This is a genomic window from Hymenobacter radiodurans (genome assembly GCF_004355185.1).
Lineage (GTDB): Bacteria > Bacteroidota > Bacteroidia > Cytophagales > Hymenobacteraceae > Hymenobacter > Hymenobacter radiodurans.
On record NZ_CP037922.1, the window covers coordinates 2,795,553 to 3,718,298 of the forward strand.

Sequence of the window (922,746 nt, forward strand, 5' to 3'; positions counted from 1 at the left end):
GCCCTAATTCATTTTTAAATCAGTGCGCCTCAACTCAGCTTCAACCGTGCGGAATAAGTAGTAGGTGCCCGTTACAGCTTCGTAGTGTAGTCCTACTTCAGGGGCGGTGCTTACAAAAGGCTGACCACCTACCAAACGTCCTTGGGCATCATATATATAAGTGCGCTGAGGAGCCGGCTCCGTGATTACAATTACCCGCCGACCGCTCCCAAAGTCAAAGTACTGTACAGGCTTGCGGCCTGAGGTCAAGAAGTTTTGAGTTAGCAGTTGCCGGCCCGATGAATCAAAGATACTTACCCGTCCTCCCTCCTCCCTTACTACCACATAGCTATGGCGGGCAGGGTCAGCTACAAGGCGAAAAACTGAGCTACGGCTCCAGGTGGCTACCCTGCCGCGACTCACCACATCGCCGCTTAGATTAAAGGTAATTCTCTCCCCGTGCTGGTTTACCACCGTCAGGCGGGTGCGGCCCAAGGTAGTACCGGCCTCCACGAAAGCGCCCGTATTAAGCCGAGCGCCTACGCTCAGTGGGAATCCTGAATACAGATTGCCTTGCTGATTATAGGCATATACGTAGCCATTCTCCAGCAGCGCTACAATCACTGTACGTCCGCCAACGACTAGATAGTGCGGAGGAGCAGCCAAGTTGAAGTCTAGCCGTTTGGGTTGCCAACTAGGGAAAACCCGACCGTTTGTGTCAAATAAAAACAGATTGCCCCCTCCTCCACCGACCAGCAAGCCGGGGGGCGTTTTCCCGATGGCTGGTCCGGCTGTAAGAGAGGTGGCGCGTACTGTATCGGGCAGGTTCAAGGGAAAGTTTGGCGCCCAGCGACCCTGCAGATCGAGCAAGTGCAGCTGGGTTGGAGTAGCCAGCAAATAGCCCAAATTGCCCCCCACCGGTAATCGGCTGATAGGCCCAACTAGTGGCCCTGGTAGTGTGTCAGACCAAGCTACCACATTATCGGGAGTTACATAGTGGAGCACCTGGGCTTTGTCCTGCACGAGCACAGCGGGTAGCCTCGCCCCCTGTACGGTTACTAAAGTAGGCGAGCTAGATAAAGGCGTTTTAAAGGTAAGTAAGCCGCCCGTGGCAGTGGTGCCTTGCAGACCTGCAACAGCCGGGCCTACTGCCGGATGACGCAGCAGCAGCTGGGTATAGTATTGGGCATCAGCATCGGCTTCATTGGCTGGAGGCACAAACTGCAATGCTAGCTGAGGAAAGCGCTTAAACAGGGCCTCATTGCGCAGCAAGCCCGCCCGGCGCTCCTCTACTAATGCACGCAGCAACACATTCCAGCTGTTCCGGGTATCCATTATTAAGCTTACTCGGGCCTGCGGCTGCGTTTCTTGCAAAAAAGCCACCTGAGCGGGCGAGCTGCTCCAGGTAGCCTTGTCAATAACATCGTCGAGCCAGGTACGTAGCGTAGCAGCATCCTTTGCAAACACCAGATAATCCCCGACCTGCGCCAGCATAGGGGCATCATCGAAGCCTGTAAAAAAGCCCCCCAACAGGCGGCTGGGCAATTCGGGCACGCCGCCCTGATATATCCGGAAAGGCCCCACACGTTCAAAGGAAGGACTAGTACCAGTAAGACGGCGCAACTGGCCCAATAAGGTAGCCGTGCGGAGCGGATCGGGGCAATAAACCAGCGCGAGCTTAGCCGGAATCTGCCGCGGTGACGACGAGCCCAGATAACACAAAGCCGCCTCCCGGCTGAACGATGCGGTCAGACTGTCAAGCAGCGCGCCGGTGCGGTCCGCGAGCGTATCGACTGGGGCTGACAGCCGCGCCACCGGGAGCTTACTCATGTCCTGCAGGCCGAGGTGCAATAGCAAAGCGGTGCGCAGCGGGAGCACATCGGCCATACGAAGGCGCTGGGCGTGCTGGCCACGCAGGCGCTGGTGCAGGGCATCGCGGGTAGTTTCGGGGTTGGTGAAGCCGTTGAATAAAATCTTGTTGCCCACGAGTTTCATCCCCAGTAGGCCATTGCGGCTCAAACCGGTGATGCTTTCCAAGCTGGGTCGAAGCTCCGGACGAAAGAATACGCCTAGAAACCGCGGAAACTGCCGGTAATTGAGTAGCAACATCGCATCTACATCCTTATGCTGGAGGTAGTCAGTATTCTTAAAATCGGCAGCAATTGAAGGCAGTTCTGGTTGTTCCAAGCGCCTGACCACCGTCTCTACGAGGCCCGCATTGGTACTCATTACGAGTTGGTTGCGGTAATTCAAAAATGTAATTCCATGCCCTGTACCCCGAAGTCGCAAATCCGTAATCTGCTGGCCCCGGTATTCCCGTGTCGTCACGCGGTAGCGCGCATCCTGCCCTAAACCATCTACGAGTCCGCGTAGCTGCCGGTATTCGCGCACGCTGCCAATGGGCACTTGAAACAGGAGGTCGAAAGTAGTAGGGCCGGTTACATGCACGGAGGTGAGCACCAGCTTCGTGCCCAAAAACTTCATCACTACACTTGGGCTACCGGCCACGCTATCAATCAGAGCCGAGTTTTCCTCAATCTGCTGAAAGTAACGCACTCCAGTCAGGTTATCCCAGATTTGCGTTTCCTTCAGGTGGCGCACTAGCGTAGGATGGTCGCGGGTGGCAACAACCAGCACGGCATCGTCGGGCACCAGCGCCCAAGGATCCACAGGAGTACTGGCCACCGAGCGGCGGTAATACAGGTAAGAGCCGAGGGCCGAAACCAGCAGCAGTCCTACCAAAAACACCAGAAGCTTCTGCGACATTAGGTGGCCGGGGTGCGTGACAAGGGGGGCAAAGGTAACTATTCGATTAAGCGCCCCGGAAGGTTGTACGCAGATGGGCTATACATGACGAAGAACTGCATTACTCAATGAAATCCACCTGCTTGGGTGGGAACAGCTTGTGCACAAGGTTTTCGAGGCGGCGCTGCGTATTACGCACCTTCTTTTTGATTGGCAGCTTCTGATAGTCAAAGGCGCTCAACGCCGCCAATTCAGACGCTACCGTGCGTTTTTTAAGGTGAGATTCCAGAAAAAAAGCGCTGATACTCGCGTTCCAATCGTCTTTGGTGCTCCAGTAGTGCCCAATGTATGTTCGCGCTGCCTGGAGGGAATACGTTTCGGCTAAAGCCACTGACAGAGCAAACTGCTCAATCAGGCGGGGCGTGACTTGTTGCTCGCATAGGTCGTCACAAATGCGAAGCGCTAACTCAATAGCTTCCAGATTCCTGGAAGCCGGAATACCAACTACGCCAGCATTCCACATAAGGCGTTGTTCGTGCATAGTCACGCCACCAAAGCTTCGGTCTTTCACCTGCTGCCACATGCGGCGCTCAGTTTTACTGCGCAAGGTGGCTAAGGCGCCCTCTGCTTCGTGCATAAAGGCTATGCCAGCCGCTAATTCCTGGCTCATTTGAGCTAGCGAACCGTGTAAGAAGGTGTCGGTATCGAGGTAGAGCAGCGGTGCTTCGGGGTACTGACGAACGGCGTACTCCAGGGCCTTAATTTTGGCTCGCCAGAAGAACTCATGCTTCCCTTGCCATTCCTGTAAAGTATTCGCGCTGAGTGTATGTACAGTTATTTCCTGGGCCAGATGCTGATAGAAATCAGGGGCATCAGTAACGACGGTAATGCCAGCTAAGCCGCTGTTCTTTTGCCGCAAAAAGGATAAGATAGAGAAGTGAGCCTGAAAGTGATTTTGCAGGTTATTACCAAACACCAAATAAAGAAGTCGCATGGCGTAATGTAGGATTTCTGGCACAATTCAACTCAGAATCGGCTTTTCTTTGATTTAAGATGTTTTTGCGCTACAAAGCTGAAGGTTTAGCATCCTCATTTATACCTTTTCGGCTATAATTTACCCCCCAGCTCTATCCTATCGAACTGGACAGGACTTTTCTTTTCTATCTTCCGCCCCTGAATCTACTTCTACCCTCTCTCATGCCTGAAAAACAAGGTCAGTTTCAACGCGCCATTACGCTCTTCGATGCCATCATGATTGTGACTGGCAGCATGATTGGTTCTGGTATTTTCATTGTTTCCGCGGATATCTCGCGGAAAGTGGGTTCACCAGGCTGGCTGTTGGTCGTATGGCTGGTTACGGGCTTTATTACGCTGGCCGGGGCAGTAAGCTATGGCGAACTGGCCTCGATGTTTCCGAAGGTGGGCGGGCAATATGTATATCTGCGCGAGGCATATAACAAGCTCGTGGCCTTTCTATATGGCTGGTCGCTGTTTCTGGTTATCCAGACTGGAGTAATTGCGGCGGTGGCAGTAGCCTTTGCGCGATTTGTGGGCGTGCTTATGCCGTGGTTTAGCGAGGATCATATTTTGTTCTCCGTTTTGGGCTTCCGGTTTAACACTGTTATGCTGCTGGCCGTGATTATGCTGGTGGGCCTGACGTGGGTAAATGCCCAGGGAGTGCGCGGTGGTAAGCTCATCTCGAACATATTTGGTACTACCAAACTGGTAGCGCTGGCCCTACTGATCATGTTTGGCTTGGCGCTGGGTATCAATCAGGAAGCCCTCGATGTCAACTTTAGCGATATGTGGCAGGCGGCTAGCTTCTCCCCTACGGGCGAGGCAGTGCCTTTGAGCATCTGGGGACTAGTTGGAGCCATTGGTTTAGCCATGACTGGCTCTCTATTCAGCTCCGACGCTTGGAATAATATCGGCTTTTCCGGCGACGAAATTGTGCGGCCCGAGCGCACGATTGTGCTCAGCATGGCTATTGGCACGGCCATCGTTACGGGCTTGTATCTGCTTATTAATCTGGTGTATCTGCTAGTGCTCCCCTTGCAAGGCAGCCCCGACGCTACCGATATTCTGGGGCGCGGCATCATGTACACGAAAGGCGATTTGGTAGCTACTGCTGTTGCCGAAAGCATTCTGGGCCGGGCCGGAGCCTACGTCATGGCCGTGCTGATCATGATTAGCACGTTTGGAGCCAACAACAGCATCATCTTGAGTGGGGCGCGCGCTTATTATGCCATGGCCAAAGACGGCTTGTTTTTCCCCCGAATGGCGCGGCTCAACAAGGCCGGCGTGCCCGGTGTAGCGCTGTGGGCTCAATGCCTATGGGCTTGCGGGTTGTGCCTGACGGGCTCTTACGGGCAACTGCTTAACTACGTGATGTTTTCGGTGATTCTGTTTTATGTTATCACCATCATTGGCATCTTCATCCTGCGCCGCACGCGCCCCGATGCGCCCCGGCCCTACAAGGCACTGGGCTATCCAGTTATTCCGTTGCTCTACATTATTCTGGCCTCAGCCTTTTGCGTTATCCTCCTCGTATCGCCCGCCACGGCCCGCGACTCCGGCTTGGGGCTGCTGCTAGTAGCCGTGGGAGTACCAGTGTACTTCTTCTTTGGCAAGCGCTTCGCTGCTCGTCCTGAGTCCAAAGTGAAAGTTTAAGGGGTACTGCCCACAAAAAAGCCCCCCAGCTATGTGGCTGGGGGCTTTTTTGTGGGCAATACAGATAGCTTATTTGTCTTTGCGCTGCTCAATAGTCTCGGTGCTGGGATGCAGACTCATGGTTAGGGGGCACTGCTGCTCACAACTACGTCGCGGTCTTGGTAACCGCCATAGCCATAACGCAACGTCTTCTTACCGGCGGCTGGCACTTCCAAAGAGAAAATGCCTTGTTCATCGGTGGTAACGGCTACTGCGCTTCCCTGCAAATAAACCGTGGCACCAGCTAAAGGCTGGCCTTCTTCGTTGCGAATTCGGCCCGTAAGTACCACTGTAGCGGCAGTACCGCTAACCGAAGCGACTTCATTGACTGCGGGAGCAATTACTTTCCCTTTTTTATCCTTAGCTGTAGGATCATTTGCGTGAGCGAAATTGGAAATAAGGCAACTGCCGACGATTAGCAGAGCCAGCATTGGCCGATTAAGGGCCTTGAGAGTAATAAGTAACATCATAGCGGCAATAGGTAGTGAGGAGGGGCGACTGAAAACTTAGACCGATTTACTTGTCTTCCTAAGTTTCATAGTGTAAATATATACGAATCGTCACATATCAAACAATGTTTTTATAAATATTTAGCCATAAGAAATAACACAATCATGATTAAGGGGCTTTTAACGTCGTTAAAGCACTTTTTCAAGAAATATTTTTTTATGTGGCAGCATCAAATATCTATCATTCACTATGCACATGTCTTTCTACTACACTAATTATTATAAAACGAATTAGGCTGAATAGCTCGACACAGCTAGAGTATCACTGGCACAACGTAGCTGATAAAATAGGCCGGTCAGTATCAGCACGGAAAAGAATACGGATGTGTTCCACACAAAAAAACCCACGCTGAGAGCATGGGTTTTCGGGATACTATAGCGGCTAGTTATTGAGAGACAGTGCCATCCTGAGACGGCTCACCAGAAGTGCTGGCCTTCTTTTCACCAAAGGCTTGGTCTCCGGAACGTACTTTGTGATCAAGCTCATAGGTTCCTTCGGCCTCAAAACCAGGACCTTGGGCCTGCTCGCCGGCATTCTTATGGTCGTTGCCGCCTTGTGGGTTGGTTTCGTCGCCGCCGATGTGCAGATTGTCGAGTTGGTCTTTCTGGTCGCTGCGTTGGGTATAGCCGTTTGCGCCCGTGTTGCGCTGGGCCGACGGGTCGTTGGATTCCTTGCCGTTGCTTTCCGTTTGCTGCACCTTCTTGTGGGCCTCAAACTCCTCGTTTTTTGAAACGCCTTTGCCTTCGGTAATGTCGCCGTTCTCGTTGTTATCGTCGTCGCCGAAAAGTTTATCTAAGATCATTGTCGTAAGTTTTCTGGGTGGAATAGCTGATTTCCTTATGCTTACGGCTGATAGCAAGCCACAGTTATGGCTACGGCAGAGGCTGCGGCACTTCCTGCGGCGTCACAAGGCATTCAGGGACCAATCGTAGGAATAGTAGTCTACAGTATAGGAGGTCGGAATGGGCTGACCGGGGCGGTACTGATTCAGGTAAGCAATGAGGGCCTGACCGGGCGCTTTAAAATCGTCGGCGTACCATTTGAATATTTCCGAAACCAGCACTTTCTTACCCCCGTAGTAACCCGAATAAAGCTTGGGTCAGTGAGCACCCGCTTCGTCTGGGCGGTGAGTTGTGCATCGAGCGTGGCGGCGGAGTAGGCTTCGCGGCTAAGTCGAGGGCACCCTTTAGCTGCGCACACTAAGGCAAAATGAATACGCGCGTCGCTGTAGGGTTTCCGCAGCTTATTTGTTTCTAACTCGTTCAGCGTCATTTTTTCACCCGCTATGGTAAAAGCCAGCTTGTCAAAAAAGCCCGGCACCTTCATCACCGACGTTAGGGGCAAGCGCTCCACTACCGCCCCGATCACGACAAGGTTGTACGCATTGAGATAGAATGCTTTACGCTCGGCGGCCGACATATTTTTGGTATCGAGACTCCGCACAGTTTGCAGCAGAGTGTTCAGCTCAGCAGGTTGTTTCTTGATGACGGCGTAGTTTACATTGCCATCAGCATTTACATTCTTCTGCAAGAAGGCCGACGTGGCGGCGGAGAAAGAAGGCGCTAGTGGAGCGGCCAAAATGCCCCCCAGTGGTAGCCAGAGGATAAGTAGTAAAGTTAAAAGCCGCAATGGTCGAGCAGGCAAAAATCCGGAGGGAGACATAAATGAGTACGTTTAGGGGAAATACGGCCAACTGATCCGCTGTGGAGTGGCAAACCTGACACCACCAACCAATGTTGTGCTCTGCATGTTGCGCACAATGCTTGTCGGGAGGCTTTTTTAGATGTGTTAATCGCCAAAAGGTGGTTATACAGGGCTAAGAATTTAGGTCGTAATTGCTAGTACAGTGGCTGTCATGCCGGAATCTAGTGGCCACTTATCGAAGCAAGACGTTTCAGTAATTAACTAGTTATCCATTCCAAAAACTCATCCATGCACCTGGTTATTATCGGCAATGGCATTACGGGCGTGACGGCGGCCCAGACCGTGCGACGCCTTCAGCCAGCGGCGCGCATCACGCTCGTGTCGGATGAGAGTGAGCATCACTACTCCCGCACGGCGCTGATGTACGTGTATATGGGCCACTTGCGGTATCAAGATATTAAGCCGTATGAAGACTGGTTTTGGAAGGAAAACCGGCTGGAGTTGTCGCACGCCACCGCCACCGCCCTTGATGCTGACCAACGCCAAGTTCAGCTAAGCAACGGCCAGAGCCTTACATATGATAAGCTGTTGCTGGCTACGGGCTCGGTGTCGCGGCGCGCTGGCTGGCCCGGCCAGAACCTGCTGGGGGTGCAAGGGCTCTACGGCCTCCCCGATTTGGCCCAGATGGAACGCGATACGCACGGTATCAGCCGGGGTGTGGTGGTGGGTGGTGGCCTGATTGGCGTGGAGCTGGCCGAGATGCTACACACCCGCCGTATAGCCGCCACCGTACTCGTGCGCGACCAGCACTACTGGGGATCGGTTTTGCCCCCGAAGAAGCCGAGCTGGTTGATCAGCAGTTTCGTCAGCACGACGTGGACGTGCGCTACCGCACAGAACTGCGCGAAATCCTAGGCGATGCGAGTGGCCGCGTGCGCGCCATTGTGACCAGTCAGGGCGAGGAAATAACGTGTCAATGGGTGGGCTTAGGCATCGGGGTTGCGCCAAATCTGAGCTTAGCCCAACGCTCAGCCGTGGAAACCGACCGCGGCATTTTAGTAGATGAGCTGCTACAAACTAATCTGCCCGACGTGTATGCGGCCGGCGACTGTGCCCAGCACCGCCAGCGCGGCACGGGCGAGGTGCCCATTGAACAGCTTTGGTACACCGGCCGCATGCAGGGCGAAACGGTAGCCCACACTATTTGTGGCCGGCCTACCCCCTACCGGCGTGGCGTATGGTTCAACTCCGCCAAATTCTTTAACCTCGAATATCAGACCTATGGCCAAGTACCAGCCCGCCTTCCCGACGGTATAGAGAGCTTCTACTGGCAACACCCCACCGCCAACTGCGCGCTACGGATCAATTTTGCCCCCCAGGCGAATGATGCCGTACTTGGGTTTAACGCGATGGGCCTGCGTCTGCGGCAAGCCGTATGCGAAAACTGGATTAAGACCAAAACACCGATCCAGACGGTTATTGGGCAGCTAAAAACCGCCAACTTTGACCCCGAGTTTTACCGTCGCCATGAGCCAGCTATTCAGCGACAGTTTGCTGAAATGATGCCCGTAAAACGATGATAACTGAATTAAAAGAGCGCCTATACTAGTTACCGTTCTTACCAACTTCGCCTGAGTATCAGGTATCTAACATTTAACTGTTCGCCGTGGATCTTTCCAAACTTTACCGCCCCAGCTCGCTCAACAGCTACCAGTTCATCGCCATCACCGGCCTGATTATGAGCATTGGTGCGCACCTGATTCTGCACTTTTTTGCCCCCCAGCACCGACCAGACGGCTTCAATTGGCTATACGTGTGCTGGACAGGACTTTATATCGTCGGCTCGCTGATAAACCTTTTCGGCAAGCCCGATGAGGGCCACCATCACCACCACCATTGAGGTAGCAGATTCCGCCAGTGGGCGAGGTCAGGCTGCGTTTCGCGCAGAGCGCTATTTCATCAGTAACAATAAAAATTACGTTCCTCTGCCCCTATGGAAGTCACTTCCAATCAGTCCTTTGCGCTTGCGCAAGCGCCCGTACCCGTCACTGATGCAACGGAAAAAGCTACACTGGTGGCTGTGGCACTGGGGCTACTAGCGCTGCTTGGGGCTGCCTTCGATGCAGATGCGGCGCGGGCACGGCTAAGCATGTACGCGGCGCTGGCCCTCGTTAGCGGCGGTACGCTTGCTTGGGCTTGGCACAAGTTTGGGCGAGGTGAGGCGGGCGTAAAGCAAAATAATCTATGGCTGCGGGCTAGTACCAGTCGTGGGGCCATTGCCTGGGTTACGGGCCTGGTGCTCACGGGCTTCTATATGCTGATCTATTGGTTTCCGCAGTACCTCGAAAACCTGATCCGCACCCTCGACCCGTTTAGCCAAGCGTTGCGCAACCGCCCCGCCGACCAATGGTTTTTGTACGGCACCTTCTACACGCTGGCCGTGCTGGTGATGGGTGGCCGGGCGTTGTGGAAGTACCGCCATTCCCGCTACCAGCTTATTCGTACGGCATCGGTGATGTTTTTCCAGCTGGGTTTCGCCTTTTTGTTGCCGGGTGTGCTGTTATTTTTTCAACAGCCGGAGTTTTACTTCTCTTACTTCTGGCCATTGAAATACGATTACCTTTTTCCGGGCGGAGTAGCCGACTTAGTAAAGAATGGCGGTTTGGGCGTGTTTATGGTGTTCTGGGGGGCAATTATGTCGCTGGTTGCTACGCCCGTTCTCACCTACTTTTATGGCAAGCGCTGGTACTGTTCCTGGGTATGCGGCTGCGGTGGCCTGGCCGAAACTGCCGGCGACCCCTACCGCCACCTCTCCGACAAAAGCCGCGCTGCTTGGCGCTGGGAAGTACGCCTTGTTTATCCCATCCTTGCCCTCATCGTATTGATTACCATATTACTGTGGGTAAATCAGCTGTATGGCAGCTTTCTGGGTGAAATAGGCAATAGCCTAAATAAGTTCTATGGTTTCGCCATCGGGGCAGTGTTCTCCGGTGTGGTGGGCGTAGGCTTTTACCCTATCATGGGCAGCAGGGTGTGGTGCCGGTTTGGCTGTCCGATGGCGGCATATTTGGGCCTCCTGCAAAAGCACTTTTCCCGCTTCCGCATCACTACCAACGGCGGACAGTGCATTAGCTGCGGCAATTGCTCCAACGTCTGCGAAATGGGCATCGATGTAAAGCAGTACGCCCAGCGCGGCGAGCCCATCATCCGGGCCTCCTGCGTGGGCTGCGGCATGTGCTCCACGGCCTGCCCGCGCGGCGTACTCAACCTAGAAAATGCCCCCGCGAAGGTCGCTACCAAGCCTCTCAACTCATTCATGCTGATACGCTGCGGATATTAAGCTAGACTCTTTAACCCGATAACACGACAAAAGGCCTCCAGACTTTCAAGTCTGGAGGTCTTTTGCTCTGTAATTCATTTCGGCATTTAGGTGGTCATGCAGAGCGGCGCGCAGCAGACCGCTTAAAGAGCCGACTAACTATGGTTTGTTACTTCAAGAACGCCAGTAATGCCGCCTGAAACTCCTTCGGCGCTTCCAAGTGCGGAATGTGCCCAACCTTCTCCAGCGCCACCAATTTTGCCCCCCGAATCTGCTCGGTGGTGCGCTTGCCTAGCGCCGGATACTGCCCCATCGTAGCCAATACTTTCGGATCTTTCACCAAGCCCTTACCTACAACGGTGCGGTCTTGCTGGCCGATGATCAGCAGCGTGGGCACAGCTATACGGGTGAATTCATACGCCACCGGCTGCTGATAAATCATTTGATAAGTGAGGGCACTAGCTAGGGCGACCTTCGGGAAATCGGGGTGAGTGGTTTGTGCGGCCAGTGGGCGCACCCACTCGTCGTGGGCGGCGGGGTAACCGCCGGGGTAATAGGTTGCGTGGTACTTGCGGATGCTCGCCTCCGTCGTCTTCAGTTCCGTGGCCAATGACTCATCTACGGACTGAAACGGCACCCCGACGCGGTAATCCTCTAAGCCAATAGGGTTTTCAAGCACGAGCCGCTCCGTAGTTTCGGGGTAGAGCAGGGCAAAGCGCGTAGCCAGCATGCCGCCCATACTATGACCCACAATTATGGCTTTCCGAACACCCAGCGTATCGAGCAGGTGCTTGGTGTTGCGGGCTAATTGATGAAACGAGTACTGCAGCGCCGGCTTATCCGACTTGCCAAAGCCCACCTGATCAGGCGCGACTACCCGGAATCCTGCCTGAGTTAATGCTTTAATCGTTTCGCGCCAGTAAGCGGCAAAGAAGTTTTTGCCGTGAAGCAACACCACAGTGCGGCCATTGGCGCGGGCCGTAGGCGCTACGTCCATGTAAGCCATGCGCACCGCCTGCCCTTCCAGCTTCAGCGGTAGCGTCTTGACGGGATACGGATACTCGTAGCCGTCGAGGGTAGCGTTGAGGCTGGGGGGTGTTTGGGCCAATAGCTGAAGTGGCAGCAGAAGCAGCAAGAACGGAAGAAGCGTTTTCATGAAGTAGCAGCCAATGGTTTTGCAGGCCTCAAGAAGCCTGTTGCCTTTCCCGAAAACGTAATTCAATCGCTCTAGTGTCTTCGTCAGACCAGATAATTGATTTTACGTCATCAATTCTAAACACGGAAATTCCATCATTCTCGCCGTACTCGTTGAAGCACTCCACCAGCATTTCGTCCTCTGCCACATGCTTGACGACCACATAATAACCCGGTCCGTGATAGGAAATGAAGTACACTAAATGCTGTAGCTGCTGGGACTTATGCAACAACTCAGGAATGCTGATATATCCTTCATCATAGAGCGAAGGGGTCTTCAAGCGCCCGTAAATTTTATCAAGATTGTTCTCCTTTAACTCGACATTCCTGATGTAGCGGTCGTCGTAATCCACCTGAAAAACATCAGCGGTCCGAACGGTTCGTATGCCTTGCACGAGGCCATTCGTGTTGATGGTTCGTAAGGTTATGGTTTCGTCGTTGTGCACGATAATGTAGCCTAGCACAAAGCCGCTGGGCTCACTTGCATTAGTCCGGAGCGCAATAAGGCGCTTTTCTGCCTGAGCCTTTTCTATTAATTCAGAAATTAAAGTACCCATAAGTATACTTCTGACAATTATGAGTTTATATAAAATATTATTTCGTCGCTAGGCCCGCCAGTACTTCCTTGGCCTTAGCTACGTGGTCGGTGGCGCGTTGCATAGAATTGAAGATGTACTGAATCACGCCTTCTTTGTCGATCACAAACGTGACGCGACCGGGCAGAATGCCGAGCATTGCGCGAGGCACTTCATACAGCTTGCGCACTTTGCCACTTTCATCGGCCAGCAGCGGGAAAGGCAGGCGGTGCTTCTGCGTGAATTTCTGGTGGGAAGCCTCACTGTCGGAGCTGATGCCGATTACTTCGGCGCCGAGGTCCTGGAAGTCCTCATATTGGTCGCGAAAGGAGCAGGCTTGGGCCGTGCAGCCGGGGGTATCGTCTTTGGGATAGAAGTAAAGCACGATAGCGCGCTGCCCACGCTGCTCGGCGAGGCGAAAGGTGGCGCCGGTGGTAGTGGGCAAAGTAAAGTCGGGGGCTTGGTCGCCAATCTGGAGCATAGGGTTCGGATGTAAATGGGCTGGAAAGATAGCCCCAAAAAGATTCGGCATCTTTGTGCAACTCCCCGCTCGTGTATGCCAGATTTGCCCCCCACTCCCATCATCGACGTTATTATTCCCGCCTACAACGAGGTGCATTCCATTTCGCACGTCATCATGGAAATTCCGAAGGATCTGGTGCGGGAGATAATAGTGGTCGATAATAACTCCACCGATGATACCGGGCTGATAGCTCGTGCCTCGGGCGCTACGGTACTGCAGGAACGCCGTCCTGGCTATGGCTACGCGTGCCTGCGAGGCATGGCCCACTGCTATGGCCGCCCCCTGAGGAGCAGCCCGATATCATCGTGTTCCTTGATGGCGATTACTCCGATTATCCCAAGGATATGCCCTTAGTGCTGGCTCCAATTCTGCGCGGCGAGGCCGATATGGTGATTGGCTCGCGGGCCTTGGGCAAGCGCGAGAAAGGCTCGATGCTGCCCCAGCAGATATTCGGCAATTGGCTGGCTACTACGTTGCTGCACTCCTTTTACGGCGCCCGCTTCACCGACCTGGGGCCCTTTCGGGCTATCCGCGCTTCGGCATTGAAGCGCCTCAACATGCAGGATAAAACCTACGGCTGGACTGTAGAGATGCAGCTTAAAGCCGCCAAACTCAAGCTGCGTACCACCGAAGTACCGGTGCGCTACCGCCGCCGCATCGGCAAATCGAAGGTATCTGGGACGGTGGCCGGCACGCTGGGCGCGGGCTACAAGATTCTGTGGACCATTTTTAAGTATTTGTAAGCAAACGATACCCAACAAGGCTTTCCGGAACGGGTTACTGGGGAAGGCATACTTTCCACGGCCATTTTTGCAATGCTCTCTTTAAGGCCATTTTTACTGCATACATGAAAGAGCTGGAAATATTTCTTCTGGTTCTTTATGGTTTATGTCTCACGTTCATTCTGGGCTTTAGCCTAAGTCAGCTGCAGCTCACGCGGCTGGCCCGACGCGCCTACCGCCGCCCGGCATTGCCCGCACCTTCTCTGCCTGCTGACTGGCCTTCGGTAACCGTGCAGCTGCCTGTGTTCAACGAGGTAAATGTGATAGAGCGGGTGATAGATGCGGCGGCGGCGCTGGCTTACCCGCACGATAAGCTCCACATTCAGGTACTCGACGATTCCACCGACGAAACAGTTGCGCTGGCCGCCGCCCGCATAGCGTGGCATCGGGCACAAGGCATCCATATTGATCATGTTCTGAGATCTGATCGTGAGGGCTTTAAAGCTGGTGCATTAAAGCATGCCTTAATCTGCACCAACGCGGAGCTAGTCGCTATTTTTGATGCCGATTTCGTACCCGAACCCGACTTTCTGATGCGCACCGTCCCTTACTTTTCTGATGCAGCAGTTGGGGTAGTGCAAACGCGTTGGGCTCATCTCAATGAGGACTATTCGTTGCTAACGGAGCTGCAGGCGTTTGCCTTGAATGCGCACTTTTACGTGGAGCAAGTGGGGCGGCTAGCTGGGGGGCATTTTATCAACTTCAACGGTACGGGCGGCGTGTGGCGGCGGCGTTGCATCGAGGAATCGGGTGGGTGGCAGAGCGATACGCTCACGGAAGATCTGGACCTGAGCTACCGGGCGCAACTGCGCAATTGGCAATTCGTGTACTTGCCTCAGGTTGTGGCACCCGCTGAGCTACCGGCCGCAATGGATGCGCTGAAGTCGCAGCAGTTTCGCTGGACCAAAGGCGGCGCCGAAACTGCCCGCAAGCACTTGGGCAGCGTGTTAAGGTCGGGGCTTCCCTTTTCCACCAAGCTACAGGCCACTTTTCATTTGCTCAACAGCACTGTTTTTCTGGCCATTCTGATCCTCTCCGTGCTCAGCGTACCCTTAGTGTTTGTGCGGCAACACTCCCCCGAGTTAGAGCTAATATTTGAGTTGGCCAGCGTGTTTTTGCTTACTCTACTGCCGTTGGTGTTCTACTATTACTCAGCTTGGCGCTACGCTAACCCTGAAGCTCGGTGGGGGCCTTTTTGCCTAAGTTTTTGTTGTTCCTGGCTGTATCCATGGGGTTGGCGCTGCACAACTCAAGGGCAGTGCTGCTGGGGCTGATGGGCCGACGCTCGGCCTTTATCCGCACTCCCAAAATGGGCTTGGTCCGGCGTCAAGGAACCTGGCAGGGTCGCCGCTACCGCACCGGTCGCTTCGATGGCCTTACTGTGCTAGAAGGACTGCTCACCATTTACTTTTTGTTTGGCATTGGGGCCGGCTTGTCCATTGGTGACTACGGCCTGCTGCCATTTCATCTGCTGTTGGCGGTCGGCTACGGCCTTGTTTTCTATTACTCAGTCCGCCACTCCACATAGGCAGCTTTTGCAATGTTTCGCCTCTCTCTTCGTCAGCTCATCGCCCTTGTGCTTAGTGCGGCGGCATATGTCGGGGTAGCTTATGCTACGCCACGAGCAAATTTCGGGCAGCTACTGGGGCTGATGGCCGTGGCGTTTTTCGCTTATATCTGGCTGGTACGCAACCAGTTGTCGCTGCGGTTAGCCTTGGTTGCCGGTCTGCTCTTTCGCCTACTGTGGCTGCCCGCTACTCCCGCCCTCTCCGACGACTATCACCGTTTCCGTTGGGATGGCCTGCTGGTGGCTGGGGGGCAAAATCCGTACTTGCACCGCCCCGCTGAGTTGCTGGCATCCCCCACCCAGCCTAGCAACATACAGCTAGCGCAGCAACTCACCGACCTCTATCCCAAACTCAACTCTCCTCATTATTACTCTGTCTATCCACCCGTTTGTCAAGCCATTTTTGGGGTGGCCGCGTGGCTGTTCCCCGATAGCGAACAGGGCTTTATAGTTCTCTTGCGGGTAGTGCTGATAGGCGCAGAACTGGCAACGTTTCTCTTGCTAGTGAGCCTGCTGCGCCATTTTGGTCAGCTAAAGCACCAAGCGCTATGGTACGTGCTAAATCCGCTGGTTATCGTAGAGCTGACGGGCAACCTCCACTTTGAAGCCTTACTCATCTTCGGACTGCTGGCGGCATGGTGGGCGCTGGTGCGAGGGCGCTGGGCGTGGTCGGCGGGAGCACTGGGGCTGGCTGTGGCCACCAAACTGCTGCCGCTGCTGGTGCTCCCTTTTCTAATTCGACGCTTGGGCTGGGGGGCTTTTTTGCGCTATGCCGCCGTCCTGAGCGTGGTCGTAGGGGCCCTTTTTGTGCCATTTCTATCCCTAGATCTATTCAGCAACTTTGGCCGGAGCCTCGATCTATATTTTCACACCTTTGAGTTCAATGCCAGCTTCTACTATCTACTACGAGCGGCCGGCTACTGGCTGAAAGGCTATAACCTGATAGCCACCATCGGTACCGGCCTTGCTCTGACCACTGGCCTGTTGTTGTTGCTGTATGCTTGGCGTGAGCACCACTCTACGTTGGCCTCGCTGGGCCAAACGCTGTTGCTGGCTCTTACACTCTACTACTTGCTGGCTACCACTGTACATCCTTGGTATCTGACGCCGCTTGTTGCCTTGGCCTGCTTCACGCCTTACCGCTATAGTGTGGTTTGGTCGGGCGTAGTTTTACTTTCCTACGCCGCCTATCAAACGCCCATTTATGCCGAGAATCTTCTGTTGGTGGGCTTAGAGTATATAGTAGTCGTTGGAAGCCTGGTGTGGGAAGTATTACTGTCGAAGCCTGTAAGTTTGTTTACAGTGAACCCACCGACTCAAATCAGGTAGTGTTCACGCATTATTCTACAAATCAAATACTTGCTTCATAAGTGTTTAAATATTGTTATATAATAATTAATGTGTTAATAATGTTAATTTTAGATTAATCTGGGTCAATTGGTTTTTATTAATACACTAAACACCTAGGTTTAACCCATCAAACCCAGCAAATAGCTGGTTTTGATGCGCATTCTATATCGCTTATCAGGAAAAGCCTTCCCGGAATAATCTGTTAATGCCTGGTTTAGAAGTACTACTGAATACGCCCTCGATTTGCATTGCCTACGACCATTGTAATCAATGGCTCTATGTGGATTGGAAAGGGGAGCAGTGTGAGTTGTCTATTCGCGCAGGGTGCCAAGCGTTGTTGGAGTGTCTGCAGCGCACCAAGTGCCAGAAGATGTTAAACGACAACTCTAACTTGGAGGGTCCTTGGCAGGAAGCTTCGCGGTGGCTGGATGAAGCATTTTTCCACAAACTCGCTGACGCTGGTCTGCATTATCTGGCTTGGGTGTACTCCCCCAACTATCTCAGCCGAGGTATTATTGATGACGCACTTTCCTGCGTAAGCAAGCCGATGGTAGTGAGCTTTGAAGACCTAGCCTCAGCGTATACCTGGCTCAGCGAAAGCGTCAGACCACATTATCTTAATCGTTTGGCGTAAAGCGTATTAACTTATTAGGCCTTAAGCTTTCCAATAAGCATAGCGCCGCACCGATTTGAGGCGCATATTGCGGCCATCCCAGGTAGTTTGACGCAGCAAAACGTTGGGATATTTCTTGGCAAACCAATACACATTCTGCTTATTCTCGGCCAAGGCGACCGTCACCCGCCACGCGGGCTCGGGAGTGTCGGCGGCCAAACTACTCTCCACCTTTACTTGGGCATTGTAATAGATGGGCCGGGTAGCTTTGCTAGTTTGCTGCAACTCCGTAATGACTACTCGAAAGGTAGGTTTGCGGGTAAAGCGGAGGCTGCGCAACGTGTAAGGCAACGCATCTTCAATGAGGGCGTCGCGTCGAAGTTGCCGCTCTCCGCTTCCTTGCCCGTCCCAATACGAATTATACGTTTGCAGATAGTGCAGCCCTTCGTCGGTGATGGCCTTAAACGTATTGCCGCACCACTCCTGAGATGATGTCGTCAACTTATGCAGGGCGATGGGCTCATCGCGCCGAAAAAACAGGGATGTGAGGTAGTGGTAAGGATACTGGTCAGTTTCGATGCGGCAAAACTGATTGACCTTCATCACCGGAAATAAATCGGGCCGCTGTAGGGTGTCAGCTTTCACATTATACTGGGGCGTAAACTCTTCCTTCACGGTAATAAGCGTGTACTCGAAGCGTCGCACTTTGTCGTATACCACGCGTTCGGCGTTGTAGGTAGCCACTTCGGCTAGCCCATCTTCCCACCATTTGGCCATCGCCCACTGCTGATTGAAGTGAGGTGCCAGCTTAAGCAACGCCGCGTTATCATCCATCACGGGCTTGCTTTTGCCCCCGATGCTACTTCCTCATCAGAGGAGCAGGCGGCAAGACCATTGCCCAAGGCCACGAAACTCAACCCAATTACAAAACGACGGAAATAGTGCATACGAACTAGCTTAATCAAGTAGAATGATGCTAGTACGACGAAACGGAACGGTAGTGGCTATTTGGCTTGTTTTTCTGCCGTGCGCCATACGGCCAGATCGTCGGCCGTATCGACATCGTGCAAAGTAGGCAGGTGGGCAACTTGCAGGCCCAGACGAGCAGCATCGGCTAGGGTATCGGGTAGGACGGAAGCGGTGCTCCAGGTTTTATTCTGAAATAAATCCTGGTGTAACGCATTCATACCTAGCAGATAATAGCCACCATCAGCGGCTGGCCCCACTACTACATCGTGCGTGGCTAACAACTCAAAAGCTTGGCTTAAAAGTGCAGTGCTAAGGTCAGGGCAATCGGTGCCAATGATTACAACGGAGGCGGCGCCAGCGGTAAATGAATGCTTAAATGCGAACTGCATTTTGCCCCCCAAGTCGCCGGACGGCTGCCGTTGCCAGGTGTAGTCAGGCCATTCAGCAGCTACGGTCTCAGGGGTTAAGGCCACACTGGCCGGCGGCGTCAGCCACACTATTTTTTGCCCCCCAAAGCCATCAGCGGCGGTACGGGTACGGACCAGCAGTTCACGGTACACGGCCAAAGCCGCTTCGTCGCCGATGCTTTGCGCGAGTCGAGTTTTTACCTGCCCTAATTCCGGCAGGCGAGCAAAAATGAGCAAATGCTGTTGCTGATTACTGGTGGCCACGCCCTACTCTGTTTGTCGTTACTTATATACCTGTTCGCCCTGGCGCAGCCACACGCTCCACAGCGCCGAATACGGATGAATCTGGCGCGTAGGTCCGGCAGCATTGTATATGGGCCGGCCTTCATTTACCCACTGAAAAACACCCCCGTACAAGTTGCGTACGTCGCGGAAGCCCAATGCCTTAAGACGCTCTCCTACTCGCTCACTTCGGGCCCCCACAGAGCAGTACACGACTACCGTTTGGTCACGTGATAAGCCGGTGAATTCGTTCTTTTCAAAAGAGTCAAAATTCACAAATTTGGCTCCCGTCAAGTGGCTGACCTTGTACTCAGCGGGAGTGCGGGTATCCAGCAATACTACTTTTTGGGACTTGGCCCGCAGCAGGTCGGCCAGGGCGGCCGGCTGAATGGTAGGCACCGTCTCACGGTACAGCGTCTTGAGCATCTGACGGTAGGCCGGGCTTACCGTTTCTGGCACGGATGTATCTTGTCCGCAGGCGGGCAGAGCCAGCAGCCCAAGCACCACCACTAATGCGCGCCAGCCGTTCGTCATTTCTATAGTCAAAAGTATAAGTCGCTATGCCGTAGCGCCGCCACAGCTGGAGCCAGCGCCGGCGGTGCAGCCGTAGCAGTGTTGATTAATAACAATGGCTCGCTCCTGCAAAGCAGCTGCATCGAAGGATCGGATGTGCTGGGGGGCATTTTGCGCTACGTTCAGGTCGAGCTGCTGATTGAAGTCGCAGTCGTACAGCTGCCCGTCCCAGCCAATGGAAAGCGTACTGCGGCACATTACATTAGCCGCCGCCACGGGGTTGTAAGCGGCTACCAGCTTTTGCATGTAGCTTTCGTAATTGCCGCTTTCCAGCAGATATTCCATAAACCGGCTTATCGGCAAATTGGTAATGGCCAGTAGATTATTGAACACTACCTCGTGCTCACGTAGTAAGCGTTGCTTGAATTCCCGCTCCAACCCGGCCTGACTGCCCGGCAAAAAGGCCCCCGCCGGATTAAATACCAAGTCGAGTAATAATCCCGAGCCCTCCACACCATAGCCCACCGCATTCAGCATACGCAGGGCCCGGATAGAGCGCGCAAATACACCTTCACCCCGTTGGGCATCAGTACGGCCGGCTGAGAAGTGCGGCAGCGACGACACTACCCGCACACCGTGGCGGGCAAAGAACTCGGGCAGGTTGTAGTACTTCGGGTTGGCTACAATAATCGTCAGGTTGCAGCGCACGATAATCTGGCGACCCAAGGCCGAAATCTGCTCCACAAACCAGCGAAAATCCGGATTCATTTCCGGCGCGCCACCCGTTAAGTCAACCACTGGAATCGTAGTTTGGGCCAGCGCATCGAGGCAGAGCTGCATGGTAGCGCGCGTCATAATCTCGGTGCGGTCGGGGCCGGCGTCTACGTGGCAATGGCGGCAAGTCTGATTGCACATTTTCCCCACGTTCACCTGCATTACGGCCAGTTCGGTAGGACGCAGCGGTAGCAGGCCCGATTCGCGCAGCTTGTGGGCAAAGGCAGGCAGCCGGGCACCCGCCGCTTCCGCCTCACTCAGCACCGTAAGCTGGTAGCTGCTATCGGCAAGGGCATGGTGTTGGGCGTGCAGTGATTTCATGGTACTCGGTTATTCAGAGAGTAAGTTGGATGGCTGAAGAATGGCTTACGTTGGAGCTTGCGCAAGCGAACAACTATTCACCCTCCAGCCAATCAACCATTTATCTACATCGACAGTTCTTTGGCTTTGTTCATCATCTGCACGCTGTGTACCAAGGCCGCCCCTCCTTTGATAGCCACGGCTACGTGTACGGCTTCCATCATTTGGGCTTCATCGGCGCCTTTTTGAAGCGAATCTGAGGTGTAGGCGTCGATGCAGTATGGGCACTGCACAGCATGGGCCACGGCTAAAGCGATGAGAGCCTTCTCCCGCTCTGATAAAGCGCCTTCCTTAAATACTTCACCATAATAGTCGAAAAACTTGCGGCCCATTTCGGGCTGCCAGTCCGCAACATTCCCAAATTTGGCTAGGTCGGCGGGGTTGTAATACGTTGATTTTTCCATGGTTGCGAGGGGGTTATAAGTATAAGTGCGCTAATAACAGCTTCGGCGCGGGTTGGTGTTTGATTAATTGGTCATCAGTAATCTTGTCATTTCAATTACTCCAACAAAAAAGCCCCCCAGACAGCTACTATAACAAGCAGGACCTACTTATCGAGGCAGTACGTGCTGCGTTCGGTAAATAGGTCCTGCCAACTGCACACTGGCAGTAAGATGAGGAAAGATTAAATATTCCCAACTACCGTCAGCGTCGACAACGTAGGATTGATGCTGCCGCCTGCAGGCTCCACCGTCATGGCAAATGCTTGGGCGCTGGCAATATCTTTCATCTGCTGAAGGCTGTCGCCGGAAGTGGTAGCGGCGGCCAATACACCTGCATCTACGGGCTTACCGTTGTCCAAGGCCCACAGCTGATACTGTTTGCCCGAAGGAGGTGCAGGCAGTTTGCGTACGTCGAGATACACCGCCTTTGTTTTAGGGTTGTACAGTACCCGGGCGCTGGCCGAAGGAGCCGCCGCCGTCCCGGCCAATGCCACTGTCCGGAAATCGTCGCTGCGTAGCACTTCCAGCTCCTGCTGACGCACCGCCAACGTTCGCTCCGACGCCTGCATTACGCTTGCTACCCGGCTCTGCTCGGTGCGGGCAATAGCCAAGTCAGCAGTTGCATCGCGCCAGCGGGTGTACAGCACGAAGTTAGCCAAGCCGCTGGCCAGCAATAGGGCCACTGAGGCAGCCAGCATCCAGCGGAAAGCGGGACCAGAGGCAGTATTAGCCGTTTCAGGCTCCAATGGTGTCAGTTGGCGAACAACTGGCTCCGTAGCAGCAGCGGGTGCAGCTGCATTGCCGGTCTGGGGGGCTTTTTGGGCTTCCGACCGGATAGCAGCTTGCCACCCTGCTAGCACCCGCTCCCGCATGGCAGCGGGGGGCGTTTCGGCATGAGCCTGGGCATACACGCCAAGGGCTTGCTGCACCTGATCCAGTTCGTGTGCAATTTCGGGATGCGCTGCGGCCTGTGCTTCGACAGCCGCGCGCTCCGCCTCGTTCAGCTCGCCAAGGGCGTACTGTTCGAGGATGCCTGATTCGATATATTCCTGAATATCCACGATTACCGAACCAATTTTGCGAGTACTTTGATAGCCGCCCGGGCACGGGTTTTTACCGTACCAAGGGGCAGGTTTAATTCGTCTGCCACTTCACTTTGTGTAAATCCGCCAAAGTACAGCAGGTCAATAACTTGCTTCTGCTCAGGATTGAGCTTCTGGGTTATTTCCTGCAGGCCGATATGGTCGGGCTGAAACCCGGTAGGGGCTGCCTGACGCACCGCGGCGCTGTCCTCCAGCGGTTGTGTACGACTACCTACGCGGTACTGTCGAGACCGGATTTTATCAATAGCTAAATTCCGGCATACGTTCACTACCCACGTAAACAAACGCCCCTTAGAAGCGTCGTAGGAAGCAAAAGAGTGCCATATCTTAACTAAACTTTCCTGCAGGACATCTTCCGCTATTTCTTCTTTTTTGACAATTCGGAGAATAACCCCGTACAGGGCGGCCGAATATTTATCGTAAAAGACAGTCATAGCCGCCTCATCGCGGTCGCGCAGTCGCTGCACCAGCAATTCCTCGGGGGCAGGTATTAACGATTCTGGGTGGTTGACAGACACTAGGAACGGACCGTAATTATATGAGGCTTGCTTGAAACTGCGTTAGCCGCCGAGCGAATGTAAAGCATAATGCTCGTATTTCGTTGGCTCGGTGGGTAGCTAAGAAACCAGTGGTGCTTGTGTGCACGGCTAAGTTTCCGTGCATATACCGGCAAAGCACATTTTTGTTATCGTTTTCGCCAACTCTCTACCGGCTGCGTACCCTTGTAAACCTATTCGTCCCTCACTCCCTACTTCTGCTATGGCTATCGAATCCTTCAATCCTTACACTGGCCGTGTCGTGCGGCGTTTTCGGGCATTTTCGTGGGCTAAAACAGAACGCATTCTGGCGCAGGCGGCCCGCGAGGCGCTTACTTGGCGCACTACCAGCTTCGCGCACCGTACTGAGCGTATGCACCGAGCCGCTACTTTGCTCCGCGAACGTCAGGATGAGCTGGCCCGACTGATGGCTATAGAAATGGGTAAGCCCATAGCCGACGGACGCGCGGAAGTAGAAAAGTGCGCTCTTACCTGCGACTACTACGCCGACCACGCCGAGGAATTCCTGCGTGATGAGCTGATAAAGACACAAGCCCAACGCAGCTTCATTTCCCACGAGCCCTTGGGCGTTGTACTGGCCGTAATGCCCTGGAATTTTCCCTTTTGGCAAGTAGTACGCTTTGCTGCGCCGGCCCTGATGGCGGGCAATGTGGGCTTGCTAAAGCATGCCTCTAATGTACCCCAATGCGCGCTGGCGCTAGAAGCCATTTTCCATGATGCAGGCTTCCCTCCTGCTACCTTTCGGACTTTGCTGATTGGCAGCGACTTAGTGGAAAAGCTTATTGCTGATGATCGGTTGAAGGCGGTTACGCTGACGGGCAGCGAACTGGCCGGCTCCAAGGTGGCCGCAACCGCAGGGGCGCATATCAAAAAGACTGTGCTGGAGCTGGGCGGCTCCGACGCTTTTATTGTGCTGGCGGATGCTGATCTGGAGTTGGCCGCTAAAACCGCCGCTCAGGCCCGAATGATTAATGCGGGCCAGAGTTGTATTGCGGCCAAGCGGTTTATTGTAGAAAAGCCAGTCGTCAAGGAGTTTATCAACCAACTAAAAACCCATCTGCTCGCTTTTCGCACTGGCGACCCGCTGGATGAAGCCACGCAGTACGGCCCGCTGGCCCGCCCCGATCTGGCCGATGAGCTAACAACGCAAGTGGATGACTCGGTACGCCAGGGGGCAAAAGTAGAACTGTACGGGGGGCAATCGGAAAAGGGCAATGCCTTATTTCGGCCAATGATACTGTCCCGCGTGAAGCCTGGTCAGCGAGCTTACCATGAGGAGTTATTTGGACCCGTAGCGCTCATCTTGGAAGCTCGTGACGCCGACGACGCTATTCGCCTTGCCAACGATTCTCCCTTCGGCCTGGGTGGCGCCATCTGGACCCGCGATGTGAAGCGAGGTGAAGCGCTGGCCCGCCGTGTGGAGGCAGGAGCCGTTTTTGTGAACTCCATGGTAAAGTCTTCCCCCGAAATGCCCTTTGGCGGCGTCAAGAAATCGGGCTACGGGCGCGAACTGTCGCACCTGGGTATCCGGGAGTTCGTCAACCAGAAAAGCATCTGGATTAGCGGGGCTACCCCGCTGAAAGACAGCAAGAAAACAGAGTAGTTTGCCCAACCAAACTAATTTTCATTTCCAAGTGAAGCCACATAATAAGTAGCCAGGAAGGGAAAAGTACGGGCAGAAGTAGGCCCCAACTGCTAAAGTTCAGGTCGCTTTTAGAGGCATAAAATTTCGCAATCGGGTGAGCATCGCGCGCACTTCCTCTTCGAGGTATAGCGTGTCGCACTCCAGCAAATGCCCTTGGCAATAGGAAACGAAGAAGGGAGCAACCTTTTCCTTCATGATCTTTTGGGCCACCGGATTTTCGTCGGAGTTCAGGCGCAGGAAACGGATGGGCGCAAACAACTCCTGTTCAGCGAATTGGGCAAAGTGTGGCGCAAGCCTCTCGCAGATTTCGCAGCTGGGTGAGGTAAACTTGACGAATACTTTCAGCTGTTCATGCGTAATGCGGCGCAGGCCTTCATCGTTGGTATCCAGAATGCCTTTAGGGGTAGAGTCTTTCATAACAGCAGCTAATACAAACGAAACCAACTCCAAGCTCAACTGCACGGCGCGCTTACAAGAAAGCCGCCCAAAAGATTCCCAATTGGCGCGGCTTTCTTGCTACATAGCTTTACTTCAGTTACTTAAACTGCTTTCAGCATCATGGCCCGAATGTATTTGACGGGCGCACTGCCGTAGCTCAGGAACTGCTCATTGAAGGATTTGAGGTCAAATTTGTCCCCCTGCTCTTTTTTGAGTTCTTCGCGCAGGTCGTAAATGGCGGTGTAGCCGCTGAAGTAGCTGCTAAGCTGCACCTGCGAAAGCGTGGCTCGCCGCCATTTGTTAGTCGTTTCATTTTCTTCCTGGAAGCCGTCGCGCTGAAGTAGCTTCAGGGCCGCTTCGCGGGAGATGTTGCCTACGTGCACCTCGTGGTCGAGAATGGTATTGAGGGTTACACGCATGTTCCACTTGTCCCACATCAGCCAAATTTCGTCGCTGTTTTGGCCGTAGCCACTCTCCAGCATCATCCGCTCGGCATATACGGCCCAGCCTTCCATCATAGCACCGTTACCGAAAATGGCTTTTACCAGCGAAGGCGAGCGGTTAGCATACACGAGTTGGGTGTAATGGCCCGGAATTGCCTCGTGGATGTTCAGAATCTGGAGCGTATAGTCGTTGTACTCACGCAGGTAGCTTTCGGCCTGAGCGGGCGTAAGGTTGGCCGGCGGCTCTACATTGTAATACGTGTTGGCGGCTTTATCGTAGGGGCCAGGGGCTGAAATACTGGCCCCCGCGCCACTACCACGCATATAGAGCGGCGTTTCGCGCACAACTAGGGGCTTGCTTGGATCTTGGGTTAGCAGCTTTTTGTCGTTCACGAACTGTACGAGCTGCGGAATCTGAGCCTTGACAGCATCCACAAACCCGGCCTGCGTGGCGTGCTTTTCCGACAAGCGGCTGATAACGCGCTGAATCATGGCTACCGAATCGGTGGGCATGGGCTGAGCGGCAAAGTACTTAGGCCAGAGACGGGCGGCACGGCGGCCCATATCACGCAACAGATAAGCCCGGTTGTCCTGCGCTTTCTGAAATACCTGATCGGCGGAGTAGGCCGACTGAATATCGAGGGCAAATTTGCGGTCAAACAACTCTTTGCCTAAGCGGAAGCTGCGAAATTTGCCCCCCGCCAGCACTTCACCTTTCAAAAACTTTAGGTAATTCTCAATAACCAAGCGCGTGGTGGCAATGCGGTCTTGCAGCTCTTTCTTCTCCCGCGCGTCTAGGCCAGAGCGTTTGATGGAATCTTGCAGCGCTGCACCAAATACCTGCAAGCCACCCTCATTCTGCAAAATGGCCAGCTCGGTATGCTCGCGGGTGGGCTGTTTGATGTTCGACTCGGCCGCGTCGTAGTAGTCGGAGGCGTGGTCTATTTTGATAGAAATTGCCCGCAAACGACGGTCGAGTGGAAAGTAGCGGCCATTCAGAATTTCGGCGACCGACGCGCCCAGATTATAACTGGAGGGGTCCCAGGACCAACTCTTCAGCGTATCGGTATAAAAACGCGACTTATCCAAGTAGTTGAGCAGCAGCTGATAATCAGTTTGATTATTTACCGATAAGTCATTGACCGCAAACCCCGTCAGGCGCTTGCGCATGCGAGCTTGGGCGGCAGCTTCTACCTCCCGCCGCGCGGCCGTTGGGATTACGAGCAGAGAATCGTAGCGGTGGTTGCCTTTGGAGGAAGCTAGCCGTGGATTGTAATACCAAAGCGAGTCGATAAACTGACTTTTGAAGCGCTCAAAGCTTTCGTCAGCTTCAGCCGAGGTATTCGTTGCGGCGGTTTTGTCGGAGTTGCCGCAGCTGCCGAGAAGTGAAGCAGCCGCTAACGCACTGACGGCCAACAGTGCTTTTAGAGTAGTAGTTGAGAGCATAGGACGGGTGGTTAGGCAAGCAAGGTAAGGGACGGAGGCAGGGTTTAGTGCGGCTTATTTTGTTATTGGACCCGGTTTGTAGACACAGCATAGCTTATTCGCCCACCCATATCACGTGCAATAGCTTCTAGCTCCAGCCATTCCACATTGTCGCCCCCGCGGCGGCGGATACGCTCGGTAAGAAATTTTCCTGGCTCACTACCACGGCTCTGATACATGCGTAGCATTATGGCCTTATCTGTAAGTAAACCCACCACGCGGATAGGGAAGCCAAATCCTTCCAATGGATACGTTGCAAGCGTAAGCAGGTCTTTGTCGCTGTGCTCTATTCCGTAGCCCCGCTGCATAAGCACCTGCGCCAGTCGTCGCCAGGTGGCTTCGGGTGAGTCCGTCAGTTCAATTAGAATGATTTCGTGGTTTCGGTCGGCGGGAGCCCGTGGCGTTGTCGCGGTTTGCGCCTGCGCAAAGTGAATTGACAGGAATAACAGACTGAGGAGAAGCAGTTTTTTCATAGGCTCAAAGTATCGATTAATCCGCACAGCATAGCATTGTTAGGGAGCACAAGAATGTAATTCTAACTTGCAGCCTTATAGCCGTTGCTCAGGCAAACTCATCTGCTAAATGTGATGCTTAATAGTCATAGCATTTACCCTGAAATACTGTCGATTATCTAGCCCCAACACAACAACCCAGGCCAGTATTGACCGGGGTTGTTGTGTTGACAGCACTGGGGGGCTTTTTGGCGCGGAGCTGGCAGGGGCTCTAGTCTAATACAGAAGTCATGTAGCTTATGGGTCCGCCAAATGCCTGCCCAATGGATACTAACTCCGCCCATCTATCCTCCTGCTTGCGGCGGGCAGGCAGGGGCGAACCACCGCCGGTTTCCGAAGAACCGCCCCAATACAAACGCACTTGTATCGTCTCATTTACCACGGTACCCGCTACGGTTACTGTACCAGTACGACGCTTATACAGCCCATTCGTGGTAAGCGTAAACAGAGAATTATCGCTGTGCGCGATGCTGTAGCCGCGCTGCACGAGTACCTGCGCCAGCCGCTGCCAACTCTCCGCAGGCGTACCGCTAAGAGCCAGCACCATCGTGTCGTCCTCTCTATTAGCGCCGGCCTGCGCTCCCGCTGGAGCCGGTGTGGTTTGCGCCTGCGCTACTTGAATTGATAAAAATAATAAGCCGAGGTAGAGTAGTTTTTTCATGCTCTCAAAGTATCGCTTTATCCGAATAAGTAAACCTGTTTGCTCGTTATACTTTGTCGAGACGCGAGCAGCAACCTACCCGGCTTCTTTGTATTGTTGTAACTTCAAAAAAGCCCCCCGCCATGCGTCATTCCGCTTCCCTCCTATTTTCTGGTTTGCTGCTGGCCTTGGCGCCGCTGGCCTGCTCCCAGCAAACTCCCGAAACATCTACTTCTGCGCGAACAAGCGGTCCGCCCGCCATCCCCGTGCAGTCGGCCACGCCCGCCCTGCTCGAAACCTTCGAAACGGGCAGCAAAGGAGCTTACGCGGAGGCCGACGAGGTATTGCCTTCTGGTTCCTGGCACTTCACCGATGCCATGATCGGCTCCGCGCCCACCGACCACAAAAACGGCACCCGTGCCGCCCGCCTGCGGGGCCGGGGCCGTCTGCGTATGAACTTCGACGCGCCCGCGGGCACCCAGTCGGTGCGCATCAGCAGCGCGACCTACGGCGACGACGCACCCAGCACTTGGGAGCTGTGGGCAAGTCAGGATGGTGGCCGCCAATACCAGCGCATTGGCACAGCCGTACGCGCCAGCGGCCCGCGCCTCACGATGATCACCTTTGGGGTAAGTCCGGGGGGCAAATTGCGGCTGGAAATCCGCAAAACCGACGGCGGCAATACGCGTCTCAACCTTGATGACATCGCCCTGCTCACGGCGTCCGGTGGTATCGCGCCAGCGGTGGCTCCAACCCCTGCGTCCGCACCTAGCGCTATGCCTTCGCCCAGTGCGCCAGCTCCCACCGCAGTCGTGGTCAGCCGCGACGATAACATGGCCTTGGGCAACCCCAGCGGCGCTACCAGCAGCCTGAGCACACCCAACAATTACCTGCTCAGCAAGCCCCAATACACCATGAGCTACAACGCCAACCGGGGCATCCCGAATTGGGTAAGCTGGCATCTGAATCGGGCCTGGATGGGCAGCGCGCCCCGCCAGGACGATTTCCGACCCGACCCTGCCCTACCCCGCGGCTTCTATCAGGTTTCAACCGGCAGCTACCTCGGCTCGGGCTTCGACCGCGGCCACAACTGCCCCTCCGCCGACCGCACTACCGACCTCGACGATAATTCGGCCACTTTCCTGATGACCAACATGATACCGCAGGCCGCCAACAACAACCAGCGCACTTGGTCGGGGCTGGAAGAGTACGGTCGACGGCTGGTTGATGCTGGCAATGAAGTCTATATCATCATGGGCAACTATGGCAAGGGCGGCACCGGGCTCAACGGCCGCGCCATTACCATCGATCAAGGCCGCATCACGGTGCCTGCCCACGTCTGGAAAGTGCTGGTTATTCTGCCCGAAGGCACCAACGACCTTCAGCGTATTGCCGCCGGCCAAGCCCGCGTGCTGGCGGTAGATACCCCCAATGACCAAAGCGTCAGCCCCGACTGGAGCCGCTACCGCGTATCGGTGGATGCTATTGAAGAAATTACTGGCCTCGATTTGTTGAGCAACCTCCCCCTGGAAGTGCAAGATCGGCTGGAAACGCGAGTAGACACGGGCCCCACGCGGTAGCTGGGCTATAAACCACCTAGAATGTTTCCTAACTAACGGGTCAGGCAGAGCGGCGCACAGCATCTCGCGCGCTGATGTTGGATTGATAATGTAATGGCGTGAGCGAGATGCTGCGCGCCGCTCTGCCTGACTGGCAATTGTCTACTTGCTTCACCACCTTATGCGAGTAAAATTGCCCCCTACGACTGTTCTGCTTGGCAACTTGTAAAGAACTTCGCCGTAATTTTGCCCCGAGTTACCTTCTGAGGTAGTTCCCTCCGCTCCTCTTTCTACCCACATACTATCCTGCCCATCATGCGTCCGTCGGCGCGTCATGGGCTTTTTTTGTCTCGACGCTCGCTTCTCCGAGCTATTGATATGCTGCTTATGCTTACTCAAACTTCTCTTCCGGCTACTTCACCGCGCGTGCATCGGGTGGCCGTCAGTGCGATATTCTTTTTGCAGGGTTTGTGCTTTGCCAGTTGGGCATCGCGCATCCCTACTATCCAGCAACAGATGGGCTTTTCCGACACCCAGCTTGGACTCGTACTACTGGCACTGCCTGTGGGCCTGATGCTGTCCTTGCCACTATCGGGGTGGTTGGTGGCCCGGCATGGCAGCCGTTGGGTGGCGCTGGCGGGGGCCTTTTTGTACGCCTTTACCTTGCTCACGCTCGGATTCACAACCAATCCCTTGCAACTGGTGAGTTGCTTGGTATTTTTCGGCCTCGCGGCCAACATGCTGAATATTGCCATCAATACACAGGCGGTAGGTGTTGAGGCGCTGTATAGCCGCTCCATTATGGCATCGTTTCACGGTGTGTGGAGCTTAGCGGGCTTTGTGGGAGCAGCTATTGGTACCATCATGATTGGGTATGGTATCAGCCCATTGATCCACTTTGGCTTGGTCATGGGCTTCATCATGGTAGGCGTATTGGTGGCGGGCCGCCACATATTGCCTACCGACGCGAGCAGTTCCTCCACCGACCAACCAATTTTTGTGTTACCCGATAAATCTTTGCTACTTCTGGGCCTCATTGCCTTTTGCTGTATGATCTGCGAAGGCGCTATGTTCGACTGGAGTGGCGTGTATTTCCGGAAAGTTGTGCAAGCCGAGAAGGCCTGGGTTGGCGCTGGCTATACCGCCTTTATGAGCACTATGGCCGCGGGTCGCTTCGTTGCCGACCGCTTCACGAGTTACTTTGGCCGCGCCCGAACCCTACAGTTTAGCGGCTTACTCACCGCTTCAGGCCTATTGCTGGCGGTACTCCTGCCTCAGCTCTGGCCGTCCATCATCGGCTTTCTGCTGGTCGGTTTTGGGGTTTCGTCGGTAGTACCGCTGGTGTACGGAGCAGCCGGCCGCTCCACCGTCATGTCGCCGGGCGTGGCGCTAGCAGCGGTGTCTACCGTGGGCTTTCTGGGGTTTCTGATAGGTCCGCCACTTATCGGGCTGGTTGCGGGCGCTACCAGTCTGCGCATCTCCTTTTCAATTATCGCGGTGATGGGGCTGTGCATTGCCCTTCTGTCAGCGAAAGCAAAACTGTAGTACGAAGTGCTGACTGAGAACTATTTCGCCTGGCCGAAAAAGTTACCGGGGTTCCAAGTGGGGCGCTGCACCTCGTTCGCAATCTGGTAGCCGAGCAGGAAATTTAGCTGCGCGTACTTCTTGCCCGCTTCAAAATCGAACACCCCATTTATATCGTCCTGGGGCTTATGATAGTACTTGGCCCGCCACACCTGCACTTGCTCACTTAGGTTATTTTTGCCGTCGGCAGTCTTATTGCCATACTTGATGTGAAGCGCCGGAATTCCCTGAGCCACAAAGCTATATTGATCAGACCGACTAAAGCGATTTTCAGTTGGCTCGGGGTCCTCTTCCACCGTCAGGTTCATCATCTGGCTTGCAGTAGCTACGGGTCCGGCCAAGGAGGAATTCTCCGCGCCCAGCGCTACTACCGATAGTAAAGGCGCAATGATGGTTGGCATATCGGTATTAATATTGGCCACCAGCTTCTCTTTGGGCACCGTGGGGTTTTGGGCAAAATAGGCGGAACCTAATAACCCCATTTCTTCTCCCGTTACGGCCACAATGAGGATGGAACGCCGCGGTTTTTGCTTGAGGTTTTTGTAGGCACTGGCAATTTCCAACAGACTAGCCACGCCCGTAGCATTGTCGTGGGCACCGTTGTAGAGCGAGTCGCCCTGCACGGGAGCACCAATACCCATGTGGTCGAGGTGGGCGCTATGCACCACATATTCAGCCTGGAGCTGCGGATCGGAGCCGGGTATTTTGCCTACTACATTATAGCTGGTTATATCCTGGTAGCGCGAGGACTGGGCGGCACTTAGGCGCGGCAACAAGGCGGTTGAGGCCGCCCGACCAGCACGCAACTTGGCGAAAGCACTAGCCGTATCGGTAGCCGCGCCGGCAAATAGTTGGTGTAGAGTGGCCGCATTCACGGCCCCCAACACCTGAATTTGCCCCCCAGCGTAGCTGCGCGACACCCGCACTTTGCCATCGGGCCCGAGCACGCTTACAACACCTCTACTGAAGTTCGGCAGCTTGGTGGAGGGCTTGGGAAAAGCCAATAGAACCCCTACTGCTCCATGCCGCGCGGCCGTTTGCAGGATAGTCAGTACATCGATGTTGTAGAGGCGTACGGCGGCCGGAAACTGCTTCGGCGCCTCCCTCGTCACGACGACCACTTTGCCCTTTACATCGAGGCCGGCGTAGTCGTCGTAGCCTAGACTTGGGGCGCTGATGCCATACCCAGCAAAGACTAATGGCGCCGCTGTTACGCTCGTGCGGGGCACTTCCGGATTCGGATACAAAACAAACTCTTCGCCTGCCTTTAATACAGTAGTCTGGCCTGCTGCGCTTTGCAATTGCATGGTGGCAGCAGATTCCGTGAAAGCCCGTCGCAGCCGAACCTCTTGCATAAACGTGCCCTTGTCGCCGGCCGGCTCTACTCCCGACTTTTTTAGCTGTCCCGCCACGTAGTCAACGGCCATTTGATAGCCCGGCGTACCTGGCAATCGGCCTTGCAGCTTGTCATCGGCAAGGTACTGTACGTGAGCCTTGTAGTTGTCAGCACGTACTTTGCTCAGCGCTTTCTGAATTGGTTTTGGAGGCGCAGCAACCGATTGAGCCAGGGCACTTTCACTGAGTAGTAGGCAAGCGCTAAGCAGAGAAACACAGTATTTCATTCGTCTGGAAGTAAGCTATGGCAAGAGTTGATTTTCTAGGTTTCCGTCAGCACAGTTTTGAACCCAACTAGCTTGCCCTCCTCCGTTTTCCCCAGTGCAAACGCCTGAATCTGGGGCCTTTGCCGATGCGGTAAACTTTAGCTTCTTGTAGCTCCTGCTTCATAAACATCTGCAAGGCCTTATAACGGTTGGCTAGTTCTACATTGCCAAGCACACCATTATCAGCCGTATGGTTGCGCAAAAACACGGTTAACTCCTTGGTTTCTACCGGTGAGCCATCGGGCTGTCCGAGCAGTTTCAGCAGCGCAGAGTCGGTTAGCTCGCCATCGGGGGCGGCGTAGCTTACTGCTTCCAGCGGCGCGTCCGACTCGCTCATGTAGAACAGCCCTTTGGTCATAGTTTGCAGTTGGTCCATGACGGTATCAGAGGTTGGAGCTGTCGTATCGGCGCCGGGGGGCATTTTTGCCTTGCTGGTTTCGCGAACTGCCTTTGAATCAGGCGCTGGCTCCGTGGCTTGGCCTGTTGGGCCTGCTTCTCCTTCGGGGGCAATTTGGCGCTAATAGCGTCGGCCAATTCCTTCATGCGCGCTTCGGCTACTTTGATTTTCGGATTCGCAAAATTCATATCCGACACTCGGTTCATCGGAATCAGATGGATATGCGCGTGCGGCACCTCCAGCCCGATTACGGCCACGCCAATGCGCTTGCAAGGCACGGCATCGCGTACGGCCTGGGCCACGCGCTGAGCAAACTGATGCAGGGCCGCCAGCTCGGCGGGGGGCAAATCGAATATATAGTCGACCTCCCGCTTCGGAATGACCAGCGTGTGACCTTCTACCAACGGGGTAATATCCAGAAAGGCCAGATGATCAGCGTCTTCAGCGACTTTAAAGGCTGGTAGCTCGCCCGAAACGATACGGGAAAAGATAGAAGGCATGGCGAATGGTTTATGGTGGTCAGAATATCCTACGTGCTCTGGAATATACACCGCGGACTTCGAAGGTATGTGTCTGTGCCTCCTATACGGACAAGCGCAAGATGACGGTGATTATTGTGGGTAGCGCAAATCAAAGCGGCCATCCGTGAGGCGCACGGTTTCGGGGCCTTCTCCACTTGTTTTCTGAGCCGTAAACTCAAACGTGCCGGAGATAATGTGTGCGACAGAGTCAAACCGCGTAATCAGGACATGACCCGTCGCGACCGGGCTGGTCAGATAGTCGCGACTGGGCTCCGGGTTAGAAGATTGAAAGTTTCCGTAAGCGGGAGCAATCAACGTAAAGCTTGGATCCGCTACTTGATCTAGGACGTAGCGGCCCGGGCTGCGCAAGTAAGGAATAGACAGAAGAATGGTGCGGTTGAGCTTTCCCGACTGCTGCCGAAAGTAAAAGAGCATGCGACTGCGTCGTTGAAAGCGAGTCACACCCAAGGGGGTCGTATTAAACCCAGCACTGATTAATTCAAAGGCTTGCCCATCCACAAGGCAGCCCATGGTGTTGGCTCCCATTTGGGTGGCCTCAGGCAAAGAGTTAAGCGGGTCTTTTTTGCAACTAAATAACCCTAATAGAATCATGCTACTCACTTTAATTAAAGTTTTCATAAAGCACTGTGAGCAGTAGATATATCAGGGCAAATAGAAAAATATCCTGGCAAGGTAGAAATAAGTTGGAACGCAAAGAGGCGAGACTGTTCCAGTCTCGCCTCTTTGCTCCTATTCTCAGTACGCTACAGTGCTTAGCGCGAAATCTCCAGAATCTGAAACTGTAATTTACCAGCAGGCACCGTGATTTCGGCCACGTCGCCCACAGATAATCCCAGCAATCCTTTGCCAATCGGTGACTTTACGGAAATCTTACCGGCGGCGAGGTTGGCTTCTTCTTCGGCTACCAGAATGTAGTCGAGCACCATGTTGTTCTTCATGTTTTTAAGCTTGACTTTACTCATTATCAAAGCCTTGCTCGCATCGATGTTCGATTCATCAATAACGCGGGCGTTGCCAATAACTTCTTCAAGCTTGGAGATCTTCAGTTCAAGGTGACCTTGCGCGTCCTTGGCGGCGTCGTACTCCGCATTCTCGCTCAGGTCGCCTTTGTCGCGGGCGTCGCGCAGTTGCTCGGCAGCCTCGGCCCGGCCGCGGATTTTAAGGTCCTGGAGCTCGTCCTTGAGCTTTTGTAGGCCTTCAGGTGTGTAGTAATTAACAGTGGCCATGACGGTGGGGTGGTAAGCTAAAAAACAAGAAGAACGGTCGGCAAAGCCAACCGTTCTCCCCAACAGGTTTAGGACAAATATACGCAACCTGCCCAACTTACGCTAGCTGAGCCGCGCCGATGCCCGCAGAAATGCACCAATTTTTTGGGCCAGCACCTCATTAATGCGCTGGTAAGACTGATGCGTCCAGCCGCCGATATGCGGCGAAAGAATAACCTGGGGGGCTTTTTTCAGAAAATCGAACGTCGTCTGCTGGGCTGGCGTGAGCGTATTCAGCTTCTCATTTTCGAGAACATCAAGGGCGGCGCCTCGCACCTGCCCACTTTGCAAGCCCCGCACCACAGCGGCCTGATCCAGCACTTCGCCCCGAGCGGTATTGAGCAGCCAAATAGGATTGCGAAAACCCAGCAACATGGCTTCGTTCACAAAATGGTGATTTGGTACCGAATACGGAATGTGCAGACTCAGCACCTCCGCTCGTTGTTGCAATTCACTTAAGGTCACGAGCGTGGCCTGGTGGTCGGGCGCGCAGGTGGGGTCGTTGTCGTAAGCCAGCACGGTGCAGCCAAAACTGGTGAGCCGCTGAGCGAAGGCCCGCCCCATATTTCCGTAGCCAATTATCCCGACAACTTTGCCCCCCAACTCCTCCCCTCGGTTGGCCTCACGCTGCCAGATATTCTGGCGCACTTCCTGATCGGCCCGGGGAATATTGCGCAAGAGAGACAGTAGCAGGCCCAAAGCGAATTCACCCACCGCGTCCCGGTTACCTTCGGGCGCGTTCAGGAGCGTCACGCCCGCCGCCTGCATGGCTGCTTCATCTATATTATCTACCCCGGCTCCGGCCCGGGCCACGTAGCGCAGCCCTGGGCAATGAGCTAATAACTCGGCCGTCACGCGCACCTTGCTTCGCACCACCAACCCCTCATACGCATGTGCTGCCAACGCCGCAGGCACTTCAGCCGCCGTCAGATCGGGCCGGTAGTGGGTGGTGAGATTGATTTCCTGAAAAAGGCTTTGCCAGGATGGATGCAAGTCGTCGACGACGAGACAAAGGGACATGATTGGATAGTTTTTACTGTTTTCAGGATGCCCTACTGTCTGGCGACTACTGACACACCTTATTAATAGGTGATAAGCAAATATTGAAGCCCGCTACGCTTCCTCCGCAGCCTGAGCTTCATTCTGCTGATGCTGCTCCACTAGTTTGGTTAGGCCCACAAACTCGGCCACACCTAATTGCTCAGCGCGCTTATCGAAGATAGGATCGGCAGTGACTTCGGGGGGCAAACCAAACGGTTTCAATGCATTGCGCAAGGTTTTGCGACGAGTCTGAAAGGCCTGTTTCACCACGCGAAAGAATAGCTTCTCATCGCACTCCAGATGCTCCGTACTGTTGCGAGTAAGCCGGATAACGGCCGATTGCACTTTGGGCGGTGGCACAAACACGTGGGGCGGCACCGCAAACAGCATCTCCACGGTGTAGTACGCCTGCACCAACACACTGAGAATACCATATGCTTTGGAGCCTGGGGGCTCAGCGATACGTTCGGCTACCTCCTTTTGCAACATGCCCACTACCTCACGCACCTGCTGGCGGTGGGCTAGCACCTGAAAATAAATTTGGGTGGAGATGTTGTAGGGGAAATTGCCAATGATGCTCAGGGGCTTACCCGGAAACAACTGGCTGAGATCCTGCCTTAGAAAGTCAGCGGAGATAATTCGCCCCCCAGCGAGGGAAAGTTACGCTCTAGGTAAGCCACCGACTCACGGTCAATTTCTACCACACTGGTTTCATAAGCAGGGTTTTGCAACAGATTACCCGTGAGTACACCCATGCCGGGCCCAATTTCAAGCACGTGGGCCACCCCATCAGGCAGCCGCAGCGCATCCACGATATTGCGGGCAATATTGGGGTCGGCCAGAAAGTGTTGACCGAGGTGTTTTTTGGGGCTAACGTGGTCCAAATGACAAAGTCTAAGAGTGAAAAGCCACAGGCTGAGAGCCGGGAATAAGCCAGAAAAAGCTGCTGCTGCCTCAAACTTCCAGATGCGAACCTCTGAGTCTCAGCTTTTGATTTTTCTGCTCCCTGCGAAAACGCCTACCTTGCGGCGCCCAAAGATACGCCTGTCGGTGGGCTTCTGCCTCTCACTTCCGCCCTTCTGCTGTTTATGGCCCTTCAACTCACATACGCTTCCACGGTGCCCGCGGGCGCCGATACTGTTTTTGTGCTGCCCGCTAGTACCCGTGAATTGCCCCCCGCGGCTCTCACCGACCTTCCCGAGGCAGCCCGAAACTACGTACACAAGCAGCTCGCCGCCGATAGCAAGTTTATTACTATCAATCACTTTTCTCATCGGCACTACTTTATTGTTGCGGCCGCAAAAGCCACTCCTGAACTGGTAGCGGAGGATTTGCGCAAGGCTGGCCATAAACTGCACGCCTCGCTTAAAGCGGACAAAGTAACCGAGCTCTTTATTCAAGATCTGACAACTGATGGTACGGGTGCCTTACCCTTGGCCGAAGGTATATACCTGACAGCCTATCAGTTTGCGGGCTACAAAACGGACGAGAAATCGCGTGAAAAAGCCCCCTGACCAAAGTAACGTTAGTGGGGGCCAACCTTCAGGCCGAAACCATTCAGGAACTAGAAGGCATACTGCAAGGAGTAACCCTAGCTCGCGACCTTGTTAATGAACCGCTCAATCGTCTCAACGCCATTCAATTTGCGGAGAGAATGGCAGCGGCTGGGGAAGAAGCGGGTTTTCATACCGATATTTTGGACCTTGCCCGCATCGAAGCGTTGCGCATGGGGGGCCTAATTGCCGTGAACTTGGGCAGTCCCGAGCCGCCAACCTTTACTATAATGGAGTATAAGCCGGAGGGAGCCAAAAATGAGAGGCCCTACGTGCTTGTGGGGAAGGGTGTGGTGTTCGATACAGGTGGCCTGAGCCTCAAGCCTACACCTAACTCCATGGACATGATGAAGTGCGACATGGCTGGCGGTGCGGCTGTAACGGGCGTACTATATGCATTGGCTAAAAACAAAATACCACTGCACGTAATCGGCCTGGTGCCCGCCACCGACAACCGGCCTGGTGGCTTGGCCTTCGTGCCCGGCGACGTGCTCGAGATGCACAGTGGCCTGACAGTGGAAGTGTTGAACACCGACGCGGAAGGCCGCCTGCTTTTGGCTGATGCTCTCAGCTTCGCCCGCAAATACGACCCGGAGCTAGTCTTCGACATTGCCACCCTTACCGGCTCCGCTGCTCGCGCCGTTGGTAAAGAAGGCCTAGTAGCAATGGGTACCGCTGGGGATGAGCGCATGCTTCAGCTTAAACAAGCGGGCAACCGCACCCACGAGCGCATTGTGGAGTTGCCGCTTTGGGATGAATACGCCGAGCACATCAAGTCTGATATTGCTGACATCAACAATCTAGGCAAAGCCGAAGCCGGCGCTATCTCGGCCGGCAAATTCCTCGAGCGTTTTATCGAAGGCACCCCCTGGATTCACCTGGATATCGCCGGTCCTGCTTTCCTCACCGCTCCCGACAGCTACCGTGGCAAAGGGGGTACCGGTACCAGTGTGCGGCTGTTGTACGATTTTCTGAAGAGCACCTACTAACGCGCCTCACACTGCCCTTATCTCATATGAGATGGGACTTCAATTTTCTCAATCCGCTAGCTCCACCCCATGTCCCAATTGCCACGCCTCGGCATTTCTGTCGGCGACCTCGCCGGTATCGGACCCGAAATCATTTATAAAACTCTGCGTGACGTACGCTTACTTAAGTATTGCACACCAGTTGTTTATGGCACGGCCACAGTTCTCTTCGACGATTTTCCTACAGAAGAGCGAGCGGAGCCGCTAACGTTTCGCCAAGTGCGGGCCGCCGCCGATATTGCTCCTGGTAAGCCGAATGCAGTTACGTGCTGGGACGAAGACTTTGTCCTCACGCCTGGTCAGCCTAGTGCGGCTAGTGGCGCAGCCGCCCGCCAATCGTTGTTGGCTGCCTGCCGCGACCTAAAGGAAGGCTTACTGGATGGCATTGTTACGGCGCCTATAAGTAAGGAGAACACCCAAGCAGACGACTTCCGCTACCCCGGGCATACGGAGTTCCTGACCAGCTTTTTCGGAGCATCGGAAAGCCTGATGTTCTTGGTCAGCGAAGATCTGCGCGTGGCTACTGTAACGGGTCATATTCCCTTAAAAGACGTTCCAAGTAGAGTCACCAAAGAGCTATTAACCAAGAAACTACGGATTCTTCTTGCCTCCTTACGTCAGGATTTTGGTATCCAGAAGCCACGGGTGGCAGTATTGGGCTTGAACCCACATGCTGGGGAAAAAGGGCTATTAGGTACTGAGGAAGCCGATATTGTAACTCCCGTCATCGAGCAATTTTTGGCAGAAGGGCATTTGGTTTATGGCCCCTTCCCTGCCGACGGTTACTTCGGTACTCGTCAGTATCATCAATTTGATGCGACTCTAGCCTTGTATCACGATCAGGGACTAATTCCATTCAAAACGCTGGCCTTCGAACGAGGAGTTAATTTCACAGCTGGCCTGCCTATCGTGCGCACTTCCCCTGACCATGGCACCGCCTATGGTCTGGCAGGCACATTCAAAGCTGATGAGACTTCCTTCCGTGAAGCGCTCTATCTAGCTTGTGACTTGGTCCGCCAACGACAAGGGCAGGTAGTAGAGAAACGGCGTTAAGTATAAAGTAAAAAGCCCCCAAATCAGATTGGGGGCTTTTTACTTATCAACGTCATAGCTCAAGAAGCATAATGCGTTTATAACAAAGTGAAATTTTCTTTCTATAAATGAAATATAGTTTGTTCTTTTAAAATTCAGTCGTAAGTTTGCAGCAGTAATAAGCGGGACCGAGTCGGTTCCGCTTTGCTTTTATCTCGTTTTCATGGTGCTCCAAACTCCTACTGACTATCGTATTGCTTTGCGCCGCCTCGACGCGCTAGCAACCGCCGGAGTGGAGGGAAATGCCGCACTAGAGATCGAGTTTCGGGAGTTGATTATGAGTATCGACACCTACGAAAGCAAATTAGGACTGCTTCCCATTCCCAATCTGCCCACTTCACTGGCTGAGATGATCGAGCTCAAACGTCAGCAGATGCGCCTCAAGCAGAAGGACCTGGCGCAATTACTAGAAGTACCCGCTGGGCGTCTTTCGCAAATTCTGAGTGGCAAGCGCCGTGTTACACTCGATCTAGCTAAACGCCTCTATGAGCGACTCGGGATTCCCTCCGATTTTATTCTGAAGAACGCTTAGTACCCCGATCCTGCCCTCAGCTTTAAAAAGCGGCCAAATCTTACTACTTTTGCCCCCTGCAATAAATCTCAACCGTGAAGAAAGACTCGCAATACGACATAGCTATTGCTAAACTGGCCCCCAAAACGCATCATTTTGCGTTTGAGTTAGGCAAGGCGTTTTTCGAGCAATTTGATCAGGAGCTGATTCAGGACGGGCAACTTCACGCAGATGTGGAGCTAACCAAAACGGATTTACTCTTAACGCTCGACTTTCACATCAAGGGCACGGTGCGCCTCATTTGCGACCGGAGCCTAGAAGATTTTGACCAACCCATTGATATACGCCATCAGTTGCGCGTACGCTTCGGTGACCAATACATAGAGTTGGATGACGATGTGCTGCAAATCACGCCTGATACCCAAACTCTCCCTATTGCTCAGCACTTGTTCGATTATATCGGGTTAGCCATTCCGATGAAGAAGCTGCATCCACGGTTTCAGAATGAGCCCGATGAGAATCCTGATGCTGACGCAAAGCTCATTTTTACAACCCGACAGGCCAATGATGACGATGACGATAATCCCGACCCACGTTGGGATGCGTTACGGAATCTGAACTAATAGTATCCTGTCTGTTTGATATTTTCCTTTTTAAATTCACATTCAACTTTTATAATTTCCCATGGCACATCCTAAGCGCCGCCAGTCCTCGACCCGCCGCGACAAGCGTCGCACCCACGACAAGCTCACTCCTAAGGCTATTTCTATTTGCCAGACGACTGGTGAGACTCACTTGCGTCACAAAGCGTACGTAGTAGAAGGCGACTTGTATCTAAATGGTAAAGTGGCAGTAAAGAACTTCGCTCCTATTGCCGCTGCCGCTGCTCCGACCGAGGACGAAGAATAAGCCTCGCTTCGCTGGTAGTGTACTTCTGCCAGTCCGCCTTTTCGACTCCGTACTCCCCTTGATCTCCCGTACATGAAGATAGCCCTGGACGCAATGGGGGGCGATTTTGCCCCCCAGGCTGCCGTCGATGGTGCCGTAATGGCTGCCCAGCAGCTAAACGGTGCGGCTCAGATTGTGCTCATCGGCCAGGAAGAGGCCGTGCGCCCTTTGCTCCAACAGCACGGTGCCGCCGCTGCCGACCTTCTCTTTATCCCAGCCACGCAAGTAATTGCAATGGGCGAGCATCCAGCCAAAGCTTACCAGCAGAAGCAGGACTCCAGTATTGCCGTGGGTTATCGAATGTTGCACGCTGGTGAGCTAGATGCATTCTGCTCAGCTGGCAGCACAGGTGCTATGCTCGTAGGTGCTATGTTCAGCGTAAAAGCTGTGCCAGGTGTACTACGTCCCGCTATTGCTAATTTCGTTCCGAAGCTAGCAGGTGGGCAAGGTGTTTTGCTTGATGTAGGAGCCAATGCAGAGTGCAAACCAGAAATGCTGGAGCAATTCGGTGAGTTGGGTTCACTCTATGCGCATTACGTGTTAGGGATTGAAACCCCTAAAGTGGGTTTGATGAACCTGGGTGAGGAAGAAGGAAAAGGTACTACCTTAACGCAGGCTGCTCATCAACTGTTGAAGGTAAATCCGCACGTGCATTTTATCGGCAATATTGAAGGGCGCGACCTTTTCAACTCTAAAGCTGATGTAATTATCTGTGATGGTTACACAGGCAACGTACTATTGAAGATGGCGGAATCCATTTATGAGATTCTGAATGAGAAGAAGATGCACGACCCCTTCTTCGACAACTTCAACTATGAGGCTTTTGGTGGTAGCCCTATTCTGGGCATAAATGACAATGCCATCATTGGGCACGGAGTGAGTACACCGCTGGCTATTTGTAATATGCTCTTACAGGGGTATAAAATGGCTGAGTCGGGTATTTCAGACCAAATAAAGAGCACCTTTAAGTCCTAGTGACTAAGTCCGGCCAGAGCCGGACTTTTTTTGCCGTCTTCGTTCGTCTTACTCGATGAAAATAACTGCCGCCATTACCGGAGTGGGTGCTTATGTGCCCGACTATGTGCTCACCAACAAGGAACTTGAAACCTTGGTGGATACTACCGACGAGTGGATTCTGAGTCGCACAGGCATACAGGAGCGGCATATTCTAAAAGGAGAAGGGCAGGGTACCTCCGTTATGGGGATTAAAGCAGTTGAGCAACTGCTAGCTAAGACTGGCACTCGAGCCGAGGACATTGACCTAATTATTTGCGCTACCACTACCCCCGATCTTGTTTTTCCTGCCACTGCCAATATCATCTCGGCGGCAGTGGGGGCTAAAAAGGCATTTAGCTACGACATGCAAGCCGCTTGCTCCGGCTTTATGTTCGCTTTGGCTACTGGTGCTCAGTTTATTCAGACCGGCACTTATAAAAAAGTGGTAGTAGTGGGCGCTGACAAAATGTCGAGCATCATCGATTACACTGACCGCTCTACGTGCATCATTTTTGGCGATGGTGCTGGTGCCGTCCTTTTGGAGCCTAATAACGATGGCCTTGGGTTGATCGATCAGCAGCTTTGCTCCGATGGAAATGGCGAGCCTTTCTTGCATCAAAAAGCTGGTGGCAGCCGCCGCCCTCCTTCAGCAGAAACCGTTGCGGGCCGGGAACATTTCGTGTACCAGGAAGGCGCGACGGTTTTCAAATTTGCGGTGAAGAATATGGCTGATGTAGCTGCTCAGGTTATGGAGCGAAATCAGCTTACGGCTACTGATGTAGCTTGGCTAGTACCGCACCAGGCCAATAAGCGTATAATTGACGCGACAGCCCATCGCATGGGTGTTGGCCCTGAAAAAGTAATGCTCAATATTCATCGCTACGGAAATACCACGAACGGTACCATTCCGCTTTGCCTAGCTGACTATGAAAGTCAGTTACATAAAGGGGATAACCTTATTATTGCCGCTTTTGGTGGAGGCTTCACTTGGGGATCATTATACCTCAAATGGGCATATGACGCTAAGCCTAACCAGTAAATAAGCTGATTAGCCAACTGCACGCAGAAAACCTCTATACTTGCACTTTCAGAAATGCTGAGCTTCGCACGATAACGATTGAGTAGATTCTGTCCACAGAATCATCTTTTCAATTGATTGACTCGCATTCAGCTTTTAACATTCCATAACCAGTATTTAAACAATGGCCACCACCGCAGACTTCCGTAACGGCCTCGTCCTGAATTACAACAACGAGTTACACGTTATTACTGAGTTCCAACACGTGAAGCCTGGTAAAGGCCCAGCCTTTGTGCGCACCAAGTTGCGTAATATCAAAACCGGCCGTGTGATTGATAACACCTTTAACGCAGGCGTAAAGGTGGAAACAGCCCGGGTGGAGCAGCGGCCTCATCAGTTCCTCTACAAGGATGAATATGGCTTCAACTTCATGAACAAGGAGGATTTCGAGCAGGTTACGCTGCCTGAAGCAATGGTGCCTTTCGCCGATTTGCTCAAGGATGGACAGGAAGTAACGATTCTGTTTCACGCAGAAACAGAGCAGCCACTTACTGCTGAGTTGCCGACTACAGTTGAATTGGTAGTAACGTACACCGAGCCTGGTTTGCGTGGCGATACTGCAACCAACACACTTAAGCCCGCAACAGTGGAAACGGGTGCCCGTATCCAGGTACCGTTGTTTATCAACCAGGACGAAAAAATTCGCGTGGATACCCGCGACTACTCCTATGTCGAAAGAGTTAAATAAGTCGCCGCAGAAGCAGCCCGCTATGAAAGCCAAAGAACTACAGGAATTGCTCGATTTTATTGCCAAATCGGGTTTGAATAAAGTCAACATCGAAACTGAGGAATTTAAAATCTCAGTGCAGCGCGACCCCAGCTATAAGCCGGTTATTAGCTCCTCGATGTCTGCGCCAGCCCCAGTTGCTGCCCCTCAGGCTCCATCTTCAGTTACTGCGCCTGTCTCCGCACCAGCTGCTGCTGCAACTCCTACGCCTGCTGCTACTGCTAGCGAGTCCTCCGAAGCTAACTATCAAGCTCTGAAGGCGCCCATGATTGGCACTTTCTATCGTTCAAATAGCCCCGATTCACCTGCTTTTGTGAACGTAGGTGATGTGGTCGAAAAGGGACAGGTGATTTGTATCATTGAAGCTATGAAGCTGTTCAATGAGATCGAAGCCGAAGCTTCAGGCCGTATCGTAAAAGCGTTGGTAGAAAATTCTTCTCCAGTAGAGTACGATCAGCCCCTATTCCTGATTGAGCCAATGTAATTTTTGGGCCTCGAGGTCTTGGTAGCTTAGGTTATGGGCAAGTTGAAAGACCTGCACACGGATCTAAGTCACCAAGACCTTTCTATTTCGATCAGGTACTCCAATTATTTGCTTCCAGAGCTTATTCATCATGTTTAAAAAAATACTGATTGCTAACCGGGGTGAAATTGCATTGCGCATTATCCGCACATGCAAGGAAATGGGTATCAAGACGGTAGCCGTATACTCCACTGCCGACAAGGAAAGCCTCCACGTACGATTTGCCGACGAGGCTGTATGCATTGGCCCTCCTTCCAGCGCCCAGTCTTACCTGAACATTCCTACCCTAATTGCAGCGGCAGAAATCACCAACGCCGATGCCATTCACCCTGGCTATGGATTCTTGTCCGAAAACGCCGAGTTTTCGCGGATCTGCCAAGAAAACGGTATTAAATTCATTGGCGCTTCGCCTGAGATGATCAATAGCATGGGCGACAAAGCTTCGGCCAAAGCGACCATGAAAAAAGCCGGTGTACCCACTATTCCTGGCTCAGAAGGCTTACTCGATTCCTTACAAGATGCGCTGAAAATCGCCCATAAAATTAAGTATCCAGTTATTCTGAAAGCTACGGCTGGGGGCGGCGGACGTGGTATGCGTGTAGCTCGCACCGACGAAGAATTGGAGAAGGGCTGGCACGACGCCCGCACAGAGGCCAAAGCAGCTTTTGGCAATGATGGCATCTACCTCGAAAAATTTGTAGAAGAGCCGCGGCACATTGAGATCCAAATTGTTGGGGACCAATTTGGCCGTGCAGCTCACCTTTCTGAGCGCGATTGCAGCATTCAGCGCCGCCACCAGAAGCTCGTAGAAGAAGCGCCATCTCCTTTTATGACGAAGGATCTTCGGAAGAAAATGGGTAACGCTGCCGTAGCAGGAGCCAAGTCTATCCGCTACGAAGGAGTCGGCACGATTGAGTTTTTAGTAGATAAAAACCGGGATTTCTACTTCATGGAGATGAACACTCGCATACAGGTAGAGCACCCTGTAACAGAAGAAATCATCAACTATGACCTAATCAAAGAGCAGATTAAGGTAGCAGCCGGCGTGCCTATTTCGGGTAATAACTACGAGCCCAAGATGCACGCGATGGAATGCCGTATTAATGCTGAAGACCCGCGTAATGGCTTCCGCCCTGCTCCTGGTAAGATTACGACGCTCCATATTCCGGGCGGCCACGGCGTTCGGGTAGACACGCACGTGTATGCAGGCTACACAATTCCGCCGAATTATGACTCGATGATTGCTAAGCTGATCACGACTGCTCAGACTCGGGAAGAATGCATTGTAAAAATGAAGCGGGCGCTAAGTGAATTTGTGGTAGAAGGTGTTAAAACTACAATTCCATTTCACTTAGCTCTGATGGATAACCAGAGCTTTAAAGACGGAAACTTCACGACTGCCTTCCTCGATACGTTTGACTTTTCGACGATCTAGTCAGACTTCTTAATCCAGCGACTACTAAAAAGCCCCCGAATATCCGGGGGTTTTTTAGTGATTATGCGCTTGGATGTTCTATCTCTTGCACTAGTTCATCGTACCATTCTTCGCCGTACTTGCGAATCAAAGGTTCTTTAAGGAACTGATAGACGCGCACACCCAAATCGGCGCCGAACGCGCACGCCGGATTGCAAATGCCCCAACGATCATAATTCAGGGCTTCAAAATCTTCGTATTTGCTGATGCGAATGGGATACAAATGGCAGCTGATAGGCTTCTTGAAACTAGTAGCTCCAGCCAAATAGGCCTGCTCGATACCACACTTTAGAATGCCACGCTCATCATACAGAGCATATGCGCATTCTCGGTCGTTGATGGTAGTCGTGCTAAAATCACCTTCCCAATCCTTGATATAAAGACCTTGTTGTTCAATAGCCTGCTGACCGGCTTCGGTAATAAAAGGCTTTATATTGGCGTACTCGGCTTCAAGAATGGCTAATTCGGCTTCTTCTAAAGGTGCACCTAGGTCTCCCTCCACGCAGCATGCACCTTTGCAAGCCTCGAGATTACAAACAAAGAAATTGTCGCGAACGTCATCGGAGATGACGGTGTTCTGGATAATAATCATGGGAATGAGGGGCAGAACCTTACGGGGGGCTTTTTAACTCCGTCTAATTGGCGCAGGCGTGAAGCCAGCGACGAGCAAAGTCCCGAGAGAAATGAATTGACAAAGATAACCCCGAACGAGTGCTTCCTGGTTTCCTGGGGGGCAAAACCTTACCTTTGTTCCTTCGCCAACGAGCCGGTTTACTTGAAAGAATGGCATTAGATTATCATACCTTATTGAATCCCTCGCAGGCTGCTGCCGTGCTGCAAACGGAAGGCCCCTGCATGATTATAGCTGGTGCAGGTTCTGGCAAAACGCGCGTACTGACGTATCGTATCGCGCATTTGCTGGAGAAAGGCGTCGACCCATTTAATATCCTGGCCCTAACATTTACGAACAAGGCGGCCAAGGAAATGCGCGCGCGCATTGAGAAAGTTGTGGGACCTGAGGCGAAGAATGTCTGGATGGGCACCTTCCACAGCATTTTTGCCCGTATCCTGCGTTCAGAAGCGGAAAAGATTGGTTTCCCGCGTCACTTCACTATTTACGATACTCAGGATTCCAAAACGTTGGTATCGCAGATTGTGAAGGAACTGGACCTCGACGATAAGCTGTACAAGCCTAGTATGGTGCTGGGGCGCATTTCGTCAGCAAAGAATAAGCTGATTTCGGTGCAGCAATATTTGAGCGACCCGGTTATTAAACAGGACGATGAAGCGGCTCTACGACCCAAAATCGGCGTGATATATCAGCAGTATCAGTCTCGATGCTTCAAGGCTGGTGCCATGGACTTCGACGATTTGCTGTTTAATACCAACGTGCTGTTTAAAGACCATCCCGAAGCGCTGAACAAGTACCAGAATATTTTCCGGTATGTGATGGTGGACGAGTATCAAGACACCAACTATTCGCAGTACCTGATTACCCGCAAGCTGGCGGCCAAGGAACGGAACATTTGCGTAGTTGGCGACGACGCGCAGAGTATTTATGCCTTCCGGGGAGCAGATATTACCAATATTCTCAATTTTGAGAAGGACTATCCGGAGCTTGAAGTATTCAAGCTGGAGCAGAATTATCGCTCTACCAAGAACATCGTAAAAGCGGCCAACTCGGTTATTAAGAATAACAAAGCCCAGCTTCGTAAAGACGTTTTCTCGGAGAACGAAGAAGGGACACTCATCGAAGTACTGAAGGCGGCCTCGGATAATGAGGAAGGCAAGTTGATTGCCAACTCCATCTTTGAGGACAAGATGAACCTGCACTTGTCTTATGACCACTTTGCGATTCTCTACCGCACCAACGCCCAAAGCCGGGCAATGGAAGAGGCCTTACGCAAGCTCAATATCAAATATAAGATTGTGGGGGGCCTTTCTTTCTACCAACGGAAAGAAATCAAGGATTTGGTGGCCTACCTGCGCCTTACGGTAAACCCAAATGATGAGCAGGCGCTACGTCGCGTTATCAACTATCCAAAGCGCGGCATTGGTGACACGACGGTAAGCAAGCTCATCAACACAGCGGAAGAAACCAACCATACGCTATGGGAGGTAGTCGCTAATGCTGCCTCATTCCTTGGTCCACGGCTTTCAGGCGCCATCACGCAGTTTGCGGAACAGATCAAAAGTTACGCGGTAATAGCGGGCAAAGAAGATGCGTTTGAGGCGGCAAAGTTTATCGCCAAAAACTCGGGTATGATTGAGGAACTGTATGCTGACAAAAGCATAGAAGGCCTCTCTCGCTACGAGAACATACAGGAACTGCTGAACGGTATTAAGGCATATACTGAAGATCCTGAGCGGGATGATAAGTCGTTGGCATCTTTTCTACAGGATATTGCCCTCGTAACTGACGCTGATACAAAAGACGCGCAGCAGGATGGTGAAGCCGTAACGCTGATGACTATTCACTCAGCTAAGGGCTTAGAGTTCCGCAACGTATACATCGTGGGCCTGGAGGAAAACTTGTTCCCTTCCCAGATGATGATTACGTCGCGGGCCGATTTGGAGGAAGAACGGCGCCTTTTCTACGTTGCTATTACGCGGGCGGAGAAGAAGTTAACTCTTAGCTATGCCACGTCGCGCTACCAGTGGGGCAACCTGCGAAGCTGCGAGAAAAGCCGCTTCCTAGACGAAATCGATCCGCAGTTCGTAGATTTCAAGTTCTCTGCTGGTCCGGGCAGTGGCGAGTCGCCGTTTGGGCACGTTTTGGAGCGGCGCAGTAACCTAATTCCGCCTGCTCCGCGTAAGACGGTAGCCTCCAGCTACAAGCCTTCGCCAGATTTTCAACCTTCCGATACGTCTAATCTTGCTACCGGGCAGCGGGTAGAACACCCCAAATTTGGCTTCGGTACAGTGAGCAAGCTTGAAACGCAGGCTGGCTCAACTAAGGCAATTATTCAATTTGAAGAAGTCGGCGAGAAGACGTTATTGCTGAGTTTTGCCAAATTGCGAGTGCTGAGCTAATTGGCTGCATTCAGTGCCCATCACAGAGTCTGTTAGGCTTCTGCATCTTCTTGTTTTTATTTTTACCCATGTCTCTTCCCTCTCCTCATAAACACGAGTTGCTCCAGCGCGAATACGGCCAGAGCACCTTTCAACTCGTGCAGACCCTGCGTACTATCGAAGATAAAGCCGAACGTACGCGCCGGGCTCATCAGATAGTGCAGCTGATTTTCCGCCTGAATGCCGCGTTGCGCGACCAGCCCGACGCGCAGCAAAAAGTATGGAACCATCTTTACGAAATGGCCGATGAGGACCTAGACGTAGATAGCCCATTCCCGCTCACCAGTCTTGCCCAGCTGCATCAGCAGCCGAAGCGAGTGCCCTACCCCAGCAAGTCGCCCAAGCTGAAGCCGTATGGCCGCAGCGTGGAGGCGATGATTGAGAAAGCGCTGACGCTAGAGGACCCAGCGGAGCGTGAGCAGGCCACTATCGCCATCGGGCGGACAATGAAATTTCTGTATCGTTCCTACAGCAAAGAGAATGCGAAGGATATCACCATCCTCAAGCATTTGAAAGAGCTGTCGGGGGGCAAATTGGAACTTGACCCGGCTCAGGTTGACGCGCAGAACCTATTTGAGTTTGCTACAAATGGCCGTCCTGCGCCATTCATCGTACCTCAGCCCCGCAACGACCGCTCCGACCGTGACCCACGGCGCAGTGGCGGCGGTGGCAATCGGCGCGATAAGCAGCGCCGCGGTGGCAAAAAGCGTCAGGAACCCCAGCAACCTCCTCAGTAATTTTCGTGGGAGCAGAGCGTTCGGCGGTGCAGTTAAAACTCCCTATTTGAGGGTTTTAACTGCGCCCCCAAACGCTTTGCTCCTCTATTTTAACTCCTTTTTTGATGGCCTCTTTTGAAGTAATTGGCGGACACCCGCTTAAAGGCGAGATTATACCCCAGGGGGCAAAAAACGAAGCGCTCCAGATTTTGTGCGCTGTATTGCTTACCAGTGAGCCAGTTACGATAAGTAACATTCCCGATATCCGCGATGTAAATAAGCTCATTGAGCTATTGCGTGATATGGGCGTAAAAGTGGGCAAGCTCTCCACAGACACGTACGTTTTTCAGGCCGACAGCGTAAACTTAGACTACCTCGACTCGGAGCAATTCGTGGCCCAAGGCCGCGCCCTACGCGGTTCCGTCATGATTCTGGGGCCCATGTTGGGCCGCTTTGGTCAATGTCAACTCCCAAGACCAGGTGGCGACAAAATCGGGCGGCGTCCGCTGGACACGCACTTTTTGGGCTTGCAGAAACTGGGGGGCAAATTGACCCTCGAAGGCAAGGATTTTTACCGTATCCATACGGAAGGCAAGTTGCAGGGCACCTATATGCTCCTCGACGAAGCTTCCGTGACGGGTACAGCCAATATTGTGATGGCAGCTGTGCTGGCCGATGGTATCACCACTATTTATAATGCCGCCTGCGAGCCTTACCTACAGCAGCTTTGCAAAATGCTGGTGCGTATGGGGGCCAAAATATACGGTATCGGCTCTAACCTGCTTACCATCGAAGGTGTGGAAAGCCTGGGCGGCACGGAGCACCGTATGCTACCCGATATGATTGAGATTGGCTCTTTCATTGGTCTGGCAGCCATGACGGGGTCCGAAATCACCATCAAAGATGCGCAGATTCAGGAGCTTGGCCTTATCCCGGACACCTTCCGTAAGATGGGTATTCAGCTGGAATTTCGGGGCGATGATATCTTTATTCCTGCCCAAGACCACTATCAAATTGCTACCTACCTAGATGGGAGCATCCTGACAGTATCGGATCATACGTGGCCGGGCCTGACGCCTGATTTGCTCAGTATTATTCTGGTAGTGGCAACCCAGGCAAAAGGCACGGTTCTGATTCACCAGAAGATGTTTGAGTCACGCTTATTCTTTGTCGATAAGCTCATTGACATGGGCGCGCAAATCATTCTCTGCGACCCACACCGCGCTACCGTTATTGGCCTTGATCAGCGCACACGCCTGCATGGCATCAGCATGACTTCACCCGATATCCGGGCTGGCGTGGCGCTACTTATTGCGGCCCTCTCCGCCGATGGGCGCAGCGTGATTGACAACGTAGAGCAGATTGACCGCGGATACCAATTCATCGATAAACGCCTGAATGCACTGGGTGCACAGATCAAACGGCTGTAACGAAGAAAGCAATAAGTCATAAAAAAGGCCCCCAGACGATGTCTGGGGGCCTTTTTTATGACTTATTGCTTTAGTCAATAACCATGTCGATAACGCTTGTTACCAACGACAAAACGATGCTGAATAGCAAGGCGGCCAAGAAGCCGTCGAGTTTAAAGCCGGGCAATACATAGTCGGCCAGCAGGACAATTACCGCATTAATAACCAGCAGAAACAGGCCCAGCGTCAGAACTGTGATGGGGAAGCCCAGAATTTTAAGAATTGGCTTCAGTACGGCATTCAGCACCGCCAGCACCAACACTAACAACAGCGCATCGCCAAAGCCATCGAGGTGAGCACCGGGCAGAAAGTAAGCCAGAGCATAGGTAACGATGGCCGTGAGAATGAATTTGAGTAAAAATCCCATAGGGTCAGAATGATGGATGAGCAAAAAATCCGACTCCCAACCGGGAGTCGGATTACGGTACGCAAAAAAGCAAATATCGTTGAGAACCTATTCTTCGTCTTCTACTTTCTTCATATCGCGGGCCGCGATGCGCCCCTGCGATACGGCCATCCAGTTGCATAGTTGATACAACAGACGGGCGCCTACGATACCATTCCAGTCGGTGTCGCCGGGAGCTACTTCATTCAAATCGCAACCAATGATTTCCCGACCTGAGCGCACCACCATGCGAATTAGATAAAGTGCTTCCTCGAATTCCAAACCACCGGGAACGGGTGTACCGGTGCCAGGGCAGAGCTTCGGATCGAGGCCGTCGATGTCGAAGCTTATGTATACCTTCTGAGGAAGTTGAGCGATTATTTTCTTACACTCTTTCCGCCACGATTTGCCGGCATACAGTTCTTCCCGCAGAAAACGCTCCGCAAACATGATGATGCGACCATTGCTGCGTTCAGCCAGTTCCGCTTCTTGTTGGCAAAAGTCACGAATACCCACCTGCACGAGCTTTTTTACCTGCGGTAACTGCAATGCGTTGTACATAATAGATGCGTGCGAGTACTCGAAGCCCTCGTAAGCCGGGCGCAAGTCGCAATGCGCATCAATCTGCAGAATACCGAACTCTTCGTGGCGTTCCGCCAACGCGTGGATGTAGCCTAAAGGCGTGCTGTGGTCACCGCCTAATACGACTACTGCCTTCCCAGCATCGAGGTGAGCGCCAGCTTTTTCCTTAAGCCAGGTCAGCAGTGCTTTCCCCCGAGCTGTAGCCTGACTGGTAGCAGTAGCATGCTGGGGGGCTTTCTCGGCTGGCTGACCTTCCTCCAGCCAACTAATGTAACTAGAGGCCTGCTCGCGCAGCGCACGGCTCTCAGCAGCCCATGTTTCGTCTTCCTCCTCCATAGCCAGGCCTAAACGCCACGCATCCGCGATGTCTGGATCATAGAGGTCAACTTGTAAGGAGGCTTCGCGGATGGCAGCAGGCCCCAGCGCTGTGCCCGCCCGATATGAAACGGTTACTTCCCAGGGCACCGGCACGACAACTACCTGCGCCTCTTCAACGGTGAAAGGCAAACCAAAAATGCCCCCCGCAGTGTCACCCAATGCATTAGGATCGAAAGAGGCGAGCTTTTTTTCAAGATTTGATGAGCGTGAATTAGACATGACAAACGAATTAGAAAAGGAAATAAGCACCAAGCTGGCGCTTTTAAAAAAGCAGTGTTATATAATCAGACGCGTGCCTGGACAATAAAAAAGCTGTCATTTCGGGTGTTTCAACGAGCCGCGATTCAAAATCTGCGACAGTTGATATCTACCAAAAATGACAGCTTTTTTCCCCTAAAGGGATGATTAACGCGCCGCTTGCTGGCCGTTCAGAAAGTCGTAAGTCCGAATGATATCCAAGATCTTGACGAAAGTCTCGCGGTCGAAGAACAGCATTAAGGGTAATTCAACCGAATTATTTTTGTCAGAGAACTGCGTGATGACAGAGAAAACCATAGGCTGAAATAACGGATTCTGCGTTACCAACCGAGTTAAGGAAGAATCGAGGTGGCCTTTAGGAGCAATAGGTGGAGCTCCATAAATACTGGCTTTCAGAATGTTGGCTAACTGAGTTACCAGAGCGCCCGTGATGATATTGCTAATTTCCAGCAATAGCGACTCCTGCAACTCATCTATTTCAACGGATTCAGGTTTCGCCAGACGTAAGCACACCCGCGACAGGCGTTGTACATGTTGCCCTGAGAAGAACATTAGCGTCGAGCCATTGAATTCGCCCTTAATATCGGACTGAATAACAACGTGGTCTTTCTCGTACACTTTTACGCGCTCCAGAATGCTGGTTCCGGGTACCAGGTCAAGGCTAGGAACCTCCAATAACACGGTTTCCTGGGCAATAGAAGCAAAAGAATCGGCGGCGCGAGCCAAGCCAATATTCAGGATTTCCCGAATAATGTCTCGCTCCAATTCCGTCATGTGCAAATCCATACAATTCAGTCGGTTGGTACGAAAAAGCCACTATAGGCAGTTTCGAAATCTGCAATACGTGATTTAAGGTCGTTTGGCCAAGAATAGTCGAGTTAATGCTGGCACATCGAGCACAAGGCACACGTGCCCACTGCCCAGCAGCGTCACGCCCCCGAATAAGTCAATGGTATCCAACGGTTTACTCACAGGCTTGATAACAATGTCTTGCTGTCGCAAAAAACGATCGACAATCAAACCCAACTTACGATTATTGTAATCCACAATGATGATACGCTGACGTCCCACCAGTTCCTCATGAGTAGCGGCCGGCAAAGGACCATCGCCGCTGTGCAGCAGGGTCTTCAGGTTCACTATTGGCACATTTTCCTCCTGAATACCCGCCATAAGCGTCCCGCCTACTACATGTAGCTCTTCAGGCTCTAAGGCCACTACCGAGTCGGTGTGCATGAGTGGGATGGCATAGCTGCGCTCCTCCAACTCAAATAAAAGTGCTCCTTTTACAGCAATAGACGTCGGCAGCACTAAGGTAAAGGTAGTGCCCTGCCCTAGCTCCGAATCTACTCGTAATTGTCCCCCAAGCGAGTCGATAGCCAGCTTCACTACATCTAAGCCGACGCCCCGACCGGATATTTCCGTTACCTCCTTGGCCATCGAAAATCCTGGCTCAAATAAGAACGCCCGCACTGCATTCGCGTCGAGGCCAGCAGCTGCATCGGCTCTCACTAGGCCCCGCTCTACTGCCTTACGCCGCACACTTTCTATATCAATACCTCGGCCATCATCGGTTACCCGAATCAAGACATCATCGCGCTCCGTTTGGGCTGAGAGCGTCAGACGTCCGGCGGTGGGTTTGTTCGCCCGTTCGCGTTCCTGTGGCGTTTCAATGCCATGAGCAATGGCGTTGCGTACCAAATGGAGCAGGGCATCGGTGATAATTTGAAGGATATTTCGGTCAATTTGAATATCCTGCCCTTCCAGCCGCAGTGCCACTTCCTTTTGCTCCGAAGCTGCTACGTCGCGTACCACGCGGGGAAATTTATTGAATAGCGAGCCTACATTTACCAGGCGCGCATCCATTACACTATACTGCAGCTCGTCGGTAATGCGAAACAAATGTGAGGCGGCCGCTTGTAGAGCCGGATGTCCGATTTCCCGGCCCAGGGTCATGATCCGGTCGCGGTCAATTATTAACTCACCTACCAAGTTGAGCAGGTGGTCCAGCTTTTTGATCTGTATATAAACCAGGTCAGACAGCTCAAGCTTACGGCCCGCTTCCTCCTCAGTATCTGATTCGGTAGTAATAAGAATAGGCTCCTCTCCCTGCACCAAACGGTCGAGATTAGCCAGCAAATCCTCAGTGGGGGGCATTTCTGCCTCTTCCCCTACGGCCCGAATCATGGCGCCAAGCATATCGACGCCGGTAAACAAGACCGGAACGACTGTGCCAGCAAAGGCTTTCTCTTTATCTCTAATCAAACCAAATATGGTTTCCATCTCATGGGAGACTTCGCCAATTTGGTTATAGCCCATCGCGCGCGCGTTAGACTTAAGGTTGTGCATGAGCCGAAAAAGCTCATTCAGGGCGGCTGTATCTTCCGGGTTCTTCTCTAGTTCGCTGATATGACGACTCATAGCGTCATAATATTCCAGCGCCTCGGCCATAAAGATCTCGCGGTACTCCTGATCCCGTGACTTCATTAGTTAACGGTCGCTAGAGGTGGAGAAAGACGAGTAGTAGAAGCGGGCAGCGCAGTTCGCTGATTTATGATTTCTACAATCTGATCAAGCGGCAATACGGCGTTCGCGTGACCTGCCCGAATCACCGACCCAGGCATGCTAAACACTGCCGCAGACTCTTGGCTTTGTGCGATAATCCGACCTCCGCGCCCCCGGATAGCCTGAGCACCCAAGGTTCCATCGCTCCCCAAGCCGGTCAAAACTATGCCCAGCACCCGCGAGCCAGCGGCCCTAGCAGCCGACCGCATCAGCATATCGATGGACGGGGCATCGGCAGACAGGTTTGGCTTCGAGCTGAATCCAATCTGCCATACTCGCCAAGGCCCACGCTGCACTGACTTTAACACCATATTTTGCCCCCCAGGAGCAATAATGATCTGCCCTGCTTCGAGAGGCATCCCTGCAACGCCAATTTTAACTGGCAATGGAGTCAAACGTTGTAAACGTTTCGCGAATGAAGCAGTAAAATACGCGGGCAAATGCACTGCAATCAGTAAAGTGGTCGTCAGGCATGGATCTAATGCCTGTACAAGTTTCTCTACAGCGGCAGTGCCGCCTGTGGAGGAACCTATCACCGTCAGGCTCTGAGGCTGAGCACTAACTATATGGCGCAACGGGCTAATAAACGTGGCTATTTGCGGCGCGACTGGTACAGCCTGCAACTGCTGAAGCACGGCCCGCCGAAATATTTGTTCAGCACCCAACTGTAAAGGCGCAATATGATCATATATTCCCCAGCGAGCGGTTTCACACATCACACCCGACGACGGGGTAGCAGTAGCATAAAGCAGCACTGCGCACGCGTGCTGCCGATGCAGCCGATCTAGATCCGGTAAGCTATGCTCATCCAGAATTACCAGCGAAGGCCGAAACCTTCGAGCCAGAATAACTAGCTCATCGGCACTGCTAGCCGAACCTACCACTTGGTAGCCTGGCTGGACTTGCAGCAAGCGAGTCAACTCCAACTGCACTAAAGCGGGGAGTTTATCAAGCAGGATAGTAAAAGGGACGGGTAAAAAGGACACGGAATAGGTGGAAGCGCAGAGTAAGAAAACAGAGCGAAACGTATGTGTGCACCCTGGGGGGCAAATCTGTACTTAGGCGTCGGTTTCTTCCGAATTTTGTAAAGCACTACCTACAATCTCGAGTACCTTCTCCTCTGAGAAGGGCTTTACTATGTAAGCTGATGCACCACTTTCAAGGGCTTCATTTACAATAATCTCCTGCCCTACTGCACTACACATTACCACTTTCACGGTAGGATTCACCTGCCGGATTCCCTTCAGCACATCTAAACCCGTATTATCAGGCAGGATAACGTCGAGCGTAATCAGATCAGGATTAGTAGCACTGGTCATTTCTAGAGCTTGCTGACCATTGGCGGCCTCTCCTACCACCTCGTAGCCAGCATCGGTAAGCATATTCTTTAGCATCGTGCGCATATAAAAGGAGTCGTCCACGATGAGAATGCGGTTTTTCATAAAAGTAGAATCAGTAGAAGAAAAAGACGGGGAATAAGCTGAACGGCATTGTTAGCCCTTGTACGGGCTGCCACCCACTAAGATTAGGCTTTGGGGTTAAGCTGCATTATTTCCGTCGGGGTTAGGAGCTTCAGCATATCGAGCACGATAATAATGCGACCGTCCAGCTTGGCAATTCCCTCAATGTATTTGTCTTGGATATTGGCGTCTTGAATAAATTCGGGCGCTTTTTCAATAATCGAGACCGGAATTGACAACGGCTGCGGCACCTCACGTACCACCAATCCAATTGTATAATCTTTGGCTTCAATCGCTAAAGTATACGTGGTGGCAGGCAGTGCTTCCGTGGTTGAGCGCAGCTGGAATCGTTCTTCCAAGTCAATGATGGCAATAATATCACCACGTAGGTTGGCAATTCCCTTCACGAAGGGGGGCGTTTTGGGCATACGGGCAATTTCCGGGGTAATAGTTACCTCTTTTACTTGCTCGATGCGGATCCCATATTCTTCGCGCCCCAATCGGAACACAATCAATTGAATAAGCGCTTGCTGCTTAACAACTTTCTTTTCGCTATTCGACTCTGTTTCAGGCATGCACAAGGTTGGTATAGGCTTGCTCCCACCTGTTACTGATAGGAGCAAGCCTGAAAATAGACCTGAGAGGAATTATTTGGCTTTCGCTTTAGTCCGGGCTTTGGGAGCTTTTTTGTCGGCTCCATTTGAGGACTGCGTCTCCGCTGGCTTTCCATTTACCGGAGCCGGACGCCGCGCCACCGCTTTTTCAGTAGCAGGAGCTTCTGATGATTTGCCCCCCCGCGCGGGTCTAGCTGGCGGAGTAGTCGTTGTCGATGCTTGGGTAACATCATTACGCCGAACAGGCCGCTCTCTTTGAGGGGTTGGCTTGGGCGCAACAGCGTGTCCATTGCGAGGCTGTGTCATCTGAGTTAAGCGCTGGCTCCTCCGACGTGGCTCTGGCTCTGGCTCCGGTTCCATATACTCCATCAACTGGAATGCTGACAGACCCACTTGTAGGTCGTCCGCGATATCAGTCAGCTTCTGGCTGGAGGCCGTCAATTCTTGCATAGAAGTAGACAGCTGCTTGGCAGTGCCTGCCACTTGCTGTGTACCCGATGCAGTCTGCTCAGCAATGGCTACAACTTCCTCTACATACTTTACCACGTCACCGATACTGATTTTCTGCACTTCAGTAGCCGTGAGAATGTCGCGGGAAGTACGGAGCGTTTCGCCGCTGCTCGTTGCAATGTTTTTGAAGGCAGAGCTGGCTTCAAAGGTCGCGTTTTTACCCTTTAACACTCGGCCTTCCATGGTTGAGATAGCCGTTGCAGCTGAGCTAGTATCCTTGCGTACGTCGTCAACTAGTGTAGCAATCTCACTTGCTGATTTGCGCGAGCCTTCCGCTAGCTTACGAATTTCTTCGGCTACCACCGCAAAGCCTCGACCAGCCTCGCCAGCACGGGCTGCCTCAATAGCAGCATTCAAAGCCAGCAGGTTGGTTTGGGAGGCAATATCTGTAATTACCCCCAGCGACTTACTGATTTCCTGGCTTCGCGTACTTAGTACTTCAATGGTTTTGGATGTCTGGGCTGCAGCATTGGAAATCTCTTCCATGTTCTTTACCACCTCAGCTACCGTCTTCAGACCAAGCTGCGAGGTTTGCTCACCTAGTATAGCGGCTTTGTTCACTACATCAGCTTTACCAGCTGTTTCCTTCGTGGCCTGCATGATTTCCTCAATCAGCTTAAAGGCCTGATCGGTTTTCAAAGCTTGGTTCTGAGCGCCTTCAGCCATTTGCTGCATAGCCAGAGCCACATCAACCGTTACGCGGCTCATCTCCTGGCCCTTACCGGCTATTTCCTCCGATGAAGTTCCCACTACCTGCGACGAATCATTGATTTCGCCCAACAGCTCGTTAAGGTTTTCCACGGCAAGGTTCAACGCATTTGACATAGCCATGATGTCGCCAGCCGTGGGTACTTCTACACGCTGGGTGAGGTCACCTTCCGAAATGGCTCGCACTACCCGGCTCACTTCCAAAACCGGCGATGCAATTGATTCGAGCAGTTCGTTGAGTGTGTCAACCAATTCTTTCCAAGAGCCGCTTACACCGCCGACTGTAGCGCGCTCGGTTAGTTTACCTTCTACACCCGCCACCTTGGCCACACGGCTAACTTCCACCGCCAAGCGGTTCAAGTCGTCCACCATGCGGTTAATGGTATCAGCTAGTTCGGCAACTTCACCTTTCGCATCCAAAGTCAGCTTTTGGGTCAAGTCACCCTGCGAAACAGCTGTTACTACTTTTACCAGTCCTCGTACCTGTGTGGTCAGGTTTGAGGCCATTGTATTCACATTGTCAGTCAAATCCTTCCATACTCCACTCACGCTCGGCACATTGGCTTGACCACCAAGTTTACCTTCGGTACCTACTTCCTGCGCCACGCGGGTTACTTCGCCCGCGAAGATGTTCAGCGAATCCACCATGCGATTAATGTTGTCCTTCAAGTCCAACAGCTCGCCCTTCACGTCTACTGATACTTTCTGGCTCAAGTCACCTTTGGCCACCGCAATAGCTACGTTGGCAATGTCCCGCACCTGACTGGTCAAGTTCGAAGCCATGGTATTCACGTTGTCCGTCAACGCTTTCCAGGTTCCACTCACACTCGGCACATTAGCTTGGCCGCCGAGCTTGCCTTCTGTACCTACATCAAGAGCCACGCGGGTCACTTCCCCAGCAAATAGGTTAAGCGAGTCCACCATCTGGTTTAGGTTCTGCTTAAGTTGCAGCAGCTCCCCTTTTACATCCACCGTGATCTTCTGGCTCAAGTCGCCGCGGGCTACGGCCGTGGCCACGTTGGCAATGTCGCGCACCTGACTGGTCAGGTTCGAAGCCATGGTATTTACATTGTCGGTCAGGTCCTTCCAAGTACCACTCACACTCGGCACATTAGCTTGACCACCCAGAATACCCTCGGTGCCTACCTCACGAGCCACACGCGTTACCTCGCCCGCGAAGATGTTCAGCGAGTCCACCATGCGGTTGATGTTGTCCTTCAAGTCCAACAGCTCGCCTTTTACATCAACTACAATTTTCTGAGTCAAGTCACCTTTCGCTACCGCGGTGGCTACGTTGGCAATATCACGCACCTGGAGGGTCAGGTTGGCGGCCATCGTATTCACGTTGTCCGTCAGTTCTTTCCAAGTACCGCCTACACGTGGCACATTGGCCTGACCACCGAGTTTACCCTCCGTACCTACCTCACGAGCCACGCGGGTTACTTCATCACCGAAGATGTTTAGGGAGTCCACCATCTGGTTCAGAATATTCTTCAACTCCAGAATTTCGCCCTTCACATTTACCGTCATCTTCTGGCTCAAGTCGCCGCGGGCCACCGCGGTAGCGACGTTAGCAATGTCCCGCACTTGACTGGTCAAGTTCGAGGCCATGTAGTTTACGTTGTCCGTTAGCTCCTTCCAAACTCCAGCCACGTTAGGCACTGAGGCCTGGCCGCCAAGTTTGCCTTCCGTGCCCACTTCCAATGCTACACGCGTCACCTCCCCAGCAAACAGGTTAAGTGAGTCCACCATCTGGTTCAAATTCTGCTTGAGTTGCAGCAGCTCGCCCTTCACATCCACCGTGATTTTCTGACTCAAGTCGCCGCGTGCTACGGCGGTAGCGACGTTAGCAATGTCCCGCACTTGACTGGTCAAGTTCGAGGCCATGTAGTTTACGTTGTCCGTTAGCTCCTTCCAAACTCCAGCCACGTTAGGCACTGAGGCCTGGCCGCCGAGTTTGCCTTCCGTGCCTACTTCCTGTGCTACACGCGTCACCTCCCCAGCAAACAGGTTAAGTGAGTCCACCATCTGGTTCAAATTCTGCTTGAGTTGCAGCAGCTCGCCCTTCACATCCACCGTGATTTTCTGGCTCAAATCACCTTTGGCTACGGCCGTAGCGACGTTGGCAATATCGCGCACCTGACTAGTCAGGTTTGAGGCCATATTGTTTACGTTGTCGGTGAGGTCTTTCCACACACCGCTAACATTAGGCACGGCTGCTTGGCCGCCGAGTTTACCCTCCGTGCCTACGTCAAGAGCCACGCGGGTTACTTCGCCGGCGAACAAGTTAAGCGAGTCCACCATCTGATTCAAGTTCTGCTTGAGTTGCAGCAGCTCGCCCTTCACATCCACCGTGATTTTTTGAGTTAGGTCTCCTTTGGCTACCGCGGTAGCGACGTTGGCGATGTCTCGAACTTGACTAGTCAAGTTCGAGGCCATGTAGTTCACGTTGTCCGTTAGCTCCTTCCAAATGCCCCCACGTTGGGCACGGAGGCTTGGCCGCCGAGTTTACCCTCCGTACCTACTTCCTGCGCCACGCGCGTTACTTCACCGGCGAACAGGTTCAGGTTGTCGATGGTCTTGTTAATAGTTTCGGCCATCACTTTGAAGTCGCCCGAAACAGGAATCTGGAAGGTCTCGTCCAGGTTGCCCTTGGAGATATTCTTCAGTACTTTACCTACTTCTAATACCGGAACGGCGATGCTATCCATCAAGCCGTTGATATTATTAATCATGTCGCGCCAGAAACCGGAGGCATTCTCACCCGAGGCACGGGCTTTCAGATTGCCCTCCACCCCAGCAACTTTCGAGATGCGCGATACTTCCCCCCCCACACCACCAATCATCTCTACCATCGAGTTGTAGGCCTCAGCGATGTCAGCAAAGATGTCGTCGTTCTGTTTGGTCAGGCGCACCGATACGTCACCTTTTTTAAAGGCATCAAGCGCATATAGAACACGCGTAAGCTGTTCGTTTACGTAGCCATCATCCTGCGTATTATCGATGCTGCGAGTGCTAACCCGTCTGCGCGTCAGGGTGTCACCAGTTGGTGCTTCTTTCCGCTGTGACTGGGTATTATCGGCTGCAGCAACGGCTGCATTTGTGGATTCCGAAGCCAATGCCGATGAACTAGTAACCGGACGGGTGGTGGTTTTGGTAGTCTTACCTGAAGCCATACAAAATGTAGATTGCGAAGCGTGCTAAAAAGGCACTGCTGAAACAAACCGGGGGGTGAACCGGTAGCCAGACTTACAAAGGTAATAAACTACCGGCTTCCGCAGCAATGGAAATAAGCCATCATATAGGATTCGTTCAACCGGCGTCGAGTGAACTACTTACCAATAATATTTGCTCTTATACAGCTTAACTAGGCTAGCATTTAGGCTGGAGGCTGCAAGGATAATTAAGATGGTATAGGTGAGTGGCCGGATTATTCCATCATCTTTGCGGCAAAATTCAACTTTTGCTCCTCTTAGGTCGTTTCTTAGTTGATACCCACCTGTATTTCGTTGCCAATCCCCTTTATATGATCAAAAATTTAGTCATAGTTGAGTCACCGGCCAAAGCCAAGACTATCGAAGGATACTTGGGCAAGGACTTTATTGTCAAGTCCAGCTTTGGTCATGTACGCGATTTACCAAAGGATAACAACGCTATTGATATTGCTAATGGCTTTAAGCCAACCTATGTAGTTTCGGCCGATAAGCGCGAGATAATTGCTCAGCTGAAAAAGCTGGCGAAAGAGGCAGAAGTTGTTTGGTTAGCGAGTGACGATGACCGTGAGGGCGAAGCCATCAGCTGGCACCTTGCCGAAACACTGAATCTGAACGACGCCAAAACGCGCCGTATTGTATTCCGTGAAATCACAAAAAACGCTATTCTCAATGCTATTGCCTCGCCCCGGGAGATTGACCTGAATTTAGTAAACGCCCAGCAGGCCCGCCGTGTCCTCGACCGTTTGGTTGGTTTTGAGTTGTCGCCGGTGCTGTGGAAGAAAGTTAAAACGGGTTTATCTGCCGGCCGCGTACAGTCTGTGGCTGTTCGCTTGGTTGTAGAGCGGGAGCGGGAAATCAATCAATTTAAAACGTCTTCTGCTTACCGCGTTACGGCGCGCTTTGATGCGGGCCGAGGGGCAATTTTAGAGGCTGAATTACCAACGCGCTTTAAAACTGAAGCTGAAGCACAGGATTTCCTGGCTCGCTGTGTGGGGGCCATTTACCAGATTGAAAACTTAGAAAAGAAACCGGGCAAACGCTCTCCAGCGCCGCCTTTTACTACTTCCACGCTTCAACAGGAAGCCTCGCGCAAGCTGGGCTTCTCCGTGGCTCAAACCATGAGTGTAGCCCAGAAGCTGTACGAAGCTGGTAAGATCAGCTACATGCGTACTGACTCGGTAAACCTGTCGCAGGATGCGCTGGCAGCCGCGCACACAGAAATCAGCCGGGCTTATGGTGAGGAATATGCTCATAAGCGCCAGTTCAAAACGAAGTCTGCCTCGGCGCAGGAGGCTCACGAAGCTATCCGTCCTACTGATTTTGCCTTAGTAAAAACAGGTTCAGACTCTCAAGAGCAGCGTCTTTACGATTTGATTCGTAAGCGGGCACTGGCTTCGCAGATGGCCGATGCAACAGTGGAGCGCACCGTAGCTACTATTGGCATCAGCACGCAGCCAGGCACCACACTTACGGCTACTGGTGAAGTAATAACCTTCGAGGGCTTTCTGAAAGTATACAGTGAGTCGAAGGACGACGAGGAAGAAGATGGTGATTCTACCTTCTCTCGTGGTTTGCCGCCTCTGACGGTTGGACAGCAGTTACCCTTGCAATTGTTGCGTGCCACGGAGCGCTATGCTCAACCGCCTGCTCGCTACACAGAAGCATCGCTGGTAAAGAAGTTGGAGGAAATGGGCATTGGTCGACCTTCTACTTATGCGCCTACTATCAGCACCATTCAGAAGCGGGGCTACGTTGAAAAAGATACCCGCGAAGGCAAAGAGCGCAAGTTTCGAGTGCTTACGCTGGAAGGCGAGCAGGTGAAGACGGAGGTTAAAACGGAAACGTACGGGGCTGAAAAAGCAAAGATGTTTCCGACTGACACCGCCATGGTGGTTAATGACTTCTTAGTTGAGCACTTCCCTATTATTATCGACTACCAGTTTACGGCGAAAGTTGAGGGCGAATTTGACCTTATTGCTAATGGTCAGGAGAAATGGGGCGACATGCTCTCCAACTTCTATGGGGCTTTCCACGAGACTATTGAGCGTGGTCAGGATATTGAGCGCAGCACGCTGGGCTCAAACCGCGAGATTGGCACTCACCCCGACACTGGGCAGAAGTTAACAGCCCGTTTGGGTCGTTATGGCCCCTATGTGCAAATTGAGCCAAAGGAGGGTTCCGAGGAGAAGGCCGTGTACGCAAGTCTTCGCAAAGGCCAGTTTATCGAGAATATTACGCTGGAAGAGGCGCTCGATCTATTCAAGCTACCGCGCATAGTGGGGCAGTTTGAGGAGAAAGATATGACGGCTTCTCTCGGTCGTTTCGGTCCTTATATTCGTCACGACGGCAAGTTTTACTCGCTCACCAAGGAGCAAGATCCGCATACCATTACGGCTTCGGAAGCTATTGAACTTATTGAAGCCAAGCGCAAATCAGACGCGGAGCGTTTGATTAAAAATTTTCCAGAGCGCGAGGATGTGCAGGTGCTGAATGGCCGCTTCGGTCCGTATATCGTGGTGGGCAAGAAAAACGTGAAAATCCCTAAGGGTGAAGAGCCCTTGGACCTGACGCTGGAGCGATGCCTGGAATTGGCCGAGCTAACACCTGATAAGCCCGCTAAAGGCGGCCGTTTTGCCAAAAAGACGCCTGAGAAAACCGTGGATGAGCCGGCTATTGCAAAGAAAAAGCCAGCTACGAAGAAGCCTGCAGCGAAAAAGGCGGCAACCACTAAGAAGGCTGCTCCCGCAAAGGAGGCAACAGCCAAAGCAAAATAGTAAATCATTTTAATGCATAAAAAAGCCCCCAGGAAGAATCTGGGGGCTTTTTTGTATCAACTGTGCTGGCAGTTATTCGCCTAAACGCTGACGTAGGCTTTGTACTTCACGCTCCAGTTCTAAGTTGCGAAAGGTGACCTTCATTTCCAGATCGGCATAAGAGCGCTCTAACTGCTGCTGAAGCTGCTTTTGCTCATGAATATCGGTGCAGGTACCAAACCATTGCTCAATCTTACCTTGCTCATCGAAACGCGGCAAGGCCTGGCCCAAAAACCAGCGATATGAGCCATCCTTGGAGATAAAACGGTACTCAATTTCGTAAAACTCGCCGCTGGCTAATGATTGGCTCCACCGGTCGCGCGCACGTTGGCGGTCATCGGGATGCAACAGGTTGTTCCACATTTCGCTGCCCTGGCTTTGCTCCACAGTATAGCCCGTGTAGTCGATCCAGCGCTGATTAAAGTATGTGTGGTAGCCGTCAGGGTCCGTAATCCAGACAAGCTGGGGAATGAGCTCGGCCAGAAAGCGAAATTGCTGCGCGTTAAATTCAGTATCAACAGATGACATAATGGAGGAAATAACGAAAAGCGAAATCAGGGCCGGGCAAGCTGCATTTCCATGCCCGACTGAAAATAAAGACTAAGCTGACTCTGGGCGCCATCGGTAGAGCGGCGCAGACGAGTAACTAACGCACGGGTTTCTTCCCGCGCCAACTGCAGTTGCAAGTAAGGGCGACTCAGCAAACTATCACGCTCCACGGTCCACCGACCATTATCCTGCTGCGTCGGAGCTTCTACATGCAGCAAGCCAGGCTGCAGTTGCAGGTGCGTTGCTTGAGCCAAGGTAGAGCTAGGGTCATTTTGATTCAGCACCCGATCGGCTACCCGCCAGTTGCCGGTGAGGTAGTCGTCGGGCAAGTGCTGGAGGTTAATATCAAACAAAAGGTCGATCATAAAGAGGCAATGCAGATCGGAGAAGCAGCAAATTTACCTAATGCTGTTGTAACCCCAACAGAGATTGATTAGATAATGAGTGTCCTCTGAACAGCAAGATGGAATATACTGTAAAGTGCAAACTCACTACGGTCCAGTTTAATTTCAATTGTATGCTTATTTCTACTAATGGCATCAGCATACTATAGCTTCAAAAAACCTCTAACCCATGTTTCGCACGAACTTTTACTTCTGATACATAGCGACATACAGACTAGCAGGTGTTAAATAAGGCATAAAAATTATATAAATATTTATAAAAACATAGTTACATTCATTCTTCAAAGAGACAATTGCCAAAGCTTTCATACGTAGACGCGGACAGCTGGCCGTTTTTAATGGTTATCCGTATGCAGGGATGCGTTTCTAACACGACAAACCGGCTTCAAACGTGTCGAAAAAAATAGTAGTATTAACTGGCGCTGGTATCAGTGCCGAGAGTGGCTTGGCTACCTTCCGCGGCGCTGATGGCCTTTGGGAAGGTCATCGAATTGAAGATGTTGCTTCCCCTGAAGGTTGGGCACGCAACCCCGAGCTGGTACTTGACTTCTATAATCAGCGGCGTAGTGCCGCCCGAAACGCCCAGCCTAATCCCGGCCATTTTGCCTTGGTAGCGCTGGAAAAAGGTTATGAAGTAGTCATCGTAACCCAAAACGTAGATGACTTGCACGAGCGCGCAGGCAGCAGCCGGGTTATTCACTTGCACGGACAGCTGTTTGAGTCACGCAGCACGCGCCATGAAGAGCTTGTGTACCCCATGACCAGTGACCGTATTGAGCTAGGTGAATTGTGTGAAAAAGGCTACCAGCTACGGCCTAATATCGTGTGGTTTGGGGAGGCCGTGCCGTTGATGGAGCGTGCGATTGAGGAAGCTGCTACCGCCGATATATTTATGGTGGTCGGCACCTCGTTGCAGGTATATCCGGCGGCCGGGCTCCTGCAATTTGCCCCCCAGCATTGCCCCATCATCGTAATTGATCCGCATCAGCCGCCATTGATGGGCCGACGCAACGTACGCTTTGTTACGGAGCCCGCAAGCACAGGGGTTCCTCGAGTGGCCACAGAACTACTATCGGAGTACTAAGTACTAACGTGGGTGATGCGTATACTAGCTTCACCTCAGGAAAGCTGCATCGGCTTGCTTCTAAGTAGACTTTTAGACTACTACGCAAGGCTCAAAGGCAATTTTCCCTCCTTTTAAGCCTACTTTCGGCAAAGGTTTATCTTTGGATTCCATTTCCTCTTTCACCACACAGACTTTTCTGATGGAGTATCCCCTACTGAAGCTAGCTGCCATTGATATCGGATCGAATGCTGTACGGTGCCAAATTTCGGCTGTGCTGGTTTATGGGGGGCGTTTTCGGTTGAAGCGGGTGGAGTACGTTCGTTACCCTATGCGCTTGGGTGAAGATGTTTTTGCCACCGGCGACATCTCACCTGCCAAGGCCGATAAGTTCGTTAAGTTTCTGCACTCCCTGAAGCTGTTGATGGAAGTGCACGAAGTAGCACACCACTTAGTTTGCGCCACTTCCGCCATGCGCACCGCCAAAAATGCGCCGGCGTTGGTTGAGCGGGTACGCAAAGAGCTAGGTTTGACCATCGAAGTAATTGATGGTCAGGACGAAGCCATGTACATCAATAGCGTGATTGAACATGTGCTAGAGGATAATAAACACTATTTGCACATTGACGTAGGCGGAGGAAGTACGGAATTCAACATCTATCACAACCGCCATAAAGTGGCTACGCAGTCGTTTGAAGTTGGCTCTATTCGGCGCATGCAACAGGAAGAATCGGGCCTCAACACGGATGCCCTCAACGGCACTTGGAAACGGATGGAGAAATGGGTGACAGAAAACGCCCGTCGTTACCATGTGACGCGGGCAATTGGTACCGGTGGCAACATCAACAAGCTTTATAGCTTAGCCAAAACCCAAACCACGCTCGATAAGCCGATAACCCGCAAGCGCATCGCTTCACTACTGGATAACCTAACGAAGATGACGATGGATGAGCGGGTGAATGTGGCCATGCTCAACCCCGACCGCGCCGACGTTATTGTGCCGGCGGGTCAAATCTATCTTTCCGCCATGGAGTGGGCAAATATTAACAATATGCACGTGCCCGATATCGGCTTGAAGGACGGAATGCTGCAGACGCTATTTGAACGTCATTTTGAAGACTTCCGCCCGCCGAATGACCATTCCAGCATTCCACCTCATCCCGATGTTCAGAACTCACACAGCGGCGCTGAGTAGGTTAATAAAAAAAGCCCCCAGATCGGATCTGGGGGGCTTTTTTTGGGCAAGCAGCGGTAGTTATACATCTTGAGGAGCTTCCCCGCTAGGTAATTCCTCTTCAATCTCTGAGTTTAAAGTCGCCAATTCAGCTTCCATTTCGGCGTCCTCTATATCAGCGTCTGATGGAAAATCAGGGGCAGTTAACGGTGGCCCTTCATTTGAAGCCGCATTATCTGTTTGCACATCCGCGCGCGTGAGCCATTCCTCATACAAGGAGTTTTCGGACACAGCCGCGTAATGGCGGTGATAAAACTCCTTGTGCACGTTGAAAATAGGCTCCTCCGGGCTTGGGTTACGACGTACGTACGCCCCATCCTCGCGCATCAGGTACGTATTCTGATTGTCTTTAAGATTGAAATACAGGATGTTGATGGCCTCGCGCTTCAGAGCTGGATTTACAATTAGGAATAAAGCTTCAATCCGACGATCAAAGGAGCGCACCATCAAATCTGCGGAGCCAGCATACACTTTTGGCTGGCCGCCGTGGTGAAAGTAAAACAAGCGCGAATGCTCGAGGTAGTCGCCTACGATGCTGCGCACCTCAATATTTTCGCTTAGGCCCGGCCGGCCCGGCCGTAGGCAGCAAATGCCCCGTACAATAAAGCGAATGGGTACACCCGCCTTGCTGGCCCGATAAAACTCATCAATCATTTCCTTGTCCTCCAAGGAGTTCATCTTCATCACAATACCACTGGGCAGTCCTTTTTTCGCGTTTCGGACCTCCTCGCGAATTAGATGTATGAGTTGCTGACGCATATCTTTCGGCGCCGTAATCAGGTACTCGTAGTCGTCGGGCTGGGAATGGCCCGTAATTACGTTGAAGAATTCTGACACGTCGTGGCCATACACATCGTTGGTCGTCAGCAAGCTAACGTCGGTGTAAATGCGTGAGGTCTGCTCGTTGTAATTGCCAGAGCCTAAGTGCACGTAACGCGTCACCTTCTCCCCTTCTTTACGGATAATCATGAGCATCTTAGTGTGCGTCTTGTACTTGCTCACCCCATAGATGACAAAGCAGCCTGCTTTCTCCAGTTTGGCCCCCTCCCGAATATTGCGCTCCTCATCAAAGCGCGCTTTCACTTCAAATAACACAGATACGTGCTTGCCGTTTTCGGCCGCTTTCAGCAGCGCCGCTGTCACCCGTGAATCGTCGGCTAATCGGTAAATGGTTTGCTTGATGCCTAGCACATGCGGATCCTCGGCAGCCCGCTCCAAGAGACGCACAACCGGATCGATGCTGTTGTAGGGGTGATGCAGAAGTACATCATGATGCTTGAGGTACTCAAACATGTTGTCTTCAGCACCCTCAGGTAAGCTTAGCGGCGGTACAGGGGATGGTTGACGGGCTGCTTTTCCCCGAAAGTTGGGGTGCTTAATAACTTGCAGCAGCCCTTTCATATCAATCATGGAGTTGATAACGAACACATTGCCATTATCAATTTTCCAGCGCTCCTTCAGAACAGTCATTAAAACTGGTGACGCATCCTTCTCCACTTCCAGACGCACCACGCGACCTTTCTTCCGAGTTTTTAAACCAACCTGAATTTCTTTGATAAAATCTACGTCGATGTCGTCTGATTCTTCTAGCGTAAAATCGCCGTTACGGGTGATACGAAACAGGTTGGCCGACTCTATCTCGACGTTGCGAAACAGCTTAGGCAAGTTAGCCCGCACGATTTCTTCGATAGGCACAAAAATCACCTTGTCTTTGCGCGTCAGCTCAAAAAAGCGAGACAGATTCTGCGGAATCTGTACAAAGGTGAGGCGTTCCTGCCCCTTCTCTCCTTCTGCTTCCGTGCGTGTTACCACCCCCAGAATTAGCATCTGATTCATCATTAGGGGGAAGCCATGGTAGGAATCATACACCATCGGCGTCAGCAGCGGGAACAGCGTGTTTTTGAAGTAGCCATCCGCCTTCTTCAACTCCAGCTCCGTCAGCTCATCCATCCGCAGAATGTTGAAGCCGTTTTTCTCAAACTGTGGCTTCAGCTCATTCAGGTACGTGAGGGATTGGTCGTTTACAAAACGGTGCGCAAAATCCAATAGCTTACGCCGAAACGGCATTTCCCGCAGCCCCGAATAGTCGATACGCTCCTTACCGTAGTCGATATAGTTATAGAGCGAACCAAGCCGAATCATGAAAAACTCGTCGAGATTGGAGCAGGTAATACTCATGAATCGCAGCCGATCAAACAAGGTGCGCGACGGATCTTTGGCTTGGTCGAGGACGCGATAATTAAAGCGCAGCCAGCTTAAGTCGCGGCTGATATACTTGCTTTTGCGGATAAGGTCAGCTGATTTGAAGAGTTTCATAGCGAAGAATAAGGCGCAAGTGGCAAGTTACAGCGCCACACTTGTCATTCCGAACAGAGAAAGGAATCTATCCTAGTTGTTACTAAAAGATAACTCCAAAATCTGGATCATGGTATGCCTTGGTTGATGTAGTTATAAACAAAAAAGCCCCCAGCGTGCTGGGGGGCTTTTTTTCTACTATTGCCTCTATACGTCCAGCTTGGCGTACTTGGCGTTTTTCTCGATGAACTCACGGCGCGGCGCTACTTCGTCGCCCATGAGCATAGAGAACAAATGGTCAGCTTCAGCAGCCGATTCTACGTCTACACGCTTCAACGAACGGGTATCGGGCTGCATCGTGGTGGTCCAGAGCTGCTCGGCGTTCATTTCTCCCAGACCTTTGTAGCGCTGCACGTTCACCGTTTCGGGCTTACCGCGGCCTAGCTCATCCTGAGCGGTTTGGCGCTCCTGTTCGGTCCAGCAATACCGCTCTTCCTTACCACGCTTCACCAGATACAGCGGTGGCAGCGCAATATAGATGTAGCCATTGTCAACCAGTGGCTTCATGTAGCGGAAGAAGAACGTCAGAATCAGGGTCCGAATGTGCGAACCGTCAATATCAGCATCGGTCATGATGATGATTTTGTGGTAACGCAGCTTCGTGATGTTCAGACCTTTAGGATCCGCTTCAATGCCAGCCTCTACATCGGCAGGCGTGCCAAACGACACACCCAACGCGGTAATCATGTTCTTGATTTCCTCGTTTTCGTAGATGCGGTGCTCCTGCGCTTTCTCCACGTTCAGGATCTTACCCCGTAGTGGCAGAATAGCTTGGAAAGCCCGGTTGCGTCCCTGCTTAGCGGTACCGCCAGCCGAGTCGCCTTCGACCAGATATAACTCGCAGATTTCAGGGTTCGACTCGGAACAGTCGGCCAGCTTACCCGGCAAAGAGTTGGAGCCCAGTACCGTCTTGCGTTGCACCATCTCACGGGCCTTACGAGCCGCAATACGGGCGCGAGCCGCTAGAATCACCTTCTCAACGATGATGCGAGCCTCTTTGGGATTCTCCTCCAAGTATTGGTTCAGGATTTCGCCTACGGCCTGGTTTACAGCGCCACTTACGTCGGAGTTACCTAGCTTAGTCTTGGTCTGGCCTTCAAACTGGGGCTCCTGCACCTTTACCGAAATAACGGCGGTCAGGCCTTCGCGGAAGTCGTCGCCTTGAATCTCCACCTTCGCTTTTTCCAGCATACCCGACTTATCGGCGTAAGCTTTCAGTGTACGCGTCAGGGCTGAGCGGAAGCCAGCAACGTGCGTACCACCTTCGATGGTGTTAATGTTGTTGACGTAGCTAAAAATGTGCTCCTGATAGGAGTCATTGTATTGCAAAGCTACTTCTACCGGCGTGCCACCTTTTTCACTAATTACGTGAATAGGCTTCGGCATCAGCACCGTACGACCCGCATCAAGGTAGCCAACAAACTCACTCAGACCACCCTCTGAGTAAAACTCCTCGTAAAGGAATTTGCCGTCTACGTCGTTGTCGCGGCGGTCAGTGAGAGTGATACGAATGCCTTTATTTAGGTAAGCCAGTTCGCGCAGACGAGTAGCAATGGTTTCGTACTTGTATACCGACTCCGAGAAGATGGTATCATCAGGCAGAAATTCTACCTGCGTACCGTGTTCTTCGGTATCGCCAATTTGCTTTACCGGATACTGCGGGACCCCGATTTTATACTCCTGTTCGTAGAGGTGACCGTTGCGACGCACGGTTACTTTCAGGTCTTTGCTCAGTGCATTTACGCAACTCACGCCTACACCGTGCAAACCGCCAGAAACCTTATAGGAATCCTTGTCAAATTTGCCCCCCGCGTGAAGCACGGTCATCACGACCTCCAAAGCCGACCGACCTTCTTTTTGGTGGAAGTCGACAGGGATGCCACGACCATTATCGCGGACGGTAACTGAGTTATTTTCGTTGATGGTAACTTCTATTCGGTCGCAGTGGCCTGCCAGGGCTTCATCGATAGAGTTATCGACTACTTCCCACACCAAATGGTGTAAGCCTTTAACCCCAGTATCACCAATGTACATCGATGGCCGCTTGCGTACGGCTTCCAGTCCTTCCAGTACTTGAATACTATCCGCAGAGTACTCAGCGGGGACTCTTTTCTCTTTCGTTTCGCTCATGGAATGCGGGTAAATTCAGCGTCAGTGTTAATAGGCAAAGATACCATTTTTAATCGGTTTTTGCCAGCCACGACCGGATTTTGCCCCCCATACTCGTGCTACTAAAAGACGCATTTTTCTACCATCAGATTGTCCACCGCACCTCCCTTTTTATGTGCACAAACTTACCAGCGCTATTTCGTCTGCCAAGCTGTTTGAGTTCATTTCAGTTAGCCCGATATAGCTAGTACGCACAGGCTAAAATGTCTCTATAGCTACTCCGTACTACCGCAGTAGAATCAACTCAATGATATGTTGAAGAAACGATACTGAGGCAAAAACTCAAGGTGCGGAACTACTAGCTTCTCGGACTAGTTCTGAAACCTTCTACCTTTGCTTGTATGTCACACGAAGTTGCCAATATCACCTTAGCTGAAGCTACTCGTCACGCGCCCTATATTGAGTACGCTCGCTGTCTGAATGCCGAGGATCGTCCTTTTAATCATATTGGCGACTGGCCAGAGCAAGGACAATTCTATCCCGTGCGCGTCGTCGATTCTCATTTGGAAGGCATTCCATTAGTGCACGTGTTAGGCTTCCAAGCCGAAGCGCCATACTTTAACGCCTTTGCTCCACATCGCTTCGAGTTATTATATACTGTTTGGTTGAACTAGGCAATCCGTTTTCAACGCAAAATCATAGAAAAGCTCCCCAGTAATATACTGGGGAGCTTTTCTATGATTGATGACACTCTAAGAATATATACTGCCCTCGGGTTTGGGATATTAGCGCTCTACTTATTAGTTAGCAACGATTATAGATTGAGACGAGCTAAGCGTTCCGCTTTCTACGCGTAGTAGATAGCGTCCGGCGGTCAAGCCAATCAATGAGAAGGCAGCATCTTTTGTATCCTGACGCCCAAAATTTTGAGTACGACACAGTCTTCCCTGCATATCGTACAGCTTTGCATCAACGGCCTTATTTTGAATAATGTCGGCAGCGAATGAGATATATACCTTCTCGGTTGCTTGTGTAGGATAAGCTGTGAACCATGATTTCAAAGCCTTCGTCGAGCCTGATTGAGAAGACAAAACCAGATTTTTATTTTCAGATGCGCCAATATTACCTGTAGTTCCTAATGGAGCAGTAGGGTTGCCAAAATAGTCGCGTGAGCCTGTAGCTAAGCCAAACTCGCTACGAAGGTTCAGCCCCGCGCCGAGCAGGCTCGACGAAGGAAGTAAGGTGTATTCAACCTCAGCGTATTTAGCCGTAGTGAAGGTGCGTTGCGCGACCACTGGATTTACGCCTGACTGTATAAGCTCTGGGTTAGCGATAATGCCGCAGGCTTTTGCGCCTATTTGCTCCTGCCCTGCCGCGGCCCTCCAAGCAGCAAGTGTGGTAAAGCGCGTGCCACCCCACCACATAGTCACTTCTGCATCATCTGTCCAGTAGCAGTTCCCTTGAAATCTTACATCATTTGTTGCGGCTCCATCAATACTCATAATAGATAAACCACCTGTAGTATGCAAAACGTTGTTTTGCAAAGTGATATCGCTGACGCCCCCACTCATTACATACACAGCTTTGGGCCTAGAGCCATTAGCAGGCGGCGATAGAAAAATGGTATTGTTGTATATGGAAGCGCGTTGGATACCACCATTGTCTCCTGAAGACCACAGCTGAATAGAGCCCTGATTATTGTGCTGAGCATCATTAACGCTGATGTTGTAGCGAATTGTTACGTCCGTAAGAGGTGAAGCACCAGGAAATTGGGCAATCAAGTAACCCGGACCGTCATTGTCGTGCGAATAATTGTATTGCAGCACTGAATTAGTGCAGCCTCCATCCAAATCAAACCCACCACCATCGTGTGCCATGCCAGTGCGATTATGGTGCGACTCGCATTCTTGAATTATCAGGTTGTTACAGCTCCAACCCCAGATACCCACTGGCCCCCATTCGCATATGAGTTGAGCCACCCATTATTATAAGCTTCACAGTGCTCAATTAAAGCGCCATCGATACCTCCCAGAACGATACCGTTGCCAGTGTGATGCGAAGTAATATCTTGCCGACCAGAGTTATCATATGCTTTACAGTTAGCTATATACCAATCCGCATGGGCAGCCAAATCTTCAGCATAGGAAGAAATACCGGCGCTCCCATTAGCGTGGGCTTTAGAATTGGTTATTCTTACATTCTTATAACCGCTGCCTCCATTCCAACTACCAATCGAGATACCCGTTGACTGATAACCGCTGACATCGAGACTATCAATCCTAATGTGGTTTAGCTTAGTGTTGGTTGAGTCAAGGTAAAATATGACTCCTGAATCCTTATTTATCAAACGCCCCGCACCTACAAAATTCAAGCGGCGCAACTCAATTCCTGCCATATTATAGCCGTAAAAGCCGTACGAGTTTCCACTTTCTACGGTGGCAGTACCACGACCATAAGAGCTGATAATTATTGGCTTGTGGTCTGTACCTTGACTATTTCCCCTCAACCAGATGCTTCCTTTAAATATCTCACCACCAGCGAATAAAATACGATCACCTGGTTTGTACGTTTCTAAGTTTACCCTCTCAATAGATTTCCACGCATCTTTTGCAGACAAACCGGAATTATTATCGCTTCCCGTTGCATTTACATAATAGGTGCTCGCTATTACAGGAGAACACATCAAGAGAAGTATGAACTGAAGAAGGGTAGCGGTTAGTCTCATCTTGCTTTTTTTAAAGCTAATAAGCAAACCATATACCGGTTAGTCTATATCAATATGAATATTTGATAAGCTTTTTTGATATTTTGGAGCATTTTCACTTGTTTAAATGATATTTCATACCCAAAAATGTTAAAGTATAATTGTCGAATTAAGACAGTTATAGTTCAATTAGCCGTAGTATGACTTCATATTGACTTTACGAGATATATTATGCTATAAATGCATTATTCACTTTGACCAATAGACATAAGAGGAGTTAAAACTTAAGATAGTTATTTTATAATTTATTAAAGATGCATTCTGACCCCGAAGGGTTGTTAAGCTGTTGTTGTAAGTATCTTTTAGCGCTAACTATATTCAGTAAGTTTGTAACAGCACAACTATGAAAAAGGCAGATAATATTTTAGCATGGCTGAGCAATCACAAGAGCGCATAATTACAGCAAATTCCTATTTTCCTGCTCTAACAGGGGTCCGTGCAGTTGGCGCCTATATGGTATTCGTTTATCACATAGTGAATAGCGATCCAGTAAGCTTTCTCTCAGGGAAATCGTTAGGAATAGAATGGCTTACCCGGCTTAGTTTAGAAGCCCACATAGGAGTTACTATTTTTTTTGTTCTCAGTGGTTTTCTGATTACAGCCCGGTACGCAAATGGGCTTAGTTTTACTAAATCCTGGTTTAGGCGCTATATACAAAACCGCTTCGCTCGCATTTACCCTATTTACTTTATATTAACGGTATTTACTTTTTTTATAATGACTCATAAGTATAGCAATAATTGGTATGAGTGGGGAGCTTCGTTTACACCTTTAGATAAAGTAGTAACTATTATCCTCAATGCCACCATTACTCGCGCTTACTTCTCTAATTTTGTATTTATAGGTATACCAACTGCATGGACTTTAACCGTAGAGGAAACATTTTATCTGAGCGCGCCATTTTTACTTTTGGGTGTACGGCAGAATGCTAAAGCACTTTACTTATATCCATTAATTCTACTAACCACTGGATTGTTTTTAGTATCTTTTTGTTCTCGCTATTTACCGTACTACGGTCTAATGGCGGGCATTGACTTTATGCTGGGAGCAACCTTTTTTGGGCGTTGTATTGAATTTTTGATGGGTATGGGCCTTGCGCTGTGGATGAATAAACGAGTAGAGGATAAAGACAAACATTCCTTCACACATGCAACTGTGTATGGTGTAACTGGTATTATCACTGGAGCATTGCTGTTAGCGCTAATTCAGTACTTTATCGAAAAGGACACTCCAGCTAATTCATATATGGTATTTATTGTTAATACTGTTCTATTACCAATTCCGATCGTTTTATTATTCTGGGGACTCATCCGGGAGCGCACTTGGTTACAATCGATTTTACAATCACGGCTGCTTATCCTATTAGGGAAAAGCTCCTATATATTTTATTTAATCCATTTGGGAGCAATAGACTTTGTATTCACTCATTATGTGAGCGATCATTGGTTGGCACGTTTGGTAGCGTATACTTTACTTTCAATTACACTATACCACTTAATCGAGAAGCCAATGCAAAAACTTTTGCGAGCCAAGCCTCTGGAAATTAAGAAGCAAACTTCCACTGCAGTAGTTTGAAGTGCATTCTTCAAAACAAAGTCGAGGTAGTGCTGACATCAGCTGAGCAATCGTATTTCAGCTTAAGATTTAAAACCAAAAGCCCCCTGGTATATATACCAGGGGGCTTTTGGTTAGTGTACCCCGTAAGAGATTCGAACTCCTGACCTACTGCTTAGAAGGCAGCCGCTCTATCCAACTGAGCTAACGAGGCAAAATAAACTCATAAAAAAGGCCTTTTGCGAAATGCAAAAGGCCTTTTTTGGGAAAATCGTCGGGGTGGCAGGATTCGAACCTGCGGCCTCCTGCTCCCAAAGCAGGCGCGATACCGGGCTACGCTACACCCCGAAAAGAGAATGAGGAATAAGAACTGAGAGTGAAGAATCTGTTTGCAATTCCTCATTGCTCATTCTGTATTCCCCATGGAAAAGGAACGCGGAGAGAGGGGGATTCGAACCCCCGGTAGCCTTTAGAGCTACGGCAGTTTAGCAAACTACTGGTTTCAGCCACTCACCCATCTCTCCAAAACAGGTCTCTTCCGGTCGAAGAGTGCGCAAATATACAACTAGAAGCGAAAAATCAGCCTTCTCCAAAAAAAATATCTTCCTTTACGCATCCTACTATATCAGTTTTTACCTGGCAATCGGCGGTTATATTTGTCGCAGTAGCCTGAGTCAGTGCATAGTTGGGCAGCCAGAACACTCCATTCCAATACCTGCTGCATTCCTCGAAGTTTTTTATGAATTGGGCATATCCCCTATCGTGGCTTGAGTTGACTTGCCTTGGTATCTTCTTGATCCTCTATATAGGCTATGCGTTACGCACGAGGCGCTTGGCGGCCCCCTTGGGTCAGCGGGGCTGGCACTTGGGCTGGAAACTACTTTTGCGAACAGCTTACTTTGGGCTGTTTATAATGGCTTTGCTTGGCCCGGCTTACGGCGTTACACAACAGCCCGTACGTACAGCAGGCAAAGATGTATGGCTGCTCGTGGATCTGTCGCGCTCCATGGATGCAACTGATGTAATACCGTCTCGCCTGCAAAAAGCAAAATTGGAGCTTTCGCAACTGATTAACCGCTTTCAGGCTGATCGAATTGGGTTGCTGGTTTTTGCGGCTGATGCCTTTGTGCAATGTCCGCTGACCTATGACCAAAGTGCGCTCCGCTTATTTATTTCAACGCTGCAAACCAACTTAGTACCCGTGGGCAGTACTGACTTTGTGCCACCGCTAGAATTAATTCTTGCCCGTATGGAAGCAACCAGCCGGCCGGCTGGTTCGGTGGCGCGCGCAACTGCGGTAGTTGTTATAAGTGATGGCGAAGACTTTGGGGAGAACATCGAGCCTACTCTCCGCCTGTTGGCTCGCTCGGGGGTACGCCTGTTTACGGTGGGCGTTGGCACCTTGGAAGGTGCCCGCATTCCACGCCTCAGTGGTGGTGGCTTCATCCGCGATAACAAAGGCCGTGAAGCCGTTACGCGGCTAATGCCTACTACACTACGGCGCCTCTCCCAGCAAACTGGGGGGCAATATTTTGAACTGACTGATCAGCGCAATGAATTTCCCCAGTTAGTTAATGCTCTGAATAGGCTTGAGGGCCAAGCTGAGCAGGTGCGTACCGTGGCCGTGGCCGACAACCGCTACCGGCTGCCGCTACTATTAGCATTAGTACTGCTGACGCTGGATATCATCTTTACTGTTCGCGTAATACGGCCATGAAAAATGTGCTGCTCCTTGTTTTACTGCTGATCGGAGGGTGGGGAGGATTCACCCGCATCCGTGACCGGAATGTAGCCGTGCAGGAAGGAGCTACCGCGTATGCACGCCAGAATTTTGCCGGTGCTGCGCGGGCTTACCAACGGGCCGTGGAAGAATTGGGAACCAAGGATGAAGCAGTAATCCTGAATCTGGCTCATGCTTCTACCCGAATTGGTCGCGAGGCCGCAGCCAGATCATACTACAGCCGTTTGGTTACCAGCAAAACACCTGCTTTACGCAGCGTGGCGCAACAACAGCTGGCTGTGCTGGCTGTGCAAAGAGGTGAATTTGCCCAAGCCGTAACGTTATTGCGACAGTCGTTATTGGCTGATGCTACCAATGCCGAGGCACGCTATAACTACGAAGTGCTGCGCGATTATCTGGCGCGGCGGCCTGATACCCCGCGCATTCCCGAACCATCTCCCAACAACGCTTCCAACCCGAAACCCAAGGAAACAGCGCCAAAGCAGGCAGCCAATCAACCCCGTACGAAGGCCGGCAACGACCGCAAAGGACAGCTTGATGAGCCAAATTTGCCCCCCGATCCGCGAAATTCACCTCAGGACCAAACAGACAAGTCGGGGCAATCCAATAACAATCGGCCGGGAGCTAACCCTGGTAGCCCGGCCCGTGGCGGCTTTCAGCCTGGTGCGGGGGCCGAGCGAAACATAGCCAGCGGCTCAGAACCAGGCAGTGTGCGCGGCCTCAGTGACGAGCCCGGAGGTGCCGAAGCTGCCAGCGGCCGCAGCAAGCGAGCAGGGACCGAAGCAGCGAACCTCGACGAAACCCAACTCCAGACGCAACGGGCACGCTTGCAGCAGATGCAGCTTAGCACGGGCCGCGCCCGCCAAATTCTAGAGTCGTTGGGTGCCGCAGAACAGCAGTACCTGCAACAGCTGCCACGACGGGCGGTTCGTAAGCCGGCCAGCGACAAGCCAGCTTGGTAAGGGCAGCAAAAACGCTGGCAATACACCTCCAGAAAGCGGACGCTACTCGGGTTCTTCGTACTTTTGCGGACCGAAGTCTCGGCTTCGTTTTTCTGATCCACTCCCACTTCCACCCATTTTTATGCAAGTCAAAGAAGTAGTTATTGTTGCCGCCGTGCGTACGCCAATTGGCAGTTTTGGCGGTAGCCTCGCCTCGCTTTCAGCCACCGATTTGGGCGGTATTGCCCTGAAAGGTGCTTTAGAGAAAGCTGGTGTTGATCCGAAGGAAGTACAGCAAGTAATTATGGGCAACGTGATTTCGGCAAACCTAGGCCAAGCACCTGCTCGCCAGGCCGCCAAAAAAGCTGGCTTGCCTGATACTGTAGAATGTACCACCGTTAATAAAGTATGTGCCTCGGGCACCAAGGCCATCATGTTTGCGGCGCAGGCCATTATGCTGGGACAAGCCGACGTAATTTTGGCCGGCGGTATGGAAAGCATGTCTAATGTGCCGTATTATCTCGACAAAGCTCGTTTTGGCGCTAAGTATGGTCATTCGCAGATGATCGACGGCCTGATGAAGGACGGGTTGTGGGACCCCTACAACGACTACGCCATGGGCAACGCGGCGGAGCATACAGCGAAAGAAATGGGCTTTACCCGCGAGCAGCAGGATGCGTTTGCCATTGAAAGCTACACCCGTAGCGCAAACGCAGCCAAAGCCGGTAAAAAGAAGGACGAAATCATTCCTATTACCATCGAGAATCGTGGCAAAACTACCGTTATCGAAGATGATGAGGAATATCTGAAGGTCGATTTCGCCAAAGTAGCCGGTTTGAAGCCTGCATTTACAAAAGACGGCACCGTAACGGCTGCCAACGCTTCTACCCTGAACGATGGCGCCGCTGCGGTCCTCCTTATGAGCCGCGAAAAGGCCGATGAATTGGGCATCAAGCCGTTGGCTCTCATCCGGGGCTTCGCTGATGCTGAGCAGGCACCAGAGTGGTTCACGACTTCTCCTTCCTTGGCTATTCCGAAGGCCTTGAAGCACGCGGGGGTAAATGCCAGCGAGGTGGATTTCTACGAAATTAACGAGGCATTCTCTGTCGTATCGTTGGCTAATAACAAGCTGCTCAACCTGGAAGGCACGAAGGTGAACGTGTACGGCGGCGCCGTATCGCTGGGCCACCCGCTGGGTGCTTCTGGTGCGCGCATTGTGACGACGCTGCTGAACGTGATGCAAAACGAAGGCGGAAAAATCGGCGTGACCGGCATCTGCAACGGTGGCGGTGGCGCTAGCAGCATTGTGCTGGAAAAACTGTAGAGCTAGCTTATTTAAAGCAAAAAAGCCCCCAACGGTCGTTGGGGGGCTTTTTTTCTTCATTGAGTCTTCGTGTATTGACGTAATCAGGTTAAAAAACCGGCTAATGCCACGGCAATGCACTTTGACACATTTTCCTGCGTTCTTGCGTCTATGAAACGAGTTATTTTTCTATTACTGCTACTCTCCTCCACGGCTCAGGCCCAGAAACTGCGTCGTTTGGTGAGCTACCGCGACTCGACCAATAAGGTAGTACGCGAGGTGTATTCTGCCTTAGTGAGCCCAGCCGACACTATCATGGAAGGGCCCTACAAGCGTTTTTACCGCTCTGGCAAGGTAGAAGCACAGACCAGCTATGCCGGCGGCAAGCGCGATAGTGCCTACGTCGAGTTCTTTGAGAACGGACAGCGGCGGTTGGAGGTCACCTTCAAGCAGGGTTTGCGCCAAGGGCCTTTCAAAACCTACTACGCCTCTGGCAAACTAGCCCAGGAAGGCACATACGCCAACGACCAGCCCGATGGCACGCTCAAAACGTATCATCCCAGCGGTGCCATTAAGCTGGAAACTTCTTTGGTAAATGGCCAACCCGTGGGTGCCGTGCGGGAGCTATATCCATCGGGCAAGCCCAAAGTGGAAACCACGTATAAGAACGGCCAGGCCAATGGCCCGATGAAAACCTATCACCCAAACGGTCAGGTTCAAAGCGAGTCGACATATAACAATGGCTTGCTGGCTGGCCCTTACAAAACTTACTACGATAATGGCCAGCTAGAAAGCGAAGTAGTGATTGATAAGGCTGGTAAAGGCACGCAGAAAAGCTACTACCGCTCGGGTAAGCTGCGCACCGAAGGCAACTATGTAGCGGCAACTCTGCAAACCCGCCGCGTGACTAACCCTCTCGGCGACGATTTGACCAAAGGAGCTGCTCCCGGGGCCGGCACGGCTAACCTTGATGGCCCGGCAAAAGCTTATTATGAAAGCGGCGCCGTAAAGAGCAAGCTGAACTACCGCGCCGGTATCCTGACTGGCCAGAACCAGGACTTCTATGAGTCTGGGAAGCTGGAAAAGCAGACTGACTATAGCAACCAGGCCCGCGACCGTAAGGTGACTGCCTATTATGAGTCGGGCGGGGTGAAACAGGAGCAGCAGTTTAAGAATAACGTACCTGCCGGTACGTGGCGCACTTTTTATCCCGATGGTAAGCAGGTACAAACCCAGGAAACGTATGTGAATGGCAGGCTGGCCGGAGACAAGCTGACCTACTACCCCACCGGGGCGGTACAAACCAAGCTCGTGTATGAGAATGGCCGCCCTACCGGCTTGGGTCAGGAATTTTATGCCTCAGGCAAATTAAAATCCGAAACGACCTACGTAAAGGGGCTAAAATCCGGTGCTTACCGCCAACTACGCGAAGATGGTACCCCTGAGGTTGCAGGCGCCTTCCGCAACAACAAGGAAACCGGCGTCTGGACGTACTTCGGGCCTGATGGCAAGGCTGTTAAGCAGAATAAGACCTTCCGAAACGGCGAAGAGGTAACGGCTGGCAAGTAACTTCAGCCTACATTTTACTCCTGCAAAAAGCCCCCGAGATATACTTGGGGGCTTTTTTGCTGTCTACCAATACCTCCCATAGCGAACTAGTAAACTCAATCTTAGCTACTATCAAAAATATTTATCAAGGTACCTTGCTTCACATAGTACCTTCTGATATATTTGTTACATCAATTAGAGCTACTACCTGCCGCACCATTAAGCTCAATCGGGGCTTCCTGAACGACAGAGCCAGGGACACATCAGCGGGAACTCCCCGTGTATGCGGTCACTGCTGAAGGGCACTTACTATTGCTAGCGACGTGAGGTAACTCCTCACCTCAGGGCACACTACCAGTACCTGCCCCCTTTTTTCTTGAGTGAATGCCTGCACTAGGGCAACCAGCGGAACCGCGGCCGTCTGGAACAGTCTCCTATTGCCCAAATTTTTCCACTCCTCTCCTTCTCTTATGAACTCCTCTTCTACTCTTCGCTGGGCGCTGCGGTGCCTGGGGCTCCTTCTTATGCTCTTCCCATTTGGCCTGCAGGCCCAGCAAAAAGCCCCCCAGGGAGCTGTCGCAGGCGTTTTACTTGACGCAAGTAACGGGCAAGCACTGCCCTTTGCGAATGTCGTGCTGCTCCGTGCCCAGGATTCCAGCTTCGTAGCTGGAGCCCAAACGGGTGAGGATGGCGCATTCGTCGTTGCACCCGTAGCGCAGGGCAAATACATGCTCCGCGCTACTGTAATAGGTTATCAGGCGGGCCGACGGCTGGTTTCTATTACGGAGGCGGCGCCCGAAGTAAAGCTTGGCTCCCTAAAATTGCCCCCCACCGCCACCCAACTGGCCGGGGTGACGGTACAAGGTGAGCGAGCGGCCGTGGTTGACAATCTGGACAAGAAAGTAATCAACGTAGATAAGGACTTGAGCAGCGTAGGCGGTACGGCCGTTAATGTGCTGCAAAACGTGCCTTCCGTGTCTGTAGACCAGAATGGAACCGTGAGCATGCGCGGCACCAGCAATATTACGGTGCTCATTGATGGCAAAAATTCTGGCGCAGCCTCCGGGGGCACGGGCACTCGCTTGGAACAGATTCCGGCCAGTAGCATCGACCGGGTGGAAGTAGTGACCAACCCCTCGGCCCGCTACGACGCGGCTGGAGCTGGTGGGGTCATCAACATCATTCTCAAAAAGCAGAAAAAAGACGGCTGGAACGGCTCGGCGGTGGCTAACGTGGGCACCCGCGATAAGTACAATACCTCCTTGAGCTTCAACCGCCGGACCGGCAAACTCAACGTATTTGGCTCTTACGATGGCCGCGACGACCACTACCGCAGTCGCACTACGATGAACCAGTTGGCTACTGTGGAGGGCGTACTGCGCACCACTGATCAGCAGGCGACGGGCTTGCGCCACAGCCGCAACCACGGTGGGCGCTTAGGTCTCGATTACACGATTTCGCCCGAGCAAAGCATCTCTCTGACGGTACAGCCCAACTTCAACCGGGCCGACCCGAATGTGATGAACCAAACAGCTTTTCTCCGCACGGGCGACCAAGACCCCATTCTCCAGCAAACGCGCTCAGTGGTGACGGAGGACGTAAAGACAGCCGATGTATCGGCGGACTACAAGCGCACCTGGGCCGAGCAGAAAGGCCGGGAACTGACGGCTAGTATGGGCTACACCCGCCTGTGGGCCGATGTAGTTGTAGGCCAGCAGTTTACGAATGATGAAGTGGCCCAGCTAGGTTGGAAGCAGGATTTTCGGGTCCGTATTCACGCACTCAATGGCCAGGTTAATTATACCCATCCATTGGGCGAGAAAAGCCGGCTGGATGCAGGCTTGAAAACGGAGTGGGAAACGAACGAAGGCACGGACGACTTTCTGTTGCAGACGGCCTCCGACCAGCCTACTTACTCCCGAGACGCCGACCGCTCTTTCGCTTATGACGTCAAGGATTATGTGCAGGCAGCCTACATCACCGGGCAGCACGCGGTCGGCAACTGGAGCTACCAAGGCGGTTTGCGGGCTGAATACACCAATACGCAAGGCCAAGTGCGCGGCGGACGGGGCAGCTTTGAGCTCGATTATTTGAATGTATTTCCCTCCGCTACCGTAGCTCGCACAATAAGTTCGCACGATCAGCGCCTGCAAGCCAGCTACTCCCGCCGCCTCAACCGTCCGGGCTTCATGCAGCAGCTGCCATTGCCGATCTATATGGACCAGCGCAACTACCGCATCGGCGACCCCAGCTTGCGCCCCGAATACATAAACTCCTTCGAATTGGGACACCAGATAACGATGGGCGATGCTACTGTTACGTCCACCCTCTTCTACCGCCAAACCAATAACGCCATTCAGCGCTTCCGCCGCATAGATACCACGGCCACGCGCCTGCTCAACACACCGGGCGTTATCACGGCTGAATACTTCCAGAACTTTGGGCAAAGCACCAGCCTAGGCGCTGAAATGTCTATCAATCAGCCCTTAGCCAAATGGTGGAAGCTGACTGCCAATGGGTCATTATTTCGCAATAGCATCACGGCCGCTACGGGCACCGAGGCCAGCCGACGCAACGTTACGGGCACGCTACGTTTGCTCAACACCTTTATGCCCACGCCCAAGCTCGATGTACAGCTCACCGGCAACTATCGGGCGGCAGTGCTGACGCCCCAGGGACGCCTTGCTCCGGTTGGCTCCGTGGATATCGCCTTGCGCCACCGCCTGTTCCAAGATCGGGCGGCCCTCACGCTGCGCCTCAGCGATGTATTCAATACTCAGCGCCAGCGCATTACGGCCTACTCAGATAATTTCGAGGCCTCTTACTATAACAAGTGGGAAACGCAGGTTGGCTATGTAGGCTTCTCCTGGTACTTCGGCTCCAATAAGCTCCCCAAGAAAATTGAAGCCGCACCACAGAGTGGTGGTGGTTTCGGAGGCTAAGCTTCTGCATCTCTTTCGGATCATCGGGTGTCACTTGTATAGAGTCTTGTTGCTTGAAATCATGAGCAAACTGTTGCGCTGATTTAACAAGTGTACGCCCGATGATCTGGAATAGAAGATGTAGTTCGTCAAAAATTTCATCCCAAAAAACAGCGTTTCAACCCGTCAAACGCAGTATTTAACACATTTTAAAAAATATTTCAGGTGCCAGGCAGCCCTCATAATAGCTTCTGCATCTATTCCCCTGAAAGCAATTCGAAGATGATCTCGAACTCCTACGCACCCTCCTTCAGCCTCACCTTTTTCTCCCAGCCCGCTCTTTCTCAACCCTAAAAAAAATTTTAACAAGTACCTTGCTTTACATAGTACTGTTAGTTACCTTTACAGTGTTCTCTTCCGGTTCGTGGTAGTGCTTCTTTCAACCAGCACCCCGAGTAAGCCACCCACCGGAGCCGCTTCCAGCCTGACGGGTTGGAGCCTCCCGCCCCACTAGGTTTCACGCCCCCGCGTCCGACCATCTGGGCTCGCCAATCGTCTTTTTTCTAGTTACCTGCCTCACTCCCGAACAGAACCGCGGCTGTTCCCCTGTGCCCAGGTGGCTCCTTTTTCTCTCCTTTCTAAACTCTCAAATCGCCATGAAATCCTCTGTCATCAACCGCTTCCTTGCTGCACTTATCTTCGTTTTAGGTAGCCTTCAATTAGTTGCCTCTGGTCCAGAGAACGGCCGTCTTACCGGTCAGCTTCTCGATGGTGAAACCCAGGAGCCTATTCCTTTCGCCAACGTAGTGCTACTGCGCGCCGATGATCATTCCTTCGTTCGCAGCGTTGCAACCGATGCTGAGGGTACTTTCAAGTTCAATAATGTACCACTGGGTGACTACACGGTGCGCACTACAGTACTGGGTTACAAGTCGTTGAAGCCCGTGGTATCGCTCAGCATGTTGCAGGGCAGAGTTGCACTTGGCTCGGTGGAGATGCAGCCCCTGATGCGTGGGCTGGCTGTGCGGCCGGCTAAAAAAGACGCCATCATTCGTCAGGCTCGTGTAGCTTCGGTTAGCCGTACGCTGACTGCCAGCACCTTAACCGTGCGCTAGCCGACCACTGTCTTTCAGTGTTCTTCAATCCGCCCGACTTGTTGCTCTCCGGCCAGAGCAATAAGCCGGGCGGCGGCATAAAAAGCCCCCCAGCAGCCATTTTCAGCAGAAGTTTCGATTGAAGAATTGGCGCTAGGCAAAAAAGCCGCTACTTAGGCCAATATGTTCCTACGCTGGCTCATGGCTGCTTTCGTCACCTTTATGTTACTGCTTATGACGGGTACGCTGGTGCCAGTAAACAGCGACTTTCGGCAGACACCCGATGGCATCCAGATTTTTGTGGTCTCGAATGGGGTGCACTCCGACCTCGTGCTGCCCGTACGTGAGCCGCGCACGGCCACCAACTGGCTACACATGCTGCACGATTCGGTGGTCGTCAGCAAGTTTGGCCTGCATGAGTACGTAGGCTTTGGCTGGGGCAACGAGGGTTTTTATCTGGGTTCGTATGGGGGGCAATTTCCGGGGCTCGGCACTACGCTACGCGCCGCATTCCCCTCCCCTACGCTTTTACACGTCGATTTTTACAAAAAAGCCCCCCAGCCCGGCGAGCGGGTGGTTAGGCTGCTTATTTCCGAAGCCCAGTACCGCCAGCTATCGGCCTTCGTGCAGCAGTCGTGGCAACCCGATTCGGCGGGCCGGCCGATGCTGCTGAATGCGGCTGGCTATACTCTCGACGATTTTTTTGTCAGGGCCAAGGGTAAGTATCACCTTCTTCGCACCTGCAATGATTGGACGAACCGAGGCCTACGCACCAGCGGCCTGCGTGCCGCTTTGAAGGCTCCTTTTGCCGCCTCCGTATTGTATCAGGCTCGGCGCGCTGCTAAAAAGCCTCCCAGACAACTCCCAGCAGATTAACTGTTGAGGCTGCAACCTATTAGACCTAAAGCGGTTCTTTGCTCGATTCCCGCTGCTCCGCTTCGGCCGGCGCAGCGGGTTTTACGTTAGGTAGCTTAGGGCTTCTGGCTAATTGATTTTGTTTGGTTGTTATTGATTCTCATGTATTTGAATTTTCCCAAAAGGAGCGCTCAAGCTCGATTACTCTTCTTTTTCGCACTATTTCTTGCTCTCACCACTGCTTGGCAAGCGCAGGCGCAGACGGGTACCGTAACCGGTTCCTTGGTGGAGCAAAGCAACGGGCAGCCGGTTCCCTTCGCTAACGTGGTGCTGCTACGGGCCCAGGATTCCACCTTTATTTCGGGTGCTCAAACCACTGAAACTGGCACTTTCGCCATCGAGAATGTGGCCTTCGGGGCCTATACCTTGCGGGCCACTATTCTCGGCTACCGCCCCGTACGGCGCCCTGTTACGCTAAGCGCGGGCAGCCCAACAGTGGCGCTTGGACCAGTCCGGTTGGGCTCAACCACTACTCGCCTTAAAGAGGTAGTAGTGCAGGGAGAACGGGCTATTCTGACCGACAACCTCGATAAAAAGGTAATTGACGTATCGAAAGACCTCACAACCACGGGTGGTTCGGCGGTGGACGTGCTCCAAAATGTACCGTCGGTAACAGTTGACCAATCTGGCTCGGTAAGCTTACGCGGCTCGGGCAACGTGACCATTTTCGTGGATGGCAAACCCACTGGGGCCGCTGGCGGAGGCCGCTCGGCCGTACTCGACCAGATTCCGGCCAGCAGTATTCAGAGCATTGAAGTAGTGACTAATCCTTCCTCGCGCTACGACGCGGAGGGTACGGCCGGCGTCATTAATATCATCCTCAAAAAAGAGCGCAAAGACGGTGTGAATGGCCTAGCAACGGTGAATGCGGGCACCAAAGACAAGTATAACACGTCCTTGAGCCTCAATGCGCGCAAGGGAAAGTTTAACATGTTTGGCAGCTACGATTTTCGCCGCGACCGTCGCACGGGCTTCGGCTCCTCGTTCCAAACTTCCACTTTTCTGGATAACAACAATCAGCAGCGCACCCGCTTACTCGATCAGAATGAGATAAGCTTAGACTACCGCACCTCCCACGCGGGCCGTTTCGGCGTTGATTATGCTATCACCGATTATCAAACCCTGACGCTAAGTGTGCAGCCACGCTTTAACAGAGGGCAAGAGGCTGAAAACCAAGCCACGCGCCAGTCGGCGCCGGGCAATGAGCAATTGCCGGTCGGCAGCAGCTTCAATTTGAACGCGAACGAGAATGGTTCTAACCGTTCTACCGACTATGCTATCGATTACCGGCGCACCTGGGACAAACAAGCCCGCCGCGAACTGACTGCCAACGTTGTGTATACGCCGATTCGGAGCGAAAACGAGATTATTTCCAACCGGATTTCCTACGACGATGCGCCGTTTGTACAGCAACGTCAGCGCTTCGATAACGCCATCGATCAGGCATCGGCTCAAATCGACTACGTGCATCCGTTCGGGGAGAAAGGTCGGCTTGAAGGCGGCTTTAAAAGCGTGCTGCGTCAGTTCGATGCCGACTATCAGTTTTTTGACGCGCTCGCGCTCAACGACCTGCTTTCCAACCGCTTTCGCTACGAGGAATACATTCAGGCCGGCTATGCGACTTATGCCAACGCAACCGGCAAGTGGAGCTACCAGGCTGGCCTGCGCCTGGAGCAGACAAATACCGAGGGGCGACAGTTTGCTACCACCCAAGACACGACCTTCACCCGCAATTACCTGAACCTGTTTCCGAGCGCCGTGCTGGCCTACGATCTGACCAAGGATCAGCGCGTGCAAGTGAGCTATTCACGGCGTTTGAACCGGCCGGGAGTCAACCAGCTCAATCCGTTCATCGACCGCTCGGAGCCGTTGGATACCCGCAGTGGCAATCCGGGTTTGCGGCCGGAGTACATCAATTCTCTTGAGCTTGGTTTTCAGAAGTTTTTTGGGCAGTCCAGTTCCTTCACCACCACCGCTTTCTATCGCCAGACCAACAATTCGGTGCAGCGCTTTCGGCAGTTAGGCTTTAACGAGCAGTTGCAGGCTCCTAGCACCAACACAACGCTGCTCAACCTGGCGCGAGGCACGGCTTATGGCCTGGAACTGGTGGGCTCAGGTAGCATCACCTCGTTCTGGAAAGTCAACGCCAACCTCTCCGGCTTTCGAAACATCATCGAAGGCTCAGCTCCCGGCACTGACATTGACAACCGCAACTTCACGTACACGGGCCGTTTAAATAACAATTTCACGGTTACTAAGAAGCTGGATATTCAATTCTCGGCTAACTATCGTTCAGCAGCCGTTACGGCTCAAGGCCGTCGTGGCGAGTTTTTCTTCACCGAATTTGCTGCCAAGCAAAACGTGTTGAAGGACAAAGGCAGCATCACGCTCCGTGTGTCAGATGTGTTTAATACGCTCCGCTTCAACTTCGACTCATTTGGGCCTGGCTTTGAATCGGTGAGCCGCAATAAGCGGGAAACGCGCGTGGCATTTCTAGGATTCACCTACCGCTTCGGTGGTGCCCAACAGCCAGAGCGCCGTCGTCGCGGTGACCAACCCCAGCAGGGCCCCGAAGACCCTACGGAAGGTGGCATAGACTAGAGCTGTAGCAGAAAGAAAGCCGTGCCGGATCATCCGGCACGGCTTTCTTGTTGAAATTAAAATCCTGTTTATCAATTCATTCAATAACCGATTACGCAGCATACAGCTAGCAAGCACAAGGATTTGAATTTATTTTAATTAAAAAAGTGCAAAACGACAGCTTTTGTACAACTAATACGTATTAGCCGCAGACTACTCTATTATCTACTGCAACTGAACCTACGCTGGCCTAACCCGCAAGCACCCAAATTCATCTTACTTTCTACTGGCTAGGCTCTCGCTGACAGCTGCCCTGTCTGCCATTCATATGCTTGATGTACATCGCGAAATATTACCGGAAAGCTACCTGCTGATCTTAGCTCCTGATTCGCACACTCCCGATGAGGAGAAGCTGAGTCGGGCCCTATTTCGGGCCAGCCGAAGCAGCAAACGGGCAGTGTGGGTAGATTGTAGCTTGCTGCAACACATGCCAGCCGAGGCTATAGAGTTGCTACTAGCTTACGCTTACCACTTGCGCTGCCAGGAGCGCCGACTCGTGCTTTGCCATGTACCGGAAGAGGTGCAGCACCACTTTCTGCACTTAGACGCCGCTTCCCAGCCACTGATGGTATCCTCCTTGCTCGATGCTGATCTTGGCGCAAACGAATAGATTTCTACACTACAAAAAAGCCCCCGTACATGTATGGGGGGCTTTTTTTATGAATAATTAGTCGCGCTTCATCTACTATTCAGCTTCCTGCTTTAGCTGTATTTGCAGTTCAGGCTACGTCGTTGATGAGGCGTGCGGCCAATCGTTGTTACCTTCGCGGCCCTATTGATCTGCATTCGATGAGCATCCAAAAACCCAGCATTCCGAAAGGCACCCGCGACTTTGGCCCCGCCGTGGTGGCGCGCCGCAACTACATTTTTGGCGTCATCCGCCGCACGTTTGAGCTGTTTGGGTATGCCCCGCTCGAAACGCCCACGCTCGAAAATCTCTCCGTGCTCACCGGCAAATACGGCGACGAAGGCGACCAGCTGCTGTTTAAAGTCCTGAACTCCGGCGACTTCCTCAAAGATGTCGCGCCGGATGATATTGCTGAGGGCACGCGCAAAGTACTGCCCAAAATTGCCGAAAAAGGGTTGCGCTACGACCTTACGGTGCCGTTTGCTCGCTACGTAGTAATGAACCGCGGCACGCTTACCTTTCCCTTTAAACGCTACCAGATTCAGCCAGTATGGCGCGCCGACCGCCCGCAGCGTGGCCGCTACCGCGAGTTCTACCAATGCGATGCCGACGTAGTGGGCACTGATTCGCTGCTCTGTGAGGCGGAGATTGTGCTCATGATGTGTGAGGTGCTAAACGGTATTAGTCTCACCGACTTCACAATCAAAATCAACCACCGGGGCGTGCTGCGCAATATTTATCAGGCGCTGGGCAGCGAAGGCAAGGAGTCGGATCTATTTGTAGCTATCGATAAGCTGGACAAAATAGGCCGCGAAGGCGTGGAAAAAGAACTGGCAGAGCGCGGCTTTTCGGCCCAGGCCTCGGAACAGCTATTTGAGCTTTTGGCTACCTCTGGTAATTATGGAGAGAAGCTGGAGAAGTTGAATAGTGCTTTTCAAAAAGCTGGCTTACCGTCGGAAAGTGAAGGCTCAAACAGCCCTACATACAAGGGCCTGAAGGACTTGCGCGAGGTACAGGAGTATCTCACCAGCTTCGGCTTCACGCAATTCGACAAAGTAGAGTTTGACCCCACGCTGGCTCGTGGCCTCTCCTACTACACGGGCTGCATCTTTGAAATCAAGATTAACAACGTCAAAATTGGTAGCGTATCCGGCGGCGGGCGCTACGACAACCTCACGGGCGCGTTCGGGCTGCCGGGCGTGTCGGGCGTTGGCTTCAGCTTCGGGGTAGATCGGCTTTATGATTGTCTGGAAGAGTTGAACTTGTTTCCGCCGAATGCGGCCACGACTACGCGTTGCTTGGTCGTGAATTTTGACGAAGAAGCTGGCCGCGCGGCTCTGCCCGTGCTTCGGCAGTTGCGGGAGGCTGGCATTCCCAGTGAGCTATATCACACCCCAGATAAACTGGTAAAGCAGTTCAAGTACGCCGACCAAAAAGGCATCGCTTACGTGCTGCTGCAAGGCTCTGAAGAGCGCGTGAAAAGTCTTTTCAAGCTCAAAAACATGAGTACCGGTCAGGAGCAGCTCCTTGCTTTGCATGACGTATTGAGCGCTCTGGCTCAATAAATAAAGAATAATCACCAGCTTTCAGCAGCGGCCTGAATTACTGCAGACGCTCACTTCACAATCGGTATTCTCCCACCCCGATGTACTCCCTCGACCCGACCACCCACCTCACGCTTTCTACCTTAAGCCATCTGCTTCGCGAGCGACCCATGGTCGTGTTGAGCGACGAAGCCCGGCAGCGCGTTGCCACTTGCTATGAGTATCTACGCAACCGGCTGGAGCAGTCGGATGCGCCCATATATGGCATCAACACCGGCTTCGGGGCGCTCTGCAACACCGGAATTGCCCCCCAGCAACGCCGCCAGCTCCAACTAAATCTGCTGATGTCGCACGCCTGCGGTACGGGCGAGGAAGTGCCCGAAGAGGTAGTTCGGCTCATGCTTTTACTTAAAGCGCAGAGCCTGAGCTATGGCCACAGTGGCGTGCAGGTAGCGACTGTGCAGCGCTTGCTCGACTTTTATAATCGGGAGATGTATCCGGTGGTGTACCAACAGGGCTCACTAGGTGCCAGCGGCGATTTGGCACCCCTGGCGCACTTGTGTTTGCCACTGCTGGGCCTAGGGGAAGTAAATTATCAGGGCTACCGCCTCGCCTCCACCGACGCCCTAAGCTTATTTAGTTGGCCTGCCATTGAGCTGGAAGCCAAAGAAGGGCTGGCGCTGCTCAATGGTACCCAGTTTATGCTGGCATACGGCGTGCATTGTACGTTACGCGCCCAGCGCTTAGCCAACGCCGCCGATGCGATCGGAGCACTGTCGCTGGAAGCCTTTGGGGGGCAAATTCAGCCGTTTGACGCCCGCTTGCACCAGATTCGCCCCCATGCCGGACAAGTAGCCGCCGCCGCACGCATACGCAATTTTCTGTCTGACAGCGAACTACAAGACCAACCCAAAGCCGCCGTTCAGGATCCGTATTCCTTCCGCTGTCAGCCGCAGGTACACGGTGCCTCCCGCGACGCCTTTGCTTATGTAGCGCAGGTGATGGAAACAGAATGCAACGCAGTGACTGACAACCCGAATGTGTTTGCTGATGATGACACAATCCTTTCGGGGGGCAATTTTCATGGTCAGCCGTTGGCCTTGGCTCTGGATTTTCTGGCTATTGCCGTAGCAGAACTGGGGGGCATTTCGGAGCGCCGTACGTACCAGTTGCTCAGTGGACAGCGCGGCTTACCGCCTTTTCTGGTTGCTGAACCCGGCCTGAACTCGGGGCTGATGATTCCGCAATACACTGCCGCCGGCATTGTGAGCCAGAACAAGCAGCTGTGTACGCCCGCCTCCGTCGATAGCATTGTAAGCAGCAATGGTCAGGAAGACCACGTCAGCATGGGTGCCAACGCCGCGACCAAAGCCCGCCGTGTAGTCGAAAATGTAGAGCAGCTATTAGGTATCGAACTTCTTACTGCGGCTCAGGCACTCGCCTTTCGACGCCCGGCCCGAACTTCGGCCGCGCTGGAACAGATAGTTGAGGATTTTAGGCAAAAAGTGGCTTTTGTGAGTCGCGACCGTGTGCTGTACTCCGATTTACAGGCCGCCGCTGCCTTCGTTCGCACTTACGAGTGGCCATAAGTAAGGAACTATATCATTCTACACTGATCTATAGAACCTGGATTGGAAAAATATTCTTTACTTAAGGGGAGTCTATCCAGTCCTCAACAATACAGTAATAAAGTAACTTGACTTACTGGTGCAGGATTGTGCAAGGGCTTTAATCCAGGCAAATCTCCCTACTTTCAGTCATCCGAAAACGCAAACACCCCCTGGCTACGTTATAAGCTTCGTGAAAAACTTCTATCGTCTTTTTGTTCTACTTCCAGCGCTGTTGTTGGCTACGCTGGCTCCTGCCCAAACCTGTGAGAACACGCCCAATTCAGGGGCCGATTTTAAGGTTGTGGATGCTTCCACGGGCACAGAAATATCAACTTTATGCGCAGGCCGTGAAATAAGACTCGTGGATAACAGCGGTCGGCAACTCGACCCAAGTGTGGTGCGCTACGCCACCGGGGCTGCTATCACCTGCACCGGCTCCGACTTCTCCACCAATGCCTCATACACTCCTAATGCCGCCGACGCAACGCGCGGCTTTGTAGTTATCACCCAAAATACCCCCCAGATAGTTGGAGCGTCGGGTATCATTTTCTCTAAACGCGTTGAGGTAAAGGCTTCACCAGCACCCACCTTCACGCTTACCTCGTGCTCCCCTGACGTTGTCCAGGTTACGATTACGGACCAGGTATACGCTGCTAACCTTTACACCGTAAAAATTGGGAACAACGTTTTCAGTAATGTGGATAGAAGCCAGCCACGCACGTTTTCCGTTCCTGCTGGTGTCACGGCCGTAACTGTGACAGGCAATTATGTCGGCAACAGCCTGTGCAACAACAGCAACACCCAAAATTTTACGCCGGCTACTGCGCCACGCCGCCCTGTTCTTCAACAACTTGAGGTTCGCGACAAAGACATCGTATTTAAATTCAGTGATATTCAGGCAGGCTTTCAATATGAGATTCAGATAGCTGAGATGGGAGCCCCTGGTGGCTACCGTACTATTGCCCGCCTAATTACCGGCAACGGGGACCTGGAGTATACGCTGCTAAATGCCCCCCTGCCCGCCTGCTACCGTATTCGTCCTTCTTCCGCTTGCGACGCTACTTCAAGTGCCGGCTTGCCTGCTTCTAATCAAGTCTGCACTGTTGATTTAGGAACAATCAGCTTGGTTTCTACATCTGCTAACGGTATAAACAAACTTACCTGGACAACTTTTGATCCGGTCATTAGCACTTTCCAGATACGTCGAGATCAGCAGATTATAGCTACTATACCCGGTAATCGCCCCTTTGAATACTTCGATAATACGGCGAGCTGCGGCACTACCTATTCGTATCAGGTGACGGCTTTGGTCGACCGCGCTGCCTCGGCGTCCAACAAGTCGTCAGTAACAACGGCGGCCGGTACTGCGCCGGAACCACCGCGTCTGGTAGCAGGCTTTACGCTCAGTAATAAGGTAGAATTGTATGCTACGAACGCAGTTGGTCAACCCTTGCCTAATGAGCTTACATTTCTGCGCACCTCTCCCAACCCCGTTGAATTGGGCGTGGTAAATGCTCCCACCATTAGCGATACGCCCGAAAACCTAAGCATCACAAGTCCACCAACTTATGTAGCCCGCCGCCGCGATGCCTGCGGCAGTATATCGGGCGATAGCAACCCTGCCTCTCCAGTGGTACTTTCTGTCGATCCTCAGCCTGAAGGAGCGCGCTTCACTTGGTCGCCGCTGGGAGCCCCCAATGCTACTATCCCTGTACAGTACCAGCTGGTACGCCTTGCCCTTAATGGCTCTACTATTGATATTATTCCGGTGAGCGGCCTGAGCTACGTAGACACTCAACCACCTACAAATCAGAGCACTGTGCGCTACCGCATTGAAGCTACAGGTGGCGGTCTGGCCACGGCCAGCTATTCGAATCTGGTAAATGTTACGCGTCAGCCCCGCTTGGCAATGCCAACGGCTTTCTCACCCAACGGCGACGGCTTGAATGATGTATTAGAAGTAAAAGGGCGCTTCTTGAGCACGTTTGTTTTCACCGTCATCGACCGCAACGGCCAGGAGGTATTTCGCGGCACTAACCGCACCCAAACCTGGGATGGTCGCATTAATGGGCGCGCACCAGTGCCAGGGGCTTACGCATGGCGTTTCGAGGCTCTCACCGATGAAGGCAAGCCTTTTATACAGCACGGCGCCATTACCATTGTACGCTAACCCGCGCGTCTGACTCACAGTACCGTAGCTAAGGCCTGACTCTACTAATTACTCAGGCAGGCGTTGAAGTGGACAAACGAAGTACCTTTGTATTTCAGTTGTCGTACGCACACAGCCACGGTTGCTGCTTCTATCCTGGCAGCATCTCAACTATGTGCGGCATCTGCTGTATTACAGAAGCAGATACTATTAAGTATTCCGAAACCTCATTTAAACGCTCTCAGAGCACTATTTTGGCTTATGTTTGATATGATGGGCATGATGGGCAAAGTGAAGGAGCTTCAGGATAAGATGAAGCAGGCCCAAGACGAAGTACAGTTCCTGACGGCCACCGCCGAGTCGGGCGGGGGTTTGGTAAAGGCCACGGCCAACGGGAAGCGTAATGTGGTGAAGCTGGAAATAGATGAGTCGCTGCTCACTCCCCAAGACCGAGAGATGCTTGCTGACCTAGTAGTGGCGGCAGTTAATAAGGCCCTTGATGAAGTAAGTGAGAAAGCCAAAGAAGAACTTAAGAACAAAACGGCCGGTTTGATGCCCAATCTTCCGGGCCTCGACCTTGGCAATTTTGGCCTCTGATCCTTACTCGTCACCTACTTCCTTGCTCCCGCACGTAGCCGTCGTTATTCTTAACTGGAACGGCTGCGAGTTGCTGCGAACGTTTCTGCCCTCCGTGTTGGCCCACTCTGATGGCGCCCGCGTGGTGGTAGTCGATAATGCCTCCACCGATGGCTCGATGGAGCTGCTGGGGGGCTTTTTTCCGGAAGTTGAGGTTATTCAGCATCCCGAAAATCTGGGATTCTGCGCGGGTTATAATCAGGCATTAGCTCAGGTAGATGCGACTTACTACGTTTTGCTCAACTCTGATGTAGCCGTAACTCCGGGCTGGCTCCAACCCTTAGTGGCGCTGCTGGATCGGAAGCCAATGGTGGCCGCCTGTCAGCCTAAGCTGCTGGCCTACGCCGAGCCCACCCAGTTTGAATACGCAGGGGCCGGCGGGGGTTACCTCGACCGTTTAGGCTACCCTTTCTGCCGGGGTCGTTTGTTCGAAACCCTCGAAACCGACCATGGCCAATACAACGATTCGCGCCCAGTAGCTTGGGCTAGCGGCGCTTGTATGGCAGTGCGGGCCAGCGCTTGGCATGAGCTGGGAGGACTGGAAACGGCATTCTTTGCCCACATGGAGGAAATTGACCTATGCTGGCGTTTCTGGAATGCGGGCTACGAAGTGTGGTATGAGGGCAGCAGCACGGTGTACCATGTGGGCGGCGGCACGCTACACAAATCCAACCCCCGCAAAACCTACCTCAACTTCCGCAATGGATTGGCTTTGCTATACAAGAATGCCCCCAGAACGAGTTGGGGGGCATTTTTATCCAACGCATTGCATTAGATTGGATTGCGGCCTTGCGTATGCTAGTCCAAGGTGCATTTGCTGATGCCCGCGCCGTACTGCGGGCGCATCGTGATTTTTTCAGCAACCGTACGTATTGGCGGCGGCAACGAATGGCAGCTCGGCCTCACTTACAGGTGTCGGAACGTCCGGGCGTATATGCCCGAAGCCTGGTATGGGCTTATTTTGGGCTGGGAAAAAGGCTATTTTCCGATCTACAAATCCCAGACGGTACTCCGCTGCCGTCGCAGCGCACGACGCACATTCATCCAGAAAGCCAGCGCAAAGTATAATACTACCGGCGATCCGAAAGTAAAAAACGAAGCATAGATAAATGATAGCCGCACGCTGCTGGTGGAGAAGCCCAGCCGGTTCCCCAAGGCATTGCAGACCCCGAAGCTCTGCTTTTCGATGAAGTCGGTTAATTTTCTCATTACACCTCAGTATGAAGCCCTTACACAGGCTATGATTGGTCAAAATAACGATAAAAGCACCGAATATCAAGATCAGTGCTGTAACTAGAAGCAATTTTAGCCGGCAAAACCGAGTTTTGCCTTAGTTGCTTCGATTCGATAACCTGGCTTTTCGCCCTTAAATAGCTCTATGAAAGATGCTTTGCGCTCACTTCTACCAGTTCTGGTCTGCCTGACGACCGTAGCACTACCGGCTTGTACGCTACCGCGGATGTTAAAGGTTGCGCAGGAAGGTCAGGAAGTGCGAGTGCAGCCGGCAGTGCTGGAAAGCAATGGTGAAAACGTGCTGTTTGAAGTAACCGCCCGCGTACCCGCCAAGCACTTACGCAAAGGCAAAGCCTATAATCTGGACCTCAGCTACAGCTACGATAATGGGTTACAGCAGGACACGCTGGGTCGCATCACCTTTATATCTGGGGAGTATGTGTATGATGAGCAGGATAAAAATAAGCTGGTCATCACGAAGCAGTTTGCGTTTCCCTACACACCGCGCAAGAACCCTGGCACGCTGATCGCCCGGCCCGATGCCCGGCGCCTCAAGCCGGGGGGCAAAATGGTGAAAGGCAATGAGCTTCCGCTAGCTCGGGGCATCGTGACTACTGCCCGCCTCGTCGTACGTCAGGATTCGACCCTGCATGTGCTACCCGAAACGGCCAGCAACGACCGTAGCGGCACGCGCGTGCTGCCTTTTTTCTTTGATGTCGGTAAGTCGGCTATCCGCAATTATCTGGGCACTAACGTGGTCGCGCTGGAAGACTTTATCGACTCCAACCAGCGCACCGAGCGGGTCATGATTGTGGCCGGCCACTCGCCCGACTCCCTCGATGCTCACGATCCGCGCCTAGCGGATAAGCGGGTGCAGGCGCTGGCAAAGTACTACAAGCAGCGCGTCGATGGCTTTTCGTATCTGAACTCGGTGCGCAACATTGTATTTGAAACGCAGGCGTATCGCCAACGCTGGGATTTATTTCTGAGTAAAGTGCAGGAGTCAGCACTCAAGCCTGAGCAGATAGATTCCGTCGTACAGATTGTGAATGATACGCGGGGTTCATTTGCACAGAAAGAGAAGCGGCTGCACACCTTATCCTTCTATGATTACCTCGAAGACTACGTTTACCCGGTTCTGCGCTTTGGCACAGTAGCCGTGCAGTACACGGCCCCGCCCCGCTACGACTCCGAGGTTTATCTGCTTTCTAAGAAGATCGTTGAAAAGGCAGCCGAGGCTGACGCGCTCACCCCAGAAGAACTGCGTTACTCTGCTACGCTCACGCCCCTGCTAGCCGAGAAACAGCGTATTTATGAAACAGCGGTAGCCACCACAGGACGTTGGGAGGCTTATTACAACTTGGCTGCGGTGCTTTTACAGCGCTCCAAAAAAGAAATAACCGACAAATCGCGGCGGGCCTACCAGCGCCGCGCCGCTACCTATTTTACGTTGGCTGCCCATCGCAACCCCACGGCTGAGCTGTTCTTTCGGGTGGCCACGGCTTATCACCGCGCCGGAGATAAATTAGAGGCGCTCCAGAGCTACGATTACGCCATCAAGCTTGGAGGGCCGCGCCCCGTACTGGAGAAGGTTTTTGCAGATAAAGCGGCGCTGGAAATTGAAATTGGTCAGCTCGATGACGCCTTGCGCAGCCTCAGCTTCAGCGGCAAATCCTACCAAAACACTATGAATCTGGCGCTGATCTATCTGATCAAGCAGAACTACGACGGAGCTACAACCTTATACCAGGAAGCTTTATCGATCAAACCTGATGATGCGATGGCGTATTACTGCCTAGCCGTAGTGGCGGCCCGCGCCCGCAACGAGAGCCTTCTAGGGGAACGGCTACGACAGGCCGTAGCGCTGGATCGAGCCTATGCCCAGCGGGCCGTGGAAGATTTGGAATTTAGTAGCTATACGAATTCCAAGACGTTTTTAGAGGCGCTGCGGTAAAGCTTTGATGAGATAGAATGCATTGCTTCTAATTAGGAGCCTCGTTCTTATATCCTTCATTTGCCCCGGCGCCCTATGCGTTGTAGCTTTACGGGCCGGTGTAGCGCCGGCTTTTCTGTTTTTGACCTCTCGATTTCGTTAACCAGAATAACTATGCGGACCATCCAATTCCGGGAAGCCCTGCGCGAAGCCATGTCTGAAGAAATGCGTCGCGACCCGCGCGTGTTCCTGATGGGCGAAGAAGTAGCCGAATACAACGGCGCCTATAAAGTAAGCCAGGGCATGCTCGACGAGTTCGGTGCCGAGCGCGTCATTGATACGCCCATCGCTGAGTTGGGCTTTGCCGGCATCGGCGTAGGCGCGGCCATGAACGGCTTGTTGCCTATCATCGAGTTCATGACCTTCAACTTCTCGCTGGTTGCCATCGACCAGGTCATCAACTCAGCAGCTAAGATGTACTCGATGTCTGGGGGGCAATATTCTATTCCGATCGTGTTCCGCGGGCCAACGGGCAGCGCCGGTATGCTATCCAGCCAACACTCGCAGAATTTTGAGAACTGGTTTGCCAATACTCCCGGCCTGAAAGTGGTAGTGCCCAGCAACCCCTACGATGCGAAAGGCTTGCTGAAAAGCGCCATTCGCGACGCTGACCCCGTGATTTTTATGGAGTCGGAGCAGATGTACGGCGACAAAGGCGAAGTGCCTGAGGAAGAATACCTACTGGAAATCGGTAAGGCGAATATCGTTCGGCCCGGCACCAGCGTTACCATCGTGAGCTTCGGCAAAATGATGAAAATCGCTTTGGCCGCTGCCGATGAGCTGGCTAAAGAAGGCATCGAAGCTGAAGTTATCGACCTGCGCTCCGTGCGCCCCATCGATTACGATACGCTGATAGAGTCAGTTAAGAAGACTAATCGCATCGTTATTGTGGAGGAAGCTTGGCCGCTGGCCAGCATCAGCTCCGAGCTAACCTACACCATTCAGCGCCGCGCCTTCGATTACCTCGATGCACCCGTTATCCGCATCACCTGCATGGACGTGCCCCTGCCCTACGCGCCTACCCTCATTGAGGCGTCGTTGCCTAATGTAGAGCGCACAGTAAAAGCCGTGAAGGAAGTTATGTATCAGAAAGCTTAGTCCGTCTTTACTGTTTTTTAGAAAAAAGCCCCCCAACATCTGTTGGGGGGCTTTTTTGTGTATTTTCCTTAATAAAGCAGCTTTTCAACACAGCCAGGACAGATTGTTTGCCCTACCGTCTCCGATAACCACCAACAGCCCGCTACCCATAGCACTAGCCCAAGCGCAGTTAGTACACCAACTGCCGGCCGCGCACGCAACCGCAGCCACCACTCGACGGGCGAGAACAGGAAGGCGACTATGCAGAGCAAAAGCAGGTGTAGCGGCAGCAAAAAACGGTTCTCCATTGCAACAGGAATAGCCGCAACGCAAGGCAACAAAAGCGCTAGCAATACCAAATAGTGTTGTGAGCGTAACTGCTTGGGGCGGATAGTTGTGAGGGCCAGCGCTATCAGCACATAGTTTAGCAGCTTTAGATGAAGTGATTCAGGGCTGTCTGCCGTCAGCCGGTAAGGAGTTGGAAACCGGATATCCAGCCCATTGAACAGGTGGCGGCCGTAGCGCAGAAGAAAATCGACGGGCTGCTGAGCTACCGATTGTATATACTGCGCATACGATGTGTATTCGCGTTGCTTCAACCGCTCAAACAGCCTCACGCCCGATTCATCGGCGTAAGGCAAGGCGCTGGGATAAGCTAGAGCGCCGTTAAATAGCTGCACGCGTGTTCCCCAGGCAAGCTGATTCAAGTAAAATGATTCTGTCTGGCCTGGTATGCGAGCAAGAGTCAGGGGCGTATTCTCTTGAAAATGAATGCGGTTGATGGCCCACTGCGGACCGAGAGTGAGGGCCATGCCGACAATGAGGGCGCTCCAGCGCCAGCCGTTGGCGCGGGGTGAGTGCCGCCGGCTCCACCACACTGCCAGACCCAGAAACGGCAGCAAGCTCACCAGATACACCGGTCGCATATTAAAGGTGGCCGCCATACTTAGACCAGCCACCAACCACGCCAGCAGCCCCGGTCGGCTTAGCAACCACAGGCTCAGCAGCAATGTACCCAGCGCCGGCATATCGGTGAGCGTAAAACTGAAAAAGTCTCGCCAGAAAAGAAAGCCCAGCAACACCAACAGAAGCCAGCGACAAGCCGCAATCTGACGACCAGTGATGCTTGTCCATACACCCGGAATGAGGAAGCCGAACAATACAGAGGCCCACACGGAGCCTAGCATCTTGGCGGCAGTCAGCATGGAGCAATCGGTAAAAAAGCGAAACGCCAGCGCCGGAAACATCATCAGCGGCCCTACATAGCCCGAAGTGGATCGTCGTAATACAGCAGTGAAAATGACTGATGCTGGCGCTGAAACTTCACCGCCATTACCCAATATTGGACAGCGTCGTGCTGCAGATTGCCACCCTGAAAGTCGTTGAAAGGCAGGTATATTAGGTATAGAATCCAAACAAAAGCCATTCGCCACCCAACCGCCAGCGGCGTACTCAGGAAATCTCGCACGTTATTCCAACTCATGGTTTAATCGTAGGCTGTGCACACGGTGCTACTGTATCGCTCGACTCTAGCCTCTAACGAATAGTGGAGGACTTACTTGGGGGGCAGATTTTGCGTACCTTTTGCCAAAGCTACGCCGCTGAGCGACACATTCCCTTCCCGCGCACTTGCAACCATGAATCACCGTTTGAACATCCGTTTTGAGCAGCTTGAACGCGCTACCAATCAACTCTTAGCGCAGGTAGAATTGCTGGGCGAGCGAGCGAGTACCTCGCCGGGACCCGGGCAATGGTCAGCAGTGCAAGTGGTGCACCATCTGTTGGTCGCCGAAACAGGTATCAATCAATATATCGACAAGAAGCTGGCCCAAACAGAGGACCTGGAGGAAGCTGGGGTAGGCGCATTTTTCCGGGCAAGCTTGCTGCGCCTGTTATTACGCCTACCTTTTTTACGCTTTAAGTCTCCCTCCAGGCTTAAAGCCCTAACTCCAGACGAAGTGCCGACCCTGTCCGTGCTCCAAGCCGAGTGGGAAACCGTGCGCCGCCATTTAGAGCGAACCCTGAATGAATTTCCCTCCAAGCTGCTGAACCGCGCTATTTTCAAACACCCTCGGTCCGGCATGCTCACCATTTATCAAACGCTGGATTTTATGGTAGATCATGTGTTGCACCACCAGCGCCAGATTAGCCGGATTGCGCATGCCGTGGCGCTCCTCCCGCCGCCCTCGCGGTGGGCCATAATGCGAATCAGCCTACCTAGCGTTACTCTTTCTTCTCGCGCACGATGTCGGCGTAGGTCTCGTGGCGGCTGATGTGCTCGAAGGCTGCTACTATTTCAGCGGGCGGCACCGTGAGCTTGCGCTGCTGCAAATCGAGCCAAGCACCATCGACAGTTACGGTGGCGGCTAACCGGCCATCGGCTTTGTAAATACTATGAAGTATGCGCCAGCGGCTACCGTTGGCGTTCAAGCCAGCCAGTTCGGCCGTCACCCGAATGGTTTCGCTCATGCCGATTTCTTTCAGAAAACGGGTGTCTTCGCGAAACAGAATAGGCCCAATGCGTAATTCAGCGAAGCGGCGCATAGTAAACCCCTGATCGGCGAGAAAGTCGAGGCGAACCTGAGCGGCGTAATCGGTATAAGCAGAGTGACGCATGTGCACATTGGGGTCCATATCGGCCCAGCGTACGGTGAAGGTTTTTTCGTAAATAGACATTCAGGTGTAGTTGTAACGGGGTTTTGGTTGACTCGTTTGGGCAAATTAGGTGCTTTTTGGTTGGCCTCGGTAATGACCTGCCCCAAGGGCATCGCACCGATAACCTGCTCACTAGTGCTGGGTTCAAGAAATCAAGAAAAAAGCCCCCAACATAGCTTTGGGGGGCTTTTTTAAAAACGATATCCGGCAAGCTAGATGGCCGGGTCGGCGGGCACGTTGGGATTGGTCAAACGCTCCTGTTGCGGATACGGGTAAAAATTTCGGTTGCGCTCGGCCGAAGCAGGCGGTGTGCCGGTGGTGGGCGGCGCCGGACGACCAAACCGACGGCTATCGGGCAGACGCAAACCCGTCAGATATAGCTCCGCGCTGCGCTGCCGATAGATTTCCAGCAGCAGTGCATCGGCGGTTACGGGGCCACTATAAGCCGGCAAATCGGCGCCCACGCCGTATAGATCGGCGCCGGGAGCCTGGGTGCGCACGGCGTTGATGTCCTGCACGGCCGCCGTCAGACTACCACCACTGCGCACCAGTGCCTCGGCCCTGCTCAGGCGAATCTCATCGGGCAGATAGGCTGGGATACTGGTATTAATGGTAGCAAAAAAGCCAGTTACTACCGGCTGGGGGCATTATTGATGGTTTCCTGACCAATATAAAAAGCCACCCGCGCATCGTTGGGATAAGCCAGCGCGGCCGGCAGCCCGAAGCCCGTCAGCTCGCGGGGCCGAAAGTTGCGCGCTACCACCGCCGACTGATAGATCGGGTTGGGGTTTTGATTATTGAACTGGAAAACGGAGCGCTTAGTCAGATCGATAGAGTTGGCAGCGGCCAGCGTAGCGGAGTAAGTACCGGCTTGCAGCGTGTAGCGCACCTGGTAGGCCTTGATGGTATTGGCCAAATCGAAGGTCGAGCCCAGTACTTTCGCATTAAAATCGGCGGAGGGCGGCGTGGCGGTGATGAGTTGCTGAGCCTCGTCGAGCAGGCGAATGGCTTCGGCTAGGAGCTGTTCGCGGGGCACAAACGTGGCCGCTGGCCCACCCTGCCTGCTGGTGGTAAGCGGCGCCTGCTCAAAGTATTGCGACAGTGTGCCCAAGGCAATTGCCCGAAACAGATTGGCGTGAGCCAACACGGCGTCGCGGGTAGCAGGGTCGGCGCTAAGGACGGTGGGGGCGCTAGCTGTCAAATCTTCCGCCATACCGGCCACCCGCAGCAGCCGCGACCAGAGGTTAGTTACGTTGGCGTTGTTGTTGGGCAAGTCGGCGCCGCCGGCTTCCACTTCCAGCACGTTGGTAAAGGTTGAAATGCCCCGTAGCTCACGGGCCGTAGCACCGGGCGTCAGAATAACGGCTTCCAGCGCGCTGTTGGCATAAAACTGACGCATCCCGACGCTCAGGGCGAGCAGCCCGTCGCGGGTAGTCAGCACCTCGGCTTCGGTGGGGTTGTTTGGGTTTGGCAAATCCAGGTCGCAGCCGGGAGCAAGCAGCAAAAGCCCCCACAAAAGGCGAGCGTAGCCAAACGGCTTTTATATGATTTCATAGTAGTGAAGGCTAGATGAAAAATGAGGCGCGCCGACTAGGTTAAAAAGTAGCGCTCAGACCTAGGGTGAGGGTGCGCGGAATCGGCACCTCCACGAAGTCGAAGTTGCGTACCACGGTGCTTTGGCCAGCGGCATTTACCTCGGGGTCGTAGCCGCTATAGTCGGTGAAGACGAGCAGGTTACGACCTGTCAGGCTGGCCCGGATATTCTGCAAACCCAAAAACTTAGGAGTGAGCGTGTACGATACCGATGCTTCGCGCAGCTTCACATAGGAGCCGTCCTCAATGTATTCCTCAAAAATGCCAAACAGCACGGCGCTCGTGCCTTTGGGCACCTCGCCGCGCAACTCGGGCTCGTAGCCTGCCAGGCCGCCATACAGGTCGCGCTCACCTACGCGCCGCGTGAAGTTGAACACATCGAAGCCCTGCACCGCGTCGAATTGCAGCCGGAAGCTCAGTTTGCCAGCCACCGTTACTTCATTGATAAGCGAGGCGAGATAATCTGGGTTGGGGTCGCCGATAACCTTACTCAGCACGGAGCCCCGGGGCTGACCTTCGGGCGTACGCTGGGGCACGCCATTTACGCCTAGCTCTCGCTGGGGAAAGCCGGTGGGCGTCAGCAGCAACGAGCCATCGGGGTTGCGGGCGTAATAGGTGCTATAAAACACGCCCACGGGCTCGCCATTCACAGCAGCTACTTGTCCGAAACCACCCGCAAATGGGAGAATGCCATTGCCTTCAATGCCGTTTACCTCGTTGCGGTTGCGGGTATAGGTAGCAGTTACGTTCCAAACTACTTTCTCCTTTTGCAATGGCACTGCCCGCAACAGCACTTCCACGCCTTTATTAGTCATGGTGCCTACGTTTTGTAGGCCGGTGAGAAAGCCAGTACTAGGCTCAAACGTACGGTTGAGCAGAAGATCATTAATCTTCTTATTATAATAGGTGGCTTCCAGACCTAGGCGGCCACCTAAAAATCCGGCGTCGAAGCCTAGCTCAATTTCCTCTTGCCGCTCTGGGCCCAACCGGGGGTCACCGAGCTGTCCCGGCCGAAACACGCCCAAAAGACCACCAACGCTTGAGGGTACATAGTTAGTTTGCTTGTCGTAGGCCCCGATAGCAGTCAGATTGCCTGATTGGCCATAGGAAGCGCGCAGCTTGAGCGTGGGCACATAATTAGTGAGGGCGCCATTTTTCCAGAACCCTTCCTCCGATAACAGATAGGAAGCACTGCCTTTATAATAGGTTTGCCAATTAGCATCGTCGTTGAGCCTGTCATAAAACGGCGAGGCGGCATCGACGCGCACCGCGCCCGTCAGATACAGACGCTGCCCTAGCCCGAAGGTTTGTTGAGCAAAGTAGCCTTCAATTCGGCGCTCCGTCCGGTTTTCCGATGCCACAGACACACCATTGTTGATAGTTTGCCCCCCAATGCCCAGTTGCTGAGCAGTGAGACTGGTACTCTGCACCTGATCGTATTGCCAGGTAGCGCCTACACTCGTCGTCGACTCCAGCCACTCCGTAAAGTTGCGACGGTAGCCCAGCGTCACATCATTATTATACTGGAACACGGTACGGTCGGCGCGGCGCGCGAAACCAGTAGCATAGTCGGGAGTAGTGTTGCCAGGCGGAATAAAGGCCGTACCGAGTTGGGTATAAGAATCGACCCCAAATACATAATCAGCCGTGAAGCCTTCGAAGGGAGTCAGGTTCAGCTGCACATCACCGATAATGCGGGAAGTGCGCTGGCGAAAATCGAAGCGGTTGATGGCCTCTAGCGGATTGGTGCGGGTGAGGTTGCTGGGGCTAGTGCTGGGATAAACGCCCGTAACGGGGTTGGGGCAGGATTTACGAAGTTATTGCTGAAGATGAATCCCGTAAGAGCGCCGTAGGCAGTCACAAGACCGCCATTCGGAATTTCGCGGCTGTCGCTGAGCGTATAATTGCCCCCCACCGACAAGCTAGCCCAGTTAGTCAGCGTTTGCTGGAGGCGCAAACGTCCCGTTTTGCGGTCGAAGTCAGTGGCATCTACAATGCCTTGGTTCTTGAAATACGAACCCGAAAAGAAGTAGCGCGTGGCCTGGCTACCCCCAGATACGGAGACGTAATTATCGGTACCAACGGCGGTGCGGAAAATTTGATCCTGATAGTCATAGCGCTCCGCTGGCACCTGTGTTAGGTCAGTAGCGACGGTGTTGGTGAAGCGAAATGGATAGGTGTTTACGTCCAGCGTCTTGCGAATTTTGGATACAATAAAATTGCTTGACACCGTGACAGAGGGCTTGCCTTCTTTGCCGCGCTTGGTAAAAATCTGGACGACGCCATTGGAAGCCCGCGAGCCGTAGATGGCCGCTGCCGCCGCACCTTTAATAATCTCGATGCGGTCGATGTCGGCCGGATTCAGGTCGACGAGGCGGTTTTGGGCGTAACCGCCTAAGTCCAGTAGTTCCGGCGAGTCGTTGTTAACGATAACACCATCAATGATATATAGTGGATCGGAGCTACCAACCACGGTGCTGGTGCCGCGCAACCGCACCGAAATGCCCCCCGCCGGATTGCCGGAGTTCTGCGACACCTGAGCGCCGGCCACCTTGCCCTGTAAGGCCTGATCGATCTGGACGGCGGCACCCTGCGTTAGCTCCCGCGCATTTACCGTGCTGATGGCATTGCCAAGCTGTTGTTTGCTGGTGGCTACGGAGTTACCGGTTACTACTACTTCCTTCAGCCCTACCAAGTCCTCGCGCAGCGTAGCATCCGCAGTTATCTGAGTTTCGGTGCCTAGGGTCAGCGGCTGCGCAATGTTGGCGTAGCCTACTGAGCTGATGGCCATTTGGTAAGTGCCAGGCCGAACAGATGCACGTAGCTCATAGGTGCCATCGGCACCGGTAGCCGTGGCCAGTACTGTATTGGCGATGCGCACGGTGGCACCGGGCACGCCGGCACTTCCATTAGCATCAGTTACGCGGCCTCGAATTGTATAGGCAACATTCTGAGCCCATGCTGCCGAGCTACTAAGTATCAGCAGCAGAAACCCTAGCCAGGCAACAGTTGTGCTGCCAAACTGCCGAAACCGATTGGCTCCGGGTGAGTACAGGTGTACCATAAAAGGGGGTTTGGTGAAAAGGAAAAATTGAGAAAGCCTCGAAGTAGGTATAGGTAAGATAGCGTCTACTGCCGACACTTAGCATTTTACACCGAAGATTTTAGGCTTATTCCAGTTGAAGCAGACCATTGAACCTTGTTCCTGCCAATCTTAATTTGGACTCCCTAAATGTTTGCCGCACTTTTACCCACCTATGAACTCCAATCTGCACCACCTCTTTACGATTGCCCAAAAGCCCCAGCGGCGGATCATCGGCCTGATGTCGGGTACCTCGCTTGATGGACTTGATATAGCCCTGTGCCGGTTTGAAGGCAGCGGACCGGCAACCCAGGTGCAGGTTGAACAGTTTGCCACGGTGCCCTACGCTGAGTCGGTGAAAGCCGAAATAAGGCGGGTATTTGCCAAGAGTACTATCGACTTTGAGCATTTGTGCCTTCTCAACCCCTGGATAGCGCTGCTGCACGCTGATATGGTGCTAGACTGCCTCCGTACCTGGAAAATTGCCCCCCAGGAAGTGGATTGTATCGCCAGTCACGGTCAAACGGTATTTCACGCCCCCAAAAGCCAGCACGGCAAACCAGATTTTCCAAACGCCACGCTTCAAATTGGTGATGGCGACCATGTGGCCGTACGCACTGGCATTCTGACAATTAGCGACTTTCGTCAAAAGCACGTGGCCGCTGGGGGCGAAGGCGCGCCGCTGGCCGTGTACGGCGACTATCTATTGTTCTCCAAAGCTGGGGAAGACCGCATCCTACTCAATATGGGCGGCATCGCCAACTTCACTTTTCTGCCCGGCTCCCTTGATGTAGGCGCGATGTTCTCGACCGACGTTGGTCCCGGAAATACGCTGCTCGACGCCTTCACCCAGCTTTATTTCCCCGACAAAAGCTATGACGTTGACGGCGCCATCGCAGCCCAAGGTCAGGTACACGAACCGCTCCTACGCGCATTGCTCGACCATCCATTTTTCGCCGCAGACTTCCCAAAAACAACTGGCCCTGAGTTATTTAGTCGCGATTACGTAGTGCAGGCCCAGCAACGCAGTGGCTCCGCTGGCCTCTCCCCTGCCGATCTGCTGGCCACACTCGTCGAATTTAGCGCAGCGGGCATTGTAAGGGCTATTCGACGCTGCTTTCCAACCTCCGATGCACCGCTGACAGTTTATGCCAGCGGTGGTGGTATGCACAATCCCGTGCTTATGAATACGTTGCGTCTCCAACTTCCGAACTGCCGTTTTCTTACTACTCACGACTTAGGTATTCATCCCGACGCGAAAGAAGCTGTGCTGTTTGCCGTGCTTGCAAATGAAAGCCTAGCCGGAAGCAACGCTCCGCTCGGTAACAGCCGACCAGGTATTCCGGCGGTATCGATGGGCAAAATTTCGTTTGCGAAGTAGCTGCTGTTTGCTGTATTAATTACTGGTTTACTTCGTGCGCACCGGCGTTTAGCGTCAGGCAGGCCAGATACTGCTGCTGATCATCCTCTGCAATGATTTCTAACTCGAAGCCGGCTTCTTCGGCATAATCCTGCAGAATGCTGGCTTCCACAAAAAGCCACGGAAAAGGCGCGCCCCTTTCGCCCTCATACGTCATGGCGTAATCTATCTCGCCGTAATAAGGACCGTTCAAATCAATGAGCAGTGCGCCCTCTTCGTCTTCATATAGATAGGCGACGTCCGATGATGTGGCTAAAATTTGCCCCCCAGGTGCCAGAAAACTGCGCGCGTGCTTTAGAAAACGCGCCAAGCCTTCGAGTGTGCCCACCAAGCCTAAGCCATTCATCAGCATCAGTATGGTATCGAACTGCTCGCCGGTAGCCGGAATGTCAAAGAGGTTGTGATGGGCTACCTCGCGCACGCCTCGTTCCACCATCACCTGCACCGCGCCAGCCGATACGTCGAGGGCGCGCACCGAAAATCCTCGGTTTTGTAATTCTAATGCGTGTGCTCCCGCACCGGCTCCTAAGTCCAACACTCTGCCTCGACATTCCTCCAGAGCACGGCGCTCTAATTCAGGCATTTCCCAAAGCGACCGAAAAAAATAACTAGCGGGCAAAGGCTCATCTTCGCTCACATTGGTGTGCACCGTAAGCGTAGCAGATTTATCGCCGCGCAAATACGCAGTTAATGCGCGACCTAGCGGATCAGAGTTAGCGGAAGACGTCATAAGTTGATGATACGCGCAGTTGCTCTAAGGAGATATAAATTATTTACAAGCTGCAACACACTTTAGCGGGCCGAAATCGGGATAAATCAGCAGCTAGCTATGTTTGCTTTTTTATTAACACGAGTGGAAATTCAGCTTTATTTTTACTGATATTTCAGAAATCTGAATAGTGTAAGGGCATAACTATCAGTGAAATTTCATCGTTTTCAGAGCCTTGCTTATTATTTTATTGCAACGAAAAACTCTTGTATAACGATGAAAATTTATGAAAGAAGCCCCGGTCTAGCTGAAAGACCGGGGCTTCTTAATTCTATACGATTAACGGCGTAATTACTCAGCCGTAGCCTCTTTACGTGGGCGTCCACGACGGCCGCCGGTTCCAGTGCCAGCAGCGCGGGGCTTGCGCTCTTTGCGCTCTGGGGTATAAGAAGGATCCAGCAACGCATTGGTTTCGCTGATAAGGCTGGTTAGCTTTTCCATATTCTTACGAACCTGGGCTAATACCATCTCATTGTCTTCTGCATTTTGGAGAAGTTGCTGTAGTTTGTTTAAATCTGCTGCGGCCATTTTAGGAGAATTTGAAAGAGGAATAAATTAATTTCTTAGGCAAAAGAAAACATTAAATACGACACCAACAAAAAATAAAATTAATGCCACTGCTTTCCTACGAGTAGCTATTGATAAAGGATACATTATTCTTCAATAGGTGAGATATGACGCTATAAGTTAGTTATCAACTATACTTAATGTCGAAAATAAATAATCAGTCATCTAAGATTTCAAGTTAATTTTCTGGTGCCTAAGATTCGTTGCAAATACGATATTCATGTATCAATATCGCATCCTTGCCTTCCCGGTTTGCGTTGAAATGACTACACCACTTTCATTTTTCCTATTATGGCCAGCAACCTTGATTACCTGAATCCGGCGCTTATTCCACTCGAAGAAAAAGTCAAAGCCTATTTGGAAGCCGAGGAAGAACTGGAAAAGGCTCAGATAGAGGCTCGTTCGCTGGCAACCACCAATTTGCCCCCCACTGCCGACGGCTTCGAGCAACGCCCACCCACCGGTAGCTTCGATCAGCAATCGGATGAACTGCAGCAGCGCCTCAACAACATGATCACTGACTTAGATCTGCTTCGTCAAGAGATTATTGAGCTTTTACCCGTCCGCGACGAATTTGTAAAAGTTAATCTGGGCTATGGCCCCAGCCGCGTGGGTGCCTTCACCGTTCCGAGCGCCCCTGGTACCGAAACTAAGTATCATCTTCGGGTAATTCATTAGTCACGAAGTAGCGAGCGCAAAAAAGCCCCCAGGTATATCTGGGGGGCTTTTTTGCGCTCGCTACTTCGTGGGACACAAGAAAATGAGGAACAAAAAAAGGCCCCGCTTAGCGAGGCCCCTTTCCACAACCAAAACACCTAAAAAAACTATTCTTTCGGATATGTTTTAAGCAAGCATCGGGCCAGAAACAGCCGTCTTTTCATTTTCTCTAATTACTTATTTTAAAATATCATGTAATAAATTATGAATTGAATTATTAAATCATTCATAATTTCTGGGAGTAAAATTAAGGATATAAGTTTCTTTAGAATATTTTATACTGACCTGGAAGGCAAGCGATTACCAGAACAAATATCCAGCATTTTTCCAGCAAAATGCAATTTAAGGCCATTTTTCGGAACCTTCTTTGCTCTAATTAAAAATCAATTCAACTATTCTTTTATCGTTCATGAAAACAACTCTTACCCCCTTCAACAGTCGGTCGGATACTGTTCGAAAGCTATTACGAATAGCTAGTGCGTCACTATTCCTATTATCGTTTGGGCAGCGAGCACAAGCACAGTTTCCACGAGTAGAGTCATTTAAGAATGGCACTGCTAACGGTTTTGACTTGTTTGGTACTGCTATCCTTACAGGTACTGGCACCACTGGCGGTACTGGCTATCTGCGCCTCACTGATGCGGTCGGTAATCAAGCTGGAACAGCTATTGACCAAGGCGCATTCCCTGCTCCCCAAGGATTCAGTATTTCTTTTGAGTTCTTTTCCTACGGCAAAACCTCTACTACTGGTGCTGATGGGTTTAGCGTCTACTTGATTGATGGTAACACTAGCACGTTCCGTATTGGTGCCGATGGCGGCTCCCTCGGTTACGCACAGCGTGTTAGAGATGCTAACGCACCCACCGTTATAACCCCGGGCGTATCAAATGGCTACGTGGGCATCGGCATCGATGAGTTTGGCAACTTTTCTAATGCCAGCGAAGGCCGTTCAGGTGGTTTAGTTGCTAGTGGCCTTACCGCCAATGCCATTACCATTCGTGGTAAGGGTAATGGAACGGCTGCAACAGAATACCCATACCTTGCTAGCAGTGGTCAGTTAGGTTTCGACTTGGACGTAGCGACAGCGCGAGCACAGGAGACAAGCGGAGATTACCGCCGTGCTTTCATTGATTTTATTCCTTTCACCAATACGAATGGCACAACGGCTTATCGCATTACGGTTCGCATTCAGCACGGCACATCGGTAACCACTGCTTTAAGCAATATTGAGTTACCGCCTCCGCCACCCACTCTCCGTATCGGTTTTTCGGGTTCTACTGGTGGCTCAAACAACGTGCATGAGATTCGCAACCTAGCTATTGTGCGCCCAACCATCGCCAATAATGATCGGTTTGGCACACGCTACGGAACTGCGGCTTCGTTCGACCTAACTACCAACGATGAAGCACCCGGTAGCAGCCTAGATCGGGCTACTGTAGATTTGAACCCTGCTACTTCTGCTGTTGAGCAAACCTTAACTGTTGCAGGTAAAGGCACTTTCACCGTAAACGCACAAGGAGTCGTCACCTTTAGCGCCCTCAATACCTTTGCAGGCGTCGTCACTATTCCTTATACCATCCGTGACATTCTAGGCACTCTCTCTAATCAAGCCACCATTACGGTAGACGTTAGCGGAGCCGACTTAGCAAGTAGCGTCAGCGGTCCAACTACTGCTAACCCAAATTCTCAAGTAACATATTCAGTTAGCACTACCAATCTTGGTCTGGAAACAGCTAATAATGTTGTTCCTACGCTGCGGCTGCCTTCAACTGCAACTGGTGTTAGCCTACCTGCAGGTGCTACGATTGCAACTGTGGGCAGCGAACGGGTTATTACTTTTGCCTCAGTAGCTAGCTTGGCCCCCAACGCTCCGGCAATCGTTAATGCTGTAACCTTTACGATGCCCGGAACTGGTAGTATTGTCGGTACAGCAGGCGCCACTTCTAGCGTACCAGACCCAACTTTGGCTAATAATACGGCTACTGTTACCACGGTTGTCAGCGGCATAGCCAACGTTGCTACTGGCTGTGCTACGCCTGGCAAGGACGGCCCTGCTACGCTTTCGAGCACTACGATACCTAATACCTACTTCCCTGGCTCAGCTTCTGTAGCAGCAGGTGCCACTTCTATTACAGTAGGGTCATCCACTGGTAGTACAACACCTATTACAAAAGGTGACCTGCTGCTTATCATGCAAATGCAGGGTGCGCAGATTCAATTAGATAATGATAATGATTACGGGAGTAACGGTAACGGTGGAACTGGAAACCTCTCTACAAACTATACAGCTGGCACTTATGAATATGCAATAGCTGCTAATGACGTAGCTGTTGGAGGAGGTAATCTCCAATTAGCTACTGGCCTAGCTAATGCTTACCAAGATGCCAACTTTACCGAACCAGCCGGAAACATCACTACTGGAAGTGGGCAACGTCGGTTCCAAGTAATACGTGTTCCTCAATACTCGGCTGTAACTATTAATGGCACAGTCAATGGTTCTGAATGGAATGGCACGACTGGTGGAGTATTAGTTTTAGATGTGGCAGGACGGACAACTTTTGGTACAAATGGAAGGCTAGACATGAATGGCCGTGGGTACCGAGGAGGTGGAGGTGTGCGATACACTGGCACTACCACTGGCTACACAAATACTGACTACAGAAACGTAGCTTCAACTTCTACTACTGGTGCACATGGTGCAAAAGGAGAAGGCATAGTAGGTACTCCACTATATGTTAACAATAACGGTTCAGTATCAAGTACCGGTGTCGATGGCTATCCACGAGGCAGCGTTGGACGAGGAGCGCCTGGTAACGCTGGCGGAGGATCAACCGCTGGTTTAACTACTTCAAACAGTTATGAAACTGGCGGCGGCGGCGGCGGCAACGGCGGCGCCGGTGGAGGCGGTGGTGATTTTCTTGACCGTGCTCCTAACCCCGACGACGACTACCCAACAGGAGGTAGCGCTGGCTCAAGCGCTGGTTCAGCTGCGTCTGGCCGACTATTTATGGGCGGCGGTGGTGGTGCCGGTAGCACTAATTCAACTACTGCTTCATTAAGCAGTGGTGCTGATGGGGGAGGAATTATTATCCTTCGTACCGGATCTGTATCAGGAACAGGCTCAATTACAGCAGATGGAGATAATGGCAATGCACTAACCAATGATGGCGCTGGAGGCGGTGGTGCAGGAGGTGCATTATTAGTAGTATCACAATCAACTGCTAATTTCGCTACTCTAACTGTTCGTGCTGATGGTGGCAACGGTGGCAGTCCAACCTCTACCAATTCAAATCTTCGCTATGGCGGCGGCGGTGGCGGCGGTGGCGGTCTGATTTATACGAATGGCGATTTTGGAACTGCTACTGCGGCACGCGGCGACTATGGTGTTTCAGTAAGCAACGGCACTAACTATCAGAATGGCGCTGAAAATGGTGTTGCAGGTTCCGTTAATGAGAATCAGACTAATATTCCCGCTGGTATCTCCAGTACTACTGGCTGCTTGCCTGCTCTTACGGTAGCTTTAAGCACTTCAACTCCTAATGTTACACGTAGTGGTGCTACCGTAAATCCTGCTACTTACGCACTTGTTGTATCAAACACGGGTGGAGCAGCAACAGGTGTAAGCGTAGAAACGAATCTAACCGCTAACCTCTTCAATTATGACAACACAGTAGCTCCCACTGTGACGCTAACTCTGGCTGATGGCAGTTCTTCGCCCTATACAGGCTACACTGCTCCAATTGGCAGCTCAAGCGCGCCAACATTCAGCAATCTGGCTATTCCGGCCGGCGCTACGCTCAGAATTTCCTTCCGGGCTACTATTGCCAGTACTGCTGTTAATAACACGGCTTATCAGGCTTCTGCAACTGTTCGGTTCCTTGATCCTACCCGCACTGTAGCTACGAGCCAAGTATCACCAGCTGGTACCTTCGCAGGTGGTGGTACGGCTGGAGGTCAGAACTACTTGACAACAACTAGCACAGCTGAAGATGTTACGATTGTCCGTCCGTTGCCTGTGGAGCTAAAGCAGTTTACTGCTACGGCCGTGCGCCAGGATGCTCAACTTAACTGGGCTACGGCTTCGGAGCTGAACAATGACCGCTTCGTGGTAGAGCGCTCACTCGATGGCTTGACCTTCAGCACTATTGGCACGGTACGCGGCAAAGGCACTAGCACGCAGCAGTCGAAATACAGCTTCACGGATGCTGGCGCGGCTCGCTTTGGTACGCTTATCTACTATCGTCTGAAGCAGTTGGACTTCGATGGAACAGCAACGTTCAGCCCAGTGCGGACTGTAAAATTTGTTGATGCGATCAAAGTAGATGTATCGGTGTACCCCAACCCAACACAGGGCGGTGCTACGCTTGACTTGACTGGCTTACCTGCTGGTACCTACCAAGTGCAGTTACTCGATCTGACAGGTCGCAGCCTACAAATCCTTACCCTCGCTGGTCAGCAAGAACACCCGCTGCAAGTGCAGGCGCTACCTCATGGCTCCTACATTGTGCGAGTGCGCGGAGAAGCTGTGAATGTGGCCCTGCCTTTGGTTCGCAACTAAATCGAGGTTCAAGTTCATTAGGCAATAAAAAGCCCCCGAATGCTCGGGGGCTTTTTATTGCCTTTATTTTTCGATTATCTAACGTAATTGCCATTAGTAACCAACCGCTTATCTAAAAGCAGGTAGTTGATTTAAGCTGTATTTCCTCAATACACTGTAACTTCATCACTGGGGGGCTTTTTTGGCCTTCTCACATCGGTTTCTCTCCTCCCCCTCTTCATATTATGGAAGCTCCCCGCGAAGAATTTATGCGCGAAGCCATTCGCCTATCGGTTGAAAAAATGCAGGCTGGTTACGGCGGTCCTTTTGGGGCAGTGGTCGTGAAGGATGGCCAGATCATCGCGCGCGGCTTCAATCAGGTTACCAGTACCAACGACCCCACCTGCCACGCCGAGGTAGATGCCATTCGGAAAGCTTGTGTGGCCCTAGGCAGCTTTCAGCTGCAGGATTGCGACCTATACACGAGCTGCGAACCCTGCCCTATGTGTCTAGGGGCCATTTATTGGGCGCGTCCGCGCCGTGTATTCTATGGTAACACCAAGCAGGATGCCGCCGCTATCGGTTTCGACGACCAATTTATTTACGACGAAATAGAGAAGCCGCTGAGCGAGCGACAAATACCGATGCAGGAATTCCTAGGGGCTGAAGCTAAAGAAGGTTTTACAGCTTGGACAGAGCATGAAGCACGAACGGAATACTAAAGCATAAAAAAGCCCCCAGAAATTATCTGGGGGGCTTTTTTACAAAATTCAGGTAGCTTATTTCATGCCGCCGCGCATGCCCATCATTTTGGCCATTTGCTGCATGCCACCTTTTGTGCTACCCATTTTATTCATGGTACGCATCACTTTACGCATGTCTTCGAATTGCTTCATCAGGTTGTTCACCTGCTGAATATCAGTGCCGCTACCTTTGGCTAAGCGGCGGCGGCGCGAGCCGTTCAATAGCTCAGGCTGGGCGCGCTCCTTGGGCGTCATGCTTTTGATAATGGACTCGATAGGCTTAAACGCATCGTCGTCAATATCAACATCTTTGATGGCCTTGCTCATGCCTGGAATCATCCCCACCAAGTCCTTCAGGTTGCCCATCTTCTTGATCTGCTCTAGCTGCGAGAGGAAGTCGTCGAAGTTGAACTGATTCTTGCGGATTTTCTGGTTGATGCGCTTGGCTTCGTCCTCATCGAACTGCTGCTGTGCGCGTTCTACCAGCGAAATCACGTCGCCCATGCCCAAAATGCGCTGGGCCATCCGGTCGGGGTAGAACATATCCAGCGCCTCCATCTTCTCACCCGTCGAGATGAATTTGATGGGTTTCTCAACTACGGCCCGGATAGAAAGCGCGGCACCACCGCGCGAGTCACCATCAAGCTTGGTGAGCACCACGCCATCGAAGTTGAGGCGGTCGTTGAAGGTTTTGGCCGTGTTTACTGCGTCCTGACCCGTCATGGAGTCAACCACAAACAGCGTTTCAGAAGGGTTGATGGCCTTTTTAACCTGCTCAATTTCACGCATCATCTGCTCATCCACGGCCAAGCGGCCAGCGGTGTCGATGATGACTACTTTCTTGTTATTTTTCTTGGCGTAAGCAATGCCGTTCTGCGAAATCTCAACCGGATTCTTATTGTCCGGCTCCGAGTACACCTCCACTCCTACTTGCTCGCCCAGCACTTTCAGCTGGTCGATAGCGGCCGGACGATACACGTCGCAGGCTACGAGCAGGACGGTGCGGTTTTGCTTTTTGATGAACATGGCAAGCTTACCGGCGAAGGTAGTTTTACCCGAACCCTGCAAGCCCGACAGCAAAATCACGGCCGGGTCGCCTTTGAGCACTACATCCTCTTTTTCGCCGCCCATGAGCAGCGTTAGCTCATCGTACACGATTTTGGTCATGAGCTGGCCCGGCGAAACGGCCGTAAGCACGTCGCGGCCCATGGCCTCGTCCTTTATTTTGTCGGTGACTTCCTTGGCCACCTTGTAGTTCACGTCGGCATCAACTAGTGCTCGGCGAATTTCCTTGATAGTCGCGGCAACGTTGATTTCGGTGATGCTACCCTGACCTTTCAGGGTTTTGAAGGCCCGATCGAGCTTGGTAGAGAGATTATCGAACATCTTGTGATGTAGTGATGTGTAAGGTGCTAGTATGCCGAACTGCCTGATTAAGAGGCCTGAGGCAATACAATGGGTCGCAGCGGCAAGTTCGCTTCCCCAAAATTAACCCAAAAAACCCTGAAAGCCCACGGCTACGTACCTTCGCGTGCTCAAACCTGCTGTAAAAATGCCCCCCAAGCCCCTGCGTCTGCTTGTTATTACGTATTACTGGCCCCCATCCGGCGGGGCGGGCGTGCAGCGAAGCTTGAAATTTGTGAAGCACCTGCCAAGCTTTGGCGTGGAGCCAACGGTGATTACCGTGGATGCGTCGCAGGGAGCTTATCCGGTAATTGATGAGTCGCTGGCGGCGGAAGTGCCGGATAGCGTGCGTGTGTTTCGCACGAATACAAGCGAGCCATTTGACTCCTATAAAAAGCTCACGGGCCGCAAACAGATTCCGCACGGCGGCTTTGCCAACGAAAGCAAAAGCAGCTTGCAACAGCAGGTTTTCAAGTTTCTACGGGGCAACCTATTTATTCCTGATCCGCGCCGAGGCTGGAATCAACACGTTCTGCGGCAGTGCGCTGAGCTAATTGCCCCAGGCCACACTTTCGACGCGGTGCTGACTAGTAGTCCACCGCACTCTACGCAGCTTATTGGTCTGGAGCTAAAAAAGCGCTATGGTCTGCGTTGGATAGCCGATATGCGCGACCCTTGGACAGATATTTATTACTATAAAGAGCTCAACCACACCCCGCCCGCGCGTTGGCTCGACGCTTGGTACGAACGCCGAGTGCTGGAGCAAGCCGATGAAGTGCTAGTCACGAGTCCCGATACCAAGCGCCTGTTTTTAGGGAAGTCGCCGCGCCTCACGGCCAGCAAATTTCACGTGCTGCCCAACGGCTACGATGAAAGTGATTTTCGGGAGCCTAGCTCTCCACCCACTGATTGTCTGCTTATTACCCACACGGGCACTATCTCCGAGACGTATCATATTGAACTGTTTCTGGCGGCCTGCGCCACCTGTACCACGCGCCATCCGGATGTACCGCTTAAGCTGCGCTTTGTGGGCACCGTATCGGCGGGCGTGCAGGAGCAGATCCGAGAGGTAGGCTTAGGCAAACACACGGAATTTGTCCCCTTCGTGCCACACGACGAGTCGGTGAGCTACTTGCTGCGGTCCACGGCGCTGCTCATGGCTATTCCGGATGTAGCGCACAACTTCGGCATTCTACCAGGCAAAGTATTTGAGTATCTGGCTTCTAACAAACCTATTATCTGCATTGGCCCCGTAGGTTCCGATGCCGATAATTTGCTGGAGGAATGCGGGGCCGGCCGCGCACTGCCCTACGATACTTATAGCGGTATGCTCGACCATTTGGACGGTCTGTTTGCGGCCTGGCGAATCAATTCTAACCTTGATTTGCCTGCTATCAATCACGCGCAGTATTCGCGGCGGGCGCTTACGCAAAAGCTGGCTAAGCTGATTAAATAGGCTTTTTACTTCTGCAGCTTCTCCCAAGCATTGCGCAGCTTACTAGGCAAGTGGCTAGCTACTTGTGCCCGCAAATCGGTCCAGGCAGAGCGGGGCAGCTGGCGGCCGTGCCAGGCACCGAGAGCTTCGGCCAAACGCTGGGCGAGCGTGCGGTAATGTGCGCGCTGGTAATGGCGCAGATTATTGGTGACATCTGCCGGCGTGCGAATGAAATCGCGCACATCAATGATAAAGCAATTATCAGCGCTGGCGACGAACTCAGCCAACGCTTGGTTCATTTGCGCGTGACGCTGCGCGGCGCCCGTTTCGGCGGAGCCGGGAACTTCTATTTCAGCCCCGTTGAGGAAGAAAATAGGAATAGCCGCCGGCAGCTGGCTCCGTAGCCAGCGCAGATTTGCTTGAAAGTCAGCGGGCGAAATTTGCCCCCCAAACTCGAATTCCGATTTGAACAGACGCAGAAAATCCTCGTTCATCCCCCGGAAGCGGCGTTGCACATACTTGGCCGCCAACGTAGCTGCATCAGTAGCCAAGAGATTCTGGTAGCCGCCGAAAGGAATAACAATGTCCGTTGCCTTTTCGCGGTACAGTTCCTGGGTGTAGTCCATAAGCGGGCTATACACTAAGGCGTCAACTTCGGCCGTCCACAAGTTAGTAGAGAAGGCTTCTTCTCCCAGAAAAGGCAGCTTACTTGCTAGGCGCTGCTGCTCGCTGGGGGGCAATTCACGCGTCAGGCGGAGCAGAGACGTATGCTCCACATGCACCGGGATTTGGTGCTCATTTACGTAATTAAACTCCTCTTGTACGTCGATGGCAAAGGCCTGCAAGAAGGGCGTCAGCTGCCCTAAATCACAGCCGCCTTTGAGCAATACCCGCAGTTTGGGGCGGTTTTTATCTGGAATTTGCTCCCCAGCAGCCTTGCCTTCGCTGCCGACGCCCGCAGAAGTTGGGGTTGACCCCGTATCCTTCTCAGCACCCGGTAAATCCAGCGTAATCCAGTCGGGCTTATCCGTCCCGTTCAACTCCGTGGCCACTTCGCCCTGCACTCCCAACGCCGGAAAACCGAGCCAGGCATAGGTGAACTGCTCAACGCCCAGATGCAGGATACGGCAGGAAAACACCAGTTGCTCCAATCGGTTTTCCGACAAATTCAGGCAGTACACGCCCACCAGACCATAGTCGCCGAACCGGTCGCGCACCCGTACGGTGCCCCAACGTAGCGCAGCGTCCGTGAAGCTGGCTCCTAGCTCATCTTTAGCGACTCGCTTCTTCGTGAAATTGAGTTGGTTGGAGCGGTTAATCAATTCTTCCACCCGGGTCAGATCAGCCTGCACGGCAGCTCCTTCCCGAAACTCAATGCGCACCTGCGAATCGCGTAGAAACTCCAGATTGTCCTGGTAAGCGGCGCGAGCCTGCTGCTGGCGCTCCAGCAGTTTGTACTGCTCCAGGCGCGTCAGGCCAGGGTCGGGTTTGCCGCTGAGCAGCAGTTGGGGGGCAAATATTGGCAAGTCGACTGGGTCGGCCACCTGAAGCTGAGGATTATAATACTGCGCCTCCGCCCGATTAATAGGATTATCGTCCAGAAACAGCGCGTTCGGGGCCCGCAGCTGCATTTGAGCCAGTAGCTCCTTAATAATAGGCCCTTTCGGCTGCCAGCTTATTTGGGGGAAAACGAATAAGTCACGAATACCCAACTCCACCAGTTTGGCTTCGGCGGCGGCAAAATCGTTTTTGGAAACGATGGTGTGCACAATGCCACGGGCCGCGGTAGCGCGCACTAGTTCCAAGTTATCGGCAATGGCTTCTACGGCTCCTTCCGAAAGCGTACCGCGCCAAAAAGTATCATCCAGATCCCAGATAATGAGCTTGATAGGTTCGGACATGAAGAGACGCAGTAAAATAAAAGATGGGCATGCGCCGAATACTCGGCATGACCAATAACCAACAACAGTGCAAAAGTACGTAACCCCGGCGCGGATTGCCTACTTTTGCCCCCCAGCGTCTTTTTCCGGATGGCTGACCTCTCTTTGTCTTTCTATGGCACTTGATTTAAATAACAAATCCATCCTGGTTACTGGTGGTACGGGCTCTTTCGGTAAGCAGTTCGTGCATACTGTGTTCGAGAAATTTCCGCACGTAAAACGCCTGGTTATTTACTCGCGCGACGAGTTGAAGCAGTACGAAATGTCGCAGATATTTCCGCACTCCAAGTACCCCGCTATTCGCTATTTCATTGGTGATGTGCGTGATGCCGAGCGCCTGAAGCGGGCCTGCGAAGGCATTGATGTATTGGTGCACGCTGCCGCACTCAAGCAGGTACCCGCTGCTGAGTACAACCCGATGGAGTGCATCAAAACCAACATCTTCGGGGCCGAAAACGTCATTAATGCCGCCCTTGACTGCGGCGTGAAAGAAGTGGTGGCCCTCAGCACCGACAAAGCCGCGGCTCCTATTAATCTTTATGGCGCCACCAAGCTCTGCTCCGATAAACTGTTCGTAGCCGCCAACAACATGAAAGGCAAGCGCGATTTGCGCTTTTCCGTCGTGCGCTACGGCAACGTAATTGGCTCCCGAGGCTCAGTAGTGCCGTTTTTTCTGCAACAGCGCGAAACCGGCGTCCTGCCCATCACCCACCCCGATATGACGCGCTTCAACATCTCGTTGGAAGAAGGCGTCGATCTGGTGCTGTACGCCTTGGAGCACGCCTGGGGAGGTGAAATTTTTGTCCCCAAAATCCCAAGCTACAAAATCACGGAAGTAGCTGAAGCCATCGGCCCCAATTGTAAGCACGAGGTAGTCGGCATCCGTCCCGGCGAGAAGCTGCACGAAGCGATGATCACTGAAACCGACGCGCTGAGCACGGTGGAATTGGAACGTTACTACGTTATTCTGCCCTACACGCCGCAGTGGGACGTGGAAGAATTCATACGGCACTTCAAAGGGAGCCGCGTTCCCGACGGCTTCTATTACGACTCAGCCAATAACGACCATTGGTTGAATGCGGAGCAAATCCGGGAGGAAATTCGCCTGCACGTCGATCCAACGTTCACGGCGTAGCAAACCCAACCGATACTTCACAAGAATGTCGCTCTGCACTAAGAGCGGCATTTTTTGTTTTACGCTATAAGCTTTCTTAACCCTAATCCTTGTACAGATCCGGTTACTACGCCAAGCGCCCCGGCTGTGTATATTTACCAGACTATGATCAACGCCACTGTCACCTTTCAGCCTACGCGTCCTATTCCCTATGGTCGCCAGCACATTACGCAAGAAGATATACAAGCTGTTACGGATACACTCCAGTCCGATTTCCTGACACAAGGCCCGAAGGTGGCGGAGTTTGAGGAGAAATTTGCGGCTTACATCGGGGCTAGGTATGCCGTGGCCGTGAGTAATGGTACGGCGGCTTTGCACCTGTGCACCCTGGCTCTAGGCGTACAGCCTGGTCAGCGCGTCATTACCACGCCCATCACGTTTGCCGCTTCCGCCAACTGCGTGCTTTATTGCGGCGGCGAAGTTCATTTTGCTGATATCGACCCCGCCACCGCGCTCATCGACTTGCAGCAGGTACGGCGGTTGCTGGAAAGTCATCCGAAAGGGCATTTTCATGGTCTGATTCCTGTCGACTTTGCGGGTTTGCCTGTGAATATGGAGGAAGCGCGGGCGCTGGCTGATGAGTTTGGGCTATGGCTGATTGAAGATGCCTGTCACGCGCCGGGGGGCTTTTTTGTCGACTCAACGGGCCAGGAGCAGCGGTGCGGCAACGGGGCATTTGCTGATCTGGCCATTTTCAGCTTCCATCCCGTCAAGCACATTGCCACCGGCGAGGGCGGCATGATAACAACCAATAATCCAGCGCTCTACGAAAAGCTGCTGATGCTCCGCACGCACGGCATCACCAAGAACCCGGCGCATCTTCTCCAAAACCCTGGCGGCTGGTACTACGAGATGCAAACCTTGGGCTACAACTACCGCATGCCCGATATGCTTACGGCCTTGGGCATCAGCCAACTCCAACGGGCTGATGCCGGACTTGCCCGACGACGCGCGCTTGCTGCTCGCTATGATGCAGCCTTTGCCGAAATGCTTCCCTTACGCACACTATCTGCCACGGATGGCCACGCCTTTCATCTCTACATTATTCAGATTGAGGATCGTAAGGGCTTATATGATTTTCTGCGTGAGCGCCAGATTTTTGCCCAGGTGCATTACATTCCGGTACATACAATGCCTTACTATCAGGAAATGGGCTGGAGGCCGGGTGATTTTCCCCAGGCAGAAGCCTATTATGCACACTGTCTGAGCCTGCCAATGTTCCCGGATCTGACTGACGAGGAGCAACAGTATGTAATTGACTGTGTGCGGGAGTTTATAAATGGATAATGATAGACGTTCCATTTGTACAACGACTAGCACTTGGCACAGCACAGTTTGGCCTTGCCTACGGCATTAATAATAACGTTGGAAAGCCTGCTTCAGCCATCGTAGCTGAGATTTTACTTGAAGCAGCTAATGCTGGGATTACGACGCTTGATACAGCGGCTGCTTACGGCGACAGCGAAACTGTGATAGGTACCGAATTAGCTGCTCATGCATTGACATTCGAACTCATTACCAAAGTAGGTGCCGCTCCTCGACCTAATGTGACTCGACAAATTGACGACTCACTAGCTCGTTTGCGTCAATCTACTATCCATGGGGTGCTATTCCATAGCTTTACGGCCTTGCAGCAGCATCCTGATGCCTATGATGCCCTATTGGATGCAAGAGCCTCTGGACGTATTAAATGTGTGGGAGTTTCGCTTTATCATCCTTGGGAGGCCGAGTGGTTGCTGGAGAAGGGTTGGCCACTAGACATAGTGCAGGTACCATTTAATGCGTTAGATCAACGATTTGCTCCTCTGATGCCTGAACTAGCCCGTCAAGGAATTCAAGTGCATGCACGTTCTGCTTTTTTACAGGGCCTACTTCTGCGGCAGCCTGCCACAGTGCCCCCATTTTTTGAACCCTTAAGGCCTAAGCTTGAATTATTACATCGTATCGCAAACGAGATTCAAGTTCCATTAGCGGCAGCGCTCTTATTATTTGCAGCCTATACACCAGGAGTAGCACGGGTGGTTATTGGTGTGGATTCCAGAGTTAATTTGCGCGAAAATCTTGCAGCCGCTCAGTATGTATATGCAGTAAAAACGCTGTATGCTGCCTTCCAGCCTTTAGCTGAGAACTCAGATTCTTTCATTTTACCTTATACATGGCCACCCCGCTAACAACCAAAAAATCGCTGTTTTCCCTTGAGGATAAAGTCGTTCTTATAACAGGTGGCTATGGGCACTTGGGACGCGCGATTGTGGCAGGACTGCTAGATCAGGGTGCGACAGTAGTTGTTTTAGGCCGTGAAGAGGCTTCCTTTAATGCAGCATTCGCAGAGCTTGAGGATAACTCAAAAGCCCACTTTATTCCATGTGATGTAGCTTCAACACATTCTGTAAAGGCGGCTTTCAGGCATAGCAGTGCTACTGTCGGACTACCGTCAGTACTCATCAATAACGCATTTTACAGCCGTGGCAATCAGCCTGAAAGTTTGACTGATGAAGAATTTGCTTTTGGATTAGATGGCTCGCTAGGTAGCACCTACCGCTGCATTCAAGCTATTATTCCTTTTTTTCGTGAGAGTGGGGCTGGCAAAATCATCAATGTGGCCTCCATGTACGGCATAGTTGCTCCAGATTTTGGTGCCTATACAAGTACCCCGCAATTCACAAATCCTCCTCACTATGGCGCTGCCAAAGCAGGGGTAATCCAACTCACGCGGTATTTTGCCTCGTATTTGGGTAAAGAAAATATTCAAGTTAACTGTGTAACGCCGGGTGCCTTTCCAAGCCAGCCGGTACAAGCACATGAAGCGTTTGTAGCGGAGTTGACACAGCGTATTCCTTTAGGCCGAATTGGTCAACCGGAGGACCTTCAAGGGGCTTTTGTATTTCTAAGTTCTCAGGCTTCTAATTTCGTTACCGGACACAATCTGGTAGTAGACGGCGGATGGACGATACGCTAGTTTTGCCCCCCAAGCCCCGCGTCGGAGCTATTATTCAAGCTCGTATGAGCTCAACCCGGCTGCCGGGTAAAGCGTTGCTCGCATTGCCTCTCCATATTCCTGAAACAACGGTTTTGCACCATGTTATTCATCGTGCGCGGCAAGCATCCGCAGTTCATCAGGTCATTGTAGCTACTTCTACCCAACCTTCTGACGATTTGCTAGCAAAGCTGGCGACGGAGGCAGGTACTACCGTTTTTCGTGGTGATGAGCAGGATGTGCTTAGCCGTTTTTACCAAGCTGCGGAGCTACACAAAGTAGACGTAGTGATACGCCTTACCGGTGATAATCCAGCAATTGATCCTGCCTACATAGATGTAGCAATAGCCCACCATTTTGCAGAACAGGCTGATTACACGTTGACTACGGGCTTGCCGCTAGGAACAAACTTGGAAGTTATTAGCACACCAGCTTTAGGGCGCGCGCATGAGCAAGCTACACGGCCAGAAGAGCGCGAACATGTGACACCTTATTTGCGTCGCAACCCTGGGGGGCTTTTTCGTATCCAAACGGTGCCATTCGTTTTACCCGGCTTAGTTCAAAACCTGCGTCTGACCTTGGATTACCCCAGCGATTATGCATTGCTGCATCTACTCTTTTCGCATCTGCCTACCAACTTCGGTTTAAGTGAAGTGGAGGAATTAGTAGTAAAATATCCATGGCTTACGCAGATAAATCACGAAAACGAGCAGCTAAAACCATGACCACCAGTCCCACCTTTCCCCGCCTCGTGCTTCGTGCCGATGGAAATCCGCGTATAGGGCTGGGCCATGTGATGCGCCTGTTGGCTTTGGCCGATATCTTGCGCGACCAGTTCGGGTGCGTATTCGTTATTCAGGAGCCTGACCATGTGCTTCTCAGCCAGCTTCAAGAGTCCTGTTCGGAAGTCGTAGAAATGCCGCCGCAGCCAGCGGGCGGTGAGCCGGCGTGGCTGGCACACCACATATTGCGCCCCACCGACATCCTTGTACTCGATGGCTACGGATTTGAATTCAGCTACCAGGAGGCCGTGCGCCCTTACGTAGCTAAGCTGGTTTGCCTGGATGATTTGCACGCCTTCCCCTTTGCCGCCGACGTGGTGCTGAACCCTGCGGGGGGCATTTCTGAAGCCAATTACGACTTGCGGCGCCCACGGGCCCGACTGCTGAGCGGCCCAAAATATGCGCCGTTGCGGGCTGCATTCCGCTCCAATTCCGCTTCCCGTCCAGTTGCTTCGCCCTCATCGGTGCTGGTTTGTCTGGGCGGGGCCGACCCTACCCACCAGACGCAGCGCGTGGCGGCCACCCTGCTCACGCTACCTGTCGTTGAGCAGGTGCAGATCGTAGTAGGCAGTGCTTATACCGGTTGGGAATCGTTGAGTCAGTGGGCGGAACACGAAGCCAAAGTTACGCTGCACCGAAATTTGCCCCCCGACGCTTTAGCTGAGCTTATGCAAAGTTGTGGGGCAGCGGTGTGTTCACCCAGCACTATCAGCTACGAGTATTGCGCGGCTGGTGGCGGCTTGCTTTTCCTGTTGCCTACCGCCGCTAATCAGCATGATCTACACGAATTTTTGCGGTCGGCAGGCATGGCCCTACTGTACCCCAGCGCCGCCAATGTACTGACTTCCCCAGAGGTGCTGCGCATTGCAGAGCAGCTACGAGCAGCTCAGAATCAGTATTTCGACGGCCACGCCCCAGCGCGTTTACGGCAGGCATTCAATGCCTTATGCCTACCCGATGCACCTTTTAATCTACGCCTAGTCACCGCTGCCGACTCTGATCTACTGCTGGCTTGGACAAACGAGCCAACCGTTCGGCAGGCCTCTTTCAACCCACAGCCTGTTCCCGCTGAGTTTCACGAGCGGTGGCTAAATGCCCGTCTTACTGATCCCTATGCCCTGCTGCTTTTGGCCGAAGAGGAGTCCACGGGCGCGCCCATTGGGCTCATTCGCTTTAGTATTGCGCACGATGAAGCCACTTTGAGTTACCTGCTCGACCCTAGGTATCGGGGGCGTGGCTGGGCGGCCCCGCTGCTGGCGCTGGGCACAGCGCATCTGGCTCAAAGTTATCCGCAGGTACGACGAATAGTGGGGCATGTGCAGCGCCGAAACCAAGCTTCATTGCGCGCATTTGAGCGCGCTGGCTACACGCTGCTACCCACCCCATTATCCGGCGAGCCCGATTCGGTTACCTTTGTGTGGCTTCTTTAGGGGGCAAATTTTTAGTCTTAAAAGTCGCTCATCCTTGGCTGGCTTCAGCAGCGCACCGGCTGACAGAAGAATTGAGTAGCAGCGCCTAACCTCTTTATCTATGCATATCGGCTCCCGCCCTATCGGCCCCGACCAACCGCCTTTTGTTATTGCTGAGCTTAGTGGCAACCATAACCAGTCGTTGGAGCGTGCCTTTGCCATTATTGATGCAGTAGCAGCGGCCGGCGCACATGCCATCAAGCTCCAAACCTATACTGCCGATACCATGACGCTGCCCGGCGCCTACCGCATCGACGACCCGAACTCGTTGTGGTTTGGCCGGGAGTTGCACGAGTTGTATCAGGAAGCTTACACACCCTGGGAATGGCACCAGCCATTATTTGAGCGCGCGAAATCGCTGGGGATGCTAGCCTTTAGCTCGCCCTTCGACGAAACAGCCGTCGATTTTCTGGAATCGCTCGACGTGCCCGCCTACAAGATTGCATCCTTCGAAAATACGGATTGGCCCCTGCTGCGGCGCGTAGCCGCCACCGGCAAGCCCGTCATTATGAGCACTGGTGCCAGCACTTTAGCCGAAGTAGCGGAGGCGGTGGATGTACTCCGCCAAGCCGGTTGTCAGGAGTTGGTCTTACTAAAATGCACCAGCACTTACCCCGCCACGCCCCAAAACACCAATCTGCGCACCATCCCGCATCTGACCCAGCTTTTCCCAGAATGCCCCATAGGCCTCTCCGATCATACCATGGGCGTGGGTGCTGCAGTAGCGGCCGTGGCGCTGGGTGCCTGCGTTATTGAGAAGCACGTAACCCTCCGCCGCGCCGACGGTGGTGTCGATTCGGCTTTTTCTCTGGAACCCGAGGAGGTAGCTGCTTTGGTCACCGAAACGGAGCGGGCTTGGCAGGCATTGGGCCAGATTCAGTATGGAGTGCAGCGGGCCGAGGAGAAAAGTCGTCTGTACAAACGCTCCTTATATGTGGCTCAGGATATACGAGCGGGAGACCTATTTACGAAAGAAAACCTGCGGGTAGTACGCCCCGGCGACGGCCTGGCGCCGCGCTACTATGAGCCCTTGCTGGGTAAGCCGGCCCGCCAGAACTTGCGAGCAGGCACACCGCTCACCTGGGAAGCACTGTAACCCAACATCATGTCGTATCTGGCTCAGCTCGTTGCCCGCACCCGCGACATTTTGCAACTGCGCTTCACCGATTTGTTTGCCCAATTGCCTCCCACAATGTTGGGGGGCATTTCGCCACCCAATCCGGTAAAGCGACTCATAAAAGTGTTGGGTTACGCGGGTGTTCGGCTGGTGGGAAACGCTCTGAAGCCCGTGCACAATGCCGAGAATCTGCGGGGGGCAATTTGGCTGTATGTCGTAAGTCAGAACAACTACGAAGCCCTAGAATTTATTCGCACAGGCTTACCAAACAGCGTATTTGTTGCTGGTCAGAGCAAACAAATCGGGCGGTATAATAGCCACGTAAACCGGCTTTCTCTCCGCCGCAAACTGCTATATTACTGGCAATTCCCATTGGTACTAACCGGGCTTTGGCGCACAGAAGGAAGCCGGGCGCTACGCTTTTTCGATTTGATTTTTAACGCCATCGGCTACTATGAAGTGTATGTGCGGGCGTTGCGTCATTACAAACCCAAAGCCATCATCTTCGCCAATGACCACAACGACGACGCCCGCGCACTACTACTCGCCGCTCGCACCTGCCGGATACCCACTGCTTATGTACAACACGCCAGCGTAAGCACCTACTTTCCACCGCTGAGCTTCGATCTAAGCCTTCTGGAAGGTCAGGATGCCTTGGATAAATACCGGCAATGCGGCCCAGTTCAGGGCCGCGTAGAGCTAGTAGGTATGCCCAAAGCTGATGCTTTTCTACGTCAGCGCAATACGGCTCCGGTAGTGCAACGCGTGGGTATTGCCGTCAATTTGCTGGATGACACGGAAGCAATACGAGCAACCGTAGCTGCTTTACTCCAAGCGTTTCCTAGAATCACATTCACCTTCCGCCCTCATCCCGGCGACACCCGTGATTTCGGTTTTTTACGGGAGTACCCGCAGCTGCTTTTTTCAAATGCGCGCCAGCAAAACGTGTTTGAATTTTTGCAGCAGCAAGACGCTCTTATCGCCGCCGACACTTCAACGCATTTAGAGGCTACACTCCTCAATTTGGCGAGTATATACTATCGCTTAGGCACCCACACTGTTGCCGATGACTACTATGGATATGTGGCGAATGGTCTGGTAGAAAGAGCGGCTACTCTACCGGAATTGGGTGAATTGTTGCGGCGCTATGAACAGCACAAGCCTGCTAACCTTTACCAACGGGCTGCTTACTATAATTCAACTTTGGGCACTCCCCATGAAGGCCACAGTAAAAATATTGCTTTAGATAAATTATTAGACTGGATAGCTAAACCGTACTTTTAGCCGTCTTTTCCTTAAAATATCTCTATGAGAAATTGTTTACTCAGAGTATCACTTCTTTCTGCTATCATACTTTTCGCATCCGGTCTATTTAGCATTAGCTTACAAGCTCAGACCTTAGCTGGATCAGGTAACAAGCTGAATTTTAATGGATTTAGCACATACATAAACTGTGGTACCAGTAACCGCGGCATTACTCAGCAAGTGAGTGTGGAGGCTTGGGTTCGCACCACCAGCAGTGGCTACCAGTGGGTAGCGGGGAAATACTCAAACTCACTAGTAGAGGAAAAAGGCTTTCACTTGTACACCAACAATGGTGCGGCCTATTTCAATGGGCGCACCAGTGTTGGTTTGTATATGTCCTCGGGAGCCTCACGCACGCGCGTTGACGATGGGCGTTGGCATCATTTAGCAGGAGTATGTAACATCAATTCCTGGCAAATCTATGTAGATGGAGTACTGGAAAACAGTGCCACCTATCCTTTCTCCCGAGCAGACCTGACTACAAGTTCAGCCCTAGCTATTGGCGAGTATATTGTACAGGCAGAAAACCTGTTTTTAGGCGACATTGACGAAATCCGGGTGTGGCGCACGGCCTTGACTGAAGACCAGATCCGGACCAATATGTGCCGCAAGATTTCGCCTGTACCTGCTGAGCTAGTGGCCTATTATAACTTCGATCAGACCTCCGGCACCATAGCGGTTGACAAAGGGAGTGTGCCTGTCAACGGTACGCTAAGCAACTTTACTGGCGCTGCACTCTGGCAACCATCCGGAGCCGCCATTGGAGATGCCAGCACCTTTGCTTACGGAACCGACTTGCGGACGACACGTCTCCGCATAAAAGCGACCAACGGCGACTCGGCCATCGTCAACAATATTAGAACCCAAACGGATGGCGTACAGCTGTATGTTGTAAATCAGGAGCCTTCCATTAAGCCTGCTGCAGGAACTAGTGCGGCTGTGTACTTTGGGGTGTTCAGTCGAGGACTTACTGGTGCCTATGATTTTCGGCTTCGTCCTGTGGGCGGTTTGGGTTGTTCAGGTCTCTCTGTGCGGCCTGCTAATGATGGTATTTGGTCAACTCTAACTACAACGACCTCAACTTCGACTTCAGTGCTTGCCACGCAGCAGACCTACCGAGCTGAGTATATGCAGACGGGAATTGTGCTTAACGTACCCGTAGTTGCTATTAGCGGCGACTCTGTAATATGCCTTAACAGCAATACGCAACTCACTGCCGCTGCCGCCGGAGCTCAATCCTACCGCTGGAGCAACGGTGCTACTACCCCCACTATTAGCGTATCACAACCGGGTATTTATACCGTAACAGCAACCTTTGCCGCCGGCTGCACCACTACGCGCAGTCGGCAGGTGGCATTGCGCGCATCCAGTCCAGTGCCTGCTTTTGCTTTGGGCCCTGATACTACCGTATGCGAGGGTACTCCTTTGCTATTGCGAGCGCCAGTAGGTAATGCGTATTCCTACTTATGGTCGGATGGCTCGACGGGCAGCACGCTTCTAGCCCGCCAGGGCGGCACGTATAGCGTAACAGTGCGTAGTGGTTGCAACACCCAAACAGCCAGCAGAACGCTGACCGCTCAACTCTGCGTGCCCAACATTATCACGCCTAACAAAGACGGTCGCAACGATGCCTTCGTAGTTGCTTCTTATACCGTAGGCGAATGGTCGTTGGCAATTTATAACCGTTGGGGCAAGGAAGTGTATCAAACAGAGCGTTACCTCAACGACTGGGGCACCAGTGCTGCGCCAGGCGTTTATTACTATATGCTGCGCCGCAGCAGCACCAACAGCGCCATTAAAGGGTGGCTGGAAGTGGTTCGCTAAAAAATGCCTAATGCAGTAGCCATCAGCTCCAACTCGTATTTTCGTGCTGATGCCTGCTTCTCCTTCTGCCCTTTTACCCCCATAGTCAGTCGAGCGCTTTCACAAGAAGTCAGGCTGGCTTATGTTCTGCATCACTTCAGGCAGGCCTATTTGGTAGTCCCGGAACTGACAATTGGCTACTCAGATATGCAGCCGCAGCTCGAAATAGCAGACCAAGCAGATGGCTTTTTTCAGCGGCAGCAACCATTTCCACCAGCACCAACCTGGCGCGAGTGGCAGGGTAAGCGTATTGCCTTCTTTTTCGATACTAAGCCAGAGCACCCACTGTTGGAGCTTCTGCCCGGCGGTCGGGCTATCATCCATGCCGATATAATTTCGGCCGCCTTTTATCTGCTCAGCGGCTGGCAGGAGTATTTTTCTGAGGAGCGCGACCAGCACGGACGGTTTCCCTACGCAATCAGCGTCCAGCAGCAGTACGGATTTGTGGCGGTACCGGTAGTCAACTACTACTTCGATGTATTGCGCACAGCGGTAGAGTATATTACTGGCCAAAGGTTGCAGCTGCGCGGCTGGGGGTCAAATCAGGCACCATTCGCGACGTTTATAACCCACGACATCGATAACTGCCTCAGCGCCTGGAAGAGCGAGGGCAAAGCGGCCCTACATAAAGGGCAGTTGGCCTTATTCGGGCGCTTATTGTGGCGGCGGCTACGAGGGCAGGACGACTGGAATAACCTGGAAGAAGTGCAGGCCGAAACCGAGCGCTGGGGGGCAAAATCCACGTTCTTTTTTCTTGGTAATCCAGACCGCGCCGCCAACGGCATCCGCAATGCAGACTACGATCTGACCACGCCACACTTCCAAAAACGCATTCAACGCCTAGCTCAGAACGGTGCTGAAATAGCCGTGCATGGCAGCCTCGGGACGTCTCAAAATGCCCCCCAGCTCCGACAAGAGAAGGAAAAGCTCCCGGTAGCAGCACTGGGCAACCGTTTTCACTACCTCAGTTGGGAGCCGCGCCAGTCGCCGCACACTGTAGCAGCGGCCGGGTTTGCCTACGATTCTACGCTAGGATTTGCGGAGCATTATGGCTTTCGACATTCTTACTGCTTACCGTTTTATCCCTTCAATTTCGAGGTGGGCAAAGCGTTTGAATTTCTGGAAATCCCGCTCCATGTGATGGATGCCACCTTACATCATCCTAACTATCTGCAACTGGCCCCGCACGAAATTCTGCCGGCTCTGGTGCCCATGTTTCAGGAAATTGAGCGCTTTGGCGGGGTATGCACCGTGCTTTGGCACAACGAGAATTTTGCCCCCCAGAATCAAAAAAACGGGCCTCGGCAGTTCCAAGAACTAGTACACTACCTTCGCAGCCGCAACACAGCATTCGTAAATGGCGCGGATATTCTAGCCCATCTGAATTCTCCTACGGCGTCAGCATCAGCCTGACAATTAACTAAAAATCAACTAATTAGTAAACAGCACACTTGGGCATCGTTCAGCGGCAGGGACTGCGCAACACCATTATTGCCTACATCGGGTTAGGCCTCGGCTTTGTAAATACTGTGCTGGTGCTGCCCAACCTGCTGGCCGCCGACCAGATTGGGTTGACTCGGGTGCTGGTGTCAGTAGCGACCATTTACGCGCAGCTGGCGGCCTTTGGGTTTGCCAGCACCGGCATTCGCTTTTTCCCTTATTTCCGCGATAAAGCCACTGGCCACCAAGGGTTTCTGCCGATGCTGCTGGGCGTTCCGCTGCTGGGCTTTGCCGTCATGACCATCATCTACGTACTGGGCAAACCCTTTCTGTTGGCTCAATATGAGCGTGACGCGGCGCTGCTCAATCCGTATTACTTCTGGGGGCAATTCTGGCCCTGTTTACGCTGTTTTATTCCTTGCAGGATGCGTACCTGAAGGCGCTCTATCAAACGGCTTTTTCATCCTTTGTGCAGGATATTCTGCTGCGCGTGCTCACGGTGGTAGCGGCGCTTTTATTCTCGTTGGGATATCTAACCTTTCATCAATTTGTGCTGGCTTTTATTGGCAGCTATGGATTCGCTACGCTGCTGCTGGCGCTCTATGTGATGTACTTGGGTGAGTGGCACTTGCGGCCTTCCAAGGCAGCATTGGGGGTAGTGCCCGTGCGGGAAGTGCTCAGCTTCAGCGGGTTCGTGATTCTGTCCAGCTTGTCGGGCACCATCATCGGCTCCATCGATTCGCTGATGGTAGGTTCTAGTATAAGTTTGGCGGCTACGGGCGTGTATACCACTGCGTTTTTTATTAGCACTGCGCTTACTATTCCGGCTCGCTCGCTGAATAAGATTGCTTTTCCGCTGCTGGCGGAGTACTGGAAAGCGCAGGATATGCCGCGCATGGCCGACTTTTACCGCCGCACTACGCGGCTCAACACGGTGGTGGGGTGTTGGCTGGCGCTGGGCATTGGCTTGAATCTGGACTTCATTTACTCGCTAATGCGGCCCGAATTTGCGGCTGGCGCCACGTCCGTGTTGCTGCTGCTGGCCGGACGCCTTTTCGATAGCATAACGGGTGTCAACGGCTTGATACTGGTCACCTCCCCCCGCTACCGCTTCGATTTGGTGTTCAATGTGTCGCTGGCGGTAGCTACGGTGCTGCTCAATCTGCTCCTGATTCCGTTGTACGGCCTCACCGGCGCAGCTCTTGCTACCCTCCTGGCCATGACTGGCATCAACGTGGCGCGCACCTGGTTTGTGTGGCGCGCCTACGGCTTGCAGCCCTTCGATTTTCGGATTCCGCTGGTTTTAGCAGTTGCTGCCGCTGCTGGTTTAGCAGCATGGCTGGTGCCAATTACTCACTCGGTTTTCGTCACGATGCTCGTTCGCTCTACAATGCTTACAAGCGTATATGGGGGGCTTTTGTTGCTGACGCGGGCTGTACCAGAGGTTAGTAACCTGTGGCAGCAGGTGCGCCGACGGGCCCATTTTTAAAGCTCTAGGCTGTCTATCGACGCATCTCTCATAGCAACGCTCTGCTGCGTGGCCCGCCAGATAAGCCAGGTTCCGCCAGCGAAAATGACGGCCGCTATGACTATCATTAGAAGTAGTGTCGAGCCACCGGGTAATAGGGCGATTGGGTCTTCTACATTCTGCCACTTCGGATTTTGCAAAGCCTTCCAAGCCACGGCATTGTTCAGAAAATGCACCACGATGCACGCCGCCAATGAGTGCGTGCGGTAGTACAGCCAACCCAAAAAGAGCCCTAACAGAAACGCCGATACAACCTGAGCCGGATTCAAGTGGATAATCCCGAATAATAAACTGGACTGTACTATGGCTTTGCGGGGACTGTAGTTTTTGAGTAGCCCCGGCAGAAGCAAGCCCCGAAAGAGTAGCTCTTCTAGAATGGGAGCCGAGATGCAAATAACAAAAAACGATAGCCCAGGAAATGCATTTAGCTTCTGCATAGAATCGCTCATCCAGTTGGGCAGATGCAGGAACACAACCAACGTGCGCAAGGCCATCTGCGCGAACACCAGTAGCGGCAGCAATAGGTACACCAACGGAATTTCGCGCGACGCCAGCAGCCGAATCGGCTGACGGCGCACCGCCGGAATTTTCCAGAGCAGAAATACGATGATCAGAGCCTTAGCCAAATCACTGGCTACCACAGTCACAATGATGGATTGCGCGTGGGTTGTAAAGCGAAGGAAGGGAATGGACAGAAATCCTAGGACGAGTGCCAGTAGCATAAACCAGCCGAGCGCGCCCCAACTTTCCTTCACGGTTGGGTACGCAGCAGGTTGATTTATAGAAGCTTGGATTTCAGATTCGGGTAACGTTTCGATCATCGGATAGCTATAGAAAAGATAGATGCTTAAAGCTACCTAAAACTGCTTCATTGCTGTGTTACTTCGCTCGAATCAGGTTTTAAAAATTCGGTATTGCTGTCGGAAGGCATCCGTTTATCAGGCATAAAAAAGCCCCCGCTATGATGATGCAGGGGGTTTTTTTGGGGAGTGTAATTCGTTAAGCCTTCACTTGGGCTTGTTCCTGTGCTAGTCGCAGTTTGCTGTGCTTTTTACCATAGAGGTAATAAATCACTAGTCCGGCTGCCAGCCACACAATGAGGCGCAACCAGGTATCCCAGGGGAGCGAAAACATCATCAGTAAGCAGGTCAGGATGCCCATAATGGGCACCAGCGGCACCCACGGCGTGCGAAAAGCGCGGGGCGCATCGGGCTGCTGCTTGCGCATAATGAGTACGCCGAGGCACACCATCACGAAGGCCAGCAGCGTACCAATACTGGTCATTTCGCCTACTACCTGAATGGGCACCAAGCCTGCGAAAGCGCTGATTAGGGCGGCCAACAAGATGTTTGATTTGTAAGGCGTCTGGAAGCGAGGGTGAATTTCGGAGAAGATCTTGGGCAACAGTCCGTCGCGCGACATGGAGAAAAACACCCGCGACTGCCCCAGCAAATCCACCAGAATGACGGAGGTGTAGCCAATCAGGATGGCGATAATAATGGCTTGACTCAGCCAGGCATACGGCGTTTTCTCGATGGCGATGGCTACCGGCGCGGCGCTATTTTTGAACTCTGTGTAGTTGGCCAGGCCCGTCATTACGTGCCCAAACAACACGAACAGAATAGTACACACGACCAGCGAGCCGATGATGCCGATAGGCATATCACGCTGGGGTTTTTTTGCTTCCTGCGCCATCGTGGCCACAATATCAAAGCCGATGAAGACGAAGAAGATAACACCGGCTCCGCGCAGAATGCCGCTCAAGCCAAACTCACCAAACGTGCCCGTATTGGCCGGGATATAGGGCTGATAATTAGCCGGATCGATGTATTGCCAACCCAACGCAATAAACACCAGCACTACCGATACCTTCAGGGCCACAATGGTTGCGTTAACCCAGGCCGAGCCCTGCGTACCCCGAATCACGATGGCTGTGATGGCCAGCACGATCAGAATAGCGGGCAGATTGACGAACCCGTGCACCACCGAGCCATCGGCCAAAGTAGACGTCTCGAAGGGCGACATAACCAGCTGAGCGGGAATATGCAGGTCGTATTTGGCCAAAAACCGCGTCAGGTACTGCGACCAGCTGATGGCTACGGCCGCGGCGCCCACGGAATATTCGAGCACCAAATCCCAGCCAATAATCCAGGCAAACAGCTCACCTAGCGTAGCGTAGGAATAGGTATAGGCGGAGCCAGCGACGGGTACCATAGACGCAAACTCCGCGTAGCACAGGGCCGAAAAGGCACAGCCAACGGCTGCTACCAAAAATGAAAGCGTAACGGCTGGTCCGGTATGATTGGCGGCCGCTATACCAGTAAGGGAAAAGAGTCCCGCCCCAATGATAACCCCTACCCCAATGGCGACAAGGTTGAAGGCACTCAGACTGCGCTTGAGGGTGTGAGTGCCGGTTTCGGCCGCCTCTTGTCGCAGCAATTCCAGTGACTTTTTGAGCATAAAATGTAGCACGAAGCCGCGCCTCGTGGTGGATAAAAAGAATGGAGATAAGAGAAAGAATATCCGCCTGTAAAGCAGACAGATCACAAAGCTGACGCCGTTGCTACGGCTTCGGCAAAATGGGCAACTACCTGATCTACAGCCAATGCAAAGGCTGAATCAGAGCAGAAATGCCCCCAGCGGCTACTTACAGCTGCAGATTGGCAAAGCCAGGAAGATGAGAGAATGTTCGAACGCTCAACAACAGCAACAACCCATACCCAAACAAGCAGCCCAACTCAGCGTGTGGAGCGGCAGGGTGGCGAAGGAAAATAGAGCAGGTTGCAGCTGAATGTTCACGGCAATTTGTTTTTATATAGCCAGTCGATACTTGCGCTGACCTCGGTTGGCACCGTTCCAGTTGTGCTGGGGGTTGCCGGCGTTTCATTGAGCCTTTCTCTCCACGCCTCGGTATAAAAACAATCCTTTGATCAGAAAGAATTGGGGTCGCAAAGGTAGACTACCGGCATGCGTACTTGCAAATGCGGCTATTCTTTCTCTTTTACCGTGTGGCTTAGCCGGCGCTGGGGGGCAACATAGTACCCTTCGGCTCAAGATGGCGCATGCGGTAACAGTTCATGGCCGTTTCGCCGAGTTGCTCGATGAGGCGGTAGTTGGCCACCGCTCCCACCGCTGCTCCAATTACGGGCACCAGCTGGGCCAGCTTCGCCAAGTCGATGTAGTCGCGGTACTCTTGCTGAAAGGTGCGCCAATCAAACTCATTTACATCGGTGGGCAGCGTGTGGCGGTAGCTGTCCCAGTCGGCAATGCGACGATACACCTCATTGCGGGTGTGCTGACTGGAAAAGGCCAGCTGAAAAATGTACAGTAGATAGAGCCGCTCAGTATAATCGCGCACGTCGTGGCCGTAGAGGGCGGCTACGTCGAAGAGCAGCTTAAGCTTGAGGCCCAGCAGCAGCGGAAAATCGGCCAGGCCCAGCAAAAAGCCCCCCGCCCCCGTCACGGCGCCTTCGGCCGACGCGGTGTTGCGGTAGTAACGGATGCGGGTGCGCACCGCCGTTTCCCGTTCCGCCCACGGCGCCTCCAGCAGCGGCTGGCGCGTAGTGTGCATCGACCCAAACAACACCCCGCGCACCATCTGCCGAATAGCCGTGGTAATGGCCTCATGCACCCGCTCGGGCAGAAACGCATTCAACCGAATCTGTACCCGGCGCGTGAAGCGGTTCAGCAGCGTCGGTGACTTCTGCATGCGCTGTTGCCAGGCGCGGAGTTCAGTGAGGGCTTGTTCGTCGGGGCAGTTCATGTAAGTAGTTACGTAAAACTGATAAGTAGTTTTTACCTACGCTTCTCCACGTTACTTTAAGCCATAAATCCGCTCAATAATCTCCACCACTTTCACTCCTTCCCGAGCATTCGTTTCACATAAATCGCCGCTTTTAACTGCCTCAACCACCTCTTCTATCGCCTGCACATGATTGGCGGCGCTGCCTTGGTAGAAACCGTAGTGATTGGCGGGATTGGTCGGCAGAAGCGGCGGGCATTCGTAGTCGCGGATGTGGCAGTGCTCCACTTTATCCATGTATTGCCCACCGATGCGCAGACTGCCGTGCTCGCCGATGACGGTGAGGCTGCTTTCGAGGTTGCGGTCCCAGACGGCGGTGCTGTAATGCAGAGTGCCAGTACCGCCGCGTACGAGGTCAAAAGTCACGAGGCCGCTATCCTCAAACTCGGTAAGGTGCTGGTGGTTGAAGTCATGGAAACGGGCTTGCACATTAGTTACGTCGCCGAAAACCCAGTAGAGCAGATCGATGAAGTGGCTGAACTGAGTGAAGAGCGTACCGCCGTCCTGAGCGTGGGTGCCGTGCCAGCTGCCGGGGCGGTAGTAGCGGGCATCGCGGTTCCAGAAACAGTTTATCTGGACCATAAAAATGCTCCCCAGTCGGTTTTCCTCAATTACTTGCTTCAGCCAAACGGCCGGCGGTGAGTAGCGATTCTGCATTACTCCAAATACCAACCGGCCCGCCTGCGAGGCCGTAGCCACAACTTGTTCCGCATCGGCGGTGCGCAGGGCTAGCGGCTTTTCTACCAACACATGTAGCCCGTGGCGTAAGCCGGCAATTGCCTGGGGCGCGTGCAGATGATTGGGCGTGGCTACCGTAAGGACATCAGCGGCGGGACCATGGGCGAGATATTCTTCAAGAGACGTGAAGAAAGGAATCCCCACAAATTCGGCGGACAGCTCCAATTCTAGCTCAGCCCTGATATCGATTAAGGCTACAAGCTTGGCACCCGGCTGACGCTGCACCAGCGCCGCGTGGCGACGACCAATGTGGCCCACACCACAAATAGCAAAGCTTACCTCGGGCTGCTCGGCTCCGGAGTGTAACGGTATACTCATGCAGCAGAGCGGGTTAAAGCAAAAAACGCCCGGATAGTCGTAATGATATAGTCTTGTTGCGCCTCAGTGAGCATCGGATGAATGGGTAGCGACAGCACCGTACGGCACAGCTGCTCAGCTACCGGGAATTGCCCAGCAGAGTAGCCAAGGTAGGCATAGGCAGGCTGCAAGTGCACAGGCACCGGATAATACACCATGCTCGGCACGCCACGCTGCGCCAGGTATTCCTGAAGTTGGTCGCGCTGGGGGCTTTTTCCAGAGTTAAGGTGTACTGATGAAACACATGACTGCTGTTAGCGTCGCGGTGTGGAACACGGAGACCCGAAATGTCCCCCAGCGCGGCATCGTAATAATCGGCGATGCGCTGGCGGGTAGCGGTCCAGGTGGGCAGGTGTGGCAGCTTCACGCGCAGCAACGCAGCTTGCACGGTGTCGAGGCGAGAGTTAAGGCCGATGTGCTGGTGATGGTACTTGCGGGTTTGGCCGTGGTTGGCAAGCTGACGCAAGTAAGTCGCGCGGTCAGCATCTCGGGTAAAAAGAGCACCACCATCGCCAAAGGCACCGAGGTTTTTCGCTGGAAAGAAGGATGTCGTTCCCACCTCGCCTACCGTACCAGCGTAAGCTTGCTGGCCATCGGCAAACAGATGGGTAGCGCCAATAGCTTGGGCATTATCTTCAATCAGCGGAATGGCATGTCTGGTTGCAATCTGTTTCAACGCCTCTAAATCAGCGCATTGCCCAAACAGATGCACTGCCAGTATTGCCCCCGTGCGCGGTGTAACGGCGGCCTCCACCGCTGCTGGATCGAGGCAGAAAGTAGTAGGCATTACATCGACAAAAACCGGACGCAAGCCTAGCACAGCAGCAGCTTCAGCGGTAGCTACGTAGGTAAAAGCGGGCAGAATAATTTCAGCCCCGGGGGGCAAATTCAGACTCATCAGCGCCAGTTGGAGCGCGTCGGTACCATTGGCGCAAGGTATTACGTGGGGGCCACCAAGGGTAGCGCTTAATTCTTCGGCAAACGCAGCCACGGCCGGACCATTGATGAACTCTGCTTCCCGAAGCACTGTACTCAGCGCCTCGTCGAGGGTGGGCTGAAGGAGGGCGTGCTGAGCCGCCAGATCCAACATGCGAATAGGGGCGGACGGTACAAGGTCAGTGGGCAATGGGGAGGCGAATGAAGAGTGGGTGCTAGGCATCAAATATAGCGGCAACGCCCAAACCAGCAGCCCATGGCGGCACGCAACCCCTACCCTGATGCTTGCGTTTAGCCAAGCAAGGTCAGACTTCCACACTGATCATTCCACTCAGCACTAACTCCCTACTGCCATGTTTAAGAAACGAATAACCATGCATACCCTGGCCCTCTTGCTGATGGCCGGTGGTATCACCTTCACGCAAGCAAGCTGTTCGCGTCAGGACCGTGCGGAGGTTTCGCAGGAAAGCGACCAAGCCTATAACGACTTCAAGAACTTTGTCTCCGAATCGGAAGCGAAAGCTCAGGCAGCCAGCAATCAGGCGGAAGCCGATTATGAGCGTGAAACCACGCAGATGAAAGCCGACTACGATGCTAAAGTTGCAGCCGTAGATCAATACGCCGACCAGTACGACGAGACCCGGCGTCAGGAAATTGAGCAGCTCCGGACCCGCTACACTACCGCCTACGATCAGCGCGACCAGGCGTGGCGCAACAAAGCCAATACGGCCGGCACTACTACTGGCGGCACCGATGCAACGACAGGTGTGGCCAGTGGCGCCGGCACCATGAAAATGGGCAAATACTACAAGCCTACCAGTCCGGCTGCTCAGCTCACTGCTGCCAACGCGCGTCAGACGTATGAGAACTTCACGCAGATGATCAAGCAGAACGAGGACCGCTACGACATTGACGATTGGCGCAACATCAACGCCGAGTGGCGTGCTCTGGATGAAGCCTATGATGCGGTAAAAGGTGACATCAGCGCCAATGACTTAGCAGCTATTCAGAAGGAAAAGCTGAAGTATGCGGCCTTCAAGTCGTACGACAAAACCGAAGCCCGCGTATCCCAAGGCGCTGATGCCGTTAGTGGCGAGGCCAAAGAAGTGAAGGAAGAAACCGCCGATGAACGCAGCAAAGTAGGTCAAGCCGTCAGCAACACCGCGTCCGATGTCAAAGAGACCGGCAAAGATGTTGGTAAAGGCGCAGCCAAAGTCGGCAAGAAAGTAGGGAGTGCCGTAAAAGGCGCTTACAAAGAAGTGAAGTCGGAGGTCAAAAATACCGACAACGACTAAGTTCACTTTATAAGTCTTCAGCACAAAAAAGCCCCTCAGAACATATCTGGGGGCTTTTTTGTGCTGGTTTAAAATGCCTACTGTTTCATTGCCCGCAGCGCCCAAAGTAGCTTCAAGCTATCTAGGTTACGTAGCCGCGGAGCAGGGCCCAGCACCTGCCGCCATAACAGTGGCTCCACTATACTTAACAGGATACGCGCAGCTGCACCTACGCCAAAGCGCTGTAGCTGCAGAGTCGTACGCAGCAGCTTGGTATCCGCGCCTAATGCTTCCGTTTGGTGCAAGTGGACTAGGTTCTGCACAGCTTGACGCGAATTTCGCAGGAAAACTTCATTCGTTTCCAACCCATCATGCAACACAGGATTATCTAGATGCTGCACCGCAATGCCCGCCGCTTGTAAGCGCCACCCGAATTTGGTATCCTCATGCCCATAGCGCGTGATGGCTTCATCCAGTTTTATCTGGTTGAACACCTCCGCTCTCAGCAATACATTCTTTAGTTTGAATTGATGATGAGGCTTTTGCTGGCGCGAGGCTGCCGCAAAAGCCTCTCTCCTGCGCCCGTAGTGCCAGCGCAGAAAAGTAGTGGCATCGGCCGGCGGGGTTAGGCCATACCTGGTTCCGCCCACTAGCACGGGTGCCGTAGGCTGGAGAATAGCTGCACTATAGCGGGCCAAAAAACGCGTATCTGGAAGGCTTACATTATTATCAAGGAGCAACAACCATGGTTGGCTGGCGCTAGCCGCCAAATGATTCCGCGCTGCTGAGCGCCCAATGTTGTGAGGTAATTCTTGATAAACTACTCGGGGCCAATCAGCTATTACTCGGTTAAGAAGTTTGTAGCGTTCCTCAGAACCATCATCCAGACAGAGAATTTCCACGGGTCCGGCCCAATCTGTTGCCTGCTCCGATAATGCCCGTACCAGTGTGGTGACATCACGGTTATAAACAGGAATCAGAATGGACAGACCGGTCATACACGTGAACGGAGCATGTTGTGGACTGCCTCTCGGCTGAGCAATTATTCAGTCAGCTTGAAGGAAACTTGCGTTGAGTCAAGCAGTTGCCCGTTTTCGCACTTCAGCACCCGCTTCGGGTACTGCCGAATAATCTGGTAGTTGTGCGTAGCCATCAGCACGGCCGTACCGGCATTGTTGATTTCCACGAACAAGCGCATGATATCAGCAGCCACCTCGGGGTCGAGGTTGCCGGTAGGCTCATCAGCCAGCAGCAATAAGGGTTCGTTAAGTAAGGCGCGGGCAATAACCACACGCTGCTGCTCTCCTCCCGAAAGTTGGTGGGGCATTTTGCTGGCCGAGTTGGCTAACCCCACGCGCATCAGCACTTCCGACAAGCGATTCTGAATGCGGGCCTTGCCGCTCCAACCAGTTGCTTTAAGAACAAAAATCAGGTTTTCGGCTACGGTACGGTCGAAAAGCAGCTGAAAATCTTGGAAGATAATCCCCAGCTTACGCCGCAGATACGGCACCTTGCTGGAGCTAAGTTTTTGCAATGGGAAACCGGCTACTGTACCCACTCCCCCACCCAGCGGCAGATCGGCGTACAGGGTTTTCAGCAATGAGCTTTTGCCAGAGCCCGTGCGACCAACCAGATACGCGAATTCGCCTTTTTCAAGGGTAAAGGTGATCTTTTGCAGTACCGTATTCACGTCCTGCATAATGTAGGCGTCGTGGAGTTCAACAACGGGTACGGCGGAATCTGACATAGTTACGGTAACGCGAAATGAATCTGAGTTGAATGCGGCGGGCAACTCAGTGAATACGAGAGCTGGGGGGCTTTTTTCGAATTAAGAACTCAAACTTCCAGCTTTTGTAGCTTTCCAAACTCCAGCCCGGCAATAACTCCAGCCAAGGCGGTTTCCTTCCCTTCCAACCCGTAGCGGTGCAGATCTTTCAAAGGGCGGTCGGCGCGGAAATAAGCAATCAGCACAAATTCCTCGTCGCGGAGCTGTATATAGTCCGGGATTTTTGCCTTGCCTTTTACTTTGATGATGTACATGGAGAGAAGAGCCAGGATGTATAAATGGAGAGTTGGAAGTAGAAATTTCTCCTCTTCGCTTCCAACCTCCCCAGTGCCTAACAGAATTATCCGTTCACCTTTTTATGGTCGGCCAGAAACTGCGCCAGCCCTTTGTCGGTAAGTGGGTGATTGAGCAAGCCGGTAATAACGTTGAGCGGGCAAGTGACCACGTCAGCCCCTATTTCAGCGCACTGAATCAGGTGCGGCACATGGCGCACCGACGCGGCCAATACCTGCGTTGGATAACCATAGTTGCTGAAAATATCTACAATCTGCTGAACCAGCACTAGGCCATCATGCCCGATATCGTCTAAGCGGCCCACGAAGGGGGAAATGTAGGTAGCTCCGGCTTTGGCGGCCAACAGCGCTTGACCAGCTGAGAAAATCAGGGTGCAGTTCGTTTTGATGCCCTTTTCAGAGAAGTGCTTAATGGCCTTTACCCCGTCGCGGGTCATGGGCACTTTCACCACAATGTTCGGGTGCAGTTCGGCAAACATCTCGCCCTCGCGTACCATATCATCGAAGGTGATACCAATAACTTCGGCCGACACATCGCCATCTACCATCTCGCAGATCTGCCGATAATGGGCCATGATGTTGTCCATGCCCTTGATGCCCTCTTTGGCCATCAGGGAGGGATTAGTAGTCACTCCGTCCAGTACACCGAGTTCAACGGCTTCCTGAATTTCACGGAGGTTAGCGGTATCAATGAAGAATTTCATGCGGCAGGTTATTACAAAAGAATGCCCCAAAGCTACCCATTTGCCAGCAAACGCGGCACTGAGTTTCGTTGGGGCATGGGCAAAAAAAAGCGAGCCAAAATCGCACCGCTCAACCGCCTACCCTTGCTACCTTCCGGTCCTGGGGGAGTTCAGCAGGAGCTGGTCGTTCTGACTCGCCGTTGCAAAGATAGCCTACAGATTCTGCAGATGAAGCCATTTGCCCCGATTATTTTAAGCTAAAGCAGCTAATCGCAGAGTATCAATTACTTCCTGTTGCGATTAGCTGCTTTTAGTAGTCAACTGCTGCTTAACGTGCAAACGAATTACGGTTTGCGGTACGCCTTCTCGGCCGCTTTCAGGTTTTTCTTTACTTGGCGCTCATAATGATCAATGGGTGTCATTTGCACCAGTAACGGACTTGTATCATTCACTTCCACGAGCGCATCTTGGTAGCCAGCGTAGGTTACACGCAAGGAAAGGCTAGTAGAGGTAGATTTGATCATGTAGCCACCAGACGAATTGGTAATGCCTCCCTCCTTAGGATCCGAAATAACCGTAATGATAGCGCCGGCCAATGGGTCGTTCCAGGCACCTAGTACAGTACCGGTAAATACCCGTGTAATAATCTCGGGTTCAACAATGATAGCGGCGACTGGCTGAGCAACTGATTTGTTTGCCTTTGCTTTGGGCGTTGCCACAGCTAGAGCTTTGCTCGACAGTTGGGAATTACGAGCCGTTTTTGATTGTGCGTTGCTCAAGGCAGGTAGCAGGAGACATAGCGCGCTGGTGAGGAGGTAGGTAGAGATTTTCACAAAGGTGGTTGTTAAGAAGGGGCAGTAAAGAATGTAACTAAGCTGAATTGATCATCTTCTATACATAGTGCATAAAAAACTTATACAAATATAATGATCATAAACTATAATACAATTTACTTAACAAAAAATATGACTAAAAAGATTAGTGGTCTAGTTTTATTCCCTTTAGATCATGTTTTGAATCAGAAGCCACTACTTATCACTGATCTGGTATTTTTTGAAACATGCTTTCGGCACTTTTTGCAAGCTCGACCTGCCCTCCTTACCTTTGCCCATGCCCCAACAGATTCTGATTCTTGATTTCGGCTCCCAATACACGCAGCTCATTGCCCGACGCATTCGCGAGCTGAACGTTTACTGCGAGATTCACCCTTTCACGCACGCCCCGGCCCTCACTGAGGATATCCGGGGCGTGGTGCTTTCAGGCTCCCCCTGCTCCGTGCGCGATCCTGAAGCTCCTAACCCTGATTTGAGCCTATATCTTGGCCGCGTGCCGGTGCTGGGTGTATGCTACGGCGCGCAGCTGCTGGCTCAGCAAGGTGGCGGCGAAGTATTGCCTGCTACCATCCGGGAGTATGGCCGCGCCCGCCTCAATCATATCGAAAAGAGCAGCCCGCTGATGCGTGAACTCAGCCTCGATTCGCAAGTATGGATGTCGCACGGCGACACTATTAAGGTGTTACCGACCGGCTACGAAGTAATTGCCAGCACCCATGAAGTGGAAGTAGCTGCTTACCATATTAGCGGCCAAGAAACCTACGGCATCCAGTTTCACCCTGAGGTAACGCACTCTACAGAAGGCAAAACGCTGATGCGCAACTTCGTAGTCGATATTTGCGGCTGCGACCAAAGCTGGACGCCCGAGCACTTTGTAAGCAGTATGGTAGCGGCCTTGCAAAATACCATCGGCGAAACCGACCAAGTAATTCTGGGCTTATCCGGCGGCGTCGATTCCAGCGTGGCGGCTTTACTGCTGCACGAAGCCATTGGGTCGCGTCTGCACGGTATTTTCGTGGATAATGGCCTGTTGCGGAAAGATGAGTACGAAGGCGTACTGGAGGCTTATGAAGTGCTGGGCCTGAACGTGCGCGGCGTGGATGCTTCACAAGAATTCTATTCGGCGCTGGCAGGCCTCTCCGACCCCGAACTGAAGCGCAAAGCTATTGGCCGCACATTTATTGAAGTATTCGAGCGCGAAGCCAAAAAGGTAGAAGGTGCTACGTGGCTAGCCCAGGGCACCATCTATCCCGATGTGATTGAATCGGTGTCGGTGAAAGGACCAGCGGTAACTATCAAGAGCCACCACAACGTGGGCGGCCTGCCGGAGTTGATGAACCTGAAAGTGGTGGAGCCGCTCCGGATGCTGTTTAAGGATGAGGTGCGGGAAGTAGGTGCGGCCCTCAATTTGCCCCCCAACATCCTAAATCGTCATCCCTTTCCCGGTCCTGGCCTCGCCATACGCATCCTCGGTGACATCACGCCTGAAAAGGTACAGTTACTTCAGAAAGCCGATGCCATCTTCATTGATTCGCTCCGTGAGTATGGGCTTTACGACAAAATTTGGCAGGCCGGCGTAATGCTGCTGCCCATTCAAAGCGTGGGCGTAATGGGCGATGAGCGCACTTATGAGCAAGTTGTAGCTCTGCGTGCCGTGACCAGCGTAGACGGCATGACGGCCGACTGGGCCCACCTCCCCTACGACTTTCTGGCTCACGTATCCAACAAGATCATCAACCAAGTGCGCGGCATCAACCGCGTAGTGTACGACATCAGCTCCAAGCCGCCCGCTACCATTGAGTGGGAATAGACTGTGCTTGCAAAGGATAAAAAAAGCCCCCCGGATTATTTCCGGGGGGCTTTTTTAGCTTTTATCGTGCCTACTTAAAGGTCAAGATAGCGTCGCCCTCAAAATAATAAGTGGGTTTTTGCTTGGGCCGCTGGTTCCGGCGAATGTGCGTGAACAACACGCGTAATTGCATGGTGGAGTTGGAAGCTGTAAGGCTGAGGTTGGGAAGCTCCACGCTTACGTAATTTGTGGGTTGTTTAACCCGAATCAGCGAATCGGCCAGGTCGGCGGGCGAAACGGACAGCACCGGTTGCCACGTGTCGGGCTTGGTAAGTTGCTCTAGATGAATTTGACCATTATCTTCTTCATTCCGGAGCCGAAATGTGCCTTCTGCTACGGTGAAGGTTTCTATTTCCGCGCCACGACTAGCGTACATATCAAGGTTGCGCACCAAGTAGTTGCCAGGACTTAGCTGAGCTACGCCAGTTTGGTTAGGTCTGAAATTGAATGTCTGGCTTTGCTCTTCATCAGAATTTGTTCCGGTTATTCTATTTCGGTAGTTAACTCTCTCCAACCCACTCACGGCAAACAACCGCTCATCCTGCCAACGCCGACGCTCCCATTCTTTTTTGCCTTGCAATGAATCAGGTGCTGTCAGTGAAGCGGTGAAGAAGGGTTGAATGGCCTCCAGATTATTGCGCTCCGTGAAAAAATCAAAAATGGATGTGATGCGCCGGCCTGCTTCCTTGGGCAGTTCGGGCACCCGCTTACCAGCCCCGTCGAGCTTGCCGTTTTGCAGGAGCTTGTACTCTTCGCTGACCGCGCGCAGTTGGGCCAACTGGCTCCGCTCGGCCACTGAAAAAGCCCCCAGGGCCCACCCGAGGCCAAAAATGCTGCCACCGCCAACGACGCCGGAATCCAGATAATGCCCCGCCCCTGCCGCAGCAGGAAGTAAATAGTAATCAGCATCAGCCAAGCGGCCAGCACCAGCACGAGATAACGCTCTTCCGTAATGCCGTACGCCCGAATGCGGGTGCCAATGGCTACGGCCAACAGCCCCAGCAGTGGAAACAGAGACCAATAAAACCATCGTGCGAAGGTGCGAATCCAGGTGTTTTCGGCGGCGTCGCGGATGGGGTGAATGAGCAGCAAAGCAAAAATACCTGCCACGGCCAAGGCTAGCACCAGCGTCGATACCCAACCTTTGGGCAGTTCCCACAGCCCCAGAATTCGGGCGAGGTAAGCGTACAGGATGGCTAGGTACAGCACCACCAGCGGCAGCAGTACAAACTGTGTAAACAGCTTCAGCCCCTTCGGGTAACCGGTTTCTAGTTCCAGGGCGGCGAAGTCGCGGGGCACGCCGGCCAGAAAAAACCACGTATTGAATACCGTAGCCAACACGACGAATAAGTACGCATAAAGCTTATCATCTAGCTTAACATCAAACAGGTTGTCGATTGCCAACAAAGCCAGCGAACAACCCACGAACAGCACGCCCGAGTACAGACCCGCGGTGAGAATGCGCAAAAACAGCGTCTCGTTGTAGCGCCAGAAGCCAGGCGTATCGGCGCGGCGGCGCAGCTCCAGTAAATACGGCACCGCGGCCACCAGCAAATGTTGCCCGACAAGCAAAAGAAATAGCCGCATTCCCCAACGCAGAGTAGGCTCAGGTGGGCAGCTAACGTACCATAGTGCTAGCAGTGCCACGGTCCCGGCTTGTGTCAATAGGCGTAGCCACATGGGCCAGCGGTAACGCTCAGCAGCTAGGGATGCGCTCAGCGTGAGGGTGAGGCCCAGCACCGCCGCCGAGGCCAGCGGAAAAAGCCACTCGTGCCACCTTGTATCGGTATCGCTAAACCGGATTGCGTAAATAATGGAGGCGCATAGCATCAGCGCGCAGAGGAGCGTAAGCGGAAAGCGGCGCACCACGCGGGCCGCTTCGCGGCCGAGGTTATTGAGAGAAGGGAGTTGCATGGAAGCGCGGAAACAGCGCGGCCAAATAACGTGAATATCCTTTGCTTTATATATTAAGAAAACCTCTTCGCAAGCCCGAAAGGTGGCTATACAAGGTGCTTACCGCTCCTGCTCTTCTTTATGCAGGCCTGCCAGTTGGCGAACAGTAATATAGCCCAGCAGCAAAAACGCAGTAAATAGAATAGTGACGCCGTAGGTGCGCGGGTGAGCCATGGGGTGCAGCACCCGATTGAGGATATCGTAGAAGAGTGTAAGCGGATTAGTGAATACATCCCAGCTATTCCAGCGCAGATAGCGGCCCAAATAAATTCCGAAGCTGCTCAGAACAATGGCCGCCGTAGCAAATCCCCAGCCGACGACCGCGCCCATACGGCGGCGCACCAGGGCTTGCATTTCGATTAAAGAAGCATAGGCCAGCATTAGCCCATTCCAGGCGCACGTCAGGATGAGGGCCAGATCGTACCAATAAGGCACGCCGGGACGAGGCGCCAAGTGAAACAAGTCGGTGAGAATGTAGGGCGCGTTTGGGAAAAACAACAGCCAGATAGCCCCTGTAGGTAGCAGCAGACGTCGCCGAACCGGGCCGGCAGCTAAGCCGAGCATGGTGCTGAGGCCGAAGGGTATCAAAGCCAGAAACAGATTCCAGAGCAGGAACACAAACGTCAGCTCCTGCGTCATAAATACCCGGAACGTAATCAGTACGACGCTCAGCGTAATAGATGCGCCCAGCACTAACAGCAGCCCCAGACGTTGACGCAAATAAGATACTGAGGGCAGCTGAGGCAGAGAAACAGGCATAAGCAGGCAGAGCAATGTGGCAATTACCATAACGACCAAGCACGCGGTTTGGGTATAGACGAGCCCCGCGCCCTTGCTAAAGATAAGACACGGCCCTGAAACTCCCAGCTGTATTGCAGCAACCACAGTGCGCGCAGCTTGCAGAGATTTGCCCCCAACGGCCACAGTAGTAACTCAGGGAGTATAGGCAGATATCATCCCCGCCGATCCTGCGTACCTTTGTAGGGCATACATGGTGGCCTCGTCCGCCCCCGCGTTTTTTCTCCCCCTATATTCCATTGCCCCTCCTTTATGAGGCACTTGTACTCTCTTCGCTTAGCTAGCTGGCTTTGCTGTTTTTGGTGGCTGACCGCCCTGCCCTCGATGGCCCAAACAGCGCCGGCGCGGCCGGCCAGCAAGCCAGCCGTTACGAAGCCGGCTACCACAAAAGCCCCCCAGCCAGCCAGCACTGCTTCCAACAAAGCTGTAACCCCCAGTAAGCCAACGACTACAACGACGGGCAGCAAATTGCCCCCCACGGCACCAAAGTCGACGGCTAAGCCTCGCCCCGCCCTACCTACCAATCTTAACTCCTCCGATCAGAACACGCGCTACCAAAATGGCAAGGTGCTGCTCGATCAGGGCCGCTACGACCTGGCAATGCAGGAGTTGGCACCCCTTACCCCGCCTGCCGCCCGCTTCGAGCGTGGTGCTGAGGCCGCTTACTTATATGCGGTAGCAGCCACTCGCGCCAAGAAATGGGCGGAAGCGGAGCAAATGCTCAATTTAATTCGCTCTGAATATGCCAAGTGGGAGAATCTACCCGAGGCGTTGTACCTGCAGGCGCAAGTGTCGTTTGAGCAGGGTGAGCCCGACAACGCTTTGCAAGTGCTCGAACTGATTCCGAACAAAACACTTGCCACCGAGCAGAACGCTATAAAAGCTACCTATTTGGCTCGCATTCAGGACAAAGCACTGTTTCAGACCCTATTGCAGCGCTATCCTAAAGATGAAGCCTTAGGTCGGGCCTACGCTGACAAGCTGATAGCCGGCGGGTGGTATACCGAGGCTGACAAACCAGTGCTGGAGCAATTAATTAAGGATTTTTCCCTCGATCGGGCCCGCTACTCGGCTATTCCTCAAGCTCAAAAGAAGGCTATTTATCGAGTAGGGGTACTTCTCCCTTTCGAGTTTAATGACCCAAGCTGGGAGAAAGTACGTCGAAACCAATTTGTGACGGACCTCTATGCGGGTTTGCTGCTCGCACAGGATTCGCTGCAGCGCGAAGGTCGCCCCGTTCAGCTCTTTGCTTACGATACGGGTGCCGATACCATCCAGCTCAAGCAAGTGCTGGCCTTGCCCGAGCTAGCCAGTATGGATATGATTATTGGGCCCATTTATAAGTCGGGCAGCAAGTTGCTGGCGCGCTATGCCCAACAGCGCCAGATTATTACCATCAATCCCCTTTCTCAGGATGGCAACCTGACCATCAGTAACAACTGGCATTATCTGTTCGAGCCCAGCATGGCTACGCAGGCTCAAGTGGCCGCTCAGTATGCGTTTCGCACCTTCAGTGGACGCACGGCGGCTGTTCTTCACGAGGACACCAGCGACGATCTGGCCTTCGCGCAGGCCTACAAGACCGCATATGAAGCGCTGGGGGGCAAAGTACAGGTATTGCGGCGCCTCAACTCCAACATGGAAGAATCATTGGCAGCGGGCTTTGCGGGCATCGACTTCGCCACCTTGGGACACCTAGTCGTTGCTTCCGACAACCGGAAGGCTGGAGCATTTACGCTCAAGCAACTGCAAACCCAGGCTGCTCAACTTCCCCTTATTACCTACGGCTCATGGCTGGAAAATCCATCGGTGAGCCCCAGCCGCCTCGATGCGCGCGACGTATATCTGATTCATCGCAAATACATTGACCCGACCAGTTTTGGCGTGCGCCGCTTTCGTCAATTGTACGTGCAACGCCATAATTTGCCCCCAGCGTTTTTGCCCATTCAGGTTTCGAACTATTGTATTACTTCGGCCACCAACTTCACCAGCACGGCCCCGCGTTTCAACAGGGCTTGGCCACGTCGGGTCCAATTTCGGGGTCACTATTCCAAGGTATCGGCTACCCTAATGGCGCCCACGATAATCAGTACGTACCGCTTATCAAGCTTGAACGATTGGAGGTAGAAGTGCAGAATCCGGTGGGTAGCCGCTAAGCTCCACCGCTGTTTTACCACTACTTTCCCTAGACTTTTACGCCCGTTGCCTGTTTTACATGTATGAATTCGACGTCTCTTTCTCCTGCTCCTGAGCTGACGCTTGCCAAAAGTGAAGCTCTTTTTTCCCGCGCCAAAAACCATATTCCCGGTGGTGTTAATTCGCCGGTACGTGCCTTTCGAGCCGTAGGCGGCCATCCGGTATTTATGCAGTCGGCTCAGGGCGCTTGGCTGACAGACGTTGATGGCAACAAATACATTGACTTTATAAACTCTTGGGGGCCAATGATTTTGGGTCACGCTCCCCAAGTGGTAGTGGAAGCCGTTCAAAAAGCAATTCCCAGTTCTTTATCATTTGGCGCGCCCACCCAACGTGAAGTGGAGATGGCCGAATTGATTAAAGCCATGGTGCCCAGCATTGAAAAAGTGCGACTGGTAAACTCGGGTACGGAAGCCACCATGTCGGCTATCCGCGTGGCGCGGGGCTATACGGGGCGCGACAAGATCATCAAGTTTGAGGGCTGTTATCACGGCCACGGCGATTCCTTCCTCATTGCGGCGGGTAGTGGTGCCCTCACCCTGGGTACACCCGATTCGCCGGGCGTAACCGCTGGCGTAGCCCGCGATACCATCACCGTTCCCTACAACGACACCGAGGCTGCGCGCCAGGCTATTGAGGCCAACGCGGGCCAAGTGGCGGCTCTTATCCTGGAGCCGGTAGTTGGCAATATGGGACTGGTAGAGCCCGCCGCCGGCTATCTGCAAGCCCTGCGCGACCTGTGCACCGAGCATGGCATCGTCTTGATTTTTGACGAGGTGATGACTGGTTTCCGCCTTGCTCGTGGTGGCGCGCAGGAACTGTTCGGGATCAAGCCCGACATGACGACCTTGGGCAAAATCATCGGCGGCGGTATGCCCGTTGGTGCCTATGGCGGCCGTCAGGACATTATGGATAATGTAGCGCCCGCTGGCAAAGTTTACCAAGCGGGTACGCTCTCCGGCAACCCCATCGCAACGGCCGCTGGTATTGCTCAGCTAACTTATTTGCAGCAAAACCCTGACCTATATACTGAACTCGACCGCATTAGTGCCCGCTTGGCCGATGGCACCCGCCAGATTGCTGCCGATCTCGGCCTAAACTATACAGTCAACCGGGTTGGCTCCATGTTCAGCGTATTTTTCACGGATAAGCCAGTTCATAATCTGGAAGATGCTAAAATCTCTGACACAGAGGCTTTTGGCCGCTATTTCCAGGCGATGCTGCGCCGGGGCATCTATCTAGCTCCGGCCCAGTACGAAGCACTATTTGTAAGCACCGCTATTACCGACGAGTTAGTAGATCTATATCTTACAGCCTGCCGCGAATCTATGCGGGAAGCGCACGGGTTATAAATGGCCCCATTTGTAAGCTTATAAAAGCCCCCCATAAAGTCTCTGGGGGGCTTTTTTTACATATAAAGCATAGAAGACTGCGCAAGTAGGAAGCCTGAAAGAGCACAAACAGAGGTGATGGCAATGGCAAGGCTCAGTCTTATCACTTCCCATATACATCGGTTATTCGGTATGGCTGAGCGCATTTTACTCAAATCTTGTCTTTCTCTATCGTAGCCATGTGCTAGCGGTTACCTTTGCGGCCAAACTGTAGCTCCTCTTATGGCCCAACTTCGTCTCTTTTCTTCATTATTCGTGTTGTGGTGCCTGCTCGCGCCTGCCCTTCAGAGGGCACAAGCCCAGACGCCAGCGGAGGCCAACAAGCGCTTGTTTGACCGTAGCATTGATGAGTTGAACTTTCGTACCATGGAAACCGTGTACGACAAGTCGTTTACCCGGCGCAAGTTTCCGGTTACGCTTCGTACCTATCAGGCCCGCCGCGAGTTTGACGACTTCAACAATAACGCCGACCTGAAGCGGCTGTTTCAGAACTACAACGACGTATCGGAACGCTTTAAGAACCGTTTTGGTAAGGGTCGTCGTGATTTGGCGGAGTTTCAGAAACAGCTTAACTCCGTTCTGATCGACAAGAACTTTGAGTTCTTTATCCGCGTGCTGCCCCGCGACGAGCGAGTGGCGCTCATCCGGTCGTTGCAACGGACTGTCAAACAAGCTACCGCCCAATTCAACGCCTCCGAAGATCCGGCCCCGGAAGACTTAGCAGCTGATGGCGCGGCCGTGCCCCCCGCTGATGTTGATGCCGACCCGGAGGCGGCTTCAGCCGCTGAGCCGCTCGTAGATCCTACGCCGCAGCCAGAAGCTGGTATCCAGGAGTCAGCTTCCCCTGCACCCACCCGCGCTGCTGACGCTCCAGCCCGCCACGATTGGGTTGACTACTTTACCCTGCTGCTGGCTGGTACTTCTACCCTGCTATTGATATATCTTATCGTGAGTGTGCTGCCTGATCTACGGGCTCGCCTCGACGGATTAGCTGACCAGATAGATCCGCAAGCCCAGCGTCGCACACCGCGTCGAGATGCGATGGATCTGCCCGAAGACCGCTACGAAGAGGAAGACAATTAACAGCTAGGAAAATATCAGGCAATGAGCACTCAAAACTCATCCTATTTACTCTTAGCTGTTTACCCATTTTATTTTTTGAAATATGATTCTTACTGATCAGCAGATCCTGGCCGAAATAGAGCGGGGCAACATCGTGATTGAACCCTACGACCGGGCTTGCTTGGGCACCAACTCATACGACGTCCACTTAGGCCGCTACCTGGCTACTTACCGTGATGCGGTACTTGACGCCCGTGCCCACAATAAGATTGATGTGTTTGAGATGACGGAGGAAGGCTTCGTACTTCAGCCCGGCACCCTTTATTTGGGCGTAACGGAGGAATACACAGAAAGTCATGCGCAGGTACCCTTTCTAGAGGGAAAATCCAGCGTAGGTCGCTTAGGAATAGATATCCACGCCACGGCAGGTAAGGGTGACGTCGGCTTTTGCAACACTTGGACGCTTGAGATATCCGTAACTCAACAGGTGCGCGTTTACCCAGGCATGCCCATTGGTCAGCTTATCTATTTTGCCGTGCAAGGCGACGTACAGACCTTCTACAATCGCAAAGCCAACGCCAAGTACAATGAGCGCACCGACAAGCCCGTTGAGTCGATGATGTGGAAGAACGTATGGTGAGAATGACTCGCAGAGCCTAAGCCAAATAAATACGTCTGCGTGTGCGTTTACTGCATAATAAAAATAAAAATTAGGCTCTAACTTATGCGTTCATCAAGTCAAGCCTGAACCCACTGGCACAGTTTTTCGTTAATAACCTATACAACTGCTATTGTAAACCTTTACTGGTCCGATTGGTAGTTTGATAAATTGAGTTGCTAAACGACTGACACTGATGAGAAAGAAACTTGCCACCGCTACCCTGGCCCTCACCGTCGCTCTCGGTGCGCAGGCTCAACAGAAGCCTGTCGCTACCGTTATGCCCCAGGACCAGACCCGCCCTACACCACGGCTAAATGCGGTGCAGGAGCGTGCCCAACGCCTCTCCGACCAGATGGCTAAGGAATTGCGTCTCAATGGCTATCAAGCCACTAAGCTACGAGCCATCAATGAGGATAAAGTGGCTAAAATGGCTGCCATTGAACAGCAACATGCTGGCAACCCAACCCTTATTGACGAGAAGTGCAAGGGCGTGTGCAAAGAGCGCGATAAAGAGTTGACCGCTGTGTTGACGACCAACCAATACAGTGACTACTATAACTCCCGCAGCTCCTACTATAAGTACGATAAAGACTATGCGGCCACTGCTTCCGATTTCCTTTTCGTAAATTCGGTGAAGAACCCGCTACCAGCTAACAGCAAGGGTGCCACTATTGGTCCAGGAAAGACTACCACACCTACTCGTTCTACTTCGAGTTCTGGCAACAGATAAGCCTAGTTTTTGATACTAAAAAAGCCCCCCAGAAGATCTCTGGGGGCTTTTTTATGGCACAGGTTAAAGTAATCTATTTACTCTTGCTTTCCTCGTCTTCCAGGTGCTGCATGAGCGCGCGGCACAGTTCCTGCATTTTGGCAGCCATTACTTTATCGTTGGTAGCCGTGGTGATGCTTTCGGCCATTGCACCGATGGTATCAACGTAGAAGCGCTTCATTTCATCAACAGGCATTTCCTTCGTCCAGAGGTCAATTTTCATAGTACCTCGCTCATCACGATCCCAAAGGGCTATGTTGATGGCTTTGGCGAAGTGAATATCGGGACCAGCATCGGTAGCCTGCCAGCTAATGGCTTCCGGCACTTTCTGGTCGTCGAGGGCGATACTAAAGCGAATTTCAGATTTCTTCATTGCTTGAATTGCTAAACGATTGTGGGTTAAATAGCTGATTGTTTGTAGCTGCGTCGATATCAGCACAACAATCAACTATTTAACCCACAGCTATTTAACATTGAAATTTAAACGTAGTTATTAAGCATGACCGGCATCACGAGCATTAGAATGCTTTCGTTGTCGTCGGCAGTGGTTGGCATGAGCAAGCCAGCTCGGTTGGGCGTACTCAACTCCAGGGTAATTTCTTCTGAATCAATGTTGGAGAGCATTTCTGCCAGGAAACGAGCATTGAAGCCAATCTCCATATCCTCGCCCTCATACTGGCAGGCCAGGCGCTCGCTGGCTTCGTTGCTGAAGTCCAAGTCTTCGGCTGAAACCGTTAGCTCAGAACCAGCTAAGCGTAGGCGAACCTGGTGAGTAGTCTTGTTGGAATAGATGGAGATGCGCTTTACCGAGTTCAGGAAATCGGCCCGGCTGATGATCAAACGATTCGGATTGCTGACCGGAATTACGTTTTCGTAATCAGGATAGCGCTCATCGATTAGGCGGCACACAAGGCGCATCTGATTGAAGCTAAAGAAGGCATTGGAGCTGTTAAATTCTACTTTCACCGTAGTGGCCTCGGATGGCAACGCACTTTTAAGCAGATTGAAAGCTTTCCGCGGAATAATCAGGTTAGCTGATTGACCGGCACCTACATCGAGGCGGCGATAGCGCAGCAGGCGATGGCCATCGGTAGCTACAAACGTAGCTTGGTTATCCGCAAGTTGCACCAGAATCCCGGTCATGGCTGGCCGGAGCTCGTCGGTACTTACGGCGAAGATAGTCTTGTTGATAGCCCGCGCCAGCGACGAGGACGGTATTTCAATTGGAGCCGAGCCCTTAACTACTGGCACACGTGGAAAATCAGTAGCATTCTCGCCGGCTAGCTTGTAGCGGCCATTGGCGGAGCTTATTTCGATGGTGTACGTTTCCTCATCCAGCGTAAAGGTTACGGGCTGGTCGGGCAGGTTTTTGAGCGTATCGAGCAGAATGCGGGCGGGGGCAGCAATGCGACCTGTTTCGCGGGCCTCCACTGGCAACTCGGTTATCATGCTGGTTTCCAGATCGGAGGCCGTAATAGTCAACTTGCCGTCCTCAATCTCGAAAAGGAAATTCTCCAGAATGGGCACTACGGGGTTGTTCGTGACTACGCCGTTAATGCTCTGGAGCTGCTTGAGCAAGGCAGAAGACGAGACAATGAATTTCATATAGTGGGGGTTCGGCCAGGGTTGGGGGAAGGCGACAAAGATAGGAAACGCACCCGGCTTTGCCAGCGCCAGCAGCAGGGAATAACATAACCTGCTAGTCAGGATTTGCTGACGAAGTTTAGCGTGATGAAAACTCCAAAACTTCGCCTCCGGTAGAAGCGCGATAAAGCCTGTGCAAATTATAACACAATACTGAAAGTGGCCTAATCCATGCTGTATAGCATGAAATTCGCTAATGTTGATTCACATAAAACCTGATCACTTTCTGCTTTATGGCTCCCGAGGCTCTACACCGTTTAGTTTATCAAAGTACCGCTACCCTGCCCATGAATGATAAGGAGTTGGAATCCTTACTTAAGCAGGCGCGCGACTGGAATGCGCAGCATCAGCTTACCGGTGTTCTGCTCTACAGCGAGCATAGTATCATGCAAGTATTAGAGGGCCCTAAAGACGAGGTGTTCTATATCTTCAATAAAATTAAGCAGGATATCCGCCACCGCAACGTGATTAAATTAGCCGACGGTGAGATCCAGCAGCGTGATTTCTCCCAGTGGTCTATGGGCTTCAAGGTTGTAGCTATAAGTGACTTCGAGCATCTGGCTGGGTACTTGAATATTAACCGAACTGATTTTTTGCCCCCTAGTACTGAGCAAAACGATACATCTCTACATTCGCTCCTTGCCTCATTTGTAACTGAGGATATTATTAAATTTTAAATGACGCATACCGCCGCTTGCGCTGCCACGCCCTTAAGCCTCCAAATACGCCTAGCAACACTAATGGAGCGCAAATATTAATGAGTTGCCAGCGGCGGCGCTGTTCTGTTACTTTCACTTTATCGAGCGGCCGCAGTGTAATTTGCTTACTGCGAACGGCGATGAGGCCGGTTTCGTCGAGCATGTAATCCACGGCGTTTAAGGCAAGCTCGCGATTGGCAAACTCGGTGTTGGCGAGCCGGTCGAAGCCGAGGCGGAAGGGCTGACCAGTTTTAGGATCCAGTTCGCTACGCACAAAGTCGCCATCGCCGATGATCAGTACTTTGCCGGGGCGGGCATTGGATGCCGTGGCGGGTTGAAACTGCGTGGTACCTGGCTGAGCACGATTAGCAAACAGTGAGCGAAATTGTCCTTCTAGCAGGTATCCTACTGGCTTAAAGCTCTCGCGGTACAGCTTGGCATTGGGCTCCATGCGGGCGTCGTTCAAATTTACGGGCACTGGAGACGGCAGCACACGAGTATAGCGAGAGGTGAAAAGCAGTGGCGTTTTGCGAATGCCGACTGCCTTTACCGTATCGATGGTACTCACAAACTTGGTATAGACAGCGTCGAGATTGCGGGTGATGGGGTGCGGGCTAAACTGATTGATGAGCGGATAAAACTGCCACGGCATTGGCTCTACGGTGGGCTGGTCGCCGGTGGTACCGGTCACAAGCGGGATTACGCCGGAGTTCAGGTCGAGCACCAAGTTGGGATTGATGCGGGCACCGTACTTAAATAAGAGGTCCTCTAAGTTCAGCTGATATGGAAACGACAACATGCCGCCACGGGCCGCACTATCGAGGTTCACGCGCATGGCATCCACAAAAAAGAGCGCTTTGCCCCCCTGAATAACGAATTGGTCGAGCTTGAACTTCTCGATTTCGGAGTAGGCTTGCTCAGGCTTGGCCACAATCACCGCGTCGAGGGTGCGCAGATTAGGCACAGCAGCCAAATTGACGCGGTATACGTCGTAATACTCCTGCAAAGAGCCTATCAGGTCGCCAGCTTGAGCATTGGTCAACTCCCCGTGTCCTTCAACTACGCCAATGATTTTGCGGCGACCGGGCGACAGTTTGCGAATGTTGCTAGCCAACTCGTATTCGAGACCTTCAATGCTCTGATTAAGACGCACATCGGAAGAAGCAGTCTGATTGCCGCGTAATAGCAACACTTGCTTTTCGCGGGGCCCAACGGCCACGGTAGCCCAGGGAAAGATGATTTTCTCGACGCGCTTCCCGTTTTCCGTAGCAGCCAAGTTGGTTGGGCGAAGCCCCTTTTTGATCAGGGTTTCGTAGTATTCGCTGCGTGCTTTCTCAGAGCTAGCCGCCGAAGGATCGACAAATACGTAGCGCAGATTTGCCCCCCCGTACACTTGCATCTCATTCAGCGTTTCGCGTACAGCCTGTTGGAGGCGGCGGAAAGCGGGCGGAAAGTCGCCATCTAGATATACCGTGACCGTAACCGGCTCGGGCAAATTTTGCAGAAGCTGCTTCGTAGCCGGCGACATGGTGTAGCGCTTTTCCTCCGTTAGATCGAGGCGAAAAAAGAGCCGCTGTCCAACAAAATTGAAGAGCAAAAGCACTCCTATGATTAACAGAAACCGGATGAGGTCGCGGCGCTTGCGGGAAGGTTGAATGGGTGATTCGGGCATGTTGTGCGGGGCTTCCATCTTAGCTTTTTGGTAGGGTCAAGATGCAAGCAGTGTTACCAATTGCGGCTTTGCAGCACTAGCCGGGTGGCTAAAAGCAGTACGGCCATTAGGCTAAAAAAATACGTCAGGTCGCGGGAGTCGATCAGGCCTTTGCTGATATCGCGGTAATGGGCCGCGATGCCGAGCTGGCTGATATAATAAGCAGCGCTGCCTTCAAAAACGGATGCTAGGGAATCAAAGCCCGAATACACTAAAAAGCAGCCTACCACAGCCACCAAAAAGGCGATAATCTGGTCGCGGGTAATGGCGGAAGCAAATACGCCCATCGCCACAAACACCCCAGCCAATAGCGCCAGCCCCAGATAAGAGCCCACCGTAGCCGCCGAATCAATATTGCCTTCCGGGTTTCCGAGCTGATACACCGAATAATAATACAGGAGCGTAGGTAGCAGTGCCAGCAAGGTCAGCAGCAGGCAAGCCAGAAATTTGCCCCCAGAATCTGGCCATCGGTGAGTGGCCTAGTGAGCAGCAGTTCGATGGTGCCCGCCTTTTTTTCCTCGGCAAAGGTGCGCATGGTAATGGCCGGAATCAGGAAAAGAAAGATCCAGGGAGCAATATTAAACAGGGTTTGCAGGTCAGCGTAGCCGTAGTCCAGCACGCTACTATCGGGAAATACCCACACGAACAGCCCGGTAGCCACCAAGAAAACGCCCATCACCACGTAGGCAACCGGCGAGCTTAGAAAGGCATTAAATTCTTTGCGAAGAATGGCAAACATTGAACTCTGTCTTCAATTTTGAAAATTGATAGCTATTTTATTTAGTAATTTTAATTTAATAATCTCATATAAATAAAAATACCATAAAAAAGATGCAGCAATCAGATAATTTAAATTAAAATCGTTTCTAAGTATAAAGAATTTATCAACTATGTGATAAGACATAAACGCTAATACAAGAAGCAGGACACATTTGCTTCTGGCATCCTCAACATTAGACAGCAGGACAGATACACCAGCAAAGTTGATTAACACAAAAGCAATTGACAAGCAAAACAACAGCGTACTAATCTGGTTGATATCAGTTTTATTTGATAAAGGAAGCAAGCTAAATAACACTAATACTAAACCTGAGAGGCCAAATATATATGCAGCGATTTTCATCTTTTTTAATTCTACTGCTATGAGTATCCATAAGAGCATCATTAAGATCCCAACCAAAAAATAACTAAATATGGCCGGAATAAATTGAAAATCCATTCCAATAATATTGAATTGGAATGGGGTAATTAATCCTAATTCAGCATATGCTTTTTTGTTTAGAATAAAAAATACTGTTAAGGACAAGAAAAATAAATTAGGAACAGCAAATGACAAAACCCGAATAGCACGTAGCCTATTTATTGAGCTTATTGAAACCGCATTCATTTTCTACTTCGTCAAATTCTGAAATACTTGCTCCAGCGACTGCTCTTCCTGGCGCAGCCCCAACAGCACCCAACCTTCCTGGGCCGCGAGGCGCGAAATTGCCCCCCGAACGTCAGTTCCGGCGCTGGCCCGGATGTGGTACATATTCTGGGGGGCAATTTCGACGCTCGTAATGCCTGGCAAAGCCCGCAAAGGTGCGGGATCGATGGCTTGCTCAAACTCCGCACGGATAAGCGTATCGCCGGCGGCGCGGGCACCTAACTCGCTCACGGAGCTGTCGGCCACAAGTTGGCCCCTATTAATAATTACTACTCTAGTGCACAGAGCCGTTACTTCGGGAAGAATGTGAGTTGAGAAAATCACAGTTTTATCTTCACCCAGCTCCCGGATAAGCGTGCGGATTTCGCCGATCTGGTTGGGGTCGAGGCCGGTAGTGGGCTCATCAAGAATGAGTACGCCGGGGTCGTGAATAAGCGCCTGCGCCAAGCCGACCCGCTGCCGATAGCCTTTCGATAAAGCTCCGATCTGCTTGTTCTGCTCCCGGCCGAGCCCTACTCTATCTACCATGGCAGCCACGCGCCGGCGCCGGTCAGTACCCTTCAGTCCGTGCACAGAGCCAATAAATTCGAGGTACTCGTGCACGTACATATCCAGGTAAAGCGGGTTGTGCTCAGGCAGATACCCTACCTGGCGGCGCACTTCCAAGGGTTCGGTCAGCACGTCGTGGCCGGCTACACGCACGGTACCGGCGCTGGGGGGCAAATAGCCGGTGGCAATCTTCATGGTGGTGGACTTGCCGGCCCCGTTCGGCCCCAGGAAACCCAGAATCTCGCCCTTGCCCACTGAGAATGAAATGTCATTCACAGCGGCTTGAGTACCGAAGTTTTTGGTCAGATGCTGTATTTCAACCATAGAATGTAGCGCGAAGCTCCAGCTTCGGGCATCTTTGCGAAGCCCAAAATGGGATGCAACGATAGGTTTGGACGAGGAAGCACGGAGCTGGAGCTCCGCGCCACAAGTTTACTTTTTAGGCTGTAATGGCCGCATTTCCAAGTCCACAATGTGGAAATTAAATGGCGTTTGCAGCGCATAAATGATTGTATCGGCAATATCCTGGGGCTGCATCATGTGCTCGTTGGCGTCGGTGCCGGGGATATCATCGAAGAAATTCGTTTGCACCGAGCCCGGATACAAGCAGGTTACTTTGATACCATCATTGCGCACTTCCTTAAACAACGACTGCGAAAAGCCTCGCACAGCAAACTTGGACGCACAGTAACCCGCCATTTTTTCGATGCCCGTAGTTCCGGCAATGGATGAGATGTTCACGATATGGCCGATTTGCTGACGCTTCATGGTAGGCAGCACGGCTTGGCAGCAATAAAATGTACCGTGCACATTTGTATCGAACATCGTGTGCCAGTCTTCGGCCGAGAAGCCATCAACGGGACCAGCAATGCCCAGCCCGGCATTATTTACGAGCACATGCACTTCGGAGCCAAGTTGATTAATAGTATTGGCAAAGGCAACCTGCACACTGGCTTGCTTGCGCACATCGCACTCGAAAAAATGAAACCGCTCGTGCTTCAAATTCGTCGGGCGGGTGCGGCCCCAGCCGGCCACTACTGCCCCCTGGGCCAGCAGTGCCTGAGCAGTAGCCAGTCCAATCCCTTTGCTGACGCCCGTTAGAATAGCTACCTTGCCGGTCAGGTCCATAGTTTGGGTATGTTGCGAGTGAATAGTTGGTTGCAAGTTAGCTGCCTGCCGCGGCTTTTGCGCAGTTGGGTAAGTCTGTTCATCGTGATGTCAGGGCTGGCGGGCTGCGCGAAGGATCATGAGGGCGATTGTTTTAAGAGTACCGGCAGCATTGTAACGGAGCGGCGGGCGCTCCCACCCTTTCAGGACTTAGTTACCTACACCAATGTAGATGTGATACTGGTTCAGGATAGCACAGCGAATGAACCCTACGCCGAGGTACGCACCGGCAAAAACCTGCAGGAAGACATTGAGCTTCAAGTTGAAGATGGGCGCCTCACCATACGAAATACGAGCCGCTGCAACTGGGTGCGCCGCTACGACACGCCCCGCGAAGTAACTTTGCACGTAGCCAGCATCCGCGATGTCGCCTTACTGGGCGCCGGTAATATCCGCACGGCAGGCAACTTCCGCGTCAGCACCGTTTTCTTTCACCTCGTGGGGGCCGGCGACTACGACCTCGACCTGACCAGCGACATTATCTTTTTGGATATGTATGAATTAGGTGATGTACGTCTGCGCGGGGCCGCCGACGAACTGAGCCTAACCGTGGGCGGACTAGGCTCCCTGCGCGCTACCGAACTCCAAACCAAACGCTGCTTTTTTGAGCTCACCCGCAACAGCGACGGGTCAGCCTACGTTTCGGCTTCCGACATTGTGGGTGGCAGCCACGCCGGCACCGGCATTCTTTACTACAGCGGTAATCCTGCTGCCACCGACATTCGGATAACTGGCAAAGGCAAGACAGTAAAGCTCGATTAACTATCGACTCTTGCCGCCCGTTAAATATCGCCTAGCTGAGGCCGGATCAGGAGTTCTTCCACCACCGCCTGCGGCGACAAGGAGTAAGCCCCAAAGATAGCTTCGGCTACATCTTCTGCCTTAATAAACCGCTCGGGGGCAAATCAGCACCCTCCCAGCTAGCCGTGAGCGTAGCCCCCGGCAACACAGCCGTCACCCGGATATTCTGCTCTTTCAACTCTTCGCGCAGCGCTTTTGTCAGGCCAAGCAAGGCAAACTTTGCTACGCTGTAGGCGCCGCCACTGGGATATGCCCGCAAGCTGGCCACTGAGCACATCGTGAAAATATGCCCCCACCGTGCGCCAATAAGCTGGGCAGCAAGGCGCGGGTTACATCGTAGGTGCTATATAGATTCACGTCAATCATATGCCGTAGCACTGAGCCTTCTTGGTCATCATCTTGAAGGCGACCAGGAGTAAATGCTCCCGTGTTATTAATTAGGACTTCGATTTTGCCCCCCAGCGCCAGCACGAAATCGGTGAAGCGGCGGGTGTCAGCAGGTTGGCTCAGGTCGGCGGCTAAGGTGTACAGCTCACTACCCGGAAGTTCCTCCTCCACGTCAGCGGCTAGCGTTAGTAAATCGGCGGCTGAGCGGGCGCAGGTAACCACCGCGAAACCAGCCCGCGCAAAACGCATGACCACAGCGCGCCCAATTCCCTTCGTTCCGCCGGTAACAATGATATATTTTTGCATTCCTTTACTTGTTGAGTTCGTTTTTACGTAGGGTTATCAAACACGGGCCGAGCATTTCCTAAGCGTAGCTGTTTGCTCTGCAAGTTCCTGTATTTCTCCCTTCCTCCTTCCGCTTTATGGTCAAAAACTTCGGCGAGTTTCTGCTTTTTCTACAAAGTATGGTCACGCGGACCGAGCGCCTTAAAACGCTCTGGAATCGCACCCTTGAAGAGGCCGTAATTATCGGCTTCAATTCTGTTTTTATCGTCGCTATCGTCAGCGCTTTTATCGGAGCTGTAACGTGCGTTCAGATCTCGTATAACCTTGTTAGTCCGCTTATTCCGAAGTCGACCATCGGCTTTATGGTGCGCGAAATGACTATTTTGGAGCTTGCGCCCACTATCACCAGCATCGTGCTTGCGGGTAAAGTGGGGTCGAGCATCGCGGGCGGCTTAGGCACTATGCGTATCACGGAGCAGGTAGCAGCGCTAGAAGTAATGGGCATCAACTCTGCCTCTTACTTAGTGCTCCCGCGAATCGTAGCAGCCATTCTCATGTTCCCGTTGCTGGTAATTCTGGCAATGCTTCTTTCCATCTTAGGAGGCTACTTGGCCGGCACTCTCACCGGTGCCATTTCAGCTCAGGAATACATCGAAGGACTACGGAGTGATTTCATTCCCTACAATATCACCTTTGCCCTAATCAAGTCGGTAGTATTCGCTTTTCTGGTGTCTGCTATTTCCTCTTACAAAGGCTACTTCACCACGGGTGGGGCGCTGGAAGTAGGAGCAGCCAGCACCGGCGCCGTTAATAACTCTATCATCGCTATTCTGCTGGCTGACTTCGTGTTAGCTGCGCTTCTTCTGTAAATGCTTGAATGGCTGAGTGGTTAACTGGCTGATAGTTCCAACTTCTGAACGCAACCATTTGGCCATTCACCCTTCACCCATTTCATCATTCAACCATTTAGTACCATGATTGAAATTCATAACGTCCAGAAATCCTTTAATGGCAACCAAGTGCTGAAGGGTATTACCTGCACGTTTGAGACGGGCAAGTGTAATTTGTTGCTGGGTGGTTCAGGCACTGGTAAAAGCGTGCTGTTACAGTGCATTGTGGGGCTGATGCAGCCCGACATCGGGAGCATCACTTATGACGGCAGCGTGTTCACCAATAACAAGGTGCAGATCAGGCAGGAAATCCGGCGCAAAATTGGGATGCTGTTTCAGGGCTCAGCGCTGTTCGACTCTATGACGGTGTTCGAAAACATTGAGTTTCCCCTGAAAATGCTTACCCCCGAAATGACCAAAGAAGAACGTCGCGACCGGGTAGAGTTTTGCCTGAAGCGCGTAGGTCTTGAAAATGCGGGCAACAAAATGCCGGCGGAAATTAGCGGCGGCATGAAGAAACGCGTGGGTATTGCCCGCGCCATTGCGCCCAACTGTACCTATCTATTCTGCGACGAACCCAATTCCGGCCTCGACCCACTCACCAGCCTCAAGATTGACGAGCTGATTCACGAAATCACGCACGAGTACAACATCACCACCGCTATCATCACCCACGACATGAATTCCGTGGTGGAAATCGGCGACCATATTATCTTTTTGCATAAAGGGCAAAAGCTGTGGGATGGTACCAAAGACGAAATTCTGAATGCACAGGTACCGGAGCTGAAAGAGTTTATCTTCAGCAGCAGTTTGGTGCGAGCTGCCAAAAAAGTGGACGACGAATCGGAAGGAGGCCTCGCGGCCATCACAGAAGGCGAGTCTACCAGTGCATGATACATTTGTTTATTCTACATAAAAAAGCCCCCAGAATTACTTTGGGGGGCTTTTTTCGTTTAATCAAGATTGGCTTTGTGGTCGCGAAGGCCAGTTAAGTGAGCCAAGTGGTGCTGTCCGTGCCAGGCATAGAGCACCAGCGCCTGATCGAGCGTATAATCCCGATCGTTGCCGGGATGATAAAAGGTGCGTTGCCATTGGGCCTCCGTTAGATGATGCAGCAATACAGACCAGCGGGTATGCAAGGCCTCTAACAGCGTTAACGACACGGTGATAGGCGTTGCTTCCACGTCGGGCAATTCGGCCCAGGCGTGCTCTTCATAGGGCTTCACGGTGGGCCTTTCCTCCGTGAGAGCCAAGCGGAAACGCGTATAGCTATTAATGTGTGAATCGGCCAGATGGTGAATGACCTGCCGGCCCGTCCAGCCACCGGGGCGGTATGGCTCCTGCAAACGCACTCCACCAATTTCGCGGGCTACAGCCGTAAGCTGGGCTGGCAGTTGCTCAATCTGTCGAATTAGAGCAGCTCGCTCCGTAACGGAAAGCTTACCGGCCGGCAGCGTGGGCTGCCCAATTGGATAACGAAGATCGGGGCTGGGGGCATTTTCAGTTGGTTGGGTGAAAGATGTTTGGCACAAAAAAAGCCTTCCATACAAGGAAGGCTTTCTTTCTAAAACGACCAAAATTTTAGCCGTTGCGCTTATTTAGCTCATCGCGAATTTTGGCGGCCTTTTCGTAGTCTTCTTTTTCCAGAGCCTGGGCCAGCATCTTCGTCAACTCGTCCAACGACACCTGACCACTGGGGTCGCGAGGGGTTGGCGTTGAGGCCGGCGTACCGCCGTTATCGTCATCATCGTCGTCCTCGTCATCATCGTCCGAAGCATCTTCGGCATTTTCATCGAGGTCGCTTAGAATGATACCGGCTTCGCTCAGTACGCTTTCCACAGTGAAGATCGGCACGCCGAAACGCAGGCCGATAGCAATGGCATCGCTGGGGCGTGCGTCGATTTCGAAGGTTGTGGCCCCATCGGAGCACACAATCTTGGAATAGAATACGCCTTCCTTTAAATCCGATATCATCACTTCAATGATGGCCACATGCACGTGCTCCGCAAACGACTTGAACAAGTCATGCGTCAGGGGACGGTTGGGGCTAATTTTTTCTATTTGAATCGCAATACTCTGCGCCTCAAACATGCCAATGATGATGGGCAACCGGCGGTTACCTGTTTTTTCGCCCAGGATAAGAGCGAAAGAACCCGATTGGGATTGGCTGGATGACAGGCCGAGAATTTCGAGCTGAATTTTCTTCACAAGCGATTAAGCTGATTTTAGGTGTGTCGATTTGCGTTTACTAAACTAGTAATCAATAAGTTAGTGCGTTAAATAAAACAATAGCAGCAACCCATCAAAACTTAATGTAGCGACGCACTAATTCAACTCTTTAACGGCCTGAGTTAATTTCGGTAATACGTCGAAAACGTCGCCAACGATACCATAATCAGCCGCTTTAAAGAATGGCGCTTCTGGATCCTTGTTGATGACGACAATAACCTTCGAAGAGTTTACGCCAGCTAAATGCTGAATAGCTCCCGAAATACCGCAGGCAATATACAAGTTAGGCGACACCGTGATACCCGTTTGGCCCACGTGCTCATGGTGAGGGCGCCAATCTACATCAGATACCGGCTTGGAGCAGGCAGTAGCTGCGCCCAAAGCTTTAGCTAAGTCTTCAATCAGATTCCAGTTCTCAGGGCCTTTCATGCCCCGGCCACCAGACACCACTTTGTCGGCTTCCGGGAGCAGAATACCACCAGCCTGCTCCTGCATGATCACCTGCTTTGGTGCATCGGAGAAGTCGGCGTCGGTGAGCTGAGCGGAGAAGTTCTCTACCGTTGCGGTTTGGCCAGCATTGTGCAGAGGCTCCATCGAGTTCTTCTTCACGGCAATAATTTTGCGCTCGCCACTCAAAATAACGTCCGAGAAGGCTTTGCCGGAGAAAGCACCACGCTTCACCACAAATTGCCCCCCATCGGTTTTGGGCAGCTCTACTACGTTAGTAGCCAAGCTCGCTTGCAGACGCACCGACAGGCGCGAACCGACAGCCGCTCCGATGTTGGAGTTAGCTAATACAATTATCTGCGCACTTTCCTGCTGGGCCGCGGCGGCAATCAGTTTGGTATAGGCGCCGTTTACGAAATCCTTCAGACGGGAATCGTTGTCGTATAAAACTTTGCTGATGCCCTGCTCGCCGAGAGCGGCAAGGTTAGCTTCAGTAGCCTCACCCACGGCGACAGCCGTAGCCGTGGTGCCAAGCATCTGAGCCACCTGGCTGCCATAGGAAGCTACTTCCAATGAGGATTTTTTGACCTCGCCGTTATCACACTCAACTACAACTAGAACAGACATTTATTTAGACATAAGAAGTGAACTACAAGAAATGAGTTGTTTACCAGAGAAGCTTATTAGCAGACGTTTATCTCATGTCTGCTTCGTGGTTCTCTAATCTCAATTCTGTATTAGATTACTTTGGCTTCGTTGCGCAGCAGCTTAATCAGGTCGCCGGCCGATTCGGCAGGGATAAGCTTAACACCCTGCTTCTTGGGGGGCAAAGCATACTCGGTAACCTGGGTGCGGGGAGCTTCGCCGGTTGGCTCTACTACTTTCAAGGGCTTGGTCCGGGCCGTCATGATACCGCGCATGTTGGGGATACGGGGTTCACACATGGGCTCCTGACACGAAACAACGAAAGGCGTAGCCACCTCTACTATTTCTTTGCCACCTTCAATCTCACGCTCCAGCGTAGCCGTACTGCCTTCTACATCAAGCTTTATGGCCGGTGCTACCGTTGGAATGCCGAGCAGTTCGCCAACCATGCCGTGTACTTGAAAACCATTGTAATCTATGCTTTCCTTACCCATCAGAATGATGTCGTAGCCACCTTCTTTAGCGGCCGCCGCAATTTGCTGAGCTACGAAATAGGCGTCGGTGGGCTTGGCATTGACCCGGATAGCGTCATCGGCACCAATGGCTAAAGCCTTGCGAATATTGGGTTCAGTATCGGCTTCGCCTACGTTGAGCACCGTCACATTGCCCCCCAGTTTTTCCTTCAACTCAATGGCGCGAGTGAGGGCATATTCATCCCAAGGATTAATTACAAACTGCACCCCAGCCTTGTTGAGCTCCTTATTATCAGGAGTAAAGGTGATTTTAGTGGTCGTGTCGGGCACGTTGCTGATACAAACGAGAAACTTCATCGAAGGTGCTTATATGGACAAATAACTACGGGAAAGCCCCTAATTTCGGGCGAAGATACATAAAACTCCTGCCCCATGGAAACCTCACCCAGCCGTTTACAGCAACTCCTAGCCTTCTACGCCGATGACCCCAACGACGCATTTACGATCTACGCACTGGCCACTGAATATAGGTCTACGGAGCCGCTAGTGGCTATGAAATATTATCAAACGCTACTGGATGAACACCCCGACTATGTGGGCACATACTACCATGCAGGCAAGTTGCTGGAGCAATTAGAAAAGCCGGAAGAGGCTGAAAAAGTTTACCGTCAAGGCTTGCAGGTGAGTCGCAAAGCCGGGCAGATGCATGCGGCCAGCGAATTGCAACAGGCTCTCAACCAGTTGCTCGGCTTAGACTACGAAGACGAGTAAAATGACTGGTTTATTTTTTTTGCATGAGCGCGCGAGCTGCTTCCACGGCTATCCGGGCATTGGGGGCGAAGGCATCGGCCCCGATGGAGCGCCACAGCGTCGGGTCGGCGTTGAATGGCTCCCCTCCTACTAACACAAATACGTTGCTGGCACCTATCGTATTCTTTTTGGCGTCAATAAGTTGGCGTAGTATGCCCACGTGGTGAGCCATAGAAGCACCAATAACTAGCAAATCGGCTTTAAACCCAACAACTGCTTTCCAAATGCCATCAGTCGGCGTGTTCGCACCTAAAAAGTAGGGCGTCCAGCCATCAAGTTCCAGAAAATCGGATACCATTCGCACCGGCATGCTATGCAAATCGCCGGACACCGTGGTAGCCACAAAACGGAAGCCATTGGGGGAACCAGCTTGCAGATATGGGTGTAGCATAGCCATAGCCAACTCCGTAGCGGCGGTGCAATAATGCTCTTGCGCTACAGTAATTTGCCCTTTGTGCCAGCGCGAGCCCACCTCCCACTGCACAGGCATAAATACATGCTCATAGAGCAGCCGGACATCAATCCCGTCCTTCGCTTCTTTTCTGAGTAAGCTAATAGCTTCCGTACGCTGCCCAGCTAATAAATGCGCTAGATAGGCATCAGCTAAGTCTTTAAGCGGAGTTTCCTGAAGCGAGACGGCGGGCGTCGAAGTGGCCTTTTCAACCAGCGGGTGCTCTAATTCTTTAAAAGCGGCACTCAGATAGCCTGCTGCGGCAATATACTCTGTGATGGGCAGCCTTTGGGCAAGCACCTGCTTCAGGGCTGCTAACTGCTGTGTCAGACTTTGATCGTGGGCGGGGTCGGGTGGATGGTGCCGGGCATGAAACAGATGCGTTTCAAATAAGCCCGCACTGTTCATTAGGATGGCATTGGCGAGCGCCGTCAGATGGCTTTGCATCTCCTGCTCCAGCGCTCTCCGACCTTCCTCATCGCCTTCGCAGTAATTTATACCGGGTGCTAGCTGACAGTAGAGCGTCGCGGCCTCCCCAGTTATATTCTCGGCCTGTTGATAAATGCTTTCGGCCGTACGTTGCTGTTTTACATTCATTACTGTATACCCATTGCTGCCCCCATAACACTGCTACACAGCTTATTGTATCAACAGCTATCTATTTTACATAGAATACATTCTGTGAGAAAAAGGCATAGCTTACCCTATCCGGTCTTTGTACTCTGAACCGCGCCGACTGGTTTCGCAGAATGCGTTTTTACCTGCCATATAACGACAAAAAGCTTCTTGTATAAGATTCGGTGGCTGGGCAGTGCCTCCACTACAAAATTAATAGTTACCCGCTTTTGGCAAAACCCCTATTAAAGCCGTTAGGGGGCTTCTATTCAGTTATATCGCCTAAGGCAAGCAAGTCAGCAGTACTTTTTTGAGAGTACAGACCGTGTTGTTATCTGGTTGGTACTGAACTTTCTCTGGCCAATCTGTGTCAGAGGGACCATGCCCAAAACCTCTTTATGGCTTATTGGGGGGCTTTTTTTAGCTACTCCAGCCAATCTGCTGGCCCAGACTACCGATCCTACTCTCAACGCTGATGCGCCGTTCGTGCGCAACATCCGTCCTGATAGGCCCGGCCGCACCATCACGACCAACATGGTACCCTTGGGCCAAGTGCAGATAGATGCGGGTACCAACCGCTTTGAGCCGGCCACCACTACAGGTTTTGGCCCGAATCGTACGCTGTCAGGGGCTACGCTGCGTATTGGCTTGCCTAGTCATATTGAGTTGCGCCTGACGCAGGGCTACCTCCACCCCACCGACAAACTCGCCGCCGCATCAACAATGATTACGGGCAACGATTTTGAAGTCCCAGTGCCTTCTGCATCGCTTCCTGGTGGATTTATGCCGTTGACCGTAGGGGCCAAATTTCTGGCTTCTACAGTCCCCAATGCTCGCTCCCAAGTGGTGCTTTTGGGTGAATTGACGCTACGCAACGGCAATACGTCTTTTCCAAATAAGGTACTGGAGCCCGGAGCCCGTTTACTAGTATCGCAACAGTTGGGGCAGCGCTATGGGCTGGAAGCTAACCTTGGCTTCCGCCAGCGTGGCTTCCGCGCCGCCGACACAAAATTGGGCACCTACCTTGGCACGCTGGCCTTGAATGGACCCTTGGGGGGCAATTTTGGCTTCTTTGCTGAAACTTATACCACTTGGCAGCGCGAATCAAAGCTGGCGCCTGGGGCTACGGCCGGTGTTTACTGGCGGCCGCTGCCCAACCTCCGCTTCGACCTGAATGCTGGCCAAGGCTTCACCCGCGAAGCCGAGGGCTTATCCGTAGGGGCTGGCTTTAGCGTACGCCTTCCCAAATAGTAACCTAGTATTCGTTTAACATGAAACGGCCGCCCCAATACTTATTTAGTATCGGGGCGGCCGTTTTTTCAGACAGACCCAAGCGCTACGGACGCTGACCTACACTGGCGGGCTCAATGCGAGTGGGTGTTTGCTCGCCGCCGATTATTCCGGTGGCACTGCGCGCAATGGCCGAAATAATGGCGGTCATGTTGGTCAAGTTCAAGCTTTCCACTTCGTCATCTACCGAATGATACAGCTTATCCGTCGGAATCTGGTCGCTGCTGATGGTGTGGGCCGGCACCCCCAATCGGGCTAGCGTCGCATTATCGGAGCGGTAAAAAAGGTTTTGCTCGGGGTACGGATCTGGCTCGAAGCGAAAGGGTGTGCCTTCCAGCTTTTGCTGAAGCAACTTGCCAAAGTCGGAGCGCTCATAGCCAGTAATGAAAGCCGTTTGGGGGCCAAATTTGGCTTCCTTACCAATCATTTCAATATTAAACATGGCCACAACCTTCTGCGGATCAATTTGCTGGGAAAAATACTTAGAGCCGAAGCCTCCAATTTCCTCCGCCGTGAAAGCCACGAATACCAACGTCCGCTGGTTCTTCTTTTTCTTCCCGGACGTCTCCAGCTTGTTGTTTTTGAAGTACTCCGCTAAGGCTACCACGGCTGTTGTGCCGCTAGCATCATCATCGGCCCCATTGGCGATGGAGTCGCCAGCTACGGCTGGCAACGTGCCAATGTGGTCGTAATGAGCTGAGAATACCACCATTTCGGCCGCACGGGCCTTATCCTTGGCCTGTCCGGGCAACACCCCTACTACATTGCGTAGCTCCACGGTTTTGATAGTAGTCGTGGCCGTAGCAGCAAATTTGACGGGGCGGCCGGGGCGGCAGCTAACACAAATACGCTGGCAAAAGGCTTCGGCTGCTCACCCTGCATACCTCCATGACTCAGATAGCCAGATAATTGTTTGAAACGTTGCGCATGTGCCGGATCGACCAGCACCAGTGTGTTGGCAGTAGGCTGCAGCAATGCGCCCATCTGTTGGCGCACGTTATCCTGGGGGCCAATAACGACCACGCGCGGCGGCATAGCATCCTCACTGGTCCAGCTAAGTGTAGGCAGCCCCGATACAGGTAGCACATTTTCGGGCGCTACCGCCACGCCATTCAGTGTTGCGCTGCTAGCAACTACCCGTACTTCGTACGCCGGAAACACCTGCTCGTAGGTAGTAAGACCTGACATCTTCTCCAGCCCAATCCGTTCAAACTCAGCAGCCAAGAATTTAGCTGCCTGTAACCCGCCCGGCTTACCAGCGGCTCGCCCCTGCATGTCATCGGCCGCCAACGTGCGGATGACGCGCTCAACGTTTGCTTGCTTAATTGTTTTCTTTTGTGCTTCAGCTAATTGCCCTATACAGGCCAATCCAAGGATCAGGACGAGTTTTTTCATGGCTCAAGGTAGGAATTTTGCCTCATCACAAAACCACTAATTCCCTTTGGCTTACCTTTTCCCCGGCTTTTCACTTACCGTTATTTCTATGTCGCTGCGCTTGCTTCTGTTTTTTCTACCGCTTTTTCTATTCAGCGCCTGCAAAACGGCAAAAGACACTACCCCCAATGCCAGCCTGCGTAATACGCGCTGGGTACTCCGAACCCTGGGTGCTACCCCCATCACCACGCCCGAGAATAGTCAAGAAATCGATCTGCAATTCAACGCCACTACCGATCAGATAGCTGGCTACGCGGGCTGCAACCGTTATTTCGGCCGCTTCGAACAGCCTACAAATGCTGCGCTACGCCTCTTGAATATTGGCTCCACCCGAATGCTATGCGAAGCCCGACAACAAGTAGAAACCGACTATTTAAAAGCGCTTCAAGAAGTCTCACGCTTTCAGATAAAAGGCGATACTCTACGGCTTTACGCAGGCACAAGTGAGGAGCCACTGGCAATTTTTGAGGCCGTTTATCTAAGATAGGCGCACAAAAAAGCCCCCCAATTACGTTGGGGGCTTTTTGTGCGCCTATAGCACGACCTATTTGGCGGGCAGTGCGGGCAACGTATTCAGCCAGGGCATGAAAGCCACAAAGTCGGCTTCGGTGCGCAGAGCCGGGCGCTTTTTAAGCTCCGCCTGAATTTGGGCCGAGTGTTCGGGTAAAGCAGCCGTCAACGCTTTTGCGTTTAGCTTGAGAGGTTGCAACCGACCATCAGCCGTACGGACGAAGTAGTCGGTTTGATCAACCAGCTCATCATAGCGCCGGTCGGCGCTGTACGCGCCGGCGAAGCTGGCTTTTTGCAGCGTTTTGCGCTGAAGCTTGAGAAGGCTGTAGTTGCCCGGCACCAGTACTTCAAAATACTCCCGGCGCATTGCCGGATCGGGCGCGTCATAGAAGCGCTTGAAAGCTCGCGGCTGCGTTTTGGTCGGGTCGTTCAGAACGAAAGACTCTATCCTGTTCATATCCAAGTATATGGAGTCCTTAGCATTCCGAAGCAATAACAGCAAACGCTGATTGGCATCATACTTCAGTTTTAGCTCCGGTAATGGCACCTTGGAAGCAAGTTGGACGCTGCCCGGAAGCCAGCTAGGAATCAGATAAGGCGTTCCCCGTACTCCCTCGTAGCGATTATCGAAGCGAACAAAGGCTGAGCCCTCAACCAAGTTCTTAATATTTTCCTGGGCTGCATTGCCCGAGTTGATCACTGTACTTTGGGCCGTAGCTTGCAGACTCACCAAGGCGCTGGCGATAACAATAAATAGTTGAAAGCGTCTCATTTAGAGATTGAAGTTGAATAATCAGCAGTATTGCTCCGAAAATATATTCATTTTCAGATTAAAAGTCAGACTACGCGCTGTAAACACAAGATTAGCTCAGCGTAAGTATAAGGTCATCAGCGTTTACTAAGGTTCCTTCGCCCAGGTGCAGGCTTTGCACGGTAGTGTCTTCGGGGGCGGTGATGGTGGTTTCCATCTTCATGGCTTCGATAATGAAGAGCGGCGTGTTGCGCTTCACCGTTTCGCCATCTTTCACCAGCACTTTGGAAAGCATTCCCTGCAAGGGCGCACCAATCTGCCGCGGGTTCGACTTATCCGTTTTTTGGTTACGCACCGTTTTCACTTCCACCGAGCGGTCGCGCACTTCCAGATTGCGGGTCTGGCCGTTGAAGGAGAAGAACACGGTGCGGTTGCCGTCGTCATTCACGTTGCCCACCGAGCGCAGTTTCACAATCACTGACTTGCCGCGAGCAATATCGATGATGGTTTCTTCGCCGGGTTTGAGGCCGTAGAAAAACACCCTCGTCGGGATTAGCGACACATCGCCAAACTGCTGCACGTGTGCCCAATACTGCTCAAATACTTTGGGGTACAGCAAATAAGAGAGCAGATCGGTGAACTTGGTCTGGGGGCCAAATTTCGTTTGAAACGAGGCCCATTCTTTATCAAAATCAATAGGTGCGAGGTGCTCATTAGGCCGGTCGGTGAAGGGCTTCTCATCCTTGAGAATAAGCTTTTGCAACTCTGCTGGCCAGCCCCCTTCCGGCTGCCCGATGTCGCCCCGAAACAGGCTCTGCACCGACTCGGGGAATGACAGGCTTTCCCCTTTTTCTAGCACGTCCTGTGTGGTTAGGTTATTGGTCACCATGAATAGCGCCATATCGCCAACTACTTTCGACGAAGGGGTTACTTTCACGATGTCGCCAAACAGCTGATTTACGTCGGCGAACGTTTGCTTCACTTGTTCGAACTTATCGCCTAGGCCCAACGCCGCCGCCTGGGGCCGCAAGTTCGAATATTGCCCCCAGGAATCTCGTGCTGAAATACTTCTGACGTGCCCGCCTTCAAGCCCGACTCAAACGGATAGTAGTACTCACGCACCGTTTCCCAGTAGTTCGAAAACTCGTTCAGACTCCGCTGATCGAACTCCCGATGACGAGGCGTACCACGCAGCATCTCCACAATAGAGTTGAAGTTGGGCTGGGAAGTAAGACCGGATAATGAGCCTAGGGCCACATCAATTACATCAACATCGGCCTCAATTGCTTTAAGGTAAGTAGCCGCTTGTAAGGAAGATGTATCGTGGGTGTGCAGATGAATGGGCAAATTGATGGTAGACCGAAGACCCTGAATAAGCTCAGTGGCGGCATAAGGCTTTAGTAGGCCAGCCATGTCCTTAATGCAGAGAATATGAGCGCCGGCGTCTTCGATTTGCTTAGCCAAGCGCAAGTAGTAATCAAGGTTGTACTTGGCGCGCTTGGGGTCTAGAATGTCGCCGGTGTAGCAAATGCTAGCCTCTGCCAATCCCTGGGTTTTGTTGCGCACAAAGCCAATACACGACTCCATGCCCGGCATCCAGTTCAGGGAATCAAAGATCCGGAAGATGTCCACGCCCGTTTCCCAGGCCTGCTGCACGAATCGCTCGGTGAGATTATCGGGATAGGCTTTGTAGCCCACCCCATTTGCCCCCCGAATGAGCATCTGGAGCAAAATATTCGGTACTGCGGCCCTGATTTTAGCCAACCGCTCCCACGGGTCTTCGTGCAGAAAACGTAGAGCCACATCGAACGTCGCGCCGCCCCACACTTCCATTGAGAAGGTCTGAGGGTGCATTTTGGCGTAGCGCTCCGCTACCTTCAGCAAATCGAAGGTGCGCATACGGGTCGCCAGTAGGCTTTGGTGAGCATCACGAAACGTCGTGTCGCAATAATGAATGGGCTTATCGGCCCGCAGCCACTGGGCAAATGCTTCGGGGCCCAGCTCGGTCAGTTTGTTCTTAGTGCCGGGCTGGTGGGGTTCGGTGGTATTGGCGGCCGGAATTTTGGGTTTGCGCAGATCCCGCGCGGGGTCCATCAGATTTTTAACGTCGGGGTTGCCATTTACCACCACATCGCCGATGTAGGCCAGCACTTTAGTGCCCCGGTCTTGGCGAGGCTTGTACTGAAATAGCTCGGGGTGGTCTTTGATGAAGTCCACATTGGCCTTGCCGCTTACAAACTCGGGGTTGGCAATGATATTTTGCAGAAACTGAATGTTGGTTCGTACCCCTCGAATACGGAATTCATCTAGCGTGCGCGCCATTTTCTGGGCCGCTCCTTCCAGCGTAGGCGCATGGGCCGACACTTTCACCAGCAGCGAATCGAAGAAGGGCGACACTTTCACACCTTGGTACACCGAACCCTGATCGAGACGAATACCAAAGCCGCCGGCCGAGCGGTAGGCCACAATTGTACCGTAATCGGGTTTAAAGTCGTTTTCGGGATCTTCGGTGGTGATGCGGCACTGAATAGCGAAGCCCGTGCGCATTGGTTTGCCCCCCGGCTCCAGCCCTATCTCAGGCGAGGAGAGGTTGTAGCCGGAGGCAATGTAGATCTGCGTTTTGATCAGGTCGATACCGGTAATCATCTCCGTTACGGTGTGCTCCACCTGAATACGCGGATTTACCTCAATAAAGTAGATGCGGTCCTGCTCGGGGTTTACCAAAAATTCTACCGTGCCTACGTTGTTATAATTCACGGCCCGGCCCAGACGCAGCGCGTACTCGTACAGCAAATGCCGCTGGTGATCAGCCAGATCCAAAGCGGGAGCAATTTCCACTACCTTCTGAAAACGGCGCTGCACCGAGCAGTCGCGCTCGTAGAGATGCACAATGTTGCCGTGGTTATCGGCTACCAGCTGTACCTCTATGTGCTTAGGCCGCTCCACGAACTTCTCCAAGAACACAGTGTCATCGCCAAAGGCTTTCAGGGCCTCGTTACGGGCCTCAAAAAACCCTCTTTCCAATTCTTCATCCGTCCGAATGACGCGCATCCCTCGTCCGCCGCCGCCCGAAGCTGCCTTGAGCATGACTGGGTAGCCAATACGATGCGCTTCATTCAAAGCAACTTCCAGATCAACCAAATCGGCTTCGCTGCTCTCAATAATGGGCACCTGGCACTGCAGCGCCACACGCTTAGCGGCTACTTTGTCGCCCAAGGCTTCCATTACTTCCGGCCGCGGCCCCACGAAAATGACGCCTTCCTCTTGGCAGCGCCGGGCTAGCGTGGCATTTTCAGCCAGAAACCCGTAACCCGGATGAATTGCATCGGCTCCATTCTCCTTAGCAGTACGCAGAATGGCCTCGATGTCCAGATAAGGCTTTAGTGGCTCATCGTCGCGACCAATTTGATAGGCCTCATCCGCCTTATAGCGGTGCAGCGAATACCGATCCTCGTACGTGTACACGGCCACCGTTGGGATTCCCAGTTCAGTGGCGGCACGCAGCACGCGGATAGCAATTTCGCCACGGTTGGCAACGAGTAGCTTTTTAATATTCATAGTTCAGGAGATGAGGGAGAAGCGGAGAACGAATCGGGACGAAGCTAGGCAAATGCGCAACAAGCACCATACGTAGTCAGCGAATTTTTGCTAACTGAGCCTTATTCGCAATATCGACTCCTTTGGTTATTCCGATATAAAGGCTGCTACTCAAGGTAGGAAGCATTCCTAAAAAAGCCCCCCGGTAGTGTCCTGCTTCATGCAAAAATCCCCTGGTTAGCCAATTAAGGCTAACCAGGGGATTTGATTGGAAGTAACTTCAGTCGGTCTAGCGAGCGGCTCGCACGGAGCTGGCACCGCTGGCGCGGCTGCTTACTACGCGCGCATTGCCTTTATAGCGAATGTCGCTGGCACCGGAAGCGGTGGAGGAGAGTTCTCCATCGATATTCACCTGAGCCTCACTAGCACCCGATGCCGTTATCTGCGCACCTCTGGATTGCAACGCATATGCTTGATACTCACTACCGCCGCTGACGTTCACTTTCTGCCGCTCGGCCTGACCGGAAAGCCTCACATCGCTGGCACCAGAGCAGTTTACATCCAGGCTTTTCGCTGTGAGGCTGAGGATTATATCGCTGGCTCCGCTGGCTTGTATCTTAAAGTCGTTCGTAGTAAAAGCTGACTGGCCCTTCACTGCCGATGCCCCGCTCACAGAAATTGCTTTAAGTGTGGGGCAGGTGATATAAATATTCACGCTATTCTCTTTGCTGCTGCCCACCAGGTCACGCCAGTTGAAATCACGGTCGCGGTATATTTTCAGGGTCCCGTTCTGCACCTCCGTTTTAAGGTATTTCTGGATTTCCTCTGATGCCTCCACTACCACGCTCGTAGCGCTGCCCTGGCGCAGAAACACATTCACCGCGCCACTGGCGCTCACGGCTTCAAAGTTGCCTGTGCGGCGGGTTTGCTTCGTTTGGGCTTGCACACAAAACTGGAGCGTACACGCAACTAACAGTAGAAAAAGTGCCTTGAAATGAGTCGAGGTTTTCATAGAGTAGAATAAGTATTTGAGAGTTGTTGAGGTAGATGGCTGTATCACACGAAGGGTTGCCTAAAGTGTAGATAATATACTCATTTAGCTGCTGAAATCAGACACAAAAAATCGGTAATAGTATTTACAATCAGCATGTTGCTTGCTGGGGGACAAATATTTTTCACTTTCGCTCCCAACGGCTTGCAACCATTTGCCTTCGAGGTGCCTCCCCTCTACAGACTACTCACAACTTTCGCTATATGGTACAAGCCTTGACCCGCTCTTTTTTGTGGTTAACAGCCGCGCTCATGCTCGGCAGCTGCGTTGAAGATTCAGACGTCAACGCCGAATTACTGAATAGGCGCTGGCGACTAACAGACGTAGGCGAAACGCCCATTGAGGTTTCCAGCTTTTTCCAGGATAGAGAATCCTATATTCAGTTTGTCGCTTCTGGCAACCGCATAGAAGGCTTGTCAGCCTGCGACGAGATTGGGGGGCAATTTTCGCTTAATGCGGCCACCAATACGCTCAATATCACGCAGCTAACGGTGAAGGCCGGCAGTTGCTCAAGCCCAGTAATTGGGGGGCGTTATCTGGCAGCACTACCCCAAATTACCACATACAAGCAAGAAGGCAATACACTTCGTCTTTATGATGCGACGAACTCGCTAATCCCACGCTTGACTTTTCGCACAGACAACTGAGCTTACTTAGATCCCTTATTTTACCTACTGATTGTTAGTGGATTAATTGTTAGGCGCTATGTTATTCAGGCCGGCAGAAGGTGCGCTTCTGCCGGCCTGATTTAGTGATAGACGGCGGCCTTTACTCCAATTACTGGCTTCTTGGGCAGCCGTAGTTTCGCCTTGCGCAAACCTTGGCCGCTTGGTTCAGTTGTGAAGTAACCCTTCTCACCTGAACTACCTTCATGGATTTCGCTCAAAAAAACATTCTCATCGTCGGTGCCTCATCGGGCATCGGGCTGGCTACGGCTAAGCTGCTGCACGGTCTTGGCGCCCAATTATTTACCGCCTCGCGCCATCTTTCTCCCGAGTTGGCCGAACTGCAAACCACCCACCTAGAGCTCGATGCCACCCACCCCATCGCGCCCACCGCCTTCGATGGCCTGCCCGATACCTTGCACGGCTTTGTGTATTGCCCCGGCAGCATCAAGCTGCGGCCTTTCGAGCGGATTCCACTGGATGATTTTCGGGCTGATTTTGAGTTGAATGTAATGGGCGCCGTGCAGTTGTTGCAACCCCTGATGAAGCGACTGAAGAAGGCCGAAGGCGCTTCGGTCATTCTGTTTAGTACGGTGGCCGCCACTACGGGCATGAGTTTTCACGCCAGTATTGCCACCGCTAAAGCTGCATTAGAAGGCTTAACCCGCGCGCTGGCCGCCGAATTTGCCCCCCAGAACATCCGCGTCAACGCTGTCGCACCGTCGCTGACAAATACACCGCTCGCCGCTCCTTTATTAAACACTCCCGAAAAAGCGGAAGGCGGAGCCAAGCGTCACCCATTGCAGCGCATCGGGCAGCCGGAAGACCTGGCTTACATGGCGTCTTTCCTGCTCTCCGACCATAGTAGCTTTATTACCGGTCAGGTGATGCCCGTTGATGGCGGCATGGGTCGGTTGAAGTAAAATAGCCAGATTCACGTTAGGAAACATTTATATTATGGCTAAAATCACGCTTTTCTGGCACCGGCGCGACATTCGCTTGCATGATAATGTGGGCTTGGCCGCCGCATTGCAAAGTGGCTATCCAGTGGTACCGCTGTTTATTTATGACCGCGAGATTCTGGATTTGCTTCCCAGTCGCCGCGACGCGCGGGTCACGTTTATTTATCAGCAAGTGGAGCGTCTTGCGGCGCAGACAGAGGCGGCGGGGGGCAATTTTCTGGCTATTTATGGTCGGCCGCTGGAAGTATTTGAGCAACTGCTGAGTCAGCACGAAGTAGCGGCCGTATATACGAATGAAGACTACGAACCCTACGCCAAAGAGCGCGATTCGGCTGTAGCGGCAATCTGCCAGCGGCACGGGGCTGATTTTCACACATTTAAGGATCAAGTAATTTTTGCCAAAAGCGAGATTCTGACGAAGTCGGGCACAGTACCTAAAGTATTCGGCTCTTATCAAAAAGCTTGGTTGGCCGCCTTGCGCGATGAGCACTTGCAGGCGTATCCGTCCGCCGATTTATTTCGTGCTGAGAACTTATACCGGCTGCCTGATGCGCCAGCCCGGCCAACGCTGCAAGAAATGGGATTCGAGCATTTTGAACAGTTTGTGCCCGCCGCCGAATTGCCGGATGAGGCTCTGGTTCGCAACTACCACCTGACCCGCAACCAGCCCGGCTTAGTGAACAGCAGCACTAGGCGGTCGGTGCACCTGCGCTTCGGCACCCTGAGCGTGCGCGAGGTGATGCGCCAAGCCAAAGAGCTGAACCCCAAGCTGCTCTCCGAATTAATTTGGCGCGACTTCTTTATGATGCTGCTCTGGCATTATCCCTTTACCGCCACCGAGAGCTACGACCCGAAGCTGCGCCGCGTGCCGTATCGCAACAACGAGCAGGAGTTTGCCGCCTGGTGCGAAGGCCGCACCGGCTATCCGCTTGTTGATGCGGGTATGCGGGAGTTGAACGTTACTGGCTACATGCCCAACCGCGCCCGTATTGCCGCCGCCGGTTTTCTGGTGAAGCATCTGCTCATCGATTGGCGCTGGGGCGACCGGTATTTTGCTGATAAGCTGCTCGACTATGATATGTCGCAGAACGTGGGCAACTGGCAGTGGATGGCCGGCACCGGGGCCACTGCCGCCCCGTGGTTTCGGGTATACAGCCCCCAAAGTCAGCAGGAACAATACGACCCTACGTTTGCTTACGTGTGGCAGTGGATACCCGAGTATGGCACCTGTGATTATCCCAAACCAATTGTAGATCACAAGTTTGCGCGCGAGCGGGCCATCGAAACGCTGCGCGCGGCTTACCGACAGGCAGAATAAGCGAGCGAAACGCGGCCACGACTTTTTACGTGGCCGCACTGCTGCTCACGGCTCAACTTTACCGGGCTTCTTGCTGTTGTATCAGTACTATGGAAAATACGGAAAAGGACCGCATCAAGCAGGCTTACCTGACTTACGTGCTGGATAAAAATAAGCCCCCAACGTCGGTGTTCAAGCTTACCAGCAAGCTGAATATCCCGGAGGAAGACTTCTACCGCCACTACCCGAACTTTGAGGCCATCGACCGGGAACTGTGGGCTGACTTTGGCCGGCAGGCGCGCGAAAAAGCGGCTTTGGAGCCCGTCTGGCAAGAGTACGGTGTTCGCGAAAAGCTGCTATCCTTCTACTATACTTTGCTCGAAATCCTGAAGCAAAACCGCAGCTACGCGCTCATGGCGCTGCGCCGCTCGATGCCGCGCGTACCGGGCGTCACGCCCCGCGTGCTCGACGATTTTCGGACCGAGTTCGAGATGTTCATTGCTGATTTGCTGCGCGAAGGCCGCCGGACCGAAGAAATTGCCCCCCGGCGCTTGGTTCAGGACAGCTACCCACGCCTGTTCTGGACGCAGGCGCTATTTGTGCTTACCTTCTTTGCCAAGGACGAAAGTCTGAACTTCGAGCGTACCGACGCGGCCGTGGAGAAAGCGGTTACGCTCAGCTTCGACCTAGTGGGCCGCAACTCCTTCGACTCCGCTCTCGATTTGACTCGTTTTCTGCTGCATCGGCGTCGCTAATGGCTGAATCTGTGGACAATTTGCCCCCCAGCTCCTCGCTGGCGGAAGAGAGCGTGCCCGGCCGTCAGCTTGATTCGCTGCCCACTACCAAAGTGGCGCGGGCGGCTCGTTTTGCCAAGTCGGGACTGAAAGTAGGCGCCAATTATGTAAAGCACTACGCGCGCCGCTCGGTGGGCGCTACCAGCAGCGAGGCCGACTTGCACGCGGCCAACGCCGCGGAGCTGTATGGCACGCTGAGCGAGATGAAAGGCTCAGTGCTGAAAGTGGCCCAGATGCTGGCGCTGGAAAAGAAATTTTTGCCCCCTGCCTACGCCGATCAGTTTGCCCAAGCCCAGTATCAGACGCCCCCGATCTCGGCTCCGCTGATTATCAAAACTTTCCGGGATGCGTTTGGCAAGTCACCCTTTGAGCTTTTTGCGAAATTCGATGTAAACGCCCGGCAGGCCGCCAGCATTGGTCAAGTGCATTACGCCCTATCGCGCGACGAAAAAAGCCCCCTGGCGGTGAAAGTGCAGTACCCCGGCGTGGCCGACAGCATCCGCTCGGATATCCGTCTGGTGAAGCCCATTGCCCTGCGCGTGATGGGCCTCGATGAGGCGCAGGTCCGGCCTTACTTAGAGGAAGTAGAAACGCGCCTGCTCGAAGAAACCGATTATAAGCTGGAGCTACGGCGCGGTACTGAAATAGCCGCCAGCTGCGCACAATTGCCTCATCTGGAGTTTGCTCGCTACTATCCTGAGCTATCCTCGGCCCGCATCCTGACGATGGATTGGCTGCCTGGCCAGCATTTGAAGGAGTTTATGGTAACAAATCCCAGTCAGGAAATCCGCAACCAACTAGGGCAGGCGTTGTGGGACTTTTATATGTTTCAACTCAATACGCTGCTGAAAGTCCACGCTGATCCGCACCCCGGCAACTTTCTGCTACGCGCCGATAACGGCGGCACCGTGGGCGTGCTGGACTTCGGCTGCGTAAAAGAAATTCCAGCCGATGTGCATCGGCTCTTCAATGCGCTGCTGGCTCCCGAAACCCTGGCCGATGAAGCGCGTCTTGCAACCCTGCTCGACGAAACCGGCATTCTGCGCGCCACCGATACCGCCGAGCGCCGCGCCCTGTATGTGCGCACGTTGCGCGCGTCGCTGGAGCTAGTTGGGCGGCCTTTCCGGGAGGTTACCTTCGACTTTGGCGACCCTGCTTATATGGCGTCATTGTATGCGTTGGGTGATGATTTGATGCAGGAACCGGAGCTGCGCCAACAGCGCGAGCCTCGCGGCTCCGAGCATTTTATTTATCTCAACAGGACCTATGTGGGCCTGTACGCCTTGCTCACCGAATTGGGAGCGCACATTCGCACGCAATAAACCCGCGGTGGTGCCTCCACCAAAACTATAGTTGGGGCTTCCGGTTAATGCGTCCTGAACTAACAATGATTCGTGTAGCAACATGAGTTGGCGCTGGCTCAGGACGCACTTTCTTTTCCCTCTCTATTTCCATGAAAAAACTCTGGACTCTTTGCGCCGCGCTGCTCAGCGTAGCTACCGCGGCTTCGGCCCAAACCACGGCGCTGAGTTGCTGCGCCAAGCCGGCCGTAGCCACCGAGACATTCGCCATGCTCGCCTCCAATACCGACTTCTCGGGTGGTCACGATGCGCCGCTGCCCTACTCCTATGAGGGCGAAGGCACGATGGTCAAATTCAAAACTGCCGATGGCCAAACTGGTCAGGGTTTCGAAATCAAGAGCGCTACGCCGTCCAAAAAGTATCTGTTCGTGATTCATGAGTGGTGGGGCCTGAACGACTACATCAAGAAGGAAGCCGCTGCTTTCGCCCGTGAGTTGCCCGGTGTCAACATCATCGCGCTCGACCTATACGATGGCCAGGTGGCCACCACGCCCGATGAAGCCGGCAAGTACATGCAAGCCGTAAAAACGGACCGCGCCCAGAATATCATTCGGGGCGCCATGCAGTACGCCGGTCAGGATGCGCAGTTTGCTTCTGTGGGCTGGTGCTTCGGTGGGGGCTGGTCGTTACAAACAGCGTTGCTCGCGGGGCCCAAAGCCGTGGGTTGCGTGATGTATTATGGCATGCCCGAAAAGGACGTGGCCAAGCTCAAAACCCTGAACACTGACGTGTTAGGCATTTTCGCCAGCGAAGACAAGTGGATCAATCCTGAGGTTGTGGCGCAATTTCAAAAGGATATGGCCACCGCTAAGAAGAAGGTGACCATCAAGAGCTACGCCGCCGACCACGCATTTGCCAACCCATCTAATCCTAAATACAACCAAAAGTTTGCCGCTGATGCCCACACCGCCGCCGTGGCTTATCTGCGCAAGAACTTCAAACTGAAGTCTTAATTTAATATGCAAAAAAGCCCCCCAGATTCATCTCTGGGGGGCTTTTTTGTGTAAGCTGCGGTGGGAAGAGGCGTAAGCGTGTCAACCAGCTTTCTGGCGAAAGCTGAGAGTCGGGTTACGCCGGCTTCAGTTGCCAACTATCCGCGAGCAAGGCGGCCATTTCCGCAACGCTAGCCGTGAGTTGCTCCCAAGAGTTGAGCACAAAGTATTGCTCTTGAAAGCGCTCCTCGGAATAGGGCGTGTCGAGCACCGTCGAAAGCTCAAACGCATGACGGACGGTTTCATCGTGCACGCAGTGGTGAATCTCGCCGGCTGAGGATAGCAAACCGGCTCCATAAATGCGCGGCTGCCCGCCTTCCTGCACCAGCCCAAACTGGACCGTAAAGCCATACAACCGCCGTAGTCGCACCAAAGCAGCCACATCGTGGCGGTGCTGCCGACCTACGATGCCTAGGAAGTGCAGAAAATCGGCGAAGGCAGAGTCGGTAAGCAAGGGCGCGTGCCCAAATACGTCGTGAAATAAATCGGGTGTCTTCACAAAGTCGAACTGCTCCATTGCCCGCAACCGCGTGACGGCCGGAAACTTACGCTCTGCCAACAACGCAAAAAACGTAGCATCATCCACTGCTTCGGGCACAGGTACCAGCTCCCAGTTGGTGTAGCGCTGCAGCTGCTCACTTACCGCATCAAAGTGCGGGATGATAGTGCGCTGGAAGTCGAGGCGCGCGAGGCCAGCTCCAAATGCTTGCGCCGCCCGCTTATGCAGCAGAGCCGTCTGGCGGTCGAATAACACTTTCCAAACGAGTTGATCCTGCGTGGTGTACTGGTCGTGGGCTTGTTCGAACATAGCGCTAGGTAGAATTATTATGTCATAAAAAAAGCCCGGCTCTTGACGGAGTCGGGCTTGTGGTTTTCGGGGTTGGAGGTGGTTACTTACCTTCCTTTCCGGCCATGCAGCTCGACTCCGCCTCCATTGGGGCGATTGACGGTTAGCATAATGCATTTGGCGGATTGCAGTAACATGGAACAAATATAGAAAATCAGAATAATAAGTTGTACGCCACTAGCCAACTTATTTTCAGATAGATACCAAATTTCTGAAAATAGTTATCGGGGGGCATTTTTGTCCAAACAGCCAGAGGTAGCCGATGTATTTTACGTAAACCTTTGCGTTCGGCAGGACTTCTAAACACCCTAATACCGAAGCAAGCTGGTTAGCACATAGCTTCATTGTGACGCGTACTATTAGCTGCGTCACCTTAAACTTGCTTAGAGCTTACCGCTGACTTCGTAGCCCATGCTCAGGTTGGTATCGCCGGTAACGTGCAGGTCGATGCGGGCTTTCTTGTCGGACGGATTGAGGAGGAGCGCGGTGGAGCCCGGCAAAAACCGTAGTATGGCGCGCTGCCCAGGGGCCAACGTAGCCTTACCAAAAATACCACCCCCGCGAGGCCGCTCCTTTATTTCCACGGATACGGTTCCGGTGTTACGAGCCACTACCCGAAAGGCGCCCGGCTGCCCGCCTCCCAGCGCGAACTGCTTGCCGGGCTCAATCAAGAGGTCGGACTTTAAGCTGCCGCCGCCAGCCAAGCAAGCTGTCGTGAGGAATAGCACCAGTGCAGCAGTTGCCGTAGCTACCCGCCGCGTTGGCACCAATTCGCGGAGCAGGCTCCTATTCTTAGTGAGCGCATAATCAAGCGAATAGCGCCCGCCACCTACTACGGTTACAAGCACAAAGCACCAGAAAAGGAGCTGCTGATAATACATGCCCAGCACGGGTTCGGGCGTTTCATACCACAAAAAAGCGATGACGAAAAACTGAAAGGCCAGCTGGACCGCGCTCCAGCGCGTAAGCAGCCCAAAGGCAATCAGCAGGCCGCCTGCAAACTCTCCCCAGGTAGCCAGCCACGCCCACATATACGGTGAGGGAAACGTAAAACCCAGAGTAGCTACTTGCTGCACAAACCAATCAGGTGGCCCCAGCGCGGCCTGCCCACCTACCAACTTAGCCGCCTCAGTAGCAGTGGTCATGCTGACGAGCTTTGCCCAGCCGGCTCCAATGGCGATAGACAAACCAATGTGCAAACGAAGGAGTAGCCAGGCAACGTCGGCGAGGCGGGAGCCCAGCGGGCTGGCGGAAAAGAGAAGCTTTTTCATGGTCGTTGGGTAAGTAATTGAACGACCCAAAATTGCCCCCTGCTCAGCTCCCTTACGCCCCGCATCATAGCTTGGGACGTCCCAACTTATGGATTGAGCCTAGCCGCCACCTCACTCGGCGTCGCCGATTTCAGCTTTTTGAACACCCGGTTGAATGTTGACTTGGAGTTGAACCCCGATTCTAGCGCCACCGCCAGTAAAGTATAGTGCTGGAAGCGCGGGTCTTGCAGCTTGCGCTCGGCCTCGGCAATGCGATACCCGTTGATGTAATCATTGAAGTTTTGCCCGAAACACGTATTGATGACGCGCGAAAGCAACGAGGTATTGGTACGAAGCTGAGCGGCCAATTCGCTCAAGGTCAGTTCCGGCGCCAGATAAGGTCGCTCGGTTTCCATGTGGCGGGAGAGCTTATTAGCCCAGCGAGTCAGGTCCGGGTCGGGCACCACCTCCGCAGTGGCCGATGTGGCGAGTGACGTTACCTGCTGGGGGGCTTTTTCTCTGAGTTTGGGTTCGAGTTCTGCTGGTTCAAATACTTCCGTGACTACTGCATTCGTCACAGTCAGAGAACTACTCTGGACAAGCTCGGTGCTGGTCGGCTGAAAGTGCAGAGCCGGCGCTGGCTGGTAAGGCGCCATAAAACCGGCAATGCTCAGGTAATAAATCAGGAGGCCGGTTGCTAGGAATGAATACCACACCTGGATATAAGACAACGGCGCCGCAATGTTTACCAAGCCAAACAATAGCGAAACCAGCAGCCCCACTAGAACTGCCACCATCAGGTTGCGCAGCCACTGGAAGCTAATTGGGCCCGTGTTGGAGTAATTGTCGTTGAGGTAGCGGCGGTAGCGGCGATAATCGCGCAAAGTGAGCCAGCCGTAGGCAAATATGGAAAGATAGCCTAGCACCTCTAAGTAGTTGTCTACTTCCTCGCTTAGCCCCGCCAACGCCCCCTTTGTACCAAAATGCCCAGTAAATGGCTCGCCTAGCATCCAGTGCTGCCACAGCACATCATAGCAAAACACGATAAAGCGCCAGCCCAAATACCCTGCTGCGGGCAGAAAATGGCGCTTTTCCGCCCAGCCAAAGCGAAAATCCTGGTTGGTAAGGCTTCGGAAGTAGAAGTAGAAAGTAGGCCCTAGCGCCAGCCAATGGCGGAAGGGAAAATAAAACATGAAGGTAGAATAGATATTGTGCGCGTCGTACCAACCAGCAAACCCTAGCATCCACTGCGTAAGTGGTAGGGTGTTGAGTAACAGCAGCAGCGCCAACCAGCCATCGGAGGCAAGCCCCCGCCGCCACCCACGTACCAACAATATCCCCATAAACACGATGCCCTGCACAAAGAATGGCAGCAACAGCGAGCTATACGGGCTGAATTGGAAGAACATGCGCTAAAGCTACACAACCAGCACGTTACGACACTATACCAGTTCTTTACGGAGTGCGTACACGCGCCGCAGATTCTGAATCAGCCGGCTTGATTCCTCGAAATTCAGCGTCTGCTGACCGTCAGAAGCTGCTTCTTCTGGCTTCTCGTGGGTTTCGTATAAAATGCCATCGGCCCCGGCCATAACGGCGGCCAGCGCCATTGGGGCTACATAATCGCGGATGCCGATGCCGTGCGACGGATCTACTACCACGGGCAGGTGCGTTTTCTCCTTGAGAATCGGCACTGCGTTCAGGTCCAAGGTATTGCGCGAAGCCGTTTCGAAGGTTCGGATGCCCCGCTCGCAGAGAATCAGCTTCTCGTTGCCACCCGAAAACACGTATTCAGCGGAGGACAATAGCTCTTCAATTGTCCCCGAAATACCACGCTTGATGAGTACCGGCTTATCGACTCCCCCTAGCGCATCGAGCAAGTTGAAATTCTGGGTGTTACGAGCGCCAACTTGGAACACATCCACGTAGTCGTGCATCTCCTCCACCTGCGACACCTGCATTACCTCTGTTACTACTTTGATGCCGCGGGCACGGGCCATTTGGTGAAACTGTTTTAGGCCTTCCATCCCTAATCCACGGAAGGAATATGGGGAGGAGCGCGGCTTAAAAACGCCCCCCCGCATCAGCCACACGTTGTTATCGAGCAGGTGTTGCATGACTTTCTCCATCTGCTCTTCGCTCTCAATACTGCACGGCCCAGCTACCAGACTCAGCGAACCTTCACCGATAAATACACCGTCGCCTAAGTCGAGTACGGTGGGCCGCACGCGCCACTTGCGCGACACCAGCTGGTAATCGTCTGATACCTGATGAATATCCCGAATTCCGGGCAGCTGGCCAATAGCGCGCAAGTCGACCTCTGCCTTGCCGATGCCTACCAAGTAATGGGCGCGCTGGGTCGTCACCTCCGTAACCTTATACTTCAGGGCTTTTATCTGATTGATAATATCCGCCTTGGTGGTCGCGGTAATATCTTTTTCGAGTTGGATGAGCATGGATTGCTGGTGCTGAGAAAGGTGTTGGAGTGCTTAATTCAGCACCGAGGAAACGAAAGCTTTGGCGGCAGCCGGCGCATCGTCGGCGCCTTCGAGGGCCCGAATGAAGGCGGAGCCGATGATAGCGCCATCGGCGTAAGAGCACGCGCGGTCGAAGCTGGTTTTGTCGCCGATACCGAACCCGATGAGACGCGGATTGCGCAGATTCATGGCCGCGATACGCTCGAAATACGCTTCCTGTACACCTTCACTTTGGGTATTTTGCCCCCCAGTAGTGCCGGGACCTGATACTAGGTACAGGAAAGAATCGGTCAGCTCGTCGATGCGGCGGATACGGCTCTCACTGGTTTGCGGCGTGATAAGGAACACGGGGCGCAGGTTATAGCGCCGGAATATTTCCTGATACTCAGCTACGTAGTCATCCAGCGGCAAATCGGGCAGAATGATGCCATCAACGCCAGCTTCGGCGGCTTGGCGGCAGAAGTTCTCTACTCCAAACTGCATCACCGGATTCAGGTAACCCATGAGCAGCAGCGGCGTGTTGGGCACCGTTTGGCGGATATCCTGCAATTGCTTGAACAGCACGCGCATGTTCATGCCGTTGGCCAACGCGGCGGTGCTGCTTTGCTGAATTACGGGACCATCGGCTAGCGGATCAGAAAAGGGCATCCCGATTTCGATCAGGTCGGCGCCGGCGCCGGAAAGAGTTTGAATGAGCGGCACCGTAGCGTCGAGTGTGGGGTAGCCGGCGGTGAAGTAGATATTGAGCAGTTTACCTTTCTTAGTGGCAAACGCTTGTTGGATACGGTTATTCATCGATCAGTTAGTGAGTTCGTGCAGTAAGTCATGGGCCACCACCTTAGTGCATTTGCTCGGCGTATTTCAGGTAAGTATCCAAGTCTTTGTCGCCGCGGCCCGAGAGGTTCAGCACCACAATATCATCAGGGCCCGCCCCTATTTCGGGTAAAGCTGCTAGCGCGTGCGCCGTTTCCAAGGCTGGAATAATGCCCTCCAAACGACTCAGCTCGGCCACCGCCCGTAAAGCCGGCTCGTCTTCAATCGAGATAAATCGTGCCCGACCCGATGCGCCCAGAAAGGCATGTAACGGACCAATACCGGGATAATCGAGGCCCGCCGATAAAGAGTACGGCTCCGTAATCTGGCCGTCTTCGTCCTGCATAAGCAAGGTGCGCGAACCGTGAATAATACCCGGCTTTCCCAGCACTGAGGTTGCCGCGGAATGACCCGAGCTAATGCCTTTACCAGCCGCTTCTACTGCAATCAGCTTCACGGAAGGCTCATCCAAGAAATGATAAAAAGCCCCCGCCGCATTGGAGCCGCCGCCCACGCAAGCTACCACATAGTCGGGCAGTTCGCGGCCAACTTTCTCTAGCAGTTGCTTTCTAATCTCTTCGCTGATAATGGCTTGCAGACGCGCCACCAAATCGGGATACGGGTGTGGGCCTACTACCGAACCAATAATGTAGTGTGTATCCACGGGGTTACTGATCCAGTCGCGGATGGCTTCGTTGGTGGCGTCTTTGAGGGTTTGGCTGCCGCTGGTAACGGGGCGCACTTCGGCGCCGAGCAGGCGCATCCGCTCCACGTTGGGGCGCTGACGCTCGGTGTCGGTTTTACCCATGTAAACGATGCATTCCATCCCCATCAGAGCGCAGACGGTTGCCGTAGCCACGCCGTGCTGACCAGCGCCAGTTTCGGCAATAATGCGCGTCTTACCTAAGCGCTGCGCCAGCAGAATTTGACCGACAGTGTTATTGACTTTGTGGGCGCCGGTGTGGCACAAGTCTTCGCGCTTCAAGAAGATGCGGGTACCATAGCGAGCCGACAGGCGCTTGGCTTCAAACAACGGCGTGGGCCGGCCCACGAAGTCGCGCAGGAGCTGCTGGTAGTCGCGCTGAAAGTCGGGGTCGGCGAGGATGGTGAGGTATTGCTCACGCAATTCTTCCACGTTTGGGTAGAGCATTTCGGGAATAAATGCCCCCCGAACTCACCGTAGTAGCCACGGGCATTGGGTTGGAAAGCGGAAGTAGTAGCCATATCGAAGGTGAAGGGTTGTGATGCTGGTTTTGAAATCAGTTAGTTAAAACGGTGTCATGTTGAGCTTGCCGAAGCATCTCTACTGATAAGTAGAATCAACGAAGCGGGAGAGATGCTTCGATTCCTCAGCATGACACGTTCTTGTGCTTAATGTCTATTAGTTCGGCAACGGCCGCGCCCCGAAGCTGCTGAAACATCTGCCCCAGCCGAATCGGGTCTTTCTTACCTGGAGAAATTTCAAACCGACTGTTTAAGTCTACGGCAAACAAGCCGGGCAGCTGGAGGTTCCGCAGCGTTTCGGCGTGCGTTAGGTCGAGGCCTCCGGCGAGAAAGTAGGGAACGGGTAAGGCGTAGTCGCGCAGGAGTTGCCAATCGAAGACGAGTCCGTTGCCGCCGGGCTGCTCGCCTTTGGTGTCGAACAGGAAATAATCGCAGTGCGGGACGTAGGGCAATAGCGTATCGAAGTCAAAATTGCCCCCCAGCGCAAACGCTTTGAGTACCAGCAAATCCGACGCACGCAGTTCCTGACATTGGGCGGGCGTTTCATCGCCGTGGAGTTGCACAGCGTTTAGTTTGAACTCCTGCACTCGCTGCCTGATAACTTCAGTCGCTTCATTCACAAAGACGCCCACTTTTTTGATGTTGGGGGGTAAATTTTCTAAGCTGGCCGTGCTTAGCTCTTGCCCTACATAGCGACTGGATTTGGGATAAAATATGAAGCCCAGAAAATCCGGTTGCAGCGCTGCCACGGCCGCCAAGCTATGCGCCTCGCGCATTCCGCACACCTTTATATATAAAGTAGGCTTCATGTTACTGAATTGACGCTGTGTTTTACGCCGTAATCGGCTCGGTAGCTTGTAATTCCTGCACTAGCGCGGCGCATGCTTTTTCGGGGCGACTGTGACGCATGAAAGCCTCGCCCAGCAGGAAGCCGCGGTAACCATAACTACGCACTTGCCGGATAGCGGCTGCGGTGCTCAGCCCGCTTTCCGATACTTTCACGAATTCATCAGGGATGCGCTCAGCCAGCTCAGCGGAAGTTTCCAAACTCATGCTGAAGTCGTGCAGATTGCGGTTGTTGACGCCTACCAAGTTGACTGCTTCAGCGTCGAGGCTGCGGTCCAGTTCTTCGGCGTTGTGCACTTCCAACAACACTTCCATACCTAGGCTGCGGGCGAAGCGACCAAGCTTTGCTATTTCGGCGGGCGTAAGCACGGCTGCTATGAGCAGCACGGCATCGGCACCGATGCTTTTGGCTTCTAGAATCTGGTACTCATCTATCACAAAATCTTTGCGCAGAATGGGGCAGAAATTGAAGCGGCGCGCTGTTATCAAGTCCTCATTTTGCCCCCCAAAGAATTCCTTATCCGTGAGCACCGACAGCGCCGAAGCACCGGCCTGCATGTAGCCAATAGTCGTGCGCTCTACGGGCGCATGCGGATTTATCCAACCCTTTGAAGGCGATTTGCGCTTAAACTCGGCGATAATACCGCTTAAGTCTTCGCGTAATAGGTAGTGACGAAGCGATAATGGCTGCGTTTTGAAGTACAGGCTGCGCTCTAGCAGCTTCACCGGCACCAAGCTTTGGCGCTCAGCTACTTCGCCGCGCTTATGTTGAATAATCTGATCAAGGATAGTAGCCATGAGTTAAGAACAAGAAGCCGCGGAGTTTGGTCGGCTGTGAGGATGAAAATGAATAGGTAGAGCAGGATGTAGAAATGCAGATTCGTGCATTTACACGTTCAACAACTGCCGAAAAGCCCCCGAGCGCGCCCACTCGCTAACGACTCACGAGCTGCTTCCAACGCCGCGGGCAGCGACAGTGCGGGGTCAGCGCATTGAATAGCCAGAGCGGCATTTGCCGTTACGACATCGCGCTGGGCAGTGGTTCCTTTGTTATCAAGCACTTGCAGAAACAATGCGGCAGATTCGGCTACAGTTTGTCCCCCAGCTAGGTCATTAGCGGTATAAGTAGGCATACCGAGCGTGGCGGCGGTTACCACCTGCTCGCCCCGCGCCGACACTACTTTGGCGGTGCCCGTCAGCGACAGTTCATCGTAGCCGTCGAGCGCGTGAACGACGGCGTAGCGGGTGCTGGTTTGCTGAAACAAGTAGTTATATAAACGCAGCAATTCTAGGCTGAACACCCCCGCCAATTGGGCTGCTGGCCGCGCTGGATTAACCAACGGACCCAAAATATTGAAGAAAGTGCGTACGCCCAATTCGCGGCGTACGGGCCCGGCGTGGCGCATGGCCGGGTGAAAGGCTGCCGCGTGCAGAAAGCAGATATTCGCCTCATCTAGCTGCCGCCTTAGGTTGTCGGATGGCGCCTCAAAATCGTAGCCGAAGTGAGCCAATATATTGGAAGAACCACACACCGACGACACCCCGAAGTTGCCGTGCTTGGCCACCTTATAGCCTGCACCAGCCGCTACAAAACAGGCCAGCGTGGAGATATTGAGCGTGTCTTTACCATCTCCGCCAGTGCCCACAATATCAAGCACTTCGTGGGTGCCTAGTTCCGGGTCGCGGCAGAGGTCGAGCAGGGCATCGCGGAAGCCGCTCAATTCCGGCACCGTGATGGGCCGCATCCGGTACACGGTCATAAAAGCGGCCGTTTCGGATGCATTGACGCCTCCCTGACCCAGGCGAAACATAGCCTCGCGGGCTTCCTCACGGGTGAGGGTTTGCTGGTCAAAAAGGGTGGTGAGGATCTGTTTCAAAATCGGTGATTTATAGAGATTGTACTGACCTGTTTCTTATTCGTATGTCATGCCGAGCGGAGCGAAGCATCTCGCGTGTTTAGTGGGATTACTAACCTCTCATCAGCACGCGAGATGCTTCGGCTCCGCCTCTGCATGACGTTCTGAGCATGGTGCTTCATTTTAGTCAACAAGCCAGTTTTTCAGCATTTCGTGGCCGTGTTCGGTCAGGATGGATTCGGGATGAAACTGCACGCCGCGCACGTCATACTGGCGGTGACGCAGGGCTAGCACCTGACCATTAGCGTCGCTGGCCGTTATTTCCAGTTCTGCCGGCATCGACTCAGGAGTTACAACCCAGGAATGGTAGCGGCCTACCTTAAATTTGGTAGGCAGGTTTTTGAATAACCTGTCCTCGCCAGTAATGATATCAGCGTCGGTGGCAATGCCGTGCAGCACGGCGGGCAGGTTATACAATTGCCCCCAAAAGCCTCGGCAATTCCTTGATGGCCAAGGCATACGCCCAGCATCCGTTTCGTGGGCGCATAGCGCTCGATGATGGCGGGCATGAGGCCAGCATCGGCAGGAACGCCGGGGCCGGGTGAAAGCAGAATGGAATCGTATTGCTCCACTTCTTCCAACGATATTTTATCGTTGCGCACGACGGTGGTTTGGGCACCGTAGCCTAACTCGCGCAGGAGCTGCACGAGGTTGTACGTGAAGGAATCGTAATTATCGAGAACGAGGATACTCATGAGGGCGAGAGAGTTTAAGCGAATTAATGAACGTCATGCTGAGCTTGTCGAAGCATCTCTACTGGTTGGTAACTTCAATGCTATAGCAACGAAGCGGGAGAGATGCTTCGATAAGCTCAGCATGACAAACACTTAGTAGTTTTACTTGCTAGCCGTGGCGGTAAGCTTCTCCCCTATTGCTTCGGCCATTTTCAAGGCTTTGCGCAGGGCGGCTAGCTTGTGATGCACTTCGTTTAGTTCGGAATTGATGTCGGAAGCGGCTACTACGCCGGCGCCGGCTTGGTAATGGAGTTGGTTGCCGGTGCTAAGGAAAGAGCGAATCATAATGGCGTGGTTGAAGTCGCCGTTGAAGCCTAAGTAGCCGAGGGCGCCGCCATAGTAGCCGCGACCCGTTGGTTCGAGCTTATCTATGAGCTGCATGGCGCTGTGCTTAGGGGCACCGGAGAGCGTGCCGGCCGGGAACGTATCGGCTACTACTTGCAGCGGCGAGGCGTCGGGAGCCAGCGTGGCAGTTACTTCGCTTACTAGGTGGATGACGTGGGAGTAGTACTGGATTTCGCGGAAGACCTTCACTTTCACCTCGTCGCCGTGGCGAGCCAAGTCGTTGCGGGCTAGGTCAACTAGCATCACGTGCTCAGCATTTTCCTTGGGGTCGTCGGCTAATTTCTGGGCGAGGGCGGCATCTTCGGCATCGTGGCCGGTGCGGCGGAAAGTGCCGGCAATGGGAAACAGGCTGGCGGCGCGCCCTTTAATTAGCAACTGAGTTTCGGGCGAGGAGCCAAAGATTTTGAAGTTGCCGTAGTCGAAATAAAACAGATAAGGCGACGGATTCACGGAGCGCAACGCGCGGTACACATTGAACTCATCGCCCACAAAACCCTGCGAAAAGCGGCGCGACAACACAATCTGGAACACGTCGCCTTTGCGGCAGTGGTTCTGGCCAGCGGCCAGCTTCTCTAAAAACTCCTCATCGGTCAGGTTGGTGGTCTCATCACCTATCGGCGCAAAACCGAACTCCGGCAAACTCGGATTGCGCACTAGGTTCACCAGTCGCGTCAGGCCGTCGTGGTCAGTGGGCTCATCGGCGGGCGAGTGTTCAAACACGTACAGCTCATTGCGGAAGTGGTTGATGGCAATGACGTAGCGGTAGGTGCCGTAAATGATGTCCGGAATCTGGCCGGCCGATTCTTTGGCGGGGTTCAGGGTAAGGTCTTCGAAATACTGCACCGCCTCATAGCCCATGTAGCCAAAAAGCCCCCAGTAATGAAATCGAACTCGCTTTTCTCCGTTTGGAAGCGGCTCGCGAATTCGCGCAGGCGATCGAGAGCGAGGCGGGGTTGTACCAGCGTTTCGGTGGTAGTGGTGCCGTCCGGGAAGGTTTGGGTCAGCTCACTGCGGCTTAGCTCAAAGCGCGCCAGCGGGTCGCAGGCTAAGTAGCTGAATGCGTTCTGCTGCCCGTGATAGTCGGAGCTTTCCAGCAGTAGGCAGTTGGGATACTGATCGCGCAGACGCAGGTAAAGCCCCACCGGCGTCACGGTATCGGCCAGCAGGCGTACGTGGCGGGTTTTGAGCAAGTAAGTAAGTTGCGGTGAGTTATTCATGGGACGCGGGGGGCTTTTGGGCGGTGAGCGATGCCTTCTGTTTTAAACCACCGGAAAACAAAAAAGCCCGGCGGGTGGCCGGGCTTTCCTTTATGTTTGATGCGAGGTTCTATTTACAAATGACCTTACCGCACGCACAGGTTTTCCCGTCCGGAGTTTCGGAGAGGCCACCACCATGCTTGCGAAGTCATTGAGAAATTCATTGCCACTGAGTAAAGGCGTTTGTGTCGCAAATATACGGGCGAACTCACACTGCGCAAGTAATTTTTAAATCGCCAACGCCATAGCTTGCTCAACGTCATTGCCTGACACGCGCTTTTTTGCCCCCCGGCGCATTCGATTGGTATAGCCACTGATAAGCGGCCGGAAACTCACGCCGCCAAAACCACTCGGCGTGCTTGCCATCCGGCACAGCGTGGTAGCTGATGGCCGCGGGCTTCACTCCTGCTTTTCGCAAAGAATCTCGCATGGCAGCCATCAGCGGCACCATTGTCTCGCTTTCCTGTTCGCCAGCGACTAAGTAAAACTGCATGGGCTGCCGCACTTTAGTGCGGCGCACGTAGGCAAAAACAGAGTCCTGCGCGAACCACAAAGCCGGCGAAAACACTCCGATTTTGCTGAACACTCGGGGATATTTTAAGCCCGCGTACAACGAAATCAGGCCACCCATGGAAGAGCCAGCTATGCCCGTATGTTGACGATTCTTTAAGGTACGATACTTTGCATCAATGTGCGGCTTAAGGGTTTGCACCATAAAATTGAGATAGGCATCGCCCTGCCCGCCACCATACTTCGCATTACGCCACGGCGAGAGCTCATCGAGGCGCGTGTCGCCGCCGTGGTCCACGGCTACCACAATGCAGCCCGCATCATGCCCAGCTAGTTGCAGCTGACGCAGTGTTTCGTCCACGCCCCACTCACCGCTGAAGCCCGTAAACTCATCGAAGACATTCTGGCCATCGTGCAGATACAGCACGGGGTAGCGCCGATTACTGGTGGCGTAGTCGTTGGGCAGATACACCCACACGCGCCGCTTTCGGTTGAGTTGAGGAATAGCAAACGAGTCGGTCAGCACAGTCACATTAGGAGTCAGTGTGTGCTGCTTGATGGGTGCGCCACCCGCCAGATCCTGCCAATTACTGATTACGTGGGTGACCGTTTTGCCCGCGGCAGCCGAATATCGCCGATTCTCGACGGCTTTGTTGGCAGCATCAGTTTCTACCGTTTCCCAGGTGCCACGCGTGAATTTGTACTCGAAATTGCCGGTGCTGGGGGCAAAATCACCTGGTAGCTGCCATCCGCATTTTTGGTAAGCGCGTGGGGGGCATTTTTGGGGTTCCAATTATTGAAAGAGCCCGCCACATACAGTACGGCATCGGTGGGTGTATTGGCTGGTACGTGGTCAACGCGCAGCGTAACCTGGGCCTGTAGGGAGCCTGCGCACAAGAGCAAGCTGAGTGATAAGGAAGGAAGACGCATGCAAAAAGAGTGTTGTCGGCGCCCGGAGATGTTCGTGGTGTCGAGCTTAAGTAATTGGTAAAGATAAGGCTGCCGTATCATCCCGTTTTTATACCACGCCGAAATAGAATAATGCCCTACCTTTGCAACGCAATCGTTTGCGCAAAACAGCTACCGTAGCCGTATCTGCGGTTTTATTAAAAGCTGATAATGTTCACTTTATGCTTACTCATTTACGCTGCTTTCTACTCTTTCTTCTGCTCTGGAGTGATGCCTTCCTCACCCCAGCACTAGCGCAAGAAGCTACCCGCCGGCCGGAGGGCGACGTATTTGTAGACAAGCAGGGCGTGCTGCGGTGGCAGAAAACGAAGAAAGAGGTAGCCTTATTTGGCGTAAACTATACTACCCCGTTTGCCCACGCTTACCGGGCTCACCAGCGCGTGGGCGCTGCGCACGAGCAAGCCATCAGGCAGGATGTGTACCACCTGTCGCGGTTGGGTCTGGATGCGTTTCGCGTCCATGTGTGGGATGTGGAAATCACGGATACACTCGGCAATTTGCAGGAAAATGAGCACCTCAAGCTGCTCGATTTTCTGGTGGCTGAACTCAAGCAGCGCGGCATTAAGATTATTCTGACGCCGATTGCTTACTGGAATAATGGTTACCCGGAGCCCGACACTGGTACGGGCTTTTCCAGCATTTACTCCAAAGCTCAAGCCTACACCAACCCACGGGCGATACTGGCGCAGGAACGGTATCTGACACAGTTTCTGAACCACCGCAATCCCTACACCAAGTTGCTCAACCGCGAAGACCCGGATATCATCGCCTACGAGGTTTGCAATGAGCCGAAATACAGCAAGCCTGAGGCGCCTGTAACGGCCTTCGTCAACCGCATGGCCCAAGCCATTCGCGCCACCGGCTGCCGCAAACCGGTATTTTACAACATTGCTGAAAGTCCGGATGTGTACGATGCCATTCTGGACGCCAAGGTGGATGGCGTCACCTTCCAGTGGTACCCACAAGGCTTGGTGAGCGGACACGCATTACGCGGCAACTTCCTGCCGTACGTGGACCACTATCCGATTCCATTCCGCACCGATAGGCGCTTTACTAGCAAGGCCAAGATGGTGTACGAGTTTGAGTCGGCCGACATACTTCAACCGGTGATGTACCCGTTTATGGCGCGCAGCTTCCGGGAGGCTGGTTTTCAGTGGGCCACGCAGTTTGCCTACGACCCGATGGCTATTGCCTTCGCCAACACAGAATACCAGACGCATTACTTGAACTTGGCCTACACGCCGGCCAAGGCCCTGAGCCTGCTGATTGCGTCTAAAGTGTTTCACCGCGTGGGCCGGAGCCAGTCGTTTCCCAACTATCCGGCCGACTCGGTGTTTGATGCGTTTCGGGTGAGCTACCGGCAGCAGCTCAGCGAGATGAACACGCCGGAAGAGTTCTACTATACTGCTTCCACCACCACTCAGCCCAGAAAGGCCGCCAGTTTGCGCCGTGTAGCGGGCGTTGGCTCCTCGCCCATTGTGAGCTACGGCGGCACCGGCGCCTACTTCCTCGACCGGCTGGCTGCTGGCGTATGGCGACTGGAAGTAATGCCCGATGCCGTGCCCATCCGCGACCCGTTCGAAAAAGCCTCGTTGAGCAAGCCCGTCACGCAGATTTTGTGGAACAACCAGCCACTGCAAATCACGCTAGCCGAGCTGGGGGGCAATTTTTCCCTACGCGGCCTGAATGAAGGCAACACTACGCAAACACAGGCAAGTGATGGGCGCGCCACCGTGCGGCCCGGCGTGTATCTGCTGGCGGCGGGGGGCAAATCGACCAGTCGCTATACGGCTCAATCCGCTTTCAACCACATCAAGCTGGGCGAGTTTGCCGCTCCAGATCCTACCAAAATTGCCCCCAGGTACTGCATAAGCCGATGGCGCAGGTTTCAGCGGGGCAGCCAGTTCGCATCACGGCTCGCCTTACCGGAGCCGAGCCGCAGGACAGTGTCTTTCTGGTGGCCCAGCACTACTATGGCCGCACCCAAGTGTTGCCCATGACTACTACCAGCTACGCGACGGTGGAGGCTACGGTGCCCGCCGAGCTAGCGTATCCGGGCTTGTTGCGCTACTGGATTGTGCTGCGCAAGGGGCAGCAGGCGCTGACGTTTCCCGGCGGTTTCACGGGCCAGCCCCGCGACTGGGATTATTATCACGCCGAGAATTATGCAGTGCCCATTGTGGCAGCCAGCACGCCTTTACCTCTCTTTACCGCGGCCCTAGATAAGGACCAAGTAGAAGCGCGTGGCCTCACCTCCACCAGCTGGACGGATTATGTTACCACTCCGACTGGCGAGTTGGCATTGCGCCTAGTAGTCGCTCAGCCCGATAAGTCGAAACCAGCGGCACCGGCTGGTCCGCAGGCGGCTTTGCGGACTTACTTTGGTCATAAGTTAGCAGGGCGAGCTACGGAGTTAGCCAGCTTCAAAGAAGTAGTGGTGAAAGGCCGCGCCAACCAGCCCGCAACCACCGTGAAAGTGGTGCTCCAAACCAAAGACGCGGCGGCATACGCTGCTACCGTACAGCTTGGCGCCGAAACGCAAGAAGTGCGCATTCCGCTTTCTGCCTTCCGCCCCGATGCGCTCCTGCTGCTGCCTCGCCCCTACCCCGGTTTTCTGCCGCTTACGCATGAATTTGCCCCCCAATCGGCGTTCAGGCTCCCCGACGCTGAGGTGTTGCAAGTAGTGGTCCAAGGCGCTGCGCCGGCCAATGGTCAGCTGCACGTTGATCTCGAATCAGTCTCTTTACGATAAGCTGCATGTTTTCTATCCCGACGCTCTCACCGGTTCTTTCACGCCTCGGCGCAGGCTTTTTGTTGGTTGCCGCGCTAAGTCAGTGCAACCGCCCCGATAAGCCCCAAAGCCTGGCTCCAGCCGTTGATTTCAACCAGGACTGGCAGTTTGTTAAAGACATTGATACAGTTGTCACCACCTCTCTTTTTGCCAAAACGGCCGATAGCACGGCGCAGTGGATCGCCGTATCGTTGCCGCATACGGCTCAAATCGAGCCTGTTGTCACCGATAAAAAGCAGTGGCAGGCCATCTGCTTTTACCGCAAGTTTTTCCAGGTAGCCGCCACCGATTCCACTAAGCGAGTAGCCCTACATTTCGGGGCGGCCATGCACACGGCCGATGTGTACCTGAATGGCAAGCGGCTCCAGCGGCACCTGGGGGGCTATTTGCCCTTCATGGTAGACATTTCCCGTCAGCTCAAGTTCGGTGAGGAGAACTGTTTGGTGGTAAGGCTTAATAATCAGGACAACCCCGATGTGCCGCCCGGCAAACCCCTCAAGGACCTAGATTTCAACTTCTACAGTGGCCTCTACCGCTCGGTTCAACTGTTAGTTCAGGATAAAGTATACATCACCGACCCCATACAAGTCGGGCGGCCAGCGGGTGGCGGCATTTTGTTGCACTACGAAAACGTAAGCCCCCAATCGGCGACGCTACAGGTGCAAACCGATGTGCAGAACGATGCTGCCGAAGCGCAGAAGGTGCAAGTACGCGCTACCTTGCTCGACGCAAAAGGCACCTCGGTAGGCAAGACGGAGAATCAAGAATCCACTATTGCCGCTGGTGCTTTCGGGAAAGTCAACCAGCAGCTTTCAATTGCGAAGCCGCAGTTGTGGTCGCCGGAAACACCGTATCTATATCGTTTGATGGTGGAAGTGCTACGCGACGGCGAAGTCATTGACCGCCAAGAAGTGAAAACTGGCGTACGGACCATTCGCTTTGCCACTGATGGTTTTTACCTAAACGGCCAAAAACTGCGCTTACGCGGCACCAACCGCCACCAGGAATATCCTTATCTGGGTTACGCCCTATCAGACAACGCCCAGTACCGCGACGCGTGGCAGATTCGGGAGGCGGGGTTCAACTTCGTGCGCTGCTCCCACTATCCGCCCTCTCCGGCATTTTTGCAGGCCTGCGACGAGTTAGGAATTCTGGTAATGAACTCGATTCCGGGCTGGCAGTTTTTTGGCGACGCTGATTTCCAGAAAAACAGCCTGCAGGACGTGCGCGATATGGTGCGGCGCGACCGTAACCACCCCAGCATCGTGCTCTGGGAGTCGTCGTTGAATGAAACCGACATGAGCAAGCCCTACATGGAGCAAACCCACGCGGCCGTGCACGAGGAACTACCCTGGAAAGAAGGCGTGTATACGTGCGGCTGGATGGACTACGCTTACGATGTATTTATTCCCGCCCGCCAGCACCGTAAAGCCCCCGATTACTGGAACAAATACGATGGCAAAAAGCCCCTGTTTCTGTGTGAATACGGCGACTGGGAATACTATGCCCACAATGCTGGCTTCAATCAGACTGCCTACGCGGGCCTGAAAGAATCGGAGCGGACCTCGCGCCAGCTGCGCGGGCAGGGCGAGCGAGCATTGGCCCAACAAGCCCTTAACTTCCAGGAAGCCCACAACGACAACTACCGCAGTCCCGCTGTGGGTGATGCCAACTGGCTCATGTTCGACTATAAGCGCGGCTATGCCCCCGATATTGAGTCATCCGGCGTAGCCGACATTTTCCGCCTACCGAAGTTTGCTTACTACTTCTACCAGAGCCAGTATGGCCCCATAAATGCCCCCCACGGCTTCGGTAAGCCTATGGTATACATCGCCAACTACTGGCAGCCAACTTCCAGCAAGCAAATAGTGGTGTACAGCAATTGCGACGAAGTAGAATTGTCGCTCAACGGCAAGGTAATAGCCCGCCAGCGGCCGGATAAAAACAATTTTTCTGATCAGCTACCGCATCCGCCGTTCACCTTCGCGCTTTCCGCTTACACGCCCGGTACCTTGCGAGCCATAGGTTACTACAAAGGCAAGTCGGCGGCCCAAACTGAGCGCCGCACGCCGGGCGCTGCCAAAAGTCTGAAGCTTACGTATGCCCGGCACGGCAAAGATCTGGCAGCCGGTCAGAATGACGCCGTTTTCGTGTACGCCTCTGTAGTAGACGAAAACGGTACGATTGTACCAGATGCGATTCATTCGGTGCGCTTCACCACAAAAGGCGGCGAGCTGATTGGCGATAATCCGGTGAAAGCAGAAGCCGGGGTTGCCACTATTCTACTAAAAATGCCCCCCAAACAGGGAACAGCACAACTCACAGCTACTGCGGCTAGCTTAACTGCTAACACACTCACGCTTAAGACCCAATAAAAGTTTTAAACCCGGTGATAGGTAGTAAGTCGTGCTTTACACAAGCGTTTGTGTAAAGCACGTGAATGATAGAAGCTAGCGTCACTCAACTTCTAATTTTCTTCCGGTCAGAAATATTTATTTTTTCTATGATTTGGCCTGTCATATATGCGGTTGACAAAAAGAATTATCGATTGTGTTTTTTATACAATGCGCCAGCTTAACCTTATAGAAAAAGGATGTAAGTCAGGAAAATCTCTGTTCACAAGTGAGATGGCCTATTTTATTCACTGTGTTGTAGCAAAAAGGTGTTTCTAATGCCACTATGGCCATCTAACACTGAAGTATATACTTCACCGGTATATTAAGTATTAACAATTTCTTTCTCTTTTTCTACGCATAAATTAATTGCATTTTTTAACGTCAAAACTTTAAATTGCGCAGTTTTTTCACCATTTTAGAATGTGCGGTTGAAATGATTAGTGCTGAATTTTTTAGTCCGCCGGCTATATCAGTTCCTCACTTCATCGCACGCCTTTTTGCTTACCCGGCTTGGCCGGCTTGTTTATTCCCACCTCAAACATTTTTTCAATGAAACACCCTTACTTGGCGAAACTATTGTTTCTCCTCTTGTTCATCTGTGCCGGTTTTACCGGCGCGTTCGCTCAGACCGGCTCCGTGAGTGGTCGGGTATTGGACGAACAGAGTCAAGGATTACCCGGCGTGACTGTACTGGTTGAGGGTACGTCCCTGGGTAACTCCACTAATGCTGATGGTACTTTCTCTATTCAAAACGTGCCGGCGGGCCAGCAAACCTTGGTCGTATCCTTTATTGGATACACTACGAAGCGTTTGCCGTTTGCCATTACAGCAGGGCAAAACACCGAATTGAACGCGACCCTAGGCGAAAATACTACCCTGCTCAACGAGGCAGTAGTAGTAGGTTATGGTACCCAGCGTCGGCAGGACGTGACGGGCTCCGTAGCTACCGTTGACTCTAAAGACTTCGTGCAGGGACAAATCACTAACCCCGAGCAGCTCATCAATGGTAAAGTAGCCGGTGTGCAAATCACGACGGGCGGTGGCGCCCCGGGCTCAAACAGCAATATCCGCATTCGGGTGGTGCTTCGTTGAACGCTACCAACGAACCCCTCATTATAATCGATGGTGTACCAATTGACGGCAACAGCATCAGCGGCGCGGCAAGCCCTCTGAGCACCATCAACCCAAATGATATTGAAACCTACACCGTACTAAAAGACGCTTCAGCCACCGCCATCTACGGTTCACGCGCTTCCAATGGTGTTATCATCATAACGACTAAAAAGGGCCTAGAAGGTGAGAAGCTGACTGTTGCATTTAGCACCCAGTACTCACGCTCGAAGAAAGTAAACGAAATCAATGTTCTCTCCGCTGACCAGTTTCGCGCTGTCGTGAATGAGCGGGGCAATGAAACACAAAAGGCATTGGTAGGAGCAGCTAGTACCGATTGGCAGGATGTGATTTTCCAATCGGCTTCTACCTACGACAATAATATCAGCCTAACGGGAGCTTGGAAGAAACTACCCTTCCGGGTTTCAGCGGGTTACCTAAACCAAGATGGTATCCTGAGAACCAGCAACCTAGAGCGTATTACGGGTTCCATCAGCCTCACGCCCGTATTGCTCAACGATAACCTTCGCCTGACTATAAACGCGAAAGGCAGCCGTGCAAACAGCTTCTTCGCTGATGAAGGGGCCATCGGAGCCGCTACCAATTTTGACCCTACAAAGCCCGTTACGGGCGACGCATTTGGCGGCTATTTTGAGTGGGCTCAGCCAAGCGGCAACCCTATTCCTACTGCTACCCGCAACCCGCTAGCCTTGCTGGAGCAGCGCCGCGATGAGGCTACCGTTGACCGTTTCATCGGCAACGTACAGCTCGATTACCGCCTACCTTTCTTGCCCGATCTGCGCGCCGTATTGAACTTGGGTATGGACCGCTCTTCCAGCGAAGGCACTCGCTTTGTTCCAGCTATTGCGGCTCGCTCGTTCACCCGCGGCGGTGAAAACAACCAGTACGCTCAGGACCGCTACAACAAGCTGCTTGACTTCTATCTGAACTACGTGAAGGCCTTTGGTAGCAGCCGCCTCGACCTCACGGGGGGCTATTCTTACCAGGACTTCATTCGGGAAGAGCCCCGCTTCGCTGATCTTCGCGAAGACCGGACTCAGTTCGCTCCGGCTCCCTTCCCTTTCCCTTTCAAAACGCAGAACACGCTGGTTTCTTTCTTCGGCCGCGCCGTGTATAGCCTGAAAGACCGCTACAGCGCTACGGCTACGCTTCGCGCTGATGGTACTTCCCGCTTTGTGGACAACAACCAGTTTGGCTACTTCCCTGCCTTGGGACTTGCCTGGAACATCAAAGAAGAAGCCTTTCTCAAGGACGTAAACGTTCTCTCCCAGCTTAAGCTGCGTGGTGGCTATGGCATTACAGGTCAACAGGATCTGGAAACAGCCGTGGGCAATTATCCTTTCTTGGCTCGTTACACCCAAGGTGACTTAAACACCCAGATTCAGGTTGGTTACAACCCCGATGGTACCCCCCGCTTCGTGTCGACGCTACGCCCTGAAGGCTACAACCGCGACCTGAAATGGGAAGAAACGACCACCTACAATGCTGGCCTTGACTATGGCATCTTGGATGATCGTATCTCGGGCTCGATTGATGTGTATAAGCGTAATACAGAAGACCTGCTGGCTGTAGTAGCCCTACCTGCCGGCTCTAACCTCATTAACGAGTTTGCCCGCAACATCGGCAGTCTGGAGAACCGTGGCGTTGAAGTAGCACTGAACTTGGTGCCTGTTCGCTCCGAGAATTTCAACTGGAGTGTCAACTTCAACGTGGCCTACAACGAGAACAAAATCACTAGTCTGAACGACGTAAATGACCCCAACTTCGCCGGGTATCTGGTAGGGGACATTTCGGGTGGTACTGGCAACCGGATTCAGATCAACTCTGTTGGTTACCCCGCTAACTCGTTCTACGTGTACAAGCAGGTATACAATACGGAAGGTGCGCCGTTGGAAGGCGTATATGCCGACCTAAATGGTGACGGTCAGGTGACGGAATTGGACAAGTATCGCTACAAGTCCTCTAACCCTAAGACTACCTTAGGCTTGAGCTCTAATGTATCGTACCAGAAGTTCAACCTGTCGTTTACACTGCGTAGCTACCTCGATAACTACGTGTACAACAACGTGTATTCCGACCGGGGTACGTACCGTGGTCTATTTGACCCGAACAACTTCCTCGGCAACGTATCTGAGAACGTGTTGGAGACCAATTTTGCCAATAACCAGTTCTTCTCAGATTACTATGTAGAGAACGCCTCGTTCGTGCGCATGGACAACATCACGCTGGGATATAATGGTGGACGTTTTTTCAATGAAAAGCTAAACTTTGGCCTGACCTTCGCTGTTCAGAACCTATTCGTTATCAGCGATTACCAAGGCTTGGATCCCGAGATTTTCAACGGCATCGACCGGAATTTCTATCCTCGTCCACGCACCTTTACTGTTGGTCTAAATCTGGGCTTCTAATTAGTTCGTACTTCTCAAAAAATGAAAAACCTACTCATAAGGAGCCTACTAGCCTTCACGGTTATTACCTCCACGCTTGGCCTTTCGTCTTGCGTAAAAGACCTCGACCGGGAGCCCGAATTTGATCCTACCTCTGCCCTGGTTTATACTGACCCAGCTAATTACGAGGCTGTTCTCGCCAAGCTGTATTCTGGCTTGGCAGTAAGTGGTCAGCAGGGCCCCAGCGGCGCACCCGACTTGCGGGGTTTTGATGAGGGCACCTCTCCTTACCTGCGCATGTATTGGTTCACCCAGGAGTTGCCAACAGATGAGGCTATTATTGCGTGGAATGACGGTGACCTTCCCGATCTGAATCGTTTGACTTGGACGCCGAGCAATACGTTTGTGCGCACCATGTACAACCGTATCTTCTACCAAATCACAATCTGCAACGAGTTCATTCGTGAAACCACGGATGAAAAACTCAGCGGACGTGGGGTGTCGGGCACGGTACTGGAAAATGTAAAACAGTATCGCGCCGAAGCTCGCTTCCTGCGGGCACTGAGCTATTTCCACGCGCTCGATATGTATGGCAATGTGCCCTTCGTAACGGAGAATGATCCCGTAGGTGCTTTCATGCCCAAGCAAACAACGCGTGCTGAGCTATTCAGCTATGTTGAGTCGGAGCTGCTTGCCATTGAACCTGAGTTAGCGGCAGCCCGCCAAAACCAGTACGGTCGTGCCGACCGGGGTGCTGCGCAAACCCTACTGGCTAAGCTTTACCTAAATGCTCAGGTATATACGGGCCAGCCTAAGTTCGCTGAAGCTGCTACTTACGCTAAAAAAGTAATCGATTCAGGATACAGCCTGACTCCTACTTACCGTAATCTGTTCGTAACCGATAACAATACGGTTGCTGCTTCGGAGATCATCTTCCCAGTTACCTTCGATGGTTTGCGCACCAAGACTTTCGGTGGCATGACCTTCCTTGTACACGCTGGTGTGGGTGGCTCCATGGATGCCGCAGCTTATGGCATTAACGGCGGCTGGTCAGGATACCGGGCTAAGTCTACCTTGGCTGACAAGTTTCCCGACCTGACGGGTGCTACTGACCAGCGGGCCGCCAACTTTGTAACGGATGGCCAAAAGCGTGAGAACAATGACATTTTCACCTTTACTGATGGCTACGCCCTGCAGAAGTACCGCAACGTGAGCTCCACGGGCGTGAAAGGCTCGGATACCGGCGGTGACCACCCCGATACCGACTTCCCCTTGTTCCGCTTAGGCGACGTGTATCTGATGTACGCCGAAGCACTGTTGCGCAGCGGCGGCAGTCAGACCGAGGCACTCACTTATGTAAACCGCGTGCGTCAGCGGGCCATGGCCTCCAATATTACCGGCAGCCAGCTAACACTGGACTTTCTCTTAGATGAGCGGGCTCGCGAATTGTACATGGAGTGCTATCGTCGCACCGACCTGATCCGCTTTGGCCGCTTTGCTGGTCCTAGCGCCAACTACGTGTGGCCATGGAAAGGTGGTGTACTTCAGGGTCGTCCGGTTTCGGAAGCCCTCAATCTGTACCCTATTCCTTCCTCTGATCTTACTGCTAACCCCACGCTTAAGCAGAATCCTGGCTACTAAGCGTTTAGATGAAGTTACTTATCTGAATACCTGATGCTGAGCCCCAGCAGAAAGTTGAGTCCAGCATCAGGTATTTGGTAGTGACCCTCCCACCCTCTTCAAAAAATTTAACTTCTCTACAAATGAAAAACTGGCTTACCCAAATCTTGGGTCTTTGCATGGCCGTAACGCTGCTTTCTTCCTGCGAAAAGGATGAGGAGCAGGTAGTTGCCAAGCCTGGCAGAGAGACCACGCTCACCACCGTTTCTACCAACGTACCGCTGACCCTGGATGACAAGGACAAGACATACGTTGTCTATTCCTGGACTCCCGTTTCCTTCGGTTACTTGGGAGAAGTGGTTTCTTACACGCTGGAAGTTGCCAAGAAAGGCAATGACTTTGCTGGTGCAAAAACCTATCAGACAGGCTCAGCATTAACCAAAACCTTTACTGTTTCCGAAATCAACAGTCTGATGATTGAGATGGGGGCGGTGCAGGATGCTAAAACTAAAGAGTTCAGCCCTATCGAGTTGGAAGTACGCGCGAAAGCCGCCTTGGGCACCAGCCCTACGGCCGATGCTATGGCTAAATACTCAGCCGTTACGACCCTGGCAGGCAAGCCTTATAACGCCAATGCTGCTATTGTTTACCCATCTCTGTGGGTACCTGGCGCTTACCAAGGCTGGGCTCCCGACAAAGCCCCTGCAATTGCCTCGGGCGACAAGGACAACAAGAAGACCTATGAAGGGTATATCTATTTTCCATCGGCTGATAAGCTGAAGTTCAAGTTTACCAGCAAACCCGCTTGGGATGATGTCAACTATGGTAAGGGTGCTAGCGCTACCGACTTATCAACCGATGGCGGCGCCGGCGACTTAGAGGTAACAGAACCAGGTTATTACTGGTTGAAAGCCAATACTGAAACACTGAAGTGGTCAGCTACCAAAACTACTTGGGCTGTAATCGGCTCGGGTACTGCTAAAGGCTGGGATAATGAGACGCCCATGACTTACGATCCTATCCAAGGCGTTTGGACTATCACCACGGCTCTTTCGCAGGACGGTGAAATTAAGTTCCGCGCTAACAATGGCTGGGATCTGAACTACGGTGATAAGGGTGGCGACGGCTTGCTGGAATCCGGCGCCGACAACATCAAAGTACCTAGCGCTGGCAACTACACCATCACGCTGGACCTTAGCAAAGGAGCTGGCAACTACACGTACACGCTGAAGAAGAACTAAGGTAGGCTTACTTCTATCTACCATTCTTAAAAGGCCGCTGCATCGCAGCGGCCTTTTTTGCATCACCACCTTACAGACCAGTTACCCAAGTTGCACAGCGTCGGGGGGCTTTTTTGTAAAAAAGCCCCCCGGTGGATTATCGGTCAAACGATGCTAATCCAGCGCAATGCTTTCATCTACCAAATTCTTTTCCGTGCTTCGCTTCTGCTGCTCCGGGCACTGCGACGGTAGCTAGCCCATTTCCCGATCTTACCATCCCTTTCTCAGACTACTTCTTCTATGATAATCATTGCCGACGGCGGCTCCACTAAAACCAACTGGTGCCTCATTGACGACGCGGGTACCCGCATCCAATTTAATACGGAAGGTTACAACCCAGATTTTATTGGTACGGAAGGAATCCAAGCCTCTCTGCAGAAAAGCCTCCCCGACACGCTGGAGCTAGATAAGGTCACAGAGGTGCACTACTATGGGGCGGGGGTTTCGTCGGCGAAGAAAGCGGAGATAGTAGCGGCCGCTATGCGAGCTGTGTTTACGCAGGCCAAAGTCGTAGTCGACCATGACCTGCTGGCGGCGGCGCGGGCCCTGTTGGGGATTAAGCCAGGCTTTGCAGCTATCTTGGGTACGGGCACCAACTCCTGCATCTACGACGGCAAAGACGTAGCCATGAGCGTCGATTCGCTCGGCTATTTCCTGGGCGACGAGGGCAGCGGCTCCTACATCGGCAAGCGCCTGTTGCGCGACTATCTGCGTGGCCTATTGCCTGATGGCTTACAAGAGAACTTTCGCGAAACGTATGGCCTCACCCGCGATGAGGTTTTGGACCGACTTTATAACAAGCCCTTACCTAACCGCTTCCTGGCCAGTTTCGGCAAGTACGCCTACGACCATAATAACGTGAGCTACTGCCGCGAAATAGTGGTGGAAGGCTTCAAGGCTTTCTTCGATAATATCGTAACCAAGTATCCTAATTACCAGGATCATACATTCAACTGCATTGGCTCGGTGGGCTACAACTTCCGCGATGCCCTGATTCAGGTGGCCAAAAGCTACGATATGGAAGTGGGCAAAATCATCCGCTCCCCTATCGATGATCTGGTAGACTACCACACCATTCTTACTAAGCAAGCTTAATTCTCGCCTTCATTCAACAAAAAAAGCAGCTCCGAAATCGGAGCTGCTTTTTTGTTGGGCGCTGGGGGGCTTTTTTAGTGCTGCACAACCAGGCGTGTTGTCTGAATTTGATTGCCGGTGCTCACCCGCACTAGGTATATGCCGTTAGCCAGCCCCTTGAGAGAAAGGGGTAGCTCATGCGCGCCGATGGCCTGCCGGGAAGTGGTAGGCAGAGTGCGCACCGTAGCTCCCAGCAGATTCGTAATTGAAACGGTAACGGGAGCAGCCGTCGTCAGCTCGTAGCTAAGCGTAGCCGTAGCGGCCGCCGGATTAGGCGCGGCGGTCAGCCGCAGAGCCGTTGTGTTGCGAGGGCCGCGGACAGCCAGCACGTTGGTTGGCCGATTGATCAGGCGGGAGGTATACACGGCGTATTCGCCGGGCTGTAAAGTCAGGTTAGCCGTGGGGTTTGTCACGCTGAGCGTAGCCCCGGTGAGGTAGTTATACCAAGTACCAGTTTGCTGAAACTGTGGATTAACTGCCTGAGGTACAATATCAAAGTTACCCACCACGGTTACCTTCAGATTGTCATCCTGCAAATGGATAGTTTTCACGGCCCCCACTACACTCTGGGTAAAATTGGTGGTTTCGAAAACTGGCTCGTTCTTTTTCAGCGCAATCAGGCTGGCATACACATTATACAGCTTGCGCCGCTCCTGCACATCACGATAATCCCAGCGGATGGGCTTGTTGGCCGTCCTGCAGTCGTTGTTATTAGTGCCATCAGGGCAGCGGTTGATGGCAAAGTCGTAGCCTAACTCCCCAAATTGCCACACCATTTTCGGGCCCGGCACGGTAAAGAAGAAAGCCGCTGCCGCTTCCTGACGAGCCAGCGCTACATTCAGGTCCTTGGTATTGTGCGTAGCGGTGGCCGCCCCGAATGACAGGTTTTTATACACCAAACGCTCCTCATCGTGGCTTTCCATGTAGCTCACCAAGTGGGGCTGCTCCCAGTTGCGGTTGCGGTAGTACGTAGCACTGAAATCCGACTTATCGCCGGTATTGTAGCCCATCGTAGCCTCGTTGTATTTATCTGTCATTTTGCCCCACAGCATCATGCCGTAGTCGGCCAATATCTTCTCCTCGTCGTTATCGCTCAGGTGCTCCAAGATGCAGTACACGTTAGGATCAATGGTGCGAAGCTGGTCGTAGATATTCTTCCAGATGGCAATGCGCGAATCGTCGCGGCGGCTCCAGGCACCTACATCTGTAGGGTTATTGCGCTGGGTAAAGCCTTTTGATAAGTCGTAACGGTAGCCGTCAATGCGGTATTCCTGAAGCCAGAAGGCATTTACCTGCTCCACGAAGTATTTCGTGAAGGGACTTTCGTGATTGAAGTCGTAGCCTACGTTGAAAGGGTGCGTGGCATCCGGATTAAACCATGGACTATCAGCCGTCGGCTTGCCGCCCGCAAAATACAGCTGTGCCATCGGCGACTGCCCAAACGAGTGGTTCAGCACCATATCCACAATAACGGCAATGCCACGCTTGTGGCACTCGTCTACGAAGCGCTTCAGGTCGTCTTTGGTACCGTAGTATTTGTCGGGAGTAAAGTAAAACGAAGGATTATAGCCCCAGCTTTCGTTACCCTCAAACTCATTGATGGGCATTAGCTCAATGGCATTCACACCCAGACGCTGCAAGTAGGTAAGCGTATCAGTAAGCGTTTTGTAATCGTGGCGGGCAATAAAATCACGCACCAACAGCTCATACACTACCAGATCCGTACGCTTGGGCTTCAGAAAATTTGTAACCTGCCATTGATACTCTGGCTGTCCCGACTGAAAGGTCGACACGATGCCAGTCGTCTTACCCGTCGGGTACTGGAGGCGAGCCGTGGGAAACGTTGCATCCGGGATAAAACGGTCATTGTTAGGGTCTAACACCTTTTGTGTGTAGGGGTCGGCAATGCGCAGGCTCCCATCTACTAGGTACTGATAGGCATATTCGCGGCCGGGAGTGAGATTGTCAATCTGAATCCACCAGCGACCATTGCTGCTGTTGTCCGGAGCATTATCGGTGGCACTCACGGGCGTGCGCTTCAGCGCCGATACCGGGCTGGACTGCCAGTCGTTGAAGTCACCAATGGCGTGAACAAATTGCTTGTTTGGCGCCGTCAGGCTCAGGATGACAGAAGTGCCACCGTTCAGGTACGTGGCCCCATCTTTCTTTGCTCCGGCAGGCAAGGGCGCTGTGGTTACCGCCTCACGGGTCTGCACCGTTAGCTCTGTTTCAGCGGAGACAGTAGCGTCGGTGGCCGTGAGGCGAAGCACATTAGCGCCGGCTTGGGTTAGTGTTACGGTTCGGGAAATGGAGGTAGCATTGGGCTCCGAGGCGCCAACCTGAACTCCGTTCAGGAACAGAGCCAGCGTGGCGGGCAGGGCGGATGTGCCCGTAACCGTGGTGGGCGCGTTAAGCACGAAGAAATTGCCCCCCGCTCCGGTGGGGGCTGTAAAGCGCAGATTAAACTTGTTCTGGGCTACGTCCACGAAGATGTCGCCTCCCGGACCGCGCCCTACCTTACTACCATCCGCATTTTTAAAGATCATGCCCAACCGGTAAATTTTAGTGCCGGCCGCAATGGGATAGAAGGTATTGGGCGTGAAGGTGATAGTGTAAATGTTGGCATTGGTGGCGGAGCGCGTCATCTTCGCTGCCGCGTCGGCCTGATTGAAAGCAGGGCTTTTTACGTTGGTCCAGGTGGTGCCCGTAGGACTGTCAGTCACTACCCCGGTCCAGATGTAAACGTCGCCGGTAAAGTTGGCTAGCTCCCCATTGCCCTGAGTGGCATTGAAAATGATGGTAACCGGCTCTGATGCCAGAAAAGTGGAGGGCTGAGTTGTTACTTGGCCGTACGCGGCGGGAAGCCCGGTGAATAGCACAAGCAGGCTAAATAAAAGTCGAAGTTTCTTCATTAATAATGGATTGATGGTGGGACGTCAGGAAAGCCGAACAGAGCGCAGAGCTTTATTTTATTCAGGATGAGTAAGCCAGAAGAATAAAGGTACACAACGAACTGTTTAGCTTAGTCCACAGGCGCACGCATTTGTTTGTAGCTTTGATGGTTCCGGCTCCTGAGGCCATTTGCTTCCGCATGACGCTTTTCTTTCGATTTTCTACAGAAGTCCGGTGGTGGCTGGTGGCTCTCTTCGCGATAAGCTGTTTACGACCAGCCATTTGCCAGGCCCAAAGCTCCGCTGATTCGGCTTTAGTAGCGCCTACTTCTCCCCTCTTACAGCCAACCCAACCTGCCGATTCGGCCCACCTAAGCCGTCGGCTTCCCATTTTGGCCGGAGGACTGGCGCTGAGCTACACGGGCCTGGTTTATGGATTGAGCAAGAGCTGGTACACCGGCGAGCGCACTTCCTTTCATTGGTTCGATGATAGCCGCGAGTGGAAGCAGGTAGATAAGGCCGGACACTTCTGGGGGCTTTTCACGAAAGTCGGGGGGCAGTGGATATGCTGCGCTGGGCGGGCGTCGCCGACCGTAAAGCGCTGTGGTATGGTGGCTTCGTTGGCTTCCTGCTCCAAAGTCCCCTAGAGCTGCTCGATGGCCGCGACCCTGCGTATGGCGCTTCGGCTTACGACCTGGGGGCCAATTTTCTGGGCTCCGCCGGACTTATTGCCCAGCAGCTGGCCTGGAATGAGGTTCGGATAATGCCCAAATACTCCTTCCGCACCACGCGCTACGCAGCGCTTCGGCCCAATGTGCTGGGTAAAAGCTTGCCTGAGCAATACCTGAAGGACTATAACGGCCACACCTACTGGCTTTGCGCCGACGTAGCCGCTTGGCTACCGCAGGAAAGCAAATGGCCCAAGTGGCTGCAACCCGCCGTGGGCTACGGCGCTCAGCAAATGGTGTACAACGACCCCGCCGCCAACGCTGCCTTGGGCCTCTATGATTACCGGCAGTATTATCTGAGCTTCGATATAAACCTGATGCGTATCCCCACGCGCAGCAAATTCCTGAAGCGCGTGTTTTATGTGGCCAGCATTTTTCACCTCCCTGCTCCCGCTTTAGAATATAACTCGCGTCGGGGTTTCGTGGTGCACGGGCTATATTATTAAGAGAATTCCGCTTGGAAGCTGGCTTCATTGGCTCGGGGTCCATTGCTGGCCGACGTACGAGTAAAAGGCTTCTGGTCCCAGCTATTTCTTCCTAGCAAGCCTTCAAAAACGAAGGTAACTCGCTTTCTCAATCCTTCACTTCAGAGTAATTATTACCCGGTCCACACAGCCGGGCTGGACTATCGCGTCTACAATTTCAAGGCTATAAAACACAACCTATAACGGCGGCAACATTATAATAATACAATATCTACAACTAAAAAGCTCGTCAATTCCTTCTTTTAAAATACTCATGTCAGAGAAATATTCTTGACATTAATTCTACTCGTGAGTAAATTAATTGGGGACTTTTATTTTACAAAACACTGATTATCAAATGTTAGCTCAACTGTTTTCACCCTTTACCATCTACGTCATGTACCTATCAAATCTCGCACTTAAACCAGAAACGTAACTATGAAAAAATTCTTATTACTACTCTTTTTGATTCTGGCTGGTTTTCGCGTGGCGACGGCGCAGGATCGAGCGATACAAGGGCGAGTAACGGACCGGGCTACGGGTAGCGGCCTACCGGGTGTAACCGTACTCGTGAAGGGTACGACTATCGGAGCATCGACCGATTCGGAGGGGGCTTTAATCTGTCAGTGCCAGCTTCGGCTACCACCCTCACCTTCAGCTTCATTGGTTACTCCACTGTCGAGCGGCCTATCACCGATGCAGGCACCATTAATGTAGCGATGGAAGCTTCTACCCGCGAGTTGGGTGAAGTAGTCGTAACAGCGCTGGGCCTGGAAACCAGCCGCGACCGATTGGGCACGGCCCAATCAACTGTGCAGGGCCAAGCACTGGTGCGCTCCGGCGAAACCAGCCCAATTACGGCCCTTTCTGGTAAGGCACCTGGTGTACTCATCACCCGTTCTACTGGCGACCCCGGCGCCAGCGCTAACATTCAAATTCGCGGCGCCAGCACTATTACGGGCAATTTGCAGCCCCTGATTGTAGTGGATGGTATTCCGATATCGAATACCTCTGTGGGCGAGAATACACCGGGTAGCTCGGGGGGCATTGTGGCGAGTGGTGGAGGTGCAGCTTCCAACCAGATAGCGGGAGTTGTGCAGCAGTCGCGCCTCAATGACATTAACCCCGATGACATCGCCTCTATGGAAGTATTGCGCGGGGCAGCGGCAGCAGCGCTGTGGGGAACACGGGCCGCAAATGGCGTGCTGGTGATTACTACCAAAAAAGGCCGCAACGCCGACAAGCTCAATCTCTCCTACCGCACCACCTATGGTATAGACGAAATCAACCAAGTGCCCGAACTTCAGCAACGCTTTGGCCAGGGTGTGAATGGCCTGTTTTCCCAAAGCAATGCCCGCAGTTGGGGCGACCGTATAGCCGACCGCTCAGGCGGACTGGATGCTGCCATTACAACGCCCGGTGCGCCTGGTTACCAAGGGTTTATCACTTTCGCCGACGGCACGCAACGCTATGCTATTCCGGCGGGCACGGCCGCAAACCCTCACGGTGGCAAGAACAGTCGCGACACCTACGACCACAGCGATGAGGTATTCGGGCGAGGTTATACCTGGGATAACATTGCCACACTCAGCGGTGGCGACCAACGCAGCAATTTCTATATCAGCCTGGGCAATACCCACACCGAAGGCATTGCGCGCAACAACAGCGACAACGACCGCACTACCGTCCGGGTAAACGTAGATCGGCAGCTGGCCACCAAGTTCCGAGCTGGTATAAACGCCACGTATGCGCGCACGTTCTCAAACAGGGTGCAGCAGGGCTCCAGTGGCAGCAGTATCTTCCTGGGGGCCTTCGTAGCCCCGCTGACTTCAACAATGCCTACTATATCGGCGACTACACCGATCCGGAGGGCAACATCTTCCTTCGTCGGCAATCCTCATATCGTAACCAATTAGGGAACAGCACTAATCCTGGGTTTGACAACCCCTTCTGGACCATTGATGAGGTGCGCGACCAGACACGGGTGCAGCGGCTTATCGGGGCTTTGGAGCTGACGTATGATGCCACAAACTGGCTGAACATTATTAATCGTACGGGCGTCGACACCTATACCGACCGGCGCTCCACGGTGTATCCAATTGGAGCGGGGCAGTCGCCTACCGGGCAAATCGGGCAATCGACGATCCAGGAAACGCAAATCAATAACGACCTGATTGCGCGAGCTACACATGATTTCTCCGAGAATCTGGGGGCACTTTACTGGTGGGGGCTAATTTAAACATCCGGCGGGGCGAGCAGGTCGGCGCTAATGCGACCAACTTCATCAACCCCTTCTCGCCGCCTCAGCTAGATAACACACTCGCCGACAGCCGCCAACCCTTCAACCTCGTGGTGGAGCAGCGTACGGCGGCCGCTTACGCGCAAGTAGACCTAGCTTTCTTCAACCAGCTCTACCTCACGGGTACCGGCCGGGCCGAAACTGCATCCACTTTTGGCCCTGAAACCAGCAGCACCTTCTTCTTTCCGGCCGGTACGCTCGCCTGGCAGTTTACCAAGCTTGCGCCCTTCGCTGAGAACAAAGCGCTGAGCTTCGGTAAACTTCGGTTGGCCTACGGCTCGGTGGGAGTGCAGCCTACCCCCTATCTCACCCGCACCTACTACATCCCAGGTGACGCTAACATCATTGCCGATGGGTGGGGTACCACCCTGGATGCGGCTAACTACGGCGGCGGCTTCGTACGCTCCAACGTGCAGGGCAACCCCGAAATCAAGCCTGAGCGCAAAACCGAATTAGAGGGTGGCCTCGACCTCCGCTTCTGGCAAGACCGCATCAATTTCAGCATTACAGGCTACACCAACCGCACCAAGGACGCTATTCTGACCGTGCCGGTAGCAGCCACAACTGGCTTTGTATCGACTAGTGCCAACGCAGCTGAAATCGAAAACAAGGGGCTGGAGATAAGTCTCAGCGGTGATGTTATTAATCAGCCTGATGGCTTTGTCTGGAATATTGCGCCCAACTACTCCCTCAACCGCAATGAGGTAACCGACCTGTCGGGCGCAGAGTCCATTTTTCTGAATGGTTTCACGGGCACCTCGTCGCGGGCCGTGCGGGGCTACCAAATGGGCGCTTTGTGGGGCAGCCGCTGGGAGCGTAATGCTGAAACCGGAAGCTTGGTGTTCGACACGAATGGGTTCCCAATTCAGGCCGCTACAGAAGGTATTATTGGCGACCCTAACCCCCGGTGGCGAGCAGGCCTCGGCAATACCTTTAGCTACAAAGGTTTATCGCTGAATGTGCTGTTCGACCACGTTGACAACCTCGATGTATGGAACGGCACGAAGGGTGCGCTCTACTCCTACGGCACCGCTAAAGACACAGAAGTGGAAACAACAGTATCGGCGGCCGATGCGGCTAATCTGCGTCTGTGGAACAGCCAGACGGTAGCGCAGCGCTACCAGCCTAATGCCGATGGCTCCTATACCTTCCGCGGGTCAGTCACTGACTTTGGAGCCGGCCCGGTGGTGGCGGATGAGCAGTGGTATCGGAATGGCTTGGGCAATGGGTTTACTGGTCCAGCTGAGCAGTTTATTGAGAATGTGAGCTATACCCGCCTGCGCGAAATCACGCTGGCGTATAGCTTGAAGCTGCCTTGGCTAAAAGACCGCGCGAAGTTGCAATCGGTGGACGTGTCATTGACGGGCCGCAACCTGGCGTTGTGGACCGACTATACCGGCGTAGACCCCGAAACCAACTTAACAGGTGTATCCAACGGCCGTGGCTTGGACTACTTCAACAACCCCAGCACGCGCTCCTATATCATGTCACTGAACTTCAACTTCTAAGCAGTGCAAGTAGGCTCCCAGCACCGACGGATTACCGATGTACTGACTTGAGCCCCGCATCTTTCTCCACGCTTTTGCTTGTTCAACCATATGAAAACATCCCTGCGTTATTATCTGCTGCTAGCCTTACTATTGGTAGGCTTGGGTAGTTGCGAAAAGATTACAGAAGGCTACGATATCAACCCAAATGCCCCCCAGGATGCCCCAGCTGACCAACAGTTGACAGCGGTACAGGTATCGGAAGGCTTTGTGTTGAGTGGTGAAATGGCCCGTACGGCCGGTTTGTTTAGCGACTACTTCACCGGCACTGACCGCCAGTATGAGGGCTTGCAGAACTACACCACCGTATCGGGCGACTACGATAATATGTGGAGCAATACCTTCACGCTGGTGCTGGCCAACGCCCGCATCGTGACCCAGAAGGCGGAGGCTGTCCAAAACTTTCAGCTGGCCGGCATTGCCCAAGTGCTCGAAGCCCAGATGATTGGTATGGCAACTTCCCTTTGGGGCGACGTTCCTTACTCACAAGCCTTTCAGCCAGGCAAACCAGCTCCATTCGACAAACAGTCCGACATTTACGCCAGCGTTCAAACCTTGCTCAGCACGGCCATTACCAACTTGGGGCGCAACGGCATCAATCCTGAAGAGCGCGACATTTATTATGGAGGCGACCTAGCTAAATGGCAGGCCGCGGCTCATTCCCTAAAGGCTCGCTTTTATTTACATGTGCGCAACTATCCGCAGGCGGCAGCCGAAGCGCGGCTAGGAATTGCCAGTCCGGCTGGTGATATGCTAGTGCCTTACGACGGAACCGTGAGCACCAGCGCCAACCCCTATTACGACTTCATCGACATAAACCGTACTGGTTACATGGGAGCGGATGGCTCCTATGGCTCGCGCCTGCTAGATGGCCTCCGCAACAATGCCCGCACCAATGAGTCGGCCCGCTTTGAGTATTTCTACACCACCGAGGTTGGCTACAGTGACCTTGATCCTAACATATTGGAAGGTGGTGCTTTCGCGGCCGATGCTGACTTTCCACTTATAACCTATGTCGAAACGCAAGCGATTCTAGCTGAAGCCCAAGCCCGCGCCAACGATCTGACTGGCGCCTTGGCTGCTCTCAACAATATCCGGGCTTACAACCGCACCACGTTCACGGGGGGCAATTATGCTGCCTACACGCTCGCCGATTTTGCCGCAGGTGGACTAATGAATACAGGCCAATCGCAGCAGCAAGCCTTACTTCGGGAAATTCTGACAGAGAAATACTTGAGCTTGATTGGTCAGATTGAACCCTATAACGACATCCGCCGCACCAACAATCTTATCGGCGTGCCCAAAAAACGTGCTGATGCACCCAATATTCCGCAGCGGTACTTGATTGCGCAGAATGAGGTGAATACTAACCCTAATGTACCGCAGCCTATTCCGGCCTTGTATGATCCCACTGAGGTTAATCGGTAATTAGCTTTCTCTACTTAGTACAAGCCTCGGTCCCTTGGGCCGGGGCTTTTTGTTGTTAGAAAGATAAGTGACATCAATTAAGCCGTTTGGAAGGTATGGGGCACGTTACTGCAAGCGGCAGGGTTGAGAAGAAGCTCACCTGTATCCCATAATACCTTTACGCATGAGTAAAGCACCTAACTCTGCGCTACTTTTGCTTTTCACCCCAATTTGAACCCACGCCTTACCGATATGAATGTAGGAGACCGAGTACGCCTGCTTACCGGCCGCGAAGAAGGCATCGTCACCCGTTTGCTTGACAACGACCTCGTGGAGGTTGCCATTGATAACGACTTCACTATTCCCGTGCTGCGGCGCGAGGTGGTAGTAGTTGCCGCCGAAGAGCACAAAGCGTTTGGGCAAAGTGCCGCTTCCGTAGCCGCCGAGCGCCAAGCCGCTGCCAGCGCCCCACGGCCCAATTTTGCCCCCCAGAAGCCTGATGCGCCCAACAACAACGCGGGGGGCAAAAAGGCAGACAAAGGCCCAAAGCCAGAATTGCCGAAGGCGCAAAAGGGCTTGTATCTGGCGCTTAGCCATCAGTCGCCGGAACTGCTAGCCGTGCAATTGATCAATAATACTGACACGGATTTGCTGTTCACGTATGGCGAAGAGCAGCAAGACAAATACCGAGGCTTACTCTCCGATAAACTCGGACCGAAGTCGGTAAGCAAGCCATTAGCTCACCTTCACTTGAAGGATTTTGAGCAGTGGCCCGCGGCCGTCGTGCAGTTGCTCCCCCACAGACTGAACGGTGACACCGCTTTCGAGTTGCTCACCAAGCGCTTGTCTTTCCGGGCTAATAGCTTCTACACCAGCCGGCAGCCCGCGCCGATCTTGCAGAAAGAAGCCTACCTGTTTCAGCTCGACGAGAAACCTGCCGCGCCCGTAGCTCCTGAGAAGCTCGCCGAAAGCCTGCAAGCCCAGCTAAGTGGCAACGCGCCGGCCAAGCCGGCGGCGGTTGCGCCTATTCCAGAGCCGGTCAAAACTATTTTGCCACCTTCGCACGAGGTTGATCTGCACCTGGAGGTACTCAACCCGGATGCTGCAACGCTCGATCCGCCTCTTACTAACACGGCAATCCTGCGCCTACAACTCGATGCGTTTGAGGATGCACTGAGCCGGGCGTTGGCTACCAACATGCACGAAATCGTATTTATTCACGGCACTGGCAACGGTACTTTGCGGAAGGAGATACACAAAAATCTGAGCCGCAACCGCGACATCAAGTTTTTTGAGGATGCCCAGAAAGAGAAATTCGGCTACGGCGCTACGCTGGTGCGCCTGAAGTAACTCTCGCTTTACACGATTCAATCAGTTTCCTCACAACACCAAAAAGGCTGCCTTCTCAGGCAGCCTTTTTTTATAAACAACTAATCAAGCCTACAAGTGGGCAATCGGATCAGCATTACCATCTGGGTCGTTTTTCACGGTACCTTGGGTAGTGAAGCTCTTGCCTTTAATGAGAAGTACACCAGCCATGTGCGGGGTTGCCATTGACGTGCCGCTGATAGTGTTGTAGCCGCCATTCAACCAGGTTGACTGTATGCTAACACCGGGCATGCAATAGTCCACCGGCGGGTTGCCGAAGTTGGAGAATGAGGCCCATGAATCCGAGCTGTTCATGGCCGAAATCGTGAAGATGTTAGCTCCATTCACCCGAGCAGGCGAGTGATTATTGGCATTATCGGTTTCGTTGCCGGCTGCTAGGGCGAAAAGAACCCCTTTCTCCGAAGCCCGCAATACTGCCGCATCAAGTGCCGTTGATACGCCACCGCCCAAGCTCATATTGGCTACGTCGCCGGCTTTGCCATTGGCGCCAACATAGTCTACACCGGCAATTACACCAGAGTTAGAACCACTACCGCGTGAGTCCAGCACACGTACTGCTACTACTTTTGCACCAGCGGCTACTCCTACTACACCACTAGCGTCGTTTTTAGCGGCAATAGTACCAGCGCAGTGCGTGCCATGGCCGTTGCCATCGTTAGGTGAAGCGTAGTTTTTGCCGCTGGTCAGGAAAGACTTGCTGCGGGCTACGTCAACGTTCAAGTCGGGGTGATCCAAATCGATACCCGTGTCGATAACCCAAGCTGTGCGACCAGTCGCAGCACCATCAGCAGTACCTACGCGAGCAATACCGTAAGGTGTAACTTGAGCAGCCTGAATAGTGCTGCCGCCACCGTTAGGGTTACCAAGTGAGATAATCCGGTCCTGCTCCACGTAAGCTACGCTAGCATCCTGGCGCAACTCAGCAGCTTCTGAAGGGCTAAGCTTAGCGACGAATCCTTTAAGCGCATGCCCGTAAGCCAGACCTACTTTTTCAGCACCTAGTCCTTTGCTTTTCAGCAGCTTCTGGCCAGCATCTTTTACTTTTTTCACTTTCGCGTCGTAGGAGCCTTCGCTGCCTGTCTCGACCGAACCATCTTTTAATACAACGATATACTGACCTTCAATTAAATCATCTGATGCTTTTGCGTCAGCACTGATCTGGGCAACCGATGGATCGTCGGCATCGATAGAGTTATCGGAGCAGGCGGTGAATACAGCTGAGGCAGCTACGAGCGAAGCGCTCATTACCCAAAAAGAAAGACGCGGATGTAATTGGTTTTTCTGCATGCTTTTGAAAAGAATGATGGGTGAGAAAAAGATGAATTCGCCGCCCGCTGCTGAGGTCTGCATACCTCGGTACTAGCAGCGGTCAGTGGGGTGATTGTTTGGCCAATGTATAGATTCGAAAATAACATCCAAGGCAAGTCGCGCTTTCGGGGGGGCAAATCCACGCCTTTTAATTTCATTTTAAGCCCAAAAAATGCACATCACATTAGCGCCACGGCAGAATTAGGAATAAAATACTCTATTTGTGACATAGTGATAATTATATGTGTTTTTCGGTGTTAGTTGGACTCCTCAAGGCCTAGCTGAGAGTAGTCAAGCTGTGGGTTCTTACCTCTTCTATAAAACAGGTGTCAGCCTCAACGGTAACCATGCAAGCAACGAAACCGCTACCTTTGCTTTTGTGATGGGTCGCTCCACCGCGGCGCCTTCGGGCGGCGAGGAAAGTCCGGGCAACGCAGAGCACCCTGCTTCCTAACGGGAAGGATGGGCCGTAAGGCTCAGACAGCCAGTGCCACAGAAAACTACCGCCTACGTTGCCTTCGGGCAGCCGGTAAGGGTGAAAAGGTGCGGTAAGAGCGCACCAGCGGCCGGGTGACCGTGTCGGCTGGGTAAACCTCAGGGGTTGAAAGACCAAATAAGCGGGCACGCTGCCTAGCAACAGGCAGCACCGGGCGGCTCGTCCGGCGTCCGTGGGTAGGTTGATGGAGCCTTTCGGCAACGACTGGCCTAGATAAATGGTGGAGACGCCGAGCTTTCGGGCTTAGCGGACAAAACCCGGCTTACAGACTCATCACCACCGCATCACCGGTCGTCGTAACTTCGGTTGCGACGACCGGTTTTGTTTTAAAGCTACTTGGGGGGCAAATATTTCTGATAGGAGCCTTCAAATTAAATAATTACAATTTTTCATGTGTATTGTGTTCTTTCCTCATCGAATCCTTCAATAACTTTACTCACTAAACGGGTAAAGCTTTTCGTTACCTTCGCTACACCCTCAGTATTAATCTATTCTGCTCTCAGCTTATGCCCAAAATCCTCATTATCGACGACGAAAGGTCGATTCGTAATACACTAAAGGAAATTCTGGAGTACGAAAGCTACGCCGTCGATCAGGCCGAAGACGGTCCGTCGGGCCTAGATATGCTTATCAAGAATAAGTACGACGTGGTGCTCTGCGATATCAAAATGCCCAAAATGGATGGGCTGGAAGTATTAAGCCGCGCGCAAGAATTGGCCCCCGATGCCGCTTTCATTATGATTTCGGCCCACGGCAGCATCGATACCGCCGTAGATGCTACAAAGAAAGGTGCCTACGATTTCTTGCAGAAGCCACCAGACCTGAACCGCCTCTTGGTAACCGTGCGCAATGCCCTCGACCGCACCAAGCTGGTAACCGAAACCAAGACGCTTAAAAAGAAAATCGCTAAGAGTTCCGAGATGGTTGGCAGCTCGCCGGCGTTGGAGCAAGTGCGCAAGGCCATTGCTAAAGTCGCCCCCACCGATGCCCGCGTACTCATTACCGGCCCCAACGGTGCTGGAAAGGAGATGGTGGCCCGCCAACTGCACGAGCAAAGCAACCGCGCCAACGGACCAATGATTGAGGTAAACTGCGCCGCAATTCCATCCGAGCTGATCGAGAGTGAGCTGTTTGGTCACGAAAAAGGCTCGTTCACATCGGCGGTAAAGCAGCGCATTGGCAAGTTTGAGCAAGCGCACGGTGGCACCTTGTTTCTGGATGAAATCGGCGACATGAGCCTTTCCGCCCAGGCCAAAGTGCTGCGAGCTTTGCAGGAGAACAAGATAACCCGCGTGGGGGGCGAAAAGGAAATCACGGTAGACGTGCGCGTGCTGGCCGCCACCAACAAAAACCTCCAACAGGAAATCGCGGACCGCAATTTCCGCGAAGACTTATATCACCGCCTGTCGGTTATCCTTATCCAAGTTCCGCCGCTGAATGACCGCCGCGAAGATATCGGCGACCTCGTGCAGAAGTTCCTCGACGATATTGCTCGCGACTATGGCAACAAGCCCAAAATCGTCGCTCCCGAGGCCCTTGCTTACCTCAAAAGCCTCGACTGGCGCGGCAATATCCGCGAGCTCCGCAACGTAGTGGAGCGCTTGGTAATCATGAGCGACGATACCATTACGGAATCAGACGCCAAAATGTATTCCGGCAAGTAAATAGCCACAGGTTTAACGCACTAGCCCCACCTCTTCCAACCAAAGAAGGCGGGGCTAGTGCGTTAGCGCCTACACCATCTGGTTGCAGCCGCGCACATCTGAGTTGTCCAGCCGGCCTAACACCTCAAATGAGCCATCAGAATATTGACGAGCTAAGTCTTTGGTTTCGATAAAGGCGCAGGAATCAATATTCGCCAAGTCGATGACATTAATAGCACCGGCCGGGCGTGTAGTGTCAACGGAAAATGGGTCGGACGGCTCACGGAGCAGAATGCGGAGGACTGGGGGGCAAAAAAAGCGGCCGTTGCCGGTGCTGTAAGCTTGAGAAAGCAACTCGGTCATGCCGTATTCGGAGTGAATACCTTGCGGCCCAAAAGCGGTCTGCAACTCGGCATGCAACTCCTCCCGAATCATTTCGCGCCGCCGTCCTTTCATGCCGCCGGTTTCCAGCACCGTGAGCCCTAATAGCTCGGGCGCCCCCGCATAGGCAGTTACCAAATCGAGCAAGGCATACGACACGCCCAGAAGCATTACCTGACGACCAGAATCGCGCTTAGCTGCTGCTAGCGCCTGCAACAAAGCCTTATGGTCGTGCAGGAAAAACGCGGGTTGAGTTTGGCCCGATACGGTGGCAAAATGTTCAACCATAGCCACCAAGGAAGACTGCCCTTGCTCTAGATAGGAGGGCAATAGCGCCAGAAAAATCCAGTTGGTCAGGGGGCCGTAGGTTTGCTCAAAAATTCGCGCGGCGTTGCGCCTGTACAGCGCTGGGTCGCGCAGGAGGTGGCGGCTGCGTTGCTGCTGGGTGGTACCGCTACTCAGAAAGATTTCCTGCGGAGCCCAATCGGCGGGTGCGGTGCGTACCTCGTGGGTTTTGAAAAACTCAATCGGCAGGAAAGGTATGTCCGTCAGCTTTTTAGCGTCACTGGGTTTGCGGCCCAGCGCGGCGATATAGTCATGGTATGGGGGGCAATTTTGGGCCTGATACCGAAATAAGGCCAGAGCTATTTCCTCAAAATTGGTAGGTGAGACAGAAGGTAGAACACGCAGGTGCTCATCGCGGAAACTCATTGCAAAACAGTGGGGTTAAAAGCAAGGTATAACAAACGCAACACGTCTTCGTTGAGAAGTTGTATCTTCCGTTCTGGCTGAGAAGGCTACGTTCGACCTATCTTTTTTTCTTCTATATGAACCTACTTCGTACTCTTCGGATGGGTGCCCTACTCCTGCTCACGGGCCTGACAGTATCCTCATGTCTGGAGCCGCCAGAGTATCCGGAAACGCCCACTATCGACTTTGAGCGCATTACCTCGCAGCGAATATCTGATGCCAGCGGCACTTACGATAAAGTTACCATTACCGTTAGCTTTCGGGATGGCGACGGTGACCTTGGTTTGAATGAGGCGGACAAAACGGATGATTCTCCCTGGGCTCGCATTAAAAATGGATTGCCTAACCCATACTATAACAATTATTACCTCACGCCTTCTATCCGCAACGCTCAAGGCGATTTTGTAGAGTTGGAGCTGCCTGATCCCAGCTTTAACTACAACAGTACTTATCCACCGCTGGCTACTGACAGCCGCGAAGCTCCACTGCGCGGCGAGCTGAACTTCACCTACGATTTCTATGTGGGCTCGCCCTTTACCCCCGGCCAGACCGTACGCTTCAACGTATCCATCTTCGACCGTGCTCTGAACCAGAGCAACACCGTCACCACCGACCCCATCACAATTCCGCGTTAAGGGAATTTCGTCGTTAAGGAAAGGTGAGAAAACCCCGGCCAGATATACTCTGGCCGGGGTTTTTCGTGCTCGTTGAGTTGCTTAATAAATCGCTGGGAAGCGCTTCGGATCAGATTCCTGCAGCATCTCGTATACCGTATCAAATACATCTTCGGCGTTGGGTTTGCTGAAGTAATCGCCATCGGAGCCATAGGGCGGACGGTGGGGCTGGGCAGCTAAACAACGGGGCTGCGAGTCGAGGAAGCGGTAGGCCTGCTGGTCGTCGAGCACGTGCTGCATCATGTAAGCCGTAGCGCCACCGGGCACATCTTCGTCGGCGAAAAGTATGCGACTGGTTTTACGTACGCTGTCCGCAATAACGTGCTGCAAGTCGAAAGGAAGCAGCGTCTGCACGTCAATCACCTCCACCGAAATCCCAACTTCGCCTAGTTGCTTGGCCGCATCCAGTACGATCCGGCACATAGAGCCATAGGTTACGATAGTCACGTCGGTGCCAGCCTGCAATACTTCCGGCACTCCAAGCGGTAACGTAAACTCACCTACGTTCTGCGGAATGCGCTCCTTCAGGCGGTAGCCATTCAGCGGCTCAATAACCAAGGCGGGCTCGTCGCTGCGCAATAGGGTATTATAAAAGCCGGCGGCCTGCGTCATGTTACGCGGCACACACACGTGCATACCCCGAATGCTGCTCAGAATCATGCCGATAGGCGAGCCGCTGTGCCAGATACCTTCCAACCGATGCCCACGGGTGCGCACGATTAGTGGAGCCTTCTGTCCACCCTTAGTACGGTACTGCAAGCACGCTACATCATCCGACAAAATCTGGATAGCATACAGCAGATAATCAAGGTATTGAATCTCGGTAATGGGCCGTAAGCCGCGCATCGCGGCGCCAATGCCCTGGCCTACAATGGTGCACTCACGAATGCCGGTATCGGTCACGCGCAATTCGCCAAATTTCTCCTGCAAGCCAGCAAAAGCCTGGTTTACGTCACCGATGCGGCCGACATCCTCGCCGATGGCGAAGATGGTGGGGTCGCGGCGGAAGTTAGCGTCGAAGCAGGCCTGCAATACCTCGCGGGCATCAACCTGGGGGGCATTTTCGGCAAACTTAATAGGCTCAATTTCTATGTTAAGCGCAGCCTGCTCGCTTTGGCTATAGAGGTAGGAATTGTAGCGGTCAGCATTTTCAGCCAGCGTCTGATCGAGCCAATTGGTCAGTTCGCGGCGGCTGGCGGAACGCTGTTGGTCGCGGGTGAAGCGTAGGGCTTTCCGAACCGTACGCACCATGTCGGCGCGGATGGGTGCGGGGTTGTGCTGCAACTGCTCCACCATTTCATGGAGGGCGTTCTGACGGCCGGTTTCATCTACCAGCTTTTCTAACAATACCACTACCTCGTCGCGCTCCTGCTTAATGGGGTTGAAAAAATCCCCCCAGGCAGCCGTACGCGCTTCACGCACGGTATTCTTTGCTTCATTCTCCAGTTGATCCAGTTCCTCACTCGTAGCGTGTTCTTCGGACAGCAGCCAGTCACGCATTTTGAGCAAGCAGTCGTGCTCTTCCTCCCAGGTCAGGCGGTCCTTGGATTTATATCGCTCATGCGAGCCCGACGTGCTATGCCCCTGAGGCTGCGTTACTTCCGTCACGTGAACGAGCACCGGCACATGCTCGCGGCGGCACACCTCGGCGGCCCGCTGATAGGTATCAAGCAACGCTGGATAATCCCAGCCTTTCACGACAAAAATCTCAAAGCCCTGCTCGCCGGGTGCCTCGCGCTGCAGGCCACTGAGAATGGCGCTGATACTTTGCTTACAGGTCTGATATTCAGCCGGAACAGAGATACCATAGTGGTCATCCCACACCGATATGAGCATCGGAATCTGTAGCACGCCGGCAGCATTCAGCGCTTCAAAGAACATTCCTTCGGAGGTGCTGGCGTTGCCAATGGTACCAAAAGCTACCTCGTTCCCATTCACGCTGAACTGGGTCAGCTCATGCAGTTCGGGGTTCTGACGGTACAGCTTCGAGGCATACGCTAAACCAACTAAGCGCGGCATCTGGGAAGCCGTCGGCGACACGTCCGCCGAAGAGTTTTTCAGCTCCGCGAGGTTTTTGAAGTTACCATCTTCATCGAGCAGGCGAGTAGCAAAGTGACCATTCATGGCCCGACCGGCGGTGGCAGGCTCGGCTTCTACATCGGGGTGAGCGTAGAGCTGGGCAAAATACTGCTGCAACGTCAGCTCGCCGGCGGCCATCATGAAGGTCTGGTCGCGGTAATAGCCGGAGCGGAAGTCGCCGGGCTGAAACACGCGGGCCATGGCCAGCTGAGGCAGTTCTTTGCCATCACCGAAAATGCCAAATTTGGCCTTGCCCATAAATACCTCCTTCCGCCCAGCCAAGGAGGCGTGGCGGCTTTCCCAGCCCAGGCGGTAGTCGTGGAGCAGGTCTTCTTTGCTGAGGGTGGCCGGGGTGGCGGCTAGTGCAGATTCGGCAGTGGACATAGGGAAGAGTAGAAATAAAGCAGATGGCGCCGATCAGTAGAACTGGGGGTTTCTTCGAACGGCGCACAAAAGTACAGATTTGGGCGCGATACCGGCTACAGGCCCCATCAGCCCCCTACGAGGCCGGTATGTTTTTGTCTATCTTTGGGGAGTAATCTGTGGAATTGTAGTCTGCTTTTGCCGCTCATTGCGCCATTATTTGCCTCTGTTTTCTCCGACCTTTACTGCTATCATTTTATGAAAAAGTTTGCCTCTCCCCTATTCAGCCTGGCTTTGCTGCTGCTATGCTTTTCAACTCAAGCTCAAGGCGTAATGACGTTTGAGAGAGAGCAGCATGATTTCGGCAATGTGCCCGAAGGCACGATGGCCACGCACGAGTTCAAGTTCAAAAACACCGGCAACCAGCCCATTATCATTGCTACCGTACAGGCCTCCTGCGGGTGTACTACGCCCGACTGGACCAAGACACCCGTACTACCCGGCAAAACGGGTATGGTGAAAGCCGTATATAGCAGTGCAGGCCGGCCTGGGGTGTTCAACAAAACGGTAACAGTGACCAGCAACGCTGCTACGCCAAACACTACACTCACCATCAAAGGCACGGTGCTTGGGCCTGAAGAAGTAAAGGCCAGCCTCACCCCCGCCCAAAAAGCCCAAGCTCCCCGCCTCGTACTCGACCGCACCACCCACGATTTCGGGAAGATGGAAGCGGGCCAGCAGCCTTCTGCTCGGTTCACGGTGAAAAATACAGGCAAGCAAGACTTGTTACTAGGCATGATAACCTCGCCTTGCAATTGCGTAGGCTACAAAAAAGCCCCCCAGCCCATCAAGCCCGGTCAAAGCGCCGTGATAGAGGTGCTCTACGCGCAGCGCCAGCTCGGCCCGATAACGGATGTAGCCACGCTGAACTCCAATGCCGTAGAAGGTCCTGCTAAGCTTACCATAAAAGCCAATGTAGTGCGCGATTTGAACGCGGCCAGCATGGTTAAAGAGAGCGCAACCGCCGTTCCCTTCAAGTAAAAACTGGCGCTTCGCCTTGCTTCATCCGCTTTGCGTAGCGCTTTGACTTTATTTTAAACTATAAGAAAGGTCGCAGCCCTTATCTTTGCGGCCGTTTTCACCCCTCGTCATCCACCCATCTTCACTTCTCTGCCATGATCATCGGCGTACCGAAAGAAATTAAGAACAACGAAAACCGCGTGGGCCTGACGCCCGCTGGCGTAGCTGAGCTTCGCAAGCACAACCACACCGTATATGTACAAGCTACTGCTGGCTTGGGCAGCGGTTTTCAGGACGCCGAATACGAAGAAGCCGGAGCATTGATTCTCGCTACCATCGACGAGGTGTATGCGCAGGCAGAGATGATCGTGAAGGTGAAGGAGCCGATTAAGGAAGAATATAACCTGATCAAAGAAGGCCAGCTGCTCTTCACTTATTTTCACTTTGCCAGCGGCGAGGAGCTCACCCACGCCATGATTGAGCGCAAGGCCGTGTGCTTGGCCTATGAGACGGTAGAGCTTCCCAACCGTGCCCTGCCCCTGCTCATTCCAATGAGCGAAGTGGCCGGCCGCATGGCTCCGCAGGAAGGCGCAAAGTATCTGGAGAAGCCACTGAAAGGTCGTGGCATTCTGCTGGGCGGCGTGCCCGGCGTAAAGCCTGCCAACGTGCTGGTTCTCGGTGGCGGTATCGTTGGTACGCAGGCTGCGAAGGTGGCTGCGGGTTTAGGTGCTCAGGTTACCATCATGGATATCAACCTGAACCGTTTGCGTGAGCTCGATGACTTCATGCCGAAGAACGTGGTGACGCAGTATTCCAACGAGTACAACATTCGCGAGGCCATCAAAACCGTTGACCTCGTAGTAGGTGCCGTGCTGATTCCAGGGGCAAAGGCGCCTCACCTCATTACCCGCGACATGCTCAAAACCATGCGCCCCGGCACGGTGCTCGTGGACGTAGCAGTGGACCAAGGTGGCTGCATCGAAACCTGCAAGCCGACCACGCATGAAGATCCAACCTTCATCATCGACGACATCGTGCACTACTGCGTGGCCAACATGCCAGGTGCAGTGCCTTACACGTCTACTTTGGCTCTGACCAACGCTACGTTGCCCTACGCCGTGCGCCTAGCCAATCTGGGCTGGCAGGAAGCTTGCCGCCGCGACGCAGCTTTGCGCCTGGGCCTGAACGTGGTGAATGGTGAAGTGGTATATCAAGGTGTAGCTGAAGCCTGGAATCTGCCCCTCGTAAGCGTTGATTCTGTACTTGAAGAGCCTTCGGTTTATGATAACCGCGGATTTCAGAGTTTTTAATTAAATACTAGTTTTCAAATAGCGGAAGAGCCTTTCCGGCCGTAAGGTTGGAAAGGCTCTTTGGTTATTATGACCAAACTTTAGTTTGGTGAACCGCTCCTACATGAAAGGAATTATTTATACCGGCGAGGCCATCATCGACCATAAGCTACTGGCGATGCTGCCCAAAGAGCTGCAAGCATTTTTACGGCAGCACAATGGCGTAGTAGCTTACTTCGGTGGCTTGCATATTCGGGGCTGCTGTGCTGAGCCGGCGTGGCACTCGTTGCGAGAAGCGTGGCAGGGTGAGCAGGCGCTGCAAAAGACTTACGACACGGTCCTGAAGATTGACATCCCATTTGCGCAGGACTGCGTGGGCAATCAGTTTTTGCTGCGACAGGGCGAGGTTGTTTTTCTTGATACGGAAACCGGGGAAATCGCCCCGCTGGAAGTTGACTTTAAGCATTTCCTGATTGGTGCCGAGAAGTTTCCGGTGGATGCGCTGGGGCTGGAGCCTTTGCGGCGCTGGCAGCAACAGGGTGAAGTTTTGGCGCCCGGCCAACTGCTACACGTGTATCCGCCGGTTTGTATTGCCGCCACTACTGACAAAGCCACACTAACGCCAGTTTCAGTGCCGAAGCGAATGGCTTTTCTGGCTGACTTATACCGTCAAATTAAGCACTTGCCCAACGGTCAGTCGCTCACCATCAAGCCGCTTCAGGATTAGATTTCTTAGGATGCTGTCACCCCTTCTGCGCCTGTTGCTCCGCCGCTTTGCCTTACTGTTAGGCGTGTATGTGCTGCTGCGCGCGGGCTTTTACTGGGCTAATCAAGAAGTGTTTCGCGAAGCATCGGCTACGGAAGTAGCGTGGGCGTTTTGGCACGGCTTCCGGTTTGATATGGCAGCGCTACTACTCCTAAATCTTCCGTTTCTGCTGCTGTCGTTGGTGCCGCGGTTTGATAAAGGCTGGCAGGGTTTTGTGCGGGGCGTTTATCTGACTCTGAACGCAACAGGAATGGCCCTCAATATTATTGATAGCCAGTATTTCAAGTTTATAGGGCGCCGCACAACCGATGAGCTGTTTACCATCACCGACGACATTCAGCGCCAGGCTGGCCAGTTAGCTTTTCATTACTGGTTCTTGGTGCCGCCGTTTATGGTGTTGTTTGGGCTGCTGTGGCACTTCTACCCGATGCCAACGGCTGCAAATTTGCCCCCCAGTCCGGCGGCAAGCTCACTGCAACGCCGCTTTATTCGGCCCCTGCTGGAGATAGTACTGGTGGCGGTGCTGGCGGTGATTGGCATTCGGGGCGGTTTGCAGCTCAAGCCATTGCGCACGGGGCACGCCTTTGTACAATTGCCGCCGGTGTTGGGGCATCTGGCATTGAACAGCACATTTACCTTTCTGCGAAGCCTTGGCTACCAAGCTGTAGAACGACGCGCGTATTTTCAGTCTGAGGCGCGGCTACAACAGGCATTAGCACCTCGAATGCCAGCAGCCGACCTCAGCGCGCCGCGCGACAACGTGGTGATTCTGCTGCTGGAAAGTTTTTCTTCCGAATATACCGGCATCGAAAACGGTGGCCGTGGCTACACGCCTTTCTTTGATTCGCTGGCCACCGGGGGGCTTTTTTTTCGTGACCACTACGCCAATGGGCGGCGCTCGATTGAGGCGCTGCCCGCTGTGCTAGCTGGCATGCCGGCGCTGATGGAAAGCCCATTTATCACCTCCAATTTTCAAACGAATGAGCTGCATGGCCTAGGAGAACTGCTGGGTCGAAACGGCTATGCTACCTCCGTGTTTCACGGCGCTCAGAATGGTACGATGGGCTTCAATACGTTTGCCGGCATGGTGGGCGTGCAGCGGTATTTTGGGCTCAATGAATATCCGGGCGGAGCCAAAAGTCCAGACTACGATGGGCATTGGGGTATTTTTGACGAGCCCTACTTGCAGTATTTCGCGCAGCAGCTAAGCCAACAACAGCAGCCGTTTTTCTCTACTGTTTTCACGCTCACCTCTCACGAGCCGTTCCCGGTGCCGGCCAAGTACAAAAACCGTTTTACACCAGGCAAATTGCCCATTCACGCCTCCATCGGCTACACCGATTTCGCGCTCCGACAATTCTTCAAAACTGCCGCCAAACAGCCCTGGTATAAGAATACACTCTTTATTCTGCTCGCCGATCATACGTCACAAACACTCACACCAGAGTATCAGAATACTTTAGGCAGCTATAAAACGCCCCTTCTTCTCTTCCACCCTAGCGGCAAATTGCCCCCCGCCAATACAAGCCGCATCACGCAGCAGGCCGACGTACCGGCTACTGTACTAGATTACTTGGGTATGCCTGACAACGGTAAACTACTGCCCTTCGGCTATTCCGTATTCGATACCTTAGCCAATGGGCGCGCACTGTTTCTGACGGGCGGCTCCTACTACCTCGTTCACAAAGATTATGTCACGGAGCTGACGGCCAACGACCAAGTGCGCCTCTACCCTTACCAACGCCATAATTTGCCCCCACGCCTGTTGAGAATGCTGCCATGGCCCAACAGTACGGCCAAGAACTGCGTGCCAGCGTGCAGTTTCTAACGAATGGACTGCTGGATAACTCCCTGTATAAGCTATCGAAGTAAAAGCAGCTTCACTCGTCTGTCATGCAGAGCATTCTGCGCCTGAAGCAGCGGCGAAGCATCTCGCGTGCTGACATTGCAATGGTGAACTCAACGAAGCGAGCGAGATGCTTCGCGCCGCTCTCCATGACGTACTAATTTAAACTCCTAAGAAATAAGAACCAGCGCCTGCTCATATTTCGGAATTTCGGCTAGGCGCTGATTGCTTTTTTGTGCGAAGTCGACCAGCCAACAGTAGTGCTGTAAGCCATTGGTCAGCAGCAGGAAAGGCGCACCGACAGTTTGATTATAGGTAGTAACTTGGTGCGCAACGGCAGCTGTGATAGGCACGGTGGTGGCTTTACACTCTACCAATAAAAGCGGGGCGCCCCCAGGACCGAAAGCGCATATATCGGTGCGTTTCTGGCGTTGGTTGTAGGCATGGCCGCGCTCCAAGCTGAGCAAGCCACGTGGGTAGCCCAACTCGTTCATAAGGTAGTGCACCACGTGTTGGCGCACCCACTCTTCGGGGGTGAGCACCACATTTTTGCGGCGCAATACGTCCCATATCAGGGAGTTTACGCCCGATTTTGTAAGTTTGTACTCGAAAGGCGGCAGGTCGAGAGCTTGCATCACCTCCAAAGGTACGGCCCGGAATCACTGCTTCCGCTTTTCATCCGCTGTACCGTCGTTCGAAAGTGCGACGGTTTTTTTGTATCAGTTTGTGAACAAGCAAGTAAGCGAACGGGAAGCTGTTCAGTTGCTTCATCTTTTTCAATTCAAAATTTCACCATTTACCCCCACCCTATGAAGGACAAATCCGCGATAGTGGAGAACTGGCTGCCGCGTTATACCGGTGTGCCACTCAAGGAGTTCGGGCAGTATATTCTGCTTACCAACTTCATCAATTACGTGAATATGTTCGCCGAGCAGTTCGACGTAGAAGTGCGCGGACTAGATAAGCCGATGCAGTCGGCTACGGCCAACGGTATCACGATTATCAACTTCGGCATGGGCTCGCCGATGGCTGCTACCGTTATGGATTTACTGTCAGCCATCAAGCCTAAAGCGGCGCTGTTTCTGGGCAAATGCGGCGGCTTGAAGAGCAAGACCAAGCTCGGCGACCTGATTCTACCCATCGCGGCTATTCGCGGCGAGGGTACTTCCGATGATTATCTGCCTCCGGAAATTCCGGCTCTTCCCTCCTTCCGTTTGCAGCGGGCCGTGTCGTCGATGATTAAGAAGCACGAAAAGGACTACTGGACCGGCACTGTGTACACCACCAACCGCCGCGTGTGGGAACACGATGAGGCCTTCAAGGAATACCTGCGCCAGATTCGGGCAATGGCTGTGGATATGGAAACGGCCACCATTTTCGTGGTGGGTTTTATCAATGAGATTCCCCACGGCGCCCTGCTGCTGGTGAGCGATAACCCGATGACGCCCGAAGGTGTGAAAACGGCCGAAAGCGACTCCAAAGTAACGCTCGGGTACGTGCACACGCACTTGCAGATCGGTATTGACTCGCTGATCGAGTTGAAAAACTCCGGCGAATCGGTGAAGCACATGCGCTTCGAGTAGACGCATAAAGAATTGTCACTCTTTAAAGCTGGCATTCTAAAAAGAACGTCATGCAGAGCACAGCGAAGCATCTCGGCAGCGGTAGTAGGATTACCAACCTAATATCTGCACGCGAGATGCTTCGCTGCGCTCTGCATGACGTTCTTTTTACAGGTTTTTATCGCTTAATAATTTCCCGGCGCTTAGTAGATATCGCGGTACATTTTGCGGCGTGCCTTAACTTGCCTACATGATTCAACTTTTACGCCCGCTTTTCCTATTGATGCCGCTGCTAGCTGCCTTCAGTAGTTGTCAAAATGCGCCCCAGCAGCAAGCCGCCGACCTGGTAGTATACAACGCCACCGTGTACACCGTCGATTCGGCGTTTTCTAAGGCTCAGGCCTTTGCTGTACAGGATGGCAAGTTTCTGGCCGTCGGGACGGCTGATGAAATTCGGCAGAAGTATAAGGGCAAGCAGGAAGTAGACGCTGGGGGGCAATTTATCTACCCCGGTTTCTATGATGCGCATTGCCACTTCTACCGCTACGCCTTGGGCTTGCGCTTCGCCGATTTGGTAGGCACTACCTCCTGGGGCGACGTGGTGAGCACCTTACAACGGCAGCGGCAGCAGTACCCGCAGGCCGCGTGGCTGATTGGCCGCGGCTGGGACCAAAACGATTGGCCCACCAAACAGTTTCCGACCAAAGACACGCTGGATAAGCTGTTTCCCGACGTGCCTGTGCTCATCATCCGTGTAGACGGCCACGCGGCCATCGTCAATCAAAAGGCACTAGACTTGGCAGGAATCACAGCTAGCACGCCCATTAGCGGCGGCGTAATCGGGCGCGATGCGCTGGGTCAGCTTACTGGTTTACTGGTGGATAACGCGGTTGGTCTGGTTGGGGCTAAGATTCCTGAGCCTTCAGCAACGGAAGCCAACGCTGCTCTCCTCCAAGCACAGCAATTATGCGTAGCAGTAGGCCTCACTAGCCTCGCCGATGCGGGCCTTGACAAAGCGAACATCGACCAGATGGAAGCTTTGCAGAAGCAGGGCAAGCTCAAGTTGCGCCTGTATGCGATGCTCAACCCCACGGCTGCCAATAAGCAATTCTACTTCAAAAACGGCCCCGTAGAGACTGACCGGCTTACGGTACGCTCCTTTAAAGTGTACGCCGACGGCGCCCTAGGCTCGCGTGGTGCTTGCCTAGTTGAGCCTTATCACGACCGGCCAAAAGAAACTGGGTTCCTGCTTTCTACTGAAAAGGAGTACCGGGCGCTGGCTAAAGAAATTGCGGCCAGCAAGTTCCAGATGAACACCCACGCCATCGGCGACTCGGCAAACCGCATCATTCTTAACATTTATGGCGAAGCGCTGAAGGGGCAGCAAGACCGGCGGTGGCGCATTGAACACGCGCAAGTAATTACGCCGGCCGATATGGGTAAATTTGGGCAGTTTGGAATTGTACCCTCGGTGCAGCCCACCCACGCTACCTCCGATATGTACTGGGCGGGCGAGCGGCTGGGGCCGGAGCGCGTAAAAACGGCTTACGCCTTTGAGCAACTACGCAAGCAGTACGGCCAAGTAGCCCTAGGCAGCGACTTTCCCGTGGAAGATATCAACCCGCTCTTTGGGTTTCATTCTGCGGTTGCTCGCCAAGATGCGAAGAACTACCCGGAAGGCGGTTTCCAACCCGAAAACGCTCTTTCTCGCCCCGACGCCTTGCGTGGCATGACCACTTGGGCTGCCCACGCCGCTTTTGAAGACAAGCAGAAAGGCAGCATTCAGCCCGGTATGGCCGCCGATTTTGTATTGCTCAACAAGGATTTGCTCACGGCTCCGGCACCCGAACTGCGTGGTGCTCAGGTGCAGCAAACTTGGATTGCTGGGGAGCAGGTATTCTCGATAAAGAAGTAGTGCTTATTTCATTATTGCGAGAGTCAATCAAAAATTAAAGTCACAAAAAAGCCCCCAGACACAATTCTGGGGGCTTTTTTGTGACGACGTTTACTATTAACTCCACCCTTGCTCATCGGCGCTAGAGCCGTACATGGCCGGCACCGGAATATCGAGCAGACGCAAATACACGCTAAGCTGGCCACGGTGATGAATGCTGTGGTTCAGACCCATAATGTGCAGAGCGGCACCTTTGGGGCGCTCCATTAACACTTGGTCGCCGGCATGGAGCTTAAACGGCTGAGTTAGCTTCTCGTCGTCGGATTCACTCAGGGCTTTGCGCAAGGTTGCCGAATACTCGTCGAAGCGGGCCAGCAACTCCTCCTTGGAAGTCGGCGTAGGTCCTGGCTTCGGAGCATTTTTGTCTAGAAAATCGCGCGAATCACGCTCAACAAAAAGGGTTTTGAACGCCAGCAGATTCACGACGTGTGACGCCAGCTGCACCAGCTTCATGCTCTTCGGGTGAGGCTGGTAATTGGCCTGTTCAAAAGGTACTCGCTCCAGTATTTTGCGGGTCGTAATCAACTCATGGTCAAGCTCAGCGAGGATGTTTTGCTGGAGAGAAGAAGTGTGCATGGGGTGGATTGAAAAGTAAGAAAACTAGATACAAAGGCATAGAGGCACTTAGGCGCGTCTACGCGTGATGGTCATTGCTCGAACACGATAGGTCTTATTGATTCGTTACCAAGCCGAGAACTGCGCTTCTACAGGACAGTTTGTTTTACTGGTGCTTCTGCAGTGGCAGCATCAGGGCGCAAATTCTGACCACGCATTCTGAACAGGAAAATCAGACCCAGAATAAAGAACACGATCAGGGCCAGAATACTGTTGCGCATATTGCCCGTGATTTGGAAGATGATACCGAAAACGGCGGTGCCAATCACGATGCTGAGCTTCTCGGTCACGTCGAAGAAGCTGAAGTAGGAAGCCGTATCGGGGGTATCCTCGGGGATGATTTTGGAATACGTAGAGCGCGAAAGGGACTGTATGCCGCCCATGGTCAGGCCAATGACTGAGGCCAGGGCGTAGAAGCTCCAGCCAGCCTGCACAAAATAGCCCGCCACGCAGATTAGCGCCCAGATGGCCACCGACCAGCTTAGCGCCCGCGTATTGCCAATGGCCTCCGACAGGCGGGCAAACAAATAGGCCCCAGAATAGCGACTACCTGCAACAGCAAGATGGTGATAATCAGCGCCTGCGACTCCAGCTTGAGAACTTTATCGCCGAACACTGTGGCTACGTACATCACCGTTTGTACGCCCATGTTGTAAGTGAAATAAGCCAGCAAAAAGCGCTTGAGCATGGGCAACTGCTTGATCTGCTGCCACACATTACTTAGTTCGTGGAAACCATTGAGCAGGAAATTGCCCTGCGCGGCAGGCATGTGGTCGGGGCGACCGGTATCAGCGGGCAGACGGGAAAGCGCAAACTGCCCAAAAATGGCCCACCACAAGCCCGTAAACAGGAAAGAGATGCGCGGCGGTAACGATTTATTCGCCGGATCGATACCAACCAGATCGGGCTTGAGCACGATTACCAGGCTCAGCACCAGCAGAATAACACTACCCACGTAACCAAGCGAAAACCCTTTGGCCGAGAGCCTATCATACTGGTCTTCGGTGGCAATGAGCGGCAAGTAGGAGTTATAAAACACAATGCTACCCGCCCAGCCCACGGTGGCCGACATGAGCAGCACTATCGATAGCCCAAACGTGGCTTGGGTAAAGAAAAACAAGCCCGCACACGAGGCTGCGCCCAGAAAGCAGAAGAAGCGCAGAAAGAGCTTCTTGCGGCCTGAGAAGTCGGCAATGGCAGTAAGAATGGGGCTCAGCGCCGCGATAATGAGAAACGACGCGGAAATGGCGTAAGTGTACAGAGAAGAGCCCGGCAGGTTGAAACCCAAGAAGTTAACCACATCCTCACCCCGCTCATTCACGGCTACTGAGCCGTAGTAGATGGGAAAAATGGTGCTGGTAATTACCAGCGGGTACACCGAGTTAGCCCAGTCGTACATGGCCCAGCCATTGGTAGTACGGGGGTTATTCTTCTCGACTGGGGCCGAAGTAGCCACGGCAGCTTGCTGCATATAATCAAGGAAAGGAAATGGTAGTGGGCAAGATAATGGGTTTTCGCGCAGTGCGGGTTACGCTAGTGGTTCAGTTGGCAAATCTGAATCCTCGGTAGCTTGATCTCCCATATCATTTTCCAGCAAAGAGGCATATTGGGCGGGCGTATCTACATCAAAAATGCCCCCCGGAAACGGTACGCTACCCGCGGAATTACCGTAGCTGGCAATAACTTTTCGCGCCCCCTCCGCACTAGCCAATTGGCGCAGTGCAGGGAACGAATCGGCACTGAAAACTGCTGGCACACCCAGCGTACCGCCATAGGCAGCAGCCACTACTGGTGCATGACCCGCTTGCTGTTGCTTGATCATTGTCAGCAATAACGCTGGCGTAACCAACGGCTGATCACAGAGCATGATTAGCACGGCTGAAGGCGGCTGGGGGCCTTTTCCAAAGCAGCCAGCCCGGTTCGGATGGAAGAGCCCATGCCCACCGCCCAATCAGGATTATGGGTAACGAGGAAGGGTAAATCGTCAATCTCTGCAACTAACTCCTTGTGCAAAGCGCCCGTCACCAGCACCAGCGGCTGGCAACCCGTAGCCACGGCCGTTTCGGCGGCGCGGCGGAGAAGGGTTTGGCCCTGGAAGTATAGCAGTTGTTTGGCCTGCCCCATCCGGGTTGAGGCCCCGGCGGCTAACAGGATCAGAGCGACGGAGCTTGTCGCAGCGGAAGCAGTTAACTCAGAGAGCATGAGGCCGCAACCGTTGCATTTGCCCCTGGCGTAAGGGAAGAGCGAAGCACGGGCGTCTGCTCATGAATTGGGCCGTCGAGTTGGTGCAAAAAGCCCCCGAACGTCCCCTGAGCACCGCCTGCATCTCGGCCACAATGGACAGCGCAATTTCTTCCGCCGTCTCCGCCCCAATATTCAACCCCACCGGACTGTACAACCGCGGCACGAGGCGCTGAGTCGGCTGCAAGCCTTCCTCTTCCAACTCCGCCAACAGCCGATCAGCCTTTTTGCGGGGCCCTAATAAGCCGATATACGGTGTACCTGTGGGCAACAAATAGCGCAGTGCCGCTAAGTCATAGTGGTAATTATGGGTCATCAGCAGGGCAAACTGCTGCGTGGGGGGCAAATTTGAGAGTTGGTCGAAGCTTACTACGCACACTTCTTCCGCCTCAGGAAAGCGCGTGGCGGTGGCCTGTCCCGGCCGCCCATCCACGACGCGTACCAGCCACCCCAAACTCGCGGCTAGGCGCACAAGCGGCTGCACGTCGTTGCCCGCTCCGAATACCGTGACGCGCACCGCAGGCTGAATTACTTCCAAAAATATCCGCAGTGTGCCCGCTACCGTATCGTAGTCGGCGGTAGCAGAACGGCCACTTTGCAGGGTTTGGTGGGCGTGCTCCAATAGTTGCGCCGCTGTATCGGCGTCGAAGTTGAGCGTGCCGTGGCTGGTAGCATCACGCAGCAATAGCAGTCGCTCCCCTACTTGCACTTCCGTATTCGTGGTCAGGCTGAAGGCAGTTATGAGCACGGCCGTTTGCTCCTGCTGGGCGCACACGCGCAGCATTTCCATGGGATTCGCTGGATCTTCAAAATCGAGGGGCTCCAGCAGAATTTGTATAACTCCCTGGCAGCCCAAACTCACCCCGTGCTCCACGTCTTCCTCCTCATCCATGGAATCATAGGTAACCAGCGCCGGCCGGCGGCGCACAATGGCCTGGCGGGCCCGGCGCCGGGCGTCTCCTTCCAGACAACCACCGCTGATTGCACCCATCAGCTGACCATCTTCGGTCACCAGCATGCGCGCGCCCGGCCGTCGGTAAGCGGAGCCACTTACATGCACCACGGTGGCCAGCGCGCACGCTTGGCCAGCCGCACGGTGAGCGTCGTAGGCAGCAAGTAAACGGCATATTTCACTCATAAAATAACTTATTGTTCAGCATCAGCCGCCTCATAACAGACCCGGCCCTTGCGGCACTCAGCAGCTTCCGCCACCTCATCATCCGGACCAAACGACTCCATTGTACGCAGACACCAACAAGTGGCGGTCATTCCGTCGACTAAAAGCCAAGGCTGCTCCCCTCCTTCATTCGTACCTAAGCCAGTTTTGCTACGCAAAAACCGACAGATCCCCGTGTGGTTTTCGAATTCAATGGGAATATAAGTAGGCATAAAACTAGCTATTCAACGATGGCCTCAACCCCTAGCCCCTTCTCCTAGGGAGAAGGGGGACTAGTTCTAATAACTAGATGGCTAATACTAACTAGTTTGCTAGAAACTAAAGCTAGTTCCCCTTCTCCCCTAGGAGAAGGGGCTAGGGGTTGAGGCCCCTACGCCTCCCCGGCTTTTAGGATAGCGCGCTTCACGATGGCGGTAAAAATCGGCACCTTATAAGCATTGTGTTCTAGGGGCGTAGCACCGGCAGTCGCTGCTTGGCCGGCGGCGCGGGCGGTTTCTTCATTTATTGGTTTGCCAATTAAGGCGGCTTCGGCGGCGGTGGCGCGCAGTGGAACGGGGGCAGCGGCGCCCAGCACGATACTCGCCTTGGTGCAGCGGCCATTTTGCTGCTCCAGCACTACGGCTACGTCGGCCAGTGCCCAGTCGTAGCTTTCCCGCTCCCCGAATTTGATATACCACGAGCCAGTAACAGCCGCTGGCGCGGGCAGCAGCACATCGGTAATCAGCTCATTGGCCTGAATAGCGTTTTCGCGTTTCACATCCTTATCCGGCGTCACGAAGAATTGCTCCAGCGGCACGCGCCGCACACCTTGCGGACCAGTCAATTCCACCTGCGCCCCAAAGGCCACCAATGCTGTGCTGATGCTGGAGCCATGCACCGCCGAGCACACCGCGTTGCCCATGATGGCATGGTACTTATTCTCAGCCCCAGGCTGGTTCGCGAAGCAAACGGTGCCGCCTTTTTTTAGGCACTTAAAATTCTCGTTACGGAAATACCAGCAGTGCGGACGCTGCATAATATTGCCCCCCAGCGTGGCCGCATTACGCACTTGGGGCGTAGCCGCGTGGCTGGCCGCCTCAGTGAGGGCACGGAAGTTTTTTTGCAGGTCGCCGTCGCGCTCTAGCTGTGCTAAGGTGACCAAAGCGCCGAGGTGCGTGCCTTCTTTGCCGGCATTGCGAATCGCATCCAACTTAGGCAAATTGCCAATGCCTACTATGCGAGCGGGCGCCAACACGTGCTCCTTCATCAAATCCAGCACATCTACGCCACCAGCTTTGAAGATGGTGGCCGACTCCGGCTTGGCATTCACCAGCATTGCGTCGGCTACCGGCGTCGTGTTTTGGCCCGTAGCCTGCTTGACGCTTGTGGCGTCGGTCCATTGAAAGGCGTTCATCGTGCTAAGTCGTTAAGTAGGCAGTACTTGATAGTCAGGAAATGAAGTAGCCTGAGCTACACTTTGCCTAGTTTCTGTTTGGATTTGGCCAGCGCATTCAGAACGCGCTCCGGAGTAATGGGCAACTCGTAAATACGCACGCCAATGGCGTTATACACCGCATTAGCCACGGCCGCAGCGGTGGCTACGTTCGCGGATTCGGCAATGCCCAGCGCATCGGTTGAACTGGTAGCCGTGTATTCCTCTACCATAATAATGTCGATTTGGGGTACCTCACGCGAGCCCAATATCTTGTATTGGTCGAGGTTGGCGTTCATCATATGGCCGTAGTTACGGTCCAGGTGGCGGTTTTCGTACAGCGCCCAACTGATCCCCTGTAAAATTCCGCCATTGATCTGGCTTTCCAGCGCCAGCGGATTGATGGGCCGGCCGCAGTCGTGGGCGCCTACTACGCGCTCCACTTTCACGTAACCTGTTTCCGTATCTACGGTCACTTCCACAAACTGAATTCCGCCCGATTGCCCAAAGGAAATGCCCGGCCGAAAGAAGCCGCCATAGTCGTCCTTGCGCTTTTCGGTGGCTGCTATTTGCTGGGTTGGGAGCTTCTGGGCCGCTTCGCGAAAGCTGATGCTTTTACCGCCGTTGCCCTTCGCCACAATTTTGCCCCCCACAAACGCCAACTCACTAGCAGCCACACCCATACTCGGTGCCACGGCGGCCAGCAGCTGCTGACCAACTTTATAAGCGGCCGTACGAGCGGGCGGCGTAATGGAGCCGGTGGTTTTGCTGCCACCCGAGCCTGGGCCAGGCGGATAATTCGTGTCGCCGATGCGCACGGTTACGTCGGTGGGTTGCAGACCCAATTCTTCAGCTACAACTTGGGCCAGCACCGTGCGGATGCCCGTGCCGAGGTCCTGCACGCTCGACATAATCTCCACGGAGCCATCCTGATGTAAGCGCACTTCACACGACGAGTCCATATCAATAAAGCGCCCCCACTCCGATTGAGCCGCACCCATCCCGCGCTTCACCACGCCGGGCGAAGCGCCGGGCGCTTGGCGCTTACTCCAGCCAAAACGCTCAGCGCCTACGCGTCGCTGCTCGCGGCGCATCTCGCTCTTGTCAATTTTGTCGCGCAAGGTTAGGGCATCCACGCCAACTTTTTCGGCCAGCTCATCAATGAGCTGCTCTAGGGCAAATGCCCCCTGCGGGGCACCCGGCGCACGGAAAGCCGCACCGGGTCCGGCATTGGTCAGTACGTCGTATTGTTCGCCCTTGAAGTTGGGGTTGGTCAGATACATGGTTTCCGCAATCCAGCCCACGCCCGCGCCCAGGCCCACACCCGCAGTCCCATGACTAACCAGCTGCATAGCCGTGAGCGTACCGTCTTTTTTGGCCCCAATGCGCAATGTTTGCACCGTACTGGGCCGATTACCCACGGCAACATGCTCTTCCCTTCTATCCAACATAATACGCACAGGCACCCCCGTTTTCTTCGACAGATTCATGGCGGCTACCCCGTAGTTACCGGCCCCATATTTGGCCCCAAACCCGCCACCCATAAACTCGGTGATGACGCGCACCTGCGTTTTGGGCAGCTTGAATAGCTCGGCCATTTCGCTACGAGCCCCGGCAGTGTCCTGCGTGGAGAGGTACACGGTCAGGCCATCGGGGCGGTAGTCAGCTACCATACCGTGGGTTTCCAGCGGGGCGTGGGTTTGCACCTGGGTTCTGAATTCGCCCTCTACAATGATTTCAGCTTCCTTAAAGCCTTTTTCGACGTCGCCGCGCGAGCCGCCAAACATGCTTTTTGTGGATGGGCCGCGCACGTTGCCTTTCTGGGGCAAGCCCCCGCCGCGCCGCCACCGCCGCCACTTTCTTCCATACTTACCTGCTTGCCACCGTACACCAGCGGCGCGTCGGGTTTGCGGGCCTCGTCCATATCAGTCACGAAGGGCAGCAATTCGTAGTCTACTTTGATCAGGCGGGCAGCTTCATCAGCGGCTTGCTGGGTGGTAGCGGCCACGGCCGCAATGGGCTGGCCAACGTAGCGCACCTTCGGAAATTTGCCCCCTGTAGACTGCACTTTGGGGTTTTTATGGTTGGGGTCGCGCTCAATGGCCGAACCCATCACCGTTTCAATAATATACACCGCCTTCACGCCCGGGTAGCGCTCGGCGGCGCTGGTATCCACACTCTTTACGGTGGCGTGCGGATGCGGGGAGCGGTACATGCGGCCAAAAAGCATTCCCGGCAGATTCACATCATAGGTATACTTGGCTTGACCTGTCACTTTCAAATGCGCGTCGAGCCGGCGAGTGCGCTTGCCCAGCACGCTGAGCTTGTCATTTACCGGCAGCACGGGCGGCTCATCGGCCGGCACCTCGCGGCTGATGGTTTTCAGATTCACCCCCGGAATGCCCACTGGCATCGTCAGCGACTTGGTAGCGGCTGGCGCGGCCGAACCGATAGCCGGAGCAGCCAGCGCGGCGGCTAGCGCAGCGAACTTGCCCTCCTTCTTCGCCGACTTTTTGAGTTTGCGGTAGCTGGCCATGATTTATCCTTTGGCGGCCTGAGCCTGGTTTTGGGAGTAAGCAATGCCGGCCGCGGCCAGCGTCGCCTCAAATACTTTCGGATACGTACCGCACCGGCACAAATTACCGCTGGTAGCCGTTTTCACGTCGTCGAGTGTAGGCCTAGGGTTGCGCTGCAGAAGACTGGCGCAACTCATTACCATGCCGGGCGTGCAAAAACCGCACATGCTGGCATCATGGGCTACAAAAGCTTCTTGCACAGGGTGCAGCTTGCCGTTTTTGGCTAAGCCTTCGATAGTCGTTATTTCCCGCTTTCCTACTTCAATGGCCAGGGTCATGCAGGAGTTGACGGGCGTAGTATCGAGCCACACGGTGCAAGCCGAGCAGGCACCCCGGTCACACACTACTTTGGTGCCCGTCAGGTTCAACTCTACGCGCAGCACTTCGGCTAGCGTCTGGCGGGGCTCAATAGCCACTTTTTTCTTGTCGCCGTTAATCTTGAGCGTGATGCTAGTGCGCCCTGGACCGACGGTGTCGGGCGCCGGGGCGGCCTCCGCCCCCGACAAGCCAGCAATGCCGCTGGTCATAAGCACGCCCCCGGCCGCCGTGATGCCTGCACCTTTCAGGAAGCCGCGCCGCGACAGGCCCCGGCCCGCGTTGGCACTTTGTTCAATGTTCTCTTCGGGATCTTTCATCTAGCTTAGAAATAAGAAAGCGCTTGAGTAGAATACGCGTCCAAACGGCTGGGGGGCTTTTTTAGGCCTCAGCAATGCAGGTCAGTTCAGCCACGGATATTGCTTACCATACGAAGGTTGATCAGCTATGACTAAGATAAACAGATCATTCCAGAAATACCTTGAAGCTACATTTAGCAGCTGATTGAAAACACTCGCACACAGAAAAGCCTGACTCTAGAGTCAGGCTTTTCTGTGACTAATTGGCGCTTATTTGCTAACGCTGACAAGGGCCAGGCGTCGTGGAAATGACACCCGCTCGGCCAGCTTCGCAAGCGTTGTTGTAGGTTTTGCCGTCGCAGCCGCACACCGGATCTACATTCGCAGGGCATGGCCCCGAACTGATTTTGCTTTCATCAATGCAATTCGGGTCCGGATCTGAGTCGGAGTTGCAGGCCATCAGACTAACTAGCAGGAAGCAGAATAATACCTTTTTCATGGTTCTGGGCTGGCTGAGGTGGAAGTACTAAGTGGAGGCTAAAAAAGCCCCCCAGGTTGCATTCACGATGGTTTCATGCCCAGATAAAATAAGAAACATGCCGCTGGCACCTCCCTTTACAGACTGTATCTTCGTGGAAGCAGAGTAACAAAGCAGTGGAGCCCCAGCCCGAATATCGCAAAATCATTCACCTCGACATGGACGCCTTCTACGCCTCCGTGGAGCAGCGCGACAACCCAGCGTTGCGCGGCCGGCCCGTAGCCGTAGGTGGCTCGCGGCAGCGGGGCGTAGTAGCGGCGGCCAGCTACGAAGCGCGGGAGTTTGGCGTACGCTCGGCCATGGCATCTTCAGTAGCGCTGCGCAAATGTCCCGAATTGGTATTCGTCAAGCCCCGCTTCGATGTATACAAAGCCGTTTCGCGGCAGATTAGAGCCATTTTTGCCGAATACACGCCCCTTATTGAGCCAGTTTCGCTGGATGAGGCCTACTTGGATGTCACCCAAAACCTCAAGCAGATTGCGTCCGCTACGCAGGTAGCCCAGCAGATACGTGCTGCTATTCTGGCCGAAACGCAGCTCACAGCCTCGGCCGGCATTTCCTACAATAAGTTTCTGGCCAAGTTAGCCTCCGATTACCGCAAGCCAAATGGGCAGTTTGTCATTCGGCCACATCAGGGCCTGGCGTTGGTTGAAAGCTTGGCTGTGGGGCAGTTCCACGGTATCGGCCCGGTTACGGCGGCTCGCATGAACCAGTTGGGCATCTTTACCGGCCTCGATTTGCGCCAACAAACGGAGGCTTTTTTACGCCAGAACTTTGGCAAATCGGGCAGCTACTACTATGCTATTGCCCGTGCGCAGGACAACCGGCCCGTGGTAGCCGACCGGATTCGTAAGTCCGTAGGCTCCGAAACCACATTCGAGCAGGATTTGGCCAGCTATGAAGAACTGGTACAAGGAATTACCCCCTGCGTAGAATCGGTTTGGGACTATTGTAAGCGCACCGAAACCAGAGGCCGCACAATCACGGTGAAAGTGAAATACGCTGACTTCCAGCAGGTCACGCGCAGCCGTACAGCCCTAACCTCCGTTCATTCCAAAGCCATACTCGAACAGATAAGCTTAGAACTGCTAACCGGACTGCTTCCCTTATCCCAAGGCGTCCGACTGCTGGGCGTGTCTCTGTCGAATCTGGATACCGAAGAAGTTGCTGGCCGACAATTAGCCCTAATTTTTTAGGATTCAGCGTAGATACATAAAAACGAGAAGCCATCCTCTCCAAAAACCCTAAATCTCTACGCTGGGGGGCTTTTCCGCTTGTCAGGCTCATCCATTACCTACCTCAATCGATTGAGATCGGTCAATTTGTAAGGTCTTATTTCGGTAAAAGCACATGATTTTATTTGCAAATTGTTGGAGTTTATAGTACTCTTAACAAGAATTTCGTCCAACATCACAACTCTCCACTAACTTATGAATGCCCTCATAACGTCATTGCGAGTTGATTTGGCCCTTGTAGCCCGGTGATGTCAGGCCAGTAGCCACACATTTTTTTTGAGCTTTTACACAATCGTTTGTGAATGAAGCTTGACACAATCGATTGTGCATCTTATTATTTTCCATCCCCACCATTCCCCACTTCATGAAAAAGCCTGTACCCAAACTGAGTCGGTTCGCTATTCCGGCTATTCTTTGCTGCCTGCCCTTTCAGCCCTACACGGCGGCGGCGGCTTCTTACGCTAATTTCCTGGCAAGCTCACTTACCTTCCAAACGCCTGATGTGACCATCAATGGCCGGGTGACAGACGAAAATGGAGAAGGCCTACCGGGCGTGAACGTGGTGGTAAAAGGCACCACCAATGGCACGCAAACGGGTGCTGATGGCAGCTATACCCTCACCGCCCCGACAATGGCACCCTTGTCATTTCGTACGTTGGTTACACATCGCAGGAAATTGCCGTTGGCGGGCGCACTACTATTAATATAGGTCTGACTCCAGATGCCAAGGCACTGAGTGAGGTCGTGGTAGTTGGCTACTTAACAGAAGACCGTCAAAATGTAAGTAGCTCCGTGAGCAGCCTCGATGTAAAAGAGGCAAACAAGGCGCCAGTTGCTACGGCTACGCAAGCCCTGCAAGGCCGTCTGCCCGGCGTACAGGTTACTGGAAATGGTGGCCCCGGCGCGGCACCTATCGTTAATATTCGGGGTATTGGTACCCTGGGTAATGCCGGCAGCGGGCCGCTATATGTAATCGACGGGCTGTGGACGGACAATATCAGGGATCTGAACCCCAATGATATTGAGTCGTTGACGGTGCTGAAAGATGCCTCTTCAACCGCAGTTTATGGCTCCAGAGGCGCAAATGGTGTAGTTCAGATTACCACAAAAAAGGGCAAGGCTGGTGCTCCATCTATTAACTTCAATGGGTACACGGGCGTTGAAAGCGTGTACAAGCAATATAACCTGACCAACGCTAGCGAATGGGCCGACCGGGCCGTTATTGCTTACCGGAATGCGGGCTTAGATCCATTGAATAACGGCCAAAACAGCTTGGCTGGCGCCGTGAAAGGACCAGGTGGAGCTTTCAACCCCGATATTGATACCGATTGGCAAAAGGAGTTTTTCCAGACGGGCCGGGTCGAAGATTACAACCTGTCTTTCTCTGGCGGCTCCGCAGGGGAGAAGAACGCTACCAACTTCCTGATTTCGGGCGAATACTTTCATCAGGAAGGCATCGTAAAAGGCCCCGATTTTCAACGCTATAGCCTACGCCTCAACTCTGGCCTCACCCGTGGGCGCTTCCGTCTACAGGAGAATGTGCAGCTGACGCACTTGAGCGCAACCCTGCTCAACGGCAATCCTTTCATCGACGTGCTGACCATAATACCCAGCATTCCGGTGTATGACCCGGCCAATGAAGGGGGGTATGGTACCGGCTCGCCCATTCTGAACACATTTGCCACCAACCCAATTGGAGCCCAGGAGTTGCTGCAGCGTACGCAGTCTGACAACCGCCTGGCGGGTAACATCAGCGCCGAGTATTCCTTCTTCGATTTTTTGACTTACCGCCTGAACGTGGCCGGAGATGGCCATACTTACAGCAATGCGGATGCCCAGAAGTCTGGTATCCTGCGGCAGAACACCCGCATCAATACCTCGTCGCTTAATGAGTTTTTAGGCTATGACCTCTTCCTATTGGGAGAGAACACCTTGAACTTCAACAAGCGCCTGGGCGACCATACGGTGAATGCGCTGGTAGGTGTTTCGGAGCAGAGCTTCCGGGCGCACAACATCCAAGCGGGCGGACAGGGGTATACGCCTGCTGGGGGGCAATATTTCTTTGAGCTGAGCGCCGCCCCAAAGGTGGGAGTTGTGCAGGGCACCTCATACAAGTACACGAAGCGCTCCTTCTTCGCGCAGGCTACCTACGATTACAAAAACCGCTACCTGCTGTCCGTCAGCGGACGCCGCGACGGTTCCTCCCGCTTCACGGAGGATAACCGCTGGGGCAACTTCGGTGCTGCCTCGATTGGGTGGCGCATCAGCGAAGAGGATTTCTTCAAGAACTCCCTGCCACAAGTCAACAACTTGAAACTACGCGCTAGCTATGGTGCGAATGGTAACGATGCCGTAGCTGGCGCCGCCGGCGGCAGCTACCTAACGCAAGCTATTGTAGGGCAAAATGTTAACTACGTAATCGGCACTGACCAACGAATTGTAAACGGCTCTTCGCAATTGGCGCTGCCTAGCCCCGATATTCGCTGGGAAGAACGGTACACGAAAGATGCCGGTCTGGACCTTGGTCTATTTGACGACCGCCTCACACTCTCCACTGATTACTACATCTCCGAGACCCGCAACGCTTTGGCTCCAGTGCAGGTGCTTACTTATCTGGGTCACTTTGGCGCTACGCTATTCCAGAATGCTGGTGATATCGAAAACCGGGGTTTCGAGTTGGCTTTAGGCTACCACGAAAACAAGAACGCCTTTACCTACGGCGCCGACTTTACTCTTACCACTGTTAAAAACGAGGTTACCTCCCTACCCGTTGTAGGCCAGGTATTGGAGGGCGGCGAGCTTCTGACTCGCTCGGAAGTAGGTCGTTCGCTCGGCGAGTTCTACTTGATTCCCTTCGACGGCATTTTTCAGTCGCCAGATGAGGTAGCTAATTATAAGAGCTCCAATGGCACCGTTATTCAGCCCTTCGCTTCCGCCGGTGACGTGCGCTATCGCGACACCAACGATGACGGCCGGATTAATAATAGCGACGCCGTGTACTCGGGCAAATCCATTCCTAATCTGCTGATGGGCCTGAACCTGAATGCTGGCTACAAAGGCTTTGATCTGTCGGTGTTCTTCAACTCAGCGAGCGGCAACAAGATTTATAATCAAGCCCGCAGAGACTTAGAAGGGTATGCCGGCCCGAATAACTACAACGCCGACGTAGAGCCCTGGTCCGTGGAAAACCCTTCTTCCTCTACCCCTCGCCTGTTGCAGGGTGGCGGTGCTGGCAACCTGGGCTTAGCAGCTGCTTCCAATTCCCTCTTCAACACCACGCGCTGGCTGGAAGATGGGTCGTACATCCGGCTGCGCAACATTCAGCTTGGCTATACCCTGCCTCAGTCACTGACCAGCAAAGTACCTAGTCTGGGCAGCGTACGCGTGTATGTAACCGGCCGCAACGTATTCACCATCACCGATTACACAGGGTTTGATCCGGAGATTACTGGCACAGGCTTCTACAGCCGCGGCGTCGATATCAGCTCTTACCCCAATGTGCGCAGCTTCACGGGGGGCATTCAGGTCAACTTCTAAATCACGACGGGGCGTTGCAGACTCAGCTGTGCCCTACCCAAATCGTTTTCTTTACTTAGATGAAAAGCAATAAAATAATCACGCTTCTACTCGCAAGTGGTCTGTTTATGACCTCGGGCTGCGAGAAGGATCTACTGGACCAAAGCAACCCGAATGCTCCCACTAAGGACAATTTCTGGCAAAACGAGAGTGATGCTGTAAAGGGGGTATTTGCGAGCTACTCAGGCTTGCAGCAGTTTGCCTGCTACTACCGCAGCTGGCACTTTATGGCCCATCGCTCCGATGAGTCGTTTAGCGCGAGCCCCTTCGTAGAGCTAGCCAACTTTACGCGCTTCATTCAGCCCGACGTAGACTTCTTTATCTCGTCGTTTGCCTGGAATGACTACTACCGGACGATTTACCGGACGAACCAGGTAATTGGCCGCGTGCCGGGCATTACCATGGATGAGACGCTGAAAAAGCAGCTGGTGGCCGAAGCCAAGTTTGTGCGGGCGCTGTCGTACTTCGATATGGCTTACTTCTTCGGCAATGTGCCACTGATTCTGGAAGAGCCGAATGACGTGAATGCCCGGGCGCCCCAAGTGTCGCAGGCTGAAGTAGAAGCGCAGATAATTACCGACCTGCAATCAGCTATTCCTGACCTGCCGCTTTCATACGGCAACAACGACAAGGGCCGGGCAACGAAAGGCTCAGCGCAGGCACTACTGGCTAAAGTGTACATGCAGCAGCGCAAGTGGGCAGAGGCTTCGGCGCTGTTCACGCAGCTTGCGGCCTCGGGCCAATACGACCTGGTGCCTAATTACCTCGACAACTTCACCGACACGAACGAAAACAACCGCGAGTCGGTGTTTGAGGTGCAGTTTACGGGTTCGGTGCTGGAAGTTGGTCAGGGACAAGACAACGGCTCTGCCTCAGAAAGCCACGACCGCCCCAACTTCTTTGGCCCTCCCGGTCCTACGTTTGCCGACGTGCAGCCCCGGCGCTGGTTACTCAACGCCTATACCGATTCAACGGTAGGGTTTGCGCCCGGCAGCACCACAAAGCACATGATTGACCCCCGGCGTGATATCAGCATCGTTCATTCAGGCAACCCTGACCGCTTCTATGGCCGCACCTTTCAGCAGTGGAACTGGAATCCCAACCAGCAGTACTGGCGCAAGTATCTGAATGACCGCACCCGCACGGACGAGAACTTTTCTTCGGGCATTAACCACCGCGTTATTCGCTACGCGGATGTGCTGCTGATGCAAGCGGAGGCGCTGACCCAACTCGGTCAGATAAGCGCTGCGCTTCCCTTGGTCAATCGGGTACGCGCCCGCGTCGATCTGCGGCCTCTCACGGGTACTTTCACGCAAGCATCCATGCTCCAGGCTATCTATTCGGAACGAGCCAAAGAGCTGGCTGGTGAAGGCACGCGCTGGTTCGATATCCTGCGCTGGGGCCTGATGGATAATCAGGCAGGAATTAATGAGCTTATCACCCGCGATACGGACTTCACCAACTTCCGTTTGGGCACTTCCAAGCTCCTGCCCATTCCGCGCCGCGACCTAGGCATCGACCCCAATCTCAAACAGAACCCTGGCTACTAACCGATTGATTCATCACTAGACCAACAGCCGCTCTGGCCCACCGCTGGAGCGGCTGTTTTTGTCTGATACATATTTAAGTGTGGTTGCTATGCGTGTTTTTGCCCCCCAGACGAACTTCTGCCATCCGCGGCACTTCATTTCCCGACTATGGCTGCGCTGTCTGTTGGTAGCTCTGTGTGGATGTATCAGTGCCCAAGCCTACGCTTTGCAGGGGCTTACGGGGCTGCACGATCCATCTACCATTGTTAAGGATGGCGACCGGTATTGGGTATTTGCCACGGGCCAAGGTATTTACAGCATGTCGTCCACGGACCTTATTAACTGGACCCCTGGGCCGCGCGCAGTATTCGTCAACAATGCCTATCCGAGCTGGATTAACACCAAGGTACCGGGTTTTCAGGGCAATTTCTGGGCGCCTGAGGTCTTTTTCATGAACGGCAAATTCCATCTGTACTACTCCTGCTCTACCTTCGGCTCACAGGTATCGGCTATCGGGTTGGCTACCAACGTGACGCTGGACCCCAGCAACCCCAATTACCGCTGGGTGGACCAAGGCGAAGTGATTTCGACGACTACCAGCAGCAGCGCGAATGCCATCGACCCGGCTGTATTTCAGGATGCAAATAATAATGTGTGGCTTACCTATGGCTCGTTTTTCGGTGGCCTGCGCACCACGCAGCTTAACCCGAGTACGGGCAAGTTGCAAGGCACCACCGAGTTTAGCGTGGCCAATGGTGACGTGGAAGCGGCCCACATTATACGTCACGGCAACTTCTACTACCTGTTTATCAATCGTGGTGCCTGCTGCCGGGGGGCAAATAGTACCTACTTCGCGCAGGTTGGGCGGTCGTCGTCGCCTTCCGGGCCTTTTCTCGACAAGAATGGGGTCGATTTGAATAACAACGGCGGCACAACTGTGCTCAACTCCTCGGGTCGCTACATTGGGCCGGGCCATATTGGTGTGTTTGAGGAAAATGGCGTCAGCTACGTTTCACACCACTATTATGATCGGGATGATAACGGCAACCCCAAGCTCGGGCTGGCAAATCTGACCTGGGACGCTGCCGAGTGGCCCGTTATCAGTCGTGATTGGGTGAAGCCGGGCCGCTATGAAATTACCAACAAAAACAGCGGGCTTGTGTGGGATGCCTGGGGTTGCACTGGCGTCTCGGGCCAGATGATTGCGCAGGGCACAAAATCAGGCTTGAACTGCCAGCAATGGGATTTCACGGCGCTGGGCAACGGTGAGTACAAAATAACCAACGCGTTGGGCAGCCTCGCCGCCGATGTATCGGGCTGCTCTCCTGACGCTGGGGCCAAGCTGCAGCTCTTCACCGATAATGGCTTAACGTGCCAGCGCTTTCGCCTGGAGCGGGCCAACGATGGCACCTTGGTTATCGCGTCTGTCAATGGTAATCGGGTGGTGGAAGTGCCTTCGGCTTCTACGGTGGCTGGTATACAGCTCGGCCTTTGGGACTATAATGGATGTGCATGCCAACGTTGGACATTGGCTCCAGTGGGCACACTTACCGCGGCTAGTACTCCAGCGCTCTTAACGGAAGTAAGTATCTACCCTATTCCGGCTATCCGAGGAAGCTTTACAGTAGAGCTGGGGGGTAAAAAAGTGGGCGGTGCTGTCACGATTCAGATCTTCAACCTGCAGGGCCGGTCAGTGTACCAAAGCGAATTTGCCCCCCAGCAGGGAAAGGTAGCGATAGAAGCGGCTTTGACGCCAGGTGTATACTTGGTGCAGGTGCAACAGGCGGGTAAGCGCATGAATCAGAAGGTGACTGTTGAGTAGAGCGGGACTATAAAGTAGAGAGCCAAGGACACAAACGATTGTGTAATTCAACAACTCTTTCTACTTTACATACCAAATCTGAAGATGCTCTTACCATAATCTGCCCTCGTTAGTACCTATCAGCTTGCTCCAAGAGATTTATCTCTAGCAATTTAGTAGTAAACTAACGCCTCGGCAGTGATACTTGCTCAAACGTTTCGCTACTCCCTGCTTACCCTTCCACCTAGGGTTATCGCCCATTTAAACCCCCTTTTTCTCCCGCTATGAAATCTTTTTCCCGTAACTCTTTGCTAGGCGGAAACCTGGCTGGCGTACTTCTCCTGGTAGCCTGCAACCAGCAACCCTCTAGCACTGAAAACGCCAACTCCGGCGTCGCCGCTGACTCCACCCAAACAGCCTCCACCGCTATGACCCCAACCGCTACTTCCTTCGGTAAGACGACCGATGGGACGGAAGTCCAACTCTACACCCTCACCAACTCGCACGGTCTGCAAGCCAAAATCACCAATTACGGTGGTACGCTGACCAGCTTATTGGTGCCGGATAAAAGTGGCAAGCTTGGCGATATCGTGTTGGGCTTCGACAACGTGAGCGGCTACCAGAGCCCGGAATATGTGAAATCAGGTCCTTATTTCGGCGCACTGATCGGGCGGTATGGCAACCGTATCAAGGGGGGCAAATTTACCTTGGATGGCAAGGAGTATAAGTTGGCCACAAACAATGGCGCCAACCACCTGCACGGCGGCGTGAAAGGCTTCGATAAAGTAGTGTGGCAAGCCAAGCCCGGCAGCTCGGCCGACGGCCAAAACCTGATGCTGACTTACACTAGCAAAGACGGCGAAGAAGGCTACCCCGGCAACCTGAATGTGCAGGTAGTGTACACGCTCACCAACGACGACGCGCTCCGCATCGACTACACGGCTACCACCGATAAGGCCACGCCTGTCAACCTTACTAACCACAGCTACTTCAACCTCAACCATGGCACGGCCAAGGACATCCTGAGCCATCAGGTAACACTTGATGCGGACCGCTACACTGTGGTAGATGCCGGGCTGATTCCGACGGGCGAACTGCGCCCCGTGACGGGCACTCCCTTCGACTTTACGACGCCTCACGCCATCGGTGAGCGGATTGGGCAGGTAGAAGGCGGCTACGACCACAACTGGGTGCTCAAAGGCACTGGCAGCGGTATGCATCAAGCTGCCATGGTGTACGAGCCAACGTCAGGCCGCACCATGACTATCACCACCGACCAGCCCGGCGTGCAGTTTTATACCGGCAACTTTCTGGATGGCACCCTCACGGGCAAAGGCGGCACCAAATACGTGAAAAATGGCGGTTTCTGCCTGGAGACCCAGCATTTCCCCGATTCGCCCAATCAGCCTAAGTTCCCCAATACCATCCTGAAGCCGGGCGAAACCATGCGCACGTCTACGGTGCATCAGTTTGGGGTGCGCAAGTAATCCTGACTCATTAAGCAACCCAAAACGACTTCTTTATTTCTATCGTGCAAGATTCACAATCGATTGATTTGGGAGCAGATGCCTACGTTATCGGGGTCGACTATGGCACCGATTCCGTGCGCGCTTTGCTGGTGAATGCCCGTACTGGGGCTGAAGTGGCTCAGGCAGTGCATTATTACGCCCGCTGGAAAAAGCTGCTCTACTGCAAGCCCGCTCGCAACCAGTTTCGTCAGCATCCGCTGGATTACATCGAAGGGCTGGAAACCACCATTCGGCAGGTAGCCCAACAGGTGCCCGCTGAGCAAATTGTGGGTATAGCCGTGGATACCACCGGCTCTACGCCCTGCGCCGTGGATGAGCACGGCACTGCCCTGGCCATGACGCCTGGCTTTGAGGAAAACCCGAACGCCATGTTCGTGCTCTGGAAAGATCACACAGCCTTGGCAGAGGCCGCCGAAATTAACCACAAAGCCCGTACCTGGGGCGGTGAGGATTACACCAAGTACGAAGGCGGTATCTACTCGTCGGAGTGGTTTTGGGCGAAGATCATGCACGTGGTGCGCGAGGACGAGGCCGTAGCCCAAGCCGCCTATTCCTGGATGGAGCACTGCGACTGGGTGACGCTACAGCTCACGGGGGGCAATTTGCATGACTTCAAGCGCAGCCGCTGCGCTGCCGGCCACAAAGCGTTGTGGCACGAGAGCTGGGGTGGGTTGCCACTGGAGCAGTTTATCGTTCATCTCGAACCCAAGCTAACGTTGCTACGCGGGCATCTGTACCAGGCCACGTTTACCGCCGATCAACCCGCCGGCAACTTGTCCGCCGAGTGGGCTGAGCGCCTGGGCCTGACCACCAATACGGTAGTTGCCGTGGGCTCATTTGATGCCCACGCCGGTGCCGTTGCTGGCGAGATTGAGGCCTACTCCATGGTAAAGGTGATGGGCACCTCTACCTGCGACATCGTGGTAGCGCCCAGCGCCGAGGTAGGCAACAAGCTGGTGCAAGGCATCTGTGGGCAGGTAGATGGCTCTGTAATTCCGGGTATGTTGGGTCTGGAAGCGGGTCAATCGGCTTTTGGTGATCTGCTGGCTTGGTTCCGCCAAATTATTGAGTGGCCGCTACTCACGCTCCTGCCTCAATCGAAGGTACTGACGCCTGAGCAGCAAGAAGCCCTGCGCGAAGAAATGAGCGACCGGCTGCTGATTGAGCTAACCAAAGCTGCCGCCGAAGTTGACCCCGAAGAATCGTCTGTGTTAGCTCTGGACTGGGTGAATGGTCGGCGCACTCCCGATGCCAACCAAGCCCTAAAAGGCGCCATTATGGGCCTGACCATGGGCACCAGCGCTCCTCAGATATTCCGGGCGCTAGTTGAGGCCATCTGTTACGGCTCCAAGCAAATTGTAGAGCGTTTCGAACAGGAAGGCATTCCCATTAAGCAGGTTATCGGTATCGGCGGCGTGGCCAAAAAGTCGCAGTTCGTCATGCAAACCCTAGCCGACGTGCTCGACCGGCCCATTAAGATTGCTACTTCTGAGCAGGCGCCGGCTTTGGGTTCAGCTATGTATGCGGCCGTGGCCGCCGGTGTGCACCCTGATGTGCTGACCGCGCAGCGGGTTATGGGCAGCGGCTTTGCCGAAACCTACGAACCAAACCCAGCGCGAGTAGCTGACTATCAGCGCCGCTACGCCGAGTACAAAACTTTCGGTCAATTTGTGGAATCCGTAACGCTGGGGGGCAAAGATGACGCACCCGAGCCCACCGAATCTCGCGACGCTGCACCCGTTATCACTGCCAACGCATGAGCCAGTATCAGGATTTGAAACAGGCCTGCTATGAGGCCAACATGCAGTTGCCCAAGCTTGGGCTAGTATTGTTCACCTTCGGCAACGCCAGCGTCGTGGACAGGGAGCAGGGCGTATTTGCCATCAAGCCCAGCGGTGTACCCTACGACACGCTGCGGCCTGAGGACATCGTAATTATGAGTCTGGGGGCAAAGTGGTAGAAGGCACCAAGCGTCCCTCGTCGGATACTAAGACGCACGCGGTGCTTTTCAACCATTGGGACCACATTGGCGGTATTGTGCACACGCATTCTACCTACGCTACCTCTTGGGCGCAGGCTCAACTGGATATTCCCATTCTGGGCACTACCCACGCCGACCACCTTACCGCTGACATTCCCTGCGCCCCGCCCATGGCCGACGCTATGATTGCCGGCGACTATGAGCACCAAACCGGCTGGCAGATTCTTAATGAGTTTCAGCGCCGTGGCCTCTCCCCTACTGAGGTGGAAATGGTGTTACTCAGCAACCACGCGCCTTTTACCTGGGGCAAAACCGTGGAGAAAGCCGTGTACAACAGCGCCGTTCTGGAAGAAGTAGCTCGCATGGCTTACCTCAGTTGTACCCTGCGACCGGACGTGCCACGCCTGAAAGACGCCCTGATTCAGAAACACTACGACCGCAAACACGGCGTGAATTCTTACTACGGACAGTCATAGCAATTGCCTGCTATTCACCCTAAAAGAACGTCATGCAGAGCGCAGCGAAGCATCTCGCGTGCTGATGTTGGATTACTACCCCTAGTAAACACGCGAGATGCTTCGGCTTCGCCTCTGCATGACAAAATACTCTTGAAACTCTCTCCTATCATGATCGACATTTCCCACTACGAAGCGTGGTTTATTACAGGTAGCCAGCACCTCTACGGTCCCGAAACCTTGGAGCAAGTCGCGCAGCATTCCCAGCAGATTGCGGCGGCCCTGAACACGGAGCTACCGATCAAAATCGTTTATAAGCCGGTTTTGACGGGTCCCGATGAGATCTATCAGCTTATGCAGGAAGCCAACACCACCAAAAACTGCGTGGGGTTGATTGCCTGGATGCACACTTTCTCGCCGGCCAAAATGTGGATCAACGGCCTGAAGATTCTGCAGAAGCCACTGGCTCACCTGCACACCCAGTTCAACCGCGACATCCCGTGGGCCGATATTGATATGGACTTCATGAACACCAACCAATCGGCGCACGGCGACCGGGAGTTTGGGTTCATTGGCACCCGCATGCGCCTGAATCGCAAAGTGGTAGTGGGCCATTGGCAGGATCCGGCCGTGCACCAGAGCCTGAACGTGTGGGCCCGCGTGGCCTGCGCCTGGGCTGACTGGCAGGGGGCAAAATTCGTCCGTTTCGGTGACAACATGCGCTACGTAGCCGTAACCGAAGGCGACAAAGTAGAAGCCGAAATCAAGTTTGGCTACTCCGTGAATACGTATGGCATCGGCGACTTGGTAGCAGTTATCAACGCCGTGAGCGATGACCAAATTGATGAGTTACTTGCAACCTATGAGCAGGAATACGAGTTGGCCGAAACGCTGAAAGACGGCGGCAGTCAGCGCGAGTCGCTGCGCGAGGCAGCCCGCATTGAGGCCGGCATGCGCAAGTTTTTGCAGGATAACGGCGCGAAAGGCTTCACCGACACCTTCGAAGATTTGCATGGCATGGCGCAGCTGCCGGGCATCGCTACCCAGCGCTTGATGGCCGAGGGCTACGGCTTCGGCGGCGAGGGCGACTGGAAAACGGCCGCGTTGGTGCGGGCCATGAAAGTGATGGGCGCCGGCCTGCCGGGGGGAAATTCTTTCATGGAAGACTACACCTATCACTTCGCCCCCAACAACAACCAAGTGCTGGGCTCCCACATGCTCGAAATTTGCCCTACTATCTCCACGGGTAAAGTGCGCTGCGAAGTACACCCATTGGGCATTGGCGGCAAAGCTGACCCAGTGCGCCTCGTATTCAATTGCCCCGCCGGTCCGGCGCTCAATGCGACCATCGTAGACATGGGCAATCGTTTCCGGCTGCTGGTGAATGAAGTGGAAGCCGTAGAGCCCGAGCAAGACCTGCCCAAGCTGCCCGTAGCTCGCGTGCTTTGGAAAGTAAAACCAAGCTTAACAGTTGGTGCGGCGGCCTGGATTCTGGCCGGCGGTGCTCACCACACGGGTTACAGCCAAAATTTGACGGCTGAATATTTAGAGGATTTTGCCGAGATGGCCGGTATCGAATACGTTTTGATAGATGACGATACCAAGTTGCGCACATTTAAAAATGAGTTGCGCTACAACGAAGTAGCTTATGGCGGCCGATAATTTCGCTACTTTCCCAAATCCTTACTATTCGTCAGCCAAAAGCCCTACAACTTTCAAATGAATCAGCTCGCAACGATTGACTACATCGTTTTCATTATCTACTTCATCATTGTTGCCGGCTATGGCATCTGGATTTATCGCCGCAAGAACACACACGATGGAACGGTTGACGGCGATTCCAAAGACTACTTCCTCGCGGAGGGCTCTCTGACCTGGTGGGCTATCGGCTCTTCCCTTATCGCATCCAACATCTCGGCCGAGCAGTTTGTAGGCATGTCGGGCTCTGGTTTTAAGATGGGTCTGGCCATTGCCACCTACGAGTGGATGGCATCTATCACGCTGATTATTGTGGCGGTGTTTTTCATTCCGGTCTATCTGAAAAACAACATTGCCACCATGCCGCAGTTCCTGAGCCAGCGCTATAACAGCACGGTGGCCATGATTATGGCCGTGTTCTGGCTCATGCTGTATGTGGTTGTTAACCTGACCTCTATCCTCTACTTAGGGGCTATTGCCATCAGCAGTATCTCAGGTTTCGACCTTACGCTCTGCATGTACCTGCTGGCCATATTCGCTATTTTCATCACCCTGGGTGGTATGAAAGTAATCGGCTACACCGACGTGATTCAGGTGTTCTTCCTGATTCTGGGTGGTTTAGCGACTACGTATCTGGCCTTGAATCTGGTGGCAGAGCACTATGGTAGTACAGGTGTACTGAAGGGCTTCTCGCTGATGACGAGCCAGGCCAACGACCACTTCCACATGATTTTTAAGCGCGACAACCCTAACTACCTCGATTTGCCCGGCCTAACGGTGCTGCTCGGCGGTATGTGGATTGTAAACCTGAACTACTGGGGTTGCAACCAGTACATCACCCAGCGCGCCCTCGGTGCCGATCTGCCCACAGCTCGCGCTGGTTTGCTATTCGCTGCCTTCCTAAAGATGTTGATGCCCGTAATTGTAGTGTTGCCAGGTATTGCGGCGTACGTCTTGTTTAAGGCCGATGTATTCGGTGCTGAGATGATGCAGGACGGCGAGCTTAACCCCGACCGGGCCTATCCGGTACTGCTCAACATTCTGCCCGTGGGCCTGAAAGGCTTGTCGTTTGCCGCACTTACGGCGGCGGTGGTAGCCTCGCTGGCCGGCAAAGCCAACAGTATTGCCACCATCTTTACTCTCGACGTGTACAAGAAAGTGTTCAATGAGGGTGCCTCCGAGAAGCAACTGGTACGCGTGGGCAAAATCTCGGTAGTAGTAGCCATGATTTTGGGCGTACTCATCGCGCCTTTCCTCGGTATTGATAAGAAAGGCGGCTTCCAGTACATCCAAGAATATACGGGCTTCGTGTCGCCGGGTATTTTCGCCATGTTTATTCTAGGCTTCTTCTGGAAGAAAACGACCTCCACGGCAGCTCTGTTTGCTACCATCGGCGGCTTCCTGCTATCGGTTCTGCTTAAGTTCCTGCCGAACATGATGGACCTGTCGTTCCTGGCTCCTATCGGCTTCGCTGTTCCAAGCGCTACGGGCGTCTACGAGATTCCCTTCCTCGACCGCATGGGCATTGTGTTCATTGTCTGTGTACTGATGATGATAATCATTAGCCTGATTGAGAACAGCATGGGTGTAAAAACCAATGGGCTGGAAATTGACCGGACTATGTTCAAGACTAACCGCAGCTTTGCCATTGGCTCTATCGTGGTCTTTGTTCTAATCACCACGCTTTACACGGTTTACTGGTAATCAAAAAAAGCCCCCCAGTTATCCCCTGGGGGCTTTTTTAAATGATTGGAGTTAATGAATTCACGAGGCTACTTCCCACCTAAAAACGTACTTATGGAAACCCATTTTATTTCCCATAAAGCACAATCGATTGTGTTGAGCTTAAGTTTAGCTGGCGCGCTGATTAGCAACTCAGTACAAGCCCAGACGGCCAACGCGCCCAGTACCATTACAGTGCAGGTAAACAAGCCCGGTGCTCCGGTTGCCAAAACCATGTACGGCTTGTTTTTCGAGGATATCAACTTCGGCGCCGATGGTGGTCTTTATCCGGAACTTGTTAAGAATAAGTCGTTTGAAACCGATGACCGCCTGATCGGCTGGAAAGGCATCAAAGGTGCCTCGGCCCTCTCCACCTATACGGTTTCCAGCCAGCAGCCCATCAGCGAAAAAAACAGCCACTTCCTTCGCCTGACCGCCACCACCGCCAGCCCCGACGCGGGCTTCGTGAACGAGGGCTTTCGGGGAATGGGCGTGAAGGAAGGTGCCGAGTACACATTTTCGGTGTATGCCCGCCGTGGCCCCGGCAACATTGGGGGGCTAAATGTGACGATTGAAGAGCCTGCTCGCCCTCAGGGCGGAGGTCCTGAAGCGCCTGCCTCGGGTAAAGTTTTGGCCCAAACCAAAATCACTGGCCTCACGAACGAGTGGAAAAAGTACAGTGTCGTACTGAAGCCGTCAGCTACGGCAGCCAGAGCGCGCCTCAAGCTGACCATAGATGGCACCGGCACCGTCGACCTAGACGTGGTTTCGTTGTTCCCGAAGGATACCTGGATGAAGCGTGAGAATGGCATGCGCGCCGACCTAGTGCAGCTGCTAAAAGATATGAACCCCGGCTTTCTGCGCTTTCCCGGCGGCTGCATTGTAGAGGGCGTTACGCTCGACAACCGGTACCAGTGGAAGGAAACAATTGGTGACGTGGCTTCCCGCTCCCCCATTATCAACCGTTGGAATACGGAGTTTAAGCACCGCTTCACGCCGGATTATTATCAGTCGTTTGGGCTGGGCTTTTTCGAGTATTTCCAACTCTCGGAGGACTTGGGCGCAGAGCCGCTGCCGATTTTGAACGTAGGTATGGCATGCCAATTCAACTCCGCTGAATTGGCCCCTATTACCGCCGCCGGTGGCCCCAGCGCCCCCGCCCACGACCACGCCGACGATGAGCCGACGCTCGACACCTTCATCCAGGATGCGCTGGACCTGATTGAGTTTGCCAACGGCCCCGCGACCAGCACTTGGGGGCAAAGCGGGTGGCAATGGGGCATCCGGCCCCTTTCAATCTAAAGTACATCGGCATTGGGAACGAGCAGTGGGGGCCGCAGTATTTGGAGCGCTACGAGCCGTTTGCCAAAGCCGTGAAGGCGAAGTACCCGAATATGAACATCGTGAGCAGCGCGGGTCCTTCGCCGGGCGGTGAGCTATTTGATAAGGCCAGCGCAAAGTTGCGGGAGCTGAAGGCCGAGCTGATTGACGAGCACTACTACGCGAAGCCCGAGTGGTTTCGCGAGAACGTAGGCCGCTACGATAACTATCCCCGCACCGGTCCGAAAATCTTCGCAGGCGAGTACGCCGCGCAAAGCGTAGCTATCGGCAGCCCCGATAACAAGAACAACTGGGATTGTGCCATCTCGGAAGCCGCCTTTATGACGGGCTTGGAGCGCAATGCCGACGTGGTGACTATGGCCTCCTATGCTCCTTTATTTGCCCACGTAGATGCCTGGCAGTGGACGCCGGACCTTATCTGGTTTGACAACCTGAAAGCATACGGCACGCCTAACTACTACGTGCAGAAGCTGTTCGCTACCAATCCCGGCACCACCATGCTGCCCGTGCAGCTCGGCAACAACGCCAAAAACGGCCAGGATAACCTCTTCGCCAGCGCCGTAGCCGATGATAAAGTCGGTGAGGTAGTGGTGAAACTGGTGAATTACTCGCCCCAGCCCCGCACTGTAACCCTGAACTTAGCAGGCGCGAAGAAATTGGGCAAGTCGGGCAAAGCTATTGTATTAGCCAGCAATGATTTGAATGCAGTAAACAGCATTGAACAACCCATGAACATTGCTCCAAAAGAGGAAAAATTCACGGTAAAGTCTTCGACTATCAGCTACACCTTGGCGCCCAATTCCTTCACAGTTTTGCGCGTCCCTGGTAAGCGATAAGCGTTTTATCAATCAATAATTGATGGGTGGAGAAAGGAAGCGAGAGGTTCTTTTTTCCACCCATTTTTTGCCCTGGTCGCTTATTCAAGCCCTACCTTATGAAACACTTAGCTAAGCTTCTGCTTCCTGCTTTGGCCGTGGGACTGTCTGTTCAAGCGCAAAAAATGCCCCCCAAGCCAGCTTTTCATCAGTGGGCGCTAACTCCGCCAAGGGGCTGGAATAGCTGGGACTGCTACGGCCCTACCGTAACCGAAGTCGAGGTGAAAGCGAACGCCGATTATATGGCTAAGTACCTTAAGGCCAGCGGCTGGGAATATGTAGTGGTGGATATTCGCTGGTACGTGGGAAACGATACAGCCCACGGCTACAACGAGAAGAATCCTGACTGGAACATCGACCAATACGGACGCTTTGTGCCGGCGGTCAATCGGTTTCCGTCAGCGGCGAATGGGCAAGGATTTAAGCCGCTGGCTGACTACATGCACGGTAAGGGGCTAAAATTTGGGATTCACATCATGCGCGGCGTACCCGTGGTGGCCGTCAACCGGAAACTGCCCATTTTGGGGAGTAAGGCAACGGCAGCTGATATCTACTCAAAGGAAGGTCAGGCGGGGTGGCTGCGCGATATGTACACGGTAGTCGCCGGGCGGCCGGGCGCGCAGGAGTACTACAACTCGCTGTTTAAAATGTACGCCGATTGGGGCGTGGATTTCGTGAAAGTCGATGACCTTTCTTCGCCCTACCACGCGCCGGAAGTTGAGATGATTCGCAAAGCCATCGACCTGACGGGCCGGCCGATTGTGCTGAGCACGTCGCCAGGCGAAACGCCCATTGCGCAAGCCAAGCACGTGCAGCAGCACGCCAATATGTGGCGCACCGTGGGCGACTTTTGGGATAGTTGGGAACAGCTGAAGGAGCACTTTGAGGTCTGCAACCGCTGGGCGCCATACAGCATGCCGGGCGCCTGGCCCGACGCGGATATGCTGCCGCTGGGCCGCATTGGAATTCGGGCAGAACGGGGCGACGACCGCATGTCGCGCTTCACCAATGACGAGCAATACACGCTCATGTCGCTGTGGTCCATCTTCCGTTCGCCGCTGATGTTTGGGGGCGATTTACCCAGCAACGACGCTTTTACTCTGGCTTTGCTGACGAATAAAGAAGTGCTGGCCATGCATAGCACAAGCACCAACAACCGGCAGCTTTTCCGCCAAAACGACCTTATCGCCTGGGTAGCCGACGACCCCAAAACCGGCGACAAATACCTGGCGCTGTTCAATGCTCAGGATCAGGAGCTTGCAACGGAGAAAGAAGCTGCCTGGTCGAGCGGCCTAATTACGCGTCAAACGCCGGGGCATAGCAAATCCGTAGATATCGACATTCGGGGGGCAAAAAAGCTGTATCTGAATGTGCGCAACGGCGGCGATGATATTGCCTGGGATCACGCCGATTGGCTGGCTCCTACCCTATCCGACGGAAAAAAAAGCGTTGCACTGAGTAGTTTACCTTGGAAGCAAGCCTCCGCTGGCTGGGGCCAGGTGACGGCCAACAAAAGCGTGTCGGGCGCTGACCTGCTGGTGGGGGGCAAAAAATACACCGACGGCATCGGCACCCATTCCAATTCCATGATTGAGTACGATTTGCCCCCCGGCTTCACTCGCTTCACCGCCACCGTCGGGCTGGACAACGCGGGCGCTTCGCAGAATACGGGCGGCACGGTGCAGTTTCTGGTGTTTACCAAGAACCCATTTAAGCCGGTGCCTCCCGACTCAGCGCAGGTAGAAGTAGCCTTGCAACAACTGGGTTTCAACTCCGCTTGCACTATTCGCAATATGTGGACGGGCAAAGAAGTAGGCACGTTCACCGGCACATTTGCCCCCCACATTCGGCGTCACGGTGCTGGGTTGTATCGAGTTTCTGCCAAGCAGAAATCAAAGTAGGATTAACGTCCGTTCAATCAACAGAAAGGGGCCGACTGCATGCAGTCGGCCCCTTTCTGTTGATTAATACGGCTCGGTTATTTAGCTGGCTTCACACCTTCGGTTGTCATCACCACGCGTTTCATCGTGCCGTCCTTGTTGTAGTAAAGGTTATCGATGCAGACGGAACGGCGGAAGCTGCCTCCATCCGTTTGGAGAGCGCCGTTGTGGTAGATGAAGTACGACTGCCCTTTGAAATCGATGATAGCTTGGTGGTTAGTGTTAGAATTGCCCGCTATTTCGTTCAAAATACCTTTGTACTCCCACGGCCCTTCTATCTTCTTGCTCATGGCATACACGATTTTCTCCGGGAAGCCCGACGCGTACGATAAGTAGTACCAGTCGCCGCGCTTATGAATCCAGGGCGCTTCAGTGAATTTAGGCAGGTCTATGGTTTGGATGGGACCATCCAGCTCCGTCATATTGGGCTTTAGCTTGGCGTAGTAGCAAGCCGTATTTCCCCAAAACAAGTATGCCTGACCTTTTTCGTCGATCCAGACAGTAGGGTCAATATCGTCCCAACTTATCGTGGCTTTGGTGGTCATATCATTGGTAATCAAGGCTGAGCCGCGCGCATCTTTGAACGGTCCCAGCGGATTGTCGGCTACGGCCACCCCGATGGCTTTTCCTTTGATGGTGCCATGCTCCACGGCCACGTACCAGTAAAATTTGCCGTTGCGCTCTACCACCTGCGAAGCCCAAGAATCGCCTTTTGCCCAGGCAAAATCTTTGGCAGCCAGCGGCACCGGATGCTCCGTCCAGTTCACCATATCCGACGACGAGAAGCAAAGCCACTCGTTCATCACGTAGCGTTCCTGCTTGGGCGGCGCCTCATCGTGGCCAGCGTAGATGTACACTTTGTCCTTGTAAACCAGCGCGGCCGGGTCGGCGGTATACTTGTTTTTAATGATAGGATTGCCCCCTGGCGGGTTCAGCTCAGGTTTCACAATCGATTGTGCAGAAGCTGAAAAAAAAGCAGATAGCCCAAGACAAGCTGCCGCAACTGTTAGGTTTATTCTCATCTAGATGGGATTAAGAAGACTATGACTAATGCGTAAAGGCCAATGGCCTGCCCATTAGGTGAGCAGACCATTGGTTGTATTACCTACGCTTCTTGTACGCTGAGCGACGCGGTAGCCAGCGCTGCCAACATGGTTTTTATTCCTTGTTCAGCATCGGGGCCCAAATGCACGCGCAAGGTGCGCCGATCGTTTTGCTGCAACGCTTCTAAGTCGCCCTGAGCTTGGGCATTCTTGAACGTGCCAAACGTGTACGAGCGGCCCGGCAACGGCAAATCTTGCGGATGATCGACGGTGAATTGCACAAACAGGCCCGTATTGGGTCCACCCTTGTGATACTGCCCCGTAGAGTGCAGAAAGCGCGGTCCATACCCCGACGTAGTAGCGATGTGCAGTTGCTCCTGCACCTGAGCCCGCAGCTGCTGCAAGCTCTCATTCATCGCCGGCGATTCCGTGAGGTAAGCCTGCACGTTTAGGAAGTCGCCGGGCTTTGCCTGTGCGAAGAAGTTTTGGAGCACTTCGGCGGCGTCATTGCCACTTACGGCGGTATAGTACGCTACACCGTTTTCGGTCACTTTTGGCGCCTCTTTCTGCGGAATCTGCCCGTCCTGCTCTACCACTTTCATCAAACGATCAGTAGCAGTTTTGGCGGCCTGCACATTGGGCTGGTCAAACGGATTGATGCCAAACACGGCACTGGCTACGGCCGTTGCTACTTCCCAACGATAGAATTCAGCGCCCAGATCCAGCGCATCCTTCATCAGAATTGTGATAACCGGGTGACCGTCTTGCGCTAACTGTTGCAGCTTGGTTTGGTTGGCTTCATCAGCTTCATTTTCATAGCCCACGTACACAAACACGCGGTCATGGCCGTACAGGCTTGGCTCACCGAGCGGCTCACCGGCTACGGGCAAAATGCCCTTGCCTTCTTTGCCGGTGCTTTCCGCCAACAGTTGCTCCAGCCACAAGCCCAAGTCGCTTAACGAGGCTGGCACCACCAGCGTGAGCTTGTCGCGGCCTTGCTCAGCTAGCACGCCTAGGGCCGTACCCAGTTCCAAGCCCGGATTTTGCCCCCCAGCGCCGTAAGCGCCGCAGGCCCGCATCATTCCGATGGCCCGCGCCAGCAGTTCGCCAATGCTTATGCCGTGCAGTGCAGCGGGCACCAGACCAAAGTAAGTTAAGGCCGAAAAACGCCCCCCAACCTCCGGGAAGTTGAGGAAAATACGCCGGTAGCCCTGCTCCGTAGCCGAGGTCACGAACTTGGAGCCGGGGTCAGTAATAGCTACGAAGTTTTCGCCCGCCTTATCTCCTTTAATTTGCTTGACGCGGTCGTAGAAATAGTCGCCAAACGCCAGCGGCTCAGCCGTCGTGCCCGATTTGCTGGCTACGATAAACAGCGTGTCAGCCAGCGGAACGGATTCTTCGATCTGCTTTACCGTGCCGGGATCAGTAGTGTCCAGTACCGAAATGGGCAGGCCGTTTTCGCCCATCGGGAATGACTCCTTAAATACAATAGGTGCCATCGTGCTGCCACCCATACCCATTACGACCACGTGCTTGAAGCCGGCGGCCTTCACCTCGTGCACAAACTGTTCGATCTCGGGCACTGCCTTTACCATTGTTTCGGCCACGCGCAACCAACCCATAAAGCTGCGAACGCTCTGCTGGGCCTCCGCATCTTGGGTCCAAAGGGTGGCATCCTTTTGCCAGAAGCCTTCGGTGAAGTTTTTGGCGTTGAACTCCTGAGTTTTAGCGTCGATAGCCGCTTGGAAATCGCCTAGCTGCATCGTGGCCGGAGCCACCGTGATGCCCAAGGCTTTCTGCCGTTTCTTCTCTAACGACTCCATCAGCTTGCCAAAGGGCTCGTTGAATTTCTTGGCGCCATCAACCTCTAGATGGTTGGTCAACTCCTCCAAGTTTAGCCCCAGTTCCGGTAAGCGACGAAGCACTTCCTGAGCTTTCTCCAGGCCTTCTTCCAGATGGTCAGCGGGCTGACCTTTCTCGCGGAAAATATCCAGCGTCTCCACCGGCACTGTGTTCACCGTGCGCGGCCCAATGAGGTTGGTGATGTACTTTAGGTCGTCGTACTTCGGGTTTTTATTGCCGGTGCTGGCCCACAACAAACGCTGCGTATTGGCGCCCTTGGCTTGCAAAGCTTCCCACCGAGGACCCACAAATATCTCCTTGTAGATTTGGTAGGCCTGTTTGGCACTGGCCAACGCCACTTCGCCTACCATCGACTGCGCCAACTCGCCTTTCTCGCCGCCTTCAGCCGCAATCTTTTCCAGCATTGGGTCAATCAGCACATCAATACGGCTGAGGAAGAAGCTAGCTACGGAGGCAATTTTGTCGATGGGCTGGCCAGCTTTTACGCGGTCTTCTAAGCCTGATAAGTAGGCATCAGCTACCAGCTTGTAGCGTTCCAGACCAAAAATCAACGTCACATTCACATTGATTCCCTCAGCAATAAGCCGACGAATGGCGGGTAGTCCCTCCAATGTTGCCGGTACTTTGATCATCACATTGGGGCGGTCTACGGCTTTCCAGAAGCGTATACCCTCCTCGATTGTGCCTTCCGTATCGTTCACTAAGGCCGGCGATACTTCTAAGCTCACGTAGCCGTCGCCGGCATTATCGTGGCTATCATAAACCGGACGGAACAGGTCGCAGGCGTGCTGGACGTCAGCAATGGCCAACTCGGTGTAGATCTCATCTGCCGATTTATTCTGCAAAGCCAGGCTTTCAATAGCCGCATCGTAGTCGTCGCTGCCCCCGATGGCTTTCTCAAAAATGGCCGGATTAGACGTGACGCCGCGCAGGGCTTCGTCGGTAATGCGACGCTGTAACTCACCGTTGATGAGAATTTTACGCCGAATGAAGTCGAGCCAGATGCTTTGGTCAAACTGGCGGATAGCTACTAATGGGTTCATGCGAAAGATGGTTTTAAAACTTAGATGTCAGTCTTTCTGAGCGGCTGAAGATAAATGCCCCCAGCATACATTCTGTCTACGTGTTAATTCAGCAAAACGAACTATAAAAAACGGGTTCGGAGAAACGAAGTAAAATTTGCTTCGTGCCCCTCATTATGAGACGGGCAACAACCTTTCTTCATCATGTTGTCTAGTCGGACAAATTCAAGGTAAGAATCGGATAAATCAACTATTGGCACCGATTCGACAACATTATTTCACAATCGTTTGTGCAAAGTAGGCAAAATAGCGCTTTTGCCCACCACTTACTTCTGCCCCGGTACTGGCCAGCCATCCTTATCCCAGACTAACTTTTCCATCCGCAACTTAGCCCGCCCCTTGTCGGCCGCATCATACCCGTGAAAAACCAGATAATCTTGGTTATCAAAGGTGTATACGGAATTATGACCGACGCCGTACCAGTCCTTGTTGCCTTCCATCACCAGGGTGCCGCCACCCTGCTCCAAGCCCACGCCGGCTTTATCAGTGTAAGGGCCAGTAATTTCTTTGGCACGGCCAACCACCATTTTATACGTGCTTTGCGGCCCACGGCAGCAGTAGTCAAATGACGTAAACAGGTAATAATAAGACCCTTTCTTGAAGATAAAGGGTGCTTCAATGGCCGCGTCGCCGGGCATGGAGTCGGTAAGTTGGGCATTGCGGGGCCGGCTGGCAATGGTGCGCCATTGCTCGGGTTGGGCAGGAGCCGACAGATCATCACGGAGCTTTACCAGCTTAATTCCATTCCAGAACGAGCCGAAGCTAAGCCAGGGCGTACCGGCCGCATCGCGCGCCAGATTGGGGTCAATGGCATTCCACATATCCCGGCCCGGCACCGACTGAATAACTTTGCCTTTGTCAACCCACTTATAATCAGGCGACGCCGGATTCAAGGTTTTATTCGTCGCTAAGCCAATGCAAGAAGTGTTTTTCCCAAAGGCTGAGATCGAATAATAGAGGTAATACTGCCCATTTTGAAAGGAAATATCTGGGGCCCAAATGTGGTTATTCTTAAACCCCGGCACGGCTTTTACAGCCCAGCTTGGAGCCTCACTGAACACGGGCTTCTCACGCTGCCATTGTTGCCTATCTTTCGATGACCATATTGCAATACCTGGCCCCGTGCAGAACATATAATACGTGCCATCTTGCCGAATCATCACTGGATCGTGGGCCGGGATTCGGTCTTTGCTTGCCTGCGCCTGCGCCCACTGAGCGACTAGCAGCAGAAGGCTCAGGTATACAAGTTTTTTCATAGGAGCATCTGATTTACATTAACGATTGTGTAATCTATGCTTAAATAAGTAAAATTGTGCAGATTCATTGTGACTCTTTGTTGACAGAGGAAGCAACTGAACGAGCTAGGGCGGGCACTACCCCACGGAGTATCACGAATACGAATTATGAACCCACGCAAACCCAAGAAGGAGGAAGTGCCTGACAGCCCAGTTTCTATGGCCGATTTAGCCAAGGAGCTAGGCGTTTCCATGACCACGGTTTCTCGTGCCCTCAGTGACCACTACAGCATTGGGCCGGCCACTAAGCAGAAGGTACTAAAGCTGGCCAAAAAGCTTAACTATCAGCCCAATCAGATGGCGGCGGCGTTGCGCAAGGGCAAGAGCAAGCTTATTGGCGTAATTGTGCCCTACATTGAAGGGCGCTTTTTTCCCTCGGTGGTACATGGCATCGAAACGGCGGCCCGCAAGGCAGGCTTTAGCGTAATTTTTTGCCAGTCGAACGAGGATGTAGCCAACGAGCGCAAGAACATCGAAACCTTGCTTAACGCGCAAGTAGCGGGTATTTTGGTTTCGTTATCCCGTAATACGCGCGATTTCAAGCACTTCGAAAAGGTGCGGAAACGGGGTATTCCCTTGGTGTTCTTTGACCGCATTCTGGAAGGCGACAACGTAAACGCCGTGGTGCTCAATGACCGGGAAGGCGCCTTTCAAACTACTAAGCACCTCTTGGAGCAGGGCTGCCGCCGAGTGGCGCACTTTGCAGGGCCGCAACACCTGAATATTTACAAAAATCGTCGTCAGGGATACGTCGATGCGCTACGCAGCTTTGACTTGCCGCTGGATGAGGATATGATTATCTATTCCGACATGACCCTAGAGCAGGGCACGGAAGGCATGAAGCAACTGCTGACATTGCCGAACCCGCCGGATGGTGTTTTTGCCGCCGGCGACTCCGCTATTCTGGGGGCGCTTCAGCTACTCAAAAGCCGGGGCATTCGCGTGCCCGAGGATATTGCGCTGGCAGGCTTCAGCAACGAAGGGTTCACGGCCATCACCGAGCCCATGCTGACTTCCGTAGATCAGCGCTGCGAGGAAATGGGGCAGGCCACGGTGCGCTTATTTATGGAACTGGTGGAGGCCAAAGGCACGCCCTTTTATCAGCGCCAAGTGGTTCTTCAGCCACAATTATTTATTCGGGAATCGTCACTGCATTCGGGCAAGCGTTAGGATGTAAATTTGCCCCCCAGCGGTAGCCATCGTTGAACAAGCACACCTAAAGCAGGGCCGCGTGAGAGAATATCTGCTTTTCGTTGATACGGAAACTTCCGGCATCCCGCAGGACTGGAACAAGCCGTATTCGAGCCGTGACAACTGGCCCCATATCGCCCAGCTGGCGTGGGTGGTGTACACGCGCGATGGACAGGAAGTGAAGGCTGAGAATCATTACATCCTCTCTAGCGACTACGACATGAGCCCAGCCTCCGCCACTATTCACGGCATAACGCCGGAATTTTTGCGTGAGCATGGCAAGCCGCGGCACGAGGTAATGCGCCGTTTGTACGACGATCTACTTCAGTATCAGCCGCTAGTGGTGGCGCATTTTATGCAGCTCGATTATCATATGATGGGCGTGGGCTTTTATCGCGCCGGCCTGGATAATCCGGTGAGTGAGCTGCCCACGTTTTGCACCATGCTGACCTCCGCTCGCTTTCTCCAGTATTCGACTCAACCAAAACGCGGGCTGCGGCTAAATGAGCTGCACCAGCGGCTTTTTGGGGAGCCAATGGCGCGCGAGCACGACGCACTAACCGATGCGTACGCCACCACTCGCTGCTTTTTTGCCCTGTGGCAGCGTGGCGACATCAACGAACAAATAATAATGGCCCAACGCCCCCTTGGTGAACCCGGGAAAACCGTTTCGCGGCGGTGGCGCCCATCTCTGACGCATTTTATCGTAGTTCTGGCCCTCGCTGCCCTAGTGGCTCTGCTCCTTCTCTTCTGACATGAACGACCGCCTGGAATTTCTCAAAACGGCAACGCCTTTCAACCGCCTTCCCGTCGATGTGCTGGAGGAAGTAGCGGAGTTGCTGCAGGAAGTAACGCACCCGAAGGAAGCAGTTATTTATCTGCAGGATGTGTCGAAGTTACGCGGAATCGACCTTATTGTGGAGGGCGAATACGAGACGTTTTTTTACGATAGCCAGCAGAACAAACGCCTGATCGAAATTAGCCCCCGGGCTCCTGCTACGGCGGTGTATCAGTGTTGCTGAACAAAAAACGGTCGTTGCGCACCGTCATAGCCCGCAAAGGCACGCGCGTTTATTTTCTGCATCGGCGCGACTTTCGGGCTCTGTGCCAGGCGTACGAAGACTTCTTTCAATACTTCACGCACCGCTACGGGCAGCAAATGCTCAACCCCGAGTATGCCCACTTTTTGCGGCCCGATCATAAGGCTGGGGGGCAAAATTACATAGCCTCTGATCAGCTGTATTCGCGCCGCCTCGAAACCGTGGAGCTGCGCGATGTTATGGCCTGCCCCGGCAGCACGCCCATTCATGAAGTGGCCCGCCGCATGGCCGCCGCGCGCACCAGTTGCTACTTCATTACCAACGACGAGCCTAACGCTTCCATTACAGGCTACGTGACGGATATAACCCTGCGCGACAAGGTGGTAGCTGGCTTGCTCGACGCGAATCAGCCGGTGGCCACAATCATGGATGCGCCCGTGGTGGACATTGATAGTCAAGCATTTGTTTATGAGGCTGTGCTGCGGATGTTCAGGACTAAAACCCGGTATTTGTTGGTGAAAAAGGCCGACGAATACATCGGGTTTATCAGCCGCAACAAGCTACTCAGCGACCAGGCACAGTCGCCGTTTGTGTTCATTCAGGCCGTCAAGCAAACGCTGTCGGTGCGGGAGTTGAAGCGGCGCTGGGAGCAGGTGCCCAACATGGTGTACCAGCTACTGGACCGCGGGGTGAAGCCCGAAATCGTCAACCAAATTATTTCCAGCGTTTCTGATACGATTGCTCTCAAAGTCATCGAGGGAGTAATTCAGGAGCAAGGGCCGCCGCCCGCCAAGTTTGCGTTTATCGTGCTGGGCAGCGAGGGCCGCAAAGAGCAAACTCTGCTCACGGACCAGGATAACGCCATCATTTACGAAGACAAAGCCAACGAGCAGCGCGAAGCGGTACGCGCATATTTTCTGGAGTTTGCACGCATCGTTTCGGAGCGGCTCAACAACATCGGTTTCTCCTTTTGCGAAGGTGGCCTGATGGCCATGAACCCGAAATGGACGCATTCGCTTTCGCACTGGAAACGAAACTACACAGCCTGGATGACGGAGGCGAACCAGGAAACGGTGATGAAGTTTTCCAGCTTTTTCGACTGTCGCTACCTCTACGGCGAGGAAAGCTTGGTAACGGAACTGCAAGATCATCTGCGCGCCGAGTTGCAAGGCCGCCTCGACCGCTTCCTGTATTACATGGCCAATAACGCTCTGCAATACGAGCCGCCGCTCACGTTTTTCCGCAACATCCGCACCTTCACGCAAGGCTCGCAGCAGGTTTTCGACTTAAAAAAAACCATGACGCCCATTGTTGATCTGGTGCGCGTGTACGCCCTGCGCCAGCAGATTTTCACCACCAATACTGGTGAGCGAATGGCCTTGCTCAATGAGCAAAACGTGTTTACCGACAAAGAATACCAAGAGCTTTTGCACGCCTATTATTACCTGATGGGCATCCGGCTCAAGAAGCAGGCCCAGCAAATCATCAACGACCGCACCCCTCCCACCAACTATCTCGACCCGCGCACACTCACCCAAGTAGAGCAGGTTACGCTAAAAGAAACCTTCAAAGTAATATCCGATTTTCAGGTTAAGATCCGGGTGAGCTTCACAAAGACGTTATAACTATACAAAGCCAAAAAAGCCCCCAGAAATGTTTCTGGGGGGCTTTTTTAGTGAAATCAATTCAAATTAGCGTGACTAGGGACGACGGTTTACGGCGTTCAAGTCTTCGAATGCCTGCTTCAAGCGCGCCACGAAAGTCTCTTCGCCTTTGCGCAGCCACACACGTGGGTCGTAATACTTTTTGTTCGGCGAATCGGCGCCGTCAGGGTTACCGATTTGGCCTTGTAGATAGCCTTCGTTCTTCTGGTAGTAGTCTTTGATGCCTTCCCACAATGCCCACTGCAAATCAGTGTCAATGTTCATCTTGATGGCACCGTAGCTAATGGCTTCGCGGATTTCTTCTTGGCTAGAACCCGAGCCGCCGTGGAACACAAAGTCAATGGGCAGTGCCTCCGTGATGCTGTGCTTGCTACGTAGAAACTCCTGCGAGTTGTGCAGGATTTTCGGCTGCAACTTCACGTTGCCGGGCTTGTACACGCCGTGCACGTTGCCAAAGGCCGCCGCGATAGTAAAGCGGGGGCTGATGGCGCTCAGCTGCTCATAGGCGTAGGCAACCTCTTCAGGCTGAGTATACAGCTTAGAGCTATCGACGTCGGAGTTGTCCACGCCGTCTTCCTCGCCACCAGTTACGCCTAGCTCGATTTCCAGGGTCATCCCGATCTTGCTCATGCGCTCCAGATAGCGCTTGCAGATTTCGATGTTCTCTTCAATCGGCTCCTCCGACAAATCGAGCATGTGGGAGCTGTACAGTGGCTGGCCATATTGGGCGAAATGCTTCTCACCGGCTGCCAACAAACCATCAATCCAAGGCAGCAATTTCTTGGCCGCGTGGTCGGTGTGCAGAACAACGGGCACATCGTACAGCTCAGCCATCAGGTGCACGTGCTGAGCGCCCGAAATGGCGCCTGCGATGCTGGCGCGCTGGTCACCATTCGGAATTGACTTACCAGCAAAAAACTGCGCGCCACCGTTTGAGAACTGAATCATAACCGGCGAATTCACCGCCTTGGCTGCTTCCAATACGGCGTTCACCGTGTTGGTGCCCGTCACGTTCACGGCCGGCATAGCATAGGCATTAGCCTTCGCATGACGGAAAAGGGCCTGAATTTCGTCGCCGTGAAGTACGCCGGCTCGCAGTGTGGTTAGTTGTTCAGTCATCATAAGAAATGGTGTAAGAGCAAAAAGTATAGGGTGGGAAGTAGGAGTGGCAATTTCCAACATTTTACCGACGAACCAAACGCCCTTTTTAAGAGGTATGGCGGCAGCTCACTTCAAAACGACGGTCATGCAGAGCGAAGCATCTCGCGCGATGATGTTGCGGTAGTAATCTAACGACCGCACGCGAGATGCTTCGCTCTGCATGACCGCCTCATGGATTCAGTCTTTACTGTCATTTGCCGCAGTTGCCATTACTGTACTCGCGTCAGGCGCACATAGTCCAGCATAGCTTGGTTCACTGCGCCATTCATATTCTCATTGGCGGGCTCAAAGGCCAAAGTCAATGTTTGGGGGCCATTTTCCAAACGAACCAGCACCGAGTTGGAGAAGCCCCAGTTCGACCACTCGGCTACGCCGCGCTGAGGCATTACAATAGTTCCTAGCTGTTGCTGACCGTTGCGCAGGGTGCGAATAGCGCATTTATTCTCCGTATTGATGGGTCCGTTGCCATTAGCATAGCGAAAATCAACAGCATACAGACCTGCTGCCGGCACCGTCACGCGAATAGGCAGCGTCTTGTTTTTCGTCTTACTGATTTCCACGAAGCCTTGGCCAGTGAATCCCTTGTACGGCAATGTCGCCTTCGGCGCAACAGCCTCCAATTGATAGAGCTGGCTGAACTTCTCGCCATTTACCACCAGCGGCTCGCTGGCAAACGATTCGAGCCCTGCCGCGTCTACGGCTATCACCTGATACTCAGCGTACACAGTAGCATCGGCAGGCGATTCTAAGGCGGTGGTCGTGGCTATTGCCTGGCCATTTCTCAGAATGCGGTAGCTTCTTACGCCTTCCTGCTTATTCCAGGTAAGGCGGTTGTTCGCAAAAGTTACTTCGGGCGCTGCCGGTGAGAATCGGTTCGCTACCTGAGTCACGGGGGCTTTCTGGGGGGCTTTTCCGGCTAAGAGAATCCGCACCTTATGGCGGCCAATAAGCGTGGCAGGGATGGTAGCTTTGGCCAATGGCTTGTCATCCATTGTGATGGTCGTTATTTCATTGCCGTAGCCTTCCATTTCTAGGTCCAGCACCGCACCGCGATACTTGAAGTTTGAAAGCTTACGCGGTCCGGCAAATGCCTTTGGTACAAACGGCCGCAGCACGAGCTTATCGGCCTGAAAATCCATTCCAAACAGCACCTTGTACACGAGGCTGAGGCTACCAGATAGGCTCCAAAGCATATTGCTGGAGTTGATTTGGGTGCCGGCGAAATCGCCGTTTTCAGCCACGAAGTTTTCCTTATTAGTCAAGAACAAAGCGGCGGGGCGGTAAATGGCGGCAATGCTTTCCGTCAGGGAGGCGTCGTTGCCGACTTTAGCCGCAGCCAAGGCCCAATAGCTTTGCACAAAAGGCCACACGCCGTTATTGTGGTAAGGCGGAATGCCGGGTATCTGCGGGTAAATGCAACTGATGCCGTAGGGTGTGGTGGGTGTTTTTTGCACCACTTGCTCCGCACGCTCGCCTTCCGCAATACCAAAAAGTACGGTGAGCGCCTCGCCCAAGGCCTCAGCCCGTGGCGACAATATTTTGTAGGTACGCCCGTACAGAAACTGGCCGTAATATCCTTTTTCAGGCTGCCACAGGTGCTTATTTATACCCTGCTTAATTTGTTGGGCCAGCTGCTGGTGCTTGCTGGCTACGGCCGCCTCACCGAGGATTTGGGCCATCTGGCTAAGCACTACGTTGGCATTGTAATGCACAGCATTCGTACCCAACGTTTCCGACTCATAAATGTCCACGGGCTGCATCCATTTGGGATAGGTCTGCTCCCGCCAATCCAGAAACGACGACTCGCCGCGTACCATGCCCGTCTGCGCGTTGTAAGCGTTCTGCACGTCGTCCTCAATCGACTTTTGGATGATAGGATACACCGTGCGCAGCCATTGCTCGTCGCCGGTCACTTTATAGATTTCCCAGGCCGCCGTGGCCCAAATCATGCGGTCAGTGGAGCACGGATACGCACCGCCCGTGCCCGTATCCTGAATAATACGCCCCTCCTTCGACACCTTGCGCATCAGGCTACTCTTGGCTACTTCGGGTTGCAGCATGGCCATCGACAGGATGATGCTGTAGCTGATGTCGCGGGTCCAGACACCGGCCCACTCCTTACCGGTGCGAAAGGTACTGTCCGGCTCCACGGCGCGCCGGGCTTCCTCTAGCGCCAAATTATACAGCGCATCGGTTATCGGATACTGAGAAGAGTACTGCGGAAAGTCATCCGTGTTAATCGACTTTTCCCACTTCCCAGCGGTGGTTTTGGCGGCCTGGGGGGCATTTAGGGTCAGTGTAGTCTCGTAAATTCCGTTGCCATCGGGGTCTTTCAGCTCCAGCTCGGGCTTGTTCACCAGGTTGTCAAAATCCCAGCTAAGCGGAGCCGTATTACCAGCTACAAATACCTTCTTGAAGTCTTCCTTATAGATCTTTTCGCCCTTGAAAGTGGTGTAGTAGCCTTGCTTCTTAAACGCCGCCAGCACCGGCCGCATATCCAGCCGAATCTTCATGGATGTGTTGGGGGGCAAATACAAGTTGGCTGGCACTGCACCGGGGTCTACGTAGCGCTGCCCAAACACAATGACCGGTAGTTCGGGGGCTGTTTTGCCCGCCCGCGGCACCGCAATAAACCGATGATCTTGGCCCGGCGCCAGCTCGTTGTCCTTGCCGTTTATACTAAACTTAAAGTTGATTTCCGGGCTCTGAAACTCATTCGCCGGGCTTTGGTAGTTTGAGGTGAGCGAGGTAGGTGAAACGACCCGCGCTACGTGCTTACCCTGCACCACACTATCGCGATACACGGCGTACGCCTCCGACTTCCACACCGCCCCAGAGTCGTCGGTATCAGTCGATTGCTGCATCTGACAAGCACTTAAGAGAGAACATGCGAGCACAAAGCCCGCTGAATAGGATAGTTGCTTCATACTGAAAATTTGGAAACAGGGCTGCCTGCATTGAGCTCCGCCAGCGGCTTACGCAACCACAGAACTCTTCAGGCCAGGGGACGAAAGATAGAGCAGTTTCGGCATCCGCGCAGGAATTTACCGACAGCGTAGCCTCACTTAAAATGGTTAGTTTCTACAAAAGATAAGAATGCTACAAAATGGCCAGCCTAAACCGTAGGAGAATAGCTATACTTTACTTACTTAGCAGTAGGCTTCTCCCTCTTGCATTTCCACTCCGTTATGCAGTTTCTACTCCACTGGCACCGCTTCTCCCTGCTTCTGACTTTTCTGCTGGGGCTGAGCCTGAGTGCGCCTGCTCAGAAAAAGCCATTGCCGGGCTACGTCGTTACGGCTGGCGGCGACACGCTGCGGGGGGCAATTGTTCCGGCTAGTAGGCTCACGCAGCAATACCGGGTGGAGTTTATTCCAATGCAGGGCCACCAACGCCTTTTTCTAGATGGCTATCAACTCGCATCCTACACTTACTACACAGACCTGGACACCATACGCTACGTTTCGCTTCTGTTTGCACAGCGCGGCATCGATAAGCCCTGTCGGGGTTTCCTACAGCAGGTAGTGGCCGGCAAGGCGCAATTATATTATTACAGCTTTCACAATTCTGGTCAGCAAATGACCTCCTTTAACAGTGGCGGCTTGCTCAGTACTAGCCCCAGCAATTCGACTGCTTCCAGGCAGGTGAGTGCTTATGCCCACTCCCTGATGAATAGCACTTCGTTAACTTCTAGCATCAAACCGCAGAAAAACGCAAAATACCCCACATTCGGCCCGTTGAGTAAGCGTGGAGTGTACAATCCCGACAACACCCTCGTCATCTATCGCGCGGATAAGAGCCGGCTGGAAGACGTTAATGAATGGAGATTCCCGAAAGATGCGGCTGTTTATTTTGCCGATTTTCCCGACCTGGTCGCTGACCTTCAATCAGGTCAGTACCGGGCCCGCGACCTACCACAAATAGTGCGACGCTACAACGCCTGGCATCTCACGCGTAAGTCTGCTCCTTAATAATGAGTTGACTAGCTAACGTTCACTATGCGTACCTAGTGACCTACCCGAATGGAAGCTGTTTACGAATTACTTTTCATCCTACCTATTAAGGTCTAGATAAGCCTACCTAATTCACAATTAATTAGATACTTGCTCACGTTATCTAATGTTATCTAGACCTCATCTATGTCTCACACTCTCCGTCAGCGCTGTGGACCGGTTCTACTTATTTGCTTCTTAAGTTTGAGCATCAGCGCCTTTTCTCAGAAGAAAAAGCCATTGCCAGGTTACGTAGTCACCACAGGAGGCGACACCTTGCTGGGGGCCATCTATCCCACCGACCCTTTATTGCAACAGATTCAAGTAGAGTTTCTAACGGTGCAAGGAAACCAGCGGCTCACTCTAGATGGCTATCAGCTTGCTTCCTACACTTACTTTAAAGACCAGGATACAATACGCTATATTTCCTTTCCTTTTTTGCAGAATGGCAGTACTAAGCCAAGTCGCGGTTTTTTGCAACAGCTAATAATCGGGGAGGCCCAACTTTATTACTACAGTGCGCATGATACTGGGCCAACACCGATGCCCAACAATCCTAACGTTTATTTCTATATCGTCCCTCAAAAAAACTCGAAATATCCTTTGTTTACGGCACCAAGGCGGCGTGGATTAGGTCGAAACCCCGCACGCTCCTTTGTTATTTATCGTGAAAACCAGGATCGCCTTGCTCATACTAATGCGTGGAAATTTCCCAAGGACGCCGTCACTTATTTCAGCGAATGCCCAGAATTAGTTGCTGATTTAAAATCCCGCCGTTACCGGTATCGCGACATTCCACAGATCGTACGGCGATACAATGCATGGTTCCAAACGCAAAAGCCTACACCCTAATTAAGCTGGATAGTCAACTTTCAGTATTTGTACCTGTTCCATTCTGCGTATGGAAGCTGATGTTATTGTGATTGGGGCTGGGCTAGCGGGGCTGGTAGCCGCCGCAGAGCTAGCTGACGCGAATAAGCGAGTACTGCTGCTGGATCAGGAACCCGAGCAAAGCCTCGGTGGACAAGCTTTCTGGTCGCTGGGGGGCATTTTTCTGGTCAACTCGCCTGAACAGCGCCGCCTCGGCATCCGCGATTCGCACGCGCTGGCCTTAGATGACTGGCTTGGCACCGCTGCCTTCGACCGCCCCGAGGACAAGTGGCCCCGGCGCTGGGCCGAAGCTTATGTTGAGTTTGCGGCTGGCGAAAAGCGCTCTTGGCTTTATCAGCAGGGTATGCGCTTTTTTCCCGTGGTGGGTTGGGCCGAACGAGGTGGTTACGGCGCTATCGGGCACGGCAATTCTGTGCCGCGCTTCCACGTCACGTGGGGCACCGGGCCCGGTGTGGTAGCGCCATTTGAGCGCCGCGTGCGCGAAGGCGTAAAACGCGGCCTCATCACCTTCAAATTTCGGCATCGAGTAGAAGAGTTAATCGTAACAAATGGCGTCGTGAATGGCGTGTTGGGTGAAATCCTCGAACCCAGCGACGTGCTGCGCGGGCAGAAAAGCTCTCGCATAGCCGTCGGCGACTTCGCGTTTTATGCCCAGGCAGTCATCGTAACTTCTGGTGGTATTGGGGCCAATCATGCGCTGGTGCGGCAAAACTGGCCCGCGCGCCTCGGCGAGCCCCCCAAAAGCATGCTGTCGGGTGTGCCCGCCCACGTCGATGGCCTGATGCTGGGCATCAGCGCCGCCGCTGGGGGCATTTAATCAACCAGGACCGTATGTGGCACTACCCGGAAGGCATCCAAAACTGGAACCCTATCTGGCCCAACCACGGCATCCGCATTCTGCCCGGCCCTTCCTCGCTGTGGCTCGATGCGCATGGGAATCGCCTGCCCGTGCCCTTGTTCCCGGGCTTCGACTCGCTGGGCACGCTGCGGCACCTGCGCCAAACAGGTCACGACTACAGCTGGTTTGTGCTAACACAGCGCATTCTGCGGAAGGAATTCGCTCTTTCCGGCTCGGAGCAAAACCCCGATCTGACCAACAAAGACTGGCGCCAGACCCTTGGCCGCGCCTTTGGCAAAGCCGCACCAGCTCCCGTTGAGGCCTTCAAAAAGCACGGCGCCGACTTTGTAGTAAAAGACAACTTAGCCGACCTCGTACAGGGCATGAACGCTTTAACAGAGGCGCCGCTCATTGACCTTGCTTCCCTGGAGCGCGAAATTCGAGCCCGCGACCGGCAGCTGGACAATCCCTTCAGCAAAGACAGCCAGATTACGGCTCTGAGGGGTGCCCGCAACTATCTGGGGGACAAACTTATCCGCACGGCTAAGCCCCACCGTCTGCTCGACCCGGCGGCTGGGCCGCTCATTGCGGTGCGCCTGCATATCATCACCCGCAAAACCCTTGGCGGCCTCGAAACCGACCTTTCGGGGCGGGTACTGAATGAAGATGGCAACCCGGTGCGTGGCCTGTATGCGGCGGGTGAGGTAGCCGGTTTTGGTGGCGGTGGGATGCACGGCTACCGTGCTTTGGAGGGCACTTTCCTCGGTGGCTGCCTTTTCTCGGGCCGAGTGGCCGGCCGTGCCGCTGCGCACGCCGTTATTTAGCACACCCTACAGTACAGGGAAGCTGACTGCGAGGCGGCGTTTACATTTAAGTTCGTTGGCAAGTTTCTGTCGCTGCCACTGCCCTTATGAAATGTACTCGCCTCTTACTGGCTTGCCTTGTTTGCCTGATCACAGTCAAAAGCGCAGCCGCGCAACCGGCTAAAACCAGCTTTAAATTTGATTTCGGATCGGGTAAAACGGCGGCTGGCTACCAGCAGATTTTACCGACTGCTGTGTACGCAGCAGACAAAGGCTACGGCTTCGATTTCAATACCACTGTTAAAGCTGTTGACCGAGGCGGAAAAGACGCATTAAAGAGCGATTTTATAGCCAGTGACAAGCCCTTGTATTTCTCCGTCGATCTGCCGGAGGGCAACTACAACGTGACCTTTACGCTGGGCGACGCTAAGGGCCAGTCGTCTACTTCCGTAAAGGCCGAATCGCGCCGCTTATTGCTGGAAAAGACGAAAACCGCTCCGGGCAAATTTGCCACGCACACGTTTACCATCAACCTCAAAAGCCGGCAGATTCTGGGGGGCAATTCGGTGGCGTTGAAACCGCGGGAGCTGACCAAGCTTGATTGGGATAATAAGCTCACGCTGGAGTTCAACGGCGCCGCCACTTGTTTGAATTCTCTGGAAATAACGCCTGCCCCGAACGCAGTAACAGTTTTCCTGGCCGGCAACTCCACCGTCGTCAATCAGGAAGAGGAGCCTTGGGCCTCCTGGGGACAGATGCTGCCGCGCTTTTTGAAGTCCGGAGTAGCCGTGGCCAATCACGCTGAATCGGGCCTGAGTCTGGGCAGCTTTCTAGGCTCGCGGCGTTTGGAAAAAGTACTGAGCGTAATGAAGCCCGGCGACTATTTGTTTATCGAATTTGGGCACAATGACCAGAAGGAAAAAGGCCCCCAGGATGGCGCCTACAACTCCTACACGGAGCGTCTGAAGCTGTTCGTAGCCGAAGCTAAAAAGAGGGGTGGCATTCCGGTCATTCTAACTTCTACCAGTCGCCGCTCATTTGGCCCAAATAGCAAGATTGAAAACAGCTTGGGCGACTACCCCGAGGCCGCTCGCCAAGTTGCGCGCGCCGAAAACGTCGCGCTCATTGACCTCACCGCCATGACCCAAACGCTCTACGAAACGATAGGGGTGGAAGAGTCGAAGAAAGCCTTCGTGCATTACCCGGCCAATACCTATCCGGGACAGGAGCAAGCTCTGGCCGATAACACGCACTTCAGCCCGTATGGCGCCTACCAAATTGCCAAGTGCGTAGTGGAGGGCATCAAAGCCAATAAGTTAGGCTTAGTGAAGTTTCTCAGGAATGACACCCCACCCTTCTCCCCTACCCAACCTGATGCCTTAGCCGCTTGGCAGTGGGCCGAAAGCCCGCGCACCGATACTGTAAAACCTGATGGCAATTAGCATGATAAAATACCGCCTGTATTGCCTGTTACTGATCCTGTTTTTGCCCCCCGCGTATGCCGCGGCGCAAACCCGACCGGCGGGCAAACTGGCGCCCAAGCCCCTGTACCGCGACCCCATTTTCGACGGTGCTACCGACCCGGTGTTCATCTGGAATAAGCGGGAGAAAAAGTGGTTTATGTTTTACACCAACCGCCGCGCCACCGACCCCACCGCGGAGGGCGTGACTTGGGTGCATGGTACGCGCATCGGCATTGCCGAATCGGCCGATGGTGGCGCCACGTGGAGCTACCGCGACACAGCCAATATCAACTACCGCCCGACCCCGCAGTACACGCACTGGGCGCCCGATGTTGTGGAGGATGAAAAAGGCGGTTATCACATGTTTCTGACCTACGTGCCGGGCATTTTTACTGACTGGAATCACCCGCGTCATATTCTGCACCTCACGAGTGCGGATTTGCTGAATTGGAAATACGAATCGACGCTTAACCTAACCACTGACAAAGTCATTGATGCCTGCGTATTTCGCCAACCCGATGGCACGTGGCGCATGTGGTATAACAACGAGCGCGACGGCAAATCCATCTACTATGCCGATAGCCCCAACCTGTACACTTGGCAGGACAAAGGCTTAGCCCTGAAGGAGCGCGGCGAAGGTCCTAAAGTATTCCGCTGGCACGACCGCTACTGGATGGTAATCGACAAGTGGAAGGGCCTGGGCGTGTACAGTTCCACCGACTTACAGCAGTGGCAGCCGCAAGAAGAACGTCTTGTAGAGCTACCTGGTAAAGGCGCAGAAGATCAAGCTATTGGCGGCCACCCCGACGTGGTAGTGCAAGGCGACCGGGCGTATCTGTTCTATTTCACCCACCCCGGCCGCACCGAAGGCACACCTTCCGCAGCGGCCACTTTAGCCACCAAACGCAGCCTGATTCAGGTAACTGAGCTGCACTACGCCAACGGCAAGCTCACCTGCGACCGGGACCAGCCCACGTATATTCAGCTCAAGCCAACTGGTAAACAACCTAAAAAACGATTGTAAAAAGCCCCCCAGATGCCGCCATTTTTCTCCTCAAAAAGCCTGAAAGCTTTCCCGCTTATCATCAGTTTTTTTATCAGCTTTGGTGCGTTTGCTCAGCAAGCTGTACCGAAAGGACAGGCACTGGTTTTTGCCTACTTCAAAGGCAACGGACAAGATGGTCTACACCTAGCGCACAGCCAGGATGGCTACACCTGGTCGGCGCTGAAAAAAGACAGCACCTTCCTGCGGCCTACTGTGGCTCAAGACAAGCTCATGCGTGACCCTTGCGTGATTCGGGGCAAAGATGGGCTGTTTCACATGGTCTGGACGGTGAGCTGGAACGATAAGGGCATCGGTTACGCCACTTCCAAAGACCTGGTGAATTGGTCGGCGCAGCAGTTTATTCCGGTGATGCAGCACGAGCCCGCAGCGCGTAACTGCTGGGCGCCTGAAATTACGCTCGATGAAAAAACGGGCACTTATCTCATCTACTGGGCCACTACCATTACCGGCAAATTTCCCGAAACACAGAGCACCGCCGACAAAGCCTACAACCACCGCATCTACTACGTCACGACCAAGGACTTCAAGACGTTCAGCGACACAAAGCTGCTGTACGAGCCGGGCTTCAACTCCATTGATGCCACTATTCAGCGCGACGGCAAACGCTACGTTATGATTCTGAAAGACGAAACCCGCGAGCCCGCTCAAAAGAACCTTAAGGTAGCTTTCAGCAATAATTTGCTGGGTCCGTACAGCAAAGCCTCTGCTCCCATCACCGGCAAGTACTGGGCAGAAGGCCCTACTGCTATTCAGCTAGGCAAGCAATGGCTGGTGTACTTCGATAAATACACCGAGCACAAGTACGGCGCCATTCGCTCCACTGACCTCAAAACCTGGACTGACATTTCCGACCAAGTACGCTTCCCGGCCGGCGCCCGCCACGGCACTGTCATTCAAGTATCGCAGAAGGAGCTGGAACTGCTGCTGAAGCAGTAATTGCTAGAACGGTTGTGCGATTATGTACCTGCCATCATCAGAACGTCATGCAGAGCGCAGCGAAGCATCTCGCGTGTTTTCCAGGATTAGTAACCTCACATCAGCACGGGAGATGCTTCGCTGCGCTCTGCATGACGACCTGATTAACAATCTACCCTGCCTTTTTTACCAAGTACTTCTGCAGGGGGCATTTTTTGAGGTCGCGAATTCCCTCCGCCACGATGGCCGCGTTCAGCTTCGCACCGGCCTCAATGGTGTGCGTGTGGTCTTGGGTGTTGAAGTAGGTTGCGCGTACTTTTTGCTCGCCCTCCGCGTCGTATTTATCGGCCACAAGGCTGTTTAAGTCGATATAATACGCACCACCTTGCTTAGCGGCTGCCGCGGCCCACTGGCCGTAGTCGGCGGCGGCGCGCTTCACCTTGCCGTCTTGCCACTGATTACGTGGAATAAGCGAGCATACAATGACGGTGGCGCCTTTTGCTTTGGCCTCGACGATGTACTGGCGCAGATACCAGCCGTAGCTGTGCACTACTTCCTGCTGCTTGGTAATGGGATTATAAATCTCCTGGCTTTCGTCGCCATTGCTACGGATGGTGCCGCGGGCACGGGCGGTATCGGCCAGGGGACCATTGTCGTTGTGGCCGAACTGTATGATGACGAAATCGCCGGGCTTTAGCTTGGCCTGCACATCGGCCCACAATCCTTTAGTGCGAAACGTGCGACTGCTGGTGCCACCCAAAGCCGCGTTGCGAATGGCAAGGCGTGTAGTATCGAAGTGCGCGGGCAAAAAAGCCCCCAGCCCCAGAGGCCGCCGTCGCCGTTGCCTTTTCCGTTTTTCACAGTTGAGTCGCCGATGAGGTAGAGTGTGGGTTTTGGCCGTTCTTTTTGCAGAAAAGCCAACGAGATAAACACAGCAAAAAGAAGCAGAAGGCTGTACAGTTTGCGGCCTCTTTTCTTCGAAAAAACTGACAATACAGTAGCGGCGGGCTTCGGCGTTTTCATAGCTAAGTGAAGGAATAAATTAGCGTTTGGCGAGAAAGCTTCGCAGAGGCAACCGCTTAAGTTCTTTGATACCGGCTACTACCGATTCGGCATTGATGCGCGCTCCGGCTTCGTTGGTGTGGGTGTGGTCACCGGCGAACAATTTGGCGACTTCCTCGGGGCCCATTTTGTCGTATTTGTCGGCTGTGATTTTATTCAAGTCAATGAACTGCACCCCTTCCTGCTGCGCTACTTCAGCCGCCCATTTACCAAAATCCTGATTGGCACGCTTCACCTTATCATCCTGCCACTGGTTGCGCGGAATCATAGAGGCCACAATGGGCGTGGCGCCCTTCGCTTTTGCCCCCGAATAAAAGAGCGCAGATACCAGCCGTAAGTGTGAACCGTTTCCTGGCGGCCATTGGGCCAAGTTAAGCTCTTGGTTTCTTCACCGGTGCCGCGCAGCACGCCACGCCGGCCGGCTTTGGTGGTGTCGGGCTCGCTGCCTTCGTTGTGGCCAAACTGCATGATGAGAAAGTCGCCGGGCCGCAGCAGCGAATCGACACGCCGCCAGCGCCCTTCCGACACGAAGGTGCGCGTGCTGCGGCCAGCCATAGCGTGGTTGGCAATAGCAATGCGCGTGGTGTCAAAAAAGCCCCCAGCTTGCTTCCCCAGCCCATTTGTGGCAAGTGCGAATTGTTGACGGTGGAGTCGCCGATGAGGTAGAGCGTGGGCTTGGTCTTGGCCGATTGAACGAATGCCGTCAGGCAGCCAAGTAGCGCAAACAGAACGACGAGTTTTTTCATAAACAACGCACCAGTAGGCAAATGAACCGATCAGCAAGGAAAAGCTTCGCCTTACCGCAACTCTCCTGTACTGTTCGGTGCGCGCCAGCAACCGAAGCACTACTTCGACAGCCCAGATTAAAGCTTTTGTAGTCCTCCGCGTCGTGATTTTGGACTAGCAGGAAAGTAGTATCGGGCCCTGCAGGAAGCAACGGGCGCCTGTAGCAGGCTGTCAGAATACACTGATCATTAAAATGTTATAGACAGGACACTGCAGGACACATCGTGGAATTTTATTGGTCAGCTTTGATAAGTGCACTCTCACCCGGTGTGCATGTATTTCCGACCTACCCAATTTCCACTTCCAACCCCATTACTATGCTTAAAAACCTACCATGGCTCAAGCGTAATATTGCCTTTTGCGCTTTGCTAGCTGCAACGGGTACGCCTTTTATGAGCGCCGCGCAGGGCAAGAAAAAAGCCCCCAGACCGCCCAGCGCCAGCTTGAAAAGCTCGGGCGCGGCATTGTGGCCGTCAAGCTCGACGAGAGCAAAGTATTCGTGAGCTGGCGCCTGCTGGCCACCGATAATCCGGAAGTCGGCTTTAACCTGTTTCGCAAAACGGCCGACGGCGAAACGGTTAAGCTGAACACCACTCCCATTACGGAGAGCACCAACTGGGTAGACGAAACTGCGGCCGGCATCCAGGACGCAACGTACTTTGTGCGCGCCGTGCGCAACGGCGGACCAGGACACGGCGAGGAATCCTCGAACCCGGAAACCACCGGAGTGTGGGGCCAGCAGTTTATGCGCTTGCCTTTGCAGCGCCCGGCCGGGGGCACCAACCCCAACGGCGCAACCTACACGTATAGTCCCGGCGACTGCTCGGTGGGTGATATGGACGGCGACGGCACCTACGAAATTGTGGTGAAGTGGGACCCCTCCAATCAGCAAGACAACTCGCTGAGCGGCTTTACCGGCAACGTCATTCTGGACGCCTACAAGCTCAACGGCGAGCGGCTGTGGCGCATCGATCTGGGTAAGAACATCCGGGCCGGCGCGCACTACACGCAGTTTATGGTGTACGATCTGGACGGCGACGGCAAGGCAGAAGTGGCTTGCAAAACGGCGGATGGCACCATCGACGGCACGGGTCAGGTGTTGGGCGACGCCAGCGCTGACCATCGTAACACGGCTGGTTATATTCTGCGCGGGCCGGAGTTCCTGACGGTGTTTAATGGCCTGACGGGCGCGGCCTACCCCAGCGTACGCTACCTGCCCCAGCGCCATCCCACGGTGGGCGACAACCCCACACCAGCCCAAATCAATACCATCTGGGGCGACAATTACGGTAACCGAATCGACCGTTTCCTGGCTGCCGTGGCTTACCTCGACGGTGTAAACCCCAGCCTAGTAATGTGCCGCGGCTACTATACGCGCACCGTGCTGGTGGCTTGGGACTTCAAGAACGGACAGCTCACCGAGCGCTGGACCTTCGACAGCAACGACGGCACTCCCGGCAACCTAGCCTACCGCGGTCAGGGCTATCATAGCCTGGCCGTTGCGGACGTAGACGAAGACGGCAAAGATGAAATCGTGTACGGCGCCTGCGCTATCGACGACGACGGCAAAGGCTTGTACACCACCGGCCGCGGCCACGGCGACGCCATGCACGTATCGGACCTGGACCCAGACCGGCCGGGCCTGGAAATATTCTCTGTGCACGAAACCCAGTCCCAATATGGCTCGGCGCCCAATGACTTCCGTGATGCGCGCACTGGCACTCTAATTTGGGGCGCACCGGGCCCGAACCAGGGTGATGTAGGCCGGGGCGTAACGATGGACGTGGATCCTCGCACGTTGGGCACCGAATCGTGGAGCACCCGCGGCGGGCTGTACTCGGCCAAAGGGGTTCAGATTTCGACCGTTAAGCCCAACAGCATCAACTTCGGCGTGTGGTGGGATGGCGACTTGCTGCGCGAACAGCTCAATGGCACTGATATCAACAAATGGGACTGGCTGAACAGCCGTACCAACTCTTTGCTACCCGCTGCTACGCTTGGCGCCGGCTCAAATAATGGCACAAAGGCAACGCCTAACCTGAGCGCCGACTTGTTTGGCGACTGGCGGGAGGAAGTAATCTGGCGCAACACCAACAACGAGGAGCTGCTGATTTTTACGACCACGATTCCTTCCACCTACCGCCTCACCACGCTCATGCACGACCCCGTGTACCGCCTAAGCATTGCGTGGCAGAACGTGGGCTACAACCAGCCGCCGCACCCTGGCTTCTACCTGGGCGATGGCATGACGCTGGCCAGCGTCAGCAGTCCGGTAGGGGAAAAAGCGGCTACCTCAGCCACCGTATATCCTAACCCCACCACTAGCTCGTTCCACATCAACGCCCCTGGTGCATTCACCTACGAAGTGTACAACAACTTCGGACAAGTAGTAGAGCAAGGCGCGGGCGAGCCGGCGAATACAATTGGGGCCAGCTTGAAGGCAGGCTTGTACACGGTAAAAGTGCACTCCACCGAAGGCGTGCAAACCATCCAAGTATCCAAGGAATAATCGACTCAGTTAAGTTAGAAAAGGGGCGCTGACGATATCGTCAGCGCCCCTTTTTTGTGGCTTGTAAAACCACTAAGAGGCAGCCGGCACGAACAAAAAAGCCCCCCAGACAGGAAAAATGCGGTGAGTTCAGGACGAAGCAGGATACTACAGGTAGCACACAGAAGAAATCTGGCCTAAGTTGGCTACCTAAATGCCCCTTCTGCCCTTCTGAGCTACTGATTATGAAAACCAATCTGCTGACCTGGCTCACCTGTTTGACGCTGCTCTGGGGTGGTAATGCCACCGCCCAAGCACCCCCGCAAAAGCAGGTACGCTACCTCTCCGGCACCGACAACACGCACACCGCCACCTGGGATTTTTACTGCACCGGGGGCGAAAAAGCGGGTTTTGGACCAAAATTCAGGTTCCGTCGTGCTGGGAGCAGCAGGGTTTTGGCAGCTACAACTACGGCCGCGACTACAAAACCTACGGCAAAAACTTCCGCTTCGCCGACGAGAAAGGCCTATACAAGCACACCTTCCAGGTGCCCGCCGAGTGGCGCGACCGGGAGGTATTTATCGTGTTTGAGGGCTCCATGACGGATACCGAAGTCAAAATAAACGGGCAACTGGCCGGTCCGATTCATCAGGGGGCTTTTTACCGTTTCAAATACAACCTCTCCGACAAGCTGAACTTCGACAAGCCCAACGTGCTGGAAGTGACGGTGAGCAAGATGTCGGCCGACGCTTCCGTGAACAACGCCGAGCGCTTGGCCGACTACTGGATTTTCGGTGGCATTTTCCGGCCCGTGTATCTCGAAGCTTTCCCCAAGCAATTTGCCCCCCAGCTAGCCATTGATGCCCGCGCCGACGGCTCGTTTAAGATGAACGTAGCCCTGAAGGGTCTGCGCCAAGCTACCGACGTGCAGGCCGACATCGTGAATGCGCAGGGCGCAGTAGTAGGTACGGCGCGGGGCCAAGCCAACGCCCAGGATACGCTGGTACAGCTCAAAACTACGGTCAGCAAGCCGCTGCTCTGGACCTCCGAAACCCCGAATATGTACCGCGTAAACGTGAGCATGCAGGCTGGGGGGCAAAAGCTGTATCAAACCTCCGAGCGCTTTGGCTTTCGCACCATCGAGATTCGTCGGGGCAAAGGCGTGTATGTAAACAGCACGCAAGTCAAATTCAAAGGCATCAACCGCCACAGCTGGTGGCCCGAAACTGGCCGCACACTCAATGACTCCATTCACCTAATGGATGTGCAGCTGATGAAGGAGATGAATATGAACGCCGTGCGCATGTCGCACTACCCGCCCGACGCTAAGTTCCTGGACCTCTGCGACTCGCTGGGCCTGTACGTACTCGACGAGCTGGCCGGCTGGCAGAAAGCGTATAGCACGCCCGCCGGCGCCAAGCTGGTGAAGGAGATGGTGCAAAAGGATGTGAACCATCCCAGCATCATCTTCTGGAGCAACGGCAACGAAGGCGGCCACAACAAAGAGCTGGACGACGACTACGGCCAGTACGACCTCTCCAAACGCCCCGTTATTCACGCCCACCACCGCCCCGGCAACCAGCACAACGGCATCGACTGCAACCACTACGAGAACTACTACAGCTCGCAGAAAATCCTGGCAGACTCGCTGATTTACATGCCCACCGAGTTTCTACACGCCCAGGACGACGGCGGCGCGGCTGTGGGTCTGCACGACTTCTGGGAGTTGCACTGGGCGTCCCAACGCTCGGCGGGGGCTTTTTGTGGGCCTTGGTCGATGAAGGAATCGTGCGCACCGACCAGCGCAATATCATCGACGTGAACGGCGTAAACGCCCCCGATGGCGTGGTGGGTCCGCACCGCGAAAAGGAAGGCAGCTTCTTTGCTATCCGCGAGATTTTCTCGCCCATCAAGATTGATCTGAAGGAGCTGCCGACCAAGTTTAACGGCACCGTGGACGTAGAAAATCGCTACCATTTCAACAACCTTAGCCAGTGCTTTTTCCAGTGGGAATTGGTGAACTACCGCCTGCCCGGCGAGACTTTCACGGGGTCTACCACCATGAAGAAAAGCCGGGTTGACAGCCCCAAGGTTTTTCCATTGGCAAAAGGCAAACTGAAGCTTGGCTTGCCTAAAGACTGGAAAAACTACGATGCTCTGGTGCTCTCCGCCTTCGACCCACAAAAGAACTTGGTGTATAAATGGACGTGGTCGACGGGGGGTAATAAACAGCTACTGCGCAACGTATTGACGCTTCAGGACAAGGAGAAGCAACCCATTGAGACGAACGAAACCGACAGCACCCTCACGCTCAAGGCCAGCAACATCACCGTCACGTTCAACAAAACCAACGGTCACATCACTGGCCTGAAAGGCAACAGCGGCGACAAGCTTTCCTTCGGCAACGGCCCCATTTTAGCTGCCGGTCAAGCCAAGTTCACGGGTCTGCGGCGCCGCACTGAGGCCGACGGCGAAGTAATTGAGGCCAGCTATCAGGGCGACTTGAAAACCGTGCGCTGGAAAATGTACGGCAGCGGTTGGCTCCAGCTCGATTACGAGTACGCACTGCAAGGCGATTTCCCCTTCACCGGCCTGAGCTTCACCTACCCCGAAAACTTCGTAATTGGGGCCAAATGGCTGGGTAAAGGTCCCTACCGCGTCTGGAAAAACCGCCTGCAAGGCGTAAACACCGACGTGTGGGAAAACGCCTACAATAACACCCACACCGGCGCTGCCCCCTGGATTTACCCTGAGTTTAAAGGCTACTTCGCCGACATTGCTTGGCTGGAAATGAACACCGTGGAAGGCAAGTTCCTGGTTGCCAGTCCCGAAAAAGGCCTGTTCGTGCGCCTCTTCGATTTCTACGGCCTCTCCGGCGTCAAGTCCAGCCCCGATCTGCCGGGGGGCAATTTATCCTTCCTCGACGCCATTCCGCCCCTAGGCACTAAGCTCGCCTTGAACATTGACGCCAACACGAAAAACCTGGGACCCAACAGCGAGCTCAACCACCTCAACGGCTCCACCAAACGCACGCTTTATTTCTTCTTCGGCCTGCCCAAAACAACCGGCACGCCCCAGCCCTACACCGTCCCCGCCAAGAACGATTTGTTTTAAGTAAGGCAGCAAGATTCTCTTAGTCATAACAGCCAAAAAGAACGTCATGCAGAGGCGGAGCCGAAGCATCTCGCGTGCTGATGTTGCCATGCTAACCTTATTAAACACGCGAGATGCTTCGGCTCCGCCTCTGCATGACGTTCTTTTTTATTGTCGAGATGCGTTCTTCGACACCTCGACTATTGCTTAATCTACTTCACCATCTCCATCTCCACGCTGGCCATGATAAATGGCCCCACACCTTTAAAGTCATTTTTCTGGATAGGCTCGCTGAGGTAGTATTCATAGCTGCCGTCGCGGTAAGGTTTGCCCCCCAGACCACCTACGCTCACCGTGCCATTCAGCGTCAGCAGTCCATCAGGTTCCGTTTGCACAAACTGCTTCAGAATTCCCTGGTAGCCTTTGTCGGCCACTTTCTGATAAGATTTATCGAGGTAGCCGAGGCGGGCCCCCTTAGCCAGCGCATACACAAACATGCACGAGGCCGAAGCCTCCACGTAGTTGCCCGCCCGAGTACCCTGGTCGGACACTTGCCACCACGCACCGGTTTTGGGGTCCTGATACTTCGCCAGCACGGGAGCCAACCGTTGCAGATACTTAATGAGCTTGGTCCGCTCGGGATGGTCTTTGGGAAAGTAGTCGAGCACATCTACCAGCGCCATTGCATACCACCCCATACCGCGCCCCCAAAAGTTGGGCGACAAGCCAGTTTGCTTATTGGCCCATTGTTCCGTGCGGCTCTCATCGTAGCCGTGGTAAAGCAGCCCAGTCTTCGGATCGACCAGGTTTTTCTCGATTAGCGCAAACTGTTTGGCTACTTCATCAAATCCTTTTGGCTGCTTAAATAGCTTACTGTACTCAGCAGAAAAAGGCTCTGCCATGTATAAGCCATCCAGCCACATCTGGTTAGTATAGCGCTGCTTATGCCAGTAACCGCCGGCCTTTGTACGCGGCTGCGCGTCGAGCTGCTGATGCAGACGCTGGGCGGCCTTGCGGTACTTCTCCTGTTGTAAGCCCGGCTGCTGACTTAGCGTAAGCAATATGCGGCCGGTGTTGATATTATCAAGGTTAAAATCCTCGTATTTGTAACGCTGAATCGAGCCGTCCTCGCCAATGGAGTAGTCCATGATGCGCACAATGTAGTCGAGGTATTTTCGCTCGCCAGTGCGCTCCCACACGCGTTCGATGGCCTTCAGCATCAGGCCCTGCTCGTAGCCCCAGCGGGCCACTTTATTCTGCTCCAGCCCCAGCGAATCGGGGTAGCGCTTGATAAACGAATCCACCATGCGCTGCGACAACGCGGCAGGCTTATTCTGGGCAAAAACCGCTGGGCAGAGCAGCAGAAACAACAGCGAAAGCAGCAGGTTTTTTTTCATAGAGAAAACTCGTCTGGGGGGCTTTTTTGAAGCTTATTAGCTCACAAATGATTTTTTATATGGTCATAAAAGTCGACCGTCATGCAGAGGCAAAGCCGAAGCATCTCGCGTGTTTAGTAAGAGTAGTAATCAGTCATCAGCACGCAAGATGCTTCGCTGCGCTCTGCATGACCGCCTTTTGATTTTTATAGGTATTTCCACTCAGCCTTAGCGGCTTACTTTTTGGAGACGACCACAGCTTTCTTCTTCACCTTTTCGCCAAACTCCACACCTAGTTTCGCCTTCGAGACATCTGTATTAGTAAGCCGCACATTCTTGGCTTTGTCCGCACCAGATACGCGCAGGAGCACGGCCGCCTGGGGGGCATATTTGATGTTATCGAGGGTGATATTCTGGCTGTTGTGCACTTCCATTACCGGGTCGGTTTTCTGCGTTAGCAACGTCACGTTGCGCAACTGAATATTGTCTGCCTCAATGCACACCAAGCCCTGCTGACTTTGCAGCACCGCGTTTTCGATGCTGATGTCTTTGATGCTCATCTCGGGCAAGCCACGCACCATGATACCGGTTTTGGCGCCGTTGCAGGTCACGTTGCGAATCTGAATTTTGCGGAATTGCGGGGTACCTTCATCCACCGGCTTGGCCGGTGAAACGGGCCGTTCTTTGGAGCCTGCTACCTGCGGCGTGGGGTCCTTGATCATGTAGTACATGTCGAACAGAATAGCCTCGCCGGGAATGTCTTTCATGTCCACGTTTTCGATGAAGATATTCTCCACTACGCCGCCCCGGCCCCGCGTCGTTTTGAAACGCAAGCCAATATCGGTGCCGATGAATGTGAGGTTGGAGACATAGATATTGCGCGCTCCGCCCGACATTTCGGAGCCAATCACAAAGCCGCCGTGGGCCCGGTACACTTTGCAGTTGCGGATGATAAAATTCTCTGTGGGCATGGCCCGCTGCCGCCCCTGCTCATTGCGCCCCGATTTGATACAAATCGCATCGTCGCCTACATCAAACGTGGAGCCTTCCACCAACCCATTTTTGCAGGACTCCAAATCCAGTGCATCGGTATTGGGCGTGTAGGGGCCGTTAAACACCGTCACATTACGTACGATTACATCTTCGCTCATCATGGGGTGCAGGGTCCAGGCTGGCGAATTCTGAAACGTCACGCCTTCCAGTAGTAGCCGTTTGCAGTGGTCGAGCACCAGCATATCGGGGCGCAGATAGTCCTTTATTTCCTCAAAATCCTTGATTTCGGATTTCTCTTCGCTGAGTACACCAGCCTCTTTTACCATGGTACCCTTCAGGCTTTGTGGCGAAGGATACCACCGATCCTGCTTCTCGTTAAGCACACCGCCCGACGCTACCAGCTGCTTCCACTCCGACTCCGTGGAGCGACCTTTCTGCACCATGTACCACGCTTCGCCCGCGCCATCCACAATGCCTTTGCCGGTAACGGCTACGTTTTCGAGGTTTTTGCCATAAATCTGCGGCTGATTGCGCACCGCGGCCAAACCTTCCCAGTTAGTTTTGATCAGCTTGTAGTCAGCCATCTTATCGCTGAACTGCACCAATGCTCCTTCGGCAATGTGCAGGTTCACGTTACTGCGCAACTCAATGGGACCCGTGCGCCAATGTCCGCGCGGTACCAGAACTACGCCCCCACCCTTTTGGCCACAGGCGTCAATCGCTTGCTGCAGGGCCGCAGTGTTGGAAATTACCCCGTCGGCCACCGCGCCATACTTAGCAATCGAAAACGTGTCGGCCCGGAAGGACGTGGTTTTGACGGGGGGCAAATTTGGCGTAAAAGAAGTTTGGGCAGCAGCCAGCGTGGGCAGCGTCAGCAGGCTAAAAAGAGCGAGGCGTTTTATCATAGCAAAGGGAGAGTAACGGAAAGGAAATTGATTACTAAAGTTAGAAGGCTAGAGAGCTAGTTCCCCTCCTCAGCTGAGGAGGGGTTAGGGGTGGTTGGCTCGTTGAACGATTCGAGATTAGATGGTTCAGGTAAACAACATCAGCAACGCCTTCCCTCCGGTGGCACCACCCCAGCCGCGCCTTCAGCGCGGCGTCCCCTCCTCAGCTGAGGAGGGGAGTTGGTCGTTCTACCTTAAGGCATTTTGCTTAAGCCTTCCCACTGCACTTTCCAGCCTTTTGGAATGCCGGGATTCTCTTCTTTGCAGCCATCGTAGCCGGCGCACATGAGGGCTACGGCCGCCAATAAACCACCGTTGCCGGGTAGGTAAATGGGCAAACGACCTTCCTGGTAATTGTGGCCACTGGGCAGGTAAGTATTGGTGCGCACTTTCATGAGCAACGCATCTACAGCCCGATCGGGCAGGCCGAGGCGCGTGGCGGTCATGGAGGTCATGGGGAAGTCCCAGCCCCAGGTTTTATCCCAGCTCCAATCCTTCCAAATCAGGTCGAAGGTGCGGCGCATGGTGGCGGGGTCAACTTGGCCGGTGGCGGGCATTACGCCCAAGGCGGCCAGCACGGAAGGGTGGTCGGTTTTGAACTCGGGGTTAGTGTAAGAGTCGGGGGCGCTTTCGGTGGCTAAGTACACACCGTTGGCCTGGGGCAGCGTCGAGAGCTTTTGCAGGACGGCATCCCACTTTGGGTTACGTGGCTGGCCTTGGCGCACGCGCCATTGCTGGGCCGTGTTGAGGGCCCAATTCCAGTACACCAGCTCGAAGGTTGGGTTGAAAGTTTCTTCGGCTTTAAAGCGCTCCTGCGCTGGAATTACGCCTTTACCGAGAATGTAGCGGTCTTTTTCTTTCTCAAAAAACGGATACGAAGCCATGAATTCGGCGGTGGCCGACACCCGATCTTGATACAGCTTTAGCGTAGCCGCATCAGGGCGCTGCCGGTAGATTTCCTCGGCGAAGTAGATGAAGTGGGGCTGCTGCCAAATCAAAAAGGCCCCCACCGACGAAGGTCCTTCCTGACCCCAGGGGTCCGTCATTTTTTGCCACCGCACACCCTCGTACCCCTGGCGCTTAGCAATGCCGCGCGCTACAGCTTGTACATCAGGGCGGGCGTACCAAGTTAGGCTTTTTTCGAGCAACGCCGGGCGACCCCACAACGCAAAGTGAGCCGAGTGCCACCAGTGCATTTCCAAGTGTGGCCGGCCATACCAGCTATTGAGCACGAGGCCCGTTTCTTGGGGCGGCTGTGAGCCGGCACCTTGCAGCTTCGTGAGGTACTGCGACAGTACAATGCGCCGCTCTAGCTCCTTAGCCCGCGGATCAGTGGTGCCGCTGAAATCAACGGCTCCACCGCTCCGCCAAAAAGCCCCCCACTGCTGCTGGCTGTTCTGACGCGTGGCGGCGAAGGTTGGGGCAGGCGTGGAGCGCGGACGAGGCGAGAAACGACAGGTGAATTCCAGCACCTTTTCGCTCTTGCCGGGCGTAAGCACAAACTCGTGGGCTTTGCCCGCTGCCACCGTTGCCGACTGTACCCAGCTCAGCGCCGCATAGTATTTGGTGGTATCCAGTTGGTGGGAAATCAGAGCGGCACCTTTTTTCTGCTCGGCTATGGCTGATTTGTGCTGATCAGGCTTGGAATAATCGGTGCCCATATCGGCCCAGCCGGCCGTCGGGAATGGGAAGCGTAGCGCCACTTTCAAGCGGCCCGATTTTATCAAATCGGACTCCACGCGCGCGGCTACTACATCCTGTTCTTGGTGCCCTACGGTCACGACATCGACTGGCACGTTTTCTAGGGCAAAGTGGCTTTTCAGCTCGCCTGTCCACGGATTCAGCTCCTGTCGGATATCCCGCAGATCTTTAATAGTGGCTTCCTGACCATTCTTTTTGAGTAGCACAAAGCCCAGATTCCCCAGCTGCAAGCGGTGCGGATTAGCGCGCAGATAATCTACGGCTTCCTTGTTGCCGGGCGTTTTTACCTGCACCGCATACGGCACCTTCCGTCCATTCAACTCCACCTCGCGCAGACTTTGCTCAAACTTGTAGCCCTGCGTGTTCGGAAACGTATGCCAGCCCCACTCCGACTGCGTGCCCAGCGGCACGCCCTTTTCATAGTAAGTCGGGAAAGTTTGCAACCCCGTGACATCAGCCGTGAAGGCAAAAGCCCCATTGCCCACTGACAGCGACGAAAGCGTATCGGTGTTCGTGATAATCACACGGTGGCGCTCCACCAAAGCTTGGCGGTTGATAGGCTTTTGCTGAGCGACAAGGGGCAGAATGATACCAGCCAGCAGGACACAGGAAAGGAATTTCGGGAGAAGGCGCATGGGCTAATTTGCTATTGAAAGAACGTCATGCCGAGCGGTAGCGCAGCATCTCGCTCGGCATGACGTTCTGATTGTTGATATTCATTCGTGTTGATTCTTATTCTCGCACGAGCGTTACGCTCATAAGGCCAATGACCACGTCATTGGCTAGGGCTTTAAGCGTGAGGCTGCGAAGCTTTTTCTTCGGATTGAGGGGCATATCCAACACGCTGGCGGCTCCACCGTCGATGGCGCGGGTGCTGAAGCCTTTGATGCTGGTGTAGTCCTTAAAATCGCGGGTGAGCAGGCCGGTTTTGAGATGAAGGCGGAAGGGTTTGGGGGCCCCTGTATCAAAGGCGAAATCATCCTGAAAGTAGTCCTGCTCAATCGGCGCCCAGTTATCAGGGTTGCGCAGAGGCAGCGTATCGGTGGTGCCGTCGGTGTAGGTTACCACCACTTCGCCGTTCACGAGTTGGCTTTGCATAGGATTGGTGGAGCCGGCCATGAGCAGGTAGGCATGGCTGGATTTGCCCCCCAGCGGCACTGTCGCCTGATCCGCGTAATTGTCCCACTGCGACACGAACAGAATGTTCTTCTCCCCTGCCGCGCTAGGCGTGCGCAAGGGCGTACCCCAGGGCAACGCAATTTCGTTTTTGCCCCCCGCCAGCTTGCGCAAACCGGCGTCGTCGATGACGGCTTGGGTGAGCGGGTAGCACCAGTTGCCAATGCCTTGGGTGGGCAGTTGGAGCGTAGGTCCGGCGGGACGAGGCGAGAGGTATACGTTCTGAAAAATTCGCGTTACCTGGTCATTAAAATGCGGGGCTAGATTGACGGTTTCATAGCGCGCTTTGGCGACTTTGGGAGCGTCCCAGGTCAGTACTTTGTCCACGACCCGGCCGTTGCTCCATTCCACGGTCACGACATTGGAGCCGGGTACCACGAACGCAGTGGGCACTGCAATTTCTGCAGTCGTGCCGCGCGGGATTTTCAGGTTGGTAACGTACAGTTTGCGACCATTGCCTACGGTTACTTTCGCGGCTATATCTTCCGTATTATTCTGTACCCAAAACCGCAAGCCATTCGGCTGGGGGCTTTTTCAGCAATAATTTTCACGGCGTCCTGAATCTCAAAAGGCAGGGGTGCCCACCAGGAAAGTCCGCCCTGACGGAGCTGCACGAAGGCAGTGCGGGCACCTGTTGAGCCAATTACTTGAGCCGTTAGCGTCGAGCCGTTTGGGGTCGCATTGCGCAACGCTTTTTGCGGGTCGAACACCTTGGTGATGGTAGCGTGCGGGAAACGCACTTCCAGCTGGCTGTTGGCGGCATACACCGGAGCTATTGCGGCCGTGTCGGGTGCGGCACCTTGCCAAGTTATGGCTACCTCGTATTTCGCGGCTGGCGCGCTATTAATTTCAATAACCGGCTGACCTACAGCTGCCTCTAGCGCTTGCCACTTACCGGGCTGCCCGTTCACGGTTATCGACTGAATATCGTCGGCCTGGGCTTGCACCTGCATACGCAGCCGGAGCGGCTGGGCGAAGCGCGGCGTGATAGTGTAAGCATCTTGCTGTCCCTGCCGCTTAAAGTCAAAATCGATGTCAGGCACCGACAGGGCAGCGTTGTTCCAGGCGGCGGGCAAACCTGGGCGGATGGTCAAAATGCCCCCCAGCGCATCCGGTACAATGCCGAACAATCCTTCCAAGAGTGTGCGGGATGCCACACCGATAGGGTCGGCAAAGTCACGGTACAGCTCGCCGCGGTGAGCATCGTAGAAGGACACCTGCTGAATATTGCCCGGACTAGAGCCCAAATACATGCTTTCGAGCAGAGCACTTTTCCAAAGCTTAAACGCCTCATCTGTTCGCCCGGCCTGCCAGTTAGCCAGCGTAGTATGCAGCACTTCGGCTAGCGCCACATTGTTGATAGACCAGTCGTAGGGCTGCCAGTTGGTGGTGGAAAGCAGATGGTAGCCCTCATCCGGCAAGCCCGTGGCCCGCACCGGAATATGCGGAATGCTGGTATCCACATAGCGCAGGGCTTGGTAAGCCTGAAAAGCATCCGGCACATCCGAATCGAGGGCGTGATACACCGTCCAGAGAGCAGCGGCGGGGTGCAGTTGCTTCAACCCCAGCGCATCCTGATACTCGGCGTACCAACCCTGGCCCGGCATCCACAAACGGGCGTTGAGGGCCTGATGAATCTTAGTGGCTTCCTGCTGGTATGGCTCAGGATTTTGGCCCAGGCGTGTTGCTAGCTCAGCGGCCACCTTGTTGGCGAGGTAGTTATAGGCCGACGAATGAGTTACGGCGCCACCACTGTATTGCAGGGCGTCGCTGGCCCAGATGGCGGCGTAAGCGTCGTAGAGGCCGTCATTATCGGTGTCGAAGTTGCGCTTTTCCCAGGCCAGATGGCGCTGCAATACGGGCCACAGTTCGCGGGCCATGGTCAGGTCGCCGGTCCAGCGCAGGTGGCGCAGCAACGCGTCGATATAGACCAGGTTCATATCGTAGTGATGAGGGCGAAAGTCACCCCCAGGATTGCGCGAAATGTAGCCGCTGCTAAACACCGCCGTTCCCAGTTTTTCCTGGTGGCGCGCCAGGTGCAGGGCCGTATCCATGACCAGCGGCCCCACCGCCGGACTAGTCAACTGCGACTTGGCATACGACCGAAAGTGGGTTTGCGCGCGGTCGTGCCAGCCGAGTGGGTCAGCGGTATAGGCCCCGCGCCAGCCATTAAGAGGCATGCGCCAGGCAATGGAGCCGTGCAGGTATGCAGGGTCCTGCCAAATAGCATCCGCGGCAATGCTTAAGGCGCCACCTAGGGTATTGATGTAAGGGTCAGGGGTTTGCACCCGCACACGGTTAGCCAGCTTTTGCCGGGCAGCCTCGGCGCGCGTCCAAACTTGGGGCAACTCGTTGTAGCGTGGGGCGGCCGTTTCCGGCTTTTGAATGGTGAAATAGAGTGCTTCCCCGGCTTTTACCTTTATAGCGCCCGTCAGCACAGGGGTTGTTGAGTTTTGGGAGGCGTAGAGTTGGGCGGGCGATGCTTGCTGAGTAGCATCGGCAATGTGGGTTTCGGAGGTTGGTGGAACGACGCCTGTCAGCGTAGGGCGGGCAGCTGGAATGATGGCGACGGGGGGCTTTTTGCTTGCTGCCTCGGCTACTAGAGCTTCATTTTTTGGGGGCTTGGGTGGGGCGCCGAATGTTAGACGGAAGGTGTTGTTTTTTAGCTCAAATACATTGCCCTGGCAATACTCCGGCTTGAGGTAGAAGTTGGATTCGGGGTCGGCGCCGATGTCGCCGTCGCGGCTGAATTTCTTGCCCGTAGCGCCGCCGAAGGCCCACAGCAGGCGAACTTTCCCGGCGGGCACACCATCGAAGGTGGCACGAACCAGCATGCCTTCCGCGTCGGCTTGGGCCAGCACCTCCAGTTGTAGCTTACCGGCTCCCAGCAGTGCATCCTTCACTTCGTAGAGCATGGCGCCGGGCCGGTAGCGGGCCTCAATGCTATCAGCCTCAATCAGCCACTTGCTTTGGCCATCGACTAGTAAGCCGAGCTTAAAATTGCCCCCCATGCCAGGCAGGTACAGCGCAAACTCCGGTAGGTCGCCGGTTTCTACGCGGAAGGCGGTGTTGGTGCCGTAGAGCGCACGGGTGAAGCGCTTGTTGCCATTGGTGATGACGAAGTCGGAGCCGTCGGGGCGGTAGCGGAGCGTGCGGGCCTGATCGTGCCAGAGCGCTGGCGGAGTTGGCGGCGCAGATTGCGCCTGGGCGCCGGTGCTCAACAAACAAACTATGCCCACCACCAGCCAGCCTGCTACCAGTGTCGGCAGCGAATTTTTAATGAAGGTTTTTCTACAGTCGGATCTACTCATTACCCTTTTTTATGCGTGAATTTGCCCCCCAGGGCCGCAAAAAACCCGGCTCTGACCAGGCTATATTCCTGGGAGAGCCGGGCTTTACTTTACCTGCCTGTCAGCGACTTTAGTAGCCGGGATTCTGATCGTAGAGGCCGGGCGTGGCGCTTAGCTCATTCAGCGGTACGGCGTAGATAACGTCATTGGGGCCAATATTACGGCGAATCTTGCCCGAGGCGTCTTCCTTCGCAATCCAAGCATTCATGGTGGTCAGCACGGTACCGGAGCGTACCAGATCGTGCCAACGCAGACCTTCTCCGATGAATTCGCGCCGACGCTCATCCATCAGTTGGGCCATGGTCAGGCTGCCCGTAAGCGCAGGCAGTTTGGAGCGGGTGCGAATCTGGTTTACGATAGTTAATGCCTCAGCTGGCGTGCCGCCGCCACCGCGCAGAATTGCTTCGGCTTTCATGAGCAGAATATCGGCGTAGCGCATCACAATGAAGTTGATGGGCCAGTCGGTGTTGCCCGTACCGCGACCGGCAGCACTCACGTATTTTTTCAGTACAGTACGGTTTTCGGCAACGCCTGCTACTAAATAACCCGTCTGCACGCTGGCGGCCCGACGGTCATCGTTAGTTGCCAAAATGCTCAGAAAATCGGTAGAAACTGGTTTTATCTCAACCCCGCGCGAACCGAATGGAATACCCAGCGAAGTGAAGTAGTTGTCAGGTACCATCACGCCCGGATGGGTAGCGCCGTTGCCCACAATGTATTGAACATCAAATACTACTTCCGCATTATTCTCATTCGTGTACGAGAAAACGTTGGCGTAGCTTGGCAGCAAAGAGTAGCGGTTGCTGGCAATTACTTCGTTAAGCAACGCCAGAGCTTTGTCATTCTCATTACTTGCCAAACCGGGGCCATCGATATCATAGGTTGGGCCCGAACGAGTGAGATACACCAACGCTAGCAGGCCCTTCGCCGCACCCGACGTTACACGGCCCACATTGACGCCAGTATAATTCAGCGGCAGATTATCCTTGGCGAATTCCAGATCCTTGATGATCAGGTCGTATACCTCTGCTACCGAGCCGCGCGGAATTTTGGCTACTTCCTGGGGCAGCAGCGCTTTGTCGATAACCGGTACGCGGCCGAACATGCGCACCAGGTCGAAGTAGTGAAATGCACGCAGGAAGCGCGCCTCACCCTCGTAGCGTATCCGCAGCCCTTCGCCTACTACTGAGCCGTTGGCGCTCAGCTGATCGAGCATGGTGTTGGCCCGGAAAATAGCGCCGAAGTCCGATGCCCAAGTATCGGACATATAGGGACTTACTGAGAGCGTGGTGTTGAAGTTGTTGATGGCATCCCAGTCGCGTACACCCTGGCTGCTGACGCCATAAATGTTGTCGGAGCGCAGTTCAGACAAAATCAGGATGCGGTCAGGATATCCACGGAGCTGGCTGTACACCGCGTTCATGGCCTGCTCGAAGTCAATGGCGGTCTTAAAGAAAGCCGGTACCGACCCGTTGGAAATCGGGGTTTGATCGAGGTCATCTTCGCAGCTGCCCAAGGTGAGAAGGCAAGCAGTGGCGAGAAGGAGAGATATTTTTTTCATGAGAAGTAGTAGTTAGAAGCTAAGAGCTGGGATACCGGAGCAAGCCCCGACCGTCAGCTGGTGGCTGAAACTTAGAAAGTAACGTTGAGGCCCAGAACCAACGATTTAGCCAAAGGCAATCCGCCGTAGTCAACACCCGAGGTGAAGGTGCTGCCATTGTCGGTGTTCACGGCATCGGGGTTGAAGCCGCCGTAGTACTTGTCTTTGCCGAACCAGTTTTCAGCCGTTACATATACACGGGCACCCTGCATTACACTCTTGCTGACAATGCGGCCCAGGTCGTAGCCCAGCGTGATGTTGCGCACGCGGTAGTAGTCGGAAGAGTACAGCCAGTCGGTGTTCTTGATGAAGCCAAACCGAGCAGTAGCCTTGCCTTTCACACCGTCGCCGGGGTCTTCTTCCGAACGCCACCGGTCGCGGGAGCGGCCAAGGGCGTTTTCCTGGTAGCCCACGCTGGTGCGGTCGATGGCGCGGCCAAACATGGAGTAGATGTAGCCACCGTTCTGACCCTGCACAAGGAAGCTCAGATCGAAGCCTTTGTACTTGAAGGTGTTCGTGATGCCCCAGGTGTATTTAGGGTTAGGCTGACCCACAATCACGCGGTCGTTGGCGTCAATCTTACCGTCGCCGTTGGCGTCTTCGTAGCGGGGATCACCGGCCGTCTGGTTGTTGTAGAGCGCGGCGCCGTTATCGATATCAGCCTGGCTCAGGATGCCATTCTGGCGAATAACGAAGATGCTATACATCGGCTTGCCAACCTGCAATACGTTGCTGGGCAGGTCAGCTACGGAGGCTACTTCGATGGTTGCGTCGCCGGGGCCAAGGTGCTTCACTTCGTTCGCATTGTGGCTGAAGTTGAGCGAGGTAGTCCACTCCAGGGCGTTATTCAGGTTGTTGGTAGTTAATTCCACTTCCCAACCGCGGTTCTCCACTTCTCCAATGTTTACGAGGTTGTTGCCAAAGCCCGAAGCCGTGTTGATGGGTACGTTCAGGAGCAGGTCCTTGCTGGTTTTGGTGTAGTAGTCGAACGAGCCGAAGATGCGGTTCTGGAAGAAGCCCACGTCCACACCGAAGTCGATGGTGCGGTTGCGCTCCCACTTCAGCTCGGGGTTTTCTACCCGGTTCGGAGCCTGACCCGTAGCCAAAGCACCACCAAAAGTGTAGTTATAAATACCCAGGGTGGCAATGCTGTTGTAGTCGCCGATGCTGTTGTTGCCCGACAAGCCGATGCTGGCCCGCAGTTTCAGGTCGCTGAGGAGCGTAATGCTCTTCATGAACTCTTCCTGCGAAATGCGCCAGCCCACGGAGGCGGCGGGGAATACACCGAACTGATTTTGCCCCCCAAAGCGCGACGAGCCGTCGCGGCGGATGCTGGTAGAGAGCAGGTATTTACCATCGTAGCTATACTGCAAACGGCCGAAGTAAGAAATCAGGACGTTCTGGCTTTCGGTGGTGTTATTGCTGCCAGTGCCGTTGATGTTGGTAGCCGCGTTTAGGGTGGTTACTTGGTTGTTGACGAAACCGCCGGTAGCGCCGAGGCGCACGTTATCGATGCGTGAGATATTGTAGGCATAACCCGCCAGCGCCGTCAGGTCGTGCTTTTCGCCGATGACCTTGCTGTAGGTGGCCGTGTTCTCGTTCACAAACGTTTGCCGGCGGAATCCACTATAAGAGCCCGAAGCTAGCGAGGTAGGCAGATCACGCACGGCCGGCTGGTACGATTTGGCCGTTACGTCGTTGTTGTCGAAGTTGATGCTGGTGCGCAGGCGCAGGCCACTTATTACTTCGTACTCCGCAAACAGGGTGCTCAGGGTGCGGAAGGTTTTGGTTTGGCCGATGGCATTTTCCATCACGCGCACCGGGCTGGCCGTCGATACACCCCAGCGGTACACTTCGTTTTTGCCGTAGCCGGTAGCTACGCCCGCGGTGTCCTCCACGATGGGGGCCATGGATACGAGCTGATGCAGGCGGTTGTCTTTGCCCTCAATGCCCGGGTCGTCGGTGATGGAGTAAGTAGGCGTCACGTTCAGACCGAAGCGCAGCTTATTGCTGGCTTTTACTTCCACGTTGGCGCGCGCCGAGTAGCGCTTATACCCAAGTCCCACCATCATGCCCTGCTGATCGGTGTAGTTTCCTGATATGAAGTAGTTTACATTATCAGTGGCGCCGCTGGCTCCTACTTGGTAGCTCTGGGTGCGGCCTGTGCGGAAGGCTTCGTCCTGCCAGTCGATGTACTGCAAGCCGGGGTGACCGGGCTGAAACCACCGCTCATCAATCATCTGGGCGGGCACAATGTTGGTTACCCGTAGGATAGCCTGACGCTCAGCCGTGGTTTGGCTGGCGGTGCGGCCAGCGCCCGAGCGTACCCAGTTGTCGTTGATGATTTCGGCGGCCCGCTCAGCCCACTCTTCGGCGCTCAGCACGTCCAGCTTTTTGGCGGCCTGCGAAACACCAACGTAGGTATTCAGCGTGATCTGAGGCTTACCCGACTTACCTTTCTTCGTCGTGATAATAACGACGCCGTTGGCAGCGCGCGAACCGTAAATAGCGGCCGCGGCAGCATCTTTCAATACCTGAATCGACTCGATGTCGTTGGGGTTGATGTTATCGAGCGGGCTGCCGCTGGCAAAACGCCCCCCGCCATTCTGGGCTACGTTGTCGAGTGGGAAACCATCGATTACATACAGCGGCTCATTGCCGGCCGTGATGGAGCCTGCGCCCCGTACCTGCACACTAAAGCCCCGGCCGGGTACACCGGTGTTCTGCTTTACCTGCACACCCGCCATCTGGCCTACCAAGGCCTGATCGACGCGGGCAATAGGCCGCTCTTCCAAGCGGCTGGCGTCGAAGGTGGCGATGGCGCCGGTTACGTCGCCCTTCTTCTGCGTGCCGTAGCCTACTACCACGACTTCTTCCAGGCTCTTCACATCTTCAGCCATCTTAATGGTGAACGCCTGTGAGCCAGTGAAAGGGCGCTCCTGGCTTGTGAAGCCGATGAAGCTAAACACCAATGTACCAGCCGTTTCGGGTACTGATAAGCTGAAAGTACCATCGGGGCCAGTGGTGGTGCCGTTGGTAGTGCCCTTGATAACGACCGTGACGCCGGGCAAACCTTCGTTGTTTTGCGATACGACCTTACCGGTCAGCTGCCATTCGGCTACTTTATTGGTGCTGCTGGTGTGGGCTTGCACGGCCGTGATGCCCGGTCCTGCTAGCAGTAGCATTGGCAGGCATACCGCTATCGGGTAGCGCCGCCATGTGTAACTTTTCTTCATGAGTAGGTATGGGTAGGAAGTAGAGTGTTTTGACAAGACCGAGGCTTTTGAGCATGACCAAATTATTACCTCCTCTAGCCGAAACCCTCCTGTAGACTACCGCCTTGAGCCGATTCCCCTGAAATTATTTTTCCAATAATGCTTTGGACTGTGTTTTTGGCACGGCGCGCTTAGCGGTAGAGCTTACAAATACTGGCTTGGCTGCGCAAGTATCTATGGCCGTGCAGTTTGTAGTAGCGGTTACTGAGACTTATACCTCTCTTTCCAAGTGGCGGACTTTGTCAGCCGAGCATCTACTTACCTGCCCCCTTCACAGCTGTCATCCTGACGAAGGAAGGACCTTCTCACGCCAGCACGAGTTGTTACTACACGAGTTGTTCATCGGTGAAAAGGTCCTTCCTTCGTCAGGATGACAGCTGTAGAGATATAGGATAGATGGAAATAAGTGACAACGCTTCTTCAAAAAATTGTTGAGACATGTATCTCCAGTGCTGTATGGCTGATGCTTCTACATAGACACAAAAAAGCCCCCCAGTAGAGCATTTGCAGCACTGGGGGGCTTTTTTTGATGCCTGTTAACTCTAGGAGCCTAAGTAGTTGCCAAAGCCTACAACCACCGTTGAAAATACCACGACTAGGATGCCGAGCGAGATGGTGCGCATGGTCAGGCGGTTGGAGCCGCGCCACTCGTGCAAAATCAGGCCCCACATGCTGCTAAAGGCAATAATGAAGGCCATGTGCAGCGTCCAGCCGGAGAAGCGGTACTCGCCCATTTGGCTGTCGCCCATGCCGTAAAAGAAGAACTGGAAATACCAGGTAAAACCCGCCAGCGCGCAGAAAATAATGTTGCGCGCAATTGGGGCCGACATATTAGTGTAGTCGGTGTATGTCTTGTTCTTGATATTCAAATAAATGGTCCAGATGGCGTTCGTAGTAAGGCCGCCGAGCAGGATGATCACCAGGATGGCATTGTTGGCGTAGAGTGGATTTGTGCCGTTATCCGTCGCTAGTTCCGCAATAGATTGGCCAGCGGTTAGGCCGAAAGAAAAACAGGCGCTCATCACGCCTGAAAACACGGCCACAAGCAGGCCCTTACGCATATCGAATTCGGCCACGCCGGCTTGTTTTTCTTCCGTGGTCTGGTGCTTTTCTTTCATCACGCCGGCCATCCCACAAATCAGGATACCCGCCACGCATACCACCAACCCCATGATAATTACCTTGCCGGACAGGGTGCTGATCAGGGCCGGAAAAGTACCTTCCCAAATAGGCGGCACCAATGTTCCAAACACGGCGCATAAGCCTAGGGTGACGGCCATCCCCAGCGATAACCCCAAGTAGCGCATGGCGAGGCCAAACGTCAGGCCACCGAAGCCCCACAGAATGCCCCAGAAGTAGGTCCAGAGAATGGTTTCGGTGTCTGCCTGGGCCAGCACCCCGAATAGGTTAGGCACGGTGAGGTAGCCAAGCAACAGGGGCGCCATTAGCCAGGAAAAAAGCCCCCCCACGAGCCAATAGCTCTCCCAGGCCCAGCCATTTACTTTCTTGTAAGGCAGATAAAAGCTGCCGGAGGCGAAACCGCCTAGTGCGTGGAGCACCACTCCCAGAAAAACACTCATAAGTCGAAGTTGTTGGTCGTGTTGTTTTACCAAATCTGCCTTAATCGATTACCGGAACCCTCCTGTTCTCTCCTGAAAGCAGGAAACTACAGCCCAGCAGGGAATAAATCGGCGAAAAGCAGACAGTTGCAAGAATTTATTTCGTCCGCGAACAGGAGAGTGCAGGAGTTTTACTGCGTACACTTCCTCTTCTTTTGTGAGCAATCTAATTATCCGGTTTTCGCCCCTCAAATCAGCAGCCTCAATATGGAAAAAACGCTCACCTTTCAGCACGTCAGTTACTTGTGGGATGAGGCCCAAGCGGCGGCACTAGCCAGCGACGAAGTAGCGCTATTCATTTACCGCTCCAACCTGCTCGGGGCCGATTTGCGCCTGACCAACTACGCGGGCGGCAATACCTCCGTTAAAATCACCGAAACTGACCCCGTAACTGGCGAGCAAGTGCCCGTGATGTGGGTAAAAGGCTCGGGCGGCGACATCGGCACTCTCACCAAAGCCGGCTGCGCCAACCTTTACGTCGAGAAACTGCACCAACTGAAAAACCGCTACCGCGGCCTGGAGCACGAAGACGAGATGGTAGAACTGTTCAACCATTGCCTCTTCGACCCCAAGTGCGCCGCGCCCTCCATTGATACGCCCCTGCACGGCCTGCTGCCTTTCAAGCATATCGACCACCTTCACCCCGATGCACTCATTGCCATTGCCGCCAGCCAAGACGGGGAGCAAATCATGCGCGAGATCTGGGGCGACACGATGGCGTGGCTGCCCTGGCAGCGACCCGGCTTCGATCTGGGCTTACAGCTCGAAAAAGTAGTGTTGGAAAACCCCAACCTGCGCGGCGTAATTCTCGGCGGACACGGCTTGTTTACCTGGGGCGACACGTCGTACGAGTCGTACATGAACACCTTAGAAGTAATTGAGCAAGCCGCTGCTTATCTGGAAAGCAACTACGGTAAGCAAAAGCCTGTATTTGGTGGCGTAAAGCTCTCGAATGGCCCCGATGCAGCCACGCGCAAGCAGCAAGCTGCTGCTATTATGCCTACGCTGCGCGGCTTGGCATCCGGCCACCGTCGGATGCTGGGTCACTTTACCGATGATCCGCGCGTGCTGGAGTTTGTGAACTCGAACGACTTAGCGCGTTTGGCGCAAAAAGGCACCAGCTGCCCCGACCACTTCCTGCGCACCAAAATTCGCCCCCTGGTCCTCGACCCGGAGGTGATGAGCCAGCCATTGGCGGAAGTAAAAACCTATTTGCAAGAGCATTTTGCGGCCTACCGCCAAGATTATGCGGCCTATTATGAGCGTAGCAAGCACGCCAACAGCCCGGCCATGCGCGACGCCAATCCGGTTATCATTTTATGGCCCGGTGTGGGCATGTTTGCCTTCGCTAAAGATAAGCAGACGGCTCGTGTAGCCGCCGAGTTCTACACCAACGCTATCAACGTGATGAAGGGCGCGGAAGCGGTGAGCACCTACGTTGGTTTGCCTGAGCAGGAAGCGTTTGACATTGAATACTGGTTGCTGGAAGAAGCTAAGCTCCAGCGCATGGCGCCCCCTAAGTCGCTCTCGGGGAAGGTGGCCTTTGTTACGGGTGGTACGGGCGGTATCGGCAAAGCAATATGCGAGGCCCTGCTGCAACAGGGTGCTTGCATCGTCGCTGCCGACCGTGCCGACCTGGACGAAACCCAAGCCGATTTGCGCAAGCAATATGGCAAAGACAGCTCTTTGGCCGTAGGCATTGAAGTTACGAGCGCAGACGGTATTGCCGAGGCCCTGCGCCAGAGCGTACTGCAATTTGGCGGCGTGGATATCATTGTCAACTGCGCGGGGCTGAGCATTTCCAAGCCTTTGGCCGAGACCACGCAAGCCGACTGGGATATCCTCAACGATGTGCTGGTGAAAGGTCAGTTTCTGGTGAGTCAGGCCGCTGTGGAGATTCTGCGCCAGCAGGCTTTAGGCGGAGATATTGTGAACATCGCCAGCAAAAATGGTCTGGTGGCTGGTCCGAACAACGTGGCCTATGGCACGGCCAAAGCAGCGCAGCTGCACATGTCGCGCCTCTTGGCCGCCGAGCTCGGCCCCGACAAGATTCGCGTGAACACCGTGAACCCCGATGCCGTGCTACGCGGCTCCAAAATCTGGGAAGGCGCTTGGGCACAAGGTCGCGCTAAGGCTTACGGTATTTCGGTGGAAGAATTGCCCCAGCACTACGCCAAGCGCACTTTACTCGGCGAAGAGTTATTGGCTGAAGACATTGCCAAAGCCGTGCGCGTGTTCGTCGATGGAAGCCTAAGCAAGTCTACGGGCAATGTGCTCAACGTTGATGGCGGCGTAGCGATGGCCTTCGTGCGCTAAACGAATAAGATAGAAAAGAAGGGCCGGCTTAGTAGTCGGCCCTTCTTTTTTTGTCCTCGCAAAAATTCTATGCGCTATGTATCAGGTGTGTTCGATTAAACACGCAGAAATCTAACGACCTAAGCCGGATCCTACCGGGGGATTTTTTGCAAGACGTGAATTGCGGGAACGTTCCCGGCAACGATGGCATAATGAAATCCAGTCAATCGTTTCCAATTGAACTTTAATCTCCTTAATTTAAGCCTAGGTAGCTTAATTGCACCTGAACCGTATGCCGCAGACACACGAAAAAAGCGAATGATTTTCCGTGTTTTCTCTCAGCGCTAGTTTCTCCCACCCAACTATCCGCTATGGCCGTCTTACTTCCGCCTAATCAGAGCATGTACAAGTTGCAGTTTAAGCCTTTCGACAAAACCCCTAAGTACAAGCAGATTGTGCAGTCGGTGATAACCGATATTGAGCGGGGAACCCTAAAGAAAGGCGACCAACTGCCCTCCATCAGTGAGCTAAGCGCCGAATACTACCTGGCCCGCGACACCGTCGAAAAAGCGTATCGGGAGCTGCGGGAGCGGGGTTTTTGCACTTCGGTGCAGGGCAAGGGCTACTACGTGCAGGCCACTGATGCCACCAAGATCAAAATCCTGCTGGTATTCAACAAGCTCAGCTCCTACAAGAAGATCATCTATTACGCTTTCCTGCAAGCCCTGGGCGACCGCGCTACCGTCGATCTACAAATTCATCACTACAGCGCCCACCTGTTTCAGGAAATAATTGAGAAGAACCTGGGCAAGTACAACTACTATGTGGTGATGCCCCACTTTGCACTCGATCTGGATAAAGCCGACTACCGAAGCGTTCTTAATTCCATTCCCGCAAACGAATTAGTACTGCTCGATAAGGACCTGCCCGACATAAAACGCGATGTACTGACCGTATATCAGGACTTCGACAAGGACATTTTTACGGCCTTGGAAGGCGTGCAGGATTTGCTGGAAAAATACGAGCGCATGGTGCTGGTACTGCCCAGCGTCGGCAACAATTATCCGGTGGAAATTGCTTGGGGTTTTCGCACGTTTTGCATCAACTACAACAAGGGTTTTTCGGTCAAGGAAAACGCCATAAATGAAGTGCTGGAAGCCGGCACCGCTTACGTAGTAGTGGAGACTACTGACCTGGCAGAACTGATGAAAAAAGTACGTCAAACGCCTTTCTTGCTGGGTCGCGAAATCGGTATTTTATCGTTCAATGCCAGCACGCTGAAGGAGCTGTTGGGCATTACGGTTATCACCACTGATTTTGAGGCTATGGGCCGCACGGCCGCGGAGCTTTTGCTTGAGAAGCAGCGCGTAAAAGTCAAGAATCCATTCTACACCATTCGGCGCGGGTCGTTGTAAGAGCAGTAGTCTCAAAAAGACCCTTTCTGCTCATCGGGGGCTTTTTTTGTAGAGAAACATAGTTGTGTCTCGTCGTTGCGTAGCACAACGTTCTACTTAAACCGTTCAATGCGGAGAGGCAAAGTAAAGTGCCTCAATTCCGTATTGACAACACGAATTAGTTCAGGGCGAGGAGAAGCAACTGAGTGCTTCTCCTCGCCTTTTTTCTCTCACTTAATAGGCCAGTAGTTTGGGGCAGATTTAATCCAGTAAAAAAGCCCCCCGCACAGGAGAGTTCAGAACAGTTTGGGCGGACAATGGTGCTAGGTTGCTTCTCTGAAAAAAGCTGTGTTTTTAGTCTGGGTGGCTAACCTGCTAAACCGAAGCTGCCCGACCCTGATCTTCCCACTATCGACCCCTACCCTACTATGCTTTCCGACCAACAAATTCAGGACCTTAACCAACCGCTGTTGAGTGAGCACCAGCTCCGCTTCAGCTATCTGGCCGACATGCTGGCCCGCCGTAGCCTCGACGCGCAAGATGTGATCCGGCAGCTCGTTGAATTTCAGGTAGCTATTCCAAGCTGGGCCCTGGGTACGGGCGGCACGCGCTTTGGGCGCTACCCATCGGGGGGCGAACCGCGCAGCCTTGAGGAGAAGATTAGTGATGTGGCACTACTTAATCGTCTTAATCGCTCTTCGAACTCGATTTCCCTGCATATTCCGTGGGATATTCCGAAGGATATTGCCGCGCTCCAGCAGCAACTGCAAGCGGAAGGGCTGACAATTGATTCGATGAACTCGAATACGTTTCAGGACCAGAAAGACCAGCCAGTATCTTACAAGTTTGGCTCGCTGAGTCACACGGAAGAAGGTGTTCGGCAGCAGGCCATTCAGCATAATATTGAGTGCGTAGAATACGGCAAGCAGCTGGGGGCCAAAATTCATACGGTGTGGCTCGCTGATGGCTCTAATTTTCCGGGTCAGCAACACCTGCGCCGCGCGTATCAGCGCACGGCCGAATCGTTGGCCAGCATCTACGAAGCCATGCCTTCGGACATGACGATGCTGATCGAGTACAAACCTTACGAGCCGCACTTCTACTCCATGGTTATTCCGGATTGGGGCACGTCGTATTCGCTGTGTCAGTATCTGGGCAAGAATGCACAAGTGTTGGTTGATTTAGGCCATCATTTACCGAACACCAATATTGAGCAGATTGTGGGCCGCTTGCTGCATTTCGGGCGTTTGGGGGGCTTTCACTTCAACGGGTCCATGTACGGCGACGACGACCTGACCACGGGCAGCATCAAGCCGTATCAGCTCTTCCTGATTTTCAACGAGCTGGTAGATGGCGCTCAGGACACGGCCGTGACGAACCCAGCTGTAGCCTACATGATTGACGCCAGCCACAACACCAAAGATCCGCTGGAAGACTTGCTCCAATCGGTGGAAAGCATCCTAGGAGCTTACGCCAAAGCCTTACTGGTAGACCGCGCAGCCCTGCAAGAAGCCCAGGATAATAATGACGTGGTGCGGGCCGAAGAAATCCTGCGCGACGCCTTCCTCACCGATGTACGGCCGCTTGTGGCCGAAGCCTACAGCCAAGGTGGCGGGGCGCTCAACCCCATTGCGGCCTACCGCGCCGGCAAAATTCGGGAGCAGCTTATTCAGCAACGCGGCAAATTCAGTCTGTCTACTGGCTTATGAAAAAGTCTATCTACGCCGTGTTTGATGTTGGCAAGACCAACAAAAAAGTCTTGCTTTTCGATGAGGATCGGCAGATCATTGACGAGCACCAGCAGGTATGTCTGGAAACCGTAGATGAGGAAGGATTTCCGTGCGAAACGCTCACGCGGCTTTCGCAGTGGGTGCAGGACCGCTGGCACGCTCTGCGACATAATCCGCACTACAATCTGAAGGGAGTGAATTTCACTTCCTACGGCGCCAGCTTTGTGCACCTTGGCGCCAATGGGCAGCCCATATTGCCGCTCTACAATTACCTAAAGCCGATGCCACCAGCCTTGATGGCTCAGTTTTACGCTGAGCTTGATCAGGGCCCCGTTGACTTTGCTACGGCTACCTGCTCGCCGCAAATGGGAATGCTTAACTCCGGTATGCAGCTGTATTGGCTCAAGCAAACCAAGCCCGAGCATTACGCTCGCATTCGTACGTCGCTGCATTTGCCGCAGTATCTCTCGTACCTGATTAGCGGTGAAGCTTTTAGCGATTATACCTCCGTCGGTTGCCACACGGGCCTCTGGGATTTCAAGCGCAACCAATACCACGACTGGGTATACCGCGAGGGCATCGACGACAAATTAGCCCCCCTGACTAAAGACTCGATTGCTTCCGTGGTCGATGGCATTTTGGTGGGCGTTGGCTTGCATGATAGCTCGGCGGCGTTGCTCCCGTATATGCAACAGGATGAGAAGCCTTTCCTGTTAATTTCAACGGGCACCTGGGCTGTGACGCTTAGTCCCTTCAATCGAGAGCCACTCACGCCGGAGCTGTTGCGCCGCGACTGCCTGAGTTTCCTTTCGCCCAAGGGCGAGATGACTAAAGCATCACGGGTATTTTTCGGTCGCGAGCATGACTTTCAGGTGCAGCGTATTGCTCACCACTTTCACGTAAAGCCCGATTTTTACCACTCCTTGATGCTGGCCCGGCCTTACGATGAAGCCTCGCATGACTTTCAGCCGTGGTGCATGCGCGGCACCGGTCCCTTCCCGGAGCGGCACGCGAAAGAGTGGGATCTATCGGGCTTTACTACTGCGGGTGATGCATACCATCACCTCATGCACGGCCTCATGGATATTCTCACCGAATCCATCAACCTGATTCGGCGCGACGAGAAGCTGATTTACGTGGATGGTGGCTTCGCCCGCAACCCGTTGTTCATGCAGATTCTCGGCTGGAATTTCCCCGACGCGAAAATCAAGACTCTGGAAGTACCTCAAGCTACTGCCCTTGGTGCCTTGATTCATTTAGAACAAGGTGAAGCTTGGAAGAAAACGCAATTGCTATTCTCCTAATATCCACAACGACAATTCCCCTCCTCATCTGAGGAGGGGACGCCGCGCTAACAGCGCGGCTGGGGTGGTTGAGGGCGTGGCTGATGTTGTTTGGAAGGTTACAAAGGCGGTCATGCAGAGCAGAGCGAAGCATCTCGCGTGCTGACGAAAGGTTAGTAACATAACGGAACAAGCTACTTCGCTTTGCTCTGCATAAAGTTCAGCCAAACACCTAAACAACATCAGCCACGAGCTCAACCACCCCAGCTTCGGCTTCGCCAAAGCATCCCCTCCTCATCCGAGGAGGGGAGCTTCGTCCTGAATTCATCTCTTTCCTCTTCATGAAAGTTGCTTTATTCATTCCCTGTTACGTTGATCAGTTTTATCCGCAAGTAGGTATTGCTACCTATCAATTGCTGCAAAAACTGGGGATACAGGCTGCCTTCCCGCAGAAGCAAACCTGCTGCGGCCAGCCGATGGCTAACAGCGGCTGTGAGCAGGACGCTATTCCCGTTTACCATCACTTCGTCGATACCTTTCAGGGCTACGACTACGTCGTAGCGCCAGCGGGCAGCTGCGTGTATCATGTGCGCAAGCATTTCAATATTATCGAGCAGACTCCGGCTGTGCAACATGTGCGCGAGACCACTTACGATCTGATTGATTTTATCACTACTATTCTCGGCGTCACGGAAATACCAGGTGTATTTCCGCACAAAGTAGGTTTGCACCTGAGCTGCCACGGACAGCGCGGTTTGCACCAAGCAAATGAATCGGAAATAACCCCAGTTCGCGATGGGTATTTGCGGCGTCTGCTAAAGTCCCTAGATGGCATTGAGCTAACGGAACTCGACCGCAACGATGAGTGCTGCGGATTTGGTGGCACTTTCTGCGTGTCGGAGGCCGCTATTTCGGCGCGCATGGGGCAGGACAGAGTGCAGGATCACCTACGAAACGGCACGCGGGTGCTTACGGGCGGCGATATGTCGTGCCTGATGCACTTGGAGGGCATTGTGCGACGCCAAAAGCTACCCATGCGGGTGATGCACGCCGCCGAAATATTGAATGGCACCATCTTATGAGTCACCCCAAACGAGCGGAAGTCTTTACCCGCGATGCAGAGCGCACCACTTGGCACGATGAAACCTTGTGGTTTGTGCGCCAAAAGCGCGATAAGGCCGTGTATGCGGTGCCCGAGTTTCAGGAGCTGCGCGAGCTGGCCTCCCAGATCAAAACGCATACACTGAGCCGCCTAGCTGACTACTTAGAGCAGTTCGAAGCGCAGGCCAAGGCAAATGGTGTGCACGTGCATTGGGCGGCCAACGCAGAAGAGCACAACGCCATTGTGCTCGATATTATTCGGCAGGAAAAGGCCAGCAGCATTGTCAAAAGCAAGTCGATGCTAACGGAAGAATGCCACCTAAATCCCTACCTGCTGCGCCACGGCGTGGAGATTGTGGATACGGACTTGGGGAACGCATCGTGCAGTTGCGGCAAGAGTCGCCGAGCCACTTGGTGCTGCCGGCCATTCACTTGAAGAAGGAAGACGTGGGCGCCACGTTTTTTAAGCACTTGGGCACGGCGGAGGGCGAAGTCGATCCGCAGGTTCTCACCGAAGCGGCGCGTCAGCACTTACGCGCCAGGTTTTTGGCGGCTGAGATAGCTATTTCGGGGGTTAATTTTGCCATTGCCGAAACGGGCAGCATTGTCGTTTGCACCAACGAAGGCAACGCTGACTTGGCCGTTAACCTGGCGCGGGTGCACATTGCCAGCATGGGCATTGAAAAGCTGATTCCCCGCCTTTCTGATCTAAGCGTGTTCACGCGCCTGCTGGCCCGTAGTGCCACTGGCCAGCCCGCCACTACTTACACGTCGCACTTCAGCCGGCCTGCCGCGGGCAAGGAAATGCACGTGATTTTGGTAGATAATGGCCGCACGCAGCAGCTCGGTCGCCCCGATTTTCGGGCCTCCCTAAAGTGCATTCGGTGTGGTGCCTGCATGAATACCTGCCCAGTGTACCGCCGCAGCGGCGGCCACAGCTATGACTTCACCGTACCAGGGCCGATTGGGGCTATTCTGTCGCCCAACATCGACATGCGCCAGCATGCTTCGTTACCGTTTGCCTCCACGCTCTGTGGCTCCTGCACGGATGTGTGCCCGGTGAAGATTGATATTCACACCCAGCTTTACAAGTGGCGCCAAGTGATTGCGGCCGCTGATGAAATTCCGGCTAGTAAGAAGTGGAGCATGCGTCTGCTGAGTCGGGTGCTAGCCCGGCCGGGTATGTACGAGTTGGGGGGCAAATTTGCCCGCACGGGTCTGCGTTTTGTACCCCACGCCCTCACCCACGCACCCGGTTACAACCCGTGGGCCATTGCCCGCGAACTACCCGAGCCGCCACCCCAAAGCTTCCGCGAATGGTTCAAGCAAACCAATCCCAAACCATGACGGCCACTTCTCGTGAGCGAATTCTGGCCGCGACCCGCGCCAATCACTTCGAAGAAAACCCATTACCTACCGTGCCTTCGTTTGATGGCAACAATACAGTGGAGCGCTTCACAGAAGTTCTGCAAAGCATTGGGGGGCAATTTGTGCGTGTTTCAGCGGGCCAATCACTCGCAGAAGTAGTACAGCGGCTTTTCCCATCTGCTGGTCCGCTCGCTTCTCCCCTGCTTCCCGCTACAATTTTCATCGACGAGCAAACGCCGACTGCTGTGCTCAACACGGTAGATGTGGCCGTGTTGGGGGGCGAATTCGGCGTAGCTGAAAATGCCTGCATTTGGCTACCCGAAGCAAACATGCTACACCGGGCTTTGCCCTTGATAACCCAACATCTGGTGCTCGTGCTTTCGCAGCAAAACATTGTGGCTACCATGCACCAGGCTTATGCCCGAGTGCAAGACGTAGGTGGCTATGGCATGTTCATCGCGGGCCCATCCAAAACGGCTGATATTGAGCAGTCGTTGGTTATCGGAGCCCACGGTGCCCGTAGCCTTACCGTGCTTTTGTCTTAGTACACGCCGCTTCACTGAAAAAAGCGTGGCCCTATACGATGTTAAGTATAGGGCCACGCTTTTTTCAGTGAAGCGAAACAATGCTTTGGTCAATTCCTTAGAATAACCGGTCTTTGAGAAGAGAACTTCAGGGCCGGTAGATAAACTGGTGGCGTAGCACACAGAAACACTTCATGAGGAAGCAAGACGTACTAAATGAGATTCAAGCCGGTAAAGATGAAGAATACTACCGGCTTGTCACCGATGCCGCGCTGTACTATGCTGTAGCGGGTTTTCTGCCTGAAGCTACGGAACTACTGCGGGCGCTTTGGCAACAGCTTCCCCATAGTCGCCATGTGTGGCTGCAGGATCAGGCGTTTATAGTGTTGTGGCAGGTGGCAGGCATGTCGGTTCCGGAGGCTCCGTTTCCCCTGCAGGTTATTGACGATATCGAGTGGCGACATCGCGGCTACCTCGGCGGCGACCGGTACGCATATCCGATGCCAGCCGTGGAATGGTCGGAGTTGCGGGGCAAGAACGCCTTCCGGCAAGCCCAAGCCTGGTTTACCTCCGGAGACTATGATCCGCAAATTCTTGTGCTGCTCCAGCATGCTTTGCAACAACCCCAAGAACTAGCCGACTATGAGTTAGGCGACGCGGTATGCATTGGTGCTGAAGTTGCGGCCAAGGCCGGCAATGAAAAGCTGACCCTTGCCATATTGCATAAGTGGCCTTATTATGCCGCCCCCGACAACCCGAATTGGTTTTTTGCTAAGCTGGCTTCTAGCCGTCACGTCGCTCCAATGTTGTTGCGTGGAGTGCTTACCGCCAATCTGGGCTTGACCTTGGAAACTTGCCGGCAGGATGTAGGTAAGCTGATTGCAGCCTTAAACCGCCGCATGATTCAGGGTCCTGAACCTTTATACGCCCACCTCACTTGGCCAGAGTTGCTCGCTCGATTAAACCAACTAGCGTTGGCCGCCGAGCCCGACTTGCTGGATATGAACCAGTGGCCACAGGACTGGATTGGGCGGGAGCCTGCCAGCGGAGCGGAAATTACCCATCAGGAGCAGCAACTCGGAATAGAGTTGCCTGCCGACTACAAATCCTTTTTGCGGGTTTCCAACGGCCTAGCTAATTTCTCGGGAACTGACCCGCAACTACTGCCTGTGACTGAAATCAATTGGTATCAGCATGCGGAAGATCCGGAGTTGTATGAGATTGCCAAAACCTACTTCGACGCTGAGAGTGACGAGGAAGAGGCTACCATCGCGGCCTCCGTGGAACGGGCTGTGCTGATCAGCAGCCTCGACCACGAACAGTTACTGTGGCTGATTGCGCCACAACAGCCCGGTGATGCCTGGCAGACATGGTTTTTCGCCTCCTGGCTACCTGGCGAAACACGCTATTCCAGTTTTCGGGCCTACGTGGAAGAACAACTTAAGACGCTGGAGCAGCAAAACGCTTAGTCCCAAAGCAGAGTTTGCTGAGTTCTAAAATAAAAAGCGGCCTCTATGAAGGGCCGCTTCTGCCTTCTCAGCCTAAATATCTTAGAACTTCACACTAGTACTGTTCGCTACGGCTACGGACTGCTGGTTTTGGGAGGTGATATTCATATCCTTCACAGTCCAGTTCTTGGCGTAGCTGATGTCACCAGCGGTTTGCGCCGTCATCGTGATGTTGCTCAGGGTCATGTTTTCAAGCAGAGAGTTTGCTTGACCTTCGGCCGAAATCGCCTTTTTGGCGTTGGTCACGCGTACGTTGCTGATGTGCACGTCGCGGAAGTAAGGGAGGCCTTTTTCGGCAGGCTCTACTTTGGTCAGCATGGCTTTCCAATGGGCCGGCAGCGTTTCCTGAGTGTAGCCTTCGGGCAGCGTGGAGTAGCTGTAGGAGGGGTTCCAGTTCATGGTCATCTCGATGGCCACACCTACGCCGTCCATCTCGATATTATCAACGCGAATATCCTCTACTGTACCGCCCCGCGTGAGGGCCGATTTGATGCGGATACCAACCTTGGTGCCTTTCGCTTTCAGGTTGCGGGCAATGACGTGGCGAATGCCCCCCGAGGTCTCGCTGCCGCAGGTAAAAAGCCCCCCACCGGCACCAGCGACGCAGTTTTGGATGAGCACGTACTCCGTGGGCTTGTTCACCCGCAGGCCATCCGCGTCGCGGCCCGACTTCAGGCAGAAGTTGTCGTCGTTGCAGTCGATGTCGCAGTTTTGCACCAGCACGTAACTGCTGGAATCAATGTCGATGCCGTCGGTGCTGGGGCCGTGGCCGCCGAGATTATTGCGGATGATGAGGCCGTCGGCGGTGACGTTCTTGGAGTACAACACATGAACCGTCCAGAAACCGGCCCGCTGCAACGTAATATCTTTAATGGTAACGTTTGAGGAGTTTGACACGAGCAGCGTGCGTGGGCGCTTGGCGTCGTAGTCGACAATCCAGCGCAGGCCTTTTGCATTATAGTCTTTGCGCAAAGCCCAATACATATCCCAGAATGGCTTGCCTTGTCCATCCACGGTTCCTTTGCCAGTGATGGCCACGTTATCCTGATCCAGCACATTGATGAGCGCCGCGGGCCACACCATCTCGATGCCAGCAATGCGGCTCGGCATTTCAGGGTAGTCTTTGATATCCTGGCTGCCGAGCAGCGTGACACCTTTATCGAGGTGCAGAGTAACGCCTTTCTTCAAAAAGATAGAGCCCGTCAGATACTGACCAGGCTCAAATGTAACCACACCGCCATTTTTGGCAGCGGCGTCAATGGCTTTTTGAATGGCTTTGGTGTTAAGTGTTTTGCCATCACCGACTACGCCATACGTAGTGGCTGCAAACGTCGTTTTAGTCGTGGGCAGTGTTCTGGCGCCTACTTCCTTTACCCAGGCCGGATCTTCGGCGGTGAGCGCCGCTAGGTCGGTTACAAACGGACATAACCAGGAAATAAGCAGAAACAGAAAGGAGAGCAGCAGCTTCATGTGAGGTTGGGTTGGTACAGCTCAGGATAAAGCCCCAAATGCAACATGACGCGAGACGAAGGGGCGGTACAACAGATTCCCACCACCGCTGTTTTTGCCCCCCAGCCCCGCGTCAGTTAACACTTGCTTTTGCTTACTTAGCCAAATCTGCATTTTCTCTCCTGCTGAACCCTCCCGCACCCTCCTGTTACCAAAAAATTATTTGGCAAAACAGGCAAGAAAATTTAGATGGCTGCGCCTTGAACTTCGCCCTTATTCGCTAGAAGCAATTCATCACACTTGGCTAAAAATTAAGCCCGTCATGCTGAGCATGACGGGCTTGAAAATCTGGTTGATGATCGGCTAGTAACCAGGGTTTTGCTCAGCTTGGCGCTGCTCCTGCGTCAGAGCTTGGCCACCGCGGAAAATCCGCTCCAAGTGCTCACGTGGAATCGGCCGCAGCTTGTGGTAGGGCTGAATTTCGGCCCGGGTGTCGGGGTTGAACGTGCGGGCGCGCTCCAGCAGCGTTTCGGTGCGGGCCAGGTCTTCCCAGCGGTGCAGCTCGCCGGCCAGTTCGCGGGTTCTTTCGTTTAGAATGAAAGCAATGAAGCGCGCCTGCGTAGTGGTAGCCGACGGTGGATAAAGCTCGGCGGGGTCATTGGTCGTGAATTTGGTCATGGTAACTTGCAAGGCCGGAGCCGTGCTCGTCACGTCGCCGCGGGTGCCGCCTTCTACAAGGGAGAAAGCCGTTGGTTTGGCCTCGCCGGCCTTATATGCGGCCCGGTTACGCAGAATATTGATGTAGCTGATGGCCTTGGCATAATCGCCTTTGCGACCGTAAGCCTCAGCAGCAATCAGGTACGTTTCGGCAAAGCGAGCCAGAATGCCATCACGAGTGCCAGCTTCTTCGTTCACACCAGAGCCAGCCCGGAAAGGATCGATGTACTTGAGCAGCTGGGGATATTTGTTGCGCACGCCTACTGGGCCGGTTGGGTCATAGGCAGAAGCTACGGCGCCAGTAGCGTTGCGGAAATAGCGCGCAAACGTAGCGTAGCGCGTGCGAGCAATCTGGGCAGCCGTGAGCGTAGTCTGGGGGTATTTACCCGAATGAAAATGGCTGTGTCACCTATCACGAACTTACGCTGACCGACCAGCGCGGGGGTCGGTGCATTTGCGGCCGTCCACGGCGGAATAGTGGCGGCGTTGTTGGCTAGCCAAGCCGTTTTGAAGCTCTTATAAAACCGTGAGTCGTTGCGCCGGTCGTAGATGTCCATGGTGTAGTTGGTGGGCATCAGGCGGCGGAAGGGCCGGTCGTTGAGCAGGTCGCGCGACATGCCGGGCGTGTCCTCATAAAACATGGTGAAGTAGGAGTGCACACGGTTGCCAAAGCGGCCCGCCAGCGTAATCACGTTGTTGAACTGCGTGGAGAAGATAACTTCCCGACTTGTCTGGGCAGCGCGGTTGTTGGCGTAGCTGGAAATATCCCAGAGGCGGGCAAAGTCGTTTTCCAGAATGTAGCGGCCGGAGGTAATCACCTGGTCGGCGTAGTAAGCGGCGCTGTCTACGTCAGTGGGCTTCTGGCCGCGCTCGTCGGTAATGGCGCTGCCACGCGTCAGATATACCTTCGCTAAGTAGTGCTGGGCCGCACCCTTGGTCGCCCGGCCAAACTCAGCGCTGGTGGGGGACAAATTTTCCTCCGCGAAGCGCAGGTCTTTGATAATCTGCTGGTACACCTGCGGCACGGGCGTACGCTCGTATTCCAGCTGCACACTTTCAGTAGGCTTGAGCGAAATGGGAATGGCGCCGTACTGCTGCACCAACTGGAAGTAATAGTAGGCCCGCAGGAAATGCAGCTCGCCGAGGCGCTGGGCTTTCTGCGCGGGCGTGGCCAGCGTAGTAGTGCCCGTGAAAGCCGGAATCTTGTCGATGCCAATGTTGCAGCGGTTGATGCCATCGTAGTCGGCCGTCCATACGTCGTGCACGAAGCTCTCGATGCCGTTACCGGTATTCAGGCGGGCACGCTCGTAGGTATTCCAATACACGTAGTTTACCTGGTCGGCGTGGGTAAACTCATCGGTGCCGAAGTTGAACATCGCGTAGCTGTGCTCATTGGCGTACTTGAAGCGAGTTTGTTCGTAAGCCGCTTTTACGAGGTCTTCCAGCCCTTTTTCCGTGTTGTAATAATCGTTGGTAAGGGTAGAGACGAGTTCTTCCTGCAGATAGTCCTTGCAGGCCGTGGTAGTCAGGCCGAAGGTGGTAAGCAGGGCAATGGTTATGAGTCGATAGGAACGTTTCATGAGACTAGGCTAGACGTGGGGAATTAGTCGTCAAATCAGAAGCCGATGCGCAGGCCAACCACCAAGCTTTTGGTGCTCAGGTTGCGGGCTTGCGCCAGCTCGCCAGAGGTGGTACCGATGTCGGTAGCTTCGGGGTCTAGGCCTTTGAACTTGGTAATCAGGAAGGGATTGACCGCATTCACATACACACTCAAATTGGTGCTGTAAAACTTGGCAGCCAGGTCTTTGGGAATGGTGTAGGTAAGCGAAATGCTACGCACTTTGGCGAAGCTGCCATTCTGGTACCGCATAGCGTCGCCGAAGGTGGCGATGTCCTGCTGGCTGTTTGGCCGGGGTGCCTCGGTGGTCGGGTTGGCGGGAGTCCAGTAGTCCACTTGTTGGCCCGGAAAACGCCCCCCAAGGCCAGGCCGGAAGCCCGTGGCCAGCATCTGCCCGACGCGGGCATACACGAGGAAGCTCAAATCGAAGCCGGCGTAGGAGAAGCTGTTGCTCACGCTGCCGCTCCATTTGGGACGGTTTGAGCCCAGCACAATCTGGTCTTGGGTGTTGATCAGGCCATCATTGTTTACGTCCACAACTTTTATCGTACCGGGCTGCGCGTTGTAGCGTGCCAGGCCTTCGGTGTCGTAGCTCTGCCAGATACCGTCGAACTTATAGTCGTAGTACACGCCCAGCGGCTCGCCGATAAACCAGCGGTTGCCCAGGTCATCCTGCTTGCCCGAGGCTAGCTCCACGAATTCTTCCTTGTTCTTGGTAAAAACGAAGTCAGTGCCCCAGCGGAACTTGCTGGTTTCCACGTTCACCGTCGACACCGTTGCTTCTACACCGGTGTTGCGCGTGGCGCCGATGTTTTGCAGCACGTTGTTAAAGCCCGAAACCGTAGGAAGCGCGCGGGGCAGCAACAGACCGGTGGTATTCGCACGGTACACTTCCACCGAGCCGTTGATACGATTTTGGAACAAACCGAAGTCCAGACCTACGTTGACGGTGTTGGTCCGCTCCCACTCCAGCTCACTGTTGGGTAAGCCCCCAGCGTATTGGGTAGCGTGCCGGGGGTGGGCGTGTAGCCATAGGCTGGCGTCTCGTCCCACACATACGGCGTTTGCTGCAAGGTGCCGCCGGTGGTGTACGGGTCCACGGAAGCCTGGCCTACGGAGCCGTAGCCGCTGCGCAGCTTCAGCTCGCTCAGCATGGCTATGTCTTTAAAGAAGCCTTCTTCCTGTAGTTTCCAAGCCAGAGCCACGGAAGGGAAAAATGCCCATTTACGGCCCTCAGCCAGCACCGAAGCGCCATCGGCGCGGCCCGTAGCCGTGAGCACGTACTTGTCGCGGAAGCTATAGTTCACCCGTCCCATCCACGACATCAGCTGCCGTTGAATAAAGGGGCCGGAGCCGAAGCTTTGAGCCGCCGCGTTGTTAGTCGAGCCCAGGTTGTACCACTTCTGCGAGTCGTAAGGCAGATTGGTGGCACTGATGGACGAGCCTTCGCTGCGGTCCTGCTGAATACTTTGGAGCAGCGTTACTCCCAGGCTGTGGTCGGAGGTGATTTGCTTATCATAGAAAAGCAAGTTCTCAACGACGTACGTAAAGTTCTGATTCTGGTCGTATTGCGCAAAGGATACGGCGTTGGGGCCCCCACCCTGCCCGGTTGAGCGGGCCGAGCGAAACTGACCGTTGCGGGCGTTGCGGAAGTCGGGGCCCACGTTGAGGCGGTAGCGCAGACCTTCGAGCAGGCGGGCTTCGGCGTACAGGCTGGTGAAGAAACGGGCTACGCGTCGCTCGCTGAAGGTATTCTCCGGGTCGAGCAGCGGGTTCAGGATGTTGGCGTCCGCGCCGGGGTTGGTCTGAAATACGCCTTCCGCGTTGTATGGCGCGGCATAGGGCAGTTGCCCCACGGCCTTGCCGTAGATGTCGGGGCCGACGTTCTGAATGCCGAGGCTAGCGTTGGTGGAGCCGCCCACCGAAATGACTTTGTTGACTTTGAAGTCGAAGGTGGCGCGGGCAGTGTAGCGAGTAAAGTCCTGGCCGGGCTGAATACCTTCCTGGTTCAGGTAGCCCACCGACAGCGACGCGCGCAGGTTTTCGGAGCCACCGCTGGCGCTTAGCTGGTGGTTTTGGGTGAAGGCATTGCGCAAGGCCGCATCCTGCCAATCGAAGCTCTTGATCTTGCTGGGGTCGTAGATCGGAATCTGCGTAACGTTCGGGAAGCCGTACAGCGCAAAACGAGCTTTCTCCTCCTCCGTCGCTTCGCGCGTTTCAGGAACGCGGGCGTCGAAATCCCGCCAAGTGTACGCTCCGGCGATGTTGGCCCACACGTTCGGGTCGGTGCCAAACAGCGTGAAATCGTTTACGGGATTGGGGTAAGGCGTGGTGTAGGAGCCGGACGTACGATACGCTTCGCGGCGCACGTCGGCAAACTCCGCCGCGTCAAACAGCTCCGGAATGCGCAAAGCCCGGTCGAAGCTGCCGTAGGTGTTGTAGCTGATGTTGAACTTACCTTCCTTGCCGCGCTTGGTCGTAACGATGACCACGCCATTTGCCCCCGCGAACCGTAAATGGCCGTAGCTGAGGCATCTTTTAGCACTTCTACCGATTCAATATCATCAGGATTGAAGTCGTTCAGACCTGTGCCTTGGGCCAGCGGGATACCATCGACCACGTACAACGGCTCGTTGGAAGCCCGCACCGAGCGGTTGCCGCGAATACGAATGGCCGGCGTCTCGCCAGGCCGAAAATTGCCCCCCGCCACGTCCACACCGGCTGCGCGGCCTTGCAAGGCCTGCGTCAAGTTCTGAACTGGCACCTGCTTAATCTTCTCCTCCGATACCGACGACAGCGCGCCCGTTACATCGCTCTTTTTCTGGGTGCCGTAGCCGACCACCACCACGTCTGCCAACTGGGTTACATCCTCGGCCAATGTCACGTTTATGGGCGACGCACTCGCGGGCACTTCCTGGGTTACGAAGCCAATCGACGAGATTGTAAGCGTAGCACCGGCCGGGGCCTGCAAGCTGAAGCTGCCATCGGGGTTGGTACTCGTGCCCGTAGTAGTGCCTTTCACCACCACACTTGCCCCCGGCAAACCACTTTTATCGGTTGCCGTTGTCACTCGGCCCGTCACGGTTTGATCGGTCTGGGCATAAACACTGGCGGGCGCCAATCCAACCAAAACGGTCAGCGGCAGCCAGCGAGCTGAGTTATAAAGTTGTAACATAAAGGAGGAGTTGGAAGTGGGATTGCAAACAAGGACTTTCTGCCTACCAAGTACTTGTCTTCCTTGCCCAAATCCCTCCCGCACTCTCCTGCTACCGTGCTAGTTATTCTTCGATGTGATCAAAAGTTTTGCGATTGCCTCACACAGCCTATATCAATCGTACTTTGCTATGGCTCATTTCAATGGGCTTTCGTTTTTGTTGTGGTGCGTTGTTTTTACTCTACTCTTATTTGTGAAATCTGTTCACTCACTCTGTCCAGCGTTGCCTCATCAACCGTTAACTCCATTGAGTTCTTCGTGTAGTCGGCCAAGATTTCTTTTATTTCTTTTTTGTCCCGTTTGTTCAACAGTACTGATAATGTTCGAAAATTCATTGTGTCGTATTCATTGTCTACCAAATCAGCAACTCCAATTGGGTCCCAGTCATTTAGAATTTCTCTGATTTTTATAAAAGTGTTCTCCCATTCAGGTTTAAACGATTTATTATTAGATGTCAATTGTATGCTCCTTAATTTTTCCATTATAAGTCCTGCGATGTTTTGAAGTCGGACGAAATATTGTCTATCTGCCCCTTTTAATTCTTTAACAACTCTTCTTAAGTCGAAATAACAATGATGCAATATTCTAAAGTCGTCAGTACTTAATTGACCACGAGAGCCAATGTATTTGGTAATCAATCCAGCGGTGTCACTGTCAATTGAAACTAAGTCAATGCCCAATATCTCATCTCCTTGTCTGTCAGGGAAAGGAGTTATTAAATGTTCATTGTATAGTTTAACTATCTCGTCCATAAAAAATGCGCCACAACACCGGCATAAAACGCCTCACTCCATCTCAAAGACCTGATTCAGGTAGCTTTGTGGAGTCAAAATCAACCAGAACCTTGTGACTTTAAGCCTGATAAAATACGCGTTCTAACAGCGCTACCACCGGCGAGTTATCTGGGTTGGTCAGCATCAGATCGGCCATATAGTCCCACCAGCGCTGCATAATGGGCAGCGACGGTAGCTGATCAGCGGTGTGCTCGGGCAGGCGACGCTGCACGGCGAATAAGGTATCGGTGGCGGGATTCAGGTAGATAGAATACTCGCGAATGCCGGCCTCGTGCAGGGCTTCGGTCAGCTCGGGCCATATTTCGTCGTGGCGGCGCTGGTACTCGGCTTGTACGCCGGGGCGGAGCTGCATAGTAAAGGCTATTTCTTGCATGGGGGGCTTATTTTTTACCTTGAGTACTCACGCGCCACTGGTCGGTGCGGAAGGGTGAAGCGGGTAGTCCGGCTTTATTGTAGAAGTTAGGCATGGGCGACTTACTCCAGCCAAAACGCACAGCTACCGGCTGCTTTACCTGCTCGCTCCACACTACAACCGAGTTGCCCTCAATACGAGCCTGAGCGGGCCGAAACACGCTGTCGGGGCCGGCGATAATGAACTCGCGCAGATCCCCGTTTTGCGCCACTAGGCCGCCCGATGTATAGTCGAATTGCAGGCGGGCTTTGCCATCTTTCACTTCCATCTTCTTGTAAATCGGCCCCGAATAGGGCAGGTTTTTCTGCCCATACTCTTTGGCTAAAGCCCACAATGCCAACCGGTGGCCCACAACCTGCTTGTTGCGCGGATGAATATCAAGCGAGTCGCCAACGTCAGTGGTGACCACCATGCCTGTGTTCGGCACGGTTTGCATGCTCACCAGCTGGGCTTCGCGGATTTCAGGGTTCTGGCCTTTGTGGGGGGTAATTTGAACAAAGTAAAATGGCAGATTCGGCTGCTGCCAGTCTTGGCGCCAGTTGGCAATCATGGCCGGAAACAGCTTACGGTACTGATACGCGCGCTCGGCGTTGCTCTCGCCCTGGTACCAGATCACGCCCTTCAGCGTGTACGGAATCAGGGGCTTAATCATGCCGTTATAAAGCTTGTAGGGCGACTTATTGCTGGTCGCGCTAAGTGGCTCGGCGGGTTTGGGCGTCGTGGTTTGGGGCGTGGCGGCTTTTTCTTGCTGCCACGCGGTGAGGGCCGCTTCGTAGGCGGGGCGCTGGGTCAGGCCTTGGTCGTAGCGCGTGAGAATGGGCTGCAAATCCGGGTCCTTTTCCAGCACGTCTTTGCGCGTCCACGACTCGGCCGGCGTGCCACCCCAGGAAGCGTGAATCAGACCCACCGGCACCTTGGTTTTCTCGTGAATTTCCTGGCCAAAAAAGTAGGCTACGGCCGAAAAGCCCCCTACTGTTTCGGGGCTGCACACTACCCAACTCCCCTCCGTATCCATCTGGGGCGTATCGGCCACTTTCTGCGGCACCGTGAACATGCGAATGGCGGGGTATTTCGCCTTTGGTACTACCTCCGCTTCATTCACGACGCCCGTCATCCATTTAGAAGAGCCTTTCGCCACCGGGAAATTCATGTTCGACTGCCCCGAGCACAGCCACACCTCCCCTAGCAGCACATTGCTGACAGTCAGCTTATTCTTGCCTTGAAAGGTAATCGTGTGTGGTCCGCCAGCCGCACCGGTCGGTATCCGCACCTGCCAGTTGCCTTGGGCGTCGGCGGTAGCTTTCTGGGGGGCTTTTTGCCAGCTGGCAGTTACCGTTACCGCTTCGCCGGGGTCGGCCCAGCCCCAGAGAGCAACAGTTGTTTTTTGCTGAAGTACCATATTGTCGGCTATCAAAGCGGGCAGTTTGATGTTGGCCCAAGCAGGGCTAGCCAGCGCAAACAGCAGTAAAAGCAATAAGTGGCACGAATGAAGCCGATAGGTCATGCTGGGGGGCTTTTTACGAAGTGATTTTGAAGATAAAGGCAGAAGCGGTCATGGATTTCCCGCCCTGGGAAGCGCCAAACAAATACGCCGGCTTTCCATCGCGCAGCAATAACTGAGGCCGTTCCAAGCGGCCGTAGCGCTTCAGATTAGAGGGCGCAGGCGGCTCCACTACGCCATAGTCGCGCAGGGGCAAATAGGCAATTTTGGGGAAGTCCCAGCGCTTGCCGTCCTCCGATTCCAGGTAGAGACCAACTTCGTGGTTGTACACGCCCATATCGCGGGCCAGCAGCCGAAATTTGCCCCCCTGCCGCCACACAAAGGCGTCTTCAAACTGCTTGTTATGGCCTTGGTTGGAGAAGTCGATAACCGGATTGCCAGTGTGCTTCACGTAAGGACCTTCCAGCTTATCAGCCACGGCCAAACCGTACTTACGGTTGCCGCGAATGGTGGGGTCTTTAGCCGTGAGGTAGTCCTGAGTGTTCCACGATTTATAGTACAGCCAATACTGCCCGTTGGGGTGCTTGATGAAGGCCGGATTGGTGGTGCAATGGTCATCCCAGGCGCCTTCGGCGCCGGGCTCCAGCAAGGGCGCATCAGGTCGCTGCCAAGGGCCGTTGAGCGAATCGGCGGTGGCTAAGCCAATGCGCTTTGTGTTGGTTTTGCCGTTGCTGTTGCCCATGTAAAACAGGCAGTATTTCCCATCTACAAACTGAATACTGGGATTGTGGCAGGTGGTAGCGTCCCAATATCCGGGTCCGCGCGGGGCCAATACTACATCTACAAAACTGAACGGGCCTTCCGCCGAATCACCAACAGCGTGGGCAATTTCGGAGCTATTGATCCAGCCCCCCATACCTTTCTTGGCCGGCCAGCGCGAGAAAAATACGTGCACTTTGCCGTCGGGCCCGTCGATGGGACTTGTGCACCACACGTAGTAATCGGGCAGTTCCAGTGCGCGACCTACGGGCTTCAGGTGCTTGCTGAATTTAGAGAGGCGGCCTTTGGGATAATCAATCAGCCGGCCCGCAGAAAAGCCCCCCAGCGCCCGCGCCACTGGTGCGAGGGTTAGCGTAGCAAGAAAGGCGCGACGGGTAAGCATGGCTAACGGTGGTTTCGGATTAAAATAGATGACAGATCATTAGGACGGCGTCGCGTCACTAGAGTCATAACCCTGGCGACGCTTTATCCTGGCGCCCATTCGTTGTCGTTGGGGTTAGTGTCACGGGGCCTAGCAAACCAGACTCTTTTGGGGCCCATTTTTCAGCCGTGAAAAGGCCATCGGCGCCACGGTTTTCCTTGAGCTTGCTCGACATATTGATGTTGTAGGCATTCTTGTAGGGCACCTTGTTGCGGTCCATGTGAATGATGCGGTTTGCCATACCATTACTGACAGTAACTACCAGCTTGTTGGTCGTTTGCATTTGGTCTTTGGGCACAAATACCTGATACGTCGGGCCTACAAGCGTGCCTAGCTCCTTGCCATTGAGCTGTACGCGGGCACTTTCCGCCACCCGGCCCAAGTCCAGCAGAAATCCTTCGCCCGTACCCTGAGGCTTGGCGAATGAAATGGTATAAGTGGCCGTACCAGAGAAGTTTTTGACTGCTTCGCCGTTCCAACTGGTCCACGAGCTTAGTTCTTTCACCTGCGCTTTGGCCGGCAGTTCCGGTCCACCCGATACAAAGCTCACATCCCAAGTGCCTTGCACGGGCTGCGAGGCGCCGGTAGCTTTCATATATGCGTAAGCAGGACCCGTCAGAGCGGCATCGTTGGTTTCTAGAATACACGATTCGCCGGGCACCAGCTGCACGTACACTTCCGTGCCCGCCGCCGACGTACGCGAGGCCGCCACCCCCAACTTCTCGGTCATGGGGTTGTATAGCGCCACCGATTTGCCCCCCACACGCAGCGGCACCCACCCTTCCACTGGTTTTTCGCCCCAGTTGGCCACAAAGTAATAGTGTCCTTTATCGTGGCGGCGGCGCACAAATTCGAGGCCCTTATCTACCATCATTTCGCGCTGCACGCCAGCGGCAGTCAGCGCTTGGTCGACATCTTTGCTAACCAGCACGGAGCCTTTGCCTACGCTAGCTTTTTGCACCCCACCAGCGGTAGTAAACTTAAGCGAACCGATCAGCTTCTTAAAGGCGCTACGACGAGCGTCGAGCTTGCCCAAGCCGGGTACATCGGCAGGCAATTGGTCCTGAAACACAATGGTAGCCCCGTTCTGAGCCAGCTTCATCAGCTGCTCTATCGTGGTCAAAGGCATCACCTGCGCGGCCGGCACCAGAATGGTTTGGTAAGCCGAGCCGCCACCTGTTTGCAGTGTTTTACCGGTGTTTTTAACCTGCTGAATTTGCAGATCGGAGATGAAATCAAAGCCATAGCCTTTGGCCAGCAATGCCTCACCGGTAGCTCCTACTGGCATGCCTTTGAAGCCGTGGTCGATGCCGTCGAAGTGCTGAAGCATGACCTTGCCGGGTTTGCCATACGAGTCATAAATGGGCAAGTACACCAGCACGTCGTTGCTGGGCTGCCCGGCCTGCAAAAAGGACTGCGCGTGCGCCACGTAGCGGTTTAGCTGGGCGAAATCCGTCCAGAACGTATTATTCGGGTTGAAGTGAACGGCGGCGTAAAACAGCCAGCCCGGCCAAGCTGCGGCCTGGGGTGAGTAGTTGGTGCCGTGGTAAAACGTGTGATTAACGCCCCCCAGCAGCATACGGTCCATGGCCTTTTTGATGTCACTGAGCTTAGACAAGAAGTGGTCATTTTCCCACGTCGCGGACTCCGACGACGTGAGTTTTTTGCCCGTTACGTGAGCGGCCGAAGAAGCAAATTTGATACGCAGCAAGTCCTCCCCTTCAATTTCAGGGATATCTGTAACTGCGTACAAATCGAGGATATTAGCTGGTGAGCCGTGCGCCTGATTGCGAATCAAGGCTTTATGCGTTTTGGCCCAATCGCTCCAGGTTTTGGTGTAGTTTTCCAGCAGCAATTCCGACAAGGTCTCGCGGTAATCGGTGAGCACGCGCTGATTTTGGTCGTCGCTGGCTTTACCAAATAATGCGGGCAAGTGCTGGCGCAAATCGTAGCCGCGGCGCTTCTGGAATTCAGCAAACATCTGGGGCGTCCAGTTACTCTCGCCCTGAGCATCGTCTACCTCGTAGGAATCGTTGAAAAACGCGCGAATGCCGGATACGTCGCGGCCCTTGAAAGCTTCGTCAAAACGCTGCAAATAATGCTGCGTTGCGGTTTGGGAGAAGTGGTCAATTACGTCGCCCTCGCCGCCGGGGCCGGCCCGCTCCACTTGCTTGCCGTGCCAGCCTTGGAACACGCCATACAAGGTCCAGTTGCCAGCGGGCGCTGTCCAGTTAAGCTTGCCGCTAGCATCTACTTTACTGGTCAAATCTACCGTCTGGCCCCTATCTGAATAAGCCATGAGCGCCTGCAACGGCAGCGGCTTCTCAAACCGCACTTGGTCGAAAGCATGGAGCTGCAAATCCTTGTTTTTGGCTATCGGCTCTACTAACTGCTTGATGTCAATTGGTTGGCCCACCGTGCGGATCATCGGCTTCTGAATGTAGCTAACCGCCTCCTTCAATTGCTCTCCGCCTTTCACGGTATACGTCTGGTAGGCCACGTACTTGCAAGCATCCTCTGACGTCACCCAAGGTCCACCAAACGGCCACCCGGACGCCTGCGCCATATCCACACCCAGCCCCAAGCGCTTCGACTCGGTGAGCGTGTGCGTGAGCATGGTCATCCACTTGGGCGAGAGGAAGTCGATGAACTGTTTTTCCGTGCCTTTCACCCCATAAATCGGCGTGATTTCGGTGCCACCCAAGCCTGCTTGCTGGTACTGCGTAAGCAAGCGCGTCAGATCCTGCTCGTTTACGGCGCTACCCTGCCACCACCAGCGCGTCCACGGCTTGTTTTGCTGGGTGATTTCGGGCCATTTCAAGGCTTGGGCCGAAGCAGCGTTTTGATGAAGCGCCGCGGCAACAAGCAGAGAGAAAAACAGGGATTTTTTCATGGGAGAAGCAAGAGAGCAGAACTGGAAGCTGGCACTACAGAAGAAGCAAAGAAGCCTGAAGAAGCAAGACTTAAGACTAGAAAAGCTAGGTTAGAGCTAGCTCCCCTCCTCCGCGGAGGAGGGGTTGGGGGTGGTTGACCGGAGCGTTGTTTTGTTGCCCTAAAAAAGGCGTTCATGCCGAGCGCAGCGACGCATCTCGCTCGCGCTAGTGAGAGTACTAATCTAGTGTCAGCACGCACGATGCGTCGCGTTGCTCGGCATGACGGGCTTATTTGAAAAAAGCCCCCCGAACAACTAAACAACGTCAGCAACGAGGTCAACCACCCCAGCCGCGCCGTTGGCGCGGCGTCCCCTCCTCCGCTGAGGAGGGAGTTGGTCGTTCTTTAGTTTCCAGCGCTTACTGATTTTGATTTAACATCATTCATTTTGTAGATCTCGCTGCCGGCCAGCAGGAAGCAGCCGAGGCCGTAGTCCTCGAAATCGGGCTTGCTGGTGTAGCTCACGGGCTGGCCGTCTTTGGGCTCTTTGCCGGTGCCTTGCACATAGCCAAGGAAGCCATTGGGGTGCACGCACTCCTTAGCCATGGCGTTCCAGGCTTTGGCGATGATAGGCTGGTATTGCTTGGCGTCGAGCAGGCCGTTGTTGATGCCCCAGGCCATCCCGTAGATGAATAAGGACGTGCCCGTTAGCTCTTTGCCACCGAAGTTTGTAGGGTCGTGGAGACTGACGTTCCAATACCCGTCGGGGCGCTGCAGGGCGGGCAAAGCCTTTATCATGTTCAGGTACATTTGCTCGTACTCAGCGCGGTGGGGGGCATTTTGGGGCAGGATTTCGAGCGTCCGGACCATGGCCGCCACTACCCAACCGTTGCCGCGGCTCCAGTAGCAATCTTCACCGTTGGGCTCCTTGTATGGGGGCACAAAGTCCTTGTCGCGCCACCAGAGCTGGTCTTGGGGGTTGTAGAGGCCGTTGGTACCGTGCACCGTCTTGGAGTAGTTGTAGAGGCGGTACATCTTCTCGTAGTAGGCCGTATCCTTAGTCATTACACCGAGCTTGGCGTACACGGGCATGGCCATTTGCAGGGCGTCAATCCACCACCAGTCGTCTACCTTCGGGCTGTTCACCATCAGGTCGATACTGGCTTTGATGTCGCGGATGCGCTCGGGCTTGGGGTCTATCTCGTAGAGCGCAAGGTAGGTTTGGCCGGCGGCTTGGTTGTCGGCGTTGCGAGTCGTAATGCCGTTATTCAGGCCCCATTGGTGCTTTTCGCCCCAGTCCACGGCGTAGTCGTAGTACTGCTTCTGCTTATCGATGCCGTAGAGCGCCATCAGGCCTTCGTAGTACACGGCCCGCGTCCAGATGTGGCTGGGGCGCGTTTTGTTGGTCACGATTTCCTTGCCTGTGTCCGGCCACTTTTTCATGAAGTAGGCGTTGGTCTTGCGCATGGTTTTGAGCACGTCCTTCTGCTTGGGCATTTTCTGGGCCTCCGCCGTCGTTCCCAAGCAAGCAAGTAGGCAAGCCGCCACTAATACTTGTTGCCAAAAAGCCCCCAGCGCTGCGTCATCATAATGGGTTGTGGTGTCATAAGATTTACTGATTTCTGTAGTCGTTCGGGCGCGGGTTGCTACGACGCCGCTTTGGCAATTTCTACCGCGTACACCTGCTCCTGCCCCTCGAAGTTGGCCCGGAAAATTATCCACTTGCCATCGGGTGAGAAGTGGACATTGGGCTCCAGCTTGTAGCCGTGGTGCTTCATGTTCACTAGTCGCTCCGACTTAAACTTGTCGCCCTCGGGCGGAACAAATAAATCCACATGCCATCGGGGGCTTTGGCTACCTGGCCCGCGTCGCCGCCGTCGCCCGCGAATAGCTTCTGATCGGGTGAAACATTGAAGTGAATCGACCACTCGTTGCGGTCCATTTGGTAGAGCTTTTCCTTGCCGGTTTTCACGTCGGCGCCGGCTAGGTAAAAGGTCACGCTGCGGGGCTTCTGCAAGTCAAACCACACCGTTTTGCCATCGGGACTAAAGAACTCGTGGCCAGCAATTTCGCCCTCCACGGTGCGCTTGTGTACCAGCTTGTTCTGCTTGGTTTTGATGTTGATGTGCCAGATGCGGTCTACCTTGTGCCAAGGGCCTTCGTGGCAGTACATGAGTAGGTCGGGGTCGGTGGGCGAAAACTGGACGTGGCCCAGCCAGGTGTTTTCCTTGTAAATGTCGGTCCGCTTGCCCGTTTTGGTGTCGATGGTGAACAGAATGTGCTCCACCTTGGCGTCGTAGATGCGGTTGAAGAAGTCGCTCTTCGCCGGGTACTTGCGCAATATCTCGCGGGCTTCTTCGCCGCCGAGCGCGCCAGCGATGGTCGTTTCGTTGGCGTTCAGACTGGTGATGTTGCCCGGAAAATCTTTGGGAAACACATAGATGCGGCGGGTCTTTTTCGTGTCCACGTTGGTGGCGTACACCGTGTCTTGGGCTTGGTAGAACACGTCCCGACCTTTGGGAGCTACTATTTCTCCGCTCACTTTGGCGAAATAACGGCTCAGTGGCTCTACCTGCCGGGTTTTTAAGTTTACCAGACGCAACTGCTTGCCGCGCTCATCGGTGTGGTAATACACCATTTTGTCGCCTTCGCCGGCTTTGCCTTGCAGGAAGGGATTGTTGTGAAAATAAAAGCTGCCGTTGCCGCCGTCGGTGGGCGTCAGGCGCACCACTTTGTGGCCCGTGTCCTGGTCTATCCAATCGGCGGGCATGGGCTTACCACCGGTTTCCTGCTTGGTTTGGGCCCCAGCAGTGGCTCCGAAGAGCAGCAGACCGCCGCTGAGCAGGAGTGAAAGTCTGGTTGGTTTCATAGTTGGGATGGGAGATTGAGTAGGACGTTTAGAATTCAGGACTTGGGCGCCTTTGCCGCCGTAGCAGTTGGCACCCGCACGTACTTTTTGAGGTCGCGTAGGGCAATGACTCTGTAGTTGTTATTGTGCAGGTAGCGTAGGTATTCCTCGAAGAGCGCGGGCGGCGTGGTTACCCAGTCGTGGGCGTAATCAGGGACGCCGTGCACGGTGAGCACCACAATTTTGCCCCCCACGGCCTGTTGAATAGCCGTGAGTACGTGCTGCTTATCGGTGCCGGTAGTAGTGAAGCTGGGGATGAGCAGCGGGTTATGCGTGGCGGGATCGTAGGGCTTGTCGCCGCCCACGCGGGCAAATTGATAGCCCTGCTGGGGCAGCACCGTGAAGGCAATAGGGTGCGTGTCATAAGCGGGGTAGGCAAACGTGGTTGGCTTGGAGATGCCATTAGCCGCGCAGCGGCTCTCAATAGAATCCAGCTCGGCCACCAGCTCGGGCGCGCTCATTTTGTTCACGTGCTTATGCGTGAGCGTGTGGCTCCCGATTTCGAAGCCCTGACGATGCAAGTCCGCTATTTGAGCCCAGCTCATGTACTTGGTTTTGTCGGCGAAATCGGGACGAAACTCGCAGACGTAGAAGGTGGCGCCGAAGCCGTATTTCTTGAGCAGGGGCGCTACATAGGTGGCGTGCGTCAGGGCCGCGTCGTCGAAGGTGAGCACCACCACTTTATCCGGCACGGCCCGCCGTAGCTGCTGGGCACCAGCGGAAATAGCCACTAGGCAGAGCGCCACCAAAAGCAGCACTTGACAGGCGTAATCCCTTAAACCGTGGGGGTGAGAGGTGGGAAGCATGTGTACAAGAAACAGTCTTCTCTGCCCCTAACCCTCCTGTACTCTGGGGTGCAGTGAAATTCGTTCGCTCCAAAATGCCGTAGCTCGTGCCAAAACAGCTGCTTACATGGAGTGTCGTACCTTTAGAAAACACGCAGGCCGCCAGCGAGTTTTTGCACGGCGCATAGCTTATGCTCCGGCCGCTACCTGCGCAAAAGTGTAAGCCAGTCAGGGTATAAAAGCCTGGGTGCTTGCATCGTTTTAGCCTACCCTTCCATCCGCTCCCACCTACCTCCATCTTATGCACGGCACCGTTCTACTCCTGCTAAAGCGCTACGTTCAAACCCAGTACGACCATAGCACCTGGCTGAAGCTCATGGAGCTTTCCGGCCTCGAAAACATTGAGTTTGACCACAAAACCGCCTACCCCGACGAGCACATATATGCCCTAGTAGGGCAGGCCGCTGAGATGACCGGGTTGTCGGCGGGCGAGCTGCACGAGAAGTTTGGCGAGTACTTGGTGCCCGATCTGATGTTTATGTACCAGAAGTACGTGCAGCCTGAGTGGAAAACCCTTGATATGATAGAGCACACGGAGCTTACCATGCACAAGCAAGTACGGCGCGAGCACCCCGAAAATAGCCCCCCAGTGCTCAATGTAGAGCGCCTCGGCGAGAACGAGCTGATCATTGACTATGTATCGCCGCGGCGCATGAGCGGCTTGGCAGTAGGTATCGTGCGCGGCTTGGCTACGTATTTCGACGAGGCCGACCGCATCGATGTGATGCCCACCACCAGCCACGACGGCGAGCAGGTACGCATTCATGTGCGCCGGTCGTAGCAGCGTGTTTTTACGAATTTACCGTTGAGTTTTGGGAGATCTTTACAGGTTGTGAAAGCATGGCGCGGGCGAAAGTAGATGGTGAGGCAAATATCTTTTTTACTCTGATGCACGTTCTAGGGTGCTGAAACTAGCGAGTGTACTATTCCATAATGGCTTGTACTCTGCCTGTTTCTGATCCTAAAACTCGCTTCATGTCTATAAAAATCACCACCCGCAGCTTTCTTCTTGCCCTTTCCATTAGCCTGTTTGGTTGCAGTTCCAGCAGCTCCGATGCTGATCCGGAGCCTACTCCGGCACCAGCCCCCGCTCCTGCCCCGGCGGCGCCTATTACCTACAAAATCACTTACGCCGGCAACAGCCTGCTCTCCGGCTACTTAGGCTTTGTCATCGACAGCAAGATCATGGCCGAAGTCAAGACCCAGGGTGGCACTGCTTTAGGGGCGGGCACCTCCGAAAACTTCGCGGTGGCCAACTATGTAACTCCGCAGGTACTCGACCAGATGCCGAAAATCAACGCCGCCTTCGACCCGACCAAGGACGTGAACGTGCTGGTGCTCTGGGAAGGCACCAACCATATTTACTACGGCGCCACGGCCAAGCAAGCCGAGGAATCACTATTGGAAGTGTGCCGCCGCGCACGGGCCGCGCATCCGGAGTGGAAAATCGTGATGGGTAGCTTGCTGCCCCGCTCCGAAGACGATTACCCCGCCACCCAGGAGCGCGACCGTCTGGCCGTGAACGTGGCCCTGCGCGCCGTAAAAGCCAGCGGCAACACGCTATTCCACGAGCTAGCCGACGTAGCCCAGGACTCACGCATTGGCCCCGGCGGCACCGAGAAAGACAAAACATACTACCACGACCTAGTGCACCTCAACGACGCCGGCCAGGCGGTAGTCGCTCCCATCTTCGCCAAGTCAATCGTGGCGGTTATTAAGGCCGGCAAGTAGAGACACTACGTGTAACTTCTAGCGTTTCTACTAATAGAAAAAAGCCCCCCAGAATTGAAAAGCATTTCTAGGGGCTTTTTTTGTCCATTTCGTCTTAGGCTGACGTAGCTACCTTCCCTTCACAGGGGAGATAAGTGAGCAATAATAGCGCTCGGATCTAGAGCAGCTTATCGGGCGGAGGTTGCCCGACTCAGTGCTGTCGCCTCCTGCACGAGTTCCCGAAATTCAGTGCGCGAGCCATCCGTGTCAGAAGATTCGCTGGTGCGGGCCAAGGCAGCGGTGCTAGCCCAGGTGGCCGTGCCCACGTAGCGCGAACGACGGAGCAGCAAACCGAACTGAGCCACGGCCGCGGCCCAGCGCAGGTTGTCGGAGGCTTGTACAATGGATTCATCGAGCCGGACATTACGCACTGGGAGGGTGAGCAACTTGCTCGCGCTGCCAGCCGGCTCCTGATAGCGCAGCTTCACGGTCAGCAGCTCCGTGCTGCTCGTGGCGGCCGGATGGGGGCTATTTGTCTGGTACTTCAGCGGGTCGATGGTGGTGCTGCCCGTGGCGGGAGCCGCTACCGGCACGACTTCGTAGAGGGCCGTTACCTGCTGGCCGGCGCCAAGCTCGCCGGCATCTTTGCGGTCATCATTGAAATCCTCGGCGGCCAACAGGCGATTTTCATAGCCCAACAGACGATACTCGCGCACTAAAGCAGGATTAAACTCGACCTGTATTTTTACATCCTTAGCCAGGGTGAAGAGCGTGCCGCCGAACTGCTGCACTAGCACCCGCCGGGCTTCACTCAGCTGGTCAATGTAGGCGTAGTTGCCGTTGCCTTTATCAGCGAGCAATTCCATTTTGCTGTCTTGCAGGTTGCCTGCCCCGAAGCCCAGTACCGACAGAAAGACGCCCGATTCTCGTTCCCGCGTAATCAGTCGCTCCATATCAGCGTCACTCTGTTCCCCCACGTTGAAGTCGCCGTCGGTGGCCAGGATAATCCGGTTGTTGCCGCCGGGCCGCTGGTGCTGCCGAGCGAGTTGATAAGCCAGGCGCAGTCCTTCCCCGCCGGCAGTGGAGCCACCGGCCTCCAGCGCATCGAGGGCGCGCAGAATAGTAGCGGGCTCGGCCCCCGAAGTGGGTGGCAGCACCACCCCGGCCGCCCCGGCGTACACCACAATGGATACATAATCCTGGGGCCGCAGCGACTCGCGCACCAGCAGCCGCAACGACTCCTGCAGCAGGGGCAGTTTCTGTGGGTCGCTCATAGAGCCGGACACGTCGATCAGAAATACTAGGTTGGCCGGCGGCAGATTTTCCACCGCTACCTGCTTGCCTTGCACGCCCACCAGCACCAGTTGGTGCGCTGGGTTCCAAGGGCAGGCGGCCACTTCAGCATTCAGCGAGGCCGGGCCGGATTGCGGCTGCGGGTAGCGGTACGGAAAGTAATTCACCAACTCTTCCAGGCGCACGGCGTCGGGTGGGGGCAACTGCCGGTCCTGGGTCAGGAAGCGGCGCACATTAGTATAAGAAGCTCGGTCTACGTCGATGGCGAAGGTGCTGAGCGGATTGCGCTCGGCCGCCAAAAACGGGTTTTCGTGAATAACAGCGTAATTTTCGCGGGTGGAGCTTAGGGAGTCCGATGACTTGGGGTCAGCAGGCGCTGAGGCCTCATCCGGCGCGGGCTCCAAAGCGGCGACCTCTATTCTCTCCAGCTTTTCGGTTGAATACTGTTGGTGGCAGGCGGGCAATAGCCACGCGGCCCCCAGCAGCCCCCACAGGGGCAGCAAGCGGTTTATTTTCATGGGAAAGAAAATTGTGGGGAGGAAAAAAGCCCCCCGGTGACTGGCACCGGCCACTCGCCCCGCCGCAACTCGCGACCTTGCAGGGAGCGCACTACGACCTAGTTTTCTTCGCGACGAAAACTCAGCGGTAGCATTGGCCCGGCTGACCACCATTGGCTTGGTCCGGGGGAGGCAAATACACAGGCAGCGCCGCCTGTAGTCCTATATACCGGCACTCCTTCCTAGGTAACCCAACACCATACCCCTATCTTCTTACCCTGTTCAACGGGGCCTCACCCCCCAGCCCCCTCTCCCAAAAAGAGGGGAGCCAGACGCTAGTCGTGCCACGCGGCAACGTCGGCTGCTGCCTCCGCAACCGCTACCATATTTGAGATAGCAGAGAAAAGCCCCCCAGAAATATTCTGGGGTCTTTTCTCTGTTATACTGACCTTTTTACTGCTGTTATTAACTCGGTAGCGGTGCTGGAGGCGCAAGCCGACAGGGCCGCGCAGGCCGCGCGCTAGGCTCCCCCTCTCCCCTAGGAGAGGGGGCTGGGGGTGAGGCTAATCCTCCCTATCTTCCGCCCCCAATCCTACTTACCCATTATCGTGACCTATCCCGAATTTGAAGCCCGCTGGCGCCCGGCGGGTGGCGCGGAGCGCGCCAACTACGGCCTCTTCCTCCAAGACCTCTGCGACCTATTAGAAGTACCCAAGCCCGACCCGACTACCGACAACCCCGCCCAGGATGCCTACGTGCTAGAGCGGGCCGTGCAGTTCAACGACGGCGCTAAGAAAAGCACCGGCCGCATCGACCTCTACAAGCGCGGCTGCTTTGTGCTCGAAACCAAACAAGGCACCGATACACCCGACCAACAGCAGAAGCTGGAGCGCGCCGAGTTGGGCTTCACCGCCGCCACCCGCCGCAAGGGCCACGCCGTGCGCAACTCCACCAAGTGGGAGCAGATGATGCAGGCCGCCCGCCAGCAAGCCCTCGGCTATGTGCGCGCCCTGCCCGCCGATGAGCCCCGCCCCTTGTTTGTGCTGGTGGTGGATGTAGGCTACTGCATTGATGTGTACGCCAACTTTGCCGGCGTCGGCGACTCGTTTGTGCCGTTTCCCGACCAAAGTAAGTTCCGCCTGTCGCTGTCGGCGCTGGCCGACGAGAGCACCCGCGCCCTGCTGCGCCAGGTGTTTCTGGAGCCCCGCGCCCTCGACCCCAGCCGCCGCGCCGCCCGCGTCACGCGGGAGCTGGCGGGCTACCTGGCCGGCGTATCGGCTCAGCTGGAGCGAGCCGGGCACGCGCCCGACGTGGTAGCGCAGTTCCTGATGTGCTGCCTGTTCACCATGTTTTCCGAGGATGTGGGCCTGATTCCGAAGCAAAGCTTTACGGGCATGCTGCGCACCTACTCCACCCCGGAGTTGCGCGAGTTTCTGCCCGATGCCCTGGCCGGCTTGTGGCGCACCATGGACCTGGGGGGCTTTTCGCCCGACCTCAAGGCCCGTCTGCGCCGCTTCAATGGCAAGCTGTTTCATGATGCCACGGCCCTGCCCCTCTCCACCGACCAGATGCAGCTGCTGCTCAAAGCCGCCGAGGCCGACTGGACCGAGGTGGAGCCCGCCATCTTCGGCACCCTGCTCGAACGCGCCCTCGACCCCAAGGAGCGCCACAGTCTGGGCGCCCATTACACCCCGCGCCGTTACGTAGAGCGCCTGGTGCTGCCCACGGTGCTGGAGCCCCTGCGCCGCGAGTGGGCCGCTGCCCAGGCCGCCGGCGCTCGTCGCCTCGACGAAGGCCAGCCCAAAGAAGCCCGCGCCGAGCTGGTCCGCTTCCTCAACCGGCTCACCTCCATTCGCATCCTCGACCCGGCCTGCGGCTCCGGCAACTTCCTCTACGTCACGCTGGAGCACCTCAAGCGCCTGGAGGGCGAAGTGCTGGCCGCCATCAACAGCTACGGCCACACGGGCCTGCTCGATTTGGGCGGCGGCACCACCGTGAGTCCGCGCCAACTACTGGGGCTGGAGCTAAACCCGCGCGCGGCCGCCATTGCCGACGTGGTGCTGCGCATCGGCTACCTGCAATGGCACCTGCGCACCCACGGCGTCACGCAGCTGGCCGAGCCCCTGCTGGATGAGTACCAGAACATCCGCCAGCAGGATGCCGCCCTCCAGCACGACCCGCCCGTGCCCCGCCTCGATGCCCACGGCCTCCCCGTCACGCGCTGGGACGGCACCACCCGCCTCCACCACGCCACCGGCCAGCCCATCCCCGACGAAACCGCCCGCACCGCCGTCTTCGATTATCCCAATCCCCAGCCCGCCGCGTGGCCGGAAGCCGATTTTATTGTCGGCAATCCGCCGTTTGTGGGTTCGTCTCGAATGCGCGATGCCCTCGGCGACGGTTACACCGAGGCCCTGCGCAAAGCCTACAAAGGCAAAGTGCCCGACTCGGCCGACCTCGTGATGTATTGGTGGTACAATGCCGCGGCCGCCGTGCAGCGGGGCCCCGCCGAGCGGTTTGGCTTCATCACCACCAACAGCCTCAAGCAAACCTTCAACCGCCGTGTGATGCAGCCTTTCTTGGAAGGCGACCCAGCCCCGCTCACGCTCACCTTCGCCATTCCCGACCATCCGTGGGTTGATGCTGCCGAAGGAGCCGCCGTGCGCATCGCCATGACGGTGGCCGAACGAACTTCGGCTAATTCATCCGCTGGGGGGCAATTATTGAATCTGAAGACTGAATCTGTTGCTGAAGGAGATGAAGCTGCTGAAGTGACTTTTTCAGGGCAAGATGGAAGGATAATGCCTGATTTGTCAGTTGGAGCTGATATTGACAGCGCTAAGTCGTTAAAAGCTAATGCCGGGTTGTCCAACAGAGGAGTACAGCTCTATGGGTTAGGTTTTATTTTGGAAGAGCAGGAAGCTAGAATACTGATAGCTTCTGACAACGATAAAGCAAGGACAACTATTCGTCCTTATGTAAATGGCCGTGACTTGGCAGCGAATGGACGAGGAGTTCTTGTAATTGACTTTTTTGGTTTTACTGAAACTGAGGCTTTAGCCCAAAATGCGTTGGCATTTCAGCGCATCTTAGAAAGAGTTAAGCCTGAAAGGGACCAAAGCAGCGAGCCTCAAGTGAAAAAGAAATGGTGGCTTCATGGTAGAACTCGCGACGAAATGAGGGTTTCGGTTGCAGGTCTATCTCGCTACATAGTTACCCTACGAGTATCCAAGCACAACTTTTTTGTTTTTCTAGACTCGAATATTCTTCCTGATGACAGAATTGTAGTTATCGCGTCTGATGATGCATACCACCTGGGCGTACTTTCAAGTAGAATCCATACTATTTGGTCACTTGCATTGGGAAGTAGGTTGGGAGTTGGAAATGACCCTATTTATAATAATTCCCGCTGCTTCGACCCGTTCCCCTTCCCAGCCGCCACGGCGGAGCAGCAGGCGCGCATCCGGGAGCTGGCCGAACAGCTCGACGCCCACCGCAAGCGCCAGCAGGCCCTGCACCCCAGCCTCACCCTCACCGACCTCTACAACGTGGTCGAGAAGCTGCGCGCCGGTCAGCCCCTGGCCACGGCCAAAGAGCACACCATCAACCAGCAGGGCCTGGCCTCCGTGGTGCTCAGCCTCCACCAGCAGCTCGACGCGGCCGTCGCCGAAGCCTACAATTGCCCCCCAGACCTCCCCGACGCCGACATTCTCACCCGCCTCGTGCGCCTCAACCACGAGCGCGCCCGCGAGGAGCAAGCCGGCCACGTCCGCTACCTGCGCCCCGCCTACCAAGCCCCCGACCAACAGCAATCCGCCCTACATTTGCCCCCCAGCGCCGCCGCTACCCCCGCCCCCACCGACACAAATGCCCCCAGCCCTGGCCCACCGAGCTAGCCCAACAAATGCAAGCCGTCCGCGACGCCGTCCAACAGTCCCCCAACCCACTTACCGCCGCCCAAGTAGCCGCCCGCTTCCGCCGCACCAAACCCGAAAAAGTGCAGCCCCTGCTGGATACCCTCACCGCCCTAAGCCTGCTCCGCCCCACCGAAGAAGGCACCTACGCCGCCTAACCAGAGAAAGAAGAACGACCAACTCCCCTCCTCAGCGGAGGAGGGGACGCCGCGCCAACGGCGCGGCTGGGGTGGTTGACCTCGGTGCTAACGTTGTGTAGTTGTTCGGGGGGCTTTTTTCAAATAAGGCCGTTATGCCGAGCAACGCGACGCATCGCGCGCGCTGACACTAGATTAGTACTCTCACCACCGCGAGCGAGATGCTTCACTCCGCTCGGCATGACGGGCTGTTTAGTTGCCCGACGGCCTTTCTTGCTGCCTAACGGTCTTTCTGGCTGTATGACCACCTTTCTAGCTATACCCTCGTCTCTCAAACGGCTACTTTCCTTCCACTACCAACCCTACCCAAGCGTGGGCACGGTAGGCACAATTGCATATTTTAGCTTTATCATAATTTATTCAATATTAATTTGTATTATACTATTTAAAATATATATTACTGTGCACTATCACCTGATTTATTCGATGTATGGAATCTAACGGAGGCAATGCCAATATCATAGAGTTTCCAGTGCCATCGGATGAATGGCAGCTATACGTTGACGCTTTCAGCGAAACTTGTGAGCGACTTGCTGACCCAAATTCGTTCACGGCGGCTTTTCAGTTGGAAAGCGATGATATACTGTACGTTATAAACACGAATGACTCGATGATAGCTGGTACGCCATCTTTCACCGACGTGCCGCATGCTGGCTTTGTAGATCTCATCTACCTGGCAATGCCTCCCAAGTACCGCTTGAAAAAGCCCTACGACGTTAATGTGACTGCCCTCCGGAATGGGGAGATAGTGGAAGCTACACTTCGGTTTGCCGAATTTAAGTTTAGCAAAGAAGGAGAACTGGTAGAAAGAACGGGAGGAGTCATTCATAACCCGCCCTATTAGCACAGCAACATGGCAAAAACCCGAATTCCCAGCAAAGACGATTCGGCTCCTGAGGAGTCGAACCCAGACGCCCCCACCTCCACCAGTCGCCCCTCCGACGAACCCGTCGACCTCTCTACGTTGGATAGCGGCGTACTGCACAACCCGCCCCAGGCCACCCAAAGCCAGGGAGGCGGCACTACCGACGAAGAGTAGCGCGACGGTAGCCCGATAACCGCCTACCAGCACGCGCGGCAGCGTATGTACCCTTAGTGCCCGCCAGCATGAAGCATTGTATTCTTCTGCTTCTTTTGAGCGTTGCCCTGCTCCCGCAGCCGGCGCGGGCCCAAACGCCTGCCGCCGCCGATAGCCTGCGCCGGCTATTGCGCCAGCAGCCCCGCCCCGACACCGTCCGCGTGCAGCGCCTGCTGGCCCTGGCTCACGCCGTGCGGGTGGCTGATATTCCGCAGGCCACAGAGCTAAATCAGCAGGCCCTGACGTTGGCCCGCCAGCTGGCGTACAGCGATGGGCAAGCCGAAGCGCTACTGGCCATCAGCATCCTGTACCGCCGCCAAACCAACTATACCGAGGCTCGGCGCTACGCCCAGCAGGCTCAGCGCCTGTTTGCCCAGCGCGCCGACCAGGAAGGAATGGGCCGGCTGTGGCTGCAAATGAGCTGGATAGATTTGTTGCAAGCCAACTATGTGCCCGCCCTGGCTTCTGCCCTCAAAGGGTTGTCGCTGACGGAGAAAACCGGCGACCTGCAAACCCGCCTGCGCCTCCAGGTCAACATTGCGAATACTTACGCCAAGCTGGGCAACTATACCGAGGCCTTGCCGATGCTGCAAGCCTCCCTAAAAAACGCCCAGCGCCTGGGCGACGAGCAAGCAGTGGCGCAGGCACTGAACGGCTTGGGCAGTGTGTATCAGATGCTTGAAAAGTACCCGCAGGCTTTACGCTATCATCAGCGCTCCTTACAGATGAGTAAAAAGCGGGGCGTGGTGGGTGCTGAAACATCCGATGAAATTAATCTGGCCGATGTATATGGCCGAATGGGAAATCAGGCTGAAGCTATGGCCCACGGCCAGCGGGCCCGACAGTTGGCACGCGCCACCAACGACCAATACAACCTGCCCTCGGTGAAGCTGATGCTGGCCCGGGCCTTTCTGCTGGCCAACCAGCCCGACAGCGTGCTCACGCTCGCGCACGACGCTCTGCGGCTGAGCCAGGAGTCGGGCAGCAACAGCAATATTCGCGAAGCCAGCGACCTGCTGGCCGAAGCCTACGCCCAGCGCCGCGACTTTGAGCAGGCCTACCGCTACCGCAACCTGCAAATAGCCTACAACGACTCGCTTTCGGGTGAGGATACGCAGCGCCGCAGCAGCGCCCTGCGCTACGGCTATGAGCTGGACCGCAAGAAGGCCCAGATTAACCTGCTCAACAAAGATCGCCAGCTCCAGAAGCAGAAAGCCGAGCGCCAACGGCAGAAGTTCGTGGGCCTGCTGGCTGGCATTGTGGGGCTGTTGCTGCTGGCCGGGCTATTGCTGCGCAACGTGTACATAAAGCAGCGCGCCAACCGTCACCTCAACGAGAAGAATCAGGAAATAGCCGCCCACCGCGACGACCTCGACCAGGCCCTCACGGAGTTGCGTGCAACCCAGGCCCAGCTGGTGCAGCACGAAAAGCTGGCCTCACTGGGGCAGCTGACGGCCGGCGTGGCCCACGAGATTCAGAACCCGCTCAACTTCATCACCAACTTCTCCGACCTGGGTGTGGAGCTGACCACCGAGCTACAGGAAGAGCTGGCCAAGGAATCGTTGTCGGAAAGGGGCCGCGAAAACATCACGCAGCTGCTCGATGATTTGTCGCACAACCAGCTCAGCATTCATCAGCACGGCCGCCGCGCCGACCGCATTGTGAAAAGTATGCTGGAACACTCGCGCGCCAGCAGCGGCCAGCCGCAGCCCACCGATCTGAACGCGCTGGCGGAAGAGTGTCTGCGCCTGGCCCACTACAGCTACCAGGCCGCCAACAAAGATTTCAAAGCCACGCTCACCACCGAATTTGCCCCCACCTGCCCAGCCTACAGGTAGTACCTCAGGACCTCAGCCGCGTGCTCATAAATCTGCTCACCAACGCCTTCTACGCGGTAGCGGAAAAACGCAAGCTGCTGGGCGAAGCCTACGAGCCGGAGATCAGCGTCCGAACGGAGCAGACCGAAAAGGAGGTTTGCCTGCGCATCCGCGACAATGGCAACGGCATTCCGGCCGAGGTGCGCCAACGCATCTTTGAACCTTTCTTCACCACCAAGCCCACCGGCGAAGGCACGGGCCTGGGCCTCTCGCTTAGCTACGACATCATCACCAAAGGCCACCGGGGCACGCTCAACGTTGAGACGAAGGAAGGCCAATTTACAGAGTTTATTATTTGCCTCCCCCGAACAGTGGGGGCCGCTCAACGCCCCGCCCACACCGCCACCGCGGAAATGACGAAGGCCAGCGTGTAGGCCTAGGCTGGTTTTACCTGCTTCTGAAAGAACTTCAGACTGGGGGGCTTTTTTATTTGCGCACGGCTTCAATAATGCTGAAGGGCGACATAGTAGGCAGGATGCGGGTTAGCTCCAGCCCAGCCTGATCGAATAGCTGGCGATACTCCGCTTCGGTTCGCTCGCAGCCGCGTAGGTACAGCAGCATCTGCAGGTCCAAAAACTTACCAAAGGACGGCTCGTTCCCTTCGGGCAGCACCATTTCCACCACCAGCACTTTGCCTGCCGGGTTCATCGCCTCACGGCAGTGTTTCAGAATAACCACGCTTTGCTCATCGTTCCAGTCGTGGATGATGTGCTTCATAATATAGGCATCGGCTCCAGTAGGCACCGCATCGAAAAAATTGCCCCCCACCCGCTCGCACCGGTCGGCAACGCCATGCGATTGTATCAGGTTGGCGGCGGCTTCTACAATGGCCGGCATATCGTAGAGAATGCCCCGCAGCTTGGGGTATTTTTTTAGAATAGAAGCCAGCAGCAAGCCGTGTCCGCCTCCTACATCAACAAGGCTGGAAAAGGCCGAGAAATCGTAGGCTTCCAGCACGGCGGCGCTGCTAAAGGCACTGTTGCTGGACATGGCATCGTTGAACACTTTACCCGCCTTCTCATTCTTCCAGAAATAATCAAAAGAAGAGGTGCCAAACACTTTGTCAAAAGCTGGCTCGCCCGTTTGCACGCTATAAAGCAGCTCAGCCCAGGTCTGAAACTGAAAATCGTTGGTCATCAGGGTTACGAAGGGCCGCAGACTGCCCGGCACGTCACTAAGTAGCGGCTCAGCTGGCGGCGTCAGGCGAAACCGCTTGTCTTCGTCTTCCGAGAATACGCCCACGCTGGCACAGGCCCGCAGCACCCGATACAAGGAACGCTCGTGCGTATTGGTGCGGCGCGACAGTTCGCCCGCGCTTTTGGGGCCGTCTTTCAACAGATCGGCAATGCCTAGCTCGGCAGCTACACCGATGGCGCGCGAAGCCGCGAACCCAAACATCACCTGCATGAGCTGGATAGGAGGAGGTAGCTCCGGGTTCATACCTGAGTTGATTATAGAAGGAGGGGATAATAGCCTTAGCTCTGCATACACATGGCTTTTTGCTGAGCGCTACACTAATATATACAATTAATTCTATTATTATTTACAAATAGTACAACCGAATTTTTTGCTTGATAGCACACACTTTAGCTCATCGTTTTTGCGCAAAACCACGTTTGTACCATCTCAACCCTCCTTGCAACCCCTCACTTTACTACCACAACTATGAACAAGCGTGATTTTTTGCAGCGTGGCCTGCTACTAGCTATCAGCGGTCTGGTGAGCCCTGCCCTACTGGCCCGCGCCCGCGACGAAAAGTTTTTGGCCGAAGCCCGCGCCACTCCCGTGGCCGACGGCCCTTTCACCCTGCCGGCCCTCCCGTATGCATTTAATGCGCTGGAGCCTCACATCGACGCACGCACGATGGAGATTCACCACGACGCGCATCACAAAACCTACGTATCGAAGCTCAACGAAGCCGTGGTGGGCAAACCCCAGGAAAAACAGTCGCTAGCCGAGCTACTGGCCTCTGCCAGCAAGCAGCCCGACGCGGTGCGCAACAATGCCGGCGGCCACTGGAATCACTCCATGTTCTGGCAGATACTCGCCGCTAAGGGCGGCGGACAGCCTACCGGCACCCTCGCTACCGACCTCACCAAGACCTTCGGCTCGTATGAGAAGTTTCAGGAGGAATTTGCCAAGGCCGCTACGGGTCGCTTCGGCTCGGGCTGGGCGTGGCTCAGCGTAGATAAGGCGGGCAAGCTGTTCGTTTCCTCCACCCCCAACCAGGACAACCCCCTCATGGACATTCCCGGCATTCAGCGCGGCACGCCCATCTTGGGCCTCGATGTGTGGGAGCACGCCTATTATCTCAAATATCAGAATAAGCGCCCCGATTACGTCAAGGCGTTTTGGAACGCGGTAAACTGGTCGGCGGTGGGCCAGCGCTACGACGCAGCCCGCAAGAGCTAGGCTGGAAGGTGGAGTAGGCCTGTTACAATAATGTATGAGCGAAATGCTTCGCTCATACATTATTGTCATTCATATAAAAGGCGGTCATGCCGAGCGAAGCGACGCATCGCGCGTGTTTGGTTGTTCAGCTTGGCAACATCAGCACGCGCGATGCGTCGCTTCGCTCGGCATGACCGCCTTTTGTGTTATTGTTTTTGTTCTCGCTACGCTCTCACTGCTTTGCTGTATGTTGCTCAATAAAGGCCAACAAAGCGGTTTTGAACAGCTCTATTTCCTCGATGGTATTGTAGGGCGCAAGTCCCAGCCGAATCCAGCCGCCCTGCTCATTTACCTGCAGCTTATCGGCCATAGTGGAGGCGTAAAAGTGGCCGTGCGCAATGCACATATTGTAGTTGTCGGCAAACCAGGCGGCGGCCTCCCGCGAGTTGATGCCTTCCAGCGTAAAAGCCAACGTGGGCGTTTTGCGCGTGCCGGACGGCGCGCGGTATAGGTGCACGGGGGGCAAATTCAGCAGGAATTCTTCCAGATGTAGCGCCTGCTCCGTTTCCTGTTTCTCAATGGCTTCCATAGCAGTGCGCAAGCGTTCTTGGCGCGTAGAACCTATCCCCAGCGTTTGAATAAACTCCAGTGCCCCCAACAGGCCGGCAATAGCCTCATGGTTTTGGGTGCCGGTTTCTAGCTTGTCGGGAATGTGAGCGGGCGCGGGGGCCAATTTGTAGACCGGCAGCTTTTCAAACAGCCCCGCCGACACTACCGCAATACCTAAGTGCGGACCGAAAAACTTATACGCCGAGCAAAACAGAATATCAGCTCCCAAGGCCCGAAAGTCAATCGGCAGGTGCGGGACGGCGTGCACCGCATCCAGCACCACAAGGGCATTTACAGCTTTGGCGCGCCGAATCACTTCTGCTACCGGCGTCACGGTACCCGTCACGTTCGACGACATACTCACGGCCACAAGCTTGGTTTTCGGGGTTAGCAGCGTGTCCAGCTGGTCGAGTTGGAGAGTATAGGTTTCGGGGTTTAGGGGGATGAATTTCACCACCGCGCCGCGGTCTTGCGCCAGTGTCACCCACGGGTCTACGTTGGCCCGGTGGTCGATTTCGGTGACGATGATTTCGTCGCCGGGCTGGATAAACGTGGCTAGGCTGCGGGCGATAGCAAAGGCCAGGGAAGTCATATTTTGACCAAAAGCAACCTCCTGCGGCTGGCAATTCAACAAGTCGGCCATGCCACGCCGCCCTTCTTCCAACAGCTCGTCGGTGGCTTGGCTGGTGGTAAAAGTACCGTGCAGGTTGGCCATGCCCCCGGTGATGTAGCCTAGCATGGCATCAATGGCTTGCTGGGCCATCTGCGTGCCGCCGGGCCCATCGAAAAAGATAAACGGCTTGTTGTGGTTGTGCGCCCGAAGCGCGGGAAAAGATGCTCGGAGAGTACTCGGGGGTGATGGCAAAAGCGACATGCGAGTGGGATGAAATAAGGATAGGCGCTACAGATTGCTCGAAAGGTATAAAGCTGCGCCAACTTGCCCTAGCCCACACCAAAAAGCCCCCAAAGAGCTACTTGGGGGGCTTTTTTCAATCTATGTGTGCAGTTGGGTTATCGTGGTAAGGCTTCAGCCACGGCCACAGACAAAGGCGTGGTGGGGCGCCCGATTAGCTGCGAGAGCTGCCGGCTGTCGTCGTGCAAAGCCCCCTGCGCAACGCCGCCATCCCAGCCGGCGATAGCATGTGCCAGGCCCTCCGGCACCCCAAAGCTGCTCAGGGCCGCCGCGTATTCAGCCACGGGCAGGTCTTTGTAGGGAATATCCTTGCCGCTCTGCCGTGAGATTTCGGCAGCCAGCTCGGCCAGCGTATAGGCGTCATCTCCGGCCAGCTCGTACACCTTGCCCTCATGGCCTTCACCCGTGAGCACGGCCACGGCTGCATCAGCAAAATCGGCGCGTGTGGCCGACGAAATCTTGCCTTCCTGCGCACTTCCAAGGAAAGCCCCACCCGCCAGCGCGCCGCCAATGGAGCCCGTGTAGTTTTCGGTGTACCAGCCGTTGCGCAGAATGGTAAAGGGAATACCAGAAGCCTTCAGGTCGGCCTCTGTGGCCCGGTGCTCATCAGCCAGACTCAGGGGCGACGTATCGGCGTGCAGCAGGCTGGTATATACGAAACGCGAAACGCCCGCTTGCTTGGCTGCCGCAATTACGCTTTGATGCTGCGCGGCGCGCTGCCCCACCTCGTTCGACGAGATGAGCAGCAGCGTATCTACGCCGGCCAGGGCAGCGGTGAGAGTTTCAGGCTTGGAATAGTCGGCGTGGCGAGCTTCCACGCCTAGATCAGCGGCTTTGGCCGGATTGCGCACCAGGGCCACCAGCTGATTGGCTGGTACGCGTGTTTTCAGCTTTTCAATGACGAGGCGGCCGAGTTGTCCCGTTGATCCGGTGATGGCAATACGCATAGCTTAATTGGTTAGGTGATTGACGAAACAAATGTAAGTTGTATACTTACCTAAAGTAAGTACGTACAAAAAGGTAAGTGTGAAAAAAAGTATAGAAACCACTCCCACCGCCGCTGCGACGCTCTCCGAGAAGTTTCGGCGCGGCGACTTAATGTCCGCCGCTTGTCCGTCCCGCACCGTGCTGAAGCATATTACCAGCCGCTGGGGCGTATTAACGTTAATAGCCCTGGAAGGAGAAACGCGGCGGTTCAGTGAGTTACGGCGGCTGATTGGGGGCGTGAGCGAGCGAATGCTGGCGCAGACCTTACAGTGGCTGGAAGCGGATGGGCTAGTGAGGCGTGTTGCCTACGAGGTAGTGCCGCCGCACGTAGAATATAGCCTGACTCCTTTCGGGCAGCAGGCAGCGCAGAAAGTACGCGACCTAGCCGATTGGATAGAAGTCAGCGTCCCGGATATCCTCCAACATTGGGATAAGGACCCGGCCAGCCAACCCGCCAACTGATATCCACGCCTGAGTTGCCACTTCACCTTAAGCTTAACCAATCGAAGCATTGGGGGGCTTTTTTGCGGGATCGTGCTACTTTTAGAAGCGGGGCAAACACGGCAAGCCCTGATTACGCTTCCATGAAGCGCCCGCCCGCGACTTCCGTGCACCAGCTGACCGTATTCTTGCCGCTCCTGTACATTTACCTACCAATCCACCCGCTATTATTCCGCCCGTATGCGCCCACTACTTACCCTGCTCCTATTAGTGTCTGGCTTCGTCGCTCAGGCTCAGGCATTCAAACCCGAAGAAATTGCGCGCTGGCAGCAGCAGGCCAAGCAAGTAAATATTATCCGCGACCAGTGGGGCGTGCCGCACATCTACGGCAAAACCGACGCCGATGCCGTGTTCGGTTTGCTCTACGCCCAGTGTGAGGATGATTTTGCCCGCGTCGAGGAAAACTACCTTACTAACATCGGGCGGCTGGCGGAAGTGGAGGGCGAAACGGCTTTGTACAGCGACTTGCGCGCTAACCTGTTTCTGGACAGCACCCAGGCCATCAGCATCTACCAAAAAACCCCCCCGTGGATGAAAGAGCTGCTGAATGCCTTCGCCGACGGCACCAACTATTACCTCTACACCCACCCCACCGTGAAGCCTAAGCTGCTCACGCGCTACCAGCCCTGGATGCCGCTCATGTTCAGCGAGGGCAGCATTGGCGGCAATATCAGCGTGGTGCCATTGGAGCGCTTAAAGGCGTTTTACAGCCAAAAGAAATCAACCTCCTGGCAGCATCCCGATTTTGAGAAGCAAGACCGCGAGCCGGTGGGTTCCAATGGGTTTGCTATTGCCCCAGCCAAAAGTGCCAGCGGCCACGCCCTGCTACTGATTAATCCGCACACGTCCTTCTATTTCCGGCCCGAAGTGCAAATGGTGAGCGAAGCCGGCCTAAATGCTTACGGCGCCGTTACCTGGGGACAGTTTTTTGTCTACCAAGGCTTTAACGAAAACTGTGGCTGGATGCACACCTCCAGCCAGGCCGACTCCATGGACGAGTATCTGGAAACAATTGAGGAGAAAAATGGCAAGCTCTACTACAAAGTAGGCAAAAAACGGCGGCCGGTGCAGGTCAAAAAGGTGTCGTTGGCTTATAAGCAGGGCAACCAGGTGATGCGCAAGGAGTTCACCACCTACCGCACTCATCACGGGCCGGTAGTAGGCCAGCAGGCTGATAACCAATGGGTGACGGTGCGCATGATGGATACGCCCTTGGAGGCGCTAGAGCAGTCGTACCTGCGCACGAAGGCTACTGATTACGCTAGCTTCAACGAGGTGATGAAGCTCAACGGCAACGCCACCAACAACACCGTTTTTGCCGACAGCAAGGGCAATATTGCTTACTGGCACGGCAACTTCATGCCCATCCGCGACCCTAAATTCGACTGGAGCCGGCCCATTGATGGCAGCAACCCGCAAACCGACTGGAAGGGTCTGCACAAGGTAAATGAGTTGGTGCAGGTGCTCAACCCCGCCAGCGGCTGGATTCAAAACTGCAACTCCACGCCCTTCACCGTATCCGGCCCGAGCAGCCCTGCAAAAGAGAAATACCCCGCCTATATGGCCCCCGACGCTGAAAACTACCGCGGCATAAATGCCGTGCGCGTGCTCAGCCGCCGAAAGATGTACACGCTCGACACGCTCATTGCCGCCGCCAACGATCCGTATTTGGCTGGCTTCGAGGAGTTGATTCCGGCCCTGGCAGCGGCTTATCAAACCCCGGCCGGCAAGGCCAGCACGCAGTCGAAAGCAGTGCCGGAAGCCATAGAAGTGCTGCGAACCTGGGACAAGAAATACGGCAAAACCTCCGTCGGACAAACGGTGGCTATCTATTGGGCCGAGCGCATCCAGAAGCTGGCCCGCACCCGCGCCCTCCCCGATCAGCGCCTCGACAATCTGACCTTCACCGCCTTAGTCATCGAAAAAACGACGCCTCAGGAAAAAGTAACTGCCCTAGCCGAAACCCTCGACGAGCTAACCCGCGACTTTGGCACTTGGAAAATGCCTTGGGGCGAAGTAAACCGCTTCCAGCGCCTCACCGGCAAGATTCAGGAAGTGTATGACGACAGCAAGCCAAGTATTCCAGTAGCCTTCACTTCCTCCGCTTGGGGCTCTTTGGCAGCATTTGGGGCGCGGGCGCAGCCAAACACCAAAAAGCGCTATGGCAACGTCGGAAACAGCTTTGTGGCGGTAGTAGAGTTCGGGCCGCGCATCAAAGCTCGCTCCGTGCTGGCTGGGGGCGAAAACAGCGACCCCAACTCGCCCCACTTCACCGATCAGGCGGCTATGTACACGGAGCAGCGGTTCAAGGACGTGCTGTTTTACCCTGAAGATGTTCGCAAAAACGCCAAGAAATCCTACCATCCAGGCGAGTAAGTATTGCAGCCGTCAGAACAGCGTAGAGACGCGACACTTCGCGTCTCGTCGTTGCTGATGTTGTTTATCTATACAGCGCAGACCCAATCGTTCAACGACGCGACGCGAAGTGTCGCGTCTCTACATTTTTCAAAAACAGCGAGGCCGCGCCGTCTGATTACTGACGGCGCGGCCTCGCTGTTTTTCCTTCAACAGTTTAATCAATCATAACATTAGCCCCCGTCAGGGCCACGTTGGCTTGCAGCACTTGCTTGGCAGCCAGCGCCGACTTGAGCGGCTGCCCGCCGCCCACGAAAATCTGCACTTGGCCGGCCTGTTCCATGCGCTCGGCTTTCTCATTCAGCAAGGATAACTGCCGGGGCGTGAGCGTAAACTGAACCGTCTTTTTCTCACCGACTTTGAGGTTTACGCGCTGAAAGCCTTCGAGCGCGTGCAGGGCCACGCGAGTCTTGGCGTTGGGGTGTTTCACGTAAAGCTGTACCACCTCGTCGCCGTCGCGCTTGCCGGTGTTTTGCACTTCTACGCTCATCGTTACGGGCTGGCCAGTTGGGGCGCTGGGGGGCATTTTTAGGCCGCTGTACTTAAACGTAGTATAGCTCAGGCCGTGTCCGAATGGGTAGAGCGGCGTGTCCTTGAAGTAGCGGTAGGTGCGCCCTTCCATATCATAGTTATCGAAGGGCGGCAGCTGCTTTTCTGAGCGGTAAAACGTCACGGGAAGACGGCCGGCGGGGTTGTAGTCGCCAAAGAGCACATCGGCCAGAGCCGTGCCGGTGGCTTGGCCGCCGTACCACGTGTTGATGATGGCGGGGATATTGGCCGCTTCCCACGGCACACCTAGCGCACTGCCGGTCATCATAGCAAAGACCACCGGCTTGCCCGACGATTTGAGCACCTTCAGCAGCTCGGTCTGTACTTTGGGCAGGGCAATGCTAGTGCGGTCGCCGCCGCTGAAGCCTTCCACATCTACCTTCATTTCCTCACCTTCCAAGCGCGGAGAAATGCCCCCCACGAAGATGATGGCGTCGGCGTCGCGCACTTGGGCCAGGATATTCTTCGCGTTCATGGGCACAATGTGCGCGCCGGCAAACTTGAGAATGGTGCGGCGGTCGGCCTGGAAGTACTCGATTTTGATGTCCATCTTTTGGCCCGCCACTACTTTCTGCTTGTGCTGGGTGGTCGAAACGCCGCGGCTTTTCCAGTTATCGATGACCAGCTTATTGTCGACGAATAAGCGGTAGCCATCGTCGCCGGTTATCTGGAAGGCTAGCTCCTCCGACTTCTCCGGGGTGAACGTGGTGGTATAGCGGGCTGAGAAATTCTCGGAAGGCAGGCCGGGCACCACTTCGATTTTCACGTTGGCCAAATAGCGGTCGAGGCCGACTTCCTGGGTGGTTACCATGGGTTGGCCTTCCAGGTTGGTGCCTTTAAAATACTCCGCTTTGAAGCCGGGCTGACCGTTGAAGGCAAGGCTCTTATTGATGTCGAAGGTCTCATACACGATGTTGCTGGCGTAGTCAACACCTTGGATAAAGGTCACCGCTGTGCCTTTACCTACTTTGGCCCGAATACCTTCGAGCGGGGTCACGTTATCGGTGGGGAAGCCGTTGTAATTGCCGAGCTGCACGGCGTCGTTGTCGGCGTTGGGGCCGAGCACGACCAGCTTCTTGATGTCCTTGCGGAGCGGCAGCGTGTTCTTCTCGTTTTTCAGCAGCACCAACGATTCGTGGGCCATTTGGAGGGCGTGGGATTGGTGGGGGGCACTTTCCACCACGCTCATCGGAATCTGGGCGTACTTCACGCGCTCCACTGGGTCGAACATGCCCAGCTGAAAGCGAATCTTATACAGTCGCTTCACCGACACATCCAGCTGCTGCTCGGTTATGAGCTTGCGCTGCACCGATTCCAGCAGGGAGTTGTAGGTAAAGAGCTTGCCCGTGGCGCATTCGAGGTCGGTGCCGTGGAGCACGGCGTTGGCGGCGGCAGTGGCCGCGTCGGGGTCAGTTTTGTGGTTCTGCCAGAAGTCGTTGATGCCGTCGCAGTCGGAAGTGACGTAGCCCTGAAACTTCCACTTATCGTAGAGAATCTCATTCATCAGCTTGTCGCTGCCGCAGCAGGGCTGCCCGGCGTAGGCGTTGTAGGCGCACATCACGCTGGCAACTTTCGCATCCACAATTAAGTCGCGGAAGGCGGGCAAATACGTGTCCCACAGGTCGTAGTCGCTGATTTTGGCGTCGAATACATGGCGCAGCTGCTCGGGGCCGCTGTGGACGGCAAAGTGCTTGGCGCAGGCCGTCACCTTTAAATATTTTGGGTCATCACCCTGGAATCCTTTTACCAGCGCTGAGCCCAGCTGGCCCGTCAGATAAGGATCTTCACCATAGGTTTCCTGGCCCCGGCCCCAGCGCGGGTCACGGAAAATATTGATGTTGGGCGTCCAGAACGTGAGGCCCTGGTAGATACCTCGCTCACCGCGGCGGGCGTACTCGTTATGCACGGCGCGGGCTTCGTCGGAGGTGATGGTGGCCATTTTGAGCATGGCGTCGGTGTTGAACGTAGCGGCCAACCCAATGGCCTGCGGAAACACCGTCGTCTTCATGCTTGTGCGAGCCACACCGTGCAGGGCCTCATTCCACCAGTTGTAAGCCGGAATACCCAGCCGATCAATAGCGGGCGAAGCATTCAGCATTTGGCTCACTTTTTCCTCCAAGGTCAGGCGCCCGACCAGATCATTGACCCGCTGATCGATGGGTTGATCAGGGTTGCGAAACGGGAAGTCTTCGGGCTTGCTGGGGGGCATTTCTTGGGCAGAAGTGGCAGCTGGGGCAGTGGCGGTCTGCTGGCTTCCTTTACCGCACCCCGCAAGGGCTGCCAGCGACAAAACGATTAATAGTTTCTTCATCCTTTGGGTGAGATGGTGAAAAATGGTGGTCGTGGACTACTAGGACCTGAGACTTGTCCTTTCCTTCATTAATGGGTACTTAAAATTACCAGTCATGCCGAGCGGAGCGAAGCATCTCGCGTGTTTAGCAAGAGTAGTAATCAGACATCAGCACGCGATATGTTCCGCTCGGCATGACCGGCTGAGGTTAGCAAGCCTTGGTTACTGAAGGAAAAGACGCGCATCTAAAGTAGGCGGCTTGCCACCCACGACCAGTGATTTTAAGCCAAATCTGCGCAGTGGGGCAAGAAATAATCTATGTAATCGATTGTGATAGCATTTCTTATCGATAGTAGTGCCTTTAGAACTCAGCCCTTTGCCTGCCGCTCTACGTTTATCTAGCTTCGAATCCAATACCCAAGATCTTACCTCACCCCAACCTTATACAACCTAGAAAAGCAAAATCATGGCAGGAAAACTCAATGGAAAAGTAGCCCTCATTACGGGTGCAAGTGCTGGTATCGGTGAAGCCTGCGCGCGGGCCTTGGCTGCTGAAGGAGCAAATTTGGTATTGACCGCTCGGCGCGACGAACGGCTGGAGTCGTTGGCCGCCGAGCTGCGCCAGCTGGGCGTAGAAGTAGAATTTGTGGCTGGTGACGCCCGCGACGAGGAAACCGCCCGCCGCACCGTACAGGCTGCCACCGACTCGTTTGGTCGCCTCGACATTCTGATCAATAACGCTGGCGCGGGCAACTACAAAAACCTGGTCGACACCAGCGCTGACGAGTACGATGAGCTCATGGACACCAACATGCGCACCACCTTCCTCTTCACCCGTCACGCCGTACCCGTGATGCAGGCCCAGAAATCGGGCACCATTCTAATGCTCTCGTCGATGGCGGGCGTGTATGGTTTCGCGGGCGAAGCGGTGTATTGCGCCACCAAGTTTGCGCAGGTAGGCTTTGCCCAAGCACTGGATAAAGAGCTGCGGCCGGATGGCATTAAAGTGGGCGCTATCTGCCCCGGCGGCGTCAAAACAGAGTTTGCATTAGGCAAAGGCCGCACCGAGGAAAAAGTAGCCCAATCGGGGATGCTGGACGCGGAGGACGTGGCGGGCGCAGTACTGCTGGCCTGCACGCAGTCGGCCAACTCGCGCATTATTGAAATACAAATGCGCACCATGGACGAGGCGCTTACCTAGGCTTTAGATTTTTAATTCATCCACAAAAAATCCCTCCAACATACTTTGGGGGGCTTTTTTGCACTTATCAGGCTTGTGTATTCCATACCCTAGAAATCCGAACGGTGTAGCGACGCGACGCAAACAGCTTTTACGCTGCTGACTCAGGATGGCGGAGCAATTGATACAAGCTGGCGATGTGGCTGAATAGTACCACCGGCACAATAAACGCGGGCAGCCACACAAACGGAAAGCGCAGCACCCCCACATTCGGCTGCTCAAAAGCCAGCCGCTGAAGCGGTGTTGGGGCCGAGAGCAACGCCAGCGTCACGATGATGGCCAGCAACGCCAGCGCGGCTACATTCCAGACAATCAGTCCTCCCCTACCCAGCCGCTGTTTGCGCCACAAGCTCGCCACCACCGGAGCCGTAAGGCCCGCCAGGATGTCGAAGTTTCGGCCGGAAAACGTCATCATTTCGGGCACCAAACGATGGGCAGCGAGGCCAAACAGGCCAATTTCCACGCCCACCCGCACTACACTGATGGAAGTCAGATCGGCGAGCGGCAGGCGGGCCATCCAGCGGCGGCCTTGCGGAGAAATAACGATGGCCAGCATAACGGCCACGGCTGGCAAAAGCGCGCCCAGCGCCAAGTGGGGCGGCAGCGCGTCCAGATTGGTTTGATAAAAGCCCCCCAACGCCAAGCCAGCCTGCACGGTAAGCCACACCCCAACAATCAGCCAGTAATAGGTAATTGAGCTGCCGGCGCGTTGTATAGCCTGCGCCAACAGCCACGCGGTAAAGGAAGTACAGGCCACAAACAGCACACTAAGCCAAGCCGGCACCGGTGCATTCAGATATTCCAGATTGGCAGTTGGCATCAGGTAAAGCTTCAGGAACGGATGACTGACAGATAATATAGCATTTCTTGAATAAAACTACTAGCGCAACCTTCTGTCCGGTCAAATCTGCTTTCACATTTGCTGCACCTGCTGCCAGATAGCCTCCTCCACGGGAATGCCGTGGGCCAAATTATCTTGGCGGGTGGCAAATGACTGCTCGCCGGGGTAGAACACCTGCTCGCCCGCTTCCGACGGCGCACCGCTTTTGGTGTAGCTGAGAATTTCCTCTATCAAGGCCGCGTGCATGTTGGGCTGGTGCAACGCAATAAAGCACTGCGATACACCCGCTTCAGTGCCCGACTGCGTGATGGCCGCCGTGGAGCGGCCGCCGCTGAGGGCGGTCAGTAGCACGTCGAGTACCAGCGACAGGCCCGACCCTTTCCAGAAGCCAATGGGCAAGGCCCGCTCCGAGGCCAGAATATCGGCGGCGTTGGTGGTGAGTTGGCCTTTCTGGTCGTAGCCGCCGGGCACGGGCAGGAGTTCTTGTCGGGTGGCATACGTATTCAGCTTGCCATAAGAATACTGCGAAATAGCCATATCCAGCACGACGGGGGCTTTTCGCCGCGCGGCACGGCAATAACTAGCGGATTGTTGCCCAGCCGTGCATCCGTGCCGCCCCAGGGCGTAACGTTGGCAATGGTATTAGTGAAGCAAATGCCAATGCAGCCGGCTTCGGCGGCCTGCCAACCGTAGGTGCCGCCGCGCATCCAGTGGTTGGTGTTGCGGAGTGCCACGCAGCCAATCCCATGCTCCTTCGCCAAGGAAATAGCCCGCCCCATGCACACGCTGGCGCTATACATACCGGGAGCTAAGTTGCCATCCCAGCGCTCCAGCGCGCCATTTTGCTCTACACATTCCGGCTCGGCGTCGGGGTGCACTAAGCCGCTCTGCACGACCTGCACAAACGTCGGAAACCGGTTGAGGCCATGCGTATACACGCCGTCGCGACTGTTTTGGGCGAAGATGGTGGCGCAGTGCTCGGCGCGGTCTTCCGAAAAGGCCAGCGACAATAGCACCCGCTTAAACTCCTGCTGGAGCTGTGGGTAAGGAATACGGAGACTCATGGGGGGCTTTTTGGTTGATGGTTAGCAGTTACTTGTAATGGTCGTCCGCTGGAAAGCAGCTTGCTCTTATGGATTCGAGCAAGCATTATGACACCTGCTTCCGGTTTCAACTGACCTACTCAAGTTGGCAATACGCGATTTTTCGAATTTTTACCCGCTTTTCTTGCCACTAACTTCTATTCTGGCAGCTCCTCTGCGTTTTGCCCACCGGCTTTTTTCAGACCTCAATAAGAGAAATCAGCCCCCCACATAGTGGCGCGACGCGTGAGTAAGTGTATGGGTTTTGGCTTGGGTCGCAGCTCATCCGTAGTAATACGGACAAAAAACAAAGCTGAAGTGTCGTAAAATCCGTAGTAGCTACCTGTCCCCGCGGGAGCGCCTACACGTTATACACAGCAGTATTTACGAGCAGGCACCATCTCTCCTGCGCGTCTGAGGCTTTATACATTCCGATTGATGGCCAGAACAATTATCGTTTCCAACCGCCTGCCCACCAAAGTGCAGCGCACCAACGACGGCCTCACCTTTCAGCCCAGCGAAGGCGGGCTGGCTACCGGCTTAGGCTCCATCTACAGGGCCGATGGTAATATTTGGGTGGGCTGGCCTGGCTTATTTGTAGAAGACCCCGCTGAGCAGCAGCACGTAACCGACCAGCTACGCAACGACAGCATGGCGCCGGTATTCCTGACCGAAACCGAAATCCGGGATTTCTACGAAGGCTTCAGCAACTCCACGCTCTGGCCTATTTTCCATTATTTCAACGAATACGCCACCTTCGAGGAGTCGCATTGGGAAGCCTACGTGGCCGCCAACGCCAAATTCTGCGAAGCCGTACTCGCGCTGGCCGGCCCCGACGATACTATCTGGGTACACGATTATCAGTTGCTGCTCCTGCCGCAGATGCTGCGCGCTGCGCGGCCCAAGGCTACCATTGGCTTCTTTCTGCACATTCCGTTTCCCTCGTACGAGCTGCTGCGGGTGCTGCCCTGGAGCACGGAGCTGTTGGAAGGTATGCTGGGCGCCGATCTGATTGGCTTCCACACCTTCTACTACATGCGCCATTTTCTGAGCGCGGTTTCCAATCTGCTGGGGCTTCCCAACCAGAACGGCCAGATTGAAACGCCCAGCCGCATGGTGCTCGTCGATGCCTTTCCGATGGGTATCGATTATGAGCGCTACGCTACGGCTGCCGCCTCGGAAGCGGCGCTGGGGCACATCCAAACGTTTCGCGAAGCCTTGCGCGGGGTGCGCATGATCCTGTCTATCGACCGCCTCGACTATACCAAAGGCATTGCGCAGCGACTCCGGGCTTTTGAAGAATTGTTGAAGCGCTACCCCGAGTGGCGCGAACAGGTGAGCCTGCTGATGCTGGTGGTGCCCTCCCGCGACCAAGTAACGCAATATCAGGCCCTGAAAGTGGAGGTAGATGAGCTGGTCGGCCGCATCAATGCACAGTACGGCACAATTGCCTGGACGCCCATTCTGTACTTCTACCGCTCGCTGCCCTTCGACCAGCTGGTAGCGCTCTACCGCTTAGCCGACGTGGCGCTGGTAACGCCCGTGCGCGACGGCATGAACCTGGTAGCCAAGGAATATATTGCCTGCAAAGCCGACCAGCGCGGCGTGCTCATCCTCAGCGAGCGAGCCGGCGCGGCCCAGGAGCTTTCCGATGCGCTGCTCATCAACCCCACCGCCACCGGCAAAGTGGCGGACGTACTGCACCAGGCCCTCACCATGCCGGAAGACGAGCAGAAAAGCCGGATGAGCAACTTGCAGGCCCTGGTGCGCCAGTACGACGTGTTTGCCTGGACGGAGCTGTTCATGAACCGGCTGGCGTACAGTAAGATTAAGCAACTGACATTGGGCACCGACTTCTTGGATGCTGAGGCCAGCGCCCAACTACGGCGCGACTACCAAAAAGCCCCCCAGCGACTATTACTGCTCGATTATGGCGGCACCTTAGTTGATTTCCACAACAACCCCGAGCACGCCAAGCCCGACGAGGAGCTACTCCGGTTATTGCGCGTTCTTACCGCTAACCCCCGGAACCGCGTCGTTATTATCAGCGGGCACGACCGACCCACGCTGGAAAATTGGCTGGGCCATCTTCGCCTCGATTTTATTGCCGAGCATGGCGTGTGGCTGCGGCAGGCGGGCGAAGAGTGGTACCTGTTTCGGCCCATGGAATCAAAGTGGAAAAAGGGCTTTCGGCCTTTGCTGGAGCAGTATGTCAGTCGCACTGCCGGCTCATTCATTGAAGAGAAAGACTACTCCCTGGTGTGGCACTACCGCCGCGCCGATGCGGCCTTGGGCGAAGTGCGCTCGCGGGAATTGCTCAATCACCTCAACTTTATGACTTCCAACACCGATTTGCAGGTACTGGAAGGCAATAAAGCGCTGGAAATAAAGACGATTGGCATTACGAAGGGTACCGCCGCACAGCGTTGGCTTACGCCCGATTATTCCGACTTTATTCTGGCTATCGGCGACGACCGCACCGACGAAGATATCTTCCGGGCCTTATCTCCTGATGCCTACAGCGTGAAAGTGGGCAGCGCCATTCACTCTGCGGCCCGCTACTCTGTGGGTGGCATCTCGGACGTGCGCAAACTGCTTACCGGGCTTGCTGAGGTAGAAGCTACCCGCCCAGATGTACACGTAGCGCAGTCCACGCCTACCTAACAGAGTACAGTTGGCAACTGAATAGCTATAGCAAAAAAGCCCCCAGAACTTGTCTGGGGGCTTTTTTAGGTTCAATTGTTCTTTACTGACTATTTATCTGCTCAAAGCGGGCATCCAACTCAGCACGCGAGGCTTGCCGGATTTTCTCTGAGGTGCCATAGCCAATTTCCTGCTCCCCGGCCGCCAGTCGAGCCACGATGCTATCGGCAAACTCATCGACGGGCACGGCCCAGGTATGCAGGCCCGGCCCACCCAAATCGGTATTCACACCGGGCGGCACAATTTCCAGCACACTCACTCCCAGAGGCGCCAGTTGCTGCCGAAGCGAGAGCGTGAAGGAGTGCAGCGCGGCCTTGGTAGCGCTATAAATGGGCGCGGCCACCATCGGCGCAAACGCCAGCCTCGACGACACATTGATCACCGCTGGATTGGCTTGCTGCCGCAAGTGGGGCAGCAGCAAAGCCGTCAGGTGAATGGGCGCCTCGAAGTTGATGGCAATTTCCTGCCGTTGCTCTTCCCAGGCATCTAAGCTGGGGGGCAAATCGGCTAGCTGAAAACGGTTTTGGATGCCGGCGTTATTAATCAGCACGTTCAACGCCGGAAAGTCAGCCTGCACTCGGCGGGCCAGTTCAGCACGGTCGGCGGCCTGCGCCAAGTCGCACTCGTAGATGTGCAAGCCGGGCACCTTGTCTTGCGCTTCGCGCAATTTATCGGCGCGGCGCCCGCAGATAATTACGTCGCTGCCCGCCTCGCGCAGGCGTTGGGCCAGGGCCAGCCCAATGCCGGACGCGCCGCCCGTTATAAGAATCGTGTTGTTTTGGAGGTTCATAGAATAGCTACGGCTGATGGTTGATAAGGAACAGATTCTAAGGTTCCTAAACGCAGACGAAGCGTGCGAGAACGAAAAACCTGGACCCTAGCTCTCATTTTTTGCCAGCGGCAATGCCCACAGGCCGTACACCAGCAGAAGCGAAAAGGCATAAAAAAAAAGGCATCCCACCCGGAATGCCCTTTTCAAATCCCAAAGTTGAAGACAAAGTCCCACCCCTACTTCAACCTGGGTTAGTCCACCAGAACCGGCGCCACAACTGACAGTATTGGCACCATTCCAGAGACTAAGACTGTTGGTGAAAGCCAGATAAGCAGCTTATCACAAGTATCTTCACTAAAGCGAGAGCCTCAATTATGATGGCAATTTAGAAAAAAGTTGGTAATACCAACTGTTATCACCTTAAAAATTTATAGGGCAAAAGTAAAAAACCTGTACTTTTATTAAAACAGCCCATAGAATGAAGGCTGTTATCGTTACAACAAACAATTATTAAGGAACTTTGCATTGTGTCGCCGCTCCACATGCCTATTTCCTGTCATTTCCCCTTCTACACAACGTAAAGCATGGCACCTACTCCGAAGCGTGTTTCCATTATCGACATAGCCAAGGCGCTAAACCTGTCGGTAGCGACGGTATCAAGGGCATTGGCCGACAAAAAAGATATTGGCGAGGCTACCAAAGCCCGGGTACGCCAGTTGGCCCAAGAACTAAACTATCGGCCCAACCAGCTGGCTTCGGCGTTGCGCAAGGGCCGGAGTGGCACGTTGGGCGTCATTGTGCCGCACATCAAGGGCTATTTCTTTCCAGCCGTTATGCATGGCATCGAAACAATAGCTAGCAAGGCGGGCTACAACGTGCTTCTGTGCGAATCGAATGAAGACGTGAGGCGCGAGCGGCGCAACGTCGAAACGCTGCTTTCGGCGCAGGTAGAGGGTATTCTGATGTCGGTGTCGGCCACTACCCTCGACCAGACGGACCACTTTGAGCAGGTGCGCCAGCAAGGCACTCCGCTGGTGTTTTTTGACCGTATGCCCGAACTAGTCGGCAGCACCGGCGTCGTGCTCGATGACTTTTCGGGCGCTTATCAAGTGGTTACTCATCTGATTGAGCAGGGCTGCACGCGCATTGCACACCTAGCTGGTCCTCAGCACTTAAACACAAGCCGCAATCGTTACCTGGGCTATGCCCAGGCCATGCGGGCCCACGGACTACCCCTCGATGATGAGAGCCTCGTTTTTGCGTTGCCGGCGCTGAGCCAGGAGTCCGGCCGCATGGGTATGGAGCACTTATTGGGACTAGCCCAGCCGCCGGATGCGGTGTTTGCCGCCTACGCCATCCCTACGGCCGGCGCACTGGAAGTCCTGCACGAGCGTAAGATTCGAGTGCCGCAGGATATTGCTCTGGCCTGCTTCAGCAACGAGCCCTTCACCACCATGACTACCCCTCGCCTGACCGCCGTAGATCAGCGGGCCGAGCAAATGGGCGAAACGGCCGTGCGCCTGTTTTTACAGCTCTGCAAGCGCGGCCCAGAATACGCGCCGCCACCTATCGTACTCAAGCCCGAGCTTCGCCTCCGCGACTCCTCTCTGCATATGCAGCATTGGCAGCCTCAGCTACAGGCTTCTTAACCAAGAAATGTAGCAGGAAAAAAGCCCCCCAGCAGATCCAAATCGTCTGCTGGGGGCTTTTTCGTGCTAATGTAGGGCAACACAGGTACCGCAGGTGCAACCAAAAACACAACAGTAGAAAAGTGCGCTGTAAAGTGGCCTGGGGGGCAAATTTGCCACTTAGAATCCGCTGTAGTAAGTTGGGTCGTTGCCGCGGCTACCTTCTGCCCACCCGCCTGCAAACGCCGTTAAGACCTCCGCCCCTACTGCATTAGAACATGGATTATCTACAGCTAATGCCCGCCGTTTGGCGCCTTCGGTTTCCGAAAGACACAGAGCGAGATTTTATTCAGCATTACGAAGAGACCAACATCAGAACCATCCAGATATCCTTGGCTTTTGGCTTCGTGCTGTACTCAGCATTTGGCATTCTGGACATATTCTCGGCACCCAATTCTACCTCCACCGCGTGGTTTTATCGCTTCGGCATTGGCAGTCCCACTCTGCTGCTCATCGTTGTCATCACCTACATAAAAGCGCTCCGCTCCTATCTACCCCAGATTATTAGCCTAGGGTGCATTGTGGCGGCCGCTACCGTCAGCCTGATTATCCGGGAAACAGACCCGAGCGAGTTGGCCCACACTCACTATTACGTTGGTCTTATCATCATTATGATGTTTACGGGGTCGTGGGCGCGACTGAAGTTCTGGTATGCCTTCATTTCTAATACCCTGATAATCAGCATTTATTTCGTTGTACTAGTTACTGATGGGCATTCCATTCACGATAGACTGCTCATTATCAATAACGGGATGATGCTGCTTTCGGCGCATTGCGTTTCTGCCTTAACCTGCTACTTTTTTGAAGTAAACAGCCGGATTGATTTTCTTCAACGCCGCACAATTGAGGCGGAAAAGAATAAATCGAATGCCCAACGCGAAGAGCTCGAACTACAGGCGGAGCAGTTGGCCAACGCGCTTAACTCCTTAGAAACCACACAGGCGCAGTTGGTGCAGCGGGAGAAAATGGCCTCGCTGGGCGAGCTGACCGCTGGTATTGCCCACGAGATTCAGAACCCGCTGAACTTTGTCAATAACTTCGCCGAGGTCAGCACGGAGTTGGCCGCCGAGCTGTTGGCCGAAGCGGCCCAGCCCGAACCGGACTTACCCGCTTTGCGCGAGGCCGCCGAGGATTTGCGCCAAAACCAGGAGCGCATTCGGCAGCACGGGCGGCGGGCGGCCAACATAGTGCGCGACATGCTGGCCCACGCCCGCGCTAATAGCGGCGCGCGTGTTCCAACGGACCTGAATGCGCTGGCCGACGAGCACCTGCACCTGGCTTACCACAGCTTTCGGGCCCGCGACCCGCAGTTCAACGCCACGCTTACTACTCACTTCGACCCCTCTTTGGGGGTTGTTGAGGCAATACCGGAGGCCTTGAGCCGGGTGATGCTCAATTTATTTAACAATGCCTTCTACGCGGTGCAGCAGCGGCAAAAAACGGAGATCAACGGTTATCGCCCGGAGGTGCAGGTGCACACGCATCGCTCCAATGGGCACATTGAGCTGCGCGTGCGCGACAATGGCCTGGGCATTCCGGCTCCTATTCGCGACAAGATTTTTCAGCCCTTCTTCACCACCAAGCCCTCGGGCGAAGGCACCGGCCTGGGCCTCTCGCTCAGCTATGATATTATCACGCATGGCCACGGCGGCACGCTCTCCGTCGACAGTCAGGAAGGCAAGTTTACGGAACTCACCATTGACCTGCCACAAAGCAATGAGCCAGAAAAAGCCCCCCAGGCGGAGTTATGATAAGGTCGGGAAACGCTGTCGTTTTTCAGCAAGCAAACTTCCTGATTAATAGAATTATCACTGTGTGAATACATAGGATAGAATATAAATATATGTAGCCGACATTATAAACTATTAAACATTTTTTTGTAAATTAGCAGGAGATACACAGCAGTGAATTCCCTAGGTACAAGCCACTTAGCAGGGAGCAAAGTACGCTCCGTACGTTTTTGGTGCCAATACCAGTGGGGTGTTTGGCTTTAAAGATTCAAGTTCTGCTTTCAGTGGGGTTCTAGCCCCTTCCGACGCTGTCAATTCGCTGTTTCCATTACCGCTCCTTCACGATCCTCATCTCCGCGCACACACCTTGGTATTGTCAGTAGTTTAAGTCTCTGATAATTTTTTTGAATTGACTACTACGCTGCTCCTGCGGGAGTAATCGGAGTTGCGGGCAGTGCCAGCAGCACCCCGGAAAAGCCCCCAGGTGCAAGAATAGCATGGGTATGCAGGTCGGGTTTGTATGCTGCTTCGCCTCGACGGTGCTTCGCTCCTTGTCATGAAACGGTTTTGTGTGCTGCTACTGTGGGGGTTAAGCATAAGTACCCCTATCAGGGCTTTTCAGCTTAACGCCAGATTGGACAGCCTGCATCGGCTCTTGTTAGTAGCCCCCCCGACTCCGGGCGGGTGTTGCTGCTGACCCAGCTGGCCTACGAAAACACGCAAAGCAATCCGCTAGCAACGATATTTTATGGCAAGCAAGCCCTAAAGCTTGCCCAGAAGCTGGAGTATCGGCGGGGTGAGGCGTGGGCGCTGATTCGGTTGGGTTCGGGTTTTCGGGAGGCGGGCAACTACCCGGCCGCGCTGCAGGTAGGAATACAGGGTCTGCGGCTGTCCGAGGAGCTGCGCGACCAAGAACTGATTGGGCGGGCGCTGAACACGCTGGGCTATTTGTATTGGGAGCAAGGCTATAGCCGGCCGGCCTTGGCATACTTTTTCAAGGCGAAACGCGTAGCCGAAAAAAGCCGCAACATCAAGCTCCTGACTCGCATCATGGGCAACATCGGCAACGTGTATGCCCAGCTAAACCGGCTAGATTCGGCGCGGCACTACTCACAGGTGGGCTACGCGATGGACCTGAGCGCGAAAGATCTGATCAGTGAGGTAGGCGACGCGGCCATGCTGGGCAATATCTACGCGAAGCTGGGCAACCCACGGCTGGCTCGCCACTACTACCGCCGCAGCGTACAGCGGGCCCTGAGCCAGCATATTACGTTTGCGCTGTGCCGGGCGTATCTGGGGCAGGCGCAGCTATTCAAGGCCGAGCAAGGACCGTGGGCCGATTCAGCCATATATTTTGGACACAAAGCCTTGGTTGCCGCCCAGCAAGGCAGTTACCCTAAAGGAGTGCTGGAGGCCAGCCGCTTTTTATCGAATGTATACGCCGCCCGCCGCGACAACACCCGCGCGTTTCGTTACCTGACTTTAGCCAGCACTACCCGCGACAGCCTGTTCAGCCAAACCAAAATGGCGCAGGTGCAGGCCCTTGAAGTAAGCGAACAGCTCCGCCAGCAGGAACGCGCCATTCAGCAGGCCCAGGCCGATGATGAACACCGCTCTCATTGGTTGATTGCTGCCTTAGCCAGCATCATTCCGGTGCTGCTGCTGCTGTGGCGCACCATTCGGCATACACAGCGGGCAAACCTGAAGCTGAATGCTCAGAACGCGGAAATTGCCAACCAGCGCAACAAGCTAAGCACTACCTTATCGCAGCTGAAAGTAACGCAGGCGCAGCTAGTGCAGCGGGAGAAAATGGCCTCGCTGGGCGAGCTGACCGCTGGCATTGCCCACGAGATTCAGAACCCGCTGAACTTCGTCAACAACTTCGCGGAAGTAAGCTCCGAGCTGGCCGCCGAACTACAGGCCGAGGCCGCTCAGCCCGAACCGGATTTGCTGACGCTGCGCAGCGCCGCCGCTGAGCTTCGGGAAAATCAGGAAAAGATCTATCAGCACGGGCGGCGGGCGGCCAATATAGTGCGCGATATGCTGGCCCACGCCCGCACCATCGGGGGCGAACGGGTGTTAACCGACCTGAATGCGCTGGCCGACGAGCACCTGCACCTGGCGTATCATAGCTTCCGGGCCCGCGACCCGCAATTTGTGGTCACCCTTACCGCTCAGCTAGATCCGGCGCTGGGCCGCATTCGGGCCGTGCCGCAAGCGCTGGGCAGGGTATTGGTAAATTTGTTCAACAATGCGTTTTATGCCGTGCAGCAGCGGCAAAAAGTAGAAACCGGAAATTACTGCCCGGAAGTGCAGGTGTACACGCATCGCCGCAATCGCCACATTGAGCTGCGCGTGCGCGACAATGGCCTGGGCATCCCGGCTCCAATTCGCGACAAGATTTTTCAGCCCTTCTTCACCACCAAGCCCTCGGGCGAAGGCACCGGCCTGGGCCTCTCGCTCAGCTATGATATTATCACGCATGGCCATGGCGGCTCCCTCTCCGTGAGAAGCCAGGAGGGCGAATACACCGAATTTATTATTGAGCTTCCGCAGGGCATTGCCTACAAAAAAAGCCCCCAGACGCGGGCGTAGCCAAAGATGTAGCCCTTATAGATTAGCTATCGTCCGGGAATAGTTTACCAGATAAGCTTGTAGCCAATGCCGCGCACGTTCACGATCTGTACCTGCAGGTTGGCCTTCAGATAGCGATTCGGCTACATCGAATGTTCAAAAAGAACAAGATAAGCGACAGCAAATGTGGCTAATTCTGCAGCAGCTTCAGCGTGCGCTGCATCGCTCCCTGCCGTAGTTGCAAGCTATAGACACCTGCTGGCCAAGCCCGATTCATGGGTAAGGCCAAGGTATTAGTACCCACTTCTAAAAAGGCACGCTTTTGCAGCATTACCTGTCCTAGGGCGTTAGCTAAGTGCAGGGTTGCTTCGCCGGCCTCCGGACTGTTGATCTGCACCTGCAACTGCTCCCCTAACGGGTTCGGCCAGGCCTGGACTGTAAAGGCCGCGCTCGTTGCTATAGGCACTGCTTGGATGGTTGAATACGCGAAGGTGCCATCCAGGTCCACCTGCTTCAAGCGATAGTAGAGCAGCGCGTGCCCATAACGGGGTGCATTCTGATCTATATAGTCATACGTGTGTCGCTGCGTAGTTGTGCCCTGCCCCGGAGTGCGGTGCAGCGGCTGGAAGCGCATCCCATCGACACTGACTTCCACCTCAAAGTGCTGATTATTTAGCTCTTGGGCGGTCACCCAGCGCAGCAGCACGTCCGCGCCGCGCGGCGTGGCGCTAAAGCTGACCAGCTCGACGGGCAGGGGCACCTCGCGCGTTTGCGTATACTTCACCGTCGTAATGGCCCCGTTGGACGAAGTCTTACCTGTTACCAGCACGTTCCCTGCTTTGTCCACGGCAATCGAAGGAGCCGCCTCATCTCTGGAGGTGCCAGGGGTTGTGGCCGGCCCATCGTAGGCCGCATTCCACACCTGCTCGCCCGTCGTGGCAGCAAATTTTATCGTTCGATAGTCCGCGGGATTACTGACAATATTGGTGATGGAAGTACCCACGATATAGACGTTGCCCGCGGCATCCAAAGCCATCGCGTCGGCCCCGTCAATAACTCCGAAAGCGCTTGGGTCATTAGGTCGAGTGTAGCGTCCTTCCCACAGCGGCTCCCCAGTCGGGGTATACTTCAACACGAGGGCTGATGAATTCAACCCAAGCTCTTGGGATTTGCCTACTATAATAGCATTGCCTGCTCCATCAACGGCCAATGCTGCTGCCAGATCTGACTTTTGGGCAGGACCATCATATCGCACCGTCCACAGCTGCCGCCCCGTAGCGGCCTCATACTTTACTGTGACGATGTCGCGGATGCGACTTGGTTCGTCAAACGTAGTACCCGTGACGAACACGTTGCCCAGGGCATCCAGCGCTACGGCTGTCGCCTCGTCTTGCTTGTTGGCCGGACTATTATAGGCAGCGACCCAGAGCGGCTGGCCCGTGGCGCCATCATACTTGAGGGTCATATAGTCCATTTGACCAGCTTGGATCCCGGCTGTACCCGTGACCACCACGTTATTACTCGCATCGACGGCTAGCGCCACGGCATTGTCGACTAAACTGCCGGGGCCATTATACTGCCGCTCCCACAGCTGTTGGCTGGTGGCGCCATCGTACTTGACCGTGGCCCAGTTCGTGCTCTCCAGCGAGCCGCTATAGTAGGAGCCGGTCACCACGACATGGCCCGCCCCATCCAACGCCAAGCCCACGGGGGTACCACCCGAGCGGCGTACGACCCACAACGTCTCGCCCGTAGCGCCATCATACTTGACGGTCAGGTACCCTAACGAAGTGCCCGTGGTAGCATAGGTGCCGGTCACGTAAACATTGCCGGCAGCGTCTACTACCATTTTCTTCGGGCGCTCATCGTAGTTAAACGTGTTTTGGGAGCGGGTTGTCCAGAGGGGCTGCCCACTGGGGGCGTACTTGATGGTGACAATATCGTAATTGGGATTGAAGCGCCCCTGACTGCGGTAGACGTAGCCCGTTACGATAACATTGCCTTCTCCATCCACCGTCACGGCAACTGCCCGATCATCTCGGGGCTGAATAGTGCTGTTATAATGAACTGCCCATGCCTCCGTCACTTGGTCTGATACAGCAGAGGGAGGTGGCGTGTCCTGTGCCACTGCGGGTACGCTAGTCGTTTCCAGAAAGGTCAAGCTAATAGCAAGAGCTAGCAATCGTGTACACGTTTGTTTCATAGACGGTTGTGAATAGAACGAGTATTCCTATCAACACCTGTTATTGCACAGGATATCTTGAGATTTAATACACTCAGATGTAGATAGACAGTTAAAAAAAAGGAGATTCTTAGCGAAACTTCCACTAAGAATGATTATAAAATTTATATTATTAATATAATTCCTCACCTACGTATCTTCCTTGCATTAGTTGCCTTGATATATCAAATTCGGCCTGACCGCTTGACAATGGCGCTAGCAGGCGTAAGCACAATAAATTGGTGCTGTCTAACCCCATTAAAGGGAGGAAATTTCCTGCCGCCGCATCTACAGAATGATTTTTAGTCTTTAGCTATTTATTCACTAAGCTTTAATGGGCTTACTTTCTACCGCGCTAAACTTCAGCATACTATCGAATTGATAGCGGCTGTAGTCTAGTGAAGACAACTATGAACGGATTCTGGAGTAAATGAAGGGCGCTTCTTATTCCCTTGCAGCAAAGACTCTCAGTCGCTGGCCAACTACCAGATAAGCTTGTAGCCGATGCCGCGCACGTTTACGATTTGTACCTGCGGATCATCCTTCAAATAGCGCCGCAAGCGGGTAATGAATACGTCCAGGCTGCGGCCATTGAAGAAGCTATCGTTGCCCCACAGCTCCTGCAGCACCGTGGCCCGTTCTAGCACTTGGTTGCGCTGGTCGTAGAGGCACTTGAGCAGCTCAGCTTCGCGATGGGTGAGTACTTCTTCGCGGGTGCCCAATAGCAGGCGCTGCTTGGGATGGTCGAACTGATACTGACCGATGGTGAGCACGCTGGGGGGCGCTGCGGCCGGCGGGGCCGCGCTTAGGCGAGCCTTAATGCGGACAATCAGCTCATCCATGCTGAAAGGCTTTTTGAGATAGTCATTGCCCCCCAGCTCGAAGCCGCGCACGACATCGGCGGGCTGCGAGCGAGCAGTCAGAAAAATAATGGGCACAGTGGCGTTGTCGCGGCGGATTATTTCGGCCAGCGAAAAGCCATCGAGGCGCGGCATCATCACATCAGCCACCACAATATCGGGGCACTGCTGGCGGAAGAGCTCCAAGCCTTCCTGCCCGTCGGCGGCGTAGCGCACCGTAAAGCCCCGCACCTCCAGACTGTCTTTCACAATCATGCCCAGCGCGGGCTCGTCTTCGATAAGGAGAATGGAGGACATGAGGGGAAAGGGAAAAGCTGATTGTTAGGTAATTAGGCAGGCAGCCACAAGGAAAACTCACTGCCGCGGTTAGGCTCGCTGCGCACGGCAATATGCCCCCCATGCCGCTCCACTACTTGCCGCACGTAATACAAACCCAATCCGAAGCCCTTGACGGGGTGCAGATTGCCGGTCGGTACGCGAAAAAACCGGTCGAATACGGCCGCTTGGTAGCTTTTTGGAATACCAATACCATCGTCCTGCACCGTCAGGCGCCAGCCGGTTTCGTCGCGGCGGCCTTTGATGCCGATGGTGACCTGCTCGCGCGAGTACTTGATGGCGTTATCGATGAGGTTATTGATGACGCCCGCTACGTGCAACCGGTCCAGCGACAACGACTCGGTCGGCTCGATATCAACATCAAAATGCACGGGCTTGGGAGCCTGCAACTGATGGCGCAGGACGAGTTCGTGCACCAGTTCCGCGGGCCGCACCGGCTCCGGGTTTATGGTCAGTTGCTGCCGTTCCTCCACGGCACTGTTGAGCACTTTCTCCACCAAATCCGACAGCCGTTGCAGCTCCTTCCGCGAGATACTCAAATAGGTTTGAGCTTTCTGCGGATCATTCAGCGCGCCAAAGTTCTGCATCGCTTCCACCGCCGCCGACACCGTAGCCAAGGGCGTTTTCAGCTCGTGGGTCATGTTGTTGATGAAGTCGTTCTTGACTTCCGACAGCTTTTTTTGCCGCAGAATAGTGCTCAACATCAGCGCGAAGCAGCCCGTAGTCAGCCCCAGCAGTGCCACCGAGCCGCCCAACAAGCCGCTCATCTGGCGCAAGATATAGGACGTTGGGGTCGGGAAGGAAGCCTGTACAAACACCGAACGAATAGGATTGAGCGGAATAGGCGGCGTTTGGACCGGATAGCCAATGGGCGCAGGCTTATTGCGCGGGTTTACGGCCAACATGGGTTCCGCTGCGGGCACGTTCAGCGTGTCGAGGATGGCTTGCGTTTGCACATTGCGCAGGCGCAGCTCGGCTTGGTAGGCGGCGAGAAGTTGAGGCAGGTTCACGCGGCGGCTGCCCGTCCAGTCGTTGAGGATGATGCGCGAGAGGGTGCGAGCAGCCGTATCGGCCGCGGCCCGCCGGTGGCGAGTCGTGATTAGTATCCGGTCAGACTGGAATAGGCGGGGCGTCGTGTCCTTCCGCCCGGGCTCAGTCGACACTACAATACGCTGAATTTGCCCCCCACTGTCGGAGTTGAACTCTCCCATCAGGATACGCCGGTTTACACCTTTCTGGTTGCCCTGCACCAGTTGGCGCGCGCCGCTGAGCAGCTGCCGCTGCACCACGGCAAGCAAGGCCTCGCGGGTGGTACGGTCGAACTGCTGACTGGTGAGCTGGTAGGTATTGTACAGCCAATACGCCTGAAAGCCATTGATGCCCAGAATACAAGCTGCCATAAGCCAGAAAATAGAGCGGATGCGGCGTTTCATGGGCGGGCGAACGGTAGAGCAGAACGAAAATACAGCCTTGCCGCGTGGTACTCACCACCGTTAACATTCTTTAACACATGATAACAGTGCTTTACACGCCGGAAGTAGTGCTTTGTAAGCGTAATTCAGTGCTTCAAACTTCTGCTCTCATGAAACTCCTCCCTACTTCCGTGCTCACGCTGCTCGTCCTTGGCGTGGGCGCTGCCACTTCCCTCCATGCCCAGACCACCGGGCGCATTTCCTACGAGGCCACCCGCCGCATCGACCCAAACCAGCGGCGCATTGTGATTAATGGCCAGGAGGTAAAGCCCGGCAGCCCCGACTTTCCCGCTGACCTTCCCGATGTGCGCTCCTTCGGCCAAACCCTGAGCTTCAGCGGCGACTATGCCAAGGAAGCCCAGGAAGGCGGCGGCGGAATGGTTCGCATTGTGGAAGGCGGCCCAAACAGTGCTCCGCAGACCACGAACATAGGTCGCCCCTTCGAGGAAACCGTTTTCCTGAACCTGAAGGACCGCACCTACGCCACCGTGGTATCGGTCAAGAAAGATGATAAAACCACCGAGTACCGGGCCGATGCCCCCTTAGCAAAACCAGAAAACTGGCAGCTCACCGACCAAACCAAGAAGATTGCCGGCTACATTTGCCGCAAGGCCACCGTGCCTTTTCGCAAGGAAACCTACACCGTTTGGATTACGACCGATCTGCCTTTCACCTACTCCCCCATTCGCGACCTGACGCCGGAAAAAGGCGTTGTGCTGGCCGTGGAGGGCTCCGGCGAGCAATTCAAGGCCACTAAGGTTGATCTTAAGGCCCCGGTGAAAGAGGCGGAAGTGCGGCCCAGTACGCAGGCGCAGACAGTAACTACTGCTGAACTGACTGATTTGCGCGAAAAAGCCCGGGCCGATTTCCGCTCCCGCATGATGGAAAACTTCCGCGGCCCCGGCTCCAACTAATTTCTGGCTTCTTCCCGAACTGCTTTTCGCTTGTAAGTAGCTCTACAATCAGTGCGCGGTGGTAGAGGCGCAAGCTTTTGCGTCTCTACCCTGACATGTGTTGTAAATAAGTCGCTGCAATTGCCGAAAAGAAGCCGCTGGGGGGCAAATTTCCATAAAGCCGCTACTCATATGCGCTACGCTCTACTCCTTTTCGTATGCTGCTGGAGCACTGTGCTGGCCACCGCCCAGCCAACGGCCCCAACCCGGGCCGGCGGGCCTGGCCAGATTCTGGGCGGCATCGCCGATTCGGCCAGCGGCAAGCCCCTCCGGGAAGCGTCGGTGTCGCTGATGGCGGCCCGCGATTCGTCTTATATCTCTTTCACCATCACCGATGGCGACGGACGCTTTGTTCTGCGCGGCGTAACGCCCGGCCGCTACTTTCTGCTGCTCACTTTCGTTGGCTACAAAAGCAGGCTTTTGCCAGTAAGTGTAGCGGCCGCCGGAGCTACCGACGTTGGTATGCAGCGCCTGGGGGGCTTTTCTCATACGCTGGGCGAGGTGGTAGTGCAGCAGGAGCGCGCCCCGGTTTCGGTGCAGGGCGACACGGTGGCTTTCAGCGCTCGCGCTTTCCGTACCCAGCCCAATGCGGCCGTGGAAGCGTTGCTAAAGAAGCTACCCGGCGTACAGGTCGACCGCGACGGCACCATCCGCGCCCAAGGTCAGCAGGTAAATCGGGTATTGGTGGATGGTAAGCCCTTTTTTGGCGATGACCCCAAGCTGGCCACCCGCAACCTGCCCGCCAACATCATCGATCAGGTGCAGCTTTACAACCAGCGCAGCGACCAGTCGGCCTTTTCCGGCATCGACGACGGCCAGCAGGAGAAAACCATTAACCTGATTACCAAGCGCGACAAGCGCAAAGGCTACTTCGGCACCGAGTCTATCGGGGCGGGCACCGATGAGCGCTACCGCGCGCAGCTAGGCTTGAATCGCTTTAATAATGGCCGGCAGATTTCGGCGCTGGGTCAGGCCAACAACATCAATCAACTGGGCTTCAGCAACGATGGCAGCCCCACCGCCGGCGACGTAAGCAGCGGCCCCGGCGCGGGCGGCGGCAGTAGCCTACCCGGCGGCTTTGGGGGCGTAGGCGGGCCGGGCGGCGGCCAGGTTACAATAAACATGGGCGGCCGTGGGAGCGGCAATGCACAGCCAGCCAGTAACAACCAGCCCAGCAGCATCACCGAATCGTTGGCTGGGGGGCTAAATTACCGTGATGCCTGGGGCAAGCGCGCCGAAGTGGCCACCAGCTACTTCGCCAACCGCACCACGGTGACTACCGACCAGGTAAGCCGGCGCGAAAACGTGGCCGGCCTCGACGCGGGCATCGGCGAAACCGGCCAGCCCCTAGTTACCGACCAAAGCGCTGCGGCCCGCGCCCGCACCGTAAGCCAGCGGCTGAACTTTCGGCTGGACTACCGGCTCGATACCCTTACCTCCTTTCGCTTCACGCCGGCCCTGTGGTGGCAAAATACGGATCAGCGCCAAGCTAAAGATCAGCTAACCAGCATCGGGGAGCGGCAGCTAAATACCAGCCTTAGCACCTACAATGCCTCGGCCAATACGCTCTGGGGCAACGGCAATCTGCTGCTGATGCGCCGTTTTGCCAAGGCTGGCCGCACCTTGTCGGCTAACCTCAGCGCCGTGCTGAATAACCAGGATGGGGAAGCCTTCAACCAGGCTACGAACACTTTTTTCGCTCTCGATGGCACCGGCCGCACTACCCTGCTCAACCAGCGAATAAGTCAGGACTACCCGGCCCGTACACAGGCGCTCAATCTGGCGTATGTCGAGCCGTTGAGCTTGCAGCAAAAGCTTGAGTTTAGATATAATCTGGCCAATACGCACAGCACCTCCCGGCGCGACGTGGCCGACTTCAACCCCACTACTGCCCGCTACGATGCCGCAAATGAAATCCTTAGCAACCAGTTCAGCAGCGGTTTTCTGACAAACCGGGCGGGCCTGACTTGGCAGACGCGCCGCCTGCGCTACGGCTTCTCCCTGGGCCTCGACGCCCAACAGTCCAGCCTGCGCGTCAACAATCAAAGCGCCGATACTGCCCTCACGCGCGACTACCAGAGCTTGCTGCCCAGCGCCATGTTTACGCTAAATGCTAGCCGTAGCCGCACGCTGCGCCTAAACTACCGCACGCGCTTGCAGGCACCCACGGCCAGTCAGCTTCAGCCCGTAGCCGACAACACCAACCCACTATACATCCGTCTCGGCAACCCCCAGTTGCGGCCCGAATACTACCACACCCTCACGGCTACCTTCAATCAATTCAACGCCGTGAACAACCGCAGCGTGTTTGGCTTGCTAAGCGCTAATCAGGTTCAAAATCGCATTGTGTCGGCCACCAGCTTCAGCTCGGCCGGTGTCCAAACCACGCGGCCCGTCAACGCCGATGGCTACCGTAGCCTCAACGGGTTTCTGTCCTTGGGTCAGCGGCTGGGCTGGCACAAGCTGAATGTAAATCTGACCACTAACGGCAACTTCACCCAGGGTCAAAGCTTGGTTAATGACCAGCAAAATCAAGCTCGCAACTGGAGCCTGGGGCAAGGCCTGAGCCTCAACACGGCCTTCAACGACAAGCTCGAGCTTGGCCTTGCCGGCAACGTCACGTACCTGGACGCCCGATATTCTCTCCTGCCCCAACAAAACACTTCGTACTGGACCCAGACTCTGGAGGCCGATGTATTTTATCAGCTGCCCGGTCGCTGGGCCGTCAGCAGCGACCTTTGGCTCACGCGCTACGCGGGGCGCTCAGCTGGCTTCAACCAAGGAGTATCGCTGTGGAACGTTGGCCTCACCCGCCAGCTCTTCAAGGACAAACAGGGTGAGTTAAAGCTGCAAGCCTACGATCTGCTCAAGCAGAACCGCAGCATCGTGCGCAACGTGACAGACACTTATCTGGAGGACGTGCGCAGCAAAGTTCTCACGCGCTATTTCATGCTCAGCTTTACTTACAACCTGCGGCAGTTTGGGAAGTAGGGTTGTCGATAGAGGTAGATAAAACAATGAGTGGAGTTGAGCAAAGGCAGTAACTGAATACCTTACTGCATATTTCCATTAGCCTCGCCCGTATGTCGTCGTCCATTCCTATTCAACCCACGCTAGAAGACCCGCAGACGCTGCTGCTCCCCTTGCAGGCCACCGATTTTGAGGCCCTGTACGCGGCCGCTTCCGACCCAAAGGTTTGGGAGCAGCACCCCAACAAAGACCGCTGGAAACCGGAAGTCTTCCGAACGTTTTTTGAGGGTGCTATGCAGAGCCAGGGGGCTTTCAAAATCATCGACAAAGCGACCAATGAGGTGGCGGGCAGCACTCGTTTTTACGGCTATGATGAACAGGAAGACAGCATCCTGATTGGCTACACGTTCTACGCCACCCGCTACTGGGGCAAGGGGCTCAACCTGAAGGTGAAGACGATGATGCTGGACTACATCTTTCAGTTCGTGTCGCAGGTTTACTTCCATATTGGCGCGGCAAACACCCGCTCACAAATCGCGATAAGCCGTTTAGGGGCGGAAAAGGTGGCCGAGGAGGAAGTAGCGTATTTTGGTGAGGCGCCCCAGTTAAACTTTGTTTATAGAATCGGGAAGGAACAGTGGATTGGGCGCAGCTAATACGGCGTAACAAGCCAGGCCCGAAGGTTGCTCGCTGGGTTATTTGCGAAAGCGGTCGGCGGGCCGGAGCATGAAGTTGCGGGCTACATTAAACCCGAAATAGATGTCGCCATCGAAAAATTGCCCCCCAGTGCGCGGAATGAACAGCGGCTCAATCATGCCTTGGGCATTGGTAACGTGGAGCTGAAATACGTGGCCGCCCGTTTCAATATCTACGCCGGCGGCCACAGCATCACGCAGTCCGGTGGCGCGGGAGGTGGGTAAGCGAAGAATATTCCGCGGCAGGATGTATTCGTGAACAGCCCGAGCGCATCTGCCCCTACTCCACGAAGCTTGGGTTGCTGAGTACTAGCTACAGGCGCGGTGGCGGGCGGCTTGGCAAAAGCTGCGCATATCTGCACCTGAAGAGAGGGAAACATGCTATTTTCGTCCGTGCCAAGCCTGACTATTCAGGTCGCCGGACCTGCTGTTTTGCTGCTTTATGAACTTGAAAAGATACGTTGCGCTGAGCCTGTTGAGCGCGGGCCTGCTGGCTTCCCACCCTGCTCTGCCGCCTGTGCCGGACGCCGACGTAAGCGCCGTTAAAGCCCAGGCAATAAAGGATCTGGACAACGATTACAACGACTACAAGAAAGTAGCTCAGCAAATCTGGGGCTTTGCGGAAGTGGGCTACAAGGAAACCAAAAGCTCGGCCCTCCTCCAGAAAACCCTGCGCGACAACGGCTTTCAGGTGCAGGCCGGCGTGGCCGATATTCCAACGGCTTTTGTGGCCACGTACGGCAGTGGCAAGCCAGTTATTGGCATACTAGCCGAGTACGATGCGTTGCCGGGTTTGTCGCAGCAGGCCAGCGCGGAGAAAAAAGCAATAGCCGGTCTCGACGCGGGCCACGGCTGCGGCCATAATCTGTTTGGCACAGCCAGCGTAGCGGCGGGCATCGAGCTAAAAAAGCTGATTAAGGAAGGTAAGTTTAAAGGTACCGTGAAGGTATTCGGCTGCCCGGCCGAGGAAGGTGGCAGTGGCAAGGTGTATTTGGTGCGGGCCGGCCTATTCCAGGGCGTAGACGCCGCTGTGCACTGGCACCCCAGTAATCAGAACCGCTCAATGATGAGCAGCTACATTGCCAACAGCTCGGCCAAGTTTCGCTTTCATGGTATTGCCTCGCACGCCGCCGCCTCGCCCCAGCGCGGCCGCAGCGCTCTCGACGGCGTAGAGGCGATGAACAACATGGTGAACATGATGCGCGAGCACGTGCCCCAGGAAACGCGCATTCACTACATCATTACCAACGGCGGCAAAGCACCGAACGTGGTGCCCGAATTTGCCGAAGTGTATTACTACGTGCGCCACCCCAACCGCGACGAGGTGAAGGATGCTTTTGCCCGCGTGGTGAAAGCGGCTGAAGGCGCCGCCTTGGGCACCGGCACCACCATGGACTACGAAATTATCGGCGGTACCCATGAGCTACTGCTCAACGAAACCTTGGCGCGGGCGCTACAAGTCAACCTAGAGCGGGTGGGCGGCGTGACGTACACCCCGCAGGAAGTAGCAATTGGCAAGCAGATTCAAGCCTCGTTTGGCTTTCCGGCGCCGCCCATTGAAGAAGCAGCCAAGGTGCAGCCCTTCGCCGTTACTGATGGGGGTGGCAGCTCCGATGTAGGCGACGTGAGCTTCGCGGTGCCTACCGTAGGTCTCACGGCTGCTACCTGGATTCCGGGCACACCGGCTCACAGCTGGCAGGCGGTAGCGTGCAGCGGTCAGGAAATTGGGGCTAAAGGCATGCTGGTAGCCGCCAAAACCATGACCCTAACGGCCATCGACCTGTTTACGGATCCTGCGCTGCTCGAAAAAGCCACTGCCGAATTCAAGCAGGACGTGGGTGGTTATGTATACAAGCCTTTGCTCGGCGATCGTAAGCCGGCCCTCAACTACCGGGATTAGTTTTTAAGCCAGATTCTGCGTCTACAACAGTATCAGCTCCATCTGGGGGGCTTTTTAAGCTGATATTGGAGTAACCGCACCTAGCAAATTTTAGCAAACAGCCTCCTAAGTGGAGGCTGTTTGCTGTTCAGGACCTGTGGGAGGAGTTGTGGTTGCGGTTTTGGTGGTAGTGCGGCGGCTCTGCGCCCAGTAGCCCAGGCCAACGGCGGCTAACAGGGCAGCTCCGCCCGCTACTTTCTGGCCGTTGGTTAACGCGCTAAGTCCATTCTGCCGTTTTCCTTTTTCCCCGGACTTCGCCGACCCGCCAAACAAGGAAGTACTGTTCTTTTGCTTAGCAGCTTTCTTATCCTTTTTGGCGCTCTGTTTCTTGCTCTTTTTCATATCAGTAGCATTTAGGAGGAAGTGCGTGCATGAGTGTCACCCAAAGCTGAAATCTGTATTCGCGGCTCCGTGGTGCAAGGTTATGTCGAGCTTCTAGAGTGGGACGCTGATGCGGGGAAGTGCTTCTGGCCCTTATCGGCCACCCTCCTTTTTACAGGCTTCCTCGGTTCCTCGTCCGGCTTGGGGGGCAAAGTTTCCGGCCCAAGATCTTTATCCTTAGCCATGTCTGGTAACAGGGAAGCTAAAGGGCCGCTGGGGGAAGTAAGACCATCTAGTACCTCCTTGTGGGTCAAGTAAGTAATGGCGGCGGCGAGCAATCCTACCCCGCCAACTATTTTCTGGGTGGTACTCAGCTTGCCAATTTCCTTACTTATCCGGCGATACTTGCGGATCGATTCGGCGGCCACGTCCAGCATATCTTTTTCCAGCTTCTTAGCCTTTTTAGAGCCTTTCTTCTTGCCTTTACCCATAGCAGTACACGATGGTTAGAGATGACAATCAGGTTCGGGGATTCGTAGGGGCGGCTCGCTCGAATAATTGCGGGTGAAGATGTCTTCTTCATTCGCAAAGCCAGCCCGCAAGGTTGTCTTTTCCTACACTTCTTTTGCCCATCGCGGGGGGCAAATTCGTCACTGGTCGGGGGGCTTTTTTCAAACAAGGCGAGGGGTTCGTCACAGCATTTTGCTGTTCGTCACATTTTGTTTTGGGGGCAGTTACGGCCGCTTATTCTTGCTCATGATAGGCCCAGCTAGCGGGGCCAGGTGTATCAAAAACGACAACCCTACGCATCATGAGAACTTCCGCCATCACCACACTCACTTCCTCTTTTAACTTATTGCAGCGCGCCCGTCCTTTTGCCTGCGGCCTCCTGCTCGTGCTGGGTATACCCACAGCGACGAGCTGCATGCGCTCGGCCACTACGCCCGTGGGGGCTCACCCCAGAGTGAAGCCACTGTGCAGCCCATTGATATAAAACGCCTCCTGGCCGTGGCCGACTCGGCCGCGCAGGCCCAGATTACGGCCGGCCTCACGCCGGGCATGAGCGTGGGCGTAGCCCAGAATGGCCAACTGGTATTGGCCCGAGCCTATGGCAAAGCCAACGTAGAAACGGGCGTCGATGTGGGCTCCATTACTTCGTATAAGGTGGGCTCCATCACCAAGCAGTTCACGGCGGCCATCGTAATGCGGCTGGTGGAAGCGGGCAAAATGTCGCTCACCGACCCCATCACCAACTACTTGCCCGACTACCCCACGCAGGGCCACCACGTCACTATTCACCACCTGCTGAATCATACGTCGGGCATCAAGGCGTTTCGGGTGATGCACGAGGAAAACCGCCAGCGCTTCCGCCTCGACCTCACCTATCCCGAAATGATCGAGATGTTTGCCAAGCAGCCTTTCGAGTTCAAGCCCGGCGAGAAATACGAGTACAACAACTTTGGCTACTACTTGCTGGGCGAGATTATCAGTCGGGTGACGGGCGTCCCGTACCAAGATTATCTGGAGCGCGAATTACTGAGGCCGCTGGGCCTGAGCAATACCATGTACTGCGAGTCGAGCCGCGTGATTCCGCAGCGGGCAGCGGGCTACGAGTATGAGGGAAAAACGCTCATCAACGCCCGCTATCTGAGCATGCGCATTGGGCCCGCCGCGGGGGCCTTTCCTCAACCGTAGGCGACATGCTGCACTGGACAACTTTGCTGCACGGTGGCAAGGTGGTGTCGCCCGCTTCGCTCCGGCTCATGACTACGCCCACCGTCCTGGCCAATGGCGACACCATTGGCTACGGCTATGGCTTGCAGTTGGCGGAGTTGGGGTCGCATGAGCAGATATTTCACACGGGTGGTGCCAATGGGTTCGTGTCGGCGCTGGCTCATTATCCCAAAAATGGGCTAACGGTGGTAGTCCTGGCCAATTCGGTGAAAGCCAATCCAGCTACCATTACCAAGGCGCTGGCGCGCACGGCCCTCGGTATACGCGTGCGCGACTTGCCCCTGACGCCCGATAATATTGCGCGCTACGCTGGCACCTACACTTATAAGTCGGGCGCCAAAACGCGGGTGCTGAAAGTGTATGAGGAAAGCGGCAAGCTGCACGCGCAGGTAACCGGCGGACCGGCTTTTCGGCTCCGCAGCCAAGGCAGCAATGTGTTTATTCCCTCCGGCAACGACGACAATCAAATCATCTTCACGCCTTCTGCGGATCGGGCCGCAGGCCTCACCATTCGGGAAGGCCGTTGGGAAGTGACGGAGGCCAAGCGCCAGGAATAAAGGAGCCTCCCTCCTACTGCTCTTTGTACGACAATATCTACAGCGCTATGGGATGGTTGGGTTAGCCAAACGCGGTAGAGATGCAACACTCTGCGTCTCTACAAAAAGCCCCCAGACGCAGAAAACAGAAAAGATTACCTTCATTTTAAGCCAAATAATGTACAGTTGAATGTGTGCAGGAAACTTTCCTTTCAGACCGTCATGCCGAGCGCTTTGTCCTGCGCTCCCAGACAATAAGTCCCTTTCCCTCAAAACACTACGCCTGCCTAACGCGCCCCTCATATGACACCCACGCTAGAAGAGGCGCAGCCTCAGACAACAGACCTCCCGATGAATGATTTCACGGAGTACATCGATAAGCCCTCTACGCTTTCCAAAATTGAGTTTGGGGTCGCCACTGTCCTTCTAATTTTCTCTATCCTATTGCTCGACAGCAGCGACGCGACCGTTGCCCGCCGGTTGTTTGAGGAGGCGGGAATATCGTTCGGCTACTACGCCAATTTCTTCTACCCGCGCGTGCTCGTTTTCGTTACCGTTTACCTCGCGTTTCTGCTGGTCAATTTTGTGGTAGTGCCCCAGCTACTTCGGCGCGAACAGGTGGCCCGCAATATCCTGCTGCTGCTGGGGGCTTATGTGGCGGCGGGGCTGGTTTTTGGCACCACTGACACCTATGCTGCCACGTATCTTTTCCGTGAGTATCCCACGGAGCAGGACACTTACAATGCGCTGTTCCAGCAAGGATTCGGGGGGCTTTTCAGTTGCTGGTTTTTCTGGGAACGTACTCTCTGTTGAAGTACGCGGCTCTGCGCTTTATCCCAAGGCCCCTGATTATCAAGCAGGAGAACCGATCTATTGTGCGCGAAGTGGCACTGGCATTCAGCGTGTGGCTAGTGACCATATTGCTACTCATGGCGGTGGGAGCCGAAGAGCTGATCCTGTATGGGGCGATGCTTGTGCCGCTTACGGCAGCCTTCTATTTTTTCGCCTATTACTACCTCATCCCAAGAATGGTAACAAAGCAGCGGCCGGTGCGATCATACATCCTCTGGGTGCTGCTGTCCCTGCTTATATCCTTTGGGCCGGTGATGCTCCTGGTTCTGATCTTCTGCGATGATCCGGATGTAGGGGCTGGTTTTGCCTTTTTCAATGAGGGCTTTCAACTCTTTCTAACGGCTCCGCTGACCTGGAATCTCTATAAGCGGCGTGTAAAGAGCAAGGAGCAAATTGGCGTGCTGCAAACCGAACTGGGCCAGTCGACGGCCAACCTGGATTTTTTGCGTTCCCAGATCAATCCGCACTTTCTATTCAATAGTCTGAACACCTTATACGGTACGGCCCTGCAGGAAAACAGTGAGCGCACGGCCCAGGGTATTCAGATGCTGGGCGACATGATGCGGTTTATGCTGCACGAAAACCACCAGCGCCAGATTCTGCTCACCCGGGAGGTGGAGTATATGCGCAACTACATCGAGCTACAGTCGCTCCGGACGAGCACCTCACCCAACATCAGCATCGAAACCAGCATTGAGGATGTAGTGGCCGAGAAGTGGATTGCGCCCATGCTGCTGATTCCCTTCGTGGAGAATGCCTTTAAGCACGGCATCAGTCTGAAGCGCAAATCGTGGATACGGGTGACCTTGCACTACGAAGCCGACAAGCTCTACTTTGACGTGTACAACAGCACCCACCCCAAACAGGAGCTAGACCTAGAAAAAGACCACTCCGGCGTAGGCCTAGAGAACGTGCGGCAGCGCCTAGCCCTCCTCTACCCCGGCAAGCACGAGCTATCCATTAGGGAAACCCCACAGGAGTTTTTTGTGCATCTTACACTACAGTTAAGCGGCAGCACTCAGCAATAGGTAAGCAAGGGCTATAAAGTTAAAATGCTGGAAGGCTAGAAAAAGCTAGGAAGATCTAGAATGCTAGTTCCCCTCCTCAGCTGAGGAGGGGCTAGGGGTGGTAGGCCGGAGCGATAGAACGATGCTAAGGCTAGTCCTAAAAACCGTTCTGACGTTTTCAACCACCCCTAGCCCCTCCTCAGCTGAGGAGGGGAACTAGCTGTTTAACTTGCTAGCTTTAGTTTGGTGGTGCACAACATAGAATAGGCAATAACATTACAACATCTTCATGCGAGATTCTTTGGCTTCTGCTCGGCAGGACGCTCTTTTCTCTTTCCCCACCCGACTGAATACATATGAAAGCAATAGCAATCGACGACGAACCGATGGCGCTGGAGGTGGTGCGCTCTTTGGGGGGCAAAATTCCGTATCTGGAGCTTAAAGCTTGCTTCACGGATGCCTGCGAGGCCATGGAGTATTTGCAAAAGGAGCCCGTCGACCTGTTGTTTCTGGATATCAAGATGCCCGACATCTCGGGGCTGGAGTTTGTGACCAGCCTGCAGAAGAAGCCGCTGGTCATTTTTACTACGGCTTATTCCGAGCATGCTGTGACGGGCTTTGAGCTGGATGCCGTCGATTATCTGCTTAAGCCCTTCTCGCTGGCCAGGTTTATGAAAGCCTGCAACAAGGCCCACGAGCTGCTCCGCCTCCGCGACCAGACCGTCCAGACTAAAGACTACGTGTTTGTGAAGACGGGCACGGAGCAGGTGCGCGTGCCCTACGCGGAGATTCTGTACATGGAGGCAGCCGGTAACTACGTCACGTTTGTACTGGGGGGCAAACGCTTGCTCTCTCGCATGACCATGACGGAGCTCAGCGAGCTGCTGCCCACCGACCAGTTTGTGCGGGTGCATCGCTCCTTTGTGGTGGCCAAAGACAAAATCGACAAGCTTGAGCGCCACCAAGTCACGGTGCACGGCCATACCGTGCCAGTGGGCGCTTCCTATCTGCCGCAGTTGCAGGTATGATGATAATGAGCTAAAAATTCAGAGAACTGATAGGCTGAAAACTGCCCGTCCGCAAGCGTATGCCTGCCAGCACTAATGCTGGAATGGAGAAGTATGCAGTAATTCTAAGCATCTACTTCACCTATTCAGCCTCTCCTGGCGCTATCTTATACGAGTAAATTTTGTTCAATTATTTCTTGAAATACATCTATATAGTTTTTATATTTCACTAACTGAATAAATTAAGACTAGCCGGTTTTCTTAAAAATGACAATGGTCATTGGATGGCCGCGTATTGCCCATATTTTCTCGGTGACTAAGCTATTGCATTGCCGGAAGCAACTATGTCGACTACACTTTATACTATTTGATTATCAACGTTATATATAGAAGCAAATCCTGCGTGTAGAGTCTCAGCTAAACGCTAACTCCGCAATTCAGACGAGACAATTGAAGCGGCCTGAATACACTCCGGCCGGCGGTAAAAAAGCCCCCCAGCACCTTCCTTACGGACTGCTAACCTGCTTTTCCTCACCCAATTCATATTTCCTTTATGAACACCTCGAAAGTTGCCATTGTCGGGGGCGGGCCCGCTGGCATTGCCGCCGCTAAGTCGTTGTTGGAAGACGGACTTACGCCGGTTCTCATAGAGCAAAGCAGTCACATTGGGGGGCAGTGGAACCAGGGGGCGGCGCATAGCGGCATCTGGCCCGACATGCACGCCAACTCTCCCCATGTGCTGATGTCGTTTTCGGACTTTGACCATCCGGCCGGCACCCAGATGTTCCCGAGTAATCAGGAGGTGCTGGCGTATCTCACCGCGTATGCCCGCCACTTTGGCTTAGGGCCTTACATCCGATTGAATACTCGCGTGGAGCTCATCAGCAGAGGGCCGGAAGGGCAGTATTGGGTCACGACTCGCACTCAGGACGGTGAAGAGGAGAAGGAGCTGTTTTCGCACGTTATTCTCGCCTCGGGCCGCTACAATTATCCCAACTTCCCGAACACGCCCGGCCTTGATCAGTTTCGGGGTCAAGTGCTGCACTCGTTTGCTTACCGGGGTCGGCAGGCCTTTGCCGGGCAGCGCGTACTGGTGGTGGGCAACAGCATTAGCGGATTGGAAATCGCCAGCGACCTCGCCCTGAACGACGGCCCGCCGGTGCTATCGTCGTGCCGCAAGCCGCGCTACATCATTCGCAAGCTGCTGCATGGCCTGCCTGCGGAGCAACATGTGTTCAATCGTTTTGCGACGTACCTGGGGCAGATATTGCCGCCACCGGAAGCGGCGGCGGGCCTGAAGCATTTCATTGTCGAGAACTTCGGCAACCCGGCTGATTTCGGAGGTTTGCCCCCCAGCGACAATCTGCTGGAGGCCGGTGCCTCGATGTGTCAGGAGTACCTCGACCAGCTGGCCAGCGGCCGCATTCGTGCCGTGACGGGGGTGCGCACGTTCACTCCTACTGGCGCTCTCCTCACGTCGGGCGAGGAGGTAACCGCCGATGTACTTCTGCTGGCTACGGGCTACGGCCTGCATCTGCCCTTTCTAAGTGAGGACATCCGTCAGACGGTACTCGCCGACGATAAGTGCCTCGACCTGCACCACTTTACTTTCCACCCCGATTTGCCCAATGTGGCCTTTCTGGGTCTTTTTGGCCAAATCGGCTCCTATTTCCCTACTGTGGAGCTGCAGGCGCGTTGGGTGGCAGCATGTTGGAGCGGCCAACACGCCTTGCCCACCCGGACGCAAATGGAGCAGGGCTTGGCCGAATCAGAGCAGTTTAAGCAGGTGCGCGAGGAAATCACGTCGCACGAGTCGATGCACCTGTTCTCGCAGGATCTGGGAGTAGCTCCCACCCTCGACCGGTACCCCGATCTGGTTCGGGAGCTGCTGTTTGGCCTGCTGGTACCGGCCCAGTTTCGCCTCGAAGGTCACCGCAGCCGCCCAGATGCCCGTGCCCGCTTCGAACAGAACAGCCGTTGCTACACCGCTGGCCAGGCCGTCCCGCTCGACCAGCAGCAGCGTGCCGGCCTGATGATGTTGGCCCGTGCGCTTCCCCAAAATCAGGCGTTGCAGAACTTAGTTGAGCAGCTACAGCCCGTGGCAGTACTATAGGTTCACACCCCGCTCAGGCTTGAGCGGTGATAGGCTTTTTCGAGCAGACTGAGAATCCATCTGGACGAAAAGCAAAGCAGTTGAGTAATGCCCACTAATACAGCCAACCGCTAAAAGCGAAAGGGCAGCCGCATGTGCGGCTGCCCTTTCGCTTTTTCGAACCCGCTAACCTAAGCGGGCAGGCGCATGCCATCACCACCGATGGTGCCGCCGCCTTGTAAGAGCAATGTATACATAACGGGAAGGGTGTGCGGCCTACGAATAGGCCAAGTGAAAAGGACAGTTAAGGGCAGCCGTTAGTAAGAAGCAAGCCCTTTATACCTATTCACAAAACCGGGCCAAAGTGCACTCAGCGGAAGACTATTTCGTGCTTCCGAGTAAATGAAGTTAGCGTCTGCTTAAGCAGCAATAGCACCTACTTCTGGGGGCCGATTCTGCCGCAGTTGCAGGTACGAATCCTGTAACGCGGTTGGATTGGCTTCTGTTTTTAAATTAAAACTACTGAGTTAATATTGAGACAAAGCTCAGGACTAAGGTACACGATAACAAGAATCTTAAAGACGCTAAAGCAACATACTTAGGATAGATGCTATTGCTCAGCAAAACAGACCCTGCTAGTCTGGCGACCATCAATTATGCACTTATTCTGTTAGGAGGCGCATTTTTATATGTAGCCAGATACTTATACCAAAAGCGGGCAAATCTGAAGAAAACAGGAATAGAGACTAGCGGAATAGTCTACCGCTTTCAAAAGCAGGACGATGACAATGAATCAGTTACTTATGCTCCTGTATTTCGTTTCGTGACTTTTAGTGAGGAGGTCGTGTTCGTTCAACACTGGCTTGGCAGCGGCAGACCTTCATTGCGTGTGGGCCAAGAGGTACGAATACTGTATAATCCATTAAATCCGCAGGAGTACGTCCTCAACTACAGACTAGTAGATTGGAAAGCTCTACTATGTGCTTTAGTAGGTATAGTCTTAATTGTTGGAACACTAAGTGCTCATTTTTTAGGATAACTTGAATTAACGAACGCAAGCATGCACTTTCACGAACGATTATACCAGCTCCACATAATTCTTGGCAACCCGCAAGCTCCGGCTCTATGGGAACCCAAATGCTGGCACGCAATTCAAGATTCGCTGCTTCGAGCTACTAAAGCTGCCCGCGGTTCGGCCTCTCTTAACTCACTTCAATACGAACCTAATGGACAGTATATGAAGGATGTAAAGTTTGGGCGGCTTGGCTTGTCCGCTATATCGGAGGCGCGATGGTTACACGATTATACCGCTTATCCTGAAAGACAAGGTTGGCTTTTTCACTCTTTGGAGCTTTGGGCACCAGGCCGTACGACCTGCAACAATCAGAATTTAGCGCCAGATATGTACCTGGGTGTTATGAATGAGGGCTACTATGCCAACCTTTCAAATATTCTCTATAATCCGTATATCGTTCTGGCTGGCGCCCTCGATAAAGAAGAGTCATTCCTTGCCAGCATTAATCAACTCGCTACCACGCTTGCACAACAGACACAGGCAGTTTTTACCCATAATAAGGTAATTCCTTGGGGCAATTCATCTGGTTCCAATGGATTTTCAAAAGCAATTGGCGACTTGTTATCTTCTTCCATTTTCTTACCAAGCAAACATACTGCGAGTCCATTTCTTGATCGTATTGAAGAGTATTGGAAATAACAATATCCGTGACAAACCCTCTTACACACCAATACTTTAAATAAAAAAAAGCCCCCAACGCGCGTTGGGGGCTTTTTCATTTTCGCTTGTATTAACTTCTACTTCTGCGCAGCAGCCCAAGCGTCCATGGTCTTTTCAGCTATGGCCAGGGGCATGGCGGCATTTTCCAGCAGCTCGTCGTGGAAGGCGCGGAGGTTGAATTTGCCCCCCAGTTGCTTTTCGTACTTGTTGCGCAGCTCGATGATCTTCATCTGCCCGGTTTTGTAGGCTAGCGCCTGCCCCGGCCAGGCCATATAGCGCTCAATTTCGGCGGTGGCGGCTTGCTCGTCGATGGAGCGGTTGTCGCGCATGTACTGGATAGCCTGCTCACGGGTCATGTTCTTGCTGTGCATGCCTGCATCCACCACCAACCGGATGGCGCGGTGCATTTCCCCGTTCAAGGCGCCCATGCGCTGGTAGGGGTCGGTGTAGAGGCCCAGCTCCTTGCCGAGGCTCTCGGTGTACAGGGCCCAACCTTCGCTGAAGGCACTGTAGAAGCCGAAGCGGCGGAACTTGGGCAGGTTTTCGTTTTCCTGCTGCAAGGCAACCTGATAGTGGTGGCCCGGAATGGCCTCGTGCAGAAACAGCGACTCCATGCCGCGGGTCACGTTGTACTTGGTGGCGTCGATGATGGGCACGTAGAAGATGCCGGGGCGGGAGCCGTCGGGTAGGCCACGATTGTACTGAGCACTGGCCGAGGCGGCGCGGAAGGCTTCAGTCTGGCGCACCTCAAAGCCGGTTTTGGGCACTTTGCCAAACATCTTCTTCAGGTTGGGGTCAATCTTGGCCTGTACGCCGCGGTACACGTTGAGCACCTCCTCGGGCGTTTTGAAGGGCATAAACTTGGAGTCGGTGTTCAGGTAAGTGAAGAAGGCGTTCAGGTCGCCCTTAAAGCCCACCTCCGTTTTGATCTTTTCCATCTCCTGCCGAATGCGCTTCACCTCGCTCAGGCCCGTCTGGTAAATCTGGTCGGGCGTGCGGTCAGTGGTGGTCCAGAACTTCACGGCGTAGCGGTACATATCAGCCCCGCCGGGCACGGCCGCAATGCCGGTGGTGGTGCGGGCCTTGGGCAGGTACTCGTTCTTTAGAAAGTCGTGCAGCTTCTGGTAAGTAGGCACCACCTGCTCTTTGATGGCCTGCTGGTAAGCAGCGCTGAGGCGCTGCTGATCGGCGGCGGATACGGTGGCCGGAAATTTGGCTACGGGTCCGTAGAAGATGCTCTTGCTGGGGTCGGTGGTGACCATAGCCTGCATCTGGGGCAGCATTTTTTCTACCAGCGGACGGGGCAGCACCACCCCGGCTCGCATGCCGCGGCGGAAGTTGCCGATAGCCGAATCGGCCCACACGGGGTAAGCGCGCACCCGGCTCAGCCAGTTGTCGTAATCCTTGGTGATTTTGAAGGGTTGGTTGCCGGAGCCCGCGCCCAGCTGCGCCAGCGAAATAGGCAGGCCGCTCATCTGGGTAATAGGCATCATCCATGAGTTTTGCTTTAGGCCTTCCAGCCGCATCTGCATGTCGTAGAGGAAGATGTCATAGCTCACCCGGTCGTTTTCGGAGAGCTTGCTGCGGTCGAACTTCTTGAGTGCGTCGAGGTACTGCTGGAAAAACTGCCGCTGGGTCGTGCGGTAGGCCACGGTGTTGTCGTTGGGCAGCTGGTCATTGTAGCGGTTGTCGCCCTGCCCGGTGGCTTCCAGCGGGAAAAGCTTGGCGCGCTCGTCCCAATACTTCTCAAACATAGCCGCCAGCGCCGGCGAATCGGCCGCCACGGGGGCGGTGGTATGGCTAGTAACGGGCGTATGGCTGGTCAGGGTGCCCAGCAAAGCCGCCGCCAGCGCCGCCGACAGGAAAAGGTGTTTCATAGGGAAAGGGTGAGGTGGTAGGTAAATATAGTGGCGTTTGGGGAGTGAGATTATACCTGTTGAGGCAAAAGCTAGAGCTAAAAACTAGAGAGCTAGCTCCCCTCCTCAGCTGAATTCCGCGCATCTAGCGGCGTGGGTTGGGGGTGGTTGATAATCGTTGGGGGGCTTTTTCTGGTGAAAAGGTTGCCTCAATAGCTGCCAATACCCCGTCAAGCTGCTCCATCACTGCTCGATTTTCAAATCGTACTACTCGATAACCTAAGCCAGCCAGATACTCGGTCCGCATGACGTCGTTGGCCTCACCATTTGCGGTGAAGTGACCAGCGCCGTCTAGCTCAATCATCAGTCTTTCAGCTGGACAATAGAAGTTCACTATGTACGGCCCAATTCCGTGCTGACGACGAAACTTGCGGCCAGCTAATTGACTGCGTTGGAGGGAACGCCATAGAATAGCTTCAGCCTGGGTAGAATTATTCCGCAACGCCCGACGGATAGGCTTTTGGTAATTCAGATTGTGGACCTTTTGGGGCTGACATGGGTGTTAGGGTCATTTAGTAATCAAGATAAACACCGATTGCCAACCACCCCTAGCCCCTCCTCAGCTGAGGAGGGGAACTAGCTCTCTAGTTTTTTTAGCTGCATAGCTCTAGCTTCTTTCTAAATCTTTCGCCTGCTACTTTATTGGCAGCTGCTTCTCCAGCAACGTCAGTAGTTCCTGTAGGTTAATGCCCCATAGGGCGGGGTTGGAGTGGGTGCCGTGGCCGGTGGTTTTGTCGCTAATTGGCAGCAGGATGTAGCGTCCGTTCGGCACCTTCTTGATTTCCTGTTCTAGGATGCCTAATTCTGGCGGGTTCACTTGGTCGTCGGCAGAGTTGATGGCCAGCAGGGGGGCTTTTATCTTGCTCAGGTGCGGGGCCGGGTTGTAGTCGCGGGAGGCGTCGAACTGGTAGATGAAGTCGTTCGCGTCGAGGGAGGTCAGTAGTTGAGTTCTCCTTTTTTCTAGGGCAGCTTCGGCCAGTTCGCGCGTGGGGGCCGTTTTCTGCATCTGCAAGGGGCTGCTGGTCATAAAGATCAGCGACGAAATAGCCCCCGTCAGGCCCGTACGGGGCTGAGTGGTGTAGTTGCCGCCCTGCCAGGCCGGGTCCATCTGAATCAGGTCGATGGCCATTTTGCGCAGCATGCGGTTGCGGCCCGCTATTTCCACCGGCAGACTGGCCAGGGGCACCAGCGCGTCCATAAAGTCGGGGTAGCGGTAGCCCCACACCCAGGTTTCCATGCCACCCATTGAGGTTCCCATGACCAGCCTGGCGTGCGCCACGCCGAGGTGCTCGGTGAGCAGGCGGTAGTTGGCCGTCACCATGTCGTTGTAGGTGTACTTGGGGAAGCGCATCCGCAGGCCGTTGCTGGGCTTGCTGGACTGGCCGTGCCCGATGGCGTCGGGCAGAATGATATAGTACTTGGCCGCATCCAGCAGCTGGCCGGGCCCAAAGAGATTGCCGGCAAACTGCTCACTTAGAAATTGCTTACCGCTGCCCGTAGTTCCGTGCATGATAACCACCGCATTCGTTACCCGCCCGGTTGCGTCTTTACGCGGCTTACCAATGGTCGTGTAGTGCAGCTTCAGCTCCGGCAGCTTCTCCCCGCTCTCAAACGCGTAGTTTTTCAGGCTGAAGTCCGCGTCAACGGGCGCCGGATACTTTGGTGCCGTTTGGGCATAGCCGAGCAAAGGCAGCCACAGCAACAGAAACAGTAGTTTTCTCATTGTGGGTGGGAAGTAGAATGGCTAACAGGCGAGCGAGTCAGGCGCCTGGGGGGCTTTTTTGCTTCTTAAAAGACATTGCTGAAATCATCTTCAGCTCTGGCCCTAGGCATTGCAATGGTTTTTGGAAACTATCCGCAGGCCCAAACGCGAGCAGCCTGTAGGTCCGTAAACAGGCGCCACTCGAAGGGCATCTGCGGCTGAGTTTGTGTCTGCGCCTGCCCAATCAGCATTTTATTGTGCGGGTCCATGGACTCAATGCGGGCAAACCGCTTCAGTCCCACGCCAATTAGCTGTGGGAGCACCTGCTGAGCAATCCATTCCAGGTCGGCGGGGGGTAATGAACCCAAAAGCCGGTCGTCGGCAATCCAGCCGGTAATACGATATTGCCGGGCCAGCACTACAGCATCGAGTGTGGCTTGGCGCAGAATAGCACTGCTGCCAAAGCCCAGCCACTGCGCTTCAATGGCGCGGGAAGCGCCTTCGTGTAGGTAAAGAGTCAGGTAAGGAGTAGCAGTCAAAAGCAGCATAGGCAGGGAACAGGCGGAAAATATAAGCGCAGCAAGCGGCTGTAAAGCTTACAGGTTAATGGAAGCATTTCAGCTTCGACGGGCAAGAAGCTAATAAATCGCGATTCTCCGTATGTGTAGGCTACCCTTTGCTACTCTACCACCCGCTTTTCTGCGTTTCTCAGATACTGCTCATCTATCACGGCGCCCAGGCCCGGCACATTCGGCACCTCAATAACGCCTTGGGCCCGATAACGAATTCCGCCCACCACGGGGTCCTCGGTGTACATCAGCGGGGTGTCGAAGTCGCAGTGGCGGATGGCATCGTGGGTGAGAGCCAGGTGCGCGGCGGCCGTCATGCCCAGGCGCGACTCCATAAAGCCCCCCACTTGCAGGGTCATGCTGGCGGCGGCGCCCAAATCGACGATTTTCTTGGCCCGATGCAGTCCCGACGATTTGCCCAGCTTAATGTTGAACTGCGGGCAGGCGCGCAGCTGAATCAGGCGCGCCGCGTCGTGCTCATCGCCGCAGCTTTCATCGGCCATAATCGGAATGGGCGACGCCGCCGACACCGTAGCCAGGTCCATAAACAGGTGGCGGGCAATGGGCTCTTCACAATGCGCAATACGATAAGGCGCGAGCGCCTGCAACACGGCAATGGCCGCCTCAGCCGTCTGCCAGCCCTGATTAGCGTCGATGCTCAGCGGATGATTGGGCCCAATGCCCTGCCGAATGGCCCGAATGCGCGCTACATCGGCCTCTAACGTTTCCCCCAGCTTTACTTTAATGAACGGAAAGCCCTGCTGCTGAAACCGGATGGCGTCGGCCTGCATTTTGGCGGGCGGCCCTAAGCTCACCGTCATGTCGGTAGTGAGAACTTTATCAGATTTGCCCCCAGAAAAGCGTAGAGTGGTAGGCCAGCCTGCTGGGCGGCTATGTCGTGCAGGGCTATATCAAACGCACTTTTGATGCTGCTATTGGCGTAGATGATGCGGTTCATGATAGCCAGGCACCCGGCAATGTCCAGCGCATCGTGCCCGTGCAGGCCGCGCGCCAGGTATTGCGCTACGGCAAAGCAGGTATCAATGCTTTCCCCGTTGATGGTCATGTAGGGGCTGCATTCGCCGTAGCCCGTACAGCCGTCGGCCGTGCGCACCCGCACAACCACATTCTGCACTTCATTGATGGGACCCAGAGAAATAACGAAAGGCTCTTTCAGCGGCATAAAGAGCTTAAAAATCTCAATGGAGCGAATAGACGTTTGTAGCATGAGGCAAAATAAGCAGCCCGCCCATCATTCCCTATTGGCTGCAAAAAAGCCCCCAGTGGCCCACGGTGGCTTGCGCAGCCTGATATCCCTAGCCATAATGTCGTAATTTTGCCCCCCAGTTCCTTCGGCCACTTCCGCATCTTATGGAATCTTATTCTCCCCTGCCTTTGTCCTCCCCGGCCCCCGTTGCGCCGCCCCTGCTGAATTGGGCCGGCAATTACCGCTACAGTACCACCCGGCTGGCGCAGGCCAACTCCGTAGAGCAGGTGCAGGAAATCGTGCGGACCACTGACCAGCTAAAGGTGCTCGGCTCGCGCCATTGCTTCAACGGCATTGCCGACAGTACCCAGCAGCTGCTTTCCCTTGAGGCAACGGAGCAGGCTATTTACCTCGATACGGATGCCCACACCGTAACGGTGCCCGCCTCCATCACCTACGGGCGGCTGGCCCCTACCCTGCACAACCAGGGGTTTGCCCTGCACAACCTGGCTTCTCTACCACATATCTCCGTGGTGGGAGCCTGTGCCACGGCTACGCACGGATCAGGAATACAGCACGGCAACTTGGCCACGGCCGTTCGGGCGATGGAGTTTGTACTTGCTTCGGGTGAAGTACGGGTGCTGTCGCCGGAAACGGACGGCGACGAGTTTCTGGGCGCGGTTGTGCATGTAGGCGCGCTGGGTGTGGTGACCAAGCTGACGCTCGCCATGGAACCTACCTTTCAACTGCGGCAGGATGTATATGAAAATCTACCGCTTACACAAGTCTGTGAACACTTCGCGGCCATTCAGGCCAGCGCCTACAGCGTGAGCTTATTTACCGACTGGCAGGATGAGCGCATTACGCAGGTTTGGCTGAAGCAGCGCCTAGTGCCCGGCGCGCCGCTTCAGCCGGCTCCATCAGAATTCTTTGGGGCCCAGCGGGCTACCCAAGACCTGCACCCATTGGCCGGCCTTTCGCCCGTGAACTGCACGGAGCAGATGGGTGTGCCGGGCCCCTGGCATGATCGGCTGCCGCACTTCCGGCTTGGCTTCACCCCTAGCTCGGGTCAGGAGCTGCAATCAGAATATTTTGTGCCCCTGCGCCACGCCCAGGAAGCCATTCGGGCCGTGGCACGCCTGCATGAGCACTTGCGGCCGTCCTTGCAGGTTTCGGAGATGCGAACGGTTGCGGCTGACGCGCTGTGGCTGAGCCCGTGCTATCAGCAAGACTCGCTGGCCATCCATTTCACCTGGAAACCCGATTGGGCCGCTGTGAGCCGGGTGCTGCCGCTATTGGAGAGGGAGTTGTCGCCTTTCGGGGTGAGACCGCACTGGGGAAAGCTATTCACCCTGTCGGCGACCCAGCTGCAAAGTCAGTATGAGAAGTTGCCCGCCTTTCAAGCCCTGATGGCGCAGTACGATCCGAAAGGCAAGTTTCGCAATGCCTTTGTAAATACTTATCTCGCAAAGCCGCTTTAAAAAGGGCTAGATGTGCCTGAGAAGCATAAAATTCACAAAATCTAATATATAATTTAGGAATTGATAAAGTGTCGCATCATTCTTGATATAGCTATACTAATTTCCACCCTTTTTCTACTTTACTAAGTTCTACATGTTTGCTTCTTTACTTTCACGCTTACTTATTTTATTTATTGCCATCACCATTTTCAGTTGTACATCGAAGGAGAAAGAAGAAGTAGCGCCAGCTCCGGTTAAGAGCTTAGTGGGTCGATGGGATGTCTTGGAGGCCTCCGTAACTTATTACGCTCCAGACGGTCAGTACCTGCGTACACAGCCCTTGTTTGGGGCGGGAAAGAGATACTACATCTTCTCATCTGATGGCACGATAGAGCCTTACACCAAGGACAAATCGTTGCAAACTGGTTATTACACCAACACTAATAACAGCTTGTCGCTGTCGTTTGATTACGGAACCTTCCAGTACACGATTCCCCCTACAATCAGCGACACGGAGCTAACATTAATTGAGGACACCCGCAACCTCACCTCCGTGCCAGCAAGCCGCCGAAACCGCGTGACGCTGGTGAGCCTGAAAAAGTATATGTCGCCCGAGTAGGCACAACAACAGCGCTTAACAGCCATACGCATAATCCTTTTCCGACGCTTCTATTTGCCTCATGGGCATCTGAGTGCGCCCTCACCACAAGAGCCCGCGAAACGTGTGTTTCGCGGGCTCTTGTGGTGAGGGCGCATTTACAATATCAGGACAGTACGGGACGGTTTCCGGCGAAGCGTCAGGCACATTCGTCACTCGCTTAACCCTTGTTCTGTCGCCTGATGAGAAAGTGCTGTTTCTGGCTCATTTGCTGGCTCCTTCTGTTTCTCTCGCACCTGACGCGCGCTCAGCCTGCGCCCACTGTGCCGTTGGTGCTGGCCGAAAGCTATAGCGCGGAGGGGTTTGCGCTGGTGCATGAGCGGCAGGCCGCTCCGCTCTACCTCGATGAGCAGGATGCCGAAGTCGTCCGCGTGGCCGCCGACGCTCTGGCCCGCGACATTACTACCATCACTGGGGTTACCCCAGCGCTTTGGGGGGCAAATAAGCCTCTGGGGGCTTTTCTGTACTCATTGGCACATTGGGTCAGTCGAAACTTATTGATCAGCTAGCTGCTAGGGGGCAAATCCAGGCAACGAGTCTCGAAGGGCGGTGGGAGGCATTTAGTATAAGTGTGGTTGACAAACCGTTCGGGCGGGCGGGCAAGGCTTTGGTCATCGCGGGCAGCGACCGGCGTGGCACTGCTTTCGGCGTGTTTGAGTTGTCGCGGCGGCTGGGCGTGTCGCCGTGGTACTGGTGGGCCGATGTTACGCCCCGTCATCAGGACAATTTGTACCTGACGCCCGGCAGCTTTAGTAGCGCGTCGCCCACGGTGAAGTACCGTGGTATTTTCCTCAACGACGAGGACTGGGGCCTCCAGCCCTGGGCGGCTCAAAACCTGGATAAGGACAGTAAAGACATCGGGCCCAACACTTATGCCCGCATTTTCGAGTTGCTTTTACGCCTGAAGGCTAACCTGATTTGGCCGGCCATGCACCCTAGCACACGGGCATTTTTCTCGTACCCTGGCAACCCGAAGATGGCCAACCGTTACGCCATTCTGGTAGGCACTTCGCACGCCGAACCCATGCTGCGCAACAACGTGGACGAGTGGAAGGAACAAACCATGGGGCCGTTCGACTACTTCCGCAACAAGCCCGCCGTATACCGCTACTGGGAGCAGCGGGCGCAGCAGGCCGGCAAGCTGGAGGCTATGTATTCGCTGGGTATGCGCGGTGTGCACGACAGCGGCATGGAAGGTGCCAAAACCCCCAAACAAGCCGCCCAGATGCTGCACAGCGTCATTGCGGATCAGCGCGAAATCCTGCGGCGGCACGTAGCCCCCGACGTAACGACCGTGCCACAAGTGTTTACGGCCTACAAGGAAGTGCTGGATGTGTACGACGAAGGCCTCAAGCTGCCCGATGACGTGACGCTGGTGTGGCCCGACGATAACTACGGCTATATCAGCCGCCTCAGCAACCCCCAGGAACAGGCGCGTGAAGGCGGCTCGGGCGTGTACTACCACGCTTCCTACTGGGGCCGGCCTCACGATTATCTGTGGTTGAGCACTACCCATCCGGCCCTGATTCGGGAGGAGATGATGAAAGCCTACGCCCTGAAAACCGACCGACTGTGGGTGCTAAATGTGGGCGACATCAAGCCCTTGGAATACAACATCCAGCTGTTTCTGGATATGGCCTATGATGCACGCCCTTTCCAGCAGAGCACGCATGTTCCGGCTCATTTGCAGGCATGGGCAGGTACTATTTTCGGTGAAAAACTCGGCCCTGAACTCCGGTCTATCCTCTGGGAATACTACGATCTGGCCTTTGAGCGCCGCCCCGAGTTTATGGGTTGGAGCCAGACGGAGCCTACCACCCCCACCCAGCGCACCGCCTACAATCACTTTGCCTACGGCGACGAAGCCCAGCGCCGCCTCGACCGCTACGCCGCCCTGATGCAGCGCGTGCAGCAGCTGCGCCCCCAGATCGAGGCGGCGCGGGCCGACGCTTTCTTCGAGCTGGTGTACTATCCGGTGGTGGGCGCGGCGCTGATGAATCAGAAGTTTCTGTACCAGGACAAGAGCTACTGGTACGCCCTGCAAAACCGCGCCAGCGCCACCGATTACACAACTTGGGCACAGCAGGCGTACGCCAGCATCGAGCGGGAAACGGAGCACTATAACAACCAGCTGGCGGGGGGCAAATGGCGGGGCATAATGTCGATGAAGCCGCGCAACCTGCCTGTGTATCAGGCCCCTGCTGCGCTTCCGCTGGTCCTCGACACTACCTGCATTTGGGGTATCGCACCGGAAGGATTTGCCCCCCGCGACTCCACGATAGCCGCCACGCCAGCGCAGGCCCTGGAGTTCCCAACTTTCTATTCGTGGGGTCCGTCCTCCTACTTCGTTGACGTGTTTCTGAGCCGACGCCGGGCTGTTGCCTGGAAGGTAAAGTCGTCGGTAAAGTGGTTGACGCTATCCGCCCAAAAAGGTACACTAACCTCGACTGGGGGGCAAAAACAACAGCGGCTACAGGTCCGCATCGATTGGCAAAAAATACCTAAGCGCGGCGCACCAACGGGCGTCCTGACGTTTAGCGGAGCCGGCAAAACCTTCCGCGCGGCCGTACGCGCCGCCGCCGCGGAAAGTAAATTGGCCACTGACTACGAGGGTTTTATTGAAACCAATGGCTACGTTTCGATGCGGGCTGCGCACTATAGCCGCAAAGTGGATAAAGCCGCGAGCCGGTGGGCGCTGGTGGATGGTCTTGGCCACGCCGGCCAGGCTCTTCAGGCCCACCCCCTGCAAGCAAAGCCACTGGTTGATACTGTCAACCTAAAAACGCAGGCCCCGGCCGTTGAGTACGATTTCTACACCTTCTCGCGGGCTGCTCCCACTATCACGGTATCAACGCTGCCTACGCACCCCGTCACCCGCAGCGCTGGTATGCGCTACGGCGTCTCCCTGGATAACGGCCCGGTTCAAATTGTCGATTTTAAAACGGTGGGACGGTCGGAGGAATGGAAGCAGAATGTGCTGCGCAACCGCGCCCAACGCCAAGTTAAAGGACCGCTGCTGAGCCCCGGTCGGCATACGCTCACGCTTTACCTGCTTGATCCGGGCGTGGTGCTCGACCATCTCACCATTGATCTGGGCGGCCTGCAACCCGCTTACAGCCCTCTTCCGGAAACCTGGAAAACGCGGGATCCTCCCTCTCCTGCCGCTGCGCCGCGAAAAGCTTCGGCCCGGCCGCCTGCGGCCACCCGCGCCGATGAGCAAGCCTTGGGGGGCAAAAGTCCGTTGCCGTAGCTTACGCCAGTTTGCTATAGCGCTACCTATGCCAATATAAACCTGCATTTTTTCTCCATTCATAGCCCACTCAATGACTACCGCCCGGAAAAACCTCTTTGCCGTTGGTCTGATTACGTCGCTGTTTTTCCTGTGGGGCTTTGCGCTCAACCTGAACCCCATTCTGATTCCGCACCTCAAGAAAGCCTGCCAGCTGACCGATGCTCAGTCGGCCCTGATTGATTCGGCGTCTTACATCGCCTATTTTCTGCTGGCTATTCCTGCCGGGCAGTTTATGAAGCGCTTTGGCTACAAGGGCGGCATTTTGCTGGGGCTCCTGCTGTTTGCCGGGGGGCTTTTTTGTTTTACCCCGCCGCGGCGGCTCGCTCCTACCCGTTTTTCCTGGTGGCGTTGTTTGTTATTGCCTGCGGGCTGACGTTCCTGGAAACGGCGGCCAACCCCTATATCACCGTGCTCGGCGACGAGGAAGGCGCTACTCAGCGCCTCAACTTTGCGCAGTCGTTCAATGGCCTGGCCGCTACGCTGGCGCCTTTTCTGGGGGGTATTTTTATCTTATCGGGCAACACACTCTCCAGCGCGGAAGAAGCCAGCATGTCGGGTGGGCAGTTGGATGCCTACCTGAACGCCGAGGCGGCCGCGGTGCAGGTACCCTACCTGCTCATCGGCGGCGTAGTGCTGCTGGTGGCCCTGCTCCTCTACTTTACGCGCCTGCCTGACATTGCGGAAGTAGACCGCGGGACTGAGGCCACTCGGCCCCTGCTGCGGGAGAAAAACCTGTTACTGGGCGTGTTAGCGCAGTTTTTCTACATTGGGGCGCAGGTGTGCGTGAGCAGCTTCTTCATTCGCTTTTCCCAACAAGTTGCCGGTATCGGCGAGAAAGCGGCGGCTCAATACTTGGCGGCGGCGCTGTTGGGCTTTATGGCGGGCCGCTTCATCGGCACCTTTTTGATGCGCTATATTCCAGCGCCGCGCCTGCTGGCAGTGTATAGTTTGCTCAATTTTTTTCTGGTGCTGCTGGCCGTCATTCTGCCGGGCACATTCTCGGTGTACGCTCTTATGGGGGTTGAATTCTTTATGTCTATTATGTTCCCCACCATTTTCTCGCTGAGTATTCGCGGCCTGGGGGGCAAAACCAAGGAAGGCTCTTCGCTGGTGATTATGGCCATCGTGGGGGCGCAGTCTTCCCGGTCCTCATGGGTTGGTTGTCGGACAGGAGCAGCATTCAGACGGCCTATCTGGTGCCTGCTTCCTGGTGGTCTTTTACTTTGCCCTCAAAATATGCGCGTCAAGCATATACAGCTCGTTACAGCCCACTGATCTATGTTCGATTTAACCGGAAAACACGCCGTCGTTACGGGCGGAGGCAGCGGCATTGGCCAGGCCATTTCGCTGTTGTTTGGGCGCCAGGGCGCCATCGTACACATCCTCGACCGCGACGCAGCCGCCGGCCAGCAAACGGCGCAACAGGTACAAGCCAGCGGCGGCCAGGCCCATGCCTACGGGGCCGATGTAAGTCAGCAGGCGCAGATTGTTGACATTTTTCAGCGCATTGGCCGCATCGATATTCTGGTGAATAACGCCGGCATCGCACACGTGGGCAACGTGGAAAACACCTCCGACACCGACTTTGACCGTGTGTACCAGGTAAACGTGAAGGGCGCTTACAACTGCCTGTTTGCCGCCGTGCCACTGATGAAAGCACAGGGCGGCGGCGTAATCGTGAACATGGCTTCCATTGCCGCCCACGTCGGCCTTACCGACCGTTTTGCATACTCCATGAGCAAGGGGGCCATTTTTGCCATGACGCTTTCCGTAGCCCGCGACTACCTCTCCAGCAATATCCGCTGCAACAGTATCTCGCCGGCCCGGGTACACACGCCCTTCGTCGATGGCTTCATTGCCCAAAACTACGCCGGCCAAGAGGCGGAGATCTTTGCCAAGCTCTCCCATAGTCAGCCTATCGGCCGCATGGGCGAGCCCGCCGAAGTTGCGGCCCTAGCCTTATATCTGTGCTCAGCGGAAGCCAACTTCATCACCGGCTGCGACTACCCCATCGACGGCGGTTTTATCACGTTAAATAGTTAATCACCTCACCTAAAAAAGCCCCCACGCTCCTATGAAACTCATCCGCTACGGTACCCCCGGCCAGGAAAAGCCCGGCATTATTCTCCACCATCAGAAGTTTGATGTCTCGGCTTTCGGCGAAGACTACAACGAAGCCTTTTTTGCCACGAATGGCCTCCAGCGCTTAGCGGAGTTTCTCCAACAGAACGAGGGCCAACTGCAGCCTATTGCCGACTCCGAACGTCTCGGGCCGCCCGTGGCGCGGCCGTCCAAGCTGCTGTGCATTGGCTTGAATTATAGTGACCACGCCCGCGAAACGGGCGCCACGCCGCCCCCCGAGCCGGTGCTGTTTATGAAAGCGACGACCTCCTACACCGGGCCATACGACGACATTATCATCCCCCGAAACTCGACCAAAACCGACTGGGAAGTGGAGCTAGCGGTGGTGATCGGTAAGCGAGCGTCCTACGTGGAAGAAGCCGACGCCGCCGCCTACATCGCGGGCTATGCCTTGCACAATGACGTGTCGGAGCGGGAGTTTCAGCTGGAGCGCAGCGGCACCTGGGACAAGGGCAAGGGCTGCGACACCTTTGCGCCCGTAGGTCCGTTTCTGGCGACGCCCGACGAGCTAGGCGACGTGAATAATTTGCGGCTGTGGCTGTCGGTGAATGGGCAGATGATGCAGGACGGCAACACATCCAACCTCATTTTCAACATCCCTTTTTTGATCAGCTACGTCAGCCAATTTATGACCCTGCTGCCCGGCGACATCATTTCCACGGGTACGCCGGCGGGCGTGGGCCTGGGGTTCAATCCACCAGTGTACCTGAAGCCCGGCGACGTAGTCGAGTTGGGTATCGATGGATTGGGCACCTCGCGCCAAGTGCTGAAAGCCTATGGCCAGAATTGACGCTCACCAGCATTTCTGGCACTTTGAGCCCACACGCGACGCTTGGATTACCGACGAGATGCGCTTGCTCCGGCGCGACTTTTTGCCCCCCGAGCTTCATCCCTTACTCCAGCAACACGGCTTCGAGGGCTGCGTGGCGGTGCAGGCCGATCAATCGGAAGGTGAAACGGCTTTTCTGCTTGAACTGGCCGCCAAACATGACTTCATCAAAGGGGTCGTAGGCTGGGTGGATTTGCAGGCCGAAAACATCGAAGAGCGGCTAGCTTACTACAACCAGTTTGCCAAGCTCAAAGGCTTTCGGCACATCCTGCAAGGCGAAGCCGATCGGGCGCTGATGCTGCGACCGGAATTTCGGCGCGGCATCAGTGCCCTGGGCCAATACGGCTTTACCTACGACTTGCTCATCCTCCCCGATCAGCTAGTGTATGCAACGGAATTGGACGCAGCTTTTCCCAACCAGGCTTTCGTGCTCGATCATTTAGCCAAGCCACTCATAAAAGCCGGCGAATTAAAGCCGTGGCGGCGCGATATTCAAGCCCTGGCCGCGCGCGAAAATGTGCTATGCAAAGTATCAGGGCTCTTAACCGAGGCCGACTGGCAGCGGTGGCAACCGGCTGATTTTCGGCCTTACCTCGATGTGGTTTTCGACGCCTTCGGACCTAAGCGGGTGTTGTTCGGCTCCGATTGGCCCGTATGCGAAGTGGCGGGCGGCTACAGTCGTACAATTGCTTTGATGGAAGACTATCTGGCCTCTTTTTCACCCTCGGAGCAAGCCCAGTTTTGGGGCGACAACGCAACTTCCTTTTACAACCTTTAATGCTACTCCATGGACTTGTACCTGGCTGATAAGATTATCCTGGTTACGGGCGGCGCCAAAGGCATTGGCGCGGGCATCGCGCAGGTGCTGGCCGACGAAGGCGCCATTCCGGTCATTGTGGGGCGTAGCGAGCAGGACAACCAGCAAATGGTGGCCAACATTGAGGCGGCGGGGGGCAAATCTTGGCAGGTAGTGGCCGAGTTGACGGAGCCCGACGCCTGCGAAAAAGCCGTCCAGGCTGTTGTGGCGCAGTTTGGACGGATTGATGGGCTGGTGAATAATGCCGGCGTGAATGATGGTGTGGGACTGGAACACGGCACCTACGAAGGCTTTATGCAGAGCCTGCACCGCAACCTGGTGCATTATTACCTGCTGGCCCACCATGCTTTGCCGGAGTTGAAGAAGTCGAAAGGCTCGATTGTGAACATCAGCTCAAAAACAGCCGAAACCGGGCAGGGTAACACCTCGGCCTATGCCGCGGCTAATGGCGGACGCAATGCCCTGACCCGCGAGTGGGCCGTGGAGCTGCTCAAATACGGCATTCGCGTGAATGCCGTAGTGGTGGCCGAGTGCTGGACGCCGCAGTACGAAACCTGGATTCAGACGCTGCCCAACCCCGAGGAAAAGCTGCGCGAAATCACCAGCAAAATTCCGCTGGAAAACCGCATGACCACGGCCGAAGAAATTGCCAACACCACAGCCTTTCTGCTCTCCCGCCGCAGCAGCCACACCACGGGCCAGATTCTGTACGTCGATGGCGGCTACGTGCACCTCGATCGGGCACTGGCCAACGCCTGATGTGCCCCCACTCCCGGCGCGAATGTCTGGGGGGCAAATCTGCCAACCGAATATAAGTAGCGGCGAAAATTCTGCTGGTACGATGCGCGTTTATTAGTAGCTTGCTTGTATAAATTCCTATTCCTAATAGGATTAATACCACTCGCGGGAGGTGGCTCGCGGAGCGGTCACGCCTACTTCTATGCGCTACTTGTTGCTGCTCGTCGTCCTGTGGATACTTCCGGCTGCCGGAGGCGCGGCCCAATCCGCTGACACCATACGCACGATCAACCGCCTGCCCAAGAACGGACTGCTCCTCGAAAAAGGGTGGCGCTACCATGTGGGCGACAATCCAGAATGGGCCAAGCCCGGCTTCGACGACAGGGTCTGGGATACGATTAGCCCAACCTGGTCTCAACGAGATCTACCACCCCGCCTCATGAACGGCATCAACTGGCTGCGCCTGCGCTTTCGCCTCGGTGACAGCCTGCGCCAGCAAGCCTTGTTGGTGCAAATCAGCCAACTAGGAGCGATGGAAATTTACTGCAATGGCCGGCTCGTGCAGCGCCAAGGCACGCTTCATCCCGATCCTAGTCGAGCTACGCCCGGCGCCATTAACCCCGGCCCGGTGGTGCTACCCATAGCCGTGGGGTCGGCCGAACAGGTGCTGGCCGTTCGGTTGGTATTGTGGGCGCCTCCCGTCCGGCTTGGCACCGACGAGGTACCCTTGTTGCGCGTATGGCTGCGAACGGTACCGCAGTTGCTGGCCTCAACTGCGACGCAGGAAGTAAGCCGCACTATTTTTTATGTTGTGGGGGGCATTTTTTGCCTGCTCATGCTCCTGCACTTTGCTTTTTTTCACTACAATCCCGCTCAACTCGCCAATCGCTACTTTGCTCTCTATGCCCTCTCACTGACTTTGGCCTCGTTGGGGGTGTATTACGGCAGCACGCTGAGTTTGGCGCGCGTCCCGGCCTTGGTGTTGAGTGGCATCACGTTTACGCTCTTCTTTTTGGGTAGTATGTGGGCGGTGCGGGCGCTGTATGCCCTCTTCAACTTCCGTTTAGGCTTGATTTATTATGCCCTGTGGGGATGCTTGATCGTCCTGCTGCTGTTTCACCACTTTCATTTATTCTCCACTCTTAGCTTTCTCAGTTACTTAGCGTTTGTGGTTCTCGCTACGGCCGAGCAGCTGCGCCTCACGGTGCGGGCCCTGCGCCAGCGGCAGCGCGGAGCCTGGATTATCGGCTCCGGGTTTGCCCTGGGGCTGCTGTGCGCGCTGCTTTTTGCCAGTTTGATTGTGACAGAGGTGAGGTTCAGTATGCAGTTGGAAAACTTCTTTTACCCGCTGATCTACCTGCCTCCGGCCCTGGGCATCTCCTTGTTTCTGGCCCGCGAGTTTGCCCTCGACAGCCAATTGCTCCAACTCAAACTGGACGAAGTAAAGCGGCTCTCGGCTCAAACCCTGGCTCAGGAGCAAGAAAAGCAAACCCTATTGGCCCAGCAAAATGAAACTCTGGAACAGCAGGTGCAGCAGCGCACGGCCGCTCTGCAACGCTCTCTCACAGAACTACGCACCACCCAAACGCAACTGATTCAGCGGGAGAAAATGGCCTCGCTGGGGGAGCTCACAGCGGGTATTGCCCACGAAATTCAGAACCCTTTGAACTTCGTCACCAACTTCGCCGACGTGAGCACGGAGCTTTGCCACGAAGCCCAGGAAGTGGTGGCCGGCTCGGCTTATCCGGCTCCTCAGAAAGGAGCATTAGCCGAGCTGTTAAGCGACCTAGGCGAAAATCAAGTCAAGATAACCCAGCACGGGCAGCGGGCCGCCAGCATTGTGCGGGGCATGCTGGAGCATGCCCGTGCCAGCACCGGCGAGCGCCAGCCCACCGACGTGAATGCGCTGTGTGAGGAATATCTGCGCTTAGCTTATCAGGGCTTGCGAGCTAAGGACAAAACGTTCAACGCTACGCTAACCAGCGACTTAGCCCCCGATTTGCCCCTGGTAACCGCTGTTGCTTCGGACCTGGGGCGGGTGCTGCTGAACCTGCTGACCAACGCCTTTTATGCCGTGCGCCAGCGCCAGCAGCAAGGGGGTGAAAATGGCTACGTCCCTACCGTGCGCATCAGCACCCGCCACGGAGGCAACCAGGTGAAAATACAGGTGCAGGACAACGGTACTGGCATCCCCGATCATGTGAAGGCAAAGGTGTTTCAGCCCTTCTTCACCACCAAGCCCTCGGGCGAAGGCACGGGCCTGGGCCTCTCGCTCAGCTACGACATCATCACCAAAGGCCACGGCGGCACCCTCACCGTGGAGAGCGAAGAGGGTAAGGGCAGTGAGTTTAGCATCACCCTGCCCGTATAGGTACTAGTGACGGGCACTCACGATCCTAGGTCGGAGCTACACTTGTGGGCTATGAAAATGAGCTAACGCTGGGCAAAGCTCTGCTGCTGAGCTTGGGCGCGAGCCAAACACTCCATGTTTTGGGACACAAAGCACTGCAATAATGAATGTTTTGATTGTGAGGGGCTTTTTTACTCCAACTGCCGTGGAGGCGCCGCCCAGTCGTTGGCGGGCTTGCAAATGCGCACGAAATCGACATCAAACTGGGCCTCCTGGAAGCTAGCATCGACTACCTCCAGGCCTAAAAGTACCTGAGCCGCGCGGCCGAACGGGGTAAACATTCCATTTTCCACTAGTCCGGGCAGACATTGTCCGGGGCGGTAACGGATAGTAGAGAGCACTTGGCCATCGAAATACCATGTCAGCTCATCTTCGCTCCACGCCAGCCCATAGGTATGAAAGCCTTCGTCTAGCCCCGGCGCGCCCACATACGGAGAGGTATAGGCGTAGATAGCCTGCCAGAAAGGATGAGGCTCGCCCTGAGCAGGCGTGCGAGTGCAGTCGGTGGCAGCTGCGTTCCAGTTGTGCAGCGTGGTGGCGAAGCCCGAGAGCCCATCGTTTCCCTCCACAATGTCGCATTCCATATCGTTACTCAACAGCCAGAACCCGGCATTGGCCCCATACTTTGTAGTGCGGGCCCGGTAGCGCGGGAGCCGGCAGCGCACTTCAAACAATCCGCGCTGCATGGCATAGACCCCATGTGCAGCCCCGTCCACTAAGGGATTAGGTTTAAGGCGCAACCCACCCGAGCGATAGCGACTTTGGGGGGTGCAGGCTGCTGAGCTGTCAGGCGTGGCCGTGATGCGCAGGAACTGCACGTTTTTCTCCGCTATCAGGCTCAACGCTTTGTTTTTGCCCCCCAGTAAGTCCGGGGTGGTATCAAAGCAATGCAGACGATCTGTGTTTTCGTCTCCGACCCGGTTCAGATACCAGTTGGCTAGTGTATGCTCCTCACTGTCGAAGCCATCGAAAAACACCTGCTGCCACTCCCCTGCTGGGTTAGTAACACTCTGGAGCCCCCCATTCCGCATGCACTGGCCCCAACTGACGAGCGGAGCCAACATAAGCAGAGCACAAATCAGCAATCGTGACAGGAACATATACATAAAACGAAATCGCGAGCTAATCATGATTTGCGTGGGGCGACGTGCAACGACACTTATGGTGAACTCTTTTCCAAGGTGAAAAGCCAAGCGTTGGCCCCAAAGATAGCGGCGACGAAAACAAGTGGAATACAGGCCAGTACTAATCACCGAATGGAGAGGAGACAGCTGAACGAGTTCAGCCAAGCACCTATTTTCCTTCTGCCGTATCCTGCGAAGTATTTGCGTATTTTCACCCTTAGTCAACCCACAGGCAGAGCCTCGTACCTAGTGGCTACAACTAGCGCAGATGTAAGGCTTATTAGTCCACTTAACGCCGGAGCAGCACATGACCACCTATCGGCTTCATTATCTGTTGGCCCCAAGTCTGGTGCTCACTCTGCTTTGCTGCTCCTGCCAGAAGAAAAAGGCTACGCCTTCGCGCCAGGCGCTGAATGAGCTGAATCTGAGGTCTGGCCAGCTCATTACTTGTGGCCCACCCAACCAGCAGCTCGGTACCCTGACCTTTCCCATTTCCTGCCACACCGAAACCCAGGCCAATTTTTCCCTGGGCCTGAAGCTGCTGCATTCCTTTGAGTATGAGGAGGCGGAGAAGGTTTTCGCCGCAATCATCCGCCAGCAGCCAACCTGCCCGATGGCTTATTGGGGCGTAGCCATGAGCACTTTTCATCCTCTCTGGACGCCTCCCTCCGAACCCGAACTGCGGAAGGGAGCGAATGCCTTGGCCATCGCGCAGGCCTTGCCGCCTTCCTCGCCCAAAGAAGCCGCGTACGTCTCGGCTCTAGCCACTTTTTACCACGATTGGAAAACAGTAGGCCACCGACCCCGCTGCCTGCGCTTTGCCCAGGCTATGGAAAAGCTGGCCGCCCGTTACCCCGACGATCCGGAAGCTACAATCCTATATGCTTTGGCGCTGACGGCCGCCGCTGATCCGGCCGATAAATCGTTTGCCCAGCAAAAAAAAGCCGGAGTCCTGCTCACGGCGCTGGCCCCCAAATACCCCAATCATCCGGGCATCATTCATTACCTGATTCATGCCTACGATATACCGGAACTTGCCCCCCGGGCCTTGCCCGCAGCACGCAAATACGCCGCAGTAGCCCCGTCGTCGGCCCATGCCTTACACATGCCATCGCATATTTTTACCCGCCTGGGTCTCTGGAAGGAAGCTATTGCCTCTAATCTGGGCTCGGTGGCGGCGGCCCAATGCTATGCCGAGCAGGCCGGCTTGCAGGGGCATTGGGACGAAGAGCTGCATGGCCTTGATTACCTTATGTACGCCTATTTGCAGGAAGGCGACAACCAGCGCGCCAAGCAGCAATGGACCTACCTGCAATCGATTACCGCCGTCGAGCCTACCACCTTCAAAGTTGCTTATGCCTATGCAGCTATCCCTGCCCGGTACGTACTGGAAAACCGACAGTGGCAACAGGCGGCAGCACTACGGCTGCCCAGTGCCCCCGTTCCGTGGGAGCAGTTCCCTTGGCAGGAAGCCATTCACCATTTTGCTCGATTGATGGGCGCCGTACATACCGATAACAATGCTGCGGCCCAAACGGAATGGCAGACCCTACAGCGACTGGAGAACACGTTGAAACAGCAAAAAGACGCCTACAAAGCGCAGCAAGTGCATGTTCAGGTGATGACGGGCGAGGCCTGGATGCAATGGCAGGAAGGCAAAGCTGAGGCAGCGGCAGCCTTGATGCGGCGTGCCGCGGCGCTGGAAGACAGTACCGAAAAGCACCCCGTTACGCCCAGCGAAGTGCTGCCAGCCCGCGAGTTATTGGGGGATATGCTCTTAGCCATGAATCGCCCAGATGAGGCATTAGCTGCCTATGAGGCCAATTTGCAGAAACACTCCAATCGCTTTAATGGACTATATGGCGCCGGGCTGGCGGCCGAACGTGCGGGCAATGCGGATAAGGCTCGCCGCTATTATCAGCAGTTGCTCTCTATAGCCGCCCTAAGCGCTACTCGGCCTGAACTCACGCAAGCTCGTCGCTTCCTGCAAAGCCAGCCGAGTTCTAGCACAAACACGAGTATTTCGCTTCGTTTGGGGGGCAAAAATAGCTTGGTATCGGGCTATTAGTCGGGCTAGAACAGGTAGGTGCAACTATGGTTTTTGGCCTTGAGGCAATCATGTCTGGCAATAACTATGGTTGCGATTTTTGCTCGAGCCGGGAGGCTGTATGCAGAATAACACAAAGAAATATTCGACTTTTTTTATCAACGTTCCATGCATGCTTTCCTATTCCGCTGGGGGGCAAATATTGCTATTAGCGTTCCTGTTACCGGTTTTTGGGATGATGCATGCTTTAGCTTTATAACTGAGTGAATAGCCCAGCGCAGAATAAAATTTGCGTTTCTGAAAAACGCGTCTTTACCTTTACAGCATCAATTCTTTCCCACTAAAAGGATTGTTTTTATACAGAGGCGTGGAGAGACAGGCTCGACGAAACGCCGGCAACCCCCAGCACAACTGGAACGGTGCCAAGTCCTGACCATATAAAAACAAATTGCCGTGAAAAGCTCCCCCAGTACCCCCGCTGCATCCATCACCCGCTACGCTCTACAGCATCGGTGTTGTCGAATGTGTTCTTGTGCCATCGGTATGCCGATGGCCGGTGTGGTCTGCTAAGGCGTCGGGAAAGACTCCGTTTTTTCTGCTAAGCCACTGCCGAAGAAGGTAGCGTTGCGCCGCAAGGTAGCCGCGCCCAACCGTACCCTTTTGGCAGCACCCACAGCCCACGCCCGCCTACCGAGCCCGCCCCGAACGTCCTTGCGCTTCGGCTCCCGGTCTTAGGTCGGCCCACGCCCCAATTTTCTTCGCCAACAGCTACCGCTTGTACCGCGGTAACGCGATGCCCTTCTGTGTACAAGCTGGGCCGCGAGGAGGAAATCACGCGCTGCTAAAGCTTTATTTACGGCGCGCCAGGGACGAAAAGCAAACTACTAACACCGCTCGTCCTGCTGCCCCACGACCTGTCTGCCACTGGGCATTGCGGGTCGGCTGGGGGCAAAATGGGGCTGGCCAGATGGGTTCAATCAACCCTTATCATCTATTTCTTCCTCATGAAAACTACTACTATTCTGGCTCTGCCAGCTGTTTTGCTAGCGGGCATTACGACGGGATTTGCGCAAACGACGGCTGCCCAACCGACCGCTCAAACCGTGAACGGACTCGTCACGGATGCCGCCGACCGAAGTCCGCTGCCGGGCGTGACAGTCATCATCAAAGGCACGACCACGGGCGCCTCCACTGACCCTGGGGGGCAATTTTCGCTGCCTATTCCGGCCGAAGGAGCCACGCTGGTTATCAGCGCCATCGGCTACGTCCGGCAGGAAATACGCACCACGGGTGGCGACCTGCGTGTAGCCTTGAAATCCGATGTAAAGGAACTCTCGGAGGTGGTGATAACGGGCTACAGCGAGCAAAATCGCAAGTCCCTGACCAGCGCTATTTCCTCTGTAAAGGGCGATGCGCTCAAAGACGTGCCCGCCGCCAGCCCCGATCAGCTCTTGCAGGGTAAAGCGGCCGGCGTGCAGGTGTCGGCCAACTCGGGCGTGCCGGGCGGGGGCATTTTTATCCGGGTGCGGGGCAGCAACTCCGTGAATGCGAGCAACGACCCGCTCTACGTGGTTGACGGCGTGTTTATTAACAACACGAACCTCATTGCTACTGGTCTCGGCAACCAAGTGTCTTCTAATCCGCTGGCCGATATTAACCCCAGGATATCGAGAGCATCGAGATTCTGAAAGATGCCAATGCCACGGCCATTTACGGCTCGCGGGGGCAAATGGGGTCGTGCTTATCCGTACCAAGCGCGGCAAGGCCGGCGAAAAAACCCGCATCACGTTAGATACCTACCAGGCTTGGTCGGAAGCGCCCAAAAAGTACAAGCTGGTGAGCGGCCCGGAGCTGGCGACCCTCGAAAATGAACGGTTCCTGAATGACGGCGGCAACCCGTCGCTACTGCCGTATCGGCCGGTAGCAGAAGGTGGCCGTGGGTTGCCGGAAGAGCAGCAAACCTACGACCGCCTCTCCGACGTGTTCCGCACGGCCCGCACCCAGAGCTACGAAGTATCGGCAGCGGGCGGATCAGATAAAACCCAATTCTACATCGGCGCGGGCTATTTCGATCAGGAATCCATTGCGCGGCCCAGCAAGTTCAACCGCTTCAGTCTACGTGTGAACCTAGATAACTCCGTGACCGACAAGGTGCGCATCGGCACGAGCACGGCCCTTACCCGCACCCAGCGCAACGTGAGCAGCAACGACAACAACCCCGTTGGCGTCATCAACTCGGCCCTGTTTCCGCGCACCAATTTGCCGGTGTACAATCCTGATGGCAGCTACGCCAAGTACGGCTCCTTCGACAACCATCAGGCACTAATCGACAACCTGGATAACGACGCCGTGGGTACCCGCGTCATCTCGAACGTGTACGGCGAGTACCGCATTCAGCCGAATCTGACGCTGCGTAGCAGTTGGAGCATCGACTTCAACGACATGTACGAGAACAACTTCAACAACACGCTTATCCTGGCTGGCCAGCCCCGCGGCACTGCCTCGTCCTTCCTCTCCCGCGACATTACGCTGCTGAACGAGCAGACGCTGAACTACTCGGTTAACCTCGGCGAAAACCACTTCATTCAGGCCCTGGTGGGCAATACGCTCCAGCGCAACACCTTCCAGCGCACGACCCTCGCGGGCCAGCAGTTCCCCGGCAACGACCTGCCGACCATTGCCTCCTCGGCCACCCAAACGGGCTCTTCGGCTCGCTCGCAGGCTGGTTTGGTTTCCTTTTTTGGTAAAGCAACTTACTCCTTCAAAGAGCGCTACACGGCCGACGTAAGCGTGCGGGCCGACGCCTCCTCGCGCTTCGGCGCCGACAACCGCTGGGGCTATTTCCCGGCCGTGGGCCTGGGCTGGCGCTTAGGCGAAGAAAGCTTTATCAAAGACCTGAACGTGTTTGACGAGCTGAAGCTGCGCGCCAGCGTGGGCCGCACCGGCAACCAAGCGGGCATCAGCGACTTCGCTTCTCTGGGCTTAGTGCAGGGCGGCGCCAACTACCTCGATTTGCCTGGCACTACGCCTTTGCAGCTCGCTAACCCCAATTTGAGCTGGGAAAGCACCGAGCAATGGAATGTGGGCGTGGACGCGGCCGTGCTGCAAAACCGCGTGATATTGGAGCTGAATTACTACGATAAGTACACCTCCGGCCTGCTGCTGAATGTGCCCGTACCACGCAAAATCGGTTTCTCTTCCGTGGTTGAAAACTACGGGGCTGTCAGCAACAAAGGTGTGGAGCTGCAAGTCACGACCAACTGGCTGCCCAAGTCGGTGGTGCAGTGGAGCACGACCTTTAATATCGCCCGCAACGTGAATAAAGTGGAGAAGCTGGCTGCTCCCATTACGGCTGGCTCGCGCGACATTTTCCGGCTAGAGGAAGGCCAGTCCTTGTACTCATTCTGGCTCTACAAGCAAACCCGCGTAAACCCCGAAAGCGGCGACGCCGAGTACGAAGACGTGAACGGCGACGGCGCCATCACCGTGGCCGACCGCCAACTAGTCGGCACCGCCTGGCCCGACTTCTTCGGGGCCTCACCAACTCCGTGAATTACAAGGGTTTTGATCTGGGCTTCACGCTGAACTTTGAGCGGGGGGCAAAAATCATGAATATGAACCGCTTCTTCCTCGTGCACGGCGGTACCCAAAGCAACATCGGCTACTTGGCCAACCAACTCGACCGCTGGCAGCAGCCCGGCGACCAGACCGACATTCCACGCCTCACCACCAACCCCGCCAGCAACAACTACGGCGGAGTGGTGCAAAACCTAAGCGACCGCTACCTCGAAGATGGCTCTTTCCTGCGCCTGCGCACCCTGTCGCTGGGCTACAACGTGCCGAAAGAAGTCGTTGCTAAAACCCGTTTGAACTCGCTGCGCCTCTACGTGCAAGCCGCTAACCTGTTCACTATCACGCCTTACTCGGGCCTCGACCCGGAGGTAAACTCCCAGGGCGGCGTAGCCAATACCAAAAACTTCGACTGGGCCACCGTGCCCCAGCCTCGCACCTTCCAGGTGGGCCTAACGGTTGGACTCTAAGCTTTACTTCGACATGAAACAGACCTTATTTCGTCTTCTTTTTGCCTCTCAAGTAGCCGCCGTTAGCCTTAGCCTCTCCGCTTGCAACGACCTCTTGGAGCCCCAGCCGGTACAGCAGCTTCCCGCCGACCAAGCCATCACCGATGCCGGTAGCGCCCGCGCCGCTACCATCGGCGCCTACGACCGGGTGCAGGCGTATTATCAGCTCAACTGGCCCGTACTGGGCTTTTTGCCCGGCGAAAATGTGCGCTTTAACGGCACGCTCAATCAGTTTTTGCAGATCGATCAAAACCAGCTCAGCGCCGATAACGTGCTGATTACCGAGGCCTGGACGCAGATGTATCAGGCCGTGAACGTTGCCAACAATCTTCTGGCGGCGGTGCCTGATGTGAATGACCCATTGCTACCAGCTGCTGAGAAAAACCAATTGCTCGGCGAAGCCCACTTCCTGCGGGCCCTGGTTTACTTCGATTTGGCTCGGGGCTGGGGCGGCGTACCGCTGATCCTCACGCCCACGCGCACCAAGGAAAACGGCCAGGGCATCGGCCGCAGCACCGTGGCTCAGACGTACGACCAAGTGCTTGCTGACTTGGTTGAAGCTGAAACCTTACTACCCGACGCCACCACGCGCAACCGCGCCGTTAAAACCACCGCTCGTGCCCTGCGCGCCCGCTTGCACCTCTACCGCCAGCAGTACGCCGAGGCCGAAACCTACGCCACGCAGGTTATTACTAACGCCAATTATAGCTTGGTGACACCTTATCGGGCTATATCGACGGCGCCGTTTTTAAGTCGGGAATCAGTGCTGGAACTCACGTTCAGCAACTCCGATGCGAATACGATGTGGAACAACTGGTTCCCAAGTGCGCTTGGGGGGCAATTTAACTTCCAGCCCGTGCCTGCGGCCATTACCTTGCTCAACGACCCAACCGTGGGGGCAATCGGTCGGCGCTGCTAGCGACTACTACCATTGCCGGGGCCAGTGTAACCTACGGTAATCTGTACAGCCGCTCCGCCCAACGCGACGACCCCAGCTACGTGCTGCGCCTAGCCGAGCAGTACCTCATTCGGGCCGAAGCCCGCGCCCGCCAAGGCAAGCTTCCCCAGGCGCTGGCTGACCTGAACTCTGTGCGTGCCCGCGCCGGCGTGCCGGCCAGCACTGCCGCTACCGCCGAGCAACTGCTTTTAGCCATCGAAAATGAGCGCCGCGTAGAGTTTGCCTTCGAGGCCGACCGGTGGTTTGACCTCGTGCGCACCGGCCGCGCCGGCATCGTTCTCGGCGTCACCGATCAACGCCGCTGGCTGTTCCCGCTGCCCTTCAACGACTTAGTGGCTGATCCTGCATTGGAGCAAAACCCAGGCTACTAAGCCAGTAAATCAATAGCTTATAGAAAGGCCATCATACGCAATCAAAAAGACCGTCATGCAGAGCGCAGCGAAGCATCTCGCGTGCTGACGTTGCTAAGCTAATCTCGCCCCAATGAGAACGTCATGCTGAGCTTGTCGAAGCATCTCTTCCTCAATGGTAATCAGATAGCATTACAACGAAGCAGTAGAGATGCTTCGACAAGCTCAGCATGACCGCCTTTCTATTCTATATTAACTATTCATCCGCACCGCATCTTCTTTCAACTTCCTCATCCATGCTCAAAACATACTTTTCGGCGGCGCTGCTTACTGTGGGTTTAACCCTGGCGACGCCGGCCGCGGCCCAAAACAGCTACTTTTTCCCCGAAGCACCAGCGGGCTCCTTCGATCCGGCTATCCCTACACCGGAGAAGTTTCTGGGCTACCCTATTGGCTCGCACTACACCCGCACCGACCAGATTGTGGCTTACCTGCGGGAGCTGGATCGGGTGTCCGACAAGGTGAGTCTGCGGGTGCTGGGCAACACGTTTGAGGAGCGGCCCCAGGTGGTGGCTACCATTACGACCGTAGCCAACCAGCAGAACCTGGAGCAGTTGCAGAAGCAGCGCCGGGCCTTGGTTGACCCCAGCCAGCCCGCGCCCGACTACAAGCGCCTTCCGGTAATTGTTAGCCTCAACTACGGGGTGCACGGCAACGAAAGCTCCAGCTCGGAAGCCGCCCTGCTCACGGCGTATTACCTCACGGCTTCCACCAGCCCCGAAACCCAGCAGTGGCTGGAGCAGTCCGTTATTACCATCGACCCGCTGGAAAACCCCGATGGGCGCGACCGGGCCTCGCACTGGTATGATCAAAATAAGTCGTGGCCGCCTGTGACAGATCCGCTGGACCGGGAGCACACCGAAGCTTGGCCGGGCGGGCGCACCAACCATTTCTACACCGACTTGAACCGCGACTGGCTGCCCCTGACCCAGCCCGAAAGCCGGGCCCGGATGGCGTTTCTGCATGAATGGTACCCCAACGTGATGATCGACTTTCACGAAATGGGCACCAACAGCACTTACTACTTCGAGCCCACCAAGCCCCTGAGCACCGAAAACGACCTGATTCCGCGCGCAACCTACGAGGTACTGAACGTGCATTTGGCCAAGTACCACGCCCAGGCCTTGGATAAGCTCGGTTCTCTGTACTGGACCAAGGAGCAGTTTGATAACCTGTCACCCATTTACGGCTCCACCTATCCGGATTTTCAGGGCGGCGTGGGCGCTACATTTGAGGTCGGCAGCTCCCGCGGTCTGGCGCAGGAAGGCACCAATGGCGTGGTCACGTTTCCCTTTACTATTCGCAACCACGTGGCTACCGGCTTAGCCACGGTGCGCGGTGCCGTGGAGGAAAAGGAGCTGTATCTGCGCCATCAGCGCGACTTTTTCGCTTCCGCGCTGACTAATGCCAAGAAGTTTCCGACCAAAGCCTACGTCTTTGGTAGTGCGAAAGACGAAACGCTCACCAACCGCTTTCTGGACTTGCTCCTGCAACACAAAATCCAGGTACACGAGCTGGGCAAAACGGTGACGCTCGACAAGCAAACATTTGAAAAGGGCAAGACCTATGTGGTGCCCACGGCCCAGCCCCAATACCGCATCGTTAACTCGCTGTTCGAGGAGTTAACCACCTTTCACGACAGTGTATTCTACGACGTCACTGGCTGGAGCCAAGCCCACGCCTACGGCCTGCCGGTAAGCAAGCAGAAAAACGCGGTGCTGGTACAAGGCGCGCCTATTACGACCGCCAAAGCATTGGCCGGTAACGTGCTGGGGGGCAAAAGTAGCTACGCCTACCTCTTGCCCTGGACTGATTATAACGCTCCCAAAGCTTTGGTAGCCTTGCAGTGCGCCGGCGTCATCACCAAAGTTGCCTTTAAGCCATTCCGCGCCGGCACTGCTTCCCAACCCACCGACTTTGGGTACGGCACCGTAGTCGTGCCCGTGGCGGGCCAAAAGCTGCCAGCCGACTCGGTATTTCAGGTGTTAAATCGGGTAAGCAAGCAAGCGCAAGTCACGTTTACGAGCGTAACGACTGGATTTAGTCTGGGTGGTATCGACTTGGGTTCCAACAACGTGCGCACGGTGCCGGAAACCAAAGCGGCGCTGCTGGTGGGTACGGGCACCACGGCCTCGGAGGTAGGTGAAGCATGGTTTGTGGCCAGCCAGCATTTAGGGCTGCCCTTGAGTAAAATAGAGGTGAGCAATGTGAGCCGTGCGCCGCTGGGTCGCTACACCAGTCTGGTGCTGGTGGGGGCAATTATGGGGCGCTGGACAAAGTGACCGTGGACAAAATCCGGCGTTGGGTACAGGAGGGCGGCACGCTTATTACGCTTAAAAATGCTTCTGAATGGGCCATTAAGCAAGGAATAGTAAAGGAGAAACTTTTGATTCCGGCCAATGGCGGCTGGGCGGATACGACTGCTACGCGCGCTGCCAGCACGGCACCGGCTAGCGAAGGAAAAAAGACAAAGGAAACGGCTAGTGCTTCCACTCCAGGTTCGCGCCGCACCGATTTTGTGAATCAAGAGCACGAAGGCACCCGCGCCATTGCCGGCTCCATCTACCGCACCGACGTTGACCTGACGAACCCCATAGCTTTCGGCCTCACCGATCGGCGCTTGTATGTGTTCCGCAACGGCACCACCTTCCTGCGCCCCAGCCGCAACCCCTACGCCACCGTGGCCCAGTACACAGCCACCCCGCTGGTTAGTGGGTATGTATCGAAGGCTAACCTGAAGCAGATCAGCAACTCGGCGGCCATCGTAGTGAGCAAAGTAGGAGCAGGCCGCGTGGTACTCTTCGCCGACGACCCGAACTTCCGTCACTACTGGCACGGTACAGCTCGTCTCTTCACCAATGCCCTGTTGCTGGGACCACTGCTGAATCTGCCCGAAGGTCCGGCCACTATTTCGGCGGAGGAGGAATAGATTTTCGAACTAGTTTGTAGTGATTTATTGGGCTCGCTGAAACAGAAACACAATCTATTGATGGTTACTTCGTCGGAGCTATTTTGCGGGGCTTGAACACTATGCGGAAAGCCCGCAGCGTCGCCGGATGGTAAATAGTGGCGTGCGTTTCTTCCGGCATAGCCTGATAATAGCAGGCAAGTTTGGGTGAGGCCACACTCTTTAGGATTGTGGCAAAGCGCTGAGTGGTAGGGGCTCTTTCCGTGTCGCTGCTGAAGGCAACATATAGTGTCTTCGTCGGCCCTGCGTACGCCTGCAGTCGCTTCTCGGCCTGAGCAACTAATGCCCCGTTATTCCACCACAAACTCGGATCAAAGGCCACGTACGTATCGAACAGATCGCGCTCCAGCAGCGTTTCCACCACAAACAGGCCGGCCAACGACTCCCCTACAATAGCGGTTTCAGCAGTGGTGCGGTAGCGCTGCCGGATGGCGGGCATCAACTCCGAGCGAATAAATTTCCGGAAGGCCGCCGACCCATCTACCCGGGGGCAATTTTGCGATCTTCCACGTTGGTGGTGGGCCCGGTCATATCCCGTCGCCGCTCGGTATTCTGGATGCCCACCACAATAAACGGCCGCATGGTACTGTTGCCGGTGCTTACCTGCACCAGACCGGCCACATGCAGAAAGTCCTCTGCCATGCCACCATCGGGCATGTATAGAACGGGCAGCCGAAGAGTAGCGGAGTCCGCGTAGCCCGGTGGCAAGTACACGTTAATGTGGCGAGTTTCCCCAAGGATGGAGGAGGCGAGCGTGAAGGTCTGCCCCATTGTTAATGGCGCGGCCTGATCTTGCGCAGCGACCGTCTGGCCGCAAACGATGCTCAGCAAGAGCAGCGCAAGTGGAAGTAGAAAGTTCGCTTTCACTTTAAGACAGAATAAAGGTATGTCTTACAGATATAGAGCATTCTTATACCGTGTACGCGGTATACACGAGTCTTAATTTTTTAATGAAATATATTTCGATCAAGGATAAGTGGAATGCAAGACCTCCTTGTCTTCTTTATTTAATTTCTTATTAAGAAACGCACGATTATATTGAACCCATTGACCAATTCGTCGATAGCTTAATTTTACTAATTCGGGGTTTTGATCAGCTAAATCTATGCTTTCATTTGGGTCTTGCTTTACATTATATACACTAGTCTTATTAGAATAAGCATTAAGAATTACTTTATGTGATAGAGTACGATACCCAAAGAAATAGTCTGTCCAAGTTGAAAATAACCAAACAATATTTTTCCGATAGGGATCGAATAAACTTGTTCCTTGCCACCCCTGTGGCTTCTTGAAATCGAGTATATCCATCACTGTGGCTGCTACATCGACATGACCTCCTATATTTGACTGTTTCTGTCCGCTAAATAATAGGGGATTGATAAAAATCAATGGAACCTTTACGTTTTCATCGTAAATATTTGAGCCATGTCCATATTGCCCATGGCGGCCAAAAGACTCTCCATGGTCACCTACAACTATAACTAAAGTTGATTCATATAAGCCTTTTTGTTTCAAATCAGCAAGCAAGTTGCCGAGAGCCGCGTCACTTTGGTGAAGAGCATTTAAATATCTATTCAGTGTGGGGTCTTTAACATTAAAGTCCTTTTCTGATCCAAAAACAAAATAAGGCCAATGCGTTTGAATGGTCCAAAGCATTGCAAAAAAAGGGGCATCTTGACTTGTATCTGAAGCCCACTCTGAAAATGCAGTTACCATGCATCTTTCATCTTTACCTTCTCCTACACCCTCTGCGCTCGAAACAAAAGATTTGGTCGAACAGGGTATTTGTCGATGATCCACTACTTTGTCGAAACTGCGAAAAGACAAGTACTCGTCTACCCGTGCATATTGATTGTCAGAGGCTTGAAAAAAAGCTGTTCTATATTTTCTTTGCTTCAACTCCGAGCTTAATGTGGGTAGCTGTATATCTGGTTTTTCAACGATTACAGTTTTATAGGACATTAAGGGATAAACCGAGCCTAATAAGGAAAAGAGTGAGTTTGTAGAGTTAGGGGTGTGAGCATAAAAGTTTGTAAAAATCAAAGATTCTGGCAAATATTTCTGCAAGTTAGGAGTCGCATTATATTTATTTTCATACCCTGCGACATACTCTGCTGGTACTGACTCTAAAACATACAGAATTACATTCTTTATGTTTGAGTTTCTGGGTATCACAGGTAAACTTAACTTAACAGAGCTATCTGGACTAACAAAGTCATTTTCATATTCTTTCGAGTCAAACTCAGTAAATAGTCTGCGTTCGCTATTAAAAGATTGAAAAAATGAATTTGAAAAAAATATTATTGGATTATACGTCTTGACATAATCGTCATAATAATTTTTCTTTGAATAAGAAACTAAATGATGAAATTTAACAAGATATACTACAGAGCATATTGCTGATAAGAGTATAATTTTAGATGTAAGTCCAATTATTTCACTTCTTAGAGACACTCTGTATAAAACCATACCTCCTCCTAATACTAGCATTATTACAAAGAGTACCTTACATAAAATAACCCACGAGAAATTCTCTGCTATGGCCACCCATACATACTCACTATCCATTATATCCGAATAGTATAGCATTTGGTAATTTATAGGGCTGTTTAATATTTTTACCGCATATGAATTAACCAAAGCCCATATTACGCTTATGATTAAGAAAAACAGAAAGCAGAAGTAAATAATCTTTTTTACTATAAAATTCTTATCTGCTAATTCTGCGCAAACTGAAAATATTACGCATAATGCAAGCGCATAAATAATATCATAATAACTAACTGTGAGTAATCTTATAAAATTGTAATATATTTCAGAAAGAGGAGGAAATAAATTAATATTAAACATCTGTGCTCTAGTTAGAACCAGAAACACAATAAAACTTAGTGTTAGATAATAAATTTTACGTACCATAAATAACTACTTACTTTAGAAAACATTCCCGATTTATATTTTACAAACTACGTTTCCTCCATTTACAAATCCGGAACAAAGCCATAAATTTGAACCCTATAAAACTATTACTAAGGTTAAAGTCTCATCTCCATTATACATCCGAGAGTATCGTTATTTTTTTCTAATCAACACCTACGAAGCTTACTTGATAGCCTCAAAAATCTTTAATGGCGGCACATTGAGTACGCAAATTTCAGTTTGAACTTTATTAAACTCGCAATCTAAATGATCTTTTAAGAATCGATCAATTTGAAAGAACGTCTGATAACCCAAAAAACTACCGCCTTCTTTCAGACACTTGTATGAGTTACGAATAATTAACTCGCGCAAGGATTTCTGAAGAAATGAAAAAGGAATTCCTGAAACGATATAATCTGCTTGTTGTTCGTTACAATGCAACAAGATTTGCTCGATATTTTCTGCACTTTCATGAAAGATAATTAGTCTCGGATCTTGAATGCTCTCTTTTATTATGTGCACAAAGTCTTTATTACGCTCAATAAGAATCAATATAGAATCTGGCGTTAAATGAGCGAGAAAATATCTGGTAAAGACACCCGTACCTGGGCCGTATTCCACAATAACATTTCTTTTATTAAAATCAATTTTTCTGCATAATTTCCTAATTGCAAAACCAGATGTAGGTGTGAAGGATGCTACATGCTTGTCGCGTAGCATGTGCTTTAGGTAGATGAGAGTATCCAAGAGGCTATTATTCTTTTTTTCGGCAGCAATATATAATGTTTCTATATTACGATAGCGAACTAGATGAAAAGTGCAGGCCAATGTTTCCCACTTACTTTTCTATAGTCAGGCTTTCGTGAATTGTTGATTAACATAAAATTGGCTCTTATGCCTATCCTTCTCACTTTGGGGTATCTTTTACTTTAGATGAGTAAAACTTCACAATAACGAAATAATCTAGTCATCTGAGAGTTTTTAATACCACTGCTACCTCCGAGGTTTATCTACTAAATTAACTCGTTTACTAGACTTACCTCAGAAGAGATTGACTCAGTAGAGTAGCCCTAGTATTTCTGGCGCTTTGCCAATTTCATGTGCAGACTATTATAATAGATAAAAGGGCCATTGAAGTTGAATAACGTGGTGGCCCTTTTATCTAAGGAAGGAAGAGGTTAGTAGGGGCTTATGCAAAGGGTAAAACGACGCTAAGCAGCTAGTGCGAGGTTGAGGCTCTTCTGTACCACTACTAATGAGAATTACAAGTTTGTCCCATGAATAAATCAAAAGCCCCGTTCCTGACTAGAAACGGGGCTTTTAGCAGAGAGGATGGGATTCGAACCCACGATGACCTTTTGAGCCATACACACTTTCCAGGCGTGCTCCTTCGACCACTCGGACACCTCTCTGGATGGGAAAGCGGTGGCAAAGTAACGCCCCTTTTTCCGCAAACGCAAGCTACCAGAGGAAGTAGCCGCAAGCAGAGGTTGGGTTACAGCGTGATTTCGCCGCGCAGGTTGCTGGTGAGCAGGCGGATGGTTTCTGGGGGGCTTTTTTTCTGGCCCAGCACAAACATGAGCTTGGTGATGGCGGCTTCGGTGGTGATGTCGTCGCCGCCGAGCACGCCGCGGGCCAGCAGAGAGGCACTGGTTTCGTAGCGGCCCTGCTCTACGCGGCCCTCTTCGCATTGACTGACATTCAGAACATGGATACCGCGGGCCTGAGCAGTTTCGAGGCAGCGCAAAAACCACGACTGAGTAGGTGCGTTCCCTGAACCGTAGGTTTCGAGAATACAGCCCCGCAGACCTTCAACACCCAGAACAGCGCCCACCACCTTTTCGGTGATGCCGGGAAAAAGCTTGAGAATGGCTACGCTCTCGTCGAGGTGGGTATGCACATGCAGGGGGGCCGTGGGCAGAGGGCGAATGATGGCATCGTTGAAGTCCAGGTGGATGCCGGCCTTCACCAAGGGGGGCAAATTTTCGCTTTTGAAAGCGGCAAAATGCTGGCTTTCTACCTTTTTGGCCCGGGTGCCGCGCAGCAGTAAGGTATTAAAGAACAGACTGACTTCGGGTACACGGGCCGAGCCATCAGGGCAGCGGGCGGCGGCAATGTCGAGAGCGGTAATAAAGTTGCGGCGCGCATCGGTGCGGATCCGGCCCACGGGCACTTGGGCACCGGTAAACACCACGGGTTTGGCCAGATTTTCAAGTAAATAGCTCAGCGCGGAAGCCGAATAAGCCATCGTATCGGTGCCGTGCAGCACCACGAAGCCGTCGTACTGATCGTACTGGTCGCGGATGATGGTGGCCATCAGCGCCCAGTCGGCCACGGTTACGTTGGACGAGTCGATGGGATGCGGCAGGCTCAGCACCGACACTCGCATGCGCAAGTGGCGCAATTCGGGCATCAGCTTACTGACCTGGCGAAAGCGCATAGGAGCTAGTTCGCCGCGCTTATTGTAGGCCATGCCCACCGTGCCGCCGGTATACAGCACCAAGATGGAAGCACTAACCTGGCCGTCGTGGGCAGCAGTCTGAATATCAACTATAGGAAACAAGGCGGAAGGGGCTATAAGTTGAACAGGGCCTGCGCGTTGCGCGTGGTAGCAGCGGCTACTTCTTCCACGTCTTTTTGCAGCAATTCGGCTACGCGCCGAGCTATCAGGGGCAAGTAGCCGGGCTCATTACGCTTGCCGCGGTGCGGTACCGGTGCTAAGTACGGGCAGTCGGTTTCGAGCAGCAGATGCTCTAACGCCATTTCGGGCAGGACCTTATCGGAGCCGCCATTTTTAAATGTTGCCACGCCGCCGATGCCCAGCTTGAAGCCCAACTTAATGGCGCGCTCGGCCTCTTCCTTGGTGCCTGAAAAACAGTGAAAAACGCCCCCCAGACTACCATCCTGGGCTTCCTCAATAAGGTCGGCAGTTTCGGTGAAAGCCTCGCGGGTATGCAGCACCAAGGGCAGCTTAAACTTCTTGGCCAACCCAATCTGGACGCGTAACGCTTCCTGCTGCTGAGCAAAAAAGGTTTTGTCCCAGTGCAAATCGAGGCCACACTCCCCTACCGCCGCAAATGGGCGCTTGCCCAGCCAATCTTCCACCTGATACAACTCCTTCTCAAAGTGCTTGCCCACCGAGCACGGGTGCAAACCCATCATAGCAAAGCATTGCCGCGGGAAATGGGCCTCAGTTTCGAGCATACTATCGACGCTGGTGTGGTCGATGTTGGGCATGACGATGGTGGTAACGCCGGCTTCGAAGGCGCGGTGCAGGGTGGCGTCGCGGTCGGTTTTGAACTGCTCGGAATATATGTGCGCGTGCGAATCGGTCAGGTGCATGGGGTGGAATGCGGGTGGTGAGGCAAATGTACGGCGCGGAAAGAGAGTGGCAGCGCGGGCGGCACGCGCTTACGAATAGGTACGACCTTTCCAGTCGAAGCGTCGGCCCAGCAGCCGAAACCCGATCAGGCTAACCGTGAGCCAAATGGTGTAAAGCTCGAAAGCAGGCAGCAGTTCTAAAGGCGCACGCAAGCCAACCCGTCGGAATACGATGGCCGCTAGTAAGCCCTGAGCCAGCATTTTGCCCCCCAGCGCAGCCAGCGCCGGACCGGGGCCAGCTACCCACGCCAGAGCCAGCACACCCAGGTAAAAGTTACCGTAAATGAGCAAGCCCAGCTTTAGTCCCCACGGCAATGCCTCCACGCCGCGCAGCCACCGACGGCGCTGATGGAGCAGGCCCAAGGGCGTGGCAATAGGCAGGGAAAGGGCCAGAACTTCGGGTCGAAATACATTACAGAAGCTGAACCCGTGCTTCACAGTGGCTTTAAATAGCTCAAAATCCTCGGTCACTGAGAAAGGCAGCGCTTCGTAGCCGCCGGTTACTTCGTAGGCTTCTCGGGTAACGAGCATATTGTTGCCCATGGCCGTCACGGGCTTTCCCAGATCAGTTACGACCTGCACCAGACTCAACGATAACAGCCAATCCAAGCCCTGAAGCCTATCGAAAAGCCGCGGGCCGCGCACAATCGTAAGGCCCGTAACGGTACCAATACCCGGCCGCGCATACGCCAGCATTCCCGACAGCCAAGTGCGAGGCACGGCAATATCGGCGTCGGTAATAAAGAAAAAGTCGGTGGTAGCGGCGCGGGCGAGGTGGGCCAGCACATTGGCTTTGCCGCGGGCTGTTCCTAAGGTTTCATGAATCGAAATACAGCAAAAAAGCCCCCCGTAGCCCTGCATTACGTCTTCGGCGCGTACGCGGGTGTGGTCGGTAGAGCCATCATCGCCGAGCAGTACTTCCACCAGCTCCGCGGGGTAATCCAGTGCCCGAATAGCGCTCAAGCAGCGCCCGATAGCAGATTCTTCGTTGCGGGCGGCAATCAGGATACTGACGCGTGGCAACGGCTCCGCCAGGGGTGCAGGTATCGTTCCTCTTCGCAGCGTAAAGAGTAGCGTAGAAACCAGCATCACCCCAAACCAAATCCCGAAATATCCTGTGAGCAGCGCCAGCATTCTCTTCGTTTAAAGAGAGGCGAAGGTAAAGCCCTGCTCCGCAAAATGCGCCAGATAGCGCGGGAGCACATAGCGCAAGTTGCGGCTGGCCTTTTGGCTGTCATGAAACACGACAATATCGCCGGGGCGCGTGGCGGCAATCGATTGGCGCAAACAGCGCTCCGCCGACAGACTTTGGTCGTAATCTTGGGTTAGCACCGACCACATAATCAGGCGGTACTGGGGGCGCAGGTGGCGCAGCAGCGGCCAGGTCAGACGCCCATAGGGTGGGCGCAACAATGGCCGCGTTTCAGCCTTCAGCAAGCCTAGCTCCGTCAGGGTCTGCTGGCATTGCGCTACATCGTGCAGATAAGCGGTACGCGGGTGCGCCCAGGCATTCAGGTGATGGTGCGTATGATTGGCCAAGCGGTGGCCCTCAGCTACCGCACGTTGGGCAATCTCGGGATAGCGCTGCACATTATCGCCCACGCAGAAGAATGTAGTTTTGGCCTGATAATTAGCCAATTGATCGAGCACCCACGGCGTTTCTTCGGGAATCGGGCCGTCGTCGAAAGTAAGGTACAGGATGCGCTCCGCCGTTGGGTACTGCCATTCGCAACCGGGAAATAACGAGTGTAAAAGTACAGGTGGACGAGTGAGCATATAATTTTATTGGTTGTTATGGAGAAGCCTCACCAAACAACTATGTAGTAAGTTTTGCTACTTCCTCTAAACAACTCCACAGCTGCTCGGCACTGCGGTCCCAGGAAAAACGCTGCACATTTTCCAAGCCACGCGTTACCAGGCGCTGCCGCAGGTTAGGGTTGGTGTCGAGTTGCTCCAAGGCTTCGGAGATAGCAGCCACCTCAAACGGATTAACCAGTAAAGCGCCGTCGGGGCCGGCTACTTCGGGCATGGAACTCAGGTTGGAGGTAATTACGGGGCAGCCGCTGGCTTGAGCTTCAACAATAGGGATTCCAAAGCCCTCAAAGTAAGGAACATACGCGCAGCCGCGTGCGGCAGCATACAGCTGCTCCAGCTCTGCGTCGCTGACGCGCCCGGTGAGCCGGACGGCCTCGCGGTGGCGCATTTGCTGGTACACTTCGAAAATAGGTCCCGCTTTCCAAGCCTGCCGACCCACAATGAGTAGCTGCGTAGTAGAGCCCGTCCGGGTTTTGAAGGCATCGAAAGCGCGCAACAGATTGACCAGGTTTTTGCGCGGCTGCAAGGCACCCACAAACAGGATATAGGGCTGCTGCTGACTAAACTTTGCCTGGGTGGCAGCCTGCTCGACAGCAGTCTGGGGGGCAAAATTGCCCCCCGGCGCATTATAAATCACTCTGATACGGTCGGCGGCGAGGCCGTAAGTCTGTATCAGATCCTGCTTGGTGGCTTCCGATACGGCTATTACCCGTGCTGAGGCCCGTACAAAGCGGGGCATAAAAAAGTGGTAGTAACGCCGCACCAGCCAGCTTACATCCTGCGGAAAATGCTCGAAAGCCAGATCGTGCACCACCGTTACGCGGGGCACGGAGGTAGCCAGCGTCGTGAAGCCATCGGTGCTTAGAAATACCGCCGGCTTGTGCCGACGGAGCCACGCGGCTACGGCCCCTTCAAACCACGCCACAAACAGCAACGGGTGGCGGGCGGGTGGCGCCAGCACATGCGGCACCACATTGGCAGCGAACACATAACGTGCGTCGTAGGGCCGGTCAAACAGGAAATGGAACCTGTGTTCGGGGTGCTGACGCACCATCCTGCTCAGCGTCTCAAAAGTAAAGCGCCCAATGCCCTCCAACGCGTCGCCCGGCAACAGAAAACGGGTGTTAACGGCTATGTGCAGGGAGCTGGGGGGCATTTTTGAAAATAAAACGGAAGCAAAAACTCGATTTTAAATGGAGAGCTACGCTTTTACAAACACAAAATTATCGGAGTCAATCTGCTCCGCTTGCAGATAGGCGTCGAGGTCAGGACAGACGATAAGCTGTCCATCCGCGCCGATTCGGTGAGACTGATAGCCTAACTCGCGGAGCAATGCCGCGGCTTGTTGGTGTCCGGTATTATGGCGCTTGGGCTCCAGATACTCCAGCACGACGGCCGGCGCAGCGCGCTCCAGCAACTTAGCCGCACCTCTAATCACCTTAAGCTCTGCTCCTTCTACATCAATCTTCAGGACAGCGGGCACCTGGCCGGAGGAAGTAAAAAAAGCATCGAGCGTAACAGCGGGCACAGTGATTTTGGTTGGTTTGAACTCCTTAAACCACTGCTCATTCTCAAACTGCGTTACATCCAGCGAGTTGAATTCGTTGTACAGAATCGGAAACTCGTAAAAGGAAATCGTTTCCTGCTGATCAGAAACGGCGCAGTGGTGCGCTTGTACAACAGCGGAAGCAGCCACATTTTGGGCCAATACAGCGTGAGTCGTGGCCGACGCCTCGAAGGCAACCACTTGCCCCTTTGGGCCAACCAACCGAGCTGCCAGCAGGGAGAAATACCCAAAATGTGCGCCTACATCCGCAAATACATCATTGGGTTGAAGGCGCTGAATGAGGAAGCGCGCCAGACGAATTTCTGAATCGTGCGATTTGCCGCCGGTGAGGTAGATATCGGTGCCGGCGGGCAAGACCACCGTCATGGGAGTGCCAAAGAAGGTGTCAGCCTGCTTCATCACACCCTTTTTGGTAGCGCGGTAGCGCAGCAGCCGAAATCCAATTGCATACAAGTAGCGGCCCGGCGCTCGGAGCAGCCGCAGCAGCTTGGAGGCCGTAGCCAGCTGCTCTACGCGCTCGAGTTGGTGCAGCAAATCGGTATTCATAGGAACAAAGCAAATACAATAGAACAAATAGCCAGGAGCAGCGGCATTACGGAGCGTTGGGGGGCATTTTTGCGCCGGCCCCAGGTCGCAGAAACTTCTTTAGCTCGGCTAAGGGTACCAAGCCCAGCACCACACTAAGCACGCCAAAGCCGATGGTTGCCACCAGACTCTCCACCAGCCAGTGCAACTCCAGGGTTTGCTGCAAACCGTACCAGCCCGCGCACAGCAGCAAAAAGCCCCCCAGCAGCTTCCCGAGCAGCAGCCACGGCACAGCCACTCCCGCCCGATGCTGCACCAGCCACACGTAGCCACCCGACACCAGCACGGCGCAACCGAGCGTATTTAGGGCAGCGGCCACAGCGCCGAAGCGGGGCAACAGCACCAGATTTAAGCACACATTGAGCCCCAGACTTAGGGCTACCAGCCAGCTCACCGTTTTTACGTAGTGCGTGCTATTGAGCAGCGAGCTGTAGATGGCAAAGAAGCCATGCACGAGCACATTCAGGAATAATATCTTGAGACACAAGGTCATGCGGGCCAGCTCGGCGGGAGTACTGTGGGTAAATTGCCAAAACAAAACCTCGCCCCGAAACAGCACAAAAGCGCAGGCCAGCAGCAATGGCAGCGTAACGATGCGCTGCCCAAACCACAGCAAGTCGCGCTGCTCCGACCGGCTATTTATGGCGGCGGCGAAGCGGGCGAAAAACAAGGGCATAATGGTCCAGACGTACATCATCACGGCATCCACCCACCGGTAGGCACCGGCATAATAGCTGGCTTCGGCTGGCGAGGCCAGCCGTTCCAGCATTACCATATCTACCCGCTCGTTGGCGCCGTAGAGCAGCGTAATCAGGGCGAAAGGCAACGTTTCGCGGAGCACCATACGTGCGTGGCCCCAACTCCAGCGGTAGCGCACGCGTCCGAAGAGGCGCACCATGAGCCCATACAGCAACACTGCGGCAAAAGCGGCGGCGGCAAACCGCATCCACACATAACCAGTCAAGGTTAAGCCACTAGGCAATAGAGCCAGCACTAAACCCAGCAACAGCACTTTTTCCAGCACCGACAGTACGGCATCCGTGTTGAAGCGCTGGTGCGCCTGCAGCGTACCGCGCAAAAATTGCCCGTACTGAGTTAATAGCAAGGCCGCGCCAATAATAGCCAGCAGTGTCAGCTGCGCGCCCTGGTAGCCTACCACCCAACCCAAAACCAGTAAAGCGCCCAATGCCAGAAAATTAAGCGAAGCACGCAGCGGCAGAATGGTAGGAAAATAGGTTGCCAGATAAGCCGGCTCGGCCGCCACCCGTTTCACCGTGTAGTGAGTCAGGCCCACATCGGAGAAGGTAGCCAGGATAATGGTGAGCGACGATAAGGCCGTGAACGTGCCAAATGCTACGTGCCCGAGCTGGTTTTGCACTAGATTTTCAACGAATACCCACCCCGGCTTTACCAAGAGGTTGAGCAATACGGCAAAGCTGATGTTCCCGAAAAACCGTTTGATGCAGGTAAGGCTGAGTGAGGCGACAAAACTACACAAAGGTAGCTCGGCACTCCAAGGCCCGCCTACCATGGCTATCCTGATGAAGCAATAAATCAGAAGGTAAAGCGGTTAAGGCCCCAATTGTAATTCGGGGCGGGCTAACTCTGAGGCAATTCGAGTAGCTTTGCCCCGTTTTAGCCCCTGTTGCAAGTCGTTACTGGGGTTGATTTGCCTTCCAACGTACTTTATGTCATCCCGTTCTTATTCGCTTTTGGGCTTGTGGCCCGTCATACATCGGTGGCGCAATCTGGTTCTGACAGCCGTTCTACTGGCGCTGGTAGTAAGTGCCGTAGTAGCCTGGATGCTGCCCAATATCTACCGCTCCACCGCCGTTTTCTACCCTACCAATCCTGAAACCACCGACCCCGACCGCATTGTAAAAGAAGGCGGCCGCTTGCAGTTGGGGGGCCGGGCCGAAGACCTCGACCGTATCATCACGATTGGTCAGTCGCAGCCGGTAGCGCAGCTGATTGTCAAGCGCTTCAACCTATACGAGCGCTATGGCGTGGGCGAGCCTGGCACTGAAAAAGCTGACCAAGCAGTGCTCGATAAGTATAACAACAACTTAAATATTGTTCACAACGACCGCGACGCCATTGAGTTGACGTTCCAGGATCGGGACAAAATACAGGCGGCGAACATTGCGAATGCGTTGGTACAGGTTATCGACTCCATTAATCAGCGCCTCACTTTAGAAAACCGGGGCAGCATTATCAGCCTCTACGAAAACCAAACGCAGTTTTTGGAGAAGCAATACGCCCAAGTGCGCGACAGTTTGCAGCAGGCGCGTAAGCGCTACGGAATCTTTGGCAGCTTGAGCTCCGAAAACGAAACGGGCTACGAATCGCGCTACCTGGCTAAAGAGCTTGCCGAAACGGAGACGGAGCTTCGCCGCGCTGAGGGTGAGTTAGCTGCTGGCGGTGGATCCGCGGCGCGAGTAGCCGGTTTGCGGCGCGCCTTTCGGGGTCTCACCGAATCAGACGGAGGCAATGTAATTAACCTAGAAAGCTACGTAGCAGGCGCTGACCTTGTCACGACGCTTTACGCTCGTTTTGAAGACATCCAGAAGCGGCTTATTACGGCGCGCGCTACCTATGAAGATGCGCGTTTGGCCATTAGCAGTGAAATCTCGTCTATTTACGTTGTGCAGAAGGCGTATCCTGCTATTCGTAAAGCTGCGCCGGTGCGCTCCCTCATCGTCATCTCGTCGGTGCTCATCACCTTCGTTCTTTCGGTCATTTTTATTACCCTGTTGGAGCTTTATCGGGGCAATTTGAATTTGGGTGGGACAGTAAAGCAGGAACCACAGAATGCCTTCGCCTCTCCATTGAATTAAGTCTGGGGGGCATTTCACAAACTATGCTTTTCGTTTCAAGCTAAGGTATGGGGGGCAAATCTTCTTATTCGACCACCAACTCGGCTATTCCCGCCGCCGACCGCCGCATATTTCTGGCGTTCGTTGCTATTCTGCTGATTGCTGGCGTCTGCGCACTGGCCTTTAATACGCCACTGTGGATGGCTCTGCCGCTGGCTGCCCTAGGGCTGGCTGTACTAGTGGTTGACTGGCGCTGGGTGTACTATGTGCTGCTCTTCACGCTGGCTTTCTCTATGGAAATTCCACTGCCCGGCGGCCTGAGTATGGACGTGCCCACCGAGCCGCTGATGCTGGTGCTCCTGGCGTGCTTCGGCGTAAATATGCTCTTGGGTCGAAGCACGGTAGAAGGACGGTTTTGGGTGCATCCGCTCGTCATTATCATAGGGCAAGCGCTGATTTGGGCCGCTGTCGTCACCTTGTTCTCGGTCGATACGACCAAGTCTATCAAGTACTTACTGGCCAAGACCTGGTACATTGTGCCGTTCGTGTTCGTGACGCTGGCTGTCGTGCGCCGGCCCTCCGACGTGTGGCGGATAGCGGCATGCCACGTGGCCGGGGCGTGCCTCACCTTTCTCTACACCTTTGCGCGGCACGCGGGCTATGGCTTCTCCTTTGATGGCATAAACCCGGCACTCCTCCCCTTTTATAAAAACCACGTAGCCTACGCCGCCACGCTATCCATGCTGATTCCGTACGCGCTATACGCGGCCCGGCAACCCGACCTTGGCCTGCTGTGGCGCTGGTTGTGGCGGGCCGCTTTTGGCATGCTGTTGCTGGGCGTAGTACTGTCTTACACGCGGGCCTCTATGGCGTCGCTACCGTTGGCGGTTGGTTTTTACTTTGTTATTCGCTGGCGGCTCACGCGCTTGGCGCTTATCGGGGCATCCTTGGCGGCGGCGGCGGCGGCCTTTTACTTCGTGAGCCAGAATAACTACATGCTCTACGCGCCCGACTACGAGAAAACCGTATTCTATGGCGACGACTTCGGCAAGCATCTGGAAGCTACCTACAACCTGGAAGATCTGTCGGGTATGGAACGGGTGTACCGCTGGGTGGCAGCAGCCCGTATGATCAGCGACCGGCCCATTACGGGCAGCGGCCCCAACACTTTTTACCCCGAATACAAGAAATACACGGTCACCAGCTTCCGAACCTACGTCAGCCGCAACCCGGAACAATCTACTACGCACAACTACTTTCTGCTGATGCTGGCCGAGCAAGGGATTCCGGGGTTCCTGCTGTTCGCTATTCTGGTGGCCGCGGCCTTATTGATGGTGGAGCGCCTCTACCACCGCAGTCACTCGGCTGAGCATCGGCGCGTGGTACTGGCTGCTGGCTTATCGCTCTTTATAATCATCACTCATTTGCTGCTCAATGAGTTGGTGGAAGTCGACAAGGTTGGCTCCTTCTTTTACATCGCTCTTGCCTTGTTGATGCGAGCGGAAGGCTGGATCAAAGACGAGAAAGTAGCACTTGAAGAATAAATTCTCTATAAAAAAAGCCCCCCAGTATTATGCTGGGGGGCTTTTTTTATGAATGCCGGCTTACTTAAACCGACAGCTCAGAATCGTTACGTCGTCGGCGAAGGAGTTGCCATCTTCGTTAAAGGCTTCGATTTCTTTGAGAATTTCCTGGTGCAGTACCTTGAGCGGCAGATAGCGCGAGCGGCGTAAGAACTCGATAACGCCATCTTCGCCGTATTCCTCACCCGCTGCGTTGAATACTTCCGTCAGGCCGTCGGTGTAGGTAAGTAGCAGAGAGCGAGGCGGTACCGTGAGCGACTGCACGTGCAGGAAAGGTAGGTCCTCGAAAATACCCAGCATGGTGGTGCCTTCCGATAAGAGCTGGTGCGGACCGGAATCGGGGAGCAGAATGGCGGCATTGTGACCGGCACTCACGTATTGCAGCTCCCGGGTAGCACGGTTGTAAATGCCGAAAAAAGCCGTGATAAACTTCTCCGACACGGCATTGCGATAAATCAGATTATTCAGCTCCGATACTACCGTGGAGAGGTCGGCCTGCTGGCGTAGCAGCGTCCGCAGGCCCGCCTGAAAATTCGACATGAGCAACGAGGCCGGCACGCCCTTACCCGACACGTCGGCCACGCAGAACAGAAAACGTTTGGCATCAATATTTACCACGTCATAATAATCGCCGCCGATGGCCGTGTGAGGCACATAGCTGGCGCACACGGCCACGCCCGCATCGTTGGGTAGCTGGCGCGGGAAGAGCATAGTCTGCACCTCCTGGGCAATCTCAATTTCCTTGCGCATGGCCGCCGACTCGATGCGCTGCTTAGCTAAGCGGCGGTTTTGGATGGCGCCTACCAAGATATTGCTGAGGGTTTCCAGAAACTTGGTAGCCTCTTCGCTGACGTAATCGGCCTGTACGTTGCCGATGAGCACATAAGCCAGCACATTGCCATTGTTGACGACCGGAATGACGGTTTCCAGATTTTGCCATTCCGGCCCCAGATTCAGGGCAGGCACCGGGCAAGGGGAATTGGTGCAATTGTCACTGATGGCCTCAGGGAGCGGAATGCGCCGAAAGTCAGACAAATCGGACCCAAACGATACCATGCACGCCCAATCGCCTTCCTCCTTTACATAGAGTACCAGCCGACGAATGTTGAGCTGTCCGAGCAGGGTGAACTGAAAGATTTTATAAAGCGCGTCTTCCGTGGGGTCGTGATTGATGGCTTGGGTAATTTCCAGCAATGCGTTCAGTTCCCGCTCGCGTAAGAAGAGCTTTTTTTCCGGCGACATGGCCTGCGGAGTAGGCATGAGGTTAAGTAGTGTATTGTGGAGTGCACGCAGCTGAAAGGCTGTAGGCCAAGGAGTAAAAATGAGTAGTCTCTACGTGCACTTGGGTTGAAAGTACTTCAAAATACGAACGGATACTAGCAGTTTCGCCGCAGCGAGGCGCTAGCTCAGCGGTGTTTTGGGGTCGTAAGCGTCGCGCAGGCCGTTGCCTAACAGGTTGAAGCTCAGAACCAATAAGCTTATGGCTAAACCCGGCAGCAGCGTGAGCCACAGTCCAGCTTGGGTACCTAAAAGTTGGAAGCCTTCATTCACCATTAGGCCCCAGGAAGGAGCCGGGGGCTGTACACCAAGTCCCAAAAAGCTCAGGCCGGCCTCAAGCAGAATAGCCGCCGCAAAGTTACTCGTCGCAATTACGATCAGCGGCCCGGTCATGTTGGGCAGCAGGTGGCGGGCTATCAGGCGGCTTTGGGGCAAGCCCAACACGCGGCCCGCTTCCACGAAGGTTTTCTCGCGCAAGCTCAACATTTGCCCCCTCACCACGCGGGCCACGTCCACCCACATCGTAAGGCCCACGGCCACGAAGGAAGTCCAGACGCCTTTGCTATCGAGCGCCAGCGAAATGGCAATAACCAGCATGATGCCCGGAATGCTCCATACCACCGTCATCAGGCCCATCAGCACACTATCGACCCAGCCGCCCACGTAGCCCGCCACCGCCCCGATAAGCATGCCCAGGGTAAGGGAAATCAATACGGCTACCAGCCCGATACCCAACGAGATGCGCGTACCCAGGAGCAGGCGGCTCAGCATATCGCGACCCGATTTGTCGGTCCCCAGCCAGTACGTCCGCCTGATGATGCGCTCATTTTCTACAACGTTCCTTAGCTCCGTCTGGGGGGCTTTTTTGCCCACTAGCTCAGCCAGGGAGTAGCGCGTTGGCAAATCGGCGAGGGCCGAGTGGTTGCGATATGGTTGAATCAGGACTGAATCGCCGACCACTTTATAGTCACCAATGGGTACCTCTTGGAAGCGCGGCGCACGGCCCCGAAGCCAGGTACGAAAGATATTATCCGAGTCGGTGCTCTGGGCTGCCTCCGATAATGGGCGACGCAGTACGGTAGCTGAAAAACCGGGTGGTTCCTTTTGCAACTGCACCAATCCATTGTTGGCATTGGGCGAATTATCGGGCAGCACCCAGTAGCCAGCCAGTGCTATTAGAGTACAGATCAGGATGAAGCCCAGCCCAAACATAGCCGGCCCGTTGCGCCACAGCCGCTGGCGCACGTAGTAGCCAGGCGGCCGGGCCGGCGGCGTAGTGGGCGCTACGGGCGCCAAAACCGGGGCAGCCTTCACCATTAGCGAGTATTATGAGCCAACAAACCGGCTTTGGTGGCCAAATAGAAGCTGTCGCGGCAGATGGCGCCGAAGGACGTAACCTCGTAGGCTTGTTCGGTATCGGGATCGGGGTAGAACGATTTGATGTACTCCTGCTCTAGCAAATTGCGCAGCCCTTTCTCTAGAGTTGGAGCCGGCAAACTGGTTTTTTGCAGCAAATCGCGGAAGGAAGTGACGAAGTACAGCTCGTCGAGGATGTCGAATTCAGAATCAGTCACGGCAGCGGGCTACGGGGCGGAAGGAGAGAAAGCAAATGTACTGTTGATGCGTGGGATTAGCGCAGAGCAAGTTGCTCTACTCTCTCTTCCACTCCGTGGAAAACACATCCACCGAGGTACTCTCTCTTTGAGCTTTCAATTTCAATGTATTTAACCAGCTGCTGAATCTCCACATCGGTCAGCGCAAAACTGGGCATCTCCTGTTTCTGATACTGTTTATAGATTTTCACGGCGTGTTCGTCACCCGCAGCCACCATCTTGCTGGAATTCTGAATCCAGGGAATCAGCCAGGAAATAGGTCGACGTTCGTGTATGTCTTTTAGCGCGGGTCCTACCACAACCTCGTTGATGGCGTGGCATTGGGTACAGTTATTCGTAAATAATTCTTGGCCCGCGGTAAACGCCATAAGGTCGGCTTCGGACAAGGAGTTACTCAAAGAATCCTGAGCTGCGACGGGCTGCTCTATAGAATCCAACGCCATCAGACTAGTTGCTTTAAGATCGGCAGTGGGGATTGCGTTTGCCGGATTATGGAGTAAACCAACCGCGGAGAGGAAAAGTACGCCCATCGTGCATACGAGTAATGCCAGCGCCACCGGAATTACACCGGCCAGTAGTCCTTGTCTCATTATTTTGAGGCCATTACAGGCCGTTGGTAACAGGAGATAAGGTCGCTGACAAATGCCGCAAACTCAACTGTTTTACCCACTTTATTTCATCCTTCTCCCCTTCCAAACATACTCCCCACGCAAGCCCAGCAAGCCAGTTAGCAGTGCGTAAGGCGCATAAGCTACTTGGAGCAACCCAATGTAGCTCAGCCACCGCTGCTGGCCGAAAAAACGTAGCACTGGAGCTAAGAACCAAGCATCGGCGCCGAGCTTTAATGCCCAGGCAGCCAAGGTCCAGGGCCACACTTGCGGATACATAACAACCAACAACAAGCTTACGAGTAAGCTCAGGTTGGCCCCAAGTACTAGCAAAGCCAGGCGCTGGGGGCTTTTTGCTGGTAGTGCCGCCACTTGCTGGCCCACCGTACCCGCTGCGCCAGCAGGGTGCGGAGCGTAGGCGGTGCGGCGGTGCGTACAATGGCGCGCGGGGTTTTCAAAAACCGGATGCTGCCGGGAAAAGCAGCGTGCAGCTTATGCAGCAGAAATTCGTCGTCGCCGCTGGCTACGTGCTCGTTGCCGCTGAAGCCCTGCACAGCAGCAAAGGCCTCGCGATGGTAAGCCAAATTGGCCCCGTTGCACATGGTAGGCTGCCCCTGACCGATGGTGGCCGCTCCTACCCCTACCAGGCCCGCGAATTCAAGCCCCATTAGGTTGCTAAGCAAGGAATTATCACCTGTAAGAAGCACCGGCCCACTGACGAACTTTACGGCTGCATCCGTTTGAATAAGGGAAGCATAGCTACCAAGCCAGTCGGGACCCACGCGGCAGTCGGCATCGGTGCAGACTACCCACGGGGCGCGGGCAACGCTCAGGGCAGCTTGCAAGGCAGCTTTTTTGCCAGTTGGTGCGCCGGGCTGGTCTTGCAGCGTTATAAGACGGAGCACAAATGAGCTGTGTTGAGCCGCGCCCTCCACGACGGCCGCTGTGTTGTCGGCAGAGTCATCATCTACCACAATGACCTCAAAGTGGGTACCGGGCAGGGTTTGTTGGGCTATGTCGTGCAGCAGCAACGGTAACATCAGCCCTTCATTGCGAGCAGCTACCAAGACGGAAAACAAAGGCGCATCGGCGGTGTGGATTGGCAGCTGGCTCTCCTGCTTCGGGAGTATCGGCAGTTGCTGCCAGCTTCGGCGCAGCCGCACCATCAGGATGGCATAAAGCGCCGGCAGAACCAAGAAAAAAGCCCCCCAGCCGTTCATAGAGCAGGTGCGGACCGCTGGGGGCTTTTTTCTTGCGAAAGACTTTCAGCCGGAGTACAAACAACAATCCGGCGGCACTAGGCAGGGCAATATTTAGCACCCATAAGCTCAGGCTGGCGCTCAATACCGGCAGCGCTTCCTGCCCCAGCAAGCCAAATAAATGGGTAGCCGACAGTTCCCGCACGCCTACGTCGGCCAGGGCATTCAGAGAAGGCACCAGGGATTTTAACAAAAAAGTGCTGCTGATAGCCGCCAGTGCGGGGCCCACGCTGGGCCGGGCCCCGTACGCAACCAGCAGCAACCCGAATTGCAGGCAGAAAACCGCGTAGCGCAGCCCCGAGATGGCTAGCACCGCGTGTAGCGCCCGCGCCCGATAGGTGGGCATCACGGCCAGAAAAGGCTGCAAACGCCGCAGAGGACGCACCAACCCCAAAGCCGTCAGCAGAAGCCGCGAGCGGTAAAGGGGCAGCAGTACGGCGGCGTTAATTAGTAATGCAGCTACCACTAAGCCCAGGCCAGTAGCTGGATAATCAGCGACATAAAACGTCAGCAGAAAGTACAGCAAGCCCAGCGTACCGGCCAAGATTGTAACCACCAACTGGCAGTAGCGCCCCAGAAAAACGGCCCCCAGCGCATCCAGTCGCCGACTTTTCAGTTCCATAATCCGGCCGGCATAGTCACCTACACGATTCGGTGTTACGAAGCCCAACGTAAGTCCCACCAGCACCGCCCGGAAGCTGCGCCGATAAGAAACCGGCTCCAGATGTCGGGCCAAACGCCACCATTTCCAGGCCTCCAACCCCCAATTGACGGGCACCAACGCAAGGGCCAGCAGCACCGGTCCGCGCCCTGCGCCGCTCAGCGCCGACGTCAGTAGTCCCCGCCAAGCTGCGGCCGTATCGGGGGTGGTGAACACGGAATGGTAGAGCAAGCCCAGAGTCAGGGCCGTGATGAGTAGCTTGCCTAGCACCACCAGCACCCGGCGGCGAGTGGCGCGTTCCAGCTTTTGGGCGTAGTTTTGTAGAAGGTGGTTGGGCAAAGCGGGTAGCACGCATTCAGTTGAAGGCGGCAAGTTACCGATGGAAATCCAAGGATAGGCTTGTGCCCCGCTACCGCCTACCTTCAGCCACCAAATGATTCTGCCTGTCTCCCCCACCGATCTGCTGCCCAAAATTATCATGGGCGTCGACCCTGGCACCAATATTATGGGCTACGCCCTGATTGAGGTGCAGGGCCAGCGCGTGAAGGTGCTGCAATACGACGTAATTGATATGCAGAAGATGGGCTCGAATCATGCCTTGAAGCTGAAGAAAATCTTCGAGCGAATGTTGGAGCTGATTGATGAGTTCCTGCCCGATGAGCTGGCCATCGAAGCCCCATTCTACGGCGTAAATGTGCAGAGTATGCTCAAGCTGGGTCGGGCGCAGGGCATGGCCATTGCCGCCTGCCTCTCCCGCCAGATTCCGTACGTGGAGTACGCGCCCACCAAAGTAAAACAGTCGGTAACGGGTACGGGCACAGCCACAAAAGAGCAGGTGGCCCACATGCTGCGCCAAACGCTGACGCTGCCTCCCATTGCGGAAGCCTCCAAGTTTCTGGACGCCACCGACGCGCTGGCTGTCGCGCTTTGCCACCACTATCAGAAAGGCAACAACTTGAAAGCGGGGGGCAAAAGCTGGGGCAAGTTCTTGGCCGACAACCCCGACAAGTTGGCCACGGTAGCCCGCAAGAAGCCGGCAGCCAAAACCAAGTAGCTCAGCTTATTACATCTATGAAGCGTCAGCCTGTTCGTTCCACCTCCCTCAAAGCCATTGGCTACGACCCAGCTACTCTGACACTGGAAATTGAGTATCGCAACGGTCGACTGGTGCGCTACACGGGCGCCAGCACAGCGGTATATCAGGCGCTACTGACGGTGCCGGGCAAAGCGCTTTTTGTGGAACAGGTGGTGGAGAAAAGCGGCTACACCCGCGAGCAAGTGAAGTAAGCTCAGGCTTAGCCTATCTCAATCTCGCCCTTCAAATACGTCACGGCATAGCCGCTGATGAGCACCCGGTCGCCGCGCAGCTCGCACCACAGGTCGCCGCCGCGGGGCGATACTTGCCGGGCGCGCAGTTCGGTTTTGCCCAGCTTATCGGCCCAGTACGGGATAAGCGTGGTGTGGGCCGAGCCTGTCACCGGATCTTCGGGAACGCCCACGCGGGGACCAAAAAAGCGCGAGACAAAGTCAATGTCGCCACTGCCGGGCGCCGTCACGATAATAGCCCGGTATGGCACTTCTGCCAAATGCGCTTGGTTGGGATGAATAGCGCGTATTTCCGCTTCGGAGTTAAACAAAGCCACCAGATCAGGGCCAGCCAGCAGCTTGAGAGGTGTGGCACCCAGCCCGTCAATCAGGCCATCGGGCGCGGTGGCTAACGGCTGGGGCGGACGGCTGGGAAAGTCTAGCGTGAGGCGGCCGTTGTCCTGTAGACTGACGTGCAAGGGTCCACTTTTGGAGTGAAACGTGATTTCCTGGCCCTTAAAATTCAGGTGGCGTAGCAGCACGTGGGCCGACGCCAGCGTGGCGTGTCCGCACAGCTCGACCTCCACCGCCGGCGTAAACCAGCGAATTTCGAAGTGGCCTTCCGCCCCTGCCCGGGGGACAAAAAAAGCCGTTTCGGCGAGGTTGTTTTCCGCCGCAATGGCCTGCATAGTATCGGCGGACAGCCACTCCGTAAGCGGACACACGGCGGCCGGATTGCCAGCGAAGATGCGGTCAGTGAAAGCGTCTATTTGGTAGAGAGGCAGCAACATAGCAGATAGTGGGGGGCAAAAGTGGGGAACGCATACGCCGCTGAGCGAATAGCACAAATCAAAAGTAGAAGGAATGGCCAGCTTAGAAAAAAATTCGTAAAATTAGGTACGTGGGCCTGCGCCTACCTGAAAGTGCTTCTTCACGAAGCTGAACAGTACTTACGCACTACTATTCAGTTCCCGTTGGGCTCCAGCGCCGCCCTTATCCTACTCTGCTTATTCCCCGGCATGCTACACGAACAACTATTCTGTTTTCGCCATGAAAAACGTGCTACTAGTCCTGGTCTTGTTGGCGTTTACGCCATCTCTATTAGCTCAGATATCCCCTAACAGCTTCGCTGTCACCTCGCTTGGTCCGGCTGCCCAGCGCAATCCATCGGTGCTCCGGCGCATTCTCCCCAATGGGCAAACGCAGGTAGTAGGTACGCTAGGAGCGTCCGATGGTACAACTATCTTCGACGCACTCGGCCACAACTCGACTGACCCGAGCAGCGCTTTTGCCATGAACGCGATTCTGGCAACACCGCTTTCGGCTCCCAGTTTGTATCGCATTGACCTTGAAAGCGGCCTTACAACTACCCTGGGGGCATTTCCGGTCCACCAACTTCTTCTTTCCTAGATCAAGCAGCGACACTAAACTTCATCGGGGCTGGGGGCGACAATGCCAATTATTTCGTGGCTGGCTTAGTAGTCACCATCCGGCCCGTGATAACTATTTTCCCCCCTTCCGTTCGCTTTGTGGTTGATAATCCACGCTTGTATGTAGGGGAGATAAATCTCAATGGCGCCGATCTGACCGAGCCTGTTTGGCGCCGAGCCGATATAAGTGACCCCGCCACGGCCGCCATCATAGAGAACTACGTGGAGGCCATCAACGATAATATTACGAACCCAGACCTCAGTGGAGGCCCCGGGACTGGGTATTTGTGCGGGAAAATGGGCAGCCAACATTGAAAAGCTACCTCGGTGTGGAAGGCCAGTTTCTGACGGTCAGCAACATACGTAGCTCGCCGGTGGTACGCGTAACCACGCCTACTGTACCGCTTCCCGTTCGGGCGGAGCTCGGCGCCATGTTCTCGGGCGAAAACAACACACTTTTCGCTATCAACACGGATGGCGGACCGAACGCCGGTGAAATGTATCAGGTTGATGCGACCACCGGGAACTACCTAAATGTAACGCTCAACTCCGGCTTAGGCTTGTTTCGCGGCGACGCCAGCACGCTGTTGGCTAATCGCCCCTTGCCCGTCACGCTTACCAACTTTGACGCGCGCCCCGAACGCGCCAGCGTAGCGTTGCGCTGGGCCACGGCCACCGAAATCGGCACCGATAATTTCCGCGTGGAGCGCAGCACCGACAACGGCCAAGCTTGGGCAGCCATCGGCTCGGTAAAAGCCGCAAACGCCCCCCAGGGCCGCACCTACTCCTTCGTGGATGAAGCCCCGCAAACGGGCCCGAATTATTACCGGCTCGCCATTGTAGACCTCGATGGCAGCATCGCATTCTCGCCCATCAAGTCAGTCGATTTTCAGCCGGCGCAGCAGGCTATCAGCGTTTATCCTAATCCGGCCCAAGATCAATTTGCCGTAGAGCTGCCGCAATTAGCCGCGCCCGGTAGCACCCTACAAGTACAGAACAGCCTGGGTCAGCAAGTCTGGACGCAATCCTTGGAAGGGCAACGCACCGTGCGCGTAAACACCCACAACTGGGCCGCGGGCGTCTACCACATCAAGGTTTCAACCACCGGACGATCCGAAATGCAGAAGCTGGTCATTCAACCATAAAAAAAGCCCCCAAAACGCTTGGGGGCTTTTTTTATAGAAATTAGGTCCAGTACAGCACAGGGGCGTGTGGAAAGCGCTGCTGCCATTCCTGGTAAAAGAACTGCTTAAGCGTGCGCATGTCCTCGGGTTGATACACATATTTCACGCCCCCAAATTTGTTGCGCTTCTGGGCGCGCGTGCTCTCATCCAAGTCCAACGACATATTCGGGTACCATTGCTGGAGCACATCCTTGGAGCCGGGCGTAAAGCGGTGACTGATAAACTCAGCGGTAAGGTCGCAGTCAAAATCGAGCGTAGCGGCCAGGCGGTCGAGCAGGTGGCGGTAATGGTCGCGCCAATCAGGAATAGGCATAATGGGCGCCACTACGGCCCCTACGCGGTAGCCGCCGCCACCCTGCTCGGGTGGCAAGGCCAGCTGACGCAATGCCTGCAAACGCGCTTCCAAAGAAGCCGTGCCGCCCTCTAAGCGGCGCGTTACGGGCTCCGCATTCAGGCTAATGCGGGCGCGCACTTGCCCGTTGTGAGGCAAATCCAGCAACGATTCAACCTGGTCATACTTGGTCACGAAACGAAGCTGCGCCCCCTCACGGGTACCGAAGTAGCGAATACACTCGGCTAAGCTGCCGGTCAGATGCTCAATGCCCAGCACATCGGTGTAGCAGCTCACCTCGAAGGTTGTGAGCTTGCCGGCCTGCTCATACTGAGCCGTGTTTTGCAGCATCTGCGGCAGATTGGCGTAGGCCCGCACCACCGGCGGACCTTGCAGACTACCAGCCAGATAGCAGTACTGGCAGTGCGCCGGGCAGCCTTCGGCAAGGTTCATCTGCCAGTCGGCGGAAGGCGGAATGGGCTGGAGACGGAAGGCGCTCGGGGGGCTTTTACCACGGCCAAGGTATTCTTGGCGTTGCGGTAGGTTTCGCGCTCATCGGCACCGCGCAGGCCAGTCAGGCGGTTGCTTTTCAGAATTTCGATGGGCAGACCGGCGGCGCTGATACGCTCGTACATCTGCTGGCCAAACTTTTCTTCTAGCGCGTCGGGGGTAAAGAGCACGCGCTTGGGCAGCCACACCCGCGCCGAACGCGTGAGAATAGCAGGCTGCGAAGTGGGTGTTTCGGTGAGTACAGGTAAGGAGTCGAACAAGGTAAGCTGGGGGCATTTTCGAGCATCAGGAGCTGGTTTTAGCTTGCTCTTGACAACGTTTCTTGGGCCGTTTTAGGTCCTTCAAGGGTGAATTAAGCAACTATCCAACCTACTTGTTCGCGGTTGTTTATCAGCCACTTACAACATTATCTTTTGGCCGCGGTTGATTATTTTTTACATTACCTGTGATGGTCACGATATTCCGCAGCGTATGCGTCTTACTGCTGAGCTGCTGGGCTCTGAGCTCCTGCGAGAAAAGCACAGACCCGGCCGCCGTCATGCCATCTACTCAAAACCCGTTGGTTGCATTTCAGATGCGCAACGGGGTAACCCCCGAATTTTTCACTTATAACCCGCGCCGCATTCCGCGCTACGTTTCCAAGCGTGGCAGCGCTATTGAGCTTGGGGCCGAAGCGTTTGTAACGCTGGGCGGGCTACAGCTTTCCGACGCACCGGTGCGCCTGGAGTTTCGGGAGGTGCTGGACAAAAAAGATATGCTGCTCAGTGGCATTCCCAGCGGCACCGATGAGCTTATTCTGGAGTCTGGGGGGCAATTTTACCTGCAAGCCACCCAGGATAACCGCGCACTGGAGCTTGTTCCGCGAGTTCGTATCGGGCTGGCCAGTCGTAGTCCGGCCCGGCTGAGCCGGCTGACGGATATGCGGTTGTTTTCAGTAAAGGGGCCGCTCCTCCCCGATCCATTTACCTGGCAGCTATCCACCGACCAGCAATCGACTGTGCAATTGGGTATACGACTGACGCCTGATTCGCCCGATTATCTGCTGGCCGTGCTCAACCATGAGCTGTTTAATCAAAGTATGGGCTGGGTGAGCTACCAGCGCCAACTCTACACCGGCACGGCCACTACCACGCTTCAAGTGACCGTGGATGCCGCCGCTCAAGACCCACAACAGACGTTGGTTTACCTGGTTTTCGCCGATTATAATGCTGTAGCGCAGTTCCATGCTACCGGCCCGAATAGCTTCAGCCTAGCCAACGTCCCGACGGGTACGGAAGCTACGGTGGTGGTATTGCGGGGCGCGGGGGGCAAATTCTACTTGGGTCAGCAAACCGTCATTATCCAGGCAGGGCAGCGCTTTAGTCCTGTTCTCACGGAGATGAGCGAAACATCGGTAGTAGCCGAGCTGAGCAAGTTTTAGGGCTGGTTTTCTGCTGCCTTAGTGGCTACCACCGAGTACATCATGGGCAGCTTATCCGCTAGGTGCTGGATACGATACTTGCGCTCGGCTACCTCTTCCATGTGCGCAAAGCAGTTGTAAGGCGAATAATCGTACTCAGCGAAGTGCTTAATAGCAAAACCGTTGTGCAATAAGCTACCTAATACTTCGCCCAAGTCGTGATTCCAGGAAACGGAGGTTTGCTCCAGCGGCGCGGCGCGGTCGGCGTAGGTACCAGTTTCGACTTCCGTGATGGTTTCCCGGTTGAAGTACGAGTACTGCACGCGGGTAAAATCGTTGTCGAACATCCACACCACCGGATGAAACTCGACCAGCACTAATTTGCCTCCCGGCTTCAGAAAATGGCTAACCACGCCGGCCCAGCGCTCCAGATCGGGTAGCCAGCCTAGCACGCCGTACGTAGTAAAAACGAAATCAAACTGCCCTTCCAAGTTATTTGGCAGCTCGTACACGTCGCTGCACACAAACTCGGCCGGCAACGCCAGCTGCGCCGCAAGCTCACGAGCTTTAGCAATGGCTTGGTCGGCCAAATCGACGCCGGTTACGTGGGCACCCAAGCGGCTCAGCGACAGCGAATCTTGCCCGAAATGACATTGCAGGTGCAGAATTGATTTACCCCGCACATCACCCAACAAACCTAATTCTACGTCGTTCAACGACGATTTGCCCCCCAGAAAACTCTCCACATCATAAAACTCGGACTGCACGTGGTAGTCGGTTTTTGCGTTCCAAAGCTGGCGGTTCAGCTCGGTATAGTTTGCGGGCGTTTCCATGATTTCGCTGTTGTTTGATCAGTTTTATCGTAATGGTAGAAATTCGACCGTCATGCAGAGGCGGAGCATCTCGCTCGTGGTAGTGAGAGTATTACTCCCGTGTCAGCACGCGAGATGCTTCGCTGTCGCTCTGCATTACGACCATGTAAATAGTCGCCTAATTTTTACTTCTAAGGTCTAAATATTACATGAAAGCCTTATTACTCATTGATGTTCAGAATGATTTTGTGCCCGGTGGCGCGCTGGCAGTGCCTGAAGGCGACGAAATCGTGGCGCTATTGAATCGGCTCCAACCCCATTTCGAGCTAGTAGTAGCCACGCAGGACTGGCACCCCGCCAACCATAAAAGTTTTGCCGCGAACCATGCAGGCCGCCAGCCTTTTGAGGAAACCGAGTTGCATGGGCTGGCGCAAGTGCTGTGGCCTGCGCACTGCGTGCAGAGTACGCCCGGCGCCGAGTTGCACCCCGAGCTTCACACGAATCAGGTTGAGGCTATTTTCCGCAAAGGCACCGACCCGGAGATTGACAGCTACAGCGGATTTTACGACAACGGCCACCGCAAAGCTACCGGCCTGGCCGCCTACCTGTTTGGGCGCGGTATCACCTCAGTATATGTGGCCGGCTTGGCTGCCGACTACTGCGTGTATTTCACCGCGAAAGACGCACTGCAGGAAGGATTTGAGACGTTTTTGATAGAAGATGCCACGCGCCCGATAAATCAGGAGGGTTGTGAGCGAGCTAAAGCCGACCTGGAAAATCTGGGGGGCAAAATTATCAGCAGCACCGAGGTATTCTCACTCCAAAATGCCCCCCAGCCCGCCCAAGCATGACCGACGCCGACGCCCCACTCATTCTGACCCTAGCGCTCGATGCCGAGTCGTTTGCTTTCTTCAACGGCTTGCGCCAACAGCATTTCCCGCCCGAACGCAACTTTCTGGCGGCCCACGTCACGCTGTTTCACCACCTGCCCGGCGCCCGGCGCTCCGATTTACAAGCGCAACTAGCCACCCTGTGCCGGCAACACGCCCCGCTAACGTTGCAGGTTACGGGCCTGCGGTTCATGGGCCGCGGCGTAGCTTATGCACTTGAAAATGATGCCCTGCAGGCTTTACACCGCGAGTTGCAGCTAACGTGGCAGCCCGCCCTCACGCCCCAAGATCAGCAGAAGCTGCGGCCCCACGTAACGGTGCAGAATAAAGTAGACCCGGCGCAGGCGCGTGCCCTGTACGAACAGCTCAAAGCCGACTTTGTGCCTTTTGAGGCTACGGGCACGGGTTTGCAGCTGTGGGCGTATCGGGGCGGGCCTTGGGAGGCTATTCAAACCTTTGATTTTCAGCAACCCTAGGTTGCCATTCAGCTTTGCCGCCACTTGGCGCCAGCCTCCTGATTATGAAAGACATGACCTGGGAAATATCCTTTCAATGGCGCGAGATCCTGACCACGCTGGGTATTGTGGCGGGCGGCCTCGCGGGTGGACTCATCTTAAAGTATCTGTTCTTTGGGGTGCTGAACAGGTACGCTAAGCGGCCCGATACTCCGCTACTTATTCGGTCTATTGTCAGGCATCTAAACCAGCCGAGCGCCTTCTTTTTCCCGGTGTTGGTGCTCTCGTTTATGCTGCCGTTGGTGCCGCTCACGGCCCGCCCCTTCGAAGTGCTGCGCCGGGTGGTGGAAACCAGCCTTATTGCTTCCTTCGCCTGGGGCCTAGTGAAGACCGTAAATGTGGTAGAGGACCTGGTGCTGCAGCATTATCGTCTCGACGAAGAGAATAATTTTCGGGTGCGCAAGCTCTTTACCCAGCTTCAGTTTGTGCGGAAGGTAGTAGTGTCGCTCATCGTGTTTGTGGCCGTGGCACTGGTGCTGATGAGCTTTGCCACGGTTCGCAGAATCGGGACGGGCCTGCTGACTTCGGCGGGCATTGCCAGCCTTATTGTCGGCTTTGCGGCCCAGCGCTCCATCAGCAACTTGCTGGCTGGCTTTCAGTTAGCCTTTACCCAGCCTATCCGCCTTGACGATGTGCTGGTGGTGGAAGGCGAATGGGGCAAGGTGGAGGAAATCACGTTTACCTATGTGGTGGTGCGCATCTGGGACGAGCGCCGGTTGGTGCTGCCACTCACGTATTTCATTGAGAAACCCTTCCAAAACTGGACCCGCAACACCTCGCAGCTCATCGGCACCGTGTTCGTCTACACCGATTACAGCATTCCCGTGGATGCGGTGCGTGAAGAGCTGAAGCGAATTGTGACGGATCATCCCTCTGGGACAAGCGCGTGTGCGTGTTGCAGGTCACCGATTCCAAGGAGCGCACCATGGAGCTGCGGGCATTGGTCAGCGCCGGCGACGCCGGCCGTGCCTTCGATCTGCGCTGCCATGTCCGGGAAAAGCTGGTAGCCTTCATTCAGCAGAACTATCCCGGCTCTCTGCCCAAAACCCGCTCCGTAGTCGATACCGATGATCGGTTGCTGTCCACTGCTTCCGGTATCTCAAGCGAGAATGCTTAGAAAAAGCCCCCAGCCTTCGCACAAAGCATTTGAGCAATCTAAAATTCAATCAAAAGGCACTCTTAGCTGGCAGTCTGCTACTTTTCTTTTCTTCCCTCGTACGCTGTGAGGACGATCATTTTATACCGATGAACATAGATACTTCTTCCTCCGACCCCACCACCGATGTTGTGCTGATTGGGGCCGGCATTATGAGTGCTACTCTGGGCATTATGCTCAAGGAGCTGGATCCGAACCTTACGATAACCGTCATTGAGCGCCTTGACGTAGCCGCCGCCGAAAGCTCCGACGCGTGGAATAATGCTGGCACCGGCCACTCAGCCTTTTGCGAGCTGAACTACACGCCCCAGCGCGCCGATGGCTCCGTAGACATTAGCAAGGCCATCGGCATCGCCGAGTCGTTTGAGGTGTCGAAGCAATTCTGGGCCTTTCTGGCCGAGCAATACCACGTTGAAGGCATCCAACGATTCATTAATCATATCCCGCACATGAGCTTTGTGTGGGGTAATGAAAACGTGGATTTTCTGCGCAAGCGCCACGCGGCGCTGGTGCAGTCGCCACTGTTTCAGGGCATGGAATATTCCGAAGACCCGGACCAGCTCCGCGAGTGGATGCCCTTGGTGATGGAAGGCCGCGACCCCAGCCAGAAAGTAGCCGCCACCCGCATGGACCTAGGCACCGACGTAAACTTTGGCTCCCTCACTCGCGGCATGTTCACGCTCATGCAGGAGAAGCCGGGCGTTGCGTTCCACTTTGGCCACGAGGTAGATAAGATACGGCGCAAGGACGACGGCACGTGGCGGGTGAGGGCCCAAAATCGTGCTACCGGCGAAAAGCTAAAGCTCCGCGCCAAATTCGTGTTTATTGGGGCGGGCGGCGGCTCTTTGCCCCTACTACTAGCCTCGGGCATTCCAGAGAGCAAAGGCTTTGGCGGTTTCCCCGTGAGTGGGCAGTGGCTGAAGTGCGTGAACCCGGCTGTAATAGAGCAGCATCAGGCCAAAGTGTACGGCAAAGCCAGCGTCGGCTCGCCGCCCATGTCGGTACCTCACCTCGATACGCGCGTGATCAACGGGCAGCGTGAGCTGCTGTTTGGCCCGTATGCGGGCTTCAGCACCAAGTTTCTGAAGTTTGGCTCCTTCCTCGACTTGCCGGGCTCCATCAAGGCCACCAACCTGAAGCCTATGCTCATCGCGGGGGCCAAAAATCTGCCTCTCACCCGCTACCTAATCAACCAGGTACGGCAGTCGCCGCAGGACCGGCTGGCAGCGCTGCGCGAGTATTTGCCCACCGCTCGGAATGAAGACTGGAAGCTGGAAATAGCGGGGCAGCGCGTGCAGGTTATCAAAAAGGACGAGAAGCAGGGCGGCGTGCTGGAGTTCGGCACTGAGATGGTAAGCGCCGCTGACGGCTCCATTGCGGCTTTGCTGGGCGCATCGCCCGGCGCCTCTACGGCCGTCAGCATTATGATCAGCCTGATTCAAAAGTGCTTCCCCGCGCAGGCTACCTCGCCGGAGTGGCAGGCACGGTTCCGCGAGATGATTCCCACCTTCGGGCAGTCGTTGGCCGACAACCCGGAGCTAGTAGAGCAAACCCGTACCCATACCAGCGCCGTGCTGGAGTTGAGCGTAGATGCTCCGCTCGGCAGCAAATAAGTTGCTGCGCCCCAAAAAAGCCCCCAGTCTCGGCTGGGGGCTTTTTTGGGGCGCAGCCGAACGAATATGCGCAGGTTTTGGTATCTCTGATAGCTTAGCTTCAGTGCTGCCGGATGCGCAGGTATGGGCCCTGGTTTTTCCTGATTAGGAAGCTAAGCAAGCAGAACCGTACATTAGTTTTCTTTTTTGCGAACTCCATCTACGCTTAGTAGTTGACAGTTCTCAAGTGCCCACCTGTGCTTCCCACCTACCCGGAGTTTTTCTGATGATTAAGCTTGAATATTTTACCCCCGCCGATTTCAAACAACTCATTCAGTGGATTGATAATGAGCAGCTTCTCAAAGAATGGAGCGGCTCCCTGTTTTCGTTTCCCCTCACCAAAGCGAGTCTCACCTGGTACATCGAAGGTGCCAATGACCTGACCGACCCGGATGCGTTTATCTACAAGGCTATCGACACCGACACCGGCGAAACCGTGGGGCATATTTCCTTGGGAAGCTTCAGCGAGACGAACAAAGCCGCCCGCATCACACGCGTACTCATTGGCAACACCGCTGCCCGCGGCCGCGGCTACTGCCAAGGCATGGTTAAGGCCGTGCTGCGCATCGGTTTCGAGGAGTTGGGCCTGCACCGCATCAGCTTGGGTGTGTACGATTTCAATGAAGCGGCCATTGGCTGCTACAAGAAAGCCGGCCTCAAAACCGAAGGCATTATGCGCGATGTTGTGCGCTACAAGGACGGCTACTGGTCACTAGTAGAAATGGCCATGCTGGAAGACGAGTGGCGGCTGGCTAATGAGCCTGTCGAAGTCGAGGCTATACGTACGACAGCCACCAGTACGAGTGCCGCTGCTTGAAGCCCTGATACCACCGGCACGGCAGATACAGTAGCAGCACCACTACCGCCCACACTATATAGGCTCGCAGCAAGCTCGGGTGGTAGTCGGTGGGCCACTGTGCGGGGGCGTAAAGGACAGATTAATGGGCTTACCGAAAGCCACCATCGACCAGAGCAGCGCCCCGAAGCTGATGAGGAACAGGTGCGGGATGTAGTAGAAAAATGGTACCTGACCATAGGTGCGCAGCCATTGGCTTAGCCGATTTGTAGCCGTTTCAACGCTAGAGAGCAAGAGCAGAGAAATGCCAAGCGTGAGACACAGAAATAGCAGGGAAGGCGGATATTTCGTGATATTAATAAACGACAGGACGCTGTAAATCAGTCCGCGTGGCTGGGGGCTCCAGGGCGTGGGGTCGCCGTACCAATTGGTGGCCCTTAATGCTACGAAGAACACAAGCAAGGCTATCCCGGCGAGGCGCAACAGGCGCGTACGCTGCGGGAGCGGCAGCTTAAACCACGGCCCAATCAGATATCCGGCCAGCATCACACCCAGCCACGGTCCAAATGAATAGGCGACCAACACAGGAGGCAAGGGCGGCGCGTTAAAGACAAACGGTCCATTATGCAGCAACGCCAGGGCCACATTATCGGCGGTGACAGGCTGAATGTTGGGCAGCATATTGTGCCCGGCTATAATGACGAATGCCAGCACCGCTAACAACCAGCGCGGCAGCCAGATCAGGCCGGCCAGCGCCACCATGCTCCAGCCAATCACCCAGATTACCTGCAATAGCACCATCGAATAGCCCCAGAACAGCATAAAGCTGATTAACACTACTTCCAGCAGCGCCAGCCAGAGGCCGCGCGTGAGCAAGTGCCAGCTCACCCGCATCTTGTCAGGTTGCCTCTGCTGATACAGCCAGATACTCGTACCCGACAGAAACACGAAAGTTGGTGCGCAGAAATGCGTTATGAAGCGCGTAAAAAACAGCAACACGGTTGTCTGAGCCACATCCTCCGGTCGAATGGTGGTGGGGCTCCAAAAGTCACGGACATGGTCGAGGGCCATGATAACCATCACTAGGCCCCGCACGATGTCAATTGCCTGCACCCGCGATACGGTCGCACGTGTAGCCACGGGCACTGCATATTCAGTAGAAACCTGTTGCATAGAGATGGCGGGTTGGGCAAGCTGACTACTTCGTTTTCAGGAAGTTATTAATCGCCTGATTTATCTCCTGCTTTTTTTCGTCGGTGGCACCATCCCAGATATCATTATGGGTCATATTTTCCATTTTGACGATCTGAATATCGAATTTTTTCTGTTCGGCGGCCGTCGGCAGCACGCCGTCATCGGCCACCTGGTCGCTGGAGCGAATGGTTAGGATATGCGGGCGGCGGGTGCGGGGAAGCGGCATGCGGCGGTTATCCAGCGTAACCACATCGCGCACCAGTTGCGGATATTTTTGGGCAAACAACGCGGCCATATCGCCGCCGTTGGAATGGCCTACTAGCAGCAGGTTTCTAAAGTCCAGCTCAGTATTGGTCTTTTTGAGGGTTTGCAGCACGAATAACATGTTTTGCACACCTCGCTCCCAATAAGGCCGTCGCACCTGCTGCGGATTGCCGGTGGTAGGCATGGGCGCTTCCTTGGGCAACTCATGCTGAATACTTACCACAAAGTAGCCCTGCGCCACCAGATTATACGCGACAAACTTATAGCTCGTATTCGGGTTGCCATAGCCATGATTCAGCAGGGCCAGCTTGAGCTTTCGCCGCTTTTCTGGGCTCCGCTTTGCCCCCGAGCCCGGCTCATATATGGCTACTGGCACAGCCCGGTTGCGGGCTTCATCGAATAGCGCCAACTGGTAGCTTTTCACCTCCCCTTTGGCTGTTTCGGCTAGCTGCTGTGGTACTGGTGTCGGATGTCCTGTTTTCGGGCTGCTGTCGGCGCAGCTATTTACTAGTAGCGTAAGACTAAGAACTGCGGCTATTCTTATCGGCATATAGGATTTTATCACACGCTGACTGTTGACTTATAAACTCGAAAAAAGCCCCCTAGGCGAAGGGCAGAAACACCTCGGCCAACATACAGCGGGCGCTGCCTCCTCCAACGGTTTCGATGGTGGGAATGGGCAGCGGAACCAGCGTGCAGTAGCGGCTGAGGGTTTGGCGCTGGTCATTAGTCAGCGCATCGTGGGCGCTCTGCGACATAACCAATAGCTCAGGGCCAGCAGCGGCGGGTTGTAGCGTGAGCATGTTGCCGGCAAAATGGGCCACCTGCGCCAGCGATATAGTCACAATTTCGTGCCCCGTGGAGACCAGCGCGTCTGTTACTGCTGCCTGCTCGGCGGGGTCGGTTATGCTTTCCAGGCAGATGACCGCAAATTTGCCCCCCACGCACAGCATTACGTTGGTGTGGTAGATGGCGTGGCCTTGCGCATCGGTAGCGCGGAAAGACACCGGGCGGTAACCTAGTAGGCTGGTTACTTGCTGAAACAAATCCGCATCGGTGCGGGGCGAAAGGCCAGCGTAGGTCACGCGGTGTTCATGGTCGAAAATGATGCTGCCGGTGCCTTCCAGAAAGCGGCCCTCCTGCTCGTGATAGGACAAGTCGATGACTTCCCGAACCGTGAATTGGCTACGCAACGAGTCCAGAATATCCGGTCGCCGCTCGGCCCGGCGATTGGGCGCGTGCATGGGGTACAGCACCACGCGGCCATCGGGGTGCAGGGTAAGCCAATTGTTTGGAAACACGGCATCGGGCTTGGGCGGCGCGGGGGTATCGTCGAATACCAGCACGCGCACGCCGTGTGCTCGCAGTTTGGCCACGGCCGCATCGAACTCAGCAAATGCTTGCTGCTGAATTGCCTCCTGCTCCAGCCCGGCTATGGTCTGCTGAAAATGATTAGACGCCGCCGTTTCGGTATTGAAACCAAACTGAACGGGCCGAACGAGAAAAACGGTAGAAGCAGACTGCATAGGCGGGACTGGGGGGCTTTTTTCACACAAAGAAAGTCATTCCAGCCACGCCAGCAGCGCGCATATTCTACGGTTTTTGCACCCGCCCGATTACGGCAAACAATGGGTCACTGCGGTGGGGCTGCGGGCTGCGGTCGAGTAGCTCAATCTGGTGCCAGTGGCCAGCAGCCAGCAGGTACTGCTTCACGAGGGCTAGATGGCCACGGTCGTCGAGGGCGTGCCAGGCGGCTACGGCTTTGGTGGGGAAGCAGCGGTTGGAAAAAGTAATGACCACGGGCGCCTCCGGCCGAAGCACCCGGGCCAGGTCGCGCAACACTTCCACGGGCCGCGTCAGGTAATCCACGGATACGCAAATGGCGGCGCCATCAAACTCATTTTCCTCGAAGGAAAGCATCGGCTCCTGATTCAGATCCTGCACCACGTAGCTTGCCAGTCGCGGATTAGCGCGCAACTCCTGCTCATTCATGCCCAAGCCTACCACGCGTTGATAGGCTACCTCGGGGGCAAATGACTCACCCAGCTACTCATCAAATCCAGCAGCGTGCCGTTGGACGGGAAATACTCGCGGTACAACTGCGTTACGGCTGCAATTGCGCCCTCGTCGATGTGCGTTACGAAGCGGGGCTGCTGGTAAAACTGCGCGTCGGGAGTTTCGTCGGTGCGGCGAAAAGCGGCCTCAGGAAAAAGTGAATCAGAAGCCATAAAGGCGAGTAGTTTTATAAGGTTTAAATTTAATCCGTCATCCTAGAGGCGGTGGTCATGCAGAGCGCCGCGAAGCATCTCGCTCGCTTCGTTGCAATGCTACCCCTGACGTCAGCACGCGAGATGCTTCGCTCCGCTCTGCATGACGGTCAATGGTATAGTACAACCACTGTTTGGTGTGACGGTTATTTACAACCAGACGGCGTTAATATGGGCGCCTTTACATCGACTGTTTTACTAAATACCCCCTACCGAATAGTTAAATCTTCCTTCCGAATCCAGCCGGTTGTTTTCACCTTTTCCCAGTTGATGAACGTGGCGAAAACTGCTGCTTCGGACGAGTCGCTGAGCGTCATTTTATCGCCGCGAATGCAGAAGGCACGGCGGCGCTGGGTCAGGTCGGGCGAGTCGTAGAAGTAGGTTGTATCCACGCGCACGGTACCGGTGGTGGCAACCTGCCGTACAGCACCAGCAGAATTACTTTTTGGTATCGCAGCTGTTACGGGCTTTTTAGATTGGGTAGGTGCGGGCTCCGGTGCAGGGCGACTGGTTGAAGTAGCGCGGGGAGGCGTGGACTTCGCCACGGTTTTGCTAAGCTGCACCTCCGTTTTTTTCAGCCAGCCTGCCACTGGGTCGCCGTCGGAATTGAAATAGCGGGTTTTGATAAAATTGCCACTCTCTCCTTCCGCATACACAATATCGCCCCGCAATACGTACTTACCGGTGGAGCTATTCACATCGGGTTTGGAATGAAAATAGGCTCTGGCGGGCAGAACTTTAAATGCCCCGGACAGAGGTTTAGTGCTCGCTTGTACAGGCGGCTCCTGTGTTTCATCCGCCGGAATTACAGACCCTAAGCGAGGCGATATTTCCTTTGGAGTATCCGGAACGGAGACGGCAGGTGGTGGCAGCTTCGTGCTAGCCATTGGTGCTTCAGAACTTCGTTGGGCGCTGCTTTTCTTCGAGAGCCAATAGGTTGAGCTCGCCACAACTAGGAATAGCGCAGCCAGCAGTAAGTAAGTCCGGCCTGTGCGCGGGCGACGGGCCGCCACGCGCCGGCTTGCATAAAAATGTCCCGATTGTGCTTGGTTGTTCATGCTACGGATAGGTGAAGGCTAGATACCGGCTCCGTACTGTTTACGTAGTTTTTTTGCTTCGGGAAGCTTTTTGGCAGTTGCCAGCCGAAGAATTATCTGGGGCTTAAGCAGGTGTCAGCTCCCGATCTGCCAGTACCTCGCGCACGGGGGCCCAGCGAATATCGGGGTAGCGGGCATTGTCCAGGGGTTCCAGCTTCGGTAGGCCACTGAACATGTTGTGCAGGTACTGCATGCCTTGCCAGGGCGGAAATACGTCGTCGCTCGTGGGCATGAGGGCTTTGGTCACCTTAATCATGGTACCAAAAGCGCCCAGGCCACCTACCCGGAACAACCGAAATTGCTCGCCCGTAACGGCGCTGGCTACTGCCTGCAAGCCGCGGATAGTGGCCACTTCACCAGCCACGCGCAAAAACCGGGGCGTAGTATCATCGAGGGCAGCGGCGGCGGTGAATGCGGCAGTGTCTTGGGTGGTGGTGAAGTCCAGCGCCTGATCTGCGTTGCCCCAATAAACAACCCGCTTAAACTTAAACAGGATAACCGGCGCCTGCCCCGTCAGCAAATCGGTGAACATGCCGTTCAGAATGGAAGTAGCCCGAATATGTGCCTTGTCGAGCCGCTCGGCGAACTCCCGGCGCAGATCGAGGTTGCGGTTGGAGCCCGGAGCCAGCTTGGTGTAGTCAATGCAATAATCTGAAGGGATGAAGCGCGGAACGCCGGCCGCCACAGCCGCTTCGAGCAGGCGCGTCTGCATCTCCACAATTACCTCCCGCAGCCCCGACACAGCCGAGACCACGCAGCTCGCGCCAACGCACGCTTTCGTCAGGTCCGCTACCTTGTTAAAATCAACTTCGATAACAGCGGCTCCCTGCTCGCGCAAGGCCGCCACGGCGGGGGCGGCGCTGCCGGCCCGAACCAGCGCCCGCACATTTGCCCCCCGCAGCAGCAAGTGCTTCGCAATTCGTCCCCAAGGTCGCCGGTGGCGCCAGCAAGCACTATTGTTTTTTGAGCGCTAGTGCGGGTAGTATTCTCTGTCGTTGATGCTGCCAAAATGAGGGGATGAACTGGGTAAGGAAAATGGTAAAGCGGCCTGCGGAACCGGCGTTGGGGTTCAGCCAGATCAAACCCGATCGGCCAGGGTTGCTAATACAGGTACCAATGCCGGAAGGTTATTGACAGCCAGGAAAATAAGACTGGCATGCGCACAAAAAAGCCCCCCACCATCGACCATAGGGTCGGTATCTGCGTACGCTTCAGGATAAAATCTCACTAAACCCGGAACCGATGAAACAAGTAGCTGCTGGCGTCAACCAGCTTCTCATTCAGCGCTTTGTCAACGTATACTTTGTGGAGGCCGGCGCCCCCGGCGAGTGGGTACTGGTAGATACTGGACTGCCGGGCTCGGCCAAAACGATTATTGCGGCAGCTGACGAGCTATTTTATCCCGGCACGCATCCCGAGGCCATTATCCTGACCCACGGCCACATGGATCACGCCGGCTCAGCTCAGGAGCTAGCTAACCATTGGCACGTGCCCATTCTGGCGCATCGACTGGAAATGCCTTTTCTGACGGGTAAAGCCGTGTACCCGCCTGCCGACCCGACGGTGGGGGGCTCTTTGGCTTTTGTCAGCCGTTTTTTTCCTCCCCAAACCTTTAATCTGACCGGAATTCACCCCCTGCCCGAGGGCGAGGAGGTACCGTATATGGCCGGCTGGCAATGCCTGCATGTGCCGGGGCACGCACCGGGTCAGGTAGCGTTTTTCCGGGCTGAGGACAAAACGCTTCTCGGCGCCGATGCCTTTGCCACAACCGTCCACGACTCGGTGCCGTCGATCCTGCTGGGCATTCCCAAAATCAGTCGGGCTGGTACGCCCTTCAATTTTGATTGGGAAGCCACGCATGCCTCGGTCGTAAAGCTTTCGAATCTGGAGCCTCAGGCAATCGGCTGCGGGCACGGTCCGGCAGTGCACGGCCCGCACGTGGCCAATGAGCTACGAGAGCTTGCGCTGCACTTCCCGGTGCCGCCTAAAGGCCGCTACGTAGACAATCCGGCCCGTACGGATGAGAATGGCGTTGAATTTATTCCCCTGCCCTACCTGATACGTTGCCAGCCCGCGCCGCTATGCTGGGCGGCGGAATAGCCCTGGCAACGCTGGCAGCGGTATTGCTCAGCAAACGTGATAGCAAGAAAGGAAAAGGCAAAAAGCAGAAGCGCAAACTAAAAGGCTACCGACCAGCCCCTGAAGCGATTCAGGAGCAGCCATTTCCTGATTATCCGTATAAAGAGAAGTACTACTAACCACACAGCAACGGCGGGCCTTAGGTCCGCCGTTGCTGTGTGTAGTGCTCGGCCGTGCTTACTTCCCGGTCCGATCTATTTTAACGCCTCCATTGGTAGTCACGGCCTTCACCGGCGCGCCACCCTTGCCGAGAGTGGCAGCAATTTCGCGGCCCAACATACCGTTTTTAGTGATGGGCAAATCTGCTTTTACGCCGCCTATAGAGGTACTGGTGGTAAGGCGGGCCGAGTAGTTTTGCGGTACCTCCCATTTGATGCCGCCATTGGTAGTAGCTATGTCGAGGCCGGTACCGTCCCACTTGTCCCCCGTTAGTTTGATGTCGAGGCCGCCGTTGGTGGTGCGGCCTTTCACGTCGCCGCCTACGCCGGCCAACGATACGCCGCCATTCTTAGTCTCAAAGACGATGGTGCCACGCACGTCTTGCAGGCGAATACCGCCGTTATTTGTGTTGAGCACCAGGCTGGTTTGCTGAGGAACAAATACCTCGTAGCTCACCGCCCACGTGTTATCGCCGGGAGCTTCGGCCCGCAGGGTGTTATTGGCCGTGCTGATGCGGATGGTAGGAATCTGCTGCCGGGCGGCGGCTTCAGTATCGCCCCAGGCCTGCACCACGGCCCGGATACGCACATCGGGCCCCGACCAGCCGCGCACGGTAATGCCGCCATTCTGCCGCCCATCGATGGTGAGCGTTTTGCCCCCCAGCGCGGGCATAGTAAGGTCACGGGTTTCGCAGATGCGCTTCGTGCGTTCGCCGCTGGAGTTGTTGTATTTGCCTTCGCAGGTAGAAGTAAAGGTGGGAGCCGTTTGGGCAGCGGCTGTCACAGCTGATAAGCTGAACAGAAATGCGGTGAGCAAGCTTTTCATAGCAAGTGGAAAAGATTGGATTGACACGATTTCCCCATTGACAAGCCACGTTCCCGGAAGGCTGCATTGCGCACGACCTCCTTCGTCCTTCTACCCTAGCAAGGGTCGAAGCACATCCGCGTGGCCCCTACTCACGCGCACCGTGCGCCCGCCTTCCAGCGTGGCATAAAAGCCCCCCGAGCCGTCGCGCTCCAATTCGCGCACCGCGTCCAGCGCCACCAGCACCGACCGATGAATTCGCACAAACTTCTGCGGATCAAGGCGCTGCGCCAGCTGGCTGATTCCCAAATTGCTCAGGTGCTGCTGGCCGGTTCGGGTATGGAGCGTGGCGTAGTCGCCAGCTGCTTCTACCCAGCGAATATCCTGCACGGGCACCGCTATCAGTCGCGCACCCTGCGGCACAAACAGCCGGGCCGGATACGTAGGCGCCACAGCGGCACTGGGGGGCAATTTTGTTTCCTCCAGGCGCTGCAACAGGCGCGTCAGGGCGGCATCGGGGGCGGGCGCCTGAGCCAACACCCGCTCCACCGCCTGCCGAAACCGGGCGCGGTCGTAGGGCTTCAGCAAATAATCGACCGCGCCAGCTTCGAAGGCGCTGAGAGCGTATTGGTCGTAAGCAGTAGAGAAAATAACGCGCGGAATACAGTTTAGCTGAGTCAGCACCTCGAAGCCCGTGCAGCCTGGCATCTGAATATCCAGAAACAGCAGGTCGGGCTGATGCAGGCGAATGGCTTCCACGGCGCTCAGCCCGTCGGCGCACTCCCCCACAATGCTGATTTGGGGAAAGTCGGCGAGGTACTGACGGATGATGGTGCGGGCCGGGGCTTCGTCGTCGATGAGAAGAGTCGTCATAAAAAGAGTGCAGGTCTTCTCTTAGAAAGTGCTTTGTAGCGTAGCCTTGGTAGGAATTTCAATCGGTTCGGCCTCCTTCTGAGCGGGTGTTGCCGCAAGTTGAGCAGCTGCTGGCAGCGGCAGCACAAAGCTGACTCGCATCCCGTGGGGGGCATTTTGGGTGATTTTTAACCCTGCCGACCCCAAAGCCAAAAGCCGGGCGTGGGTATTGCGCAGCCCTACCCCGGCGCTGGGCAGGAGTAGGTCAGACGGCACCTCCTTTATCCCAACGCCCGTATCGGCTACCTCCACGTGCAGCCCCGCGCTTACTCGGCTCACGTGTATCAGCACCATACCACCTGCCACGCTCGGCGCGAGCCCATGCCGCACCGCATTTTCTACCAACGGCTGAATCAGCATGGGCGGCAGCAGCTGCGTGTGCAGCGCTTCATCCACCTGAAACACCACACTTAGCCGCTCTCCAAACCGCGATTTTTCCAACTCCAGGTAGGAACGCAAAAAGCTAATCTCGTCGCCCAAAGGCAATTGCTCCTGCCGCGAAGCTTCCAGCGCAAACCGAAATGTGTGCGCCAGTCGGGCAATCAGCTCGCGCGTAGTTTCCAGCTCCGGCGGCACCGAGGCACTGATGGAGTTGAGCGTATTGAAGAGAAAATGCGGATTAATCTGCGCTTTCAGGGCCGATACTTCGCTTTGGTGCGCCTGGACCTGTAGCTGCTGCTCGCGCTGGCTTTGCAGGCGCAGCTGCTGGGTATAGCGAGCCACGTGGAGCAACCCAAACTGCACGCAGTAGAATAAGGCCGGAATGTACACGTCCCACACCCGCCCGTTGCCACCGATGCCGCTTTCGCCCAGCCAGTCCAATAATGCGTAGTAGCTCACAAACCACCCCGTAACCCACAACGGCCCTGCTACCAGGTGTACCAGCAGCTTAGTTGACCAGGCTGCTTTATCAAGAGGCGTGCGGAAAAATAGCCACCACACGGGCAGGGTCCAGAGGGCTTTCAGCGGATAGTCAAGCAGGAGTACGCGGCGCAGGTATGAGGGAAAAGCACCCGGATCAAACTCCTGCGAAGCGTAGGCAATGGTAGCCGCATAGAACACCGCGAACACCACATAAAAGGCTAGAATTGCCACCACGCTTCCTCGGCTGAAACGGGCGGGGGGCAAAGTAGCGATTGGCGAATAAGTCATTAGTAACCTGATAAATAGGCAAGGTCAACTTACGATTTTTTTGGACTCAGCACCCATTTTCCCAGCTTATTTAAGGCAGCAGGGCCGCCAGCTTGGCGCTCAACTCCTCCTTCGGCATCGACTTGCCCAGTATGCGCCCCTGTGGGTCGAGTAGTAGAGTGAGCGGAATGGCCTGGGCCGCGTAGGCTGCTACGGCAGCACTTTTGAAGCCCCGCATATCAGACACTTGCACCCAGGGCAGATTATCAGTCGCAATAGCTTTGAGCCATCTTTCCTGCGACTCATCGAGCGAGACGCCATACACTTCAAACCCTTTGCTTTTGTACTGCTGATAGAGCTGCACCAAATGCGGATTCTGAGCCCGGCACGGCTTGCACCAAGAAGCCCAAAAATCAATCAGCACGTAGCGCCCCCGCAACGACGACAAGGCAACGGGCTGGCCATTGGGTGCAGGCAGTATGAGTTCGGGCGCCACCTGGCCCACAGCGGTAGCTGCTAGGGCTTTGCGGCGGGCCAGCAGTTCCTGCGTATAGGGCGAAGCAGGCTGCATTTGGTTAAATACGGAGGTCATCGAATCGACGAAAGCTTCATTCTGCGGCCCACCAACCAGACTCAGAACAGCGTACGGCGCTACGGCCGACGCCGGGTGTTGGCGCACTAGCTCGATGGTGCTAGTGGTCAGTTCAGCAGAGGCTGCTTCCCAGCGGGCGGGCGTCCAGTCCTGTAGCCGGATAAGTTCGGCGGTGCGGGCCGCACGGCGCGCCTGAGCCGTTACCAGTTGTTGCAGCACGGCCGCTTCCGCCGAGCCACTCACCTGTGCTGTACCCAGCAGGTTGGTGGCATCGGCTGTCATTCGCAGCGTAGTTTCGTTATCAAGAAACACTGGCATGGCCTCACCCAATGCACTCACGACCAACCAGTACACGGCCGGCGCCGGCAATTTGCCCCCCAGCCGAAAGCGCCCCTGCGTATCGACCACGGCCGAATCTACACGGAGGCTTTGGGCATTGGTGAGGTACACCTTCTGGCCCGCCGTCGCATTGAGCAGCGCCCCATTCACTTCGTAGCCAACGGCAACGGCTTTAGCCGGTAGTTGAGTGGGCGCTGAAGTTCGTTGGCAAGCAAGCAGGCTCAGCAACATTAGCAGCGACGCAATTCTCCGGGGCGAAACGAGCGTGGGGGGCTTTTTTTTCGACAGCAATAGCATAGCGAAATCAGGTTAACGGCAGCAGAAGCAGTCAAACTTAACCGCCCTGATCTCCTTACTCGGGCAGTTTTCGACTATCAGCAGCAATAGCAGCTAAGTGGCAGCCGCTGCCGCTGAGTGGAAGCTAAATGCACGCAGTTTCCGCAGGCTTGCAATTTGCCCCCCGCCGGGCTTTCCGCTAACTTGCGCCCATTCGGCGCCCCACCCTCGCGCGCCGTCGCACTAAGCATCAATCACTACTATGGGAAGAGCATTTGAATTTCGCAAAGGCCGCAAAATGAAGCGCTGGGACCGCATGTCCAAAGATTTCACCCGCATCGGCCGCGAAATCGTGATGGCCGTGAAGGAAAGCGGCCCCAACCCCGACACCAACTCCCGCCTGCGAGCGGCCATGCAGAACGCCAAGGGCGTAAACATGCCCAAAGATCGCGTGGAAGCCGCCATCAAGCGGGCCAGCAGCAAGGAAGAGAAAGATTATCAAGAGGTTGTATATGAAGGCTACGCGCCCCACGGCGTGGCCATTGTGGTAGAAACCGCCACCGACAACCCTGTGCGTACCGTGGCCAACGTGCGCATGTATTTCAACCGCGGCAACGGCGCCCTCGGCACTGCGGGTTCCTCCGATTTTACCTTCACCCGCAAAGGCGTATTCAAGCTAGCCGCCGAGGGCCTCGACCGCGACGAACTGGAGCTGGAGCTCATCGACTTCGGCGCCGAAGACATCTACGAGGATCAGGAGGAAGACGAGCATGGTAATGTGAAAGAGTTGATTGTGGTAGAAACTGCCTTCACCGACTTCGGCCAGATGCAAAAAGCCCTAGAAGAACGCCACCTCAACGTAGTCGGCGCCCAACTGCAACGCATTCCTAATACCACCGTCACGCTGGAAGGCGACGAGTTGGAAGAAGTAATGAACCTGATTGAGAAGTTTGAGGAGGATGACGACGTGCAGGCCGTGTACCACACGCTAGGCTAAATCGCAGCTTTGCTATCATCGCTTAGCATTACGGGTCGCTCCACTGGGGCGACCCGTTGTGTTTTGGGAAGAGCCCGAATTATCATTAGGTTTAGCCGTATCGCAGAGCGCCTGATACGCCCTTCGTAACTCACTTTTCCAACCAACGCCACCCTATGCTACACCTGAAGAGAATAACGAGCGCTTGCCTGCTTTTCACTGGCCTCTTCAGCGCGGCCTGCTCTACGCCGGCCAAGGAGCAAGAAACAGCAGCGGCAGCGGCTACCAGCTACTTCCAGAGCAAGGAAACGGGCGTGCAGGACGGCGGCGTACGCATGATTCCGATTACGACGCCCAAGGGCAAGTTCAACGTCTGGACCAAGCGCGTCGGCAATAACCCGAAGATAAAGCTGCTGCTGCTCAATGGTGGCCCCGGCGCCACACACGAGTATTTTGAATGCATGGAAAGCTTCCTGCCGGCCGAGGGCATCGAGTTTATTTACTACGACCAGCTCGGCTGCGGCAACTCCGACAACCCCAAGGACACCGCCATGTGGAGCCTGCCGCGCTACGTGGAGGAAGTAGAGCAGGTGCGGCAAGCCCTGAATCTGAATAAAGACAACTTCTACCTGCTGGGCCACTCCTGGGGGGCATTTTGGCCGCCGAATACGCCCTCAAATACCAGGATAATCTGAAAGGTCTCATCATTTCCAACATGATGATGAGCGTGCCCGAATACGGCAAATACGCCGACGATGTGTTGGCCAAGCAGATGAAGCCCGAGGTGCTGAAAGAAATCCGGGAGATTGAAGCCCGCAACGATTTCCAGAACCCGCGCTACATGGAACTACTGATGCCCAACTTCTACGTGGAGCACATCCTGCGCCTGCCGCTGGACCAGTGGCCTGAGCCCGTGAATCGCTCCTTCGCGAAGATGAACCAGTCGCTCTACGTGACCATGCAGGGCCCCAGCGAATTTGGCGTGTCGGGTAAGCTGCTCAACTGGGACCGGACGAAAGACCTACCCAAGCTCACCGTACCGGTGCTATCCATAGGTGGCAAACACGATACGATGGACCCCGAGCATATGCGCCGTATTGCTATTAAGGTGCAGAATGGTACCGCTCTCATTTGCCCCAACGGCAGCCACATGAGCTTCTACGACGACCAGCAAACGTATATGACCGGCCTGATAAAGTTTATAAAGGGCGTGGATAAGGGAGAGAAAAAGGTCGCGCTGTAGCTACTGACTCTTTCTAGATAGCACAATGAAGGCCATCTGGGTTTATTGTGTATGTATCAACTTATAGCTAGGTTTGAATGGCCATGTTTTGACTTGTGCTGGCCGCGGCGTTTATTCCTTCTCTCTATTATTACATAACATGCAAAAGCCCTCAAACGCGTTTATTGCGGCTTCCTGGATAGCCTTGCTGGCGGGCGTCGTTGCGTACAATGTTGGCCTATGGAATGCCAATATGCAGCTGAACGAAAAAGGCTATTATTTCACCGTATTGATGTACGGGCTGTTTTCGGTTATCTCCCTGCAGAAATCGGTGCGCGATCAATTGGAGGGAATACCCGTGACCAACCTGTATTATGGTCTGAGCTGGTTTTCTACGCTGCTTACAATTACGCTCCTCATTATTGGGTTATGGAATGCTACGCTGACCTTAAGCGAGAAGGGATTTTATGCGATGTCGTTTTTGCTGAGCTTGTTTGCGGCCATTGCCGTGCAGAAGAATACCCGCGACAGCCGTGACACTGGCGCACAGCTGTAAATTCCCAACTCTGTCAGGCAGGACTTCCCCCATTTTCCTTCCCCGTATCTTTGCGACCCGCCGACACCTTCGGCGGGTCGTTTTTTTCTGGCCTTCAACTTTGCCCCCCATGTCTACCCGTCTCAATAAATACATCAGCGAAAGCGGCGTCTGCTCCCGGCGCGAAGCCGACAAGTTCATTGAGCAGGGCAGCGTGTTTGTGAACGGCAAACGGGCCAGCATCGGCGACCAGGTAACCGAGAAAGACCGCGTGGTGGTGAACGGCAGCCTTATTGAGCCCCGCGCCCCCGAAGATGCCATTTACATTGCCTTCAATAAGCCCCCCGGGATCACCAGCACCACCGAAACCAGCGTTAAAGACAACATCATCCGCTACATTAAGCATAGCGAGCGGATTTTCCCCATCGGCCGCCTGGATAAAGACTCGCAGGGCTTGATTCTGCTGACCAGCAACGGCGACATCGTCAACAAGATTCTGCGGGCCGGCAACAAGCACGAGAAGGAGTACATCGTGATGGTAGACAAGCCCATTAGCGACAGCTTTATCGAAGGCATGCGTGGCGGGGTGCCCATTATGGGCATCATGACCCAGAAATGCGAGGTAAAGAAGGAAACCAACTACATTTTCCGCATTACACTCATTCAGGGAATGAACCGCCAGATCCGGAAGATGTGCGAGCATTTCGGCTATGAAGTGGTGCAGCTGGAGCGCATTCGGGTAATGAACATCACGCTCAAAGGCCTCGGCGTAGGCGACTGGCGCGAATTGACCGAAAAGGAGCTGGACGGCATTATGAAGATGACCGAAGGCTCATCGGGCACCAAAGAAGCCTCGCTGCCGAAGCGCCGCGTGGGTCCGCCTACAACGGCCTGGAGTAGTCGTTTAGCTCGCTTCAGTGAGGGGGAAAGCGATGAGCGGCCGGCCCGCAAATCAGCTGGCGCTGGTGCTAAATCTTCGGCTCGGCCCGCCGCTGCTAGCGCTAAACCTGGGCGCAAACCTGTCTCAGGCAAACCGAAGGTAACGGGCGCCGGAGCAGCTTTTGGTGCAGAAAAGCCCCCAGAAAATCAACGCGCCCCAGCGGTCCTGGCTCGAAGCATAAGCCGGCAGCGAAAACGCTGAACCGCGCTCCAAAAGGCAACGCTGGGCGTCGGGGCAGCAGCCGGTAAGGGAGTTACGTTATAGTTAAGTAGTATATACAAGTAAGCCTTAAAAGGCATTTGATTGTCTCACAGCAAGGAACGTCATGCAGCGCGCAGCGAAGCATCTCGCTCGCTTCGTTGTTTAGCTTGGCAACATCAGCACGCAAGATGCTCTGCTCTGCATGACGTTCTTTGCTATCCACATATACTGACTCATGCCTACTGCTCTTGAGCAAATGCTTGCTGGCGAACTGTATCTGGCCAACGACCCGGAACTGGTAGCGGCCCGCCAGCGCGCCAAAGCCTTGTGTCACCGCTACAATCAGCAGCCTTTGGAGCTAGACCGTGCCGTGCTGGCCGAGCTATTTGGTTACGAAACAGATGCTTACATCGAGGCTCCCCTGCGCTGCGATTATGGCTTTAATATTCAGCTGGGCCGAAATTTCTACGCCAACTACAACGTCACCATTCTGGATTGCGCGCCGGTACGCATCGGCGATAATGTGTTTGTGGCGCCCAATGTGGTGCTGAGCACGGCGGGCCATCCGGTGGAGGCGGGTCCGCGCATAGCCGGTTGGGAATTTGCCCGCCCTATTACCATCGGCGATAATGTGTGGCTGGGCGCAGGCGTCATCGTGTTGCCCGGCGTAACGATTGGCTCCGGCACTACCATCGGAGCCGGCAGCGTGGTGACGCGGGACATTCCAGCCAATTCGGTGGCTGTGGGTAATCCGTGTCGCGTGATTCGAGCTGCTTTCTAAAGCCGGTAGTAAACAATCCAAGAATTAGGGAGACTTTCGCAAAGTGAGTGATATTCAGCCTGTGCTACTCTACTTACAGCTTTAATAAATTAAACGTTTTTAAAATCACCTCTAGCAAACACTGTTTTACCCGCTTTGGAACAGCCTTACAATAACTATAGAGTAGGATTTCGAAGAGTAATAGCTGCCTTATTTGACGGAGCTGTAGTTGCCACTCCTTTATTAGCTATATCCGCGAATACTGGTATTACTGAGGAAGACTCCGTAGCTCTCTTTGTTGCTAGCCACATAATTCCCATTGTGTATTCTGTCCTCATGCACTATAAGTACGGGCAAACATTGGGGAAAATGGCTGTAGGTATCAAAGTAATTGACGTTAGTGAAACCCGTGGAATAAGTCTTAAACAGGCTATTTTAAGAGATAGCGCCTGGATTGTTCTACAGACCTTCAGCTTGCTTAGTATAGGTGGTAGTATAACACAGAGCGCCAGTTCGCTGTGGGCTCTCACTGAGATTATTACTATGTTCACAAACAGTAAGCGCAGGGCTCTTCACGATTTTATTGCGGGTACAGTAGTAGTAAGAGTGAAGGCAGCTGATAGCGTGATAGCTTAAAATCGGCTACCTTATTCTTTCAGTTATTTAAACCCCATGTCTGCCAGCTTCCTCGCCCCCCCTGTCCATACTGCTCTGGTGGCCCGGATTCAGGCTTTAACGCCTGCTAGTCAGCGGCGATGGGGGCAAATGACCGTGGGGCAAATGCTGGTGCATTGCGCCGATCAGCTACGGGTAAGTCGGGGGAGAAAGCCATTACTTCCTTGCGGATACCAGGCTTTCTGAAACCCTTGGTAAAGTGGTTTTTCGTCACGCGCCTAAAACGGTTTAAGCCGAACATGCAAACGATGAAAGAGCTGGATGCAAACGCTGGCATGACGCCACCCACCACCTTCGAGGCCGACCGCCAAACGCTGCTCGATCTGCTCGATCCGGCGAAGTATAGTTTGTCTGGGGTAGAGCATCCGGTATTTGGGCATTTGTCGCGTAAGGAGTTTGGGGAGGTTACGTGGAAGCACCTCGATCATCATTTGCGCCAGTTTGGCGTGTAGAGGCTTGCTTCTACTTTGCTGTTGCGCTGAGCGATACAGCTGCGGTTGAGTGCATGCTTTAAGTCAGTAGCGCTTGGCTAATGCTGCTTCAACTGCTTAAACATCATCTCAACCCACTTTCCTCCTTATCTTGCAGTCCGCCCAAGCCGCCATTAGGGTGCTGAGCGGACTATTTTTTGCCCCCCGCAACCCTCAACCACCCCCTTCATGCTCCGCACTGACTGGACCCTCGACGAAGTAAAAGCTCTGTATCACCAGCCCGTGCTGGAACTCGTGACCCAGGCCGCGGCCGTGCACCAGGCCAACCAATCGACCGGCGAAGTACAGGTATGTACCCTGCTGTCGGTAAAAACTGGCGGCTGCCCCGAAGATTGTTCTTACTGCCCCCAGGCTGCCAGATACCACACCGGTGTAGAGGTACACGCGTTGCTGAAGGATGAAGTGGTGCTGGACGCCGCGCGCCGCGCCAAAGACTCGGGCAGCACCCGCTTTTGCATGGGCGCCGCTTGGCGCGAAGTGCGCGACAACCGCGACTTTGACCGCGTGCTGGGCATGGTGACGCAGGTAAACGATATGGGCCTAGAAGTGTGCTGCACGCTTGGCATGATCAACGAATACCAGGCCGAGCGTCTCAAGCAAGCTGGCCTTTACGCCTACAATCACAACCTCGACACCAGTCGCGAAAAGTACGACGACATCATCACCACCCGTACTTACGACGACCGCCTGAACACGCTCGAAAACGTGCGCCAAGCCGGTATTTCGGTGTGCTCGGGGGGCATTATTGGCCTCGGCGAAACCGATGAAGACCGCATTGCCATGCTGCACACGCTGGCCACGCTGCCCGCTCACCCCGAGTCGGTGCCGGTAAATGCGCTGGTGCCCGTAGCCGGCACCCCACTGGCCGATCAGCCCCGCGTAAGCGTATGGGAGATGCTGCGCATGATTGCCACCGCCCGCATTCTGATGCCCCGCACAATGGTGCGTCTATCGGCAGGTCGGCAGGAAATGCCAGTGAGTGAGCAGGCGCTATGCTTTTTAGCGGGCGCTAACTCTATCTTCTCGGGAGAGAAACTATTGACTACCCCGAACCCCGATTTTGACGCCGACAAGCAAATGTTCGCGACGCTGGGTCTGAAGCCGCGCAAGTCGTTCAAAGACATGCCGCAAGGCGCTACAGTGTTGAGCCGGGAGGCTTCTGTAGAGGCCTAAGAATTAAGGTAAATATTAGAAAACTAGAACAGCTAGCTCCCCTCCTCAGCTGAGGAGGGGTTGGGGTGGTTGGCCAATCATTGAACGACACTAGATCTAGTTTTTAGTTCTAACATCGTTCCGCCGTTTTCAACCACCCCCAACCCCTCCTCAGCTGAGGAGGGGAGCTAGCTGTTTTAGTCTTTAGTGGTAAAAGTTGCGGCCCCTTCCTGCATTATTCTAGCTAGCAAAATGCCCCCCACTCTACTCCTTCAGCGCCTTGCCCAACAGCTGGCCCAGCGCGAAGCGGCTGGCACCCGCCGTCGCCTCACGGTAGCTGAGCCGGGCCGGATAGATTTTAGCTCCAACGATTACCTTGGTTTGGCTCAAAGCGGCGCTTTGCAGGCAGCACTACAGCAAGCAGTAACTGAAAAAAGCCCCCCAGCCGCCGGCAGCACCGGCTCACGCCTACTCACGGGCAACTCGGTGGCGGCTGAAGCGCTAGAAGCGCAGCTAGCCGACTTTCACCGGGCGGAAGCAATACTACTCTTTAACTCCGGCTACGCAGCCAACCTGGGATTCTTCGCTGCCGTGCCCCGGCGCGGCGACACCATTTTCTACGACGAGGCCAGCCACGCCTCCGTGAAGGATGGCATCCGGGGCAGCTTCGCCACGGCCTACAGCTTTCGTCACAATGATTCAGGTGACCTAGAGAGGCGACTAAATAGAGCGACGGGGGCCATTTTTGTAGCCGTGGAGGCGCTGTATTCTATGGATGGCGACCAGGCACCGCTGCGGGAGCTGGCGGCATTTTGCCAGCAGCGCGGCTTGTATCTGGTGGTGGATGAAGCACATACCAATGGAATTTATGGGCCGCGGGGAGAAGGTTTGGTGGTCGAATTAGGGCTTGAAGAGCAGGTATTTGCCCGCATCCTCACCTTTGGTAAAGCGCTAGGCAGTCAGGGGGCCTGTATTGCTGGCCCTCATGTGCTGCGCGACTATCTACTGAATTTCAGTCGGCCGTTTATTTATACCACGGCGCTGCCTCCGCTGGCTGTTGCTACGTTGACTGCTGCCTACCACTTATTGCCTGCTATGCAGCAGGAGCGGCAGCGGCTTTTTGCCCTTTCCGAATTACTGAAAACAAGGCTGAATGCAGTGTCTGGGCTACACGTGCCAGCGGCCAGCCACGTTATTCATCCGGTATTTTTCCCGCAGCACGCCGGACCGGCGCACGTGAAAGCAGTAGCTCAAGCCGCGCAAGCGCAGGGCTTTGACGTGCGCGCCATTTTGCCCCCCACCGTGCCCGCTGGCACCGAGCGCCTGCGGCTGATTGTGCACAGTTACAATACAGAAGCTGAAATTGAGGAGTTGGGGGACATTTTGAGCAAAGCAATAATCCAACGATAGCCTAATGATACCTGAGCGCTTATTCGTCACCGGCATTGGCACCGATGTAGGCAAAACCGTGGTGGCTGCCATCCTCACCGAAGCCCTGCAAGCCGACTATTGGAAGCCCGTGCAGGCTGGCCTCACTCCCACCACCGATACAGCCGAAGTGCGCCAGTTGGTCACCAACATAGTTTCTCGGTTTCATCCCGAAGCTTACCGTTTGCAGTTGCCGGCCTCGCCCCACGCGGCAGCAGCAGCTGAAAATATTCGCATACAGCCCGAGCGCTTCACGTTGCCTCATACTACTAATAGTCTGATTGTGGAGGGCGCTGGGGGCTTTTTGTACCGTTGGCGCCGGGCTTTCTGCTGGTCGATCTGCTGGCCCAACTGCAACTACCAACGGTGGTCGTTTCCCGGAATTATCTGGGCAGTATCAATCATACGCTGCTCACGCTGGAGGCTCTGCAACGCCGCGGGCTGCCCATTCGCGGACTGGTGTTTAACGGTGAAGCAACGCCGGCCACAGAGGAGTTTATTCTTCAGCACTCCGGCGTTCCGGCACTGCCGCGCCTGCGGCCGGAGCCGGTCATCAACGCAGCCGTGATAAGTAGCTACGCGCAGGAGTTTCGGGCGTGGGGCCTCACCCCCGGCCCCTCTCCCAAAAAGAGGGGAGCCTGACGCTCGGCCTGCGCCGCACTTTCGGCTCGCGCCTCAAGTACGGCTACCAACTTCTATTAAAAAAGCTCCCCAGAAATATCTAGGAGCTTTTTCAAGCACTGCAAATACTACTGTGGAGATTAGTATTAGAGCGGTAGCGGTTGCGGAGGAGTGAGCCGACGGAGCCGCGCAGGCCGAGCGTCAGGCTCCCCTCTTTTTGGGAGAGGGGCCGGGGGTGAGGCTAATTCTTACCTTTGCTCCATGTCAACCTTAGCCGCCCGCGACCACGCCGTACTTTGGCACCCCTATACGCAAATGCAGACCGCGGCCCTGCCTATTCCCATTGTGCGCGGTGAGGGTGCCTGGCTCTATACCGAAGACGGCACCGCTTACCTCGATGGCATTTCCTCGTGGTGGGTAAATCTGCATGGGCACGCGCACCCACGCATTGCGTCCCGCGTAGCCCAGCAGCTCCAGACCCTGGAGCACGTACTGTTTGCCGGCTTCACCCATCCACCCGCCGTGGAGCTAGCAGAGGGCCTATTGGAAATTTTGCCCCCCAACCAGCGGCGCATCTTCTATTCCGACAACGGCTCCACGGCCGTAGAAGTAGCCCTAAAAATGGCGTTGCAGTACCATCATAACCTTGGCCAGCCACGCCGCACCATTGTCGCTTTCCGCGACAGTTACCACGGCGACACGTTCGGAGCCATGGCGGTGAGCAGCCGGGGGCTTTTACGGCACCTTTTGCGCCTTTGCTTTTTGACGTAGCCTTTATCGATGTACCCGTGCCTGGTCGTGAGGTTGAAGCCCTTGCGCAGTTGGAAGCGGTGGCCGCCCAAGGCGATGTAGCGGCGTTTATCTTCGAGCCGTTGCTGCTAGGCACGGCCGGCATGCTTACGTACTCAGCCGAGGCGCTGGATGAATTGCTTGGCTCCTGCCACCGCCACGGCATTCTGGCTATTGCCGATGAAGTAATGACGGGCTTTGGACGAACCGGCCAGCTTTTCGCCTGCGACTACCTCGCCGAGCGCCCCGATATGGTTTGCTTGTCGAAGGGCCTCACGGGCGGCACAATGGCGCTGGGCGTCACGAGCTGCGCAGGGCCGGTGTATGACGCGTTTTTGAGCGATGACAAGCTTAAAACGTTCTTTCATGGCCACTCCTATACAGCCAATCCGGTGGCGTGCGCGGCCGGTCTGGCCAGTCTGGAGTTATTGCGCGACCCAGCCTGCGCGGCGAATATTGCACGTATGGCAACCGCGCATCAGGTGTTTCAGGCAGAAATAACTGGCCAGCCGGGCGTGCGCGACGTGCGCTTACTGGGCACAGTGCTGGCCGTAGAGTTTGAGGAAGCCGCTACCACCTCCTACTTCAGCAGCCTCCGCGACGAGCTCTACGAACTGGCCCTGCAACGCCGTGTGATATTGCGGCCCTTGGGGAACATCATCTACCTCATGCCACCGTACTGCACCACCGATGCGGAGTTAAGCCTGCTTTACGATACGGTACGCGCCATGCGCGAGCTAGTAGTTGGTCGTAATCAGTAGAGTTGGGCCAAGTCATGTCTCAATGCACTAGCACTAGTGGCGTAGCTTGCGGCCCGATTGCGTTTAGTTTAATCCATGTCTGACGACAACCTGATTCTAATTCGTGGCCGGGGCAGCGTATCTGCCCTGGGGCTGGGGGGCAATTTTGTGGCTTCCCCCCGATTTCCGCTTTTTCAAGCCGCCATACTGGTCCTCGCACGTTGCCCGTGGCCAGCGTGCCCGCCGATGCGGAAGCGGCAATAAATAGCTTGCGTCACGCGCACGCCCCATTTCGTCAGTTCGACCGCACCGTATTGCTGGCCCTGCTCGCCGCCCGGCAGGCCGCAGCTGAGGCAGGTTGGTCAGCACCTCAAGCGGATAGTCTGGGGGTCAGCATTGGTTCTTCGCGGGGTGCCACTGGCCGAACAGAGCAGTTTCACGCCGATTTTCTGGCCGATGGGGTTGTAGCCGCCGCCGCCTCGCCACTCACGACCTTGGGCAACGTGGCGAGTTGGGTGGCCTATGATGCGGGCGCAATTGGCGGGGCGGCCCTAAGCCACTCCAGCACCTGTAGCAGTGCCTTTCAAGCGTTGGGCAATGCAGTGGCCTGGTTGCGCGCCGGCCTCGCCGATCGGTTTCTGGCCGGTGGCACTGAAGCCCCCCTCACCGATTTTACCTTGGCTCAGATGCATGCGTTGGGTATTTACTCCAGTTTTGCCCCCCAAGAGTGGCCCTGCCGCCCCGGTGCCGGTGCACCCTCCACATTTGTATTGGGCGAAGGAGCGGCAGTTTTTGCCCTGGAAAGAGTCAGTCGCGCAGCACTTGCGGCAGAACAAACCACGACTGCTTCAACACCCCAGCTTCAGCTCGAAAGCGTAGGATTCGGCTTCGAGGCTATTCCAAGCAAGACCGGCCTTTCACCCGATGGCCAGCACTTCCAAACGGCCATGCGCCAAGCGTTACGGCAGGCAAATTGCCCCCAGACGCCGTTGATGCTCTCGTGTTGCACAGCCCTGGCACCCCCGCCGGTGACGCGGCCGAGCGCCGGGCAGTAGCAGCATTTTTTGGGGTGGAAAACGCGCCCCTGCTTGTTTCCAACAAATGGCTAGTGGGTCATACGCTCGGCGCTTCCGCTGCTCTGAGTCTGGAGTTTGCTTTGCAAATTCTCACTCACCAAACATGGCTTGCACCGCCGTTCAGCACCTACATGGCCCCTGCTCCTACTCGGCCAATTCGGCGCGTGCTGGTGAATGCAGCAGGCTTTGGCGGCAATGCGGCCAGCGCGCTGGTATCGTTAGTGTAGGTGAGCTAGTTTAATTACGAGCTCCGCCGTCATGCCGAGCGCAGCATCTCGCGTGCTGATGCAGGATTACTAACTCAACGACTGCGCGAGTTGCTTCGGCTTCGCCTCTGCATGACGCGGTTTTTCAGGCATTATTTAACAATTCCGGCTTACCCTGTATTTTACATCACCAAACCACGTATTTATTGCGCCTTCGCTCACTCAACCACCCAGACACCCTTCATGAAATTCCTTCGCTCTACACTTCTGCTCGCTGCGGCTGTCAGCTTCACCAGCCTGCGCGCCCAAAATGCCCCCCGTCTACCCCCGACCCGGCTATCAAGCAAATGGTGGACGCCATTTCAGCCAAAACGTTGGAGGAAGACATTCGCAAGATGGTATCCTTCGGTACCCGCCATACGCTGAGCGACACCAAGAGCAAAAAGCGCGGTATCGGGGCGGCGCGCAATTGGGTGGAATCTGAGTTTAAGAAGTACGCCAAAGCCAGCGGCGGCCGCATGAAAGTAGAGCAAGACACCTTCACGGTGAAGCCCGACGGCCGGCGCATTGATAAGCCCGTGGTGATGGCCAACGTGATGGCCACGCTCCAAGGCACCGACCCCAACGATAAGCGCATCATCATCGTGAGCGGCCACCTCGACTCGCGCGTAACCGATGTGATGAACGCCACCGCCGACGCGCCCGGCGCCAACGACGACGCTTCCGGCGTGGCTCTGGTAATGGAAATGGCCCGCGTAATGGCTTCCAAGCAATTTCCCTGCACCCTTATTTTCGTGGCCGTTCAGGGTGAAGAGCAGGGCCTATATGGCTCGACCCACATGGCTAAGCGCGCCAAAGCGGAAGGCTGGAACATCGTGGGGATGCTCAACAACGACATCGTGGGCAACTCCACCGGCTTCGACCCCGAGATTAAAGACCCCAAACACGTGCGCATTTTCAGCGAAGGAGTGCCCGCCAACGAGACGCCCGAGGAAGCCCGCGTGCGTCGCCAACTAAGCAGCGAAAATGACTCGCCTAGTCGTCAGCTAGCTCGCTACATCAAAACGGCCTGCGAGCAGTATTTGCCGGACTTCGGTGTGCTGATCGAGTACCGACCCGACCGTTTCCTGCGTGGTGGCGACCATACGCCCTTCAACCAGCAGGGCTTTACGGCAGTGCGCTTCACAGAGGTTAACGAGAATTTCAACCACCAGCACCAAGATCTGCGCACCGAAAACGGCATCGAGTATGGCGATAAGCCCGAGTTCGTGGATTATGAGTACCTGCGTAAGAATACCGGCGTAAACCTCGCCACCATGGCCAGCCTGGCTTGGGCGCCCCCAGCGCCGCAAAACGTGGGCGTGCTCACCGCCAAGCTCACCAACCGCACAGAGCTGAAGTGGGACGCGCCTGCTGCCGGCGAAAAACCAGCCGGCTACTACGTGCTCATGCGCGAAACCAGTAGCCCCGTGTGGCAGCAAAAGTTCTTCGTCACCGGCACCACCGCCGATTTGCCCCACAGCAAGGATAACTACATTTTTGCCGTAGCTTCCGTTGATGCGGAGGGCCATGAGAGCCTGCCTGTTACGCCGAAAGTAGTACGGTGAATTAGTTATGCATATACTGCATAATCCAGTAGAACCGTTACCTTGTAGCCGTTGCTAAAAAGCCCCCGGCACCACGTCGGGGGCTTTTTTATTACATCTTTTTTATTCAATCAACTTATTCAACGTGAAAAAGCTCAACCTGATTATCGTATTATTATTCGTTGCACGTTGGGCCTCAGCCCAAGATGTGGCGCCACTTTCCAGCCCCGCTGCTGGTGTAGAAACTATCCATAGTGCTAAAACCGCCGTTCTGGGTTTATCCTACGCTTATGAACGGGCGTTAACTCCGCTCACCACTCTTAATACTGAACTCATATTAAACGGTGCCTTAGAAGTGCGCGAAGGATCTTATTTCTTTGCCCTGGCTCCTGTACTGTTAGTAGAACCGCGCTACTATTACAACTTTCTTAAACGCAGCAATAAGGGCAAGAATACGGCAAACAACTCAGCTAATTATCTGGCGCTTGGGGGAAGCTACGTATTCGGAGCTACAGTTGGCGACCGGGTAAGCGTCCAGCAAGGAGTTAGCGTGGTGCCAAAGTGGGGACTGCGGCGCCCGTTGGGGCAGCGGTTTTTCTTTGAAACAGCTATCGGTTTGGGCATCCAGAAACGGGCTAAATTGGATATGGAGCCAGCGTTAGGTCTGGATATAAAATTTGGTTACGCGCTGGGCAAGCGCAGCACACACTAAGTAATTCATTGGTTCAATAATATCACTTCATGCTCTACCGCGAAGCCCAAGTTGCCGATATTCCGCAGTACATGGCCGTGCGCATGGCGGTCAGGGAAAACCAGCTTTCCAATCCTGCTCGGGTAACGGAACAAGACAACATCGACTACCTTACACGGCGCGGCAAAGGCTGGGTTTGCGAGGCAGACGGCCAGATTGTGGGGTTCGCCATTGCCGACCTGCAAGACCATAGCATCTGGGCCCTTTTTGTGCACCCCAACTACGAGCGGCAAGGCATCGGCCGACAGCTACAGACGATAATGCTGGACTGGTATTTCAACCAAACGCAGCATCCCGTTTGGCTAAGCACAAGTCCAGGAACGCGGGCCGAAGAATTTTACCGGCAATCTGGCTGGCGCGAAACTGGCCGAACAGCGAGCGGGGAAACTCGTTTTGAGCTGACGATAGAAGAATGGCGTAGGCGCTCGAATCAGATTTAGATTTCGCGGTAATAGCCTAAGCAGCTGGATCTATAGTTACCTTGTACTATGGAGACGACACAGTTATTCCAACGACGCTTACTGCTCTTCATGCTCCTGCTGGGGCCTAGCGTATTTGCGCAGCGGGCCGCCTCCCCGCCTACCTTCAACATTGTGCCGCTGGGCGTGAAGGGGGGGCTGGATGAGGGCAATCTTTCGGCGTATCTGGTTGCGCCAGCAGGATCTGCCTCCTACGTGTGCTTGGATGCGGGCACCGTGTACAGTGGCGTGGAAAAGGCCGTAGCACGCAAGGTATTCGCGGCGCCGGCGGGCGCAGTAATCCGCAACAACATCAAGGCTTACCTCATTTCCCACGCCCACCTCGACCACGTAGCCGGTTTGCTCCTGAATGCTACCGATGACTCGCCCAAAAGCATTTATGGCCTGAGCGAATGCCTTAAAACCATTCAGAACGATTATTTCAACTGGCGCACTTGGCCCAATTTCGGCAGCAGCGGTGCCCCGCCGGCTCTGGGCAAATACCAGTTGCGGCCCCTTGCACCCAATCAGGTAAAAGCCATCGAAAACACCACCTTAAGCGTCCAGACGTTTGTGCTGAGTCATGGCAAGCCCTATCAAAGCGCCGCCTTCCTGATCCGCAGTCAGGATAATTATCTGCTTTACCTCGGCGACACTGGTGCCGATGCCATCGAAAAAGCCCCCCAGCTGCGCAACTTATGGCAAGTCGTTCAGCCACTAGTGAAAACTGGCCAGCTCAAGGCTATTTTCATCGAAGCCTCCTACGCCAATGCCCAACCTCCGGCGCAGTTGTTTGGACACCTTACTCCGGCTTTGCTTATGCAGGAAATGAACGCTCTTAGTCAGCTAACCGGCGCGGCGGCACTGCGCGGCCTATCGGTCATTGTTACCCATATGAAGCCCACGGCCGGTAATGAAGCGACCATCAAAAAGCAGCTCACTGAGGGGAATTCGTTGCAATTGAAACTCATCTTTCCGGAGCAGGGAAAGTTGCTGCAGTTGTAGCTTCGTGTACGGCAGCGTCCGCTATACAGATAGAAAAAAGCTGGTAACGGTTAGCCCAAATTCAACTAAGAGAAGCATGATAATTACCCGCATTTGGCACGGCGTTACCCACGCTCACCACGCCGATGAGTACCTGCAGTATCTGGAAGCATCGGGCCTTTCCGACTACAAGAAAACGCCCGGCAACTTAGGGGTGCAAGTGTTGCGCAGCCTAGAAGGCGAAGTCTGCCATTTCTGGACCGTAACCCGCTGGGACAGCTACGACAGCATCAAACAGTTTGCCGGCGACGACTACGAGAAAGCGCGCTACTACCCCGACGATGCTCGCTATTTGCTAGAGTTCGAGTCGAATGTCGTTCACTGCGAGACCTTTGACTTTTAAGTTCGGCCAGGCCCTAATGTAGACTATGCGTGTGCTTTATTTGTAGCAAGCATAGTACTACTCGCGGAGGCACCCGCAATACGCTAGCCGTGCTTCACTGCCTCAACCAACTAACTATTATGCATACTCAAAAACTTGTGCGGAAGCTGGCCTTCCTGTGCTGGTCCGTGCTGCTTATTTCTTGCAGTAAGGGAACAACGATCAGCCCTACCGTTCCGGTTATTCCTTCGGTCACGGCCGATCCGGCTCAGTATGGCACACCCTTCACCGAGGTACCAGATGCTGCGAATGCTACGGTGTATCAGGTGAATATGCGGGCGTTTAGTGCGCAAGGCAATTTCAAGGGCGTAATAGCTCGGCTGGATTCCATCAAAGCCCTCGGCATTAATGTGGTGTATTTGATGCCGGTGTATCCTGTTGGCAAGCTAAAGGCTTTTGACTCGCCTTATGCCATACAAGACTATATGGCGGTGAATCCTGAACTCGGGACGCTGGCCGACTTGCGGGCCCTCGTGGACGGTGCCCATGCCCGCCGCATGGCCGTTGTACTCGACTGGGTGGCCAACCATACTGCTTGGGACCATCCGTGGATCACGGCCCACAAAGACTGGTACCAGCAGGACGCCGCAGGCAATATCAAGAACCCGCCCCTGGGTTGGACCGATGTGGCCCAACTAAACTTTGCCAATGCCTCCATGCGAGCAGCCATGATTCAGGCCATGCGGTATTGGGTTTTCCAGGCCAATATTGATGGCTACCGCATCGACTACGCCGACGGCCCGACCTATGAGTTTCTCACCGAGGCCGTCAGCAACCTCAACTCGATTAGCACGCACAAGCTCCTTTTAATTGCCGAAGGATCGGATAAGACCTACTATTTCCAGGCTGGTTTTCCCCTCCGCTATGGGTTCGATTTCTTGAACACCATGAAGGATATTTTCGCCAAGCGGTCCAGCGTCAAGCTCCTCGACAATCTCAACGAGGCGAATTATGCCAACGCTCCGGCCGGCGCCCGTATGTTGCGCTACACCTCCAACCACGATATCAACAGTTCGGAAGGCACGCCGCAGGAGCTATTCAACGGTCAGCAAGGCGCTATGGCCGCCTTTGTGGTGGCCGCTTACATGCGCGGTACGCCCATGATTTACAACGGACAGGAAGTAGGATTTCCCACCCGATTGCCTTTCATGGGCGCGCGCCGCACGATTGATTGGTCGCTCAACCCGACCGTAACCAGGGATTACAAAAGCATCCTCCGCTTCCGTAACACCAGCGACGCCGTGCGCAATGGGGCGCTTACCTCATACAGCAGCGACGATGTGTGCGTGTTCACGAAAACTGTTGGCAATGAGAAGGTTCTGGTGCTAGTCAATCTTCGCAATACTGCTATTAACTATCAGGTACCCACCAGTCTCGTCAACTCGCCTTGGCTCAATGCCTTGAGTGGGCAGCCTTTGACCATGACCACTCAGCTTAACTTGCAGCCTTATCAATACCTGATTTTGCGCAACTAACTTCACTTATTCAGTAGCAATCATACCAGTCAAGTTCGCAATTCAACTTAAGCGAATGCGATAATGTAGCTCATGAAAAAAACTACCCTTCTGCTGCTAACTGCATGTCTGAGCATCCCGGCTCTGGCTCAAACCCTTCACTCTCCAGCCAACAAGCTCACGCTAAACTTCCAGCTCAGCCCCACAGGCGAGCCCACATATCAACTCCGGTTCGGTACAAAGCCTGTTATAAAGCCCAGCCGCTTGGCGGTTCTGCTTCAAAACCAGCCGGGCTTTGATAAAGGCCTTACCATTGCCAAAATCGACTCGTCGGCGACGGATGAGATGTGGGCGCCGGTGTGGGGCGAGGTAAAACAGATTCGCAACCGCTACAAGGAGCTGGCCGTGACGTTGCAGCAGGCCGCTGCGAAGAATCGGCAGTTGGTGGTGCGCTTCCGGCTGTATGATGATGGGCTGGGGTTCCGCTACGAGTTTCCGGCTCAGCCGGGCTTCACCTACTTCACTGTGCAGGAGGAAAACACCGAGTTTAACCTCACCAGTGACCACAAAACCTTCTGGATTCCGGGCGACTACGACTCCAACGAGTACACCTACAGCACCACCCGACTGAGCGAGGTAAATACCACGCCTATTGAGGCCATTCAACTGAAATCTGCCCCCCAGCGCGTGCAGACGCCGCTGATGCTGAAGACTCAGGACGGGCTGTACCTGAATATTCACGAGGCGGCGCTGGTGAACTACCCGGCCATGATGCTGAACGTGGACACCAAAACCTTCGGCCTCACCAGCCAGCTCGTGCCCTCAGCCACTGGCGCCAAGGCGTATCTGCAAGCGCCTGAGCACACGCCCTGGCGCACCATCGTGGTCAGCGACAAAGCGCCCGAGGTGCTGGCCTCCAAGATGATTCTGAACCTAAACGAGCCAAGCAAAATCACGGATACGGGCTGGATTAAGCCCCAGAAGTTTGTGGGGGTGTGGTGGGAAATGCACGTCAACAAAGCCAGCTGGAACTACGCCGACACCAGCAACCTCAAGCTGGCTACCACTAATTGGAACGCGCTAAAACCCAACGGCCGACACGGTGCCAACACGGCCAACGTAAAGCGCTACATCGATTTTGCCGCCAAGCACGGCCTGCAAAGCGTGCTGGTGGAAGGCTGGAACGTGGGTTGGGAAGACTGGGCCAATAACTGGAAGGAGGAGGTGTTCGACTTTGTGACGCCCTACCCCGATTTTGATGTAAAAGAGTTGCAGCGCTACGCCGCCAGCAAGGGCGTGAAGCTGATGATGCACCACGAAACCAGCAGCTCCGTGACCAACTACGAGCGCCGCCAGGAAACCGCGTTGCGCTTCATGAAAGAGCACGGCTACGACGCTGTGAAAACCGGCTACGTGGGCCGCATTATTCCGCGCGGCGAGCACCACGATGGGCAGTGGATGGTGAACCACTACAACCGCACCGCCGCCAACATGGCCCAGCAGCAGATTATGGTGGATATGCACGAGTCGGTGCGACTGACGGGCTTGCATCGCACGTACCCCAACTGGCTGGCTTCGGAAGCTGCTCGTGGCAACGAATTCAATGCCTGGAGCACCGGCAATCCGCCTGAGCACGAGACTATTTTGCCCTTCACCCGCCTCATGGGCGGCCCCATGGACTACACGCCGGGCATCTTCCAGATTAAACTCGAATCCTGGAACCCCACGGCCAACAAAGGCCGCCAGGTGCACACCACGCTAGCCAAGCAGCTGGCCCTTTACGTGACGATGTACAGCCCCGTGCAAATGGCCGCCGACCTGCCCGAAGCCTACGAGCAGCACCTCGACGCGTTCCAGTTCATCAAGGACGTGCCCGTGGATTGGGACGACACCCGCATTCTGGCCGCCGAGCCCGGCGACTACATCATCACGGCCCGCAAAGCCAAGGGCAAAGACGAGTGGTACCTGGGCGCCATCACCGACGAGCAGGCCCGCCGCCAGACCGTGAAGCTTGACTTTTTGCCCCCCAAGGCCCCCTACACCGCCACCATCTACGCCGACGCCAGGGATGCCGACTGGGAAAAGAACCCCATGGCCTACCAAATCCGGCAAGTGCTAGTGGACAGCCGTACCCAATTGCCTCTCCAACTCGCTCCCGGCGGCGGCACGGCCATCAGCCTGAAACCCGCGACGCGGGAGGAGTTGCGGAAGCTGAAGAAGCAGTAACTCACGAAAAAAGCCTCCCGACCTTGCATCTGGGGGGCTTTTTTATACACTGCAAATCCAGAAACTTCAGTTGCTCCAAGCTTAGTTAGATCGGCTGCCTTTAGTGTTATTGTGCCCTCTTGTCGTGAATCTTATAACTTGCTTCGATACTTACGCTACTTCTTATCTCTAGCTCATGGCTCGTATCCTGATACAGTTTGCGCATCCGGCTTTGGAGAAATCTAGGGTGAACCGGCGGCTGATTGCGGCGGTAGAATCGCTGGATTTTGTGACGGTCAACGATTTGTACGAGCAGTATCCTGACTTCGACATTGATGTGCATCGGGAGCAGGAATTGCTGTTGGCTCATGAGGTTGTTGTGTTGCACCACCCGTTTTATTGGTACAGCTCGCCGGCTTTAATCAAGCAGTGGGAAGACTTGGTGCTGGAACACGGCTGGGCCTACGGGCGCACCGGCAACGCTTTGGCTGGCAAGCAGATGCTGAATGCTATTACCACTGGCGGCAAGCAGGAAGCTTATCAGGAAACGGGTTCCAACCGCTACACTATCCAGCAGCTGCTAGCCCCTTTCGAGCAGACGGCCCGGCTGTGCAAGATGCAATATTTGCCCCCCTTTGTGGTGCACGGCTCACTGCGCATCACCGATGCGGAGATTGATGCCGCAGCCCTTCGCTACCGCGAGTTGCTGACGTTGCTGGCCACGGGTCAAGTCACTGAATACGCTACTTTACAGACGCCGGTTCTTACGGATTTGGCCAACTAAATCACAGCTTTATGAGTCAGTCTGTATTGCTGCAAGCGTTGGTGTATCTGGCGGCTGCGGTGCTGTTTGTGCCGTTGGCGAAGCGCTTCGGGTTGGGTTCGGTGCTGGGGTATCTGCTGGCTGGGATGGTCATTGGGCCGGCTGTGCTGGGACTGGTTGGCGAGGAGGGCCAGGACGTGATGCACGTAGCCGAGTTTGGCGTCGTGATTATGCTGTTTCTGGTGGGTCTGGAGTTGGAGCCGGCTTTGCTCTGGAAGCTCCGTACGCCTATTCTCGGGCTCGGTGGTCTGCAAGTGGTGGTGACGTCGCTTGCTTTGGCGGGACTAGCTATGGTGGCGGGCATCGAGTGGAAACCTGCTCTGGCGCTCGGCCTTATTCTGGCTATGTCGTCGACGGCCATTGTGTTGCAGACCTACAAAGAGCAGAACCAGTTGGGCACGCCGGCCGGACAAGGCACGTTCTCCGTGCTGCTGTTCCAGGATATTGCCGTCATCCCGATTCTGGCCATTTTGCCGCTGCTGGCTATGCAGCCCGCCGCGGCTGGCGAGGCGGCCGCCGCTGACCATAACTTGTTGGCCTCGGCCCCAGGCTGGCTGCGTGCCCTAGCATTGGTACTGGCAGTAGTTAGCGTGGTGGTGCTGGGTAAGTACGGTATGCGACCGATATTTCGCTTGGTGGCCCGGAGCGGTTTGCGCGAAGTGTTTATAGCTACAGCGTTGCTGCTGGTGGGCGGCGTGGCTTTACTGATGGAGCTAGTGGGTTTGAGCCCGGCGCTGGGGGCCTTTGTAGCGGGCGTGGTGCTGGCGACCAGCGAGTACAAGCACGAAATTGAGAGCGATATCGACCCCTTCAAAGGCTTGTTGCTGGGCTTGTTTTTTATGTCGGTGGGCGCGGCCATTGATTTCGGACTAATCCGTGAAAATCCGTTGCTGATAGCAGGGGCTGTGCTGGCCATTATGCTTGTCAAGACGGCGGTACTGCTGGTCTTGGGGCAACGCTTCACCGGTAACAGGGCCCAGAACGTGACCCTGGCATTGGGGCTGAGCCAGATTGGGGAGTTTGCTTTCGTGCTGCTCTCCTTTACCAATCAAAATGGCATTCTGGATCAGCGCATTACCAGCATTGCTACGGCCGTGGTGGCTATCAGCATGGCCCTTACACCCCTGGTTTTCTTGCTTAACGAACGGGTCATTCAGCCGCGGCTGGGGCCACCGGCCGCGCCGGAGCGGGAAGCGGATGCTATTGAGGAGAAGAACCCCGTCATCATTGCCGGCTTTGGACGGTATGGCAACATTGTGGGGCGTTTTTTACGCGCCAATGACATCGGTACTACCGTGCTGGATTTTGACGCAGACCGCGTAGAAACGCTGCGCCAACTGGGCCTGCGCGTGTACTACGGCGATGCGTCCCGCTACGATTTGCTGCACGCGGCTGGCGCTAGTCAAGCGAAAGTCATCATTATTGCCCTCGATTCGTCGGAGCGGGCGCTGGAATTGGTGGAGCTGGTGCGGCGCCACTTTCCCCACCTGCGCATCCTGGTGCGCGCCCACGACCGCCCCGACGCCTACGGATTTATTGAAGCCGGCCTGACCGACGTGTACCGCGAAACGGTAGACAGTTCCTTGCGACTGGGTGTAGACGCCTTACGCCTGCTGGGCGTGCGCGCCTACCATGCCCAACGAGCTGCCCGCACTTTCCTGCGCCACGATGAGCTGGCCATGCGCGAGTTGGCCGCCGTGCACAAAGACCGGAAAACCTACTTCAGCACCGCCCGCCAGCGTATTCAGGAACTGGAACAGCTGCTCCACTTCGACGCCGCCAACGAGAACCTGCGGGAAGTAGATGAAGGCTGGGATAACGAATCCTTGCGCCAGGAAGCACCGCCCGCGCCATCGGCTCCCACTGCGCCTCAAACGCCTGTAGTCTAGCGGTGAACCGCAGTTCGCAATGCCTGACAATACAAAAAGCCCCCCAGAAGATTTCTGGGGGCTTTTTGTTCATTAGGAATTCGTCGCAGTGATGTTCAGGTCACCTTATTTCTTGGCCCCAATATCGGCTAGGAGCTGCTGGTTTAGACGAATGTATTCCTCTTTGATTGACGGCGTTTTCTCTGTTTTTACTAGTTCCAATGATTGCTTGGCGGCTGCGGTGGCTTCGTCGGGGCGCTTGGCTTTGTGCAGCACTCGAGCCTTCCAATAGTAGGCGTAATAGCTGGGTTGCTGTTTGATGGATGCATCCAGCCAAGTGAGGGCTTTGTTAAGGTCTTTATTATTGTTGTAGTAATACTGCGCGGCCGTGATGTAAGGCTTTTTCTCCCCCTGCATAGCCTGCGCGATTTGGGCTTCTACTTGCGCATCGGAGTCGGCGGTGAGGGGCACGCTTACCTGGGTTTTATCCCAGCGCAAGGTAAGGTCGGCGGCCGATGGCTTTAGGTTTTCCAGCGTCAGGCTCATCGTTTCGGCCGGGTCGCGCAGAGCGGTAGGCACGGCTTTTACGCGCACCACGTCCATCTCGGGCTTGTAAGTGTAGGCGCCCCATTGCGCCGTATCCCGGTTCAAAATAAATGTCCATTCCTTGGCGCCCGGAATACTGAACAACGCATAAGTGCCCGCTGGCACGGTTTGGCCGCCAAATTTCACTTCTTCTCCGAAGCGAATTTTGGTGTTGGTATTTGCGCCCGTGCGCCACACCTGGCCATAAGGCTCCAGTTTGCCAAAAATCTCACGGCCTTTTTTGGAGGGACGCGAATAGCTTAGTTCTACGAAGGAAACCGAGAAATCATGATGAATACGCACGGCCGGGCTGACCACCGGAATACGGAGCGCCTGCTGGGCCTGAACAGAAGTGTTGGCCCCAAGCACACAGGCTACACTGAGGAAAGGAATAGTAAGGAGAACACACGGTTTCATGAGCAGAGCGTTTAGGGTTGGGATTAGGTTAAATATAGTAACCATTGAATTGAAAGAGTTGCGTAAGCCCAGTCAGTTGACCAACCAAAAGATGGGCTCCTGCATCGTGTAAGGTTTGGCTGTGTCTATTGCCTTCAGATCTGTAAAAAAGCCCCCCAGGCAACCTATCATTTCACATCTTGATGCTTGGGCCGTACCTTGGGGCTCCTACGCTCAATATTTTTCATGAGAATTCTCAAGTTTGGCGGTACGTCCGTCGGGTCGGCGGCGCGGATGCATTCTGTAGCCGACCTAATTCAAAGTTCTGAGCCGCGCATTGTGGTACTGTCGGCTATGTCGGGCACTACCAATTCGTTGGTTGCTATTGCAAAGCTGCTGTTTGAAGGGGAAATCCAGGCTGCTACGTCTCAGACCGAGATTCTGCGCCAGCATTACTTGATGGTAGCCCGCGAGTTACTGCCCGAGCCAGCCGTGGCCGACGAAGCTATTGGTCATATAAGTTCGTGCTTCAAAACGATATTTAACCTGATGCGTCAGCCCCTGTCGACCTCGGGCGAGCGGGTGATTCTGGCGCAGGGTGAGCTGCTGAGCACGTTGCTGTTTCACCGCTACCTGACGGCGGTGCGCGGCCAGGATGCCGTGTTGCTCCCCGCCCTGGAGTTTATGCGCCTCGATGCCAACGACGAGCCCGACGACGCCTATATTCGGGAGCATCTGGCCCAACAATTAGCCCCCCACGCCGGTCAAAAGCTGTTTATCACGCAAGGCTACATTTGTCGCAATGCCAAAGGCGACATTGACAACCTTAAGCGCGGCGGCTCTGACTACTCCGCTTCGCTTATCGGGGCAGCGGCCGACGCAGACGAAATTCAGATTTGGACGGACATCGACGGCTTGCACAACAATGACCCGCGTGTAGTGGAAGGTACCTACCCTATTCGCGAGCTGTCGTTTGATGAGGCGGCCGAGCTAGCTTATTTCGGCGCTAAAATTCTGCATCCCAGCTCTGTGCTGCCAGCGCGCCAGTACAATATTCCGGTGCGGCTGCTCAACACGATGCAGCCCGAAGCACCCGGCACGCTTATTTCCAGCACAACCGGGTCAGAAGCCATTAAAGCGGTGGCCGCGAAAGATGGCTTGGTGGCTATCAAAATCAAGTCGAGCCGTATGTTGCTGGCGCACGGTTTTCTGCGCAGCGTGTTCGAGGTATTTGAGCGCTATCGCACGCCCATCGATATGATTACGACCTCAGAAGTGGCCGTATCGCTGACCATCGACGACGCTACTCACTTAGCCGAAATCCTGGCCGAACTACGCGATTTTGGCAGCGTGGAGATTGATGAAAACCAAACCATTATCTGTCTCGTGGGCAACCTTATTCAGGAAAACCACGGTTCAGCTCGGCTGGTGTTCAATGCGTTAGGCGATATTCCCCTCCGGATGATTTCCTACGGCGGCTCCCCGAACAATATCAGCTTACTGGTGCACACTGCGGATAAAACGCGGACACTTAAGGCGTTGAACGCGGGGTTGTTTCAGCGGTAGTCAGGATGTCACCTATTTATTTACTAGAGAGTTAGAGAGCTAGTTTCCCTCCGCAGCTGAGGAGGGGTTAGGGGTGGTTGGCAATCGTTCAACAGTTACTAACTCTAGTTTTTACTTCTAGTCTTGTTCTGACGTCTTCAACCACCCCTAGCCCCTCCTCAGCTGCGGAGGGAAACTAGCTCTCTAACTCTAATTAGGGCTGACTTTTCGGTTTACTGTTTTCACAATGTCTTTTTCTCTTTCCGGCGAGCTTCTCTCCCGCCCTACGCCTTTCTATCATTACGACTTAGGATTGCTGACGCGCACGCTAGAAGCAGTGCAACAGGCGGCGCGTCCGCGGGGATTTCATGTGCATTACGCGCTGAAAGCCAATGCCAATGAGCCCATTCTGCGGCTCATACAGGCGCACGGCCTCGGGGCCGATTGCGTGAGCGCCAACGAAGTACAGCGCGCCCTCGACACCGGATTTGCCCCCCAAGACATTGTATTTGCGGGTGTAGGCAAAACGGACGCAGAAATCAAGCGGGCGCTGGCGGCGGATATCTGGTGCTTCAATGCGGAGTCGGCGCAGGAGCTGGAGGTACTGAATGAGCTGGCTGGGGGGCAAAATCGGCGGGCGCGAGTGGCCTTGCGCGTGAATCCGAACGTGGATGCGCAAACCCACCACTACATTACGACCGGACTGGAAGCCAATAAATTCGGTATCGGACTCGCCGATTTGTCAGCCGTAGTGGAGCAGCTAGCAACGATGTCCAATCTGGAGCTGGTAGGGCTGCACGCGCATATAGGCTCGCAAATCACTGATTTGGCGGTATTTGCCGAGCTTAGTCAAAAGTTAAACGAGTTACAAACCTGGCTCGAAGAGCAAGGTCACCACTTGCCTCATCTCAACGTGGGCGGCGGCTTGGGCATCGACTACAACGACCCCGATACGAACCCGATTCCCGATTTTGAGGCATACTTCCGCACCTTTGAACAGCACCTGATTCGGCGGCCGGGCCAGCAGGTGCACGTGGAGTTGGGCCGCGCTATTGTGGCTCAAAGCGGCACGCTGGTAAGTCGGGTTTTGTACGTTAAAAAGAGTCAGCAAACGCAGTTCGCTATTCTCGACGCGGGCCTCACCGAGCTTATTCGGCCAGCTTTATACGGGAGCCATCATCATATTCAAAACCTCAGCAGCCAGGGCGAAATTCAGCCGTATGACGTAGTGGGCCCGATCTGTGAGTCATCGGATACCTTTGGTCGTGCCGTGCCTTTGCCCGAAACGAAGCGCGGCGACTTGGTGGCGCTGCGTTCGGCGGGCGCGTATGGCGAGGTCATGAGTTCAGCCTACAACCTGCGGGAGAAGGCTGAGGCGATATACGTTTAAATGGAAGCAGCCTATAAGTGAAGAAAGCCTCTCAGAAATTCTCTGGGGGGCTTTTTTTGGTTGGTAGCAGAGAGGAGCCAGCCGTTCCGAAGCTTGACCATCTCATCAAACCCTAGGCCGAGCAGCTTTTCTCTAATACCAAACGGTCCATTTTCCCAGCTTTTCGTGCTGCTTAAAATACGGCCGCAGCCACTGCCGCTCGGGACTCAGTTCGCCTTTCACAAGGAGCACCGGCCGTTGCCGGAGCATCCAAGTAAGAGTCGGGAGTTGGGTAGAATCGGCGAGGTAAATCAGGTTTTGCTGCCACCGTTTATCGGTTTCAAACTGCGTTTCGCGGTTGAGGTTGTGGTTGCCGTCATTCAACGAAACAGGCAGTTTGCCCAGCTCAAACGCCAGCGATGGTAATAGCTCATTGTACACCAGTACGGGCCGTTCTGTGAGTTTGCGTTGGCGCAGCAAATCCGCCAACGGACGTGTGCCGTTGGCGGCCAGCTCATTTTGGTGCAGAATGGGCTTTGCGGCCAGCAGCAGCGTGAGAGTGAAAATAGCAGCTGCGGCCAGCAAACGGGGCGCAACGCGCACCTGCTCCCAAAGTGTGAGCGTAATTACCAGCACTACTACGCCAGCCGCTGGTACAGCAGCCATAAACGGCCGCAAGGTGAAGGGCGAATTAAAGGCTGCGGCCAGCACGGGTGCCAAACATAGCACGCCAAGTAGAACACCAAAAAAAGCCACAATGCCCACGTACCAACGAAACAGTTGCGCCTCATTGCAGCGCCCCAGGTAATAAACCGTCAGCAGGGCCATGCCGGGGAAGATCGGCAGCACATACAGGAGCAGCTTAGAGCTGGACAGCGAGAAAAACACCAACGGAATCAGCACCCAGAAAATGAGCACATTGCGCCAGATTTGCGGTACTTCAGCCCAACGAATACGTACCACTTGCGCTAGTAACGCCACCGACCATGGCAAGCTGGTAGCGGGTGCCAGCACTAGGTAAAACCACCACGGCTTTGCCCGATTAAACGTGTTAGCATTGGCAAAGCGCTCGACGGTATGCTCAAATAAGAAGTATCGAATGAAAGCGGGATTCTCGGCTACCAAGTACAAATACCAGCTGAGCCCCACCAGCACAAACAGCCCAAACCCTAGCAGGTGATGCACTGTGAAACGGCGACGGGCTTGCTTTTGCTCGGAATTCTGCTTGAAGTAATGACTGATAATAGCCATCAGCGGTAGGATAAAGCCTACCGGGCCTTTGGTCAGAAAAGCCAGACCCAAACCTAGCCAGAATAGGTACAGCCACCGAATTTGCCCCCCAGCGTAGTAGCGCAGTATGCCGTAGGTAGCCGCCAACTCCAATGTGGCCAGATAAGCATCGGTCGTCACGTTGAGGGCGGAAATAAGTACTACAGGCAAGGAACCATACACAATAGCTGCCGCCAGGGCGCGGGCCCGGTCGCCTTTAAATAACAGCTCGCCCAGCTTATACATAAGCAGCACTTGCAGCAGCACAGCCAGCACGGGCAAAATACGCACTCCGGCCGCGTGGGGGCCAAAAATGGTCAGGCTGGCGGCGGTGAGCCAATACGTAAAAGGAGGTTTATGGAAGTGCTGAATACCCAACAGGCGCGGGTGGAGCCAGTCGCCGGTGACCAGCATCTCACGGCCAATTTCGGCGTAGCGCGCCTCACTGCTTTCCAGTGGCCCCCAACTTCCAATTCCCACCAAAAAAGCCCCCCGAGCACGAACAGCCAAAGCCAAAGCCAGAAACGAGAGGTAAGGGGAGCAGCCATAGAAATAGGATGTGGAAAGCGGCTGCAATGTTAGCCAAAATGTGGGGTAAGACCGGCTTTACAACTAACGAGTAACTCAGCGGTTCTCCTTTTGTCTCACCTTATGCTCCTGCCCATGAAAATTCTGCTCACTGGTGCCAATGGCTACATCGGCCAGCGCCTGCTGCCGCTGTTGGTGGAGGCTGGCCATAGCGTAGTGTGTCTGGTGCGCGACGCGCGGCGGTTTACGCCACCCGAGCGCCTGCGGACGCAAATCACGGTGGCGCAGGGCGATTTGCTCCAGCCAACATCTTTGCAGGATTTGCCGCTTGATATTGATGTAGCGTATTACCTAGTGCATTCCATGAGCGGCGGCGACCAGGATTTTGTGCTAGCGGAACGTCAATCGGCCGAGAATTTTACCCAGTATATCAACCGTACGTCGGCGCGGCAGGTTATTTACCTCAGCGGTATTGCCAATGACCGCGGGCTTTCGGCGCACCTTCGCTCGCGTCGGGCGGTGGAAAAGGTGCTTCAGAAAGCTGAAAAGGCGGCGCTTACGGTGCTTCGAGCTAGTATTATTATTGGGTCGGGATCGGCGTCGTTCGAGATAATCCGAGATTTGGTGGAGAAACTGCCGGTGATGATAACGCCGCGCTGGCTTAACTCCCGCTGCCAGCCCATCGGGGTGCGCGACGTAATGTTTTACCTGACCGCCGTACTTGACAATCCCGCTTGCCTGGGGCAAAGCTTTGATATTGGCGGACCTGATGTATTGACTTACAAGCAGATGCTGCTGGGCCTGGCCGAAGTGCGCGGCTACCGCCGCTACATCCTGACGGTGCCAGTTCTCACGCCGCGCTTGTCGTCGCTGTGGCTATTTCTGGTGACCAGTACCACCTTTTCGCTGGCGCAAAGCCTAGTAGACAGCCTACGCAATGACACCATTGTGGCTACCAAGCGCAGCATTTCGCAAGTAATAAAGCACGAGTGCATGGGCTACGCCGAAGCGTTGAAGCTGGCTTTTACTCGCATTGAGCAGAACGAAGTTATCAGCAGTTGGACCGATGCGCTGAGCAGTGGCGTGATGGAGCGCAACTACATGGACTTCGTGCAGATCCCGCAGAACGGCATGCTCTTCGACCGACAGGAAATGGCCTTTACCCGCGACCCCAACGAGGTGCTGCAAAACGTGTGGAGCATCGGCGGCGAACGTGGTTGGTATAAGGTCGACTGGCTTTGGCGTGTGCGAGGCTTGCTCGATAAGTTTGCGGGCGGCGTGGGCCTCCGCCGGGGCCGCCGCTCCCCCACCGATCTACGCGCCGGCGACCAGCTCGACTTCTGGCGCGTGCTCGTCGCCGACCGTCCGGGCCGGCGTTTATTGCTCTACGCTGAGATGAAGTTGCCTGGGGAAGCGTGGTTGCAGTTTCGCATCGTGCCGGATGAGGCCACCGGCGGCCACCGCCTGGAGCAACTTGCCGCATTTCGGCCACGTGGCTTAGCTGGGCGGCTCTATTGGTATTCGCTTGTGCCCTTCCATTTTATCATCTTCAAGGGCATGGTAGAGAATATTGTGCACTACGGTACCGCCCCGGGCACCCAAGCACTTCCCGAGCCAGCACGCGGTTGAATCTTGCGCTTCTCCGAATTACAGGCCGTCATGCGTGAGCTTCGTCTCTGCACGACGGCCTTTTTGGTTCATTCAACTACCTAAGCGCCGCACGAGCCACATAATCAGGCTCAACAGTACGCTGATTAGCAGCATCGATACGAATGGCATATAAAGCCGGAAGCCGGGGCGCTCCACGCGCACGTCGCCGGGAAGGCGGCCAAACCAGCTGAACCAACTGCCGCCGCCAAGCCACAAAAAGCCCCCCAGCAGCGCCAATCCGAGGCCGAGAAGTACGAGCAGTTTACCGATGGGCATAAGCAGAAATACTTGATTGCGACGCTGGAGGTTGCTAGTGTTGAGTTGCTTACTTCTTCTCAAATACAAACTCCACCTTATCACCGGCTAATTGTAGGGCGGCTTCAAACTTCTGGCCGGTACGCTGAGAGGTGAAGCCACGAATAACGCCCGTTTTGCCCCGCCGCAGGAGCTGCGCTATCTGTGCCTCCGTGAGCATACGTCCACACAGCTCCAGCGGCACCCGAAACTGGCAGTCTTCGCGGAAGCGGGAGCAGCCGTAGGCCGCCTTGCCGCGCAACATCGTACCTAAGCGGCACACCGGACACGGAATTTGCTGCGGGGCTTCGGTGGTAGCGGGCTTGCTTTCGGCGGCGCGCACCAGCTCCAGCGTATGCTGGGGCGTCAGGCGCACGGCCGCATCGAACTTCTGGCCCACGTCGTCGATAAAGCTTTTGATGACGGGTGTGCGGCCTTTCGTGAGCAAAGCTGATACTTGCTTATCCGTCAGGTTTTTACCTTCGAATTGACCGGGCAGGCGCATGGCGCATCCTTCCCGCCAGCGCGAGCAACCGAAAGCCGTTTTGCCCCGCATTACATGACCTTGTCCGCAAGCCGGGCAAGTGCCTAAGCTTCCCGGCACGGCTGGCGAGGCGGTTGTGGGGGGCGTTTTGCCCGCTGGTGCAGTAACTTTTTGCCCCCCAGTGGCTGTATTTCCCGGCCCACTAACGCTGATACCACGCCCCGAGCCATCAGCTTTCACCTCCAGCACCATCTCGCGCACCAGTGTTTTCAGTTCACCCAAAAACTGGTCAGAGTCAAGGTTGCCGGCTTCAATCTGGCGCAGCTTCTGCTCCCACTGGCCGGTCAGCTCCGCCGATTTCAGGGTGGGGTTGCGAATGAGACCAATCAGCTCAACGCCGGTGGGCGTGGGCAGAATCTTCTTTTTATCGCGGCGGATGTAGCCACGCTTGAATAGCGTTTCAATGATGGCGGCGCGGGTGCTGGGGCGCCCGATGCCGTTTTCCTTCATGGCCTGCCGCAATTCTTCGTCGTCCACGTTGCGGCCGGCGGTTTCCATGCCGCGCAGTAGCATCGCCTCGGAGTATTCGCGGGGCGGCTGAGTTACTTTTTGGTCGAGGCGGGGCTTGTGGGGGCCATTTTCGCCTTGGGTAAACGACGGCAGCACGGTGCTCACCACATCGTCGTCGCCTTCACCAGCAGCCTTGGGCGCCGAGGGAGCTTGCTGTTTCTCCGGGTCGCCGTACACCACGCGCCAGCCGGGATTGAGAATCTGTCGGCCCCGCACGCGGAACGGATGCGCAGCGGCTTCACCAGTCACAATCGTGTTACTGACTTCGCAATCGGGATAAAAGGCAGCCAGAAAGCGGCGCACGATGATATCGTACACGCTGCTTTCGGAGCCGCCCAGGCCGCCGGCACTCGCGCCCGTCGGGATGATGGCGTGGTGGTCGGTGACTTTATTGTTGTTAAAAACCTTCGTCGGCTTCCGAATTTTTCCTTGCAGCAAGGGCGCAGTCAGGCCAGAATAGCCCCCCAACCCACGCATGATGCCGGCAATTTTAGGGTACTGATCATCAGGCAGAAACGTGGTATCAACGCGCGGATAGCTGACTACTTTCTTCTCGTAGAGACTCTGCACGGTTTTGAGCGTATCCTCAGCCGAGAGCCCCAACTGGTTATTGCACTGCACCTGCAACGATGTCAGGTCGAAGAGGGAAGGCGGCGTTTCGAGAGCCTTCTTGATTTCAACGTTGGTGACGGTGAAAATTGCCCCCCGCACCGCCGCCAAGGCCGCATCGGCCTCTTCCTGACTCACGAAGTAGCCGCGCGCTTTCAGGCGAGCTTTCTCATCCGGCTCATCGTCGTCGCCTTTGCCTTTTTTGAGCGGCGCGACGTGGCTAAACATGGTGCCCCGATACTCCGTGCGTAACACCCAGTACGGCTCGGGCTTGAAGTTCTGAATTTCGTGGTAACGGTCGACGAGCAGGGCCAGCGTGGGCGTTTGCACCCGGCCAATGCTGAGCACTTGCTTCTGTCCGGCGGCGTATTTGAGCGTAAACAGGCGCGTGGCGTTCAAACCCAGCAGCCAGTCGCCCACGGCGCGGCTCTTGCCAGCCTGGTACAAACGGTCGAACTCGGAGCCTTCGCGCAAGTTGGCAAAGCCTTGGCGGATAGCTTCTTCTGTCAGTGACGAAATCCAGAGGCGCTTGAAGGGCTTGCGGTATTTAGCCTCGGTGAGCACCCAGCGCTGAATCACTTCCCCCTCCTGCCCCGCGTCGCCGCAGTTGATGACTTCCTCGGCGCTGGCGAGCAAGTTTTTAATCACGTTGAACTGGCGCACCACGCCGTCGTCGCGGCGCATGAGCTTGATGCCGAAGGAGTCGGGCATCATGGGCAAATCGTGGATGCTCCAGCGCTTCCACTCGGGGCGGTAATCCTCGGGCTCGCGCAGCTGGCAAAAGTGCCCAAACGTCCAGGTGACCTGGTAGCCGTTGCCCTCATAATAGCCATCCATGCGCCGGTTGGCACCTAGTACGTTGGCTATTTCGCGGGCTACGCTGGGCTTTTCGGCAATGCAGACTTTCAAATCGGTATTTCTTGCTGACAATACAAAGTTCGCTGAATGGGCTCAGTTCAGGCTCAACAAAGATAACGCGCTAAAAGGTCGTTCGGCGTGTGCTGTTAAAAGCGGCTGCTATTGAGATTTATACTGATCAACCCTACGCTTAGGCAGCCGTAACTCCTCAGTACCCAACGCCCCGCGGCCGTTGGCACATACGTCCCTCATTTCCACCTCCCAAACAACCTTCTTATCTATTCTATGGAAACTATTAAAACCAAAGCCTACGGTGCCACCAACTCTATTTTTAGCGGCCTCTCGCCCATGGAAATTGAGCGGCGCTTGCCTCAAGCCGATGAGGTTCATCTTGATATTCTGTACTGCGGCGTGTGCCACTCCGATTTGCACCAGGTAAAAAACGATTGGGGCAATACCATATACCCCTGTGTGCCCGGCCACGAAGTAGTAGGCCGCGTGACGGAAGTAGGCAGCGGCGTCACCAAGTTCAAAGCCGGCGACATCGTGGGCGTGGGCTGCATGATTGACTCGTGTGGGCAGTGTCAGCCTTGCCAGCACGGCGAGGAAAATTATTGCCAGGGCCCGGTGAGCTGGACTGCAACCTACAATGGCCCGATGAAGCCGGATGGCAGCGGCGCTAACACTTTTGGCGGCTACTCCACCAACATGACGGTGAAGGAATCGTTTTTACTCCGCATTCCGGATAGCCTCGAAATCAGTGCCGTGGCGCCTATTCTCTGCGCGGGCATCACTACCTATTCGCCCATGAAACACTGGAAGGTAAAAGCTGGCGATCAGGTAGGCGTAGTGGGCTTGGGTGGCTTGGGCCACATGGCCGTGAAGCTAGCCAAAGCGCTGGGAGCCAACGTTACGGCTATTACTACGTCTAAAGACAAGCAAGCCGACGCCGAAGCAATGGGCGCCGACAACGTTCTGTTCTCGACGGATGCCGACGCCATGAAACAGCACGAGGCCAGCTTCAGCTTCATCCTCAACACCATCCCTGACGAGTACGATATCAATGACTACGTGAGCCTGCTCAACCTAGATGGAGCCGTAGTAGCGGTGGGGCTGCTGGGCGAGTACAAGAAGCCGCTCAATAACATGGATGTCGCCAAATTCCGGCGTACAGTGGCTGGCTCCATTATCGGGGGTATTGCCGAAACCCAGGAAGTGCTGGACTTTTGCGCCGAACACAATATTCTGCCCGACGTGGAAATGATTCGGATGCAGGACATTAACAAAGCCTTCGACAAGATGATGGACAAGGAAGTGCGCTACCGCTTCGTCATCGATATGCAGTCGTTGAAAGACGCCGAATAGGTACTGTTAAGTCAGGTTTTGGCTCTACAAAAAAAAGCCCCCAGAAGCTCTTTCGAGGCGTCTGGGGGCTTTTTTAAAGCTTGCATTTACTAATTAGTGCACTTCGCGAGTACCATCGGGGTAAACGGTAGTGCCGTGCTTAGGTCGCTTGGCCGACTTACCGTTTTTTGATGAAACTACCAGCGCTGCTGTAATGGCCACTGCCGACCCAATCAGGGCAGCGGCGGCTAGCGGATGGGTTGTGGCGGCGGTGTAAAAGCTACTCTCACGGGTGTAGCCGGGATAGTTGCCGCGCTCTTCCAGGGTACCAGCGGGTCTGTCCAGGCCATTCCGATCAAGTGGCTGTGGCGGATACTCGGCCTTTTCCTGCTTGGCAAACACATTCTCCATAAACTTGTCTACCAGGGCCGGCACCCAGTTGTTCAGCGCCGTAATAGCACGGCCACCACCGCCCACGGTAATTTCGCGTTCAGGCGTTTCGGCGCAGTGCAGAATGGCGCGGGCCACGGTTTCGGGCGCGTAAGCGGGCGGCGCATGCTGAGCTTCGCGCTCCATGTAGTTTTTGGCGTGCAGCGGATACGGCGTGTCGATGGCCGATGGCTTAATGAGGGTAACTACCACTGGCGTTTCGTCCATTTCCAGTTCCATACGCAAGCCATCGGTAAAACCTTTCACGGCATGCTTGCTGGCGCTATAAATGGTTTGCAGAATGGCCGTGGTTTCGGACAGAATACTTCCAATATTGATAATGGCGCCCCCCTTCTGCTTTAGGTGCTTCACCGCTTCCAGCGAGCCGTAAATCAGACCCCACACATTAGTTTCGAACAGCTTGCGCATATCCTCGATGGGCACCTCTTCTATCTTCCCATAAATCGAAACCCCCGAGTTATTCACCCACGTATCGAAGCCGCCGAACCGGTCGTGGGCAGCCTGTGCAATGCGACGCACCTCGTCCTGGTTACTAACATCAGCCACTACAGAAATAGCCTGACCACCAGCCGTTTCAATTTCCCTAACAAGTTGCTGCAAAGCATCCTCGCTACGAGCGGCCAATACGAGTCGGGCACCTTTTTCGGCGGCCATCCGGGCCGTCACAAGGCCAATGCCCGATGAGGCACCCGTAATTACAATTACCTGATCAGAAAGCTTTTTTAGTTTGGTTTTCATAGTAGTAAGGATCAATTTGTTCCTCACTCTTACGGTATCGCTACAGGCAAGTGTTGCGCGGCAGAGCTTTTCTATTAATTCGCTCCCCAAAAATTTATCACTCTCTCCGACGCGAGCTCACACTAATCGGCCGTAGGCTTTGCCAGCAGGTCGCCACGGACGGGTTCGCTGCTCACTACGGCACTTTTACTGGGTAAACACGCGATTGGGGGCTTTTTTGGGCATAAAAAAACCTCCGTGACCAAATAGTCACGGAGGTTCCCAGTTGCCGACGTATCCCCCTCAGTTTACGTCAGCTAGTGGTTATTTGAAGTACCACCCGCAAAGCACTAGCTGCTAATGATACTAAGTAAGAGAGTAATTTGCTGAGCTACCTATGCTGCTTGATGCATAGTAACGTTGCTCTGGCCTTTCTCTTTATTCTAGCTTTTGGAGTTGCTTGTCTCGGAGGATGTCGAAGTGCCTAAATCTTGCGTAGCCTCTACCTGTTCTTCGAGCACTTCTTCGGCATGCTCCATAGCCTCTGTGCCATAGATGTGCTCAAAGTCGGCCATCATGTTCTCACCCACTTCCAAATCTTTCAGCAAACCAACCCGAATATCGTATACCAACCCGTGCAAACGAGGAGGATTATCGCCTTTCATAGCGTTCTGAATGATATTGGTTTTGCCCAGGTTACGTACCTGCTCAATTACATTCAGTTCTACCAAACGCCGTAGCTGCTTTTCTTCATCCTTGATACCTGCAAACTCGGTTTCGTGCAGGCGGATAACGTCGCGAATATTAGTTAGCCAGTTATCAATCAGGCCATACTGTTTGCCGGCTGCTGCTGCTGCTACACCGCCGCAACCGTAGTGGCCAACCACCAGAATATCGCGTACCTGCAAAACTTCCACCGCGTACTGAAGCACCGACAGTAGGTTCATATCAGTATGTACCACCATGTTGGCGATGTTGCGATGTACAAACATCTCACCTGGGCCGGTGCCGGTGATTGCGCTGGCGGGCACACGTGAGTCGGAGCAGCCGATGAACAGGTACCGCGGCTTTTGGCCTTGAGCCAGCTTTTCAAAGTATTGCGGATCCTGAGCCTTCATCTGCTCAACCCAGATGCGGTTATTTTCAAAAATCTTTTCCATTGGAGGTGGGTAGAGGTAAGTCCGACAGCCGCGCGTAGGGCGGTGTCTGACATTGCAAGGTGGGTTTAAAATTAGTGCGCGATAAGCTTTACTTCCGGAATATTGCGTAGCTCCAGCTTTATATCACGCTCGGCTGCCGTAGTCCGGTAGTTCTGAATAGCTTCGAGTACATCATAGTCAATATACGATGATTCGGTGCCATCCACGATGACGTGTTTACCAGCAGGAATTCTATCCAAGGTTGTAACGATGCTCGCCTTATTCAGGAATGAAACGTGCTCCGACAACTTAAGGTGCACAGTGTTCGGATCCTGGCTTGGCTCATGATGATAGAAGTAAGCGGACTCGAGATTAGCCTTCAGAATGTAGAATACACCCACAGCCAATCCTATGCACACGCCTTTCAATAGGTCGGTAAACAGGATAGCAACAATGGTGATAATGAAAGGCAGAAACTGGGCTAATCCTAAACGCCATTGCGTTTTATACAAAGCGGGCTTAGTAAGCTTGTAACCCACCATCAACAAGACAGCAGCCAAAGCCGACAGCGGAATTTCATTAAGGAAGTCAGCCAGAAACAGTAAGCTAGCTAGCAACAACAAGCCGTGAAAAAATGCTGAGACCTTCGTTTGCCCTCCAGCGTCGATGTTAGCTGAACTCCGAACGATAACGGCAGTAAGTGGTAAGCCACCAATCAGACCGCTAATAAGGTTGCCTACGCCTTGCGCTTTCAATTCACGATTTTGGGGAGTGTGGCGTTTATGCGGATCAAGCTTATCAACTGCTTCAATGCTAAGCAGAGTTTCTAGAGAAGCTACAATAGCAATGGTAGCTGCAACAACATAAGTGGAGCCATTAGACAACGCACTCCAATCTGGAAAACGCAGGATACCAACTACATCGTTAAGGGAGTTGATAACGGGTAGATTAACCAAGTGCCCTGATTGTACTTGTACTTCGGGAGCTACTACACCCAACAATTGGTTTATGGCTATCGAGAGAATGACCACAATTAGAGCCCCCGGTATCATACGAACAAATGGTAGGCGGCGCATAAAGCTGGAGCCCCACATCAACAGAATGAGCAACGACACTATACCAATGATAGCGGATCCCAACTTAATAGAGCCTAAGGCTGCTCCAATAGCTGAAAAGGTGTTCTGACCATTAAACTGCAAGAAGTCCAGATCTTCAAAATAGTCGCTATCGGCACCTAGGAAGTGCGGTATCTGCTTCAGAATCAGAATCAAACCGATAGCAGCCAGCATTCCCCGAATAACAGAGGTAGGGAAATACATGCCAACAATACCCGCTTTTGCAAAGCCGAGAATGAGCTGTAAAATGCCAGCTATTACTGTAGCCGTCAGCACGGCCTCAAACGAGCCTAATGTGCTAATGGCCATTATCATAATGGCTGTAAGGCCCGCGGCCGGACCACTCACGCTTAACTGAGAACCACTCACCCAGGAAACCACAACGCCCCCTACAATACCCGTGATAATGCCTGACAGCAAGGGAGCATTGGAGGCGAGCGAAATTCCGAGACACAGTGGTAGCGCTACCAGAAATACAACCAGACCGGATGGAATATCTTTGCCGAGTGTCTTTAAGTAGTTGGTAGGTGGTGGCTGCACCTCCGGAGAAGATGCGGACGGAGCTACGCGTGGAGTAGATGAAGCAACTTGTGGCATGAGGGGGAGTGCATTGTAGGTACAACAACTGCCAGCAATTATTGCTGATACAGCTTTTAGATACGATACAAACCTATCCCTCAGTCGTTAAGTCTCAGTTAAAATAGAATTAAAATAAGATTAAAAAAACTTTAAGCGTCCAGGTCCCCAACTCCGGCTTGTTAAGCTTTGACCCTCAGTTTAGTGGAAACAGGCCAATCGAGCCGCACGCGGGTACCAATGTTCAATTCGCTGTCTACCTGTACGGACCCACCGTGCAGACTCATTATTTTGGCGGTAAGCGGTAATCCAATACCGTGGCCCGGTACATTTCGCACCGTTTCAGCCCGGAAAAAGGGCACGAATACCTGCTGCCGGTCGGCCTCATTCATCCCTAAGCCATAGTCTAGCACCTCGAGTACAACCTGGTCGTCGTTAGTGCTGAGGGTGGCTATAATGGGCTTATTGGAACCGCGAGAGAACTTACAGGCATTCTCCAGCACATTAAGCACAGCAGCCAGCAACAGCGCTTCGTTGCCGTGCACCTCGAATGGAGTACCGTGGTTCGCTTTGCCGTTCTCATGAAAGGCTAGGTCGATACGACAGGTCGGCTGACGGCGCTGCATCTCTTCGTGCGCTTGCAGCAAAAGCTCCTCCAGCCGGACTAAGCCCAGCGTAATTTGGGAAGGGTCGTCGGAGGCGCGTGCTATCTGGAGCAGGCCGTTGGTGAGGTTGCTGAGCAAGCGAGCCGCATCGAGTGTGCTGCGTAAGGTGCGCCGATACTCTTCGGGGGTTCGTTCCTGTAGCAGAGCAACTTCCAGTTCACCCATTAGCGCCGCCAAAGGCGTTCGTAGCTCATGAGAGGCATCGCGAACAAACGTGCGCTGACCCGCAAACGCCGTTTCAAGCCGATCGAGCAGGCTATTGAAGCGCTGCGCCAAGTGCGATACTTCGTCTTGGCCATCGGCCTGCGACAGGCGGCGGTGCAGGTCGGAGGCCGTGATAGTATCTACTTCCTGCACAATGCGCTGCATGGGGCGCAGTGCTTGGCGAGCGAAAAACCAGCCCCCAATTCCTACAATAGTGAGCGAAGCCAAAAAGCCCCCCAACAGAATTCGCTTCAAGCTACTGAGTTTCTGCTGGCTATCTGTATCAAGAGACGAAGCCACTACTACAAAGTCGCCGCGCTGGGCATCGTGGTAAAGCACGCCAATGGTCTGGCGGAAGTCCTTCTCCAGAACGACAGGCTTCCGATTCAAGCGAACCGCTTGTAGCAACTCTAGTGGAACCGACTCCGGCTGGACTTGCCCTTCCCGAAACACCACCTTGTTCTGCGAATCGTAAACCCGGGCTTCCTCTTCAGGCAGCGTCCGATAGAATTGACGCAGGTAGCGCCGGTACGAGGCTCTACTCGCGGCGTTCGTCCGGTTGGTGCCGTCTAGATAAACGTGGGCAACTACACGGGTGCGGGCCAGCAGGTTAGCCGTAAAAAACTCCTGGCGTGATTGGTAGGTGAAAAAATAAATCACCAGCGAAAACACCAACAGGGTGACAGCCAGAATGGCAGCAAACTGTAGCGCCAGACGCGTCCGAATGGTCATAAGAAATTACTAAATATTCGCTACTGCTGTTCTGCTACTGCACAATCAGTGACGGGCACACAGTCAGCACCCAAAAAAGCCCCCCGCCTATTCTTCCTTCATCACGTAGCCCATTCCTACCAGCGTATGAATGAGCTTAGGCGAAAAATCCTTGTCAATCTTCTTTCGCAAGAAATTGATATAGACATCAATAACGTTGGATCCGGTATCAAAGGACGTTTCCCAAACCTGCTCCAGAATATCGACCCGCGATACGACCCGTTCTTGGTTGCGAAGCAAGTATTCCAGCAAAGCAAACTCACGGGCGGTTAACTGAATCGTCTGATTGGCGCGCTGCACCAGCTTGCGGCCCGGATCTAGGGTCAGATCGGCCAGACGCAGCACAATATCCGGTGAAGGGGTCTCGTGGCGGCGCCGCACCAACGCTCGAATACGCGCCAGCAATTCCTGGAAAGCAAAGGGCTTCACCAGATAGTCGTCGGCGCCGGCATCCAGCCCCGAATTTTATCATCTGTTTCGCCCAAAGCAGTGAGCATCAGAATGGGAACCGCAGAGTTCTGGGTGCGGACCTGCCGACATACATCCAAGCCGTTGAGGCCCGGTAGCAGATTATCTAGGATCAACAGATCGAAAGATTCCGCCAAAGCCCGCCGCAAACCAGTAGGACCATCACTTGCCACTTCTACGGAATGCTGCTGTTCCGTCAAGCCTTTTTGCAAGAAGGCCGCAACTTTGGGTTCATCTTCTACCAACAAAATTTTCATAGACAAGTATACGAACCGCCTTTCTGGAACAAACATTTGCCCCAAACGACTCTGATTGAATGGTGGAAAGCTGCTTTTGATGTGCTTATTACACAGTCAAAAAACTATTAGTGTTGTAAATCCGTAAGAACCCGGAATTGTTAAGTACAAAATTTTATTATTAATATTTAACTATTTCTTGACATCACAAAGAATACGAATTACTTTTACTATATAGTACTAAATAAGCTTGTCATTTTTACAGTTTCGCCTGCTTTTTGCTCCTGCTTTTGATTCTCCTTTACTCTACTCTCCTTCGAACACACCATTTTTTTATGATCCGTTCCTTCTACGCGTTGGCTCTCCTGTTGCTGAGCGGCCTATCTTCCTGTGTCTCAACCAAGGATATCAGCTATTTACAGGATTCCGATTATTCCAGTACTCAAGCTAAAGCAGTAACCAATGAGCGCCAGGAGTATAAGCTTGCAACTAATGATGTCCTGAATATTACGGTGCAAAGCGCACAGCCCGAACTTACGCAAGTATTTAACCTGAACACAGGTCAGGGAACGTTCATCAACGGTGACCCAGGCTCTCAGTATACGAACGGATATGTGATCGATGCGGGGGGCAATATTATGCTACCTACAGCTGGCCGGCTTATGGTGAAGGGACTTACTGTAACAGAGGCTCAGCGCGTTATCCAGAATGCTGTTAATAATTATGTACGCGGTGCTACCGCTTCAGTCAAACTGGTCAGCTTTAAAATTACCGTTTTGGGTGAGGTCAGAAACCCCGGCTACTTCTTTATACAGAATCCGCAGGCTACTATACTGGAAGCCCTTGGCTTGGCTGGTGATCTTACCCCGTTAGGCAACCGTCGCAACGTTAAACTCATCCGTCAGACCCCAACTGGCTCCGAAGTGGTGTTGCTCGATCTTACACGCCCCAATCTGCTCTCCTCCCCTTATTTCTATCTGCAGCCAAACGATGCGGTATATGTAGAGCCTGAGTCAGCCCTTACGCAGCGTGCGAACATCAACAACTTAAGTATCGTATTCGCGGGCCTGACTACAATCGCCGTAATAGCAAACTTAATTTTATCTGCGAACAAATAGTATAAGCTCACGACAGCCAATGCTTTGCTAACCTACAGCAGCATAAATCCTTAGTTCGTACCTTGTATATAATCGCAGGCCTTTTCTTTTTTAGTTATTCAGATGAATAAGCAAGAATCTTCGGATGAGCTGAACCTGAGCAATTTGCTCTTCAAATTCGGTCGCTATTGGTATCTTTTTGTTCTTGTACCACTTGTGTTGCTGGCTGCCACCTGGGTTAAAGTTCAGACCACGGCGCCAGTTTATCGCTTTCATTCAACCCTTCAGCTGGCCGATCGGGCAACCCCTGGCTCTCGTCAGGCGCAGGAGGTGCTTACGCCCAGTGAAAGCCGCAATGACCTAACCAGCGTAGAAGATGAGATAAGTGTGCTCACTTCGGCTTCCCTGGTACAGCAAGCCCTCGACAAACTCGACTTCGAGGTATCTTATTTTGACGTTACTAATTCATTAATTAACAAGCTTGGCGATCTAAAAGTCCAGGAGCATTACCAGGATGCCGGTTACACAGTAAAGCTTGACACAATTGCCCCCCAGGTAACGGGGGTATCGCTATATCTGGAGTTGCGCCCCGATGGATTTTACCATATTCAGGGTGAGGCGGACAAAGCATACTTAACTGATATGCGTACCGGCGCGGTCCTAGAAACCATCGACAACTTCACTTTTAACGAGGTAGTACGTCCTGGTCAACTGCTACGCACGCGCCACTTAACCCTCACCATTACCCCAACCGATTCTATCAGATCTTTGCCTGAAGTTGCAAAGCGCTATTTCGTTATCAATCACCCACAAGCACTGGTTGGTGAATATCAGGGCAAGTTAGTAGTAGAACCTACAGAGCGCTTTGCCCGCGTACTCCGGCTCACGACCAAAGGCTCCGTAGGGGGTAAGGAAACGCGTTTCCTGAATACCCTGATGGAAACGTATGTCCTTAACGATCTGGTTGATAAGAACCGAAAAGGCAGCAAGACCTTTGAGTTTATCGAATCACAGATTACAAAGGTTGCCGATTCGCTACGCCGTTCAGAAGCCGCACTTGCTTCTTTCCGGGCATCGCGTGGCATGGTCGACGCTGGAGCTCAATCGAGTTCAGGTATTGGTAAGATCAGCGAGTTAGAAAACCAGAAGGCTCAATTATTGACTACCCGGCGCACATATGAAAGCGTTCTGAGCGCTCTTCGTACAAATTCGAGTGAAGAGGCAGTTAGTACATGGGCAAGCGCAGGCGTAAACGATCCGGTACTTGATAGTCAGCTAAGTGACTTAGCGCAGCTAACTAGCCAGCGGGCTGGCTTGGCCGTCAGCGCAAATGATGATAACCCAGTATTGCAGGCCTTAGACAGCCGCATCCAGAGCCGTCGTCAGTCACTCCAGCGCAGCCTCACTGGGCTGATACGCTCATCAGATGCAACGCTTAGTGATATAACCAATCGACTGGCCTCTATCAAAACCGCCATCAATCAGATGCCGGAGAATCAGCGTCAGGAAGCTCGACTGCGCACCCAGACTACGCTGAATGATCAGAACTATAACTTCCTGATGCAGAAGCGAACAGAGGCAGCTTTGATGTTGGCGACGAATGTGAGCGACAAGAAAATAGTTGACCGCGCTCAATTATCTGATAGTGCTCCGGAAAGCCCCAAAGGTAAACAACTGTACATGTTTGCCGTATTGGCTGGACTAATGCTCCCCGCTGGCTTCCTTTTGTTGCGTGACCGGACAGCTCAAACTGTACAAAGTGCTGATGAACTCAAGCGCGTTACAAATGCTCCATTCTTGGGATTGATAGCCGATGCTGGTCGTAAAATCCGGTTAGCTCGAATGGAGATGCCGCGTTCTGCTGTTACAGAGTCATTCCGTACGGTGCGCGTGAATCTGCAATATGTAGCAGCTGGGCCTGATCGACGTGTTATTGGCTTTACCTCTTCTACTTCTGGTGAAGGCAAGACATTTTGCTGCACCAATTTAGCCGCTGAACTGGCTCTTTCAGGCAGACGCACTATTATAATTGAGACTGATATGCGGAAGCCAACCGTAGCGGGCTACTTCGGTTTCGACTCACGTCACGCAGGCTTGTCGTCTTACTTAAATGGGGAATGCACTTTAGCCGAAGCGATACAGCAACCTGATATTCCTAATCTGGCGATTCTGGCTGCTGGCCCTATACCGGAGAATGCTTTGGAGCTACTGGAAATGCCACGCATGGCTTCGCTGATAGCTGAACTGCGTAAATCATATGACTACGTAATTGTAGATGCTCCTCCTCTGGGCCTCGTATCAGAGTATTATATTCTGAATCAATACACTGATGTAACGATCTTTGTCGTTCGTCACCGTTATACACAGCGCAATATGCTATCACAGGTGCAAGAATTGGCTCAACGCCAGACTGGCAACCAGCAGCTTTATGTATTACTAAACGGCGTTAATTTCTCATCTACCTACGAGTACCGCTATAAGAGCGAATCGGCTTACTATACAGCCTAAATTCGCCAGGCGTAACTGTCGAGTTTGACAGTTTTGCTCCCAGATTTCCTGTGTCAATGAGCCAGAATCTATCCTCACGTATCCTGCACAGCATTAAATGGACCACAACGGCCACCTTCGCGATTGCTGCGATGCAGGTAGGCTACAGTGCCTTAATGTCGCGCTTGCTTACTCCGGCCGATTTTGGCTTAGTTGGTATGGCTGGAGTTGTGTTAAGTTTTGGCAGCTATTTCGCTCAAATGGGTTTGGAACAAGCCCTGATTCAACGTACTGAACTTAGTGAAGACGATGTACGGGTAGCCTTTACGGTTTCGGTTCTACTCGGAATTACGTGCACCACAATACTCTGGTTTGCAGCCCCTATAGTTCCCCTTTACTTTAAAAACCCCCATGTAGTACCAATTCTACAGGTGATGGCGGTAAGCTTGTTGATTACCGGCTTATCCGCTACGGCTATAAGCTTGCTCAAGCGCCGTATGGCATTCGAAACACTAAGCAAAATAGAGGTTGCCTCTTATATAATTGCTTATGGTGGTGTGGGCTTAGGAATGGCTTTTCGGGGTCATGGTGTCTGGAGCTTGCTGGGAGCGACAATTACGCAGGGCATACTGCTAGGTATACTGGCTTATTGGAATGTTCGCCATAGCATACGGCCACTCTTCAGCTGGAATGTATTTAAGCCACTGTTTGCTTTTGGTGGTAAGGTTTCAGTCATAAGCTTCCTAGAATTTCTTGGTGCTAACCTCGATCAGTTATTTATTGGTCGACTACTGGGTGTGCGCATGGTGGGTATCTATAATCGAGCATTCATGTTGGTGTATCTACCCGTACACAACATGACGACCAGTATAGCACGGGTACTTTTACCAGCCTTCAGTACACTACAAAATGATCGTAAGCGGCTAAGTCAGTCCTACTTAACTACCCTTTCCCTTACTAGCTATGTGGTGTTGCCTACCTGTGTAGGAATTGCCACTACAGCTGAGCCTTTGGTCCAAGTGATGCTTGGCGATCAGTGGCTAGAAGCAATACCGATTGTTAAAATTGTAGCCTTTGTTGTAGGGCTAAATATGCTATCTACTTTTGGAGGTATTCTATTTGAATCGCTGGCAGATCTCAACTTCAAGCTGGCGCTACAAGGGGGATATGTAATAATTCAAGCCCTGCTTATGATCTATGCCAGTCGCTTTGGCCTGGTAGGTCTGACTGGGGCCATGTTATTAGGCGAAGTACTACGTCATTTGGCCTATCTGATAGCTGGCAGACGCTTATTAAGCTATACCTTCTTTGATATTGTATCTACTTACCTACCCGCTACTGTAACAGCACTTGTTGTTGGGCTAGCTTCTTATGGTCTAACAAAAGCCTTCGCTGGTTCGGGAGTACCAGCCTTGGTGCAGTTGCTGGCTCACATATTGCTCTGTGGATCCTTACTGATTGGTATGCTAACAGTTGGCATCAATCGTCCTATCCGCATGCAACTTGATGAGCACGTACTGAGCAAGCTTAGCTTTTTACAGCAGTCGCGTCCTTTTAGCCAGATGCGTCTGTCTGTAGCGAAAGTGCGGGTACGGTTAGCACAGATACTTCAGCGCAAGCTGTTAGGCTCAATGGTTGGCAACTTACCTGGCACGGCATTGCGCTCTTTGGAGGAAGTATGTGGTTGGGATGATGTTCGTCCGCACGTTCGCACCATGCGTACGTTATCAGCGCCACTTACGCAGCACTATTCTTTTCCAGCACATTACCCCCCTTACTTTCGACGCAACAAGGCTTTTGAAGCTCGTCTGGCCTACTGGCTCCGTGATGTATGTGTTGCACCTGCCAATGGACTTACTTGGCTACCGGATGCTGATTATGTTCTGTCCGAAAGTATAGGTGATGTGCGCCGGTTGATGGGCTGGGGAAATATTTTGCCTCACTTACACCTCCTACATTCTCGTCGTCCTACTCCTCTCGATGAGCAAGGATTAGTAGTAGCAGCCGCTCCCGCTCCTTTTTTCCATTGGATCTTCGAAACGCTACCTAACTTGCTGACAGCACTGGAGCTTGACCCTGAAGTGCGCATCTTGCTACCCGCGCAGTACCCTACCTTTGTGCGTCAGGCTTTGGAGCTACGATTGGGGGACAATTTTGATCAACGAGTTTCTATTGCCGAAGGACCTGTACGTGTTCCAAACCTATTGCTGCTGCAAACGGAAGTAGATGCCGGCTTTGTACCGCCTATTGCAGTAGATATTCTTCGAAATTACTACCTCCCCAATCATTCCAGCCTACCTGCCGGCTACCGTGACGTTTATATATCACGACGGTATGTTCCAAGGCGTGCTATGTCCAATGAAGCAGCACTCGAGGAAGCTCTCCGCAAAAGAGGTTTTGAAATAATTTATAGTGAACACCTCTCCTTCGCTGACCAAGTAAAATTATTCAGCCAGGCTCGAACAGTGGTAGCGCTTCACGGGGCTGGCATGAGTAATATCGTTTGGGCTCCGGCAGGCCTGCAAGTGCTGGAGATTTTCCCTAATGGCTATTTCAACGATTGCTATGCCCGGCTAACAGTGCAGCTCGGCCATGACTACGACTACATTACCTGTGGACCATCACAGGGCAAAACTGCTTCCGGCACGATTTCGGTTGCAGATGTAGTTGACCGACTTCCCGTTGCGCAAGCTCCTCAAGCGGCAGGCTTAGCATCAGCTCTTTAATAGAGGCAAGGCTTTAGGCTCGCCTTCTAACCCTTTTCATTTGATGAAACCCAATTACTCCATTCTAGTTAGCAGCACTGATTCTTATTCTGATTGTTGGGGGCCATTTTTTAAGCTATTCAAAAAGTACTGGCCAAGTTTTAAAGGCCGAATTTTTCTGAGCACGGAAACTAAGGATTTCTCGTTTCCAGGGCTTGATATTACCTGTACACGGGTGGCACGCTTTACAGGCAGCGCCAAGACTCCTCACGGCTCGCGCTTACTTGAAGCCTTCAAACAGATCGACACTGATATCGTGGTTTATCTGCATGAGGATATGTTTTTGGATCACTTGGTGCCCGAAGCGAAGGTGCAGCAGATGGTTGACACAATGCTAGCGCACCAAATAACCTATATAGGTTTAGTAGAAAGTGGCAATCAGGGGCCATTTCACCCAAGCCAATTTCCGGATTTGTGGGAGGTAGATCATTCGGATGACTACCTGTTTAGCGCCATGGCCTCCATGTGGAATATCAGACGAATTGGACGTTACTTTCGTCCTCACGAAGACCCATGGCAGACTGAGTACTATGTAAATCGACGGGTGAAACGCACTAACGAGCGTTTCTATACGATCAATCGTGACCTGTATTCGTACCCCGACCATGCCATTATTCCATTTGCTCCCATCACCGGGATCTACCGGGGGAAGTGGCATAGAGATGCAGTAGTAGATTTATTCGCCTCCGAGGGAATAGAGATAGACTATTCGTTGCGAGGCTTTTACACACCAGGGACTGATGATGATGCACCGCCACCAAAGGAGTACTCCTTTAAAAAGCTCGTCTCAGTAGTTAAGTCTAGAATATGATGGATATCGTAACTAGTCTCTGCGTTGACGACACTACCACGCCGGATTCGCTATATCCCCAATTGCTCGATGTAAGTGCTAGTAAACGTCGGCGGATTTATTGGCAGTGCACTGCCGTATTTTTTGCTACTTCGGTGCGCTGCAATCCGGAAGCTAGGCATATTTTGTATACCAATGATCAAGAGGCAGCAACTTGGGACGGTACCGACTTTAGAGCATTCCTGACGGGTTTAGGCGTAATAACCAAAACTTTGGCTTTTGAGTCATTTCGCCCCCCAGAGCATTTTGTTACTGAATTTCGTAATGCTTTTTATAAGCTCGACGTACTAAAAGCACTGTCACAGCCATATGCCGGCTCGCACAGCCTGTTACTAGACTCTGACTGCGTTTGGACGCGTCCTGATCCAAAGCTTGTCCGGCTTGTACAGAGCGATACTCTTTTACTACTGGATGCAGAACCAGAGTCGTTGCCTGACACTAAAATCCATGGCCTGAGTCGCCGTGATATGGGCGACTTATACCGAGAGTTAGATCCTGAGTATCCGGTAGCCGTGCCCTTACACTTTGGCGGCGAGATTATTGGTGGTAGCCGAGAGAGATTGGCAGAGGTGGCAAACCAACTGACGGCGACCTGGCAACAAATTGTGCGTGAGTATCCGTCAGCGCCGCCTCGTTTCCGTAACAAGCGGAATATTTTTGATGGTGACGAGTACATGACCAGCTTTGTGTGCAACCGTCTTCCGCGCCCTTGGACAGATGCGAGTCCTTTCATTCGACGTATTTGGACTACCTACCAAAACACGAACGTTCGTGCCGCCGATGCAAGATTGACGCTGTGGCATTTGCCCAATGAGAAAACTCAGGGTATTCCGGTACTTAGTCGGTTAGTAGTAAAGCCAAGCTCCCAATTCTGGAAATTGCCCCCCACAGACTTAGCTGATTACTTAGGTAGCTATCTGGGTGTTCCGCATCCCGTATGGCGGCCACGGCGCTTACTGACGCTGGCTACGAAGCTTCCACGCTTATTGCTTATTGCAAAGCGGCTACTTTTTCGGCCGGCACCGGCTACCTGACCTTTGCTTTTTCCCTTTCTATGAAAATCGGGCTTTCTACCACCATTGATGTCAATGCGCTGCGTTCGCATTTGAACGTAAAAGCAGATGATATCATCCCTAACGGGATGGGGGGAAGCGCCATTACGCCATTAGTACAAGGATTGCTGGAGGCTGGTCATCAGGTATCTATTTACTCTTTAGATTCTAATGTAACCACACCCGTAATTCTACGTGGAGGCCAGCTCACTATCTACATAGGCCACTTCCGCCCCCGACCCCGCGAGCGCTGTTTTGACCTGTTTAAGCAAGAGGGTAAGGAGTTAGCTCGCTTCATAGATCAAGATCAACCGGACATCGTGCATGCTCACTGGGGATACGAGTTTGCGCTTGGCGCCCTAATGAGTGGTTATCCTCATCTAATCACTCTGCATGATGACCCTTGGCTTATTTTGCGGTATGTACCCGATGCCTATCGGGTGGCGCGATTGCTCCTGAAATTGAAGGTATTACGACAGGGTAAAAACTTCACTGCTGTTTCTCCGTACTTAGCCGATGCGCTAAAGAGTGCTACCCGTCAGCCAGTTGTAATACCGAATGCCGTATGGCCGGCCCCAGGCTATCCGCACACTTTTCCGGCCGGGCCACGGCGACGTATTGTGTCGATGCTTGCTGAGTGGTCGTCTCGTAAGAACGTAAGCTCAGCGCTGTTAGCCTTTCGTGAGGTGCGTCAGCAGCTAGGTCCCGATACGGAATATTGGTTATACGGCTCTGATTATGGTGTGAATGGGCCTGCTCAGGGCTGGGCCGAGTCGCATGGGGTTGCTGAAGGAATACACTTTGCCGGTAAAGCCTCGCACCGTGAGATAACAACCCTTCTGCCTGGTTTCGACGTAATGTTGCATCCATCACGCGAAGAGTCATTTGGGATGACGCTTATCGAAGCCATGCAAGCGGGTGTGCCAGTGGTAGCCGGGGCTAAATCAGGTGCAGTTCCTTGGGTGCTTGATCATGGAAAGCGTGGGGTACTCACTAATATCAATTCTCCAGCAGCAATAGCCACATCATTGTGCGATTTGCTGACTCACCCCAAACAGTATGAACAACTAAGTCAACAAGGTATCACGAGCGTACAAGAACGGTTCTCGATCCCCATCGTGACCGCAGCTTATGAGGAACAATACCATCGTATACTCGGTCAAAAAGCCCCCCAAGCTGTATCTGTCTTGTCTCTTTAGGCTAATCTTATCACGATTACTGACATGAAAATACGCTATCGGCTCCTATATGCTCTTCCACTACTGTCCATATTAATACTGGATCTTCTCTTCTCAACCCTTATTACGGGCCGCATTGAGATGGACGAGTTTGGACAATCGGCACCGTCACCACTCGATGGGTATCCCCCTTTGGTTATTGCTGGCTGTATACCGCTGAGCATCCTTCTATATAAATACCTAAGCGGAATTGCACGCTATGTGTTCTGGTGCGCTTTGGCGGGTGTAGGGCTTCTTATGGCTGATTCGTACTTAAACTATGACGTACCAGCGGTGTATCCGCACGTATTTCAGAAAGTAATGGTGCTATTTACTCTCTCAGCCATGTATGGAGTATACAGAGTCGTCGGACGTATTACATTACCCGATCTGATAGGAATGATCTGGGTAGCTTTTCTCCTAAACGTAAGTATTATCAATCCTGATGCCCTTAGCATGGGGGCGTTCGTCAATCATGAACGGGGACTAGTAGCTTCATCTGTTTATCTATTGGTGCTGCCTTTGCTTTTTCATTTCAACACTTACCTGCAAACGCTGAAACCGCTTCACCTCGCTCTATTTTTCGTAGCTGCTGTAGCTATTCTATTTTTTCAGCATCGCACAGTATGGGTGGTTTCCATTGCGTCTTTGGCAATCAACCTAGTGCTGTTATTTGGGGCAGCGCGTCAACGTTTAAATTTTAAGGCTTTGTTGCCTCTGTTAGGTATTCCCGCTGTATTGCTATTCTTGGCGCTTACAACATTAGCCGTCTCGAATCCTAAGATTTTAACCAAAATCGCAGATGATATAGCCGATATCGAGAATCACGACAAGCAAGGTACGGGTGGGTGGCGAGCCGAACAGGCAAGATCGTATTGGCCTTTTATCGAACAACATCCGGTAGCTGGCATGCGGTTTAAAGGATTTGAACTACCAATCCAATTTTATGATCCTGACCAACCAACTCTAGTCGTTTTTCCAGATGGCCACGGTCACTTTTTACACAGCTTTTACATTGACGCCCTATTCTACCTTGGAGTCATAGGATTGCTCCTCTTATCAATGCCTCAGCTATATGCACTGCTACAGCTGCTGAAGCGCCCTGCCATGGATCCGGAAACTTTGACGTGGTGCATTTTCATTGGCACTAGTTTGGTGTATGGCTATTCGTACAGCTTACCCCCTTATTTTTATGGCTTGGCAGGCTTTGGTTTTGTCCGTATCAAAACCTTAGCGGCTATTGCTGCTACCCCTGTAGTAGAAAATGAGGGATCAACCCCTCTTGTCAACAGCCATCCTCAGGCTGAACCGGCCGTTCATTATTCAGCTTGATTCTATGCTCGTCAACTCTTCTGCTCATCCCGCCGACACGACGAACGGTTCAGCACCTCGCTCGGCAGTTTTGTTTCTGGTATTCAATCGCCCCGACGTTACGGAGCAGGTACTTGCTGGTATTCGTGCTGCGCGCCCCCCACGCTTATACATCGCTGCCGATGGGGCCCGAGCAAACCGGCCAAGTGAGGCAGCAGCTTGTGAGGCTGTGCGCAGCTTAGTTATAAATGGAGTGGATTGGCCCTGTACTGTACATACCCTTTTTCGTGAACAGAACCTTGGCTGCCGCCAAGCAGTGAGTTCTGCTATCGACTGGTTTTTTCAACATGAGGAAGCCGGAATCATTTTGGAGGATGATTGCTTACCGCATCCCACTTTCTTCACTTACTGTGATGACCTCTTGCACCATTACCGCGATGATACGCGAGTAATGCATATCAATGGTAGCAATATCATGCGCGGTTGGGTTCACGACTCCGATTACTCTTACTATTTCTCTAGGCATGCTGCTATATGGGGTTGGGCTACGTGGCGCAGAGCATGGCGCCACTATAACTCCGCAACCCCGTTGTTGCCCGAAATTCAGCGAAAGAATTATTTGTGGCGCCAATTCTTTAATCCTCTGGAAGCACGTATGATGCTGAATCCATTATGGGCTACTCATAATGGTCAGCTTGACACTTGGGATTATCAGTGGGCTTTTACTATGCTTGTGCAGTCAGGTTTGAGTATTATGCCCAACGTCAACTTGATAAGCAACATTGGCTTTGGAGGAGAAGCTACCCATACTTTTAATAGCTCTCATCCTTGGGCTAATCTTTCCGTTAAGCCAATACTCAGACCATTGCGTCATCCAAGCTTCGTGATCCGCGACACGGTTTCCGATTATCGAGAACTACGCGGCACTCTTCGCGATAAGATAATGGCTCGCTTTCGCTCAGTGGCTGCGCTATTTTAATGCTAGACGCTCAATAGAATATTATTTGAGTTAGTATCGTCCTATGGATACTTCCTGAACGCTCAGCACACTCCCTTTTTATGGCTTCTTCTACCCTGCCTGCTCCAAAGGTATTACACATATTACACTCGCTACGTTTTAGCGGGGCTGAAGTGATGTTGCGATTAGCTGCTCCAACTGTGCATGCACAAGGTTATAATCAGCATATAATAGCCGACGGTGCTACAGTAGGAGATTATGCTTCTACTTTGGAAGACGCTGGTTTTACAGTATACCACCGGCCTTTCTCCAAGTGGTCAATCTCTCATTGGTGGAATCTGTACCTGTTTCTTAAGGAGAAGGAGTTTACTGTAATTCATAACCACACAGAGCAAAATTTCTTCTGGTATTTACTGGTAGCGAGGTTAGCTGGTATTCCACGTCTTGTCTCAACGGTCCATAGCGCCTTCAATTTTAAAGGAGAAGTACGCCTCCGACGTGGTACTTACCGCTGGATTGCTAGGCGCTTACTCGGCACTACATTCACCGCTATTGGACCATCAGTAGCTCTGGTAGAGGCAGAAACCTATAACAACCCAACAGTGCTTGTTCCTAACTGGCTAGATGAGGAACGCTTCATACCAGCACGTAGCGCCGCCGAAAGGGCAGAAGCACGTCAACACTTTGCTATTTCTGATGATACAGTTGTCCTAATTTCAGTAGGAAGCTGCACTGAAAACAAAAATCATGGGGCTGTGCTGGAAGCGTTGGCTGCTTTGCGCTCAAAAACACCTTATCCTATACTTTATTTACATGTAGGGGAAGGGATTACACATCTTGCCGAGCAAAACCATGCTAAGCAGCTAGGGGTAGATGATATTACTAGGTTTGTAGGTCAGCTGCATAATGTCCGTCAGGCTTTGTTAGCGGCGGATGTTTTTGTGATGACTTCATTCTTGGAGGGGCTTGGCAACTCCTTGCTCGAAGCCTTAAGTTGCGCCGTACCAGCAGTAGTATATGATGTCTACGGGCTGCGTGATTTAGTAATAGAGGGCAAAACTGGTCGATGTGTACCGCCCAATGTGCCGTCACTTACTCAGGCCCTGCTAGAGATGATTAACCGGCCTGACTTACGCCAGCAATACGGTATGGCCGGTCGGAATTTTGTGCAAGAGCATTACTCTATGCAAGATTCCCTTTCCCAGCTTCTTCCACTATATGGCACTGAAAAGGTAGGTGTACCCTCAGCATCTAAATCGCTTGACTATTCCGTTGTAGGCTAAATAGCACGCAGCAACCCTGTTTTTTTGTTTATGCTCCATATTGTCATTCCCGTTTTCAATCGCCTTTCCTTTACTCTTGCCTGCCTCGACTCATTGCGGGAGCAGACAGACCAAGATTTTAAAGTAGTTATAGTTGATGATGGTTCTACCGACGGTACTGCAGCCACTTTAGCGAAGGATTATCCTGAGGTGAAGGTGCTTTTTGGCTCCGGGTCCTTATTCTGGACTGCAGGTGTAAACCTGGGTTTACGCTACGCCTTAGATCAGGGCGCTGGATGGTTGATGACCATGAATAACGACGTAATCGTCTACCCCGATTTTGTAGCCAATATGAAAAAGGCCGCCGACAGCCGGCCACCGGCGCTTTATGGCGCTTACGAGTTGGATGCCGTTACGCAAGAGCCCATCTATAGTGGGGGCTGGCTCGATTGGCGCACGGGTAGCTTTCGGCGTCTGCTCGATGATCTGGCTCCAGATCAACGCAAGGGACAGTGGCCTAGTCAAAATTTACCCGGCCGCGGGTTAATGATTCCGCGCGTTGTATTTGATAAAATTGGTTTGTTTGCGGCCGATGTTTTGCCCCACTACTATGCTGATTATGACTTTACACACCAAGCTCGTTTAGCGGGCTTCGAGGTATACTTGAATTTTGATGCTCGACTTGGCACATATCCTGACGAAAGCGGCGACCAGCACAACCGCAAGCGAAAGAGCTTAAGTAATTATTACAATCATCTGTTCAGCATTAGAGGTGGTGCGAACCTACGCGACTTCACTCAATTTGCCCGTCGCAATTGCCCGCCGCTTTATCTCCCACTTTTCTTGGCTAACGGGTATATGCGTCGGATTCTAGGTTACTGGCGCTAGAGTTAGTTTTAAATAACAGATCCCAAAAAGCCCCCGCGGGGCTCTCCCGTCTTCCAAACGACGGGAGAGCCCCGCGGGGGGCTTTTTTAATATCATTAAATTCTAATATTGAAACTAGGCACCAAGTAATAATCTTACTTGGCCCGAGGAAGCTTGCTTATCAAAAAGGCTTATTTGTAAAGATAAATTTTATTGCAAAAATCCTATTATTTTTATTTTGCACTTATTTAACATATGTGATAACGATTAAGCGTGTAAACTCTTTTTTTTAATATTCTTGATCAAGTATATCCTATTCACGATTACTCCTAACAAAATTGTTCAAAAAAATTTGACACTATTATTGCTAAACAAGGTTTATATCATTTATATTTATAAAAGCGTTGTTATTTCTAGTACTGTAAAATATTAAAAATTTAACAATCTTCTTTCTAACGCTATCCTCAGCAACCTTGCATCCCCTATGATCTACTATATTATATACAATTATAGAATCATAAATTCTTCTCATTCATGAGAGGTTTTAACGTCTACTAAACGAAGGGCAAATCTTCTTTGATTGCCATTTCTAAAAGAAATCAATAGAGATAACTTAAACTCAAACTAATGAAGCAGTCTTACTCTGGAGCTTTCATCAAATGTTTGTCCTCTGCAATCATGCTGCTCTTGATGCTGGGGCCGGGCGCATCAGTATCCTCGGGGCAGTCAATTGATGTTATTTACAATGGCCCGATCGCCATTACCAAAGGAGGAACTTACAAGGGCAACTGGCGGAGTCTTGATTCCAAAACACCAGCCATTTCTATTGAGACATCGGAGCCTGTGATTATTGAGAACTCTAATATTCAAAGCGCAGGCATTCTCATCAGAGCGCATTATCAGAATAACGATGTTACCATTCGCAATACGCGTGGCCTAGCTCTTACGCCCACTATTGATAATGTGCGGCAGGGACGCTTTTTTGATGCGAACAACTTCAAAAACGCCCATCTGGAGCACAACTTCATGGAGCAAACCTCTGGTATCTACTTAGCTAACTATGTAGGTGACAAGAGCGCGAAGCAAAGTATTAAAGTGCTGTATAACCAAGCACGTAATATCGATGGTCGTACCCGGAATGGTGGGAAAGAACATGTTCAATTTGTACAGTTCAATGGTGTACAGGGGATTCGTGGGGTGGAAATTGCTTGGAATGAAGTAGTAAATACACCGAACAAAAGCTATGTCGAAGACAACATCAATATCTACAAGTCGAATGGTACTTCTGACAGCCCAATCTTAATCCATAACAACTATATCCAAGGAGGATATCCAGTTCCTGCAACAGCGACGAACCATTCGGGAGGGGGAATTTTGTTAGGCGATGGTGATCCCAGTTTTTTTGCAGAAGCCAGTGGTTTTGTAAAGTGTTACAACAACCAGGTAGTCAGCATGCTGAACTATGGCATAGCGGTAGCAAATGGTCATGATATTGAAATCTATAATAACCGTGTTGTTTCAAGTGGCTATGTTGATGGTCAATACCTTAACTCCGCTAATGTTGGTATCTATACCTGGAACAGCACAAACAGCAATGATACCGATGAGTACTACTTCAATATCTCAGCGCATGATAACCAAATTGGCTATATAAAGAAGGGGAATTGGGAGGACAGAAACGACACCTGGTTTCGCAACATTCATGTCAATAGGAATAACACCTCTCTTCCGAACCCTATTACCCCCCAGACAGAACAGGCAGAATGGACTTCTTGGTTAGAGAAAATCAAGAACCAGAATGTAACACCGGGATTAATTGTAGCAGCCCCTACGCCGGCTCCGGCCCCGAATGTAGCCCCCAGCATTGTGCTGACGGCGCCAACCAACAACCTAGCTTTGCCCCTGGGCCAGTCGCAGCTGCTGACGGCAACGGCTAGTGACGCGGACGGGGCGGTGCAGAAGGTGGAGTTCTTCCAGGGCAGCACCAAGCTCGGAGAAGTGACAAGTGCACCATATCAACTCAGCTGGACGGCCACTACGGCCGGCACGGTCGCCTTCAGTGCCCGCGCCACCGACAACGCGGGGGCTACCACCATGGCCACCGCCGTCACCATCACGGTCAATCCGGCCCCCGCGCAGGCCCCTGCCCCCACGCCGACGCCTGCTCCAGCACCCGTTGCACCTGTTAACGCTGCCTTTTATCGGGCAATCAATATCAATGGCAACGCCCTCACATTAGACGGTAATAAATGGGAGGCCAGCAGCTCCGCATCCAACGTAAGTATTGATGGAGAGTACTTTTCAAACCAGAATGTTACGCTCAATCCATCAACTGATGTGGAACGCACTCAGATGATTCGCTCATCCATAGGAAGCCGGAACGCAGGTATTGAATTTTCGAATGTTTCTAGCGGCACCTATTTCGTGTACCTATATGTATGGGAAGATAATTTCTCCATGCGTTTCAATGTCAGTGTACAAGGTCAAGTAGTTCAGAGTGATATTGTGAGTGGTTCAGCTGGAAGCTGGACGCGCTTAGGGCCATACGCAGCAGCAGTTACCAATGGTCAGCTGAGCATTCGTGCTATTGGTACTGATAATGCGAATATCTCGGGAGTAGAAATCTGGAAATCTACTACAGCACCAGTGCCTGCGCCAGCCCCTGCGCCAGTTCCTGCCCCAAATATGGCTCCCAGCATTGCCCTGACAGTGCCCACGAATACCCTGACCGTAGGCCAGAATCAACTGCTGACGGCCACAGCCAGTGATGCCGATGGTACTGTGCAGAAAGTAGAGTTCTTTCAGGGCAGCACCAAGTTGGGGGAAGTAACGACCGCTCCTTATCAGCTAAACTGGATCGCCGCGACCGCTGGCACGGTAGCTTTTACGGCCCGCGCTACCGATAATGCCGGTGCTTCGACTACGAGCGCAGCTACCTCAATCACGATTAATCCGGCCCCTGCCCCTACGCCCGTTCCCGCACCAACACCGACGCCCACACCGGCTCCTGCCCCGACGCCATCCCCAACGCCCGCTCCTGCCATAGCTCAACTATATCGGGCGATAAATATTAACGGGGGGCAATTACATTGGATGGCAATAAGTGGGAAGCCAGCAATGGAGCCTCTAACCTGCAACTCAGTGGCACCTTATTCTCTAATCAGAATGTCAAACTACGCTCGAATCCTGATCCTGTACGTTCTCAAATGCTTCGCTCTTCAGTGGGTGGTCGAAATGTAAAGGTGCAACTGGCTAATGTTCCTAACGGTGTATATAGTGTATATGTATATGTATGGGAAGACAACAAGCCGGAGCGTTTCAGCTTAGCACTTAACGATAAAACTGTTTTAACCAATTATAACAGCGGTACAGCTGGTAACTGGGATAAAATAGGGCCGTTAGCCGTTACCGTTACCGATGGAATCATACGGTTAGCAAGCTCTGGTGGCGACGCCAACATTTCGGGTATTGAAGTTTGGACTGCTCCCGGCGTCACGCCAGCTCAAATCAGCCCACCAACTACTCTAGCTACCACGAACTCGGTTTCCACGCAATCATTTCCGAATCCTTTTGAAGATGTAGTAACTATTCAGACTGAACTAAAAACGGCTGAAACGATGAATGTTGCTCTCTTTAATCAGGTAGGTCGCCTAATTCAGAAACGCAGCATCAGCTTCAGTGCTGGGGTTGCTCAAAGCAGCATTGACATGAGTGCTTTAAATCTGCCTACTGGGCGATACTATTTGATGTTCATGTCAGGAAGTTTGTCAGGTAAAACAATCAAATTGACCAAATAGCTTTAGTTCACTCACTTAGTAAAGACGTAAAAAAGCCCGACCTAAATGGTCGGGTTTTTTTTACGTCTTTCTATCTACTAAATGTGGCTAAAAGGCAGGTTTCTAAATCGATAAATAAGTTAAGGATAGCAGCTAGTAGTACATAACTGTGATTCTACCCAGGGGGCAAATCCCCATGATGTGTATTTTGATTAGATAGAGGAAGGAAACTGTCTCTTGCTGTTTAAAGATAATTTATGATCAACATTCTAATGATCAGTTATTTAATGATGAGTTATTAGCTGAGTAGCGCAATAATTTAATTTAATTTTTACAGTAATTTATTGCACTATAAAATATTGCAAGTACATTTATTGATAAATCATTACAACAAGACTATATAGTTTCCCCATCTGCACATGAAAAGGGCTTTGATAACGGGCATTAGGGGACAAGATGGCTTCTCCTTAGCTCAGTTACTACTAGAAAAAGGCTATGAAGTGCACGGAATCAAAAGACATGCTTCCCTGTTCAGTTATGAGCAAGCGGATATATCTTATCAAGCTGGCTGTCTGAATAATAGCAGTTTTAATATGCATTATGCTGACCTTACTGATACGGCCACGCTCACGCGACTCGTGCAAGAAATTCAGCCAGATGAGATATACAATTTCGGAGTGGTGTCTTACATGAAATTACCATTCGAGACACCGGAGTATACAGAGGAAGTTAATGGCCTTTGTACACTACGAATGTTGGAAGTTGTGCGCGCTAGCAACTTAGCTAACAGCGTACGCGTTTATCAAGCAGCGACCCCACAAACGAAGACTGCATTACAGCCAGTAACTGAGTCGGAACCTAAATCTCAGCATACTTTTTTTTCTTCCTTCACAGCCGCACTTTCTTCCCATAAACTAATAGCTAAACACCGTGCGGCCTACGGGTTGTATGCATGCAATGGATATCTATTCAACTATGAGTTTCCGCGTCGTGGCGAAACGACTCTCGTTCACAAAATCACTCAGAGCGCTGTTCGCATCGCCCTCGGCTTGCAGGGCACACTGTATCTCGACTCGCTAGAGGCACGCCACGATTGGGGTTATCCTCAAGATTATGCGGAAGCTATCTGGCGCGTGCTACAGCAGGAAATGCCCGAAGATTATGTCATTGCTACGACAGTTATGACCACTGTGCGTGAATTCGTGCGATTGGTTTTTGCTGAATTAGGAGTGGACGTTGTGTTTCAGGGTAATGACACTCAGGAGATTGGCTACGTTGTAGCATGTCACAACAACGATTACGCTTTAATGCCGGGTCAAACAGTTGTTGCTATAGATTCAACCTATTATCGTGCACACACCGTAGAACCCTCATTGGCCGAAGCTAGCAAGTCGCGACGTCAATTAGGCTGGAAACCCCGCCACAACCTTCACTTGTTGATACAAGAGATGGTGCAGCACGACTTACACCTTTTCAGTCGTCAGACTGCTTTAATTAAATCTGGTCAGCAAGTACTGCTTCAGCCCAACTAATACGCTCCCTCTTCTACCCAACCTCACCATTCTCTTCTTTCGCTTTACGTTTTTCCGATGGAGTTATCTGCCAAAATATATATTGCCGGTCACCGCGGCATGGTTGGCTCGGCCATTGAACGCCGCCTGCGAGCTGCGAACTACCAAAATTTGGTGATGCGTACTTCCCAAGAGTTGGACCTGCGCGACCAAGCAGCAGTTGCCGATTTTTTTGCCACTGAACGTCCAGAGTATGTTTTCCTAGCTGCCGCTCATGTGGGGGGCATTTATGCAAACAGTACGTATCCATCTGATTTTCTCTATGATAATCTGATGATTCAAGCTAATGTGTTGCAGCAGAGCTATGTGCATCACGTTCAGAAGCTTCTGTTTTTAGGCTCGTCGTGCATATATCCACGTTTGGCGTCGCAGCCATTGCGTGAAGAATACTTGCTTTCTGGCCCTTTAGAGCAAACCAATGAGCCCTATGCTATAGCTAAACTTGCTGGAGTAAAACAGTGCCAGGCATATCGCCGCCAGCATGGTTGTTCGTTTATCTCGGCCATTCCCACAAATATCTACGGCCCCCACGATAACTACCACGCTCAAAATTCGCATGTATTACCTGCGTTGCTACGTAAGTTTCACGAAGCCCGCATGAATGAGTCGCCGACTGTAGAAGTATGGGGAACCGGTACGCCCCGTCGCGAATTTCTGCACGTTGACGACTTAGCCGATGCCTGCCTTCACCTTATGCTGCGCTACGATGGCGCAGAACCGATTAACGTAGGCACAGGCGAAGATATTTCTATTGCCGACTTAGCCCGTTTAATTCAGCGTATTACCGGCTACCGTGGAAAGTTGCGCTTCAATGCATTGATGCCCGATGGAACACCACGTAAAATACTGGATGTTAGCAAACTAGCGAGCATGGGATGGCGAGCTTCTATTCCGCTGGATAAGGGCTTGGCTTCTGTGTATGCTTTGGCAGAATGGGAGTCAGAGCCTCAGTCAATGGGAGAATCGGTATCTACGAACTAGCTGTTTTCATTCATACAAAAAAGCCCCCCAAAAGAATTTGGGGGGCTTTTTTAGGTGTATAGCTTCATATGGCAGCTATGAATGTAACGCTTTTCTAACTCCAGTTGCGGCCGTCCGCTCCGTTAACACTGATTGATAAATAGAAACTAGCTGCTGGTAATTGCGCTCTGGAGAGTAACGGGTATCGTATGACTTCCGAGCATTTTGCCCAAGTGTTGCGGCCAACTCAGCGTCAGTGCATAACCGCAGGGCTTGTGTAATTAAACTATCGGCATTACCCGCTTCAAAATGCAGGCCGTTGGTTTCATGTTGAATCAATTCGCCCAGTCCGCCCAGTCTCGAAGCTATTACGGGGGTACCCGCGGCAAATGCTTCCAATACTACCAGTGGCATTCCTTCATACCACGTTGAGGCTACAACCAAGGCGCGGGCGTGCTGGAGTGCTAGTGCCACCGTTGCACGCGTACTGAAACCAGTATATGTGATAAACGAACATCGGGCAGCCCGCTCCTCCACTTCAGCGCGCAGAGGGCCCTCGCCAATTATATGCAAAGGAAATTTACCCTTTTCAGCTGCATCCAATAAAACAAGAATCCCTTTTTCCGGAGTCAATCGACCAATAAACAACAGTTGCGCTGACCGTTGTGCCGGACCAATTCCACAATCAGGCACTGAATTTACTTTCACAACTACTTGCTCAGGCCGCAGCTTAAGGGAAGAATTAACAATAATATTTCGGGCAAAATCGGTAAGGACCAAATATCTATCAACCTTCTCACGCCAGGTACCCAGCAGCTTATGCACACCGGTCATAACTGCGACCGAAGCAGTCTGCATGCGAGAGTTTCGATAGACACCCCGTTTGATTGCGTCCCAGGGAAACAGCTGATGTACACTTTTCTCATAAATCTGCCCGTCGGTATACAATATCGCGCTAGGGCAAATCAGACGATAATTGTGCAAGGTCATCACAACGGGGACACCAGCGGCGGCGGCGGCGTAGAGCAAAGAAGGCGACCCAACCGGGAAGAAATTATGTAGATGAATGATATCGGGTCGGAAATCCTCTATTGTTTTCTTCAACAATCGAGCACTGCTCGGATTATATAGACTTCGGGCACCAGTAAGCAGTTTGTCCCACGCAGACTGAATATTATCATTGTCAAACTCTAAGGTATCGACAGGGTGGCCGTGAGCCCTTAGTAGTTCTAGCTCTGCCCTAAAAACCACATCCTCACCGCCTGCTTGCTGATAGCGATTATGAAGCAAAAGAATTCGCATACCTTATCAATTGCGGGCACGATACACCGATTGTACTGGGCGTCCTACTAAATATTTATCAATTCCCTCATCCAAAGCCCGGCGATAAATCCCTAGGGCCCCATGCACGCGCTCAATGGTAGTATCTACTACGGCTGGGGTATGGGAATAGCTGATTACAAAGGAGGGCAGCAGCAATCCGCGACGCAATGTTTCCTGTAAAAAGAGGGTGCGAAAAGCCTGTGAAGGCTGTCCCTGTGCATCACGTGAACCATAAAAAAGGCAGCTGCTTTGCCCAAAAATGGGAACGTTGTCCTCTAAATTATAATCTCGCACGGCGGCCAGTAAACCTTGTCGCAACCGCTCACCTTGTTCGTTTAGATGCGCTATTACTGGCTCCTGCCGATATATCTGCATGACTGCGCGTGCTGCTGCTAGTGAATGTGATTCGGCACCATACGTTGTAGAAAGCAGGAATACCCGATCCCGGTCCTTCTGACGCAGACCACCTAATTCCATCAACTCACGCCGGCCAGTCAAAGCGGCAATCGAAAAACCATTGCCGAGTGCTTTGCCGAAAGCGCTCAGATCAGGGCGCACCCCATGTACTCCTTGTCCGCCGCTAATATGGGAGCGAAAACCCGCCACTATTTCGTCGAATATCAGGATTACTCCATTTTGGGTGCAGAGGTCACGAACGGCTTGCAGATAGCCCGGAAGCGGCGGCACATCGCGCTCCACCTCCATTATAGCGGCCGCAATATTATTAGGATGAGCCGCAAATAAGGCCTCTAGGGAAGCGATATCATTGTAGCGAAAGTGCAGGGACTGTTCGCGTACAGCTTTTGGAATACCCGCACTAACGGCTGTGGTACCGATAAACCAGTCATCGACTGAGAAAAATGGGTGGTCAGCACACACGGCTATCAGATCGCGACCTGTATAAGCGCGGGCCAGCTTAACGGCAGCACTGGTAGCATCGGACCCGTTCTTGGTAAACTTAACCATGTCGCCAGCTTGCGTCAGGTCCAGAAATTCCTCTGCGGTTGCCAGCTCAAGGGTGGCCGGCCGGCCAAAGTTGATTCCCCGCGTCATCTCGGCCTGAGCCGCACTGACCACCGGAGCAAATGCATGTCCCAGCGTGACGGAGCGCAGCCCCATGCCGTATTCGATAAATTCGTTGCCGTCTACATCCCAGACTCGACAGCCCGCGCCCCGCTCAATGTACGGCGCCATGTGTTCCGGAAATTGATCATCTCCCTTCGCATACGTGTGACTACCACCAGGAATTACCGCGTGAAAGCGCTCCTGTAGAGCTTTAGAAGCAGCAAAGCTCGGCTCGGCGTGGCTAGTGCCTACAGCTATTGTGTTTGGCTTGGCGGATGAATTCATAGCAGATGATACTTAGCAACAAGCAAATGATTTTGATAGACTTACCTGACTGCTCTATGCAGCGTGGGCGAGTAAGCCACAGGCCAATAAAGCGGCAGCAGCTTTCTCTATCAGTCCGTAGGATAAGCCAGATTGCTCCGCTATAGCAAGCAGAGAATGTTCTTCGTCGGAAAGGTTGAGCACCCAAAGTAATGCCATCTGCCAATCGGCTCCTTCCGTACCACCGCCGACACCTTTGTAAAGCCCGCGACGGCCCAATTGAGGCTCGCCATACGGACTTAGGTTACAGTATCGTTTATTGGTTTCGAGCACGTTGCACACTTGACTGAATATGTCGATGGCTTGACTCAGGTGCTCGGGACGCACAAAATCGAGGTTATCGGCGGAGGTGTGATACTCGGCAAACTCCCCAAAAGGTGTGCGTGAAAGACAACCGACAGGTAAATTAAAACCTGGTGAGCAATATTGCCGCTCATCGTAGCCATAGGGCGAAAAGGCGCGTATCTCGTGCGGTAAACGCGAATCGCGCAACACTATAGCCACGGCCCGATCAACATCGGCAGCACCGCGGCGCGATTTCTTGTAGGTAAAATTGCCAGGGCCACCTAACAGCGTGGCAACCAATCCATGCTGAATGTGCTGGACGGTTTCAGTATTTCGGCTCAGCCACGTAATGGAGCCAATAGTGCCAGGGATGAATACAAACCGATAAGAATACTGGCGCGACTGCTCCGCTAAGTGCCGCGCCAAGAACGTAGCCACCGCAATACCCGAGAGGTTATCATTAGCGAGCGACGGATGACAGCAATGGCAGGAGATTAGCACTTCCTCCTCGCTGCTACCAGGCAGTAATAGCTCCCCATAGGTTAAGGCACCCGCAGAGTCTAGCGTGCTATCAATACATACCTCATAACGACCGTTCGAAAGAGCTAGACGTGCCTGGTGAGCCAGACAAAAACCCCAATTGGGTTGATAATACGAGGTGCGATACGGGATAAGGTCGGGCTGGTCGGGCAGCGAGAACAGATGCTCGTCCAGTTCAGCGCGCGTAAACCAACCGTGCACGGGCGTACTGTAATTGAGCACATGCAGGTTATGCTGCTGAAAATCAATAACCCGCTCCCCTTGCTCATTCTTTACCCAGGCATCTCGGATGTTCCATTCGGCCGGAACCGTCCAATCGAGTGCGGGCGTACCGCTAGGCACTTCATGAATTACCAGTTCGGGCAGATACTCACGCAGAATACCCAATGTTTCCCGCACACCATTGCCGGTGATACTGCGGCAGATAGGAAACAACCGCTCCATCAATCCAAACGGCGTTCTTGGCTGCTCAGCGCTTTCTACAACGGTTGAGGGAGCCTGGGGGGCTTTTTTGGATAGTGGAGAAGTCATGCGCAGAAACAGCAAATGTGAGTTGAACGCTACCTTAAGTCGGAAGCTCCTTACAGAGAAGCTGGGGGCTTTTTTCAACTTCTATTACTCCTATCTCCCCAGCCTCTCTGCTGCCATTAGGTACCTTAATCGTAAACCTTGACCTCGGGAATGGGCACTACAAATTTGCCCCCCCAGCTACGAACCTCCGCCATTTGTTCCATAATTTCTTCCCGCAGATTCCAGGGCAGAATCAGTACATAGTCAGGCTTGGTTTGCTTGATATGATTGGGGTGGAGAATAGGAATACGCGTACCGGGAAGGAAATTACCCTGTTTGTGGGGGCTCAAATCGACCGTATATTCCATGAAATCGGTACGAATGCCGCAGTAGTTGAGCAGCGTATTGCCCTTGCCGGGCGCGCCGTAGCCGGCTACTTTCTTGCCCTCACGAGCGGCCTCAATTAGAAAATCCAGAAGCTTGCGTTTGGTTTCCTTTGTCTTCTCCTCAAAAGCTGCATACAAAGCCAAATCAAGGATGCCGGCTTCTACTTCGCGTTCCCGAAGCTCAGCCACCCGCTCCGTTACCGGTTGGGCCTCGTTAGCGGTGTGACGGGCAAAAATGCGTAGCGATCCACCATGGGTTGGCACCTCCTCCACATCAAATAACGTAAGGCCATGATGGGCGAAAATGCGCTCTACCGTATTAAACGACAGGTAAGAGAAGTGCTCGTGATAAATCGTGTCAAACTGATTCCCCTCGATCAGGCGTAGTAAGTGCGGAAACTCCATGGTAATAACGCCTTCGGGCTTAAGTAGCACCTGCATTCCTCCCACAAAGTCATTGATATCAGGCACGTGAGCCAACACGTTGTTCCCTAGCAGCAAATCGGCCTGCCCCACCGTTGTGGCGATGTGCTGTGCCGTATCGCGCCCGAAAAAGCGCACCATTGTGTTAATGCCTTTTGCCTGAGCATATTCAGCTACGTTAGCAGCGGGCTCCACTCCTAGTACTGGGACGCCTTTTTCCACGAAATACTGGAGCAGATACCCATCATTGCTGGCAATTTCCACTACCAAGCTACTGGAATCAAGAGCAAACCGCTCCGCAGCCATATCGGTGTAACGCTGCGCATGACGCAGCCACGATACTGAATAAGAAGAGAAGTAAGCGTAATCGTTGAAAACCTCTGTGGGGCTCACAAACTCATCAAGCTGTACCAAGAAGCAGTCATTGCACACGCGGGCATGCAAGGGGTAAAAGGGCTCAGCCATATTGAATTCAGATGGCCGCACGTGGTTCTGACACAGAGGCGATGTGCCCAAATTGACAAACGTGTGGGTGAGCGGCGTACCACAGAAACGACACGGACTAGCGGGCGGCGGTGCGAATTCGGGGTGAGCGTCTTCAACTGCGTTATTAGGCGTGGACAAGGCAGAAGCAGTGGATGATGGAGTAGATATTCCCATAAGGCGGGGCAAAAAAATTCGTTTAGGATCTAAAAAAGTAACTCAGCGACACAGATTCTATTTCAATTGCAGTTTAATGGTCGACCTATAACGGTGGGTAAAGCCTATCAGCATTACCCTTCCAATTTACAGCTTGACCGCCATCTGAATATCCGGATGATTACGATCTTTCTCAGAAAGCAGCACAGGTTCAAAAGGCCATTCAATCCCAATAGCCGGATCGTTCCAGCGTAAAGCCCGCTCAGCGCCAGGTGTGTATTTGGCCGATATCTGATACGAAACGTCCGTGTTGTCTTGCAGTGTGATGAAGCCGTGCGCAAAATACTCGGGCACAAATAGCATGCGGAAGTTATCGGCGGTCAGCTCCACTCCTACCCACTGCCCATACGTAGGCGACTGCTCACGCATATCCACAATCACATCATAAATGCCCCCCTTTGTGCAGCGCACAAGTTTGCTCTCGCCGTGGGGGGCAATTTGATAATGCATACCCCGCAAAGTGCCGCGCTTGGGGTTTGATGATATGCTCGACTGTAGAGGCGGCTGATGAATACCATGAGCGGCAAACTTATCCTCACACCACGTACGAGCAAAAAAACCTCGCTCATCCGATAACCGCTCTATATCGATGATAAAAGCGCCGGCTAGCTTAGTTTCGGTAAAGATCATTACTTATGCGAATGAAAGCCTTCAACAAAAATGGCGTTGTGAGGCCTTGGTAATAAAAAGCTTAAACGTTCGCAGACTCAGTAACAACGGCTGTATCAGCCCATTCCAAATCGGCAGTTAGCTGACCGCTTTCACGCAGGGCAGCAAGCACTTGTAGTCGCATGAGTTGTGACGAGCGGAAGCTGGTATCGTGGAAGCCCATGCTCATCAACCCATCCCGCAGTTCCGCTATGGTATCGGATAGAGTACGTTGAGGCTGGTGCTGGGGGGCTAATTGTCGAAACAGGCTAAAGTCGACGCGATACGACCGCTTATCCGGCGGTGCAGCAGCGTTCAGGCTAACAGCAGTACCGGGAATGGCAGCCGCTACTGCCTCTGCTAACTCACGTACCTGATAGTTCCACTGATCAGAACCCGCGTTTACAGCCAGAAAATCGCCCCCATTGTCCGCTTCCCTACTAATGGCCCATTCAATAGCCCGCGCCATATCCTGCACATGAATAAGTGGACGCCAAGGTGTGCCATCACTCAAAATATTGATCTCCCCCGCAGCTACCGCACCAGCCACAAAGTCATTGACGACCAAGTCTAATCGCAACCGATCGCTCCACCCGCAGGCAGTGGCGAAGCGCAGGCAGGTAATACAAAAATTATCATCAGCCAAGGGCGCCAACTCTTGCTCGCTTAGCACTTTAGAGCGTGCATAAGCGGTGAGTGGGTTCAGGGTAGATGTCTCTGTTTTGGCTCCTTCGCCGCCAGCGCCATACATACTACAGCTGCTGGCAAAAACAAACGCACGCACACCAGCTTCCTTAGCCCGTTGCGCCAGCCCAATCCCCGCCTGATAGTTTACAGCTAGGGTTACCTCCTCATAAGCTGAGCCCATTGGGTCGTTGGAAATCGCCGCCAGATGCACGATGGCATCAACACCTTGAAGTAACTCTGTGGGCAAGTCGCGCACGTCACCAAAATGTTGCCGGTCAAGCCGCGATTCAGGCAAGCGGCCTGCGCCGGTAAGACAATGAGCAAAAAAACCCATGTCAAACCCAATCAGCTCAGCCGCAGGAAACTCCCGACGCAGGTGGCGCACGACGCCGGGCCCTACGTAGCCCATATTACCAGTAATGAGAATGCGTTGCGGTTTCATATATCAAGTTAGAAATTGAGCATTATCCAGTAGCTCTGCGCTTGGTACTCAATAACTTATTTAATTAACAAAGGAGGCTGACCTACATAGTGCTCATGCCCTGAAGTACTGGCAACATGACTGGTAGCAGACTGATCATTCCATACTTTCCACTTCGCTTTACCAGCGGCCCACATTTCCTCCAGCAAGTTACGGTCGCGCAGGGTATCCATAGGTTGCCAAAAGCCGGTATGACGGTAGGCGACCAATTGATTATCTGCTGCCAACTGCTCCAGGGGGCCTTTTTCCCACACCGTTGCATCGGTTTCGATGTAATCCAATACTTGTGGCTCTAGGACAAAAAATCCTCCGTTAATCCACGGCGATTCTCCACCCTCGGGCTTTTCAGTAAAGTTTGAAATCAGGCTACTATCCTCCGTAAGGTTGAAGACGCCAAAACGGCCGGGTGGGCGTACAGCCGTGAGCGTAGCCAAGGCACCCTGCTGCCGATGATAAGCAATGGATTCACGAACATTCACGTCACTCACGCCATCACCGTACGTAAGGCAAAAAGTGTTGCCGTCCAGATAATCGCGTACTCGGCGCAAACGCCCCCCAGTCATGGTTTCCTCGCCTGTATCGACCAAAGTCACAGTCCAAGGCTCAGCGCGGTTGCGGTGCACAGTCATCTCGTTGCGGTCCAAACGAAATGTTACGTCGGCATTGTGCAGGAAATAGTCGGCGAAATACTGTTTAATCAGATGGCCTTTATAGCCACAGCACACCACAAAATCAGTGATACCATGGTGGGCATATATCTTCATGATATGCCACAGAATTGGCTTGCCGCCCACTTCCACCATTGGCTTCGGTCGGACGCCGCTTTCCTCGCTGATACGAGTACCATAGCCACCTGCTAGTATAACTGCTTGCATGAGAAATAAAGTAAGAGAAAGAGATAGATAAGAAATTAGCAAATATTACTCCATCACGAAATGACCTCGCTAATTTACTTACTCATGCTTTATATAATTATAATTAATAATACAATACTTGTATTTTAATCTATTCCAGTATGAATGGCATCTCCTAACGCTTCAGTTGTGAAGTGAATACTTCTCTTAGGAAACGGTCTTCAAGTTATTTCCAGTCCGAAATATGGTCCGCTGCGCCATCAAGTATAGAAAGTGTGAATTGGTAATTAAATAGCGACGCCACAGTCGTTTTGGCTCTAGCCACAGCCGATAAGCCCACTCCAGCCATAGCTTACGCGCCCACGTTGGCAAGCGCTGCTCTAGGCCCGCATACACTGGGAAAGCTTGTCCTACTCCCAGCATACAGGCACGAATTTGTCCTTGGTGATTAGCCATCCAGCGTTCCTGGCGTGGGCAGCCTAACGCCACAAAAACTAGATCAGGGTCGGCGGCGTTGATGGCGGCTACTTCGGCAGCATCTTCTTCAGGACTAAGTGGGCGAAAGGGTGGCGAATGTGTGCCCGCTATTCGTAGGGTAGGCAGTTCACGCCGGGCACGGGCGACCATAGTAGCCAATACCTCTTCGGTAGTGCCATAAAAATAAACGGACTGGTTGCGTTGAGCTGCCTCAGCAAGTAAAGCAGGTAGCAGATCCATGCCTGCTACGCGTTCCTGCTGTTGACCATGAAACCAGCCCACGGCTGCAGCCACGGGGCTGCCATCGGGGGATACAATGGCGGCACCATCCAATATTTTACGAAAGCTGGGATCGTTGTGGGCTTCTACCAACATATGTACGTTGGCAAAGCAGACGTAAGCAGACGAACGCGCAGCACCGAGTTGCAGGATCGTATCAATAAAGTCAGTCCGGTTGCCCGTCGAGATACGAGTATCCAAGACAAGTTGGCGTGGTAGAGCGGAAAGTGGCAATGGGTAATTTGTGATTAGTAAGAAACTATGCTCGGCGGGAGCTAAAATCAGAAATTATAAGAAAAGGCCCCTGTCACAGTTCTCGACGATAGTCGTACGAACGGGGCAGGGGCCTTTACGCAAAGTGATAGTAGTTGGATACACGGGCCAAATTTGCCCCCCAGCGATAGTTTAGTATGCGTTCTTCTCGCCGCGAACCATATTCCAAACTGTCTGGAAGATGATCTTCATGTCCAAGCCAAATGACCAGTTCTGCACATACTTCAGATCATACTCGACACGCTTCTCCATGGTACCAGCCTCGCGGGTTTCGCCACGGTAGCCATTTACTTGGGCGTAACCCGTGATGCCTGGGGTAACAGCATGACGCATCTGATATGTACGGATGTGCTTAGAGTATTCTTCCAGTTGCGAGAGCATGTTGGGGCGAGGACCTACCACCGACATCTGGCCCATCAGTACGTTGAAGAATTGAGGTAACTCATCAAGATTATACTTGCGCAGGTACTTTCCAATGCGAGTGATCCGCATATCGTTTTTTGTAGCCTGCAACTCCGTTTGGCCATGGTTAGCTTGCATCGTGCGAAGCTTGTAGCAAGGAAACAGTTGGTTACGCTTGCCGGGACGCAGTTGCTTGAAGAAGATCGGGCCGGGAGAATCGAGTTTGATCAACAACCCTAAAATTCCCATCACTACCGGAAACACAGTGACGATAACTGTCAAGGAGAAGAATATGTCAAACAGACGCTTCATTGCCTGATTAGTACGCATTCCCAGAGGCTCATTCCGAATAGTGAGAATGGGCATGTGATCGTAGAAGTACACATTCACATCTTGGCGAACAGTACCACTAAAGTCGGGCACGATACGGAAGGAAAGGAAATGGTCGTCGGCGAAGCGCGACAGGTCCTCAATAAGATCACGCTGATCAAGCGGCATTGCAAAGTAGATTTCATCTACCTGCGTTTTAGAGCAAAACTCCTTTAGGTCTGCAATAGAGCCTTTTACGAGTGATTGAAGATGATCAGCAACCTTCTCATCAGTGAAGAAGCCCAAGAACTTGTTGCTTGGATCGTGTGACTCAAGAAAGCGCTGTAATTCCTGACCGCTATTGCCTGTACCTACAATAATGAAGTGGGTATGAGCCCGAGCAATGTGCGTGCAGTATAAACGGTAGCCAAAAGCCAGCAGAAAACGACCAAGCGCTACACCTACAACTGATAGAGAGTAAACTAATACAATGTAGCGAACCATCAGCCACTCCGTATCGAACAGCATTGCGCCGGCCAGTACAAGGCTGGCATGAATCAGGAAGGTACGAATCAGATACAGGAGCTTCTCGGGATAGGTAATCAGCCGGTCTATGCGGTATATGTTAGCATACTCCTTCGACAGAATCCACCACAATAATCCGAAAATAGCGAAGAAGAAAGGGTAATAGCTGGTGAATTCCCAGCTATCTAATATAAAAAAGCCAGTTAGACGGAAAGCGCCAAAGATGATGAGCACGTCCACCACGGGCAAGATGATGCGCGATGCATCAGTGTAGTGTTTGTAGCGTTCCATGAGTTAGTACAAGTAGGCAGTAGGCAATGAGGAAGTGGTGTTTGATGGTCTTGTACGCATGCAAAGTAAAAGCATTCTGTAGTTAAAACAATATTTTTTATAACTTTTTACCGTAAAAAGATAATATTTTGTTAATACAACAATAATATTCCGTTATCCAACTTTAGTAAATCCAGTAAAAAGCACATATTTCTATATTATTTAGTGATTTTATGTCCTTTTACTCACAACTCTCTATAAGGTTTCATATAATTTCTGTCAAAATTGATACCACCCAGGCTTTTAAGCCTGAATCTTAGTAAGACAAGCGCTAACGAGAAAGACAGTCAAAAAATCCACCCAAGCTCAACAGACACCAATTTTTATCGCAAACACCTCATTCATAGCCACTATCAACATATTAAATATACAATATTAATAGCCAAGTAGATAGTGAAATCATAGGTTAAAATAATTTTTGATAGCCTCGAAATAGTGTAGAAAAAGCTTAAAATATTTTCTTTTCGTTCAGTTAACCGCCAGAATGGGTAGTCTGACACAAGCCCCTAAGAACTATTACTTCACTGCAATCCACTCTCTGCCTCTAGTGAGCGGACTTTATGCAACACTAACTTCTCGATTGGGCTGATAGAAATGCCTTTGATGTCAGTGAGCAGAGGTTAGGTGCTATTTTGATGTTATAAACAGAAAAAAGCCCCCCAGAATGCTTGTTTGCTGATTTATCATTCTTGTAAAGTCTGATATAATGCTTCACTAAAGTGTCTTAGCTGGATTGTCACTGAAACTTACCGTCAAGCTTAAATTGGTTATTATGGCAAACTCTGAATTACGCGGCCTAGTAGACAACGAAAAACGGCGTGCGGCGGCGCAAGCCCTACACTGGGTGAGCGATGGTATGTTGGTGGGACTAGGCAGTGGTAGCACGGCTGCTTACTTCATTCAACTGCTTGGCGAAGCGCTTCAAGCAGGAAAGCTTCGAGTGCAGGCAACGGCTACCTCGCTGGCCAGTGAGACATTGGCTCGGAGTGTAGGCGTTCCGTTGTTAGCGCCCCGGCGCGGGTTGCGCTTTGACCTGACCGTAGATGGAGCCGACGAAATTGACCCGCAACTCACTCTTATAAAAGGAGGTGGCGGTGCCTTGCTGCGCGAAAAGGTGCTGGCAACAGCATCAGATTATCTGTTGATTATTGCTGACTCCTCGAAGCTGGTGCCGCAACTGGGCCAGTTTCCGCTGCCCTTGGAAGTGGTACCTTTTGCGCTGCCTTGGGTACTGGATGCCGTAGCGCAGCTCGGAGGCGAGCCAACAGTGCGGGTAGACAAGAAAAAAGCCCCCCAACCTGCTCTTTCCGACCAAGGCAACTTATTGGTGGATTGTCATTTCCGCTCTATACCCGACCCGACGGAGCTTGCACTTCAACTGCAAGCCATTCCAGGTGTTGTAGAACACGGCTTATTTCTGGGTTTGGCACGTGCAGCTATTGTCGCTCAAGAGGAAAAGCTGCTTGTGCTGCGGCCCGGAGTTGCGCCGGCTGATGCAGTCGACTTTACAAAATTGCCTTGACCTGAGTTGGTTCTATTTCTGACCATTCGGTAGTGCGGCAGCGGCAGCATCTAAAAACCACTGTAGCTCGCCGGAAGCAGCAGTAATAAGTTGGGCCGGAAACTCCTCTACATTGCGTTCGGCGGTTAAGACGCGTTGCACGGCAGCGGCTTTATCAGCCCCATACACCAGAAAAGCAATAGCTTGAGCCTGATTGATAAGTGGCGCGGTAAGCGTTATCCGGTAAGCTTTCTTCTCTTCCACAAACACTTCCTTCGCCCCCACCCCGGTTTCATGCAGTACCGGAGTATGCGGGAACAAGGACGCGGTGTGCGAATTATCTCCCAGGCCCAATAGAACCAAGTCAAAGCGCGCTTGCTTTTGGCCGAAGTAGTCCTCAATGGTCTGAGTGTACTGCTGAGCCGCCTCTGCGGGAGCAAGCGCGGTATCAATAGCAAAAACCTGGGAGGATGCGATCTGCAAGGGGTCAAAAAGGGCCTTTTTGGCGAGCAGGTAATTGCTTTCCGGATCGGTGTGGGGCACGTAGCGCTCATCACCGAAGAAGAAATCGACTTTTTCCCAAGCTACTCGGCTCCGGTACGATGATGAGGCTAGAAGCTCGTAGAATTTCTTGGGAGAATTGCCCCCCGATAACGCCACGGAGAAGCGGCCGTGCTTCGATATAGCCTGATTGGCCAACTCCACAAAGTAGTCAGCCAGGCCAGTGAGTACCTCAGTGGGTGTGGCATAAATGTGCAGGCGGGGGGCTTTATTCATTGCCATTAAGCGGGAGCGTAAACCAATGGAATCCGTCGCGGGCGATGAGCGCCTCCGCCACTTCCGGCCCCACGAGTCGGCCGAATAGTTGGGGAAGCTCTGGCTGGCCCTGCCCTGCCACGAGTTCAGGATAGGCATGAGCAAATCCCAGGCGGCTTCTACTTGGTCGCCGCGCATAAATAAGGTCTGGTCGCCCAGCATCGTATCCAGCAGCAAGGTTTCGTAGGCTTCCGGCGCCTGACTGGTGTAGGTTCCTTTGTAGTCGAACACCATATCTACGGTATTGAGCATCATGTCGAGACCGGGGCGCTTGGCCTGAACTTGTAATCGGATGCTCATTTCAGGCTGAATACTGATAACCAGCCGATTTTGCTGCCAGCTTTCGGCGGTTTCAGGCGGAAAAACAAAGTGCGGAACGTCTCTGAACTGAATGGTAATGCTGGATGCTGAGCGGTGCATACGCTTGCCGGTGCGCACATAAAAGGGAACATCTTGCCAGCGCCAATTATCCACGAAGAACTTCACCGCGGCAAAGGTTTCGGTATTAGACTTTGGGTTAGCACCGGGCTCTTCCCGATAGCCGGGCACTTGTTCGCCCTGCATCCAGCCCGCCCCATACTGTCCGCGCACCGCCGATTCGCGAATGTCTTCTGGCGTAAACCGTCGCATCGCTCGCAGCACATCCACTTTGCGGTTGCGCACTTCATCGGCGGTAAAGTTGACGGGCGGCTCCATGGCTACTAAGCACAGCAGTTGCAGCAGATGGTTCTGAATCATGTCGCGCATGGCACCGGCGCCGTCGTAGTAGCCGCTGCGCTCGCCCACACCTAGCTGCTCGGTTACGGAAATCTGCACGTGCTCGATGTAGTTGCGATTCCAAAGAGGCTCAAACAGGGCATTAGCAAAGCGGAAAGCCATAATATTCTGCACGGTTTCCTTGCCCAGATAATGGTCAATCCGGTAGATCTGGCGCTCGTCAAAAATATCGGACAACAGCTTGTTCAGCTCCCGCGACGATTCCAGATCGTGGCCAAAGGGCTTTTCGATAACAATGCGCGTGCAGGTGGTATCGGAGGCGAGCTTGCTCTTGGCTAGATTGGAGGCGATAGTCGGGAAGAACTCGGGTGCCACGGCCAGGTAGTAAATCACGTTGGGCTGCACACTCCACTCCTTCTTGTACTCGTCGATGCGCTGGCCAAACTTTTTATAGGTAGCCGCATCCTTCACATCAGCCGCCTGATAAACGATATGCTGAGCAAACTCCTTCCACTTATCTTTATCGGCCTTACCACTGCGCGAAAACTGGTTGATGTCGTCCAGTAGCTTCGTGCGAAACTCCTCATCCGTTAAGGGCGTGCGGCCACTGCCGATAATGGCAAAGTGCTGGGGCAGCCAGCCATCCAGATATAGATGATAAAGCGCTGGCGTCAGTTTGCGGGCATTCAAATCTCCGGTGCCGCCGAAGATGACGAAGATAGTGGGCTGAGTTTCTTTGCTGGAGCTCATGCGTAGGATGTAGCGAATAGGTTGATGAATGGCCGCAGCCTACTTGTTTGGAATGACTGGTTCCTCGGTTTTCTTTTCCGGGTCTTCCTGCACCGACTGTTTGTTGGCCGCGTCCTCATGCACTGGCGTCCACTGCGTATGGAACACGCCTTCGTGCCCAATCAGCTCGTAGGTGTGGGCGCCGAAATAATCGCGCTGGGCCTGAATCAGATTGGAGGGCAGGCGGGCGCTACGGAACGATTCGAAGTAGCTGAGCGAAGCGGCATAAGCCGGCAAAGAAATGCCCCCCGCCACTGCTGCCGCTACTATTTCGCGGGTGCCAGGCACTGCTTGGTTTACTACAGTAGCTACCTGCGCATCAAGCAGCAGATGTTCTAACGCTGGGTTTTGCTGATACGCGTTGAATATGTCATTCAGAAAGCTGGAGCGAATGATACAGCCCCCACGCCATATCCTGGCAATGTCAGCCAGCTGCAGTCCGTAGTCGTAGGCAGTAGAGGCCTTGGCCAGCAAATGCATGCCTTGGGCATACGTAACGACCATGCTGAAGTAAAACGCCTGCTCCAAGTTGCTAAGAAAAGCCCCCCGATCGATGGCTACTGATGTAGTTGGTGCCGGATTGCTGTATAAAGTAGCCAGCTGTTCGCGCAGACCTTTGTATTTGGATAAGTTGCGCATGGCAACGGCCGTGTCAATGGTCGGGATGGGAACTTCCAGCTCCATGGCTACCTGCGAGGTCCACATACCCGTGCCTTTGGAGCGCGCTTCGTCCTTAATATCGTCGAGTAGCAGATGATCGGTGTGAGGCGCGCGGAAGACAAAGATATCTTTGGTAATATCCAACAGAAAGGACTGCAACCGACCCGCATTCCACTGCGCGAACACCTGACCAATAGCCTCGTTGTCGAGGCCTGCGCCTCGTTTCATCACCTCGTAGGTTTCGGCGATTAGCTGCATCAACCCGTACTCGATACCGTTGTGCACCATCTTCACGAAGTGACCGGCAGCGCCGGGTCCGATGTACGTCACGCAGGGCTCATCATTCACGCGGGCCGCAATGGCTTCAAACATGGGCTGCATTACTTGGTAAGCCTGTTTATCGCCGCCGGGCATCATGCTAGGGCCAAAGCGGGCCCCCTCTTCGCCACCCGAAATACCCATGCCGAAGAAGTGGAATCCAGCCTCTTTCAGGAAAGCCGCGCGGCGCGTGGTGTCCGAGAAATGGGAGTTTCCGCCATCGATGATAATGTCGCCGGGCGCCAGCAGGGGCCGCAGCTCTTCAATGACGCTGTCCACGATTTTGCCGGCCGGCACCAACAACATAATGGAGCGAGGCGTCTGGATGCTTTCGATAAACTGCGTCAGATCGGTAAAGCCCTGCACGGGCTTGCCCGCGCCTTCCTCGGCCAGCAGCGTTATTTTACTGGCGTCTTTATCGTAGCCCGCCACGCCAAAGTTGTGGTCAGCGAGGTTCAGGAGTAGGTTGCGGCCCATGGTACCGAGGCCAATCATTCCAAACGAAAACTTAGTCGGCGTTGCGCTCATTATCTGTGCTTTTGGTGGTTAAGCTTGTCCTGCAGGCAGGTAAGTATAAGCGAAAGAAAGATTACTCGTAGCAGAAGCGCACCTCAGCCCTAGGGTTGGAGATGCTATTCCACAGGAAGCAAACGGTACTTAGTGTCGAGCCGTTGTGACCAATCAGCAATTACTTGATTAGTCCCAAATCAATACCAGCGTCCCCGTGATGATAAGTGCAGCCCCTACTCCCGTTTGCCAGGTTAGCTTTTCGCCCAGAAACACGATAGAAAGCACGATTGCCAAGGCCACACTCAGCTTATCGACGGGCGCAACCTGCGACACCTTGCCCAGCTGCAAAGCCCGAAAATAGAAGATCCAGGAAAGACCCGTGGCCACCCCCGACAGCCCTAAAAACAACCAATTGGTGCGCGTAAGGGAATGCAACTGCCCCAGGCTGCCCCGCGCCACTACAATACCCCAGGCCAGCACCAACACAACCACCGTGCGCACGGCAGTAGCCAGATTAGAGTCGACTCCCTTGATTCCAACTTTGGCCAGCACGGCAGTAAGTGCCGCAAAAAGAGCGGACAGCAGGGCAAACATCCACCACATAGCAGCACCCGAACAGAATAACAAATCGTAAAACCTTCTTCTACGCGGACCCGCGCTGTCGGGTCACATCAAATTTGCCCCCCAGCTTTCTCTAAAGAATTCGTACGCAGCAAATGCCCTTCTATATGGCACTCAACGCGCGGAGTCAGGAGCGGCTTTCCAGCACCTGCGTACGAATGGCTTGCAGTTTCGGGCCGTCCAAGGGTTTATTTATCACGCTGGCCACCAGACTGTATTCTTCTGCTTTCAGCTTGTCGGAGGGAGCCAGAGACGAGGTAAGAATATAGATGGAGCACCGCCCGGCCAGTTGAGCTTCTAGGGGTCTCAAGGCATCCAAAAAGTCCCAGCCGTTCATGATTGGCATATTCAGATCCAGAAAAACGACGTCTGGTACCTGGTTCGGCAGCGCATTCTGAAGGTAGTCGAGTGCTTCCTGGGGCAACTGAAAAGAGGTGATAGTATCGGTGAAGTTTTCTCGCTGCAATATTCTGGTGGTGAGAAATATGCTGATATAATCATCGTCGATTAGGACTGTATGCATAGCTACTTTAAGGCAAGTATAAAAAGAACTGCGTACCAGTTTCCACTTGGCTCTCAACCGCAATAGTGCCCCCCATCGACTCGACGTGGGCTTTCACTAGGTACAAGCCCATGCCACGGCCCGCGGGCGTGGGATGAAAACGCTTGTAGAGCTTAAATACGTCGGCGCCCGCTTTCGCCTGATCGAAGCCCGAACCGTTGTCGGCAAAGGTGAGTTGGGCACCTCCTTCGGGATGTGGGCTGCCGGTAATAGTAACCACGAGCGCACGCTGCTGCGAGCGATATCGAATGGAATTAGAAAGCAGATTTAGAAAAATGCTGTAGATATAGGCTCGGTTGCCGTGCGTGTGCAAATCCTCCGAAAAATCGCGAATAATTTGCCCCCCAGCCTGCTGCAGCGGCTCATTCATCTCCTGCAGCACCAAGTCCAGCACATCGGCAAGGCGTGTGGGCGCGGGCACATCGGCCACGTCCTGCTTGTCGCGCACGGTAAGAATGGTGTTCATATCCTGCAGCACCACATCGAGCTGCACGAGGCTGGTTTGCAAATGACTCAGCAGCGTGGCCTGGTCCGGATCGGGGGCCATCAGAAGCTGTGATAAGCCCATAGCATTAGCCAAAGGCCCCCGCAGATTATGCGAAACGATGTACGTAAACTGTTGCAGATCCTGGTTTTGCCGGTGCAGATCCTGAGCTAGCTTTTCCTGGCTGGCTTGGGCTTCATGGCGCAGCGTAATGTCCGAGAAATACACGGACAATCCTTCTTCCGAAGGGAAAGCCTTGACTTCCAGCCACAGCTGCAGAGCAGCGTAATAGGCCTCAAAATGTACGGCTCGCCCCATTTCGAAGGCCTGATGATAGTGCTGGTAAAACTCGCCGCCAACCTCGTCTGGGAATAAGGCCCAGAGGTTTTTGCCCAGCGCCTGCTCACGGTCTACCTGCAGCAGGCGCTCTACTTCGCTATTTAGAAAAGTCAGGCGCCACTCCCGGTCAACTAGAAAAAGCGCGTCCGTGATGCTTTCAAAGATGGTGTTAAGCTTTCTGGCCTGCTGCTCAATCATTTGGTGAGACGCCGTTAAGTCCGTGATGTCGCGCGCAACCATGTGTACGCCTCTCACTACCCCATCCACCAGCAGCGGCACCTTCGAGACACTGAGCACTTTAGGCTCCGCACCCCTAAACTGTACCGCTACATCAAATTGTACCCGCGTACCCTGAAAAGCTTGGATCAGCTTCTCCCGGAACACAGGAATCAGCTCCGGCGGCAGAAAATCAGAAATGTCCTTACCCAGCACATCTGCTTTGGAGCAGTGCAAAAGCTGCAGAAAAGGCTCGTTTACATCCAGAATAACCCCATTTCGGTCCTGGAAAAGAATAAAGTCCAGATTGTTCTCAAATAGCGACCGAAACCTCTGTTCGCTATTTACAAACTGCGCACTCTCACTCATAGAGGATTTGTGGATGACGTGGGCCCCTCTATGCCAGAGCGAGGCCGTTTGAAGACACTATCAGTCTTTTCAAGCGCATGAGCAACATGAATGCAGAGTACGCGCCGGGACCAGTAGAAGTTCGATTGTGAGGGTTAGCCGGCAAGCCTTAGGCAACGGAAATGGCGCCAGGAAATTCTCCTTTCCATTTGCTTAAAAACTACTCTGGGGGGCAAAATCGTGCTTTATTCAGTCGCCTCAAACAAGTCGGGGCGTTTCGGTTGTATTGGCTTGAATTTCCAGTTAGATTTCCTGCCCTTAGCGTTGCTTACTTATCTATTTTGCTTACGCCCAACAGGCGCTTTTCTGCAAGCTTCTCATGCCTCTTTCTATTCACTCTCTTTACTACGAAAACGCGGTCGGCCGCCTCTCAGAACACGCCGATGCGTATGCCGTGGTGCAATACAAACCGGGCAAGCGCCAATTCAGCGATTTCAAAGCATTTCTTATCCACACAGGAAACCTCCTTACGCGTCGGGGCTGGACCCATGTATTGACTGACCAGCGGGCTATGTCGCCCTTCACGGAGGAGGAGCGCGCTTTGATAAACCAGGAATGGATTCATAACGAGCAACGCAAAATCATTGCGGCCATTCTATTGCCCAATGATGTTTTTGCCCGCTTATCTTCCACGCAGATTATGCACGACGCCCGAGAAGGCAGCCTGTTCTATCATGTCTTTCATGACGAAGTAGCCGCTGCCGCCTGGTTGCGCCAGACGCGCTGAGTTGAAACACTGACCCAAAGAGCGACCAAGCGGGAATAATATCTCAGACTTATAACCAGCGTCGTATGGCAGCTAATCATTTCCCGCCGCGTCTGCGCTACCCTCAGCCTTGGTTGGCCTACTGGGCTTTCTTTTTAGTCCTGATGCTGCGGGCCACCACAGCGCAGGCCCAAGCGCCAACTTGGCAAATGGCCATGGCCGTTAGTCAGGCCGCCAGTAGCATCACATCCGTCAGGGCATCCGCTACGGATGCAAACGGCAACGTGTTTTTGGTTGGCAATCTGTATGGCACCGCCACCTTCGGCGGCACTACTTTAACGAGTGCAGGCAACAACGACATCTTCGTAGCTAAGTGGAGTTCAGCTAGTAAAAGCTTCGTGTGGGCGCAGCGAGCTGGAGGAGCCGGATTCGGCAGCGACTACGCGACGGCAATTGCAGTGAGTGGCTCCAATATCTATATCGCCGGTGCGTTTCAGAGCCCGACGGTTGATTTTGGCAGCGTTACGCTCGCTAACTTCGATAACAGTACCAACACGGCCGATATAGTTGTGGCCAAGCTCGTTGATGCTGGCTCTAGCGGTAGTTTTGTGTGGGCGCAGCGGGCGGGTGGCGTGGGGGCCGATGAGGCTAAAACCTTAGCCATAAACGGCACGAGCATTTACGTGGGGGGCTTTTTTTCGAGTCCTACGGTCAGCTTCGGTAGTCTCAGCCTGACCCACGCGAATGCAGGCACCAAGGATATGTTCGTGGTGAAGCTGCGGGATGAAGGCAGCAGCAGCAGTTTCGTGTGGGCACAACAGGCAGGCGGCGGCGGCGAAGACATAGCCGAAGGCTTGGCGGTAAGCGGCCAGAGTGTGTATGCCGTTGGCTCTTACACCAGCGCGGTAGCCCAATTTGGTGGCACTAGCCTCACTAATACCGTCGCCAATACCAGCATCAGCGCCGATGGATTCGTGGTGAAAATTACCGATGCGGGCACTGCCGGCAGTTTCGCGTGGGCACTTCGCTGCGGTGGCGACCGGCTTGACTACGCCAACTCAATAGCCGCAAGCGGCACGAGCGTGTACGTGGGGGGCTTTTTTTCAAGCCCCACGGTCGGTTTCGGTAGCCTTAGCCTAACCAATGTGAGTGCCGGCACCTACGATATATTCGTGGCCAAAGTGACCGACGCCGGCTCAGCGGCCAGCTTTATTTGGGCCCAGCAAGCGGGTGGGATAAAAAACGAATATCCATCGTCATTAGCAGTGAATGGGCGCAACATATACATGGCGGGCTACTTTCTAAGTGCTACGGCCGCTTTCGGGAGCACCTCCGTTAATAATCTTGATAACAGTACCAACACGGCCGATATAGTTGTGGCCAAGCTCGTTGATGCTGGCCCTAGCGGCAGCTTTGTCTGGAGTCAGCAGGCCGGCGGCTCAGACAGCGATATTGGTTGGGGGCTAGCGGTTGACGCGCAGGGTATGAATGTATATGTGGTAGGCTCTGTCGTCGGAACCACAGCGAAGTTCGGCTCTCAACCTATTGCAGCGGCCGACAGCAGAAATCAGGTTGCTTATGTTGCCTCGTTGAGCGACAACACCATCCTAGGGTCAAGTTCTCCGGAGCAGCTTGCGGGCGTAAGCGTATACCCAAATCCGGCCCATAACACGGCGACCATTCGGCTACCACTAACACGCTACTCTGCTCGTGTGCGCTTTACTATTACCGATGGCCTAGGTAGAGTAGTACGAACCTGCCAGGCTGCCTCCCAAGCCAACAATCTAGATTACCCACTTGATCTAATGGATTTATCCCCAGGGCTCTATGCCTTACGGGTACAGGCAGGCGCCGAGTCTTCTGTCTTGCGTTTAGTTATCGATTAGGTAGCAAAATCATCGCGGAGCAATTGGCACATCACTCCACAGGAGCACGATCTGACTATCAGCCAAGTACAGGCCGGCTGACTCTCGCCTCAGCCACCGAACAAATTGCCCCCCACCGCGGCTAGCTTCGTTAAGCTAATGAGTGTCACTCGCTAAGTCAGCACTTTTCCTACCTTGTGCCCATGCACAAATCCATCTCGCTTGTAGTACTATCCGCCACTCTGGCGGGACTATACAGTTGCCAGCCTGGCCAACCCGTGACCTCTACCCCATCGCAGCAACCTGCCAATGCTAGTGCAGCAGCTTCCACCGAAGCGCAGGCCCGCGCTGCCGTTGCCCGCTTTGTAGAGCAGCAGCCCAATGCCGCCCTCTACCAGCTGGATTCGGCCCAGGCGCTTGAGGTTAATGACCACTGGCAAATATTAGTACCCCGCACCGACTGGGCCGGCCGCATGCCGAACAAAGCCGCCTTCGACGTAGACAAACAAACTGGCACTGTTAGTCCTCTTGCCGTGAAGTAGAGGTGGCGTTTGCCCCAATTAGAGTTTATAGGTGAAGTAATTGGCTGGTCAGAGGCTACTGCCGTTGCCTAACAACTGGCGGTCCGGCGGAAAGCGGCTGGCAGGTCACTACAGGACGGTACGCTCCCCATGAACCTGCTTCTTTGGGCTCTCTAGCCTATTCTCCGCCTATGAAAGCTCTTTTTGCCCTGCTCCCGCTGATATTCACGGCCTTCTGTCTGCCCTTCCAAGCAGAGATGCCTGAACCGAAAGGTGTCGCCCCTAAAGATTACATTATCACGGAATTTGGGGCGGGCTCCGACAGCACCCAGCTCAGTACTGAGGCCATTCAGCGCACCATCGACAAAGCCAATGCCGACGGCGGCGGCACCGTCGTGATTCCTAAAGGAGTGTTTCTGAGCGGGGCCCTGTTTTTTAAGCCGAACACGCAGCTGCGCTTACAGGCAGGCGCCAAACTCAAGGGCTCCGATAATATCGCTCACTACCCCCTCATTCCTTCGCGGATGGAAGGCCAAAGTCTGGATTACTATGCGGCGCTCGTCAACGCTTACCAGGTGAATAACTTTCGGATAACGGGCCCCGGCACCATCGACGGCAATGGGCTACGGTTCTGGAAGAACTTCTGGGCGCACCGCGATTCTATGCAGAAAATTGGCAAATCGTCTACCAATCTGGAGGTGCACCGTCCCCGCCTACTCTTTATCTGGGGCTGCAACAACGTAACCATTGAGAATGTGAAGCTACACAACGCCGGCTTCTGGACCACGCACTTGTACAAGTGTACCAATGTGCTGATAGAAGGTTGTGATATTCGCTCGCCGTTCCGGCCAGTGAAGGCGCCGAGCACCGATGCCGTAGATATCGACGCGTGTAAGAAAGTGACCGTGCGCAATTGCTACATCTCCGTCAACGACGATGGCATCGTGATGAAAGGAGGAAAAGGTCCCAATGCCCAAAAACTCCCGGAGAATGGGGCGGTCGAAGACGTGCTGATTGAGAACGTTACCTTTGGAGAAGTACATGCGGCCGTAACCATGGGCAGCGAATGTATTCACGCCAACCGTATTACGGTGCGCAATTGTTGGGTGGACAACGACCGGCCGCTCTTGCTCTTTAAGATGCGCCCCGATACCTACCAACTCTACGAGAACATCACCGTGGACAACGTGACCGGCCGCTGTGGCACTATCGTCACGCTCTCGCCCTGGACGCAGTTCTTCAACATGGCGGGCAGCACGGAAAAACCCTTTGGCACTATCCGCAACATCACCATTTCTAATGTCAAGGTGAAGTGCAAGCAGTTTGCGGTCTTGAATGGCAATCCAACCGATAAGGTATCCAACATCACCTTTAAAAACGTGGATGCTACAGCGGAAACAGCTGCATTTCCCAATAAATACTCAGACGTGAAATTCAAGCAGGTCACCCTCAACGGTGTGGCCCTGAAGGCGGCCCCAGGGAATCAGGATGGCCCGGTGGTGAAACCCTTGAAGCCAGACTAGTCCGTTACACAACAAGGGAACACGTGAGAGCACCCAGCGGACACCAGCCGAAGCAGAGTAGCGAGCCTAATAAAAAACCAAAACGCTTCTGCCGACCGGAATTTGATGGCACCTTTGGGGTCCATTATGCAAGTGCTGCCTGTGATGAACGCAACGGAACGAGAGGAAAGAGAATACTTAGAAGAAATAAAGGAGCAACTGACGCTGGCTGTTCGGCGGGTTGATGACGCCGTCCGGCAGTTCTCCAACGAGCTTCGGCAGAAAAAAGAGTATATCCACGAGCACCAGTCTGGCATGGACGATGCCGACATGGTCGCCGCCGGCCAGTCGATTAATCGCATGGCCTTTACGGGCGACGCTGCTGTTGCCCGTAAGCGGAAGCTCCTCAAGCTCACCCAGTCCCCCTACTTTGGCCGCCTGGATTTTGCCCCCCAGAATCAGGGGGCGGCGCCGGTCTACATTGGCGTGCATTCCTTTTTTGATGAGCAGCAGCGCCGCAATCTTATCTACGATTGGCGCGCTCCCATTTCCTCCCTGTTCTACGACTTCGAGTTGGGGAAAGCCTCCTACGCCACTCCTTCCGGTACCATCCACGGCACCATCGAGCTGAAGCGGCAATACAAGATTCGGGACGGCTACCTGGAGTTCATGCTGGACAGCGAGCTGAACATTCACGACGACGTGCTGCAACGCGAGCTGGCCAAGTCCTCGGATGACAAGCTAAAGAATATTGTTGCGACCATTCAACGGGATCAAAACGCAGTAATCCGCAACGAGACGACCTCGGTGATGGTCATTCAGGGCGTGGCCGGGTCGGGTAAAACTTCCATTGCCCTGCATCGCATTGCGTTCTTGTTGTACCGCTTCCGGGAAACTATTGCGGCCAAAGACATTCTCATCCTTTCGCCCAACAAGGTCTTCGCGGATTACATCTCGAACGTCTTGCCCGAGCTGGGGGAAGAGCATATTCCCGAGCTAGGCATGGAAGAGCTGGCAGCCGACCTGCTCGACCCTCGGTACTCATTTCAGACCTTTTTTGAGCAGGTGTCCGCGCTGCTGGAGAAGCACGAGCCGGCGTTCATCGAGCGCATCCGTTTCAAGTCCTCGTTCGAGTTCCTCAGCCAGTTAAACCAATACCTGCTTCACGTAGAGAATACCTACTTCACCGTAACCGAGCTGCGGGTGGGCCGGACTGTGGTGCCCGGCGCATTTATTCAGCAGAAGTTCAAAGCCTACCACCGGGTGCCGCTCTTGAAACGGTTTGCGCTGGTTGCGAATGACGTGAGGGCTTATGTGCGCGATGCCGCCGGCCGGAAGCTGACCAGTCCGGAAAAAGGAATTATCGGAGAAGCCATTCCGCGCATGTTCCGGTTTCACCATGTGTCGGACCTATACCGGGATTTTTACCGCTGGATCGGCCGGCCCGAACTCCTTAAGCTTGACCACCGCCTGCACCTGGAATTCGCGGATGTCTTTGCCCTGATCTACCTGCGCCTGCGCCTGGAAGGGCTGGCTCCTTACGACCACGTGAAGCACTTGCTTGTGGACGAGATGCAGGATTATACTCCCGTGCAATACGCCGTCCTGTCTCGCCTGTTCAACTGCCGCAAGACTATTCTGGGCGATGTCAGCCAGACAGTGAACCCTTACAGCGCGTCTTCCGCCGAAACTATTGAGCGAGTATTTCCGCAAGCCGAAGTTGTCAAGCTCTACCGGAGCTACCGCTCGACTGTGGAAATCACGGCCTTCGCGCAGCGCATCACCCCCAACCCGGATATCATCCCGCTGGAACGGCACGGGCAAGAGCCCGCGATGGTGCGCTGCAACAGCCACGAGGAGGAGTTAGAAACCATCCAACAGGTAACTCTCTCCTTTCAAAACGCCGGTCATCATTCTCTGGGCATTATCTGCAAAACCCTCCGCCAAGCCGAGCAGGTGTATGAGGCCCTAAAAAAAGCCCCCCACATTCAGTTACTCACGGCCGAGTCCACCACTTTTAAGGAAGGGGTCGTCATCACCACTGCTCACTTAGCCAAGGGACTTGAATTTGATGCGGTTTTGGTGCCCTTTGCCTCTGCTGGTAATTATAGGACGGAAGTAGATAAAAGCATGCTCTACGTCGCCTGTACTCGAGCCATGCACCAACTCACCTTGACGTACTCCCATACGATAACAGCTTTCTTGGCTTCCTAAAAAACGATTGATTCGCTTTTCCCTTCGCACCTTAAACCATTTCAGCATAGTAGTAACGCATAGGAACATTCTTGAAAATCTATCCGCTTTCACGGAATAAAGGCGATATTTTCGATGAGGTCAAGTACTCCCGATTTAATGCCGTTGTTATCCTCACCATCTGGCTGGGTGTCGAAACCAACGCTACGGCCACCGACACGTAGATTAAATAAGACCTACGGTTAACCCGCACAGTCGGACCTACTCTGTAATATATAGGTAGCCAAGGCAGCGGTACTAGAGTACATAAGCCTTTTAGCTACCAGCATCTGTTTTCTATCCTCTCACTCTCCCTAGCAATGAATACTGAACCTGAGCAAGGAAGCCATCACGACGACTCCCGGCGTACCTTCCTTAAACAGTCATCCCTGCTTACGGCCATGGCCTTCACGCCTGGCCCTATTGTGCAGGCCGCCGCGGCACAGCTCGACGAAACAGTAGCCGCTGCTTTCGAGAAAGTGCCGCTTAAACTAGAAGTGAATGGTGTGAAGCACAAGCTCTCAGTGGAGCCGCGCACCACCCTTCTCGACCTGCTTCGCGAGCAACTGCACCTCACCGGCACTAAGAAGGGCTGCGACTATGGACAGTGCGGCGCCTGCACCGTCCACGTGGATGGGCAGCGCATCAACTCTTGTCTGACATTAGCTGTGATGCAGGAAGGCCGCAAAATCACGACCATTGAAGGCCTAGCTAACGGGGACAACCTCCATCCTATGCAGGAGGCTTTCGTGAAGCACGATGGCTTTCAGTGCGGCTACTGCACGCCCGGCCAGATTATGTCGGCTGTGGCTTGCATCCGCGAAGGCCACGCCGATTCGGAGGGCGAAATTCGCGAGTTTATGAGCGGCAACATCTGCCGCTGTGGCGCCTACTCCAACATTGTGGCGGCCATTCAGGAAGTAAAAAACGGCGGCCAAAAGGTTTAACAGCGCAGCAATGAACCAGTTTCAATACGTACGGCCGAGCAAGCAGAAAGCCGCCATCGACACGTTGGCCAAAGATGCCAACGCACAGTTTATCGCCGGCGGCACCAACCTGCTGGATCTGATGAAGCGCGGCATAATTGCCCCCCAGAAGCTTATTGACATCAACCGACTGCCGCTCACCAAAATCGAGAGTCAAAACGACAGCATCCGCATTGGTGCACTGGCCTTGAACGGCACCGTAGCCGAAGACAAGCTGGTGCTGGAGCGGCAGCCGCTGCTTGCTCAGGCGCTGAATGCTGGTGCTTCGGCCCAATTGCGCAACATGGCAACGGTGGGGGGCAATATGTTGCAGCGCACCCGCTGCCCTTACTTCTACGATACAGCCCTGCCCTGTAACAAGCGCGAGCCCGGCTCGGGCTGCGGAGCGCTGGAAGGCTTCAACCGCATGCATGCCATTTTTGGCTTCTCGGATAAGTGCATCGCCGTGCACCCCTCCGATATGAGCGTGGCTCTAGTGGCCCTTGATGCCATGGTGCTGGTAAGCGGCCCTAAAGGCGACCGGCGTATTCCCTTCAACGACTTTCACCGCCTGCCCGGCGACACGCCCCAGCGCGACACCAACCTCGAACAAGGTGAACTGATTACGGCCGTGGAGGTGCCCGATGGACCCTTCACCAAGCATGTGCACTATCAGAAGGTGCGTGAGCGCGCCTCCTACGCCTTCGCGCTTCTGTCCGTGGCTGCGGCGCTGGACCTTGACGGCAGCAACACCATCAAAGCCGCCCGCTTGGCTATGGGCGGCGTCGCCCACAAGCCCTGGCGCCTGCTGGCAGCCGAGCAAGTATTAGTCGGCAAGCCCGCGACCGAAGAAACCTTCCGGCAGGCCGCAGAGGTGGCCATGCAAGGTGCGAAGGCCTTCCAGCACAACGCCTACAAGCTAAAGCTGGGACCTAATACCATCATTCAAGCACTGAAAACCGCCGCTGCCGCCTAACCTCCCTAGTGATTATGAAAACGCCAGAAAAGCAAATCGGAGCGCGGATGAACCGGGTGGATGGCCGTCAGAAAGTGACGGGCGCCGCTACCTATTCGGCCGAATACAAGCTACCAGGCATCACCTACGCCGTCTTGGTAGGCAGCACTATCACTAAGGGCCGTATTACGTCTATTGACACCAAGGCTGCCGAACGGGCGCCGGGGGTGTTGGCCGTTATCACCCACTTCAATTCCCCCAAGGTGCCAGGCTTCGACACGGCGGGCAAGGACCCCTCGCAGCCGGCCACGGTGGGCGGTCCCATCAAGGTTTTCAAGGACGACAAAATCCGCTTCAACGACCAGCCCATTGCTATTGTAGTGGCCGACTCGTTGGAGCGGGCGCGCTTCGCCGCGGGCCTGGTGAAGGGGCAATACGCGCCGGAAAAGCACCAAACTAACTTGGAAGCCAACAAGACGCAGGCTTTCCTGCCAACCTCCGCGAAGAAGAACCCGAAGCATCCCATGAATGACTACCAGCGGGGTCAGGTGGATGCCTATAAAACCGGGGCCATCAAGCTGGAAAGCGAGTACGTGGTGCCTACCGAGGTGCACCATCCCATGGAGCTACAGGCCATCACGGCGCACTGGGAAGCCCCCGACCGCCTCACAATTTACGACAAGACCCAGGGCACAATGGCCACGCGCCGCGACTTTGCCCGGGAGTGGGGCTTACCCGAAGAAAATGTGAAGGTAATTGCCACGTACGTGGGCGGCGCGTTTGGCAACGCTCTGCACAGCTGGCCTCACGAGTCGGCTGCTATCATCGCGGCTCGGGTGGTAAACCGGCCGGTAAAGCTCATGCTCACCCGCGAGCAGATGTTTACCATGGTGGGCTACCGGCCCTACACTTGGCAGAAACTGGGGATGAGCGCCACTCCCGACGGCAAAATTACGGCCATCACCCACGAAGCCATCGGTCAGACCTCTACCTTCGAGGAATTTACGGAGTCGACGCTGGCCCAGACGCGCATGATGTACACGTCGCCCAACCTGACCACGCGCTACCGCATTGCCTCCCTAGATGTGAACTCGCCCATCTGGATGCGCGGCCCGGGGGAGGCGACAGGCGCATTTGCCTTAGAGTCGGCTATGGACGAAATGGCTCACCTGCTTAATATCGACCCCCTAGAATTTCGCTTGCGTAACTACACCGACCAGGACCCCGAGAGAAACCGGCCCTGGTCGAGTAAGTTTTTGAAGGAGTGCTACCAGTTGGGTGCCGAGCGCGTCGGCTGGAACAAGCGGCAGCTAAAACCCGGCTCCCTGCGCGATGGCGACTGGCTCGTCGGCTACGGTATGGGCGTGGGCACCTTCGGGGCGCACCGCGGCTCCTCGAAAGCCAACATCCGCCTGCTACCCAACGGCACGGTGCTACTGCAAAGTGCCGTCACCGACATAGGCCCCGGCACGGCTACGGCCATGACCCAGATTGCCGCCGACGCGCTGGGCCTAGCGCCCGAGAAAATCAAGTTTGAGTTGGGCAACTCCGACTTTGCGCAAGCACCTACGCAGGGTGGCTCAGCCATTGTGAACACGGTGGGTCCGGCCGTGCAGGAAGCCTGCCTAGCACTGAAGGAAAAGCTGCGCACGCTGGCGGCTCCTAGCAACGCAGCCTTTGCCTCGGCCAGAAAGGAAGACATTGTCTTTACCGACGGCTACCTCATGCTGAACAGCAATCCCGCCGCCCGTGTCCCTTTTGCCGACCTGCTCAAGCAGACCGATGGAGGCTTTGTCACGGTGGAGTCGAAGCCCCAGGGCGATGCCTCCAAGAATTACTCCATGTACTCGTTTTCGGTTCACTTTGCTGAGGTGCGGGTTCATATTCTCACCGGTGAGGTGCGCGTGAGCAAGCTGGTATCATGCGCGGATGCTGGAACCATCGTGAATGAAAAAACGGCCGGCAACCAGATGAAGGGCGGCGCCGTGGGTGGCATTGGTATGGCGCTGATGGAGCACGCCGTCATTGACGACCGGTTTGGCCGCTACATCACCAAGGATTTCGCTGACTACCACGTGCCGGTACATGCCGACTCACCGGACGTGCAGGTGGCATTCGTGAACAAGCCCGACCCCTACGTCAATGACCTAGGTACCAAAGGCATCGGTGAAATTGCCATCATTGGCGTAGCTCCGGCCATTGCCAATGCCGTATTTAACGCCACTGGTAAGCGCGTTCGGGAGTTGCCTATTACGCCGGATAAGCTAATTTAAGTTAACTAATCAAAAGGCATTTTTATACCAATAGCCTACACGTAATAAAAAAAGCCTAAGCCACTGAAATGAAGTGGCTTAGGCTTTTTTATGGTGGGCCCACTTGGAATCGAACCAAGGACCTACTGATTATGAGTCAGTTGCTCTAACCGATTGAGCTATGGGCCCGGTGCGTTCGCAACCGTATAGGTTGGTTTCGGCGGTGCAAACTACGACTTTTGCCCGTCAATTTGCAACGCTATTCTCTAAAAATGCCCCCCAGCCCTGCTCCGCGCCGCTTGCCAAATCTGCTTTTCGACTTTGGCGGTGTACTCATAAACATCGATTATCAGCGCCCTATTGAGGCCATGCGCCGCCTTGCTACCAGCGGGAGCACCATCGAATACAACCAAAAAAATCAGTCGGAGCTATTCGACCTGCTCGAAACCGGACGCATCACGCCGGCCGAGTTCCGGGAAGGCCTGCGTACGGGCTACCAGCTTACCGCCACCGATGAGGAGTTGGATGCGGCCTGGAATTCTATCCTACTCGATGTGCCCGCCGACCGGCTGGCGTTGCTGGCTGAGCTGCACGCGCAAGGTCATCAGATGGCGCTGCTCAGCAACACCAACGTGATTCATATTGAGGAAGTAAACCGGCGCCTCAAGGCTGCGTATGGATTTGAGCATGGCATTGCGGATGTGCTGGACCGCGTGTTTTACTCCCAGGAAGTAGGGTTACGTAAGCCCGGCCCAGAGATTTTTGAGCACGTGCTGCGCGAAATGAACTGGCAGGCCGAAGAAACTCTTTTCATTGAAGACAGTTTTCAACATATCGAAACGGCGCAGCGCTTGGGCTTGCACACGCTCTTCCTAGCCCCGCCGCTTACGCTCACCGACGCTTTGCCTGCCGCTATCCGTGCCTTCACTCCCTCTGCCTGACGCTCCGGCGCCCCAGCCCGATCATAACGACGATTTTCGACCTCGCTACCGCGGCTATTTCCGCCGTCACCGGGGACAGTTCAACGCCTATAAGCCCCCCACGCCGCGCTGGCGCGTGTACACACTGCATCTGCTGCTGTTTGTTGTCACGCTCATAACGACCACGCTGGCCGGGGCGGAGTGGATGACGGGCCGTACTTTTTTTGATCCGCGCACAGTTGGATCTTTAAGTGTATGGCTTTCACGGGCCGAAATACGGGAGGGACTGTGGTTTTCCTTGCCATTTTTGGGCGTACTCACCGTGCATGAGTTTGGGCACTACTTCACGGCGCGCTACTATAAAGTGCGGGCTACCTTACCCTACTATATTCCGTTTTTTACTGGTTTCTTTAATACCATTGGTACGTTTGGAGCGGTTATCCGCATCAAGGACCGGATTTTCTCCCGTAAGGAGTTCTTTGATATTGGGCTGGCCGGGCCGTTGGCGGGTTTCTTGGTGGCTATACCAGTGCTCATGTATGGCTTTACGCACCTGCCGCCTTTAGAATACATCTTCCAAGTTCACCCAGAATATCGCGTATATGGCGCTGATTACGCGCAATACGTGTACAAAAGTGCTGGTGGTGATGGTTTAGTCCTGGGCAAGTCGTTGATTTATCAATTCTTGGAGTCGTGGCTGGCTGATCCGGCGCTACTTCCTCATCCCAATGAGCTAATGCACTACCCCCTGTTGCTGGCGGGCTCGTTGGCGCTATTCTTTACGGCGCTCAACCTGTTGCCTATTGGTCAACTCGATGGGGGGCATATTCTGTATGGCTTGCTAGGTTTCCGGCGCTTCAATCAGATTTCAGCGGTACTGTTTATCGGGTTTATCTTTTATGCGGGACTGGGGCTGTTTACTGTTGATAGCTCCGATGACTCGCTGCTGTATGGTGGCCCGATTTATCTGTTTTACTTATTTACCGTGTTTCGCCGGGCCGTGCCCACGCCGCGCCGGGCGCTGATGCTGGTGTTGGGCGTAGTGGCGGCCCAGTTGGCGCTTAGTTTGGCTGTACCGGGCATTGCGGGCAACCCAGGCTGGCTGGTGTTTGGGTTTCTGCTGGGCCGCGTGATGGGCATTTATCACCCACCGGCTCCCGACGAAAGTTCACTGAGCGCCGGCCGTAAGGTGCTGGGCTGGGTAATGCTGGCTATTTTTGTGCTCTGCTTCACGCCTTCACCTTTCGGTTAAGTCGGCGGAAGCAACGTCGCTTGTTTGCTTATTCTATGCTACTTGAACAACGCCAACTGACGCAAACTACGCAGTTGGCTCTTCGCCCCCACGGGCTTTATATCTGTCGAAAAGACCGGCGTGGCCAGATTACGCTGGAAGTGGAGATGCCTTATGAGGAGGTGCTGCCTGTACGCGTGGAGCGTCGTCGCCAGTTACCATCGCGCTGGCAACTGCTCAGCTTACTGTACACGTGGATCATTTGCACCCAGTTCGCGCTGAAGCAGTCTGAGTCAGTGTATGGGCTTGTTGCGCTGGGCGTAGGCTTGGGCTTGGTGGCCCTTTACTGGTACGCCCGCCGCAACTGGTGGAATCACTTTATTCTGAGCACTACTCACGCCCGCGTGGTACTGGCTGACCGTCCCAATGAGCGCAAAACGCTGTACCGCTTCACCGAAGCCCTAGAGCAGCGCACGAAGGATTATCTGCGGGAAAACTACGGCAATATCAACCCGTTAGGCCTCATCGAGCCCCAACTACAACGCCTACGCTGGCTACACAAGCTGGAGGTGCTTACCGATAAAGAAGCCCGCGCCCTCTCCACCCGCCTTACTGGCCGAATGGACGATTCGCCGCTACTGAGTATGGGGCAGGAACTGGAAGCGCCTTATGCAAACTAACAAAAAAGCCCCCAGAAACGTTTCTGGGGGGCTTTTTTGTGTCGTTGATTAACAGCTTCTAACGTCCTTCCAACGCCGCTACGCCAGGCAGTTCTTTACCTTCCATATATTCGAGCAGCGCGCCGCCGCCAGTTGAAATATAGCTTACGCGGTCGGCGTAGCCCATCTGGTTGACGGCTGCGGCCGAGTCGCCGCCGCCGATGAGGCTGAAGGCGCCGTTGGCGGTGGCTTCAGCAATAGCCGCGGCCACGAACTCAGTGCCGGCCGAGAAATTTGACATCTCAAAAACGCCCATCGGACCATTCCAAAGGATAGTGCGCGACTGGCGAATGATGTTGGCGAAGTTCTCACGCGACTCCGGACCGATGTCTAGGCCCATCCAGCCATTCGGAATGTGGTGGTTGGGGGCCGTTTCTACGTTGGCGTCGTTGGCAAAGCGGTCGGCAATGAGCGAGTCGGTAGGCAGCACTAGGTTCACGCCTTTTTCCTTGGCCTTTTGAATCAGGTGTAAGGCCAAATCGAGCTTGTCGGCCTCGAGCAAGGAGCCGCCAATGTCACCGCCTTCCGCTTTGGCAAACGTGTAGGCCATGCCACCACCAATTAGCAGGTTGTCAACTTTATCCAGCAGCTGCTCAATGAGTTGGATCTTATCCGAAATTTTTGCTCCGCCCATAATGGCCGTGAATGGGCGCTCGGCTTTGGTGAGCACGCGGTGGGCATTATCCAGCTCACTTTGCATCAAATAACCCGCTACGCGGTCTTGGGGGCAAAATACTGGGCGGCCACGGCCGTGGAGGCGTGGCGACGATGGGCGGCCCCAAATGCATCGTTCACGTACACGTCGCCTAGCTGCGCCAATTTCTCGGCGAAAGCCGTATCGCCAGCTTCTTCTTCTTTGTAAAAACGCACGTTTTCGCAAAGCAAAATCTGGCCGGGTTGCAGATCAGCAGCCATTTTAGCGGCGTCGGGGCTCATCACATCATTGGCAAACAGTACCGGCGTACCATATTCTTCCTGCAAGCGTGGAGCGATGCTTTGCAGGGAGAATTTCTTTTCCGGACCTCCTTTGGGCCGGCCCAAGTGAGAGAGCAGGATAACGCTGCCGCCGTCAGCCAGAATTTTGCGAATGGTGGGCGTGGCGGCGCGAATGCGGGTATCGTCGGTGATGTGCAGCTCGTCGTCGAGGGGCACGTTGAAATCGACGCGCACCAGGGCTCGTTTGCCGGCGAAGTTGTACTGATCGAGGGTTTGCATAAGTAAGTTGTAGGGTTTGGTAGGCCTTATACGGGACGAATGTAGTAGAAGCTTTGACGTGGCCGTGTTTCGCATCCGTTCTACTTTCCCCGTACCTTTGCGCTACGTATGAAAATAGGCATCTTCTTCGGCGGCCCGTCGCGTGAGCGGGAAATATCCTTTGCGGGCGGCCGCACTGTGTACGATAATCTGGACAAAGGCTTGTTTCAGGCCGTGCCCATCTTCGTGGACAGCCGGGGCAACTTCATTTTGCTCGACTGGCATTATATCTATAAAGGCACCATCAGGGACTTTTTCCCGCCCGTATCGGCCCTGCCGGCCTCCGAGCACCGTTTGCAGGTGTACTTGGAAAGCTTGGGCGAGCTAAGCCAGGAGGAACAAGACCGCATCATTACGGAAGTCGGACGGCGCGTGCAGCCGCATGAGCTCCGCGAGCTGATGGACTTCGCCTTCCTAGCTCTGCACGGGCCCGGCGGCGAAGACGGTGCCATTCAGGGCTTGCTGGAGTGGTACGGCGTTCCGTATTCGGGCTCCGGCATTTTGCCTTCTGCGTTTGGCATTGATAAAATTGCCCAGAAAAAACTGCTTCATGCCCTGAATCGGCCCACGCCTGCTTTCCGCGTCATCAGTACGGAAGAGTGGGACGCCGCTGATCCAATAGCTACGCTTGAGTACTTAGTGCGTGAGCTGGGCTTACCGCTCGTGTTTAAAGCCCCGCGCCAGGGTTCGAGCATTGGCGTCTCGATTCTACGCGAGAAAAATGCCCCCCAGTTTGTGGCCGCCGTGGAGCGCAGCTTATTCCGCAAAACCCTAACGCGCAGTGAGTGGCAGGGCAAGAGCGACGAGCAGAAACTCCTGTGGCTGCAGCAGCTCACCGACATTCGGGAAGGCATCGGGCTGCCGGTCCTGCTGGAAGTGAAAAGTGCCCAAGCCGCAACTGATGTTGCTATTACGCCTCAGGAGCCGCAGCTCATTTATCATCCTGAGAAGCTGCTGCACACGCTTAATGAGCAGTTTGAAACCGTTGAGCAGGTGTTGCTTACCAACATCGATGGCGAGTCGCAGGTGCTGGTGGAGAGCTTCGTGGCGGGGCGCGAGTTTTCGTGCATCGTAGTGGAAGACCCGAACGGTGAACCGCTGGCTTTGCCCCCCACCGAGATTGTGAAGGGCGAGGAAATGTTCGATTACCGCTCCAAGTACCTGCCCGGCCTGAGCCGCAAAATCACGCCCATTGACCTGCCTGAGGACAAGATTCAGGAAATCCGGGAGGCTTGCCAGGAGATGTTCCGCACCTTCGGTTTTCAAGTGTACGCCCGCCTAGACGGCTTTATTCAAGCCACCGATGGCAGCCTGTTCCTGAATGATCCGAACACCACGTCGGGAATGTTGCCGGCCTCTTTCTTCTTCCACCAAGCCGCCGAAATTGGCCTGAATCCTTCTCAGTTTCTAACGTATCTGATTCGCACTTCTCTGGCCGCGCGGCGCCGCGCAGGCATGCAGCCAGTGCGGCTGGGGGGCATTTTGGCACAGCTAGATGCAGCCGTAGCTTCGCGCCAGCAACAGGAACGGCAGCGTACCAAAGTAGCCGTAATTATGGGTGGCTACTCTTCCGAGCGTCACATTTCAGTGGAAAGCGGCCGCAATATTTACGAGAAGCTCAGTTCTTCGGTAAAATACGAACCCATTCCAGTGTTCCTGACGGGCTCCGCCCAGGAGCATAGGCTCTACGTGCTGCCCATCAACGTGATGCTCAAGGACAACGCCGACGACATCCGCGAAAAAATTGAGTACGCTGAAGCCGGTCACGAGCTGCATCCAGTATTAGCCCGCATCCGTCGCGAAGCTGAGGCTATTACGGGCACCTACGCTGGTCAGCCCACGGCCCAACCCCGCCGAATTTCCTTCGAGGAGTTGGCCGAGATGGTCGATGAGGTGTTTATTGCCTTGCATGGCCGGCCCGGCGAGGATGGCGCTTTGCAAAAAGAGCTGGAGCAATTCGGTTTGCCCTATAATGGCTCTGGCGTCGAATCGAGCAGCATAACCATCAACAAGTTCGAAACGAACCGTCGCCTGCGCGAAGCTGGTTTGCGCGTAGCTGAGCACCGCATGGCTAACCGCCTGGAGTGGCAGGCCGACGCCGAAACCTTCTACCGCTCACTGGAAACGCAGTTTCATTATCCCTTCATCGCCAAGCCCGCCGACGACGGCTGCTCTTCGGCAGTGAAAAAGATCAAAAACCGGCAGGAGTTGGAAGCGTTTAGCCAGCTCATCTTCCGCGACCAGGAAGACCTGCTGCCCGAACCGGCCCGCACCCTGCACCTTGGCTTCAAGGAAGAATTCCCGCAGAAAGATGCCTTCCTGGTAGAAACGCTGATCAGCCGCGACGGTGCCCAGCATTTTCTCGAAGTAACTGGCGGCTTGCTCACGCACTGGCGCCCTGATGGTTCGTTGAATATCGAAGTATTCGAAGCCTCCGAAGCGCTGGCTACCGGTGAGGTGTTGAGCTTAGAAGAGAAATTCCTGGCTGGCGAAGGTCAGAACATCACGCCCGCCCGCTATGCCCCCGACCCGGCGGAGCGGCAGCGCATATCGGAGGAAGTAAAGAAAGAGCTGCGTCGCGTGGCCGAAGTGCTGAATATTCAGGGTTACGCCCGCATTGATGCCTTCGTGCGAGTGCGCGAAACCGGGGCCGTAGAGGTACTAATTATCGAGGTAAATTCGTTGCCTGGAATGACGCCCGCCACCTGCATTTTCCACCAAACAGCGCTGAACGGCTATACCCCCTACGATTTCATTGACCGGATTCTGGAATTTGGCAAAGAGCGGCAGCGGAAGCTCGAGATAGAAGCGAAAAGCTAATTTGCGCCCCGCTTTCAAGTAAGCATATTAAAATATATAGCACACCAGCATACCACAATGGCTTTTCTTAAATCCGATACCCCACTCGACGTACTGAAACACTTGGTGGTAATTGGCTTGGCGGTGGCCTTGCTGCTGTTCGGTTTTTTCTTCGTGTACTTGCCCATGACCACCAACCACGGCGAAACCATTGTGGTACCGAAGGTGACCGGAATGCGGCAAAGCGACTTAGAAGACTACCTCGACGAGCGCAACCTGCGCTACTTCGTCGATGACTCCAGCTATAGCCCCAACATCCCGGCGTACACGGTGCTCACGCAGGACCCGGCCCCCGGCCAGCAGGTGAAGGAAGACCGCAAGATTTATATCTCGGTGAGCATGAAAAACCCGCCGGTAATCAAAATGCCCAAGCTCACGGAAGGCTCCGTGAAAAATGCGCAGATGATTCTGGCTAGCTACGACCTGGTAGTAGGCGAAATTCAGAAGGTACCTGATTTGGCCCAAAACTCAGTATTGAAGCAACTGGTGAACGGCAAGGAGATAGAGCCAGGTTCGCCTATTGCGAAAGGTACACGGGTGGATTTAGTCGTCGGTGATGGGCAGGGCAACCAGGAGTTTCCGGTGCCTAATGTTATCAATATGCCTGCTGATGAGGCCTCTACGCTACTTGTAGGGCAGGGCTTGCAGGTAGGAGAAATTTTCTATCAGCCCGCTGAAGAAGGGCAAGTGGATGGCACCATTGTAAAGCAACGCCCCGTGGCCACTCCTGGCGCTACTATTCGTATGGGGCAGCTGGTGGATTTGTGGGTAGCGGGCAATGAGCCGTTGAAGGCGGTGCAGTAAGTAAGATGCTTTCAATGTATCAGGTAAAATTTCTCCGATCCGCAGCCGTTTACCTTGCGTAAATTGCTGTCTATGAGCTACCCGAAACTTCTACTTTCCTTATTGACGCTTGGCTTGCTGGTGCCCTTAGCCGGACATTCTCAAGTAGTTACACCGCTCACCGCTGACCAAAGCCGCCAGTCTGTTATTCGTACGCCTCCCGTAGCTCGACGCGGCACGGCAGTCACGTTGCCTCTATTCGATGATTTTGCCCCCCAGGGCGAAGGCTTGCCAAATCTACTGTTCTGGGAGCCCGGCGGGGGAACCTTAGTGAATAACCGCTTTCCGGTAGCGCCTCCTTCCCGGGGTGTAGTCACGTTCGATGGGCTTTCCGCTACTGGTCAGCCTTATGGCAGTTCTTCAGCTTATAACGATACGGACACGCTCACTTCGCAGCCCATCGATTTAAGTGGGCTTACGGCCGCCAGTGGCGTGTACCTAAGTTTTTTCTGGCAATCGGGAAGTATTGTGGGGCCGCCAAAGGCAAATACAGGCAGTCAGCCCGTGCGCCTAGAACTGGAAATGCTGGACAACACTGGCCTGTGGCAGCAGGTTTGGGTACAGCTCAGCACGGGAGCACGCACCAATTTTCAGCAACAGCTCGTTGCCGTCGATCAAGCCCGATACCTGCATTCGGCTTTTCAGTTTCGGTGGCGGGCTACGGGCAACCTTGCTAATACCCGCGACGCCTGGAGCCTCGACTACATCCTGCTGAACCGCGGCCGCTCTGCCACCGACAATTCTTACCGCGATATTGCCACCAGCGCCCCGCTCACCAGCCTGTTGCGGCGCTTCGCGGCGATGCCCATAGAGCAGTTTAACGCCAATGCCGCCGGTGAGCTAAACTCCAACACACTTACTACCATCAATAACTTTGATGTAGGCCCCGCCCCCACGCCTATTGCCTGGACTGGTACCCTGCAAGTCCTCCCAAGCGGCCCAAGGGCTACTTTCCTGACGGGCAATAAGTCGTTGTCGGCACGGCAGCAGCAGGACGTAATTGCGGGTGACGTTCGTATTTCTCCTTTGCCCAATACGCCTGAAGCTAAGCGCATAACGCATCGTATTGCCATTCAAACCAACGAAACGAATCCGCTCACTTTATCCAACGACACTATTTCTCGCATTACGGAGCTAGCTGATTACTACGCTTACGATGATGGCTCAGCGGAAGCAACCGTGAGTCTGCCCGCCCTTTCTACCGGACCAGCCAGCTACCTCGCTTACCGCATCGACCTGAATCGTCCTGATCGGGTACGCAGTGTCCGCATCTATCCGTCGCCGACGGGTGTAAGCCGGGTAATAACGATGAACGTGTGGGATCAGGACCCGCTAACTAATTTGCCCACGGCCGAGCCAAAAGCCTCCCAGACCTTTACTATTCCGGCCAGTTTGCCTGCCGGACAAGCATTTGTAGATATTCCCTTCCCGCAGCCAGTAAACGTGAGCGGGACTTTTTATGTGGGCTATGGTCAGGCGTCGCTGGGCTTTTTTATCCCTTTTGGCATTGACCTCAACAGCACCGTCCCGGAGGGCTATCTGCTTACGAATGCGGCTAATGCATGGACGGCCACCTCTACCACGCCTGCTGGTGCCCCGTTAATTCGGCCCGTAATGGCAGGCAGCATAATCACGGCTGCTTCCAATCCAGTGCTAGCGGCCAGTATCAGCGTTTATCCCAATCCGAGTGCTGGATTGGTGCGCGTGGAGGGCCTCTACCTGCGGGTTACTGTGCTAGATGCCGTGGGACGTACTGTTTGGGAAAAAGCCGACGTGCAGGCCGGACAGTCTGAGCTGGACTTGCGAAATCTACCGTCAGGAGTGTATATGGCGCGGTTTTTACTTCCTCAAGGCGAAGTTGTCACGAAGCGTTTAGCACTAAATTGATACGTTAGGATACAACAAAGAAAGCCTGGAAGATGGATGAGTTAAATTTTCTTCCTAAACTACGCTCCGAAACCGACGATCCCCCCCACAAATAGTCCCCCATATTATGAGCGATATTACTTCCGAAGAGTTGAAGAAGCGACAGGCTACTGGTGAAAAACTGGTTATTCTGGACGTACGTGAAGGCTGGGAATACGAAGAATCGCGTATTGAAGGCAGCCAGCACATTCCACTGGGTTCTTTACCCCAGCGCGTAGATGAGCTAGAAGACCTGAAAGAAGGAGAAGTCATTGTGCATTGCAAGGGTGGCAGCCGAGCTAATGCAGCGAAGGCTTTCTTGGCCCAAAATGGATTTCGTAACGTTCGCAACCTGATTGGCGGTATCACAGCTTATCAGCAATAAAAATGGCGACGCATAGCTGAGTCTGATCAGATGTGTAAGCGCAAAAAAGCCCCCCAACCGCTCTTTATCAGTTGGGGGCTTTTTTGCGCTTATGCGCTTATGCGCTTCTGTTTTTGATTAATTTTTATTGCTCATTATCAATGGATTATGCCTAATTTTAAAATTTGGTTGTACACAATTTAATTGTGTACGTATAAGCGGTCACTATCATCATTACTCAATGGCCAAGGACCTAAGCGTGTCGCCCGAATCTTTGCTGAAGCTCGACAATCAGCTGTGCTTTCCGCTGTATGCGCTCTCCCGCCTAGTGACCAAAGCTTACCAGCCCTATCTTCAGGACCTCGACCTCACGTACCCACAGTATCTAGTGATGCTTGCGCTGTGGGAGCATCAGGAGCTGACCGTTAAAGCACTAGGCGAGAAGCTTTTGCTCGATTCAGGCACCCTTACTCCCTTGCTCAAGCGCATGGAGCAGCGCCACCTGCTCAGCCGTACCCGCGACCCGCACGATGAACGGTCGGTTAAGGTAGCACTACTGCCGGCCGGTCAGGATTTGCGAGCTAAGGCCTGCGAAGTGCCACAGCAGATGTTACACAAAATCCAGCTTTCGCCAGTTGCGGCAGAATCATTACGCACTCAACTTCAACAACTTATCTCTGTTCTCACTTAAAATTAAGTGAGCATATTTCATTTCTAACACACCCATGAGTTACCAAAAACTGTATACCGCCAAAGCGAAAGCTACCGGTGGCCGCGACGGCCGCGCCATTTCGTCCGACAATGTAATTGACCTGGCTCTGACTACACCTAAAGAGCTGGGTGGTCTTGGTAAGCAAGGTGCTACCAATCCGGAGCAGCTGTTTGCCGCTGGTTACGCTGCCTGCTTCGATAGCGCCCTCAACCTGGTAGCGCGTTTCGAAAAGCAAACTATTGTGGGCAGCTCCGTAGCTGCTGATGTCAGCCTCGGCCACGAAGGCGACAAATACGACATTGCCGTAGATCTGCACGTAAATATTCCCGGCTTGGAACAAGCACAGGCCGAAGATCTGGTAGCCAAAGCGCACCAGATCTGTCCATACTCCCGCGCTACTCGCGGCAACATTGAAGTAAACCTGACGACTTCGACGCACGCCTAGCTGGGTGCTACAGCATAAAAAGAGGGCGCAGCCACGTGGCTGTGCCCTCTTTTTATGGGCTTACTCTACGCCCGCAGTTTTCCATTCGGCTCATACTGAAGCACTCGCGTATCGACCAGCTCGCGCAGCAGCTGAGTTACGGATTCGGCCTGCTGGGGGGCAAATTGGGTGAGTAGTTCGCGGGGTGTTTGGGGGGCATTTTTTAGCAAGTCTACGAGTTGGGCGCGTAGCGTTGGCGAAGGCTGAGCGGGTTGTTGGGCTTTCTTCTTAGCTAAGCAAAAATCGCAGACGCGGCAGACAGGCGCGTCCATTTCGCCAAAATATTCCAGCAACAACTGCTGCCGACACCGGCCACCCAAGCTGTATTCAATGACGGCCTCCGTCTGGTGCTGAGCCAGCTCACGCGCGGCCCGCAGGGCCGGCTGATTCAGCGGCAGCTTGTCCACGTCGTGGCGCGGAGTAGTGAACAGTGCTTGAGGTGAATTGTGCTGGGGTTGATATTGGATAATGCCCGAGCGGTGCAAAAACAGCAGCATTTTGCGTACTTCTACTACACTCAGCCGCAGGTGCTGGGCGAGGCTGTTCTCAGATATTTTCTGGAAGCCTGCGAAGATTTCTCCTCCATTCAGACGCAGTAAAGACTTGATGAGCTTATCGTGCGCGGCATTGGCTACCTGAAACCGGTACAAATCGGTATGATCAATAGGAATATGCACACGAGCGGGATTGTTTACCGCCTCATTCATCTGTACTAGGCCTTGCCGTGCCAATGCTTTCAGGGCATTATGCGCGTCGAGGGCTTTGATTCGATATGTTTCGGCAAATTGCTGAATATCAAAATCAAAGGCTACCAACTCGCCCCCGCCAACGGCCGTACGCGAGAAGTTCGCTAAGGCCTGATATACCCGCCGGACCGTATCGAGAGGCGGGTGGGCCAATTCAGCGCGACGACGCTGCTCCGCTGCTTCGTTGGGACTGGCTAGGAGCACGGCAAAGGCATACTTCTCGTCGCGGCCGGCGCGGCCGGCTTCTTGGTAGTAAGCTTCCAGCGTATCGGGCGCGTCGAGATGCACGACCAAGCGCACGTCGGGCTTGTCGATACCCATCCCGAAAGCGTTGGTAGCCACAATTACGCGAGTTTTGTTCTGCATCCAGTCCTGCTGGGTACGGTGGCGTTGCTCACTAGGCAAGCCCGCGTGGTACGCCGCCGCCGACACCTTGTGGTGCTGCAAAAAAGCTGCAGCATCCTCCACCTGCCGCCGCGTGCGCCCATATACGATGGCCGTTTTATCAGGACCCACACCGCGCAGCACTTCCTGTAAGCGCCGCAGCTTATCCTCGGTCTGCAGAACAGAATACGACAGGTTAGGCCGGGCGAAGCTTTGCTGAAAAACCTGATGATTGGGCCCAAACTTTAGTCGCTCGATAATATCTGCCTTCACAGGTTTGGTGGCAGTGGCCGTGAGAGCAATGACCGGCACCTTCGGCAGCAACTCGCGTAGCTCCACAATCTGCAGATAAGGCGGCCGGAAGTCGTAGCCCCACTGCGAGAGGCAGTGCGCCTCATCCACAGCCAGCAGGTTTACTTTCATCTTCGCCACCCGCACCCGAAACATCTCCGTCAGCAGCCGCTCCGGCGACACGTACAGAAACTTCACCGGCCCATACACGCAATTATCCAGGGTCTGGTCGATTTCCTGATGGCTCATACCAGCGTACACTGCTTCAGCCTTAATGCCCCGCGCCCGCAGCTGCTCCACCTGATCTTTCATCAAGGCAATCAGCGGCGACACCACTACACAAATACCCTCCCGCGCCAGCGCTGGCACCTGAAAGCACACACTTTTGCCCCCCCCTGTGGGCAGCAAAGCCAGTGTATCTTGCCCCGCCAGCACCGAGCGAATAATATTCTCCTGAAACGGCCGAAAAGCCGTGTGACCCCAGTGCTGGCGAAGCAGGTGCAGGATATCGTCGGTAGGTAAAGGCATACTGATGCAAAGTTAACTTCTACCTGAACTTACAGGCCAACAAAAAAGCCCAGCTCCAAATGGAACCAGGCTTTTTGTATATGTAGTGAGTTAAACTTTAAGCGGCAGCCGACTCACCGTTCTCACGGTCTTCGATAGCCTTGCGCAGCTTGGCTACAGCTTGGTTAGCACGCTCCTCGTCCAGGCGGTTGATGTTAAGCAACATCTTAGTCTTCTCCTGGCGCGTAATCACCGGGTGGTTGAGCAGGCGGATGATTTCCTCCTTCTGCGCAGCCGTAGCGTACGCAATGGCTAGGGCCGGAGCCTCGGTAGGCTCAGCGGGTACGGCCTTCATGGGCGTAGCCTCAGCAGCTACAGCGGCGGGAGCAACAGTAGGGGCTACAGTCAGCGCGGGTTTAACCTCTGGCTGATTGCCACCATACTCCATCTCCTCAGCAGGCGTAGGCTCGTAGCCGGCAGCGCGAATAATCCAAGCGAGAATATTGCGGTAGGCCTTGCCAATAGCACGCGTCTGCGCCATACTCATGATGGCAAACTCCTGGTAGAACTTCTTACCCGACTCTTTATTCGAACATACAGCAAAGCCAGCGCCTACCGTATGACCCGAGCGCAAGTCGAACAAGGTCACCTTAGCTTGATATTTCAACTCCGTCTCGGTGCTGACATTGATGACGTGGTCAACGATAGGCACGATCCCTAGGCGCGAGCCAGCATACTGCCAGCCTTCCACGTTCACAAACTCTTTGCCCTGCACCGTCGTCGTGAGCTTGTTGTCTTTGATGAACTTCGCCAGATCAGTAGCCAAGTGCAACGTCTCATCGGAGCGCGAAATATCGTAGCTCTCAATCTTGCTCTTGCGAGCCTGGTCTTTAACGGGTTTGGTTACTTCGTTCATGGCGGTTTCCATAAGTGTCCTGTAGTACGTTTTGTTATTTGGGTATATAACTAAAGATACGAGCGAAAGGTGCAAAAAGCGTGCTTTTTATATGTAATTTTTATTACTGATTATCAGACACTTATGAATTGAATTCCTAAAATTTTTAGAAAACTAAAAAACAGGTACTTTTTCGTTCTCTCTCAACACCTTTTTTGGCTTATCTGGTTTCTATTTAACCCCATGAAAAAGCCCCCAGAAACGTTTCTGGGGGCTTTTCTCAATTAGTTCTTAACCGGACTCTACTCCGTAATGTAGCCGTCTTTCATGGTAATGGTGCGGTCGGCCATTTCGGCCAGTTGGTCGTTGTGCGTCACGATAACAAAGGTTTGGCCTAGCTCCTTTCGCAACAGAAAGAAAATCTGGTGTAGCTCCTGCGCATTTTGCGAATCGAGGTTGCCGCTGGGCTCGTCGGCAAAAATGATTTCGGGCGAATTGATCAAGGCCCGAGCTACCGCCGTACGCTGCTGCTCCCCACCCGACATTTCAGATGGCTTATGGTCGGCGCGGCGCTCTAGGTTCAACATCCCCAGCAATTCGCGGGCTCGTACGCGCACTTCCTTCTCCGAGCGACCTGCCAAATACGCCGGCAAGCACACATTCTCCAGAGCCGTAAACTCGGGCAAAAGATTATGAAACTGGAAAATGAAGCCGATGTGTCGGTTGCGAAACCGCGCTAAGTCGGAGCGCCCGAGGGAGCTAACCGACTGACCATCAAAGAGCACCTCGCCCGTGTCGGGGTTGTCCAACGTGCCCAGAATGTGTAGCAGGGTACTTTTGCCCGCCCCCGATGAACCAACGATGGACACGATTTCCGACTTCTCAATCGTCAGGTCGATGCCCTTAAGCACTTCCAGCGTGTTGTAGCTTTTGCGAATATTTATGGCCTGCAGCAAACGATAAGCGAATTGGGGGTGAGCAGTTGGGAACAAACAAAGCTACGGATCAATCGCAGATTATGACGTCCAATTCAATTCCTTAGCTTGTGGGAAAGTGCTGGGGGGCAAATTCCGAATTTGCTGCCTACATTTTAGCTTCCTGCAGCTACTAATCTGTTTATGCCCAACTCTCTATTGTTCCGTCGCTGGTGGGCGTTTGTGCCGCTGCTCACCCTACTAGGGTTGGCAATTGTATTAGCCGCTGGCTGGTGGTGGCCGCGGTTGGCTCCTTCCTACCCCATTCCGGCTGCTACGGCGAACGTAAGCATCGCGGTCAACTTGAATAACCGCATACGTGGGGTAAGCTGGGTAGGCAGCGACTCCATTACCGATGTTGAGCTGGCCCCATTGCAGCAGCACAACGTAACTTGGATAGCGCAAACGCCCTTTGGCTGGCAGCGCGGTGCCACCTCTCCCACCATTGGTATGCACACCGGGCGTGGGCGCGTATATTGGGGCGAAAGCGACGCAGGCCTCATTCAGACAGCTCAACTAGCCCGCAAGCGCGGTCAGCATATCCTGCTCAAACCTCATCTGTGGGTGCGCGGCGATGGCACCTGGCCCGGCGACATCCGCATGACCTCCGAGGCCGACTGGAAAGCCTGGTTTGCGAGCTACACGACCTTCATACTGCACTACGCCGAACTGGCTGAGCAACAAAAACTTGACGGCCTGTGTATCGGCACCGAGCTAGAGCAAACAACGACTGCTGCCCACGAAACCGAGTGGCGCGCCCTTATTCGTCAGATACGCCAAGTGTACCACGGCCCGCTCACCTATGCTGCCAACTGGAGCGGTGAGTACGAGCATATTCGATTTTGGGACGCGCTAGATTACATTGGCATTCAAGCCTATTTCCCGCTCACCAAGAACCGCAAGCCCACCAAAGCTGAACTGCTGGCAGGCTGGCAGCCACATCTGAAAGCCATCGAGCGGGTGCAAAAGCGTTTCGACAAGCTTGTGGTTTTCACTGAAATGGGCTACAAATGCACCGCCGACGCTGCCGTGGAACCTTGGGTCTGGCCCGACCGCACCACAGCTTTCCTACAACTCGACGAGGACACACAAGCCACTTGCTACGCGGCCATGTTCGAGACGTTTTGGACGAAAAAATGGTTTGGGGGGCTTTTTGTCTGGAAGTGGTATCCGAAACTAGCTCCTGACGGCCCAGCCCGGCGCCACGCTGATTTTACGCCCCAACATAAAGAGGCTGCCCAAGTTATGGCACAGTGGTTTGGAAAGTAGATGTGGCATTTGTAACGCCCCGCGTCGCATTTTTGCCTACTTTCGTGCACTGAACACCACCCCATCATCCCATTGAACTGACCTCTATGAACATTCACGAGTATCAGGGTAAAGAAATTCTTAAAAGCTACGGCGTACGCATTCAGGAAGGAATCGTGGCCGAGACGCCCGAGGAAGCTGTTGCCGCTGCCAAGCGCCTAACCGAGGAAACCGGCACTAGCTGGCACGTTATCAAAGCGCAAATCCACGCCGGCGGACGCGGTAAAGGGGGCGGCGTAAAGCTGGCCAAGAACCTGGACCAAGTGAAGGAAGTAGCTGGCCAGATCATTGGTATGCAGCTGGTTACGAAGCAAACCGGTGCCGAGGGTCGCAAAGTACATAAGGTACTTGTCGCTCAGGACGTGTACTATCCCGGCGATTCAGAGCCGAAGGAATATTACATGAGCGTACTGCTAGACCGCTCTACTGGCCAAAACGTTATCATCTATACCACTGAAGGTGGCATGGACATCGAGGAAGTTGCTGAGCAGCACCCCGAGAAGATTCACCGTGAGCACGTTGACCCGCGTGTAGGCTTGCAGGGCTTCCAGGCTCGCAAAATTGCTTTCAACCTGGGCCTCACCGGCGAAGCGCAAAAAGAGATGGTGAAATTCGTAACAGCTCTGTACAAGGCCTACGACGAAACCGACTCGGCTATGTTCGAAATCAACCCCGTGTTGAAGACTTCGGACAACAAGATTCTGGCCGTCGATGCCAAAGTAACCCTCGACGAGAACGCCCTTTTCCGCCACAAGGACTTCGCCGCCCTGCGCGACACCAACGAGGAGGACCCACTAGAAGTAGAAGCTTCCGAGTCGAACCTCAACTATGTGAAGCTCGACGGCAACGTGGGCTGCATGGTAAACGGCGCCGGCTTAGCTATGGCTACCATGGACATCATCAAGTTGTCAGGTGGCGAACCCGCCAACTTCCTCGATGTAGGGGGTGGGGCCAACGCCCAGACCGTTGAAGCTGGCTTCCGCATCATCCTTAAGGACCCGAACGTGAAGGCTATTCTCATCAACATCTTTGGGGGCATCGTGCGTTGCGACCGGGTAGCCAACGGGGTGGTTGAAGCCTATAAGAACATCGGCGATATCAACGTACCTATCATCGTACGGCTGCAAGGCACCAATGCTGAAGAAGGCGCCCGCATCATTGATGAGTCAGGTCTGAAAGTGTTCTCGGCCGTATTACTGAAGGATGCCGCTCAGAAGGTGAAAGAAGTATTGGAATCACAGAAGGCATAAAGTCTTTCTGCTGTTACAACAAAAAGCCCCCCAGAGCTACTCTGGGGGCTTTTTGTTGTAACAGCAGAAAGACTTAAGCTGTAACGTTTGTATTCTCAGCAGTATTTGATGCTTCAACGCCATTACCTCCGGCTACGCCAGCATTTTCTTCGGGCTGTACTGGAACGGACTTACCCATCACGCGCAACTCTACTTCCATATTGCCGCGAGTACCTACCGAATAAGGACAAATAGTATGCGCCTGACGAACCATATCAATGGTTTTCTGTTCGTCAAATTTTTTCAGATCTACGTCCAGAATAGCGCTTAGGCCATAAGCCTCACCTTCCTGAAATAGCGTCACTGAGCATTTTACTTCGCTTTGTGAGTCGAGCCGGTCGCCATTACGCTGGGCTATTACTAGTAGCGCCTGCTGGAAGCAAGAAGCATAGCCTGCAGCAAACAACTCCTCCGGATTGGTAGCACCTTTTTTTCCCCCTAGGCCCTCAGGTACCGACATATCCAGATCAATAATGCCCGTGGCAGAGCGTACGTGGCCGCTACGGCCACCGACAGCCGCAGCATCGGCTGTATAAAGTGTTTTCTTTTCGTTAGTAGACATAAGCTAAGGGTTCAGGTTGTGTGTTTGAATTAACTGATTTTAGCCTTTTAAGGTTATACTGACTCACAGAACTACCCAAAAAGCCCCCACGTTTGGCTTGGCGTATTTTTCTCTCTACTTTTGCCCACCTTCCGGTCACGTCGTACAACGGATAGTATGAGAGTTTCCGAAGCTCTTGATCTAGGTTCGATTCCTAGCGTGACCACTTACAGCTGTTAAAAAGACCCTCTACGTACCGTAGAGGGTCTTTTTTGTTTTTACTTTGGAGCTCCTCAACACAAGCCGCTGCTTACTTCGCTCTTCTCCGTCTTGTTCAAGCGGCTGCCATTATGTTGCCGGGGGTAGCTTCGGCTCTGATAGCGAATAGTAAATCAAGAAGCGATTACTTATATTACTTGTTCGAAATAATAGCGATTGGGAGGTTATCAGGTAGTAAAGGGTATTATTTTTGAATTCCGTCCTCCTTCATATTACCTCTGCACTTAGACTTTCGCGTAGCTAATTCATCTTTATAACCATATGGAAGTACATCTACTCAATACCCCTCCGGATTCTCAATCGCTCAGCAATAAATCATCGGGTCCTAAAGTTGTGCTGGCTAGTCAGCATTGGATAGTGTCAGACAATGAAACGGCGCGAAAAGTGAAGTACATTTTTCGGCCAAATGGTGATCTATTAATTGCTCAGGTAAAAGAACGCAAATCTTCCATATGATGGCAATTTGCCCCAGCAATGAGGCAACAGTTGACTTAACTGAGCAAGTGATCTTCACACAACTTACTAGAGCAAATGCTCTCAACAGATGGCTAGTTGTGTATGTATAAAGCTCTGAAAGACACAAAAGGCGAAACCGAAAGCGCTGCATAGCTTTTGGCTAGGTACGGTTCTGCGTAAAAATACTGTGACTGGCCAATTCCGCTACTGCCAGCTCGTATACGCTCACTATCACATAGGCCCAAGTAAAGCCAAATCTGCTTTCCATTTTTCTATCTGACAATACTATTTGCTCCTACCATTTTATGCATGTGCTATCTACTTTCTTAGCTTAGGCCCTACCGCAATACCGGCAAAACTGTAAATGGTTAACCGGGGTACTGTTATTCAGAGAGTCGATTCGAGAGATAAAGAGGTTATGGTAAGACTCGCTTTAACTCCGACGTGTTTGTTGCTTGCTATATAATATTACCGTAAACGTTTAAGTACAAACAAGAAAGTGTGAATCATGACTCTTTACTGTAAAATTTTGACGTTTAAGCATTTGCTATAGTTTATAGATGTATATTAGCTAAGTGAGAGCTATTTCTCAACTATAACTATACTAATATGACTGCTTGGGCAATCGCGCATCAGGGCTGGTTACTAACACTAACCGGAATATTGCTTTCAATTTTTGGAGTGAACTGGCTCCTGAACAGATGGCATTCTCTTGCTAGAAAGGATCGAAAGGACACGAGCATCAGTACAATCGGCAGTAACCGGCCAGATTTTGACGTTGAAACTACAAATCGTTAAGTATTAAAGCCTTTGAAGCATACGAAACTATAGTCATGCTGTACCTAGTGTCGGAAATTTTACAGTTGGTAAGAAATTGACACTAAAAGCTAATTGAAATTTGTATTTTTCTTGTACTAAATTTTTAAGAATGATATTATATATTACTTAGTAATTGTTTACTATTCAGCAATTTGTGAAAATAACAGCTTTAATACTTTTGATTAATTACACGATTTAGATAGGATTAGTATCTAAATCTCAACAAGGAAAACGCAATAATTATTGGGAATAAATTATAACTTTCTTAACTTGTCATATATTTATAAAGGTTGTGATTTTTACTGGAAAATATGACTGAATGGTTAATTGAAAACAGAGAGTGGCTAGGTACCGCTATTCCTTTCTCTGCTATTATGAGTGCAATTATCTTTTGGCTTCTAAGCAGCGAGGATAAACCAGCTGTTATCCACTTACAGGACAAGCCGAAAGGTGTATCTTTTATTAGTAATACTCATGGCTACGCTGTTAGCAGTAAGATTGAGTTTCCTCTTCTTATGCCTGAGCATAAGAATGTTATGGTTATGAAATAAGTATTTGTCCGAATAAGTTGGTATGAGCATTTCACCAAATTATTTAGGTAGCGTATCTTCCTAAGCAGTATTACTCACTTTTGGCAGGCATAGGCAGTGCCACTCGTACTGTTGTTCCACGATCGGGATGGGAATCGAGCGAAAAACGCCCCCCAAGGAGTTCAGCACGATTACGAATGCTAATAATGCCCATACCTGGGTCGGAAGTTATTTCAGGAGAACTGGGCATTCCTTGGCCATTATCCTGCACGCTAAGAACCACCTGATCATCCTCTTGCTCTACTTGGATATGTACTATTCGGGCGTGAGCATGTTTGATAACGTTGGTCAAGAGCTCCTGAACAATACGGTATACAGCTAGCTCAAGCAGGAGCGGGCGGGGCTGGTCTAGGCCAGTCAGATGCAGATGAACCTTAAGCTTGCCTGGAGGAATATGCTTAACCAACTCCTGTAATGCCACTTCTAACCCAAAATCTTCCAGAATACCAGGTGTTAATTGGTGCGACACATTGCGTGTAGCCTGAATCGCTTCATTCAATGCTTGCCACACCGCCGGGTCGGGAGGAGACTGTCGGCCGTTCTCAAGGTTAAGTTTGGTCACGTAGAGCAGTTGGCCCACTCCGTTGTGCAAAGCCTCAGCAATTCGCTTGCGCTCAGCCTCTTGGGCAGCAAACACAGCCCTTACAACGGTTTGCTGCTGCTGACGTTGAAGCTGAACGGCATCGGCAAGCATGCGGTTTCGCTCGGTTATGTCACAAATGGTAATCAGGATACCCGTCACTTCGCCCTGATCAGTGTTTCGGAGGGGCACAAAATACATGTCGTAACTACCGGGTCGGAGCCTTAAGCGCTGGTTAAACAGTGTGATGGGCTTCCCATCCCGGACCTTCTCCAACAGGTTCCTCATCTCAGGCGTTTCGAGGTAATGAGGAAGGACGTCGAAAAATGAACGACCCAGCGCCTGCTCTTCCGGCACAGATGAATACTGAGCGGCGGTCTGGTTCCATGCCATCACGCACAGGTTCAGGTCTAGCGCAACCAAAGCGTCGGGGCTGTGATCAATCACTTGCTTGGTAAATGCCTTCTCAGCACGCAAATTCTTCTTCATCTGCTCCGACTCGGTGATGTCGAGGGAGAAGATGACAGCCTCCTGCTTTGCTCTATCGAAGAAGCCGTAGTTCTGATAATACACTTCGTTGCCTTCCCAGGCCACAAAGCTTACCGTACTGATAGAGTTACCGGCCAAAAGGTGACGTATGTGCTCGGCTTCATCCGGAAACCCATCGAAAATGCTAGCTCCCTGCAGCTGATTATCCTGGATACCCAAGGGGCGCAAACCTAATCCTACAAGATCCAGAAATACCCCCCTATGGTCGAGCCTGGTCAATACTACCGGCATATTATGTACCATGTAATCCAGAAGGCGATTCTTATAGCTTAGCTCTTGCTGGGCCCGACGCTTGGCGCTGATATCACGCAGTACTCCCAACAGCTGATCGGGTTGGCCTTCTTTTTTCTGTAGCTCACCCCGAAACCGTATATAGCGAATGGCTTTAGCAGCGCCTAACACCCGAAATTCCAAGACTAAGGGCCGACCGGTTTGCTGAGCCTGCGCTAAAATTTCGCTAACCGGAGCCAGATCCTCTGGATATATTTGTTGGGCAACTTCCTTGGCAGGAACAGGTTCCGTTCCGGGAGGCAGACCGAGTAAGTTGCGGGCGAGTGCATCGAGTACTACCTCTTTGCTCCCTAGAATATACCTCACAGTGCCTACGCCGGCAGCATCCAATGACCGCTGCTTGTCTTCTTCGCTTTCGAGGCGGTGCTGTTCAGCTATTTTGAGCGGAGTTATATCGCGCCAAACGGCATACAGAAGAGTGCGTGTGTCCATCTGGACTGGCGTGAGCATGATTTCCCCCCAGAACTTCTCACCAGTATACCTCTGGCCCAGCCACTCATAGCGATAGTGGCCCTGGGCTACAGCCCGACGGCAGTAATCGTCGGCACGCTCGCGGCTGAGATGACCGTCGGGCTGATGCTGGGGGGCAAATTCAGCGACATGACGGCCCAAAAGCTGTTGCTTGTCTGGGGCCCCAACCAGTGCCAACATGGCAGCATTGCAATCGACGAAGTAGTTATCGAGCAGCAGAAATACGGCATCACTACTGTATTCAAACAGGCGCTGAAAATTGTCGGCGGACGGGTTGGCGGAGGTGTGGGCCGTGGCCACCTTAGCGGCTTGTTGAAGGGCTTTTATTTGCTTCTGGGCGCGGTCCAACTCCTGCTGCTGCAAGCGTAGCATGGTTTCGTAGAGCAACTTTGGGGGCGGCTCCGCACTCAAGTAGGCAGCATCTGTGGTGGCCAGATGCTGCAATGCCTGTTGGCGCAATGCGTTAAGTTCTGTGGACGCAGGAACAGAAAAAGATCTAGCCATAATCAGATCAACTAGCTACGGCATGCGGCCATTATTAGCCGAACGGTTTGAGTATTAGCAAATTTGCCCCCAGCTCCCACTGACACTGAGGTTGAGTTAGTAAGCCACCGCCGTACAGTGGTTTACTACTACGGATACACGGCAATCGACTTGGATTTGGGCACTACTCATTGAGCCTAGCAATGCCTGCGCAAACGAGAGCTAGTCCAGCAATCCGTGCTCAACGGCATATTTGATTAAAGCAGCGGTGTTTTTTACCTGGGTTTTTTCCAGAATATTCTGGCGGTGGGTTTCTACCGTGCGCCGGCTGACAAATAGCTTCTCCGCAATGGCATTGTTCGTGAGGCCTTCCGCAATGAGCCGGAGCACTTCCAATTCTCGATAAGACAGGCCATCCACTTTTTTGGTCTCAGCGGAAGCCTCCGGGTGTAGCACTTTTTGCAGCAGCGACAAGCCAATGTCGCTGCATATAAAGCGCTTGCCAGATGAAACCGCGCGGATAGCCGCGATGATCTCGGCCTGATCCGCGCTTTTGAGAATGTAGCCCGCCGCGCCCGCATCCAGCGCCTGGCCCACGTACCGCTCATGGGCCAGCATGGTAAGCACCAACACGCGTATTTCCGGAAACTGCTCCCGCAGCACAGGCAGCGTAGCGAAGCCATCGAGCACGGGCATTTGCAGGTCCATGAGCACGATATCAGCGGGAGTTGTTGGCAGCCGATCCAGCAGTTCTTGTCCATTGCTGGCATCGCCCACGATAAGCAGGCCGGGTACCCCCGTTAGCAAGGCCTTCATTCCATCACGAACGAGGGAGTGGTCATCGACTAAGAACAAGCGAATCATGGGAGAGAATGTAAGTAAAATTTCGAATCACCCTACTGAGCAGCTAGCGAAGCGGCCCATCTCCCTGCATTTGTATATGAATGTAAGTAATTGCAAATGAGGTAAAAAACGATTCTTAAGAATGGGTCATTCAAATACCGAAAGGGAGTAAAATAAATCAAAATTTGCCCCCCATTTTCTACGAAACGAGTATAAGGCAATAGCAAAATGTGCGGGTCGAAAATCTATCTTGACTGACTCTATTTTACCTACCTATCATCTTATCCGACGCGTTATCCTACTTGATATATATGGCTGCTATTTTATCTGACCGCCAATCGGCCGCTTTTCGCTTAACCGATCGTCTTTGGCACCTGCGCGGCGTCGATGCCCTGCTCATGGCCGTTGACCGGGGCGGCGTAGCCATTGGCTCCGTGCTGGCTAGACTACTAGGTTTTCCGCTGGAGTTCTTGGCTGAAACAGAGGATTGGTTTGGTGAGAGAACAGAGGAAGAGGCTGAGTTGGTCGCACCATCATCGGCTCGTAAAGGCCAGACATTAATCGTAGTAGACGACGGAATGGCAACCGAAACGCGACTGGCTGCGGCCTTACGTATTGCCCGCGCCCGCCAGCCGACGCTGTTGGTACTGGCTTTGCCCGCGGCTCTGCCTGCCACCACAGCTCGCCTGCGCACTATGGCTGATGCCGTGATATATCTACAAAGCCCTACTCACAGCCAGGCGGTAGAAGAATGTTATGAGAAGCTACCCCCGGTAACGGATGCCGAGGTGGCCGAAGCAATGCGCGCTGCTAATGCTTAATGCTCGGAAGTAACAGGCATTTTCCTCAACGGCTCTGAGCATTGAGGGGGTATGCTAACGCTGTAGCTTACGCAGCGCCAACAGGCATAAAGCAACGGAGCCCGCCACCCGAATCTGGCCGCTAAGAATCATGCTTTCAACTTGTGTGACGGGCACTGTGAGTACCTCTATATTTTCGGTCGGATCGAGCTGCTGGTCGGCTACCAGCCGTGCGTTGCGGGCCAGAAAAAATGAGATAGTGTTTGTGTCCTTGGTGGGGTTATCGCTTACTTCCAACAGCAGCTCCAGCTGATCAGTAGTGTAACCGGTTTCTTCCAGCAGCTCGCGCCTAGCTGCTTCCTGGGGGGCTTTTTCGCCCTCGTCTACTACGCCTCCGGGCAGTTCAATCAGGATTTGGCCAAAGCCATGCTTGTACTGTCGGACCAACACGACCTGCTCGTCTTCGGTCACGGCGAATATCAGCACCACATTGGAGCGTACACTCACAAAGTAATCGTCGAGTTGTTGCCCGTCGGGCAGTTCCACATGGTCGCGGCGAACTTTATACCACGGATGATCAAATACCAGTTCAGATGTAAGCGTCTTCCAGGGCTCAATTTTTTTTGTCATGCTGTATCAATCAGAAATCAGTTGACAAGGTACTAAACGCCCCCGCAGAAGGAACAAGAGTCAGGGTTTTCGGCTGTGCCGGCAACCCCTAGCACCAAGCAGTGAGAAGCTATATGACAAACGCGCTTTAATTATTAGAACGATGGCTGGTAACGCGTTATCTTACAAACACTTTGGAAACGATTGTAAGCACTGATGCGACGCTTACACCATAGTATAGCTTCTGTCAACAGGTCACAGGGGCGTTGCCCACAACGTTAATTTGCTCATTTTTCCTCTCGCCTGTGAGTACCGTTACTCAGTATTTCCACAACGCCGCAGCAGTCATTACATACCACACGGCGGGGTATCTGCGCGTTACCTGGCACCCAACGGCCGTATCCGTGACCGAGCTACAGGCGATTTATGAGCATATACTCTACGCCATGCTTCACTATGGCTCCACCCAACTGATGAGTGTGCATGGTCAGCGGCCGCCCATGCCGCCGCCGCTGCAGGAGTGGCTAACTACGCAGTGGGTACCGCGGGCCATTGCGGAAGCGGGCTACGACAAGTGTGCCGTGGTAGAAGCCGAAACGCCTTTGAGTCGGCTGGCGGCTCGCTCTATTGGCAGTGGCCTTTCGCAAATGCTACGCTACAACTATTTCTCAACCATGCAGGACGCGGCTGACTGGCTCCAGAAAAAATAGCCAATTAATTGCCCCCCAGAATTTTCTAACCCGCCTCGCTCGTCACCAGACCCCGATGATAAACATATTCGGTGGCGGTAGCCATCAGTGCCTGGCTGCTTAAAGTAAAATAGGCATTCTCGGTACGGGTGCGAAACGAGAGAACTGAGGCCGTTACCTGCTGCCCTACCCACTCCTCCCCCAGCGGTCCGCTGGTAGGTGGGCCGTAGAGACGAATAAACTCCTGCCGCAGGCCCGCAATTACCTCAGTACCAGTGGCCAGCAAATCGATACGGTACAGCTGCTCGTCAAAAAAGCGGTAGTGAATCTGCCGGAGCGGATGGCTTAAGTACAGCAGGTCTTCCTGTTCGCGGGCATAGGTGGCTACGCGGGGTCGTGCAGGGCCGACACGAGTATCAGCCCACTCAGCTCATCCACTTTCTGCCCAAATCGAGCCTCCCGAAAGCCATTCTGCTGATCAAGATAACGCGTGCTGTCTACCATTACTTTTCACTGAAATTGCGCTAGGAATGACAGTCTTACCAGAGCAAATATATAATTTTTATAGGCTGATACAAATGTTAATCTATCCAAGACCTATGGCTTAATAGTAGATACACGCCATGTTAAAACAGCTTAAATAGCTATTCAGGGCAATTTTTAATCATTAAAGAAGACAAATAGTGATTTCTGCCGCCAATTTAAGTAGCTGCTGAGCTTGTTTTTATAATCCAATATCGCTGCGCTTGCGTATAGCAAGTTAGATTCCCTTATTTCTTAACTCAATCGTAATGAAAAAGTCTCTTTTGACTACCCTCGCTCTCGCTTTCACCATTAGTCTAGTCACGCCGGCTGTGGCCCAAACAACGGCCAAAACCAAGTCGGATGCCGACAAGATTAAAACCAAGGAAGACGGCAACATGTCGAAGACCAAAATGGCCGACGACGGAAAAATGAAAATGAAAGGCAAAACGGCTGCCGGCGACAAAATGAAAGCCAAAGGCAAGCCCGGCAAAGCCGCTGAAACGATGGTAAATGCCGCCGACTTGCCCATGAGCAGCGCCGAAGGCGTGATGGTAGGCGGCGCCATGATGGTGCCCAGCAAAGACATTGTAGACAACGCCGTGATGTCGTCGGAACATGGCACGCTGGTAGCGGCTGTGAAGGCGGCTGGCTTGGTAGAAACGCTGAAAAGCGCAGGCCCTTTTACCGTATTTGCGCCCACCAACGCCGCTTTTGACAAACTGCCCGCTGGCACCGTGAACACCTTGGTAATGCCCGAAAACAAAGCCAAACTCACCACTATTCTGACTTACCACGTAGTGCCCGGCGCCGTGCGCGCTGCCGACCTGCAAAACGGTCAGACCTTAACTACCGTGCAGGGCGAAACCCTAACGGTGATGAAAAGTGGCACCAGCGTAATGCTGAAGGACGCCAAAGGCGGCATGGCTACCGTGACTACCGCCGACGTAATTTCTAGCAATGGCGTGACCCACGTTATCGATAGCGTGTTGATGCCGGCCAAATAAGCTGAGATACCAACGATAAAAAAAGCCCCCCAGACGAGTCTGGGGGCTTTTTTTATCGTTGATTACCTTGGGTTAACAATGCGGCAAGTCAGCCCATTTTTACTGGAGTCTGGGCCTGATAGATTGCGTTGGGCTTGTCCTGAACAAAATATTTTTCCGGGCGGCAACAGTTGTTGAGTAAGCGTTTTGCGTAGAAAGAGAACAGTGCCCCAAATGGGCCATCAACCTCTACCAACCTATGAAAGACTCTTCAAAAAAAGCCCCCCAGAACCCCGACGAGCAGCCTCCACGCCGTACCACCCAAAACCAGCCGGCTACGGCCGCTGACCCAAATGCATCGTTTCCGGGCACTGGCGATGAGCACCGACCTGGCGAAAACCTTTATACCCTGCCCGAGATGCAGGAGCCACAGCCCCGCAACCCAACGGAGCCGCAGCCTAAATCAACCAACGAGCCAGCCGCCGAAACGTCGATGCTGGACCGCGAGACTCACGGCCAACTTCTCGATGAGCCGGCGTCAGATGGCAAGTCGGGCATCAGCGACAGCGTCATCAACCCAGTTATTGCGCAATCGAGCCGCCTCGAAGACAACAACCGCGGCGAGTAACCTCCATTTCTTACTGCTGGGATAACGCCTGCGGGCTGCACGAACTACAGCGTTCAGGCGCCTCGCAGGCGTTATTTTGATAGTAGGTCTTTGTATTCAGCTTGATTGCGCTTCACGAAAGCCTCCACAAAATGGCAGCTGGTCAGCACCTTCAGGTTTTGGTCGCGGGCGTACGCGAGGGCGGTGCGGGCCATTTCCTCGCCTACTCCCTGCCCGCGCAGATTTTCGTCCACAAACGTGTGCGTAAAATCGATGGTGTCGTTGGCGGGCATGCTGTAGGCGAGTTCGGCTTCGTAGCCATGAACGGTGGCGTAAAAGGATTGATCTTCCTGATTATGAATGACGGAAACGGCCATGTTGATGGAAATTATAAAACGGGAAATGCGCCGCCTAACTGCTACTACCTAGCGAGGCAACTTGTTATCCACTACGCGGCTGGGACCAAATGGGTGGAATTTTGTTGACCCTTCAACCACGCTTTTGCGTACTAGCCAACTAGTTGCTTGATACCAAGTGTCTTGCTACACCTTCACACTTCACTCCACCTCTTCTATGAAAACACAAGCAGATGAGCCAAATACGGACGATAACAACAACCGTCCGCTGGCCGAAAATGAGAAAGTAGGCGCAAAATTGGCCAACAAGCCCGTTGGTCAGAGGTCAACTCAACACTCAGATACCCCCAACTACGGCGATTTTGGTCACGCCCCTCTTTCCGACGAAGAAATGAATGGCCCGGTAGCCGCGGGTGCCAATTATGGCGCCGCCGCTTCGAACACGCCAGCCCCCGACCAACGCGGCTCGGCCCCTCAAAACCTGAATAATGAAGCCGTGCGCGCTACCATGAACGACGAATCGGACGACCGCCGCGAGGCCGCCAAGCTCGACGACCCGCGCTACGGCAGCGGCACCCGCAACTGGGAAACCGCTGAGCCCGCCAACCGCACCACCCAAGCCGACATTGACACGGACGAAGAATATCGGCCCGCGGCTAATTAAGCCAACGCAAATTTTCCGGAAAAAGCCGGGTGTCGCGCGGTGCGAGGCCCGGCTTTTTCTTTCACTCTGAAACGAAGTCCCGGATGAAAACGCCTGAAGAACAAGCCAGCAACCAACAGATTAATCCTGCGGCCACCCAGCCCACCGACGCGCCCCGTGTAGACGCGGCCTCCGACGAAAGTGCGGGCTCAGCCGCTATGCTCGACGCGGCCACGCACGGTCAGGTGCTGGACGGCACCACCCCCGACGAGGATACCTCCGACATGACCGACGAGCGCATGAACCCCGGGGCAAACCAAATAGCAGATACTGACGAAGCCTAAAAGCTGACCTATGGGTCAAAAAAGCCCCCAGCAATATGTTGGGGGCTTTTTTGTGCGCAAAAACATCTAGCCCGGAAGCTTTTGATGCAGAAGAAGTCCTAGTAAACTTGCACAGATTACGCACGGCTCCAACGCGCTGAGTATGGTGCAGTGCGTAACAGCCAGCGAGTTGCACTCTTTCTCCTCATGCCCATGTCAATTTCTACCCTCACCACCTTGCATTGGCCTGCTGTAAAACTCATCTACACGCAAGGCATTGCGACCGGCAACGCTACGTTCGAAACTCAAAGCCCGAGCTGGGAAGCCTGGGACGCTGGTCATCTGGCGCACAGTCGGCTGGTGGCTACCGACGCTGATGGCAACGTGCTGGGCTGGGCGGCCTTGTCACCAGTTTCGGGGCGGTGCGTGTACGGGGGCGTGGCGGAAGTGAGCGTGTATGTCGCCGATGCCGCCCGCGGACAGGGTGTGGGCCGGCAGTTGCTGGGCGCATTGATAGCAGAATCAGAAAAGAATGGCATCTGGACGCTACAGGCAGGTATTTTCCCCGAGAATACGGCCAGCATCCGGTTGCATGAGGCTCACGGCTTTCGGGTGCTGGGCCGACGTGAGCGAATTGGCAAGCTGGCCGGCGTGTGGCGTGACACGGTGCTCTTGGAGCGGCGAAGTGCCGTAGTAGGCGCCTAAGAGCTTATCTCAATTTCTTTATCTTACTTGCCTGCTTTTGAATACGCCTGCTTAATAAAAAGCCCCCGCGACCTGCCAATAGCTGTAGGTATCCTGAGGGCAGCGGCGGCGTATAGTAATAGATACCTTCGCTTCCTTACCTGCCTATCATGCCTGCTCCCCTCCTAGTCCTCACCGATTTCACGCCTGACGCCGATCTCGCCCTGAGCTATGCCGCTGCCATTGCCACTGAGTTGGAGGCACCCATCGTGTTGCTGCACATTCGCCGCACTTCCCTGCTCGATCCGGAAGCCTTAAGTGGCCGGATTCCGCAATGGAGCGAGGGCGAAATAGCTTCGGAGCTTAGTAAACGAACGGCGGATCTGACGGTGCCCGCTACGGTGGATATTTCCAATGATCTGCTGGAGAGCGCCGTAGCCGCGGCTGTAGCCCAACATCAGCCCCAGCTTATCGTGCTGGGTCGCCCCGATTATAACAAGCCCGACGAGCTTATTGATACTACCTCGCTGACTTTGCTACGGCATACGCCCGTGCCGCTATTGGTGGTGCCAATTACGGCTCCAGCCCAGCCAAATCTGCGCCGCGTAACTATTGGCGCCGATAATCAGCCCTTTTCATTGAGCCCGCAGGTAGTAGAGTTTTGCCAGAATCTGCTGAGCGCCTTCAACGCCACCATAAACATCACGCACGTAGTAGAGCCCGAAGACGACGACAATTCCTCTCTGGCTTCACAGCAAGTAGAAAAAAGCGGCCTGACAACTGGTTTTCAGCGCATCACGACCCGCGGGCAGCGCCATTTGAGCCCCGTAGATGGCATTATAGCGGCCGTAGAAGAGGATAGCGGGGGCCTATTAATCCTCATTGCAAGACGGCACAGCATCCTGCAACGAATGTTTCACCAAAGCGTATCGGCGCGCGTGGTACGAAACAGTCCGGGCCCGGTGCTGGTATTGCCAGCCCAGCCGTAAGCGTTAACCCGAACGGGGATGTTGTTTCGTAGACAAGGCGTCTAAGCTAAGTAAGTCGGGCAGCTTACCACCGCCACCCCAGTTGTACCCCGCTGTACCAATTGCGCCCGGGTGCGGGCTGGAAGTAGCGTTGGCCAAAGGCATTCAGATCGTTCCCGAGGCTGTAGCGCCGGTCGGTGGCATTTTCGAGGCCGGCGTAGATGTCCATCTCTAATTTACCCCCCAGCACCCGCCGCCACCCGGCGCGCGTGGCAAACGTCCAGTAGCCGGCCGCATACACCGTATTCGCATCGTTGAGCGGAATCTGGGCTTGGTGGCTAAGGGAAGGCTGAAGGTAAAAACCAAGATCCTGGTTGAAATCGAGGCCGGCGGAAAGGGTGTGCGGTGCGGTGCCGGTGAGGCGGTTGCCACTGTAGTTTTGGTCGCCCTGCTGGTAATCACGGAAGCGGAAATGGTTGTAGGCGTAGCTGGCCCAGGCCCGCAGGCTGTTGGGCAATATGTTAGCCGAAGGAGTGAAAGTACCCCTCGCGAAAGTACTCAATATAGGACGCCACAACCAGCCGCTCACGGCAGCCTCTACGCCGCGCTGCCGGGTGGAGCCGGAGTTGAAAAACACGTTTACGCCTGTTTCTGTAGTGCGCGTGACGATAGTTTGCTTCAAACGAAAATCGAATGCGGCCACATCAAACGTGAGACGTTTGTGGAACAAGCTGCCACGCGTGCCTAGCTCGTAGCTCGTGCCGCGCTCGGCTTTTAGGTCGCGATTGAGGCTACCGTCGGACGGGCGGATTTCCTCTTCGCTAGGGGGCGAGAAACCGCTGCTCACGCTGGCATAAGCGGATATCCGGGGGGTAATTTCCTTGAGCAACGCCACCCGCGGTGATACCACCGGCTGAAAATTGCGCCGAAACGCAAAGCTATCCGGCCGCGCCGCCGCATCCGAAACCCGCGCAATCTGGTAGCGCAGGCCGTTTAGACTGGCGCCTGCCGTTAGCAGGAAATTGGCGGGCAACTCCCAATCGGCCTGGGCAAAACCGAAACCCACGCTGGTACTAATTTCATCGTCGTAGCGCAAAGTACCGGGCGTACCGCGGCGGTTCTGGTAGTTGCGCGAATTCTCGAAGCTGTTTTGAAACTCGCCCCCGGCGCTCAGGCGTAGCAAGCGTCCCGCCAGGGCCGCGCGGTAGCCAAACACCGAGCGTCCGCCCCAGCCAAGCGACGTATTGCGTTCCAGATCGGTCAAAAATGGCGTTTTGATAGTCGTCCCCGATGCGTACAAAGTCGTCTTATTCGACCATCGGCTACTGAACCGGTAATCATGCGTAACGCCCAGCAGCGCCGACCGCGACGCATAACCAGCCCGTTGATCTACGGTGCCGAGTTGGGTGCCCACCGTAGGCCGCGCCTGCCGCGGATTCTGCTCAAACTGCGCCCTTGTCAAGCTACCGGGAATCTGGTAATCCAAATCGGTGTAGAGGGCGTGAACGGAAATGGTTTGCTGCTCAGAGGGCGTAAATTCTCCGTCGAGCGTCAGCACGTCGCGGCGGACGGCGCTGTTTTGGCGGTAGCCATCCAGGGTTTGGCGGGTGTATTGGGCCCGTAAGTTGGCCGTGGCCGAACCGGTTTCGGTAGTTACCGTGTAGCGTCGCAGCCCGAAGCTGCCGGCCGTAAAGCCCACTTGTGCCTGCGATTCGCCAGCTACCGGACGACGGGTGCTGAGCAGTACCGCGCCGCCTGTTCCGGCGCCGTACACGCTGCCCGCTGGCCCTTTTATCACCTCAATCCGCCCAATAGTAGCTGGGTCAAGTAAGTTGAGTGGACTGCTACCGCTGGCTTCAGTGAAAGGAATATCGTTGTAGTAGAGCTTCACATTGCGGACGCCAAACGGCGAGCGGAGCGTGCTGCCGCGCACGCTCAGGCGGTAGCTGGCCGTGGCGCGCTCCTCCAGCCGCACGCCCGGCAGCGTATTCACGGCCTGGGTAAGCGAAGTTTGGTTGAAGCGGTCGATGACGGTGGCGTCGAGTACGCTCACGCCGGCCGCCGTGCGCCGCAGCGGCAGGTTCTGGCCGTAACCGACCACTGTGGCCTCGGGCAAGCGCACAGTGCGGGCCGTATCGGGAGTTTGGGCGTGCGAGGGAAGCTGAAGCAGCAAAAGCAGCGGCAGCGGCTGGCAGTAACGAAGAAACATTGGAAAAGTGTAGCGTAACCCTTGCCCGAACGGAAAAGCCGCAGGCCAGGTTGGAAAAAAGCCCCCCAGGCCGTATTTATCCCATTCCTATATTGCCTCATCCCGCTGAACGGGCTTTCTTTCAACGGATTCTTGATTATAGCTTATGAAGTCTAAGCGGCCTTCTCCCGTCATCGTTTTCATCACGGGTGCTTTTGTAACGCATAATTGCTGGGACCAATGGAAACCGTTTTTCGAAAGTCAGGGCTACGCGTGCTACGCCCCGGCCTGGCCCCACAAGGATGCCCCGCCGCGGTGCTACGGAGCCAGCATCCTTACTCTCCCATCGCGCAAAACGGCCTGCAAGACGTGCTGAAGCTGTATTCTGATTTCATTGCCCAGCTACCGGCCAAGCCTATCGTCATCGGGCACTCCTACGGTGGGCTCATTTTGCAGCTCCTGCTCCAGCAAGATTCGGTGGCGGCCGGCGTGGCCATTGAGTCGGCGCCGCCGCTGGGCGTGGTGGCGTTGAGCTGGTCGCTGGTGCGCTCGGTGTTGCCGATGCTGGGCTTGTTTTCCTCCGCCAAGACCACCTTTCTGCCCAGCTTTGCCCAGTGGCAATACGCTATTGCCAACGGCCTGCCGCTAGCCGATCAGGAGGCCTTTTACGAGCGCCTGCTGGCCCCGGAATCGAAAAAAGTAATTCGGGAGGCCCTCAGTCTTCGAGCCCGCGTTGATTTTCGCCGGCCGCACGCGCCGCTGCTGTTTCTGGCTGGCGGCACCGACCGGATTATGCCGGCGGTGCTCAACCGCGCCAACTTTCAGCGCTACCGGCATGCGCAGTCTGTAACTGAATACCACGAGTTGCCCGGCCGCTGCCATGCGATGCTGGGTCAGTCTACTTGGCGGGAAGACGCAACGTTTGTGCTGCATTGGCTAGCTGAATTGAAGATGGCAGCAGTCGCTTCCCAAACCTAAAGATGACTGTGCCCATCTGCATAACTGCGCCATCTCACCTGCTGATGCTATAATAGTAACTGTCATGCAGAGAGAAGCATCTGGCGTGCTGATGAGAGGTTACTAATCTAACGGCGCGAGCGAGATGCTTCGCTCCGCTCGGCATGACCGCCTTTCTTAAACCTAGCTAAAGAATATTGGCTTATTCTTACCTTACAACACCTCACTTTTTACGGACACTCATGCTTTACATTCCGCGCCGTCATCGCCGTAAACTGCTGCTTCCGCCGGGCCTGCTGGCGCTGGCATTTTTGCTGCTGGTGGGGTGCGGGATATTGAGAAACCACCCCAGCCTAAGAAGATATTCAGTTTTTCAGTTTGCTATGCCTGTTTATGGGCTTTGCAAGCAGAAAGACTTTTTCTACAATAATGAGCTGCCACCTTTTTGCTTATCGCCAATAGAATTGGAGCGCTTCCGCTCTTGGCAGACAATTGAATTTACTGGAAATCGAATGGAAGATTCCTTGCACTTCCACCAGGCTTTAAACAGCATAACTACACTAAAACAAGATTCAAGTTCGGAACGGGGAATCCGATTTATTCTGGGTAGCGAAGCACGTTATGGAAGTTTAGTGCAGATAATGGATCTGCTTTCTTCAAATATTGGGACGTATTGGCTGGACACAAGACAACAACACACCATCCTATACGCTTACACAAAGGAAAAGAAGCCACAAGCAACCGCCAACAAGTCAGCGCGTGTACCTATTATTAGTTGCGGCACAGGTGCGCTAATGGAAGCTGATGACAAAAGAATGCAGGAAGAGAGTCGTCGATTAGCGAGGCGTGAAGCTGTAATTGCGAATTTTACCGACTTTACTGATTCTCGCGACGGTATTAAGCTACTTCTATTCTACTCGCTAGCATTCACACTAATATTGCTCTCGATAAGGCATATATTCTATAACCTATTTTCATAGAGTTCAGTTGAATAGAACGACCTCATCTATTCAGCTATGACCATCCTTAGAAATACGCTTACAGCCGCGGCACTCTGCTCGGCTCTGACGACCGCCGCTCAAAACGATTACCAGAAAACCGTCACTGCTTCCTACAAAGGCAATATTTTCAAGCCCGGTCAGGTAGAAGCTACTGATGCTAGGGTAGCGCAGCTCAAGGCGCCCACCGGCTTTGCCGTTACCAAATTTGCCGATAAGCTCGAAAAGCCTCGCATGCTGGCCGTAGCGCCCAACGGCGATGTGTACGTGAGCAACCGCGACAAAGGCACCATCACGCTGCTGCGCGACACCAACAAAGACGGCAAAGCCGACCTCACCAAGCAAGTAGCCCAGCGCGACAATCTGCACGGGCTGGCTCTGAAAGATGGCAAGCTCTATATAGCCGCCGTGCGCGAAGTGTACGCCGCCGATGTAAAATCAGACGGTACATTGAGTGAGCTAAAAACCCTCTACAAAGACCTGCCCGACGCCGGTCAGCACCCTAACCGCACGCTCAACTTCGGGCCCGATGGCAAGCTCTACCTCTCGGTGGGCAGCACCTGCAACGCCTGCGACGAGCCCAACAAAGAAAACGCCACGCTGCTGGAAATCAAGCCCGACGGCTCCGGTCGGCGCGTGGTGGCCAAGGGGCTGCGCAACACCATCGGCTTCGGCTGGCACCCGACTACCAAAGTGCTTTACGGCCTCGACCACGGCATCGACTGGCTCGGCGACGAAGACCAGCGCGAGGAGCTAAACGAGATAAAAGAGGGCGCCGACTACGGCTGGCCCTTCGTATTTGCCGAGGGCAAAGCCAACCCCGCCGACGAGCCACCGGGCGGCCTAACCCACGAGCAGTACGCAGCCAAAACCGAGAAGCCCAAGTTGCTCTACACGGCTCATTCGGCTCCGCTGGGCATGATTTTCAACACTGGGGGGCAATTTCCCAAAGAGTACCAGAACGATGCCTTCGTAACCATGCATGGCTCCTGGAACCGCGCCGAGCCTAGCGGCTACAAAATCGTGCGCGTGCACTTCAACGAGCAGGGTCAACCCGAGAAGTTCGAGGACTTCGTGACGGGCTGGCTGGTGAATAACAACAAGGAGCAGTTCGGCCGCGTTTGCGGCATCGCCCAGCACGCCGACGGCTCCCTGCTGGTTTCCGATGATGCCAATGGTGTGATTTATCGGGTGGCGTATGCCGGGGCCACGCCGGGGGGCAAATCTGTGAAGAAGACCCAGACAGGCCGTTAGTTCTCTGGCTATAATCAACAAAAACGCCAGGTAGCTGCACTGCGGCTACCTGGCGTTTTTGTTGATTATTGTTCAATTCATTTAAGCTTCGCGACGGGCGTTTTGCTGGTCATCACGCCTGCGGGCAGGGTTTGGGCAGCAGCGATGTTTTCAAGGCCACCAGGTTTGGTGGCTTCAGAGCGGCCGGCGGCCAGCATGAGTTGTCCATGCTTGGCGTACTCGTTCCAGCGACGACGAAAAGCGGGCTGCGCGTCGGTAGCCTTGGCGAAGTAGGCCCATTCCTCTATCAGATTGGTAGCGCGATTTACCAGTAACTCGTAGCGGTTTTGGGGCGTTACGCCCACGTTTTTGAAGGTCATTTGCAGGATATCGGCGGTGGCGCCATCCATGGTTTTGCCTTCGCCCTTGTAGGTTAGTGTCACGCCTGAATCCTTGAGCTTAAAGGGCATCACGAGCCAGTAGGAGTTGTTTATCCAGATGGGCATGAGGCGGTCGAGCACTTTCTGGCCGGCGGGCGTGGCCGAAATATCCTGGCCGCGGCTATACACTTCACCCTTTTTCGTGTTCAGGTTGTAGTTGGCCACCAGCGTATCTTTTTCCCAGTGAAAATCGCCGGTGTATTTGTCCCAGATCTGGTATTGGCCCCAAAGAAGCTCCAGGCCAGATAGCGGGTATTGCGCCAAGCATCGTAGCCGCCCATGGCGTTCATCACCTTGTCGGCAATAGCAATGGCTTTCGGATCGGAGCCAGCTTGGTCGAAGCCTTCAGCTGCGGGATAAGAGCCTTTTTTAGTTTGCGTTTTCTGAGCCTGCGCTGGACCAGCCAGCAACAACCCACCACAAACGACAGCTGCGGCCAAGCGCAGAAATTGGGATAACGGACGCATAGTTCGGAGCAGTAAAATGAGGGGAAACCACCAGCGGCAGCATTGCAAGATACGGCCAAGTTCCGTCCTTCAACATAGCGGAGAAACTGCAGATGCTTTATTAAGAAGTTAGATACTACTCTATTAAAGGAACGTCATGCAGAGCGGAGCGCAGCATCTCGCGTGCTTCGTTGAGATACCATTGCAACATCAGCACGTGAGATGCTGCGCTCCGCTCTGCATGACTGCCTTTTTTCCCAGATAGCCTACTGGCATAGCTCGTTACAAAACGGTCGCTTTCGTAGTTTTGAATTTCTATGGCCGCCCTCCCACCCGATCTGCGCAAAGCACTGCTCAATTTGCCCCAAAAGGAGAAAGATCAGCTCCTGACTCGCCTCGTGAGCCAGGATGCTGTGCTAACCGAGCAGCTGGCCTACCGCCTGCTTGAAGGCCCGGAGGCGCTGGACGACCGGCGCACGTTTCTGCGCACCCAGATCGATGACCCCATCCGAGGCTACCACCAGACGCCCAACGACTTGCTGATTATCGTACGGCAGCTGCAGGCGCGGATTGGCTACCACGCCAAAATCACGGGCGATACTTTTGGGGAAGTAGAGCTAACGGTGCGCCTGCTCAACCGCGTGCTGGAACACCAGCCGGCTGCTGTAGCTCGCCTGCATGGTCCCACGCAACCATTATTGCAGCATCTGGCCCGGCGTGCGCAGGAGGCTTTAAAGCAAGCCGAAAAGCTTCACCCCGATTATCACCTGGAGCTGGCTGAGGCAATTAACGCGCTGCTGACCGGCCTGTGGGCGTCGGGGGCGGCACCGCTGGCGCGGGAGCTGGGCTTGCCGCCGCGCTGGGGGCTTTTTAAGGCTGCAGTTAAGATGCATTTGAGGTAGGAATCAGAGCATAACCTTCCCTTCTATCTAAGAAGAGGATATGTTCAATTCGCGAAATTTGGGGTAGTTGTAGGCGCTGGCGGGCATCCTTTATTTGGCAAAAACAGTACATAGGAACAGCCCAACGTATCTGTTTCTTTTGGCTGGCCCGCGCGGGCTGCCGCTTTTGCCGAACCTGTATGTCCTACACTCCCAAACCCGAAAATATGCGCGTGCCCAACCACCTCTCCGACGCCGAACTACAACAAGCGCTGGAAGAGTTGGATAGCAAAATAAAGACGCTGCAAAACCGCGCCCACGCCACCACGGCCAATTCCCACCACACCTACCACGAGCATGTGGCGGCGCTAGAAGTAAAGCGCGCCAAGCTAACCGAGATGCTCAGCCGTGATACCGACAGCACAAAGCGCGAGCCCAGCACTTGGGACGAAATTCGGCGCGGCATTGATACCCTGCGCGACGATTTGCGCAACTTGATTTAAGCTGCTTTTTATGAGAAATTTATTCTCCCTGGCTGCTCTGGCCGCCTTGCTGTTATTGCCGGCCTGTACTGCCCAGGAAAGCTACCAGAATGCCAAGAGCTGCGCCGAAGTTGAAATTGGCATGAGCCAGGAGCAGGTACGCCGCATTATGGGCGAGCCCACGGGCCGCGACACCACCTCGGCGCCCGGCCAAGTGTGGTCGTACCTTTTCGGCAGCGCCACCGACACCAGCCCCATCCGCGTCGAGTTTGGCGACGATGGTAAAGTCAAGGCCAAGCAGTGTGCGCCGGAAGCTTCCGGCTCCGAGCGTCCAACGGGGAATTAAGGTCAGCGATACTCCTCATTATAGAAAAGCCTCCCGAGTAGCTTGGGGGCTTTTCTATAATGAGTAGTATGCTTTTCCCATTCAGCCGATTTATTCACCACTAACCCGCCGCAGTTACCGTTCGCTGAAATTCCGTTTCCGGGGGCAAATCCACCACTAGGTTTGAGGCAGTTATTCATCTCAACACTTACAGCTGTGAACAATCTCTCCTCCTTCCGCCAGTATTGCTACTCGCTCATTCTGCTTTTGCTGCTGAGCTTTTGCCTGCCCGTTCTCCTGTTTGCCGCCGACAACCCCGCGGCCCATCCGTCTTTCTCCGTCACCGTAACGGGCAAAGGCCGACCCATGCTGCTGATTCCGGGCCTCACCTGCCCCGGCGGCGTGTGGGACGAAACGGTGGCGCGCTATCAGAAACAGTACCAGTGCCACGTGGTATCGTTGGCCGGTTTTGGGGGCCAGCCAGCTCAGGCCAATATGCCAGAGCATCTGCTCCAAACTGTCCGCGACGAGCTGCTCACCTACATCAAAACGCAGAAGTTAAATAAGCCGGTGGTGGTTGGTCATAGCTTGGGGGGCTTTTTAGGGCTTTGGATGAGCACTACCGCGCCCGAAGCCGTTGGCCCGCTGGTTATTGTAGATTCGCTGCCGTTCCTGACGGCGGTTCAAAACCCTGCCATGACCGCCGACATGGCCAAGCCAATGGCTGAGGGTATGCGCAAGCAAATGACCGGCAAAATGCCAATAGCCGCGCAGCGCCAGATGGTAGCAGGCCTGATAACCGACACCGCCCGCGTCAGCCAGGCCACGCGCTGGGGCCAGGATTCGGATGTTCGCACCGTGGCCCAAGCCATGTACGATATGTACACCACCGACTTACGCGCCGACTTGGGCCGCATTCAGCAACCCGCGTTGGTGTTGGGTGCCTGGGCGGCCTACAAGGCCTACGGCTCAACAAAGGAAAGCACCCGCGCTATTTTCGCTCAGCAATATGCCAAGCTGCCCCAGCATACTATTGAAATGTCGGAGGCCGGCAAGCACTTCCTAATGTGGGACGACACCGCGTGGTTTTTTGCCCAAACCGATGCTTTTTTGAAGCAACATGCAGTAGCTAAAAAGTAATTACTTTTCGCCCCCGTGGGCGCCCAAATAACGGCCACCGCGGGGGCAAAAGTCAACTTCTAGTAATTCATAAACGCACCTACTATTTCGCTCCTTATGCTACTCGAAAAAGACTTCACTGCCTTGCGGCTTGAACTGTCGGTGAAGGCAAAAAATGGCGTCGATTTTATCGTGGCTGCTAGCATTTTGTGGTCGGTCATTACCGTCATCTGGATGCAGCCAAACCCGCCGAGTCGCAATGCGCTATTCACGTTTATTGTTGGTGGCGCAATGCTCCCTTTAGCTTTTGCTTTTTCTAAAGTATTCAAGACTACTTGGGCGATAAAGAACAACCCACTGGATCCGCTGGGTTTGTGGTTAAATTTTGCTCAGCTCTTTTACTTCCCTTTCCTTATTTTCATTTATATAAAAGAGCCCCAATACTTTATCATGACGTACGGTATTATAACCGGCGCCCATTTTTTTCCTTATGCCTGGTTTTATAACGTAAAAGGCTACGCCGTGATGGCGGGTGTTATTGCGTTCGGCTGCCTATTTATTGGCTTGAATGTCACTATCCAAAATCTGTATTTGATTCCGCTTTTTATCGCTGTTTCACTCGTCGTATTAAGCGTCATAATTTCGGTTTCTTACCGAAGAAATAAAGAGATTTATGATAACCAATCTGCACAGGTAAACCAACTAGCACAAGAGCAATTCGCATAACTTTCAGCAACGGTCATGACGTCTCTTAGCTGACATACTTGCTGCATCCTTTTATCTCGTCTTTGCCCGACACTTTCCTATGTCCTTTTCCTTCTCCCGACGCCGGCTTTACTGGATTTTGCAAGTGGTATGCTGGGGGCTGTTTGGCGCCATAGGAACCCTGATTATTGTGCTTACCGGCCAGAAGATTACGCCCGGCATGCTGGCCACGCAGGCCTTTATGATGGGCCTTTACATCGCCACTACGCATGGGTTGCGGGCGCTTATTCGGCGGGGCAACTGGTTGAAGCTGTCGGTGCCCAAGGTGTTGCTGCGCCTGCTGCCACTCAACCTAACGCTGGCATTGCTGACGCAATGCGTGGTTTGCGTGCTCATGATTTATGGATTGAAAGTGTTCACGCTGGAGCAGTTTCGGTGGAGCTATCTGCTGCTGTACACTCTCAATATGAACTTCGTATTCTGGCTTTGGTCGGGTTTATATTTCAGTCTTCACTACCTCGACAACTACAAGCAGGCCGATATTGATAAGTGGAAGCTGGCCGCTGCCGTGCGGGAAGCCGAGATGCGTACGCTGAAGGCTCAGATCAATCCGCACTTTATGTTCAATGGCCTGAACAACATCCGGGCTCTAGTGACGGAAGACCCACTGCGGGCCCGCGAGATGATTACGCACCTGTCGGACTTGCTGCGCTACTCAATTCAGCTCAACAGTACGGAGCAGGTAACGCTGGCCCGCGAAATCGAAATTGTGGAGCATTACCTGGAGTTGGAAGCAGTGCAATTGGAGGAACGCCTCAGCTACTCACTCGATGTTGACCCGGCAGCGTTGGACGTGCTGATTCCGCCCATGACCTTGCAGCTTTTGGTGGAGAACAGCATCAAGCACGGCATCGCACCCCGGCCCGCTGGGGGGCAAATTACGATCAGCGCCCGCCTCAACGACGCGCACGAATTGCTGCTGGTAACCGTGCGCAACACGGGCCACTATCAGCCCATCCCCGGCCACGAAGGCGTAGGATTGCGCAACGCCCGCGAAAGGCTACAGCTTTTATTTGGCCATAAAGCCGCCCTTAGTATTGGTAATGATGCTGCTACGCCCGATGTCGTAACGGCTCAGCTACAACTCCCGCTCACCACCCAACTGCACCCGGCATGAACGCCCTGCTCATCGACGATTCCCGCCTGGCCCGCACCGAACTACGCCACCTTCTGCAAGCCTTCTCCGATGTAAACGTAGTGGGCGAAGCCAAAAACGCCGCCGAAGCCCGCACCCAAATTCAGGCCCTCAACCCTGACCTTCTGTTTCTGGATATTCACATGCCCGGCGGCAGCGGCTTCGATTTGTTGGCTTCCCTGGAAATTGCCCCCCAGGTCATTTTTACGACCGCCTACGACGAGTATGCCCTGCGCGCCTTCGAAGTAAACGCCCTGGATTACCTGCTCAAGCCGGTGCAAGAAAACCGCCTGGCGGCTGCCCTCGATAAAGCCCGCACGCAGACTTTTGCATCACCCATTTTGCCCCCCACCGAGCCAGCCGCTACTCCTCTCACCGCCAACGACCAGGTGTTTGTTAAAGACGGCGAGCGGTGCTGGTTTGTGCGCCTCTCCGACATTCGGCTTTTCGAGATAAATGGCAGCTACACCCAGATCTATTTCAACGACTGCCGCCCACTTATCCCACGCACGCTTCAGCACCTCGAAACCCGCCTTGATCCGAAAGTCTTCTTTCGCGCCAATCGCCAACAGATTATTAACCTAAAGTGGATTGACACCATTGAGCCGTGGTTTAGCAACACCCTAAAGATTAAGCTAAAGGATGGACCAGAAGTAGAGGTGTCGCGCCAACAATCAGTGCGGTTTCGGGAGGTGATGAGCTTGTGAGGCCTCACCCCCCGGCCCCCTCTCCAAGGGGAGAGGGGGAGCCAGACGCCTGGCCTACGCAGCACCGTCGGCTGCCGCCTCCGCAACCGCTACCATTTGGTTACTAATACAAAAGCCAACGCTTATTAGGCGTTGGCTTTTTACTTATCAATTCTGTTTCCTGCCTTGAATGGTAGCCGCGCTTGAGGCACCAGCCGAAAGTTCGGCGTAGGCCAAGCGCTAGGCTCCCCCTCTCCCCTAGGAGAGGGGGCCGGGGGTGAGGCCACTCGTTGAAGCTCTAAACCGCCGCCGCTTGCGCTGGCTCACGGAAGCCAACCCAGGTAAAGCGCTTGATTACAAACTCAGGATTCGTGAAGCTAGCGTTACCCGCCGGATTGCCGCCCGTCACGTGGAAGTCGGAGAAGCCAGCGTTTTGATTCACATAAATGCCCCCCGTGAGGTTGAAGCTTACCGGCGTGCCAGCCAAGCTCATCTCATCCATGATCTGCTCCTTTATTTCCTGATTGGTAGTGTAAGCGCCGCAGCTGATAGCACCATGCTCCCGGGCCAACTGCGCAGCCAAACGGATGCTTTCCTGGGTGTCTTTGGTTTTGATAACCAGCATAATCGGCCCAAACAGCTCCTGGCTGTACTTCTCCACTTGGCTCGACTGCACTTCATAAATGCTTGGCGAGCAGGTGCGGGCGTTCTGAAACGTTGGGTTGTTGACGGTGCCGTGGGCCAAAATGCTGCGACCACCGTTGAGGGCCATTTGCTCCACGCGCTTCTGCGTATCAGGGTTCTGAATGGCGCCCAGCACGTGCGGACCAGCTTTGGGATTGGTAGCCAAGCCCGTAACCGCGGCCGCCAGCTTCTGCACTACTTCCTCGTAGGGAATCTGCGTCCCGTTCACAGTTACACCAGACTCAGGGATAAAGAAGTTTTGGGGAGCCGTGCACATCTGACCTGAGTACAAGCTCACAGAGAAGGCCAGGTTTTGAGCCACCTTATCCAGATCGTCGCAGGAGTCGAGGATGATGCTGTTGACGCCGGTTTTTTCGGTGAATACGGTCTTGCCTTTCAGGCTCTCAACATAGTCGCCAAACTGAGTGCCACCGGTATAGTCGATGAGCTTCACGGCGGGGCTTTCGCAGAGGTCCTTCGTAATCAGGCGGTCTTCCGCATCCACGGCTAGTTGGCAGATGTTGGGGTCCAGGCCATTTTCAGCCAGCACCTTTTGTACCTCGGCCACCACAATGGCAATAGGTAGCACCGCTTTGGGGTGCGGCTTAACAATGACCGGATTGCCGGTTACCAACGAGGCAAACATACCGGGCACCGTATTCCAGGTTGGGAAAGTGGAGCAGCCAATTACCAGCGCAACACCTTTCGGCACGGCGCGCCAGGTTTTTTGCAGCGTGATATTGTACTTGCCCATGGGCTTCTCCCAGGTCGTCTCTTCTGGGAAGCGCGTCTGCTCTTCGTAGCCAGCGGCAATGGCTTCTAAAGCACGGTCCGCCGCATGGGGGCCCGAAGCCTGAAAAGACATCATATAGGCCTGCCCGGTAGTGTGCATGGTGGCGTAGGCAATTTCAAAAAACCGCTCCTTCATGCCGTCCAGCACTGCAGTAAGCAAAGCGGCGCGTTGGGCGGGCTTTACTTTGCGCCACTCGCCAAAAGCCTTTTCGGCCCGCTCAATCAAGGTCTGGGGAGCAAAATAGGGATATTTAATACCTAATGATTGTTGCTCATAAGGCGACTCCTCCTGGCCAGCCCAAGCTTCGGGCTCGCCTTGCAGAAGCTCGGTATAATGCTGATTGCGGCGGGCTTCAAATGCCTCACGGCCAAGGCGGTCGGCATCGGCACCGTAGATCTCAGGCGAGGGGTTTTCGGGGAAATGCGCGAAGAAAGTACGGCCGTGTAAAGCCTTAATTGCCGTGTCGAGGGTGGACTGGTGTTTTTGGGTGGTTTCAGTCATTGTGGGGTCAAAAAAGTAACGTAGCTTGTAGATGGGTGCTGAGTGTTGTGTTTTCCTTGAATAGTGAAACCACGGCATGAAAAGTGTTTTCACTTTACAGAGCCTAAATTTACAGAATCCGCCCCGAACAGCCCCTATTGCAACTTGTGTATGAAGTCACGATTACTTGCTTTTATCTTTTTACTAAGTACCAGCTTAGGGCTAACGCTGACGGCTAAGGCGCAACCAGGCGGCACAATAGCACCAGAGCCAGCAACTCAGCCGGGCACTCTGGTTTTCAAACTCAAATCGGGCGATGCTTCCAATGCTCAACCGCCCGGAATTGCCCCCCAGCTCGCGGCGGCGTTGCGTACATTGGGAGCTACTCGGGTTGAGCAAAAGTTTCCACGGGCAATTTCTCCAAGTGCTTATCAGCCAGGCTCTGTGGAGCTGCGAGGCATCTATCAGGTTTGGTTTGCGCCTTCTGCTTCGCTGCAAAAAGCCCGCTTCGCCCTGCTTCAAACCGGCACGTTGGAATACGCCGAGCCTCTTTACGACCGTGGCCTCCTACGTCAGCCCAACGACCCTTTTGCCGACTCCACCCGCGCTGATGGGCAGTATTACCTCAAAAACATTCGGGCGTATCGAGCCTGGGATGTAACCCAAGGCGACACCAGCGTCGTGATTGGGGTACTGGATACGGGTATTGTCTTTTCGCACGAGGACATGAAAGGCCAGATAAAGTACAACTATGCTGACCCCGTTGATGGCGTCGACAACGACGGCGACGGCTACATCGACAACTTTCGCGGTTGGGATTTTGCCGATAAAGACAATGACCCTACTATTTCCGGCGAACGTGATCATGGCCTGCTGGTAGCGGGCTGCGCCACTGCCCGGGCCGACAATAGCGTGGGCATTGCAGGCGTCGGGTTTCGCTGCAAACTATTGCCCATTAAAGTATACTCAAACAAGCCGGGGGGGCCTTTTGGCGGCGGCTTCGAAGCCATTGTATACGCCGCCGATCATGGCTGCCAGGTCATTAATTTATCGTGGGGTTCGGCCGGCGGACGCTCGCAGTACGAGCAAGACGTAATCAACTATGCCGCCATCAACCGCGATGCGGTAATTGTGGCGGCCGCGGGCAACGACGGCCGCGACACGGAGTACTTCCCTGCCAGCTACGACAACGTGGTATCCGTAGCGGCCCTTACCGCCACCGATACTCAGGATGCTACTTACAATACCCACGTAACACTTTCGGCCCCCGGCCGCGATGTATTAACGACCTGGCGGGTCAACAACAATTCCTACGCGGCCGTGCGCGGCTCCTCTTTTGCGGCTCCTATTGTGGCAGGCGCGGCGGGGTTGGTGCGGGCGCGCTTTCCGCAATATTCGGCGGTACAGGTAGCCGCGCAGCTTCGCCAAACGACGGATGATATCTATGCCTTGGCGGCCAATGCACCTTTGCGCGGCAAACTCGGTACGGGTCGCCTGAATGTGCACCGCGCCGTGGCCCTCACCGACCGCCGCCAGGTGCGTGTAGTAGCCAGCCGATTTGCCCCCCAACGCACCTATTTCCGTCCGGGCGAAGCCGTGCGCCTCTCCGCTGAGTTGCAAAATCAACTCCGGGCAATATCGGGCCTTACGGTCACGCTCACCTCGCTGTCGCCTTACTTGAGCGTGCAAAGCGGAACGTTTTCGGTGGGCTCCCTCGTCACGCTGGGTCGCGCCACCAATACTGCGTCACCTTTTTTGCTGACGGTAGCGGCAGCCGTGCCGCCGAACACCCGCGCCACGCTTCGCTATGCCTTTACCAGCACCGATGGCTACACCGACGAGCAATTGCTGGACGTAGTGCTCAACCCTGATTATGTAGTGCTCGACGCTGGCAACCTGCGTGTCTCTTTGAACAGTCGTGGCAATCTGGCTTTCGACGATGCGTACTCCACGGTGGGAGCCGGCGTAACGTACCAGGAAGGACCTTCGTTATTGGCGGAAGGCGGTTTACTGGTGGGCACCTCCCCTACCCGCGTTGCCGACCGGGTTCATAATGACCAAAGTAGCAGTGGCCGGTGGCGTATTGATGACGACTTTCAATCCCTAAACCAGATAGCCATGCGGGCTCAGTCGGTGCGCGCAACGCAGGAGGCAGAAGCCAACTTTCAGAATCTGCGCCCTACTGGAGAGTTGGGAGCGGCCTCGGTTGGAGTACGCGTCCGACAGCGGGCGGCTGCCTGGTCCGATGCGCCGCACCGCGACTATGTGATGCTCGAGTATAAACTCACCAACATAACGCCGGACACGCTCAAATCGCTACACACGGGTCTTTTCCTCGATTGGGACCTACCGCCCGCGATTAGCAGCAACCTGGCCGAGTGGGATGCCGCAGGCGGCTTCGGCTATGTGCGCGCCGTGGGCCCCACTTCTCAATATACCGGAGTGAAGCATCTGGGGGGCGGCACGCCAACTTATTACGCCATCGATAACCAGATTACAGCCGATGAGGCAGTGACGATGGGCAATGGCTTTAGCACGGCCGAAAAATATGCCGCGCTCAGCAGTGGCACCACCAAGCGCACCGCCGGTGCTGCGGCTGGCAGCGACGTATCGCAGGTAGCGGGCGCTAGTTTAGGCTCATTGGCTCCCGGCGATTCTATAAAGGTGACGTTCGCGTTGCTGGGAGGCAATTCTTTGCTGGATATACAAGCGGCGGCGGCAGCGGCTCAGAGCCGGTATCGGGCGGTGGTGCTGCCAACCCGCACGGCAGCATCCCCTACGACGTGGCACCTTTATCCCAACCCCACCAACGGCACTGTGCGGGTAACAGTACCTGTCTCCTTTGGTGCTAAAGAAGTGCTGGTGTGCAATGCTTTAGGACAGCCGCTTTTACACCAATCCTTCTCTCCTAGCACCTTCGCCGATTTAAATCTATCCGCTTTGCCTACGGGCCTTTATATAGTTCAGATTAAAGGTCTGGGGGGCAATTTGCAGCAGCGTGTAGTAGTTCAGCATTAACAAGCACCTTACTCATTCGCAGTCAACCGTTTTTGACAGCACATACATGAATCATAGTCGTAGCTAACAAGGCCCGCCTTAGTAGCTACGCAACACAAAAGGCAGCGCTGAGCTGCTTTTTGCAATTATGCCAAATCGGCCTGCCACAAACTACTTACCTAGCTCATCAATAGTATAGACTATGGTTATAGCCGCGGTGGCAACGGCCGAACCAAAGCCGATTTCTTTGTTACGAGTGCATGAATAACGTGGGTCACGACGCCCCATACATCTAAGCGTGCGCCAGCCAGCAGCTCCAGTGCTGGATAGTCGTCATTTTCGGCTTCAAGCCAAATCCGCTCATCGCGCAGACGCAAGCGCTTCAACGTATGCTCACCGTCGACTACGGCCACCACAATATGCCCATCGGTGGGCGAGATGGCCCGGTCGACGGCAATTAGGTCGCCAGCATAAATGCCCGCCCCAATCATGGAGTCACCCGTGACGCGGGCCAGAAAAGTGGCAGCGGGGTTGGTAAACAGATGACGCGATAAGTCGAGGGCCGCTTCCTGATGATCATCGGCGGGCGCGGGAAAGCCAGCTGGTACCGGGCAGGCGTAAAATGGTAGCTCGAGATTCAGGCTCTCCAGCGGAAAATCGTAGATCAGAACAGCACTCATCAGCTAAAGGGCGGCTTGTGCCTGCCCGGCTGCTATTTACTAAATAAATTAGTAAATAGTTTCGCTTAACGTGTTTAAAAGCTTGATTAAACAATTTGATTAGCACTGTGCTTTATATCTTAGATGAACAAAAAAGCAGCCTGAAATAGGCACACACCACCTATTGCTATTGATTAAGAGCAATAAATAAAGGCTAATAATTTTAGTTTATCTGAAAAATCTGTATCTTTGTATATGTCGAAAGTAAAGCTCCCTACTCCGCTTCCTGTTCAACAATACGCACGGTGCGTAGATGACAGTCGCCGCCCCGCCGACTACATCGGTGACTGGCCGACTGCTCAGAAGGTGTACCCGGTGCGGGTGCTGCCGAATGCTCGCACCAAGCAGCCACAGTTTCATGTTTTAGGCTTCTATGCCGAGCGTCCTTATGGTGCATTTGCCTCCCACCGCTTCGAAATGGTGGCGCAGGTGTGGCTCAATTAACCAATAGATTTTTCATCAACTCATTGTAGCCTTTCGGCTGTTTCCGTGTCCCGGAAGCAGCCGTTTTGTTTTCATACCCCCTCCCATTTCATGCTCAGGCTAGGCTTAGTTTATTGACTGGGGGGCTTTTATAGCTAATTAACAGCATGCTTTGTTCAGAACGCAGGCTTCACTTGCACACCATTTTACAAGCAGGGTTCTAAACAACCATCTCAAGAATATATTTGGGAGTAATTTATCCCTTATGGAACAGCCCAACGATCAGGTTTACAGCATTCCGGCTCCTTATCGCCGCATGGAAAACATGCATATTCTCTTCTGGCTACTGAAAGACATTGGCTGGTGTATCATCTGGAAGCCTTTGGCCCTCAGCATGATCGTACCAACGCTGAGCATCGCCCTGATCATTACCTGGCGCACCCGCACAATCAAGGCTGAGCTGGCCCACAACCTTGCCATCGTGTTCTGGATTAGCGCCAACTCCTACTGGATGATTAGCGAGTTTTTCAACTTCGAAGAGGTTCGGGTATGGGGCAATGTAACCGGCAAACACATGGCGCTCATTCCCTTCCTGCTGGGCCTATTGACGCTGCTTTACTATTATCTGGTGCAGAAACCCCGGGAAGGGAAGTTGGAGCCAGCAGTAATTGTGTAGGCTCTTTAGCTCATCTATAGCGTCCAGTACCTGAAAATAAAAAAGCGGCCCCTCCTGATGGAGAGGCCGCTTTTTTTAACAAATCTAACTATTACTTCTGCGACAGCTCAGCCGCGCCCGATTCTTTCAAGCGAATCAGGTTTAGCGCCGAACCAGCCTTGAACCACTCAATCTGACCTTGGTTGTAGGTATGGTTGAGGTTGATAAGGTCCGTGTCGCCGTCGGCATGATGCAAGCGAGCCTGAATTTGGCTACCGGGAGCAAAGCTCGTCAGGCCGATGATGTCGATCACGTCGTTTTCTTCGATCAGGTCGTAGTCGGCCTTGTTAGCGAAAGTGAGCGCCAGCATACCTTGTTTCTTCAGATTGGTTTCGTGAATACGAGCAAACGACTTCACGATAACAGCCCGAACGCCCAAGTGACGGGGCTCCATAGCAGCGTGCTCACGCGAAGAGCCCTCACCATAGTTCTCATCACCCACGACCACCGAGCCAATTCCCATCGACTTATAGGTGCGGGCTACCTGTGGCACTGTATTATAAGGGTTACCCTGAGTTACCTGATCCTTTACTGCATTGGCCTCGCCATTGAAAGCATTGGTGGCCCCAATGAGCATGTTGTTGGAAATATTATCCAAGTGGCCACGGTACTTCAGCCACGGGCCGGCCATAGAAATATGGTCGGTAGTACACTTGCCCTGGGCTTTGATGAGCAGACGCAACCCTTTCAGGTCAACACCTTCCCACGGCTTGAAGGGCTCCAGCAACTCCAGACGGTCTGACTCTGGATCAACGATTACCTGTACGCCCAAGCCATTCTCGGCGGGAGCCTGGTAGCCAGCATCCTCTACGTCATAGCCTTGGGGGGGCATTTCCACACCTGTTGGCTCGTCCAGTTTTACCTGCTGACCATCTTTGGTAGCCAGCGTGTCGGTGAGCGGGTTGAACGTGAGGTCGCCGGCAATGGCGAAGGCCGTCACGATTTCGGGCGAGGCCACGAACGCGTGGGTGTTCGGGTTGCCATCGTTGCGCTTGGCGAAGTTGCGGTTGAAGCTCGTAATGATGGAGTTCTTACGCTTGGGATCGTCGGAGTGACGCGCCCACTGGCCGATGCACGGACCGCAAGCATTAGCTAGTACTACGCCGCCCATTTGAGCGAAAGTATCGAGCAGACCATCGCGCTCCACGGTGTAGCGCACCAGCTCCGAGCCGGGCGTTACCGTGAACTCCGCATTCACGGTCAGGCCTTTTTGCACGGCTTGGCCGGCAATGGAAGCAGCACGGGTAATATCTTCGTACGATGAGTTGGTGCACGAACCGATCAAGCCTACTTCCAGCTTAGCGGGCCAGCCATTCTCGCGAACAGCAGCGGCAAACTGCGAAATGGGCCAAGCGGCGTCCGGCGTGAAGGGGCCGTTTACGTACGGCTCCAGCGTGTTTAGGTCGATTTCGATCAGCTGATCGTAGAAGTTTGCGGGATTGGCGTACACTTCATCGTCGGCGCGCAAGTGCTGGGCCACGCCGTTGGCGAGGTCCGCGATTTCAGCCCGGCTGGTGCCGCGCAGATAATCCGCCATCTTCTCATCGTAGCTAAATACCGAGGTGGTAGCCCCAATTTCAGCTCCCATGTTGCAGATGGTGCCTTTGCCGGTAGCCGAAAGGCTGTTAGCACCTTCTCCGAAATACTCAACAATAGCTCCCGTACCGCCTTTCACGGTTAGAATACCAGCTACGCGCAGAATTACGTCTTTGGCCGAAGTCCAGCCGCTGAGCTTGCCGGTAAGCTTCACGCCAATCACTTTCGGGAATTTCAACTCCCAAGCCATGCCGGCCATTACGTCCACGGCATCGGCACCGCCAACGCCAATTGCAATCATACCCAGACCGCCAGCATTCGGCGTGTGGGAGTCCGTACCGATCATCATGCCGCCGGGGAAGGCGTAGTTTTCGAGTACTACTTGGTGAATAATACCAGCACCGGGCTTCCAGAAGCCGATGCCGTATTTATTGGAAACAGAGGCAAGGAAATCGTATACCTCCCGGTTTTCCTCGTTGGCTTGGGCCAAGTCGGAATCGGCACCTACGCGGGCCTGAATGAGGTGGTCGCAGTGCACGGTGCTGGGCACGGCGGTTTTGTCTTTACCGGCCTGCATAAACTGGAGCAAGGCCATTTGGGCGGTGGCATCTTGCATAGCCACGCGGTCGGGGGCGAAATCGACGTAGGAAACGCCACGCTCGTAGGCTTGCTGTACGTTGCCACCATAAAGGTGAGCGTACAGGATTTTCTCGGTCAGAGTAAGCGGACGGCCAACGGCAGTGCGGGCGGCTTCGATGCGCTCGCCCATGCCAGCGTACACGGCCTGAATCATTTCTAAGTCAAACGCCATAGTCGGGAGGGAAAAAGGGTAAAGTGGTAGGCTTCTTAGAAGCAGTACGCAAATATAGGCGGCCGACGTTGCGGTGCATACATTTTATCTTTGCGAACCTACCTTGCTAAAACCTAAAATTGCCCCGTGCAGTTTCAGTCTGTGTTTCCTTCGTATTTCCTCCCGTTTATGTCGCTGCGTTCCAAAATTTGCCCCCCAGCCTTAGTTACAGTTTTGCTATTGAGCCTGGGTGCCTGTCAATCCAATTCGTCGTCTGAAAATACTGCTGCTGTGCAAAATGAATCTAGCGCTGCTTCTGCCCTTAAGCCCGGTACTTGGCGCGCGGTGCTCTCGACGCAGGGTCAGGAAATACCGTTTTTGTTTGATGTAGAAGCCGTGGAGGGCAAATCGGTGGTGTACCTACGCAACGGCGAGGAGCGCCTGAAGCTCGACGAAATCACCACGGCCAGCGACTCCACCACGATTACGCTGGGCGTGTTCGATGCGGCCTTGGTCGTGCGGGCCGATGGCGCGGATAAGCTGAAAGGCACGTGGGTGAAATACGATGCGAAGGAGCCATACCGGGTGCCGTTTGCGGCCACGCTTGGGGGGCAAAAATTATTCACCACCGCGTCGGGCAAGCCACAGTCTTTCGACGGCACCTGGAGCGTTACTTTTAAAGATGATGAAGGCCAGACGTACCCTGCTGTGGGCGTATTCAAGCAGAATGGCAACGACGTAAAAGGCACTTTCCTGACTACTACCGGCGATTATCGCTACTTAGATGGACAGGTAGATGGCAACAAACTTCAGCTTTCCACTTTTGACGGAAACCACGGGTATCTCTTTACGGCCACGGGCAATAGCGATACCAACACCATTATTAACGGAGATTTCTACAGCGGCAAAAGCGGCCACGAAACCTGGACCGCCCGACTTGACGCCAACGCCAAGCTACCTGACGCCAACTCGCTCACTTTCCTGAAGCCCGGCGAGAAAAAGCTCGACTTCAAATTCCCCAATATCTACGAAGGCGGCTCCATCTCCCCTTCCGACCCCAAGTACAAAGGCAAAGTAGTGGTAGTACAGTTGCTCGGCTCGTGGTGCCCGAACTGCATGGACGAAACCAACTTTCTGGCTCCCTGGTACGAGAAAAATAAAAGCCGCGGCGTAGAAGTAATCGGCCTCGGTTTCGAGCGTAGTCCTGATCAGAAAAAAGCCGCTGAGCGCCTTATCAAGATGAAGGAGCGCCTCAATGTGGGCTACGACCTGGCGGTAGCCGGCATTGCCGACAAAGACGCCGCAGGCAAAGCGTTGCCCCAAATCAACAAAGTTCTGGCCTTCCCCACCACTATTATCCTCGACAAAAAAGGCGACGTGCGGAAGATTCACACCGGCTTCTCGGGCCCCGGCACCGGCAAGTACTACGATGAGTTTGTAGCCGACTTCAACCAGACGATTGATGAGCTGGTGAAGGAGTAGTTTTAGTAGCAAAAAGCCCGTTTCTTAATCAGGAAACGGGCTTTTTCAGTTTTGAGAAGCCCATCATTTCAATCATAATGAGAAACGGTGCGGTTGCACAACTCAGCTACCGGGCGCGTTCCAACAGCACAATAGGCGCATCGTGGTAAATGGCGCGAGCAAATTCGTGAAATCCAAACTTGCGGGCCAACCCTAACGAGGCCGCATTGCCGGGGTCGATGATGCAGGTCAGGCGGGCGGTGGGAAAGCGAGGCTCAATCCACTCCAGCGCGGCCTGCACGGCCTGGGAAGCGTAGCCGCGGCCATGTAGGCGAGGATCTAGGACCCAGCCGCCTTCTAAAGTCCCTTTGAGGGAGGGCGTCAGGTCGCGCTGAAAATCGAAGAAACCTACGGAGCCGACGTATTGACCAGTCGCTTTTTCCTCAATAGTCCAACTCCCGTATCCAAACATCGCCCAATGCCCCAACTGGCCGAGCATACGCCGCCACACGTCTTCCTCCGTGTGCGGTTTGCCACCCAGAAAGCGGTAGAAATCGGGGTGTTGGTGCAGGGCCGCGGCCGCTGGCAGGTCGCTAGGCTGTGGGCCACGCAGCAGCAGATCGGGTGTTTCGAGTGGGGGCACCAGCGGAGCAGGCGCATCACGTAAGGATAGCATGGACAATGGGCAGAATTTGTTGGGATAGTTAGCAGGTAATTCTAGAACTGAAGATACGATGAAGGCCACTATGCCTGGCGCCGCCGAAAGCGCACCTTTATTTCCTGCCGGGGTCGGAGCGTAATCATCGGCAATAGATCAATGGGCGGCTGAGCTACCGCTTCGATATCAAAACGACGCAGCATTTCCAGGAGCACCAGCTGCATTTCGGTGAGGGCAAACTGATTGCCGATGCACAGCCGCGGACCACCGCCAAATGGTATGTACGCATAGGGCGCTTGTTGTCGAATCTGGTCGGGGCCAAAGCGCTCGGGGCGGAAGGATTCGGGCTCGTCCCAGAGCTTGGCGGAGTGGTGAATACCATACAGATATCCTGATATGAGGGTGCCTTTCGGTAATTCTAATCCGTTGTAGGTATCATCCTCCTGAGCCACACGGTCCAGAATCCAGGCGGGCGGGTACAGGCGCATAGTTTCCTGAATGACTTGCAGCGAATAGCCTAAGCTGGGCAAATCGGCGAAGGTGGCGGGCCGGTCGCCGAGCACTTGGGTCATTTCGGTGCGCAGCTTTGCTACTACTTGCGGGTGCTGAGCCAGCAAATACCACATCCACGACAACGCATTGGCCGACGTTTCGTGGCCCGCTACCAAAATTATGGCGGCCTCGTCGAGCACTTGCTCTTCGGTCATCGGCTCGCCATTGTCTTCGTAGCGCGCATCGAGCAGCATTTGTAATAGGTCATCGGGCGGCGGACCGCTGGTTTGCTTTCGCCGCCGGATGTAGCCGCGCACAATATCCCGCAGCTCGGCCGCCAGCTGGTCGTGGTGCTGAAATTGCCCCCTAGCGTGCTGCCAAGGCCGCAGATACGGCTGCCGAACGGTGCGGACGTAAAAAGCTTGAATAGCAGTTAGCAACTCGGCCATTCTGTGCAGTTGAGCTTCCGCCAAGCTATTACTAAACACCGAGCGCGCAATAATCCGAAACGCCGTCGTGGTCATGAGCTCATGCACGGCCACTTCTACATAGCTGCCCGGCTGGCTCAACTGGCGCTCCAGCGGCTCCAAGCACTCATTTATCTCGGCTTGCATCAGCGTAACCAAGCTGCTGATGCGCTGCCGATGGAAGCCCGGCTGAATCAGGCGGCGCTGCTGGAGCCAATAGCTGCCTTCGCTGGTGAGCAGGCCATGACCAAGGTAGCGCGCCACCCCGTGCGACAGTTCGGACTTGGGATAGTTGCGGTGGTTTTTCTGCAACATGTGCTGCACCAAACCAGGGTCGCGGGTGAGCACAGTGCGCCGAATGCCCCCCAGATACACTACAATAGTGTCGCCGTACGTATCCAGGTAGCCATTGAGCACCGGAATTGGATTGGCCGCCAGCGTAATAGAGTTGCGCAACGACTGTAGGCGCGGCACCTCGGGCAGCTTTTTAGCGACCGGTTGAGAAATAGCAGACATACACGAACGGGTTAAGCCGACTTCAAATTACACCTGTCTTGGCTTTTCTGGTTACAGAAAATAAGTGAATGCTCTCGCCTCGTAAGTCGCCGTTTTTAGTTCGCTGGGGGGCTTTTTGGCGAAGAGTAACACAAAACCCTACGCCCTGCGTACACCATCTCAACGGTACCCACCACGTGGCGCTGCCGTTGCCGCTCCTAATTATCTCCAAAAACCAAACACTTCCTCCCTATGTGGATTCAGCAAAAACCCGGCACTCCTGCCCCACTCGATGAGCTACAAGGCCGCACCGTAGGTCTAAAATTTGAGTGCAACCACTGCAACACCGAAGTTTTCACCGACCTGATCGGCGTACCGGCTCCCGATTTGCTGGCCAACTCCATGGAAGACGACGGCCAATTTGAAACCGAGGAAATCAAGTGCCCCGGCTGCGATATGGTGCATGCTATCACCGTGCGCAGCACCTTCGAAGGCGTGCAGTTTGATGTGTCGGAAGTGAAGCCCGAAAGCGTGAGCTACCAGATTGCTGAGCCCGAAGTATAGCCATCAGTACCCGTCGGGGGCAATCTTCAATGGGTCTTTACACAATACATTTTCAGGCCTGATGGCTGCTTACATGGCAGTCGTCAGGCTTGTTGTTTGAAGCCTTGTCTGACCTCGGGATTCATCCTATTGCGCTTTTTCTCTATTAAATAAACGAATGAAAGCTTTCATTTTCGATCTGAACGGTACCATGATCCACGACATGGAGTACCACACCCGCTCGTGGCAATCCTTGCTCAACAATGACCTGGGGGGCAATTTTACCTGGGATGAGGTCAAAACCCAGATGTATGGTAAGAATCAAGAGCTGCTGGTGCGGGTGTTTGGCCCCGATAAGTTCACGGCGGCAGAAATGGAAAGCTTATCTCTGGAAAAAGAAAAGCGCTACCAAGAGGAGTACCGTCCACACTTGCAGCTGCTGCCCGGCTTACCTGAGTTTCTGGCCGCCGCCCACCAGCGCGGAATTCCAATGGCCATCGGCTCGGCGGCCATTCCGTTCAACATCGATTTTGTGCTGGATAACCTCCACATCCGCCACTACTTCACGGCCGTGGTCAGTGCCGCCGATGTCACGCTGAGCAAGCCCCACCCCGAAACGTTCCTGAAAGCGGCCGAGCAGCTGGGCGCGGCGCCCGCCGATTGCCTCGTGTTTGAAGACGTGCCCAAGGGCGTAGAAGCCGCTAAAAACGCGGGAATGAATGCAGTGGTCCTCACCACCACGCACGAAGAATCAGAGTTTGCGGATCTACATAACGTCCTCCACTTCGCCGCCGACTTCCACGACCCGTTTATGCAAACCCTGCTAGACTAGGCGTTACAAGCCTATTTCTCCCGTTCGATCGTGTAATTGATCAGCTGCTCCAGCGACACGCGCGAAGGCGACTCCGGGAATGTGCGCAGAATGGTTAGCGCCTCGTCGCGGTAACGTTCCATCACCTGCACAGCGTATTCGAGGCCACCGGTTTTCTTCACAAACTCGATTACGGCCTGCACCCGGTCTTTGCGGCCGTCGTTGTTTTTGACGTTAAAAATGACGCGGCGCTTGGTCAGCCAATCGACCTGCTGCAGGGAATAGATGAGCGGCAGCGTCATCTTTTTCTCCTTGATATCGATGCCCACGGGCTTGCCGATTTCGTCGGTGCCAAAGTCGAACAGGTCGTCTTTGATCTGGAAAGCCATACCTACTTTTTCCCCGAAAAGCCGGGCCCGCTCAATCGTTTCCTTATCGGCCCCAGCCGAGGCAGCGCCCACGGCGCAGCAGGAAGCGATGAGCGAAGCCGTTTTTTGGCGGATGATGTCAAAGTACACGTCTTCGGTAATATCGAGGCGGCGGGCTTTCTCAATTTGCAGCAGTTCACCTTCGCTCAGCTCCCGCACCGCGTTATTTACGATTTTGAGCAGGTCGAAATCGTCGTGCTCCAAAGCCAACTGCAAGCCGCGGGATAGTAAATAATCGCCTACAAGTACGGCAATCTTGTTTTTCCAGAGCGCATTAATGGAAAAGAAGCCGCGGCGGTAGTTGCTTTCGTCCACCACATCATCGTGCACGAGGGTAGCCGTGTGCAGCAGCTCAATAAGTGCCGCACCCCGAAAGGTAGCTTCCGGCAGTGGGTCGCCGCCGCTGATTTTGGCCGTGAAGAACACGAACATCGGGCGCAGCTGCTTGCCTTTGCGCTTAATGATGTAGCCCATGATCTTGTCGAGCAGCAGTACTTTGGTCTGCATCGAAGCCCGGAATTTGCGTTCAAATTCCTCCATTTCGGCCGCTATCGGGGCCTGTATCACGTCGAGCGTTCCTTTCATGCGGGGCATTGGGCGCTGCAATGATACGCGGCTGCCGCCCAGTTTCCTAACTGGCTACCGCGGCGCTGTTCTTGCGCTTTGTTCATTCCAACTCTGTGGGGGGCAAATTTCGTAGCTTACTTTTGCTTCTCTACTTAATCGGTACCAAAATGCCCCCCAGCCTCTCTCCTACCGGCGTTGAGTTCCTGTTAACCTGCTCCCGCCACAGCCGGCCTTTTGCCGCTGATGCCCGCTTTCTGCCCGATGGCCAGCCTAAGCCGGTAGTCGTGTTTGTCCATGGCTTTAAAGGCTTCAAAGATTGGGGCCATTTCAACGTGCTGGCCGACTACTTTGCGCGCCAGGGCTTTGTGTTTATCAAGCTCAACCTCTCGCACAACGGCATTGTGCCCGGCGGCACCGGCGACCTGGAAGACCTGGAAGCCTTTGGCAACAACAATTTCAGCCTGGAACTGGACGATCTGGGCGCATTGCTCGACAGTCTTTATTGGCACGGCGAAGCGCCCATTCCAGCCCCTGAGATGGATTTGAGTCGCCTATTTCTGGTGGGTCACAGCCGGGGCGGCGGGCTAGCTATGCTGAAGGCAGCCGAAGATGCGCGCGTGCGCGCCGTAGCCGCTTGGGCGCCTATCAGCGACATTGATCAGCGCTGGTCGGAGGAGGTGATGAAGCGGTGGCAAGCCGAGGGCGTGCAATACATCGACAACACCCGCACTGGTCAGCGCATGCCGCTGTACTATCAGCTGGTTGAAGATTTTCAAGCCAATAAAGAACGGCTGGATATCCCAGGGAATGTGCGTGAAAAGCTGAGCCAGCCACTCCTTATCCTCCACGGCGACGAAGACGAAACCTTGCCCGTAACAATGGCCCACAACTTAAAGAGTTGGAAACCCGACGCCGAGCTGGTTATTCTGCCCGGCGCTGGCCATATGTTTGGTGGCAAGCACCCCTGGGATGAGGACCAGTTGCCAACCCTAGCGCAGGAAGTCGCCGACCGTACGATAGCCTTCTTCCAGGGCATTAAATAGCTTGGCCTCCATCCAGAATCATACGGCTTACCTTCTGCTCGGCAGCAACCTCGGCGACCGAGCCGCCACATTACGCGCCGCCGTGCAGCAACTCAACGAGTTGGCTGGGACGATATCTTCTACGTCATCTCTTTACGAAACCGCCGCGTGGGGCTTGGAGCAGCAGCCTGCCTTTCTGAACCAAGCAGTGCAGCTTCGCACAAATTTGCCCCCCGAAGTATTGCTGGATGTCTGTCTGCACGTGGAGCAACTGGCTGGCCGAGAACGGCGCGTGCGCTGGGATGCGCGCACCTTGGATGTAGATATTCTGCTGTATGATGAGTTGGTCCTGGATTCGTCCAGGCTAGTGGTTCCTCACCCGGCCTTGCCCCAACGGCGTTTTGCCTTGGTGCCGCTAGCTGAAATTGCTGCGACGACCGTGCATCCAGTGTTTGGGCAAACAGTAACCGAACTGTTGGCAGCTTGCACCGATGTGTTGCCTGTGACACAGTATTATACCTCTGAGGCTAACTAGCGCAAAAACTCAGATGAGAAAAGACGCGCTACAAGTATGCAGCGCGGCTTTTCTCATCTAAAGCTAATCAACTGTTTATACAGCCGAACTGGCAGCCACCTGGGGGGCAATTTTCTTGACTAAGCCCTGCAATACTTTACCCGGTCCGCACTCTACGAATTCCGTAGCGCCGTCCTGCGCCATCTGTTGAATGAGCTGGGTCCAGCGTACAGGAGCGGTCAATTGGCGCACGAGGTTTTCGCGAATTTCGTTAGGGTCACGGTGCGGGGCAGCGTCTACGTTTTGGTACACCGGGCAAATACCAGCCGCGAAAGGTGTCGTTTCGATGGCGCGGGCCAAGGCAGCTTCCGCCGATTGCATAAGCGGAGAGTGAAAAGCCCCCCCGACGCTTAAGGGCAGCGCACGCTTGGCACCAGCCGCTTTCAACTGCTCGCACGCAATCGTGATGCCCTGCTGAGTACCCGAAATAACCAGCTGACCGGGGCAGTTAAAGTTGGCAGCAACCACGATATCGCCTTTTTGGCTGATTTCCTGACAGATGCGCACCACTATGTCATCATCCAAACCCAGAATCGCGGCCATGGTGCCAGGTTGTTCTTCACAGGCCGCTTGCATGGCCTGCGCCCGCTGTGCCACTAGTTGCAGCGCATCCTCAAACTTCAGCACCTTAGCCGCCACCAGCGCCGAAAACTCGCCCAACGAATGACCAGCTACCATACTGGGAACTAGTTCTGGGAGGCTCGCGGCCAAGGCCACCGAGTGCAGAAAAATGGCTGGCTGGGTGACATTGGTTTGGCGCAGATCTTCGTCGGAGCCAGTGAACATGATATCGGTGAGGCGAAAGCCCAGGATGTTGTTGGCTTGGTCGAATAACTGGCGTACGGCTGGCTGCTGCTCGTAAAGGTCGCGGCCCATACCGCTAAACTGACTACCCTGGCCGGGAAAAATGACTGCTTTCATAAAGCGCGGTTTGAAGCGATATTTGGAATTAGTTGGGTTTAATGAGGGGCTTCGCAGCCAACTCAACGGTCGCGCAAGCTGCACAAATTGAGTGGTAAGCCCAAAAAAGCCCCCCAGCAACTGTTTTTACGGCCTACCAGAAATGAACAGGGCGAACCTGCTGGCTCGCCCTGTAAATAAACACCTTATGGAAAAGGAAATCAGCGCGTGATTTCCACCCAGCCTTTGTAGGTCCGCTTGGTGCTGTTGAAATCGGCGAATTCCACCTCCGCAATGTAGTAGTACACGCCTTCGGTCAGTTTCACGCCCGCTTTACCTTCGGTCGCGTTGCTGGTGCCTTCCCAGTCAATCAACGGCTTCTGGTCGCTTTCATACACCTTCACGCCCCAGCGGTTAAAGGCTTGGAAACGCGTGCGGCGGATCGGGCTCGCTACTTTCGGCCGGAACGTGTCGTTGCGCTGGTCGGCGTTGGGCGTGAAGATGTTGGGCAACACAAAAAACAAGCAGTTGTCTTTGCACTCGATATTACTGAGTGCACTGCGGTTGCCGACCGCATCCACAGCCTGAATGGCATAGCAGCCCGCAAAGGTGGCCTTGCCGGGCCGGTTGGGCCGATCCCGATCCAATCGGTCCACGTAGCTCTGCTGCGTCACCGAGTCGATGGCCACGAGCGGTCCTTCGGGCGTTTCCCGATACAGAATCCGGTAGTAGGCGATTTCGCGGCTGCAATCGGCGGGCGTATTGCCTAGCGTCCAGCGCAGCTTGTTGCTGTATACCTGATTAGGTGCCGGGAAGCTCGGCAGCGCCGCCAAGCTGTCGCAGTTGGTTTGCACCAGCGTCAGCACCGGCGGACACGGCACCGTATTGAGGGCAATGCACTTCTCCTGGCTCTTATTTAACAGGGGGTCGGGAATATCCGGGTTGCTGTACGTGCCGTTGGTTTCCACATAATAGCAGTATACCTGGCCTTTGCGCAAGGGCTGCGCCGTCGTCCCCTGATCGACAAAGGTGCCCCCCGTCGCCGTGCCCGTCACGGTGCCCACCGGCACAAACGCACTGCCCGGCGCAGGGTCCCGCCGATAGATAGTCGTGGGCCGCAGCGCATTATTCCACGGCACCGTGTAGGTCCAGTTCAGCGTAATGCGGTTCAGATTCGGGTTTGAGACATCGGCCGTGCCTTCCAGCCGCACGCTGGAGGCAGTAGAGGTTTCCGTCAGCACGGCCGAGCCGGGTCCGGCCACGGCGTTGCTAAAGAATTCCAGCCGGTAGGTGAAGGTGTTAGCCAACGTGTTTATACCTGTATCCACAAACGAGAGCTCGTCCAGGTTATTGGTGGTGAAGACCACCGTCGGCGTGCCCGTACCAACTGAACGGAGCAGGCGGTAGCCTACAGGCGGCAGGAAACCGCTTTGGCTGAAGGGCTTGGTCCAACGCACCGTAATGGCGCCGTTGGTGGCATCCGTCCGATCGACGGTCACATTAGTCAGCACGGCGCTGCGGCCTTGCAGATTCAGGCACACCTCGGCCGAGGCAATGCTGGCCCCGCCTTTGGGCCGCGGAAACTCGGCGTAAATCCGGTAGCAATAGTTTTTGCCCCGCTCCAAGCCCAGGCCGCCCCGGTCATCCCGAAAAATATCCGTGCCGACGGGCACCGATCCGACCTGCACAAAACCGGAGGAAGCTGGAATACCAGTCTCGCACGGGCCCGGCGTGAAATTAGAGGGGCCTTCTTTCCGATAAATGAGAATTCGACTAGCATTACTGCACGTATACCGGTCCCAAGTCAAAATGGCCGTATTGCCTTCGCCCCGCACCCCTAAGTTCTGGGGCGGCGGCCCCACGACCGTAATGCGCCACGCCTTCTCATCAATTAAGACGGTGCCCGAGGGCGGAATATCGTCGGCTTTGAAAACCACGGTATAGGGATCGGACGCCACATCCGTACACTGGGGCGTCCAGCGAAACGTGCCACTGGCCTGCGGGGGCCCCGTGGCATTCTGCACAAAGGTGGCCGGCGGGAAAATGCCCCCGAAGGCCGCTAGTGTTATCTTATCATTATTCGGGTCCGTGGCCGTCACGCTGGCCGTAATGGGCGTACCGGCAATCACGCACAGGTCTTGCGGAATGGTAATCGTAGGCCGCAGATTATTCGTGGGTTCCACCAGGATCTGCATATCCCGGATTACCTCCCCAATCAAGCGGGCGGGCCCCGTACCGGTTCGGCGGTACTCTAAGACGGCAAAGGCAAAATTATAGAGCCCTACTCGATTGGGGGCATTCCAGACAATCTGCCCCGTTCGTCGGTCCTGCGTGAAGGTGGATTGCCCGCCCCCAGGGTCATTCAGATAGGGCACCTGCACTCCACGTGGTGGGGTCAGGTGAGGGAAAACATAATTATTAGTTACTGTCGGCCGGGGCTGGCATTTATCTATATCAACCGTTCCAGGTACTCCACCGGCAACTTGCTGGCTGGGGCGCAGTTCAAATACCAAGGAGTCCCCATCGGCATCCGAGGCAGCCGGATTATGCAGCCATACCTGATTGACACCAGCCCTATCGTATGCCGGAGCATTTAATACCGGTGAACGATTGATATTCAGTTCAGGGGCAATAGTAACGCGGGTAGAAATATAAAATGTTTGCGAATTGGAGTCTGACATGTTAAGCACCCCTGCGTTGCGCAATTCACCAATATAGCTTACCAAATAGCTACCCGGAGCATTATAGGTATGCTCGAAGTAGTAGACGTTGATTTGGGTACCAGGTGCTACTTGACGTAACGTCGTACGGGGGACCTTAAACCCACCAGGAGGGCAAGTACCATCTCCAAAAAATATGGTCACTTCCTTTTCATCAACCGATGAAGTGGCGTTGTCGGTGTAAAGCACCATCTTGAAAAAGATGCGCCGCGGGTTGCGAGCGCTGACAGGCAGCGTGGTGTCTGACTTCGCCTGTATGTCGCCGGCCCGGAGGTGGGAGGCCTGAGCAGTGGGCGTTACCCCTAAAGAAGCTAGTATACTAAGTACCAGCCCCACCAATAACCAACTAACGCGTCGAGGTAGCGGAAGCTTCATATTAAAGAGCGATTAAAGACAATTTATCGGAGAGCAGAAGGTCAGCAAAAATGCGCTGTTTACCTAACAAACAACGCGCGCGTGGTGTTACATATTCGCTATGAAGCTCTAACGGCCCCGCTGTCAGATTGATTCACGTCTTTTCTAAACGTCGGATGTCGATTGTTTCGTACTTGGTCGGCCCTTACCTTTGACCATATACAACCGACCTTTCTAAAATCACCAATAACTCCTATGAGTTGGATTACGAAGACGTTTACTAGTAGTATCGGCCGCAAGCTAATTGTGGCTATTACGGGCCTTTTTCTTTGCTCTTTCCTCGTTGTGCACTTGGTGGGTAACCTCCAGCTGTTTAAGGACGACGGTGGGGCAGCCTTTAATATCTACTCCCATTTTATGGGTACGAATCCTGTTATTAGGACCTTAGAGTGGGTACTAGTGCTGGGCTTTGGCTTCCATATTTATGAGTCGTATACCTTGGCTGTACGCAACCGCGCCGCCCGCAAAGTAGGCTACGTGGATAGCCGTCCTTCAGAAAACAGCCCGTGGTACTCGCGCAGCATGGCGCTGCTTGGTACTCTGATCCTAGTTTTCCTGATTGTCCACATGTACAACTTCTTCTATCGGGCCCGCTTCGGTGATCTGGATCCTGATATTAATAACAATGACGACCTATATACTTTGGTGGTCAGCTCTTTCAAACAGTGGTGGTATGTGTTGCTCTATGTGGCCGCGCAAGCAGCTTTATGCTATCACCTTATACACGGCTTCCGCAGCGCCTTTCAGACCTTGGGCCTGAATCATCGCAAGTACACGCCCATTATCCGCGTCATTGGTTATGTTTTCGCCATTGTCGTGTGTGCCGGGTTTGCGTCGATGCCGCTCTACTTCTACTTTTTTAAATAAGTCCTAACCTCGTATTACGATGAACCTGGATTCCAAAATTCCTGAGGGACCTCTCGCCGAAAAGTGGGAGAAGCACAAGTTTGGTGTGAAGCTTGTGAATCCCGCTAACAAGCGGAAATACGACGTAATTATTGTAGGCACAGGCTTGGCAGGCGCTTCTGCGGCCGCGTCGCTGGCAGAGTTGGGCTATAATGTAAAGGCATTTACTTACCACGATTCGCCCCGTCGCGCTCACTCTATCGCTGCGCAAGGTGGTATTAATGCTGCGAAGAACTATCAGAACGACGGCGACTCGGTGTTTCGCTTGTTCTACGACACTATTAAAGGAGGTGACTATCGTTCCCGTGAGGCAAACGTGTATCGCTTGGCTCAGGTATCGGTTAATATCATTGACCAATGCGTGGCGCAAGGTGTACCCTTCGCCCGCGAATACGGTGGCTTGTTGGCTAACCGCTCCTTCGGTGGCGCTCAGGTAAGCCGAACCTTCTACGCGCGGGGCCAAACCGGTCAGCAACTATTATTGGGTGCCTATTCTGCACTCAGCCGGCAAATTGCTTACGGCAAAGTAAAGATGTACACCCGCTCCGAAATGTTGGAGCTGGTAGTAGTAGATGGCAAAGCCCGCGGTATTGTAACGCGTAACCTGATTACCGGTGAAATAGAAACGCACGCGGCTCATGCCGTGGTGCTGGCTACGGGTGGTTACGGCAACGTATTCTATCTGAGCACAAACGCCAAATACTGCAACGTAACGGCACCGTGGCGTGCGCACAAGAAGGGAGCTTACTTCGCGAACCCTTGCTTCACTCAGATTCACCCTACTTGTATTCCTGTATCCGGCGATTACCAATCGAAGCTGACGCTGATGTCGGAGTCGTTGCGTAATGACGGCCGGGTTTGGGTGCCCAAGACCAAAGAAATGGCTGAGCGCCTCCGTGGGGGGCAAATTCGAGTAGCCGATATTCCCGAAGAAGAGCGTGACTACTTCCTGGAACGCAAGTATCCTTCCTTCGGTAACCTGGTACCCCGCGACGTAGCCTCGCGCAATGCCAAGCAAGCCTGCGACGAAGGTCGCGGTGTGGGCTCAACTGGCTTAGCCGTTTACCTCGACTTTGCCGACGCTATTAAGCGTGAAGGCGTTGATAAGGTGAGCCAGAAGTATGGTAACCTGTTTGCCATGTACGAGAAAATCACCGCCGAAAACCCGTACGAGCTGCCCATGCGCATTTACCCAGCAGTACACTACACGATGGGTGGCCTGTGGGTTGATTACAACCTGATGACGTCCATTCCAGGCTTGTACGCTACTGGCGAGTGTAACTTCTCTGACCACGGCGCTAACCGCTTGGGTGCTTCGGCTCTCATGCAAGGCTTGGCGGATGGCTACTTCGTAATCCCTTACACAATAGGCGATTACCTGGCACAAATGCCCCCCACCCCCGTTACCACACAGCACGCAGCCTTTAAGGAAGCGGAAGAAGCAGTGCACGCGCGTACTCAGAAGCTGCTTAGCATTAAGGGCAACCGGACGCCAAATGAGTTTCATAAAGCGCTTGGTCATATTATGTGGGACCACTGCGGTATGAGCCGCAACGCCGAAGGTTTGCAATTTGCCAAGCAGGAGATTCAGAAGTTGCGCCGCGAGTTCTGGTCAGACCTGAAACTGACGGGAACCAACGAAGAGTTGAACCAGATGCTGGAAATTGCTGGTCGTGTGGCCGACTTCCTCGAGCTCGGTGAGCTTATGGTGGACGATGCTCTGAATCGCAACGAAAGCTGCGGTGGTCACTTCCGCGAGGAATATCAGACGCCCGAAAATGAAGCTCTCCGCGACGACGAGAATTACGCTTACGTAGCCGCTTGGGAGTGGACGGGTGACAATCAGCCCGAAGTTCTGCACAAGGAAGAGCTACAATTCGAAAACGTTAAACTCACGCAGCGTAGCTACAAGTAAGCCTAGAAGTGGGAGGCAACAAGAAATAAGCGAGACGTTAGCCCGATTTATTTCACTTTTCACTCCCCACTTCTCTCCCCTTAACTCTCAGTTTTCTACATAAAATGGCCGGTAATAACCCTAATGCAAAACCGATGAACCTTACGCTTAAGGTGTGGCGGCAGCGCAACCGTAATAGCGAGGGCAAAATAGTAGAGTATCAGGTAAAGGATATTTCGCCCGAAATGTCTTTCCTGGAAATGCTGGATGTGCTCAACGAAGGCTTGTTGCTGAAAGGCGATGAGCCCGTAGCATTCGACCACGACTGCCGCGAAGGCATTTGCGGCTCCTGCGACTTATTTATTAATGGCCGTGCGCACGGCCCGGAAAAAGGCACTACTACGTGCCAACTCCACATGCGCAAGTTCAGCGATGGCGATACCATCACCATTGAGCCCTGGCGTGCTAATGCTTTCCCCGTAAACCGCGACTTGAGCGTAGATCGCTCAGCCTTCGACCGGATTATTCAGGCGGGTGGCTACGTGAGTGTGAACACGGGCGGCGTACCCGATGGCAACGAGATTCCAATTCCGAAGAACATTGCAGACAAGGCGTTTGAGGCTGCTACCTGCATTTCGTGTGGTGCCTGCGTTGCCGCTTGCAAAAATGCATCGGCTATGCTCTTCGTATCCGCTAAGATTTCCCAGTTAGCCTTGTTGCCACAAGGCCAGGTAGAGCGCAAGACCCGTGTAGAAAACATGGTAGCGCAAATGGACAAAGAAGGTTTTGGTGCCTGCACCAACATTGGTCAGTGCGCAGCGGAGTGTCCAGTGGGTATTTCACTCGAAAATATTGCCTTGATGAACCGCGAGTTTATCAACGCGAAAGCTACTTCTGACAACCTAGCATAGGGTTGTGCTGTTATAGTGAAAGAGGGCGAAACGGCTTCCGTTTCGCCCTCTTTTTTGCCCTCTACTTTCCGCTCTTTCGTACATGATTACTATTATTATCGGGACAAATCGTCCGAACTCCCGGGCCCGTCGGGTGGCCGTTTTATACGCTGACCTGCTGAAAAGCCAGGGTGCCGATTGCCAGCTTCTGGACCTCACTGAATTACCTTCAGACTTTATTACTTCGGCCCTCTATGCCAACACGGGTCAGCACGATGGCTTCAACGAGCTTTTTGAACTGACCAATAATGCCGACAAGCTGGTGTTTGTGGTCCCGGAATACAATGGCTCTTTCCCCGGCGTATTGAAGGCGTTTATTGATGGCCTACCCTATCCTGGCGGTATTCGGGGTAAAAAAGCAGCATTAATCGGTGTGTCGACCGGGGTGCAAGGAGGCATTTTGGCTTTGAGCCACCTGACGGATATTTTGATGTATCTGGGTACGGCAGTACTGCCGGCGCGTGTGCGTTTGCCAGCCATTGACAAGTATTTGAGTGACGATGGCAAGCTAACGAACCCGCTGTATCAGCAGTTGCTGGAGGAACAGGCAGCGCAATTATTGGCATTTTAAGCGGTGGCGCATCGGCTATAAATCGCGCAGGCGCTTTCCTTGCTGGCGAGCCCACAAACCATGTTTGGATTGCCCGATAATTTGCCCCCCATAAATACCTTGATGGCCCGAAAACAGATAACTGACTACGCAGGCTAGGCCCGCATATAGGCCGCATTCGTGGCCAAATAGCTCCATAGCCATCAGCGTACAGGCAAGTGGCGTGTTGGCCGCGCCGGCAAATACTGCCACGAAACCCATGCCCGCCAGCAAAGGCATAGGCAAGGCTAGGCCGGGTGCCAATGCATTGCCTACGGTCGCGCCAATAAAAAACAAGGGCGTGACTTCGCCCCCCTTAAAGCTGGCGCCCAAGGTGAGAGCGGTGAGCATGAGCTTGAGCAAAAAATCGTAGGGTGGCACGGGTACGTTGAGGGCTTCCTCTATTGCAGGAATTCCCAGCCCGACATAGCGCGTGGTGCCCAGAACCCACACGGCCAGCGCTACCAGCGCGCCGCCAACTACTGGGCGGAGCGGTGGCCAGGCAATCAGTCTTTTAAAAAAGCCCCCCAACAGATGAGTAAGGCCACTAAAGCTTCGAGCAGCTAGTCCGAATATGATACCAGCAGCGGCGGCACTAAGCAGACTAAGCGGTGAGAGGACCGGAACTGCGAGCAACGGATAAGCCGTGTGCCCCGCGCCCCAGAGCCGCGTGACGTAATCAGCAAAAATGGCCCCCAGAAAGCTGGGCAGAATGGCATCGTAGCGCAGCCGACCAATCAGGAATACTTCCAGCCCAAAAATGGCACCCGCCAACGGTGTTCCGAATACGGAAGCAAAACCAGCGCTGACGCCCGTAATCAGCAGCAATGTGCGGTCGCGGGGGCGTAGGCGGAGTGGGCCACGGAGCTGGTCGGCCAGCGCCCCACCCATTTGCACAGCAGTGCCCTCGCGGCCGGCCGAACCGCCAAACAGATGCGTCAGCAGCGTACCAATGAGCACAAGCGGCACCATGCGCAATGGCAGTGTAGCTTGCGGAGAATGAATCTCGTCGAGCAGCAGGTTGTTGCCGCCTTCCACGCTTCGGCCAAAAAAATAGTACAGAAGCCCCACCAAAAAGCCCCCCAACGGCAAAAAAGCAATAATCCAGCGGTGCGTTTCGCGCCAGTTCGTTACATAATCCAGTGCTACCAGGAAGCCGGCTGAGGCAGTACCAGCAAGCCCGCCCACAATGGCACAAATCAGTAGCCAACGACCTGCAAAGAGCAGTAAGGGTGTGTACTCGGCGCGGAGAGCAGAAAAATAGCGATACATGAATAGGCAGTGCCGAGGAGGAAGTCAGGCGAAGATACATATCCGGCAATAAGCTACTGCGCGTTTGCGTTAGCAGGCCCAGCGCCCGGCTCTGGGGGGCTTTTTACATACCTTATTTGCTTATTCTATAAAATTTAGCTCATCCATAAACAGAACACGCAACTCCACGCTTGAATATTTGTCTGTTGAGCAAATCTGACTAATAATTACTTCCAGCAGCCGACGACTCTGCTAAGTTGCTCTCCTCCAGTCTGCGCTGTATTCTTTTTACTTACTATCTCCAAAGCACTTATGCTAACCGCCCGGGAATTCCGGGTTTTGGCCCCATCTGGCCTCCATTAGTCGAAAAAACAAGACAAGCGCCCTTGGTCGCTTCTACCTTCGCTTCATGAAACACACATTACCATTGTTGCTGGCCGGACTCGGTCTGTCCTTTCACACTCTTGCCCAAACGGCTCCAGCTTCTCCTTCTACCCCTACCCAGCGGCCTGCGTTGGTTACGCAACCAACTCCCCCGCGTGGCACCGCCGGCCTCAGCGGCACCGTAACGGATAGCAAAACCGGGCAACCTGTGGAGTATGCGACCGTTGCACTGCTCGACCAAACCACCGACAAAGCTGTGGATGGGGGCATCTGCGACGAAAAAGGCAAGTTTGCCTTCAGCAAATTGGCTCCTGGCACCTATAAGGTCAGTATCAGCTTTGTAGGCTACCAGACCAAGGTGCTGGATAATGTGCGCCTTGCCGACGGCGACGTGAATCTGGGGGGTATTTCGCTCGCTGCTACTACGCAACAGCTTGGTGAAGTGAAGGTGACGGGTGAGCGGGAGTTAGTGGAAAACAAAGTCGACCGCATCGTTTATAACGCCGACAAGGACATCACAAACAGCGGTGGCACGGCGGCTGACGTGCTCAAAAAAGTGCCATTGCTGGCCGTCGACCTTGATGGCAACGTGGAGTTGCGCGGCTCGTCCAATGTGCGCGTGCTCATCAATAACAAGCCCAGCACCATCGTAGCCTCATCAGTAGCCGATGCACTGCGTCAGATTCCGGCCGATCAGATCAAAACCGTGGAAGTTATTACCTCGCCTTCGGCTAAGTATGATGCGGAAGGCACGGGGGGCATTATTAACATTATTTTAAAGAAAAACGACCTAGCCGGTGTAAACGGCTCCGTGAACGTATCAGCCGGTACGCGCTCCAGCAACCTGAACACCAGTCTGAATGCGCGCAAAGGAAAAGTAGGCGTAAATGCGAACCTAGGCTCCTTTGGCTTTTATAACCGCGGCCGGGGCGAAACCTTCCGCCGCGACTTTGAAGGCGCCACAACCATAGCGACGCTGACCCAACTCAGCACGAATCGTACCCTCGGTGGCGGCCTTTATGGCCAAGTTGGCGCCGATTACGACCTTACGCCCAAAGACGCCTTCAATATCAGTGCCCGCGGTAACCTGTTTCGCTTTAATGCCCCCCGCACGCTAAACTCGGAGTACATTACCAATGCTGGCGCTGATATTTACAGCCGGGATATTGAAGTCGATAACCAAAACCGCAACCTCGATCTGAACTTTGGCTACACTAAAACGCTAGCTAAGCCACGCCAGGAGTTCAGCGTTTTGGCTCTTTATAGCGTCAATAAGGGCATGAATGAGTATGACCTCGACCAGTTCCGGCCCGAGCTTCTCGGACCAGACTACCGCGAGCAAAGCTTCAACGACAGCCGCAACCGTGAGGCCACCTTCCAGGCCGATCTCGTGCAACCCATCGACAGCACCAGCACGCTGGAGCTAGGAGCAAAATCCATCCTGCGCCAGGTAAATACCGATTATCAAATCGAAGCGGATAGCTTGGATGGCCGCGGCTTCCTGCTTCTCCCCGACCGTACCAACCAGTTTCGCTATAATCAGGACGTGTACTCGGGCTACGGCACCTACGGCTTTAGCTTGCAAAAAGTATACAGCTTCAAGGTGGGCGCCCGCGTGGAGCACACCCGCATCGGCGGTGACTTCTTCTCCAACGACACCGAAATTAGCCAGCAGTACACCAACTTTATTCCCAGCGTTGTAGCCTCCCGCGACTTTGGCAAGGATAAAAGCCAGAAGCTAAAGGTGAGCTATACGCGGCGTGTGCAGCGCCCTAATATCTACTTCCTGAACCCCTATCTGAACACCAGCGACCCTCGCATCTTCTCGTCCGGCAACCCCAATTTGGACGCCGAGCTGACCGATTCCTACGAACTGGGATACAGCACGTATATCAAAAAGAGCAACCTCAATTTCTCGCTCTACTCCCGCCGCACCAACAACGCTATCGAGAGCGTCTCGCGCCTTGTTCCACTGAACACGCTGATTGAAACCGACGATACCGAAGCGGAGGTAATCTATACCACTTTCCAGAACGTAGCCCGCAACGCTACGTATGGCATGAGCTTATTTGGCTCGACAAAGCTGACGGATAAGTGGACCGTGAATGGCAACGTGAACACTTATTATGTAACGCTCAAAAGCCAGAGCTTGAATACTAGCAACAGCGGCGTGATGTATAACGCTAATATTTCGTCGTCGTATCAATTCGACAAAGGTTACAGTGCGCAGTTTTCCGGTTTTCTTAACTCTCCTCGCGTGCAGCTGCAAGGTCGCACCTCGGCTTACCAGTACTATAGCATTGCAGCCAAAAAAGAGCTTTTCAAGAAGAAAGGCAGTATAAGCTTAGGCCTGGACAATCCATTCAACCGCACGATTCGCTTCCGTAATGAGCTGGACGCGGCTCGCTTTACCTCCCGCAGCAACAACTACAACTACAACCGCGGCGTGCGCGTGAGCTTCAACTATCAGTTTGGTAAAATGGATGGCAGCGCCGGCCGGCCCAAAAAGAGTATCCGCAACGACGACCAGAAGTCGGGCGGCGACTCTCAGGGACAGGGGCAGCAGTAAGCAAAAAGAAGCAGGTGGATGCGCGCACCCACCTGCTTCTTTTTGTTATCGTTATTGTTTTCACAGCAACCAAGCCACTCACGTTTCAGCTAACTTTTGGCGACTAAAAAAGCCCCCCAGCGATGAAAAAGCTGTTTTTCCCACTTACGTTGGCCGCTATTTCTTTGCTAGGAGCGTGCAGCACGACAAGTTCTTCCGGCTCGCGGACGCTCAGTCCTGATAGGGAGCAGGCAGATCCGATTCGGCAAGATTCATCTGTAGTCGACACGCTTGCTCGACCTCAGTAAAGTGGTAAGCATAAAAAAGGCAGAAGCCGCCGGAGAGTCTCCGGCGGCTTCTGCCTTTTTTAAATCTGTTAAGTGAAATCTAATCTACGTTATCATGCAGAAACCGATTGTCGCCCAGCAGTTCATTATCGTCCGACAGATTGAAGCGGGAGATGTCGCGCTCATTCGATGGCGTCACATTTTCCAGCTTAACGTGACGACGCAAGTAAGCAGGCGTTTCCAGCTGATCTTTGATGGCATCATTGGTTAACCCATTGCTTAAGTCCTGAAGGCGCCGACGGCGTTCTTCTGCGCGGGCATCCAGTGTAGGACGCGGCGCAGCATGCTGCTGGGGCTGCGGTGCGGGCTGCTGCACAGCTACCAATTCTGGAGCCGGCGACGAAGGCGCAGCCACGGGCGGCACATAGTTTGAAACCGACGTTTCCAGATCAAAAGTCACCTTGGGTGGTTCTACCGAAGCAGGCGCGGGCGCGGGTGTGGGCGCAGGAGCCAGCGTGCCAAACGTAGGAACCATAGGCGCAGCGGGCGCTTCCTGACGGTCCTTGTCGAACAAATTGATCTGCGGATCAGGCTCTTGCTCTTCAGCAACCTTGTTGTTAACGAAACCCGTGTTGATAGTGTGAGCATCACGGGCAAAACCCGTAGCAATAACCGTCACGCGGATGCTCTGCCCCAAAGTAGAATCGATGCCGTGGCCGAAAATAACTTCAGCGTCCTGGCCGGCTTTATCTTGGATGTACTCCGTAATCTCGGTCAGCTCATCCATTTCCAGCTCTGCCTGATCACCCGACATGATGCTGAGCAGAATTTTCTGCGCACCATGAATGTCGGTGTTGTTGAGCAGCGGCGAGGCCAGAGCCTCCTCGGCGGCGCGCTGAGCGCGGTTTTCACCATCGGTAATGCTGCTGCCCATCACGGCCGCACCCGAGTCTTTCATGACGGTTTTCACGTCTTCAAAGTCTACGTTTACCTCGCTGGTTACCGTGATGATTTCGGCAATACTCTTGGCGGCCGTGCTCAGCACATTATCCGCTTTCGCGAAAGCCGCCCGGATAGGTAAGTTGCCAAAGATCTCGCGCAGCTTATCGTTAAGAATAACGAGCACTGTGTCGCAGTTCTCGCTCAGCTCCTTAATGCCGTGTTCAGCCTGCTGACGCTTCTTTTTACCCTCAAACAGGAAAGGTGCGGTTACGATACCTACGGTCAGAATGCCTAGCTCCTTGGCCACTTTGGCAATAACAGGCGCAGCGCCGGTGCCAGTACCACCGCCCATACCAGCCGTGATAAATACCATGCGTGTACCATTGCTAAGTAGCTCCCGAATCTGCTCGCGGCTCTCAATAGCGGCTTGCTTACCGCGCTCCGGGTTAGCGCCAGCGCCAAGGCCTTCCGTAAGGTCAACGCCGATCTGTAATTTGGTAGGCACGGTGCTGCTGTGCAGCGCCTGCTTATCCGTATTGCAGATAACGAACTCTACGTCCTTTATGCCTTGGCTGAACATGTGGTTCACGGCATTGGAACCACCGCCGCCAACACCAATTACCTTGATGATAGACTTAGAGGTGGAAGGAATATCGAATTTATAATTCATGAGGTGGAGTCTAAATGGGTGAATGGGCGAATGGGTGAACAAGGGAATTGGCGTTTGTTTGATGTAAACAGTCAGCCATTCGCTCATTCACCCATCCACTCATTTAGTATTGCTTATCGTCAAAATCGTCGATCAACAGACCTTTGGTGCGGCTGATGATATCCTGAAAGAACTTGCCGGCACCAGAAGGCTTTTTAGGTGGTGCAGGCGCTTGGGGGGCTTTTTGGGTAGCAGCGGGAGCAACTGGCATTTCCATGCGCGGCTCTGGGGCGGCCGGACGATACACTTGCTCTTCTGGCTCGTAGCTGCGGTTTACGCGCTCATCAATGGAACGGTAGCCGGCCAACACCAAGCCTACAGTGGTAGCGTACATCGGCGACTTTACAGCTTCAATACGGCTCTTGCCTAAGTGTTCGTTGGGGTAGCCAATACGGGTATCAAGTCCAGTTACGTACTCCGTTAGCTGCACGAGGTTTTGCAGCTGTGAACCACCACCAGTCAGCACGATACCAGCGGCCAGCTTATCGGCGTGGCCGGTACGCTGAATCTCGGCGTACACTAGCTCCACGATTTCTTCCATCCGAGCCTCAATGATGTGAGCAAGGTTCTTCAGAGAAATCTCCTTAGGAGCCCGGTCGCGCAGACCAGGAATGCTTACGATTTCGTAATCAGAAGCTTCCTCAGCAATGGCTTTCCCAAACTTTACTTTCAACTGCTCAGCCTGGTTCTGCATCACTAAGCAGCCCTGCTTGATATCAGAAGTCACGATGTTGCCGCCGAAAGGCAGCACCGCCGCGTGACGAATGATGCCATCTTTAAAGATAGCCAAGTCGGTAGTACCGCCCCCGATATCAATCAGCGCTACACCAGCTTCTTTTTCCTCGTCGCTCAGCACCGACATGCTCGACGCCAGCGGCTCCAGAATCAGATTATCGATTTCTAGCCCGGCCTTGGTAACACACTTGTTGATGTTGTTGATGGCCGTGCTCTGAGCAGTAATGATGTGAAAGTTGCCTTCCAACCGTACGCCCGACATGCCCACTGGATCCATGATGCCTTCCTCGTAATCCACCTTGTAGTCTTGGGGCATTACGTGGATGATCTCGGAGCCGGGCGGAGTTACCAGGCGGTACATATCGTTGGTCAGGCGGTTCACGTCATCGACGGTAATCTCACTATCCTGCGAGGCCCGCGTGATGCTGCCGTTATGCTGTAAGCTCTTGATATGCTGGCCAGCAATCCCGACGTTCACCACGCCGATATTGATGCCCGATTGTTCTTCAGCCTGCCGAATAGCCTTCTTAATAGCGTCTACAGTTTTGTCAATATTGGACACAATACCGCGCACTACACCTTCTGACACGGCTTTACCCATGCCAAGGATCTCAAGTTTGCCAAACTCATTTTTGCGCCCTACCAGGACGCAGATTTTGGTGGTGCCGATGTCGAGGCCGACTACAATTTTATCGTTTTGCATGGGGTAGGTACTGGCAGGGTTTGCGGGAAGTTGCGGTATGTATCTAAAAAAACGCTATTTAGGACGATTTAAGGCCCTTTTTAGACGTTACAGAGAGTGTATAGTTATTCGCAAATGATCTGGTCTTTAAACTCAACATTGACGCGGTGGTATGTATCCCATCCTAAAACTGGTGGAATTTGCCGGTAAAATACCATTAGTTTCGCGAATTTTTCTGAAATATTCTCTGGAAACCCAAATTCTACTCGTTGATCTCCTATTTGTTGGGTGAAAGCAATCTTGCCATTTGGCCCAATAAATACTTCGGCTACCTGAGCCCGCCAAAAGGGGTGCTCGTCGATGTAGCGCAACACTTCGAGGTAACGGCGGCCGGTAGAGTCGCGAAAAAACGTAGCCGGAATAGGAGTGCCCCCCTGACGAGCTACGGGCACCACGCGAGCCGTGAACAATGGCGATAGCGGTAACTCATGCCCTTCAGCATCGAGGTAGCTGTCGCGGCGGGTGTCAGCATGTACTAGGCGGGCTATGGGACGATTCTGGCGCACGTCGGCGTGCAGGTTACCGGCTAGGTCACGGTACACCTCGACTTCGCGCACAAAACTATGAGACTTGAGGCGGGCTTCAAGGGCTTTCAAGTTGAGGTCTTCGGGGCGCGCGCCCTCCAGGCGTTGATAGCCATTGCGCGTGAGCAGAGCGGTTACTTCCTGCTCGCTAATGAAATAGTTATTGAACTCATTGCTGATGGTCACGATAACCTGACCAACAGGGCGGTTTGCTTGGCGCAGGCCAGCAAACACGGCCAAGCCGATGAGCAGCAACAGGCAAGCCGCTGCAAACAAATAATTTTTGGCGTTAGGCTTGAGTTTCATGCCAGCGGCTGGTTAAAATGGTTCGCAGCTGAGGCACCAATTGATCAATATCACCGGCCCCAACGGTAGCCAGCACATCAAAATCATCGTCGACAGCGGCGGCCGCCACGACTTGTTCCTTGGTTTGCAAAGACTTTTTTGAAGCTGTTAGTTGAGATAAAATCAGCTCGGAGGTAACGCCACTAATCGGCAGTTCACGAGCGGGATAGATGTCGAGCAGCACCACTTCATCGGCCAGACTTAAGCTCTCAGCGAAGCCTAGCGCGAAGTCGCGGGTGCGGGTGAAAAGGTGGGGTTGGAAGATGACGCGCAGGCGTTTCTGCGGGTACAACGCACGTAGGGAACGAAGGAAAGCCTCTATTTCGCGTGGGTGATGGGCATAATCGTCAACATACACCTTGTTTTTTGTGGTGACGATAAATTCAAAGCGACGCTTCACGCCCCGATACGCCGCTACCGCAGTGGCCAGTTTTTCAGCGGTTACGCCTTCCAGCTGGGCCGCAAAAATGGCCCCCAGCATATTTTCCACGTTGTGAAAGCCGGGCACAGTTAGCTGCAAGTTAGTTAGGTTGCCGAGGGGGCTATGTACATCGAAGCGAAACTCGTGTCCGTGAGCCGTTACGTTGGCAGCATGCAGATTTCCCCCCTGCGCTGCTTCTAAGCCATAATGAACGACCTGCACGCCAGTGGGTACCGCAGCGGCCACACTTGCATCGGCAGTATAGTTAAGCAGAAGCGTGCCACCCGGCTTTAATTGCCCCACAAACTGCCGGAAGGACTCAATCAGCGCATCCTGTGTACCATAAATATCGAGGTGGTCGGCATCTGTGCTGGTCACGATAGCTACATCGGGGTGCAAGGTTAGGAAGCTGCGGTCATACTCATCAGCCTCCACTACTACAGGCTTAGCGCCCGCGTCCGTGCCGGTATTTAATAGAAGATTTGACCCAAGGTTCACAGAAATGCCCCCCAGGAAGGCTGAGCAATCGACGCCCGCGTGGTGAAGCAAGTGCGCCACCATGGACGAGGTGGTAGTTTTGCCGTGAGTGCCAGCTACAGCAATGGTGCGTTGGCCTTGGGTAAGAAGACCCAGCACTTGGCTGCGCTTACGAATATCGTAGCCCTGCTCGCGCAGCCATGCCCACTCCTGATGGCCAGCGGGAATAGCTGGCGTGAGCACTACCAGTGTCTGGGGGGCATTTTCGCGTACCTCAACCGGAATATTCTCGACTGCATCCGCGTAATGCACGGCAATACCTTCAGCGGCTAACGCTTCCGTTAGCGGCGTTGGCGTGCGGTCGTAACCGCTTACTTGGTGGCCATTGGCTTGAAACCACCGAGCCAGCGCCGACATACCAATGCCACCGATGCCCAGAAAGTAGACGTAAGGAAATGCGGCTACAGGATTCATCGGCGGTCCATGATAGTGAGGAGTTCATCTACAATGGCAGCCGTCGCGTCGGGGCGGGCAAGCTGGCGCACGTTGGTACTTAGCTTCAATTGGCGCGGCTCATCGGCTAGCAGGCTTAGGGCCTCATCATACAGGCGAGCGGGCGCTTCCGCATCCGGAACGAGTAGAGCGGCTTGATGGCGAACCAAGGCCAAGGCGTTTTTGGTCTGATGATCTTCGGCCACGTTGGGCGATGGCACCAGTAAACTAGGCTTGCCAGTAAGGCACAGTTCCGAAACGGACAAAGCGCCCGCCCGCGAAACCACTACGTCGGCGGCGGCATAAGCCAGGTCCATGCGCTGTACGAATTCTAATGCCCGAATGCCATCTGCGGCGAATGGCGCAGCTTCTTCCTGCGCTTTAGGGTAGTAGAGCTTACCTGTTTGCCACAGCAACTGAACTCCAGCCGCTTTCAGGCGCGAAAGTGCCGCAGCAGTGGCTTCGTTCAAGGTGCGGGCTCCGAGGCTGCCGCCAATTACAAGTAGGGTTTTCTTGTCAGGTGAAAGCCCGAAAAACTTCAGTGCTTCGGTACGGTCGCCAGAAGCAATTTCGGTGCGGACTGGGTTACCAGTAAGAACGAGCTTATCCTTAGGGAAAAACTTTTCCATGCCCTCATAAGCCACACAAATACGATTTACGCGCCGACTCAGCAGTTTATTAACTAGGCCAGCGTAGGAATTCTGTTCCTGAATAAGGGCTGGAATTCCTCGCGAAGCCGCGGCCAATAGAATAGGAGCCGAAGCGTAGCCACCTACGCCCACAACGGCTTCGGGGCGAAATTTCTCGATAATTTTGCCCGCTCGCTTCACACTCCGAATCACGCGCAACGGAAATAGCAGATTCTGGGGAGTCAGGCGGCGCTGTAAGCCACTAATATCAAGGCCTACAATGTCGTAGCCGGCCTCGGGCACCCGGGTCATCTCCATCCGGCCGTTGGCGCCGACAAACAGGATTTCAGCCTCGGGCTGACGACGGCGCAGCTCGTTAGCAATGGCTACCGCCGGAAATATATGCCCACCCGTGCCCCCACCGCTAATAATAATGCGGTAAGGCTCGGGATGCGAAGAAATAAACTGGAGATTCGACTTGGGCATGTAAGCTTGAGCTGTGCGGACTGTTGAGTGGTTAAAGTCTGTTTTTTAAGCGTATGCAGTTTTCTTCGGAATGCGAGCGGTATCCTCTGGCTCGCCCGTCATGGGGCGTATTTCACGCTCGCCACGGCTGACGCTCAGAATAATACCAATGCTGATACCCGTGAAAATCAAGGAGGTACCACCCATGCTGAGCAGCGGCAGCGGCAAACCAGTGATGGGCCCTAGCCCTACGGCCACGCCCATATTTACCATCGCCTGCAAGACCAAACTAAAGGTTAGCCCTGCCGATAAAAGCCCCCAAAGGCGCCGTAGCTATGAATAACGGTGTTCAGACCCCGATAGAGGAAGGCCAGATATAGAAACAAGACAACTACGCCCCCAATGAGGCCATATTCTTCAATGATAACGGCGTAGATAAAGTCGGAATATGGGTGGGGCAGAATGTTGCGCTCGGTGCTTTTGCCGGGACCTTTTCCACTGATACCGCCCGTAGCAATAGCGATGTAGCTGTGCTCCAGCTGAAACGGCACCGGCTTGGTCTTGTCGGTAAAGCTTTCGATGCGGGTGAGTACCGTTTTGTAGCGCTGACCGGAGGATAGACCAATGCCGCCTACCACCGCACCGATAAGTACCATCACGGCCATTTGCTTGAGTGGTACCCGACCAATAAACATGAGCAGCAAACAGGTGGCAAATAACAACAGCGCCGTAGAGGCATTACTCATGATGATAATGCCGCAGATCAAACCCACCCATAGCATTACCGGTAGCAACGTCGTTTTGAAATCCTGCACGTGCTGCTGCCGACGGCTAAGCATACTCGCCAAGTGCGAAATCAGCGCCAGTTTGGCTAAGTCGGAGGGCTGGAAGGTTTGGTTGATGACCGGAATTGTAAGCCACCGCGACGCCTCGTTGATATTCGAGCCCATGAAATAGGTGAACAGCAACAGCGGCACCGATAGCAATAGCGCGTACAGCGACAGGCGCGAGTAGTAGCGATAATCGATGCGGTGCGCCAGCCACATGAAGGCCAAGCCCACGAAGATCAGGCCCGTGTGCTTAATCAGGAAATACTCCGTATTGCCCCCCATCTTTTTGTAAGCCAGCGTACCCGTAGCCGAGTACACCACCGCAATGCTGATAAAGGAAAACAGCAGCACGATACCCCACAAAATGGGGTCGCCTTTGAGGTTGCGTTGCAGCCAGAGTTTTACGGGTTCCATAAATCGCAGATTAGGCTGATGGTACTGATTTTTCTTGGGACAATTTTTCCACAGCAGCGGCAAATTGCTGCCCACGGTCTTCGTAGTTTTTGAATAGATCGAAGCTGGCGCAGGCTGGTGAAAGCAGCACCACGTCGCCGGGTGCGGCCAACTCAGCGGCACGACGCACGGCTGTTTCTACGCTTTGGGTTTCCTCTAGGTGTGGGACAACGATACCGAAGCTGGCCTTCAGCTTTTCATTATCCACGCCGAGGCAAATCAATGCTTTCGCTTTTTGCTTGGCCAGCGGCAGCAAGGAAGTATAGTCGTTGCCCTTATCCGTACCGCCGGCAATCCAGACGATGGGCTGCTGTACACCATCGAGGGCAAACCATGCCGCTTCCACGTTGGTAGCTTTGCTATCGTTGATAAACTTAACGCCGTTGACCTCCCCTACCAATTGCAGACGGTGGGGGGCATTTTTGAAGGAAACCAAGCCCTGCTCAATTTGCTCCGGCGATAGCCCAACAACGCGAGCCGCCAGGATAGCCGCCGCCATATTCTGCTGATTATGTTGCCCAATTAGGGGCGAGTTGGCAACATTGACGCTATCAACCCGACTTTGCGCCCATTCGGGCAAATGCAGCTGCAACGTTCCATCTTGTCCGTACCATGCGGCTAAGTTTTCGCCCGTATGGCCGTCGAATTGCTGATCAAATGCCAAGGCATTTTTTTCAGCCCCTGAAGCTGCTACTGCTTTGCGCGTTTCGGGGTCACCGGCATTATAGATAAAACAACCGCTTACGTTGCGGGCAACGCGCATTTTGGCCGCCGCATAGTTTTCAAGGCTGTAGCCGTACCGGTCGAGGTGGTCGGGCGTAATATTGAGCAGGATGGCCAACCAGGGGGCAAAATTGTGGGTATCGTCGAGCTGAAAGCTGCTCAGTTCCACCACATAATAGTCGTGCTTATCTTCAATAACCTGCTCAGCGAGACTGTAGCCCACATTGCCGGCTAGCCCCACACTCATGCCAGCTTCCTTTAGCAAATGATAGGTAAGCAGCGTGGTGGTCGTTTTGCCATTCGTGCCGGTAATGCAGATACACTTGGCCTGCGTATAGCGGCCTGCTAGCTCGATTTCGGAGATAATAGGCGTGCCTTTCGCGCGTAGAGCTTGAATGATGGGCGCTTTTTCCGGAATGCCGGGGCTTTTCACTACTTCGTCGGCGCGCAGGATTTCATCCAGCGTATGCTGATTTTCCTCGAAGCGAATGCCGGCTTGGGTCAGCTTCTGCTTATAAGCAGGCTTAATAGAGCCACCATCGGACACGAAAACGGCGTGGCCTTTAGCTTGCGCCAACAGCGCCGCCCCTACCCCACTTTCTGCTGCTCCGAGAATGACTATTTGCATGACTTATAAACTTGAGTATCTCGTGATGTGGTCAAACACCGCAGAATAGCTTTTAGCGAAGTTTGAGGGTTACCAGGGTGAAGACGGCCAGCATAATGCCCACAATCCAGAAACGCGACACGATTTTGGATTCGTGGTAGCCAAGCTTTTGGTAGTGGTGGTGCAAAGGGGACATGCGTAGCAAGCGGCGACCTTCTCCATACTTGCGGCGCGTGTATTTGAAGTAGCTTACCTGCACGATTACCGAGAGGTTTTCAATCAAAAACACCCCACACAACACCGGAATCAACAATTCTTTACGAATAATAAGCGCCAGCACCGCAATGATGCCGCCAATAGCCAATGAGCCTGTGTCGCCCATAAAAACCTGGGCTGGGTAGCTGTTATACCACAAGAAACCTACGCAGGCTCCCACGAAGGCCGTACAGAATATTACCAGCTCACCCGAGTTCGGGATGAACATAATGTCCAGGTAGTCAGCCAGCAGCGCGTTACCACTCACGAAGGCGAAAATGGCTAGCGTGATACCAATGATAGCCGACGTGCCCGCCGCCAAGCCGTCGAGGCCGTCGGTGATGTTGGCACCGTTGCTCACGGCCGTGATGATGAGGATAACGATGGGAATGTACAGGAAGCTGTAGAGGCCATTGAAGTAGGGGCCGGCGTAGGCAAACAGGTTGCCGTAGTTCAGCTCGTTGTTTTTGGCAAAAGGAATCGTGGTAATCATCAGCTTCACATCCTGATACACGGTGCTGGCATCAACAGCGGAAAGCTGCCCGTTGGGCAGCAAGTATTGGCGGACTGTTACATCGTTGCTGAAGAACAGTACCCAGCCTACTGTAATACCCAAACCTATCTGACCCAGCACTTTGAAGCGTCCGCTCAAGCCTTCTTTATTCTTCTGGAAGACCTTTATATAGTCGTCAAGAAACCCGATCAGCCCCAGCCAAACCGTACTCAGCAGCATCAGCACGATGTAGATATTGTCGAGCTTGGCAAACAGCAGCACGGGCACCAAAATGGCCAGGATGATAATCAGGCCACCCATAGTTGGGGTGCCTTTCTTCTCCAGTTGTCCTTGCAAACCCAAGTCACGGATACTTTCGCCCACCTGCTTTTTCTGCAAAATTCGAATCAGGCTTTTACCAAAAACCTGCGCAATAAGCAGGGAAGTAATAACGGCCATAGCCGCCCGAAACGAGATAAATTGAAACACGCCCGCCCCAGGCAGATTGTAGTGCTCACTGAGGTACGTAAAGAGGTAATAAAGCATGGGCGAGGGGTCAGCGGATAGAAAGTGGAGTTAGGCCAAGATGCAAAGGTTTAGTTTTTTAGGTTGAGGTCAAACGTTGTGTTTTCCGGATTTTTACTGTAGCGCATGGGTCATTTATTCAGCAAATCGAACATCTCTTGCAAGACCTGCTTATCGTCAAATGCCCCCGCACGCCTTGTATCTCCTGGTATGTCTCGTGGCCCTTGCCAGCTACCAGCACGATGTCGCCGGGCTGCGCTAAGGCAACGGCCGTTTTGATAGCCTCACGCCGGTCGGGAATGGTCAGGACTTTGCCTAAATCCTGCGCTTGTACGCCAGCTTGCATTTGGGTTAGGATAGCATTCGGATCCTCGAAGCGCGGATTATCAGAGGTGAGTACCACGCGATTGGAGCCTTTAGCAGCCAAGTTGGCCATTACGGGGCGCTTGGCCGCATCGCGGTTGCCGCCGCAGCCCACCACCGTAATTACCTGCTGACTGGGCTGGCGAATCTGGGCAATGGTCGAAAGCACATTTTCCAGCGCATCGGGCGTATGGGCGTAGTCTACAATGCCAGTCACGCGGGTCCGCTCTGCTACAATAGGCTCAAAACGGCCCGGCGCCGATGTCAGACCCGACAGTACAGTAAGTACTTCTATGGGGTCTTCACCAAGTAGCACCGCTGCGCCATACACGGCCAACAGGTTGTAGGCATTAAATACCCCAATCAATCGAAACTGCACTTCCCGCCCATCTATTTCCAGATGCAGGCCGTGCACCGCGTTTTCCAGCAGCTTCGCCCGAAACGTAGCCAGGCTACGCAACGAGTAGGTTTCGCGGCGGGCGGTGGTATTCTGGAGCATCACTGGGCCGCGCTTATCATCGGCATTGGTTAGCGCAAAGGCATCCTTACCCAACTGATCAAAGAAGCCTTTTTTGGCCTTTAGATATTCATCGAAAGTGCCGTGGTAATCGAGGTGGTCGTGGGTAAGATTGGTAAAAATGCCCCCCACAAAACGCAACGCCGTCGTGCGGTGCTGCACAACTGCATGGGAGCTAACCTCCATAAATACATAAGTGCAGCCCGCCCGCAGCATCCGGGCTAGCAGCTCATTTAGTCGAATAGCATCGGGAGTAGTGTGGGTAGCGGGAATTACTTCCTCGTCAATCTGATTCTGAACCGTGGAAAGCAAGCCCACATGGTAACCTAACTCCCGGAACAGCTTATGCAGCAGCGTAGCGCAGGTGGTCTTACCATTGGTGCCCGTCACGCCTACGAGTTGGAGCTTGCGTGAAGGATGTCCGTAGTAAGCGGCGGCCATGTGCGCCATAGCCTCGGCGCTATTAGGCACCTGCACGTAGGTAGTGGCCGAGTCGAGACTGGGGGGCAAATTTTCGCACACCACGACCGCCGTACCTTGAGCTACGGCTTTATCAATGAACTGGTGACCGTCGGTTTGGGCGCCGCGCAGGGCAAAAAACACCATGCTCGGCCCGGCCTGCCGCGAGTCTAGCGTGAGGCCCTGCACGACTATATCGGTAGGGCCATGCTGCGCCTGCACCGTTACGGTGGCTAGCAAATGGGCCAGTGGGTGCGCTATGGGAGTTGAATTGGTCAAGGTATTCGGGGTGCTGTTTGTGCTAGTGAAGGCTGCTGATTAATACCTTCTTCTTATCCTTACTGACTTCCGGCTTTTTGGCTTCTACTGGCTCCGATTCTTCATCTCGAAGCTTCTTTTTCAGTTGCTCTTGACGCAGCAGTAGCTTAGCTCGTGCTTTGGCTGGGTCCGGATCGGCGGGAGTGAGCAGTTTGTTTTCAACCAGTTTGGTAGGGGCCGGCGGAGGCTGCGGCTTCGTGCCCGCCATCGCACCGATGGGCTGCAACTCCAAAGTCACCAGGGTGCCGCGCCGCAAGGGCGTGCCTGCCGCCACCGACTGCCGATTTACGCGGCCGTTGCCCAAGGCTCGCACGCGCAGCCCGCGGTTTTCAAGCAAAAACAGCGCGTCGCGCAGAGTCATACCGCTTACATCAGGCACTTGTCCGCGACGCACAGGCTGGACTTGCCACGCCAACGAGCGCGTATTCGTATCGGCTCGCACCCATTCTTCACCCGCCGCTTGCGACTGTTGATTTACTCCCAGCTTTTCGCACACCAGCGTTAGCTCGTCCTGTAAACCCGCTTTCACTACAGGCACCTGGGTTTTATTTAGCGGCACCCGCGCTAGTAAGGGGCGCTGGCTGGCAATGTCGCGGGCCATCGCTTTGTCGGCCACCTCGCGGAAAACCGGCGCGGCTACGTCGGAACCATAGATACGGCCCCGTTTCGGCGAATCGACCACCACGATGCAGCTATACTTAGGCTTGTCGGCGGGGAAATAGCCGCAGAAACTGGTGGAGTATGTGCGGGTGTACTGGCCATTCTTGAACTTCCAGGCAGTGCCCGTTTTGCCCGCAATGCTAAAGTCGTTCGATTTGATGGCTTTGGCCGTGCCTTGCAGCACCACGCCTTCCAGCATCGCACGCACCTTGCGCAGTGTTTCCTCCGAGCAGATTTTGGGGTTCAGAATTTTGGGCTCAAATTCCTCAATCACCTTATCAGCCTGCCGAATTTCCTTCACAATAATGGGCTGCACCTTCACCCCATCGTTAGCAATGGCATTATAGAAAGCCAGCGTTTGCAGGGGGGCTAATTTCAACTCGTACCCAATGCTCATGGTGGTAAGCGACGTGCGGCTCCAACTCCGATCAGTAGGGTCTTTCACGTAAGGCCGCGCTTCCCCATGCATCTGGAAGCCCAGTGGCTTATCGAGCCCAAACCGCTTGAGGTAATCGGTGTACTTATCGGGCTTTTGCTGAAAATGGTCATGGACCAGCTTTGCCACCCCAATGTTAGACGATTGCTCTACTACCTTTTGCACCGAAATCTTGCCGTTGGCGTGGGAGTCGGTTTTCACGGCGCCTCCTATATACATGCGACCGTTGCCGGTATCCACCATATCGGTTAACTCCAAATCGGGATTATCCTCAAATAAGGCCATCATCGACGCCAACTTGAAGGTAGAACCCGGCTCGGTGCGTCCTTGGTCGGCAATGGCGTAGTTATAGTCTTCGCGGTACACGCCATCGGCCGCTTTGCCCAGGTTGGCCACAGCTTTGATTTCCCCCGACTGCACTTCCATCAGAATCACGCAGCCGTATTGCGCATCATTATCCACCAACGACTTGTAGAGGGCGTTTTCAGCCACATCCTGCAAGTTGATATCGATAGTTGTCTTGATGTCGTAGCCGGGCAGGGGCTTTATTTCGGTGCCATCATAAATGGGCTTATTACCTCCCGGTAGACGCTCAAATAGGGCCTCACCGTCTTTACCGGCGAGCTGGCTGTTGTAAGTAAACTCTAGGCCTGCACCGTTTTTATCTTCATTCAGAAAGCCCACGGTACGCTGTGCCAAGCCACCGAAGGGCCGGAAGCGCTTATCAACCTTCTCGAAGATGACGCCGCCCTTATTCTTGCCTGCCCGAAAAATGGGCCACTGGGCCAGCTTCTTCTTGTCTTGATAATTGATTTGCCGCGAATTCAATCGCAAGTAGCGCACGGTCTCCTTCGAGTTTTTGGCGTTCATCAGCTTACGCTTGTACTCTTTGGCCGAACGGTCGCCGAAAAACTGCGACAAGAGCAAAGCCAGCGAGTCTACGTTGCTACGAAATAGTTGCTTATCGACCACGCTTGGGTCCCAGGCGACGCGGTAGAAAGGCAACGACGTGGCCATAATGCTGCCGTTGTCCGATAGAATAGTGCCGCGCGTAGCAAATACCGGCTGATACACTACCCGACGCTCCTGCTCTAGCGCCCGCCACCGGTCGCCTTCCTTAAACTGGATTCGGGACACCTTCCACACGATAGCCGCTGAGAATAGGCAGACGCCCAAAAACGCCAGCCGTACGCGGGTAACGATGGATTTTTTAACGTTGCCTTTCAAAGTATTCCGTGTGTATTGCGTTTAATTAAGTACTTGGGGGCTTTTTTACCCTAGCCACATCATAATCCAGGCTAGTGCCCGAAGCTGTTGTTCCTACTCTTCGACTTCGGTTACTACTTCACCCTCTGCCAGCGCCACTGAATCAGCGACGACAGCAGCCAACGAATCACGCACGGCCCGCGCTGCTAACGAATCGGCCGTGATGATGGGGAGTTTATCTAGTTCCGCCTCGTCGAGACGACCAGCGGGCACGGTGATGCGGAACGGCGGCGAGGAGCTTTCCACCAAGCCGTAGGCGGCCACCTTACGAGCTACTTCGCTCTGTTTACTGGCCTCCATATAGTCAGATTTCAGGGTGGTATAGTCGGCCCGCAAATCCTCTGTTTCCAACTTCAGCTTCTGAATGTTGCGGTTCATGCGGTAGCCGTAGTGCGTATTACCGATGTAGAGCAAGGTCAGAAACATGATAAACAGCACGTGCGGCAGATAACGCACTGGCAGACCTTCCCGAAACAGGCCATCCATGCGCGTGATGCGCTCCAGCAACGTAAATACGCTCCAGGAACTACGCGGCCGGGTAGGGCGCGGGGCGCGGGGCGCCTCTTCCTCCACCGGTTCTGGCTCTGGTTCATGCACCGGAAGTGGCTCGGGCTCCGGTGCCGGGGGGGCAATTACCGGCCGGGGCACGTTGGCGCGGGGCGTCGCCACAGGTGGTTTGATCGTATTTATAGCCATAACAACTCAACTCTTAGCTTTTTCCTGACTCCGCTCCGCGATGCGCAGCTTAGCACTGCGGGCGCGGCTATTCTCGGCTACCTCTTCCGCCGATGCTTCCACCGGACGGCGCGTAAGCACGGTGAAGGGCGTATGTTGGTGGCCATAAAAATCCTTCTCGACATCGCCGAAGAATTTGCCCTTCGCCATAAAATTCTTCACTAGCCTATCTTCTAACGAATGGTAGGACATGACCACCAGCCGCCCACCGGGCCGCAGCACCTGCGCCGTTTGCACCAGCATTTCCTGCAAAGCCGTCAGCTCATCGTTTACCTCGATGCGCAGGGCCTGAAAGACTTGGGCCAAATACTTGTTCTCCTTGCCACGGGGTGTGCAGGGGGCAATTGCTTTTTTCAGCTCACTGATGGTCCGCACGCCTTGTCCGCGCCGGGCCGTCACAAGGGTATTGGCTAACGTGCGGGCGTTGGTCACCTCGCCATACATCCCGAAGATGCGGTGTAATTCCGCTTCCGAATACTCAGCAACCACCTCGGCAGCCGTGCGGTCGGCCTCAGGATCCATGCGCATATCCAAAGGACCATCAAAACGCGTACTGAAGCCGCGCTCAGCGGTATCAAATTGGTGCGATGACACGCCTAGGTCGGCCAGAATTCCATCGACGGGCAAGGCACCGTGGGCAGCCAATTCCTGCTGCAAGTCGCGGAAGTTGGCGCGGATGAACATAAAGTTTGGGCCAGCCAGAGCAGCGGCTTCGTGCTCGGCATCGGCGTCCTGATCGAAGCTGTAGAGGTGGCCGGTAGTGAGTTTTTCCAAAATGGGCCTGGAGTGCCCACCGCCTCCAAACGTGACATCAACGTAGCGGCCATCGGGCTTGATATCTAGCGCTTGCAGGCACTCGGCCAGCATTACGGGGCGGTGGTACACCGAGTCGTTGGTGGGCTGCGCGGTACTCATGCGGCCAGTTGCCCACCGGGGGCGTTTCGGTGGACAAAAACTTTTGGGCCAGTTTGGAGAAGCTCTGTTGGTCTTTAATCAAGAACTCATCATAGCGCTCCGGATCCCAGATTTCGCAGCGGTTACCCAACCCCACGATAATGGCTTCCTTTTCAATGCCGGCGTAGCGCAGCATCGTGCGCGGCAGCATAAAGCGGCCGATGCTATCAAAATCTACTTCCGTCATGCCGCGGAAGAAGTTGCGCTGAAACTGCCGATACTCCTCGTTAAACTCGTCGAGAGCCATCACCTTATCGTGAATGATGCGCCAGGCAGCACGCGGGTACAGTACCAGGCAGGGCTCAAAGCCGCGTACCAATACTAACTGATTGCCCGACGCCTCCGGCAGATTCCCCTTCACTTTGGCGGGCAGCACCAAGCGCCCTTTCGGGTCAAGCTTGCACTCATATTCGCCAGAGAGAAGATTCATAGGGGTAGATCAGGCCAACAAGCCATGAAAGAGGGAGGTTAGCAAAAGTACAGATTGCCCATGAAAAGGCAACCACTATTTACCATTTTCTACCACATCCTAAAAAGCCGTTTTTAAGTTACTGGGGGCTTTTTTACAATCTAAAATCGGTTTTTATGAAAAGAGTGGTAAACCGTGGTAGAGGTTTTGCCAAAATGTCAGGCTCTGTTTTGGAGCGACTCGCAAGCATATCCGCCGCAGCGGATTGCTTCCCTCATGCTCACTCTTCAAATCCTTTATCTACTTCTGCATCAAGCATTGCAGCGTGCAGACGCGCATTCAGGCTCCCTCTATCCTGCACCTTTTCTAGCGCATTTTGCAAGCTTCATATCGTATCTTTGCACTCGTGAAGCGCCCACTTACACATCGGATTTTTAGCGGTCTGCTGGCCCTGCTCATCCTCGCCGCATCGGTGGGGCTCACGGTGCAGCGGCGTACTTGCCACATTAGCGGGAGGAGCACGGCTAACTTCACCTTCAGTGCAGCCCTTGATGCGTGCCAGCCGAACAACGAAGCGCTCCATTGTAGCGCCTCCGCTACCTCGCAGTGGCGGCAAGCCTGCTGCGACCTTGCCACCGATTTACACAAGCTAAACGCACCCGCTCCCGCTACGCTGGGGGGCAAATTTTTGGCTGGTCCAGCTATTAATACGTGGGCCACTTCTTCCGTTTGGCCACCTGTTCCGGCGGCGCTTCTGCTGGCGCAAGCAGCTTACCGCTGGTATGCTAGCGACGCCTCGCCTCCACCCCGAGCAGGCCGCTTGTTGCTCGCTTTTGGCTGCATTTTGGTAGTATAAAGTCTCTCCTATTCTCTGGCCTAGCTGAACTGTATCGGCTTAGGCATGCGGATCATTTAGCTCCGCCATTGCTTTAGGAAATACTTCTACCTCTTTCTGTCATGAATTTCTTTTCAGGGCGCAACTTACTGGCGCTGGGGGCTTTTTGCTACTCTTCAGCCAACCAGCGGCCGCCCAAACTCCGGCCAGCTTGCTCATACGTGGGCAGGTGACCGACGCCCCTGCCGCGGCTCCATTGCCCGGCGCTGTAGTACGCTGGCTCGAAGAGCCTGCGGGTGCTACCACCACCGATGCGGGGGCATTTTTAGCATCCTGCGACCCGCCCGTGGTGACTCTAACCGTCTTATTATTCAAGCCTTAGGCTACCGGCCCGACACGGTTATTGTAGGAGCCACGGAGCAACTCTTTGTGCGGATGGCCCTGCGCCGCTCTGCCGAGCTAGGCGAGGTGCGCGTAGAAGAACGAGCGCCTTCTTACTCTGGCATTACTCCTACCAATACGCAGGTCATTACCAGCCGCGACCTAACTAAGTCGGCCTGCTGCAACTTGGCGGAGAGCTTCGAAACCAACGCCGCGGTTGAAGTTTCGACCACTGATGCAGTATCGGGGGCCAAGCAGATTCAGCTATTAGGCCTGGATGGGGCTTATTCTCTGCTTACGGTAGATAATCTGCCGGCTCTGCGTGGCCTAGCTACGCCGTACCGACTAAGCTATCTGGCTGGCCCCTGGATCGAGAGTATCGACATTATCAAGGGCATGGGCTCGGTGGTGAACGGCTACGAAAGCATGGCCGGCCAGGTGAATGTGCGCCTGCAAGATCCCGCCAAAACCGACCGTTTGCTCTTCAATGCGTACGTCAACGACCTCGGCAAATTCGATCTTAATCTCAACCTCTCGGCCCCCGTCAATAAGAAACTCAGCACGGCTCTCCTCCTCCACTCCGATCACCTCGGCCGCCGCGTCGACCGCAACAAGGACAACTTTCTGGATTTGCCTTTGGCCACTCAATTCAACGTGTTCAATAAGTGGAAATACCAATCGGGCAACGGCATTGTGAGCGAATTGGGGCTTGGTGCTCTGCGCGAAACCCGCCAGGGCGGGCAGGTAGGGTTCCGGGAAGAAGCGGGTAACCCTTACTACGGCACCTCTCTCCAGACGGACCGCTACACAGGCTTTTCCAAAACCTCTTACACCTGGCCCGGCCGGCCCTATCAGAGCCTAGGCCTGCTGCTAACCGCCACCGATCACGCTTTTGATTCACAGTATGGGCGCCGCACCTACGATGGTCGCCAGCGTACGGGCTTGGCTACTCTGCTTTTCCAAAGCGTACTGGGCAATACTGCCCACACCTACCGCGTGGGGCTGAGTTATCTGCACGATAATTATCGGGAAGTATTATTGCAACCTGATTACGCCTCTGCGCCCTCTGAAACGGCCGCCCAGCGCTACCAGCGCGAAAATCGGAGTCGCCAGGAACGGGTGCCGGGTGCCTTCGCCGAATACACGTATCAGAATGCTCGTAACCTAACTGTGGTAGGTGGCCTGCGCCTCGACCGTCATAACCTGTACGGCTGGTTCCTGACGCCCCGCCTCAATATTAAGTACGACGCCACCAAGAATACTGTGCTGCGCTTAGCCGGTGGCTCCGGTTTCCGCACCGCCAATCCCATTGCTGAAAATACGGGTATGCTGGTTAGTTCCCGCGACTTTGTGGTGTCGAATAACCTGCGGCCGGAGCAAGCCTGGAATGTGGGGGGCAGTTTTACCCAATACTTTACGCTACTGGGCAAGCCCGCTACCTTCATAGCCGACTATTACCACACTGAGTTTCAGAACCAAGTAGTAGCCGATGCTTATTACTCGCCCTATCAGCTGAATATCAGCAATCTGCTGCCCGGTGGCCGCTCCTACTCGCGCAGCTTTCAGGCGGAGGTGCAGGTAACGCCAGTGAAGGGTTTGGAGGCTAAAGCGGCCTATAAATATCTGGATGTGCGCACCGACTATACGGGTCAGCTATTGGCCAAGCCACTCACGTCTTCCCATCGCATTTTCGCTAATATCGGTTACGCCACTGCCTTCGATAAGTGGCGCGCCGACCTGACGATGCAGGGTTTCGGCAAGCGCCCCTTGGCTATGAGCCCAGGCGTGGAAGGACAGCATAGCGGGCACGTGCCAGGCGAGCCGCTGCCCATGGCGCCCCGCTTTGCCTTGTTCAATACTCAGGTTACCCGCGCCTTCAAGCACTGGGAAGCCTACGTTGGCGTTGAGAACTTAACGAACTATCGCCAGCGCAACCCCATTATGGGAGCCAATGACCCATTTGGGCCGAATTTTGACGCAGCTATGGTTTGGGGACCAGTTTATGGTCGACTCACTTACGTTGGTTTTCGCTTCCGGCTGGAGTAGTTAACCATCGACCTGCTGATAGAGATAATAAAAGCCCCCAGCAGCGTAAAACCTTATTATTTACTTCAAAAACAACCTTCGCATGAAAAGCCTTAAGTCCATCCTCTTCACCTTCCTGTTAGTAGCCTTAGCGCCGCTGGCCCACGCCCAAACGAAGGCACCTGCCAAGGTAAAAGCTGACGCTACGGCTCAGATTGCCCTTAAAACATCCGCCGTGTGCGACATGTGTAAAACCCGGCTCGAGAAGGCACTAGCCTACGAGAAAGGGGTTCAGGCAGCTAACCTCGATGTACCTACTCAGATGCTCACGGTTACCTACCGCCCTGATAAGACCAACCCTGCCACCCTGCGCACGGCTGTACAGCGCACCGGCTACGATGCCGACGCCCAGCCCGCCGACACACGCGCCTATGATAAGCTGCCTGAGTGCTGCAAAAAAACCAACGCTGTTCATAGCGACGGGGCAAAGCACTAGCCTTATGCAAGCAACTAAAAAGCCCGGACCATTTCTGGTCCGGGCTTTTTAGTTGAGCTAAACTTTAGAATTACTTCATAGACTTTTTAAGATCTGAGCCTAACATATAACCTATCATAGACAAAAGCTAAAAATGTATGCTCCGGGAACGTTGCAACTTTTCCGGCAATACTTACAAACTGAGAATCCGTCTAAATAAAGTTTATCATTTTTTTATTAAGCATTTAATAGATCAAGAAGGGGCAAGAGTAGATCAGCAGGCACTTTTTCTGGTTGAGTACTGAAAGATGTATACCAATGGTATTCCTAACTATCTAAATCTTATTATATTCACAGCCTACTAATTATCAAATTTCCATTTATGAAGATCAGTTGTCTGCTTCTCGACGATGACCCGCTGGTGCTGGAGTTGTTGCAGGCGTATATAGCCATGACGGATATACTGGAAGTGAAGGCCGTGTTTACCGATCCGTTGGAGGCCCACAGCTACCTTACCAGCCACGATGTGCAGGTGCTGTTCTCTGATGTTACGATGCCTCACCTCAGTGGCCTCGATCTGGTACGAGCCCTACGTCAGCCGCCGCTGGTAGTCCTGATGACTTCCTTTCCGCAGTACGCTATGGAAGCCTTTAACCTCGACGTCATCGACTTCTTGTTAAAGCCTATTTCCCTCGATCGTTTTTTGCGCTCTGTCAGCAAAGCAGTAAGCTTAATTCGCAATTCTTCGTCGAGCGAAGCTGAGATATACGACCAGATTCTGCGCCCGGGCTCCTTTTTCATCCGCACAGATTCCCAGTTTGTACGCCTACATTACCGCGACGTGCTGTATATGGAGGCCCTCAAGGACTTCACTAAGATTAATACCGCCGACGGACGCACTCATTTAACACTGGTTAACCTCAAAAATTTGGAAGAACAATTACCCACTGGCATGTTCGTGCGCACCCATCGCTCTTATCTAGTCAATGCCAACCATATTGAGTCGGTAAGCACCCATGAAGTGCGCGTTGGTAGCCACTGCCTACCTGTAGGGCAAACGTACCGGGAACGCCTGACGGAGGGTGTTATCGGCCGCTCACTTATCCGGCGGCAACATTAGGGTTCCGACTAATTCCGAGAATCTGAGTTGAGGCGGGCAAAGTGAACCGGAAGATACTGCCCTGCCCTACCTCACTCTCAAAGCTAAGTTTGCCGCCGTTGCGCTCCACAAAGTCTTTGCAGAGCAGCAGGCCCAGACCAGTACCTTTCTCACGGGCCGTGCCGAGCGTAGTATGAGGTCCGCCCTGCCCAAAGATTTTCTCCCGATCGGTAGTGGAAATACCCATCCCTGAGTCGGTGACCGTAATTTCCCACATAGTGCCCAAGGGCTGCGCTGCTACGGTTACGGTACCAGCAGCAGGTGTAAACTTAATGGCATTCGCCACCAGATTGCGCAGCACCAACCGAATCATATTCAGGTCGGCGTGCACTACACAGGGTTCCTCGACGTGGTTTAGCAAGTAAATTCCTTTTCGTTCGGCATCACTGAGCAGCAGCGACAGGGTTTCCTCCACAGCCTCATCGAGGTATACGGGCTCAGGCCGAGTTGCTTCGCCCCCCATCTGTGCCGCTGACCAATTCAGCAGGTTGTCGAGCAGGCTCAGAGTAGTATCCAACATTCGGCTAAGCCGTTCGGAGTGTACTGCAAGCCGCTCAGGAGGCAATGCGCCCATATTGAGTAGGGAAAGCATTGAATACAAAGACCCCAGCGGGCTGCGCAAATCATGCGAAATCACCGAGAACAACGTGTTTTTGGTTCGGTTTAGCTGTCCTAATTCATCACGTTGAGCCTGGATATCTACGTTCTGCTGCTGCAGCAAACTATTGAGGCGGCGATGGCGGCGGCGACTACGATATAATACCCCAGCCAGCACGATCAGCACGGCTGTTCCGGTCAAGAGCACATCACGCAACAGTTGCTGACGGCGCAGCTGGCTGGCCTGAATTTGCCGGTCTTTAGTCAGCAACTGAATTTCGCGCTCCTTCTTTTCAGTTTCATAGCGCGTCTGCAATTCAGCCACCTGCGCTGAACGTTGCTCGGCAAATACACTATCCTGCAACTCAGCATAATGACGCAAAGCGTCCAGACTCAATGAATACTGGTTGTCGCGCTGGTACAGATTTGACAGCGACTGATAAATGCTACTCACCCGGCTAAGCGCGCCTGCCTGCCGGGCCAAGGGCAAAGCTTGCTTTAGGTAAGCGCTGGCCCGCTCATGATTGCCAATTGAATCGTGGGCAGTGGCCAAGCAGTGCAGCAGGTCGGCGGTATAGCCTGGAGCCGTGGTAGGGGGCAAATTGGTAAGCGCCTGGGTATAAAATCCCATTGCCACTTCCTGGTTGTTCATGGCCTGATATACCTGTCCAATGCTGGCAAGCGTTTGGCCGGTGCAGGCACTATCCTGATACTCTAATGCCTTGCGGTAAGCACGTTGCAGATGATAAAGGGCGCGGCTGTAGTGGCGCTGTTGGCGGTGTACATGGGCCATATTGTTCATAGCTACCACCGTCTGGTACTCGTTTCCAGCCTTTTGCCAAGCTACTAGCGCCTGCTCGTGGTTTTTCAGGGCTTGGGGCCATTTAGCCTCGCTAGTATATAAATGCCCTAGCAATTCATGCCCATGAGCCACACCAGCTAGGTTCTGAAGCACAGTAAACGATTTCAAAGCAAGCAGATATGTTTCGCGGGCCTTGCCGGTATCGCCTTGGCTAAACTGGGCACTACCTAACGCATACCGAACGGTGGCGGCTTTATCCGAATTACGCGTCCGTACATAGTAGCGTAGCGCGGCGGCGAAGTGTGGCTCCGCCTCATCATAGCGGTGCAAGCCTTCCAGAGCACGTCCTAGTTGCAATTGCGCAACAGCAGTCTGGGGGGCATTTTTAACTTTCGTAGCAGCTTCTAAAGCAATTTTGGCCTGCTTCAGAACGTGAAGTGGATCGGCTACAGTAACCGGGTGACTGGCTTGCTGATGCTGTTGGGCAAAGGTAAGAGGTGTCGGATTTGACGCATACACTGTAGTGCCCAAGCCGGCACCAATCAACAAGACGAGAATGACCCTACTTGCGCAGTTAATTGAGAGTTCTAATAGTAGGTTTGCTTCCCACCTTGTCCACAGTGAACCCGCCATACTCAGACAAGCCTGCGCTTGTTGAGCCCGGCGGGCACAAGTAGTGATTAAAGCCCTAAAAACGGTGGTAACTATCAAAACGTCAACCTGAAACACTATATTGTGACAAGTTGGTATTTTTTTAGTTATGAAAAAATATTAAGATATATCTATCTACTATAAAAGAACGATTCAACCTAAACAGGGCCTATTTTGGGCCATCATTGAGTAAAATTATTTTATTTTTAAATGTAATTATTCTTATTAAACTATTCTAAATACGAACTAAATGAATGCTCAACACTGAGCTTGGTGTAGATAAAATACTAACGAGCAGCAGTCTCTTTCGCCTGCCACAGCCGCCACCAAGGCAAATAGGGCTGGTCGTGGTGCTCGTAGTGATAGCCGAAGAAATAACAGCTCATGAACGCCCACAAATGATGGCGAAACTGACTGCGAGATTTATGCAAGTTGTGCTCGGCGTGCTCGCCGCGGTGGGGCAGATACGTACCAAAAAAGAACAGCTGCACCGTAGCCAGAATAGCCGGCACCATCCAGAAGGCAATGACATTCGCCTGCGGGAAAGATAGCTTCAACACATTGTAGGTTGCCGCCATCAGTACAATCTGCCACCATGTAACGTAATTCCAGGCAAAGCGCGCCAGCCAGGGCAAAAAACCTGGGTGATGACCATCGTGAAAATCGGGGTCATCATGGGTGCCCACATGGCGGTGATGCTGGTGATGCTTCGGCAGCATCCGAGGAAACCAGTTGAAAGCAAATAACAATGCAGCCACAGTGCCCAAGCCATTATTCAGGCGTTTATCAGCGCTTACCACGCCATGCATTGCGTCGTGGGCGGTGATAAATAGGCCCGTATACAAATGTGTTTGGAGTAACAGCAGTAGGTACGGCCACGGCGTACGCCAATTAGGCTCGTAAAACGCCAGTAGAAACGTTAATAAAGCCCCCCAACTCAGCATAATCACCCCAGCAACTAGCACACCCTTATTGCCAACTGGCGCAGGTTTGAGGCGCGTAGTAGCAGCGGAAGGATGAGCGGTTGCTGTTGTATGCATCAGGTGTCACTAACGTTGTATGAAGTATGGCCGCGCTTACCAACGCGAAGCATCTTAAAGAGCAAATACTGCTTTATAATTCCGTTGTTGTAAGGCTCAGAGCGCCAACAGAGCGTCGCGTACATCTTCCATGAGCCACATGGGCGTACTGGTAGCCCCACAAATACCAACTGATTGGCCTGGCTCAAACCAACTGGCACAAATTTCTTCCACTTTCGAAATAAAGTGGGTTTGAGGGTTGGTATCCTTGCAGACTTGATAGAGCACTTTGCCGTTACTGCTCTTCGTGCCCGACACAAATACAATTTGGTCGAACTGGGCAGCAAACTTACGAAGGTCTTTATCCCGGTTGCTCACCTGCCGACAGATGGTATCGTTGGCATTGATGGCGTAACCTCGCTCTTCCAGTTCACCCTTAATGCGGTAAAAGCTGTCGGTGCTTTTCGTGGTTTGGCTGTAGAGTGTGATGTTGGGGGGCAATTCGTGGCCCAACAACTCGTCTAGGTTCTCGAAAACGACGGCGTTGCCGCTGGTCTGGCCCAGTAAGCCGCGCACTTCAGCGTGACCGTGCTTGCCGTAAATGAATATTTTTTCCTGCTTATCGTAGCTGGTTTTGATGCGATTTTGCAGCTTCAGCACCACCGGGCACGAAGCGTCAATCAAGGTCAGATTATTTTCTAAGCCTGTTTGGTAAGTACTGGGTGGCTCGCCGTGGGCCCGAATCAGTACTTTCTCATCGCGCAATTGCGCCAGGGTATCGTAGTCAATAATGCGCAGTCCACGCTCTTCCAGGCGCTCTACTTCCTCGTCATTGTGCACAATGTCGCCTAGGCAGTATAAGTAGCCCTGTTCTTCCAGGATATCTTCGGCCATTTGGATGGCATAGATAACACCGAAGCAAAAGCCAGAGTTAGGGTCGATACGGACGCTCAGATGGTGCGGCATAAATCGGTAACCATGAAAATGGCCGGAAGGTTATCGGCCGAAAGGTGCCCTGCTGATATGGTAAGCAATAAGTTAGGCTTGTAGTTCAGCTTACGATGCCTAGAAGCTGATTATCTGTCTTCTACAAGTTCTTAAATCCAATGTTTTCTTCAAAAGGAAAATAACAAGATTAAGCAGTCATGCGCGTTAGAAGGCGGCGGGTGATGTAGCTTTGAGCGCTGATTCAGCTGAACCCTCGCCATCCCACGACCCTTCCCTCCTACTGCCTCTTGGTTCGCTCCTTGTTTTCCCTCACCCTGCTACAAGTAATAGCCTTCGTTTCGGCGGCCTCAGCGCTCTGTTGCACCGGTACTACCGATTCCGATATGTCTGCCAGCCACGCCATTAGCGGCAGCGTTACTAACCTGCGGAATGCTCGCGGCACCTGCTACGTATCGCTTTACAACCGCAAAGAAGGGTTTCCGGGCAAGAAGTCGATAGCGACTCAAAAAGTGCAGTTAACGGCAAAGGAGTGCGTTTTCATCTTTGAGAAGCTGCCTAAAGGCGACTACGCCATAGCGGCCTACCACGACGAGAACAACAACGGCCGTCTCGACACCAATTTCATCGGTATTCCTACTGAGGGCTTCGCGTTCTCCAATAATCCGAGTGCTACGATGGGCCCGCCGTCTTTTGCCGAAGCAAAAGTAGTGGTGCATAGCAGCCGCGTGAAGGTGCAGCTAACGATGAAATATTAGACTCCGGTACTAAGCCGTCAGTTGTTCTAGCTCCTGAGCCTGTTCCGCACTCACGTGGCCGCGGCCTATTAGAAAGTTACGCACCGTATTGAAGGCCTCCGCATCAAGACCCGACTGCGGATGCTGCCGCAACGCATCCAGCAGATAATGTCTATCTTCCTCTACATGAGGGCTCAAACCTAAAAAAGCCGGAATGTTGCTTTCTACGCTGAAGCGCAAAAACCGCACTTCGCTATTATTCGAGTCGGCAGCGGCGGCTTGCTCAAATATGCGGGCGGCGGCCTGCGCGTATGTAAGCTTGTTGAACATCGAAGCGTCGCGAGCCCTGATGGCCTCGGAGGCCGCTTTGTAAGCCAGCGGTAAGGCGTCGTTGCCCTGGTAGTTATTCATGAGCTTATAAAACTTTTCGCCGGCGGCTTTATCGGCAGCGGCTTGCTCATAGTGGCTGCGTAGGGTAGCGAGGTCGTAAGAAGAATCCATGGAAGGTGGGTGGAATGCTGGGTTGTGGTTTAGGATTGTCTGAAAAAGCCCCCAACAGTTGGCTGGGGGCTTTTTTAAGATTATATGGCGCGAAGCCGGTAGCGGAAATACGAGCCGACCAGCAACAATAATTTCGTGTTGTCGGGTACGCGCACGCGGCCGCCGAGGATTTGCGTGGCGGGCAACTGGCGGATTTTGTGAAAAAGCTTCAGGTAATACACATATGCGAGGTATACGCCCAAGCGCGCCGCCCGTGGCAACTGCACAATACCCGCGTAGCCAGCCTCGAAATCAGTACGAATGTCGGCCTCAATGTCGCGCTTCACAGTATCGTTGAAATGCTCGTAGCTCACACCGGGAAAATATACCCGACCCCGCTCTTCGTAGTCAGAGCGAATATCCCGCAGGAAATTGATTTTCTGGAAAGCAGATCCCAACCGACGCGCTGGCTCACGCAAGCGGTCAAACATAGCGGTATCGCCCTCGCAGAAGATGCGCAGACACATCAGTCCGACTACTTCCGCCGAACCGTAGATATAGTCGCTATAAAGCGACTGGTTGTAGTTGCGGTCCTCCAAGTCCATTTCCATGCTCCGCAGGAATGCCTCAATAAACTCCCGATCAATGCCGTAGCGGTGCACCATCAGCTGAAATGCGTGTAGCACCGGGCTCAGGCTGAAGCGCGTATCGAGCGCCTCGTAGGTCTGGCGCCGGAAATCGGCAAATAGAGCCGCTTTGTCGTGGTCGTGGAAAGTATCCACAATTTCGTCGGCCCAGCGCACGAAGCCATACACGGCATACACCGGCAAGTGAAACCGTGGGTCGAGCGTACGAATGCCCAACGTAAACGACGTGCTGTAGCGCTTCGTAATCAGCTTACTACACGCCAAGCTGGTTTGATCAAAAAGAGCTACGTGGTCCAAGGCTATGGAAAGGCGAAGAGGTGAAAAGGATTAATTACCTCCCATAAGTGGACTGGGGGGCAATTTGTTCGAGCAGTTAGTCGATTGAGAATTCTTTAAATATTTCCCCGGCCACTACCTGCCCAGATATCAGGGAGGGCGGCACGCCGGGGCCAGGCACCGTAAGCTGCCCCGTAAAATACAGATTACTTACCTTTTTACTTTTCAGCGTGGGCTTGAGAATGGCGGTTTGCTTGAGTGTATTAGCCAAACCATACGCATTGCCTTTGTAGCTATGGTAATCGGCCACGAAGTCGCTATGCGCATAGCTGCGCTTATAGATCACCGCATCGCGGATGCTCTGGCCGGTCAGTCGCTCCAAGCGATCCATAATCAGGTAATAATACCGCTCGCGGGTTTCCTCTGGGTCGGCTAAGTCTGGGGCAACGGGCACTAGCAGGAACAAGTTTTCGCAGCCGTCAGGCGCTACCGTGGGGTCGGTTTGAGAAGGCAAGGAGGCGTAAAACAATGGTTTGGTGGGCCACTGCGGCTGCTCATAGATCTCCTGGGCGTGGCGGCCAAAGTCCTCATCAAAGAAGAGGTTGTGATGACGTAAGTTTTTCAGCCGCTTATTCACTCCCAGATAAAACAGCAACGACGAAGGCGCCATTGTGCGAGAATCCCAATACTTTTCGTCGTAGTGCCGGTGCTGGGGGGCTAATAATTGTTGCTCGGCGTGATGGTAATCGGCGCCAGCTACTACAATATCAGCGGCACGAAAGCCAGCCGCAGTTTGCACGCCCGTCGCACGGCCGTTTTCTACGCGTATCTCCTGCACTTCTTGGTTGTATTCCAGCTTCACACCTTGCTGCTGGGCTACTTGCACCATGCCTTCCACTATCTTGTGCATGCCGCCCCGCGGGTACCACGTGCCCAGCGCTAGGTCGGCGTAGTTCATCAGTGAGTACAGCGCGGGCGTATTTTCGGGAGTAGCACCCAGAAACAGAACCGGAAACTCCATGAGCTTAATGAGCTTCTCGTGCTTGAAAAAGCGGCGCACGTGCCGGCTCATACTCTGCAACACATCCAGCCGCACGGCATCGACAAGCAGGCGTGGGTCGGCAAACTCCAGTAACGAGCGGCCGGGCATGTGTACAAATTTGTTTATGCCAACCTCATACTTATAAGCAGCCTGTCGCAAAAACTCATCGAGTTGTACCGCGCTACCGGGCTCCAGTTGCTCAAACATGGCCCGAATGGCGGGCATAGCTGCCGGAATATCCAGAAAGTCGTTATCGCCAAAAATGACGGCGTACGAAGGATCAAGGCGCACCAAGTCATAGAAATCAGCTACCCGGTGCCCAAAACGAGCGAAGTATTGCTCAAACACATCGGGCATCCAATACCAGCTGGGGCCCATATCGAAAGTGAAGCCTTCGGCCCGAAACACGCGTGCCCGTCCACCTGGGCCTTCGTTTTTCTCCAGCACTGTGACTTGGTAGCCGCGCTGCGCTAGGGATGTAGCTGCCGACAGTCCCGCGAAGCCTGCCCCAATAACTAAAACTTGTTTACTCACAAATCACAAATTAGGCTGATCGAATGGGTGTGCATAATCGCTTTGCAAAGCAGGTCAGCGCTGCTTCCTTATCATACCGTCGAGCTGGGTATAGGTTTACCATACTGCTACCTAACTCCTCAAATTCAGGGGTAATCTGCGAAATATGCGATAAAAAAAGCGGGCCGCAGACACGCCACCTTTCGGTTTTGTACTCTGCGGCCCGCTGTACGCCCGGGCGGCGGTATTATCTCTCCCTATACTCTACACACCGGGGGCGTATACTTTCAATGCCTGCTTGAGCTCTTTGCGGGCAATGTGAATACGGTTTTTAACGGTACCAATCGGAATCTGTAGTTTCTCGGCAATCTCCAGGTACTTGTAGCCGATATAGTACATCATAAATGGAGTACGATAATCGGCCGAGAGCGTGGCAATTGCCTCGTTGATGTCGGTTACTACGAAGTCGCTCGAAGCACCATTGTGGGTAATGTAATTCTCGTCGGTATTGAAGTATTGGAAATACTCCGTGCTGTCAATATTGCTATTGCGCTTGGTGATCTTGTTATAGTTGTTAATGAAGGTGTTGCGCATGATGGTGTACAACCATGCCTTCAAATTGGTCCCAGCCTTGAACTTGTCCTTGTTCAACAACGCTTTGAGTAAAGTTTCCTGTACTAGGTCCTTTGCATCGTCAGCATCGCGGGTCAGGTTCATCGCCACGGGCTTCAGCGAATAGGAAATCTTTTGTACTTGATTGGTGAATTCCAGAGAGGTCATACTGTTTAGCTTTTCGTGGCAAAAAGTTAAACAAATATACGAGAAGATTTTAAAGTCGGATAGTTTTGAGGTAACTATTTTCTTGGGTCTTCAATACTTGCTTACGCTATGACAATGTACGAAGGAGCTGATAATCAGGTAGTATTACCGGATGCAAAATCGCTCTTCGCCCGAATTTGGCTGTTAAACCGGGCACTTTGCCAGACCAACCCCTATTTTCTCACGTTGGAGTTCTGCAACAGAATAGAGCGAGAAATAAGCTGCTTGTAGCTCGCAGTTTTCTGTTTTTCAGCAAATATTTTTTACTAAAACGCACGTGTTCAAGACGTACGGTCCTGCTTAATGGCGTCGCTCGTCGGCGAGGGCCAAAAAGTCGGTCATCAGACGGAGGCGGGCAGCTCTGGGGGGCAATTGTATTTCCTGATGCTGGGCCTGGCTTCCATACAGAAACAATTCGCTTTCGGGGCAAAGTCGCGCCAACTCGTTCACGTACGCCTGCACATGGTCGCGCTCAGGTCGCGCGGTCATCACGCAGCAAACAGCGTGGGGTTTATATGTACTATAAACTAACTCTAGATCATTGAGCGGCATATTCTGCCCCAAGTACAGTACATGGTGGCCCCGGGAGCGCAGCGCATGATTCATAAATAGGAGCGCTAACTCATGCAGTTCACCCTCGGGTAGAAACAGCACCCAGCGCCGCGTAGTAGCCGGTGCGACCAGCGGTAAGTTGTCGGTAGCAACCAGCATTTTCTGCCGCAGCAGATTAGTAACTAAGTGTTCCTGCGCCGGATTGACACTCCCCGCCTGCCACAAAAGGCCGATACGCTGCAGAAACGGGTACACTACGTACATGATGGCCGTCTCGAAGCCTAGCTGACGAATGGTGGCGGTTAGCACTTTTGCCAACTGTTGCTCATTCATTTCGAGCATGGCGGCCAATAGCGCATTCACTTGGCGCGCATAATCATGCGGGTCGTCAGAGCCGGCCAACACGGCCTGCCCCAATTCCTCCTCGCTAAGCCGGGCAACCTGCGAAATACGATGGCCCCGGCTACATAGGGTAGCTACGTTGAGCAGGCGACGCAAATCGGCGTCGCAATACGTCCGGATGTTGGTAGCTGTTCGTTCGGGACGCAGCACATTGTAACGCTGTTCCCACATGCGGATGGTGGGCGCCTTAATACCTGAAAGATTTTCCAGGTCACTGATTGAGAACTGTCCCACGGCTATAATTAATAATCAGAGGTTAATTATTAATTTTTTTGCGGCGGGCCAATGCAAAATACTTTGGTGATACCCATAACATCCCAAACTCCTCGGAGCCGTCGCGGGCGCTGGTTTTGTGATGCATCTTATGGGCCATATTGAGGGCACGCAGATATTTGCTGCGCGATTTGCGCCAAAACCGCAGACGACCATGAATCAGGACATCGTGCACGAAAAAATAAACGGTACCGTAGGCCGCTATACCTACTCCTACCCAAAAGGGCCAATCCTTCGTTTCCGAACTGTACATTATAAATCCCATTGACAGGGAGCCGTAAAACAGAAAGAAGAAGTCGTTGCGCTCAAAGCGGTGCGGATGGCGCACATGGTGCGAACGATGCAAAAACCATAGTGCGCCATGAAGCACGTACTTGTGCATAAACCAAGCAACGAATTCCATTCCCAGAAAGGTGGCCGTCGTTACGGCAGCGGCTGCCAGTAGTGTCATAGGGGGTTAACCGAGGAGGAAGAGGGATGTTTAAAAGGTGCGTCTGAACTCTAACTGATGAGTTTAGAAATAATACAGCCCCCTCAACTTCTCACATTAGCATCTGCATCTTCCCAGGTTATTTTCTCCTTACTCAAAAAGGCAGCAATACCCCGGCGGCAGTCGTTGGAGCCGCGAGCCTCGGCATTCATCTGCGCAGCATAGCGCAAACTATCCTCCAGGGGCATTTCAGGGATGCGGGCCAGCATCTCCTTCGTCATTTCCATACTCTGCCTTGAGTTTTCGACACAAAGTCGGCGCGCAAACGTGCGCACCTTGTCGGCCAACTCTTCTTTGGGAGCCAGAAAATTGATCAGGCCAAAATCAACCGCCGCCTGGGCCGAAATAACGTCGCCGGTGAGCAGCAGATGCTTGGTACGGGCCTCGCCGATTTTACGAAGCAAGAACACGCTCACAATGGCGGGCAGGAACCCTATTTTGACCTCAGTATAGCCAAACTTGGCTTCGGGCACCGCAAATGCAAAGTCGCAGATGCTGGCCAGGCCGCAGCCACCGGCTAAGGCATGTCCCTGCACCTGAGCAACAACGACCTTTTTCAGGGTATAAATCTGATGGAAAAGCTGCATTAGGTGCGTGGAGTCCGACAGGTTATCGGTATAGCTGAACCCCTGAAGATCCTGAATATATGCTAGGTCGGCGCCGGCACAGAACGCGTCACCGGTGGCACGCAGCACCACCACTTTGCAGGTCTCGTCGTCTTCGGCGTATTCAAAGGCCAGCTTCAGCTCCGATACCATATCAGAGTTGAGGGCATTGCGCTTTTCAGGGCGGTTGAGCGTGATATATCCTATGGCTTCCTGGCACTCATAACGAATGTAGCGCAGGGCTTGCAGGTCCTCGGTTGGTGTGTTTTCCATGGTCGTTGGGATTAGCATTGTACGGGCAGCGCCGAGGAACGGAGAAAAGCCCCCCAGGCGCCAATGAGCCGGCGCGGTAATCAAACCTAACAAAAATGGTGCGGTAAAAGAAGCGAAACAGGGTGAGGCCGCCGCTGGTTTTTCGAATTTTACTGCCTCGGCTGCTGTCGAAAAGCTCCCTGCGCAGTTACATCATGCGTGCGGAAACCTGCCTCGCGCAGCACCGAATCCTGGCGGGCCACATACCAGCTCCGGCACGAAGAATCGAAGACGATGGGGGGCTTTTTTCCGAATACAGCCGCCAGCTCGTCCGGCCGCATGCGGGCATTTTGGCGCAGGACTACTACGTCTACCGGCCAGGGTTGGCGAGCGGAGCTAAGATGTCCTGTCACGAAAGCCAGCCGCAGGCCACGCCATACTACTAGCACTAGGCCATCATCGGCCTGCAAAGTAGCCGGCACGTTCGCTGCCTGCCAGCCCCGATGATAGCTTACACGACGCGCACCTCGTTGAATAGCGCCAGGCATAATTCGGTAGGTTCGCTCGGTTTCCGAAAGCGGTAGCGAATCGACGGTTACAATGTCAGCGGACGCTCCTTGCCAGAAGCCACACACCGAGCGACGCGGAATGCTGTAGATTATCAGCTCCTCATCCGTACTTATGCGGTGTGCTGCCCACACGCGGCTACCAGCAAACACACCCAGCAACGCGCAGGCCAAGCTCAGCCAAGCAAGGCGTTTGACGGCCAAAAACAGGAGCACCAAAATAATAACTGCAAACAATAGCCAGGTTTGGGGCGCCGTTAATTGAACGCCGCTAATAAGGGCATGCGGCATCTGACGCCCAATCCAGAAGATATATTCGTTGAAAGCCCAGATGATATTTTCTAGCAGAACTGCGACCACACGCGGCACTACATCAAGCCCCGAAGCAAAAGCCGGCACCAGTGCGCTAACACCATGTGTAATGCCAGTAATAGCCAGCAACCCCAGGCCCACATACAGCGCCCCCGACGACAGCGGCACGGCCACCAGATTGGACAGCAGGAAGCTGAGCGGAAACTGGTGGAAATAATACAGCCCCAAAGGAAACGTCGCTACCTGCGCCGCTAAGGTCAGGGCGGTTGCCTGCCATATCCAGTCGGCTGCCCAGCCGCTAGTTTGCCACAACCGGCGAACTAAGTAAGGCTGCCAGGGGCGCTGCCGGCGGGCGGCCCACTCCTGAAAGTCTATCCAGCCAGCAATGCGCGGCTGTAGATATACAATGCTGAGCACGGCCAAAAAGGAGAGTTGAAAGCCAACATCAGCCAGCAAGTAAGGATCGTAGCAGAGCAGTACAAAAGCGGCCACCGCCAACGTATTATACATCGTGCTTTGTCGCTCTGAAACTCGCGCTACTATGATGAAGCTAAACATCACAGCCGCCCGCAGCACCGAGGCCGAGCATCCCGTGATAAACGCGTAGCTCCAGATAACCAGCAGCCCCACGCCTGCCGACCAATACCGAAACCCAGGAGTGCCCCCAAACAACCGGCGTAACGCCCAGGTAATCAATCCAAACAGCAAGCCCACCTGCAAGCCCGACACGGCCATAATGTGCGTAGTACCGGTGTTGGCGTAGGCCTGCTTGGTTTCCGAGTCAATATCATCCTTTAGGCCCAAGACCAGCGCCGAGGCCAGCGCATATTCGCGCTTGGCCGTGATATAGCGCCTAAATACACCATCGAGTACCTGCGCCACCCGCAAACTAACAGCGCGCAGATAGCTGGGGGGCAAAAAGTCGATTTGACGGTATTGGTCGGGATGGATAAACTGCTGATGATAGATTTGATGGTAACCCAGATAGCGCCGATAATCGAACTCGCCGGGATTGAGGGGTGCTTTGGCGGGCGCGGGCTGCCCTCGCACCAACCACACTTCCCCGTAGCGCGGCGCAGCTACGCCTTCTTCGCGCGGTACCGAAACACGAATGCCGCCTATCGCCGTTTGCCAGCGCCCCGTTACGCGTACCGCCGACAGGCGCAATGTAGTAGCGTACGTAGCGGGCCGCACCACGGGGTTCTCATCAACTACTGCCCGAAAAAATTCTACGGGGCCATGCAGCTGACTTAAATGGCTGGCCCTCCGCGACTCCGTAGCCAGCTGAGCGCTAGTAAGCCCCGCCAGAAACACGACAGCCAACGACAGCATACCCACCGCATCGTTTGCTCCGGCTGAACCACGTCGTGCAGCCAACCATTGCCCAATAACGATTAGAAAAAAGCCCCCCAGAAGCCAGGGCAGCAGTTCAGGCAGCGTTTGGCCGACATACAAATAAGTCAGAATGCCCGCCGCTAACGCAACAACCAGCCGCACAAAAGCCAAAGGAGCCCACTTAAGCTGACTCTTCATGACCAGATAATTGAGCAATAATCCACCAAGAAATTTTGATAGCCGCGGCCACTGATAACTGATAAAAATTTAAATTACCCACTGGTATTATCTATAGCATCTGGGGGCTTTTTCAGAAAGCAAAAGTCCTTCCGACTTTACGTGGGAAGGACTTTTCATAAATATATGCTGCCAACGATACGGCGGTCTATGCCGTTGGTGTGCCGCGCCAAATCATCTTATAATGCTCAATATCACATTCCGTAAACTGCTCGCCCACTTTCTCAAACCCGTGGCGCTCATAAAAGGGAATAGCTCGTAATTGAGCGTGCAAATACAGCGTGGCCTCCGGGTAGGCAGCGCGAGCATCTTCCAGCACGCGGTGCAGCAGTGCGGCGCCTACTTGCTGGTTGCGGTAGTCAGCGAGTACGGCGAACCGCTCCAACTTCACGCCTTTCTCAGTGGGACGCCAGCGGGCCGCGCCGCAGGGCGTGCCGTCGGCAGAGCGGGCTAAATAATGAGTAGCGTCGGTGCGGTCGTGCTCGTCATATTCGTCGTTCAGGGGTACGCCTTGCTCGTGTACAAACACGGTTTCGCGAATGGTAAAGGCGTCATCAAGGTCGCGCAGGTCAGTAACTCTTTCGGCGGTAATCACGTGGGTGGCGGTTTTAAGCTGTTTTCGCTGGTGCGAGCAAATGGCAGTTTGGGCACTACTGCTTCGTAAGCGAAGGTACACGGAACAAAAAAAGCTGCCTCCATAAGGAGACAGCTTTTTTCAAAAGCATCCGCGCTAATAGAGCTCAAAAACTATGCTCTACATCTGCTGCTCGTGGTTGACGGGCAGGCTCGCATTATTGATAGGCGGAAAATCTGACTCAGGCCGCGAATCCGGGTGCGGGCGGTAGAGGTCGCGGGCGGGGCGGGTAGCCTGGTCGCGCTGCGTCTGTATATCGTAGCGGTCGTAGGCATACACTATTTCCTTCACTAGGCGGTGACGCACTACGTCCTCCGCGGTCATTTCCACGAAGCCAATACCGCGCACATCGCGCAGAATATCAAGTGCTTGTAGCAAACCTGATTTCTGCTTGGTGGGCAAGTCAATCTGACTACGGTCGCCGTTTACCATCACCTTCGCGGTCGGGCCCATCCGGGTCAAGAACATCTTGAGCTGAGAAGGCGTCGTATTCTGGGCTTCATCCAGCAGCACAAACGCATTGTTCAGCGTTCGGCCGCGCATGTAGGCTAAGGGAGCAATTTCGATGATCTTATTTTCCTGGTAGAACTTCAACTTTTCAGCCGGAATCATGTCCTCCAAGGCGTCATAAATTGGGCGCAGATACGGATCAACCTTCTCCTTCATATCGCCGGGCAAGAAGCCCAGACTTTCGCCGGCCTCTACTACGGGCCGCGAGATGATGATTTTCTTGACCTCTTTGTTCTTGAGCGCCCGAACGGCCAGCGCCACCGACACGTAGGTTTTGCCCGTACCAGCCGGCCCTAGCGCAAAGGTCAAATCGTGCTTCATGACCGTATCCACCAGCTTCTGCTGGTTGGGAGTTTTGGCCTTGATAACGCCACCTTTGGCCCCGAACACAATTACATCGGCTACGGAGGCTGTAGCGATAATGCGCTCTTGCTGCTCATCATCGGCGGCAGCAATGTACTCGGTCACGTTGCGGTCGGTGATGGCGCCGTACTGGTGGTAGTGCTCAATGAGCGATGACAAAATTTCGTTAATGCGGGCAATGACAGGCGTCTGGCCCTGGATTTTTATTTCGTTACCGCGGCTGATGATTTTGCTGCCGGGAAAAGCGGCCGCCAGCTGGCGTATGTTCTGGTTGTCGGGTCCGAGGAACTCGACGAGGGAGACATTTTCGAGGGTGATGATTTTCTCGACCAAATTATGAGTGCTTTAAGGCGAAGAAGAGGATAAAAAAACAAGCGGTAGGGCGTTGGTAGGAGCAAATGCCTACTTTTGCCGCCCCCACCCCAGCTTACAACGGGGTCAAACAATAGTACGAAGAACTCAGGATTTCCGGCAATGGGGTTGATTACGTTTCTGTCCGATTTTGGCTACCGCGACCATTACGTAGCCGCCGTGAAGGCGCGCCTACTGCAATTGGCCCCTACGCAGCCCGTAATGGACATTTCACATGCTATTGAACCCTTTAACATCGCGCACGCCCTACACGTTCTAAATGCGGTATTTCGTGATTTTCCGCGAGGCACAGTGCACTTGCTAGGTATCAATGATTACGGTGGAGCGCTGGGGCGGTGGCATGCCGTACAGTTTGAAGGTCATTATTTTCTGGCCGCCGATAACGGCCTGCTTACTCTGCTCACCGATGGCCGCCCGGCCGATGTCGTGCGCCTGCCCGCCCAGGATACGCCCTCTCCTACCCGCGATATTCTAGCGCCGGCCGCCGTTCATCTAGCCCAGGGCGGTTCACTCGAAGATCTTGGCCCTCTTACTACAGAGCTATATCAGCTGCTCAATCGTCAGCTGCGCATCCAGGATCACCGCATCACGGGCCACGTGGTGCATGTGGATCATTACGGCAACCTCATTACCAACATCACCCGCACCGCCATTGAAGCAGTAGGCCACGGCCGCGCCTGCGCCGTACATTTTGCTCGCGAAACCGTGCGCGAAATTGCCCCCCACTTTCAAGCTACCGCGCCTGGCGAAGCGGTGTGCATTTATAACAGCCAAGAAGTACTTTGCATTGGCATTAACCAAGGTAATGCAGCCGAATTGCTGGGACTCTATTTCGATTCGCAGGTAGATGTACGCTTTACACTTGACTCAAATTAAGTAATATTTAAGCGACTAAAAGCTAATAATAAACTCTAGCAAAAGGGCGATTTGAGCCTCCTAAGGCACATAATATTTTGTTTATATATTATGTTAAATTGAATCAGCCAACGTGTCATACTACAAAATGCCTTCCTTTGGGGGGCATTTCTTGTTTCTTAAAAAGCCATTCTCACCTATGCTTATCCGAATCGTGCGCATGACGTTTGCGTCAGAAAACATCCCTGCCTTTTTACAGCTTTTTCGGGCCACCGAAACTCGAATTCGCCAGATGCCGGGTTGTCAACATTTAGAGCTGTGGCAAGATGCTAATACGCCTCATATCTATTGCACCTATAGCCATTGGGAATCAGAGGAGGCGCTCAACGTTTATCGTAAGTCAGCGCTATTTGGCGAAGTTTGGCCAGCTACTAAGGCCTTGTTTGCAGCCCCAGCACAAGCCTTCTCCGTACATCCTGTTGCCCCATAGCCAGCTTGGGTAGGCCAATTATGGCTTCTCTTTGTTTCTAATGAATGAGCTAGGTTCAAGCCATTTCCCAACTCCGCAATTCATGACTGATTACTTTAAATTCTACGACTTACCCGAATCCTTTCAGCTGGATGAAGCTACTTTAAAACAGAAGTATTACGCCTTCAGCCGCGAGTTTCACCCCGATTTTCACGCTACTGCACCAGCGGAGCGTCAGCAGGAAATTCTGCATCTGGCCACTCAAAACACCAACGCCTACCGCACTCTCTCCGACCCCGATCAGCGCATGGCCTACATTCTTGGCCGCCATAATCTGCTGGAAGAAGGCAAACAGGAAATTCCTTCCGATTTTTTAATGGAGGTAATGGAGCTGAACGAACAGCTGATGGAGCTAGAGATGGAGCCCGATCCCAATGTGGTGGCGAGTGTTGAGAATGAGGTGAATGCCATAGCCGCAACCCTCGACGCGGGCATCGAGCCAGTACTCATTGGCTACCCCGGTTTGCCCCCCGATGTACGTCCCCAAGCCCTACAACAAGTGCGCACCTATTATTTGAAACGCCGATACTTGTTGCGTATTCGCGAAAGTCTAGCTAAGTTTGCCACCCGTTCCTGAGTCGTGGGAACGTAGTGAAGCCCAGATGGCGGAACCGGTAGACGCGTTGGTCTCAAACACCAATACCGCAAGGTGTGCCGGTTCGACTCCGGCTCTGGGTACAGAGTAGCAGAAACGAAAAGCCTGAGAAATCGAGAATCTGGAAACGGATGCGATTTTTCAGGCTTTTTGCATTCAGTGATTTAAAGCATTCACTCCGAATGGCACATATACACATCGATGGCCTACAAATAGAAGTAGTGCGCAAAAACATTCGCACACTACGCCTGACGGTATATGCCCCCGATGGCAAAGTACGCGTGGCAGCTCCATTGCGCATGGCTGCCAGTACCATCGAAGAATTTGTAATAGCCCGGCGAGTCTGGATTCTGAAGCACCAGGCAAAATTTGCGGCGCGTGAGCGGCCCGTGGCGCTTGCCTACGTATCGGGCGAGGCGCATTTTTTTCAAGGCAAGGCCTATCAACTGCAAGTACTCGAAGCGAAGGGCGGCCACGCGTGGCCATTCGGGATGAGCAGTTTCTGGAGTTATCCATACCACAAGACGCTTCTAAGGAGCAGCGCGAAAGCGTGCTAACAGCTTGGTATCGGGCGCGCTTGAAAGAGCAGTTGCCAGCGTTGCTTGCTAAGTGGGAGCCAGTTGTAGGAAAGCAAGCCACAGCTTGGGGTGTAAAGCAAATGAAAACGCGCTGGGGCACCTGTAATATTCAGGCAAAGCGCATCTGGCTCAATCTGGAGCTGATAAAACGCCCCCCACTCTGCTTGGAATACGTGGTAGTGCACGAGTTGGTGCACCTGCATGAGCGCTACCACAACGCCCGCTTTTGGGGATTTATGGACCAGTTTATGCCCGATTGGCGGACCTATAAGGCAGAGTTGAGCCAAGTAACGCTGGGCGTTGCAGCGGGTTCAGATGCGGATTAAAGGTGCTTTACGTGGGAGTTAAGGTATTCTAGTCTCAATACAATCGGCTAATACTAAAAGCCCCACATCCTCAGCTAGAGGGTGTGGGGCTTCGAACGGCAATTGACTACCTTACTTCTGCATTTTCTTGCCTCCGGAGGCGGCTTTGGCCGTAGTCGGCGACACGAGTTGGCCGTTGCGGACAATTACTTGGCCGTCCACTTCCACTGTCGCGTTGGCGATGGCGAGATTAATGCCAGTGCCACCCTTGTTTTGCCCGCCCTGCAGTTCATTGCCTCCAGCACCTACTAGCACCATACCCGCAGCCGTAGCCGGGGTATAGCCTTTCTGCTCCTGCACCTTCATGGCCGGGTTCAAGCCGATTGAAAAATAGCCGAGCTTCATCAGGCTAGCATCATTCAGCGCCAACCACTTCTGAAAATCTTCGTCCCCCACTTCAGCCTTCGCGTTCGTCATCTGCCCACCTTTAAACTCAGCCTTGAAGCCTTGAAACGGTTTGCCATTCCACGTGCTGGGGGAGGCCACTAACCGGCCCGTGCCGGAGGTCTCCTGGCAGGTACCATAGATCCGTCCCCCAGGCAGGGCCACCGTGCGGTTCAGAATCATCTTTTCCTGCTGATCGGCGGCGGTTAGCACGCCATCGTCAACAAACATCGGGCGAGCAGCAAGCTGAAAGGTCAGGTCTGTGCCCGAGGGAGAGGTAATATGGACTTTTTTACCTGTCGCTAGCAACTGTTTGATTTGTTGCGCTTGGACTGAAATGGCCGCATAATCAGTGCCAATACCCGCCCAAACCATCTGTTCATAGCTCGCGTAGTCCATCTGTTGATTCGCCGCAAAGCTCTTACTAGGGAAGGTTACCGAGACACCCCGCAATTTGGTGGCATCCAGCTTTTGGTTTACGCCGGCTTCGGCCGCCACTTTACTGAATTTGGCTTGGCGTTCCGGCGTTGTACCTGCGAGTACAGCTTTGGTGTCTTCTACACCAGGTAGGGAGATGAGGACATCAGCCCCTAATAGCCAGTTACTGGATTTCGAGGCTTGAATCGCTGATTCTGGCATTTCTACGCTAGTGGCACGGGCTACTTTGTCCGTATTCAGCAGCATATTCGGCTGTCCCCCCGCACGAGCTACTTCCACTGCAATAGCTTCCATCAGCGGCAGGGTATGCTTACCGCCCGTAATCATTACCAGCTCCCCAGGCTTGACGCCAGCAGAGGTGTTGACGATTTGCTTGGCGATCTGCTCATAGTTTTGCCCGAAGACAGGACTAGCCAGCAATAGCAGGCCGAGTAGCCCACTGGTTTGGAGGTAACGATTTTTCATGCTAATGGGAATTGGGGTGAGGGGTATATGGATAAAAAAGAAAAATCTGGGCAGCCACAGCCGTCCCAGACCTTTGGTAATGAACAGTAAATTGGTAACGCGTAAAAGCAACTGTTTTTTAATATTACATATAATATTTATAACTATCTCTATATAAATAAGGAAACTACTTTAATCATTTTATCATTGCCCCTTTCTTCATAGCTGTGGCGCTTTTCTATATATAATTGGTAGCCAAATAATTAATACGAGCCTTGTTCAATGGCTTTTCTGGCCAGTTGTTGTCCCATATCAACTGATGCTACTAAAGTGGAAAAATCGCCTTTTAGCGTGTCTTGTTGATTAAGTGCAGCGACAAAAAGTCTCTTCAAAAAGAGCGCGCCAGTTGGCATAGGTAGCGTATGCGCCCGCTGCCCATAACTCAAAAAATATCTAACCCGAGAGCAATTGAAGCAAATACGAAATACTAGCTTCCAATGCTTTTGAGCAATGCAAAAAGCCCGGAAGCTGGTTGCTCCCGGGCTTTTTGCATTGCTTGTATATAATATTAAGCGCCTTCTGGAAAGTCGGCTGAATTACCAATTTCAGCTACCTCTTCTAGCTCCTTGACCAAACCGGTAAATTTGTCGCGGGCACCTTTCACGGCTGCTTTGCCTAGGGGCAGGTGCAGCGGCGGGTTCTCCTGGCGCACGAGGTCATACATGATTTGGGAGGCGCGGTCGGGGTCGCCAGGCTGGCGGCCGCTGTAGCTCTGAATGCCTTTGAGGTTTTCGCCAACCGTGGCTCGGTAGTCCTCAATCTGAGTATCGACGAAGCTGGCGGAACGGCCGGCCCAGTCGGTGCGGAAGCCGCTGGGCTCAATGTTGGTCACTTTTATTCCCAACGGCCCTACCTGCTGAGCCAGGCTTTCGCCAATAGCTTCAAGCGCAAACTTCGAGGCATTATAAACCCCTACGCCAGGGAAGGTTTTTAGCCCCCCAATGCTGGTGATATTGATTACGTGGCCGCTTTTGCGTTCGCGCAAGTGAGGCAACACGGCTCGTAGGACATGCAGCGGGCCGAATACATTCACGTCGAATTGGCGGTGAACTTCCTCGGCGGTAATTTCCTCGATGCTGCCCAGGGAGCCGTAACCCGCGTTATTCACAATCACGTCGAGGTGGCCGAGAGCTTGCACAGCGTCAGCGACAGCCTGTTTTACCTCAGCTTCATTTGTCACGTCGCAGACGAAGCCGCGGCCATTATCGCCGGCTTTTTGGGTGAACTCGTCGGCTTGTTGCTGTTGGCGGAAGGTGGCGGCTACTTTGTCGCCTTTTTGTAAAAGCAATTCGGCCAGCGAAGCACCGAAGCCCGTGCTTACGCCCGTGATAAACCAGTTTTTAGTGGTGGTTGGCATTGTTCAGATAAACAAGAATGGATACTTAACGACCGAAATAAGTACGGCCGGATTTTTTAACTACGAATCCTGCCTTAGGGTTTAGGCAATTGGTCGCTAAGCCTCCAATTCCACGAGCACGGCGGTGGAGCCGCCTGCATCATCGTCGGTGACGAGCAGCAATTCGTAGCGTTGGGGGGCAATTTCTCGGCGCACGGTTATGCTTTCTACCTTGCCGCGGTAGGGTTGGCCATTGGGTATAATCAGTTGGGTGAAGCGCGTCTGTAGAGGTCGGTCGGAACGCTGCGCCAGGTCCAGCATGCCTACGAAGCTGCCTAGCACTTCACCATCGGCTACGGGGTCGCTGGTATCTTCTACGGAGGCCGTTACAAACAGCTTGCCCTTGTGCGTAGTGGCTCCGGAGAAGCCAGCTGGTATCTTTGCGATGCTAGGCAATTGATAAAACTGCGTTTGAATACTCGGCAGCTGGCTCGAACGATGCTGAATGAAGTCTAATGCCTGTTGCAAAGGCAGCCGAAATAACAGATTTCCCGCGCCCGAGCCCACGGTGCGTTGAAAAAGCAGCAGCTCTGTAGTGGTGGCGGCCGCAGCCTCCAGATTCAACACGACGCTCTTAGGCAAGGCCTTACGAAGTGCAGTATATAAAGTACTCAGAGACAGAGGATATACTGCCGCTCCGGCACCCGCTTGCTTGGGCAGCGTCACCCAGAATCCCTTCTCCCGCTCCGCTGTAGCTCCCGACCCACACACGAGCAGGGCCGTGTCGCCGCCGGCTGCGGGTACGGCTGTTAGGCACTCCAAGTCAGGCTTAAGGTTTTTGGGCAAACGGCCGGAGCTAAAATGCACCGTTTCGAAGAGGGTGATACGGCCGTTAGGCTTAAGGGCCCGGGCATCGAAACAATAGAGAAAAGGCGAATCGTCGCCGATGATATAGGCCGTGTCGCCAACCACTTCTACCCCTGACGCCGAGGGCAGGTCGGGCAAATCAAACTGGCGCAGAATGGTTGCTTTCATGTGATAAGCTGCACTGGCTAACGTTGTTCTCGCGCTAACATACGTACACGCGCCGCTGGGGGGCATTTTTGGTACGCAATAGCCAACGTATCCCCTACTCTACCGACGCATACACATCAGTATAATAAGCTAGAAACCTAGTTGAAAATCGAGTTTACTCCTTGGTAATAGTAAACTCCACGCGCCGATTCAGGCGGCGGGTTTCTTCACGCTCATTGCTGGCGCGCGGTTTCGTGCCGCCGTACCCTACGGTGCTGATTCGATCCTCGGCCACGCCGCGACTTACGAGGTAGCGCTTCACTTCCGTCACCCTATCCTCCGACAGCTTTTGGTTAAGAGCCGCATTCCCTTGGTTATCGGTGTGGCCTTCCAGACGAATATTTACCGTGGGATTATCGGTGAGAGTGCCGGCCAAACGATTCAGCTCCGCGTAAGATGCTCCGAGCAGATTGTATTTGCCCTGGGCAAAAATTAGCGTTGGCAACTCAAGTCGTGAGCCGACTCCAGCGGGCACCAAAAGGAGGTTGCGGGTGAGCGGTGCCGTAACGGTAAGCGTGTCCGTAGCCGTCAGGAACCCTCCGCTTACCGCCGATAGCCGGTAGCGGCCGGGCGGCAACGTAAACTGATAGGTGCCCGTGCCGGCCTCTACGCGCGAGGTGGCATTGTACGAGAAATTGCCCCCTAGACTCGCAATTTTCACCTCGGCGGCTACCGCCTGCTGGGTTTTGGCATTGATAACGCGGCCCGTAAGCAGTGCCCGTGGTGGGGCCACAGCAAAGGTTGGTGCAGGCACCGTTTCCACCACCGAGTCGGGAGGCACTACGCCAACCTCTACCCGGAATAAGTCGGCAGGGCCGTTAGCCGTGCGGGACGCGGCGTAGTATGCCTGTTTGCCGTCGGGCGTGAGGCTGAAATATGCATCGAAGCCCGGCCCATTGAGCGTGGGCCCTAAGTTGCGCGGCTCACTCCACTTGGTCCAGGAGTCATCGAGGCGGGTGCTGGCGAAGATGTCGGCGCTGCCGTAGCCCCCGTGGCCCCAAGAAGAGAAATACAGGGTTTTGCCATCGGGAGAAAGCCAGGGGGCAAATTCAAAGCCCGGCGAGTTCACTACGTCGCCTAGGTTGCGCGGCTCTGACCACGAGCCTTTGCCCGCCGGCTGGCTGATATAAATATCGTTGCCGCCGTAGCCTTCAGGCCGCTCCAAAGAGAGCAGCAGAACCTTCTCGTCGTTCGTTTGAAAAAAAGTAGTGGCTGTACCGGTGGAGTAATAGTTGATAATATCCAGCTGCTCAGTACGGTTGCCATTTTTGCCCCCCACATTACGAGCAGCCCGCGAAATACCATCATCGTGGAAGGTACCGTCGCGCTCGTAGTAGCCGCGCACCAATAGATAATAACCATCCTTTACTACGGCCATCACGCCGTTGTGCTGGGGCGTATTGAGCCCATCGAAGCGTGTGGCCGGGTTCCAGGTGCGGCCCTGATCCACGGAGCGGCTCATCCAGATATCTCCCGATTCGGCGTTGCCTTCCATATTGCCGGCAAACTTGGTGCGCACAAAAAACAAGGTCGAGTTATCGGGCGCCAGTACGGGTTGCAGTTCATTGCCAGATGTGTTCAGGGTATTCAAGGCCTGGGGTGGTCCAAAGCCGGGTAAGCTGGCATCCACATTCAGACGAAGCTTGAATAAGCGCCATTGCTGGGTAGCTCGGTTGGCGGGCTTCTGCGAAACCACGGGAGTTCCGTTCGCCTTATCGGCTGAGGCTACAGAGATGCAACGATCGTTGCCCTTACTAATGAGTTGCAGGCTGCCCGCCGGCCCGCCCGGCACCAAGCGCCACTGCTGGTACAGGCTGCCCGTATAGGGCCGCTGCACTAGGGGGGCATTTTCATCGGGTTTATCTACAGTCAGGCATTTACCGCTTTGGCGACCTTCAATCCGAAAATAGTCGCTGCCGGGCATCACGCGCACAAAGCGCCACTGCTGGCTAGGGGCGTGGGTAAACTCCCACTGCACCATGGCCGCTCCCGACTCAAGCGAGGAATTGGCTACGTCCAGCGACCGGCCGCTACCACGGGCGGCAATGCCATAGTAAGCCTTCTCATCAGGAATAAAAGGCGTGTTTTGGGCGAAAAGTGGGCCTGCCATAGCGAAGGCCAGTAAAAAGAGCAGAAAGCGAAGCGGCGAAGGGAGCATGCACGCGATTAAATGGACTGGGCTGCAAGTTAGCGTAAATCTGAACTGCTTAGTCCCAAACGAGAACCGCCGCTCTTGCCTAGGGCAAGAGCGGCGGTTGATAATGATAAGTGTAGCTATAAGAAATATCGATAAGATTAACGTTACCTAAGCATAAAGCAGTAATTAGCTAATAGCATTGTTGATGTACTTGAAGCGAACGAACCGGTCGTTCTCATAAATAGCTGCGAAGTGGCCAGTTGGAGCGGCAGTGCTCTTGGCTTCTACCTTGCGCTCTGCAGACCGAGAGGTAGGCATAGTTGGAACTGATGGATACGACCCAGGCATCATTCCGGGAGCGTGGCAAATGAAGGAAAGGATCTTGGACGGCATGGTAAGTTTGCTTTATAGTGTGAAATTTTGGTGTGTAGAGATTGTAGGGAAAGTGATACCTCTGGTGAAAAGAACAAGTTCTATTTCTGTGTTTGCCAACTATGAAGATTGAAACATCTTTTTGAACGATGCTAAGGTAGCCTATTTAATATCCAAATGTAAATGCGTATTTCCCCGTAATTTTATGTCTGGGGCAGTACGTAACCTGACATCCGTACTAGCCCGGATACTACCTACGAATAGTGCATTTAAAGCTTAATTAAAGGCTTTATTGATTCGGATAAATCTCACCCTCAGTCCGTAACCTAAAATGATTCTTGATCGTAGGACCGGCAACTTTGCCCAAAACGCATAAAAAAAGCCCCCACAAACTGTAGAGGCTAAGAGTATGCAGAAAGTTGCATTTACTGTATAAGCTTATAGCGAAGCGCGTAGCGAATTAAGCCAATAATCGACTTAGAGTTGGTCTTGGTTAAGATATTCTTGCGATGCGTTTCCACCGTTCGTTCGCTGATGAACAGCTTTTCAGCAATGTGATGATTGGAGTACTCTTTACTGATTAGCTCGAGCACCTCCCGCTCCCGTTGGGTCAGGGGCACAGGGGCACCTACTGTAGGAGTTGGCCTCAGAGTAGCAAGCTCCATATTTTGCAGCAGCATTGAGCCTACCTCCGGGCTAAAGTATGTGTGGCCCGAAGCCACTTGCTCAATAGCATGGATTAGCTCATCCGGGCCCAAACTCTTGAGCATGTAGCCACAGCCGCCAGCGTTAAGCACGTCGGTGACGGATGCTTGGTCAAAGAACATGCTCAGCGCCACGATGCGCAGATTCTCGTTGACTTCACGCGCCGCCCGAATAAACTCCAGCCCTGACATTTGAGGCATACTCAGGTCGGTGAGTACTACCCGCACTTCTGGGTGCTTAAGTAGCAACTGCAGCGCATCAGCCCCCCGATTTGCTTCGGCTACCACCCGGATATTGGGCTTTGATTTCAACAGTGTCTTCACGCCCTCAATCACCATTTGGTGATCATCAAGCACCAACACAGCAATGAAACCGTCGGCTACTGGCTCGTTCATATGGCGCAAATTATCAAGCAGAATAATCTACGCAGCTGCTATCCACCGCAGATTGCAACATGCCCAGATAAATTTTCATCAACAGCATTTAGAAATATACGTTAAATCTTCTTGTATGATAGTTTCTAGTGTATCGTATCAAGTGCTTTAAAGGCGCAACTGACCCTAGCTTAAAATAGAAACTACCAGCGTCGCTGCGGTTTTCTTTGAACTCCAAACCTAACGAAACAAAAATAAAAAAAGGCCTTTTTTACTGCGTAAAAGCGTTTTTAACAAAATAAACGCTACTGTTCTGTTTAACTTTTTCTCGCAAAAAGCTCAACCTTCCAAATAATCTACTCGTTAACGAAAGTCAGGATTTTAATTATTCCGCACGCTCCGTTTCACTTGAGTAGCTTATATGCTTGATACTGAATATAATATTATATCATCGGAATACTTCGATTTTATAAATAACAAAGAATTCCCATGTGTAGCTGCTAAGACTGCCCTTACCTGGAATCAGATAAAGTGCTTGGTAGTAGATCATATGGCCTGCCCCAAGGACGACGCAGCCATTCTGCAATTCATTTATGACTTTGTGGATGAATACCGGCAGTCGACTAAGCTATACCACAGCTTGGCCATCATTTTCAAAGGGCCTGAAAACCCCAACGAAGCTCAGTTTGAAGAGTTTCTGTGGCAGCGCTTACAGGCCTTATCCAACCTAGATGCGCAGCGCTATGGTTACGACAAGCGTGTAGTGTCTGACCCCAACTCCCCCGATTTCAGCTTTAGCCTAAAGGAAGAAGCCTTTTTTATCATTGGTTTGCATCCTGGTAGTAGCCGGCTGGCACGCCGGTTTAAGTATCCAACGCTGGTATTTAATGCCCACGCACAGTTTGAGCAGATTCGGGCGAACAGCCGCTATGACGGTTTGCGCAACACTATTCGCACCCGCGATGTGGCGTTTTCCGGCTCAATCAACCCGATGTTGGAAGATTACGGCCAAGCATCCGAAGTGTACCAATACAGTGGCAAGGTGTACGACCAAGCCTGGAAATGCCCTTTTTTAAGTCAACATGCAGCAGCTAACCATCATACCGCCGCGTAGCGGTACTTCCTTCCTAGTAAAAAAGGGCCAGCGCCTACGAGTGGTCGACATCCAGGGCGAACAAGTGGCTGATTTTGTGTGCTATAACTTGGAGGATAAGGCCGAATACCTTTCTTCCGGTCGCACCATTGATTACGCCGAAACCATCTTCCTGACCAAAGGACACCCTTTCTATTCCAACCGCAGCAACGTCATGTTCGACATGGTGGAGGATACAGTGGGCCGCCACGACTTTCTGCTTACGCCCTGTAGCGCCGATACATTCCGCATTATCTATGGGCACCAGCAGCCACACCGCGGCTGTTTTGGTAACCTCAGCGCGGCTCTCGCGGAGCATGGTATCAGCCCCGATGCCATTCCCATTTGCTTTAACATCTTCATGCACGTAACCGTGGATGGCAATACCGGCAAGGTAGATGTGCTCCCGCCTAAAAGCAAAGCTGGTGATTATGTGGTACTTGAGGCTAAAATGGATTTGCTGGTAGGATTAACCGCCTGCTCAGCAGAAATGTCGAACAACTACGCCTTCAAGCCCATTGGCTATCAAATCGAAGGTTGATGTAGCTGCCTCTACCATCCAATCTTTCTAATAAGACGGTCATGCAGAGGCGGAGCCGAAGCATCTCGCGTGCTGACGTCTGATTACCACTCTCACTAAACACGCGAGATGCTTCGGCTCCGCCTCTGCATGACATTGACTAAAAAAGCCCCCAGAAATCTTCTGTGGGGCTTTTTTAGTCAATGTCATGCTTCTCTACTTCACTCCTACTGGCATACCATACTTGCCCCGAAACTTCCGGTTCAGATACACCTGCTTATTCTCTGGGCTGAAAGCGCGGCCATCGATGTAGGCATGAGTAATGTTGTTCGTGCGCATGTCCAGCAGGTCGCCGGTGCTCACGACTAGCGTGGCGCTTTTGCCGTTTTCGAGGCTACCGTAGTCTTTATCAATACCTAGGATGCGGGCCGGGCTCAGCGTAACAGCCGTAACAGCCTGCTCTTGCGTGAGGCCGTGGCCGGCGGCAGTACCGGCAATAAAGGCTAGGTTGCGGGAGCCGGCTGTTTCCATACTGCCTTCATAATCAAGGCAAAAACGGATGCCCGCTTGTTGCAACATATGCGGCAATTTGTAGGGCAGGTCGTAGTCGTCGCCGGGGCGGCGGGGCAGCGCGTGCGTGCGTGACAGGACAACGGCAATGTCGTGCTGCTTCAGGAAGTCGAGCATCATCCACGCATCGCGGGCACCAATAACGGCTACTTTCTGCACCCCTAAGCGCTTGGCGAAGCTTACTGCTTCTATAATCTCCTTACCGTAATCGGCATGGATGAACAGCGTTTTGGAGCCATCAAAAATGCCCCCCAACGCGGAGAGGCGAAGGTTTTCGCGGCGACTAGAAGGCAAATTCTTATAAGCAGCCGCTTCCGTGAACATTACCTCCAGCTCGCGCAGCTGCGTCTGACGCTCCTTGATGCGCCTTTCCACTGCTTTCTCGTCCTCCGCTGGGCTCAGCTTCAGAATCATCTGCGGCCAGTTCAGGTGCATGCCATCGTCGGCGCGTACAGCGGCGTCCTGCCAATTCCAGGCATCAAGCTGCACGATGCTGCTTTGGCCGGAAAGCATGCCGCCACGAGGCGTAATCTGGGCCAGCAGCACGCCATTGGTGCGCACCGTCGGGATGATGTCGGAGTCGGTGTTGTAGGCAATAAGCGAACGCACGTTGGGGTTCATCGTGCCCACTTCCTGCTCATCTACCGTTGCCCGAATCGACTCAGTTTCGGTAAGACCTAGGGTAGTGTTTGGCAAAATCAGACCAGGATAAATTTCCTGGCCCTTTACGTCAACTACCTCGTAGCCTTCGCGTTGGGTAAAGCCATTTTGCGCGCCAGCATACGTTATGCGGCCCTTATCGAAGGCCACGGCCGCGTTGGGCACCACGGTGCCGTTGCCTACGTGCAAATTGCCCCCCACCAGCAGAATGGGTCGCCCTTGGGCCGGAGCGGGCATCGGAACCTGCGCCGCCGCCGATACGGCAGTAAGCAGGCTTAAAGAAAGAAGTATATGCTTCATGATTGAGTTTCTATGGGTTTGTAATGCAGTTCACTTCCCCTTGCGAGGACGAGAATGGCTTTACTTTTTACTTATCCAATTCCTTCTCCTCCCCTACCGAGTCGCAGTGAAAATGGCCCGTTGCTTTAGCTATCGGCGTTTGAGTAGGCGCGCCGCCTTTCTTGGCAGCCAGCATTTTCTGCACGATGCGCAGGCGCTCTTTCTCCATTTCCTGGCGCATCACCTTATCCGATTCAATGTCAAACATCTGGCGGCCATCAACGAAGGTGCGCTCCGCGTGAGCATAAATGCTGAGCGGATGAGCGCTCCACAGCACCACATCGGCGTCTTTGCCTTCCTTGATGCTACCCATCTTATTGTCGACATGCAGCATTTTGGCCGGATTAATCGTGACCAGCTTCATGGCTTCCTCTTCCGACAAGGCGCCGTATTTCACCGTCTTAGCAGCCTCCTGATTGAGGCGGCGGCTCATCTCAGCATCATCCGAGTTGATGGCAACCGTGAGGCCAGCGTCGTGCATGATAGCGGCGTTGTAAGGAATGGCGTCGCGCACCTCGTTTTTATAGCCCCACCAGTCGGCGAAGGTGCTGGCAGCAGCGCCGTGCGCCTTCATTTTATCGGCCACTTTGTAGCCTTCCAGAATGTGCGTGAAGGTGTTCACTTTGAAGCCCAAGCGGTCGGCTACGTTGATGAGCATGTTGATTTCGCTCTGCACGTAGCTGTGGCAGGTAATAAAACGCTTGTTATTCAGGATTTCAACCAGCGCATCAAGTTCTAGGTCGCGGCGCGGGGCTTCGGCTTTCTTCTGCTTGCCTTTGCTGAGCTTGTTGTAAGCGGCCCACTCCTTTTCGTACTCCCTTGCTCGCGTGAAGGCATCGACAAACACCTGCTCCACGCCCATGCGCGACTGCGGAAAGCGCAGCACGTTGGCCTCGCCCGCGTTCGACTGCTTCACGTTTTCACCCAAAGCAAACTTGATAAACCCGTCAGCGCCCGCCACTTTCAAATCCTCGGGAGCACCGCCCCAGCGAATCTTGATAAGTTGCGACTGGCCTCCGATGGGGTTCGCCGAGCCGTGTAGCAATTGAGCCGCCGTTACGCCGCCCGCTAGGTCGCGGTACAGATCTATATCCTCGGGGTCGAGCACGTCACCAATGCGCACCTCCGAGGTAACCGCCTGTGTGCCTTCGTTTACGCCACCGATTACGGCGATGTGCGAATGCTCGTCGATGATGCCGGGCGTGAGGTGCTTGCCTGTGCCATCAATTACGCGGGCATCCTTAGCCGACAAATTCTTGCCGACTTTGGAAATTTTGCCCCCCACCAGCAATACGTCGGTGCCTTCCAGCTTACCAGCGGCTTCGCTGGTCCACACGGTGGCGTTTTTGATTAACACGGTTTCCTGCTGAGGCATTGCCGCGCGCCCGTAGGCCGCAAACGGATACAGCATAGAACCGAGTTGAATGGGTTCAGGCGCTTTAGCCGAGTCGCGCTTGGCAGCTTGGCTGGCTACCTCCTGGCGCTTCGCCGACCACTTCACGAGCGTCGCATCGGGCAGTTGTCCATCGCCCTGAAACTGACGGGTTTCGGGCGTGAAGTAGCCACTTAGGCGCACGGAGGTAGTTTTGTCTTTGGGCGTGGGGTTGTACACGATGGTAGCCAACTCACCCTGCACCGAAATTGCCCCCCGGACCGTGTCTTTGGGTGCCAAAGCTATTTTCAACTCCGGCGCTTCAGGCTTACCTGCTAACCGCATTTGCATGGCAGGGCGATTGCCTACCTGCAATGTATACACGCCGCGGTAGTCGGCAGGCAGGTTGCTGAGCTGGTAGCGTTCGCCCTGCACCCAGTTGTCGAGCATCACGTTATCCTCGGCAAACAACCGATTCGAGCAGACCAGGAAATTGGCCGTCAGGCCCGGCTTCAAGCTGCCTACTTTGTCCTGGGCTTTGATTAGCTCGGCGGGCGTAGCAGTAAGGGCACGCAGGGCTTGCTCTTCGCTCAGACCATATTGGATGGCCTTGCGCAGGTTGGGCAGAAACTTCTTTTTGTCTTTTAGATCAGTAGCTGACAACGCAATGGGTACGCCGGCTTTAGCAAGCAAAGCTGCGTTGGCGGGGGCCATTTCCCAATGCTTCAGATCTTCCAACGGAATGCGTGAGGCGTCATACACGTCGTCCACGTTATAAGCATCCGGGAAGTTAAGGTTGAGGATAAATGGGGCGCCGGTGGCTTTAATGTCGGCGATGCGCTGGTACTCGTCGCCGCGGCCTTTGATGATGAATTGCGTTTTGAACTCATCGCCTAGTTTGTCGGCCCGCAGGGCGTTCAGCTTGTCGCTCACCTCAAAAAACTGGGGCAAACGGCGCTGCTCCTGAAATGCGCGCAACGACAGGTTCTGCTCTTTGGTGGGGTTGCGCTGATTCCATTCGGCGTCCAGATACGTTTGGCGCAGCAGCGCGATGCTGCCCATCAACGAGCCGGGATAATTCTGGGTGCTGGTGCCTTTGTTAAAGGAAAATCCAGCAGCAGCTCTGTCAGTAAGGATAACCTCGTTTTCGCGGCGGCCGGTGGTAGCCAGCGTTACGAGCGCCGCGGTACCGCGGGCAATACCGTCGGGCTGCTGCGTGAGCACCGCCCCAAAGCCCATCTTACGATATGCATCGGCCTGTTCTTCGTTCAGTCGGAAGTCACTGGCCGCGTCGGTTTCGGGGTGCACGGCTTGGTTCCAGTCGTAGGCACCACCTTTTTTGCTTTCGAACTGTGGCGGCGGCCGGCGAGCGGTTCGTTCCGCTGGCTTTACTTCGGGCAAGCCGTAGCTAGCGGCCAAATCCACGAAGCCAGGGTAGATGTACTTGCCTTTCAAGTCTTGCACCACGGCGCCGGCCGGAATCTTCACGTTGTTGCCCACCGCTTCTACCTTGCCATCCCGAATCAGGAGCGTAGCGTCGGTGAGCTTGGTTTTGTAATCGGTGAAAATAGTGGCGTGGGTGAAGGCGTACAAGCCCGGTCGCTGGTCGTACACGCCGTTGCGGGGGAATGTGCTGGTTTGAGCGTAGGCGCCGAGGCTACTCAGGACCAGCCCACCCACCAGTCCCAATCGAGGAATAGAAGTATGCATTAAGGTTTTGGGTTAGGTAAAGAACGAAAGAAGTATGCGCGCCAACCTTGCAGTCGGCATCAGATCAAATGTAGAAATAAGCCCTGCTACGGACCAGTAATTCATGCACTAAGGTTTAGAGGTGGAAGCCGTAGCCGGGCGGCTTTTGCCTTTCTCAACTGCTCTCATCACCCGAAATAGGTTGCCGCTCCAAATCTTGGCAAGGTCGCGGCGCGAGTAGCCCCGTCGCAGTAGCTCCTCCGTCAAAGCGGGCAAGTCGCCTACATCGCGCAGGCCGGTCAGCACGCTGCCGCCATCAAAGTCGGAGCCGATGCCTACGTGATCGATGCCGGCGACTTTCACGGCGTGGTCAATTTGGTTGGCGGCATCCTGGACGGTAGCCAATGGCACCGGAAATTGCTTTTGTAATTGACGCAGCTCAGCTAAAGCCTCTTTCTGCGATTCGGTAGGCAAGCCGTACACATTCAACGATGTTTTGATTTGCCATTTAGCGAAGAAAGCCTGCTCAGCCGCCACTCGCTCGGGGCTTTTGGCTTCCGTCTTTACATAAGGCCCGTAAAAATTAATCTGAATTACTCCACCATTCCGAGCCAAGGCGCGCAGCATTTCGTCGGAGAGGTTGCGAGGCACATCGGCCAAGGCGCGGCAGCTGGAGTGAGAGGCAATGACTGGCACGCGTGATAGCCGCAGCACATCGTAGAAAGTCGAGTCGGAGGTGTGCGATACATCGACCATCATGCCTAGGCGGTTCATCTCAGATACCACCTGCTCCCCAAACGGACTCAGACCCTGATATTCAGGGCCTTTAGGGTCGGTGGCGGAGTCGCATATTTCGTTGTTGGATGAGTGGCACAGTGTGAGGTAGCGCACTCCCTGATTGTAGTAGGCTTGCACCTTGTTTAAATCGCGGCCGACGGGAAAGCCATTTTCCATTCCAATAAAAATGGCCCGCTTGCCAGCTTTGCCCAAGGCTAGCGCTTCGGCAGGTGTAGTAGCCATAGCTAACTCCGCAGGATGAGCTTGCACGGCCTTTTCAATACCCGAAAACATTGCCTGCGCCTGCTGCTGGGCTACTGCCGTGCCTTCCTCGTTGCGCGGCCCTTGCCCCATATACACCACCCAGAAAGCGGCGTCGAGGCCACCCCGGCGCATTTTGGGCAAATCAACCTGGGCAGAGTCGGGGTTATTATCTTTCGTCAGGTCAAAGCGAGGGTTCAGCAGATTCTCATTAGGTGTGTCTTCGTGGCTATCCACTGTATAAAGCCGCTCGTGCAGTTTGCGGGCCTTGGCTTGCTGCTTCGTGACAGTTTGGGCGTAAGCTGGGTCGCCAATCATCGTAACAAAGAAGAGCAGCGCGGCTACGTAACTTTTGGGCATAAAGTATGGCTAGTGGTACAAGACTGGCGGCCTAAAGTACTCATTTGAAGCTGCTAAGCCATAGGCCGATTGCGCCGCATTATCCTAGCACGCTTCGCAACAATGTGCTGACTACCTGAGTACACGGTTTATAGCAAACATAGCAGTACGTATCAAGCACTAAGCTCCTAATTCCCATGCGCAAAGGCACCACCGTTACCTGGAAATATGGCACTGGCACGGCCAGCGGCAAAATCGAGGAAGTCCACAAGGAATCCGTCACTAAAAAGATCAAAGGCAGCGACATTACCCGCAACGGCACCGCCGAGAACCCCGCTTTCGTGATTGTGCAGGAAAACGGCGACAAAGTGGTGAAGCTGCAAAGCGAAGTAACCGCTGCCACCAAGAAGAAATAACCTATTCTCTGGTTGACCGCACAAAAAAGCCCCCAGAACAACTCTGGGGGCTTTTTTGTGCTCAAAATCGATACTACAAATTGTCTTTGTCGGGCTCGATAAAGGCTTGTTCTTCCATCTCAACCGGCACTACTACAATGCCTTGTTGCAGCTTGCTATTGCGCTTGCCATAGATAAAGTACACAATGAAACCGAGCAGCATCCAGCCCATTGCCACTTTCAAAGTGAACGCATCGAGGGCGGCAATCATGCCTAAGCAGACTACGATACCCATAATTGGCACGAAGGGGAACGCGGGCGACGACAGCGGCGAACGGAACGGGCGGTGCTGCTGCGGGTCGGTGCGACGCATGATCCACACGCCAGCCGACACCAGCACGAAAGCCAGCAGCGTACCGAAAGAGGTCAGGTCACCGGCCAAAGAGCCGGGTACGAAGGCAGCAAAAGCACCCACAAACACCAGCAACGCTAGGTTTGACTTGTAAGGCGTGCGGAACTTAGGGTGTAACTCCGAGAAGGCTTTTGGCATCAGGCCGTCATTTGCCATCGAGAAAAACACGCGGCTTTGGCCCATGAGCATTACCAGAATAACCGAAGAGAATCCGGCCAGAATAGCCACCGTTACGGCCGTAGCCAGCCACTCGAAGCCGGGCATGTGCGCCGAAATAGCGTAGGTTACGGAAGCCTCACCGCCCAGAGCTGGGTCGGCAAATTCGCGCCAGTTGGCAACGCCCGTCAGCACGTGGCCGAAGAGAATGTACAGAACAGTACACACCGCCAACGAGCCCAGAATACCGATTGGCATGTCGCGCTTAGGGTTTTTAGCTTCCTGCGCAGCCGTACTTACAGCATCGAAACCGATGAAGGCAAAGAACACGATGGCCGCGCCGCCCAATACGCCGCCCCAGCCATGCTTATTCCAAGCTGTGTACTCGCGCACGACAGTGCCCGCCGCGTTTTTCACTGGCTCGGCGTTCTCAGGAATCAGGTAAGGCGTGTGGTTAGCTGGGTCGATAAACTGCCAGCCTACAGCAATGAATATCAGAACGATAGCCACTTTCACTACCACGATGATAGCATTGAAAGCTGCCGACTCTTGCGTGCCTTTGATAAGTAGCAGCGATAACGCCACGATAACCAACAAGGCTGGCAGGTTGATGAGTCCGTGCTGCGTTACGCCATCCACCACGGCGCTTTCGAAGGGCGAGTGGCTTAAGTTGTAGGGTATACTGGTGCCAAAGACTTCCAAGAGCTTATTCAGGTACTCGCTCCAGGCAATAGATACCGTAGCGGCACCCAAGGCGTACTCCATAATCAGCGCCCAACCGATAATCCAGGCGACAAACTCGCCCATGGTGGTGTAGGCATACGTGTAAGCCGAGCCAGCGATGGGGATCATCGCGGCGAACTCGGCGTAGCACAAGCCTGCGAAAGCGCAGCCAATGGCAGCCACGATGAAGGCCAGCGTAACGCCCGGACCGGAAGCCTGGGCCGCCGCCGCCGCTGTGCGCACAAACAGGCCAGCTCCGATGATGGCCCCGATGCCCAGTGCCATCAGATTTAAGGCGCCGAGGGTACGCTTCAGCGTGCCTTCGCCGGAACTATTAGCTTCTCCCAGCAGCTGAGCCAGGGGTTTTTTGGCGAAAATGTTTGCCATAAAGGAAGAAAAGAGGAGAAATAGAAGGTGAGAATTGGAGTGAAAAGAGGCAATAGCGGCCCCTAAATAGCGGCTGCGTGGCCCGAATATAGGCGATATTCCGGTTCAGGCGGCGCCAACAGGTATAATCTGCTCTTGGCTTGGGGCCATTAAACCTTGGAATGGCATCTGCATCCAAGCATCAAATTTCACCCACAGACTCACTTCCCATGAAAAAGATGCTCATCCTGTTCGCCGCTTTCACTTTGACTGCTGGCGCTGCATTCGCCCAAACTCCAGCCGCCAAGCCAGCCCAGGGCCGTGCCCAACGCGGTCAGATGGCCAATAAAACCCCAGAGCAGCGCGCCGAAGCTCGGGCCGCTAACTTATCCAAGTCGTTGGGCCTGAGCGCTGAGCAAACGGCGAAAGTACGGCAATTGAACTTGGCGCAGGCCAAGGAGATGGATGCCGTGCGTGCCAAGAATGTCGAAAACCGCCAGAAAGCCAAAGCCGCCCGCGACCGGCACGATGCCCAGCTCAAATCTATCCTGACGGCCGACCAATACGCCAAGTACGAGCAGCAGCGCACCGAGCGCATGGCCAACCGCAAAGGCGGCAGAATGAAAGCCCGCGGCTAAACGCCCCGAGCAGTAGCAAAAAGCCCCCAGCCGAGTGGCTGGGGGCTTTTTTATGTGAAGTCCAAGCGATGCGCATTGGGTGCGATGAAGCCGGCACGTTCACAGTGAAGCGCATATGGCCGAAGCTCTGCACTTAATTTAACCAAGTATTCGCTTGACAATCATTTGCTTGATGAGTAAACTTAGGTTGGTTTTTCGCAGTTTCTGTTAGAGAAGGCTGCGCCTTCTTATATTTGAAAATGAGCGCTGGTCTAGCCGCCGGCCGCCTCTCCGTTACGGAAGGCGTTGCCTCGCCACCACAACCTACCACCATGAGCCCTTTGCCCAGTAGTACCGGGTCGGTACAGATTCAACAGTTTTATGATAAGGGCCTTGCCCACGCTAGCTACATTATCCGCTCCGGCCGCTACATGGCCATTATCGACCCAGCCCGCGATCCGCAACCTTACTACGATTTCGCCGACGAGCACGACGCTAGCATCGTAGCCATTATTGAGACCCACCCGCACGCCGACTTCGTTTCCTCCCACCTCGAAATAGCCGAGGAAACCGACGCCACTATTTATTGCAGCAAGCTGGTAAAAGCCCTCTATCCGCACCAGCCCTTCGACGACGGCGACCGCATCACGCTTGGCACCGTTGAGCTGCACGCACTGAACACGCCTGGCCACTCACCCGACAGTATTTCTATTCTGCTGATTGATGAGCTGGGCCAAACCCGCGCCGTATTCACCGGCGACACCCTTTTCGTGGGTGATGTAGGCCGCCCCGACTTACGCGAGGAAGAAGCCGTAGGCGGCCACAAGCGCGAAGAGCTAGCCGGCCTGCTTTACCAAAGCACCCGTCAGAAGCTGATGACGTTGCCCCCCACTACGCGCGTTTATCCGGCCCACGGCCCCGGTTCACTCTGCGGCAAAACTACCAGCACCGATCTGGACAGCAGCATTGGTAAAGAGCTAAAAACCAATTACGCCCTGCAGCCGATGTCGCAGGAGGAGTTTATTAAAGTACTGCTTGAGGATCAGCCTTTTGTACCTAAGTATTTTGGGCACGATGTAGTGCTGAACCGCTTGGGCGCTCAGCCGTTTGAGGATAGCGTGCGGGCCGTACCGCGCGTACATTCGGCTTCTGAGTTGGTGCCCAGCACGCTGATTATTGACACCCGGCCGGCTGCTCAGTTTCGTGCTGGTCACTTGCCGGGAGCTATTAATCTGATGGACGGGGGCAAATTTGAAACCTGGCTCGGCTCAATTGTCGGTCCAAAGGAGAAGTTCTACCTGCTGGCCGACACGCAGATTGCGCTGGATGCCGTGATTCGCAAAGCGGCTAAGATTGGCTACGAAACCAATATTGCAGGCGCACTCCTCACTCCTGCTCAACTACCGGCCAACAGTCCCGACCTCGACGTTGCCCGCGTGCGCGAGCGGCCTGAAGACTTTACCATCGTAGACATTCGCAACCGCGCCGAAACCCAGCAGCCTATTTTCCCGGAAGCGCTGAAAATTCCGCTGCCGGAGCTCCGCGAACGAGCCTACGAAGTGCCCACCGACAAGCCAATTCTGGTGCACTGCGCCGGCGGTTACCGCTCGGCGGCGGGCAGCAGTATATTGCAAGTGGCCCTGCCTCAAGCAGAGGTATTTGACTTAGGTGAAGCCGTGACAGAGTTTCAGTCGCAGGCCGTGCATTAGTCGAGCTTGCGCAAACGTCTCTCAGAGTAAAAACGCTGAGGCACGCTGAGGTCATTTGTGATCTTCAGGGTGCCTCAGCGTTTTTGTGCTGTGGGAACCTCCTGTTTGCGCTTTACCTTTGAAGTCTATGCGTGTACTACATACCGCCGATTGGCACTTGGGCCAACGCTTCAATGGCGGCCACGAGCGCACCGAGGAGCACCGTCATTTTCTGCGTTGGCTGGTTGAAACTATTCAGGCCCAGCGCGTGGAAGTGCTGGTAGTGGCCGGCGACATCTTCGATACCGGCTCGCCCTCCAATGCGGCTCTGGAACTCTATTATTCGTTTTTGCTGCAGATGCAGGCCACCGACTGCCGCGACATTGTGCTAGTGGGGGGCAACCATGATTCGCCGGCGACGCTCAACGCGCCCGCCCGCTTGCTGCGCCATCTGCGCGTACACGTGGTTGGCTGTGTACCCGACTGTTTTGAGGACCAAGTAATTGTATTAGATAACGCTGCTGGCAAGCCGGGGCTTGTGGTGTGCGCCATCCCATTCCTCCGCGACCGGGACGTGCGCCTATCGGTGCCCGGCGAGGCGGCGGAAGAGCGGGAAGAGCGTATCCGGCAAGGCATTGCTGACCACTATGCCCGCGTATCGGAGATAGAAATGGTATGGCAACTAAAAGCTGCTGGGGTGCCTGTATTGGCCACCGGCCACCTCTATGCGGCCGGCGCTTCGCCTTCCGATTCGGAGCGCACTATTCACGTTGGCAACCTCGGCCAAGTCACCGCCGACCACTTCCCGACGCTGTTCGACTATGTGGCCTTGGGGCATCTGCACCGTCCCCAGCGCGTGGGTGGGCGTGAGCATATACGCTATTCCGGCTCTCCTATTCCGCTGTCTTTCTCCGAAATAGACCATCCCAAGGAGGTGTTGCTGCTGGAATTTGCCCCCCAGAGCCTTGCCATCGAAGCTCTGCCTGTGCCCAGCGCCCGGCGGCTGGTACGTTTCCATGGCCCGCTTGATGAAGTGCTGGTGCGCCTGGCGGCCTATGACAACGCGGGCTACCAGCTACCCGCCTGGGCCGACGTAGAAGTGCGCTCTGAACTGTCGCAGCTAGAAGTAGCGGAGCAACTATTGGCCGTCATCACCCAACTCGACCGCACCCAGTTGGAAGTACTGGCGCGTCGTCATTTCCGCCTGCTCACCCTGCGTCCTCTCGGCGACGACCCTGAACCGCTCACCCGCAGCCTCCACGACTTCACTGAGCGCGAAGTGTTCGAGAAACGGTTGGAGGAAGAGCCCGAAGAAGCGCGTACAGAGCTGTTAGGCGCGTTTGATGAGTTGCTGGAACTGATGCGGCAAGGGTAAGTTAGACTGATTATGCGTTCTGAAACTGACGTTGCATATAATCAACGGTATCTCATTATCCGAGATAGATTAGGTGAATTTCCACCTGCTTACAGCCACTTTAAGAAGTATCTTACTTCTCCCAGATGGGCATCCGTAACTACCGATTACTGCTATGCTGATATTGACCTACCGAAGTTTTATGACTACATATTTGAATTAAATAATCCGAATAGATACTGGCAGCAGCGAACAGTTGTACGCCATGCTTTCCTGTACCATCATAAAATCAACAGGCTTGAACACGGCCATGCAATGCATTGCCTAATAGAATTTCCTGATAATGATGCACCACTAATATTTTCTGAATTACCAATTAACGATGGTGGGGTGACTATGCATAGTGGTATTGGGCTTTGTACTGCTGGCGACTGGGAGTATATCCACCATAACCTTACCCATTGAATGAAAATACTCCGCGTCCGTTTCTCCAATCTTAACTCGCTGCGCGGACAGCATGAAATAGATTTCAGTCACTCGCCTCTTTCCGATGCGGGGTTGTTTGCCATTACCGGCCCCACGGGTGCCGGCAAAACCACTATTCTTGATGCTATCACGCTGGCTCTTTATGGGCAGGTGCCGCGCCATGAGGGTGGCGTAGAGCAGGTCATGAGTCACGGTACGGGCGAGAGCTGGGCCGAGGTAGAATTTCAGGTAAACGGGCGTCGCTACCGCTCGAAGTGGGGTCAGTATCGGGCGCGCAAGAAAGCCGAGGGCAAGCTCCAGGATTCGCGCATGGAACTCAGCGAGGAGCCCACTACTCCCTCCGACGCACCCGACGACAATTGGCCCATTATTGAAAGCTACAAATCCAGGGTGCCAGCGCGGGTGGCGGAACTGAGCGGACTGGAGTATCGGCAGTTTCTACGGTCTGTACTGCTGGCCCAGGGCGAGTTTACGCGGTTTTTGAAGTCGAGCGCCGGCGAGCGGGCCCAGCTGCTGGAGAAGATTACGGATACGCGCAAGTACTCCGATATTTCGGTTTTTGCCTTTCGGAAGGCTAAGGAAGAAGCCCAGCAGGTAGAGGTCCTACGGACGGGTCTGGCCGGCGTTACGCTTCTATCCGATGAGGAGGTAACAGCGCTGGAAACCGAAATGACTGCTATTGCGCAGCAGGTACAAGCCAGCACTGCTACGCAGCAGCAATTACAGGAAGCCCAAATCTGGCTCACGAAACTCGCTGACTTAGCTACCCGCCAGCAGCGAAACCAAGCGAGCCTTGCTACTCTTGCTGCCGAGGCGGAAGACTTATCTCCCTTGCGGCAGCGCCTTACCGCGCACGAGCAGGCCCTTCCCTTTCGTACACCTTGGGAACTGTTGCAAGCTGCTGGTATCCGATTGCAGCGCATGCGTGAGGAGGAGGCGCTGGCGCTGGAGAAGCGTCCGCAGCTCCAACAACAGCTCGATGTGGCACTCGTAAGCAGGGCGACGGTGCAGCAGGCGCGCGACGCGGCGCTAGCACAGCAGGAGGAGCAAAACCCGAAGTTGCTGGAAGCTGAGAAGCTAGACGCGGTGATTCAGGCCGAGGAAGCCCAGCTCACCAGGGAAAAGCAGGAGTACGAGCAGCGCAATGAACAGTGCAAGCAACAGAAAGCTGACTATGAGCAGGCTATAGCACAAGCCAGCCGCCTCAGTGACCAGCTAAAAGAGCTTTCTGCTTGGCTTACGCTGCACGGGCGCCGCATTGACTTGCCAACCATTCGGCCCCAACTTAGCAGCCATCTCGAAGACCTGGCCGACGTAGATCGGGAGCTACAGGAGCTCAAAACCCAGCAGAAGACGCAAACCCTGGCGCTGCAACAAGCTCAGCAGCTAAGCGCGCAGGCGACCGCCCGGCAGACTGAGGCTGTAAAGCAGGCCGGCGACTTAGCGACAGTCCAACAGCAAGTAGAAGCGGAGCGGGATACCTGGCTGGCGCGTTTGCAACAGTTTGTGGCAAGCTTGCAGGAGCAGCACGCAGCGCAGGAAAAGCACCTGACGGATCTGCGCTTGCTAGTTCAGACCCAGCAGTTGATTTTAAGTCATGAGGAGGCGCGGCACTATTTGGAAGCAGGTCAGCCATGTCCTTTGTGCGGCGCCACGGAGCACCCCTTTGCGCTGGGGGCGCTCGGCGTAACGGCTGATTCGCTGCAACGTGACAAAGAGCGGGAAGAAGCATTGGGCCAGCAGGTAAGGGCTCTGAATGGCCGCGTGCAGAAGCTGCTGACGGCGGCGGGCATGCTGGAGAATGCTGGGGGGCAAATTTCGACGGAGAATCTACAGATTCACCGGCCGCTGTCGGGGAAGAGGAAGAAATGGCCCCCAGACAAGCGCGCGCACTATCTCAGCAGCTACGCGAACTTCAGGAGCAGCGTCATGCCGCAGCTATGCGCAGCACGGAGGCCCATGGCGAACAGCAGCTTGCCAGTCAGCAGCAACGCCAAGCGATTGAAGAATTAGCCAAGCTCTCCGCGAAGCTGGACGATGTTCACGACCGAGCCCCAAAAATTAAGGAGCAGGTAACCAGCATGCTGGCGTACTTTCAACTCACTTTTACGGGTGATAATGGCGCCGCCCTGACTGAGCAGTTGGAGCAGCTGACGACGGAGTTTGAGCAACATAAAGAGGCGCTGAACAAGGCCGAAAGCCAGCGCGCCGCCGTTCAGGCCCAAAGCGAAGAGCTTAAAAAATCGCTTGCCCAAGCGCAGGACTGGCTCACTGCGCGCAAGGCAGAACTGGTGCGTCACCACGAGGCAATTCAGCGTCGGCGGGAGCAGCGCCAGCAATTTTTTGCTGGCTCCGATGTAGAGCAGGCACGTCGGCAGCTAACGGACGCGGTAAAGAAGCTAACTGAAGCGTATGAAAGCAGTCACCAGGCTTTCTGCGAGCACGAAAGTCAATTGTCGCGTGCTGACGAGCGACGCCGCCAGTTGGAACTGGAAACGGCTCGTGAGCAGCAGGAGCACGATCAACTCTATACTAAGCTAGTAGCCGATCTGCAAGCCGCAAATTTGCCCCCCAACCCTGAGGAGCTACGCACGCGCCTTCTCCCCGATGCCGAAGCACGCCGCCTCGCCGACCAGCTACAGTCGCACGAACGCGCCCTTCTTACTACCCAAAGCGCTCTTACAGAAACCCAGCAGCAACTGGAGCTGGAACAAAGCAAGAAGTTGACTACAGAACCGGCGGAAGTAATAAGGGAGCAATTGCGAACTGCGGAGCGAACCGTAGCCGACCTGCATCAGCAGCTGGGGCAGCGTCGGCAGCGCCTTCAAGATCATCACCAGGGATTGGAGCGTCACGCCGAACTAGCGGCGACGCTGGAAAAGCAGCAGCAGGAAGCTAGGCGCTGGCGCCAGCTAGCGGAGCTTATCGGTTCGGCTGATGGGAAGAAGTTCAGCGAGTTTGCCCAGGGCCTCACTCTCACGCGCCTCACGGAGCTGGCCAACCGCCACCTCGCGCGCCTCACCGACCGCTACCGCATCACGCGCAATCCGCAGGAATATCTCGATTTGCTGGTCGTGGACCATTATCAGGCGGACAGCACACGCTCCATGAACTCGCTTTCCGGGGGTGAAAGCTTTCTGGTGAGCTTGGCGCTGGCGTTGGGTCTTTCGGAATTAGCAGGTCACAAAACCCAGATTGAGACGCTGTTTATCGATGAAGGTTTTGGCACCCTCGATGCCGACGCGCTGGAAGTAGCTCTTACTGCCCTCGAAATTCTGCAAGGCACCGGCAAAATGATCGGAATCATCTCGCACGTAGAAGCCTTGAAAGAGCGCGTGAGCACCCAAATTAATGTCCGCAAAGGCGTGGGGGTATTAGCACTCTGCGCGTGGTTGGGTTTGGAGAGAGCGAGTAGCGCTTTATAAAACAATAATTGTCCAACAATTGATATTTATTCTATGCAAGACATAATTAATAGAATAAAAGAACTCGCTGTTTTGTATCCTGATGATGTTGCATTACATCCACCGGCTGGCGAGTTAAGGATTGAGTTTATTGAGTCTAAGCTGCAAACTAAATTACCTGCTGAGCTAATAGAGCTGTATAATTTTAGTAACGGCTTTGCCTTTTTGAATTATGTAGTTGTTGGCTTGATGAATAAAAGACTACTCAATATATTAAGTATTAACCCAATGACTCTTAAGCCTAACGGGTTGCATAAAGAAGTAATTATATTTATGATTACTGAATTAGGCGAAAGCTTTGCTTATACAATTGATGCAAATTCAGATACTTTTCAAGTAATAAAAATGGAAGAATCAGATTCCATTTTTAAAGTGGTAGCACCGGGTATTCGTTCTTTTTTGAAAAGTTTTTAGATATAATATCGGTGCTTCTTGAATATCATAGCCGAGATGAAGACGTGACATTTTTTGAAGATGAATTATTGCCGGAAGAGTTAGCTAAATGGAATTAGCTAAATTATATCTTAGCTAAACTCACCTCCAACGGCCTTCATTTCCGCCCACGTCCAATAGCGGCGGGGCGCGATGCCCGCGTAGCCTTGTTGAAAGAAATCCACCACTTCTTTTTCTATTGTCTCGGCATCAATAGATGATTGTTCGATGGGTCGCTGGTCGGGGTCGGCGTAACGCTGGGCTTTGCTGAGCTTTTTGCCTCCCAGACGCAGCAATGGGCCTGTGTCGGTGATGGCATCAAAAACCCAGGCGCTGGGGGAGTTTTCTAGGCTGCTGAGGCGAGTGGCCAGGCCATTCAACGACAAGCGCGGCAGCGTGGGGCGCGACTCCAGATCAATCCAGGTGGTATACTTATACTCCAGCTCGTAGCGCCGACCATCATAGCAGCTTAGCACAATATCGAAGCCGTTGGTCGGGCCAAACAAGGCGTAATACGGCAGTGGATCGGGCGTGTGCACCACCAATAAGCCCAAGTCCGGATAGCGCGTGAGACGTGTGGCAGAACTGTGCATTACCTCAATGGCGCGGCGCACCCGGTTATATTCTGGTTCCCAAGCTGCGCGTCCCCGCTCAGGGTTTTCTAGTATTTCGCCGAAAACGGGCAGAAACCAGGCAAATTTCTCCGCCGAAGCTTCGGTCTCGCTGCGCCGAATGGCCGGCGCGCCAAAGGGCGGATAAAACAACTCCTTTTCCTTGGCATTAAGCCAGCAAACCAGCTTCAGCGCGTCATCGGCCAGCGGGTTAGTCCAGTCCAACTCACGGAAGTCGCCGAGCGTGGCCACCAGACGCAATAGTGGCTCATAATGCAAGGCCAACTCGGCATTCAGCAAGCTCCAGACGCCAACAAAGCCGTCGATGTCGAAGTGGTTGGCGCTGACGGCCTGTACTACCATTTCTGGTGTATGAGGTGCGCGCAAAGCTCTGAGCACTGAGCCAGCGCTGGTGTCGTCACGGAAGGCAACGGGCGTAGCGGCTCCGCGCCAGTGGGCCAATACCAACGCCGCCCGCAGGCCGGTGCTATCGACTAAAATGGTGGGCTGATGCTTAGCCTCGGCGAAGGGAACAAAATAATGCGCCAAAAACAGGATCTGTAAAAAGAGAAGAAGCGATGTGCCAAGAACGAATTTCTTCATTCCTGCTCACATAGTACGACCGGGTTAGCGCCGCTTACGACGATTGGAGATATGCTCTATACGACTACGACGCACCCAGTGCAAATATTTTTGTAGCTCCTCGGCTACTCGAAGGGCATCCACGGAAGCATATTTTTTGGCTAGCTCCCGATTAGTCAGCAGCAGGTGTACGGTACTATGGCAAGGTTGGCAGAGAGCCACGGTAGGCCCAAACCGCCCGCCTTCTTCGCGCGGGATGAGGTGATGACGCGACACAAAACGTACATGCCGCTCACATAGCTCACACTGTGGCTCAGGATTAGCCGCAGAATTAATAGAAACATTTTTGAAGCGACGACGGGGCATAAAATGCAATTATGTAAGAAGTTGGCCCGATGATAGCAGAGAGATTCTATAGGAAGTCTGATGAACAAAGATTTTTGCTTACAATCGATCCCACTCGAATAAATTCTATATTTGATTGTGACACTACGTTTAATTACAATAGCAAAAAGCTCTTCACCTTGCTTATAATGTGTTATTTGGCAGCTAAATCAACTAAATAATCGACCGTACAAGTTCAAAAATTCATCAAAATAGTTCTAAAAATAAACTTCGTCTTTTTCAACACTTTTACCACTTTCCCTATGCAAACTCTTACTCTTCACTTACCTCGGCGCTTTGCACTTTTACTGCGGGTCGCTGGTTTTTTCTTAGCTCTAATCGTGCTGACGCCGACGAAAGCTCACGCGCAAACCTGGCTGGTTTCGACCGATGCGTACATCAAACTGGGTGTAATGGATAAATTTGGTCAGTTGGGTACGTACCAGGCCACGTTTATTGTAGTAGATCAAACGTCGGGCAGAGAGTATTTGCTGACGAAAGAAGTAGAGAAGGGTAAAAATGGGATTGACGTACTTTTCCCATCGGAGCCTTCGGAGCCCGATTACTTTAAAACGGAGAAAGGTGAGGCCGCCCGCGCCGTTCCTGGCAAGTATGCTTGGGAGTGCCGGGTAGGTGGAAAGCGGGTTGTTGGGGGGCGTTTTGAGCTTCCAGCAGTAGCCAACGATGTGACGGTAGTGGATAACCGCAAATAATTCGCTTTTTTTGTTTTCTCCTTTCCTCACTTAGTACTAGCCCGGCGTTGCAGCGCCGGGCTTTTTTTGTGCGTCTGTGGTAGCAACGCGTGCCTTTTTGGTCGCAATTGCGTAGTAATAAGTTGGGGCTGGGGGGCGTTTTGCTCACTTGGCGGTCACCTATTTTTATAGTTCCAGCGTCGTTTACTCCTCAGATTATGCCTAAAAAATCTTTTGCCGAACTTATCAGCAGCCCCGGAATGCCGGTCTTGGTCGATTTTTATGCCGACTGGTGCGGGCCCTGCAAAACAATGGCTCCTATTCTGGAGCAGGTAGCCAACCAGCATCAGGGGAAGGTTAAAGTGATTAAAGTAGACGTGGACAAGAACCCAGCGGCGGCGCAGCAATTCCGCGTGCAGGGCATTCCCACACTTATTCTCTTCCACAAAGGCCAGCCCGTGTGGCGGCAGTCGGGGGTGGTACCGGCGCAGCAGCTCAGTCAGGCTATCGGGTCGGTGATTCACTGACGCACAGATTTTGCCCCCCAATCGCCTTTTTTTCTTCTCGGCTGTTATCCCGCTGTAAAGTGGGCTAGCTTGCTTTGCGGCTGTTTGTTTACAAGCAGAGAAAATTTGCCTATCGACTCGCCCAGCGCTTGTTATTTGGCTATTGGTCTTCCATCCTACCGTGTCCTTAAATGCTCCCCTGCCCGCATAGTACATTTATGATTCTGTTCGTTGTCAAGCTATGCGTGTAGTAGTACCCTTTGTTCAGTCCATTCTTTTCTTACTGATTTTGTGCACGTTGCCCCAGGTGGCGCTGGCCCAAGCCACCGTTACGCTGAGCGGATACGTGCGCGGCGCCACCGATCAGGGCGTGCTACCGGGTGCTTCCGTAGCCGTGCCAGCGCTGAATACCGGCGTAACGGCTGATGAGAAGGGATTTTATTCCCTGCCCCTACCCACAGGACGTTATGAGGTAGTCATTTCCTTTATCGGCTACGAAACGGTGACGCGGGATATAAACGTAAACCGTAGCCAGCGCATTTCCTTCGTGTTGCCGGAGGCGGCCAATGAACTTGGGGAGGTGATCGTAGAGGGCTCGGGCACCTTAGAGCAAAAGCTGCAAACTACCCAAATGAGCGTGGACCGCCTCACGACCCGCGAGGCGAAGCTGCTGCCGGCTTTGTTTGGGGAAGTTGATTTGCTGAAAACCTTACAGCTCAAGCCCGGCGTGCAAAACGGCGGGGAGGGCACCAGCGGCCTCTTCGTGCGCGGCGGCTCCTCCGACCAAAATCTGTATTTGCTCGATGAGGCGGTGGTATACAATCCTTCGCACTTGTTTGGGCTGTTTTCGGTGTTCAATCCGGATGCCGTGCAAAGCGTAGATTTATACAAAGGCGGCTTTCCAGCGCAGTTTGGGGGGCGTTTATCGTCGGTGGTTGATGTAAAGCTGCGTGAGGGTAACACTAAGAAGCTGGGAGTGAGCGGGGGCCTAGGCCTTATATCTTCGCGCCTTACAGTGGAAGGGCCCATTGTGAAGGATAAAGGATCATTTATCCTGTCGGGGCGGCGCACTTACTTCGATGTGTTTACACGCCAAATCAATAAGCTGAACGCCGATGACCCGGAGTATAACCCCATTCCTAACTACTACTTCGCCGATTACAACGCCAAAGCCAACTATAAGCTCGGCGATAAAGACCAGATTTTCCTGACAGGCTACTACGGCCGCGACGTGTTTGGCTTTAACAGTACTGGCAGCTTCAACTTCGATTTTACCTGGGGCAATACCGTGGGCGCTTTGCGCTGGAACCATGTGTTTTCGCCGAAGTTATTCGTGAATACGACAGCTTCATTTACGCGCTACGAGTACGACGTCACCAACAAGATCGACCAGTTCAGCTTCAACCTTGCCTCCGACATCCGCGATATAGCCCTCCGGACTGACTTTGAGTACCAGCCCAATGAGCGCCACACGCTAAAGTTTGGCGCCAGCGCCACCGACCATATTTTCGGCGTGGGCCGCCTGCAAGCTGGCAGCGAAGATGGTCGCCTCGACATTGGCTCCGATGTAAATTACCGGGGTCAGGAAGCCGCTCTTTATGCCAGCGACAACTTTAAGCCTACCGACAAGTTACAGCTAGAATACGGCCTGCGGGCAACTGCCTTCCAAAGCGGCTCCGACCGCTACGCGGGCCTGGAGCCACGAGCGGCGGCGCGCTATTCGCTCACGCCCAACACATCGTTGAAGGCCAGCTACGCCCTCATGTACCAGTACGTGCATTTGGTAACCAACTCGGGCGCATCCTTGCCCACCGATATCTGGTATCCGTCGCGGGAGTCGGTGAAGCCGCAACGCTCCCAGCAGGTGGCAACTGGAGTAAGCTTTTTGCTTGGCGGGGGGCAATTTTTGCTGACCAATGAGGTGTATTACAAGTGGGCCCAAAACCAGATTGACTTTAAAGATGGCGCCCAGCTATTTGTGAACCCCGACCTGGATCAGGAGTTTCTGTTTGGCAAAGGCTGGAGCTACGGCAACGAGTTGTACCTGGAGAAGAAAACGGGCCGCACTACCGGCTGGGTGGGCTACACGCTGGCCTGGAGCAAGCGCAAATTTGCCCCCCAGCGCGGCACCACGGGCATCAACAACGGCGCCGACTTCTACCCTACCTACGACCGTCGCCACAACCTTACGGTGGTGCTGCTGCATCGGCTCTCGGAGCGTGTGAACCTGACGGGATCTTTCGTGTACAGCTCCGGCGCGCCCACCACGTTGCCCCAAGGACGTTTTGTATTTCAGGAAGTGTACGGCGCCGAAGCCGCCGCCGTGCCCATTTACCCCGACCGCAACTCGTATCGCTTGGCGCCCTACCACCGCCTCGATCTGGGCCTGGTGTGGAATATGAAACCTAACCGCTGGTTCGATGAGTCGGACCTGACGTTTAGCGTATACAACTCATACAACCGGCGCAATCCTTACTTCGTGTATTTCGACCAGGTGAAAGACCCCGCTACGGAGCAGGTAACCGGCTACCGCGCCCGGCAGGTGTCGCTGTTCCCGATTATTCCTTCCGTGACCTACAATTTCAAATTCTGACCGATGGCTGTGGTTCAATCTATGGGACTTTATTTGAAAACTATCCTGACTTGCAGCATCCGGCGCGTACTACCGCTGGCTTTGCTGCTGGGGCTTGTCGGGTGTGAAAACCTGCAACAGGACATTGATGTGGTCATTCCTACTGCGCCTGCGCAATTAGTGATTGAGTGCTATCTGGAACCTAACCAGCGCGCCCAGCTTACGGTGAGCGAAACGGCGCCTTATCTTTCTTCGCCCATACCAGTGGTACCGGAAGATGTGACGGTGGTAATAGCAGGCCCAAATCGGCAACGCGAAACCCTGCTCTATGATCCCGGTTTCAACTTCGTGACGGGCAAAGTGTACACGCACCGCGGCCGCAATCGACTTCTAATTCAGCCCGGCGACGTGTTTACGCTGGAGGCGAAGGATAAGAAAGGTCGGGTGGTGACGGGCACCGCCAAAATGCCTACCCCCGTACCACTCGATACAGTGGAGTTCAACTTCAACGACCGCCCGATCCAACTGCGGGAGGCAATTGTGTTGGCCCGTTTCCGCGACCCCCTGGAAACCCTCGACTTCTACCGCTTCCAGATTCACCGCGACAGTATTTCCCAAGACCCTGAAGTAGATTATACCATCGAAGACCGCCTCAACGAAGGCAAGGAAGTGACCTTGGGCACCAGCTACATCTTCGACCCCGGCGACTCTCTAATCGTCTCGCTCTACCACTTCGATGAGCCCTACTACCGCTTTCTGCAATCGACTCAGAACGCGCGCAATGCCAACGGCAACCCTTTTGGCCAGCCTGCGGCCGTGCAATCCACGGTGCAGGGCGGCATAGGCGTATTCACGATTCTGAGCTATGAAAGGCGCTCACTGGTGATTCCGTAAGACAGCGTTAATTCAAACCTAATGACACAAAAAAGCCCCCAGACAATATCTGGGGGACTTTTTTGAAACTTTAAATCAAAATCTACTGGCGTTCTATCACCGCCCGAATCAAGGCCGTGAGGCGGGGCTCGGCAGCAGCGGCGGCGCGTAGAATGTCGGCAATATCTACCTTCTTGAGCTTACCCGGCGAACATAAATCGGTGATGACGGAAATGGCTAGCACGGGCAAATCCATTTGGCGCGCCGCAATAACCTCGGGCACCGTGCTCATGCCCACAGCATCGGCCCCGATGGTGCGCAGGTAACGATACTCGGCGGGCGTTTCGAGCATAGGGCCAGGCAGACTGGCGTACACGCCGCGGCGCACATAATTGGTGAAGCCTAAGTCGTGGGCCGCGCGCTGGGCCTGGGCTAGTAGCGTGTGGTCGTAGGGCTCCAACATATCGGGGAAGCGGGGGCCTAGTTCATCCAGGTTTGGCCCGATGAGCGGATTCGTTGGTTGCAGATTCAGGTGGTCTTCGATGAGCATTAGGTCGCTCATGGCAAAGTCCGGATGTAGCCCGCCGGCGGCATTGCTTACAAACAGCTTTTGGATACCAAGCAGCTTCATTACGCGCACCGGAAACACCACCTGCTGCATGGTGTAGCCCTCGTAGTAGTGAAAGCGCCCTTGCATCACCAGCACCCGGCGCCCCGCCAAAATGCCCCCCAATAGCTTCCCGGAGTGACTTTCGACGGTCGAGGCCGAAAAGTGGGGCAAGTCGTCGTAAGAGAACTCATGATGGATTTCCAACTCCTTCACCAGAGCGCCCAGGCCGGTACCGAGGATAATTCCGAATTCAGGTTGGAAGTCGCCGAGTTGGCGGCGGATGTGGTCAGCGGCTTCGCGCAATTGCGCAGTTTGTTGGGCGGCAGTAAGATTCATGAATACGAAATGATGGCAAGCTGAATTTGTAGGCTATACAATATGTGAAGGGTAAGGAATAATTGTTACTTTTTATGTTAGACGGGACCTAAAACAATTACTTTTAGGATATATAATTTATGCAATATGACACGCTCTAATATATACTTAGTAAGCATTTTCGTGACTTTATTAAGCTGTAAAAAAAGCCCCCCATCCCCCTTGTCACCACAGAAGCAGGCAGTAGGAAGTTATCGTTTCGATAAAATTATTGCTCGTTATTGGACTATACACCCAAGTGGAGGGCACATAGTGAATGTTAAACGCTTACCAGCAGCCACTTTTGATGTAGTAGCAATCGGTTCAAATTCAATTAAAATCAAAAACTACGTAGTGCCCTATAAGACTATAACTACTGAGTGGCCTGCCGTATCGGGCAAATCGTTGTCGAATTATAGTTTTAGCGATGTCAAAGCAGGAGCTTACTATGCCAGAGTCCATCTGGAGGAGAAAGGTGATAGCATACTTCTTATTTACAAGAATGGTGGAAATCCAGGCCATTTACCGGACACCACCTACTACGGAAGTAGAATACGCTAAGCGTATGCAAACAGAAAGACGAGTCAGTACGGGCCATATGCCCGTGCTGACTCGTCTTTCTGTTTGCATACGCTTACTCGATATTCATTTCAAACGGCATGCGCGCCTGCACGCCTTCTAGCTTGATAAGCTTCTGGTACTGCTCGTACATGGGATAAAGCGGGCCTAGCTCCTGCTTCACCAGTTGCTGCCGCGCTTCTAAGCCAAAGCTCTCGAAGATATTTTCCACGAACGTTTTCTGGCGGGGCAAGCTTTGCAAGCGGTAGTCGCCCTCTTCTAGGTTGGCGCGGCGAGCGGCAATGCGCAGGGCATCTTCAAAGGAACCAAGCACGTCCACGAGGCCACGCTCCTTGGCTTCCGAGCCCGACCATACCCGCCCGGAGGCGTAGCCACGCAGCTTTTCTACGGGCATGTTGCGGCCCTTGGCGGCTTTGGTGGTGAAGTCGGCGTAGATGCGGTTGACTTCCTCTTGCAGCTGCTGCTGTTCAAAGGCCGTGAGCGGACGCGTGATGGTCGGCAGATCAGAGAACTTACCGGTAGTCACGCGGTCGGTGGTGATGCCGAGCTTGTCGCGCATGAGCGGCTGAATGTTGGGCAATACGCCAAACACGCCAATGCTACCCGTGATGGTGTTCGGATGAGCCACGATGGTATCGCAGGCCATGGCAATAAAATAGCCCCCCGAAGCCGCCACATCGGACATAGAGCACACGATAGGCTTCACTTTTTTGGTGAGCACCACTTCCCGGTAAATAATATCGGAGGCCAGCGACGAGCCGCCGGGGGAGTTGACGCGCAGTACCACGGCTTTCACTTTGTCGTCGAGGCGGGCCTGGCGAATGGCTTCGGCAAAACGAGTGCTGCCGATGTCGTTGTTGCCGCCCTTGCCGGTCACGATGTCGCCATCGGCGTAGATGACGGCAATACGTTTGGAGCCGCTGCCTTTGCTGTCACTGTCTTCACCTCGCTGGTAGGTACTTAGGCTAACAAGACCTAGTTTTTCGTCCTCTTCCACGCCCACTTTCTTTTTCATAAAGCTCAGGGCCTGATCGTAGTAGCCAAGGTTCGTAACCAAGCCGAGACGCTTGGCATCGTCGGCGTTGTGTACCAGCATGGAGTCAGAGATGACGCGCAGACGGGCGGGGGCAATTTTGCGCGACTTCGCCACGTGGCTGAGCATGAAGTCGTTCATCGAATTCAGGAACGACGAGGTTTGCAGCCGCGCCGAATCCGACATGCTATCCCGGAAATAAGGCTCTACGGCACTCTTGAAAGAACCTACCCGGAAGATATACGGCTCAATACCCAGCTTTTCGAAGAGGTTTTTGTAGTAGTACGTCTCCGAGCTTAAGCCATTGAATTCCAGTGTACCCTGCGGGTTCAGATAGATTTTATTGGCTACGGAGGCTAGGTAATAGCTCTTTTCAGAAGCCAAGTCATTGTAGGCAACCACAAACTTGCCCGACTTCTTGAAGTCGATCAGCTCGTTACGAATTTCCTCCAGCGTAGCCATACCGGCTTGCACCAGTTCCACATTCAGGAAAATGCCTTTGATGTTGTCGTCCTTTTTGGCGCGGCGGATGGCTTCCTTTATCTGGTCCAGTCCGCTGCTGGCATTGCTACCCCCGCCCATAAAGCTGCCCAGCGACTCCGGGTTCTCCCGCTCCGAAATAGGCTGATCGAGCTTCAGCTCCAGCACCGAGTTCTGGGCAATCTCCACCTCATCTTCGGAGCTGGCGGCCGTCACCAGGACGCCCACGAGCAGCAGAAAGCCGATGAAGGCAAACGCCATTAGACCAACTATCGTGGCCAATACAAATTTCAAAAACTGTCTCATTGGAAGGGGAATTATATCCGCGTGCTTAACAAATGTAGAAGGGTTTGGTCAACGGTGGCTTACTGCCAACGCCCGAGGGTATTAGTAGTCGTATTTTGCCCCCCACCACTGCCGCAGCCGCTCGCGCAGTTTCTGTTCGCTGGCGTTGTGGCCAGGGTCGTAGAAGCGCGTGCCGCTGAGGGCTTCGGGCAAAAACTCCTGGGGGGCAAAATTGCCTTCATAGTCGTGGGAGTACTGGTATTGCTGGCCGTAGCCGAGTTGCTTCATCAGGCGCGTGGGGGCGTTGCGCAACGGAATAGGTACTGACTGCACGCCCTGCTGGCGCACCAGCGCCCGCGCCTCCCGGATGCCTTTGTAGCTGGCATTGCTCTTCACACTAGTAGCTAGATATACAACAGTTTGCCCCAGAATAATGTCGCTTTCGGGCAGGCCAATAACCGTGACAGCCTGAAAACAGCTTTGGGCCAGCATCAATGCATTTGGGTTAGCATTGCCAATATCTTCGGAAGCGAGAATGAGCAGACGGCGCGCAATGAATTTCACGTCTTCGCCGCCTTCCAGCATCACCGCCAGCCAGTACAGAGCTGCATTGGGGTCGGAGCCGCGAATGCTTTTGATAAAAGCTGAGATGACATCGTAGTGCATTTCGCCGCCTTTGTCGTAGCGGGCGAGGTGTTGCTGCGCCAGCTCCTGCACCAACGCATCCGTAATGACAGTTTCACCCGTTTTCGCATCAGCAGGGCTCGCTTCAACTACTATCTCCAGCAGATTGAGCAGCTTACGAGCATCGCCACCCGAGATAGTGAGCAGCGCATTATACTCGGCTACGCGCACCTTTTTGCGCTGTAGAACTTCGTCTTCGACCAGGGCCTTATCCACCAGTTCAGTCAGCACTTCCTTGCTCAGCGGCTCCAGCACATACACCTGTGCCCGACTCAGCAAAGCCGGAATTACTTCAAACGAAGGATTTTCCGTTGTAGCGCCAATAAGCGTGACCACACCGCGCTCCACCGCCCCAAGCAACGCATCCTGCTGCGACTTGCTGAAGCGGTGAATCTCATCAATAAACAACACCGTGCCCGGCCGCGACTTGGCTTTCTCAATCACGTCACGCACGTCTTTCACGCCGGCATTAATGGCGCTCAGAGCTACGAAAGGCTGCTTTAACTCTTCGGCCAGCAAATGCGCTAGGGTTGTTTTGCCCACACCGGGCGGTCCCCACAAAATGATTGATGGCAAACGCCCTCCGGCCAAATAGCGCCGCAGTACGCCCTCCGGCCCCACTAAGTGCTGTTGGCCAGCATACTCCGCGAGCGTGCGCGGGCGCCGACGCTCCGCAAGCGGAGCATTGGAGTTGGGCTTAGCGGTTTGGGCAGGCGTAGGTTCAGAATCGAAGAGGGAGCCGGTAGTCATGGAAGAATAACGTAAAACGAAGCTCAAATGTAGCGTAGGAGCCGACCGAATGAAGAATACTACAGGTAAGCTACTGCTTCGGTTGGCAGGTGGTGCAGTACTTGGGCAGGTAACCTTAGCTGAACAAAAAGGCGCAGAAGAAGCTTCCTGCTACCCGTACCTTTGCCGGCGATGAAAAATTCCCTGCGCGTCCACGCGGCCTTGTTTCTGGTAGCCCTGATTTACGCTGCCAACTATAGTCTCTCCAAGGATGTGATGCCCGAGTACATGGGCCCGTTTGGCATCGTCACGCTGCGTATTGTGGGTGCAGCGTTGTTTTTTTCCATTCTCAGTCATCTAATTGCCCCCCAAGACCGCATTCAGGGCCGCGCCGATACTATACGTTCAATTATCTGCGGCATCACGGGCATTGGAGTCAATCAGCTGCTGTTTTTTTCTGGGCTGAATTATACATCGCCCATTAATGCGTCGTTGCTCCAAACCATTGCCCCCATCGTGGTAGTCATTGCTTCGGCCGTTCTGCTGGGCGAAAAAATCACGAAAGCCCGCGTGGGGGGCATTTTGCTGGGGGCCATAGGTGCTGCTACGCTTATCCTGAGTCGCAACCCCACCGACGCCATCTACCCGAATGCTACGTTGGGCAATATTCTTATTCTGCTGAATGCCAGCGCGTTTGGGGTATATCTGGTATTGGTTACGCCGCTTATGCGAAAGTATAATGCCTTCACCGTGCTGGCTCGGATATTTCTGGTGGGTGCCGTAATAGCCGTGCCTTTTGGCTGGCGCGATGCAATTACGACCGACTATGCACATTTCCCGCTTTACATCTGGGCCGAAGTGATTTACATGGTCCTTTTCCTGACCATCATTGCCTATCTGCTTAATAACTGGGCGCTCAAATACGCCTCCCCTGCCCTGCTGGGCGTGTATATTTATTTGCAGCCGGTGCTGGCCGTGCTTATTGCCGTGAGCTTAGGCAAAGACCATTTTACCTGGGGCCGGGCCCTACAAGCGGCCTTGATTTTTGGCGGCGTCTTTTTAGTAAGCCGCAAGCCAAGGCCGCAGGTGCCGTTGGAGCCAGTACAGGATTAAACAGTAACAAAAAAAGCCCCCCAGCAAATTGCTGGGGGCTTTTTTTGTTACTAAAGACGAACTATAAGTGGATTACCTCACCGTAAGCAGCGGCGGCAGCTTCCATAATGGCTTCCGACATAGTCGGGTGCGGATGCACCGACTTGATGATTTCGTGGCCGGTGGTTTCGAGCTTGCGCGCTACCACTACTTCGGCAATCATCTCAGTCACGTTCGAGCCGATCATGTGGGCACCGAGCCACTCGCCGTACTTGGCGTCGAAAATCACTTTTACGAAACCATCTTTCACGCCGCCGGCGCTGGCTTTGCCTGAGGCCGAGAAAGGAAATTTACCCACCAGAATATCGATGCCTTTGTCGCGAGCTTCTTTTTCGGTCATGCCGACGCTGGCAATTTCAGGCTGGGCGTAGGTGCAGCCGGGGATGTTCTGGTAGTTGAGCGGCTCAGGGTGATGGCCAGTAATGGCTTCCACGCAGATAATGCCTTCAGCAGAAGCAACGTGCGCCAGCGCCGGGCCAGGTACGATGTCACCGATGGCGTAGATGCCGTCCACGTTGGTCTTGTAGTACTCATCGACGATGATGCGGCCCTTCTCTACCTTAATGCCCAGCTCTTCGAGGCCCAGGTTTTCGAGGTTGGTTTGCACGCCCACAGCCGAGAGTACCACGTCGCACTCGATTTGCTGGTCGCCTTTAGCGGTTTTTACCGTCACTTTGCAGCCTTCGCCCTTCGTGTCCACGTTGGTTACTTCGGCGCTGGTGAGAATGGTCATGCCCATCTTTTTGAAGGACTTCTCCATCTGCCGCGACACCTCCTCATCCTCTACGGGAACGATGCGGGGCATGAATTCCACGATGGTTACCTCCGAGCCCATGGCGCGGTAGAAGTAAGCAAACTCAACGCCGATAGCGCCTGAGCCTACCACCACGAGGCGCTTGGGCATTTGCTCCAGCGTCATGGCCTTACGATACCCGATGATTTTCTTGTTGTCGATGGGCAGGTTAGGCAACTCGCGTGAGCGGGCGCCAGTAGCCAGAATGATGTGCTTGGCCTCCACGGTTTCTTTCGAACCGTCGGCTTTGGTTACTTCCACTTTGCCAGGAGCCAGCAGTTTGCCGGTACCCGATACGGTTTCGATTTTATTCTTTTTAAACAGGAAGTTGATGCCCTTGCTCATGCCATCGGCCACACCGCGGCTGCGCTGCACTACGGCACCAAAATCATAGCTCGGGTTTTCGACCTTCAGACCATAGTCTTCAGCGTGTTTGAAATATTCAAATACCTGGGCGCTTTTGAGCAGCGCTTTGGTTGGAATGCAGCCCCAGTTGAGGCAAATGCCCCCCAACGATTCGCGCTCTACTACACCTACTTTCAACCCGAGTTGTGAAGCCCGAATAGCGGCTACGTAGCCACCCGGCCCACTACCCACCACGACCAGATCATATTGCAATGCCATATTTTTGTGCTTGAGAAGAGATAGAAAATTTTCGTCCGGAAGGCCAGCCGCCCGAGCCGGGCAAAGATAACCAGCGTTTGTTACTCTCAACAATAAGGTTTTAAAGAGCTGGTTTACGTAAAAAGCACGTGAATTTGCCCCCCGGCGGCGGCCTCGTCGTACAATACACAACCGCGTGACAGCTGGTCCGGTTTGGGCTCCGTCCTTACTTTCTAGTGTTATGAAAACAGCCTTACGCTCACTCCTTGCGGCCGCCGTGTTGCTGCTCGCTTCGCAGTGCGCTTCCACGCCCGAACAGGAAGCCCCAACCAAGTACAAGTCAACCCCATCGGCCCGCCGAGCCATAGAGCGTGAGCCCGCCGCCCCCGCAACCTGGATTCCCTCAGCACGACCCCGCAGGATTCGACCCTTTAAAATAAGCTCAGTTATCTCACAAGGCGGTCATGCAGAGCGGCGCGAAGCATCTCGCCCGCGCCATTAGATTGCTACTCCTGTGTCAGCACGCGAGATGCTTCGCGCCGCTCTGCATGACCGCCTGTTGGAATTTGAGCGGCATACTTACTTACTACCCAACAACAGCTTCACATAGAAGCTAGGCTGCCGCAGCCGCTCGCGCAGGTTCAAATCCAAGAACATATTGCTAATGGTTTCGGCCAGCGTGGGGTTGTTGGCGGCGCGATTGGCAACTACATTAAACAGCCACGGAAACGCTAAGAGGCGCTGCATAGCCCGACTCAGGCGCAACTCCTGCCACAGCCGATTATATACCGCTACATCATAGCCTTTGAGAAAGGCAGCCGAGAAATCATGCGCGGCTAGGGCCCGCGCGGCCCAATCAGCAGCGTGGCGGCCGCTTACCATCGCGTGACTGATACCTTCGCCGGAGAATGGATCAATGAGAGAGCCCGCGTCGCCGAGCAGCATGTAAGCCTCGCCGGAAAGAGAGCGGCGTTTTGAACCCAGCGGCAAGCCGAAACCACGCACCGGACCTAAGCGCTCGGCATCTTTAAATCGCTCACGCAGGGCGGGGTGCGTTTCCAGAATTTCGGTGAGGCGCTGACGCAAATTTATTTTCTTCTGGGAAACGGTTTTGCTCAGCATTCCTACGCCCACGTTGGCCTGTCCATTAGGCAACGGAAATACCCAGAGGTAACCGGGCAAAAATTCTTTGATGAAGTGCAGCTCGATAAAGTTGTCTTTGCTCAAGCCCGTTACGCCCTGATAATACGCCCGCAGGCCGGCGCAATGATGGTCAGGATCCAGTTGATGCCCGCCGATCTGCCGCGCAAACGCCGACTGCGCCCCGTTAGCCACGAGCAATAGTTTCGCGGTGATTTCTATGGTGCCATCAGCGGTGCGCAGGTGCCAGCGGCCGTCAGCGGTGCGTTCGTGGTGAGTGATATCCACGCCTTCCAGCAGCTCAATTTCGGGGCGCTGGCGCACTTCTTCTACCAGAAAATTATCGAAGTCGATGCGTTTGGCGATGTGGCCGGCGGCGGGGTCGGTGGCTTTGTTAAAATGGGGCCGGAACGGAATACCGAGCCGGCGACCGTTGGGCGCGAAAAAATCAATGCCCCAGGCGGGCAGCTGGGCAGCATCGGCGGCAAGTCTGGGGGGCAAATTTTCGTTGATGCGGCGCAGTTCACTTACGACTTTGCCGCTGAGCGCATCGCCACAGATTTTGTCGCGGGGGAAAGTGGCGCGGTCGAGTAGCAGGCAGCGCTGGCCGGCGTTGGCTAGGTGCAGGGCTGCTGTAGCACCACCGGGCCCAGCCCCAAGAATGCAGATGTCGGTTTCACGCATAGATCAGGGGCGAAGGTACGATGCCTTTTGAATGCCTACCAGCAGCGTTGCTGCAATTGGTTAGCGGATAATGCCCAGCCTTGCTACCTTCGCCCACATGACAAAACTGCTCGACGGAAAAACCGCCCTCATCACTGGCGCCTCCAAAGGAATCGGCCGCGCTATTGCTACCCATTTCGCCCAACTTGGCGCCAACATCGCCTTCACCTACCTCTCCAGCGTGGAGAAAGGCCAACAGCTCGAACAGGAGCTAGCTGCGCACGGCACCAAAATCAAAGGCTTCCGCTCCGACGCCTCCCTCTACGCCGAAGCCGAAAAGCTGGTCGATGATGTGATGACCGAATTTGGCCGCTTGGATATTCTGGTCAACAACGCTGGTATCACCCAAGATGGCTTGCTCATGCGCATGAGCGAACAGAACTGGGACCAAGTGCTGGCCGTCAACCTAAAATCGGTGTTCAACCTAACCAAAGCCGCCATCAAGCCGATGATGCGCGCCAAAGCCGGCAGCATCATCAATATGACGTCGGTAGTAGGTATCAAAGGCAACGCGGGTCAGGCTAATTATGCGGCTTCGAAGTCGGGAATTATTGGCTTCACGAAGTCGGTGGCGTTGGAGCTGGGTTCGCGCAATATTCGCTGCAATGCCATTGCTCCCGGCTTCATCGAAACCGAAATGACCGACGCCCTCGACCCTAAGCAGGTAGATGAGTGGCGCAAGGCTATTCCGCTCAAGCGCGGCGGCACCCCCGAAGATGTAGCCAAAGCCACCGCCTTCCTAGCCTCCGATGACAGCAGCTACATCACCGGCCAAGTGTTGCAGGTAGACGGCGGCATGCTGACGTAGACTGGGGCAGTCGGTAATTGCTTGGTAAATGTCATGCAGAGGCGGAGCCGAAGCATCTCGCGTGAGGTCGTTGTACACACTGCTGCAACATCAGCAAGCGAGATGCTTCGGCTCCGCCTCTGCATGACCGGCAAATAGCTTTACTGTCTAAATTTTTAATATCAATCAGTCGAATACGAGCCGTTTTATTATAGACATTCTCCAATAGGCTATTATTCTCACCGCTATTTGCCCTTTCAACATACTAGACTCCAACTCACTAACTTCGCCACCAAACCCAGCTTTTTCAGCGTCATGTATAGGGCGCGCAACTCTACAGCCTATTTCGGGGTTTTTGGTACTCACACTTGCTGCTATTCCTTTCTTTGATTTCTGTCGCTGCTTCTCCTTGGTTAATTTTAGTGTGCCTGGCCGTGGGCGCGGGCTACTCGGCGCTGCTCTACTCGGCCAAAGCGCCGTGGAGCAAAGGCCTGAATTATGGGCTGGCCGCGTTGCGCTTCGTAGTCGTGAGCTTTCTGTGCTTTCTACTACTCTCGCCCTTCGTCAAAACGACTACCACCACGACCGAAGATCCCACCATCGTGCTGGCCGTTGACAACTCTCAATCGGTAGGGCTGTTTACCCCGCCGGCGGTGCTGCGCCAGGCTACTACTGGTTTGCAGCAGTTGGCTACTACCTTGCGAGGCAAGGGTTTTCGGGTTGAGACGCAGGTTTTGCCCCCCAGCCCGGCTCGTGCTGTCCGGCCCGACTCGGTGCAGTTTCAGGCTCCTAGCTCTGACCTGGATGCCTTGCTTACGGATGTGCGTGAGGCTTACGATGGGCGTAATCTGGCGGGCGTGGTGCTTGTGTCGGATGGGCTGGTGAACCAGGGCCGCTCGCCGGTGTACTCCGAGTTTAACTTCCCAATTTATAGCGTGGCCGTGGGCGACACCGTGCCGAAGCGCGACCTGAGCGTGCCTACTCTAAACTACAACCGCGTCGCTTTTAGTGGCAACCGCTTTCCTATTGAGGCCGAAATTGCCTACGAAGGTTTCGGGGGCGGCACGGCTACGGTGCAGTTGCGCGAAAACGGCCGCGTGCTGCAAACCAAGCAAGTGAATTTGCCCCCCGGTCAGCGCCGCCAGAAAACCACCTTCTTGCTAACTGCTCCTGCTCCCGGCAAGCGTCGCTACGAAATAGCGATTCAGCCCCAAAATGGCGAATTCACGACTCTGAACAATACCAAAAACGCGTATATCGAAGTAGTAAAAGGCAAGCTGCGGGTGCTACTGGCCGGCGCTGCGCCCCACCCGGACATTAAAGCGCTCCGGGGGGCAATTCTGCAGAACGACAACTTCGACCTGACCATTTATCTGCCCGGCATTGCGCCCTTAAAAGCGCAGGATTATGATGTAGCTATTCTGCACCAATTGCCTGCTCGCTTGGGCGCGGGGAATGAGGTGCTAGCCCAAGTGCGCAGCCGCCGCATCCCAACCTTATTTATCATTGGGGCGCAGTCCGATTTGAACGCCTACAATAACCTTGGTGCCGGCCTTACCATCGCGCCTCGCGGCCAGCAGACGGATGAGGTAACCCCCGTGTTGAACACCTCATTTTCGCGGTTTTCGTTCGAGGAAGATGCGCTGCAACGCTTCGCAGCGTATCCGCCGGCGCCGGTGCCGTTTGGCGAATACCGATTGGGCGGCGGGGCCGAGGTAGCTCTGTACCAGCAAGTAGGCCGATTGAAAACGCAGAAGCCATTGCTGGTGTTTGGCGGCACGCCCGAGCAGCGCCGTGCTACCTTGCTTACCGACGGCGGCTGGCAGTGGCGCCTCCAAGAAGCCGCCGACCACGCCGACCGCCCCGATGCCTACGACCGCCTCATCAGTCGCACCCTGCAGCTACTGACTGCCAACGCCAACAAGAAGCGCCTCGACGTGTACCCCACCCAGGATGCCTTCACCACCGCCGACGAAATCACTTTCGGGGCGGAAACCTACAACGCTATTTTCGAACGCATTTATGGCCAAAAAATCGAGCTAACGCTGACCGACGAGCAGCAGCGGACTCGCAATTATTCTTTCACGAATAGCGAAGATAGCGCGCCGCTGCGGCTGGGCACCTTGCCCGGCGGAGTGTACCGCTATGTGGCCCGTGCCACGCTTGGGGGGCAAAATCAGCAGGATCGGGGCGAATTGCTGGTGCAGGAGCAACAGCTTGAAGCTCTCAACGCCCGCGCCGACCACAACTTACTCTACCAGCTCGCCCGCCGTAGCGGTTCGCGGCTCTATTATCCGCAGCAATTCGACCAGCTTACCCAAGACATTCAGAAAGCGAATTACAAGCCCGTGATTTACAGCCAGGAAAACATTAAGGATTTAATAAATCTGAAGTGGCTGTTTTTCCTGCTGCTAGCTTTGGTAACAGCAGAGTGGGCTGCGCGCAAGTACTCGGGAGCATTTAGGCAGACTATTTTTATTGCTCTACGAAGGCATACATTGGTGTTGAGTACCACTTTGGTCTCTCCTTCAGATCAAGTAGCAGCAAAGCCAATAGAGATATATGCCACACACAGAACCGTTGACGAAAAGGCTTACGTTGGCTATCAGTTGGCTTTTCGCTATCGGCTTTGTAAGCGTTACGCTCTGGATTTTTTATGGCGAAGTAGCTATCTATATTCGTCATGACTATACCATTGCACACGTCTTGCAAGTCTATCGCAGCAGGAAGTCTGGGTGGAATGTAAGTTATTACTATACAGTTAAGGGAATACGCTATGAACGCGGGAGTGATTGGGATGGGAAGGTGTTACCAGGTGAGCGGTATGTAGTGAAGTATGCAACGTATGCTCCTCATGGCAACGATTTTATCTGCAAACATCGAGTACCAGATAGCATTCAGCAGGCTAGTGGTCCTCAATGGCAGGCATTTCTTGTAAAAAGTCAGCTCTATTATAGAATTCCTAGCCATACATGATAAAGAACACCCATAACTGTTTACATGATGAAATCTGGCTTTTTCTATTCTGTGGCACTAGCCATTTTGCTTAGCGCCTGCGAGCAAGCACCTGCCGAACACGCACAAGCAGCCGTGTCGGAATACGTGCAGCATGGCATGAGCAAAACGGGCAATTACCGCGCTGAAGCATTCTATATTCAGCCCTTCACACGTCAGGATTCGATTGCTTACGTGGTAAAAATGAATCAGCGCAACCAAGCCACCGCAGCTGTTACAACTGTAGCGGATGCTCCTCAAACTCCGACAGCTGATTTCACGCGCCGTACGCAGGAGCGTGAGCAGTTATTAGCTCGAAAGACTGACACCACGCGCATAGGCCTTTTTGTGCGCCATATTTACCGCAATGAAGATAGCGACGGTTCCACGCGCCGTGATAGCGTAGACGCAGTGGTTTATCCACCGCGCGAGGTAACGGTACTGTTCACTGGTCAGGTAGAATTGCAGCCGGGTAGCCGCGTAAAGGCCAAATAAAAGCCACCCAGTCGTCTTCTTTCTCCTTTAAGCCAGGTTCTAGCGCGAAAGCGGCTGGTTCTGCCGACCTTTGCTTTTTCGCTGCCTTTTGCGAATCTTGATGGAGGGCAGGGAAACCCACTCTGCTTTACCCCTTCCGCCTTATGCGCTACGTCCTGCTGAACAAACCTTTCGAAGTTCTCACCCAATTCACGGACGAAAACGGCCGCGCTACGCTCAAGGACTTTGTTCCCATCCCCAAGATTTATCCCGTCGGTCGGTTGGACTTTGACAGTGAAGGCCTCGTACTGCTCACCGACGACAAGCCCCTGCAGCATCGCCTGTCGGAGCCGCGCTTTAAGGTGCCGAAAACGTATTGGGTGCAGGTAGAAGGGATACCGACGGAAGAGGCGATTGCTACTTTGCGGCGGGGGTTGATATCAAAACTAGCTTCACTGCGCCAGCCGAAGTAGAACTCCTGCCCGAGCCACCCGCTATCTGGGAGCGCCCTAAGCCCATCCGCTTCCGGGCAAATATTCCTACTTCTTGGCTGCAAATTACGATTTCACAGGGCATTAATCGGCAGGTGCGCAAGATGACGGCCGCCGTGGGTTTCCCTACGCTGCGCCTCGTTCGGGTGAAAATCGCGCATCTGGAAGTAGAAAATTTGGCCCCCGGTCAATGGCGCGAGCTAACCGCACCGGAAGCAGCCAAACTGAAAGCCGCTTTCTCGGCTACCAAAATGCCCGCCGAGCGTCAAGTGCAATCGAAAGAGGCAAAGAGCAAACCCACTACTAGCTCCGCTGGGCCCAGCACTGGTGCGCCGGCCCGCAAAACCTTCAAACCTGCTCCTTCCAACTTTAAGCGCCCGGCTGGCTCAGACCAAAGCACCAAAGGCGCGAGTGACCGACCCAAGCGCGGCCCCAAAACTTCCCGCCCCGATGAAACGGAGCTGGCTGACCGCAGGTGCGTTGGCCCTCGTATTGGTCAACGCGGTAGCTTTTTTTCACGCCTGGCGCTTCACCCATTTTTCCGCCGAACCCGGCGCAAAGCAGGCGAGTCCCGAACAGCTTTCCGCGTTGCAGAAGGCGGCGCTGCTGCTTACGGGCGTCCAGAATCCGAAGCCGGTTAATCAGGCTACGCCGGCGTTTCCTTACGAAACCGTTTTGCTGGATAGCCCCAATGGGCGGTTGGAAGCCTGGTTTAGCCCCGTGCCCGATGCGCTGGGGCAGGTGGCGCTGTTTCATGGCTACACCGGCGACAAGTCGAAGCTCCTGACGGAGGCAGAGTTTTTTCGCACTCAAGGCTTTTCGGTGTTACTAATCGACTTTGCTGGCAATGGCGGCTCGGAAGGCGTGCAAACTACCGTAGGGTATCGCGAAGCCGACGACGTAGCGGCTGCTTTCGCTTTTTTGAAAGCGCAACAGCCAACGGCCCCTCTGTTTGTGTATGGGGTTTCGATGGGTGCGGTAGCAATTTTGCGGGCAGAGAGTGAGCTGGGTGTGCGACCAACGGCCGCGATCCTGGAATGCCCCTACGGCAGCATGCTCCAGACCGCCAAAAACCGCTTTCACGCGCTCCAAGTGCCCGCATTCCCGCTGGCAAACTTGTTGGTATTCTGGGGCGGCGTGCAAAACGGCTTCTGGGCTTTCGACCTAGATGCCCGCGCCTACGCCAGCCGTATTCAAACGCCCACTCTCCTACTCTACGGCCTCACCGACTCCCGCGTAACTCGCCAGGAAACGGATGCCATCTACGCCGCGTTAAGTGGCCCGAAGCAGCGCCGCTACTTTGCCGGCGTAGGTCACGAGCCCTACCATAGCAAACACCAAGTAGCGTGGCGCAGTACAATCCAGCGGTTTTTGCAGCGGAATATGCTGTAAAAAAGCCCCCCAACGCCTGCTATTTCTACGTGTCTGAAGTAATATAATTAGCCCGACATGCAGAGCGGCAGCGAAGCATCTCGCGTGCTGATGTGAGAATAGTAATCTAATGGCGTGAGCGAGATGCTTCGGCTCCGCCTCTGCATGACAGAGCCGTATACAAGTCATAAGTTCGATCAATTAAACTTGGCTTCACCAGGCTATTTGTAGCCATCCCCGACCTGACAGACGACGCTACCTTAGTTCTTTATAAAAAGCCAGAGCGGCGGGAAATGGCCGATTGGGATATTCAAAAATGACAATCTGTCACGGAAATGGGCTGGATTGCCTGCTGGTACGCTGCTTGCCATTCACCCCGAGCGAGCAAATCGCATTATACACTCTGACATTTCCACTTACTTAACTATACCATTCAGATGGGCAAAATAATTGGTATTGACCTCGGCACCACGAACTCCTGTGTGGCCGTTATGGAAGGCAACGAGCCGGTGGTTATTCCGAATAGCGAAGGCCGCCGTACGACGCCATCTATCGTAGCGTTTCTTGACGGGGGCAAAGGTGAGCGTAAAGTTGGTGACCCAGCTAAACGTCAAGCCATTACCAACCCGCAGAATACGATTCAGTCGATTAAGCGCTTCATGGGCCGCGGCTTCGGGGAAGTAACCGAAGAGTCCAAGATGGTTTCGTATGCGTTGGAGCGTGGCTCTAACAATACGGTAGCTGTGAAGATTGGCGACCGCCAGTATACCCCCAGGAGATTTCGGCAATGGTGCTTCAGAAAATGAAGCAAACCGCCGAGGATTATCTGGGCCAGAGCGTAACAGAGGCCGTTATTACGGTACCCGCTTATTTCAACGACGCCCAGCGCCAGGCTACCAAAGAAGCAGGTGCCATTGCGGGCCTTGATGTAAAGCGTATTATCAACGAGCCAACGGCCGCTGCGTTAGCTTACGGCCTTGACAAGAAGCATAAAGACCAGAAAATTGCCGTGTATGACCTTGGCGGTGGTACGTTCGATATTTCTATCTTGGAGCTTGGCGACGGTGTATTCGAAGTATTGAGCACCAATGGTGACACGCACTTAGGTGGTGACGACTTCGACCAAGTGATCATCAACTTCCTGGCTGAGCAGTTCAAGAGCGACAACGAAGGTCTCGACCTGCGCCAAGACCCGATGGCTTTACAGCGCTTGAAAGAAGCTGCTGAAAAGGCTAAAGTGGAGCTTTCCAGCTCGACCGAAACTGAAATCAACTTACCTTATGTAACGGCTACCGCTTCGGGTCCGAAGCACTTGGTAGTGAAACTGAGCCGCGCAAAGTTTGAGCAGCTTGCCGACAACTTGGTGAAGCGCTCGATGGAGCCTTGCAAAAAAGCTCTCCAGGACGCTGGCCTGAGCACTTCAGATATCGACGAAGTGATCTTGGTAGGTGGCTCAACCCGTATTCCGCGCATTCAGGAAGAAGTTGAGAAGTTTTTTGGCAAGAAGCCTTCGAAGGGTGTGAACCCTGACGAGGTAGTAGCCATCGGTGCTGCTATCCAAGGCGGTGTATTGACGGGTGAGGTAAAAGACGTGCTTCTGCTCGACGTGACCCCGCTTTCGCTGGGCATTGAGACGATGGGCGGCGTAATGACCAAGCTCATTGAGTCGAACACGACCATTCCGACCAAGAAATCGGAGACGTTCTCTACTGCTTCTGACAATCAGCCTTCGGTAGAGATTCACGTGTTGCAAGGCGAGCGCCCATTGGCTTCGCAGAACCGCACCATCGGTCGTTTCCACCTCGACAGCATTCCGCCAGCCCCTCGCGGCGTACCGCAGATTGAAGTAACCTTCGACATTGATGCCAACGGTATCTTGCACGTATCGGCCAAGGATAAAGGAACGGGCAAGGAGCAGAAAATCCGTATCGAAGCTAGCAGCGGCTTGACCGACGCCGACATCGAGCGGATGCGCAACGAGGCTAAAGCCAACGAAGAATCTGACAAGCAGGAGAAAGAGCGCATTGAGAAGGTAAACGCTGCCGACTCGATGATCTTCCAGACTGAGAAGCAGCTTTCGGAGTACGGCGACAAGCTAAGCGGCGGCAACAAGACAGCTATTGAGAATGCACTTGCTGACCTGAAAAAGGCGCACGAAAGCAAAGACCTCGGGGCTATCGAAACTGCAATGACCGCTATCAACGCTGCTTGGCAGGCGGCCTCGCAAGAGATGTATGCCGCTACGCAAGGTGGCGACGCCCAGGGCCAGCCACAAGGCTACCCAGGTGGCGAAGGTCAGCCAAACGGCAACGGCCAGCAAGGCCAGCCAACTGCTGATAACGTAACCGATGTTGATTACGAAGAAGTAGGTGGCAACAAGTAAGTTGCTGCTTTAAAAAAGCCCCCAGCAATATGTTGGGGGGCTTTTTTTATATGTTTTTGTTTGAAATCAGAACAGCGTAGAGACGCGTCGTCGCAGTCGTTGTGTATCCAGTGTAGCGCGAGTTGCTCACCTATTAGGCGCGACGACGCACCCTTACGCTGTTCTATTTAAGCTATAGACACTAAGCATGAAATTCATCATCGCTGGGGCAGGAATTGGGGGATTAGCTACGGCGTTGGCCTTGCGCCAGCAGAACCACGACGTACAGGTAGTGGAAGCTGCGACTGAGCTGCGCGAAATCGGGGCGGGCGTAGTGTTGGGCGCCAATGCCATGCAGGCGCTCGACCGTTTGGGCGTGCACGATGCCGTGCGTGCTGCGGGTTTCCCCATTACTCGGATTAGCTTGCTGGATCGCCACGGCCGTATCCTCAATGACATTGATACCACGCCCTTCACCCGCCGCCTCGGCTATGAAAACCTAGCCATTCACCGCGCCGACTTACAACGGATTCTGCTGGCAAATTTGCCCCCCGACGTCGTACAGCTAGGCAAGTCGCTGGAACGGTTTGAGGAAAAAGACAACCACGTAACTGCCTATTTCACCGATGGTGAGCATCTGGAAGCGCAGGCGTTGATTGGCGCTGATGGTATTCGGTCGCGAGTGCGGCGGCAGCTACTGCCCTTTTCGCAGCCGCGCTACGCGGGCTACACCTGCTGGCGGGGCGTAATAGAAGCACAGTCGCTGAACTTGCCCGCAGGTCGCTCTACCGAAACCTGGGGCGGCAACGGACGCTTTGGCGTGGTGCCGTTAGGCAACGGACAGGTGTATTGGTTTGCCTGCATTAATAGCGCCCAAGCGCAAAATCCACAGTACCGCGCTTTCCAGTTAGCCGATTTGCAGCGGCATTTTGCCGACTACCACTCCCCTATTCCCGAGCTGCTGGCACTCACTACAAATGAGCAAGTTATCTGGGGCGATATTATTGATTTGAAGCCATTGGGGCGCTTTAACTTTGGCCGAGTGCTGCTCCTTGGCGATGCAGCCCACGCCACTACACCCAACATGGGGCAGGGCGCGGGCCAAGCCGTAGAGGATGCTGCCGTATTAGCGAGTTGTCTGGTGCAAGCCAACGGCATTGAGTCCGCCTTTCAGGCCTTTGATACCCAGCGTCGGCCGCGCACAACTCGCATTGTCAATCAATCGTGGCAGTTAGGTAAAGTGGCCCAGATGGAACAGCCGTGGCTGGTGGGCCTGCGCAATGCCGTAATGCGCCGCGTGCCCGCCACCGTAAATAATCATCAGATGGCTTTCCTGTACGAAACGGATATCTAGGTAGTCAACTCTTTCTTTTGGTCGGCGCCAGCGGCTTCCTCTAACTCCTCTTCGCGCTCCTCCTGGAAGCCATCCTTAATCTTTTCGGCGGCCTCTTCGTGGTCCTCAGCGTCGGCTTGCTCGGCATTCTCCTTCTGAATATGCTTATCGTGCGGTTCGTAGCTAAGCTTGATGTAGATGGGAAAATGGTCGGAGCCGACGTAATTGAGCCGTTGAATGTCGTCTACTTTGAAGTCGGGCGACACGAATACGTGGTCGAGGGGCCAGCGCAAAAGGGAATAGTCGGCGTGGAAAGTAGGGAGCAGACCGCGGCCCACGCGTGGGTCCATCAGACCGCTGATGCGCCGAAACAGCTCGGACGTGTGTGACCATGCCACGTCGTTCATATCGCCAAACACAACCGTAGGCTCGTCTTTCTTCTCTATTTCTTTGCCCACCAGCAGCAACTCCGCATCACGCTTGGTGCTGGTTTTGGCTTCTTGGGGTGCTGGCGGCTTGGGGTGCAAGCCATACAGCCGAATCCAGGTTTTGCCATCAGGTAGCTGCACGTGCGTATGCAGGGAAGGTACATCATCGTCGAGCAGGTACTTGATGTGGCAGTCGCGGACGGGGAGGCGCGAGAAGAACAGCAGGCCGTAGGTGTTATCGAGCGGCTCGTGACAGGTGTACGGATGGGTTTTCTCCAGCGGCCGCAGTTGCTCCAGCCACCATTTATCCGTCTCCACCGCCATGATAATATCCGGATCGATGCGCTCCAGCTCAGCCAGCGCTTCTTTGCCTTTCTTATTGAATTGCAGCACATTCATAACGGCCAGACTTAAGTGGCGGCCGTCATTATCAAGCTCCGTACTGTCGCCCACTTGCTTGCTCGCTAGCGGTGTATAAGGCACAATACGAACCAGTTGATACACCACGGCTGCAGCCAGAGCCAACAAGAGCCCGATGCCCCAATAGTCAGGCAATTTGTGCCATTCCAATACCAATCCGCCGGCAAGAGTCAGGAGGGCCAAACCGACAATTTGCAGACGCGGAAAGTCAAATACCCGTATCCACCAGGCCTCCGCGCGAAGCAGAGGAAGAAGTGTGCCTACTAGTGCCGCAACCGAAAGCAGCAGCACGAGGCCGTGCGCAAGCAGAATCCAAAGTGGTGCATCGAGGTCAGGCATGGGGCGGGAAATATTCGGAATATAAAATTTACTTGTTGAAAGAAAAAATGCCCCCCAACTGCAGCCGGGGGCATTTTACGCTATTCTTCGTTAAAGCCACCCTTTCGCAGCTCATCAATGGTACGCATTACTTTATCCTTCAGCGAGGTACGGTATTTTTCCAACGCATCTACCAGGCGAGCATTAGACAGGCCCAGAATCTGGGTAGCTAGAATAGCGGCATTGGTGGCTCCATCAATAGCCACGGTGGCCACGGGTACGCCGGTTGGCATTTGCAGCATGGACAGCGTTGAGTCGAGGCCGCGAATGGAGGTAGTGGAATTGATGGGCACGCCTATAACTGGGATGGTAGTAAAAGAAGCCACCATGCCGGGCAGGTGAGCCGCGCCTCCCCCACCAGCAATTATCACGCGCAGCCCGCGCTTGCGGGCCGATTCAGCATACTCAATCAGGCGGTGCGGGGTGCGGTGGGCCGATACTAGTGTAAACTCGTGCGGAATATTGAACTGCCGCAGCAGCTCAGCGGCGGCCATCATTACTTTGATATCAGACTGACTGCCCATAATAATGCCCACAATGGGTGTATCACGGGTTTCTTCAACTGGACTTGGAGTAGCAGGTGCGTTGGTGCTCATAGGAAAAATGGAGAAACTATAGGTGCCTCTGACGGCTGTACGCGACTTGTACGCGGCATTACCTCCGCGGTTGGTTCGTCAAACATAGCACTTTCCCGCCTTGCTCCTCTCCTGTCGCCTCGTACCTTTAGCCGCCTTCACCATGCTCCCCGCTTCATGGAAATTCTGCTTGCCACGTTCACTACGCTGTTTTCGGTCGTAAATCCGTTTGGAGCCATGCCCGTCTTTCTGACTTTAACAGAAGAAGACTCCCCCCAGGAACGGCGCCAAATTGGACTACGGGCCTGCCTTTACATGATAGCTGTGCTGACCGTGTCGTTTTTTGCGGGCCAGTATGTACTCAACTTTTTCGGCATCAATATTCACCATTTGCGCATCGCGGGGGGCATTTTGCTGATGCGCTCGGCCTTTGATCTGCTCACGCCTGGCGGCAACCGCGACCGAGTGTCGCCGGCCGCGCTGGAGGAGAGTATGCACAAGAACGATATTTCCTTCACCCCGCTGGCTATGCCGATGCTTTCCGGCCCAGGCTCTATTGCGGTGTGTATCAGCTTGTTCACGGAGCGCCTCAGCTACTTCGATATGGGCTTGATCTTCGTAGGCTTCGTGCTGGTGGCGCTGGCGGCTTATATTATTCTGATGTCGTCGCTGCGGCTCACCCGATTCTTGGGACGGCCTGGCATGGCTGCTCTGGCGCGAATTATGGGCTTTATTACGCTTGCCATCGGGGTCAATTTTATGGCTACGGCTATTAAGGCGCTGTTTCAGGAGTAGCAAAAACCGGCGGCTTAACTCGACTTTAAGCTGACGGCCGCATAGTAAGTTTCTGGGTTGTTGGAGCTATTGCTTTAGCCACGGCTGCATTCCTGCGTTGCTAGACGTACCTTTGCTTCCACGCCGCTACCCGGCATAGCATCCGCCCAAATCAGCAACCCTGTGATTAAAAACGACCTCATACTTCGGGCCGCCCGCGGCGAACAAACCGAGCGTACGCCCGTGTGGCTGATGCGCCAAGCTGGCCGTATTCTGCCTGAATATCGCGCCCTGCGTGCCCGCCTCAGCGGCTTTAAAGAACTGGTAGAAACGCCCGATCTAGCCGCTGAAGTCACGATTCAGCCCGTTGATGCGCTCGACGTCGACGCTGCCATCATCTTCTCCGACATTCTGGTGGTGCCCGATGCGATGGGCCTTACTTACGAGATGGTGGAAGCCCGCGGGCCGCTTTTCCCCGAAACCGTACGCTCCGCCGCCGACATTCAGAAGCTGCGCATCGCGGATCCGGAGGAGCATCTGGGTTATGTGCTGGAAGCTATTCGCGTTACCAAGCGCGCGCTGAATGGTCGGGTGCCGCTCATTGGTTTTGCCGGTGCTCCTTGGACTATTCTAGCGTATATGGTGGAGGGCCACGGCTCTAAAACGTTCTCTAAAGCGCGGCGCATGCTGTATGCCGAGCCGGCGTTAGCTCATCAGCTACTGGAGAAAATTACGGCTACCACTATCGCGTATTTGCAGGCGCAGGTGCAAGCGGGCGCTAATCTTATTCAGGTGTTCGACTCTTGGGCCGGGATTTTGCCCCCCAGTCATTACCGCGAGTTCAGCACCCGCTACATCGCCCAAATCTGTGAGGCGCTGCCCGATGTACCCGTGACGGTGTTTGCCAAAGGCGCTTTTTTCGCGCTGGAAGACTTCGCTCAGCTCGATTGTCAAACCATCGGCCTCGACTGGAACCAGGACCCCCGCGCCGCCCGCGCTATTATCGGCGACAACTATACGCTGCAAGGCAATCTCGACCCTTGTGCGCTCTACGGCTCCCCGGAGCAGGTGCAGGCCGCTACCATCGAGATGCTGCGCCAGTTTGGGCCTCAGCGCCACATCGCCAACCTCGGCCACGGCGTGTACCCCGATACTGATCCGGCGAATGTGCGCGTGTTTATCCAAACTGTGAAGGAGTTCAGCGCATTGGCCCGCGAGGGAACCATATAGTATTCAAACCCATAAAAAAGCCCCCCAGATCATAGTCTGGGGGCTTTTTTACGAACTTATGCCTTAGTCTCAAATTGAAACTGACCCTTCTGTTGGTACGATAACGCTTAGTAGGCCTGCTTCCTGAGCTTCTTCCAGCAATCGGTCTTTCTCAATTGGTACTACGCCAACCTGCTCGCAAACCAACCCGCCACCTAGGTTTGCCAGTGCGGCTAACACCGGCGCTTCCAGTCCTAAGGCCACGCATAAAGCAGCAATGCTGATAACGGTGTCGCCGGCCCCTGACACGTCGGAAATGGCGCGTAAGTGGGCAGGAATGTAGTTGCGACCCGTAGCCGGTGCGTCGCTGAATACACCGCGCTCAGAGAGCGTGACCAGAATAATGGCGGGCGTGAGCAACTCACGCAGGCGCTGGACGGCAGCCTCAAACTGCGGACGGTCGGCGTCGGTATCGTTGAAGTCCAGCTTTAGGCCCTCGCGCAACTCTTTCAGGTTTGGCTTGAAGAGCGTGCAATAGCGATACGCCAGAAAGTTTTTGCGCTTCGGGTCAACGACGGTTGGGATGTTGCGCTGCCGGGCCTGCGCGATGAAATGCTGAATCAGACTCTCATTGAGCACGCCTTTGTCGTAATCTTCAAATACCACTACGTCGGCTTGGGGCAGCAGCGCCTCATAGCGTGCAATGAGGTCGGCGGCCTCGGTAGCGTTGAGGTCAGTTTCTACTTCTGAGTCGATGCGCAGCAGGTGCTGGCCGGCAGCCAGGATGCGCTGCTTGACGGTGGTTGGCCGGTCGGCGCTGCGCACAATGCCTTTCGCCGACAAGTTTTTATCTTCCAACAAGCCTAGCAATTGGTCGCCGCCGGCATCCTCACCTACCACCGCGCACAGCAAGGGCGTCGCGCCAAGGGCCTGCACATTCAGCGCCACATTGGCCGCGCCGCCGAGACGCTGCTCGGTGCGGCTCACGTGCACGATAGGCACTGGCGCCTCGGGCGAAATGCGGCCAGCCTTGCCCCAAACGTAGGCATCCAGCATCACATCGCCCACAATGAGCACCGTGAGGCGGTTGAAGGCAGCAAATAATTCGGGCAGCGAAGTAGGCGGTACGGTGGGGGGCATTTTGACGACTTTCGACGAAGGAAGCCGCAAAGGTAGAAACTAGCCCGATGTAACGCAGAGCATCGGCGCGTCGAATCCTTGCAGACGTTGCTTCAGGGATTCAACTTCTGCTTCACAAATCAACAAACCAAGCGCTGGGGGCTTTTCACGAACAACCGCAACGGGCTACGAACTGAAGCACAGCGTTAGTCCCTCACCCAGTCCAACGATTTCCCAAGCTAAGCTGCTGCTTGTGGCTTTAGTGCAGCTTTTCCAGACTTGCTTTAATGCGAATGAAGGCCTCGCGCAGCTTCTCATCGGCGGCGGCGGTACTGAAGCGCATGCAGCTAGGCGCTCCAAACGCCTCACCCGAAACGGCAGCTACATGTGCGTCATTCAGCAGAAACATCGCCAAATCGGTAGCGTTTTCGATTACGTCGCCTTGGGGGGCTTTTTTACCGAAATAGGCACTCACGTCCGGAAAAACGTAGAAAGCACCAGCCGGCGTTGGCGTCTGGAAGCCCGGAATTTCTTTGGCTAACTCCAACACCAAGTCGCGGCGGCGGTGGTAGGCGGTTACCATTTCATCGGCGGAACTACGGCCTCCTTCCAAGGCAGCCAGTGCGGCGCGTTGGGCAATGGAGCAGGTGCCCGAAGTAATCTGGCTCTGCATTTTCTCGCAAGCACTGGCAATTTCTTTACGCGCGGCCAGATAGCCCACGCGCCAACCCGTCATGGCGTAGCCTTTGGAAAAGCCGTTTACAGTAATTACCTGGTCTTTAATCTCATCAAATTCAGCCAAGCTCACATGCTCGCCCTCAAAGTTGATGTACTCATAAATCTCGTCGGCCATGGCAAACACCTGCGGATGACGCGCTAGTACGGCCGCAATGTCGGCTAGCTCTTCGCGCGAGAATACAGCACCCGTGGGGTTGCAGGGCGACGAATACATGATGAGTTTAGTACGGGGCGTAATGGCCTCCTCTATCTGCGCGGCCGTGGCTTTGTAGTCGTTTTCCAACGTGCCCATCACCCGCACTGATACACCTTCGGCTAGGCGCACCATTTCCTCGTAGCTTACCCAGTATGGAGCCAGCACAATTACTTCCTCGCCAGGATTTACCATGCTCATCACCGCATTAGCCAAGGCCTGCTTTGCGCCCGTACTCACTACGATGTTCTCACACTGATACTCAAGGCGGTTTTCACGACGTAGCTTGTCGGCAATAGCTTGGCGTAGCTCTACGTAGCCGGGCACAGGCGTATACTTGGTATATCCTTCGTCAAGCGCCCGCTTGGCGGCATCCTTGATGTACTGCGGCGTTTGAAAATCAGGCTCGCCAAAACTTAGGTTAATCACGTTGTGACCCTGAGCGGCGAGCTCACGCGATTTTTTGGCCATCGCAATGGTCTGCGACTCTTGTAGAGCGCTGATGCGATCAGAGAGAAACGTAGTAGCAAGCGTAGCGGAAGCTGACATAGACTGACGGGCTTTGGAGACATACGAAAGTACGGATTCGAGTTGAACCGTTCCTTACATGCACACAACTCTATTTGAGAGGCTGCTACGGCTATTCCTGCCCCAGCCACCGAAAGCGGCGCACCAAGATATTAAGGTCAGTAGAGGGCGTATAATCTTTAGCATAGAGCAGCTCCAAGCGGCGGCGAGTGGCCTCAGGCAGCGGCGCGGCGGCCGTATCGGCAGAGTCGGCAGGAGAAAATACGGCCGGTGTGGTGCGGCGCGAGGCATCGGCATGGCGCAGGCCCACCCAGGTGCGCGTACCCAACAGAACCCGTAGACAGTTGCGCAGATAGCCCGCTTTTTCGCGGGCGAACCATACCAGCAACGGCGCCGCCAACAGTAAGCTCAAGCTGGTAAGCACGTCCAGCAGGCGCTTGGTGCGGGCACGTTGGGGCTGAAATAGGTTCAGGGCAATATCAAGGGCGTAATACTCGCCCGGCGCATCTTTCGAGGAGCTACCAATGATGTATTCACTGTCTTCGGGCAAAATCTTGTAGGCCACCGGCGGGTATTGCGGTAGCCGGATCATCAAGGAAATAATGCGGGTAGCCGACAGATCTTTGCCGCAGAAGATCAGCTCATCCAAGTCGTGAATTCGGATAATTTCATCAAGCTGATGGAGTTGGCCCAGCAAATAGCGACTTGGCGGAGCAGTTGGGTCGGCCACAGGAGTCACGTGGCCCACAATGCGCGCCTGTACGCTGGCCGTTTCAAGCAAGTGGCGCACGCGCCGACTTTCCTCTGCCGAGCCCACAATGGCGATTTTTTTCTGGTGGCTCTGCATCAGACGCAGGTTGCGATGCTGCACCACATGGCTCACTAGCCGCCGACCAATAAGGGCCATAATACTCCAAACGCCCCCCAGCAGAATCAGCGCATTGGAATAGCGATAAGACTCCAGAAAGTTGGAGCCCGCCGAGATAAGCACCGTACCAATCACAATGCCCCGAATGATGCGCCACGCACTGAAAGGCTTATCATAGCTACCACTGAGGTAAGCGCAACCCAGCCACACGAGCACGTAAGCCGGCACGACCACCTCCATCAGCGGGGATGGATAATCAGTTGGCCCTTGCTTCTGATACTCCTCCCAGTAGTTTTTCAGAAGATACATGCCGCCGTACAACAGGCCAGCATCCAACAGAATAGGCGCTATGCTCGTGAGTACGCGGCGCCCGACGGCCATGCCCGCGCGCAACCAGATGGCCAAATGAATGAGCAGGGAGAAAACGCCGGCCTGATTGGGAGCAAAATGCTTGCGGGCAAACACAATCATGGCCCGATAAAATACGAACACGTAGTTGACGCTCGTGCGCTTTGTACTTTCGCCTTTGTAGTGAATGATGCGCGTGCCGGGGAAATAGTAGTTTTTCCAGCCGCCCCGGGTGAGCCGATACGAGAGGTCAATATCCTCGCCGTACATGAAGTAATCCTCATCGAGCAGGCCAACGGCATCAAGGGCACTTTTGCGCAGGAGCATAAAGGCACCGCTCAGCACATCTACCTCGTGAGTTTGGTCTTTGTCGAGGTAGCCGAGGTGGTAGCGGCCAAAGGTGCGCGAACCGGGAAATAGCGCCGCTAGCCCAAAAACCTTGTAGAAAGCTACCCGCGGCGTAGGCAAGCCGCGCTTGCTTTCGGGCAAAAACTTCCCTTGCCCATCCAGCATCTTCACGCCCAGTCCGCCGCCGTCGGGGTGTTCGTCCAGAAACTCGCAGCAGGCGCGGAAGGTGTCTTCTTCCACTACGGTGTCGGGGTTGAGCAGTAGAACGTACTCGCCTTGGGCTTGCCGTATTGCTTGGTTGTTGGCCTTCGCGAAGCCGGGATTATGCTTGTTCTCCAGCAAGATGACCTCCGGAAACCGCGCCCGCACCATTGCCACGGAGCCATCAACGGAGTTATTATCGACTACAAATACCTCGGCGGGCGCATCCAGTTTTTGCAAAGCCCGCCGCACCGACAACAGCGTCTGGCTCAGGAAATAGCTGACGTTGTAGTTGACAATGATAACGGAGAGCTTCACGGTGGGTGGCAGCGGGAGTAGGAGGGGCCGGGGAAAGTTACGGACTAAACACCATCCCCAGATTCATATTTCACTTATCACGGAAGTTGCTCCGTGGAATTAGGCAAGAATAGCAGAAATAAAAAAGGCCTGCCGCGTACGACAAGCCTTTTCAAATGAGTTTAGTGGCCAAAAAAGCCCCCAGCGCGGCTAACGAGCCTGGCGCTGCCGCTCTACAATGCTGCGGCCCAAGGTTATTTCGTCGGCGTACTCCAATTCGCCCCCCACCGGGATGCCACGGGCAATGGTGCTGATGTGCACGTCGGGGAACTCACGGAGCTTACGGGTGAGGTAAAAAGCGGTGGTATCGCCCTCCATGGTGGGGCTGATGGCAAGAATAACTTCTTTGATTTCCGACTCCGGAATGCGCTTCAATAGCGAGTCAATCTGTAAATCGGAAGGGCCGATGCCTTCAATAGGGGAAATAACGCCCCCCAGCACGTGGTACACGCCTTGATATTGGCTGGTATTCTCAATGGCAATTACATCCCGAATGTCGGACACGACGCACACCATAGCGTGGTCGCGCAGCTTGTTAGCGCAAATGCTGCACTCCTCCGTATCGGCAATATTGTGGCAGGTGTGGCAATAGGTTATCTCAAAGCGCATTTTTGCCAGCGCCTCAGCCAGCGAAGCCGTGCTGTCGCTCTCCGCCTTCAGCAAGTGCAGAGCCAAGCGCAGAGCCGTTTTGCGGCCAATGCCGGGCAGCTTAGAAAGCTCCGCTACGGCGTTTTCTATCAGTTTGGAAGGAAACTCCATCTAAGTTGAATGAATGAACGGGCGAATGAGTAAGTGGGTGAATGTTTATCGCACTAATAGTCACCAACTCACCCTTGCAGCCATTTATAGAATATCGGCCGAGATACCACGGTCATGGATGGCAGTGCACATACCAGCCAGCTCATCGTAGGCGCCGTGCTTTACAGTGCACTGGCCTTTGTAATGAATCAGCAGGGTGCACTGTTCGGCCTGTTCGGGCTCGTGCCCGCACACATCGATGAGGGTTTTGATTACGTGGTCGAAGGTATTCACGTCATCGTTGTACACGATCAGGTCGCGAACGTCGATGGTTTCTTCGAGCAGTAAAACGTCCTCGTTATAGTCAATCTGCGGCTTGGTGTTCATAGCGCAAAAGTACGGATTATCAAGGAAAAAGGCGCAGATTTGGGCCCGCACCGGTCTAGTATAACCACCACGCGGGCAGATTCGTTTCGGGGTTTAGACAATCATTTATAGTGTAGCGCACAGCGTCAGACACGGCGGTCCGCTTGCCCCTCCTCCCTCCTATGCCCGTTCCCTCCACAGATTTTAAAAAAGCGCTAAAGCAACTCCCCGATAAGGAAAAAGAAGCCTTGTTGCTGCGCGCGGTGCGCCGCGACGCGGAGCTCTACGAAACATTCGCCTACGAGCTGCTGCCCGATGTGACCGTGGAGCAGGTGTATGAGCAAACCGCCGACCGCATTCACGAGCTATTCAACGTGGCCGTTACGGGGCGGCTGCTCAACCGCAGCCTCAATAAAGCGCTGAGCAAAGCCACCAAAGAAACCGCCCGCGCCCGCCGCATTACCAAAGACAAGCGCCTCGAAATCGACCTGATTCTGTATACGCTGCGCCTGATTTTTGACAACTACACCGGCCAGTTTGATAGCCCTTACAACGGTTTTTACGTCAGCACCGCCCGTATGGCAACGCGGGCGGTGCAGCTTGTGCTCACCAACCTGCACGAGGATTTGTGGCTGGAATACAAATCGGAACTAGACGACTTTCTGACCCAGTTGCACAACCGTAGCAAAAGCCGAAACCTACGCTTCGAGCTGCCGCGCGAGCTGGTTATACCGGACTAAAAAAGCCCCCAGACTAGGTCTGGGGGGCTTTTTTGACTTAGTGAAATTGGGCTACTTAGTTAGCAGCAACGCCATTGCCTTTCTTGGCAATTACGTTGAAGCTCAACGTGAACTCGTCGTAGATAGCTTTGTCGCCAATGCCTTCGAAGAACGACTTCGAGCCGTATTTGATGTCGTACTTAGTGCGGTCGATAGTAGCAACGCCCGTGGCAGCAGCCATACCGTTCTTCACGCCAATTTTAGCGGGGAAAGTGATTGGCTTGGTAATGCCTTTGATGGTCAGGTCGCCGGTGATAGTGGCGTTGTTGGCATCGGCAGCAGCACCTTTAATAGGCGTGATGTTCGTGATTTTGAAGGTAGCCGTTGGGTTTTTCTCCACACCGAAGAAGTCATCAGCCTTCAGGTGACCTACCAACTTGCCATTGCTGTCAGCATCCTTCAGGTCGGTTACTTTCAGCGAGTTCATATCTACCACGAAAGTGCCGCCTACGAGTTGGTTGCCGCGCACCAGTACGTTGCCTTCTTTGAACTGTACATTACCGCTGTGCTCGCCGGTTACTTTTTTACCTACCCAACCCAAGGTGCTGAGCTGAGGCTGAACTGCGTAAGCCGCGCCAGCAGCTTTGGCCGTACCGGGAGTAGTTTTCTTAACGGCTGGCTGTTGAGCCATTGCGGGAGCAGTAAACAGAGCAGCAACGAAGAGGGCTGACAGAGCAATTTTTTTCATGATTGAGAGAGAAAAAATGGAGAATTAAATTTGAGTTAACTGAGAGCCGTCAGTCACGGATTTTATCAAGCAAGTCGCTGAGTTGAGCGGCTTCTTCGGGGGTAAGATTGTGCAGGCCCGTATTCTGATGACTAACCACGCTTTCCATATTGCGCAGCAGCTCTAGTCCAGCTTCGGTAATATGAATATCGACGGCGCGGCGGTTGCTGGGGCACACGGTGCGGGTAGCTAAATTTTTGGCAACCAGTTTATCCACAATACGGGAGGCGTTACTGGTTTTGTCCAGCATCCGCTCAATCAGCAGATTTACGGTTGAAGCCTTGGGGTGCTGACCGCGCAGAATGCGTAAAACATTGTACTGCGGCAGCGTAACGTCAAACTCGCGGAAAGCCGCTGCCTGACGCAGTTGGATCCAGCCCGTGGTGTATATCAAATTGATATGGGCTTTTTGGTAGTCGTCTTTGAATGTTGGCTGTTTGATTTCGTCTTCGATTTTCATGAGCGTTGGCATACTCCTGCCCAATGATGCTACAAATATATGTACATACATTTAATGTTGCAACATAGTTTGCAAGAATATTTTTTTTATTAAGTATTATATATATTAATTATCGTCACATTGTTTCAAGGTCAGCAAGCTTAAGACTGTTTTATCTCGTCTCAGGATCAAACATAGGCGAAAGTCTCTATTACGCTGCGGAAGTTGCATGGCCCCAGCCCGACTGACTACCGCGGGCGTTTTGTTAATCAGCAATCCGATACCTAATTTAATACGCTATCCAGCAACAGGTTAGCCAACCTTAGAAACAGTTATTTCATTCACTTAAGGGCAATATCAGAGAGGCCATTTAGCATGCTCACGATGAAAAGCCGATCAATCAGAATGACTCTTCTCGTTGCCCGTCATGTCAACTGATACTACTGCTGCCTGTTTAAATTGCCAGCAGCAGCTTTCTGCTGGCTCTTTCTGCCCTAACTGCGGGCAGCGCCGCCCCCACCGCCTTACGGTAGGTCATGTGGCGCACGAGGTGTTCCACGTTTTTACCCACGCCGACAATACCATTCTGGGATACATACCGCAGGTATTATTCAATCCGGGCCGGGTGGTAGAAGACTATCTGGCGGGCCGACGCAAGCGTTACTTCAACCCGTTCCAATTTCTGCTGCTGGTGCTGGGCCTGACTACCTTAGTAGCCGTGGCCTTGCATTACTATGAAGCCACGGGCCTCGAAATACAGCAGCGGCTTGCCGGTCGAATGCCGGCTGCCGAACTGGCGCGCATGGTGCAGTACTTTCATTACCTAGGCAAATATTACAACCTATGGTGGTTGCTGCTGGCTCTGCCCATGTACTCATTTTTTACGTGGCTGGTGTACCGCAGCCGCGGCGTCAACTACGCTGAAGCTTTCTTCGTGCACGTTGTCATCGGCTCGGCCGCCAACCTCTATTCCGTTCTGATATTATTGGGAATATGGCTCGCGGACCTTAAAGCCTCGGCCAGCACCAATATTAACAGCAGCTTGCAGGTAGTTGTCGGGTTGCTTTACCTGATTTTTATAGGCAAGCACGCCTTTGAGCTTAGCTGGCCGGGCGCAATATGGCGGGCCTTCTTAGCCGTTCTGCTCAGTATGGCTGGCAGTTATGCTATCAATACATTGGCCTTCCGCTGGTACGTATTTGGGTAAGGCACGCATTTGAGTGAGAGTTATGGTAAAACCATTCTGCCAATTTTACCGCCCCTGTGCTGCGCTTCAACCCTTCGTCAGCAACTACATGCTCATGCATGTTCAGTTGAATCCGTGTGCGCCTAGGGTGGTAAATCCTTATCCTACCAACCCAGAGCAATGCTTATTTTTCTACGCTCGCGACCCCATTGAAATATTTAACTATCGTAAAGGCCAAGAAATTACCAGCCCCTATAGCGTGATAGTTGGCCCCCAAGTAGCGCGGGTAAACCTGCGGATGGGCTATAATCAGCTCACAATAAAGGTGGGTTTTCAGCCTGGGGGGCTTTTTCGGCTGTTTCGCACTCCCATGTGGCAGTTGCTTGATCAGACGGTGGATAGCTATGATTTGGTAGGGCGCGAAATCAACCAAGTGAATGAGCGACTGCAAGCGCTAAACGACTACGCGCAGATGATTGCCTTGGTAGAAACCTACCTGCTGAGCAAAGTAGCCGCGCTCAAAACCGACGCGCACGCAGTAGATAAACTAGCGCAACTCATGCTGCAGAGCCATTCACGGCAGTTCTCCCTAGACTGGTTAGCTGATCAAGCCTGCCTGAGTTCACGCCAGTTTGAGCGAAAATTTTTAGAACGTATTGGCATGAGTCCAAAGCTATTTATGCGCATCGTTCGTTTTGCGCAGGCTTACCGCTTAAAGGACCGGCAGCCGGAGCTTGATTGGCAAGATATTGTACAGCAGTGTGGCTACTACGACCAGATGCACTTGATAAAGGATTTCAAGCTGTTTGCCGCCGTCACGCCTACTATTCTCCTAAAAGAAGAAGCTGCTTCTCCCCTGCGGCTCTTTGCGGGCAGCCCGTTTTAAACGTCGTTTTTTTACTATTTCTCCCCTGGCTGGCTCTCTACCTTCGATTCATCACTTTAAAACGATGAAACGAAATGAAAAAGCTACTCAGTCTCCTTCTGATTTTGTGCCTGGCCGCCACTACTCATGCCCAAACCACTACCAAGTATTCAGCCGATGAGAAGGCGGTTCTGCAAGTAAATGAAGGCATTGCCGAGGCATGGAACAAGCACGATACGGACCTGTATTTCAGTTACTTTGCCCCCGATGCGCAGTGGGTAAATGTGGTGGGCATGTGGTGGCGCAATGCAGCGGAGCACAAATACGCCCTGGACATCTTCATGAAGGTCATGTTCAACAAAACCAAGCATAACATCCTGCAAACGGAGGTGAGAATGCTGCGGCCCGACTTAGCCTTGGTGCGCCACAACTGGGAGTTGGAAGGCTGGGTAATGCCCGATGGCCGCGACATGAGCGATGTATCCACCGGCGTAATGACGCTAATGCTTGAAAAACGCAAAGGCAAATGGCTTGTCATCGACGGACACAACACATCCATTGATAAAAAGGCCCAGGACCCTGTATTGACAATGAAGAAATAAGGGCCGGTAAGAAAATGATAGCCGCTCGCCTAGGTTATTTCTAGCGAGCGGCTGCCCTATTTCAATTGCTACCCATAAAGCAGAATACTTGTTGGGAAACGCTACTTCTCAAGATCAGGGACAGCGGTTTGAGCCCGAAGCAGGCCGTTCGTTTCCTGCACCAGCCCAAATGGCTCGTCGCGGATGATGATGAACCCATCTAGGTCGCATACTTGGGCTTGGCTGCTTATCTGCATTGCCCCCCAGATGCCCAGCGTCGTTTCCACCATGCAGCCAATCATCGTATCAAGGCCGTGGGCGCGGGTTTGCTGGAGTAGGCGCAACCCGTTGCGGTAGCCACCGGCTTTCATTAGCTTCATATTCACACCGTGAAACTGCTGGGCGATGTCGGCAAAATCGGCGTCGTTGGTTACCGACTCATCGGCGAAAACCGGATACGGTGAGCGGCTGCGTAGGTAGCGGTAGTGGTCGGTGCAGGCAGCAGGCAAGGGCTGCTCCAGCAACCGAACCGCAAGGCCGGGCAGGGGGGCAATTTTTTCCAGAAACTGCAACAGCGCATCGGCGTCAGTCCAGGCTTCGTTGCCATCAATAATCAGTTGGCGACCTGGGAGCGCGCGTGTTACCTCGCGTAGAAGGTCGTAGCCGCTGGCTTGATCAACCTTTATTTTAAGAATCGAAAAACGCCCCATATCCTGCTCCTGGATGAAGCTTGCCACATCGCCGGGGGGCATAATGGGGAGCGTAAGCGCAGTAGGAACGGACGCCGCCGGTTCGGGCAAGCCCAGCACCGCCGCCACCGATTGCCCCGTATGCGCGGCCTGCCAGTGCACGTAGGCCGATTCCAAGGCGAAGCTCAGGGCGTGCGCTACGGAGTGATGTACCAAGAACTCCGTGAGTTCATCCAATGAGGTTACGCGGCTCAGTCCATCAGCAGCCAAGCGCTCAAACTCAGCTTGCAGTCCCTCCGGCGACTCACCGTAGCGCACATTGGGTGCGGCCTCGCCCCAGCCTACAGCACCGCCAGCTTCTTGCTGCACCCGTACCAATAGGTTGGTTTTGGCAGTAGAAGCGTTGCGCGATATTTTCCAGGTGTAGCGTAGCGGCAACTCACGCGTTTCGATGGTCCAGAGCATGAAATAGAGTATTGAGGCTGGCCGCCAGCATATCACGACCGAGCGCAAAGCTACTTTTATACGGCACTAAAATCAGCGCTGCAGCGCACTATAAAAAGCCCCCCGCCACGATTAAATAGCTGCACACTATGCAAACCCTCTAACTGTTGACTGAAAACTTATCTTTGCTGACAATCCCCAGTAATCTCCACCCTACTCTGCATGAAGTTTTCGCGCATCGTTCCGCTCATTCTGATTCTGTCCTTGGTGGCCATTGTGCTCACCGTGCTGTCAGCTTATAATATAGTGGCGCTGCCGCTCGCTGTGCCCCGCATAGCCCGCTGGCTAGCCCTGGCCGCAATGGTAGTATATGCCTATCAGCGCCGCTCCCTTACTTTCTGGATAGTCGTCAGCATGTTCGTGGGGGCCGAAATTGGTAATGACTATCCGGTTTTTGCCCAAAACCTGAAGGTGCTCAGCGACGTGTTTCTGCGCTTAGTAAAAACCATTATTGCTCCTCTGGTTTTTGCCACGCTGGTGGTAGGCATCGCTGGCCACGCCGATTTGAAGCAGGTAGGCAAAATGGGTATTAAAGCGCTAGTGTACTTTGAGGTTGTTACTACGTTTGCTCTCTTCATCGGCTTGGCAGCCATTAACTTGAGCAAAGCCGGCGTCGGCATCAGCCAAGCCGGAGCTGATACAAGTGAGAAACTGCAAACCGTAGAACAATCTACTTCCGATATTATTCTACACATCTTCCCCGAAAATATTGCCAAGTCGGTAGCGGAAGGGCAAGTTTTACAGGTAGTTGTGTTTGCTATCATCTTCGCAATTGGCTTGGCCATGGTGCACGGCAAGCACCGCCGGCCGATGCTGGAGGTGATGGAAAGCCTGTCGGAGGTTATGTTCAAATTCACCAATGTGGTGATGTTTTTTGCCCCCCTGGGCGTCGGTGGTGCCCTGGCTTATACTGTGGGTAAAATGGGTTTTGCGCCGCTGTTCAACGCTTTTCAGCTTCTGCTTACCCTGTATGTGGCGCTCATTGCCTTTTTGCTGATTGTACTGCTTCCTATTGCCTTTTTCGCCCGTATTCCGATTAAGCGCTTTATCCAAGCCATTGCAGAGCCAGTAAGTATTGCCTTTGCCACTACCAGTTCGGAGGCCGCATTACCGCGGGCCATGGAAGCAATGGAAAGCATCGGGGTGCCGCGTCGCATCGTGGCCTTCGTCATGCCGACTGGCTATTCCTTTAATCTTGATGGCACCACGCTTTACCTTTCGCTCGCAGCCGTATTTGTGGCACAAGCGGCGGGCGTAGAACTAAGCTTCGGTCAGCAATTGGTCATGGTATTTACGCTGATGCTTACCAGCAAAGGCGTAGCTGGCGTGCCCCGCGCTTCTCTCGTTATTCTGCTGGCGACGGTAGCTTCTTTTAACCTCCCCTCGTGGCCAGTCTTTATCATTCTGGGCATCGATGCGCTCATGGATATGGCCCGTACTGCCGTGAACGTAATCGGTAACTGCCTAGCAACAGCCGTAGTAGCTCGTTGGGAAGGTGAGTTTGTAGACAACTATGTAGCCCCGCCCGTCGATGAACTCGCCGAAGCAGACAGTGCCCTAGCGCAGCACACTCACTAATTTACTCGACGACTAACTTGTCATTCAATAGATTGTCGATTTAACGACACTGGGTTGAGTTGCTAAATTATTAGAATAATGAAAGAGGCCTACTTAGAAATAAGTAGGCCTCTTTCATGTGCAAAACATTAGCCTACCGTATACATAGGCAATCTGGTATTTAATCAATTAAATGTATTATTTATTGAATAACCGTATATAACGCTTCATATTCGGTGCTAAAGTTGTCTTATTTTTGATATAGCCATGCGCTTATCGCTCTGAATGACAACGCTTATGAGACACACTCTACGGTACTTAGTTTTCTTTCTACTGTCAGGAATTATCCTAGCAAGCTGCAAATCGGCGGATAAAGTATTGTTTAAAGCCACGCCAGCCAGCCTTACCAGCCGCTTGCCAGCTCTGCAGGTCGATGTTGACAATAGTCTACTCATGGTATCGGAGGCCACCGAGTATGACGATGCGCGTAAGATGTTTGAACAGGAGCTGAATCAAAACATCATTGATGCTGATGACAGTACCAAGTTTGGCTACGTGAAGCTTCAAATAATGGAAGCGTCGGTGTCTCGCCCAAGGAGGGCCGTGCAGGTTTTTCAGATGATGACCTTGCTTACGCCTTCTATGCTGGGCGTGCCGCTGGGCTGGTATTGCAGTCGGGTGAGAGCCGAAGTGCAACTCTATGATGCGCATGGCGAATTGCTGGGCACGTATGCCGGCACGGGCCAATCGTCGGTGCGGGTGGCGATGTACCACGGATATTCCCAGAGCGACGCTCCCCGCCTAGCCGATATAATAGCGCTTCGCCATGCACTCGACCAGATTCGGCCCCAACTGGAAGTAGACGCCGCCGCCCTAAAAACTGAATTCGCAAATCGTGGTCCCGTCGAAGTTATCATGGGCCAGACCGTAGCCACGAGCCCACACTAAAAAAAGCCCCCAGCAACGTTACTGGGGGCTTTTTTATGAAACTCCCTGAAGCGGCTGATGCCTCAAACAATGGCGGATACTCCCCTTTGTCCAGACAAGCCAGGCTACATTATAACCGGTAGCGTCGCGCCCAAAGTCCACAATGAGCCAAGTTAAGAGCCTCTGAAGAAGTTAGCAGACTTTCTCACAGCGATGTTCGTTAAGCGATTGCGCTGGGGGGCTTTTCTCCTACTATCCTCGGCGCAGCTACTTATCTTTACCGGCTATGAGGCGTAACTTATTTACTTGGATGCTGGGGCTATTGGTAGCTATGGCAGTAAGTGCCTGCTGCGGCAGCGTATCCTGCGAGTGCGACGATACCCTGGAAGATGCTGTCTATTTTCAGTTTAACCTCGCTGACTCGTTGGGCGCCACTGGCTTCCGCGCTGCCGATGTAGATACCGTCGTGCTAGTACGCTACCCATATGTTGATCCGTTGGTACAGCTGCCACCAAACGCGCCCGAAGTACCCAATGATACCGCCCGCATTATTCGCTCGCGCAGCCTGGCCGCCGAGCCTATCGTGCTCAATACTTCCGCACCCTTCACTGCGGGCGGCGGGCGCAAACTTGATGCGTACAAGTATCAGCTATTTGTCGTTCGCCATTTTTCAGCCGGCATCAGTCCTCAACCGGTTTACTTCTCGCTTGACTCCATCAGCCTAGCAGGTAGATTTGTAGGTGATGGCTGCTGCACCTGCTATCAAAACGAGGGCAAAAAGCTGCGCGTGACAAAGGCCGAAAAACCTGGCACTTCGGGCACAATTATAGATATAACCTCAGCCGTAGGTGCCGAGCCCAAGCCCGTTGTTCTTAGCCGCTAGCGTACTGGTAATGAACGTGTGACTAACGGCATTCAGACTTACTTATCTTGCGTATACTAACAGTGCCGTGCTAATTGGCTGCTGTTCGTAAATCAATTAATCATTACCGGGGTTATACGCTTTGTCATGCTGAAAGAACTATCACCCCACGTCGCCACGGCCTTTCCTTTCACCACTACCCTGAGTCTGGAGCCGCTGATTGCGTACTGGCACGCCCGTGAAACCGATCCAAATCCGGGGGTGGCGCTCTTGGCTCGCTCCATCGGCGAGCAGGTGGCCGCCGCCGAGTGGGCGCGTGGCCCTATCATCGACCACGCTACCATTGAGTGCAACTGCGACTTAGTGGAAACGCTGATGCTGGCCGTTATTCCGGCGGCGTCTTTTCATACAGCCATCAGCGGCGTTATTCCGCCTTTCCAACGCTACAGCTTCTATCATACGCCGCGCTTTGCGGAAGTGCTCCTCAATCCACAGCAGAACATTAAGCAGCCCCTGAATGTGGATGCGCGCACCATGGAAGTTTACATGGCGCGAATGGCTTATGCCCTGATTCTGGATAAGATATACGGCGTACAGTTGCCTATCACGGGCTCCATTACGTTTACTGTTCCCGATTATAACATCGGCCTGTATCGGCACTACAGTGTCGATTTTGACTCTACCTTTCTGGATGTTCGCCTGCTTGGTGAGCGGCCCGCGCTAACGTCGGCGCAGCTGGATACGCTGACGCACAACCTGCACCGCACCGACTTATGGCAGGAGCTTTTGCCCCCCAGCAGCTTTGAGCTAGTTGGCTTTAACATCCTGAACCTGGCGGATGTAACGGAGCAGGAAATTCTCTCGGAGCTGAAGTACGACCTGCTGGAGCGCGATGTACTGCAAGCCTCCGACCGGCTGGAGCAGATTCAGGAAAAGCTGCGGGTGCTATTTGGCCGCCCTTTTTTACAATTGGGCATTGCGGCCTACGATGAGAAGAAAAAGGCCTTCGTTGACTTTGGCCGCAAAATCAACCACAGCTTTCTGACCAAGCAACTGGCTCACCAAGAGGCAGGTAGCGGCTTCCGCCAAATCTATTCCCAGCTTTGGCAAGACCGCCAGCCGCTGGTACTGGAAGATGTGGAGCAGGCTGATATTCCCGAAGATTTGCGTCAGCAAATTCTGGGCATTGGCATTCGCAGCGCCATTCTAGCCCTACTGCCGTACGGCGACGACACGGTGGGCTTGCTTGAACTGGGCTCGCCGAACGTGAACGATCTGGACGAGTTTTGCCTAGAGAAAGTAAATCAGTTTGTGCCTCTATTCGCGGTGGCTGTAAAGCGCAATGCAGAAGAGATTCAGACGCGCGTGCAGGCAATTATTAAGGAAAAATTCACGGCCATCCATCCCACCATGGAATGGCGCTTCACCGATGCAGCCCTGAACCTGCTGGCCAAGGTGGAAGAAGGCAATAAGAACGCTGAGATAGAGCCCATTGTGTTTCATGACGTGTATCCGCTACACGGCTCCAGCGACATTCGCAGCAGCAGTACCGCTCGCAACGACGCCATTCAGGGTGACTTGATCGAGCATCTTACTTTGGCTAATAAAGTGCTGAAAAAAGCCTCCGAGTTTCAGGCGCTGCCTATTCTGGATGAGCTCAAGTTTTACGTGTCGAAGCACCTGCGCCGCCTGCGGCAAGGTATTTTGACTGGTGATGAAGTAAGCATTTTCGAGTCGCTGAAGACGGAAGTAGAGCCCCTGTTCGATTATTTGTCTCAGAATACTCCCGATTTGCGACCTGTCATTGCGAATTATTGGTCTAATATGGACCCTGATCTGGGTATTCTGTATAAGCGCCGCAAGGAGTTTGAGCAAAGCGTAACGCTGCTCAATGATACCGTAAGCGACTACCTTGATGAGGAAGAGGAAAAGGCGCAGGAAATGTTTCCCCACTACTTTCAGCGCCTCAAAACCGACGGTGTAGAGCACAACATTTACGTAGGTGCTTCGCTGGTAGAGAACAAGCCTTTTGACTTGGTTTTCCTAAAAAACCTGCGCCTGTGGCAGTTGCTGGTAATGATAGAAATTACTCGCCGGACGACTGCGCTTCGGGATCAGCTACCGGTGCCACTAGAAACCACCCAGCTGATTCTTATTCATGGTCAGCCGCTTAACATCCGTTTCCGCCTTGATGAGCGGCAGTTTGATGTGGATGGCGCCTACAACATCCGCTATGAGATTATCAAGAAGCGGATTGACAAAGCCACTGTATTGGGCACTGGCGAGCGACTAACGCAGCCAGGCTATATTGCCCTCGTTTACGCGCAGCAGCGCGAAGCTGATGAGTATCTGGAGTACCTCGATTATTTGCAAGACCGCGGCCTTTTGGAGCCGGAAGTAGAAGAGTTAGAATTGGAAGAATTGCAGGGCGTAAAGGGTCTGCTGGCGCTTCGGGTGAAAGTGAAGCTCGGCTAAATGAGTGGATGAAGAAGTGAATTCAATCAGTCACTTCTTCCTCCAATATGGCTTTCTCGCGCCACCATAGGTGCAAGCCTGCCCGCAGTAGAATGAGCCACGCCAAACCTGCGGCGAAACCTGCCAGCACATCCGTAAAGTAGTGCACGTGCAGATACACCCGGCTCATGCCAATCAGAAAGGCCCACAGAAATAGTAGCGCCGCCCAGGCCGGGTGGCGGCGATGACGCCACAGCAGCCAGGCCAAACAGCCATACAGTGCTAACCCAATCATGGCGTGGCCGCTGGGAAAGCTCAGACCATACTGCTGCAACAAGGCAGTATCGGGGCGCAGACGGTGGAAATGGGTTTTTAGTAATTGATTAAGTAGTGCCGCACCCGCAATAGCCCAAAACACTTCCAACCCTTCGCGACGGTGGTTGCGTAGGGCTAGGCCTGCTGGCAACAGAATGGCAGTAGCCACCAGAAACGGCGCTGAAGCAAAAAACGTAATTCCGCGGATCCACGGCGTGAGTGCGGGCCACTGGGCTCGGTGGGCATCCATCCATTGGAAGGCAGCTTCATCGAGTGCCCCCGACTGCTGCTCAAAGACGATACGTGTCAGGTAAAAAAACACCACAAACGCTGCCAGAAACAGCACACTCACCAGCACAATCTCTACTGTTAGCAGCCCTAAAAGCTTCAGGAGTTTGGTGGTGAGGGTTTTCATACCGGAAAATAGCGCTTCAACTGTTTTCTTCTCATCATTCTTTCCTCTGAAGAATGAGCAAGCCAGCTTTTTAGCGTTTAGGTTTTATACCTGAGTCTTGTACATCAAAGCCCAAAAACGGATTCTGGGGGGCTTTTCGCTGGCCCAAAAACAAAAAAAGCTGACCCTCATGGGTCAGCTTTTTTTGTTGTGCGCTCGGGGAGACTCGAACTCCCACACCTTGCGGAACTGCCGCCTGAAGACAGCGCGTCTACCAATTTCGCCACAAGCGCAGCATTAGTTAACTGGCACTTTCCTCATTGGAGGTGTCTTTTAACGCTGCAAAGATAGGAGCAGCCGAGGCTTTTCGACAATTCTTTTCTCAAAAATTTCTACCCAACAAGCTCCTAGCTTAGCTTGCAGGCTGTTCTTCAAGGGATTGCAAGCGGCGAGCAAGACGTTTTTTTGTCTGGATTTCAAGGCGCCGAAGCACTGGAATTGCGACTAGCAACCAGACTATGCCAGCGGTGAAGCCAGCCAGCACGTCGGTGGCGTAGTGCACCCGCAGATACACGCGCGTTAGGCCAATGAGCAGAATTAAGGAGCCCAAGAGAGTAATCAGAAGCCAGCGCCAGATGGGGCGGCGCACGTGGGTATATACCAGATAAATCAGCAGACCATAGAAGGAAGCACTGATCATGGCGTGGCCGCTGGGAAAGCTGAGCCCGGATGCGGAGGTAAGCGGCAGCAACGGCCGCGGCCGATTGTAAAAACTCTTGAGTACCAGATTGAGGGAGATGCTACCGAGCGCGACGACTGGAACCAGAAGCGAATACCACCGATGGCGGCGGCGCAGCAGAAACCAGCCAATCAGGGCTAATGCTACCGCGGTAATGAAATTGCGGGAGGCCAGAAATGTGATAGTTTCGACCCACACCTGCCGCTCGGGCCCCAGCAGATTACGTGCCCAGCGAAATGCCTGCGCATCAAAATGAGCCGCGTCCTGATCGAATACCTCTCGACTGACAGCCAAAAAGAATAGTACGCCCACAACTCCCAAAGTGAGCGTAATGGCAAATTCGGTGATGAATAATAACAAGCCCGCCAATATGCGGCGCAACGTATTCGTCATAAAGGGTAACTACGGGTGCTGAAGTGAGTACGCTGCAAACTTTGGTATGTTTACGCAACGCAGGCAGGGAAGCGTTGGGTATCAGTGCCTTGGTTAAAAGCGGTTTTTGAAGCTGCCGCCGCTTGCTTTCAATAACTACACCATCCACGTCAAACGCGGTACTCATCGAACGCAGATCCGGCTCTTTCGACTTTGTAGCGGCCTTTTACGATCCGCTGGCCCGCTTGGTGTTTGGCTCGGCTTTGCAGCGGGCACAGCAAGCGGCATTAGCACATTTGCCCCCCGCCGCGCCGTACATCCTGATTGTGGGTGGCGGTACGGGCTGGGTACTACTCGAAACGCTAAAGCAGCGGCCCACGGCGCGCATTCTGTACCTAGAAGCCTCGGCGGTGATGCTGCGCAAGTCGCAGGTATTGTTGGTGCAACAAGCGCCTGCTCAGGCTGCGCAGGTTGAGTTTAGGCTCGGTACAGAGGCAGATTTGCCCCCCGACGCCCAGTTCGACGCACTACTCACGTTTTTTCTGCTCGATTTATTTACTCTTCCTGATTTGAGGCAGCTGCTCCAGCGTTTGCAAGCAGTTTGTAAGCCCGGCGCGACATGGCTGGTGGCTGATTTTTGCCCCCCACAAGTGTTGTGGCAACGCGGGCTCCTGAAGGTGATGTACACGTTTTTTCGCCTTACAGCCAACCTTAAGGCTCGGCGTCTGCCGCCATGGCCCGAGGAGGTGGCGCGGCTAGGGCTGAGTCGGGTAAGTCGGGAGCATTTCTTTGGTGGGCTGATAGAGGCTTCCGCTTTCCGGTTTCCTTCCTAATGCTTCTTTGCTAAAAAAACTGCTGGCCTTTTGGTCTAAAAAGCTCGTTTGGGCAGAGTTTGCGCATTGGGGGGCTTTTTAGAATATATATTCCGCTAAAGGGTCTGAAAATTCACCCATTTTTACCTTTCCAACCTTCCTATTCACACCTGTTCCTATGCGGAAAATTGCTACTTCCCTCTTCGCTATTCTCGCTATTTCCAGTGCCGCGCTTGCCCAAACGCCGGTGCAATACACTGTGGCTTTTCCGAATGCAGTGCACCACGAAGCGCAAGTGACGGTGGTTTTTTCCGATCTAAAACCCGGTTCGTTACAAGTTCGGATGGCGCGCAGCTCGCCCGGCCGCTATGCCTTGCATGAGTTTGCCAAGAATGTATATGCCGTAAAAGCCACCGATTCCAAAGGCAAAGCCTTGACCATCACGCGCCCTGATCCATCGGGCTGGGATGTTGCCGGCCACGACGGCACCGTGCGCTTCAGCTACACGCTTTTCGGCGACCGTACCGATGGCACCTACGCGGGCATCGACGAGCGCCACGCCCACCTGAATATTCCTGCTACGTTGGCTTACGCTCGCGGCCTCGAAGAGCGCCCTGCCCAAGTGCGGTTCGACTTGCCTACCGGCTGGCAGGTAGCCACTCAGCTGCGCCCCGAAGCAGCCACCAACACGTTTTTTGCCCCCCACCTGCAATACCTCATGGACTCGCCCACTTCCTTGGGTGCTCAGCAGGTGCGCACGTGGCAAGAGCAAGGCAAAACCATTGAGCTGGCGGTGCTACATGAGGGCACGGCCGCTGAACTGGATTCCTACGCCGACCAGACGAAGAAGATTGTGCGCGAGGCCAGCGCTGTTTTTGGTGAGTTGCCGGCTTTCGATTACGGTCGTTATACCTTCATTGCCAACTACTTCCCCCAGACCAGCGGCGACGGTATGGAGCATCGCAACTCCACCTCTCTCACCAGTTCCCGCCCGTTGCGCGGCCAACAGGCAATTGATAACCTCGGCACCGTATCGCACGAGTTTTTTCACGCCTGGAATGTGGAGCGCATTCGGCCTAAGTCGCTGGAGCCGTTTGAGTTCGACCGCGCTAATCAGAGTGAGGCGCTGTGGTTCGCAGAAGGATTTACGATGTATTACGGCGATTTGCTGTTGCGCCGCGCCGGCGTTCTGACAGAGACGCAGTACATGCAGGAGCTGACAACCATCGTCAATAGCATGGTGAATTCGCCGGGTGCCAGCTCCTACTCGCCGGTGCAGATGAGCCAGCAGGCGCCTTTCGTGGATGCCGCGGCGGCCATCGACCCAAATAACCGCATAAATACTTACCTCTCTTATTACACCATTGGAGGAGCCAATGCGCTGGCGCTCGACCTGATGCTGCGCCAGAACTATAAGACCGATCTGGACACTTACATGCGTGCTATATGGCAGCAACATGGTAAAGCTCAGCAGAATTTTGCCCCCCAGCGCCCCTACACGCTCCCTGATTTGCAGCGTATTTTGGGCGAGGTAGCCCGCGACACGGCTTTTGCCGGACAGTTTTTCCGCACTCATATTACTGGCCACGAACTACCCAAGTATGAAGAGCTATTGGCTCCGGCTGGCCTGCTGGTACGCCGCGCTCGTCCCGGCCAACCCTCTTTGGGGTTTGTAGACCTAACTTTTGCCCCTCAGGGCGCTACAATCAACGGCAGCACTTTGGTCGGCAGTCCGCTTTACATAGCCGGCATCGATCGGGAAGACGTACTGCTAAAGCTCGACGGCAAGAAGCTTAAGGATCGGGAGGAAATGCAGAAACTACTTAAAAAACACAAGCCTGGTGACGTGGTACCCGTAGAGGTACGCACTCGCACCGGCGTGCGCACCGTACAAGTAACACTGGCTGAGGTACCAGCGGTGGAAGTGGCACCAGCTCCCACGGCTACGCCCGAGCAACTGGCGTTTCGGGCGGCATGGCTGGGCAGTAAGGTAAAGTAGGGAGGCTTACTGTTTTGATTCAAAACTCCCGTCTTGCGCTTATTTACGCGGTTATTCTGCTCGATGTGATTGTGGGCTCGGCTATCGGACCGATTCTGCCAGAGTATGTGCGCGCGTTGCCGCAACCGCAGCTTTGGCTGTCGCTGGGTACGGGGTTGTTTCTGGGAGTACAGCTGTTTTCGGCCCCGCTCCTGGGTCGCCTTTCCGATGGCTACGGCCGCCGTCCCATTCTGATTTTGTCGGCGGCAGGAACCTTGCTGGCCACGGCTTTGCTGCTGCCGGTGCGCACGGGTTTGTACTTCGTCAATCGGCTGAGCGATGGCCTCACCAACGGCATGTATTCCACTATTCGCTCCGCCATTACCGATATTTCGAACAAAGACGACCTGTTCAAAAACCTGGGCATTGAGGGGGCAATCATTTCTTTGGGCTTCGTGCTGGGCCCCATGGCTTCGGGCCTGCTCCTAACCACCCTGGACGTGCCCCCAGCCGAGGAAGCAACCTATGTGGCAGCCTTGGCGGTGAGTTTGGCCGCGGTGAATGTGGTGCTTAGCTTTCTTCTCCCCGAAACTCACCGCCAGCGCTCACCCGTGCGCGGGGCCGAGTTGCGCGCCGAGCTAAGCCGCGGCCTGAACCCCTTGACGCTCTGGGCCCGGCTGCGCGCCAACGATACCCCAAGTGGCGACCTGCGGCGCATCGTACTCATGCAAGTGGCGCTCACGCTGAGCACGGGATATTATTTTTACTTCGTGCCCTTTGTGAGCTTAGGCGAGCAGCAGATGAATGCGCAAGAAATATCCTACTTCTTTATGTTCTTCGGCACGTTGAGCATTGGGCTTAACTATGTATTCTACACCTACTTTGCCGACCGCATCAATCAACAAAGGGCTATTTTCTGGTTGGCGGCGCTGGGCGTGCCGGTGCTAGCGGCCTACGGACTTATCGGATCGTCGCGGGTGGGCCTATACGTGCTGGTCACGCTGGATTGCATGACCTTTTCCCTGATCCAGGGCTTGCTGGAAGGCCTACTAGCCCAACGCACCACGGAGGCAAATCGGGGCGAAGTTTTTGGCCTGAATCAGGCGTTGCAGGGATTGGCCAGCTTCGCAACCACGCTGGTATTCGCTGGTTTGTCGGTGCTGGATTTGCGGCTGCCGTGGGCTTGGTTTGCGCTGTGCCTAGCGGCCGTGGCGTGGCAGGCACGCCGGGGAGCAGCGTTGGGCCCCGTAACTCAGCCGTCAATCTAAAGCACTACCAAGGGCTTTTCTTTGCTGGAAAGAGCAACCAATTCGGCCTAAGTAGGGTCTGATAGTTTGCGGCTTCGTACCTTGAAGCTGCTTTCCAGATTTGCGTTTCTTGTTTCGACCTATGCTATCTAAAGTATCTGCTTTCCTTATTGGAGCCTGCCTTTTTCTCACAGGCAGCGCCCTGGCCCAAACGCCCATTGAGGCAGGAGCGAGTCCGGCAGCGCCTAGCTTGCTACGCTCACGCGTGTCGTACAATCTGGATGCGGGCGCTACCTTCGCGGGACGTTATGGCTCTGCTACTTACCTAAGTCCCACGGCCAGCTACCAAGTGAATAACCGTCTGCGTTTGTTTACCGGCCTCACGTTTCTGCGCATGTTACCGGGCGCCGTTTATTCCCGATCCTCCGATAACCTTCTGGCTACAACGCCGATGGTTACCAATCATTACCTAATGCAGGCGGGCGCTGAATATGCGCTGAGTCCGCGCGTGTCGCTGACCGGCACCGCTTGGCGCGATTTCTCAAATTTGCCCCCCGCACCCGGCATTCGCGGCTTTAGTGGCGGCAACATGGGCTCAGGCTTCAATATGCGCGCCGACTACAAAATCACGGAAAACATTTCCGTTTCGGGTGGCGTGCGCTACTCAACGGGTGCAACGCCCGGCCTTGGTATGGGCCCCGGCTATCCGTATGGCTGGTAACCCTTTGCACTATTCCAAACACTAAAAAAGCCCCCCAGCCACGGTTGGGGGGCTTTTTTAGCTTTCTGAACGGGTTGTTTGTTTACCTTTCTACGTCGCTTCCAACTTCTATTTCGCCTTTTTATGGCCGCTCACACTACGTATCGTCGCAACGAGAACCTGAAAACCATTCGCCCCAATTATCCTGGTAACAAGATGATTGGTAGCGAGTTCTGCAACGGCGAAGTACTGTATGAGCCCAAATTCAGCAACGTAATCCGCTGGCAGCTAACCGAGAACCCGCAAAAAGCCGAGAAGAAAGCGGACACGTGGGCGCCTGCCGTTGTGCCGTGCGCCGATGCTTTCACCTCCTCCGATGACATGCTGGTGTGGCTGGGTCACGCCACCTTTCTGTGGCGGGTAGCGGGCATCACGCTGCTTTTCGACCCAGTACTGTACTCATCTTTGGGGCTTCGTCACCGACACGCGCTGCCTTGTCGCCCCGAAGACATCAAGGGCATTGACTACCTGCTCCTTTCCCACGGTCACCGCGACCATCTGGATGAGGCTTCCATCAAGACAATAGTCCGGCAGAACCCCAATATGCAGGTGCTCGCTCCGCTTAATATGACCAAACTACTGCGCGGCATGGCTCCCAATGTGTCAGTGCAGGAAGCGGGTTGGTGGCAGCAATATAATCTGGGGGGCAATTCTGGGCTAGAAATTACCTACTTGCCCGCCTCGCATTGGCACCGCCGCGGCCTTACAGATATGAACCACATACTTTGGGGCAGCTTTATGCTGCGCGTGGGAGACAGGCTGCTCTACTTCTGTGGCGACAGTGGCTTCGGGGGGCATTTTGAGGAAATAGAAAAGCAATTTGGCCCCCTTGATGTCTGCATAATGCCTATCGGGGCTTACAAGCCATCCTTTATGATGCAGCTCAGCCACATGGACCCGCACGAGGCCGCAAAAGCCGCCAATATTCTGCGCGCCGGCCACGTTGTTCCCATGCACTACGGCACCTTCGACCTCTCCGATGAGCCTGCCTCTGAGCCCCTACGCACCCTTCAAGAAGTAGCCAACGGCCAAATGCTGCGGGGCGAGTTGCATGCCCCGGCCGTAGGTGAAATTATGCGCTGGCAGGACTGGGAATAGCTGATCTGCACAAGCGGCGAAAACAGATACGGCTGAGTGACTGTTGTGTGGAGCTAACGCGCACCAGCTACGGCCTAGTGAGTTGAGTGCGTCAGTAGGGCACGACCCACTATATCGTGGCCAGAATGCGGTTTATCGTGGATTGCATTCATCTCACCGGCCCGATCTTTTTCACTCTTCCAGTACATGGCGTCACGTTCCCCCAGCTTAGCCCCTCCCCCTACTCCTTGGCAGCGCCTGACCGGTATGCTGGATTCCGAACGTAAGACTATTCGCTTTATTCTTATTTATGCCATTATCACTGGCCTGATTAGCCTTACGCTGCCGCTCGGAACCCAGGCCGTTTTCAACCTTGTGTCGACGGGCGCCATCTTTGGCTCCACGTACATTCTGATTGGCGTGGTTGTGCTAGGCTTACTGCTGGGCGGTATCCTGTTAATTGGCCAGATGACAATGGTGGAAGCCATTGAGCAGCGCTTATTTGCTAAAGCAGCCCTGGAGTTTGCGTATCGCCTGCCGCGTATTCAGCCCGAGTCCTTGAATGGTCAAAACCCACCAGAACTTGTCAATCGCTTTTTTGACATTCTGACGGTTCAAAAAGGACTAAGTAAGCTGCTGATTGACTTAATGTTTGGCGCCTTTCAGATAGTCTTCGGGCTGCTCGTTTTGTCTTTTTACCACCCCATCTTTATTGCTTTTGGGCTGTTCACCATCCTGATGCTGGTGCTGATTTACGTTATGCACTACCGGCGGGCACTACGCACGAGCATTCAGGAATCGGCTCATAAGTATGAAGTGGTCGATTGGCTGGAACAGGTAGCTAGCCGGCTGCCGGAGTTTCGCCATAATAAGGAGCAGCAACGAGCGGCCATCATGCGCACCGACGAGCTGACTGCCGAGTATCTGCGCTCCCGCAACGGCCATTTCAAGGTGCTGAAATACTATTTCGGCTACGCGATTTTCCTGCGCACTATCCTCATAGGAGGGTTGCTCATCGCCGGCACGCTGTTCGTGGTGTCGCGGCAAATGAGTCTGGGGCAGTTTGTAGCCGCTGAGGTCATCATTGTGCAAGTCAGCAATGCTATCGAGAAGCTGGTCACCAGTATCGGTACCATCTTCGACATGCTGACTGGTGTGGAAAAGCTTGCGGGCGTAACAGATTTACCCTTACTCGACAACGCTACGACGGAAACGCATGCTTAATGTATCCAAACAGAACATATCCCGGAAGGCGTGGGAAGAGTTTTCCCTTACTACTCGTCAGGAGCTGCTCGACCCTAAAAGCGGGCGCCGCTTGGGCCACGTCCTACTCGTGATCGGTATTGCTTTTATAATTGTCCTGTTTCTGCCCTGGCGCCAGACCATTCAGGGTACCGGCCGCCTCACCGCCCTCACACCCCAAGACCGCCCCCAAACGGTACAGAATGCCATTGCGGGCCGCATTGAGCGCTGGGCCGTGCGCGAAGGAGAGCTTGTAAACAAGGGGGATACGTTGTTGACAATCTCCGAAATTCAGGACGAATATTTCGATCCTAACCTACCGGAGCGCCTACGCGAGCAGCTGGCTGCCAAGCGCGGTAACGTGGCCGCTAGTGCCGCCCAGATTGCTGCCTCTAACCAGCAAATCGAAGCTCTCCAAACCGGCCTGACCGTGCAGCTAGCCGCTGCTGGAAACCGGGTGCAGCAGGCCCGGAACACCGTTACCATCGACAGCGCCGATTTGGTGGCTGTCACCAACTTCTACCAGATTGCCCAAAATCGGCTGGCACGTTACGAAGAAGGGTTTAAGAATGGCCTATTTTCTCTCACTGATATTGAAACGCGGCGCTTAAAGCTTCAGGAGGATTTGGCCAAAGTGGTAGCCCAGCGCAACAAGCTGCTGAATACCCGCCAATCGTTCAGCAATGCGCGCATTGAGCTGGCGGAAATTCGAGCGAAGTACCAGGAAACATTAGCCAAGACGCAGTCCGACCGCAGCTCGGCCGTGTCTAGCCGGGCTAGCTCGGAGGGCGAAGTAGCGGCCTTGCGCAACCGCATCAGCAACGTGGAAGTGCGACGCGGGCTCTACATCGTGCGTGCTCCCCAAACCGGCTATGTTGTGCGTACGCTCAAAGCTGGCATCGGCGAAACCATCAAGCAGGGAGAATCTATTGCTACTCTCCAACCTGAAGCCCCTGTGCTAGCGGCTGAGTTGTACGTGCGGGCCATGGATGTACCGCTCATTCAGCGGGGCCGGCAAACCAGGATACAGTTCGACGGTTGGCCCGCTATTCAATTTTCGGGCTGGCCCTCCGTGGCAGTTGGCACGTTTGGGGGCGAAGTGGCAGTGATCGACGTAGTCAGCAACACCGATGGCCGTTACCGGCTACTCATTCGCCCCTCCCGAACGCGCCAAAAAGACCACGCTTGGCCCCAGCAGCTGCGAATTGGGTCAGGCGTATACGGTTGGGTAATTCTGGATTCGGTGCCGGTGTGGTACGAAATCTGGCGGCAGCTCAATGGGTTCCCTCCCAGCCTGCAAGCTGAGCCTAAAAACATTACACCTACTCAGGGACCACCCGACGAAATGGTAAGTTCGTCATGAGGTCTTCTACCTATTCGAACCGAGTAATTGGCTTGCTGGGGGCTTTTTCCAGTTCCTGATTTTGCTCATCATAGCGTGGTCCGCTATGGTTGTGCAAGCTGTGGCTCAGCAGTTGCCGGCCTCACAGCCACTCCCAAGCCAAAGCGCACTACTAGCTGAGCCGCAACTCGTTGATACGGCCCGAGTATTTTCGCTACAGGACCTTGCCGAAATAGTATTTGCGCATCATCCCATTGTAAAACAGGCGGCGCTGCTGAGCGCTAAGGCGCAGGCAGAAGTACTGGAAGCTCGCGGCGGCTTTGATCCGCAGCTGGGCGCAGGCTTCAACCGTAAAGTATTTGGCGGCACCAACTATTATAATAAATGGGCTAACGAGCTCACAGTGCCACTGTGGCCCGGCGGCATCGACCTGACAGCCGGCTACGACCGGTACGTAGGCACGTACGTCAACCCCGAAACGAAGACTCCGGTGGCGGGGCTGGCGGGAGTTGGTTTGTCGGTACCATTAGGACAAGGCTTATTGATTGATGCCCGACGCAGCACTTTGCGGCAGGCACGCATCTTGGTGACGGCCGCCGAGGCCGATCGCGTAAAGAAAATCAACGAAGTGTGGCTCCAAGTGGCCAAAGATTACTGGAGCTGGTATTACGCTTATCAGCAGGCGGCGCTCATTCAAGAAGGCCTGGATTTGGCTGAAACTCGCTTCCTGGCCATTAGCCGCAAAGTAGACCTGGGCGACGAGGCTCCTATTGATTCCGTGGAGGCCCGCATTATTGCTCAAGACCGGCTTGTAGAGGCCGAACGGTTGCAGCTGGAACTGCAAAACGCCCGTCTTGTGCTCTCCAACCATCTCTGGAACCAGAATGCGCAGCCCGTGGAGCTTCCCGACCGCGCTGTGCCCCAGCCCGCTCGCCGAGACGGGGTAAGCGCTCAGGAGTTTAGCCGGCTCACCGATCAGGCGGCAAAGCAGCATCCAACGCTGATCCGTTTGGGGGCCGAAATCCGGCAGCTGGGTATAGAGGAACGCTACCGGCGCGAGTTGCTGAAACCCCGCATCAATGTGAGCGGCACGCTGCTAAGCCAAGGCGACTTTTACCGCACAGAATTGTCCCCCACGTACGATTTTGGCCGCAATAATTATAAGCTGGGAGTAGACTTCGCGTTTCCGCTGTTCCTGCGGCAGCAGCGCGGCCAGCTTCAGCAGGTGCGCTTTCAGGTACAGGAGACGGTGCTGGAACAGCAGCAAAGCCAGCGCACTATTCTCAACCAACTTACGGCTGCCTACAACACGCTTAGGGCCTACGAACGTCAGCTCACGGTTCAGGCGCTCACTATCGCCAATCAGCGCACCCTGCTACAGGCTGAGCTGGAAAAGTACGACCTGGGCGAAAGCACTATCTTCCTCATCAACAGCCGGGAAACGAAGCTAATTGACCTGCGCATCAAGCAGGAAAGTATGCGGGCTAACTACGAAAAATCGTTGGCCGAGCTATATTATTATGCCGGCACCCGCCTGACAGGCCTGGAGTAAGCTGATTATAGTTGTCGGTTGTTGGCCGTTAGATAGTAGCTTTGGTTTTCCGTAGCGTCTAGCTACCGGCCCACCTGCTGGTTTCTACCAAACCGAAACCGGCACCTGACCACCACTAACCGGCAACTCAATTTATGTCGCCCACCCTTATTCTGAGCCTGATTGCGGGCTACTTTGTCATTCTTATCGTCATTGCGCTGCTTACTTCGCGCAAAGCTACCAGTGAGAGTTTCTTCGTTGCCAACCGAAATGCCCCCTGGTACATGGTGGCCTTCGCCATGATTGGCACCTCGCTATCGGGCGTCACGTTTATTTCGGTGCCGGGCATGGTGCAGTCCCAATCGTGGAGCTATATGGCGGTAGTCATGGGGTATCTGGTTGGCTACCTAGTCATCGGTTTGGTACTTATGCCGTTGTATTACCGCTTGCGGCTGATGTCAATTTATGGGTATCTGGAGCAGCGCTTTGGGTTTTGGAGCTACAAGACCGGGGCGCTTTTCTTTTTGATTTCGCGGGCGGCGGGCTCGGCCTTGCGCTTATACTTGGTGGCGGGTGTGCTCCAGCTAGCCGTGTTCGATGATATGGGCGTGCCGTTTGTGGTCACGGTGATTGTCAGCATAATGCTTATTTACCTCTACACCTTCCGTGGGGGGCTAAAAACCATTCTCTGGACCGACACTTTCCAGACCCTGGCCATGCTCACCTGCGTGGGCGTGAGCATTTACTTGGTGTCGTCGGAGTTGAATCTGGGCTTCGCTGACTTGGTGCGCACCGTGAAAGAGAGCGACATGTCACAGATCTACTTCTCCGATGTCAAAGACGACAAGTTTTTCTGGAAGCAATTCGCCTCTGGTGCATTCATCACCATCGTAATGACTGGCCTCGACCAGGATCTAATGCAGAAAAACCTGAGTTGCCGCAGCCTCGGCGACGCTCAGAAGAATATGTTCTGGTTTACGCTCGTGCTGGTTTTCGTCAATATTCTGTTCCTCACGCTGGGCGTGTTGCTCTATAAGTTTGCCGCCGTAAAGGGCATTCAATTGCCTACCAACGCCGCAGGCAAAATCATCGGCGATGACGTATTCCCGCTGCTGGCCACTGAGCACTTTACCTTGTTTGCGGGCATCATCTTCATTCTGGGTATTGTAGCCGTCACCTACGCCTCCGCCGACTCGGCCCTCACGGCGCTTACTACCTCGTTTTGCGTCGATTTCCTCTCCATTCGCCAGTACCCCGAGGCTAAGCAGACGCAGTTGCGTCAATTCACCCACCTGGGTTTCTCAGTGGTGCTCATTGTTATCATCCTGATTTTCCGGGCCATCAACGACCAGAGCCTTATCACGGCGGTATTTAAGCTGGCGGGCTACACATATGGGCCGCTGCTGGGCTTGTTTTCCTTTGGCATCCTAACCACTCGGATGCTGCGCGAGCCGCTTGTGCTGCCAGTATGCATCGCGGCGCCGCTTCTCACCTTACTCATCAATGCCAACTCAGAGGCGTGGCTAGGGGGCTATAAGTTCGGATTTGAAATCCTGCTGCTCAACGGATTAATTACGTTCCTGGGATTATTGGCTATTTCGCGGTCGGCAGTACCAGAAGCAGTGCCGGAGTTGAACCCTGCGCGCTAATAGTTGTTGGAAAAAGGATAGCCCGCTAACTGGTTCGTACCTTTGCCGTACGCACCTAGTTGGGGCAATTTGCCCCCCAGTCTGGTTTATCCCTTTCGCCACGTGAAAACATTTCTTCTTCTGTTGCTGCTTGTAAGTTTGCCGGCTGTTGTATGGGCGCAGCAGACTACCAAAGCTCCCGTCGTGTTAAAGCCTGGCCAAATGCAGGCGCAGGCCAAACCTGCCGCCAATCGGCCCGATGTACCCCCGCAGTTTCCGGGTGGCGCACAGGCAATGAATGATTTTTTTCAGAAGCAGGTAAAGTATCCGGCCGTCGCGCGCGACAAGTCTATTACGGGCAACGTGGTCACGACTTTTACTGTGGAGGCAGATGGGCGCTTCAGCAACCCCGCGGTTATTACCGGCCTGTCACCGGAGTGCGACGCCGAAGCGCTGCGCGTGCTTTCGCAGATGCCGGCGTGGAAGCCAGCAACCCGCAAAGGGCAGCCAGTAGCCGTGCAAGTACGCTTGCCTGTGCCATTCAGCAATTCATCGATTATTGAAGTGGAGAAGCCGAAAGGCAAAATGAAATACCAATAAGTAACGAAGATCAAGACATGAGTATAGGCAGATAAGAAGCAAGCATTGGTTGTACGGCACTGCCATCATTGGCCTGCACCTTAGCCTCGCTTCTTCTACTTACTTCTAATATAAAGAATGGCCAGAAGTGGAATGAACACCAGCGGCACGACCCTTGATCCGGACGTGCCTAAGAAGAAATTAACCAAGGAAAGCTTCAAACAAGGTTTGCGGATTTTCCGCTATGTACTGCCCTACCGCACCAAATTCATCGTGGGGATGGTGCTACTGGCTTTGTCCAGCGCCACGGTGATGGCCTTTCCCTGGGTTATTGGCAAACTAACCGACGCGGCCAATGGGCGGCCGTTTGTGATGCCGAATGGCGGCGCGCTTACCATTGATACTATCGCGGTGGGCCTGTTTGTGATCATTCTGTTCCAGGGCATCTTCTCCTTTGGGCGGATTTGGTTTTTCACGCAGGTAAGTGAGTTTACGGTGCGTGACATTCGGCAGGCCCTGTACCGGAAGTTCGTAACGCTGCCCATTCCCTACTTCGAGAAAAACCGCGTCGGCGCCATCACCTCACGCATCACTTCCGATGTGGGCCAGATTCAGGACACCTTCTCACTTACGCTAGCCGAGCTTTTTCGCCAAATCACGACGCTGGTGGTGGGTACCGTTTTTATCATGATGGTATCGGTGAAACTGTCGCTGTTTATGCTGGCGACGTTTCCGCCTATCGTGCTGTTGGCCATGTTCTTCGGGCGAAAAATCCGGGTACTAGCCAAGGCGACGCAGGATGAGCTGGCCAAAACCAACGTTATCGTTGAAGAAACCCTGCAGGGAATCAATACGGTGAAGGCGTTTACCAACGAGCAGTTTGAAACCAACCGCTATACCGCTTCGCTTACCAATACCGTAAGAGCTGCCTTGCGTAGCAACCGCTACCGTGGTGGCTTTGTGTCGTTTGTGATTGTTGGGCTGTTCGGGGGCATTATTCTGGTGCTATGGCGGGCGGCCACGCTGGTTGCAGCCGGGCAGATGACTATTGGTGATCTAACGTCATTTGCGCTTTACACCATCTTCATTGGCGCCTCGGTAGGTGGTCTGGGTGAGCTTTACGGCAAAGTTCAAACGACGCTGGGTGCTTCGGAGCGTATCCTCGAAATCCTCGACGAGCCGTCGGAGCCGACGCATCGCCCCCGCATGGCGGGTATTGCCCCCTTGCAAGTGCGCGGCGACATCGATTATCAAAACGTGGCATTCAGCTACCCTACCCGCCCTGATCTGCCGGTGCTCAAGGATATCAGCTTTGATATTCAGGCCGGCGAGAAGATTGCTTTGGTAGGCCCTAGCGGCGCGGGCAAAAGCACCATTGTGCAGTTGCTCATGCAGTTTTATGAGTTGAGCGCGGGCAAAATCCTTATCGATGGCCGTGATGTGCGCCTGTTCGACCTCACGGAGTTGCGCAGCCACATTGGTATTGTCCCCCAGGAAACTTTACTTTTCGGCGGCTCTATTCGGGAGAACATCGCCTATGGCAAAACCGACGCTACCGACGCCGAAATCACGGAAGCAGCGCGCAAGGCGAACGCTTGGCAGTTTATTTCCTCCTTCCCCGAAGGCCTAGATACGGTGGTGGGCGAACGGGGTATCAAACTCTCGGGCGGCCAGCGCCAGCGCGTCGCTATTGCCCGCGCCATCCTGAAAAACCCCGCCATCCTCATCCTCGACGAAGCTACTTCTTCCCTCGATTCGGAGTCGGAAAAACTGGTGCAGGATGCGATGGATGAGTTGATGAAAAACCGCACCAGCATTATCATCGCTCACCGCCTCAGCACCATCCGCAAAGTGGACAAGATTCTGGTTATCGATGGCGGCCGCATTGTGGAGCAAGGCCGGCACGAGGAGCTCTCAAACAGCGAGAATGGGCTGTACGCAAACCTGTTGAAGCTACAGTTCGAGCTGTCGTAGACTTATTGAAACACATGGAAGGCGGTCATGTTGCATCGTGCGCAGCATGACCGCCTTTTTCAGTTTAGACTTAATATGTTTGCTGTTCGTGCCTATCGTGCAGTTTGCCTACTTTTACTGCGTTCAAACACCCATCAATTACCTCCAATGACTAATTTTTTCAAAACTACAAGCGCCGCTCTAGCTTTAAGCGCTCTGTTGCTAGTCGGCAGTGCCGAAGCCCAAATCAACACGCCCCAGCCAAGCCCGCTCAGCACCGTTACGCAGCGCGTGGGCCTGACGGACATTACGATTACCTATTCGCGCCCCAGCGCGAAAGGCCGCACCGTAGCCGGCAACCTTATTCCGATGGGAAAGCGCTGGCGCACGGGTGCCAATGCCACCACCAAAATCAAGTTTTCGGACGAGGTAATTCTGGAAGGCAAGAAGGTGCCAGCGGGCGAATATGGCTTGTACACCATTCCCAACAAGGATAAGTGGACGGTAGTATTGAGCAAGAACACCAAGCAAGGCGCCAACGTTGACGGCTTCAAGGACGAGGAAAACGTAGCTTCCATCTCGGCTAAGACGTACAACCTAGCTAACAAGGTGGAAACCTTTACGATGAACTTCAGCGACCTTACCCCTGCTACTGCCAATGTGGACATGCAGTGGGAAAATATCGGCGCTAAGTTTCGCATCACGACAGAAGTTGACGCCAAGGTGATGGCTCAGATCAACGAGAAAGTAGTCAACGGGGCTGCCACTGCTACTCCTGCCGATTACGCCGCTGCTGCCGTGTACTACCTCGACAACGACAAGGATATGAAGCAGGCGTTGGCCTGGATGCAGAAAGCCAACGAGAAAGATCCTAAGTTCTGGAACGTACACACAGAGGCCAAAATCCGCATGAAAATGAAGGATTACAAAGGCGCTACCACTGCCGCTGAGCAGTCGAAGAAACTAGCTACCGAAGCCAAGAACGACGACTACGTGAAGATGAACGACGAGCTGATCACTAGCGCCAAGAAAGGCGGCGCTACGAAGTAGTTTCGCCTTTTTAATCCAAAAAGCCCCCAGCCTAGGCTGGGGGGCTTTTTTATTACTAGGATGGCTGTTACACTCGGGGTAGCTACTGCTACCTACCTACCTGAGGGCCTCTGGGCAGCACTTGCTGGCCTATAGTTGCCAACAACATTACCAGGGCGCACCCAATGATATTGTACCACAGATAGGCAATGGTTGTGGTCTGAAAGAGCAAGAATGTTACTGCTTGTGTAACTACAGCGGCCCAGAAAACGGCGTTTCCCCCAATTTTCTTCATGAAAAAGGCCACCACGAAAATACCCAGAATAGTGCCGTAAAACAGGGAGCCCAAGATGTTAACCGCCTGAATCAAGTTTTCCAAGCGGGCGGCATACAGAGCGAAGGCAATGCCCAGCACACCCCACGTAATAGTGGCCCAACGCGAAACGCCTACGTAGTGCCGCTCATCGGAGCGAGGGCGGGCAGGCTTATACAAGTCGATGACGGTGGTGGAGGCCAGAGCATTGAGGCCAGCGGCGGCACTGCTCATGGCCGCACTCAGCACCACCGCAATCAGCAAGCCTACTAAGCCGCGAGGCATATACTGAAGCACGAAGGTGAGAAAAACGTAATCGGTGTCTTTGGCTTCTACTAAAGGAGCGGCCTTCTTGAAAAATTTCTTTGTCTCGGCGCGCAACTCCTGAATGGCTTTTTGAGCGGTTTCTAACTGGGTTTGGGCCGCAGCCAATTGGCCTGCATTATCCTGTTGCAGTGCCGCCACTACTTGCTCAGTGGCGGCGCGCTTTCCTTCGAAAAGCGACGCGTGGCGCTGCTCCAACGCCTGGAGTTGAGGGGCAAATTCAGCTTGCCTAGCTATTTGCTCGCGAACGGGTCGGTTAAAGGTGAGAGGCGGCTGATTGAACTGATAAAACACGAACAACAGCACACCAATCAGCAGAATCCCGAACTGCATCGGCACTTTCACCAGGCCATTCATCAGCAATCCTAAGCGGCTTTCAGTTATGCTGCGGCCGGCCAAGTAGCGCTGCACTTGGCTCTGATCAGTGCCGAAGTACGACAAAGCCAGAAAAAGCCCCCCAGTCATGCCCGTCCAGAAATTATAGCGGTCGGTGAGGTCAAACGTGAAATCGATGAGGTTGAGCTTACCTTGGTTTCCCGCTACCTGCATGGCTTCACTAAAACCCACATTGGGGGGCAAATAATGCACAAGCAGATAGCCCGCTACCACCATACCCGTGAAAATAACGGCTACCTGACCTTGCTGCGTAACAGCCACCGCACGAGTGCCGCCCGCTACGGTGTAGCTGATCATGAGCCCCCAATCAGCCAAACGGTGAGGTTGATATTCCAGCCCAGAATAGCCGATAGCACAAGCGCCGGCGCGTACAGCGACAAACCGTTGCTCAGGCCGCGCTGCACCAGAAACAAGCCAGCCGCCAGCGTCCGGGTGCGCCGGTCGAAGCGCGTTTCGAGGTATTCGTAGGCCGTAAAAACCCGCAGGCGGTGATAAATAGGCACGGCCACGGCCGCAATGAGCACCATGGCCACCGGCAACCCAAAGTAGAACTGAATGAAGCGCATCCCGTCATCGTACGCCTGCCCCGGCGTACTGAGAAAGGTGATGGCGCTGGCTTGGGTAGCAATAATGCTGAGCCCTATCCCCCACCAGTTGGCCTGGCGCCCACCTAATAAGTAGCCGTCGAGGGTGCGGCCGGCAGTACGCGTGCGCCACGTACCATAGCCTACAATAAACAGCAGCGTGCCCCGAGTACCAGCCAATCGAGTGCACTCACGCGAACCAGTAAGTTAAAAGTGTGAACCCGACCAGCTCAACCACCAAGGCGCTTATAACCAACGTGTACCAGCCGCGCCATGTGGCAAAAAGCGGCGGTTTGTTTGTATCGATGAGCAGTGGGGCGGACGATTCAGGGGTGGGGGGCATTTTTACTGGTGAAACGATGGGCGGGGAACAGTAAGGAGCGAGCGGGCGGCGGAAGGTTGCTTTCGGGTAAAGAGCATGGTTGGAGCCGCTTACTTACCCAACGAAATCATATTCGTGAGCAAGCGGTAAGCACCGGGTACGCCGGCTGGCAATTCTCTGAAAAACGACAATCCCGTATAGATATAGTGGCCTTTGCCATAGTCAGCAACCAGAATAGCACCGTCCTTGGGCGACTCGCCGGGGTCGTTGCTGCTGATAACAGGTTGATACTTCGCGTCCCACTGGCTCGGGTAATACAAGCCCTGCTCCTGCACCCAACCTTGAAAGTCGCGGCTGGTAATCTTGTTTGGCGTGTTGAGTAGCGGATGCTGAGGCTTCAGGAAGCGTACTTCCGCATTTTCAACTGTTACGCGGTCGCTGGACAACTTGAATGGATACGGCCCAATTTCGGGTAATACGGTACCCCGATTCACGGTGTATTGCACAATGAGGTTGCCGCCGTTCTGCACGTATTCCAAGAGCACAGTTTGCAAAAACCGCAGTCGATCCACCGTATTATAGGCACGCACGCCCAACAGTACGGCATCAAAGCGGCGCAGATTTTCGGCCGTCAGGTCCGTTTCTTTAAGCATCGTAACCTGATACCCAATCTGACGCAACGCATCTGGCACCTCGTCGCCGGCGCCCATTAGGTAGCCAATCTCGTTGCCTTTACGCTTCAGGTCGAGCTTAATAAGTGGCGCCGCAGCCTCCGGGAAAAGGGTTTGGGTAGGAATATGCGTATACACAATCGGCTGATAACCGCGAGCGTAGGCCTGCCCATCCACAGTAGCTACGGCCCGAAGCTGGCCCGCACTTTCGGTAGTGCCAGTCGGCCGCACCCGAAACTCCAGTGTTTGCTCTTGCTCCTTGTTTTGCAGGGTAAACGGTAATGAAGCAGGCTCAGACACCCAACCGGGGGGCAAATTCAGAGCGACAGTGCCGCGCACTCCTGCCCGCCCGGCTTTCACCGTAACAGGCACCAGCTTCGACTGATTTTCAGCAAAGACATACGCTTTGCCGCCAATGTTTACTGCCACGGGCGGCACTACCTTCAGCGGCCGATACAGCTCGCCTTCCACCGGATCGGTGCGCTTGTACTGCACAGGCACGCTATAGAAAATGGGCGTGCCGGCAACGTTCAGCAAGCAACCAACATAGGCACTGGCCGGATTTTCGGGTGTACCAATAAGGTTTTGCCGATTGATCAGCAGGGCAGCAGGTTCTTTTTGCCCCCCAACCGGGACTAAGCGCTGACCAGTTACGGGCCCGAGCAAGGCGGAGGAACCGCTTTCGGCTACCAGCAGCTTTTCCGGCACCGCATACATTCCCACCGTACCCGGCAAGCGCAACCAATAGGGCTGCGATGCCTCTACCCGCGAGCTAACCTGGAAGCGCAGCCGCACCCGGTTTAGTTCGTTCATCGTCAGAGGCTTATTCAACGTAGTATCGCGCTGATACGCTATCAACCCAGTTCCAACCCATGTAACGGGTACAGCAGAGCGATTTATAGCTTCTACCGTCACAGCAACGGGCTGGCCTGGCGCGGTGGTAGCCTCAGCAGCCGTAGCCTCCAGGTACACTCCCAGACAAGCTTTTATCAGTTGCTCTACCTGCTCCTGCTTTTCCTTTTTCCAAAATCCATCATCTGGCGCCTTTAGTAACGCTTCACGCACTTTCAACAAGCTGGCTACGCTGGCGGCCGGATTAGCAGGATCAAATTCCTTTATAGTCTGGCTTACCAGCTTGCCCACTGGCGCACCACCTTTTATGCGGTTCCAACTCAGATCAACGCCTTCCAGAAAATCTTTCTGGGCCTTCTCCCCTTTCAACGGTTCCAGGTATTCAATAGCCTCTCCGCGCGTGGCGGCCGAGCCAAAGCCCTGGCTTTTGTGCTGAGAGCGGCTGGTAGCCGCAATTTCGCCATAGCTTTTGCCTAGCAGCGCATTGTAGCTGCCCGCATCCACGACAATCTTACCGGTAGCATCGAATTTTTGGCCCTGTTGCAGAAAGAAGGAAGACGTATTCCAGAATAGCCGTTTCGGTTGCCAGGCCTGCACATACTGCAACTGCTCCGGAAAGCGCTTGGGGTCGCCAGCCGCATCGAAGGCATCAAGAGCGAGTTGGGCGCTGGCGGTATGGTGACCATGCGTGCCGCTGGGCTGGGGCGAAAAGCGTGTAATTAGTACATCCGGGCGGCGCTGCCGAATAACCCAGACCATATCGGCTAGCACTTGTTCCCGGTCCCAAATGGTAAATGTTTCCTCGGGGTTTTGGAGAAGCCAAAATCGTTGGCACGGGTAAAAAACTGTCGGCCTCCATCGGTGCGGCGGGCCGCCAGCAACTCCTGCGTCCGAATGACACCTAGCCCCTCCCGAATCTCCGGCCCTACTAAATTTTGCCCCCCATCGCCGCGCGTACAACTCAGGTAACCCGTTTCGAGCAATCGTCCATTGGCGAGGTAAGCAATCAGCCGGGTATTCTCATCGTCGGGGTGAGCAGCAACGTAGAGCGCCGAGCCTAGCACGTTCAATTTGCGCAAGCCCAAAGCAATGTCGGCAGCTGAGTATGATTTAGGAGTTTGTGCTGAAGCCAGTAGCGGCAAGAAAAGCAGAAGCAGCGCAGCGCGCGAAAAAATGACAGTCATTTGGTGGCAGTTAGCAGCAGGAAGCCAAAGGTAGTTGATAAAAGAAGGCAGGAGAAATACACTATTCGGACTACCTACAATCCTCTCGTTAAGATTATATAATATCTTATAAATAGCACTTTACTTACATTTACTAATTTTAAAGACAATAATTATACAAAATAATATAACTTCTTACCTACATTTGCCCGTATCAGGACTTTAAAAACAATTCTGCCTATATGAAATCTTTACATATTGCACTAACGGCTTTGGGGGCCGTTTTTCTCTCGCTCGGCGCGCCGCAGGGAGCCCATGCGCAGTTCCGCACCCCTACTGTTGACGGGATTTCAAGTCTTGCCGAATATGGCAATGAGTACAGAAGTCCAAATAATAGTGATCCTGATCTGCTCTGGCGAGTCACTTGGGATGACACTAACTTATACGTAGCCATTGAAGACGCTAATCTTCAGGAGGGTGCTGCTGTGTATATTGACATCGACCCCCAACTAGTAGTGAACGCACCAGGCGGGAATCAGCAAAAAGGATTCAATAACTACCTGAATACCAACGGCAACTTACCTATACAGGCCGACGTCGTTATCTATGCGGAGAAATTTTACCGCGAATACCGTTTATATAATAAAGAGACTAATAACTGGGAGGGCAAGCAAGAGTGGGCACTAACAGGAACCGAAAATATCGGCCAGTATGCTGATAATGCCACCGGTGAAGAAACCGAGGAGGATCCTACGGATGATGATAAATGGAGTAAGAACAATCCTGACAGAAATTTTCCTGGTACAGTAAAAGAATTTTCTCTTCCTTGGTCAAGAATCGGTGTCCTTACTGATCCTTCTAACCCCAGCAGCCCACGTAAGCGCCCGGAGAACTTCAATTGGTTCGGCCAAGTGCATTATGCCTACGACCCCATTGGCCCAGGCGTACCAAACCCCAATGCAGGCGGTATCTATGGCCAAGTGCCAGTAGAAAACGAAAGAGGTGACCGCGCTAATGGTGCTCTGTATCGTGACTTTAACTGGTCGTATTACTTCACTGTTCTCAATACATCGGCTGGTTCGGACAACAGTGCTTTTGGTCCCCGCCTAGGTCCAAATAACAGTTTTCTGTCCAGCTATTCGCACACTGGTGGTAGTATAGCCAACTTCGGCAGCATTCGAGCTTATGATTTCACGCTCAATACATCAGGAGTCACTATTACCCGCACGGACGCCGTTGTTACCCCTCCTAATACCGTAGAGTGGAATATCTTGGGCAATTTGGTGGTAGGTGCTGGTAGCACTCTGAATTTTAATCCTTCAACTGCTCCCCTCAATCTATCCGGCGATCTGATAATTGATCCATCAGGGTCATTTACTTTTCAGAACGCTACTGCTGGCCGTTTCCGGGCGGGTGGCGATATAATCTTTACAAACCCCACTTCGTTCCAGACTAACGCAGAAGTAATCTTGACGGGTACCACTAATCAAACTATCACAGGCGGTACTTACCGGGCGCTGGTTGTTGAGGGCTCTGGTGTTAAGACTTTAACTAGTAACACTACCATCACATCCTCTTTAGCTGTTAATGCCGGGACGCTTGCTACGGTTGCTAATACTGTAACCCTAGGTAATGGAGCTACTTTCTCGGAAAATGGCGGCTATTTGTTAGGTAGAATATCTGCCTCAACGCCTACGTCCGGATCTCCCTTAGCAGCCCAGGGAGGTACATATGCTTTCGGAGGTATCGGTTTGTCACTTACAATACGCGGTAATGACCCTCTACTTAGTGCAAATGTCCTGCGTATAACTGGTGGTCGAGGACTTCTTGCGGCAGGCACGCCGAGCAACGCTCTTCAGACTATTTCTCGGCGCTTCTTAGTTAATGCAATTCCTGCGTCGGGCAATACCAATACGAACAGACCTCTAGATGTTGCGCTAGCGTTCAACTATCGTATTGAAAACCCAAATGAATTAAATGGCAATAATGAGGCATCATTATCCCTTTATTCAACTAACTCAACTGATCCAACTGTAGGGCCTTATACTTTAGTTAACACCATTGGCAACAACCCTCCTCCTTCACGCAACTTAACAACCCACACGCTGACCTTTCAAGGCCCGTTGCGGTTAGATAATACTTATTTCTCCTTAGCTGATGGCACTGCTCCCCTACCAGTCGAGCTAATCAGCTTTACAGGCAAAGCCGAAAACAACGTTGTCCGTCTAACTTGGGCTACGGCTTCGGAGAGGCAGAACAAAGGTTTCGAAATCGAGCGTCGCACTGACCAGAGTGAGTGGCAGACCTTAGGATTTGTGGCCGGCAATGGCACGACCAACCAGCGAAACAACTATACTTATGTCGACCGCTTAGCGGTAGCTGGCGTGAATAACTATTACCGCTTGCGCCAGATTGACTTAGACGGTAAGTCGGTTTATACGCAGCCCGTAACGGTGCAGCTTCGCGGTGCAGGTCCAGTAGCTTTCTCCGTAAGCCCCGTGCCTACTACCGATGTTTTAACCCTCAATGGGTTGGGAGCCGGTAAACATGTGGCGGAGATCTACAATGCCCGCGGCCAGCGGGTGTTGAGTCAAGAATTTAAGGATTCGGCTCCTGCTACGCTCTCCGTGCGGACGCTGCCCGTGGGTGTGTATATGGTGCGCGTGCTCGGCCCCAACCGCAGCACCCACACTGCCCGCTTCATCAAGCAATAAGTACCTCTTTTCTCCTTCCCATAGCTTCGGCGCAGTGGCTTCCACTGTGCCGAAGCTTTTTTTATGGAACCTTTATCTTGAATGAACGGCGCATTTGTCGGACTTCTTACCTTCGCCGCATGGCTACTACTCTGCATCTCCAAGACCTCTATATTTATCCAATTAAGTCGCTGGGGGCATTCGTGTGCAGGAAGCCACTGTTGAAGCCCGCGGCTTGCGCTACGACCGTCGCTGGCTGATCGTAAATGAGCGCAACCAGTTTATGACGCAGCGCCAGACCGCCGAAATGGCCTTACTGCAAGTAGCACCGGCGCATAATGGCTTTCTTGTTACTCATCGCACCCGCCCTGATTTATTGCCCTTATTTGTACCCTTTGACGCTACGCCTGAGCGCAGCTTATTCGTGACCATTTGGGATGACTTTGTATTTGCGTGGCGCGGAGAGGTTGCCGCCGATCAGTGGCTTTCGGAAGCGCTTGGGTGCACCTGTCGGTTGGTGCACATGTCGGATATGGCCATGCGCCCCGTCGATCCAACCTTAAATTCAGCCGACGCAGTGGTGAGTTTTGCTGATGCTTACCCATTCTTACTTATCGGGCAAGGTTCGCTGGACGAGTTGAATAGTCGTCTAGCTGATCCGGTACCGATGAATCAATTTCGGCCTAATCTTGTATTTAGCGGCGGCTCGGCCCATGCTGAAGACACATGGCATGAGTTCCAAATAGGCGAACTACGCTTCAAAGCCGTCGAAGCCTGCGGCCGTTGCGTAGTTACAACAATTGACCAGATAAGTGGGCGCAAAAACCCTGAAACATTGCGCACGCTGGCCTCTTACCGCACCCTGGGGGGCAAAGTTATGTTTGGTCAAAACGTAACAGGACCGGGCTATGGCCAACTGCATATTGGTGACGCCCTGACAGTAGTCAGCTACAAATAGACAATCGATTTCTTACCTGTCTTCAGCCTTAGTCTAACTTCGGATCAAGGACAAGAATCTGCGCACAAAAAATTATTAAGCCCCACCTTATAAGAAACATATAGGGGCGTAAATAATTTGCACTTATAGATGAATGTTTGTTATATCTAATTTGGCAAGCACAACATTATCTGGTTTACAATCTATATTGCATGGGTTATAACCTTAATAAATATCGCCTATATGAAATTTTTACCTGCTGTAATGACAGCCCTCGGGGCAGCTTGTCTTACGCTAAGCCTAACTCAAACCGCTCAGGCTCAATTCAGAACACCTACTGTTGATGGAGTTATCAGCGGGGGTGAATACGATAACCAATATCGTAGCCCAAGCGGCCCTGCTGCTGATCAGGATCCTAATCTGACTTGGCGAATAACGTGGAACAATTCGGATCTTTTTATTGCCATTTCGGATGCCCGACTTGCTGAAGGAGCAGTTGTATACCTAGACCTTGATCCGCAAACCATCGTAAATGCTCCCGGTAGTGGCACATCTCAGGGCCTGCCGCAGAGCTATGAGGGATCAACGGGTACACTTCCTTTTCAAGCAGATGCCATTCTGTTTATCAGAAGTGATTACCGCGAAGTTCGGACCTTTAACAGAGAAACAAATCAGTGGCGGGATGCGGTAATATATCCTGGGCAATATGCACAGGTGGGCACCGATGCCCGCGACCAACCACGGGTACGGGAATTTTCTATTCCCTGGGCTACTATAAATGGTGCAGCTGGCCGACCTGCCAACTTCAACTGGCTGGGTTATATAGCCTTTCCGGGAGGTGGTGCTTATGGTCAGGTACCCATAGCCAATCCAAAAGGTATTATCGGTACGAGCGCCAATTTCGTTCGCTACTTCACTGTACTGAATACCGCAGTTGGAAGTGCTTCGAATGCATTTGGACCAAATGGTTTAGACAGCTATTCACATTCTGGCCCAAATGAAAATACTTTCGGGGCCATCAACGTCTATGACTTCACTTTAAACACAGCCGGTGGGTTTATCACCCGGGCTGGTGATGGTTCTGCGTGGAATATTCAAGGAAATTTGCGTGTCGGAAACGGTACTCTCAACCTTGGTAATTCAGTTGCCGCTGTTCAGGTAGCGGGCGACTTGACTTTCACTGATCCTGCGGCGTTTACTTCTGGCAATGCGCCTATTATTCTTAACGGCAACGGCAACCAAACGATCAGTGGAGATACCTACAGCTCCCTAACTATTCAAGGAACTGGCGTCAAAACTATCACGAGTGATCTGACCATTACCCAATCGCTCATAATAAACAATGGCACCTTAGCAACTGGCCCTAATACGGTGATTCTAGGGTCGACAGGACGGCTAAGCGAATCGGCAACTGGTTATTTATTAGGAAGAGTTTCTGCCTTAACGCCTACTCCTTTAGCCAGTGAGGGTGCATCCTCTGATTTTGGTGGTATTGGCTTACGACTAACCCAGCGCCAGCCCCAGGGCCAGGGGCAGAGCGCCTTTCTAAATACTGTAAGCGCGGTACGTATAACAGGCTTCCCAGGTACTCTACAAGGAGGATCTGATCTTAAAAGAACGATAAGCCGCCGCTACAGTATCAATGCTAATCTTAACAACAACCCTGGTAACCGGTCCTACGAAGTAGCCATGGACTTTGCCTATCGTAGAAGCCCAATTGATGAGTTAGGTGGCAACGATCCATCTTTATTGGAGTTGTACCAATCTGAAAGTGCCTCTAACTTTAATGGTACCTACAGTAAAGTCAATGGTGTAGCATACAACCGCAATACGACTAATGTAGTGGGGGCCACTGGCTCGCTTCGGCTTGATGGCGCCTTTTTCTCGCTTGCCGATGGAGCAACGCCTTTACCAGTTGAGCTAATCAGCTTCGCGGGCAAAGCCGAAAACAATGCGGTGCGCCTGACCTGGGCCACAGCTTCCGAGAAGCAGAATAAAGGTTTTGATATAGAACACCGCTCGGATCAAAGCGAGTGGAGTAAAATTGGTTTCGTGGCGGGTAACGGCACGACCAACCAGCGTAACAACTATAGCTATATTGATCGCGCAGCCAGTGCCGGCAATAATTACTACCGCCTGCGTCAAGTTGATCTGGATGGCAAATCAGTATACTCGCAGCCTGTAACGGTGCAGGTAGGTGCAATTGCCTTTTCGCTCAGCCCAGTACCGACGACGGATGTGCTAACGCTACATGGCTTGTCGGCAGGCCGGCACGTAGCGGAGATTTATAATGCCCGTGGCCAGCGGGTGCTGAGCCAGCCGTTGCAGGATGCGGCCGCGGCCACGCTCTCCGTGCGGACGCTGCCCGTGGGCGTGTATATGGTGCGCGTGCTCGGCCCCAACCGCAGCACCCACACTGCCCGCTTCATCAAGCAATAAATCTCTTTTAGTTTTTTGCCGCATCGGCGTTCTGGGCTATCCAGAACGCCGATGCTGTTTTTATGGAACCTTACAAGTTGACAGACTATTGTTTGCTCGACAGTAATTTACAAAGACACTAATACATCTGGCAGATACCCTTACCAACCGGATGTTCATCGAAAGTAGCCTCATGAATCTTGCACCCGTTCTGAGTTTTTTGCGCGAATTGGCCGATAACAATAACAAACCTTGGATGGACGCCCACCGGGGGGAGTACCAGCGAGCGCGGGCCGAGTTTACTGCCTTAGTTCACACGACGCTACAGGGCTTGCAGCAGTTTGAACCAGAGGTAGCAGGCCTTACTGCCGCCGCCAGTCAGTACCGCATCAACAAAAACGACCGGTTTCAGCAAAGCGACGAGCCCTACAAGAAACACATGGGCGCAGGCTTTGCCCGCGATGGGCGGCACTCGCCCTGGGCAGGCTATTTTTTGGCCGTTGGTCCTAATGGAGCCAGTTGGGTAGGAGCTGGTAAGTGGCGGCCTGAAACGCCAGCCGTAGCGCGTATCCGGCAGGAAATTCACTACAACGCGCCTGCATTTCATGCGCTGCGCCAAGAGGCAGAAATGATGCGCTATTACCCTGATGGCTTAGAAGGTGACCGGCTCCAGCGTCCGCCCAAAGGTTATGATAAGAACGACCCGGATCTGGAGTGGCTGAAGCTCAAAGATTTCTTTGTATCGCGCTCCTTTACGGATGCGCAGGTGCTTAAGCCCAACTTCGCGCAGGAAGTGGTAGCGTCACTGAAGGCTGCCCAGCCTCTAGTTCGCTTTCTGAATCAGGCGCTTACGGAGGGCTAGTTGCGCACTCGACTCCTTAAGGCTGTTGCTTGTTCGCTGACACAAAAAAGCCCCCCAGAATACTTCTGGGGGGCTTTTTTGTATAGGTGCTTATCCCTAGAACAAACCAAACAAGGTACTGTTGATGCGCTCGATAATGACGCCTAAGTCCTCCGGGTTATTGACGTAATCGAGGTTGTTTACGTCAATAATGAGCAGCTTGCCTTCTTTGTAGCTCCCAATCCACTGCTCGTAATGCTCGTTGAGGTGCTTGAGATACTCAATTTTGATGTTGTTTTCGTAATCGCGGTTGCGGCGCTCAATCTGCTGAATGAGTTTCGGCAAATCGGCGCGCAGGTAGAGCAATAAGTCCGGCGGATCGACCATGCTGATCATGGAATCGAAGAGGCTGCGATAATTGTCGTAGTCGCGCTCGGCCATCAGGCCCGACTGGTGCAGGTTGGTGGCGAAAATATGCGCATCCTCGTAGATCGTGCGGTCCTGAATAACACCTTTATTCGCCGTCTGAATTTGCTTAATGCGCTGGGTCTGGCGGAAGCGGCTGTTGAGAAAATACACCTGCAAATGAAACGCCCAGCGGGGCATATCATCGTAGAAATCCTTCAGATAAGGATTATGATCAACGTCTTCGAGAAATACTTCCCAATTGAAGTGATGCGCTAGCTTATTGGCCAGTGTGGTTTTGCCGGCTCCAATGTTTCCGACGATGGCGATGTGCATGAGCGAGGGGGACAGCTAAAATGTGAGGCGCAAAAGTAGCGCATCCACACCGAAGCCCACCTACTATCTCCCACGAACCGCCTCAACTCGCTCAAATAGCGGCTCAGCGGTTATCGATGACTTCTTTTACGTCGCGGGCCTTTTCCAGCGTCCGAAATTCGGCCTGCCACGACCGCACGCGCAGGCGCTCTTCCGTGGGCAGTTGGGTCCGCACTTCCTCGTAGCGCGCATTGAGGCGGGCCAGCACCGCGGAGGCCTCGCTCCATTCGGCGGCCGTCCAGCGGCGGCGCTGGTCGCGGGTATTTTCCAGCAGACGAGCATACAAATCAGGCAATTCAGTAGCGCGGGCCCGGTTGATATCTACTTTTTCGCCCAGCAGTCGGCTTTGCGTATCTGCTACGGTAGCGGGCTCGTTGGCGGCGCTATCGAGGCGTTGCTGCTCGGCGGCCCACACTTTGTAGCGGGCTTTTTGGGTAGCATACTCGCGGCGCGACTGTACCGACAGGCTATCGGTGGCCCGGTCGAGGCGAGCGCTTTGACGGTCATAGTCGGCCATTACGCTGGGCCACTCGCGGCGGGCACCATCTTCCGCCTTGGTAACTTTCTCACTTACCCAATCGCTGAAGCGGCGCAGGTCGCGCTCCACGGCAGAAACTGGTTTGGTAGAAGTAGAAGACTGTTGCGTCTGTTGGGCGGTGGCCGCCAACGGAGCGAGTACTAAGCTAGCGGCTCCGAAGACCGTTGAAAGCAAAATATTTTTCATGGTGATTAGGGAAAGAGTAGCGTGAAAACGCCCCCCAGGGGGCAATTTATTGCTGGCACAATACAATTTCCGTCCCAAAATGCCCCCCAGACCGAAGAATGCACGTTTGTTATCTTAAAATTTGCGTTTTTGCAGCCTATGCCCGCCACCGATACCGCTTCCGTCAGCATTCAGCCGGCCACCTTGGCTGATATCCCGACTATTATTCAGTTGGCCGAAGCCACCTGGGAGCCCACTTACCGCTTCATTATTTCGAAGGAACAGATTGATTACATGTACCGCGTCATTTATACGCCGGCCTCGCTGGAACGCCAAATGACTACCGAAGGGCATGTATTTTTGCTGTTGCGCACCGATGGACAGCCAGCCGGCTACGCCTCCTTTTCTCGTTTGTCGGTGCCCACTGAAACCGTTTTTAAGCTGCACAAGATTTACGTTCTGCCTTCCCATCAGGGGCAGCAGTTGGGGCAGCAGCTGGTACTGGCGGTGGAGAAAGCAGCCCGGGCCGCCGGTGGCCAAGCCTTAGAACTGAACGTAAATCGGTATAACCCAGCCATCAGCTTCTACGAGCGGCAAGGCTTCCAGCAGCACCGCGAGGAGGACGTTCCCATTGGGCCCTACTGGATGAACGACTACGTGATGCGCAAGGAGCTGAAGTAAGCTTTTCCGTTTTCAGTATTCAATCGTATAGGGTATGGCTTAACGCGCCACCAATCTTTATGGGCTCATTGCTCTTCACCAGATAAAACTTATCAACCAACCAAAACATGGCTACTAAACTCACTGTGCTCAGCAACGGCTCTCTCCGCGTGGAGGGCGATATCGAACTCGTTGACGCCCAAGGCAATGCCTACGGCCTCGGCGGCCGCGAACGAATCAGCATTTGCCGCTGCGGACTTTCCAGCAACAAACCTTTCTGCGACGGCTCGCACAAAGGCCATTTTGAGCACGATGCTACGGCCTTCGATTTGCCTGCCCCAAAAGTGTAGGCTCTAATTTTTCGGCACAAAAAAGCCCCCAGAAAGTATCTGGGGGCTTTTTTGGTGTCTGAGAATAAATGGTTGACAGCTGATTTATGCGTCAGCCAGAAACTTTACCAGATCCACATACTCCTGGCGGGCCGCGTCCTGCGACTTACCGCTGATGCCAGCCCAAGCGTCATATTTGGCAATAGCCTTAAAGTCGAAGCCGCCGGGCCGGTCGCCGGATACGTCGCCTTCGGTTGCTTGCTTATAGAGGGCGTAAAGCTGGAGCAATACTAAGTTGGAGGGCTTGGTGGGCAGCTGTTGGGCGCGCTGCGCGGCAGCTTCAAACTCTTCGGTAGTGGCCATGAAGGTCAGGTTTTGAGGTAGGAATTACAGGTTATCTACTAGGAGTTGCGAGTTACGAGTTTTCTGCTGCACCTTGCAAATAATGCGGCAGCCCGATATACGTCGAGACAGTCCGCTTCAGCCCACTCCCAACCACCAAACCCCTACCCCATGCGTCTTTTTACTGCGCTCTTGGGGGGCTTTTTACTAAGCCTCTCGTCTGCTTACGCTCAAAAAACCTACGTGCAGTGCGGTCGTCTGCTCGATGTGCGCACCGGCCGCATTCAGCCCGAAATGACTATCGTAGTCGAGAAAGGGCGCGTGGCCGCCGTGCAGAACGGCTACGCTACCGGCAGCGGCACCAACAAGGTGATTGACCTGAAGAATAAAACCGTGATGCCGGGCCTGCTGGATATGCATGTGCACCTGGAACACCAAACCAGCAAAACCAACCAGCTCGACGAGTTCATCAAGAACCCCGCTGATGTAGCCTTTGAATCACTCGAATACGCTCGTAAAACTCTCATGGCCGGCTTTACCACCGTCCGCGACCTAGGCGGCTCAGGCGTGAATGTGGCATTGCGTAACTCCATCAACCGTGGCCAGGTGGCTGGTCCGCGCATCTTCACGGCCGCAAAGTCGCTCTCCGGCACCGGCGGCCACGCCGACCCCACCAACGGCTACCGCCAGGATTTGATGGGCAATCCAGGCCCCAGCGACGGCGTCGTGAATAGTCCTGACGAAGGTCGTCAAGCCGTGCGCCAGCAGTATAAAAACGGCGCCGACCTGATTAAAATAACTGCCACCGGTGGCGTACTCAGCGTAGCCAAAGACGGCAGCAGCGCCCAGATGACGGAAGCCGAAATCCGGGCAATTGTAGAAACGGCCCGCGACCTAGGTTTGAAAGTAGCCTGCCACGCCCACGGCGCCGAAGGTATGAAGCGCGCCATCCGGGCTGGCGTCACCAGCATCGAGCACGGCACCCTCATGGACGACGAAACCATGAAGCTGATGAAGAAAAACGGCACTTGGTACGTTCCCACCATCACGGCCGGCAAGTCGGTGGCCGACTCTGCCAAAATCACGGGATATTATCCGGCTCTGGTAACACCAAAAGCTCAGAGCATCGGGCCGAAGCTGCAAGCCACGTTCGGGCGGGCATATAAGGCCGGCGTTAAGATTGCCTTTGGCACTGATGCCGGCGTATTTCGCCACGGGGCCAACGGGCTGGAGTTTGCGTACATGGTGGAGGCCGGCATGCCGCCCATCGAAGCATTGCGCGCGGCTACCGTTTATGCCGCCGACCTGCTCGGCCAGAGCGACCAGCTTGGCACTCTTGAAACTGGTAAGCTCGCCGATATCGTAGCCGTAGATGGCGACCCGCTACAGGACATTACCGCTATGCAGCGTGTACGTTTCGTCATGAAGCAGGGTATGGTATTTAAGCAGGAATAGGCATGAAGCTTGCCTAACCGAATTAGGCACTGAAAACCGAGGACGAATCGGCCATTACGAGCTACTGGAGCACGTATTACAGCCCATTCATCCTCGGTTTCTTTTGCACTAAATCTATCTTCTACCTCTTTTATCGCATGAAAATTTTTACTACCGTAGCTACGCTATTGGCCTTGTCTGCCGGGGTACCTGCCTTGGCTCAAACTCAGTTGAATACCCAGCCGCCGGCGCAGCCATCTTCGCCCATGGCCCCTGCCACTCGGTCTACCATCTATGCCGGGCAGCAAGTGCCCGCTGCTGGTCCCAGCGTTAGCCTTTACCGTACTTCCTCCCTAGGCATCGACTTGGGCTGGGGCGGACCATACGGAGGTATCGGCTTTTACTACGCGCACATGATTGGTGAGGGCACGGATGTGAATGCGGGCCTTGGCTTGGGCGTGGGGGGCAAAATTGGGGTTGGCGTGCGGCATTTCTTCAGCCCGGCTAGAGCTGTTTCTCCTTATATCGGTGCCAACTTATCTCGTTCGGGAAAAATAAATGATGTGCGCATTGCCCTGAATGAAGGCACACCTTCCGAGGAGGAAGCGTATTATAACTTGTCATCGAGCGGCGTTCTCAACCTGCGCACTGGCTTTCGTTGGCAGCCAGGCCGCGTGGGGCTTATTGGCACCCTAGGCTACGGTGTACGCTTCACCGGCGACCCCGTGACGTACACAAACGGTTATCGCCCCTCTCAGGAAATGCGCGATGTAGTTAACGCAGTTAGCCCCGGCGGTTTAGAAATTTCCTTGGGTATGAGCATTGGCTTTGGGCAATAAATATTTACCAGCTTCCCATAAAAAAAGCCCCCAAAACGTTTCTGGGGGCTTTTTTATGGGAAATTTATTCCGGCCGTGGGCGGCCCAGCATGAGCCGCAAATTCAGCCGCACGATGTCGCCCATGGTGCGGCATCGGTTGAATTGGGTAGTGTGGTGGTGCTGATTCAACTCTTGTTGCAAAATCGTCGTCTTTTCGGGCGTTGATAGCTCGTCGGGGCGCATGCAGTCCATTAAGTCCTTGAGACGGTAGCGCTCGGCGCGGGCCCGGCGCGCCATGAGCGTGCGCTCTTCGGTTTGGTACTGCCGGATGCTTTCGCCCGTGAGCAGCTTGCTGCACAGTTGTACCACGGCCCGATTGTCCTTGAAAAACTGAGGCAGATACATGGTCTTTTTGCCCTCGTAGCTCTGCTGATCGAAGTCGATGGCTCGGACGCGGTACTGCTCATCCTCAAAGTCGGGCGTCACATCAATCACGTAGTTGTAGGCGCGCATATCGCCCAGTAGGCGAGCAAAGCAGCGTTCATTAAACTTAACAAACTCCTTTGCAATCCGCACCTGGTTGAGGTGGGGCCGCTGTAAATGGTCGCGAATAAAATCGTCGCCTGGAATACCGGCAATATGCTCTTCAATCAGCGAGTCGCCGCAGACGAGGTAGTTAATGCTGTTCGGCGACAAAATATGCTCCAACTCCAGCCCATATACCCGCGAAGCGTCGGCCCGCTTCACGTAGAAATAGTCATAGTTGTCGTTAAACTGATTAACGATGCGCACCCGAAATGGATTGGAGTTCCCAAACCGGCAATAGTCAATTCTATCCGTGAGCAGATGCTCGCTGAAGGAAAGGTCGCCGTCGGTTTTCAGCAGCGCATATACCTCCGTGAGCCCCGCCGCTAGCTCCTGCAACGTTGAGGGCTCGTAATAAACCGTTTCCCAGAGCGTATCACGGCCGTTGCGGTCCAGCAGCGGATAGGCACCACTTATGCGCGTAAGGTCTTGGTAGGTGACGGGCAAGCGGGTTTCGCGGTCATATTCGTGCAAATACTTCCGTAGCGGCTCACCAATGGGATAGTATATTTTCTTCTTGGAGATATTGGTCATGGGCGGGTGCGGCGGAATGAGGTAAGTTACCAAAAGGCGAAAGACGTTCTTTTTTACCTAGCCGTTTTTCATCTACCTACTCCGAAAAATACCGAACTTCGCGGCATCCTTCTATTTGGCTTTCTACCGCCGTTATGAAAAAACTCTTTATCACACTTACGTTGGTGCTGGTGTTGCCGGTGCTATCCAATGGCTGGGGTTCTTTGCCCACAAAACCATTGCCCAGGTAGCCGTGTATGCTCTGCCCAACTCTATGCAGGCCTTTTACTTTCGCCATCTGAATGAGATTGTGAAGTTGTCGATTGCACCCGATGAGCGCCGTGAAGCCGACCCTGCCGAGGCGCCGCGCCACTTCATCGACATGGACCACTTCGGCGACGACCCGTTTGGCGACATGCCCAAGGGTTGGGATGACGCGGCGGCCAAATACACTGCCGACACCCTGCGCAAATACGGCACCGTGCCGTGGACGGTATTGGAAGTCAAGGAGAAGCTAACCGAGGCATTCCGCCAGCGCGATACCACCGCAATCATCGCCCTCTCCGCCGACCTGTGCCACTACATTGCAGATGCGCACGTGCCCCTGCATACCACTATGAACTACGATGGCCAGCTTAGCGGTCAGGCCGGTATGCACAGCTTATGGGAATCGAAGCTACCGGAGCGCCACATTGCGAAGTATAAGCTGGACAGCAAGCCGGCGAAGTACATCAAAGATCCGCAGGCTGCTATTTGGGCGGTGGTGCAGGAGTCGTACGGTTTTCTGGGCGCTACTTTCGATTTGGAAGAGGCTGTAACCCGCAACTTCACGCCCGAAACCAAATACACTTTCTCGCACCGTTACGGCAAAACGCGCCGCTCCTACTCCGATGCTTTTGCCGATGCTTACCACGATAAAGTAGGCGGCATGGTGGCCTACCGGCTTAAGCAAGCACCTACAGCTGTAGCTTCTATGTGGCTCACTGCCTGGCAGGATGCTGGCAAGCCCGACCTTAATGCTCTTATGACCCGCAAGCCTGGCAAGGAAGAGAAAGCTAAGCTTGCCGCCGAGCTAAAGCTTTGGGACAAGAACGAGCTAGTGCCGCAGAATATGCTGCTGGCCATGCAAAAGGAGAAAGTAGTAGAAAAGGCCGACGAGATTAACTCAGCCGATCAAGCACCCGCAGCGCCCGCCGAGGCTACTCCAGCACCAGCCGCTGCACCGGCCATCGTGCCGGCGCCTGAGCCAGCATCGGCACCAGCCGCTCCCGAAAAAGTAAAAACCAAAGTCAAAACGGAAGCCGGCAACGTGAAGCAAAAGGCCAAAGCCAAAAAAGCCGACGACGGCTGGTAAAATTGCCCCCAGCGCCGCGTTTTGCAGCCCTTTTAACGGTCCCCCAATAGTCCACGCCGCTGGATTGTTGGGGGACGTTTTTTTGACTTAAGTACGTAAGCCATAATAATTTCTACGCTCATCCGTAGCCGAGATTATAGGCGCGAAACGGTTATAATCAGTTAGTTAACGCTCAGCGGTTTATTATTATATAGTTGAGCTTCAATTATTTAACCCGAACTCAAGAACAACTGGTCCGTAAGGTTACTAGAGACTTTGTCGGGCTAAGGTCTGGGCGAGGTAAGCTATTCTTTCATTTCACTCCACACCCTTACCAAACTACCGCTATGATCTTACGCTATGATCGGCTAGCCATTGAGCTGCCCAAACCAAAAAATCCATCAGCTAACGATGCAGCCGCCATTCAGGAGCTACTGGGGGCAAATTTGGGGAGATGTCGACGTTGATGAACTACACGTTCCAGTCGTTTAACTTCCGGGGCCGCGACCGGCTTCGTCCCTTCTACGACCTGACCTGCTCTATTGCCGCGGAGGAGTACAGCCACATTGAGGCCCTATCCTACGCTATTAACCTGCTGCTCACCGGCACCAGTGAGCGTAATCCGGACCCGTCCTCGGCCCCTCTTAAGGACGCTACCGATGCCCGCAACACCTACCACTACATTGCCAGCGGCCAAGCAGCTTTACCCGTCGATTCGATGGGCAATCCTTGGACTGGCCAGAACGTGTTTAGCAGTGGCAACCTAAAGCTGGATCTGCTGCACAACTTCTTCCTAGAGTGCGGTGCCCGCGCCAACAAAATGCGCGTGTACTCAATGGTATCGGACCCCTGCGCCCGCACGGCCATCGGCTATTTGCTGGTGCGCGGTGGCCTGCACGTAGTGGCCTACGCCAAAGCCCTCGAAAAGCTGACTGGCGTGGAAGTAACCAAACTGATTCCAGTACCCGATCTGAGCAACGATGCCTACCCCGAGGCCAAAAAGCTTCAGGACCAGCAAAAGCTACACCTCAAGCTCTACACCTTCAGCCCTGATGACTACAAGCAGGCCGGTATTATCTGGAATGGCAATCACCCGGAAGACGGCCAGCCGCTAGAGCTGATTCAGGGTGGTTTCATGGGCGTACCGTATCCAAAGCTGGAAGAAGAGCCCCAGCTTAACTCGCCCGGCGCTGAAGACTACGACCCTGAGATGTTCAAGGATGTCGCTAAGAAAATGGGCATAAAGCTGTAGCCGCATAGTTTTGGCTTTAGCTACTTAGATTTGGGTGCTGCCTTCGTAAGAAGGGCAGCACCCTTTTTTTGGCTTCACCAACGGGCGGCGAGTAGGTGCTGGCTCGTGCAGCTGCACTGACCGTATGCATTTCTTCTCCGCTGCATCTCAAATTTGCCCCCCACATTTGCGCGCAATGCTGGTAGCGTTGGGACTAGCTCTCGGATTTCTATCGGCTTGTAACCAGTATCAGCCCCCCGCCGAAACCGCTGAGCCCGAGGCCTCCACCACGCCCAACCTTCCCGGCCCCAACCTTATTGCCCTATCCGACAGCAACGTAGCTGCCCTCCTGACGCCTTACCTTCAGCAATACCCCGCCGATGAGGTAATTATCCGCACCCGCCATGGCAATATGCGCGTACGCCTCTATGATGATACGCCGGTTCATAAAGCCAACTTTCTGCTACTGGCGCGCCGGGGGTGTTTGATGAAACCGTTTTTAACCGAGTTGTGAAAGGCTTTGCCATTCAGGGCGGACGGGGCGAAAATCGCACCATCCGGATTGCCCGCTACCGCCTGCCCCCGGAGTTTCGGCCCCAGCGTTTTCACAAGCGCGGCGCCCTCGGCATGGCCCGCTACGATGACGACCAAAATCCCGACCGCCGCTCCTCCTCCACCGACTTCTACTTCGTGCAGGGAGAAAAACTCACCCCCGACCAGTCGCGCCAAATGGCGGGGCGCGCCCTCACTCCCGAGCAGGTCCGCACCTACGCTAGTGTAGGCGGCGTGCCTGCTCTGGATGGGAAATACACGGTATTTGGGGAGGTAGTTGAAGGCTTAGACGTAATTGACAAAATAGCCGCCGAGCCAGTCGACCCTTACAAATGGCCGCTGAAAGACGTGCCGATAAAAATTGAGGTAGTAGAGAAGTAGAGTGTTTCTTGTGCTTATTCGCGGCGAATAGTTGTCAGCAGAATCTTATAAGCATCGCCGGGCTGCGCTTGAGTAAACTCTCGCAGTTCCTGGCGCGAGAAGCTTTTAATATCATCGGGATTGAATAAGTTAGGCTCCTTCTCCAGGCTTAGATCGGCCGTAGTCACCTCACGGCGGGCCGGATGAAAGAAAGCGCTGTCGGCAGTGAACCGGACGAGCTGATAGTAAAAATAGCTGGGCTTGGTACTGCCTGCGGGCTGGTAGCTGACCACATACACATCGCCGGCCTTCGGATCGGTCAGATGATCTTGCAGCTTTTCTTCTGGACTCTGACAGCTTGCCAGCAGCCCAAGCAAGAAAAAGATACTGGGCAAAAAATACCGTAGTCGCGTTATTGATTGGCTTTTCATAAGCTTCTGGGGGGCAAAATGGATGGGCAAGAAGTAGCTTGTGTAAGCTCAAACGTGACTTGCCAGAACTTAGGTACAAATACACAAAAAAGGCGGTTCGCTGTATGCGGACCGCCTTTTTTGTGTATTTCAAAAGCGAATTGCTTTACCAGATAACAGCACGTCTGGTTTCAGCACGAACCATTTTTGCGTCATCCTTGCAGCCAAAAGCCTCATAGAACTGGGGCATATTCTGGAGCGGACCAATGGTGCGGAACTGGCCCGGGGAGTGCGGATCAGTTAAGACCAACTGACGCAAATACTCCGGCCGAGAGTTGCTACGCCATATCTGGGCCCAAGCCAAGAAGAAGCGCTGCTCTGGGGTCAAGCCATCGACTTTGGTTTTGGGCTTGCCTTCTAGCTGCTTCTGCAAAGCAGTGTAGGCAATGCTGAGGCCACCGAGGTCAGCTAGGTTTTCACCCATGGTCAGCTTACCATTTACGTGCACCGAGTCGAGAGGCGTGAAAGCATCGAACTGAGCGCCTACGATAGCCGCGCGGGCTTCAAACTTCTCCGCATCTTCCTTGGTCCACCAGTCGCGCAGGTTGCCTTCGGCGTCGTATTGGCGGCCTTGGTCGTCGAAGCCGTGCGTGATTTCGTGCCCGATGACGGCGCCCATACCACCGTAGTTGACGGCGTCGTCAGCGTTCGGATCGAAGAACGGCGGCTGCAGGATACCGGCCGGGAACACAATCTCATTCATCGACGGATTATAATAAGCATTTACCGTCGGCGGGGTCATGCCCCACTCCTTGCGGTCGATGGGCTTACCAAACTTGCTTACGTTATCATTGAAGGCCCAGATACGGGTATTAATGAGGTTCTGAGCGTAGGAGTCGCGACTGATATTCAAAGCCGAATAGTCCTTCCACTGATCAGGGTAGCCGATTTTTACCGTGAAGGCATCCAGCTTTTTCTGGGCTTCGGCTTTGGTGGCGGCGCTCATCCAGGTGTTTTTCTGAATATGCTCCGACATAGCGGCACGGAGGTTTTTCACCATCTCCATAGCCTTTGCCTTAGCTTCAGGCGAGAAGGCCTTATCCACGTAGAGCTGGCCAAATGCTTCGCCTAGGGCGCCGTCGGTGGCGCGTAACATGCGCTTCCAGCGGGGCTGCTGCTGCTTGGCACCGCTGAGCACCTGGTTAAAGCGGAACGACTCATCCACAAATGACTTCGGCAAAGCCTGCGTCATGGAGGTCACGAAGTGCCAGCGCATGTAGGTTTTCAGGTCCGCTAGGGGCGTGTCCTTCATGAGGCTGCTGGCTTCCTTAAAGAATGCAGGCTGTCCTACGATTACTTCTTTGGCGGCACCCAACTTATTATTAGCGAGCAGAGTAGACAAACCCAGATTTGGGAATTGCTTATTCGCTTCAGCCACGGTCATTTTGTTGTAGTTGGCGTACGGGTCGCGCAACTCCACACGGGCTTTGCTGGCTTTGGCAAGGCGAGTCTCAATGCGCATCACCGTGGCCGCGTTTTTCGCAGCCGTGGCTTCGTTGTCGCCAGCCAGCTTAAACGTGTTGGTCAAATACGTTTGGTAAGCCGTGCGAATGGCTTTTGACCGCGCGTCGTCCTTGAGGTAGTAGTCGCGGTCGGGCAGGCTCAGGCCACCTTGGTATAGATTGACAGCATATTGAGTGCTAATCTTGTCATCCTGCCCCACATAAGCCCCGAAGAAGGCACCGGTGCGCAGCATTTGATGGCGAGCCACCAATGTTTGTAGTCCTTTCAAATCCTTCACAGCAGCCAAGCGGTCTAGCTCCGGCTTCAAAGGCGTCATGCCCGCTTTTTCGATGGCCATCGAATCCATGGCCGTGAAGTAGTAGTCGCCTACTTTCTGGGCGTTAGAACCCTTGGCAGCGCTGGTATTAGCAGCAGCCTCGTCCAGAATCTGCCGCATTACGGTGTTGTTCTTATCAAACAACTCATTGAAGCTGCCCCACGACGACTCGGCCGCTGGTACGGGGTTATTCTTCAGCCAATTACCGCTGGCATACTGATAGAAATCCTGGCAAGGATCAGCCGTTTTATCCAGGTTGGCTACATCCAGCCCTACCCCTTTTACCATGGCTTCTTCGGCCGGGGCGGGAGTAGTAGTGGCAGCCGTGTCGGGGGTGGCGGGCGGAGTGCTGGTGGCGCAGCTCGTCAGGGCCAGCCCGGCCGCGGCTACCATAGCCAGGGTCAGGCTTTTCTGTTTTTTCATAAGTGGGTGGAAATGCGAAAAAAGAGGGGGAAATAGATAATTCGGTGAAGAAAGATAAAGAAAAGCTGCAACGCAATAATGGCGCGAGTAATAGCAAGTCACAAAAAAGCCCCCAGAGGTTTCTGGGGGCTTTTTTACGCTTAAAATAAGATAAGCAAGTGCTTACCAGATACGGGCGCGCTGGTTCTGAGCGCGTACCATTTTGGCATTTTCCTTACAGCCAAATGCCTCATAGAATTGGGGCATGTTCATGAGCGGACCGTTGGTGCGGTACTGCGCGGGCGAGTGCGAATCAGTCAGAACTTGCTGACGCAGGTACTCAGGCCGGGCGTTAGTACGCCAAATCTGAGCCCACGACAGGAAGAAGCGCTGCTCTGGCGTAAAGCCGTCGTACTTAGGCACGTCGCCGTTCGGATACTTCTTCTTCAGTTGCTTCTGGAGAGCAGTAAAAGCAACGTTCAGGCCGCCGAAGTCAGCGAGGTTTTCGCCCATGGTCAGCTTACCATTCACAAACACCGAGTCGAGAGGCGAGAAGGCGCTGTATTGCGCGCCCACCATGTCGGCGCGCTGCGTAAACTTCTCCGCATCTTCCTTGGTCCACCAATCGCGCAGGTTGCCCTCGGCATCAGACTGGCGGCCGCGGTCGTCGAAGCCGTGCGTGATTTCGTGGCCGATCACGGCACCCATACCACCGTAGTTCACAGCGTCATCGGCCTTCGGATCGAAGAACGGCGGCTGCATGATACCGGCAGGGAATACAATCTCATTTAGCGACGAGTTGTAGTAGGCATTTACCGTGGGCGGCGTCATGCCCCACTCACCCCGATCAATCGGCTTGCCGAACTTGTTCACGTTGTACTTATAATCCCACATGCGAGCGTTCAGCACGTTTTGCACATACGAATCGCGTGAGATGTCGAGCGCGGAATAATCTTTCCACTTATCGGGGTAGCCAATTTTCACTACGAACGCATCCAGTTTTTTCTGGGCTTCAGCTTTGGTAGCGGCGCTCATCCATTCCAACTGGCTGATGTGCTCAGACATTGCCTCGCGGATGTTGTTGACCATTTCCATGGCCTTCTCCTTGGTCTCGGGCGTGAAAGCCTTATCCACGTAGAGCTGACCAAAAGCCTCGCCCAGAGCGCCGTCGGTGGCGCGCAACATACGCTTCCAGCGGGGCTGCTGCTCTTTAGCACCCGTCAATACCTGCGTGAAGCGGAACGACTCATCGTTGAATGACTTTGGCAGCGCATCGGCCACCGACGAAACCACGTGCCAGCGCAGATAGGTTTTCCAATCGGCCAAAGGCTCCGTTTTTAGGGCTGTACTGGCTTCTTTCAAGAATTCAGGCTGCCCAACAATTACTTCCTTCGCCGAACCTACACCAAGCTGCTGCAACATGCCGGGCACGTTCATATTCGGAAATTGCTTATTGGCCTCCGCCACCGTCATCTTGTTGTAGTTGGCATACGGGTCGCGCATCGCTACGCGGTCCTTCGATGCCTTTGCCAACCGCGTCTCCAAGCGCATTACTGTATTTGCGTTCTTGGCGGCGGTAGCTTCATTATCGCCGAGTAGCTTAAACATATTGGTCAAATATGTCATGTAAGCCGTGCGGATGGTTTTGGAGCGGCCGTCCTCTTTCAGGTAGTAGTCGCGGTCGGGCAAAGTCAGGCCCCCCTGCGACAGATATACCGCATATTGGGTGCTGATTTTGCGGTCCTGGGCCACGCCAGCACCGAATACGGAGCGAGTCCGCAGCATCTGCTGACGCGCCAACGAAGCCTGCAGGCCTTTCAGATCTTTGATGGCCGCAATGCGGTTTAATTCAGGCTGAATGGGCTTCAGACCGGCGGCATCAATAGCAGCCGAGTCCATGGCAGAGGCGTAGAAGTCGCCTACTTTCTGGGCGTTGCTGCCTTTCGTGGCGCTGGTATTGGCGGCGGCTTCCTGCAGAATCTGGCGCATCACGGCCTCATTCTGGTTGATGAGCCCGTTCCAAGAGCTCCAGCGCGATTCGGCGGCCGGGATGGGGTTGTTCTTAAGCCAAGTGCCTGAAGCATACTGAAAAAAGTCGTCGCAGGGGTCTACCGACGTATCGATATTGGCTGGGTCTAGGCCCACGCCCTTCACAACGGGCGCCGCAGTGGTGGTAGTCGCGGTGGTAGTAGTCGAAGCGGTATCCGAGGTGGTCGGCGTCTTCGACGAGCTACATCCGGCCCAGGCAAGACCTGCCGCGGCCACGGCGGCCAACGTCAGACTGTTTAGGTTTTTCATATGAACTTGGATGAGTGAAAGTGAGGTTGAGGCAAGAAAGATAAGTGAAACCGTGCAAATGGATGGAGGCTTAATTCTATTCTTCTGACTTGAAAAGCTTTACACTACGCGGCTTTTCCTTGTTCCCGCTGCCCCCATTTGCGTACTTTGCTATCTATGCCGCCGCTCTTTAATCGTCGCCCCGAGCCGAATTTGCCCCCTAGCCGACCGCCGCTGGCTTTGCCGTTGGCTGAGCTGCTGTTGCGCGTAAAGCAAACGCTCACCGACCGCTTTGCCGAATCTTATTGGGTTATTGCCGAAATCGCGGAGTTGACCCCGCCCCGCCACGACGGCGCTCACTGCTACCTTACCCTCACCGACCAGCATAGAACCGGCCGCGGAGCCGAGCTAAAGGCCCAAGCCCGCGCCACTATTTGGAGTCAGCGCTTTCAGTCACTAGCCCCAACTTTTTATGAGGCTACCGGTCAGGAATTGCAGCCGGGCCTAAAAGTTATGCTGCGGGTACAGATCAAGTTTCACGAGCAGTATGGTCTGAGCTTGGACGTGCTGGCTATTGATCCCACGTATACCGTCGGCGACTTGGCTCGCCAGCGCCTCGACACTGTGCGTAAGCTCACAGCAAAGGGGCTGCTCGAAAAGCAGAAGCGCCTGCCGCTGGCTATTGGCCCCCAACGCTTGGCTGTTATTTCTTCGCCTACAGCCGCTGGCTTTCAGGATTTCATGCAACAGCTCAGCGAATCGGTATTTGATTTCTCCGTAACGCTGGTGCCGGCTTTGATGCAGGGCACGGAGGCACCGGCCAGCATTCGGGCGGCCTTGGACCATATTCGGCCCCGCCGGCGCTACTTCGATGCGGTGGTCATTATCCGGGGCGGCGGGGGCAAAACGGATTTGCTGGCTTTCGACGATTATGGATTGGCGGCCGCAGTGGGTGCTTTCCCGTTACCTGTAATTACCGGTATTGGCCACGAGCGCGACGAGGCAGTAGTCGACCTCACGGCGCATACGGCCCTGAAAACGCCTACGGCCGTTGCTATATTCTTCTTGGACCGCTTGGCTCGCCTCGATGCTGCTTTCGACGGCTATGCGGCGCGTATACAGGAGTTGGCTTTCGAGCAATTACAAACCGCTGACGACCAACTCCGACGCCTCGCCCGGCACACACAGCAAGCAGCCCAAACGCAGTTTACCGAGCAGCGCACCTTGCTGCATCAGCGCATCCGACAGGCAGCCACGGCACCGCGGGCACAGCTGCGGCAGCAGCATCGCCTTCTGAATCGGACGCGTCATTCAGCGCAGCGAGCGGCCCAGCAGGCGCTGGCTGGTCAGCAACGACAATTGCGCACCTTTGGCCGGGCGTTGGCCCAACGGTTTCGGCGCCACCAACAGCGCCGCCAACTACAACTGCTACGTAAGCGCTACCAGTTGCAGCTGGCCGCTGAGCGCCTGTTGCATCGCGCTGAGCTACGGCTGACACAATTGCGGCCCACAACTCAGCTTGAAGCACTGGGGGGCTTTTTGGCTAATTCCGCAGTTGCGCTTCCACCGCAGGGTTCTGCTTTTGGCTAAATTTCTACTTGTAGGCTAGCTTGTTGATGCAGTTAGCCCATACGGTTATTGCCATTTGCCCTTAAAAAAGCCCCCCAACTTTACATTTATCTCTGTTCCCGCGCGGCTAGCTTATTTGGGTTAACGCCGCTCTACACATTCCCATGACAAACGACCTAACCTACCGCCAAGCTATCGAAGAGTTGGAAACCATTTTGCGCGCCCTCGAAACCGATACAGTGGATGTAGACGACCTTACAGCCCGAGTACAACGCTCCGCTGAGCTGATTCGACTGTGCAAGCAAAAGCTCCGCAATGCGGAGTCGGCTATTGACCGGGTGTTTGAGAACCTAGATGAAGAAGACGAGTTGGATGAGGATGTACCAGCTGACGACGACGACGAGCCCGCACCTCGTGTTGTGCCTAGCGGTAAGAGTCCGCGCGTGCGTCCTACGGCCCCACCTCCCCAGTTACCCGGCGAGCTACCTTTTTGATACGACTACCAGCACTATTCGATAAAGCTAGCTTGCGCCCAGCCTGAGAAGCGCGGGGGTATGCTCGTCTTTATTTTGGTGATTAGAGAAGCCGTGGGTTTCAAACCAATAGCCTGTCGCTATATTTGAATTCGCTACTACGCCCAATTTCTACTTGGGCAATTTTCTCTCTTACCCACATCTATTTTCTTCAATTCTAATGGAAGTTTTAAAAGATCCCTTCGACCCCAAAGCCGGGAAAAAAATCAAGTCCAAAGAAGCGGCACGCTGGACCAAGAATTATCGAACCAACCCTGGCAAGCAGGAAGAAACGCTGACCTTGGCCCACTACTTTGGCAAAGAGTTTCTACTGAGTATTTTAAACGAAGATGCTTGCGCTGGCTTACGCATCTACCAAGCCATCGATGATGAGGGCGCAAGCCGCTTGTTGGTAGTCGGCGTTGATGCCAAAGGCAAGGATCTGATTAGCCCCATTGATGACGACGGGGACGGCGCCGTGGGCGATACCCCTATGATGTGCCCTATTAATTGCGACCCGAATAGTCCGCTGATGCAGTAGCACTACCGTTATTTACGACCAATCAAATTACTATGGACTCTTGGGCGCGGCTTCATCTCGTTAATCGGGTTTTAGAGGCCGCGCCTTTGTTGCCGTTTGCGGCGGCTTTTCTAAGACGGCGCAATATTCCGTATAAGCTCAAGCCAGTCTACTACTACATTGGCGCCGAAGCATTTTTCTTTTTTTTAGATAGAATAAGTCGACTTACAATTCGTAACAATATCTATATCTATCACTTAGGCACGCTTCTGCTCGTCTTTTTCGTAGCTCAGACATACCGCCGCCTGCTACCTCCTAGTCGCGTTCGAGCAGCTATTCCGATAAGCTTAATTCTCTTTTCAGCAGTCGCCTTCCTAGATGCCGCTTTTTTGAGTGGCTTCTTCACTCTTCTTAATGCTAATTCGCATTCTTTCGGCTGCACTATCCTTATTATTTTGGCATTAGTTCATATTTCCCATTTAATCAACTCATCCCCTTATACTGCGCTGGAAAAACAACCAGACTTTTTTTTAAGTGTGGCGGTGCTGCTGTACAGCTCATGCTCCATTATTTCTTTTATAGCTGTCAAAACAATCTATTCTTCTGACTATGACAGACTTACAAAGCGGTATCTGGACAGGCTTTTTACTACGCCAGATGTTCTGCTGTTTGCCATTGCTATGGCCTTATTAGCGTGGATGTTCACTTTCTATCCACTCAGCACGCCTCCGCGCCGCGCCCTACCTAAATGGCTGCATTACAGTAGTTGGCGACCGCGCCCCTTCCGCTTGCTATACCAACCACTTATGGAGCAGTTACAGAAGGAGGAACTGCAAAAGTATTGAGCATTTAACCTCCACTCTTACTTACCTTTATGCCTACTATGGGGGCTTTTCTCTGTATCCTTGGCTGTTGTTTTAATCTAATATCTCCCCTCCCGCTAAGTACGTATCCATTAGTAGATGGTGAGACCTAGTGAAGCTGTCCATTATGTCGAAGGAGCTTATTGCCCTCCTGCTTATCACACCCATTCTGCTGCTGCTAGCGGGCGGCATTGTGACGTTTGTGATTCGGGATCAGCGGCGACGCCTGCGACAGCAGCTGGAGTTGCAGCGGATGCGCGAAGATGGTCAGCAGCAAGCCCTTGAAGCAGCACTTCTCGCCCAAGAAGAAGAGCGTCAGCGCATTGCCGCCGATCTACATGATGGGGTGGGCACCACGCTGGCCATTGCCAAAATGCATCTGCACTCGCTCGGCGACCCCAATCGCACCAAAGAAGCTACCGACCTGCTCGACCAAGTAATTACGGAGGTGCGTCGTATTTCTCGTAACCTGCTGCCAGCGGCTCTACAGAAGTTTGGCCTACCCTTCGCGCTTGATGCGCTGGCTCGCACCGTACCGCCTGATGCGCGAACGAAAGTATTTATCGAACAAGATGGCACCCCGCGGCGCCTTGATCCTGGGCTGGAATTGATTGTGTACCGTATTGCACAGGAGTTGCTGGGTAATGGTCTCAAACACGCGCAAGCTGATACGTTGCGCATTGCCGTTAACTTTCAGCAGCAGCAGCTCAGTTTGCACTATAGTGATGACGGAATAGGATTTAACCCAATTATGAATGAAGCCATGCCCTCGCCTGGCACTCGTACTGGGCTGGGACTTACCAACTTACGAAGCCGGGTAGCCGTGCTGCGCGGCACCCTCCACCATGAGTCGGCGCCGGGCGATGGCACTCGTGTTTGGATTACACTTCCGATTCCCTATCTTGTTACCGACCAGGCAAATATCAATGCATCTCTCCATGAATAGTAATATTATTCGCGTCGCGGTTGTCGATGACCATTTGTTATTTCGCAAAGGTTTACGGGCACTGGTAAGCGGGTTTGCCGGTATGGAAGTTCTCTTCGAAGCCGGCGACGGGCAGGAGCTTCTGGAGCGATTAGATTTTGGAGTAGTGCCCGACGTGATTCTGATGGATCTGCAGATGCCCGTGCTCGACGGTCTGCAAACAGTTCGTCTGCTGCGAGTTCAATATCCGTATGTGCGCGTCATTATCATTTCTATGCATGACGAGCCGGAGCTGATTGAAAATTTGCGGGCGGAAGGCGCACACGGCTACCTGCTCAAAAACGCGAATCCGGAAGAGGTTCGTAAAGCTATTGAAATGGTTATCCGTCAGAAGACATCTCGCCCTACTTCTTTGGTTAAGCATTGATTCCAGACAAGATATAGCATTGCTTCAGCAAAAAGCCCCCAGATACTTTCCGGGGGCTTTTTTGTTCTCCTATTATGAAGCATGACTAAAGCAGTTCCTGAGCCGGGTCCCAGAAGAGCTTTTTGAAGTTCTGCACCTGGTCGTCTGCTACCTGCACTCCTTCGGCCTCCAGTGCTTCCTGCATAGCAGTAGGTGTAGCAAAATGGTGGCGCCCCGTAAGCAACCCATTCCGATTGACGACGCGCTGAGCCGGTACCTGCTCTAGTCCGCGGGCTGGTACGGCAGCAATGAGAGCATATCCCACCATTCGCGCCCCATGGCGGGCGCCCAGGTAGTGCGCAATAGCGCCATACGTACTCACCCGACCGGGCGGAATCAGACGCACGACCTCATGTACATCCTGAAAAAAATTACGCTGGGTGTCCGCCGGTTCTTTAGGTGTTTTCATAGAGCAAAGTAAATGGAAAACTTTATCCTAATCGATCCTCAAAACAAGCTCAGCAGTAGTAAAAACCCGCTTTTTATACTAACCCGACCTCCCTTCTGGTCGTACCATAGAAAGTGAGGTTACTCACAACCTCGCTTTCTATCTCCAACCCATCCAACCTAACAAACTGCTATGTTCGACAAACTAAAAAGCCTCGACGATTTATTAGAAATGCAACTCAAAGACCTTTACAGCGCCGAAAATCAGTTGGTAAAGGCATTGCCCAAAATGGCTGCCGAAGCCAAAGATGGCCGGTTGCGCCAAGGATTCGAAAAGCATCTCCAGGAAACGCAGAACCAGGTAGCCCGATTGGAGCAAATTGGTAAGGCCATGGACCTGAAACTAAGCGGCCATACCTGTAAAGCAATGGAAGGCTTGATTGCAGAAGGCAAGGAAACGATGTCGGAAAACGCAACCGATGAAGTAATGGACGCTGCTCTGATTGCGGCTTCCCAGCGCATCGAGCACTACGAAATCGCTGGCTATGGCACCGCTGCTCACTACGCCGAGCGACTTGGTCATAGCGAAGCTGCTTCTTTGCTCCGCCAGTCGTTGCAGGAAGAGCAGATGACCGACACTAAGCTCAACGACTTAGCAAAGAACTACCTGAACCAGAAGGCGATGTAAGCTTTCCAGATATTTTTACAAAAAAGCCTGCAACCTGCAGGCTTTTTTTGTGTCATAAGTGGCTAAGCGAACCGTTCTTAAAATGGCATTAAGAGCCTTGGGGGGCAAAATAACGTTACAGACAGTGTGTTTGAAACACCTATTTACTCTTTTACAGCGGCCGCGACTAAACTTACTAAGGGGCCACGGCGTTCATATACATCGCTGCCCCAAAAGGTCTTTATACCACTGATACTGAGTTGGGAATAGCTCCCTCACCACATGCAAACTAAGGAGAAAGAAGTACTTGTGCCCGAAGTAGAAGAGTCGCGCCCCGGGCGCAGAATACTCTGGATTGTATTGACCATAGCGCTCATAGCGGCTGCGGTGTTTGTTAAGATGCGCTATTTCCCTTCTCCCACAGCAGGGGGCAAAGGAGGTCCGGGGGGCAAAAGTGGCCCAGGTGGCGGAGGCGGTGGTGGTGGTCGCGGAGGTGCCGGTGGCGGCGCGGGCGCTAAAGCTCCCGTGCAGGTATACGTGGTGCAAGCCACTAACTTATCCGATCAGGTAGCGGCCACAGGCTCCGTCCTTCCCGACGAATCGGTGGTGATCAAAAGCGAGCTATCGGGCAAAATCACTAGCCTGAATATTAAGGAAGGCCAGCCGGTGAAGAAAGGCCAACTGCTTTTCAGTATCAATGCCGATGAAGCGCAGGCCGCTATTCGCAAGCAGGAATACAACATTAAGCTTTACCGCGACCAGGAGCGGCGCCAGCGCACGCTGCTGGAGAAAGAGTATATCAGTGCCCAGGAATATGAGCAGGCGAATAATCAATACCTCACGGCTCAATCGGACCTGCAAGCGTTGCGCGCTACTCTCGACCGCGCTTTCGTGCGCGCGCCCTTCGATGGTGTGCTAGGCCTGACCACGGCCACAGTAGGTACTTATGTGAGCCCCGGTTTTGAAATCACTACCCTTTCCCGCGTGCGGCCCGTCAAGATTGACTTCGCCGTGCCCGGCCGCTTTGCCAATAATGTTCGCGTGGGCGACGTAGTAAGCGTAACCGACGAAAGCACCAATAAGCAGTACGATGCTAAGGTGTACGCCATTGACCCCCAAATTGACCCCGTTAGCCGCACCCAGCCTGTGCGGGCCCGCTACTCCAACACCAAGGATGAGCTTCGCCCCGGCGCTTTCGTAAAAGTAAACCTGAAGCTCGGCGAATCGACGGATGCGTTGCAAGTACCAACTGAGGCTGTTATTCCAGAAGCGAGCGGCTACAGCGTGTACACCGTGAAGAACGGAAAAATGGTCCCCAAGAAGGTGAAAATCGGTATTCGCTCGGATAAGGTGATTCAGATAACCGACGGCCTGGCCGTGGGCGATACTGTTATTCGGACTGGTATTCTGCAAGTGAAGCCCGGCGACGCCGTGCGCGTGATTAAGTAAGCCTACTTCTGCTTTTTAGAAGCGGGGGGCTTTTTTTACTCTTATCATCCTTATGAGCTTATCCTCAACCAGCATAACCCGCCCCGTTCTCGCCATCGTGATGAGCCTTGTTATCGTGATATTTGGCGTAATCGGGTTTCGGTATTTAAGTATCCGGGAATATCCTAGTGTCGACCCGCCCATTATTACGGTGTCGGCCAGTTACACCGGTGCCTCGGCCGACGTAATGCAGGGTCAGGTGACGGAGCCATTGGAGGAAGCCCTGAATGGCATTGCCGGTATCAAGAACCTGACGTCTAACTCTCGCGATGGTCGCACCCAGATTACGGTAGAATTTGACTTGGATGCTGACCTCGAAACCGCTGCCAACGACGTGCGCGACAAGGTTTCGGGTGCCCAAGGCCGCTTGCCCCGCGACATCGATCCGCCCGTTGTAAGCAAGGCCAACGCCGACTCCCAGCCCATCGTGATGACCTACCTCAGCAGCAGCAAGCGCACCTTGCTGGAGCTGACTGACTACGCTAACAATACCCTTAAGGAGCGTCTGCAAACCATTCCGGGCGTATCCGAAATTCGGGTGTATGGCGAGCGTAAATACTCCATGCGTCTCTGGCTCGACCCGGTTAAGCTGTCGGCCCTGAGCGTATCGCCGGTAGATGTGCAAGCGGCACTTACGCGTGAAAACGTGGAGCTACCCAGTGGCGCTGTGCAGGGCGAAAACACCCAGCTTACTCTGCGTACCATGGGCCGCCTAACATCGGTTGAGGACTTCAATAACCTGATCATCCGCAAAGACGCTTCCTCCTTGGTGCGGCTTTCCGACATCGGCTACGCTGAGCTGTACCCCGAAAACGACCAGACTATTTTCAAAGTGAATGGCGTGCCGATGGTCGGCTTGGCTATTATTCCGCAGCCGGGCTCCAACCAGATTGATATTGCCGACGAGTTTAACAAGCGCATTGAGCTGTACGGCAAAGACCTGCCCGCCGACTTAGTGCTGAAGCCGGGCTTCGACAACTCGGTTTTTATTCGTCAGTCTATCACGGAAGTAGAGCATACTATCATCGAGGCCTTCGTGCTCGTGGTAATTATCATCTTCCTGTTCTTGCGCGACTGGCGCTCTACGCTGATTCCGGTAGTTGCTATTCCGGTGTCGTTGATTGGTATCTTCTTCGTGATGTACCTCCTCGATTTCTCCATCAACGTGCTCACGCTGCTGGCTATCGTACTCGCTATCGGTCTGGTAGTAGACGATGCCATTGTGGTACTGGAGAATATCTACTCACGTATCGAGGATGGCGAAGACCCAAAAACGGCCGCTATCAAAGGGTCTGAGGAAATTCTGGTGGCTGTAATCAGTACAACCATCGTGCTTGCCGCGGTATTCCTACCGGTAGTTTTCCTGACTGGTATTACCGGACGCTTGTTCCGCGAGTTTGGTATTGTGGTAGCCGGATCGGTATTGATTTCGGCGTTTGTCTCGCTTACGCTCACTCCCATGATGTGCTCGGTGCTGCTGAAGCGCGAGGAAAAGCACAATTGGTTTTACCGTAAGACGGAGCCGTTTTTTGAAAACCTGATTAGTGGTTATAAAAGTAGCCTCGAAACATTTCTGCGCAACCGCTGGCTGGCTTGGCTGGTGGTAGCTGGTACGGGCGTTGGTATCTGGTTTTTCATGGGCGTCATTCCTTCCGAGTTGTCTCCTGTGGAAGACCGCAGCCGGATTAATATCAATGCAACCGGTCCGGAAGGTGCTTCTTTTGAGTTCATGGATCAGTACATGACCGACCTCACCAGAGTAGCCGTTGACTCGACGGGCGCGGAAAACCTAAGCAGTGTATTTGTCGTGACTTCACCAGGTTTTGGTGGTGGCTCCAACTCTGGTATTGCTCGCGTGCTGTTGGTTGATGCCGACAAACGTATAGAAAGCCAGGATAAGATTGCAGCTAAACTGACAGCCGGCGTTAAGAGCCTTACAGCGGCCCGCACTTCCGTTTCTCAAGATCAGAGTATCGGTGGCGGCGGTGGTGGCGGCGGGGGATTACCGGTACAATTTGTTATTCAAACCCAGGATTTCGATAAGCTTCGCACAGCCGTACCTAAGTTTCTGGATGCTGCCCGCCAAGACCCTACATTTCAGTTTGTCGATGTCAATCTGAAGTTTAATAAGCCCGAGTTGCGTATTACTATCGACCGCGAAAAGGCGCAGAGCTTAGGAGTATCGGTGCAGAGCATCAGCCAAACGCTACAGGCAGGCTTGAGTGGGCAGCGCTACGGCTACTTCATCCGCGAAAGCAAGCAGTACCAAATAATCGGTCAGGTGGCCCGCGAAGACCGCAACCAGCCGCTGGATGTGCGTTTGCTTTCGGTTAAAAGTGCCGATGGAAAGCTTGTACAGCTCGACAACGTCATTCGCTTGGAGGAAAGCAGCACGCCGCCCCAGTTGTACCGCTTCAATCGCTATAACTCGGCTACGTTCTCGGCTTCCCTGTCTCCTGGCCAAACACTGGGCGACGGAATTGCCGCCATGCAGGCTATTGCTGATAAGCAACTCGACGACACCTTCACTACTGAGCTTTCGGGTGCTTCCCGCGACTTCCAGGAAAGCTCTTCTTCCCTCCTCTTTGCCTTCGGCTTGGCGCTGGTGCTGATTTATCTAGTACTAGCCGCGCAGTTTGAAAGCTTCCGCGACCCGATCATCATCATGGTGACGGTGCCGCTGGCGTTGTCGGGGGCGCTGCTGAGCTTGTGGTATTTCAATCAAACGCTGAACCTGTTCTCGCAAATCGGAATCATCATGCTCATCGGTTTGGTGACTAAGAACGGTATCCTGATTGTGGAGTTTGCCAACCAACGCGTAGAGCAAGGAGCCGATTATATGACTGGCCTCATAGAAGGTGCTACCGCCCGTTTGCGCCCTATCCTGATGACCAGCTTATGCGCCATTCTGGGTATTCTGCCGATTGCCATAGCCACTGGCGCGGGCGCGCTTAGCCGCCGAGCCATGGGTATTGGCGTGGTTGGCGGTCTGTTTTTTGCTACTGGCCTCACGCTGTACGTAGTGCCCGTGATGTATTCGTATTTCGCCACGGCTAAGAAGCACACCAAAAAGCAGGAAGAGGCCGAGAAAGCCTTAGCCGCCTGATATTTGCCCCCAGAATGCTCAGCCGAGGTTTCGGTTGCTGCATATGTCTGATGGCCCACCTTTTTTAGTAGTCTGCCTTTTTGTGGTAAGAATGTCCTTGTTTTCTCGTTCGCTGTTTTTCTCTTTTCTGCTGTTCAGTATTTCGCCGCTGGCGTGGGGGCAACAAGACCAAACGGCGAAGCCCCAAACCGTAGCACCCGCCCCGCCGCTCACCTTGCAGCAGGCTATCCAGATTGGGTTGGAAAACAACTACGGCATTCGCTTGGCTCGCACCGACGAGCAGATTGTCAGCAACAACGTGACTCGGGGTAATGCAGGCCAGCTGCCTTCGGTTAATGGCAACTTCACGCGCAACTTTACCCGCAACAACGTTCGGCAACAGCTCGGCGACCAGGACCCGCGCATTGCCAACGGGGCTGAATCGAACCAGCTCAACGCCAACGTAGCGCTTAACTGGACTGTGTTCGACGGCTTGGGTATGTTCATCGCCTACGACCGTTTGAAGGCGCTAGAAAAGCAGCAGCAGCAAATAACCCGCGCCACGATTGAGGAAAGTATTGCCAACATCACTGATGCCTACTATAATGTGGTGCGAGAATCGGGCAAAATTCGCTCTCTGGAAGAAGCGCTCAACATTGGGCAGCAGCGCATCGACCTTACCCAAGGGCGCGTAGATGTAGGTGTGAGCGCCAAGGTAGAAGTACTGACGGCGCGCGTTGATTACAACGCTGACCGCTCGCTGCTTTTACAACAGCAAGAATTACTGTCAGCCGCTAAAATCAACCTCAACAATCTCTTAGGCCGCACTACGGTTATTGATTTCCAACCTGTCGACTCTATTGTCGTTACGACCGGACTGAGGGCTGAGGAGATTGTGCAGGGCGTACTCGATAAGAATCCACGGTTGCAGCAGGCGCGTTTAGGTGTCGATGTAGCCCGCTATGAGCGCCGCCTTATTCGGGCTGACCGCTGGCCTCAGGTAAGCCTGACGAGTGGCTACGGCCTGACGCGCAACATCAACGGTGCGGCCTTCTTTGGTACTCAGCTCGCCACCAACGTTAGCCGCAACCAAGGACTGAATTATGGTGTGGTAGCCACCATTCCTATTTTCAACGGCTTCAACCAGCGACGCCTTGAGCAGAACGCCCGCGTGGTAGAAGAGCAGAGCCGTTTGCTCCTAGACCAGACCCGCCTCAACCTTGACGCCGAAACCGAGCAAGCGCTGGCCCGCTACCAGAATCGTCTGCAACTACTGGAGCTGGAAGAGGAAAACATTCTGCTGGCCCGCGAAAACGTTAATATTGCCCTCGCACGCTACCGTCTGGGCCTACTCACGCCACTGGATTTGCGCGTGGCCCAGCGCAGCCAGCTCGACGCCGAAGTACGACTGTTGGATATTCGCTACCAAGCTAAGCAGGCCGAAACAACTCTGCGTCGCCTCAGCGGATATCTGGTGCAGGAAGGCGCACCCCGTCCCTAGGGTTCAGCCACGAGCAAAAAAAGCCCCCTAGTGCTGAGTTTTGGGCTTCAGTATTACGGGCTAAGGCTTGGCTTCTGTACCAACTGGTGCTTGTATGTTTCGCAGTTCTTGCAGCGCTGCACGGGTTTTTTCAAGGTTCTTGGCTTCCTTTTCCTCCTCATCCACGGGCAGCTTCGACATATCACCGAAGAAAGCCAAGATGTTTTGCCGCTGCGGAGACGAGATGCTTTCAAACTTCTTGTCGGCGAGTTTGCGCACCCACTCTCCGTACGTTTCATCGGCGAGAGCATACTCCCCTGCCTGCGTGGGCTTCCCCGTGTCGAAGTCGGCATTGGGTAGAGGCGGTGATTTGGCAGTTTGCTCCTGCTGAGCCAGGCTGCAATACTCCTTCATCACGACCCGAACGCTTTTCTTAAACAACTCCTGAGCTTCGGGTGTTGGGAGTTTGAAAGCGAAGGGCTTCAATGGTCCTATTTTGGGCAATACCCGCACCACTTTAGATAGCACGCGAGCCCCAAATCCGGGCTTCTGGTAGTCAGCCCCGTACTGCCGGCGATACTCCCGCTCGCTTTGCCGGTACGTATAGTCGCGGCGGCGGGCTCCAGGGCTGAGCTTTCTGATTTCATCACGTTCAGCGTGCCACGCGGCCCGGGCAGCAATCGGAATCAGCTCGCGCACAGCAAACCGGTAGCTGCCAATGGCCAGGTCTACATTAGGCAGCACCTGACCCAATTCCAGTCCGTAAGTTTGAAGAAATGCCCTTTCCAGCACCGGCTTGCTCACCTGAAAGCCAATAAAGCTCTGATAAGCAGCGGAGCGGTAGCGGCCCGTCGCTAATTGTACTACATCGAAAGCGAACTCCAGCTGGGTGTGCTGTACGGGCGCTTCGTGGTAGGTAATGGCTGTCCCGAATTTAGCCTTAAGCTCGGGGTACACGGAGGCCATCGCTAAGTTGGTGCCTTGGGGATGGCCCTTGATATCGGCGACGTAATGCGCCAGCGCACCGAGTGCGAAGGCATATTCATTGCGGTCGTGGGCCTGATTGAGCAGGTTGCGCACGAAGTCGCCGCTACGTACGTAGTGGGTAAGATTGGTAAAGAGCTTAGAGCCAAAGGGATAGAAGCCCATATCCTGAATAATTGCCCCCCCGTAGGCAAAAGACTTAGCCTCTATCCACTCCTCGCGGGTAGCAGTGCCAAATCGGCTTTTTATAAGCGGAACCAAACACACATCAAACGTTGAGTCTATATTGGCCTGATGGGTTAGTACAGAGTAAGCAGAGGCTGATGGCACGCAGAACAACAGAGCCGCCAGAGCGGAGAAAAGCCATTTCAGCATAGTAGATGTGGAAAGCAAAAGGTGAAATGCTGAAAGTTGGATTTTTAGAATACTCCGTACGTGAAAGCTCGACCGGAGTTATGCTTGGTGGCAACAGACTTTATGTCTGGGTGACTAGTACGCGGTACTGTCGGGGGGCTTTTTGCATGCCTTGAGCAAGAACATTACCACGAAGCTCACGAATCTGCGTTAGCGTGATGGCACTGCGCAGCGTTCGGGCATCCCAAACGCATTTACGCAGCTATTCCATCGTGTCGGTAAAAGCATCGGGTACACCAACGCTGCTCAGCAGGCCCTCAACCATTGCCATGCGCCACACCCAAAATACAGAATGAGTCAGGTCGCGGCCAATCCCAACTTTTCCGGGCTCCAACGCTTGACCCGGACGGCGGGGATTATTTCCGCGCACAATCAGCTTGTTGGTTAATAAAGACTCTGCCCGAGTGAACATATTCTTTTTATCGGGGCCCCGGCTCCTTTTAATAAAGGACACTTTCAGATTTGAATAGCGCGTCCAGACGGTACCGCGAGCACCCCGCCGATCAAATTGGAAGTTGCACTGGATATGCTCGACCTGCCCCCGTTCGAAGCGAATGCGGGCGCTTGGCTCGCTCACTGGATTCAGAATAGCGAAAGGAGTCGGCCCAAACGAGCCCACCAAACTGTGGCGTCCCTGCGGATCGGCAAAATTGAATTTAAACACCCCTTGCATAAAGCACTTTCCCTCCAACCAGCCCGAAACACGCCCAATGGATGGGCTGGCGCTCCGGTACGCGGGGCTATTTGTGAATGGGCTGATGCTTGCATGGAGGCGGGTGATGGAGAAATTAACGGGAATTGTGCTGCCCTTGGCAATTTCGGAGCTTTGGAAGCTTAAGTTGATGATTTTTGCTGTGCCCAAGTGTAGCCGAAAAGGTAACCGCCGAAGCTGCTCGGGCGATACTACCGACAAATCAGTTGGCTGCGGGTAATTCTCATTGCCGGTAATCTGTAGCCGCGGGTTGTGTAGCTCCAGCGCCTTGGCTACTAACTCGCCGTTGCGTGCCCAGGTGGCGCAATTCAGCCCTACCAGCCGCAACTGTGTCAGGCGAGCCGTCAGGCGGGTTGCGGAGAGGCGTTTGCGGCGGGCAAATTCGGCGGGGCCCATGGTGGGCGTCAGGGTCAAGCCATCGGCCTGAGCCAGGCTGGTGCGAGAATCCAGTTGAAACCTTTCACAGCGAGCCCGATAAAAAGGGGCATCCACTACAGCCGTAGCCGGGCCGGTGCGTACTTTCCAGGCTACGGCATAAAAAATCCGCGCCGGGTCGTGGGCGCCCAGCGAGTCTATTCGCACGTCGACAGCTTGCACACTAACGCCCCGAACGGTGGGTGCCCCCGCCAATTTAGGCAGCCGAAATTGCCCCCCAGACAAGCCTACATACCGCAACACGCAACGCTTCATCCAAGGTGGCAGTTGCTGATGCAGGAGGAGCGCCTTGGTTTTTGGAGTTGGAGAGCCTGCCAGAAATGTCGCCTCGGGAGACGTTAGAAGCAGGGAATCAGCCTGTAGCAACTGGCGGGTTAAGGGCAGAGCCTGAAGACCAGTGAGGCGCACTTGAGGTAGCGAGAGCGTGAGACGTGCCGTGGTTGCAGGGTCTTTGCTCTGCTGTATAGCCTGCACGCGCACAGTATTCAGCTCCAGCAGCTGGCGGTCGGAAGAAAATCGTAGCGCCTTCACGCTTGCTATATGGTTCTTCGCCACTACGCGAGCATCGGCTAGCTGAAAAGAGGTGCGGCGGGCGTAGCTCACGCGCTGCGAATCGGCGGCCCCAACCGGGCTGATGAGAATGTCATGTGCTTCTAAGTCGCCGCGGCCCAGGGTAAATACCGGCTGCTTATTGGGCGTATAATTGCCCCCCACATTTACCAGAAACAGATGATTGAGGCGTATCCCTTTCACGTGCAGCGGCAGGCGCTCATACAGTGGTTTCGACGGCTTGGTAGTGCTGGGGGGCATTTTGCCTACCTCCAGACGTAAGGCTTCTACCATCACTTTATTGATCGGCACTACGCCTCTGCGCAGCAAGCTCAGCAGCCCTATACCCTGCACGCGAACTATGTTCACATCAGCGCGCACGGGCGGGAGTTGGCTGTTCGACGTCGGACCGGAGCGCAACTGCACTCCCCGTACTGTCAGGGAGCGGGCCCATAAGCTAGTGTGAAGCTCTCTGATTTGGAGGCTATAAAAGCCCCCCGACGCCTGACTTACCTGCTGCTCCAGGGCTTGGTGCAGCCAAGCATCAAGTCGGCCCAGCGCGACCGTTACAAGGCTGATAATCACGGCGGATCCAAGCAGCCAAATCGGCCAGCGACGCTTCTTTTTCTCAGGTTGAACTTCAGTCAGGAGAGGCATAGAAGCAGCGCTATCAGGAACGTGATACCTGGATCGGGCCCCTACTAGCACACGCCTCCGTAGTGGCTGTTATTCAACTGAGGATGTTGGTGTTATCCTGTCTATAATTTAGAAAAAGAAGGTGAGTTGAGAAAGAAAAAAGTAAACGTGCCACTTCTTTCATTTTCTTACGTCTTTCGTACCAAAGCCCCGCTGTCAACGTTAAGTGCCTATGCTACTAGTAAGAATACTTTTTGCCGGCATGCTATTGCTGTTTGCCGCGCCTAGTCAGGCGCAGCAGGTGGAAGTGGTGAAGTTTCCGGCCCTGCAAAAGCGCTTGAGCCAACCCAACGACACAACCTACGTGGTCAACTTCTGGGCAACGTGGTGTGGTCCCTGCGTTAAGGAGCTGCCTTATTTTGAGCAGGCCAACAAGACCTACGCCGGCCAGAAAGTAAAAGTATTGCTGGTGAGCCTCGACTACGCTTCTCAACTGGACAAGAAAGTAAAGCCCTTTGTGCAGAAGCGCGGGCTTAAGTCGGAAGTGCTCCTGCTTAACGAAACCGACCCTAATTCTTGGCTTGGAAAAGTAGATGACAAATGGTCGGGGGCTATTCCATTCACGCTGATGCTCAACAACAAAAAGCAGAAGCGCGTCGGCTTCGAGCAGGAGTTTACGCAAGCTGAGCTTACTACCCAACTCACCAAGTTTTTGCGCTAGCCAGGTGGTTAGGCGCGTATTTCTCACTCTTAACTTGTTTGCCTCCCGATGAAAAAGCTAACCTCCTTCTTCGTCCTTTGCTTCGGCCTCGTGCTGCTGAGCGCTTTTGTCCGGCCTTCCGGCGGCTACCAGGTAGGCGACACCGCCACCGATTTTAAGCTCAAAAACGTGGATGGCAAGCTCATGTCGCTGGCCGACAACAAGGCTGCCAAGGGCTTTATCGTGGTGTTTACCTGCAATACCTGCCCCTACGCGCAGGCCTACGAAAGCCGAATTATTGACCTGCACAAGAAATTTGCCCCCCAGGGCTATCCCGTAGTCGCCATCAACCCCAATGATCCGGCCGTAGCCCCCGGCGACTCATTCGATAAGATGCAGGCCCGCGCCGCCAGCAAGAAGTACCCTTTCCCTTATTTGCTGGATGAAACGCAAAAAGTGGCGCAGACCTACGGTGCCACCCGCACACCCCACCTCTATGTGCTCACCCGCCAAGGCAATGCCCTAAAAGTGGCCTACATCGGGGCCATCGATGATAACTCGGAAGAGCCTACTGCGGTGAAAACCAAGTACGTTGAGAATGCCATGACCGATATTATGGCTGGCAAACCCGCTGCTACCAACTCAACAAAAGCCATTGGATGCACTATTAAATGGAAGAAAGCCTAAAAAAGCCCCCAGTGGTCTTTTATACCTTCTTCATTTTAATTTCTATACAAAAGCCCCGCTTGCCTATTCAGGAAGCGGGGCTTTTTTGTGCTTTAAGCCGAATATGTAATGCCTGCCTTGCGAGACAGCCTCAGCTTACCGCTGCTGCCGTTTGCCACTGCTGTTCTTCCACTTGAAGTAGCGCCTGGAGCAAGGCTAGGGTTACCGGTCCCGGCTTGCCGGCACCTAGTACCATGTCGTCAATTTGCACTACCGGCAGCACGCGCTTGGTAGTGCTGGTCAGAAATGCTTCTTTGGCCTGATACAGATCCTCGAGGGTTATCGTGCCGACTGACACGGGATAGGGCGACTCAGGCAGCGCCAGAATATTGCGGCGCGTAATGCCCGCCAGCACATCGGTAGCGGGGGTAATTACCGTATTATCCTGCTTTACCAGGAAAAAATTGGCGCGCGGAAACTCCGTTACCACGCCCTGATGATGATAGAGCACATCGTCGGCACCGCGGGCTTTGATCTGCTTGATTAGGCGGATACCCATGGAGTAGTTGATGGTTTTAGCCGGCGGTATTTCGCGCAGGTAGTCGTGCGTTATCACCTTGATGCCCGTCGTTACTTGCTCAGCGGTAGGCAGCACCAACGGCTGCTCGGTAATAAGCAAGTTGGGCTCGCTTGGGTCGTAGCCGTTGGCTGAGTAGCCGCCGGTCAGAATCATCTTGACACCGGACAGCGGCAGGTCGTTGTGTCGAATAAGGTCTTGAATGACTGCCAGCAACGCCGGACGCGCCAACGGCACGGCAAGTTCCATGAGTTGGGCCGATTGGTAGAAGCGGTCGAGGTAGTAGTCGAGAAATAGAGGCTGGCCCGCATGCACTTTGAAGAAATCGAACACGCCGTAGCCGCGCTGAATAGCCAAGTCGCTGATATGCAGAAAAGCTTGATCTAGGGGCGTAATCTGGCCGTGGATGTACGCGTACAGAGGCGAGTTAGCGGGCATGGTGTTGCTTTAAAATCTTTAGAACTTTATCCAGCGGCAAGGCCTCAATGGGCTGTGGCTGCTTGCCCTGCAGGGTTTCGGCCTTGAAAAGCGAGTTGATAATGGCTTCTTCCGTAGCCTCGATAGCCGCCATAAACAGCGGCGACATGGCATCATTAGTAAGCGTGGTCGTGGTTTGGGTAGGAGCCGTAGGTGCGTACGGCACGCGCAGGCCCGGATGCGTGGAAAATGCGATGATGTAATCGCCGCTGCCATTGGCAGCAATGCCGCCCGTTTTGGCTAGGCCCAGAAAGGCCCGCTTGGCGAGTCGCTCCAGGTTGCGGGCATCAATGGGAGCATCGGTGGCAACTACAATCATGCAAGAGCCATCGGCGCGGTCTTTCAGCTGCTGACTCAGGTAAAACTGCTCCAATTCCTGCCCAACCGGTGCTCCATTAATCTGAAGCACGCCACCAAAATTCGTCTGCACCAGTACGCCCACGGTATAGCCGCCCTGCTTGGCGGGCAGCAGGCGCGAGGCCGTGCCGATACCACCCTTGAAGCCAAAGCATACCGTACCAGTGCCAGCGCCTACGTTGCCCTCGGCCACCTGACCAGTCCGGGCCTGCTCGATGGCGGCCAGCACATGCTGCTCCGTGACATGGCGGCCCCGGATGTCGTTGAGTGCCCCGTCGTTGGTCTCCCCTACCACGGCGTTTACCGACTGTACCGCTTCGTTGCCAGGCTGCCGCAGCACGTAGTCTACCACCGCGTTCAGGGCCGTGCCCACACTGAGCGTATTAGTCAGGACGATGGGCGTTTCTAAGATGCCGAGTTCTTCTATCTGGGTGCTACCTGCCAGCTTGCCAAAACCATTGCCAACGTACACTGCCGCTGGGACTTTCTGCTGAAATACGTTGCCCGCGTGCGGCACAATGGCCGTTACGCCGGTTCGTACTGCCTGGCCCTGCACCAAAGTGGTGTGCCCTACGCGCACGCCAGGAACATCAGTAATAGCGTTGAGCGCACCCGTGGGCAGTACGCCAATACGGATGCCGTACTCCCTTGCGCGTTTACGTTCCTGACTTCGAGCTTGTAAGGCGCAACCCAAGAGAAGCAGCACTAGTAGGGTCAATCTCATGCGGGTACAGATAAGGTAAGTAAATGTATCAGGCTGAGCGTTAAATACCAGTGGGCAGTTTTGAGCGAGTAACCCCAGATACAAGCTATAAAGGGTAAAAACAGGTAAGGACGAGCTACCAACTACGCGCTTTTTCCATTCATACTAATCGGCTTAGATTCTAACCTGGTTATGGCTGATGTGATGACGACAAAACCTGTTGCTACCGGGCCTGAGAAAATCATTGGCCGTAGTATCAGCTTCAAAAAAGCCCCCCAGCTCATTTACCGGTAGCCGAAGGGAATGCCAATATTGAAGTACGGCAGTACTTTTTTTGACACATCAGAGTACATTAGGCTAGCATCAATAGGACCCAGAAAAGAGTTGATACCCAGCGTAAGTGAGCCGCCGTATATGACGTCGGAGGGCTGAATGTTGGTGTTATCATCGATGAATCCGTGATAGAGCGCGTTTGCTTTACCCGTAATAAATACGCGCGGCCCAATGGCATATTGGTAGCCCACTAGGCCAGCAACGGCACTGCTCACAAACAGTCCAGCTTCGGGCAGACCCGCAAAGACAATTTGATTGCGAATCACGTGACTGAGCCCACCCACCACGAAGTCATTGGCAACGGCCTGTTTGTACCCTTGATTGATACCAGCCTGGGCCTGCAAAAGTAGTGTGAAGCGCATGGTCAGGGGCACGTACTGTTCGGCCTGCAGTCGGTAGCGCGTGTAGGGCTTGAACGAAAAATCAGGCGAGTCCTCGGTGCCCACCACTACATCGCCATTCAATACCTTAAAGTCCGCGCGCTGGCTGTACACTACGCCCGCTTCCGCCTCTATTCGACGGCCCTTGGTGGGATACGCCACGGCATTAAGGGTATTTTCCTCATACATCAGATAGCTGTTTAGCAGGCGCAACCGCCCATCTATCTGCAGCCTTGAAGTGATTTCCGGATTGAAGCGGCCGTACTCGTAGCGCGTGCCAACACCGAGCCCGCGGTTGCGACCCAAGAGCTTAAATAGCTGCGCATTAGCCGTCACATAGCTCTGCGTATACAAGCCAGCCTTATCGAAGAGGTTGGTGTACGTAATAATGCTCACGCGCTCGCCCTGCGCAATAAAGCGCCCCACCACGTCTTTGCGCTTGGTTAGGTATTGGGTGTGCTTCAGCCGCAGCCGTGGGTTTTCGCCTATATTGATTGCTACTTGGCTAGTAGAAGACGGCAACAGCAAATCTTGGGCGGCGATGCTCCCAATTAGGCCGATGCCGGTAAAAGAGTTGTAATGTAACCCCAGGCCCACGCGCGTACGAGCGTTCCGTTCCACATCGAACACGACCCGGGCCGTAGAGTCGGAAATCGGTTGCAGCGAGTAGGTTATTTTGCGGAAGTAACGCGTTCCAAACGCATTGCGGATGGCCGACGATATCTGGGGCGCGGTGTAGAATCGATTGGCGCTAAACTGCATCTGCTGCATCAGGGCCGGTACCAGGGCGGGCTCCACACCTTGCACGGCGTATTCTGCTATGAAAACGGAATCGGCCCGTGCAGCCGGTGTGGGGGGCAAATTTGGACCATACAGAGCGTTCAGCGAGTCGTTGAGGGCGCGTAGGCGCGAAAAAACGGCGCGTCCTTTTTGCAAGCCAAGCGTAGTGATGGGGCCGAAGCCGAGAAGCTGCCGCTGCTATAATCGCCCAGAGGATAATCGACGTACACCGTGCACAGGAGCTTCTGCATTTTGAAGTCGGCGTTGTCCTTAAAGGAAGAAATCTGCAGCAGCACATCCACGGGGCTTCGCAGGTTGGCATCGGTGTAGGCGCCCGCCGACACATTGCTGCCAATAATTACATCGGCCCCCATGGCCTTCACCTCCGAAACCGGAAAATTTCGCACAATGCCGCCGTCTACCAGGCGCCGGCCGTCGTATTGCACGGGCGTAAAAAAGGACGGAATAGCCATGCTGGCCCGTATTGCCGACACAATTTCGCCTTTCTGCAACACGGCTGGCTCCCCGGAAATTACATCCGTTGCGACGCACCGAAAGCCGCGCTCGAACTGGGAGAAGCTTTTCGTTTTGTAGTAGGGAAAAAATAGCTCACTAAGCTTGAGCCACAGTTCCTCCGACTCAATAACACCACTGGAAAACTGGAAAGCGCCATTCACATACGGTAGCTCCACTAGGAAGCGCCCAAAATCGTCCTTTTCGGGTAGCGTTACCGTGCGCAGCTGCGCAGCGTTGGTCAGCAAAGCGTTCCAGTCAAGCTGATTTGCCACCTGTTCAATTTCGGCACCGGAATAGCCAGCGGCATACAATGAGCCAACAATGGCCCCCATGCTGGTACCCGTAACATAATCGACGTGTACCTGCGCCGAGTCGAGTGCTTTTAATAGCCCAATATGGGCCAGTCCGCGGGCGCCGCCGCCGCTCAATGTTAAGCCGATGCGGGGGCGCGATGTGGGCGTTTGGGCGTGTAGCACGCCCGCACAGCTTACCAGTAAGAATAACAAGTAGAGTTTTCTAGTCATGGCCATACCGACATAATGATTGCGCCCGCAGAAAAAGCTCTCAGGCAGCTATTTTACTGTTCAGGTAATATATAGCTGCAACTATAGTTCATTGTTTTGTAATTGCCTGTATTTCAGAGATATTATCAACCAACACCTTCTCCGTCTCAGTAAAGCAGACCAGCATTTTGCCCCCTAAGGCCTCTAGATTCCTGAGTTTTCTGACGTAGGGTGCTATCGTTCCCGGCTAGCAGCCAAAGCTTGGGGTATTTGCTCATCCTGTTCGAGCAGGCCCCCGGAGATACAGTACGCCATAGCTCTGGGGGCTTTATTCCTGACCTTTTGTATACTCCGCCTCCAGGAAATAGGCGCCCCGCTGCACCAGTTGGGTACTATCGGGCAGAGAATCCAGGGGCGTAATGGCTACGTCCCCGTGTTGGACCGGACCGGCTTTTACCTTATAGCGCCGGAATTGATACCCGTCGGGGGAAGCTCCTACCCTAGCGTATACATAGCTCACATCGCCGGCTTGAATCACGGCATCCTCGGGTAAGGTACGCTGGCGAGCCCCCGCCGTCTGGATGCGGGCCGCCACATACTGGCCTGGCAATAGAGCCGCAGCGGTTTCGTCCTCCAGGTGAGCGTGCACCGTTACCGTATGCGCATCGTTGTCGAACGCCTTGCCGACGAGGTAAATGGAGGCGCGTTGCTGCTGATCGGTTGGGCTATTGGCCAGCTTGAAGAGCACCGTCTGGCCGGGGCGCACCTGGGCAATGTCCTTCTCAAACACTTTTAGCTCCAGATGCAGATGCGTGCGGTCCACTACTTCCACCAGCACATCCTGAGGATTAACAAACTGGCCTGGATTGATATTCACCGCTTTCACGTACCCGCCGATGGGGCTGGTCAGCGTGACGCTGGGCGTGAGTGACGTAGCCCGAAGCCGCTCCGGTGTCAGCCCGATCAGGCGCAACTGGCCAGCCAGGGCGCGCTCGGTGGCTTGCTCAGTTTGGTAGTCGGCCTGGGCCTGCTGCAACCGGCGCTTGGAGCCGACATCCTCTGCATCTAGTTCCTTCTGCCTATCCAGTTCCTGCTGCAGAAACTGCAGGCGCGCGCGCGCCTGCAAGTATTCCTGCTGCAATTTCAGATAATCGGGGTGGCGCAGAGTGGCCACCACAGCACCTTTAGCTACGAACTGACCCGGCAGCACCTTTACCTGCTGCACATAGCCCCCCATCACGGCACTTATGGAGGCATAGCTCTGCGGAGGCACATCAATAAGCCCATTGGCTGCAATATCAGAGGTCATATTCTGATGCGTAAATCCGCCGGTGGTAATGCCGGCCCCTTGGTACTGCGTCGGACTGATAGACAGCACATTTTGCCCCCCGGCCGAAGCAGTCGAGTCTGGGGAAGCTGCTACCGGAGCCTGCGTGGTGGCAGGTTCACTCTTCGACTGACAAGCCCCTAAGAGGGTTGCTGCGGCCAGCAGCAAGCCAATCAGTGCCAGGCCACGATACGACCAACGAACTAGGAACAGAGAAAAGGAAGACCGCCGAACAAGCATGATAAACAAGGAGAGATTCATAAAATAAGAGGGAGAAGCCACTGCGGGCAGCTATTGAACATCGGAGCCGGCCAGCGCCTGCAGCGCAATAACAAGCTCATTATACTGGGTGGCCTGATCGAAATAGGCGGCTCGAATCTGCCACGCCGGCTCGGTATTCACCACGTAGGTCACGTAGTCGATGTCGCCGGCCCGCAGGCTTTTCTCGGCGGTGGTAAGGATAAGGCGGGCCTGGGGCAAGGCGGTCTGCTCGTAGTAGGTGATGGACGCGCGGGCGCGGGCAAGCTGCTGACGCAGCCCAGCCAACTGCCCCTGCAGCTGCACGGTGGCATAAGTCAGCTGAGTAGATGCCGTCTGTTCGGCAATGCGGGCGGCAGCGACTCTATTTTTCTGCACTCCACCGAGCAGCGGCAGCGATACGCCCACCTGCCCCACGTTAAAGCCGCCTTCTTGATTGATAGTCTGATTGAAGTAGCCAGCCCGCAGGTCGGGCAAGCGGCGTAGCTGCTCTACTTTGGTTTGCTGCTGACTCGCCACCATTTCCTGCCGTAGCAAGGCAAGTGTGGGGTTGGTATCAGCGCTCAGGCCAGCAGTGTCGGCGGCAGTCAGCGGAGCCAGCAGTTGGGTGGTTGTGTCGATGGTGGCCAGCATGCCGATCGTGCCCAGTAGCACACCCAACTGCTGGCGCTGCACCTGCACCTGAGTGCGCAGCGTAGCCAGACGATTACGCAGCTCCAGCGAGCGGGCCGCCGCCGACACCTGCTCGAGGCGGTTGGTTTCGCCGGTACGGTAGCGCACTTCGGCCGCGCGGGCAGCCCGGCTGTAGAGGCTATCCTGTTGGCGCAGCAGCGCGGTGCGGCGGTAATCGGTCAGTAATTGGTAATAGGCGCTGCGAATCTGCTGGGCAAGTTGGCGGCGCTGCACCCAACCACGCTGCTCGGCTGTTAGCACCTGGCTTTCCAAGAGGCGGCGTTGCGCGGTATACACCATTGGCAGAGAGGTTTGCTGAATGATATTCACCGTTCGGTCGTTGAGCGGCCCCTGAATCTTGCCATACTGAATGTCGACCAGAGTGCGCGGAATGTCGTAGCCAGTGCGCGTTAACGCCCGTTGCCGACTCACCTCCAGCGTCGCTGATTCGATGAGCAGATTTTGCTGCAAACCGGTTTGCAGAGCCTGAGTCAACGTGAGCGGCGTGCCCGGCGGTGGCAGCACAGGCGGTGAAGTCGGCGCTGCCGACGAGGTTTGCGCGCTGACGGGCGTAGTCAAGCCCAAGATTCCTAGACTAAGGCCTACGAGCAGCACGACGCGGAAGGCGTGGCTGGCACCTGCCAAAGCTGGCTGCTCGGGTGCCTCGGTGGGGTCGTCGGATTCCGTCGGACTTGGCTCCCCATCTTTGGTGAACAGCGTATACAGAACTGGCAGCAACACCAGCGTGAGGAGAGTAGCCGAAATTAGCCCCCCAATAACTACCGTGGCCAAAGGCTTCTGCACCTCAGCGCCGGCCGCCTTCGAGAGGGCCATGGGCAGGAAACCCAGCGCCGCCACCGCCGCAGTCAGCAGTACTGGCCGGAAGCGCTCGGCGGTGGCTTTCAGCACGCGGGCGTGCACGCTTTTCACGCCCGCACCAGCAAATTCGTTGACGCTGGCCAGCAGCACAATACCATTGAGCACGGCCACACCAAAGAGAGCAATAAAGCCCACGCCAGCCGAGATACTAAAAGGCATACCCCGCACCCACAGCGCCAGGATGCCGCCAATAGCGGCCAGCGGGATGCCAGTGAAAATCAGCGCCGCCTGTTTCACGGAACGGAAAGACAGGTACAGCAGCAGAAAAATCAGGCCCAGCGCTACCGGCACGGCCACTTGCAGGCGGTCTTTGGCCTGCTGCAAGTTCTCAAATTGCCCCCCATACGCCAGCGAGTAGCCCGTGGGCAGTGGCAGGCCCTTCGTCAGGGTCTGCTGAATTTCTTCCACCAGGCTTTCCACGTCGCGGTTGCGCACGTTCACCCCAATGTTGATGCGCCGCCGGGCATTATCACGCGACACTTGAGCCGGGGCGTTGCGAAAAGCCACCGTAGCCACCTCCGATAAAGGTATTTTTTGTCCGCTAGGCAAGTCTACGTACAGACTGTTCAAATCCTGCAAGCCCCGGCGGCTGGCCGAATCGAGGCGCACCACTAGGTCGTAGCGCCGCTCGCCCTCGTACACTTGCCCGGCCACGTCGCCGGCAAATGAGGCGCGCACCAGCACGTTCAGGTCGGCCACGTTCAGGCCGTAGCGGGCCAGCTTCTGGCGGTCGTAGAGTACGCGCAGCTGCGGCAGAGCCACAATCTGCTCCACTTTCAGGTCACCTACGCCGGCAAGTGGCCGAATCAGGGCGGCGGCCTGGTTGGCTTTGTCGTAGAGCACGTCTAGATCGTCGCCGTAGATTTTGATGCTGATATCGGACTTGGAACCCGAAATAAGTTCGTTGAAGCGCATCTGGATGGGCTGCTGAAACTCCAGCGTGATGCCCGGAATGCCGGCTAGGGCCTCGTTCATCTTACTGGCCAACTCCTCGCGCGAGTCAGCCGAGGTCCACTGACTCTGATCTTTAAGTACTACAATCTGGTCCGAATCTTCCAAGGACATCGGGTCGGTGGGTATTTCCGAAGTCCCGATTTTGCCTACCACCTGCTCTATCTCCGGAAACTGGTTTAGCAGGATTTTCTGGACTTTGGTAGTAGTGGCAATGGTTTGGGAAAGCGAGCTGCCGGGCTTAATGCCCACATACACGGCGAAGTCGCCCTCATCGAGCTGGGGGACAAATTCGCCCCCCATACGCAGAAAAATGCCCCCCGCAACCAGCAGCAGTACCACAGCACCACCCACCACAGCGCGACGCATGCGCAACGCGCCGTGGATAATGGGACGATAGCCGCGGTACAGGAATTTCATCAGGCGGTCGGCCAGCGTACCTTCCTCCTTGATGTCTTTGCGCAGCGCCCATGCGGCCACCGCCGGCACATAGGTCATGCACAGCAGCATGGCCCCAAGGATGGCAAAGCTCACCGTGAGAGCCATGGGCCGAAACATCTTACCTTCGATGCCGGTCAGGGCCAGAATGGGAAAGTACACGATCAGGATGATGAGCTGCCCGAACAACGCCGAGCGCATCATGCGGGTAGCAGCCCCTTCGGCAATCTGGTCCATGGTTTCGTGCTGCGACTGAGCCCGGTGGTGTACCAACTGAAAAATCATGGCCTCCACAATAATCACCGCCCCATCGACAATCAGCCCGAAGTCTAGCGCCCCAAGCGACATCAGGTTGGCCGACACGCCGAAGGTGTGCATCAGTCCCAATGCAAAGAGCATACACAGCGGAATCATGCTGGCTACCACTAGCCCCGCGCGCAGGTTGCCCAGCACCAGCAGCAGCACCAGAATAACGATAATGCCCCCCTCAATCAGGTTTTTGCTTACCGTGTGAATGGCCTTATCAATGAGCTTGGTACGATCCAGAAACGGATCAATAGTCACGCCTTTGGGCAGCATTTTCTGGATTTCGACTACCTGCGCTTTTACGCCCTGGATAGTTTGTTCCGACGAAGCACCTTTGAGCATGAGCACGATGCCGCCCACAGTTTCGCCCTTGCCGTCGCGCGTCATGGCTCCGTAGCGCATGGCGTGGCCGAAGCCCACCTCGGCCACATCGTGCACCAGCAGCGGCGTGGTCCCCGATTGCTTCACCACGATATTGCCGATGTCCTGCAGGGAAGTAACGCGGCCCTCACCGCGAATAAAGTAAGCGTTCGGACCGCGCTCTAGGTAGCTGCCGCCCGTGTTTGCGTTGTTGGCCTGCAGGGCCCGAAACAGCTCGGCCATGCTGACGCCCGCCGCGTTGAGGCGGTCGGGATTGACGCTTACCTCGTATTGACGCACGTAGCCGCCGAAGCTACTCACTTCTACCACGCCCAGTACGCTGGCCAGCTGCCGCTTCACTATCCAATCTTGGAGGTCGCGCAGATCAGATAGGGAGAACTTCTTCTCGTAGCCTGGCTCCACGCGTAGGGAGTACTGAAAAATTTCGCCCAAGCCCGTAGAAATCGGCCCCATTTCGGGGCGGCCGGCGTCAGCGCCGAGGTTGCCTTCGGCTGATTTGAGCTTTTCGGCTACCAATTGGCGGTTGCGGTACGTATCGGCATCGTCGTCGAATACGACTGTGATGACCGAGAGGCCGAAACGCGAGTTAGAACGGATTTCCGTCACGCCCGGTACGGTCCGCAACTGCTGTTCCAGGGGCACCGTGAGCAATTGCTCCACTTCCTGCGCGGCCAGCGCCGGCGATTGCGTGATAACCTGAACCTGATTGTTTGTAATATCAGGAATGGCGTCTAGCGGCAGGCGCATGGCCGCATAACCACCCCAGGCAACGAGCCCCACGACCATCAGGAACACGAAAAGCTTGTTGCGGATGCTGGCCGCGATAATCTTAGAAAGCATACGATGAGAGGTTGTGCTCAGAGGCTGCGCCACCAGGGTGCAGAGCCGAATGGTACGAACTGGCGCGGGGCTAGGGGGACAAAAAAGCCCCCCACCAGACTCGAACCAGATAAGCATAGCGATGTTGCAGTCGCTAATAGCGAGTTGCTGCAACAGTGAGCAAGAGGTAAAAGCAAATAGGTCAGGACAGACCTGGGGCTTGGCCCCTTAATTCGGGCTGGGCAGATAACGCCCTTGATTACCTTAGAACTAGGCTCGCGGTGGCTGCAAAAGCCCCCCGCAGTAAGCGTAGGTGTAAGAAACCGTAGCCACCGATTGATACGAGCAAGCTGGCCTACGCGGACCTGAGATAGCCACAATCAACTGCTGGGCAGGTACCACGTATTCCAGATTTGGGCAATGGTGCTGCCCATGGAGCGGTAGCTGATCGTGCTCAGGCGAGGGAGGACATTGATACATGGCCGTACTGCCCGCGCCGTAGTGCGTACCCAGAAATTGCCGAAACGAGAGCTCCCCGCCTTGTGTGGATTGGTGGAATTTGTAGTGTTGCACCAGCTGCGGCAGCTTGCCCAGCTCTTCCACGTCGTTCTGCGGCATCAGGCCACCAACGAGCATAATCAGGCTAAGAAATAGGGCTACAACTGGTTGCATACTGGCCACAAAGGTAAGATGACTCGCCAATAGTAGCCTCCAGCAGAGATAGAATTATGAAAACGGACTGGCGCTGGCCGGCCAACATAGTGGGTACACTCCCTAACAGTGCGCAACACCTAGAACTCGAAGGCAGTAGATTTTATAGGTCGGGAGAACAGTGCACGCGCCCCTACGCATATTCTTAATAAAGCAAAAGCCCCATTTCTTATTCGGAAACGGGGCTTTTTGTAGAGAGCGAGGGATTCGAACCCCCGGAGGTTTAACCCTCAACGGTTTTCAAGACCGCCGCAATCGACCACTCTGCCAGCTCTCTAGGTCACGCGTAATTTTAATCAATGCAGAGAGGGGGGGATTCGAACCCCCGATACCGTTGCCGGTATAACGGATTTCGAATCCGTCGCATTCGACCACTCTGCCACCTCTCTAACGTTTCCCCAATCAGGCGGTTTGGGGACGGCAAAAGTAAGAGGCAAATGACAATTAGCAATAAGTACGGCGTAATTAATAGTTGAAATTTTACGCTCTGCTCAATTTCAGGTTTTCTCAACCGTGGCCAGACGCCGTCCACTGATAGCCACAGGTAGGTTTGCAATGGTCCGCAGACGCCCCGTAACGGCATCTATACTGACGTTCACCTCAAAGCCCAGAATCAGGGTCATGCACACAAAATCCAGCCACACCATAAAGCCCACCAGCGTACCGATAGAGCCATAAAAGTGGTTGTAACTGTCGAAAATCTTGATGTAGAGAATGAATAGAAAAGATACCAAAAAGATGAGCAGCGTAGCTACTACCGCGCCTGCCGAGAGGAAAGGCCATTTGTCGTGCACGGGCGGCACGTAGTAATAAATGACACAAGTGATGAGCAGGAATAGCCCGGCAACTGATCCGTATTTGAGCAGGTTAATCAACTGATTAGTCAGTTCAGCGGGCACTATTTCGTAGAATACCAGCGTATCGATGATATACGTGCCGAAGAAAATGCCCGCTATGGCGAACAAAAGCACGAACGATAGCACAATGGTCAGCAGGGTGGCAATGACACGCTTGCGCACGTAGGTTCGGCGCTTAAACGACGGATATTTCTTCTCAAACGCATCCAGCAGAGCCATGATACCATTGGAGGAAAGTACTAGCGCCGTCAGAAAACCGAAGGACAGCAACCCGCCGTGCGGGATGTTGATGATGTCCTCAATAGTATCGGCCGTAGCCACATACATTTCGCGGGGCATGATATCGCGCAGAAACTGAAGGATATCAATGTTCAGCTGCGGAATAGGGATGTAGGGAATAAGCGTGAACAGGAATATGATAGTGGGGAAAATGGCGATAGTAAAGTTGAACGCCATGTAACTGGCCCGCTTGGTGATGCTGTCCAGCTTCAGCTCCTGAATCATGCGGTCGAGCACATCGTACACCGATGCTTGGCCGTGGTTGAAGCGCAGGCGCTTGAGCCACACGATGAACTTGCGGTATGAACGCCGGCGGCGCACCTCGGAGTAGTGGTAGCGGCGAACGGGGTTTCTCATAGATCAACGGTCAACGTACAATCGGCATAACAATTTGCCCCCCAGAAGGTGTTCATCGTTTCCTGCTTTCCTTTCCAATCACATGAACTCAGTGACAGAAGGCTGCTTGCAATCAAGAACTGTTACTTATCCTTTTTAGGAGCAAAAGCCGCGGGTGCTGGAGCGTCGGGGGGCAATTTAGAAGACGTAGGCGTAAGCGGTCCAGCTGTTTCGTCCTCGGTAAAGTAGGGAGCGAGCTTATTTTGGATAGCGTCGGGAATCGGAACTGGCCGACCTGTAGCCGTACTTACAAACACCATCAGCGTATGGCCTTCGGTGAGTAGCTCTAAGCCTTCGTTGTAGATCTCGTATTCAAACATTACCCTCGACCCTTCCGCTGGCTGGCGCAGCAACAATCTCACGGTTAGCAAGTCGTCGTAGCGGGCGGGGCGGCGGAAGCGGGTGCGTATCTCCCCTACTGGCATGCCTACGCCATCGGCTTCCAAATCTTTGTACCGGATACCTAATTGCCGAAAAGCTTCCGTCCGGGCGACCTCGAAGTAGGCGGCATAGTTGCCGTGGTACACGTAGCCCATCTGGTCGGTTTCGGCATAGCGGACGCGGATTTGGATATCGGAAGTGTACATAGACGGAAGGTAGGGGTTACTTCATAATGCCGCTCCGCGTGAGAGCAGCTTGGTAGCGGCGGGCATTCAGCAGATGGTCGCGCTTGTTGGTGGCGAAGGCGTGGTAGCCGCTGAAATCTTCCTTCGCGCAGAAATAGATGTACTGGTGTTTCTCGGGGTTCAATACGGCATCGATGCTGGCAATGCTGGGCAAGTTGATGGGCCCGGGGGGCAAGCCTTTGTATTTGTACGTGTTATAAGGCGAATCTTTCGCCAAGTGTACGTTCAATACGCGCTTGATGCCGAAGTCGCCGTTGGCATATACCACGGTCGGGTCGGCCTGGAGCAGCATGCCGCGCTCTAGGCGGTTGAGATACACGCCGGCCACGCGCGGACGCTCGTCGGCGTGCTGCTGCTGCTCGGCTTCCACAATACTGGCCAGCGTGCTTACCTGCGCCCGGGTCAAACCCAGTGCTTTGGCTTTGGCATCACGGGCTGGCGTCCAGAATTTCTCATACTCCTTCTTCATGCGCTGCATGAGGTTTTCGGCCGAAGTATTCCAGTACAGCTCGTAGGTATTCGGGATAAACATGCCCAGAATGCTCGTCGTATCGAAGCCTAGGGAGCGGGTGTAGCTGGGGCTGCTGAGCAGGCTATCGAACTCGTGCGGGCGGGCGTCGATGGTGGTGCTGAGCTTCTTCGCCAAGTCTTGGCGCAAGCGAATATTTTGGAAAGTGAGGCTAAGCGGCGACTGAATTCCGCGTCGTAAGTCGTTGACCATTTCGCGGTTGGTGTAGCCATCTTTCAGCTCGTAGCGGCCGGGCTTCACCAGTTCGTCATACTTCATCAGCTTGGCCACGAAGCGGAACGAAAGCCGATCAATGACGACATTCTTAGCGTCAATCGAGTCCATGACGGCCTTGTAGCTCTGCCCCTGCCGGATAAGCAGGTAGGTTGGCTGGCCTTTGGTCTCGACGTTGGGCGTGTAGAAAACCTGGTAGAAATAATACGAGAACGACACGAACAAGACGCCGAGTACCGCTACCACGGCGGCATACCGGTTGCGGCGCTTCTGGGCTTTGGCTTTGGATTCGGCGCGGGAAATTTGGGACATAAGCGAAGAGAGATACGGCTAACAAGAAGCAACCGGCGACGCGAAGCGCGCCTTTAGCCAGTTTCATTTTTCGGGGCCAAAAGTACACGTTCTAGGCTTCCGGTTTTGCTAACGCGAAAAAAGCCCCCCAGTGTTCGATTACATTCGATTGGGGGCTTTTTTGGATTTAAGGAGCGTAAAGAGTAACCTTCAGTAAAAGAATTGCGAACGAGTGACAGGTATTTAGCTCCCGCAGTATCTTGCCCGATTCCGGCCCGGCGCCGGTTTTCTTCGTTTTTCACCTTATATCCGCTCGCTCATGTCTGCTACCCTGCTTCGCATCCACCCCGATAATCCGCCCCAAAACCGTTTGCTGCAAGCCGTGGAAGTATTGCGCAAAGGAGGAGTAATTATTTATCCCACGGATACGATTTATGGCTTGGGTTGCGACATTCACAACGCGAAAGCCGTCGAAAAGCTCTGCCGCATCAAGGGCATTCATCCCGAAAAAGCGAATCTGTCGTTTATCTGCCACGACCTTTCCCACATCACTGACTATGCTCACGGCATCACTACGCCGGTGTACAAAGTGCTGAAAAAGGCGTTGCCCGGTCCGTTCACTTTCATTTTTGAGGCTAGTCCAAAGGCTCCGCGCTACGGTGGCGTAAAGCGCAAAACGGTAGGTATCCGCGTTCCGGATCACAATATCTGTCTGGGAATGGTGCGGGAGTTGGGCAATCCCATCGTCAGCACCTCTATTCACGACGAGGATACGTTGATTGAATACTCCACCGACCCAGACCTGATTTTCGAAAAGTACCGCCCGTTGGTGGATCTGGTTATTGACGGCGGCTTCGGCAACAACATCGCCAGCACCGTAGTCGACTGCACGAATGATGATTTCGACATTATCCGCCAGGGTGCCGGTGATATTGAGCAGTATTTATAAGGCTTCGCCTGATAAATACTCTCATAAAAAAGCCCCCAAAGAGATCTTGGGGGCTTTTTTATGGGAAATATCAGTTTATATTATCTGCTCATTTCTCCTTCATTTTTAAGCGGAGCGTTTATGTTTCCAGCGGCGATGCGACCAGAGGTAGTCAGCCGGATCAGCTTGTATGTCAACCTCTAGCTGGCGGGCGAAGGCTTCCGTAATCTGGTGACCGTCTTTGGGCAAAGGAGTTTCGCCGTCGTAGAGCTCAACGAGGCGCATTTCATAGTAGCCACGCCGCAAGCGCCGGATGCTTACGTACACCACCGGGCACTGAAACTGAGCGGCCAGCTTATCAGCGCCTGTGTAGAAAGCGGTGTCTTGGTGAAGGAAATTCGTCCAGTATTGCTGGTCGGCGCGGCTGGGGCTTTGGTCGCTTAGCATACTCAGCACCCGGCCTTCGTTGCGGTGGCGCACCAAATGGCGGAGCGTATCGCGCATGGGCACAAGTTTGGCGCCCGTTTGGGTGCGCAGCCGGTACACAAAATCTTCAAAAAACGGGTTGGTAAGCGGCTTGTACACCCCATCGGCCCGCGGACCTAACCACACAGCACCGGCCGTAATAATCCATTCCCAGTTGCCGGCATGCGAGCCGAGCGCCAACACTGGCTTTCCTTTGGCCAACAGGTTTTCCAGCACTTCGGGGTTGGGCATGAATACGCGGCGCTTCAACTCAGCCACAGAAATGCCCCCCAGCTTCAGAATTTCTATCAACAGCTCCGCAAAGTGCCGGTAAAAGTTCTTCGCCAGCTGCTCAATCTGTGCTTCAGTTTTGTCAGGGAATGAATTGCGCAAATTTTCCAGCACTACCCGCCGGCGGTAGCGCAAGCCATACAACATCACCAGATAAAACCCATCGGCCACCACATATAGTACCGACAACGGCAAGTGAGCCAAACTGGTCAGAAACCATTCTAGCGGGCGATAATACCACGGATATGTAGTGTGGGGGGCTTTTTTCATTTAGGAAGAACAGCCGCAGCGGGCGCGTATTCGTCGGGGCGGCGCTGTAGGCGCGTGGTATGTGAGGTCAGGAGTTTGCCTTTGGCGTCGCGCACTTCTATGATTAAGTCGTAATCGCCGGCCATCAAATTGGCAATATTCATATCGCCCAGCACCAAATGCGGACCACCAGCTACAGAACGGGCCAGGCCAGCGGAAGTAAGCACGTCAGCGCCGCCGGCTGCTGGCCGGATGCGGCAGCGTGTGGCCAGCACAATGGGCGCAGGAGCATCATATAGTTCAGCGTACCATGCCAGACGGTCGGCCCCGCGGGCGTAGAGGCCGTTGGGCGTGCGGGCAAGGCTGTAGCCACCACGGGTAAAGTTGTCGCCCGGCACGGCAGATCGGCCCGCTGGTCGGGCCAGTAGCACAATGTCGCTCAAGCGCGTTTTGGGTTCATTAAAGTCCAACACCAGCGGTTGCTCGATGGTGGCAAGGTTCTTTTTGCTTGTTTGGTCCTGTACTTTAGCCCGCAGCGTGTACTGCCCATCAGGAAGTTCGATTCGTTTCTGAAAACTAATCGGGTTTTTCAGCGCTATGCTCGTGTCATTCAGTACAGGTGGTTTCAGGGTAATTGTCTCCTGATACGCCACTGAGCCATCGACCCGAACTGCTTCCAGCGTAACGACAGCTGCTGCCTGAAATATTTTGGGAGCCCGCTTGCGATAAATCAGGGCATTGCCCGGCACAGTAACGTACAGTTCTACCACGGCTCCCTTCGTAACGGCATTCTCATTCCGAAAACGGGCTACGTCGAGTAATAAGCCGGTTTTTTGAGCTTGGGCTGCGAGGGCATTGCTGAACATGAGCAAGGCGGCAAGCAGCCGTAGGGCAAATGATTTTGTCATTTTGACTGATTAATGGCGAGGCAAAAGTACTTCCGATCTGTTTACTATTGCAGCGTTTCCGCTTTTCGCGCCCGACTTGCCAGCATCATGCCCGTTTTATTTGAATTGCTTTATAATCCACCTATTGCCTTTTTTGCCGAACTAGTAGGGGCTGATTCCTTGTTACTAGAAAGCCACGAAAACTATCGCAAGCAAACCTATCGTAACCGGTGTCTTATCCTGACGGCCCAAGGCGTAAAGCCCCTAACGGTGCCTGTAGTAGACGGTAATCGAAGCGAGAAAGTCAAAACAGCAGATCTAGAGATAGATTATCGGCAAAACTGGGTGCACCAGCATTGGCGTACGCTGCAAACCGCTTATGGTGGCAGTCCGTATTTTGAATATTACGCCGACTATTTGCACGATATCTACGTACAAAAACCTCGACTGCTTTTTGACCTCAACCTCAACCTACTGCACTTCTATCTACGATGCCTCCGGCTGCGAATTCCGGTGGCATTTACCGCTGAATATCATCCCTCCTACCTCGACCCTACGGTGCGCGACCGGCGCGATTGGCTGACACCCAAAGTCCCCGCTCATCCCGAACCTGACACTCCGTCCGAACACGGCTGGGTGCGGCCTTATTCGCAGACCTTTGGCCTGCAATTTGTTCCTCATTTAAGCATATTGGACCTGCTCTTTTCGCAGGGACCCAACGCCGGCAGCTATCTCGCGTAGATTTCCTTAGTGCTGCCCCCGAACCTTCGCCCGCCCTTTCCTGTTTTCAGGTTGATCCGGCCCAACCCGCTTTTTTAGCGGGGATCTATATTTTCTTCACTACCTTATCTGCATGGAAGCTAAATTCTCAAATCGAGTCAAAGAGGTCATCTCTTTGAGCCGGGAAGAAGCCATCCGGCTCGGGCACGATTATATCGGCACCGAACATCTGCTGTTGGGCATGATCCGCGAAGGCGAAGGCACTGCCATCGGACTGCTCAAGAAATTGGGTGTTTCGGTGGAAGAGCTTAAGTACGCACTGGAACAAGCAACCCGCAACACGGCTACACAAGGCACGAGCATTACCGGCTCTATTCCGCTGACCAAACAAACCGAGAAAGTACTCAAGATCACCTATCTAGAGGCTAAAATCTTCAAGAGCGAAATTATCGGCACCGAGCATCTCTTGCTGTCGATTCTGCGCGATGAAGACAATATTTCTTCGCAAATCCTCAGCAAATTCAACGTGAACTACGAATCCGTACGCGACTCGCTGGACTATCACGGCAACCCTGCCCCCACCGACCGCGCCCCTGACACCGACGACGACGACAACGACAAGCTCTTCGGCGGCTCTAGCCGCGGTAGCAGCTCCGGTAGCAGCTCGGCCGCTAAGAAGCCCGGCGAGAAATCACGCACCCCTGTGCTTGACAACTTCGGCCGCGACTTGACCAAGCTGGCTGAGGAAGACAAGCTTGACCCCATCGTAGGTCGTGAGAAAGAAATTGAGCGTGTTGCTCAGATTCTGTCGCGCCGTAAGAAAAACAACCCCATCCTTATCGGTGAGCCCGGTGTTGGTAAAACGGCTATTGCAGAAGGCTTGGCCCTGCGCATTATTCAGAAGAAAGTATCACGTGTGCTATTCGGCAAGCGCGTAGTGACACTGGATTTGGCTTCGCTGGTAGCTGGCACAAAGTACCGGGGGCAATTTGAGGAGCGCATGAAGGCCGTGATGAACGAGCTGGAAAAGTCGCCCGACGTTATCCTCTTCATTGACGAGTTGCATACGATTGTTGGTGCTGGTGGAGCTTCGGGCTCGCTAGATGCTTCTAACATGTTCAAGCCGGCTTTGGCCCGCGGTGAGATTCAATGCATTGGTGCTACGACGCTGGACGAGTATCGTCAGTACATTGAGAAAGACGGTGCCCTAGCTCGTCGTTTCCAGATGGTGATGGTAGACCCTACCACGCCTGAAGAGACGATCGAAATCCTGCACAACATCAAGGATAAGTATCAGGATCACCACCACGTTATCTATACCGACAAGGCCATCGAGTCGTGCGTGAAGCTTTCGGATCGTTATATGTCCGACCGTTTCCTGCCCGATAAAGCCATTGATATTCTGGACGAAGCTGGTGCCCGCGTGCACATCAACAACATCGTGGTTCCCGAAGATATTCTTAAGCTCGAGGAGCAGATTGAGAACATTAAAGTGGAGAAAAACCGCGTGGTGAAGTCGCAGAAATACGAAGAAGCCGCTCAGCTTCGCGACAAAGAGAAGAAGCTTCTGGAGCAACTCGACTCAGCTAAGAAAAGCTGGGAAGATGAGACCAAGAAGAAGCGCTACACTGTGAAAGAGGAAAACGTGGCCGAGGTAATCGCCATGATGACTGGTATTCCGGTAGTGCGTGTGGCCCAGAACGAAAGCCAGAAGCTGCTCAACATGGGTGAGGAGTTGCAAGGTAAAGTCATAGGCCAGGATAAAGCCATCAAGCAATTGGTGAAAGCTATCCAGCGTACACGGGTTGGCTTGAAAGATCCAAAAAAGCCAATCGGCTCGTTTGTGTTCCTTGGCCCAACGGGTGTAGGTAAGACAGAGCTTGCTAAAGTGCTGTCTACTTATCTGTTCGACAAAGAGGATTCACTCGTGCGCATTGACATGAGTGAGTACATGGAGAAATTCAGCGTATCGCGCCTGGTGGGCGCGCCTCCCGGCTACGTGGGCTACGAAGAAGGCGGTCAGTTGACGGAGAAAATTCGTCGCAAACCTTATTCGGTTATCCTGCTCGACGAGATTGAGAAGGCTCACCCCGACGTGTACAACCTGCTGCTGCAAGTACTCGACGACGGTATCTTGACCGATGGTCTGGGCCGCAAGGTGGACTTCCGCAACACGATTATCATCATGACCTCTAACATCGGTGCCCGCGACTTGCAGGACTTCGGTGCAGGTATCGGCTTCGGCACTAAAGCCCGAGTTGATAACATGGATGATATCATGAAGGGCACGATCACCAATGCCCTGCGTAAGACGTTCTCACCAGAGTTTCTCAACCGTTTGGATGATGTGATTGTCTTTAATGCTCTTGAGAAAAAAGACATTCATAAGATTATCGACATCTCGCTGGCTAAGCTCCTGTCGCGTATCCAGACCTTGGGCTACAAAGTTGAACTGACGGAAGCCGCTAAGGACTTCGTGGCTGATAAAGGCTATGATCCAAAGTATGGTGCGCGTCCGCTGAACCGGGCTATCCAGAAGTATATCGAAGATCCGATTGCAGAGGAGATCCTGAAAGCAGAGATTGCGCAAGGTGATATCATCACCGCTGACTTCACAGAAGGAGCCGAAGAGCTTGTCTTTGCAGTAAGCAAGAGTGGTGAGAAGACTAATCTGGCCAGCGATGAGCGGCCAGAGGAAGCTCCCGAGCCAGACGCCGATGACGTGACTGATAAGGGCAAGGGCAAGTAAGTTTTAGATTACTAAAAGGGCCGACTTCTACACAGAAGCCGGCCCTTTTACTTTGTAAAGCATTTTATGCTCAACCACTAAAAAAGCCCCCCGATTAGAGTGCGTCATTTTTGCGCCCTTCGGTTACCTTTGGCTTCCTAACCTAAGTAGCTACATCAATTTCCACCCATATATGTCCGATCCTCACGCCGACGCCCAATTAAGCAAACTTGAAATTCTCGACCGCAAAAATGCCGAAGCACTACTTGGTGGGGGCAAATTCGCATCGACGCGCAGCACAAAAAAGGTAAGCTGACGGCTCGAGAACGGGTAGATTTATTGTTGGATGAAGGTTCGTTTGAGGAAATCGGCAAATTTGTGATGCACCGCTCCAAGGATTTCGGCTTGGATAAAGAGTATTATCTCGGCGATGGTGTAGTAACGGGTTATGGCACCGTGAATGGGCGGTTGGTGTATGTTTTCTCCCAAGATTTTACGGTCTTCGGTGGCTCTTTGAGTGAGACGCACGCTGAGAAGATTGTGAAAATCATGGATCTGGCGATGAAGAATGGAGCGCCAGTGATTGGTCTGAATGACTCGGGCGGGGCCCGGATTCAGGAAGGCGTTGTGAGTTTGGGCGGTTACGCTGATATTTTCTATAAAAACACCCTCGCCTCTGGAGTTATCCCGCAGCTATCGGCCATTATGGGACCATGCGCGGGTGGCGCTGTGTACTCGCCGGCCATCACCGACTTTATTTTGATGGTGGAAAACACGAGCTATATGTTCGTGACGGGACCAAACGTAGTAAAGACCGTAACCCACGAAAATGTAACCAGCGAAGAGTTAGGCGGCGCGAGTACGCACTCGGCTAAAAGCGGCGTAACGCATTTCTCTTGTGCTAATGAAGTAGCCTGCATTACCCACCTCAAGCATTTGCTGAGCTACATGCCACAGAACTGCGAAGAAACAGCCCCCAATCTACCCTACGAGCCGCAGGGCGATGAAGCGCGGCCTGCGCTGAACAGTATCATCCCCGAGAACCCGAATCAGCCTTACGATATCCGCGAAGTAATTGAGGGATCATTGATGCTGACTCATTCTTGGAAGTCCACCAAAATTTCGCTGAGAATATTGTCGTGGGATTTGCCCGGCTAGGCGGTCGAAGCATCGGGATTGTGGGCAATCAGCCGGCGGTACTGGCTGGCGTACTCGACATCAATGCCAGTACTAAAGCTGCCCGTTTCGTACGTTTCTGCGACTCCTTCAATATCCCGTTGTTGGTGCTGGAAGATGTACCCGGTTTTTTGCCTGGCACTGATCAGGAATGGCGAGGCATTATCACGAACGGCGCGAAGTTGCTCTATGCTTTTTGCGAAGCTACGGTGCCGCGTATCACAGTTATTACCCGCAAAGCGTACGGCGGCGCTTACGACGTGATGAACTCCAAGCACATCGGGGCTGATATGAACTATGCCTGGCCCACGGCTGAGATTGCGGTGATGGGTGCTAAAGGTGCAGCCGAAATTATTTTCAAGCGTGAAATAGCCACTGCAGAAGACCCTGAAGCTAAGCTGGCCGAAAAGGTAGATGAGTATCAGAAGAAGTTTGCGACTCCTTACCGAGCGGCGCACCGGGGCTTTGTGGATGAGGTTATTCTGCCGGCTCAAACGCGCCAGAAATTAATCCGCGCGTTTAAGATGCTGGAAAATAAGGTAGATGTGCTGCCGCGCAAAAAACACGGAAATATTCCGCTTTAGGGCTGCCATTTGCTGTAGCTCGCGGCTTTTAGCGCATTTACTTAGCCATCCTAAATGCACTGATTGCAACGTATTCACGACCGATTAGCGAGTATTTGCTTCTTTCGGCTCCTTGATACTCTTTCCCGGATGGCAGCTTCTTAACCTGACCTACCCATGCGTAACGAATCTTTCGATTTCCTCCAGAAATATCTAAACAACCCTTCACCAACCGGCTTTGAGAAGGAAGGGCAAAAGCTGTGGCTTGACTACGTAAAGCCCTACATCGACGAATATTTCGTGGATACCTACGGAACGGTAGTTGGAGTTATTAACCCAGAAGCCAAGTATAAAGTAGTTATTGAAGCACACGCCGACGAGATTTCTTACTTTGTGAATTACATCACGAAAGAAGGCTACATCTATGTACGGCGCAATGGTGGCTCTGATGCGTTGGTAGCTCCGTCCAAGCGTGTAAATATTCACACGGACAAGGGAGTTGTGAAAGCCATTTTTGGGTGGCCGGCTATCCACGTGCGCAAGGTAGAGCAAGACAAGGCTCCAACGATTGAAACCATCTTCCTGGATTGTGGCGCCACGTCGAAGGAGGAGGTAGAGAAGATGGGCATTCACGTCGGCTCAGTTGTCACCTTCGAAGATGAGTTCATGGTGATGAACGAGCAGTTCTACGTGGGGCGAGCGCTGGATAATCGGATTGGCGGTTTTATGATTGCGGAGGTGGCCCGGTTGCTGAAGGAAAACAAGCAGAAGCTGCCTTTTGGCCTCTATGTGGTGAATGCCGTGCAGGAAGAAATTGGCCTGCGGGGGGCAGAAATGATTGCCCACCGCATTCAGCCCGATGTGGCCATCATCACGGACGTGATTCATGACACCCAGGCGCCCATGTATGAGAAGAAAACCAGTGGGGACCTGCACTGCGGCAAAGGGCCGGTAGTTACCTATGGTCCGGCGGTGCAGAATAACCTGCGTGAGCTGATCATCGAAACAGCCAAAACATCTGACATTCCCTTTCAGCGCGCGTCCGCTACCCGCGCTACTGGCACCGATACCGATGCCTTTGCTTACTCTAATGCTGGTGTGGCGGCAGCACTTATCTCTCTACCACTCAAGTACATGCACACCACCGTGGAGACGGTACACCAGGATGATGTGGAGAACGTAATTCAGCTGATTTACCAAACGCTGCTGCGCATCGAGGACGGCCACGATTTTCGCTACTTCAGCTAATAGTGCTTATCTAGAATACGAAGCCACAACGCCGACCTGACACCATATTGTCAGGTCGGCGTTGTGGCTTTGTAGAAAGCTTTATCGTGTTTTTGGCTTCGTATGTCTCAGTTTCCTCCTCCCCCACCTGCTCTGCCTCTTACACTTACCGATCAGATGGGACGGCGCGTGGTGGTACCGTATCCGCCGCAACGAATTGTGTCGCTGGTGCCTTCGCAGACGGAGCTTTTGCACGATTTAGGTTTGGGGAAAAAGGTAGTTGGGGTAACCAAATTCTGCCTTCATCCAGCCGACGCGCGGCAGCAGGCTACTGTAATCGGTGGCACCAAAAATTTTGATTTTGAGAAGCTTACCGCGCTAAAGCCTGATCTTATTATCGGGAATAAGGAGGAAAATTATCAGGAAGGCATTGAGCAGTTGGCCGCGCTTTATCCGGTGTGGCTCAGCGACATTAGCACCCTTACCGATGCCTTGCGCATGATTCGGCAGGTGGGCGTGCTGGTAGGTGCCAAGGCCAAGGCTGACCAAATGGCGGCAGCTATTGAGCATTCCTTTGCGCAGCTTTCGCCTCTTTCGGAGGCAGTGTCAGCCGCCTATTTCATTTGGCGCAAACCGTATATGGCGGCGGCGGCAGACACGTTTATAGATGATATGCTGACGCAGGCAGGTTTTACCAACGTATTTGCCCCCCAGCAGCGCTATCCAGAAATTTCAGCAGAGCAGTTGGCTGCGGCCGCGCCGCGTGTTGTCCTATTGTCGTCGGAGCCCTATCCATTTGCAGATAAGCACATTGCGGAGTTTCTGGCAATTTGTCCTTCAGCCCAAATCCGGATAGTGGACGGAGAATTATTCAGCTGGTATGGCAGCCGGCTGCAACACTCGGTGGCGTATTTTGCTGCGTTAAGAGCCACTGTGGTACCTAAAGTGTAAGAGGCTGTCATGCTTCGCTGCTGCTTTGTATGACCGCCTTTTGAAACCGCTTCAGCCCTAAGCTTTGAAGCCTGCCTGTTTCAGCTCATTCCAGAAGCTGGGATACGACTTGCGAACTACCTGGGGGGCATTTATGGTTAGTGGGCCGCGCAGCGCTAGCGGAGCGAAGGCCATAGCCATGCGGTGGTCGTGGTAGGTGGCGATGGTTTGGCCATCTACTTTAAAACCAGTAGCCGCAACGCGAAATACATCGGGTTGCACCTCAGTGAATGTAGCGCCGAATTTGGCTAGCTCGGTTTGGATGGCCAGAATACGATCCGTTTCCTTGATGCGCAGGCTTTCCAGGCCGGTCATTTCTACGTTTACGCCTTGAGCAGCGGCTATTACGGCTACGGTTTGAGCTAGGTCGGGGCAATCGGTGAAGTCTTGGGAGAAGCCACCCGTTATGGGTTGCTGGGTGAGCTGTACGCCATCGGGTAGAAATTCGGTGGCTACGCCCAGCCTCTCCATTATGCCCACAATTGCCTGGTCGCCTTGCAGGGAGTGGCGGCGCAGCCCTGGCAGGTAAATTTGCCCCCCAGCCGGCGATAAAGCCACCATCGCATACCAATAGCTGGCCGCCGACCAGTCGGCCTCAATAGCATAATCGGCGGGCTTATAGGCAGTGGGGCGCACCTCCAGCACAGAGCCCAAATCGCGGCAGTCGGCGCCAAAATGCTGCATAAGTGCCAGCGTCATGCGGATGTAGGGCCGTGAACCGACTTTGCCCGTCAGGAATAACCGCAGCCCGCCGGGGAGTTGGGGCCCGATCATCAGTAGCGCCGAAATATATTGGCTGCTAATGTCGCCGCGCACGGTGAGTTCAGCCATATCTGTAGAAGGCAAATTTGCCCCCCAACCCTTGATATGAAGCGGTGGATATCCTTCCTTTTCTGCGTAGTCGATCTGCATTCCGAGCTGGCGCAGAGCATCAACGAGGACGCCGATGGGACGCTCCCGCATGCGAGCAGTACCAGTAAGCAGCACGCGCCGGTCGGTGACGGATAAGTAGGCCGTGAGGAAGCGCATGACAGTGCCGGCATCTTCCGCATCGAGCGTATCGGCGGCGGGGCTGGCCAACAGCCGACGCATGAGTTGGGTGTCGTTGGCGTCGGAGAGATTGGTGAGTGAGCCGTTACCAGCAAGGGCCTGAATGATAAGGGCGCGGTTGCTTTCACTCTTGGATGCTGGCAGTTGGGCGGTGCCCCGTAGGGGGTCGCCGGGCCAGGATAATGTTATGGAATCGGGCATTCTGGGTATCAGAAAAGTAACGCGCAAGGCGTGGGAGACTTGTTTTTTAGCTCAAGAGGCGATGATAATAGCGCAGGGAACTGGCTATCTCCTCTACGCTTACAGGCTGGTCGTAAATGGCATTGCCAATACCTTCCAGCAAGGTACAATTGATGGTAGAGCCAGCATTTTTCTTGTCCTGAAGAGCCAGTTCGGCAATGGCATCGGTTTCGAGCGTAACAAACTGCACCTTTTCGAATACCGAGAATAGGAACGTCTCAATCTTGTCCAGCTCTTCTTCGCTCAGAAGGCCTTTCTGCACAGAGAGCCAGCTTTCGCAAATCATACCGGCGGCAACGGCTTCGCCGTGCAGAATCTCACGGCCGGGCTGGCTGAGCAGGTAGCTTTCGAGGGCGTGGCCCACGGTGTGGCCGAAATTAAGCACCTTACGCAAACCGCTCTCCAGCGGATCGGCAGCTACAATGCGCTCTTTGGTCACGACTGACTCGTGAATAATAGGGCCCCACTCGTCCACAAAAAAGCCAGTGCGCCGATGGTGTTCAAACGCGGCAGCGTCCGCAATCAGCCAGTGCTTCACTACTTCCGCGTAGCCGGATTTGAGCTGGCGGGGGTCGAGTGTATTCAGAAACCGAGGCTCAATGAACACGGCCGCCGGGGTCTGAAATACCCCGAGCTGGTTCTTAAAATTTTGGAAATCGATGCCGGTTTTGCCCCCCACACTGGCATCTACCTGGGCCAGCAGCGTGGTAGGCACCTGCACGAAACGAATGCCGCGCTTATAAAGCGCCGCACAAAAGCCCCCCAGATCCGTAACCACGCCGCCACCAAGGTTTACGAGCACCGCAAAACGGTCGGCGTGGGCTTGGGTAAGCGCTTCCCACACGGTTTCGCAGGTAGCCAGCACTTTATATTCTTCCCCGTCCGGAATCTCGATAGTTATGTGATTATCAGGCAGGAATTCGCGCAGACGCGGGTAGCAGAGTCGAATGGTATTGGCGTCGGCTAACACAAAAACCTGACTCACGGCCGGCTGGCGCAGTAAGTCGGCAAGTTCGATCAACGCGTGGGGGCCAATGGCGGGAGTGTCTTGCAAGGGATGGATGGGTTAGCGGAGAACAATCGAAAGCACAGGTAGTAAAGACGGCTATTCCGGGTTCTGGTTCATAATCTCAGTTTGCTTACGAATGCTTTCCAAGTGAATCAGCTCGTACAGTTTGGCCACAAACGGGTCATTCAGGCGCAATTTTGCCCCCCAGTCTCGCCGCGACGCGAATATTTCCTGCCAGCGGTCCATCTGCAAAATCTTTACGTTGTTCTCCTTCTTGTACTCGGCCAGCTGCTCTACCAACGCCATACGCGCCGCTAGCGCCTCCATCAATTCCCGGTCGGCCGTGTCTATTTGCTGTCGGAGCTCCTCGGCTTTATTCAGGAAATCGGCATTGTTGGAGGAGCGGTAACGGTACTTCAGCTCTGACAAAATCTCGGCTAGCCGCGCTGGCGTTACCTGTTGCGCCGCGTCGGAAAGGGCATTATCGGGGTCAGGATGCGTTTCAATCATCAAGCCGTCATAATCCAGGTCGAGCGCCTTTTGCGAAACGGGCAGAATTAGGTCGCGGCGGCCGCTAATATGGCTGGGGTCGCAGATGAGAGGCACTTGGGGAAAGCGCGCTTTCAGCTCAAACGCCAGTTGCCACGTGGGGGCATTGCGGTAGCGGGATGGCGCAAACGTGCTAAAACCGCGGTGAATAGCGGCTAAATCGGTGATACCCACGCGCTCCAGCCGCTCCAAAGCACCCGCCCACAACGCCACATCTGGGTTCACCGGGTTTTTAACCATTACAGGCACACCCGTACCAGCCAGCGCTTCGGCTAACTCCTGCACAGCAAAGGGATTAACGGTGGTGCGGGCCCCAATCCAGAGTACATCAATGCCGTGGCGCAGGGCGTCTTCTACGTGGCGCGGCGTGGCTACTTCTATAGTTACAGGCAAGCCTACCTCCTCCTGTACCCGCTGCAACCACGGTAGCGCGGTGGTGCCCATGCCCTCAAACCCACCAGGTTTGGTGCGAGGCTTCCAAACGCCCGAGCGGAACAGATCTACTTGACCTATTGCTTTCAGAGCGCGGGCGGTGGTAAGTACCTGATCTTCAGTTTCGGCGCTACAGGGGCCCGCAATGAGCAACGGCAGCCCTTTGTTGGCTAGCAAGTGGGTAAAAAAAGTGGCTTTGGCAGTAGTATCCATGTACATAAACGCGGGTTCGGGAGGGGGCAGCCCCAAAAAGCCCCCAGCTCCTCAAGTAAGGGGATTGGAAAAAGAGCGGGCTGCAAGGTAACTCTACCGGTCAAAACGTTGTTTAAAACCTATCTTCGCCCACCCAAAAGCGTTGTTTAAAAACCACCCGCTCTATGTTAGCCACCCACGCCCCGTCTCTGTCCTTCAACGATACCGCTGTTGCCTTTGCTTCTAAATCTGATGCCGAATTGCGCCAGATGTATGCGCTATTCGCGGCTATGAACAATAACACCCTGGTAAAAGCTGGGGGCGGCATGATGAAAGCAGCGCTCAAATGGGGCCTGCCAGTGAAGTTTCTGATCAAGAAAACCATCTTTGAACAGTTCTGCGGCGGCGAGACCATTCAGGAGTGCCTGCCCGTAATCGAAGAGTTGGGCCGCTACAACATCGGCACTATCCTCGACTACTCGGTGGAGGGCGAAGGCAGCGACAAAAGCTATGATCACACGCGCGACGAGATTTTGGCCACCATCGATTTGGCGCATCGTTCCACTCATATCCCCTTCTCCGTATTTAAAGTAACTGGCCTCGCCGACAGCGTTATTCTGGAGAAGGTGCAGGCCAAACAGACGCTCACTCAGGCTGAGCAAGCCAGCTTTGAGCGCTCTAAAGCCCGAGTGGATGCTATTTGCGCCCGCGCCCACCAGTATGGAGTGCGTGTGTTCGTGGATGCGGAAGAAAGCTGGTTTCAGGAAACCGTTGATAACATGGCGTATGAGATGATGGCCAAATACAACCGGGAGTCGGCTATCGTTTGGAACACCTACCAGCTCTACCGTCACGACCGTTTGGAAGCAATTGAGCAAGCGTACGAAACTGCCAAACGTGAAGGATATTACCTGGGGGGCAAATTGGTGCGGGGTGCGTACATGGAAAAGGAAAGCCGTACTGCCGCTCAGCGTGGCTACCAGAACCCCATCAACCCTACCAAAGAAGCCACCGATCAACTATATAACGAGGCGCTTCGCTACTGCGTAACCCACGTCGACCGCATTAGCATTTGTGCCGGCACCCATAATGAGGCAAGCTCCTTATTGCTCACTGAACTGATGCAGGAGCACAACTTACGGCCGCAGGATACGCGCATCTGGTTTGCGCAACTCTATGGTATGAGCGACAATCTGAGCTATAACTTGGCAAATGCAGGCTATAACACGGCTAAGTATGTACCCTATGGTCCGGTGGAGGCGGTCATGCCTTATCTATTGCGCCGCGCCGACGAGAATACTGCCATTGCAGGCCAAAGCAGCCGGGAGTTTTCGCTTATTCAAAGAGAAATGACGCGACGTAAGAGCAAAAAATAGGACGTACAATAGGAGACCTTACGTCGGCACAGTTTTGGTTTGCGATCATAGGACTGCTCAAATATGTTAGTTTTGAACAGTACATTGCTAATCCTTTCCCGCCCGACTACTCCCGTTGCTCCAATGAATGCTCGTGTTCGCAGCCACCTAATTCGATTTGCCCGCCACCAGGTAGGTACTACTAGCTACCTGAACCTAGTGCAAGAAGCCGAGTTAGGCCTCAACCTAGAGATTTCACACGAAAAATCACGGTTGAACGAGATTCTAAGTGAGATATCAGAGAAGGAATTCAATAATGGACGGCCTATTCTGAGTTGCTTGGTAAAAGTAGCGGGCTCAAAAGGCCAGGGTGATACCTTCTTCAAGCTGTGCGAACGGTTGGGATTGGGCGAGTGGCGCACCTTAAAGCAAGACCCAGAATTTTTAAAAAACCTACGCCAAGAGTGCCGCGACTTTTGGCAGATTGATGCCAACTACGAGAAATTTGGCTGATTCAGGCTGAGCAATTAGCTCATCTGTAGACTGCAATAGATCAGAATCTGAAGATAGAATAGGAGCTATACAGAAATTTCTGTAACCCCCACACGAAGCGCGCCGTTTAGCTACTCAACTGGCTAGTGGGGCGCTTTTCTGTTTTAAAGCTTCCACAGCTAGCTAAACTCTCCCTTTACCACAATCTAATCTACCCTACCCAAATGGAAACGAACAACAGCAACAACCCCACGAATACTGGTACAGGCTCAGGCGCTAACTACGGAACTGGCTCAGCTGGTACGGGCATGAGCAACAGCACGACGGGTAATACAACATCAAGCGGCAATATGGGCAACTCCAGCACTGGTAGCTCAAATGTAGAAGGCGACGATTTCAGCGCTACTGCTAAAGGTGCCGCTATCGCCGGTACTCCTGGTGCAGTAGTAGGCCGTGCCGTAGATGGTATTCAGAACACTGCCGACCATGCGGCACACGCCGTAACTGGCCAGCCTTATGACTCTAGCAAGAGCAGCGGCATGATGACTAGTTCGTTCCGTGACCGTGACAGCGCTGAGCGTGCTTATAACACCCTGTCCTCACGCGGCTACAGCAAAGACGACGTTAACCTATTGATGTCGGATGAAACCCGTAAGCGTCACTTCGGCGAAAATACTCCTGACACTGATCTAGGCGACAAAGCTATGGAAGGTGCTGGTGTAGGCTCGGCCATTGGTGGTACTGCTGGTGCTATTATCGGCGCTATCGCCGCTATCGGTACTTCGGTTGCCCTTCCTGGCCTAGGACTTGTTATCGCTGGTCCTATTGCAGCAGCTTTGGCTGGTGCTGGTGCTGGTGGCTTAACTGGTGGCCTAGTAGGTGCACTAGTAGGTTCAGGTATTCCTGAGGAGCACGCTGCCGAGTACGAGCAGGACATTAAGCAAGGCGGTATCGTAATGGGTGTGAAGCCCCGCAACGATGAAGACGCTAAGTACTTCGAAGAGGAGTTCCGTCGTCATAACGCCGACCGTGTTCGTCGCTACTAGTAGCTATCTATAGCTAACTAATCTTTGATAAAAAGCCCCCTCTAACATAGAGGGGGCTTTTTTGTTATATATAAGCAGGAGCGATAAGACAGTTGCCTTATTTTAGCTATTATGCTTTGGGTTTTTTATCCGAATCATATCCTGTTGCGTATCTGTAGCTGATTGCAGAGTTTTACTGATGTGGTATAATGCAACCCTACTGGCAAAGCCGCTTCCTTTCCTGTGCTTGTGGGCACTTATTTGCCAATAGCTAGCGTTTTGTGCTTATAGCCGGTCCCACGCTAGATAATTGATAAGCGGCTCGCGGTTTATTTCCTTTTGATTTTCTCCATTTCACGCTGATTTCCATGTCTTCTCCCCGCTTGAAAATAGGGCTTTATGCCTCGCTGGTGATGGCCATCTTTGTGCTTGCTTCTTACAAGCTCTACCGGCGTACCGATGCCCGGGCGCCGCAGAAAGATGAGGTCCTCATCAAAGCCATGCTTCAGGGCTTAACTGTAGCGCACTACCAGCCTGAAAAAGTAGATGATACTTTCTCAAAGCGGGTGTTTGATCTGACCCTAAAGCGCATTGATTACAATAAGAAGTTCTTGTTGCAGTCGGACGTAGCGCAGCTGCGCAAATACCAGACGGCCATCGACGATCAGGTGAAAGCGGGTACCCACGAGTTCCTCGACTTAGCCTCGCAGCTGATGGACCAGCGCATGAAAGATGTGCAGGTTATGTATCGCGAGATTTTGGCCCAACCTTTCGACTTCACCAAGGAAGAGTCATTTGAGACTGAGTCGGATAAAATGACTTTTGCGGCCGATAAGGCTGCCCAGCGAGAAGAGTGGCGCAAATATTTGAAGTATCATACCCTCTCACGGGTTTCCGAGATGATGGATGAGCAGGCCAAGCGCAAGGAAAAAGCCTTGGCTCCTACTGCCTCTATTGGCAAACCGGCCATCGTGGCGACTAATGAGCCTAACCGGACACCTGCCGAAATGGAAATTGAGGCACGCAAGCGGGTATTGAAGTACTTCGATAGCCAGTTTAACGATATGATGCAGACGGACGCAGCGGAGCGTCTTGCACTGTATGCCAATGCTATTGCTAACACCTACGATCCTCATACTGAGTATTTTGCCCCCCGCGATAAAGAAAGATTTGACGAAGGCATGACTGGCCAATTTGAAGGAATCGGTGCCTCGTTACAAGAAAAAGATGGTCAGATTAAGGTATCTGATTTGATTCCGGGCAGTGCTTCGTATCGTCAAGGTGACTTGAAAGCTGGTGATATTATTCTGCGGGTAGCGCAGGGTACAGCTGAGCCGGTATCCGTTGAAGGCTTGCGTCTGGATAAAGCGGTAGCGCTGATCAAAGGCAAGAAAGGAACTGAGGTTCGCCTTACGGTAAAGAAAGCGGATGGCAGCACGCAGATAATTCCTATCATCCGTGACGTGGTTATCATCGAAGAAACCTTCGCTAAGTCAGCTACTATCAACGAAGGCGGTAAAAAGGTAGGCTATATCCGCCTCCCAAGCTTTTATGCTGATTTCAGTGACAATGGTGGTCGCAGCAGCGCTACTGATGTTAAGAAAGAGTTGGAGAAGCTAACCAGCGAAAACGTACAGGGTGTAGTGCTCGACTTGCGCCAGAACGGTGGTGGTTCCTTGCAGGATGCCGTAGAGATGGCTGGTTTATTCGTTGAGAATGGCCCTATAGTACAGGTTCGCTCGAGCCAAGGTGCGCCAACCATCATGAACGACCGCGACCCTCGCGTGCAATACTCTGGGCCGCTGGTGGTGCTAGTAAATAAGTACAGTGCTTCGGCCTCCGAAATTTTGGCTGCTGCCATCCAAGACTATAAGCGTGGCGTCGTGATAGGTGCGGCCAGCACTTACGGTAAGGGTACGGTCCAGCGTGTCTTTGACTTGGATGACGCGATGCCCGCTGAATTCAACAACATCAAGCCTTTTGGTTCGCTGAAGCTGACGACGCAGAAGTTCTACCGCATCAACGGTGGCTCTACGCAGTTTAAAGGTGTAGTGCCGGACATTATCCTGCCAGACATGTATAGCTACCTCGACCAAGGTGAGAAGGAGTCGGATTATCCGTTGAAGTGGGATGAGATCAGCCCAGCTCGCTACCGTCCTTGGAGTGGTGCCCCCGCCGTTGCTAAGCTAACTGAGGCTAGTAAGAAGCGTGTGGACACTAGTGAAAGCTTCAAGCTAATCAATGGTATGGTGCAGCGCATGATCAAGCGGAAGAACGAAACGATGGTTAGCCTGAAGCTGGATACGTATCGGGCTGAGCAATTGCTAGCCAAAGCAGAATCAGATAAGTATGAGCAATTGCAGAAAGCTGCAAAGCCGCTCGAAATTGCTCCTTTGGCCGTTGACATTCGTCAGTTGGGTTCCGATACCGTACAGGTAAACCGGGCTACCCGATTTACTCGCAACCTCAAGAAGGATATCACCTTGCGTGAGGCTGTGGCTGTTGTTAAGGACCAGATTTAAGCAACGTTTAGTAAGCTCACACAGCTTACCAAAAAAGCCCCCAGAACGGTTCTGGGGGCTTTTTTGGCTCTTACTATCAATGACAATTAAATTAGTAAATCGACTCTAATAGTTGTTGCTAATCAATCATCATATTTTAAATATAAATCATTGATTAACAGCATTATAATTAAATTAAATATTGGCGAATATTTTTAGTAAATATGCAACTCAAAGCTAGTCCAAGCTGTTTACTTTGCATGACGACGATATTAGAGAACAACATCATTCCGCTCGTTACGGACGAGCAGAGGCAAGCGGAGGAAACGTGGCGCAAATCGATTCCTGCCCAGGTTTTTCTCAATTACTTCTTTGCCATAAACTACCACATTCAGGAGAACGACGACGCGACTGGCGGCTTGCAGCATCTGCCCTACTTCCGGGCGCATCAGGCCGACCTGACCGACGCCGACATCCCGAATATCACCAAGCTCCTGCACGCCTGCTGGAGCACGGAGTACGCTCTGCGTGCTACCGCTGAGCTAGGCGATGAAGATTACTTACGCAATGCTCTGCACTGGACATTTCCGCAGGCATATCATACCATCTTATCTGGTTTGCAGGCTTTTCTGTATACCACTGGCGTACGCTCCAACAACTCTTCGCTGATTCAGCGGGAGGTGGGCCGCTTAGTTGTGCGCAATGCCTATCCGCGACCAGTGTCATTCTACGCCGCTGGTGCTTACGGCGACTTTAGCATTCACCGTCTGCCGCTGGCTGGCTACAAGGCTGGCTTGCACATTGCAGGCAAGGAGATTGAAGCCCAGGCTCAGATCGGCCAGTTCCTGCGCACTACGCGCAAGATGAAGGCCCAGATCACGCGTCAGCAGGTGCAGGCTAACCCCAACACCGCGCTGCGCAGCCAGAAGACCGGCAAGGTGCTCGACAAGTGGACTCCGCAGCATTGGCAGCAGATTACGTGGCGCTTAGGCTACACGACCATCTTCGATCTGCTCAGCCGCCTGCGCATTTCGCAGACCAGCCGTGAGATCGAGCGCTACGTGGAGGCCGAGATTGACTTCAAGCTTTTCCACCAGTCGCTGCTCAACATCGTGAGCTACCTCAATGGGATTCACGAGAGCTACGTGGCTAAAGCTATGGGCCTGGAGCGCTATCAGCAGCTACTCGCTGACCTGCCCAAGCACTTACAGCACAGCTTCGTGGCCGACCGTCTGCGCAACCGCATCGAGCCGCTGCTGACTGGTGAGGCTCCCGCCCAAATGAACATCGCGGCTTAATCCGTTCTATTTACCGTCTTACTACTGATACACGTAAGCGCTGCTCCTTTGGGGCAGCGCTTTTTGTTTCTGCATAATCCGGGCGGCGGGCGTAACTTCGCGGCCTTATTTCAAAGCCTTTGACCATGCACCATCTCAGCGAACAGGAACAGCAACGCCGCCACAAACTCGATGAGTTACATAAGCTCGGCATTGAGCCGTATCCATCCGAGCTGTTCGACGTGAATTTCTCCGCTCAGGAGATTCTGGATAACTACCATGTAGAACTCAATAACTTCCAAGAAGTGAGTCTGGCAGGCCGCATCATGTCGCAGCGCGTGATGGGCAAAGCCTCCTTCGCAGAATTGATGGACTCTTCGGGCCGCATTCAGCTTTATATCAACCGCGACGAAATCTGCCCCGGTGAGGATAAAGAGCTCTACAATACGGTTTTCAAAAAGCTGATTGACTTAGGCGATTTCGTGGGTGTGAAAGGCCGCGTGTTCAAAACGCAGGTGGGCGAAACCTCTATTCACGTTACAGAATTCAAGCTGCTGTCTAAGGCATTGCGCCCGCTGCCAGTAGTGAAGGAAAAAGACGGTCAGATTTACGACGCATTTACCGACCCTGAGCAGCGCTACCGTCAGCGCTACGTGGACATGGTGGTGAATCCGCATGTTCGGGAGACGTTCATGAAGCGGACGCTACTGGTGCAGGCCATGCGCAACTACCTGAACGACAAAGGCTACTTAGAGGTGGAAACGCCCATTCTTCAGCCTTTGTACGGCGGTGCTGCTGCGCGTCCGTTCAAAACCTTTCATAACACGCTGGACATGACGCTGTATTTGCGCATTGCCAACGAGCTATACCTCAAGCGGCTGATTGTAGGCGGCTTCGATGGCGTATATGAGTTCTCTAAGGACTTCCGCAACGAGGGCATGTCACGGTTTCACAACCCTGAGTTCACCCAGATGGAGCTGTACGTAGCCTACAAAGACTACTACTGGATGATGGATTTGGTGGAGGAAATGGTAGAGCGCGTAGCCCTCGAGCTGCACGGCAAAACCGAAGTGCAGGTAGGCGACAACCTCATCAACTTCCAGCGGCCCTGGAAGCGCTTCACCATGTTTGAAGCTATCCAGCACTTCAGCGGCGTCGATATTACTGATATGGATGAAGCCGCACTGCGCGAAACCGCTCAAAAGCTCAATGTGCACTTGGACCCCAGCATGGGCAAAGCCAAAATCATCGACGAGCTGTTCGGCGAACTGTGCGAGCCGAAGCTCATTCAGCCTACCTTCATCACTGATTATCCGGTGGAAATGTCGCCGCTGGCGAAGAAGCACCGCTCGAAGCCCGGCTTGGTAGAGCGCTTTGAGGCTATCTGCAACGGTAAAGAAATCTGTAACGCTTTCTCCGAGCTAAACGACCCCATCGACCAGCGTCAGCGCTTCGAAGATCAATTGGAGCTTGGCAAGCGCGGCGACGTGGAGGCGATGGTGCTCGATGAGGATTTCCTGCGAGCTTTGGAGTACGGAATGCCTCCTACGGCTGGCCTAGGCATCGGTATCGACCGCCTGAGCATGATTATGACTAACTCGAACTCCATTCAGGATGTGCTCTTCTTCCCCAGATGAAGCCGGAGAACAACTAATACTTCCGTGTTTAATGCTCAGCAAAAGAGCCCCCCAGAATGACTCTAGGGGCTCTTTTGCTGTATAAATTCAAATTGCAGCTGCCCATTAAAAAGCGACAATCCGTACTGGCTAGAAATCAGAAAGCCTCCCGCAAAAATCACGAGAGGCTTTCCTTTATAACTGACTTACCCTTCCAATCGGGGTGATAGGAAGAAGCTTGCGATGAACAATCTGATTTTGCTACTAAGTCTGTTTGACCAATACTCAGCAGAAGCTCCTACTGTCGGCAATTTTACTTCCGATACTTCTCCGATTTTCTTTCAAGCCGGTTATGTCTTCTTTAACGGCATTGCACAGCTAAGGTTACAAATCGCCGAAAAGATTTCTGTTTTTTTAGAGGCCGCGATTCGGACCTTCTTGGTTCAGGATATCGTCGGCGTCGGTACCACCGATGGCGTTACCACCAACCGAGCCAGTACCCGTTATATCCTGTCCGCCCCGACGACCGGCGCCCGGTGCGCTGGCCAAGTCACCACTCTGGTCAGCCCGCGTGCCCGCCGACGATTTGAGCGAGTTAAGGATGTCATCGGCGTTAGCACGGTTGGCCGACTCTTCGCCGCCTGGTGTTGCGCCGCCTTTCAGGTCATTGATTTTAGACAGGCTGTCCTGGAAAAGCTTGGTCAAGTCATCGCTGAACTTGGAAGCCGATTTCTTGAGGGTAGTGCGCGTTTCTTCGCCTGTTTCGGGAGCTAGGAGCAAGCCTGCAATAATACCAGCACTGGCGCCAGCCAACAGGGAAAGAATGATTTTGCCGTTTTGGTCTTTCATGAACGTAAGCAGTAAGAATAGAAAGATGAATACGGATCGGCCCTGAGGGCTTCTGAGGCCTCAGGGCCGATCCGCAAGTTGTAACGCTATTATGCGGCGAAGGTTATCACAAAAAAAGCCCCTCCTCTATTACAGAGGAGGGGCTTTTAGTAATCGTCCAAAGCCAGAGTTGGCTTACAGATCGTTCAGCATTTTGGTGATTTCACGCTTGCCTTTACCGAGCTTCTGCTGCAGGCGGCCTACGAGATCTTCTTCTTGGCCTTCAGCGTACTGCAGGTCCTCGTCGGTGAGCTGGGCGTATTGCTGACGCAGTTTGCCTTTGCTCTCATTCCAGTCACCTTTCAGCTTCAGGCTGCTGCCTGCGCCAGTAATGCCCAGATCTTCGAGCTTCTCTACGTAGCCTTTGAATTTAGAGTCAAGCTCTTCGCCATATTTGGAGAGCTGCTCGCCGAGTTGACCGCTGTACTTAGCTGCAGCGTTCTTCAGGTTGCCACGGGTAGCGGTGCCCTTATCTGGAGCCATCAGCAGGCCAGCAATGATGCCAGCGCTAGCACCAGCTAATACGGCGAGAAGAATTTTTCCTGAGTTGTCTTCTTGTTGATACGACATGTTGGTAAGGAGAGAAAGTGAATACTTGAAAACAGGCGGTAAAATCGTCGGCTCCAAATAGTGGAGCCAGTGAAGTAAGGGCACGCCCGGCTTGTTAAGCTGATTGCCTATACGAACACTGTTAAGCTGGGTTATATTTAAGGAATAAAAAATAGCTGAAATAAAATATACCATTGATTAAGAGGGCATTTTGCCCCCCAGTCCGTACTTTGACCTGTCCTCCCAAGTTGGGCAAGCAGGTTATTTCCCGTTGTTCGCGTATGAAAAACTTCCTTTTCGCAGCTGCTTTTATGCCCCTACTGGCTATGTGCAGCCAGCCACCCGCCGCTTCTACCGCTACAACTCCGGCAGCCACCGCCGCCTGCATCGACTCCACCAAAATCGACCCGGCTGGTATCTGCACCATGCAATACGACCCCGTGTGCGGCTGCAATGGCAAGACCTACAGCAACGACTGTGTCGCTTCCAACGCGGGCGTGCTCACCTACACCAAAGGCGAGTGCCCCACCACCCCAAAAAACTAAGAATTTGCCCCCCGCCCCTATGTCAGAAGAGAAAAAGTATTTTCGTCAGCAGGCACCCTTCCGCGTGCCTACCACCGACGGCAAGCTCATTGAGGAGCACATTGGCCTAGCCAGCACTCACACCAGCCGTTACAGCGTGGCCCACATGGTGGCGCCGCCCCAGTGGAGCGAGCCCCACCAGCGTCCCGAGTTCGATGAAATAACGATCGTAGTGCGGGGCCGCAAGCGATTTGAAGTAGATGGCGACATCATTGAGCTGAGCGCTGGCGAGTCACTTTTGATCAAGGCTGGCGCGCGGGTTCGTTATTCCAACCCATTTGATGCGGAGTGCGAGTACTGGTCGATCTGCGTACCGGCCTTTTCAATGGACACCGTGAATCGGGAGGAGTAGCCTTAAACTCCTGCGTAGCTGCGCTGTTCTTCGGCTGACGTAGCGCGGGAGATGCCAAAAAAGCCCCCCAGTCGTTGTTTTCACCTCTTATTCTCCACCCGAAGCCTCGCTTCACTTCCTCTTACCCCCTGCATGGACCAGCGCATCATCAATCTCTTCGACGAATACACCCACGCCCCGCTCACCCGCAAGGAATTTATGGAGCGGTTGATGAAAATAACCGGTGGCGCGGCGCTGGCTACGGCCGCATTGGCGGTGCTGGAGCCCGGCTACGCTAACGCCGCCACCGTGCCCGTGCAGGATACTAACCTCACGGAAGAAACCGTAAACTGGCCCGGCGACGGCACCACCATGCAGGGCTACTTGGTGCACCCTAAAGGGAAAAAGAAGCGGGGCGCGGTGGTGGTCATTCACGAAAACCGCGGCCTCACGCCCCACATCAAAGATGTAACGCGGCGGGTGGCCCAAGCCGGCTACTTAGCACTGGGGGTTGATGCGCTGTCCCAGTTTGGTGGCACGCCCACCGACGAAGACCAAGGACGTACCCTCATCGGCCAGCTCGACTCACAGAAAACGCTCAATAACTACCTCGCGGCCCTCACCTACCTGCGTCAGCGCCCCGACAGCAACGGCAAGACCGGTTGCGTCGGTTTCTGCTGGGGCGGCGCTATGGCCAACCGCCTCGCCCTCAGCGACCCCAAGCTCAACGCCGCCGTGGCCTACTACGGCACCCAACCCAAAGACGCGGACGTTTCCAAAATCAAGGCCCACCTGATGATGCACTATGCCTCCCTTGATGAGCGGGTAAATGCTGGAGCGGCGACCTACGAAGCGGCATTGAAAGCCGCCAATGTGAAGTATCAGCAGTTTATGTACGAAGGTGTAAACCACGCTTTCAACAACGACTCCTCCCCCGCCCGCTACAACGCTGAGGCCGCCAAGTTGGCTTGGGAGCGGACGTTGGGGTTGTTTAAGAAGGAGTTATCCTAAACAACCAGAAAACTCCTTACTACTCATCCCATTACTTTATTACTACGCGCTGTTATGAAAAAAATTATTATGATTCTGCTTGTTCTTATAAGCCAAGCGTGCCAGTCAAATGCAGCCCCTGCTAGTGCGGCCGGTGTTTTTACTTATATGCAGATCTTTTTTACGCCTAACGTATTACCCGACTCCGCATTTATCACTTTCACTCCAACCTTTCAGAAACAAAGAGAAATTAAGCTGAATGGGATGCCAAAAAATTTCGCTGATTTAGGTTTCAGCGAAATGCTAATGGTGCAAGCAAAGCGTAATCAGGAGATGCGCGATACTTTAATAAAAACAATAAATACAGTGACAGCAGACGGATGGGAAGTTGTGCAGATGACCTCCTACGGCGAAGGTGGCCTCGTGTATTTACTTCGACATGCAAAATAAAATATTTCCCAACGAGCATTAAAAAAGCCCCCAGATATTTTCTGGGGCTTTTTTTCGACTTTAAAACTAAATACTACGACTTCGGCACGGCCGCCGGCAGCGCCTTACGCGGCAGCTTCTGGTCGCGCATGGCGGTGTGGTACACGAAAGAAGCGACGATAACCGAGGCTTGCTTCAGGTCATCGGCCTGGAGGCGGTCGAAGGTATCTTGGTTGGTGTGGTGAGTGCGGGTGTTGTAGTCGAGGCCATCCTGCACGAACTGGAAGCCGGGCAAGCCTACGGCGTCGAAGGCCAGATGGTCGGTGCCGCCGGTGTTGCGGGGCGTGATAGTGGTAGCACCCATGTCGGCGAAGGGCTGGAGCCAGGCCGTGAAGATGGGCGCTACACCCTCGTTACCCTGCAAATAGATACCGCGGATTTTGCCGCTGCCATTATCCAGGTTAAAGTAGCCAGCCAGCTTTTCATGCTCGGGCAGCAGCTTCATGGTAGCGGGGTCGGCGAAGTGGTTTTTCACGTAGTTGCGCGAGCCGTGCAAACCCTGCTCCTCTTCGCCCCACAAGGCAATACGGATAGTACGGCGAGGCTTTACCCCAGTCGCTTTCAGAATACGCATGGCCTCCATCATCACGGCACAGCCGGCCGCGTTGTCGGTGGCGCCAGTGGCGGCGTGCCAGGAGTCTATATGAGCTCCAAGCATCACCACTTCGCTTTTCAGCTTGCGGTCGGTGCCAGGAATTTCGGCAATGACGTTGTAGCCTTTCAGGTCGGTGTTTTGAAAACGAGTCTTGGTTTCCATTTCCACTTCCACCGGAATGCCAGCCTCTACCAACCGAATCAGGCGCAGTTGGTCCTCGGGCGACATTTCTATTTCGGGCAATACCGGCTTTGCGTCGGCGGCGTATGGAGCACCATTGCTGGTAAAGAACGTGCCGTGCGAGCCACCACGGGTGCTGCTGAGTACCGCGGCAGCACCTTCACTCATCAGCATCTCATTGAGCTTAGTGCGCAAGGCAGCCTGAGCACGACGGGCGTTCAGGCGCTCCGTCATGGCGGGGTCCTCGGTGGTTGGGCGCGCAGGCTGCGCTTCCATCATTTTGGTGAGCTGCTCGTCGGTGTAGCGGGTGGCGTCGGCCTCAAAAGTAGTTTTGGGTGGCACAGCCACCGCTGTTAGCACGATTTTGTCGCGCAGCTTGCCCTGGTATTTGGCTAAGTCGGCTTCGGTAGCGGCGTTTACATACACCACCTGCTTTTTCACCGCGCCACTAGTAGAAGGCGTCCAGGCTTTGGGTGCGCCTATCATGGCGTGGTAATACGGCGCGGTCATAGCGATATACGATTTCTCGATGTCCCAGCCGCGGCCGAAGTCGCCCCAGGGCTCGATATTGGCGTTGCTCATGCCCCACTTGGTGAGTTGGCCTTTGGTCCATTCGTTAGCGCGCTTCAAGCCGTCGGAGTTAGCCAGGCGTGGTCCGCATACATCGGTGAGATAAAAGGCGGTTTCCATCACCTTGGAGCGGTTCATACCTTCGTCTTTGATCTTGGCAATCATGGCCTGATCAACTTTTTCGGCCTGTTGAGCCAAGGTAGGCGCGGCCAGAGCCAGGCTACCGGCCAAGGCTAAGAGTCGGAATGTCGTCATGTGGTTTGGTTGGTGGTGAAAGATTATTTAGAAGTTAAAGTACCGGGAAAAGCTCGAGAGTTGCGCACAGCTATCCTCCAGAACGTCATGCAGAGCAACGCGAAGCATCTCGCGTGCTGATGTTGCAATGGTATATCTTTAAAATTGAACACGCTATTGCATATCTACAACTGTCCAGTGTATATCTACATTCTTACTAATCCTTCCCGATCAGTCCTCTACACAGGCGTGACTAACAACTTGGAGCGACGCCTCCATGAGCACAGTCAAAATCTAGGAAATGCTGGCAAATTCACCGGCCGCTACTAATGTAATCTACTGGTATACTTTGAGATTTGTCTTGACTCGGTACAAGCTATTGCACGCGAAAAAGAAATTAAAGGCTGGAGCCGTGTCAAGAAGGAAGCTCTGATTTCCATCATAAACCCGACGTGGACGTCTATTGATCTCAACACTTGGTCAGACTAAATACCAGCACGTCATGCAGAGCGGAGCGAAGCATCTCGCGTGTTTAGTAAGAATGGTAATCCTGCATCAGCACGCGAGATGCTTCGCTCCGCTCTGCATGACGTTCGTTTTATCATGTTTTAATAGAGTGCGGCAAAAATTCATAGTGCCATTGTCTTAATACTCTTCTCTTAATAACCTCACCCCCGCCTCCTTCGTCTAACTCAGCAGCTTTCACTGTTCCGCTGCTTCTATGAGTCTTTGGCAAATTATTCGGCGCCTGTATCCGTATGTGTTGCCTTACCGCGGGCTGGTTATCAGCACGTTGTTGCTGACGCTGGTAGGGTCGTTGGCGGCGCAGGTCAATCCGTTTGTGCTGCGCTACACGGTGGATACCGTGCAAGGGCTGCTGGATAAAGGCCTCGGACTGGCTCAGGGGGCAAATTTGCTACTAGCAGTAACGGCCCTGCTGCTGGGTAAGGAGGTCATCAACACCTTCATTCAGTTTGGGCAGAAGTTCTACGGCGAGAAAATCCGCATCAATGTCTCGAGCACCCTACACCAGTCGGCGGTGGATAAGATTCTGACCTACCAGCTCGGCTTCTATTCCGACAGCGGCAACCAAACCGGCAAGCTCCAAACCCGCATCGACCGCGGTGTGGAGAGCCTAATGAAGCTGGTCCAAAACTTCTTTATAGACATTCTGCCGCTGTTTGCCAACTCCATTGTGGCCCTCATCATCATGTTCACGGCCAACATGTACGTAGGACTAGTGGCGCTGGGCATCCTCCCGATCTACTTTTGGATCAGCTACCGGCAGGCCGATAAGCTCAACGGCGTGCGCCGTAGTCTGCGCGGCCTGCGGGAGCAGCGCAGCCAGGGCCTCATCAACATCATCGACTCTATTGTGGTGATTAAGAGCTTCGTGCGCGAAGACTACGAGGGCGAAAAACAGGCTAGCATGCAGCGCAACCTCGTGACCACCCAGCTCGAAACCCGCAAAACCAACTTCCTCTTCGACGGCCTCAAAACCTTCGTGGAGCAGATTGGCGTGGTGCTCATCATCATCCTGACCGCCTACCTGGTGCTGGATCGGCAGATTTCCATCGGGGCCATCATGTTCCATATTCTGCTGTTTAATAACGTGTCGGCCCCCATTCGCCAGCTCCACCGCATCTACGACGAGATGAACGAGGCCCTCACTTACTCCGAAGGCTTCTTCGATATCCTCGACGCCACCACCGAAACCGAGCGCACCGGCCCCACCCCGCCCGACCAGCTCCGGGGGCTTTTTCGCTGCGCAACGTCGACTTCACCTACCCCAGCGGCACCCAGGCCCTCCACGACGTCAGCCTCACCATTGCGGCCGGCCAAACCACCGCGCTGGTGGGCCTCTCGGGGGCGGGCAAAAGCACGATTCTCAATCTGCTGTGCAAGTTCTACGAGCCCAACAGCGGCGAAATGCTCCTCGACGGCCGTCCCCTTTCCGACTACGATACCCACGCCCTACGCCAGCGCATCGGGCTGGTGCTCCAGAAAAACCACATCTTCAAGGGTAGCATCGAGGAAAACATCCGCTACGGCAACTTCGAGGCAACCCTGGACGAGATAAAGGCTGCCGCCAAGCAGGCTTACCTCCACGACCAGATTATGGCCCTGCCCCAGCAGTATCAGTCCGATGCTCAGCAGCTGTCGGGCGGGCAGCAGCAGCGCATTGCCATTGCCCGGCTTTTCCTCAAAAACCCGCCCATCATCTTCCTCGACGAGCCCACCGCCTCCCTCGACGCCATTGCCACCGAGCAAATCAAGAACTCGCTCGACGCCATCAAGCAGGGCCGCACGGTGGTCATCATCTCCCACAGCCTCGCCCAGATCGTGGACTCCGACTGCATCTACGTCATGAAGCAGGGCCGCGCGGTAGAAAGCGGCACCCACGACGAGCTATACGACAAACGCGGCGCCTACCGCGAGATTTTCGACGCCTCGGCCCGCAGCCTCAATATCGAGAAGCTAGCGCGGGTGATGGTGGACGATGGAGATGAAGTGGAGGATACGGCAGCGTGAGGACAGTAAGTTATACTTACACTCGAAGCTCATATCTACCTCACTGAACTCACGGCAATCTGATGGAAGTAACCATAACTAAAATTACTAAGATTGATAAACCACCATATACAGAAACGATAATGGGCGGTCCCGCAGATTATGAGCGCATCGCACCCATATTTGCTTTCTATAATGTAGAACTTCAGCTAGCAGGCGAAAACTTATTACTAGAAACAGAAATAAGAGATTCTGGACGTGGCGGATTAGGGCTTGAGTGGGATTCAGACCAATTCATTGATTTGCTCTATTCACATCTAAAACTAAAGGGAGTGAATAAGGTCTATGAGTTCGTCTCAGAAAATGTGTGGCTTATTTATACAGATGAGAAAGTTGATCTACCAATTAGCTTAATAATAGACAAATTTGACATAAAAAAATAAAATAAGAAAAATGGGATTCGGATTTAATTTATTTTTCATCTTTATACTACTTCCTCTAACGGCTGCTCTTTCAATAGTCTGGCTTCTGACAAAGAAAAAGTTTTTCATCATATCACTTGCAATTATTTGGGCTGCAATATTTACACTTATCATTATCGGCAGCTTTCTCAACATTTTGCTTTCTAAAGTAACACTTGAAAAAGAAGATTTTTATGGCGAGTATGTTATTGACAGAAGCTATTTTCCAGGAAAACAAGCAGATTGGCAATACGAGAGTTTTAGATTTGAAATCAAGGAAAATGATTCAATCTATTTTTACCTAACACAAAAAGATGATATAGCTAAAGTATTTAAGGGAACAATCAGCACATTAAAACCATATAGTTCAGAACGGCTCGTCTTGCATATGCAACAGCCAACACATCATATTTTAACTACTAATCCCACTATTTACCGTGACACTTGGGGTTTCTACTTGGTATTTAACTCTCCTAAATTCAACAACGTATTCTTCACCAAGGGAAAATGGGAACCTATAGAAAATTAACTGGCGCGAGCTTATAGCTCGTGACTAGAAATCAGGATGAGGTTGAACCTCATCTGCCGCTGTAGCGGCAACGCGGTTCCGGGATTGTTGTAATGGTAATGTTCTGACGGGGGAGGCATAGCCTCCCGACATAGTTGGTCACGAGCTAAAAGCTCGCGCCAGTGATGATCCTAATTGTATTATGGAAGAATACCTTAAAGCCGTGAATAACACTAACAAACCAAAAAATAAGAGGCATATCATTGGTATTACTATTCAATTAATAGGCACGTTTTTAAGTCTTACGCCATACTTACTCGCATTTTCCATTCCTATCTATCTTATTGGCGTGGCAATAATTTTTTCTTCGTCAATAGATAGAAAATCCCAAGTTATTTTAAGCATACTACCTTTTGTTTTTTTAGTAATCCTATACATTGGAATATATAATCTATAACTGTCGTAATACTGATCGTCCAAATAGAATCAAAAAAAGGTATTTTGCTGATTTAGCTTTTGGCAACCTAAATCAAGAAGCTGGGGGGCATTTCTAGTTGCTTCTGTCCAGCTTCCGTACACAGGATACCGGCGGACCAGTCCCGCCCGTGGCCAACGCTGGCCACCCCACGTATTCCTGATCATGCAAAAATTCACCGTAGAGCGCCTATCCTTCGATTCCCTTACGGAGCTGCCAAACTCCTGGCAACCCCAAGACTACAAAGCTCTCCTGCTCAAAACCGGCTACGATAACCCCGACGAAATAGCCCCCGACGAGCTCAAAACCATGTGCCACATGGCCCTCACCGACCTGGAGTCTACCGAGGCGGCCCAACTCGTATTGGAGTATCTTTTTGAAGACCAGCTTACGGCCGGCCAGATAGAAAACCTGGCCCACCAGATGCTCACCGAGAAGCTGTGGGAAGAAAACCCGGAGCTAGAGCAGCACGAAGGCTTTTTTAAAGCTACCCAACTGCTGTACACTGCCTACAACGGCAAGTTTCCGCGGGCCGAAGCCGTGCAGTTTCAAGTGCAGCTCACTACCGATGACGCCGAAGCCCTGGCCCTGTTCGACACCCAGCCTGAAGCCCCACTCCTACGCCTCCTAGCCCAAGGTATGCCCGATAGCACCCTGCTCAAGCGCCTGTTTCACGAGCAGCTCGATGGCACCAGCTTCCCCGAAGCCCCATCTATCATCTGGCAGCTGAAACCCCTGAAGCGCGAAGAAAAATCCGTCGTATTTGACGTGGTTAGCTCCGCTTACTGGCTCGACGATTTTAAGTACGCTGACACCTACGAAGCCACGACTCAGGCCGACACGTTGGTAGAGGAAGAAGATTAATAAACGAAATATAGCAGGTCCGAGCCCCAATCTATTTTGAAGGCAAAAAAAGCCCCCCGGCGAGTATTCTACTCGGCTGGGGGGCTTTTTTGATTGGTTTAACACCAGCTCTTTATCCTTTTTTGAAATAGCTGAAGTACTGAAAACGCACCGCTGGGAATGAATCTCGGTGTCTGTCTTCAGTGCGCGGAAACAGGAGAAAATAGCCCACGTCGATGGTCCAGCCTCTGTTCGCTTTTTTCGATTTTAAATCAATACCCAACGACAATACGCCCGCGCCTTCTTCGTCTTCTGTAAAATAGGTGGCGCCTTGGCGGAAGAATAATTTTCGGCGGTTGGTACTAGCCTGCACCTTCCCAAAATATAGGCGGTGTTCCGCGTTAAGCGTAGGCCACACGCCGCCCCACGTTGGGCCCACCCCGACGGTAAAACCCAACTGGTTTATTGAGGTTAAGTCGAACCCCACGCCAGCGTGCAGCAGCTCCGGCCCCGACACACCCACGACGAATTTAGTTTTGGTCATGCTCATATCCTGAGCAGAAACCGTAAGCACTGCCGCTTGAAAAAAGAGAAATATGCCGAGCTTTTTCATGCGTTGTCCTGCCGTTGGAAAAGGAAAGCCACAATGCGGGGCGTGGTGGTGCAGTTGTCATCGTCGAACCACTCCTGAAGGCGCACGCAGCTGAAGCCGTGGCGGCGGGCTGCTTCCGTGAAATCGGAGATGTGGTGAACGTAGCATTCCAGCTCAAAAATGCCCCCCGCGGCCGTATCGAAGCGGGCTTTGCTGCCCTCGTACTGCTTGAACGGGTGCAACTCGCCGATGTAGAACAGGCCCTGAGGCTGCAGGGAGCGGTGTGCCTGGGCAAACACGAAATCGAGATTGTGGATGTGCTCCAGTATCAAGCTGCACGTGATGAGGCTAGCGGGCGAATGGGCAAACTGCCACGGCTGCATAATATCGGCTTGCTGAAAGCTGATGTGGGGGTGCGGCAGCTTCTCTTTGGCCCGGCGCAGCATCTCGGCCGAGAAATCGATGGCAGTAAGGTGGGTGGCCTGGGTAGCCAGCCACTCAGTGTTTTTGCCGGTGCCGCAGCCCAGCTCTATTATCTCGGCAAAAGGCCCCCCAAGCACCATCGAGCGGATAGCGCGGGCTTCCAGGTCGCGGGTTTTGTTCTGGACGTTGTCGTAGCTGTCGGCCCAGGTGTTATAGGCATCTTGAACGTTCATAGGTGAATATAGCGAAACGCGCGGTCTTCTTGCGCCTATTGTCATGGCCCTGAGGCTCTCCTTTTTTAGTGGATTTTAAGCTTAGCATTCCTTGCGTTTAATGCTGATATTCATTCCAGTAGATGCCTTTCTCTCACTCTTATCCCACCCCTCAGCCCATGCGCACTTCTACCTCTATTCTTACTACGGCATTGTTGGCAGTTCTTTTAACAAGCTGTCAACAACAAGCGGACGAGCAGCTAACCCCACGGCCCACAGCCGACCCCAAGGTGTCGCTAAGCACCCAGCAGCTCGACTCGCAGATACTAAGCCGCTTGCGCGAAACCGGCCGCTTCGACTGGAACCAGGCGTCGGAGCACTTTGTCTGGAGCGCGCTTACCCGCTCCGACCACGTGCTCTCGGTGGGCTACAAGCCAGCCGGCTTCATGGGCGAGCTGCCCACCGATGCTGCCTCGCTGGCGGAATGGAAAGCGGCCCGTGCGCAGGTATTGGAGCTGATCATGGCCGAGGAGCGCAAAGCCAATCCCGACTTAACCCAGACACAGGTAGTAGCGTTCGAGGAAAATGTGCTGCCCGTGCTCGACGTGACGGTGCGCGAGCTGAGCACGATTCAGAAATTACGCACTTCGGGGCTCGTGCGCTACGCCGAGCCGATGGGCTACGAGCCGAACCGCCAGCAGGCAATCACGAATAACAGCAGCGCGGCCATTCTGAGCAGCAGCGGCTGCGACAATAATGTTCTGAACACCAGCTTGGTGGAGGGCTCCGACTACACGGTGTTAGCCAACGGCAGCAAATCATCCTGGAATCAGGCTGATCAGTTTCACGGAATTCGGTCGAGTTGGAGCCAGAGCACGGGCCAAGGCATCAAAATCGTCATTATCGACTCGGGCTCATCGGATGCGCAGGAAAATCTGGGCGCGGCTTTCAATCAGGGCTTGAGTCAGGGCCGCACCATTGAGCGGCTGGTAACCTTGCCGCGCGCTTCTATTTTCGGTATTCCTACGGGTCCGGTAGAAACGCCGAATGACGGCTGCGGGCACGGTACCAGTATGGCCGGCGTAGCGGCGGCCCCACGTGGCACCGATGGCGCGGCGGTAGGTGTGGCCTACAATGCCAATCTGATTACGATTCGCGCGGCCCAAGATGTATTTCTCGATGCCAGCCGCGAAGTAAAAGGCGTGTCTGATGCCTACATTCTGGCCGGCAACCGCACCGATGTGCGCATTATCAGCATGAGTATGGGCCGCCTGACTAGCTCGTCGCAAATGACTGATGCCATCCGCTACGCCTACAACCGCGGCAAGCTCATCTTCTGCGCCGCCGGCACTTCCTTCGACTGGTCATCGGGGTTTGTGGGAGTTACTTTTCCGGCTACCCTATCCGAAATGGTGGCCGTGACTGGTTTACAAGACAACCTTACTTCCCGCTGCGACGATTGCCACGTGGGGGCCAAAGTGGAGTTTGCGGTAGTGATGCAGAAGCCCAGCAACGACCGCACCGTGTTGTCGCTGGCCATGAGCGGCGACGCGCCGAGCACCGTGGGGGGCTCTTCGGTTGCCACTGCCACGATGGCCGGCATTACGGCCCTTGTATGGGCGCAGCACCCTACTGAAACCCGCGCTCAGATTATGAGCCGCTTAGTAGCTGCCAGTTCTAACCGCACGGCGCGCAGCAGCAGCTTCGGGTGGGGCCGCGTGAATGCCGCCGCTGCTGTGGGCGCCCTGCCTTTATAGCGTCTCGTTTACCTGAATGGCCTAGCGACGCACAATCGTACGTCGCTAGGCCATTCAGCTTCAACAGAAATACCAAAAAAGCCCCCCACTCAACTATAGCCCATATCTTGTTCGGCTCGTAGTACCTTAGCATGGAAACATACGTTCTTGGCGACATCCACGGGGCCTTCCGCGCGCTTGAGCAGGTATTGGAGCGCAGCCCCTTTCGGCCCGGAATCGACCGCCTGATTCACTTGGGCGACGTATCCGATGGCTGGCCCGAAACAGCTGAGTGCGTGGAGCGGCTGCTTCATATTCCGAACAGTATTTGGCTACAAGGCAACCACGACTGGTGGACGGCTGAGTGGATGGCAACTGAGGCACCACGGCCGGAGGTAAATATGCTTTGGTATCAGCAAGGCGGCCGGGCTACGTTCGAATCGTATGAGCGGGGCCCGAAAGAGCAGATCGAACGGCACTTTCGCACTTTCTTTGGCAAGCAGCTTCCGTATTTTGAGGATGAAGCAGGCAACATGTATGTACACGGCGGCTACGACCCCGACCTACCCATAGCCGAGCAAGATCCTTACAGCCTGATTTGGGACCGCACGCTATGGCGCAATGGCATGTTCGCGGAGGACTACAACGAATGTTTCATCGGCCACACGCCTACCTGGCCCGCCAGCGCGGTACCGAGCCAGCGAGCCAACGTGTGGAACCTCGATCAGGGCGCAGCTTACGGCGGGCAGCTAAGCTTGCTGAATGTGCGCACCAAAGAGTTTGTGCAAAGTGATGTCGTGCAGACGCTTTACCCCGGCGTGAAAGGCCGCTGACAAAAACACTACTTCACTGTGGGCGGATTGCGGTTGTCGCCCGTAGGTGCTCCGCCGGCAAGCTGGGTTACCATATCATCTAGTATCTCTTTGCTGTAGCCGATACGGTTAGCGTACTCCATACACAGGCCGTATTCGCGGGGGTCAATCTGGCCGTCCTGCAACATCATCTGCACCAGAGTTTGCAGTTCGAGTGTGCGCTGCATACCCTCGGAGGCCACCACAAAGCTGAGTACACCGAGATTATCCGCGATAGGCTGCACGTCTTCGGCCGTCAAGCCCAGTTTCTTGCCTATTTGGAGCAGAAACTCTTCTTCGCTCTTATCAAGTATGCCATCGGCGGCGGCAATCAGCACCAGGTTTTGAAAAAAGCTCAATTTCTTTTGCTGCGTATTCAGCAGCGTTTCGAGGTTATGATGGTCTTGCATGAGATGATGAAAAATTAGGGTGGTTTTGTGCCTGTGACCGGCCTCGTGGTGGGTAGGTGCTGTCAACTCAGCTCAAGCCTAGAACGCGTACCTTACTGGTCCCGCATACCTAGCATTGATTGGCTGAGTTGCTCTAACAGTGCGATTCAAAGCAGAATGAGGCATATTAACATCCATACACACTACGAATTTCAGTCAAGGAATCTATTCGTAATACGTAGCAGCCATGAAAAACGCTTACCTACTTCTGGTCCTTTTTGCCCTTGGCTGTACTAGTGCCAAAATGCCCCCACGCCATCCGAAGACTTTTTTAGGAGCCTGAGCACCTTGTGCGACAAGGCGTATGAGGGCAAAGTGGTGTTTCCGGAAGGCGACAAAGACCCGTTCGCAGGTAAGGCATTGGTGATGCGGGTGCAAAGCTGCTCACCCACCGAAATACGCGTGCCCTTTCAGGTAGGCGAGGATAAATCTCGGACTTGGGTATTCACCAAAAGCAACGAAGGCCTGCTGCTCAAGCACGACCACCGACACCCCGATGGCACTCCCGATTCGGTGACCATGTACGGGGGCTACGCGAAGGCCGGTGGCACTCCGCTTAGCCAAAGCTTTCCAGCAGACGATTACACTGCCAAACTAATCCCAGCGGCAGCTACCAATGAGTGGTCGACGGTAGTTAGCGAAGACAGCCAGACGTTTAGCTACATTTTGAAGCGCGATGGGCAGCTTCGGTTTCAGGCTGATTTCGACCTGACGAAACCACTAAGCCAGTAGATTGTATAGAAGTAGTCGCCAACCTACTTGCTGATGCTGCGCGTTGCTTTCACCCTCTTTTGCATGCTGGTGGGAGCCGGCAGCCTTCTGGCCCAACAGCTGAAGCCCGGCTTTGACAAAGCGGAATATCTGGAGCTACTGCGTTTACACGCGCGCATCGCTGACACCACATTTTTCGGAGAAATTCCGCGACCGACCCGCTTCCGGATGATATACCGCTCGTCGGTAGTCGGCCTCGATAACCGCTGGGACTTGTGGACTAGCGCCAACTCAACGGCTGTTATTAGTTTGCGCGGCACCACGGCCAACTCCGTGAGTTGGCTGGAGAATTTCTACGCTGCTATGCTGCCGGCTACGGGTGAGCTGCGCCTCACTCCCACCCGCACGTTCAAATACGCACTGGCCACTAATCCGCAGGCGGCGGTACATGCTGGCTGGCTGCTGGGCACCGCTTTTCTCGCTGATGATATCTTGGCTAAAGTAGATTCGTTGCACCGCCGTGGTACACGTGATATCATAATTATGGGTCACAGCCAAGGTGGTGCATTGGCGTATCTGCTCACAGCGCACGTACGCTCCCTGCAACAGCAGGGCCTCTTGCCGGCTGATATTCAGTTCAAAACCTATTGCAGCGCGGGGCCCAAGCCGGGCAACCTCTATTTCGCTTACGATTATGAAGCCGCCACGCAGGGTGGCTGGGCCTTCAACGTGTTGAATCCGGCGGATTGGGTACCAGAATTCCCGCTCTCCGTCCAGACGTTGAGTGACTTCAACCCGGTTAATCCATTTGTGGGGGCCAAGTCGCTGATTAAAAAGCAGAAGTTTCCGCAGAATTTGGCCTTGGGCTTTGCTTATGCTCAGATGGAACAGCCTTCACGCCGGGCCCAACGGCGGTATCAGCGCTACCTGGGCAAGTATGTGATGCGGACCGTAAAAAAGCAGGTGCCTGATTATCAAGGACCCGCTTTTTACCCCAGCAGTCATTACGTGCGCACCGGCACAACCATCGTGCTGCCTGCTGATGCCGCTTACCGCGCTAAGTTTCCCGACAACCAAGATCAGCTATTCATGCATCACCTTTTTCAGCCCTATTATTATCTGGCCGAACGATTACCCTAAAGCAAAAAAGCCCCCCAGCCGTCGATACTTTATTCGCCCATGAAAAAGCCCGCTCTGTAAATAGAACGGGCTTTTCAGTATTACTTGTTAACTAAAACTAGCTATTCATCTTCATCAAGGCCTCCACTACATCCTCCGAAATGCCGGTGCTGCTGAAGCCGCCGTCGTGGAGCAGGTTCTGCATGGTTACGTAGCGAGTCAAATCAGAGAAGAGAGTAATGCAATAGTCGGCGCAGGCTTCGGCGGGAGCGTTGCCCAGCGGCGACATCTTATCAGCGTAGTCGTAGAAAGCGTCGAAGCCGCCTACGCCAGTGCCGGCGGTGGTTTTGGTCGGCGACTGCGAGATGGTATTCACGCGCACCTTTTTGAGCTTTCCGAGGCGGTAGCCGTAGTTGCGGGCAATGCTTTCGAGCATAGCTTTGGCCTGCGACATATCCGTGTAGTCGGGGAATACGCGCTGGGCGGCGATGTACGACAGGGCTACAATGCTGCCCCATTCTTTCATCGCGTCCTGGCGCTCGGCTACGGCCATCATTTTGTGAAACGACAGGGCCGACACGTCCAGGGTCTGTTGGAAGAATTTGTAGTCCAGTTCGCCGTAGTGCTTCTTCTTGCGAATGTTCGGGCTCATGCCAATGCTGTGCAGCACGAAGTCCAATTTGCCCCCCAGATGCTCGGTTGCCTGCGAAAACAAGTTTTCCAGCTCCTCCACGGAGGTCGCATCGGCGGGCACGATAAGGGCGCCGCACTCTTCGGCTAGTTGCTTGATTTCGCCCATACGCATGGCCAGCGGAGCGTTGGTCAGCACAAAGCGGGCACCCTCGGCGTGCGCTTTCTGGGCTACTTTCCAAGCAATGGATTTAGAATCAAGAGCGCCGGAGATAATGCCGACTTTGCCAGCGAGTAGGTTATTGGACATGGAGAGAATGTAGGAGTTGGTAGTTAGGAAGTACAAAAGAGGCGAAAAAATAAAAAACACCACTATGCTCTTCAATAACATCATGCAGAAGCGGAGCCAAATTGATTGCCATGAAGCCTTTTCCCATAAACCGTCATGCAGAGCGGAGCATCTCGCTCGCTTCGTTGTTTAGCTTGGCAACATCAGCACGCGAGATGCTTCGCTCCGCTCTGCATGACCACCTTATTTAATCTTGTCTTTTGGCTCTACCAGCCATCAATATTAGGCGGCTATTGCCTCACCGCGCATCGCCAGCAGTTCCCGCGCGCTTTCGAAGGCATTCTCGCTGGGTTTGGCGCCGGCAATCATGTGCGCAATTTCACGGATTCGCTCTTCGGTGCTCAATTGACGAATGCGGCTGATGGTGCGGTCGGCGCGATCTTCTTTGTACACGAAGTAATGCGCGTCGCCGGCGGCAGCCATCTGGGGTAGGTGAGATATGGCTACGAGTTGGTGTTTCTTGGCCATCTGCTGCATCATACGCCCCACTTTCACCGCGATTTCGCCGGAAATACCGGTGTCGATTTCGTCAAATACTATCGTTGGCAAAGCCGTCTTATCGGCCAGCATGTATTTAATGCAGAGCATGAGGCGAGAAAATTCGCCCCCGAGGCTGCTTTGCTGAGCGTTTGGGGTTGGGCGCCTTTGTTGGCGGTAAACAGAATGCTTACCACATCGGTACCGCTGGCGGTGGGCTGACTGGTAGTGTGCTGCACTACAATGCGTGAATGCGGCATTCCTAATTCGGACAGTAGAGCTGCTAACTCCTTCTCGAACTTGGGGAATGCTTTGCGCCGGCTTTCGGAGAGGCGAGCAGCTTGCTTGGTCACGGTGGCCAGAGCGCCGTCGGTGTCTTTACGCAGGCGGGCAATTTCTTTGTCCAAGTTCAACACCGAACCGACTTGCTGGCGCAGTTGGTCGCGCACTTCGATGAGGGCCGCTAAGTCGCGGACCTGGTGCTTGCGCTGGAGGTTATACAGCACATTCAGGCGGCCTTGCAGCTCATCGATGCGGGCGGGGTCGCCTTCCGTGCGACGCTCAGCGGCTTCTACCTCGTCAGCAATGTCGTGGAGTTCGATGAGACAGCTATCGAGGCGAGCTTTAAGGGTCTGGAAAGAATCGGCGTAGGCGGCAATCTGGCCCAGCATTGTGGCCGCTTCCTTCATGCTGCCCGTGGCGCAGTACTCGCTCTCCGACAAGCTTTGGTACGCTTGGCTGAGCTTATACTTAATCTCTTCGGCGTGCTCGAGCTGCTTTATTTCTTGCTCCAGTTCCTCCTGGTTTTCCTGATCTAAGCGTGCTTCTTCCAGTTCGCTGAGCAGGAAGCTGTGGTAATCCAGTTCCTTGTTGGCCTGCGCCACCTGATTTTCCAGCGTTTTCAGGTCAGACTCTAGCTTGCGATACTGGCGGTAAGCATTGGAATATTGGCCCCGCGTAGGCACCAAGCCGGCGTACAAGTCAAGCAGATTGAGTTGAAATACGGCATCACCCAGCAGCAGCGTATCGTGCTGGGAGTGAATATCCATGAGGTTGGCACCGATTTTCCGCAACGTCTCCAGCGTTACCGGCGTGTCATTTACGAAGGCCCGCGACTTGCCTGTGGGGCTAATTTCGCGCCGCAGAATGCATTGAGCGTCGTAGTCCAAGTCTTCGGAATCGAAGATATCCTGTAACTGATAATTAGAGATATCAAACTGGCCTTCAATCACGCATTTGCTACCTGTATTGAACAGCATACGCGAATCGGCCCGATTGCCGAGCAGTAACCCAATGGCGCCCAGCATGATCGACTTGCCCGCGCCTGTTTCACCAGTAATTATATTGAGGAGGGCCGAGGGCCGCAACTCCAGCGCCTCAATCAGCGCGTAGTTTTGAATGCGAAGATCAACCAGCATACAAGTTTAAGAATAAGAATAGCAGCGGCTCAGCCCAAAACTTCACACTCGAAACGCCTGCGCTGGGGGGCTTTTTTTAGGAATACGCCGTGAAGTAAGAGGCAAGAAATGTTCTTTAGCTTCTCTTCAAAGCATTGATACTATTACAACTAATAAAATTAGTTGATTCCCGTGACTAGACAAAAATAAGCCAAATTATTTAGCAACACCCACTTAGCTACAGCTCTCGAATTAGCGCTGCATAATCGCCTGATACTTGGCGGAGTTGGTGGGGTCTACTTCCGTGAGCAGGGTTACTACCTGCGCCTTCTGCTGGGGGTCGGAGGCGGTGCGGAAAATGTTCGCGATTTCGTCGGCTTTCGTATCGAAGAAAGCGCGGGCCAGCAGCGTACCCGGCCGGCGAACGGTGGCAGCCTGTACGCCCTGCAGTGCTTTAAACACACTAGCGCGGGCTTCTTCTGGCTTCTCTACAAAGATATCAAGGCCTTGCCGATAGTAGGCATACACTCCGTTGCGGAAGGCCGCTAGCTGAGGATCCTGCAAATTATTGAGGAGCCAATAGCGGTTGCGCGGCTCTCCATCGCGCCAGCCCTGGTCGCCTTCCTGAGTTTGGGACGCGGCCGTAGTCAGGATGTTGCGAGCCCGGTCGTAGTAGGGCGAGCCCCCCAACGGCGAAAAGCTATCCTGGTCCATGCCAATGACGATATAAGCATAGAAACTCAGCAGCGACGACAGATTGGACACAAATACGTTGTCGGAATAGTCGAGCGGATTCTGGGGGAATAATTAAACGACCAACCCCGGTCGGCAAACGACAGCAGATTGGTTTGATACCCCGTACCGTACACGGGCCGCTCCGTGATAATGCGCGCAGTGGCTTTATAGGAGCCGGTTTGGGGAATGGCCGTGATGCCTACAAACAACCGAAACCGAATACGCTCCTCGGGCCGATACGTGACGTTGGTCCAAGTGCGCGTGTTCAGAAACGACTGGATGTCCGTCCGCATCTGCTGCACGAGTTGCTGATCAGCGATAGTCACATTTTCGGTGGTCACGCTTACTTCAGCCAATAGCTCCTGAGCTTGAGCCGGGCGTACCAGCAGCAAAAACAGACAGCAGAATGCAAACAGCAGGTTACGCATGGGGAGCAGATAAGGCAGAAAGCGACGCCAAAACGGTTTGCACAATGTCGTGGGCTACTTCGGTCTTGGGCTTCAATTCAAAGATAGACATTTGCCCCCCAGCGGTCAGCAGCGTCACTTTGTTGGTATCGTGGCCGAAGCCCGCACCGGCGTCGCGCAGAGAGTTGAGCACAATGAGGTCGAAATTCTTACGCTGGAGTTTGGCGCGAGCGTGGGCTTCCTCATCATTTGTTTCTAACGCAAAACCCACCGAAAATTGTTCAGGGCGCTTCTGTTTGCCCAGCGTAGCGGCAATGTCAATGTTCTTCACCAACTCTAAGGTCAGCGTATCGCCATCTTTCTTGATCTTGTTTGGGGCCATTGACCGCGGCTTATAATCGGCTACGGCGGCGGCAAATACCCACACATCGGCCTGGGGGGCAATTTTTGCGGCAGCGGCGTACATTTCGTCAGCCGTCTGCACTGCTACCACCTCAATGAGTGGATGGTGAATGCGGAGTTGCGTTGGGCCGCTTACCAGCGTCACATTTGCCCCCCGAGCCGCAAAGGCTTCGGCTAGCGCGTAACCCATCTTACCGGTTGAGTGGTTACCGATAAAGCGCACTGGATCAATGGGTTCGTACGTTGGGCCAGCCGTGATGAGGACGCGCATAATGAGGTTTTGAAAGCTGGTCATGCTTTACTTGCATGACTAGTGCCTAGTTACTAAAAAACTCCTCTAGCTTCCGCATGATATCCTCCGGCTCCAGCATCCGGCCCGGACCTGAAAGGCCACTTGCCAGCTCGCCAGGGGGTGAATCGAACACGTGGTTGCCGAAACGGCGCAAGCGAGCAAGGTTTTCCGTTACGGCTGGATGCGCGTACATATCTAGGTCCATAGCGGGCGCCAAAAACACGGGGCAACGGGCTGAGAGGTACACCGCGGCCAGCAGATTAGGGCAATGCCCATTCGCTAACTGAGCTACCGTATTGGCGCTAGCCGGGGCAATGACAAGCGCATCGGCCCACAGGCCCAAATCCACATGGTTGTGCCACTCACCGGCCGCTTCATTCTTCAAAAACCCTGTCAGAACCGGATTCTTGGATAATGTACCGAGGGTAAGGGGCGTAACAAAGGCCGAGGCCGAGGCAGTCAGAATGACTTGCACCTCAGCCCCGGCCTTTACCAGGAGTCGCACCAAGAGGGCGGACTTATACGCGGCAATGCTCCCGCACACGCCCAGCAAAATTTTACGGCCTTGCAGCGCCATTGTGCGGTAGTTAGGAGGCTTTACTTACTCGGCAGCGCGGGCTGGCGTCTCGCCTTCAGCGGGCGTAGAGAAGTATACTTTGCCTTCCAAAAACTCTTCTACAGCCAGGTTAGTAGGCTTAGGCAGACGCTCATAGTACTTGGAAATCTCGATCTGCTCGCGGTTTTCAAATACTTCTTCCAGGTTGTCGACCGTGGTGGCAAACTCGGCCAGCTTGCTGTTCAGCTCTTCCTTCAGCGTAACAGAAATCTGGTTAGCCCGCTTAGAAATGATAGCCAGCGACTCATACACGTTGCCGGTCTGGTCAGCAAATTCCGACAGGTTGCGGGTTACGATGGAAGCGGGGACGTTATTCGGAGTTTTCATCTTAAATCAAATGGTTTACTGGTTGGATGAGTACATGCATGGCTCATGTACCCATTGAAATCTAATTGACGGCAGCGTCGGGGGCAGGTTTGAGCTTAGCCACCTCAGCGCGGGCATCGTCATAAAATGCCTCCGCCTGTTTCAGGTTTTTGCTCTGCGGATACGTATCAACGAAGCTTTGGTAGAAGGCAATAGCCTCCAAGTACCGCTCACGCTGCTTTTGCTCCACACTTTCCTTGGCGTAATAATACTGGGCAGCTACCTTCAGATAAGCGGCTTCTTCATTGTAGGCAGAGGCCGGAAACTGTTGCTGGAAAGCTGTAAACGCGACTACCGCCGACTGATAATACCGCAGCTGATAGTAAAGCCGCGCACTTTCAAAAGCCTTGATATCCAGCTTCTTCTGCAACTCCTGCGACATACTTTCCGTTTCGGGACGGAACTGGCTGGTGGGGTAGCGATTCAGAAAATCCTGAATCGCTTCCAGTGCCGTGAAAGTGTTGGTCTGATCGAGTTCAAACTCCGGTGAGTCGCGAAAAAGCGACTTGGCGTACATAAACGAAGCCTCTTCAGCGTAGGTCGAATTGGGATATGTCTCGAAAAACGACTTAAAGTAATACGAAGCCAAGGTGTAATTCCGTTGACGGAAGTTCGTATTAGCAAAGAAGAACTGAGCTTTCTCCGCCTCTGGGCGGCCACGCAAGAGCGGAATTAGCTCTTCCAGCAGAGTACCAGCCTTGAAGAAGTCGCCTTCATCATAATACTTAATGGCAGCAGTGTATTTTTTATTCACGTCGTCGCTCTTGAGCAGCTTTTGGTAGCCACTGCACGAGCCGAGCAGCAAAGCGCTCAGTAACAACAGAAAGAAGGTAGGGCGAAACAAGGGCATAAGGACGCAAAGGTAACGGAATACGGAGCCGAATCAAACGGCAGGAAACGCGGACGACGCTAGCAGTAGCGGAACGCTTCTTTTAATTGACCGCCGCACGAACAGGTACCGAGCGGCTGGGGGCTTTTTGGCGTTCGGGGCGGCTTTTGGTTTTGCCTTTGGGGGGCTTTTTTGGGTCTTGGTATTCGTCTTTTTTGGTTTCGCTTTGGCGGGCGGGTTGAAGTGTTTTCCTAACGTAGCCCGACGGCTTGGTCGTTCCTTGATGCGCCACTGCATGCCTTTCAAGGTTTTGTCTTCCTCTTTAAGCTCGTGGGGCGGAATAAAGCTGGCGTCGGGGTTGGTTTGGAAGGTGATGGTTTGAAGCTTGTTGTCGGCAAAGCGAAGCGCCATCGTGGCGCTAACTGCTTTATTCATGCCGGTCGTGGTGGTGTCACCCTCAAGAGCAAAGTAGAGGCTCTCCGCGTTGCCAACCACGTCAACTTTTTTTATTTTGTTATCACCGAAGTACGCCACCATGTTGCGCCCCTTCACTTGGTTGAAGTTGAGCAAGGTATCCTGGCCCACAATGAAAGCGTTGGCATACAGGCGCATCTGGTCGATTTTGCCGCGACGCTGCTGTATTTCCATGCTATCCGAGGTGAGCTGATTTTTGTCACTCCACAGAATCGGATTGCGGTTCAAGTAAATAATGGAGTCTTGCCGGTCATAGGTCAGCGAGTCGCAGCGGCCCTGCAAGTCGGCGCGGAAGATGCGCACTTTGGGAAAGGCGTAAATAATGCCCCCCGACGTTTGCCCTGGCTGCCCTTCCACACTCATCAGCGTATCGGCGGCTAAAAACAGCGTGTCACGATCCGAAATATTACGCATCACGGGCGTGCCGTACACTTTGGCTTTCCCCAATGCCCGCCAATAGCGCCCCACATCACCCCGAATCACGATGTTATCTTTCTTGGAAGTCATCGACACATTGCCGGTAGCCACCCCGTACTGCCGAGCTTCGTCGTACACCAGCTTGTCGCCCCCAAGCAGATAGTCAGGCGTCTCAATCTTGGCGTTGCGCTGAAAGTTAGAAACGCGAGTAATCGTGTTATAATAGCCGTTCTCAGCATACAGGCTGCGTCCCTCCTGCCCCGTAATGCGCGTTGGGCCAAAGAAGTAAGCAATCTTCGACACCGTATTATACTGCAAAGAGTCAGTAGTAATGAGGTTGTCTTTGGTAGTCAAGCGCACGTCGCGCCGAAAGCTGAACACTTTCGTCGCCGTATTATAGTACCCTCGCTGGCTGGTAAGTGTATTTTCGGGGTCAGTCAGCCGGCCATTATTGGTATAATATGCTTGCTTGCGGTTCAGGTCGTAGTCGAGGGCCTGCGTAATGAGGGTCATGCGCGGGTCGCGCATCACTACGTTGCCCGTCATGCGCGCTTTGCGCGTGTCGCCGTCGTAAAAGGCTTGGTCGCCGGTAATCGTCAGCGTATCGTTTTCTACAATGCGCACATTGCTGAACGCCTCCAACGCATTACGCCCAATATATTGATAAGCCGAATCGCAGTAGATAAAGGTGTTCTGCTGCTTAAAGCTCACATTCCCAATCAGCTTGCGAATTTCTACTCCGTTGAAATCACCGCCTACCAGCTCGCCTGCCGTCAGTAGCTCAATGCGTTGGCCTTTGGGTGGAGTGCCGCCTTTGGGGGTCGGGCGTTGCTGGGCCAGCACAGCCAGGGGCAGCAACAACAGAAAAAAGAGGAGTCGTAGAAAACGCATTTCGCCGCAAAGGTACAGAAGGCCCGGTGGTAACGCCCATCTTTGCAGCGTAGTGCCTTCGTCGTAGATTTTACCCCCCAGAAGGAGCTTTCACCGCTGCTAAATTATTGACATTTCATGCTCGACCGTGTCCGCCAGTTTATCGAAGAAAAAAACCTCTTCTCCCCCACCACCGACCAGCTTCTAGTTGCCGTGAGTGGAGGCATCGATTCCGTGGCTCTGGCCGACGTGTTGTACCGGCTGGAAGTGCCGTTTGCTATTGCGCATTGCCACTTTGGGCTGCGCGGCGAAGAGGCCGATGCCGATGAGCAATTTGTGCGCAAGCTGGCCAAGAAATATGATGTCCCTTACTTCGCCGAGTTCTTTCAAACCAAAGAATTTGCTACCCAAGAAGGTATTTCTACCCAAATGGCGGCCCGGGCGCTGCGCTACGAGTGGTTTGAGCGCATCCGCCAAACGCAGCAGCTTAGCTACATTGCCACCGCCCACCACCAGCGCGACGCTGCCGAAACCATGTTACTCAACCTGACGCACGGCACTGGGTTGGCTGGCTTGCACGGTATTCAGGCCAAAAACGGTTACGTCATTCGGCCCTTCCTAAGCATTGGCAAAGAAGACCTGTTCGAGTATGTGATGGAAAACCGCCTAGTATGGCGTGAGGATGCCTCCAACGATAGCACCACGTATCAGCGCAACCGTCTGCGCCACGATGTGCTACCCGTGCTGCGCGAAATCAATCCTAACCTCGACCAGACCCTGGAGCACACGGCCGAGCGCGTGGGTGGAGCCGAGGAAATTGTGCGCCGCTATGTGGCCGACACTGCTGCCCAAGCGCAGACAGAGGAAGAGGAGGTAACCTATTTCAACATTGCCACCCTGCAAGCTACGGCAGCCATCACGCTGGTTTTGCATGAGTTGCTGCGACCGTTCAATTTCTCTTTCCCGGTTACAAAAGAGATTGTGGCCGCCTTTAAAGCCACCGCGGGCCGCCGCTTCGAGTCGCCGACACATACGCTGGTGAAGGACCGCGACCAGTTGGTTATTACCCGCAAAAACCTCACAAGCTTCGGCACTTACCAGCTACAGGCGGGCCAAACCAAGCTAGTTGCCGAGGGCATGCACCTCACGGCCGACTTGCAGGAGGCAGAAGGATTCGGCGTGCTCCGAAAGAAAAACGAAGCGGCGCTTGATGCCGACCGTCTTCAATTCCCGCTCACCGTGCGGCGCTGGCAGGAAGGCGACTGGTTTATGCCCATCGGGATGAAGGGCAAGAAAAAAATCAGTGACTTTCTCATCGACCAAAAAGTGCCGCTCAACCTCAAGGACGACGTGCGCGTGCTCGTAACCGCCGACCAGCGTATTGCCTGGGTTATCGGTTTCCGACCCGATGAGCGGTATAAAGTGACGGAGGAAACCCAACGGGTGTTGCTGTTGCGCCGAATGTAGCGTAAGGCAGTCCAACGGATGTTTTCTTCTTTCCCTCTGCAAAAACCTCCGGCATGGAAAGCGTTTTCGCTTACTTTTACCACGCGAATCCAATATTTCACTCCCAATTCCTCACCCGATGAAAGTTACCGTAGTTGGGGCTGGCAACGTGGGCGCCACTTGCGCTGATGTACTCGCCACCCGCGAAATCGCCAACGAAATTGTTCTCGTTGATATTAAGGAAGGCTTCGCCGAAGGCAAAGCGCTGGACATCTGGCAGAAAGCTCCTATTATTGGTTACGACTCCCGTACCGTAGGCGTCACCGGCGACTATAGCCGCACCGCCGACTCCGAGGTGGTTGTTATTACTTCCGGATTGCCCCGCAAGCCCGGCATGAGCCGCGACGACCTGATTTCGACCAACGCTGGCATCGTAAAATCGGTAACGGAGCAGGTGGTGAAGTACTCGCCCAACGCCATTATCATCGTCGTTTCTAACCCCCTCGACGTGATGACCTACCAAGCCCACCTCACCTCCGGCTTGCCCCGCGAGAAGGTATTCGGCATGGCTGGCATCTTGGACACGGCCCGCTACCGCGCTTTCCTAGCCGAAGCTCTGAACGTGAGCCCCAAAGACATTCAGGCAGTACTGATGGGTGGCCACGGCGACACCATGGTTCCCCTGCCCCGCTACACTACGGTGGGCGGTATTCCGGTAACCGAGCTTATTGGCAAAGCCGAGCTTGATGCTATCGTGCAGCGCACCGCCGTTGGTGGTGGCGAGTTAGTGAAGCTGATGGGTACTTCGGCCTGGTACGCTCCCGGTGCTGCCGCAGCTCAGATGGTAGAAGCCATCGTGCGCGACCAGCGCCGCGTGTTCCCCGTTTGCATTAAGTTAGAAGGCGAATACGGTATCGACGGCGTTTACCTTGGTGCTCCAGTTATTCTGGGTAAAAATGGTATTGAGCGCGTTATCGAGCTGCAACTCAATGATGAAGAGAAACAGTTGCTCGAAACCTCGCGTGGCCACGTGAAAGAGGTAATGGAAGCGCTGGACAAAATGACTCAGACTGCTTAGCATTTATTCAGTACATATAAAAAAGCCCCCCACACTAAGTCTGGGGGCTTTTTTGCGCTGGTCATGCAGAGCGAAGCATCTCGCGTGTTTGATTGCAATGGTAGCTCCAACGAAGCGAGCGGTGTTACTTCTGGCTTGCCCTGAACAGCTTCTGCTTTTCATCCTTCGATAAGCTCTCGTAACCGGAGCGGGAAATCTTATCCAGAATTAAGTCAATCTCGTCTTGCTCAGGCTTAACAATATTGCCTTTACGCGTAGCGGCGGGCTCAGCAGGTTGATTACGGTGTGTAACCCGCAGACGCGGCCGCCCAGAAAAAAGCCCCCCAAGCCAGTCACCGATGGCTTGCACCGGCCGCCCTAAATCAGTGCCTCGCTGAAGCAGCTTGATAAAGCTGAAGCCGAAAATTGCGCCCCCAATATGCGCGATTTCGCCCCCCGCGTTACCACCATCAATGCCCGCCAAGGAAATAATAACGATGACAATGGCGATATACTTAATCTTGACCGGGCCAATCAGGATCAGGCTAAAAGTGTAATCGGGCAACAACGTGGCCGCGGCCACAATAATAGCCGTGACAGCGCCCGAGGCGCCTAACACTTCTGCCAATGGCCCGTTGCGGTAAGCCGGCACCAAGTTGTAAGCCAACAGAAACAACGCCGCACCGGCCAAGGCGCCCAGAATATACAGGCTCACCAGCTTTCGGTCGCCGAGGTACTCGCGCACCAAAGAGCCAAACCAGTACAGGTTCAGCAGATTAAAAATAATGTGCAGAAAGCCTTGGTGGAGAAAAGCATACGTCAGCACCGACCAAGGCCGCCGAACCAACGCCCCCAAGTCGGCGGGCAGGCTAAAGAGGCGCACAATGGTCTCGTAAATGCCCGCGCCTCCAGCCAAAAACGCTACCGCCTTGATCAGAATTAGCACAACAAATACGATGATGTTAATCAGCAAAAGCTGATTCAAGGCATTGTCGCGGCGGCTAAAGGCGGTGCGGATATCGTTTACAATACTCATGAAAAACGCAGCAGGTGTTAACCGTTATTAGTACATCCGGGTGCGATTCCGCTCCCAGAGTTTCAACAAAATGAAGCCAATCAATATTCCACCCAAGTGGGCAAAGTGCGCCACATTGTCGCCCGGTACCCGCTTGAAACCCGCATAAAGCTCATAGATGCCATACAAAGCGACGAAATATTTGGCCTTGATCGGAAAGGGAAAGAACAGGAGCATCAACTCCGTGTTGGGAAATAAATAGGCGAACGCGAACAAAATACCAAACAGCGCGCCCGAGGCCCCCACCATCGGCGAGTTGAAGCTGCGGCTAAAAATGGCATCGATAGTTTCATTTGCGGAAGCAATCAGGCCAGCATCATTCGGGTTGCGCTGTAAGGCAGCGGCCACCACTTCGAAGCCGCGGGCTTCGGGGGCATTATCGCGAAAGAAGTCGGCGAAGGCTACGCCGGAAGGCTGCTGCTGAAACGCCAGCCGCGCTTCGTTCATTTTATTCAACTCATAAAACCGCACCCCCGAATACAGAATGCCAGCCCCGATACCGCAGACTAACCAGAACGTCAGGAACCGCTGACCACCCCAGCGCTGCTCCAGCAGTGGCCCGAAGGAAATAAGGCCGAACATATTGCCGAAGATGTGCCCCAGCCCGCCGTGCATAAACATATACGTCAGAAACTGCCAGGGCTGAAAGCTTTGTGAACCCACTGGATATAACGCCAACCAGCCCAACCCTAACTGCGTGGCAAGCAGGAAAACGCCAATATTTATGAATAGCAGAATGCGAACTGTAGGGGTCAGATTAAACATGAAGCGCGGGAAGGCAGATGAAATGAGCTACGCTGTTAGGGTAATAACAGCTAATGGCGATTACGGCTTAAACGATAGTATCGTCGGAAACGATAACTAGGCTGAACGTGGCGCAATCTACTTGCTTATCGAGTAAAGAATGCTTGCAGTTGATCAAGCTCTAAAAGCACCAGCGTTTTGCGCCCATCAGGTGTGTACCCAGGCACAGCGCAGGCAAAAAGTCGATCTACTAAAGCGTTCATCTCTACTTCCGACAAGCGGGCACTTGCCGCGCCACTCGCCACGCGGCGCGCCAAGGCCCGGGCCATTTGTTCTCGCCGATCCAGCTTCACGGGTCCGGCGTGCGTGCGAAACTGCTCAATCAGGCCTTCAAACAATTCCTTCTCGTCGCGCGCTGGCACATCGGCCGGGATGCCTTCTACGGCAATGGTGTGGGGACCAAATTCGGTAAAGCGAAACCCTAGCGCGTGCAAAGAATCAGTAACCTCGCGCAGCACGGCAAAGTCGGCGGGCGAAAACGTGACGGTGCGCGGGAAAAGCAAGGTTTGCGAAGCGCCGCTTTCGCGCTCCAAGGCCTGGGCATATTGCTCATACAGAATCCGCTCACGGGCAGCCAATTGATCAATTAGCATCACCCCCGATTTCACCGGCACCAATACATACTGCTGATGCACCTGAATTACCTTGCTGCCTGGCCCCGACTGGTTTTCGCGCAAGGGCAATTCGGGGTTAGCAGTTTCTACCATTACCAGCTCATCATCTGAAGGTGGCAGCGTGTCCGTGGCTTCGGCCTCTACATCGGGCAGAGCAGTTTGGCCAAGTGAGCGGTAGAAGTCCTCCAAATCCCGTTTGGCCTGATCGGTAGGTCTGGGGGGCAAATTCCGATCCTGGGGGGCAAATCGGTCGGGTTGCCGCTCGCGCGGTGAAGGCGAAGCCGCTTGCGCTGCCGCTGCTGAGAGGGCATCGGGGCGGTATTCGTCGGAAAAGGAATTGTGGCTGGCGCCTGAGCTGCGCAACGGGCGAATGGGAGCAAAATTCACATCGCCCTCGAAGTCCAGCGACGGTGCCATATTATGTATTCCCAAGGATTGCTTCACGGCCGCCCGCACAATGGCGTACACCGTCTTCTCGTCCTCGAACTTGATTTCCGTCTTGGTCGGGTGCACGTTGATGTCGATGGTCTTGGGGTCAAGCTCCAGAAACAGCACGTAAAACGGATGGGTATCGCGGGGCAGAAGACCTTCATAAGCCGCCAGCACCGCGTGATTAAGGTAAGCTGAGCGGATAAAGCGATTATTCACAAAGAAGAACTGGTCGCCCCGGCTTTTCTTCGCCGACTCGGGCTTGCCGATAAACCCCTTAACGGTAATAAAAGGCGTCACCTCTTCGCAGGCCGCCAACTGCTCTTTGTAGCCATTGCCCAGCAAGGCCACAATGCGCTGACTGAGTTTGCCGGCCGGCAGGTTGAACACCTCCAGCTCGTTCTGATAAAGCGAAAAAGTTGTCTGCGGATTGGCCAAGGCCACATGCTGGAACTCGTCCAGGATATGACGCATCTCTACCGCGTTGCTTTTCAAAAAGTTACGCCGCGCCGGCACGTTGTAAAAAAGGTTCTTTACTGCAATGCTGGTACCATCAGGGCAAGCTACGGGCTGCTGACTCATTACCTGGGAGCCTTCAACCAATAATAGCGTACCGGTGTCATATTCGCGTTGTTTGGTGCGCAACTCTAGTTGAGCCACTGCAGCAATGGAAGCCAGCGCCTCACCCCGAAAGCCGAGCGTGCGAATCCGGAACAAATCCTCGGTGGAACGAATCTTGCTCGTAGCATGGCGTTCCAAGCTCATGCGGGCATCAGTAGGCGACATCCCGGCACCGTTGTCTACCACTTGCACGAGTTGCTTACCAGCATCCTTGATAATCAACTGCACCTGCGAAGCGCCTGCGTCAACGGCATTTTCCAGCAATTCCTTTACCACGGATGCCGGACGCTGGACTACCTCGCCGGCGGCAATCTGGTTAGCGAGATACTCGGGTAGCAATTGGATTACGTCCGCCATCGACCGGGAACTGAGGAGGTTAAGAAAGAAGTTAGCAGGAGTAAAAAGGGCTTAAAAACCGTTTAAACAGTCCAAGGCCGAGAAATTATCCGTAAGTTCGCGGTCAACTTCGGTTTGTGCCTCCCCGTCCCGGGCTGCCAAACCAGCTACCTAAGCAGTGCGAAAACCGGGTGCCCTGGGTCAGCCAAAACGACTACAGCCCCACTCGCTATTGCTTCCTGAAAGGGACAAAAGTAGGGCTAATTCCGCTCGTTTTCAACGTTACGACCACACCAGCAGAGCCGATGCTCAAGGATTATTCGATTAGACTTTTGCTGCTACTGCTGGCCATCACGGGTCTGATCATTTCGTCGTCTTCTCCGATAGACAAGGATGTGCGGCCTATGTCGCCGGCCGAGCAGAATTGGGTGGATAGCGTGTATAGCTCCCTTACCCCTGACCAGCGCTTGGGGCAGTTGTTTATGGTGGCCGCCTACTCCAACAAGGACCGCAAACATGTGCTCCAGATTGAGGAGTTGGTGCGTAATTACCACATTGGGGGGCTAATGTTCTTGCAGGGCGGCCCACGTCGTCAAGCTGCACTTACCAACCGTTACCAAAAGCTGACTAAGCTGCCCTTGCTCATTGCGATGGACGCTGAATGGGGTCTTGACATGCGCCTCGACAGCTCCATGCATTTCGCCAAAGCTATGACGCTTGGCGCCATGGACGACGACCAGTATGTGTACCAGATGGGCCGCGAAATCGCGCTCAACATGAAAGCCCTTGGCGTGCATGTAAGCTTTTCGCCCGTTATCGACGTCAACTCCAACCCTGCTAACCCTGTTATTGGTAACCGTTCCTTTGGCGAAGACAAAGAGCAGGTTTCCAAACGCGGTGTGGCGTATATCCGGGGCTTGCAGGACCACGGCATTATTGCCGTAGCCAAGCATTTCCCCGGCCACGGCGACACCGATACGGACTCCCATGTGGCGCTACCGGTGGTGAATACCGATATGGCTCGCCTGACCAATGTTGACCTGTTCCCTTTTCAGCAGTCCTTCGATGCGGGCGTGATGGGCGTGATGGTGGCCCACTTATACATGCCGCTCTTCGACACTTTGCGCACTCAGACTACTACGCTGTCGCATAACTTGGTGACGGGTTTGCTCAAGGAGAAGATGGCCTATAAAGGGCTGGTTTTCACCGATGCGCTGAACATGAAGAGCGTCTCGAACCTCTATAAGCCCGGAGAATTAGATGCCTTGGCTTTGGCCGCGGGCAACGATGTGCTGCTCTTTTCAGAAGATGTGCCGGTTGCCCTGCAGAAAATTCGCGAAGCCATTGCGGGGGGCAAAATTCAACCCGCTGACTTAGAGTACAGAATACGTAAAATTCTGCGAGCCAAATATTGGGCGGGACTTAACCGCTACCGCCCCGTTGAGCTAAGCAATTTGATGACTAGCCTCAATCGGCCGTTGAGCCGCATGGTGCAGCAACAGATTTATGAGCACGCGGTTACCGTCGTCAAGAATCAGGACAATCTCTTGCCCTTCAACCGGCTAGATACGCTACGCATCGCCTCGGTTACTATCGGCACCCCTGCCAGCGGCACGTACGCTACCATTATGAATAAGTATCAGGGTGGTACTGTCTATTCCGTACCCAACCGCTACGCCCCTGATTCCACTTACACGCGTATTCTATCGCGCCTCGGACCCTATAATACGGTGGTCGTCAGCCTGCATGGCATGAACAGTACGCCCGTGCATAAATACGGCATGGGCGATGGAGCCTTGAAATTTATTGAACAGCTACAAGCTAATCCGCGCGTAAAAACGGTAGTTGTTGCGATGGGCAATGCCTATTCGCTCAAGTTTTTGGAGTCGGCGCGCACCTTGGTTTGTGCTTACGAGGATAATTACCCTTCCCAGCTGGTAACGCCGCAGGTATTATTTGGGGCTTTGCCTGCTAAGGGGCGGCTGCCCGTCACGGTGTCGCCGACGCTCAAAATAGGTACTGGCCTGCCTACGCCAGACTTCCGCCGTCTGCGCTATGCAACCCCAGAAAGTGAAGGATTGGATTCTCGCATTTTAGCTCAAATCGATAACATTGCGCTCGAAACAGTAGCGTACGCAGCGGCCCCTGGCTGTCAAGTATTAGTGGCGAAAAATGGCGCCGTAATATTTGATAAAAGCTACGGTTTCAACACCTACGACCGGACCCAGCCAGTAAACAACAGTACGCTTTACGACCTGGCCTCGGTGACCAAAGTAGCGGGTACACTACAGGCGGCCATGTACCTGAAAGATCAGGGCAAGCTCAGCCTCGACGAGAAGGTATCGACGTATCTGCCAGAGCTGCGCAGTACCAACAAAAAGGACATCATTGTGCGCGACTTGCTATTGCATCAGGCTGGCCTGAAGGCAGGTATCCCGATGTGGGAGCGCACCGTCACTAAAACGGGTCTTAAGCCAACCTTTTATGCCAGCACCCGCTCCGCCGACTTCCCGAATGAAGTAGTGCCTGGCACTTATAGCGTCAAAACTGCTGACGATTCGGTGTGGGTGTGGACGATGCGCTCTGGCTTACTGCCTAAGATAAAAGGCAAATACCCATTGGAGTACAGCGACCTGACTTTTGTAATCGTGAAGCGCTTGTGCGAAAAGCTACTGCAACAGCCAATCGAGCAATTTCTGGCTAAGCAGTTTTATCAGCCCTTGGGGCTGAATACTATGACTTATAATCCGCTACAGCGGTTTCCGAGTTCCTGCATCGCCCCTACGGAAAATGATACATACTACCGTCGCTCTCAGCTGCGGGGCTCGGTGCACGACCAAGGCGCAGCTATTGTGGGCGGCGTAGGCGGCCACGCAGGCTTGTTTGCCAATTCCAACGACTTGGCCATCCTCATGCAGATGAATCTGCAGAATGGCCGCTACGGTGGGCAGCGCTACTTTCAGTCGCCTGTGGTGACGGAGTTTTCGCGCCCACAAATTGCTGGCAACCGTCGGGGGCTAGGCTGGGACCACGGTACTCCCGAAAAAGGACCCGGTCAGGGCCCGACATCGAGCATGGCGCCACCAGCTACGTTCGGCCACACTGGCTTCACGGGCACATGCGTGTGGCTCGATCCTGAAAACAAAATTGTATATATCTTTCTTTCTAATCGGGTATACCCTGATGCGGGCAACAACAAATTGATTCAAAACAACGTCCGTACACGCATCCACGACGTTATTTATAAGTCTTTCATCAAAAGCATTTCTAAGACATGACCTGTTGTCCGTCGTTTTCACCAAGCTTCTGATCCGCATATGGCGGTAAGACATCTACCTGATGGCTTACCGCCAATTTTTTTGCCCCCCATACACAGCAACCTACAGCGTGGTCAATCGTTGAGAAACAACGTACCCGCATTCGGGCTAACTATTTGGCTCGTGTCCACTCCAAGATGGCTGGGGGCTTTTTTATGAATTTTCTCACCACGCCAGCGCTGATTGCCCTACCATTCTCACCATTCACCAACCAATGACAGCCCACCTGAATTTTGGTGAAACCTCCCCTACCATGAACATCGGCATTGTTTGTTATCCCACCTTTGGAGGTTCCGGCGTAGTTGCTACGGAGCTAGGTAAAGCCCTGGCTCTCAAAGGGCACCGTGTCCACTTTATCACGTACAGCCAGCCTGTCCGCCTCGATTTTTTCAACGAGAACCTCTTCTATCATGAGGTGTATGTGCCGCCGTATCCGTTGTTCCAGTTTCCGCCTTATGAACTGGCCTTAGCCAGCAAAATGGTGGACATTGTGCAACACGAAAAACTCGATGTGCTGCATGTGCACTATGCCATTCCGCACGCGTCGGCAGCCTATATGGCCAAGCAGATTCTGCGCACCAAAGGCATTCAGATTCCGATCATAACAACTCTGCACGGCACCGATATTACGCTGGTAGGCAAAGATGCCAGCTACGAGCCGGTGGTGACGTTCAGCATCAATCAGTCGGATGGTGTGACGGCGGTATCCGCCGATTTGCGGGCCGAGACGTACCAGTACTTTGCTATTGAGAAAGACATTGAAGTGATTCCGAACTTCATTAATCTGGAGCGTTTCAAGAAGCAGAACAAGTCCCACTTCAAGGCCGCCATTGCGCCGGAGGGCGAGAAGCTGCTGATTCATACATCTAACTTCCGCTCCGTAAAACGCGTGGAAGATGTGGTTCGCATTTTTGCGGGCGTGCGCAAAGAAATTCCGGCCAAGCTCCTGCTCGTTGGCGATGGTCCTGATCGACCGCGCATCGAAAAGCTCTGCCGTGAAACCGGCTACCTCAGCGACATCCGTTTCCTGGGTAAGTTGGAGGCTGTGGAAGAAGTACTCAGTATCAGCGACTTATTTCTGATGCCTTCTGAAAAGGAGAGTTTCGGCCTGGCAGCGTTGGAGGCAATGGCCTGCGAAGTACCGGTTGTCAGTACCAACGCCGGGGGCATTCCGGAGCTGAATGTGGATGGCGTAACCGGTACTACTAGCGCCGTGGGCGATGTGGAGGAGATGGTGAAAAACGCTCTCTTTATCCTGGCCGATGAAAATCTACCACGGTTCAAAGCTGCCGCACGGGCGCGAGCGGAGGAGTTTGCCGTGGAAAAGATTGTACCGCTGTACGAAGCTTGTTATCAGCGCGCCATCGATTCCCAATTGGCGGTAGTGTAAATCTCAATAAGTCAGCTTCCTACCTCGCAGATAAAACTCACATTTCACTCGCTGCTTTTCGGCAAATCCTTTATCGATTTGCTTCAATAACTGTAACTGTTTAGTGAATATGAGAATTCGGGAATCCTGGTCTGCTATCCGGTTTTTCACCTCGTGGTTACAGGCCATTTCAAAAGTTACTTTTTGAAAAACATGAAATAGTAGCTCTTCTAACTGACCGAAAATCCGACGTTCGAGCTCCTGTCCACGCTCCACTACAATGAAGTGATATCCATCGTTATGCACCTGGATTTCCGGTCGGGCGAAATCTTCATTGCGGCCAAAAGTAGGCAAGGATGAAGCCGGTGCATCTATCAGATTACCTAGCGCTGAGACAATAGCTTCGACTGCTATGAGATTCATACAAGTTTAAAACAGGCTCGCTGCCTCTCGCTTCACCACATTCAAAGCGCGGGCCGTAGGATCCACTTCTTCGGCAATTAAAGTTTCGAGCACGCGCTTGGCGAGTTCGGTACCACGGGCTTGCTGAGGGGCTGGCAGAGCATGGTATGATTTGTTGATCATTGTGAGCACATTCTCGCGGGCCTGCTTTACATGATCCCAGGCGTCGGGGCTCATGTAGAGCTGCTGGGAAAGGTTGTGCTCAAACTCAGCGCGAATCTCCTGAAGCAGTAAACGGTGAAATTCAGGGGCCGTTTGACCGGCGCTGCTGAGGCGCACCAGAATGTTATTAGGCGTAATGCGCTCCAGCAGCAGCGTTACGCGCTCATAGGCTTGCAAACGGATAGGCAGAGTTTCCTTGCTACTCTGCAAACGCAGCTCGATCAGACGCCGCTGCTGCTCCTTCTCAAAATACTGCTTGATCAGCAGGAACACCGAGCCGGCCACAATAATGGCGGGCAGAATGATTTTGAGCAATTCAAAAATATAGGCAGTAGTATCCATGCGAGCGTATCAGGCCAAGTTTGGCGAAGTGTAAAGGATAAATGACTGTAAATGTTGACTGTAACCGCTAAGCAAATGGCGCGGTGTTTGGGCAAAGATAACCAGTGAACCGGAGCGGCCAACCGGCTGTTCTAACACTATACGAATCCTATAGTCTTCGTATCTTTGCACCAGTCTTCTCTTAACCACGAACTCATTATGGCAACGGCCGTTTCAACCAAAACTGCTCCCATTAGCCTCACCTCGCGGGCTTTGGTAGAAGTCAGAAATATCATTGAAGAAAAGAAAGTACCGACCGAGTACGGCTTGCGCATTGGCGTGCAGGGTGGCGGTTGCTCGGGCATGAGTTATCTGCTCGGCTTCGACAAAGCCAAAGACAACGACGAGGTGTACGACCTTGATGGCCTGCGCCTTATCATGGATAAGAAACACGCGATGTACGTGCTAGGCATGGAAGTCGACTTCCAAGATGGCCTGAACGCTCGCGGCTTTGTCTTCAACAATCCGCAGGCTAAAAGTACCTGCGGCTGCGGTTCGTCATTCTCGGCCTAATAAACGCGCCGTTCTGCTTTCATAAAAAGCCTTGTCTACACGGTGTAGACAAGGCTTTTTATTTGTCCTAAGTCTCCTTATTCGGCAACATCATCTTTTTAAAACGATGTCCCGGCGACCCGTCCAGCCTTGTGCTGTTCGCTGTAACTCAACTACGCCGGTGCCACCCACCGACACCGCCGGTATTGATGCGATATACTTCGGTGTTACCAATGGATCGTCTTTGAACACAAAGTCGGTGATATAATATGGCGGCCGGCTTCTAGGTTCCTTAATAACGGCGTGAATATGAGCAGGATCGGTGCGGCTTGGGTATGACGCGGGCCGGATGGAGGTAATGGTGTAGCGGCCCTGCTTGTCTGATTTTGCCCATCCGTGCAGGTGCCCATGCCACTTCTGCACGCCCGTTTCACCCCCTTTTTTGGTGTAGTGCCCCGTATGGTCCGTTTGATACGCATAGATGATTACGTCCGCATACGGACTTTTGCCATCGGCCTGTAGTAATGTACCAGTAATTAGTAACGGGTCGCCTGATTCGTTGGGCCCGCCCATCTTGAGGGTAGAGCTTAATGAAGCGGGCATATTCACGAAACAGCACGCAATAGCGGTATCGGGGCCGTCGCAGGTATCTGCTGTGGTTATAGAGTGGTTATTACCTTCTAAAGCTTGGACGCTACTTTGCGACTTACTGTCGCTACACCCACCAATCAGCAGACCAAAGCTACTGAGCGACACACTGAGCAGCCATTCGCGGACTTTCATAACTCTGATTAGCTAGAGATTTGCTTCTGAGTTACTTAAGTTACGTTTTTGCTAGCACTCTTCTATTAATTAGAGCCTGTTAATACGTCTTAGTCATATCGGCTGGCACAACTAGCACGAAGTCGGCTTTGCGTAGGTGCTCTTTCTCCAGCTTCTCCAGTCGCTCCTGCGACACCGTGGAAATAGTACGAATGCGCAGTTTAGGCTCCGCTTGGCGCAAATACCAGTTAATCCCGTCGTAGTTATCAGAGTGGTAGCTGCCATTGAGGTGGAGCAGCAACTGGCCCGGCTGCCGGCTCTTCAGGATAAAATGCGCCATGGTGGCGTCTTTCAAGGCTTGGGCCTGAATGATGTTTTGGGCCGCCGTGCCTCCGTGAGCAGCGTCACCAAACATCTTAGCCATGTTGGCATAGCCGGGCAGGGCATAATCGACGGTGATGGGCAGCGGCGCGAGCCATTCCTTCTCGTTGGGGGGCAAATTATCGAGCGAGGTTAGGCTACCTTTCGCTACCTGAGAAGCATATCGCCGGGGCACGTTGGTGCCTACTACGCGCAGCTTATTTTGGCGCGCCAACTGAAGCAAGGGCTTATAGTCGGTGGCATAGTTAGGCCAAGGCCGGCTCTGCTCTTCGAAGGCTTTATCATCCAGCTCACCCGTGTTGTATTGCTCCACGAGCGGCTGTACGTCGCGCTCAAACATCTCCAATCCCAATACCAGCTGGCCAGCTTTGCGCTGAGCTAAGTCACGGGCTACTTGCAACTGCAGCCAGTGCGCGATGGGGTCGTTGTGCTGCTCGCCGAAAAGCACGACATCGGCTTCGGCGAGTTCCTTGAGCATCTTGTCGTAGCTGGCAGATTTGCCGGCGGCTGTATACAGGCGATAAGCGGGACGGTCGCCGGTGCGGAAGCTGAGGAGGCTAAGCAAAATTGGCAGGAAGAATAAACGGCGCATAAGCAAAGTTGGTGGCGTAGAGTAGGAAGTCGACAAGCGGGCCTCTTGTTACTCCTAAAGCGCAAAAAGCCCCGTCATGGTTGCTGAAAGCAGATGACGGAGCTTTTGTACCAAGCACAACCGCTACTCTGCAAGTTGCACAGTGCGGGGGGCTTTTTTGGAAGATTTAGCCTTTATAGAACATCCAGCGCGACAGCTCTTTGTAGGTTACCTTCTTGCCATACAGCAGAATACCCACGCGGTAGATGCGGGCAGCTATCCAGATAGTAGCTACAAAGCCAACCACCAGCAGCGCCATGGAAAGCAGCAATTGCCCCGCTGTGACACCACCGAAGGGAATGCGAATGACCATAGCAATAGGCGACGTGAATGGAATCATTGACATCCAGTAAGCTATAGGCCCGTTCGGGTCCCGGATCATCACGCTTTGAGCCACAATGAATGTCAGAATGAGCGGCATGGTGATGGGCAGCATAAACTGCTGCGTGTCCGTCTCATTATCAACGGCGGCGCCAATAGCCCCGAATAAAGCACCGTAGAGCAAATAGCCCCCAGGAAGTAAAACAAGAAGCTACCGATGATAAGGGGCAAATTCAGGTTAGAGAATCCTTCCATAGCTGACTTGTACACTATGGCCGTCTTGTCTTCGGTTTCTTTAGGCGTGGCTCCGGCCGACTGAGCTACGGTTTCTAGTTGCTGCGTACGCGAAGCAGCCACCGTATCAAGACCCGTAGCAGCCGAAACGCCGGTTATAACAATGCTCGACAGCGCCACCCACAGCAATAACTGGGTAAGACCTACGGCAGCAATACCGATTACCTTGCCCATCATCAGTTGAAATGGCTTCACCGATGACATAATGACCTCTACAATACGGCTGGTTTTCTCCTCAATTACCCCACGCATAATTTGTACGCCGTAGAGGAAAATGAACAAGTAAATCAGGAAAGCCATGAAATAAGCCACCCCCGATGTCACCATCGAGTTGCTTGATTTCTCGCCTTCATCGCTCAAGTTCACCGTGTCTACATCCACGTCGGCCTTCAGGTTGTCGAGCACTTGCTGGTTGATACCCGACTTTTGCAGGCGGGCCGCCTCTACCTGCCGATCCACCATCCGCTCGATGCTGGTTTGAAGCGAAAGACTCAGGTTTTCGCGGCCAAATAGTTTGATACCGGTTGGGTTGGCCAAATCGAAAGGCGGAACATAGAGCAATGCTGAATTCTTGCTTTTCTTGAATTCCGCTTTGGCCGTCTCCAGATCAGCAGGTGCGTGTACGTAGCGAATGCTGCTCTTTTGATCTTCGGGCAGCTTACCACCAAAAAGCCCCCAGCGTCGGCCACGGTCACAATTTTCTTTTCATCCGATGACATTTGCATCAGAAATATTGGCACCACAAACAGGGCAGACATAAGCAGCGGCCCCACAAAAGTCATAATGATGAAGCTCTTTTTGCGCACCCGCGTGATGTATTCACGCTGCACGATAAGCCAGATTTTATCCATTGGTTTTACTAGTTGAATACTGATTAGGACACACTAAATGAGCACGTTACTACTGCTGCCTCAGACGTTCTCCTCCACCAATGACTCTGGCATCGTCTCACGCACGCGACGAATGAAGATTTCATTGATGCTCGGAATCTGCTCGCGGAAAGCATGGATTTCTACCTGCCCAATAAGGTAGCGCAGCAAGTCGTTGGGCGTCACGCCTTCGTGCAGCCGAATACGGTCGTAGAAGTAGCCGTTTTCGCGCTCCTTGTGCTCCAGCACCTCAAAGTCGGGGTGAATAACCATCAAGCGGCCTTTGCCCTCTACTTCGAAAGTATTCGTCTTGAACGTATCCTTAATCTTGCCCACAGGACCATCTAGTACCTTGCGTGAGCGGTTAATTAAGGCAATAGAATCGCACATTTCCTCCACCGATTCCATGCGGTGAGTGGAGAAAATGATGGTAGCGCCCTTTTCGCGCAGCTCCAGAATCTCGTCCTTAATTAGGTTGGCATTGATTGGGTCGAAACCGGAAAACGGCTCGTCGAGGATAATCAGGCTAGGCTCGTGCAGCACTGTGGCAATAAACTGCACCTTCTGCTGCATGCCTTTTGATAAATCCTCCACGTTTTTGCCTACCCAAGTACGCAGGTCAAAGCGGTCAATCCAGGCTTTAATCCGCTGGGTAGCATCAGCTTTGCTCAGCCCTTTTAGCTGGGCCAGATATAGCAGCTGCTCCCCTATCTTCATCTTCTTATACAGCCCGCGCTCCTCTGGCAGATAGCCGATTTGGGCAATATGGCTGGGATTTAGCCGCTCGCCCCGGAACCGGATTTCGCCCGAATCAGCGCCCGTAATCTGAGTGATGATGCGAATAAGAGAGGTCTTGCCCGCTCCGTTTGGGCCCAGCAAACCGAAGATGCTGCGCTCAGGAATATCGAGGCTGACGCCGTTCAGGGCTACGTGCGCATCGTAGGCTTTGTGCACGTCAATTGCTTGTAGAATGTTGCTCACGGCTGGTAGTAAGGTTTTTCGACGTTAAATGTATTCATTTATAGATATACTACTGTTCTGTTGCTGAGCTGGGGGGCAAATTCTTACTCAGCCTGCAACTCATGCAGGTATCCTTCGAGTCGGTCGAGGTGCTGACCGTAGAGCTTGTGCAAGTACCATTTGGTGAACTTGATCATCAACCAATACAGAATGGCGCCCGCGAGAAACATGATCACCATCATCGATCCGATGCCCCAGACTAGCTTTCCACCATCGTATTTCAACGTAAGCCGAAATGCCTGATAAGAGGTAGTGGCTATAAGGGCAGCGATGGTAACCCAGAGCGAAAGGCGGAGATAGATGGCAAGCAGACCACGCAAACCCGTAATTAACGTCTGCAAATGCCCTCGTACGTCCTTATCAACATGATCCATCCGGCGCAGCAGTTTGAACTTGCGGTAATAGTAATAGAGAAAGGCCACCGACAGCAACTCGAAGGTCAGCAGATAGCCCTTGATGAACTGGTTGTCGAAATAGTCGATACCAAATGGCAAGGCAATGATTACATACATGATAGACCCGACTTCCCACCAAGCGTTGCGGCGCAGCCGCGTCACTTCGCTGTCTGATTTACGCGCTACTATGCGCGCCACGCTCTGCTCGCTGAGCGGCGCTGGCTCCGCGGTAGTCTGGCGGTTCCACATCTGACGGAGTTCATTTAATTCCATTGCTCTGAGCGACTGAAAATCTTGCGTAGTTTTTCTTGGATGCGGTGCATTTTGACGCGCACGTTATTCTGCGTAATCCCGAGAATGTCGGCCATTTCCTCATAAGTGTGCTCTTCTAGGTATAGCAGCACAAAAGCCTTTTCCACTTCCGACAGCCGCTCAATAGCACTGTAAAGCGCGGCAGTTTCCGCTGAATCGGTGCCGAGGTCGGGTGCCTGGACTACTTCTAATATCTGCGGGTTGAGGCGGTCGGGAGCCGGTTTGCGGGTGCGCTGGCGCAAATCCGACACGGCCACGTTTAGCCCAATGCGATACATCCAAGTGCTGATTTTTGCCCCCCGCGGCTCGTAGCGCGGGTAGGCTCGCCATAGTTGCAGTACGATTTCCTGAAACAGATCCTGCTGGTCATCGGCGTCGGGGCAATACAGCCGACAGATTCGCCGGAGCATTGCCTGATGCGCATTGATGAGCGTCAGAAATTCAGCAGTATTGGGATCGGGAGCCAAGAGCGAGGAAACAGCCAAGATACACTACATATATCGCGGCTATTATCGACGAATTACAGCGCCCGCGAAAAATATTTCGCGGCTTCAAAACCATCCTCTTTTTTGTTGCTTTTATCAAAGCGCAGAGTGTTACCCTGGCTTTCCTCAACTAAAAAAGCCCACCAGAAAATATCTGGGGGCTTTTTTACAAATAACTTAACTCTGCAAAAGCGAGCTTACGCCGTGCTTATTGGAAGTACTCCTTCACTTTCTCGAAGAAGCCTTTCTCATTCTTGCCCGGATTGGGCGTAAAGTTTTGCGAGTCGCGCAGCTTCTCCAGCAGCTCACGCTCCTGGCTGTTCACCACCTTGGGCGTCCACACGTTGATGTGAATCAACTGGTCGCCGCGACCGTAGCCGTTCAGGTCCTTAATACCTTTGCCACGCAAACGCAGGATCTTGCCGGGCTGAGTGCCAGGATCAACCTTGATTTTGACTTTGCCTTCAATGGTCGGAACCTCAATGCTCGCACCCAAAGCCGCATCCACGAACGAGATGTACTGGTCGAACATAATGTTGTTGCCATCACGCTTTAGCAATTCGTGCGGCTCCTCCTCAATCTGAATGAGTAAGTCGCCGGGCACACCGCCGCGCTCAGGGTAGTTGCCTTTGCCGTTCATGCTCAACTGCATACCCTCCGCTACGCCAGCCGGAATGTTGATCGGAATGATTTCTTCCTGCAACTGCCGACCATCGCCGTGGCACACGTCACACTTACTGGTTACTACTTTACCTTCCCCATTACAGGTAGGGCAAGTAGAGCTGCTTACCATTTGTCCCAGCATCGTGTTCACCACACGCTTCACCTGACCTTGACCGTGGCAAGTACCGCAGTCCTTTAGGTCGGTGCCGTTTTTGGCGCCCGTACCCGAGCAGGTGTTGCACGCTACGTAGCGTTTCACCTTGATTTTCTTTTCGATGCCGTTGGCAACTTCCTCCAGATCCAGCTTCAGCTTGATGCGCAGGTTGGAGCCTTTCTTCATGCGGCGTCCGCCACCAGAGCGGCCACCACCAAAGAAACCCTCGAAGCCGCCGCCACCAAAGATGTCGCCGAACTGCGAGAAGATATCCTCCATGTTCGGGCCGCTACCGTTGCCGCCTACACCCTGATGGCCAAAGCGGTCGTAGCGAGCGCGCTTCTGCTCATCCGACAATACCTCGTAGGCTTCAGCAGCTTCCTTGAACTTGTCTTCGGCTGTCGGGTCGTCGGGGTTTTTGTCGGGGTGGAACTTGATAGCCACCTTGCGATAAGCCTTCTTGATCTCGTCTCCCGTCGCGGTTTTGGCTACATCCAACACCTCGTAATAATCACGCTTCTGCGCCATAATCTTTAATCTGTGCGTCGTTTATTGGCCCAGCACCACTTTGGCGTGGCGGATTACTTTATCACCCAAATAATAGCCCTTCTCCACTTCATCTACCACCTTACCCTTCAACTCCTCACTCGGAGCTGGAATCTGGGTAATAGCCTCGTGCAAGTCCGGGTCAAAGTCGCCGCCTTTAGTTTCCATAGCAGTCAAACCCTTCTGCTGAAGCGTTTTGACCAGCTTGTTGTAGATAATATCTACGCTCTCCCGAACCACTTGCACGTCTTCCGACGATTGGGTGTGGGTGCGAGCGCGCTCAAAATCGTCAAGCACGGGCAGCAAAACGGCCATTAGCTCCTGATTAGCTGATTTGAACAGGTCAGAGCGCTCCTTGGCAGTGCGACGCTTGTAGTTATCAAACTCAGCGGCTAAGCGCAGGTATTTGTCTTTTAACTCCGCAAGTTCAGTCTCTGTTCTGTTTACTTCAGACTGGGGGGCTTTTTCAGTTTCAGCAGTTACTGTTGCCTCACCATCAGCCATTTCGCCAGCTACGTGGTCGGGGTCAACGGTCAAGTTGTCGTCCTGCAGTACGTGTTTATCGTCAGCCATTTTATCGAATATGCGTCGAAACGGGTTTTTCACTTCATTTTAGCCGATTGGCAAGAAGTGGGAACAATGAGTTTGCCAAAGGCACTAGGGCTGCCATAGTGGCATTTTTTTGTAACAGGCTCTATTGTTGAAAATATTGGAAGCATGCAATTGAATTTTTCAACTAATGCGCCGCATACTGTTCCAAATGAAGTGTGGCAGCTTCAGAATTATTTATTAAATGAGGCAGAAACCCTTTTAGGTCCTAAAGGGAATACTATTATTTATCAACCTGAATTTAAGAAAGTAGGAGGACCCCAGCTTATAAATTCAAATACAAGAGACGGTGCTTGGGCAGCACTCAGTCCTTATGCAGCTCAGTATTGGCCTACTACTGCATATGAGTTAGCTCACGAAACAATTCACCTTCTTAATCCAGTTCATGGGTACACTAATCATTTTGAAGAGGGCATTGCTGTATTGTTTGCTGAACGAATATCCCAACATACTGAAAGCCCACAACAGGACGACATATCTGCTTATAGAAAAGCTTTAGCACTTATTCACCATATACCTTACGACCCTTTCGAGGTAGCCAAACGTGTACGGAGCGAGTGTGGTGCGCTATCTAAAGTCACCCCTGAGATTCTTACTAAAGTCTTTAAATTAGACACTTCAGTAGCTGATGAGCTATGTAAAGTTTGTATACCTACTTAGCGTTCAGTTCCTGCCAAATCATATCCTTCAACCGCTGGATATTCTTATTGGCTAGGCTGGAAATAAATACGCTGGGCAAATCTGTGGGTAGTGTAGCCCGAATCTCAGCTTCCAACTCATCGTCAATCAAATCGGCTTTGGTGATGGCCAATACGCGGCGCTTTTCCAGCAGGTCTGGGTTAAACTGGGCCAACTCATTGAGCAGCACCTGATACTCGGCGGCAATGTCGTTGCTGTCCACCGAAATCATGAATAGCAACATGGAGTTGCGCTCGATGTGCTTCAGAAAGCGCGTACCTAAGCCTCGCCCTTCAGCAGCTCCTTCAATGATACCCGGAATATCAGCCATCACGAAGGACTTGTAGTCGCGGTAAGCCACCACGCCCAGATTAGGCACCAAAGTCGTGAAAGCGTAATCCGCAATTTTGGGCTTTGCCGCCGATACAACGGAGAGCAACGTGCTTTTACCAGCATTCGGAAATCCGACCAAGCCTACGTCGGCCAGCAGCTTTAGCTCCAGTACCACCCATTCCTCAATACCGGGCTCACCGGGTTGAGCATAAGTAGGCGCTTGGTTAGTAGCCGATTTAAAATGGTCGTTGCCAAGCCCACCACGCCCGCCAGGCGTGAGGATAATGCGCTGGCCATGCTCTGTGATTTCAACTTTCTTTTCGCCGGTTTCCGCATCGCGGGCAATCGTACCAAGTGGAACTTGCAGAATTACGTCTTCGCCCTGGGCACCGCTCCGAAGGCTTTCGGCGCCGCCTTGGCCGTGGCCGGCAATCACGTGCTTCTGGTATTGCAGGTGCAACAGGGTCCAGAGCTGAGAGTTGCCTTCCAAAATAATATGCCCCCCACGACCACCGTCGCCGCCATCGGGGCCGCCGTTCGGCAACCCTTTGGCCCGAAAGAAGTGAGAAGAGCCCGCTCCGCCCTTGCCCGAACGGCAGCAGACTTTAACGTAGTCGATGAAATTATTGGAAGCCACTGGTAGAAATGCTGAATGAGGAAATTGACAGATGATCTGCCTAAAAAACGTCTGTCATCCTGAGGAACGAAGGACCTTATCATATTGAACCGACTTGTTCAACAGATAAGGTCCTTCGTTCCTCAGGATGACAGGTGAAAGCGGTTATGACCGCAAAGTTACGCTTTTACTTCGTCAGCAGCCTGCTGACCATCAGACAGCGATGGCGCCGCCTGCTTCTGATCAATAATATCGCAGATTTGGGTAAATATTTCTTCGATAGCACCAATGCCATTTAAAGCGTGAAACTTCTGCTGCTCAGCATAGTAGCCAGCCACTTGAGCGGTTTCGGTGTTGTACACGTTTACGCGGCGGCGGATTTTGGCTTCGTCTTGGTCGTCAGGGCGGCCGCTGGTTTTACCGCGCTCTAGCAGGCGCTTCACCAGTTCCTCTTCCGCTACTTCCAGAGCAATCATGCACGACACGCCCGTGTCGTAGCGTACCATTAGCTCATCGAGGCTTTGGGCCTGGGGCACAGTACGGGGAAAGCCGTCGAAAATAAAGCCAGCCGCCTCAGTGTTGTTAGCCAGTTGGCTCTCAATCATGCCAATTACTACTTCATCGGGTACCAAGAGGCCTTCATCCATGAGTTTTTGGCGCGCAGACCTAGTTCGGTGCCTTGCGTGATTTGGGAGCGAAGCAGGTCGCCGGTCGAGAGGTGTACCAGATTATAACGGGCAATTAACTTCTGACTTTGCGTTCCTTTGCCGGCGCCGGGCGGGCCGAAGAGCACGATATTGAGCATAGAGCGAGGATTTTCGCAGGGAAAGAAAAGACGGTGTTTGGGAAAGATAGCGAATCGATACTAAAGTGCCCCATACGGCAGGCCGCAAAAGTAGGCTGAACCCGCCAGATTACAACGCCTTGTATAGATCAGGGTAATTTCGGCCTAAGCCATCATAATCAAGGCCATAGCCTACCACAAAATCATTTGGAATACTAAGAGCTGGGTAGCGAATATCCAGCTTGTGCTGCAGGCAATCGGGCTTGATTAGCAAACAGGCGACCTCCAACGAAGCCGGGTTTTTGCCCCCCAGCGTGTCGAGCAAGGCCCGAATGGTGTGGCCGGTATCCACGATATCCTCCAGCACTACTATATGCCGGCCTTGCACTTCTTCACGGAGCCCTAGTAGCTCTTTTACTGCTCCCGTGCTGCTAGTGCCCTCATAGGAAGCCATCTTGACGAAAGAAATTTCGCAGTCGATGGTCAGCTCTTTCAGCAAATCGGACGCAAACATGAACGAGCCGTTGAGCACGGCTACGAATAAAGGAGTCTTGGTGGCGTAATCCGCAGTAAGGCGGGCGGCCAACTCTCGCACGGCGTCTGCCAGTTGCTCTGCTGTGAGGTAGGGAACAAACTGCTTGTTATGCAGAGAGATAACGGATTGAGGCATACCGGACAAGGTTGAAAACCGGAAGAAGGGATGGCCAAAGGTAGGACAAAAAAAAGCAGCCTCTTCCGTATGAAGAGGCTGCTTTCCAGACTTTGAGTAACTCAAGGCGAGTGCTACGAACCGTTAAGAGAGCGAATGTCAACTCATCTACTACTTGGTTTTCAATAAGCTACCTACTGAGCTTAATCTATTTCTGAGTGCGCTGTGGAAGTACGTAAGTCGTTTTGGTAGCAGCAACGGGCGCGTCGGCATATGCAGCTTTGGGCTCCATCACCCGCTCCAACGACTTCACTCCTACCGGCGCCACACCTTCGGGCACCGTATCATCGGTAACGGCAATGTGGGGGGCAATTACCAGCGACACGATGCTCATTAGCTTAATCAGAATGTTCATGGAAGGGCCCGAGGTGTCCTTGAAAGGGTCGCCTACGGTATCGCCGGTTACGGAAGCCTTGTGGGCATCGGAGCCTTTAAATTCCATTTTGCCATTTACCATTACGCCTTTCTCAAACGACTTCTTGGCGTTGTCCCAGGCACCACCGGCGTTGCTCTGAAACATAGCCATCAGCACCCCCGATACTGTTACGCCGGCCAATAAGCCCCCAGCACCTGTGGGCCGAAGGCAAAGCCAACAATGATGGGGACGATAAGCGCAATAGCGCCTGGCAGCATCATCTCACGAATAGCAGCTTGAGTAGAAATGGCCACGCACTTCTCGTACTCGGGCCGACCAGTACCTTCCATAATGCCCGGAATCTCGCGGAACTGACGACGCACTTCCTGCACCATGGCCATGGCTGCCCGACCTACCGCCGAAATTGCCAGCGCTGAGAAGATAAATGGAATCATCGCGCCAACGAATAGGCCAGCCAGCACGCGGGCATTACTAATGTCGATACTTGTGATGTTTGCCGTGCCCATGAAGGCAGCAAACAACGCCAGCGACGTAAGCGCCGCCGAAGCAATGGCAAAGCCTTTACCCGTAGCTGCCGTAGTGTTGCCCACCGCATCCAGAATGTCGGTACGCTCCCGCACTTCCTTAGGCAGCTCACTCATTTCGGCAATACCACCTGCGTTATCCGCAATAGGTCCAAAGGCGTCAATAGCCAACTGCATGGCCGTAGTTGCCATCATGCCCGCTGCTGCTATAGCTACGCCATATAGACCGGCAAACTCGAAGCTGAGGACAATACCGGCCGCCAATACTAGAATAGGTAGCACTGTTGACTCCATGCCTACTGCCAAGCCACCAATTACCGTAGTAGCGTGGCCAGTGCTGCTTTGCTGCACAATGCTCATCACGGGCCGCTTACCCATAGCGGTATAGTATTCCGTGATGATACTCATCAGCGTACCTACCACCAAGCCTACTAGGATAGCATAGAACACGTCCATAGCGCTAAAAGGAATTGACCCTGGACGGTTGATAACCAACTCGCCAGCCGGCAGCATCCAACGCACCAGAAAGTACGACGAAACCGCCGTAAGCACCACTGAAACATAGTTGCCGAAGTTTAGCGCACCCTGCACGTTGCCGCCTTCTTTCACTCGTACCGTCAGTATACCCAACAGCGACGAGATGATGCCAATACCGGCAATCACCATTGGTAGCAGGATGGGCGACAGGCCATTGAACTGGTCATTGGTAGCGGCGACCTCGCGGCCCAGCACCATGGTAGCCAAAATGGTAGCCACATAAGAACCAAATAAGTCGGCGCCCATACCAGCTACATCGCCCACGTTATCGCCTACGTTATCGGCAATGGTAGCGGGGTTGCGGGGGTCATCTTCCGGAATGCCGGCCTCAACTTTGCCCACCAAATCGGCTCCTACGTCGGCAGCTTTGGTATAAATACCACCACCTACACGAGCAAACAGCGCGATGCTCTCTGCTCCCAATGAAAAGCCGGTGAGTACTTCCAGCGCCGTTTCCATCTCGATACCGTTGGCACCGGCACCTTTGCTCAGCACGAACATATTGTAGAAAACAATAAACAGTGAGCCCAGCCCCAACACGGCCAAGCCAGCTACACCCATGCCCATTACCGAACCTCCCGAAAAAGACACGTTCAACGCTTTGGCTAGACTAGTGCGAGCTGCCTGCGCCGTACGAACGTTGGCTTTGGTGGCAATCTTCATCCCAATAAAGCCCGCCAGCGCCGAAAATACAGCGCCAATCAGGAAGGCAATCACAATAACAGGGCTCGACTTTTCGCCTGTGGTGCCCAAGTAGCCCAGAAAGGCGCAGGCAATGAGCGCGAACAAAGCCAGCACTTTGTATTCAGCTTTCAGAAACGCAATAGCGCCATCGGCGATATAGCCAGCAATCGTGCGCATGCGTTCGTCGCCGGCATCCTGCCGGGCCACCCAGCCCGAGCGCAACCACGTGTATAACAGGGCCAACACGCCTAGCGCGGGAGCTACGTAAAGAATTTCCATCATAGAAGCGGAGGTGAGAAGTAAGCGTTTAGGTTTAAGATTGAGGAACGAACGAAGGTTTTGGGTTGGTAAAATAGAGTTTATTACCTAATCCTCAAGTTCTCAGCCCGCAAAAGTGAGCCGCAACACTTCCTTATATTTTACAATCAACTCTCCGTTGTTACCTGTTTTATTGACTCACACAAACGCCACCACGTAAAAAAGCCCCCCAAACTAGTCTGGGGGGCTTTTTGATTACCAGTGATTAGCTTAAGTGCTACAGTTCCCGCATGAGCACTTGGTACAGCGCCAGCATACTAGCAATATCACGCTTGTCTACTATTTCGTCGGGTGAGTGCACATTGTCTTCGGGTGCTCCTATAAAGCACCAATCCCAAGGCTGAGCGCTGTGCTGTAATTCCTTAGCATCAGAGCCGCCGCTGCCCTCCACTTCCAACTGGTGGGGAATGCCTGCAACTTTTGCAATTCGGCGAATGCGCTCCACGTATGAGCGGCGCGGAATCAGTGAGTCACGAAGAGAAATAGCAACCCCCTGACCAGCATGTACGCCCTCCGTTACCCAGGTGATGTCCGAAATCAACGCCTGCCGCACCCCATACTTCTCATAGATGTGCTTGGCCAGATAAGCTACAGAGCCGCCGCCATGCTCTTCCCAACAGCTAAACACCAGAATACCATGCTCCAGCGTTTCGGCCAGGCGCAGAGCATTCCACACGCCCAACCGATTATCGAGGTAACATGACTGCACAGTATCGGCCGTTTCGCGGAAGTCGCAGGCAAAGGTTAGTTCGGTGCCTCGCTCAATGTCGCGAGTGAACTCATAGCTTAGTTCACCCGTTTCGTCGTTTACGGCAAGTGTGCAGGCAATGTCGCCTTGCGCATCGTGGCCCACCAGACGATACCCGGTTTCAGCTTGTGGTCCACCAATCCGTACTAGCTGACGTCCGTACCGAACTGTAAATCCAATACTGTCAAGATGAGCAAATACCGCTGTCCGAGGTTTTCCAAATACTAGTACAATGCAATCCTGCCACTCTTCCCCTTGTATTACTGTTGGTTGCACACGCCAACTAGCCTGATTTTCGTTAATGTAGTGTAATAAGAATTCTGTCAGAGGAGCTTCGTTGCCTGCTGGTGCTGAAATCTCACACAAGGTTTTAAGCAAATGCATATGCAGTAGGTTGTTTGTCCAAAACTAGGATAAAAGCCATACTTTAGCCCTCTTGTCAGCCGTACAGCCTCCGAACTTAGCTTAGCCGACGATTGCAGTAGTATATCCCATGATCCGACAACTTCGATTTATTCTGTTACTACTTTTTCTGGCGACCGGTGTCCAGGCCCAAACAAAGGATAGCACTCGCACTCCGCCCCCCATCCGCACGATCGAAGTAGAAAATGTAGATGTTCTGCCGACAGCTAATACGAAAGGCTGGCTGCTGCTGGACAAAGACATCCAGACTGAGCTAGATGGCGCCGTACAGAACTTGTACAACTTCAAGTATGATAAGGCGGAGAAACAGTTTCGGTCGTTGCGCCGGCGCTATCCTGAACATCCAATGCCGTATTTTCTGCTTGGCCTAAGCACTTGGTGGAAAATTGTGCCCACCAACGTTCAGACAAAGCAGTACGACAAGCTGTTTTTCGCTTACATGGACACGGCTATTACCTACGGCGAGAAGCTCTACAAAGCCGATAAGAAAAACTATGAAGCCTGTTTTTTTCTCTCCGCTGCTTATGGCTTCGATGCTCGCCTGAATGCGGAGCGGGCCAACTGGCGCAAAGCCACGGTAAGCAGCCGACGCGCTCTTGAGTACCTAGAGAAAAGCAAGGAAGCAAACGGTCTAAGCCCAGAGTTTCTATTTGGACAAGCACTATTTAACTACTACGCTGTCTGGATTTCGGAAGAATATCCGCTTTTGCGACCCGTGCTTTTATTTTTTCCCAAAGGAAACAGAGAGCTAGGTTTACAGCAGCTCAAAAATGTAGCTGACAACGGCTTTTATACCGGTATTGAAGCAAAGTTTTTCTTGATGCGCATCCTCAATAATGAGGAGAATAAACCAGCGGCATCCATGCCCGTTGCTCGCTTTTTAGCCAGCAACTATCCCGACAATGGATATTTCCAACGCTTCTATTCCTTATTATGCTTCAACGAGGGTGATTTTCGGGAGTGTGAACGAATAAGTCGTGACATACTGGACAAACTTAACCGTGGCATGCCTGGCTATGAAGGCATTAGTGGTCGTTACGCCACTTATTTTCTAGGCTGGCTGATGCAGAACAAGTATAAGGACCTCGAGAAGGCTCAAGACTACTACCAGCGCTGTATCGTATTCGCGGAAAGCACGGACGAGACCAGTGGTGGCTTTTACGTTTATGCCAACTTCAACTTGGCTCGCATAGCTGCCAAAACTCCTGATGTAGCCGCTGCGCGTCGTTATTACGAAGTCGTGCGAGACAAAGCCGACCATAAATCGGAGCAGTATCGTGAAGCGAAAGCGTATCTCAAGAAAAACAAAATTTAGCCTCCTGGCTAGGACCGAAAAATGGAGCTAAAAGATCTTTTTCTAACACCGCTTTATTTAGGCATTTTCTATGCCTTCGCATTTGCGTTGCGCCCACGCTTCACTAATGTTTTAACAAAAAAATATTTTATTCCGGCTCTATCGCTCAAATTTCTTGGCGCAATTGCATTAGGCCTTATTTATCAATTTTATTATGACGGGGGTGATACCTATAATTATTTTTATCACTCCACGATTATGCATGAAGCATTTGATAAATCGTGGGCAACTGGTATCAAGCTATTAACTTCTGATGGTGTTAAATCCTCCGATATCGCCAACTATACGTCACGCATGTACTGGTTTGAGCCAGGTTCAAGTGAGATGGTTATCGTCCGTATAGCTACGGTGATAGGTATGTTATGCTTTAATACATATACAGTGGTCGCGTTAATCTTTGCTATTATAAGCTTTAGCGGGATGTGGGCAATGTTCCTGACCTTTATGAAGATCAGACCGCAGGTATACAAGCAATTAGCAATCGTTGTATTTTTTATTCCTTCTGTTTTTTTCTGGGGATCCGGATTAATGAAGGACTCTCTGTGTATAGGTGCGTTGGGTTGGATTTTTTACACCTTTTATGAGGGTGCTATCGAGAAAAAGAAGCTTGTTCGCAATTTAATATTGGGGGGCTTAGCTGCGTATTTTTTATCTATCACCAAAGTTTATATTCTTTTATCCTTTTTGCCCCCCGCCGTACTGTGGGTGTTCAATGAGAATAGTCAGCGCATTCGTAATCAATTGATCAGAATACTGGCAAAACCTATTCTTCTAAGTATGGGTGCAGTCATCGCAGTATATGCAATGACGAACCTCACAAAAGGGGACGAGAAATATGATTTAGATAAAATTGGGGAACGCAGTAAAATAACCTCTGACTACCTGTATGAAGTATCCATTAAGCAAGAGGGCTCGGCTTACACGCTAGGCGAACAGGACGGCACTATAGGCGGAATGGTGAAGCTGGTGCCTCAGGCGATAGTTGTTTCGCTATTTCGGCCTTTCTTGTGGGAGGCCCGCAATCCGGTGATGTTACTCTCGGCGCTAGAGGCTACATTCTTTATAGTCTTTACCTTCCGAATGCTATTTAAGATTGGGCCCCGACGCTTTCTTAATTATATCGTTCGTACTCCGGTACTGAGCTTGTGTATTGTATTCTCATTAATTTTTGGAGCGTCTGTAGGTATTATCTCCTATAATTTTGGCACGCTCGTTCGCTACAAAATTCCGCTTATACCTTTTTATCTGGCTGCCTTGTATATTATGCAAAGCTTGAGTCAGCAACCTAGCAAGGCCAAAACGCGTCGTAGGATTCAGCCAGCCACACGTCGGTTAGCCACTATATCCTAGCTGTAGCTTCTCTGTGTAAGATTACTATGTCCAGAATATTCCTGAAAGGCTTTATTATATCTTTAGCCGATCTCGTTAGCTATTTAGTACCATTCAAACGACGGTAGCGCAAGTATTCCCCTAGCGTCGGGTGCGACCATAGCCGCGATTCGCCAGTGGGGGGCTTTTTTAATTGAATATTGCCATGAAGTGCGTCGCGCACAGCTTGCTTAAGCAAGGGAAGTCCAGCGGCCAACTGCAATAAAGGATAGGTTATAAAATTATCCTCCGGTGTAGGCTCGATTAACGCTTGGGCGATAATAGCTCCAGTGTCAATTCCTGGATCAACTAAGTGGACGGATACGCCGCAATGGGCGCGGTCATTCTGAGTCAGTGCCCAATACCCCCCATGCACGCCCCTATAAAGCGGCGTGATACCAGCATGTGTATTTACAAATGGACAAGGAACGCTGGTGAGCACTTTTTTACTGATAATACGCGTACCATTCACCACGATTACATCTGGTTGTAATTCTTGGAGAGCGGCTATGCACTCCGCGGAATTTACAGAGGGAACGTGCAGCACACGGTCATTAGGAACTGGCCGGTTATCAAGCTTTGCCTGCAGGCGAATGTTTTTTAAGCGTAGCTGAGAAGCCCTGCTTAGGGGTGCAGCTACCAGCAACTTAAAAAGTATCTGACCTGCTACTGTGGCATACCCGAGCTTTTGGGTTCGCCGCTTTAGCAACTGCTGCTGACTGATGGGAGTCTCAATAATGACACGGTGCACGCCAAACTCCCCATCAAGGGCGTGGAAGAGAATATCTGTTGACTCACCTGGGCCAGCCAGCAATACGATTTTTTTGCCTGTGGCTATAGCACTCATGCGACGATAGTAGGATGTGAAACCCGAGCTTGCAACAACTCTGCTACATCGGCCATTGTCTGGCTTTCAAAACCGTATGCAGTATGCAGTGCCTGATAGTGATCAGCAATTCGGCGTAGTACAGCCATATTTTGCGAAAGATTCACCCCGAAATTATGCGGGTGCCACCACAAGTGAAACACAAGCCCCTGCTGTGCGGCATGGGTCATATCATTTAAGATGCGATTTAGCCGCAACTGCTCCAAGGCCTCTAGGCGCGCCGACCAAGGACGCAGAAAGCGGCTGGCTGGAATATTATAAGGATAGCTTTTAGCGATATCCGCTAGCGCATAACAGTTGTGACCTGATACATTAAGATAGGCATCCAACAGTCGAGCACCGCGCTTATAATAGCTTTGCTCCTCTTCTGTGCGCTCTTTGTAAATCCAAGAAGCTTCGTTACCACGATAACTTGTGATTCCTAGTTCAGCACAAATAGGCAGGTAAGCCGGATTGGCTTGGTTGCGTGGAAATACCAGACTACGCATCTCCATTCCTTGAGCGCGCGCTACCTGAATGGCTGCTTCTAGGTCGGCTCGAAATTCCTCGGCTGTTTGGCCTCGTTCCAGGCAGTAATAATGACAGAAGGTATGCGTGGCCATCTCCTGGCCGGGCGTCTGGCGAATCTGGGCTATTAAGGAGCTACCAAAATGATATGGATCCGTCGTCTCATCGTCACCTACTTCATCAAGAGCCAGATAAGGTGACAAATTAGAATCAGCATATTGGGGCCGAACCGTGGGTAGGTTTTCCAGGAGCGTTTTTTTATTCTCAAAAAACAGTAGGCCAACTGTAGCCCAAGTCACTCGCAAGCTATATTCTTCGAAGAGAGACAGCAGAGCGGGTACCACTTGCCGAACGCCCCGCAGGTTGGCTCCATACTGCGCCAAGGTCTGCTGGTCGCGCACGCCCCAGTTGATTTCAAAATCGAGCGAAATGACGAATCTTCCCGGCTCTTTTGACTGTTTTTCCATGATCTACTCCTCCTTACTTAGCAGCTTCTACTGGAATAGAGCCAGGAAGTTGTTCTTATTTGAAACCACTGAATAACGCTCAACAATAGTTTGGCGAGCCGCTTTTCCCTGCCGTGCCCGCAATTCACCGTCTACTAGCAAGCTGCGCAACGCAGTGTACCATTGTTCATCGGTGGAACAGATAAATCCATTGATGCCATCCTGTACTACCTCGGTATTCATGCCCACCGGCGACACTAATGCGGGCACTCCTAATGCCATGTATTGTAATGCCTTAAAAGCACATTTACCTCTCGCCCACGGATCATCCACTAGCGGCATCAGTCCCACATGAAACTGAAGCAAGTCCTGAATTTCGGTGGCTTTGCGCCACGGGGTGTAGTGTAGCGCTCGTAGGTTAGTATACTCGGGCGGCTGATTAGATATGACATGAAACACGAAGTTGTGGCCTTCCCTTTCAAGTCGTTCCAATACAGGCCACACTATATCCAAATGGCGCAGGGTAGTATGGGTACCCGTCCAGCCAATGACTGGCGTTGAGGCTGCATTCTGGTCTCGCACTTGGTTATGCAAATGCTCAGTATCGAGTGTAGTTGGGTTAATAATAGCTCTAGGGTTAAACTGACTGGCATAATCGCGTAGATAAGCGTTGCCACAGCTGATTTTATACGCCCAACGGCAGATGCTCCCGACTTTTTGCTGCCATTTTAACTGGCTAATAAGCGTGCGCTCTCCCGCCGGGTCCTTCATCCAGATTGCATCATCAAAATCATAGATAATCCGCTTTCCTAACACATTCGCCACGATCCATTCAAAGACCGGTGGTCCGATGGGTGTTGCTTCCCTATGTATAAAAACGAAATCGTAGCTAGAGACTGAAAACAACAAACCCAAGCGGCGTAAAAAGCCCCCCAGAACGCCCATCACCTTTTCTAGCTGATGCCCAGGCTTATATAAGATGGCCCAAGCGCTTGCCGAGATAAAGGGAGCCAAGGTATAGTAGTGGCCTGCTTCCTTTAAGAATTCCAGATATTGCTCAAAGCGAAACCGTTGGGAGGGCGCCTGCCCGTGCGGATAAGGGATAACAAACAGAATACGCATATCAAAAATTAAGACGCTATTACCGCCCTTAGTACACTTTGCAGATTATTCGTTAGCCAACCCAGTGTTTACCAAATGAGAAGCTCAACGCTAAAGAGGAAACGGAACTGGTAACGGCTAAGCAGCTTGGGGGGCAAAAAACTTAGCGTAAGCCTGCTTAGCAAGGTTTAGTGAGCGGTGACGCTCTGCCAGTTTCACGGTGTGTTGTCGGTAGTCAGGGCTCTGTAAAAGAACTGCAATCTGCTTTATCGCTGCCGGAACGCTTGCGGGTTGGTCGAGATCGAAGACCGCTCCTCCTCCCTCCTGCCGAATGATAGCGCTATCGTCGCCAACTCCTTCCGTTAATAACACCGGCAATCCGGCTGCCCAATACTCACCCACTTTAATAGGCGAGCAGAAAAGCCGGCAAGGCGCAGGCTTAATGGGAGCAAAAGCAAAGTCGGCAGCCGACAAATACCCTGGCACATCAGCGTGGGGGCTTTTGTTACAAACACCTGTGCCTCCGTGAATCCAACTTTAGCTAATTTGGCCCGCACCTCACTTTGTATATTCGGTGTAAGAATAATCAAGCGAAAATCAGGTCCAAAATGGTCAGCAGCAGCTTTGAATAAATCAAAAGCTTCAGCGTCATAATAAATATCGCCAAACTTACCCACGTAAATCCCGACAGGAGCAGTAGCTGCGAAGCCTAGCTGCTCACGTACATGCTTTCGCCTTGCTTCATCGTATTTGAACGTCGCAACATCTACCGAGCAAGGTACCGTAACGATACGTTCGCCAGAAACTCCCTCACGGATAAGCTGCTGTCGGTAATTCTCGGCCACAGGCAACAAGCCAAGAGCCAACTGTTTTTGCTTTTTCTCCCAATAACGCTGAAATAAATAGCGCGGATCATAGGATTTCCACACTCCCGACTCCAGCATGTAGTCAGCATGGGGCTCAAATGACTCGACATAGAACGGAAGCTTATTCTGTTTCCACACCAGATACGCCAGCGCACCAGCTGGTGCGCCCCGGGCCAATAAGAAGTCGCTTCTATGCTGAGTGGCCAGCCCTACTAGTTTCTGAGGAAAGCGCAGAAAATCGTCTGTTTTAGTAACCAGCACATTTCGCCCCGGCTCCGAGATTAGAGGCGCGTATTCTATTTTGTCTGTCGCAAAAGGCGGATTAAATACAGGTACCTTCCCGTCTCGCTCAATAGTTACGAGCAAGACAGACTCTATATCAGGACGCTGTATAAGCAGTTGTAAATGCGGAAAAACTGTAGAAACAGTAAGCGGATCGTCTAGTCCCCAATAACTCAAAAACAGAATGCGCATTCAAAAAGGAAAATGACGAAGTGTGAGCGTCAGGTGCGAATCTTTTTTAACCATTCCACTGCGCGTAACCCAATCAAACAACGAATCAAAAGAGTCACTGCCTGACCTCTCGGCAGATTAGGCGCAGCACGGCGTGCATAACCCATTGCTTCTTTCCGATGATCATCGGCATAAGCATGGATGGCACAAAGATAATACACTCGTCCCATCAGCGTCCGCCGTTGCTCCGGCGTCAGTGTCACACGCTCCAGCATCCAATCTAATGCTAACTGCAACTTCCTGACTAAGGCGGAATTGTCGGAGCGCATCGAACGGGCATCATGGTCGTTCATCGTTAGCGTCACCGCATCCACGATGTAAACCCGATCCCGCTGCATATTCTCCAGCATAAACATCCAGTCCTCCACAGCCGCGTAGCGTCTATCTTCTTCGAAGAGTCGTAAATCAGGGTTCTGACGACGGACGCAAATATTACAAGCTAACGCATTGCCCCGAACAAAGAAATCTAGGCCGTACCATCCTTCAGCAACAGGAGCTAAATCGCTACTAGCTAAAATGCCATCTCGATCAAAGTTGTATTTTGTAGCAATGAAGTTTGGTACTCCAATATGTTGAATTGTAGAGTGCAGAACCGCAAGATGATTTGGAAGCAATCGATCGTCCGAGTCCAAAAACAATACATATTCTCCTTTAGCGCGGGCCAATCCATAGTTGCGAGCGGCTCCCCTTTCCGCATTTAGCTTAGGTAGATACTGAATACGGGTATCTGATAGAGCAGCCACTCTTTGACTAGTATCATCAGTACTTCCATCATCAATAACTAATACTTCCCAAGCAGCAAACTCCTGTTTCTGTACCGACTCTATGGTCGTGGTTATAAAATCAGCCCTGTTGTAAGTAGGAATAATAACGCTGAAGAAAGGATTATTTGATGTATTACTGTCCATTAAAGGGAGTTGACATACAACAAGAAGAATAAGATTGGTTGAGCATCGTACTTTTTAAGCGGAGACATACATTTTGCGACTTGACGTAGCTATCATTAACCAAGCAGAAGTTCTGCACCAATGCGTATACTTTTTAGTACAACCAAAGTAACACCAACTATTAAAACAGTACGTAACGCAATCTTCCAAACGGGTAGTTTAAGTAATGACAGCACTTGTAGATCTATTAGGAAAGTTGCTAATAAGCTGCCTAGGCCAAAAAGCAATAAGGCTAAATTTAAATCATGATTGAGTAAGCCAATAGCCAGTCCCCCCCCCTCATTACAAGTAAAAATATATTACTAAATAAGATATACCGTTGCTTATTCATTACGGTATAAATTGGTGCTGTAGCCTGCGACATTAGTTTGAATACATAGTAATAACCTAAGTACCCAGTGTATACACCAGCCATCTCCCAGCGTGCTCCAAATACCAACTTAAACAGTATATCACCATATACTGTTATCAGTCCAAATGGAATTAAACCTAAATACAATAATTTATTGTATAAGTCTAGTGTAAGAATTGGGAGGCGTTCGGGTTCTTTGGAATTCACCTCCGTTGCTTTCTGCCAAAATACAGGTAAAACAGCGTTTCCAATTAAATTAATGGGTATTTCTAATAAGGCTACTGAGAAGGAATAAAGCCCAACTGGTGAAGGCCCAAATCCTGCAGTTAATGCAAAAATAGGCAGTTGTGTAGAAAGTACATTAATAAAGCTTGCTGGGAGAAAATAAAATGGAAATTCACGATATTCTACCGCAACAGAACGGATATTTTTCCAAGAAAAATTTTGCCATAATAATCCAAATGAAAATCGAATTGTACCACTTAATAAACTAATTGTGCTGGTTATGCGATTAAAGAATTCACCTAACAGTAATCCAACCACATTACCGCCAACTATTAAACCATATAAAATTGTAAATCCACGGCCGGCCAAGACTGTGGTCACATCAACGGTAGTACGTTTAATAAATTGCTTTTCACGTAGGTACCAACCACTCATAATATTATTAAGATTGAATAACAACAAAATAACAGGCAAAGTATAAAACCAATTTCCTATACCTTCTATATTTAAATAATGTATGATATATGAACCGCCTATAATTAATCCAATTGCTAGTAAAAAACATGTAAAAAAAGCTAAAAATACAGTAAGCTGAACTAAGTTAATAAATTTCTCTTTTGTTTTAGGTTGCAAAAAAGCAGCAGTATACGTCAGTGTAGCCACCATACTTAAGTTGCTTGCCAACGAACTAAAAACTGCGAATTGGCCATAGGCAGACGGAGGGTACAAGCGTGACATAATTGGCGTTAAAAGAAAACCAATTAAAGTTACTGCTGCTGATCCTGATAATGTTACTGCAAAATTCTGTGCAAATGATCCTTTCTGCAAAAAAGCATGTATATTATTTTTTACAAATTGCTGGATATGATGTTTCAATTATTTAAAGAACAGGTTGTTATTGTTTAAATACCTTACTAATTTCTTTTTCCTTATACAGAAATTCAACTGACCGATTGGCATTTTGAGAGTCTAGAAAAAGATCACAGATAACAAATGCTGACTTTATCGGATCTCCATTAGGGTTGTGTATATACCCAGTGTCAAATCGCTCAGGATCTTGATATTGGTTCCATCCCATGTTGTTAAAAAAGTCTCTTTTAGCGGGACGTAACGGACGCTTTATAGATTCAATTGTATTACGAATAACCTCACCAGTACTTCGGCGTGTGGGATTAGTAATAAAGAATTTTGTGATGCGATTATATTCTGCCATACGGTCTTTTTTAGTCATTCGATTAAAATTGCCGTTTGGATTACTTATGTGCATGCTTAATACAGCAGTGCACCAAGCGATATTTACATTTAGACTAGTAATACGATATACAAATTCCAAGTCTACTAAAACTACACCGGTATTGAACATACCTGTAAGTGCTAACATGGAGCGACGAATCAAAATGGGTAAACCAATCATCCAAAAAGGGGTACTATGCTCTAACCAACGCTGATAATCCTTAGCTGGATCTTCCTTTATTTTTGCAAATGTTAAATCATCAGATTGAGTAGCTGCGTTATATCCCATTACAACATCAATCGCAGGATTTTGATCATAAAGTTAGCGGCCTCACGAATAGCCGGATAATAAAAGGCGTCATCATCAGTGATAAGCTTGATAATCTCTCCCTGGGCCATCAGCATGCATTTATTAAATCCGTGCGCCTCACCCTTATCGCGCTCGGAGATGAATTGCTGAATCTGCCCGGCGGCATACAAACTTTGTAGATACTCGGCCGTGCCATCCTTGCTGCCGCCGTCCGCCACAACGATCTCTTCATCTTCCTGCCGGGCCGCTATCAACCGCTCCAGCACCTGCTTCAGGTACGGCAGTTTATTGTAAGTGGTGAGAATATAGGAAAGAGTGTAGGTTGCCATAATGCGAAAAAATCTGTGGTCTGGGGCAAGTCATTGTTATATCAACAACCTTCAATAATGATTAATTATTACTGTACGAAGCACTTGATCGACCAAATCTGGGTCAGCAGTAATATCTGCATAGTTGTGCTCTACATTTAACGGTGAACCTAATTTTGAGGGCACAACAGAGTAAAATACACCAATACTAGATGCCATAGAAAGGTAACTTGGATTCAAATATGTTTCACTCATCATCTCAATAACGTTAGTTCCAGGTGTCATAAACATTAAGTTGGTCATATTTGCCCCGTGTATCCCAATCATTATCGATGTTTCATACATTGTACGCACCTGTTCGACAAAGCTGAGACCTTCGAAGTAGATAGTTTCAAAGTCATAGCGTTCGAGCACTTTCAATATTTCACTTTCATTAGTTAGATGTCGCCATTGCTGCCGATTCCGCGAGACATAAATGCGGCGTGTTGCCTTGAGGGATGGAATAAGATAAGAATGCAGATAAGTCATTATGGCCTCACGCACCTCACCTACCAATGAAGGGACCATATAACCATGGCGACCTGGACGAGCTGGCATCCAAAGGTCTTTTACATGTACTATATCACTTGGTCCTAGAACGAATGTATTCTTAAAGCCGAGCGCGTCAACAGTGTAAGTAACATATTCTGGCGGCGTTGGTCCGGGCAATAATATTAAACAGTTGGGCTGTTGCTTACTCAGAAGCATCAGGCGTGGTAAAACTTCAGCGATCCAATGAAAATAATTACCTGACCAACTATCAAAAGCGAGTCCTACAGGGCCCGCTTCTAATTCTGGAGCGTTAAGGGTACGTAGTTGTCTTAATAAAAAAGTACCTGTGAACTCAGCCTTCATACGCGGTTGTGGTAGACTGGGGACCAATACTCTTAATCCTTTCAATACAGTGCCATTCCATGCCACATTCACATTTTGTACACGGTATATTACTTGTCGAAAATTAGGCGTTACTTCAGTAAATACCTCTTTGTAAAAATGTATAAAGTTTGCCGGCACCATTGAGATATTCGCTGGTAAAGGACAGATAGCATCAGTAGGAACAGGCGCTATTTCATATTCTGAAACTTGTATTGGATCGCTTAAAGCTTGTCCAATTTTGCTTAATTGGTAATCAAAAACCTTTTTGAATCTTTGATATCTATTAGGACGCGGACGAGGAGGGGTAGCCATTATATTATGAGGCTATAAAGTATATGCCTCCAACTTACCAGTCGGAGGCATATAGGTGACAGTATTCGTAAGGAGACTAAATTGTGCTAACTATCTACTCATGATAGTTGAACACTTTGTGCCCACCTTTCATTAAATAAGCATCCCGTTTAAATAAATTCAGGTCTGCTTGCATCATGTCTTGAACAAGAGCTGGCAAATCGTAGGTGGGAGTCCATCCCAGTTTTTGTTGAGATTTGGTAGGGTCACCAATCAATAACTCCACTTCTGTTGGGCGGAAATACTTCGGATCTACTTCTACCACCACGGTCCCTTCAGCTACTTGATAATCAGGATTATCGCAACGCACCACTCGAGCCTTTTCATTTGCTCCTTCACCCTCAAAAGCTAGCTCTATTCCTACTTCCTCAAAAGCCATCTTTACAAAATCGCGCACGGTCGTAGTGACACCCGTAGCAATGACAAAATCTTCAGGTTCGTCTTGCTGTAAAATTCGCCACATTGCCTCTACGTAGTCCTTCGCATGGCCCCAATCACGGCGTGCATCCAAATTACCTAAATATATTTTCTGTTGTAATCCCATCGCGATACGGGCAGTACCACGCGTTATTTTACGTGTTACGAAAGTTTCCCCACGCAACGGACTTTCATGGTTGAACAGGATGCCATTACAAGCGAACATGCCATATGCTTCTCGATAATTCACGGTAATCCAATAGCCATAAAGTTTGGCTACTGCATAAGGTGAGCGAGGATAAAAAGGTGTAGTCTCCGATTGCGGCACAGCTTGCACTAAACCATATAATTCGGAAGTCGAAGCTTGGTATATGCGTGTTTTTTTGGTAAGCCCCAATAGACGCACAGCTTCCAGAATACGTAGCGTACCAATACCATCTGCGTTTGCTGTGTACTCAGGTGTGTCAAATGAAACCTTAACGTGAGACATTGCCCCAAGATTATATATCTCGTCTGGCTGTACCTCTTGAATTATGCGGATCAGATTGGTTGAATCAGAGAGGTCGCCATAATGAAGCTTGAAGCGAACATTATTATCGTGTGGGTCTTGGTAGAGGTGGTCAATCCGGTCGGTATTAAACAACGATGAGCGTCGCTTAATCCCATGAACCATATAGCCTTTCTCTAGCAGAAGTTCAGCCAAGTAAGCACCATCTTGTCCGGTAATACCAGTTACTAAGGCTACTTTCATATGAGCATTTTTTGAATTAGATACTAAATTTCTTTTTTACGATTTGTAAAGCGGAATGAAATCAAGAAGGAGGATCAAAAGTACTCTCTCTCAGCCATGTAACCAAAATAGGGAATTCTCTTCTTTATTCTCCACCTAAGTAGTGACCGCCGAATACGATTGTTTAATACTTTATGTTACAGATTTACAAGCGTTTTTATTATAAGACTTTCTTTACCTCATCTTTGCGATAGAGGTATTCGACTATATGAGTTTTGTTATAGTTTTCCATAAATTCATCAGCCACTTTAAACGCTTGGTTAATCATTTTATCCGTGCTCTCCCCAGATATAGTGTTAGAGATATCATAGCCAGTAGGCATTGTTTGGTTACCCTTGTATTGATCCCACTTTAATACTTCAAATATCCGGCGCTTTATAGGACGTATCGGAGCTTTTAACATCTCGATCCAGCCAGACTTGTATCGCACGAAATCTTGAAAACTGTCCCCAATGGATTTATCGTAGTAGAAGCGCATACGGTCTGCTTCCAAGTCACTAGCACTTCGCCCTTCCCGTTGATTCATCACCCGAAAGTTACTTTGAGGATTTTCGATGCGAACACTTAGCATCGCTGTGCTCCAAGCAAGATTCACATTTAGGCTGGTAATTCGGTATGTAAACTCCGTATCCACTTGTACAACGCCGGTATGAAATAAGCCCGTAATGGCTAACGATTTACGCCTTATCAAAAAAGGTAGACCAATCATCCAAACCACTTCTTTACTATCTAACCAGCGGCGGAAATTATTGGCCACATCTTCATATATAGTGGCTTGGGTTAAGTTCTCCAGTTGAATAAGTCCCGTGTTTCCCGATAGCACATCTATCTCAGGGTGTGCTAACATAAATTTTTTACTCTCTTGGATAGCCGGATAATAAAAGGCGTCATCATCAGTGATAAGCTTGATAATCTCTCCCTGGGCCATCAGCATGCATTTATTAAATCCGTGCGCCTCACCCTTATCGCGCTCGGAGATGAATTGCTGAATCTGCCCGGCGGCATACAAACTTTGTAGATACTCGGCCGTGCCATCCTTGCTGCCGCCGTCCGCCACAACGATCTCTTCATCTTCCTGCCGGGCCGCTATCAACCGCTCCAGCACCTGCTTCAGGTACGGCAGTTTATTGTAAGTGGTGAGAATATAGGAAAGAGTGTAGGTTGCCATAATGCGAAAAAATCTGTGGTCTGGGGCAGCGGAAGGCCTATACATATCTTCCTACAAAGCCTCATTGCTAGACTTAATACCCTAGCTGCTTTGCATACTCCAACATTTTCGCACGAGGCCGAATTTTGATAGGACGTGCGGGTACTCCCACGTATATAGTCCAGGGCTCAGTGTCCTTAGTTACAAGGGAGCAGGCTCCTATTACACTGCCTTCAGCAATCGTCACGTTGGGCATAATTACCACATTAGTGCCGATACCAGAAAATCTGGCGCAACGAATGGTCCCAAAGTCTACGGTGTCTCGATATTGCTCAGGCGCGGTCACACTTGTAAAGCCATCACCCATAAACCGATCTGAACCGCAAATAAGGCGGCTACCAGCAGCTACAGTCACAAAATCTTCTACTATGAGTGTACTCTGCGCGCCACCTATGACAGTAAGGTAGGGTGACAGATGGGTATAATCACCAATCTGTGCGGCAGTTGTTATGTACACGCCTGAGTCAATTGCTACATGGCTACCTAATGTTATCAAGTGAGGCCGACGTATTTCAACATTAGCACTTACAAACACATCTTCACCACATCCCTTTAACAAGGAAGTGTCATACTGCGCGGATTTAACTGGTATCCTGTGATCACTCATGTTTAGTGAAGGTTGTATTCTTAATTGGTGAAAGGTTGCGATCGATTTGAGAATTAATCAACTCCATACTTACCTCTTTGACCTTTAGTAAGGGAATGCCGACTCGTAATAGGCAATCGTATTGGCAATACCTTGCTCGAAGTCAGTAAATTGAAATGCAGGAAACACTTGCCTAAAGCGAGTATCGTCCATTACTTTCTTTGGGGCACCATCTGGTTTGCTATGATCCCATACTACATTGCCTTGATAGTCGAACTTTAACTGAATAATATCTACCAGTTCTTTTACACTAAGACCATCGTTTTGAGCTAAATTCAATGGTTTTTCCAGGCCAGGCCTATCAGGAAGCAACATAATTTCCCATACCAGGCGGGCGAAATCACGAGCGTATAACCACTCTCGAATGGCAATACCTGTGCCCCATATAGGCAGTTCAGGCTGCTTTATTTTTTCAGCCTTTACAAACTTTGATACCAGGGCATTTAGTGCGTGAGCCTTATTGGGATCAGTCGAATCATAGGGTCCATACATATTGGGAGTAAGCAAATTGATACTGCGCACTGCATACTGCATCTGAAAGCTTTCAGCAACTGTCCATAATAAGCGCCGCGTTGAGCCATAGGCCAATACCGAGCGATGAATATGACCATTCCACCACTCCTCTTCGCGATAGACTTCAGCATTACCTGGGTAAGCACAGTTTGCAATGGGGTTTATTACGATAGCCAATGGACAAGCAATAGCTACAGCCTCATACATGCCCATAATCATGCGTGTATTGTCAGCAATGACAGTTGCAGCCTGCTCCGTCACATAATTAAGACTGCCTACATGGGCAGCACAGTTAATAATGAACTTAGGACGATGCTTACTTAAAAATTCTGTTACCTGCCGTGCATCACGCAGATCTAAACCAGTGCTCCGCGAAGCCTGAATAGGCTCAACCCCATTTTCACGCAACACCTCTACGACATTGCTGCCCGCGAATCCGTTGGCCCCAAATACTACTACTTTCATTTTACCAGCCCTGTTTAATCGTATTGATAATATATTCTATTTGCTCCGGAAGAAGTGCATCATGCAGAGGGATATGAATCTGGGTTTCATCGAAGCGACGCTGATTAATTAGATCCATTTTTTTTCCTCCAAATAGAGTGTTTTTATCTATACCGTCGTGTACGACGGAGCTAGCAATTCCTTTAGCTTTTAATGTTCGAATGAATTCGAGACGGTTCTCTACGTGGAAGCCAAATAACCAATGTGCGCTCTCACGATCCGTCTTGTGTTCGAAGAGTGTAACCCCACTAACTTGGCTCAGCCCATCATGGTATTGGCGAACCAGCTGCCGCCGGTACTGCATACGCTCTTCAAACCCTTCCAGATTAGCTAAGCCCAGCGCAGCAGCGTAGTCGCTCAAATGATACTTATATCCGACGTCCGTTAAATCATATATTCGTTCACCTATTTCAGACACAGGCGAGTGAGCCCGATCAATACCAAACCAACGGCGCCGAAACACTTCACGGGCATTCTCTGAGCCTGTGCAGCATAAGGCACCACCATCGCCTGTAGTCAGGTGTTTTATAGCTTGAAAAGAGAAACAGGTGAAATCAGATATTGAGCCAATTGCTCGACTCTTGTAGGTAGCTCCTGGAGCATGAGCAGCATCTTCAATGACAATTAAGTTGTATTGACGCGCTAGGGCATGGATCTCATCCATATCGCACGGGTAACCACCCCAGTGCACTGCCATTATAGCTTTCGTACGCTCTGTAATCTTATCTTTTATTGAAGCTGGATCAATATTGCCAGTCTCATACTGAATATCAGAAAAAACCGGAGTAGCTCCCTCTTGTACAACTGAAATAGCGGAAGCAATGAATGTCTGGGGGGCCATTATCACCTCATCACCATGACCAATACCTGATACGGCCATAGCTAAGTGAAGAGCACTAGTACCACTGTTCAAAGCTGCTGGATTTACCATACCTAGCTCTGCAGCTAGACGCGCTTCAAACTCTTTTACTAGTTTTCCTTCACTCAGGAAAGTAGTACTTAACACTTCCGAAACCCTTGACTGAGCTGAGGGGTGAACGAAAGTATTGAACATTGAAATATTCCCCATTGTACTGGATATATCTAGTTGGCCAGCCATACCTATTCGAGCTTATATGAGCCCGCAAAAGTAATTGTATTCTGCCTAACTCATTTGATATATCTGACTCATCTGTCAAAACACTATCAAATCCTTCGGAAAAATTATATAATAACAATGTATAATCTTATTAGATATTTTTTTTACAATTATTAAATGCGCACAATATCCTCTGCTGTTAAAAAATTATTAAATGAAGGAATTATTTCAGATTAATTAATATTTCATTTAATAAATATTCATCCACTATTACATCTGCTCTATTAGTTATATCGCCCTTGACTGAGGGCTTACAAGGCGCATTATAATAGTGAAGCTGCATATTGAAAGCCATACGATAATAAATGAGGTTTTCGAAGTCCTGGTTATCAAGTACTACTAGCTTCTCCTCATTTATTAATTCTATTACAGTTGTGCTTGGCTGCATAAATAAAATATTTGTCAGGTTAGCACCGTGTATGCCCATCACAACAGCTGCTTCCTGCATAAGCTGAACCTGCTGTGCAAATTCAAGCCCTTCGAAATAAACTACCTCAAACCCGTATTGCGTCAGGATTGGAATAATAGCTGCTTCATTCACCAAGCGGCGATTATTTTGACGTGCACGTGATATATATAAACGTCGATGTGGCTGCGGCGGGGGCTGGTGGCCGATGGCCTTTGTTATCTCGGCTCGGAGTTGCCGCATCAAAGATGCATCCTGGAAGCCAGGCGGTGCGGCATACTCTGACAACAGTAATAAGGGCACTTTAACGATTTGCTTATCCTGTATTGGCAGCAGATGCTTAAATCCTAAAAGGGATGTACTCGTGCGCACGTATTCCGGAATAGGCTCCGGGACTAGTAGTAAGCAAGCAGGATACAATTGACGCAGTATGAGCAACCGTGGTAAGGAGTCAGCTATCCAGTGATAGTAGTTATCTACAGACCATAGATCATGCACCAATGCCGCCTGATTAACTGTTGGGGGAAGCTCTACTGGATCAACAACCCACTGCTTCAGCAAGTAGGCATCTGTATAATGCTTTTCTTCTCTAGGATGAGGCAGCCCTTTTAAAAATATTCTTAGGTTCCTAAAAATGATTGTTTGCCAAGAGACATGAACGTGCTTTAGCCGATATATATGACGCGCAGGCAGCCCTGTACTTTCCTGGAAATATTTGGCAACCTGAGGCGGCAGACTATCGAAATTGACAGGAAGCTTAGGCGATGTTGGAGCTACAGCAGGTAATACTTCGACCCCTTCCTCCTTCCATTCAGGAAGAATTTTATATATTATTTTAATACAAGAATCTGTGAAACCTTTGAAAAATGAATACAAATAATTGCCCCCCATAACTGCTTGAATAAAATATGGATATGTATTTTAATTCCTTGATTACAAAAAAATATATTAATGTATTATTAATACATCGCGTTCCCTAGTTTCAAGCCCGATTTTTTTATTTTTTGCTTCAATTCGTCCACATATTTATAGTACCCAATGATATTTCCAAAATCAAGTATATAATTAAAAATAGTTAGCATCTGTTGTTTACAGTCCATCAGATATAGTTTATCATCTATGAATAGTGCTTTAACAAAACGCATAGATACTATTTGACGGAAAGCGCCCCAACTCATGTACAAAAAGTCCTTTACTAAATGGGTAGTCGTATCGGAGTTGCTTTCGTTTGCTGTAAGCAATGCGCTCCGGTAAGCCCCTAATCGGGATGCGGCCCAAACGGGCGAATAATAAAGCCGATTTCGATAAGTGGGTGTTAGACGGTTCGCGGTCATGTAATGCTCAAGCCGAAGCCCAGACCAGTACCATACCTCATACCCTAATAGCTGCGCCACATAACACAACTCATCATCTTCTCCCGCAGTCAGCACTTTTGTCCCCTGACGACCAGCAAAGAGACTTTTAAATTCGAGTTGGGTTAGTTTGTGCCAGAGCTCGAGCCGAATAAACATGCCCGCCCCCCAAAGGATATGGGAACCGATATTACCATCGGGCAGCGGCTTTATATTGGAGCCCACTTTATATACAGGGATTCCGACAGCATAATTCGCCTGAAAAAGTGGAAACCAACTAGGTGGAGACACCTCAAAAGTGGCTATATTTTGCCCCCCAACTATTGCTACTTGAGGATTGGCTTGCAATACATCGAAGCCAATTTGCAGATAGTCAGAAGCTAACCGGTTGTCGTCATCTACGATACAGGCGTACTGGTAACGTGCTTGACTAAAGGCAAGCTTGACGGCAAAGTTCTTACCGGGACGGGGTTCTTTAAATAGCCGTAGGGGAACTGATGTACCCAACTCTCTCCAATGAGCCTCGGCTTTCTCCGTGGTGCCGTCTGTACAGGCGTTGTCGACTAGAATTACCTCCCACGGAATAGCTGGGTCTGCAGCCTGCCGGGCTAGGCAGGTGAGTGTTTCACTAATGCGCGAGGCACTATTATAAGTGCATATCAAAAAAGAAACACCCGCCGGCACCACTTGCACACTGTTACTCTCCGGCAGCATAGGTAAATCGCTTAGTATAACATGATCAGCCTGACGTGAACACTGCGCGAAGATAAGCGAGAGAAATAAGTTTGCCTGATTTGGGCTAGAATGTAACAGGCATACATGAATAACTACCCCGTGAATTGCTATCTATCGTAAAGGAGAGTAGGGGCTTAGCTTCATATGGTGAGGAAGACATCCTTTCCTAAAGTTTAATACAAGAAGTAAGTACAGTCATCTCTGAACTCACATTGATGAATGCCTGTACACACCGAACCGATTTATAATGATTCTATAAACTTTATTAACGTTTTCTCGGGATGCAAGTCTGTGATACCAGATGCATGCTCAAACGCTTTCCGACCCATTTCCTGAATGTTTTCCCTATTTTCCCAAAGGCGCTCTAAGTCAAGTGAAACGCATTTCACAGAAGCTGTACTACTTAAAAATCCTGTTACCCCATCAATTATATACTGAGCATTGTCTCCCACATCAGTTACTAAGGCTGTCCTACCACACAACATTGCTTCAACTAAGGCTAGTGGTGTGCCCTCGCTTATGGATGGAAGTACTAAAATGTGGTTTTCCTCCCAAATTTTATCAATATCATTGACATGCCCCTTTATACTCACTTTAGCCTGTAATTCATATAAATATATGAGATGCTGTAAGTGATTTAGATGGGGACCGGTACCATAAAGGCTCAGGTGATAGTTCCTGTCCCTCCATTTGTGAGTAGCTAAAGCTTGAAGCAAAATATCCTGCCCTTTATAATCACAATCAATTCTTGCTACGCATGCAATCTGTAACTGAGACGAGGTAACGTATGGCTTAACTGCTTTAACAGCGATATTCACTGGGTTACTGATAATCTGAGCTGAATTTATAAAATGAGCTAGTTGTCGTTCAGCTGTCTCCATATTACGCTTCGCAACAAAAAAATTCATCGATGCATGTTGTACAACCTTAATAGCGTAGTCACGATTTAAGCCTGTGACAATATTGCCATGCTCATAGTTATGCTGATTTATCAGTATGTATGGCTTTCCTTGACTAAGGATATTTTCGATAACCATTCTGTGCTGCACGAAATCCCATGTAGTGCCATTTGATATAACATAAACATCAGCTACTACAGTTGGCACTATTTCACCTGTACTAGATTTAACTTTTAGCTTAATAGCTAATCTTTCTGCAATAGAGAATTGAGGCTTATAGTAGAAGTAATTATCAGCTCCTAAAAATCTTAGTTCTTTAATTTTATCTGGAACAGTTTCCCATTTCTGAGTGAGTGTGCTAACAGTATGACCATCAGCTAAAGCAAGCTTTGCAGCTTTAAACCATAGTTCTTCGCTTCCACCCCAAGGCAACACTCTCATCAAGGAAACGAAGGCAATTCTCATAGACTGGTTGTTCGTATTTACTGAAGAAATGCCCCACACATAAACTACAGAGCCTTAAAACGAATTCTGTACTAGTAATAGACTGATAAGGCGGAGACTACAGCCAGGAAGCAACGCAAAAATCAGATACTGAAGCCAAGCACAAAGATAGGCGGCTATACTATAATTTATGTAGGAGCCAGCTTAGGGGGCTGTTGCGGGGGAGCGCTACGCAGTATTTTTTGCAACGGATTCTCCACTAGCTTGTAGAGCAGAATAGACGCTACGATATGAAAACTAATCCGCATCCGGATGCTGGCCTTGCAGGGCACGGGCAGGCTGCAGGTAGGCACGTTGTACGTCATCACGGGGCGCACCAATGGCACTTACTTAGCCCAGCGCTATGAGCTTGGCTCCAGCATTAACCTATACCACCTCTATACCTTCTTTTGTGAGGCATGGGTATGTCAAGAGCGGGCTGAGATTGTGCGGTTATGCCCATTTAATTGTTGGCAACCGCTTCTAACCTACGCTGAGTTGGTGCAGTTGCCTGCATTTAAAACCCACCCTACGCGTCAAGATTTACGGCTGGTAAAGCCATAATAGTATAAAAAAAGCCCCAACGATGCCGGGGCTTTTTTTATACTATTATGGCTTTACCAGCCGCTTTGCTTCTTTGACTAGCTTATGCTGGGTGTCTTCGTCTTTCTAGCTGGCGGAGAGCTGCCGCCAGCGGCGCTCCCCCTCTGCGTCATTGAAAGGTTAAGGAGGCTGTTCATACTCTTCTGCCATCATCCGACTCAACCAACGGCTAAACGTGGACCACAGCTTTCCTATAGCCCAAAGATAACGGCCTTTCCCCAACCCTGCGTTACCTTTGCCCCAAACAATGCTATTCGAATGTCATTATCTCCTGTGAAGGTTTTCCAGTTGCCTTCCTCACCAAATCGCATCTTTGGCTTAGACTTGTTGCGGGCCTTTGCGATTCTGACCGTACTGGTGACCCACAGCGATACGTGGGTGTCTAAAAAGTTCACCTTCTTTTATGAGTACATCGCGCGCTTCGACGGCGTCAGCGTATTTTTTGTCCTGTCAGGCTTCCTCATCGGGGGATTCTGATTCGTACCTTGGAAATCAAGCCTGCAACAGGGGCTACGCTCTGGGACTTCTGGACTAAGCGCTGGATACGAACGGTGCCACCTTATCTAGTGGCGCTCCTGCTGGCCGCACCCCGGCGTCTTTGCCGAGGCTTGGAGTTTAGCAGTCGAGGAGTGGTTCTACCTGCTCAGTGCGCCGGCCGTGTTTCTCTTTGCCGGCGGGCTGCGGCTCAAGCCTCGACATGCTGTACTACTGGCGGCAGTTTTGGTAGTCATACTTACTACAGCCTACCGCTATTACAGCTATCTGGAGGCGCCCCCGCAAACGCTTGAGCAGTGGGATAGCAACTTCCGCAAAGTGGTCGCGCTGCGCCTAGACAATCTGATGTATGGCGTCATAGCAGCTTGGTGGGCGCACTATCATGCCGAAAGCTGGCTTCACCTGAAAGGCGTCAAATTCGTCGTGGGATTCGTGGCGCTTTACCTGCTTAGTGATGTTACCGCCCTGGGAGATATTGGCCTATTCGCCTCCGTCTATTATTTTATTATTCCGGCCTTGGCCACAGTGCTACTTATGCCCTTACTCAGCCAGTGGCAGTACGCCTCGGGCTGGTGGGCCAGAGCCGTCACCCACATCTCGCTGATTAGCTACAGCATGTATTTGCTGCATGCCACTATCATCAACCAGAATATACTAGTACAATTGGTGCCTACTTTGCCCGTACCGCAGGCGGTGCGTAATATGATAGGCTTGCTGCTGTTCTGGGGGCTTACAATCCTGCTCTCTACACTTATGTATAAATACTTTGAGGTGCCGGTGATGAGCCTGCGCAATAAAGTAAAGCCCCCGAGCCGAAAGTAGCTGCGTAGGCAGTTGATGGGCACCCTACGTCATTTTTCCTAAAGGCCCACCCTGCGGTGGGGCTTTTTTCATTAGTAAGCAGCATGGATGCTTACGCGTTGAAATTGAGAAGTATCTTGAGAAAAGAATATCGAGCGGGAAAAGTTATAATTAATATAATAATTTTATAAAAATCGTAGGATTTTCGATTCACCTGTTTACCTTTGATTATTACAAATAAATCTTCTCTTAAACACACACTTTTATGACAAACCTATACTCGTTCCCCCGTGCGGCTGCTTTGGCAGCGGTGATCTTTATGACAGGCTGCGCCAAAGAGTCCGAATCTGTAGCTCCTGCTTCGTTATCCGTTGTGCCTGGCCAGCAGTTTGCTATCGGCGATACGTATCCCCAGGGCCCTCAGGCGACTGGTCTTACCTGTGATGTCATGATGACCATGGTGAAGGAAACCACGCCCGCAGATGGCCAGATTGCCAAGTGGGTAGGCATGGCAACCTGTAAACCGGCCGTCAAGCTGGTTTATCAAGGCGAATACACCAATTATTTAGGCCAGACCTTTCAGTACAATACAACGACCCAGACGACAGGCGAGTGCACGATGATAACTTTTTATAAGACGGGCAAGCAATAAGCCACTACTACCTGCCGGGCAGACGCAACAGTTGCCATAAAAAAGCCCCACCGTTACAGGTGGGGCTTTTTTGATACCTACGCAACTGCTACCTCCTTTACGAGCCGTGGCGGTTTGGCACGCAGACGGTTATGCAGGGGATGCTCGCCCCCCTTATAGAGCGCAATGGATAAAATCGTGTAACTGACTAAGCGAATGAGCTAATTTTCCGTGATATATTCCGAGAATAGTGTATCTATGACTCCTAAGTGAATGAGGTAAAATACATAAGAGCTTTTGCCCAGCAGATCAAATGCCGTGGTTTCCAAGAGCTGTCGCAGCCGCGTGCGCTCCTTAATCAGCCCCCAAAACAGTACCGCCACCGTGCCGGGTAGAAGCACATTATTTATAGAGCGATAAGCGACCAACCAAGCCACAGAATTGGTGATCGTGTGCTGAACCCACGCCAAGCCAACTAGGCAAGCTACAATACCGGCTAACCCCAGAAAGGTGGCGCGGACTCCTCGCTGGGAATCTTCCGTTCTGCGGGCGACGAAGAAGGCAAGCCCGATGCCGACCAGAAACTCGATGCAGCGCCCAAAAAAGGTACTCTGTAGCAGAAAGTTAATGTCGGCCATCAGGCCATAATACGGCAGGAAGCGCGAACAAAACAGGACCAATGCCACCCCAATCGAGAGCAGCAGCACGGGATACAAATACAGCAGCCGAAAGTTGCGCTTGAGGCCCAGCAGCAGGAAAGGCGCCAGTAGGTAAAATGTTTCTTCCACCGTTAGGGTCCAGGCCGGCGGCACCCCCATCACCACCAGATCCGCAAAGTAGGCGCGGGTTAGCGTCAGATTCAGAAACAGTACGGCCACCTTATCAATCAACGGATAGACGTCTGGCCACTCATACCATTGCTGCGTGGGTCGTAGAAACATTACGGCAAAGGTGAGCAGCGTCAGCAGTAAGTAGATGGGATAGATGCGGGCAAAGCGGTTTTGCAGGTAGCGCCGAAACCAGGGCCCTGTGAGCTCCAGGCGGTGAAAATAGCGGGTGGTTATCAGGAAGCCGCTGAGCACAAAGAAAATCGGCACCCCTATGTGGAGCTGCTCCCCAAGCCAGACGCCCCATTGAGAAAGGAAGGATATATCCTGAGCTGGCGGCTGGCGGGTATGCGGCGCCACCACCACATGATTGAAAAATACCATAATGGCTGCCACTGCTCGGATGCCGGTTAAGGCAGGATAGTACTTGCTTTCCTTTTTTGTGGGGCTTCTTGCGTAATCAATTGGGTCATCACAATCCTATAAGGCACAATAGGGCCACAAAGCTACGGACATTTGGCTTGGTGGCAGTGTAAGGCTAATGAGCGCAACAGGACTCAACGGCCCACTTACGACCTGCAAAACAACTCTCATAACCTAGGATGGTGGCTAGTTGTATTAACTATTGCCGTGCTGGTAACACTTATCAATCTATACGGCTTGTAAATACCCTCCCTCCTTTCCTAAAAAAGCCCCTCCTGAAACGAAGGGCTTTTTTAGATGCCTAAGCTATGATTGACTCCTTTAATACCGCCTGTGGTTTTGCGCACAAATAGCTATACAAAGAATGATTAACTCATAATAAAGCGTAACGGACAATACATAAAATACGGTTTCATAACGCTCTTCTGCCCCGATTTAAAACTGAGACCAAGTGGTAAAATACTAGCCTTACTATTTAAGATTTATGATTTTTAACGTACCACTCCCAAGTTTGCTGTAATCCTTCTTCAAAACGTACGGTGGGAGTCCACCCAGTATGAGCATGTAGCTTGCTACTATCTAACACATTAACCTTCACATCAAAGGCGCGTTCAGGCAGTATCTGAATGTTCAAAGGCAAGTCTCGAGCCACTGCCAAGGGTGCAAGTATATCAAGTACTTGCCGATTGCTGTGTCCTACACCACTGCCTATATTATAAACCTGGCCGGCTTGCCCATCAACCAACGCCGCCACAATACCGCGGGCTACATCGCGTACATGCAGATAATCGCGAATAGTACCCTCCTCGCCGAACAGACTTAGTGTTCGGCGGTCAAGGAGAGACGCGATGGCAGTAGCTACAAACCCTTGTCCGGCATATACTCGCTGGCCTTCACCATATGCGTTGGAGGGCCGCACACAAACTATTGGCAGCTGTGCCGTGTGATGGTAAAGATGAGCATATTTCTCAATGGCCAGCTTCGTGATCCCATACGGCGATACCGGATTTGTTGTGTGCTCTTCCGTTAAGGGGACATTATGTGCATGGCCATACACAGTTCCGCCCGACGAAACCCATACAAATTTTCTTAATGACCACCGCGAAGCATGTTCAAACAGACGCACAGCTTCAGGCAGATTAACTAAAATATCGTTTACTGGATTATGGAAACTGGTCTGGGGCACTGTGGCATAGGCCAGATCTATCACTTCGTCAACGCCAGCTAACAGCCCTTCTAATAGCTCGTCCGTAGCTCCGGTCGGGTTTTGCACATAGCGAACAGTCGCTGGCAAATGCGACGCAGCGGGTGCGCGCCCGACAACGATGACTTGCCGGTCATTGCGCAGCAGTAGCTCTTCAACTACTGCTTTGCCAATAAATCCGGCTCCGCCAATAATACACGTAATAAGACCCACAATAACCGGTTTAGCCCTCTGACAGTGTTTACTATAGTTACAAATATGAGACAGTATACTTAAACATTGAAGTGACGTGTGCTACAAAGCGCTTTCAATCAATTTGAGAATAGAAGGCCCTAGCTTGCTAATTGTATGGTTATTTAGTGCACGTTCTCGGCCAACATCGCCCATTTGCTTACGAAGAGTTTCATCATTGAGCAACGCTAAGGATTTCTCTGCCATTTGGTCAATGTTGACATACTCTACTACATAGCCAGCGTCTTCCCGCACAAACTCAGGCATGCCTCCTGCATTTTCGAAACAGATGATGGGTGTTTTAGCTAAAGCAGATTCCAAGCACACTAAGGGGAAAGGGTCTTCGCGGGAGGTTAGCAAAAAGACATCAAAGGCCTCATAGTAACTGTTAATATCAGTTTGCTCTCCAGCCAGAATAAGCCTGTGTGCTAGTCCGAGTAATCTTACCTCGCGCTCAAGCAACTTATATTCGTAGGATCTTTTATTACCGCCAACCCAGATAAAATAAGTGTCTGGGGAACGTTCGATTACTTCGCGGGCTACATAAGAGAAGATATCGTATCCCTTACGCCATTGCAGGCTTCCCATACCTCCCACTATTTTAGCACTAGCAGGAATATTATATACTTCACGTATATCTACAAGCGCTGCACGTAAAGGGTCCTCGTCAGCAATAAAATCGTATATAACAGAAACCTTACTGGGATCAACCGAAAAATTATTTAGATAAAAGTCTTTGACTGCATGTGACCCCATCATCAACAAATCTGCTTTGTGGAGGGCATCAATATATCCACCAGCAGGTGCATAAATCATAGCAAATTCTAACTCATGAATGTTGCAAATTAATTTAACACCTATTTTTTCTTTTAATAAGATGCCATAGTTAATTGCAACTAGGGAATTAGCAAATATTACATCAGGAGCGTATGCAACAATTTGATTTAATGTATTATCATGTTGCCTTCCACTCATACGGTTCAATTTTGACCATATTCGAGTATGAAGTGAAAACTTAGGGCTACTTACTATACAGACATCTGCTAATTCCTGAAATTCACTAACTAACCCTCCGCCTTCTAATAGCACAAGCGCCATTTTGTGCGATGTATGCTCTTTGATCCATCGCATTAAGTGCAACTGCGTAAAAGGAGCTCCGCTTCTACTTGCTTCATGCCCTACGAAAAGGATGGTTGCCATACGAGGTTTGCTACGCTTATTTAAAGCTAATTCCTGAATTTATTTAATAGCATTACAATACCTGTTCTTTTTAGGAGACCATAAATAGCCTCGCCAATCTTATAGGATCTAGATGATATTATATCATTCCTCTCTTGTTTGATTTTATTTAATTCTTTAATATAGGTCGCTGGAACCATATCATAGAACGGGTCTGTGTGATGCAAGCTGCTCACTCCCGTCACATTATTAAACACGACTATGTCCCTTGTAATGTATTTCTTTTTAATATCATCATTTTGAAAACAACGAATATTAAAGTCCCAATCTGCGACCACTGGATATTTCAAGTTATAAAGCCCAATTTTATTGAATACACTTCGCCGATAGAATATGGCTTGATGACACACGTTACGCTTTGTAAGCAAAATCATTAAGTCTACCTCGCCATCATGCCTCTGTCCATTACTTGAGACAATAGCATCACCATATACAAAATCAGCTTCTGTGTTAGATAGTATTGCTGCAATGTCTTTGAAGACATTTGCATCATGCAAATAATCATCGCTTCCTAAGAAATAAAGCCAGCTACCACTAGCTAAACTTATTCCTTTATTCATGGCATCATAAATTCCCTTATCAGGCTCAGACACCCACTTAATATTCAAGTCCGAACCAGAATATGCATCTATAGTTACAATAGTATTATCAGTTGATTGACCGTCGATTATAACAACCTCAAAATTCCGAAATACTTGCGATACTATACTACTAAGTGCTATACTTAATGTAGCATCACTATTGTAAGTCGGAAGAATTATTGATATTAATGGTTGCACAATATAATTACATCAATACAAATTGACACCTAAAAAATAGACACCACTTTTAGTCAATAGCAAGCCTTTTATTAACGGTATCAATATCTTTTATTGCAAACAGATTATCGTAAGGATAATGAAGTTGTTTTTTTTCAAAAACTAACTTTTTATCTATATACCGATACCACTTATATCCCCAAGCCTCAAGAATATCATATAATTCTTGTACATGGTAGCCAGCAGAGAATGTATTCTCCTCAGTAAACTCTACCATAATCACAGGAGAATTATCCTTCATTGTGCGTTCACCTCCATATAATACAAACTTCTCCCAGCCCTCAACATCTAATTTAATTAAATCAATATTCCTTACTCCGTATCGATTTGCTATATTATCTAATGTATCAACATCCACCTCTTGAACTTTACTAAACTTTCCGTCTTTAGAATCAGCAAATGAATTCCATGCATCATATCCATTATCGGATATATTCAATTGCAGTTTATCAATCTTATCCGACAAGCCAATATTAAATACATATTGGTCAGATATATTATTGTTTTTTAAATTCTCTTTTAGCCTTGCATAAGTTTTGGGAGAAGGCTCAAAAGCAAAAATCTTTCCTTCATCGCCTATTCTAGTAGATGCAACTAATGAAAATAAACCAATATTTGATCCTATATCAAAAAAAGTATCACCCTCACGTAAAAAATTTCTTAAAAAATCTAACTCTGCATTCTCAAAACCATTATATATAAGTTTTGACAAAATAGAGTCTCTATAGAGCCTAATTTTAATATTAGAATCTATACTGTGGTCAAAAAACTCTTTATCACCGAATTTGTCATTCCAGTGCTTTTCCCGAGCTAAGTTTGTTTTGTCATTTTCATCTTTAGTAATACTATCGTTAATTGCAGTCAACTTTCTAACTGCAAAACCTAGTGCTCTAAATGCAAATTTACGCATGTGTATTATGGTGTTTTGTTTCCCAATTTATTACTGGCGCTACTAAACCAGGCCTATTGTCATTATAATTACTGTTTAAGCTATCCACTTTAGCTATTGACACTTTCACACTGACTTCATCGTGAATAATCCATCTAACATTATGTACACCAATTCTCAGTTTTATATAGTAATCACCTTCCGCCAAAATATTAGCTGGAATCTCGGCATAGCTTCGATACGCTCCTAATTCAAAGAAACTAGTTTCTTTTTCTAGATCATCATGAAAAGACCTAAATATGACAGTATCCATGTTATCTACGAGATCAAAACCTATTCTTAACCCATGCATATCTCTTTTAACTAGATAATCATAATAAAAACTTATTGTGTCACTTGTATAAAAAGTATCATTGCTTCTTTTAGAACTTAATTTGAAGTCTAAAAAATCAAAATCTGGATCACTTTTTAATATCTTCTTAAGCTCAGTTTGCTGGTTATTGGTGCTTCTACTAAAATACAGATCTATACATTCTTTAACATTGCCTTGCTTAATGATATTTCCATTCTCCAAATAACAAATGCGGGTGCATAAATTTGCTACAGCCGACATGTTATGACTTACGAAAAGTACCGTACGCCCATCATTAACACTTACATCCTTCATTCGACCTAAGCACTTCTTCTGAAACTCGGCGTCGCCTACAGCAAGAACTTCGTCTACTATTAGTATTTCTGGTTCTAAGAAGGCTGAGACAGCAAATGCTAAGCGTACATACATACCGCTACTATATCGCTTAACAGGCGTATCGATATAGCGTTCTACTCCAGAGAAGTCAACAATCTCGTCGAATTTGCTGCGGATCTCAGCTTTGCTCATACCCAAAATAGCCCCATTGAGAAAGATATTCTCTCGCCCTGTCAGCTCTGGGTGAAAGCCGGTTCCTACCTCCAATAAGGAGGCGATTCGGCCCTTTATCTTAATGCGACCGGTTGTAGGCGCCGTAACCTTTGATAAAATCTTCAGCAACGTAGACTTACCAGCCCCATTACGGCCAATGATGCCGAGCACCTCACCCTGCTTCACCTCAAAGTTTACATCCTTCAGCGACCAGACATAGTCGCTCTGGCCTTTAGCTGTGCGGTCGTTGGTCTCCCCTATCTTGGCAAACGGGTCCTCCTGTCCGCGTAGGCGTGCCCACCAGCGGTTCAGGTCGTGGGTGATAGTGCCCGTGCCGATTTCACCAAGACGGTACAGCTTCCCTAACTCTTCTACTCTTATGGCAATGTCACTCATGAATCAGTAAGCGGTACCAAGAAGCTTTTTTGCCCCCCAGCCTTATTTATACAGTATCAGTAAAGCTCTTCTGCACTTTGTTGAAGATGATAGTGCCGAGGAAGAGCATGAGCAGGGCAATGAGAAAGCTATAGCCTAAACCACCCCAACTAAATGTACCAGAACCCAAAAACGCGAATCGGAATGTTTCCACAATGGATGTCATAGGGTTCGCCATGATCAGCCAACGGAAAGTTGCAGGCAAGCTGGACAGAGGATAGATTACGGGAGTTGCATACATGAGCAGCTGTACGCCAAACGTAAGCAGGATAGCTAAATCGCGGTATTTGGTAGTCAGGGCGCTGAAGATCATGCCTAAGCCCAGTGACAGAACACCCATAATCACTACCAGTAGTGGGGTAAGTACGATTAACCAGTTAGGATGAATCTTGTCGCTAAAGACCAAGTAGTACCCCCAAACCCCAGCAAACAGGATGAACTGGATACCGAAGCGAACCAGATTAGAGATGACAATGGACAATGGCATGGTTAGGCGCGGAAAATAGACCTTACCAAAAATGTGGGCGTTATCACGAAATACGGTGGACGTAGCGGTCAGGCTTTGCGAAAAGTAATTCCAAACGGTAATACCAGCCAAGTAGAACACCAGCATTGGCAGCCCATCAGTAGATAGCTTAGCTACGTTGCCAAAGATGATTATGAAGGTAAGCGTTGTCAGCAAGGGCTGAACAAAAAACCAGATAGGCCCAAGGATGGTCTGTTTGTAGGTTGACACAAAATCCCGGCGCACAAACAAGAGAACCAAGTCGCGGTAGCGCCAGAGATCTTTAAGACCCAGATCGAGCAGACGAGTCTGGGGGGCAATTATTTCCGTCCAGTCATCTGCCTCCGTTTTGATTACGGGATTCGGCGCTTTCATCACTTCTGCTGTTTCCATCGCGCTGATTAAATCACGGAACGTTTACGGTGTATTGATAGCCTTATTTTACCTAAGGCTAATTATCTCCTTATTAAGAGTTTAATAGAGCATTAAGCAGATACTGCGTTCATGTTCTTTTGTTCGTGCTGCATAAAGTCTTGGTATACAGCGTGAATTCCTTCTTCCAAGCCAATGGTATAACGCCACCCTTTGGTGGCTAGCTTGCTCACATCCATCAGTTTGCGGGGCGTGCCATCGGGGTATTCAGCATTGAAGCGAATTGTTCCCTGGTAGCCAACAATGCGTTGTACGAGTTCTGCTAGCTCACGAATGCTAAGGTCTTCACCCGTACCGATGTTCACAAGGCCTGGCTCATCATAGGTTTGCAGCAGGTGGAAGCAGGCATCCGCCAGATCATCCACGTGCAGAAATTCGCGACGAGGCGTACCGGTTCCCCATACTTCTACTTCGGCAGCGCCCTGAAGCTTAGCCTCATGAAACTTGCGAATCAGAGCCGGCAAGACGTGTGACTTCTGCAGATCGTAGTTGTCGTGGGGACCGTACAGATTAGTAGGCATAGCCGAAATAAAATGGCTGCCATACTGACTGCGGTAGGCATCACACATCTTAATACCTGCAATCTTGGCAATGGCGTATGGCTCGTTGGTGCTTTCCAGTTCGCCAGTAAGTAAGGACTCTTCTTTTAACGGCTGGGGGGCTAATTTGGGATAAATACAGGATGAACCCAAGAACAAAAGCTTTTTTACTCCGTGTACATGGCTCTGATGAATCACATTACTTTGAATCATCAGGTTGCTATAGATAAAGTCGGCCCGGTAGGTATTATTGGCGTGAATGCCCCCTACCATCGCAGCGGCGAGCACGACGTAGTCAGGCTTCTCAGCGGCAAAAAAAGCTTCAACAACCGCTTGATTGCGCAAATCAAGCTCAGCTGATGTGCGTAACAACAAATTGCTATAGCCAGCCTTTTCCAAGCGACGAACTAGAGCTGAACCAACCATTCCGCGATGGCCAGCTATATATATTTTGGCGTTTTGGTCCATTAAGGTTTCGCGCAATTATAAAGTACGAAAAAGGCAGTAAGTCTGAATATAAATGAACATGTGATAGCCAGCTACTTGCTCCACCAATCAAGATCAGGTAATGGGGCATTGCTCACTGGAGCAACTCCGGGTTGTAGGCGTTTAACCATACTACCGGGCAGCATCTTCTTAATGAGTGGGTTGATGGTGGCCCCCAGAATTACTCGCCTTGTGCGAGGACTGTAACTCAGTAATCTAGGCAGCTTACGCATTGCCAGTGGTCTGGCGATTGCCGCATCAATCTTGCCGGCCCAGTTTACTTCCCAGTAAGCATACAGGTTTCGACGCTCAACGTTGGTAAGATGAAAACGTTGGCCGTAAACTGCATCGGCTTCGCAGCTTTCCACCATTTTCACCAGGTTGGGATACCATTTTGGCGATGTAGATGTGCGCTGCTCAGGGTGAAGCTGATACACTGCCAGCATCGCAGGAATTGACTGACCAGCAGAATGGTGTGCTAGCCGATACCACAAATCAATATCAGCGCACATATCCACTTCTCGGCGCATAGCTCCTACTCTGTCCAGCATATCACGCCTTACAAATGTGGCATGCTGGGGAGGAATGAACTGAAAGAGTATGCTATGTGGAGTGATTGGTCCGGTAAATGAGTTAGCATACGTTACCTGATTATCCAGATCTATAGCGTACTCACCACCCGAGATAAATCCTGCTTCGGGGTGCTGTTCAAAGCCCGCCGCCATATGGCGAAATGCATGGGGCAAGTAATAGTCGTCGCTGCTCTGAATAGCGATGACATCACCCGTGGCCTTGGCTAAGCCTTTCGTTACAGCATCAACGTATCCCTCATCACGAGCTGACCACCATGTAATTTGGTTATCGTACTTGCGCAGTACATCTACGGTAGAATCAGTGGAACCGCCATCGGAAACGATGACCTGTACTTTACCAGGATAATCCTGCCGAAGAATGCTCAATAACGTCCGCTCGATAAAATGCCCCTGGTTCCAGGATGGAATAATGACGGAGATGGAAGGAAACTGCTGCATCCAGGTTATATTTCTACGTCAGAGACTTAACATCCGTCAGCCATAGACTGAGCAGTTCGAGTTCGTTAGGCAGCACAATCCCTTCCTTCTCCAAGGCTACGTAAGCCTTATAGAGGTTATCGCCAACGGAAGCATTAGGGTCCAGTGCGGACTGTACAGTAGCAATTACACGATTGGGGTGTAAGTAACAAGGAATCTCTGATTCAAAGTCCTTCACATAATCATGAGGATTGCGCTCTTGAATTACAGTAGCTTTAGTAAAACCTAAACGGTAGCCGTAAAGCCACATGATTGGCTGTGCCACCAGGCCACGCAGAATATCTGTAAAGCGAAAGGTGACGTAAGCCGGCAAATAGAGTAAAGGGAAAAGTTCCTGCCGGAATGCTGTATTCTGAGAGTTAAAAGGGCAAAGTGTGCCTTCTGCCAATACCACCGGTGCATGGTCGTCGAAGAAGCATTCGGTATTATCTACTAAGCGATAAATAGCATCTACATCCG

General features: G+C 53.7%; 781 protein-coding genes, 10 tRNA genes, 2 other RNA genes, 28 pseudogenes and 2 riboswitches (1 of these 823 cut by a window edge). Of the genes and pseudogenes, 423 read left to right on the forward strand and 398 right to left on the reverse strand.

The window, feature by feature from the left end; all coding sequences use genetic code 11:
* Positions 1 to 3 precede the first annotated feature (3 nt).
* Together EPD59_RS13035 and EPD59_RS13040 are read right to left on the reverse strand one after the other, a co-directional pair.
* On the reverse strand, positions 4 to 2,745 hold the full coding sequence (locus EPD59_RS13035) for a hypothetical protein (RefSeq protein ID WP_133273169.1): 2,742 nt from the start codon (positions 2,743 to 2,745) through the stop codon (positions 4 to 6).
* Positions 2,746 to 2,845: 100 nt separating this feature from the next.
* Positions 2,846 to 3,718 carry a hypothetical protein gene (locus EPD59_RS13040; protein WP_133273170.1) on the reverse strand — a complete coding sequence of 291 codons (873 nt, stop codon included), beginning with the start codon at positions 3,716 to 3,718 and terminating at the stop codon, positions 2,846 to 2,848.
* Positions 3,719 to 3,921: 203 nt separating this feature from the next.
* Here EPD59_RS13040 and EPD59_RS13045 point away from each other — a divergent pair, with 203 nt between their 5' ends.
* On the forward strand, positions 3,922 to 5,394 hold the full coding sequence (locus EPD59_RS13045) for an APC family permease (RefSeq protein ID WP_133273171.1): 1,473 nt from the start codon (positions 3,922 to 3,924) through the stop codon (positions 5,392 to 5,394).
* Between the two features lie 122 nt (positions 5,395 to 5,516).
* Here EPD59_RS13045 and EPD59_RS13050 read toward each other — a convergent pair whose 3' ends face one another.
* The 3 genes from EPD59_RS13050 to EPD59_RS13060 form a co-directional block, all read right to left on the reverse strand.
* Positions 5,517 to 5,903: a carboxypeptidase-like regulatory domain-containing protein gene (locus EPD59_RS13050; protein ID WP_133273172.1), complete on the reverse strand. Its 387-nt coding sequence runs from the start codon at positions 5,901 to 5,903 to the stop codon at positions 5,517 to 5,519.
* Between the two features lie 425 nt (positions 5,904 to 6,328).
* Positions 6,329 to 6,745: a hypothetical protein gene (locus EPD59_RS13055; RefSeq protein WP_133273173.1), complete on the reverse strand. Its 417-nt coding sequence runs from the start codon at positions 6,743 to 6,745 to the stop codon at positions 6,329 to 6,331.
* Positions 6,746 to 6,930: 185 nt separating this feature from the next.
* Positions 6,931 to 7,605, reverse strand: a complete 675-nt coding sequence (locus EPD59_RS13060; RefSeq protein ID WP_133273174.1) for a DUF547 domain-containing protein — start codon at positions 7,603 to 7,605, stop codon at positions 6,931 to 6,933.
* A 270-nt stretch (positions 7,606 to 7,875) separates the two neighbouring features.
* Here EPD59_RS13060 and EPD59_RS22620 point away from each other — a divergent pair.
* From EPD59_RS22620 to EPD59_RS13080, 3 genes and pseudogenes are all read left to right on the forward strand, one after another.
* Positions 7,876 to 9,167: pseudogene (locus EPD59_RS22620) on the forward strand (NAD(P)/FAD-dependent oxidoreductase).
* Positions 9,168 to 9,253: 86 nt separating this feature from the next.
* Positions 9,254 to 9,487 (forward strand): hypothetical protein, encoded by a 234-nt coding sequence (locus tag EPD59_RS13075; protein WP_133273177.1) that lies wholly within the window; start codon positions 9,254 to 9,256, stop codon positions 9,485 to 9,487.
* A 93-nt stretch (positions 9,488 to 9,580) separates the two neighbouring features.
* Entirely contained in the window at positions 9,581 to 10,927 is a 1,347-nt protein-coding gene (locus EPD59_RS13080) for a 4Fe-4S binding protein (RefSeq protein WP_240731397.1), read from the forward strand.
* Positions 10,928 to 11,075: 148 nt separating this feature from the next.
* On the opposite strand, the gene EPD59_RS13085 is transcribed toward EPD59_RS13080, so the two are convergent.
* The 3 genes from EPD59_RS13085 to EPD59_RS13095 are packed head-to-tail and all read right to left on the reverse strand — an operon-like array spanning position 11,076 to position 13,156.
* Positions 11,076 to 12,062, reverse strand: a complete 987-nt coding sequence (locus tag EPD59_RS13085) for an alpha/beta fold hydrolase (protein ID WP_133273178.1) — start codon at positions 12,060 to 12,062, stop codon at positions 11,076 to 11,078.
* Between the two features lie 28 nt (positions 12,063 to 12,090).
* Complete coding sequence (locus EPD59_RS13090) at positions 12,091 to 12,657, reverse strand: hypothetical protein (RefSeq protein WP_133273179.1); 567 nt, start codon at positions 12,655 to 12,657, stop codon at positions 12,091 to 12,093.
* A 37-nt stretch (positions 12,658 to 12,694) separates the two neighbouring features.
* Positions 12,695 to 13,156 carry a peroxiredoxin gene (locus EPD59_RS13095; RefSeq protein ID WP_133273180.1) on the reverse strand — a complete coding sequence of 154 codons (462 nt, stop codon included), beginning with the start codon at positions 13,154 to 13,156 and terminating at the stop codon, positions 12,695 to 12,697.
* A 75-nt stretch (positions 13,157 to 13,231) separates the two neighbouring features.
* Here EPD59_RS13095 and EPD59_RS13100 point away from each other — a divergent pair.
* The 5 genes and pseudogenes from EPD59_RS13100 to EPD59_RS13115 all read left to right on the forward strand — a co-directional run bounded on the left by EPD59_RS13100 (position 13,232) and on the right by EPD59_RS13115 (position 17,531).
* Positions 13,232 to 13,941: pseudogene (locus tag EPD59_RS13100) on the forward strand (glycosyltransferase family 2 protein).
* A gap of 104 nt (positions 13,942 to 14,045) precedes the next feature.
* On the forward strand, positions 14,046 to 15,254 hold the full coding sequence (locus tag EPD59_RS13105; RefSeq protein ID WP_317128368.1) for a cellulose synthase family protein: 1,209 nt from the start codon (positions 14,046 to 14,048) through the stop codon (positions 15,252 to 15,254).
* Positions 15,239 to 15,508, forward strand: coding sequence for a hypothetical protein (locus EPD59_RS23755; protein ID WP_317128369.1), 270 nt, complete (start codon positions 15,239 to 15,241; stop codon positions 15,506 to 15,508). Before EPD59_RS13105 ends, EPD59_RS23755 begins: the two co-directional genes overlap by 16 nt.
* 12 nt (positions 15,509 to 15,520) lie before the next feature.
* Positions 15,521 to 16,876, forward strand: a complete 1,356-nt coding sequence (locus EPD59_RS13110; RefSeq protein ID WP_133273181.1) for a glycosyltransferase 87 family protein — start codon at positions 15,521 to 15,523, stop codon at positions 16,874 to 16,876.
* Positions 16,877 to 17,102: 226 nt separating this feature from the next.
* Positions 17,103 to 17,531 (forward strand): hypothetical protein, encoded by a 429-nt coding sequence (locus EPD59_RS13115; RefSeq protein WP_133273182.1) that lies wholly within the window; start codon positions 17,103 to 17,105, stop codon positions 17,529 to 17,531.
* A gap of 21 nt (positions 17,532 to 17,552) precedes the next feature.
* Here EPD59_RS13115 and EPD59_RS13120 read toward each other — a convergent pair whose 3' ends face one another.
* The 7 genes from EPD59_RS13120 to EPD59_RS13150 form a co-directional block, all read right to left on the reverse strand.
* Entirely contained in the window at positions 17,553 to 18,344 is a 792-nt protein-coding gene (locus tag EPD59_RS13120) for a hypothetical protein (RefSeq protein ID WP_133273183.1), read from the reverse strand.
* 170 nt (positions 18,345 to 18,514) lie between these two features.
* Positions 18,515 to 19,150, reverse strand: a complete 636-nt coding sequence (locus EPD59_RS13125) for a TIGR04282 family arsenosugar biosynthesis glycosyltransferase (protein WP_133273184.1) — start codon at positions 19,148 to 19,150, stop codon at positions 18,515 to 18,517.
* An 18-nt stretch (positions 19,151 to 19,168) separates the two neighbouring features.
* Positions 19,169 to 19,702 carry a rhodanese-like domain-containing protein gene (locus tag EPD59_RS13130; protein WP_133273185.1) on the reverse strand — a complete coding sequence of 178 codons (534 nt, stop codon included), beginning with the start codon at positions 19,700 to 19,702 and terminating at the stop codon, positions 19,169 to 19,171.
* A 24-nt stretch (positions 19,703 to 19,726) separates the two neighbouring features.
* Positions 19,727 to 20,776 (reverse strand): arsenosugar biosynthesis radical SAM (seleno)protein ArsS, encoded by a 1,050-nt coding sequence (gene arsS / locus EPD59_RS13135; RefSeq protein ID WP_133273186.1) that lies wholly within the window; start codon positions 20,774 to 20,776, stop codon positions 19,727 to 19,729.
* A 104-nt stretch (positions 20,777 to 20,880) separates the two neighbouring features.
* Positions 20,881 to 21,219, reverse strand: coding sequence for an arsenosugar biosynthesis-associated peroxidase-like protein (locus EPD59_RS13140; protein WP_133273187.1), 339 nt, complete (start codon positions 21,217 to 21,219; stop codon positions 20,881 to 20,883).
* Positions 21,220 to 21,440: 221 nt separating this feature from the next.
* Positions 21,441 to 22,319 (reverse strand): anti-sigma factor, encoded by an 879-nt coding sequence (locus EPD59_RS13145; protein ID WP_133273188.1) that lies wholly within the window; start codon positions 22,317 to 22,319, stop codon positions 21,441 to 21,443.
* Between the two features lie 2 nt (positions 22,320 to 22,321).
* Entirely contained in the window at positions 22,322 to 22,879 is a 558-nt protein-coding gene (locus tag EPD59_RS13150) for an RNA polymerase sigma factor (protein WP_165963586.1), read from the reverse strand.
* Between the two features lie 241 nt (positions 22,880 to 23,120).
* Between EPD59_RS13150 and EPD59_RS13155 the strand changes: the two genes are divergently transcribed.
* Entirely contained in the window at positions 23,121 to 24,521 is a 1,401-nt protein-coding gene (locus EPD59_RS13155; protein ID WP_133273189.1) for an NAD-dependent succinate-semialdehyde dehydrogenase, read from the forward strand.
* A gap of 99 nt (positions 24,522 to 24,620) precedes the next feature.
* Here the strand turns inward: EPD59_RS13155 and EPD59_RS13160 are convergent, their stop codons facing one another.
* The 4 genes from EPD59_RS13160 to EPD59_RS13175 all read right to left on the reverse strand — a co-directional run bounded on the left by EPD59_RS13160 (position 24,621) and on the right by EPD59_RS13175 (position 28,102).
* The gene (locus EPD59_RS13160; protein ID WP_133273190.1) at positions 24,621 to 24,980 is read right to left on the reverse strand and encodes a thioredoxin domain-containing protein; all 360 of its coding nucleotides are present in this window, start codon (positions 24,978 to 24,980) and stop codon (positions 24,621 to 24,623) included.
* A 122-nt stretch (positions 24,981 to 25,102) separates the two neighbouring features.
* Positions 25,103 to 26,890 carry a DUF885 domain-containing protein gene (locus EPD59_RS13165; RefSeq protein ID WP_133273191.1) on the reverse strand — a complete coding sequence of 596 codons (1,788 nt, stop codon included), beginning with the start codon at positions 26,888 to 26,890 and terminating at the stop codon, positions 25,103 to 25,105.
* A 62-nt stretch (positions 26,891 to 26,952) separates the two neighbouring features.
* Positions 26,953 to 27,402: a hypothetical protein gene (locus tag EPD59_RS13170; protein ID WP_133273192.1), complete on the reverse strand. Its 450-nt coding sequence runs from the start codon at positions 27,400 to 27,402 to the stop codon at positions 26,953 to 26,955.
* Positions 27,403 to 27,652: 250 nt separating this feature from the next.
* On the reverse strand, positions 27,653 to 28,102 hold the full coding sequence (locus EPD59_RS13175; RefSeq protein ID WP_133273193.1) for a hypothetical protein: 450 nt from the start codon (positions 28,100 to 28,102) through the stop codon (positions 27,653 to 27,655).
* A 122-nt stretch (positions 28,103 to 28,224) separates the two neighbouring features.
* On the opposite strand from EPD59_RS13175, the gene EPD59_RS22625 reads away from it, so the two are divergent.
* Together EPD59_RS22625 and EPD59_RS13185 are read left to right on the forward strand one after the other, a co-directional pair.
* Positions 28,225 to 29,661, forward strand: a complete 1,437-nt coding sequence (locus EPD59_RS22625; protein WP_133273194.1) for a DNA/RNA non-specific endonuclease — start codon at positions 28,225 to 28,227, stop codon at positions 29,659 to 29,661.
* Between the two features lie 366 nt (positions 29,662 to 30,027).
* Entirely contained in the window at positions 30,028 to 31,185 is a 1,158-nt protein-coding gene (locus EPD59_RS13185; protein WP_133273195.1) for an MFS transporter, read from the forward strand.
* Positions 31,186 to 31,205: 20 nt separating this feature from the next.
* Here EPD59_RS13185 and EPD59_RS13190 read toward each other — a convergent pair whose 3' ends face one another.
* The 7 genes and pseudogenes from EPD59_RS13190 to rsmA all read right to left on the reverse strand — a co-directional run bounded on the left by EPD59_RS13190 (position 31,206) and on the right by rsmA (position 37,014).
* The gene (locus tag EPD59_RS13190) at positions 31,206 to 32,846 is read right to left on the reverse strand and encodes a M28 family peptidase (RefSeq protein ID WP_133273196.1); all 1,641 of its coding nucleotides are present in this window, start codon (positions 32,844 to 32,846) and stop codon (positions 31,206 to 31,208) included.
* 67 nt (positions 32,847 to 32,913) lie between these two features.
* Positions 32,914 to 33,261, reverse strand: a complete 348-nt coding sequence (locus EPD59_RS13195; RefSeq protein WP_165963587.1) for a nuclease A inhibitor family protein — start codon at positions 33,259 to 33,261, stop codon at positions 32,914 to 32,916.
* Positions 33,240 to 33,782 carry an HIT family protein gene (locus tag EPD59_RS13200; RefSeq protein WP_133273198.1) on the reverse strand — a complete coding sequence of 181 codons (543 nt, stop codon included), beginning with the start codon at positions 33,780 to 33,782 and terminating at the stop codon, positions 33,240 to 33,242. Before EPD59_RS13200 ends, EPD59_RS13195 begins: the two co-directional genes overlap by 22 nt.
* Positions 33,783 to 33,893: 111 nt before the next feature.
* The gene (locus tag EPD59_RS13205) at positions 33,894 to 34,442 is read right to left on the reverse strand and encodes a DUF6252 family protein (protein ID WP_133273199.1); all 549 of its coding nucleotides are present in this window, start codon (positions 34,440 to 34,442) and stop codon (positions 33,894 to 33,896) included.
* A gap of 134 nt (positions 34,443 to 34,576) precedes the next feature.
* Positions 34,577 to 35,050, reverse strand: coding sequence for a transcription elongation factor GreA (gene greA / locus EPD59_RS13210; RefSeq protein ID WP_133273200.1), 474 nt, complete (start codon positions 35,048 to 35,050; stop codon positions 34,577 to 34,579).
* A gap of 102 nt (positions 35,051 to 35,152) precedes the next feature.
* The gene (locus tag EPD59_RS13215) at positions 35,153 to 36,109 is read right to left on the reverse strand and encodes an NAD(P)-dependent oxidoreductase (protein ID WP_133273201.1); all 957 of its coding nucleotides are present in this window, start codon (positions 36,107 to 36,109) and stop codon (positions 35,153 to 35,155) included.
* Positions 36,110 to 36,202: 93 nt separating this feature from the next.
* Positions 36,203 to 37,014, reverse strand: a pseudogene (gene rsmA, locus EPD59_RS13220) (16S rRNA (adenine(1518)-N(6)/adenine(1519)-N(6))-dimethyltransferase RsmA).
* A 204-nt stretch (positions 37,015 to 37,218) separates the two neighbouring features.
* On the opposite strand from rsmA, the gene EPD59_RS22630 reads away from it, so the two are divergent.
* The 11 genes from EPD59_RS22630 to accC all read left to right on the forward strand — a co-directional run bounded on the left by EPD59_RS22630 (position 37,219) and on the right by accC (position 46,021).
* Positions 37,219 to 37,644: a M17 family peptidase N-terminal domain-containing protein gene (locus EPD59_RS22630; RefSeq protein WP_240731398.1), complete on the forward strand. Its 426-nt coding sequence runs from the start codon at positions 37,219 to 37,221 to the stop codon at positions 37,642 to 37,644.
* Positions 37,645 to 37,658: 14 nt separating this feature from the next.
* Entirely contained in the window at positions 37,659 to 38,672 is a 1,014-nt protein-coding gene (locus tag EPD59_RS13225; RefSeq protein ID WP_240731399.1) for a leucyl aminopeptidase family protein, read from the forward strand.
* Positions 38,673 to 38,741: 69 nt separating this feature from the next.
* Entirely contained in the window at positions 38,742 to 39,764 is a 1,023-nt protein-coding gene (gene pdxA / locus EPD59_RS13230) for a 4-hydroxythreonine-4-phosphate dehydrogenase PdxA (protein ID WP_133273202.1), read from the forward strand.
* Between the two features lie 202 nt (positions 39,765 to 39,966).
* Positions 39,967 to 40,335 carry a helix-turn-helix domain-containing protein gene (locus tag EPD59_RS13235; RefSeq protein ID WP_133273203.1) on the forward strand — a complete coding sequence of 123 codons (369 nt, stop codon included), beginning with the start codon at positions 39,967 to 39,969 and terminating at the stop codon, positions 40,333 to 40,335.
* A gap of 74 nt (positions 40,336 to 40,409) precedes the next feature.
* Positions 40,410 to 40,937, forward strand: a complete 528-nt coding sequence (locus EPD59_RS13240) for a YceD family protein (RefSeq protein WP_133273204.1) — start codon at positions 40,410 to 40,412, stop codon at positions 40,935 to 40,937.
* Between the two features lie 61 nt (positions 40,938 to 40,998).
* Positions 40,999 to 41,223, forward strand: a complete 225-nt coding sequence (rpmF, locus tag EPD59_RS13245) for a 50S ribosomal protein L32 (RefSeq protein ID WP_133273205.1) — start codon at positions 40,999 to 41,001, stop codon at positions 41,221 to 41,223.
* A 72-nt stretch (positions 41,224 to 41,295) separates the two neighbouring features.
* Positions 41,296 to 42,237 carry a phosphate acyltransferase PlsX gene (plsX, locus tag EPD59_RS13250; protein WP_133273206.1) on the forward strand — a complete coding sequence of 314 codons (942 nt, stop codon included), beginning with the start codon at positions 41,296 to 41,298 and terminating at the stop codon, positions 42,235 to 42,237.
* Between the two features lie 55 nt (positions 42,238 to 42,292).
* Complete coding sequence (locus EPD59_RS13255) at positions 42,293 to 43,297, forward strand: beta-ketoacyl-ACP synthase III (RefSeq protein WP_133273207.1); 1,005 nt, start codon at positions 42,293 to 42,295, stop codon at positions 43,295 to 43,297.
* A gap of 163 nt (positions 43,298 to 43,460) precedes the next feature.
* Entirely contained in the window at positions 43,461 to 44,024 is a 564-nt protein-coding gene (efp, locus tag EPD59_RS13260) for an elongation factor P (protein ID WP_133273208.1), read from the forward strand.
* A 22-nt stretch (positions 44,025 to 44,046) separates the two neighbouring features.
* Positions 44,047 to 44,547, forward strand: a complete 501-nt coding sequence (accB, locus tag EPD59_RS13265; protein ID WP_133274689.1) for an acetyl-CoA carboxylase biotin carboxyl carrier protein — start codon at positions 44,047 to 44,049, stop codon at positions 44,545 to 44,547.
* Between the two features lie 130 nt (positions 44,548 to 44,677).
* The gene (gene accC / locus EPD59_RS13270; RefSeq protein WP_133273209.1) at positions 44,678 to 46,021 is read left to right on the forward strand and encodes an acetyl-CoA carboxylase biotin carboxylase subunit; all 1,344 of its coding nucleotides are present in this window, start codon (positions 44,678 to 44,680) and stop codon (positions 46,019 to 46,021) included.
* Between the two features lie 61 nt (positions 46,022 to 46,082).
* Here the strand turns inward: accC and EPD59_RS13275 are convergent, their stop codons facing one another.
* Entirely contained in the window at positions 46,083 to 46,652 is a 570-nt protein-coding gene (locus tag EPD59_RS13275) for a DUF3109 family protein (protein ID WP_133273210.1), read from the reverse strand.
* Positions 46,653 to 46,843: 191 nt separating this feature from the next.
* On the opposite strand from EPD59_RS13275, the gene EPD59_RS13280 reads away from it, so the two are divergent.
* From EPD59_RS13280 to murA, 3 genes are all read left to right on the forward strand, one after another.
* The gene (locus EPD59_RS13280) at positions 46,844 to 49,093 is read left to right on the forward strand and encodes an ATP-dependent helicase (RefSeq protein WP_133273211.1); all 2,250 of its coding nucleotides are present in this window, start codon (positions 46,844 to 46,846) and stop codon (positions 49,091 to 49,093) included.
* Positions 49,094 to 49,161: 68 nt separating this feature from the next.
* On the forward strand, positions 49,162 to 49,869 hold the full coding sequence (locus EPD59_RS13285; RefSeq protein ID WP_133273212.1) for a DUF4290 domain-containing protein: 708 nt from the start codon (positions 49,162 to 49,164) through the stop codon (positions 49,867 to 49,869).
* 104 nt (positions 49,870 to 49,973) lie between these two features.
* A complete protein-coding gene (murA, locus tag EPD59_RS13290) occupies positions 49,974 to 51,278 on the forward strand; it encodes a UDP-N-acetylglucosamine 1-carboxyvinyltransferase (RefSeq protein WP_133273213.1) in 1,305 nt (434 codons plus the stop codon).
* 70 nt (positions 51,279 to 51,348) lie between these two features.
* Here the strand turns inward: murA and EPD59_RS13295 are convergent, their stop codons facing one another.
* The 9 genes from EPD59_RS13295 to EPD59_RS13340 all read right to left on the reverse strand — a co-directional run bounded on the left by EPD59_RS13295 (position 51,349) and on the right by EPD59_RS13340 (position 61,950).
* On the reverse strand, positions 51,349 to 51,684 hold the full coding sequence (locus EPD59_RS13295; RefSeq protein ID WP_133273214.1) for a phage holin family protein: 336 nt from the start codon (positions 51,682 to 51,684) through the stop codon (positions 51,349 to 51,351).
* A gap of 87 nt (positions 51,685 to 51,771) precedes the next feature.
* Positions 51,772 to 52,881 carry an agmatinase family protein gene (locus EPD59_RS13300; protein ID WP_133273215.1) on the reverse strand — a complete coding sequence of 370 codons (1,110 nt, stop codon included), beginning with the start codon at positions 52,879 to 52,881 and terminating at the stop codon, positions 51,772 to 51,774.
* Positions 52,882 to 53,067: 186 nt separating this feature from the next.
* Positions 53,068 to 53,706 carry a chemotaxis protein CheC gene (locus EPD59_RS13305; protein ID WP_240731400.1) on the reverse strand — a complete coding sequence of 213 codons (639 nt, stop codon included), beginning with the start codon at positions 53,704 to 53,706 and terminating at the stop codon, positions 53,068 to 53,070.
* 63 nt (positions 53,707 to 53,769) lie between these two features.
* The gene (locus EPD59_RS13310) at positions 53,770 to 55,404 is read right to left on the reverse strand and encodes a chemotaxis protein CheA (RefSeq protein WP_133273216.1); all 1,635 of its coding nucleotides are present in this window, start codon (positions 55,402 to 55,404) and stop codon (positions 53,770 to 53,772) included.
* Complete coding sequence (locus EPD59_RS13315; protein WP_133273217.1) at positions 55,404 to 56,468, reverse strand: chemotaxis protein CheB; 1,065 nt, start codon at positions 56,466 to 56,468, stop codon at positions 55,404 to 55,406. Before EPD59_RS13315 ends, EPD59_RS13310 begins: the two co-directional genes overlap by 1 nt.
* 72 nt (positions 56,469 to 56,540) lie before the next feature.
* Positions 56,541 to 56,924, reverse strand: coding sequence for a response regulator (locus EPD59_RS13320; RefSeq protein ID WP_133273218.1), 384 nt, complete (start codon positions 56,922 to 56,924; stop codon positions 56,541 to 56,543).
* An 83-nt stretch (positions 56,925 to 57,007) separates the two neighbouring features.
* The gene (locus tag EPD59_RS13325) at positions 57,008 to 57,517 is read right to left on the reverse strand and encodes a chemotaxis protein CheW (RefSeq protein WP_133273219.1); all 510 of its coding nucleotides are present in this window, start codon (positions 57,515 to 57,517) and stop codon (positions 57,008 to 57,010) included.
* Between the two features lie 72 nt (positions 57,518 to 57,589).
* Positions 57,590 to 61,213, reverse strand: a complete 3,624-nt coding sequence (locus EPD59_RS13330; protein WP_205703401.1) for a HAMP domain-containing protein — start codon at positions 61,211 to 61,213, stop codon at positions 57,590 to 57,592.
* Positions 61,214 to 61,230: 17 nt separating this feature from the next.
* Entirely contained in the window at positions 61,231 to 61,950 is a 720-nt protein-coding gene (locus EPD59_RS13340) for a HAMP domain-containing protein (RefSeq protein WP_205703402.1), read from the reverse strand.
* 350 nt (positions 61,951 to 62,300) lie between these two features.
* On the opposite strand from EPD59_RS13340, the gene topA reads away from it, so the two are divergent.
* Complete coding sequence (gene topA, locus EPD59_RS13345; RefSeq protein WP_133273220.1) at positions 62,301 to 64,763, forward strand: type I DNA topoisomerase; 2,463 nt, start codon at positions 62,301 to 62,303, stop codon at positions 64,761 to 64,763.
* A 72-nt stretch (positions 64,764 to 64,835) separates the two neighbouring features.
* Here topA and EPD59_RS13350 read toward each other — a convergent pair whose 3' ends face one another.
* Positions 64,836 to 65,330 carry a PAS domain-containing protein gene (locus tag EPD59_RS13350; protein WP_133273221.1) on the reverse strand — a complete coding sequence of 165 codons (495 nt, stop codon included), beginning with the start codon at positions 65,328 to 65,330 and terminating at the stop codon, positions 64,836 to 64,838.
* Between the two features lie 26 nt (positions 65,331 to 65,356).
* A complete protein-coding gene (locus EPD59_RS13355; protein ID WP_133273222.1) occupies positions 65,357 to 65,716 on the reverse strand; it encodes a hypothetical protein in 360 nt (119 codons plus the stop codon).
* Positions 65,717 to 66,146: 430 nt separating this feature from the next.
* On the opposite strand from EPD59_RS13355, the gene EPD59_RS13360 reads away from it, so the two are divergent.
* Both EPD59_RS13360 and EPD59_RS13365 read left to right on the forward strand, forming a co-directional pair.
* Entirely contained in the window at positions 66,147 to 66,839 is a 693-nt protein-coding gene (locus tag EPD59_RS13360) for an SIR2 family NAD-dependent protein deacylase (RefSeq protein ID WP_133273223.1), read from the forward strand.
* A gap of 142 nt (positions 66,840 to 66,981) precedes the next feature.
* Positions 66,982 to 68,013, forward strand: a complete 1,032-nt coding sequence (locus tag EPD59_RS13365) for a Ppx/GppA phosphatase family protein (RefSeq protein WP_240731401.1) — start codon at positions 66,982 to 66,984, stop codon at positions 68,011 to 68,013.
* Positions 68,014 to 68,073: 60 nt separating this feature from the next.
* On the opposite strand, the gene ppk1 is transcribed toward EPD59_RS13365, so the two are convergent.
* Complete coding sequence (ppk1, locus tag EPD59_RS13370) at positions 68,074 to 70,368, reverse strand: polyphosphate kinase 1 (protein ID WP_133273224.1); 2,295 nt, start codon at positions 70,366 to 70,368, stop codon at positions 68,074 to 68,076.
* A 186-nt stretch (positions 70,369 to 70,554) separates the two neighbouring features.
* A complete protein-coding gene (gene gyrB, locus EPD59_RS13375) occupies positions 70,555 to 72,537 on the reverse strand; it encodes a DNA topoisomerase (ATP-hydrolyzing) subunit B (RefSeq protein ID WP_133273225.1) in 1,983 nt (660 codons plus the stop codon).
* A 380-nt stretch (positions 72,538 to 72,917) separates the two neighbouring features.
* On the opposite strand from gyrB, the gene EPD59_RS13380 reads away from it, so the two are divergent.
* A complete protein-coding gene (locus EPD59_RS13380) occupies positions 72,918 to 73,190 on the forward strand; it encodes a hypothetical protein (protein ID WP_133273226.1) in 273 nt (90 codons plus the stop codon).
* Between the two features lie 126 nt (positions 73,191 to 73,316).
* Here the strand turns inward: EPD59_RS13380 and EPD59_RS13385 are convergent, their stop codons facing one another.
* Complete coding sequence (locus tag EPD59_RS13385; RefSeq protein ID WP_133273227.1) at positions 73,317 to 74,393, reverse strand: T9SS type A sorting domain-containing protein; 1,077 nt, start codon at positions 74,391 to 74,393, stop codon at positions 73,317 to 73,319.
* A gap of 38 nt (positions 74,394 to 74,431) precedes the next feature.
* Positions 74,432 to 75,199, reverse strand: a complete 768-nt coding sequence (locus EPD59_RS13390; protein ID WP_133273228.1) for a hypothetical protein — start codon at positions 75,197 to 75,199, stop codon at positions 74,432 to 74,434.
* 450 nt (positions 75,200 to 75,649) lie between these two features.
* Here EPD59_RS13390 and EPD59_RS13395 point away from each other — a divergent pair, with 450 nt between their 5' ends.
* Entirely contained in the window at positions 75,650 to 76,855 is a 1,206-nt protein-coding gene (locus EPD59_RS13395; RefSeq protein ID WP_133273229.1) for an acyltransferase family protein, read from the forward strand.
* A gap of 119 nt (positions 76,856 to 76,974) precedes the next feature.
* Here the strand turns inward: EPD59_RS13395 and EPD59_RS13400 are convergent.
* From EPD59_RS13400 to EPD59_RS13410, 3 genes are all read right to left on the reverse strand, one after another.
* Positions 76,975 to 77,048: transfer RNA gene (locus EPD59_RS13400), tRNA-Arg, on the reverse strand.
* 60 nt (positions 77,049 to 77,108) lie between these two features.
* A tRNA-Pro gene (locus EPD59_RS13405) sits at positions 77,109 to 77,182 on the reverse strand.
* An 88-nt stretch (positions 77,183 to 77,270) separates the two neighbouring features.
* Positions 77,271 to 77,358 (reverse strand) — tRNA-Ser (locus tag EPD59_RS13410).
* Positions 77,359 to 77,747: 389 nt separating this feature from the next.
* Between EPD59_RS13410 and EPD59_RS13415 the strand changes: the two genes are divergently transcribed.
* The 14 genes from EPD59_RS13415 to EPD59_RS13480 all read left to right on the forward strand — a co-directional run bounded on the left by EPD59_RS13415 (position 77,748) and on the right by EPD59_RS13480 (position 97,279).
* The gene (locus EPD59_RS13415; protein WP_165963588.1) at positions 77,748 to 78,551 is read left to right on the forward strand and encodes a VWA domain-containing protein; all 804 of its coding nucleotides are present in this window, start codon (positions 77,748 to 77,750) and stop codon (positions 78,549 to 78,551) included.
* 5 nt (positions 78,552 to 78,556) lie between these two features.
* Positions 78,557 to 79,537: a hypothetical protein gene (locus EPD59_RS13420; protein ID WP_133273231.1), complete on the forward strand. Its 981-nt coding sequence runs from the start codon at positions 78,557 to 78,559 to the stop codon at positions 79,535 to 79,537.
* A 121-nt stretch (positions 79,538 to 79,658) separates the two neighbouring features.
* On the forward strand, positions 79,659 to 80,840 hold the full coding sequence (locus EPD59_RS13425; RefSeq protein WP_133273232.1) for an acetyl-CoA C-acyltransferase: 1,182 nt from the start codon (positions 79,659 to 79,661) through the stop codon (positions 80,838 to 80,840).
* A gap of 150 nt (positions 80,841 to 80,990) precedes the next feature.
* Positions 80,991 to 82,388 (forward strand): toxin-antitoxin system YwqK family antitoxin, encoded by a 1,398-nt coding sequence (locus tag EPD59_RS13430; protein ID WP_165963589.1) that lies wholly within the window; start codon positions 80,991 to 80,993, stop codon positions 82,386 to 82,388.
* A 503-nt stretch (positions 82,389 to 82,891) separates the two neighbouring features.
* Positions 82,892 to 85,309 carry a TonB-dependent receptor domain-containing protein gene (locus EPD59_RS13435; protein WP_165963590.1) on the forward strand — a complete coding sequence of 806 codons (2,418 nt, stop codon included), beginning with the start codon at positions 82,892 to 82,894 and terminating at the stop codon, positions 85,307 to 85,309.
* A gap of 635 nt (positions 85,310 to 85,944) precedes the next feature.
* Entirely contained in the window at positions 85,945 to 86,403 is a 459-nt protein-coding gene (locus EPD59_RS13440) for a carboxypeptidase regulatory-like domain-containing protein (RefSeq protein WP_133273235.1), read from the forward strand.
* A 162-nt stretch (positions 86,404 to 86,565) separates the two neighbouring features.
* Complete coding sequence (locus EPD59_RS13445; RefSeq protein ID WP_133273236.1) at positions 86,566 to 87,258, forward strand: DUF2459 domain-containing protein; 693 nt, start codon at positions 86,566 to 86,568, stop codon at positions 87,256 to 87,258.
* A gap of 147 nt (positions 87,259 to 87,405) precedes the next feature.
* Entirely contained in the window at positions 87,406 to 89,898 is a 2,493-nt protein-coding gene (locus EPD59_RS13450; RefSeq protein ID WP_165963591.1) for a TonB-dependent receptor domain-containing protein, read from the forward strand.
* Between the two features lie 307 nt (positions 89,899 to 90,205).
* Positions 90,206 to 90,547, forward strand: a complete 342-nt coding sequence (locus EPD59_RS13455; protein WP_133273238.1) for an STAS domain-containing protein — start codon at positions 90,206 to 90,208, stop codon at positions 90,545 to 90,547.
* Positions 90,548 to 90,726: 179 nt separating this feature from the next.
* Complete coding sequence (hisS, locus tag EPD59_RS13460) at positions 90,727 to 92,130, forward strand: histidine--tRNA ligase (RefSeq protein WP_133273239.1); 1,404 nt, start codon at positions 90,727 to 90,729, stop codon at positions 92,128 to 92,130.
* A gap of 80 nt (positions 92,131 to 92,210) precedes the next feature.
* The gene (gene hutH, locus EPD59_RS13465) at positions 92,211 to 93,698 is read left to right on the forward strand and encodes a histidine ammonia-lyase (RefSeq protein ID WP_133273240.1); all 1,488 of its coding nucleotides are present in this window, start codon (positions 92,211 to 92,213) and stop codon (positions 93,696 to 93,698) included.
* A 211-nt stretch (positions 93,699 to 93,909) separates the two neighbouring features.
* Complete coding sequence (locus EPD59_RS13470) at positions 93,910 to 95,889, forward strand: T9SS type B sorting domain-containing protein (protein WP_133273241.1); 1,980 nt, start codon at positions 93,910 to 93,912, stop codon at positions 95,887 to 95,889.
* A 240-nt stretch (positions 95,890 to 96,129) separates the two neighbouring features.
* A complete protein-coding gene (locus EPD59_RS13475; RefSeq protein WP_133273242.1) occupies positions 96,130 to 96,465 on the forward strand; it encodes a YbaB/EbfC family nucleoid-associated protein in 336 nt (111 codons plus the stop codon).
* Entirely contained in the window at positions 96,455 to 97,279 is an 825-nt protein-coding gene (locus EPD59_RS13480) for a glycosyltransferase family 2 protein (RefSeq protein ID WP_317128370.1), read from the forward strand. Before EPD59_RS13475 ends, EPD59_RS13480 begins: the two co-directional genes overlap by 11 nt.
* 215 nt (positions 97,280 to 97,494) lie before the next feature.
* On the opposite strand, the gene EPD59_RS13485 is transcribed toward EPD59_RS13480, so the two are convergent.
* A complete protein-coding gene (locus EPD59_RS13485) occupies positions 97,495 to 97,713 on the reverse strand; it encodes a PspC domain-containing protein (protein WP_133273243.1) in 219 nt (72 codons plus the stop codon).
* A gap of 250 nt (positions 97,714 to 97,963) precedes the next feature.
* Here EPD59_RS13485 and EPD59_RS13490 point away from each other — a divergent pair, with 250 nt between their 5' ends.
* The gene (locus EPD59_RS13490; protein WP_165963592.1) at positions 97,964 to 99,691 is read left to right on the forward strand and encodes a tetratricopeptide repeat protein; all 1,728 of its coding nucleotides are present in this window, start codon (positions 97,964 to 97,966) and stop codon (positions 99,689 to 99,691) included.
* A gap of 153 nt (positions 99,692 to 99,844) precedes the next feature.
* Complete coding sequence (locus EPD59_RS13495; protein ID WP_133273245.1) at positions 99,845 to 100,828, forward strand: pyruvate dehydrogenase complex E1 component subunit beta; 984 nt, start codon at positions 99,845 to 99,847, stop codon at positions 100,826 to 100,828.
* 68 nt (positions 100,829 to 100,896) lie between these two features.
* Here EPD59_RS13495 and EPD59_RS13500 read toward each other — a convergent pair whose 3' ends face one another.
* Entirely contained in the window at positions 100,897 to 102,057 is a 1,161-nt protein-coding gene (locus EPD59_RS13500) for a hypothetical protein (RefSeq protein ID WP_133273246.1), read from the reverse strand.
* An 8-nt stretch (positions 102,058 to 102,065) separates the two neighbouring features.
* Positions 102,066 to 102,290, reverse strand: a complete 225-nt coding sequence (locus tag EPD59_RS13505; protein WP_133273247.1) for a hypothetical protein — start codon at positions 102,288 to 102,290, stop codon at positions 102,066 to 102,068.
* Positions 102,291 to 102,444: 154 nt separating this feature from the next.
* Between EPD59_RS13505 and EPD59_RS13510 the strand changes: the two genes are divergently transcribed.
* Positions 102,445 to 103,080 (forward strand): DinB family protein, encoded by a 636-nt coding sequence (locus tag EPD59_RS13510; RefSeq protein ID WP_133273248.1) that lies wholly within the window; start codon positions 102,445 to 102,447, stop codon positions 103,078 to 103,080.
* Here the strand turns inward: EPD59_RS13510 and EPD59_RS13515 are convergent.
* The 5 genes from EPD59_RS13515 to EPD59_RS21920 all read right to left on the reverse strand — a co-directional run bounded on the left by EPD59_RS13515 (position 103,031) and on the right by EPD59_RS21920 (position 108,119).
* Entirely contained in the window at positions 103,031 to 103,483 is a 453-nt protein-coding gene (locus tag EPD59_RS13515) for an acyl-CoA thioesterase (protein WP_133273249.1), read from the reverse strand. The genes EPD59_RS13510 and EPD59_RS13515 overlap by 50 nt on opposite strands.
* 191 nt (positions 103,484 to 103,674) lie before the next feature.
* Positions 103,675 to 104,010: a hypothetical protein gene (locus tag EPD59_RS21905; RefSeq protein ID WP_205703403.1), complete on the reverse strand. Its 336-nt coding sequence runs from the start codon at positions 104,008 to 104,010 to the stop codon at positions 103,675 to 103,677.
* 83 nt (positions 104,011 to 104,093) lie between these two features.
* Complete coding sequence (locus EPD59_RS21910; protein ID WP_205703404.1) at positions 104,094 to 104,966, reverse strand: RagB/SusD family nutrient uptake outer membrane protein; 873 nt, start codon at positions 104,964 to 104,966, stop codon at positions 104,094 to 104,096.
* 91 nt (positions 104,967 to 105,057) lie between these two features.
* On the reverse strand, positions 105,058 to 106,737 hold the full coding sequence (locus EPD59_RS21915; RefSeq protein ID WP_394347199.1) for a SusC/RagA family TonB-linked outer membrane protein: 1,680 nt from the start codon (positions 106,735 to 106,737) through the stop codon (positions 105,058 to 105,060).
* A gap of 53 nt (positions 106,738 to 106,790) precedes the next feature.
* Positions 106,791 to 108,119, reverse strand: coding sequence for a TonB-dependent receptor plug domain-containing protein (locus EPD59_RS21920; protein WP_205703405.1), 1,329 nt, complete (start codon positions 108,117 to 108,119; stop codon positions 106,791 to 106,793).
* A 193-nt stretch (positions 108,120 to 108,312) separates the two neighbouring features.
* On the opposite strand from EPD59_RS21920, the gene EPD59_RS13530 reads away from it, so the two are divergent.
* Positions 108,313 to 109,518: an anhydro-N-acetylmuramic acid kinase gene (locus tag EPD59_RS13530; protein WP_133273250.1), complete on the forward strand. Its 1,206-nt coding sequence runs from the start codon at positions 108,313 to 108,315 to the stop codon at positions 109,516 to 109,518.
* Between the two features lie 19 nt (positions 109,519 to 109,537).
* Here the strand turns inward: EPD59_RS13530 and EPD59_RS13535 are convergent, their stop codons facing one another.
* Positions 109,538 to 110,287 (reverse strand): class I SAM-dependent methyltransferase, encoded by a 750-nt coding sequence (locus EPD59_RS13535; RefSeq protein ID WP_133273251.1) that lies wholly within the window; start codon positions 110,285 to 110,287, stop codon positions 109,538 to 109,540.
* Positions 110,288 to 110,617: 330 nt separating this feature from the next.
* Positions 110,618 to 110,854, reverse strand: a complete 237-nt coding sequence (locus EPD59_RS21640) for a hypothetical protein (protein WP_165963593.1) — start codon at positions 110,852 to 110,854, stop codon at positions 110,618 to 110,620.
* A gap of 330 nt (positions 110,855 to 111,184) precedes the next feature.
* Here EPD59_RS21640 and EPD59_RS13540 point away from each other — a divergent pair, with 330 nt between their 5' ends.
* The 3 genes from EPD59_RS13540 to EPD59_RS13550 all read left to right on the forward strand — a co-directional run bounded on the left by EPD59_RS13540 (position 111,185) and on the right by EPD59_RS13550 (position 116,869).
* Entirely contained in the window at positions 111,185 to 111,571 is a 387-nt protein-coding gene (locus EPD59_RS13540; protein WP_133273252.1) for a hypothetical protein, read from the forward strand.
* Positions 111,572 to 112,019: 448 nt separating this feature from the next.
* Positions 112,020 to 116,168, forward strand: a complete 4,149-nt coding sequence (locus tag EPD59_RS13545) for a T9SS type A sorting domain-containing protein (RefSeq protein WP_133273253.1) — start codon at positions 112,020 to 112,022, stop codon at positions 116,166 to 116,168.
* A gap of 224 nt (positions 116,169 to 116,392) precedes the next feature.
* Entirely contained in the window at positions 116,393 to 116,869 is a 477-nt protein-coding gene (locus tag EPD59_RS13550; protein WP_133273254.1) for a nucleoside deaminase, read from the forward strand.
* 57 nt (positions 116,870 to 116,926) lie between these two features.
* On the opposite strand, the gene ffh is transcribed toward EPD59_RS13550, so the two are convergent.
* Positions 116,927 to 118,276, reverse strand: coding sequence for a signal recognition particle protein (ffh, locus tag EPD59_RS13555; protein ID WP_133273255.1), 1,350 nt, complete (start codon positions 118,274 to 118,276; stop codon positions 116,927 to 116,929).
* Between the two features lie 145 nt (positions 118,277 to 118,421).
* Between ffh and EPD59_RS13560 the strand changes: the two genes are divergently transcribed.
* Positions 118,422 to 119,750 carry a glycosyltransferase family 4 protein gene (locus tag EPD59_RS13560; protein ID WP_240731402.1) on the forward strand — a complete coding sequence of 443 codons (1,329 nt, stop codon included), beginning with the start codon at positions 118,422 to 118,424 and terminating at the stop codon, positions 119,748 to 119,750.
* A gap of 5 nt (positions 119,751 to 119,755) precedes the next feature.
* Here EPD59_RS13560 and EPD59_RS13565 read toward each other — a convergent pair whose 3' ends face one another.
* Positions 119,756 to 121,630, reverse strand: coding sequence for a hypothetical protein (locus EPD59_RS13565; protein ID WP_133273256.1), 1,875 nt, complete (start codon positions 121,628 to 121,630; stop codon positions 119,756 to 119,758).
* A gap of 154 nt (positions 121,631 to 121,784) precedes the next feature.
* Between EPD59_RS13565 and pseB the strand changes: the two genes are divergently transcribed.
* From pseB to EPD59_RS13625, 12 genes are all read left to right on the forward strand, one after another.
* Entirely contained in the window at positions 121,785 to 122,804 is a 1,020-nt protein-coding gene (gene pseB / locus EPD59_RS13570; RefSeq protein WP_133273257.1) for a UDP-N-acetylglucosamine 4,6-dehydratase (inverting), read from the forward strand.
* Positions 122,805 to 122,948: 144 nt separating this feature from the next.
* Positions 122,949 to 124,130: a UDP-4-amino-4,6-dideoxy-N-acetyl-beta-L-altrosamine transaminase gene (gene pseC / locus EPD59_RS13575; RefSeq protein ID WP_133273258.1), complete on the forward strand. Its 1,182-nt coding sequence runs from the start codon at positions 122,949 to 122,951 to the stop codon at positions 124,128 to 124,130.
* Positions 124,130 to 125,014, forward strand: coding sequence for an aldo/keto reductase (locus tag EPD59_RS13580; RefSeq protein WP_133273259.1), 885 nt, complete (start codon positions 124,130 to 124,132; stop codon positions 125,012 to 125,014). The genes pseC and EPD59_RS13580 overlap by 1 nt, the downstream gene beginning before the upstream one ends.
* Positions 124,999 to 125,802 carry an SDR family oxidoreductase gene (locus EPD59_RS13585; RefSeq protein ID WP_133273260.1) on the forward strand — a complete coding sequence of 268 codons (804 nt, stop codon included), beginning with the start codon at positions 124,999 to 125,001 and terminating at the stop codon, positions 125,800 to 125,802. Before EPD59_RS13580 ends, EPD59_RS13585 begins: the two co-directional genes overlap by 16 nt.
* A gap of 44 nt (positions 125,803 to 125,846) precedes the next feature.
* Entirely contained in the window at positions 125,847 to 126,545 is a 699-nt protein-coding gene (locus tag EPD59_RS13590) for a cytidylyltransferase domain-containing protein (RefSeq protein WP_165963594.1), read from the forward strand.
* A complete protein-coding gene (gene pseG / locus EPD59_RS13595; RefSeq protein ID WP_165963595.1) occupies positions 126,542 to 128,032 on the forward strand; it encodes a UDP-2,4-diacetamido-2,4,6-trideoxy-beta-L-altropyranose hydrolase in 1,491 nt (496 codons plus the stop codon). The genes EPD59_RS13590 and pseG overlap by 4 nt, the downstream gene beginning before the upstream one ends.
* 100 nt (positions 128,033 to 128,132) lie before the next feature.
* Positions 128,133 to 129,167 (forward strand): pseudaminic acid synthase, encoded by a 1,035-nt coding sequence (gene pseI, locus EPD59_RS13600; RefSeq protein WP_133273263.1) that lies wholly within the window; start codon positions 128,133 to 128,135, stop codon positions 129,165 to 129,167.
* A 9-nt stretch (positions 129,168 to 129,176) separates the two neighbouring features.
* Positions 129,177 to 130,472, forward strand: a complete 1,296-nt coding sequence (locus tag EPD59_RS13605; RefSeq protein WP_240731403.1) for a glycosyltransferase family protein — start codon at positions 129,177 to 129,179, stop codon at positions 130,470 to 130,472.
* A 207-nt stretch (positions 130,473 to 130,679) separates the two neighbouring features.
* The gene (locus tag EPD59_RS13610) at positions 130,680 to 132,317 is read left to right on the forward strand and encodes a LamG-like jellyroll fold domain-containing protein (protein ID WP_240731404.1); all 1,638 of its coding nucleotides are present in this window, start codon (positions 130,680 to 130,682) and stop codon (positions 132,315 to 132,317) included.
* Positions 132,318 to 132,503: 186 nt separating this feature from the next.
* Complete coding sequence (locus EPD59_RS13615; RefSeq protein WP_133273265.1) at positions 132,504 to 133,769, forward strand: DUF7033 domain-containing protein; 1,266 nt, start codon at positions 132,504 to 132,506, stop codon at positions 133,767 to 133,769.
* Between the two features lie 38 nt (positions 133,770 to 133,807).
* A complete protein-coding gene (locus EPD59_RS13620) occupies positions 133,808 to 134,233 on the forward strand; it encodes a polysaccharide biosynthesis protein (RefSeq protein WP_133273266.1) in 426 nt (141 codons plus the stop codon).
* Positions 134,215 to 135,285 (forward strand): lipopolysaccharide biosynthesis protein, encoded by a 1,071-nt coding sequence (locus EPD59_RS13625; RefSeq protein ID WP_133273267.1) that lies wholly within the window; start codon positions 134,215 to 134,217, stop codon positions 135,283 to 135,285. Before EPD59_RS13620 ends, EPD59_RS13625 begins: the two co-directional genes overlap by 19 nt.
* Here the strand turns inward: EPD59_RS13625 and EPD59_RS13630 are convergent.
* The 5 genes and pseudogenes from EPD59_RS13630 to EPD59_RS13650 form a co-directional block, all read right to left on the reverse strand.
* Positions 135,282 to 136,145 carry a CPBP family intramembrane glutamic endopeptidase gene (locus EPD59_RS13630; protein ID WP_133273268.1) on the reverse strand — a complete coding sequence of 288 codons (864 nt, stop codon included), beginning with the start codon at positions 136,143 to 136,145 and terminating at the stop codon, positions 135,282 to 135,284. The genes EPD59_RS13625 and EPD59_RS13630 overlap by 4 nt on opposite strands.
* Positions 136,146 to 136,323: 178 nt before the next feature.
* The gene (locus tag EPD59_RS13635; protein WP_133273269.1) at positions 136,324 to 137,784 is read right to left on the reverse strand and encodes an amino acid permease; all 1,461 of its coding nucleotides are present in this window, start codon (positions 137,782 to 137,784) and stop codon (positions 136,324 to 136,326) included.
* Between the two features lie 348 nt (positions 137,785 to 138,132).
* Positions 138,133 to 138,243: riboswitch (SAM riboswitch) on the reverse strand.
* 94 nt (positions 138,244 to 138,337) lie between these two features.
* Positions 138,338 to 139,087: an EcsC family protein gene (locus EPD59_RS13640; protein ID WP_133273270.1), complete on the reverse strand. Its 750-nt coding sequence runs from the start codon at positions 139,085 to 139,087 to the stop codon at positions 138,338 to 138,340.
* 51 nt (positions 139,088 to 139,138) lie between these two features.
* Positions 139,139 to 140,182, reverse strand: coding sequence for a Gfo/Idh/MocA family protein (locus tag EPD59_RS13645; protein WP_133273271.1), 1,044 nt, complete (start codon positions 140,180 to 140,182; stop codon positions 139,139 to 139,141).
* Positions 140,179 to 141,380, reverse strand: a pseudogene (locus EPD59_RS13650) (DegT/DnrJ/EryC1/StrS family aminotransferase). Before EPD59_RS13650 ends, EPD59_RS13645 begins: the two are co-directional and overlap by 4 nt.
* Before the next feature lie 130 nt (positions 141,381 to 141,510).
* Here EPD59_RS13650 and EPD59_RS13655 point away from each other — a divergent pair.
* Entirely contained in the window at positions 141,511 to 142,452 is a 942-nt protein-coding gene (locus EPD59_RS13655; RefSeq protein ID WP_133273272.1) for a hypothetical protein, read from the forward strand.
* Between the two features lie 77 nt (positions 142,453 to 142,529).
* Here the strand turns inward: EPD59_RS13655 and EPD59_RS13660 are convergent, their stop codons facing one another.
* The 6 genes from EPD59_RS13660 to EPD59_RS13685 all read right to left on the reverse strand — a co-directional run bounded on the left by EPD59_RS13660 (position 142,530) and on the right by EPD59_RS13685 (position 146,026).
* Positions 142,530 to 143,429, reverse strand: coding sequence for a glycosyltransferase family 2 protein (locus EPD59_RS13660; protein ID WP_133273273.1), 900 nt, complete (start codon positions 143,427 to 143,429; stop codon positions 142,530 to 142,532).
* A gap of 44 nt (positions 143,430 to 143,473) precedes the next feature.
* Positions 143,474 to 144,178, reverse strand: a complete 705-nt coding sequence (locus EPD59_RS13665) for a cell division ATP-binding protein FtsE (RefSeq protein WP_133273274.1) — start codon at positions 144,176 to 144,178, stop codon at positions 143,474 to 143,476.
* 89 nt (positions 144,179 to 144,267) lie between these two features.
* A complete protein-coding gene (locus tag EPD59_RS13670) occupies positions 144,268 to 144,471 on the reverse strand; it encodes a fructose-6-phosphate aldolase (RefSeq protein ID WP_133273275.1) in 204 nt (67 codons plus the stop codon).
* Between the two features lie 86 nt (positions 144,472 to 144,557).
* Positions 144,558 to 145,214 (reverse strand): fructose-6-phosphate aldolase, encoded by a 657-nt coding sequence (fsa, locus tag EPD59_RS13675; protein WP_133273276.1) that lies wholly within the window; start codon positions 145,212 to 145,214, stop codon positions 144,558 to 144,560.
* 83 nt (positions 145,215 to 145,297) lie between these two features.
* Positions 145,298 to 145,394, reverse strand: an RNA gene (gene ffs, locus EPD59_RS13680) — signal recognition particle sRNA small type.
* Positions 145,395 to 145,537: 143 nt separating this feature from the next.
* The gene (locus EPD59_RS13685) at positions 145,538 to 146,026 is read right to left on the reverse strand and encodes a carboxypeptidase-like regulatory domain-containing protein (protein WP_133273277.1); all 489 of its coding nucleotides are present in this window, start codon (positions 146,024 to 146,026) and stop codon (positions 145,538 to 145,540) included.
* A 277-nt stretch (positions 146,027 to 146,303) separates the two neighbouring features.
* Here EPD59_RS13685 and guaA point away from each other — a divergent pair, with 277 nt between their 5' ends.
* A complete protein-coding gene (gene guaA, locus EPD59_RS13690) occupies positions 146,304 to 147,836 on the forward strand; it encodes a glutamine-hydrolyzing GMP synthase (RefSeq protein WP_133273278.1) in 1,533 nt (510 codons plus the stop codon).
* Positions 147,837 to 147,906: 70 nt separating this feature from the next.
* Here guaA and EPD59_RS21645 read toward each other — a convergent pair whose 3' ends face one another.
* From EPD59_RS21645 to EPD59_RS13700, 3 genes are all read right to left on the reverse strand, one after another.
* Positions 147,907 to 148,578 (reverse strand): hypothetical protein, encoded by a 672-nt coding sequence (locus tag EPD59_RS21645; protein ID WP_165963596.1) that lies wholly within the window; start codon positions 148,576 to 148,578, stop codon positions 147,907 to 147,909.
* Positions 148,470 to 149,789, reverse strand: coding sequence for a DUF4153 domain-containing protein (locus EPD59_RS13695; protein WP_133273279.1), 1,320 nt, complete (start codon positions 149,787 to 149,789; stop codon positions 148,470 to 148,472). Before EPD59_RS13695 ends, EPD59_RS21645 begins: the two co-directional genes overlap by 109 nt.
* Before the next feature lie 99 nt (positions 149,790 to 149,888).
* Positions 149,889 to 150,587, reverse strand: coding sequence for a DUF1361 domain-containing protein (locus EPD59_RS13700; protein ID WP_165963597.1), 699 nt, complete (start codon positions 150,585 to 150,587; stop codon positions 149,889 to 149,891).
* 291 nt (positions 150,588 to 150,878) lie between these two features.
* Between EPD59_RS13700 and EPD59_RS13705 the strand changes: the two genes are divergently transcribed.
* The 5 genes from EPD59_RS13705 (at position 150,879) to EPD59_RS13725 (ending at position 156,666) form a co-directional block, all read left to right on the forward strand.
* A complete protein-coding gene (locus EPD59_RS13705; RefSeq protein ID WP_133273281.1) occupies positions 150,879 to 152,753 on the forward strand; it encodes an ABC transporter substrate-binding protein in 1,875 nt (624 codons plus the stop codon).
* Positions 152,754 to 152,845: 92 nt separating this feature from the next.
* Positions 152,846 to 154,174 carry a glutamate-1-semialdehyde 2,1-aminomutase gene (gene hemL, locus EPD59_RS13710; RefSeq protein ID WP_133273282.1) on the forward strand — a complete coding sequence of 443 codons (1,329 nt, stop codon included), beginning with the start codon at positions 152,846 to 152,848 and terminating at the stop codon, positions 154,172 to 154,174.
* Between the two features lie 261 nt (positions 154,175 to 154,435).
* Positions 154,436 to 155,296: a hypothetical protein gene (locus tag EPD59_RS13715; protein WP_133273283.1), complete on the forward strand. Its 861-nt coding sequence runs from the start codon at positions 154,436 to 154,438 to the stop codon at positions 155,294 to 155,296.
* An 82-nt stretch (positions 155,297 to 155,378) separates the two neighbouring features.
* A complete protein-coding gene (gene dcd / locus EPD59_RS13720; protein WP_133273284.1) occupies positions 155,379 to 155,915 on the forward strand; it encodes a dCTP deaminase in 537 nt (178 codons plus the stop codon).
* Positions 155,916 to 156,129: 214 nt separating this feature from the next.
* On the forward strand, positions 156,130 to 156,666 hold the full coding sequence (locus EPD59_RS13725; protein ID WP_133273285.1) for a hypothetical protein: 537 nt from the start codon (positions 156,130 to 156,132) through the stop codon (positions 156,664 to 156,666).
* 73 nt (positions 156,667 to 156,739) lie between these two features.
* On the opposite strand, the gene gldC is transcribed toward EPD59_RS13725, so the two are convergent.
* Both gldC and dnaN read right to left on the reverse strand, forming a co-directional pair.
* Positions 156,740 to 157,078: a gliding motility protein GldC gene (gene gldC / locus EPD59_RS13730; RefSeq protein WP_133273286.1), complete on the reverse strand. Its 339-nt coding sequence runs from the start codon at positions 157,076 to 157,078 to the stop codon at positions 156,740 to 156,742.
* Positions 157,079 to 157,185: 107 nt separating this feature from the next.
* Complete coding sequence (gene dnaN, locus EPD59_RS13735) at positions 157,186 to 158,310, reverse strand: DNA polymerase III subunit beta (protein ID WP_133273287.1); 1,125 nt, start codon at positions 158,308 to 158,310, stop codon at positions 157,186 to 157,188.
* A gap of 272 nt (positions 158,311 to 158,582) precedes the next feature.
* Here dnaN and EPD59_RS13740 point away from each other — a divergent pair, with 272 nt between their 5' ends.
* Positions 158,583 to 159,026 (forward strand): BLUF domain-containing protein, encoded by a 444-nt coding sequence (locus tag EPD59_RS13740; RefSeq protein ID WP_133273288.1) that lies wholly within the window; start codon positions 158,583 to 158,585, stop codon positions 159,024 to 159,026.
* Here EPD59_RS13740 and gldG read toward each other — a convergent pair.
* The 6 genes from gldG to EPD59_RS13765 form a co-directional block, all read right to left on the reverse strand.
* On the reverse strand, positions 159,016 to 160,719 hold the full coding sequence (gene gldG, locus EPD59_RS13745) for a gliding motility-associated ABC transporter substrate-binding protein GldG (RefSeq protein ID WP_133273289.1): 1,704 nt from the start codon (positions 160,717 to 160,719) through the stop codon (positions 159,016 to 159,018). The genes EPD59_RS13740 and gldG overlap by 11 nt on opposite strands.
* Positions 160,720 to 160,772: 53 nt before the next feature.
* Positions 160,773 to 161,180 carry an ABC-2 transporter permease gene (locus EPD59_RS23765; RefSeq protein ID WP_317128372.1) on the reverse strand — a complete coding sequence of 136 codons (408 nt, stop codon included), beginning with the start codon at positions 161,178 to 161,180 and terminating at the stop codon, positions 160,773 to 160,775.
* A 2-nt stretch (positions 161,181 to 161,182) separates the two neighbouring features.
* Entirely contained in the window at positions 161,183 to 161,497 is a 315-nt protein-coding gene (locus tag EPD59_RS23770) for an ABC-2 transporter permease (protein ID WP_317128373.1), read from the reverse strand.
* 12 nt (positions 161,498 to 161,509) lie between these two features.
* Complete coding sequence (locus EPD59_RS13755; protein ID WP_133273290.1) at positions 161,510 to 162,145, reverse strand: hypothetical protein; 636 nt, start codon at positions 162,143 to 162,145, stop codon at positions 161,510 to 161,512.
* A gap of 3 nt (positions 162,146 to 162,148) precedes the next feature.
* Entirely contained in the window at positions 162,149 to 163,057 is a 909-nt protein-coding gene (gldA, locus tag EPD59_RS13760) for a gliding motility-associated ABC transporter ATP-binding subunit GldA (protein WP_133273291.1), read from the reverse strand.
* A gap of 108 nt (positions 163,058 to 163,165) precedes the next feature.
* Complete coding sequence (locus EPD59_RS13765) at positions 163,166 to 163,861, reverse strand: SDR family oxidoreductase (RefSeq protein WP_133273292.1); 696 nt, start codon at positions 163,859 to 163,861, stop codon at positions 163,166 to 163,168.
* Between the two features lie 57 nt (positions 163,862 to 163,918).
* On the opposite strand from EPD59_RS13765, the gene EPD59_RS13770 reads away from it, so the two are divergent.
* Positions 163,919 to 164,662 carry a GIN domain-containing protein gene (locus EPD59_RS13770; protein WP_165963598.1) on the forward strand — a complete coding sequence of 248 codons (744 nt, stop codon included), beginning with the start codon at positions 163,919 to 163,921 and terminating at the stop codon, positions 164,660 to 164,662.
* Between the two features lie 106 nt (positions 164,663 to 164,768).
* On the opposite strand, the pseudogene EPD59_RS13775 reads toward EPD59_RS13770, so the two are convergent.
* Positions 164,769 to 165,394, reverse strand: a pseudogene (locus EPD59_RS13775) (SDR family NAD(P)-dependent oxidoreductase).
* Positions 165,395 to 165,510: 116 nt separating this feature from the next.
* On the opposite strand from EPD59_RS13775, the gene EPD59_RS13780 reads away from it, so the two are divergent.
* Both EPD59_RS13780 and EPD59_RS13785 read left to right on the forward strand, forming a co-directional pair.
* On the forward strand, positions 165,511 to 166,242 hold the full coding sequence (locus EPD59_RS13780) for an MlaE family ABC transporter permease (protein ID WP_133273294.1): 732 nt from the start codon (positions 165,511 to 165,513) through the stop codon (positions 166,240 to 166,242).
* A 105-nt stretch (positions 166,243 to 166,347) separates the two neighbouring features.
* Positions 166,348 to 167,157, forward strand: coding sequence for an ABC transporter ATP-binding protein (locus tag EPD59_RS13785; protein ID WP_133273295.1), 810 nt, complete (start codon positions 166,348 to 166,350; stop codon positions 167,155 to 167,157).
* Between the two features lie 59 nt (positions 167,158 to 167,216).
* Here EPD59_RS13785 and EPD59_RS13790 read toward each other — a convergent pair whose 3' ends face one another.
* The 4 genes from EPD59_RS13790 to EPD59_RS13805 all read right to left on the reverse strand — a co-directional run bounded on the left by EPD59_RS13790 (position 167,217) and on the right by EPD59_RS13805 (position 170,414).
* Positions 167,217 to 167,795: a YfiT family bacillithiol transferase gene (locus EPD59_RS13790; RefSeq protein ID WP_133273296.1), complete on the reverse strand. Its 579-nt coding sequence runs from the start codon at positions 167,793 to 167,795 to the stop codon at positions 167,217 to 167,219.
* A 49-nt stretch (positions 167,796 to 167,844) separates the two neighbouring features.
* Positions 167,845 to 168,471 (reverse strand): bifunctional nuclease family protein, encoded by a 627-nt coding sequence (locus EPD59_RS13795; protein ID WP_133273297.1) that lies wholly within the window; start codon positions 168,469 to 168,471, stop codon positions 167,845 to 167,847.
* Positions 168,472 to 168,588: 117 nt separating this feature from the next.
* Positions 168,589 to 169,566 (reverse strand): electron transfer flavoprotein subunit alpha/FixB family protein, encoded by a 978-nt coding sequence (locus tag EPD59_RS13800; protein WP_133273298.1) that lies wholly within the window; start codon positions 169,564 to 169,566, stop codon positions 168,589 to 168,591.
* Between the two features lie 110 nt (positions 169,567 to 169,676).
* A complete protein-coding gene (locus EPD59_RS13805) occupies positions 169,677 to 170,414 on the reverse strand; it encodes an electron transfer flavoprotein subunit beta/FixA family protein (RefSeq protein WP_133273299.1) in 738 nt (245 codons plus the stop codon).
* A gap of 75 nt (positions 170,415 to 170,489) precedes the next feature.
* Here EPD59_RS13805 and EPD59_RS13810 point away from each other — a divergent pair, with 75 nt between their 5' ends.
* Positions 170,490 to 170,828, forward strand: coding sequence for a tetratricopeptide repeat protein (locus EPD59_RS13810; protein WP_133273300.1), 339 nt, complete (start codon positions 170,490 to 170,492; stop codon positions 170,826 to 170,828).
* Between the two features lie 10 nt (positions 170,829 to 170,838).
* Here the strand turns inward: EPD59_RS13810 and EPD59_RS13815 are convergent, their stop codons facing one another.
* On the reverse strand, positions 170,839 to 171,915 hold the full coding sequence (locus EPD59_RS13815) for a cobalamin B12-binding domain-containing protein (RefSeq protein WP_133273301.1): 1,077 nt from the start codon (positions 171,913 to 171,915) through the stop codon (positions 170,839 to 170,841).
* A 399-nt stretch (positions 171,916 to 172,314) separates the two neighbouring features.
* On the opposite strand from EPD59_RS13815, the gene EPD59_RS13820 reads away from it, so the two are divergent.
* Positions 172,315 to 173,184 (forward strand): transporter, encoded by an 870-nt coding sequence (locus EPD59_RS13820; RefSeq protein WP_133273302.1) that lies wholly within the window; start codon positions 172,315 to 172,317, stop codon positions 173,182 to 173,184.
* An 85-nt stretch (positions 173,185 to 173,269) separates the two neighbouring features.
* Here the strand turns inward: EPD59_RS13820 and EPD59_RS13825 are convergent, their stop codons facing one another.
* Entirely contained in the window at positions 173,270 to 174,001 is a 732-nt protein-coding gene (locus EPD59_RS13825; protein WP_205703406.1) for a M20/M25/M40 family metallo-hydrolase, read from the reverse strand.
* Positions 173,983 to 174,618: a zinc-binding metallopeptidase family protein gene (locus EPD59_RS13830; protein WP_133273304.1), complete on the reverse strand. Its 636-nt coding sequence runs from the start codon at positions 174,616 to 174,618 to the stop codon at positions 173,983 to 173,985. The genes EPD59_RS13825 and EPD59_RS13830 overlap by 19 nt, the downstream gene beginning before the upstream one ends.
* An 88-nt stretch (positions 174,619 to 174,706) precedes the next feature.
* Between EPD59_RS13830 and EPD59_RS13835 the strand changes: the two genes are divergently transcribed.
* A complete protein-coding gene (locus EPD59_RS13835; RefSeq protein ID WP_165963599.1) occupies positions 174,707 to 175,144 on the forward strand; it encodes an META domain-containing protein in 438 nt (145 codons plus the stop codon).
* 57 nt (positions 175,145 to 175,201) lie between these two features.
* On the opposite strand, the gene EPD59_RS13840 is transcribed toward EPD59_RS13835, so the two are convergent.
* The 3 genes and pseudogenes from EPD59_RS13840 to EPD59_RS13850 form a co-directional block, all read right to left on the reverse strand.
* Complete coding sequence (locus EPD59_RS13840; RefSeq protein ID WP_133273306.1) at positions 175,202 to 175,939, reverse strand: hypothetical protein; 738 nt, start codon at positions 175,937 to 175,939, stop codon at positions 175,202 to 175,204.
* Positions 175,940 to 176,030: 91 nt separating this feature from the next.
* Positions 176,031 to 179,476, reverse strand: a pseudogene (locus EPD59_RS13845) (pyruvate carboxylase).
* Between the two features lie 268 nt (positions 179,477 to 179,744).
* Positions 179,745 to 180,467 (reverse strand): head GIN domain-containing protein, encoded by a 723-nt coding sequence (locus EPD59_RS13850; RefSeq protein ID WP_133273307.1) that lies wholly within the window; start codon positions 180,465 to 180,467, stop codon positions 179,745 to 179,747.
* Positions 180,468 to 180,709: 242 nt separating this feature from the next.
* On the opposite strand from EPD59_RS13850, the gene EPD59_RS13855 reads away from it, so the two are divergent.
* The 6 genes from EPD59_RS13855 (at position 180,710) to EPD59_RS13880 (ending at position 186,538) form a co-directional block, all read left to right on the forward strand.
* Positions 180,710 to 181,153, forward strand: a complete 444-nt coding sequence (locus EPD59_RS13855) for an META domain-containing protein (RefSeq protein WP_133273308.1) — start codon at positions 180,710 to 180,712, stop codon at positions 181,151 to 181,153.
* 224 nt (positions 181,154 to 181,377) lie between these two features.
* A complete protein-coding gene (locus EPD59_RS13860) occupies positions 181,378 to 182,094 on the forward strand; it encodes an SDR family NAD(P)-dependent oxidoreductase (protein ID WP_133273309.1) in 717 nt (238 codons plus the stop codon).
* A gap of 34 nt (positions 182,095 to 182,128) precedes the next feature.
* Complete coding sequence (locus tag EPD59_RS13865) at positions 182,129 to 183,451, forward strand: cryptochrome/photolyase family protein (protein ID WP_133273310.1); 1,323 nt, start codon at positions 182,129 to 182,131, stop codon at positions 183,449 to 183,451.
* Between the two features lie 89 nt (positions 183,452 to 183,540).
* A complete protein-coding gene (locus EPD59_RS13870; protein WP_133273311.1) occupies positions 183,541 to 184,185 on the forward strand; it encodes a TetR/AcrR family transcriptional regulator in 645 nt (214 codons plus the stop codon).
* Positions 184,185 to 185,546 (forward strand): ABC1 kinase family protein, encoded by a 1,362-nt coding sequence (locus EPD59_RS13875; RefSeq protein WP_133273312.1) that lies wholly within the window; start codon positions 184,185 to 184,187, stop codon positions 185,544 to 185,546. Before EPD59_RS13870 ends, EPD59_RS13875 begins: the two co-directional genes overlap by 1 nt.
* Before the next feature lie 131 nt (positions 185,547 to 185,677).
* A complete protein-coding gene (locus tag EPD59_RS13880) occupies positions 185,678 to 186,538 on the forward strand; it encodes a dienelactone hydrolase family protein (RefSeq protein WP_133273313.1) in 861 nt (286 codons plus the stop codon).
* A gap of 115 nt (positions 186,539 to 186,653) precedes the next feature.
* On the opposite strand, the gene EPD59_RS13885 is transcribed toward EPD59_RS13880, so the two are convergent.
* The 12 genes and pseudogenes from EPD59_RS13885 to EPD59_RS13940 form a co-directional block, all read right to left on the reverse strand.
* Positions 186,654 to 187,385, reverse strand: a complete 732-nt coding sequence (locus tag EPD59_RS13885; RefSeq protein ID WP_133273314.1) for a phenylalanine-4-hydroxylase — start codon at positions 187,383 to 187,385, stop codon at positions 186,654 to 186,656.
* Positions 187,386 to 187,807: 422 nt separating this feature from the next.
* The gene (locus EPD59_RS13890; RefSeq protein ID WP_133273315.1) at positions 187,808 to 188,695 is read right to left on the reverse strand and encodes a DoxX family protein; all 888 of its coding nucleotides are present in this window, start codon (positions 188,693 to 188,695) and stop codon (positions 187,808 to 187,810) included.
* Between the two features lie 86 nt (positions 188,696 to 188,781).
* The gene (locus EPD59_RS13895; protein WP_133273316.1) at positions 188,782 to 190,083 is read right to left on the reverse strand and encodes a helix-turn-helix domain-containing protein; all 1,302 of its coding nucleotides are present in this window, start codon (positions 190,081 to 190,083) and stop codon (positions 188,782 to 188,784) included.
* A gap of 33 nt (positions 190,084 to 190,116) precedes the next feature.
* A complete protein-coding gene (locus EPD59_RS13900; protein ID WP_133273317.1) occupies positions 190,117 to 191,130 on the reverse strand; it encodes a bifunctional 3-deoxy-7-phosphoheptulonate synthase/chorismate mutase in 1,014 nt (337 codons plus the stop codon).
* 33 nt (positions 191,131 to 191,163) lie between these two features.
* Positions 191,164 to 191,946: a tryptophan synthase subunit alpha gene (trpA, locus tag EPD59_RS13905; protein WP_133273318.1), complete on the reverse strand. Its 783-nt coding sequence runs from the start codon at positions 191,944 to 191,946 to the stop codon at positions 191,164 to 191,166.
* A gap of 43 nt (positions 191,947 to 191,989) precedes the next feature.
* Positions 191,990 to 193,188: pseudogene (gene trpB, locus EPD59_RS13910) on the reverse strand (tryptophan synthase subunit beta).
* A 125-nt stretch (positions 193,189 to 193,313) separates the two neighbouring features.
* On the reverse strand, positions 193,314 to 193,997 hold the full coding sequence (locus tag EPD59_RS13915; protein ID WP_133273319.1) for a phosphoribosylanthranilate isomerase: 684 nt from the start codon (positions 193,995 to 193,997) through the stop codon (positions 193,314 to 193,316).
* Positions 193,998 to 194,019: 22 nt separating this feature from the next.
* Positions 194,020 to 194,832 carry an indole-3-glycerol phosphate synthase TrpC gene (gene trpC / locus EPD59_RS13920; RefSeq protein WP_133273320.1) on the reverse strand — a complete coding sequence of 271 codons (813 nt, stop codon included), beginning with the start codon at positions 194,830 to 194,832 and terminating at the stop codon, positions 194,020 to 194,022.
* 98 nt (positions 194,833 to 194,930) lie between these two features.
* On the reverse strand, positions 194,931 to 195,911 hold the full coding sequence (gene trpD, locus EPD59_RS13925) for an anthranilate phosphoribosyltransferase (protein ID WP_133273321.1): 981 nt from the start codon (positions 195,909 to 195,911) through the stop codon (positions 194,931 to 194,933).
* Between the two features lie 162 nt (positions 195,912 to 196,073).
* Positions 196,074 to 196,645: pseudogene (locus EPD59_RS13930) on the reverse strand (anthranilate synthase component II).
* Between the two features lie 141 nt (positions 196,646 to 196,786).
* A pseudogene (locus EPD59_RS13935) lies at positions 196,787 to 198,246 on the reverse strand (anthranilate synthase component I family protein).
* Between the two features lie 298 nt (positions 198,247 to 198,544).
* Positions 198,545 to 199,588 (reverse strand): alpha/beta hydrolase, encoded by a 1,044-nt coding sequence (locus EPD59_RS13940; protein WP_133273322.1) that lies wholly within the window; start codon positions 199,586 to 199,588, stop codon positions 198,545 to 198,547.
* A gap of 337 nt (positions 199,589 to 199,925) precedes the next feature.
* Between EPD59_RS13940 and EPD59_RS13945 the strand changes: the two genes are divergently transcribed.
* The 7 genes from EPD59_RS13945 to EPD59_RS13970 all read left to right on the forward strand — a co-directional run bounded on the left by EPD59_RS13945 (position 199,926) and on the right by EPD59_RS13970 (position 212,464).
* Positions 199,926 to 201,764 carry a cellulase family glycosylhydrolase gene (locus EPD59_RS13945; protein ID WP_133273323.1) on the forward strand — a complete coding sequence of 613 codons (1,839 nt, stop codon included), beginning with the start codon at positions 199,926 to 199,928 and terminating at the stop codon, positions 201,762 to 201,764.
* A 757-nt stretch (positions 201,765 to 202,521) separates the two neighbouring features.
* Positions 202,522 to 204,930, forward strand: coding sequence for a glycoside hydrolase family 2 protein (locus EPD59_RS13950; RefSeq protein ID WP_133273324.1), 2,409 nt, complete (start codon positions 202,522 to 202,524; stop codon positions 204,928 to 204,930).
* A gap of 570 nt (positions 204,931 to 205,500) precedes the next feature.
* Entirely contained in the window at positions 205,501 to 206,043 is a 543-nt protein-coding gene (locus EPD59_RS22635) for a carboxypeptidase-like regulatory domain-containing protein (protein ID WP_240731405.1), read from the forward strand.
* Positions 206,040 to 208,490 (forward strand): SusC/RagA family TonB-linked outer membrane protein, encoded by a 2,451-nt coding sequence (locus tag EPD59_RS13955; RefSeq protein WP_240731406.1) that lies wholly within the window; start codon positions 206,040 to 206,042, stop codon positions 208,488 to 208,490. The genes EPD59_RS22635 and EPD59_RS13955 overlap by 4 nt, the downstream gene beginning before the upstream one ends.
* A 21-nt stretch (positions 208,491 to 208,511) precedes the next feature.
* Positions 208,512 to 210,110, forward strand: a complete 1,599-nt coding sequence (locus EPD59_RS13960; RefSeq protein ID WP_133273325.1) for a RagB/SusD family nutrient uptake outer membrane protein — start codon at positions 208,512 to 208,514, stop codon at positions 210,108 to 210,110.
* A gap of 122 nt (positions 210,111 to 210,232) precedes the next feature.
* The gene (locus tag EPD59_RS13965) at positions 210,233 to 211,330 is read left to right on the forward strand and encodes a SusE domain-containing protein (protein ID WP_133273326.1); all 1,098 of its coding nucleotides are present in this window, start codon (positions 210,233 to 210,235) and stop codon (positions 211,328 to 211,330) included.
* Positions 211,331 to 211,609: 279 nt separating this feature from the next.
* A complete protein-coding gene (locus EPD59_RS13970; protein WP_133273327.1) occupies positions 211,610 to 212,464 on the forward strand; it encodes an N-acetylglucosamine kinase in 855 nt (284 codons plus the stop codon).
* A gap of 74 nt (positions 212,465 to 212,538) precedes the next feature.
* Here the strand turns inward: EPD59_RS13970 and EPD59_RS13975 are convergent, their stop codons facing one another.
* Positions 212,539 to 215,415, reverse strand: a complete 2,877-nt coding sequence (locus EPD59_RS13975) for a DUF4961 domain-containing protein (protein ID WP_133273328.1) — start codon at positions 215,413 to 215,415, stop codon at positions 212,539 to 212,541.
* Between the two features lie 179 nt (positions 215,416 to 215,594).
* On the opposite strand from EPD59_RS13975, the gene EPD59_RS22640 reads away from it, so the two are divergent.
* From EPD59_RS22640 to EPD59_RS14010, 8 genes are all read left to right on the forward strand, one after another.
* Positions 215,595 to 216,041, forward strand: coding sequence for a hypothetical protein (locus EPD59_RS22640; protein WP_240731407.1), 447 nt, complete (start codon positions 215,595 to 215,597; stop codon positions 216,039 to 216,041).
* Positions 215,960 to 216,568, forward strand: coding sequence for a DUF2279 domain-containing protein (locus tag EPD59_RS13980; protein WP_240731408.1), 609 nt, complete (start codon positions 215,960 to 215,962; stop codon positions 216,566 to 216,568). Before EPD59_RS22640 ends, EPD59_RS13980 begins: the two co-directional genes overlap by 82 nt.
* 456 nt (positions 216,569 to 217,024) lie before the next feature.
* The gene (locus EPD59_RS24165) at positions 217,025 to 217,303 is read left to right on the forward strand and encodes a carboxypeptidase-like regulatory domain-containing protein (RefSeq protein WP_133273329.1); all 279 of its coding nucleotides are present in this window, start codon (positions 217,025 to 217,027) and stop codon (positions 217,301 to 217,303) included.
* Positions 217,213 to 218,502, forward strand: a complete 1,290-nt coding sequence (locus EPD59_RS13990) for a TonB-dependent receptor plug domain-containing protein (RefSeq protein WP_133273330.1) — start codon at positions 217,213 to 217,215, stop codon at positions 218,500 to 218,502. The genes EPD59_RS24165 and EPD59_RS13990 overlap by 91 nt, the downstream gene beginning before the upstream one ends.
* A gap of 50 nt (positions 218,503 to 218,552) precedes the next feature.
* Positions 218,553 to 218,825, forward strand: a complete 273-nt coding sequence (locus EPD59_RS13995; protein WP_133273331.1) for a hypothetical protein — start codon at positions 218,553 to 218,555, stop codon at positions 218,823 to 218,825.
* Complete coding sequence (locus tag EPD59_RS14000) at positions 218,810 to 220,393, forward strand: TonB-dependent receptor domain-containing protein (protein ID WP_165963600.1); 1,584 nt, start codon at positions 218,810 to 218,812, stop codon at positions 220,391 to 220,393. Before EPD59_RS13995 ends, EPD59_RS14000 begins: the two co-directional genes overlap by 16 nt.
* A gap of 90 nt (positions 220,394 to 220,483) precedes the next feature.
* Positions 220,484 to 221,860, forward strand: a complete 1,377-nt coding sequence (locus tag EPD59_RS14005; RefSeq protein ID WP_133273333.1) for a SusD/RagB family nutrient-binding outer membrane lipoprotein — start codon at positions 220,484 to 220,486, stop codon at positions 221,858 to 221,860.
* Between the two features lie 210 nt (positions 221,861 to 222,070).
* On the forward strand, positions 222,071 to 223,189 hold the full coding sequence (locus EPD59_RS14010; protein WP_240731409.1) for a Smr/MutS family protein: 1,119 nt from the start codon (positions 222,071 to 222,073) through the stop codon (positions 223,187 to 223,189).
* A gap of 90 nt (positions 223,190 to 223,279) precedes the next feature.
* On the opposite strand, the gene EPD59_RS14015 is transcribed toward EPD59_RS14010, so the two are convergent.
* Complete coding sequence (locus EPD59_RS14015) at positions 223,280 to 224,473, reverse strand: S8 family serine peptidase (RefSeq protein ID WP_133273334.1); 1,194 nt, start codon at positions 224,471 to 224,473, stop codon at positions 223,280 to 223,282.
* A 442-nt stretch (positions 224,474 to 224,915) separates the two neighbouring features.
* On the opposite strand from EPD59_RS14015, the gene rnpB reads away from it, so the two are divergent.
* Together rnpB and EPD59_RS14025 are read left to right on the forward strand one after the other, a co-directional pair.
* Positions 224,916 to 225,313, forward strand: an RNA gene (rnpB, locus tag EPD59_RS14020) — RNase P RNA component class A.
* 225 nt (positions 225,314 to 225,538) lie between these two features.
* Positions 225,539 to 226,696 (forward strand): sigma-54-dependent transcriptional regulator, encoded by a 1,158-nt coding sequence (locus EPD59_RS14025; protein ID WP_133273335.1) that lies wholly within the window; start codon positions 225,539 to 225,541, stop codon positions 226,694 to 226,696.
* A 69-nt stretch (positions 226,697 to 226,765) separates the two neighbouring features.
* Here the strand turns inward: EPD59_RS14025 and EPD59_RS14030 are convergent, their stop codons facing one another.
* A complete protein-coding gene (locus EPD59_RS14030) occupies positions 226,766 to 227,767 on the reverse strand; it encodes an acyl transferase (RefSeq protein ID WP_133273336.1) in 1,002 nt (333 codons plus the stop codon).
* Positions 227,768 to 227,883: 116 nt separating this feature from the next.
* On the opposite strand from EPD59_RS14030, the gene EPD59_RS14035 reads away from it, so the two are divergent.
* Positions 227,884 to 228,441, forward strand: a complete 558-nt coding sequence (locus EPD59_RS14035; protein ID WP_133273337.1) for a hypothetical protein — start codon at positions 227,884 to 227,886, stop codon at positions 228,439 to 228,441.
* An 81-nt stretch (positions 228,442 to 228,522) separates the two neighbouring features.
* Here EPD59_RS14035 and EPD59_RS14040 read toward each other — a convergent pair whose 3' ends face one another.
* Positions 228,523 to 230,943 (reverse strand): alpha-ketoacid dehydrogenase subunit alpha/beta, encoded by a 2,421-nt coding sequence (locus EPD59_RS14040; RefSeq protein WP_133273338.1) that lies wholly within the window; start codon positions 230,941 to 230,943, stop codon positions 228,523 to 228,525.
* Positions 230,944 to 231,180: 237 nt separating this feature from the next.
* Here EPD59_RS14040 and EPD59_RS14045 point away from each other — a divergent pair, with 237 nt between their 5' ends.
* The 4 genes from EPD59_RS14045 (at position 231,181) to EPD59_RS14060 (ending at position 235,825) form a co-directional block, all read left to right on the forward strand.
* Entirely contained in the window at positions 231,181 to 231,963 is a 783-nt protein-coding gene (locus tag EPD59_RS14045) for a DUF1573 domain-containing protein (protein WP_133273339.1), read from the forward strand.
* A gap of 134 nt (positions 231,964 to 232,097) precedes the next feature.
* A complete protein-coding gene (ald, locus tag EPD59_RS14050) occupies positions 232,098 to 233,252 on the forward strand; it encodes an alanine dehydrogenase (protein WP_133273340.1) in 1,155 nt (384 codons plus the stop codon).
* An 88-nt stretch (positions 233,253 to 233,340) separates the two neighbouring features.
* Positions 233,341 to 233,958, forward strand: a complete 618-nt coding sequence (locus EPD59_RS14055) for an SMI1/KNR4 family protein (protein WP_133273341.1) — start codon at positions 233,341 to 233,343, stop codon at positions 233,956 to 233,958.
* A gap of 10 nt (positions 233,959 to 233,968) precedes the next feature.
* The gene (locus EPD59_RS14060; RefSeq protein ID WP_133273342.1) at positions 233,969 to 235,825 is read left to right on the forward strand and encodes an LTA synthase family protein; all 1,857 of its coding nucleotides are present in this window, start codon (positions 233,969 to 233,971) and stop codon (positions 235,823 to 235,825) included.
* 188 nt (positions 235,826 to 236,013) lie between these two features.
* On the opposite strand, the gene EPD59_RS14065 is transcribed toward EPD59_RS14060, so the two are convergent.
* Entirely contained in the window at positions 236,014 to 236,478 is a 465-nt protein-coding gene (locus EPD59_RS14065) for a type I restriction enzyme HsdR N-terminal domain-containing protein (RefSeq protein ID WP_133273343.1), read from the reverse strand.
* A gap of 174 nt (positions 236,479 to 236,652) precedes the next feature.
* On the opposite strand from EPD59_RS14065, the gene EPD59_RS14070 reads away from it, so the two are divergent.
* Positions 236,653 to 237,426: an AMP nucleosidase gene (locus EPD59_RS14070; RefSeq protein WP_133273344.1), complete on the forward strand. Its 774-nt coding sequence runs from the start codon at positions 236,653 to 236,655 to the stop codon at positions 237,424 to 237,426.
* 229 nt (positions 237,427 to 237,655) lie between these two features.
* Positions 237,656 to 239,320, forward strand: a complete 1,665-nt coding sequence (locus tag EPD59_RS14075; protein ID WP_133273345.1) for an amidohydrolase — start codon at positions 237,656 to 237,658, stop codon at positions 239,318 to 239,320.
* A gap of 96 nt (positions 239,321 to 239,416) precedes the next feature.
* Here the strand turns inward: EPD59_RS14075 and EPD59_RS14080 are convergent, their stop codons facing one another.
* The 11 genes and pseudogenes from EPD59_RS14080 to EPD59_RS14125 form a co-directional block, all read right to left on the reverse strand.
* Positions 239,417 to 239,935 carry a DinB family protein gene (locus EPD59_RS14080; RefSeq protein WP_133273346.1) on the reverse strand — a complete coding sequence of 173 codons (519 nt, stop codon included), beginning with the start codon at positions 239,933 to 239,935 and terminating at the stop codon, positions 239,417 to 239,419.
* 128 nt (positions 239,936 to 240,063) lie between these two features.
* A pseudogene (locus EPD59_RS23785) lies at positions 240,064 to 241,445 on the reverse strand (MFS transporter).
* Between the two features lie 57 nt (positions 241,446 to 241,502).
* On the reverse strand, positions 241,503 to 241,841 hold the full coding sequence (locus EPD59_RS14090) for a nucleotidyltransferase family protein (RefSeq protein WP_133273347.1): 339 nt from the start codon (positions 241,839 to 241,841) through the stop codon (positions 241,503 to 241,505).
* Between the two features lie 2 nt (positions 241,842 to 241,843).
* The gene (locus tag EPD59_RS14095) at positions 241,844 to 242,176 is read right to left on the reverse strand and encodes a nucleotidyltransferase family protein (RefSeq protein ID WP_133273348.1); all 333 of its coding nucleotides are present in this window, start codon (positions 242,174 to 242,176) and stop codon (positions 241,844 to 241,846) included.
* A complete protein-coding gene (locus tag EPD59_RS14100) occupies positions 242,166 to 243,353 on the reverse strand; it encodes an XdhC family protein (RefSeq protein WP_133273349.1) in 1,188 nt (395 codons plus the stop codon). Before EPD59_RS14100 ends, EPD59_RS14095 begins: the two co-directional genes overlap by 11 nt.
* Before the next feature lie 8 nt (positions 243,354 to 243,361).
* On the reverse strand, positions 243,362 to 243,604 hold the full coding sequence (locus EPD59_RS14105; protein WP_133273350.1) for a hypothetical protein: 243 nt from the start codon (positions 243,602 to 243,604) through the stop codon (positions 243,362 to 243,364).
* Positions 243,605 to 243,762: 158 nt separating this feature from the next.
* A complete protein-coding gene (locus EPD59_RS14110) occupies positions 243,763 to 244,785 on the reverse strand; it encodes an FAD binding domain-containing protein (RefSeq protein ID WP_133273351.1) in 1,023 nt (340 codons plus the stop codon).
* 56 nt (positions 244,786 to 244,841) lie between these two features.
* A complete protein-coding gene (locus EPD59_RS14115) occupies positions 244,842 to 246,590 on the reverse strand; it encodes a xanthine dehydrogenase family protein molybdopterin-binding subunit (RefSeq protein ID WP_205703407.1) in 1,749 nt (582 codons plus the stop codon).
* On the reverse strand, positions 246,530 to 247,339 hold the full coding sequence (locus tag EPD59_RS21925) for a xanthine dehydrogenase family protein molybdopterin-binding subunit (protein ID WP_205703408.1): 810 nt from the start codon (positions 247,337 to 247,339) through the stop codon (positions 246,530 to 246,532). Before EPD59_RS21925 ends, EPD59_RS14115 begins: the two co-directional genes overlap by 61 nt.
* 3 nt (positions 247,340 to 247,342) lie before the next feature.
* The gene (locus EPD59_RS14120; protein WP_133273352.1) at positions 247,343 to 248,014 is read right to left on the reverse strand and encodes a (2Fe-2S)-binding protein; all 672 of its coding nucleotides are present in this window, start codon (positions 248,012 to 248,014) and stop codon (positions 247,343 to 247,345) included.
* A 256-nt stretch (positions 248,015 to 248,270) separates the two neighbouring features.
* The gene (locus EPD59_RS14125; RefSeq protein ID WP_133273353.1) at positions 248,271 to 248,492 is read right to left on the reverse strand and encodes a Kazal-type serine protease inhibitor family protein; all 222 of its coding nucleotides are present in this window, start codon (positions 248,490 to 248,492) and stop codon (positions 248,271 to 248,273) included.
* A 197-nt stretch (positions 248,493 to 248,689) separates the two neighbouring features.
* On the opposite strand from EPD59_RS14125, the gene dinB reads away from it, so the two are divergent.
* From dinB to EPD59_RS14185, 13 genes and pseudogenes are all read left to right on the forward strand, one after another.
* Positions 248,690 to 249,727 carry a DNA polymerase IV gene (dinB, locus tag EPD59_RS14130; protein ID WP_240731747.1) on the forward strand — a complete coding sequence of 346 codons (1,038 nt, stop codon included), beginning with the start codon at positions 248,690 to 248,692 and terminating at the stop codon, positions 249,725 to 249,727.
* Between the two features lie 403 nt (positions 249,728 to 250,130).
* Entirely contained in the window at positions 250,131 to 250,475 is a 345-nt protein-coding gene (locus EPD59_RS14135) for a carboxypeptidase-like regulatory domain-containing protein (protein WP_133273355.1), read from the forward strand.
* Positions 250,442 to 253,303 (forward strand): SusC/RagA family TonB-linked outer membrane protein, encoded by a 2,862-nt coding sequence (locus tag EPD59_RS14140; protein WP_240731748.1) that lies wholly within the window; start codon positions 250,442 to 250,444, stop codon positions 253,301 to 253,303. The genes EPD59_RS14135 and EPD59_RS14140 overlap by 34 nt, the downstream gene beginning before the upstream one ends.
* Positions 253,304 to 253,362: 59 nt before the next feature.
* A complete protein-coding gene (locus EPD59_RS14145; RefSeq protein WP_133273357.1) occupies positions 253,363 to 254,892 on the forward strand; it encodes a RagB/SusD family nutrient uptake outer membrane protein in 1,530 nt (509 codons plus the stop codon).
* 88 nt (positions 254,893 to 254,980) lie between these two features.
* Positions 254,981 to 256,693: a family 43 glycosylhydrolase gene (locus EPD59_RS14150; protein ID WP_133273358.1), complete on the forward strand. Its 1,713-nt coding sequence runs from the start codon at positions 254,981 to 254,983 to the stop codon at positions 256,691 to 256,693.
* 263 nt (positions 256,694 to 256,956) lie between these two features.
* Positions 256,957 to 258,159 (forward strand): aldose epimerase family protein, encoded by a 1,203-nt coding sequence (locus EPD59_RS14155; protein WP_133273359.1) that lies wholly within the window; start codon positions 256,957 to 256,959, stop codon positions 258,157 to 258,159.
* Positions 258,160 to 258,203: 44 nt separating this feature from the next.
* Complete coding sequence (locus EPD59_RS14160; RefSeq protein WP_240731410.1) at positions 258,204 to 259,961, forward strand: ribulokinase; 1,758 nt, start codon at positions 258,204 to 258,206, stop codon at positions 259,959 to 259,961.
* Positions 259,958 to 260,658 (forward strand): annotated as a pseudogene (locus tag EPD59_RS14165) (L-ribulose-5-phosphate 4-epimerase). Before EPD59_RS14160 ends, EPD59_RS14165 begins: the two are co-directional and overlap by 4 nt.
* 150 nt (positions 260,659 to 260,808) lie before the next feature.
* On the forward strand, positions 260,809 to 262,299 hold the full coding sequence (gene araA / locus EPD59_RS14170; RefSeq protein ID WP_133273360.1) for an L-arabinose isomerase: 1,491 nt from the start codon (positions 260,809 to 260,811) through the stop codon (positions 262,297 to 262,299).
* A 57-nt stretch (positions 262,300 to 262,356) separates the two neighbouring features.
* Positions 262,357 to 264,039: a sodium/sugar symporter gene (locus EPD59_RS14175; protein ID WP_133273361.1), complete on the forward strand. Its 1,683-nt coding sequence runs from the start codon at positions 262,357 to 262,359 to the stop codon at positions 264,037 to 264,039.
* An 861-nt stretch (positions 264,040 to 264,900) separates the two neighbouring features.
* Positions 264,901 to 265,586, forward strand: a pseudogene (locus EPD59_RS24170) (alpha-L-arabinofuranosidase C-terminal domain-containing protein); the annotation flags it as partial.
* Between the two features lie 75 nt (positions 265,587 to 265,661).
* Positions 265,662 to 266,234: an alpha-L-arabinofuranosidase C-terminal domain-containing protein gene (locus EPD59_RS24175; RefSeq protein ID WP_394347231.1), complete on the forward strand. Its 573-nt coding sequence runs from the start codon at positions 265,662 to 265,664 to the stop codon at positions 266,232 to 266,234.
* Positions 266,235 to 266,332: 98 nt separating this feature from the next.
* Positions 266,333 to 268,174 (forward strand): NPCBM/NEW2 domain-containing protein, encoded by a 1,842-nt coding sequence (locus EPD59_RS14185; protein ID WP_133273362.1) that lies wholly within the window; start codon positions 266,333 to 266,335, stop codon positions 268,172 to 268,174.
* Between the two features lie 77 nt (positions 268,175 to 268,251).
* Here EPD59_RS14185 and EPD59_RS14190 read toward each other — a convergent pair whose 3' ends face one another.
* The 3 genes from EPD59_RS14190 to EPD59_RS14200 all read right to left on the reverse strand — a co-directional run bounded on the left by EPD59_RS14190 (position 268,252) and on the right by EPD59_RS14200 (position 273,457).
* On the reverse strand, positions 268,252 to 269,160 hold the full coding sequence (locus tag EPD59_RS14190; protein ID WP_240731411.1) for a glycoside hydrolase family 43 protein: 909 nt from the start codon (positions 269,158 to 269,160) through the stop codon (positions 268,252 to 268,254).
* 158 nt (positions 269,161 to 269,318) lie between these two features.
* The gene (locus EPD59_RS14195) at positions 269,319 to 272,162 is read right to left on the reverse strand and encodes a bifunctional transaldolase/phosoglucose isomerase (protein WP_133273364.1); all 2,844 of its coding nucleotides are present in this window, start codon (positions 272,160 to 272,162) and stop codon (positions 269,319 to 269,321) included.
* Between the two features lie 305 nt (positions 272,163 to 272,467).
* A complete protein-coding gene (locus EPD59_RS14200) occupies positions 272,468 to 273,457 on the reverse strand; it encodes an arabinan endo-1,5-alpha-L-arabinosidase (RefSeq protein WP_133273365.1) in 990 nt (329 codons plus the stop codon).
* A gap of 147 nt (positions 273,458 to 273,604) precedes the next feature.
* Here EPD59_RS14200 and EPD59_RS14205 point away from each other — a divergent pair, with 147 nt between their 5' ends.
* The 4 genes from EPD59_RS14205 to EPD59_RS14215 all read left to right on the forward strand — a co-directional run bounded on the left by EPD59_RS14205 (position 273,605) and on the right by EPD59_RS14215 (position 277,352).
* The gene (locus EPD59_RS14205; protein WP_133273366.1) at positions 273,605 to 274,666 is read left to right on the forward strand and encodes a LacI family DNA-binding transcriptional regulator; all 1,062 of its coding nucleotides are present in this window, start codon (positions 273,605 to 273,607) and stop codon (positions 274,664 to 274,666) included.
* 61 nt (positions 274,667 to 274,727) lie between these two features.
* Positions 274,728 to 275,441, forward strand: coding sequence for a 3'-5' exonuclease (locus tag EPD59_RS14210; protein WP_165963601.1), 714 nt, complete (start codon positions 274,728 to 274,730; stop codon positions 275,439 to 275,441).
* A 1-nt stretch (position 275,442) separates the two neighbouring features.
* Positions 275,443 to 275,709 (forward strand): hypothetical protein, encoded by a 267-nt coding sequence (locus EPD59_RS21940; RefSeq protein ID WP_205703411.1) that lies wholly within the window; start codon positions 275,443 to 275,445, stop codon positions 275,707 to 275,709.
* Positions 275,700 to 277,352, forward strand: coding sequence for a DUF294 nucleotidyltransferase-like domain-containing protein (locus tag EPD59_RS14215; RefSeq protein ID WP_240731412.1), 1,653 nt, complete (start codon positions 275,700 to 275,702; stop codon positions 277,350 to 277,352). The genes EPD59_RS21940 and EPD59_RS14215 overlap by 10 nt, the downstream gene beginning before the upstream one ends.
* Before the next feature lie 75 nt (positions 277,353 to 277,427).
* Here the strand turns inward: EPD59_RS14215 and fbaA are convergent, their stop codons facing one another.
* Positions 277,428 to 278,510 carry a class II fructose-bisphosphate aldolase gene (gene fbaA, locus EPD59_RS14220; protein WP_133274696.1) on the reverse strand — a complete coding sequence of 361 codons (1,083 nt, stop codon included), beginning with the start codon at positions 278,508 to 278,510 and terminating at the stop codon, positions 277,428 to 277,430.
* Positions 278,511 to 278,761: 251 nt separating this feature from the next.
* The gene (locus EPD59_RS14225; RefSeq protein WP_133273368.1) at positions 278,762 to 281,479 is read right to left on the reverse strand and encodes an alpha-L-rhamnosidase-related protein; all 2,718 of its coding nucleotides are present in this window, start codon (positions 281,477 to 281,479) and stop codon (positions 278,762 to 278,764) included.
* A gap of 261 nt (positions 281,480 to 281,740) precedes the next feature.
* Between EPD59_RS14225 and EPD59_RS14230 the strand changes: the two genes are divergently transcribed.
* From EPD59_RS14230 to EPD59_RS14255, 6 genes and pseudogenes are all read left to right on the forward strand, one after another.
* On the forward strand, positions 281,741 to 282,523 hold the full coding sequence (locus EPD59_RS14230) for a hypothetical protein (RefSeq protein WP_133273369.1): 783 nt from the start codon (positions 281,741 to 281,743) through the stop codon (positions 282,521 to 282,523).
* Positions 282,524 to 282,748: 225 nt separating this feature from the next.
* Entirely contained in the window at positions 282,749 to 283,396 is a 648-nt protein-coding gene (locus EPD59_RS14235; RefSeq protein WP_133273370.1) for a hypothetical protein, read from the forward strand.
* 103 nt (positions 283,397 to 283,499) lie between these two features.
* A pseudogene (locus EPD59_RS14240) lies at positions 283,500 to 285,094 on the forward strand (FAD-binding protein); the annotation flags it as partial.
* Between the two features lie 89 nt (positions 285,095 to 285,183).
* A complete protein-coding gene (locus EPD59_RS14245) occupies positions 285,184 to 286,518 on the forward strand; it encodes a rhamnogalacturonan acetylesterase (RefSeq protein WP_133273371.1) in 1,335 nt (444 codons plus the stop codon).
* 1 nt (position 286,519) lies between these two features.
* A complete protein-coding gene (locus EPD59_RS14250; RefSeq protein WP_205703412.1) occupies positions 286,520 to 287,563 on the forward strand; it encodes a glycoside hydrolase family protein in 1,044 nt (347 codons plus the stop codon).
* A 12-nt stretch (positions 287,564 to 287,575) separates the two neighbouring features.
* Entirely contained in the window at positions 287,576 to 288,541 is a 966-nt protein-coding gene (locus EPD59_RS14255) for a glycoside hydrolase family 43 protein (RefSeq protein WP_133273372.1), read from the forward strand.
* Between the two features lie 151 nt (positions 288,542 to 288,692).
* On the opposite strand, the gene EPD59_RS14260 is transcribed toward EPD59_RS14255, so the two are convergent.
* The 3 genes from EPD59_RS14260 to EPD59_RS22650 form a co-directional block, all read right to left on the reverse strand.
* Positions 288,693 to 289,328: a GDSL-type esterase/lipase family protein gene (locus EPD59_RS14260; protein WP_240731414.1), complete on the reverse strand. Its 636-nt coding sequence runs from the start codon at positions 289,326 to 289,328 to the stop codon at positions 288,693 to 288,695.
* Positions 289,329 to 289,562: 234 nt separating this feature from the next.
* Positions 289,563 to 289,850 carry an SGNH/GDSL hydrolase family protein gene (locus tag EPD59_RS22645; protein WP_240731415.1) on the reverse strand — a complete coding sequence of 96 codons (288 nt, stop codon included), beginning with the start codon at positions 289,848 to 289,850 and terminating at the stop codon, positions 289,563 to 289,565.
* On the reverse strand, positions 289,847 to 290,365 hold the full coding sequence (locus tag EPD59_RS22650; RefSeq protein WP_240731416.1) for an SGNH/GDSL hydrolase family protein: 519 nt from the start codon (positions 290,363 to 290,365) through the stop codon (positions 289,847 to 289,849). The genes EPD59_RS22645 and EPD59_RS22650 overlap by 4 nt, the downstream gene beginning before the upstream one ends.
* A 361-nt stretch (positions 290,366 to 290,726) precedes the next feature.
* Between EPD59_RS22650 and EPD59_RS14270 the strand changes: the two genes are divergently transcribed.
* The 3 genes from EPD59_RS14270 (at position 290,727) to EPD59_RS21950 (ending at position 295,970) form a co-directional block, all read left to right on the forward strand.
* On the forward strand, positions 290,727 to 292,877 hold the full coding sequence (locus EPD59_RS14270) for a rhamnogalacturonan lyase family protein (RefSeq protein WP_165963602.1): 2,151 nt from the start codon (positions 290,727 to 290,729) through the stop codon (positions 292,875 to 292,877).
* A 400-nt stretch (positions 292,878 to 293,277) separates the two neighbouring features.
* Positions 293,278 to 294,678 carry a glycoside hydrolase family 2 protein gene (locus EPD59_RS21945; RefSeq protein ID WP_240731750.1) on the forward strand — a complete coding sequence of 467 codons (1,401 nt, stop codon included), beginning with the start codon at positions 293,278 to 293,280 and terminating at the stop codon, positions 294,676 to 294,678.
* Positions 294,627 to 295,970: a beta-galactosidase small subunit-related protein gene (locus EPD59_RS21950; RefSeq protein WP_205703414.1), complete on the forward strand. Its 1,344-nt coding sequence runs from the start codon at positions 294,627 to 294,629 to the stop codon at positions 295,968 to 295,970. Before EPD59_RS21945 ends, EPD59_RS21950 begins: the two co-directional genes overlap by 52 nt.
* 191 nt (positions 295,971 to 296,161) lie before the next feature.
* On the opposite strand, the gene EPD59_RS14280 is transcribed toward EPD59_RS21950, so the two are convergent.
* The 8 genes from EPD59_RS14280 to rhaT all read right to left on the reverse strand — a co-directional run bounded on the left by EPD59_RS14280 (position 296,162) and on the right by rhaT (position 311,944).
* Entirely contained in the window at positions 296,162 to 297,346 is a 1,185-nt protein-coding gene (locus tag EPD59_RS14280; protein ID WP_317128378.1) for a glycoside hydrolase family 88/105 protein, read from the reverse strand.
* Between the two features lie 215 nt (positions 297,347 to 297,561).
* Complete coding sequence (locus EPD59_RS14285) at positions 297,562 to 299,223, reverse strand: glycoside hydrolase family 28 protein (RefSeq protein WP_133273373.1); 1,662 nt, start codon at positions 299,221 to 299,223, stop codon at positions 297,562 to 297,564.
* A 233-nt stretch (positions 299,224 to 299,456) separates the two neighbouring features.
* A complete protein-coding gene (locus EPD59_RS14290; RefSeq protein WP_133273374.1) occupies positions 299,457 to 301,598 on the reverse strand; it encodes a hypothetical protein in 2,142 nt (713 codons plus the stop codon).
* A 97-nt stretch (positions 301,599 to 301,695) separates the two neighbouring features.
* The gene (locus EPD59_RS14295; RefSeq protein WP_133273375.1) at positions 301,696 to 302,652 is read right to left on the reverse strand and encodes a hypothetical protein; all 957 of its coding nucleotides are present in this window, start codon (positions 302,650 to 302,652) and stop codon (positions 301,696 to 301,698) included.
* Positions 302,616 to 305,450, reverse strand: coding sequence for a DUF4450 domain-containing protein (locus EPD59_RS14300; RefSeq protein ID WP_133273376.1), 2,835 nt, complete (start codon positions 305,448 to 305,450; stop codon positions 302,616 to 302,618). Before EPD59_RS14300 ends, EPD59_RS14295 begins: the two co-directional genes overlap by 37 nt.
* 109 nt (positions 305,451 to 305,559) lie before the next feature.
* Positions 305,560 to 307,050: a RagB/SusD family nutrient uptake outer membrane protein gene (locus EPD59_RS14305; protein WP_133273377.1), complete on the reverse strand. Its 1,491-nt coding sequence runs from the start codon at positions 307,048 to 307,050 to the stop codon at positions 305,560 to 305,562.
* A gap of 71 nt (positions 307,051 to 307,121) precedes the next feature.
* Complete coding sequence (locus tag EPD59_RS14310; protein ID WP_133273378.1) at positions 307,122 to 310,325, reverse strand: SusC/RagA family TonB-linked outer membrane protein; 3,204 nt, start codon at positions 310,323 to 310,325, stop codon at positions 307,122 to 307,124.
* A gap of 581 nt (positions 310,326 to 310,906) precedes the next feature.
* A complete protein-coding gene (gene rhaT, locus EPD59_RS14315; protein WP_133273379.1) occupies positions 310,907 to 311,944 on the reverse strand; it encodes an L-rhamnose/proton symporter RhaT in 1,038 nt (345 codons plus the stop codon).
* 246 nt (positions 311,945 to 312,190) lie between these two features.
* Here rhaT and EPD59_RS14320 point away from each other — a divergent pair, with 246 nt between their 5' ends.
* The 8 genes and pseudogenes from EPD59_RS14320 to EPD59_RS14355 all read left to right on the forward strand — a co-directional run bounded on the left by EPD59_RS14320 (position 312,191) and on the right by EPD59_RS14355 (position 323,147).
* A complete protein-coding gene (locus EPD59_RS14320) occupies positions 312,191 to 314,299 on the forward strand; it encodes a bifunctional aldolase/short-chain dehydrogenase (RefSeq protein ID WP_133273380.1) in 2,109 nt (702 codons plus the stop codon).
* Positions 314,300 to 314,649: 350 nt separating this feature from the next.
* Complete coding sequence (locus EPD59_RS14325) at positions 314,650 to 315,693, forward strand: GntR family transcriptional regulator (protein ID WP_240731417.1); 1,044 nt, start codon at positions 314,650 to 314,652, stop codon at positions 315,691 to 315,693.
* A gap of 407 nt (positions 315,694 to 316,100) precedes the next feature.
* Positions 316,101 to 317,381: a TIM barrel protein gene (locus tag EPD59_RS14330; RefSeq protein WP_133273381.1), complete on the forward strand. Its 1,281-nt coding sequence runs from the start codon at positions 316,101 to 316,103 to the stop codon at positions 317,379 to 317,381.
* Positions 317,378 to 318,706, forward strand: a complete 1,329-nt coding sequence (locus EPD59_RS14335; RefSeq protein WP_133273382.1) for an FGGY-family carbohydrate kinase — start codon at positions 317,378 to 317,380, stop codon at positions 318,704 to 318,706. Before EPD59_RS14330 ends, EPD59_RS14335 begins: the two co-directional genes overlap by 4 nt.
* Before the next feature lie 320 nt (positions 318,707 to 319,026).
* The gene (locus EPD59_RS14340) at positions 319,027 to 319,767 is read left to right on the forward strand and encodes a (Fe-S)-binding protein (protein ID WP_133273383.1); all 741 of its coding nucleotides are present in this window, start codon (positions 319,027 to 319,029) and stop codon (positions 319,765 to 319,767) included.
* Positions 319,764 to 321,133: pseudogene (locus EPD59_RS14345) on the forward strand (lactate utilization protein B). Before EPD59_RS14340 ends, EPD59_RS14345 begins: the two are co-directional and overlap by 4 nt.
* Entirely contained in the window at positions 321,130 to 321,699 is a 570-nt protein-coding gene (locus tag EPD59_RS14350) for a LutC/YkgG family protein (protein WP_133273384.1), read from the forward strand. The pseudogene EPD59_RS14345 and the gene EPD59_RS14350 overlap by 4 nt, the downstream one beginning before the upstream one ends.
* Before the next feature lie 173 nt (positions 321,700 to 321,872).
* Complete coding sequence (locus EPD59_RS14355; protein ID WP_133273385.1) at positions 321,873 to 323,147, forward strand: SMI1/KNR4 family protein; 1,275 nt, start codon at positions 321,873 to 321,875, stop codon at positions 323,145 to 323,147.
* 81 nt (positions 323,148 to 323,228) lie between these two features.
* Here the strand turns inward: EPD59_RS14355 and EPD59_RS14360 are convergent, their stop codons facing one another.
* From EPD59_RS14360 to EPD59_RS14425, 14 genes are all read right to left on the reverse strand, one after another.
* On the reverse strand, positions 323,229 to 324,656 hold the full coding sequence (locus tag EPD59_RS14360) for a glycoside hydrolase family 28 protein (RefSeq protein ID WP_133273386.1): 1,428 nt from the start codon (positions 324,654 to 324,656) through the stop codon (positions 323,229 to 323,231).
* A 342-nt stretch (positions 324,657 to 324,998) separates the two neighbouring features.
* Entirely contained in the window at positions 324,999 to 325,610 is a 612-nt protein-coding gene (locus tag EPD59_RS14365; RefSeq protein WP_165963603.1) for a RagB/SusD family nutrient uptake outer membrane protein, read from the reverse strand.
* 32 nt (positions 325,611 to 325,642) lie between these two features.
* Positions 325,643 to 326,932, reverse strand: a complete 1,290-nt coding sequence (locus EPD59_RS14370) for a RagB/SusD family nutrient uptake outer membrane protein (protein ID WP_133273388.1) — start codon at positions 326,930 to 326,932, stop codon at positions 325,643 to 325,645.
* A 35-nt stretch (positions 326,933 to 326,967) separates the two neighbouring features.
* Positions 326,968 to 328,023, reverse strand: a complete 1,056-nt coding sequence (locus tag EPD59_RS14375; protein WP_133273389.1) for a TonB-dependent receptor domain-containing protein — start codon at positions 328,021 to 328,023, stop codon at positions 326,968 to 326,970.
* A 1,255-nt stretch (positions 328,024 to 329,278) separates the two neighbouring features.
* The gene (locus tag EPD59_RS14385) at positions 329,279 to 330,145 is read right to left on the reverse strand and encodes a TonB-dependent receptor plug domain-containing protein (protein WP_133273391.1); all 867 of its coding nucleotides are present in this window, start codon (positions 330,143 to 330,145) and stop codon (positions 329,279 to 329,281) included.
* A gap of 215 nt (positions 330,146 to 330,360) precedes the next feature.
* Positions 330,361 to 330,936: a hypothetical protein gene (locus tag EPD59_RS14390; protein ID WP_133273392.1), complete on the reverse strand. Its 576-nt coding sequence runs from the start codon at positions 330,934 to 330,936 to the stop codon at positions 330,361 to 330,363.
* Between the two features lie 100 nt (positions 330,937 to 331,036).
* A complete protein-coding gene (gene rhaM, locus EPD59_RS14395) occupies positions 331,037 to 331,351 on the reverse strand; it encodes an L-rhamnose mutarotase (protein WP_133273393.1) in 315 nt (104 codons plus the stop codon).
* Positions 331,352 to 331,358: 7 nt separating this feature from the next.
* Positions 331,359 to 332,894 (reverse strand): sialate O-acetylesterase, encoded by a 1,536-nt coding sequence (locus EPD59_RS14400; protein WP_133273394.1) that lies wholly within the window; start codon positions 332,892 to 332,894, stop codon positions 331,359 to 331,361.
* Between the two features lie 13 nt (positions 332,895 to 332,907).
* Positions 332,908 to 333,993, reverse strand: a complete 1,086-nt coding sequence (locus EPD59_RS14405; protein ID WP_133273395.1) for a glycoside hydrolase family protein — start codon at positions 333,991 to 333,993, stop codon at positions 332,908 to 332,910.
* A 64-nt stretch (positions 333,994 to 334,057) separates the two neighbouring features.
* Positions 334,058 to 336,925: a glycosyl hydrolase gene (locus tag EPD59_RS14410; protein ID WP_133273396.1), complete on the reverse strand. Its 2,868-nt coding sequence runs from the start codon at positions 336,923 to 336,925 to the stop codon at positions 334,058 to 334,060.
* 383 nt (positions 336,926 to 337,308) lie between these two features.
* A complete protein-coding gene (locus EPD59_RS14415) occupies positions 337,309 to 338,400 on the reverse strand; it encodes a glycoside hydrolase family 88/105 protein (RefSeq protein ID WP_133274700.1) in 1,092 nt (363 codons plus the stop codon).
* 149 nt (positions 338,401 to 338,549) lie between these two features.
* Positions 338,550 to 338,738 (reverse strand): hypothetical protein, encoded by a 189-nt coding sequence (locus EPD59_RS21955; protein WP_205703415.1) that lies wholly within the window; start codon positions 338,736 to 338,738, stop codon positions 338,550 to 338,552.
* The gene (locus tag EPD59_RS14420) at positions 338,687 to 339,772 is read right to left on the reverse strand and encodes an oligogalacturonate lyase family protein (protein ID WP_205703416.1); all 1,086 of its coding nucleotides are present in this window, start codon (positions 339,770 to 339,772) and stop codon (positions 338,687 to 338,689) included. Before EPD59_RS14420 ends, EPD59_RS21955 begins: the two co-directional genes overlap by 52 nt.
* A gap of 35 nt (positions 339,773 to 339,807) precedes the next feature.
* On the reverse strand, positions 339,808 to 340,617 hold the full coding sequence (locus tag EPD59_RS14425) for a polysaccharide deacetylase family protein (RefSeq protein ID WP_133273397.1): 810 nt from the start codon (positions 340,615 to 340,617) through the stop codon (positions 339,808 to 339,810).
* Positions 340,618 to 340,897: 280 nt separating this feature from the next.
* Between EPD59_RS14425 and EPD59_RS14430 the strand changes: the two genes are divergently transcribed.
* Entirely contained in the window at positions 340,898 to 341,437 is a 540-nt protein-coding gene (locus EPD59_RS14430) for a heme NO-binding domain-containing protein (protein ID WP_133273398.1), read from the forward strand.
* A 194-nt stretch (positions 341,438 to 341,631) separates the two neighbouring features.
* Positions 341,632 to 342,387, forward strand: coding sequence for an SGNH/GDSL hydrolase family protein (locus EPD59_RS14435; protein ID WP_165963604.1), 756 nt, complete (start codon positions 341,632 to 341,634; stop codon positions 342,385 to 342,387).
* 167 nt (positions 342,388 to 342,554) lie between these two features.
* On the opposite strand, the gene EPD59_RS14440 is transcribed toward EPD59_RS14435, so the two are convergent.
* On the reverse strand, positions 342,555 to 344,177 hold the full coding sequence (locus EPD59_RS14440; protein WP_133273400.1) for a vWA domain-containing protein: 1,623 nt from the start codon (positions 344,175 to 344,177) through the stop codon (positions 342,555 to 342,557).
* A 587-nt stretch (positions 344,178 to 344,764) separates the two neighbouring features.
* Between EPD59_RS14440 and EPD59_RS23280 the strand changes: the two genes are divergently transcribed.
* From EPD59_RS23280 to EPD59_RS14465, 6 genes are all read left to right on the forward strand, one after another.
* Positions 344,765 to 348,052: a class I SAM-dependent DNA methyltransferase gene (locus EPD59_RS23280; RefSeq protein ID WP_262712901.1), complete on the forward strand. Its 3,288-nt coding sequence runs from the start codon at positions 344,765 to 344,767 to the stop codon at positions 348,050 to 348,052.
* A gap of 8 nt (positions 348,053 to 348,060) precedes the next feature.
* Positions 348,061 to 348,228, forward strand: coding sequence for a methyltransferase family protein (locus EPD59_RS22665; RefSeq protein WP_165963605.1), 168 nt, complete (start codon positions 348,061 to 348,063; stop codon positions 348,226 to 348,228).
* Positions 348,229 to 348,697: 469 nt separating this feature from the next.
* On the forward strand, positions 348,698 to 349,111 hold the full coding sequence (locus EPD59_RS14450) for a hypothetical protein (RefSeq protein ID WP_133273401.1): 414 nt from the start codon (positions 348,698 to 348,700) through the stop codon (positions 349,109 to 349,111).
* Between the two features lie 9 nt (positions 349,112 to 349,120).
* Positions 349,121 to 349,306 carry a hypothetical protein gene (locus tag EPD59_RS14455; protein ID WP_133273402.1) on the forward strand — a complete coding sequence of 62 codons (186 nt, stop codon included), beginning with the start codon at positions 349,121 to 349,123 and terminating at the stop codon, positions 349,304 to 349,306.
* A 95-nt stretch (positions 349,307 to 349,401) separates the two neighbouring features.
* Positions 349,402 to 351,183: a tetratricopeptide repeat protein gene (locus tag EPD59_RS14460; protein ID WP_165963606.1), complete on the forward strand. Its 1,782-nt coding sequence runs from the start codon at positions 349,402 to 349,404 to the stop codon at positions 351,181 to 351,183.
* Between the two features lie 20 nt (positions 351,184 to 351,203).
* Positions 351,204 to 351,596, forward strand: a complete 393-nt coding sequence (locus EPD59_RS14465) for a sensor histidine kinase (RefSeq protein ID WP_165963607.1) — start codon at positions 351,204 to 351,206, stop codon at positions 351,594 to 351,596.
* A gap of 52 nt (positions 351,597 to 351,648) precedes the next feature.
* Here EPD59_RS14465 and EPD59_RS14470 read toward each other — a convergent pair whose 3' ends face one another.
* The gene (locus EPD59_RS14470) at positions 351,649 to 352,662 is read right to left on the reverse strand and encodes a methyltransferase (RefSeq protein WP_133273405.1); all 1,014 of its coding nucleotides are present in this window, start codon (positions 352,660 to 352,662) and stop codon (positions 351,649 to 351,651) included.
* 225 nt (positions 352,663 to 352,887) lie between these two features.
* Between EPD59_RS14470 and EPD59_RS14475 the strand changes: the two genes are divergently transcribed.
* Positions 352,888 to 353,634: a superoxide dismutase gene (locus EPD59_RS14475; RefSeq protein ID WP_133273406.1), complete on the forward strand. Its 747-nt coding sequence runs from the start codon at positions 352,888 to 352,890 to the stop codon at positions 353,632 to 353,634.
* A 211-nt stretch (positions 353,635 to 353,845) separates the two neighbouring features.
* On the opposite strand, the gene EPD59_RS14480 is transcribed toward EPD59_RS14475, so the two are convergent.
* Together EPD59_RS14480 and EPD59_RS14485 are read right to left on the reverse strand one after the other, a co-directional pair.
* On the reverse strand, positions 353,846 to 355,096 hold the full coding sequence (locus tag EPD59_RS14480) for a cysteine desulfurase-like protein (RefSeq protein ID WP_133273407.1): 1,251 nt from the start codon (positions 355,094 to 355,096) through the stop codon (positions 353,846 to 353,848).
* 137 nt (positions 355,097 to 355,233) lie between these two features.
* A complete protein-coding gene (locus tag EPD59_RS14485) occupies positions 355,234 to 356,082 on the reverse strand; it encodes an SDR family oxidoreductase (RefSeq protein WP_133273408.1) in 849 nt (282 codons plus the stop codon).
* 79 nt (positions 356,083 to 356,161) lie between these two features.
* On the opposite strand from EPD59_RS14485, the gene EPD59_RS14490 reads away from it, so the two are divergent.
* Complete coding sequence (locus tag EPD59_RS14490; RefSeq protein ID WP_240731418.1) at positions 356,162 to 356,584, forward strand: winged helix-turn-helix transcriptional regulator; 423 nt, start codon at positions 356,162 to 356,164, stop codon at positions 356,582 to 356,584.
* A 219-nt stretch (positions 356,585 to 356,803) separates the two neighbouring features.
* On the forward strand, positions 356,804 to 358,999 hold the full coding sequence (locus EPD59_RS14495; protein WP_133273409.1) for a penicillin acylase family protein: 2,196 nt from the start codon (positions 356,804 to 356,806) through the stop codon (positions 358,997 to 358,999).
* A gap of 196 nt (positions 359,000 to 359,195) precedes the next feature.
* Here the strand turns inward: EPD59_RS14495 and EPD59_RS14500 are convergent, their stop codons facing one another.
* On the reverse strand, positions 359,196 to 361,898 hold the full coding sequence (locus EPD59_RS14500; RefSeq protein WP_205703418.1) for a glycoside hydrolase family 3 protein: 2,703 nt from the start codon (positions 361,896 to 361,898) through the stop codon (positions 359,196 to 359,198).
* A 445-nt stretch (positions 361,899 to 362,343) separates the two neighbouring features.
* On the opposite strand from EPD59_RS14500, the gene EPD59_RS14505 reads away from it, so the two are divergent.
* The gene (locus EPD59_RS14505; protein WP_133273410.1) at positions 362,344 to 363,078 is read left to right on the forward strand and encodes an SDR family oxidoreductase; all 735 of its coding nucleotides are present in this window, start codon (positions 362,344 to 362,346) and stop codon (positions 363,076 to 363,078) included.
* Between the two features lie 130 nt (positions 363,079 to 363,208).
* Here the strand turns inward: EPD59_RS14505 and EPD59_RS14510 are convergent, their stop codons facing one another.
* On the reverse strand, positions 363,209 to 363,937 hold the full coding sequence (locus EPD59_RS14510; RefSeq protein WP_133273411.1) for a hypothetical protein: 729 nt from the start codon (positions 363,935 to 363,937) through the stop codon (positions 363,209 to 363,211).
* A 93-nt stretch (positions 363,938 to 364,030) separates the two neighbouring features.
* Positions 364,031 to 365,022 (reverse strand): annotated as a pseudogene (gene yiaK, locus EPD59_RS24180) (3-dehydro-L-gulonate 2-dehydrogenase).
* Between the two features lie 456 nt (positions 365,023 to 365,478).
* On the opposite strand from yiaK, the gene EPD59_RS14520 reads away from it, so the two are divergent.
* Positions 365,479 to 367,704 carry a bifunctional alpha,alpha-trehalose-phosphate synthase (UDP-forming)/trehalose-phosphatase gene (locus tag EPD59_RS14520; RefSeq protein WP_133273412.1) on the forward strand — a complete coding sequence of 742 codons (2,226 nt, stop codon included), beginning with the start codon at positions 365,479 to 365,481 and terminating at the stop codon, positions 367,702 to 367,704.
* An 82-nt stretch (positions 367,705 to 367,786) separates the two neighbouring features.
* Here the strand turns inward: EPD59_RS14520 and EPD59_RS14525 are convergent, their stop codons facing one another.
* Positions 367,787 to 368,533, reverse strand: a complete 747-nt coding sequence (locus tag EPD59_RS14525) for an SDR family oxidoreductase (RefSeq protein WP_133273413.1) — start codon at positions 368,531 to 368,533, stop codon at positions 367,787 to 367,789.
* Positions 368,534 to 369,099: 566 nt separating this feature from the next.
* On the opposite strand from EPD59_RS14525, the gene EPD59_RS14530 reads away from it, so the two are divergent.
* The 3 genes from EPD59_RS14530 (at position 369,100) to EPD59_RS14540 (ending at position 374,528) form a co-directional block, all read left to right on the forward strand.
* Positions 369,100 to 370,164, forward strand: coding sequence for a LacI family DNA-binding transcriptional regulator (locus EPD59_RS14530; RefSeq protein ID WP_133273414.1), 1,065 nt, complete (start codon positions 369,100 to 369,102; stop codon positions 370,162 to 370,164).
* Between the two features lie 257 nt (positions 370,165 to 370,421).
* Positions 370,422 to 371,954, forward strand: a complete 1,533-nt coding sequence (locus EPD59_RS14535) for a sensor histidine kinase (RefSeq protein ID WP_133273415.1) — start codon at positions 370,422 to 370,424, stop codon at positions 371,952 to 371,954.
* A 663-nt stretch (positions 371,955 to 372,617) separates the two neighbouring features.
* Positions 372,618 to 374,528, forward strand: coding sequence for a tetratricopeptide repeat-containing sensor histidine kinase (locus EPD59_RS14540; RefSeq protein ID WP_133273416.1), 1,911 nt, complete (start codon positions 372,618 to 372,620; stop codon positions 374,526 to 374,528).
* A 169-nt stretch (positions 374,529 to 374,697) separates the two neighbouring features.
* Here EPD59_RS14540 and EPD59_RS14545 read toward each other — a convergent pair whose 3' ends face one another.
* The 3 genes from EPD59_RS14545 to EPD59_RS14555 all read right to left on the reverse strand — a co-directional run bounded on the left by EPD59_RS14545 (position 374,698) and on the right by EPD59_RS14555 (position 379,357).
* On the reverse strand, positions 374,698 to 376,668 hold the full coding sequence (locus EPD59_RS14545; RefSeq protein WP_165963608.1) for an SBBP repeat-containing protein: 1,971 nt from the start codon (positions 376,666 to 376,668) through the stop codon (positions 374,698 to 374,700).
* A gap of 542 nt (positions 376,669 to 377,210) precedes the next feature.
* Positions 377,211 to 377,885, reverse strand: coding sequence for a response regulator transcription factor (locus EPD59_RS14550; protein WP_133273418.1), 675 nt, complete (start codon positions 377,883 to 377,885; stop codon positions 377,211 to 377,213).
* A gap of 32 nt (positions 377,886 to 377,917) precedes the next feature.
* Complete coding sequence (locus EPD59_RS14555; RefSeq protein ID WP_133273419.1) at positions 377,918 to 379,357, reverse strand: sensor histidine kinase; 1,440 nt, start codon at positions 379,355 to 379,357, stop codon at positions 377,918 to 377,920.
* Positions 379,358 to 379,506: 149 nt separating this feature from the next.
* Between EPD59_RS14555 and EPD59_RS14560 the strand changes: the two genes are divergently transcribed.
* The 3 genes from EPD59_RS14560 to EPD59_RS14570 all read left to right on the forward strand — a co-directional run bounded on the left by EPD59_RS14560 (position 379,507) and on the right by EPD59_RS14570 (position 383,975).
* Positions 379,507 to 380,310 carry a GLPGLI family protein gene (locus EPD59_RS14560; protein WP_133273420.1) on the forward strand — a complete coding sequence of 268 codons (804 nt, stop codon included), beginning with the start codon at positions 379,507 to 379,509 and terminating at the stop codon, positions 380,308 to 380,310.
* 171 nt (positions 380,311 to 380,481) lie between these two features.
* Complete coding sequence (locus EPD59_RS14565) at positions 380,482 to 383,340, forward strand: outer membrane beta-barrel family protein (RefSeq protein ID WP_133273421.1); 2,859 nt, start codon at positions 380,482 to 380,484, stop codon at positions 383,338 to 383,340.
* Positions 383,341 to 383,432: 92 nt separating this feature from the next.
* A complete protein-coding gene (locus EPD59_RS14570) occupies positions 383,433 to 383,975 on the forward strand; it encodes a GNAT family N-acetyltransferase (protein WP_133273422.1) in 543 nt (180 codons plus the stop codon).
* 39 nt (positions 383,976 to 384,014) lie between these two features.
* Here the strand turns inward: EPD59_RS14570 and EPD59_RS14575 are convergent, their stop codons facing one another.
* Positions 384,015 to 384,203, reverse strand: coding sequence for a DUF5777 family beta-barrel protein (locus tag EPD59_RS14575; protein ID WP_133273423.1), 189 nt, complete (start codon positions 384,201 to 384,203; stop codon positions 384,015 to 384,017).
* 259 nt (positions 384,204 to 384,462) lie between these two features.
* On the opposite strand from EPD59_RS14575, the gene EPD59_RS14580 reads away from it, so the two are divergent.
* A complete protein-coding gene (locus tag EPD59_RS14580; protein ID WP_240731421.1) occupies positions 384,463 to 385,914 on the forward strand; it encodes an amidohydrolase in 1,452 nt (483 codons plus the stop codon).
* A 105-nt stretch (positions 385,915 to 386,019) separates the two neighbouring features.
* On the opposite strand, the gene EPD59_RS14585 is transcribed toward EPD59_RS14580, so the two are convergent.
* Both EPD59_RS14585 and EPD59_RS14590 read right to left on the reverse strand, forming a co-directional pair.
* Complete coding sequence (locus EPD59_RS14585) at positions 386,020 to 386,295, reverse strand: hypothetical protein (RefSeq protein WP_133273425.1); 276 nt, start codon at positions 386,293 to 386,295, stop codon at positions 386,020 to 386,022.
* An 80-nt stretch (positions 386,296 to 386,375) separates the two neighbouring features.
* A complete protein-coding gene (locus tag EPD59_RS14590; protein WP_133273426.1) occupies positions 386,376 to 386,765 on the reverse strand; it encodes a hypothetical protein in 390 nt (129 codons plus the stop codon).
* Between the two features lie 320 nt (positions 386,766 to 387,085).
* Here EPD59_RS14590 and EPD59_RS14595 point away from each other — a divergent pair, with 320 nt between their 5' ends.
* The 9 genes from EPD59_RS14595 to EPD59_RS14630 all read left to right on the forward strand — a co-directional run bounded on the left by EPD59_RS14595 (position 387,086) and on the right by EPD59_RS14630 (position 395,216).
* A complete protein-coding gene (locus EPD59_RS14595) occupies positions 387,086 to 387,268 on the forward strand; it encodes a hypothetical protein (protein ID WP_133273427.1) in 183 nt (60 codons plus the stop codon).
* Positions 387,250 to 387,969: a serine hydrolase domain-containing protein gene (locus tag EPD59_RS23285; RefSeq protein WP_133273428.1), complete on the forward strand. Its 720-nt coding sequence runs from the start codon at positions 387,250 to 387,252 to the stop codon at positions 387,967 to 387,969. Before EPD59_RS14595 ends, EPD59_RS23285 begins: the two co-directional genes overlap by 19 nt.
* A 5-nt stretch (positions 387,970 to 387,974) precedes the next feature.
* Entirely contained in the window at positions 387,975 to 388,565 is a 591-nt protein-coding gene (locus EPD59_RS23290; protein ID WP_133273429.1) for a serine hydrolase, read from the forward strand.
* Between the two features lie 282 nt (positions 388,566 to 388,847).
* A complete protein-coding gene (locus EPD59_RS22685) occupies positions 388,848 to 389,357 on the forward strand; it encodes a hypothetical protein (RefSeq protein WP_240731422.1) in 510 nt (169 codons plus the stop codon).
* Complete coding sequence (locus EPD59_RS14610) at positions 389,354 to 390,424, forward strand: sensor histidine kinase (RefSeq protein ID WP_240731423.1); 1,071 nt, start codon at positions 389,354 to 389,356, stop codon at positions 390,422 to 390,424. Before EPD59_RS22685 ends, EPD59_RS14610 begins: the two co-directional genes overlap by 4 nt.
* A 335-nt stretch (positions 390,425 to 390,759) precedes the next feature.
* Entirely contained in the window at positions 390,760 to 391,431 is a 672-nt protein-coding gene (locus EPD59_RS14615) for a LytR/AlgR family response regulator transcription factor (RefSeq protein WP_133273430.1), read from the forward strand.
* A 532-nt stretch (positions 391,432 to 391,963) separates the two neighbouring features.
* A complete protein-coding gene (locus tag EPD59_RS14620; RefSeq protein WP_133273431.1) occupies positions 391,964 to 393,523 on the forward strand; it encodes a flavin-containing monooxygenase in 1,560 nt (519 codons plus the stop codon).
* A 586-nt stretch (positions 393,524 to 394,109) separates the two neighbouring features.
* A complete protein-coding gene (locus EPD59_RS24185) occupies positions 394,110 to 394,541 on the forward strand; it encodes a DUF3592 domain-containing protein (RefSeq protein ID WP_133273432.1) in 432 nt (143 codons plus the stop codon).
* A gap of 21 nt (positions 394,542 to 394,562) precedes the next feature.
* On the forward strand, positions 394,563 to 395,216 hold the full coding sequence (locus EPD59_RS14630; RefSeq protein WP_133273433.1) for a hypothetical protein: 654 nt from the start codon (positions 394,563 to 394,565) through the stop codon (positions 395,214 to 395,216).
* Between the two features lie 98 nt (positions 395,217 to 395,314).
* Here the strand turns inward: EPD59_RS14630 and EPD59_RS14635 are convergent, their stop codons facing one another.
* The 6 genes from EPD59_RS14635 to EPD59_RS22695 form a co-directional block, all read right to left on the reverse strand.
* Positions 395,315 to 397,114: a DUF885 domain-containing protein gene (locus tag EPD59_RS14635; RefSeq protein WP_205703419.1), complete on the reverse strand. Its 1,800-nt coding sequence runs from the start codon at positions 397,112 to 397,114 to the stop codon at positions 395,315 to 395,317.
* Positions 397,115 to 397,238: 124 nt separating this feature from the next.
* Positions 397,239 to 397,595 carry an endonuclease domain-containing protein gene (locus EPD59_RS14640; RefSeq protein ID WP_240731424.1) on the reverse strand — a complete coding sequence of 119 codons (357 nt, stop codon included), beginning with the start codon at positions 397,593 to 397,595 and terminating at the stop codon, positions 397,239 to 397,241.
* A gap of 192 nt (positions 397,596 to 397,787) precedes the next feature.
* Positions 397,788 to 398,876: an alpha/beta fold hydrolase gene (locus tag EPD59_RS14645; RefSeq protein ID WP_133273435.1), complete on the reverse strand. Its 1,089-nt coding sequence runs from the start codon at positions 398,874 to 398,876 to the stop codon at positions 397,788 to 397,790.
* Positions 398,877 to 399,004: 128 nt separating this feature from the next.
* On the reverse strand, positions 399,005 to 399,403 hold the full coding sequence (locus tag EPD59_RS14650; protein WP_133273436.1) for a hypothetical protein: 399 nt from the start codon (positions 399,401 to 399,403) through the stop codon (positions 399,005 to 399,007).
* 131 nt (positions 399,404 to 399,534) lie between these two features.
* Entirely contained in the window at positions 399,535 to 400,245 is a 711-nt protein-coding gene (locus EPD59_RS22690) for a mandelate racemase/muconate lactonizing enzyme family protein (protein WP_240731425.1), read from the reverse strand.
* Complete coding sequence (locus tag EPD59_RS22695; RefSeq protein WP_240731426.1) at positions 400,242 to 400,652, reverse strand: hypothetical protein; 411 nt, start codon at positions 400,650 to 400,652, stop codon at positions 400,242 to 400,244. Before EPD59_RS22695 ends, EPD59_RS22690 begins: the two co-directional genes overlap by 4 nt.
* Positions 400,653 to 400,795: 143 nt before the next feature.
* Between EPD59_RS22695 and EPD59_RS14660 the strand changes: the two genes are divergently transcribed.
* From EPD59_RS14660 to EPD59_RS22705, 11 genes are all read left to right on the forward strand, one after another.
* On the forward strand, positions 400,796 to 402,112 hold the full coding sequence (locus EPD59_RS14660; RefSeq protein WP_133273437.1) for a D-arabinono-1,4-lactone oxidase: 1,317 nt from the start codon (positions 400,796 to 400,798) through the stop codon (positions 402,110 to 402,112).
* A gap of 133 nt (positions 402,113 to 402,245) precedes the next feature.
* Positions 402,246 to 402,710 (forward strand): hypothetical protein, encoded by a 465-nt coding sequence (locus tag EPD59_RS14665; protein ID WP_133273438.1) that lies wholly within the window; start codon positions 402,246 to 402,248, stop codon positions 402,708 to 402,710.
* A gap of 221 nt (positions 402,711 to 402,931) precedes the next feature.
* On the forward strand, positions 402,932 to 403,258 hold the full coding sequence (locus EPD59_RS14670; RefSeq protein ID WP_133273439.1) for a hypothetical protein: 327 nt from the start codon (positions 402,932 to 402,934) through the stop codon (positions 403,256 to 403,258).
* Positions 403,259 to 403,320: 62 nt separating this feature from the next.
* A complete protein-coding gene (locus tag EPD59_RS14675) occupies positions 403,321 to 405,999 on the forward strand; it encodes a glycosyl hydrolase 115 family protein (protein WP_165963609.1) in 2,679 nt (892 codons plus the stop codon).
* Between the two features lie 73 nt (positions 406,000 to 406,072).
* Positions 406,073 to 406,414, forward strand: coding sequence for an MFS transporter (locus tag EPD59_RS22700; protein ID WP_240731427.1), 342 nt, complete (start codon positions 406,073 to 406,075; stop codon positions 406,412 to 406,414).
* Positions 406,339 to 407,316 (forward strand): glucose/galactose MFS transporter, encoded by a 978-nt coding sequence (gluP, locus tag EPD59_RS14680; protein WP_240731428.1) that lies wholly within the window; start codon positions 406,339 to 406,341, stop codon positions 407,314 to 407,316. The genes EPD59_RS22700 and gluP overlap by 76 nt, the downstream gene beginning before the upstream one ends.
* Before the next feature lie 3 nt (positions 407,317 to 407,319).
* The gene (locus EPD59_RS14685) at positions 407,320 to 408,084 is read left to right on the forward strand and encodes an SDR family NAD(P)-dependent oxidoreductase (RefSeq protein WP_133273441.1); all 765 of its coding nucleotides are present in this window, start codon (positions 407,320 to 407,322) and stop codon (positions 408,082 to 408,084) included.
* Positions 408,085 to 408,115: 31 nt separating this feature from the next.
* Positions 408,116 to 408,973 (forward strand): fumarylacetoacetate hydrolase family protein, encoded by an 858-nt coding sequence (locus EPD59_RS14690; RefSeq protein WP_133273442.1) that lies wholly within the window; start codon positions 408,116 to 408,118, stop codon positions 408,971 to 408,973.
* Positions 408,960 to 409,790, forward strand: a complete 831-nt coding sequence (locus tag EPD59_RS14695) for an amidohydrolase family protein (protein WP_133273443.1) — start codon at positions 408,960 to 408,962, stop codon at positions 409,788 to 409,790. Before EPD59_RS14690 ends, EPD59_RS14695 begins: the two co-directional genes overlap by 14 nt.
* 9 nt (positions 409,791 to 409,799) lie before the next feature.
* Complete coding sequence (locus EPD59_RS14700; protein ID WP_133273444.1) at positions 409,800 to 410,588, forward strand: L-fucose dehydrogenase; 789 nt, start codon at positions 409,800 to 409,802, stop codon at positions 410,586 to 410,588.
* A 151-nt stretch (positions 410,589 to 410,739) separates the two neighbouring features.
* Positions 410,740 to 412,938 (forward strand): ATP-binding protein, encoded by a 2,199-nt coding sequence (locus EPD59_RS22705; RefSeq protein WP_240731429.1) that lies wholly within the window; start codon positions 410,740 to 410,742, stop codon positions 412,936 to 412,938.
* Between the two features lie 170 nt (positions 412,939 to 413,108).
* Here EPD59_RS22705 and EPD59_RS14710 read toward each other — a convergent pair whose 3' ends face one another.
* Complete coding sequence (locus EPD59_RS14710) at positions 413,109 to 414,041, reverse strand: glycoside hydrolase family 16 protein (protein ID WP_165963610.1); 933 nt, start codon at positions 414,039 to 414,041, stop codon at positions 413,109 to 413,111.
* A gap of 367 nt (positions 414,042 to 414,408) precedes the next feature.
* On the opposite strand from EPD59_RS14710, the gene EPD59_RS14715 reads away from it, so the two are divergent.
* The 8 genes from EPD59_RS14715 (at position 414,409) to EPD59_RS21960 (ending at position 424,524) form a co-directional block, all read left to right on the forward strand.
* The gene (locus EPD59_RS14715) at positions 414,409 to 416,169 is read left to right on the forward strand and encodes a tetratricopeptide repeat protein (protein ID WP_205703420.1); all 1,761 of its coding nucleotides are present in this window, start codon (positions 414,409 to 414,411) and stop codon (positions 416,167 to 416,169) included.
* A gap of 331 nt (positions 416,170 to 416,500) precedes the next feature.
* A riboswitch (SAM riboswitch) is annotated at positions 416,501 to 416,592 on the forward strand.
* Between the two features lie 560 nt (positions 416,593 to 417,152).
* The gene (locus EPD59_RS14720; protein ID WP_165963611.1) at positions 417,153 to 417,836 is read left to right on the forward strand and encodes a carboxypeptidase-like regulatory domain-containing protein; all 684 of its coding nucleotides are present in this window, start codon (positions 417,153 to 417,155) and stop codon (positions 417,834 to 417,836) included.
* 49 nt (positions 417,837 to 417,885) lie between these two features.
* Positions 417,886 to 419,700, forward strand: coding sequence for a SusC/RagA family TonB-linked outer membrane protein (locus EPD59_RS14725; protein WP_165963612.1), 1,815 nt, complete (start codon positions 417,886 to 417,888; stop codon positions 419,698 to 419,700).
* Entirely contained in the window at positions 419,697 to 420,188 is a 492-nt protein-coding gene (locus tag EPD59_RS14730) for a hypothetical protein (RefSeq protein ID WP_133273448.1), read from the forward strand. The genes EPD59_RS14725 and EPD59_RS14730 overlap by 4 nt, the downstream gene beginning before the upstream one ends.
* 13 nt (positions 420,189 to 420,201) lie before the next feature.
* Complete coding sequence (locus EPD59_RS14735) at positions 420,202 to 421,146, forward strand: RagB/SusD family nutrient uptake outer membrane protein (protein WP_240731430.1); 945 nt, start codon at positions 420,202 to 420,204, stop codon at positions 421,144 to 421,146.
* A gap of 80 nt (positions 421,147 to 421,226) precedes the next feature.
* Positions 421,227 to 421,556, forward strand: coding sequence for a RagB/SusD family nutrient uptake outer membrane protein (locus EPD59_RS22710; RefSeq protein WP_240731431.1), 330 nt, complete (start codon positions 421,227 to 421,229; stop codon positions 421,554 to 421,556).
* Between the two features lie 275 nt (positions 421,557 to 421,831).
* A complete protein-coding gene (locus EPD59_RS14740; protein WP_205703421.1) occupies positions 421,832 to 423,877 on the forward strand; it encodes a M14 family zinc carboxypeptidase in 2,046 nt (681 codons plus the stop codon).
* A gap of 2 nt (positions 423,878 to 423,879) precedes the next feature.
* On the forward strand, positions 423,880 to 424,524 hold the full coding sequence (locus tag EPD59_RS21960) for a hypothetical protein (RefSeq protein ID WP_205703422.1): 645 nt from the start codon (positions 423,880 to 423,882) through the stop codon (positions 424,522 to 424,524).
* A 64-nt stretch (positions 424,525 to 424,588) separates the two neighbouring features.
* Here the strand turns inward: EPD59_RS21960 and EPD59_RS24190 are convergent.
* From EPD59_RS24190 to EPD59_RS14795, 11 genes and pseudogenes are all read right to left on the reverse strand, one after another.
* Positions 424,589 to 425,334 (reverse strand): annotated as a pseudogene (locus EPD59_RS24190) (alpha/beta hydrolase).
* A 195-nt stretch (positions 425,335 to 425,529) separates the two neighbouring features.
* Entirely contained in the window at positions 425,530 to 427,413 is a 1,884-nt protein-coding gene (locus tag EPD59_RS14750; RefSeq protein ID WP_165963613.1) for an LTA synthase family protein, read from the reverse strand.
* Between the two features lie 249 nt (positions 427,414 to 427,662).
* Positions 427,663 to 428,199: a class I SAM-dependent methyltransferase gene (locus EPD59_RS14755; protein WP_133273450.1), complete on the reverse strand. Its 537-nt coding sequence runs from the start codon at positions 428,197 to 428,199 to the stop codon at positions 427,663 to 427,665.
* A gap of 604 nt (positions 428,200 to 428,803) precedes the next feature.
* Positions 428,804 to 428,891, reverse strand: a tRNA-Ser gene (locus EPD59_RS14760).
* 83 nt (positions 428,892 to 428,974) lie between these two features.
* Positions 428,975 to 430,042: a type I asparaginase gene (locus EPD59_RS14765; protein WP_240731433.1), complete on the reverse strand. Its 1,068-nt coding sequence runs from the start codon at positions 430,040 to 430,042 to the stop codon at positions 428,975 to 428,977.
* A gap of 11 nt (positions 430,043 to 430,053) precedes the next feature.
* Entirely contained in the window at positions 430,054 to 430,821 is a 768-nt protein-coding gene (locus EPD59_RS14770; RefSeq protein ID WP_133273451.1) for a TatD family hydrolase, read from the reverse strand.
* A gap of 69 nt (positions 430,822 to 430,890) precedes the next feature.
* Entirely contained in the window at positions 430,891 to 431,994 is a 1,104-nt protein-coding gene (locus EPD59_RS14775) for a glycosyltransferase (RefSeq protein WP_133273452.1), read from the reverse strand.
* 9 nt (positions 431,995 to 432,003) lie between these two features.
* A complete protein-coding gene (locus tag EPD59_RS14780) occupies positions 432,004 to 432,636 on the reverse strand; it encodes a polysaccharide deacetylase family protein (protein ID WP_133273453.1) in 633 nt (210 codons plus the stop codon).
* Between the two features lie 40 nt (positions 432,637 to 432,676).
* A complete protein-coding gene (locus EPD59_RS14785) occupies positions 432,677 to 433,831 on the reverse strand; it encodes a glycosyltransferase family 4 protein (RefSeq protein ID WP_133273454.1) in 1,155 nt (384 codons plus the stop codon).
* Between the two features lie 45 nt (positions 433,832 to 433,876).
* Positions 433,877 to 434,788, reverse strand: a complete 912-nt coding sequence (locus EPD59_RS14790) for an FkbM family methyltransferase (RefSeq protein ID WP_133273455.1) — start codon at positions 434,786 to 434,788, stop codon at positions 433,877 to 433,879.
* Positions 434,789 to 434,834: 46 nt separating this feature from the next.
* On the reverse strand, positions 434,835 to 436,325 hold the full coding sequence (locus tag EPD59_RS14795; protein ID WP_165963614.1) for an oligosaccharide flippase family protein: 1,491 nt from the start codon (positions 436,323 to 436,325) through the stop codon (positions 434,835 to 434,837).
* A 190-nt stretch (positions 436,326 to 436,515) separates the two neighbouring features.
* On the opposite strand from EPD59_RS14795, the gene EPD59_RS14800 reads away from it, so the two are divergent.
* Both EPD59_RS14800 and EPD59_RS14805 read left to right on the forward strand, forming a co-directional pair.
* Positions 436,516 to 437,664 carry a GumC domain-containing protein gene (locus EPD59_RS14800; protein ID WP_133273457.1) on the forward strand — a complete coding sequence of 383 codons (1,149 nt, stop codon included), beginning with the start codon at positions 436,516 to 436,518 and terminating at the stop codon, positions 437,662 to 437,664.
* Between the two features lie 47 nt (positions 437,665 to 437,711).
* Entirely contained in the window at positions 437,712 to 439,187 is a 1,476-nt protein-coding gene (locus EPD59_RS14805; RefSeq protein WP_133273458.1) for an O-antigen ligase family protein, read from the forward strand.
* A gap of 60 nt (positions 439,188 to 439,247) precedes the next feature.
* Here the strand turns inward: EPD59_RS14805 and EPD59_RS14810 are convergent, their stop codons facing one another.
* The 7 genes from EPD59_RS14810 to EPD59_RS14840 form a co-directional block, all read right to left on the reverse strand.
* Positions 439,248 to 440,486, reverse strand: a complete 1,239-nt coding sequence (locus tag EPD59_RS14810) for a PP2C family protein-serine/threonine phosphatase (RefSeq protein WP_133273459.1) — start codon at positions 440,484 to 440,486, stop codon at positions 439,248 to 439,250.
* Between the two features lie 141 nt (positions 440,487 to 440,627).
* Positions 440,628 to 441,821 (reverse strand): ABC transporter permease, encoded by a 1,194-nt coding sequence (locus tag EPD59_RS14815; protein ID WP_133273460.1) that lies wholly within the window; start codon positions 441,819 to 441,821, stop codon positions 440,628 to 440,630.
* Positions 441,821 to 442,078 (reverse strand): hypothetical protein, encoded by a 258-nt coding sequence (locus EPD59_RS14820; protein ID WP_133273461.1) that lies wholly within the window; start codon positions 442,076 to 442,078, stop codon positions 441,821 to 441,823. The genes EPD59_RS14815 and EPD59_RS14820 overlap by 1 nt, the downstream gene beginning before the upstream one ends.
* Before the next feature lie 56 nt (positions 442,079 to 442,134).
* The gene (locus EPD59_RS14825) at positions 442,135 to 442,707 is read right to left on the reverse strand and encodes a c-type cytochrome (protein ID WP_133273462.1); all 573 of its coding nucleotides are present in this window, start codon (positions 442,705 to 442,707) and stop codon (positions 442,135 to 442,137) included.
* Positions 442,708 to 442,788: 81 nt separating this feature from the next.
* The gene (locus EPD59_RS14830; RefSeq protein WP_165963615.1) at positions 442,789 to 443,019 is read right to left on the reverse strand and encodes a hypothetical protein; all 231 of its coding nucleotides are present in this window, start codon (positions 443,017 to 443,019) and stop codon (positions 442,789 to 442,791) included.
* Positions 443,020 to 443,051: 32 nt separating this feature from the next.
* Positions 443,052 to 443,804: a glycosyltransferase gene (locus EPD59_RS14835; RefSeq protein WP_165963616.1), complete on the reverse strand. Its 753-nt coding sequence runs from the start codon at positions 443,802 to 443,804 to the stop codon at positions 443,052 to 443,054.
* The gene (locus tag EPD59_RS14840; protein ID WP_240731434.1) at positions 443,773 to 444,996 is read right to left on the reverse strand and encodes a lysylphosphatidylglycerol synthase transmembrane domain-containing protein; all 1,224 of its coding nucleotides are present in this window, start codon (positions 444,994 to 444,996) and stop codon (positions 443,773 to 443,775) included. The genes EPD59_RS14835 and EPD59_RS14840 overlap by 32 nt, the downstream gene beginning before the upstream one ends.
* Positions 444,997 to 445,078: 82 nt before the next feature.
* On the opposite strand from EPD59_RS14840, the gene ruvC reads away from it, so the two are divergent.
* The gene (gene ruvC, locus EPD59_RS14845) at positions 445,079 to 445,699 is read left to right on the forward strand and encodes a crossover junction endodeoxyribonuclease RuvC (protein ID WP_133273466.1); all 621 of its coding nucleotides are present in this window, start codon (positions 445,079 to 445,081) and stop codon (positions 445,697 to 445,699) included.
* Between the two features lie 17 nt (positions 445,700 to 445,716).
* Positions 445,717 to 445,932, forward strand: a complete 216-nt coding sequence (locus EPD59_RS14850) for a KTSC domain-containing protein (protein WP_133273467.1) — start codon at positions 445,717 to 445,719, stop codon at positions 445,930 to 445,932.
* 8 nt (positions 445,933 to 445,940) lie between these two features.
* Here EPD59_RS14850 and EPD59_RS14855 read toward each other — a convergent pair whose 3' ends face one another.
* Positions 445,941 to 446,741, reverse strand: coding sequence for a PhzF family phenazine biosynthesis protein (locus EPD59_RS14855; RefSeq protein ID WP_133273468.1), 801 nt, complete (start codon positions 446,739 to 446,741; stop codon positions 445,941 to 445,943).
* A 259-nt stretch (positions 446,742 to 447,000) separates the two neighbouring features.
* Between EPD59_RS14855 and EPD59_RS14860 the strand changes: the two genes are divergently transcribed.
* Genes EPD59_RS14860 through EPD59_RS14870 form a run of 3 tightly spaced genes read left to right on the forward strand, consistent with a single transcriptional unit; the run spans position 447,001 to position 448,525 of the window.
* Positions 447,001 to 447,360: a hypothetical protein gene (locus EPD59_RS14860; protein WP_133273469.1), complete on the forward strand. Its 360-nt coding sequence runs from the start codon at positions 447,001 to 447,003 to the stop codon at positions 447,358 to 447,360.
* A 56-nt stretch (positions 447,361 to 447,416) separates the two neighbouring features.
* The gene (locus tag EPD59_RS14865) at positions 447,417 to 447,695 is read left to right on the forward strand and encodes a hypothetical protein (protein WP_133273470.1); all 279 of its coding nucleotides are present in this window, start codon (positions 447,417 to 447,419) and stop codon (positions 447,693 to 447,695) included.
* Positions 447,692 to 448,525, forward strand: coding sequence for a T9SS type A sorting domain-containing protein (locus EPD59_RS14870; protein WP_133273471.1), 834 nt, complete (start codon positions 447,692 to 447,694; stop codon positions 448,523 to 448,525). Before EPD59_RS14865 ends, EPD59_RS14870 begins: the two co-directional genes overlap by 4 nt.
* Positions 448,526 to 448,565: 40 nt before the next feature.
* On the opposite strand, the gene EPD59_RS14875 is transcribed toward EPD59_RS14870, so the two are convergent.
* Together EPD59_RS14875 and EPD59_RS22720 are read right to left on the reverse strand one after the other, a co-directional pair.
* Positions 448,566 to 449,348, reverse strand: a complete 783-nt coding sequence (locus EPD59_RS14875; RefSeq protein ID WP_240731435.1) for a spore photoproduct lyase family protein — start codon at positions 449,346 to 449,348, stop codon at positions 448,566 to 448,568.
* Positions 449,345 to 449,665, reverse strand: coding sequence for a spore photoproduct lyase family protein (locus tag EPD59_RS22720; protein WP_240731436.1), 321 nt, complete (start codon positions 449,663 to 449,665; stop codon positions 449,345 to 449,347). Before EPD59_RS22720 ends, EPD59_RS14875 begins: the two co-directional genes overlap by 4 nt.
* 278 nt (positions 449,666 to 449,943) lie before the next feature.
* Here EPD59_RS22720 and EPD59_RS14880 point away from each other — a divergent pair, with 278 nt between their 5' ends.
* Entirely contained in the window at positions 449,944 to 450,825 is an 882-nt protein-coding gene (locus tag EPD59_RS14880; RefSeq protein WP_133273472.1) for a hypothetical protein, read from the forward strand.
* On the opposite strand, the gene EPD59_RS14885 is transcribed toward EPD59_RS14880, so the two are convergent.
* Positions 450,822 to 451,637 (reverse strand): class I SAM-dependent methyltransferase, encoded by an 816-nt coding sequence (locus tag EPD59_RS14885; protein ID WP_133273473.1) that lies wholly within the window; start codon positions 451,635 to 451,637, stop codon positions 450,822 to 450,824. The genes EPD59_RS14880 and EPD59_RS14885 overlap by 4 nt on opposite strands.
* A 188-nt stretch (positions 451,638 to 451,825) precedes the next feature.
* Here EPD59_RS14885 and pncA point away from each other — a divergent pair, with 188 nt between their 5' ends.
* From pncA to EPD59_RS14910, 5 genes are all read left to right on the forward strand, one after another.
* On the forward strand, positions 451,826 to 452,467 hold the full coding sequence (gene pncA, locus EPD59_RS14890; protein WP_133273474.1) for a bifunctional nicotinamidase/pyrazinamidase: 642 nt from the start codon (positions 451,826 to 451,828) through the stop codon (positions 452,465 to 452,467).
* The gene (locus tag EPD59_RS14895) at positions 452,464 to 452,982 is read left to right on the forward strand and encodes a 2'-5' RNA ligase family protein (RefSeq protein WP_133273475.1); all 519 of its coding nucleotides are present in this window, start codon (positions 452,464 to 452,466) and stop codon (positions 452,980 to 452,982) included. The genes pncA and EPD59_RS14895 overlap by 4 nt, the downstream gene beginning before the upstream one ends.
* Before the next feature lie 44 nt (positions 452,983 to 453,026).
* Positions 453,027 to 454,028 (forward strand): mechanosensitive ion channel family protein, encoded by a 1,002-nt coding sequence (locus tag EPD59_RS14900; protein WP_240731437.1) that lies wholly within the window; start codon positions 453,027 to 453,029, stop codon positions 454,026 to 454,028.
* A gap of 238 nt (positions 454,029 to 454,266) precedes the next feature.
* Positions 454,267 to 455,790 carry a malate:quinone oxidoreductase gene (locus EPD59_RS14905; protein WP_133273476.1) on the forward strand — a complete coding sequence of 508 codons (1,524 nt, stop codon included), beginning with the start codon at positions 454,267 to 454,269 and terminating at the stop codon, positions 455,788 to 455,790.
* A 265-nt stretch (positions 455,791 to 456,055) separates the two neighbouring features.
* Positions 456,056 to 456,646 carry a GNAT family N-acetyltransferase gene (locus EPD59_RS14910; RefSeq protein WP_133273477.1) on the forward strand — a complete coding sequence of 197 codons (591 nt, stop codon included), beginning with the start codon at positions 456,056 to 456,058 and terminating at the stop codon, positions 456,644 to 456,646.
* Between the two features lie 54 nt (positions 456,647 to 456,700).
* Here the strand turns inward: EPD59_RS14910 and EPD59_RS14915 are convergent, their stop codons facing one another.
* The 7 genes from EPD59_RS14915 to EPD59_RS14940 form a co-directional block, all read right to left on the reverse strand.
* A complete protein-coding gene (locus EPD59_RS14915) occupies positions 456,701 to 457,798 on the reverse strand; it encodes a DUF1624 domain-containing protein (RefSeq protein WP_133273478.1) in 1,098 nt (365 codons plus the stop codon).
* A gap of 25 nt (positions 457,799 to 457,823) precedes the next feature.
* Positions 457,824 to 458,648: an alpha/beta fold hydrolase gene (locus EPD59_RS14920; RefSeq protein ID WP_240731438.1), complete on the reverse strand. Its 825-nt coding sequence runs from the start codon at positions 458,646 to 458,648 to the stop codon at positions 457,824 to 457,826.
* A gap of 37 nt (positions 458,649 to 458,685) precedes the next feature.
* Positions 458,686 to 459,609: a citrulline utilization hydrolase CtlX gene (gene ctlX / locus EPD59_RS14925; protein WP_133273479.1), complete on the reverse strand. Its 924-nt coding sequence runs from the start codon at positions 459,607 to 459,609 to the stop codon at positions 458,686 to 458,688.
* A 67-nt stretch (positions 459,610 to 459,676) separates the two neighbouring features.
* Entirely contained in the window at positions 459,677 to 460,090 is a 414-nt protein-coding gene (locus EPD59_RS14930) for a methyltransferase domain-containing protein (RefSeq protein ID WP_240731439.1), read from the reverse strand.
* Positions 460,091 to 460,101: 11 nt separating this feature from the next.
* The gene (locus tag EPD59_RS22725; RefSeq protein WP_240731440.1) at positions 460,102 to 460,311 is read right to left on the reverse strand and encodes a hypothetical protein; all 210 of its coding nucleotides are present in this window, start codon (positions 460,309 to 460,311) and stop codon (positions 460,102 to 460,104) included.
* A gap of 248 nt (positions 460,312 to 460,559) precedes the next feature.
* Positions 460,560 to 461,048 (reverse strand): hypothetical protein, encoded by a 489-nt coding sequence (locus EPD59_RS14935; RefSeq protein ID WP_133273480.1) that lies wholly within the window; start codon positions 461,046 to 461,048, stop codon positions 460,560 to 460,562.
* 463 nt (positions 461,049 to 461,511) lie between these two features.
* Positions 461,512 to 462,354 (reverse strand): NmrA family NAD(P)-binding protein, encoded by an 843-nt coding sequence (locus EPD59_RS14940; protein ID WP_317128379.1) that lies wholly within the window; start codon positions 462,352 to 462,354, stop codon positions 461,512 to 461,514.
* A 335-nt stretch (positions 462,355 to 462,689) separates the two neighbouring features.
* Between EPD59_RS14940 and EPD59_RS14945 the strand changes: the two genes are divergently transcribed.
* Both EPD59_RS14945 and EPD59_RS21655 read left to right on the forward strand, forming a co-directional pair.
* Complete coding sequence (locus tag EPD59_RS14945; protein WP_133273482.1) at positions 462,690 to 463,547, forward strand: MBL fold metallo-hydrolase; 858 nt, start codon at positions 462,690 to 462,692, stop codon at positions 463,545 to 463,547.
* A complete protein-coding gene (locus tag EPD59_RS21655) occupies positions 463,529 to 463,705 on the forward strand; it encodes a hypothetical protein (protein WP_165963617.1) in 177 nt (58 codons plus the stop codon). Before EPD59_RS14945 ends, EPD59_RS21655 begins: the two co-directional genes overlap by 19 nt.
* 58 nt (positions 463,706 to 463,763) lie before the next feature.
* On the opposite strand, the gene EPD59_RS14950 is transcribed toward EPD59_RS21655, so the two are convergent.
* The 4 genes from EPD59_RS14950 to EPD59_RS14965 all read right to left on the reverse strand — a co-directional run bounded on the left by EPD59_RS14950 (position 463,764) and on the right by EPD59_RS14965 (position 467,820).
* Complete coding sequence (locus tag EPD59_RS14950) at positions 463,764 to 464,570, reverse strand: DUF4097 family beta strand repeat-containing protein (RefSeq protein WP_133273483.1); 807 nt, start codon at positions 464,568 to 464,570, stop codon at positions 463,764 to 463,766.
* A gap of 90 nt (positions 464,571 to 464,660) precedes the next feature.
* Complete coding sequence (locus EPD59_RS14955) at positions 464,661 to 465,422, reverse strand: LytR/AlgR family response regulator transcription factor (protein WP_133273484.1); 762 nt, start codon at positions 465,420 to 465,422, stop codon at positions 464,661 to 464,663.
* 21 nt (positions 465,423 to 465,443) lie between these two features.
* A complete protein-coding gene (locus tag EPD59_RS14960) occupies positions 465,444 to 466,613 on the reverse strand; it encodes a sensor histidine kinase (protein WP_133273485.1) in 1,170 nt (389 codons plus the stop codon).
* Between the two features lie 70 nt (positions 466,614 to 466,683).
* Positions 466,684 to 467,820 (reverse strand): TlpA disulfide reductase family protein, encoded by a 1,137-nt coding sequence (locus EPD59_RS14965; protein WP_133273486.1) that lies wholly within the window; start codon positions 467,818 to 467,820, stop codon positions 466,684 to 466,686.
* Between the two features lie 241 nt (positions 467,821 to 468,061).
* On the opposite strand from EPD59_RS14965, the gene EPD59_RS14970 reads away from it, so the two are divergent.
* The 23 genes and pseudogenes from EPD59_RS14970 (at position 468,062) to EPD59_RS15075 (ending at position 490,203) form a co-directional block, all read left to right on the forward strand.
* Positions 468,062 to 468,796, forward strand: coding sequence for a YebC/PmpR family DNA-binding transcriptional regulator (locus tag EPD59_RS14970; RefSeq protein WP_133273487.1), 735 nt, complete (start codon positions 468,062 to 468,064; stop codon positions 468,794 to 468,796).
* Between the two features lie 155 nt (positions 468,797 to 468,951).
* Positions 468,952 to 470,018 (forward strand): annotated as a pseudogene (locus EPD59_RS14975) (proline iminopeptidase-family hydrolase).
* A gap of 139 nt (positions 470,019 to 470,157) precedes the next feature.
* Positions 470,158 to 470,553: an inner membrane protein YiaA gene (yiaA, locus tag EPD59_RS14980; RefSeq protein ID WP_133273488.1), complete on the forward strand. Its 396-nt coding sequence runs from the start codon at positions 470,158 to 470,160 to the stop codon at positions 470,551 to 470,553.
* A gap of 109 nt (positions 470,554 to 470,662) precedes the next feature.
* On the forward strand, positions 470,663 to 471,673 hold the full coding sequence (gene rluF, locus EPD59_RS14985; RefSeq protein ID WP_133273489.1) for a 23S rRNA pseudouridine(2604) synthase RluF: 1,011 nt from the start codon (positions 470,663 to 470,665) through the stop codon (positions 471,671 to 471,673).
* A gap of 235 nt (positions 471,674 to 471,908) precedes the next feature.
* Positions 471,909 to 472,454, forward strand: a complete 546-nt coding sequence (locus EPD59_RS14990; RefSeq protein WP_133273490.1) for a sugar O-acetyltransferase — start codon at positions 471,909 to 471,911, stop codon at positions 472,452 to 472,454.
* 135 nt (positions 472,455 to 472,589) lie between these two features.
* Entirely contained in the window at positions 472,590 to 473,069 is a 480-nt protein-coding gene (locus EPD59_RS14995) for an RDD family protein (protein ID WP_133273491.1), read from the forward strand.
* Between the two features lie 119 nt (positions 473,070 to 473,188).
* Positions 473,189 to 473,560 carry a DUF1569 domain-containing protein gene (locus EPD59_RS15000; RefSeq protein WP_133273492.1) on the forward strand — a complete coding sequence of 124 codons (372 nt, stop codon included), beginning with the start codon at positions 473,189 to 473,191 and terminating at the stop codon, positions 473,558 to 473,560.
* A gap of 207 nt (positions 473,561 to 473,767) precedes the next feature.
* Positions 473,768 to 474,772, forward strand: coding sequence for a biotin synthase BioB (gene bioB / locus EPD59_RS15005; protein WP_133273493.1), 1,005 nt, complete (start codon positions 473,768 to 473,770; stop codon positions 474,770 to 474,772).
* Positions 474,773 to 475,003: 231 nt separating this feature from the next.
* Positions 475,004 to 476,161, forward strand: coding sequence for an aminotransferase class I/II-fold pyridoxal phosphate-dependent enzyme (locus EPD59_RS15010; protein ID WP_133273494.1), 1,158 nt, complete (start codon positions 475,004 to 475,006; stop codon positions 476,159 to 476,161).
* Positions 476,162 to 476,165: 4 nt separating this feature from the next.
* Positions 476,166 to 476,821 (forward strand): annotated as a pseudogene (gene bioD / locus EPD59_RS15015) (dethiobiotin synthase).
* Positions 476,822 to 477,061: 240 nt separating this feature from the next.
* On the forward strand, positions 477,062 to 477,571 hold the full coding sequence (locus EPD59_RS23790) for an aminotransferase class III-fold pyridoxal phosphate-dependent enzyme (RefSeq protein ID WP_317128380.1): 510 nt from the start codon (positions 477,062 to 477,064) through the stop codon (positions 477,569 to 477,571).
* The gene (locus EPD59_RS23795) at positions 477,556 to 478,350 is read left to right on the forward strand and encodes an aminotransferase class III-fold pyridoxal phosphate-dependent enzyme (protein ID WP_317128381.1); all 795 of its coding nucleotides are present in this window, start codon (positions 477,556 to 477,558) and stop codon (positions 478,348 to 478,350) included. Before EPD59_RS23790 ends, EPD59_RS23795 begins: the two co-directional genes overlap by 16 nt.
* A gap of 206 nt (positions 478,351 to 478,556) precedes the next feature.
* Positions 478,557 to 479,384 (forward strand): beta-ketoacyl synthase N-terminal-like domain-containing protein, encoded by an 828-nt coding sequence (locus tag EPD59_RS15025; RefSeq protein ID WP_240731752.1) that lies wholly within the window; start codon positions 478,557 to 478,559, stop codon positions 479,382 to 479,384.
* Positions 479,330 to 479,632: a beta-ketoacyl-[acyl-carrier-protein] synthase family protein gene (locus tag EPD59_RS21660; protein ID WP_165963619.1), complete on the forward strand. Its 303-nt coding sequence runs from the start codon at positions 479,330 to 479,332 to the stop codon at positions 479,630 to 479,632. The genes EPD59_RS15025 and EPD59_RS21660 overlap by 55 nt, the downstream gene beginning before the upstream one ends.
* Before the next feature lie 326 nt (positions 479,633 to 479,958).
* A complete protein-coding gene (locus EPD59_RS15035) occupies positions 479,959 to 481,218 on the forward strand; it encodes a M20/M25/M40 family metallo-hydrolase (protein ID WP_133273496.1) in 1,260 nt (419 codons plus the stop codon).
* Positions 481,219 to 481,342: 124 nt separating this feature from the next.
* On the forward strand, positions 481,343 to 481,909 hold the full coding sequence (locus EPD59_RS15040) for a hypothetical protein (protein ID WP_133273497.1): 567 nt from the start codon (positions 481,343 to 481,345) through the stop codon (positions 481,907 to 481,909).
* A 29-nt stretch (positions 481,910 to 481,938) separates the two neighbouring features.
* Positions 481,939 to 482,388 carry a GNAT family N-acetyltransferase gene (locus EPD59_RS15045; RefSeq protein WP_133273498.1) on the forward strand — a complete coding sequence of 150 codons (450 nt, stop codon included), beginning with the start codon at positions 481,939 to 481,941 and terminating at the stop codon, positions 482,386 to 482,388.
* A gap of 48 nt (positions 482,389 to 482,436) precedes the next feature.
* Entirely contained in the window at positions 482,437 to 483,411 is a 975-nt protein-coding gene (locus EPD59_RS15050; protein WP_165963620.1) for an MBL fold metallo-hydrolase, read from the forward strand.
* Between the two features lie 76 nt (positions 483,412 to 483,487).
* Entirely contained in the window at positions 483,488 to 483,793 is a 306-nt protein-coding gene (locus tag EPD59_RS15055; protein ID WP_205703423.1) for an antibiotic biosynthesis monooxygenase family protein, read from the forward strand.
* 119 nt (positions 483,794 to 483,912) lie between these two features.
* Positions 483,913 to 485,307, forward strand: coding sequence for an alpha-amylase family glycosyl hydrolase (locus EPD59_RS15060; protein ID WP_133273499.1), 1,395 nt, complete (start codon positions 483,913 to 483,915; stop codon positions 485,305 to 485,307).
* 72 nt (positions 485,308 to 485,379) lie between these two features.
* Positions 485,380 to 487,512, forward strand: a complete 2,133-nt coding sequence (locus EPD59_RS15065; RefSeq protein WP_133273500.1) for a glycoside hydrolase family 97 protein — start codon at positions 485,380 to 485,382, stop codon at positions 487,510 to 487,512.
* Between the two features lie 175 nt (positions 487,513 to 487,687).
* Positions 487,688 to 488,275 (forward strand): glutathione-regulated potassium-efflux system oxidoreductase KefF, encoded by a 588-nt coding sequence (gene kefF / locus EPD59_RS15070; RefSeq protein ID WP_133273501.1) that lies wholly within the window; start codon positions 487,688 to 487,690, stop codon positions 488,273 to 488,275.
* Positions 488,276 to 488,286: 11 nt separating this feature from the next.
* On the forward strand, positions 488,287 to 490,203 hold the full coding sequence (locus tag EPD59_RS15075) for a monovalent cation:proton antiporter-2 (CPA2) family protein (RefSeq protein ID WP_133273502.1): 1,917 nt from the start codon (positions 488,287 to 488,289) through the stop codon (positions 490,201 to 490,203).
* A 105-nt stretch (positions 490,204 to 490,308) separates the two neighbouring features.
* Here the strand turns inward: EPD59_RS15075 and EPD59_RS15080 are convergent, their stop codons facing one another.
* Positions 490,309 to 491,184, reverse strand: coding sequence for a DUF2911 domain-containing protein (locus tag EPD59_RS15080; RefSeq protein WP_165963621.1), 876 nt, complete (start codon positions 491,182 to 491,184; stop codon positions 490,309 to 490,311).
* Between the two features lie 225 nt (positions 491,185 to 491,409).
* On the opposite strand from EPD59_RS15080, the gene EPD59_RS15085 reads away from it, so the two are divergent.
* Both EPD59_RS15085 and lysA read left to right on the forward strand, forming a co-directional pair.
* Positions 491,410 to 492,729 (forward strand): aspartate kinase, encoded by a 1,320-nt coding sequence (locus tag EPD59_RS15085; RefSeq protein WP_133273504.1) that lies wholly within the window; start codon positions 491,410 to 491,412, stop codon positions 492,727 to 492,729.
* A 226-nt stretch (positions 492,730 to 492,955) separates the two neighbouring features.
* The gene (gene lysA / locus EPD59_RS15090) at positions 492,956 to 494,098 is read left to right on the forward strand and encodes a diaminopimelate decarboxylase (RefSeq protein ID WP_133273505.1); all 1,143 of its coding nucleotides are present in this window, start codon (positions 492,956 to 492,958) and stop codon (positions 494,096 to 494,098) included.
* A gap of 132 nt (positions 494,099 to 494,230) precedes the next feature.
* Here the strand turns inward: lysA and EPD59_RS15095 are convergent, their stop codons facing one another.
* Positions 494,231 to 495,922: an ArnT family glycosyltransferase gene (locus EPD59_RS15095; RefSeq protein WP_133273506.1), complete on the reverse strand. Its 1,692-nt coding sequence runs from the start codon at positions 495,920 to 495,922 to the stop codon at positions 494,231 to 494,233.
* Positions 495,923 to 496,009: 87 nt separating this feature from the next.
* Here EPD59_RS15095 and EPD59_RS15100 point away from each other — a divergent pair, with 87 nt between their 5' ends.
* Positions 496,010 to 497,503, forward strand: coding sequence for an SDR family oxidoreductase (locus tag EPD59_RS15100; RefSeq protein ID WP_133273507.1), 1,494 nt, complete (start codon positions 496,010 to 496,012; stop codon positions 497,501 to 497,503).
* Positions 497,504 to 497,575: 72 nt separating this feature from the next.
* On the opposite strand, the gene EPD59_RS15105 is transcribed toward EPD59_RS15100, so the two are convergent.
* Both EPD59_RS15105 and EPD59_RS15110 read right to left on the reverse strand, forming a co-directional pair.
* Entirely contained in the window at positions 497,576 to 497,800 is a 225-nt protein-coding gene (locus EPD59_RS15105; protein ID WP_133273508.1) for a DUF2905 domain-containing protein, read from the reverse strand.
* A 49-nt stretch (positions 497,801 to 497,849) separates the two neighbouring features.
* Positions 497,850 to 500,390: a type IA DNA topoisomerase gene (locus tag EPD59_RS15110; RefSeq protein ID WP_133273509.1), complete on the reverse strand. Its 2,541-nt coding sequence runs from the start codon at positions 500,388 to 500,390 to the stop codon at positions 497,850 to 497,852.
* A 234-nt stretch (positions 500,391 to 500,624) separates the two neighbouring features.
* Between EPD59_RS15110 and EPD59_RS15115 the strand changes: the two genes are divergently transcribed.
* Positions 500,625 to 501,704: an NAD(P)-dependent alcohol dehydrogenase gene (locus EPD59_RS15115; protein WP_133273510.1), complete on the forward strand. Its 1,080-nt coding sequence runs from the start codon at positions 500,625 to 500,627 to the stop codon at positions 501,702 to 501,704.
* Positions 501,705 to 501,797: 93 nt separating this feature from the next.
* Here the strand turns inward: EPD59_RS15115 and EPD59_RS15120 are convergent, their stop codons facing one another.
* The 5 genes and pseudogenes from EPD59_RS15120 to EPD59_RS15140 form a co-directional block, all read right to left on the reverse strand.
* Entirely contained in the window at positions 501,798 to 502,871 is a 1,074-nt protein-coding gene (locus tag EPD59_RS15120) for an SDR family oxidoreductase (protein WP_133273511.1), read from the reverse strand.
* A gap of 422 nt (positions 502,872 to 503,293) precedes the next feature.
* Positions 503,294 to 504,010, reverse strand: a complete 717-nt coding sequence (locus tag EPD59_RS15125; protein WP_133273512.1) for a carbonic anhydrase — start codon at positions 504,008 to 504,010, stop codon at positions 503,294 to 503,296.
* Positions 504,011 to 504,081: 71 nt separating this feature from the next.
* On the reverse strand, positions 504,082 to 505,701 hold the full coding sequence (locus EPD59_RS15130) for a SulP family inorganic anion transporter (RefSeq protein ID WP_133273513.1): 1,620 nt from the start codon (positions 505,699 to 505,701) through the stop codon (positions 504,082 to 504,084).
* Positions 505,702 to 505,862: 161 nt separating this feature from the next.
* Positions 505,863 to 507,281 carry a sensor histidine kinase gene (locus tag EPD59_RS15135; protein ID WP_133273514.1) on the reverse strand — a complete coding sequence of 473 codons (1,419 nt, stop codon included), beginning with the start codon at positions 507,279 to 507,281 and terminating at the stop codon, positions 505,863 to 505,865.
* Between the two features lie 87 nt (positions 507,282 to 507,368).
* Positions 507,369 to 508,045: pseudogene (locus EPD59_RS15140) on the reverse strand (response regulator transcription factor).
* A 314-nt stretch (positions 508,046 to 508,359) separates the two neighbouring features.
* Between EPD59_RS15140 and EPD59_RS15145 the strand changes: the two are divergent.
* The 14 genes from EPD59_RS15145 to EPD59_RS15210 all read left to right on the forward strand — a co-directional run bounded on the left by EPD59_RS15145 (position 508,360) and on the right by EPD59_RS15210 (position 528,218).
* Complete coding sequence (locus EPD59_RS15145; RefSeq protein WP_240731441.1) at positions 508,360 to 509,142, forward strand: polysaccharide biosynthesis/export family protein; 783 nt, start codon at positions 508,360 to 508,362, stop codon at positions 509,140 to 509,142.
* Positions 509,143 to 509,244: 102 nt separating this feature from the next.
* The gene (locus EPD59_RS15150) at positions 509,245 to 511,629 is read left to right on the forward strand and encodes a polysaccharide biosynthesis tyrosine autokinase (protein WP_133273515.1); all 2,385 of its coding nucleotides are present in this window, start codon (positions 509,245 to 509,247) and stop codon (positions 511,627 to 511,629) included.
* Between the two features lie 56 nt (positions 511,630 to 511,685).
* A complete protein-coding gene (locus EPD59_RS15155) occupies positions 511,686 to 514,334 on the forward strand; it encodes an oligosaccharide flippase family protein (RefSeq protein ID WP_133273516.1) in 2,649 nt (882 codons plus the stop codon).
* 43 nt (positions 514,335 to 514,377) lie between these two features.
* On the forward strand, positions 514,378 to 515,184 hold the full coding sequence (locus EPD59_RS15160; protein ID WP_133273517.1) for a hypothetical protein: 807 nt from the start codon (positions 514,378 to 514,380) through the stop codon (positions 515,182 to 515,184).
* Positions 515,181 to 516,257, forward strand: coding sequence for a hypothetical protein (locus EPD59_RS21665; RefSeq protein WP_165963622.1), 1,077 nt, complete (start codon positions 515,181 to 515,183; stop codon positions 516,255 to 516,257). Before EPD59_RS15160 ends, EPD59_RS21665 begins: the two co-directional genes overlap by 4 nt.
* Entirely contained in the window at positions 516,161 to 517,474 is a 1,314-nt protein-coding gene (locus tag EPD59_RS15170; RefSeq protein ID WP_133273519.1) for a glycosyltransferase family 4 protein, read from the forward strand. Before EPD59_RS21665 ends, EPD59_RS15170 begins: the two co-directional genes overlap by 97 nt.
* Before the next feature lie 276 nt (positions 517,475 to 517,750).
* Positions 517,751 to 518,824, forward strand: a complete 1,074-nt coding sequence (locus EPD59_RS15175; protein ID WP_165963623.1) for an O-antigen ligase family protein — start codon at positions 517,751 to 517,753, stop codon at positions 518,822 to 518,824.
* Positions 518,825 to 518,828: 4 nt separating this feature from the next.
* Positions 518,829 to 519,782, forward strand: a complete 954-nt coding sequence (locus EPD59_RS15180; protein WP_133273521.1) for a nucleotide-diphospho-sugar transferase — start codon at positions 518,829 to 518,831, stop codon at positions 519,780 to 519,782.
* 80 nt (positions 519,783 to 519,862) lie between these two features.
* Complete coding sequence (locus EPD59_RS15185) at positions 519,863 to 521,044, forward strand: glycosyltransferase (protein ID WP_133273522.1); 1,182 nt, start codon at positions 519,863 to 519,865, stop codon at positions 521,042 to 521,044.
* Positions 521,045 to 521,074: 30 nt separating this feature from the next.
* On the forward strand, positions 521,075 to 521,911 hold the full coding sequence (locus tag EPD59_RS15190) for a glycosyltransferase family 2 protein (protein WP_133273523.1): 837 nt from the start codon (positions 521,075 to 521,077) through the stop codon (positions 521,909 to 521,911).
* A gap of 642 nt (positions 521,912 to 522,553) precedes the next feature.
* Entirely contained in the window at positions 522,554 to 525,130 is a 2,577-nt protein-coding gene (locus EPD59_RS15195; RefSeq protein WP_133273524.1) for an Ig-like domain-containing protein, read from the forward strand.
* On the forward strand, positions 525,097 to 525,687 hold the full coding sequence (locus EPD59_RS15200) for a T9SS type A sorting domain-containing protein (protein WP_133273525.1): 591 nt from the start codon (positions 525,097 to 525,099) through the stop codon (positions 525,685 to 525,687). Before EPD59_RS15195 ends, EPD59_RS15200 begins: the two co-directional genes overlap by 34 nt.
* 398 nt (positions 525,688 to 526,085) lie before the next feature.
* Entirely contained in the window at positions 526,086 to 527,198 is a 1,113-nt protein-coding gene (locus tag EPD59_RS15205) for a GDP-mannose 4,6-dehydratase (protein ID WP_133273526.1), read from the forward strand.
* A 57-nt stretch (positions 527,199 to 527,255) separates the two neighbouring features.
* Positions 527,256 to 528,218 carry a GDP-L-fucose synthase family protein gene (locus tag EPD59_RS15210; RefSeq protein WP_133273527.1) on the forward strand — a complete coding sequence of 321 codons (963 nt, stop codon included), beginning with the start codon at positions 527,256 to 527,258 and terminating at the stop codon, positions 528,216 to 528,218.
* 75 nt (positions 528,219 to 528,293) lie between these two features.
* Here EPD59_RS15210 and EPD59_RS15215 read toward each other — a convergent pair whose 3' ends face one another.
* The 9 genes from EPD59_RS15215 to EPD59_RS15255 form a co-directional block, all read right to left on the reverse strand.
* On the reverse strand, positions 528,294 to 529,499 hold the full coding sequence (locus tag EPD59_RS15215; protein WP_133273528.1) for a glycosyltransferase family 4 protein: 1,206 nt from the start codon (positions 529,497 to 529,499) through the stop codon (positions 528,294 to 528,296).
* Between the two features lie 6 nt (positions 529,500 to 529,505).
* Positions 529,506 to 530,870, reverse strand: coding sequence for a glutamate-1-semialdehyde 2,1-aminomutase (locus EPD59_RS15220; protein WP_133273529.1), 1,365 nt, complete (start codon positions 530,868 to 530,870; stop codon positions 529,506 to 529,508).
* A gap of 54 nt (positions 530,871 to 530,924) precedes the next feature.
* On the reverse strand, positions 530,925 to 532,265 hold the full coding sequence (locus EPD59_RS15225; RefSeq protein WP_133273530.1) for a DUF4910 domain-containing protein: 1,341 nt from the start codon (positions 532,263 to 532,265) through the stop codon (positions 530,925 to 530,927).
* 125 nt (positions 532,266 to 532,390) lie between these two features.
* Complete coding sequence (locus EPD59_RS15230) at positions 532,391 to 533,713, reverse strand: class I SAM-dependent methyltransferase (RefSeq protein ID WP_133273531.1); 1,323 nt, start codon at positions 533,711 to 533,713, stop codon at positions 532,391 to 532,393.
* A 126-nt stretch (positions 533,714 to 533,839) separates the two neighbouring features.
* The gene (gene rfbC / locus EPD59_RS15235; protein WP_133273532.1) at positions 533,840 to 534,382 is read right to left on the reverse strand and encodes a dTDP-4-dehydrorhamnose 3,5-epimerase; all 543 of its coding nucleotides are present in this window, start codon (positions 534,380 to 534,382) and stop codon (positions 533,840 to 533,842) included.
* 61 nt (positions 534,383 to 534,443) lie between these two features.
* Positions 534,444 to 535,529, reverse strand: a complete 1,086-nt coding sequence (locus EPD59_RS15240) for an NAD-dependent epimerase/dehydratase family protein (protein ID WP_133273533.1) — start codon at positions 535,527 to 535,529, stop codon at positions 534,444 to 534,446.
* Positions 535,530 to 535,585: 56 nt separating this feature from the next.
* The gene (rfbF, locus tag EPD59_RS15245; protein ID WP_133273534.1) at positions 535,586 to 536,443 is read right to left on the reverse strand and encodes a glucose-1-phosphate cytidylyltransferase; all 858 of its coding nucleotides are present in this window, start codon (positions 536,441 to 536,443) and stop codon (positions 535,586 to 535,588) included.
* A 186-nt stretch (positions 536,444 to 536,629) separates the two neighbouring features.
* Positions 536,630 to 537,379, reverse strand: a complete 750-nt coding sequence (locus EPD59_RS15250) for a WecB/TagA/CpsF family glycosyltransferase (protein WP_240731442.1) — start codon at positions 537,377 to 537,379, stop codon at positions 536,630 to 536,632.
* Positions 537,380 to 537,583: 204 nt separating this feature from the next.
* The gene (locus EPD59_RS15255) at positions 537,584 to 538,978 is read right to left on the reverse strand and encodes an exopolysaccharide biosynthesis polyprenyl glycosylphosphotransferase (RefSeq protein WP_133273536.1); all 1,395 of its coding nucleotides are present in this window, start codon (positions 538,976 to 538,978) and stop codon (positions 537,584 to 537,586) included.
* A gap of 811 nt (positions 538,979 to 539,789) precedes the next feature.
* Between EPD59_RS15255 and rpiA the strand changes: the two genes are divergently transcribed.
* Positions 539,790 to 540,539 carry a ribose-5-phosphate isomerase RpiA gene (gene rpiA / locus EPD59_RS15260; protein ID WP_133273537.1) on the forward strand — a complete coding sequence of 250 codons (750 nt, stop codon included), beginning with the start codon at positions 539,790 to 539,792 and terminating at the stop codon, positions 540,537 to 540,539.
* 12 nt (positions 540,540 to 540,551) lie between these two features.
* Here the strand turns inward: rpiA and zwf are convergent, their stop codons facing one another.
* The 5 genes from zwf to EPD59_RS15290 form a co-directional block, all read right to left on the reverse strand.
* Positions 540,552 to 542,801, reverse strand: coding sequence for a glucose-6-phosphate dehydrogenase (gene zwf / locus EPD59_RS15270; protein WP_317128382.1), 2,250 nt, complete (start codon positions 542,799 to 542,801; stop codon positions 540,552 to 540,554).
* A gap of 39 nt (positions 542,802 to 542,840) precedes the next feature.
* On the reverse strand, positions 542,841 to 544,313 hold the full coding sequence (gndA, locus tag EPD59_RS15275; protein ID WP_205703424.1) for an NADP-dependent phosphogluconate dehydrogenase: 1,473 nt from the start codon (positions 544,311 to 544,313) through the stop codon (positions 542,841 to 542,843).
* A 201-nt stretch (positions 544,314 to 544,514) separates the two neighbouring features.
* A complete protein-coding gene (locus tag EPD59_RS15280) occupies positions 544,515 to 544,922 on the reverse strand; it encodes an EamA family transporter (RefSeq protein WP_262712902.1) in 408 nt (135 codons plus the stop codon).
* Positions 544,923 to 545,076: 154 nt separating this feature from the next.
* On the reverse strand, positions 545,077 to 545,472 hold the full coding sequence (locus EPD59_RS15285; protein ID WP_133273540.1) for a response regulator: 396 nt from the start codon (positions 545,470 to 545,472) through the stop codon (positions 545,077 to 545,079).
* A 7-nt stretch (positions 545,473 to 545,479) separates the two neighbouring features.
* Positions 545,480 to 546,919 (reverse strand): PAS domain-containing sensor histidine kinase, encoded by a 1,440-nt coding sequence (locus tag EPD59_RS15290; protein WP_133273541.1) that lies wholly within the window; start codon positions 546,917 to 546,919, stop codon positions 545,480 to 545,482.
* A gap of 358 nt (positions 546,920 to 547,277) precedes the next feature.
* Here EPD59_RS15290 and EPD59_RS15295 point away from each other — a divergent pair, with 358 nt between their 5' ends.
* The 9 genes from EPD59_RS15295 (at position 547,278) to EPD59_RS15330 (ending at position 557,977) form a co-directional block, all read left to right on the forward strand.
* Positions 547,278 to 547,685, forward strand: coding sequence for a hypothetical protein (locus EPD59_RS15295; RefSeq protein ID WP_133273542.1), 408 nt, complete (start codon positions 547,278 to 547,280; stop codon positions 547,683 to 547,685).
* 65 nt (positions 547,686 to 547,750) lie between these two features.
* Complete coding sequence (locus tag EPD59_RS15300) at positions 547,751 to 549,550, forward strand: T9SS type A sorting domain-containing protein (RefSeq protein WP_133273543.1); 1,800 nt, start codon at positions 547,751 to 547,753, stop codon at positions 549,548 to 549,550.
* A gap of 182 nt (positions 549,551 to 549,732) precedes the next feature.
* Positions 549,733 to 550,071: a hypothetical protein gene (locus EPD59_RS15305; RefSeq protein WP_133273544.1), complete on the forward strand. Its 339-nt coding sequence runs from the start codon at positions 549,733 to 549,735 to the stop codon at positions 550,069 to 550,071.
* Between the two features lie 170 nt (positions 550,072 to 550,241).
* Positions 550,242 to 551,573, forward strand: coding sequence for a glycoside hydrolase family 28 protein (locus EPD59_RS15310; protein WP_205703425.1), 1,332 nt, complete (start codon positions 550,242 to 550,244; stop codon positions 551,571 to 551,573).
* A 126-nt stretch (positions 551,574 to 551,699) separates the two neighbouring features.
* Positions 551,700 to 553,766 (forward strand): HelD family protein, encoded by a 2,067-nt coding sequence (locus tag EPD59_RS15315; protein WP_133273545.1) that lies wholly within the window; start codon positions 551,700 to 551,702, stop codon positions 553,764 to 553,766.
* Between the two features lie 71 nt (positions 553,767 to 553,837).
* Positions 553,838 to 553,969 (forward strand): hypothetical protein, encoded by a 132-nt coding sequence (locus EPD59_RS23295; RefSeq protein ID WP_262712903.1) that lies wholly within the window; start codon positions 553,838 to 553,840, stop codon positions 553,967 to 553,969.
* A gap of 135 nt (positions 553,970 to 554,104) precedes the next feature.
* The gene (locus EPD59_RS15320) at positions 554,105 to 554,731 is read left to right on the forward strand and encodes a (2Fe-2S)-binding protein (RefSeq protein ID WP_133273546.1); all 627 of its coding nucleotides are present in this window, start codon (positions 554,105 to 554,107) and stop codon (positions 554,729 to 554,731) included.
* Between the two features lie 10 nt (positions 554,732 to 554,741).
* Positions 554,742 to 555,725 (forward strand): FAD binding domain-containing protein, encoded by a 984-nt coding sequence (locus tag EPD59_RS15325; RefSeq protein ID WP_133273547.1) that lies wholly within the window; start codon positions 554,742 to 554,744, stop codon positions 555,723 to 555,725.
* A 14-nt stretch (positions 555,726 to 555,739) separates the two neighbouring features.
* The gene (locus tag EPD59_RS15330; protein WP_133273548.1) at positions 555,740 to 557,977 is read left to right on the forward strand and encodes a xanthine dehydrogenase family protein molybdopterin-binding subunit; all 2,238 of its coding nucleotides are present in this window, start codon (positions 555,740 to 555,742) and stop codon (positions 557,975 to 557,977) included.
* 91 nt (positions 557,978 to 558,068) lie between these two features.
* Here the strand turns inward: EPD59_RS15330 and EPD59_RS15335 are convergent.
* Positions 558,069 to 558,145, reverse strand: a tRNA-Ile gene (locus EPD59_RS15335).
* Positions 558,146 to 558,195: 50 nt separating this feature from the next.
* Here EPD59_RS15335 and EPD59_RS15340 point away from each other — a divergent pair.
* The 3 genes from EPD59_RS15340 to EPD59_RS15350 are packed head-to-tail and all read left to right on the forward strand — an operon-like array spanning position 558,196 to position 560,787.
* Positions 558,196 to 558,897 carry an HAD family hydrolase gene (locus EPD59_RS15340; RefSeq protein WP_240731443.1) on the forward strand — a complete coding sequence of 234 codons (702 nt, stop codon included), beginning with the start codon at positions 558,196 to 558,198 and terminating at the stop codon, positions 558,895 to 558,897.
* Positions 558,875 to 560,128 (forward strand): site-2 protease family protein, encoded by a 1,254-nt coding sequence (locus EPD59_RS15345; RefSeq protein ID WP_240731444.1) that lies wholly within the window; start codon positions 558,875 to 558,877, stop codon positions 560,126 to 560,128. The genes EPD59_RS15340 and EPD59_RS15345 overlap by 23 nt, the downstream gene beginning before the upstream one ends.
* Positions 560,129 to 560,163: 35 nt before the next feature.
* A complete protein-coding gene (locus EPD59_RS15350; RefSeq protein ID WP_133273549.1) occupies positions 560,164 to 560,787 on the forward strand; it encodes a hypothetical protein in 624 nt (207 codons plus the stop codon).
* Between the two features lie 58 nt (positions 560,788 to 560,845).
* Here the strand turns inward: EPD59_RS15350 and EPD59_RS15355 are convergent.
* Positions 560,846 to 562,041: pseudogene (locus tag EPD59_RS15355) on the reverse strand (phosphoglycerate kinase).
* Positions 562,042 to 562,149: 108 nt separating this feature from the next.
* Between EPD59_RS15355 and EPD59_RS15360 the strand changes: the two are divergent.
* The 6 genes from EPD59_RS15360 (at position 562,150) to EPD59_RS15385 (ending at position 569,208) form a co-directional block, all read left to right on the forward strand.
* The gene (locus EPD59_RS15360) at positions 562,150 to 564,900 is read left to right on the forward strand and encodes a D-alanine--D-alanine ligase family protein (RefSeq protein ID WP_133273550.1); all 2,751 of its coding nucleotides are present in this window, start codon (positions 562,150 to 562,152) and stop codon (positions 564,898 to 564,900) included.
* A gap of 57 nt (positions 564,901 to 564,957) precedes the next feature.
* Positions 564,958 to 565,743 carry a PASTA domain-containing protein gene (locus EPD59_RS15365; RefSeq protein WP_133273551.1) on the forward strand — a complete coding sequence of 262 codons (786 nt, stop codon included), beginning with the start codon at positions 564,958 to 564,960 and terminating at the stop codon, positions 565,741 to 565,743.
* 72 nt (positions 565,744 to 565,815) lie between these two features.
* A complete protein-coding gene (locus tag EPD59_RS15370) occupies positions 565,816 to 567,669 on the forward strand; it encodes a T9SS type A sorting domain-containing protein (protein WP_133273552.1) in 1,854 nt (617 codons plus the stop codon).
* A gap of 106 nt (positions 567,670 to 567,775) precedes the next feature.
* The gene (locus EPD59_RS15375) at positions 567,776 to 568,072 is read left to right on the forward strand and encodes a rhodanese-like domain-containing protein (RefSeq protein ID WP_133273553.1); all 297 of its coding nucleotides are present in this window, start codon (positions 567,776 to 567,778) and stop codon (positions 568,070 to 568,072) included.
* 220 nt (positions 568,073 to 568,292) lie between these two features.
* Positions 568,293 to 568,742 carry a MarR family winged helix-turn-helix transcriptional regulator gene (locus tag EPD59_RS15380; RefSeq protein ID WP_133273554.1) on the forward strand — a complete coding sequence of 150 codons (450 nt, stop codon included), beginning with the start codon at positions 568,293 to 568,295 and terminating at the stop codon, positions 568,740 to 568,742.
* 34 nt (positions 568,743 to 568,776) lie between these two features.
* The gene (locus EPD59_RS15385; protein WP_133273555.1) at positions 568,777 to 569,208 is read left to right on the forward strand and encodes an organic hydroperoxide resistance protein; all 432 of its coding nucleotides are present in this window, start codon (positions 568,777 to 568,779) and stop codon (positions 569,206 to 569,208) included.
* Between the two features lie 65 nt (positions 569,209 to 569,273).
* Here the strand turns inward: EPD59_RS15385 and EPD59_RS15390 are convergent, their stop codons facing one another.
* The 3 genes from EPD59_RS15390 to EPD59_RS15400 all read right to left on the reverse strand — a co-directional run bounded on the left by EPD59_RS15390 (position 569,274) and on the right by EPD59_RS15400 (position 573,026).
* On the reverse strand, positions 569,274 to 571,196 hold the full coding sequence (locus EPD59_RS15390; RefSeq protein WP_133273556.1) for a RecQ family ATP-dependent DNA helicase: 1,923 nt from the start codon (positions 571,194 to 571,196) through the stop codon (positions 569,274 to 569,276).
* 97 nt (positions 571,197 to 571,293) lie between these two features.
* A complete protein-coding gene (locus tag EPD59_RS15395; protein WP_240731445.1) occupies positions 571,294 to 572,103 on the reverse strand; it encodes a hypothetical protein in 810 nt (269 codons plus the stop codon).
* Between the two features lie 269 nt (positions 572,104 to 572,372).
* Positions 572,373 to 573,026: an ABC transporter ATP-binding protein gene (locus EPD59_RS15400; RefSeq protein ID WP_084444691.1), complete on the reverse strand. Its 654-nt coding sequence runs from the start codon at positions 573,024 to 573,026 to the stop codon at positions 572,373 to 572,375.
* Between the two features lie 162 nt (positions 573,027 to 573,188).
* Between EPD59_RS15400 and EPD59_RS15405 the strand changes: the two genes are divergently transcribed.
* On the forward strand, positions 573,189 to 574,313 hold the full coding sequence (locus EPD59_RS15405; protein WP_133273557.1) for a glycoside hydrolase family 113: 1,125 nt from the start codon (positions 573,189 to 573,191) through the stop codon (positions 574,311 to 574,313).
* A gap of 86 nt (positions 574,314 to 574,399) precedes the next feature.
* Positions 574,400 to 575,602 carry an ADP-forming succinate--CoA ligase subunit beta gene (gene sucC / locus EPD59_RS15410; RefSeq protein ID WP_133273558.1) on the forward strand — a complete coding sequence of 401 codons (1,203 nt, stop codon included), beginning with the start codon at positions 574,400 to 574,402 and terminating at the stop codon, positions 575,600 to 575,602.
* A gap of 73 nt (positions 575,603 to 575,675) precedes the next feature.
* Here sucC and EPD59_RS15415 read toward each other — a convergent pair whose 3' ends face one another.
* Positions 575,676 to 576,203 carry an Ohr family peroxiredoxin gene (locus EPD59_RS15415; protein ID WP_133273559.1) on the reverse strand — a complete coding sequence of 176 codons (528 nt, stop codon included), beginning with the start codon at positions 576,201 to 576,203 and terminating at the stop codon, positions 575,676 to 575,678.
* 133 nt (positions 576,204 to 576,336) lie between these two features.
* Between EPD59_RS15415 and EPD59_RS15420 the strand changes: the two genes are divergently transcribed.
* Positions 576,337 to 576,408, forward strand: a tRNA-Arg gene (locus tag EPD59_RS15420).
* 1,639 nt (positions 576,409 to 578,047) lie between these two features.
* Complete coding sequence (locus EPD59_RS15425; protein ID WP_133273560.1) at positions 578,048 to 578,287, forward strand: hypothetical protein; 240 nt, start codon at positions 578,048 to 578,050, stop codon at positions 578,285 to 578,287.
* Positions 578,288 to 578,357: 70 nt separating this feature from the next.
* Here EPD59_RS15425 and EPD59_RS15430 read toward each other — a convergent pair whose 3' ends face one another.
* The gene (locus tag EPD59_RS15430) at positions 578,358 to 580,721 is read right to left on the reverse strand and encodes a sensor histidine kinase (RefSeq protein ID WP_133273561.1); all 2,364 of its coding nucleotides are present in this window, start codon (positions 580,719 to 580,721) and stop codon (positions 578,358 to 578,360) included.
* Between the two features lie 201 nt (positions 580,722 to 580,922).
* A complete protein-coding gene (locus tag EPD59_RS15435) occupies positions 580,923 to 581,564 on the reverse strand; it encodes a response regulator (RefSeq protein ID WP_133273562.1) in 642 nt (213 codons plus the stop codon).
* Positions 581,565 to 581,854: 290 nt separating this feature from the next.
* Here EPD59_RS15435 and EPD59_RS15440 point away from each other — a divergent pair, with 290 nt between their 5' ends.
* A complete protein-coding gene (locus tag EPD59_RS15440) occupies positions 581,855 to 582,364 on the forward strand; it encodes a phosphoribosyltransferase family protein (protein ID WP_133273563.1) in 510 nt (169 codons plus the stop codon).
* A gap of 54 nt (positions 582,365 to 582,418) precedes the next feature.
* On the opposite strand, the gene EPD59_RS15445 is transcribed toward EPD59_RS15440, so the two are convergent.
* The gene (locus tag EPD59_RS15445) at positions 582,419 to 582,973 is read right to left on the reverse strand and encodes an NUDIX hydrolase (RefSeq protein ID WP_205703426.1); all 555 of its coding nucleotides are present in this window, start codon (positions 582,971 to 582,973) and stop codon (positions 582,419 to 582,421) included.
* Between the two features lie 284 nt (positions 582,974 to 583,257).
* On the opposite strand from EPD59_RS15445, the gene EPD59_RS15450 reads away from it, so the two are divergent.
* Positions 583,258 to 583,662 (forward strand): hypothetical protein, encoded by a 405-nt coding sequence (locus EPD59_RS15450; protein WP_133273564.1) that lies wholly within the window; start codon positions 583,258 to 583,260, stop codon positions 583,660 to 583,662.
* A gap of 25 nt (positions 583,663 to 583,687) precedes the next feature.
* Here EPD59_RS15450 and EPD59_RS15455 read toward each other — a convergent pair whose 3' ends face one another.
* Positions 583,688 to 583,927, reverse strand: a complete 240-nt coding sequence (locus EPD59_RS15455; RefSeq protein ID WP_133273565.1) for a hypothetical protein — start codon at positions 583,925 to 583,927, stop codon at positions 583,688 to 583,690.
* A 742-nt stretch (positions 583,928 to 584,669) separates the two neighbouring features.
* On the opposite strand from EPD59_RS15455, the gene EPD59_RS15460 reads away from it, so the two are divergent.
* Together EPD59_RS15460 and EPD59_RS15465 are read left to right on the forward strand one after the other, a co-directional pair.
* Positions 584,670 to 585,170 carry a fasciclin domain-containing protein gene (locus tag EPD59_RS15460; RefSeq protein WP_240731753.1) on the forward strand — a complete coding sequence of 167 codons (501 nt, stop codon included), beginning with the start codon at positions 584,670 to 584,672 and terminating at the stop codon, positions 585,168 to 585,170.
* A 238-nt stretch (positions 585,171 to 585,408) separates the two neighbouring features.
* Positions 585,409 to 585,777 (forward strand): hypothetical protein, encoded by a 369-nt coding sequence (locus EPD59_RS15465; protein ID WP_133273567.1) that lies wholly within the window; start codon positions 585,409 to 585,411, stop codon positions 585,775 to 585,777.
* Positions 585,778 to 585,848: 71 nt separating this feature from the next.
* On the opposite strand, the gene EPD59_RS15470 is transcribed toward EPD59_RS15465, so the two are convergent.
* Positions 585,849 to 586,133, reverse strand: coding sequence for a GNAT family N-acetyltransferase (locus tag EPD59_RS15470; RefSeq protein WP_133273568.1), 285 nt, complete (start codon positions 586,131 to 586,133; stop codon positions 585,849 to 585,851).
* Positions 586,134 to 586,329: 196 nt separating this feature from the next.
* On the opposite strand from EPD59_RS15470, the gene EPD59_RS15475 reads away from it, so the two are divergent.
* From EPD59_RS15475 to EPD59_RS15490, 4 genes are all read left to right on the forward strand, one after another.
* On the forward strand, positions 586,330 to 586,776 hold the full coding sequence (locus EPD59_RS15475) for a hypothetical protein (protein WP_133273569.1): 447 nt from the start codon (positions 586,330 to 586,332) through the stop codon (positions 586,774 to 586,776).
* An 83-nt stretch (positions 586,777 to 586,859) separates the two neighbouring features.
* Positions 586,860 to 587,099, forward strand: coding sequence for a hypothetical protein (locus EPD59_RS15480; protein WP_133273570.1), 240 nt, complete (start codon positions 586,860 to 586,862; stop codon positions 587,097 to 587,099).
* Between the two features lie 192 nt (positions 587,100 to 587,291).
* Positions 587,292 to 587,783, forward strand: coding sequence for a GNAT family N-acetyltransferase (locus tag EPD59_RS15485; RefSeq protein ID WP_165963625.1), 492 nt, complete (start codon positions 587,292 to 587,294; stop codon positions 587,781 to 587,783).
* A gap of 149 nt (positions 587,784 to 587,932) precedes the next feature.
* Positions 587,933 to 588,751: a universal stress protein gene (locus tag EPD59_RS15490; protein ID WP_133273572.1), complete on the forward strand. Its 819-nt coding sequence runs from the start codon at positions 587,933 to 587,935 to the stop codon at positions 588,749 to 588,751.
* Between the two features lie 64 nt (positions 588,752 to 588,815).
* On the opposite strand, the gene EPD59_RS15495 is transcribed toward EPD59_RS15490, so the two are convergent.
* Complete coding sequence (locus tag EPD59_RS15495) at positions 588,816 to 590,939, reverse strand: TonB-dependent receptor family protein (protein WP_133273573.1); 2,124 nt, start codon at positions 590,937 to 590,939, stop codon at positions 588,816 to 588,818.
* A gap of 219 nt (positions 590,940 to 591,158) precedes the next feature.
* Here EPD59_RS15495 and EPD59_RS15500 point away from each other — a divergent pair, with 219 nt between their 5' ends.
* The 3 genes from EPD59_RS15500 to EPD59_RS15510 all read left to right on the forward strand — a co-directional run bounded on the left by EPD59_RS15500 (position 591,159) and on the right by EPD59_RS15510 (position 594,127).
* On the forward strand, positions 591,159 to 591,896 hold the full coding sequence (locus EPD59_RS15500; protein WP_133273574.1) for an alpha/beta fold hydrolase: 738 nt from the start codon (positions 591,159 to 591,161) through the stop codon (positions 591,894 to 591,896).
* A 221-nt stretch (positions 591,897 to 592,117) separates the two neighbouring features.
* Positions 592,118 to 592,855 (forward strand): hypothetical protein, encoded by a 738-nt coding sequence (locus EPD59_RS15505; protein WP_133273575.1) that lies wholly within the window; start codon positions 592,118 to 592,120, stop codon positions 592,853 to 592,855.
* Between the two features lie 36 nt (positions 592,856 to 592,891).
* Positions 592,892 to 594,127: a PQQ-dependent sugar dehydrogenase gene (locus EPD59_RS15510; RefSeq protein WP_133273576.1), complete on the forward strand. Its 1,236-nt coding sequence runs from the start codon at positions 592,892 to 592,894 to the stop codon at positions 594,125 to 594,127.
* 77 nt (positions 594,128 to 594,204) lie between these two features.
* Here the strand turns inward: EPD59_RS15510 and EPD59_RS15515 are convergent, their stop codons facing one another.
* A complete protein-coding gene (locus tag EPD59_RS15515) occupies positions 594,205 to 594,711 on the reverse strand; it encodes a hypothetical protein (protein ID WP_133273577.1) in 507 nt (168 codons plus the stop codon).
* Positions 594,693 to 595,013 (reverse strand): hypothetical protein, encoded by a 321-nt coding sequence (locus tag EPD59_RS15520; RefSeq protein WP_133273578.1) that lies wholly within the window; start codon positions 595,011 to 595,013, stop codon positions 594,693 to 594,695. Before EPD59_RS15520 ends, EPD59_RS15515 begins: the two co-directional genes overlap by 19 nt.
* 296 nt (positions 595,014 to 595,309) lie before the next feature.
* Here EPD59_RS15520 and EPD59_RS15525 point away from each other — a divergent pair, with 296 nt between their 5' ends.
* From EPD59_RS15525 to EPD59_RS15555, 7 genes are all read left to right on the forward strand, one after another.
* A complete protein-coding gene (locus EPD59_RS15525; RefSeq protein ID WP_133273579.1) occupies positions 595,310 to 595,894 on the forward strand; it encodes a hypothetical protein in 585 nt (194 codons plus the stop codon).
* Between the two features lie 179 nt (positions 595,895 to 596,073).
* Positions 596,074 to 596,376, forward strand: coding sequence for a sll1863 family stress response protein (locus EPD59_RS15530; protein ID WP_133273580.1), 303 nt, complete (start codon positions 596,074 to 596,076; stop codon positions 596,374 to 596,376).
* A 10-nt stretch (positions 596,377 to 596,386) separates the two neighbouring features.
* Positions 596,387 to 596,701, forward strand: coding sequence for an outer membrane protein assembly factor BamE domain-containing protein (gene bamE, locus EPD59_RS15535; protein WP_133273581.1), 315 nt, complete (start codon positions 596,387 to 596,389; stop codon positions 596,699 to 596,701).
* Between the two features lie 195 nt (positions 596,702 to 596,896).
* Positions 596,897 to 597,820, forward strand: coding sequence for an alpha/beta fold hydrolase (locus EPD59_RS15540; RefSeq protein WP_133273582.1), 924 nt, complete (start codon positions 596,897 to 596,899; stop codon positions 597,818 to 597,820).
* Between the two features lie 96 nt (positions 597,821 to 597,916).
* On the forward strand, positions 597,917 to 598,525 hold the full coding sequence (locus EPD59_RS15545) for a DUF7010 family protein (protein ID WP_133273583.1): 609 nt from the start codon (positions 597,917 to 597,919) through the stop codon (positions 598,523 to 598,525).
* A 79-nt stretch (positions 598,526 to 598,604) separates the two neighbouring features.
* Positions 598,605 to 599,681 carry a sensor histidine kinase gene (locus EPD59_RS15550; RefSeq protein WP_133273584.1) on the forward strand — a complete coding sequence of 359 codons (1,077 nt, stop codon included), beginning with the start codon at positions 598,605 to 598,607 and terminating at the stop codon, positions 599,679 to 599,681.
* Positions 599,678 to 600,406, forward strand: coding sequence for a LytR/AlgR family response regulator transcription factor (locus tag EPD59_RS15555; protein WP_133273585.1), 729 nt, complete (start codon positions 599,678 to 599,680; stop codon positions 600,404 to 600,406). Before EPD59_RS15550 ends, EPD59_RS15555 begins: the two co-directional genes overlap by 4 nt.
* A gap of 277 nt (positions 600,407 to 600,683) precedes the next feature.
* Here the strand turns inward: EPD59_RS15555 and paaN are convergent, their stop codons facing one another.
* Complete coding sequence (paaN, locus tag EPD59_RS15560) at positions 600,684 to 602,363, reverse strand: phenylacetic acid degradation protein PaaN (protein WP_133273586.1); 1,680 nt, start codon at positions 602,361 to 602,363, stop codon at positions 600,684 to 600,686.
* A gap of 150 nt (positions 602,364 to 602,513) precedes the next feature.
* On the opposite strand from paaN, the gene EPD59_RS15565 reads away from it, so the two are divergent.
* Positions 602,514 to 605,360, forward strand: coding sequence for a S8 family peptidase (locus tag EPD59_RS15565; RefSeq protein ID WP_133273587.1), 2,847 nt, complete (start codon positions 602,514 to 602,516; stop codon positions 605,358 to 605,360).
* A gap of 185 nt (positions 605,361 to 605,545) precedes the next feature.
* Here EPD59_RS15565 and EPD59_RS15570 read toward each other — a convergent pair whose 3' ends face one another.
* Positions 605,546 to 606,019 carry a LexA family protein gene (locus EPD59_RS15570; protein ID WP_133273588.1) on the reverse strand — a complete coding sequence of 158 codons (474 nt, stop codon included), beginning with the start codon at positions 606,017 to 606,019 and terminating at the stop codon, positions 605,546 to 605,548.
* Between the two features lie 234 nt (positions 606,020 to 606,253).
* On the opposite strand from EPD59_RS15570, the gene EPD59_RS15575 reads away from it, so the two are divergent.
* The gene (locus EPD59_RS15575; RefSeq protein WP_133273589.1) at positions 606,254 to 606,502 is read left to right on the forward strand and encodes a hypothetical protein; all 249 of its coding nucleotides are present in this window, start codon (positions 606,254 to 606,256) and stop codon (positions 606,500 to 606,502) included.
* A gap of 244 nt (positions 606,503 to 606,746) precedes the next feature.
* A complete protein-coding gene (locus EPD59_RS15580) occupies positions 606,747 to 607,157 on the forward strand; it encodes a hypothetical protein (protein WP_205703427.1) in 411 nt (136 codons plus the stop codon).
* Positions 607,158 to 607,248: 91 nt separating this feature from the next.
* Here the strand turns inward: EPD59_RS15580 and EPD59_RS15585 are convergent, their stop codons facing one another.
* Positions 607,249 to 609,543 (reverse strand): aconitate hydratase, encoded by a 2,295-nt coding sequence (locus tag EPD59_RS15585; RefSeq protein ID WP_133273590.1) that lies wholly within the window; start codon positions 609,541 to 609,543, stop codon positions 607,249 to 607,251.
* A gap of 270 nt (positions 609,544 to 609,813) precedes the next feature.
* Here EPD59_RS15585 and EPD59_RS15590 point away from each other — a divergent pair, with 270 nt between their 5' ends.
* Positions 609,814 to 611,004 (forward strand): peroxiredoxin family protein, encoded by a 1,191-nt coding sequence (locus EPD59_RS15590; RefSeq protein ID WP_240731446.1) that lies wholly within the window; start codon positions 609,814 to 609,816, stop codon positions 611,002 to 611,004.
* 106 nt (positions 611,005 to 611,110) lie between these two features.
* On the opposite strand, the gene EPD59_RS15595 is transcribed toward EPD59_RS15590, so the two are convergent.
* Both EPD59_RS15595 and EPD59_RS15600 read right to left on the reverse strand, forming a co-directional pair.
* On the reverse strand, positions 611,111 to 611,659 hold the full coding sequence (locus EPD59_RS15595) for a GNAT family N-acetyltransferase (protein ID WP_133273592.1): 549 nt from the start codon (positions 611,657 to 611,659) through the stop codon (positions 611,111 to 611,113).
* A 68-nt stretch (positions 611,660 to 611,727) separates the two neighbouring features.
* Positions 611,728 to 613,116: a cytochrome P450 gene (locus EPD59_RS15600; RefSeq protein WP_133273593.1), complete on the reverse strand. Its 1,389-nt coding sequence runs from the start codon at positions 613,114 to 613,116 to the stop codon at positions 611,728 to 611,730.
* Positions 613,117 to 613,347: 231 nt separating this feature from the next.
* Here EPD59_RS15600 and EPD59_RS15605 point away from each other — a divergent pair, with 231 nt between their 5' ends.
* On the forward strand, positions 613,348 to 613,659 hold the full coding sequence (locus tag EPD59_RS15605; protein ID WP_133273594.1) for a hypothetical protein: 312 nt from the start codon (positions 613,348 to 613,350) through the stop codon (positions 613,657 to 613,659).
* Positions 613,660 to 613,816: 157 nt separating this feature from the next.
* Positions 613,817 to 614,470, forward strand: coding sequence for an HAD family hydrolase (locus EPD59_RS15610; protein WP_133273595.1), 654 nt, complete (start codon positions 613,817 to 613,819; stop codon positions 614,468 to 614,470).
* An 11-nt stretch (positions 614,471 to 614,481) separates the two neighbouring features.
* Here EPD59_RS15610 and EPD59_RS15615 read toward each other — a convergent pair whose 3' ends face one another.
* Positions 614,482 to 615,462, reverse strand: a complete 981-nt coding sequence (locus EPD59_RS15615; protein ID WP_133273596.1) for a polyprenyl synthetase family protein — start codon at positions 615,460 to 615,462, stop codon at positions 614,482 to 614,484.
* A gap of 122 nt (positions 615,463 to 615,584) precedes the next feature.
* On the opposite strand from EPD59_RS15615, the gene EPD59_RS15620 reads away from it, so the two are divergent.
* A complete protein-coding gene (locus tag EPD59_RS15620; RefSeq protein ID WP_240731447.1) occupies positions 615,585 to 616,487 on the forward strand; it encodes an alpha/beta hydrolase family protein in 903 nt (300 codons plus the stop codon).
* Position 616,488: 1 nt separating this feature from the next.
* Positions 616,489 to 617,001 carry a 2-amino-4-hydroxy-6-hydroxymethyldihydropteridine diphosphokinase gene (gene folK, locus EPD59_RS15625; protein WP_240731448.1) on the forward strand — a complete coding sequence of 171 codons (513 nt, stop codon included), beginning with the start codon at positions 616,489 to 616,491 and terminating at the stop codon, positions 616,999 to 617,001.
* A 75-nt stretch (positions 617,002 to 617,076) separates the two neighbouring features.
* Here the strand turns inward: folK and fabD are convergent, their stop codons facing one another.
* Positions 617,077 to 617,961, reverse strand: coding sequence for an ACP S-malonyltransferase (fabD, locus tag EPD59_RS15630; RefSeq protein WP_133273597.1), 885 nt, complete (start codon positions 617,959 to 617,961; stop codon positions 617,077 to 617,079).
* Between the two features lie 200 nt (positions 617,962 to 618,161).
* Entirely contained in the window at positions 618,162 to 621,035 is a 2,874-nt protein-coding gene (locus EPD59_RS15635) for a T9SS type B sorting domain-containing protein (RefSeq protein ID WP_133273598.1), read from the reverse strand.
* A 234-nt stretch (positions 621,036 to 621,269) separates the two neighbouring features.
* On the opposite strand from EPD59_RS15635, the gene EPD59_RS15640 reads away from it, so the two are divergent.
* The 4 genes from EPD59_RS15640 (at position 621,270) to EPD59_RS15655 (ending at position 625,395) form a co-directional block, all read left to right on the forward strand.
* A complete protein-coding gene (locus tag EPD59_RS15640) occupies positions 621,270 to 621,941 on the forward strand; it encodes a succinate dehydrogenase cytochrome b subunit (RefSeq protein ID WP_133273599.1) in 672 nt (223 codons plus the stop codon).
* Between the two features lie 19 nt (positions 621,942 to 621,960).
* Complete coding sequence (locus EPD59_RS15645) at positions 621,961 to 623,895, forward strand: fumarate reductase/succinate dehydrogenase flavoprotein subunit (protein ID WP_133273600.1); 1,935 nt, start codon at positions 621,961 to 621,963, stop codon at positions 623,893 to 623,895.
* 134 nt (positions 623,896 to 624,029) lie between these two features.
* Complete coding sequence (locus EPD59_RS15650; RefSeq protein WP_133273601.1) at positions 624,030 to 624,785, forward strand: succinate dehydrogenase/fumarate reductase iron-sulfur subunit; 756 nt, start codon at positions 624,030 to 624,032, stop codon at positions 624,783 to 624,785.
* A gap of 82 nt (positions 624,786 to 624,867) precedes the next feature.
* A complete protein-coding gene (locus EPD59_RS15655; RefSeq protein WP_133273602.1) occupies positions 624,868 to 625,395 on the forward strand; it encodes an NADPH-dependent FMN reductase in 528 nt (175 codons plus the stop codon).
* A 15-nt stretch (positions 625,396 to 625,410) separates the two neighbouring features.
* Here the strand turns inward: EPD59_RS15655 and EPD59_RS15660 are convergent, their stop codons facing one another.
* Positions 625,411 to 626,685: a voltage-gated chloride channel family protein gene (locus EPD59_RS15660; RefSeq protein ID WP_133273603.1), complete on the reverse strand. Its 1,275-nt coding sequence runs from the start codon at positions 626,683 to 626,685 to the stop codon at positions 625,411 to 625,413.
* Positions 626,686 to 627,073: 388 nt separating this feature from the next.
* On the opposite strand from EPD59_RS15660, the gene EPD59_RS15665 reads away from it, so the two are divergent.
* Positions 627,074 to 629,617 carry an outer membrane beta-barrel family protein gene (locus tag EPD59_RS15665; RefSeq protein WP_133273604.1) on the forward strand — a complete coding sequence of 848 codons (2,544 nt, stop codon included), beginning with the start codon at positions 627,074 to 627,076 and terminating at the stop codon, positions 629,615 to 629,617.
* A 366-nt stretch (positions 629,618 to 629,983) separates the two neighbouring features.
* Here the strand turns inward: EPD59_RS15665 and ftsZ are convergent, their stop codons facing one another.
* The 13 genes and pseudogenes from ftsZ to mraZ form a co-directional block, all read right to left on the reverse strand.
* On the reverse strand, positions 629,984 to 631,495 hold the full coding sequence (gene ftsZ, locus EPD59_RS15670) for a cell division protein FtsZ (protein ID WP_133273605.1): 1,512 nt from the start codon (positions 631,493 to 631,495) through the stop codon (positions 629,984 to 629,986).
* Positions 631,496 to 631,598: 103 nt separating this feature from the next.
* Positions 631,599 to 632,972: a cell division protein FtsA gene (ftsA, locus tag EPD59_RS15675; protein WP_133273606.1), complete on the reverse strand. Its 1,374-nt coding sequence runs from the start codon at positions 632,970 to 632,972 to the stop codon at positions 631,599 to 631,601.
* 104 nt (positions 632,973 to 633,076) lie between these two features.
* Positions 633,077 to 633,841, reverse strand: a complete 765-nt coding sequence (locus EPD59_RS15680) for a cell division protein FtsQ/DivIB (protein ID WP_133273607.1) — start codon at positions 633,839 to 633,841, stop codon at positions 633,077 to 633,079.
* Positions 633,825 to 635,252, reverse strand: coding sequence for a UDP-N-acetylmuramate--L-alanine ligase (gene murC, locus EPD59_RS15685; RefSeq protein WP_133273608.1), 1,428 nt, complete (start codon positions 635,250 to 635,252; stop codon positions 633,825 to 633,827). Before murC ends, EPD59_RS15680 begins: the two co-directional genes overlap by 17 nt.
* On the reverse strand, positions 635,249 to 636,385 hold the full coding sequence (gene murG, locus EPD59_RS15690; protein ID WP_133273609.1) for an undecaprenyldiphospho-muramoylpentapeptide beta-N-acetylglucosaminyltransferase: 1,137 nt from the start codon (positions 636,383 to 636,385) through the stop codon (positions 635,249 to 635,251). The genes murC and murG overlap by 4 nt, the downstream gene beginning before the upstream one ends.
* A gap of 45 nt (positions 636,386 to 636,430) precedes the next feature.
* A pseudogene (locus EPD59_RS15695) lies at positions 636,431 to 637,608 on the reverse strand (FtsW/RodA/SpoVE family cell cycle protein).
* Positions 637,609 to 637,618: 10 nt separating this feature from the next.
* A complete protein-coding gene (gene murD / locus EPD59_RS15700; RefSeq protein WP_133273610.1) occupies positions 637,619 to 638,998 on the reverse strand; it encodes a UDP-N-acetylmuramoyl-L-alanine--D-glutamate ligase in 1,380 nt (459 codons plus the stop codon).
* A 52-nt stretch (positions 638,999 to 639,050) separates the two neighbouring features.
* The gene (gene mraY / locus EPD59_RS15705; protein WP_133273611.1) at positions 639,051 to 640,271 is read right to left on the reverse strand and encodes a phospho-N-acetylmuramoyl-pentapeptide-transferase; all 1,221 of its coding nucleotides are present in this window, start codon (positions 640,269 to 640,271) and stop codon (positions 639,051 to 639,053) included.
* A 110-nt stretch (positions 640,272 to 640,381) separates the two neighbouring features.
* A pseudogene (locus tag EPD59_RS15710) lies at positions 640,382 to 641,850 on the reverse strand (UDP-N-acetylmuramoyl-L-alanyl-D-glutamate--2,6-diaminopimelate ligase).
* A 40-nt stretch (positions 641,851 to 641,890) separates the two neighbouring features.
* Complete coding sequence (locus tag EPD59_RS15715) at positions 641,891 to 644,230, reverse strand: penicillin-binding protein (RefSeq protein ID WP_133273612.1); 2,340 nt, start codon at positions 644,228 to 644,230, stop codon at positions 641,891 to 641,893.
* 93 nt (positions 644,231 to 644,323) lie between these two features.
* Positions 644,324 to 644,965 carry an FtsL-like putative cell division protein gene (locus tag EPD59_RS21965; protein WP_205703428.1) on the reverse strand — a complete coding sequence of 214 codons (642 nt, stop codon included), beginning with the start codon at positions 644,963 to 644,965 and terminating at the stop codon, positions 644,324 to 644,326.
* A 6-nt stretch (positions 644,966 to 644,971) separates the two neighbouring features.
* Complete coding sequence (gene rsmH, locus EPD59_RS15725) at positions 644,972 to 645,919, reverse strand: 16S rRNA (cytosine(1402)-N(4))-methyltransferase RsmH (protein WP_133273613.1); 948 nt, start codon at positions 645,917 to 645,919, stop codon at positions 644,972 to 644,974.
* 31 nt (positions 645,920 to 645,950) lie between these two features.
* Positions 645,951 to 646,388 (reverse strand): annotated as a pseudogene (mraZ, locus tag EPD59_RS15730) (division/cell wall cluster transcriptional repressor MraZ); the annotation flags it as partial.
* Between the two features lie 385 nt (positions 646,389 to 646,773).
* Between mraZ and EPD59_RS15735 the strand changes: the two are divergent.
* From EPD59_RS15735 to EPD59_RS15755, 5 genes are all read left to right on the forward strand, one after another.
* Positions 646,774 to 647,223 carry a hypothetical protein gene (locus EPD59_RS15735; protein WP_133273615.1) on the forward strand — a complete coding sequence of 150 codons (450 nt, stop codon included), beginning with the start codon at positions 646,774 to 646,776 and terminating at the stop codon, positions 647,221 to 647,223.
* 145 nt (positions 647,224 to 647,368) lie between these two features.
* The gene (locus EPD59_RS15740; RefSeq protein ID WP_133273616.1) at positions 647,369 to 647,584 is read left to right on the forward strand and encodes a hypothetical protein; all 216 of its coding nucleotides are present in this window, start codon (positions 647,369 to 647,371) and stop codon (positions 647,582 to 647,584) included.
* Positions 647,585 to 647,637: 53 nt separating this feature from the next.
* Positions 647,638 to 649,629, forward strand: a complete 1,992-nt coding sequence (locus EPD59_RS15745; RefSeq protein ID WP_133273617.1) for a TonB-dependent receptor plug domain-containing protein — start codon at positions 647,638 to 647,640, stop codon at positions 649,627 to 649,629.
* An 82-nt stretch (positions 649,630 to 649,711) separates the two neighbouring features.
* Complete coding sequence (locus EPD59_RS15750; RefSeq protein ID WP_133273618.1) at positions 649,712 to 650,104, forward strand: heavy-metal-associated domain-containing protein; 393 nt, start codon at positions 649,712 to 649,714, stop codon at positions 650,102 to 650,104.
* Positions 650,105 to 650,465: 361 nt separating this feature from the next.
* Positions 650,466 to 651,203, forward strand: a complete 738-nt coding sequence (locus tag EPD59_RS15755; RefSeq protein WP_133273619.1) for a LytR/AlgR family response regulator transcription factor — start codon at positions 650,466 to 650,468, stop codon at positions 651,201 to 651,203.
* On the opposite strand, the gene EPD59_RS15760 is transcribed toward EPD59_RS15755, so the two are convergent.
* The 3 genes from EPD59_RS15760 to EPD59_RS15770 all read right to left on the reverse strand — a co-directional run bounded on the left by EPD59_RS15760 (position 651,184) and on the right by EPD59_RS15770 (position 655,277).
* Positions 651,184 to 653,190, reverse strand: a complete 2,007-nt coding sequence (locus EPD59_RS15760; protein ID WP_165963626.1) for a tetratricopeptide repeat-containing sensor histidine kinase — start codon at positions 653,188 to 653,190, stop codon at positions 651,184 to 651,186. The genes EPD59_RS15755 and EPD59_RS15760 overlap by 20 nt on opposite strands.
* Before the next feature lie 389 nt (positions 653,191 to 653,579).
* On the reverse strand, positions 653,580 to 654,332 hold the full coding sequence (locus EPD59_RS15765; RefSeq protein WP_133273621.1) for a fatty acid desaturase: 753 nt from the start codon (positions 654,330 to 654,332) through the stop codon (positions 653,580 to 653,582).
* 96 nt (positions 654,333 to 654,428) lie between these two features.
* Positions 654,429 to 655,277: a 4-hydroxy-3-methylbut-2-enyl diphosphate reductase gene (locus EPD59_RS15770; protein ID WP_133273622.1), complete on the reverse strand. Its 849-nt coding sequence runs from the start codon at positions 655,275 to 655,277 to the stop codon at positions 654,429 to 654,431.
* Between the two features lie 269 nt (positions 655,278 to 655,546).
* Between EPD59_RS15770 and EPD59_RS15775 the strand changes: the two genes are divergently transcribed.
* The gene (locus tag EPD59_RS15775) at positions 655,547 to 656,014 is read left to right on the forward strand and encodes a DUF2141 domain-containing protein (protein ID WP_133273623.1); all 468 of its coding nucleotides are present in this window, start codon (positions 655,547 to 655,549) and stop codon (positions 656,012 to 656,014) included.
* Between the two features lie 9 nt (positions 656,015 to 656,023).
* Here EPD59_RS15775 and EPD59_RS15780 read toward each other — a convergent pair whose 3' ends face one another.
* The 10 genes from EPD59_RS15780 to EPD59_RS15825 all read right to left on the reverse strand — a co-directional run bounded on the left by EPD59_RS15780 (position 656,024) and on the right by EPD59_RS15825 (position 666,634).
* Positions 656,024 to 656,494, reverse strand: a complete 471-nt coding sequence (locus EPD59_RS15780) for a hypothetical protein (RefSeq protein ID WP_133273624.1) — start codon at positions 656,492 to 656,494, stop codon at positions 656,024 to 656,026.
* An 80-nt stretch (positions 656,495 to 656,574) separates the two neighbouring features.
* Complete coding sequence (locus EPD59_RS15785) at positions 656,575 to 657,417, reverse strand: phytoene/squalene synthase family protein (protein ID WP_133273625.1); 843 nt, start codon at positions 657,415 to 657,417, stop codon at positions 656,575 to 656,577.
* Between the two features lie 76 nt (positions 657,418 to 657,493).
* Positions 657,494 to 658,972, reverse strand: a complete 1,479-nt coding sequence (locus EPD59_RS15790; protein ID WP_133273626.1) for a phytoene desaturase family protein — start codon at positions 658,970 to 658,972, stop codon at positions 657,494 to 657,496.
* A 243-nt stretch (positions 658,973 to 659,215) separates the two neighbouring features.
* A complete protein-coding gene (locus EPD59_RS15795) occupies positions 659,216 to 659,731 on the reverse strand; it encodes a sigma-70 family RNA polymerase sigma factor (RefSeq protein WP_084444619.1) in 516 nt (171 codons plus the stop codon).
* Between the two features lie 339 nt (positions 659,732 to 660,070).
* Positions 660,071 to 660,958 carry a MerR family transcriptional regulator gene (locus EPD59_RS15800; RefSeq protein ID WP_133273627.1) on the reverse strand — a complete coding sequence of 296 codons (888 nt, stop codon included), beginning with the start codon at positions 660,956 to 660,958 and terminating at the stop codon, positions 660,071 to 660,073.
* Positions 660,959 to 660,980: 22 nt separating this feature from the next.
* Positions 660,981 to 661,448: a sterol desaturase family protein gene (locus EPD59_RS15805; RefSeq protein WP_133273628.1), complete on the reverse strand. Its 468-nt coding sequence runs from the start codon at positions 661,446 to 661,448 to the stop codon at positions 660,981 to 660,983.
* 83 nt (positions 661,449 to 661,531) lie between these two features.
* Positions 661,532 to 662,365 (reverse strand): enoyl-CoA hydratase/isomerase family protein, encoded by an 834-nt coding sequence (locus EPD59_RS15810; protein ID WP_133273629.1) that lies wholly within the window; start codon positions 662,363 to 662,365, stop codon positions 661,532 to 661,534.
* Between the two features lie 149 nt (positions 662,366 to 662,514).
* Positions 662,515 to 664,755, reverse strand: a complete 2,241-nt coding sequence (locus EPD59_RS15815) for a ComEC/Rec2 family competence protein (RefSeq protein ID WP_133273630.1) — start codon at positions 664,753 to 664,755, stop codon at positions 662,515 to 662,517.
* Positions 664,756 to 664,942: 187 nt separating this feature from the next.
* Positions 664,943 to 665,470 (reverse strand): GNAT family N-acetyltransferase, encoded by a 528-nt coding sequence (locus tag EPD59_RS15820; protein ID WP_317128383.1) that lies wholly within the window; start codon positions 665,468 to 665,470, stop codon positions 664,943 to 664,945.
* Positions 665,471 to 665,548: 78 nt separating this feature from the next.
* A complete protein-coding gene (locus tag EPD59_RS15825) occupies positions 665,549 to 666,634 on the reverse strand; it encodes a PhoH family protein (RefSeq protein ID WP_133273631.1) in 1,086 nt (361 codons plus the stop codon).
* A gap of 141 nt (positions 666,635 to 666,775) precedes the next feature.
* On the opposite strand from EPD59_RS15825, the gene EPD59_RS15830 reads away from it, so the two are divergent.
* From EPD59_RS15830 to EPD59_RS21975, 6 genes are all read left to right on the forward strand, one after another.
* Positions 666,776 to 667,549 (forward strand): SAM hydrolase/SAM-dependent halogenase family protein, encoded by a 774-nt coding sequence (locus EPD59_RS15830; RefSeq protein WP_133273632.1) that lies wholly within the window; start codon positions 666,776 to 666,778, stop codon positions 667,547 to 667,549.
* A gap of 199 nt (positions 667,550 to 667,748) precedes the next feature.
* Positions 667,749 to 668,018, forward strand: coding sequence for a putative quinol monooxygenase (locus EPD59_RS15835; RefSeq protein WP_317128537.1), 270 nt, complete (start codon positions 667,749 to 667,751; stop codon positions 668,016 to 668,018).
* Between the two features lie 82 nt (positions 668,019 to 668,100).
* The gene (gene hscB / locus EPD59_RS15840) at positions 668,101 to 668,634 is read left to right on the forward strand and encodes a Fe-S protein assembly co-chaperone HscB (RefSeq protein ID WP_133273633.1); all 534 of its coding nucleotides are present in this window, start codon (positions 668,101 to 668,103) and stop codon (positions 668,632 to 668,634) included.
* Between the two features lie 19 nt (positions 668,635 to 668,653).
* A tRNA-Leu gene (locus tag EPD59_RS15845) sits at positions 668,654 to 668,735 on the forward strand.
* 99 nt (positions 668,736 to 668,834) lie between these two features.
* A complete protein-coding gene (locus EPD59_RS23300; RefSeq protein WP_205703429.1) occupies positions 668,835 to 669,209 on the forward strand; it encodes a YgjP-like metallopeptidase domain-containing protein in 375 nt (124 codons plus the stop codon).
* Positions 669,131 to 669,556, forward strand: coding sequence for a M48 family metallopeptidase (locus EPD59_RS21975; protein WP_205703430.1), 426 nt, complete (start codon positions 669,131 to 669,133; stop codon positions 669,554 to 669,556). The genes EPD59_RS23300 and EPD59_RS21975 overlap by 79 nt, the downstream gene beginning before the upstream one ends.
* Before the next feature lie 111 nt (positions 669,557 to 669,667).
* Here the strand turns inward: EPD59_RS21975 and EPD59_RS15855 are convergent, their stop codons facing one another.
* The 7 genes from EPD59_RS15855 to EPD59_RS15875 form a co-directional block, all read right to left on the reverse strand.
* The gene (locus EPD59_RS15855) at positions 669,668 to 670,882 is read right to left on the reverse strand and encodes an aminopeptidase (RefSeq protein ID WP_133273634.1); all 1,215 of its coding nucleotides are present in this window, start codon (positions 670,880 to 670,882) and stop codon (positions 669,668 to 669,670) included.
* A 242-nt stretch (positions 670,883 to 671,124) separates the two neighbouring features.
* Entirely contained in the window at positions 671,125 to 671,274 is a 150-nt protein-coding gene (locus EPD59_RS21670) for a hypothetical protein (RefSeq protein WP_165963627.1), read from the reverse strand.
* Between the two features lie 155 nt (positions 671,275 to 671,429).
* Entirely contained in the window at positions 671,430 to 672,278 is an 849-nt protein-coding gene (locus tag EPD59_RS15860; RefSeq protein WP_133273635.1) for an oxidoreductase, read from the reverse strand.
* Between the two features lie 96 nt (positions 672,279 to 672,374).
* Positions 672,375 to 673,292, reverse strand: a complete 918-nt coding sequence (locus EPD59_RS15865) for a DUF6929 family protein (RefSeq protein WP_133273636.1) — start codon at positions 673,290 to 673,292, stop codon at positions 672,375 to 672,377.
* 154 nt (positions 673,293 to 673,446) lie between these two features.
* Positions 673,447 to 675,441 carry an RICIN domain-containing protein gene (locus EPD59_RS15870; RefSeq protein WP_165963628.1) on the reverse strand — a complete coding sequence of 665 codons (1,995 nt, stop codon included), beginning with the start codon at positions 675,439 to 675,441 and terminating at the stop codon, positions 673,447 to 673,449.
* 213 nt (positions 675,442 to 675,654) lie between these two features.
* A complete protein-coding gene (locus EPD59_RS23305) occupies positions 675,655 to 675,786 on the reverse strand; it encodes a hypothetical protein (RefSeq protein WP_262712904.1) in 132 nt (43 codons plus the stop codon).
* 479 nt (positions 675,787 to 676,265) lie between these two features.
* Complete coding sequence (locus EPD59_RS15875) at positions 676,266 to 676,940, reverse strand: response regulator (RefSeq protein ID WP_133273638.1); 675 nt, start codon at positions 676,938 to 676,940, stop codon at positions 676,266 to 676,268.
* Between the two features lie 400 nt (positions 676,941 to 677,340).
* Here EPD59_RS15875 and gntA point away from each other — a divergent pair, with 400 nt between their 5' ends.
* Positions 677,341 to 678,033, forward strand: a complete 693-nt coding sequence (gene gntA / locus EPD59_RS15880) for a guanitoxin biosynthesis heme-dependent pre-guanitoxin N-hydroxylase GntA (RefSeq protein ID WP_133273639.1) — start codon at positions 677,341 to 677,343, stop codon at positions 678,031 to 678,033.
* The gene (locus tag EPD59_RS15885) at positions 678,002 to 678,592 is read left to right on the forward strand and encodes a DUF1989 domain-containing protein (RefSeq protein WP_133273640.1); all 591 of its coding nucleotides are present in this window, start codon (positions 678,002 to 678,004) and stop codon (positions 678,590 to 678,592) included. The genes gntA and EPD59_RS15885 overlap by 32 nt, the downstream gene beginning before the upstream one ends.
* A gap of 195 nt (positions 678,593 to 678,787) precedes the next feature.
* On the opposite strand, the gene EPD59_RS15890 is transcribed toward EPD59_RS15885, so the two are convergent.
* The 3 genes from EPD59_RS15890 to EPD59_RS15900 all read right to left on the reverse strand — a co-directional run bounded on the left by EPD59_RS15890 (position 678,788) and on the right by EPD59_RS15900 (position 684,599).
* On the reverse strand, positions 678,788 to 680,101 hold the full coding sequence (locus EPD59_RS15890) for an amidohydrolase family protein (RefSeq protein WP_133273641.1): 1,314 nt from the start codon (positions 680,099 to 680,101) through the stop codon (positions 678,788 to 678,790).
* Between the two features lie 67 nt (positions 680,102 to 680,168).
* A complete protein-coding gene (locus tag EPD59_RS15895; protein WP_133273642.1) occupies positions 680,169 to 683,222 on the reverse strand; it encodes an amidohydrolase family protein in 3,054 nt (1,017 codons plus the stop codon).
* A gap of 108 nt (positions 683,223 to 683,330) precedes the next feature.
* Positions 683,331 to 684,599 (reverse strand): dipeptidase, encoded by a 1,269-nt coding sequence (locus EPD59_RS15900; protein WP_133273643.1) that lies wholly within the window; start codon positions 684,597 to 684,599, stop codon positions 683,331 to 683,333.
* 176 nt (positions 684,600 to 684,775) lie between these two features.
* Here EPD59_RS15900 and EPD59_RS15905 point away from each other — a divergent pair, with 176 nt between their 5' ends.
* A complete protein-coding gene (locus tag EPD59_RS15905) occupies positions 684,776 to 684,994 on the forward strand; it encodes a hypervirulence associated TUDOR domain-containing protein (protein ID WP_205703431.1) in 219 nt (72 codons plus the stop codon).
* A gap of 73 nt (positions 684,995 to 685,067) precedes the next feature.
* On the opposite strand, the gene EPD59_RS15910 is transcribed toward EPD59_RS15905, so the two are convergent.
* The gene (locus tag EPD59_RS15910) at positions 685,068 to 686,651 is read right to left on the reverse strand and encodes an amino acid permease (RefSeq protein WP_133273645.1); all 1,584 of its coding nucleotides are present in this window, start codon (positions 686,649 to 686,651) and stop codon (positions 685,068 to 685,070) included.
* 209 nt (positions 686,652 to 686,860) lie between these two features.
* On the opposite strand from EPD59_RS15910, the gene EPD59_RS15915 reads away from it, so the two are divergent.
* The 7 genes from EPD59_RS15915 to EPD59_RS15945 all read left to right on the forward strand — a co-directional run bounded on the left by EPD59_RS15915 (position 686,861) and on the right by EPD59_RS15945 (position 694,653).
* A complete protein-coding gene (locus tag EPD59_RS15915; protein WP_133273646.1) occupies positions 686,861 to 687,268 on the forward strand; it encodes a multiple ligand-binding protein 1 in 408 nt (135 codons plus the stop codon).
* Between the two features lie 239 nt (positions 687,269 to 687,507).
* A complete protein-coding gene (locus EPD59_RS15920) occupies positions 687,508 to 688,956 on the forward strand; it encodes an MBL fold metallo-hydrolase (RefSeq protein ID WP_317128384.1) in 1,449 nt (482 codons plus the stop codon).
* 127 nt (positions 688,957 to 689,083) lie between these two features.
* Positions 689,084 to 690,310 (forward strand): exonuclease subunit SbcD, encoded by a 1,227-nt coding sequence (gene sbcD, locus EPD59_RS15925; protein ID WP_133273647.1) that lies wholly within the window; start codon positions 689,084 to 689,086, stop codon positions 690,308 to 690,310.
* Between the two features lie 12 nt (positions 690,311 to 690,322).
* A complete protein-coding gene (locus EPD59_RS15930) occupies positions 690,323 to 690,754 on the forward strand; it encodes a hypothetical protein (protein WP_133273648.1) in 432 nt (143 codons plus the stop codon).
* Positions 690,755 to 692,788 (forward strand): AAA family ATPase, encoded by a 2,034-nt coding sequence (locus EPD59_RS15935; RefSeq protein ID WP_133273649.1) that lies wholly within the window; start codon positions 690,755 to 690,757, stop codon positions 692,786 to 692,788.
* Positions 692,716 to 694,200, forward strand: a complete 1,485-nt coding sequence (locus tag EPD59_RS15940; protein WP_165963629.1) for an SbcC/MukB-like Walker B domain-containing protein — start codon at positions 692,716 to 692,718, stop codon at positions 694,198 to 694,200. The genes EPD59_RS15935 and EPD59_RS15940 overlap by 73 nt, the downstream gene beginning before the upstream one ends.
* A 33-nt stretch (positions 694,201 to 694,233) precedes the next feature.
* Positions 694,234 to 694,653 carry an SMI1/KNR4 family protein gene (locus EPD59_RS15945; protein ID WP_133273651.1) on the forward strand — a complete coding sequence of 140 codons (420 nt, stop codon included), beginning with the start codon at positions 694,234 to 694,236 and terminating at the stop codon, positions 694,651 to 694,653.
* 110 nt (positions 694,654 to 694,763) lie between these two features.
* On the opposite strand, the gene EPD59_RS15950 is transcribed toward EPD59_RS15945, so the two are convergent.
* Both EPD59_RS15950 and EPD59_RS15955 read right to left on the reverse strand, forming a co-directional pair.
* Positions 694,764 to 695,885 (reverse strand): DUF6687 family protein, encoded by a 1,122-nt coding sequence (locus EPD59_RS15950; protein WP_240731449.1) that lies wholly within the window; start codon positions 695,883 to 695,885, stop codon positions 694,764 to 694,766.
* Positions 695,886 to 695,909: 24 nt separating this feature from the next.
* Positions 695,910 to 696,230 (reverse strand): HNH endonuclease, encoded by a 321-nt coding sequence (locus tag EPD59_RS15955; RefSeq protein ID WP_133273652.1) that lies wholly within the window; start codon positions 696,228 to 696,230, stop codon positions 695,910 to 695,912.
* Between the two features lie 281 nt (positions 696,231 to 696,511).
* Between EPD59_RS15955 and EPD59_RS15960 the strand changes: the two genes are divergently transcribed.
* The 4 genes from EPD59_RS15960 to EPD59_RS15975 all read left to right on the forward strand — a co-directional run bounded on the left by EPD59_RS15960 (position 696,512) and on the right by EPD59_RS15975 (position 700,912).
* Positions 696,512 to 696,961 carry a hypothetical protein gene (locus EPD59_RS15960; protein WP_133273653.1) on the forward strand — a complete coding sequence of 150 codons (450 nt, stop codon included), beginning with the start codon at positions 696,512 to 696,514 and terminating at the stop codon, positions 696,959 to 696,961.
* 197 nt (positions 696,962 to 697,158) lie between these two features.
* The gene (gene trxA / locus EPD59_RS15965; protein WP_133273654.1) at positions 697,159 to 697,467 is read left to right on the forward strand and encodes a thioredoxin; all 309 of its coding nucleotides are present in this window, start codon (positions 697,159 to 697,161) and stop codon (positions 697,465 to 697,467) included.
* A 268-nt stretch (positions 697,468 to 697,735) separates the two neighbouring features.
* Entirely contained in the window at positions 697,736 to 700,039 is a 2,304-nt protein-coding gene (locus EPD59_RS15970) for a TonB-dependent receptor (RefSeq protein ID WP_240731450.1), read from the forward strand.
* A 33-nt stretch (positions 700,040 to 700,072) separates the two neighbouring features.
* Positions 700,073 to 700,912 carry a DUF4249 domain-containing protein gene (locus EPD59_RS15975; RefSeq protein WP_165963630.1) on the forward strand — a complete coding sequence of 280 codons (840 nt, stop codon included), beginning with the start codon at positions 700,073 to 700,075 and terminating at the stop codon, positions 700,910 to 700,912.
* An 82-nt stretch (positions 700,913 to 700,994) separates the two neighbouring features.
* Here the strand turns inward: EPD59_RS15975 and EPD59_RS15980 are convergent, their stop codons facing one another.
* Positions 700,995 to 701,837, reverse strand: coding sequence for a purine-nucleoside phosphorylase (locus EPD59_RS15980; RefSeq protein ID WP_133273657.1), 843 nt, complete (start codon positions 701,835 to 701,837; stop codon positions 700,995 to 700,997).
* Between the two features lie 126 nt (positions 701,838 to 701,963).
* Between EPD59_RS15980 and EPD59_RS15985 the strand changes: the two genes are divergently transcribed.
* On the forward strand, positions 701,964 to 702,416 hold the full coding sequence (locus EPD59_RS15985; protein ID WP_133273658.1) for a hypothetical protein: 453 nt from the start codon (positions 701,964 to 701,966) through the stop codon (positions 702,414 to 702,416).
* Between the two features lie 73 nt (positions 702,417 to 702,489).
* Here the strand turns inward: EPD59_RS15985 and sppA are convergent, their stop codons facing one another.
* Positions 702,490 to 704,253 carry a signal peptide peptidase SppA gene (gene sppA / locus EPD59_RS15990; RefSeq protein WP_133273659.1) on the reverse strand — a complete coding sequence of 588 codons (1,764 nt, stop codon included), beginning with the start codon at positions 704,251 to 704,253 and terminating at the stop codon, positions 702,490 to 702,492.
* 81 nt (positions 704,254 to 704,334) lie between these two features.
* Positions 704,335 to 705,666, reverse strand: coding sequence for a replication-associated recombination protein A (locus tag EPD59_RS15995; RefSeq protein WP_133273660.1), 1,332 nt, complete (start codon positions 705,664 to 705,666; stop codon positions 704,335 to 704,337).
* Positions 705,667 to 705,837: 171 nt separating this feature from the next.
* Here EPD59_RS15995 and EPD59_RS16000 point away from each other — a divergent pair, with 171 nt between their 5' ends.
* Positions 705,838 to 706,758: a DMT family transporter gene (locus EPD59_RS16000; protein WP_133273661.1), complete on the forward strand. Its 921-nt coding sequence runs from the start codon at positions 705,838 to 705,840 to the stop codon at positions 706,756 to 706,758.
* Positions 706,759 to 706,819: 61 nt separating this feature from the next.
* Here EPD59_RS16000 and lpdA read toward each other — a convergent pair whose 3' ends face one another.
* The gene (lpdA, locus tag EPD59_RS16005; RefSeq protein WP_133273662.1) at positions 706,820 to 708,214 is read right to left on the reverse strand and encodes a dihydrolipoyl dehydrogenase; all 1,395 of its coding nucleotides are present in this window, start codon (positions 708,212 to 708,214) and stop codon (positions 706,820 to 706,822) included.
* A 220-nt stretch (positions 708,215 to 708,434) separates the two neighbouring features.
* On the opposite strand from lpdA, the gene EPD59_RS16010 reads away from it, so the two are divergent.
* A complete protein-coding gene (locus EPD59_RS16010; RefSeq protein WP_133273663.1) occupies positions 708,435 to 708,695 on the forward strand; it encodes a hypothetical protein in 261 nt (86 codons plus the stop codon).
* A 77-nt stretch (positions 708,696 to 708,772) separates the two neighbouring features.
* Here EPD59_RS16010 and EPD59_RS16015 read toward each other — a convergent pair whose 3' ends face one another.
* Positions 708,773 to 710,017 carry an NAD(P)/FAD-dependent oxidoreductase gene (locus EPD59_RS16015; RefSeq protein WP_133273664.1) on the reverse strand — a complete coding sequence of 415 codons (1,245 nt, stop codon included), beginning with the start codon at positions 710,015 to 710,017 and terminating at the stop codon, positions 708,773 to 708,775.
* A 97-nt stretch (positions 710,018 to 710,114) separates the two neighbouring features.
* Here EPD59_RS16015 and fabG point away from each other — a divergent pair, with 97 nt between their 5' ends.
* From fabG to EPD59_RS16050, 8 genes and pseudogenes are all read left to right on the forward strand, one after another.
* Complete coding sequence (gene fabG / locus EPD59_RS16020) at positions 710,115 to 710,864, forward strand: 3-oxoacyl-[acyl-carrier-protein] reductase (protein WP_133273665.1); 750 nt, start codon at positions 710,115 to 710,117, stop codon at positions 710,862 to 710,864.
* Between the two features lie 365 nt (positions 710,865 to 711,229).
* Positions 711,230 to 713,530 carry a VWA domain-containing protein gene (locus tag EPD59_RS16025; protein ID WP_205703432.1) on the forward strand — a complete coding sequence of 767 codons (2,301 nt, stop codon included), beginning with the start codon at positions 711,230 to 711,232 and terminating at the stop codon, positions 713,528 to 713,530.
* A 313-nt stretch (positions 713,531 to 713,843) separates the two neighbouring features.
* Entirely contained in the window at positions 713,844 to 714,332 is a 489-nt protein-coding gene (locus EPD59_RS16030; RefSeq protein ID WP_133273666.1) for a hypothetical protein, read from the forward strand.
* 143 nt (positions 714,333 to 714,475) lie between these two features.
* Entirely contained in the window at positions 714,476 to 714,784 is a 309-nt protein-coding gene (locus EPD59_RS22730) for a pseudouridine synthase (protein WP_240731451.1), read from the forward strand.
* Between the two features lie 122 nt (positions 714,785 to 714,906).
* Positions 714,907 to 715,443 carry a hypothetical protein gene (locus tag EPD59_RS22735; RefSeq protein WP_240731452.1) on the forward strand — a complete coding sequence of 179 codons (537 nt, stop codon included), beginning with the start codon at positions 714,907 to 714,909 and terminating at the stop codon, positions 715,441 to 715,443.
* Positions 715,391 to 716,194, forward strand: a complete 804-nt coding sequence (locus tag EPD59_RS16040) for an alpha/beta hydrolase (protein ID WP_165963631.1) — start codon at positions 715,391 to 715,393, stop codon at positions 716,192 to 716,194. Before EPD59_RS22735 ends, EPD59_RS16040 begins: the two co-directional genes overlap by 53 nt.
* 416 nt (positions 716,195 to 716,610) lie before the next feature.
* Positions 716,611 to 718,556 (forward strand): annotated as a pseudogene (gene dnaK / locus EPD59_RS16045) (molecular chaperone DnaK).
* 187 nt (positions 718,557 to 718,743) lie between these two features.
* Positions 718,744 to 719,889: an FAD-dependent monooxygenase gene (locus EPD59_RS16050; RefSeq protein ID WP_133273668.1), complete on the forward strand. Its 1,146-nt coding sequence runs from the start codon at positions 718,744 to 718,746 to the stop codon at positions 719,887 to 719,889.
* On the opposite strand, the gene EPD59_RS16055 is transcribed toward EPD59_RS16050, so the two are convergent.
* Positions 719,886 to 721,055 carry an endonuclease/exonuclease/phosphatase family protein gene (locus EPD59_RS16055; protein ID WP_133273669.1) on the reverse strand — a complete coding sequence of 390 codons (1,170 nt, stop codon included), beginning with the start codon at positions 721,053 to 721,055 and terminating at the stop codon, positions 719,886 to 719,888. The two genes, EPD59_RS16050 and EPD59_RS16055, sit on opposite strands and share 4 nt — an antisense overlap.
* Positions 721,056 to 721,135: 80 nt before the next feature.
* A complete protein-coding gene (gene purE, locus EPD59_RS16060; protein WP_133273670.1) occupies positions 721,136 to 721,690 on the reverse strand; it encodes a 5-(carboxyamino)imidazole ribonucleotide mutase in 555 nt (184 codons plus the stop codon).
* 156 nt (positions 721,691 to 721,846) lie between these two features.
* Between purE and EPD59_RS16065 the strand changes: the two genes are divergently transcribed.
* Both EPD59_RS16065 and hemE read left to right on the forward strand, forming a co-directional pair.
* Positions 721,847 to 722,464, forward strand: a complete 618-nt coding sequence (locus tag EPD59_RS16065; RefSeq protein ID WP_133273671.1) for a MarC family protein — start codon at positions 721,847 to 721,849, stop codon at positions 722,462 to 722,464.
* A gap of 162 nt (positions 722,465 to 722,626) precedes the next feature.
* Positions 722,627 to 723,673: a uroporphyrinogen decarboxylase gene (gene hemE / locus EPD59_RS16070; RefSeq protein ID WP_133273672.1), complete on the forward strand. Its 1,047-nt coding sequence runs from the start codon at positions 722,627 to 722,629 to the stop codon at positions 723,671 to 723,673.
* Between the two features lie 69 nt (positions 723,674 to 723,742).
* Here the strand turns inward: hemE and EPD59_RS16075 are convergent, their stop codons facing one another.
* The 5 genes from EPD59_RS16075 to EPD59_RS16095 all read right to left on the reverse strand — a co-directional run bounded on the left by EPD59_RS16075 (position 723,743) and on the right by EPD59_RS16095 (position 729,477).
* On the reverse strand, positions 723,743 to 724,792 hold the full coding sequence (locus EPD59_RS16075; RefSeq protein WP_133274724.1) for a bifunctional heptose 7-phosphate kinase/heptose 1-phosphate adenyltransferase: 1,050 nt from the start codon (positions 724,790 to 724,792) through the stop codon (positions 723,743 to 723,745).
* Positions 724,793 to 725,030: 238 nt separating this feature from the next.
* Positions 725,031 to 726,251, reverse strand: coding sequence for a pyridoxal phosphate-dependent aminotransferase (locus EPD59_RS16080; protein ID WP_133273673.1), 1,221 nt, complete (start codon positions 726,249 to 726,251; stop codon positions 725,031 to 725,033).
* A gap of 91 nt (positions 726,252 to 726,342) precedes the next feature.
* On the reverse strand, positions 726,343 to 728,313 hold the full coding sequence (locus tag EPD59_RS16085; protein WP_133273674.1) for a glycosyltransferase family 2 protein: 1,971 nt from the start codon (positions 728,311 to 728,313) through the stop codon (positions 726,343 to 726,345).
* A 189-nt stretch (positions 728,314 to 728,502) separates the two neighbouring features.
* Positions 728,503 to 729,111, reverse strand: coding sequence for a recombination mediator RecR (recR, locus tag EPD59_RS16090; protein ID WP_133273675.1), 609 nt, complete (start codon positions 729,109 to 729,111; stop codon positions 728,503 to 728,505).
* Between the two features lie 84 nt (positions 729,112 to 729,195).
* Positions 729,196 to 729,477, reverse strand: coding sequence for an ATP-dependent Clp protease adaptor ClpS (locus EPD59_RS16095; RefSeq protein WP_084444557.1), 282 nt, complete (start codon positions 729,475 to 729,477; stop codon positions 729,196 to 729,198).
* Positions 729,478 to 729,638: 161 nt separating this feature from the next.
* Between EPD59_RS16095 and EPD59_RS16100 the strand changes: the two genes are divergently transcribed.
* Positions 729,639 to 730,196 carry a hypothetical protein gene (locus EPD59_RS16100; RefSeq protein ID WP_133273676.1) on the forward strand — a complete coding sequence of 186 codons (558 nt, stop codon included), beginning with the start codon at positions 729,639 to 729,641 and terminating at the stop codon, positions 730,194 to 730,196.
* A 55-nt stretch (positions 730,197 to 730,251) separates the two neighbouring features.
* On the opposite strand, the gene EPD59_RS16105 is transcribed toward EPD59_RS16100, so the two are convergent.
* Complete coding sequence (locus tag EPD59_RS16105; RefSeq protein WP_133273677.1) at positions 730,252 to 730,923, reverse strand: YceI family protein; 672 nt, start codon at positions 730,921 to 730,923, stop codon at positions 730,252 to 730,254.
* Between the two features lie 49 nt (positions 730,924 to 730,972).
* Complete coding sequence (locus EPD59_RS16110) at positions 730,973 to 731,422, reverse strand: MarR family winged helix-turn-helix transcriptional regulator (protein WP_133273678.1); 450 nt, start codon at positions 731,420 to 731,422, stop codon at positions 730,973 to 730,975.
* Positions 731,423 to 731,828: 406 nt separating this feature from the next.
* Here EPD59_RS16110 and EPD59_RS16115 point away from each other — a divergent pair, with 406 nt between their 5' ends.
* The 3 genes from EPD59_RS16115 to EPD59_RS16125 all read left to right on the forward strand — a co-directional run bounded on the left by EPD59_RS16115 (position 731,829) and on the right by EPD59_RS16125 (position 734,054).
* Positions 731,829 to 732,608, forward strand: a complete 780-nt coding sequence (locus tag EPD59_RS16115) for a DUF3667 domain-containing protein (RefSeq protein ID WP_133273679.1) — start codon at positions 731,829 to 731,831, stop codon at positions 732,606 to 732,608.
* Positions 732,609 to 732,702: 94 nt separating this feature from the next.
* The gene (locus EPD59_RS16120; protein WP_165963632.1) at positions 732,703 to 733,473 is read left to right on the forward strand and encodes a helix-turn-helix domain-containing protein; all 771 of its coding nucleotides are present in this window, start codon (positions 732,703 to 732,705) and stop codon (positions 733,471 to 733,473) included.
* 74 nt (positions 733,474 to 733,547) lie between these two features.
* Positions 733,548 to 734,054 carry an SgcJ/EcaC family oxidoreductase gene (locus EPD59_RS16125; RefSeq protein ID WP_133273681.1) on the forward strand — a complete coding sequence of 169 codons (507 nt, stop codon included), beginning with the start codon at positions 733,548 to 733,550 and terminating at the stop codon, positions 734,052 to 734,054.
* A 101-nt stretch (positions 734,055 to 734,155) separates the two neighbouring features.
* Here the strand turns inward: EPD59_RS16125 and EPD59_RS16130 are convergent, their stop codons facing one another.
* Positions 734,156 to 735,187, reverse strand: coding sequence for a dipeptide epimerase (locus tag EPD59_RS16130; RefSeq protein WP_133273682.1), 1,032 nt, complete (start codon positions 735,185 to 735,187; stop codon positions 734,156 to 734,158).
* A gap of 201 nt (positions 735,188 to 735,388) precedes the next feature.
* Between EPD59_RS16130 and EPD59_RS16135 the strand changes: the two genes are divergently transcribed.
* The 4 genes from EPD59_RS16135 (at position 735,389) to EPD59_RS16150 (ending at position 741,047) form a co-directional block, all read left to right on the forward strand.
* Positions 735,389 to 736,804, forward strand: coding sequence for a dicarboxylate/amino acid:cation symporter (locus tag EPD59_RS16135; protein ID WP_133273683.1), 1,416 nt, complete (start codon positions 735,389 to 735,391; stop codon positions 736,802 to 736,804).
* 276 nt (positions 736,805 to 737,080) lie between these two features.
* The gene (locus EPD59_RS16140; RefSeq protein WP_133273684.1) at positions 737,081 to 737,731 is read left to right on the forward strand and encodes a hypothetical protein; all 651 of its coding nucleotides are present in this window, start codon (positions 737,081 to 737,083) and stop codon (positions 737,729 to 737,731) included.
* Between the two features lie 265 nt (positions 737,732 to 737,996).
* Entirely contained in the window at positions 737,997 to 738,593 is a 597-nt protein-coding gene (locus EPD59_RS16145) for a hypothetical protein (protein WP_133273685.1), read from the forward strand.
* A gap of 126 nt (positions 738,594 to 738,719) precedes the next feature.
* Positions 738,720 to 741,047 (forward strand): GAF domain-containing protein, encoded by a 2,328-nt coding sequence (locus EPD59_RS16150; protein ID WP_133273686.1) that lies wholly within the window; start codon positions 738,720 to 738,722, stop codon positions 741,045 to 741,047.
* Between the two features lie 22 nt (positions 741,048 to 741,069).
* On the opposite strand, the gene EPD59_RS16155 is transcribed toward EPD59_RS16150, so the two are convergent.
* The 3 genes from EPD59_RS16155 to EPD59_RS16165 all read right to left on the reverse strand — a co-directional run bounded on the left by EPD59_RS16155 (position 741,070) and on the right by EPD59_RS16165 (position 742,867).
* Positions 741,070 to 741,756: a phosphatase PAP2 family protein gene (locus EPD59_RS16155; RefSeq protein WP_133273687.1), complete on the reverse strand. Its 687-nt coding sequence runs from the start codon at positions 741,754 to 741,756 to the stop codon at positions 741,070 to 741,072.
* A 190-nt stretch (positions 741,757 to 741,946) separates the two neighbouring features.
* Positions 741,947 to 742,028 (reverse strand) — tRNA-Leu (locus EPD59_RS16160).
* A 119-nt stretch (positions 742,029 to 742,147) separates the two neighbouring features.
* Entirely contained in the window at positions 742,148 to 742,867 is a 720-nt protein-coding gene (locus EPD59_RS16165; protein ID WP_133273688.1) for a phosphatase PAP2 family protein, read from the reverse strand.
* A 122-nt stretch (positions 742,868 to 742,989) separates the two neighbouring features.
* Here EPD59_RS16165 and EPD59_RS16170 point away from each other — a divergent pair, with 122 nt between their 5' ends.
* From EPD59_RS16170 to EPD59_RS16225, 12 genes are all read left to right on the forward strand, one after another.
* A complete protein-coding gene (locus EPD59_RS16170; protein ID WP_133273689.1) occupies positions 742,990 to 743,679 on the forward strand; it encodes a class I SAM-dependent methyltransferase in 690 nt (229 codons plus the stop codon).
* A gap of 157 nt (positions 743,680 to 743,836) precedes the next feature.
* Positions 743,837 to 745,657, forward strand: a complete 1,821-nt coding sequence (locus EPD59_RS16175; RefSeq protein WP_133273690.1) for a M61 family metallopeptidase — start codon at positions 743,837 to 743,839, stop codon at positions 745,655 to 745,657.
* Positions 745,658 to 745,671: 14 nt separating this feature from the next.
* Positions 745,672 to 746,904, forward strand: coding sequence for an MFS transporter (locus tag EPD59_RS16180; protein ID WP_133273691.1), 1,233 nt, complete (start codon positions 745,672 to 745,674; stop codon positions 746,902 to 746,904).
* 121 nt (positions 746,905 to 747,025) lie between these two features.
* Positions 747,026 to 747,604, forward strand: coding sequence for a hypothetical protein (locus tag EPD59_RS16185; protein WP_133273692.1), 579 nt, complete (start codon positions 747,026 to 747,028; stop codon positions 747,602 to 747,604).
* A gap of 123 nt (positions 747,605 to 747,727) precedes the next feature.
* The gene (locus tag EPD59_RS16190; protein ID WP_133273693.1) at positions 747,728 to 748,741 is read left to right on the forward strand and encodes an MBL fold metallo-hydrolase; all 1,014 of its coding nucleotides are present in this window, start codon (positions 747,728 to 747,730) and stop codon (positions 748,739 to 748,741) included.
* Positions 748,742 to 748,927: 186 nt separating this feature from the next.
* A complete protein-coding gene (locus EPD59_RS16195; protein ID WP_133273694.1) occupies positions 748,928 to 749,944 on the forward strand; it encodes an ABC transporter transmembrane domain-containing protein in 1,017 nt (338 codons plus the stop codon).
* Positions 749,937 to 751,325 carry an HlyD family secretion protein gene (locus tag EPD59_RS16200; RefSeq protein ID WP_133273695.1) on the forward strand — a complete coding sequence of 463 codons (1,389 nt, stop codon included), beginning with the start codon at positions 749,937 to 749,939 and terminating at the stop codon, positions 751,323 to 751,325. Before EPD59_RS16195 ends, EPD59_RS16200 begins: the two co-directional genes overlap by 8 nt.
* An 85-nt stretch (positions 751,326 to 751,410) precedes the next feature.
* On the forward strand, positions 751,411 to 752,856 hold the full coding sequence (locus EPD59_RS16205) for a TolC family protein (protein WP_133273696.1): 1,446 nt from the start codon (positions 751,411 to 751,413) through the stop codon (positions 752,854 to 752,856).
* 134 nt (positions 752,857 to 752,990) lie between these two features.
* Positions 752,991 to 754,484, forward strand: a complete 1,494-nt coding sequence (locus EPD59_RS16210; RefSeq protein WP_133273697.1) for a sodium:solute symporter — start codon at positions 752,991 to 752,993, stop codon at positions 754,482 to 754,484.
* 102 nt (positions 754,485 to 754,586) lie between these two features.
* Positions 754,587 to 755,063 carry an energy transducer TonB gene (locus tag EPD59_RS16215; protein ID WP_133273698.1) on the forward strand — a complete coding sequence of 159 codons (477 nt, stop codon included), beginning with the start codon at positions 754,587 to 754,589 and terminating at the stop codon, positions 755,061 to 755,063.
* 117 nt (positions 755,064 to 755,180) lie between these two features.
* Positions 755,181 to 757,016 (forward strand): ABC transporter ATP-binding protein, encoded by a 1,836-nt coding sequence (locus tag EPD59_RS16220; RefSeq protein ID WP_165963633.1) that lies wholly within the window; start codon positions 755,181 to 755,183, stop codon positions 757,014 to 757,016.
* 147 nt (positions 757,017 to 757,163) lie between these two features.
* The gene (locus EPD59_RS16225) at positions 757,164 to 758,045 is read left to right on the forward strand and encodes a DUF2911 domain-containing protein (RefSeq protein WP_133273699.1); all 882 of its coding nucleotides are present in this window, start codon (positions 757,164 to 757,166) and stop codon (positions 758,043 to 758,045) included.
* A gap of 88 nt (positions 758,046 to 758,133) precedes the next feature.
* Here EPD59_RS16225 and EPD59_RS16230 read toward each other — a convergent pair whose 3' ends face one another.
* Together EPD59_RS16230 and EPD59_RS23800 are read right to left on the reverse strand one after the other, a co-directional pair.
* A complete protein-coding gene (locus EPD59_RS16230; RefSeq protein ID WP_317128385.1) occupies positions 758,134 to 759,372 on the reverse strand; it encodes a sodium:solute symporter family transporter in 1,239 nt (412 codons plus the stop codon).
* Positions 759,351 to 759,821 (reverse strand): sodium:solute symporter family transporter, encoded by a 471-nt coding sequence (locus EPD59_RS23800; protein WP_317128386.1) that lies wholly within the window; start codon positions 759,819 to 759,821, stop codon positions 759,351 to 759,353. Before EPD59_RS23800 ends, EPD59_RS16230 begins: the two co-directional genes overlap by 22 nt.
* A gap of 35 nt (positions 759,822 to 759,856) precedes the next feature.
* Here EPD59_RS23800 and EPD59_RS21675 point away from each other — a divergent pair, with 35 nt between their 5' ends.
* The gene (locus EPD59_RS21675) at positions 759,857 to 760,018 is read left to right on the forward strand and encodes a hypothetical protein (protein ID WP_165963634.1); all 162 of its coding nucleotides are present in this window, start codon (positions 759,857 to 759,859) and stop codon (positions 760,016 to 760,018) included.
* Positions 760,019 to 760,073: 55 nt separating this feature from the next.
* Here the strand turns inward: EPD59_RS21675 and EPD59_RS16235 are convergent, their stop codons facing one another.
* Together EPD59_RS16235 and EPD59_RS16240 are read right to left on the reverse strand one after the other, a co-directional pair.
* Positions 760,074 to 762,245, reverse strand: coding sequence for an LmbE family protein (locus tag EPD59_RS16235; RefSeq protein WP_133273700.1), 2,172 nt, complete (start codon positions 762,243 to 762,245; stop codon positions 760,074 to 760,076).
* Positions 762,246 to 762,250: 5 nt separating this feature from the next.
* Entirely contained in the window at positions 762,251 to 762,670 is a 420-nt protein-coding gene (locus EPD59_RS16240; protein WP_133273701.1) for a PIG-L family deacetylase, read from the reverse strand.
* Between the two features lie 221 nt (positions 762,671 to 762,891).
* On the opposite strand from EPD59_RS16240, the gene EPD59_RS16245 reads away from it, so the two are divergent.
* The 4 genes from EPD59_RS16245 to EPD59_RS16260 all read left to right on the forward strand — a co-directional run bounded on the left by EPD59_RS16245 (position 762,892) and on the right by EPD59_RS16260 (position 769,559).
* Positions 762,892 to 765,363 (forward strand): T9SS type A sorting domain-containing protein, encoded by a 2,472-nt coding sequence (locus EPD59_RS16245; RefSeq protein ID WP_133273702.1) that lies wholly within the window; start codon positions 762,892 to 762,894, stop codon positions 765,361 to 765,363.
* A gap of 184 nt (positions 765,364 to 765,547) precedes the next feature.
* Positions 765,548 to 766,300: an MOSC domain-containing protein gene (locus EPD59_RS16250; RefSeq protein ID WP_240731453.1), complete on the forward strand. Its 753-nt coding sequence runs from the start codon at positions 765,548 to 765,550 to the stop codon at positions 766,298 to 766,300.
* Between the two features lie 222 nt (positions 766,301 to 766,522).
* Positions 766,523 to 768,718, forward strand: a complete 2,196-nt coding sequence (locus EPD59_RS16255; protein WP_133273703.1) for a T9SS type A sorting domain-containing protein — start codon at positions 766,523 to 766,525, stop codon at positions 768,716 to 768,718.
* Positions 768,719 to 768,890: 172 nt separating this feature from the next.
* On the forward strand, positions 768,891 to 769,559 hold the full coding sequence (locus EPD59_RS16260) for a DUF2461 domain-containing protein (protein ID WP_165963635.1): 669 nt from the start codon (positions 768,891 to 768,893) through the stop codon (positions 769,557 to 769,559).
* Between the two features lie 96 nt (positions 769,560 to 769,655).
* On the opposite strand, the gene EPD59_RS16265 is transcribed toward EPD59_RS16260, so the two are convergent.
* Both EPD59_RS16265 and EPD59_RS16270 read right to left on the reverse strand, forming a co-directional pair.
* Positions 769,656 to 770,279, reverse strand: a complete 624-nt coding sequence (locus EPD59_RS16265) for a deoxynucleoside kinase (RefSeq protein ID WP_133273705.1) — start codon at positions 770,277 to 770,279, stop codon at positions 769,656 to 769,658.
* Positions 770,280 to 770,382: 103 nt separating this feature from the next.
* Entirely contained in the window at positions 770,383 to 771,042 is a 660-nt protein-coding gene (locus tag EPD59_RS16270) for a hypothetical protein (RefSeq protein ID WP_133273706.1), read from the reverse strand.
* A 138-nt stretch (positions 771,043 to 771,180) separates the two neighbouring features.
* On the opposite strand from EPD59_RS16270, the gene EPD59_RS16275 reads away from it, so the two are divergent.
* Entirely contained in the window at positions 771,181 to 771,702 is a 522-nt protein-coding gene (locus EPD59_RS16275) for a GNAT family N-acetyltransferase (RefSeq protein ID WP_133273707.1), read from the forward strand.
* Between the two features lie 107 nt (positions 771,703 to 771,809).
* A complete protein-coding gene (locus EPD59_RS16280) occupies positions 771,810 to 772,031 on the forward strand; it encodes a CDGSH iron-sulfur domain-containing protein (RefSeq protein WP_084444526.1) in 222 nt (73 codons plus the stop codon).
* 84 nt (positions 772,032 to 772,115) lie between these two features.
* Here EPD59_RS16280 and EPD59_RS16285 read toward each other — a convergent pair whose 3' ends face one another.
* On the reverse strand, positions 772,116 to 772,373 hold the full coding sequence (locus EPD59_RS16285) for an acyl-CoA-binding protein (protein ID WP_133273708.1): 258 nt from the start codon (positions 772,371 to 772,373) through the stop codon (positions 772,116 to 772,118).
* 150 nt (positions 772,374 to 772,523) lie between these two features.
* On the opposite strand from EPD59_RS16285, the gene EPD59_RS16290 reads away from it, so the two are divergent.
* Together EPD59_RS16290 and EPD59_RS16295 are read left to right on the forward strand one after the other, a co-directional pair.
* Positions 772,524 to 773,807: an amidohydrolase family protein gene (locus tag EPD59_RS16290; protein ID WP_133273709.1), complete on the forward strand. Its 1,284-nt coding sequence runs from the start codon at positions 772,524 to 772,526 to the stop codon at positions 773,805 to 773,807.
* A gap of 137 nt (positions 773,808 to 773,944) precedes the next feature.
* A complete protein-coding gene (locus tag EPD59_RS16295; protein WP_133273710.1) occupies positions 773,945 to 774,625 on the forward strand; it encodes a hypothetical protein in 681 nt (226 codons plus the stop codon).
* Positions 774,626 to 774,689: 64 nt separating this feature from the next.
* On the opposite strand, the gene EPD59_RS16300 is transcribed toward EPD59_RS16295, so the two are convergent.
* Entirely contained in the window at positions 774,690 to 775,724 is a 1,035-nt protein-coding gene (locus EPD59_RS16300; RefSeq protein WP_133274726.1) for a hypothetical protein, read from the reverse strand.
* Between the two features lie 115 nt (positions 775,725 to 775,839).
* Here EPD59_RS16300 and EPD59_RS16305 point away from each other — a divergent pair, with 115 nt between their 5' ends.
* From EPD59_RS16305 to EPD59_RS16320, 4 genes are all read left to right on the forward strand, one after another.
* Positions 775,840 to 777,057 (forward strand): zinc dependent phospholipase C family protein, encoded by a 1,218-nt coding sequence (locus EPD59_RS16305; protein ID WP_133273711.1) that lies wholly within the window; start codon positions 775,840 to 775,842, stop codon positions 777,055 to 777,057.
* A 433-nt stretch (positions 777,058 to 777,490) separates the two neighbouring features.
* Positions 777,491 to 778,288, forward strand: a complete 798-nt coding sequence (locus tag EPD59_RS16310) for a manganese catalase family protein (protein ID WP_205703433.1) — start codon at positions 777,491 to 777,493, stop codon at positions 778,286 to 778,288.
* A gap of 166 nt (positions 778,289 to 778,454) precedes the next feature.
* The gene (locus tag EPD59_RS16315; protein WP_133273712.1) at positions 778,455 to 778,781 is read left to right on the forward strand and encodes a peptidylprolyl isomerase; all 327 of its coding nucleotides are present in this window, start codon (positions 778,455 to 778,457) and stop codon (positions 778,779 to 778,781) included.
* Entirely contained in the window at positions 778,778 to 779,200 is a 423-nt protein-coding gene (locus tag EPD59_RS16320) for a peptidylprolyl isomerase (RefSeq protein ID WP_165963636.1), read from the forward strand. The genes EPD59_RS16315 and EPD59_RS16320 overlap by 4 nt, the downstream gene beginning before the upstream one ends.
* Positions 779,201 to 779,214: 14 nt before the next feature.
* Here the strand turns inward: EPD59_RS16320 and EPD59_RS16325 are convergent, their stop codons facing one another.
* The 3 genes from EPD59_RS16325 to EPD59_RS16335 form a co-directional block, all read right to left on the reverse strand.
* Positions 779,215 to 779,574, reverse strand: a complete 360-nt coding sequence (locus tag EPD59_RS16325; protein ID WP_133273714.1) for a hypothetical protein — start codon at positions 779,572 to 779,574, stop codon at positions 779,215 to 779,217.
* A 181-nt stretch (positions 779,575 to 779,755) separates the two neighbouring features.
* The gene (locus EPD59_RS16330) at positions 779,756 to 781,852 is read right to left on the reverse strand and encodes a M13 family metallopeptidase (protein WP_133273715.1); all 2,097 of its coding nucleotides are present in this window, start codon (positions 781,850 to 781,852) and stop codon (positions 779,756 to 779,758) included.
* A gap of 162 nt (positions 781,853 to 782,014) precedes the next feature.
* A complete protein-coding gene (locus EPD59_RS16335; RefSeq protein ID WP_133273716.1) occupies positions 782,015 to 784,129 on the reverse strand; it encodes a M13 family metallopeptidase in 2,115 nt (704 codons plus the stop codon).
* 156 nt (positions 784,130 to 784,285) lie between these two features.
* Between EPD59_RS16335 and xseA the strand changes: the two genes are divergently transcribed.
* The 6 genes from xseA (at position 784,286) to EPD59_RS16365 (ending at position 788,924) form a co-directional block, all read left to right on the forward strand.
* Positions 784,286 to 785,698, forward strand: coding sequence for an exodeoxyribonuclease VII large subunit (xseA, locus tag EPD59_RS16340; protein ID WP_133273717.1), 1,413 nt, complete (start codon positions 784,286 to 784,288; stop codon positions 785,696 to 785,698).
* Positions 785,699 to 785,841: 143 nt separating this feature from the next.
* The gene (gene xseB / locus EPD59_RS16345) at positions 785,842 to 786,171 is read left to right on the forward strand and encodes an exodeoxyribonuclease VII small subunit (protein ID WP_133273718.1); all 330 of its coding nucleotides are present in this window, start codon (positions 785,842 to 785,844) and stop codon (positions 786,169 to 786,171) included.
* Between the two features lie 199 nt (positions 786,172 to 786,370).
* Positions 786,371 to 786,730 (forward strand): hypothetical protein, encoded by a 360-nt coding sequence (locus tag EPD59_RS16350; RefSeq protein WP_133273719.1) that lies wholly within the window; start codon positions 786,371 to 786,373, stop codon positions 786,728 to 786,730.
* 32 nt (positions 786,731 to 786,762) lie between these two features.
* The gene (locus EPD59_RS16355) at positions 786,763 to 787,554 is read left to right on the forward strand and encodes a hypothetical protein (RefSeq protein ID WP_133273720.1); all 792 of its coding nucleotides are present in this window, start codon (positions 786,763 to 786,765) and stop codon (positions 787,552 to 787,554) included.
* A 130-nt stretch (positions 787,555 to 787,684) separates the two neighbouring features.
* Positions 787,685 to 788,518: a sensor histidine kinase gene (locus tag EPD59_RS16360; RefSeq protein ID WP_133273721.1), complete on the forward strand. Its 834-nt coding sequence runs from the start codon at positions 787,685 to 787,687 to the stop codon at positions 788,516 to 788,518.
* On the forward strand, positions 788,511 to 788,924 hold the full coding sequence (locus EPD59_RS16365; RefSeq protein ID WP_165963637.1) for a response regulator: 414 nt from the start codon (positions 788,511 to 788,513) through the stop codon (positions 788,922 to 788,924). Before EPD59_RS16360 ends, EPD59_RS16365 begins: the two co-directional genes overlap by 8 nt.
* A gap of 85 nt (positions 788,925 to 789,009) precedes the next feature.
* Here EPD59_RS16365 and EPD59_RS16370 read toward each other — a convergent pair whose 3' ends face one another.
* Positions 789,010 to 789,372 (reverse strand): MGMT family protein, encoded by a 363-nt coding sequence (locus tag EPD59_RS16370; protein ID WP_133273723.1) that lies wholly within the window; start codon positions 789,370 to 789,372, stop codon positions 789,010 to 789,012.
* A gap of 171 nt (positions 789,373 to 789,543) precedes the next feature.
* On the opposite strand from EPD59_RS16370, the gene EPD59_RS16375 reads away from it, so the two are divergent.
* The 4 genes from EPD59_RS16375 (at position 789,544) to EPD59_RS16390 (ending at position 796,091) form a co-directional block, all read left to right on the forward strand.
* Positions 789,544 to 790,038 carry a ferritin-like domain-containing protein gene (locus EPD59_RS16375; RefSeq protein ID WP_133273724.1) on the forward strand — a complete coding sequence of 165 codons (495 nt, stop codon included), beginning with the start codon at positions 789,544 to 789,546 and terminating at the stop codon, positions 790,036 to 790,038.
* Between the two features lie 261 nt (positions 790,039 to 790,299).
* Positions 790,300 to 791,466, forward strand: a complete 1,167-nt coding sequence (locus tag EPD59_RS16380) for an efflux RND transporter periplasmic adaptor subunit (RefSeq protein ID WP_133273725.1) — start codon at positions 790,300 to 790,302, stop codon at positions 791,464 to 791,466.
* 52 nt (positions 791,467 to 791,518) lie between these two features.
* A complete protein-coding gene (locus EPD59_RS16385) occupies positions 791,519 to 794,611 on the forward strand; it encodes an efflux RND transporter permease subunit (RefSeq protein WP_133273726.1) in 3,093 nt (1,030 codons plus the stop codon).
* Between the two features lie 91 nt (positions 794,612 to 794,702).
* Positions 794,703 to 796,091, forward strand: coding sequence for a TolC family protein (locus EPD59_RS16390; protein WP_165963638.1), 1,389 nt, complete (start codon positions 794,703 to 794,705; stop codon positions 796,089 to 796,091).
* 60 nt (positions 796,092 to 796,151) lie between these two features.
* Here EPD59_RS16390 and EPD59_RS16395 read toward each other — a convergent pair whose 3' ends face one another.
* Together EPD59_RS16395 and EPD59_RS16400 are read right to left on the reverse strand one after the other, a co-directional pair.
* Positions 796,152 to 797,429 (reverse strand): zinc dependent phospholipase C family protein, encoded by a 1,278-nt coding sequence (locus EPD59_RS16395; protein WP_133273728.1) that lies wholly within the window; start codon positions 797,427 to 797,429, stop codon positions 796,152 to 796,154.
* A 241-nt stretch (positions 797,430 to 797,670) separates the two neighbouring features.
* The gene (locus EPD59_RS16400) at positions 797,671 to 799,821 is read right to left on the reverse strand and encodes an AsmA family protein (RefSeq protein ID WP_133273729.1); all 2,151 of its coding nucleotides are present in this window, start codon (positions 799,819 to 799,821) and stop codon (positions 797,671 to 797,673) included.
* A 241-nt stretch (positions 799,822 to 800,062) separates the two neighbouring features.
* On the opposite strand from EPD59_RS16400, the gene EPD59_RS16405 reads away from it, so the two are divergent.
* Both EPD59_RS16405 and EPD59_RS16410 read left to right on the forward strand, forming a co-directional pair.
* Positions 800,063 to 800,521, forward strand: a complete 459-nt coding sequence (locus tag EPD59_RS16405) for a TlpA disulfide reductase family protein (RefSeq protein ID WP_240731454.1) — start codon at positions 800,063 to 800,065, stop codon at positions 800,519 to 800,521.
* Positions 800,522 to 800,569: 48 nt separating this feature from the next.
* On the forward strand, positions 800,570 to 801,187 hold the full coding sequence (locus EPD59_RS16410) for a thioredoxin family protein (protein WP_133273731.1): 618 nt from the start codon (positions 800,570 to 800,572) through the stop codon (positions 801,185 to 801,187).
* A gap of 130 nt (positions 801,188 to 801,317) precedes the next feature.
* On the opposite strand, the gene EPD59_RS16415 is transcribed toward EPD59_RS16410, so the two are convergent.
* The 12 genes from EPD59_RS16415 to mltG all read right to left on the reverse strand — a co-directional run bounded on the left by EPD59_RS16415 (position 801,318) and on the right by mltG (position 815,746).
* On the reverse strand, positions 801,318 to 802,181 hold the full coding sequence (locus tag EPD59_RS16415) for an aminotransferase class IV (RefSeq protein ID WP_133273732.1): 864 nt from the start codon (positions 802,179 to 802,181) through the stop codon (positions 801,318 to 801,320).
* Complete coding sequence (locus EPD59_RS16420; protein ID WP_133273733.1) at positions 802,171 to 803,301, reverse strand: DmpA family aminopeptidase; 1,131 nt, start codon at positions 803,299 to 803,301, stop codon at positions 802,171 to 802,173. The genes EPD59_RS16415 and EPD59_RS16420 overlap by 11 nt, the downstream gene beginning before the upstream one ends.
* Positions 803,302 to 803,564: 263 nt before the next feature.
* Entirely contained in the window at positions 803,565 to 804,929 is a 1,365-nt protein-coding gene (locus tag EPD59_RS16425; RefSeq protein ID WP_133273734.1) for a BamA/TamA family outer membrane protein, read from the reverse strand.
* The gene (locus EPD59_RS16430) at positions 804,875 to 805,813 is read right to left on the reverse strand and encodes a patatin-like phospholipase family protein (protein ID WP_165963639.1); all 939 of its coding nucleotides are present in this window, start codon (positions 805,811 to 805,813) and stop codon (positions 804,875 to 804,877) included. The genes EPD59_RS16425 and EPD59_RS16430 overlap by 55 nt, the downstream gene beginning before the upstream one ends.
* A 307-nt stretch (positions 805,814 to 806,120) precedes the next feature.
* A complete protein-coding gene (locus EPD59_RS16435; RefSeq protein ID WP_133273736.1) occupies positions 806,121 to 807,380 on the reverse strand; it encodes an efflux RND transporter periplasmic adaptor subunit in 1,260 nt (419 codons plus the stop codon).
* A gap of 30 nt (positions 807,381 to 807,410) precedes the next feature.
* The gene (locus EPD59_RS16440) at positions 807,411 to 811,844 is read right to left on the reverse strand and encodes a CusA/CzcA family heavy metal efflux RND transporter (RefSeq protein WP_133273737.1); all 4,434 of its coding nucleotides are present in this window, start codon (positions 811,842 to 811,844) and stop codon (positions 807,411 to 807,413) included.
* A gap of 249 nt (positions 811,845 to 812,093) precedes the next feature.
* Complete coding sequence (locus tag EPD59_RS16445; protein WP_133273738.1) at positions 812,094 to 812,495, reverse strand: hypothetical protein; 402 nt, start codon at positions 812,493 to 812,495, stop codon at positions 812,094 to 812,096.
* Between the two features lie 231 nt (positions 812,496 to 812,726).
* Positions 812,727 to 812,811 (reverse strand) — tRNA-Ser (locus EPD59_RS16450).
* A 25-nt stretch (positions 812,812 to 812,836) separates the two neighbouring features.
* A tRNA-Ser gene (locus tag EPD59_RS16455) sits at positions 812,837 to 812,923 on the reverse strand.
* Between the two features lie 108 nt (positions 812,924 to 813,031).
* Positions 813,032 to 814,027, reverse strand: coding sequence for a YihY/virulence factor BrkB family protein (locus tag EPD59_RS16460; protein WP_133273739.1), 996 nt, complete (start codon positions 814,025 to 814,027; stop codon positions 813,032 to 813,034).
* A gap of 122 nt (positions 814,028 to 814,149) precedes the next feature.
* The gene (locus EPD59_RS16465; RefSeq protein ID WP_133273740.1) at positions 814,150 to 814,653 is read right to left on the reverse strand and encodes an acyl-CoA thioesterase; all 504 of its coding nucleotides are present in this window, start codon (positions 814,651 to 814,653) and stop codon (positions 814,150 to 814,152) included.
* Between the two features lie 16 nt (positions 814,654 to 814,669).
* Positions 814,670 to 815,746: an endolytic transglycosylase MltG gene (gene mltG, locus EPD59_RS16470; RefSeq protein WP_133273741.1), complete on the reverse strand. Its 1,077-nt coding sequence runs from the start codon at positions 815,744 to 815,746 to the stop codon at positions 814,670 to 814,672.
* 298 nt (positions 815,747 to 816,044) lie between these two features.
* Here mltG and EPD59_RS16475 point away from each other — a divergent pair, with 298 nt between their 5' ends.
* Positions 816,045 to 816,674: an L-threonylcarbamoyladenylate synthase gene (locus EPD59_RS16475; RefSeq protein ID WP_133273742.1), complete on the forward strand. Its 630-nt coding sequence runs from the start codon at positions 816,045 to 816,047 to the stop codon at positions 816,672 to 816,674.
* Positions 816,675 to 816,779: 105 nt separating this feature from the next.
* On the opposite strand, the gene EPD59_RS16480 is transcribed toward EPD59_RS16475, so the two are convergent.
* Positions 816,780 to 817,679: a lysophospholipid acyltransferase family protein gene (locus EPD59_RS16480; protein WP_165963640.1), complete on the reverse strand. Its 900-nt coding sequence runs from the start codon at positions 817,677 to 817,679 to the stop codon at positions 816,780 to 816,782.
* A complete protein-coding gene (locus EPD59_RS16485; RefSeq protein WP_133273743.1) occupies positions 817,676 to 818,566 on the reverse strand; it encodes a hypothetical protein in 891 nt (296 codons plus the stop codon). Before EPD59_RS16485 ends, EPD59_RS16480 begins: the two co-directional genes overlap by 4 nt.
* Before the next feature lie 87 nt (positions 818,567 to 818,653).
* Here EPD59_RS16485 and EPD59_RS16490 point away from each other — a divergent pair, with 87 nt between their 5' ends.
* From EPD59_RS16490 to EPD59_RS16510, 5 genes and pseudogenes are all read left to right on the forward strand, one after another.
* A complete protein-coding gene (locus EPD59_RS16490; protein WP_133273744.1) occupies positions 818,654 to 819,286 on the forward strand; it encodes a WbqC family protein in 633 nt (210 codons plus the stop codon).
* Positions 819,287 to 819,398: 112 nt separating this feature from the next.
* Positions 819,399 to 822,014, forward strand: coding sequence for an ATP-dependent Clp protease ATP-binding subunit (locus EPD59_RS16495; RefSeq protein WP_133273745.1), 2,616 nt, complete (start codon positions 819,399 to 819,401; stop codon positions 822,012 to 822,014).
* A 172-nt stretch (positions 822,015 to 822,186) separates the two neighbouring features.
* Positions 822,187 to 823,753, forward strand: a pseudogene (locus EPD59_RS16500) (acyl-CoA carboxylase subunit beta).
* Positions 823,754 to 823,909: 156 nt separating this feature from the next.
* Entirely contained in the window at positions 823,910 to 824,980 is a 1,071-nt protein-coding gene (locus EPD59_RS16505; protein ID WP_133273746.1) for a M42 family metallopeptidase, read from the forward strand.
* 102 nt (positions 824,981 to 825,082) lie between these two features.
* On the forward strand, positions 825,083 to 825,910 hold the full coding sequence (locus EPD59_RS16510) for an ABC transporter substrate-binding protein (protein WP_240731455.1): 828 nt from the start codon (positions 825,083 to 825,085) through the stop codon (positions 825,908 to 825,910).
* Between the two features lie 57 nt (positions 825,911 to 825,967).
* Here EPD59_RS16510 and EPD59_RS16515 read toward each other — a convergent pair whose 3' ends face one another.
* Genes EPD59_RS16515 through EPD59_RS16525 form a run of 3 tightly spaced genes read right to left on the reverse strand, consistent with a single transcriptional unit; the run spans position 825,968 to position 829,442 of the window.
* Complete coding sequence (locus EPD59_RS16515) at positions 825,968 to 827,200, reverse strand: 3-phosphoshikimate 1-carboxyvinyltransferase (protein ID WP_133273747.1); 1,233 nt, start codon at positions 827,198 to 827,200, stop codon at positions 825,968 to 825,970.
* Positions 827,201 to 827,246: 46 nt separating this feature from the next.
* Positions 827,247 to 828,293, reverse strand: a complete 1,047-nt coding sequence (aroB, locus tag EPD59_RS16520; RefSeq protein WP_133273748.1) for a 3-dehydroquinate synthase — start codon at positions 828,291 to 828,293, stop codon at positions 827,247 to 827,249.
* 51 nt (positions 828,294 to 828,344) lie between these two features.
* Positions 828,345 to 829,442 carry a chorismate mutase gene (locus tag EPD59_RS16525; protein ID WP_133273749.1) on the reverse strand — a complete coding sequence of 366 codons (1,098 nt, stop codon included), beginning with the start codon at positions 829,440 to 829,442 and terminating at the stop codon, positions 828,345 to 828,347.
* Between the two features lie 164 nt (positions 829,443 to 829,606).
* Here EPD59_RS16525 and EPD59_RS16530 point away from each other — a divergent pair, with 164 nt between their 5' ends.
* From EPD59_RS16530 to lysS, 6 genes are all read left to right on the forward strand, one after another.
* Positions 829,607 to 830,797 carry a proline dehydrogenase family protein gene (locus EPD59_RS16530; RefSeq protein ID WP_133273750.1) on the forward strand — a complete coding sequence of 397 codons (1,191 nt, stop codon included), beginning with the start codon at positions 829,607 to 829,609 and terminating at the stop codon, positions 830,795 to 830,797.
* Positions 830,798 to 830,920: 123 nt separating this feature from the next.
* The gene (locus tag EPD59_RS16535) at positions 830,921 to 831,289 is read left to right on the forward strand and encodes a hypothetical protein (RefSeq protein ID WP_133273751.1); all 369 of its coding nucleotides are present in this window, start codon (positions 830,921 to 830,923) and stop codon (positions 831,287 to 831,289) included.
* A 203-nt stretch (positions 831,290 to 831,492) separates the two neighbouring features.
* Positions 831,493 to 832,314: a hypothetical protein gene (locus tag EPD59_RS23805; RefSeq protein ID WP_317128387.1), complete on the forward strand. Its 822-nt coding sequence runs from the start codon at positions 831,493 to 831,495 to the stop codon at positions 832,312 to 832,314.
* A 347-nt stretch (positions 832,315 to 832,661) separates the two neighbouring features.
* Positions 832,662 to 834,815, forward strand: a complete 2,154-nt coding sequence (locus tag EPD59_RS16545) for a carboxy terminal-processing peptidase (protein WP_133273752.1) — start codon at positions 832,662 to 832,664, stop codon at positions 834,813 to 834,815.
* A gap of 239 nt (positions 834,816 to 835,054) precedes the next feature.
* Entirely contained in the window at positions 835,055 to 836,092 is a 1,038-nt protein-coding gene (locus EPD59_RS16550) for a hypothetical protein (protein WP_133273753.1), read from the forward strand.
* Positions 836,093 to 836,217: 125 nt separating this feature from the next.
* Positions 836,218 to 837,708, forward strand: a complete 1,491-nt coding sequence (lysS, locus tag EPD59_RS16555; protein WP_133273754.1) for a lysine--tRNA ligase — start codon at positions 836,218 to 836,220, stop codon at positions 837,706 to 837,708.
* Positions 837,709 to 838,101: 393 nt separating this feature from the next.
* On the opposite strand, the gene EPD59_RS16560 is transcribed toward lysS, so the two are convergent.
* The gene (locus EPD59_RS16560; RefSeq protein ID WP_133273755.1) at positions 838,102 to 838,536 is read right to left on the reverse strand and encodes a YtxH domain-containing protein; all 435 of its coding nucleotides are present in this window, start codon (positions 838,534 to 838,536) and stop codon (positions 838,102 to 838,104) included.
* A 174-nt stretch (positions 838,537 to 838,710) separates the two neighbouring features.
* On the reverse strand, positions 838,711 to 839,145 hold the full coding sequence (locus tag EPD59_RS23810) for a YtxH domain-containing protein (protein WP_133273756.1): 435 nt from the start codon (positions 839,143 to 839,145) through the stop codon (positions 838,711 to 838,713).
* A 260-nt stretch (positions 839,146 to 839,405) separates the two neighbouring features.
* On the opposite strand from EPD59_RS23810, the gene EPD59_RS16570 reads away from it, so the two are divergent.
* The 4 genes from EPD59_RS16570 (at position 839,406) to EPD59_RS16585 (ending at position 841,479) form a co-directional block, all read left to right on the forward strand.
* The gene (locus EPD59_RS16570; RefSeq protein ID WP_133273757.1) at positions 839,406 to 839,669 is read left to right on the forward strand and encodes a Kazal-type serine protease inhibitor domain-containing protein; all 264 of its coding nucleotides are present in this window, start codon (positions 839,406 to 839,408) and stop codon (positions 839,667 to 839,669) included.
* Between the two features lie 19 nt (positions 839,670 to 839,688).
* Positions 839,689 to 840,060 (forward strand): cupin domain-containing protein, encoded by a 372-nt coding sequence (locus tag EPD59_RS16575; RefSeq protein ID WP_133273758.1) that lies wholly within the window; start codon positions 839,689 to 839,691, stop codon positions 840,058 to 840,060.
* A gap of 132 nt (positions 840,061 to 840,192) precedes the next feature.
* Positions 840,193 to 841,050: a dienelactone hydrolase family protein gene (locus EPD59_RS16580; RefSeq protein ID WP_133273759.1), complete on the forward strand. Its 858-nt coding sequence runs from the start codon at positions 840,193 to 840,195 to the stop codon at positions 841,048 to 841,050.
* Between the two features lie 54 nt (positions 841,051 to 841,104).
* Positions 841,105 to 841,479 carry a hypothetical protein gene (locus tag EPD59_RS16585; RefSeq protein WP_133273760.1) on the forward strand — a complete coding sequence of 125 codons (375 nt, stop codon included), beginning with the start codon at positions 841,105 to 841,107 and terminating at the stop codon, positions 841,477 to 841,479.
* A gap of 73 nt (positions 841,480 to 841,552) precedes the next feature.
* Here EPD59_RS16585 and EPD59_RS16590 read toward each other — a convergent pair whose 3' ends face one another.
* A complete protein-coding gene (locus tag EPD59_RS16590) occupies positions 841,553 to 843,118 on the reverse strand; it encodes a M28 family metallopeptidase (RefSeq protein WP_133273761.1) in 1,566 nt (521 codons plus the stop codon).
* A gap of 228 nt (positions 843,119 to 843,346) precedes the next feature.
* Here EPD59_RS16590 and EPD59_RS23815 point away from each other — a divergent pair, with 228 nt between their 5' ends.
* The 6 genes and pseudogenes from EPD59_RS23815 to EPD59_RS16615 all read left to right on the forward strand — a co-directional run bounded on the left by EPD59_RS23815 (position 843,347) and on the right by EPD59_RS16615 (position 847,916).
* On the forward strand, positions 843,347 to 843,427 hold the full coding sequence (locus EPD59_RS23815; protein WP_317128538.1) for a hypothetical protein: 81 nt from the start codon (positions 843,347 to 843,349) through the stop codon (positions 843,425 to 843,427).
* A gap of 391 nt (positions 843,428 to 843,818) precedes the next feature.
* Positions 843,819 to 844,655, forward strand: a pseudogene (locus EPD59_RS22745) (ABC transporter transmembrane domain-containing protein); the annotation flags it as partial.
* 296 nt (positions 844,656 to 844,951) lie between these two features.
* Positions 844,952 to 845,629, forward strand: coding sequence for an ABC transporter ATP-binding protein (locus tag EPD59_RS22750; RefSeq protein ID WP_240731456.1), 678 nt, complete (start codon positions 844,952 to 844,954; stop codon positions 845,627 to 845,629).
* A gap of 62 nt (positions 845,630 to 845,691) precedes the next feature.
* Positions 845,692 to 846,051 carry a hypothetical protein gene (locus EPD59_RS16605; RefSeq protein WP_133273762.1) on the forward strand — a complete coding sequence of 120 codons (360 nt, stop codon included), beginning with the start codon at positions 845,692 to 845,694 and terminating at the stop codon, positions 846,049 to 846,051.
* A 10-nt stretch (positions 846,052 to 846,061) separates the two neighbouring features.
* Positions 846,062 to 846,598 (forward strand): hypothetical protein, encoded by a 537-nt coding sequence (locus EPD59_RS16610; RefSeq protein WP_133273763.1) that lies wholly within the window; start codon positions 846,062 to 846,064, stop codon positions 846,596 to 846,598.
* A 619-nt stretch (positions 846,599 to 847,217) separates the two neighbouring features.
* A complete protein-coding gene (locus EPD59_RS16615; protein ID WP_133273764.1) occupies positions 847,218 to 847,916 on the forward strand; it encodes a hypothetical protein in 699 nt (232 codons plus the stop codon).
* A gap of 112 nt (positions 847,917 to 848,028) precedes the next feature.
* On the opposite strand, the gene EPD59_RS16620 is transcribed toward EPD59_RS16615, so the two are convergent.
* Positions 848,029 to 848,508 carry a hypothetical protein gene (locus tag EPD59_RS16620; protein WP_133273765.1) on the reverse strand — a complete coding sequence of 160 codons (480 nt, stop codon included), beginning with the start codon at positions 848,506 to 848,508 and terminating at the stop codon, positions 848,029 to 848,031.
* Positions 848,505 to 849,143, reverse strand: coding sequence for a class I SAM-dependent DNA methyltransferase (locus EPD59_RS16625; protein ID WP_133273766.1), 639 nt, complete (start codon positions 849,141 to 849,143; stop codon positions 848,505 to 848,507). Before EPD59_RS16625 ends, EPD59_RS16620 begins: the two co-directional genes overlap by 4 nt.
* Positions 849,144 to 849,301: 158 nt before the next feature.
* On the opposite strand from EPD59_RS16625, the gene EPD59_RS16630 reads away from it, so the two are divergent.
* On the forward strand, positions 849,302 to 850,879 hold the full coding sequence (locus EPD59_RS16630) for a S8 family peptidase (protein ID WP_133273767.1): 1,578 nt from the start codon (positions 849,302 to 849,304) through the stop codon (positions 850,877 to 850,879).
* 131 nt (positions 850,880 to 851,010) lie between these two features.
* The gene (locus tag EPD59_RS16635; protein ID WP_133273768.1) at positions 851,011 to 851,691 is read left to right on the forward strand and encodes a metallophosphoesterase; all 681 of its coding nucleotides are present in this window, start codon (positions 851,011 to 851,013) and stop codon (positions 851,689 to 851,691) included.
* A gap of 8 nt (positions 851,692 to 851,699) precedes the next feature.
* On the opposite strand, the gene EPD59_RS16640 is transcribed toward EPD59_RS16635, so the two are convergent.
* Positions 851,700 to 852,119, reverse strand: coding sequence for a TerB family tellurite resistance protein (locus EPD59_RS16640; RefSeq protein ID WP_133273769.1), 420 nt, complete (start codon positions 852,117 to 852,119; stop codon positions 851,700 to 851,702).
* Between the two features lie 327 nt (positions 852,120 to 852,446).
* Here EPD59_RS16640 and EPD59_RS16645 point away from each other — a divergent pair, with 327 nt between their 5' ends.
* Both EPD59_RS16645 and EPD59_RS16650 read left to right on the forward strand, forming a co-directional pair.
* Positions 852,447 to 852,890 carry a hypothetical protein gene (locus EPD59_RS16645; protein WP_133273770.1) on the forward strand — a complete coding sequence of 148 codons (444 nt, stop codon included), beginning with the start codon at positions 852,447 to 852,449 and terminating at the stop codon, positions 852,888 to 852,890.
* A gap of 33 nt (positions 852,891 to 852,923) precedes the next feature.
* Positions 852,924 to 854,009 carry a lipase family protein gene (locus EPD59_RS16650; protein WP_133273771.1) on the forward strand — a complete coding sequence of 362 codons (1,086 nt, stop codon included), beginning with the start codon at positions 852,924 to 852,926 and terminating at the stop codon, positions 854,007 to 854,009.
* 97 nt (positions 854,010 to 854,106) lie between these two features.
* On the opposite strand, the gene EPD59_RS16655 is transcribed toward EPD59_RS16650, so the two are convergent.
* The 10 genes from EPD59_RS16655 to EPD59_RS16690 all read right to left on the reverse strand — a co-directional run bounded on the left by EPD59_RS16655 (position 854,107) and on the right by EPD59_RS16690 (position 862,270).
* Positions 854,107 to 854,928, reverse strand: a complete 822-nt coding sequence (locus EPD59_RS16655; RefSeq protein WP_133273772.1) for an enoyl-ACP reductase FabI — start codon at positions 854,926 to 854,928, stop codon at positions 854,107 to 854,109.
* A 261-nt stretch (positions 854,929 to 855,189) separates the two neighbouring features.
* Complete coding sequence (locus EPD59_RS23820) at positions 855,190 to 855,555, reverse strand: DNA repair protein RecN (RefSeq protein WP_317128388.1); 366 nt, start codon at positions 855,553 to 855,555, stop codon at positions 855,190 to 855,192.
* On the reverse strand, positions 855,504 to 856,862 hold the full coding sequence (locus EPD59_RS16660; protein ID WP_317128389.1) for a DNA repair protein RecN: 1,359 nt from the start codon (positions 856,860 to 856,862) through the stop codon (positions 855,504 to 855,506). Before EPD59_RS16660 ends, EPD59_RS23820 begins: the two co-directional genes overlap by 52 nt.
* Positions 856,863 to 857,093: 231 nt before the next feature.
* Entirely contained in the window at positions 857,094 to 857,606 is a 513-nt protein-coding gene (gene porD, locus EPD59_RS23310; protein WP_133273773.1) for a type IX secretion system protein PorD, read from the reverse strand.
* Positions 857,582 to 858,004: a type IX secretion component PorD family protein gene (locus EPD59_RS23315; RefSeq protein WP_133273774.1), complete on the reverse strand. Its 423-nt coding sequence runs from the start codon at positions 858,002 to 858,004 to the stop codon at positions 857,582 to 857,584. The genes porD and EPD59_RS23315 overlap by 25 nt, the downstream gene beginning before the upstream one ends.
* Complete coding sequence (coaBC, locus tag EPD59_RS23825) at positions 857,997 to 858,680, reverse strand: bifunctional phosphopantothenoylcysteine decarboxylase/phosphopantothenate--cysteine ligase CoaBC (RefSeq protein ID WP_317128390.1); 684 nt, start codon at positions 858,678 to 858,680, stop codon at positions 857,997 to 857,999. The genes EPD59_RS23315 and coaBC overlap by 8 nt, the downstream gene beginning before the upstream one ends.
* A gap of 22 nt (positions 858,681 to 858,702) precedes the next feature.
* The gene (locus tag EPD59_RS23830; protein WP_165963641.1) at positions 858,703 to 859,254 is read right to left on the reverse strand and encodes a flavoprotein; all 552 of its coding nucleotides are present in this window, start codon (positions 859,252 to 859,254) and stop codon (positions 858,703 to 858,705) included.
* A gap of 24 nt (positions 859,255 to 859,278) precedes the next feature.
* The gene (locus EPD59_RS16680; protein ID WP_133273775.1) at positions 859,279 to 859,620 is read right to left on the reverse strand and encodes a DNA-directed RNA polymerase subunit omega; all 342 of its coding nucleotides are present in this window, start codon (positions 859,618 to 859,620) and stop codon (positions 859,279 to 859,281) included.
* A 61-nt stretch (positions 859,621 to 859,681) separates the two neighbouring features.
* Complete coding sequence (locus EPD59_RS16685) at positions 859,682 to 860,509, reverse strand: outer membrane protein assembly factor BamD (protein ID WP_133273776.1); 828 nt, start codon at positions 860,507 to 860,509, stop codon at positions 859,682 to 859,684.
* Between the two features lie 33 nt (positions 860,510 to 860,542).
* Complete coding sequence (locus tag EPD59_RS16690) at positions 860,543 to 862,270, reverse strand: OstA-like protein (protein ID WP_133273777.1); 1,728 nt, start codon at positions 862,268 to 862,270, stop codon at positions 860,543 to 860,545.
* A gap of 117 nt (positions 862,271 to 862,387) precedes the next feature.
* Between EPD59_RS16690 and tilS the strand changes: the two genes are divergently transcribed.
* Both tilS and mdh read left to right on the forward strand, forming a co-directional pair.
* On the forward strand, positions 862,388 to 863,716 hold the full coding sequence (gene tilS / locus EPD59_RS16695; RefSeq protein ID WP_133273778.1) for a tRNA lysidine(34) synthetase TilS: 1,329 nt from the start codon (positions 862,388 to 862,390) through the stop codon (positions 863,714 to 863,716).
* Between the two features lie 118 nt (positions 863,717 to 863,834).
* On the forward strand, positions 863,835 to 864,773 hold the full coding sequence (mdh, locus tag EPD59_RS16700; RefSeq protein ID WP_133273779.1) for a malate dehydrogenase: 939 nt from the start codon (positions 863,835 to 863,837) through the stop codon (positions 864,771 to 864,773).
* Between the two features lie 124 nt (positions 864,774 to 864,897).
* Here the strand turns inward: mdh and EPD59_RS16705 are convergent, their stop codons facing one another.
* From EPD59_RS16705 to mutL, 3 genes are all read right to left on the reverse strand, one after another.
* Positions 864,898 to 865,788, reverse strand: coding sequence for a rhomboid family intramembrane serine protease (locus EPD59_RS16705; protein ID WP_133273780.1), 891 nt, complete (start codon positions 865,786 to 865,788; stop codon positions 864,898 to 864,900).
* Positions 865,789 to 865,815: 27 nt separating this feature from the next.
* Positions 865,816 to 866,592, reverse strand: a complete 777-nt coding sequence (locus EPD59_RS16710) for a rhomboid family intramembrane serine protease (protein ID WP_133273781.1) — start codon at positions 866,590 to 866,592, stop codon at positions 865,816 to 865,818.
* 125 nt (positions 866,593 to 866,717) lie between these two features.
* Positions 866,718 to 868,652, reverse strand: a complete 1,935-nt coding sequence (gene mutL, locus EPD59_RS16715; protein ID WP_133273782.1) for a DNA mismatch repair endonuclease MutL — start codon at positions 868,650 to 868,652, stop codon at positions 866,718 to 866,720.
* 116 nt (positions 868,653 to 868,768) lie between these two features.
* Here mutL and EPD59_RS16720 point away from each other — a divergent pair, with 116 nt between their 5' ends.
* Together EPD59_RS16720 and bshA are read left to right on the forward strand one after the other, a co-directional pair.
* Positions 868,769 to 871,909: a glycoside hydrolase family 3 N-terminal domain-containing protein gene (locus EPD59_RS16720; protein ID WP_240731457.1), complete on the forward strand. Its 3,141-nt coding sequence runs from the start codon at positions 868,769 to 868,771 to the stop codon at positions 871,907 to 871,909.
* A 292-nt stretch (positions 871,910 to 872,201) separates the two neighbouring features.
* Positions 872,202 to 873,338 (forward strand): N-acetyl-alpha-D-glucosaminyl L-malate synthase BshA, encoded by a 1,137-nt coding sequence (bshA, locus tag EPD59_RS16725; RefSeq protein ID WP_205703564.1) that lies wholly within the window; start codon positions 872,202 to 872,204, stop codon positions 873,336 to 873,338.
* A gap of 3 nt (positions 873,339 to 873,341) precedes the next feature.
* Here the strand turns inward: bshA and EPD59_RS16730 are convergent, their stop codons facing one another.
* On the reverse strand, positions 873,342 to 873,740 hold the full coding sequence (locus EPD59_RS16730; protein WP_133273784.1) for an Imm63 family immunity protein: 399 nt from the start codon (positions 873,738 to 873,740) through the stop codon (positions 873,342 to 873,344).
* A gap of 6 nt (positions 873,741 to 873,746) precedes the next feature.
* Positions 873,747 to 874,283 (reverse strand): DUF7935 family protein, encoded by a 537-nt coding sequence (locus EPD59_RS16735; RefSeq protein ID WP_133273785.1) that lies wholly within the window; start codon positions 874,281 to 874,283, stop codon positions 873,747 to 873,749.
* Between the two features lie 198 nt (positions 874,284 to 874,481).
* Here EPD59_RS16735 and EPD59_RS16740 point away from each other — a divergent pair, with 198 nt between their 5' ends.
* The gene (locus EPD59_RS16740; RefSeq protein WP_084444422.1) at positions 874,482 to 874,835 is read left to right on the forward strand and encodes a HesB/IscA family protein; all 354 of its coding nucleotides are present in this window, start codon (positions 874,482 to 874,484) and stop codon (positions 874,833 to 874,835) included.
* 90 nt (positions 874,836 to 874,925) lie between these two features.
* On the opposite strand, the gene EPD59_RS16745 is transcribed toward EPD59_RS16740, so the two are convergent.
* The 10 genes from EPD59_RS16745 to EPD59_RS16780 form a co-directional block, all read right to left on the reverse strand.
* Positions 874,926 to 875,597: a dioxygenase family protein gene (locus tag EPD59_RS16745; protein ID WP_133273786.1), complete on the reverse strand. Its 672-nt coding sequence runs from the start codon at positions 875,595 to 875,597 to the stop codon at positions 874,926 to 874,928.
* Between the two features lie 79 nt (positions 875,598 to 875,676).
* The gene (locus tag EPD59_RS16750; protein WP_133273787.1) at positions 875,677 to 876,549 is read right to left on the reverse strand and encodes a ChaN family lipoprotein; all 873 of its coding nucleotides are present in this window, start codon (positions 876,547 to 876,549) and stop codon (positions 875,677 to 875,679) included.
* A 166-nt stretch (positions 876,550 to 876,715) separates the two neighbouring features.
* Complete coding sequence (locus EPD59_RS22765) at positions 876,716 to 877,009, reverse strand: ABC transporter permease (RefSeq protein ID WP_394347200.1); 294 nt, start codon at positions 877,007 to 877,009, stop codon at positions 876,716 to 876,718.
* Complete coding sequence (locus EPD59_RS22770; RefSeq protein ID WP_240731757.1) at positions 876,994 to 877,809, reverse strand: ABC transporter permease; 816 nt, start codon at positions 877,807 to 877,809, stop codon at positions 876,994 to 876,996. Before EPD59_RS22770 ends, EPD59_RS22765 begins: the two co-directional genes overlap by 16 nt.
* On the reverse strand, positions 877,695 to 878,054 hold the full coding sequence (locus EPD59_RS22775; RefSeq protein WP_240731459.1) for a hypothetical protein: 360 nt from the start codon (positions 878,052 to 878,054) through the stop codon (positions 877,695 to 877,697). The genes EPD59_RS22770 and EPD59_RS22775 overlap by 115 nt, the downstream gene beginning before the upstream one ends.
* Before the next feature lie 60 nt (positions 878,055 to 878,114).
* Positions 878,115 to 879,053: an ABC transporter ATP-binding protein gene (locus EPD59_RS16760; protein ID WP_133273788.1), complete on the reverse strand. Its 939-nt coding sequence runs from the start codon at positions 879,051 to 879,053 to the stop codon at positions 878,115 to 878,117.
* An 83-nt stretch (positions 879,054 to 879,136) separates the two neighbouring features.
* A complete protein-coding gene (locus EPD59_RS16765; RefSeq protein WP_133273789.1) occupies positions 879,137 to 879,760 on the reverse strand; it encodes a hypothetical protein in 624 nt (207 codons plus the stop codon).
* Complete coding sequence (locus EPD59_RS16770) at positions 879,751 to 880,284, reverse strand: RNA polymerase sigma factor (protein ID WP_240731460.1); 534 nt, start codon at positions 880,282 to 880,284, stop codon at positions 879,751 to 879,753. Before EPD59_RS16770 ends, EPD59_RS16765 begins: the two co-directional genes overlap by 10 nt.
* A 208-nt stretch (positions 880,285 to 880,492) precedes the next feature.
* Positions 880,493 to 881,629 carry a molecular chaperone DnaJ gene (dnaJ, locus tag EPD59_RS16775; RefSeq protein ID WP_133273790.1) on the reverse strand — a complete coding sequence of 379 codons (1,137 nt, stop codon included), beginning with the start codon at positions 881,627 to 881,629 and terminating at the stop codon, positions 880,493 to 880,495.
* Positions 881,630 to 881,650: 21 nt separating this feature from the next.
* The gene (locus EPD59_RS16780) at positions 881,651 to 882,220 is read right to left on the reverse strand and encodes a nucleotide exchange factor GrpE (protein ID WP_133273791.1); all 570 of its coding nucleotides are present in this window, start codon (positions 882,218 to 882,220) and stop codon (positions 881,651 to 881,653) included.
* 144 nt (positions 882,221 to 882,364) lie between these two features.
* Between EPD59_RS16780 and EPD59_RS16785 the strand changes: the two genes are divergently transcribed.
* Positions 882,365 to 882,916, forward strand: a complete 552-nt coding sequence (locus EPD59_RS16785; RefSeq protein ID WP_133273792.1) for a hypothetical protein — start codon at positions 882,365 to 882,367, stop codon at positions 882,914 to 882,916.
* Here the strand turns inward: EPD59_RS16785 and obgE are convergent.
* The 5 genes and pseudogenes from obgE to EPD59_RS16810 form a co-directional block, all read right to left on the reverse strand.
* Positions 882,909 to 883,904, reverse strand: coding sequence for a GTPase ObgE (gene obgE / locus EPD59_RS16790; protein ID WP_133273793.1), 996 nt, complete (start codon positions 883,902 to 883,904; stop codon positions 882,909 to 882,911). The genes EPD59_RS16785 and obgE overlap by 8 nt on opposite strands.
* A gap of 158 nt (positions 883,905 to 884,062) precedes the next feature.
* Positions 884,063 to 884,688: pseudogene (locus EPD59_RS16795) on the reverse strand (adenylate kinase).
* 109 nt (positions 884,689 to 884,797) lie between these two features.
* Positions 884,798 to 885,337, reverse strand: a complete 540-nt coding sequence (locus tag EPD59_RS16800; protein WP_133273794.1) for a phosphoribosyltransferase — start codon at positions 885,335 to 885,337, stop codon at positions 884,798 to 884,800.
* Between the two features lie 187 nt (positions 885,338 to 885,524).
* A pseudogene (locus EPD59_RS16805) lies at positions 885,525 to 887,779 on the reverse strand (sodium-translocating pyrophosphatase).
* A gap of 253 nt (positions 887,780 to 888,032) precedes the next feature.
* Positions 888,033 to 888,668, reverse strand: coding sequence for a M20/M25/M40 family metallo-hydrolase (locus EPD59_RS16810; RefSeq protein ID WP_317128391.1), 636 nt, complete (start codon positions 888,666 to 888,668; stop codon positions 888,033 to 888,035).
* Positions 888,669 to 889,056: 388 nt separating this feature from the next.
* On the opposite strand from EPD59_RS16810, the gene EPD59_RS16815 reads away from it, so the two are divergent.
* Together EPD59_RS16815 and EPD59_RS16820 are read left to right on the forward strand one after the other, a co-directional pair.
* Positions 889,057 to 890,301, forward strand: coding sequence for a tetratricopeptide repeat protein (locus EPD59_RS16815; RefSeq protein ID WP_240731461.1), 1,245 nt, complete (start codon positions 889,057 to 889,059; stop codon positions 890,299 to 890,301).
* Positions 890,302 to 890,322: 21 nt separating this feature from the next.
* A complete protein-coding gene (locus EPD59_RS16820) occupies positions 890,323 to 891,690 on the forward strand; it encodes a hypothetical protein (protein ID WP_133273796.1) in 1,368 nt (455 codons plus the stop codon).
* Between the two features lie 79 nt (positions 891,691 to 891,769).
* Here EPD59_RS16820 and EPD59_RS16825 read toward each other — a convergent pair whose 3' ends face one another.
* The 16 genes from EPD59_RS16825 to EPD59_RS16905 form a co-directional block, all read right to left on the reverse strand.
* Positions 891,770 to 892,555, reverse strand: coding sequence for a formyl transferase (locus tag EPD59_RS16825; RefSeq protein WP_133273797.1), 786 nt, complete (start codon positions 892,553 to 892,555; stop codon positions 891,770 to 891,772).
* On the reverse strand, positions 892,552 to 893,568 hold the full coding sequence (locus EPD59_RS16830) for a polysaccharide deacetylase family protein (protein WP_133273798.1): 1,017 nt from the start codon (positions 893,566 to 893,568) through the stop codon (positions 892,552 to 892,554). Before EPD59_RS16830 ends, EPD59_RS16825 begins: the two co-directional genes overlap by 4 nt.
* Positions 893,569 to 893,595: 27 nt before the next feature.
* The gene (locus EPD59_RS16835; RefSeq protein ID WP_133273799.1) at positions 893,596 to 894,669 is read right to left on the reverse strand and encodes a glycosyltransferase family 4 protein; all 1,074 of its coding nucleotides are present in this window, start codon (positions 894,667 to 894,669) and stop codon (positions 893,596 to 893,598) included.
* A gap of 341 nt (positions 894,670 to 895,010) precedes the next feature.
* Positions 895,011 to 895,988, reverse strand: coding sequence for a glycosyltransferase family protein (locus EPD59_RS16840; protein WP_133273800.1), 978 nt, complete (start codon positions 895,986 to 895,988; stop codon positions 895,011 to 895,013).
* Between the two features lie 29 nt (positions 895,989 to 896,017).
* On the reverse strand, positions 896,018 to 896,935 hold the full coding sequence (locus tag EPD59_RS16845; RefSeq protein ID WP_133273801.1) for a glycosyltransferase family 2 protein: 918 nt from the start codon (positions 896,933 to 896,935) through the stop codon (positions 896,018 to 896,020).
* A 277-nt stretch (positions 896,936 to 897,212) separates the two neighbouring features.
* Positions 897,213 to 898,427: a lipopolysaccharide biosynthesis protein gene (locus tag EPD59_RS16850; RefSeq protein WP_133273802.1), complete on the reverse strand. Its 1,215-nt coding sequence runs from the start codon at positions 898,425 to 898,427 to the stop codon at positions 897,213 to 897,215.
* Between the two features lie 19 nt (positions 898,428 to 898,446).
* Positions 898,447 to 899,073: a hypothetical protein gene (locus tag EPD59_RS16855; protein WP_133273803.1), complete on the reverse strand. Its 627-nt coding sequence runs from the start codon at positions 899,071 to 899,073 to the stop codon at positions 898,447 to 898,449.
* A complete protein-coding gene (locus EPD59_RS16860; protein WP_133273804.1) occupies positions 899,073 to 899,423 on the reverse strand; it encodes a glycosyltransferase family 2 protein in 351 nt (116 codons plus the stop codon). The genes EPD59_RS16855 and EPD59_RS16860 overlap by 1 nt, the downstream gene beginning before the upstream one ends.
* A gap of 51 nt (positions 899,424 to 899,474) precedes the next feature.
* Positions 899,475 to 900,629: a glycosyltransferase family 61 protein gene (locus tag EPD59_RS16865; RefSeq protein WP_133273805.1), complete on the reverse strand. Its 1,155-nt coding sequence runs from the start codon at positions 900,627 to 900,629 to the stop codon at positions 899,475 to 899,477.
* Between the two features lie 94 nt (positions 900,630 to 900,723).
* Positions 900,724 to 901,836, reverse strand: a complete 1,113-nt coding sequence (gene gmd, locus EPD59_RS16870; protein WP_133273806.1) for a GDP-mannose 4,6-dehydratase — start codon at positions 901,834 to 901,836, stop codon at positions 900,724 to 900,726.
* Positions 901,837 to 902,035: 199 nt separating this feature from the next.
* Entirely contained in the window at positions 902,036 to 903,043 is a 1,008-nt protein-coding gene (locus tag EPD59_RS16875; RefSeq protein WP_165963642.1) for a glycosyltransferase family A protein, read from the reverse strand.
* Positions 903,044 to 903,773: 730 nt separating this feature from the next.
* Positions 903,774 to 904,706, reverse strand: coding sequence for an NAD-dependent epimerase/dehydratase family protein (locus EPD59_RS16885; protein WP_133273809.1), 933 nt, complete (start codon positions 904,704 to 904,706; stop codon positions 903,774 to 903,776).
* Position 904,707: 1 nt separating this feature from the next.
* On the reverse strand, positions 904,708 to 905,844 hold the full coding sequence (locus EPD59_RS16890; protein WP_133273810.1) for a DegT/DnrJ/EryC1/StrS family aminotransferase: 1,137 nt from the start codon (positions 905,842 to 905,844) through the stop codon (positions 904,708 to 904,710).
* Positions 905,845 to 906,046: 202 nt separating this feature from the next.
* Positions 906,047 to 907,180, reverse strand: a complete 1,134-nt coding sequence (locus EPD59_RS16895) for a glycosyltransferase family 61 protein (protein WP_133273811.1) — start codon at positions 907,178 to 907,180, stop codon at positions 906,047 to 906,049.
* A gap of 68 nt (positions 907,181 to 907,248) precedes the next feature.
* The gene (locus EPD59_RS16900; protein ID WP_133273812.1) at positions 907,249 to 908,355 is read right to left on the reverse strand and encodes a glycosyltransferase; all 1,107 of its coding nucleotides are present in this window, start codon (positions 908,353 to 908,355) and stop codon (positions 907,249 to 907,251) included.
* Between the two features lie 263 nt (positions 908,356 to 908,618).
* Positions 908,619 to 909,740 (reverse strand): glycosyltransferase, encoded by a 1,122-nt coding sequence (locus EPD59_RS16905; RefSeq protein ID WP_133273813.1) that lies wholly within the window; start codon positions 909,738 to 909,740, stop codon positions 908,619 to 908,621.
* A gap of 291 nt (positions 909,741 to 910,031) precedes the next feature.
* Here EPD59_RS16905 and EPD59_RS16910 point away from each other — a divergent pair, with 291 nt between their 5' ends.
* The 4 genes from EPD59_RS16910 (at position 910,032) to EPD59_RS16925 (ending at position 912,309) form a co-directional block, all read left to right on the forward strand.
* Positions 910,032 to 910,322 carry a hypothetical protein gene (locus tag EPD59_RS16910; protein WP_133273814.1) on the forward strand — a complete coding sequence of 97 codons (291 nt, stop codon included), beginning with the start codon at positions 910,032 to 910,034 and terminating at the stop codon, positions 910,320 to 910,322.
* Between the two features lie 84 nt (positions 910,323 to 910,406).
* Positions 910,407 to 910,838, forward strand: coding sequence for a hypothetical protein (locus EPD59_RS16915; RefSeq protein ID WP_133273815.1), 432 nt, complete (start codon positions 910,407 to 910,409; stop codon positions 910,836 to 910,838).
* Positions 910,839 to 911,018: 180 nt separating this feature from the next.
* Positions 911,019 to 911,678, forward strand: a complete 660-nt coding sequence (locus EPD59_RS16920; protein ID WP_133273816.1) for an acyltransferase family protein — start codon at positions 911,019 to 911,021, stop codon at positions 911,676 to 911,678.
* 244 nt (positions 911,679 to 911,922) lie between these two features.
* Complete coding sequence (locus EPD59_RS16925; protein WP_133273817.1) at positions 911,923 to 912,309, forward strand: hypothetical protein; 387 nt, start codon at positions 911,923 to 911,925, stop codon at positions 912,307 to 912,309.
* A 200-nt stretch (positions 912,310 to 912,509) separates the two neighbouring features.
* On the opposite strand, the gene EPD59_RS16930 is transcribed toward EPD59_RS16925, so the two are convergent.
* From EPD59_RS16930 to EPD59_RS16975, 10 genes are all read right to left on the reverse strand, one after another.
* Entirely contained in the window at positions 912,510 to 913,511 is a 1,002-nt protein-coding gene (locus EPD59_RS16930) for an acyltransferase family protein (protein ID WP_165963644.1), read from the reverse strand.
* A 502-nt stretch (positions 913,512 to 914,013) separates the two neighbouring features.
* Positions 914,014 to 914,955, reverse strand: coding sequence for an NAD-dependent epimerase/dehydratase family protein (locus tag EPD59_RS16935; RefSeq protein ID WP_205703434.1), 942 nt, complete (start codon positions 914,953 to 914,955; stop codon positions 914,014 to 914,016).
* An 81-nt stretch (positions 914,956 to 915,036) separates the two neighbouring features.
* Positions 915,037 to 916,173 carry a glycosyltransferase family 4 protein gene (locus EPD59_RS16940; protein ID WP_133273820.1) on the reverse strand — a complete coding sequence of 379 codons (1,137 nt, stop codon included), beginning with the start codon at positions 916,171 to 916,173 and terminating at the stop codon, positions 915,037 to 915,039.
* Between the two features lie 26 nt (positions 916,174 to 916,199).
* Complete coding sequence (locus tag EPD59_RS16945) at positions 916,200 to 916,991, reverse strand: glycosyltransferase family 2 protein (RefSeq protein WP_165963645.1); 792 nt, start codon at positions 916,989 to 916,991, stop codon at positions 916,200 to 916,202.
* A gap of 49 nt (positions 916,992 to 917,040) precedes the next feature.
* Complete coding sequence (locus EPD59_RS16950; protein WP_133273822.1) at positions 917,041 to 917,940, reverse strand: FkbM family methyltransferase; 900 nt, start codon at positions 917,938 to 917,940, stop codon at positions 917,041 to 917,043.
* Positions 917,933 to 919,216, reverse strand: a complete 1,284-nt coding sequence (locus EPD59_RS16955; RefSeq protein ID WP_133273823.1) for an ABC transporter ATP-binding protein — start codon at positions 919,214 to 919,216, stop codon at positions 917,933 to 917,935. Before EPD59_RS16955 ends, EPD59_RS16950 begins: the two co-directional genes overlap by 8 nt.
* Positions 919,217 to 919,262: 46 nt before the next feature.
* Complete coding sequence (locus tag EPD59_RS16960) at positions 919,263 to 920,153, reverse strand: ABC transporter permease (protein WP_240731462.1); 891 nt, start codon at positions 920,151 to 920,153, stop codon at positions 919,263 to 919,265.
* A gap of 92 nt (positions 920,154 to 920,245) precedes the next feature.
* Positions 920,246 to 921,199: a GDP-L-fucose synthase gene (fcl, locus tag EPD59_RS16965; protein WP_133274734.1), complete on the reverse strand. Its 954-nt coding sequence runs from the start codon at positions 921,197 to 921,199 to the stop codon at positions 920,246 to 920,248.
* Between the two features lie 71 nt (positions 921,200 to 921,270).
* Complete coding sequence (locus tag EPD59_RS16970; protein WP_133273824.1) at positions 921,271 to 922,248, reverse strand: glycosyltransferase; 978 nt, start codon at positions 922,246 to 922,248, stop codon at positions 921,271 to 921,273.
* Positions 922,249 to 922,261: 13 nt separating this feature from the next.
* Positions 922,262 to 922,746: the 3' portion of an STELLO glycosyltransferase family protein gene (locus tag EPD59_RS16975; RefSeq protein ID WP_133273825.1), read on the reverse strand. Its footprint extends 517 nt past the window's final position; the window shows 485 of its 1,002 coding nt (coding positions 518-1,002); its start codon lies off the right edge, out of view — the gene reads right to left on this strand; the stop codon is at positions 922,262 to 922,264.

Excerpts from the sequence above, each read along its gene's own strand:
- EPD59_RS13035 (WP_133273169.1), bottom strand. The coding sequence starts at position 2,745 with ATGTCGCAGAAGCTTCTGGTGTTTTTGGTAGGACTGCTGCTGGTTTCG.
- EPD59_RS13040 (WP_133273170.1), bottom strand. The coding sequence starts at position 3,718 with ATGCGACTTCTTTATTTGGTGTTTGGTAATAACCTGCAAAATCACTTT.
- EPD59_RS13045 (WP_133273171.1), top strand. The coding sequence starts at position 3,922 with ATGCCTGAAAAACAAGGTCAGTTTCAACGCGCCATTACGCTCTTCGAT.
- EPD59_RS13050 (WP_133273172.1), bottom strand. The coding sequence starts at position 5,903 with ATGATGTTACTTATTACTCTCAAGGCCCTTAATCGGCCAATGCTGGCT.
- EPD59_RS13055 (WP_133273173.1), bottom strand. The coding sequence starts at position 6,745 with ATGATCTTAGATAAACTTTTCGGCGACGACGATAACAACGAGAACGGC.
- EPD59_RS13060 (WP_133273174.1), bottom strand. The coding sequence starts at position 7,605 with ATGTCTCCCTCCGGATTTTTGCCTGCTCGACCATTGCGGCTTTTAACT.
- EPD59_RS13080 (WP_240731397.1), top strand. The coding sequence starts at position 9,581 with ATGGAAGTCACTTCCAATCAGTCCTTTGCGCTTGCGCAAGCGCCCGTA.
- EPD59_RS13085 (WP_133273178.1), bottom strand. The coding sequence starts at position 12,062 with ATGAAAACGCTTCTTCCGTTCTTGCTGCTTCTGCTGCCACTTCAGCTA.
- EPD59_RS13090 (WP_133273179.1), bottom strand. The coding sequence starts at position 12,657 with ATGGGTACTTTAATTTCTGAATTAATAGAAAAGGCTCAGGCAGAAAAG.
- EPD59_RS13095 (WP_133273180.1), bottom strand. The coding sequence starts at position 13,156 with ATGCTCCAGATTGGCGACCAAGCCCCCGACTTTACTTTGCCCACTACC.
- EPD59_RS13105 (WP_317128368.1), top strand. The coding sequence starts at position 14,046 with ATGAAAGAGCTGGAAATATTTCTTCTGGTTCTTTATGGTTTATGTCTC.
- EPD59_RS13110 (WP_133273181.1), top strand. The coding sequence starts at position 15,521 with ATGTTTCGCCTCTCTCTTCGTCAGCTCATCGCCCTTGTGCTTAGTGCG.
- EPD59_RS13115 (WP_133273182.1), top strand. The coding sequence starts at position 17,103 with ATGCCTGGTTTAGAAGTACTACTGAATACGCCCTCGATTTGCATTGCC.
- EPD59_RS13120 (WP_133273183.1), bottom strand. The coding sequence starts at position 18,344 with ATGGATGATAACGCGGCGTTGCTTAAGCTGGCACCTCACTTCAATCAG.
- EPD59_RS13130 (WP_133273185.1), bottom strand. The coding sequence starts at position 19,702 with ATGACGAACGGCTGGCGCGCATTAGTGGTGGTGCTTGGGCTGCTGGCT.
- arsS (WP_133273186.1), bottom strand. The coding sequence starts at position 20,776 with ATGAAATCACTGCACGCCCAACACCATGCCCTTGCCGATAGCAGCTAC.
- EPD59_RS13140 (WP_133273187.1), bottom strand. The coding sequence starts at position 21,219 with ATGGAAAAATCAACGTATTACAACCCCGCCGACCTAGCCAAATTTGGG.
- EPD59_RS13155 (WP_133273189.1), top strand. The coding sequence starts at position 23,121 with ATGGCTATCGAATCCTTCAATCCTTACACTGGCCGTGTCGTGCGGCGT.
- EPD59_RS13160 (WP_133273190.1), bottom strand. The coding sequence starts at position 24,980 with ATGAAAGACTCTACCCCTAAAGGCATTCTGGATACCAACGATGAAGGC.
- EPD59_RS13165 (WP_133273191.1), bottom strand. The coding sequence starts at position 26,890 with ATGCTCTCAACTACTACTCTAAAAGCACTGTTGGCCGTCAGTGCGTTA.
- EPD59_RS13170 (WP_133273192.1), bottom strand. The coding sequence starts at position 27,402 with ATGAAAAAACTGCTTCTCCTCAGTCTGTTATTCCTGTCAATTCACTTT.
- EPD59_RS13175 (WP_133273193.1), bottom strand. The coding sequence starts at position 28,102 with ATGAAAAAACTACTCTACCTCGGCTTATTATTTTTATCAATTCAAGTA.
- EPD59_RS22625 (WP_133273194.1), top strand. The coding sequence starts at position 28,225 with ATGCGTCATTCCGCTTCCCTCCTATTTTCTGGTTTGCTGCTGGCCTTG.
- EPD59_RS13185 (WP_133273195.1), top strand. The coding sequence starts at position 30,028 with ATGCTTACTCAAACTTCTCTTCCGGCTACTTCACCGCGCGTGCATCGG.
- EPD59_RS13190 (WP_133273196.1), bottom strand. The coding sequence starts at position 32,846 with ATGAAATACTGTGTTTCTCTGCTTAGCGCTTGCCTACTACTCAGTGAA.
- EPD59_RS13195 (WP_165963587.1), bottom strand. The coding sequence starts at position 33,261 with ATGGACCAACTGCAAACTATGACCAAAGGGCTGTTCTACATGAGCGAG.
- EPD59_RS13200 (WP_133273198.1), bottom strand. The coding sequence starts at position 33,782 with ATGCCTTCTATCTTTTCCCGTATCGTTTCGGGCGAGCTACCAGCCTTT.
- EPD59_RS13205 (WP_133273199.1), bottom strand. The coding sequence starts at position 34,442 with ATGAAAACTTTAATTAAAGTGAGTAGCATGATTCTATTAGGGTTATTT.
- greA (WP_133273200.1), bottom strand. The coding sequence starts at position 35,050 with ATGGCCACTGTTAATTACTACACACCTGAAGGCCTACAAAAGCTCAAG.
- EPD59_RS13215 (WP_133273201.1), bottom strand. The coding sequence starts at position 36,109 with ATGTCCCTTTGTCTCGTCGTCGACGACTTGCATCCATCCTGGCAAAGC.
- EPD59_RS22630 (WP_240731398.1), top strand. The coding sequence starts at position 37,219 with ATGGCCCTTCAACTCACATACGCTTCCACGGTGCCCGCGGGCGCCGAT.
- pdxA (WP_133273202.1), top strand. The coding sequence starts at position 38,742 with ATGTCCCAATTGCCACGCCTCGGCATTTCTGTCGGCGACCTCGCCGGT.
- EPD59_RS13235 (WP_133273203.1), top strand. The coding sequence starts at position 39,967 with ATGGTGCTCCAAACTCCTACTGACTATCGTATTGCTTTGCGCCGCCTC.
- rpmF (WP_133273205.1), top strand. The coding sequence starts at position 40,999 with ATGGCACATCCTAAGCGCCGCCAGTCCTCGACCCGCCGCGACAAGCGT.
- plsX (WP_133273206.1), top strand. The coding sequence starts at position 41,296 with ATGAAGATAGCCCTGGACGCAATGGGGGGCGATTTTGCCCCCCAGGCT.
- EPD59_RS13255 (WP_133273207.1), top strand. The coding sequence starts at position 42,293 with ATGAAAATAACTGCCGCCATTACCGGAGTGGGTGCTTATGTGCCCGAC.
- efp (WP_133273208.1), top strand. The coding sequence starts at position 43,461 with ATGGCCACCACCGCAGACTTCCGTAACGGCCTCGTCCTGAATTACAAC.
- accB (WP_133274689.1), top strand. The coding sequence starts at position 44,047 with ATGAAAGCCAAAGAACTACAGGAATTGCTCGATTTTATTGCCAAATCG.
- accC (WP_133273209.1), top strand. The coding sequence starts at position 44,678 with ATGTTTAAAAAAATACTGATTGCTAACCGGGGTGAAATTGCATTGCGC.
- EPD59_RS13275 (WP_133273210.1), bottom strand. The coding sequence starts at position 46,652 with ATGATTATTATCCAGAACACCGTCATCTCCGATGACGTTCGCGACAAT.
- EPD59_RS13280 (WP_133273211.1), top strand. The coding sequence starts at position 46,844 with ATGGCATTAGATTATCATACCTTATTGAATCCCTCGCAGGCTGCTGCC.
- EPD59_RS13285 (WP_133273212.1), top strand. The coding sequence starts at position 49,162 with ATGTCTCTTCCCTCTCCTCATAAACACGAGTTGCTCCAGCGCGAATAC.
- murA (WP_133273213.1), top strand. The coding sequence starts at position 49,974 with ATGGCCTCTTTTGAAGTAATTGGCGGACACCCGCTTAAAGGCGAGATT.
- EPD59_RS13295 (WP_133273214.1), bottom strand. The coding sequence starts at position 51,684 with ATGGGATTTTTACTCAAATTCATTCTCACGGCCATCGTTACCTATGCT.
- EPD59_RS13300 (WP_133273215.1), bottom strand. The coding sequence starts at position 52,881 with ATGTCTAATTCACGCTCATCAAATCTTGAAAAAAAGCTCGCCTCTTTC.
- EPD59_RS13305 (WP_240731400.1), bottom strand. The coding sequence starts at position 53,706 with ATGGATTTGCACATGACGGAATTGGAGCGAGACATTATTCGGGAAATC.
- EPD59_RS13310 (WP_133273216.1), bottom strand. The coding sequence starts at position 55,404 with ATGAAGTCACGGGATCAGGAGTACCGCGAGATCTTTATGGCCGAGGCG.
- EPD59_RS13320 (WP_133273218.1), bottom strand. The coding sequence starts at position 56,924 with ATGAAAAACCGCATTCTCATCGTGGACGACTCCTTTTATATGCGCACG.
- EPD59_RS13325 (WP_133273219.1), bottom strand. The coding sequence starts at position 57,517 with ATGCCTGAAACAGAGTCGAATAGCGAAAAGAAAGTTGTTAAGCAGCAA.
- EPD59_RS13330 (WP_205703401.1), bottom strand. The coding sequence starts at position 61,213 with ATGGCCTCGAACTTGACTAGTCAAGTTCGAGACATCGCCAACGTCGCT.
- EPD59_RS13340 (WP_205703402.1), bottom strand. The coding sequence starts at position 61,950 with ATGGCTTCAGGTAAGACTACCAAAACCACCACCCGTCCGGTTACTAGT.
- topA (WP_133273220.1), top strand. The coding sequence starts at position 62,301 with ATGATCAAAAATTTAGTCATAGTTGAGTCACCGGCCAAAGCCAAGACT.
- EPD59_RS13350 (WP_133273221.1), bottom strand. The coding sequence starts at position 65,330 with ATGTCATCTGTTGATACTGAATTTAACGCGCAGCAATTTCGCTTTCTG.
- EPD59_RS13355 (WP_133273222.1), bottom strand. The coding sequence starts at position 65,716 with ATGATCGACCTTTTGTTTGATATTAACCTCCAGCACTTGCCCGACGAC.
- ppk1 (WP_133273224.1), bottom strand. The coding sequence starts at position 70,368 with ATGAAACTCTTCAAATCAGCTGACCTTATCCGCAAAAGCAAGTATATC.
- gyrB (WP_133273225.1), bottom strand. The coding sequence starts at position 72,537 with ATGAGCGAAACGAAAGAGAAAAGAGTCCCCGCTGAGTACTCTGCGGAT.
- EPD59_RS13380 (WP_133273226.1), top strand. The coding sequence starts at position 72,918 with ATGTCACACGAAGTTGCCAATATCACCTTAGCTGAAGCTACTCGTCAC.
- EPD59_RS13385 (WP_133273227.1), bottom strand. The coding sequence starts at position 74,393 with ATGGCACACGATGGTGGTGGGTTTGATTTGGATGGAGGCTGCACTAAT.
- EPD59_RS13390 (WP_133273228.1), bottom strand. The coding sequence starts at position 75,199 with ATGTGTTCTCCTGTAATAGCGAGCACCTATTATGTAAATGCAACGGGA.
- EPD59_RS13395 (WP_133273229.1), top strand. The coding sequence starts at position 75,650 with ATGGCTGAGCAATCACAAGAGCGCATAATTACAGCAAATTCCTATTTT.
- EPD59_RS13415 (WP_165963588.1), top strand. The coding sequence starts at position 77,748 with ATGGCTTTGCTTGGCCCGGCTTACGGCGTTACACAACAGCCCGTACGT.
- EPD59_RS13425 (WP_133273232.1), top strand. The coding sequence starts at position 79,659 with ATGCAAGTCAAAGAAGTAGTTATTGTTGCCGCCGTGCGTACGCCAATT.
- EPD59_RS13430 (WP_165963589.1), top strand. The coding sequence starts at position 80,991 with ATGAAACGAGTTATTTTTCTATTACTGCTACTCTCCTCCACGGCTCAG.
- EPD59_RS13435 (WP_165963590.1), top strand. The coding sequence starts at position 82,892 with ATGCTCTTCCCATTTGGCCTGCAGGCCCAGCAAAAAGCCCCCCAGGGA.
- EPD59_RS13440 (WP_133273235.1), top strand. The coding sequence starts at position 85,945 with ATGAAATCCTCTGTCATCAACCGCTTCCTTGCTGCACTTATCTTCGTT.
- EPD59_RS13445 (WP_133273236.1), top strand. The coding sequence starts at position 86,566 with ATGTTCCTACGCTGGCTCATGGCTGCTTTCGTCACCTTTATGTTACTG.
- EPD59_RS13455 (WP_133273238.1), top strand. The coding sequence starts at position 90,206 with ATGCTTGATGTACATCGCGAAATATTACCGGAAAGCTACCTGCTGATC.
- hisS (WP_133273239.1), top strand. The coding sequence starts at position 90,727 with ATGAGCATCCAAAAACCCAGCATTCCGAAAGGCACCCGCGACTTTGGC.
- hutH (WP_133273240.1), top strand. The coding sequence starts at position 92,211 with ATGTACTCCCTCGACCCGACCACCCACCTCACGCTTTCTACCTTAAGC.
- EPD59_RS13475 (WP_133273242.1), top strand. The coding sequence starts at position 96,130 with ATGTTTGATATGATGGGCATGATGGGCAAAGTGAAGGAGCTTCAGGAT.
- EPD59_RS13485 (WP_133273243.1), bottom strand. The coding sequence starts at position 97,713 with ATGAGAAAATTAACCGACTTCATCGAAAAGCAGAGCTTCGGGGTCTGC.
- EPD59_RS13490 (WP_165963592.1), top strand. The coding sequence starts at position 97,964 with ATGTTAAAGGTTGCGCAGGAAGGTCAGGAAGTGCGAGTGCAGCCGGCA.
- EPD59_RS13495 (WP_133273245.1), top strand. The coding sequence starts at position 99,845 with ATGCGGACCATCCAATTCCGGGAAGCCCTGCGCGAAGCCATGTCTGAA.
- EPD59_RS13500 (WP_133273246.1), bottom strand. The coding sequence starts at position 102,057 with ATGATGTTTCCGGCGCTGGCGTTTCGCTTTTTTACCGATTGCTCCATG.
- EPD59_RS13505 (WP_133273247.1), bottom strand. The coding sequence starts at position 102,290 with ATGAGTTGGAATAACGTGCGAGATTTCCTGAGTACGCCGCTGGCGGTT.
- EPD59_RS13510 (WP_133273248.1), top strand. The coding sequence starts at position 102,445 with ATGAATCACCGTTTGAACATCCGTTTTGAGCAGCTTGAACGCGCTACC.
- EPD59_RS13515 (WP_133273249.1), bottom strand. The coding sequence starts at position 103,483 with ATGTCTATTTACGAAAAAACCTTCACCGTACGCTGGGCCGATATGGAC.
- EPD59_RS21920 (WP_205703405.1), bottom strand. The coding sequence starts at position 108,119 with ATGGTACACCTGTACTCACCCGGAGCCAATCGGTTTCGGCAGTTTGGC.
- EPD59_RS13530 (WP_133273250.1), top strand. The coding sequence starts at position 108,313 with ATGAACTCCAATCTGCACCACCTCTTTACGATTGCCCAAAAGCCCCAG.
- EPD59_RS13535 (WP_133273251.1), bottom strand. The coding sequence starts at position 110,287 with ATGACGTCTTCCGCTAACTCTGATCCGCTAGGTCGCGCATTAACTGCG.
- EPD59_RS21640 (WP_165963593.1), bottom strand. The coding sequence starts at position 110,854 with ATGGCCGCAGCAGATTTAAACAAACTACAGCAACTTCTCCAAAATGCA.
- EPD59_RS13540 (WP_133273252.1), top strand. The coding sequence starts at position 111,185 with ATGGCCAGCAACCTTGATTACCTGAATCCGGCGCTTATTCCACTCGAA.
- EPD59_RS13545 (WP_133273253.1), top strand. The coding sequence starts at position 112,020 with ATGAAAACAACTCTTACCCCCTTCAACAGTCGGTCGGATACTGTTCGA.
- EPD59_RS13550 (WP_133273254.1), top strand. The coding sequence starts at position 116,393 with ATGGAAGCTCCCCGCGAAGAATTTATGCGCGAAGCCATTCGCCTATCG.
- ffh (WP_133273255.1), bottom strand. The coding sequence starts at position 118,276 with ATGTTCGATAATCTCTCTACCAAGCTCGATCGGGCCTTCAAAACCCTG.
- EPD59_RS13565 (WP_133273256.1), bottom strand. The coding sequence starts at position 121,630 with ATGTCCGAACCTATCAAGCTCATTATCTGGGATCTGGATGATACTTTT.
- pseB (WP_133273257.1), top strand. The coding sequence starts at position 121,785 with ATGGCACTTGATTTAAATAACAAATCCATCCTGGTTACTGGTGGTACG.
- pseC (WP_133273258.1), top strand. The coding sequence starts at position 122,949 with ATGATCAACGCCACTGTCACCTTTCAGCCTACGCGTCCTATTCCCTAT.
- EPD59_RS13580 (WP_133273259.1), top strand. The coding sequence starts at position 124,130 with ATGATAGACGTTCCATTTGTACAACGACTAGCACTTGGCACAGCACAG.
- EPD59_RS13585 (WP_133273260.1), top strand. The coding sequence starts at position 124,999 with ATGGCCACCCCGCTAACAACCAAAAAATCGCTGTTTTCCCTTGAGGAT.
- EPD59_RS13590 (WP_165963594.1), top strand. The coding sequence starts at position 125,847 with ATGAGCTCAACCCGGCTGCCGGGTAAAGCGTTGCTCGCATTGCCTCTC.
- pseG (WP_165963595.1), top strand. The coding sequence starts at position 126,542 with ATGACCACCAGTCCCACCTTTCCCCGCCTCGTGCTTCGTGCCGATGGA.
- pseI (WP_133273263.1), top strand. The coding sequence starts at position 128,133 with ATGCATATCGGCTCCCGCCCTATCGGCCCCGACCAACCGCCTTTTGTT.
- EPD59_RS13605 (WP_240731403.1), top strand. The coding sequence starts at position 129,177 with ATGTCGTATCTGGCTCAGCTCGTTGCCCGCACCCGCGACATTTTGCAA.
- EPD59_RS13615 (WP_133273265.1), top strand. The coding sequence starts at position 132,504 with ATGCAGCCGCAGCTCGAAATAGCAGACCAAGCAGATGGCTTTTTTCAG.
- EPD59_RS13630 (WP_133273268.1), bottom strand. The coding sequence starts at position 136,145 with ATGATCGAAACGTTACCCGAATCTGAAATCCAAGCTTCTATAAATCAA.
- EPD59_RS13635 (WP_133273269.1), bottom strand. The coding sequence starts at position 137,784 with ATGCTCAAAAAGTCACTGGAATTGCTGCGACAAGAGGCGGCCGAAACC.
- EPD59_RS13640 (WP_133273270.1), bottom strand. The coding sequence starts at position 139,087 with ATGAACTGCCCCGACGAACAAGCCCTCACTGAACTCCGCGCCTGGCAA.
- EPD59_RS13645 (WP_133273271.1), bottom strand. The coding sequence starts at position 140,182 with ATGAGTATACCGTTACACTCCGGAGCCGAGCAGCCCGAGGTAAGCTTT.
- EPD59_RS13655 (WP_133273272.1), top strand. The coding sequence starts at position 141,511 with ATGTTTAAGAAACGAATAACCATGCATACCCTGGCCCTCTTGCTGATG.
- EPD59_RS13660 (WP_133273273.1), bottom strand. The coding sequence starts at position 143,429 with ATGACCGGTCTGTCCATTCTGATTCCTGTTTATAACCGTGATGTCACC.
- EPD59_RS13665 (WP_133273274.1), bottom strand. The coding sequence starts at position 144,178 with ATGTCAGATTCCGCCGTACCCGTTGTTGAACTCCACGACGCCTACATT.
- EPD59_RS13670 (WP_133273275.1), bottom strand. The coding sequence starts at position 144,471 with ATGTACATCATCAAAGTAAAAGGCAAGGCAAAAATCCCGGACTATATA.
- fsa (WP_133273276.1), bottom strand. The coding sequence starts at position 145,214 with ATGAAATTCTTCATTGATACCGCTAACCTCCGTGAAATTCAGGAAGCC.
- guaA (WP_133273278.1), top strand. The coding sequence starts at position 146,304 with ATGCCCCAACAGATTCTGATTCTTGATTTCGGCTCCCAATACACGCAG.
- EPD59_RS13695 (WP_133273279.1), bottom strand. The coding sequence starts at position 149,789 with ATGCAACTCCCTTCTCTCAATAACCTCGGCCGCGAAGCGGCCCGCGTG.
- EPD59_RS13700 (WP_165963597.1), bottom strand. The coding sequence starts at position 150,587 with ATGCCTGTTTCTCTGCCTCAGCTGCCCTCAGTATCTTATTTGCGTCAA.
- EPD59_RS13705 (WP_133273281.1), top strand. The coding sequence starts at position 150,879 with ATGAGGCACTTGTACTCTCTTCGCTTAGCTAGCTGGCTTTGCTGTTTT.
- hemL (WP_133273282.1), top strand. The coding sequence starts at position 152,846 with ATGAATTCGACGTCTCTTTCTCCTGCTCCTGAGCTGACGCTTGCCAAA.
- EPD59_RS13715 (WP_133273283.1), top strand. The coding sequence starts at position 154,436 with ATGGCCCAACTTCGTCTCTTTTCTTCATTATTCGTGTTGTGGTGCCTG.
- dcd (WP_133273284.1), top strand. The coding sequence starts at position 155,379 with ATGATTCTTACTGATCAGCAGATCCTGGCCGAAATAGAGCGGGGCAAC.
- EPD59_RS13725 (WP_133273285.1), top strand. The coding sequence starts at position 156,130 with ATGAGAAAGAAACTTGCCACCGCTACCCTGGCCCTCACCGTCGCTCTC.
- gldC (WP_133273286.1), bottom strand. The coding sequence starts at position 157,078 with ATGAAGAAATCTGAAATTCGCTTTAGTATCGCCCTCGACGACCAGAAA.
- dnaN (WP_133273287.1), bottom strand. The coding sequence starts at position 158,310 with ATGAAATTCATTGTCTCGTCTTCTGCCTTGCTCAAGCAGCTCCAGAGC.
- EPD59_RS13740 (WP_133273288.1), top strand. The coding sequence starts at position 158,583 with ATGGCTCCCGAGGCTCTACACCGTTTAGTTTATCAAAGTACCGCTACC.
- gldG (WP_133273289.1), bottom strand. The coding sequence starts at position 160,719 with ATGCCCGAATCACCCATTCAACCTTCCCGCAAGCGCCGCGACCTCATC.
- EPD59_RS23770 (WP_317128373.1), bottom strand. The coding sequence starts at position 161,497 with ATGTTTGCCATTCTTCGCAAAGAATTTAATGCCTTTCTAAGCTCGCCG.
- EPD59_RS13755 (WP_133273290.1), bottom strand. The coding sequence starts at position 162,145 with ATGAATGCGGTTTCAATAAGCTCAATAAATAGGCTACGTGCTATTCGG.
- gldA (WP_133273291.1), bottom strand. The coding sequence starts at position 163,057 with ATGGTTGAAATACAGCATCTGACCAAAAACTTCGGTACTCAAGCCGCT.
- EPD59_RS13765 (WP_133273292.1), bottom strand. The coding sequence starts at position 163,861 with ATGGACCTGACCGGCAAGGTAGCTATTCTAACGGGCGTCAGCAAAGGG.
- EPD59_RS13780 (WP_133273294.1), top strand. The coding sequence starts at position 165,511 with ATGGTCAAAAACTTCGGCGAGTTTCTGCTTTTTCTACAAAGTATGGTC.
- EPD59_RS13785 (WP_133273295.1), top strand. The coding sequence starts at position 166,348 with ATGATTGAAATTCATAACGTCCAGAAATCCTTTAATGGCAACCAAGTG.
- EPD59_RS13800 (WP_133273298.1), bottom strand. The coding sequence starts at position 169,566 with ATGTCTGTTCTAGTTGTAGTTGAGTGTGATAACGGCGAGGTCAAAAAA.
- EPD59_RS13805 (WP_133273299.1), bottom strand. The coding sequence starts at position 170,414 with ATGAAGTTTCTCGTTTGTATCAGCAACGTGCCCGACACGACCACTAAA.
- EPD59_RS13810 (WP_133273300.1), top strand. The coding sequence starts at position 170,490 with ATGGAAACCTCACCCAGCCGTTTACAGCAACTCCTAGCCTTCTACGCC.
- EPD59_RS13815 (WP_133273301.1), bottom strand. The coding sequence starts at position 171,915 with ATGAATGTAAAACAGCAACGTACGGCCGAAAGCATTTATCAACAGGCC.
- EPD59_RS13820 (WP_133273302.1), top strand. The coding sequence starts at position 172,315 with ATGCCCAAAACCTCTTTATGGCTTATTGGGGGGCTTTTTTTAGCTACT.
- EPD59_RS13830 (WP_133273304.1), bottom strand. The coding sequence starts at position 174,618 with ATGAAAAAACTCGTCCTGATCCTTGGATTGGCCTGTATAGGGCAATTA.
- EPD59_RS13835 (WP_165963599.1), top strand. The coding sequence starts at position 174,707 with ATGTCGCTGCGCTTGCTTCTGTTTTTTCTACCGCTTTTTCTATTCAGC.
- EPD59_RS13840 (WP_133273306.1), bottom strand. The coding sequence starts at position 175,939 with ATGAGACGCTTTCAACTATTTATTGTTATCGCCAGCGCCTTGGTGAGT.
- EPD59_RS13850 (WP_133273307.1), bottom strand. The coding sequence starts at position 180,467 with ATGAAAACCTCGACTCATTTCAAGGCACTTTTTCTACTGTTAGTTGCG.
- EPD59_RS13855 (WP_133273308.1), top strand. The coding sequence starts at position 180,710 with ATGGTACAAGCCTTGACCCGCTCTTTTTTGTGGTTAACAGCCGCGCTC.
- EPD59_RS13860 (WP_133273309.1), top strand. The coding sequence starts at position 181,378 with ATGGATTTCGCTCAAAAAAACATTCTCATCGTCGGTGCCTCATCGGGC.
- EPD59_RS13865 (WP_133273310.1), top strand. The coding sequence starts at position 182,129 with ATGGCTAAAATCACGCTTTTCTGGCACCGGCGCGACATTCGCTTGCAT.
- EPD59_RS13870 (WP_133273311.1), top strand. The coding sequence starts at position 183,541 with ATGGAAAATACGGAAAAGGACCGCATCAAGCAGGCTTACCTGACTTAC.
- EPD59_RS13875 (WP_133273312.1), top strand. The coding sequence starts at position 184,185 with ATGGCTGAATCTGTGGACAATTTGCCCCCCAGCTCCTCGCTGGCGGAA.
- EPD59_RS13880 (WP_133273313.1), top strand. The coding sequence starts at position 185,678 with ATGAAAAAACTCTGGACTCTTTGCGCCGCGCTGCTCAGCGTAGCTACC.
- EPD59_RS13885 (WP_133273314.1), bottom strand. The coding sequence starts at position 187,385 with ATGTTCGAACAAGCCCACGACCAGTACACCACGCAGGATCAACTCGTT.
- EPD59_RS13890 (WP_133273315.1), bottom strand. The coding sequence starts at position 188,695 with ATGAAAAAGCTTCTCTTTTCCGCCAGCCCGCTGGGCTCCCGCCTCGCC.
- EPD59_RS13895 (WP_133273316.1), bottom strand. The coding sequence starts at position 190,083 with ATGTTCTTCCAATTCAGCCCGTATAGCTCGCTGTTGCTGCCATTCTTT.
- EPD59_RS13900 (WP_133273317.1), bottom strand. The coding sequence starts at position 191,130 with ATGCTCATCCAACTCGAAAAAGATATTACCGCGACCACCAAGGCGGAT.
- trpA (WP_133273318.1), bottom strand. The coding sequence starts at position 191,946 with ATGAATAACCGTATCCAACAAGCGTTTGCCACTAAGAAAGGTAAACTG.
- EPD59_RS13915 (WP_133273319.1), bottom strand. The coding sequence starts at position 193,997 with ATGAAGCCTACTTTATATATAAAGGTGTGCGGAATGCGCGAGGCGCAT.
- trpC (WP_133273320.1), bottom strand. The coding sequence starts at position 194,832 with ATGGCTACTATCCTTGATCAGATTATTCAACATAAGCGCGGCGAAGTA.
- EPD59_RS13945 (WP_133273323.1), top strand. The coding sequence starts at position 199,926 with ATGCTTACTCATTTACGCTGCTTTCTACTCTTTCTTCTGCTCTGGAGT.
- EPD59_RS13950 (WP_133273324.1), top strand. The coding sequence starts at position 202,522 with ATGTTTTCTATCCCGACGCTCTCACCGGTTCTTTCACGCCTCGGCGCA.
- EPD59_RS22635 (WP_240731405.1), top strand. The coding sequence starts at position 205,501 with ATGAAACACCCTTACTTGGCGAAACTATTGTTTCTCCTCTTGTTCATC.
- EPD59_RS13960 (WP_133273325.1), top strand. The coding sequence starts at position 208,512 with ATGAAAAACCTACTCATAAGGAGCCTACTAGCCTTCACGGTTATTACC.
- EPD59_RS13965 (WP_133273326.1), top strand. The coding sequence starts at position 210,233 with ATGAAAAACTGGCTTACCCAAATCTTGGGTCTTTGCATGGCCGTAACG.
- EPD59_RS13970 (WP_133273327.1), top strand. The coding sequence starts at position 211,610 with ATGATAATCATTGCCGACGGCGGCTCCACTAAAACCAACTGGTGCCTC.
- EPD59_RS13975 (WP_133273328.1), bottom strand. The coding sequence starts at position 215,415 with ATGAAGAAACTTCGACTTTTATTTAGCCTGCTTGTGCTATTCACCGGG.
- EPD59_RS22640 (WP_240731407.1), top strand. The coding sequence starts at position 215,595 with ATGACGCTTTTCTTTCGATTTTCTACAGAAGTCCGGTGGTGGCTGGTG.
- EPD59_RS13980 (WP_240731408.1), top strand. The coding sequence starts at position 215,960 with ATGCTGCGCTGGGCGGGCGTCGCCGACCGTAAAGCGCTGTGGTATGGT.
- EPD59_RS24165 (WP_133273329.1), top strand. The coding sequence starts at position 217,025 with ATGAAAAAATTCTTATTACTACTCTTTTTGATTCTGGCTGGTTTTCGC.
- EPD59_RS14005 (WP_133273333.1), top strand. The coding sequence starts at position 220,484 with ATGAAAACATCCCTGCGTTATTATCTGCTGCTAGCCTTACTATTGGTA.
- EPD59_RS14015 (WP_133273334.1), bottom strand. The coding sequence starts at position 224,473 with ATGAGCGCTTCGCTCGTAGCTGCCTCAGCTGTATTCACCGCCTGCTCC.
- EPD59_RS14025 (WP_133273335.1), top strand. The coding sequence starts at position 225,539 with ATGCCCAAAATCCTCATTATCGACGACGAAAGGTCGATTCGTAATACA.
- EPD59_RS14030 (WP_133273336.1), bottom strand. The coding sequence starts at position 227,767 with ATGAGTTTCCGCGATGAGCACCTGCGTGTTCTACCTTCTGTCTCACCT.
- EPD59_RS14035 (WP_133273337.1), top strand. The coding sequence starts at position 227,884 with ATGAACCTACTTCGTACTCTTCGGATGGGTGCCCTACTCCTGCTCACG.
- EPD59_RS14040 (WP_133273338.1), bottom strand. The coding sequence starts at position 230,943 with ATGTCCACTGCCGAATCTGCACTAGCCGCCACCCCGGCCACCCTCAGC.
- EPD59_RS14045 (WP_133273339.1), top strand. The coding sequence starts at position 231,181 with ATGAAAAAGTTTGCCTCTCCCCTATTCAGCCTGGCTTTGCTGCTGCTA.
- ald (WP_133273340.1), top strand. The coding sequence starts at position 232,098 with ATGATCATCGGCGTACCGAAAGAAATTAAGAACAACGAAAACCGCGTG.
- EPD59_RS14060 (WP_133273342.1), top strand. The coding sequence starts at position 233,969 with ATGCTGTCACCCCTTCTGCGCCTGTTGCTCCGCCGCTTTGCCTTACTG.
- EPD59_RS14065 (WP_133273343.1), bottom strand. The coding sequence starts at position 236,478 with ATGCAAGCTCTCGACCTGCCGCCTTTCGAGTACAAACTTACAAAATCG.
- EPD59_RS14070 (WP_133273344.1), top strand. The coding sequence starts at position 236,653 with ATGAAGGACAAATCCGCGATAGTGGAGAACTGGCTGCCGCGTTATACC.
- EPD59_RS14075 (WP_133273345.1), top strand. The coding sequence starts at position 237,656 with ATGATTCAACTTTTACGCCCGCTTTTCCTATTGATGCCGCTGCTAGCT.
- EPD59_RS14080 (WP_133273346.1), bottom strand. The coding sequence starts at position 239,935 with ATGCACACTTCTTCTCTCCAGCAAAACATCCTCGCTGAGCTTGACCAT.
- EPD59_RS14090 (WP_133273347.1), bottom strand. The coding sequence starts at position 241,841 with ATGCTCTGTGATCAGCCGTTGGTTACGCCAGCGTTATTGCTGACAATG.
- EPD59_RS14095 (WP_133273348.1), bottom strand. The coding sequence starts at position 242,176 with ATGCTCTCTGAGTTAACTGCTTCCGCTGCGACAAGCTCCGTCGCTCTG.
- EPD59_RS14100 (WP_133273349.1), bottom strand. The coding sequence starts at position 243,353 with ATGAGTGAAATATGCCGTTTACTTGCTGCCTACGACGCTCACCGTGCG.
- EPD59_RS14105 (WP_133273350.1), bottom strand. The coding sequence starts at position 243,604 with ATGCCTACTTATATTCCCATTGAATTCGAAAACCACACGGGGATCTGT.
- EPD59_RS14110 (WP_133273351.1), bottom strand. The coding sequence starts at position 244,785 with ATGAACGCCTTTCAATGGACCGACGCCACAAGCGTCAAGCAGGCTACG.
- EPD59_RS14115 (WP_205703407.1), bottom strand. The coding sequence starts at position 246,590 with ATGTTTGGCGGCTCGCGCGGCGACGTCGAAAAAGGCTTTAAGGAAGCT.
- EPD59_RS21925 (WP_205703408.1), bottom strand. The coding sequence starts at position 247,339 with ATGGCCAGCTACCGCAAACTCAAAAAGTCGGCGAAGAAGGAGGGCAAG.
- EPD59_RS14120 (WP_133273352.1), bottom strand. The coding sequence starts at position 248,014 with ATGAAAGATCCCGAAGAGAACATTGAACAAAGTGCCAACGCGGGCCGG.
- EPD59_RS14125 (WP_133273353.1), bottom strand. The coding sequence starts at position 248,492 with ATGAAAAAGGTATTATTCTGCTTCCTGCTAGTTAGTCTGATGGCCTGC.
- dinB (WP_240731747.1), top strand. The coding sequence starts at position 248,690 with ATGGACGCCTTCTACGCCTCCGTGGAGCAGCGCGACAACCCAGCGTTG.
- EPD59_RS14135 (WP_133273355.1), top strand. The coding sequence starts at position 250,131 with ATGAAAAAGCCTGTACCCAAACTGAGTCGGTTCGCTATTCCGGCTATT.
- EPD59_RS14145 (WP_133273357.1), top strand. The coding sequence starts at position 253,363 with ATGAAAAGCAATAAAATAATCACGCTTCTACTCGCAAGTGGTCTGTTT.
- EPD59_RS14150 (WP_133273358.1), top strand. The coding sequence starts at position 254,981 with ATGCGTGTTTTTGCCCCCCAGACGAACTTCTGCCATCCGCGGCACTTC.
- EPD59_RS14155 (WP_133273359.1), top strand. The coding sequence starts at position 256,957 with ATGAAATCTTTTTCCCGTAACTCTTTGCTAGGCGGAAACCTGGCTGGC.
- araA (WP_133273360.1), top strand. The coding sequence starts at position 260,809 with ATGATCGACATTTCCCACTACGAAGCGTGGTTTATTACAGGTAGCCAG.
- EPD59_RS14175 (WP_133273361.1), top strand. The coding sequence starts at position 262,357 with ATGAATCAGCTCGCAACGATTGACTACATCGTTTTCATTATCTACTTC.
- EPD59_RS14185 (WP_133273362.1), top strand. The coding sequence starts at position 266,333 with ATGAAACACTTAGCTAAGCTTCTGCTTCCTGCTTTGGCCGTGGGACTG.
- EPD59_RS14195 (WP_133273364.1), bottom strand. The coding sequence starts at position 272,162 with ATGAACCCATTAGTAGCTATCCGCCAGTTTGACCAAAGCATCTGGCTC.
- EPD59_RS14200 (WP_133273365.1), bottom strand. The coding sequence starts at position 273,457 with ATGAAAAAACTTGTATACCTGAGCCTTCTGCTGCTAGTCGCTCAGTGG.
- EPD59_RS14205 (WP_133273366.1), top strand. The coding sequence starts at position 273,605 with ATGAACCCACGCAAACCCAAGAAGGAGGAAGTGCCTGACAGCCCAGTT.
- EPD59_RS21940 (WP_205703411.1), top strand. The coding sequence starts at position 275,443 with ATGAACGACCGCCTGGAATTTCTCAAAACGGCAACGCCTTTCAACCGC.
- fbaA (WP_133274696.1), bottom strand. The coding sequence starts at position 278,510 with ATGACTGAACAACTAACCACACTGCGAGCCGGCGTACTTCACGGCGAC.
- EPD59_RS14225 (WP_133273368.1), bottom strand. The coding sequence starts at position 281,479 with ATGAAGCAACTATCCTATTCAGCGGGCTTTGTGCTCGCATGTTCTCTC.
- EPD59_RS14230 (WP_133273369.1), top strand. The coding sequence starts at position 281,741 with ATGCAGTTTCTACTCCACTGGCACCGCTTCTCCCTGCTTCTGACTTTT.
- EPD59_RS14245 (WP_133273371.1), top strand. The coding sequence starts at position 285,184 with ATGAAATGTACTCGCCTCTTACTGGCTTGCCTTGTTTGCCTGATCACA.
- EPD59_RS14250 (WP_205703412.1), top strand. The coding sequence starts at position 286,520 with ATGATAAAATACCGCCTGTATTGCCTGTTACTGATCCTGTTTTTGCCC.
- EPD59_RS14255 (WP_133273372.1), top strand. The coding sequence starts at position 287,576 with ATGCCGCCATTTTTCTCCTCAAAAAGCCTGAAAGCTTTCCCGCTTATC.
- EPD59_RS22645 (WP_240731415.1), bottom strand. The coding sequence starts at position 289,850 with ATGATTCCGCGCAACCAGTGGCAGGATGATAAGGTGAAGCGTGCCAAT.
- EPD59_RS14280 (WP_317128378.1), bottom strand. The coding sequence starts at position 297,346 with ATGAAAAAAAACCTGCTGCTTTCGCTGTTGTTTCTGCTGCTCTGCCCA.
- EPD59_RS14285 (WP_133273373.1), bottom strand. The coding sequence starts at position 299,223 with ATGATAAAACGCCTCGCTCTTTTTAGCCTGCTGACGCTGCCCACGCTG.
- EPD59_RS14290 (WP_133273374.1), bottom strand. The coding sequence starts at position 301,598 with ATGCGCCTTCTCCCGAAATTCCTTTCCTGTGTCCTGCTGGCTGGTATC.
- EPD59_RS14300 (WP_133273376.1), bottom strand. The coding sequence starts at position 305,450 with ATGAGTAGATCCGACTGTAGAAAAACCTTCATTAAAAATTCGCTGCCG.
- EPD59_RS14305 (WP_133273377.1), bottom strand. The coding sequence starts at position 307,050 with ATGAAAAAAATATCTCTCCTTCTCGCCACTGCTTGCCTTCTCACCTTG.
- EPD59_RS14310 (WP_133273378.1), bottom strand. The coding sequence starts at position 310,325 with ATGAAGAAAAGTTACACATGGCGGCGCTACCCGATAGCGGTATGCCTG.
- rhaT (WP_133273379.1), bottom strand. The coding sequence starts at position 311,944 with ATGAGTGTTTTTCTGGGAGTGGTGCTCCACGCACTAGGCGGTTTCGCC.
- EPD59_RS14320 (WP_133273380.1), top strand. The coding sequence starts at position 312,191 with ATGGAAAAAACGCTCACCTTTCAGCACGTCAGTTACTTGTGGGATGAG.
- EPD59_RS14325 (WP_240731417.1), top strand. The coding sequence starts at position 314,650 with ATGGCCGTCTTACTTCCGCCTAATCAGAGCATGTACAAGTTGCAGTTT.
- EPD59_RS14330 (WP_133273381.1), top strand. The coding sequence starts at position 316,101 with ATGCTTTCCGACCAACAAATTCAGGACCTTAACCAACCGCTGTTGAGT.
- EPD59_RS14335 (WP_133273382.1), top strand. The coding sequence starts at position 317,378 with ATGAAAAAGTCTATCTACGCCGTGTTTGATGTTGGCAAGACCAACAAA.
- EPD59_RS14340 (WP_133273383.1), top strand. The coding sequence starts at position 319,027 with ATGAAAGTTGCTTTATTCATTCCCTGTTACGTTGATCAGTTTTATCCG.
- EPD59_RS14350 (WP_133273384.1), top strand. The coding sequence starts at position 321,130 with ATGACGGCCACTTCTCGTGAGCGAATTCTGGCCGCGACCCGCGCCAAT.
- EPD59_RS14355 (WP_133273385.1), top strand. The coding sequence starts at position 321,873 with ATGAGGAAGCAAGACGTACTAAATGAGATTCAAGCCGGTAAAGATGAA.
- EPD59_RS14360 (WP_133273386.1), bottom strand. The coding sequence starts at position 324,656 with ATGAAGCTGCTGCTCTCCTTTCTGTTTCTGCTTATTTCCTGGTTATGT.
- EPD59_RS14370 (WP_133273388.1), bottom strand. The coding sequence starts at position 326,932 with ATGAAACGTTCCTATCGACTCATAACCATTGCCCTGCTTACCACCTTC.
- EPD59_RS14385 (WP_133273391.1), bottom strand. The coding sequence starts at position 330,145 with ATGTTACAACTTTATAACTCAGCTCGCTGGCTGCCGCTGACCGTTTTG.
- EPD59_RS14390 (WP_133273392.1), bottom strand. The coding sequence starts at position 330,936 with ATGGACGAGATAGTTAAACTATACAATGAACATTTAATAACTCCTTTC.
- rhaM (WP_133273393.1), bottom strand. The coding sequence starts at position 331,351 with ATGCAAGAAATAGCCTTTACTATGCAGCTCCGCCCCGGCGTACAAGCC.
- EPD59_RS14400 (WP_133273394.1), bottom strand. The coding sequence starts at position 332,894 with ATGACCTATCGGCTTCATTCGTGCCACTTATTGCTTTTACTGCTGTTT.
- EPD59_RS14405 (WP_133273395.1), bottom strand. The coding sequence starts at position 333,993 with ATGCTTACCCGTCGCGCCTTTCTTGCTACGCTAACCCTCGCACCAGTG.
- EPD59_RS14410 (WP_133273396.1), bottom strand. The coding sequence starts at position 336,925 with ATGAAAAAATCCCTGTTTTTCTCTCTGCTTGTTGCCGCGGCGCTTCAT.
- EPD59_RS14415 (WP_133274700.1), bottom strand. The coding sequence starts at position 338,400 with ATGCCCAAGCAGAAGGACGTGCTCAAAACCATGCGCAAGACCAACGCC.
- EPD59_RS14420 (WP_205703416.1), bottom strand. The coding sequence starts at position 339,772 with ATGAAACCAACCAGACTTTCACTCCTGCTCAGCGGCGGTCTGCTGCTC.
- EPD59_RS14425 (WP_133273397.1), bottom strand. The coding sequence starts at position 340,617 with ATGCTTCCCACCTCTCACCCCCACGGTTTAAGGGATTACGCCTGTCAA.
- EPD59_RS14430 (WP_133273398.1), top strand. The coding sequence starts at position 340,898 with ATGCACGGCACCGTTCTACTCCTGCTAAAGCGCTACGTTCAAACCCAG.
- EPD59_RS14435 (WP_165963604.1), top strand. The coding sequence starts at position 341,632 with ATGTCTATAAAAATCACCACCCGCAGCTTTCTTCTTGCCCTTTCCATT.
- EPD59_RS14440 (WP_133273400.1), bottom strand. The coding sequence starts at position 344,177 with ATGAAAATAAACCGCTTGCTGCCCCTGTGGGGGCTGCTGGGGGCCGCG.
- EPD59_RS22665 (WP_165963605.1), top strand. The coding sequence starts at position 348,061 with ATGCAAGCCGTCCGCGACGCCGTCCAACAGTCCCCCAACCCACTTACC.
- EPD59_RS14450 (WP_133273401.1), top strand. The coding sequence starts at position 348,698 with ATGGAATCTAACGGAGGCAATGCCAATATCATAGAGTTTCCAGTGCCA.
- EPD59_RS14455 (WP_133273402.1), top strand. The coding sequence starts at position 349,121 with ATGGCAAAAACCCGAATTCCCAGCAAAGACGATTCGGCTCCTGAGGAG.
- EPD59_RS14470 (WP_133273405.1), bottom strand. The coding sequence starts at position 352,662 with ATGAACCCGGAGCTACCTCCTCCTATCCAGCTCATGCAGGTGATGTTT.
- EPD59_RS14475 (WP_133273406.1), top strand. The coding sequence starts at position 352,888 with ATGAACAAGCGTGATTTTTTGCAGCGTGGCCTGCTACTAGCTATCAGC.
- EPD59_RS14480 (WP_133273407.1), bottom strand. The coding sequence starts at position 355,096 with ATGTCGCTTTTGCCATCACCCCCGAGTACTCTCCGAGCATCTTTTCCC.
- EPD59_RS14485 (WP_133273408.1), bottom strand. The coding sequence starts at position 356,082 with ATGCGTATTGCCATCACCGGATCAACGGGACAACTCGGCCGCCTCGTC.
- EPD59_RS14495 (WP_133273409.1), top strand. The coding sequence starts at position 356,804 with ATGCGCCCACTACTTACCCTGCTCCTATTAGTGTCTGGCTTCGTCGCT.
- EPD59_RS14500 (WP_205703418.1), bottom strand. The coding sequence starts at position 361,898 with ATGAAGAAACTATTAATCGTTTTGTCGCTGGCAGCCCTTGCGGGGTGC.
- EPD59_RS14505 (WP_133273410.1), top strand. The coding sequence starts at position 362,344 with ATGGCAGGAAAACTCAATGGAAAAGTAGCCCTCATTACGGGTGCAAGT.
- EPD59_RS14510 (WP_133273411.1), bottom strand. The coding sequence starts at position 363,937 with ATGCCAACTGCCAATCTGGAATATCTGAATGCACCGGTGCCGGCTTGG.
- EPD59_RS14520 (WP_133273412.1), top strand. The coding sequence starts at position 365,479 with ATGGCCAGAACAATTATCGTTTCCAACCGCCTGCCCACCAAAGTGCAG.
- EPD59_RS14525 (WP_133273413.1), bottom strand. The coding sequence starts at position 368,533 with ATGAACCTCCAAAACAACACGATTCTTATAACGGGCGGCGCGTCCGGC.
- EPD59_RS14530 (WP_133273414.1), top strand. The coding sequence starts at position 369,100 with ATGGCACCTACTCCGAAGCGTGTTTCCATTATCGACATAGCCAAGGCG.
- EPD59_RS14535 (WP_133273415.1), top strand. The coding sequence starts at position 370,422 with ATGGATTATCTACAGCTAATGCCCGCCGTTTGGCGCCTTCGGTTTCCG.
- EPD59_RS14550 (WP_133273418.1), bottom strand. The coding sequence starts at position 377,885 with ATGTCCTCCATTCTCCTTATCGAAGACGAGCCCGCGCTGGGCATGATT.
- EPD59_RS14555 (WP_133273419.1), bottom strand. The coding sequence starts at position 379,357 with ATGAAACGCCGCATCCGCTCTATTTTCTGGCTTATGGCAGCTTGTATT.
- EPD59_RS14560 (WP_133273420.1), top strand. The coding sequence starts at position 379,507 with ATGAAACTCCTCCCTACTTCCGTGCTCACGCTGCTCGTCCTTGGCGTG.
- EPD59_RS14565 (WP_133273421.1), top strand. The coding sequence starts at position 380,482 with ATGCGCTACGCTCTACTCCTTTTCGTATGCTGCTGGAGCACTGTGCTG.
- EPD59_RS14570 (WP_133273422.1), top strand. The coding sequence starts at position 383,433 with ATGTCGTCGTCCATTCCTATTCAACCCACGCTAGAAGACCCGCAGACG.
- EPD59_RS14585 (WP_133273425.1), bottom strand. The coding sequence starts at position 386,295 with ATGAAAAAGAGCAAGAAACAGAGCGCCAAAAAGGATAAGAAAGCTGCT.
- EPD59_RS14590 (WP_133273426.1), bottom strand. The coding sequence starts at position 386,765 with ATGGGTAAAGGCAAGAAGAAAGGCTCTAAAAAGGCTAAGAAGCTGGAA.
- EPD59_RS14595 (WP_133273427.1), top strand. The coding sequence starts at position 387,086 with ATGAGAACTTCCGCCATCACCACACTCACTTCCTCTTTTAACTTATTG.
- EPD59_RS23290 (WP_133273429.1), top strand. The coding sequence starts at position 387,975 with ATGCTGCACTGGACAACTTTGCTGCACGGTGGCAAGGTGGTGTCGCCC.
- EPD59_RS22685 (WP_240731422.1), top strand. The coding sequence starts at position 388,848 with ATGACACCCACGCTAGAAGAGGCGCAGCCTCAGACAACAGACCTCCCG.
- EPD59_RS14615 (WP_133273430.1), top strand. The coding sequence starts at position 390,760 with ATGAAAGCAATAGCAATCGACGACGAACCGATGGCGCTGGAGGTGGTG.
- EPD59_RS14620 (WP_133273431.1), top strand. The coding sequence starts at position 391,964 with ATGAACACCTCGAAAGTTGCCATTGTCGGGGGCGGGCCCGCTGGCATT.
- EPD59_RS24185 (WP_133273432.1), top strand. The coding sequence starts at position 394,110 with ATGCTATTGCTCAGCAAAACAGACCCTGCTAGTCTGGCGACCATCAAT.
- EPD59_RS14630 (WP_133273433.1), top strand. The coding sequence starts at position 394,563 with ATGCACTTTCACGAACGATTATACCAGCTCCACATAATTCTTGGCAAC.
- EPD59_RS14635 (WP_205703419.1), bottom strand. The coding sequence starts at position 397,114 with ATGAAACACCTTTTCCTGTCGGCGGCGCTGGCGGCGGCTTTGCTGGGC.
- EPD59_RS14645 (WP_133273435.1), bottom strand. The coding sequence starts at position 398,876 with ATGAGAAAACTACTGTTTCTGTTGCTGTGGCTGCCTTTGCTCGGCTAT.
- EPD59_RS14650 (WP_133273436.1), bottom strand. The coding sequence starts at position 399,403 with ATGCTGCTTTTGACTGCTACTCCTTACCTGACTCTTTACCTACACGAA.
- EPD59_RS22690 (WP_240731425.1), bottom strand. The coding sequence starts at position 400,245 with ATGACGGTGAGCTTAGGGCCGCCCGCCAAAATGCAGGCCGACGCCATC.
- EPD59_RS22695 (WP_240731426.1), bottom strand. The coding sequence starts at position 400,652 with ATGCTACAAACGTCTATTCGCTCCATTGAGATTTTTAAGCTCTTTATG.
- EPD59_RS14660 (WP_133273437.1), top strand. The coding sequence starts at position 400,796 with ATGGAATCTTATTCTCCCCTGCCTTTGTCCTCCCCGGCCCCCGTTGCG.
- EPD59_RS14665 (WP_133273438.1), top strand. The coding sequence starts at position 402,246 with ATGTTTGCTTCTTTACTTTCACGCTTACTTATTTTATTTATTGCCATC.
- EPD59_RS14670 (WP_133273439.1), top strand. The coding sequence starts at position 402,932 with ATGAGAAAGTGCTGTTTCTGGCTCATTTGCTGGCTCCTTCTGTTTCTC.
- EPD59_RS22700 (WP_240731427.1), top strand. The coding sequence starts at position 406,073 with ATGACTACCGCCCGGAAAAACCTCTTTGCCGTTGGTCTGATTACGTCG.
- EPD59_RS14685 (WP_133273441.1), top strand. The coding sequence starts at position 407,320 with ATGTTCGATTTAACCGGAAAACACGCCGTCGTTACGGGCGGAGGCAGC.
- EPD59_RS14690 (WP_133273442.1), top strand. The coding sequence starts at position 408,116 with ATGAAACTCATCCGCTACGGTACCCCCGGCCAGGAAAAGCCCGGCATT.
- EPD59_RS14695 (WP_133273443.1), top strand. The coding sequence starts at position 408,960 with ATGGCCAGAATTGACGCTCACCAGCATTTCTGGCACTTTGAGCCCACA.
- EPD59_RS14700 (WP_133273444.1), top strand. The coding sequence starts at position 409,800 with ATGGACTTGTACCTGGCTGATAAGATTATCCTGGTTACGGGCGGCGCC.
- EPD59_RS14710 (WP_165963610.1), bottom strand. The coding sequence starts at position 414,041 with ATGTTGGCTCCGCTCGTCAGTTGGGGCCAGTGCATGCGGAATGGGGGG.
- EPD59_RS14715 (WP_205703420.1), top strand. The coding sequence starts at position 414,409 with ATGACCACCTATCGGCTTCATTATCTGTTGGCCCCAAGTCTGGTGCTC.
- EPD59_RS14720 (WP_165963611.1), top strand. The coding sequence starts at position 417,153 with ATGAAAACTACTACTATTCTGGCTCTGCCAGCTGTTTTGCTAGCGGGC.
- EPD59_RS14735 (WP_240731430.1), top strand. The coding sequence starts at position 420,202 with ATGAAACAGACCTTATTTCGTCTTCTTTTTGCCTCTCAAGTAGCCGCC.
- EPD59_RS14740 (WP_205703421.1), top strand. The coding sequence starts at position 421,832 with ATGCTCAAAACATACTTTTCGGCGGCGCTGCTTACTGTGGGTTTAACC.
- EPD59_RS14750 (WP_165963613.1), bottom strand. The coding sequence starts at position 427,413 with ATGTTTAATATTAATTTATTTCCTCCTCTTTCTGAAATATATTACAAT.
- EPD59_RS14755 (WP_133273450.1), bottom strand. The coding sequence starts at position 428,199 with ATGCTACGCGACAAGCATGTAGCATCCTTCACACCTACATCTGGTTTT.
- EPD59_RS14770 (WP_133273451.1), bottom strand. The coding sequence starts at position 430,821 with ATGCACCTGACCGATTCGCACGCGCACATATATTCCGAGCAGTTCAAA.
- EPD59_RS14775 (WP_133273452.1), bottom strand. The coding sequence starts at position 431,994 with ATGCTGGCGCTGCTCACAGGATATTTCGGGATTTGGTTTGGGGTGATG.
- EPD59_RS14780 (WP_133273453.1), bottom strand. The coding sequence starts at position 432,636 with ATGCTCACTCGTCCACCTGTACTTTTACACTCGTTATTTCCCGGTTGC.
- EPD59_RS14785 (WP_133273454.1), bottom strand. The coding sequence starts at position 433,831 with ATGCCCCCCAGCTCCCTGCACATAGCCGTTAACACCCGTTTTCTGTTG.
- EPD59_RS14790 (WP_133273455.1), bottom strand. The coding sequence starts at position 434,788 with ATGAATACCGATTTGCTGCACCAACTCGAGCGCGTAGAGCAGCTGGCT.
- EPD59_RS14800 (WP_133273457.1), top strand. The coding sequence starts at position 436,516 with ATGTCATCCCGTTCTTATTCGCTTTTGGGCTTGTGGCCCGTCATACAT.
- EPD59_RS14805 (WP_133273458.1), top strand. The coding sequence starts at position 437,712 with ATGGGGGGCAAATCTTCTTATTCGACCACCAACTCGGCTATTCCCGCC.
- EPD59_RS14810 (WP_133273459.1), bottom strand. The coding sequence starts at position 440,486 with ATGCCTACTCCGCAGGCCATGTCGCCGGAAAAAAAGCTCTTCTTACGC.
- EPD59_RS14815 (WP_133273460.1), bottom strand. The coding sequence starts at position 441,821 with ATGGTGAAGGCTGCCCCGGTTTTGGCGCCCGTAGCGCCCACTACGCCG.
- EPD59_RS14825 (WP_133273462.1), bottom strand. The coding sequence starts at position 442,707 with ATGAGACAAGGACTACTGGCCGGTGTAATTCCGGTGGCGCTGGCATTA.
- ruvC (WP_133273466.1), top strand. The coding sequence starts at position 445,079 with ATGATTCTGCCTGTCTCCCCCACCGATCTGCTGCCCAAAATTATCATG.
- EPD59_RS14850 (WP_133273467.1), top strand. The coding sequence starts at position 445,717 with ATGAAGCGTCAGCCTGTTCGTTCCACCTCCCTCAAAGCCATTGGCTAC.
- EPD59_RS14855 (WP_133273468.1), bottom strand. The coding sequence starts at position 446,741 with ATGTTGCTGCCTCTCTACCAAATAGACGCTTTCACTGACCGCATCTTC.
- EPD59_RS14860 (WP_133273469.1), top strand. The coding sequence starts at position 447,001 with ATGAAAAACGTGCTACTAGTCCTGGTCTTGTTGGCGTTTACGCCATCT.
- EPD59_RS14875 (WP_240731435.1), bottom strand. The coding sequence starts at position 449,348 with ATGAACCTTGCCGAAGGCTGCCCGGCGCACTGCCAGTACTGCTATCTG.
- EPD59_RS14880 (WP_133273472.1), top strand. The coding sequence starts at position 449,944 with ATGCCATCTACTCAAAACCCGTTGGTTGCATTTCAGATGCGCAACGGG.
- EPD59_RS14885 (WP_133273473.1), bottom strand. The coding sequence starts at position 451,637 with ATGGAAACGCCCGCAAACTATACCGAGCTGAACCGCCAGCTTTGGAAC.
- pncA (WP_133273474.1), top strand. The coding sequence starts at position 451,826 with ATGAAAGCCTTATTACTCATTGATGTTCAGAATGATTTTGTGCCCGGT.
- EPD59_RS14895 (WP_133273475.1), top strand. The coding sequence starts at position 452,464 with ATGACCGACGCCGACGCCCCACTCATTCTGACCCTAGCGCTCGATGCC.
- EPD59_RS14900 (WP_240731437.1), top strand. The coding sequence starts at position 453,027 with ATGAAAGACATGACCTGGGAAATATCCTTTCAATGGCGCGAGATCCTG.
- EPD59_RS14905 (WP_133273476.1), top strand. The coding sequence starts at position 454,267 with ATGAACATAGATACTTCTTCCTCCGACCCCACCACCGATGTTGTGCTG.
- EPD59_RS14910 (WP_133273477.1), top strand. The coding sequence starts at position 456,056 with ATGATTAAGCTTGAATATTTTACCCCCGCCGATTTCAAACAACTCATT.
- EPD59_RS14915 (WP_133273478.1), bottom strand. The coding sequence starts at position 457,798 with ATGCAACAGGTTTCTACTGAATATGCAGTGCCCGTGGCTACACGTGCG.
- ctlX (WP_133273479.1), bottom strand. The coding sequence starts at position 459,609 with ATGCAGTCTGCTTCTACCGTTTTTCTCGTTCGGCCCGTTCAGTTTGGT.
- EPD59_RS22725 (WP_240731440.1), bottom strand. The coding sequence starts at position 460,311 with ATGGCTTCTGATTCACTTTTTCCTGAGGCCGCTTTTCGCCGCACCGAC.
- EPD59_RS14945 (WP_133273482.1), top strand. The coding sequence starts at position 462,690 with ATGAAACAAGTAGCTGCTGGCGTCAACCAGCTTCTCATTCAGCGCTTT.
- EPD59_RS21655 (WP_165963617.1), top strand. The coding sequence starts at position 463,529 with ATGCTGGGCGGCGGAATAGCCCTGGCAACGCTGGCAGCGGTATTGCTC.
- EPD59_RS14950 (WP_133273483.1), bottom strand. The coding sequence starts at position 464,570 with ATGAAAAGCTTGCTCACCGCATTTCTGTTCAGCTTATCAGCTGTGACA.
- EPD59_RS14955 (WP_133273484.1), bottom strand. The coding sequence starts at position 465,422 with ATGACGACTCTTCTCATCGACGACGAAGCCCCGGCCCGCACCATCATC.
- EPD59_RS14960 (WP_133273485.1), bottom strand. The coding sequence starts at position 466,613 with ATGACTTATTCGCCAATCGCTACTTTGCCCCCCGCCCGTTTCAGCCGA.
- EPD59_RS14965 (WP_133273486.1), bottom strand. The coding sequence starts at position 467,820 with ATGCTATTGCTGTCGAAAAAAAAGCCCCCCACGCTCGTTTCGCCCCGG.
- EPD59_RS14970 (WP_133273487.1), top strand. The coding sequence starts at position 468,062 with ATGGGAAGAGCATTTGAATTTCGCAAAGGCCGCAAAATGAAGCGCTGG.
- yiaA (WP_133273488.1), top strand. The coding sequence starts at position 470,158 with ATGCAAAAGCCCTCAAACGCGTTTATTGCGGCTTCCTGGATAGCCTTG.
- rluF (WP_133273489.1), top strand. The coding sequence starts at position 470,663 with ATGTCTACCCGTCTCAATAAATACATCAGCGAAAGCGGCGTCTGCTCC.
- EPD59_RS14990 (WP_133273490.1), top strand. The coding sequence starts at position 471,909 with ATGCCTACTGCTCTTGAGCAAATGCTTGCTGGCGAACTGTATCTGGCC.
- EPD59_RS15000 (WP_133273492.1), top strand. The coding sequence starts at position 473,189 with ATGGGGGCAAATGACCGTGGGGCAAATGCTGGTGCATTGCGCCGATCA.
- bioB (WP_133273493.1), top strand. The coding sequence starts at position 473,768 with ATGCTCCGCACTGACTGGACCCTCGACGAAGTAAAAGCTCTGTATCAC.
- EPD59_RS15010 (WP_133273494.1), top strand. The coding sequence starts at position 475,004 with ATGCCCCCCACTCTACTCCTTCAGCGCCTTGCCCAACAGCTGGCCCAG.
- EPD59_RS23790 (WP_317128380.1), top strand. The coding sequence starts at position 477,062 with ATGTCAACCTTAGCCGCCCGCGACCACGCCGTACTTTGGCACCCCTAT.
- EPD59_RS15035 (WP_133273496.1), top strand. The coding sequence starts at position 479,959 with ATGGTGGACGCCATTTCAGCCAAAACGTTGGAGGAAGACATTCGCAAG.
- EPD59_RS15045 (WP_133273498.1), top strand. The coding sequence starts at position 481,939 with ATGCTCTACCGCGAAGCCCAAGTTGCCGATATTCCGCAGTACATGGCC.
- EPD59_RS15050 (WP_165963620.1), top strand. The coding sequence starts at position 482,437 with ATGGAGACGACACAGTTATTCCAACGACGCTTACTGCTCTTCATGCTC.
- EPD59_RS15055 (WP_205703423.1), top strand. The coding sequence starts at position 483,488 with ATGATAATTACCCGCATTTGGCACGGCGTTACCCACGCTCACCACGCC.
- EPD59_RS15060 (WP_133273499.1), top strand. The coding sequence starts at position 483,913 with ATGCATACTCAAAAACTTGTGCGGAAGCTGGCCTTCCTGTGCTGGTCC.
- EPD59_RS15065 (WP_133273500.1), top strand. The coding sequence starts at position 485,380 with ATGAAAAAAACTACCCTTCTGCTGCTAACTGCATGTCTGAGCATCCCG.
- kefF (WP_133273501.1), top strand. The coding sequence starts at position 487,688 with ATGGCTCGTATCCTGATACAGTTTGCGCATCCGGCTTTGGAGAAATCT.
- EPD59_RS15075 (WP_133273502.1), top strand. The coding sequence starts at position 488,287 with ATGAGTCAGTCTGTATTGCTGCAAGCGTTGGTGTATCTGGCGGCTGCG.
- EPD59_RS15080 (WP_165963621.1), bottom strand. The coding sequence starts at position 491,184 with ATGAAACCGTGTGTTCTCCTTACTATTCCTTTCCTCAGTGTAGCCTGT.
- EPD59_RS15085 (WP_133273504.1), top strand. The coding sequence starts at position 491,410 with ATGAGAATTCTCAAGTTTGGCGGTACGTCCGTCGGGTCGGCGGCGCGG.
- lysA (WP_133273505.1), top strand. The coding sequence starts at position 492,956 with ATGTCTTTTTCTCTTTCCGGCGAGCTTCTCTCCCGCCCTACGCCTTTC.
- EPD59_RS15100 (WP_133273507.1), top strand. The coding sequence starts at position 496,010 with ATGAAAATTCTGCTCACTGGTGCCAATGGCTACATCGGCCAGCGCCTG.
- EPD59_RS15105 (WP_133273508.1), bottom strand. The coding sequence starts at position 497,800 with ATGCCCATCGGTAAACTGCTCGTACTTCTCGGCCTCGGATTGGCGCTG.
- EPD59_RS15115 (WP_133273510.1), top strand. The coding sequence starts at position 500,625 with ATGGAAACTATTAAAACCAAAGCCTACGGTGCCACCAACTCTATTTTT.
- EPD59_RS15120 (WP_133273511.1), bottom strand. The coding sequence starts at position 502,871 with ATGAAAACCAAACTAAAAAAGCTTTCTGATCAGGTAATTGTAATTACG.
- EPD59_RS15125 (WP_133273512.1), bottom strand. The coding sequence starts at position 504,010 with ATGGAAAAGATTTTTGAAAATAACCGCATCTGGGTTGAGCAGATGAAG.
- EPD59_RS15130 (WP_133273513.1), bottom strand. The coding sequence starts at position 505,701 with ATGCCACAAGTTGCTTCATCTACTCCACGCGTAGCTCCGTCCGCATCT.
- EPD59_RS15135 (WP_133273514.1), bottom strand. The coding sequence starts at position 507,281 with ATGACCATTCGGACGCGTCTGGCGCTACAGTTTGCTGCCATTCTGGCT.
- EPD59_RS15145 (WP_240731441.1), top strand. The coding sequence starts at position 508,360 with ATGATCCGTTCCTTCTACGCGTTGGCTCTCCTGTTGCTGAGCGGCCTA.
- EPD59_RS15150 (WP_133273515.1), top strand. The coding sequence starts at position 509,245 with ATGAATAAGCAAGAATCTTCGGATGAGCTGAACCTGAGCAATTTGCTC.
- EPD59_RS15155 (WP_133273516.1), top strand. The coding sequence starts at position 511,686 with ATGAGCCAGAATCTATCCTCACGTATCCTGCACAGCATTAAATGGACC.
- EPD59_RS15160 (WP_133273517.1), top strand. The coding sequence starts at position 514,378 with ATGAAACCCAATTACTCCATTCTAGTTAGCAGCACTGATTCTTATTCT.
- EPD59_RS21665 (WP_165963622.1), top strand. The coding sequence starts at position 515,181 with ATGATGGATATCGTAACTAGTCTCTGCGTTGACGACACTACCACGCCG.
- EPD59_RS15170 (WP_133273519.1), top strand. The coding sequence starts at position 516,161 with ATGGCGGCCACGGCGCTTACTGACGCTGGCTACGAAGCTTCCACGCTT.
- EPD59_RS15175 (WP_165963623.1), top strand. The coding sequence starts at position 517,751 with ATGGCTGATTCGTACTTAAACTATGACGTACCAGCGGTGTATCCGCAC.
- EPD59_RS15180 (WP_133273521.1), top strand. The coding sequence starts at position 518,829 with ATGCTCGTCAACTCTTCTGCTCATCCCGCCGACACGACGAACGGTTCA.
- EPD59_RS15185 (WP_133273522.1), top strand. The coding sequence starts at position 519,863 with ATGGCTTCTTCTACCCTGCCTGCTCCAAAGGTATTACACATATTACAC.
- EPD59_RS15190 (WP_133273523.1), top strand. The coding sequence starts at position 521,075 with ATGCTCCATATTGTCATTCCCGTTTTCAATCGCCTTTCCTTTACTCTT.
- EPD59_RS15200 (WP_133273525.1), top strand. The coding sequence starts at position 525,097 with ATGCTTCGCTCTTCAGTGGGTGGTCGAAATGTAAAGGTGCAACTGGCT.
- EPD59_RS15205 (WP_133273526.1), top strand. The coding sequence starts at position 526,086 with ATGAAAAGGGCTTTGATAACGGGCATTAGGGGACAAGATGGCTTCTCC.
- EPD59_RS15210 (WP_133273527.1), top strand. The coding sequence starts at position 527,256 with ATGGAGTTATCTGCCAAAATATATATTGCCGGTCACCGCGGCATGGTT.
- EPD59_RS15215 (WP_133273528.1), bottom strand. The coding sequence starts at position 529,499 with ATGCGAATTCTTTTGCTTCATAATCGCTATCAGCAAGCAGGCGGTGAG.
- EPD59_RS15220 (WP_133273529.1), bottom strand. The coding sequence starts at position 530,870 with ATGAATTCATCCGCCAAGCCAAACACAATAGCTGTAGGCACTAGCCAC.
- EPD59_RS15225 (WP_133273530.1), bottom strand. The coding sequence starts at position 532,265 with ATGACTTCTCCACTATCCAAAAAAGCCCCCCAGGCTCCCTCAACCGTT.
- EPD59_RS15230 (WP_133273531.1), bottom strand. The coding sequence starts at position 533,713 with ATGGGAATATCTACTCCATCATCCACTGCTTCTGCCTTGTCCACGCCT.
- rfbC (WP_133273532.1), bottom strand. The coding sequence starts at position 534,382 with ATGATCTTTACCGAAACTAAGCTAGCCGGCGCTTTTATCATCGATATA.
- EPD59_RS15240 (WP_133273533.1), bottom strand. The coding sequence starts at position 535,529 with ATGAAACCGCAACGCATTCTCATTACTGGTAATATGGGCTACGTAGGG.
- rfbF (WP_133273534.1), bottom strand. The coding sequence starts at position 536,443 with ATGCAAGCAGTTATACTAGCAGGTGGCTATGGTACTCGTATCAGCGAG.
- EPD59_RS15255 (WP_133273536.1), bottom strand. The coding sequence starts at position 538,978 with ATGGAACGCTACAAACACTACACTGATGCATCGCGCATCATCTTGCCC.
- rpiA (WP_133273537.1), top strand. The coding sequence starts at position 539,790 with ATGGCAAACTCTGAATTACGCGGCCTAGTAGACAACGAAAAACGGCGT.
- zwf (WP_317128382.1), bottom strand. The coding sequence starts at position 542,801 with ATGAGCTCCAGCAAAGAAACTCAGCCCACTATCTTCGTCATCTTCGGC.
- gndA (WP_205703424.1), bottom strand. The coding sequence starts at position 544,313 with ATGATTGGCCTCGGTACCATGGGCCGCAACCTACTCCTGAACCTCGCT.
- EPD59_RS15280 (WP_262712902.1), bottom strand. The coding sequence starts at position 544,922 with ATGTTTGCCCTGCTGTCCGCTCTTTTTGCGGCACTTACTGCCGTGCTG.
- EPD59_RS15285 (WP_133273540.1), bottom strand. The coding sequence starts at position 545,472 with ATGCATACAGTCCTAATCGACGATGATTATATCAGCATATTTCTCACC.
- EPD59_RS15290 (WP_133273541.1), bottom strand. The coding sequence starts at position 546,919 with ATGAGTGAGAGTGCGCAGTTTGTAAATAGCGAACAGAGGTTTCGGTCG.
- EPD59_RS15295 (WP_133273542.1), top strand. The coding sequence starts at position 547,278 with ATGCCTCTTTCTATTCACTCTCTTTACTACGAAAACGCGGTCGGCCGC.
- EPD59_RS15300 (WP_133273543.1), top strand. The coding sequence starts at position 547,751 with ATGGCAGCTAATCATTTCCCGCCGCGTCTGCGCTACCCTCAGCCTTGG.
- EPD59_RS15305 (WP_133273544.1), top strand. The coding sequence starts at position 549,733 with ATGCACAAATCCATCTCGCTTGTAGTACTATCCGCCACTCTGGCGGGA.
- EPD59_RS15310 (WP_205703425.1), top strand. The coding sequence starts at position 550,242 with ATGAAAGCTCTTTTTGCCCTGCTCCCGCTGATATTCACGGCCTTCTGT.
- EPD59_RS15315 (WP_133273545.1), top strand. The coding sequence starts at position 551,700 with ATGCAAGTGCTGCCTGTGATGAACGCAACGGAACGAGAGGAAAGAGAA.
- EPD59_RS15320 (WP_133273546.1), top strand. The coding sequence starts at position 554,105 with ATGAATACTGAACCTGAGCAAGGAAGCCATCACGACGACTCCCGGCGT.
- EPD59_RS15325 (WP_133273547.1), top strand. The coding sequence starts at position 554,742 with ATGAACCAGTTTCAATACGTACGGCCGAGCAAGCAGAAAGCCGCCATC.
- EPD59_RS15330 (WP_133273548.1), top strand. The coding sequence starts at position 555,740 with ATGAAAACGCCAGAAAAGCAAATCGGAGCGCGGATGAACCGGGTGGAT.
- EPD59_RS15350 (WP_133273549.1), top strand. The coding sequence starts at position 560,164 with ATGCTACTTGAACAACGCCAACTGACGCAAACTACGCAGTTGGCTCTT.
- EPD59_RS15360 (WP_133273550.1), top strand. The coding sequence starts at position 562,150 with ATGAAAATAGGCATCTTCTTCGGCGGCCCGTCGCGTGAGCGGGAAATA.
- EPD59_RS15365 (WP_133273551.1), top strand. The coding sequence starts at position 564,958 with ATGGCTTTTCTTAAATCCGATACCCCACTCGACGTACTGAAACACTTG.
- EPD59_RS15370 (WP_133273552.1), top strand. The coding sequence starts at position 565,816 with ATGAGCTACCCGAAACTTCTACTTTCCTTATTGACGCTTGGCTTGCTG.
- EPD59_RS15375 (WP_133273553.1), top strand. The coding sequence starts at position 567,776 with ATGAGCGATATTACTTCCGAAGAGTTGAAGAAGCGACAGGCTACTGGT.
- EPD59_RS15380 (WP_133273554.1), top strand. The coding sequence starts at position 568,293 with ATGGCCAAGGACCTAAGCGTGTCGCCCGAATCTTTGCTGAAGCTCGAC.
- EPD59_RS15385 (WP_133273555.1), top strand. The coding sequence starts at position 568,777 with ATGAGTTACCAAAAACTGTATACCGCCAAAGCGAAAGCTACCGGTGGC.
- EPD59_RS15390 (WP_133273556.1), bottom strand. The coding sequence starts at position 571,196 with ATGCCTTTACCTACCGACGATATCCTGCACCTGCTTCGCCAGCACTGG.
- EPD59_RS15395 (WP_240731445.1), bottom strand. The coding sequence starts at position 572,103 with ATGGAAACCGCCATGAACGAAGTAACCAAACCCGTTAAAGACCAGGCT.
- EPD59_RS15405 (WP_133273557.1), top strand. The coding sequence starts at position 573,189 with ATGCCCAACTCTCTATTGTTCCGTCGCTGGTGGGCGTTTGTGCCGCTG.
- sucC (WP_133273558.1), top strand. The coding sequence starts at position 574,400 with ATGAACATTCACGAGTATCAGGGTAAAGAAATTCTTAAAAGCTACGGC.
- EPD59_RS15415 (WP_133273559.1), bottom strand. The coding sequence starts at position 576,203 with ATGTCTACTAACGAAAAGAAAACACTTTATACAGCCGATGCTGCGGCT.
- EPD59_RS15425 (WP_133273560.1), top strand. The coding sequence starts at position 578,048 with ATGACTGAATGGTTAATTGAAAACAGAGAGTGGCTAGGTACCGCTATT.
- EPD59_RS15430 (WP_133273561.1), bottom strand. The coding sequence starts at position 580,721 with ATGGCTAGATCTTTTTCTGTTCCTGCGTCCACAGAACTTAACGCATTG.
- EPD59_RS15435 (WP_133273562.1), bottom strand. The coding sequence starts at position 581,564 with ATGATTCGCTTGTTCTTAGTCGATGACCACTCCCTCGTTCGTGATGGA.
- EPD59_RS15440 (WP_133273563.1), top strand. The coding sequence starts at position 581,855 with ATGGCTGCTATTTTATCTGACCGCCAATCGGCCGCTTTTCGCTTAACC.
- EPD59_RS15445 (WP_205703426.1), bottom strand. The coding sequence starts at position 582,973 with ATGACAAAAAAAATTGAGCCCTGGAAGACGCTTACATCTGAACTGGTA.
- EPD59_RS15460 (WP_240731753.1), top strand. The coding sequence starts at position 584,670 with ATGGTAAATGCCGCCGACTTGCCCATGAGCAGCGCCGAAGGCGTGATG.
- EPD59_RS15465 (WP_133273567.1), top strand. The coding sequence starts at position 585,409 with ATGAAAGACTCTTCAAAAAAAGCCCCCCAGAACCCCGACGAGCAGCCT.
- EPD59_RS15470 (WP_133273568.1), bottom strand. The coding sequence starts at position 586,133 with ATGGCCGTTTCCGTCATTCATAATCAGGAAGATCAATCCTTTTACGCC.
- EPD59_RS15475 (WP_133273569.1), top strand. The coding sequence starts at position 586,330 with ATGAAAACACAAGCAGATGAGCCAAATACGGACGATAACAACAACCGT.
- EPD59_RS15480 (WP_133273570.1), top strand. The coding sequence starts at position 586,860 with ATGAAAACGCCTGAAGAACAAGCCAGCAACCAACAGATTAATCCTGCG.
- EPD59_RS15485 (WP_165963625.1), top strand. The coding sequence starts at position 587,292 with ATGTCAATTTCTACCCTCACCACCTTGCATTGGCCTGCTGTAAAACTC.
- EPD59_RS15490 (WP_133273572.1), top strand. The coding sequence starts at position 587,933 with ATGCCTGCTCCCCTCCTAGTCCTCACCGATTTCACGCCTGACGCCGAT.
- EPD59_RS15495 (WP_133273573.1), bottom strand. The coding sequence starts at position 590,939 with ATGTTTCTTCGTTACTGCCAGCCGCTGCCGCTGCTTTTGCTGCTTCAG.
- EPD59_RS15500 (WP_133273574.1), top strand. The coding sequence starts at position 591,159 with ATGGAAACCGTTTTTCGAAAGTCAGGGCTACGCGTGCTACGCCCCGGC.
- EPD59_RS15505 (WP_133273575.1), top strand. The coding sequence starts at position 592,118 with ATGCTTTACATTCCGCGCCGTCATCGCCGTAAACTGCTGCTTCCGCCG.
- EPD59_RS15510 (WP_133273576.1), top strand. The coding sequence starts at position 592,892 with ATGACCATCCTTAGAAATACGCTTACAGCCGCGGCACTCTGCTCGGCT.
- EPD59_RS15520 (WP_133273578.1), bottom strand. The coding sequence starts at position 595,013 with ATGCGTCCGTTATCCCAATTTCTGCGCTTGGCCGCAGCTGTCGTTTGT.
- EPD59_RS15525 (WP_133273579.1), top strand. The coding sequence starts at position 595,310 with ATGGCCGCCCTCCCACCCGATCTGCGCAAAGCACTGCTCAATTTGCCC.
- EPD59_RS15530 (WP_133273580.1), top strand. The coding sequence starts at position 596,074 with ATGTCCTACACTCCCAAACCCGAAAATATGCGCGTGCCCAACCACCTC.
- bamE (WP_133273581.1), top strand. The coding sequence starts at position 596,387 with ATGAGAAATTTATTCTCCCTGGCTGCTCTGGCCGCCTTGCTGTTATTG.
- EPD59_RS15545 (WP_133273583.1), top strand. The coding sequence starts at position 597,917 with ATGCTACTCGAAAAAGACTTCACTGCCTTGCGGCTTGAACTGTCGGTG.
- EPD59_RS15550 (WP_133273584.1), top strand. The coding sequence starts at position 598,605 with ATGTCCTTTTCCTTCTCCCGACGCCGGCTTTACTGGATTTTGCAAGTG.
- EPD59_RS15555 (WP_133273585.1), top strand. The coding sequence starts at position 599,678 with ATGAACGCCCTGCTCATCGACGATTCCCGCCTGGCCCGCACCGAACTA.
- paaN (WP_133273586.1), bottom strand. The coding sequence starts at position 602,363 with ATGACTGAAACCACCCAAAAACACCAGTCCACCCTCGACACGGCAATT.
- EPD59_RS15565 (WP_133273587.1), top strand. The coding sequence starts at position 602,514 with ATGAAGTCACGATTACTTGCTTTTATCTTTTTACTAAGTACCAGCTTA.
- EPD59_RS15570 (WP_133273588.1), bottom strand. The coding sequence starts at position 606,019 with ATGAGTGCTGTTCTGATCTACGATTTTCCGCTGGAGAGCCTGAATCTC.
- EPD59_RS15575 (WP_133273589.1), top strand. The coding sequence starts at position 606,254 with ATGTCGAAAGTAAAGCTCCCTACTCCGCTTCCTGTTCAACAATACGCA.
- EPD59_RS15580 (WP_205703427.1), top strand. The coding sequence starts at position 606,747 with ATGGAACAGCCCAACGATCAGGTTTACAGCATTCCGGCTCCTTATCGC.
- EPD59_RS15585 (WP_133273590.1), bottom strand. The coding sequence starts at position 609,543 with ATGGCGTTTGACTTAGAAATGATTCAGGCCGTGTACGCTGGCATGGGC.
- EPD59_RS15595 (WP_133273592.1), bottom strand. The coding sequence starts at position 611,659 with ATGCTATCCTTACGTGATGCGCCTGCTCCGCTGGTGCCCCCACTCGAA.
- EPD59_RS15600 (WP_133273593.1), bottom strand. The coding sequence starts at position 613,116 with ATGTCTGCTATTTCTCAACCGGTCGCTAAAAAGCTGCCCGAGGTGCCG.
- EPD59_RS15605 (WP_133273594.1), top strand. The coding sequence starts at position 613,348 with ATGTGGATTCAGCAAAAACCCGGCACTCCTGCCCCACTCGATGAGCTA.
- EPD59_RS15610 (WP_133273595.1), top strand. The coding sequence starts at position 613,817 with ATGAAAGCTTTCATTTTCGATCTGAACGGTACCATGATCCACGACATG.
- EPD59_RS15615 (WP_133273596.1), bottom strand. The coding sequence starts at position 615,462 with ATGAAAGGAACGCTCGACGTGATACAGGCCCCGATAGCGGCCGAAATG.
- fabD (WP_133273597.1), bottom strand. The coding sequence starts at position 617,961 with ATGAAAGCAGTCATTTTTCCCGGCCAGGGTAGTCAGTTTAGCGGTATG.
- EPD59_RS15635 (WP_133273598.1), bottom strand. The coding sequence starts at position 621,035 with ATGAAGCTTCCGCTACCTCGACGCGTTAGTTGGTTATTGGTGGGGCTG.
- EPD59_RS15640 (WP_133273599.1), top strand. The coding sequence starts at position 621,270 with ATGAGTTGGATTACGAAGACGTTTACTAGTAGTATCGGCCGCAAGCTA.
- EPD59_RS15645 (WP_133273600.1), top strand. The coding sequence starts at position 621,961 with ATGAACCTGGATTCCAAAATTCCTGAGGGACCTCTCGCCGAAAAGTGG.
- EPD59_RS15650 (WP_133273601.1), top strand. The coding sequence starts at position 624,030 with ATGAACCTTACGCTTAAGGTGTGGCGGCAGCGCAACCGTAATAGCGAG.
- EPD59_RS15655 (WP_133273602.1), top strand. The coding sequence starts at position 624,868 with ATGATTACTATTATTATCGGGACAAATCGTCCGAACTCCCGGGCCCGT.
- EPD59_RS15660 (WP_133273603.1), bottom strand. The coding sequence starts at position 626,685 with ATGTATCGCTATTTTTCTGCTCTCCGCGCCGAGTACACACCCTTACTG.
- EPD59_RS15665 (WP_133273604.1), top strand. The coding sequence starts at position 627,074 with ATGAAACACACATTACCATTGTTGCTGGCCGGACTCGGTCTGTCCTTT.
- ftsZ (WP_133273605.1), bottom strand. The coding sequence starts at position 631,495 with ATGAATTATAAATTCGATATTCCTTCCACCTCTAAGTCTATCATCAAG.
- ftsA (WP_133273606.1), bottom strand. The coding sequence starts at position 632,972 with ATGCAAAACGATAAAATTGTAGTCGGCCTCGACATCGGCACCACCAAA.
- EPD59_RS15680 (WP_133273607.1), bottom strand. The coding sequence starts at position 633,841 with ATGAAACTCAAGCCTAACGCCAAAAATTATTTGTTTGCAGCGGCTTGC.
- murC (WP_133273608.1), bottom strand. The coding sequence starts at position 635,252 with ATGAATCCTGTAGCCGCATTTCCTTACGTCTACTTTCTGGGCATCGGT.
- murG (WP_133273609.1), bottom strand. The coding sequence starts at position 636,385 with ATGCCCAAGTCGAATCTCCAGTTTATTTCTTCGCATCCCGAGCCTTAC.
- murD (WP_133273610.1), bottom strand. The coding sequence starts at position 638,998 with ATGCAAATAGTCATTCTCGGAGCAGCAGAAAGTGGGGTAGGGGCGGCG.
- mraY (WP_133273611.1), bottom strand. The coding sequence starts at position 640,271 with ATGCTTTATTACCTCTTTACGTACCTCAGTGAGCACTACAATCTGCCT.
- EPD59_RS21965 (WP_205703428.1), bottom strand. The coding sequence starts at position 644,965 with ATGGCTATAAATACGATCAAACCACCTGTGGCGACGCCCCGCGCCAAC.
- rsmH (WP_133273613.1), bottom strand. The coding sequence starts at position 645,919 with ATGAGTACCGCGCAGCCCACCAACGACTCGGTGTACCACCGCCCCGTA.
- EPD59_RS15745 (WP_133273617.1), top strand. The coding sequence starts at position 647,638 with ATGGCCCTGCGCCGCTCTGCCGAGCTAGGCGAGGTGCGCGTAGAAGAA.
- EPD59_RS15750 (WP_133273618.1), top strand. The coding sequence starts at position 649,712 with ATGAAAAGCCTTAAGTCCATCCTCTTCACCTTCCTGTTAGTAGCCTTA.
- EPD59_RS15755 (WP_133273619.1), top strand. The coding sequence starts at position 650,466 with ATGAAGATCAGTTGTCTGCTTCTCGACGATGACCCGCTGGTGCTGGAG.
- EPD59_RS15765 (WP_133273621.1), bottom strand. The coding sequence starts at position 654,332 with ATGCATACAACAGCAACCGCTCATCCTTCCGCTGCTACTACGCGCCTC.
- EPD59_RS15770 (WP_133273622.1), bottom strand. The coding sequence starts at position 655,277 with ATGCCGCACCATCTGAGCGTCCGTATCGACCCTAACTCTGGCTTTTGC.
- EPD59_RS15780 (WP_133273624.1), bottom strand. The coding sequence starts at position 656,494 with ATGGATTCTTCTTACGACCTCGCTACCCTACGCAGCCACTATGAGCAA.
- EPD59_RS15795 (WP_084444619.1), bottom strand. The coding sequence starts at position 659,731 with ATGACCTCTCTGGAATTCACCAATCAAGTACAAAAGATTTCCTATTCG.
- EPD59_RS15805 (WP_133273628.1), bottom strand. The coding sequence starts at position 661,448 with ATGACACTACTGGCAGCCGCTGCCGTAACGACGGCCACCTTTCTGGGA.
- EPD59_RS15810 (WP_133273629.1), bottom strand. The coding sequence starts at position 662,365 with ATGGAAAACACACCAACCGAGGACCTGCAAGCCCTGCGCTACATTCGT.
- EPD59_RS15815 (WP_133273630.1), bottom strand. The coding sequence starts at position 664,755 with ATGAAGAGTCAGCTTAAGTGGGCTCCTTTGGCTTTTGTGCGGCTGGTT.
- EPD59_RS15830 (WP_133273632.1), top strand. The coding sequence starts at position 666,776 with ATGGGGTTGATTACGTTTCTGTCCGATTTTGGCTACCGCGACCATTAC.
- EPD59_RS15835 (WP_317128537.1), top strand. The coding sequence starts at position 667,749 with ATGACGTTTGCGTCAGAAAACATCCCTGCCTTTTTACAGCTTTTTCGG.
- hscB (WP_133273633.1), top strand. The coding sequence starts at position 668,101 with ATGACTGATTACTTTAAATTCTACGACTTACCCGAATCCTTTCAGCTG.
- EPD59_RS23300 (WP_205703429.1), top strand. The coding sequence starts at position 668,835 with ATGGCACATATACACATCGATGGCCTACAAATAGAAGTAGTGCGCAAA.
- EPD59_RS15855 (WP_133273634.1), bottom strand. The coding sequence starts at position 670,882 with ATGAAAAATCGTTACCTCCAAACCAGTGGGCTACTCGGCCTGCTATTG.
- EPD59_RS21670 (WP_165963627.1), bottom strand. The coding sequence starts at position 671,274 with ATGCCAACTGGCGCGCTCTTTTTGAAGAGACTTTTTGTCGCTGCACTT.
- EPD59_RS15860 (WP_133273635.1), bottom strand. The coding sequence starts at position 672,278 with ATGCCAACCACCACTAAAAACTGGTTTATCACGGGCGTAAGCACGGGC.
- EPD59_RS15865 (WP_133273636.1), bottom strand. The coding sequence starts at position 673,292 with ATGAAAGCAACCATTCTGCGCCAGTTTGATTTGCCCGACCTGCCCTCG.
- EPD59_RS15870 (WP_165963628.1), bottom strand. The coding sequence starts at position 675,441 with ATGGCAGGCCCACTTTTCGCCCAAAACACGCCTTTTATTCCTGATGAG.
- EPD59_RS23305 (WP_262712904.1), bottom strand. The coding sequence starts at position 675,786 with ATGCCTACCTCTCGGTCTGCAGAGCGCAAGGTAGAAGCCAAGAGCACT.
- EPD59_RS15875 (WP_133273638.1), bottom strand. The coding sequence starts at position 676,940 with ATGAACGAGCCAGTAGCCGACGGTTTCATTGCTGTGTTGGTGCTTGAT.
- gntA (WP_133273639.1), top strand. The coding sequence starts at position 677,341 with ATGCTTGATACTGAATATAATATTATATCATCGGAATACTTCGATTTT.
- EPD59_RS15885 (WP_133273640.1), top strand. The coding sequence starts at position 678,002 with ATGCAGCAGCTAACCATCATACCGCCGCGTAGCGGTACTTCCTTCCTA.
- EPD59_RS15890 (WP_133273641.1), bottom strand. The coding sequence starts at position 680,101 with ATGAAGCATATACTTCTTTCTTTAAGCCTGCTTACTGCCGTATCGGCG.
- EPD59_RS15895 (WP_133273642.1), bottom strand. The coding sequence starts at position 683,222 with ATGCATACTTCTATTCCTCGATTGGGACTGGTGGGTGGGCTGGTCCTG.
- EPD59_RS15900 (WP_133273643.1), bottom strand. The coding sequence starts at position 684,599 with ATGCCCAAAAGTTACGTAGCCGCGCTGCTCTTCTTTGTTACGATGATT.
- EPD59_RS15905 (WP_205703431.1), top strand. The coding sequence starts at position 684,776 with ATGCGCAAAGGCACCACCGTTACCTGGAAATATGGCACTGGCACGGCC.
- EPD59_RS15910 (WP_133273645.1), bottom strand. The coding sequence starts at position 686,651 with ATGGCAAACATTTTCGCCAAAAAACCCCTGGCTCAGCTGCTGGGAGAA.
- EPD59_RS15915 (WP_133273646.1), top strand. The coding sequence starts at position 686,861 with ATGAAAAAGATGCTCATCCTGTTCGCCGCTTTCACTTTGACTGCTGGC.
- EPD59_RS15920 (WP_317128384.1), top strand. The coding sequence starts at position 687,508 with ATGAGCGCTGGTCTAGCCGCCGGCCGCCTCTCCGTTACGGAAGGCGTT.
- sbcD (WP_133273647.1), top strand. The coding sequence starts at position 689,084 with ATGCGTGTACTACATACCGCCGATTGGCACTTGGGCCAACGCTTCAAT.
- EPD59_RS15930 (WP_133273648.1), top strand. The coding sequence starts at position 690,323 with ATGCGTTCTGAAACTGACGTTGCATATAATCAACGGTATCTCATTATC.
- EPD59_RS15935 (WP_133273649.1), top strand. The coding sequence starts at position 690,755 with ATGAAAATACTCCGCGTCCGTTTCTCCAATCTTAACTCGCTGCGCGGA.
- EPD59_RS15940 (WP_165963629.1), top strand. The coding sequence starts at position 692,716 with ATGCGCAGCACGGAGGCCCATGGCGAACAGCAGCTTGCCAGTCAGCAG.
- EPD59_RS15945 (WP_133273651.1), top strand. The coding sequence starts at position 694,234 with ATGCAAGACATAATTAATAGAATAAAAGAACTCGCTGTTTTGTATCCT.
- EPD59_RS15950 (WP_240731449.1), bottom strand. The coding sequence starts at position 695,885 with ATGAAGAAATTCGTTCTTGGCACATCGCTTCTTCTCTTTTTACAGATC.
- EPD59_RS15955 (WP_133273652.1), bottom strand. The coding sequence starts at position 696,230 with ATGCCCCGTCGTCGCTTCAAAAATGTTTCTATTAATTCTGCGGCTAAT.
- EPD59_RS15960 (WP_133273653.1), top strand. The coding sequence starts at position 696,512 with ATGCAAACTCTTACTCTTCACTTACCTCGGCGCTTTGCACTTTTACTG.
- trxA (WP_133273654.1), top strand. The coding sequence starts at position 697,159 with ATGCCTAAAAAATCTTTTGCCGAACTTATCAGCAGCCCCGGAATGCCG.
- EPD59_RS15980 (WP_133273657.1), bottom strand. The coding sequence starts at position 701,837 with ATGAATCTTACTGCCGCCCAACAAACTGCGCAATTGCGCGAAGCCGCT.
- EPD59_RS15985 (WP_133273658.1), top strand. The coding sequence starts at position 701,964 with ATGACACGCTCTAATATATACTTAGTAAGCATTTTCGTGACTTTATTA.
- sppA (WP_133273659.1), bottom strand. The coding sequence starts at position 704,253 with ATGAGACAGTTTTTGAAATTTGTATTGGCCACGATAGTTGGTCTAATG.
- EPD59_RS15995 (WP_133273660.1), bottom strand. The coding sequence starts at position 705,666 with ATGACTACCGGCTCCCTCTTCGATTCTGAACCTACGCCTGCCCAAACC.
- EPD59_RS16000 (WP_133273661.1), top strand. The coding sequence starts at position 705,838 with ATGAAAAATTCCCTGCGCGTCCACGCGGCCTTGTTTCTGGTAGCCCTG.
- lpdA (WP_133273662.1), bottom strand. The coding sequence starts at position 708,214 with ATGGCATTGCAATATGATCTGGTCGTGGTGGGTAGTGGGCCGGGTGGC.
- EPD59_RS16010 (WP_133273663.1), top strand. The coding sequence starts at position 708,435 with ATGAAAACAGCCTTACGCTCACTCCTTGCGGCCGCCGTGTTGCTGCTC.
- EPD59_RS16015 (WP_133273664.1), bottom strand. The coding sequence starts at position 710,017 with ATGCGTGAAACCGACATCTGCATTCTTGGGGCTGGGCCCGGTGGTGCT.
- fabG (WP_133273665.1), top strand. The coding sequence starts at position 710,115 with ATGACAAAACTGCTCGACGGAAAAACCGCCCTCATCACTGGCGCCTCC.
- EPD59_RS16030 (WP_133273666.1), top strand. The coding sequence starts at position 713,844 with ATGATGAAATCTGGCTTTTTCTATTCTGTGGCACTAGCCATTTTGCTT.
- EPD59_RS22730 (WP_240731451.1), top strand. The coding sequence starts at position 714,476 with ATGCGCTACGTCCTGCTGAACAAACCTTTCGAAGTTCTCACCCAATTC.
- EPD59_RS22735 (WP_240731452.1), top strand. The coding sequence starts at position 714,907 with ATGACGGCCGCCGTGGGTTTCCCTACGCTGCGCCTCGTTCGGGTGAAA.
- EPD59_RS16050 (WP_133273668.1), top strand. The coding sequence starts at position 718,744 with ATGAAATTCATCATCGCTGGGGCAGGAATTGGGGGATTAGCTACGGCG.
- EPD59_RS16055 (WP_133273669.1), bottom strand. The coding sequence starts at position 721,055 with ATGCCTGACCTCGATGCACCACTTTGGATTCTGCTTGCGCACGGCCTC.
- purE (WP_133273670.1), bottom strand. The coding sequence starts at position 721,690 with ATGAGCACCAACGCACCTGCTACTCCAAGTCCAGTTGAAGAAACCCGT.
- EPD59_RS16065 (WP_133273671.1), top strand. The coding sequence starts at position 721,847 with ATGGAAATTCTGCTTGCCACGTTCACTACGCTGTTTTCGGTCGTAAAT.
- EPD59_RS16075 (WP_133274724.1), bottom strand. The coding sequence starts at position 724,792 with ATGCCCCCCACCGTACCGCCTACTTCGCTGCCCGAATTATTTGCTGCC.
- EPD59_RS16080 (WP_133273673.1), bottom strand. The coding sequence starts at position 726,251 with ATGTCAGCTTCCGCTACGCTTGCTACTACGTTTCTCTCTGATCGCATC.
- recR (WP_133273675.1), bottom strand. The coding sequence starts at position 729,111 with ATGGAGTTTCCTTCCAAACTGATAGAAAACGCCGTAGCGGAGCTTTCT.
- EPD59_RS16095 (WP_084444557.1), bottom strand. The coding sequence starts at position 729,477 with ATGAACACCAAGCCGCAGATTGACTATAACGAGGACGTTTTACTGCTC.
- EPD59_RS16100 (WP_133273676.1), top strand. The coding sequence starts at position 729,639 with ATGCCCGTTCCCTCCACAGATTTTAAAAAAGCGCTAAAGCAACTCCCC.
- EPD59_RS16105 (WP_133273677.1), bottom strand. The coding sequence starts at position 730,923 with ATGAAAAAAATTGCTCTGTCAGCCCTCTTCGTTGCTGCTCTGTTTACT.
- EPD59_RS16110 (WP_133273678.1), bottom strand. The coding sequence starts at position 731,422 with ATGAAAATCGAAGACGAAATCAAACAGCCAACATTCAAAGACGACTAC.
- EPD59_RS16115 (WP_133273679.1), top strand. The coding sequence starts at position 731,829 with ATGTCAACTGATACTACTGCTGCCTGTTTAAATTGCCAGCAGCAGCTT.
- EPD59_RS16120 (WP_165963632.1), top strand. The coding sequence starts at position 732,703 with ATGCATGTTCAGTTGAATCCGTGTGCGCCTAGGGTGGTAAATCCTTAT.
- EPD59_RS16125 (WP_133273681.1), top strand. The coding sequence starts at position 733,548 with ATGAAAAAGCTACTCAGTCTCCTTCTGATTTTGTGCCTGGCCGCCACT.
- EPD59_RS16130 (WP_133273682.1), bottom strand. The coding sequence starts at position 735,187 with ATGCTCTGGACCATCGAAACGCGTGAGTTGCCGCTACGCTACACCTGG.
- EPD59_RS16135 (WP_133273683.1), top strand. The coding sequence starts at position 735,389 with ATGAAGTTTTCGCGCATCGTTCCGCTCATTCTGATTCTGTCCTTGGTG.
- EPD59_RS16140 (WP_133273684.1), top strand. The coding sequence starts at position 737,081 with ATGAGACACACTCTACGGTACTTAGTTTTCTTTCTACTGTCAGGAATT.
- EPD59_RS16145 (WP_133273685.1), top strand. The coding sequence starts at position 737,997 with ATGAGGCGTAACTTATTTACTTGGATGCTGGGGCTATTGGTAGCTATG.
- EPD59_RS16150 (WP_133273686.1), top strand. The coding sequence starts at position 738,720 with ATGCTGAAAGAACTATCACCCCACGTCGCCACGGCCTTTCCTTTCACC.
- EPD59_RS16155 (WP_133273687.1), bottom strand. The coding sequence starts at position 741,756 with ATGAAAACCCTCACCACCAAACTCCTGAAGCTTTTAGGGCTGCTAACA.
- EPD59_RS16165 (WP_133273688.1), bottom strand. The coding sequence starts at position 742,867 with ATGACGAATACGTTGCGCCGCATATTGGCGGGCTTGTTATTATTCATC.
- EPD59_RS16175 (WP_133273690.1), top strand. The coding sequence starts at position 743,837 with ATGCGGAAAATTGCTACTTCCCTCTTCGCTATTCTCGCTATTTCCAGT.
- EPD59_RS16185 (WP_133273692.1), top strand. The coding sequence starts at position 747,026 with ATGCTATCTAAAGTATCTGCTTTCCTTATTGGAGCCTGCCTTTTTCTC.
- EPD59_RS16190 (WP_133273693.1), top strand. The coding sequence starts at position 747,728 with ATGGCCGCTCACACTACGTATCGTCGCAACGAGAACCTGAAAACCATT.
- EPD59_RS16195 (WP_133273694.1), top strand. The coding sequence starts at position 748,928 with ATGGCGTCACGTTCCCCCAGCTTAGCCCCTCCCCCTACTCCTTGGCAG.
- EPD59_RS16200 (WP_133273695.1), top strand. The coding sequence starts at position 749,937 with ATGCTTAATGTATCCAAACAGAACATATCCCGGAAGGCGTGGGAAGAG.
- EPD59_RS16205 (WP_133273696.1), top strand. The coding sequence starts at position 751,411 with ATGGTTGTGCAAGCTGTGGCTCAGCAGTTGCCGGCCTCACAGCCACTC.
- EPD59_RS16210 (WP_133273697.1), top strand. The coding sequence starts at position 752,991 with ATGTCGCCCACCCTTATTCTGAGCCTGATTGCGGGCTACTTTGTCATT.
- EPD59_RS16220 (WP_165963633.1), top strand. The coding sequence starts at position 755,181 with ATGGCCAGAAGTGGAATGAACACCAGCGGCACGACCCTTGATCCGGAC.
- EPD59_RS16225 (WP_133273699.1), top strand. The coding sequence starts at position 757,164 with ATGACTAATTTTTTCAAAACTACAAGCGCCGCTCTAGCTTTAAGCGCT.
- EPD59_RS16235 (WP_133273700.1), bottom strand. The coding sequence starts at position 762,245 with ATGGTCTGGGTTATTCGGCAGCGCCGCCCGGATGTACTAATTACACGC.
- EPD59_RS16240 (WP_133273701.1), bottom strand. The coding sequence starts at position 762,670 with ATGACTGTCATTTTTTCGCGCGCTGCGCTGCTTCTGCTTTTCTTGCCG.
- EPD59_RS16245 (WP_133273702.1), top strand. The coding sequence starts at position 762,892 with ATGAAATCTTTACATATTGCACTAACGGCTTTGGGGGCCGTTTTTCTC.
- EPD59_RS16255 (WP_133273703.1), top strand. The coding sequence starts at position 766,523 with ATGAAATTTTTACCTGCTGTAATGACAGCCCTCGGGGCAGCTTGTCTT.
- EPD59_RS16260 (WP_165963635.1), top strand. The coding sequence starts at position 768,891 with ATGAATCTTGCACCCGTTCTGAGTTTTTTGCGCGAATTGGCCGATAAC.
- EPD59_RS16265 (WP_133273705.1), bottom strand. The coding sequence starts at position 770,279 with ATGCACATCGCCATCGTCGGAAACATTGGAGCCGGCAAAACCACACTG.
- EPD59_RS16270 (WP_133273706.1), bottom strand. The coding sequence starts at position 771,042 with ATGAAAAATATTTTGCTTTCAACGGTCTTCGGAGCCGCTAGCTTAGTA.
- EPD59_RS16275 (WP_133273707.1), top strand. The coding sequence starts at position 771,181 with ATGCCCGCCACCGATACCGCTTCCGTCAGCATTCAGCCGGCCACCTTG.
- EPD59_RS16280 (WP_084444526.1), top strand. The coding sequence starts at position 771,810 with ATGGCTACTAAACTCACTGTGCTCAGCAACGGCTCTCTCCGCGTGGAG.
- EPD59_RS16285 (WP_133273708.1), bottom strand. The coding sequence starts at position 772,373 with ATGGCCACTACCGAAGAGTTTGAAGCTGCCGCGCAGCGCGCCCAACAG.
- EPD59_RS16290 (WP_133273709.1), top strand. The coding sequence starts at position 772,524 with ATGCGTCTTTTTACTGCGCTCTTGGGGGGCTTTTTACTAAGCCTCTCG.
- EPD59_RS16295 (WP_133273710.1), top strand. The coding sequence starts at position 773,945 with ATGAAAATTTTTACTACCGTAGCTACGCTATTGGCCTTGTCTGCCGGG.
- EPD59_RS16300 (WP_133274726.1), bottom strand. The coding sequence starts at position 775,724 with ATGACCAATATCTCCAAGAAGAAAATATACTATCCCATTGGTGAGCCG.
- EPD59_RS16310 (WP_205703433.1), top strand. The coding sequence starts at position 777,491 with ATGTCGACGTTGATGAACTACACGTTCCAGTCGTTTAACTTCCGGGGC.
- EPD59_RS16330 (WP_133273715.1), bottom strand. The coding sequence starts at position 781,852 with ATGAAAAAACAGAAAAGCCTGACCCTGGCTATGGTAGCCGCGGCCGGG.
- EPD59_RS16335 (WP_133273716.1), bottom strand. The coding sequence starts at position 784,129 with ATGAAAAACCTAAACAGTCTGACGTTGGCCGCCGTGGCCGCGGCAGGT.
- xseA (WP_133273717.1), top strand. The coding sequence starts at position 784,286 with ATGCCGCCGCTCTTTAATCGTCGCCCCGAGCCGAATTTGCCCCCTAGC.
- xseB (WP_133273718.1), top strand. The coding sequence starts at position 785,842 with ATGACAAACGACCTAACCTACCGCCAAGCTATCGAAGAGTTGGAAACC.
- EPD59_RS16350 (WP_133273719.1), top strand. The coding sequence starts at position 786,371 with ATGGAAGTTTTAAAAGATCCCTTCGACCCCAAAGCCGGGAAAAAAATC.
- EPD59_RS16355 (WP_133273720.1), top strand. The coding sequence starts at position 786,763 with ATGGACTCTTGGGCGCGGCTTCATCTCGTTAATCGGGTTTTAGAGGCC.
- EPD59_RS16365 (WP_165963637.1), top strand. The coding sequence starts at position 788,511 with ATGAATAGTAATATTATTCGCGTCGCGGTTGTCGATGACCATTTGTTA.
- EPD59_RS16370 (WP_133273723.1), bottom strand. The coding sequence starts at position 789,372 with ATGAAAACACCTAAAGAACCGGCGGACACCCAGCGTAATTTTTTTCAG.
- EPD59_RS16375 (WP_133273724.1), top strand. The coding sequence starts at position 789,544 with ATGTTCGACAAACTAAAAAGCCTCGACGATTTATTAGAAATGCAACTC.
- EPD59_RS16380 (WP_133273725.1), top strand. The coding sequence starts at position 790,300 with ATGCAAACTAAGGAGAAAGAAGTACTTGTGCCCGAAGTAGAAGAGTCG.
- EPD59_RS16385 (WP_133273726.1), top strand. The coding sequence starts at position 791,519 with ATGAGCTTATCCTCAACCAGCATAACCCGCCCCGTTCTCGCCATCGTG.
- EPD59_RS16390 (WP_165963638.1), top strand. The coding sequence starts at position 794,703 with ATGTCCTTGTTTTCTCGTTCGCTGTTTTTCTCTTTTCTGCTGTTCAGT.
- EPD59_RS16395 (WP_133273728.1), bottom strand. The coding sequence starts at position 797,429 with ATGCTGAAATGGCTTTTCTCCGCTCTGGCGGCTCTGTTGTTCTGCGTG.
- EPD59_RS16400 (WP_133273729.1), bottom strand. The coding sequence starts at position 799,821 with ATGCCTCTCCTGACTGAAGTTCAACCTGAGAAAAAGAAGCGTCGCTGG.
- EPD59_RS16405 (WP_240731454.1), top strand. The coding sequence starts at position 800,063 with ATGCTATTGCTGTTTGCCGCGCCTAGTCAGGCGCAGCAGGTGGAAGTG.
- EPD59_RS16410 (WP_133273731.1), top strand. The coding sequence starts at position 800,570 with ATGAAAAAGCTAACCTCCTTCTTCGTCCTTTGCTTCGGCCTCGTGCTG.
- EPD59_RS16415 (WP_133273732.1), bottom strand. The coding sequence starts at position 802,181 with ATGCCCGCTAACTCGCCTCTGTACGCGTACATCCACGGCCAGATTACG.
- EPD59_RS16420 (WP_133273733.1), bottom strand. The coding sequence starts at position 803,301 with ATGAGATTGACCCTACTAGTGCTGCTTCTCTTGGGTTGCGCCTTACAA.
- EPD59_RS16430 (WP_165963639.1), bottom strand. The coding sequence starts at position 805,813 with ATGACTAGAAAACTCTACTTGTTATTCTTACTGGTAAGCTGTGCGGGC.
- EPD59_RS16435 (WP_133273736.1), bottom strand. The coding sequence starts at position 807,380 with ATGAATCTCTCCTTGTTTATCATGCTTGTTCGGCGGTCTTCCTTTTCT.
- EPD59_RS16440 (WP_133273737.1), bottom strand. The coding sequence starts at position 811,844 with ATGCTTTCTAAGATTATCGCGGCCAGCATCCGCAACAAGCTTTTCGTG.
- EPD59_RS16445 (WP_133273738.1), bottom strand. The coding sequence starts at position 812,495 with ATGCAACCAGTTGTAGCCCTATTTCTTAGCCTGATTATGCTCGTTGGT.
- EPD59_RS16460 (WP_133273739.1), bottom strand. The coding sequence starts at position 814,027 with ATGAGAAACCCCGTTCGCCGCTACCACTACTCCGAGGTGCGCCGCCGG.
- EPD59_RS16465 (WP_133273740.1), bottom strand. The coding sequence starts at position 814,653 with ATGTACACTTCCGATATCCAAATCCGCGTCCGCTATGCCGAAACCGAC.
- mltG (WP_133273741.1), bottom strand. The coding sequence starts at position 815,746 with ATGTCCCAAATTTCCCGCGCCGAATCCAAAGCCAAAGCCCAGAAGCGC.
- EPD59_RS16475 (WP_133273742.1), top strand. The coding sequence starts at position 816,045 with ATGTCTGCTACCCTGCTTCGCATCCACCCCGATAATCCGCCCCAAAAC.
- EPD59_RS16480 (WP_165963640.1), bottom strand. The coding sequence starts at position 817,679 with ATGAAAAAAGCCCCCCACACTACATATCCGTGGTATTATCGCCCGCTA.
- EPD59_RS16485 (WP_133273743.1), bottom strand. The coding sequence starts at position 818,566 with ATGACAAAATCATTTGCCCTACGGCTGCTTGCCGCCTTGCTCATGTTC.
- EPD59_RS16490 (WP_133273744.1), top strand. The coding sequence starts at position 818,654 with ATGCCCGTTTTATTTGAATTGCTTTATAATCCACCTATTGCCTTTTTT.
- EPD59_RS16495 (WP_133273745.1), top strand. The coding sequence starts at position 819,399 with ATGGAAGCTAAATTCTCAAATCGAGTCAAAGAGGTCATCTCTTTGAGC.
- EPD59_RS16505 (WP_133273746.1), top strand. The coding sequence starts at position 823,910 with ATGCGTAACGAATCTTTCGATTTCCTCCAGAAATATCTAAACAACCCT.
- EPD59_RS16510 (WP_240731455.1), top strand. The coding sequence starts at position 825,083 with ATGTCTCAGTTTCCTCCTCCCCCACCTGCTCTGCCTCTTACACTTACC.
- EPD59_RS16515 (WP_133273747.1), bottom strand. The coding sequence starts at position 827,200 with ATGCCCGATTCCATAACATTATCCTGGCCCGGCGACCCCCTACGGGGC.
- EPD59_RS16525 (WP_133273749.1), bottom strand. The coding sequence starts at position 829,442 with ATGGATACTACTGCCAAAGCCACTTTTTTTACCCACTTGCTAGCCAAC.
- EPD59_RS16530 (WP_133273750.1), top strand. The coding sequence starts at position 829,607 with ATGTTAGCCACCCACGCCCCGTCTCTGTCCTTCAACGATACCGCTGTT.
- EPD59_RS16535 (WP_133273751.1), top strand. The coding sequence starts at position 830,921 with ATGAATGCTCGTGTTCGCAGCCACCTAATTCGATTTGCCCGCCACCAG.
- EPD59_RS23805 (WP_317128387.1), top strand. The coding sequence starts at position 831,493 with ATGGAAACGAACAACAGCAACAACCCCACGAATACTGGTACAGGCTCA.
- EPD59_RS16545 (WP_133273752.1), top strand. The coding sequence starts at position 832,662 with ATGTCTTCTCCCCGCTTGAAAATAGGGCTTTATGCCTCGCTGGTGATG.
- EPD59_RS16550 (WP_133273753.1), top strand. The coding sequence starts at position 835,055 with ATGACGACGATATTAGAGAACAACATCATTCCGCTCGTTACGGACGAG.
- lysS (WP_133273754.1), top strand. The coding sequence starts at position 836,218 with ATGCACCATCTCAGCGAACAGGAACAGCAACGCCGCCACAAACTCGAT.
- EPD59_RS16560 (WP_133273755.1), bottom strand. The coding sequence starts at position 838,536 with ATGAAAGACCAAAACGGCAAAATCATTCTTTCCCTGTTGGCTGGCGCC.
- EPD59_RS23810 (WP_133273756.1), bottom strand. The coding sequence starts at position 839,145 with ATGTCGTATCAACAAGAAGACAACTCAGGAAAAATTCTTCTCGCCGTA.
- EPD59_RS16570 (WP_133273757.1), top strand. The coding sequence starts at position 839,406 with ATGAAAAACTTCCTTTTCGCAGCTGCTTTTATGCCCCTACTGGCTATG.
- EPD59_RS16575 (WP_133273758.1), top strand. The coding sequence starts at position 839,689 with ATGTCAGAAGAGAAAAAGTATTTTCGTCAGCAGGCACCCTTCCGCGTG.
- EPD59_RS16580 (WP_133273759.1), top strand. The coding sequence starts at position 840,193 with ATGGACCAGCGCATCATCAATCTCTTCGACGAATACACCCACGCCCCG.
- EPD59_RS16585 (WP_133273760.1), top strand. The coding sequence starts at position 841,105 with ATGAAAAAAATTATTATGATTCTGCTTGTTCTTATAAGCCAAGCGTGC.
- EPD59_RS16590 (WP_133273761.1), bottom strand. The coding sequence starts at position 843,118 with ATGACGACATTCCGACTCTTAGCCTTGGCCGGTAGCCTGGCTCTGGCC.
- EPD59_RS16605 (WP_133273762.1), top strand. The coding sequence starts at position 845,692 with ATGGAAGTAACCATAACTAAAATTACTAAGATTGATAAACCACCATAT.
- EPD59_RS16610 (WP_133273763.1), top strand. The coding sequence starts at position 846,062 with ATGGGATTCGGATTTAATTTATTTTTCATCTTTATACTACTTCCTCTA.
- EPD59_RS16615 (WP_133273764.1), top strand. The coding sequence starts at position 847,218 with ATGCAAAAATTCACCGTAGAGCGCCTATCCTTCGATTCCCTTACGGAG.
- EPD59_RS16620 (WP_133273765.1), bottom strand. The coding sequence starts at position 848,508 with ATGAAAAAGCTCGGCATATTTCTCTTTTTTCAAGCGGCAGTGCTTACG.
- EPD59_RS16625 (WP_133273766.1), bottom strand. The coding sequence starts at position 849,143 with ATGAACGTTCAAGATGCCTATAACACCTGGGCCGACAGCTACGACAAC.
- EPD59_RS16630 (WP_133273767.1), top strand. The coding sequence starts at position 849,302 with ATGCGCACTTCTACCTCTATTCTTACTACGGCATTGTTGGCAGTTCTT.
- EPD59_RS16635 (WP_133273768.1), top strand. The coding sequence starts at position 851,011 with ATGGAAACATACGTTCTTGGCGACATCCACGGGGCCTTCCGCGCGCTT.
- EPD59_RS16640 (WP_133273769.1), bottom strand. The coding sequence starts at position 852,119 with ATGCAAGACCATCATAACCTCGAAACGCTGCTGAATACGCAGCAAAAG.
- EPD59_RS16650 (WP_133273771.1), top strand. The coding sequence starts at position 852,924 with ATGCTGCGCGTTGCTTTCACCCTCTTTTGCATGCTGGTGGGAGCCGGC.
- EPD59_RS16655 (WP_133273772.1), bottom strand. The coding sequence starts at position 854,928 with ATGTCCAATAACCTACTCGCTGGCAAAGTCGGCATTATCTCCGGCGCT.
- EPD59_RS23820 (WP_317128388.1), bottom strand. The coding sequence starts at position 855,555 with ATGCTCTGCATTAAATACATGCTGGCCGATAAGACGGCTTTGCCAACG.
- EPD59_RS16660 (WP_317128389.1), bottom strand. The coding sequence starts at position 856,862 with ATGCTGGTTGATCTTCGCATTCAAAACTACGCGCTGATTGAGGCGCTG.
- EPD59_RS23315 (WP_133273774.1), bottom strand. The coding sequence starts at position 858,004 with ATGCGTAACCTGCTGTTTGCATTCTGCTGTCTGTTTTTGCTGCTGGTA.
- coaBC (WP_317128390.1), bottom strand. The coding sequence starts at position 858,680 with ATGACCAGCTTTCAAAACCTCATTATGCGCGTCCTCATCACGGCTGGC.
- EPD59_RS23830 (WP_165963641.1), bottom strand. The coding sequence starts at position 859,254 with ATGGCGCTGCAAGGCCGTAAAATTTTGCTGGGCGTGTGCGGGAGCATT.
- EPD59_RS16680 (WP_133273775.1), bottom strand. The coding sequence starts at position 859,620 with ATGAAAACTCCGAATAACGTCCCCGCTTCCATCGTAACCCGCAACCTG.
- EPD59_RS16685 (WP_133273776.1), bottom strand. The coding sequence starts at position 860,509 with ATGCCCTTGTTTCGCCCTACCTTCTTTCTGTTGTTACTGAGCGCTTTG.
- EPD59_RS16690 (WP_133273777.1), bottom strand. The coding sequence starts at position 862,270 with ATGCGTTTTCTACGACTCCTCTTTTTTCTGTTGTTGCTGCCCCTGGCT.
- tilS (WP_133273778.1), top strand. The coding sequence starts at position 862,388 with ATGCTCGACCGTGTCCGCCAGTTTATCGAAGAAAAAAACCTCTTCTCC.
- mdh (WP_133273779.1), top strand. The coding sequence starts at position 863,835 with ATGAAAGTTACCGTAGTTGGGGCTGGCAACGTGGGCGCCACTTGCGCT.
- EPD59_RS16705 (WP_133273780.1), bottom strand. The coding sequence starts at position 865,788 with ATGAGTATTGTAAACGATATCCGCACCGCCTTTAGCCGCCGCGACAAT.
- EPD59_RS16710 (WP_133273781.1), bottom strand. The coding sequence starts at position 866,592 with ATGTTTAATCTGACCCCTACAGTTCGCATTCTGCTATTCATAAATATT.
- mutL (WP_133273782.1), bottom strand. The coding sequence starts at position 868,652 with ATGGCGGACGTAATCCAATTGCTACCCGAGTATCTCGCTAACCAGATT.
- bshA (WP_205703564.1), top strand. The coding sequence starts at position 872,202 with ATGAACATCGGCATTGTTTGTTATCCCACCTTTGGAGGTTCCGGCGTA.
- EPD59_RS16730 (WP_133273784.1), bottom strand. The coding sequence starts at position 873,740 with ATGAATCTCATAGCAGTCGAAGCTATTGTCTCAGCGCTAGGTAATCTG.
- EPD59_RS16735 (WP_133273785.1), bottom strand. The coding sequence starts at position 874,283 with ATGGATACTACTGCCTATATTTTTGAATTGCTCAAAATCATTCTGCCC.
- EPD59_RS16740 (WP_084444422.1), top strand. The coding sequence starts at position 874,482 with ATGGCAACGGCCGTTTCAACCAAAACTGCTCCCATTAGCCTCACCTCG.
- EPD59_RS16745 (WP_133273786.1), bottom strand. The coding sequence starts at position 875,597 with ATGAAAGTCCGCGAATGGCTGCTCAGTGTGTCGCTCAGTAGCTTTGGT.
- EPD59_RS16750 (WP_133273787.1), bottom strand. The coding sequence starts at position 876,549 with ATGCGCCGTTTATTCTTCCTGCCAATTTTGCTTAGCCTCCTCAGCTTC.
- EPD59_RS22765 (WP_394347200.1), bottom strand. The coding sequence starts at position 877,009 with ATGCCGCTCATTCTGACATTCATTGTGGCTCAAAGCGTGATGATCCGG.
- EPD59_RS22775 (WP_240731459.1), bottom strand. The coding sequence starts at position 878,054 with ATGGATAAAATCTGGCTTATCGTGCAGCGTGAATACATCACGCGGGTG.
- EPD59_RS16765 (WP_133273789.1), bottom strand. The coding sequence starts at position 879,760 with ATGGAATTAAATGAACTCCGTCAGATGTGGAACCGCCAGACTACCGCG.
- dnaJ (WP_133273790.1), bottom strand. The coding sequence starts at position 881,629 with ATGGCGCAGAAGCGTGATTATTACGAGGTGTTGGATGTAGCCAAAACC.
- EPD59_RS16780 (WP_133273791.1), bottom strand. The coding sequence starts at position 882,220 with ATGGCTGACGATAAACACGTACTGCAGGACGACAACTTGACCGTTGAC.
- EPD59_RS16785 (WP_133273792.1), top strand. The coding sequence starts at position 882,365 with ATGCAATTGAATTTTTCAACTAATGCGCCGCATACTGTTCCAAATGAA.
- EPD59_RS16800 (WP_133273794.1), bottom strand. The coding sequence starts at position 885,337 with ATGCCTCAATCCGTTATCTCTCTGCATAACAAGCAGTTTGTTCCCTAC.
- EPD59_RS16815 (WP_240731461.1), top strand. The coding sequence starts at position 889,057 with ATGATCCGACAACTTCGATTTATTCTGTTACTACTTTTTCTGGCGACC.
- EPD59_RS16820 (WP_133273796.1), top strand. The coding sequence starts at position 890,323 with ATGGAGCTAAAAGATCTTTTTCTAACACCGCTTTATTTAGGCATTTTC.
- EPD59_RS16825 (WP_133273797.1), bottom strand. The coding sequence starts at position 892,555 with ATGAGTGCTATAGCCACAGGCAAAAAAATCGTATTGCTGGCTGGCCCA.
- EPD59_RS16830 (WP_133273798.1), bottom strand. The coding sequence starts at position 893,568 with ATGGAAAAACAGTCAAAAGAGCCGGGAAGATTCGTCATTTCGCTCGAT.
- EPD59_RS16835 (WP_133273799.1), bottom strand. The coding sequence starts at position 894,669 with ATGCGTATTCTGTTTGTTATCCCTTATCCGCACGGGCAGGCGCCCTCC.
- EPD59_RS16840 (WP_133273800.1), bottom strand. The coding sequence starts at position 895,988 with ATGCGCATTCTGTTTTTGAGTTATTGGGGACTAGACGATCCGCTTACT.
- EPD59_RS16845 (WP_133273801.1), bottom strand. The coding sequence starts at position 896,935 with ATGGACAGTAATACATCAAATAATCCTTTCTTCAGCGTTATTATTCCT.
- EPD59_RS16855 (WP_133273803.1), bottom strand. The coding sequence starts at position 899,073 with ATGGGATATAACGCAGCTACTCAATCTGATGATTTAACATTTGCAAAA.
- EPD59_RS16860 (WP_133273804.1), bottom strand. The coding sequence starts at position 899,423 with ATGGCAACCTACACTCTTTCCTATATTCTCACCACTTACAATAAACTG.
- EPD59_RS16865 (WP_133273805.1), bottom strand. The coding sequence starts at position 900,629 with ATGGCTACCCCTCCTCGTCCGCGTCCTAATAGATATCAAAGATTCAAA.
- gmd (WP_133273806.1), bottom strand. The coding sequence starts at position 901,836 with ATGAAAGTAGCCTTAGTAACTGGTATTACCGGACAAGATGGTGCTTAC.
- EPD59_RS16875 (WP_165963642.1), bottom strand. The coding sequence starts at position 903,043 with ATGGCAACCTACACTCTTTCCTATATTCTCACCACTTACAATAAACTG.
- EPD59_RS16885 (WP_133273809.1), bottom strand. The coding sequence starts at position 904,706 with ATGAAAGTAGTAGTATTTGGGGCCAACGGATTCGCGGGCAGCAATGTC.
- EPD59_RS16890 (WP_133273810.1), bottom strand. The coding sequence starts at position 905,844 with ATGGCTGGCCAACTAGATATATCCAGTACAATGGGGAATATTTCAATG.
- EPD59_RS16895 (WP_133273811.1), bottom strand. The coding sequence starts at position 907,180 with ATGGGGGGCAATTATTTGTATTCATTTTTCAAAGGTTTCACAGATTCT.
- EPD59_RS16900 (WP_133273812.1), bottom strand. The coding sequence starts at position 908,355 with ATGCTGCCGGAGAGTAACAGTGTGCAAGTGGTGCCGGCGGGTGTTTCT.
- EPD59_RS16905 (WP_133273813.1), bottom strand. The coding sequence starts at position 909,740 with ATGAGAATTGCCTTCGTTTCCTTGATGAGAGTGTTGCCTTGGGGTGGA.
- EPD59_RS16910 (WP_133273814.1), top strand. The coding sequence starts at position 910,032 with ATGCTGGCCTTGCAGGGCACGGGCAGGCTGCAGGTAGGCACGTTGTAC.
- EPD59_RS16915 (WP_133273815.1), top strand. The coding sequence starts at position 910,407 with ATGCTGGGTGTCTTCGTCTTTCTAGCTGGCGGAGAGCTGCCGCCAGCG.
- EPD59_RS16925 (WP_133273817.1), top strand. The coding sequence starts at position 911,923 with ATGACAAACCTATACTCGTTCCCCCGTGCGGCTGCTTTGGCAGCGGTG.
- EPD59_RS16940 (WP_133273820.1), bottom strand. The coding sequence starts at position 916,173 with ATGGCAACCATCCTTTTCGTAGGGCATGAAGCAAGTAGAAGCGGAGCT.
- EPD59_RS16950 (WP_133273822.1), bottom strand. The coding sequence starts at position 917,940 with ATGCGTAAATTTGCATTTAGAGCACTAGGTTTTGCAGTTAGAAAGTTG.
- EPD59_RS16955 (WP_133273823.1), bottom strand. The coding sequence starts at position 919,216 with ATGAGTGACATTGCCATAAGAGTAGAAGAGTTAGGGAAGCTGTACCGT.
- EPD59_RS16960 (WP_240731462.1), bottom strand. The coding sequence starts at position 920,153 with ATGGAAACAGCAGAAGTGATGAAAGCGCCGAATCCCGTAATCAAAACG.
- fcl (WP_133274734.1), bottom strand. The coding sequence starts at position 921,199 with ATGGACCAAAACGCCAAAATATATATAGCTGGCCATCGCGGAATGGTT.
- EPD59_RS16970 (WP_133273824.1), bottom strand. The coding sequence starts at position 922,248 with ATGCAGCAGTTTCCTTCCATCTCCGTCATTATTCCATCCTGGAACCAG.